General features: G+C 63.4%; 880 protein-coding genes, 8 tRNA genes, 1 other RNA gene, 8 pseudogenes and 4 riboswitches (2 of these 901 only partly in view). Of the genes and pseudogenes, 426 read left to right on the forward strand and 471 right to left on the reverse strand.

Going from position 1 to position 895,690, the window contains the following annotated elements; all coding sequences use genetic code 11:
- The 9 genes from IG197_RS08275 to IG197_RS08315 form a co-directional block, all read left to right on the forward strand.
- Positions 1-526 carry the 3' portion of a FadR/GntR family transcriptional regulator gene (locus tag IG197_RS08275; RefSeq protein ID WP_067964781.1) on the forward strand. It extends 218 nt beyond the left edge of the window, so only the last 526 of its 744 coding nucleotides appear in the window; its start codon lies beyond the left edge, outside the window; its stop codon occupies positions 524-526.
- A gap of 32 nt (positions 527-558) precedes the next feature.
- Positions 559-1,707 (forward strand): galactonate dehydratase, encoded by a 1,149-nt coding sequence (gene dgoD, locus IG197_RS08280; protein WP_192318191.1) that lies wholly within the window; start codon positions 559-561, stop codon positions 1,705-1,707.
- Positions 1,708-2,986: 1,279 nt separating this feature from the next.
- The gene (locus tag IG197_RS08285) at positions 2,987-4,084 is read left to right on the forward strand and encodes an amidohydrolase family protein (protein WP_246765338.1); all 1,098 of its coding nucleotides are present in this window, start codon (positions 2,987-2,989) and stop codon (positions 4,082-4,084) included.
- A 50-nt stretch (positions 4,085-4,134) separates the two neighbouring features.
- On the forward strand, positions 4,135-5,127 hold the full coding sequence (locus IG197_RS08290) for a BMP family protein (protein WP_192318194.1): 993 nt from the start codon (positions 4,135-4,137) through the stop codon (positions 5,125-5,127).
- A 39-nt stretch (positions 5,128-5,166) separates the two neighbouring features.
- Entirely contained in the window at positions 5,167-6,147 is a 981-nt protein-coding gene (locus IG197_RS08295) for a BMP family protein (RefSeq protein WP_192318196.1), read from the forward strand.
- A 73-nt stretch (positions 6,148-6,220) separates the two neighbouring features.
- Complete coding sequence (locus IG197_RS08300; RefSeq protein ID WP_083948661.1) at positions 6,221-7,315, forward strand: ABC transporter permease; 1,095 nt, start codon at positions 6,221-6,223, stop codon at positions 7,313-7,315.
- A gap of 135 nt (positions 7,316-7,450) precedes the next feature.
- Positions 7,451-8,383: an ABC transporter permease gene (locus tag IG197_RS08305; RefSeq protein WP_067964793.1), complete on the forward strand. Its 933-nt coding sequence runs from the start codon at positions 7,451-7,453 to the stop codon at positions 8,381-8,383.
- A gap of 5 nt (positions 8,384-8,388) precedes the next feature.
- Positions 8,389-9,921: an ABC transporter ATP-binding protein gene (locus IG197_RS08310; protein ID WP_192318198.1), complete on the forward strand. Its 1,533-nt coding sequence runs from the start codon at positions 8,389-8,391 to the stop codon at positions 9,919-9,921.
- Between the two features lie 263 nt (positions 9,922-10,184).
- Positions 10,185-11,108 (forward strand): LysR family transcriptional regulator, encoded by a 924-nt coding sequence (locus tag IG197_RS08315; RefSeq protein ID WP_182575468.1) that lies wholly within the window; start codon positions 10,185-10,187, stop codon positions 11,106-11,108.
- Between the two features lie 60 nt (positions 11,109-11,168).
- Here the strand turns inward: IG197_RS08315 and IG197_RS08320 are convergent, their stop codons facing one another.
- The 11 genes from IG197_RS08320 to IG197_RS08370 form a co-directional block, all read right to left on the reverse strand.
- Positions 11,169-11,651, reverse strand: a complete 483-nt coding sequence (locus IG197_RS08320) for an NUDIX domain-containing protein (RefSeq protein ID WP_192318200.1) — start codon at positions 11,649-11,651, stop codon at positions 11,169-11,171.
- 172 nt (positions 11,652-11,823) lie between these two features.
- Complete coding sequence (locus IG197_RS08325) at positions 11,824-12,870, reverse strand: XdhC family protein (protein ID WP_192318202.1); 1,047 nt, start codon at positions 12,868-12,870, stop codon at positions 11,824-11,826.
- Position 12,871: 1 nt separating this feature from the next.
- Positions 12,872-13,456 carry a UbiX family flavin prenyltransferase gene (locus IG197_RS08330; protein ID WP_067964800.1) on the reverse strand — a complete coding sequence of 195 codons (585 nt, stop codon included), beginning with the start codon at positions 13,454-13,456 and terminating at the stop codon, positions 12,872-12,874.
- Positions 13,457-13,459: 3 nt separating this feature from the next.
- On the reverse strand, positions 13,460-14,833 hold the full coding sequence (locus IG197_RS08335; protein ID WP_192318204.1) for a UbiD family decarboxylase: 1,374 nt from the start codon (positions 14,831-14,833) through the stop codon (positions 13,460-13,462).
- A 62-nt stretch (positions 14,834-14,895) separates the two neighbouring features.
- Positions 14,896-15,840: an amidohydrolase family protein gene (locus IG197_RS08340; protein WP_192318206.1), complete on the reverse strand. Its 945-nt coding sequence runs from the start codon at positions 15,838-15,840 to the stop codon at positions 14,896-14,898.
- A gap of 18 nt (positions 15,841-15,858) precedes the next feature.
- Positions 15,859-16,782 (reverse strand): amidohydrolase family protein, encoded by a 924-nt coding sequence (locus tag IG197_RS08345; RefSeq protein WP_067964806.1) that lies wholly within the window; start codon positions 16,780-16,782, stop codon positions 15,859-15,861.
- Positions 16,783-17,184: 402 nt separating this feature from the next.
- Positions 17,185-18,306 (reverse strand): GTP-binding protein, encoded by a 1,122-nt coding sequence (locus tag IG197_RS08350; RefSeq protein WP_192318208.1) that lies wholly within the window; start codon positions 18,304-18,306, stop codon positions 17,185-17,187.
- Positions 18,303-20,609, reverse strand: a complete 2,307-nt coding sequence (locus tag IG197_RS08355; protein WP_192318210.1) for a xanthine dehydrogenase family protein molybdopterin-binding subunit — start codon at positions 20,607-20,609, stop codon at positions 18,303-18,305. Before IG197_RS08355 ends, IG197_RS08350 begins: the two co-directional genes overlap by 4 nt.
- Positions 20,606-21,088, reverse strand: a complete 483-nt coding sequence (locus tag IG197_RS08360; RefSeq protein WP_182575472.1) for a (2Fe-2S)-binding protein — start codon at positions 21,086-21,088, stop codon at positions 20,606-20,608. The genes IG197_RS08355 and IG197_RS08360 overlap by 4 nt, the downstream gene beginning before the upstream one ends.
- A complete protein-coding gene (locus IG197_RS08365) occupies positions 21,085-21,948 on the reverse strand; it encodes a xanthine dehydrogenase family protein subunit M (RefSeq protein ID WP_192318212.1) in 864 nt (287 codons plus the stop codon). The genes IG197_RS08360 and IG197_RS08365 overlap by 4 nt, the downstream gene beginning before the upstream one ends.
- Before the next feature lie 94 nt (positions 21,949-22,042).
- Complete coding sequence (locus tag IG197_RS08370) at positions 22,043-23,437, reverse strand: nucleobase:cation symporter-2 family protein (RefSeq protein WP_192318214.1); 1,395 nt, start codon at positions 23,435-23,437, stop codon at positions 22,043-22,045.
- 163 nt (positions 23,438-23,600) lie between these two features.
- Between IG197_RS08370 and IG197_RS08375 the strand changes: the two genes are divergently transcribed.
- The gene (locus IG197_RS08375; protein WP_067964818.1) at positions 23,601-24,497 is read left to right on the forward strand and encodes a LysR family transcriptional regulator; all 897 of its coding nucleotides are present in this window, start codon (positions 23,601-23,603) and stop codon (positions 24,495-24,497) included.
- 386 nt (positions 24,498-24,883) lie between these two features.
- Here IG197_RS08375 and IG197_RS08380 read toward each other — a convergent pair whose 3' ends face one another.
- Positions 24,884-25,714, reverse strand: a complete 831-nt coding sequence (locus IG197_RS08380; RefSeq protein ID WP_083948663.1) for a LuxR C-terminal-related transcriptional regulator — start codon at positions 25,712-25,714, stop codon at positions 24,884-24,886.
- A gap of 133 nt (positions 25,715-25,847) precedes the next feature.
- Entirely contained in the window at positions 25,848-27,071 is a 1,224-nt protein-coding gene (locus IG197_RS08385) for an acyl-CoA dehydrogenase family protein (RefSeq protein ID WP_246765339.1), read from the reverse strand.
- Between the two features lie 110 nt (positions 27,072-27,181).
- Here IG197_RS08385 and msuE point away from each other — a divergent pair, with 110 nt between their 5' ends.
- The 5 genes from msuE to IG197_RS08410 all read left to right on the forward strand — a co-directional run bounded on the left by msuE (position 27,182) and on the right by IG197_RS08410 (position 31,499).
- Entirely contained in the window at positions 27,182-27,838 is a 657-nt protein-coding gene (gene msuE / locus IG197_RS08390) for an FMN reductase (RefSeq protein ID WP_371746519.1), read from the forward strand.
- Between the two features lie 18 nt (positions 27,839-27,856).
- Positions 27,857-28,657, forward strand: a complete 801-nt coding sequence (locus IG197_RS08395; RefSeq protein ID WP_192318217.1) for an alpha/beta fold hydrolase — start codon at positions 27,857-27,859, stop codon at positions 28,655-28,657.
- Between the two features lie 45 nt (positions 28,658-28,702).
- Complete coding sequence (locus IG197_RS08400; RefSeq protein WP_067964827.1) at positions 28,703-29,146, forward strand: cupin domain-containing protein; 444 nt, start codon at positions 28,703-28,705, stop codon at positions 29,144-29,146.
- Positions 29,147-29,282: 136 nt separating this feature from the next.
- On the forward strand, positions 29,283-30,557 hold the full coding sequence (locus IG197_RS08405; RefSeq protein ID WP_182575489.1) for a nitrate/nitrite transporter: 1,275 nt from the start codon (positions 29,283-29,285) through the stop codon (positions 30,555-30,557).
- Positions 30,558-31,154: 597 nt separating this feature from the next.
- Entirely contained in the window at positions 31,155-31,499 is a 345-nt protein-coding gene (locus IG197_RS08410) for a tyrosine-type recombinase/integrase (RefSeq protein ID WP_371746573.1), read from the forward strand.
- Here IG197_RS08410 and IG197_RS08415 read toward each other — a convergent pair.
- From IG197_RS08415 to IG197_RS08425, 3 genes and pseudogenes are all read right to left on the reverse strand, one after another.
- A pseudogene (locus IG197_RS08415) lies at positions 31,499-31,766 on the reverse strand (tyrosine-type recombinase/integrase); the annotation flags it as partial. The gene IG197_RS08410 and the pseudogene IG197_RS08415 sit on opposite strands and share 1 nt — an antisense overlap.
- A gap of 141 nt (positions 31,767-31,907) precedes the next feature.
- Complete coding sequence (gene guaA, locus IG197_RS08420) at positions 31,908-33,470, reverse strand: glutamine-hydrolyzing GMP synthase (RefSeq protein ID WP_067965113.1); 1,563 nt, start codon at positions 33,468-33,470, stop codon at positions 31,908-31,910.
- A 97-nt stretch (positions 33,471-33,567) separates the two neighbouring features.
- The gene (locus IG197_RS08425; RefSeq protein ID WP_192318219.1) at positions 33,568-34,026 is read right to left on the reverse strand and encodes a MarR family winged helix-turn-helix transcriptional regulator; all 459 of its coding nucleotides are present in this window, start codon (positions 34,024-34,026) and stop codon (positions 33,568-33,570) included.
- A 60-nt stretch (positions 34,027-34,086) separates the two neighbouring features.
- On the opposite strand from IG197_RS08425, the gene IG197_RS08430 reads away from it, so the two are divergent.
- Complete coding sequence (locus IG197_RS08430) at positions 34,087-34,410, forward strand: hypothetical protein (protein WP_067965117.1); 324 nt, start codon at positions 34,087-34,089, stop codon at positions 34,408-34,410.
- Here the strand turns inward: IG197_RS08430 and IG197_RS08435 are convergent.
- From IG197_RS08435 to katG, 5 genes are all read right to left on the reverse strand, one after another.
- Entirely contained in the window at positions 34,407-35,039 is a 633-nt protein-coding gene (locus IG197_RS08435) for a 5'-methylthioadenosine/S-adenosylhomocysteine nucleosidase (RefSeq protein WP_192318221.1), read from the reverse strand. The two genes, IG197_RS08430 and IG197_RS08435, sit on opposite strands and share 4 nt — an antisense overlap.
- A gap of 4 nt (positions 35,040-35,043) precedes the next feature.
- Positions 35,044-35,502, reverse strand: coding sequence for a PaaI family thioesterase (locus IG197_RS08440; RefSeq protein ID WP_067965119.1), 459 nt, complete (start codon positions 35,500-35,502; stop codon positions 35,044-35,046).
- Between the two features lie 78 nt (positions 35,503-35,580).
- A complete protein-coding gene (locus tag IG197_RS08445) occupies positions 35,581-36,033 on the reverse strand; it encodes a TspO/MBR family protein (protein ID WP_192318222.1) in 453 nt (150 codons plus the stop codon).
- A 102-nt stretch (positions 36,034-36,135) separates the two neighbouring features.
- Positions 36,136-37,419 carry an RsmB/NOP family class I SAM-dependent RNA methyltransferase gene (locus IG197_RS08450; protein ID WP_182574761.1) on the reverse strand — a complete coding sequence of 428 codons (1,284 nt, stop codon included), beginning with the start codon at positions 37,417-37,419 and terminating at the stop codon, positions 36,136-36,138.
- Positions 37,420-37,592: 173 nt separating this feature from the next.
- Positions 37,593-39,779, reverse strand: coding sequence for a catalase/peroxidase HPI (gene katG, locus IG197_RS08455; protein ID WP_192318223.1), 2,187 nt, complete (start codon positions 39,777-39,779; stop codon positions 37,593-37,595).
- A gap of 309 nt (positions 39,780-40,088) precedes the next feature.
- Here katG and IG197_RS08460 point away from each other — a divergent pair, with 309 nt between their 5' ends.
- Positions 40,089-40,994 (forward strand): hydrogen peroxide-inducible genes activator, encoded by a 906-nt coding sequence (locus IG197_RS08460; RefSeq protein ID WP_192318225.1) that lies wholly within the window; start codon positions 40,089-40,091, stop codon positions 40,992-40,994.
- On the opposite strand, the gene hisG is transcribed toward IG197_RS08460, so the two are convergent.
- The 3 genes from hisG to hisS are packed head-to-tail and all read right to left on the reverse strand — an operon-like array spanning position 40,963 to position 44,304.
- Positions 40,963-41,664 (reverse strand): ATP phosphoribosyltransferase, encoded by a 702-nt coding sequence (gene hisG, locus IG197_RS08465; protein ID WP_067965133.1) that lies wholly within the window; start codon positions 41,662-41,664, stop codon positions 40,963-40,965. The genes IG197_RS08460 and hisG overlap by 32 nt on opposite strands.
- The gene (locus IG197_RS08470) at positions 41,664-42,782 is read right to left on the reverse strand and encodes an ATP phosphoribosyltransferase regulatory subunit (RefSeq protein WP_067965135.1); all 1,119 of its coding nucleotides are present in this window, start codon (positions 42,780-42,782) and stop codon (positions 41,664-41,666) included. The genes hisG and IG197_RS08470 overlap by 1 nt, the downstream gene beginning before the upstream one ends.
- 4 nt (positions 42,783-42,786) lie before the next feature.
- Complete coding sequence (gene hisS, locus IG197_RS08475) at positions 42,787-44,304, reverse strand: histidine--tRNA ligase (RefSeq protein ID WP_067965137.1); 1,518 nt, start codon at positions 44,302-44,304, stop codon at positions 42,787-42,789.
- Positions 44,305-44,494: 190 nt separating this feature from the next.
- Between hisS and IG197_RS08480 the strand changes: the two genes are divergently transcribed.
- Together IG197_RS08480 and IG197_RS08485 are read left to right on the forward strand one after the other, a co-directional pair.
- Positions 44,495-44,677: a hypothetical protein gene (locus IG197_RS08480; RefSeq protein ID WP_182574770.1), complete on the forward strand. Its 183-nt coding sequence runs from the start codon at positions 44,495-44,497 to the stop codon at positions 44,675-44,677.
- A gap of 29 nt (positions 44,678-44,706) precedes the next feature.
- Complete coding sequence (locus tag IG197_RS08485) at positions 44,707-45,093, forward strand: hypothetical protein (protein WP_154385351.1); 387 nt, start codon at positions 44,707-44,709, stop codon at positions 45,091-45,093.
- Positions 45,094-45,129: 36 nt separating this feature from the next.
- On the opposite strand, the gene IG197_RS08490 is transcribed toward IG197_RS08485, so the two are convergent.
- The gene (locus IG197_RS08490; protein ID WP_067967035.1) at positions 45,130-45,768 is read right to left on the reverse strand and encodes a DNA-3-methyladenine glycosylase I; all 639 of its coding nucleotides are present in this window, start codon (positions 45,766-45,768) and stop codon (positions 45,130-45,132) included.
- Between the two features lie 319 nt (positions 45,769-46,087).
- Here IG197_RS08490 and IG197_RS08495 point away from each other — a divergent pair, with 319 nt between their 5' ends.
- Entirely contained in the window at positions 46,088-46,867 is a 780-nt protein-coding gene (locus tag IG197_RS08495; RefSeq protein WP_154385349.1) for a L,D-transpeptidase, read from the forward strand.
- Between the two features lie 232 nt (positions 46,868-47,099).
- A complete protein-coding gene (locus IG197_RS08500; protein WP_067965145.1) occupies positions 47,100-48,023 on the forward strand; it encodes a bifunctional 5,10-methylenetetrahydrofolate dehydrogenase/5,10-methenyltetrahydrofolate cyclohydrolase in 924 nt (307 codons plus the stop codon).
- Positions 48,024-48,064: 41 nt separating this feature from the next.
- Here IG197_RS08500 and IG197_RS08505 read toward each other — a convergent pair whose 3' ends face one another.
- The 9 genes from IG197_RS08505 to IG197_RS08545 all read right to left on the reverse strand — a co-directional run bounded on the left by IG197_RS08505 (position 48,065) and on the right by IG197_RS08545 (position 56,669).
- A complete protein-coding gene (locus tag IG197_RS08505; RefSeq protein WP_067967038.1) occupies positions 48,065-48,865 on the reverse strand; it encodes a L,D-transpeptidase in 801 nt (266 codons plus the stop codon).
- A 93-nt stretch (positions 48,866-48,958) separates the two neighbouring features.
- A complete protein-coding gene (locus IG197_RS08510) occupies positions 48,959-49,270 on the reverse strand; it encodes a putative quinol monooxygenase (protein ID WP_192318227.1) in 312 nt (103 codons plus the stop codon).
- 145 nt (positions 49,271-49,415) lie between these two features.
- Positions 49,416-50,741: a glycolate oxidase subunit GlcF gene (glcF, locus tag IG197_RS08515; RefSeq protein WP_192318229.1), complete on the reverse strand. Its 1,326-nt coding sequence runs from the start codon at positions 50,739-50,741 to the stop codon at positions 49,416-49,418.
- Positions 50,742-50,767: 26 nt separating this feature from the next.
- Positions 50,768-51,145 (reverse strand): DUF4870 domain-containing protein, encoded by a 378-nt coding sequence (locus IG197_RS08520; RefSeq protein WP_067965150.1) that lies wholly within the window; start codon positions 51,143-51,145, stop codon positions 50,768-50,770.
- Complete coding sequence (gene glcE, locus IG197_RS08525) at positions 51,142-52,395, reverse strand: glycolate oxidase subunit GlcE (protein WP_192318231.1); 1,254 nt, start codon at positions 52,393-52,395, stop codon at positions 51,142-51,144. Before glcE ends, IG197_RS08520 begins: the two co-directional genes overlap by 4 nt.
- A 199-nt stretch (positions 52,396-52,594) precedes the next feature.
- Complete coding sequence (locus tag IG197_RS08530) at positions 52,595-52,951, reverse strand: endonuclease domain-containing protein (RefSeq protein WP_371746520.1); 357 nt, start codon at positions 52,949-52,951, stop codon at positions 52,595-52,597.
- Between the two features lie 151 nt (positions 52,952-53,102).
- Entirely contained in the window at positions 53,103-53,681 is a 579-nt protein-coding gene (locus IG197_RS08535) for a hypothetical protein (RefSeq protein ID WP_067965155.1), read from the reverse strand.
- On the reverse strand, positions 53,681-55,177 hold the full coding sequence (locus tag IG197_RS08540) for an FAD-linked oxidase C-terminal domain-containing protein (protein ID WP_192318235.1): 1,497 nt from the start codon (positions 55,175-55,177) through the stop codon (positions 53,681-53,683). Before IG197_RS08540 ends, IG197_RS08535 begins: the two co-directional genes overlap by 1 nt.
- 169 nt (positions 55,178-55,346) lie before the next feature.
- Positions 55,347-56,669 carry a DUF3422 family protein gene (locus IG197_RS08545; RefSeq protein WP_067965160.1) on the reverse strand — a complete coding sequence of 441 codons (1,323 nt, stop codon included), beginning with the start codon at positions 56,667-56,669 and terminating at the stop codon, positions 55,347-55,349.
- A gap of 195 nt (positions 56,670-56,864) precedes the next feature.
- Between IG197_RS08545 and IG197_RS08550 the strand changes: the two genes are divergently transcribed.
- Positions 56,865-57,659 (forward strand): FadR/GntR family transcriptional regulator, encoded by a 795-nt coding sequence (locus IG197_RS08550; RefSeq protein WP_192318237.1) that lies wholly within the window; start codon positions 56,865-56,867, stop codon positions 57,657-57,659.
- The gene (locus tag IG197_RS08555; RefSeq protein WP_246765340.1) at positions 57,656-58,396 is read left to right on the forward strand and encodes a metallophosphoesterase family protein; all 741 of its coding nucleotides are present in this window, start codon (positions 57,656-57,658) and stop codon (positions 58,394-58,396) included. The genes IG197_RS08550 and IG197_RS08555 overlap by 4 nt, the downstream gene beginning before the upstream one ends.
- A gap of 1 nt (position 58,397) precedes the next feature.
- Here the strand turns inward: IG197_RS08555 and IG197_RS08560 are convergent, their stop codons facing one another.
- Together IG197_RS08560 and IG197_RS08565 are read right to left on the reverse strand one after the other, a co-directional pair.
- Entirely contained in the window at positions 58,398-58,538 is a 141-nt protein-coding gene (locus IG197_RS08560; protein WP_165915765.1) for a hypothetical protein, read from the reverse strand.
- A gap of 285 nt (positions 58,539-58,823) precedes the next feature.
- Positions 58,824-59,522, reverse strand: a complete 699-nt coding sequence (locus IG197_RS08565; protein WP_067965163.1) for a type 1 glutamine amidotransferase — start codon at positions 59,520-59,522, stop codon at positions 58,824-58,826.
- Between the two features lie 76 nt (positions 59,523-59,598).
- On the opposite strand from IG197_RS08565, the gene IG197_RS08570 reads away from it, so the two are divergent.
- Both IG197_RS08570 and IG197_RS08575 read left to right on the forward strand, forming a co-directional pair.
- Complete coding sequence (locus IG197_RS08570) at positions 59,599-60,267, forward strand: hypothetical protein (protein ID WP_154385347.1); 669 nt, start codon at positions 59,599-59,601, stop codon at positions 60,265-60,267.
- A gap of 31 nt (positions 60,268-60,298) precedes the next feature.
- Positions 60,299-61,030, forward strand: a complete 732-nt coding sequence (locus IG197_RS08575) for a 16S rRNA (uracil(1498)-N(3))-methyltransferase (RefSeq protein ID WP_154385346.1) — start codon at positions 60,299-60,301, stop codon at positions 61,028-61,030.
- Positions 61,031-61,033: 3 nt separating this feature from the next.
- On the opposite strand, the gene IG197_RS08580 is transcribed toward IG197_RS08575, so the two are convergent.
- The gene (locus tag IG197_RS08580) at positions 61,034-61,942 is read right to left on the reverse strand and encodes an alpha/beta fold hydrolase (protein ID WP_192318239.1); all 909 of its coding nucleotides are present in this window, start codon (positions 61,940-61,942) and stop codon (positions 61,034-61,036) included.
- Positions 61,943-62,020: 78 nt separating this feature from the next.
- Here IG197_RS08580 and IG197_RS08585 point away from each other — a divergent pair, with 78 nt between their 5' ends.
- The 6 genes from IG197_RS08585 to IG197_RS08610 all read left to right on the forward strand — a co-directional run bounded on the left by IG197_RS08585 (position 62,021) and on the right by IG197_RS08610 (position 66,786).
- Entirely contained in the window at positions 62,021-62,617 is a 597-nt protein-coding gene (locus IG197_RS08585) for a TetR/AcrR family transcriptional regulator (RefSeq protein ID WP_192318241.1), read from the forward strand.
- A 169-nt stretch (positions 62,618-62,786) separates the two neighbouring features.
- On the forward strand, positions 62,787-64,160 hold the full coding sequence (locus tag IG197_RS08590; protein WP_192318243.1) for a glutamate--cysteine ligase: 1,374 nt from the start codon (positions 62,787-62,789) through the stop codon (positions 64,158-64,160).
- A gap of 77 nt (positions 64,161-64,237) precedes the next feature.
- Positions 64,238-65,146 (forward strand): DUF937 domain-containing protein, encoded by a 909-nt coding sequence (locus tag IG197_RS08595; RefSeq protein WP_192318245.1) that lies wholly within the window; start codon positions 64,238-64,240, stop codon positions 65,144-65,146.
- A 54-nt stretch (positions 65,147-65,200) separates the two neighbouring features.
- The gene (locus IG197_RS08600) at positions 65,201-65,986 is read left to right on the forward strand and encodes a helix-turn-helix domain-containing protein (protein ID WP_246765341.1); all 786 of its coding nucleotides are present in this window, start codon (positions 65,201-65,203) and stop codon (positions 65,984-65,986) included.
- Between the two features lie 85 nt (positions 65,987-66,071).
- Entirely contained in the window at positions 66,072-66,425 is a 354-nt protein-coding gene (locus IG197_RS08605; RefSeq protein ID WP_192318249.1) for a VOC family protein, read from the forward strand.
- 10 nt (positions 66,426-66,435) lie between these two features.
- The gene (locus IG197_RS08610) at positions 66,436-66,786 is read left to right on the forward strand and encodes a DoxX family protein (RefSeq protein ID WP_192318251.1); all 351 of its coding nucleotides are present in this window, start codon (positions 66,436-66,438) and stop codon (positions 66,784-66,786) included.
- A gap of 142 nt (positions 66,787-66,928) precedes the next feature.
- On the opposite strand, the gene IG197_RS08615 is transcribed toward IG197_RS08610, so the two are convergent.
- Positions 66,929-67,219, reverse strand: a complete 291-nt coding sequence (locus tag IG197_RS08615; RefSeq protein WP_192318253.1) for a DUF1127 domain-containing protein — start codon at positions 67,217-67,219, stop codon at positions 66,929-66,931.
- A gap of 178 nt (positions 67,220-67,397) precedes the next feature.
- On the opposite strand from IG197_RS08615, the gene IG197_RS08620 reads away from it, so the two are divergent.
- Positions 67,398-68,354, forward strand: a complete 957-nt coding sequence (locus tag IG197_RS08620) for a LysR substrate-binding domain-containing protein (protein ID WP_067967050.1) — start codon at positions 67,398-67,400, stop codon at positions 68,352-68,354.
- Positions 68,355-68,410: 56 nt separating this feature from the next.
- A complete protein-coding gene (xseA, locus tag IG197_RS08625; protein ID WP_154385341.1) occupies positions 68,411-69,997 on the forward strand; it encodes an exodeoxyribonuclease VII large subunit in 1,587 nt (528 codons plus the stop codon).
- 11 nt (positions 69,998-70,008) lie between these two features.
- On the opposite strand, the gene IG197_RS08630 is transcribed toward xseA, so the two are convergent.
- The gene (locus tag IG197_RS08630; protein ID WP_192318254.1) at positions 70,009-71,886 is read right to left on the reverse strand and encodes an AsmA-like C-terminal region-containing protein; all 1,878 of its coding nucleotides are present in this window, start codon (positions 71,884-71,886) and stop codon (positions 70,009-70,011) included.
- A gap of 182 nt (positions 71,887-72,068) precedes the next feature.
- Here IG197_RS08630 and IG197_RS08635 point away from each other — a divergent pair, with 182 nt between their 5' ends.
- Entirely contained in the window at positions 72,069-74,027 is a 1,959-nt protein-coding gene (locus tag IG197_RS08635; protein WP_192318255.1) for an acetoacetate--CoA ligase, read from the forward strand.
- A gap of 255 nt (positions 74,028-74,282) precedes the next feature.
- Here IG197_RS08635 and IG197_RS08640 read toward each other — a convergent pair whose 3' ends face one another.
- The 3 genes from IG197_RS08640 to IG197_RS08650 form a co-directional block, all read right to left on the reverse strand.
- Positions 74,283-75,755, reverse strand: a complete 1,473-nt coding sequence (locus IG197_RS08640; protein ID WP_246765429.1) for an iron ABC transporter permease — start codon at positions 75,753-75,755, stop codon at positions 74,283-74,285.
- A 418-nt stretch (positions 75,756-76,173) separates the two neighbouring features.
- On the reverse strand, positions 76,174-77,220 hold the full coding sequence (locus IG197_RS08645; protein WP_154385337.1) for a Fe(3+) ABC transporter substrate-binding protein: 1,047 nt from the start codon (positions 77,218-77,220) through the stop codon (positions 76,174-76,176).
- A 248-nt stretch (positions 77,221-77,468) separates the two neighbouring features.
- Positions 77,469-81,329: a PAS domain S-box protein gene (locus IG197_RS08650; protein ID WP_192318257.1), complete on the reverse strand. Its 3,861-nt coding sequence runs from the start codon at positions 81,327-81,329 to the stop codon at positions 77,469-77,471.
- A 241-nt stretch (positions 81,330-81,570) separates the two neighbouring features.
- Between IG197_RS08650 and IG197_RS08655 the strand changes: the two genes are divergently transcribed.
- The 4 genes from IG197_RS08655 (at position 81,571) to IG197_RS08670 (ending at position 83,042) form a co-directional block, all read left to right on the forward strand.
- Complete coding sequence (locus IG197_RS08655) at positions 81,571-82,029, forward strand: phasin (protein WP_067965195.1); 459 nt, start codon at positions 81,571-81,573, stop codon at positions 82,027-82,029.
- A 257-nt stretch (positions 82,030-82,286) separates the two neighbouring features.
- Positions 82,287-82,363 (forward strand) — tRNA-His (locus IG197_RS08660).
- Between the two features lie 114 nt (positions 82,364-82,477).
- Positions 82,478-82,771, forward strand: a complete 294-nt coding sequence (locus IG197_RS08665; protein WP_192318258.1) for an I78 family peptidase inhibitor — start codon at positions 82,478-82,480, stop codon at positions 82,769-82,771.
- 28 nt (positions 82,772-82,799) lie between these two features.
- Positions 82,800-83,042: a hypothetical protein gene (locus IG197_RS08670; protein ID WP_192318259.1), complete on the forward strand. Its 243-nt coding sequence runs from the start codon at positions 82,800-82,802 to the stop codon at positions 83,040-83,042.
- A 184-nt stretch (positions 83,043-83,226) separates the two neighbouring features.
- Here the strand turns inward: IG197_RS08670 and IG197_RS08675 are convergent, their stop codons facing one another.
- The 6 genes from IG197_RS08675 to IG197_RS08700 form a co-directional block, all read right to left on the reverse strand.
- The gene (locus IG197_RS08675; protein WP_067965203.1) at positions 83,227-83,538 is read right to left on the reverse strand and encodes a hypothetical protein; all 312 of its coding nucleotides are present in this window, start codon (positions 83,536-83,538) and stop codon (positions 83,227-83,229) included.
- A gap of 165 nt (positions 83,539-83,703) precedes the next feature.
- Positions 83,704-84,522, reverse strand: a complete 819-nt coding sequence (locus IG197_RS08680; RefSeq protein WP_067965207.1) for an ABC transporter permease — start codon at positions 84,520-84,522, stop codon at positions 83,704-83,706.
- Between the two features lies 1 nt (position 84,523).
- Entirely contained in the window at positions 84,524-85,435 is a 912-nt protein-coding gene (locus IG197_RS08685) for an ABC transporter permease subunit (RefSeq protein WP_192318260.1), read from the reverse strand.
- Between the two features lie 8 nt (positions 85,436-85,443).
- A complete protein-coding gene (locus IG197_RS08690; RefSeq protein WP_192318261.1) occupies positions 85,444-86,583 on the reverse strand; it encodes an ABC transporter ATP-binding protein in 1,140 nt (379 codons plus the stop codon).
- A 64-nt stretch (positions 86,584-86,647) separates the two neighbouring features.
- The gene (locus IG197_RS08695; protein WP_192318262.1) at positions 86,648-87,748 is read right to left on the reverse strand and encodes a polyamine ABC transporter substrate-binding protein; all 1,101 of its coding nucleotides are present in this window, start codon (positions 87,746-87,748) and stop codon (positions 86,648-86,650) included.
- A gap of 241 nt (positions 87,749-87,989) precedes the next feature.
- A complete protein-coding gene (locus tag IG197_RS08700; protein WP_067967053.1) occupies positions 87,990-88,946 on the reverse strand; it encodes a DMT family transporter in 957 nt (318 codons plus the stop codon).
- A gap of 262 nt (positions 88,947-89,208) precedes the next feature.
- On the opposite strand from IG197_RS08700, the gene IG197_RS08705 reads away from it, so the two are divergent.
- Positions 89,209-89,757 (forward strand): NADPH-dependent FMN reductase, encoded by a 549-nt coding sequence (locus tag IG197_RS08705; protein WP_154385332.1) that lies wholly within the window; start codon positions 89,209-89,211, stop codon positions 89,755-89,757.
- Entirely contained in the window at positions 89,754-90,995 is a 1,242-nt protein-coding gene (locus IG197_RS08710) for an MFS transporter (RefSeq protein ID WP_192318264.1), read from the forward strand. The genes IG197_RS08705 and IG197_RS08710 overlap by 4 nt, the downstream gene beginning before the upstream one ends.
- Positions 90,996-91,014: 19 nt before the next feature.
- Here the strand turns inward: IG197_RS08710 and IG197_RS08715 are convergent, their stop codons facing one another.
- Positions 91,015-92,451 carry a hypothetical protein gene (locus IG197_RS08715; RefSeq protein WP_192318265.1) on the reverse strand — a complete coding sequence of 479 codons (1,437 nt, stop codon included), beginning with the start codon at positions 92,449-92,451 and terminating at the stop codon, positions 91,015-91,017.
- A gap of 221 nt (positions 92,452-92,672) precedes the next feature.
- Here IG197_RS08715 and IG197_RS08720 point away from each other — a divergent pair, with 221 nt between their 5' ends.
- The gene (locus IG197_RS08720) at positions 92,673-94,724 is read left to right on the forward strand and encodes a bifunctional diguanylate cyclase/phosphodiesterase (RefSeq protein WP_192318267.1); all 2,052 of its coding nucleotides are present in this window, start codon (positions 92,673-92,675) and stop codon (positions 94,722-94,724) included.
- A gap of 8 nt (positions 94,725-94,732) precedes the next feature.
- On the opposite strand, the gene IG197_RS08725 is transcribed toward IG197_RS08720, so the two are convergent.
- Entirely contained in the window at positions 94,733-96,175 is a 1,443-nt protein-coding gene (locus tag IG197_RS08725; protein WP_154385328.1) for a short-chain fatty acyl-CoA regulator family protein, read from the reverse strand.
- A gap of 245 nt (positions 96,176-96,420) precedes the next feature.
- Between IG197_RS08725 and aceA the strand changes: the two genes are divergently transcribed.
- From aceA to IG197_RS08740, 3 genes are all read left to right on the forward strand, one after another.
- Positions 96,421-97,710 (forward strand): isocitrate lyase, encoded by a 1,290-nt coding sequence (gene aceA, locus IG197_RS08730; protein WP_067965225.1) that lies wholly within the window; start codon positions 96,421-96,423, stop codon positions 97,708-97,710.
- A 93-nt stretch (positions 97,711-97,803) separates the two neighbouring features.
- The gene (locus IG197_RS08735) at positions 97,804-98,046 is read left to right on the forward strand and encodes a hypothetical protein (protein WP_067965227.1); all 243 of its coding nucleotides are present in this window, start codon (positions 97,804-97,806) and stop codon (positions 98,044-98,046) included.
- A gap of 231 nt (positions 98,047-98,277) precedes the next feature.
- The gene (locus IG197_RS08740) at positions 98,278-98,724 is read left to right on the forward strand and encodes a response regulator (RefSeq protein WP_154385327.1); all 447 of its coding nucleotides are present in this window, start codon (positions 98,278-98,280) and stop codon (positions 98,722-98,724) included.
- Positions 98,725-98,727: 3 nt separating this feature from the next.
- Here the strand turns inward: IG197_RS08740 and IG197_RS08745 are convergent, their stop codons facing one another.
- On the reverse strand, positions 98,728-99,438 hold the full coding sequence (locus tag IG197_RS08745) for an HAD family hydrolase (RefSeq protein WP_192318269.1): 711 nt from the start codon (positions 99,436-99,438) through the stop codon (positions 98,728-98,730).
- 137 nt (positions 99,439-99,575) lie between these two features.
- Between IG197_RS08745 and IG197_RS08750 the strand changes: the two genes are divergently transcribed.
- The 3 genes from IG197_RS08750 to IG197_RS08760 all read left to right on the forward strand — a co-directional run bounded on the left by IG197_RS08750 (position 99,576) and on the right by IG197_RS08760 (position 102,575).
- Positions 99,576-101,012, forward strand: a complete 1,437-nt coding sequence (locus IG197_RS08750) for a glutamine synthetase family protein (RefSeq protein WP_182574789.1) — start codon at positions 99,576-99,578, stop codon at positions 101,010-101,012.
- 113 nt (positions 101,013-101,125) lie between these two features.
- On the forward strand, positions 101,126-102,412 hold the full coding sequence (locus tag IG197_RS08755) for an FAD-binding oxidoreductase (RefSeq protein ID WP_192318271.1): 1,287 nt from the start codon (positions 101,126-101,128) through the stop codon (positions 102,410-102,412).
- A 4-nt stretch (positions 102,413-102,416) separates the two neighbouring features.
- On the forward strand, positions 102,417-102,575 hold the full coding sequence (locus tag IG197_RS08760; protein WP_192318272.1) for a hypothetical protein: 159 nt from the start codon (positions 102,417-102,419) through the stop codon (positions 102,573-102,575).
- Between the two features lie 318 nt (positions 102,576-102,893).
- Here IG197_RS08760 and IG197_RS08765 read toward each other — a convergent pair whose 3' ends face one another.
- The 3 genes from IG197_RS08765 to IG197_RS08775 form a co-directional block, all read right to left on the reverse strand.
- Entirely contained in the window at positions 102,894-104,369 is a 1,476-nt protein-coding gene (locus IG197_RS08765) for a HAMP domain-containing sensor histidine kinase (protein WP_192318274.1), read from the reverse strand.
- On the reverse strand, positions 104,366-105,040 hold the full coding sequence (locus IG197_RS08770; protein WP_067965239.1) for a response regulator transcription factor: 675 nt from the start codon (positions 105,038-105,040) through the stop codon (positions 104,366-104,368). Before IG197_RS08770 ends, IG197_RS08765 begins: the two co-directional genes overlap by 4 nt.
- A gap of 87 nt (positions 105,041-105,127) precedes the next feature.
- On the reverse strand, positions 105,128-105,511 hold the full coding sequence (locus tag IG197_RS08775) for a hypothetical protein (RefSeq protein WP_067965241.1): 384 nt from the start codon (positions 105,509-105,511) through the stop codon (positions 105,128-105,130).
- Between the two features lie 271 nt (positions 105,512-105,782).
- Between IG197_RS08775 and IG197_RS08780 the strand changes: the two genes are divergently transcribed.
- Genes IG197_RS08780 through IG197_RS08790 form a run of 3 tightly spaced genes read left to right on the forward strand, consistent with a single transcriptional unit; the run spans position 105,783 to position 107,453 of the window.
- On the forward strand, positions 105,783-106,205 hold the full coding sequence (locus IG197_RS08780) for a DUF5602 domain-containing protein (protein ID WP_154385323.1): 423 nt from the start codon (positions 105,783-105,785) through the stop codon (positions 106,203-106,205).
- Positions 106,202-106,729: a plastocyanin/azurin family copper-binding protein gene (locus IG197_RS08785; protein WP_192318276.1), complete on the forward strand. Its 528-nt coding sequence runs from the start codon at positions 106,202-106,204 to the stop codon at positions 106,727-106,729. The genes IG197_RS08780 and IG197_RS08785 overlap by 4 nt, the downstream gene beginning before the upstream one ends.
- Before the next feature lie 28 nt (positions 106,730-106,757).
- Positions 106,758-107,453, forward strand: coding sequence for an RNA polymerase sigma factor (locus tag IG197_RS08790; RefSeq protein ID WP_192318278.1), 696 nt, complete (start codon positions 106,758-106,760; stop codon positions 107,451-107,453).
- Here the strand turns inward: IG197_RS08790 and IG197_RS08795 are convergent.
- Positions 107,450-108,574 (reverse strand): beta-ketoacyl-ACP synthase III, encoded by a 1,125-nt coding sequence (locus tag IG197_RS08795; protein ID WP_192318280.1) that lies wholly within the window; start codon positions 108,572-108,574, stop codon positions 107,450-107,452. The genes IG197_RS08790 and IG197_RS08795 overlap by 4 nt on opposite strands.
- A gap of 109 nt (positions 108,575-108,683) precedes the next feature.
- A complete protein-coding gene (locus IG197_RS08800) occupies positions 108,684-109,436 on the reverse strand; it encodes an SDR family oxidoreductase (RefSeq protein ID WP_192318282.1) in 753 nt (250 codons plus the stop codon).
- Positions 109,437-109,594: 158 nt separating this feature from the next.
- Between IG197_RS08800 and IG197_RS08805 the strand changes: the two genes are divergently transcribed.
- The 4 genes from IG197_RS08805 (at position 109,595) to edd (ending at position 115,321) form a co-directional block, all read left to right on the forward strand.
- Positions 109,595-110,941, forward strand: a complete 1,347-nt coding sequence (locus IG197_RS08805; protein WP_192318284.1) for a hypothetical protein — start codon at positions 109,595-109,597, stop codon at positions 110,939-110,941.
- Positions 110,942-111,166: 225 nt separating this feature from the next.
- On the forward strand, positions 111,167-112,636 hold the full coding sequence (gene zwf, locus IG197_RS08810; RefSeq protein WP_067965256.1) for a glucose-6-phosphate dehydrogenase: 1,470 nt from the start codon (positions 111,167-111,169) through the stop codon (positions 112,634-112,636).
- Between the two features lie 5 nt (positions 112,637-112,641).
- Positions 112,642-113,343, forward strand: coding sequence for a 6-phosphogluconolactonase (gene pgl / locus IG197_RS08815; RefSeq protein WP_192319650.1), 702 nt, complete (start codon positions 112,642-112,644; stop codon positions 113,341-113,343).
- Positions 113,344-113,497: 154 nt separating this feature from the next.
- Positions 113,498-115,321, forward strand: a complete 1,824-nt coding sequence (gene edd, locus IG197_RS08820) for a phosphogluconate dehydratase (protein WP_154385319.1) — start codon at positions 113,498-113,500, stop codon at positions 115,319-115,321.
- A 39-nt stretch (positions 115,322-115,360) separates the two neighbouring features.
- On the opposite strand, the gene IG197_RS08825 is transcribed toward edd, so the two are convergent.
- From IG197_RS08825 to IG197_RS08850, 6 genes are all read right to left on the reverse strand, one after another.
- Positions 115,361-115,711, reverse strand: a complete 351-nt coding sequence (locus IG197_RS08825) for an MliC family protein (protein ID WP_192318286.1) — start codon at positions 115,709-115,711, stop codon at positions 115,361-115,363.
- 93 nt (positions 115,712-115,804) lie between these two features.
- Positions 115,805-117,334 (reverse strand): ABC-F family ATP-binding cassette domain-containing protein, encoded by a 1,530-nt coding sequence (locus tag IG197_RS08830; RefSeq protein WP_067965264.1) that lies wholly within the window; start codon positions 117,332-117,334, stop codon positions 115,805-115,807.
- 424 nt (positions 117,335-117,758) lie between these two features.
- The gene (locus IG197_RS08835) at positions 117,759-119,402 is read right to left on the reverse strand and encodes a VWA domain-containing protein (RefSeq protein ID WP_192318288.1); all 1,644 of its coding nucleotides are present in this window, start codon (positions 119,400-119,402) and stop codon (positions 117,759-117,761) included.
- A gap of 73 nt (positions 119,403-119,475) precedes the next feature.
- Positions 119,476-120,438 (reverse strand): GlxA family transcriptional regulator, encoded by a 963-nt coding sequence (locus IG197_RS08840; RefSeq protein ID WP_192318290.1) that lies wholly within the window; start codon positions 120,436-120,438, stop codon positions 119,476-119,478.
- 71 nt (positions 120,439-120,509) lie between these two features.
- Positions 120,510-121,406: a bifunctional methylenetetrahydrofolate dehydrogenase/methenyltetrahydrofolate cyclohydrolase FolD gene (folD, locus tag IG197_RS08845; protein ID WP_192318292.1), complete on the reverse strand. Its 897-nt coding sequence runs from the start codon at positions 121,404-121,406 to the stop codon at positions 120,510-120,512.
- A 112-nt stretch (positions 121,407-121,518) separates the two neighbouring features.
- Positions 121,519-123,819, reverse strand: a complete 2,301-nt coding sequence (locus tag IG197_RS08850; protein WP_192318294.1) for a GumC family protein — start codon at positions 123,817-123,819, stop codon at positions 121,519-121,521.
- 161 nt (positions 123,820-123,980) lie between these two features.
- On the opposite strand from IG197_RS08850, the gene IG197_RS08855 reads away from it, so the two are divergent.
- On the forward strand, positions 123,981-125,276 hold the full coding sequence (locus IG197_RS08855) for a lipopolysaccharide biosynthesis protein (RefSeq protein WP_192318296.1): 1,296 nt from the start codon (positions 123,981-123,983) through the stop codon (positions 125,274-125,276).
- A 162-nt stretch (positions 125,277-125,438) separates the two neighbouring features.
- Here the strand turns inward: IG197_RS08855 and IG197_RS08860 are convergent, their stop codons facing one another.
- Genes IG197_RS08860 through IG197_RS08870 form a run of 3 tightly spaced genes read right to left on the reverse strand, consistent with a single transcriptional unit; the run spans position 125,439 to position 128,268 of the window.
- Positions 125,439-126,314 (reverse strand): DUF6492 family protein, encoded by an 876-nt coding sequence (locus IG197_RS08860; RefSeq protein ID WP_192319652.1) that lies wholly within the window; start codon positions 126,312-126,314, stop codon positions 125,439-125,441.
- Between the two features lie 11 nt (positions 126,315-126,325).
- Complete coding sequence (locus tag IG197_RS08865) at positions 126,326-127,090, reverse strand: WecB/TagA/CpsF family glycosyltransferase (protein ID WP_192318298.1); 765 nt, start codon at positions 127,088-127,090, stop codon at positions 126,326-126,328.
- Between the two features lie 2 nt (positions 127,091-127,092).
- Entirely contained in the window at positions 127,093-128,268 is a 1,176-nt protein-coding gene (locus IG197_RS08870; protein WP_192318300.1) for a glycosyltransferase family 4 protein, read from the reverse strand.
- A gap of 167 nt (positions 128,269-128,435) precedes the next feature.
- On the opposite strand from IG197_RS08870, the gene IG197_RS08875 reads away from it, so the two are divergent.
- From IG197_RS08875 to proC, 4 genes and pseudogenes are all read left to right on the forward strand, one after another.
- Entirely contained in the window at positions 128,436-129,434 is a 999-nt protein-coding gene (locus IG197_RS08875) for a glycosyltransferase family 2 protein (protein ID WP_192318302.1), read from the forward strand.
- Entirely contained in the window at positions 129,403-130,716 is a 1,314-nt protein-coding gene (locus IG197_RS08880) for an O-antigen ligase (protein ID WP_192318304.1), read from the forward strand. The genes IG197_RS08875 and IG197_RS08880 overlap by 32 nt, the downstream gene beginning before the upstream one ends.
- A 44-nt stretch (positions 130,717-130,760) precedes the next feature.
- Positions 130,761-131,874: pseudogene (locus IG197_RS08885) on the forward strand (metallophosphoesterase).
- Positions 131,875-131,939: 65 nt separating this feature from the next.
- A complete protein-coding gene (gene proC, locus IG197_RS08890) occupies positions 131,940-132,755 on the forward strand; it encodes a pyrroline-5-carboxylate reductase (RefSeq protein ID WP_192318306.1) in 816 nt (271 codons plus the stop codon).
- Here proC and IG197_RS08895 read toward each other — a convergent pair whose 3' ends face one another.
- From IG197_RS08895 to modA, 4 genes are all read right to left on the reverse strand, one after another.
- Positions 132,756-133,097 (reverse strand): winged helix-turn-helix domain-containing protein, encoded by a 342-nt coding sequence (locus IG197_RS08895; RefSeq protein ID WP_067965287.1) that lies wholly within the window; start codon positions 133,095-133,097, stop codon positions 132,756-132,758.
- Between the two features lie 13 nt (positions 133,098-133,110).
- On the reverse strand, positions 133,111-134,223 hold the full coding sequence (modC, locus tag IG197_RS08900) for a molybdenum ABC transporter ATP-binding protein (protein ID WP_371746521.1): 1,113 nt from the start codon (positions 134,221-134,223) through the stop codon (positions 133,111-133,113).
- Positions 134,223-134,918, reverse strand: a complete 696-nt coding sequence (modB, locus tag IG197_RS08905; protein ID WP_192318308.1) for a molybdate ABC transporter permease subunit — start codon at positions 134,916-134,918, stop codon at positions 134,223-134,225. Before modB ends, modC begins: the two co-directional genes overlap by 1 nt.
- A gap of 100 nt (positions 134,919-135,018) precedes the next feature.
- Positions 135,019-135,819, reverse strand: coding sequence for a molybdate ABC transporter substrate-binding protein (modA, locus tag IG197_RS08910; RefSeq protein WP_192318310.1), 801 nt, complete (start codon positions 135,817-135,819; stop codon positions 135,019-135,021).
- A 280-nt stretch (positions 135,820-136,099) separates the two neighbouring features.
- Between modA and IG197_RS08915 the strand changes: the two genes are divergently transcribed.
- The gene (locus IG197_RS08915) at positions 136,100-136,951 is read left to right on the forward strand and encodes a sulfite exporter TauE/SafE family protein (RefSeq protein WP_067965293.1); all 852 of its coding nucleotides are present in this window, start codon (positions 136,100-136,102) and stop codon (positions 136,949-136,951) included.
- Between the two features lie 55 nt (positions 136,952-137,006).
- Here IG197_RS08915 and IG197_RS08920 read toward each other — a convergent pair whose 3' ends face one another.
- From IG197_RS08920 to IG197_RS08930, 3 genes are all read right to left on the reverse strand, one after another.
- Complete coding sequence (locus IG197_RS08920) at positions 137,007-137,819, reverse strand: CoA-transferase subunit beta (RefSeq protein WP_192318312.1); 813 nt, start codon at positions 137,817-137,819, stop codon at positions 137,007-137,009.
- On the reverse strand, positions 137,816-138,673 hold the full coding sequence (locus IG197_RS08925) for a CoA transferase subunit A (RefSeq protein ID WP_192318314.1): 858 nt from the start codon (positions 138,671-138,673) through the stop codon (positions 137,816-137,818). Before IG197_RS08925 ends, IG197_RS08920 begins: the two co-directional genes overlap by 4 nt.
- Positions 138,674-138,880: 207 nt before the next feature.
- Positions 138,881-139,717 carry an endonuclease/exonuclease/phosphatase family protein gene (locus IG197_RS08930; RefSeq protein ID WP_083948692.1) on the reverse strand — a complete coding sequence of 279 codons (837 nt, stop codon included), beginning with the start codon at positions 139,715-139,717 and terminating at the stop codon, positions 138,881-138,883.
- A gap of 172 nt (positions 139,718-139,889) precedes the next feature.
- Here IG197_RS08930 and IG197_RS08935 point away from each other — a divergent pair, with 172 nt between their 5' ends.
- The 10 genes from IG197_RS08935 to IG197_RS08980 all read left to right on the forward strand — a co-directional run bounded on the left by IG197_RS08935 (position 139,890) and on the right by IG197_RS08980 (position 152,624).
- Positions 139,890-141,440, forward strand: coding sequence for a phospholipase D family protein (locus tag IG197_RS08935; RefSeq protein WP_192318315.1), 1,551 nt, complete (start codon positions 139,890-139,892; stop codon positions 141,438-141,440).
- Positions 141,441-141,670: 230 nt separating this feature from the next.
- On the forward strand, positions 141,671-142,645 hold the full coding sequence (locus IG197_RS08940; RefSeq protein WP_192318317.1) for a DUF535 family protein: 975 nt from the start codon (positions 141,671-141,673) through the stop codon (positions 142,643-142,645).
- A 209-nt stretch (positions 142,646-142,854) separates the two neighbouring features.
- Positions 142,855-144,648, forward strand: coding sequence for a tetratricopeptide repeat protein (locus IG197_RS08945; RefSeq protein WP_192318319.1), 1,794 nt, complete (start codon positions 142,855-142,857; stop codon positions 144,646-144,648).
- Positions 144,649-144,977: 329 nt separating this feature from the next.
- A complete protein-coding gene (locus IG197_RS08950) occupies positions 144,978-145,181 on the forward strand; it encodes a hypothetical protein (protein WP_192318321.1) in 204 nt (67 codons plus the stop codon).
- An 80-nt stretch (positions 145,182-145,261) separates the two neighbouring features.
- Positions 145,262-145,639, forward strand: coding sequence for a hypothetical protein (locus IG197_RS08955; RefSeq protein WP_192318323.1), 378 nt, complete (start codon positions 145,262-145,264; stop codon positions 145,637-145,639).
- Between the two features lie 569 nt (positions 145,640-146,208).
- Positions 146,209-149,823 (forward strand): hypothetical protein, encoded by a 3,615-nt coding sequence (locus IG197_RS08960; protein WP_246765342.1) that lies wholly within the window; start codon positions 146,209-146,211, stop codon positions 149,821-149,823.
- A 93-nt stretch (positions 149,824-149,916) separates the two neighbouring features.
- Positions 149,917-150,486 carry a hypothetical protein gene (locus IG197_RS08965; RefSeq protein WP_192318325.1) on the forward strand — a complete coding sequence of 190 codons (570 nt, stop codon included), beginning with the start codon at positions 149,917-149,919 and terminating at the stop codon, positions 150,484-150,486.
- A gap of 1 nt (position 150,487) precedes the next feature.
- Positions 150,488-151,762, forward strand: coding sequence for a hypothetical protein (locus IG197_RS08970; protein WP_192318327.1), 1,275 nt, complete (start codon positions 150,488-150,490; stop codon positions 151,760-151,762).
- 278 nt (positions 151,763-152,040) lie between these two features.
- Complete coding sequence (locus IG197_RS08975; RefSeq protein WP_192318329.1) at positions 152,041-152,397, forward strand: hypothetical protein; 357 nt, start codon at positions 152,041-152,043, stop codon at positions 152,395-152,397.
- Positions 152,394-152,624 carry a hypothetical protein gene (locus tag IG197_RS08980; RefSeq protein ID WP_192318330.1) on the forward strand — a complete coding sequence of 77 codons (231 nt, stop codon included), beginning with the start codon at positions 152,394-152,396 and terminating at the stop codon, positions 152,622-152,624. Before IG197_RS08975 ends, IG197_RS08980 begins: the two co-directional genes overlap by 4 nt.
- A gap of 40 nt (positions 152,625-152,664) precedes the next feature.
- Here IG197_RS08980 and IG197_RS08985 read toward each other — a convergent pair whose 3' ends face one another.
- Positions 152,665-153,291 carry a DUF4145 domain-containing protein gene (locus IG197_RS08985; RefSeq protein WP_192318332.1) on the reverse strand — a complete coding sequence of 209 codons (627 nt, stop codon included), beginning with the start codon at positions 153,289-153,291 and terminating at the stop codon, positions 152,665-152,667.
- A 361-nt stretch (positions 153,292-153,652) separates the two neighbouring features.
- On the opposite strand from IG197_RS08985, the gene IG197_RS08990 reads away from it, so the two are divergent.
- Complete coding sequence (locus IG197_RS08990; RefSeq protein ID WP_192318334.1) at positions 153,653-154,279, forward strand: recombinase family protein; 627 nt, start codon at positions 153,653-153,655, stop codon at positions 154,277-154,279.
- Between the two features lie 188 nt (positions 154,280-154,467).
- On the opposite strand, the gene IG197_RS36805 is transcribed toward IG197_RS08990, so the two are convergent.
- Complete coding sequence (locus tag IG197_RS36805) at positions 154,468-155,199, reverse strand: hypothetical protein (protein ID WP_371746522.1); 732 nt, start codon at positions 155,197-155,199, stop codon at positions 154,468-154,470.
- A 15-nt stretch (positions 155,200-155,214) separates the two neighbouring features.
- On the opposite strand from IG197_RS36805, the gene IG197_RS36745 reads away from it, so the two are divergent.
- The 4 genes from IG197_RS36745 to IG197_RS09015 all read left to right on the forward strand — a co-directional run bounded on the left by IG197_RS36745 (position 155,215) and on the right by IG197_RS09015 (position 158,273).
- Positions 155,215-156,222: an HNH endonuclease gene (locus tag IG197_RS36745; RefSeq protein ID WP_192318338.1), complete on the forward strand. Its 1,008-nt coding sequence runs from the start codon at positions 155,215-155,217 to the stop codon at positions 156,220-156,222.
- A 64-nt stretch (positions 156,223-156,286) separates the two neighbouring features.
- Positions 156,287-157,069 carry a hypothetical protein gene (locus tag IG197_RS09005; RefSeq protein ID WP_192318340.1) on the forward strand — a complete coding sequence of 261 codons (783 nt, stop codon included), beginning with the start codon at positions 156,287-156,289 and terminating at the stop codon, positions 157,067-157,069.
- A gap of 30 nt (positions 157,070-157,099) precedes the next feature.
- Complete coding sequence (locus tag IG197_RS09010) at positions 157,100-157,543, forward strand: KTSC domain-containing protein (RefSeq protein ID WP_192318342.1); 444 nt, start codon at positions 157,100-157,102, stop codon at positions 157,541-157,543.
- 163 nt (positions 157,544-157,706) lie between these two features.
- Positions 157,707-158,273, forward strand: coding sequence for a hypothetical protein (locus tag IG197_RS09015; RefSeq protein WP_192318344.1), 567 nt, complete (start codon positions 157,707-157,709; stop codon positions 158,271-158,273).
- Between the two features lie 587 nt (positions 158,274-158,860).
- Here the strand turns inward: IG197_RS09015 and IG197_RS09020 are convergent.
- The 3 genes from IG197_RS09020 to IG197_RS09030 all read right to left on the reverse strand — a co-directional run bounded on the left by IG197_RS09020 (position 158,861) and on the right by IG197_RS09030 (position 162,470).
- Complete coding sequence (locus tag IG197_RS09020) at positions 158,861-160,522, reverse strand: RNA-directed DNA polymerase (RefSeq protein WP_192318346.1); 1,662 nt, start codon at positions 160,520-160,522, stop codon at positions 158,861-158,863.
- 51 nt (positions 160,523-160,573) lie between these two features.
- The gene (locus IG197_RS09025; protein WP_192318348.1) at positions 160,574-162,106 is read right to left on the reverse strand and encodes a hypothetical protein; all 1,533 of its coding nucleotides are present in this window, start codon (positions 162,104-162,106) and stop codon (positions 160,574-160,576) included.
- A gap of 289 nt (positions 162,107-162,395) precedes the next feature.
- A tRNA-Thr gene (locus IG197_RS09030) sits at positions 162,396-162,470 on the reverse strand.
- A 159-nt stretch (positions 162,471-162,629) separates the two neighbouring features.
- On the opposite strand from IG197_RS09030, the gene IG197_RS09035 reads away from it, so the two are divergent.
- The 11 genes from IG197_RS09035 (at position 162,630) to IG197_RS09085 (ending at position 170,962) form a co-directional block, all read left to right on the forward strand.
- Positions 162,630-162,818, forward strand: a complete 189-nt coding sequence (locus IG197_RS09035) for a hypothetical protein (RefSeq protein WP_115733279.1) — start codon at positions 162,630-162,632, stop codon at positions 162,816-162,818.
- 131 nt (positions 162,819-162,949) lie between these two features.
- Positions 162,950-164,242 carry a UDP-N-acetylglucosamine 1-carboxyvinyltransferase gene (gene murA / locus IG197_RS09040; protein WP_192318350.1) on the forward strand — a complete coding sequence of 431 codons (1,293 nt, stop codon included), beginning with the start codon at positions 162,950-162,952 and terminating at the stop codon, positions 164,240-164,242.
- Between the two features lie 139 nt (positions 164,243-164,381).
- Positions 164,382-164,816 carry a DUF2948 family protein gene (locus IG197_RS09045; RefSeq protein ID WP_192318352.1) on the forward strand — a complete coding sequence of 145 codons (435 nt, stop codon included), beginning with the start codon at positions 164,382-164,384 and terminating at the stop codon, positions 164,814-164,816.
- A gap of 13 nt (positions 164,817-164,829) precedes the next feature.
- The gene (gene hisD, locus IG197_RS09050; RefSeq protein WP_192318354.1) at positions 164,830-166,122 is read left to right on the forward strand and encodes a histidinol dehydrogenase; all 1,293 of its coding nucleotides are present in this window, start codon (positions 164,830-164,832) and stop codon (positions 166,120-166,122) included.
- A 6-nt stretch (positions 166,123-166,128) separates the two neighbouring features.
- Positions 166,129-166,614 carry a UPF0262 family protein gene (locus IG197_RS09055; protein WP_067965312.1) on the forward strand — a complete coding sequence of 162 codons (486 nt, stop codon included), beginning with the start codon at positions 166,129-166,131 and terminating at the stop codon, positions 166,612-166,614.
- A complete protein-coding gene (locus IG197_RS09060; protein ID WP_192318356.1) occupies positions 166,611-167,075 on the forward strand; it encodes a low molecular weight phosphatase family protein in 465 nt (154 codons plus the stop codon). Before IG197_RS09055 ends, IG197_RS09060 begins: the two co-directional genes overlap by 4 nt.
- Positions 167,076-167,162: 87 nt before the next feature.
- Positions 167,163-167,381, forward strand: a complete 219-nt coding sequence (gene infA, locus IG197_RS09065) for a translation initiation factor IF-1 (protein ID WP_006200926.1) — start codon at positions 167,163-167,165, stop codon at positions 167,379-167,381.
- A 49-nt stretch (positions 167,382-167,430) separates the two neighbouring features.
- The gene (locus tag IG197_RS09070) at positions 167,431-168,060 is read left to right on the forward strand and encodes a Maf-like protein (protein ID WP_192318358.1); all 630 of its coding nucleotides are present in this window, start codon (positions 167,431-167,433) and stop codon (positions 168,058-168,060) included.
- Entirely contained in the window at positions 168,057-168,266 is a 210-nt protein-coding gene (gene yacG / locus IG197_RS09075; protein WP_182574837.1) for a DNA gyrase inhibitor YacG, read from the forward strand. Before IG197_RS09070 ends, yacG begins: the two co-directional genes overlap by 4 nt.
- Positions 168,267-168,436: 170 nt before the next feature.
- Positions 168,437-168,512 (forward strand) — tRNA-Phe (locus IG197_RS09080).
- 359 nt (positions 168,513-168,871) lie between these two features.
- Complete coding sequence (locus IG197_RS09085) at positions 168,872-170,962, forward strand: bifunctional diguanylate cyclase/phosphodiesterase (protein WP_192318360.1); 2,091 nt, start codon at positions 168,872-168,874, stop codon at positions 170,960-170,962.
- A gap of 338 nt (positions 170,963-171,300) precedes the next feature.
- On the opposite strand, the gene IG197_RS09090 is transcribed toward IG197_RS09085, so the two are convergent.
- Complete coding sequence (locus IG197_RS09090; RefSeq protein ID WP_246765343.1) at positions 171,301-172,044, reverse strand: hypothetical protein; 744 nt, start codon at positions 172,042-172,044, stop codon at positions 171,301-171,303.
- A 123-nt stretch (positions 172,045-172,167) separates the two neighbouring features.
- Positions 172,168-174,534 carry a DUF1989 domain-containing protein gene (locus IG197_RS09095; RefSeq protein ID WP_192318362.1) on the reverse strand — a complete coding sequence of 789 codons (2,367 nt, stop codon included), beginning with the start codon at positions 174,532-174,534 and terminating at the stop codon, positions 172,168-172,170.
- 302 nt (positions 174,535-174,836) lie between these two features.
- Here IG197_RS09095 and IG197_RS09100 point away from each other — a divergent pair, with 302 nt between their 5' ends.
- Positions 174,837-175,562, forward strand: coding sequence for a FadR/GntR family transcriptional regulator (locus IG197_RS09100; protein ID WP_154387585.1), 726 nt, complete (start codon positions 174,837-174,839; stop codon positions 175,560-175,562).
- Here the strand turns inward: IG197_RS09100 and IG197_RS09105 are convergent.
- Positions 175,545-176,858 (reverse strand): ABC transporter substrate-binding protein, encoded by a 1,314-nt coding sequence (locus IG197_RS09105; RefSeq protein WP_192318364.1) that lies wholly within the window; start codon positions 176,856-176,858, stop codon positions 175,545-175,547. The genes IG197_RS09100 and IG197_RS09105 overlap by 18 nt on opposite strands.
- 161 nt (positions 176,859-177,019) lie before the next feature.
- Here IG197_RS09105 and IG197_RS09110 point away from each other — a divergent pair, with 161 nt between their 5' ends.
- A complete protein-coding gene (locus tag IG197_RS09110) occupies positions 177,020-178,381 on the forward strand; it encodes an NAD(P)-binding domain-containing protein (RefSeq protein WP_182576226.1) in 1,362 nt (453 codons plus the stop codon).
- Positions 178,382-178,816: 435 nt separating this feature from the next.
- Here IG197_RS09110 and IG197_RS09115 read toward each other — a convergent pair whose 3' ends face one another.
- On the reverse strand, positions 178,817-179,518 hold the full coding sequence (locus IG197_RS09115; protein ID WP_182576227.1) for a response regulator transcription factor: 702 nt from the start codon (positions 179,516-179,518) through the stop codon (positions 178,817-178,819).
- Positions 179,519-179,957: 439 nt separating this feature from the next.
- On the opposite strand from IG197_RS09115, the gene IG197_RS09120 reads away from it, so the two are divergent.
- The 7 genes from IG197_RS09120 (at position 179,958) to IG197_RS09150 (ending at position 188,762) form a co-directional block, all read left to right on the forward strand.
- Entirely contained in the window at positions 179,958-181,667 is a 1,710-nt protein-coding gene (locus IG197_RS09120) for an APC family permease (protein WP_182576228.1), read from the forward strand.
- A gap of 380 nt (positions 181,668-182,047) precedes the next feature.
- Positions 182,048-182,941: a bifunctional methylenetetrahydrofolate dehydrogenase/methenyltetrahydrofolate cyclohydrolase gene (locus IG197_RS09125; RefSeq protein WP_067965343.1), complete on the forward strand. Its 894-nt coding sequence runs from the start codon at positions 182,048-182,050 to the stop codon at positions 182,939-182,941.
- Between the two features lie 53 nt (positions 182,942-182,994).
- Complete coding sequence (locus IG197_RS09130; RefSeq protein ID WP_067965347.1) at positions 182,995-184,674, forward strand: formate--tetrahydrofolate ligase; 1,680 nt, start codon at positions 182,995-182,997, stop codon at positions 184,672-184,674.
- Positions 184,675-184,970: 296 nt separating this feature from the next.
- On the forward strand, positions 184,971-186,104 hold the full coding sequence (locus tag IG197_RS09135; RefSeq protein WP_192318366.1) for an aminomethyltransferase family protein: 1,134 nt from the start codon (positions 184,971-184,973) through the stop codon (positions 186,102-186,104).
- Positions 186,105-186,123: 19 nt separating this feature from the next.
- On the forward strand, positions 186,124-186,717 hold the full coding sequence (locus tag IG197_RS09140; protein ID WP_246765344.1) for a dimethylamine monooxygenase subunit DmmA family protein: 594 nt from the start codon (positions 186,124-186,126) through the stop codon (positions 186,715-186,717).
- Positions 186,714-187,679, forward strand: coding sequence for a PDR/VanB family oxidoreductase (locus IG197_RS09145; protein ID WP_192318369.1), 966 nt, complete (start codon positions 186,714-186,716; stop codon positions 187,677-187,679). The genes IG197_RS09140 and IG197_RS09145 overlap by 4 nt, the downstream gene beginning before the upstream one ends.
- Positions 187,680-187,721: 42 nt before the next feature.
- Positions 187,722-188,762 carry a DUF3445 domain-containing protein gene (locus tag IG197_RS09150; RefSeq protein WP_192318370.1) on the forward strand — a complete coding sequence of 347 codons (1,041 nt, stop codon included), beginning with the start codon at positions 187,722-187,724 and terminating at the stop codon, positions 188,760-188,762.
- A 107-nt stretch (positions 188,763-188,869) separates the two neighbouring features.
- On the opposite strand, the gene IG197_RS09155 is transcribed toward IG197_RS09150, so the two are convergent.
- A complete protein-coding gene (locus IG197_RS09155) occupies positions 188,870-189,553 on the reverse strand; it encodes an XRE family transcriptional regulator (protein WP_182575997.1) in 684 nt (227 codons plus the stop codon).
- Between the two features lie 328 nt (positions 189,554-189,881).
- Here IG197_RS09155 and IG197_RS09160 point away from each other — a divergent pair, with 328 nt between their 5' ends.
- On the forward strand, positions 189,882-190,481 hold the full coding sequence (locus IG197_RS09160) for a hypothetical protein (protein ID WP_192318372.1): 600 nt from the start codon (positions 189,882-189,884) through the stop codon (positions 190,479-190,481).
- Between the two features lie 37 nt (positions 190,482-190,518).
- On the opposite strand, the gene IG197_RS09165 is transcribed toward IG197_RS09160, so the two are convergent.
- The 7 genes from IG197_RS09165 to IG197_RS09195 form a co-directional block, all read right to left on the reverse strand.
- On the reverse strand, positions 190,519-191,439 hold the full coding sequence (locus tag IG197_RS09165; protein WP_192318374.1) for a sugar kinase: 921 nt from the start codon (positions 191,437-191,439) through the stop codon (positions 190,519-190,521).
- A 34-nt stretch (positions 191,440-191,473) separates the two neighbouring features.
- A complete protein-coding gene (locus tag IG197_RS09170) occupies positions 191,474-192,295 on the reverse strand; it encodes an IclR family transcriptional regulator (protein ID WP_067965355.1) in 822 nt (273 codons plus the stop codon).
- 42 nt (positions 192,296-192,337) lie between these two features.
- Positions 192,338-192,721, reverse strand: a complete 384-nt coding sequence (locus IG197_RS09175; RefSeq protein WP_067965357.1) for a RidA family protein — start codon at positions 192,719-192,721, stop codon at positions 192,338-192,340.
- 16 nt (positions 192,722-192,737) lie between these two features.
- A complete protein-coding gene (locus IG197_RS09180) occupies positions 192,738-193,508 on the reverse strand; it encodes an amino acid ABC transporter ATP-binding protein (RefSeq protein ID WP_067965359.1) in 771 nt (256 codons plus the stop codon).
- Positions 193,509-193,518: 10 nt separating this feature from the next.
- Positions 193,519-194,181, reverse strand: a complete 663-nt coding sequence (locus tag IG197_RS09185) for an amino acid ABC transporter permease (protein WP_067965361.1) — start codon at positions 194,179-194,181, stop codon at positions 193,519-193,521.
- 5 nt (positions 194,182-194,186) lie between these two features.
- Positions 194,187-194,849 (reverse strand): amino acid ABC transporter permease, encoded by a 663-nt coding sequence (locus IG197_RS09190; protein ID WP_192318376.1) that lies wholly within the window; start codon positions 194,847-194,849, stop codon positions 194,187-194,189.
- 72 nt (positions 194,850-194,921) lie between these two features.
- Positions 194,922-195,761 (reverse strand): transporter substrate-binding domain-containing protein, encoded by an 840-nt coding sequence (locus IG197_RS09195; RefSeq protein WP_067965365.1) that lies wholly within the window; start codon positions 195,759-195,761, stop codon positions 194,922-194,924.
- Between the two features lie 159 nt (positions 195,762-195,920).
- On the opposite strand from IG197_RS09195, the gene IG197_RS09200 reads away from it, so the two are divergent.
- Entirely contained in the window at positions 195,921-196,979 is a 1,059-nt protein-coding gene (locus IG197_RS09200; RefSeq protein WP_192318378.1) for a D-TA family PLP-dependent enzyme, read from the forward strand.
- A gap of 73 nt (positions 196,980-197,052) precedes the next feature.
- On the opposite strand, the gene IG197_RS09205 is transcribed toward IG197_RS09200, so the two are convergent.
- A complete protein-coding gene (locus IG197_RS09205) occupies positions 197,053-197,502 on the reverse strand; it encodes a universal stress protein (RefSeq protein ID WP_192318380.1) in 450 nt (149 codons plus the stop codon).
- A 221-nt stretch (positions 197,503-197,723) separates the two neighbouring features.
- Between IG197_RS09205 and IG197_RS09210 the strand changes: the two genes are divergently transcribed.
- Genes IG197_RS09210 through tsaA form a run of 5 tightly spaced genes read left to right on the forward strand, consistent with a single transcriptional unit; the run spans position 197,724 to position 201,312 of the window.
- Positions 197,724-198,776 (forward strand): iron ABC transporter substrate-binding protein, encoded by a 1,053-nt coding sequence (locus IG197_RS09210; protein ID WP_246765345.1) that lies wholly within the window; start codon positions 197,724-197,726, stop codon positions 198,774-198,776.
- Positions 198,777-198,798: 22 nt separating this feature from the next.
- Positions 198,799-199,830, forward strand: a complete 1,032-nt coding sequence (locus IG197_RS09215; protein WP_192318384.1) for an iron ABC transporter permease — start codon at positions 198,799-198,801, stop codon at positions 199,828-199,830.
- Positions 199,827-200,615 carry an ABC transporter ATP-binding protein gene (locus IG197_RS09220; RefSeq protein WP_192318385.1) on the forward strand — a complete coding sequence of 263 codons (789 nt, stop codon included), beginning with the start codon at positions 199,827-199,829 and terminating at the stop codon, positions 200,613-200,615. Before IG197_RS09215 ends, IG197_RS09220 begins: the two co-directional genes overlap by 4 nt.
- The gene (locus tag IG197_RS09225; RefSeq protein WP_192318387.1) at positions 200,612-200,818 is read left to right on the forward strand and encodes a molybdopterin-binding protein; all 207 of its coding nucleotides are present in this window, start codon (positions 200,612-200,614) and stop codon (positions 200,816-200,818) included. Before IG197_RS09220 ends, IG197_RS09225 begins: the two co-directional genes overlap by 4 nt.
- A gap of 2 nt (positions 200,819-200,820) precedes the next feature.
- Positions 200,821-201,312, forward strand: a complete 492-nt coding sequence (gene tsaA, locus IG197_RS09230) for a tRNA (N6-threonylcarbamoyladenosine(37)-N6)-methyltransferase TrmO (RefSeq protein WP_192318389.1) — start codon at positions 200,821-200,823, stop codon at positions 201,310-201,312.
- Here the strand turns inward: tsaA and IG197_RS09235 are convergent.
- Positions 201,309-202,223, reverse strand: a complete 915-nt coding sequence (locus IG197_RS09235) for an ABC transporter substrate-binding protein (protein WP_192318391.1) — start codon at positions 202,221-202,223, stop codon at positions 201,309-201,311. The genes tsaA and IG197_RS09235 overlap by 4 nt on opposite strands.
- A 154-nt stretch (positions 202,224-202,377) precedes the next feature.
- Between IG197_RS09235 and IG197_RS09240 the strand changes: the two genes are divergently transcribed.
- The 3 genes from IG197_RS09240 to IG197_RS09250 are packed head-to-tail and all read left to right on the forward strand — an operon-like array spanning position 202,378 to position 204,503.
- Positions 202,378-203,181 carry an ABC transporter substrate-binding protein gene (locus IG197_RS09240; protein ID WP_154387149.1) on the forward strand — a complete coding sequence of 268 codons (804 nt, stop codon included), beginning with the start codon at positions 202,378-202,380 and terminating at the stop codon, positions 203,179-203,181.
- Positions 203,182-203,208: 27 nt separating this feature from the next.
- Positions 203,209-203,853: an ABC transporter permease subunit gene (locus IG197_RS09245; RefSeq protein WP_154387150.1), complete on the forward strand. Its 645-nt coding sequence runs from the start codon at positions 203,209-203,211 to the stop codon at positions 203,851-203,853.
- On the forward strand, positions 203,850-204,503 hold the full coding sequence (locus tag IG197_RS09250; protein ID WP_192318392.1) for an amino acid ABC transporter permease: 654 nt from the start codon (positions 203,850-203,852) through the stop codon (positions 204,501-204,503). Before IG197_RS09245 ends, IG197_RS09250 begins: the two co-directional genes overlap by 4 nt.
- On the opposite strand, the gene IG197_RS09255 is transcribed toward IG197_RS09250, so the two are convergent.
- The 3 genes from IG197_RS09255 to galE form a co-directional block, all read right to left on the reverse strand.
- Entirely contained in the window at positions 204,504-206,330 is a 1,827-nt protein-coding gene (locus tag IG197_RS09255) for an alanine racemase (RefSeq protein ID WP_192318393.1), read from the reverse strand. It abuts the gene before it with no gap.
- 3 nt (positions 206,331-206,333) lie between these two features.
- Positions 206,334-207,584, reverse strand: coding sequence for a D-amino acid dehydrogenase (locus IG197_RS09260; protein ID WP_192318395.1), 1,251 nt, complete (start codon positions 207,582-207,584; stop codon positions 206,334-206,336).
- Positions 207,585-207,793: 209 nt separating this feature from the next.
- Entirely contained in the window at positions 207,794-208,789 is a 996-nt protein-coding gene (gene galE / locus IG197_RS09265) for a UDP-glucose 4-epimerase GalE (RefSeq protein WP_192318397.1), read from the reverse strand.
- A 248-nt stretch (positions 208,790-209,037) separates the two neighbouring features.
- On the opposite strand from galE, the gene hemA reads away from it, so the two are divergent.
- Positions 209,038-210,315 carry a 5-aminolevulinate synthase gene (gene hemA, locus IG197_RS09270; RefSeq protein ID WP_067965385.1) on the forward strand — a complete coding sequence of 426 codons (1,278 nt, stop codon included), beginning with the start codon at positions 209,038-209,040 and terminating at the stop codon, positions 210,313-210,315.
- Positions 210,316-210,399: 84 nt separating this feature from the next.
- Here the strand turns inward: hemA and IG197_RS09275 are convergent, their stop codons facing one another.
- Positions 210,400-211,566, reverse strand: a complete 1,167-nt coding sequence (locus IG197_RS09275) for a pyridoxal phosphate-dependent aminotransferase (protein WP_192318399.1) — start codon at positions 211,564-211,566, stop codon at positions 210,400-210,402.
- A gap of 114 nt (positions 211,567-211,680) precedes the next feature.
- Positions 211,681-212,103 carry a large conductance mechanosensitive channel protein MscL gene (gene mscL / locus IG197_RS09280; RefSeq protein ID WP_067965388.1) on the reverse strand — a complete coding sequence of 141 codons (423 nt, stop codon included), beginning with the start codon at positions 212,101-212,103 and terminating at the stop codon, positions 211,681-211,683.
- A gap of 214 nt (positions 212,104-212,317) precedes the next feature.
- On the opposite strand from mscL, the gene IG197_RS09285 reads away from it, so the two are divergent.
- Positions 212,318-215,812, forward strand: a complete 3,495-nt coding sequence (locus IG197_RS09285) for a PAS-domain containing protein (RefSeq protein ID WP_067965390.1) — start codon at positions 212,318-212,320, stop codon at positions 215,810-215,812.
- A 55-nt stretch (positions 215,813-215,867) separates the two neighbouring features.
- Here IG197_RS09285 and IG197_RS09290 read toward each other — a convergent pair whose 3' ends face one another.
- The gene (locus IG197_RS09290) at positions 215,868-216,524 is read right to left on the reverse strand and encodes a response regulator transcription factor (RefSeq protein ID WP_067965392.1); all 657 of its coding nucleotides are present in this window, start codon (positions 216,522-216,524) and stop codon (positions 215,868-215,870) included.
- A gap of 154 nt (positions 216,525-216,678) precedes the next feature.
- The gene (locus IG197_RS09295; RefSeq protein WP_154387156.1) at positions 216,679-217,116 is read right to left on the reverse strand and encodes a hypothetical protein; all 438 of its coding nucleotides are present in this window, start codon (positions 217,114-217,116) and stop codon (positions 216,679-216,681) included.
- Positions 217,117-217,228: 112 nt separating this feature from the next.
- Here IG197_RS09295 and IG197_RS09300 point away from each other — a divergent pair, with 112 nt between their 5' ends.
- Entirely contained in the window at positions 217,229-217,576 is a 348-nt protein-coding gene (locus tag IG197_RS09300) for a DUF952 domain-containing protein (protein WP_192318401.1), read from the forward strand.
- Positions 217,573-218,649 carry a quinone-dependent dihydroorotate dehydrogenase gene (locus IG197_RS09305; protein WP_067965397.1) on the forward strand — a complete coding sequence of 359 codons (1,077 nt, stop codon included), beginning with the start codon at positions 217,573-217,575 and terminating at the stop codon, positions 218,647-218,649. Before IG197_RS09300 ends, IG197_RS09305 begins: the two co-directional genes overlap by 4 nt.
- Here the strand turns inward: IG197_RS09305 and IG197_RS09310 are convergent.
- Positions 218,625-220,022: an MATE family efflux transporter gene (locus IG197_RS09310; RefSeq protein ID WP_182575993.1), complete on the reverse strand. Its 1,398-nt coding sequence runs from the start codon at positions 220,020-220,022 to the stop codon at positions 218,625-218,627. The genes IG197_RS09305 and IG197_RS09310 overlap by 25 nt on opposite strands.
- A 78-nt stretch (positions 220,023-220,100) precedes the next feature.
- On the opposite strand from IG197_RS09310, the gene IG197_RS09315 reads away from it, so the two are divergent.
- Complete coding sequence (locus IG197_RS09315; RefSeq protein WP_192318403.1) at positions 220,101-220,997, forward strand: histone deacetylase; 897 nt, start codon at positions 220,101-220,103, stop codon at positions 220,995-220,997.
- Between the two features lie 60 nt (positions 220,998-221,057).
- On the opposite strand, the gene IG197_RS09320 is transcribed toward IG197_RS09315, so the two are convergent.
- Positions 221,058-221,354: a DUF6460 domain-containing protein gene (locus IG197_RS09320; RefSeq protein ID WP_182575995.1), complete on the reverse strand. Its 297-nt coding sequence runs from the start codon at positions 221,352-221,354 to the stop codon at positions 221,058-221,060.
- Positions 221,355-221,681: 327 nt separating this feature from the next.
- On the opposite strand from IG197_RS09320, the gene IG197_RS09325 reads away from it, so the two are divergent.
- Complete coding sequence (locus tag IG197_RS09325; RefSeq protein ID WP_210346904.1) at positions 221,682-223,520, forward strand: diguanylate cyclase domain-containing protein; 1,839 nt, start codon at positions 221,682-221,684, stop codon at positions 223,518-223,520.
- Between the two features lie 17 nt (positions 223,521-223,537).
- Here IG197_RS09325 and IG197_RS09330 read toward each other — a convergent pair whose 3' ends face one another.
- Entirely contained in the window at positions 223,538-224,524 is a 987-nt protein-coding gene (locus IG197_RS09330; RefSeq protein WP_192318413.1) for a UDP-glucuronic acid decarboxylase family protein, read from the reverse strand.
- Between the two features lie 104 nt (positions 224,525-224,628).
- On the opposite strand from IG197_RS09330, the gene IG197_RS09335 reads away from it, so the two are divergent.
- Together IG197_RS09335 and IG197_RS09340 are read left to right on the forward strand one after the other, a co-directional pair.
- Positions 224,629-226,452, forward strand: coding sequence for a glycosyltransferase (locus IG197_RS09335; protein WP_192318415.1), 1,824 nt, complete (start codon positions 224,629-224,631; stop codon positions 226,450-226,452).
- 93 nt (positions 226,453-226,545) lie between these two features.
- Positions 226,546-226,619 (forward strand) — tRNA-Gly (locus IG197_RS09340).
- Between the two features lie 136 nt (positions 226,620-226,755).
- On the opposite strand, the gene IG197_RS09345 is transcribed toward IG197_RS09340, so the two are convergent.
- Both IG197_RS09345 and IG197_RS09350 read right to left on the reverse strand, forming a co-directional pair.
- Positions 226,756-227,538, reverse strand: a complete 783-nt coding sequence (locus IG197_RS09345; RefSeq protein WP_192318417.1) for an ABC transporter substrate-binding protein — start codon at positions 227,536-227,538, stop codon at positions 226,756-226,758.
- Between the two features lie 109 nt (positions 227,539-227,647).
- Positions 227,648-228,736, reverse strand: coding sequence for a 2'-deoxycytidine 5'-triphosphate deaminase (locus IG197_RS09350; protein WP_192318419.1), 1,089 nt, complete (start codon positions 228,734-228,736; stop codon positions 227,648-227,650).
- Positions 228,737-228,877: 141 nt separating this feature from the next.
- Positions 228,878-228,955, forward strand: a riboswitch (SAM riboswitch).
- Between the two features lie 43 nt (positions 228,956-228,998).
- Between IG197_RS09350 and IG197_RS09355 the strand changes: the two genes are divergently transcribed.
- Both IG197_RS09355 and apaG read left to right on the forward strand, forming a co-directional pair.
- On the forward strand, positions 228,999-230,192 hold the full coding sequence (locus tag IG197_RS09355) for an O-succinylhomoserine sulfhydrylase (protein ID WP_067965413.1): 1,194 nt from the start codon (positions 228,999-229,001) through the stop codon (positions 230,190-230,192).
- Between the two features lie 160 nt (positions 230,193-230,352).
- Complete coding sequence (gene apaG, locus IG197_RS09360; protein WP_115733334.1) at positions 230,353-230,745, forward strand: Co2+/Mg2+ efflux protein ApaG; 393 nt, start codon at positions 230,353-230,355, stop codon at positions 230,743-230,745.
- Positions 230,746-230,764: 19 nt separating this feature from the next.
- Here apaG and IG197_RS09365 read toward each other — a convergent pair whose 3' ends face one another.
- The 3 genes from IG197_RS09365 to IG197_RS09375 form a co-directional block, all read right to left on the reverse strand.
- The gene (locus IG197_RS09365; RefSeq protein ID WP_182576004.1) at positions 230,765-231,757 is read right to left on the reverse strand and encodes an Hsp33 family molecular chaperone; all 993 of its coding nucleotides are present in this window, start codon (positions 231,755-231,757) and stop codon (positions 230,765-230,767) included.
- A 116-nt stretch (positions 231,758-231,873) separates the two neighbouring features.
- Entirely contained in the window at positions 231,874-232,791 is a 918-nt protein-coding gene (gene argF / locus IG197_RS09370; protein WP_182576003.1) for an ornithine carbamoyltransferase, read from the reverse strand.
- Between the two features lie 15 nt (positions 232,792-232,806).
- Entirely contained in the window at positions 232,807-234,000 is a 1,194-nt protein-coding gene (locus IG197_RS09375) for an aspartate aminotransferase family protein (RefSeq protein WP_192318421.1), read from the reverse strand.
- 354 nt (positions 234,001-234,354) lie between these two features.
- Between IG197_RS09375 and IG197_RS09380 the strand changes: the two genes are divergently transcribed.
- A complete protein-coding gene (locus tag IG197_RS09380; protein ID WP_067965418.1) occupies positions 234,355-234,873 on the forward strand; it encodes a GcrA family cell cycle regulator in 519 nt (172 codons plus the stop codon).
- Positions 234,874-234,962: 89 nt separating this feature from the next.
- On the opposite strand, the gene IG197_RS09385 is transcribed toward IG197_RS09380, so the two are convergent.
- The 5 genes from IG197_RS09385 to IG197_RS09405 form a co-directional block, all read right to left on the reverse strand.
- The gene (locus IG197_RS09385; RefSeq protein WP_154387160.1) at positions 234,963-235,976 is read right to left on the reverse strand and encodes a magnesium and cobalt transport protein CorA; all 1,014 of its coding nucleotides are present in this window, start codon (positions 235,974-235,976) and stop codon (positions 234,963-234,965) included.
- An 89-nt stretch (positions 235,977-236,065) separates the two neighbouring features.
- The gene (gene phoU / locus IG197_RS09390) at positions 236,066-236,791 is read right to left on the reverse strand and encodes a phosphate signaling complex protein PhoU (protein ID WP_067965420.1); all 726 of its coding nucleotides are present in this window, start codon (positions 236,789-236,791) and stop codon (positions 236,066-236,068) included.
- 167 nt (positions 236,792-236,958) lie between these two features.
- On the reverse strand, positions 236,959-237,609 hold the full coding sequence (locus IG197_RS09395; RefSeq protein ID WP_192318423.1) for an SdpI family protein: 651 nt from the start codon (positions 237,607-237,609) through the stop codon (positions 236,959-236,961).
- Positions 237,606-237,875, reverse strand: a complete 270-nt coding sequence (locus IG197_RS09400) for an autorepressor SdpR family transcription factor (RefSeq protein ID WP_210346905.1) — start codon at positions 237,873-237,875, stop codon at positions 237,606-237,608. The genes IG197_RS09395 and IG197_RS09400 overlap by 4 nt, the downstream gene beginning before the upstream one ends.
- Before the next feature lie 146 nt (positions 237,876-238,021).
- The gene (locus IG197_RS09405) at positions 238,022-239,299 is read right to left on the reverse strand and encodes an ATP-binding protein (RefSeq protein ID WP_192318425.1); all 1,278 of its coding nucleotides are present in this window, start codon (positions 239,297-239,299) and stop codon (positions 238,022-238,024) included.
- Between the two features lie 98 nt (positions 239,300-239,397).
- Here IG197_RS09405 and ppk2 point away from each other — a divergent pair, with 98 nt between their 5' ends.
- On the forward strand, positions 239,398-240,336 hold the full coding sequence (gene ppk2 / locus IG197_RS09410; protein ID WP_192318427.1) for a polyphosphate kinase 2: 939 nt from the start codon (positions 239,398-239,400) through the stop codon (positions 240,334-240,336).
- 700 nt (positions 240,337-241,036) lie between these two features.
- Positions 241,037-241,879: a transporter substrate-binding domain-containing protein gene (locus IG197_RS09415; RefSeq protein ID WP_154387161.1), complete on the forward strand. Its 843-nt coding sequence runs from the start codon at positions 241,037-241,039 to the stop codon at positions 241,877-241,879.
- A gap of 16 nt (positions 241,880-241,895) precedes the next feature.
- Here the strand turns inward: IG197_RS09415 and IG197_RS09420 are convergent, their stop codons facing one another.
- Positions 241,896-242,309, reverse strand: coding sequence for a tellurite resistance TerB family protein (locus IG197_RS09420; RefSeq protein WP_067965428.1), 414 nt, complete (start codon positions 242,307-242,309; stop codon positions 241,896-241,898).
- Positions 242,310-242,465: 156 nt separating this feature from the next.
- Between IG197_RS09420 and IG197_RS09425 the strand changes: the two genes are divergently transcribed.
- Complete coding sequence (locus IG197_RS09425; RefSeq protein ID WP_192318429.1) at positions 242,466-244,115, forward strand: lysine--tRNA ligase; 1,650 nt, start codon at positions 242,466-242,468, stop codon at positions 244,113-244,115.
- Positions 244,116-244,152: 37 nt separating this feature from the next.
- Positions 244,153-244,584 carry a GNAT family N-acetyltransferase gene (locus IG197_RS09430; RefSeq protein WP_246765346.1) on the forward strand — a complete coding sequence of 144 codons (432 nt, stop codon included), beginning with the start codon at positions 244,153-244,155 and terminating at the stop codon, positions 244,582-244,584.
- A 1-nt stretch (position 244,585) separates the two neighbouring features.
- On the opposite strand, the gene IG197_RS09435 is transcribed toward IG197_RS09430, so the two are convergent.
- From IG197_RS09435 to IG197_RS09485, 11 genes are all read right to left on the reverse strand, one after another.
- Positions 244,586-245,389, reverse strand: a complete 804-nt coding sequence (locus IG197_RS09435; protein ID WP_192318431.1) for a thermonuclease family protein — start codon at positions 245,387-245,389, stop codon at positions 244,586-244,588.
- 1 nt (position 245,390) lies between these two features.
- Entirely contained in the window at positions 245,391-246,041 is a 651-nt protein-coding gene (locus tag IG197_RS09440; protein WP_192318432.1) for a helix-turn-helix transcriptional regulator, read from the reverse strand.
- A gap of 129 nt (positions 246,042-246,170) precedes the next feature.
- Positions 246,171-246,476, reverse strand: a complete 306-nt coding sequence (locus IG197_RS09445; RefSeq protein WP_192318434.1) for a hypothetical protein — start codon at positions 246,474-246,476, stop codon at positions 246,171-246,173.
- 76 nt (positions 246,477-246,552) lie between these two features.
- Positions 246,553-247,098: a thioesterase family protein gene (locus IG197_RS09450; protein WP_067965439.1), complete on the reverse strand. Its 546-nt coding sequence runs from the start codon at positions 247,096-247,098 to the stop codon at positions 246,553-246,555.
- A gap of 6 nt (positions 247,099-247,104) precedes the next feature.
- Positions 247,105-249,324 (reverse strand): FAD-dependent oxidoreductase, encoded by a 2,220-nt coding sequence (locus tag IG197_RS09455; RefSeq protein ID WP_192318435.1) that lies wholly within the window; start codon positions 249,322-249,324, stop codon positions 247,105-247,107.
- A gap of 22 nt (positions 249,325-249,346) precedes the next feature.
- Positions 249,347-250,555 (reverse strand): acetyl-CoA C-acetyltransferase, encoded by a 1,209-nt coding sequence (locus IG197_RS09460; RefSeq protein WP_067965446.1) that lies wholly within the window; start codon positions 250,553-250,555, stop codon positions 249,347-249,349.
- A 31-nt stretch (positions 250,556-250,586) separates the two neighbouring features.
- The gene (locus tag IG197_RS09465; protein WP_192318437.1) at positions 250,587-251,759 is read right to left on the reverse strand and encodes an acyl-CoA dehydrogenase family protein; all 1,173 of its coding nucleotides are present in this window, start codon (positions 251,757-251,759) and stop codon (positions 250,587-250,589) included.
- 63 nt (positions 251,760-251,822) lie between these two features.
- A complete protein-coding gene (locus tag IG197_RS09470; protein WP_192318439.1) occupies positions 251,823-253,619 on the reverse strand; it encodes an acyl-CoA dehydrogenase in 1,797 nt (598 codons plus the stop codon).
- Between the two features lie 392 nt (positions 253,620-254,011).
- On the reverse strand, positions 254,012-254,794 hold the full coding sequence (locus IG197_RS09475) for a TIGR02186 family protein (protein ID WP_067963119.1): 783 nt from the start codon (positions 254,792-254,794) through the stop codon (positions 254,012-254,014).
- Positions 254,794-255,720, reverse strand: a complete 927-nt coding sequence (locus IG197_RS09480; protein WP_192318441.1) for a sulfite exporter TauE/SafE family protein — start codon at positions 255,718-255,720, stop codon at positions 254,794-254,796. The genes IG197_RS09475 and IG197_RS09480 overlap by 1 nt, the downstream gene beginning before the upstream one ends.
- 176 nt (positions 255,721-255,896) lie before the next feature.
- Positions 255,897-259,631, reverse strand: a complete 3,735-nt coding sequence (locus IG197_RS09485; protein ID WP_192318443.1) for an SEL1-like repeat protein — start codon at positions 259,629-259,631, stop codon at positions 255,897-255,899.
- A gap of 441 nt (positions 259,632-260,072) precedes the next feature.
- Between IG197_RS09485 and IG197_RS09490 the strand changes: the two genes are divergently transcribed.
- Positions 260,073-260,525 (forward strand): MerR family DNA-binding transcriptional regulator, encoded by a 453-nt coding sequence (locus tag IG197_RS09490; protein ID WP_067967102.1) that lies wholly within the window; start codon positions 260,073-260,075, stop codon positions 260,523-260,525.
- Between the two features lie 255 nt (positions 260,526-260,780).
- Here the strand turns inward: IG197_RS09490 and pdeM are convergent, their stop codons facing one another.
- Positions 260,781-261,494, reverse strand: coding sequence for a ligase-associated DNA damage response endonuclease PdeM (pdeM, locus tag IG197_RS09495; RefSeq protein ID WP_192318445.1), 714 nt, complete (start codon positions 261,492-261,494; stop codon positions 260,781-260,783).
- Positions 261,491-263,992 (reverse strand): ligase-associated DNA damage response DEXH box helicase, encoded by a 2,502-nt coding sequence (locus tag IG197_RS09500; RefSeq protein WP_192319662.1) that lies wholly within the window; start codon positions 263,990-263,992, stop codon positions 261,491-261,493. Before IG197_RS09500 ends, pdeM begins: the two co-directional genes overlap by 4 nt.
- Positions 263,993-264,414: 422 nt before the next feature.
- Here IG197_RS09500 and IG197_RS09505 point away from each other — a divergent pair, with 422 nt between their 5' ends.
- Entirely contained in the window at positions 264,415-264,588 is a 174-nt protein-coding gene (locus IG197_RS09505; RefSeq protein ID WP_192318447.1) for a hypothetical protein, read from the forward strand.
- Here IG197_RS09505 and IG197_RS09510 read toward each other — a convergent pair.
- The gene (locus IG197_RS09510) at positions 264,585-265,496 is read right to left on the reverse strand and encodes a methyltransferase domain-containing protein (RefSeq protein ID WP_246765347.1); all 912 of its coding nucleotides are present in this window, start codon (positions 265,494-265,496) and stop codon (positions 264,585-264,587) included. The genes IG197_RS09505 and IG197_RS09510 overlap by 4 nt on opposite strands.
- An 84-nt stretch (positions 265,497-265,580) precedes the next feature.
- Here IG197_RS09510 and IG197_RS09515 point away from each other — a divergent pair, with 84 nt between their 5' ends.
- Positions 265,581-266,591, forward strand: a complete 1,011-nt coding sequence (locus IG197_RS09515; protein WP_192318450.1) for a ligase-associated DNA damage response exonuclease — start codon at positions 265,581-265,583, stop codon at positions 266,589-266,591.
- 271 nt (positions 266,592-266,862) lie between these two features.
- Positions 266,863-268,461: a cisplatin damage response ATP-dependent DNA ligase gene (locus tag IG197_RS09520; protein ID WP_192318452.1), complete on the forward strand. Its 1,599-nt coding sequence runs from the start codon at positions 266,863-266,865 to the stop codon at positions 268,459-268,461.
- Between the two features lie 55 nt (positions 268,462-268,516).
- Here IG197_RS09520 and IG197_RS09525 read toward each other — a convergent pair whose 3' ends face one another.
- Positions 268,517-269,611 (reverse strand): hypothetical protein, encoded by a 1,095-nt coding sequence (locus IG197_RS09525; protein WP_192318454.1) that lies wholly within the window; start codon positions 269,609-269,611, stop codon positions 268,517-268,519.
- Positions 269,612-269,918: 307 nt separating this feature from the next.
- Between IG197_RS09525 and IG197_RS09530 the strand changes: the two genes are divergently transcribed.
- From IG197_RS09530 to IG197_RS09540, 3 genes are all read left to right on the forward strand, one after another.
- Positions 269,919-270,875, forward strand: a complete 957-nt coding sequence (locus tag IG197_RS09530; protein ID WP_192318456.1) for a nitronate monooxygenase family protein — start codon at positions 269,919-269,921, stop codon at positions 270,873-270,875.
- Between the two features lie 178 nt (positions 270,876-271,053).
- Positions 271,054-271,129 (forward strand) — tRNA-Thr (locus IG197_RS09535).
- 115 nt (positions 271,130-271,244) lie between these two features.
- Positions 271,245-271,634 (forward strand): hypothetical protein, encoded by a 390-nt coding sequence (locus IG197_RS09540; protein WP_192318458.1) that lies wholly within the window; start codon positions 271,245-271,247, stop codon positions 271,632-271,634.
- Positions 271,635-271,644: 10 nt separating this feature from the next.
- Here IG197_RS09540 and IG197_RS09545 read toward each other — a convergent pair whose 3' ends face one another.
- The gene (locus IG197_RS09545) at positions 271,645-271,860 is read right to left on the reverse strand and encodes a hypothetical protein (RefSeq protein WP_192318459.1); all 216 of its coding nucleotides are present in this window, start codon (positions 271,858-271,860) and stop codon (positions 271,645-271,647) included.
- Complete coding sequence (locus IG197_RS09550; RefSeq protein ID WP_192318461.1) at positions 271,857-272,408, reverse strand: hypothetical protein; 552 nt, start codon at positions 272,406-272,408, stop codon at positions 271,857-271,859. Before IG197_RS09550 ends, IG197_RS09545 begins: the two co-directional genes overlap by 4 nt.
- A gap of 385 nt (positions 272,409-272,793) precedes the next feature.
- On the opposite strand from IG197_RS09550, the gene IG197_RS09555 reads away from it, so the two are divergent.
- Both IG197_RS09555 and IG197_RS09560 read left to right on the forward strand, forming a co-directional pair.
- Positions 272,794-273,486, forward strand: a complete 693-nt coding sequence (locus tag IG197_RS09555; protein WP_192318463.1) for an outer membrane protein — start codon at positions 272,794-272,796, stop codon at positions 273,484-273,486.
- 596 nt (positions 273,487-274,082) lie between these two features.
- Positions 274,083-274,304, forward strand: coding sequence for a hypothetical protein (locus tag IG197_RS09560; protein ID WP_192318465.1), 222 nt, complete (start codon positions 274,083-274,085; stop codon positions 274,302-274,304).
- A gap of 17 nt (positions 274,305-274,321) precedes the next feature.
- Here IG197_RS09560 and IG197_RS09565 read toward each other — a convergent pair whose 3' ends face one another.
- Entirely contained in the window at positions 274,322-274,489 is a 168-nt protein-coding gene (locus IG197_RS09565; protein ID WP_192318467.1) for a hypothetical protein, read from the reverse strand.
- 547 nt (positions 274,490-275,036) lie between these two features.
- Positions 275,037-275,318 carry a hypothetical protein gene (locus tag IG197_RS09570; protein ID WP_192318469.1) on the reverse strand — a complete coding sequence of 94 codons (282 nt, stop codon included), beginning with the start codon at positions 275,316-275,318 and terminating at the stop codon, positions 275,037-275,039.
- Positions 275,319-275,536: 218 nt separating this feature from the next.
- Between IG197_RS09570 and IG197_RS09575 the strand changes: the two genes are divergently transcribed.
- The gene (locus tag IG197_RS09575) at positions 275,537-275,701 is read left to right on the forward strand and encodes a DUF1330 domain-containing protein (RefSeq protein ID WP_246765432.1); all 165 of its coding nucleotides are present in this window, start codon (positions 275,537-275,539) and stop codon (positions 275,699-275,701) included.
- On the opposite strand, the gene IG197_RS09580 is transcribed toward IG197_RS09575, so the two are convergent.
- The 4 genes from IG197_RS09580 to IG197_RS09595 form a co-directional block, all read right to left on the reverse strand.
- Positions 275,665-275,991, reverse strand: coding sequence for an Arm DNA-binding domain-containing protein (locus tag IG197_RS09580; RefSeq protein WP_192318473.1), 327 nt, complete (start codon positions 275,989-275,991; stop codon positions 275,665-275,667). The two genes, IG197_RS09575 and IG197_RS09580, sit on opposite strands and share 37 nt — an antisense overlap.
- A gap of 319 nt (positions 275,992-276,310) precedes the next feature.
- A complete protein-coding gene (locus tag IG197_RS09585) occupies positions 276,311-277,276 on the reverse strand; it encodes a polysaccharide pyruvyl transferase family protein (protein WP_192318475.1) in 966 nt (321 codons plus the stop codon).
- A gap of 20 nt (positions 277,277-277,296) precedes the next feature.
- Positions 277,297-278,052 (reverse strand): glycosyltransferase, encoded by a 756-nt coding sequence (locus IG197_RS09590; RefSeq protein ID WP_192318477.1) that lies wholly within the window; start codon positions 278,050-278,052, stop codon positions 277,297-277,299.
- A 404-nt stretch (positions 278,053-278,456) separates the two neighbouring features.
- Positions 278,457-278,813, reverse strand: coding sequence for a cupin domain-containing protein (locus IG197_RS09595; RefSeq protein ID WP_192318479.1), 357 nt, complete (start codon positions 278,811-278,813; stop codon positions 278,457-278,459).
- 167 nt (positions 278,814-278,980) lie between these two features.
- Here IG197_RS09595 and IG197_RS09600 point away from each other — a divergent pair, with 167 nt between their 5' ends.
- The 6 genes from IG197_RS09600 to IG197_RS09620 all read left to right on the forward strand — a co-directional run bounded on the left by IG197_RS09600 (position 278,981) and on the right by IG197_RS09620 (position 283,593).
- Entirely contained in the window at positions 278,981-279,325 is a 345-nt protein-coding gene (locus tag IG197_RS09600) for a hypothetical protein (RefSeq protein ID WP_192318481.1), read from the forward strand.
- Between the two features lie 895 nt (positions 279,326-280,220).
- A riboswitch (cobalamin riboswitch) is annotated at positions 280,221-280,413 on the forward strand.
- A 114-nt stretch (positions 280,414-280,527) separates the two neighbouring features.
- Positions 280,528-281,307, forward strand: coding sequence for a (2Fe-2S) ferredoxin domain-containing protein (locus IG197_RS09605; protein WP_246765348.1), 780 nt, complete (start codon positions 280,528-280,530; stop codon positions 281,305-281,307).
- A 169-nt stretch (positions 281,308-281,476) separates the two neighbouring features.
- Entirely contained in the window at positions 281,477-281,602 is a 126-nt protein-coding gene (locus IG197_RS36645) for a hypothetical protein (RefSeq protein WP_256441242.1), read from the forward strand.
- 68 nt (positions 281,603-281,670) lie between these two features.
- Positions 281,671-281,997 carry a hypothetical protein gene (locus IG197_RS09610; protein WP_192318483.1) on the forward strand — a complete coding sequence of 109 codons (327 nt, stop codon included), beginning with the start codon at positions 281,671-281,673 and terminating at the stop codon, positions 281,995-281,997.
- A gap of 161 nt (positions 281,998-282,158) precedes the next feature.
- The gene (locus IG197_RS09615) at positions 282,159-282,371 is read left to right on the forward strand and encodes a hypothetical protein (RefSeq protein ID WP_192318485.1); all 213 of its coding nucleotides are present in this window, start codon (positions 282,159-282,161) and stop codon (positions 282,369-282,371) included.
- A gap of 298 nt (positions 282,372-282,669) precedes the next feature.
- Positions 282,670-283,593: a fatty acid desaturase gene (locus tag IG197_RS09620; protein ID WP_246765349.1), complete on the forward strand. Its 924-nt coding sequence runs from the start codon at positions 282,670-282,672 to the stop codon at positions 283,591-283,593.
- A gap of 89 nt (positions 283,594-283,682) precedes the next feature.
- On the opposite strand, the gene IG197_RS09625 is transcribed toward IG197_RS09620, so the two are convergent.
- The 13 genes from IG197_RS09625 to IG197_RS09685 form a co-directional block, all read right to left on the reverse strand.
- Positions 283,683-283,937, reverse strand: a complete 255-nt coding sequence (locus IG197_RS09625) for a GlsB/YeaQ/YmgE family stress response membrane protein (RefSeq protein WP_067967117.1) — start codon at positions 283,935-283,937, stop codon at positions 283,683-283,685.
- A 162-nt stretch (positions 283,938-284,099) separates the two neighbouring features.
- Positions 284,100-284,288 carry a YegP family protein gene (locus IG197_RS09630; protein WP_067965471.1) on the reverse strand — a complete coding sequence of 63 codons (189 nt, stop codon included), beginning with the start codon at positions 284,286-284,288 and terminating at the stop codon, positions 284,100-284,102.
- 162 nt (positions 284,289-284,450) lie between these two features.
- Complete coding sequence (locus IG197_RS09635) at positions 284,451-284,954, reverse strand: L-2-amino-thiazoline-4-carboxylic acid hydrolase (protein ID WP_185910217.1); 504 nt, start codon at positions 284,952-284,954, stop codon at positions 284,451-284,453.
- Complete coding sequence (locus tag IG197_RS09640; protein ID WP_192318488.1) at positions 284,951-285,757, reverse strand: dipeptide/oligopeptide/nickel ABC transporter ATP-binding protein; 807 nt, start codon at positions 285,755-285,757, stop codon at positions 284,951-284,953. The genes IG197_RS09635 and IG197_RS09640 overlap by 4 nt, the downstream gene beginning before the upstream one ends.
- Positions 285,754-286,530 (reverse strand): ABC transporter ATP-binding protein, encoded by a 777-nt coding sequence (locus IG197_RS09645; RefSeq protein ID WP_192318490.1) that lies wholly within the window; start codon positions 286,528-286,530, stop codon positions 285,754-285,756. The genes IG197_RS09640 and IG197_RS09645 overlap by 4 nt, the downstream gene beginning before the upstream one ends.
- On the reverse strand, positions 286,527-287,354 hold the full coding sequence (locus IG197_RS09650) for an ABC transporter permease (protein WP_192318492.1): 828 nt from the start codon (positions 287,352-287,354) through the stop codon (positions 286,527-286,529). Before IG197_RS09650 ends, IG197_RS09645 begins: the two co-directional genes overlap by 4 nt.
- The gene (locus tag IG197_RS09655; protein WP_067965484.1) at positions 287,351-288,337 is read right to left on the reverse strand and encodes an ABC transporter permease; all 987 of its coding nucleotides are present in this window, start codon (positions 288,335-288,337) and stop codon (positions 287,351-287,353) included. The genes IG197_RS09650 and IG197_RS09655 overlap by 4 nt, the downstream gene beginning before the upstream one ends.
- Positions 288,338-288,609: 272 nt before the next feature.
- On the reverse strand, positions 288,610-290,217 hold the full coding sequence (locus IG197_RS09660; protein WP_192318494.1) for an ABC transporter substrate-binding protein: 1,608 nt from the start codon (positions 290,215-290,217) through the stop codon (positions 288,610-288,612).
- 342 nt (positions 290,218-290,559) lie between these two features.
- Positions 290,560-291,387, reverse strand: a complete 828-nt coding sequence (locus tag IG197_RS09665; protein ID WP_067965486.1) for an ABC transporter ATP-binding protein — start codon at positions 291,385-291,387, stop codon at positions 290,560-290,562.
- Positions 291,384-292,235 carry an ABC transporter ATP-binding protein gene (locus tag IG197_RS09670; protein ID WP_192318495.1) on the reverse strand — a complete coding sequence of 284 codons (852 nt, stop codon included), beginning with the start codon at positions 292,233-292,235 and terminating at the stop codon, positions 291,384-291,386. Before IG197_RS09670 ends, IG197_RS09665 begins: the two co-directional genes overlap by 4 nt.
- A 1-nt stretch (position 292,236) precedes the next feature.
- Positions 292,237-293,145, reverse strand: coding sequence for an ABC transporter permease subunit (locus IG197_RS09675; RefSeq protein ID WP_067965488.1), 909 nt, complete (start codon positions 293,143-293,145; stop codon positions 292,237-292,239).
- Positions 293,146-293,154: 9 nt separating this feature from the next.
- The gene (locus tag IG197_RS09680) at positions 293,155-294,159 is read right to left on the reverse strand and encodes an ABC transporter permease subunit (protein WP_192318497.1); all 1,005 of its coding nucleotides are present in this window, start codon (positions 294,157-294,159) and stop codon (positions 293,155-293,157) included.
- A 110-nt stretch (positions 294,160-294,269) separates the two neighbouring features.
- Complete coding sequence (locus IG197_RS09685) at positions 294,270-295,865, reverse strand: ABC transporter substrate-binding protein (protein WP_192318499.1); 1,596 nt, start codon at positions 295,863-295,865, stop codon at positions 294,270-294,272.
- A gap of 454 nt (positions 295,866-296,319) precedes the next feature.
- On the opposite strand from IG197_RS09685, the gene IG197_RS09690 reads away from it, so the two are divergent.
- Entirely contained in the window at positions 296,320-298,629 is a 2,310-nt protein-coding gene (locus tag IG197_RS09690) for a long-chain fatty acid--CoA ligase (protein ID WP_192318501.1), read from the forward strand.
- A gap of 140 nt (positions 298,630-298,769) precedes the next feature.
- Here IG197_RS09690 and IG197_RS09695 read toward each other — a convergent pair whose 3' ends face one another.
- From IG197_RS09695 to IG197_RS09705, 3 genes are all read right to left on the reverse strand, one after another.
- Positions 298,770-299,399 carry an HAD hydrolase-like protein gene (locus tag IG197_RS09695; protein WP_192318503.1) on the reverse strand — a complete coding sequence of 210 codons (630 nt, stop codon included), beginning with the start codon at positions 299,397-299,399 and terminating at the stop codon, positions 298,770-298,772.
- Between the two features lie 161 nt (positions 299,400-299,560).
- On the reverse strand, positions 299,561-300,340 hold the full coding sequence (gene map, locus IG197_RS09700; RefSeq protein WP_192318505.1) for a type I methionyl aminopeptidase: 780 nt from the start codon (positions 300,338-300,340) through the stop codon (positions 299,561-299,563).
- Position 300,341: 1 nt separating this feature from the next.
- On the reverse strand, positions 300,342-300,548 hold the full coding sequence (locus IG197_RS09705) for a ParD-like family protein (RefSeq protein ID WP_067965500.1): 207 nt from the start codon (positions 300,546-300,548) through the stop codon (positions 300,342-300,344).
- Between the two features lie 149 nt (positions 300,549-300,697).
- Here IG197_RS09705 and IG197_RS09710 point away from each other — a divergent pair, with 149 nt between their 5' ends.
- Together IG197_RS09710 and IG197_RS09715 are read left to right on the forward strand one after the other, a co-directional pair.
- Positions 300,698-301,375: an RNA methyltransferase gene (locus IG197_RS09710; RefSeq protein WP_192318506.1), complete on the forward strand. Its 678-nt coding sequence runs from the start codon at positions 300,698-300,700 to the stop codon at positions 301,373-301,375.
- 460 nt (positions 301,376-301,835) lie between these two features.
- A complete protein-coding gene (locus IG197_RS09715; protein WP_192318508.1) occupies positions 301,836-303,029 on the forward strand; it encodes a TCR/Tet family MFS transporter in 1,194 nt (397 codons plus the stop codon).
- Between the two features lie 393 nt (positions 303,030-303,422).
- Here IG197_RS09715 and IG197_RS09720 read toward each other — a convergent pair whose 3' ends face one another.
- Both IG197_RS09720 and IG197_RS09725 read right to left on the reverse strand, forming a co-directional pair.
- Positions 303,423-303,875, reverse strand: coding sequence for a carbon monoxide dehydrogenase subunit G (locus IG197_RS09720; protein WP_154386903.1), 453 nt, complete (start codon positions 303,873-303,875; stop codon positions 303,423-303,425).
- 98 nt (positions 303,876-303,973) lie between these two features.
- A complete protein-coding gene (locus tag IG197_RS09725) occupies positions 303,974-304,711 on the reverse strand; it encodes a trans-aconitate 2-methyltransferase (RefSeq protein ID WP_182575565.1) in 738 nt (245 codons plus the stop codon).
- Between the two features lie 253 nt (positions 304,712-304,964).
- Here IG197_RS09725 and IG197_RS09730 point away from each other — a divergent pair, with 253 nt between their 5' ends.
- Entirely contained in the window at positions 304,965-306,767 is a 1,803-nt protein-coding gene (locus IG197_RS09730) for an IlvD/Edd family dehydratase (RefSeq protein ID WP_154386901.1), read from the forward strand.
- Between the two features lie 65 nt (positions 306,768-306,832).
- On the opposite strand, the gene IG197_RS09735 is transcribed toward IG197_RS09730, so the two are convergent.
- From IG197_RS09735 to IG197_RS09755, 5 genes are all read right to left on the reverse strand, one after another.
- Positions 306,833-307,000: a hypothetical protein gene (locus tag IG197_RS09735; protein WP_192318510.1), complete on the reverse strand. Its 168-nt coding sequence runs from the start codon at positions 306,998-307,000 to the stop codon at positions 306,833-306,835.
- A 124-nt stretch (positions 307,001-307,124) separates the two neighbouring features.
- The gene (locus IG197_RS09740) at positions 307,125-307,895 is read right to left on the reverse strand and encodes a thioredoxin family protein (protein WP_246765350.1); all 771 of its coding nucleotides are present in this window, start codon (positions 307,893-307,895) and stop codon (positions 307,125-307,127) included.
- Between the two features lie 86 nt (positions 307,896-307,981).
- Positions 307,982-308,431, reverse strand: coding sequence for a GFA family protein (locus tag IG197_RS09745; RefSeq protein WP_067965510.1), 450 nt, complete (start codon positions 308,429-308,431; stop codon positions 307,982-307,984).
- A gap of 110 nt (positions 308,432-308,541) precedes the next feature.
- Positions 308,542-309,003 carry an SRPBCC domain-containing protein gene (locus IG197_RS09750; RefSeq protein ID WP_067965512.1) on the reverse strand — a complete coding sequence of 154 codons (462 nt, stop codon included), beginning with the start codon at positions 309,001-309,003 and terminating at the stop codon, positions 308,542-308,544.
- Entirely contained in the window at positions 308,987-309,340 is a 354-nt protein-coding gene (locus tag IG197_RS09755) for a metalloregulator ArsR/SmtB family transcription factor (RefSeq protein WP_067965514.1), read from the reverse strand. The genes IG197_RS09750 and IG197_RS09755 overlap by 17 nt, the downstream gene beginning before the upstream one ends.
- Positions 309,341-309,501: 161 nt before the next feature.
- Here IG197_RS09755 and IG197_RS09760 point away from each other — a divergent pair, with 161 nt between their 5' ends.
- Positions 309,502-310,209 (forward strand): DUF6065 family protein, encoded by a 708-nt coding sequence (locus tag IG197_RS09760; RefSeq protein WP_192318513.1) that lies wholly within the window; start codon positions 309,502-309,504, stop codon positions 310,207-310,209.
- 74 nt (positions 310,210-310,283) lie between these two features.
- Here IG197_RS09760 and IG197_RS09765 read toward each other — a convergent pair whose 3' ends face one another.
- The gene (locus IG197_RS09765; protein WP_192318515.1) at positions 310,284-310,619 is read right to left on the reverse strand and encodes a hypothetical protein; all 336 of its coding nucleotides are present in this window, start codon (positions 310,617-310,619) and stop codon (positions 310,284-310,286) included.
- Positions 310,620-310,781: 162 nt separating this feature from the next.
- On the opposite strand from IG197_RS09765, the gene IG197_RS09770 reads away from it, so the two are divergent.
- Positions 310,782-311,180, forward strand: a complete 399-nt coding sequence (locus IG197_RS09770) for a hypothetical protein (RefSeq protein ID WP_192318517.1) — start codon at positions 310,782-310,784, stop codon at positions 311,178-311,180.
- On the opposite strand, the gene IG197_RS09775 is transcribed toward IG197_RS09770, so the two are convergent.
- On the reverse strand, positions 311,177-312,328 hold the full coding sequence (locus IG197_RS09775; RefSeq protein ID WP_192318519.1) for an ROK family transcriptional regulator: 1,152 nt from the start codon (positions 312,326-312,328) through the stop codon (positions 311,177-311,179). The two genes, IG197_RS09770 and IG197_RS09775, sit on opposite strands and share 4 nt — an antisense overlap.
- A gap of 146 nt (positions 312,329-312,474) precedes the next feature.
- Between IG197_RS09775 and IG197_RS09780 the strand changes: the two genes are divergently transcribed.
- From IG197_RS09780 to IG197_RS09790, 3 genes are read left to right on the forward strand one after another with little or no spacing between them, the layout of a single operon-like run.
- Positions 312,475-313,077: an MSMEG_1061 family FMN-dependent PPOX-type flavoprotein gene (locus tag IG197_RS09780; RefSeq protein ID WP_192318521.1), complete on the forward strand. Its 603-nt coding sequence runs from the start codon at positions 312,475-312,477 to the stop codon at positions 313,075-313,077.
- A 9-nt stretch (positions 313,078-313,086) separates the two neighbouring features.
- Positions 313,087-313,404 (forward strand): 2Fe-2S iron-sulfur cluster-binding protein, encoded by a 318-nt coding sequence (locus tag IG197_RS09785; protein WP_192318523.1) that lies wholly within the window; start codon positions 313,087-313,089, stop codon positions 313,402-313,404.
- Positions 313,404-314,636, forward strand: a complete 1,233-nt coding sequence (locus IG197_RS09790) for an NAD(P)/FAD-dependent oxidoreductase (protein ID WP_192318525.1) — start codon at positions 313,404-313,406, stop codon at positions 314,634-314,636. The genes IG197_RS09785 and IG197_RS09790 overlap by 1 nt, the downstream gene beginning before the upstream one ends.
- Positions 314,637-314,680: 44 nt before the next feature.
- On the opposite strand, the gene IG197_RS09795 is transcribed toward IG197_RS09790, so the two are convergent.
- The gene (locus IG197_RS09795; protein WP_067965530.1) at positions 314,681-316,270 is read right to left on the reverse strand and encodes a trimethylamine methyltransferase family protein; all 1,590 of its coding nucleotides are present in this window, start codon (positions 316,268-316,270) and stop codon (positions 314,681-314,683) included.
- Positions 316,271-316,549: 279 nt separating this feature from the next.
- Positions 316,550-318,043, reverse strand: a complete 1,494-nt coding sequence (locus tag IG197_RS09800) for a PLP-dependent aminotransferase family protein (RefSeq protein WP_067965532.1) — start codon at positions 318,041-318,043, stop codon at positions 316,550-316,552.
- A gap of 273 nt (positions 318,044-318,316) precedes the next feature.
- Here IG197_RS09800 and pgi point away from each other — a divergent pair, with 273 nt between their 5' ends.
- Genes pgi through IG197_RS09815 form a run of 3 tightly spaced genes read left to right on the forward strand, consistent with a single transcriptional unit; the run spans position 318,317 to position 321,265 of the window.
- Positions 318,317-319,966, forward strand: coding sequence for a glucose-6-phosphate isomerase (gene pgi, locus IG197_RS09805; RefSeq protein WP_371746524.1), 1,650 nt, complete (start codon positions 318,317-318,319; stop codon positions 319,964-319,966).
- Between the two features lie 55 nt (positions 319,967-320,021).
- A complete protein-coding gene (locus tag IG197_RS09810; protein WP_182575542.1) occupies positions 320,022-320,750 on the forward strand; it encodes an HAD family hydrolase in 729 nt (242 codons plus the stop codon).
- A gap of 53 nt (positions 320,751-320,803) precedes the next feature.
- On the forward strand, positions 320,804-321,265 hold the full coding sequence (locus tag IG197_RS09815; protein WP_192318527.1) for a GNAT family N-acetyltransferase: 462 nt from the start codon (positions 320,804-320,806) through the stop codon (positions 321,263-321,265).
- A 230-nt stretch (positions 321,266-321,495) separates the two neighbouring features.
- On the opposite strand, the gene IG197_RS09820 is transcribed toward IG197_RS09815, so the two are convergent.
- Positions 321,496-322,662 (reverse strand): Mrp/NBP35 family ATP-binding protein, encoded by a 1,167-nt coding sequence (locus IG197_RS09820; RefSeq protein WP_067965538.1) that lies wholly within the window; start codon positions 322,660-322,662, stop codon positions 321,496-321,498.
- A gap of 211 nt (positions 322,663-322,873) precedes the next feature.
- On the opposite strand from IG197_RS09820, the gene IG197_RS09825 reads away from it, so the two are divergent.
- The 15 genes from IG197_RS09825 to IG197_RS09890 all read left to right on the forward strand — a co-directional run bounded on the left by IG197_RS09825 (position 322,874) and on the right by IG197_RS09890 (position 334,915).
- Positions 322,874-323,287, forward strand: a complete 414-nt coding sequence (locus tag IG197_RS09825) for a VOC family protein (protein WP_067965541.1) — start codon at positions 322,874-322,876, stop codon at positions 323,285-323,287.
- Between the two features lie 34 nt (positions 323,288-323,321).
- A complete protein-coding gene (locus IG197_RS09830) occupies positions 323,322-323,729 on the forward strand; it encodes a DoxX family protein (RefSeq protein WP_067965544.1) in 408 nt (135 codons plus the stop codon).
- Positions 323,730-323,753: 24 nt separating this feature from the next.
- Complete coding sequence (locus IG197_RS36810; RefSeq protein WP_371746526.1) at positions 323,754-323,900, forward strand: hypothetical protein; 147 nt, start codon at positions 323,754-323,756, stop codon at positions 323,898-323,900.
- Complete coding sequence (locus tag IG197_RS09835) at positions 323,860-324,303, forward strand: SRPBCC family protein (RefSeq protein WP_371746527.1); 444 nt, start codon at positions 323,860-323,862, stop codon at positions 324,301-324,303. The genes IG197_RS36810 and IG197_RS09835 overlap by 41 nt, the downstream gene beginning before the upstream one ends.
- Positions 324,304-324,404: 101 nt before the next feature.
- Positions 324,405-324,782 carry a VOC family protein gene (locus IG197_RS09840; protein WP_192318529.1) on the forward strand — a complete coding sequence of 126 codons (378 nt, stop codon included), beginning with the start codon at positions 324,405-324,407 and terminating at the stop codon, positions 324,780-324,782.
- 63 nt (positions 324,783-324,845) lie between these two features.
- Positions 324,846-325,745 carry a LysR family transcriptional regulator gene (locus IG197_RS09845; protein WP_067965550.1) on the forward strand — a complete coding sequence of 300 codons (900 nt, stop codon included), beginning with the start codon at positions 324,846-324,848 and terminating at the stop codon, positions 325,743-325,745.
- 141 nt (positions 325,746-325,886) lie between these two features.
- On the forward strand, positions 325,887-326,366 hold the full coding sequence (locus tag IG197_RS09850) for a formate dehydrogenase subunit gamma (RefSeq protein ID WP_067965552.1): 480 nt from the start codon (positions 325,887-325,889) through the stop codon (positions 326,364-326,366).
- On the forward strand, positions 326,363-327,919 hold the full coding sequence (locus IG197_RS09855) for an NADH-quinone oxidoreductase subunit NuoF (protein ID WP_067965554.1): 1,557 nt from the start codon (positions 326,363-326,365) through the stop codon (positions 327,917-327,919). The genes IG197_RS09850 and IG197_RS09855 overlap by 4 nt, the downstream gene beginning before the upstream one ends.
- A gap of 11 nt (positions 327,920-327,930) precedes the next feature.
- Positions 327,931-330,810, forward strand: coding sequence for a formate dehydrogenase subunit alpha (fdhF, locus tag IG197_RS09860; protein ID WP_154386882.1), 2,880 nt, complete (start codon positions 327,931-327,933; stop codon positions 330,808-330,810).
- A gap of 7 nt (positions 330,811-330,817) precedes the next feature.
- Entirely contained in the window at positions 330,818-331,645 is an 828-nt protein-coding gene (fdhD, locus tag IG197_RS09865; RefSeq protein ID WP_182575538.1) for a formate dehydrogenase accessory sulfurtransferase FdhD, read from the forward strand.
- Positions 331,646-331,655: 10 nt separating this feature from the next.
- Complete coding sequence (locus IG197_RS09870; protein ID WP_067965560.1) at positions 331,656-331,886, forward strand: formate dehydrogenase subunit delta; 231 nt, start codon at positions 331,656-331,658, stop codon at positions 331,884-331,886.
- Positions 331,887-331,974: 88 nt separating this feature from the next.
- A complete protein-coding gene (locus tag IG197_RS09875) occupies positions 331,975-333,540 on the forward strand; it encodes an alpha/beta fold hydrolase (RefSeq protein ID WP_192318531.1) in 1,566 nt (521 codons plus the stop codon).
- A 104-nt stretch (positions 333,541-333,644) separates the two neighbouring features.
- Positions 333,645-334,121: a carboxymuconolactone decarboxylase family protein gene (locus IG197_RS09880; protein ID WP_067967121.1), complete on the forward strand. Its 477-nt coding sequence runs from the start codon at positions 333,645-333,647 to the stop codon at positions 334,119-334,121.
- A gap of 71 nt (positions 334,122-334,192) precedes the next feature.
- Positions 334,193-334,555, forward strand: coding sequence for a nuclear transport factor 2 family protein (locus tag IG197_RS09885; protein ID WP_067965564.1), 363 nt, complete (start codon positions 334,193-334,195; stop codon positions 334,553-334,555).
- Positions 334,556-334,597: 42 nt separating this feature from the next.
- Positions 334,598-334,915, forward strand: coding sequence for a hypothetical protein (locus IG197_RS09890; RefSeq protein WP_067965566.1), 318 nt, complete (start codon positions 334,598-334,600; stop codon positions 334,913-334,915).
- 64 nt (positions 334,916-334,979) lie between these two features.
- Here the strand turns inward: IG197_RS09890 and IG197_RS09895 are convergent, their stop codons facing one another.
- Together IG197_RS09895 and IG197_RS09900 are read right to left on the reverse strand one after the other, a co-directional pair.
- Positions 334,980-335,597 (reverse strand): DedA family protein, encoded by a 618-nt coding sequence (locus IG197_RS09895; RefSeq protein ID WP_067965568.1) that lies wholly within the window; start codon positions 335,595-335,597, stop codon positions 334,980-334,982.
- Entirely contained in the window at positions 335,594-336,193 is a 600-nt protein-coding gene (locus tag IG197_RS09900; protein ID WP_192318533.1) for a class I SAM-dependent methyltransferase, read from the reverse strand. The genes IG197_RS09895 and IG197_RS09900 overlap by 4 nt, the downstream gene beginning before the upstream one ends.
- A 210-nt stretch (positions 336,194-336,403) precedes the next feature.
- Between IG197_RS09900 and IG197_RS09905 the strand changes: the two genes are divergently transcribed.
- Together IG197_RS09905 and IG197_RS09910 are read left to right on the forward strand one after the other, a co-directional pair.
- Positions 336,404-337,078 carry a response regulator transcription factor gene (locus IG197_RS09905; protein ID WP_067965571.1) on the forward strand — a complete coding sequence of 225 codons (675 nt, stop codon included), beginning with the start codon at positions 336,404-336,406 and terminating at the stop codon, positions 337,076-337,078.
- Positions 337,075-338,457, forward strand: coding sequence for a sensor histidine kinase KdpD (locus IG197_RS09910; RefSeq protein ID WP_192318535.1), 1,383 nt, complete (start codon positions 337,075-337,077; stop codon positions 338,455-338,457). The genes IG197_RS09905 and IG197_RS09910 overlap by 4 nt, the downstream gene beginning before the upstream one ends.
- 8 nt (positions 338,458-338,465) lie before the next feature.
- On the opposite strand, the gene IG197_RS09915 is transcribed toward IG197_RS09910, so the two are convergent.
- The gene (locus IG197_RS09915; RefSeq protein ID WP_192318537.1) at positions 338,466-339,230 is read right to left on the reverse strand and encodes a DeoR/GlpR family DNA-binding transcription regulator; all 765 of its coding nucleotides are present in this window, start codon (positions 339,228-339,230) and stop codon (positions 338,466-338,468) included.
- Positions 339,231-339,479: 249 nt separating this feature from the next.
- Between IG197_RS09915 and IG197_RS09920 the strand changes: the two genes are divergently transcribed.
- The 6 genes from IG197_RS09920 (at position 339,480) to IG197_RS09945 (ending at position 347,549) form a co-directional block, all read left to right on the forward strand.
- The gene (locus tag IG197_RS09920) at positions 339,480-340,445 is read left to right on the forward strand and encodes an ABC transporter substrate-binding protein (protein WP_192318538.1); all 966 of its coding nucleotides are present in this window, start codon (positions 339,480-339,482) and stop codon (positions 340,443-340,445) included.
- A 98-nt stretch (positions 340,446-340,543) separates the two neighbouring features.
- Entirely contained in the window at positions 340,544-341,566 is a 1,023-nt protein-coding gene (locus tag IG197_RS09925; protein WP_192318540.1) for a glycine betaine/L-proline ABC transporter ATP-binding protein, read from the forward strand.
- A complete protein-coding gene (locus IG197_RS09930; protein WP_371746528.1) occupies positions 341,563-343,584 on the forward strand; it encodes an ABC transporter permease in 2,022 nt (673 codons plus the stop codon). The genes IG197_RS09925 and IG197_RS09930 overlap by 4 nt, the downstream gene beginning before the upstream one ends.
- A 13-nt stretch (positions 343,585-343,597) precedes the next feature.
- Positions 343,598-344,479: a phosphotransferase family protein gene (locus tag IG197_RS09935; RefSeq protein WP_192319668.1), complete on the forward strand. Its 882-nt coding sequence runs from the start codon at positions 343,598-343,600 to the stop codon at positions 344,477-344,479.
- A 2-nt stretch (positions 344,480-344,481) separates the two neighbouring features.
- Positions 344,482-346,923: an FAD-dependent oxidoreductase gene (locus tag IG197_RS09940; protein WP_192318544.1), complete on the forward strand. Its 2,442-nt coding sequence runs from the start codon at positions 344,482-344,484 to the stop codon at positions 346,921-346,923.
- A gap of 143 nt (positions 346,924-347,066) precedes the next feature.
- On the forward strand, positions 347,067-347,549 hold the full coding sequence (locus IG197_RS09945) for a CAP domain-containing protein (RefSeq protein WP_246765351.1): 483 nt from the start codon (positions 347,067-347,069) through the stop codon (positions 347,547-347,549).
- A 133-nt stretch (positions 347,550-347,682) separates the two neighbouring features.
- On the opposite strand, the gene IG197_RS09950 is transcribed toward IG197_RS09945, so the two are convergent.
- From IG197_RS09950 to IG197_RS09980, 7 genes are all read right to left on the reverse strand, one after another.
- Positions 347,683-348,603 (reverse strand): DMT family transporter, encoded by a 921-nt coding sequence (locus IG197_RS09950; RefSeq protein WP_192318546.1) that lies wholly within the window; start codon positions 348,601-348,603, stop codon positions 347,683-347,685.
- A 113-nt stretch (positions 348,604-348,716) separates the two neighbouring features.
- Positions 348,717-348,974, reverse strand: a complete 258-nt coding sequence (locus tag IG197_RS09955; protein ID WP_192318548.1) for a hypothetical protein — start codon at positions 348,972-348,974, stop codon at positions 348,717-348,719.
- Between the two features lie 81 nt (positions 348,975-349,055).
- Positions 349,056-350,348, reverse strand: a complete 1,293-nt coding sequence (locus IG197_RS09960) for an amidohydrolase family protein (RefSeq protein WP_192318550.1) — start codon at positions 350,346-350,348, stop codon at positions 349,056-349,058.
- The gene (locus tag IG197_RS09965) at positions 350,345-351,286 is read right to left on the reverse strand and encodes an ABC transporter permease (protein ID WP_192318552.1); all 942 of its coding nucleotides are present in this window, start codon (positions 351,284-351,286) and stop codon (positions 350,345-350,347) included. The genes IG197_RS09960 and IG197_RS09965 overlap by 4 nt, the downstream gene beginning before the upstream one ends.
- 256 nt (positions 351,287-351,542) lie before the next feature.
- Positions 351,543-352,592: an ABC transporter permease gene (locus IG197_RS09970; protein WP_192318553.1), complete on the reverse strand. Its 1,050-nt coding sequence runs from the start codon at positions 352,590-352,592 to the stop codon at positions 351,543-351,545.
- Positions 352,593-352,856: 264 nt separating this feature from the next.
- Complete coding sequence (locus tag IG197_RS09975; RefSeq protein ID WP_192318555.1) at positions 352,857-354,383, reverse strand: ABC transporter ATP-binding protein; 1,527 nt, start codon at positions 354,381-354,383, stop codon at positions 352,857-352,859.
- 161 nt (positions 354,384-354,544) lie between these two features.
- The gene (locus IG197_RS09980) at positions 354,545-355,570 is read right to left on the reverse strand and encodes a BMP family protein (protein ID WP_067965596.1); all 1,026 of its coding nucleotides are present in this window, start codon (positions 355,568-355,570) and stop codon (positions 354,545-354,547) included.
- Between the two features lie 227 nt (positions 355,571-355,797).
- Between IG197_RS09980 and IG197_RS09985 the strand changes: the two genes are divergently transcribed.
- Positions 355,798-357,552, forward strand: a complete 1,755-nt coding sequence (locus IG197_RS09985) for an ABC transporter ATP-binding protein (RefSeq protein WP_067965598.1) — start codon at positions 355,798-355,800, stop codon at positions 357,550-357,552.
- Between the two features lie 71 nt (positions 357,553-357,623).
- Here IG197_RS09985 and IG197_RS09990 read toward each other — a convergent pair whose 3' ends face one another.
- Together IG197_RS09990 and IG197_RS09995 are read right to left on the reverse strand one after the other, a co-directional pair.
- Complete coding sequence (locus IG197_RS09990) at positions 357,624-359,105, reverse strand: aldehyde dehydrogenase (protein WP_192318557.1); 1,482 nt, start codon at positions 359,103-359,105, stop codon at positions 357,624-357,626.
- Positions 359,106-359,217: 112 nt separating this feature from the next.
- Positions 359,218-359,862 (reverse strand): carbonic anhydrase, encoded by a 645-nt coding sequence (locus IG197_RS09995; RefSeq protein ID WP_192318559.1) that lies wholly within the window; start codon positions 359,860-359,862, stop codon positions 359,218-359,220.
- 233 nt (positions 359,863-360,095) lie between these two features.
- Between IG197_RS09995 and IG197_RS10000 the strand changes: the two genes are divergently transcribed.
- Positions 360,096-360,272 carry a hypothetical protein gene (locus tag IG197_RS10000; protein ID WP_154386871.1) on the forward strand — a complete coding sequence of 59 codons (177 nt, stop codon included), beginning with the start codon at positions 360,096-360,098 and terminating at the stop codon, positions 360,270-360,272.
- 161 nt (positions 360,273-360,433) lie between these two features.
- Positions 360,434-361,618: pseudogene (locus tag IG197_RS10005) on the forward strand (integrase core domain-containing protein).
- A 44-nt stretch (positions 361,619-361,662) separates the two neighbouring features.
- Here IG197_RS10005 and IG197_RS10010 read toward each other — a convergent pair.
- Positions 361,663-361,739: transfer RNA gene (locus IG197_RS10010), tRNA-Arg, on the reverse strand.
- Between the two features lie 60 nt (positions 361,740-361,799).
- Complete coding sequence (locus IG197_RS10015) at positions 361,800-361,949, reverse strand: hypothetical protein (protein WP_154385906.1); 150 nt, start codon at positions 361,947-361,949, stop codon at positions 361,800-361,802.
- A 305-nt stretch (positions 361,950-362,254) separates the two neighbouring features.
- Here IG197_RS10015 and IG197_RS10020 point away from each other — a divergent pair, with 305 nt between their 5' ends.
- The 3 genes from IG197_RS10020 (at position 362,255) to IG197_RS10030 (ending at position 364,737) form a co-directional block, all read left to right on the forward strand.
- Positions 362,255-362,605, forward strand: coding sequence for a hypothetical protein (locus IG197_RS10020; RefSeq protein ID WP_192318561.1), 351 nt, complete (start codon positions 362,255-362,257; stop codon positions 362,603-362,605).
- Positions 362,606-362,686: 81 nt separating this feature from the next.
- Positions 362,687-362,854: a hypothetical protein gene (locus tag IG197_RS10025; protein WP_192318562.1), complete on the forward strand. Its 168-nt coding sequence runs from the start codon at positions 362,687-362,689 to the stop codon at positions 362,852-362,854.
- Positions 362,855-363,351: 497 nt separating this feature from the next.
- Complete coding sequence (locus tag IG197_RS10030) at positions 363,352-364,737, forward strand: integrase arm-type DNA-binding domain-containing protein (protein ID WP_192318564.1); 1,386 nt, start codon at positions 363,352-363,354, stop codon at positions 364,735-364,737.
- 160 nt (positions 364,738-364,897) lie between these two features.
- Here IG197_RS10030 and IG197_RS10035 read toward each other — a convergent pair whose 3' ends face one another.
- The 6 genes and pseudogenes from IG197_RS10035 to IG197_RS10060 form a co-directional block, all read right to left on the reverse strand.
- Positions 364,898-366,430 (reverse strand): IS66 family transposase, encoded by a 1,533-nt coding sequence (locus IG197_RS10035; RefSeq protein WP_192318566.1) that lies wholly within the window; start codon positions 366,428-366,430, stop codon positions 364,898-364,900.
- A gap of 69 nt (positions 366,431-366,499) precedes the next feature.
- Entirely contained in the window at positions 366,500-366,856 is a 357-nt protein-coding gene (tnpB, locus tag IG197_RS10040; protein ID WP_192318568.1) for an IS66 family insertion sequence element accessory protein TnpB, read from the reverse strand.
- Positions 366,853-367,293, reverse strand: a complete 441-nt coding sequence (locus IG197_RS10045; RefSeq protein WP_192318570.1) for a transposase — start codon at positions 367,291-367,293, stop codon at positions 366,853-366,855. Before IG197_RS10045 ends, tnpB begins: the two co-directional genes overlap by 4 nt.
- A gap of 328 nt (positions 367,294-367,621) precedes the next feature.
- Positions 367,622-368,584, reverse strand: coding sequence for a GAF domain-containing protein (locus IG197_RS10050; protein WP_192318575.1), 963 nt, complete (start codon positions 368,582-368,584; stop codon positions 367,622-367,624).
- 68 nt (positions 368,585-368,652) lie between these two features.
- Positions 368,653-369,066 carry a universal stress protein gene (locus tag IG197_RS10055; RefSeq protein WP_192318576.1) on the reverse strand — a complete coding sequence of 138 codons (414 nt, stop codon included), beginning with the start codon at positions 369,064-369,066 and terminating at the stop codon, positions 368,653-368,655.
- A gap of 68 nt (positions 369,067-369,134) precedes the next feature.
- Positions 369,135-370,183: pseudogene (locus IG197_RS10060) on the reverse strand (amino acid permease).
- A 212-nt stretch (positions 370,184-370,395) separates the two neighbouring features.
- Here IG197_RS10060 and IG197_RS10065 point away from each other — a divergent pair.
- Entirely contained in the window at positions 370,396-371,043 is a 648-nt protein-coding gene (locus tag IG197_RS10065) for a helix-turn-helix domain-containing protein (RefSeq protein ID WP_192318577.1), read from the forward strand.
- A 47-nt stretch (positions 371,044-371,090) separates the two neighbouring features.
- Here the strand turns inward: IG197_RS10065 and IG197_RS10070 are convergent, their stop codons facing one another.
- From IG197_RS10070 to glnT, 4 genes are read right to left on the reverse strand one after another with little or no spacing between them, the layout of a single operon-like run.
- Positions 371,091-372,422, reverse strand: a complete 1,332-nt coding sequence (locus IG197_RS10070; RefSeq protein WP_192318579.1) for an FMN-binding glutamate synthase family protein — start codon at positions 372,420-372,422, stop codon at positions 371,091-371,093.
- A complete protein-coding gene (locus IG197_RS10075; protein ID WP_192318581.1) occupies positions 372,422-373,111 on the reverse strand; it encodes a protein glxC in 690 nt (229 codons plus the stop codon). Before IG197_RS10075 ends, IG197_RS10070 begins: the two co-directional genes overlap by 1 nt.
- A gap of 1 nt (position 373,112) precedes the next feature.
- Entirely contained in the window at positions 373,113-374,000 is an 888-nt protein-coding gene (locus IG197_RS10080) for a glutamine amidotransferase family protein (protein ID WP_192318583.1), read from the reverse strand.
- A 27-nt stretch (positions 374,001-374,027) separates the two neighbouring features.
- Complete coding sequence (gene glnT, locus IG197_RS10085; protein WP_246765352.1) at positions 374,028-375,428, reverse strand: type III glutamate--ammonia ligase; 1,401 nt, start codon at positions 375,426-375,428, stop codon at positions 374,028-374,030.
- 106 nt (positions 375,429-375,534) lie between these two features.
- Between glnT and IG197_RS10090 the strand changes: the two genes are divergently transcribed.
- The 8 genes from IG197_RS10090 to IG197_RS10125 all read left to right on the forward strand — a co-directional run bounded on the left by IG197_RS10090 (position 375,535) and on the right by IG197_RS10125 (position 383,580).
- Entirely contained in the window at positions 375,535-376,887 is a 1,353-nt protein-coding gene (locus IG197_RS10090; RefSeq protein WP_246765353.1) for an FAD-binding oxidoreductase, read from the forward strand.
- 12 nt (positions 376,888-376,899) lie between these two features.
- Positions 376,900-377,295, forward strand: coding sequence for a Rid family hydrolase (locus tag IG197_RS10095; RefSeq protein WP_192318585.1), 396 nt, complete (start codon positions 376,900-376,902; stop codon positions 377,293-377,295).
- A 147-nt stretch (positions 377,296-377,442) separates the two neighbouring features.
- Positions 377,443-377,883, forward strand: coding sequence for an aminoacyl-tRNA deacylase (locus tag IG197_RS10100; RefSeq protein ID WP_192319676.1), 441 nt, complete (start codon positions 377,443-377,445; stop codon positions 377,881-377,883).
- Positions 377,884-378,783: 900 nt separating this feature from the next.
- A complete protein-coding gene (gene adh, locus IG197_RS10105; RefSeq protein ID WP_192318587.1) occupies positions 378,784-380,301 on the forward strand; it encodes an aldehyde dehydrogenase in 1,518 nt (505 codons plus the stop codon).
- A gap of 130 nt (positions 380,302-380,431) precedes the next feature.
- Positions 380,432-380,782 carry a DUF779 domain-containing protein gene (locus tag IG197_RS10110; RefSeq protein ID WP_192318589.1) on the forward strand — a complete coding sequence of 117 codons (351 nt, stop codon included), beginning with the start codon at positions 380,432-380,434 and terminating at the stop codon, positions 380,780-380,782.
- A gap of 137 nt (positions 380,783-380,919) precedes the next feature.
- Positions 380,920-382,251, forward strand: a complete 1,332-nt coding sequence (gene gltA, locus IG197_RS10115) for a citrate synthase (protein WP_192318591.1) — start codon at positions 380,920-380,922, stop codon at positions 382,249-382,251.
- Between the two features lie 50 nt (positions 382,252-382,301).
- Positions 382,302-383,246 carry a LysR family transcriptional regulator gene (locus IG197_RS10120; RefSeq protein ID WP_192318593.1) on the forward strand — a complete coding sequence of 315 codons (945 nt, stop codon included), beginning with the start codon at positions 382,302-382,304 and terminating at the stop codon, positions 383,244-383,246.
- A gap of 55 nt (positions 383,247-383,301) precedes the next feature.
- Complete coding sequence (locus IG197_RS10125; protein ID WP_192318595.1) at positions 383,302-383,580, forward strand: HU family DNA-binding protein; 279 nt, start codon at positions 383,302-383,304, stop codon at positions 383,578-383,580.
- On the opposite strand, the gene IG197_RS10130 is transcribed toward IG197_RS10125, so the two are convergent.
- Genes IG197_RS10130 through trbB form a run of 11 tightly spaced genes read right to left on the reverse strand, consistent with a single transcriptional unit; the run spans position 383,581 to position 393,079 of the window.
- A complete protein-coding gene (locus IG197_RS10130; protein ID WP_192318597.1) occupies positions 383,581-383,805 on the reverse strand; it encodes a DUF2274 domain-containing protein in 225 nt (74 codons plus the stop codon).
- A 2-nt stretch (positions 383,806-383,807) separates the two neighbouring features.
- Positions 383,808-384,962, reverse strand: coding sequence for a TrbI/VirB10 family protein (locus IG197_RS10135; protein WP_192318598.1), 1,155 nt, complete (start codon positions 384,960-384,962; stop codon positions 383,808-383,810).
- A complete protein-coding gene (gene trbG / locus IG197_RS10140; protein WP_192319678.1) occupies positions 384,959-385,912 on the reverse strand; it encodes a P-type conjugative transfer protein TrbG in 954 nt (317 codons plus the stop codon). The genes IG197_RS10135 and trbG overlap by 4 nt, the downstream gene beginning before the upstream one ends.
- Positions 385,913-385,971: 59 nt before the next feature.
- Positions 385,972-386,661: a conjugal transfer protein TrbF gene (trbF, locus tag IG197_RS10145; RefSeq protein ID WP_192318599.1), complete on the reverse strand. Its 690-nt coding sequence runs from the start codon at positions 386,659-386,661 to the stop codon at positions 385,972-385,974.
- On the reverse strand, positions 386,658-387,962 hold the full coding sequence (gene trbL, locus IG197_RS10150) for a P-type conjugative transfer protein TrbL (RefSeq protein ID WP_192318600.1): 1,305 nt from the start codon (positions 387,960-387,962) through the stop codon (positions 386,658-386,660). Before trbL ends, trbF begins: the two co-directional genes overlap by 4 nt.
- A 3-nt stretch (positions 387,963-387,965) precedes the next feature.
- Positions 387,966-388,253 (reverse strand): putative entry exclusion protein TrbK-alt, encoded by a 288-nt coding sequence (gene trbK-alt / locus IG197_RS10155; protein ID WP_192318601.1) that lies wholly within the window; start codon positions 388,251-388,253, stop codon positions 387,966-387,968.
- Between the two features lie 10 nt (positions 388,254-388,263).
- Entirely contained in the window at positions 388,264-389,028 is a 765-nt protein-coding gene (gene trbJ / locus IG197_RS10160; RefSeq protein WP_192318602.1) for a P-type conjugative transfer protein TrbJ, read from the reverse strand.
- Positions 389,025-391,481, reverse strand: a complete 2,457-nt coding sequence (trbE, locus tag IG197_RS10165) for a conjugal transfer protein TrbE (RefSeq protein ID WP_192318603.1) — start codon at positions 391,479-391,481, stop codon at positions 389,025-389,027. The genes trbJ and trbE overlap by 4 nt, the downstream gene beginning before the upstream one ends.
- A gap of 10 nt (positions 391,482-391,491) precedes the next feature.
- Positions 391,492-391,773: a VirB3 family type IV secretion system protein gene (locus IG197_RS10170; protein WP_192318604.1), complete on the reverse strand. Its 282-nt coding sequence runs from the start codon at positions 391,771-391,773 to the stop codon at positions 391,492-391,494.
- Positions 391,773-392,105: a TrbC/VirB2 family protein gene (locus IG197_RS10175; RefSeq protein WP_192318605.1), complete on the reverse strand. Its 333-nt coding sequence runs from the start codon at positions 392,103-392,105 to the stop codon at positions 391,773-391,775. The genes IG197_RS10170 and IG197_RS10175 overlap by 1 nt, the downstream gene beginning before the upstream one ends.
- Positions 392,102-393,079: a P-type conjugative transfer ATPase TrbB gene (gene trbB, locus IG197_RS10180; RefSeq protein WP_192318606.1), complete on the reverse strand. Its 978-nt coding sequence runs from the start codon at positions 393,077-393,079 to the stop codon at positions 392,102-392,104. The genes IG197_RS10175 and trbB overlap by 4 nt, the downstream gene beginning before the upstream one ends.
- Before the next feature lie 249 nt (positions 393,080-393,328).
- On the opposite strand from trbB, the gene IG197_RS10185 reads away from it, so the two are divergent.
- Positions 393,329-394,120: an abortive infection family protein gene (locus IG197_RS10185; protein ID WP_192318607.1), complete on the forward strand. Its 792-nt coding sequence runs from the start codon at positions 393,329-393,331 to the stop codon at positions 394,118-394,120.
- Positions 394,121-394,187: 67 nt separating this feature from the next.
- On the opposite strand, the gene IG197_RS10190 is transcribed toward IG197_RS10185, so the two are convergent.
- The 16 genes from IG197_RS10190 to IG197_RS10260 form a co-directional block, all read right to left on the reverse strand.
- Complete coding sequence (locus tag IG197_RS10190) at positions 394,188-394,622, reverse strand: CopG family transcriptional regulator (RefSeq protein WP_192318608.1); 435 nt, start codon at positions 394,620-394,622, stop codon at positions 394,188-394,190.
- A gap of 5 nt (positions 394,623-394,627) precedes the next feature.
- Positions 394,628-396,613: a conjugal transfer protein TraG gene (locus IG197_RS10195; protein WP_192318609.1), complete on the reverse strand. Its 1,986-nt coding sequence runs from the start codon at positions 396,611-396,613 to the stop codon at positions 394,628-394,630.
- Between the two features lie 23 nt (positions 396,614-396,636).
- Positions 396,637-398,376 (reverse strand): VirD2 family relaxase/mobilization nuclease, encoded by a 1,740-nt coding sequence (locus IG197_RS10200; RefSeq protein WP_192318610.1) that lies wholly within the window; start codon positions 398,374-398,376, stop codon positions 396,637-396,639.
- A gap of 243 nt (positions 398,377-398,619) precedes the next feature.
- Positions 398,620-399,507, reverse strand: coding sequence for a lytic transglycosylase domain-containing protein (locus IG197_RS10205; RefSeq protein ID WP_192318611.1), 888 nt, complete (start codon positions 399,505-399,507; stop codon positions 398,620-398,622).
- 5 nt (positions 399,508-399,512) lie between these two features.
- On the reverse strand, positions 399,513-399,848 hold the full coding sequence (locus IG197_RS10210) for a DUF736 domain-containing protein (RefSeq protein ID WP_192318612.1): 336 nt from the start codon (positions 399,846-399,848) through the stop codon (positions 399,513-399,515).
- Positions 399,849-399,883: 35 nt separating this feature from the next.
- Positions 399,884-400,429, reverse strand: a complete 546-nt coding sequence (locus IG197_RS10215) for a S26 family signal peptidase (RefSeq protein ID WP_192318613.1) — start codon at positions 400,427-400,429, stop codon at positions 399,884-399,886.
- Complete coding sequence (locus IG197_RS10220; RefSeq protein WP_192318614.1) at positions 400,426-400,944, reverse strand: DUF2840 domain-containing protein; 519 nt, start codon at positions 400,942-400,944, stop codon at positions 400,426-400,428. The genes IG197_RS10215 and IG197_RS10220 overlap by 4 nt, the downstream gene beginning before the upstream one ends.
- Positions 400,941-401,195 (reverse strand): hypothetical protein, encoded by a 255-nt coding sequence (locus IG197_RS10225; protein WP_192318615.1) that lies wholly within the window; start codon positions 401,193-401,195, stop codon positions 400,941-400,943. Before IG197_RS10225 ends, IG197_RS10220 begins: the two co-directional genes overlap by 4 nt.
- The gene (locus IG197_RS10230; RefSeq protein ID WP_192318616.1) at positions 401,192-401,935 is read right to left on the reverse strand and encodes a site-specific DNA-methyltransferase; all 744 of its coding nucleotides are present in this window, start codon (positions 401,933-401,935) and stop codon (positions 401,192-401,194) included. Before IG197_RS10230 ends, IG197_RS10225 begins: the two co-directional genes overlap by 4 nt.
- Complete coding sequence (gene parA / locus IG197_RS10235; protein ID WP_192318617.1) at positions 401,932-402,585, reverse strand: ParA family partition ATPase; 654 nt, start codon at positions 402,583-402,585, stop codon at positions 401,932-401,934. Before parA ends, IG197_RS10230 begins: the two co-directional genes overlap by 4 nt.
- The gene (locus IG197_RS10240; RefSeq protein WP_192318618.1) at positions 402,582-403,754 is read right to left on the reverse strand and encodes a replication initiator protein A; all 1,173 of its coding nucleotides are present in this window, start codon (positions 403,752-403,754) and stop codon (positions 402,582-402,584) included. The genes parA and IG197_RS10240 overlap by 4 nt, the downstream gene beginning before the upstream one ends.
- A 12-nt stretch (positions 403,755-403,766) precedes the next feature.
- Positions 403,767-404,054: an AlpA family transcriptional regulator gene (locus tag IG197_RS10245; RefSeq protein WP_192318619.1), complete on the reverse strand. Its 288-nt coding sequence runs from the start codon at positions 404,052-404,054 to the stop codon at positions 403,767-403,769.
- A gap of 136 nt (positions 404,055-404,190) precedes the next feature.
- Positions 404,191-404,598, reverse strand: coding sequence for a DUF2285 domain-containing protein (locus tag IG197_RS10250; protein ID WP_371746542.1), 408 nt, complete (start codon positions 404,596-404,598; stop codon positions 404,191-404,193).
- On the reverse strand, positions 404,537-404,953 hold the full coding sequence (locus IG197_RS36190; RefSeq protein WP_371746530.1) for a transcriptional regulator domain-containing protein: 417 nt from the start codon (positions 404,951-404,953) through the stop codon (positions 404,537-404,539). The genes IG197_RS10250 and IG197_RS36190 overlap by 62 nt, the downstream gene beginning before the upstream one ends.
- 102 nt (positions 404,954-405,055) lie before the next feature.
- The gene (locus IG197_RS10255; protein ID WP_192318620.1) at positions 405,056-405,319 is read right to left on the reverse strand and encodes a DNA -binding domain-containing protein; all 264 of its coding nucleotides are present in this window, start codon (positions 405,317-405,319) and stop codon (positions 405,056-405,058) included.
- 157 nt (positions 405,320-405,476) lie between these two features.
- Positions 405,477-405,737 carry a helix-turn-helix domain-containing protein gene (locus IG197_RS10260; protein WP_192318621.1) on the reverse strand — a complete coding sequence of 87 codons (261 nt, stop codon included), beginning with the start codon at positions 405,735-405,737 and terminating at the stop codon, positions 405,477-405,479.
- Positions 405,738-406,068: 331 nt separating this feature from the next.
- Here IG197_RS10260 and IG197_RS10265 point away from each other — a divergent pair, with 331 nt between their 5' ends.
- Entirely contained in the window at positions 406,069-406,305 is a 237-nt protein-coding gene (locus IG197_RS10265) for a helix-turn-helix domain-containing protein (RefSeq protein WP_192318622.1), read from the forward strand.
- A 244-nt stretch (positions 406,306-406,549) separates the two neighbouring features.
- Here the strand turns inward: IG197_RS10265 and IG197_RS10270 are convergent, their stop codons facing one another.
- Positions 406,550-407,392 (reverse strand): DUF932 domain-containing protein, encoded by an 843-nt coding sequence (locus IG197_RS10270; RefSeq protein WP_192318623.1) that lies wholly within the window; start codon positions 407,390-407,392, stop codon positions 406,550-406,552.
- Positions 407,393-407,788: 396 nt separating this feature from the next.
- On the opposite strand from IG197_RS10270, the gene IG197_RS10275 reads away from it, so the two are divergent.
- Positions 407,789-407,989 (forward strand): type II toxin-antitoxin system VapB family antitoxin, encoded by a 201-nt coding sequence (locus IG197_RS10275; protein WP_192318624.1) that lies wholly within the window; start codon positions 407,789-407,791, stop codon positions 407,987-407,989.
- Positions 407,986-408,369, forward strand: coding sequence for a type II toxin-antitoxin system VapC family toxin (locus IG197_RS10280; protein ID WP_192318625.1), 384 nt, complete (start codon positions 407,986-407,988; stop codon positions 408,367-408,369). The genes IG197_RS10275 and IG197_RS10280 overlap by 4 nt, the downstream gene beginning before the upstream one ends.
- Positions 408,370-408,507: 138 nt before the next feature.
- Here IG197_RS10280 and IG197_RS10285 read toward each other — a convergent pair whose 3' ends face one another.
- The 5 genes from IG197_RS10285 to IG197_RS10305 form a co-directional block, all read right to left on the reverse strand.
- Positions 408,508-408,822, reverse strand: coding sequence for a DUF736 domain-containing protein (locus IG197_RS10285; RefSeq protein ID WP_192318627.1), 315 nt, complete (start codon positions 408,820-408,822; stop codon positions 408,508-408,510).
- A gap of 878 nt (positions 408,823-409,700) precedes the next feature.
- A complete protein-coding gene (locus tag IG197_RS10290; RefSeq protein WP_192318629.1) occupies positions 409,701-410,120 on the reverse strand; it encodes a hypothetical protein in 420 nt (139 codons plus the stop codon).
- A 66-nt stretch (positions 410,121-410,186) separates the two neighbouring features.
- Entirely contained in the window at positions 410,187-410,558 is a 372-nt protein-coding gene (locus IG197_RS10295) for a DUF2958 domain-containing protein (RefSeq protein WP_192318630.1), read from the reverse strand.
- Positions 410,555-410,899, reverse strand: a complete 345-nt coding sequence (locus tag IG197_RS10300) for a hypothetical protein (RefSeq protein ID WP_192318632.1) — start codon at positions 410,897-410,899, stop codon at positions 410,555-410,557. The genes IG197_RS10295 and IG197_RS10300 overlap by 4 nt, the downstream gene beginning before the upstream one ends.
- A gap of 118 nt (positions 410,900-411,017) precedes the next feature.
- Positions 411,018-413,465 (reverse strand): ParB/RepB/Spo0J family partition protein, encoded by a 2,448-nt coding sequence (locus IG197_RS10305; protein ID WP_192318634.1) that lies wholly within the window; start codon positions 413,463-413,465, stop codon positions 411,018-411,020.
- Positions 413,466-413,995: 530 nt separating this feature from the next.
- On the opposite strand from IG197_RS10305, the gene IG197_RS10310 reads away from it, so the two are divergent.
- The 8 genes from IG197_RS10310 (at position 413,996) to IG197_RS10345 (ending at position 427,287) form a co-directional block, all read left to right on the forward strand.
- The gene (locus IG197_RS10310) at positions 413,996-414,238 is read left to right on the forward strand and encodes a hypothetical protein (RefSeq protein ID WP_192318635.1); all 243 of its coding nucleotides are present in this window, start codon (positions 413,996-413,998) and stop codon (positions 414,236-414,238) included.
- A 276-nt stretch (positions 414,239-414,514) separates the two neighbouring features.
- Complete coding sequence (locus IG197_RS10315; RefSeq protein WP_192318636.1) at positions 414,515-415,042, forward strand: group I intron-associated PD-(D/E)XK endonuclease; 528 nt, start codon at positions 414,515-414,517, stop codon at positions 415,040-415,042.
- Between the two features lie 259 nt (positions 415,043-415,301).
- Entirely contained in the window at positions 415,302-417,356 is a 2,055-nt protein-coding gene (locus tag IG197_RS10320) for a Druantia anti-phage system protein DruA (RefSeq protein WP_192318637.1), read from the forward strand.
- A 2-nt stretch (positions 417,357-417,358) separates the two neighbouring features.
- Positions 417,359-418,969: a hypothetical protein gene (locus tag IG197_RS10325; protein WP_210346906.1), complete on the forward strand. Its 1,611-nt coding sequence runs from the start codon at positions 417,359-417,361 to the stop codon at positions 418,967-418,969.
- Between the two features lie 88 nt (positions 418,970-419,057).
- Entirely contained in the window at positions 419,058-420,320 is a 1,263-nt protein-coding gene (locus IG197_RS10330; protein WP_192318639.1) for a hypothetical protein, read from the forward strand.
- Position 420,321: 1 nt separating this feature from the next.
- Positions 420,322-425,043 (forward strand): AAA family ATPase, encoded by a 4,722-nt coding sequence (locus IG197_RS10335; RefSeq protein ID WP_192318640.1) that lies wholly within the window; start codon positions 420,322-420,324, stop codon positions 425,041-425,043.
- A gap of 212 nt (positions 425,044-425,255) precedes the next feature.
- Positions 425,256-426,590, forward strand: coding sequence for a hypothetical protein (locus IG197_RS10340; RefSeq protein WP_192318641.1), 1,335 nt, complete (start codon positions 425,256-425,258; stop codon positions 426,588-426,590).
- A gap of 13 nt (positions 426,591-426,603) precedes the next feature.
- The gene (locus tag IG197_RS10345) at positions 426,604-427,287 is read left to right on the forward strand and encodes a hypothetical protein (RefSeq protein WP_192318642.1); all 684 of its coding nucleotides are present in this window, start codon (positions 426,604-426,606) and stop codon (positions 427,285-427,287) included.
- A 520-nt stretch (positions 427,288-427,807) separates the two neighbouring features.
- Here the strand turns inward: IG197_RS10345 and IG197_RS10350 are convergent.
- Both IG197_RS10350 and IG197_RS10355 read right to left on the reverse strand, forming a co-directional pair.
- Positions 427,808-427,884, reverse strand: a tRNA-Arg gene (locus IG197_RS10350).
- A 111-nt stretch (positions 427,885-427,995) separates the two neighbouring features.
- Positions 427,996-429,483: a HAMP domain-containing sensor histidine kinase gene (locus IG197_RS10355; protein ID WP_067965604.1), complete on the reverse strand. Its 1,488-nt coding sequence runs from the start codon at positions 429,481-429,483 to the stop codon at positions 427,996-427,998.
- A 355-nt stretch (positions 429,484-429,838) separates the two neighbouring features.
- Between IG197_RS10355 and rpmH the strand changes: the two genes are divergently transcribed.
- The 5 genes from rpmH to yihA all read left to right on the forward strand — a co-directional run bounded on the left by rpmH (position 429,839) and on the right by yihA (position 433,838).
- Positions 429,839-429,973 (forward strand): 50S ribosomal protein L34, encoded by a 135-nt coding sequence (rpmH, locus tag IG197_RS10360; protein WP_008833937.1) that lies wholly within the window; start codon positions 429,839-429,841, stop codon positions 429,971-429,973.
- A gap of 16 nt (positions 429,974-429,989) precedes the next feature.
- Positions 429,990-430,358 (forward strand): ribonuclease P protein component, encoded by a 369-nt coding sequence (gene rnpA, locus IG197_RS10365; RefSeq protein WP_067965606.1) that lies wholly within the window; start codon positions 429,990-429,992, stop codon positions 430,356-430,358.
- A gap of 9 nt (positions 430,359-430,367) precedes the next feature.
- On the forward strand, positions 430,368-432,176 hold the full coding sequence (yidC, locus tag IG197_RS10370) for a membrane protein insertase YidC (protein ID WP_192318643.1): 1,809 nt from the start codon (positions 430,368-430,370) through the stop codon (positions 432,174-432,176).
- A gap of 364 nt (positions 432,177-432,540) precedes the next feature.
- A complete protein-coding gene (locus tag IG197_RS10375; protein WP_067965610.1) occupies positions 432,541-433,179 on the forward strand; it encodes a CatB-related O-acetyltransferase in 639 nt (212 codons plus the stop codon).
- A complete protein-coding gene (gene yihA, locus IG197_RS10380; protein WP_067965613.1) occupies positions 433,176-433,838 on the forward strand; it encodes a ribosome biogenesis GTP-binding protein YihA/YsxC in 663 nt (220 codons plus the stop codon). The genes IG197_RS10375 and yihA overlap by 4 nt, the downstream gene beginning before the upstream one ends.
- A gap of 37 nt (positions 433,839-433,875) precedes the next feature.
- Here yihA and IG197_RS10385 read toward each other — a convergent pair whose 3' ends face one another.
- The 5 genes from IG197_RS10385 to IG197_RS10405 all read right to left on the reverse strand — a co-directional run bounded on the left by IG197_RS10385 (position 433,876) and on the right by IG197_RS10405 (position 437,001).
- Positions 433,876-434,208, reverse strand: a complete 333-nt coding sequence (locus IG197_RS10385) for an antibiotic biosynthesis monooxygenase (protein WP_192318644.1) — start codon at positions 434,206-434,208, stop codon at positions 433,876-433,878.
- Between the two features lie 92 nt (positions 434,209-434,300).
- Positions 434,301-434,798 (reverse strand): peptide-methionine (R)-S-oxide reductase MsrB, encoded by a 498-nt coding sequence (gene msrB, locus IG197_RS10390; RefSeq protein ID WP_192318645.1) that lies wholly within the window; start codon positions 434,796-434,798, stop codon positions 434,301-434,303.
- Between the two features lie 195 nt (positions 434,799-434,993).
- On the reverse strand, positions 434,994-435,545 hold the full coding sequence (locus tag IG197_RS10395; RefSeq protein WP_154385911.1) for a fasciclin domain-containing protein: 552 nt from the start codon (positions 435,543-435,545) through the stop codon (positions 434,994-434,996).
- A gap of 188 nt (positions 435,546-435,733) precedes the next feature.
- Entirely contained in the window at positions 435,734-436,465 is a 732-nt protein-coding gene (locus tag IG197_RS10400; protein ID WP_154385912.1) for an anti-sigma factor domain-containing protein, read from the reverse strand.
- Positions 436,462-437,001, reverse strand: coding sequence for a sigma-70 family RNA polymerase sigma factor (locus IG197_RS10405; protein WP_067965623.1), 540 nt, complete (start codon positions 436,999-437,001; stop codon positions 436,462-436,464). The genes IG197_RS10400 and IG197_RS10405 overlap by 4 nt, the downstream gene beginning before the upstream one ends.
- 178 nt (positions 437,002-437,179) lie before the next feature.
- Between IG197_RS10405 and argB the strand changes: the two genes are divergently transcribed.
- Together argB and IG197_RS10415 are read left to right on the forward strand one after the other, a co-directional pair.
- Positions 437,180-438,082, forward strand: coding sequence for an acetylglutamate kinase (argB, locus tag IG197_RS10410; protein WP_172582946.1), 903 nt, complete (start codon positions 437,180-437,182; stop codon positions 438,080-438,082).
- Positions 438,083-438,242: 160 nt separating this feature from the next.
- Positions 438,243-439,025, forward strand: a complete 783-nt coding sequence (locus tag IG197_RS10415; protein WP_192318646.1) for a DUF1194 domain-containing protein — start codon at positions 438,243-438,245, stop codon at positions 439,023-439,025.
- Positions 439,026-439,032: 7 nt separating this feature from the next.
- On the opposite strand, the gene IG197_RS10420 is transcribed toward IG197_RS10415, so the two are convergent.
- The gene (locus tag IG197_RS10420) at positions 439,033-439,509 is read right to left on the reverse strand and encodes an Lrp/AsnC family transcriptional regulator (protein WP_192318647.1); all 477 of its coding nucleotides are present in this window, start codon (positions 439,507-439,509) and stop codon (positions 439,033-439,035) included.
- Positions 439,510-439,641: 132 nt separating this feature from the next.
- Here IG197_RS10420 and phhA point away from each other — a divergent pair, with 132 nt between their 5' ends.
- Positions 439,642-440,475, forward strand: a complete 834-nt coding sequence (gene phhA, locus IG197_RS10425; protein ID WP_192318648.1) for a phenylalanine 4-monooxygenase — start codon at positions 439,642-439,644, stop codon at positions 440,473-440,475.
- Between the two features lie 4 nt (positions 440,476-440,479).
- On the opposite strand, the gene IG197_RS10430 is transcribed toward phhA, so the two are convergent.
- From IG197_RS10430 to IG197_RS10440, 3 genes are all read right to left on the reverse strand, one after another.
- The gene (locus tag IG197_RS10430; RefSeq protein ID WP_192318649.1) at positions 440,480-441,385 is read right to left on the reverse strand and encodes a DMT family transporter; all 906 of its coding nucleotides are present in this window, start codon (positions 441,383-441,385) and stop codon (positions 440,480-440,482) included.
- A gap of 122 nt (positions 441,386-441,507) precedes the next feature.
- On the reverse strand, positions 441,508-443,004 hold the full coding sequence (locus IG197_RS10435; RefSeq protein WP_246765354.1) for an MFS transporter: 1,497 nt from the start codon (positions 443,002-443,004) through the stop codon (positions 441,508-441,510).
- Positions 443,005-443,389: 385 nt separating this feature from the next.
- Positions 443,390-444,151, reverse strand: coding sequence for a GGDEF domain-containing protein (locus IG197_RS10440; protein ID WP_067967133.1), 762 nt, complete (start codon positions 444,149-444,151; stop codon positions 443,390-443,392).
- A 177-nt stretch (positions 444,152-444,328) separates the two neighbouring features.
- Between IG197_RS10440 and IG197_RS10445 the strand changes: the two genes are divergently transcribed.
- Together IG197_RS10445 and IG197_RS10450 are read left to right on the forward strand one after the other, a co-directional pair.
- Entirely contained in the window at positions 444,329-445,039 is a 711-nt protein-coding gene (locus IG197_RS10445; protein ID WP_067965631.1) for a pyrimidine 5'-nucleotidase, read from the forward strand.
- A pseudogene (locus tag IG197_RS10450) lies at positions 445,036-445,884 on the forward strand (DUF817 domain-containing protein); the annotation flags it as partial. The gene IG197_RS10445 and the pseudogene IG197_RS10450, both read left to right, overlap by 4 nt.
- Before the next feature lie 3 nt (positions 445,885-445,887).
- Here IG197_RS10450 and IG197_RS36650 read toward each other — a convergent pair.
- Positions 445,888-446,727 carry an LOG family protein gene (locus IG197_RS36650; RefSeq protein ID WP_192318650.1) on the reverse strand — a complete coding sequence of 280 codons (840 nt, stop codon included), beginning with the start codon at positions 446,725-446,727 and terminating at the stop codon, positions 445,888-445,890.
- 143 nt (positions 446,728-446,870) lie between these two features.
- Between IG197_RS36650 and dapD the strand changes: the two genes are divergently transcribed.
- The 4 genes from dapD to IG197_RS10475 all read left to right on the forward strand — a co-directional run bounded on the left by dapD (position 446,871) and on the right by IG197_RS10475 (position 449,236).
- Entirely contained in the window at positions 446,871-447,725 is an 855-nt protein-coding gene (gene dapD, locus IG197_RS10460) for a 2,3,4,5-tetrahydropyridine-2,6-dicarboxylate N-succinyltransferase (RefSeq protein ID WP_067965635.1), read from the forward strand.
- A gap of 71 nt (positions 447,726-447,796) precedes the next feature.
- Positions 447,797-448,150 (forward strand): DUF805 domain-containing protein, encoded by a 354-nt coding sequence (locus IG197_RS10465; RefSeq protein ID WP_067965636.1) that lies wholly within the window; start codon positions 447,797-447,799, stop codon positions 448,148-448,150.
- Positions 448,143-448,514, forward strand: a complete 372-nt coding sequence (locus IG197_RS10470; RefSeq protein ID WP_067965639.1) for a DUF805 domain-containing protein — start codon at positions 448,143-448,145, stop codon at positions 448,512-448,514. Before IG197_RS10465 ends, IG197_RS10470 begins: the two co-directional genes overlap by 8 nt.
- Positions 448,515-448,537: 23 nt before the next feature.
- Complete coding sequence (locus tag IG197_RS10475) at positions 448,538-449,236, forward strand: hypothetical protein (protein WP_154385915.1); 699 nt, start codon at positions 448,538-448,540, stop codon at positions 449,234-449,236.
- Here the strand turns inward: IG197_RS10475 and IG197_RS10480 are convergent.
- Both IG197_RS10480 and IG197_RS10485 read right to left on the reverse strand, forming a co-directional pair.
- Positions 449,233-450,252, reverse strand: coding sequence for a 2-dehydropantoate 2-reductase (locus IG197_RS10480; RefSeq protein WP_192318651.1), 1,020 nt, complete (start codon positions 450,250-450,252; stop codon positions 449,233-449,235). The genes IG197_RS10475 and IG197_RS10480 overlap by 4 nt on opposite strands.
- 109 nt (positions 450,253-450,361) lie before the next feature.
- On the reverse strand, positions 450,362-452,149 hold the full coding sequence (locus IG197_RS10485) for a diguanylate cyclase (protein WP_192318652.1): 1,788 nt from the start codon (positions 452,147-452,149) through the stop codon (positions 450,362-450,364).
- A 234-nt stretch (positions 452,150-452,383) separates the two neighbouring features.
- Here IG197_RS10485 and dapE point away from each other — a divergent pair, with 234 nt between their 5' ends.
- The gene (dapE, locus tag IG197_RS10490; RefSeq protein ID WP_067967139.1) at positions 452,384-453,571 is read left to right on the forward strand and encodes a succinyl-diaminopimelate desuccinylase; all 1,188 of its coding nucleotides are present in this window, start codon (positions 452,384-452,386) and stop codon (positions 453,569-453,571) included.
- A 12-nt stretch (positions 453,572-453,583) separates the two neighbouring features.
- Positions 453,584-454,180: a transporter gene (locus tag IG197_RS10495; RefSeq protein WP_067967141.1), complete on the forward strand. Its 597-nt coding sequence runs from the start codon at positions 453,584-453,586 to the stop codon at positions 454,178-454,180.
- An 18-nt stretch (positions 454,181-454,198) separates the two neighbouring features.
- Here IG197_RS10495 and IG197_RS10500 read toward each other — a convergent pair whose 3' ends face one another.
- Positions 454,199-455,365, reverse strand: a complete 1,167-nt coding sequence (locus IG197_RS10500; protein ID WP_067965647.1) for an MFS transporter — start codon at positions 455,363-455,365, stop codon at positions 454,199-454,201.
- Positions 455,366-455,413: 48 nt separating this feature from the next.
- Between IG197_RS10500 and IG197_RS10505 the strand changes: the two genes are divergently transcribed.
- Positions 455,414-455,953, forward strand: coding sequence for an Lrp/AsnC family transcriptional regulator (locus IG197_RS10505; RefSeq protein WP_067965650.1), 540 nt, complete (start codon positions 455,414-455,416; stop codon positions 455,951-455,953).
- A gap of 58 nt (positions 455,954-456,011) precedes the next feature.
- Here IG197_RS10505 and truA read toward each other — a convergent pair whose 3' ends face one another.
- The 4 genes from truA to def all read right to left on the reverse strand — a co-directional run bounded on the left by truA (position 456,012) and on the right by def (position 458,869).
- Entirely contained in the window at positions 456,012-456,755 is a 744-nt protein-coding gene (gene truA / locus IG197_RS10510) for a tRNA pseudouridine(38-40) synthase TruA (RefSeq protein WP_067965652.1), read from the reverse strand.
- A 23-nt stretch (positions 456,756-456,778) separates the two neighbouring features.
- Entirely contained in the window at positions 456,779-457,288 is a 510-nt protein-coding gene (locus IG197_RS10515) for a GNAT family N-acetyltransferase (protein WP_192318653.1), read from the reverse strand.
- Positions 457,285-458,220, reverse strand: a complete 936-nt coding sequence (gene fmt, locus IG197_RS10520; protein ID WP_154385917.1) for a methionyl-tRNA formyltransferase — start codon at positions 458,218-458,220, stop codon at positions 457,285-457,287. The genes IG197_RS10515 and fmt overlap by 4 nt, the downstream gene beginning before the upstream one ends.
- A 118-nt stretch (positions 458,221-458,338) precedes the next feature.
- The gene (gene def, locus IG197_RS10525; protein WP_192318654.1) at positions 458,339-458,869 is read right to left on the reverse strand and encodes a peptide deformylase; all 531 of its coding nucleotides are present in this window, start codon (positions 458,867-458,869) and stop codon (positions 458,339-458,341) included.
- 103 nt (positions 458,870-458,972) lie between these two features.
- Here def and IG197_RS10530 point away from each other — a divergent pair, with 103 nt between their 5' ends.
- Positions 458,973-460,238 carry a DNA recombination protein RmuC gene (locus IG197_RS10530; RefSeq protein ID WP_192318655.1) on the forward strand — a complete coding sequence of 422 codons (1,266 nt, stop codon included), beginning with the start codon at positions 458,973-458,975 and terminating at the stop codon, positions 460,236-460,238.
- Positions 460,239-460,256: 18 nt separating this feature from the next.
- Here IG197_RS10530 and IG197_RS10535 read toward each other — a convergent pair whose 3' ends face one another.
- Together IG197_RS10535 and IG197_RS10540 are read right to left on the reverse strand one after the other, a co-directional pair.
- Entirely contained in the window at positions 460,257-460,661 is a 405-nt protein-coding gene (locus IG197_RS10535; RefSeq protein ID WP_067965660.1) for a GFA family protein, read from the reverse strand.
- A 42-nt stretch (positions 460,662-460,703) separates the two neighbouring features.
- Entirely contained in the window at positions 460,704-461,681 is a 978-nt protein-coding gene (locus tag IG197_RS10540; protein WP_192318656.1) for a cation diffusion facilitator family transporter, read from the reverse strand.
- Positions 461,682-461,835: 154 nt separating this feature from the next.
- On the opposite strand from IG197_RS10540, the gene IG197_RS36655 reads away from it, so the two are divergent.
- Positions 461,836-461,961, forward strand: coding sequence for a hypothetical protein (locus IG197_RS36655; protein WP_018426265.1), 126 nt, complete (start codon positions 461,836-461,838; stop codon positions 461,959-461,961).
- A gap of 154 nt (positions 461,962-462,115) precedes the next feature.
- Positions 462,116-462,430 carry a quaternary ammonium compound efflux SMR transporter SugE gene (gene sugE / locus IG197_RS10545; RefSeq protein WP_067965664.1) on the forward strand — a complete coding sequence of 105 codons (315 nt, stop codon included), beginning with the start codon at positions 462,116-462,118 and terminating at the stop codon, positions 462,428-462,430.
- 243 nt (positions 462,431-462,673) lie between these two features.
- Here sugE and IG197_RS10550 read toward each other — a convergent pair whose 3' ends face one another.
- Positions 462,674-463,102 carry a DUF6481 family protein gene (locus tag IG197_RS10550; protein ID WP_067965665.1) on the reverse strand — a complete coding sequence of 143 codons (429 nt, stop codon included), beginning with the start codon at positions 463,100-463,102 and terminating at the stop codon, positions 462,674-462,676.
- A 219-nt stretch (positions 463,103-463,321) separates the two neighbouring features.
- Between IG197_RS10550 and IG197_RS10555 the strand changes: the two genes are divergently transcribed.
- Entirely contained in the window at positions 463,322-464,374 is a 1,053-nt protein-coding gene (locus IG197_RS10555; RefSeq protein WP_192318657.1) for an LLM class flavin-dependent oxidoreductase, read from the forward strand.
- A 127-nt stretch (positions 464,375-464,501) separates the two neighbouring features.
- A complete protein-coding gene (locus IG197_RS10560; protein WP_192318658.1) occupies positions 464,502-465,503 on the forward strand; it encodes an LLM class flavin-dependent oxidoreductase in 1,002 nt (333 codons plus the stop codon).
- Between the two features lie 139 nt (positions 465,504-465,642).
- On the opposite strand, the gene IG197_RS10565 is transcribed toward IG197_RS10560, so the two are convergent.
- The 3 genes from IG197_RS10565 to IG197_RS10575 form a co-directional block, all read right to left on the reverse strand.
- Positions 465,643-466,911, reverse strand: a complete 1,269-nt coding sequence (locus IG197_RS10565) for a lytic murein transglycosylase (RefSeq protein ID WP_192318659.1) — start codon at positions 466,909-466,911, stop codon at positions 465,643-465,645.
- Positions 466,912-467,103: 192 nt separating this feature from the next.
- Positions 467,104-467,709: a recombination mediator RecR gene (recR, locus tag IG197_RS10570; RefSeq protein WP_192318660.1), complete on the reverse strand. Its 606-nt coding sequence runs from the start codon at positions 467,707-467,709 to the stop codon at positions 467,104-467,106.
- A gap of 101 nt (positions 467,710-467,810) precedes the next feature.
- Positions 467,811-468,500, reverse strand: coding sequence for a cell wall hydrolase (locus IG197_RS10575; RefSeq protein WP_246340908.1), 690 nt, complete (start codon positions 468,498-468,500; stop codon positions 467,811-467,813).
- A 213-nt stretch (positions 468,501-468,713) separates the two neighbouring features.
- Here IG197_RS10575 and IG197_RS10580 point away from each other — a divergent pair, with 213 nt between their 5' ends.
- Entirely contained in the window at positions 468,714-469,754 is a 1,041-nt protein-coding gene (locus IG197_RS10580) for a zinc-dependent alcohol dehydrogenase family protein (RefSeq protein WP_192318661.1), read from the forward strand.
- An 82-nt stretch (positions 469,755-469,836) separates the two neighbouring features.
- On the opposite strand, the gene IG197_RS10585 is transcribed toward IG197_RS10580, so the two are convergent.
- The 4 genes from IG197_RS10585 to IG197_RS10600 form a co-directional block, all read right to left on the reverse strand.
- Positions 469,837-470,160 (reverse strand): YbaB/EbfC family nucleoid-associated protein, encoded by a 324-nt coding sequence (locus IG197_RS10585; RefSeq protein ID WP_067965675.1) that lies wholly within the window; start codon positions 470,158-470,160, stop codon positions 469,837-469,839.
- Between the two features lie 18 nt (positions 470,161-470,178).
- The gene (locus tag IG197_RS10590) at positions 470,179-472,005 is read right to left on the reverse strand and encodes a DNA polymerase III subunit gamma/tau (RefSeq protein ID WP_192318662.1); all 1,827 of its coding nucleotides are present in this window, start codon (positions 472,003-472,005) and stop codon (positions 470,179-470,181) included.
- Positions 472,006-472,122: 117 nt separating this feature from the next.
- Positions 472,123-472,219, reverse strand: an RNA gene (gene ffs, locus IG197_RS10595) — signal recognition particle sRNA small type.
- Between the two features lie 65 nt (positions 472,220-472,284).
- Positions 472,285-472,725, reverse strand: coding sequence for a DUF1772 domain-containing protein (locus IG197_RS10600; RefSeq protein WP_067965685.1), 441 nt, complete (start codon positions 472,723-472,725; stop codon positions 472,285-472,287).
- A gap of 149 nt (positions 472,726-472,874) precedes the next feature.
- Here IG197_RS10600 and IG197_RS10605 point away from each other — a divergent pair, with 149 nt between their 5' ends.
- Positions 472,875-473,294 carry an HIT domain-containing protein gene (locus tag IG197_RS10605; protein WP_067965687.1) on the forward strand — a complete coding sequence of 140 codons (420 nt, stop codon included), beginning with the start codon at positions 472,875-472,877 and terminating at the stop codon, positions 473,292-473,294.
- A 29-nt stretch (positions 473,295-473,323) separates the two neighbouring features.
- Positions 473,324-474,265, forward strand: a complete 942-nt coding sequence (nudC, locus tag IG197_RS10610) for an NAD(+) diphosphatase (RefSeq protein WP_192318663.1) — start codon at positions 473,324-473,326, stop codon at positions 474,263-474,265.
- Here nudC and IG197_RS10615 read toward each other — a convergent pair.
- The 3 genes from IG197_RS10615 to IG197_RS10625 form a co-directional block, all read right to left on the reverse strand.
- On the reverse strand, positions 474,262-475,047 hold the full coding sequence (locus IG197_RS10615) for a class I SAM-dependent methyltransferase (protein ID WP_192318664.1): 786 nt from the start codon (positions 475,045-475,047) through the stop codon (positions 474,262-474,264). The genes nudC and IG197_RS10615 overlap by 4 nt on opposite strands.
- A gap of 203 nt (positions 475,048-475,250) precedes the next feature.
- Positions 475,251-476,114: a prephenate dehydratase gene (locus IG197_RS10620; protein ID WP_067965694.1), complete on the reverse strand. Its 864-nt coding sequence runs from the start codon at positions 476,112-476,114 to the stop codon at positions 475,251-475,253.
- Between the two features lie 16 nt (positions 476,115-476,130).
- Complete coding sequence (locus IG197_RS10625; protein WP_067965697.1) at positions 476,131-476,859, reverse strand: 3-deoxy-manno-octulosonate cytidylyltransferase; 729 nt, start codon at positions 476,857-476,859, stop codon at positions 476,131-476,133.
- Between the two features lie 197 nt (positions 476,860-477,056).
- Between IG197_RS10625 and IG197_RS10630 the strand changes: the two genes are divergently transcribed.
- The 7 genes from IG197_RS10630 to IG197_RS10660 all read left to right on the forward strand — a co-directional run bounded on the left by IG197_RS10630 (position 477,057) and on the right by IG197_RS10660 (position 486,494).
- The gene (locus IG197_RS10630) at positions 477,057-477,707 is read left to right on the forward strand and encodes a cytochrome c family protein (protein WP_192318665.1); all 651 of its coding nucleotides are present in this window, start codon (positions 477,057-477,059) and stop codon (positions 477,705-477,707) included.
- A 153-nt stretch (positions 477,708-477,860) separates the two neighbouring features.
- Positions 477,861-479,735, forward strand: coding sequence for an extracellular solute-binding protein (locus IG197_RS10635; RefSeq protein ID WP_192318666.1), 1,875 nt, complete (start codon positions 477,861-477,863; stop codon positions 479,733-479,735).
- Positions 479,732-481,603 (forward strand): extracellular solute-binding protein, encoded by a 1,872-nt coding sequence (locus IG197_RS10640; protein ID WP_192318667.1) that lies wholly within the window; start codon positions 479,732-479,734, stop codon positions 481,601-481,603. The genes IG197_RS10635 and IG197_RS10640 overlap by 4 nt, the downstream gene beginning before the upstream one ends.
- Before the next feature lie 45 nt (positions 481,604-481,648).
- Positions 481,649-482,755 carry a microcin C ABC transporter permease YejB gene (locus IG197_RS10645; protein ID WP_192318668.1) on the forward strand — a complete coding sequence of 369 codons (1,107 nt, stop codon included), beginning with the start codon at positions 481,649-481,651 and terminating at the stop codon, positions 482,753-482,755.
- Complete coding sequence (locus tag IG197_RS10650; RefSeq protein ID WP_192318669.1) at positions 482,755-483,897, forward strand: ABC transporter permease; 1,143 nt, start codon at positions 482,755-482,757, stop codon at positions 483,895-483,897. The genes IG197_RS10645 and IG197_RS10650 overlap by 1 nt, the downstream gene beginning before the upstream one ends.
- The gene (locus tag IG197_RS10655; RefSeq protein WP_192318670.1) at positions 483,894-485,525 is read left to right on the forward strand and encodes an ABC transporter ATP-binding protein; all 1,632 of its coding nucleotides are present in this window, start codon (positions 483,894-483,896) and stop codon (positions 485,523-485,525) included. The genes IG197_RS10650 and IG197_RS10655 overlap by 4 nt, the downstream gene beginning before the upstream one ends.
- An 18-nt stretch (positions 485,526-485,543) precedes the next feature.
- Positions 485,544-486,494 (forward strand): glyoxylate/hydroxypyruvate reductase A, encoded by a 951-nt coding sequence (locus tag IG197_RS10660; RefSeq protein ID WP_067965711.1) that lies wholly within the window; start codon positions 485,544-485,546, stop codon positions 486,492-486,494.
- Between the two features lie 294 nt (positions 486,495-486,788).
- Here IG197_RS10660 and IG197_RS10665 read toward each other — a convergent pair whose 3' ends face one another.
- The 3 genes from IG197_RS10665 to IG197_RS10675 form a co-directional block, all read right to left on the reverse strand.
- Positions 486,789-487,649, reverse strand: a complete 861-nt coding sequence (locus IG197_RS10665) for an NlpC/P60 family protein (RefSeq protein WP_192318671.1) — start codon at positions 487,647-487,649, stop codon at positions 486,789-486,791.
- Positions 487,646-487,996, reverse strand: a complete 351-nt coding sequence (locus IG197_RS10670; protein WP_067967155.1) for a MarR family winged helix-turn-helix transcriptional regulator — start codon at positions 487,994-487,996, stop codon at positions 487,646-487,648. Before IG197_RS10670 ends, IG197_RS10665 begins: the two co-directional genes overlap by 4 nt.
- A gap of 206 nt (positions 487,997-488,202) precedes the next feature.
- Positions 488,203-489,567, reverse strand: coding sequence for a M17 family metallopeptidase (locus tag IG197_RS10675; RefSeq protein ID WP_192318672.1), 1,365 nt, complete (start codon positions 489,565-489,567; stop codon positions 488,203-488,205).
- Between the two features lie 133 nt (positions 489,568-489,700).
- On the opposite strand from IG197_RS10675, the gene IG197_RS10680 reads away from it, so the two are divergent.
- Positions 489,701-490,510: a tetratricopeptide repeat protein gene (locus tag IG197_RS10680; protein WP_192318673.1), complete on the forward strand. Its 810-nt coding sequence runs from the start codon at positions 489,701-489,703 to the stop codon at positions 490,508-490,510.
- Positions 490,511-490,583: 73 nt separating this feature from the next.
- Here the strand turns inward: IG197_RS10680 and IG197_RS10685 are convergent, their stop codons facing one another.
- The 9 genes from IG197_RS10685 to IG197_RS10725 all read right to left on the reverse strand — a co-directional run bounded on the left by IG197_RS10685 (position 490,584) and on the right by IG197_RS10725 (position 499,541).
- On the reverse strand, positions 490,584-491,600 hold the full coding sequence (locus IG197_RS10685; RefSeq protein ID WP_067965719.1) for a type II secretion system F family protein: 1,017 nt from the start codon (positions 491,598-491,600) through the stop codon (positions 490,584-490,586).
- 4 nt (positions 491,601-491,604) lie between these two features.
- Positions 491,605-492,618 carry a type II secretion system F family protein gene (locus IG197_RS10690; RefSeq protein ID WP_192318674.1) on the reverse strand — a complete coding sequence of 338 codons (1,014 nt, stop codon included), beginning with the start codon at positions 492,616-492,618 and terminating at the stop codon, positions 491,605-491,607.
- Positions 492,619-492,644: 26 nt separating this feature from the next.
- A complete protein-coding gene (locus IG197_RS10695; protein WP_067965723.1) occupies positions 492,645-494,150 on the reverse strand; it encodes a CpaF family protein in 1,506 nt (501 codons plus the stop codon).
- 29 nt (positions 494,151-494,179) lie between these two features.
- Positions 494,180-495,463 carry a response regulator/pilus assembly protein gene (locus IG197_RS10700; RefSeq protein WP_192318675.1) on the reverse strand — a complete coding sequence of 428 codons (1,284 nt, stop codon included), beginning with the start codon at positions 495,461-495,463 and terminating at the stop codon, positions 494,180-494,182.
- A gap of 22 nt (positions 495,464-495,485) precedes the next feature.
- Positions 495,486-496,196, reverse strand: coding sequence for a CpaD family pilus assembly lipoprotein (locus tag IG197_RS10705; protein ID WP_246340910.1), 711 nt, complete (start codon positions 496,194-496,196; stop codon positions 495,486-495,488).
- Positions 496,197-496,210: 14 nt separating this feature from the next.
- Positions 496,211-497,731 carry a type II and III secretion system protein family protein gene (locus tag IG197_RS10710; protein WP_192318676.1) on the reverse strand — a complete coding sequence of 507 codons (1,521 nt, stop codon included), beginning with the start codon at positions 497,729-497,731 and terminating at the stop codon, positions 496,211-496,213.
- Positions 497,728-498,543: a Flp pilus assembly protein CpaB gene (gene cpaB / locus IG197_RS10715; RefSeq protein ID WP_067965731.1), complete on the reverse strand. Its 816-nt coding sequence runs from the start codon at positions 498,541-498,543 to the stop codon at positions 497,728-497,730. The genes IG197_RS10710 and cpaB overlap by 4 nt, the downstream gene beginning before the upstream one ends.
- A 127-nt stretch (positions 498,544-498,670) precedes the next feature.
- Positions 498,671-499,192, reverse strand: a complete 522-nt coding sequence (locus IG197_RS10720) for a prepilin peptidase (protein WP_067965732.1) — start codon at positions 499,190-499,192, stop codon at positions 498,671-498,673.
- 175 nt (positions 499,193-499,367) lie between these two features.
- Entirely contained in the window at positions 499,368-499,541 is a 174-nt protein-coding gene (locus IG197_RS10725) for a Flp family type IVb pilin (protein ID WP_083948712.1), read from the reverse strand.
- Positions 499,542-499,905: 364 nt separating this feature from the next.
- Between IG197_RS10725 and IG197_RS10730 the strand changes: the two genes are divergently transcribed.
- From IG197_RS10730 to IG197_RS10795, 14 genes are all read left to right on the forward strand, one after another.
- Entirely contained in the window at positions 499,906-500,331 is a 426-nt protein-coding gene (locus IG197_RS10730; protein WP_067965734.1) for a pilus assembly protein N-terminal domain-containing protein, read from the forward strand.
- A 203-nt stretch (positions 500,332-500,534) separates the two neighbouring features.
- On the forward strand, positions 500,535-501,044 hold the full coding sequence (locus IG197_RS10735) for a TadE/TadG family type IV pilus assembly protein (RefSeq protein WP_246340914.1): 510 nt from the start codon (positions 500,535-500,537) through the stop codon (positions 501,042-501,044).
- A gap of 74 nt (positions 501,045-501,118) precedes the next feature.
- The gene (locus tag IG197_RS10740) at positions 501,119-501,715 is read left to right on the forward strand and encodes a TadE/TadG family type IV pilus assembly protein (protein ID WP_246340911.1); all 597 of its coding nucleotides are present in this window, start codon (positions 501,119-501,121) and stop codon (positions 501,713-501,715) included.
- Positions 501,716-501,826: 111 nt separating this feature from the next.
- Positions 501,827-503,065: a phosphopentomutase gene (locus IG197_RS10745; protein WP_192318677.1), complete on the forward strand. Its 1,239-nt coding sequence runs from the start codon at positions 501,827-501,829 to the stop codon at positions 503,063-503,065.
- Positions 503,058-503,948 carry a bifunctional DNA-formamidopyrimidine glycosylase/DNA-(apurinic or apyrimidinic site) lyase gene (mutM, locus tag IG197_RS10750; protein WP_154385933.1) on the forward strand — a complete coding sequence of 297 codons (891 nt, stop codon included), beginning with the start codon at positions 503,058-503,060 and terminating at the stop codon, positions 503,946-503,948. Before IG197_RS10745 ends, mutM begins: the two co-directional genes overlap by 8 nt.
- A gap of 50 nt (positions 503,949-503,998) precedes the next feature.
- Positions 503,999-504,772, forward strand: coding sequence for an enoyl-CoA hydratase (locus IG197_RS10755; protein ID WP_192318678.1), 774 nt, complete (start codon positions 503,999-504,001; stop codon positions 504,770-504,772).
- Between the two features lie 134 nt (positions 504,773-504,906).
- The gene (gene rpsT / locus IG197_RS10760; protein WP_067965745.1) at positions 504,907-505,173 is read left to right on the forward strand and encodes a 30S ribosomal protein S20; all 267 of its coding nucleotides are present in this window, start codon (positions 504,907-504,909) and stop codon (positions 505,171-505,173) included.
- 835 nt (positions 505,174-506,008) lie between these two features.
- A complete protein-coding gene (gene dnaA, locus IG197_RS10765) occupies positions 506,009-507,544 on the forward strand; it encodes a chromosomal replication initiator protein DnaA (protein ID WP_067954401.1) in 1,536 nt (511 codons plus the stop codon).
- Positions 507,545-507,746: 202 nt separating this feature from the next.
- The gene (dnaN, locus tag IG197_RS10770; protein ID WP_067954407.1) at positions 507,747-508,865 is read left to right on the forward strand and encodes a DNA polymerase III subunit beta; all 1,119 of its coding nucleotides are present in this window, start codon (positions 507,747-507,749) and stop codon (positions 508,863-508,865) included.
- A gap of 49 nt (positions 508,866-508,914) precedes the next feature.
- Entirely contained in the window at positions 508,915-510,066 is a 1,152-nt protein-coding gene (recF, locus tag IG197_RS10775) for a DNA replication/repair protein RecF (RefSeq protein WP_182575145.1), read from the forward strand.
- A 52-nt stretch (positions 510,067-510,118) separates the two neighbouring features.
- Positions 510,119-510,877 (forward strand): molybdopterin-synthase adenylyltransferase MoeB, encoded by a 759-nt coding sequence (locus IG197_RS10780; protein WP_192318679.1) that lies wholly within the window; start codon positions 510,119-510,121, stop codon positions 510,875-510,877.
- Between the two features lie 3 nt (positions 510,878-510,880).
- Positions 510,881-511,363: a GNAT family N-acetyltransferase gene (locus IG197_RS10785; protein WP_192318681.1), complete on the forward strand. Its 483-nt coding sequence runs from the start codon at positions 510,881-510,883 to the stop codon at positions 511,361-511,363.
- Positions 511,360-512,613 (forward strand): aconitase X catalytic domain-containing protein, encoded by a 1,254-nt coding sequence (locus IG197_RS10790; protein ID WP_192318683.1) that lies wholly within the window; start codon positions 511,360-511,362, stop codon positions 512,611-512,613. Before IG197_RS10785 ends, IG197_RS10790 begins: the two co-directional genes overlap by 4 nt.
- Positions 512,610-513,023: an aconitase X swivel domain-containing protein gene (locus IG197_RS10795; RefSeq protein WP_192318685.1), complete on the forward strand. Its 414-nt coding sequence runs from the start codon at positions 512,610-512,612 to the stop codon at positions 513,021-513,023. Before IG197_RS10790 ends, IG197_RS10795 begins: the two co-directional genes overlap by 4 nt.
- Before the next feature lie 219 nt (positions 513,024-513,242).
- Here the strand turns inward: IG197_RS10795 and IG197_RS10800 are convergent, their stop codons facing one another.
- Positions 513,243-514,244, reverse strand: a complete 1,002-nt coding sequence (locus IG197_RS10800; protein WP_192318687.1) for a D-glycerate dehydrogenase — start codon at positions 514,242-514,244, stop codon at positions 513,243-513,245.
- Positions 514,245-514,404: 160 nt separating this feature from the next.
- Between IG197_RS10800 and IG197_RS10805 the strand changes: the two genes are divergently transcribed.
- Entirely contained in the window at positions 514,405-514,962 is a 558-nt protein-coding gene (locus IG197_RS10805) for an SH3 domain-containing protein (RefSeq protein ID WP_182575142.1), read from the forward strand.
- Between the two features lie 80 nt (positions 514,963-515,042).
- Here IG197_RS10805 and irrA read toward each other — a convergent pair whose 3' ends face one another.
- Positions 515,043-515,441, reverse strand: a complete 399-nt coding sequence (irrA, locus tag IG197_RS10810; RefSeq protein ID WP_371746543.1) for an iron response transcriptional regulator IrrA — start codon at positions 515,439-515,441, stop codon at positions 515,043-515,045.
- A 273-nt stretch (positions 515,442-515,714) separates the two neighbouring features.
- Between irrA and fabA the strand changes: the two genes are divergently transcribed.
- The 4 genes from fabA to IG197_RS10830 all read left to right on the forward strand — a co-directional run bounded on the left by fabA (position 515,715) and on the right by IG197_RS10830 (position 520,047).
- On the forward strand, positions 515,715-516,233 hold the full coding sequence (gene fabA / locus IG197_RS10815) for a 3-hydroxyacyl-[acyl-carrier-protein] dehydratase FabA (RefSeq protein WP_067954422.1): 519 nt from the start codon (positions 515,715-515,717) through the stop codon (positions 516,231-516,233).
- A gap of 31 nt (positions 516,234-516,264) precedes the next feature.
- On the forward strand, positions 516,265-517,488 hold the full coding sequence (gene fabB / locus IG197_RS10820) for a beta-ketoacyl-ACP synthase I (RefSeq protein ID WP_067954424.1): 1,224 nt from the start codon (positions 516,265-516,267) through the stop codon (positions 517,486-517,488).
- A 10-nt stretch (positions 517,489-517,498) separates the two neighbouring features.
- Positions 517,499-518,311, forward strand: coding sequence for an enoyl-ACP reductase FabI (fabI, locus tag IG197_RS10825; protein WP_067954426.1), 813 nt, complete (start codon positions 517,499-517,501; stop codon positions 518,309-518,311).
- Positions 518,312-518,508: 197 nt separating this feature from the next.
- Complete coding sequence (locus IG197_RS10830; RefSeq protein ID WP_154385939.1) at positions 518,509-520,047, forward strand: bifunctional diguanylate cyclase/phosphodiesterase; 1,539 nt, start codon at positions 518,509-518,511, stop codon at positions 520,045-520,047.
- A gap of 55 nt (positions 520,048-520,102) precedes the next feature.
- On the opposite strand, the gene IG197_RS10835 is transcribed toward IG197_RS10830, so the two are convergent.
- From IG197_RS10835 to rimP, 10 genes are all read right to left on the reverse strand, one after another.
- Positions 520,103-521,119 (reverse strand): class I SAM-dependent methyltransferase, encoded by a 1,017-nt coding sequence (locus IG197_RS10835; protein ID WP_192318689.1) that lies wholly within the window; start codon positions 521,117-521,119, stop codon positions 520,103-520,105.
- A gap of 283 nt (positions 521,120-521,402) precedes the next feature.
- Complete coding sequence (pnp, locus tag IG197_RS10840) at positions 521,403-523,544, reverse strand: polyribonucleotide nucleotidyltransferase (protein ID WP_192318691.1); 2,142 nt, start codon at positions 523,542-523,544, stop codon at positions 521,403-521,405.
- 367 nt (positions 523,545-523,911) lie between these two features.
- Positions 523,912-524,181 (reverse strand): 30S ribosomal protein S15, encoded by a 270-nt coding sequence (rpsO, locus tag IG197_RS10845; RefSeq protein ID WP_154385943.1) that lies wholly within the window; start codon positions 524,179-524,181, stop codon positions 523,912-523,914.
- A 163-nt stretch (positions 524,182-524,344) separates the two neighbouring features.
- Positions 524,345-525,439: a magnesium/cobalt transporter CorA gene (corA, locus tag IG197_RS10850; protein ID WP_154385944.1), complete on the reverse strand. Its 1,095-nt coding sequence runs from the start codon at positions 525,437-525,439 to the stop codon at positions 524,345-524,347.
- Between the two features lie 61 nt (positions 525,440-525,500).
- Positions 525,501-526,448 carry a tRNA pseudouridine(55) synthase TruB gene (gene truB, locus IG197_RS10855; protein WP_067954437.1) on the reverse strand — a complete coding sequence of 316 codons (948 nt, stop codon included), beginning with the start codon at positions 526,446-526,448 and terminating at the stop codon, positions 525,501-525,503.
- Between the two features lies 1 nt (position 526,449).
- Entirely contained in the window at positions 526,450-526,857 is a 408-nt protein-coding gene (rbfA, locus tag IG197_RS10860; RefSeq protein ID WP_067954438.1) for a 30S ribosome-binding factor RbfA, read from the reverse strand.
- Between the two features lie 114 nt (positions 526,858-526,971).
- Positions 526,972-529,656 carry a translation initiation factor IF-2 gene (gene infB, locus IG197_RS10865; RefSeq protein WP_067954440.1) on the reverse strand — a complete coding sequence of 895 codons (2,685 nt, stop codon included), beginning with the start codon at positions 529,654-529,656 and terminating at the stop codon, positions 526,972-526,974.
- Entirely contained in the window at positions 529,653-530,303 is a 651-nt protein-coding gene (locus tag IG197_RS10870) for an RNA-binding protein (protein WP_067965752.1), read from the reverse strand. Before IG197_RS10870 ends, infB begins: the two co-directional genes overlap by 4 nt.
- 32 nt (positions 530,304-530,335) lie before the next feature.
- A complete protein-coding gene (gene nusA, locus IG197_RS10875; protein WP_067954442.1) occupies positions 530,336-531,928 on the reverse strand; it encodes a transcription termination factor NusA in 1,593 nt (530 codons plus the stop codon).
- Positions 531,929-531,979: 51 nt separating this feature from the next.
- A complete protein-coding gene (gene rimP, locus IG197_RS10880; protein ID WP_192318693.1) occupies positions 531,980-532,612 on the reverse strand; it encodes a ribosome maturation factor RimP in 633 nt (210 codons plus the stop codon).
- A 272-nt stretch (positions 532,613-532,884) separates the two neighbouring features.
- On the opposite strand from rimP, the gene IG197_RS10885 reads away from it, so the two are divergent.
- Positions 532,885-533,049 carry a hypothetical protein gene (locus IG197_RS10885; protein WP_169808283.1) on the forward strand — a complete coding sequence of 55 codons (165 nt, stop codon included), beginning with the start codon at positions 532,885-532,887 and terminating at the stop codon, positions 533,047-533,049.
- Positions 533,050-533,251: 202 nt separating this feature from the next.
- On the opposite strand, the gene IG197_RS10890 is transcribed toward IG197_RS10885, so the two are convergent.
- The 4 genes from IG197_RS10890 to IG197_RS10905 form a co-directional block, all read right to left on the reverse strand.
- Positions 533,252-534,766: a tripartite tricarboxylate transporter permease gene (locus IG197_RS10890; RefSeq protein WP_192318695.1), complete on the reverse strand. Its 1,515-nt coding sequence runs from the start codon at positions 534,764-534,766 to the stop codon at positions 533,252-533,254.
- Between the two features lie 27 nt (positions 534,767-534,793).
- On the reverse strand, positions 534,794-535,282 hold the full coding sequence (locus IG197_RS10895; RefSeq protein ID WP_192318697.1) for a tripartite tricarboxylate transporter TctB family protein: 489 nt from the start codon (positions 535,280-535,282) through the stop codon (positions 534,794-534,796).
- The gene (locus IG197_RS10900; RefSeq protein WP_154385947.1) at positions 535,279-536,223 is read right to left on the reverse strand and encodes a tripartite tricarboxylate transporter substrate binding protein; all 945 of its coding nucleotides are present in this window, start codon (positions 536,221-536,223) and stop codon (positions 535,279-535,281) included. Before IG197_RS10900 ends, IG197_RS10895 begins: the two co-directional genes overlap by 4 nt.
- 311 nt (positions 536,224-536,534) lie before the next feature.
- The gene (locus tag IG197_RS10905; protein ID WP_192318698.1) at positions 536,535-537,599 is read right to left on the reverse strand and encodes an ABC transporter substrate-binding protein; all 1,065 of its coding nucleotides are present in this window, start codon (positions 537,597-537,599) and stop codon (positions 536,535-536,537) included.
- Between the two features lie 119 nt (positions 537,600-537,718).
- Here IG197_RS10905 and IG197_RS10910 point away from each other — a divergent pair, with 119 nt between their 5' ends.
- Together IG197_RS10910 and IG197_RS10915 are read left to right on the forward strand one after the other, a co-directional pair.
- Positions 537,719-538,393, forward strand: a complete 675-nt coding sequence (locus IG197_RS10910; protein ID WP_192318700.1) for a response regulator transcription factor — start codon at positions 537,719-537,721, stop codon at positions 538,391-538,393.
- Positions 538,393-539,784 (forward strand): sensor histidine kinase, encoded by a 1,392-nt coding sequence (locus tag IG197_RS10915; RefSeq protein ID WP_192318702.1) that lies wholly within the window; start codon positions 538,393-538,395, stop codon positions 539,782-539,784. The genes IG197_RS10910 and IG197_RS10915 overlap by 1 nt, the downstream gene beginning before the upstream one ends.
- Before the next feature lie 266 nt (positions 539,785-540,050).
- Here the strand turns inward: IG197_RS10915 and IG197_RS10920 are convergent, their stop codons facing one another.
- From IG197_RS10920 to miaB, 8 genes are all read right to left on the reverse strand, one after another.
- Positions 540,051-540,752 (reverse strand): tRNA (guanosine(46)-N(7))-methyltransferase TrmB, encoded by a 702-nt coding sequence (locus IG197_RS10920; protein ID WP_067954456.1) that lies wholly within the window; start codon positions 540,750-540,752, stop codon positions 540,051-540,053.
- Between the two features lie 19 nt (positions 540,753-540,771).
- A complete protein-coding gene (gene metK, locus IG197_RS10925) occupies positions 540,772-542,055 on the reverse strand; it encodes a methionine adenosyltransferase (protein ID WP_067954457.1) in 1,284 nt (427 codons plus the stop codon).
- Between the two features lie 233 nt (positions 542,056-542,288).
- Positions 542,289-542,708: a helix-turn-helix domain-containing protein gene (locus IG197_RS10930; protein ID WP_067954459.1), complete on the reverse strand. Its 420-nt coding sequence runs from the start codon at positions 542,706-542,708 to the stop codon at positions 542,289-542,291.
- 140 nt (positions 542,709-542,848) lie between these two features.
- The gene (gene lnt / locus IG197_RS10935) at positions 542,849-544,441 is read right to left on the reverse strand and encodes an apolipoprotein N-acyltransferase (RefSeq protein ID WP_192318703.1); all 1,593 of its coding nucleotides are present in this window, start codon (positions 544,439-544,441) and stop codon (positions 542,849-542,851) included.
- An 87-nt stretch (positions 544,442-544,528) separates the two neighbouring features.
- On the reverse strand, positions 544,529-545,599 hold the full coding sequence (locus IG197_RS10940) for a hemolysin family protein (RefSeq protein WP_192318705.1): 1,071 nt from the start codon (positions 545,597-545,599) through the stop codon (positions 544,529-544,531).
- 26 nt (positions 545,600-545,625) lie between these two features.
- The gene (ybeY, locus tag IG197_RS10945) at positions 545,626-546,138 is read right to left on the reverse strand and encodes an rRNA maturation RNase YbeY (protein ID WP_192318707.1); all 513 of its coding nucleotides are present in this window, start codon (positions 546,136-546,138) and stop codon (positions 545,626-545,628) included.
- Positions 546,139-546,156: 18 nt separating this feature from the next.
- A complete protein-coding gene (locus IG197_RS10950) occupies positions 546,157-547,149 on the reverse strand; it encodes a PhoH family protein (RefSeq protein ID WP_371746544.1) in 993 nt (330 codons plus the stop codon).
- Between the two features lie 74 nt (positions 547,150-547,223).
- On the reverse strand, positions 547,224-548,624 hold the full coding sequence (gene miaB / locus IG197_RS10955) for a tRNA (N6-isopentenyl adenosine(37)-C2)-methylthiotransferase MiaB (RefSeq protein WP_192318709.1): 1,401 nt from the start codon (positions 548,622-548,624) through the stop codon (positions 547,224-547,226).
- Between the two features lie 252 nt (positions 548,625-548,876).
- Between miaB and IG197_RS10960 the strand changes: the two genes are divergently transcribed.
- Complete coding sequence (locus tag IG197_RS10960) at positions 548,877-549,587, forward strand: outer membrane protein (protein WP_192318711.1); 711 nt, start codon at positions 548,877-548,879, stop codon at positions 549,585-549,587.
- Positions 549,588-549,696: 109 nt separating this feature from the next.
- Here IG197_RS10960 and IG197_RS10965 read toward each other — a convergent pair whose 3' ends face one another.
- The 7 genes from IG197_RS10965 to IG197_RS10995 all read right to left on the reverse strand — a co-directional run bounded on the left by IG197_RS10965 (position 549,697) and on the right by IG197_RS10995 (position 557,751).
- Positions 549,697-550,497, reverse strand: coding sequence for a 1-acyl-sn-glycerol-3-phosphate acyltransferase (locus IG197_RS10965; protein ID WP_067954470.1), 801 nt, complete (start codon positions 550,495-550,497; stop codon positions 549,697-549,699).
- A gap of 36 nt (positions 550,498-550,533) precedes the next feature.
- Entirely contained in the window at positions 550,534-551,022 is a 489-nt protein-coding gene (gene rimI / locus IG197_RS10970) for a ribosomal protein S18-alanine N-acetyltransferase (RefSeq protein WP_067954472.1), read from the reverse strand.
- Positions 551,019-551,702 (reverse strand): tRNA (adenosine(37)-N6)-threonylcarbamoyltransferase complex dimerization subunit type 1 TsaB, encoded by a 684-nt coding sequence (tsaB, locus tag IG197_RS10975; RefSeq protein WP_192318713.1) that lies wholly within the window; start codon positions 551,700-551,702, stop codon positions 551,019-551,021. The genes rimI and tsaB overlap by 4 nt, the downstream gene beginning before the upstream one ends.
- 281 nt (positions 551,703-551,983) lie before the next feature.
- Entirely contained in the window at positions 551,984-554,155 is a 2,172-nt protein-coding gene (locus IG197_RS10980) for a malate synthase G (protein WP_192318715.1), read from the reverse strand.
- A gap of 147 nt (positions 554,156-554,302) precedes the next feature.
- Complete coding sequence (locus IG197_RS10985; protein ID WP_192318717.1) at positions 554,303-556,321, reverse strand: hydantoinase/oxoprolinase N-terminal domain-containing protein; 2,019 nt, start codon at positions 556,319-556,321, stop codon at positions 554,303-554,305.
- Positions 556,322-556,533: 212 nt separating this feature from the next.
- Positions 556,534-557,172: a CDGSH iron-sulfur domain-containing protein gene (locus IG197_RS10990; protein ID WP_192319684.1), complete on the reverse strand. Its 639-nt coding sequence runs from the start codon at positions 557,170-557,172 to the stop codon at positions 556,534-556,536.
- A 399-nt stretch (positions 557,173-557,571) separates the two neighbouring features.
- Positions 557,572-557,751, reverse strand: a complete 180-nt coding sequence (locus IG197_RS10995) for a hypothetical protein (RefSeq protein ID WP_067954483.1) — start codon at positions 557,749-557,751, stop codon at positions 557,572-557,574.
- A 162-nt stretch (positions 557,752-557,913) separates the two neighbouring features.
- Between IG197_RS10995 and IG197_RS11000 the strand changes: the two genes are divergently transcribed.
- A complete protein-coding gene (locus tag IG197_RS11000) occupies positions 557,914-558,378 on the forward strand; it encodes a hypothetical protein (protein WP_192318718.1) in 465 nt (154 codons plus the stop codon).
- 138 nt (positions 558,379-558,516) lie between these two features.
- Here the strand turns inward: IG197_RS11000 and IG197_RS11005 are convergent, their stop codons facing one another.
- The 4 genes from IG197_RS11005 to IG197_RS11020 form a co-directional block, all read right to left on the reverse strand.
- Complete coding sequence (locus IG197_RS11005) at positions 558,517-560,490, reverse strand: NAD(P)-binding protein (RefSeq protein WP_192318720.1); 1,974 nt, start codon at positions 560,488-560,490, stop codon at positions 558,517-558,519.
- Positions 560,491-560,866: 376 nt separating this feature from the next.
- Positions 560,867-562,675 carry a translation elongation factor 4 gene (gene lepA / locus IG197_RS11010; protein ID WP_182573535.1) on the reverse strand — a complete coding sequence of 603 codons (1,809 nt, stop codon included), beginning with the start codon at positions 562,673-562,675 and terminating at the stop codon, positions 560,867-560,869.
- Positions 562,676-562,732: 57 nt separating this feature from the next.
- A complete protein-coding gene (locus IG197_RS11015; RefSeq protein WP_192318721.1) occupies positions 562,733-563,371 on the reverse strand; it encodes an NrsF family protein in 639 nt (212 codons plus the stop codon).
- 11 nt (positions 563,372-563,382) lie between these two features.
- Positions 563,383-563,919: a sigma-70 family RNA polymerase sigma factor gene (locus IG197_RS11020; protein WP_067954496.1), complete on the reverse strand. Its 537-nt coding sequence runs from the start codon at positions 563,917-563,919 to the stop codon at positions 563,383-563,385.
- Positions 563,920-564,111: 192 nt separating this feature from the next.
- Between IG197_RS11020 and IG197_RS11025 the strand changes: the two genes are divergently transcribed.
- The 8 genes from IG197_RS11025 (at position 564,112) to IG197_RS11060 (ending at position 569,096) form a co-directional block, all read left to right on the forward strand.
- A complete protein-coding gene (locus IG197_RS11025; RefSeq protein WP_067954498.1) occupies positions 564,112-564,399 on the forward strand; it encodes a DUF2282 domain-containing protein in 288 nt (95 codons plus the stop codon).
- Positions 564,400-564,461: 62 nt separating this feature from the next.
- The gene (locus IG197_RS11030; RefSeq protein WP_192318723.1) at positions 564,462-565,349 is read left to right on the forward strand and encodes a DUF692 family multinuclear iron-containing protein; all 888 of its coding nucleotides are present in this window, start codon (positions 564,462-564,464) and stop codon (positions 565,347-565,349) included.
- A gap of 2 nt (positions 565,350-565,351) precedes the next feature.
- A complete protein-coding gene (locus IG197_RS11035; RefSeq protein WP_192318725.1) occupies positions 565,352-566,116 on the forward strand; it encodes a DNA-binding domain-containing protein in 765 nt (254 codons plus the stop codon).
- On the forward strand, positions 566,113-566,616 hold the full coding sequence (locus IG197_RS11040; RefSeq protein WP_192318727.1) for a DoxX family protein: 504 nt from the start codon (positions 566,113-566,115) through the stop codon (positions 566,614-566,616). Before IG197_RS11035 ends, IG197_RS11040 begins: the two co-directional genes overlap by 4 nt.
- A gap of 110 nt (positions 566,617-566,726) precedes the next feature.
- The gene (locus IG197_RS11045) at positions 566,727-567,329 is read left to right on the forward strand and encodes a GNAT family N-acetyltransferase (RefSeq protein ID WP_083948223.1); all 603 of its coding nucleotides are present in this window, start codon (positions 566,727-566,729) and stop codon (positions 567,327-567,329) included.
- Positions 567,330-567,366: 37 nt separating this feature from the next.
- The gene (locus tag IG197_RS11050; protein WP_192318729.1) at positions 567,367-568,116 is read left to right on the forward strand and encodes a hypothetical protein; all 750 of its coding nucleotides are present in this window, start codon (positions 567,367-567,369) and stop codon (positions 568,114-568,116) included.
- Between the two features lie 168 nt (positions 568,117-568,284).
- Positions 568,285-568,590 (forward strand): hypothetical protein, encoded by a 306-nt coding sequence (locus IG197_RS11055; RefSeq protein WP_067954508.1) that lies wholly within the window; start codon positions 568,285-568,287, stop codon positions 568,588-568,590.
- Positions 568,591-568,757: 167 nt separating this feature from the next.
- Entirely contained in the window at positions 568,758-569,096 is a 339-nt protein-coding gene (locus IG197_RS11060) for a hypothetical protein (protein ID WP_192318731.1), read from the forward strand.
- A 47-nt stretch (positions 569,097-569,143) separates the two neighbouring features.
- Here the strand turns inward: IG197_RS11060 and IG197_RS11065 are convergent, their stop codons facing one another.
- Entirely contained in the window at positions 569,144-571,129 is a 1,986-nt protein-coding gene (locus tag IG197_RS11065) for a PhoX family phosphatase (protein ID WP_192318733.1), read from the reverse strand.
- 241 nt (positions 571,130-571,370) lie between these two features.
- Between IG197_RS11065 and IG197_RS11070 the strand changes: the two genes are divergently transcribed.
- The 3 genes from IG197_RS11070 (at position 571,371) to IG197_RS11080 (ending at position 574,221) form a co-directional block, all read left to right on the forward strand.
- Positions 571,371-572,057, forward strand: coding sequence for a phosphatase PAP2 family protein (locus tag IG197_RS11070; protein WP_192318734.1), 687 nt, complete (start codon positions 571,371-571,373; stop codon positions 572,055-572,057).
- 89 nt (positions 572,058-572,146) lie between these two features.
- A complete protein-coding gene (locus tag IG197_RS11075) occupies positions 572,147-572,389 on the forward strand; it encodes a helix-turn-helix domain-containing protein (RefSeq protein WP_067954516.1) in 243 nt (80 codons plus the stop codon).
- An 86-nt stretch (positions 572,390-572,475) separates the two neighbouring features.
- Positions 572,476-574,221, forward strand: coding sequence for a SulP family inorganic anion transporter (locus tag IG197_RS11080; protein WP_192318736.1), 1,746 nt, complete (start codon positions 572,476-572,478; stop codon positions 574,219-574,221).
- Here the strand turns inward: IG197_RS11080 and IG197_RS11085 are convergent.
- Positions 574,218-575,474, reverse strand: coding sequence for an Hsp70 family protein (locus IG197_RS11085; protein WP_067954518.1), 1,257 nt, complete (start codon positions 575,472-575,474; stop codon positions 574,218-574,220). The two genes, IG197_RS11080 and IG197_RS11085, sit on opposite strands and share 4 nt — an antisense overlap.
- 230 nt (positions 575,475-575,704) lie before the next feature.
- On the opposite strand from IG197_RS11085, the gene IG197_RS11090 reads away from it, so the two are divergent.
- Together IG197_RS11090 and cysK are read left to right on the forward strand one after the other, a co-directional pair.
- A complete protein-coding gene (locus IG197_RS11090) occupies positions 575,705-576,322 on the forward strand; it encodes a LysE family translocator (protein WP_192318738.1) in 618 nt (205 codons plus the stop codon).
- Between the two features lie 154 nt (positions 576,323-576,476).
- Positions 576,477-577,457, forward strand: coding sequence for a cysteine synthase A (gene cysK, locus IG197_RS11095; protein ID WP_192318740.1), 981 nt, complete (start codon positions 576,477-576,479; stop codon positions 577,455-577,457).
- A 117-nt stretch (positions 577,458-577,574) separates the two neighbouring features.
- Here the strand turns inward: cysK and IG197_RS11100 are convergent, their stop codons facing one another.
- Both IG197_RS11100 and IG197_RS11105 read right to left on the reverse strand, forming a co-directional pair.
- A complete protein-coding gene (locus tag IG197_RS11100) occupies positions 577,575-578,819 on the reverse strand; it encodes an RNA polymerase sigma factor (RefSeq protein ID WP_192318741.1) in 1,245 nt (414 codons plus the stop codon).
- Positions 578,820-578,852: 33 nt separating this feature from the next.
- Positions 578,853-579,203 carry a YciI family protein gene (locus IG197_RS11105; RefSeq protein ID WP_067965761.1) on the reverse strand — a complete coding sequence of 117 codons (351 nt, stop codon included), beginning with the start codon at positions 579,201-579,203 and terminating at the stop codon, positions 578,853-578,855.
- A 227-nt stretch (positions 579,204-579,430) separates the two neighbouring features.
- Between IG197_RS11105 and IG197_RS11110 the strand changes: the two genes are divergently transcribed.
- Complete coding sequence (locus tag IG197_RS11110) at positions 579,431-580,093, forward strand: glutathione S-transferase family protein (RefSeq protein ID WP_371746531.1); 663 nt, start codon at positions 579,431-579,433, stop codon at positions 580,091-580,093.
- Positions 580,094-580,343: 250 nt separating this feature from the next.
- Here the strand turns inward: IG197_RS11110 and IG197_RS11115 are convergent, their stop codons facing one another.
- Both IG197_RS11115 and IG197_RS11120 read right to left on the reverse strand, forming a co-directional pair.
- A complete protein-coding gene (locus IG197_RS11115; RefSeq protein ID WP_169808285.1) occupies positions 580,344-580,496 on the reverse strand; it encodes a hypothetical protein in 153 nt (50 codons plus the stop codon).
- 287 nt (positions 580,497-580,783) lie between these two features.
- Positions 580,784-581,464, reverse strand: coding sequence for a helix-turn-helix transcriptional regulator (locus IG197_RS11120; RefSeq protein ID WP_192318743.1), 681 nt, complete (start codon positions 581,462-581,464; stop codon positions 580,784-580,786).
- Positions 581,465-581,549: 85 nt separating this feature from the next.
- Between IG197_RS11120 and IG197_RS11125 the strand changes: the two genes are divergently transcribed.
- The 3 genes from IG197_RS11125 (at position 581,550) to IG197_RS11135 (ending at position 582,491) form a co-directional block, all read left to right on the forward strand.
- Entirely contained in the window at positions 581,550-581,753 is a 204-nt protein-coding gene (locus tag IG197_RS11125) for a DUF1127 domain-containing protein (protein WP_192318745.1), read from the forward strand.
- 64 nt (positions 581,754-581,817) lie between these two features.
- Positions 581,818-582,150 (forward strand): NIPSNAP family protein, encoded by a 333-nt coding sequence (locus tag IG197_RS11130; protein ID WP_192318747.1) that lies wholly within the window; start codon positions 581,818-581,820, stop codon positions 582,148-582,150.
- Positions 582,147-582,491, forward strand: coding sequence for an antibiotic biosynthesis monooxygenase (locus IG197_RS11135; protein WP_192318749.1), 345 nt, complete (start codon positions 582,147-582,149; stop codon positions 582,489-582,491). Before IG197_RS11130 ends, IG197_RS11135 begins: the two co-directional genes overlap by 4 nt.
- Positions 582,492-582,646: 155 nt before the next feature.
- Here the strand turns inward: IG197_RS11135 and mbfA are convergent, their stop codons facing one another.
- Entirely contained in the window at positions 582,647-583,630 is a 984-nt protein-coding gene (mbfA, locus tag IG197_RS11140) for an iron exporter MbfA (RefSeq protein WP_067954541.1), read from the reverse strand.
- A gap of 178 nt (positions 583,631-583,808) precedes the next feature.
- Between mbfA and IG197_RS11145 the strand changes: the two genes are divergently transcribed.
- Positions 583,809-584,132 (forward strand): hypothetical protein, encoded by a 324-nt coding sequence (locus IG197_RS11145; RefSeq protein ID WP_067954543.1) that lies wholly within the window; start codon positions 583,809-583,811, stop codon positions 584,130-584,132.
- Between the two features lie 212 nt (positions 584,133-584,344).
- Here IG197_RS11145 and IG197_RS11150 read toward each other — a convergent pair whose 3' ends face one another.
- The 5 genes from IG197_RS11150 to IG197_RS11170 form a co-directional block, all read right to left on the reverse strand.
- Entirely contained in the window at positions 584,345-585,166 is an 822-nt protein-coding gene (locus tag IG197_RS11150; protein ID WP_067954545.1) for a DUF2066 domain-containing protein, read from the reverse strand.
- A gap of 87 nt (positions 585,167-585,253) precedes the next feature.
- Positions 585,254-586,396, reverse strand: coding sequence for an ABC transporter permease (locus tag IG197_RS11155; protein ID WP_192318751.1), 1,143 nt, complete (start codon positions 586,394-586,396; stop codon positions 585,254-585,256).
- Entirely contained in the window at positions 586,393-587,310 is a 918-nt protein-coding gene (locus tag IG197_RS11160) for an ABC transporter ATP-binding protein (RefSeq protein WP_067954549.1), read from the reverse strand. Before IG197_RS11160 ends, IG197_RS11155 begins: the two co-directional genes overlap by 4 nt.
- Before the next feature lie 70 nt (positions 587,311-587,380).
- Positions 587,381-588,337, reverse strand: coding sequence for an HlyD family secretion protein (locus IG197_RS11165; protein ID WP_192318753.1), 957 nt, complete (start codon positions 588,335-588,337; stop codon positions 587,381-587,383).
- Positions 588,334-589,017: a DUF1956 domain-containing protein gene (locus tag IG197_RS11170; protein ID WP_192318755.1), complete on the reverse strand. Its 684-nt coding sequence runs from the start codon at positions 589,015-589,017 to the stop codon at positions 588,334-588,336. The genes IG197_RS11165 and IG197_RS11170 overlap by 4 nt, the downstream gene beginning before the upstream one ends.
- Positions 589,018-589,096: 79 nt before the next feature.
- On the opposite strand from IG197_RS11170, the gene IG197_RS11175 reads away from it, so the two are divergent.
- The 3 genes from IG197_RS11175 to IG197_RS11185 are packed head-to-tail and all read left to right on the forward strand — an operon-like array spanning position 589,097 to position 591,352.
- Positions 589,097-589,573: a CYTH domain-containing protein gene (locus tag IG197_RS11175; RefSeq protein ID WP_067954556.1), complete on the forward strand. Its 477-nt coding sequence runs from the start codon at positions 589,097-589,099 to the stop codon at positions 589,571-589,573.
- Complete coding sequence (locus IG197_RS11180) at positions 589,570-590,502, forward strand: CHAD domain-containing protein (protein WP_192318757.1); 933 nt, start codon at positions 589,570-589,572, stop codon at positions 590,500-590,502. Before IG197_RS11175 ends, IG197_RS11180 begins: the two co-directional genes overlap by 4 nt.
- Before the next feature lie 52 nt (positions 590,503-590,554).
- The gene (locus IG197_RS11185; protein WP_067954559.1) at positions 590,555-591,352 is read left to right on the forward strand and encodes a YiiX/YebB-like N1pC/P60 family cysteine hydrolase; all 798 of its coding nucleotides are present in this window, start codon (positions 590,555-590,557) and stop codon (positions 591,350-591,352) included.
- A 12-nt stretch (positions 591,353-591,364) separates the two neighbouring features.
- Here IG197_RS11185 and IG197_RS11190 read toward each other — a convergent pair whose 3' ends face one another.
- Together IG197_RS11190 and hrcA are read right to left on the reverse strand one after the other, a co-directional pair.
- Positions 591,365-591,562, reverse strand: coding sequence for a hypothetical protein (locus tag IG197_RS11190; protein ID WP_067954561.1), 198 nt, complete (start codon positions 591,560-591,562; stop codon positions 591,365-591,367).
- A 24-nt stretch (positions 591,563-591,586) separates the two neighbouring features.
- Positions 591,587-592,657 carry a heat-inducible transcriptional repressor HrcA gene (gene hrcA / locus IG197_RS11195; protein ID WP_067965763.1) on the reverse strand — a complete coding sequence of 357 codons (1,071 nt, stop codon included), beginning with the start codon at positions 592,655-592,657 and terminating at the stop codon, positions 591,587-591,589.
- A 149-nt stretch (positions 592,658-592,806) separates the two neighbouring features.
- Here hrcA and rph point away from each other — a divergent pair, with 149 nt between their 5' ends.
- From rph to IG197_RS11220, 5 genes are read left to right on the forward strand one after another with little or no spacing between them, the layout of a single operon-like run.
- Positions 592,807-593,523, forward strand: coding sequence for a ribonuclease PH (rph, locus tag IG197_RS11200; RefSeq protein ID WP_067954563.1), 717 nt, complete (start codon positions 592,807-592,809; stop codon positions 593,521-593,523).
- 10 nt (positions 593,524-593,533) lie between these two features.
- A complete protein-coding gene (locus tag IG197_RS11205; protein ID WP_067954565.1) occupies positions 593,534-593,944 on the forward strand; it encodes a VOC family protein in 411 nt (136 codons plus the stop codon).
- Positions 593,944-594,591, forward strand: coding sequence for an RdgB/HAM1 family non-canonical purine NTP pyrophosphatase (gene rdgB, locus IG197_RS11210; RefSeq protein WP_067954566.1), 648 nt, complete (start codon positions 593,944-593,946; stop codon positions 594,589-594,591). Before IG197_RS11205 ends, rdgB begins: the two co-directional genes overlap by 1 nt.
- Positions 594,591-595,757, forward strand: coding sequence for a radical SAM family heme chaperone HemW (hemW, locus tag IG197_RS11215; RefSeq protein ID WP_192318759.1), 1,167 nt, complete (start codon positions 594,591-594,593; stop codon positions 595,755-595,757). The genes rdgB and hemW overlap by 1 nt, the downstream gene beginning before the upstream one ends.
- A 12-nt stretch (positions 595,758-595,769) precedes the next feature.
- Positions 595,770-596,090 (forward strand): low molecular weight protein tyrosine phosphatase family protein, encoded by a 321-nt coding sequence (locus IG197_RS11220; RefSeq protein WP_192318761.1) that lies wholly within the window; start codon positions 595,770-595,772, stop codon positions 596,088-596,090.
- Between the two features lie 6 nt (positions 596,091-596,096).
- Here the strand turns inward: IG197_RS11220 and IG197_RS11225 are convergent, their stop codons facing one another.
- Positions 596,097-596,570 carry a GNAT family N-acetyltransferase gene (locus IG197_RS11225; RefSeq protein ID WP_192318763.1) on the reverse strand — a complete coding sequence of 158 codons (474 nt, stop codon included), beginning with the start codon at positions 596,568-596,570 and terminating at the stop codon, positions 596,097-596,099.
- 92 nt (positions 596,571-596,662) lie between these two features.
- Here IG197_RS11225 and IG197_RS11230 point away from each other — a divergent pair, with 92 nt between their 5' ends.
- The 4 genes from IG197_RS11230 (at position 596,663) to IG197_RS11245 (ending at position 598,932) form a co-directional block, all read left to right on the forward strand.
- Positions 596,663-597,100, forward strand: a complete 438-nt coding sequence (locus IG197_RS11230; protein ID WP_192318765.1) for an EamA family transporter — start codon at positions 596,663-596,665, stop codon at positions 597,098-597,100.
- 216 nt (positions 597,101-597,316) lie between these two features.
- On the forward strand, positions 597,317-598,216 hold the full coding sequence (rsmI, locus tag IG197_RS11235; protein WP_067954576.1) for a 16S rRNA (cytidine(1402)-2'-O)-methyltransferase: 900 nt from the start codon (positions 597,317-597,319) through the stop codon (positions 598,214-598,216).
- Positions 598,209-598,580 carry a YraN family protein gene (locus tag IG197_RS11240; protein ID WP_067954578.1) on the forward strand — a complete coding sequence of 124 codons (372 nt, stop codon included), beginning with the start codon at positions 598,209-598,211 and terminating at the stop codon, positions 598,578-598,580. The genes rsmI and IG197_RS11240 overlap by 8 nt, the downstream gene beginning before the upstream one ends.
- 121 nt (positions 598,581-598,701) lie before the next feature.
- On the forward strand, positions 598,702-598,932 hold the full coding sequence (locus IG197_RS11245) for a DUF3297 family protein (protein WP_067954580.1): 231 nt from the start codon (positions 598,702-598,704) through the stop codon (positions 598,930-598,932).
- A 109-nt stretch (positions 598,933-599,041) separates the two neighbouring features.
- Here IG197_RS11245 and IG197_RS11250 read toward each other — a convergent pair whose 3' ends face one another.
- Positions 599,042-599,320: an acylphosphatase gene (locus IG197_RS11250; RefSeq protein ID WP_192318767.1), complete on the reverse strand. Its 279-nt coding sequence runs from the start codon at positions 599,318-599,320 to the stop codon at positions 599,042-599,044.
- 125 nt (positions 599,321-599,445) lie between these two features.
- Complete coding sequence (locus IG197_RS11255; protein ID WP_192318769.1) at positions 599,446-600,816, reverse strand: cytochrome P450; 1,371 nt, start codon at positions 600,814-600,816, stop codon at positions 599,446-599,448.
- Positions 600,817-600,999: 183 nt separating this feature from the next.
- On the opposite strand from IG197_RS11255, the gene IG197_RS11260 reads away from it, so the two are divergent.
- Together IG197_RS11260 and IG197_RS11265 are read left to right on the forward strand one after the other, a co-directional pair.
- Entirely contained in the window at positions 601,000-601,569 is a 570-nt protein-coding gene (locus tag IG197_RS11260; RefSeq protein ID WP_192318771.1) for an NADPH-dependent FMN reductase, read from the forward strand.
- A 143-nt stretch (positions 601,570-601,712) separates the two neighbouring features.
- Positions 601,713-602,156: a response regulator gene (locus IG197_RS11265; protein WP_192318774.1), complete on the forward strand. Its 444-nt coding sequence runs from the start codon at positions 601,713-601,715 to the stop codon at positions 602,154-602,156.
- A 68-nt stretch (positions 602,157-602,224) separates the two neighbouring features.
- On the opposite strand, the gene IG197_RS11270 is transcribed toward IG197_RS11265, so the two are convergent.
- A complete protein-coding gene (locus tag IG197_RS11270; RefSeq protein WP_083948229.1) occupies positions 602,225-604,123 on the reverse strand; it encodes a PAS domain-containing protein in 1,899 nt (632 codons plus the stop codon).
- A gap of 502 nt (positions 604,124-604,625) precedes the next feature.
- On the opposite strand from IG197_RS11270, the gene gyrB reads away from it, so the two are divergent.
- Together gyrB and IG197_RS11280 are read left to right on the forward strand one after the other, a co-directional pair.
- On the forward strand, positions 604,626-607,073 hold the full coding sequence (gene gyrB / locus IG197_RS11275) for a DNA topoisomerase (ATP-hydrolyzing) subunit B (protein WP_182573546.1): 2,448 nt from the start codon (positions 604,626-604,628) through the stop codon (positions 607,071-607,073).
- Positions 607,074-607,238: 165 nt separating this feature from the next.
- Positions 607,239-607,874, forward strand: coding sequence for a Pr6Pr family membrane protein (locus IG197_RS11280; RefSeq protein ID WP_192318776.1), 636 nt, complete (start codon positions 607,239-607,241; stop codon positions 607,872-607,874).
- Between the two features lie 68 nt (positions 607,875-607,942).
- Here the strand turns inward: IG197_RS11280 and IG197_RS11285 are convergent, their stop codons facing one another.
- From IG197_RS11285 to ubiE, 11 genes are all read right to left on the reverse strand, one after another.
- A complete protein-coding gene (locus IG197_RS11285) occupies positions 607,943-608,635 on the reverse strand; it encodes a response regulator transcription factor (protein ID WP_067954596.1) in 693 nt (230 codons plus the stop codon).
- Complete coding sequence (locus IG197_RS11290) at positions 608,632-611,370, reverse strand: sensor histidine kinase KdpD (protein ID WP_192318778.1); 2,739 nt, start codon at positions 611,368-611,370, stop codon at positions 608,632-608,634. The genes IG197_RS11285 and IG197_RS11290 overlap by 4 nt, the downstream gene beginning before the upstream one ends.
- Before the next feature lie 56 nt (positions 611,371-611,426).
- Positions 611,427-611,996 carry a potassium-transporting ATPase subunit KdpC gene (gene kdpC, locus IG197_RS11295; RefSeq protein ID WP_067954600.1) on the reverse strand — a complete coding sequence of 190 codons (570 nt, stop codon included), beginning with the start codon at positions 611,994-611,996 and terminating at the stop codon, positions 611,427-611,429.
- A gap of 12 nt (positions 611,997-612,008) precedes the next feature.
- Positions 612,009-614,081: a potassium-transporting ATPase subunit KdpB gene (kdpB, locus tag IG197_RS11300; protein WP_192318780.1), complete on the reverse strand. Its 2,073-nt coding sequence runs from the start codon at positions 614,079-614,081 to the stop codon at positions 612,009-612,011.
- Positions 614,082-614,118: 37 nt separating this feature from the next.
- Positions 614,119-615,822, reverse strand: coding sequence for a potassium-transporting ATPase subunit KdpA (gene kdpA / locus IG197_RS11305; RefSeq protein ID WP_154384688.1), 1,704 nt, complete (start codon positions 615,820-615,822; stop codon positions 614,119-614,121).
- Positions 615,823-615,853: 31 nt separating this feature from the next.
- Complete coding sequence (kdpF, locus tag IG197_RS11310) at positions 615,854-615,943, reverse strand: K(+)-transporting ATPase subunit F (RefSeq protein ID WP_067954606.1); 90 nt, start codon at positions 615,941-615,943, stop codon at positions 615,854-615,856.
- A 369-nt stretch (positions 615,944-616,312) separates the two neighbouring features.
- Positions 616,313-616,918 carry a glutathione transferase GstA gene (gene gstA, locus IG197_RS11315; protein WP_182573551.1) on the reverse strand — a complete coding sequence of 202 codons (606 nt, stop codon included), beginning with the start codon at positions 616,916-616,918 and terminating at the stop codon, positions 616,313-616,315.
- Positions 616,919-617,044: 126 nt separating this feature from the next.
- Complete coding sequence (gene coaBC / locus IG197_RS11320; protein ID WP_182573552.1) at positions 617,045-618,262, reverse strand: bifunctional phosphopantothenoylcysteine decarboxylase/phosphopantothenate--cysteine ligase CoaBC; 1,218 nt, start codon at positions 618,260-618,262, stop codon at positions 617,045-617,047.
- 9 nt (positions 618,263-618,271) lie between these two features.
- A complete protein-coding gene (locus IG197_RS11325) occupies positions 618,272-618,496 on the reverse strand; it encodes a type II toxin-antitoxin system VapC family toxin (RefSeq protein WP_192318782.1) in 225 nt (74 codons plus the stop codon).
- A gap of 7 nt (positions 618,497-618,503) precedes the next feature.
- Positions 618,504-620,078 (reverse strand): 2-polyprenylphenol 6-hydroxylase, encoded by a 1,575-nt coding sequence (gene ubiB / locus IG197_RS11330; RefSeq protein ID WP_192318784.1) that lies wholly within the window; start codon positions 620,076-620,078, stop codon positions 618,504-618,506.
- Positions 620,079-620,091: 13 nt separating this feature from the next.
- Positions 620,092-620,868, reverse strand: a complete 777-nt coding sequence (gene ubiE / locus IG197_RS11335; RefSeq protein WP_067965765.1) for a bifunctional demethylmenaquinone methyltransferase/2-methoxy-6-polyprenyl-1,4-benzoquinol methylase UbiE — start codon at positions 620,866-620,868, stop codon at positions 620,092-620,094.
- A gap of 110 nt (positions 620,869-620,978) precedes the next feature.
- On the opposite strand from ubiE, the gene IG197_RS11340 reads away from it, so the two are divergent.
- The 3 genes from IG197_RS11340 to IG197_RS11350 all read left to right on the forward strand — a co-directional run bounded on the left by IG197_RS11340 (position 620,979) and on the right by IG197_RS11350 (position 623,325).
- Entirely contained in the window at positions 620,979-621,953 is a 975-nt protein-coding gene (locus IG197_RS11340) for an adenosine deaminase (RefSeq protein WP_067954616.1), read from the forward strand.
- Positions 621,954-622,055: 102 nt separating this feature from the next.
- Complete coding sequence (gene upp / locus IG197_RS11345; protein WP_067954623.1) at positions 622,056-622,682, forward strand: uracil phosphoribosyltransferase; 627 nt, start codon at positions 622,056-622,058, stop codon at positions 622,680-622,682.
- Positions 622,683-622,782: 100 nt separating this feature from the next.
- Entirely contained in the window at positions 622,783-623,325 is a 543-nt protein-coding gene (locus IG197_RS11350; RefSeq protein WP_192318786.1) for a TIGR02281 family clan AA aspartic protease, read from the forward strand.
- 3 nt (positions 623,326-623,328) lie between these two features.
- Here the strand turns inward: IG197_RS11350 and IG197_RS11355 are convergent, their stop codons facing one another.
- A complete protein-coding gene (locus IG197_RS11355; RefSeq protein ID WP_067954635.1) occupies positions 623,329-624,285 on the reverse strand; it encodes an AraC family transcriptional regulator in 957 nt (318 codons plus the stop codon).
- A 75-nt stretch (positions 624,286-624,360) separates the two neighbouring features.
- On the opposite strand from IG197_RS11355, the gene IG197_RS11360 reads away from it, so the two are divergent.
- Positions 624,361-625,575, forward strand: a complete 1,215-nt coding sequence (locus tag IG197_RS11360) for an MFS transporter (protein WP_067954645.1) — start codon at positions 624,361-624,363, stop codon at positions 625,573-625,575.
- Positions 625,576-625,608: 33 nt separating this feature from the next.
- On the opposite strand, the gene deoA is transcribed toward IG197_RS11360, so the two are convergent.
- The 6 genes from deoA to IG197_RS11390 all read right to left on the reverse strand — a co-directional run bounded on the left by deoA (position 625,609) and on the right by IG197_RS11390 (position 631,834).
- A complete protein-coding gene (gene deoA, locus IG197_RS11365) occupies positions 625,609-626,928 on the reverse strand; it encodes a thymidine phosphorylase (protein WP_192318788.1) in 1,320 nt (439 codons plus the stop codon).
- 63 nt (positions 626,929-626,991) lie between these two features.
- On the reverse strand, positions 626,992-627,798 hold the full coding sequence (locus IG197_RS11370) for a purine-nucleoside phosphorylase (RefSeq protein WP_154384679.1): 807 nt from the start codon (positions 627,796-627,798) through the stop codon (positions 626,992-626,994).
- The gene (gene cdd, locus IG197_RS11375) at positions 627,795-628,187 is read right to left on the reverse strand and encodes a cytidine deaminase (protein WP_067954651.1); all 393 of its coding nucleotides are present in this window, start codon (positions 628,185-628,187) and stop codon (positions 627,795-627,797) included. The genes IG197_RS11370 and cdd overlap by 4 nt, the downstream gene beginning before the upstream one ends.
- A gap of 2 nt (positions 628,188-628,189) precedes the next feature.
- Entirely contained in the window at positions 628,190-629,161 is a 972-nt protein-coding gene (locus tag IG197_RS11380) for an ABC transporter permease (protein ID WP_067954653.1), read from the reverse strand.
- A 1-nt stretch (position 629,162) separates the two neighbouring features.
- Positions 629,163-630,305 carry an ABC transporter permease gene (locus IG197_RS11385; protein WP_067954655.1) on the reverse strand — a complete coding sequence of 381 codons (1,143 nt, stop codon included), beginning with the start codon at positions 630,303-630,305 and terminating at the stop codon, positions 629,163-629,165.
- Entirely contained in the window at positions 630,302-631,834 is a 1,533-nt protein-coding gene (locus tag IG197_RS11390) for an ABC transporter ATP-binding protein (RefSeq protein WP_182573561.1), read from the reverse strand. The genes IG197_RS11385 and IG197_RS11390 overlap by 4 nt, the downstream gene beginning before the upstream one ends.
- Before the next feature lie 181 nt (positions 631,835-632,015).
- Here IG197_RS11390 and IG197_RS11395 point away from each other — a divergent pair, with 181 nt between their 5' ends.
- Complete coding sequence (locus IG197_RS11395; RefSeq protein ID WP_067954658.1) at positions 632,016-632,225, forward strand: SlyX family protein; 210 nt, start codon at positions 632,016-632,018, stop codon at positions 632,223-632,225.
- A 20-nt stretch (positions 632,226-632,245) separates the two neighbouring features.
- Here IG197_RS11395 and IG197_RS11400 read toward each other — a convergent pair whose 3' ends face one another.
- The 5 genes from IG197_RS11400 to IG197_RS11420 form a co-directional block, all read right to left on the reverse strand.
- Complete coding sequence (locus IG197_RS11400) at positions 632,246-632,617, reverse strand: VOC family protein (RefSeq protein WP_192318790.1); 372 nt, start codon at positions 632,615-632,617, stop codon at positions 632,246-632,248.
- A gap of 81 nt (positions 632,618-632,698) precedes the next feature.
- The gene (locus IG197_RS11405) at positions 632,699-633,688 is read right to left on the reverse strand and encodes a BMP family protein (protein ID WP_067954662.1); all 990 of its coding nucleotides are present in this window, start codon (positions 633,686-633,688) and stop codon (positions 632,699-632,701) included.
- 194 nt (positions 633,689-633,882) lie between these two features.
- Positions 633,883-634,548, reverse strand: a complete 666-nt coding sequence (gene msrA / locus IG197_RS11410; protein WP_192318792.1) for a peptide-methionine (S)-S-oxide reductase MsrA — start codon at positions 634,546-634,548, stop codon at positions 633,883-633,885.
- Between the two features lie 45 nt (positions 634,549-634,593).
- Positions 634,594-634,914, reverse strand: a complete 321-nt coding sequence (locus tag IG197_RS11415) for a hypothetical protein (protein ID WP_067954665.1) — start codon at positions 634,912-634,914, stop codon at positions 634,594-634,596.
- Positions 634,915-634,984: 70 nt separating this feature from the next.
- Complete coding sequence (locus IG197_RS11420) at positions 634,985-635,698, reverse strand: hypothetical protein (RefSeq protein WP_192318794.1); 714 nt, start codon at positions 635,696-635,698, stop codon at positions 634,985-634,987.
- A 347-nt stretch (positions 635,699-636,045) separates the two neighbouring features.
- Between IG197_RS11420 and IG197_RS11425 the strand changes: the two genes are divergently transcribed.
- Positions 636,046-636,135: transfer RNA gene (locus tag IG197_RS11425), tRNA-Ser, on the forward strand.
- 303 nt (positions 636,136-636,438) lie between these two features.
- On the opposite strand, the gene IG197_RS11430 is transcribed toward IG197_RS11425, so the two are convergent.
- The 4 genes from IG197_RS11430 to hsdR all read right to left on the reverse strand — a co-directional run bounded on the left by IG197_RS11430 (position 636,439) and on the right by hsdR (position 642,138).
- Positions 636,439-637,014, reverse strand: coding sequence for a hypothetical protein (locus IG197_RS11430; protein WP_192318796.1), 576 nt, complete (start codon positions 637,012-637,014; stop codon positions 636,439-636,441).
- Positions 637,015-637,016: 2 nt separating this feature from the next.
- Positions 637,017-638,180: a restriction endonuclease subunit S gene (locus tag IG197_RS11435; protein WP_192318798.1), complete on the reverse strand. Its 1,164-nt coding sequence runs from the start codon at positions 638,178-638,180 to the stop codon at positions 637,017-637,019.
- On the reverse strand, positions 638,177-639,652 hold the full coding sequence (locus IG197_RS11440) for a class I SAM-dependent DNA methyltransferase (protein ID WP_246765356.1): 1,476 nt from the start codon (positions 639,650-639,652) through the stop codon (positions 638,177-638,179). The genes IG197_RS11435 and IG197_RS11440 overlap by 4 nt, the downstream gene beginning before the upstream one ends.
- A gap of 107 nt (positions 639,653-639,759) precedes the next feature.
- Positions 639,760-642,138, reverse strand: a complete 2,379-nt coding sequence (gene hsdR / locus IG197_RS11445) for an EcoAI/FtnUII family type I restriction enzme subunit R (RefSeq protein WP_192318799.1) — start codon at positions 642,136-642,138, stop codon at positions 639,760-639,762.
- A 1,458-nt stretch (positions 642,139-643,596) separates the two neighbouring features.
- On the opposite strand from hsdR, the gene IG197_RS11450 reads away from it, so the two are divergent.
- A complete protein-coding gene (locus IG197_RS11450; RefSeq protein WP_192318801.1) occupies positions 643,597-643,890 on the forward strand; it encodes a DUF982 domain-containing protein in 294 nt (97 codons plus the stop codon).
- Positions 643,891-644,168: 278 nt separating this feature from the next.
- On the opposite strand, the gene IG197_RS11455 is transcribed toward IG197_RS11450, so the two are convergent.
- From IG197_RS11455 to IG197_RS11465, 3 genes are all read right to left on the reverse strand, one after another.
- A complete protein-coding gene (locus tag IG197_RS11455) occupies positions 644,169-644,609 on the reverse strand; it encodes an aspartyl protease family protein (RefSeq protein WP_192318803.1) in 441 nt (146 codons plus the stop codon).
- 603 nt (positions 644,610-645,212) lie between these two features.
- Positions 645,213-645,869, reverse strand: a complete 657-nt coding sequence (locus IG197_RS11460; protein ID WP_192318805.1) for a DUF2726 domain-containing protein — start codon at positions 645,867-645,869, stop codon at positions 645,213-645,215.
- Positions 645,870-645,903: 34 nt separating this feature from the next.
- The gene (locus IG197_RS11465; protein WP_192318808.1) at positions 645,904-646,170 is read right to left on the reverse strand and encodes a hypothetical protein; all 267 of its coding nucleotides are present in this window, start codon (positions 646,168-646,170) and stop codon (positions 645,904-645,906) included.
- A 190-nt stretch (positions 646,171-646,360) separates the two neighbouring features.
- Between IG197_RS11465 and IG197_RS11470 the strand changes: the two genes are divergently transcribed.
- A complete protein-coding gene (locus IG197_RS11470; RefSeq protein ID WP_192318811.1) occupies positions 646,361-646,945 on the forward strand; it encodes a hypothetical protein in 585 nt (194 codons plus the stop codon).
- Between the two features lie 61 nt (positions 646,946-647,006).
- On the opposite strand, the gene IG197_RS36200 is transcribed toward IG197_RS11470, so the two are convergent.
- The 4 genes from IG197_RS36200 to IG197_RS11490 form a co-directional block, all read right to left on the reverse strand.
- Positions 647,007-647,486, reverse strand: a complete 480-nt coding sequence (locus IG197_RS36200) for a hypothetical protein (protein WP_246765358.1) — start codon at positions 647,484-647,486, stop codon at positions 647,007-647,009.
- 1,175 nt (positions 647,487-648,661) lie between these two features.
- A complete protein-coding gene (locus IG197_RS11480) occupies positions 648,662-649,063 on the reverse strand; it encodes a hypothetical protein (RefSeq protein ID WP_192319691.1) in 402 nt (133 codons plus the stop codon).
- Positions 649,064-649,065: 2 nt separating this feature from the next.
- A complete protein-coding gene (locus IG197_RS11485) occupies positions 649,066-650,397 on the reverse strand; it encodes a recombinase family protein (protein ID WP_192318814.1) in 1,332 nt (443 codons plus the stop codon).
- The gene (locus IG197_RS11490; protein WP_210346907.1) at positions 650,394-650,852 is read right to left on the reverse strand and encodes a DUF2924 domain-containing protein; all 459 of its coding nucleotides are present in this window, start codon (positions 650,850-650,852) and stop codon (positions 650,394-650,396) included. Before IG197_RS11490 ends, IG197_RS11485 begins: the two co-directional genes overlap by 4 nt.
- A gap of 50 nt (positions 650,853-650,902) precedes the next feature.
- Between IG197_RS11490 and IG197_RS11495 the strand changes: the two genes are divergently transcribed.
- The 11 genes from IG197_RS11495 (at position 650,903) to IG197_RS11545 (ending at position 658,755) form a co-directional block, all read left to right on the forward strand.
- Positions 650,903-651,145, forward strand: coding sequence for a hypothetical protein (locus tag IG197_RS11495; RefSeq protein WP_192318816.1), 243 nt, complete (start codon positions 650,903-650,905; stop codon positions 651,143-651,145).
- A gap of 24 nt (positions 651,146-651,169) precedes the next feature.
- Positions 651,170-653,380, forward strand: a complete 2,211-nt coding sequence (locus IG197_RS11500; protein WP_192318818.1) for a hypothetical protein — start codon at positions 651,170-651,172, stop codon at positions 653,378-653,380.
- A 93-nt stretch (positions 653,381-653,473) separates the two neighbouring features.
- Positions 653,474-653,719, forward strand: coding sequence for a hypothetical protein (locus IG197_RS11505; RefSeq protein ID WP_192318821.1), 246 nt, complete (start codon positions 653,474-653,476; stop codon positions 653,717-653,719).
- A 98-nt stretch (positions 653,720-653,817) separates the two neighbouring features.
- On the forward strand, positions 653,818-654,540 hold the full coding sequence (locus IG197_RS11510; protein ID WP_192318823.1) for an RNA polymerase sigma factor: 723 nt from the start codon (positions 653,818-653,820) through the stop codon (positions 654,538-654,540).
- Positions 654,541-654,625: 85 nt separating this feature from the next.
- Entirely contained in the window at positions 654,626-654,850 is a 225-nt protein-coding gene (locus IG197_RS11515; protein ID WP_192318826.1) for a hypothetical protein, read from the forward strand.
- An 8-nt stretch (positions 654,851-654,858) separates the two neighbouring features.
- Positions 654,859-655,245 (forward strand): hypothetical protein, encoded by a 387-nt coding sequence (locus IG197_RS11520; protein WP_210346908.1) that lies wholly within the window; start codon positions 654,859-654,861, stop codon positions 655,243-655,245.
- A 12-nt stretch (positions 655,246-655,257) separates the two neighbouring features.
- Positions 655,258-655,551: a hypothetical protein gene (locus IG197_RS11525; protein WP_192318828.1), complete on the forward strand. Its 294-nt coding sequence runs from the start codon at positions 655,258-655,260 to the stop codon at positions 655,549-655,551.
- A gap of 72 nt (positions 655,552-655,623) precedes the next feature.
- Complete coding sequence (locus IG197_RS11530; protein ID WP_192318829.1) at positions 655,624-656,487, forward strand: bifunctional DNA primase/polymerase; 864 nt, start codon at positions 655,624-655,626, stop codon at positions 656,485-656,487.
- Positions 656,477-657,949 carry a phage/plasmid primase, P4 family gene (locus IG197_RS11535; protein WP_192318831.1) on the forward strand — a complete coding sequence of 491 codons (1,473 nt, stop codon included), beginning with the start codon at positions 656,477-656,479 and terminating at the stop codon, positions 657,947-657,949. Before IG197_RS11530 ends, IG197_RS11535 begins: the two co-directional genes overlap by 11 nt.
- A 216-nt stretch (positions 657,950-658,165) precedes the next feature.
- Positions 658,166-658,309 carry a hypothetical protein gene (locus IG197_RS11540; protein ID WP_192318833.1) on the forward strand — a complete coding sequence of 48 codons (144 nt, stop codon included), beginning with the start codon at positions 658,166-658,168 and terminating at the stop codon, positions 658,307-658,309.
- Positions 658,306-658,755, forward strand: a complete 450-nt coding sequence (locus tag IG197_RS11545) for a DUF6362 family protein (protein ID WP_192318836.1) — start codon at positions 658,306-658,308, stop codon at positions 658,753-658,755. Before IG197_RS11540 ends, IG197_RS11545 begins: the two co-directional genes overlap by 4 nt.
- Before the next feature lie 68 nt (positions 658,756-658,823).
- On the opposite strand, the gene IG197_RS11550 is transcribed toward IG197_RS11545, so the two are convergent.
- Positions 658,824-659,195 (reverse strand): nuclear transport factor 2 family protein, encoded by a 372-nt coding sequence (locus tag IG197_RS11550; protein WP_192318838.1) that lies wholly within the window; start codon positions 659,193-659,195, stop codon positions 658,824-658,826.
- Between the two features lie 657 nt (positions 659,196-659,852).
- Between IG197_RS11550 and IG197_RS11555 the strand changes: the two genes are divergently transcribed.
- Positions 659,853-661,094, forward strand: coding sequence for a site-specific DNA-methyltransferase (locus IG197_RS11555; protein WP_246765383.1), 1,242 nt, complete (start codon positions 659,853-659,855; stop codon positions 661,092-661,094).
- Between the two features lie 342 nt (positions 661,095-661,436).
- On the forward strand, positions 661,437-661,913 hold the full coding sequence (locus tag IG197_RS11560) for a phage terminase small subunit P27 family (RefSeq protein ID WP_192318840.1): 477 nt from the start codon (positions 661,437-661,439) through the stop codon (positions 661,911-661,913).
- 18 nt (positions 661,914-661,931) lie between these two features.
- Here IG197_RS11560 and IG197_RS11565 read toward each other — a convergent pair whose 3' ends face one another.
- Positions 661,932-662,231 carry a DUF982 domain-containing protein gene (locus IG197_RS11565; protein WP_067961983.1) on the reverse strand — a complete coding sequence of 100 codons (300 nt, stop codon included), beginning with the start codon at positions 662,229-662,231 and terminating at the stop codon, positions 661,932-661,934.
- Between the two features lie 344 nt (positions 662,232-662,575).
- Here IG197_RS11565 and IG197_RS11570 point away from each other — a divergent pair, with 344 nt between their 5' ends.
- Complete coding sequence (locus IG197_RS11570) at positions 662,576-663,334, forward strand: DUF1194 domain-containing protein (RefSeq protein ID WP_246765359.1); 759 nt, start codon at positions 662,576-662,578, stop codon at positions 663,332-663,334.
- On the forward strand, positions 663,331-663,516 hold the full coding sequence (locus IG197_RS11575) for a hypothetical protein (RefSeq protein WP_192318843.1): 186 nt from the start codon (positions 663,331-663,333) through the stop codon (positions 663,514-663,516). The genes IG197_RS11570 and IG197_RS11575 overlap by 4 nt, the downstream gene beginning before the upstream one ends.
- Before the next feature lie 538 nt (positions 663,517-664,054).
- Here IG197_RS11575 and IG197_RS11580 read toward each other — a convergent pair.
- Together IG197_RS11580 and IG197_RS11585 are read right to left on the reverse strand one after the other, a co-directional pair.
- Entirely contained in the window at positions 664,055-665,263 is a 1,209-nt protein-coding gene (locus IG197_RS11580; protein WP_371746545.1) for an ABC transporter substrate-binding protein, read from the reverse strand.
- Positions 665,264-665,689: 426 nt separating this feature from the next.
- Positions 665,690-666,292: a 2-hydroxychromene-2-carboxylate isomerase gene (locus tag IG197_RS11585; protein ID WP_192318848.1), complete on the reverse strand. Its 603-nt coding sequence runs from the start codon at positions 666,290-666,292 to the stop codon at positions 665,690-665,692.
- A 341-nt stretch (positions 666,293-666,633) separates the two neighbouring features.
- Between IG197_RS11585 and IG197_RS11590 the strand changes: the two genes are divergently transcribed.
- Positions 666,634-666,882 (forward strand): DUF982 domain-containing protein, encoded by a 249-nt coding sequence (locus IG197_RS11590; RefSeq protein WP_192318850.1) that lies wholly within the window; start codon positions 666,634-666,636, stop codon positions 666,880-666,882.
- Positions 666,883-667,105: 223 nt separating this feature from the next.
- Positions 667,106-667,273, forward strand: a complete 168-nt coding sequence (locus IG197_RS11595) for a hypothetical protein (RefSeq protein ID WP_157097090.1) — start codon at positions 667,106-667,108, stop codon at positions 667,271-667,273.
- Positions 667,274-667,510: 237 nt separating this feature from the next.
- Here IG197_RS11595 and IG197_RS11600 read toward each other — a convergent pair whose 3' ends face one another.
- Positions 667,511-667,816, reverse strand: coding sequence for a hypothetical protein (locus IG197_RS11600; RefSeq protein ID WP_192318853.1), 306 nt, complete (start codon positions 667,814-667,816; stop codon positions 667,511-667,513).
- 68 nt (positions 667,817-667,884) lie between these two features.
- Between IG197_RS11600 and IG197_RS11605 the strand changes: the two are divergent.
- The 3 genes and pseudogenes from IG197_RS11605 to IG197_RS11615 form a co-directional block, all read left to right on the forward strand.
- A pseudogene (locus IG197_RS11605) lies at positions 667,885-668,127 on the forward strand (hypothetical protein); the annotation flags it as partial.
- 326 nt (positions 668,128-668,453) lie between these two features.
- Positions 668,454-668,663, forward strand: coding sequence for a hypothetical protein (locus tag IG197_RS11610; RefSeq protein WP_192318856.1), 210 nt, complete (start codon positions 668,454-668,456; stop codon positions 668,661-668,663).
- Positions 668,664-669,288: 625 nt separating this feature from the next.
- Positions 669,289-669,417, forward strand: a pseudogene (locus IG197_RS11615) (IS256 family transposase); the annotation flags it as partial.
- Positions 669,418-669,678: 261 nt separating this feature from the next.
- Here the strand turns inward: IG197_RS11615 and IG197_RS11620 are convergent.
- The 4 genes from IG197_RS11620 to IG197_RS11635 form a co-directional block, all read right to left on the reverse strand.
- Positions 669,679-670,542, reverse strand: coding sequence for a DUF2182 domain-containing protein (locus IG197_RS11620; protein WP_192318857.1), 864 nt, complete (start codon positions 670,540-670,542; stop codon positions 669,679-669,681).
- A 12-nt stretch (positions 670,543-670,554) separates the two neighbouring features.
- Complete coding sequence (locus IG197_RS11625; protein ID WP_192318859.1) at positions 670,555-671,193, reverse strand: DUF1326 domain-containing protein; 639 nt, start codon at positions 671,191-671,193, stop codon at positions 670,555-670,557.
- 575 nt (positions 671,194-671,768) lie between these two features.
- Positions 671,769-672,617, reverse strand: a complete 849-nt coding sequence (locus tag IG197_RS11630; protein ID WP_192318862.1) for an NYN domain-containing protein — start codon at positions 672,615-672,617, stop codon at positions 671,769-671,771.
- Between the two features lie 244 nt (positions 672,618-672,861).
- Positions 672,862-673,161 (reverse strand): DUF982 domain-containing protein, encoded by a 300-nt coding sequence (locus tag IG197_RS11635; RefSeq protein WP_192318865.1) that lies wholly within the window; start codon positions 673,159-673,161, stop codon positions 672,862-672,864.
- A 562-nt stretch (positions 673,162-673,723) separates the two neighbouring features.
- Between IG197_RS11635 and IG197_RS11640 the strand changes: the two genes are divergently transcribed.
- The 4 genes from IG197_RS11640 to IG197_RS11655 all read left to right on the forward strand — a co-directional run bounded on the left by IG197_RS11640 (position 673,724) and on the right by IG197_RS11655 (position 679,522).
- A complete protein-coding gene (locus IG197_RS11640) occupies positions 673,724-677,023 on the forward strand; it encodes a TM0106 family RecB-like putative nuclease (protein ID WP_192318868.1) in 3,300 nt (1,099 codons plus the stop codon).
- On the forward strand, positions 677,020-677,349 hold the full coding sequence (locus IG197_RS36205; protein WP_246765360.1) for a DUF4357 domain-containing protein: 330 nt from the start codon (positions 677,020-677,022) through the stop codon (positions 677,347-677,349). Before IG197_RS11640 ends, IG197_RS36205 begins: the two co-directional genes overlap by 4 nt.
- Positions 677,346-677,564, forward strand: a complete 219-nt coding sequence (locus IG197_RS11650) for a hypothetical protein (protein ID WP_192318871.1) — start codon at positions 677,346-677,348, stop codon at positions 677,562-677,564. Before IG197_RS36205 ends, IG197_RS11650 begins: the two co-directional genes overlap by 4 nt.
- 176 nt (positions 677,565-677,740) lie before the next feature.
- Entirely contained in the window at positions 677,741-679,522 is a 1,782-nt protein-coding gene (locus tag IG197_RS11655; protein ID WP_192318874.1) for a DUF262 domain-containing protein, read from the forward strand.
- Positions 679,523-679,929: 407 nt separating this feature from the next.
- Here IG197_RS11655 and IG197_RS11660 read toward each other — a convergent pair whose 3' ends face one another.
- Positions 679,930-681,222, reverse strand: a complete 1,293-nt coding sequence (locus IG197_RS11660) for an ATP-binding protein (protein WP_246765361.1) — start codon at positions 681,220-681,222, stop codon at positions 679,930-679,932.
- A gap of 56 nt (positions 681,223-681,278) precedes the next feature.
- Positions 681,279-681,938: a response regulator transcription factor gene (locus IG197_RS11665; protein ID WP_192318877.1), complete on the reverse strand. Its 660-nt coding sequence runs from the start codon at positions 681,936-681,938 to the stop codon at positions 681,279-681,281.
- A gap of 199 nt (positions 681,939-682,137) precedes the next feature.
- Between IG197_RS11665 and IG197_RS11670 the strand changes: the two genes are divergently transcribed.
- The 11 genes and pseudogenes from IG197_RS11670 (at position 682,138) to IG197_RS11725 (ending at position 694,716) form a co-directional block, all read left to right on the forward strand.
- Positions 682,138-682,392, forward strand: a complete 255-nt coding sequence (locus IG197_RS11670) for a PepSY domain-containing protein (protein ID WP_246765385.1) — start codon at positions 682,138-682,140, stop codon at positions 682,390-682,392.
- Between the two features lie 837 nt (positions 682,393-683,229).
- Positions 683,230-683,613, forward strand: coding sequence for a hypothetical protein (locus IG197_RS11680; protein ID WP_192318883.1), 384 nt, complete (start codon positions 683,230-683,232; stop codon positions 683,611-683,613).
- 40 nt (positions 683,614-683,653) lie between these two features.
- Complete coding sequence (locus IG197_RS11685; RefSeq protein WP_154384612.1) at positions 683,654-684,124, forward strand: DUF2271 domain-containing protein; 471 nt, start codon at positions 683,654-683,656, stop codon at positions 684,122-684,124.
- 10 nt (positions 684,125-684,134) lie between these two features.
- Positions 684,135-686,342 (forward strand): PepSY domain-containing protein, encoded by a 2,208-nt coding sequence (locus IG197_RS11690; protein WP_192318886.1) that lies wholly within the window; start codon positions 684,135-684,137, stop codon positions 686,340-686,342.
- Positions 686,323-687,302 (forward strand): annotated as a pseudogene (locus IG197_RS11695) (FAD:protein FMN transferase). Before IG197_RS11690 ends, IG197_RS11695 begins: the two are co-directional and overlap by 20 nt.
- A 4-nt stretch (positions 687,303-687,306) precedes the next feature.
- A complete protein-coding gene (locus tag IG197_RS11700) occupies positions 687,307-689,211 on the forward strand; it encodes a heavy metal translocating P-type ATPase (protein WP_192318889.1) in 1,905 nt (634 codons plus the stop codon).
- A complete protein-coding gene (locus IG197_RS11705; RefSeq protein WP_192318892.1) occupies positions 689,208-689,909 on the forward strand; it encodes a VIT family protein in 702 nt (233 codons plus the stop codon). Before IG197_RS11700 ends, IG197_RS11705 begins: the two co-directional genes overlap by 4 nt.
- A 196-nt stretch (positions 689,910-690,105) precedes the next feature.
- Complete coding sequence (locus tag IG197_RS11710; RefSeq protein WP_192318895.1) at positions 690,106-690,855, forward strand: ABC transporter ATP-binding protein; 750 nt, start codon at positions 690,106-690,108, stop codon at positions 690,853-690,855.
- A complete protein-coding gene (locus tag IG197_RS11715) occupies positions 690,852-693,215 on the forward strand; it encodes an ABC transporter permease (protein WP_192318898.1) in 2,364 nt (787 codons plus the stop codon). Before IG197_RS11710 ends, IG197_RS11715 begins: the two co-directional genes overlap by 4 nt.
- Positions 693,216-693,217: 2 nt before the next feature.
- Entirely contained in the window at positions 693,218-694,405 is a 1,188-nt protein-coding gene (locus IG197_RS11720; protein ID WP_192318901.1) for an efflux RND transporter periplasmic adaptor subunit, read from the forward strand.
- Between the two features lie 104 nt (positions 694,406-694,509).
- Positions 694,510-694,716, forward strand: a complete 207-nt coding sequence (locus tag IG197_RS11725) for a cytochrome b/b6 domain-containing protein (RefSeq protein ID WP_371746532.1) — start codon at positions 694,510-694,512, stop codon at positions 694,714-694,716.
- A 285-nt stretch (positions 694,717-695,001) separates the two neighbouring features.
- On the opposite strand, the gene IG197_RS11730 is transcribed toward IG197_RS11725, so the two are convergent.
- A complete protein-coding gene (locus tag IG197_RS11730) occupies positions 695,002-695,226 on the reverse strand; it encodes a hypothetical protein (protein ID WP_067954693.1) in 225 nt (74 codons plus the stop codon).
- A 140-nt stretch (positions 695,227-695,366) separates the two neighbouring features.
- Complete coding sequence (locus IG197_RS11735; protein ID WP_115729494.1) at positions 695,367-695,576, reverse strand: cold-shock protein; 210 nt, start codon at positions 695,574-695,576, stop codon at positions 695,367-695,369.
- Positions 695,577-695,590: 14 nt separating this feature from the next.
- Here IG197_RS11735 and IG197_RS11740 point away from each other — a divergent pair, with 14 nt between their 5' ends.
- Complete coding sequence (locus IG197_RS11740) at positions 695,591-695,830, forward strand: hypothetical protein (RefSeq protein WP_067954696.1); 240 nt, start codon at positions 695,591-695,593, stop codon at positions 695,828-695,830.
- A gap of 71 nt (positions 695,831-695,901) precedes the next feature.
- Here IG197_RS11740 and IG197_RS11745 read toward each other — a convergent pair whose 3' ends face one another.
- Complete coding sequence (locus tag IG197_RS11745; RefSeq protein ID WP_192318905.1) at positions 695,902-696,390, reverse strand: RidA family protein; 489 nt, start codon at positions 696,388-696,390, stop codon at positions 695,902-695,904.
- 327 nt (positions 696,391-696,717) lie between these two features.
- Here IG197_RS11745 and IG197_RS11750 point away from each other — a divergent pair, with 327 nt between their 5' ends.
- Positions 696,718-697,407 carry a TetR/AcrR family transcriptional regulator gene (locus IG197_RS11750; RefSeq protein ID WP_192318908.1) on the forward strand — a complete coding sequence of 230 codons (690 nt, stop codon included), beginning with the start codon at positions 696,718-696,720 and terminating at the stop codon, positions 697,405-697,407.
- A 658-nt stretch (positions 697,408-698,065) separates the two neighbouring features.
- Here the strand turns inward: IG197_RS11750 and IG197_RS11760 are convergent.
- Positions 698,066-698,446 (reverse strand): hypothetical protein, encoded by a 381-nt coding sequence (locus tag IG197_RS11760; RefSeq protein ID WP_192318913.1) that lies wholly within the window; start codon positions 698,444-698,446, stop codon positions 698,066-698,068.
- Positions 698,447-698,848: 402 nt separating this feature from the next.
- On the opposite strand from IG197_RS11760, the gene IG197_RS11765 reads away from it, so the two are divergent.
- From IG197_RS11765 to IG197_RS11785, 5 genes are all read left to right on the forward strand, one after another.
- Complete coding sequence (locus IG197_RS11765) at positions 698,849-699,910, forward strand: ABC transporter substrate-binding protein (RefSeq protein WP_192318916.1); 1,062 nt, start codon at positions 698,849-698,851, stop codon at positions 699,908-699,910.
- A 30-nt stretch (positions 699,911-699,940) separates the two neighbouring features.
- Complete coding sequence (locus tag IG197_RS11770; RefSeq protein WP_192318919.1) at positions 699,941-700,990, forward strand: ABC transporter ATP-binding protein; 1,050 nt, start codon at positions 699,941-699,943, stop codon at positions 700,988-700,990.
- Positions 700,987-701,907, forward strand: a complete 921-nt coding sequence (locus IG197_RS11775) for an ABC transporter permease (RefSeq protein WP_192318922.1) — start codon at positions 700,987-700,989, stop codon at positions 701,905-701,907. The genes IG197_RS11770 and IG197_RS11775 overlap by 4 nt, the downstream gene beginning before the upstream one ends.
- Complete coding sequence (locus tag IG197_RS11780) at positions 701,900-702,700, forward strand: ABC transporter permease (protein ID WP_192318925.1); 801 nt, start codon at positions 701,900-701,902, stop codon at positions 702,698-702,700. Before IG197_RS11775 ends, IG197_RS11780 begins: the two co-directional genes overlap by 8 nt.
- Before the next feature lie 110 nt (positions 702,701-702,810).
- A complete protein-coding gene (locus IG197_RS11785) occupies positions 702,811-704,520 on the forward strand; it encodes a glycoside hydrolase family 3 N-terminal domain-containing protein (protein ID WP_192318928.1) in 1,710 nt (569 codons plus the stop codon).
- Positions 704,521-704,523: 3 nt separating this feature from the next.
- Here the strand turns inward: IG197_RS11785 and IG197_RS11790 are convergent, their stop codons facing one another.
- The 7 genes from IG197_RS11790 to IG197_RS11820 all read right to left on the reverse strand — a co-directional run bounded on the left by IG197_RS11790 (position 704,524) and on the right by IG197_RS11820 (position 710,581).
- The gene (locus IG197_RS11790) at positions 704,524-705,993 is read right to left on the reverse strand and encodes an amidase (RefSeq protein ID WP_192318930.1); all 1,470 of its coding nucleotides are present in this window, start codon (positions 705,991-705,993) and stop codon (positions 704,524-704,526) included.
- A gap of 12 nt (positions 705,994-706,005) precedes the next feature.
- Positions 706,006-706,833: a sugar phosphate isomerase/epimerase gene (locus IG197_RS11795; RefSeq protein ID WP_192318933.1), complete on the reverse strand. Its 828-nt coding sequence runs from the start codon at positions 706,831-706,833 to the stop codon at positions 706,006-706,008.
- The gene (locus IG197_RS11800; protein ID WP_192318936.1) at positions 706,830-708,005 is read right to left on the reverse strand and encodes a Gfo/Idh/MocA family protein; all 1,176 of its coding nucleotides are present in this window, start codon (positions 708,003-708,005) and stop codon (positions 706,830-706,832) included. Before IG197_RS11800 ends, IG197_RS11795 begins: the two co-directional genes overlap by 4 nt.
- A 105-nt stretch (positions 708,006-708,110) precedes the next feature.
- Positions 708,111-708,461, reverse strand: coding sequence for a RidA family protein (locus tag IG197_RS11805; protein ID WP_192318939.1), 351 nt, complete (start codon positions 708,459-708,461; stop codon positions 708,111-708,113).
- A complete protein-coding gene (locus IG197_RS11810; RefSeq protein WP_192318942.1) occupies positions 708,458-709,150 on the reverse strand; it encodes an HpcH/HpaI aldolase/citrate lyase family protein in 693 nt (230 codons plus the stop codon). Before IG197_RS11810 ends, IG197_RS11805 begins: the two co-directional genes overlap by 4 nt.
- A 10-nt stretch (positions 709,151-709,160) precedes the next feature.
- Entirely contained in the window at positions 709,161-710,156 is a 996-nt protein-coding gene (locus IG197_RS11815; RefSeq protein WP_192318945.1) for a hypothetical protein, read from the reverse strand.
- A 29-nt stretch (positions 710,157-710,185) separates the two neighbouring features.
- Positions 710,186-710,581 (reverse strand): cupin domain-containing protein, encoded by a 396-nt coding sequence (locus IG197_RS11820; RefSeq protein ID WP_192318948.1) that lies wholly within the window; start codon positions 710,579-710,581, stop codon positions 710,186-710,188.
- Positions 710,582-710,927: 346 nt separating this feature from the next.
- Here IG197_RS11820 and exbB point away from each other — a divergent pair, with 346 nt between their 5' ends.
- The 16 genes from exbB (at position 710,928) to IG197_RS11900 (ending at position 728,850) form a co-directional block, all read left to right on the forward strand.
- On the forward strand, positions 710,928-712,136 hold the full coding sequence (gene exbB / locus IG197_RS11825) for a tonB-system energizer ExbB (RefSeq protein WP_371746533.1): 1,209 nt from the start codon (positions 710,928-710,930) through the stop codon (positions 712,134-712,136).
- An 11-nt stretch (positions 712,137-712,147) separates the two neighbouring features.
- Complete coding sequence (gene exbD / locus IG197_RS11830) at positions 712,148-712,609, forward strand: TonB system transport protein ExbD (RefSeq protein WP_192318950.1); 462 nt, start codon at positions 712,148-712,150, stop codon at positions 712,607-712,609.
- Complete coding sequence (locus tag IG197_RS11835; RefSeq protein ID WP_192318953.1) at positions 712,606-713,517, forward strand: energy transducer TonB; 912 nt, start codon at positions 712,606-712,608, stop codon at positions 713,515-713,517. Before exbD ends, IG197_RS11835 begins: the two co-directional genes overlap by 4 nt.
- Before the next feature lie 372 nt (positions 713,518-713,889).
- Complete coding sequence (locus IG197_RS11840; RefSeq protein WP_192318956.1) at positions 713,890-714,393, forward strand: RNA polymerase sigma factor; 504 nt, start codon at positions 713,890-713,892, stop codon at positions 714,391-714,393.
- A 113-nt stretch (positions 714,394-714,506) separates the two neighbouring features.
- Positions 714,507-715,478: a FecR domain-containing protein gene (locus tag IG197_RS11845; RefSeq protein ID WP_192318959.1), complete on the forward strand. Its 972-nt coding sequence runs from the start codon at positions 714,507-714,509 to the stop codon at positions 715,476-715,478.
- Between the two features lie 130 nt (positions 715,479-715,608).
- Positions 715,609-717,885 carry a TonB-dependent receptor gene (locus tag IG197_RS11850; protein WP_192318962.1) on the forward strand — a complete coding sequence of 759 codons (2,277 nt, stop codon included), beginning with the start codon at positions 715,609-715,611 and terminating at the stop codon, positions 717,883-717,885.
- Between the two features lie 59 nt (positions 717,886-717,944).
- The gene (locus IG197_RS11855) at positions 717,945-718,229 is read left to right on the forward strand and encodes a DUF2218 domain-containing protein (RefSeq protein ID WP_192318965.1); all 285 of its coding nucleotides are present in this window, start codon (positions 717,945-717,947) and stop codon (positions 718,227-718,229) included.
- A 92-nt stretch (positions 718,230-718,321) separates the two neighbouring features.
- On the forward strand, positions 718,322-720,103 hold the full coding sequence (locus IG197_RS11860) for an IucA/IucC family siderophore biosynthesis protein (protein ID WP_192318968.1): 1,782 nt from the start codon (positions 718,322-718,324) through the stop codon (positions 720,101-720,103).
- On the forward strand, positions 720,087-721,799 hold the full coding sequence (locus IG197_RS11865) for an IucA/IucC family siderophore biosynthesis protein (RefSeq protein WP_192318971.1): 1,713 nt from the start codon (positions 720,087-720,089) through the stop codon (positions 721,797-721,799). The genes IG197_RS11860 and IG197_RS11865 overlap by 17 nt, the downstream gene beginning before the upstream one ends.
- A gap of 10 nt (positions 721,800-721,809) precedes the next feature.
- Positions 721,810-723,078 (forward strand): AMP-binding protein, encoded by a 1,269-nt coding sequence (locus IG197_RS11870; protein WP_192318974.1) that lies wholly within the window; start codon positions 721,810-721,812, stop codon positions 723,076-723,078.
- Complete coding sequence (locus IG197_RS11875) at positions 723,078-724,379, forward strand: DUF6005 family protein (RefSeq protein WP_192318978.1); 1,302 nt, start codon at positions 723,078-723,080, stop codon at positions 724,377-724,379. Before IG197_RS11870 ends, IG197_RS11875 begins: the two co-directional genes overlap by 1 nt.
- Positions 724,376-725,221 (forward strand): sugar phosphate isomerase/epimerase, encoded by an 846-nt coding sequence (locus tag IG197_RS11880; protein WP_192318980.1) that lies wholly within the window; start codon positions 724,376-724,378, stop codon positions 725,219-725,221. The genes IG197_RS11875 and IG197_RS11880 overlap by 4 nt, the downstream gene beginning before the upstream one ends.
- Positions 725,222-725,293: 72 nt before the next feature.
- Entirely contained in the window at positions 725,294-726,199 is a 906-nt protein-coding gene (locus tag IG197_RS11885; protein ID WP_192318983.1) for a siderophore ABC transporter substrate-binding protein, read from the forward strand.
- Entirely contained in the window at positions 726,199-727,161 is a 963-nt protein-coding gene (locus IG197_RS11890; protein ID WP_192318985.1) for an ABC transporter permease, read from the forward strand. Before IG197_RS11885 ends, IG197_RS11890 begins: the two co-directional genes overlap by 1 nt.
- Positions 727,154-728,095, forward strand: a complete 942-nt coding sequence (locus IG197_RS11895; protein ID WP_246765362.1) for an iron chelate uptake ABC transporter family permease subunit — start codon at positions 727,154-727,156, stop codon at positions 728,093-728,095. Before IG197_RS11890 ends, IG197_RS11895 begins: the two co-directional genes overlap by 8 nt.
- Positions 728,092-728,850 (forward strand): ABC transporter ATP-binding protein, encoded by a 759-nt coding sequence (locus tag IG197_RS11900; protein ID WP_154384602.1) that lies wholly within the window; start codon positions 728,092-728,094, stop codon positions 728,848-728,850. The genes IG197_RS11895 and IG197_RS11900 overlap by 4 nt, the downstream gene beginning before the upstream one ends.
- Before the next feature lie 49 nt (positions 728,851-728,899).
- Here the strand turns inward: IG197_RS11900 and IG197_RS11905 are convergent, their stop codons facing one another.
- The 8 genes from IG197_RS11905 to IG197_RS11940 form a co-directional block, all read right to left on the reverse strand.
- Positions 728,900-729,997 (reverse strand): hybrid-cluster NAD(P)-dependent oxidoreductase, encoded by a 1,098-nt coding sequence (locus IG197_RS11905; RefSeq protein WP_192319703.1) that lies wholly within the window; start codon positions 729,995-729,997, stop codon positions 728,900-728,902.
- 22 nt (positions 729,998-730,019) lie between these two features.
- Complete coding sequence (locus tag IG197_RS11910) at positions 730,020-731,267, reverse strand: aromatic ring-hydroxylating dioxygenase subunit alpha (protein ID WP_192318988.1); 1,248 nt, start codon at positions 731,265-731,267, stop codon at positions 730,020-730,022.
- A gap of 117 nt (positions 731,268-731,384) precedes the next feature.
- Positions 731,385-731,592: riboswitch (cobalamin riboswitch) on the reverse strand.
- Positions 731,593-731,679: 87 nt separating this feature from the next.
- Positions 731,680-735,417, reverse strand: a complete 3,738-nt coding sequence (gene metH, locus IG197_RS11915; protein WP_371746546.1) for a methionine synthase — start codon at positions 735,415-735,417, stop codon at positions 731,680-731,682.
- A 186-nt stretch (positions 735,418-735,603) separates the two neighbouring features.
- Positions 735,604-736,362, reverse strand: coding sequence for a precorrin-6A synthase (deacetylating) (gene cobF, locus IG197_RS11920; RefSeq protein WP_192318993.1), 759 nt, complete (start codon positions 736,360-736,362; stop codon positions 735,604-735,606).
- Entirely contained in the window at positions 736,359-736,592 is a 234-nt protein-coding gene (locus IG197_RS11925; RefSeq protein ID WP_192318995.1) for a hypothetical protein, read from the reverse strand. Before IG197_RS11925 ends, cobF begins: the two co-directional genes overlap by 4 nt.
- Positions 736,583-737,710 (reverse strand): ribonucleotide-diphosphate reductase subunit beta, encoded by a 1,128-nt coding sequence (locus IG197_RS11930; protein WP_192318998.1) that lies wholly within the window; start codon positions 737,708-737,710, stop codon positions 736,583-736,585. Before IG197_RS11930 ends, IG197_RS11925 begins: the two co-directional genes overlap by 10 nt.
- A gap of 27 nt (positions 737,711-737,737) precedes the next feature.
- On the reverse strand, positions 737,738-740,623 hold the full coding sequence (locus IG197_RS11935) for a ribonucleoside-diphosphate reductase subunit alpha (RefSeq protein WP_192319000.1): 2,886 nt from the start codon (positions 740,621-740,623) through the stop codon (positions 737,738-737,740).
- A gap of 109 nt (positions 740,624-740,732) precedes the next feature.
- Positions 740,733-740,946, reverse strand: a riboswitch (cobalamin riboswitch).
- A gap of 74 nt (positions 740,947-741,020) precedes the next feature.
- Positions 741,021-742,781, reverse strand: coding sequence for a peptidase domain-containing ABC transporter (locus IG197_RS11940; protein ID WP_192319003.1), 1,761 nt, complete (start codon positions 742,779-742,781; stop codon positions 741,021-741,023).
- A gap of 358 nt (positions 742,782-743,139) precedes the next feature.
- Between IG197_RS11940 and IG197_RS11945 the strand changes: the two genes are divergently transcribed.
- From IG197_RS11945 to IG197_RS11960, 4 genes are all read left to right on the forward strand, one after another.
- On the forward strand, positions 743,140-745,440 hold the full coding sequence (locus tag IG197_RS11945; protein WP_192319006.1) for a TonB-dependent hemoglobin/transferrin/lactoferrin family receptor: 2,301 nt from the start codon (positions 743,140-743,142) through the stop codon (positions 745,438-745,440).
- Positions 745,441-745,504: 64 nt separating this feature from the next.
- Positions 745,505-747,253 (forward strand): ABC transporter ATP-binding protein/permease, encoded by a 1,749-nt coding sequence (locus IG197_RS11950; RefSeq protein ID WP_192319009.1) that lies wholly within the window; start codon positions 745,505-745,507, stop codon positions 747,251-747,253.
- Positions 747,250-747,975 carry a hypothetical protein gene (locus IG197_RS11955; RefSeq protein ID WP_192319011.1) on the forward strand — a complete coding sequence of 242 codons (726 nt, stop codon included), beginning with the start codon at positions 747,250-747,252 and terminating at the stop codon, positions 747,973-747,975. Before IG197_RS11950 ends, IG197_RS11955 begins: the two co-directional genes overlap by 4 nt.
- Before the next feature lie 4 nt (positions 747,976-747,979).
- A complete protein-coding gene (locus IG197_RS11960; protein ID WP_246765363.1) occupies positions 747,980-748,825 on the forward strand; it encodes a ChaN family lipoprotein in 846 nt (281 codons plus the stop codon).
- Positions 748,826-749,227: 402 nt separating this feature from the next.
- On the opposite strand, the gene IG197_RS11965 is transcribed toward IG197_RS11960, so the two are convergent.
- Positions 749,228-749,455, reverse strand: a complete 228-nt coding sequence (locus IG197_RS11965; RefSeq protein ID WP_067954773.1) for a hypothetical protein — start codon at positions 749,453-749,455, stop codon at positions 749,228-749,230.
- A gap of 259 nt (positions 749,456-749,714) precedes the next feature.
- On the opposite strand from IG197_RS11965, the gene IG197_RS11970 reads away from it, so the two are divergent.
- The 4 genes from IG197_RS11970 (at position 749,715) to IG197_RS11985 (ending at position 752,484) form a co-directional block, all read left to right on the forward strand.
- Complete coding sequence (locus IG197_RS11970; RefSeq protein WP_115729561.1) at positions 749,715-750,029, forward strand: co-chaperone GroES; 315 nt, start codon at positions 749,715-749,717, stop codon at positions 750,027-750,029.
- Positions 750,030-750,069: 40 nt separating this feature from the next.
- A complete protein-coding gene (groL, locus tag IG197_RS11975; RefSeq protein ID WP_115729563.1) occupies positions 750,070-751,695 on the forward strand; it encodes a chaperonin GroEL in 1,626 nt (541 codons plus the stop codon).
- Positions 751,696-751,765: 70 nt separating this feature from the next.
- Positions 751,766-752,158 carry a hypothetical protein gene (locus IG197_RS11980; RefSeq protein WP_192319014.1) on the forward strand — a complete coding sequence of 131 codons (393 nt, stop codon included), beginning with the start codon at positions 751,766-751,768 and terminating at the stop codon, positions 752,156-752,158.
- A gap of 161 nt (positions 752,159-752,319) precedes the next feature.
- On the forward strand, positions 752,320-752,484 hold the full coding sequence (locus tag IG197_RS11985; RefSeq protein WP_165915975.1) for a hypothetical protein: 165 nt from the start codon (positions 752,320-752,322) through the stop codon (positions 752,482-752,484).
- 12 nt (positions 752,485-752,496) lie between these two features.
- Here the strand turns inward: IG197_RS11985 and IG197_RS11990 are convergent, their stop codons facing one another.
- The 10 genes from IG197_RS11990 to IG197_RS12035 form a co-directional block, all read right to left on the reverse strand.
- Positions 752,497-753,066 (reverse strand): cysteine hydrolase family protein, encoded by a 570-nt coding sequence (locus IG197_RS11990; RefSeq protein WP_246765364.1) that lies wholly within the window; start codon positions 753,064-753,066, stop codon positions 752,497-752,499.
- Between the two features lie 68 nt (positions 753,067-753,134).
- Positions 753,135-754,706, reverse strand: coding sequence for an FGGY-family carbohydrate kinase (locus IG197_RS11995; protein ID WP_371746534.1), 1,572 nt, complete (start codon positions 754,704-754,706; stop codon positions 753,135-753,137).
- A 157-nt stretch (positions 754,707-754,863) separates the two neighbouring features.
- Complete coding sequence (locus IG197_RS12000) at positions 754,864-756,342, reverse strand: mannitol dehydrogenase family protein (protein ID WP_192319017.1); 1,479 nt, start codon at positions 756,340-756,342, stop codon at positions 754,864-754,866.
- Between the two features lie 178 nt (positions 756,343-756,520).
- On the reverse strand, positions 756,521-757,297 hold the full coding sequence (locus tag IG197_RS12005; RefSeq protein WP_192319020.1) for an L-iditol 2-dehydrogenase: 777 nt from the start codon (positions 757,295-757,297) through the stop codon (positions 756,521-756,523).
- Positions 757,294-758,292, reverse strand: coding sequence for an ABC transporter ATP-binding protein (locus tag IG197_RS12010; RefSeq protein ID WP_154384587.1), 999 nt, complete (start codon positions 758,290-758,292; stop codon positions 757,294-757,296). Before IG197_RS12010 ends, IG197_RS12005 begins: the two co-directional genes overlap by 4 nt.
- A gap of 21 nt (positions 758,293-758,313) precedes the next feature.
- The gene (locus IG197_RS12015) at positions 758,314-759,138 is read right to left on the reverse strand and encodes a carbohydrate ABC transporter permease (RefSeq protein ID WP_154384586.1); all 825 of its coding nucleotides are present in this window, start codon (positions 759,136-759,138) and stop codon (positions 758,314-758,316) included.
- Between the two features lie 10 nt (positions 759,139-759,148).
- Positions 759,149-760,021, reverse strand: a complete 873-nt coding sequence (locus IG197_RS12020; RefSeq protein ID WP_154384585.1) for a carbohydrate ABC transporter permease — start codon at positions 760,019-760,021, stop codon at positions 759,149-759,151.
- A gap of 93 nt (positions 760,022-760,114) precedes the next feature.
- A complete protein-coding gene (locus IG197_RS12025) occupies positions 760,115-761,425 on the reverse strand; it encodes a sugar ABC transporter substrate-binding protein (RefSeq protein ID WP_192319021.1) in 1,311 nt (436 codons plus the stop codon).
- A 200-nt stretch (positions 761,426-761,625) separates the two neighbouring features.
- Positions 761,626-762,576, reverse strand: a complete 951-nt coding sequence (locus tag IG197_RS12030; protein WP_067954795.1) for a sugar-binding transcriptional regulator — start codon at positions 762,574-762,576, stop codon at positions 761,626-761,628.
- Between the two features lie 135 nt (positions 762,577-762,711).
- A complete protein-coding gene (locus IG197_RS12035) occupies positions 762,712-763,149 on the reverse strand; it encodes an OsmC family protein (protein ID WP_192319024.1) in 438 nt (145 codons plus the stop codon).
- Positions 763,150-763,552: 403 nt separating this feature from the next.
- On the opposite strand from IG197_RS12035, the gene IG197_RS12040 reads away from it, so the two are divergent.
- The 3 genes from IG197_RS12040 to IG197_RS12050 are packed head-to-tail and all read left to right on the forward strand — an operon-like array spanning position 763,553 to position 768,407.
- A complete protein-coding gene (locus IG197_RS12040; RefSeq protein ID WP_067954797.1) occupies positions 763,553-765,502 on the forward strand; it encodes a PrkA family serine protein kinase in 1,950 nt (649 codons plus the stop codon).
- A gap of 22 nt (positions 765,503-765,524) precedes the next feature.
- Positions 765,525-766,841 (forward strand): YeaH/YhbH family protein, encoded by a 1,317-nt coding sequence (locus IG197_RS12045; protein ID WP_192319027.1) that lies wholly within the window; start codon positions 765,525-765,527, stop codon positions 766,839-766,841.
- Between the two features lie 9 nt (positions 766,842-766,850).
- Positions 766,851-768,407: a SpoVR family protein gene (locus IG197_RS12050; protein ID WP_192319029.1), complete on the forward strand. Its 1,557-nt coding sequence runs from the start codon at positions 766,851-766,853 to the stop codon at positions 768,405-768,407.
- A 7-nt stretch (positions 768,408-768,414) separates the two neighbouring features.
- Here the strand turns inward: IG197_RS12050 and IG197_RS12055 are convergent, their stop codons facing one another.
- Both IG197_RS12055 and IG197_RS12060 read right to left on the reverse strand, forming a co-directional pair.
- Positions 768,415-769,140, reverse strand: coding sequence for a copper homeostasis protein CutC (locus tag IG197_RS12055; protein WP_192319032.1), 726 nt, complete (start codon positions 769,138-769,140; stop codon positions 768,415-768,417).
- Positions 769,133-770,047, reverse strand: a complete 915-nt coding sequence (locus tag IG197_RS12060) for an ROK family protein (protein WP_192319035.1) — start codon at positions 770,045-770,047, stop codon at positions 769,133-769,135. Before IG197_RS12060 ends, IG197_RS12055 begins: the two co-directional genes overlap by 8 nt.
- Before the next feature lie 83 nt (positions 770,048-770,130).
- Between IG197_RS12060 and IG197_RS12065 the strand changes: the two genes are divergently transcribed.
- Positions 770,131-771,129: a LacI family DNA-binding transcriptional regulator gene (locus tag IG197_RS12065; RefSeq protein WP_192319038.1), complete on the forward strand. Its 999-nt coding sequence runs from the start codon at positions 770,131-770,133 to the stop codon at positions 771,127-771,129.
- Positions 771,130-771,176: 47 nt separating this feature from the next.
- On the opposite strand, the gene IG197_RS12070 is transcribed toward IG197_RS12065, so the two are convergent.
- The 5 genes from IG197_RS12070 to IG197_RS12090 are packed head-to-tail and all read right to left on the reverse strand — an operon-like array spanning position 771,177 to position 774,994.
- Positions 771,177-771,974 carry a transporter substrate-binding domain-containing protein gene (locus tag IG197_RS12070; protein ID WP_192319041.1) on the reverse strand — a complete coding sequence of 266 codons (798 nt, stop codon included), beginning with the start codon at positions 771,972-771,974 and terminating at the stop codon, positions 771,177-771,179.
- Between the two features lie 20 nt (positions 771,975-771,994).
- Complete coding sequence (locus IG197_RS12075) at positions 771,995-772,918, reverse strand: isoaspartyl peptidase/L-asparaginase (RefSeq protein WP_067954815.1); 924 nt, start codon at positions 772,916-772,918, stop codon at positions 771,995-771,997.
- A 1-nt stretch (position 772,919) separates the two neighbouring features.
- Complete coding sequence (locus IG197_RS12080) at positions 772,920-773,651, reverse strand: amino acid ABC transporter ATP-binding protein (protein WP_192319044.1); 732 nt, start codon at positions 773,649-773,651, stop codon at positions 772,920-772,922.
- Complete coding sequence (locus IG197_RS12085; RefSeq protein ID WP_067954820.1) at positions 773,652-774,323, reverse strand: amino acid ABC transporter permease; 672 nt, start codon at positions 774,321-774,323, stop codon at positions 773,652-773,654.
- The gene (locus IG197_RS12090) at positions 774,323-774,994 is read right to left on the reverse strand and encodes an amino acid ABC transporter permease (protein ID WP_192319046.1); all 672 of its coding nucleotides are present in this window, start codon (positions 774,992-774,994) and stop codon (positions 774,323-774,325) included. Before IG197_RS12090 ends, IG197_RS12085 begins: the two co-directional genes overlap by 1 nt.
- Positions 774,995-775,277: 283 nt before the next feature.
- Here IG197_RS12090 and IG197_RS12095 point away from each other — a divergent pair, with 283 nt between their 5' ends.
- Positions 775,278-775,850: a transglutaminase-like cysteine peptidase gene (locus IG197_RS12095; protein ID WP_067954824.1), complete on the forward strand. Its 573-nt coding sequence runs from the start codon at positions 775,278-775,280 to the stop codon at positions 775,848-775,850.
- Here IG197_RS12095 and IG197_RS12100 read toward each other — a convergent pair.
- On the reverse strand, positions 775,830-776,390 hold the full coding sequence (locus tag IG197_RS12100; RefSeq protein ID WP_192319049.1) for a GNAT family N-acetyltransferase: 561 nt from the start codon (positions 776,388-776,390) through the stop codon (positions 775,830-775,832). The two genes, IG197_RS12095 and IG197_RS12100, sit on opposite strands and share 21 nt — an antisense overlap.
- Before the next feature lie 176 nt (positions 776,391-776,566).
- Positions 776,567-776,794, reverse strand: coding sequence for a YdeI/OmpD-associated family protein (locus IG197_RS12105; protein WP_067954828.1), 228 nt, complete (start codon positions 776,792-776,794; stop codon positions 776,567-776,569).
- Positions 776,795-776,935: 141 nt separating this feature from the next.
- Here IG197_RS12105 and IG197_RS12110 point away from each other — a divergent pair, with 141 nt between their 5' ends.
- Positions 776,936-777,376 carry a DUF2214 family protein gene (locus tag IG197_RS12110; RefSeq protein ID WP_192319052.1) on the forward strand — a complete coding sequence of 147 codons (441 nt, stop codon included), beginning with the start codon at positions 776,936-776,938 and terminating at the stop codon, positions 777,374-777,376.
- Here IG197_RS12110 and nth read toward each other — a convergent pair.
- Positions 777,370-778,176, reverse strand: a complete 807-nt coding sequence (gene nth, locus IG197_RS12115; RefSeq protein WP_192319054.1) for an endonuclease III — start codon at positions 778,174-778,176, stop codon at positions 777,370-777,372. The two genes, IG197_RS12110 and nth, sit on opposite strands and share 7 nt — an antisense overlap.
- A gap of 22 nt (positions 778,177-778,198) precedes the next feature.
- Here nth and IG197_RS12120 point away from each other — a divergent pair, with 22 nt between their 5' ends.
- On the forward strand, positions 778,199-778,693 hold the full coding sequence (locus IG197_RS12120; RefSeq protein ID WP_192319057.1) for a DUF2244 domain-containing protein: 495 nt from the start codon (positions 778,199-778,201) through the stop codon (positions 778,691-778,693).
- Positions 778,694-778,755: 62 nt separating this feature from the next.
- Positions 778,756-779,682, forward strand: a complete 927-nt coding sequence (locus tag IG197_RS12125) for a methylated-DNA--[protein]-cysteine S-methyltransferase (protein WP_192319060.1) — start codon at positions 778,756-778,758, stop codon at positions 779,680-779,682.
- Here IG197_RS12125 and IG197_RS12130 read toward each other — a convergent pair.
- Positions 779,612-780,526, reverse strand: a complete 915-nt coding sequence (locus IG197_RS12130; protein ID WP_192319063.1) for an EamA family transporter — start codon at positions 780,524-780,526, stop codon at positions 779,612-779,614. The two genes, IG197_RS12125 and IG197_RS12130, sit on opposite strands and share 71 nt — an antisense overlap.
- A gap of 218 nt (positions 780,527-780,744) precedes the next feature.
- Between IG197_RS12130 and IG197_RS12135 the strand changes: the two genes are divergently transcribed.
- The 7 genes from IG197_RS12135 (at position 780,745) to IG197_RS12165 (ending at position 785,095) form a co-directional block, all read left to right on the forward strand.
- Entirely contained in the window at positions 780,745-781,011 is a 267-nt protein-coding gene (locus tag IG197_RS12135; protein WP_192319066.1) for a hypothetical protein, read from the forward strand.
- Between the two features lie 610 nt (positions 781,012-781,621).
- A complete protein-coding gene (locus tag IG197_RS12140; RefSeq protein ID WP_067954842.1) occupies positions 781,622-782,095 on the forward strand; it encodes a hypothetical protein in 474 nt (157 codons plus the stop codon).
- A 34-nt stretch (positions 782,096-782,129) separates the two neighbouring features.
- Positions 782,130-782,519: a hypothetical protein gene (locus IG197_RS12145; RefSeq protein WP_067954844.1), complete on the forward strand. Its 390-nt coding sequence runs from the start codon at positions 782,130-782,132 to the stop codon at positions 782,517-782,519.
- The gene (locus tag IG197_RS12150; RefSeq protein ID WP_067954846.1) at positions 782,486-782,983 is read left to right on the forward strand and encodes a hypothetical protein; all 498 of its coding nucleotides are present in this window, start codon (positions 782,486-782,488) and stop codon (positions 782,981-782,983) included. The genes IG197_RS12145 and IG197_RS12150 overlap by 34 nt, the downstream gene beginning before the upstream one ends.
- Positions 782,984-783,015: 32 nt before the next feature.
- The gene (locus IG197_RS12155; RefSeq protein WP_246765365.1) at positions 783,016-783,447 is read left to right on the forward strand and encodes a hypothetical protein; all 432 of its coding nucleotides are present in this window, start codon (positions 783,016-783,018) and stop codon (positions 783,445-783,447) included.
- 66 nt (positions 783,448-783,513) lie between these two features.
- On the forward strand, positions 783,514-784,413 hold the full coding sequence (locus IG197_RS12160) for a ribokinase (protein WP_067954849.1): 900 nt from the start codon (positions 783,514-783,516) through the stop codon (positions 784,411-784,413).
- Positions 784,414-784,480: 67 nt separating this feature from the next.
- Positions 784,481-785,095, forward strand: coding sequence for a LysE family translocator (locus IG197_RS12165; RefSeq protein ID WP_192319068.1), 615 nt, complete (start codon positions 784,481-784,483; stop codon positions 785,093-785,095).
- Positions 785,096-785,167: 72 nt separating this feature from the next.
- On the opposite strand, the gene IG197_RS12170 is transcribed toward IG197_RS12165, so the two are convergent.
- Positions 785,168-786,109, reverse strand: a complete 942-nt coding sequence (locus tag IG197_RS12170; RefSeq protein WP_192319071.1) for a nucleoside hydrolase — start codon at positions 786,107-786,109, stop codon at positions 785,168-785,170.
- A gap of 129 nt (positions 786,110-786,238) precedes the next feature.
- On the opposite strand from IG197_RS12170, the gene IG197_RS12175 reads away from it, so the two are divergent.
- Together IG197_RS12175 and IG197_RS12180 are read left to right on the forward strand one after the other, a co-directional pair.
- Positions 786,239-786,664, forward strand: a complete 426-nt coding sequence (locus IG197_RS12175) for an Hsp20 family protein (protein ID WP_154384569.1) — start codon at positions 786,239-786,241, stop codon at positions 786,662-786,664.
- Between the two features lie 62 nt (positions 786,665-786,726).
- Positions 786,727-786,984, forward strand: a complete 258-nt coding sequence (locus IG197_RS12180) for a DUF1150 family protein (protein ID WP_067954857.1) — start codon at positions 786,727-786,729, stop codon at positions 786,982-786,984.
- 93 nt (positions 786,985-787,077) lie between these two features.
- Here the strand turns inward: IG197_RS12180 and ptsN are convergent, their stop codons facing one another.
- The 6 genes from ptsN to lptC all read right to left on the reverse strand — a co-directional run bounded on the left by ptsN (position 787,078) and on the right by lptC (position 792,286).
- Positions 787,078-787,542: a PTS IIA-like nitrogen regulatory protein PtsN gene (gene ptsN / locus IG197_RS12185; protein ID WP_115729605.1), complete on the reverse strand. Its 465-nt coding sequence runs from the start codon at positions 787,540-787,542 to the stop codon at positions 787,078-787,080.
- A gap of 64 nt (positions 787,543-787,606) precedes the next feature.
- Entirely contained in the window at positions 787,607-788,191 is a 585-nt protein-coding gene (gene hpf / locus IG197_RS12190) for a ribosome hibernation-promoting factor, HPF/YfiA family (RefSeq protein WP_067954861.1), read from the reverse strand.
- A 280-nt stretch (positions 788,192-788,471) separates the two neighbouring features.
- On the reverse strand, positions 788,472-790,004 hold the full coding sequence (gene rpoN / locus IG197_RS12195; protein WP_192319074.1) for an RNA polymerase factor sigma-54: 1,533 nt from the start codon (positions 790,002-790,004) through the stop codon (positions 788,472-788,474).
- 190 nt (positions 790,005-790,194) lie between these two features.
- Positions 790,195-791,016: an LPS export ABC transporter ATP-binding protein gene (gene lptB / locus IG197_RS12200; RefSeq protein WP_192319076.1), complete on the reverse strand. Its 822-nt coding sequence runs from the start codon at positions 791,014-791,016 to the stop codon at positions 790,195-790,197.
- The gene (locus tag IG197_RS12205; RefSeq protein ID WP_172582912.1) at positions 791,017-791,526 is read right to left on the reverse strand and encodes an LptA/OstA family protein; all 510 of its coding nucleotides are present in this window, start codon (positions 791,524-791,526) and stop codon (positions 791,017-791,019) included. It abuts the gene before it with no gap.
- A 40-nt stretch (positions 791,527-791,566) separates the two neighbouring features.
- Positions 791,567-792,286 carry an LPS export ABC transporter periplasmic protein LptC gene (lptC, locus tag IG197_RS12210; RefSeq protein WP_067954867.1) on the reverse strand — a complete coding sequence of 240 codons (720 nt, stop codon included), beginning with the start codon at positions 792,284-792,286 and terminating at the stop codon, positions 791,567-791,569.
- A 267-nt stretch (positions 792,287-792,553) separates the two neighbouring features.
- Between lptC and sppA the strand changes: the two genes are divergently transcribed.
- From sppA to IG197_RS12230, 4 genes are read left to right on the forward strand one after another with little or no spacing between them, the layout of a single operon-like run.
- Positions 792,554-793,528, forward strand: coding sequence for a signal peptide peptidase SppA (gene sppA / locus IG197_RS12215; protein WP_192319079.1), 975 nt, complete (start codon positions 792,554-792,556; stop codon positions 793,526-793,528).
- 42 nt (positions 793,529-793,570) lie between these two features.
- Positions 793,571-793,855 (forward strand): integration host factor subunit beta, encoded by a 285-nt coding sequence (locus tag IG197_RS12220; RefSeq protein WP_055981346.1) that lies wholly within the window; start codon positions 793,571-793,573, stop codon positions 793,853-793,855.
- A 44-nt stretch (positions 793,856-793,899) separates the two neighbouring features.
- The gene (locus IG197_RS12225; RefSeq protein WP_192319082.1) at positions 793,900-794,229 is read left to right on the forward strand and encodes a LapA family protein; all 330 of its coding nucleotides are present in this window, start codon (positions 793,900-793,902) and stop codon (positions 794,227-794,229) included.
- A 36-nt stretch (positions 794,230-794,265) separates the two neighbouring features.
- Positions 794,266-795,237, forward strand: coding sequence for an ornithine cyclodeaminase family protein (locus tag IG197_RS12230; RefSeq protein ID WP_192319084.1), 972 nt, complete (start codon positions 794,266-794,268; stop codon positions 795,235-795,237).
- Here the strand turns inward: IG197_RS12230 and IG197_RS12235 are convergent.
- From IG197_RS12235 to IG197_RS12250, 4 genes are all read right to left on the reverse strand, one after another.
- The gene (locus IG197_RS12235; RefSeq protein ID WP_192319087.1) at positions 795,221-795,664 is read right to left on the reverse strand and encodes an EVE domain-containing protein; all 444 of its coding nucleotides are present in this window, start codon (positions 795,662-795,664) and stop codon (positions 795,221-795,223) included. The two genes, IG197_RS12230 and IG197_RS12235, sit on opposite strands and share 17 nt — an antisense overlap.
- Positions 795,665-795,666: 2 nt before the next feature.
- A complete protein-coding gene (locus IG197_RS12240; RefSeq protein ID WP_067954878.1) occupies positions 795,667-796,044 on the reverse strand; it encodes a VOC family protein in 378 nt (125 codons plus the stop codon).
- Between the two features lie 269 nt (positions 796,045-796,313).
- Positions 796,314-797,381 (reverse strand): IS110 family transposase, encoded by a 1,068-nt coding sequence (locus IG197_RS12245; RefSeq protein WP_031303603.1) that lies wholly within the window; start codon positions 797,379-797,381, stop codon positions 796,314-796,316.
- A 194-nt stretch (positions 797,382-797,575) separates the two neighbouring features.
- Positions 797,576-798,268, reverse strand: a complete 693-nt coding sequence (locus IG197_RS12250; protein WP_067954880.1) for a YafY family protein — start codon at positions 798,266-798,268, stop codon at positions 797,576-797,578.
- A 142-nt stretch (positions 798,269-798,410) separates the two neighbouring features.
- Between IG197_RS12250 and IG197_RS12255 the strand changes: the two genes are divergently transcribed.
- The 8 genes from IG197_RS12255 to IG197_RS12290 all read left to right on the forward strand — a co-directional run bounded on the left by IG197_RS12255 (position 798,411) and on the right by IG197_RS12290 (position 806,238).
- Positions 798,411-799,520, forward strand: a complete 1,110-nt coding sequence (locus tag IG197_RS12255; protein ID WP_192319089.1) for a class I SAM-dependent rRNA methyltransferase — start codon at positions 798,411-798,413, stop codon at positions 799,518-799,520.
- On the forward strand, positions 799,517-800,353 hold the full coding sequence (locus tag IG197_RS12260; RefSeq protein ID WP_192319092.1) for an RNA methyltransferase: 837 nt from the start codon (positions 799,517-799,519) through the stop codon (positions 800,351-800,353). The genes IG197_RS12255 and IG197_RS12260 overlap by 4 nt, the downstream gene beginning before the upstream one ends.
- A gap of 114 nt (positions 800,354-800,467) precedes the next feature.
- Positions 800,468-800,959 (forward strand): signal peptidase II, encoded by a 492-nt coding sequence (gene lspA, locus IG197_RS12265; RefSeq protein WP_067954885.1) that lies wholly within the window; start codon positions 800,468-800,470, stop codon positions 800,957-800,959.
- A 327-nt stretch (positions 800,960-801,286) separates the two neighbouring features.
- Entirely contained in the window at positions 801,287-801,985 is a 699-nt protein-coding gene (locus IG197_RS12270) for an SH3 domain-containing protein (protein WP_192319094.1), read from the forward strand.
- A 101-nt stretch (positions 801,986-802,086) separates the two neighbouring features.
- Positions 802,087-804,378, forward strand: a complete 2,292-nt coding sequence (locus IG197_RS12275) for an ATP-binding protein (RefSeq protein ID WP_192319097.1) — start codon at positions 802,087-802,089, stop codon at positions 804,376-804,378.
- Positions 804,379-804,579: 201 nt separating this feature from the next.
- On the forward strand, positions 804,580-805,410 hold the full coding sequence (locus tag IG197_RS12280) for a GNAT family N-acetyltransferase (RefSeq protein ID WP_246765387.1): 831 nt from the start codon (positions 804,580-804,582) through the stop codon (positions 805,408-805,410).
- A 4-nt stretch (positions 805,411-805,414) separates the two neighbouring features.
- Complete coding sequence (locus IG197_RS12285; protein WP_192319101.1) at positions 805,415-805,768, forward strand: MmcQ/YjbR family DNA-binding protein; 354 nt, start codon at positions 805,415-805,417, stop codon at positions 805,766-805,768.
- Positions 805,769-805,788: 20 nt separating this feature from the next.
- Positions 805,789-806,238: an SRPBCC domain-containing protein gene (locus tag IG197_RS12290; protein WP_246765366.1), complete on the forward strand. Its 450-nt coding sequence runs from the start codon at positions 805,789-805,791 to the stop codon at positions 806,236-806,238.
- Between the two features lie 57 nt (positions 806,239-806,295).
- Here IG197_RS12290 and IG197_RS12295 read toward each other — a convergent pair whose 3' ends face one another.
- From IG197_RS12295 to grpE, 4 genes are all read right to left on the reverse strand, one after another.
- The gene (locus IG197_RS12295) at positions 806,296-806,643 is read right to left on the reverse strand and encodes a hypothetical protein (RefSeq protein WP_192319104.1); all 348 of its coding nucleotides are present in this window, start codon (positions 806,641-806,643) and stop codon (positions 806,296-806,298) included.
- Positions 806,644-806,668: 25 nt separating this feature from the next.
- Positions 806,669-808,021, reverse strand: a complete 1,353-nt coding sequence (locus IG197_RS12300) for an NAD(P)/FAD-dependent oxidoreductase (protein WP_192319106.1) — start codon at positions 808,019-808,021, stop codon at positions 806,669-806,671.
- Positions 808,022-808,090: 69 nt separating this feature from the next.
- Positions 808,091-808,723 (reverse strand): trimeric intracellular cation channel family protein, encoded by a 633-nt coding sequence (locus IG197_RS12305; RefSeq protein ID WP_192319107.1) that lies wholly within the window; start codon positions 808,721-808,723, stop codon positions 808,091-808,093.
- A 120-nt stretch (positions 808,724-808,843) separates the two neighbouring features.
- Positions 808,844-809,476, reverse strand: a complete 633-nt coding sequence (gene grpE / locus IG197_RS12310) for a nucleotide exchange factor GrpE (RefSeq protein ID WP_067965778.1) — start codon at positions 809,474-809,476, stop codon at positions 808,844-808,846.
- A gap of 253 nt (positions 809,477-809,729) precedes the next feature.
- Between grpE and IG197_RS12315 the strand changes: the two genes are divergently transcribed.
- The gene (locus IG197_RS12315) at positions 809,730-809,939 is read left to right on the forward strand and encodes a hypothetical protein (RefSeq protein WP_154384561.1); all 210 of its coding nucleotides are present in this window, start codon (positions 809,730-809,732) and stop codon (positions 809,937-809,939) included.
- A 55-nt stretch (positions 809,940-809,994) separates the two neighbouring features.
- Here the strand turns inward: IG197_RS12315 and IG197_RS12320 are convergent, their stop codons facing one another.
- Genes IG197_RS12320 through cysG form a run of 5 tightly spaced genes read right to left on the reverse strand, consistent with a single transcriptional unit; the run spans position 809,995 to position 814,721 of the window.
- Positions 809,995-810,531: a DUF934 domain-containing protein gene (locus IG197_RS12320; protein ID WP_067954902.1), complete on the reverse strand. Its 537-nt coding sequence runs from the start codon at positions 810,529-810,531 to the stop codon at positions 809,995-809,997.
- Positions 810,532-810,543: 12 nt separating this feature from the next.
- Positions 810,544-811,302 (reverse strand): phosphoadenylyl-sulfate reductase, encoded by a 759-nt coding sequence (locus IG197_RS12325; protein ID WP_192319110.1) that lies wholly within the window; start codon positions 811,300-811,302, stop codon positions 810,544-810,546.
- Positions 811,277-812,947 (reverse strand): nitrite/sulfite reductase, encoded by a 1,671-nt coding sequence (locus IG197_RS12330; RefSeq protein ID WP_192319113.1) that lies wholly within the window; start codon positions 812,945-812,947, stop codon positions 811,277-811,279. Before IG197_RS12330 ends, IG197_RS12325 begins: the two co-directional genes overlap by 26 nt.
- Positions 812,948-812,967: 20 nt before the next feature.
- Positions 812,968-813,273: a DUF2849 domain-containing protein gene (locus IG197_RS12335; protein WP_067954908.1), complete on the reverse strand. Its 306-nt coding sequence runs from the start codon at positions 813,271-813,273 to the stop codon at positions 812,968-812,970.
- A complete protein-coding gene (gene cysG, locus IG197_RS12340) occupies positions 813,270-814,721 on the reverse strand; it encodes a siroheme synthase CysG (RefSeq protein WP_192319713.1) in 1,452 nt (483 codons plus the stop codon). Before cysG ends, IG197_RS12335 begins: the two co-directional genes overlap by 4 nt.
- 421 nt (positions 814,722-815,142) lie before the next feature.
- Between cysG and IG197_RS12345 the strand changes: the two genes are divergently transcribed.
- Both IG197_RS12345 and ybaL read left to right on the forward strand, forming a co-directional pair.
- Positions 815,143-815,592, forward strand: coding sequence for a host attachment protein (locus tag IG197_RS12345; RefSeq protein ID WP_192319116.1), 450 nt, complete (start codon positions 815,143-815,145; stop codon positions 815,590-815,592).
- A gap of 191 nt (positions 815,593-815,783) precedes the next feature.
- Positions 815,784-817,595, forward strand: a complete 1,812-nt coding sequence (ybaL, locus tag IG197_RS12350) for a YbaL family putative K(+) efflux transporter (RefSeq protein ID WP_192319119.1) — start codon at positions 815,784-815,786, stop codon at positions 817,593-817,595.
- A gap of 169 nt (positions 817,596-817,764) precedes the next feature.
- Here ybaL and IG197_RS12355 read toward each other — a convergent pair whose 3' ends face one another.
- From IG197_RS12355 to IG197_RS12365, 3 genes are all read right to left on the reverse strand, one after another.
- Positions 817,765-819,135 carry an IS1182 family transposase gene (locus IG197_RS12355; protein WP_192316544.1) on the reverse strand — a complete coding sequence of 457 codons (1,371 nt, stop codon included), beginning with the start codon at positions 819,133-819,135 and terminating at the stop codon, positions 817,765-817,767.
- A gap of 112 nt (positions 819,136-819,247) precedes the next feature.
- Entirely contained in the window at positions 819,248-820,102 is an 855-nt protein-coding gene (locus IG197_RS12360) for a hypothetical protein (protein ID WP_192319122.1), read from the reverse strand.
- Positions 820,103-820,284: 182 nt separating this feature from the next.
- Entirely contained in the window at positions 820,285-820,845 is a 561-nt protein-coding gene (locus IG197_RS12365; RefSeq protein ID WP_192319125.1) for a DUF2865 domain-containing protein, read from the reverse strand.
- Positions 820,846-820,872: 27 nt separating this feature from the next.
- Between IG197_RS12365 and IG197_RS12370 the strand changes: the two genes are divergently transcribed.
- On the forward strand, positions 820,873-821,208 hold the full coding sequence (locus IG197_RS12370) for a hypothetical protein (protein WP_192319128.1): 336 nt from the start codon (positions 820,873-820,875) through the stop codon (positions 821,206-821,208).
- Between the two features lie 92 nt (positions 821,209-821,300).
- On the opposite strand, the gene IG197_RS12375 is transcribed toward IG197_RS12370, so the two are convergent.
- The 10 genes from IG197_RS12375 to gstA (IG197_RS12420) form a co-directional block, all read right to left on the reverse strand.
- Positions 821,301-823,544, reverse strand: coding sequence for a transglycosylase domain-containing protein (locus IG197_RS12375; RefSeq protein ID WP_192319131.1), 2,244 nt, complete (start codon positions 823,542-823,544; stop codon positions 821,301-821,303).
- A 186-nt stretch (positions 823,545-823,730) separates the two neighbouring features.
- Positions 823,731-823,952, reverse strand: a complete 222-nt coding sequence (locus IG197_RS12380; RefSeq protein WP_067954921.1) for a hypothetical protein — start codon at positions 823,950-823,952, stop codon at positions 823,731-823,733.
- Positions 823,953-824,156: 204 nt separating this feature from the next.
- Positions 824,157-824,357 carry a hypothetical protein gene (locus IG197_RS12385; protein ID WP_154384555.1) on the reverse strand — a complete coding sequence of 67 codons (201 nt, stop codon included), beginning with the start codon at positions 824,355-824,357 and terminating at the stop codon, positions 824,157-824,159.
- A gap of 36 nt (positions 824,358-824,393) precedes the next feature.
- Positions 824,394-824,645: a hypothetical protein gene (locus tag IG197_RS12390; protein ID WP_067954926.1), complete on the reverse strand. Its 252-nt coding sequence runs from the start codon at positions 824,643-824,645 to the stop codon at positions 824,394-824,396.
- An 84-nt stretch (positions 824,646-824,729) separates the two neighbouring features.
- Positions 824,730-825,029 (reverse strand): hypothetical protein, encoded by a 300-nt coding sequence (locus IG197_RS12395; RefSeq protein ID WP_067954928.1) that lies wholly within the window; start codon positions 825,027-825,029, stop codon positions 824,730-824,732.
- Positions 825,030-825,173: 144 nt separating this feature from the next.
- Positions 825,174-825,791 carry a ribonuclease D gene (locus tag IG197_RS12400; protein ID WP_192319133.1) on the reverse strand — a complete coding sequence of 206 codons (618 nt, stop codon included), beginning with the start codon at positions 825,789-825,791 and terminating at the stop codon, positions 825,174-825,176.
- A 76-nt stretch (positions 825,792-825,867) separates the two neighbouring features.
- Positions 825,868-827,256: a dipeptidase gene (locus tag IG197_RS12405; RefSeq protein ID WP_192319135.1), complete on the reverse strand. Its 1,389-nt coding sequence runs from the start codon at positions 827,254-827,256 to the stop codon at positions 825,868-825,870.
- Between the two features lie 346 nt (positions 827,257-827,602).
- On the reverse strand, positions 827,603-827,812 hold the full coding sequence (locus tag IG197_RS12410) for a 4-oxalocrotonate tautomerase family protein (RefSeq protein ID WP_154384551.1): 210 nt from the start codon (positions 827,810-827,812) through the stop codon (positions 827,603-827,605).
- A 27-nt stretch (positions 827,813-827,839) separates the two neighbouring features.
- Entirely contained in the window at positions 827,840-828,229 is a 390-nt protein-coding gene (locus IG197_RS12415) for a nuclear transport factor 2 family protein (RefSeq protein WP_192319137.1), read from the reverse strand.
- Positions 828,226-828,831: a glutathione transferase GstA gene (gstA, locus tag IG197_RS12420; RefSeq protein ID WP_154384550.1), complete on the reverse strand. Its 606-nt coding sequence runs from the start codon at positions 828,829-828,831 to the stop codon at positions 828,226-828,228. Before gstA (IG197_RS12420) ends, IG197_RS12415 begins: the two co-directional genes overlap by 4 nt.
- 171 nt (positions 828,832-829,002) lie before the next feature.
- On the opposite strand from gstA (IG197_RS12420), the gene IG197_RS12425 reads away from it, so the two are divergent.
- The 4 genes from IG197_RS12425 to IG197_RS12440 all read left to right on the forward strand — a co-directional run bounded on the left by IG197_RS12425 (position 829,003) and on the right by IG197_RS12440 (position 833,775).
- Positions 829,003-829,389, forward strand: a complete 387-nt coding sequence (locus IG197_RS12425; RefSeq protein ID WP_192319140.1) for a helix-turn-helix domain-containing protein — start codon at positions 829,003-829,005, stop codon at positions 829,387-829,389.
- Positions 829,390-829,508: 119 nt separating this feature from the next.
- On the forward strand, positions 829,509-829,985 hold the full coding sequence (locus IG197_RS12430) for a GNAT family N-acetyltransferase (RefSeq protein ID WP_192319143.1): 477 nt from the start codon (positions 829,509-829,511) through the stop codon (positions 829,983-829,985).
- Between the two features lie 177 nt (positions 829,986-830,162).
- Complete coding sequence (gene polA, locus IG197_RS12435) at positions 830,163-833,144, forward strand: DNA polymerase I (protein WP_192319146.1); 2,982 nt, start codon at positions 830,163-830,165, stop codon at positions 833,142-833,144.
- A 1-nt stretch (position 833,145) separates the two neighbouring features.
- Positions 833,146-833,775, forward strand: coding sequence for a LysE family translocator (locus IG197_RS12440; protein WP_154384723.1), 630 nt, complete (start codon positions 833,146-833,148; stop codon positions 833,773-833,775).
- Between the two features lie 6 nt (positions 833,776-833,781).
- On the opposite strand, the gene IG197_RS12445 is transcribed toward IG197_RS12440, so the two are convergent.
- The 8 genes from IG197_RS12445 to IG197_RS12480 all read right to left on the reverse strand — a co-directional run bounded on the left by IG197_RS12445 (position 833,782) and on the right by IG197_RS12480 (position 841,708).
- The gene (locus IG197_RS12445) at positions 833,782-834,195 is read right to left on the reverse strand and encodes a Fur family transcriptional regulator (protein WP_115733516.1); all 414 of its coding nucleotides are present in this window, start codon (positions 834,193-834,195) and stop codon (positions 833,782-833,784) included.
- A gap of 176 nt (positions 834,196-834,371) precedes the next feature.
- Positions 834,372-835,424 (reverse strand): L-glyceraldehyde 3-phosphate reductase, encoded by a 1,053-nt coding sequence (gene mgrA / locus IG197_RS12450; RefSeq protein ID WP_192319149.1) that lies wholly within the window; start codon positions 835,422-835,424, stop codon positions 834,372-834,374.
- A 57-nt stretch (positions 835,425-835,481) separates the two neighbouring features.
- Positions 835,482-836,624, reverse strand: coding sequence for a Gfo/Idh/MocA family protein (locus IG197_RS12455; RefSeq protein ID WP_154384545.1), 1,143 nt, complete (start codon positions 836,622-836,624; stop codon positions 835,482-835,484).
- A 12-nt stretch (positions 836,625-836,636) separates the two neighbouring features.
- Complete coding sequence (locus tag IG197_RS12460) at positions 836,637-837,380, reverse strand: sugar phosphate isomerase/epimerase (protein WP_192319152.1); 744 nt, start codon at positions 837,378-837,380, stop codon at positions 836,637-836,639.
- Between the two features lie 29 nt (positions 837,381-837,409).
- Entirely contained in the window at positions 837,410-838,489 is a 1,080-nt protein-coding gene (locus tag IG197_RS12465; RefSeq protein WP_192319155.1) for an ABC transporter ATP-binding protein, read from the reverse strand.
- A gap of 4 nt (positions 838,490-838,493) precedes the next feature.
- Positions 838,494-839,396: a carbohydrate ABC transporter permease gene (locus IG197_RS12470; protein ID WP_192319715.1), complete on the reverse strand. Its 903-nt coding sequence runs from the start codon at positions 839,394-839,396 to the stop codon at positions 838,494-838,496.
- Positions 839,397-839,439: 43 nt separating this feature from the next.
- Positions 839,440-840,342: a carbohydrate ABC transporter permease gene (locus tag IG197_RS12475; protein ID WP_192319157.1), complete on the reverse strand. Its 903-nt coding sequence runs from the start codon at positions 840,340-840,342 to the stop codon at positions 839,440-839,442.
- 127 nt (positions 840,343-840,469) lie between these two features.
- Positions 840,470-841,708, reverse strand: a complete 1,239-nt coding sequence (locus IG197_RS12480; RefSeq protein WP_192319160.1) for an ABC transporter substrate-binding protein — start codon at positions 841,706-841,708, stop codon at positions 840,470-840,472.
- A 357-nt stretch (positions 841,709-842,065) separates the two neighbouring features.
- Here IG197_RS12480 and IG197_RS12485 point away from each other — a divergent pair, with 357 nt between their 5' ends.
- Complete coding sequence (locus IG197_RS12485) at positions 842,066-843,154, forward strand: LacI family transcriptional regulator (protein WP_192319163.1); 1,089 nt, start codon at positions 842,066-842,068, stop codon at positions 843,152-843,154.
- 128 nt (positions 843,155-843,282) lie between these two features.
- On the opposite strand, the gene gndA is transcribed toward IG197_RS12485, so the two are convergent.
- The gene (gndA, locus tag IG197_RS12490) at positions 843,283-844,701 is read right to left on the reverse strand and encodes an NADP-dependent phosphogluconate dehydrogenase (RefSeq protein WP_192319166.1); all 1,419 of its coding nucleotides are present in this window, start codon (positions 844,699-844,701) and stop codon (positions 843,283-843,285) included.
- Positions 844,702-844,835: 134 nt separating this feature from the next.
- On the reverse strand, positions 844,836-845,276 hold the full coding sequence (locus IG197_RS12495) for a Fur family transcriptional regulator (RefSeq protein ID WP_192319169.1): 441 nt from the start codon (positions 845,274-845,276) through the stop codon (positions 844,836-844,838).
- 617 nt (positions 845,277-845,893) lie between these two features.
- Between IG197_RS12495 and IG197_RS12500 the strand changes: the two genes are divergently transcribed.
- From IG197_RS12500 to IG197_RS12515, 4 genes are read left to right on the forward strand one after another with little or no spacing between them, the layout of a single operon-like run.
- Positions 845,894-846,706, forward strand: a complete 813-nt coding sequence (locus IG197_RS12500) for a metal ABC transporter substrate-binding protein (RefSeq protein ID WP_246765388.1) — start codon at positions 845,894-845,896, stop codon at positions 846,704-846,706.
- A complete protein-coding gene (locus IG197_RS12505) occupies positions 846,703-847,614 on the forward strand; it encodes a manganese/iron ABC transporter ATP-binding protein (protein WP_371746535.1) in 912 nt (303 codons plus the stop codon). The genes IG197_RS12500 and IG197_RS12505 overlap by 4 nt, the downstream gene beginning before the upstream one ends.
- Positions 847,611-848,471, forward strand: a complete 861-nt coding sequence (locus tag IG197_RS12510; protein ID WP_192319174.1) for a metal ABC transporter permease — start codon at positions 847,611-847,613, stop codon at positions 848,469-848,471. Before IG197_RS12505 ends, IG197_RS12510 begins: the two co-directional genes overlap by 4 nt.
- Positions 848,468-849,310 (forward strand): metal ABC transporter permease, encoded by an 843-nt coding sequence (locus IG197_RS12515; protein WP_067954978.1) that lies wholly within the window; start codon positions 848,468-848,470, stop codon positions 849,308-849,310. The genes IG197_RS12510 and IG197_RS12515 overlap by 4 nt, the downstream gene beginning before the upstream one ends.
- A gap of 128 nt (positions 849,311-849,438) precedes the next feature.
- On the opposite strand, the gene IG197_RS12520 is transcribed toward IG197_RS12515, so the two are convergent.
- From IG197_RS12520 to IG197_RS12540, 5 genes are all read right to left on the reverse strand, one after another.
- Positions 849,439-850,551, reverse strand: a complete 1,113-nt coding sequence (locus IG197_RS12520; RefSeq protein ID WP_192319177.1) for an ABC transporter ATP-binding protein — start codon at positions 850,549-850,551, stop codon at positions 849,439-849,441.
- 27 nt (positions 850,552-850,578) lie between these two features.
- Entirely contained in the window at positions 850,579-852,231 is a 1,653-nt protein-coding gene (locus tag IG197_RS12525; protein ID WP_371746536.1) for an alpha-glucosidase, read from the reverse strand.
- Between the two features lie 17 nt (positions 852,232-852,248).
- Positions 852,249-853,403, reverse strand: a complete 1,155-nt coding sequence (locus IG197_RS12530) for a carbohydrate ABC transporter permease (RefSeq protein ID WP_192319180.1) — start codon at positions 853,401-853,403, stop codon at positions 852,249-852,251.
- Between the two features lies 1 nt (position 853,404).
- Positions 853,405-854,421: a carbohydrate ABC transporter permease gene (locus IG197_RS12535; protein ID WP_067965784.1), complete on the reverse strand. Its 1,017-nt coding sequence runs from the start codon at positions 854,419-854,421 to the stop codon at positions 853,405-853,407.
- Between the two features lie 214 nt (positions 854,422-854,635).
- On the reverse strand, positions 854,636-855,991 hold the full coding sequence (locus tag IG197_RS12540; RefSeq protein WP_192319182.1) for an ABC transporter substrate-binding protein: 1,356 nt from the start codon (positions 855,989-855,991) through the stop codon (positions 854,636-854,638).
- A 356-nt stretch (positions 855,992-856,347) separates the two neighbouring features.
- Here IG197_RS12540 and IG197_RS12545 point away from each other — a divergent pair, with 356 nt between their 5' ends.
- Positions 856,348-857,367, forward strand: coding sequence for a LacI family DNA-binding transcriptional regulator (locus IG197_RS12545; RefSeq protein WP_192319185.1), 1,020 nt, complete (start codon positions 856,348-856,350; stop codon positions 857,365-857,367).
- Between the two features lie 11 nt (positions 857,368-857,378).
- On the opposite strand, the gene IG197_RS12550 is transcribed toward IG197_RS12545, so the two are convergent.
- The 5 genes from IG197_RS12550 to IG197_RS12570 form a co-directional block, all read right to left on the reverse strand.
- Positions 857,379-858,020 (reverse strand): GntR family transcriptional regulator, encoded by a 642-nt coding sequence (locus IG197_RS12550; RefSeq protein ID WP_067954987.1) that lies wholly within the window; start codon positions 858,018-858,020, stop codon positions 857,379-857,381.
- A gap of 93 nt (positions 858,021-858,113) precedes the next feature.
- Entirely contained in the window at positions 858,114-859,673 is a 1,560-nt protein-coding gene (locus IG197_RS12555) for a carboxylesterase/lipase family protein (RefSeq protein ID WP_192319188.1), read from the reverse strand.
- A gap of 29 nt (positions 859,674-859,702) precedes the next feature.
- Entirely contained in the window at positions 859,703-860,716 is a 1,014-nt protein-coding gene (locus IG197_RS12560) for a 2Fe-2S iron-sulfur cluster-binding protein (RefSeq protein WP_192319190.1), read from the reverse strand.
- Between the two features lie 42 nt (positions 860,717-860,758).
- Complete coding sequence (locus tag IG197_RS12565) at positions 860,759-861,238, reverse strand: heme-binding protein (protein WP_192319193.1); 480 nt, start codon at positions 861,236-861,238, stop codon at positions 860,759-860,761.
- Positions 861,239-861,328: 90 nt separating this feature from the next.
- Positions 861,329-862,057 (reverse strand): TenA family transcriptional regulator, encoded by a 729-nt coding sequence (locus IG197_RS12570; RefSeq protein ID WP_192319196.1) that lies wholly within the window; start codon positions 862,055-862,057, stop codon positions 861,329-861,331.
- A gap of 223 nt (positions 862,058-862,280) precedes the next feature.
- Here IG197_RS12570 and IG197_RS12575 point away from each other — a divergent pair, with 223 nt between their 5' ends.
- From IG197_RS12575 to IG197_RS12610, 8 genes are all read left to right on the forward strand, one after another.
- A complete protein-coding gene (locus IG197_RS12575) occupies positions 862,281-862,853 on the forward strand; it encodes a sigma-70 family RNA polymerase sigma factor (RefSeq protein ID WP_067965790.1) in 573 nt (190 codons plus the stop codon).
- Positions 862,850-863,512, forward strand: coding sequence for an anti-sigma factor (locus IG197_RS12580; protein ID WP_192319199.1), 663 nt, complete (start codon positions 862,850-862,852; stop codon positions 863,510-863,512). Before IG197_RS12575 ends, IG197_RS12580 begins: the two co-directional genes overlap by 4 nt.
- Positions 863,509-865,017 carry a S8 family serine peptidase gene (locus IG197_RS12585; RefSeq protein WP_192319201.1) on the forward strand — a complete coding sequence of 503 codons (1,509 nt, stop codon included), beginning with the start codon at positions 863,509-863,511 and terminating at the stop codon, positions 865,015-865,017. The genes IG197_RS12580 and IG197_RS12585 overlap by 4 nt, the downstream gene beginning before the upstream one ends.
- Before the next feature lie 613 nt (positions 865,018-865,630).
- A complete protein-coding gene (locus IG197_RS12590; protein ID WP_192319204.1) occupies positions 865,631-865,975 on the forward strand; it encodes a hypothetical protein in 345 nt (114 codons plus the stop codon).
- 170 nt (positions 865,976-866,145) lie between these two features.
- Entirely contained in the window at positions 866,146-866,334 is a 189-nt protein-coding gene (locus IG197_RS12595) for a hypothetical protein (protein ID WP_192319207.1), read from the forward strand.
- Between the two features lie 145 nt (positions 866,335-866,479).
- Positions 866,480-866,776, forward strand: a complete 297-nt coding sequence (locus tag IG197_RS12600) for a hypothetical protein (RefSeq protein ID WP_192319210.1) — start codon at positions 866,480-866,482, stop codon at positions 866,774-866,776.
- Positions 866,777-866,985: 209 nt separating this feature from the next.
- Positions 866,986-867,252 (forward strand): YjhX family toxin, encoded by a 267-nt coding sequence (locus tag IG197_RS12605; protein ID WP_182573588.1) that lies wholly within the window; start codon positions 866,986-866,988, stop codon positions 867,250-867,252.
- Positions 867,253-867,302: 50 nt separating this feature from the next.
- Positions 867,303-867,605, forward strand: a complete 303-nt coding sequence (locus IG197_RS12610) for a hypothetical protein (RefSeq protein WP_192319213.1) — start codon at positions 867,303-867,305, stop codon at positions 867,603-867,605.
- Positions 867,606-867,611: 6 nt separating this feature from the next.
- Here IG197_RS12610 and IG197_RS12615 read toward each other — a convergent pair whose 3' ends face one another.
- The 7 genes from IG197_RS12615 to IG197_RS12645 form a co-directional block, all read right to left on the reverse strand.
- Positions 867,612-868,532 (reverse strand): ornithine cyclodeaminase family protein, encoded by a 921-nt coding sequence (locus IG197_RS12615; protein ID WP_210346910.1) that lies wholly within the window; start codon positions 868,530-868,532, stop codon positions 867,612-867,614.
- The gene (locus IG197_RS12620; RefSeq protein ID WP_246765367.1) at positions 868,529-869,284 is read right to left on the reverse strand and encodes a sulfite exporter TauE/SafE family protein; all 756 of its coding nucleotides are present in this window, start codon (positions 869,282-869,284) and stop codon (positions 868,529-868,531) included. Before IG197_RS12620 ends, IG197_RS12615 begins: the two co-directional genes overlap by 4 nt.
- A 1-nt stretch (position 869,285) precedes the next feature.
- The gene (locus IG197_RS12625; protein WP_192319217.1) at positions 869,286-870,740 is read right to left on the reverse strand and encodes an aldehyde dehydrogenase family protein; all 1,455 of its coding nucleotides are present in this window, start codon (positions 870,738-870,740) and stop codon (positions 869,286-869,288) included.
- Between the two features lie 74 nt (positions 870,741-870,814).
- Positions 870,815-871,108, reverse strand: coding sequence for a 2Fe-2S iron-sulfur cluster-binding protein (locus IG197_RS12630; protein ID WP_067955016.1), 294 nt, complete (start codon positions 871,106-871,108; stop codon positions 870,815-870,817).
- A 25-nt stretch (positions 871,109-871,133) separates the two neighbouring features.
- Positions 871,134-871,463 (reverse strand): ferredoxin, encoded by a 330-nt coding sequence (locus IG197_RS12635; RefSeq protein WP_246765368.1) that lies wholly within the window; start codon positions 871,461-871,463, stop codon positions 871,134-871,136.
- A 105-nt stretch (positions 871,464-871,568) separates the two neighbouring features.
- The gene (locus IG197_RS12640; RefSeq protein ID WP_067955019.1) at positions 871,569-871,877 is read right to left on the reverse strand and encodes a 2Fe-2S iron-sulfur cluster-binding protein; all 309 of its coding nucleotides are present in this window, start codon (positions 871,875-871,877) and stop codon (positions 871,569-871,571) included.
- Positions 871,878-871,886: 9 nt separating this feature from the next.
- The gene (locus IG197_RS12645; RefSeq protein WP_192319220.1) at positions 871,887-872,645 is read right to left on the reverse strand and encodes a TenA family transcriptional regulator; all 759 of its coding nucleotides are present in this window, start codon (positions 872,643-872,645) and stop codon (positions 871,887-871,889) included.
- 170 nt (positions 872,646-872,815) lie between these two features.
- On the opposite strand from IG197_RS12645, the gene IG197_RS12650 reads away from it, so the two are divergent.
- Both IG197_RS12650 and IG197_RS12655 read left to right on the forward strand, forming a co-directional pair.
- On the forward strand, positions 872,816-874,288 hold the full coding sequence (locus tag IG197_RS12650) for a gamma-glutamyltransferase family protein (protein WP_192319223.1): 1,473 nt from the start codon (positions 872,816-872,818) through the stop codon (positions 874,286-874,288).
- Positions 874,289-874,335: 47 nt separating this feature from the next.
- Entirely contained in the window at positions 874,336-875,100 is a 765-nt protein-coding gene (locus IG197_RS12655; RefSeq protein WP_192319226.1) for an SDR family NAD(P)-dependent oxidoreductase, read from the forward strand.
- A gap of 116 nt (positions 875,101-875,216) precedes the next feature.
- Here the strand turns inward: IG197_RS12655 and IG197_RS12660 are convergent, their stop codons facing one another.
- Positions 875,217-876,476 carry an FAD-binding oxidoreductase gene (locus IG197_RS12660; RefSeq protein ID WP_192319229.1) on the reverse strand — a complete coding sequence of 420 codons (1,260 nt, stop codon included), beginning with the start codon at positions 876,474-876,476 and terminating at the stop codon, positions 875,217-875,219.
- Positions 876,477-876,577: 101 nt separating this feature from the next.
- On the opposite strand from IG197_RS12660, the gene IG197_RS12665 reads away from it, so the two are divergent.
- From IG197_RS12665 to IG197_RS12695, 7 genes are all read left to right on the forward strand, one after another.
- Positions 876,578-876,745 (forward strand): hypothetical protein, encoded by a 168-nt coding sequence (locus IG197_RS12665; RefSeq protein WP_154384523.1) that lies wholly within the window; start codon positions 876,578-876,580, stop codon positions 876,743-876,745.
- Positions 876,742-878,112, forward strand: a complete 1,371-nt coding sequence (locus tag IG197_RS12670; RefSeq protein WP_192319232.1) for an amidase — start codon at positions 876,742-876,744, stop codon at positions 878,110-878,112. The genes IG197_RS12665 and IG197_RS12670 overlap by 4 nt, the downstream gene beginning before the upstream one ends.
- Positions 878,113-878,777: 665 nt before the next feature.
- Entirely contained in the window at positions 878,778-880,262 is a 1,485-nt protein-coding gene (locus IG197_RS12675; RefSeq protein WP_192319236.1) for an ABC transporter substrate-binding protein, read from the forward strand.
- 99 nt (positions 880,263-880,361) lie between these two features.
- On the forward strand, positions 880,362-881,282 hold the full coding sequence (locus tag IG197_RS12680; protein WP_067955034.1) for an ABC transporter permease: 921 nt from the start codon (positions 880,362-880,364) through the stop codon (positions 881,280-881,282).
- A gap of 1 nt (position 881,283) precedes the next feature.
- The gene (locus IG197_RS12685) at positions 881,284-882,309 is read left to right on the forward strand and encodes an ABC transporter permease (RefSeq protein ID WP_246340571.1); all 1,026 of its coding nucleotides are present in this window, start codon (positions 881,284-881,286) and stop codon (positions 882,307-882,309) included.
- Positions 882,306-883,334: an ABC transporter ATP-binding protein gene (locus tag IG197_RS12690; protein WP_154384522.1), complete on the forward strand. Its 1,029-nt coding sequence runs from the start codon at positions 882,306-882,308 to the stop codon at positions 883,332-883,334. Before IG197_RS12685 ends, IG197_RS12690 begins: the two co-directional genes overlap by 4 nt.
- Positions 883,335-883,347: 13 nt before the next feature.
- Complete coding sequence (locus IG197_RS12695; protein WP_192319239.1) at positions 883,348-884,349, forward strand: ABC transporter ATP-binding protein; 1,002 nt, start codon at positions 883,348-883,350, stop codon at positions 884,347-884,349.
- Positions 884,350-884,377: 28 nt separating this feature from the next.
- Here the strand turns inward: IG197_RS12695 and IG197_RS12700 are convergent, their stop codons facing one another.
- The gene (locus tag IG197_RS12700) at positions 884,378-884,929 is read right to left on the reverse strand and encodes a MarR family winged helix-turn-helix transcriptional regulator (protein ID WP_246765370.1); all 552 of its coding nucleotides are present in this window, start codon (positions 884,927-884,929) and stop codon (positions 884,378-884,380) included.
- Between the two features lie 210 nt (positions 884,930-885,139).
- Here IG197_RS12700 and IG197_RS12705 point away from each other — a divergent pair, with 210 nt between their 5' ends.
- Both IG197_RS12705 and maiA read left to right on the forward strand, forming a co-directional pair.
- Complete coding sequence (locus IG197_RS12705) at positions 885,140-885,508, forward strand: hypothetical protein (protein WP_192319245.1); 369 nt, start codon at positions 885,140-885,142, stop codon at positions 885,506-885,508.
- Between the two features lie 11 nt (positions 885,509-885,519).
- Complete coding sequence (gene maiA, locus IG197_RS12710; protein WP_192319248.1) at positions 885,520-886,161, forward strand: maleylacetoacetate isomerase; 642 nt, start codon at positions 885,520-885,522, stop codon at positions 886,159-886,161.
- Between the two features lie 22 nt (positions 886,162-886,183).
- Here maiA and IG197_RS12715 read toward each other — a convergent pair whose 3' ends face one another.
- The 3 genes from IG197_RS12715 to IG197_RS12725 all read right to left on the reverse strand — a co-directional run bounded on the left by IG197_RS12715 (position 886,184) and on the right by IG197_RS12725 (position 890,131).
- Positions 886,184-886,822 (reverse strand): bifunctional 2-polyprenyl-6-hydroxyphenol methylase/3-demethylubiquinol 3-O-methyltransferase UbiG, encoded by a 639-nt coding sequence (locus IG197_RS12715; RefSeq protein ID WP_192319721.1) that lies wholly within the window; start codon positions 886,820-886,822, stop codon positions 886,184-886,186.
- A gap of 1,092 nt (positions 886,823-887,914) precedes the next feature.
- Entirely contained in the window at positions 887,915-889,159 is a 1,245-nt protein-coding gene (locus tag IG197_RS12720; protein WP_192319251.1) for a flavin-dependent oxidoreductase, read from the reverse strand.
- 75 nt (positions 889,160-889,234) lie between these two features.
- Positions 889,235-890,131: a LysR substrate-binding domain-containing protein gene (locus tag IG197_RS12725; protein ID WP_067955049.1), complete on the reverse strand. Its 897-nt coding sequence runs from the start codon at positions 890,129-890,131 to the stop codon at positions 889,235-889,237.
- A gap of 152 nt (positions 890,132-890,283) precedes the next feature.
- Between IG197_RS12725 and IG197_RS12730 the strand changes: the two genes are divergently transcribed.
- The gene (locus tag IG197_RS12730) at positions 890,284-891,255 is read left to right on the forward strand and encodes a bile acid:sodium symporter family protein (RefSeq protein ID WP_192319723.1); all 972 of its coding nucleotides are present in this window, start codon (positions 890,284-890,286) and stop codon (positions 891,253-891,255) included.
- Positions 891,256-891,270: 15 nt separating this feature from the next.
- On the opposite strand, the gene IG197_RS12735 is transcribed toward IG197_RS12730, so the two are convergent.
- The 3 genes from IG197_RS12735 to IG197_RS12745 form a co-directional block, all read right to left on the reverse strand.
- Complete coding sequence (locus IG197_RS12735; RefSeq protein ID WP_192319254.1) at positions 891,271-892,401, reverse strand: glycoside hydrolase family 3 protein; 1,131 nt, start codon at positions 892,399-892,401, stop codon at positions 891,271-891,273.
- A gap of 152 nt (positions 892,402-892,553) precedes the next feature.
- Positions 892,554-893,615 carry a GNAT family N-acetyltransferase gene (locus IG197_RS12740; protein WP_192319257.1) on the reverse strand — a complete coding sequence of 354 codons (1,062 nt, stop codon included), beginning with the start codon at positions 893,613-893,615 and terminating at the stop codon, positions 892,554-892,556.
- A 225-nt stretch (positions 893,616-893,840) separates the two neighbouring features.
- Positions 893,841-895,690, reverse strand: the 3' portion of a protein-coding gene (locus tag IG197_RS12745) for an efflux RND transporter permease subunit (protein WP_192319260.1). It continues 1,234 nt past the right edge of the window; the window shows 1,850 of its 3,084 coding nt (coding positions 1,235-3,084); its start codon lies off the right edge, out of view; the stop codon is at positions 893,841-893,843.

Here is an 895,690-nt window from a genome sequence, read left to right on the forward strand (position 1 = left end):
CCGCCCGCGCATCGGCACCGTCGTCTGCGAACGCGACAACTGGAACATCATTGATCCCCAGGTGCTGGAGTGGCACGCGCCAAACACACTTGATCCCAAATTGTTCGACTCCATCCTGGAAACCCGCCGTGCCATCGAGCCGCTGGTCGCCGAACTTGCCGCGACCCGAGCCTCGCTACAGGAGATCGCCGATCTCGAACTGGCATGGAAAGGCATGGAAGCAGCGGGAAGCGACGTTGCCCGTTTCGCCCGCTCGGACGCCGCCTTTCACCAGGTCCTTTATGGGGCCTGCCACAACCCGATCTTTCGCCAGATCGGCGGGATGATCGAGACAGCGTTGAATTTTGCGCTCGAGGCGACAGCCAATTCCGTCGACCGGCGCGACGAAGCCGTCAGGGTTCACTACGGCGTCGTCGAAGCGCTGCGCATGCGCGACGCCGCAGCTGCTCGCCACGCAGCCAACGAGATCCTGGACCTCGCCGCGCGCGACCTCGCGCGCGCCAAGAGCCAGCACAAGAAAGACTGAACGCCAGCCCATCCGGAGTTAGTGCCGACACCATGAAGATCACTGCACTCAAGACCTACATCGTTCCGCCGCGCTGGCTGTTTCTCAAGATCGAAACCGACGAGGGCGTGAGCGGTTGGGGCGAGCCCGTGGTCGAGGGCCGCGCCCATACCGTCGAGGCTGCGGTCCATGAACTCGCCGACTATCTGATCGGCAAGGATCCGCGGCTCATCGAGGACCATTGGAATGTCATGTATCGCGGCGGTTTCTACCGCGGCGGTCCGATCCTGATGAGTGCGATTGCCGGCATCGACCAGGCGCTATGGGACATCAAGGGCCGGGCACTCGGCGTGCCGGTGCATGAACTGCTTGGCGGCCGCTGCCGCGATCGCATCAAGGTCTATTCCTGGATCGGCGGCGATCGTCCCGCCGATGTCGCTGCCGGCGCCAGGGACGTGGTGGCACGCGGCTTCTCAGCCCTCAAGATGAACGGCACCGAGGAACTGCAGATCGTCGACAGCCATGACAAGATCGATTCAGCCGTGGAGCGCGTCGCGATGGTGCGCGAGGCCGTCGGTCCTCATGTCGGTATCGCCGTCGATTTCCATGGCCGCGTCCACCGGCCGATGGCTCGCGTGCTGGTCAAGGAGCTTGAACCCTACCGTCTGATGTTCATCGAGGAGCCGGTGCTCAGCGAAAACCGCGAGGCACTGAAGGAGATCGCCGCGCTTTCATCTGCGCCGATCGCACTCGGCGAAAGGCTCTACAGCCGTTGGGACTTCAAGAGCGTCTTCGAGCAAGGCGTGGTCGACATCATCCAGCCCGATCTTTCGCACGCCGGCGGCATCACCGAGTGCCGCAAGATAGCTGCCATGGCCGAGGCTTATGACGTCGCCGTCGCCCCCCACTGCCCGCTCGGACCTATCGCGCTTGCCGCATGCCTGCAGCTAGACGCGGTCAGCTACAATGCCTTCATCCAGGAACAGAGCCTCGGCATCCACTACAACAAGACCAACGACCTGATCGACTATGCCAAGAACAAGGACGTGTTCCGCTATGAGGACGGCTTCGTCGCCATCCCGGACGGTCCCGGGCTCGGAGTCGACGTCGACGAGGACTACGTGAAGGAACGCGCAAAGGAGGGCCATCGCTGGCGTAACCCCGTTTGGCGCCACAAGGACGGTTCGTTCGCAGAATGGTAGGTTTTCCGCTGCGCGCATCGGGTCTGTTTGCCTTCAGTCGCCTGGCGCGCTTGCCAATGACATCAAGCCAGGCCTGGCTTGAGCAACGCCGCCAAGCCTCCAGACAGAAGATGGTCAAGCGGGCGTCATGGCGGATGACATCTGGATCGGCAGGTTGACGCAAGAATTGCGTGATCAACGCCAAGCAAATGACGCCCGCTGTCCATCCCAGCACCTGGTGAACTTATGTGATCCACGTCGCCCACGCAAAATTTAGCGCAAGCTCAACCTTTCCGTGTTTGAGCAATAATGCAAGTATCTATTGAAACAGTATTCTTGTTTCTTGCGAACAAGTTTAGAAACTACCAATAAACTTCTATCTACCTGTTCACGATTTGCCCCGCTATGGGTCCTTCAGTTGCGATGTTGCCTCGGACGGCACTGGCGTTGCCAAGAGTTGTCATCGCCGGACACTCCAATAGACGTTGAACGTCGTATCTGGGGCCGTGGAACGAACCCGCTGCGCGGGAGGGCGCGCGGTGAGGTAAAGGGCACGCGCCGTTCGTTGCGCTTGCATTGAGCGTCGTTCGGCAGCGGCAGAGCATGACGGGCTTCAACAAGGAGCCTGGCCTCGACAGCCGAGTGGCCGGACCAGCGCCGGGCCGCCAATACCGCGCGATGGAGCAACGAAGCGGCCTGTCCGCATCCACCTCGCGCTTCCCATCGGCGGCCGCGCCATCGCCGACATCAGCCACAGATCGAAATATCCATAGCCGTTGACTGTGGCCCGTGGGTTCCTTCCTCGGGGACTTTCGTACGTCCGCCGGCGCCCGAAACTCATCACGGGAGCGGACCGTCCGTTCTGGCACGAAAAAACACGATAGCAGACATTCCGCTTCCACCCGATACCAAGCGTCAACACAGCCCCGACCTCCTGAATGCAGAGCGAGATCTGTTGAACTGGAGCATTTTTCCTTTTGCCAAAGACAGAGAATGCTCACGACGCATTATTGTTTTTTCCTCATCAAAAGATTGAAATAATAAATTTGTCTAAATTAATCGCCCGTGCTCTCTTTCCGTCATAACAAGAATGCGGGAACAAGCTGTGCGCGATTTTCCAACTGCATCCATAGCAGACCTCGTCTCTGGGCAGCCCTTTGCACTCACCGGGGGTGCTGTCATTCAGACAGACGGCTCGCAAGCGGTCAGCGACATCATAGTCGGGGCGGATGGACGCTTTGTCGCAATCGGGCCGTCCCTGGACACCAGGTCCTGCAGCGCCTGCGTCGACATTACAGACATGCTGGTTTCGCCAGGTTTCGTCGATGTGCACCAGCACCTCGACAAGACCGGAGTACTGCACTTTACCCCCAATCCTTCCGGCACGCTCCAAGGCGCCCGCGAGGCATTCGCCAAATATGCCCGAACCGCCGGTCCCGATGACATCCACAAGCGGGCGATGCGCACCATCAGGCGGTGTCTTTCCCGCGGCACGACCGCCATTCGCAGCCACGTCAACGTCGACAAGGATGCTGGCTTCCATGGCATTGAGACGCTGGCAGGCGTGCGCGACGGGGCGCGAGATGACATCACTCTGCAGCTCGTGGCCTTCATGACACCGCATCCCGGCCAGGACTTCGACTGGCTGACCGAGAATATCGATGGCGCCGTGGCGCTCGCCGATGCAGTGGGTGGCACGCCTGCTGTCTCGGAAGACCCACCACGCTACCTCGACATGTTGTTTTCCGCCGCCGTCAAGGCGGGAAAACCGGTCGATCTGCATCTCGATGAACATCTCAATGCCGATGTGCATCTGCTTGATGCAGCTCTCGAGCGGGTCGAGCGCTTCGGCATGCAGGGCCGCACCGTATTCAGTCACGTCTCTGTGCTGAGTGCCCTGCCCCGCAAGGAATTCCAGCGTATCGCAGAGCGTCTTCTTGCGCTTGATGTCGGCGTCGTCACATTGCCAGCGGCGAACCTCTACCTGCAGGGCCGCGACGCCGAGATGTTGCCGCCGCGCGGCCTGACGCGCGTTGCCGAGCTCTACCGCGCCGGCGTCACGATTGCCGCGGCGTCGGATAACATCCAGGACCCTTTCGTGCCAACGGGCTCGGGCGACATGCTGGAAATCGCGCGCTGGACATTGCTCGCCGGCCATCTTCGGGGGGATGAGCTTGCTGCTGCCCACCGCATGATCACGACGTCGCCAGCCCGCCTGATGAGTCTCGGCAAGGAGCACGCCCTCAAGGCCGGCGCCCGCGCCGACTTCGTCATCGCCGACTGCACCGACACCGACACGCTGGTTGCCGGCGGACCAGACCGGGCCTTCGTCTTCTCGAAGGGTCGTCTCGTCTCACAGAGCACAATCGACACCGTTCGCTTGAAGGAGAACGCATAAGCCGAGAGCAACTCCGGGGGGATTGGACCTCAATCTAATGGGAGAATGGGATGAAGAGCACTGCATTTTCACGTCGTTCGCTGCTTGCCTCCACTCTCGGGTCGGCCCTTGCCGGCATGGTCTGGCTAGAGCATGCCCATGCCGAAGATTTCAAGATGGGCCTCCTGGTCCCCGGCAGCGTCGCGGAGGAAGGCTGGAACCGGATCGCCTACGACGCGCTGAAGCGAGTGGAAAAGGAGCTCGGCGCCAAGATCAGTTATGTCGAGCTGGCCGAGAACCCAGCCGCCTTCGAAAAGGCGTTCCGCGACTATGCAAGCCAGGGCTATCAAGTCGTTCTGGGCCATGGCTTCCAGTTCCAGGACGCCGCCCTCACGACGGCTGAGGATTTCCCCGACACCGTTTTCCTCATCTCGTCGAGCAGCGTACATGAAGGGAAAGTCATCGGCCTCAATACCGATGCCAGCCAGCCCTTCTACTTGATGGGCGTGATCGCTGCAAAGATGGGCAAGGGCGCGGGCCTTATCGGTGGCATGGAAATTCCGCCCATCGCGCATGCCTTCGAGGGCTTTCGGAAAGGTGCCGAGAGCGTGAACCCGGATTACCCCGTGTCCACGGTCTTCATCAACAGCTTCACCGATGCGAGCGCCGCCAAGGAAGCCGCCGTCAGCATGATGGCGCAGGGCGCCGATTTCGTCGTTCCCAATGCAAATGCAGCGGGACTGGGCGTCATCCGCGCCGCGCAGGAATCAGGCACGCAGTCGGGCACCTTCAGCGTCTATAGCGACTACACCGACGTCGCCCCCAAGAATATCCTCGGCACGTTCATAGCCGATTACGGTCAAGGCATCGTACGCATCGTCTCGGGCATTCGGGACGGCGCCGTGCCGCAAAGCAATGTCGATTTCGGCCTGAAGGATAAGGACGTCATAAAGTTCACCTTCAACGACGAAGCCGCCAGATCGATACCGCAAGACCTGCGCAATCACCTTGAAGAGGTGAGTGCGAAGATCATTGCGGGTGAGATCCAGACACGCGCGAAATAAGCGCGGTCCCTGGGAACTTATCAAATGGGAGGAAGAGCAATGAGACTTTCACGCAGAACGTTCGTGGAAGGAGTGGCGGCGCTGACCATCGCCGTGTCCATTCCGGCGACGGCACAGGCCGAAGACTTCAAGATGGGCCTTCTCGTGCCCGGTAGCGTTTCGGAAGAGGGCTGGAACCGGATCGGCTTCAATGCGCTGAAGGGCGTCGAAGAACAGCTCGGTGCCAAGATCAGCTATGTCGAGCTGCAACAGAACCCGGCCTCGTTCGAAAAGGCGTTCCGCGACTATGCCAGCCAGGGCTACAAGGTCATCCTCGGCCACGGCTTCGAATTCCAAGATGCCGCACTGGAAGTCGCGCTCGACTATCCCGACACCTATTTCCTGATCTCGTCGAGCAGCATCCACGAAGGCAATGTCATCGGCCTCAACACCGATACGAGCCAGCCCTTCTACCTCATGGGCGTCATCGCAGCTAAGATGGGCAAAAAGGCCGGCCTCGTCGGCGGCATGGAAATCCCGCCGATCCAGCAGGCCTTTGTCGGCTTCAAGAACGGCGCCAAGAGCGTCAATCCGGCCTTCCCGATCAGCGAGGCCTATATCGGCAACTTCACCGATACGACCGCTGCCAAGGAAGCAGCCTTGAGCATGATTTCGCAGGGCGCGGATTTCGTCGTGCCGAATGCTTCGGGTGCGACCGTCGGCGGCTATCAGGCGATCTCGGAATCCGGGCCGGCTGTGCGCTCTTTTTCGATCTTCAGCGACTTTACCCAGGTAGCACCGAACAACATTCTCGGCCTCTACGTTGCCGACTACGCGCAGGGCGTGGTGGAAGTCGTGCACTCGATAAAGGACGGGAGCCCGCCTAAGGAAAACATCATCTTTGGCCTGAAGGATCCGAAAGTCATCTCATTCACCTTCCGCGATGACGGTCCGGTCTCCGTGCCCGAAGACATCCGCGCCGAGGTGAAGGCGATCAGCGCCAAAATCGCTGCCGGTGAGATCAAGACCGACGCCCAGTGACCCGCAAGCGCTGTGGCCGGCCCTTCGGCCACAGCGCCTTGCTGCGCCTCATACCAACATTCGGACCGGACCCATGGAACAGGTAAACCAGGGAGTGCGTGAGAACGTGTATCCTCAAGCAGCCCAAGCTTTCGGCCGAACGCTCAGGCAAGCCGTGATCAACGCGGCGACGCCGGCCGCAGCGGTCCTTGTCGCGCTAGCATGCGGCGCAGCCCTTTTGTGGCTGAACGGTTTCGATGGGAGCGACGTGGTCACAGTGATGATCTTCGGCTCCTTTCAGGACATGCGCTCGGTTGGCGAAATCCTGCTGAAGGCGACGCCGCTGATCTTGATCGGCGCTGGCCTCTGCGTCGCCTTCCGCTGTTCGATCTGGAACATAGGCGCCGAGGGCCAGCTCTATGCTGGAGCGATTGCCGCCACATTGGTCGGCACCAATTTTGACGGGCTTTCCGTCTGGGTGCATGCGCCGCTTGTCATGCTGGCCGGCGCCTTGGCGGGGGCCGCTTGGGCAGGCATTGCCGGCTATCTCAAAGTACGCTTCCAGGCCAGCGAGATCGTCACAACGATCATGCTCAACTACATCGCGCTGATCCTAACGAGCTATCTCGTCACCGGCCCGATGCGCGATGCAAGTGCTGCCTATCCTCAATCTGCCCGACTTATCCGCGAAGCTTGGACGCCACGCATCGTCTCCGACATGCGCCTCCATATCGGTATCATCGTCGCCGTCGTTCTGGCAGTCGCGCTCTACATCTTTCTTCAGCGCAGCAGCCGCGGCTTTTCACTCCGCGTCGTTGGTCTCAATCCATACGCAGCCCGCTATGCCGGTATGCAGGTCGCCCGCAACGTAATGATCGCAATGTGCATTTCCGGTGCAATGGCGGGGCTGGCCGGCGCCTTCGAAGTGGCGGGTGTCACGCACCGCCTCTACCAGAACATTTCGCCGGGCTACGGTTTCGAAGGGATCGCGGTCGCGCTGCTTGCCGGCAACAACCCCCTGGCGGCGATCGTTTCGGGCGGGCTCTTCGCGACCCTTCGCTCCGGCTCGGAGGTGCTGCAAATCACCTCGCAGGTGCCGCAGGTCCTCGTTTTGATCATACAGGGTATCGTCATTCTCTCGGTCGTCGCCTTCACCAGGCTGCGCGACATCCGCAGGATCGTGGCTTGAAAAATGGAAACTCCCGCAAGGCGCCTAAGCCCTGAGGGAAAACAAAACTTTGGAGCATTTGCGCAATTCCCGGGCAGGACCACTTCACGCACCTTGCCGGAATTGCTCTAGGCGACCTTCCTGAGGGGTATCTCCATGGACGACATGATGTTTCTCACCTTTCTCGCGACGCTTGCGGGCGCCGCCTGGAGGCTTGCGACCCCCCTGATCTTCGCCTCCATCGGCGAGATATTTTCCGAGCGAGCGGGCGTGCTCAATATCGGGCTGGAAGGCACCATGCTCGTCGGTGCCTTCTGCGGCTTCGCGGCAGCCTTCGCCACCGGCAGTATCCCGCTTGGCCTGCTGGCCGGCATCGCGGGCGGCATGCTGTTCGGGGCGATCTTTGCCTTCTTTACGATCACCATCAAAGCGGACCAAATCGTTGTGGGTGCGGCGCTAAACCTGCTCGGCATGGGTCTCACCGCCTTCCTGTTCCGTACCTATTACGTCTCGACCGGCAAGGGCATCGAGATCGCGCAGCCCGTGCAGATCCCCTTCCTGAGCGATATTCCCTTTCTTGGCGAAGCCTTCTTCCGGCAGAACCTCATCGTCTATTCGACGGTCCTCGTCGCGATCCTGGCCAGCCTCGTGCTCTTCCGCACGTCCTTCGGCTTGACGCTCCGCGCTGTCGGCGAACACCCGAAAGCCGTCGACGTCGCCGGCCGCGATGTTGCGAGCTACCGCTATGCCGCGGTGCTGGTCGGCACCGGGCTCGCCGGCCTCGGCGGGGCCTTCCTGACGCTCGGGCATTCCAATCAGTTCGTCGAGGGCATCACCTCCGGCCGCGGCTTCATCGCGCTCGCCGTGGTCGTCTTTGCACGCTGGTCGCCGATTGGGGCGTTCTTCGTCTCGCTGCTCTTCGGCCTGTTCTACGCGCTGCAGCTGATGCTCCAGGCGCAGGCATCCATCGTTGTGCCTTACCAGGTGCTGCAGGCGCTTCCCTACATCATGACGATCGTCACGCTCGTCGTGGTCCGAGGCAAGGGCGCTGCCCCCAGCAAACTCGGCCAGCCCTACGAGATGAGGTAACGGACATGTCTCAGAAACCCTTCCTGCGCGTCGAGAACATCCGCAAGCGCTTCGGCCCCATCGTTGCCAGCGACGGCGTGTCACTGGAAATCGAGCAGGGCGAGATCCACTCGCTGCTGGGCGAGAACGGTGCGGGCAAGAGCGTCCTGATGAGCATGATCTGCGGCATGGTTCGGCCCGACGAAGGCGAGATCGTCTTCAAGGGCCAGTCCGTGCGCTTTAACAGCCCGCGCGAGGCGATCCGTCAACGCATCGGCATGGTGCACCAGCATTTCATGCTCGTGCCGAACCTGACGGTGGCGGAAAACTACATTCTCGGCCAGGGATCTCCGTTGCGCGTCATTAACGACATGGACGAGGTCCATGCAAAAATCCGCGAACTTTCGGATCGCTACGCCCTCGACGTGCGTCCGGACGCCATCATCGAAGACCTTTCGGTCGGCGAGCAGCAGAGAGTGGAAATCCTGAAAGTCCTGTTCCACGGCATCGACCTGCTCATCCTCGACGAGCCGACAGCCGTGCTCACCCCACAGGAGACCGACCGCCTGCTCTCGCTGATGGGAGACCTCGCCAAAGACGGCAAGACGGTCGTCTTCATCTCGCACAAGCTCGACGAGGTGATGCGCGTCAGCAATCGCATCAGCGTCATGCGCGACGGGCGCGTCGTGCACACGGTCAATGTCGGCGAGACGAATGCACGCGAGCTTGCCCGCATGATGGTCGGCCGCGACGTGCGCATGGAGCTGCCGCGCAGCCCTGAACCGCCCGGCCACATCGTGCTGTCGGTCGACAACCTCACCTGCCGCGCCGAGACCGGCCTGCCGGCCGTGCGCGGCGTGAGCCTCAACGTGCGCGCCGGCGAGATCGTCGGTATTGCAGGCGTGTCCGGCAACGGTCAGACGGAACTGTCGCTGGCACTTTCCGGTCTGCTGCCGGTCGACAGCGGCCGCGTGATTTTGAATGGCAAGGACATTACCGGCCTCGACCCGGCCCGCATCAATGCCAGCAGCTTCTCACACATCCCGGAGGACCGGCACAAACACGGCATCGTGGCTTCGATGTCGCTGAGCGAAAACACAATCCTCCAGCGCTACGATCAGAAGCCTTTCGCCTGCCGCGGTATGTTGAACCGGGGGGTCATCGGCGAGCACACACGCGATCTCATCAAGCGGTTTCGCATAAAAAGCCGCGACGAGGATCAGCCGATCGGCGCGCTCTCCGGCGGCAACCAGCAGAAGCTGGTGGTCGCGCGCGAACTTGCCCGCAACCCGGATTTCATCCTCGTCAACCAGCTCGCCCGGGGCATCGATATCGGCGCCATGGAGTTCGTGATGGAGGAGATGCTTAAGCAGCGCGATAACGGCCGCGCCATTCTGCTCATCTCCACCGAACTCGAAGAACTCTTCGCGATCTGCGACCGTATCCTGGTGATGTTCCACGGCGAAATCCTAGGTGAACTGCCGCCTGACCGAACTCGCCTCGACGAACTTGGTCTGCTGATGGCCGGCCAGACCAACCAGCCTGCGCTGGCAAGCTAGGCCGCGCTGGAATCCAGCAAAACCAAGACCAAGGTTCGGGTGCTGCCGTGAGCATGCTGCTGGAGGTGTTTTATCTCGCCGACCGCCACGGTTATCTAGATTGAACTCAAACCGGTCGGGCCGGGTGTGGTATCAGACTGTATCCGGTCCGACGAAGCAGTGTTGCCAATGGCAGGCGAGACCGAACAGCCGGTGCTGCAGGCTGGACAGGCATAGGGACGGCAGGATTTGATGACATTGGAGAACAGGAGGGCCGCGCATCCATGAACATCACCCTGCGGCAACTCAGGGCCTTCATTGCGGTGGCCGACCTTGGCCAGTTCAATCTCGCGGCCCGAAACCTTCACCTCACGCAATCGGCCGTCAGCATAGTCATTCGAGATCTGGAATCGGAGATCGGCGTACGCCTGTTTGACCGCCACACCCGCATGGTTTCGCTCACTCTCGTGGGCCAGGAGTTCCTGCCACAAGCCCGTAAGATACTGAAAGACCTGGAACTCGCAGTTGGCGATATGCGCGACAACGCATCGTTGAAACGCGGCCAGGTGACGATCGCCGCTGCAATTGTGCTCGCAGCGACGATCGTGCCGCCTATCATTGCGGCGTTCGTGAGCATGCATCCCGAAATTCTGGTCAGCATCCGCGACATGCCCGAAGAGGCGATCAGTCCGGCGCTCAAGCGCAATGAGGTCGATATCGCCATCGGCACGCTCTCGGAAGACGATCCCGAAATCACCGCTACGCCTCTCATGCGCGACAAGCTCATGCTTGTCTGCCGGGAAGACCATCGCTTCGCCAGGCAAAAATCCGTTCGCTGGGCCGAGTTGAAGGGCGAGACACTTATCACGCTCGCAGCCACGAATCCGCTTCGCAGCATTGTCGAGCATAACCTCATCCGTGTTGTGCCCAACTTCCAGCCAAAATACGAAGTGCGCTTCTCGACCACCGCCATCAGCATGATCTCCGCCGGCATGGGCGTTGCCGTCTTGCCGGAGAACTCCAGCCAACTGGCGTCAGCAGTTCGTGTAACTACCGTGGATCTCGTCGACCCGACCGTAATGCGCAATGTCTCGCTCTTGCAACGGCGCCAGCATAGCTTGTCACCGGCAGCTGAACGTTTGAAAGCGGCCTTCGTGGCGGCGATGCGACCTGAAAACGCTGGCGCAAGCGCCCTCGGTCGCACTTAGGTGGTGCGATCTAGTCGTCGGCACCTGGTTTTCGGTGAGCCTAAGGCTAGCCTGGACCTGTCAGGACGCTCCGAACATTACGATTTCGCGACTTTCCAGTGCACAGACAGTCTCTTTGGTGACACCTTCGGGCGGTTGACCAAACCATCGCGCCTCATCCAATTGGCCAGAGGCTGTCACACGCGGTTCACCCGAGAGTATGGAAACCGCATAAGTGATCGAAAGTGTGTGGAGGCCACCAATGTCATCAAACTGGTCATTTATGAAAACGGCCGAGACTGGCCATGTGAGGATTCCCAGATCGTCGTGAAGGCATCGAACAATCGACATCGCGCAGCTTTCTCCACGCCCGATTTGGCGACCTGGCATCTGCCACAGACAGTTGGCTGAATTCTTGGATCTGACCAACAGGATGCTGCCACGCTCATTTTTGATCAGCGCGCGAGATGTCAGTTCGATGCGATTTGAGAAGGGCGGCTCCGCCCCTTGCGGACAGGTACCTTGAATACTGCCGTTTGCTCGTAGCGTGGAAACGCTCTTCATCGGTTCGCCCTTCAAACGATTGGCTGGCACTGCAGGCAGGGCAGGATAAGGCGCCGGCGACGCGAGGGGGCGTTGTGGGAGCCCCCGAATGCGTCGCCGGCCCACGCCGGACTTTGGGAACACACTGGACAAGCTGGGAGGCCTGCGGCCAGCGAAAAGCCCGGACGTATCGCTAGTGGCCCCCCGTGTTTGTGATGAGTTCACTTGCGTTCATGGGGGCGAAGCACTTGTCGATCGTGTTGAGAGCAAGCGTCCGGGGGACCGAAGGGTCGGTCGGGACCTTGCCCTTCATGTGGAGCAATCTTGCCTGCGCGACGTCGGCGACCACCGAAAGGGCAAGCGAGTTTGCGTCTGTCGCCTTGTCGAATATGCCGATAGGCGCCTTGATCCTGGCAAGCGTGGTCTCGCGGTGACCGCGTTTGCGCAAGACCTCACAGCGTTTCGCGTGAGTACGGCGGCTTCCCAGAGCACCAATATAGAAGGCGGATGAGGCGAGCGCAGCCTCGAGCAGCGGCAACTCACGGTCGATGTCATGGAAGAGGAGCACGACCGCCGTGTCAGCGTCCAGCTGTTTCGGCGATGGAGCTTGGCCCCGCTCGATCTTCACGACTTCATAGCCGGATACTTCCGCCAGACGCGTCACCACGCCAGCCTCCAGGGGCGTGCCGGCAAGAAACATGCGCTGCTTCGGGTGGTAGACGCGCACAAATTCCTCTCCCTCCCAGCCACTCACGCCTTCGCCTGGTTCGAAGAAAAGAGCCTGCCTGCCGGGGTTGTACCGGAGGCGCCCGGGAGCACGGCGGTGCAGCGCGGCAAGTATGTGGCGGAGTGCTGTGGCATTTCGCAGGACGTGGATAGCCAGCGTGATGCCGCCGCCACAGGGCAGCACGATGTCGAAGAACGGCGAACCTTCGCCGAGGCGAAGCTTGCGATCGATGCCATTCTGGAGGGCGACCACGGCGTCAGCGGCCACCGCCGCTTCGGTGCAGCCGCCGGAGACGAAACCGCAATAAAGGCCGTCATCGCGCACCGCCATCTGCGCGCCGATGGCGCGGGCAGCGCCGCCGCGGATTTCAACGAGGGTGACGAGGGCGGCGGCCAGGCCCTGTTTGAGCGCTTCGGCGGCGAATGCCAGGATGGCGATCGCATCGTCCGAGAGGAAGGCAGCGCGGGGTTCTGGCGTGAGCGTTTTCGGCTCGCTGGCAATGCAGGCGCCCATATCATTCCCCTCCCTGCGTTCCCGGCCAGCGGCGTACGATGCCGGGGTCGAGATCGAAGAGGTCGAGCACCCGGCCAACGGTGTGGTCGACCATTTCTTCAAGGCTTTGCGGCTTGGCGTAAAAGGCCGGAACGGGCGGATAGATGATGCCGCCCATTTCGGTGACCTGCGCCATGTTGCGGATATGGCCAAGATGGAGCGGCGTCTCGCGCAGCATCAAAACGAGGCGGCGGCGCTCCTTCAGCACCACGTCTGCGGCGCGGGAAAGCAGATTGTCGGTCGTACCAGTCGCAATTTCCGCCATGGTCTTCACCGAACAGGGCGCGACGATCATGCCGAGCGTCTTGTAGGAGCCTGAAGAGCAGACGGCACCGATATCCTTGTTTGAATGGGTGACTGTCGCCAGTGCCTCAAGATCCTGCTTGGTAAAATCCGCCTCGGCCGCGAGCGTGATGCAGGCTGCGCGTGACATGATCAAATGAGTCTCGATCTCGAGGTCGCGCAGCACTTCGAGGATGCGCTTGCCATAGACCATGCCGGAAGCGCCCGAAATGCCGACGATCATGCGACTTGGCCGCGTCGTCATCGCCTATCCCACGCTTTTGAGGAGTGCGGCAGCGCGAGCCGAGGCCTCGTCGCTTATGCGGGCGCGAACGCCGTGGAAATTCGGGCCGCGCGTCGCATCGAGCCCCATACGCGAGGTCGTGCCGATGCCGCTCGCCGACGGGTCGAGCGCATTGCCAGGCAGGCCCTCGATAATGACGACGTCCTTGTGCGGCTGGAAATGGGTGGCAAGCGCCCAGAGCACCTCGCTGTCGCGGGTGATATCCACGTCCGCATCCACCACCACGACGGTCTTGAGGTACTGGTCCCAGCCGAGCAGGCCGAGCATGACCTGCCGTGCCTCGCCCTCGCGCGTCTGGTTCATCGCGATGTAGGCGTGGAAATGGGTGCCGGAGGACGGATAGTGCACTGATGTAATGGAGGGGAAACGAGCTTTCAGCTTCTCCACCACTTCCGCCTCGCGGGGCACGCGGCCGAGGTTGAGGTGTTCGGCCGAATTGCCGCCGGCGACGGAGACGAGGATCGGATCGCGGCGCCGCATGATGGTTTCGACGGTGAAAAGATTGTTGGTCGAGCGGTCGGAGGAATAGCCGGTGAACTCACCAAACGGCCCCTCCTCCACATGGGCCTCGGGATCCAGCACGCCCTCCAGCACGACCTCGGCATGTGCAGGCACACGGATGCCGTATTTTGGAGTGCGCACCACCTGAAGGGGTTCGCCCATCAGGCCGCCGGCAACATCGCGCTCGTCCTCGCCGAAGGCAAGGCGGGCGGAGGCGGCGATCATGAACAGCGGATGCCCGCCGATCACCATGGCGACCGGCATCGGCTCGCCCTTCTCCTTCGCCATGTTCATCAGGCGCCAGAGATGGCCGCGCGAATGCAGCGAGGTCGCGAGCGAAGTCTTCGAATGGATCATGGCGCGGTGATAGCTGAGATTGCCGGCCCCGGTTTCAGGGTGCTCACCGATGATGATGCCTGACGTGATGTATTTCGCGCGGTCAGTGTCGAAGTGCTTCAGCATCGGCAATGCGTGCAGGTCGACGGCGTCACCAGAAATGATTTCTTCGGTGATCGGGCCGCTTTCAAACACCTCCGGCGTGAAGGGTTTGTTGGAACGGGACTGGTAGGCCTCGTGCAGCTTGTCGGCAGTCGAGCCGAGCAGGCGGGCGATGCGGTCACGCGAGGCAAAGATGTTGCAGACGACCTCACTGCCTATGCCGCTAACATTCTTGAGATGCAGCATCGGATGCTGGCCCTTGTCTGCCAGGTTCCAGATCAACGCGGTTGCGTCCTGGTCGTCCGAGACCGGCCCATCGATCGTGATGACATCCTCGGGATGTTCCGCCTTATAATCGGCCAGGAAACGGCGGACGTCTTGCTTGTGGTACTGGCTCATGTCTCGGCCTCGGGTCGCTGCGGGTGGCTGGCGACGCCCCGAAAGGCGCCGCCCTTGTCAAATCAGGCGAATTCCAGATGCTTGCCGGTGGCGCGGTCGACGCCGGCGTAGGAATCCTTGAGGCGTGCCTGGGCATCCTCTACGTCGCGCGGCGGCGGGGACGGGTCGATGCCGACAAGCTTGGCGATGTTGTTGCCGAGATAGCCTTCCAGATCGTCCTCGGAGAGGTTGATGCCGTGCGGCGGGTCCTTGCAGAGCACTTCCAGCTCGCGCAGCCACATGCCCGGATCGTTCGGTGGGCTGTCCGTGCCGAAGACGATCTTGTTCTTCGGCAGCTGCTGGGCGAACTCCACGATGCGCGACTGGAAGCACCAGCCGGATTCGCAGTAGACGTTCGGCGTATCCATCGCCATCCAGAAGGATTCGAACGAGTAGTTGCCGCCCGTCTGAATGCCGAAATGGCCGATGATGAAGTTGACCATCGGGAATTCGCGGATGATCGGGTAGAACATCGTCGGGATCGTGTACGGGCCGTCGCCGGTGTGGATCAGCACGACCACGCCAAGCTCGGCGCACTTCTTCATCGCCGGACGCAGCCAATCGAGCGCGCGGTCGGGACGATAGCCGTGCATGTTGGCGTGCAATTTCAGCATCTTGAAGCCGTATTCCTTGACGTGGAATTCCAGCTCCGCCGCGCCGTTCTCAGGTCCCCAGCGCGGATTGTAGTTGAAGTTGCCGATGAAGCGGTCCGGGTACGTCTGGCAAAGCTCGGCGCAATAGGCCATGTAGTCGCGAATGCCGTCGCGGCCCTTGCGGTTGCCGTCCCGGTAGCCGGTGTTGCCTGGTGGCGGCTGGATGAAGCCCATGTCGATCCGGCGTGGCTTGCCGTTGATCATGTAGGGGCCGTCCATCAGTTTCAGCATGCGCTCACCCGTGAAGGGCGAACCGGTATGACGCCACGCCTCGTCCACGAGGTTCGTCGGGTGAAGATGGGTATCGATGATCATTGTTCACTCCGTTCAGTTTTACGCGGCAAGCGCGACGCCGTGCTGGCGCAGATACGCTTCGGCTTCCTCGACGGTCGCCGGCGGCCTGGTAGGCTCGAGACCGATCATGCGGGCGGTGTTGTTGCCGAGGTAATCCTCCAGCGTATCCTCATCGAGGTTGAGGCCCTGCGGCGGCTCGTGGCAGAGGACTTCCAGAAGGTTGATCCACATGCCTGGTTCGTTCGGCGGCGTATCGGAGCCGAACAGGATCTTGTGCTTGGGTAGGACCTTGGCGAACTCGACGATGCGCGACTGCAGACACCAGCCGGATTCGACGTAGACGCTCGGCGTGTCGAGCGCCATTTGCATCGGCTCGAACACGTAGACACCGCCGGTCTGCACGCCGAAATGCGCGAGGATGAAATTCACTTCCGGGAACTCGCGAATGATCGGATAGAACTCGGTGGGGATTGAGTACGGACCGTCGCCGGTATGCACCTTCACCATGAGGCCGAGCTCGGCGCATTTCTTCATGGCCGGACGCAGCCAGTCGAGCGCGCGGTCAGGGCGGTAGGCATGCATGTTCGCCTGCAACTGCACCATCTTGAAATCGAACTCCTTGGCATAGCGTTCGATTTCTTCGGCGCCGTTCTGCGTGCCATAGCGCGGGTTGTAGACGAAGCAGCCAAGGAAACGGTCCGGGTGCTCCGTCACCATCTTTTCCGTATAGGCCATGTACTGGCGGATGGCGGCCTTGCCTTCCAGGTCCATGACTTCATGGGTGTAGATGGTGTTGCCTTGCGGCGGCTGGATGAAGGCTTTGTCGATCCGGCGCGGCTTGCCGTTCACATAGTACGGGCCGTCCATCATCTTCAAAAGCTTGTCGCCGGTGAACGGCGGTCCGTCGTGGCGCCAAGCCAGGTCCACCAGATCGGTGGGGTAGCAGCTTAGATCAATGATCATCCTTGTTCTCCTGTCGTAGAGGATCCGGTCGATGCGGGGCCGCGCGATGGACCCCAGGCCGGCCAAAAGCCGGCATGGATGCGCGATCTCAGGAAATGCCGATGATGGGGAAGGGTAGTCGGTGCGGACGCCGCAGGGCGGCTGCAACCGACAGGTGTTCCTTTCGCAGTGAGCATCGACATCGCGGCCTCATCGTCCAACAGACGGTGAGCAATTGTCGGCGCTTCTACTCAACGGTGAAGAAACCATGGGGCCGACTTTCTGTCAACGGGGAAAAATCGACTAACCTATTCTTTTTAAACGCTATTTCATGGCGATCGGCAGCGACCGCCCGCGCGGGAAATTGCGCGGGCGTCTTGGACACAGGAATTGAGCAGGCGTATTAGGACGGGAGAAGCGCCGCTAGGCCGCCAGGCATGCACGCAGGTTCCTGTCGATGCCGTCACGGTCGAGATTGCGGCCAATAAAGACGAACTTCGACTTCCTGACACCCTCGCCCCAGCTGTGATCCGGACGGAAATCGACCAGCTTGTGCACCGCCTGGAGCACGAAGAAGCGCTCGTCATTGGCCACCGAAACAATGCCCTTGGTACGGAAGATGTCGTCGCCGCGCTCGCCGAGATAATCCTTCAGGAAGGTGGCGAGCTTCTCGCCGTTGAAGGAGTTGGGATAAACGAAAGAGTGGGATTTCACCGTCGCATCGTGGCTGTGCGGGCGCAGGACCGATGCTCGGCCGTGGCCGTGGTCATGATGGTGCCCATGGTCATGGTCCGGATGGTCGCAGGCCGTATCGTGGCATTCGTGATGGCCATGCGCATCGTGGTCGTCGTCCATGTCGATGTCGAGGATTTCCGCCCGCTCGCGCACATAGGACGGGCGAAAGCCGTTGACACCGAGAATATCGGTCAGGTCCACCTTGCCATAGGTCGAACGCAGGATCGGCGCCGTCTGGTTGAGCTTGCGCAGCGACGCCTCGAGCGAACCGAGGGCGTCCTCTGAGGCAAGATCAACCTTGTTGATGAGGATGCGGTCGGCCGCGACGACCTGGTTGACCGCCTGGTTGTCGCTGCCGTCAAGAACCGGATCATAGAGATGCTGGTCGATATGCATTGCATCCACCAGCGTGACGACGGCATCCAGCTCGACCTCTTCAGCAACGCTGCGATCGACGAAGAAGGCGGTGGCGACAGGCGTCGGATCGGCAAGACCAGAAGTCTCGACGATGATGTGGTCGAACTTGTCCTTGTGGCTCAACAGCTTCTTCATCACGTCGATGAGGTCGTTGCGCACATCGACGAAGCAGCAGATGCAGCCGTTCTGCATCTGAAAGATCTCTTCGTCAGAGGCCAGCACCAGGTCGCTGTCGACGTCGACTTCGCCGAACTCGTTTTCGATCACCGCGATCCGGTGGCCATGGCGTTCGGTGAGGATGTAGTTGAGCAACGTCGTCTTTCCCGATCCAAGGAACCCGGTGAGGATCGTTATCGGGAGCTTCCGGCTCTCAGGTTCGATGTGCATGTTCATGCGGCCTTCTCCCTCAAGGCTTTCAGTACGTCTTCCGGAGTGATCGGATAGTGGCGGAAGCGAACGCCGATGGCGTCGTGGATGGCGTTGGCAATGGCTGGGCCGATGGCAATGATCGGGTCCTCGCCGACGCCCTTGGCGCCCCAGGGGCCACCTGGATCGGGTGCCGCTTCGAGGATGATCGTCTCGATGTCAGGCATGTCCATCGAGAGCGGCATCTTGTAGTCGACGAGGCCGGCGTTGAGCGACCGGCCGGTCTTCTTGTCGATGACGTAGTCCTCGGTCAGCGTGTGACCGATGCCCTGCTGGATGCCGCCCTCGATCTGCCCCTGCGCGGCAATCGGATGGATGACCCGGCCGACGTCGTGCACAGGTATGACGCGCTTGACCTCCACGATGCCGGTTTCCGTATCGACATGCACCTCAGCGAAATGTGCGGCGAAGGAATAGGATTTCGTCGGCTCGTAGGTGCCGTTCGCAACGATGTTGGCGGCGGGAATGCCACGGGAAGGACCCATCGCCTGAGCGACCGTCATGCAGCGTCCTGGATGGGTGATGACGAAGACCTTGCCTTCGGAAAGATCGATCTCGGCCGGCGAGACCTGCAGCTTCATCGCTGCCCGTTCGAGAACCGCAGTGCGGACCTTACCGGCTGCCATCTTGGCAGCCGTGCCGACGAGATAAGTCGTGTGGCTGGCAAACGCGCCGATGTCCCAAGGTACTACGTCCGTATCGCCATGGATCGTGCCAACATCCTCGAAGCGCACTCCGAGTTCTTCCGCAACGATCTGTGCAAGTGCTGTGTGCGCGCCGGTGCCCAGGCCGGCGGCACCCGTGAGCAAAGTCACCGTACCGTCCTCGTTGACCTTCACCGTGGCGTTGCCCTGTTCCTTGATGCCGGGATAGGCGGAAGAACCGTGCATTTCGCAGCCGATGCCCCAGCCAGTGCGAATGTGGGGTCGCTTGGGATCCGGCGCGCGGTCGCGGTTGCGCAGCTTCTTCCAATCCAGCACGTCGATGCCGTGCTGGAGGCAGATTTCGAGGCCATGACCAAGGATCGGGTGGCCCGACGGTGCGATGTCGCCGGCGCGAACGACGTTCTTCAGCTTCAGCTCCGCCGGATCCATGCCTAGCCGTTCGGCCGCCTCGTCCATCTGGATATCGAGCGCATAATAGCTTTGCACCACGCCATAGCCGCGGAAGGCACCGTTGATCGGCGTATTGGTGTAGACGCAGCGTCCTTCCAGCCGCACGTTCTCGCAGCGATAAAGCGAGGTGGCAGCCGTCGTGCCGACAATGGTGACACCTGGGCCGTGCGAACCGTAGGCGCCGGAATCGTAGGCCAGCTTCATGTCGCGCGCGACGAGCGTGCCGTCGTTCTTGAAACCCTGTTTCAGCCAGATCTTGCAGGGGTGGCGCGAGCGGCCGGCGACGAAAGTCTCGTGGCGGCTGAATTCCATCTTCACTGGCCGGCGCGTCTGTTTGGCAAGAAGCGCGCACAGGAATTCGTGCTGGAACAGGTCCTGCTTAGCTCCAAAACCGCCACCCATGTGGTCGACGAGCACGCGGACCTTGGTAAGCGGCAGACCGAGCACTTCGGCAAGGATGCCGCGCACCATGAAAGAAGTCTGGGTGGAGGTCCAGAAGGTAAGCTTGTTGGAACCGTCCCAGTCGGCGATGCAGACATTCGGCTCCATGTAAGCCGGATGCGGCCGCCCACCGGAAAAAACACCTTCGAGCACGAAATCCGCCTGGGCGAAGCCGGCGTCCACATCGCCGCGATTGATGCGCACCGGATCGAGCACGAGGTTGCCGCCAGGGCCGACATCGTGAATGAGCGGCGCACCCGGCTGGGCCGCATCCTCCGGTTCGAAGACGGCCGGCAAGGGCTCGTACTCGACCTCGATCAGGTCGAGAGCCTCGTCGGCAATCTCCTCGCTGATGGCCGCGACGGCGGCAACGCCCTCGCCCCAGAACCGTACCTTGTCATCGAGTATATACTGGTCCTTGGTGCAGGAAGCCGAGCGCGGGTGCGGTGAGCCGTAATGCAGCACGCGTGGCACGTTCTCATGCGTCAGCACCGCCTTGACGCCCGGATAGGCGAGCGCCTTGCTGACATCGATGCTCTTGATGCGGGCATGCGCGATGGCCGCGCGCTTGATCTTGCCGTGCAGCATGCCCGACAGTTTGACGTCGCCGGTATACTCGGCCTCGCCCGTCACCTTTTCGAGCACGTCGTCGCGGCGAACACTCTTTCCGACGATCTTGAAATCGCGCTGTTCGATAGGGGTCGTCATGTTCATGATCTTGCAGCCTCCATCTCGATCGCGGCTGCTTTGATCGCGTCGAAAATCTTGGTGTAGCCGGTGCAGCGGCAGATATTGCCGCTTAGGCCGAAGCGGATGTCCTCGTCCGTCGGGCGCGGATTGTCGTCGAGCAGCTTCTTGGCCATCATCAGGATACCCGGGGTGCAGAAGCCGCATTGCGAAGCGCCGTAGCGCATGAAGGCATCCTGCAGCGGATGCAGCACATCGACGCCTGGCTGAAGTCCCTCGATCGTCTCGACCGAGCGGCCTTCGGCTTCCACTGCAAGCATCAGACAGGCATTGACCGGCTCGCCATCAACGATGACGGTGCAGGCGCCGCAATCGCCGACGTCGCAGCCCTTCTTGGTGCCGGTGAGGCCGAGATCGTCGCGCAGCGCATCGAGCAGCGAGCGGCAGCTATCCACCACCATGTCGCGCGGCTCGCCATTGATGGTGAGTTCAACGATCCGTTTCATGCGAAAGCCTCCAATGCCTGTTTGATGGCGCGGCCGGTCAGCACACCCACCATATCGCGGCGGTAATCGGCGCTGGCGCGCACGTTGCTGATCGGCGTGCACTCTTCCATCGCCTTGTTGGCGGCGTTTTTGACGGTTGCCGCGTCGAGCGACGTGCCGCGCAGCATGGCCTCGGCTTGGGGTGCGCGCAGCACGGTTGCTCCGACCGCGCCGAGCGTGATGCGGATGTCATCGCAGAGACCACCTTCCATGGTGAGGCTGACGGCGACGCCGACGGTGGAGAGTTCCATTGCCTTACGGCGGCCGTGCTTGAGATAGGCCTTGCCGGAGTTGTCGCCGGCTGGCGGCACGGTGATACCGGTAACAATCTCGCCCTTGGCAAGCACAGTCTTGCCGGGGCCGGTGAAGAATTCGGCAAGTGGCACGACGCGCATGTTGGTGCGGCTGTAGATGTGGATGAACGCGCCATCGGCAATCAGCGGTGGGATCGTATCGGCTGACGGCGAGGCACGACAGACATTGCCTGCCACCGTCGCACGATTGCGCACCTGGATGGAGCCTAGCGAGGCGAAGGCCGCATACAGGTTCGGGTAACGCTGGCGGACCAATGCCAGGCGCTCCAGGCGGCCCACGGTCACCAGCGCGCCGAAAGTCAGGCCGCGCGTTTCGTCATAGATGATGTCGGACAATCCGGGGATCTGCTTGATGTCGACGACGTTGCGAACCCGGCGCAGCCTTTCACGGATTTCGACGAGAAGGTCCGTACCACCGTTGAACACGAAGGTGTCTTCGCCGAGGTCGGTGAGAAGGCGGGAGGCCTGTTCCAGCGTGTCCGCCCGGTGGTATTCAAAGCGCCTCATGGCATTCCTCTTGGATCTGGCCACTTGGCCTCTTGGGCTACGCGGCTCGGGCACCGGCGGCGCGAAGGCCGCCGGACTAAATGGTTGTTGCTGTTCAGGCGAGGTCGGCCGCCGGCGTACGGTTCTGCAGTTCGCTGTCCTCAGGCTCTTTCGCGGGAACGCCGTTGAAGAGGATGTTGAGCAGAGCTGCCGCGAAGGTGCCGACGAGCACGCCGCTGTGCAGGAATTTTTCGACTGCTGACGGCAGTTGGGCGAAGATGTTGTCGGCCACGACCGGCACCATGGCGAGGCCGACGCTGACTGCGACGATGTAGAGGTTGCGGCGGTTGGCGACGAAATCCACTCTCGACAGGATCTTCACACCCGTCGCCGAGACCATGCCGAACATGACGATGGCGGCACCGCCGACGACGTAGCTCGGGATCGAGGCGCTGATAAAGGCTACCTTCGGCAGCGAACCGAGCAGGACCAGGATGACGCCGCCCGTCGCGACCACAAAGCGGCTCAGGACGCCGGTGATCTGGAGCAGACCGACATTCTGCGCATAGGTCGTGTAGGTGAAAGTGTTGAGCAGGCCACCGATGATGTTGCCGACGCCGTCGGTTCTGAGGCCGCGGGTAAGCTCAGCCTGGGTGATCTTGCGCCCGGCCATGTCGCCGACCGCCAGGAATTGCCCGGTCGATTCGATCATCATGACCGTCATGACCGCGCAGAGAGAAAGGATCGACCAGAACTCAAAAACGGGCCAACCGAAGGCGAGCGGGTGGATGATGCGCACCCAGCCGGCGTCGGCGACGCCATGGAAATCAACCTTGCCGGATGCGATCGCGATGGCAAAGCCGATGCCGATGCCTATCAGCACCGCAAGGTTGGAAAGAAAGCCTTTGAGAACCCGTGTGAGCAGCAGGATCGACAGCAGCACGATGGCTGCGACGGCGAGCGCGAAGGGTGCGCCATAGGCGGGGTTCGGGATCATGCCTTCCGGTCCCCGGATCATCGGCTGGCCGCCAGCGGCCCAGTTCACGCCGACGCGCATCAACGAAAGGCCGATGACCAGCATGACAGTGCCGGTGACGACCGGCGGGAAAAACCGCACCCACCGTCCGAAGAAAGGCGCGGCGATGACGGTGAAGACACCGGAGGCGATGACCGCCCCAATGACGCCGGGCATGCCGAGGTCCGGATTGTTGCCCGTCGCGATGATCGAGGGAACGGCAGTAAACGAAATGCCCATCATGATCGGCAGCCGGATGCCGACGTGGCGGCCGAAACCAAGTGCCTGGATGAGGGTGACGATGCCGCAGCAAAACAGATCCGCGCTGACCAGCATGGCGATCTGGTCCTTGGGCAACTGCAGCGCGCTGCCGACGATGAGCGGGACGGCGACTGCACCGGCATACATGACGAGAACGTGTTGCAGGCCGAGAGCGAAAAGGCTTGGAATCGGGTACTTCTTCTCGACGGGATCCGTCGTATCAGTTTTGGACATTCGCTATCCTCCCAGCGAATAGTGCTCCGGCGCGGTTGGGGGGCATCTTGGCCTCATGTTTTTACACCGCACGCCGTACAAGGGGGATCATGCGGCTGGCCAAATCAGCAAACAATCGGCACAATCATATTTATTCATCTGATAACTGAATGAATGGATCGGCATGGACGTCACGCTGAAACAGCTCCGCGCCTTCGTCACCGTGGCCAATCTCGGACAGTTCACGCTGGCCGCCGACAAGCTCGGATCGTCACAATCGGCCGTCAGCACTCTGGTGCGGCAGCTGGAGCAAAATCTCAATCTTCGCCTCTTCGATCGGCACACCCGCCTGCTGCGCCTCACCCAGGCGGGCATCGACATCCTTCCGATCGCAACCCGTGCCGTTGCCGATATCGAGGGCATGGTGGAGAGCTCGCGGGAACTGAATGCGCTGCGTCGCGGCAAGGTCACGATGGCCGCCGGAACGGTTCAGGCCGCCCTGATGCTGCCGCAGCTCGTCAACGCCTTCACCAAGCTCTACAACGAGATCACGGTCGAATTGCACGATGTCGCGGAGAAGACCGTCCTGGAGCAGGTCGCCAGTGGCTTGGTTGACCTTGGACTTGGCACGGTGCCGGAAGACGATCCGGAACTCGTCGGCACACGGCTCTCCACCGATGAGTTTTTGGTTGTGCTCCATGCCGAGGACCCGCTGGTGAAACGTCCCGAACTGCGCTGGACCGACCTTGCCGACTGCAAGCTGATCGGCCCGCAGCGCGGCAACCCGATCCGTGACCGGCTCGAAAACGAACTGGCGCGCAACGGCATCGTTCTGCCACTCGACAAGTCGATGCAAGAGGTGGCGTTGCCGCTGACGATCATCGGCATGGTTGAAGGCGGCTTAGGCGTCGCGATTATGACCTCGGCGGTCACGCGCCTTGCGACCTCCATGGGCCTCGTCGTTCGCACACCGACCGAGCCGCACATCAAGCGCGAGGTCAGCCTGATTCAGAAGCGGACGCGTTCTCTTTCGCCTGCGGCGCGGTGCTTCCGCGATTTTCTGCTGAAGTCAGTTCATTGATCGCGCGACCAGCTGGCATCCGCTTGGATACGCAGGGGAGTGGCCAACGTTGTTCGCAGGTTCCGGCTAAGCTGCGGTGGAACCGGTTGCTGGACCTGGCCGGGCGCTAGCGCCTTACCACTCAGCCATGACCAGTGAGCTGTTGAAGCTCACGCAAAAGGGTTTGCGCCGGTCTGCGGGACATTCCAGGTCGCAAGCTCTTCGTAAATGTGGGCGATGATTTCTGAGCGCTGCTGGCGGTGTCGCCCGCATGTCTGAACACCTCCCACGGAGGCCAGCATCATCTGCATCGGCTACCGGTGCCGACCCCACTTGCAGACACCGCATCCTCAAATAGGTGGCCGACGCTTGCGGTGTTATTGCTGCTTAGCGTCTGGATGGTGGGTTTAGTGCGTCGTCAGCAGTCGCTGGACCAATTCAGTTCTGTTGTGGGCGTGAAGTCGCTGGCAAAGTTTGCCGACATGATCCTTGACCGTATATGCGGAAATCCCCAGCGCCCGCGCGATCTGTTTGTTGGACTGGCCGCGGCAGAGCAAAAGCGCCACTTCGCGCGATCGCGCCGGCAACTGGTTCAAGGCATATGCCCCGCCGATCGTCCGCTCATGGCGTGACGCAACGCTGGACTGCGCTATCCAGCCGATCGGCGCACCGCCGAGCCGGCCAGTCTCCACCATGGTGGCGAGTGCGAGTGAACCGGCCCGGCAAAGAATATCCATGCTGTCGACTGCCTCAGCGCGATAGGGTCCCCTCTCACCGCCATTGGCGGTGTAGACGACGCCAACCACGCGACCCTCTACCAGAAGCGGCCCGGCCATGCAGTGCTTGAAGCCCCAGCGCCTCAACAACTGGAAATTGTTGCAGTGCTGCCAGCCAGACGTACCGACCACCGTCGACCCGTCGACAGGCCGGCCTTTCTCGAAAATATAGGCGAGCAGCGGATCGTATTTGTCGAATTCATCGCTGTACTCCCGGATGAAGCCCTCAGGCGCCTGTTTGCTGTAGACAAGGCTCGGCTTGTGATCATCCAACAGGTAAAGCCCGACCGTGGGCGATCCCATCAGCTTGCCCATTTCGCGGTGGCATGACTCGCCAAGAGCTTCGAGAGAGCGGCTTTCAGCAACGGCCAGCGCGGCATGGCCGACCTCTCCCGTCGAATAGTTCGATCGTCCAGCCGATGTCCCCGACATCATTTTTCCCTCCTCAGCCCTGCTGCTCATTGTTCGAGCTTGTCAGGAACATGTGGCAAAGGCTCGCCAGTGCGTGAGCGCTTCTGCCGAGGCGGGATTTTCAAGCAACCTCGGCAAAAATCAAGCTGACTGCGGCGGCGAAGACAGCCGTTTGCGCGACTATCTAGCCATCCACACCAAAGACTCCCCATTTTGCGTCGGCTTTGACCGCGCCGAGATAGACGCGGCCGCATTCCTGTACGATTTCGTCAGCCATCAGGATGTGCTGGGTACCCGAATGGATATCGCGATAGAAACGCTGCATGGTTCCGTTGTGAAGTGACGCGCCGCGCGCCGCGCGGTGGGCGAAGGTGCCGACATCGGAGATGACGTCATGGACATGACGCATCGCAAGCTTCACATCGGCGATCTGCTCGACAGAAGCGTTGCGGCCGGCATCGAAGGTTTCGGCCATGCTCGCCCAGGCCTGATAGGCAAAGGCACGTGCCGAACGGAAGCGCGCCTCAGCCCGGGCGAACTCATATTTGAAGGTCGCGCTCTCATTCATCTTGCCAAACGCGTCGACGCGAACCTTAGCCAGTTTGGCAAGTTCGTCGAGCATGCGCCGCCCGACGCCAAGCGCCCATGTCGTGTGACCCCAGGCCGTGTAGCCCACCAGCCCGAGACTACCCTGCGGGCCGCCACGCTTGGCACCACCGTCGTTGAAGCCATAACACAGATGCTTGGGCACAAAGAGCTCGTCGGCATCCTTGAGCGTGTAATCAAAACTGCCTGTGGCGCGCAGACCGAGCACATCCCAATTGCCTTTCAACTCTATGGTCTCGCGCGGGTGATGGGTGATGACGATTTCCGGCTGACCATTGGCTTGCTTGACCATGGTCTTGCCGTCCGCCTCGGTAACGAAACAGCCGGAATGGATCCAGGCGGCGTGATGAATGCCGCTGCCATAGGCCCAGTTGCCGCGGATCATGTAGCCGCCGTCGACCGGCCGCGCATAGCCTCGCGGCACACCGTTTCCGGCAACCATGACATCGGGACCCTCGGCGAAAATATCGGCGGCGCCCTTCTCCGAGACAAACAGCGACATCACACCGCCGACAGCGTTGTTCACGATCACGCACCAGCCGGCAGAACCATGCGCCCATGCCACGCGTTCGCCGAGCCGCATCGCGTCGACGTGAGAAAGTTCAGCTCCGCCAACCTCCTTCGGCATCATCATGCTGAAGAGACCGGCATCACGCAAAAGCATGTATGTCGCATCGGATAGCCTGTTCAGCTGTTCGCTCTCTTCCGCAGCCGACTCGATCGCCGGCAGGATGTTTTCGACATGGGCGGCCATCTCGGCCAGCGACGGATTTCCGGTTTTCTTGAACTCGACGACTGACATGTTCACAGGCTCCACCCTTGTTGGTCTGCGCCTTGCCGATCGTGCCAGGCGCTTTCTCCCGGCACTGTTCCAACCGGGCGTTGCGACAGCAACCCCCTCAACTGGGGGGCTTGCCCAAGCAGCTTACCGTTCTGAAACTGAGCGCTTATGGGAGTTGGCGAACCGCCGAACAGGTCGATGAATACCTGGTGGTTCCATACGGGAGTGAGATCTGGATGACCGGTGTCAAAGTCATCGGCTTCTGCGGCAACGCGCAGAGGCCGTCGAAAACACGTGCGCTTGTCGAAGCCGTTTCCGAAAAGATCCGCCAGCGCCATGGCTTTTCCGTCGAGATATTCGACTTGGTGGACGCCGGAGAAGGGTTGGCCGCCTGTTCACCGGCCGGATTGAACGATCAGGCCCGATCGATTGTGGAGGCGATCGAAAACGCCGACGCGCTGATCGTCGGCAGCCCGGTCTACAAGGGTTCTTATGCCGGGATGTTCAAGCACGTGTTTGACCTTGTCCACCCGTCAGCGCTGATCAACCGACCTGTGCTTCTGACTGCGACAGGCGGCGGCATGCGCCACTCCCTCGTCGTTGAACATCAGCTTCGACCGCTTTTCGGGTTTTTTGAAGCCTGCACCATCCCAACTGCGATCTATGCCAGCGAAACCGACTTCACCGATGGCGTTCCAAGCAATCCCATGGTGCTCAAGCGCATTATCGACGCGGTCGACCAGTTTGCCGGCCTCGCCGGGCGGCCGTGCTGTGTCGCCGCCGAATAAACAGGGAGTTTTCAGATCATGACACTGCAACCCGGACCCCTTCCGGCCTTGGAAGGTTTTGAGCGCGCCGAGTACGAGATCCGCGGCATTCGCACAATCGTGCACAGTATCGGCGAGGGCTTTCCTCTGGTCTTCCTGCATGGCGCAGGAACGTTTACCGGCTTCGAATTCGCCCGCACGTTGGCTACGGGCGCGAAAGTCATTATTCCCTATCATCCAGGGTTCGGCGACTCGGCAGACGACGATCGCATCACCTCAATCGACGACTATGTGCTGCATTATGCCGATCTGTTTGACCGGCTCGGGCTTGAAGCGTTCGACCTTGCCGGCTTCTCGCTTGGAGGTTGGATCGCTGCCGAGTACGCGGCTCGGCAAAGCAGCCGTCTGCGTCGGCTGGCACTGATTTCACCGGCGGGTCTGGTCGTGCGCGAACACCCCGCGCCCGACCTGTCCACCGTCAGCCCGCCAGAACTTCCCGGCTATTTGACCCATGACCCGCGCGTCGCGCTGGGATATTTTCCAACGACCCAAGACCCTACATTCGGCGCGTCGCTTGGGCGCGAGATGGCGGCGCTCGGTCGCCTGCTTGCCATCGAACCGCAAGGCAATCCGAAACTGGGCGCCTGGCTTCATCGCATTGCTGCTCCCACCTTGCTGCTTTGGGGCAGCGAGGACCGAATGCGGCCGGCTGCGCAGGCACACGCCTGGCTGAAGTGCATCCCCGTTTCTCGCCTCGAGCTGGTCCCAGGCGCCGGGCATCTCCTGTTCGAGGAAGCGCCCCAGGCGACCACCCTGCTCCGCGATTTTCTCGCCGCCTGACGGCATCCTTAACGACGAACACCAACTCACAAGGACAACCACATCATGATTGTAATGCAGGCCGGCGTGACAAAAAGCGACGAAGCCTATGACGGAACCGTCTGGAGTATTCTTGGCCAGACATACACTCTGAAGCAACAATCGGATGCCTCCATGGCGTGGCACGCGATCTTGCCCCCCGGCACCTTCGTTCCGCCTCACACGCACCCGACCCAGGACGAGTTTGTCTCGGTCTTCGAGGGCCGCCTCGACCTCTGGCTCGACGGCAAAGAAGTGAATGCAACCGCAGGCGACCTGATCCGCATGCCGATGGGAGAGCCGCACGGCATCTTCAACAAGTCTTCCGGCACTGTGCGCTGCCTGTTCTGGGTCTCGCCGACGCGGGTCCTGCGCGGACTGTTCGACCGCATCCACAATGTCGGCGATCCGGCTGAAGTCGTGCGTATCGCAGCCGAACACGAGGTCAATTTCCTGCCGCCGCAGAGCTGACGGCGACACATCCTTCCGCCTGTGTCAGTCGCCGCAGGCGGAATACCCGCGGAAAGTGGGCCGCAGCTCAAACGAAGCTGCAAAAATAGGCGACCACACTCACGCAAAAACCAGGTTTTCCAACGGGGGACGGACGATGAACTGGGACACAATTACCGAAAACGACCGGTCGCGCATCCGGCGATGGCAAATCGGCATGCTTGCACTCGCCTTGGTGTGCGAGGTCTTTCTTGCGGCGGATTGGTATGCCTTTGCAGCAGTCATTCCATTCATCTCCGAAACCCTGCAACTCGACCCGGCTCAGGCCGGCTTCGCGCAGGGTATCTTCGCGCTGACCTACGGCATCGGCATGGTCGTGTGGTCGCATTTCAGCCGGCACATGACGGCGCGCATGATGCTTTTGATCGGACTTGCAGGCACCGGCCTGGGCATGGTCCTGCAGATCTATGTGCAGAGTTATGGTCAGCTGGTCGCGTTGCGTCTCTTGATTGGTTTCTTCGACGCGGCGATCTTTCTCGGCAACATGAAGCTGGTCATCGGCTGGTTTCCGCAGTCTCGGCGCGGCAGCATCATCGGCCTCATCCTGGCGGCATACAGCCTGGCGATCACGCTTGATTTCGCGCTTGGAATTCCGCTGACCATGGCCTTTGGCTGGCGTACATTCTTCGCTGTTCTGGCCGGCGGGACGTTGATCGTCGCTCTCATCAACTGCCTCTTCGCCCGCAATGGGCCGGCCGAGATAGGTATCAACGGCTTTGCCTGGGAGCCGCCGCTGCCGCGTGGTGCATCGATCCCGATCAGCGTCATCTTCCGCTCGAAGTGGATCATCGTTGGGGGTCTGGGCATCGCGGCCTGCACTTTCGCCATTGCCGGAACGGCGACCTGGGTCGTACCGGCCTTCATCGCAGTGCAGAACATGCCGGTCGAAAGCGCGGCTGTTGTCGGCACGCTGATGGGTCTGTCGCAGGTGTTGTTCCTGGTCGTCGGCGGCTACGCGGCCGACCGCGTAGGCAAGGCCTTCATGATCAAGTTAGGCACTGCAATGGCGCTGATGATCGCCTTCGCCTTCACCGCTGCGGCAATCTATCCGATGCCGTTTGGCTGGCTGCTGGTCCTTGCTGGCCTGAGCGGCATCGCGGTACTTGGTGGCGGCGCCATCTTCGCCCTGCTCACCGAGAAATACGCCGACGAACTGGCGACCGTCGCAGTTGGCTATGCGGAAGTCCTCGGCGTGGCGGCGAGTTTCGTTTCTCCGTGGATGATGGGCCTGGTAATCAGGGCTTCGGGCGGCTCGTTTTCTGAAGCCTTCATGGCCTTCGCTGTGGTCGAAGCGGTCTTCCTGGTGATCCTGCTTGTCTTGGCTCGGGAGAATGTTGCTCGCCCAGGCGTGATGGCGGTCACGATCAACTAGCAGGATCGGGAGGTTCGCTATCCTGCCGGACCTCCCCCTGCGCACAGCACCGCATCATCTTGCAAAACTGCTGTCCCTCTGTGTTCAGGCCGCCGAACCCTCGGTCATCCTTGCCAGAGTTTTGTTCCTATGGCGCTGATGCGTTCCAGCTGAGCTTTCGTCTGTTCCACGGGTCCTGCTAAGATGACCCGCCGTGCGAGCCCCACGAGATCTATCTCAGCGCGTTCCGCGCATGGCATCAACTACTCAGGGCTGCTGACCTCGACTTGGTGGTACGCTGTCATCCGGCGGAATTTGAAACGGCCGACGAGGTTTTAGCAGACCGGCTCGACCGAAATCGCGTATCCGTCCGAACAGCCGACTTCTCCGCGTTCAAACACAAAGGTGACCGCACCGGAATTGGGAGTTCAGTTGACGACCGGCCCAAGGTTTACGGGGTTTGCAGGCGCTTCACAGCGCCTATCTGCGGCCTGCCTGCGTCGCGCTGAAGCATCATCTGCGCAACTCAGACCGCGGGACGTTCTTCAGCGGATGCTCTGACGAGGCATATCAACACGCGTGGTCGCCCGCTTCACGGAAACGGTCGCGGCACTTCAGCTGTCCGGCAGGGCTGCTCAACGCCACCGTGACGGCTGGCTGTTCCCAGGCCAACACGCAATGAAGCCGATCAGCACGCGGCAGCTCTACCGCATCGTCGTCGAGGCGGCGCAGGCCGCCGACATTACCAAGCGGGTCGGGCCGCACACGCTGCGTCACAGCTTCGCCACTCACCTGCTGGAAGACGGCGTCGACATCCGGATCATCCAGGTCCTGCTCGGGCATGCCAAGCTGAACAGCACCGCCCTCTACACCAAGGTCGCGACCCGGACGGTGCGCACGGTCACGAGCCCGCTCGACAAGCTCGGCCTGTTCAGGCCAGCAGAGATCTCGCCCGACGGCTGACCTCGTGACGAACGACCGTCCTCATGCGCGAGGCATTTTTCAATCCAGTCGCTGTTGAAACCCAGTTCATTGAGCAGCGTCGAACCAGTCCGCCTCAGATCGTGCACGGTGAAAGGCTCAAGGGGCAGACCGTCCTTCTTCGCCTGCTCGACGACCAGGTACGTAACCCGATTAAAGGTGGCCCGGGACATGGGTGCGTCAGCATCGTAGCGTGACGGCAGCACATAACGGGAGTTGCCGGCGCAGTGTCTTCAGCGCGATGAAGAGGGAAGGTCCGTCAGAACGCACGACAAGTCCGTCTGCTGCCTGCCGATAGTTCTCGGCAGGCAGCAACAGAAAGTATTTTTTATTTCAATTGGTTAGATCGTAGAATGGCGTTTTTTTCGGATACGTCAGGATGGGCCTGAATCACTCCCACTCGATCGTGCCGGGCGGCTTCGAGGTGACGTCGTAAACGACACGGTTGATGCCGCGGACCTCGTTGATGATGCGGGTGGCGGCCTGGCCGAGGAAGTTCATGTCGTAATGGTAGAAGTCGGCGGTCATGCCGTCGACCGAGGTCACCGCGCGGAGCGCGCAGACGAACTCGTAGGTACGACCGTCGCCCATGACGCCGACGGTCTGGACCGGCAAAAGCACGGCAAAGGCCTGCCAGATCGCGTCGTAGAGGCCGGCCTTGCGGATCTCGTCAAGGTAGATCGCATCGGCTTCGCGCAGGATTTCGAGCTTCTCGCGGCTGATGCCGCCCGGGCAGCGGATGGCGAGGCCCGGTCCGGGGAACGGATGGCGCCCGATGAAGCTGTCCGGCAGGCCGAGTTCCTTGCCAAGCACGCGGACCTCGTCCTTGAACAGCTCGCGCAGCGGCTCGACCAGCTTCATGTTCATGCGCTCGGGCAGGCCACCGACATTGTGGTGCGACTTGATGGTCACCGAGGGACCGCCGGTGAAGGAGACGCTCTCGATGACGTCGGGGTAAAGCGTGCCTTGGGCGAGGAAGTCGGCGCCGCCGAGCTTCTTGGCCTCTTCCTCGAACACTTCGATGAACAGGCGGCCGATGGTCTTGCGCTTCTTTTCCGGATCGGACTCGCCTTCGAGCGCCGAGATGAAGCGGTCGGAGGCGTCGACGAGGATCAGCGGCAGGTTGTAGTGCTCGCGGAACATGGCGACGACGTCGGCCGCCTCGTTCTTGCGCATCAGGCCGTGGTCGACGAGGATGCAGGTGAGCTGGTCGCCGACGGCCTCGTGGATCAAGAGTGCCGCGACCGAGGAGTCGACGCCGCCCGAAAGGGCGCAGATGACCTTCTTGTCGCCGACCTGCTGGCGGATCGCCTCGACGGCATGCGCGCGATAGGCGTGCATGGTCCAGTCGCTCTCGATGCCCGCGATGTTGTGAACGAAGTTGCGCAGCAGCTTGGCGCCGTCGGGCGTGTGCACGACCTCGGGGTGGAACTGGACGGCATAGAAGTTGCGGCTCTCATCGGCGATGGCGGCGAATGGCGCGCCATTCGAGGTGCCGATGACGCGGAAGCCCTCGGGGATCTCGGTGACGCGGTCGCCGTGGCTCATCCACACCTGATGGCGGGTGCCCTTGGCCCAGACGCCCTCGAACAGCGGGCTGTCGTCCTGGATCTCAAGAAAGGCGCGGCCGAATTCGCGGTGATGGCCTGCCTCGACCTTGCCGCCGAGCTGGGCGCACATGGTCTGCTCGCCATAGCAGATGCCGAGCACCGGGATGCCGGCCGAAAAGACGGCTTCAGGGGCGCGCGGGCTGCCGATGTCGACGGTGGAATGCGGGCTGCCCGAGAGGATCACCGCCTTGGGGTTGATCCGCTTGAAGGCTTCTGCGGCCGACTGGAAGGGCACGATCTCGGAATAGACCCCGGCCTCTCGCACGCGACGCGCAATGAGCTGCGTCACCTGGCTGCCGAAGTCGATGATGAGGACGGTTTCGGGGTGCTCGGAGTTCTTCATGGCGGGCGTTTAAAGAAAGAATCACGTCTGTGCAATGGGCTCGATTGCATGGGTGACAAGTGCGCTGTGCAATGCCCGGCCCAGCCCGCCGAGCCTATCATCGGGCTTGCGGTTCAGCGAGGGCGCGCAACGCTGCCATCAAGGCATCGAAGCCGCCCTCACCCAGATGCTGCCGGTAACGCTTTTCGATGTCGAGCTTGATGGCGTCGCCGTCGTCGAGCGCGGCAAGGCCTTTTGCGGTGTAGAGAACCAGCTTGCCGCGCTTGTCCTCAAGATCGGGCGCGCGCTCGATGACGCCCTCCGCCTCCAGCCCGTCGAGCAGTTGCTGCACCGCCTGCTTGGAGATGCCAGCGCGTTCGATGAGCGCTGCCTGCCTGGTGCCGCGGCGCGCGATGTGGCCGAGCAGGCCGGCGCGGCTTTCGCTGAACCAGCCATGGCCGGCCGCGCGCATCGCCTCGGCGAACTCGGCCTGCCAGGCGCGGCTCGCCTGCCACAGGCGCCAGCCGACATGATCTGGCAGTGGTCTTTCCGCGTTTTCGTCAAGCTGCTTGACCATTTTTCCAATCGCGCATATCGTCAAGAACCTTGACCAACTGGATAGCAAGAGGAAACGACGATGGCAATTCTCGATCAGGCCGCCCTGAAGGTGCTGATTTCAGGCACGACCCATGTGCTCGACCGCAACGGCAAGGAGGCCTATGTCTATTTCGAAACCGGCGATGTGGCGCACATGCTGCTCGACGACGGCGAGACACGCACGGGAACATGGGCGCTCGCCGAGGGCGGCTATGTCGTCGACTGGGACAATGGGGTGACCGGCCGCTGGGCGCTCGACCACGAGGCCGGTGAAATCACTTACGTGAACAGGGACCGCGACGTCAAAGTGCGGCTTGCGGGTGTCCTGTTCGGCAACGCCAAGGGCCTGCCGCGCGCTGCCTAAGGTCTCAACTCGCCGCTCGAAATGGCGCGGCCGAGCAGGTTGACGGCATGCGCCAGCTTCTCGTCGACGACGTGGAGATATTCGGTCCAGTCGTCGACATGGCTGATGTCGGCGGCACCGTCGGAGATGCCGCGCAGGCCGATGAGCGGCACGCCGAACATCTGGCAGGCGCGCAGCACGGCAAAGGTCTCCATGTCGACCATGTCCTCCGGGATCGCATCATAGGCGCTGCCCGAAATGATGGTGCCACCGGTGGATAGGGTCGCCTCCCGGACACCGGGAATGCGCAGCGGCAAGGCCAGGGTGGCCGGCAGATCGAGGAAAGGTGTGGCGCCCTTTTCGAAGCCGAGCGCCGAGGCATCCATGTCACGATAGGCAACCGACACCGCCTGGTAGACCTCGGTCTGCTCCAGCTTGCGGCTGCCGGCCGAACCAAGGCAGACGACGAGATCGGGCAGGCCGTTGCAGGCAGCGAGCCGAGACAATTCGGCGCCGACAACGATGCCTGATTCAACCGGACCGACGCCGGTCATCAGCGGTTCGAACAGCGTGCGCAAATGCGGGCCATATTCGGCATCGACGGCCATGACGAACAGGACGTTGCGGCCGGAGAATTGGGCAACAGGCACGGTTTCAGCCCTCGATGCCGTCGCGGCCGGCAACGGCCATCATCGTTCCGGTCATGGTGGCGATCAGCTTGGCCTCGCCGTCGGCTGATATGGCATAGGCCTGACCGTCGGCGACGACGATGGTGCGGCCCGGCTTGGTGACGGAGCCGCGGAACAGGAAGCGCTCGCCCTTGCCGGGTGCCAGCAGATTGACCTTGAACTCGATGGTCAGCACGCTCGAATTCTCGGGCATCAGCGAAAAGGCCGCGTATCCGCAGGCGGAATCGAGAGCGGTGGAAATAACGCCGGCATGCAGGAAGCCATGCTGCTGGGTCAGCTCTCCGGAATAAGGCATCTCGATCTCGACGATGCCTGGAGTGACCAGCGTCAGTTCGGCGCCGATGGTGCGCATCGCGCTCTGGCGCGCGAAGGACGACCTGACGCGCTCGTCATAGTCGGCCGCGGGTACGATCTTGGCTGCCATATTGGATGTCCTCTTGGCTTCGCTTATCGCAAAGCCGGCAAAAGCTGGCAATCGGAAATGCTGCAGTGCAAAAGGCAATCAGTTGAGCCACCACAGCGACGCGTTGAGCAAGGTGGCGAAAGCGACCCAGACGGCATAAGGCGCAAACAGCCAGGCAGCGACACGGTCCGATTTCGCCGTAGTCGCCATGAAGCCGAGGATGGCGGCAAGCAAGGCCAGGATGACCAGCAGGGCCAGGCCCATCTGCTGCAGTCCGAAGAAGGTCGGCGACCACAGGAAATTGAGCACCAATTGAGCAACCCACAGGCGCATCGCAGCGCCATGAGGATCGCTGGACCAGACGCGCCAGCCGGCGAGCGCAATCAGGACATACAGCACCGACCAAACCGGGCCGAAAATCCAGTTTGGCGGATTGAAGAACGGCTTGGCGAGCCCGGCATACCATTCGCCCGGCAGCGTCAGATAGCCGATGAGCAAGCCGCCGCCGAAGACGACGACGATGAAACCGAGCAAGGCGACGTATCTGTTCATGCGACCTCCTGCACTGCGCACCCGAGGCGCAGAACGCCAAAGGCCGGATCTGGTTGCACATTTCGCTCCGCCACAGCGCAGAACGACCTGTGCTACCCGAGATCAGGCGCGACGCATCGCGGCGAAATAGAAGCCGTCGGTGCCGCTGCGGGCCGGGGTCAACGACAGGCCCTGTTCCCCGAAGCGTACGGCATCGCTGCGACCAGGAAAATGCTGCGACCAGAGGGCCTGGTGGTCGACGGTTTTGAAGCGTTCGTTGCGTTCGATGAACGCTGCGACCTGGTCGGCATTCTCTTCGTCGAAGACCGAACAGGTGATGTAGACGACGAGCCCGCCCGGCTTCACATAGGCGCTGGCGGTGTCGAGAATAGCCGACTGCTCGGCCTTGCGCACGTCAAGCTGGCGCTGTGTCAGTCGCCACTTGGCGTCGGGCCGGCGGCGCCAGGTGCCGCTCCCGGTGCAAGGCGCGTCGATCAGCACGAGGTCCATGTGGCCGGTCAGGGCCGAGAGTTCGGACGGCTTGGACACCACCTGGACATTGCGGTTGTCGGAGCGACGCAGCCGGTCGAACATCGGCGCGAGCCGCGACTTCTCGGAATCATGGGCGAATATCTGGCCGCGGTTTTCCATCGCCGCCGACAGCGCCAGCGTCTTGCCACCGGCACCGGCGCAATAATCGAGAACTTGCATGCCGGGCAAGGCGCCTGCCAGTTCTGCGGCAAGCTGCGAGCCCTCGTCCTGGATTTCGAACCAACCCTTTTGGAATGCCGGTTCGGCCTGGACATTGGGGTGGCGGCCGCTGCCGTCGATGGGCGGAATGCGAACGCCATGCGGAGCAAGAGCGGTTGGTGCTGCCTGGGTGCCTTCCAGCTCGGCGATGACGCGGTCGCGATCAGCCTTCAGCGTGTTGGCACGGATGTCGAGCGGCGGACGCGCGGCAAGGGCAGCGCCCTCGGCGACCCACTCCGCGCCAAAGGCGCGTTCGAGCAGCGGCGCGCACCAATCGGGGCAATCGGCGCGGACGGCGTCGGGCGCCTCGTTGAGCTTGTGGTTGGCAATCGTCGCGAGTTCGCTGGCACTCAGCGGCTCGGGTGCGAACTTGTCGCCGTCGAGCGTCTGGTTGAGTGCTTCGGCGGACTGGTCCCATTCGAGCAACAGGGCGCCGAAGCCGAGCGCACGTGAGGTCTCGTCGCCGACCAGCCAGCCGGCAGAGCGCTTGCGGCGCAAGGCGTCATAGACGATGTTGCCGATCGCAGCGCGGTCACCGGCGCCGGCGAAGCGATGGGACAGGCCCCAATCCTTCAGTGCATCCGCGGCGGGCCTGTGCCGCCTCTCGATATCGTCGAGCACTTCAATGGCCGCAGCCAGTCGTCCGCCAAGTCGCATGTTCGGTTTTCCGCTTTCGGTTGACCCGTATCAGGCCTAGCTAAACAGCAGCGGCGGAATGCACAAGCACCAGCCAGCCTTGTCGGGGCAAAAACTTCCGGCAAAGACGAGCAACACAAAATGAAACAGGCGCGGATCGCTCCGCGCCTGCCTTGTTCGAGCGGACCGGCTTCTTATGCGAAGCGGTCGGCGTTCATCACCTTGTTCCATGCGGCGACGAAGTCCCGGGCGAACTTCGCGCCGGCGTCAGTCGAGCCATAGACCTCGGCCAGGGCGCGCAGCTGCGAGTGCGAGCCAAACAGCAGATCGACGCGCGTCGCCGTCCACCTGGCTTCACCGCTGTTGCGGTCGCGACCTTCGAACACGTCCTTGGCGTCCGACGTCGCCTTCCACACAGTGCCCATGTCGAGCAGGTTGACGAAGAAGTCGTTGGACAACGTGCCGGGGCGGGCGGTGAAGACGCCATGGGTCGTCTCGCCTGTATTGGCGCCAAGCACGCGCAGGCCACCGACCAGAACGGTCAGTTCAGGCGCCGTCAGCTTCAGCAGCTGCGCACGGTCGACGAGGTTCTCCTCGGCGCTCAGGCGCTGACGGCCGCTGGTGTAGTTGCGGAAGCCGTCGGCGGTGGGTTCGAGCGGGGCGAAGGACTCGACGTCGGTCTGCTCCTGCGAGGCGTCCATACGGCCCGGCGTAAAGGCCACCTTGACGTCATTGCCGGCATCCTTGGCGGCCTTCTCGACGGCAGCGGCACCGCCGAGCACGATCAGGTCGGCGAGCGACACCTTCTTGTTGCCCGCCTGCGACGCGTTGAATTCGTTCTGGATCGCCGTAAGCTTCTCCAGCACCGAGGCCAGTTGCGCCGGCTGGTTGACGGCCCAGTCCTTCTGCGGGGCAAGGCGGATGCGCGCGCCATTGGCGCCGCCGCGCATGTCCGAACCGCGGAAGGTCGAGGCCGAAGCCCAGGCGGTCGAGACCAGTTGCGACACTGAAAGCCCCGAACCGAGGATCTTGGCCTTGAGGGCCGTGACATCGGCATCGTCGATCAGCACGTGATCGACAGCCGGGATCGGGTCCTGCCAGATCAGCTCTTCCTTGGGCACCAGCGGGCCGCGATAGCGGGCAAGCGGGCCCATGTCGCGATGGGTGAGCTTGAACCAGGCGCGGGCGAAGGCATCGGCAAACTGGTCCGGGTTTTCCAGGAAGCGACGCGAGATCTTCTCGTATTCGGGATCGAAGCGCAGCGCGAGGTCGGTGGTCAGCATCGCCGGCGCATGGCGCTTGGACTTGTCATGCGCATCCGGCACGGTGCCGGCACCCATATTGTGCTTGGGCGTCCACTGGTGCGCGCCGGCCGGGCTCTTGGTCAGCTCCCATTCGTAGCCGAACAGGTTCCAGAAGAAGTTGTTCGTCCACTTGGTCGGCGTCGTCGTCCAGGTCACTTCGAGCCCCGAACCGATGGCGTCGCCGCCCTTGCCGGTGCCGAAGCTGTTGTGCCAGCCAAGCCCCTGCAGCTCGAGATCGGCAGCTTCAGGCTCGACGCCGACATTGGCGGCGTCGCCGGCGCCATGGGTCTTGCCGAAGGTGTGACCACCGGCGATCAGGGCGACGGTTTCCTCGTCGTTCATAGCCATGCGGGCGAAGGTGTCGCGGATGTCGCGGGCCGCTGCCAGCGGATCGGGATTGCCGTTCGGGCCTTCCGGATTGACGTAGATCAGACCCATCTGCACGGCGGCCAACGGTCCTTCGAGCTCGCGGTCGCCGCTGTAGCGTTCGTCGGCCAGCCACTTGCCTTCCTTGCCCCAATAGATGTCCTGCTCCGGCTCCCAGACGTCGGCGCGGCCGCCGGCGAAACCGAAGGTCTTGAAACCCATCGTCTCCAGCGCGACGTTGCCGGTCAGGATCATCAGGTCAGCCCAGGAGATCTTGCGGCCATATTTCTGCTTGATCGGCCACAAAAGGCGGCGGGCCTTGTCGAGGTTGACGTTGTCAGGCCAGCTGTTGAGCGGAGCAAAACGCTGCTGGCCCGCACCAGCGCCGCCGCGGCCATCGCCGATGCGGTAGGTGCCGGCGCTGTGCCAGGCCATGCGGATGAAGAGTGGGCCGTAATGGCCGAAGTCGGCCGGCCACCAGTCCTGCGAATCCGTCATCAACGCGGTCAGATCCTTGATCACCGCGTCGAGGTCGAGGCTTTCGAATTCCTTGGCATAGTCGAAGGCTTCGCCCATCGGATCGGACAGGGCGGAGTGCTGGTGCAGGACGCTGAGGTCCAGCATGTTCGGCCACCAGTCACGATTGCCGGTGCCGGTGGGCTTGTGGGCGACAGGGCACTTGCCCGCGCTCGTCTCGGTCTTGGTATCCATGTTGATCTCTTTCCGAACGTCTTTGCGTGGTTGGTTTGCGGCCTTCGGGCAGCCTGCGATCGAGGCAACGCCGGGCCAGAAGCGGTCAGGCCGATGCGGCCATGGCAGGGTCGGGCACGGGCACCCCGGCGCTCCTGAAGATCGTCGATAACGTCATGGCTTGCGCCCTCCCTCTGGATAGAACTTGCTAGACCGTTTTAGGCGGGAAACTGAATACTGTATACCGCCTTGATTGGAATAGTTCCAGTCTAGGATGCGATTCCGATAAAGCCAAATTGCCTTTTCTAAGAAGTTTGATAGTTTTTGATTATGATCCGCCTCACGATCCGACAGATGGAATATTTCGCCGCGCTGGCGCAAACGCTGCATTTCGGCCGCGCCGCCGAATATGCCGGCGTGAGCCAGCCGGCGCTGTCAACGCAGATCGCCGAGATGGAGGAACGGCTTGGCTGCACGCTGTTCGAACGCGGCGGCAAGGCCGTGCGCATGACCGAAGATGCGCTGGAACTGCTGCCGCGCATCGACAGGATTCTCACCGAAATCCGCGAGGTCGAGGCAACGGCGCGGCGCGGCCGGCTGGCGATGGAAGGGCGGATGCGGCTCGGCATCATTCCGACTGTCGCACCCTATCTTCTGCCGCACGTTCTGCCGGCGCTGAAGGACGAATATCCGAATCTCCGGCTGGAACTGCGCGAGGCGATCACCGGGGCGCTGGTCGAGGACGCGCTCAATGGGCGTATCGACGCCTTCGTGGCAGCGCTGCCACTGGATCATGCCGGGCTCACCACCCGGGAGCTTTTCTCAGATCGCTTCTATCTCGCGGTGCCGGCCAACGACCCCGACTTCGTTGCACCGCCGGTGCCGCCGGAAAGCCCGGCGCTGGAACGGCTGATGCTGCTCGAGGAAGGGCACTGCCTGCGCGAACAGGCTCTGGCCGTGTGCGGCAGCGTCAAGCCGGTGGCGATGGCCAATTATGGCGCGACCAGCCTGACGACACTGCTGCAGATGGTGGCGCATGGCCTCGGCGTGACTCTGATACCGGAGATGGCGGCGGGCCCGGCGGGCGACCAGCGCGACCTGAAGATCGTGCCCTTCGCCGAGCCGGTGCCGGAGCGGCGCATCTGTCTTGCCTGGCGCCGCAACAGCCCGCGGCACAATGAGTGCCTGGAGCTGGCGCGGATCGTCAGCGGACTGCAGCCGCTACTGCGGCATTGAACGCGGCAAGCGTCGCCTCGTCGGCAGCATTGCGCGCCTTCAGCGACTGCACGAGGCAGGCCTGCGAACGCAGGATGACGCCGTCCGACAGGATCTTCAGATGGTTGGCGCGCAGCGTCGAGCCGGTCGAGGTAATGTCGACGATGACATCGGCGGAACCCGCGGCCGGTGCACCTTCGGTGGCGCCGAGGCTCTCGACGATGCGGTAGACCTGGATGCCGTGCATCTGGGAGAAGAATTGCTGCGTCAGCCGCCAGTATTTGGTGGCGATGCGCAGGCGGCGGCCATGGCGCTGGCGGAAATCGGCGGCGACATCATCGAGGTCGGCCATGGTGTCGACGTCGAGCCACATGTCGGGCACGGCAACGACGACATCGGCATGGCCGAAGCCGAGGCGCGCCGTGATCGCTGCCTTGCGCTCCCAGTCGGCAAGGTTCTCGCGGATCAGGTCCTCGCCCGTGATGCCGAGGTCGACATTGCCCTGGCCGATCTCGCCCGAGATCTCCGACGCCGACAGGAAGGCGATTTCAATGTCGGCGCGGCCTTCGATGGTGGCGCGATAACGACGATCGTCGTCGGGCAAGTTGACGGTGAAGCCGGCCTTGGCCAGCACCTCGAGCGCCTGCTCCTTGAGCCGGCCCTTGGAAGGAAGTGCGATCGAAATGGCCATCAGCGCGCCTCCCTCAAGGCTTCGATACGGTCGAGCCAGACGGAGAAGCCGACGCCGGGAATGGGCTTGCCGGCGCCGAGCAAGGTCAGCAGGCGGTCGTAACGGCCGCCGCCGGCCAGCGGCCGGTCGGCTTCGGGACCTGATATCTCGAACACCAGGCCGGTGTAATAATCGAGCGGACGGCCGAAGGCGGCGTCGTAACGGACGGAGCCGGTGGCGAGACCGTGACCTGAGATCGCCTTGGCGCGGGCGGCGAAATTGTCGAGCGCAGCCCCCAAAGTCAGGCCGGCACCTGCAGCGAACTCCTTGAGCGCTGCCGGCGCCTCATCAAGCGCCACGTCGATGGCAAGGAAGCGTTCGAGCGCTTCGAAGGCATCGCTCGACAGCCGCACGCTGCGCAGTTCGGCCTTTTCGATCAGGCGGCGGGCAATATCGTTGGGCGTGCGGCCGGCGGAAGGCGAAAGACCGGCCTGCTCCATGCCGGCGGCGATGTGGGCGGCAAGCGCATCGTGATCGGCATCGGCGACGAGCGATGCTGCGGGCTCAGCAAGGGCCGAGATGCGGGTGGGCGCTGCGAGATCGCCGAGGGCGGCAGCCAGAAGCTCGGCCGAGCCGAAGGCGCGGGCAAGACGCATGCGCCAACCACGCGGCAGGCCGAGCGCTGCAAGAACCGCCTCGAAGATCGCCTGATCGCCAAGCGTGACGGTCAAGTCGTGCCCCGGCAGGCATAGCGACAGCAGCGCATGCGCGTCGGCCACCGAGCGCGCATCGGCCGCAGCGATGTCCTTGTCGCCGAGATCCTCGACGCCGGCCTGGAAGAACTCGTTGCCACCCTCGCGGCGCTGGCGAAACACCTCGCCGAGATAGGAATAGCGGCGCGGCGTACCGGATTGGGTGTGAATGTGGTCGAGGCAGACCGGAATTGTGAATTCCGGCCGCAGGCAAAGTGCGGCACCCGTCTCGCTTTCGGTCAGAAAGATACGGCGGCGCAGGTCTTCGCCGGCCATGTCGAGAAACGGGTCGGCTGGCTGCAATACCGGCACATCGACGGCATCGGCCCCGCGCGCGGCGAAGAGCTTCAGGATGTCGGATGCAATCGCCGGATAACGCGCGTTCATGGCCTTACTGCTTTGCCCGCTCTTCCGCCTGGGCGGCGAGTACCTTCTTCACCTCGGCGACCAGTTCGGCCTCGGGCACGGTGACCTGGGCCGGACGCGCGGCGCGCCATTCGGCATTGTCGGTGATCTCGGCCGACAAACGCGCGCCCTCGATCAGGTCCTTGATCTGGACCTCACCCTTGGCGCGCTCGTCGCCGCCCTGAATGATCACGACGCCCGATCCCCTGCGGTCGGCATATTTGATCTGCGCCTTCATGCCGGCGCCGCCGAGATACATTTCGGCGCGCACGCCGGCACGACGCAGCTCGGCGACCATCTTCTGGTAGCGGCCGAGGCTTTCGGTGTCCTTGTCCATGACCAGCACGACCACGGGCGCAACGACATCCGACGTGTCGAGCTTGCCGAGATTCTTGAGCGCCGTCATCAGGCGCGACACGCCGATGGAGAAGCCGGTCGCCGGAACCGGCTCACCGCGGAAGCGCGAGACGAGGCCATCGTAGCGGCCGCCGCCGCCGACGGAACCGAAGCGCACGACCTGGCCATCGTCATTGGGAATCTCGGCCAGCAACTCGGCTTCGAAGACCGGACCGGTGTAATATTCAAGGCCGCGCACGACCGAAGGATCGACCTTGACGCGGCCGTCGTCATAGCCGGCTGCGGCGGCAAGAGCGCCGATCTGTGCAAGTTCCTCGACGCCTTCCGTGCCCCTGGCGTTGCCGGCGACGATGGCGCGCAAATTCTCGGCGGTGGTCGCCGCATCGGCAGATCCAGCCTCGGTGAAGGCGATGACGGTAGCAATCGCCGCTTCATCCAGGCCAGCACCCTTGGTGAAGTCGCCCTCGCCTTCCGCACCACCGTCCCAGCGCCCCTTGCCGAGCAGCAGGCGCACGCCTTCGGGGCCGAACTTGTCGAGCTTGTCGATGGCGCGCAGCACTGTAAGGCGGCGATTGACGTTGTCGTCGCCGCCGAGACCGATGGCCTCGAGCACGCCGTCGAGCACCTTGCGGTTGTTGACGCGGATGACGTAGTCGCCGCGCTTGATGCCGAGCGCTTCCATCACGTCGGCCATCATCATCGTCATCTCGGCATCGGCCGCGACGCCTGGCGTGCCGACGGTGTCGGCGTCGAACTGCATGAACTGGCGGAAGCGGCCGGGGCCGGGCTTCTCGTTGCGGAACACCCAGCCCGAGCGGTAGCTGCGGTACGGCTTGGGCAGCTTCTCGTAATTCTCGGCGACGAAGCGCGCCATCGGCGCGGTCAGGTCATAGCGCAGCGACAGCCACTGTTCGTCGTCGTCCTGAAAGGAGAAGACACCTTCGTTGGGGCGGTCCTGGTCGGGCAGGAATTTTCCAAGCGCGTCGGTGTATTCGATCAGCGGCTGGTCGACCGGCTCGAAGCCGTAGAGCTCGTAGACTTCGCGAATCCTGGCCATCATCTTCTCGACGATCCGGATGTCGTCCGCGCTGCGGTCGACGAAGCCGCGCGGCAGTCGCGCTTTCATCTTTTCCGATTTGTCGGCCATGGCGAGAATTCCGCTGTTTTCCAGAAATTTTGGCCGCGATCACGGCGCGGCGTGTCGTAACCGAAATGGGATGGAGCGGCAAGCGTTTGGCTTGCCACCGGCAAGCCGAAACATTTCCACAATTTGACCGACATCGTGCCGATACAGCTCGAAGCGACAAGGCGCAGCATTGAATGCCAGGACGAACACCATGCCCACGATTGCAGCAGAACTCGACAAGACCGCAACGCAGCCACTGCCGGCGCGGCGCGAACAAGCCGCCCCGAAGCGGGCGTCGTCGTTCGGGGATACGCTGCTTGCAGTGGGGCTCGTGCTCTATCCGGCGCTTACCGCCGTCGGTGCCATCGCAGCCGGCATGATGTTTTCCGCATAGGACCCTTATTGGTCCCGAAAGGCACTGCCATGCCACGGATCGTCTCAACCGCAGCGCTCTGCGCGCTGTCGCTTGCCGCAGGTCTTGCAACGGCTGCGGCCTGTTCACCCGGCGACCCCAGGCTCGCCGGACATTACTATCTCAACGGCGTCATGGAGGTCGGCTCCGAACTGCTGCTCCGGCCGAACGGAAGCTTCGAATTCATGCTCGCCTATGGCGCCAACGACCAATATGGCAAGGGCTGCTGGGTCAAGCGCGGCGCGACCGTCGAGGTCATCCCGGCCGGCCGGAGTGCGGCCTCGCGCCGCCACACACCCGACGACCGCGGCTTCGGCGGTCTGGTGCTGACGGTTTCCGGCCGGTCGCTGGTCTGGAACATCGCCGGCAGCGGCTACAAGGGCCGTTACGAGCGTTAGGTTCCTTCCCCCTTTTGAAGAAGGAACAGTGCCCCCTTACCCCGGCCGCTTGAACGCCTTGCGCTCGGCTTCGATCTTGCCGCGGCACATGCAACCTTCGATATGATCGTTGACCATGCCCATCGCCTGCATGAAGGCATAGACGGTGGTCGGGCCGACGAAGCTCCAGCCGCGCTTCTTCAATTCCTTGGAAATGCGTGTCGAGGTGGGCGTCGTCGGGTTGGCGATCAGCGTGGGATAGTCGACGACCTTGGGCCGCTCGTCCGGGCCGGGCTCGAACTTCCAGAACCACGCCGCGAGCGATCCGGCCTCATCGGCCAGTTCGCGAGCCCGTTTGGCATTGTTGATGGTCGAGACGATCTTGCCGCGATGGCGGACGATACCGGGATTGCCCAGCAACCGCTCGATATCGGTTTCGCCATACTCGGCGACCGTGTCGAAGTCGAAGCCGGAAAATGCCTCGCGAAAGCTCTCGCGCTTGCGCAGGATGGTCAGCCATGACAGGCCGGACTGGAACCCTTCGAGGCAGATCTTTTCGAACAGCCTGACGTCGTTGACGACCGGACGGCCCCATTCATTGTCATGGTAGTGCAGATAATCGGGCAGCGTGCCCGGCCAGAAGCAGCGTGTCACCCCATCCGCGCCGACCATCAGGCCTGTCTTTTTCTCGTCCATGTCTATTCCGTTCGTTAACAGTCCAGTGCATGCCCCCGAAAATCGACAGCCGATTCTCGGAAAACAATCATGCACCAACCCAGAGTGTTACAGCGTCCTTTGCGCGTCCAAGAGGACGCGCGGCGCTCTAATCGCACACTGATTTACCGGTGGTTTACCAGACTCCTGAACCGGCCGGTAACCACACTGAAAGCTTTCCTGACAATCTCGCATTTTAGGCAACCCGATTCATGTTTCGGTGGGAAGGCCCGGACAACATGGCCCCGAAAAGGGAATGGGCCGTGCCCTGCCCCACTGACGATCGAGTTGAGAGCACGTCATGAGAAAACCTCTGATCCTTCTGGCATCGGCCGCCATGCTGGCCGAGCTTGTTTCGCCCGCACTGGCCTATGACCGCTACGCCGAGCGGCCGCCTGTCGTGGTGAGCCCCGACCTGTCGGCGCCCTGGGTACTGCAGCTCGGACGCAATCCCGGCGAGGTGATGCCCAGACAGCAGCGGCGCCAGCAGCGCGCCCAGGTCCAGGTCAGGCCGGCGGCACCGCGCGAGGCACCCCGCGCCGCCCAGCGCCAGAAGGTCCGTCCGGACGGCGTGCAGACGGCCGCCTTGCGCGCGCCGGAGAAGCGCAGCGTCAAGCCGCAGATCAACCCGATCTACCTGCCGCAGACTGTCGCCTATGACGGTGCCGAGAAAGCCGGCACCATCATCATCGATACGACGGAGAACTTCCTCTATCTCGTCGGGACCGACGGGCAGGCGCGGCGCTACGGCGTCGGCACCGGCAAGCCGGGCTTCGAGTGGTCGGGCACGCACAAGGTGACGTCGAAGCGCGAATGGCCGGAATGGCGGCCGCCGGCGGAGATGATCGCGCGCGAACGCGCCAAGGGCCGCGTGCTGCCGGCGATGATGACCGGCGGCCCGGAAAACCCGCTCGGCGCGCGCGCGCTCTATCTCGGCTCGACGCTCTACCGCATCCACGGCACCAACCAGCCATGGACGATCGGCGGGGCTGTGTCGTCGGGCTGCATCCGCATGCGCAACGAAGACGTCATGGATCTCTACGAGCGCGTCGCGGTCGGCACCACTGTTATCGTCAGGTAATCATCCAGTTACGGGGGCGGAGTCGGTCGCAAGGCCAGGCTCCCATGCAAAAGGGCAGCTCGGCGGAAGACCGGGCTGCCCTTTTCGCATTTGCGCGGCAGCGGCGGAATCTCATGCATTTTTCAGGAAAAATTGTTTAACATGGATAAAAATTGATCGGACCGGCCCTTTCCTTCATGAGCGCGCCGAAGTATCCCGTTTCAAGCCGATGATGACCTGCGAAGGAAGACATATGCCGCCGCTCGACGACAACCGCTATCTCAAAGGCGGCCCCGTGGCCGCCCGCATCATCGCCGAAGTCCGCGCCGCCGCGCAGCAGGCGACAGACGAGGGTTTCCGCCCCAAGCTCGTTTCGATCACCGTCGGCGACGTCGCCGCTGTCGACGTCTATGTCCGCAACCAGCGCGCCAAGGCGGAGCTGGCCGGCATCGACTTCGAGGAAAGGCGGTTTCCTGCGGAGCTGACAGCAGGCGAGCTGGAAGCGGCGATCCATGGCATGAACGCCGACCCGCGCATCACCGGCATCATCATCCAGCGGCCGGTTCCGGCGCACATCCCGATCAAGGCGATCCAGGCGGCGGTGCATCCGCTGAAGGACGTCGAGGGCATGCACCCGGCTTCGATCGGTAACATCGTCTACAACCAGCTCGACCTGGCGCCCTGCACGGCCGCTGCCTCTGTAGAACTGCTGAAGGCCACCGGACTCGACCTCAAGGGCCTAGAGGTGGTGGTCGTCGGGCACTCGGAGATCGTCGGCAAGCCGATCGCCTTCCTGTTGATGAGCGAAGGCGCCACTGTGACCGTGTGCCATCACATGACACGCTCGCTGGCGGCCCACGCGCGCCGCGCCGACGCGCTGTTTGTTGCCGTCGGCAAGCCCAGGCTGATCAAGGCCGACATGGTGAAGCCCGGGGCCGCAGTGATCGACATCGGCATCAATGCCGAGACGCTGCCCGATGGTTCGAGCCGCATCGTCGGCGACGTCGACACCGAAAGTGTCAAGGAAGTAGCGTCGTGGATCACGCCGGTGCCGGGCGGCGTCGGGCCGGTGACGGTGGCGATCCTGCTGCGCAACACCATGGTGGCGCTCAACCGCCAGCGCGCCGTCTATCGCGCCACGTTCGGAACCGCCGAGGCAACGCTGGCCGCCGAATAGGGTGTGTGCCGGCTCAGGCCGGCGCCCCCACCCTGCGGGCGCTAGAGCCGCCAGCTGTCCTGCTGGATCGGCTGCTGCGCCACCGGATTGGCGACCATCTGCAGCCCATTGGTGACGACGATCGGCGTACCGTCAGGCACGCGGCCGTAGAGGTCGATGACGTCCTGGTTGATCAGGCGGACGCAGCCCGACGATACCGACTTGCCGATCGATGCCCATTCAGGCGAGCCGTGCAGGCGATAGAGCGTGTCCTTGCCATCCTGGAAGATGTAGAGCGCGCGCGCGCCGAGCGGGTTCTGCACGCCTGGCTGCATGCCGCCTTCCCACTCGTTCTTGCCCGGGATCTGGCGGGCGCGGTACTTTTCCAGCTCGGGCTGGCGGTCGATCATCTCGTTCGGCGGGAACCAGCGCGGCCAGGTCTGCTTCCATTCGATGACGCCGCGGCCGGCCCATTCGAAACCGGCACGGCCAAGGCCGACGCCGTAGCGGATCGCCTCGCCATTGTCGGCGACGACATAGAGGAAATGGCCGGCCGTATCGATGACCACCGTTCCCGGCGCTTCGCCGGTCGGATCGGTGACGACCTGGCGGTAGTAGCGCGGATCGATCTTCTTGAACGGCACGCCCGGAATGTCATAGCCGTTGTCGTTGACCGGCGCGTACATCATCTCGGGGTCGGCGAATGACGGGTCGTTACGCATTGTCGGCGGCGGCGGCGCGGCAGGGAAAGCCGGCACCGATGCCGCCCGCTGGCTGCTCGTGGTCGAACAGGCCGAAAGCACGGCCGAAGCTGCGCCGGTTGCGGCCAAGGCCAGCAATCGGCGGCGGGTGAATGTCGACATAGAAGCTTCCAATGCGATTTCGATCTGCTGCAACGCACGGAGCATTCGCATGTTCCACCCGCTGAGTTCAATCCCGGGCGACGCCTGGTCTGGTCAACTCTGGTTGTAGTCGCTGCGCATTGGCTGCCACATCGAGATGTCGCGCGGCGCCGCCAGTAGTTCGTCCAGTGCCGCGTGCCACTCCTCGCGATAGGGCCGATTGAGCTGCACATCCAGCACATCCTGATGATCGGCCCATGTTTCGTGCAGCAGGAACCGGTTTTCGTCGGCTGGATCGCCATGCAGCGTCGCGCTGACGAACATCGGCTCATGGCGCATGGCGTCGAGCACGCCATTGATCAGCCTGAGATAGCGGCTGCGCTGTTCGGGGCGGACGTTGAAGCCGATGATGTAGGTGACGCTCATTTCCAGTTTCCTCTTAATTGTCCGGCAAGACGCCGTTCGCATGGCGAGGAAATTGCCAGAGCGGCGCGCAGCTTCAATGACCTCAGAGGTAATGGCTTCGATTTCCTGCGTGGCGGGCCGGCCACTGCTCACTCGGGCGCGGTGCTCACTCAGCCGCTGCCAGGCTCGGCTCGGGCAGCCCGGCGGGCTTTTCGCCGCCATAGGCCCAGTCGAGCAGCTTCACCGTGTGGACGACGGGCATGCTCGCGGCGGAAGCGATCTGGGTGATGCAGCCGATATTGCCGGTGGCGACGAGCGCCGCCCCGGTTGCCTCGATGTTCCTGACCTTGCGCTCGCGCAGCTTTGCCGAGATCTCCGGCTGCATGATGTTGTAGGTGCCGGCCGAGCCGCAGCACAGGTGGCCCTCGCGCGGTTCCTTGACGACGAAGCCTGCGCGGGCAAGCAAATCCTTCGGCTGGCGGGTGATCTTCTGGCCGTGCTGCATCGAGCAGGCCGAATGATAGGCGACCGTCAGGCCGGGTTTGCGGGCCGGTTCGGGAAGATCGAGGGTAACAAGATATTCGGTGATGTCCTTGGCCAGTGCCGACACCCGCGCCGCCTTGTCGGCATAGGCCGGATCGAGGCGGAGCATGAAGCCGTAGTCCTTGATCGTGGTGCCGCAGCCGGAGGCGGTGATGACGATGGCGTCGAGCCCGCCATTCTCGATCTCGCGGGTCCAGGCATCGACATTCTGTCTGGCCTGATCGAGCGCTGCCTGCTCGCGGCCCATGTGATGGACGAGCGCGCCGCAGCAGCCCTCGCCCCTGGGCACCACGACCTCGATGCCGAGCCGGTTGAGCAGCGATACTGTCGCCTCGTTGATGCCGGGTTCGAGCACCGGCTGGGCGCAGCCGGTGAGGATGGCGACGCGTCCGCGCCTTGTCGTCTTCGGCGCGTGCACACCCGGTTTTTCCAGCGCCGACGTCGCCGGCACCACGGCAGGCGCGAGGCGGAGCATGGCGGCCACGGGTTTCAGCGCCGCCACTTTGTCGAAGGCACCGGCGAAGGGCCGGCCGAGCTTAGCCAGCCTGAGTGCTGCGCGGAAGCGGCCGCGATGCGGCAGTACGAACGCCAGCAGTGACCGCGTCAGCCGGTTGGCCAGCGGGCGCCTGTAGGTCTTTTCGATATGGGCGCGGGCGTGGTCGACAAGATGCATGTAGTTCACGCCGGAGGGGCATGTGGTCATGCAGGCAAGGCAGGACAGGCAGCGGTCGATATGGGTGACGATCTCCTTGTCGGCCGCGCGCCCATTCTCCAGCATGTCCTTGATCAGGTAGATTCTTCCCCGCGGGCTGTCCAACTCGTTGCCCAGGGTGACGTAGGTCGGGCAGGTCGCCGTGCAGAAGCCGCAATGCACGCATTTGCGCAGGATCTTTTCCGATTCCTGGACATGCGGATCGGCAAGCTGGGCTGCGGTGAAATTGGTCTGCACGGCGTTATCGCACTCTTCTCAATTGGCTAGATCAGCCAGCTTTCGGGGTTCTTGATCGGCTCGCCGCGTCCCAGCGCCTGCAGTCCCATGATGCAGCGGACGATGAACCAGACGGCGACCGCAAACATCAGGATGAAGCCGATGAAGACCATCATCAGCACGAAGGACACGAGCGCATAGAGCAGGCCGATCCAGAAGGTGCGGATCAGCCAGGTGTAGTGGCTCTCGACAAAACCGCCTGCCTTGCCCCGGTTCATGTAGGCCAGGACGATGCCGACGATGCCGCTGATGCCGATGACCAGGCCGGCAAGATAGAGGATGTAGATGACCTGGACATTGGTCGGGCCCGGATCGAGCCAGCGGTCGGTCTGGCGCGGGGTGAAGTTGGGCTGTGGATCGCTCATGGCATGGCTCCCTCTGTGGCAGCCGCCAAGCTAGCAGAGTCTGGGGAATGCACCATGCGGCCCGGATTGAGGATCGCCTTCGGGTCGAACTCGGCCTTGAGGCGGGCTGAGAGTGCCGCCAGCGCAGCCGGCTGTGGCTCGAAGACTGCCACGGAGGCGCGCCAGGCGGGCGTGGCACGGACCAAAGTGGCATGACCGCCGCCGAACTGCCTGATCAGGCCGCGCAGCAGATCCGCCTCCGGCTCGCCTTCCATGCTGAGCCAGACGAGGCCGCCCTGCCAGTCATAGAAGGCATCACACGCCGCCTGCATGCGCAGCGCCAGCACCATGTGGTGGGCGTTGGCGGGCGGCATCGAGACGCGCCAGACAGGTTTGTCGCTGCCGTCGACGAAGGGCCTGACATCGCGGACATCACGCCAGAGTGCGCGCGAGGCATCCTCTGCGACCTCCTCCAGTGGGCCGGCATTGCCGAGCATCTGCCTGAGCTGGCCGAGGCGATAGGCAACCGAAGGGCCGAAACCCTCGACCCGCAACAAGGTTGCCGGGTCGCCGCCGAGCTTGCCGTCAAGCACGCGTGCCGTCATGCGCTCGGGCAAGTGCGCCGCAGACGAAACCTCGGCACTGGAGCCCATGGCGATCGACATGGCGGCAGCGGCGTTGTCGTCGAGCAGGCCACGAACAATCAGCGTGGTCTCGGTCTCGGCCGCAGGCAGCACCTTGAAGGTAACATCGGTCGCGACCGCCAGCGTGCCCCAGGAGCCGGCCATGGCCTTGGACAGATCGTAGCCGGTGACGTTCTTGACCACGCGGCCACCCGACTTAAAGGCGTCGCCGCGTCCTGAGACGGCGTGGATACCGAGAATATGGTCGCGGGCAGCCCCCGCCTTGAGCCGGCGCGGCCCGGCAAGATTGGCTGCCAGCACGCCACCGATGGTGCCCCGTCCCGGCACCTGCCCCAGCAGCGGGCCATAGTCCATGGGCTCGAAATCGAAGCGCTGGCCGTTGTCGGCGAGCAGCTTCTCGATCTCGGCCAGGGGCGTGCCCGCCCTGGCCGACAGCACCAGTTCGGCCGGCTCGTAGAGTGTGACGCCGGTGAGCTTCGAGAGATCCAAAGTGTGCTCGGCCTGCTGCGGCCTGCCGATGGCTCGCTTGGAGCCATGGCCAACGATTTCGAGCGGCGCCGCTTCTGCGGCGGCCCATTGGATGGCGGAAAGGACATCGGTTGGTGTGGTGGGGGTGAAGGTGGTCATGGTGTGCGTGTCGCCCCTCTCCGCCTCGCTGCGCTCGGCACCTCTCCCCAGAGGGGCGAGGAAACTAGATACTGCAATGTCGCGCCACGTATCGGCTCGACAGCTTGAACCGGCGTCGAAACTGGCGACGCTGCAAGTCTTGGCTTCCTCGCCCCTTTGGGGAGAGGTACCGAGCGCAGCGAGGCGTAGAGGGGTCCGATCATAGAACGTCTCCCGCTTCCGGTCGCGCCAGGACGAACCTGAGATCCGCTACCGCAACGCCCTCATTCAGCTGTCCGGCAAGGGCTGCAAGGATCGTTGAGCAGACGCTCGCCCTTGCCTTCGCCGCATCCGCGCTGGAGAAGTGCAGAACCGAATAGCCCTGCCCTCGCATGAACTCATCACGCTGGCGATCGTAATCGCTGTCTGTGTGCTGCGAACCGTCGAGTTCTACGACGAGCTTTGCGGTTCGACAGGCGAAGTCGGCGAAGTACGGCCCCAGCGGCATCTGGCGAACAAATTTGTGGCCGCCCAGGCGCTTGGCCTTGAGCTCGTCCCATAGCAACACCTCGGCCATGTTGTCGCCATGCCTGAGGGCACGAGCAAGGCGATTTGTCTCGTCTGGTCGGCGACGGGTCGCGTGCGTCATCGCGCCGCTCCGCCTCGCTGCGCTCGGCACCTCTCCCTAGAGGGGCGAGGAAGCCATGCTGGAAAAGCCCTCACCGCGATCACAACCGATGCTCCCGCAGCTTTTCGAGGGTTGCCGCGCCACGCGGGGACAGGCGGTAGCCGATGTCGAGGCTCTCGGTCAGGCCGAGTTCCTTGAGCTTGCGCACGTCCTGCTTGAATTTCAGCTTCTCGACGCCGAGGCGTTCGGCAAGAGTGGCGGCTGCCACCTCGGGGCATTGGCCGATGAGGCGGAGGATCGAGGGGAAATAGCCTGGTAAAGTGCTGTCCCATTTGGCGAAGCGGGCAGCGAGTGCGTGCCAGTCGGCATCGCTGAGGTCGGCCGCCTTGCGCAGCGCCAGCCTGTTGTCCGGCTCGATGCCGTCAAAGGCGATGCGATAGAGGGTGCCGTCAGCGCGCAGGTCGTCGATCAGGGCAGCACGATCGGCGTAGCCGGCGGCGCGGGCGTGGCCGTCGGAGATGGTCGCTTCGTCAACATGCTCGACTGCGCCGATGCGGACGACGCCGATCGCCGTGCGCAAGCCGGTGCCAGCCTTGACGGTAGGCTTCTGCCAACGGCGGAAGGCGAGTGTGATGTCGCCGCGCCTGATGCCTTCGAGGGTCGCCTGCTTCAAAAGCATCAGAACCTCGGAATGTCGGGAAAGGCCACCTGCCCGCGGTGGACATGCATGCGGCCAAGCTCGGCGCAGCGGCGCAGCTGCGGGAACACCTTTCCCGGGTTGAGCAGGTGGTTGGGGTCGAAGGCGCATTTGACCCGCATCTGCTGGTCGAGGTCGATGTCGTTGAACATCTCCGGCATCAAGTCGCGCTTTTCGACGCCGACGCCATGCTCGCCGGTCAGCACGCCGCCGACCTTGACGCAGAGGCGAAGGATGTCGGCGCCGAAGGCCTCGGCCTTTTCGAGCTCGCCCGGCTCGTTGGCATCGTAGAGAATCAGCGGGTGCAGATTGCCGTCGCCGGCGTGAAAGACGTTGGCGACGCCGAGGCCATATTGCTCGGACAGCTCGCGCATGCCGGCCAGCACGCGCGGCAGTTCCTTGCGCGGGATGGTGCCGTCCATGCAGTAATAGTCGGGCGAAATGCGGCCGACAGCGGGGAATGCCGCCTTGCGACCGGCCCAGAAGGTCAGCCGCTCCTGCTCCGACTGCGAGATGCGGCAAGTGGTGGCGCCATTGCGGTTGGCGATCGCCTCGACGAGGCCGATCAGGTGGTCGACCTCGACGGCCGGGCCATCCAGCTCGACGATCAACAGCGCCTCGGATTCGAGCGGATAGCCGGCATGAACAAAATCTTCGGCGGCGCGGATTGCCGGGCCATCCATCATTTCCATGCCGCCTGGAATGATGCCGGCGCCGATAATGTCGGCGACGCACTGGCCGCCCTCTTCGCTTGAGGGAAAGCCGATCAGCAGCGCACGTGCCGTCTCGGGCTTCTTGAGGATGCGGACAGTGACCTCGGTGACGACGCCGAGCAGCCCTTCCGAACCGGTCATGACGCCGAGCAGGTCGTAGCCCTCGGCGTCAAGATGCTTGCCGCCGAGGCGCACGACCTCGCCGTTCATCAGCACCATCTCGATGCCGAGCACATTGTTGGCGGTAAGCCCGTATTTCAGGCAGTGCACGCCGCCGGAATTCTCGGCGACATTGCCACCGATGGAGCAGGCGATCTGCGACGATGGATCGGGGGCGTAGTAGAAGCCGTCCAGTTCCACTGCCGTGGTGATGCCGAGATTGGTGACACCGGGTTGGGCTGTGACGGTGCGGTTGGGATAGTCGATCTCGAGGATGCGGTTGAAGCGGCTCATCACCAGCAGAACCGCGTCTTCCAGCGGCAGCGCGCCGCCCGACAGCGAGGTGCCGGAACCGCGCGGCACGACGCGGATGTTGCGCTCGTTGCAGTATTTGAGCAGGCGCGACACCTGGGCGACCGTCTCTGGCAGCACCACGACCAGCGGCAATTGGCGATAGGCGGTCAGCCCGTCGCTTTCGAAGGCGCGCATCTCGTTGATCGTCTCGACCACACCCTCGCCCGGCACGATGATGCGCATGTCGGCGACGATCTCGGCGCGGCGGGCAAGCGTTGCCGCATCGGGCTTGGGCATCAAAATGCCGGACATCGGTCACCTCGGTCGACAACTGGTAAAAAGCTTTTACCAGTTGGTGCCGATGCATGCAAATCGGAAGAAAGTCGTTAGCCGGGAGGCACAGGCGCGCGGCGTTCGCAGCGTCAATCTGCCGCTGGCCTTACCTTCCGCTATGGCTCTGGGCGCTTGCCGCCGGGCGCGGCTACTCGCCCGCGTGCAGCTTGGATTCGCTGTGGGCGCGGCGGACGCGGCGGACACCCCACCAGACGAGCAGCACGGCGAGCGGGACCGCCGCGGCCGTAACGATTTCCGGCGCAAAGGCGTGGTCGATGGCGGAGGCGCCCTTGGCGATGTAGCCGACGAGGCCGACGACATAATAGGAGACGGCGGCGACCGACAGGCCCTCGACCGTCTGCTGCAGGCGCAGTTGCAGGCGGGCGCGATTGTTCATCGAGGCCAGCAGGTCGCGATTCTGCTTCTCGACCTCGACATCGACCCAGGTGCGCAAGAGTGTGGTGGCGCGGGTGAGCTTACGCGACAGGTTGGCCTGGCGCTCCTCGACCGAACGGCAGGTGCGCATGGCGGGTGCGACGCGGCGCTTGAGGAAACCGGCCCAGGTGTCGTAGCCGGTGACGACCTCCTCCTCGAGCGCTTCGAGGCGCTCGCGAACGATGCCGTCATAGGCCTTGCTGGCGCCGAAGCGGTAGAGGCTCGAAGCGGCATCCGCCTCGAGCTCGGCGGCGAGTTCGGTGAGGTCGGCGAGCAGCGCCTGGCTGTCGCGCGTCTCGGTCGCCTTCATTTCGCGGGTTGCCTGGGCAAGCCGGTCCTCGATGCGACGGACGCGGCCGGACAGCGACAGCGCCATCGGCAGGCCGAGCATCGCCAGCGTGCGGTAGGTCTCGATGTCGATCAGGCGCTGCGACAGCGCACCGGTCCGCGCCGGCGTCAGTCCACGGTCGAGGATGAGGATGCGGGTCATGCCGTCGCCGTCCTGGCGGAAATCGGTGACGATGCCGGCGGCGCCTCCTTCGACAAGCGAGTAGCACAGGCTGGTCGGATCGAAGGTGGCGATCAGCTTTCCGTTGGCCGGCGTCCACTTGCGGATCTCCAGCCGGATGCCCGAGATGACCGTGCCGGGCGGGCTGAAACCGTTGCCGAAGGGCGACTCTTCGTGTGAGCGGTCGCCTTCGTCGAGCGGACCTTCCCACAGATAGGTCGAGAACTCGGTGTGGCGCTCCCAGCGCAACGTGCCCTGCCCCCACTTCATGGCGTGGTGGCGCGCCTGACGGTCGGGTGCGGCGATGCCGAGGCGCCGGGACAGCTCAGACAGCACGGCATGGTCGACAGCGGATCCGCCCTCGGTCATGAAGGACAGCTGGACCAGCACGCGCGGGCTTTCGACAAGTGGATGCGGCCGCGAATGGACCTCGCCAAGCGCACCGGGACGCCCCTCATGGGCCGGAAAGCCCAGGACGCTGCCGGTCGAACGCGGCAGGAACTCCAGTGATGACGGCTCGGCTGTCAATTCAGGCTCCCTTGATGCCAGACCTCCTGCCTCTAGGTAAGTTTGCCGCCAGTGGCAAACGCCAACTTCAGGGGTAGCTGATACTGTGCCTCACAGGGCACCAAGCTGGGAACCGCTGGACTGGATAAATAATTTGACCAGTCGGGGGGCGCGCTCCTATCCTTGCGGACAGGACAGAGCTTCCGGACAGCAGCATTGAGCGACATTTTTTCCAGGATCGAGCATTCGCGCACGGCCGACGAGGTGGTGCAGCAGATCGAAAGCCTGATCCTCGAAGGTGTGCTGCGCGCCGGCGACAGGCTGCCGGGCGAGCGCGAGATGGCCAAGCAGTTCGACGTCTCCAGGCCGATCCTGCGCGATGCGCTGAAAACCCTCGAAGCGCGCGGGCTGATGGTGACGCGTCATGGCGGCGGCACCTATGTGGCCGACGTGATCGGCGAAGTGTTTTCCAAGCCTGTCATGGAGCTGATCGTCAACCACCGCAAGGCAGCAGCCGACTATCTCGAATATCGCCGCGAGATCGAGGGGCTGGCCGCCGAATATGCGGCGCAGCGGGCGACGGCGGAGGACCTCGCCTTGCTCGACGGCATCGTGGCGCGGATGGAGGCGGCGCATAAGCGCGCTGACCCGGCGGAAGAAGGCGCGATCGACGTCGAGTTCCATCATGCTGTCGGCGAATGCGCCCACAACATCATCCTGCTGCACACATTGCGCTCGTGCTACAGGCTGCTGTCGGATGGCGTGTTCACCAACCGCCTGGTGGTGTTCACCGTCAGCGGCACGCGCGACGTGCTGCTCGAGCAGCACAAGGCGATCCATCGCGCGGTCGTCGCTGGCGATCCCGCTGCGGCGCGCAAGGCGGCGATGGACCACATCACCTATCTGGAGCGTGCCATGGCCGAGGCCGAGCGCAGCGGCGACTGGCAGCGCATCTCACGGCTCAGGCTCCGTCAGCGAACCGACAGCACCGAAACGAGCAGAAAGTCGTGACTGGAATACATTACCTCGACGCCCGCGGCCCGGACGGTATCCGCATCTACGCCATCGGCGACATTCACGGCCATCTCGACCTGCTGCGCGACATGCATGAGCGCATTGCCGGCGAGATCGCGCGCGACAAGCCGGCGGACTGGCGCATCGTCCATCTCGGTGACCTCGTTGACCGTGGGCCAGACAGCGCTGGCGTGATCGGGTTCCTGATGGCAGCTGTTGAGCGCGACCCGCGCAACATCGTGCTGGCAGGAAATCACGACGTCGGCTTCCTCGATTTCCTCACCGAGCCGGACCCGGCTGGCCTGTTCGCCTGCCATGGTGGTCGCGACACCGCCCGGTCATATGGCGTGGATCTGCATGTCGACTACGCCTCCTCGCTCGCGCGAGGCCATCGCGAACTGGCGGCGGCTGTGCCGGACGGCCACCAACGCTTCCTGCGCGCCCTGCCCCGGTCGGCGTCGTTCGGCGATTTCTTCTTCTGCCACGCCGGCATTCGCCCTGGTGTCGCCTTGGATCGGCAGGATCCGGAGGACCTCATCTGGATCCGCAACGAATTCCTGCGTCATCCCGGGCTGCACCCGAAGGTCGTCGTGCACGGGCACACACCGCAGGCGGAGCCCGAAGTGCTGGCCAACCGTGTCAATGTCGACACCGGCGTGTTCCATTCAGGCGTGTTGACCGCGCTCGTCATCGACGGCTCGGAAAAACGACTGATGTCGGTGCGAATAGCCTGACTTAGCGGGCGGCTGCGGTGACGCCGTAGCCGTCGACCGCATGATGGTCGGCCGCGGCATCCGCGGCATAAATCCCGAAGCCGCCGAGCACGATTGCCGACAGCATGGCGAAGGACAGAAGCGCTGCTTTCAAGGGAGTCATCTCAGGTTGAGCTTCCTGCATCCTGCACGAACGGAGTTACGAATAAGTTTCCGAAAAGTTTATGCTTCACCGCAGTCGCGCAGCATCACGGCCGTGCTTCTAGGGTGGTTCTGTATCGGGCTTGTGTCGCGCTGCACTCGGAGATGGTTCATTCGCGATACCATCGCCAGCTGGCGCCGGGCTGTCTTTAGAAAGGCTTCCGGGCACAATCCAGCAGGCATATGACTATGCACAGCGGTTTTTGTCCGACGTGCCAAAAATGTCACTGGACCGGCGTTGCCGCCGTCAGATGGCGGCGACCCAGGCGCGGGCCAGCGTCAGGCCGACCGCATCGGCTTCGGGGCCGTCGCGGGCGGCTTCGACCTCGTGCCGTTCGGGCCAGTCGGGGTGGCGGCTGGCGATGGTCTCGGCAAAAGCCTCGTTCCATTCACGCACCAGCGACCGGTCGGCCTCGAAATGGAACTGGATGCCATAACCGGCGCGACCGATGCGGAAAGCCTGGTTGCCGGTGACCGAACTGCCGGCGAGCCGCACCGCATCCTCCGGCAAGGTGAAGGTGTCGTCGTGCCACTGGAAGATCGGGAAACGCAGGGGCAGGTCGCTGAAGACGAGATCGTCCTGGGCCTCGTCGGTCAAGGTAATGCCGTGCCAGCCGAATTCGGTCGAGCCGCCGATCCGGTTGTGACCGCCGAAGGCACGCGCCAAGAGTTGGCCGCCGAGGCAGATGCCGAGCACGGCCTTGTCCCGTTCGACGAAGTCGCGCGCCAGTTCGAGCAGTTCGGGAAAATAAGGCGAATGCGCATCGTCACGGGCATTCTGGCCGCCGCCGAGCATGATCATCGCGTCATGGCCGTCGGCGTTCGCGGGCAAGGCATCGCCAAGATGGGCGTTGCACTGGTCGATCGTGGCCTCGACTTCGGCAAGGGCATCGCCAACCTGACCAAGGCCGGTGCCTGCATAATTCTGGACAACGAGGACGCGCATCTCGGCCTTTCCGGCGGTGACAAAGTTGCGGCGAGCCCTATCATGCGGCTTGCCACGCAGCCAAGAAGGATCGGCTATGCCACTGCAGAACCGCGTCGACCCTTTCGGCGAGATCCACGCCACGCCGGAGCGCGGCATGTTCACCGGCAATCGCGGCATCATCCACGACCCCGAAACAAGGAGCTTGCTCAGCCGGCGCTGGGCGACCAAGGCGTGGCTCACCTGCGCGCTCGACTTCAAGAACGTGCGCCGGGTGCCGATGGGGCGCAATCGTCCCGGCGGCAAGACCGGCTGGACCGAGCTGTTCTTTCTCGACGAGGTGACGGCGCTGGCCGCCGGGCACAGGCCCTGCTTCTATTGCCGGCGCCAGCGCGCCAAGGCCTTTGCCGCAGCCTATTCCAGCGCCTTTGGCACCGACGATCCGAAGGTCGGCGAGATGGATGGGCGACTTCACCGGGAGCGGCTGGCTTCGGGTGGCCAGCCGGTCGAGCTGGACCGGCACGGGCTGCACCTGTTGCCCGACGGGGCGATGTTTTCGGACGGCGCTTCAGACTATGCCGTGCGCGGCGGCAAGGCGCTGCGCTGGAGCTTTGGCGGCTACGATGCGGCACTCGGCTTCGACGAGATTGCCGACACCGACATGTGCATCGTCACGCCGGCGACGACGCTGGAGGTGCTGCGCCAGGGTTATTCCCCGGAATGGCACCCGAGCGCCGAGCGGCTTTCGGCAGAAGCTGTCCCTTGACCCTAGCCGCCGCCTGCCGCATTGCTCGGCCATGCGCGCAAACTACAAGATGCAACGGCTGTTCGTGGCTGATGACCTCGCTTCCGGCGCGGCCTTCGACGCCGATCCGCAGCAGAGCCACTATCTTGCCCATGTGCTTCGCCTCGGCGAAGGCGCTGAGGTGTTGCTGTTCAATGGCCGCGACGGCGAGTGGTCGGCACGGATAGCCGGCAAGACCAAGAAGGCGGTGCGGCTCGAGGTTCTCGAGATCCAGCGGCCGCAGCCCGTGCATCCCGACCTGGTCTACTGCTTTGCGCCGCTCAAGGTCGGCCGGCTCGATTATCTCGTGCAGAAGGCCGTCGAGATGGGCGCCGGCACGATGGTGCCCGTCATCACCCAGCACACGCAGATGAAGCCAGGCATCGACCGCCTGCGCGCGAACGCCGTGGAAGCCGCCGAACAATGTGGCATCCTGGCCATACCCGAGGTGCGCGAGGCGGTGAAGCTGGAGCAGCTGCTCTCAGGCTGGGACAAGGAACGGCGGCTGATCTTCTGCGACGAGGACGCCTCGACCAACAATCCGACGGCTGCCTTGCAGGCCATCAAGGAACGCAAGCTCGCCCTGCTGGTCGGGCCGGAGGGCGGCTTCTCCGACGACGAGCGCCGCATGCTGCGCGCCTTGCCCTTTGTCACTGCCATTCCGCTGGGGCCGCGCATCCTGCGCGCCGACACGGCGGCGGTGGCGGCCCTTGCCGTCATCCAGGCAACGATCGGCGACTGGTAGTCGTCAGAGAACCTTGCCCGGCCATGGGTTGATGCCGTCGCGCAGCCACAAAAGCGTGTCGAGCCAGAAATCAGGCGCGTGGCGGCTATGGAACAGGCCGAAATGGCCGATCGCCGGCCGATCGAAATCTCCAGGCGACAGCAGTAGCTGGGTCGGCTTCGCCCCGGTGTAATAGCCGAGCGCACGTCTGATGGCCTGCGGCGTGCCTATCTCGTCGTCGGTAAGGCCAACGGCCAGGATGGGCGCGGAAATCGAAGCAAAGCGACGGAGGACATCGCCTCGTTCCGCCTCGGGGTGACTCAGCTCGATGCGCGCACCACGAAAGCTCCACTCGTTGGCGACCCCTTTGGGCAGATCCTCCAGCCAGCCGAGCCGCTTGCCAGGGAAGTAACCGCAGAGGGCCGTGATGACGGGCATGGCCACATGCCATTTGAGAAACAGCCTCGGGCGGTGGGCGGCGGCATAGTCGCGCCAATAGGCATATTGCGCACCAACGGTGAGCATGCGGGTGATGCCGGTTGCGGACTCGGCCAGACCCGGCAAGGCGCCACCGATGCTGTGCCCAACCACCATCAAGGGCGCGCCTGGATCGAGGCGCCTGGCCAGACGCAGCACCGCTTCGAAATCGCATTCGCCCCAGTCGCGCCAGCGATGGCCGCAACCGCGCAGGCGCGTCATGCGCGAAGCACCGATGCCGCGATAGTCATAGGTGACGACGTCGAAGCCGCGACCGGCGAGAAACATTGCATAGCGATGATAGTAGCTGGCAAGCACGCCGGTCGCCGGATTGACGATGACGGACCCGGCCTTGTCGCCTCGCGCGTGCGGCCAGATGTGGCCGCGCAGCACGACGCCATCGGCGCAGACGACCTCGATCGCTCTGGGCTCACTCACCAAAACCGCAATCGACATGGTGGACCTCGCTTTCCGCCCTTCAGCGCTAGCGAATTCGTCTTTTCAATTACACTCACTAGTCGGTATACTTTGGTGATGAGGACCTCAGGGAAGCCAACGCGCGAGCGCATCGTCGATGCGGCATCGAAGCTGTTTTATGGCGAGGGCATCCGTGCCGTCAGCGTCGATGCCGTGGCCGAGAAGGCGGGCCTCACCAAGCGCACGCTCTATTATCACTTCCAGAGCAAGGACGAGTTGATCGCTGCCTATCTCGACGGCCGCGACCAGCCCAATCTGGCGCTGTTCCAGCGCTGGTTCGGCGAGGCCGAGGGCGGGATCGATCAGAAGATTCGGGCGATCTTCCAAAACCTCGCCGAGGCCGCGCGGCATCCCAGATGGAAGGGCTGCGGCTATCTGCGCACGGCGGCAGAACTGGCCGACATGCCCGGACACCCGGCGATCAAGACCGGGATCGCGCACAAGAAGCGCGTGGAGGCCTGGCTGGCCAGCGCCTTCGCCGCCGAGGGCGTCCGCTCGCCGGAGCTTTTGGCGCGCCAGATCATTCTGTTGCTGGACGGCTGTTTTGCCGTCGTCCTGCTCAACCGCGACGCCTCCTATATGGAAACGGCCGGGGAAGCAGCGGCGACGCTGGTGAAATCAGCGCTAGCCCAAACCGGTCGCAAAAACCGCTGATTTGGGACGTGCAGTCCGCAACCGGATAATTCCAAGCATCAACATTTCACTATCGCCACCCGAAACGATCAATTCCTGTTGACGAAGGCTCAGGATTTTTCGCTTGATCGGCGAGCGCTGGATCGTCCATCAAGCGCCCGCGGTCCTTCCGCCTTCAGGAGAAGCATACATGGCGCGCGACACCACCGATTTCCGGCCTATCGAGGGGATGGACGAACTCGTCGACTATCTCGCAGCCGGCAACAAGCCGCGCGACAAGTGGCGGATCGGCACCGAGCACGAGAAATTCCCCTTCTATGTCGACGGCAACGCACCGGTTCCCTATGGCGGCGATCGCGGCATCCGCGCGCTGCTCGAAGGCATGCAGAAGACGCTTGGCTGGGATCCGATCATCGATGCCGGGCGCATCATCGGCCTCGTCGAGCCGACCGGCCAGGGCGCGATCTCGCTCGAGCCGGGCGGACAGTTCGAGCTTTCCGGCGCGCCGCTGGAGACGATCCACCAGACCTGTCGCGAGGGCAACGCCCATCTGGCGCAATTGCGCGAAATCGCCGAGCCGCTCGGCATCCGCTTCCTCGGCCTCGGCGGCAGCCCGAAATGGACGCTGGCCGAAACGCCGCGCATGCCGAAATCGCGCTACGACATCATGACCGCCTACATGCCGAAGGTCGGCACCAAGGGCCTCGACATGATGTACCGGACCTGCACCATCCAGGTGAATCTCGACTTCGAGAGCGAAGCCGACATGCGTCGAAAGATGCAGGTGTCGCTCAGGCTGCAGCCGCTGTCGACGGCGCTGTTCGCCAACTCGCCCTTCACCGACGGCCGTCCCAACGGCATGCAGAGCTGGCGCGGCGACATCTGGCGCGACACCGACAATCAGCGCTCCGGCCTGCTCGAATTCTGCTTCTCGCCCGAGTTCGGCTTTGCCGACTATGTCGAATGGGCGCTCGACGTGCCGATGTATTTCGTCATTCGTGACGAGCAGTACCGCGACATGACCCACATCACCTTCCGCCAGTTCATGAATGGCGCGGCGCGCAACGAGATCCCCCAGGGGATGCCGACGATGGGCGACTGGGCCAACCACCTGTCGACCTTGTTCCCTGACGTGCGCCTCAAGCGCTTCCTCGAAATGCGCGGCGCCGATGGCGGCCCGTGGCGCCGCATCTGCGCCCTTCCCGCTTTCTGGGTCGGGCTTCTCTACGATCCGGCAACGCTCGATGCCGCCGAAGAACTCACCCGCAACTGGACCTACGCCGAAGTTCTGGCGATGCGCGACGCCGTGCCCGAGCAAGGCATTGCGGCACCGTTCCGCAACGCCACTTTGCGTGAGATCGGCCGTGAAGTGCTGGCGCTGTCGCGCCAGGGGCTGGTCAACCGCGGCCGCAAGAACCGCGAAGGTGTCGACGAATCCGGCTTCATCAACACGCTCGACGAGGTGATCGCGCGTGGCACGACGAGTGCGGAGGAAATGCTCAACGCCTACAACACGCGCTGGGGCGGTTCGATCGAGCCTGCATTCCTGGAATACGCCTACTAGGGGTTCCGATAACCCCTTCAATAGGCGCTGGAAACGCTCTACGTTTCTCCTCGGCTCAAGCTCCTGAGGAGGAAAAAATGCTGCCACTGTTCGAGATGCTGGCCAATGCCCAGAACGGCAACGGCATGGAGGCGCTGTCGCGCCAGTTCGGGCTGAGCCAGCAGCAGACACAATCGGCGATCGAAGCGCTGATGCCGGCATTCAGCCAGGGGCTGAAGCGCAATGCCTCCGACCCCTATGGCTTGGGTTCCTTCCTGCAGGCGATGGCGAGCGGCCAGCATGCCAAATATTTCGAGGACGCATCCCGCGCCTTCTCGCCCCAGGGCGTCGATGAAGGCAACGGCATCCTCGGTCACCTGTTCGGCTCCAAGGAGCTGTCGCGTGCGGTCGCCGGCCAGGCGGCGCAGGCGACCGGAATCGGCCAGGAAGTGCTCAAGCAGATGCTGCCTGTCATCGCCTCGATGATCATGGGCGGACTGTTCAAGCAGTCGACCGGGCAGATGCAGGCGGCGAGCGGCATGGGCGGCAGCAACAACCCGCTCGGCGAGATCATCGAGCAGATGATGAGGCAGGGTGGCGGCATGATGGGCGGCGGGCAGCAGCCTCGCCAGGCGCCGCAGCAGACCCAGGCACCCGATCCCTTCGACAACCCGTTCGGCAAGGTGCTGAAAGACATGTTCGGCGGCGGCCAGGGTCAGCCGCAACCATCGCCGCGCCAGCAGGCGCCGCAGCAGAGCCCCTATGGCGACAACCCGCTCGGCAAGATCTTCGAGGAGATGCTGGGCGGAGGCCGCGCCCAGCCGGACCCGCAACCACAGGCGCGACAGCCGCAGCCGCAGGCCAATCCGAGCGGCCGGCCGCGCAATCCCTATGACGACCTGTTCGGCAAGATGTTCGAAACCGGCAGCCAGCAGCGCGACGACTACCAGAAGGGCGTCGAGTCGATCTTCGAGCAGTTCAGCAAGGGCATGGACAGGTATCGCTGAGCTAAGGCCTGACGGTCGATGCGAACCTCGCCTGAGGCTTCAGCTTGTAGCAGCGTGAACAGGTCGACGGTGCCGGTGCTCGCCAATTGCCTCGGGCATTATGACGAGCAGGCTCCGATGCCGGACCTCGACGCGCATTTCCAATGCGTATGGACCAACGCCATCCCTGACGATCATGTCGGCCCGGTCGCGGTCGTTCCGGACGGCTGCGTCGACCTGTTGTGGAAAGACGGACGGCTGATGGTGGTCGGGCCCGACATCGTTGCCGCCAGTCCCGAGTTGCATGGCGGAACGACGGTGCTCGGCATCCGCTTCCGGCCAGGCGCGGCGCTGCGCTGGCTGCGCACACCGATGAGCGCAATCGTCGGCCAGGCGGTCGATCTCGCCGACGTTTGGAATCCTGGTGTAGCCCGAGAGCTGTGTCTGCGAATCGGCGAGGCGCCAACCATCGAACGGCAGGCTGCCGTGCTGCAGCAACAGCTGCTCAAGCAGTTGCCGGACCTGGAGCGCCCGGCGCAGGACGCAGGCGCGATCTTTGCGGCAATGGCATCGGGATCGGATGAAATCGGCGGCAGGATTTCGTTGCTGGTGGACCGGCTTGACATCAGCGAGCGCACGCTGAGACGGCGCAGCCACGACTATTTCGGCTATGGACCGAAGACGCTCGACCGCATCCTGCGTTTCCAGAACTTCTTGTCCCTGGTGCGCGCGCAAGGCAAGCAGGCCATGGCAGGCCTTGCCTATGAGGCCGGCTATGCCGACCAGGCGCATCTCGGCCGCGAAATCCAGGCGCTGTGCGGCATGACCGCCGGGAGCTTCGTGCGCCAGATCACTGGTTGACTGGGGTCGACTGGCCGTTTCGTTCAAGATTCCCGCCGCCCCGTCAGCTATCGGCGGCGATCCCACGAAACGCAGGAGAATTGCCATGGGCACGAGCGGAAACGATCGCCGGATCGACAACATCGAGTTCAACGTCAGCGACATTGCGCGGTCGCGTGAGTTCTACGGCAAGGCCTTCGGCTGGAGCTTCACCGACTACGGTCCGACCTATTGCGAGTTTACCGACGGCCGCCTGACCGGGGGACTGACGACAGGCGGTCCGGTCAGGTCGGGCGGGCCGCTGGTCATCCTCTATGCCGACGATCTCGCCGCAACCCAAAGCCGACTGGAGGCCGCCGGCGCCAGGATCGTCAAGCTTGTGTTCGAATTCCCCGGCGGGCGGCGCTTCCACTTTGCCGATCCCGACGGCTACGAACTGGCGGTGTGGTCGGCGAACTGAGGTGGCGATAATGGTCGCAAGCCTCGGCTTCATTCTGTTGGGCGGCGTCTTCGTCTGGGCCGGCACTGAGCATTTCTGGAATTTCCGCATGGTCTCCGGCATGCTCGCAGACAAGGGCCTGCCTGCGGCGCAAAGTCTGCTTGCCCTGGGTTCGGTCGTCGAGATCGTTGCCGGCCTGTGCCTGGCAATGGGCGTCATGCGCCCCTACGCGGCCGTGGCGCTGATCCTGTTCACCATCGCCGCGTCACTGATGGCGCTCAATTTCTGGCGCTATTCGGGCATGGAAAGACAAGGCTTGCGCTCGGCCTTCATCATCAACGTCGCCGTCGTCGGCGGCCTCCTGCTTGCCGCGAGAGCTTAGAAGGGCGGCACAGATCTGATCTGGATGCCGGAGGAGCGTCCCAAAATACGAAAAAGCCCGGTCCTTGGGAGGACCGGGCAGCGTGCAGGCGAGGCCGGCGGGGACCGGCTGGGAGTGGGGAGCCTGCAAAAGCAGAATTCGCTCAGGCGACGCGACGCGCCAATACTTCGATGTTCTCGCTGCGCGCCTGCCTGATCGAGCGAAGACGCACGGTCGGATCGGAGGCGAACGGCAGGTCGACGGCCACACACAGGTCGCCGCGGGTCAGGCCGACATCGGCGAGTTCGGTGTCGCTCAATTCGCCGAGGCGATAGAAGGCGCGGCGATTTTTCCAGGCACGGAAGAGATCGGCGGTGTAGTTGACGATACGCATCGCATTCACCGGCTGCGTCGCGGAATGCGTCGTCTCAGTGGAATGGTCGAGCGTGGTCATGACGATCTCCTCTCAGATCAGGGACAAACGGGTCCCGTTCCGGTCGACGCTCCTTCAGCCGCCGCCCCGGTTCCGATTCACATGCCTCATGTGGACAATGCGAGATTGCCATCGCCGTATTGATTAATCCAACGAATGTTTCTAATCTTTACCATCAATGTTCATGATGGAAACGTCGATGGCCGCTCCTCTCGATCTTGACCAGCTCCACACCTTCATCTCCATCGTCGACACCGGCAGCTTCACGCGCGCCGCCGACGAAGTGCATCGCACGCAGTCAGCTGTGTCGATGCAGATGCGCCGTCTCGAGGACCGCATCGGCAAGGCGCTCTTCGAAAAGGAAGGGCGCATGAACAAGCTGACCGAGGAAGGCGAGCGCCTGCTCACCTATGCCAGGCGGCTGCTGCACCTCAACCGCGAGACGCTGGCTGCCTTCGACGACAAGGCGCTGGAGGGCACGGTCCGCATCGGTGTGCCGGACGATTATGCCGACCGTTTCCTGCCCGAGATAATGGCGCGCTTCTCGCGCTCCAACCCGCGCGTCGAGCTGTCGGTGCTGTGCGAGCCCACCGTCAATCTCGCCGACCAGATTCGCCGCGGCAATCTCGACATCGCACTTGTGACCGAGTGCGTGGACACCCGGCCGAGCGAGATCGTTCGCAACGAACCGCTGCTGTGGGTCTCGTCGGCCAGCCATATGGTGCATGAGGAGACGATCCTGCCGATGGCTTTCGGCCGCCCGACCTGCCAGTGGCGGCAGATGGCGACGGACCTGCTCCAGGCCAGCGGCCGCGAGTACCGCGTGCTGTTCACCAGTTGGTCGGCCAATGTCATCACCGCCGCCGTTCTGGCTGGCCTCGCCGTATCAGTGCTGCCCGAATGCGCGCTGCGGCCGGGCATGCGCGTGCTTGGCGAAGCCGACGGCTTCGGCGCCCTGCCCGACTGCAAGATCGGAATCCTGCGCGGCCATTCCAGCCGGCCCGAGATCGTCGATGCGCTTGCGCGGCATATCTCGGAGAGCCTCGACAACATCTCTGTGCCGCTGACCGAGGAGAGCGGCACGTTCGATTTCGCTGCCCTTGCCGCCGCGCGTGGCCGGCGGCTCAAGCCGAGCCACATCATGCCGGGATGGTAGGCTGCGATTGACCGGCAAAGCTTGACGAGGAAGGCCACGCGGCCCTCAATCGCGCGATGAACGAACTTGCTACCGAATCACGCACCAATGCTGCCGAATACACCGTCAGCGAGATTTCCGGCGCGCTGAAGCGCACCGTCGAGGACGCCTTCGGCAATGTGCGCGTGCGCGGCGAAATCTCGGGTTATCGCGGCCCGCATTCGTCGGGCCATGCCTATTTCTCGCTGAAGGACGATCGTTCACGCATCGAGGCGGTGGTGTGGAAAGGCACGATGAGCCGGCTGAAATTCCGTCCCGAGGAAGGGATGGAGGTGATCGCCACCGGCAGGCTGACCACCTATCCCGGCTCGTCGAAATACCAGATCGTCATCGACAATCTCGAGCCCGCCGGCGCCGGCGCGCTGATGGCGCTGCTGGAAGAGCGCAAGCGCAGGCTGGCCGCCGAGGGCCTGTTCGACGACCGTCGCAAGCAGCTGTTGCCGTTCATGCCGCTGGTGATCGGCGTCGTCACCTCGCCGACCGGTGCGGTCATCCGCGACATCATCCACCGCATCAAGGACCGCTTCCCGCTGCATGTTCTGGTCTGGCCGGTGCGGGTTCAGGGCGAGACGTCGGGTGCGGAAGTGGCCGCCGCGGTCAACGGCTTCAACGAACTGTCCGAGCTCGGTGCGATCAGGCGCCCCGACCTTTTGATCGTGGCGCGCGGCGGCGGCAGCCTCGAAGACCTCTGGGGCTTCAACGACGAAGGGCTTGTCCGCGCCGTTGCCGCTTCGCACATCCCGGTCATCTCGGCCGTCGGCCACGAAACCGACTGGACGCTGATCGACCTCGCCGCCGACAGGCGGGCGCCGACGCCGACGGGTGCCGCCGAGCTTGCCGTGCCTGTCAAAGCCGAACTCGAGGCCGTGCTCGCCAATCTCGGCGCACGGCTGCGCGGCGCGGTATCGCGCATGATCGACCGGCGCAGCCAGGCTGTTCGCGCAGCCGCACGCGCCTTGCCCACTCCGGACCAGTTGCTGGCGCTACCCCGCCGCCGCTTCGACGAGGCGACAAGCCGGCTCGGCCGGGCGCTGACCGTCACCACCGAGCGCAAGCGCGCCCGGCTGTCGGCGGTGCGCCTGTCGCCGGCGACGTTGGCGCGCCGCATCAGCGAAACCCGCCGCCATCTCGACCGTGACATGCTGCGCGCCGATGCAGCGTTGCGAGCGATGGTGCGCGAAAAGCGCATCCGGTTCGACCGCACCAAAGGCCGGCTGTCGCCGGAACCACTGGTCCGCCGCCAGGAGGCATTTGGCCAGCAGCTCACGGCGCTGGAACGCCGCGCCGTGCTTGCGGTCGGGCGTAGGCTCGAACGCGCGCGGACGAGCCTGTCACAGGCGGACCGGCTGATGGCGACGCTGTCGCACAAGGCGGTGCTGGCACGCGGCTTCGCGCTTGTTCGCGATGCCGACGGCACGGTGCTCAAGCGCGCCTCCGAAGTGGCCGCGGGTGCGGCGCTGTCGATCGAATTCGCCGACGGCACGACCAATGCGATCGCCACCAGCGGCAGCGCGATTGCGGCAAGCGGCGAGGCCAAGCCAAAGCCGGTGGCCAGACCAGCAGCCAAGGTCAAGGAACCCGGCAATCAGGGCAGCCTGTTCTAAAGCGACAGGGGTCAGTCGCCCGTAGGCGACGAGGTAACGGGCGCCACCAGCGGCGAAATGAACGGTGCGCTCCACGAGCCGCCGACGAAGAATGCCGTTGGCCGCACCGCCGGTGCAACAGGGGTTGTCGTCGTCGAGGTGGAGGCGGTGATCTCCTTGGCCTCGATCGCACCCGAGAGCGCGAGCCCACGACCGACATAAGGCACGATGCCGGTCAGCCAGATGCGGCTCGTCGGCGTGCGTGCCTCCGCCTTGTCGATCTTGGCAACACCGTTGGAGATGGTCGCCTTGAGCTCGACACCATCGACCGGCAGCGTACCGCCCGAGACTTCGTCGAGCGAGAAGAAACCGCGATCGGCGGTACGCTTGAGGAAGGCCGGCATGTCGAGCCCGGCAATCGCGCCGACGCCGAAGGTGGCGGCGACCGAGCCGTTGGCATTCTCCAGCAGCGTGTTCCAGTTCAGGCCCGGGCCCTGGAGGATTACCGACACGGTGCCGCGGCCGATCGGCACGATGTGGCTCATGCCCGCCGCGGTGCCGAAGGCGCCGCCGTCGATGTCGGACGCAAGCAACCGCATCTCCGCCTGTGTGCCGGCCGGCTTACGGTCGAAACGGATGCTGGCCTGGACATTGCCGCCAAAGGCTTCCGCATCGGAAATGTCGAATGCCGCCAGCCCACCCTTGACCTGTGCCGTTGCCGCGACCTCGGCGAGCGCGATGGAACCGGCCGTCGCCTTCGTCGCCGACAGCCTGAGATCGAGATTGATGCGGTCGGAAAAGCTGGTGTCGATCTCGGCCGTCGTGGGCCCGTTTGCCGGGGTCATGGGCGCGAAGGACGAGGCAAACGTCATCAGGTCGAGCGTGTCGAAAGCCAGTGTGCCCGAAAGCGCCGGCACGGGGCCATCGAGCGACAGATCGAGGATGCCCATGCCGGGATTGCCGTCGAGCGTGACTTGCGCGTTCTCGATCTTGAGGCGGGACAGATCGCCCGTAATCTTGGAGGCGAGCGAAATCGATCCGACAGGGCTTCCAGGCAGGATGCCCGGCTTGGACCATTCCAGCATGCGCCGGAAGGACGGCGATACGATCTTGGCTTGGCCATCGACATGCGCATCGGGGCCCATGTCGATGGTGCCGTCGAACGAGGCTTCGACAGGCGCCGATTTCAGCGAAGCGACGATCGGTGCCTCGCCACCGGCAAACAGCATCAGCGGACGCGGCGACGACAATTCGATCGCCACCTGCTCGCCATGCCAGACACCGGTTGCCGTGAGCTTCCCGGCTTTGTTCAGCGCCGGCAGGCTGGCCTTGCCGGTGAGGTCGCTCAGGAGTTCGTCCTCGCCCTCGTCGGAAACGGCCACGACACGGCCATCGATGAACTCGACGGCGCCGAATTCGTCATCAGGCAGCGCACTGAGGTCAGGTTCGGCAGGATTCGACGCGACGGTGGCGCGGGCACGCTCGATGGCGCGGCTGAGGCGCCCGCCAGTCGAATGCGGCATCTCCACGCCGCCGTCGGCAAGCCGCTTCAGGCGCAAAGTCGGCCGGATGAAATGCGCGTCGGAGAAATCGACATTGCCGCTGAGCGCCGAAAGCGCCGACAGCTCGATTTCAACGCGTTCGGCCTCGATGACCGGCGAACCCTTCTCGTCATCCCAGTCGGTCAGGGTGACGTCGGTCAGGGTGGCGCGGAACACCGGCCAGATCTCGATGTCGGGCGTTCCTTCGATCGACACGCGGAAGCCGCTCCACGCGCTCATCTCGAAGGCGATGCGGTCCTTGACGATCTGGGTGGAAGCGATGAACGGCACGGCGGCAACGGTGGCGGCGATCAGGATGATGAGTCCTGTGATCGCCCAGATGCTGCGCCTGAACAGTGGTGATGGCATGTTGCCCTTGTGCCGCCCGTGCTGCGCCGTTGTGGCTAACGGGTGTAACCGAGTAACGCGGCATTTCAAGTCTTTGTGGCCATGCGATGACGTTTGCGCACAGCGCAATGGCGCTAATCGACATTTCCTTGATCTGCTGCAGTGCGACATGCATAACCATGCGCGTTCTGGGAGAGATGCCGATGACTGTCGAAAAGCCGCTTTGGACGCCCTCGTCAACGCAGGTGGCGCAAGCGCCCCTTACGGCGTTCATGGCTGCGGCGGGCGCGCGCGCCGGCCAGTCGTTCACCAACTATGCCGAACTGCATGCCTGGTCGATCAGCGAGCGCGAGGCGTTCTGGGATCTTGTCTGGGACTTCTGCGGCGTTATCGGCGACAAGGGCGGCCGCGTGCTCGTCGACGGCGACAGCATGCCGGGAGCACAGTTCTACCCCGATGCCAGCCTGAACTTCGCTGAGAATCTCTTGCGTGGCTCGGGCAATGACGAGGCGATCATCTTCCGTGGCGAGGACAAGGTCGAGCGCCGGCTCACCTGGGACGAGCTTGCGGCACTGGTATCGAGGCTGCAGCAGTTGTTCGTGTCGCTTGGCGTTGCCAAGGGCGACCGCATCGCCGCGATGATGCCGAACATGCCGGAGACGGTGGCCGCAATGCTGGCAACCGCCTCGCTGGGCGCCGTCTGGTCGTCATGCTCGCCCGACTTCGGCGAACAGGGCGTGCTCGACCGCTTCGGCCAGATCGAGCCAAAGCTGTTCATCGCACCCGACGGCTACTGGTATGCCGGCAAGCATATCGAGGTCGGATCGAAGATCGCAGCCGTCGCCGGCAAGCTCGGAAGTGTGACCAAGGTGCTGGTCGTCGACTATCTCGGCACTGCGACAGACGTTGCCGCGACCATCGGCAAGGCCGAGTCGCTCGACGATGCGCTGGCGCCATTCGCGGCAAAGGCTGTGACGTTCGAGCCCCTGCCCTTTTCGCATCCGCTCTATATCCTGTTCTCGTCGGGCACGACGGGCATCCCGAAATGCATCGTGCACTCGGCCGGCGGCACGCTGATCCAGCACGTCAAGGAACTGCGCCTGCATGCCGGGCTCAAGCCGGGCGACCGCTTCTTCTACTTCACCACATGTGGCTGGATGATGTGGAACTGGCTGGTCTCAGGCCTTGCTGCGGAAGCGACGCTGCTGCTCTATGACGGCTCGCCGTTCCATCCCGACGGCAATGTGCTGTTCGACTTCGCCGATGCCGAGAAGATGACCTATTTCGGCACCTCGGCGAAGTTCATCGACTCGGTGCGCAAGGCCGGTCTCAGGCCCATCGACAGCCACGACCTCGGCAGCGTGCGCACCATCTCGTCGACCGGCTCGCCGCTGTCGCCGGAGGGCTTTGATTTCGTCTATGACGGCATCAAGAAAGACATCCACCTCGCCTCGATCTCGGGCGGCACCGACATCGTCTCGTGCTTCGTGCTCGGCGTGCCGACCGAGCCGGTCTGGACCGGCGAGATCCAGGGCGCCGGACTCGGCCTCGCGGTCGACGTCTGGAACGATGACGGCAAGCCGGTGCGCCAGGAAAAAGGCGAACTGGTCTGTGCCAAGGCGTTTCCGGCGATGCCGATCGGCTTCTGGAACGACCCCGACGGCAAGAAGTACCACGCCGCCTATTTCGAGCGTTTCGACAATGTCTGGTGCCATGGCGACTTCGCCGAATGGACAGCGCATGGCGGCATGATCATCCATGGCCGCTCGGACGCGACGCTGAACCCCGGCGGCGTGCGCATCGGCACCGCCGAGATCTACAACCAGGTCGAGCAGATGCCGGAGATCGCCGAGGCGATCTGCATCGGACAGGACTGGGACGGCGACGTGCGCGTCGTGCTGTTCGTTCGCCTCGCGCCCGGGGTCACCCTCGACGAGGACCTGGAGAAGCGCATTCGGACCAAGATTCGCACCGGCGCCAGCCCGCGCCACGTGCCGGCCAAAATCGTGGCGGTCACCGATATACCGCGCACCAAGTCGGGCAAGATCACCGAACTCGCCGTCCGCGACATCGTCCATGGCCGCCCCGTCAAGAACAAGGAGGCGCTCGCCAACCCCGAGGCGCTGGATCTCTACAGCGACATCGAGCAGCTCAGGAGCTGAGCCGGAACGGCATGCTTAACAAGAGGTAACCGCCAAATTTACCTAGACTTCAGGAGTGGTACACTTTCGTAAATTTTTCATCACTGGGGTAAGGTGCTGTTAAGGTTCGACCCTGATAGTCGTTGTCAACTTGAGGGAGAAATCCCTTTCCTCATCTCTGAGGATAGCCAGTTCAGCTCAAGTCCCCGTTGAAACAGCATCTACCTTAAGGGCGCCCCAGTGGCGCCTTTTTCTTTAGCCTGGTCTAAAAAGAACTTAGAGCGATGCCTCGGCGTCGCGCACCAGCGCGCCGGAAAGCAACACCACCGGTACCATGGCGGTAATGATGATGACGATTGCCGCCACCGCCCCTTCTTCCGGGACGCCGCGTGAGGCGTTTTCATAGACATGCGTCGCCAGCGTGCTGAAGCCGAAGGGCCTGAGCAGGATGGTCGCCGACAGTTCCTTGACGGTGTCGACGAAGACGAGAACCGCAGCTGTCAGGATCGCCGGCTTGAGCAATGGCAGAAGCACGCTGGCAGCACTTTGCGCCGGCGTCTTGCCGAGGCTGCGCGCAGCTTCGTCGAGGCTGCCAGGCAGCTTCTCCATGCCGGAGCGGACCGCGCCCTCGGCCAGGGCAACGAAGCGGATGGTGCAGGCAATGATCACCGCCGCGGCCGAGCCGGTGAGCAGCAGCCCGGTCGAGAATCCGAGCCAGGCGCGCGCAAAGGTATCGAGCGAATTGTCGAAGCGTGCCAGCACGAACAGCAGGCCGAGCCCGAGGATGCCTCCGGGAAGGGCGTAGCCGACCGAGGCGAGACGCACGGTGGCGGCCATGGCCCGGCCTTTCGACAGGCGCTGGGCATTGAGCAGGAACAGCGCAATGACGACGGTGAAGATGGCCGTCAGCGACGCCGTCATCAGGCTGTTGAGGAAGGCGCTGGCCACGTCGGGCGAGACGAACTGCTCGAGCCGGCGCGAGGCATATTGGCCGAAGATGGTGATCGGCACGCCGAAGCCGCTGAGGATCGGCAACGACACGGCGGCAGGCAGGGCAAAGCGCCTCCAGCCCTTGAGGGCTATGCGAGGCGGATGAACCTTGAGATGGGTGCCGCGCCCGGAATGGAAGCGCTGACGCCGGCGCGCCCATTGCTCGGCGACGAGCAGGAGCAGCACAAGCACCAGCATCAGGATGGCGATCTGCGCGCCGCCCTCCAGGCTGCCGCGGTTGAGCCAGGTGGTGTAGACGGCGACCGTCAGCGTGCGGACGCCGAAATATTCGGCGGCGCCGATGTCGTTGATCGTCTCCATCAGCACCAGGGCGACACCGGCAACGATGGCCGGCCGCGCCACGGGCAGAAGCACGCGCCAGAACACGCGTGCCGGCGATGCGCCGAGCGTGCGCGCGACGTCGGCAATGTTGCGGCCCTGCATAAGGAAGACGATGCGGGTGGTGAGATAGACGTAAGGATAGAGCACAGAGGCGAGTACGAAGGCCGTGCCCCAGGTCGAGCGGATATCGGGAAACCAGTAGTCGCGGATCGTCTCAAAACCGAAAATTGCGCGGACCAGGCTCTGCACCGGCCCCTGGTAATGGAAGAACTCGCCAAAGGCATAGGCCGCGAGATAGGGCGGCACGGCCAGCGGCAGCACCAGCGCCCAGGACAGGATGCGGCGGAAGGGAAAATCATAAGCGACGACCGCCCAGGCGCAGGCGACGCCGGCAATCGATGTGAGTGCGGCCACCATCGCCAGCAGCGCCAGCGTCGTGCGCGTGGCGCCGGGCAGCACGTTGGCGATCAGATGCGGCCAGTCCTCGCCCGTACCGGAAAGCGCGACGAAGGCGAGCGACAGAACCGGCAGGATGACGACGATGCCGACGGCGAGCGCCAGCGTGCCGATAAGCGGATGGCGCAGGCGCTTGACGGGCAACGGCCTGACGCCCGCGGCCGACGCCACGCCTGATGCTCCCGCCTCTGCTCCGCCTGTCGTCGGCAAAGATCAATCCTCTCTGCGGCGTCGCGCGTTCCCGTTGGACGCACATGACGCTCCATCGAATCTGCGCTTCGTCTTCAATCGATGCCGTTTTCGGGCCGCTGCGCCAATGCAGAAAAGCCGGACCGATCATCGCCCGGCCCGGCTCTTCCTCAGTTCATGTCGCTGCCTATCAGCTGCTCGGGCCGTCGTCGAGGCCGACGCGATCGACCATCTCGGACGCTGGCTTGCGGCCCTTGGCCACGTCGACCAGTGGCAAGGTGTCGGCGTTGAGCGTGCCGAACGCCTTGACCGTCTCGGATGGCTCGAGGCCCGGCTCGACCGGATATTCGTAGTTCTTCTCGGCGTAGACCTGCTGGGCCTTGTGGCTGGCCAGGAAGCGGATCAGCTTGACGGCGTTGTCACGGTTCGGCGCGTTCTTGGCGAGTGCTGCGCCCGAGATGTTGACGTGGGTCAGGCCGTTCTCGAAGGTCGGGAACAGCACGTTGATGGCGTTGCCCCATTCCTTTTCCTTCGGGTCCTTCTCGTTGTTGCGCATCAGGCCGACATAATAGGTGTTGCCGATGGCGATGTCGCACTCGCCGGCAGCAATCGCGCCGGCCTGCGGACGGTCGCCGCCGTCAGGCTTCTTGGCGAGGTTGGCCTTGAGGCCCTTCATCCACTCTTCGGTCTTTTCCGGACCCCAGTGGGCAATGGCTGCCGAGAACAAAGCGAGGTTGTAGTCGTGCTGGCCCGAACGCATGCAGATCTTGCCCTTCCACTTGGGATCGGCAAGCTCGGCATAGGTGATGGCGGTGTCCTTGACGCGCTCCTTCGAGGCGTAGATGACGCGGGCGCGCTTGGTGACGCCGAACCAGTTGCCATCCGGATCGCGATACTCGGCCGGCAGCAGCTTGTTGACTTCCTCGTCGACCAGCGGCTGGGTGACACCTTTTTCCTTGGCCGAGGTGAGACGGGCGATGTCGACGGTCATGATGACGTCGGCGGGCGAGTTGGCGCCCTCTGCCAGGACGCGTTCCTCAAGACCCTTGTCGAGGAACAGCACTTCGGTCTTGATACCCGTCTCGGCCGTGAAGGCCTCGAGAACCGGCTTGATCAGATCGGGCTGGCGATAGGTGTAGATGTTCACGACGCCATCGGCGAGCGCCGACGTGGTGAAGAGTGCGGCAATGGCAAGCGCACCGCCTGCGACGGCCGACCTGGCGTTTCCAATCTTCATTTTTCTCTCCTGGCCAAAGGGGGCAAATTCCCTCAGGGAACATATGGCAGCCTCGATTTCGAGACTGCTTCCCCTATGGTCATCGTGACTCTTCCGGTCAAGTTTAAAGGTCAGCCATATCAATAGTTTAGAAAATTTCTAAACTGGAGCATTTCATACCGGATTCAAGGACTTGTTCGACAATTTCTAACAATCGCATGGCTTGTTCACGAAAATGTGCGGAAATGTCGCACCTCGCTAACAAGCCACTACTCGGCAAGGACGCGCGTCGAGGGGAAAGTCACCTCGACAAGCGTGCCCTCGCCGGGCGTCGACGCGATGGCAAAACGGGCGCGATTGGCCTCGACCATCGCCTTGGTCAGCGGCAGTCCGAGACCGGTGCCGTCGCCGCGCGAGCGCTTCAGCGAGTTGATCTGCTTGAACGGCTTCAGCGCCTGCTCGATCTCGGTCTGGCTCATGCCGATGCCGGTGTCGCGCACCCGCATGACGATGTCGCCCGAGGTCTCGTAGGAGGTCGAGACGATGACCTGACCGCCGGCCTGGGTATAGCGCACGGCGTTGGACAGCACATTGAGCGCGATCTGGCGGATCGAGCGTCGGTCGGCGACGATCTCGGGCAGGCGCGAGGCAAAGCTGGAGCGGATGATGACGCGCTCGCGATTGGCCTGCGGCTGCATCATCGCCACGGTCTCGGCAAGGGTGTCGTTGAGCGACACCGCCTCGTAATCCATCTCCTGCTGGCCGGCCTCGATCTTGGAAATGTCGAGCAAGTCGTTGACCAGCGACAGCACATGGTTGCCGGAGCGGTTGATGTCGCGGAGATAGTCGCGGTAGCGGTCATTGGCGACCGGGCCGAACTTCTCGTCGACCATCAGTTCGGAAAAACCGATGATGGCGTTGAGCGGAGTGCGGATCTCGTGGCTGATGCGGGCGAGAAAATCGGTCTTCTGGGACGACGACCGCTCGGCCACGGCGCGCGCCTGGGTCAGTTCCTCCTCGGCGCGCTTCCACTGGGTGATGTCGCGGACCACGGCGCAGAAGCCGCTGTCGTTGGGCAGGCGTCCGATGGTCATGAACAACGGGATGAACCGGCCTTGCGCCTCGCGGCCGATGACCTCGCGGCCATCGTTGAGCACGCTTGCCACGCCATGTTCGGACAGCCCGACGAGATAGTCGCGCGCGGCGCGCTGGCTCTCGATGGCGAACAGCGAATAGAACGGCTTGCCGGTAACCTCGTCGCTGTCGAAACCGAACAGGGCCTCGGCCGGACGGCTGATCGAGCGGATGGCACCGTCGCGGTCGATCAGCACAACGCCGTCCGTGGCGGTGTCGATGATCGTGCGCATCTCGGCGAGACGCTCTTCGAGTTCGGCGACCTGTTCGACGGCATCTTCGACCTCGTCGTCGGCGCTGATGCGGCGGACGACCAGCATCAGCGCCTTGCCGTCCTGCCACGGCACCGAGCGCAACACAGCTTCGATTGGGAACTCGTCGCCGTCGCGGGTCTTCAGTTTCAGGTCGTGGTCGGAACCGGGCTGGTCGCCGTAGCTCTCGGCGAACAGGGCATCGAGACCGCCTGCCCGCGCCAGTTCGTCGACCGAGCCGTAGCCGGTCAGGTCGAGGAACTCGGCATTGGCGTAGTGCAGCACGTCACCGGCATGGATCAGCACCGGCACCGGCAGTTGCTCGAGGATAGGTGCATCGACGGGTGTGTCGCGCCCAGCGGCCAGGGACGGGATGATTTCTTCGGCGCGCAGCGGCGGCTTTTCCGGCTCATTGCGCGTGACATCGATGGCTTCGATGACAGGCTCGACCGGCCGCACCGAAGCCAGCGAGACGATTTCCGCACTCTCGACGGCAGGCTGTTCGACGGGTGCGGGCAGAGCCGCGTCTGAAGTCGCCGGCTCCTCGGCATCCGCCGCTCCATTTGGCTCCGGCTTTTCGCCGACAGCATGCTCGGGGGATTCATCTGCCACCAGCACATGCCCGGCCGTTTCAGCGGCCGCGGCTTCAGCATAGGCCGCGATCTCGGCCGAGGCGGCTTCGCCGTTCTTTTCCGAGACTGGCTTTTCCGCGGCGGACGTCGCCTCAGGCTTCGCAGCTGTTGGAATCTCGACCGCCTCAGTGGCTGCCGCCTGCTGCCTTGTCGCGACGATCTCGTGCGCGCGCTTCAGCTTCTCGCCGATCTCGCGGAATGCGCTGCGCTCGGTGCTGGAGAGGCCCTTGCCATTGGCGGGTTCTTCAGCCGCCGTCGGCCGGTGCTCGGCCAGGCGGATCACCTTGTCGGAATAGCGCCGATCATGCTTGCGATCGATCTCGAGAGCCGGAACTTCGCCGGCGAAAGGGTCATCAGCGTTGTTCGGCTCGGCGGCTTGCCGGGGTTCAACGGAAGGTGTTTCAGCAACCTCCGGTGCCAGTTGCCTGGCTTCGGTCGGACTGGCTTCAGGCGCCAGTACAGCAGGCTCGACAGCTAAGGGATTCGCCGGTTCAACGGCGATGGCTTCGGCTGCAGGCTGGACTACGCCGGCGTCCGGCTGTGGCTCGGCCTGTTCCGGATGCTTGCCGTTGGGAACCAGCGCCAGTCCGATGCGCTCGTGGTCGACGACAGCCTCGCCGGGGCGCGCCACGCCGAAACCGCGAAAGCCTTCAAAGCTGCGATCGCGGCCATAGACCGGCAACGCGGCGAGATCGACCGGAATACGCCTGTCGGTGCCGGCGACCGGCCAGAGCACCGAGCGACCGGACCAGGTATCGCGGCGCTGCAGCAGACCCGCGATCTCGCCCGACGGGTCGAGTTCGAAGGTGGTCGAGACATCCTGGAAACGGCGGCCGACGACATCGGCCGCATGGTCGCCGACAACAGCCGCGAATTCCGGCGAGATGGCGCTGAAACGGCCGTCGGCGTCAGTGCGCCAGACGAAGCGGACGGGGGCAGCCGAGCGATCCAGTGCCGGCCTGGCCGGCGCCAGCTGCGATGGCGCGGGCTGAGCGGCCACAGCGGGCTCTGCCGCGACGACAGGCTCTTCCAGAGGCTGCGAAACGTCAGCCGATTCGGCAACAGGCTCCGGCGCGGACGCCGGCTCGGCGGTCCGCTCTGACGGCGTGGCCGACCAGGCGACCGGCTCGGGCGCTGAGACCGGCTCGTTGGTTGGAACGTCACCTGCGGCAGGCCCGCTGACAGCCGCCTCGGTGACTTCGGCAACGACAGGCGCCGCAACCGCCCTGTCGGCCATTGCCGCGCGAACGGTGGCGCCGGCCCGGCTCTCGCGTTCCTCGGGGCTGAAATACCAGTGGTCGTGATCGGCATGGTCCTGCGACTGCACCGTCGCCGGTGCAGAAACTGGCGCGGGCGCCGGATCAGCTGTCGGCCCACCATGCAGTGCCTCGACGCGCGCAGCGCCGGCCGCGGTTGCGTCCTGTTGCCCGCCGGCTTCGGCGTCTTCCATGACCTCCAGGCGCTCGTCGACAACGACCAGCAGGTGGCGCGCCGGCTCGTCGGTCAGACGTGCCAGGCCCGCCGGCAGATAGCCTCCGGTCGCGGGAATGGCCCGCTTGATGATGCGGTCGCGCTCACGGCCAACCGCCGACACCAGCCCGGCCAGCGTCGATGGCGCGATGCCGAGCCTGGCAAAGCCGTCGGTTGCGGCCTCGACCTCCCCTTGGGCGTCGAGGAAAGCCAGGAAATGTCCCTGCTCGGTGAAACCGCTGATGGCGTTGGCGGCGATGGCTTTGGCGCCCCGCGCGCTGGCGGGAACGGCGAGCATGATCGCGGCCGCGCCACCCGGCAGCCGGACGGAACTGGCGACGAAGGCAACGGCGGTGCTCGTCAGGCCCGACGCCACGCGCACCATGATGGAGCGGTCGCGGCCGATGTCGGGAAAGCCCGACGTTGCAGCGATCTGGCGGCGGGCGATCGGCCCCAGGCGCGACGGCGCGCCGATCACCGCATCGATGTCGTCATAGCCGAGCACGGCAGCGCCCGGACCATTGGCCCAGAGCACGTCCTCGAGATCAATCGACAGCACGACGATGGCATCGCCGGCAGCAAAACGCTGCCTGACACGATCAACGACCGCGACGTCGATAAAGGAATAGGCTGCTGACGGCATTCACATGTCCCGCAAGGCGCGCATTCTCACAATTAACGCTTTGTTAATAAAAGCCGTCATCGCCAAGGTCTAGCAAACAGCTGTCATGGAGCGAGATTATTCTCGTCACGTGGTTAACCTGCGCCAAGCCGAATGGTGCACTGCAACATATATATTGCAATGCACAATAGAATGCCCTATATGAGAGTTGCGAATAAACGAGACGGGTGACACCACCCCGTCCAGTCCACAGGGTGAGACAATGTCCAAGACCAAGACCGCAGAATTCGCAGATACCGTTGAACTGCCGAGCTTCGACGTTTCCAAGGCCTCCGACCAGTTCCGCGCCTTCGCAGAAAAGGGCGTCGAGCAGTCCAAGGACGCTTACACCAAGCTCAAGACCGGTGCTGAAGAAGCCCAGAAGACCATTGAGTCGAGCTACGAGACCGCCCGCAGCGTGACCAACGAGCTGTCGCTCAAGGCGATTGCCGCGCTCCGCACCAATGCCGAGGCTGGTTTCTCGCATCTCGAAGCTCTCGCCGGCGCCAAGACGCTGTCGGAGATCGTCGAGCTGCAGACCTCCTATCTGCGCAGCCGCGTCGAGCAGACCGTCGAGCAGGCCAAGGAATTCCAGGCCGTTGCCTCGAAGGCCGCCGAAGACGTCTCGAAGCCGGTCAAGACCGCTTTCGAAAAGGCGCTGAAAGACCTCAAGGCCGCCTGATAGCGACCAACAAGATACCCGGCGGGCGGTTCCTCCTCCCTCTGCCTGCCGGGCGAAGCGGCCAGCACCTCCTCCCGCTGGTCACATAAAGGAAAAGGCCGGCACCTCCTCCCGCCGGCCTTTTTCTTTTTTTGCAGGCGCCGGAAGGCCTGATTTCAACGACTTCCCACAGGCAGCGCAAATCGCCGCAGTGGAATATGCGCAAAGCTCTTGAAATGCGTCCGAAGAGTCCGTATTGACGCCGCACCAACAGGTACGCGGTTGTAGCTCAGTTGGTTAGAGCGCCGGATTGTGGATCCGGAGGTCGGTGGTTCGAGCCCACCCAACCGTACCATTTTCCTCCCCCAAGACAGCTTCAAGCATCGATGACAGGCAGCGCGGCCTTGCATAGCGCAGCCGCATTCCGGCCCGATCATCTGCTGAAACTGCGAATCAAAGGAACATTCCGATGATCGACCTGCGTGTTGCCGCCGGCATTGCCACGACGATGATCATCCTCGCCGGATGCCAGAAAGAGCCTGTGGCAGCACAGCCGACGTCGGGGATCTGCGATCGCGCTGCGGCAGAATCACTCGCCGGCAAGGACCGGATCGCCGACGACGAGGTCAAGCGGCTGACCGGTGCAACCATCGTTCGCCAGCACAAGCCGGGCGATCCGGCGACGATGGATTTCCGCCAGGAGCGCGTCACCGTCGAAACCGATCCCGCGACCGGCAAGATCGTCCGCGCATTCTGCGGCTGATCTCGATCCCGGACGCAGACGGCCGACCATGCCCGATCCGAAGCCCCTGGATCTTTCGAGGCTGCGCGCCATCGGCTGGTCAACCTGGGACCCTATCGGCCTGCGTGAGCCCGGTGCGGACTGGTGCGACCAGCCCTTCACGGATGAATATGACAGCTACCTGATCGAGGCAGCGTCCGGGCTTGGGGATGGCTGGTCGGTGGAAAAGGCCAGGGATTTATCTGCTGTCGATTGCCAGCGACCACATGGGGCTGCCGCAGGTTTCGCGTGACACTGCCGAGGCAACGGCAAAGGCCATTGCGGACTACCTGCACGAATAGAAGAACGATTGCGCGGCGCAAACAGACCTTGGCCAAACGACACTCGGTGGAAAACGAAAACCGGCGCGCTTCGGATGAAGCGCGCCGTTTTCGATGTCCCTGAGGGACGAAAATGTACCGCGATGGCGGAGGTGCTTACTGGCAGGGCGCCAGATAGGTCACCGGCTTGCCGTAGCGGTCGTACATCGGCCGGCCACGGTTGTCGTACTGGTGGTAGCGGCATTCGCCGGGCGCCGTGCCCGCGCCGATCATCGCGCCGGCAAGGCCGCCAATGACGGCGCCCGCGACGGTTGCGCCGGTGTTGCCGCCGATGGCCTGGCCGACCAGGGCACCGCCCACGGCACCGACGGCGCCGCCGCCGACCGCGCGCTCCTGCGGGGTGTTACAGGCCGTAGCGGCCAAGGCGACGAAAGACAAAGCTGCTGCTGTGGCTAGAAAACGCGTCATCGACCCTACTCCTTGAAACAATCGCCAGACGCTATCATGGCGACTTTTGCTTATCCAGTGGCATACCCTTGGAAACTCTCGCCTTTTCGGCTGCTCCAAGCCCTCTTTACTGGTGCCCCATGGATCCCGTTGTGGCAGTTGCCGGCAACGACACGGGACGCCAGCTCACCCTCGCTGTGCTGCCTGTTCGTCGCGCAGGCGCTGGACCTCGCGCCGCTTGTTGACCAGCGAAGCGGCGATGACGCCGCAGGCGACGATGCCGATCAGGATTGTACAGGCGGCATTGATCTCGGGTGTCACGCCGAGGCGCACCTGGCTGTAGATCTTCATCGGCAGCGTCGTCGCACCCGGCCCCGAGGTGAAGCTCGAAATCACCAGGTCGTCGATGGAGAGCGTGAAGGCCAGCATCCAGCCCGAGACGATCGCCGGCAGGATGACCGGCAAGGTGATCTGAAAGAAGGTTTTGACAGGCGGGGCGCCAAGGTCCATCGCCGCTTCCTCGAGCGAGCGGTCGAATGTGACGAGCCGCGACTGCACCACGACGGCCACGAAGCACATCGAGAAGGTGATGTGGGCGAGCGTCAGGGTGAAGAAGCCGCGATCGAGCCCGACGGCGACGAACAGCAGCAGCAGCGACAGGCCGGTGATGACCTCGGGCATGACCAGCGGCGCAAACACCATGCCCGAAAACAGCACCCTGCCTCGGAACCTGGTGTAGCGGGTCAGCGCAAGTGCTGCGAGCGTCCCGAGAACTGTGGCCATCGTCGCCGAGATCAGGCCGACGCGGATGGTCACCCAGGCCGCGTCCATCAGGCCCTGATTGTGGAACAAGGAGACGTACCATTTGGTCGAGAACCCGCCCCAGACAGTGACGAGCTTGGACTCGTTGAAGGAGAAGACGACCAAAAGCACGATGGGCAGATAGAGGAAGGCAAAGCCCAGTACGATGGCCGTGATGTTGAAGCGGCTCCAGCTCGCGTTCATCTCAGCGCCCCTGTTCCTGGGCGCGTGCCTGCGCCTGCTGGAAGAACATGATCGGCACGACAAGCAGCAGAAGCAGGATCACCGCCACTGCTGAGGAAACCGGCCAGTCACGGTTGGCGAAGAATTCGTTCCACAGCGTCTTGCCGATCATCAGCGTCTGCGAGCCGCCGAGCAGGTCGGGGATGACGAACTCGCCGACGGCAGGGATGAACACCAGCAGGCAGCCGGCGATGACGCCGGGCAGCGACAGCGGGAAGGTGATCTTCCAGAACGCCGTCATCGGCGGGCAGCCGAGGTCCTGCGCCGCCTCGATCAGCGAATAGTCCATCTTCTCCAGCGCCGAATAGAGCGGCAGGATCATGAACGGCAGGTAGGAATAGACGATGCCGATGAAGATCGCCGTATGCGTGTTGAGGATCACCAGCGGCTGGTCGATGATGCCGGTGGCGAGCAGCAGCTGGTTGAGCAGGCCCTCGGGCTTGAGGATGCCGATCCAGGCATAGACGCGGATCAGGAAGCTGGTCCAGAACGGCAGGATCACCAGCATCAGCAGCGTCGGCCGGATCGTCGCCGGCGCACGCGCCATGCCATAGGCGATGGGATAGCCGACGATCAGCGCCAGCAATGTCGAGATCCCGGCGATGATCACGCTTGAGACATAGGCGTTGAAGTAGAGCGCGTCCTGCGTCAGCCAGAGGTAATTGTCGAAGCTGAACTCGCTGATCTGCGTTATCAGCCCGGATACGCCCTCCGAAAGCCCGAGCACGGGCGTGTAGGGCGGCATGGCGATCGCCGTCGTCGACAGGGAGATCTTGAAGACGATGAAGAACGGAATGAGGAAGAAGAATAGCAGCCAGCAATAGGGAATGAGGATGACGAGGCGGTCGGTTATGGCCGAGAGCGGATGTTTCATCACCCCACCTATCGCGTCAGAACGACGCCGGCGTCGTTGCGGAAGGAGATCCAGGCCTTGTCGTCCCAGCTCAGCGGGTCCTCGGTGGCGCGTGTCGCGTTGAGCGAGCTCGCCTTTACCACCTGGCCGTTGCCGAGTTGGACGTGGAAGATGGTCATGTCGCCGAGATAGGCGATGTCGTAGATCTCGCCTTCCATGACATTGTCGCCGCCTTCCGGCTTCTTCGACGAAACCTTGATCTTTTCCGGCCGGATGGCGAAGGCGACTTCGCTGCCTGCGGCGGCGTCGCCGGCATTGGCCGTGCGGATGGTGACGCCATTGGCGCTGGTGATTGTCGCGCCGGCGCCGTCGCGGTCGGCGACCTTGCCTTCGAACATGTTGATGTTGCCGACGAAGTCGGCGACGAAACGCGAGCCCGGCGCCTCATAGACCTCGGCGGGCGTCGCCACCTGCATCACCTCGCCCTTGTCGAGGATGGCGATGCGGTCGGCCATGGTCATGGCCTCTTCCTGATCGTGGGTGACGACGACAAATGTCAGGCCAAGCGTCTGCTGCAGGTCCATCAGCTCGAACTGGGTTTCCTCGCGCAGCTTCTTGTCGAGCGCACCGAGGGGCTCGTCCAGCAGCAGAACCTTGGGCCGCTTGGCCACCGCCCGGGCCAGCGCGACGCGCTGGCGCTGGCCGCCCGAAAGCTGGTGCGGCTTGCGCTTGGCAAACTGGCTGAGCTTGACCAGCTTGAGCATTTCGGCGACGCGGGTGTCGATGTCGGCCTTGGGCATGCCGTCCTGCTTGAGGCCGAAGGCAATGTTCTGCTCGACCGACATATGCGGGAACAGTGCATAGGACTGGAACATCATGTTGACCGGCCGACGATAGGGCGGGATGCCCCTGAGGTCCTGACCGTCAAGCAGGATCTGGCCGGAGGTCGGCTCCTCGAAGCCGGCGAGCATGCGCAACAGCGTCGACTTTCCGCAGCCCGAGGCGCCGAGCAGCGCGAAGAACTCACGCTCATAGATCGACAGCGACAGATTGTTGACGGCGGTGAAGTCGCCGAACCGCTTGGTGACGTCCTTGAACTGAATGTAGGGCTTGGCGTCTGGCTTGTTCCAGGGCGCAAAGTCCCTGCGGATATTGCCGAGCGATTTCATTTCCCTCTCCCACCTGCCCCTGATGCGAAGCCCGGCGCCAATGGCGCCGGGCCGCATGCCTTGGTTATTGTCCGGTGACGATCTTGGTCCAGCTGCGGGTCACCACGCGCTGGGTCTTGGGATCGTAGGGCGGCACGGTGAAGAGCTTGGCGAGCGTCGCTTCATCGGGATAGATCGCCGGATCGCTGGTGATCTCCTTGTCGATGAACTGCTGCGACGCCTTGTTGCCGTTGGCGTAGAAGATGTAGTTCGAGGCCTTGGCCGCGACTTCCGGCTTCAGCATGTAGTTGATGAACTCATGCGCCTCGGCGACATGCTGGGCATCGGCCGGGATCGCCATCTGGTCGAACCACATCTCGGCGCCCTCCTTGGGGATGACGTAGTCGATGACGACGCCCTGGTCGGCTTCTGAGGCACGATCGCGCGCCTGGAAGACGTCACCCGACCAGCCGACGGCCAGGCAGATGTCGCCATTGGCAAGCGCGTTGATGTATTCCGAGGAATGGAACTTGCGGATCGACGGACGGACCGCGAGCAAGGTCTCTTCCGCCTTGGACAGGTCGCCCAGTTCGGTCGACTGCGGCTTGAGGCCAAGATAGTTCAGCGTCGTCGGCAGGATGTCGGTCGGCGAATCCAGCACATAGACGCCGCATTCGGCGAGCTTCGCCAGCTGTTCCGGCTTGAAGACCACGTCCCAGCTGTCGATCTTGTCGATGCCGAGCGCTTCCTTGACCTTCTTCTGATTGTAGCCGATGCCGACCGTGCCCCACATATAGTTGACCGAATACTCGTTGCCCGGGTCGTAGGCGGCGGTACGCGAGCTCACCACATCCCAGACATTCGTCAGGTTGGGCAGCTTGGACTTGTCGAGCTTCTGGTAGACGCCGGCCTGGATCTGACGCGCCAGGAAGGGGCTGGCAGTCGGCACGACGACATCGTAGCCGCTGCCGCCGGCAAGCAGCTTGGTCTCGAGGATCTCGTTCGAATCGTAGACGTCATAGACGACCTTGATGCCGGTCTCCTTGGTGAAGTCCTCGATGATCGTCGAATCGATGTAGTCAGACCAGTTGTAGACGTTGACGACGCGCTCCTGGGCGTTGGCGGGCATCGTGAAAACGGCGATAAGGGCTGACGCGGCGGTCAGCCAAAGCGCTCTACGGTTCATGGCAGTCTCCCGTTGCGGACGCACCCGTCCCGGCACATCCTGATCCTGTACAAAAATCGAGTGATGAAGGTAGCGCGCTCCCGCCGGCTCGCGGCCCGGCGCAAACGTTACGGCGATTTACATCTGCGGACACCGAAGCCCCGGCAGTGGAACCTGGCAAGATACGCCTGTGTTGTTGTTACCCTCGACGCTCAGCCTGCCCGCCCGACGGTAGTATTGTCAATGGTAAACGACCAATTGATCAATCGGGCATCGGCATGCCGGTGACACCGGGTCTTTGCGGTTGCGCCTGGCGCCTGAACTCGAGCCCGAGATGCACGAGCAAGGCGACGAAAATGACCGCACCGCCTGATATGGTACGGAGCGACGGCACTTCGGAATGGACGAGCCAGACCCAGATCGGCCCGAGCATCGGCTCGAAGGTGCCGATCAGCGCGGCGACGGCCGCCGGGATCAGCCGCGCCCCGGTGGCGAAGAAGGCGAGGCCCAGACCGAGATTGACGACGCCGAAGGCAAACAGAAAACCCATCTCGCGCGGCGAGACGGCAAAGGCCGAGGCTTGCGAGGCGGCAAAAGCCGCCGCGATCATGGTGCCGAGGCAGGTGGCCGGCGTCATGCGCACATGGGAGAAGCGGCGAGTGATGACGGTAGCGATCGAAAACACCACTGCTATCAGCAAGGCGAGGCCGTCACCAATCGGCGAAACCTTGCCGGTGAGCGACTCCGAAACCATGATCGCCACGCCGACGATCACCGCCAGGATCGCCGCCCATGTCGCCAGCGCCACCCGCTCGCGAAACAGCACCCAGGCAAACAGCGCCGCAAGCAACGGCACGCCAGCCTGCATCAAAAGGACATTGGCGACGGTGGTGTAGGCAAGGGCGATGACGAAAGACGTCGAGGCGGTGGCAAAGCAGATTGCCACCAGCAGACCGGGCAGCCCCATGCCGCGGAACAATTGCAGCGTTCCGCGGAAGCCGTCACGCCAAACCATGAATGCCAGCAGAAAGGCTGCCGCCCAGAACGAGCGCCAGAACACCACGGTCCAGATGTCGTCGATCTCGATGAAGCGGCCGATGGCGCCACCCAGGCTCCACATCAGCGCCGACAGGAACACCAGGGCGATGCCCAAGCGCTCGTCGCGCCGCGAAACCTGCGGCGCAGTGGCGTCGGATAGCGGAACTGCCGGGTCTGTCATGGCCTCAGTATCGATGACGTTGGGGTGGCTGGATATGCTCACAACGACTTGAAACGGTCCAATTCGCTACCTCATCGCTCAAGCTACTGCGTGGTCCAGCCCATGACGATGGTTGTGGCAAACCGCGCTGCATTCGAACAATCCCCCAGCGATGTCGAAGCGAACAATCCGACGGCGCTCAATTTTCTTCTTGACCTCAATATTAGTTGAGGTTTTACAGAAGCGGCTCCAACACCGATACCGAAATGGAGCCACCCCTGAAATGCCCCAGAAAATAAAGCTCGCCATCATCTATGGCAGCGCCCGTGAGGGCCGTTTCTGCGATACCGTGGTCAACTGGGTTGCCGCCGAAATTGCGGGCCACCAGCAGTTTGCCATCGACTTTATCGACCCGCGCGACCTCGGCCGAAACCGTGCCGATGTCGCCCGCCGCCTTGGCGATGCCGACGCCTTCCTGGTGGTGACGCCGGAGTACAATCACGGCTACACCGCCGACCTCAAGGCACTGATCGACGCCCACAGCATCCAGTGGCAGGCAAAGCCGCTGGCCTTCGTCTCCTATGGCGGCATTTCGGGCGGGTTGCGGGCGATCGAACAGTTGCGCCTGGTGTTTGCCGAACTGCATGTCGTGGCAATCCGCGACACGGTGAGTTTTGCCAGCGCCTGGAGCAAGTTCGACCGCAACGGCACGCTGATGGACCCGCGCGATGCGCGCAAGGCGATGTCGGCGCTGCTCGCCCGCCTGCAATGGTGGGCAATCAACCTGCGCGAGGCACGTGCCAACACGCCCTATCTCGAGGTGGCCGCATGAGCGCGCTGCAACCGGTTCGGGTCGCGGAAGCGGCGGATCTGCCCGACCGGCATGCCGGCCGCAACTTGACACTTCTTTTGATCAGCACATTGACGATCATGTCGGGCGCGACCATTTCGCCGTCGCTGCCGGCCATCGAAAGCCATTTCGTCGGCAGTCCCAACGTCGAGATCCTGACGAGGCTGGTGCTGACACTGCCGGCGCTGTCCATCGTCATCTGCGCCCCATTCGCCGGCGGACTGGCCGACCGCTTCGGTCGCCAGCCGCTGCTGATCGCCGCGGCCCTGCTCTATGGTCTCGGTGGCATGTCGGGGCTGGTGGCCGATAGCCTGCCCGCGCTTCTGGTCGGACGCGCGCTGCTCGGCGTCGCCGTTGCCGGCGTGATGACGACGGCAACGGCACTTGTCGGCGACTATTTCAGCGGCCCGGCGCGTGATCGTTTCATGGGCTATCAATCGGCATTTGTCGGCTTTGGCGGGCTGATCTTCCTGACCGGCGGCGGCATGCTCGCCGAAATGCACTGGCGTGCACCCTTCGCTGTCTACGGCCTGTCGCTGCTGCTGATCCCGGCTGTCATTGCGTTCATCGACGAACCGGTCCGCAACCGCATTGCGTCGGCGACCGTTGCCGCCAAAGCCTCTGCCGGCACGGCATGGCTCGCGGTCTTCGCCGTCTACAGCGCGGCGGTGCTCAACAGCGTCGCCTTCTACCTGTTGCCGGTCCAGCTGCCGTTCCATCTCAACGCCATGGGCATCGGCTCACCGACACTGGCCGGCCTCGCCATCGGGCTCAGCAGCCTGATCGGAGCGGTTGCCGCTTTGGCCTATGCGCGCCTGCGCGCCAGACTCGGCGTGGTCGGCGTGTTCAGTCTCGCCTTCGGCCTGATGGGTACAGGCTACGTCCTGCTGGGGTTTGCCAGTGCGCTTGTCATGGTCCTGCTGGCCGCAATAGTTGTCGGCCTGGGCCTTGGCATGATGATGCCCAACATCGCAGCGGCGGCGATGGCGGCGGCGGCACCCGAAATGCGGGGACGCGTTGCCGGCGGCATGACCGCCAGCATCTTCGCGGGACACTTCATCTCGCCCTTCGCCAGCCAACCGATGATCGCGGCCTTCGGCTTCGCCGACACCTACCTCTACACCGGGCTCGTTGTCGGCGGCGTCGCCATGCTTGCCGCGGCAGCGGCCGCCTTCCGCGCAAGCACCGACCGGACAAACAGGGCAGGCCACCGCAGCTAACGGAAGCCTGCTCGGCTTCTTATTTGGCCTGTTTCGCCAGCTTCCGCACTTCCGACAGGACGGCGTCGTCGCCGGAAACGTAGCTGGCGAAGGTCTGGGCGACGGGGACCGTGGGCCGCAGGGAACCCGCGGCGGTGCCGTAGACATAGTTCGGCAGGAAACAGGTGGCCAGCTGCGACAGCCGGCAGCCGTTCTCCCAGTCGTGATAGGCGGTGGTGTAGCGAAACGCGATTTTGGAATTGGGCATGATCGTCGTGCCGCCCTCGCCCCACATCTGGCCGGCGTCACCCATCTCCTCGCCGACCAGCGCAGCACGCTCGCCGGCATAATATTTCAGCCGTGACGCGATGCTGATCGCCGCCGAAAACGTGTTGCCGCTGGTCAGAATGAAGATGCGGCCATTGGGCACGGCCTCCGGCAGCAGGCGCGAGAAGTCGGTGCCGAGCATGTAGTTGCCGCCCGGGCTGAACCTGAGGTCGACGACGGCATGCCTGACGTCGCGCTTGCCAGCCTCCTCCAGCACGCCAGCCAGATAGTCGGCCATCGGCGCCCCGTCCGCATCGCGGAAGCGGTTGATCTGGACGTAGAGGATACCATCTTCTTCGAGATAGCTGTGCCACGCGTTCTGATCGGGACGCGAAAGATAGGGCGGCGTGACGCCGTCCAGAACATGGACCCAACCGGCGCCACCCTTTTCAGGCGCAACCGGACTGAGGTCGCGCTTCGGCCAGACGGTTCTCGTCGAAGGCTCGCCTTTCTCCGGCCCGACGCCAAGCGTGCGCACGATCTCGGAACCGTCGGCCTTGCGGAAACGAAACGCGCTCTCGTCCGCTTTGGCGGCCAGTTGGGCCGCGTGGAGCAGCTCCGGCGAAATCATGAAATTCGGCGACAGCTCGCGCACGTATGTTTCGGTGCCGCCGACATAGGGCCGCAATGCCGCGACCAGCTCGTCCGGGGTCCTTCCGTTCGCCATGAGCACTTGTGTCCCGAGAAGATCGCGATGCCCCACTGTGGCGCGAACAACGAAAAGCCCGTCGGCAAACCAGCCCAGCCGCAGCGGGATGGCGTTGAAGCCCTGCCCGCCGGCAAGACCGAGAACGTTGGTGTGGCCGTTATGGGCAAGGGCGACCGCCTTGGCCGCGCCCATCGCCAGCGCAGGCCGGTCGAGTTCTGATGCGCGGGCCGTCAGTTCATCGACTTCCTTAACAAATGCGGCACTGGTTTCAGCCGTCAAGCTGCGCTCGACCAGCTGCATGTTGCGAAGATGAGCCAAATCCTGCGCGTTCTCGTCAGCCTGCGAACTGCCGGCAGATGAAGCCGCGGCCGGATAGGACTTGAATACCGGATACAAGATGACGCCGAGCGGCAGCACAACGACGATCAGCAATGCCAGAACAGCAAGCGCCACACGCTTCGGCCACCGCCTCGACTTGGGTCGGACATCAGAATTACTCATGCGAACGTCTCCAAATACTGGGTCACCGCCCAGTTTCGGACAGCACATTGGTGCGGCGCACGCGACCTTCAATTACCTGCCAAGTCAACCACGCGCCGTGGCCCAATGGGGTGAAACGGATCGGCAAGATTTGTCTCGGATAAAGCCGGCCAAACTCTGGAACTGCGCGTCGCGCTTTCCGAAAACGTCCCGAGTTTCGGCCGACGCGCAAGGAACCGTTCATGCTGACCGTACTCAACTGCCTCGTCACCGCCCACGACTATCGTTTTGTTGCCGCTGCCCTGGCCATCTGCGCGCTCGGCTGCGTGGTGTCGATGCGCTTGTTCGCCCGTGCCCGCAACGTCCGGCGCGCCAAACACGTGGCCTTCGTCGTCATGGCCGGCCTGGCCGGCGGCATGACGATCTGGACGACGCATTTCCTGGCGATGCTTGGCTTCATTCCCAATGTCGAGCACGGCTTCGAGCCCAATTTCACCGTGCTGTCGTTGGCCTTTGCCATCGCCACCTCGATGGCTGGCTTCATGATCGCCGCCAGCCGCGAACGTGACTGGATGATCGAGGCCGGTGGCGGCGCGATCGGCGCCGGCATCGCGCTGATGCATTTCACCGGAATGCGCGGTTTCGTCGTCGCCGGCACGATCAGCTACGATCCCTCCTTCGTTGCCTTTTCCGTCGCCGCGGGCGCGGCACTCGGCATGCTTGCCACCAACCGTGTGGCGCGCGGCACCACCCGCACCAGCCCCTATGCCGGCATGGCAGCCCTGATCCTGGGCATCGGCATCATGCACTTCACCGCCATGGGCGCGGTGCAGATCACGCCCGACCCACGCCTCGCAGTCCCCAGCCAGCTGATGTCCGACAGCGTGCTGGCGATCCTGGTCGTCCTGGTGACCGTACTTGTGGTGATGCTCGGCGCGGTGACGCACCTGGCCGAAGAGCAGGGTCAGCAGGACGCCGTCGCGCATTTCCGGCACCTGGCCATGCACGACCCGCTGACCGGCCTGCCCAACCGCGCCGCGGTTCGCGACGAGCTGCCGATGCGGCTGAAGCAGGCAGCGGGCACCTCGTTGGCGATCATTGCCGTCGACCTCAACCGCTTCAAGGAAATCAATGACGTCTACGGCCATGCCGCCGGCGACGCAGTGCTGGTCCAGACCACGGCAAGGATGCGTGCAGCGCTGATCGAGGGCGAGTTTTTTGCCCGGATCGGCGGCGACGAGTTCATCGCGGTCAAGCCGTTCACTCGCGAGAACGAGGTGGAGGAGTTCGCCGCCCGCATCAGCGACGCCTTCTCGCGCCCCAACGAACTGGGCAAGGGCCGCTTCTCGATCAGCGCCAGTATCGGCATTTCGGTCTATCCCAAGGACGGCGACAGCGTCGACGAACTGACGACACGCGCCGACCTCGCCATGTACCGGTCCAAGAAGGCGCAGGACGGCAGTTGGTGCTGGTATGATGCCGACGCCGACGAGGACGGCCGCCGCCGCGGCCAGATCGCCATCGGCCTGCGCAGCGCCATCGCCGACAACGCACTGTGTCTCGTATTCCAGCCGCAGATCTCGATGAAGAAACGCCAACTGCTCGGCTTCGAGGCGCTGCTGCGCTGGTCCAGCCCGCAGCTTGGCGAGGTCTCGCCTGCCGACTTCATTCCGGTTGCCGAGCAGACCGGCATCATCGTCGAGATCGGCGACTGGGTGCTGATGCAGGCCTGCCGCGAGGCGACGTTGTGGCCAACACCCATGGGCGTTGCGGTCAACGTGTCGCCGGTGCAGCTGATGCGTCCCAACTTCGCCGAGCGGCTGACCGAGATCCTAACCGAGACTGGCCTGGAGCCGACGCGGCTCGAGATCGAGATCACCGAGACCATGCTGATCGACAATCCGGGCCAGGCTCTGCTTGTGCTGCGCAAGATCAAGGCTCTTGGTGTCCGCGTCGCCATGGACGATTTCGGCACCGGCTATTCGTCGCTGTCGACGCTGTTTTCCTTCCCCTTCGACAAGATCAAGGTCGACCGCAGCTTCCTCAATGCACTCGGCCGCCAGGCCCAGGCGACCAGTGTCATCGAAACGGTCATCGAGCTCGGCCACAAGCTGTCGATCCCGGTCCTCGCCGAGGGCGTCGAGACCGACTTCCAGGCCGCCTTCCTGAAGGACCGGCGCTGCGACGAGGCGCAAGGTTTTCTCTACGGCCGGCCGGTGGATTCCTCCACCGCGCATGCGCTCGCCCAGTCGGGCACATGGCAGGACGAAAACGCCGGCAAGCTGAGCGCCTGATCCGGCGCTTACTGGAAGTCGAAGGCTGAGAGGCCAGTCACCATCTCGTCGAGACCGAGCGGCCGGGTGATCGGCGGCTCGGCGCGCGACAGGCAGCCGGACCGCTCGCAAAGCCGGCAGGCCGGGCCGACTGGGGTCGCTGCCACCAGGCCGGGCTTGGCGCCAACGGCAAGCGCCGGAAGGGCGGCGCCATAGACGATCTCGTCGCGGAAGGCGATGTCGCAGCCGAGCAGGATCGCCGTGCGCCGGGGGCGTTCGCTGAAGGCGCCCTGCGGCCCCTCGAGGGTGCGCGCAACGCAGAGAAATTCGGCGCCATCGGGCATTTCCACCGCCTCGACGAAGATCTGCCCCGGCTGGGTGAAGGCGGCATGGACCGGAAGTTTGGGGCAGCCGCCGCCGAAACGGCTCTGCGGAAAACCTTGCGCGCCTGCCTTGCGGAAGCGGTTGCCGGCGTTGTCGACCTCGAGCATGAAGAACGGAACCGCAGCACTGCCTGAGCGCTGCAGCATGGTCAGACGGTTCGCCGCCTGTTCGAACGACACGCCGAAGCGCGAGCGCAGAACGTCAACGTCGTAGCGCGCCCGCTGGGCGGCCGAATGAAACGCCTGATAAGGCATCATCAGCGCATGGGCGGCGTAGCGGCCGAGCTCGAAGCGGGCGAGACGCTTGGCTTCGTCGGAGGAGAGTTTCAGCGCCTGGATTTCGGCGGCGACGGCGACCTGCATGCGGATCAGGCTCGCCTCCATCGCCACTTCGCGCAGCTGGTCGAAGGGCGACAGGCGCTCGGACAGGAACAGGCGCTGCGAATGGCGGTCGTAGCGACGGCGCCAGTTGGGCATGGTGGCGACCGGCAGCACCTTGACGACGATGCCATGCTCACGCCGCAACCAGCCCTTCAGCGCGCCCAACAGGTCGTCGCCGGGATCGAGCAGCGAGGTGAACGCTTCAGCTTCTTCTTCCAGCGAAGTGAAGTGGTTGGGTCTGCGCTCGAACACCTCGTGCACTTCGTCGATCGGCAACCGGGCACCCGACAGGGCCGTGGTGTGCCCCTCGCGCGCCAGCAGCTCGGTCAGGTCGGACAGGCGCTCGGCCTGCTCGCGATAGGCGCGGAACAGCTTGATCACCGCAGCCGCAGCGTTGGGCGCGGCCTCGGCGATCTCGACCAGTTCCTGGTCGCCGGGCAATTCGCCCGACAGAAGCGGGTCGGCGAAAACCTCTCGAAGTGCTGCGATCGAGCCCCTCGCCTCACCCTGCAGCTCATCCGGATCGACCTTGTAGACCGAGGCCAGCTTGAGGATGAGCTGCACCGTCAGCGGGCGCTGATTGCGCTCGATGAGATTGAGATAGGACGGCGAGATGCCTAGGCCCTCGGCCATCGCCGTCTGGGTCAGGCCCTTCTGGTTACGGATGCGCCGGATGCGCGGTCCGGCGAAGATTTTCTGCTCGGCCATGGCTTTTACACCGAATTTACAACGAAAGCAGGGGGACTAGCCTACCCGACCTTTTACATTCTTTACAAATTTACAGCGGCGTTCTGTCAAACACAACACAGGTTTTCCCTATTATTTGCTGCATTTCGTTGAATTTTCTGGCTGCTTCGGCGCCGCAATGTCAAACAAGTCACATAGAAATCGCCGCAAACAAACCCAAGACGCGGTGGCCGCCCCCAGACCTAAGTGACCAGACGGAGTCGACAATGACCGATTTTTACAACCTCGTCCCTTCAGCCCCGGAAGGCCGTTTCGACGGCATCGAGCGCCCCTACTCGCCGGAGGACGTGAAGCGGCTGCGCGGCTCCGTCCAGATCAAGCAGACCCTGGCCGAAATGGGCGCCAACCGCTTGTGGAAGCTGATCCACGAGGAGAACTTCGTCAACGCGCTCGGCGCCATGTCCGGCAACCAGGCGATGCAGCAGGTCCGCGCCGGCCTGAAGGCGATTTACCTCTCGGGCTGGCAGGTCGCCGCCGACGCCAACACTGCTTCGGCAATGTATCCCGACCAGTCGCTCTACCCGGCCAACGCTGCGCCCGAACTGGTCAAGCGCATCAACCGCACGCTGCAGCGCGCCGACCAGATCGAGACCTCGGAAGGCAAGGGTCTTTCGGTCGACACCTGGTTCGCCCCGATCGTGGCTGACGCGGAAGCCGGCTTCGGCGGCCCGCTCAACGCCTTCGAGATCATGAAGGCCTTCATCGAGGCAGGTGCTGCCGGCGTCCACTTCGAGGACCAACTGGCTTCGGAAAAGAAGTGCGGCCACCTCGGCGGCAAGGTGCTGATCCCGACTGCGGCGCACATCCGCAACCTCAACGCCGCGCGTCTCGCCGCCGACGTGATGGGCACTTCGACGCTGATCGTCGCCCGCACCGACGCCGAAGCCGCAAAGCTGCTGACCTCCGACATCGACGAGCGTGACCAGCCCTTCGTCGACTACGACGCCGGCCGGACCGTGGAAGGCTTCTACCAAGTGCGCAACGGCATCGAGCCCTGCATTGCCCGTGCCATCGCCTACGCTCCGTTCTGCGACCTGATCTGGATGGAAACCGGCAAGCCGGACCTCGAGCAGGCGAGGAAGTTCGCCGAGGCCGTGCACAAGGCGCATCCGGGCAAGAAGCTGGCCTACAACTGCTCGCCGTCGTTCAACTGGAAGAAGAACCTCGACGACGCGACGATCGCCAAGTTCCAGCGCGAGCTGGGCGCGATGGGCTACAAGTTCCAGTTCATCACGCTGGCTGGTTTCCACCAGCTCAACTTCGGCATGTTCGAGCTGGCCCGCGGCTACAAGGATCGCCAGATGGCGGCCTATTCGGAGCTGCAGGAAGCGGAATTCGCAGCCGAAGTGAACGGCTACACCGCGACCAAGCACCAGCGCGAAGTCGGCACCGGCTACTTCGACGCCGTCTCGATGGCGATCACCGGCGGCAAGTCGTCGACGACCGCGATGCACGAATCGACCGAACACGAACAGTTCCGCCCGGCCGCCGAATAGGCCTGGCTCCAGCTCCCCCGGAGGCACAAGGCCTCCGGGCACCGCCCGAGGCAACGCCCGCAAGGGCAAAGGCAACCACCGAGGAGAACCACAATGGCACCGCGTACCCGTGTCAAGGAACGAGCCGAAGAACAGGCGACCACCATGAGCGCCGACCAGCAGGCCGTGATCCGCATCGTCGCCAACGACCTGCACCGCCTGAACCAGTCGGTCATGAAGGCAGTCGAGGCCGGCGTGTCGGTGGAACTGGTCCGCTCGGCCCGTCACCATGGCGGCGACGGAAACTGGGGTGACCTGCTGATACCCGTCATCGTCACCCAGCAGCCACACGGCTGACAAGCGTTCCCTCTGCCCCCACGGATCCCGTCCGCAGCCCCTGCTGCGGACGGGATTTGTCTTTTAGCCACGGCTCATTTGACTACGACCCACCTGTCGAGTTTCTATCGCCTGCTACCAAAGTCGAATGTCGTTTCCAGCGTATTACTTGACACTTCCCGCAGTTGACGCGAACGTAAGGGACCGAACGCAACCCGATTGAACAGACGCCCTCAGCTGTCGGCTAAGCCAATGAAATGGAATGACCCAGATTCGGGCGGCAGTCCGGATGAGAGTGCGCGCACCCTTGAAGGCTGTGTCGCTGACCTGAGCAAGGTGCTCGTCGTCGGACGCTCCCCGATCAACCGCGTCGTCGTTGCCAAGATCGTCGAACGCTCCGGGCTGAAGACGATCTCGGAAGCGCCTGATACGGCAGCTGAGATGCTGCACGCGCTGGCTCCGGGCACGATCATCCTCGACGGCGGCAGCGACAACCGGGATTGCGACGGGCTGATGCAGTCGATCCTGTCGCTGAGGCTGGCGTCCGGCAGCAACCTGCCGTCGGTGATCCTTTTGTCCAACCGCGCCGGCACGCCCGAAAGCCTGTCGCTGTCGAGTGCCGTCGACATCGTCGTCGCCAAACCAATCACCCCGGAGCGGCTGCAGCCCGTCGTCGAAAAGCTGCTCGGCCGCTGCTGAACCTCAGTCGAGGTTTTTCAACAGCTTCGACAGCTCGCCGAGATGCTGCAGCTTGCGGAAACGTGCGGCCGCTGTCGGTTCGTCGACATGCTCGTAGGCCCAGGTCAGGTCGTGGGGGATGTAGACGCCCCAGCTGCCGGCCTCGATCGCCGGCACGACGTCGGACTTGAGCGAATTGCCGATCATCATGCTGCGTGCCGGCCCATCGCCGTGGCTGCTGAAAATGCGCTCGTAGGTCGGCCGCGACTTGTCGCTGACGATCTCGACGGCATTGAAGAAATCGCCGAGGCCCGACTGCGCCAGCTTGCGCTCCTGGTCGAACAGGTCGCCCTTGGTGATCAGCACCAGCCGGTAGCGGCCGGCCAGCGCCTCGAGCGTGTCATGGACATGCGGCAGCGTCTCGATCGGATGGCTCAGCATCTCGCGGCCAGCCGCCAGGATCTTCTCGATCACCGAGGCTGGAACCCGGCCCTCCGTCACCTCGATCGCGGTCTCGATCATCGACAGGGTAAAACCCTTGATGCCGAAGCCATAGGTACCGAGGTTGCGCTTTTCGGCCTCCAGCAGGCGCGACTTCAACTGCTCTGCCTCGCCATGCTCGGCGAGCAATTCGGCAAAATGCCTTTCCGTCATGCGGAAGAACTGTTCGTTCTGCCAGAGCGTGTCGTCGGCATCGAATCCGATGGTGGTGAGGGCGGGCAAAGCAGATGTCATGGCGGATCTCTAGGCCGAAAATCGCATTGAAACCAGCTGATTTCAGCTCGAACCAAAGCAGAATCGCCTGATTGCCCCCCTTTTCTTATTTCATGGCGCCCGGCTATACTCGGCAATCTGCAACGACAATCTGGTGAATGATGCCGCCTGCAAAGAAGGAAGTCCGTCCGACCACTCGGGGGGCTCGCGCCCGCACGCCCGCATTTGTGAAGAACAAGCGTGGTGTGAAGAACTGGAAGGAAGCCTCCGAATGGCTCGAATGGCGCGGTATCGAGGACATAGAGTGCATCACGCCTGACCAGGCCGGTGTTGCTCGCGGCAAGATGATGCCGTCCAGCAAGTTCACCTCCAACACCTCGCTGGCCTTGCCGTCGGCACCGTTCATGATGACGATCTCGGGCGTCTATCCCGAAGATGGCAACGGCTTCGAATACCCGGAGGATGACGGCGACCTGAAGCTGGTGCCAGATCTCTCGACGCTTTCAGTGGTGCCGTGGGAAGACGATCCGACCGCCCAGGTGATCTGCGATCTCGTCCACCAGGACGGCCGCCCCGTCGAATTCACACCGCGCAACGTGCTGAAGCGCGTGGTGGCGGCCTACGAAAAGGTCGGCCTCAGGCCGGTTGTCGCGCCCGAAATCGAATTCTATCTCGTCCGCAAGAACCCCGATCCCGATTACCCGCTGACCCCGCCCGTCGGACGCTCCGGCCGCCCGATCGGCGGCGGTGCCGGCTATTCGATCGCCGGCGTCAACGAGTTCGACGAACTCATCGACGACATCTACCATTTCTCCGAGGCGCAGGGCCTGGAGATCGACACACTGATCCACGAGGAAGGTGCCGGCCAGCTCGAGATCAACCTGCGTCATGGCGACCCGATCGAGCTCGCCGACCAGGTGTTCCTGTTCAAGCGCACGATCCGCGAGGCGGCGCTGAAGCACGACACCTACGCCACCTTCATGGCCAAGCCGATCCAGGGCCAACCGGGCTCGGCGATGCACATCCACCAGTCGATCGTCGACAGGAAGTCCGGCAAGAACATCTTCACCGGCGAGGATGGCACGGAAACCGATGCGTTTTTCCACTTCATCGGCGGCATGCAGCAGCATGTGCCGAATGCGCTGGTGATGCTGGCGCCTTACGTGAACTCGTATCGCCGCCTGACGCAGGCGGCCTCGGCGCCGGTCAACAACAAGTGGGGCTACGACAACCGCACCACGGCCTTCCGCGTGCCGCGCTCGGACCCGGCGGGGCGGCGTGTCGAAAACCGCATCCCGTCCTCGGATGCCAATCCCTATCTGGCGCTCGCGGCATCTCTCGCCTGCGGCCTGATCGGCATGAACAACAAGCTTGTGGCCGAGCCGCCCATCCTGACCACCGCCAACGAGGACGAGATCGACCTGCCGCGCGGCCTGCTTGAGGCCGTCGACCTGTTCGAAAGCGACGACGAACTGGCAACGATGCTCGGCAAGTCCTTCGCCTCGACCTACGCGGCGATCAAGCGCGCCGAGTTCGAAACCTTCATGGAAGTGATCAGTCCGTGGGAGCGGGAGTATTTGTTGCTGAACGTGTGACGAAGCGAATAGCGAGCAGCGGAATAGCGAATAGAAGCGCTCATTTCCCTGTTCGCTACTCACGATTCCCTGTTTGCTCCCATCGCCCGAAATCCCGGAGCCATCTCCGTATCATGCTCTATCAGTCACCTATTTCCCCCGGCTTCTCCTGGTACGAGGACACGGCTGGCCCCCGCCCCGAATATCCGGCGCTTGACGGCGATCGTCAGGCCGATGTCGTCATTATCGGCGGCGGCTTCACCGGGCTTTCGGCAGCGACGCATCTTGCCAAGGCGGGCACCAATGTCGTTCTGATCGAGGCGCATCGCTTCGGCGACGGCGCCTCGGGGCGCAATGGCGGCCAGCTCGGCACCGGCCAGCGCGCCTGGGCCGAGGAGCTCGAAGGCGAGCTTGGCTTCACCCGGGCCAAGGCGCTGTTCGACCTGGCCGAGGAGGCCAAGGCGCACCTGCTCGATTTCACCGCCGCCAACGGCATCGACATCGACTATATGCCCGGCCAGATGTCGGTGGCGCACAAGCCGCGTTATGTCGACGACTACAAGGCCCATGCCGAGATCATGGCCAGCCGCTTCAACTATCCGCATGTCAGCTTCATGGACGCGAGCGAAACCGCCGAGCGGCTTGGCTCGACGCACTACTATGGCGGCACGCGCGACACCGGCACCGGCCACATTCATCCGCTCAAGCTGGTGATCGGCACGGGGCGCGTGGCCGCCGCCGCGGGCGCCCACATCTTCGAGAACACGCCGTCGACTGGCATCGCGTCCCAGGGCGGCAAGGTCAGGGTGACGACGCCGCGCGGCACGATCACGGCACAGAAATGCCTGATCGCGGTCAACGCCTATGGCGGCAAGCTGGAGCCGGTGAGTGCCGCTCATATCATGCCGATCGGCTCGTTCATCGGCGCCACGGTGCCGCTGGGCGCGGATTCGAAGGTCATCCCCGGCGGCGAGTCGGTCGACGACTCCCGCTTCGTCGTGCGCTACTTCCGCAAGTCGCGGGACGGGCGGCTGCTGTTCGGCGGGCGCGAGATCTACGGCGTCAACGACCCCAAGGACATCCACATCCACATCCGCAAGCAGATCACCGAGATTTACCCAGCACTGAAGGATGTCGAGATCACCCATGGCTGGGGCGGCTATGTCGGCATCACCGTGCCGCGCAAGCCGTTCGTGCGCGAGGTGATGCCGAACGTCATCTCGATGGGCGGCTACTCCGGCCACGGCGTGATGCTGTCGAACTTCTTCGGCAAACTTTACGCCGAGGCGGTGGCCGGCAACCGCGACCGCCTCAAGCTGATCGAGGAGCTGAAGATCCCGCCCTTCCCCGGCGGTCGGCGTTTCCGGACGCCGCTCCTTTTCCTCGCCCTCAACTGGTTCGCCCTGAGGGACAGGATATAGCGCCATGGCGGACGAACTGGTCGATCGTATCCACGAAGCGGCCTTCGTTCCGGAAAAGTGGCTTGCGTTGCTCGAAACACACTCGGCCGCCGCCGGATCGGCGTCCGCCGGATTGCTGGTGTTCGACGGCGAGCGGCCGATCGGCGCACTTGCAACCATTTGACCCCGCGATATGTTCGAGGAGTTCGTGACGACCGACCTGTGGCGGAAAAGCGAGCGCATCCGCCATTTCCAGGCCAACCCGATCTCCAGCCTTTGTCCATGCCGACGAGTATTTTCCGCAGTCGATGCAGGCTGCGGATATGGCTACCCGCCGGATGCTGTCGCTGGGGGTCGACTGGCAGGCAGGCACAATCATTGCGCTGCCGACAGGCGAGAGCGGTGTCTTCACCTTCGAACGCCATCTGAAAGATGGGCCCACAGCAAAGAGACGATGTCGCGGCCTCGCCTCCTCCGCCAGCCTCGCCGCCCAGACAGGCCCTCAGCTGACCTGCCTTGCGGCATCCGATTTCCCAGATGACGTCGTCGCCTGCCACAGCGGCAGCTGTAGCCTGATGCGGGCGCCGCGCCACGGGCCAATCAGGATTTCAACGCCGCCGCCATGCAGCCGGGCGATCTCGCGGGCAAGATTGAGCCCGAGGCCGGCGCCGCTATTGCGCGGGCGCAGGCGATAGAACGGCTGGAACACGCGCTCATGTTCGTCGTCGGGAATGCCCGGACCTTCGTCGTGGATCTCAAGCCCGCCTTTCGCGTCCACCACCACCGAAATGATGCCCTCGCCGCCGCCATGGTCGATGGCATTGCGCAAGAGATTGGTGACGGCCTGCTGGATTTGCGACGGCTGGATGTTGACCAGCACGCTCGACGCCGCCGGCTCGAAGGAAAAGTCATAGCCGGCCGAAAGCGCAAGCGGCGCGAAATCGGCGGCGAGATGACGGGCGAACCCGACGAGGTCGACGACCTCGCGGGCGCCCGCGGTCTGGTCGAGCACCTGGCGGTCGAGCAGCTGCTGTGCCAGATGCGACAGGCGTTCGATGTCCTTCAGCAGCCGCGCGCTTTCGGGGTCCTCGCGCAACAGTTCGGCACGGGTGCGCAGGATGGCGATCGGCGTGCGCAGCTCGTGCGCCGCGTCGGTCAGGAAGCGGTTGCGCTGGTCATAACCCTGTCCGAGGCGTGACAGCGCGTTGTTGAAGGCTTCGACCAACGGCGCAATCTCGGTCGGCACCTGCTCGGTCGGCAGTTGCACGGCGCGATTGTCGATGTCGATGCGCTTGGCCTGTCCCGCCGTGGCGACCAGGCCGGCAAGCGAGCGGCGCACGACTGCCGGCGTGGTGACCAGCGTCGTCACGCCCATGACGATGATGACCGGCGAGAGCATGATCAGCACGACGAGCGCCAGGATAGGGATGATCCGGACCCAGATGGGCTGGCCGTCGGGATAGCGGACGACGTCGAAATCGAGGTCGACGTTGATTTCGAGGCCATCGGTCTGGTCGCGCGAGGCCACCGTCGCGGCGATGATCTGCATGCGGCCGGTACGGGTGTCGGCGTTCATCAGCGTCGCCTCGGGAAGGCGCAGTTCCTTATTGAAACCGAGGGTCGCCTTGTTCACGCCCCACAGCAGTTCGCCCGTGCCTTTTGCATAGGCCTCGGGAACATCCCCTTCCCTGAGCACCTCGCCCTTCTCGTCGCGGACGACGAACCAGAGGTGGGGGAACTCTTCCCGGAATTTGCGAAGGTCATCGGTATCCTCGATGACGAGACGACCTTGCGCGTCCCGCGCGATCGCCTCGGCGACAAGTCCGGCTGCCACTTCAGTATCGATGATCAGTCGGGGCTGGGCGATGAAGAACGCCGCGCACAGGAGCGCGATGAAGGTAATCAGCGTCGCCGCCTGGAGGAGAATGAGGCGGCGGACAAGGACCCATTGCAGCGACGTCGGGCGCAGCTTCTTCATGCCACGGCGCGCAAGAGATAGCCGAGATTGCGGATCGCCCTGATCTCGACCCCGGCCGAGACATCGTCGAGCTTGCGGCGCAGCCGCGAGAGGTGGGAATCGAGCGCGTTGGAACCGATCTCGTCGTCCATGGCGTAGACCGATTCTTCGAGCGTCGCGCGCAGCACGGTGCGGCCGGGCCGGCGCAGCAGCGCTTCAAGCGCCAGTTGCTCGCGCCGCAACAGCTCCAGCGGCTTGTCGCCGACGCTCGCCTCGCGATGGTGGAAATCATAGGTGAGCCGGCCGACCACCGTCTGCTCGGAGCGCAGCGCGACAGGGCGGCGATGCAGCGCCCGCAGGCGCGCCATCAGCTCCTCCATGGCAAACGGCTTGACCAGATAGTCGTCGGCGCCTGCGTCGAGCCCGGTGACCCTGTCGTTGAGGCCGCTGAGTGCCGTCAGCATCAACACCGGCGCATCGACACGCAAGGCGCGCAGCTTGGGAATGAGGTCGAGGCCTTCGCCATCCGGCACGCGGCGGTCGAGCACGATGGCATCGTAAGGTCCGAACTCGGCCGCAGCCTCGGCATCGGCAAGCGTGGCAACGTGATCGACGATGACGTTGCGGCGTGCCAGCGCCGATTTGAGCACCGAGGCCATCTCCGGCTCGTCCTCAAGCAGCAAAATGCGCATGCACGTAATCCTTCGATCAATCCCCGGGCCCAGCCAAAGCCGGTAGGGGCATTGGCCCGCCACCGGCACCGGCACAGCCTCAAGCGGTTACTCGCATTCCAGCTTCGGCTTACGGAAGTTGGTGATGTACCAGCGCCCCTCGGACCTTGTGGCGTAGAATGTGTAGAAGCACTCCTGCTGCTCGACATAGCCTGGCGTGGTGTATTCCTCATAACGCGTGCCGCGCCTGGTGTCGCGATACTCGCCGCTGGTCGAGCCGGCGACGGCGTTTGTCGATATCTTGCTCCACTGGTAGGCGCGCTGGCCACGGCCGAGTTCGATCACCGAGGTGGGTGGGCCGTAGTCGATGATGACCGACTCGAGCGGCTGGCCGATATAGCCCTTCATGACGTCCGACTGGCAGCCGGCCAGGAAGATCGCGGCGGCGACGGCAAGTGTGCCGACAGCGCGGCGTGCAGTGCTGAGAGACATGTCTGATCCCAGTTTGTGGATGATGTTCCCGGGCAGCTACGCCGCCAAGATTGCATCTACATTGCAGCGGTCCCGGCGATCGCGGCCGGGATCGGGAATCTCCCTTGTCCTTGGAATTTTACGCGATGCGTTCCCCGAGCATCATCGATGCTGACCTCTGCCTTCACCATGGGCAGGCGGCCGCAAATGCACGGGAACCTTTTTCATCGACCGGCATCCAATGACTGAAGCCACCGCACAATGCGTTGGCGCGCCAGCAGGAGATATCTAGATGAAACTGGTTTCCGCCGCACTTTCCCTCGTGCTCGCGAGTGCCCTGCCCGCGCTTGCTCACGACATTCCCGCCGATGTCGCCAAGTCGCCGCCGGCCGGCGCCTTCAAGGCGGTGAGCAGCCTGGTCAAGCTGCCCGACTTCCTGCCCGGCATGGGCCAACTGTTCGTCGATCCCGCGTCGCTGCCGGCCGGACCGTTCCTCGCCTACGACCATGACGGCAAGCTGGTCAGCACCATCTACATGCTGCCGATCAAGGATCTCAATCCCGACAAGCGCTTCGACGATCTTGCTTCACCGGGCGGCAATGTCGACCACGTCAGCGTCTACTACAATGCCGGCCATCCCGGGGTGGAAGAGCCGCATGCCCATGTCGTGCTGTGGCATGTGGCCAAGGCCGACGAGGCACGGGTGGCGAAATGATCGTCACGCGCAGACGCATGATCGAAGCCGGCGGGGGATTCTTCCTCGCCGCGCTTCTGGCAAGGCCGGCGCTCTCGGCCGGCGCAGTCGACGTCGAGATGCATGGCAAGGATGATGGAGCGCGTGTCTGGTTCGATCCGATCGGCATTCACATCGAGCCCGGCCAGACCATCCGCTGGACCAATCGCGACCCCGGCAATTCGCACACAGTGACGGCGTATCACCCCGACATGTTCGAGCGGCCGCTGCGCATTCCTGTCAACGCCCAGCCTTGGAATTCCGACTATCTGATGCCGGGCGAGACCTTCTCGGTAACGCTGACGGTGCCTGGGGTGTATGACTATTATTGCGTGCCGCACGAGCACGCCGGCATGGTCGGGCGGATCGTGGTCGGCGTGCCGCCTGCACCGGTCAAGACGGCAACAGCGGCAGACCAGACACCGACGCCGCTGCCTGACATCGCGCTGGACGCGTTTCCGCCGGTGGACGAGATCATCGCCAAGGGCATCGTCCGCAAGGCGTGAACGGCGAGCCGGAAACTGGAGCGACAACATGCAACTGGCAATCTTGCGGAAACAGGTCGACCTCGACAGGTACCGCGACGAGGAACTGGTGGCACTCGCGCGTCAAGGTGGCGAGAACGCCATCCGCGCGCTCATCAAACGCAACAACCAGCGGCTTTTCCGCATTGCCCGTGCCGTCACGCGCGACGACGCAGAGGCGGAGGACGTGGTGCAGGAGGCCTATGTCAGGGCCTTTACCCGGCTCGAAAGCTTCAAGGGCGAGTCGCTGTTTTCGACATGGCTCACGAAGATCGCACTCAACGAGGCGATCACGCGTATCCGCAAGCGACGGCCTTCCGGCGAGCTGGACGAACTGGATGCCGCCGCCAATGGAGGCCAGGTGATCATGTTCTCGACATCGCTGACACCACCGGGCGCAGATGCCGAGCTTGGTCGCGGGCAGGTACGCGCCTTGCTCGAACAGGCGATCGACGAATTGCCGGCGGCCTTCCGCATTGTCTTCATCCTGCGCGACGTCGAGGAGATGAGTGTCGACGAAACCGCGGCACAGCTGGCGCTCAAGCCCGAGACGGTCAAGACGCGGCTGTTCCGCGCCCGCAAGCTGATGCGGGCAGCGATCGAAAAACGCCTGTCGAGCGGCTTTGCCGAGTTGTTCCCGTTCAATGGCTGGCGCTGCGAACGCATGGCCGACCGGGTGGTCGAGCGGCTGCGCGGCGAGGCTTAAAGCTTCCTGACGATCACGCTGCCGGCGGAGTAGCCGGCGCCGAAGGAGCAGATCACGCCGAGGCTGCCAGTGGGCAGGTCGTCGGAGAATTTCGAGAACGCGATGATCGAGCCGGCGGACGAGGTATTGGCGTAGTCCTGCAGCACGTTGGGCTGCTCTTCGCGGCTCGGCTCGCGACCCAGCACCTTCGAGCCGATCAGGTCGTTCATGCCCTTGTTGGCCTGGTGCAACCACAGCCGCGACAGGCCTTGCGGCTCGATGCCCTGCTCCGCCAGATGGCCGAGCATCAGTTCGGCCACCATCGGCACCACCTGCTTGAACACCTTGCGGCCTTCCTGGTGGAACTGCATGTCGCGGCGATCGGCCATGTGGCCTTCGCGGGTGCGGCGCAGGAAGCCGTTGTTGTTGCGGATGTTGTTGGAGAACTCGGTGAGACAACGGGTGGCCAGCACCTCATAGGCATAGTCCGTCTTCACCTCGTCGGCGCGCTGCAGGACGACCGCCGTGCAGACATCACCGAAGATGAAGTGGCAATCGCGGTCGCGCCATTCCTGATGCCCGGAGGTGATCTCGGGATTGACCATCAGGATCGCCCGGGCCGAGCCGGTGCGGATCATGTCTGATGCCAGCTGGATGCCGAAGGTCGCCGACGAGCAGGCGACGTTCATGTCGAAGGCAAACCCCTTGATGCCGAGCGCCTGCTGCACCTCGATGGCGACAGCCGGATAGGCACGCTCGTGGTTGGAGGCCGCGCAGATGACCGCGTCGATGTCGGCGGCGGTCAAGCCCGCCTTCTTCATCGCCTCATCGGCTGCCTTGACCGAAATCTCGGCCATCAGCGACAGCTCGTCCTCGGCGCGCTCAGGCAGCACCGGGTGCATGATGCCGGGATCGAGAATGCCGAACTTGGAGACGACATGGCGGCGCTCGATGCCAGAAGCCTTGACGATGAACTCTTCCGACGACATCGCCATCGGCTCGCGGTCGCCCGCCTCGATGGCGTCGGCGTGCAGCTTGTTCTGGCGGTGGGCATATTCGTTGTAGGAGGCCACCAACTCGGCGTTGGTGATGACTTCCTCCGGCGTGAAGATGCCGGTCCCGCTGATCGCAACCCTGTGCATGGCGTTTCCCATTGGTTTTGAGCCATTGGAATAGGGTTCAGGCAGCAGCGGTCAAGCTTTGCGACCACAATTTCAGGTCGAAAGCGCGGTTACCTCGCGGCAGAAATGCTCAAATGCAGCGCCCGCCATCCACTTCCATGGCCACGCCGGTGATCAGAGAGGCCTCGTCGGAGACCAGGAACAGGGCGGCGTTGGCAATGTCGAGCGGGGTCGAGAAACGGCCGAGTGGGATCGACGCCTTGAACTTTTCGCGGATCTCGGGCGTGTCCTTGCCCATGAACTTTTCCAGCATGCCTGTCTCGCCAGCGACCGGGCAGAGGCAGTTGACGCGGATGTTCCTGGGCGCGAGCTCGACCGCCATCGACTTGGTCGCGGTGATCGCCCAGCCCTTGGAGGCATTGTACCAGGTCAGGCCCGGGCGCGGTCTCAGGCCGGCGGTCGAGGCAGTGGTCAGGATCGCACCGCCGCCCTGGCGCTCCATGATCGGCACGACCGCGCGCGCGGCATGGTAGATCGCCTTCATGTTGACTGCGGTGATCAGGTCGAAGACGTCTTCCTCGACATCGACGAGATCACCGTTGCGGTGGGTGTAGCCGGCGTTGTTGACCATGATGTCGATGCGGCCGAAGGCACTTTTGGTGGCGTAGACCAGCTCGTCGAATTCGGAGCGCTGCGACACGTCGGTCGTGATTGCGATCGCGCCATTGCCGATCTCGACCGCGACCCGCTCGGCCTCCCTGGAGTTCAGATCGGCAACGACGACCTTCGCGCCCTCCTCGGCAAAGCGCCTGGCCATGCCTTCGCCAAAACCGGCGGCACCGCCCGTGATGATCGCGACCTTGTCCTTGAGCCTGTCCGCCACGTTACGCCCCTTTCGAATCGAACCCTGTCACCAGCCACTCATCGAAAACGAAAACGCCTCGGTCAGCAACAGACAAGCAGTTGCCGCGGAGTGCTCGGCTTGCGGCACACTTCAAACAATTCTAAAGTAAATGTCTGCCTCTGGGTGGGGACGCAAGCATGAAACTTCGTTTCTTATTTGCATTGTTTTCAGCAAGTGCAGGTCTGTTCATCGGCTTCCAGCAAGCAGCGAATGCAGCCTGCATGGTGCCGAGCTACAACCAAAAGCGCGGCATACCGCCCGGCTTCACCGAGGCGCAGGGCTTCAAGGGCCGCTTCGACTTCCCCGCAAGCACCAGTGAACCACTTCCGGCCTTCCTGTCGATCGACTTCACCCAGGACTGGCGCGCCTATATCCAGGCGGTGCTCGACTATTCGTTCGAGGGCAACATCGCCGTTGACTTCGACGTTGCCGACAACAATGTGCGCAACTGGTATCATGCGCTCTGGATGCATCCGGGCAATTCGGGACGGGAATTCCTGCACGGCTTGACCAAGGAACGCGCCACCGACCCGGAACAGCTCGCCGAGGGCGTGACCAAGTCCTTCGACACATGGGCGGTCGGCTTTTACAATGCGCTCGGCGCCACCACCTTCGCCAAGGTGTGGGACGACCCGTGCAGCCCCAAGATCGACGACATCTATTTTCCCATCGGCACGACGACGTTCAAGCTGCTGTTCACCACCGCCACGGCAACTGACATCCCCTATCTCGCCGGCGCACCGGAATGGGAAGGTGACATCGGCCGGGCGCCCAACCGCATCGGTAAGCTGCATCTCTATCAGATCGACATCGCCGTGCGCGACCCGCGCTCGCTGCAAACCGGATGGGTGTTCGGCACCTTCGTCTGCCAGGGCAGCGTACCCGGCACCGATCCGTGGAAAAAGCTGGTGCCGGTCGGGCTGAGCTGGGGCAACGACCGCTTCGTGCCGCCGCCGGGACAATTGCGCCAGAACGTGCTCAACGAAACGCTCGAGGGAAAGATCTATGGCTGGGCCGGGCGCAAGGAGCTTGGCTGGGGTGGGCGCGTCAACGGCCCGGCCGACAACCAGATCAGCTCCTGCGTTTCGTGCCACGGTTCGGCGCAATATCCGCGCAGCGACGATTTCGGCAACTTGCCGCGGCAGCCGGCGACGCCGGTCGATTACCAGCGCCGGCTCTTGGAGTATTTCCGCGACATCTTCGCCGGCGGCGTGTTCGACGGCGAGTCGCGTTACTTCGGCACGCAGACAGCTGTCTTGGCGCGGCCGCTCGACTATTCGCTGCAGTTGCAGGTCGGCATCGAACGCATGTGCGCGACGGTCACCGCGCGCGAGGCGCCGTTCAATGACGGCACGGTCCCGGTCCCGCCGGTTTGCCCGACACCTCCTGCTGTCGTGGCTGGCGGCCCCGAAAGCCTCTCGGCCGGACCGGCGCTTGCCGATCGCGACGACACGATCGACGCCCTGCTGGAGCCGATCAGATAGTGAGCCGGGCTACATGGCGGCAGGGATGCACGGCAGCATCTCCGGCATCGGGTACATGCCTTGCAGCCCGAAACAACCTATCTTCGGCTGGCGCCACGGCTTCGTCTGGACCACTATCAAATCTTCGCGTGTGACACCGTGGCACTGGCTTTTGGGCTGGCGCTTTTAAATCGATTAGATTATATCAGGCGGCGACGCGACGACCGTCTTGAAATTGGAACGATCATGACCAGCCAGATCATCCCCGTCGATCCTTTCGACTTCATCATTTTCGGGGGCACCGGCGACCTGTCGGAACGCAAGCTGTTGCCGGCGCTCTATCACCGCCAGCGCGACCACCAGTTTTCCGAGCCGACCCGCATCATCGGGGCGTCGCGCACCAAGATGGACGACAAGGAGTTCCGGGCCTTCGCCAAGAAGGCGATCTCGGATCACGTGAAGCCCGAATATATCGAGGAAAAGGAACTCGCGACCTTCCTCGACCGGCTGAGCTACGTCACCGTCGATGCCAAGTCGGGCGACGGTTTTGCCGAACTCAAGAAGTCGCTTGCCGACAGCAAGCGCATCCGCGTCTTCTATCTCGCTGTGGCCCCCAGCCTGTTCGGCGACATCTCCGACCACCTCAAGGCGCACAAACTGGTCACTTCGGATTCCCGCATCGTCGTGGAAAAGCCGATCGGCCGCGACCTCGAGTCGGCCAGGGCGCTGAACGACATCATCGGCGACGATTTCGGCGAGCACCAGATCTTCCGCATCGACCACTATCTCGGCAAGGAGACGGTGCAGAACCTGATGGCGCTGCGCTTCGCCAACGCGCTCTACGAGCCGCTGTGGAACTCGGCCCATATCGACCACGTGCAGATCACGGTGGCCGAAACCGTCGGCCTGGAAGACCGCGTCACCTATTACGACAAGGCTGGCGCCTTGCGCGACATGGTGCAGAACCACATGCTGCAGTTGCTCTGCCTCGTCGCCATGGAGGCACCGGCCTCGATGGAGGCCAATGCTGTCCGCGACGAAAAGCTCAAGGTTCTCAATGCACTGAAGCGGGTCAACGGCAACGAGGCACCAAAGCAGACGGTGCGCGGCCAGTATCGCGCCGGCGCATCGGCCGGTGGCCCGGTCAAGGGTTACATCGAGGAGCTGGGTGCGGAGAGCAACACCGAGACCTTCGTCGCCATCAAGGCCGAGATCGCCAACTGGCGCTGGGCCGGCGTGCCGTTCTATCTGCGCACCGGCAAGCGGCTGGCCTCGCGTGTCTCCGAGATCGTCATCGAGTTCAAACCGATCCCGCACTCGATCTTCGGCGAGAGCGCCGGTCCGATCTTCAACAACCAGTTGGTCATCCGCCTGCAGCCCGACGAGGGCGTCAAGCAGTTCATCATGATCAAGGATCCAGGCCCGGGCGGCATGCGTCTGCGCCAGATCCCGCTCGACATGAGCTTCGCCCAGTCCTTCGACGGGCGCGCGCCGGATGCCTATGAGCGCCTGATCATGGACGTGGTGCGCGGCAACCAGACGCTGTTCATGCGCCGCGACGAGGTCGAGGCAGCATGGAAGTGGATCGACCCGATCCAGCACGCCTGGGAAGGCAGTCGCCAGGAAGCCCAGGGCTATACCGCCGGCACCTGGGGTCCGTCGGCGTCGATCGCGCTGATCGAGCGTGACGGCCGCACCTGGCATGAGAGCAATTGAGCGCCATGGCTGGCATTGCGCCCCACTGGAACGAGTTTGAGACGCGCGACGCGTTGGCAGCTTCGCTGGCCGATGTTGTCGCCGACACTCTGCGCGCGGCGATCTCGCGGCGCGGCGAAGCGTTCCTGGCCGTTTCCGGTGGCTCGACGCCCGGCCGGTTCTTCGCAGCTCTGTCGCGCGAAGAGCTCGACTGGGGCAAGGTAACGGTGACGCTTGTCGACGAGCGTTTCGTTCCAGAGACCTCATCACGTTCCAACGCATCGCTTGCCAAGGCTAACCTGCTGCAGAACGCGGCGTCCGCCGCCCGTTTCGCGCCGCTGTTCCAAGAGGCAACGAGTGTCGAGGGCGGCGCGCGCCTTGCGGAGTCCGCGCTGAAGCCCCTGCCCTGGCCGCTCGATGCGGCGATCCTCGGCATGGGCGGCGACGGCCACACCGCTTCGTTCTTCCCCGATGCTGTCGGGCTCGACGCCCTGCTCGACCCGGCTTCGTCCCGGCTGGTGATGCCGGTTCATTCCGACAGCGCCGGCGAGCCGCGGCTGACATTGACGCTGCCTGCGCTGGTGGGCGCCGGGCTGGTCGTCGTCCATATCGAGGGCGCGGAAAAGCGCAACGTCATCGAGGCGGCACTGGCCACCGACAAGGCCCTGCCGATCCACACCGTGATCGACCGGGCGCCGCGCGCCGCCGAGATCTACTGGGCCCCCTGATCGGGACCCGGCCGCGCCGAGCTCCTCCATGGGGCCGCGGCGCCGCGAATGCCGAAATCGAGCATGGTCCGGCGCAATCGGCTGCGCCATCTGCCGGTCCATGCCAGCCCGAAACTCCTCCCGGTTCGGGCCCCGCGTTGAAAGGACTGAGGCCATGACAGCCAGGAACGACATCCAAGCCATCACCGAGCGCATCCGCGAACGCTCGAAGGTCAGCCGCGAAATCTATCTCGACCGCGTCGACGCGGCAGCCGGCAAGACCGCCAATCGCGGCGTGCTATCCTGCGGCAACCTCGCCCACGGCTTTGCCGTCTGCAGCCCTTCGGAGAAGGTCGCGCTCGGCGGCGACAAGGTCGCCAATCTCGGCATCATCACCTCTTACAACGACATGCTGTCGGCGCATCAGCCGTTCGAGACCTATCCGCAGCTGATCAAGGACGCGGCGCGCGAAGCCGGCGGCATCGCCCAGGTGGCCGGCGGCGTTCCCGCGATGTGCGACGGCGTCACGCAAGGGCAGCCCGGCATGGAGCTGTCGCTGTTTTCGCGCGATGTCATCGCCATGTCGGCCGCAATCGGCCTCAGCCACAACATGTTCGACGCCGCCGTCTATCTCGGCGTCTGCGACAAGATCGTGCCGGGCCTGGTGATCGCGGCGCTGACCTTCGGCCACCTGCCGGCAGTGTTCGTGCCGGCCGGACCGATGACGTCAGGCTTGCCGAACGATGAGAAGGCCAAGGTTCGCCAGCTCTATGCCGAAGGCAAGGTCGGCCGCGCCGAGCTGCTCGAAGCCGAGTCCAAGTCCTATCATGGACCGGGCACCTGCACCTTCTACGGCACCGCCAACTCCAACCAGATGCTGATGGAAATCATGGGCCTGCACACGCCAGGCGCCTCCTTCGTCAATCCTGGAACACCGCTGCGCGATGCGCTGACCCGCGAGGCGACAAGGCGGGCACTCGCCATTACCCATCTCGGCAACGCCTACACACCGGTCGGCCGCATGATCGACGAGCGCTCGGTGGTCAACGGTGTCGTCGGCCTGCACGCCACGGGCGGGTCGACCAACCACACCATCCACCTGATCGCCATGGCCGCCGCTGCCGGCATCCGCCTGACCTGGCAGGACATCTCCGACCTGTCGGATGCAGTGCCGCTGCTTGCCCGCGTCTACCCGAACGGCCTGTCCGACGTGAACCACTTCCAGGCAGCCGGCGGCATGGGCTTCCTGATCCGCGAACTGCTCGACGCCGGCCTGCTGCATGAGGACGTGCAGACTGTGTGGGGCGAAGGCCTGCGTCCCTATGCCGTCGAAGCCAAGCTCGGCGCCGACGGCTCGGTGGTGCGCGAGGCGGCACCCAAGGTCAGCGGCGACGAAAAGGTGCTGGCGCCCGCCGCCAAGGCGTTCCAGCCGACCGGCGGCCTCAAGGTGCTGGGCGGCAATCTCGGCCATGCCATCATCAAGACCTCGGCGGTCAAGCCCGAGCGCCGCATCATCGAGGCGCCGGCGCTGGTGTTCGACAGCCAGCAAGGCCTCAACGACGCCTTCAAGGCCGGTCTTCTCGACCGCGATTTCATCGCCGTCATCCGCTTCCAGGGCCCCAAGGCCAACGGCATGCCGGAACTTCACAAGCTGACCACCGTGCTCGGCATCCTGCAGGACCGCGGCCACAAGGTGGCGCTGGTCACCGACGGCCGCATGTCGGGTGCCTCAGGCAAGGTGCCGGCGGCGATCCATGTCACGCCGGAAGCGCTCGAAGGCGGGCCGATCGGGCGGGTCCATGACGGCGACATCGTCAGGCTCGACGCCGAGGTCGGCACGCTCGAGGTCCTGGTTCCCGCCGGAGATCTGGCGCTGCGTCCTGAACCGGTCTGCGACCTCTCGGGCAACGAGCACGGCATGGGCCGCGAGCTGTTCGCCGGCTTCCGCCAGATGGCCGGCCGCGCCGACCACGGCGCAAGTGCCTTCGGCACGGCCTAGTCCAAAAGCCGAGGCTCTACCCCGAGGTCGAGCCTCTCGCTACTTCACCGCCTCGCACGACATCACCGCCGGTGCATCCTCGCCCTTGGTCAGGTCGTAGAGATCGGCATTGTCGCCCTTGGTCCACCAGACATAGTTCTGGCCGGCATATTTGGCGCCGCTGGCGCTCAGCACGGTGACGGCCACGACCGTCCGGTCACCGACGTTGAGCACGGCGAGCGAATTGTCGCCGGCATTGACGTATTCGGCCTTCACCGTCTGGTCGCCGCATCCATAGTCGACCGCGTTGCGCTCGACCTTTGCATCCCCCGGCAGATCCAGCGTGACGGTCGAAGCCATTGCCGCACTGGTCGCAGCGGCGAGAATGATCGCAGTGATGCTCAAGCGCATGACGGTCTCCTGAAATGCTCGTCATGCGACGATAGCACGCCGAAACGGCCTGCCGAAACCAAGGCTCCGGCAGGTCATTTCGCGCGACGGCGGCTAGGCGCCGTTTTTCGCCACATCTGCAAAGAAGCCTTCCGGGCTCTCCACTTCGACCAGCCGTTTCTTCTCGATCAGCCAGAAGCGGTTGCCGACGGCGCGGACGAAGCTGCGGTCGTGCGAGACGAGCAGGCAGCTCGCCTCGTGCTTCAGCAGTTCATCCTCCAGCGCCTCCTGCCCATCGATGTCGAGATGGTTGGTCGGCTCGTCGAGCAGGTAGAAGTTCGGGTTTGTCAGCCTGAGCACCAGCATGCCGAGCCGCGCCTTCTGGCCGCCGGACAGGCGGCCGATCGGATTGCCCTGCATCTCGACGGTCAGGCCGGCGCCGGCAAGCAAGGTCCGGGCACGCTGCTCGCCGAGCTCGAACCGACGCGTCAGCATCGACAGCGGTGCGTCTTTGTCCCTGAGATCGGACAGGCCCTGGTCGCCATACCCCAGCACCAGCGAGGGCGTCGCCTTGACCACGTCCCTGGCGTTTTCCGGTGCGCCGATGGCCTGCCTGACCATGTTGACCAGCCGGGTCTTGCCGGTGCCGTTGCGGCCCAACAGGACGACGCGGTCGCCCTGGCGAAGCCACAGTTTGCCGGTACGGAACAGCAGCGTTCCATCTGGCGTGGTGACGGGCGCGTCGTCAAAGGTGACCAGCACCTTGGCATGGGTTCCACGATTGGCGAGCCTGATGGCGCCAGCCGAACGCTCCTGATGGGCCGGCCGCGCCGCATCCTCCAGCCGTTCGGCCCGCTCCTTCAACTGCTTGGTCTTCACCACCAGAAGGTCGCTGCCCGAATTGATGCCGATGTTGTTGAGCTTGGCGGCCTGGCGGCGCAATTGCTGCGCCGTCTTCATGTCCTTCTCGAAGCGGCGGGCCTCCGATGCATCGATCTCATCAAGCGCGTCCCGTGCCCTGGAATAGGGCAGCGAAAAGACCTGCGAGTTCTCTGGCCTGAGGAACAGCGTCCGGTTGGTGACGGCGTCGAGGAAGGCGCGGTCGTGACTGCAGATCACCACCGGCACGTCGCGCGGCAGGGCGTTCAGCCAGCCTTCGAGCTGGGCGATGCGCGCGAGGTCGAGATGGTTGGTCGGCTCGTCGAGCAGCAGCATGTCAGGCTCGGTCACCCAGACGCGGGCAAGCAGGGCCAACCGCTGCCAGCCGCCACTGAGCTTCGACAAGGGCCGCTGCCGCATCTCCTCGGGCACGTCGAGATCGTCGAGAACGATGTCGACGCGCCAGCTCTCGCTTTCGGCCTGATCGGCGGGAAGCGCTGCAAGGACCGCGTCATGGAACGCCATGTCGATCAGGCTTGCCGGCACGTCCTGCTCGACATGGCCGACCCGCAGGCCGCGTGAACGGGTGATGTCGCCTGATGTCGGCTCGAAGGCGCCCGTGATCGCGCGCAGCAGCGTGGACTTGCCGCGACCATTGGCGGCGACGATGCCAAGCCGGTCACCCGGTTCGACGGACAGGTTGAGATTGGAGAAGAGCGGTGCACCGAGCGTGACGCCGAGCGACCTCAGATTGATCAAAGCCATATCAGTTCTCTGGTCTGGCCGGACCTTCGCCCGCATCCGATCATGCGAGATGCTTTTGGGAAACCGGGTCCGGTGATTGTCCAGATGCGGACGAGCCCAAGGCTCGAGGCCGCATCACCACTGAGGGCAGACCGGGAGAGAGATACGCAACATCGAATGCCGCATCATACTGTCCAAAAATCGTAACTGATCGTTGGGGTCGATGCTGTTGGCGCGTCGTCCGAGGTCAGCCCTGCAAACGCATCTGCAGGGCGTGGACAGGGCCGCGCTGACGGTGGTGACGAAAAAACGTGTACACGCAGCCCTCCTTTGTTGTTCGAGTTGCGCGCCCTAGATAGCCGCGACCTCGTTCCTTTGCAAGCCTACTGGATCGTCAGCTCGCTGCGCTCCGGCCTATTGGATCGTCAGCTCGCTGCGCTCCGGCCTATTGGATCGTCAGCTCGCTGCGCTCGCCGGCCCTGACGCTCGCCGAAGCCTCCTTCTTGCCGGCGTCGCCGCGATCGACCTCGACAACATAGTCGCCTGCCGGCAAGGTCGTCTGGTGCTTCTGGTCGTAGGCGTAGCCGAAACCCTGGCGATTGCCCTGGATGTCCTTCTTGGCCGCAAAGACGCGGATTTCCTTGGCGCCCGGCGCATCGATCGCCAGCACGCCGGCGCCGAGCACGGCGGTCACCTGGCCCTGCTCGCCGACCCGGACATTGAAGGGCTGTTCGGCCTCGGACTGGTCCATGCGGGCGACCAGGACATAGTCGCCGGCGGGCAGGTCGAACCTGTTGTCCGGACCGTAGCCATAGGTGATCTGGTCGCGGGTGCCGTCGATCTTTTTCCTGGCCTTGTAGACCCTGACGTCGAGACCGCCGGCGTCGACCTTGTCGGCGCCCTCGGCATAGATCGCATTGACCACGACATGGCCGACGCCGACGATGATGTCCTTTTCGACGGTCTGGCCGGCAGCAAGCTGGATAGTCTCATTGGCCTCGCCCTGGCCGATGGTGACCTTCAGCCTGGTTTCGCCGGCAGGCAGCACCACCTTGGTCTGGCCGTAATAGGTCGCCGGGTGGTCGCCACCAGGGAAGTCGAGCACGACGGCCGCCCCATCGACGATGTCGGCGCCTTCGCTGGGGCGTGGCCTGACGACGAGCGTGCCGGCATTGAGCACGAACAGCGGCTTGTAGGCCTGGCCGGCCTCGACCTTCAGCGGCTGTTCGACAGCCGCTTCGCCGAGCGTTGCACGGATGATGTAGTCGCCGGCTTCAAGCGATCCCTTGTAGTTGTTGTATTCGGTGGTCAGGCGCTCGCCCTTGGAGCCGTCGGCATTGGCCTTGTAGATTTCCCAGGCGTTGCCGGCGTCCTTCAGCGGCGCGCCGCCTTCGGCCAGCGTCAGCTCGGGAGCGAAGTTGAACTCCGGCTTGGCCGGTTCCGGCGCAGGCGCAGGTTCCGGGGCCGGCGCGGCAACCGTCTGCACCAACGCATCTTCCAGACCCTTGGCGTCGGTTGCCTGGATGTATTTGCCGCCGGTGTTTTCGGCGAGGCAGGCGACCTGCCTGCCCTCTTCCGCCGTCAGGCCGAAGCCGACGACATGGGCGGTGAAATCGACACCCGACTGCTCCAGTTCCTTGCCCAATGCGCAAGGGTCGGCGTTGCAGGTCTCGAGCCCGTCGGTGATCAGGATCACTGTCGCCTTGTCCTCGGTGTATTTGAGGTCCTCGGCGGCCTGCTTGACGGCAGCGGACAATGGCGTCTTGCCGAGGAATTTCATGCTGTCGGCGGCAACGGTGATGGCGCTTGCCGAGCCTGACGCCGGCGGCACCACCAGTTCGATGTCGGTGCAGCTGCCCTTTTCGCGGTGGCCATAGGCCATCAGCCCGAGTTCGGTGTCGGCGGGAATGGTGGTCAGCACCGAGCGCAGCGCCTCGCGGGCGATTTCCAGCTTCGGCTTGCCGTCGATCTGTCCCCACATCGAGCCGGAGGCATCGAGTACGATGATGGCGCGGTCGGCGGCATTGGCACTTGCCAGACCCGACAGCATGAGGACAGACGCCAGGATGCCTCGTGTAAACGCCTTCATGCTGCCCCTCGCCGATTCAGTTGAATGACGCGAAGCTAAACAACGGCCATTGGGCTGACAACCCTGAGGCTGATCAATAGGTGGTGCGGCGTTCTTCGCTCGGCGGACGGCCGAACTGCAGCCGGTAACTTTGCGCGAAATAGGAATGCGAAGTGAAGCCGGTGGCGATCGCCACGTCGAGGATCGGCATGTTGGTCTGGCGCAGCAATTCACGCGCGCGCTCGAGCCTGAGCCGCATGTAATAACGGCCAGGCGTCACATTGAGATGGCGCAGGAACAGGCGCTCGACCTGGCGAACCGACAGCCCGGCCGTCTTTGCCAGTTGCACCGCCGACAGGGGCTCATCGAGATGGTCGGCCATCAGTTCGACGATGCGCTTGAGCTTGTCCGACTTGCCGGTGAGGTCACGTTCGGGGCCAACGCGCTGGCGGTCGCCGGCTGAACGGATGCGCTCGTGCTGGAACTGGTTGGCAACCTCGTTGGCGAGATTGGCGCCGAAATCGCGTTTGATGATCTCGAGCATCAGGTCGATCGAGGTGGTGACGCCGGCACAGGTGTAGCGCTTGCGGTCGATCTCGAAGACGTTGTTGGTGCACTCGATGTCAGGGAACTTCTCCATGAAACCAGCGCGGTTTTCCCAGTGGATGGTGCAGCGATAGCCATCAAGCTGGCCGGCTTCGGCCAGAAGGTTGGAGCCGACAGAAAGCGCACCCAAGGCAGCCCCACGCCGGCCCCAGGATCGAAGCGCACCGAGCACCTTGCTCTTGCCGGGAAATTCGGTGGCGACGCCGACGCAGACGAACATGATGTCGACCGCCGGCACGTCGGCGACCGAATAGTCGACCTTGAGCGGCAGGCCGTTGGAGGCAATCACCGCCTCGCCGTCGGCCGACACCGTGGTCCAGCCATAGACGTCGCGGCCGAGCAGGCGGTTGGCCGACCGACAGGTGTCGATGGCGGCAACGAGCGAGAACATCGAGAACTTGTCGACCAGCAGGAAAGCGAACTGGCGGCCTTCGGGGTGGGGCTCTGACATCGCGACCAAATCTACAGAACGCGCCGGGTTGAGCAAGGAAGCGGCGCAGGTTTCCACAACGCCGCGATCATTCAGAAGCCCGGTTGTTCGAGGCCGGCGTGGCGATAGGCCGACACCAGCGTGTTGGCCATCAGCATGGCGATGGTCATCGGACCGACGCCCCCGGGAACCGGCGTGATGGCGCCCGCGCTCTTTTCGGCCGAGGCGAACTCGACGTCGCCAACCAGCCTGGACTTGCCTTCGCCCTTGTCGGGTGCGGGAATGCGGTTGATGCCGACATCGATGACGGTGGCGCCCGGCTTGACCCAGTCGCCCTTGACCATTTCGGGCCGGCCGACGGCGGCCACCAGAATGTCGGCAGTGCGGCACAGAGCCGGCAGATCCTTGGTGCGGCTGTGAGCGATCGTCACGGTGGCGTTGGCGGCAAGCAGCAGGTTGGCCATCGGCTTGCCGACGATGTTGGACCGTCCGACGACGACGGCGTTGAGCCCGGACAGATCCTTGCCGTGCTTGCGTTCGATCAGCAGCATCGAGCCGAACGGCGTGCAGGGCACAAGTGCTGTGTCGAGCTCACCGGTGGCGAGCTTGCCGACATTGATGAAGTGGAAGCCGTCGACGTCCTTGTCGGGCGCGATCGTCTGGATGATCTTGCCGGCGTCGATATGGCCGGGCAGCGGCAGCTGGACGAGGATGCCGTGGATCGCAGGGTCGGCGTTGAGCTTCTCGACGAGGGCGACGAGATCGGCTTCGGAGGTCTCGGCGGCAAGCGTGTGCTGGACCGAATGGAAGCCGCATTCCTTTGATGTGCGCGACTTGTTGGCGACATAGACCTGGCTCGCCGGATCCTCGCCGACAATGACCACCGCCAGTCCCGGCTTCACGCCATGCGCGGCAAGCGTGGCCGCTGACTTCTTGACGCCTTCGACGACCTCGGCTGCGACACTCTTTCCGTCAATGATCTCAGCCATGTCTCTACTCCGTCTGCGGCATGCTTCGGGCGGCATTGTCATCAAATTTTCGACCCGCAACCTCGCCATTGCGGCGTCCGGTGCCGTAAACTCGAAACCGCATGGAAGAATTTCAGAAGTAGCGGCGTGAGCGCCGCTCCCTGAGAAGGTTCAATTCCTTGCGAACCTCGCGCAGGCTTTCGCTGATCTCGTCGATCTGGCTCTGCGGCGCGGGCGCATCGGCTCGGGGCGCTGCCGGCGGCGTGGAGTAATGTTCCGGCGGCCGCTGCCGATAGGACGGGCGGTACTGCTGAGCAGCGGCGTAGTCCGGTTGCTGCTGTGGCTGTTCGTAATAACCAGGCCGCGGTTGCGGCACATAGGATGGGTCAAGATCGCCCTGCGGCGCCTGGTACCCGGGCTGCTGCTGCATCGGCTGCGCCTGCCACGACTGCGGCGGCTGCCGGTTGTCGACGATCGGATCGGCGGCGGCGACAGGACCGGTCGCCGCCGGCATCACCGGGGTCGTATCGACCCGTGCGGCGGTCGCCTCGACGCGGTTGTCCGGCTGGTTGTTCGCGGCTGCCGGTTCGCCGTGCATTTCGGGCTTCGCCCGGCTGCGTCGCCTCGCCGTGGTGCGCAGGCTCTGCAGCGCCCCGCGCATGGCACCGAAGCCGACGCCAGAGGCAAAGCCGAGCAGCATGCCGCCCAGCGCAATCATCGCCCGCGACGGACCGGTCGACTGCAGCGGCGGCGATGCCGGCGATATGATTGTCACATTGCCCGAATTGATGTCCCTCTGCTCGCCGGTCTCGCGTGCCCGCAGCAGCGTTGCCTCGTAGACGGCGCGCTTGGCGGCAACGTCGCGATCGAGCTCGCGCAGCGTGACCATTTCGCCACCGACATCGCTCTGGCGCACCTTGAGCTGGGCAAGGCGGGCCGCGAGCTCCTGTTCCGTCTGGACGGCGCGCTTGAGGTCGACCTGGATGGAGCCGGCGACCCGGCGCAGTTCGTTGGCGATACGCTCGCGTGCCCCGCTGAGCTGGGCATCGACAGCCAAACGCTCGGGATGGCGCGGGCCAAGCCTGACGGCGGCCCGGTCCGCTTCCTGGGTCAGCGCCGCATATTGCGCGCGCAATTCGGTAATTGCCGGCGAGCCGATCGCTTCGGGCAACGCGCCTGCCAGCACCGAATCGACACCGAGGTCGCGGGTCGAGGAGGCGCGCGCGTTGAGTTCGAGCGTGCGGGCTCGTGCCGCGGTCAACTGGTCGTTGACGCGCTGGATCTCATCGTCGGTGATCAGGCGCCCTTGCGGATTGATGAGTTCGTTCTCGGCCTTGAACGCCTCGACCTTGCGCTCGGCTGTCTCAACCGACTTGCGCAGGTCGTCGAGGCGGCGGGTCAGCTCGTCGGTCGCGCGTCCGGCCGTTCCGGCCTGCAACTCGCCGAAAGTCTGGATGAAGACATCCGTCATCGTGTTGGCGATCAGCGCCGACTTCTCGGGATCTTGCGTCTTCGCCCCGACCGAGATGACGAAGGTGTTGGTGTCACGCTGGATGGACAACGCTTCATAGAGGTGTTCGGCGGCCAGCGCGTGCCGCCGCCCGGGGTCGTCGCCTGTCTGTTGGTTGGAAGAGATCAACGAACTCACAAAACCGCGAATGCTGAAGCCGCCGCCAGCCTTGCCGTTGAATTCCGGGTCCTCGGCCAGATTGAGCTTGTCGACAACCTTGACCAGAACGGAGCCGGAGGTCAGCCGGCGCACCTGGGTTTCGACCACCGCCAGCGTCGCGTCCGACGGCAAGTCGCCGACGGTCAGCTCCTTGTCGGAAAGCCTGAGGTTGCGCGGATCGACGATCATCTCGGTCCACGCTTGGTATTTCTTGGGCGTCGACAGAGCGAGCGCGACACCCAGCAGCGCGCCGGCGAGCGTCGTCGAGGCGATCAGCAGTTTCGAACGGGTGATGCCGCCGATGACCGCCATCGGGTCGATCAGCGGTTGCCAGCGGACGTCGTCGTGATCGCCATGCTGTGCAGATGGCTCGACCGAGGGCTGAGGCATGGCAGCAAGCGGCTCCGGAACGACTGAGCCGATCGCCCTGTCGCGCCAGGTGCCGATCATCGAAGACGGAGTCGGTGCAGGCTTGTCGCTTGCGAATGCGGACGCAGCTTCCATCGGCTGTGCGACAACCGGCTGTGCCTCCGGTGCGGCCGGCTTTTCGGCCAGTTGCTCGCGGGCAGCACGTTCGGCCTCGCGCCGGAAACGCGCCATGCGATGGCGGGTCGCAGGATCCTGGAAATCTTCGTGGCCAATGTCATCTTCCGCTGACATCGACAGCAGCGACGAGCCTCGCGGCTTCGGATCGGCATCGTCCCGGTCCAGCGCAAGCAACGAGCGCTTGCGCCTCCAGTCCTCGCGGTTTCCAGATTCGGCCATGCGGGCAACTTCCAAAAGTCTATTCCGGATCACCTGTCCGGTCGTTAAGCCACGCTAAACAGACATGGGTAACAAACCGTTAATTCCTGCTTTGCGGCAGTATATAGAGCTTCATCGCAGAACGGCACATTAAGCTTTGGCTTTTATCGTCCAACTGGATCATGACCAAGGCGAACGACATACCGCGCACGACGCTGCGCCAGCGGATCGGCAGTTTCGCCGTGCAGCGGCAGGCGGTCCTGCGCGACTACTTCTCGGCGATCAGCGGCTCGATGGGCCGGCTGGTGTTTTCGCTTATCTATTTCATCGCGCTCGCCAACACACTGTCGATCGCCGATTTCGGCTTGTTTGCTACCGCCTCCGCCGCTGGCGTCATGCTGTCGCGAACGCTGGCCTTCGGTTTCATCTCGGCGCTCTACCGCACGGCAACGATAAGGCCCCGCCTGATCGGCAGCTACACCGCCGGCTTCCTGATGCTCGCCGCGCTGTCGCTGCCGGTGCTCGTCGCCGCTTCGGCGCTGACCTGGTTCCTGTTCTTTTCGACATCCATGCCGGCCGCCATCTTTGCCGCCGTCATCTTTGCCGAGGCGCTGTTGTGGCGACCGGTCGAAGTGGCGATGATCGTCAACAACGGTCTCGGCCGCTTCGGCCGGGCGGCGGTTCTGGCAATCCTGACCGCCGCGATCAAGGCCGCCGCTGCTGCCCTGTTCATCTTCTGGCCAAGCCATACGGTCGGCGCCTGGGCCGGGTTCTACATCGGCTCGAACCTCGTCTCCCTGGCGCTCGCCTTCGGCTTCTTCTATCCGCGCCAGCGGCTCAGGCTGACGCCTGACCTTTACTGGCGTCGGCTGTCGGATTCGATCTATGTCGCCGGTGCCGAAGTGCTGTTCTACCTGCAGATGGAGTTCGACAAGCTGCTGGTGCTGGCTATGGGCGGCCCGCATCTCGCCGGCATCTATGCCATCGTCATGCGGCTGGTCGACCTGACCGCCATCCCGATCCGCACCTTCTCGATGATGCTGGTCCAGCGCATGATGCGCATGCCCGAAATGCTTGCCAGGCTAAAGGTCAAGGTTGGCATCGAGGCGGGCATTTTGATTGTCTCGACCTCGGCCCTGCTGTTCCTCGCCGTGGTACTGTACTTCTATCCCAACTTCCTCGGCCGCAACGTCGCCGAGGCGGCCCCGCTGGTCGGACTGGCGCTGTTCGTGCCGGCCCTGCGCAATCTCGTCGAGTATCACGCCGAGCTTCTGTTCGCGCGCGGCCAGACGCTGGTCCGCGCCGCCAATCTCGCCATGCTGGCGGGCCTCAAGGCAGCGTTGCTGTCGCTGTTGCTGATGCGTGTCGCCGACACCGAAACGCTGGTGTGGATGCTGAACGGCATGTTCGCGCTGCTTTATCTGGCGTCGGCCGCCGTCACCTACACGGCGCTGCGGCGGCGGGCCAAGGCGATCTAGATAGGCACCGCGCAGCTTCGAATCGCGGTGTCTCTCCTTTTCTCCGCGTCTACACAATTCCGGACGGAGTACCGCTGCGCACTTTTCCTGAGATGGCTTTTTGCTTTTGCGCAATTCCGGACGGAAAACCGCTGCGCACTTTTCCTGGAATTGCTTTAGGCCTCAGGCGGCGACAAGCCTGCGAATGCGCCCGAGATCGGTGCCGATGAAGGACTGCATGCCGATCGCCACCTGCTCCGGCGACATGGCGGCGACGAAGGCCTCGAACTGCATATCGGTCAGCGGCGTGCCGGTCCAGTGGACACGGCAGAACTCTTCCGCACCGACATAATGTCCGGCGCCATCGGCGACCTCGTCGACGAAGCGGCCATAGATCATGCATTCGGAGAACTTGCGTCGCGCGCTCACCGCCTCGACCCAATGCCGTCCGCTGACCTGTTCGATGCGGGCCAGCATGTCGCGCACCGACGACCGGCGCCAGGCGATCAGCGTCGAGATGTAGTCATGCCGCGAAATCTCGGGCGCGGCGATGCCGAGCACAGCGGCAGCGTTGGCCGACCAGATGCGATGGTTGTCATGGCCGGGTTTCAGCAGCACGCCATCGCGCCGGAACAGCCTGAGCTTGCCGCCCAGCCAGAACCGGGCGCAATCGAAAGGCCTGAGGAAAGCCACGTCGGAATCGACGTAAACGAGCGTTTCCTGCTCGATGCTTTCAGCGATCGCCATGCGCCTGAGCTGCTGCACATGCCAGCCACGCAGCGGCGGCGCCTTGAGACTCAGCCAGATGCGGCGCTTGAACAGACTCGTCGGATCGGGAATGTCGCGCAGCCAGGACGGCAAGAGCTCCCGCTCGTCGATGACCGTGCGGCGCTTGCCCTCGAGCTGCTGGAACAGCGCGACGTCGCGGTGCTCGACCAGGAGATAGTGATGCGAGGCGCCGGTGACATGGCGATCGACGGTCTCGCACAGCAGGCGGCAGCGTTCAAAATCGGCGGCGTAGCTCGCCGTGATCAGTGCAGCGTCCGGGGCTGGAGACATGGCCTTGGCGTTCAAGACTGCCCTCCCCCACGGATCTTCTGGCGCAGCACGCGAAACAGGAACAGCGGGTTGCCGACGACATAGCGCCGCCACAGCCGGCCCGGTTCGATGAGCAGGCGGAACAGCCATTCGAGGCGAAGCCGGCGCATCCATGCCGGCGCGCGCGGGACCGAGCCGCTGAGGAAGTCGAGCAGCGCGCCGACGGCGATCGGCAATGTGCAATGTTCAGGGCGCATGTGCCGCGCGATCCACATTTCCTGGCGCGGCACCCCCATGGCGACAAGCAGGATATCGGGGCGCAGGCTGCCGATGGCGGCGACGATCCCGGGCTCTTGCTCAGGTGTGAAGAAGCCGTCGTGAACCACGACGATCTTGTGCTGCGGGGCAATCTGGCTGAGGCGGGCAGCCGCCCGCTCGGCATTGGCGCGCTTGGCGCCGAGCAGAGCCACGGTCAGCGGCTTGTCGCTCGCCTTCAAGAGGTCGGGGACGAAATCCGTGCCGTTGAGATTATCAGGGAACGGCGCGCCATAGAGCCAGCGCGCGGCGATGTCGACACCGATGCCGTCCGCCAGCACGAGAAAATCGTTCAGGACGGCGGCGAAATCCTTGTCGGAACAGGCGATGTTGGCGTTGTGAGCATTGAGGAAGCTGACCTTGTTGAAGCTCCTGTCCCTGATCTTCTCAGTCAGCAGCGAGATCGCCTCGTCGCGCCGCAAGCTGGCAACCCGGATACCAAGAATGCTGCGGTAGGATGCGGCCGCTTTCGAAATCGTCATGCTCACGCCGCCACCTCATGTGCGCCCGCGCCAAGCCGAGCGAGGCCACCTGCCACTGCCAGGTCGAGCGCGGCGATCTGCCGGCGATGGAAATCCGAACCGTCGACATCAGCGACGTTCTGATCGACGGTTCGTTCAAGCGCTCTGGCGAAGGCTATGGGATCGTCGGTCATGGTGCAATTGGCTGGCTTGTAGGCGATGCCGCGCAGCGAATGCGCGGTTGCCACCGACGGCAGGCCGAGTTCGAACGTCTCGATCGTCTTGAGCTGGACGCCGCTGCCCGAGGTGCTGATGAGCGGGATGACGGCAGCACTGCGCACAAAGGCCTGGGCATCGGGCACGCGGCCGACAAATGTGACGCCGGGATGTGGCGAGGACACCCCTGCGGGAACACTGCCGGCGATACGGATGCGGAAATCGTGGCGCAGGTGCGGCACGACCTTACCGAGGAACCAGTCCAGGCCGATGCGATTCGGCTCCCAGGTCCAGGTACCGATGAGTGCTGCATCGCAGTCGATGTCGTGCTTGCCCTGATGTGCCGGAAGCTGTGACCGAGTGACCAGCGGCAGCGCCACCGAGCGTGTGTCGGAGGCAACGCCCAATTCGGCGCGATCCTCGTCGGCGAGTGTGAAGACGAAGCGCGCATTGCGACACAGACGCCTTTCAATGACTTCGAGCAATCTTGCCTCGCGGCGAAACAGCAGGCGTTGAAACGCCCCGTTGGCGGCACGCGCGTTCTCGGCGGCCGAGCGGAATTCGACATTGTGCGCGACGAAGATCGAAGGCCGGTCCTGAAACAGGCTTTCGAACGCCGCCGCCATCTGGACCGAATTGAGGATGTAGCCATCGAACGGTCCCGCCGCCGCGATCGCCTGCCGCACCGTCTCATCGGAGACGATGCGCAGCTTGGCCGAAGCGAAAGTCAGCCCGGAGGCAACCGCATTCGCCAGCCAGCCCAGCTTGCGCTGCAAGGGGGCGGCATCGGTGCGCACGTCGAGCGAGCCGAGCAGGATCGTGTTTTCGGGATCTGACGGCGGTTTGCCCGGCCAGCCGAAGCCAAGCACGGTCACGCGCACGCCGGCCCGGCGCAGCGCATCGATGATCGCCTGGTTGGCGATCTCGTAGCCCGACGAGAGTGCTCCGTCAGGCACGATGGATGTGGCAAACAGCAGATGCATCACGACAGTTCCTGCCTATGCCCTAACAAAGCGCGGTGAAGTCTTCATTAAGCAATTTCAGCCGCTTGTGGAACCTGCCCGACAATCCGCAGTTTGCTTCCGGCGTGTTTAACTGACCGTTATGGCGCCCATGATAGCGAAGAGGCATCAATAACCGGCAGCTTGTCATGAATGCTATACCTCCACTCAAGTCCGTGACCATTGCCGGCACTTCGCCTGCACTGGCAGTGGACGACGTCGAGGTGGTGGTCACGCTGCCAACCTTTCGCCGGCCACAGCAAGTGCTGGCAACGCTCGATTCGCTGGCCAGGCAAAAGACCACGCGCCGGTTCGCCGTCATCGTCATGGAGAATGACGACGAAGGCAACGAAGGCATGCACGCTGCCTTGCCGGTGTTTGAAAGCGGGGCGATGACCGGGCTGGTCATCGTCGCGCATGAACGCGGCAATTGCAGCGCCTACAATGCCGGCTGGCACACCGCTTTGCTGCGCTTTCCGAATTTCTCGCGGCTGCTGGTCATCGACGACGACGAGCTGGCCGATCCGATGTGGCTCGAAACCATGTGCCTGGCTGCCGAACGCCTCGGCGTCGACATCGTCGGCGGGCCGCAGGTGCCAGTCTTTTCAGATCCCGGGCATCAGGTCTGGGCGACACATCCGGTGTTTGCCCCGCCCTATTCCGTCACCGGTGAGGTCGGCGCGCTCTACTCCTCGGGAAACCTGCTGGTCAGCCGCAACGTGCTTCTGGCCATGGGCCCGCCCCATCTCGACCTGCGCTTCAACTTCATGGGCGGCGGCGACTCGGATTTCCTGAGCCGCTCGTCACAGAAGGGTTTCAAGCTCGGCTGGTGCGCGGAAGCAAAGCTGTTCGAGACGGTTCCGGCACGGCGCACCGAGGCCGACTGGATTCGGGCACGCGGCCTGCGCAACGGCGTCATCTCGACGCTCGTCGCCAAGAAGAAATATGCCGGCACGCCGTTCGCCAACACACGCGTCTTCCTGAAAAGCCTGGCGCTGCTTGGCGCCTCGCCATTACGTGCAATGAAGCGCCTTATCGAGACCGGATCGCCATCGGTCGCCGTGTACCCGATCCATGTGGCGCTTGGCCGTGTGATGGCCGAATTTGGTTATGCCAATGAGCAGTATCGTCAGCCCGAGAAGAACTGACGCGCCGCCACTGACGGCGGCGTTCACGGCATCGGGCGTCGCCACCGCGATCGCGACGATGGTGCTGACCATCGTCATCGTTTCGTTCAGGCCGTTCCAGCCGGCGGGCGCCGGTGCGATCGAAGGCGGCGACATCGTCAACCAGTTGGGCTTCGGATCGCTCGGCGCCTTCGCCATGTTTGCGTTGGTAACCATGGCCAATCCGGCCCGGTTGCGCGCCATTGTCGGGCTGCCCTGGATCGTCCTGCTGTGCTTCTTCCTGGTATCGGTCGGTGAAGCCGCCGACCCCAATGCGGCGTTCCGGGCGGCAAGTTTCACCCTCATCGGCATCACCGCCATGGCAACCGTGCTTGCCTTGCCGCGCGATGGCGATTCCTTCTCGACCGTGCTGATTGTCGCCGGCTTTCTCATCGTCGGGCTGAGCTACGCCGGCGTCATCCTTTATCCCAGCGTGGCGATCCACGGCGCCGACGGCTTCGAGCCCGAGCATTCCGGCTTGTGGCGCGGCGCCTTCAGCCACAAGAACATCGCAGCGCCCGTCATGGCCTGCTTCAGCTTCGCCGGCATCTACCTGATCCGAAGGCATTGGCGATGGTCGGGTTACATCCTTTTGGCCATGTCGATGTTCTTCATGGTGCACACCGGATCGAAGACGACGGCCGGGCTGGTTCCGCTGTCGATCATGCTCGTGCTTCTGCCCGGAATGATCGGCATGCGGCTCGGCACGCCGCTGCTGTTTACGCTGGCCGTCGTCGGCACGGCATTCGCCACGCTCGGCATCGTCTTCATCGAACCGCTGCAGCAGCTTGCCGCGCACCATTTTCCCGAACTCACCTACACCGGGCGCACGACTGTCTGGGCCTTCGCTGGCGAGATGATCGCCAAGAAGCCGTGGTTTGGATACGGCTATGAGAGCTTCTGGCGCACGCCGCTGGTGACCGGAATCGGCCATGCCTACGACCAGGGCTGGGACATCCGCTTCATCGTGCACGGCCACAACGGCTATATCGACATCGCAGTGACCATGGGCCTGCCCGCGCTTGCCGCCGCCGTCTATGTCTTCCTGATCGCGCCGCTGCGCGACTACATGCGCATCCCGCTCTACAAGGAGAACGTCTTCCTCGGCGACTTCTTCATGATGGTGGTGCTGTTCACCGCGCTCAATGCCTTCCTCGAAAGCTTCTTCTTCCGCCGCATCGACCCGGTCTGGATGTTCTTCGTCTTCGGTGTCCTGGGGCTGCGCATGGTCTCGCGCATGGTCATCCACAAGAACACCGGCTGACGGAACGCGCTTGCTCCGCTCCGGCGGCCACGCCATTCTCGGGCATGGCCACCCTGGTTTCACGACGCCGGATGCTCGCCCAGACGCTGGGTTTCGGCTTGGCTTCGCCACTCGGAACGTCTACGGCGCGCAGCGCCAGTCGGCCGCGAACCGATGCGACATTCCTGTTTGCCGCCGACATCCACGCTTGCCGCATGGCGAGCGGTCTCAGTCCGAATTGCCAGACCGAAGGCAAGACCGACCAGAACCTGCGCCGGCATATCGCGGCGCTGAACGAGATCAGTGCGTTCGTCTGGCCGCGCCAGATCGGCGGCGTGGCGAGCAGTCTGGCAAGTGCGGGCAAAAGATCGGGCGACCGCTCGGCCTGGTCGTCGGCGGCGACATGACCGACGATGGCAGCGGCCAGGTGACCCAGCCGCATGAAGGCACGCAACTGCTCCAGTTCAGCCAGCGCTAACAGGAAGGTACCGGGCCGGACCGCGTGCATGTGCCCGTCTATGTCGGGCTCGGCAACCACGACCTCGACCAGGACGGTCCGCCACCGCATGTCGACTGGTACCGGCGCGAGATGCGCGACTATGTCGAGATCAACCATCGGCCCAGCGTGTTCTTCAAGCCGCCGGTGCCGGCGGCCAACTACGACATGCTGTCCGACTGCTACTCCTGGGATGGGGCGGCCTGCACCTGGTGCAGACGCACCGCTTCGCCGGCGACATCGCCAAGGGCGCCGTCAGTGCGCTCGAGTGGCTGAAGCGGGATCTGGACGACAACGCCGGCGACGGGCGGCCGGTGATCCTGTTCCAGCACTATGGCTGGGATGCGTTCTCGACCGAGCGCTGGGACCCGGACGCCCATACATTCGACGACACCGGCAGCGGCAAGCCGCACTGGTGGAGCGACGACGACCGCCCCGCGCTGCGCTCGGCGATCGCCGGCCACAACGTGATCGGCGTCTTCCACGGCCACCAGCATGAGACGCCGATGATCTACAGCCGCGACGGGCTCGACCTGTTCAAGCCGAAGGCCGCCTATATGGGCGGCTTCGCACTTGTGCGCGTCACCGACGCCTTCATGGACGTGGCGCTTGCCGAGGCCGGCCCGCATGGCGGCGTCACCTTCACCAATGCGTTCGGCAAGGTGCTGGACCACACACGCTGAAGTGGCGGTGCACCCTTCCGCCTGGCTCCAAGACGGTCTATGTCAGTTCTGTTCGGAGGCTTTGCATGACCATCAGACTGATCCTCGCCGGCTGCGGCAACATGGGCTACGCCATGCTCACGGGCTGGCTCAACTCGGGCAAGCTCGCGCCCGAGGAAACATTCGTTGTCGAACCCAATGCGGAGCTGCGCGCCCGTGCCGCCGATCTCGGCAGCCGTGTCGCTTCGGAAGTCGGTGGCATTCCCGCCGATGCGGATCCTGGGATCGTCGTCATCGCCGTCAAGCCGCAGGTCATCCGCGAAGTCACTGCCGGCTATCGCCGCTTCGGCAACGGCAAGGCGACCTTCGTCTCGGTCGCCGCGGGCACGCCGGTCGCCACCTTCGCCGACATCCTCGGCAGCCATACGCCGATCGCGCGCTGCATGCCAAATACGCCAGCAGCCATCGGCAAGGGCATGATGGTTGTCTATTCCAACGAGCACGTCTCGGAAGCGGCCAAGGAAGTTGTCGGCGACCTTCTGTCGGCCAGCGGCGAAGTCGCCACCATCGCCGACGAGGGCCTGATGGATGCGGTCACCGCCGTCTCAGGTTCGGGCCCGGCCTATATCTTCCATTTCATCGAGTGCCTGACGGCAGCGGCTGAAAATGCCGGTCTGCCACCGAAGACGGCAGCGCTTCTGGCCATGCAGACCGTCTATGGCGCGGCGAGCCTGGCCGCCGAAAGCCGCGAGGATCCGGCCGTGCTGCGCCGCCAGGTGACCAGCCCGAACGGCACGACGGCGGCGGCGCTGGGCGTGCTGATGGGTGACGATCGCCTCAAGACCCTGCTCACCGAAGCTGTCGAAGCGGCTCGGCTGCGCTCGATCGAACTCGGCAAATAGCTACTTCGCGTCAGCTTCGGCCTGCAGCGCCTCGACATAGGGCGCTGCCGCCGCGTGGACCGCGCGCTCCATGTCGCGGAACCGGCGCACGACGTCTTCGCCGACAGGCGTAAGCTCTGCGCCGCCGCCATGCTTGCCGCCGGTCTTGGCGGCCACCAGCGGCTTGCCGAACATATCCTTCATCTCTTCGACCAGGTCCCAGGCGCGCTTGTAGGACATTTCCATCGCGCGGGCCGCAGCCGAGATCGAACCGGTGGCGGCGATCTGCTCGAGCAGTTCGACCTTGCCCGGACCGAGACGTCCCGTCGGGTCGAGATAAAGTCGCAAGGTCAGAGATGGCATCGGCTCGCTCCAGTCAGTCGCTGGTTAGCACAAGCGGCGCCCCCGGAGAAAGATTGGCGCGGTCGAAAGCAACGGTCTTGATGACGGCGAACACCTCGCGCCCGATGGCAAGGTGCAGCGTCTGGAAGGACTGGCGGGTGATGCGCGACACCAGGATGTCGCCATGGCAGTCGAGCTTGAGGTCGACCTGGGAACCGTCGACCTGGCTGATTTCGGCAATGCGACCAGGAAGAATGTTGAGCGCGCTGAGACCTTTCGGCCGCTCGGTCGCAATCATCACGTCGCGGGCGCGGATGCGGACACGCACGGCGGCACCAAGCGGCCTGTCGATGCGCGGCACGCGCATTTCGCCTGCACGGGTGCCGAGCACTGTCATGCCGAAGGCTTCGTCGTGGCCGAGCACTTTCATGTCGAGCACGGCGCCGCCCTCGCCCACCTCTTCCGGCGGCAACAGGTCGAGCCTTCGCATGATCTCGCCGGTCGGGCCGCTGGCTGCCAGCTTGCCGTTGGTCATCACGACGATGTCGGTGGCAAGCCGCGCCACCTCTGCAATGGAATGGCTGACATAGACGATCGGAATCTTCGTCTCGTCGCGCAGCCGTTCCAGATAAGGCATGATTTCAGACTTGCGTGCGTCGTCGAGCGAAGCCAGTGGCTCATCCATGAGCAGCAGCTTCGGGCTTGCCAACAGCGCACGGCCAATGGCGACGCGCTGCTTTTCACCGCCCGACAGCAGCGCCGGTCGACGCGCCAGGAGGTGGCCGATGCCGAGCATCTCGACGACCCGGCCGAACTCGGCATAACGCTCTGCCTGTGGCGTGAACCAGCGGCCATAGAGCAGGTTCGAACGCACGCTGAGATGCGGAAACAGCCGCGCATCCTGGAAGACGAAGCCGACCTGGCGCCTGTGGACAGGCACGAAGCTGCGCTGTGCCGTGTCGACCAGCGTCTTTCCGTCGATGACGATGCGCCCGCTGTCCGGGCGGATCAGCCCGGCGATGATGTTGATGATCGAGGTCTTGCCCGACCCTGACGGCCCGAACAGAGCAGTCAGGCGGCCGGCGCTTTGGAAGCTTGCCTCAAGGTCGAACGCGCCGAGGCGATGGTGGATGTCGACGAACAGCATCAGCCGGCATCCACGCGTTGGCCGATGCGGCGGGCGAAAATTTCGGAGACGACCAACGCGATCATCGAAATGGCGATCGAGATCAGCGTCAGCCGCATCGCCCCTGCATCGCCGCCGGGAACCTGGGTGAAGGTGTAGATCGCCGAGGGCAGCGTCTGGGTCTCGCCGGGGATGTTGGAAACGAAGGTGATGGTGGCGCCGAACTCGCCCATCGCCTTGGCAAAGGACAGGATCATGCCTGCAACGACCCCGGGCAGGATCAGCGGCAGCGTCACAGTCGCAAACACCCAGAGCGGGCTGGCGCCCAGCGTGCCGGCGGCCGATTCGAGACGACGGTCGACGGCTTCGATGGACAGGCGGATGGCCCGCACCATCAAGGGGAAGCCCATGATCGCGCAGGCAAGTGCGGCACCGGTCCAGCGGAACGAAAAGACGATGCCGAAATACTGGTCGAGCAAGGAGCCGATTGGCCCCCGGCGCCCGAAGCTCAGCAGCAGCAGATAGCCGGTGACGACGGGGGGCAGAACCAGCGGCAGATGGACGACGCCGTTGAGCAGCGACTTGCCCCAGAAATTGCCGCGCGCCAGCAACAGCGCGATGCCGATGCCGAATGGCAGGCTGGCAGCCATCGCCCACAGCCCGACCTTGATCGACAGGTGGACCGCGTTCCATTCGTCAGGAGTGAGGTCCAGCATTCCCCGCTCGCATCCCCTCAAAAAATCCGTCCCACCCCGCGATGCGGAATGGGACATCAGTCACAAAGATAGAGCCTAACCGACAGGGGTAAACCAGTCGCTATTGGACCGGCGCCAGCACGGTGAAGCCCTGAGCCTCGAACAGCTCCTTGGCCTTGGCGGACTGAAGATATTTCACATACGCCTCGGCGTCTGCGTTCTTCGAGCCCGCCGTCACGCCAACCGGATAGACGATGGGAGGATGCGTCTCTTCCGGGAAAAGGCCGACGATCTTGACGCCCGGCTCGGCGGTAGCGTCGGTCTGGTAGACGATGCCGAGCGGGGCTTCGCCAGTCGACACCAGCTTGAGGGCGCCGCGCACGTTCTCGGCCTGGGCGATCTTGCCTTCGACCGAGCCCCAGACGCCGAGCTTCTCGAGCGCTGCCTTGCCATACTTGCCGGCAGGAACTGCCTTGACGTCGCCCATGGCGAGGCGGCCATCGCCGAGCAGGTCGGCGAGGTCGAAATTCGCCGCGATGTCAGCCTTGGCAGCCGAATCCTTCGGCGCCACCAGCACGATGCGGTTGCCGAGCAGCTTCACCTCGGAGCCGTCCTTGATGAGCTTCTTGTCTGAGAGATACTTCATCCAGTCGAGGTCGGCCGAGATGAACACGTCGGCCGGCGCACCCTCTTCGATCTGCTTGGCCAGTGCCGAGCTCGCGGCATAAGACGCGGTGGCAGTCTTGCCGCCCTCGGCCTTCCAGGCCGTGTCGACGGCGTCGAGCGCGTTCTTGAGGCTGGCGGCCGCAAACACCACGACGTCGCCATCGGCGCGCGCCGCCGGCAGGCCAAGCGCCAGTACGGCGGCGAGACCACCCGCCATGGCGGCAAGCCGCACCCCAAAACTCCTACGCGCGAACATCAGAATTCCCTCCACCATCTAGCCCAGCCCGTCGCGGGCCAGGGATTCGTTATATTCATACGGATACAACACTTGGCAGGCAACTACCCATCCAGGTGGTTTTGCGCGAAACAGTTCCGTCATTTCGCCCGAGATTGGCCTCGCCGCTGGCCCTGTTTTCAGGGGGAGACTGGTCCGGCTCTTCATGTCATATGTCGCAACGTCATTCGCGAGGGGAGCCGGGGCAGTTCATGCCGAGGCCCCTCCTCGCACCTTCCGCACTTGCCAAGAGATCCCCTACATGGCCGGCATATCGACGTTTGAAATCATCTGGCTCGCCGTAGCCTTGCTCGGCGCAGGCGCCATCACCGGCCTGCTCGCGGGCGTCTTCGGTGTCGGCGGAGGCACCGTCATCGTGCCGGTGCTGTACGAATTGTTCCAGGCCGTCGGCGTACCGGAAGAGGTGCGCATGCCGCTCTGCGTCGGCACCTCGCTTGCGATCATCATCCCGACCTCGATCCGCTCGTTCAACGCGCATCGCGCCAAGGGCGCCGTCGACATGGCGATCCTGAAGCAGTGGGCGATCCCCGTCATCATCGGCGTCGCCATGGGGAGCGTGATCGCCCGCTACGCGCCGGCCGACCTGTTCAAGGCGGTGTTCGTGGTGGTCGCCGGCATTTCGGCGATCCGGCTGCTGTTCGGCAAGGATTCGTGGCGCCTCGGCCTCGACATGCCGGGCAAGATCGTCATGAACATCTATGGCTGGATCATCGGCGTGCTGTCGAGCCTGATGGGCATCGGCGGCGGCCAGCTCTCCAACCTGTTCATGACCTTCTACGGCCGGCCGATCCACCAGGCGGTCGCCACCTCTTCAGGCCTCGGCGTGCTGATCTCGATCCCCGGCGCGCTCGGCTACATCTATGCCGGCTGGCCGCGGGCCGCCGAATATCCCGATGTCGCGGCGCTGCAGTTCCCGCTGTCGCTCGGCTATGTCTCGCTCGTCGGGCTGATCCTGTTCGTGCCGACCAGCGTGCTGACCGCGCCTCTGGGTGCGCGGCTCGCGCACGCGCTGTCGAAGCGCAAGCTCGAGGTCGCCTTCGGCATCTTCCTGCTCCTGATCAGCCTGCGCTTTCTTTACAGCCTGATCGGCTGAGCAAAGCAAAACGCCCGGTAATGCTGGGCGTTTTCATGTTCGGCGGACGCAGGCCTCAGCCATCCTTCGATCCTTGCCTCGCACCGACAGCCGCGCCCTTGTGGGCGGCACCGCTGCTGCGTGCCTTGAGGTCACGCAACGTCGTCAATTCCAGTTCGGTCGGTTCGGGCGTTTGCTCAAGCGTGTCGGCAAACTTGACAGTCCAGCCGCAGGTCTCCTGCACCTTGTTGCGGGTCACCTCAGGATGCAGCGAAACGACGGTGAATTCCTTGGTGACGGGGTCCGGTTTCCAGATCGCCAGGTCAGTGATCAGCAATGTCGGCCCCTTGGTGTCGATGCCTAGGCGCTGGCGATGGTCGCCGCCGTCGCCATGGCCGAACGAGGTGTAGAAGTCGATTTTCTCGACCATGGCGCGCCTGGACTGGGCCATGGTGATGAAGATTTCCTTCGACGACGTCGCGATCTCGGGTGCGCCGCCGCCGCCGGGGAGGCGGGTTTTCGGATGAGCGTAATCGCCGATGACCGTCGTGTTGATGTTGCCGAACTTGTCGAGCTGGGCTGCGCCCAGGAAGCCGATCGAGATGCGCCCGCCCTGCAGCCAGTAGCGGAACATTTCCGGCACCGAAACTGTGGTGACGGCGGTGTCGCACAATTCGCCGTCGCCGATCGACAGCGGCAGCACTTGGGGTGCCGTGCCGATGGTGCCGGATTCGTAAATCAGCGTGATGTCGGGTGCATGGGTCAGCCTGGCGACATTGCAGGCCGTCGAGGGCGCGCCGATGCCGACGAAGCAGACATCGTCGCCCTTGAGCGCACGCGAAGCGGCAATTGTCATCATTTCGTTGGGGCTGAAGCCTGTCACGCTCATGCGACGATCCTCAGATGTTCGACGCGGGCCGCGAAATCGTCGCTGGTCTTTTCGATGACGTTCGTCTGCATCCACTCGCGGAAACGGTCGCGGTCGGCTGAGATCTCGTCCCATTCCAGATAAGACGCGTTGTCCCTGACATAATAGCCATGCGCGTAGGACGGGTGCGCCCCACCCGGCACGACCGAGATCGCCGTCACCGACCAGCTGGGCAGTACTGTCAGGTTGGGGTGCAGGTCGTCGAAATTGTCGACCACCTCCTCGACGGTCACTACCGCGCGCCGGGCAGCAAGGGCTGCTTCCTTCTGGATGCCGATGATGCCCTCGACCAGCACGTCGCCGCGCCGGTTGGCCTTCTGGGCATGGATGAAGGTGACGTCGGGCCGAACCGACGGAACTGCCGCCAGCACCTCGCCTGAAAAGGGGCAGGTCACCGACCTGATGTTCGGATTGACCTTGGTGAGCTCGGCACCGCGATAACCGCGGAAGATGGCGCAAGGCAGGCCGGCGGCGCCCGCCTCATAGGCATTGGCCATGGCGGCGTGGCTGTGCTCCTCGATCTCGAGCGCATGCGGAAAATCATTCTCGACAGCGTCACGCAGGCGGCGCAGCAGGCCGACGCCGGGATTGCCGGCGTAGGAAAAGATGGCCTTCTTCGCCATGCCCATGCCGATCATCTGGTCGTAGATCAAGTCGGGCGTCATGCGCACCAGCGTCAGGTCCTTGAAGCCCTGGCGGATCGCCTCATGTGCGGCGGCGGTGGGAATGAGATGCGTGAACCCTTCAAAGGCCACGGTGTCGCCACTGTTGAGATTGTCGGCGACCGCCCGCGACAGGGGTAAGAATTGGGCCATGCGCTTCGTCCCTGACGTCGAAACTTCATTTGCAGGCATCTGTCCGACATCATGTAGCGCACGCGTCCCGGTCGCGCATCATCGGCGTCGACAGCAGGTCTTGCCGGACTGTGCCGTCGCTGCTGTCTGCCGTCAGGCAAAGGACGATCGCCCGAAGCAGGTCGACAACCGGCGGCGCAGATCAGCGATTTCTTCGTCGGGCAGTGATCAGGCGGCCTCGGCGAGGCCGTTGCCCTTGGCGTTTAGCCGAATGACCGCCTTGATCGGCAGGTGATCCGAGGCGATGCGCGCCAGTGCCGTGTCATGCGCTTCGAGCTCGGTGAGCAGGCTGTGCGGCCGCGCCATGACGCGGTCCAGCGCCAGCACCGGGAAACGCGAGGGAAAGCTCGGAACGATGGCATGCATCGGCCCGAAAGCCGGTTCCAGGCTGCGCAGCGACGAGCGCTTGCCCAACCGCCATTCGTTGAGGTCACCGACAAGAACCGTCGGTTTGTCGCTGTGCAGTTCGGCTGCGGTCAGAAGCGTTCCGGCCTGCAGCTTGCGCGAATGGCGCAACAGGCCGAAATGCGCCGCGATGATCCGAAGCGGCCCGGCTTCGAGCTCGAGGTCGACGACCACGGCACCGCGTGGCTCCGCACCGGGCAACACGATCTGCCGCGCCGAACTGACCGAACCTTTGCGAAACATGACGACGTTGCCGTGCCAGCCATGGCTCTTGCGCCGGCCGGCCAGCGGCACCGGAACAAGCCCGGTCTCGCGCTCGACCGCTTCCAGGTCGAGCAGCCCTGCCCGGTCGCCAAAGCGCTGGTCGGCTTCCTGCAAGGCGATGACGTCGGCGCCGATCTCGGAAATGACCTGCATCGTGCGCTGCGGATCGAAACGGCGGTCGAGGCCGACACATTTGTGGACGTTGTAGGAGGCGACGACGATCTCGCTGTGCGCGCCGGCCTCAGGCGGCAACGACGTATCGCCCTGCTCCAGCGTCGAGGACCGGTGCGCGGCACCTGCTTCTGCTGAAATCTCAAAGCCTGGTCTGCTAGCCATCACTCGTCTGGAATCTCTGGGAAATTCGTGTTCAGTTGCGACAGGCGTTTTGCCAACAGTAACCTATATGGTCGAGCTATTCGAGGTTTACCACATGCGTCACGATGGCCTTCCACCGAAATGCTGTCGTCGGCACAAGGTTCCCATCGAAAGGTCTTGGGCCGCCTGACACATGAAACTCGTGGCCGTCGTCATAGCAGTTGTCGGGTTCCTGGTCATTGCCTCGCTGCTGGCGGTCTATGCCTATGGCCGCTTCGCCAAGCGCGCCCAGGGCATTTCTTCCCGCGCATCGCCGACGGCTGACAGCGACACCCCGTTCGACCGGCTGATCACCCCGCTGCTTGCCGACCATCCCGGCCAGAGCGGACTGGCGCTTTTGTCGTCCAACCTGCATGCCTTCGCCATCAGGGCCTACACCGCGCGCCACGCCCAGCGCAGCCTCGACCTGCAATATTACTACTGGAAGGACGACCTGACCGGCAGCCTGCTCGCTCGCGAGGTCCTCGGTGCCGCCGACCGCGGCGTGCGCGTGCGGCTGATCCTCGACGACATCAACGCCAAGGGCTACGACCCGAACTATCTCGCCCTCGACAGCCACGCCAACATCGAGGTTCGCCTGTTCAACCCGAGCTGGGCACGCGCCTTTGGCCTGCAGCGCGGGCTGGAGCTTGTGCTGCGCGTCATGCGCAGCACAAGGCGTATGCACAACAAGGCCTGGGTCGCCGACGGCAGGCTGGCGATCGTCGGCGGGCGCAATGTCGGCGACGCCTATTTCGATGCCTCGGAAGACGCCAATTTCCGCGACATGGACCTTTTGCTCGCTGGTCCTGTTGTCGACCAGACGGAGGCCATCTTCGACCGCTTCTGGAACAGCGAGGCGGTGCTGCCGATCCGTCACGTTACCGGCAGGGCAAGGGGCGACCTTCCCGCCCTGCGCAAGCGGCTGGAACGCACGGCAACGACCGGCCTGGCGGAGCCCTACATCCATCGCGTTGCCGAGGAGAGCCGGGAATGGTCGTCGTCAGGCATGGGCAGGCTGCGCTGGACCAGCGAGGCGACAGTCGCCTCCGATCCGCCGGAAAAGGCATCGGGTGCCGGCCAGGACAGCTGGCTGATGACGGCAATCCGGCCGATCCTGACGTCGGCGCGGCGGGAACTGCGCATCGTCTCGCCCTATTTCATTCCCGGCGAGACCGGCACGCGTGAGCTGACGGCGCTGGCCAGGAACGGCGTCGAGGTGACCGTCTTGACCAACTCGCTCGCCGCCACCGATGTCGCCGCCGTCCACGGCGCCTATGTGCGCTACCGCAAGCCGCTGCTCGAAAACGGCGTCGGCATCTTCGAACTGAAGCCAGACGAAGACCGCACCGACATGTCGCTGTTCGGCTCGAAGGGAGCCAGCCTGCACACCAAGGCCTTCATCGCAGACGGGGCGGCCGGTTTCGTCGGCTCGTTCAATTTCGACCCGCGCTCGGCCGCGCTCAACACCGAGATGGGCGTCCTGTTCAGGCAGCAGGAACTGGCGCGCGAGGTCGAGGCGGTGATCTCGGCGCAGACATCGCCGCGCAGCGCCTTCAGGCTGTCGCTCGATGGCGGCAAGCTGCGCTGGACCGACAGCGGCGACAATGGGCCACGCGAGCTCGGCCACGAACCGCAGGCCAGCCTGCGGCGGCGCTTGGTGGCCAAGGTGATCAGCTACCTGCCGATCGAATCACAGCTTTAAGCTGGACGCCAAGCGGTCCGCGATTTCGACTGCTTGCCGTCAATCCTGCAACAAAACCCTACTGCTCACCTACAATTCCTGACGTTTCCGGCCGTTTCCCGCGAAGATTTCGAATCAGCGCGGCCGGCACACGCCCGTCTTGCAATGCAGGCGCAATGCGTTGCGCCCCTTAGATCGCTCCGCCAGCCCACTGTTCCGGGCCGGCAGACGCAGTCTGAAGGAGCTGTCACGTGCGACACGAATGGAAACCGGAACTGGACCAGCACAAGCTGCTGCCCCAGTCGCCGACAAGGCGCGACAGCCGCCGATCATCGGTTTTCCTGCAGATGCTCAGCCTCGGCGCCCGCATCTCGCTCAAGCGCTCGGCGGTGTTCTGTCTGCGATTCGCCTGTCGGCCGGTCAGCACCTTGGGCTGGGTACGCTTTCTCGGCGATTTTTCCCTGAAACAGGCGCTGGGCCGGCCGCATGACGACCTTTTGCGCAAGTCGCTCGACGTCTTTTTCGTCACCGGTATTTCGAGCCCTGTTCGCCTCGGCCTGATGAAGACGCATTTCCAGGTAGCTGCCGAATTGCTGCGCCATGACGACCTCGCCGCCCTCTGGCGCGGCGAACGCCTCGACATGGGCGCTGTCTTCGGTCGCCATGAGACCTACAATATGCAGATGCTTTTGGCCGACCACTGCGGCTGCCGTCATGAAGGCGTCTTTGCCATCAAGCTGTCGCGGGCGAGCGACGACTACACGTTGTGGACGGCGAGCTTCGTCTTCGTCCGCGGCGAGGACGGCAGGCCAAGCCTGGCGATCGGCGGCATGCAGGGCCCGAAAGGGGCTGACGCCAAGCGCGCCGTCATATCAGCCACCCGCTGCCTCGGCGGCCTGCGTCCCAAGGACGCCATGCTGCTCGCCCTGCACGGCCTGGTGTCCGCCCCTGATATTTTGGCGGTGTCCAATACCACCCATGTCATCAACCAGCGCCGCCGCAAGCGAAGGAAGCTGATGCAGGCCGACCTCGACGGCTACTGGAGCGAACGCGGCGGCGTGGCGGCCGAACCATTCGGCTTCCGGCTGCCCGCGCCGCCGGCGCCTCAGATCGACAGCCCAAATCGCAGAGAACGGAGCAAACGCGGGTTCTGGGATTTGGGCAACGGGTTTTGTCGGTTCGCGAGCGTGAGGGCGCTTGCAAGTTCGCCACTCAAAAAGGCGTAGTTCAACCTTAGACCGGGAATGCTAGTCCGCATCCAAATGCGACCGCCTATAGGGCGTCCATCAGTTCGTAGTACGCTTGAAAATGGCCTTCGTGCGTCTCACGACAAACAACTGGCTGGTGGGCGAGTTCCAATCGTGCGTGCCCCCTCTGTGACAGTTCAGCTTACGATGGCTTCCACACCCAAAAAAAGCCGACTATATTTTCCGTCATGGGCATTTGGAATTTCCTTACCGCAGTTTGGACTTCTTATCTCACCGAGCTGAGTCTAGTAGAGCAATGTCTAATACTTCTTTCAATCATGGCTTACACTTATGCCATTTCGGCGGCAATCAGGCGTCGCTATCTTGGCGCGAACAAGAATCTCGCACTTGAGCTAGAAGAGGAAAAAGAATCATCCAGAAGATGGATTTCCAAATACAACAAGCAAAACGAAGATAATCAGAATCTTCTACGAAAAATACCAGATTGCTGGCACGATATCGTATCGTCTGAGCGGAGAAGCGGCAATGAAGAGCGCGCAGTTGGTTTTCTACGTGACGAAATGCGGGCACCCAGCCGCCCAATAGCCGACGCATGTGATGAATTAGCCAAGTATCATACTTCAGTAGCGTTCGATCTTGGCATTGAGCACCTTATCGCTGCGAAGAAATACTGCCGCCTTGCCATTCTCCACGACGGCCCGACGACCGCCCGCGAAACTATGGTTGATGAAATAGATGCGGCCTTATCGGCAGAAGGACTTGTCGAACCTGACGATTTCCTAGATTGGGGCGATTTACATAGCGCCTTTCCGTCAGGTGTCGACGGCTTAGCGACAATTGACAGCCTGTTAGAGGCCTTCGATCGACAATTACGCGCCGGGCATTACCGCATTGCAAGCTACATAAATGCGCGAGCACTCATGATTGCTCAGCGCAGCAAAATTACAGACCATCCCACAGTACTTGCAGGACGATATCAAAAAGCGGAGGTGCTCAACAGGCTCGGTAACTATCAAGCAGCACTAGATGAAATCGACGCATTCGCCGCGCTTCGGACTAAGGTGCTCACTCCGGATCACACCGTCAGTTTGGCGGTAAATTATCTTAAAGCATCAGTGCTCAGTAATCTTGGACGTCATCAGGAGGCCCTCGAGGAAATCGAGACTTTCTCCCCACGGGAGATCAACCAGCTAGGTCCCGGGCACTCCAACGTTCTGGCGACACGGCATCTGAAAGCAGAGGTGCTCAGTAGGCTCGGGCAGCCTCAAGGTGCACTAGATGAAATCGATACTTTTGCCCCGCTTGAACTCAAGCTGCTAGGTTCGGCCCACTCTCAGGTGTTCGCAACGCGCCATCTTAAAGCAGAGGTGCTGAGCAACCTTGGACGGCACCAGGAGGCGCTGAATGAAATCGAGGCCTTCTTAGCGCTGCGGACCGAGGTGCTCACGGCGGAGCACCCTAACGTATTGGCAACGCGTCACCTTAAGGCACAGGTGCTTAGCGCTCTTGGGCAGCACCAGGAAGCACTCGATGAAATTGAGACATTCACCCCGCTTCAGTTCAAATACCTGACGGTAGAGCATCCAAACGTGTTGGCGACGCGTCATCTTAAGGCTCAGGTACTCAGCGGACTAGGCGAGCACCGGGCGGCACTCGATGAAATCGATGCCTTTGACCCGTTGCGGGTCAAAGTGCTCGCCCCTCAGGATCCAAATATACTTGCAACCCCATTCCTGAAAGCTAATATTCTGACAAGACTAGGTCAATATCAAGCAGCACTCGATGAAATCGAAACCTTTGGTCAGCTTGAAATTAAACTACTCGGTTCGGAACACCACCAAGTCTTTGCGACGCGCCACCTTAAGGCAAAGGTGCTGAGCAGCCTTGGACATCACCAAAACGCACTCGATGAAATCGAAGTATTCGCCCCGCTCCAAGCGAGCGTGCTTTCCCCCGACCATCCGGATGTCCTTGCGACTGAAGAGTTAAGGAAAGCAATCTTAGGCAAGATCCAGAATTAGCGCTTAGCGCGGGCGAGAGCTTTTACGTCGCTATCCCGCAGCCTAATCGCGGCCGTCCTCGGAGAACCTTGCCGAAACATATCTTAACGCCTGCAACTTGAAGAAGGCGGCACCCGCAGCGGCACGAACGGTACGGATACGTAGGGACTGCCCTTCGGCTTCGCCAATTCTTCTAGAGATTTTTGTATGGGGAAGAATGGTGCTGCCAGAGAGGATTGAAGTTCCTCAAAGCGCAGCCAAAGCGTTGAAAACATTGAGCTTTTCAAGGCCGACTATTCGAAAACCATAGCAGTGAACCGCAACAGGTTTCAACCTATGGAGTCGAATCAATGACCGCCGATCTCTCTGCCGACCTTCCGTCCATCCCGACCTGTGAGGAACTGGCCGACAAACTGACCGCCGTGAGGTTCGCGAGGGATGCATTCAGCGTTCCAAGCGTAGCCTTCAGGTTTCTTGAGGCATGGGCGAAAGGGGAGGATGTCTCTTACTGGCTCAAGGAACTGGAGGAAGATCGGGCAGCTATGGACGATTAGCGCACGACCATAGCGGGCGGGGCGAGGCCTTTCCGTCCCTCCCCGTCACTGCCGCAGCCCATAGCCACCAGGTATCCAGCATGAACCATAATCCGCTCATCCAGGCCTATTTCCAGGCCAATCAAATTGTCATTGCCGAAGCCAGAGATATGCCGTTGGGTATGTTGAGAACTCTGCTCGGAGTCGCCCTATGGGGCAGCGAGGATAACGCCTCGTCCCCCTGGACGCTTGAGGACCTAGCGGAGCGCCTGGACGTTCCTCCTTCCACGGTCTCGCAGCACACCAGATACCTCGGATACGGGCTGAGGGGCACCATCGTCGGGCTGGACCTCGTGCGCACCTCTGAGAACCTCGACAACCGGCGCAAAAAGACATTCGTTTTGACGCCGCGCGGTCGCGCCCTGGTGGGGCAGATCGAGGCCGCACTGGCCCGTGGGTGTATTCAGGGCCGCATTTAGGGTCTCGCTTAGCATGGGCGCAGGCAATTGGTCGTGTACTTGAAGATTGATAGCGCGACCCAGCAATTTTCAGAGCAAACCGTGAGGGGCCAGAAGCTCCTTGCGGATGCTCCCGGCAGTCCCTTGGAGACTGTGGAAGATATTCGGACTTAGTCCATGCGGTCCGTCCTCACGAGGCAGCTTGCCGCCATCTTGGCGAGAGGCGCATAGCAGGCTGATTGCAATTGGGGCCGTGCTTAGTAGGACGATAGCAGCCTGCCGGAATTAGGACTGTGCTTGATAGTAGTAGCAGCGCCTCCGGCCAAATAGACTTCTACTTGAAGAGGGATAGCGGCCTTGCCCGCAATTAGTGCCCTACTTGATAGAACGATAGCATCGCCACGGCATTCCCTTCCTCGGGGGAGACATAACGAGGTCCCTTCTCGGGGGAGAGTTATTCGACCCTCTTAGCCTTTGAGGGACACGTCCGAGACATCAGATCAGTGACGGTATCCAGTCCTTCCTCCCCCTGAGGCGATCTCTCGGGGCAACCCTTCCGCACACCCTTTGACATGAAAGGAGCCACGACAGTGGACTCAACGCACTCCCTTACGCCCGTCCCCCAGGCCGACGCCAAGATGGAAGAGGAGAGGCTCCGCAGAGCCATCGCCGCCGCCGACGCAGACTTGGCCGCAGGACAGGCCCAGAAGGACGAGGCGGTGCTTCGGAACCTCAATGGGGCCAGCCTGATGCCCGACTTCATGGATAACATGCAGCAGTCCATCGGCGGCGGCATGGCCAAGGCGGTCTTCGAGGCCAAAGACTTCCTGGTAGGGGAGCCCGCCGAGGCCGACAAGTCCCCCATGCGCCGCTCCATAGAGGCCGCCGACCGGGCACTGGATCGCAAGAGCGCCGGCTACGGGCTCGCTTCCGGGGTCTCCCAGCTTGCTGTGGGGCTCATCGGGGCGGGCAAGCTCATGGCTCCCCTCAAGGCAACCCAGAAGTTCCAGCAGGGCGGCAAGTTCGCAGCTTCAGCCTTTGAGGTGGGGCGCGGTACCGTCGCTGGCGGCATAGTCCTGGACCCTCACGAGGAGCGCCTGTCTAACCTCATCGAGTCCTTTCCAGACCTTCAGAACCCCGTGACGGCATTCCTTGCCGCCGCTCCCGATGACACCCCCGCTGAGGGCCGCTTCAAGAACGCACTGGAGAGCATCGGGGCCGACCTCGCCCTCCTGGGTGCCGTCAAGGTCATTAAGTTCCTTCGCAGTGGCCAAGAGGAACTGGCGATCCGAGAGCTTGCCAAGCTGGAGAAGGCCAGGGGGGCGAATGCTGATGAGTTCGGTATGGACTTTGCCGATAGGTCTCTCCCAGACGCGGCAGCGATCAGACAGCAGGCGGACATCGTCAACGCACGGCAGGCGAACGTCGACGAATTCGGGATGGACTTCACGCCGACAGTGCAGCCCGCTTCGAAGGACGAACCGGCTACGGCCCTGGGCATCCCCGGCCAAGCGGCTCCCGATGCCCCTGCATCGGCCACTGTGACTCGCCCTGGGGCGCCCAGCGAGACCCCAAGAGCCGAAGCGGTGATCGATCCACACCGCCCCGTCGCGCCCGTAGAAGCCTCCACCGTGGACACTGAGACAATCCTGAAGCGCACCGAGTCCGATGTAGCAGCGATCTCTAAGTACGGCAGCCGTGAGGCCGCCGCTGAGGCCGGCGAGGCCATGACCAAGGGCAATCGCCTTCCGTGGCAGAAGCTTCGCACAACCGAGGGCCTACGCGCGTTCCTCACCAACGCAGAGCAAACACTGAGGGGCCAGATGGATGAGGCGAAGGGTGGCGCGATCATGTCTGACGCCAACGTCAATGCCAAGGTCCGCCAGATGGCCGAATACTTCGGGGACGAACCGGACATCCTCATCGGCCAGATCACCGAGGCCGGCGCGGGGGCCGCCCAGATGGTCTCCAAGATGGAGGCCGGGTATCTGACAGCCAACGCCATGACCCAGGACGCTTACACGACCGCCACCAAGCTACGGCATGGGCTCCTGGACGAATGGGGTGGAGACGCTGCGAAGGCGGCTGAAACCCTCCGCTCCCAGGTGCTCACCTCCATGACCCTTCTCGCATCGGCGCGGTCCATATCCTCCAATAGTGGGCGGGCGTTGAGGCGTATGCGGGGCGGCTTCAAGATCACCCCCGAGGACCTCGCCAAGGTGAAGACGATGGACCCCGAGCAACTCGCCAAGGTCTTCTATGCTACGGGGGGAGACCCCAAGAAGCTCGCCCAGGCGGTCAGTCCAGGTTTCCTCAGGAGAGTGACGGATGAGGGGGCCTTCCTCCTGTCCAACAATCTGCTGTGGCTCTGGCCGACGCACCTGATGAACGTCACCAGTTCCGCCATGATGATCGTGGGCAGGCCCACCGAGAAACTCTTAGGGTCCTTCGCCGTAGGTCCCCAGACGGGCAACACCATGCGCCGCCAAGCCCTCAAGGAATACTCCGCGACCGTAGCGGCTCTGGGCGACGGCTGGACGGCCATGGTGGAGGCTTTCAAGCGGGGTGACTCGCTCCTCAGTCCCCATAGTACCGAGGTCTTCCAGAGCGGCTCCCTCGGAGCCGCCTTGCCGCGCATCCAGTGGAAACCCATCAAGACAGTTTCCGACTTTGTGGACAATGCGCTCAACGCAGCCAACTATCGGAACCTGATCGGGCTCCCTACTCGCACCCTCGGGGCCGTGGACGAGTTCTTCAAGACACTCCGCTATCGGGCGGTGGTGCAGGCCGAGGCGGCGGTGGAGGCGGCGGAGCGCGGTCTCACTGGAAAGGACTATCACGCCTTCGTAGCGCGGCGGCTGGAGGACTCCATAGACCCGGCGACAGGGAGGGCGCTGGACGAGCGGGCGCTACGGGAGGCCCAGGTGACCACCTTCCAGCAGGAGCTTCTGCCGCAAACCTTTGGGGCCACCGTTCAACAGGTCCGCTCCCGCCACCCGTTGCTCCACCTAGTGCTGCCGTTCGTGAAGACGCCCATCAACGTGCTCCGCTATGGCGTCAAGATGACCCCCGGTCTGAACCTGATCCAGAAGGAATACCTTGGTGCGATACGGGGCGCGGCAGGACCGGAAGGCCAGGCCCAGGCAGTAGGTCAGATGGCTCTTGGCAGCGTCTTCATGGGGCTCGCCGCAACCCTCGCACTATCCGGCAAGCTCACTGGGGCGGGGCCTACGGACCCGGAGGTCCGACGACATCTCACGGCTTCCGGCTGGCAACCCTTCAGCTATGTGGTGGAGAATGAGGACGGGACCCGCACTTACGTGCCCCTAAGCAAGGCGGACCCGGTGGGCCTCTCCTTGTCCATGGTCGCCACCATTGTGGAGGCAATGCAGGTGGACCCCGAAGCTGACATGGAGGTCTCTATTGCAGCGCTCGGCTATGCCCTGGCGAAGAACTTTGCGGACCGCACCTTCCTGGCAAACGTCAACCAAGCCGTCCAGGCCCTTAGCGAACCCGAGAAGCGCGGCGGAAAGTGGCTTGGGAATACGCTGGGGAACCTGGTGCCGGCATCCAGCCTCATCCGGGGGACCAATCCCGACCCCTACCTCCGGGAGGCTCGCTCTGTCCTAGACACGGCCCTGAAGGACATTCCGGGTTACTCAAAGACCCTCCCGGCCCGTCGCGATGCCTTCGGGGAGCCCCTATTCCGCCGCGTGGGCCTCATCACCCATGATGACGCGGACTTGGTGGAGACGGAACACAACCGTATGATCCTGGAGACGGGAAAGGCCGGAATCGGTTCACCAAGCCCAGAGTTCGAAGGGCTCGACCTTCGGGACATAACCCTCACTGAGGGACCGAACGAGGGACGGAACGCCTATGAGGTGCTCCAAGAGCTTTCCGCGCATATTCCCGGCCAGCCAAGCCTCAAGTACGTCTTGGGTGGGATCATCGAGAGTGAGACCTACCAGGACATGCCGGATGGTGACCCAGACGTGAAGGGTACGCGGTTGTGGGCCTTGGGGGAACAAGCCGAAAGGTACCGTAGGGCTGCGAAGAAGTACCTCGTGATCCAGAATGTCGAACTTCAGAAATTGATCGGCGCTCGCCAACGGGAGGCCAGCGCGGCCCGCCTGGAGAAGCGCCGGCAGCGTGAGGGAGATGTCCCCGCGACGTTCTCAGAGATGCTCCAGCCGCAGCGCTAGGAACCCACAACAGCAATCCAGAGCGAACAACCAGCGCCGGGCCTCCTGCTCGGTGCTGGCCCGCGCTCGTCCATACGAGAAGGACCCTGCAAAATGGCAGGCAATTCCAAATACGGCTTCACCGCCGCGCAGATAGACAACCCCGGAGGCATTACGGCCTTTGTGGAGACCTGGAAGGAGCCCAACCAGAAGGCTGGAGGCTTCTCTGAGCCTAAGGGAACCTACGGCATTACCTGGGCAGGAGGTGGCAACGAGGGCATCCTGTGGGGAGGAGGCTTTGCCCGGAACCCCGAGCCTCTAATCGCCGAAGGGCTCGTGAGATTGCTCGCCGAGTTCTCCAAGCCGGCAGTCATCCACGCCCATGTCCACAAAGAGTTCTGGAAGCACGTTGCGCCAGGAGATGGATATGTCCGCCGAAGCAGCGGCGCGAGTTGGTCCTCCAAGGACTACCACGGCTTCAAGCCACTCTCCGAGGTCGCCCATGCCCTCGACGAAGGCCGGCTGCGCCTGGACCGCCAGGCGAAGCTCGGAAAGCCAACCACCAGCTCCCCGCGCTTAGTGGCCCATGGGCTCGCCTTGACAGTCCCCCGCGCCAAGATCGCAGAGTACCGACAACGCGATCCCCTCGCCCTCCCTTCACTCGGTATCGTCGTGGAGGGCTAGAATGGCGGGGATGGCGGGGCATGAGGAGGGGGAGCCGGAAGGCTCCTCCCCAGCAAAGGACCTCCATTTTGACCCCCGGATGGTCCCTCTCAGCGACACCCTATGCGGCCTTGCCGACGCCATCTTCCTCGAAACCGAACAGGCCGCCCCGAAGCTTTCCCGACAGCGCCGCGATGCCCTGGAGCGCCGCCGAGCGGTTACGTGGTGTCTTATCGCAAACCTTGCTCACGTATGGCTGGAGGTGCCACAGGGAGGCCGGCTCGCTGTTTCCCTGAAGAACACTGCCTTGACTCGCTACGACCGACGAGACTTCCCGCGCGAGGTCATTCGGCTGGCCGTGGAGCGCTTGGAGGCCGCTGGGCTGGTGTCGCGATATGCTGGGAGGCGAGGGCGAGACCGCACGGCACTTGAACCCACTGAGGTCCTCAAGGCCCGCCTGAGGCCTTTGGCGCTGTCTCAGAATGACATAGGGCGGATGCCTGGAGGCGAGACCATTATCCTCAAGGAGGCCAGCGTTGGGCGGGCTAGGCAGAAGGTGCTTGTGGACTATGCGGAGACCGCCGAGACCGAGACGATGCGGACCGAGATGGAGGAGATCAACGCCGCTCTTGAGGGTTCCGACATTCGGCTGGCCGGGACGAGGCGTCTAGATACTCGGCTCGTGCGCATGTTCCAGATTGATCCCGGCGATCATCATCATTTCGGTGCCTATGGCCGGCTCTACCGGGGCTTCTGGCAACCTCTGGAGAAGACAAAGCGCCAATTCATCACCATCGGCGGCCGGCCTGTGGCGGACCTGGACTGGGCCTCGTGCTTCGTCAACCTTGCGTATCACCACCAGGGCCTACCGCTGCCAGAGGGCGACCCGTATTGCATCCCAGGACTGGAGGGCCACCGGGAGGGCGTCAAGAAGGCTGTCTCCATGCTGTTCTCGCGCCATGGCCCGCTCCGCCGTCTCTCCGATGACCTCCGCAATCTCCTGCCGGCAGGGTGGACCGCGAGGCAGCTCATGGCGGCCATTTCGGAGGCACATCCAGGCATCGTGCCGACTTTTGGAATCAACATAGCGCCAAGCTTCACCCGGACCGAGAGCGACCTGATGGTGGCCGTCCTGCTTCGGCTTATCGGCCGAGGGATCGTCGCCCTACCGTGCCATGATGGTTTGCTCGTGGCTGATGTCTTCAAGGCCGACGCGGCGGCGGCCATGCGGGCCATTCCTGCCGAGCGGCTAGGCGTTTGCCTGACGGTAGAAGAGAAGCGGATTTGGAGACCCTGAGTTTATCTCTCCCCCTATGCCTCTCCTCCCTGCCTCCTCCTGGTATAGGGGCCTAGGCTTCGCCATCATCGGCCTCAATCAAGCTCGGGGCACGAGAGGGCTGCCGAGACATTAGTGCTTAATGTGACCGTGAAGTTACCGGACAGAGTTGCATCGGGACAGGGAGGGGATGAAGCGATAGCCTCCCTCTCTCAGTGTCTCCAAGCCTGCTAGGAGGTGCCCCTTGACTCTTGTGTTCTCTTTTTGTTCTATACGAGGAACACGTTGAGGAGGCCAACATGCCGACCAGCCAAGTTCTGCACGAAGCCCAGTCCGCCGCGCCCCTATTCCGCCACGCCGACATCTGGGAGTGGCAGTTCCATATGGACTACCTGGATGTAATCCGCGACTTGGTGGACGAGGGTCTCTTCAATGAGGGCAGACCTGAGGACCTCCTCGCGCAGAGCCTCATGTTTCGCACCCTGGATGACCTCAGCGCCTCGGAGCAGTGTCTTTTTGGGGAAAGCTTGGAGCCCCTCCTGGAGGTCCGCTGCACTGATCCTGACAGGTTCGCCTCTGAGTACCATCGTCAGAGAGCGGCCCGCCCGCGCCATCGTCAACGCAGTGGCTATCAGACAGGGCGGCTGGCTGCGTGACTTCAGCAGTATCCTCAACGAAGACCCAGACCGACCTCCTGGAGGAAGCGACGGAGGAGGCCATCAAGGCGTATGATGGAAATCCAAGGCAGGCCGTTAGGGCGCTTCTTGAGGTCAACGCTGAGCTTGAAGAGAAGCTGGGCAGGGCAGCAAAGGCGGTCAGCTTTGGCTACTCCCGAGGGTACCATATGCGGATGGTTGTCGAGCAGGACGACCCGTCCACTTGAAAAAGGGCCACAAGTCTGCGCCGGCCTAACTTGACTGACCTTAGGAGGCTGTCTCCTGGATACCTTCATCAACCCTGGCCGTGAATACGAAAAGGAAGTCGCCTAGAGCCGACGCGAACTCGACCACACGTTCAGCATCCTTCTCGCTTGGGGGCCTTGCGGTTTCATCGGCATGGCGCACGGCATTTGCTTCGAGGCGCACGCGATGCGCCCATTTTGCCATTCCCTCCGTAAGGAGGTGGTCGGAAACAGCCCTGTCTATCCTGGAGTAGAGACTTCCCTCCTTGTAGCCCTTTTCCTTGAGCATCGCGTCCACTGCGGACGCCGCCATCATGATTGAGGCGTCAGGGGCAAACTTCGTGTCGATTGCTTGCTTGAGGTATCGCTGGGCATCGCTTGGCAAGCTACCGTCCACCAATTTCGGATTGGGGTAGATCACCCTAATGGCTTGGTCTTGTACGTTTCCGTAGTCATCCAGGTTGGAGGCGAAGCCTTCCGCGAGCGTCACTCTCTGGCAACTGGAACACGTATAGGTCGCCCAATACACTCCAATATCATCTTCGAGATGCTGCACGTGCGCCCACTGTTGCACGAGCAAGGGGCTGGCGACGTTGCATTGAGGGCACCTCTCAATTCCCTTAAGTGGATTGCTGAACTCAAGCGCCATCTTGCCCTCCGCTCCGATCCTACAACCCCTAGCTGATTCCCGGAGCGCCACAAGGGTGCCTCACGCGAGCGCTTGAATATACGTGGCAGTTGCGCGGCTTCCCCCTGGTGGGGGCCTGGAAAACTCCCAGGCCATCTCCACGCCCTCCAGGTACTCTCACGGAGGTAGGGGCCACGCTCCGCCCTTCCGCTAGGCCCCGTCTCCATGTCTTCGACAGGCACCCGCAAGCCTCTATCATTTGGGTATGCCTCAAGCGAAGCGCCCCAAGCCCCTCCAAATCGCACTTCGATAAATCGCATTGACAACTCAAAGCGCAGCGATATTATCGAAGTTACCCAAAGCGAAGCATGGAGCTTTCTAGATGTTCATCCGCGCATACCTCCGCGCCTCCACTAAGGAACAAGATGCCGGCCGCGCCAAGGCAGACCTCCAGCGGTTTGTGGATGAGCGTGGGCTGAGGGTTGCTGCGTCCTATGTGGAGAACGAGAGCGGTGCTTCCCTGCAGCGACCCGAACTCTTCCGCCTCCTCTCGGACTGCCAGCCAGGAGACGTTCTCCTGGTGGAACAAGTGGACCGCTTAAGCCGCCTTAACGCTGCCGACTGGGAGAAGCTCAAGGCGGAGATTGCCTCCAAGCGCGTCCGCGTGGTCGCCCTAGACCTTCCCACCTCCCATCAATTGCTCCAGGCTGGGGCGGATGAGTTCTCCACCCGGATGTTGGATGCCATTAACGGCATGATGCTGGACATGCTGGCCGCTATCGCCCGCAAGGACTACGAGGATCGTCGTCGGAGGCAGACCCAGGGTATCGAGAAAGCCAAGGCCTCGGGAGCCTACAAGGGACGGCCCGAGAACGCCGAGCGCAATGCTGCCTTGATGGGCATGCTCAAGAGGGGCCAGACGTGGGCCAGCATCGTGGCGGCAACTGGGGTCTCCACGTCCACCCTGTCGCGGCTATCCAAGCGGCTGTCGGTCGAAGCGGAAGGATGATGCAGCAGCTTGCAAACACTCGTGCCAGTAAGCACATAATTCGCAGTTGCATCGTAGAGGCCACGCCAATGCGCGAACCTGCCACCAAGACTGACCTTAGGAAGGCTGAGAACGGGATTGTCCGCAATGCCCTCCTTATGATTGGCAGCACGGTACTCCTCGCCGCAGCCATCATCTTGGTCTAGCAGTCACCCGTTGTTGACCACGTATTGCCTCCACACACCTTTTTGCCTTCCGCCGTAGCTAAACAAGGTGGGCTCAAGGGCATCTGGGGCAACGGGTATCCTCTCGGCGAGCCCCTCAATCATGCTGCAATAGCGCTCGTAGACTTCGGCGGAGTTCTCATCCGATACCACTGTGGCACCGTGTGTAAGCTTGATGATTTCGCTTGAGAATAGGACATTGACTGAGCGGCCCAACCATTGGTCAAGGATGTACGCTCCTAGCTCAGGCCTCAAGAAGTGGATCAGCTTTGTAAAGTACGCCACGCCCATGCCCGGAAGTTGTCCTAACCGTCGCGCAGCACTGAGCTGCCTGTAAGCCTCTTGTCGCGTAGTTCCGGGAGCTAATGCGCTCTTCAGCACCGGCATCCACGTTGAGCGGGACTGCCAGAACGCCGCTCCGTGGCCAACGCGCATTCCGCCCCAGGCGCATATCGCTAAGATGCTGTCGTCTGACAGGTCCGGCTGGGCCTTTGTTAACGTTCGAAGGTCTGCCCGACTCATTGGTCCGTGATCTTCGGCGATCTCCCCGCTGTATTTGCGGGCAACACGTCTCGCCCAAATGCCAGGCCGCCGTGCAAACCGAAACTCTCGTAGAGGGTCGGTCGCAGCCGCCTTCAAGAGCACCGCTAATGCGTCCTCGTTCAATGTGACATTCGCCATGTTCGAAGTATCGTGTAGCATCGTCGTTGAGTACATGATTTGGGGAGCGAGATGGGCTTATCTAGCCTTACAGCAAAGGCTGTCGAATCGGCTATCGCCGAATATGACAACTTGGGCCAATCAGCATTCCTTGCAAAGTATGGCTTTGGTCGCGCCCAAAAATACCTGCTGGTTCATGCTGGCCAACACTACGATTCCAAGGCTATCGCCGGAGCGGCTCACGGCCATCTTGAGGGGCAATTAGGGCCGCTAAGCAGCGCGGACTTCTCCGGGGGAGAGAACACCGTAGCCGCAAAGCTCCGCGAGCTGGGCTTTGAGGTTTCTTCGGAAGCGACCCCGCGCAATCCTCCATGGCATCGCGATGAGCTGATCCTGGCGCTGGACCTCTACGCCCAGAACCCCATGTCCCCTCCAGGGAAGCAAAGCACCAAGGTCCGGGAACTCTCGGATACCCTGAATACGCTGGCCGTGGCTCTTGGCTTGGACAGAGAGGGGACCTTTCGCAATTCCAATGGCGTCTACATGAAGGTCATGAACTTTCGGCGCTTCGATCCCGAGTTCGCGAAAGTCGGCAAAGTGGGGCTGGCTCATGGCAGCAAGGAGGACCAGCATGTGTGGAATGAATTTGCCGGGGACCCCGACCGACTACGGGACACCGCCGAGGCCATAAGGGCCGCCGTACAGGCAGGTGCAAAAGCTCCCACTATCACGGACGACAGCTTGGACATCCTAGAGGCACCGGAAGGCCGCCTCTTAGCGGCCCTTCATCAGCGTAGGGAACGCAGCCGCAAGCTGGTGGAAGCCCGGAAACGGTTGGCCCTTCGAGAAGTGGGAGAGCTGCGTTGCGAGGTCTGCGACCTTTCTTTCGGCGAGCGCTACGGCCCACACGGGGACGGGTTTATTGAGGTCCATCACATGCAACCTCTCCACACGCTGAGGGAGGGCGATAAGACCAATCTCACCGACCTCGCCCTAGTCTGCTCCAACTGCCACCGAATGATCCACCGGCAAAAGGAATGGCTGACGACCTCTGTGCTTCGCCAGATGATTAAGGGATGATGACCTGTCTTCGCGCCTACAGCCAGCCATTTGGTAGTCTTCAAGTACGAGGTATCGTCCGCGCATGAACGAGGAATACTTGCAGGCAGCAGTGCGTGCGGCACGGAGGCGACTGGAAAGGCTGCCAGACGCGCTCGGCCGCCTTGCAATGGATGCCAGTGGCAATGGAGCCTACGGCGGAAGCCGGTTCTACTCCCTCACTGCCAATGCGATACGGGATCACTACAGCTCAGCTTGCCAAGACGCATGCGGTGTCATTGTGCGGCTCGCAGGCCAATCTTCCTATGACTATGCGGATGCGCTAGACCAAGCATTGGCAGTGATGGCCGGTGAAGCATGCGAGAAGTTTCCCGTTTCGGGTGGGGCCTTCCACAGGCGCGACGCCTCTTGGCTATCGAGGGACGTTGCCGAACTTCGGCTGGCGCTTCAGGCTGACCGCATGGGACTTATCGCAGACCTCAGCCTTGGCCTTTCGGAAGGAGTGACCATGGCAAAGCCAACAGTGAGCATCGACAATCGTGGCGGAGCCGCAGCCGTCATGGTGGGCGATGGCAACTCGCAGAAGATCGAGGGCGGCATCAAAGCTAGCGCCGGGATTGACGTAGCTGAGCTTCAGCACGTTCTCGCTATGGCCCGCGACGAGGTAGCCCGCGCATCCTTGGCAATTGAGCATAGAGAAGAAATCGAAGATGCCATTGTCTCCACCGAGCGTGAGGCTCAGCAGGACCAGCCTAACCCTGGGCGCGTCAAAAGGTTGCTTAATACGGCGGTCAGGACGCTGAAAGAGCGCGGAGTTCCGATGGCTGAAAAGGTCCTGGAGGCGTATCTCAAAACCATAGTCACCTGATCCACAACCGCACCGGCCATGGGGGATAGAATGGGGGCGCTAGCACACAGAGCCCGGGGGCAGAAACAGAAGGCCGCCTTTGACGCGCTGTCACCGCACGAACAACGACAGGCGCGACAACCGGGCCTTATCCTCTTCTCCTTATTCGTGGTGCTGGCCTTGTGCCTAGCCTTGGGGCCTGTCCTCGCTGAGACCGTTGACGTGAAGTATCGCGGACCAGTGGACCTCGCCAAGTTCGATTGCACGGGAGAGCTGGACAGCAGCGTGGTCAAGCGTGTCTGCTACAACCAAGAAAACTCCTACCTGCTCATCCGGCTCAAGGGCACGTGGTATCATTACTGCGCCATCGACCGGACCACCGTTGATGCGCTGCTGGCGGCCTCCTCAAAGGGCAGCTTCTACAACCAGGCAATCAAGGACAGCGCCACGGGCGGCAAGTTCGGCTGTCGGGGCAGGCCGGTACCGCCGCTCTAGGCTAACTCGGAAGTGCTACGCTAGACCCCACGAAGGCAATCGAGCGGCTAGAATGACAAAGCTGAGCACACAGCTCCTGCAAATCCTGAGGTATGTATCCCGCCTACTTCAATGGGTATTTTGGAGACCGCGCCTTATCTGGGCGGCGGTAGGCGCTCCAGCGATGGCCATGGTGCTAGTCTCAAGCTTGCCCTCGAATGAGCCCCTAGTGCGCCTTACTGGCCTATTGCTACAGATCGTCGGCTTCTGCCTGCTGTTGGTCGGCCTGCATGGCACCCTGCGGCAATTCGGGTATCCGAGTCTTCTAGCTACGTTGTGGTCGTGGGCAAAACAGTGGGCCTCTACTAGGCCTCGTTTTAGCGAAGGCGAGACTGTGCTTGGCTCCGGAACCTCTGCGATTGTGTTTTCAGGCCGTGCCCGGGGAAGGGCAACGGCTGGAAGCGGAGCCACGCTTGAGCAACGCATTGGTGTACTTGAGCAAAATATGGATGCCCTCCATAAGGAGGTCGGCGATGTTCAAGACAAGTTTAAGCGTGAAGTAGATGCCCTAAGGAAACTGCTCGCAGATGAAACCGCTGAACGTATGCGGGACACCGACAACCTCACCAGCCGACTGAAGGCTAAGTTTGTAGATGGGATTGGTCTGGACCTTCTAGGAATTTGGTTCTTCATTCTAGGAATAACCCTCGGAACGGCTTCGGTCGAAATTGCGGGCTATTTCGCCAAGTAGCTTAGCGCGTAGATGCTCCTTTCAGCCTCGGAAGCGCCTTAGTGCCCACATGAATGGGCCGCCGCTCCCCATCCTGGAGGGCCTGTAGATCATGATGCGCGGGAGCCGGTCGCGGTCCACCTCAAAGGGAACTACCTTGGCGGGCCTGAAGTCGCACCTTCTGCATCCGAAGCGCACCGCTTGGATACTGCGCCCTGGTCCAGTCACGATCTGCACATCCACCGCCATAAAATACGCTGTCGCGCCACAGCGGCACTCAACGCGCAGCAGCATGCCATGGCGAGTGGCCTGCCCTATAGTCCTCAGGATTTGGGTCATGAGAACAAAATAGGAACAATTACCTTGCAGGGTCAATCCAGGGCGTGCATTCTGGGGCATGGAGGGCTTCGCCATGGCCCGACCAACGACACCCGAGAAGGATGAGCTTGAGGCCACCGTGCGGGCCGCGATTGACGCCTGCGAAGAAGACTGAGGGCAACCATCAGGGCGCTTGTGATGGCCAATGCGCTCCTAGAGGACGAGCTAGCCCCGGCAATTCCCACAGTCAGTTATGGCTACACCCCCCCAGAACGGCGACGCAGTATCTGTCAAAAATCAAGATCGAACGTGTTTTTAGATAGAGCGTCCGGCACCACCTCTACGCCATCGCCATCCTCAGCCACGTCGTCATCCGTCGAAGACCCGTAGTCATCGCCATAGTCTTCAATTGCAGCATCAGGCTGCCAGTCCAGCCACGGAGGTCGAGGTTTATCTTTTTCGCCATCAAAGACCCTTGGCGGGGCGTCCCAATCGATGATCGATACCTTTGCATTATGGAGCGACCGCATCGATACATGCGCTGTATCCCTATTCCAAATCGGGTCAGCAATACCAAGATGCATCATTTCTAAGGTAAGCGGCCAAAACGCGCCGGAAAAAGGCGTCCCATCAACCACACCCCAAAGTTTGCCTTTCAAGTTTCGGTCGGTTGCCAACCTCCTTTTATTGAAGTGGGCAAGTACCGCCAAAACTAAGCCGCCATTGTTCTCTACGATGATGTCCGATGCCTTTGTTGGCAATTTTTCCTTCAGTTCCTTAAGGAGCCATAGCGCCCAAATGACCTCGGAATCGCGGCCCAAAGCTCCATTCTGAGTTAGGGTTAGCAGGGCAATGTCGGCCCACAGCCCCCTATTCACAGGTCGAGAAGTGCGATTTCTCCAAGCGATTACCCTTGCAACGTGGTCGAAACAGTGAGGAAATTGTACAGCACACTGCGCGAGAAAATGCTCAAGCATCTCCCAGTCACTATCCCACAATTTCCCCTCATCGATCTTGCGGATAGCATGCCGGATCATCCCGTCGTCGTTCTGCACCGTCGATCTATCAACAAGTTGCGCTAGAACTGAAATCGGATCCTTGCCATTATTAATATACTGGTTGTCGCTAAATGCGGCTCTGATATCTCTCTCAAAATCAGATGGCCAATCATCACCAAATATGTACTTTGTTGATATTATCTTTGTCTTTGACTCATTGATGTCAAGTTCAAATTCCTTTAAAGCCGCTCTAATATTTTGTAGATGCTTCTCGCATTCTTCATGAGAGCTTCCACCAATCCAATAATCATCCACATGCCGAACAAATACAGGACTAATTCTCCCGCTCTTTTTCAAGAATACAGAATCCACAGCGGACATAATGGTTTCTGCGACTATTTTCGACGTGTCTTGGCCAATGGAAAGACCGACGGTTTGACGCGATTGCGATTGCCTTACGATAAAATCGAGCCTGTTCCCAAACACGTTGCTAGAATCGTGCTTTGGATCGTTCTTCGCTTTCTCTTTCCCGTTTATCGCCCACGGAATGCTATGCGTGTAAACTGAAGGAAAAAATCTCGAAACATCCGTCACCAAGCAGAACTTGAAGCGGGATAGCGCCTGCAAACGTATTCTTGGCAACTCGGAATGGGGCGTCAGCCGAACGTGCCTGGGACCAGTTCTATGGAAGGTCGGTCGTGACGCAGACCCTGGGGAGGCACTGATGAGTGCGGAAATATCTGCCCAGTGCTTCTCGAAGAAAACAGCCTGGTCTCTCACAAACGCGGGGTGAGGAATGCTAAACATTCGACGCTGCCCACCACGCTTGCTTGCATTGAAGGTGGAGGGCACCCCGATACTGGGCTTGACGACCATATAGGTCCCCACCGTGGGGGAGAGCGCCGCCCAAATATGGCGACCAGTAATGATTGGTGGCAGATTCTCAGGAAACATTCCCTTCTCCACCAAAAGCTCCGGTATAGGCCCACTCATGTCCGCCCCCCCTCAACTATCGTTTCTAGCTGCCCTCATACCCAGCAACGACTTAATCTTTCTCATCTCGACCGCAAGCCCCGGCAACATGACTTCCGTTGATCCATACTTGGCGTGAACCTTCGCCGTAGCGTGACCCGCAAGATATTCCGCCGCCTCCGAGTTCACTCCATCACGGCGGCACAGCGCAACAAACAGATGCCTCAAGCCGTGATTGGGCGAGACGCCTTTGCGGGTGATCCCGACCGACTTGGAGCGGACCCAACGGCCCATGTAAGAATACGCGGATGGCCGGAACAGTTGCCCCTTGGGTCGCCCCTCAAGCCACTCCAAGAGGCCCTCCTCGACCAGGGCAGGATGGACGGGGACCACCCGCTCACTGTTTGCCGTCTTGAGGGAACGCTTGCCCGCACTCGTCACGCGGAAGAACCACTCGCCCTCCGCTTGGAAGAAGTCCTCACGCCGCATGCCTTCCGCCTCGCCGATACGTAGGCCGCCATAGAGGCACAGCCAAGGCAACCACCGCTTGCTGGTATCCGCCTCGTGGCGGGCTGCTTGCAGGACGGTGCGGGCCTCCTCAAGAGTATAGGAGGTGTCGCTTGCAGGCTTCTCGACATACGAGGGCAGTTCCATGTGACCTGAGACAACCTCAGCCCCTGCCATGGCCTCCCGGTGCTCCCGTTGGCGCTTCCCCCAGTTGATGATGGTCCCTAGGCTGACAATCCTGTCTGCAATAGACCGATTGCCTATCTCGCCGGCTGAGACCATCGAATCCATCCACTCCTCCACCTCCGAAACCTTCACCGTCGCGGCATCCGTGGAGCCCCGGGACCGCGCGAAATCCTCCCCGAGTCGCTTGTATTTCTGGACGGATTTTTCAGGCATAGGCTTGGAGCCCGCTCCCGCCCGCCTCTTCCGAACCTGAGCGTCAACGATTGCGTCAAAGGTAACCACCCCAGCCGACTTAGCTTTTTGCTTTGGGACGACGAATGCGGGAGCTGCCTCAAGCTCTGGCACCGGGCCATAGTCGCCGCCCTTGCGGCGCTCTAGTCCCCTTCGAGCAGCGCCAACCATGCGGAGCATTTCGAGATTGAGAAGCCTCCTAATCTCAGCGCTGACATGCAGGTCTCGCCCCGCCAGGGCCTTATCGGTATCGCCACCGTGCATGTGCTCCAATGCCGGCTGGAGGTCCAATCTCAAAGCGGCCTGGAACGCTGGGTACCGGGCAAGAAGAGAGAGGCCGAGCGGCCCACGCTGTTCCTCATCCGCCCTGAGAAAGGCCAGCAGGTCCGCCTTGAGTCGCCTCTTATCGTGTGCAGGCACCCCCCTGAGGACTAGCGCTAAGACCTCATTGCCCACTTCAGAAGTGCCCGCCCCCAATTGGAGCTCTGCGGGGGCCTCGAATGGGTCGTCCTCATGTCGGGCCAGGAACGCCTTAGCGTGATCGCCCGCAAGCGCCACTATCTGTCTGTGAGAAAGCGCCGGGGGTCCCGATTCGAGCAGCGACCGCCATGCGCCCATCTTGGCGTCCCATGCGGCCAGCATGGAGCGGTACTCTTCGCCCGCCTTGTCACGGTCATGGTGGCCAGTGCTTCGCGTGAACTCTTGGCTTGCCCCTAGGTCAGCGACTCCAAGGGACCGCAGCTTGTCTCTTTCGCGCCAAAGACGCTCGGGGATTCGGAATCGCCCCTGCCAGACATCCGAGCCTTTTCGTTTGGAGAGGCCCCGCATTCGCCACCGTCTTCCAGCCATACCCAGAGCACATTCCCATAACAGTCCGATTTGACGGAAGCCATGGAAAACTCTATGCTTTTGAAGCTGCTTGGAAAAAGAATGGTGCTGCCAGAGAGGATTGAACTCTCGACCTCTCCCTTACCAAGGGAGTGCTCTACCACTGAGCTACGGCAGCATTCCGTGAACGGGGCGGCTTGTGCCACATGATTCCCGGGAGCGCAAGTTATCAATTGCCCGAAATCGTGTATCATTTTCCACAGGCCCGCTTACGCCACAATACTGGCCATTTCGGTTGCCAAGCCGCTATGAACGATCGGCAAGCGGGGACCACCACATGTCGTCGACCAAGAAAACGCCCTCAAGCGGCGCCGAACAGCGTCAGGCGCGGCTCGCGGCCGAGCTGCGCGCCAACCTGATGAAACGCAAGGCGCAGGCGCGCTCGCGCCGCACCGGCGAGGCCGATACCAGGCCTGAAGGCCTGGCGGCGTCAGAGGGTGAGATGGAGAAACCCGAGAAAGCCTGACCGGCGACGGCAGGCGCTTGGCGCCAAAGACCGCAAAATGCGCCTTTCTTGAACCGGAAAGCGCGATGGTCTAGACGGGCGGCAAGAAAATTTCTCGCCAGAACCGGGATCGCCCGGAGAAACGACGGCCAATGGATCGCATCAGAATTGTCGGCGGCAACGAGCTGACCGGAACCATCCCGATCTCGGGCGCGAAGAACGCAGCCCTTCCCCTGATGATCGCCTCGCTGCTCACCGACGATACGCTGACGCTCGAAAACGTGCCGCACCTGGCCGACGTCGAGCAGTTGATCCGCATCCTCGGCAATCACGGCGTCGACTATTCCGTCTCGGGCCGCCGCGAGCGCCAGGGCGAAGGTTATTCGCGCACCATCTCGTTTACCGCGCGCAACATCGTCGACACGACAGCACCCTACGAGCTCGTTTCCAAGATGCGCGCCAGCTTCTGGGTCATCGGCCCGCTGCTCGCCCGCATGGGTGAAGCCAAGGTGTCGCTGCCGGGCGGCTGCGCCATCGGCACGCGACCTGTCGACCTGTTCATCGACGGCCTGCAGGCGCTGGGCGCCGACATCGAGGTCGAGAACGGCTATGCCGTGGCCAAGGCCAGGAACAAGCGCCTCACCGGCAACCGCTATGTGTTCCCGAAGATTTCCGTCGGCGCGACCCACGTGCTGATGATGGCGGCAACGCTTGCCCGCGGCGAGACGGTGCTCGAAAACGCCGCCCGCGAGCCCGAGGTCGTCAACCTCGCCGAATGCCTCAACGCCATGGGCGCCAGGATCACCGGCCAGGGCACCTCGACGATCACCATCGAAGGCGTCGATTCCCTGTCGGGTGCACGTCACCGCGTCATTCCCGACCGCATCGAGACCGGCACCTATGCCATGGCTGTCGCCATGACCGGCGGCGACGTGCTGCTGGAAGGCGCGCGCGCCGACCTGTTGCAGGGCGCGCTCGACGTGTTGTCGCGCACCGGCGCCGAGATCATCCCGACCAATTCCGGCATCCGCGTCCTGCGCAACGGCTCGGGCATCACCCCGGTCGATGTCGTCACCGAGCCCTTCCCCGGCTTCCCGACCGATCTGCAGGCGCAGTTCATGGGCCTGATGACCATGTCGAAGGGCAAGTCGAAGATCACCGAGACGATCTTCGAAAACCGCTTCATGCATGTGCAGGAACTTGCCCGCCTCGGCGCCCACATCACGCTGTCGGGCCAGACGGCGATCGTCGAGGGCGTCTCCAAGCTCAAGGGCGCGCCCGTCATGGCGACCGACCTGCGCGCTTCGGTGTCGCTGGTCATCGCCGGCCTCGCCGCCGAAGGCGAGACCGTGGTCAACCGCGTCTACCATCTCGACCGCGGCTTTGAGCGCCTGGAAGAAAAACTGTCGCGTTGCGGCGCGGTGATCGAGCGCATCAGCGGATGAGTTAGGGGAATAGGGCAATAGGGGAGTAAGGCAGTGTTGCGTGCCCTGCTGCCCCACTCCCTTACTGCCTTCCCTTTAGCATCAAGACCGCCTAACAAAGCCGGAAGCATTACCGTTCCGTACAGGCAGCCGACCGAACATGAACCTGCTCAAACTAGTCGCTCTCGACGAAGAAGATCTGGAGATCGTTTCGGCGCATGTGCAGGATGCGGTGATCAGGGTCGGCGACATCGCCTTCGATGCGCCGGCGAAGCGCTTTGCGCTGGCAATGAACCGCTTCGCCTGGGAAACCAGGAAAGGTTTCTTCAGGCCTAGATATGAGCGGCGCAGGTCGATCCTGCATTTCGACCGCGTGCTGTCGGCGCAACTGCACGGCATTTCGCGAGCCAAGACCGAAGACGTGCTGGAGCTTCTGGCGATCGGCTTCGCGCAGGAGGAAGGTCCGACCGGCACGATCGAGCTTCTGTTTTCCGGCGACGCCGCCATCCGCCTCGATGTCGAAGTCATCGAGGCCCGGCTGACCGACACCGGCGCTGCATGGCAGGCCTCTTCCCGCCCCATCCACAATATCTGAGCATTTCCAGACAATGGCCATCACGCTTCGCCAATCAGACGCAGACTTCGAGAAGCGCTTCGCCGCCTTCCTGACCACGAAGCGCGAGATTTCGCCCGACGTCGATGCGACGGTGCGCGCCATCATCGACGACGTGCGCAGCCGCGGCGATGCGGCACTGATCGACTACAGCAGGAAGTTCGACCGCGCCGACCTCGGCACGCTCGGCATCGCGGTGAGCCGCGCCGACATCGACCAGGCCTACAAGGATGCCGATCCGGCGACTGTCGAGGCGCTACGCTTTGCCCGCGACCGCATCCATTCGCACCATGCCCGGCAGATGCCCAGGGACGACCGCTATGTCGATCCGATCGGCGTCGAGCTCGGCTCGCGCTGGACCGCCGTCGAGGCGGTCGGGCTCTATGTTCCAGGCGGCACGGCGAGCTATCCCAGCTCGGTGCTGATGAATGCCGTGCCGGCCAAGGTTGCCGGCGTCGAGCGCATCGTCATCGTGGTGCCGGCATCAGGCGGCGTCATCAATCCGCTGGTGCTGGTCGCAGCCGACATCGCCGGCGTGTCGGAAATCTACCGCGTCGGCGGCGCCCAGGCAGTCGCCGCCCTTGCCTATGGCACCGAGACCATCCGTCCCGTCGCCAAGATCGTCGGCCCCGGAAACGCCTATGTCGCGGCCGCCAAGCGCCAGGTGTTCGGCACCGTCGGCATCGATATGATCGCCGGCCCTTCGGAAGTGCTGATCGTCGCCGACAGCGACAACGACCCCGACTGGCTCGCCGCCGACCTGCTGGCCCAGGCGGAGCATGACGTCTCCGCACAGTCGATCCTGATCACCAATGACGCCGCCTTCGGCAAGTCGGTGGAAGCAGCGGTCGAACGCCAGATCAAGCTCCTGCCGCGCGCAGAGACCGCCGCCGCAAGCTGGCGCGACTTTGGCGCGATCATCGTCGTCGAAGACTTCGACGTGGCCGTCCCGCTGATCGACCGCATCGCCGCCGAGCATCTCGAACTCGCCGTCGCCGATGCCGAGACGCTGCTCGGCCGCATCCGCAATGCCGGTGCGATATTCGTCGGCAAGCACACGCCCGAAGTCATCGGCGACTATGTCGGCGGCTCCAACCACGTGCTGCCGACGGCACGCTCGGCACGTTTCTCCTCTGGCCTGACGGTGCTCGACTTCGTCAAGCGCAGCTCGATCCTGAAGCTTGGTCCCGAGCAATTGCGCGAGCTTGCTCCCGCGGCAATCGCGCTGGCCAAGGCCGAGGGTCTCGATGCGCATGCGCGCTCCGTCGCCATCAGATTGAACATGTAGGCGGCGATGTCCGACAAAGGCCACGCACGCTCCCGCCTGGTCGACGTCGAACTCGACGAATCGATCGGCCGTTCGACGCCCGACGTCGAGCACGAACGCGCGGTCGCGATCTTCGACCTGATCGAGGAAAACAGCTTCCACCCGATCAACGACGATGGCCACGGCCCTTACCGGCTCAAGCTGTCACTTGTCGACGCGCGGCTGGTCTTCGCGATCTCGCGTGAACACGGCGAAGCGGTGGTCACCCACATCCTGTCGCTGACGCCGTTCCGCAGGATCGTGAAGGACTACTTCATGATCTGCGAAAGCTACTACGAGGCGATCCGCTCATCGACGCCGAGCCAGATCGAGGCGATCGACATGGGCAGGCGCGGCCTGCACAATGAGGGTTCGCAAACCCTGCTCGACCGGCTCTCCGGCAAGATCGAGATCGATTTCGACACCGCGCGCCGCCTGTTCACGCTGATCTGCGTATTGCACTGGCGCGGATGAGGATGGCGGCAAACCGAAGCTCTCCACGCTCTGTCCTGTTCATGTGCCGGATGAATTCGGTCCGCTCGCCAATGGCCGAGGCGATCGCCCGCCACCATCTGCCGGCATCGGTGTTCGTGACGTCGGCCGGCGTGCGCGCCGGCGATCGCGACCCGTTCGTCGATGCCGTGCTGGCCGAAGAAGGCATGGGACTCGACGAGCATCAGCCACGCACCGTCGATGATCTCGAGGACGACTATTTCGACCTGATCGTCACACTCGCGCCCGAGGCGCATCACGCCGCGCTCGAATTCACCCGCTCGATGGCAGTCGACGTCGAATACTGGCCTACGCCCGATCCGACCGCCGTCACCGGCACCCGCGACCAGATCATGCACGCCTACCGCGACGTGCGCGAACGCCTGAAGCACAGAATGGCCAATCGATTTGCCGCCGAGGCCCAAGGAAACGACGCCGATTAAGCGTGTTCACAAAGCGTGGATTATCATATAGGTTCCGCCCAAATTCCGGCCGGGTCGCCGGAAAGTCATCCAAACCAAAGGTACCGAATGCCGAAGGAAGAAGTCCTCGAGTTCCCGGGCGTTGTTACGGAATTGTTGCCGAATGCGATGTTCCGGGTCAAGCTCGAAAACGAACACGAAATCATCGCCCATACCGCCGGCCGCATGCGCAAGAACCGCATCCGCGTCCTCACCGGCGACAAGGTGCTCGTCGAAATGACGCCTTACGACCTGACCAAGGGCCGTATCACCTACCGCTTCAAGTAAGCCGCCTGCTGCAAGCACGCCGGCCGGTCTCAGCCTACAGGATCAACGATTGAGCGATCTGCAAAAGCTTGTGCTTGCCTCGGGTTCGCCCCGCCGTGTCGAGCTGTTGCAGCAGGCCGGCATCGAGCCTGATCGCCTGTTCCCGGCGGATGTCGACGAACGTCCGATGCGCGCCGAGCATCCGCGCTCGCTGGCCAAGCGCCTGTCGGTGACCAAGGCGCAGAAGGCGCATGACGTCCTTTCCAAGGAAGCGGAACCCGCTTCCGGCTTCATTCTTGCTGCCGACACCGTCGTTGCCGTGGGACGGCGCATCCTGCCCAAGGCCGAGAGCTCTGATGAGGCGCTGCATTGCCTGCAGTTGCTGTCGGGCCGCTCGCACCGGGTCTATACCGGCCTCGCGCTGGTGACGCCCGCCGGCAAGCTGCGCCAGCGGCTGGTCGAGACGCGCGTGCGCTTCAAGCGCCTGTCGAAGCAGGACATGGAAAACTACCTCGCCTCGGGCGAATGGCGCGGCAAGGCAGGCGGCTATGGCATCCAGGGCCTCGCCGGCACCTTCGTCGTCAAGCTCGTCGGCTCCTATACCAATGTGGTGGGCCTGCCGCTCTACGAGACCACGTCGCTGCTGTCGGGCGAAGGTTACCAGGTCCAGCTCAACTGGCAGGCCGGCGCGCGCGTATGACCGACAAGCCAGCCGCCGTCGTCACGCCGCTGCGTGCCAAGATCTCCTGCCCTGAATGCAGCAAGCCCTCGGCGCGCGAGACCTATCCGTTCTGCTCGCCGCGCTGCAAGGCGGTCGATCTCAACCGCTGGCTTTCGGGCAGCTACGCCATTCCGGTCCGTGACGACGAAGACGAGGATTCGGACGGAAACAGCGAAGCCGGCTGATAACGCCGAGCGGCATTTGCAGCTGACGCAACGGCCTGTGATTTCTTCCAGAAAAACATCTCGCAGGCGCTGGACAGCGGCAAATCTCGTGTTATAACCCACCCGCTTTCAGGGTGCAGCGCACCACTCAAGGCATCCGGATCAAGGCTCTCGCCCGATCCTGGAACTAGGCCCAGATAGCTCAGTTGGTAGAGCAGCGGATTGAAAATCCGCGTGTCCGTGGTTCGAATCCGCGTCTGGGCACCACTTCCTCCTTCTCTCAAAATTGCAGACGGTTTTGCCAGCGACGCGCAAGCGCATATGGCTCAATCCTTGCCGCAAGAACGTGACAAGGCCCCCCGGACAAGAACTCGGCAATCAGCTGCAAGCGGCGACCCGCGTTGACCTTCGCGTACCGGGCACCCAACCGGCATCGATCAGCTTTTCCGAAGAACAATCGTTCCACCTTGTACATTCCCACCATTTACTTCGCGCCTCACGCAGAAAAATGCGGGAATATACCAATATTTCGGCGAATTACATCTTCAAACCACTCCGATTTACATCAGATTCACCATTCATCTGCAATTTCACCTCCCGGGGGAACTTCTTGAGGAGGAAGCGGGATGGAGACGTCGCAACGCGACTGGGCCGAGCCCGGGTCGGAGCACCGGAAACTCGCGCATGGGCTGATGCACAAGACCAAGGCGTCTTATGTCGCGGCGCTGATTCTGATCGGCTCGCTGGCAACCGCCAGCTTCTTCCTGCTCAGCTCGGTCATTTCGGCCAACATCCAGAAGACAGCGCTGATCGAGCTCGGGTCGCGGCAGCAATTGCTGTCTCAGCGCATCCTCCTGACCGCGACCGAGGCCTATACCGCCGAAGCGCAGTGGCTACGCACACAGGCGCGCCAGAACCTGACAGCGACCCTGGTCGCCTTCCTCGCCAACGAGAAGCTGCTGCGCGACGGCTCGCCCGACCCGCAGTCGCCGCTGTACCGGCTGGCACTGTCCGAAGAGGCGACCAAGCTGTTCGACGAGGCCCCCGGCCAGATCGACGCGTCGACGCGGATCCTCGCCCACACCGTCAACTCGTTCCTCGACATGCTTCCCACCTCGGTCTCGGCACCGATGCCTGACGACGCCGTGGCCCATTTCAGCGCGCTCAGGCTCTATGTCGCCGAAAAGGTCCGCCGCGAATACGAGACGCTGACCCGGCTGTTTTCATCCGAGGCGGCCGAGAAGGGTGCTGCCGTCGAGAAGATCCACCTGACCGTCTTCGTGCTCACTTTGCTTCTGCTCCTGGCCGAGGCCATCCTGATCTTCCGGCCGCTGGTGCGCCGAGTGGTGTCCTGCACCAGCGAACTGCTCAAGGCGCGCGACCAGATGAACTTCGCCGCCAACCACGATGCGCTGACCGGCCTCTACAATAGGGCCTTCCTCAACGACTACATGGAAACGGCGCTTGCCACCGCCAAGCGCAAGGGCGAGATGATGGCTGTCATCCATCTCGACCTCGACCACTTCAAGACCATCAACGACACGATGGGCCATGCCGCGGGCGATGCCGTGCTGATCGAGACGGCGATGCGTCTTGTCACCACCGTGCGCGATTCGGATGTGTGCGTGCGCCTCGGCGGCGACGAGTTCACCGTCATCCTCAACGACGTCGGCTCCGAAGCGGACGTCGTCGACGTGGCGGAGCGCATCGTCGCCGGGCTCAAGCAGCCGCTGGACTTCGCCGGGACGTCACTGAAGCCGAGCGCCAGCGCCGGCATCGCGCTGTACCAAGGCGGCAATGGCACGGTCGGCGACCTGATCGTCAATGCGGACCTGGCGCTCTATCTCGCCAAGGCCGAGGGGCGTGGCGGCTACCAGCTTTTCGCAACGACCCTGCGCGACAAGTTCGAGGAGAAGGTCAATCTCGAACGCGAGCTGCGCGAGGCCATCGCAAGCCAGGCCTTCGCCGTTCACTACCAGCCCCAGGTTTCGCTGCAGGGCGGCAAGGTCATCGGTGTCGAGGCGCTGGTGCGGTGGGAAATGACGGGCAGGAACGTGTCTCCAGGCGAGTTTCTGCCAGTGGCGGAAAAGGCCGGGCTGATGCCGGCACTCGGCCGCATCGTCTTTGCCAAGGCGATTGCGACCGGTGCCGAATGGCATCGCGCCGGCATCGACTTCGGCCGGCTGTCGCTCAATGTCTCGGCGCAGGAGCTGCGCGAGGCGGATTTCGCCGGCCACCTGCTCGACCTGCTCAAGCAGGAAGGGCTGCCGACACGGCTGGTGGCACTCGAAATCGTCGAGACGGTGATGCTCGACGACGAGAACACCGGCATCGGGCTGACGCTGAAGCGCCTGCGCAAGGCCGGCATTCGGCTGGAGTTGGACGACTTCGGCACTGGCTACGCTTCGCTCGCCCATATCAGCGCCAACGAGGTCGACAGGCTGAAGATCGACCGCCGTTTCGTCCGCGACATCGACAAGAATCCGGCCAACACCAAGATCGTCAAGGCGATCATCGAGCTGGCGCGTGGCCTGGGCATCTCGATCGTCGCCGAGGGTGCGGAGACCGACGTCGAGCTGTCCTGGCTCCACGACCTCGGCTGCCCTGCCGTACAGGGCTATGGCATCGCCTTCCCGATGCCGAGCACTCAGGCGGAGGCGTGGCTGGAGACCCACAGCACAGGAGCGCAGCGGGCGGAGGCGATCCACGTCGCTTAGCGTTCTGACGCGCATCCAGACAAAAGTCCGCCGCACACTTTTCCTGCAATCGCCCCGGCCGCAAGCGGCCGGTTCGGTCCGTTGATCCAGATCAAGGCGGCGTCCCGGCTATCGGTTCAAATCAGGGCATGTCCAGACAGGAGAAATGACATGCCGACCGAAACCATCATCGTCGTTGCCGCCGTGCTTTCCGCCTTCGGCTTCTTCGCCGTGGCCCTTGCCTATGCCAGCCTGACGTCCGAGCCGGTGCGCGGCAAGCGCTGACGCCCGGCCGATCAAGTTGTCGTCTTTGCGCAATCCAGGACGGAAAACCGCCATACGGTTTCCCTGGAATTGCGCTACAGCCGGACCTCGCCCAACGTCACCTGCGCAACGCCGACATAGGGGTTGGCGTGCAGCGCGAGGATCCACAGGCTGACGCCAGCGGTGACGGCAAAGATCAGGATCGCCTTCCTGCCGGCATGCGGCCTGTCGGCGTGAACCGCGCCGACGACGATCGCCGACAACATCGTCAGGAACAGCACCAGATACCATTTGAGCTGGTTGACCGAGCTCGTGCCGATGGCGAGACGTGAATTTCGGGCATCCTGCAACTCGTCGAGATCCTGCACCATCTGGCTGATGATCGGATCGGGATGACCCGCCTTCGCCAGGTCGATCATGGCAAGGCGGATGCCCTGCAGGGCCTGCTCGACAACAGGCTCGGGCGATCGGTTCGCATTCTGCCATTCCATCTGAACGACAGCATCCTTGTAGGCCTTGAGCCCTGCCATGAGCTCGGCCGAGGCAAGCGCTTCGGGCTTTGCCATCCCGGCCAGCCGCATCATCGAGGATCGCTCCGCGCTGGCCACCTGGCTGGCACGGGAATTGACCGACCAGACATCGGCGGCGGTGAAGCCCAGCGACAGCGCCCAGGCCGTGGTGATGGTGCCGACAAAGGCAGCGACCGGCATGGTCAGCGGATTGTCCGCCGCCTGCCGGGCGAAAACCGCCAGGAACGCCGCACCCAGGAAGAAGGCTATGCCCCCGACAAGGATGAAGGGCAGCGTCATGATCAGCGGCGACCAGGCAAATATGTCCACGACGCCCCTCCCCAGAGCCATCCCTGAACCTGAATAGGCCAAATCGGCCGCCGCTACCAACAGAAAGCCCCGCGATTGCGGGGCTTTTGCGTTGTCGAAGGTGATGTGTGGTGCCGGTTGCGCCTACGAGCGTGGGCGTTCCTTCTTGGGGTCGTAGTGGGCGAACGGCACGATCCTGGCCGGCAGGCGCTTTTGCTGGCCGTCGAGCTTGCCGACTTCGACCTCGGTGCCGATCTCGGCATGTGCTGCCTCGATGCGAGCGAGCGCGATGTTCTTGCCGAGGATCGGCGAGCGCATCGACGAGGTGACGATGCCGATCTGGGCGCGGCCGATATGGACGCAGTCGCCATGGCCGACAGCGACATTGGCGTCGATGTCGAGGCCGACAAGCTTGTGGATCGGGTTGTCCTTGCGCCGGATCAGCGCCTCGCGGCCGATGAAGTCGTCGGTCTTGGTCTTCAAGGGCACGGTGAAGCCGATGCCGGCCTCGAACGGGTCGGTCTGGTCGGAGAACTCGTAATTGGCAAAGATCAGGCCGGCCTCGATGCGCACCATGTCGAGTGCTGCAAAGCCCATCGGCTTCAGCCCATGCGGCTGGCCCGCCTCCCAGACCGCGTCGAAGACCTTTTCGGCATCGCGCGGGTGGCACCAGACCTCGTAGCCGAGCTCGCCGGTGTAGCCGGTGCGGGAGACGACGATCGGCACACCGGTGGAATCGCCGATGCGGCCGATGGTGAAGCGGAACCATTCGAGTTCACTGAGCGCCGGCTGGTGCGGCGGCGTCCAGACGATCTCCTTCAGGATGTCGCGGCTGTTCGGGCCCTGGACGGCGATGTTGTGCATCTGGTCGGTCGAGGAGCGGACCAGCACCTTGAGGCCGAGCTTCTCCGCCTGCTCGCGCAGCCAGACGCCGGAATAGTCGTCGCCGCAGATCCAGCGGAAATTGTCCTTGCCCAGACGCAGCAAGGTGCCGTCGTCGACCATGCCGCCATGCTCGTAGCACATGGCGGTGTAGACGACCTGACCGACACCGAGCTTCTTGACGTCGCGGGTCAGCGTGTACTGCATCAAGGCTTCGGCATCGGGGCCCGTCACCTCGAACTTGCGCAGGGCAGAGAGATCCATCACCACCGCCTTCTCACGGCAGGCCCAGTATTCGGCGATGGCGCCCTCCTTGGCGAATTCCTGCGGCAGCCAGAAGCCCTTGTATTCGATGAAGTTGCGGGTGTGCTTGGCAAAGCTTGCGTGGAAGCCGGTCTCGCGGGTCATCTTGGGTTCTGCCTCCGGGGTCGTGCGTCGGGCGATCGCGCGCTGGAATGTGTTGGAGCCGGAATAGGTCCGGACGTGGATGTCGGTGAGGTTCCAGCCATTGGCCGGCGTGGTGTCGTCGGGACAGGCGGAGGAGACGCAGACGATGTCGGTCAGCGCTCTCAGCAGCACATAGTCGCCCGGTCGCGACCAGGGTTCGTCCGAGAACATCACGCCATGGGCGTCGATGCCGGTGTTGAAGAAGAAGTTGACCGCCATCCAGCCGGCACGGGCATTGACGCCATGCGGGACAAGCGCGCCGTTGAAGTTCTCCGAGCAGTTGATGTGGCCGGGATAACCGATGTCGTCGTAATATTTGGCGTAGCAGGCGAGCGCAAAGGCGTCATGCCGGCCGCAGGTGTCCTGCACGACCTCGACAAGCGGCTCGAAATCCTGGTCGAAATATTTGGCATGCAGGCCGGGCATCGGATAGGCGTGGCCCATCAGCGAGCGCGTCGCGGTGACGTCGAGGGCGAGGTCCCTGCCCTTGTCGAGCTTGCGGGCGGAAAAGCACTGGAAGTCGGTGCATTGGCGGCCGTCGACGTCGATGATCTGGATGTAGTCGCCGGCCTTGACGAAATAGCTCTCCGCCGTCTTCGACTTGACCCTGACATCGAGCACCGGATCGGCGAGCGGATCGGGCAGCTCGAAGCCGCCTGACACGGCACGGACCTTGGCCCGCTTGACCATCACCACCAGAGGCGTCGTCGTGTCCTGGCTGTCGACGGACATCGGCGCACCGGGTGCGGCAACCACCAGCGAGCCTGGCCGCGAGACGACAAAACGCTCCTCCACCCCGGCAGCGGTCGCACCATCGAAGAAGCGCACCGCCTCGACCCGGCCAAGCTCGAGCTTGCGGCGGGCGAGGCCAAGCCGAAACTTCTGCAGGCTCTCGTCGCCATCGACGAGCAGCGCCTTCAGCCCCGAGGCATCGCTGTTCGAGCGCGTGCCGAGCATACCCGGATCGGCGCGGCCGGCGGCATCAAACGCCACCAGCTCGCACGCCTGCCCGCCTTCGAGATTGCGCACCGTCACATGATCGCCGGCCTCGATGTCGATCAGCACCGCACCGCCACCAGGCACGTGATAGCGCTCCATGCCGGGCAGCAACAGGCCTGGCTGCACAACCAGGCTCGGACGCGGAGGGCCAGCCACAATTTCGGGGTAGACTGAAATCGTCATCGCCACCTCGTCCAAATCTTGCCTGTGTGTAAAATTATTTGAGCCAGAAGAATACTCAATTTTGCCGCTGCCGCAAGGCTTCGTTTCATCACAGTAATCAAAAATGCGGAGAGGTGACCATGCGGCAGGCAGCCTTACGGTCCATCAGGGAGCGCCGATCAGCCGTCCCCCACGCGATTGTCCCGGCCCATCCGAGCGTGTACTGGACCAGATTCGATAAATATTTCAAAATTGGTCTACGCTGCGCTGGGATTCGTCCCGCGCCGTGGCCACGAGGCAGGACTGACATGCAAGGTCGCGCAATGAAGGTTGAAACCGGCCAACTCACTTCGCAAATCATCGCCTCCTATTCGGTGGGAGCGACGGTGCAGACCGTGCTCGACCGGCTGTTTGCCAAGATCAGGTCTGAGGAATATCCGCTCGACACACGCCTGCCATCGGAGCGGGCGCTGGCCTCGGAGATGGGGGTTGCCCGCAACACCGTGCGCGAGGCGCTCGACGTACTGGAAGACCGCAAGGTCATCAAGCGGCGTCCCGGCAGCGGCAGTTTCGTCACCTACCGCTCGGAAGAAGTGCCTGAAAGGACGGAGAGCTCGGTGGCGCTGGAAACCAGCCCGCTGGACCACCTCGTCGTGCGCGGCATCCTCGAACCTGAAATGGTCCGCCTGGCCGTCATCAACATGACCCCGCGCGAGGTCTGGGACCTCGAACAGCTGACGTCGCAGATCGAAAACGTGCAGACCGACGTCGCCGCCTTCGTCAAATGCGAAGAGGAGATCTACCGCAAGATCGCCGAGGGAACGCACAACCCCTTGCTGGCATCCTGCTACAATCTGGCGATCGAGGCCTGCAGGGTGAGCTTCCGCACCACGCAGTTGCGCCGGCACCTGTCACCGAAGCGGATTCTCGAATACCAGCAGCGCTACAACGCACTGTTCAACGCGATCGCCTCCCGCGACGTCGAGCGCGCCGTCGAGTTCATCAAGCTGCACCTTGTCGAGGAGCAGAAGCTACTTCTGCAGGACTGACTCCGGCGTCCTTGCCTGCAGGACGGTGCCGTTGCCGCTCGCCCGCAGGCGCTGGTCCCAAAGCTGGCCAAGATTCGACATCTCCTGCTTGAGCAGGCCGCCATGGCGCTTCAGCCAGCGCGGGATCGAGCCGAAGGCGGCAATCCTGGCCTTGCCGCTCTTCACCGTCACCACCGGCCAGTCGCCGACAAGCGCGTTGTCGATGCCGAACATGCTCTCGCCCCACCAATGGGCTGGGCCAAAGGCATGAGTGACATGGCCGAGCTGCTTCATCGCCGCCAGCACGGATGCCGGATTGACGCTGTTCGATTTCTCGACCGCCGCATGCCAGATGTCGAGGATGGCGACATACTCCCAGCTCACCGCCGTCCAGGTACCCGGGAAGCGGCTTTTGTACTCGTCAAAAAAGCCCTTCGGCTGATTGAAGAAGAAGGTCTTGTCATTCAGCTTCTCGTCATCGAAGTCGGGAAACTGGAAGACGAAACCTTCCATGAAATCGACCGACGTCCTGCTGACGAGCTGGTCGTAATAGTCCAGTGTGCAGGATATGATCTGGCCCTTGAAGCCTTGCGCATGCGCATATTCGGTCATCGCATGGACCATCGGCGTGTAGCTGGTGCACCAGCACAGGATGTCGGCACCCGATTCCAGCATCGGCTGCACGATCGCGACCGCATCGGTCGTGTCGGGATCGTACTGGATCTCTTTGGCGATCCCCAGCTTGGCCGCCTTGAAGGCGGCGCGATAGGTCGCGAGCGACGGCAGGCCAAGCGCGTCGGTCTGGCTGCAGAGTGCCACCGTCCGCAGTTCCGGCCTCGCCTGCGCTAGCCACTCCACCCCTGTCACGTTGAAGATCGGGTGCAGTTCGCTGGGCGCGATCAGATATGGCGTATCGGGCGACAGGTCGCTCGGCAAAAGGGTCGAGGTCAGGACCTTGCGCTGGCTCAGATAATCCCTGATCTCGGCCATCGTATCGCCGCCCAGCATCATCAAGAGCTTGACGTCATGCCGCTCGATCAGTTGACGCGCGCCCTCCAGAGCCCGGCCGGCATCATAGCCGCAATCGAACTCGACGATCCGGATCGGATAGCGGCGGCCGTTGATCAAGAGCCCGCCGGTCCGGTTGAGCCAGTCCTCCCAGATCCGGCAGCCATGCAATCCAGGCAGGCCCCAAGACTCCACTTGACCGCTGAGCGGTCCGAGGAATCCAATGTTCACCGCGTCCGGCATGCCGACGGAAAGCCGCGGCAGGACGCTGGAAACGGCGAGTCGATGGGCAAAGCTGGAGTTCGTCATGGCTGTGAATACCACCAAAAATCGGGCGTTTCACCCTATCTTAGCGAAATTTTCCTTCCTCACAGGAAACACGCCGTTGACAAATTGGTATAATGGCAGGCAACATAACTGAACCAGAGGAACCAATAACGAAATTTGGTCTATACCAAAAGGAGGAAACCATGACAGCCAAGCGTGTCGCCGTGATCGGTGCCGGACCATCTGGACTGGCGCAGTTGAGGGCATTCCAGTCGGCCGCGGCGAAAGGCGCGGACATCCCGGAAATTGTCTGCTTCGAGAAGCAGGCCAACTGGGGCGGCCTATGGAACTACACCTGGCGCACCGGCCTCGACCAGTATGGCGAGCCGGTACATGGTTCGATGTACCGCTATCTCTGGTCCAACGGCCCCAAGGAGGGCCTGGAATTCGCCGACTATTCCTTCGAGGAGCATTTCGGCAAGCAGATCGCGTCCTACCCGCCGCGCGCCGTGCTGTTCGACTACATCGAGGGCCGCGTTAAGAAAGCCGGCGTCCGCAAGTGGATCCGTTTCGAGACCGCCGTCCGCATGGTCACCTGGGACAAGGAGACCAAGAAGTTCACCGTCACCGTCCAGGACCTGCCCAAGGATCACTGCTACTCCGAGGAGTTCGACCACGTCATCGTCGCCTCGGGCCACTTCTCGACCCCGAACGTTCCTGAATTCCCCGGCTTCGACCGCTTCAACGGCCGCATCCTGCACGCCCACGACTTCCGTGACGCCCGCGAATTCGCAGGCAAGGACATCCTGATCGTCGGCACCAGCTATTCAGCCGAGGACATCGGCTCGCAGTGCTGGAAGTACGGCGCCAAATCGATCACCAACTGCTACCGCACCGCGCCGATGGGCTTCAAATGGCCCGACAACTGGGAAGAGCGCCCGCTGCTGGAAAAGGTCGAGATCAACACCGCGACCTTCAAGGACGGCTCGACCAAGAAGATCGACGCCATCATCCTGTGCACCGGCTACAAGCACCACTTCCCGTTCCTGCCCGACGACCTGCGTCTCAGGACCGCCAACCGGCTTGCGACCGCCGACCTCTACAAGGGCGTGGCTTACGTCCACAATCCGGCGATGTTCTATCTCGGCATGCAGGACCAGTGGTTCACCTTCAACATGTTCGACGCCCAGGCCTGGTGGACGCGCGACGTCATCCTCGGCCGCATCAAGCTGCCCGACAGCAAGCAGGCGCTGCTCGACGATGTTCAGGAACGCGTTGCCGGCGAAGATGCCGGCAAGGACTCGCATGACGCGATCGAATACCAGGGCGAATACGTCAAGGAGCTGATCGCCGAGACCGACTATCCGAGCTTCGACGTGGACGGCGCCAACGAGGCCTTCTTCGAGTGGAAGGAACACAAGAAGAAGGGCATCATGGAGTTCCGCAACCACTCCTACAAATCGGTCATCACCGGCACCATGGCACCCGCCCATCACACGCCGTGGAAGGATGCCCTCGACGACTCGCTGGAATCCTACCTGCGCACCGCCGAAGCGGCGGAGTGAAAGGCGGCCCAACAGGGCTGCCCGACTTTCCTGATGTGAAAGGCCGCCCCAGCCGGGGCGGCATCCCTTTTTGCGCGAACTCATGACGGGCAGCACGACGAACAGCGGCGCACAGGATCTCGTCCGGCTGTCGTTTTCGCGTCTCCAAATGAACACTGCGGCGGGTAGGTCGTCGACATCGATGCCTCGCCGTTCCCTGCGCATCCTCTCCCAGCACTGCCTCGCCTCTGCTCTGTCTCACAGCGGCGCAGAGCGCTGAATCCTGTGATCCGACCCCTCAAAGTACAGGGCATTTCCGCTCCCTCGCACGTGAGGAGGCGGTTGGCTCTGTGTTTGTCGAAGAGGTGTAGCCAGGCGCTGGGGCGGCTGCGTCCGAAGGAGACACGAACGCCGATGAGCTGGCCCACGCAGGGCACAGCTCATCCGAAGCCGGTGCTACTGCGAACTCAGATGTGGTCCGCGGTTCTTCTCACTGGCGTAAAGCGCCACTGCCATCGCCCGGTTGCGGACGTCGAGCTTGTCGTAGAGATTCTTGAGATGGTACTTGACCGTGTTTTCCGAGATGCCGGTGCGCGCGGCGATCTGCAGGTTGGTCCAGCCGTCGGCCAGAACTGACAAAAGCTCGCGCTCGCGCGCGGTCAAGCGCGACAGCGGCGTGTCGTTGATCTTGGATACATCCATATAGGGAATGCAGATGCGGCCATGGGCGACGGCAACCAGCGTGTCGAACAGGATCGCCGGGTCGTCGAACTGATAGCAGAAGCCCTGTACGCCAAGGCGTACGCATTGCTTGAGGATCGAGATGTCGTGGTCGTTGGAGAAGATCACCACGCGGGCATGAAGGCTGCGCCGCTGCATCTCGGCCAGCACCTCGCCGGAGTCCATGTCTTGCAGCCGCCAGCCCAGCACCGCGATATCGAACTGTGGGGCAGCAGTTGAGGCCGCCTCGAGGAAAGCCTTGCCGGTCTGCACGCTCTCTGCCAGCTCGAAGCGGCTGTCACGTGAAAGCATGTCGCCAAGGGCTGCGATGACGAGCGGATTGCGCTCGGCTATCAGAACCCTGAACCTGTTTTCCTTCACCACCGGCACCACCTCTATCCCGATGCCATGGCGCTGACCCTTCCATTCGGCGTTCATGTTCCTCCCGCCTATGTTCGTGCACGCACCTCTTGCCGACGTCTCTTGCGCTGGGTCGCTCTTCTCCGGTCCTGCCCGGATCGACCCTGTGAACGCAATTCATATCATGAATGATTTTTTCATTCCAGTGGATGCGGCATTTTTACTGCCGAACTGGCCTCCACAAGCCGGCAAATGGCGCCAAGCCTGCTTACCCACCCGTTCGGGTAGGCCGCCGCTGTCCAGAGAGGCATCATCGTCTGCCCAATTTTCCAACCGAGGGTACCAGTTGTGAAGATTGGTCCAGTGCTGCGACAAAATAGCTTGACGGCGCCTCGAATTCGGACAAACTTCACTTTGAGGAAAAAAAGAAGCCTAAGCGGAAACTGCCGCCGCACCTTGAAAACCGGGAAAGCCGGGCTTGGGCGACGGGCATCCTAATCAATGGGGAATTTGACCAATGAGCGCTGTTACGGACATCAGTCCGGCGGATTCCGCCGGCCAGCTTCACAGGACAATCGACTGGCGAGGCGCCTTCTGGGTTGCCAGCGGCGTGCCGCCTCTTGTGCTGTTCTCGATCGGCGGCATTGCCGGTACCGCCGGCAACATCGCTTTTGCGATCTGGATCTGCTCCATGCTGATGGGCTTCATCCAGTCCTTCACCTATGCCGAGATCGCCGGCCTGTTCCCAAACAAGTCGGGTGGCGCCTCGGTCTATGGCGCCACCGCATGGCTGCGCTATTCCAAGTTCGTCGCGCCGCTGTCGGTGTGGTGCAACTGGTTCGCCTGGTCACCGGTGCTGTCGCTCGGCTGTTCGATCGCCGCCGCCTACATCCTCAACGCGCTGGCACCGATCCCCGGCTTCACCGAAGCCTCGCCGGAGGTGCTGCAGTACATGGCGGCAAATGTCGGCACCACTGCCGCTGACGCCGTTGCAGCGGTAACCGCCGCAGCGACGCCCGGCATCCGCACCTGGACGCTCTACAGCCACTCGCTCGGTCCGGTCGGCTTCTCGCTCAACGCAACCTTCTGGATCGGCGCCGTGCTGATGCTGGTGACCTTCGCGATCCAGCATCGCGGCATTCTCGGCACTGCTGCCGTGCAGAAGGTCGTCGGCCTGCTGGTCATCGTGCCGCTTTTGATCGTCGGCGTGGTACCGATCCTCACCGGCCAGATCAACTGGGACAACTACTCGCCCTTCGTGCCGCTGGCCGCAGCCTACGCACCTGAACCCGGCGCGTGGAACGTCGCTGGCTGGACGCTGGTGCTCGGCGGCATGTTCATCGCCGCATGGTCGACCTACGGCTTCGAAACCGCCGTCTGCTACACCCGCGAGTTCAAGAACCCGGCCACCGACACCTTCAAGGCCATCTTCTATTCCGGCCTGCTCTGCATGCTGCTGTTCATGATCGTGCCGTTCACCTTCCAGGGCGTGCTCGGGCTCAACGGCATGCTGTCGACGCCGATCGTCGACGGTTCCGGTGTTGCCGATGCACTTGCCGGCATGGTCGGTGGCGGCGGGCTGGTGAAGAACCTGCTCGTCATGCTGATGATCCTCGCATTGTTGCTCGCCATCATGACGGCGATGGCCGGATCGTCGCGCACGCTCTACCAGGGTTCGGTCGACGGCTGGCTGCCGCGTTACCTCAGCCACGTCAACGAGCACGGCGCGCCGACCCGCGCCATGTGGACCGATCTCATCGCCAACCTGTTCGTCCTGGCCATCGCCTCGACGGATGCGACGAGCTTCTTCTTCATCCTCGCCGTCTCGAACTGCGGCTACATCATCTTCAACTTCCTCAACCTGAACTCCGGCTGGATCCATCGCATGGACAACGGCCACATCAAGCGGCCATGGCGCGCGCCGACCTGGCTGATCACGGTCGGTGCCCTTTTTGCTTACGTCAACGCCATCTTCATGGGCGCCGGCGCCAAGGTGTGGAACCCGATGGCACTCTGGGCCGGCTTGTTCACCGCGGCCCTGATCATCCCGGTGTTCTGCTACCGCCACTATATCCAGGACGGCGGCAAGTTCCCCGAGCACATGCTCGAGGATCTGGGCATGCAGCAGAGCGACCTGCGCGTGAAGAAGGCGGGCATCCTGCCCTACCTGACGCTGATCGCCGGTCTGGCCGTGGTGCTTCTCGCCAACTGGTTCTTCGTGCTCTGAAGCTTGACGCACATTCAACCTGCGAAGGCCGGCGCAAGCCGGCCTTTTGCATTTCGCACCGCGGCGTTGCCGTCCTTTTCGGCGATTCGCATCGCCGCTCTATCTTCTTGTTTTTGCGCAATTCATTTCGACAACCGCCGCACGCTTTGCGCCGATTTGCCCCGGCGTCGCCCAGCCCGGCAGCGAGCAAAATCGCGCCGGGCCAATATTTCTTTTCATGAAAGATTTTTGCATTTGGGTTGACTTTCACCCCCGTCAGCTGCTATAGATTCAGACGGGAAATTTCAGCGCAAAAAGCTGTCCGGATGGTGTAATCCGGGGCTGGAACCGATGGCTCATGCCATAGGATCGCACGCGCGCGCCTGGGAGGATTGCACAGCATGACGACGGTAATCGATGGCAAGGCAGTTGCCGCCGATGTGGTGACAAAGGTCCGGATCGCAGCCGAAAAGCTGATCGCCGAGACCGGTGTCGTCCCCGGTATCGCAGTGGTCATCGTTGGCCACGACCCGGCAAGCCAGGTCTATGTCGCCTCCAAGGGCAAGAAGGCCAAGGAATGCGGCTTCCACTCGGTCGAGCACGCGCTGCCGTCCGATACCTCGGAAGCCGATCTGGTCGCACTGGTGCAGAAGCTCAACGCCGATCCCAAGATCCACGGCATCCTCGTGCAGCTGCCCCTGCCCGACCATATCGACGCCGGCAAGATCATCCAGACGATCTCGGCCGACAAGGATGTCGACGGCTTCCATTTCACCAATGTCGGCAAGCTCGGCACCGGTGAGCTCGACACCGCCTTTGTGCCTTGTACGCCGGCCGGCTCGATGCTGCTGATCGAGCGTGCGCTCGGCCGCGATCTTTCGGGGCTCAACGCAGTGGTCGTCGGCCGCTCCAATATCGTCGGCAAGCCGATGGCGAACCTTCTGCTCAATGCCAACGCCACCGTCACCGTAGCCCATAGCCGCACCAAGGACCTGCCGGCGTTGTGCCGCAGCGCCGACATCCTCGTCGCGGCCGTCGGGCGTCCTGAAATGATCAAGGGCGACTGGGTGAAGCCGGGCGCCACCGTCATCGACGTCGGCATCAACCGCCTGGAGGGCGGTCTCAATGGCAAGTCGAAGCTCGTCGGCGACGTCGACTACGGCAGCGCCGCCGAGCAGGCCGGCGCCATCACGCCGGTGCCGGGTGGCGTCGGGCCGATGACCATTGCACTTCTGATGGCCAATACGGTCGTCTCGGCCTTCCGTTCGGCGGGCCAGTCAGCACCACGTTTTTAATCTGGGAGCCCGAGGCTCCGCGGAAATCGAACCAAACTCAAGGGAAGAGAGTCATGGCCGAATTCAAGACCGACATCGAGATCGCGCGTGCGGCGAAGAAGAAGCAGATCCAGGAGGTCGGTGCCAAGATCGGCATTCCGACCGAGCATCTGCTGCCTTATGGCCACGACAAGGCGAAGATCTCGGCCGAGTTCATTGCCAATGCGCGCAAGAACAAGGACGGCAAGCTGATCCTGGTCACCGCGATCAACCCGACGCCGGCCGGCGAAGGCAAGACCACCACCACGGTCGGCCTCGGTGACGGCCTGAACCGCATCGGCAAGAAGGCCATCGTCTGCATCCGTGAAGCCTCGCTCGGGCCGAACTTCGGCGTCAAGGGTGGTGCTGCCGGCGGCGGTTATGCCCAGGTCGTGCCGATGGAGGACATGAACCTCCACTTCACCGGCGACTTCCACGCCATCACCACCGCCCACAACCTTTTGTCGGCGCTGATCGACAACCACATCTACTGGGGCAACGAGCTCGGCATCGACACCCGCCGCGTCGTCTGGCGCCGGGTGATGGACATGAACGACCGGGCGCTGCGCCAGATCAACTGCTCGCTCGGCGGCGTCGCCAACGGCTTTCCGCGTGAAGCCGGCTTCGACATCACCGTCGCTTCCGAAGTCATGGCGATCCTGTGCCTGGCAACCGATCTGAAAGATCTCGAGAAGCGCCTCGGCGACATCATCGTCGCCTATCGCCGCGACAAGACCGCCGTCTATGCCCGCGACCTCAAGGCCGATGGCGCCATGGCCGTGCTGCTGAAGGATGCGGTGCAGCCGAACCTGGTGCAGACGCTGGAGAACAACCCGGCCTTCGTCCATGGCGGCCCCTTCGCCAACATCGCCCATGGCTGCAACTCGGTCGTTGCCACCACCACCGCCCTCAAGCTCGCCGACTATGTCGTCACCGAAGCCGGCTTCGGCGCTGACCTCGGTGCCGAGAAGTTCTTCGACATCAAGTGCCGCAAGGCGGGTCTCAAGCCGGCAGCCGCCGTCATCGTCGCCACCGTGCGCGCGATGAAGATGAATGGCGGCGTCAAGAAGGAAGAGCTCGGCAAGGAGAATGTCGAGGCGGTGAAGAAGGGCTGCGCCAACCTTGGCCGCCACATCGAGAACGTCAAGCAGTTCGGCGTGCCTGTGGTGGTGGCGATGAACCACTTCGTCTCCGACACCGACGCCGAAATCGCAGCGATGAAGGAGTATGTCGCCTCGATGGGTGCGGAAGCGATCCTGTGCAAGCACTGGGCCAAGGGGTCGGCCGGCATCGAGGAGCTCGCCCACAAGGTGGTGCAGCTGGCCGAAAGCGGCGCCTCGCAGTTCTCGCCGCTCTATCCCGACGACATGAAGCTGTTCGACAAGATCGACACCATCGTCAAGCGCATCTACCGCGGCTCCGAAGCCATCGCCGACAAGTCGGTGCGCGACCAGCTGCATGCCTGGGAACAGGCCGGCTACGGCCACCTGCCGGTGTGCATGGCCAAGACGCAGTATTCGTTCTCGACCGACCCGAACCTCAGGGGTGCCCCTGTCGACCACGTCGTACCGGTACGTGAAGTGCGCCTGGCAGCAGGTGCCGGCTTCATCGTCGCCATCTGCGGTGAGATCATGACCATGCCCGGCCTGCCCAAGGCACCGTCATCCGAGAAGATCTTCCTCAACGAACAGGGCCAGATCGAAGGACTGTTCTGAGCGAAACCTCTCTCCCAAGGCGCTCCAATCCACCCCTCCTGTCCCCCAGGCCCGGAGCGCCCTTTCAAGGCCTGGCACCTCATGTGCCAGGCTTTTTTTTGCCCGCCGCCCAACTCACGGCCAAGCTTGTTGACCAGCACAGGCCCGGAAGAAACGACAGGCAAAATGTTGCCTATCAGTAAAAATTCTTGCACTTGGATATTGCCCTAGAGGCAAATTTGGGTTCAAATGCCCTCAACAAATGACCGCCTCAAGGCAAGGCCAAGGGCGGGGAACAATATGGAGGAGTACCTGAAATGACAGCTTCATGGCGTTTTTCGACGTTGGCCGACCGCCACCGCGCACTGGGTTCCAAACTGGAAGACTGGAGCGGCATGGGCACGGCCTGGAGCTATGACAAGGACGCCGACGAGGAGTATGTGGCGATCCGCACCAAGGCCGGCCTGATGGATGTTTCAGGCCTCAAGAAGGTGCACATCACCGGCGCCCACGCAGGGCACGTCATTGATCTGTGCACCACCCGCAATGTCGAGAAGATCTACCCCGGCAAGTCGGTCTATGCCTGCATGCTCAACGATGCCGGCAAGTTCACCGACGACTGCGTCATCTACCGCATGGGTCCGAACTCCTGGATGGTCGTGCACGGTTCGGGATCGGGACATGAGGAATTGACCCGCGCATCGATCGGCCGCGACGTCTCGGTCCGCTTCGACGACAACCTGCACGACCTGTCGCTGCAGGGCCCGCTCGCCGTCGACTATCTCGCCAAGCATGTGCCCGGCATCCGCGACCTCAACTACTTCCACCACATGCAGACCCAGCTGTTCGGCTTCCCGGTGATGATCTCGCGCACCGGCTACACCGGCGAACGCGGCTACGAGATTTTCTGCCGCGGCCAGGACGCAGGCCAGATCTGGGACACCATCGTTGCCGAAGGCAAGCCGATGGGCATCATCCCGACGCGCTTCACCACGCTCGACATGCTGCGCGTCGAGAGCTACCTTCTGTTCTACCCGTACGACAACTCGCAGAAATACCCGTTCGCGAACGAAGGTCCTGGCGACACCTTGTGGGAACTCGGTCTCGACTTCACCGTCAGCCCCGGCAAGACCGGCTTCCGCGGCGCCGAAGAGCACTATCGCCTCAAGGGCAAGGAGCGCTTCAAGATCTTCGGCGTGCTGCTCGACAGCGACAAGCCGGCTGACGAAGGCGCCGAGATCTATCGCGACGGCAAGAAGGTCGGTGTCGTGACCTGCGCGATGTATTCGCCGCTGGTCAAGAAGTCGATGGGCATCGCCCGCCTCGACGTCGACTGCGCCATCGTCGGCACGCCACTGGAAATTCGCAACGCCAGCGGTACGGTCAAGGCAACGGCGCAGTCGTTGCCGTTCGACGACCCGAAGAAGCTGAAGCGGACGGCAAAGGGCTGAGACCTTGGACAGTGCACCGGTGAAGACGATCCTTAGTCGCCCGGTCTACGGAACATTGTCACCGCAGGCCGGCAAGAGCCACCTTCTGATCGCGGACGCCGAAGGGGCGTCCGCGATCCTGGACCTGGCGAAGAAGGCTCCAGAGGACTTCTTCGCCAACGCACACATCATGTTCATACCGGGCCGGACCGGAAACAGCTTTCAGGACTTGCTGAAGGCGTTGAAGCCGGCCCAGTATTATGAAGGCCCGTCTGTCGCGGCAGCGCTGCCGCGGCTGACCTGGACACTGGCCAACGCCCATATGGGCCTGCGCATGTATCTCGCCGGCACCGAAGGGCTGATCGGCCAGATGATGCAGGCCGCCATCGAAGCCGGCATCGACCCGGCTTCGATCCAGACCGAGCATCGCGGCTCGTGGGCGCGCCGGGTGCAGTGCGTGCACTGCAAGGGCGTCACCGAGAACGTCACCACCCAGCCGGTTACCTGCTCGCATTGCGGCCTGCTGCTCCTTGTCCGCGACCACTACTCCAAGCGTCTGGCCGCCTTCCAGGGCGTCTGCATCAATGCCGAGGATCCGACCGAGGTCCCTCAGAAAGAGGAGATTTTCCGGTGAGCGCGGGAACAAACAAGCTGAACGTCACCGTGACCGAAGTGGTCGCGGTCAATGAACTGGTCAAGCGTTTCCACTTCGAGCGCACGGACGGCGGCAACCTGCCGACCTTTTCCGGCGGCGCCCATGTCGTCGTTGAAATGCGCGACGGCGACATCACCAGGCTCAACCCCTATTCGCTGATGAGTTCGCCGCTCGCCACACGCGACTACACCATCTCGGTGCGCCGCGACGATGTCGGCCGCGGCGGCTCGCTGTTCATGCACAACCGCGTCAAGCGCGGTAGCGAAATGGTCATCAGCTACCCTGTGAACCTGTTTTCGCTCGACCTCCGCGCCAAAAAACACCTGATGATCGCCGGCGGCATCGGCATCACGCCGTTCCTTGCCCAGACAGCCCAACTCGCCTCGTCGGGCGGCAATTTCGAGCTGCATTACACCTGCCGTTCCGAGGCGCTCGGCAGCTACACCGAGGTGCTGCGCGAACGCTACGGCAATAGGGTCAACCTCTATTACGACGAGCACAACGAGCGCATTCCGCTCGACCGCCTGCTCGCCACGCAGCCGCTCGGCACGCATATCTATGTCTGCGGCCCCGCCGGCATGATCAAATGGGTGCGCGACACCGCCGCCGCTCATGGCTGGCCGGAAGATTCCGTGCATTACGAGCATTTCGCCGCACCGCAGCCGGGCACGCCCTTCGACGTCAAACTGGCTGTCAGCGGCCTGGAAATCCGGGTCGGCGAACAGCAGAGCCTGCTTGAGGCGATCGAGGCCGCGGGTGTCGATCCGCCCTATCTCTGCCGCGGCGGCGTCTGCGGCCAGTGCGAGACCAACGTCATTTCCTATGACGGCACGTTCAAGCACAACGACCATTGGCTGAGCGATGAGGAGCACTGCTCGGGCAAGAAGATCATGCCATGCGTTTCGCGCTTCGAGGGCCGCTCGCTGGTCCTGGAACGGTAGAATATCCCGGAGCGTCCTACGCTCTGGAAGAGGGAGGAATTGATGGGAATTAACTTCAGGAAAGAAACATTCCGCGACGATTTTACCTTCAGGAACAGTCCTGAGAACATCAGGCGGTTTCCCTTCCCCTATCACGAAGACGCCTACATGTATTCGGTCAACATCGAGCCGCATGTGCCCGGGCCGAAAAACAGCGTGTTCGAGCACCTGATCGACGTCGACGAGCACTATGTCTCGGAGATGCAGGACCGCGCCAAGGTGCTGGCGGAAGATCCGCTGCGCTGCCAGTCGCTGCCGCATATGACGCTGGCCGGCTGGGACCTGCTCGAGCTGCTAATGACCGAGAAGGCCGCGAGCTATCCCGAGCACTTCACGCTGACGCGCGACGGCGACCGCTGGCGCTGGATAAACCGGCCGCTCGGCATCGACGACACCTTCACCTTCGGCGACGTCTCCACCTTGCCCTACGGGCCGATGGAGTACATCACCCGCCAGAGCCAAGGCGATTTTGCCATCCTCGACCAACGGGACAACAACCTGTGGATGGACGCCGGCATGATCACCACGCAGGCGGACTGGTCGCTCGACTTCGACATCGGCATGAACTTTTTCGAATGGCACGCACCGGTGCCGCTGGCGCACGAAATGGGCGTATTCACCCGCGCGCTGAAGTTCCTGACCAACATCCAGCAGGGCAAGCCGGCACGGCGCTTGAACTGGACCATGACGATCAATCCGCGCCTTGATACCAGCCCTGAGAACTTCCACAAATGGGGCAGCGACCGCATGACGGTGACGCCGGACAATGTCGGCCAGAAGGTCCATCTGCGCGTCGAACTGCAGAGCTTCTGGCGCCTGCCGCGTTCCAACGCGCTGGTCTTCCCGATCCGCTGCTACCTGCTCAAGATGGACGAGCTGGTGACGGTGCCGAAATGGGCCCGCCGCTTTCATCGGGTGTTGCGCGACCTGCCGGTCGAGCTCGCCGAATACAAGGGCCTGACCCGTTATCGCCAGACCACAGTCGAGTGGCTGTCGAAATATGACGACGGTGCTGCGACCTCGCCCGGCTTCAGCCCGGACTAGCAGATCGATCACGGCCTGGGCGTCCACGATGCTCAGGCCACCGACCAAGCAAAAGGAGGCGATAACATCGCCTCCTTTTGCGTTTCCGTGACTGCTGCGAGCCGAGGTCAGTCGCCGCTCGACCCTTGCGGATAGGAAATGATCGAGAGATAGCGGATCGGCAATTGGGTCAACTCTTCCGGACCGTGCGGGGCATCGGCGTCGAAGAACAGGCTGTCGCCCGGCGTCATGCGGTAGAGGTTGCTGCCGTGGCGATAAACGACCTCGCCCTCCAGCATGTAGAGGAACTCCATGCCCTCATGCTGGAACATCGGAAACACGTCCGAATCCCCGGCAAGCGTGATCAGATAAGGTTCGACCACGACACCGGCGGTGTTGGAGCCGATATGGCCGAGCAGGTTGTACTGGTGCCCGGCGCGGGTGCCGCGACGCTCGACGTCGACGCCCTCGCCGGACTTGACGAAGACAGCGCTGCGCTCCTCCTCGAAGCGGCGGAAGAAGGCGGTCAGCGGCACGCCCAGCGCCCGCGACAGCGCCTGCAGCGTGGTCAGCGACGGCGAGGTGATGCCGTTTTCGATCTTGGACAGCATGCCGAGCGAGATGTTGGTCATCGCCGCAAGGTCGGCCACGGTGATGCCGAGCTTCTTGCGGAAGGAACGGACCTCGTGGCCGAGCGCCACCTCCAGCACCTTCTCGGGCGTGTCACGGATGGCATGAGGATCCTGGTGAAGCGGCGATGGCTGCGCCTTCGCCGCGATCGCGGCGGCAGCCTTCTTGCCGTCGGCAGTCATCACGGCTGACAAACGGTCTTCTTTCACGCCGCTATCCCTCGTTGCAAAAACTCACAAATTCACCAGTTCACCCATGGTAAAATTTCTTTACACAAGTTTCAAGGGCCGACGATCAAACTGCAGGCAATATGCATAACGAAAAGGCAGGTTTCCTGGAAAAACCGTTCCACGGCGAAGCTTGGTCATCCGCTTGAGACACTCACCGCGACGGCCCGCTGATTTGACTAGCGCCCTCCCCCATTCGATTGATTTACAGCGCTCCCGGAGAGCGCGAGACTCCCGGCTCGTGCAATTGCTTGTTGCAACGCACATCAGCGGAGGAACTGCCATGAGGTCTGCCGGTTTCGCCAGTGGCGCCATCGTCGCCCTGGCTCTCGCCTGGAATGCCATCCCAGCCATCAACGCGGCCAGCGCCGCAGAGCCCAGCAAAGCCGAACTCGACGCCGCCCGCCAGGCGCTCGAAAAATACAAGGATCCTTACGTCGCCGTCCGCGACCTCTATCTGTCGACGGTCGGCTGCGTCCACTACACCGGCGAAAAGATAGAGGGGCGGATGGAGTATCCGAAGGGCGCGATGGGCGTGCATTTCGTCAATCTGACGGTGAAGGGCCCGCCCGACCCCACCAAGCCGAATGTGCTGGTCTACGAACCTGGGGCCGACGGCAAGCTCACCCTTGTCGCGGTCGAGTGGCTGGTTCCCATGGACGCCGTGAAGGAACGACCGACCGTTCTTGGCCAGCCTTTCCAGGGACCGATGGAAGGCCACGAACCCCTGATCCCCAAGGAATTCGCGCATTACGACCTGCACGCCTGGCTGTTCAAGGACAATCCGAACGGGATGTTCAGCCCGACAAATCCGGATGTGAAATGCGACGGCTACCCGTTCACCCTGCTGGAGGAGCCAACCAAGATGGTGCATCCGCACTAGGCGGAAGCGGCTTCAAGGATCGTCACATCCAGGCCGGTTATGCGACCGGTACGTCCAGCTCGGGCCGGCCGACAAGCGCGCCGTGGTGGCCGATGACGGCGGCCGCCACATTGGCCGCGAAGGCTGCCGCCTTCAGGTGGTCGCCGGTCTGGAGATAGTTGGCGAGGAAAGCGCCGTTGAAGCTGTCGCCGGCACCCGTCGTGTCGATGATCTTCTCCGCCTGGGCAGATGGCACGAAGCATCGCTCGCCGTCGAAATCCAGCGTGATGCCGGCGGCCCCGTCCTTGACGACGAGCTTGCTCACGCCAAGCCCAATGTAGCGCGCGATCGTCGCGTCGACCGAGGCGTCGCCGAAATGCGTCGCCTCATCTTCGAAGCTGGGCATCACCATGCTGGAGACCGCGGCTCCATCCGATATGGCCCGCCGCATCCTGTCGGCGTCGTCCCACAGGCGTGGCCGGATGTTGGGATCGAAGGCAACGAGCTTGCCGGCGGCCTTCGCACGACCGACCTCGGCAAGCAGAGTGGCAAGCGCCTCAGGCGCCAGGATCGCCAATGTGATGCCGGAGAAGAAGATCAGCTTCGAGGCGTCGATGGCCGCACGCAACGCCGAAGCGTCGTCGGCAAGCAGCCGCGCTGCGGAGGCCGAGCGCCAGTAGGAGAAGCTGCGCTCGCCATCCTTGAGATGGATCATGTAGAGGCCGGGCGTACGCTCCGGCAGGCGACGGATGAAGCCGGTACCGACGCCGGTGCCCTCGATGAAGGTGAGCATTTCATCGGAGATCGTGTCCGTGCCGACGGCGGAGAAATAGTCGACCGGCCATGCCTCGGGCAGCAAGCTTCTGAGGTAATAGGCGGTGTTGAAGGTGTCGCCGGCAAAGCCCTTGCGCATCAGGCCGTCGCCGGCCTGGCGAAGTTCGACCATGCATTCGCCGATCAGGAGTGCGCGTCCGGCCATCAAGGGTGTCCAGAAATGTTGTGTATGTTGCCGTTCAGCGCCGCCCGCCGGCGCGGGCTGCACCCGGCGCGTGCTCGTCGGCGACGTGGCCGAGGCGGCTCGACAGGTCGGCGGCGGCATCGAGCAGCGTCTTGAGATAGCTGGCGTGGTTCTTGAGCCCATCCTCGCGCGGCGCCACGAGGCAGAGCGTTGCGATACAGATGTTGTCGGCCTGGTAAACCGGAACGGCGAAGCAGTGGGTGAAGTTCTCGACGGCGCTGTTGAAGGTGTAGTAGCCGACCCGCGACGCCTCGCGCACTTCTGCGATGAACTGCGCCGGATCGAGCCACTGGCCGTTGGGCAGCTGGAAATCCTCCTTCGGGATGAAGTCGAGGATTTCCTGGTCGCTCATATGGGCGACCAGCAGCCGGCCCGACGCCGTCCAGGCGATGGAGACGGGATCGCCGACATTGGACGAAATGCGGAACGGGCGCAGGCCTTCCTTCATCTGGGCGACGGTGTATTTGTTGCCTTCGAGCAGGCACATCTGCGCCGTCTCGCGCGTCTCCTCGGCGATGTGCGTCAACAGCTTGTCGCATTCGCGCATCAGGTCGAACTGCTCGGCATAGGCCATGCCGAGGAAGTAGAGCTTGCGGCCGAGGAAGACCCGGCCGTCCTCGCCGCGATATTCGAGCACGCCCTGGCGCATCAGCAGATTGACCAGCTCATAGACGGACGAACGCGGCGCGCCGATGCCAGATGCGATCTCGTTGGGGCGAAGCGGCGTGCGCTTGAGACGCAAGAAGTTCATGATCTCGAAGGCGCGGTCGAGACCGCGCGCCCGCCTGTTGGTCATGTCGTCGGATACGTCGTCCATGTGTCGCCTCTCCCGGCAGATCGCCGGCAAAACTTCATGCCATCACGGCGCCTTGTAGGCGACGCAGTCGATTTCGACTTTGCAATCGACCATCATACTCGACTGTACGCAAGCACGCGCCGGCGGATGGTCACCGAAATACTCGGCATAGACGCCGTTGAACGACCAGAAGTCGCGGGGGTCGTCGAGCCATACGCCGACACGCACGATGTGCTCCAGCCCATAACCGGCTTCTTCCAGGATGGCGATGACGTTTTCCATCGTCTTGCGCGTCTCGGCGATGATGCCGCCGCCGACGATCTCACCATTCTCCATGGCGACCTGGCCGGAAACGTAGAGCCAGCCATTGGCCTCGACGGCCCGCGCGAAGGGCAGTGCCTGCTTGCCCGCCCCGGTCTGGCCGGTGCCATAGCGCTTGATCGTCATGTCTATTCTCCGAATGCTAGTTGAAGGTTGATGTCTTGAGGAACTCGGCCAGCCGCTCGGTCTGCGGCTTCAAGAACATCTCGCGCGGGTTGCCTTCCTCGCCGATGCGGCCCTGGTTCATGAAGATCACGCGCGACGACACCTCATAGGCAAAGCGCATCTCGTGGGTGACGAGCAGCATGCTCATGCCGTCGCGGGCGAGATCCTTGATGACCTGCAGCACCTCGTTGACCAGCTCGGGGTCGAGCGCCGAGGTGACCTCGTCGAACAGCATCAGCTTGGGGTTCATGGCAATGGCGCGTGCGATCGCGACGCGCTGCTGCTGGCCGCCGGAGAGCTGGCCGGGAAAACGGTCGCGGCGCTCGGCGAGGCCGACACGGTCGAGCCACTTTTCGGCGACGCTGCGCGCCTCGTCGCGGGACATCTTCTTGACCTTGACCAGGCCGAGCATGACGTTTTCGGCCGCAGACATATGCGGGAACAGGTTGAACTGCTGGAAGGCCATTCCGGTCATCGCACGCTGGCGGGCGATTTCCTTTTCCTTCTTGCGGCGGCGCGTGCCGCCTGCGGTCTCGTAGCCGATTTCTTCGCCGTCGATGCGGATCGAGCCGCCCTGGAATTCCTCCAGCATGTTGATGCAGCGGAGCATCGTCGTCTTGCCCGAGCCGGACGAGCCGATGATGGAGATGACGTCGCCCTGGGCCATGGTGCAGTCGACGCCCTTGAGGACTTCGACATCGCCGTAGCGCTTGTGCAGGTCGCGGATTTCGAGAAGGTTGCCGGTCATTGTTGCGGCCTCACGAGGGGATCGAGGTTTTGCGTTCAACGTAGCGGCCGAAACGCTCGATGCCGTAGTTGACGACGAAATAGAGGAAGCCCGCGAAGAAATAGAACTCGAGGCTCATGAAGGTGCGCGAGATCAGCTCCTGGGTCCTGAGCAGAAGCTCGGCCACGCCGATGATCGACAGAAGCGTCGAGGCCTTGACCATCTCGGCGGCCGTGTTGACCCAGGCGGGCAACACCTGGCGCAGCGCCTGCGGACCGAGCACATAGGCAAATGTCTGGGGGAAAGTCAGGCCGATCGCCTTGGCAGCCTCTGTCTGGCCCTTGGGGATCGACTGCAGCGCGCCGCGCACGATCTCGCCGACATGCGACGAGCAGAACACGGCAAGCGCCAGCACGCCGGCCTGGAACGGGCCGAGGTCGATGCCGACAGTGCCGAGCACGTAGTAGCTCGCGAGCACCAGCACCAGAACCGGCGTGCCGCGGATGAAGTCGGTGTAGCCGCGCACGAGCCAGCGCAACGGCTTGTTGCCATAGGTCAGCGCCAGGCCGACGCCGATGCCCAATATGGTGCCGACAAGGATCGCCAGAACCGAGATCGAGACGGTGACGCCGATGCCCTTGAGGATCGGGATGCGGGCGAGCCAGAGAGTTTCGAAGAATGTCACTGTTTCCATGGCACTCACCGGGGAATGGACATGCGCCGCTCGAGCCTGCGCAGCAGGGCTGCGAGCACCGAGCAGGTGGCGACATAGAGGCAGCTGGCGACGATCCAGGTCTCGATGATACGGAAGGTTTCGACATTGATCTTGCGCGCCTCGAAGGTCAGCTCCGGCACCGCGATGGCGGCGGCCAGCGAGGTGTCCTTGAACAGCGAGATCAGCGTGCTCGACAGCGACGGCAGCACGTTGCGCAGCATCAGCGGCATGACGATCGAGTTGCGGATCTGCGCCTGGGTCAAGCCGATGGCAAGACCGGCCTCCTTGAGCCCGTTGGGCACGGCGAGCAGGCCACCGCGAAACACTTCGGCGAGATAGGCGCCGGAATAGAGCGCCAACGTCGCGACGAAGCTCTCGATCTTGCCGAGCCGGATGCCGAGCTGCGGCAGCGCGAAGAAGGTGAACAGCACCAGCACCAGAATAGGCGTGTTGCGGATGATGGTGACGTAGATGCGCGCAGGGTGGCGCAACGCGCCTTGCTTCGACAACAGGCCGAAGGCAGTGATCAGCCCGAGCACGCAGCCGATGGCGATCGCCACGAAGGCGAGCGCCAGGCTGAGCCCGAGACCCCAGAGCAGCTGGTCGAAACTGCGCCAGACCGCCGAGAAATTGAGTGTGTAACCCATGGTGCCGTCAGGTTCCGGTCAGAAGAGATGGCGCGGCCGCATGTGCCAGGAGCCGCGCCACTGTTGGCGAGCTTACTTGTACTCGACCGGGAAGCCGATCTGCGGCGGAGCGAGCTCCTTGCCGAACCAGGTCTTGTAGGAGTTGGCGTAGAAGTCGAACTCGACGCCGGTCATCGCCTCATGCAGCGCGGTGTTGACGAAGTTCAGCCAGTCCTGGTCGCCGCGCTTGACGCCGCAGGCATAGGTCTGCGGATTCCAGCCATAGCCGGCATCCTTGTAGCGGTCCGGGTTCTGCTTCATGTACCAGGCCAGCGAAGACTGGTCGGTGGCAACTGCATCGGCGCGGCCCGATTCCAGTGCCTGGTAGATCAGGTCGACCGACTCATACTGGTCGACCTTGGCCTCCGGCAGCGCGGCATGCACCATCGCCTCGGCATAGACGTTCTGCAGCACCGAGATGGTGACGCCCGAGCCGGCGCCCTTGAGCGCGGCATAGTCGGCATATTTGCTGTCGCCCTTCAGCATCAGGCCGACGCCTTCGCGGTAGTAGGGAATGGTGAAGGCGATCTGCTGGGCACGCTCGCCCGTTACCGTCATGAACTGGCAGGTCAGGTCGACCTTGTCGGTGGTGATGTTGGGGATGCGGGCATCCGACGACTGGTTGACGTATTCGATCTTGTCCGGGTCGCCGAACAGCGCCTTGGCGACGATGCGACCCATGTCGACGTCGAAGCCCTGCAGCTTGTCGTCAGCACTCTTGAAGTGCCAGGGCGCATTGGTGCTGCCGGTGCCCAGGACCAGGTGGCCACGCGCCAGAACCTCATCAAGCTTGCTCTGCTTTTCCTGTGCGCCGGCAGGCATTGCCGCCATCAGCGCGAGCGCGGCGACGGCCGCGGAAAGTGCGATCTTCATCTCGCCGTTCCTCCCAAAGAGTTCTCTAATCCAATGTCCGCTATTTCGGACATATGTCCTTAATATCGGATTGACGTATAAAGCGCCGCGCGGCATTGTTTGTCAAGCGCGGCACAGGCAAGGTCCGCGCGCGCCCATTCGATTTGGAAGGCAAAAGCCATGTTCGACAGGATCCAGACCCCCGCCGTGTTGGTGGACATCGATGTGGCGAAGCGGAACATCGAACGCTTCCAGACCTACGCCGACAGCCATGGCCTCAAGGTTCGTCCGCATATCAAGACACACAAGCTGCCTGCCATCGCCGAAATGCAGCTCGACGCGGGCGCCGTCGGCATCACCTGCCAGAAGGTGTCGGAAGCAGAAGCCATGGTCGCCGGCAGCGGCCGGTTGAACGACGTGCTGATCACCTACAACATCCTCGGCGACGACAAGCTGCACGCGCTCGTGGCGCTCGCCGGCAAGGTCAAGCTTGCTGTTGTCGCCGACAATATGACCGTGATCGACGGGCTTTCAGCCGCCTTTGCGGCGGCCGGCGCTACGCTCAATGTCTTCGTCGAGTGCAACACAGGTGCCGACCGCTGCGGCGTCGGCACAACTGAGGAGGCAGCCGCGTTGGCCGTCCGCATCCATGCGGCTCCCGGCCTGCGGTTCGCCGGGCTGATGACCTATCCACCGGTGGGCGGTGCTGCCAAGGTGCAGGCCTTCATGACCGAGGCCAAGGCACTGATCGAAGCCAGGGGCATTGCCGTTCCCGCCATAAGCTCGGGGGGCACGCCCGACATGATGAAGGCGCATCTGGCGCCGATCGCGACGGAATTCCGCCCCGGCACCTATGTCTACAACGACCGTTCGCTCGTCGCCCGCGACGTCGCCAGTTGGGACGACTGCGCACTCACCGTGCTCGCCACCGTCGTCTCGGTGCCCGCCTCCAACCGCGCCATCATCGACGCCGGCTCGAAGACGCTGACCTCGGACCTGCTCGGCCTCGTGGGCCACGGCCATGTGCTCGGGCGCCCCGACATCTCGATCGACCAACTTTCCGAGGAGCACGGCCGCCTGCGTTGCCCGAGCGATATCAATCTCACCGTCGGCCAGCGCATCCGCATCGTGCCCAACCACGCCTGCGTCGTCACCAACATGGTCGACGGCGTCTATGTCTACGGCAAGGACAAGGCACCGGAGCTATGGCCGGTACCGGCACGCGGCAAGATCGTCTGAGCCGCGCCATCCAATAGTGAAAGGCCTCCCCGACACCGGTCAGGGAGGCCTTTGTCGTTTCTTGTCGAGATGTCTAGCGGACGACCAGCACCGGCACCTTGCTGTTGGTCAAAACGTCGACGGTCTGGCTGCCGAGGATAAGCCGCCCCAGGCCGCGGCGGCCATGCGAGGCCATGACGATCAGGTCGCAGCCCTTTTCCTGGGCGAGCTGATTGATCGCCTCCGCCGCCCACATCTCTTCGACATGCACCGTATCGGCATTGACGCCAAGCTTGTCGGCCTGCGCCTTGGCGGCGGTCAGCACCTTGGCGCCATATTCCTCGCCCGATTTCTGGTAGGAGACGATGTCTTCGGCCGTCGCGACCGGACCATACATGCCGGCAGAGGCGAAGATCGGCGCCGGCTCGGTCACGTTCATGACCGTCACCTTGGCACCGATGCCCTTGGCCAGGCTCAAGCCATGGTCGAGCCCCTTCTGCGCCAGCTCCGATCCGTCAGTGGCAATGAGGACGTGGGTGTACATGGATTTCTCTCCTTGGCTCGCCGAACCCGTTGGGTTGCGACGCTAACTTTGACGCCCAGCCTTTCCGACCGTCGCCCATGGGTCAAGGCGAAGGCCTTGAAATCGGCTGGCACAGCCGCACAAATCCCTTGACCGTTATATTCAGTCAAACATAACAATGCGCCGCTCGTTATATTGGCATGTATATATCCAAACCCATTGTTCAACCCGAGATCGACAGCATGAGACGCCGCAACCTCTTGATTTCATTCCTGGCTGCCGCCATCGCCCTGGTCGCTTCAGCCTCGCTCGCTGCCGCCGAGCAGCGCGTCTTCACCGACGCCGCCGGTCGCAAGGTGGCGTTGCCCGAGAAGATCACCCGCGTCATGGCCGCCGGTCCGCCCGCCTCGGTCCTGCTCTACTCGGTCGCGCCCGACCGCATGGTCGGCTGGGTGCGTGAATTCACGGACGACGAAAAGGACTTCATCGCAGCGCCTTATCGTGACCTGCCCGTCCACGGCCGCCTGACCGGCAAGGGCGACACCGCCAACATGGAAGCCGTGCTGGCGATGAAACCCGACATCATCCTCGATGTCGGTACCGTCAACCCGACCTATGCCTCGCTCGCCGACAAGGTACAGGAGCAGACCGGCATCCCTTACGTGCTGATCGACGGCAGCTTCGCCAACACGCCGAAGTCGCTGCGCGAGATCGGCGAACTCCTGGGTGAGAAGGAACAGGCGGAGAAACTCGCGGCCTACACCGAGGCTGCGATGCAGCGGCTCGACAAGGTCGTCGCCGAGGTGCCGGCCGACCAGCGCCCGCGCGTCTATTACGGCCGCGGTCCCGACGGACTGGAGACCGGCCTCGCCGGCTCGATCAACATGGAAGTGCTGTCCGCCGTCGGTGCGACCAATGTCGCCGAAGCCGCAGGTAAGGGCTCGCTCGCAAATGTCTCGCTCGAACAGATCCTGTCGTGGAACCCCGACGTCATCCTGACGCTCGGCCCGATGTTTCGGAAGTCGGTGCTGTCGGACCCGTCATGGGCAGGCATCAAGGCGGTGAAAGACGGCCGCGTGTTCCGTGCGCCGGCCCTGCCCTTCGGCTGGTTCGACGCGCCTCCCGGCGTCAATCGCGCCATCGGCATATCGTGGCTCACCTCCGCACTCTATCCCGGCGAGGCCGAGATCGATCTGAAGGCCGAGACCCGCGACTTCTACAAGCTGTTCTATCATGTCGATCTCACCACCGAGCAACTCGGCAAGCTGCTTGCCGACACCGGCCCGAAGCCCTGAGCTTCGAGCGGAAGCCAAGCACTTGCAGCAGCAGCCAAAAGCCCAGCACGCCGGGCCGATCGCCATCGGCGCGCTGGCGGCTCTGCTCGTCGCCGTCATCCTCGTAGCGATCCTGACCGGCAGATATCCGGTGATGCCAGGCGACATCTTCGCCGTGGTTGTGGCCAAGCTGTCGGGCGGCGAAAGCGGCGTTGCGCCGACGATCGAGACCGTGATCTGGAACGTGCGCCTGCCGCGCGTCTGCGCCGGCATCCTCGTCGGCGCTTCGCTGGCGGCGGCGGGCGCGGTCTATCAGGGCCTGTTCCGCAACCCGCTGGTTTCACCCGACATCCTCGGCGTCTCCACCGGCGCCAGCTTCGGCGCGGCCGTCGGCATCTTCCTGTCGCTGTCAGTGCTCGCCATACAGGGCCTCGCCTTCGCCGGCGGGCTGGCAGCTGTGGCAATCGTCTATGCCATCGGCTCGATCGTGCGCGAGCGCGACCCGATCCTCGTGCTGGTGCTCGCGGGCGTCGCCATCGGCGCGCTGCTGGGCGCCTGCGTGTCGCTGCTCAAGGTGCTCGCCGATCCCTACAACCAGCTGCCCGCCATTACCTTCTGGCTGCTCGGCAGTCTCGCCAGCGTCAACCGCGCCGACCTTGGCTCCATCCTGCCCGCCGTCCTTGTCGCGCTGCTACCGATGGTGCTGCTGCGCTGGCGCATGAACCTGATGACGCTCGACGACGAGGAGGCGCGCGCGCTTGGCGTCGAGACACGCTGGATTCGAATCGTCATCGTCGCCGCCGCCACGCTGATGACCGCCGCCGCCGTCTCGATTTCAGGCATCATCGGCTGGATCGGCCTTTTGGTGCCGCATGTCGCGCGCATGTTCGTCGGGCCCGATTTCTCGCGCCTGCTGCCGACCTCGATGCTGATCGGCGCCGCCTACATGGTCGGCGTCGACACGCTTGCCCGCAGCATCGCCGCCATCGAGGTCCCGCTGGGCATCCTCACCGCCGCCATCGGCGCGCCATTCTTCCTCTATCTGCTTCTGACGACCCGGCGAGGCTGGCAATGATGCTTCAGGCAACCGATCTCGCATTCGGCTATGGCCGCGTCAAAATCGGCCAAGGGGTCACGCTGTCGGTCGACCGCGGGGAAGTGTTGTGCCTGCTCGGTCCCAATGGCTGCGGCAAGACCACTTTGTTCAAGACCCTGCTCGGCCTATTGCCGCGCCAGGGCGGACATCTGGAATTGAACGGCAAGGACATTTCGACCTTCTCGCGCGCACAGTTCGCCCGCCAAATCGCCTATGTGCCGCAGGCCACCGGCGCCTATTTCCCATTCTCGGTGTTCGACGTCGTCTTGATGGGCCGCGCCAGCCGCATCGACACCTTCGCCTCACCGACCATGGCCGACCGGGCGATCACGCAGGAAACGCTGGCAGCCCTCGGCATCGGCCATCTCGCCACCCGCCCCTTCACCGACATCTCGGGCGGCGAAAAGCAGATGACGCTGATTGCCCGCGCACTCGCCCAGGAGCCCGAACTGATCGTGATGGACGAGCCGACGGCCAGCCTCGACTTCGGCAATCAGGCTCGCGTCTTGAGTCGCATTTCGAGCTTCGCCGGCTCAGGCATGGCGGTGGTCATTTCCACCCACGATCCCAGCCATGCCTTTGCGTGCGCCAGCCGCGTCGCGCTGATGCAGTCGGGGGCACTGGTCGCCATCGGCAACCCTGCCGACGTGCTGACACCGCAATCGCTGCAAGCTCTCTATGGCGTCGGCGTTGCAGTGGCCTATCTCGAACAAGCCGGACGCCATGTCTGCACGCCAACCCTCAACGAAAGGAACGCACCATGAAGATCAGCGCCCGCAACCAGATCAAAGGCAAGATCGTCGAAGTGATCAAAGGCGCGACAACATCGCATGTCCGCATCGACATCAGCGGCGCCGTCGTCACCGCCTCGATCACCAACGAAGCGGTCGACGACCTGAAGCTCGCCGTCGGCAAGGACGCCTATGCAGTCATCAAGGCCTCCGACGTCATGGTCGCGGTCGACTGAGCGTGGTCCGCGAAAACGAAATCCGCGACGGGGAAAGCGCCGTCGCACTGCCCTCGGGTTACGATGCCGAGATCTATTTCATCGGCCGCATCCGAACGCCCTGGGACTCGCGCCTTTTGACCCCGCGACAGGGCCGCGCCGATGGCCCTGTCTGCCATATCGAGATTTTCGAGCCATGGGTGGCGGCCCTCGAGGACGTCGCGCAATTCGCACGCCTGGAAGTGCTCTACTGGCTTCACCTCTCCCGGCGCGACCTGGTGCGCCAGAGTCCGGCCAATGACGGCACCGCGCGCGGCACCTTCTCGCTGCGCTCGCCCGTTCGCCCCAATCCGATAGGCACCCAGATCGTCGAACTGGTCGGCGTCGAGGGCAACATGCTTTCGGTGCGCGGCATGGATTGCCTCGACGGCACGCCGCTGATCGACATCAAGCCCGACCGGACGCTGTTCAGCCCCATCGCCCCGCCCCAGCCGGGAGACTTCCAGACCAGCTAATTCAGGCAGATCTCGGCCGCCATTCCGTCTGCACTGCGCTTGGCCTCGGCGCCGACGGAGTAGGTGGCGCATTCCAACGTATTGGCCATCTTGGCGCCGCCGAGATCGAACTTCATCGCCCGCGCGCCATCGGGGAAGACCTGCCGTTCAAGGATCCAGGTCAGCTGTTGCAGGACGATATCGGGATCCATGCCGGGCGAACGCCTGATCACCGCATCGACGCCGAGCTGCGGATTGACGAGGCAATCATGCCAGGCCTGGCGCGTGATCGCCTGCAGCTTGCCGGCGAGACCCGGTTCCCGGTCCAGTACCGAATTCAACGCCACCAGCGCGCCCGAATAGATGTCGAGCCCGTTGTCGGCGAAATAGAGGAAGTCGAGGCCGCTGGCGTCGTGGCCACGCATCTGCATGGCAAATTTCAGTGTCGCATCGAAACAGGTCGCCGCCAGCACCGCGCGAGACGCCACCAGCCGGTCACGCTCTTCCGGCTGGACGCCGAGATAGGTGTAGCTGTCGGGCGCAAAGCCGTTGCGCTTGAGCAGCAGCGGTAGAAGCCGCGCCGAGGTGTCGCCGTTCGGTCCGCACAAGGTGCTGCCGGGAATATCGGCGAGGGTCAGCCGCTTGCCGTCGGAGATGTAGCCGAGACAGCAGGGCGTGTGCTCATAGATCGGCACGAGACAGGAGATCTCGGTTTCGCCTGTGCGCAGCGCCCGCTCGAAAACAGAGGATACATCGCCGTATCCGATATCGGCCTCATCGTTCACCAGCGTGCGCGTCACCAGCGACGAGCTGAAGCCTTCGACGAAGCTGCAGGACAGGCCATGGTCACCGAAATAGCCGGCGTCGGCTGCATGCAGAAACGGCGAATTCTGCCCTTGATACAGATAGTTGAGTTTGAAGCGCAGTTCCATTTCACAAAACCTCGAACTTTCGGAACGGCCGTTCTTGAGAAACAGATTCTCCAGAAACTATTGTATCCAAATTGGCCACCGTCCTTGGTGGCTTTAGCAATTTGCGATATAACGCAAACATTCTGTTTTCAAGCAGCCCATCAAAGGAGTGATCATGAGAATTGCGCGGACAGCCCTGCTGGCCCTCATTGCGATTTTCGGCGTGAGCGCAGCAAGTGCACAGGACTACAAGGCCGCCCTGGTTGCACCTGATACCATCACCGTCGGCACGTCAGGCTCGGCCCCGCCCTTCAGCATGACCAATGCTGCGGGCGAGCTTGAAGGCTTCGACATCGACGTCGTCAATCTCGTCGCCAAGCAGCTCGGCCTGACCGCCAAGTTCGAGAAGCTCGACTTCGCCGGGCTGTTGCCGGGCCTCACCGCAGGCCGCTTCGACCTGATCGCCTCGGGCGTGACCCGCACACCGGAGCGCCTGGCTTCGAAGGACTTCTTCCTGCTGTCGCCCTACATCGTCAACGGTGCTGCCATCACCCGCCGCGAGGCTGACACCGACATCGCCAACTGGAAGGATGTCTGCGGCAAGACAATGGGCGCGGTGCGCGGCGGCGCCTTCCAGAAGGTCGCCAAGGAGAAGCTTCCGGCCGATTGCGTCACCAAGAGCCGTGAGTATCCCGGCGCCACCGAGCTGTTCCTCGACCTCGAGAACCGCCGCATCGATTTTGCCGCCCACGACTTCCTCGGTCCGAAATACCTCGCCAAGTCGGGCAAGCTGACCGGCACTGTTACCCTCGACGACCTGTTGTCGACCATCACCCAGAGCGTTGCCGTCAGCAACAAGAACAAGCCGCTGGCCGACGCCATCGATGCCCAGTTCGAGACCTGGCGCAAGGACGGCACCCTGCAGGGCCTGGCCGACAAGTGGTTCGGCGCCTCCATCGACTGGTCGAAGGCTCAGTAAGCAGGGCTGCCGCGAGGGGCGCGGGACATGGAAATCGCACTTGCCTGGCTGCCGCGGCTGTTGGTTGCGGCGGCCCTCACCATCGGGCTGTCGGCAGTGGTCTTCAGCCTGTCGGCAGTCTTCGGCCTGTTGTTGTCCCTCGTTCACTACGGCCGCGAAAAATCCTGGCTCCGGAACGGTATCGAGGCGTTCAGCGCCTTCTTCCGTTCGGTGCCGGAACTCGTGGTGCTGTTCCTGTTCTTCTTCGGCGGGCCGCAGGTCGGCATCGACTTCGGCCCGATCGGCTCGACGATCATCGCCTTCACGCTCGTCGGCATCGCCTTCGACTATCAGGTGTTCAAGGGCGCGTTGAAGGCCGTGCCATTCGGCCAGTATGAGGCGGGCCTCGCGCTCGGCCTGCCCAAGCGGGTTGTGTTCCTTAGGGTGCTGATCCCGCAGATCCTGCCATTGGCGCGCAAGGGCTGGATCACCTACGCCATCGGCACGGTCAAGCGCATGTCGATCGCCTCGGCGGTGTCGGTCAGCGAGATTCTCTACGTCACCAAGCAGGGCATCGCCGCCACCAACGCACCTTTTACCTTCCTGACGCTCGCCGTCGGCCTCTACATCCTCATCGTCACGCCGCTGCTCGTCTTCAACGAGCGCAAGCCCAAGCAAGCGGTGGCGCGATGAACATCCTGCTCGACCCGACCTACCAGCAGATGCTGTTCGACGGGCTGGCGATGACGCTGTTCATCTCGGTGGTCGTCATCGTTGTCTCCAACATCCTTGCACTGCCGCTGGCCATCTACATGCAGCGGCCCAAGGGCGCGTTTCACCGCGTCATCATCGGCTACAGTTTCTTTGCCCGCGCGGCTCCCGTTCTGGCATTGCTGTTTGCGCTCTATTATGGCCTGCCTCGCCTCGGCATTTATCTCGAGCCGGTGCCGTCGGCGTTGATCGGCCTGATCTTCGCCTCGACCGCCTACAATCTCGAATTCCTGCGCTCCGGCTTCGAGAGCATTCCCCCAGGCCAGCTCGACGCCGCCAAGGCGCTCGGCCTCAGGCCATTTGCGACCTATTGGAAGGTGATGATCCCGCAGGCCTACAGGCTGGCGGCACCGTCGCTGTTTTCCAATGCCATCCAGATGGTCAAGGGCAGCTCGCTCGCCAGCCTCGTCGCCATGGACGAGCTGACGGCGGCCTCGACCGTCATCATCTCCGAGACCTACAAGGCCATCGAGGTGTTGCTGGTGGTGTCGGTCTTTTATCTCGTCATCGCAGCGGCGATCATCGCCTTGCAGTACATCTACGAAACCAGGCAGAGCGCGCGCCGACGCTGATCAGAGGATCCTCTTGCCAAAGGCGGACATGACGAAGTTGACCGCTTCGGTGGCGACGCGCGGCTCCGTCTCCGCGGCCAATCCCGAAACGTCCATCGACAGCATGCCGCCGGACAGCGCTATCGCCTCCATCGCCTGGTGCGTCTCGCGCACGGTCATGCCGCCAGAGCCACTCGCCCAGCCGGGAATTTCGGTGGCCGTGGGGGAATAGCTGACGTGGAAACCGACGGTTCCCGACGAGGCGATGCGGATTGCCTCGCGCATCACCTCGCGCATGCCGGAGCCGTCGACCTCTGCCATGGTGAAGGCGGTGACGCGCGAATCCTTGAGGATGCGCACCTCCGCCGGATCGGCCTCGCGCAGCCCGACGAGCACGACATTTTCGGGCGACAGCTGCGGCTGCAGCGCGCCGGGCTTGTGGTCGAGGCCGAGCAGCCGCGCCAGCACCGAGCGCTCCGGCGCCTCGACGCCCTCCTCGCCCTCCGGCATCAGCGCGGCAATGGAATCGATCCAGATCAGTCCCAGGGAATGTGTCGCCTCGGCGGCAGTTGCCAGCGCCTTCGACGCCACATGCCTGTCAGCACCGGCGTGCAGCCTGATGAGGCCGGCCGGCGGATGCTCGGCATCGGCGATCTCGATGACGTCGAACTGCATCTGTTCGAGCCGCGTACCAACAGACTGTCTTGCCAGCAGTGGCCCGGCAGCACTGTCGGCCACGATCGAGACCATGCGGCGGCCGGTGACCTCGGTGATGTCGTGCATCGGCGCCTTCTCGACATATTCCGAGGTCATCACCGTCAACAGCGCGCCATAGTTCATGTGGAAGCTGACGCGGTCGCCGACGACTAGCGGCGGCTCGGCGTCGGTAATGTCGAGCACGAGATGGTCGCTCGACGCGCCCAGCACCCGCACGCCCCGATGGATCGGCACAAGGCCCTCGATCATCGTGTCCTCGCGGCCGATATTGGCGATGCCGCGCAGCCTGTCGCCCTCGTCGACGAACACCGGCTGGTTGCCGAAGGCGTCGTAGCCGGATTCACCGATCGGCAGCGACGGCTTGAGCTTGACCTCGATCAGGTCGCCGGTGAGCTTGAAGGCGTTGAACTCCAGCTCCCGCCACGGCTCTTCCCGGAAGGTCTCGTAGCCGCCCTGCAGGATCGCCTCGCCGATGCGCAGATTGTTGATGCCGGCCGGCAGCTTGTTGTCCAGAAGCAGCGGCAGCGACGACGAATTGCCGCCCGACACCCAGTCGAGGCTGACGCCGGCAAGGCGCTCGACCTTGTAGGCATAGGCGACAAGCTGGCTGAGGTTCTCCTCCGTCGGCATGATGGCGCCAAAGCAGGTCAGGTTGGTGCCCAGGCCTGCAATGCGCACGCCGGGCAGTTCGAGCACGCGCTCGACGGTCGGCAGAAGGTCGTTTGGCCAGATGCCTTCGCGCAGGTCGCCGAGGTCGACCATCAGCATGATGTCGTGGACACGGCCGATGCGCTGGGCGATGCGCGAGATCTCGCGGATGATCTCCAGCTCCGACTGCAGGCTGATGTCGACAGTGCGCACCACCTCCTCGACGCGCGAAATCGGCGGGCTGCGCAACAGCATTACAGGGCAGCCGATGCCGCTTTCGCGCAACCGGCGGATGTTCTCGAAACGCGACTCGGCGAGCCCCGCCACACCGCCGCGCAGCATGGCGCGCGCCACCTGCGGCATGCCGCAGCTGCCCTTGGTGACACCGAACACCTTGATGCCGGATTGGCTCGCGCGCTCGACGACTGCCCGCGCATTGCGCTCGATGCGACCGAGATCGATGGCGACTTGCGGTCCAGACATGACTCAGCCCCCGTAGACCAGCCCCTGTGGATCGATGTCGGGCTTGCGGCCGGCCACCAGGTCGGCAAGGAACTTGCCGGAGCCGCAGGCCATGGTCCAGCCGACATGGCCGTGGCCGGTGTCGAGATAAAGCCCCTTGTAGCGGGCCGGGCCGATTACTGGCACCGAGCCCGGCATCATTGGCCGGAGACCGGCCCAGACCTCAGCCTTTCGCGGATTGAAGGCGCCCGGGAAAAGCTCCTGGCCGGCCTTGAACAGGCGGGCGAAATCGCTCGGCTTGTAGCTGCGATCGAAGCCGGCGAACTCGGCGGTCGCAGCCAGCCGCAGGCGATCGCCAAGCCTGGAATAGGCGATCAGGTTGTCCTCATCGGCGCCGCCCATCGTCGGTCCCTTTTCGGGAGCATCGAGCGGCACTGTCGCGGTGTAGCCTTTGACCGGATAGACGGGCAGGTCGATGCCATGGCGGCGACCGAGCAATCCACTCTCGGGCCCCATGGCGATGACCACCGCATCCGCTGTGAGCACGCCGGCTTGCGTCTTCACCCCAGCGACGCGATCACCCTCGACGACCAAGCCCTCGACAGTGGTGTCGAACTTGAACGTCACACCCAGCCGCTCCTTGGCATAAGCGGCGAGCTTTTCGACGAACATGCGGGAGTCGCCGGTCTGATCCACAGGCGAATAGACGCCGCCCGCAATACCGTCCTTGGCGGCCGCCAGGCCGGGCTCCAGCTCAACCATGCGATTGCGGTCGACGATCTCGATCGGCAGGCCGTGTTTTGCGAGGAAGCGGTAATTCTCGCTGCCTTCGTCGAGGCTCTTCTGCGAGCGGAAGAAATAGAGGATGCCCTTGCGCCGGTCGTCATAGCCGATGCCGGCTTCGTCGGAGATCTCGTTGATGCACTGGCGCGAATAGAGCGCGAGCCGGAGCTTGACTTCGCTGTTGGCGCGCAGCCGCGCCGTCGTGCACTGGCGCAGGAAGCGCAGGCTCCAGGCATAAAAATAGGGGTCGAGCCTGAGCCTGACCTTGATGCCGAGATCGGAGGTATAGAGCGAGCGGATGAGGGTCTTCAGCGCCGCCGGCGAGGCCCAGGCGGTAGCGTCGCCCGGCGAGACCAGGCCGGCATTGGAGTAGCTCGTGCCGCGTGCCGCCGCCGGATGGCGTTCGACGACGGTGACCTCATGGCCGTCGCGCGCCAGGTAATAGGCTGCTGCCGTTCCGACCACACCTGCGCCGAGAACCAGTATCTTCATGCTGCCACCCCATAGAGCGTCGTGCAGTGCCCCTGGCACGCGGAAAGGACGCTCCAACTCTTTCTTGCGCATCGGCGATGCCGAGGATTGGCCGATGCACCAGGGTCTGGCGGGAACCCTTCACCGTGCGGGGTCACGCCCCTTTGCCACCCATAACGCCTGGCGCTGCAATTATCGAGACGGGGCGGCGGATATCCACCACCTGCAGCTTATATAACGGAAGAGTTCTTGCGGCTGAGCAGCCGTTCCCAGTTCAGCGCGTCGCCGACGATCGCATCGAGATCGTCATGCTTTGGCGCCCAGCCGAGTTCGCCGCGCGCCAGATCCGAATTGGCAACGACAGAGGCCGCATCGCCCGGGCGGCGGACAGTCATCTCGACGGCGAAGTCGGCGCCATGGACGCGGCGCACGCTGTCGATCACTTCGAGCACCGAATAGCCGTGGCCGTAGCCACAGTTGGCGACGAGGTTGCCGCCACCGGCGCGCAAGCGCGCGAGCGCCAGGCGGTGCGCGGCGGCGAGGTCGGAAACATGGATGTAGTCGCGCACGCAGGTGCCGTCAGGGGTCGCATAGTCTTCGCCGAACACCTGCATCGAGCCGCGCTTGCCGAGTGCGGTTTCGCAGGCGACCTTGATCAGATGCGTCGCACCCTTGGTCGACTGGCCGGTACGGCCCTTGGGATCGGCGCCGGCGACGTTGAAATAGCGCAGCGCCGTGTAGGTCAGTGGGTGGGCCGCCGACGCATCGCGCAGCATCCATTCGCTCATCAGCTTGGACAGGCCGTAAGGCGATTCCGGCGCAAGTCGGGCGTCCTCGACCACCGGCTCCATGCCAGCGGCGCCATAAACGGCAGCGGTCGAGGAGAAGATGAAATGCTTAACCCCTTCGCGCACCGCCGCCTCGATCAGGCTGCGCGTCTTGCAGGTGTTGTTCTCGTAATAGCCGAGCGGATCGGACACCGATTCCGGCACGACGATGGAGCCTGCAAAATGGATAATGGCGTCGACGCCATGCTCGCGGATCAATTGACCGACGAGATCCTTGTCGGCGACGTCGCCCCTGACCAGCGTGGCCTCGGGCGCCACCGCCCAGTCAAAACCTGTCGACAGCCGGTCGAGCACGACGACCTTCTCGCCCGCATCGAGCAGCTCCCAGACCATGTGGCTGCCGATGTAGCCGGCACCGCCCGTTACCAATACCGCCATGACAACACTCCGCATCGCATCCGTCGCGCTCTGTGTAGCCCGACAATACCGGCAAATGCGAGATAGGACTTTCGCGGCGAGATCACGTTGACCATTCGGTCGCAGTGGAATTTGATCCACATCAAGGGACTTTTCGGCGTTCCGTGGTCGTTTGGGACGTCGAGGGCGTGGCATTTTGACCAGAAACGGTCGATGGACGCCGAACCGACCGTTGATTATGCTCATGGTTGAAAAATTGGGACGTCCATATGAACTACCAGCGGTTTTTCGAAGAAGCGATCGACCAGGTCCACGCCGAGCGCCGTTATCGCGTGTTTGCCGATCTCGAGCGCATCGTCGGCAAGTTTCCGCGCGCCATCTGGCGTGCCAACGGCAAAGCCGAGGAAATCACCGTCTGGTGCTCGAACGACTATCTCGGCATGGGCCAGCACCCCGACGTGGTCGCTGCCATGCAGCAGGCGGCCGGCAACATGGGCACCGGTGCCGGCGGCACGCGCAACATTTCCGGCAACAACCATCCGCTTGTCGAGCTTGAGCATGAGCTCGCCGACCTGCACGGCAAGGAAGCCGGCCTCGTCTTCACCTCCGGCTTCGTCTCCAATGAAGCTGCCATCTCGACCATCGGCCGGCTTCTGCCGAACTGCCTGATCCTGTCCGACGAGCTCAACCACGCCTCGATGATCGAGGGCGTGCGCCGCTCGGGCGCCGAGAAGAAGGTGTTCCGCCACAACGACGTCGCCCATCTCGAAAGCCTGCTACAGGCCGCCGGCCGTGAGCGCGCCAAGCTGATCGTGTTCGAGAGCGTCTATTCGATGGATGGCGACATCGCCCCCATCGCCGAGATCGCCGACCTCGCCGAGAAATACAACGCCATGACCTATATCGACGAGGTTCATGCGGTTGGCATGTATGGCGGCCGCGGCGGCGGCATCACCGAGCGCGAGGGCCTCGCCCACCGCATCGACATCATCGAAGGCACGCTGGCCAAGGCTTTCGGCACGCTCGGCGGCTACATCACCGGCACGCGCAGCGTCATCGACGCCGTACGCTCCTATGCACCCGGCTTCATCTTCACCACCGCCCTGCCGCCATCGATCGCAGCAGCAGCGACGGCGTCGATCCGCCACCTGAAGACCTCGCAAGCCGAGCGCGACGCCCAGCAGCGCCAGGCGACGCACACCAAACAGGTACTGGCGGACGCCGGCCTGCCTGTCATGGAGTCGGCAACGCACATCGTGCCGATCCTGGTCGGCGATCCTGAGCTGTGCAAGATGGCCAGCGACCGCCTGCTCGGCGTCCACGGCATCTACATCCAGCCGATCAACTACCCGACCGTGCCACGCGGCACCGAGCGGCTGCGCGTGACGCCGACGCCGTTCCACAGCGACGCGCTGATCGCCGAACTCAAGGCAGCACTCGTCGAGACCTGGAACGCGCTGGGCATTCCCTATCGCACCGAGGGCCACACCGAAGTTCCCAAGAGCGAGCGCATCGTCTCGCTGCTGGTGCCGCAGTCGGGCGGCTGATTGCAGCTCATCTCATTCGATAGGCCCGGAACCGATCAGGTTTCGGGCCTTTCTGCATCTTGAGCCTTGGATCCGCCGGTCGGGCTATTGCTCACCGATCCACCTGGCCAGCCGCTGCGATGCCTCCTCGACCTGGTCGAGGCGGCGGTGGAAGCACAGACGCAGGAACCCCTCGCCGCCGGCGCAGAACGCGGTGCCGGGGGCAACGCCGACCGCAACCTTGTCGACGATGTCGAAAGCGGCAGCCTCCGCATCCTTCATGCCGTCGACGGCAAAGAACAGGTAGAAGGCGCCCGGCGGCACGCTGAAACGCACCTTGCCGGTCTCGCCCAGGATCCTGCAGACGATGTCGCGCGCCTTGTGGGCACGTTCGACCTGCTCGGCGATGAAGGCATCGCCCTCGTCGAGAGCGGCAATGCCGCCACGCTGCATGAACTGCGCCACACCGGAGCTCGAATATTGCACCAGATTCTCGAAGGTGCGACTGAGCGACGGATGCGTCTTCAGCCAGCCGACGCGCCAGCCGGTCATTGCCCAGTTCTTGGAAAAGGTGTTGACGAACAGGATCCTGTCCTCCGGATCCATGATGTCCATGAACGACGCCGAACGGCGGCCATCATAGTGGAACAGTGCATAGATCTCATCGGCAATGATCCAGAGGTTCTTCCGGCGCGCCAGGTCGAGGATCGCCTGCAGCGTCTCGCGGTCGGCGGTCCAGCCGGTCGGGTTGGACGGCGAGTTGACGAAGATCGCCCTGGTGCGCGGCGTGATGGCGGCAGCGATCTTCTCGACGTCGCAGCTCCAGCCATTGTCGGTCATGTCGAGCAGCACCGGCACCGGCCTGACGCCGGCAACGCCTGCCGCGCCGGCAAAGTTCGGCCATGCCGGCGCCAGATAAATGGCTTCGTCGCCGGCGCCCGCCGTCACTTGCAGCGCCATGGTGATCGCCTGCATGCCACCGATGGTGACGATGAATTCGTTGGCGCCGAAGCTCTTGCCGAAATGGCGCTGGTAGTAGCGTGCGATGGCCTGGCGCAGTTCCGGTATGCCGGCCTGCCAGGTGTAGAAGGTCTCGCCATCGGCAAGCCCGCGCGCTGCCGCGTCGCTGATGAAGGCCGGCGTCGGCATGTCGCTCTCGCCCGACCACAGCGGGATGAGCCCTGCGCGGTCACGGCCATAATTGGCCACTGCCTCGATGCCGCTCATCGGCGCGCTGCGGGCCTCAATGCGAACGGCGTCGAGAAGGCTCATGGTCACCCCAGGCTTGAATTGCTGCTTGGGCTTAGTCCTATCGTGCCGGCACAAACGAAAAAACCCCCGGTGGTCCAGCCAGCCAGGGGTTTTCGCGATGCCAGCTTTCGCAGGCTATTTCTTGGCGAGCAGGTCGCGGATTTCGGTCAGCAGCGCGACATCGGCGGGCGGAGGACCGGCCGGCTCGGCTGCCTTCTGCTTCTCCAGGCGCTTGCGCATGGTGTTCACGCCCTTGACCATCAGGAAGATGATCCAGGCAAGGATCAGGAAGTTGATGACGACAGTGAAGAAGTTGCCATAGGCAAACACCGCGCCCTGCTTCTTGGCTTCCTCAAGCGACACGGCCGTCACCGACGATGACAGCGGCAGGAAGTAGTTCGAGAAATCAAACCCGCCGAATATCGCACCGACGATCGGCATGATGATGTCCCCGACAAGCGAGGAAACGATAAGGCCGAAGGCGCCGCCGATGATCACGCCGACGGCGAGATCCATCACATTGCCCTTGGCAATAAATTCCTGGAATTCCTTTAGCATTGAACCCTCCGTTCACGATCTGCAAAAAGGCGAATCGTTCCCCGCCAACCGTCGCCGCACAGCGTCACCATAGCAAAAACCGCCGGTTGCAAAACCCCGCCCCGCAAGCGCCGACGCGGCCAGTCTAGGAGACAAGGATAATGGACATGCCGGCGCAGCTGTGATTGCCTCACTGCATCGGAAACAGACATTTCCGAGGGAGTGAGAACCAAGAGTGCAGGGCCTGGCCGTCGTCCTCATCGCCGTCGCCTATGTGACGCTGTTGTTCGCCATTGCGAGCATCGGTGACCGCCGGGCCGCGAACTGGGGCCCGGGCCGGCCGCGACCGTTCATCTACGCGCTCAGCCTCGCCATCTACTGTACGTCCTGGACCTTCTTCGGCTCGGTCGGGCTGGCATCCGAGCGCGGGCTCGAATTCCTCGCCATCTATGTCGGCCCTGTGCTGGTGTTCATGTTCGGCTTCCCGCTGCTCAGCCGCATCATCAAGCTGGCCAAGGCCGAGAAGATCACGTCGATCGCCGACTTCCTCGGCGCCCGCTACGGCAAGAGCTTTTCCGTCGCCTCGATCGCCACCCTGATCGCCACGGTCGGCGCCATCCCCTACATCGCGCTCCAGCTCAAGGCGATATCGGGCTCGGTCAGTCTGATGGTCGAGCACTACACCGGCTCACCGCCATCCTTCGATCCCTTCGTCAGCGACATCTCGCTGATCGTGGCGCTGCTCTTGGCACTGTTTGCCACCCTGTTCGGTACCCGCCATGCCGACGCCACCGAACACCAGAACGGGCTGGTGCTGGCGGTCGCGGTCGAGTCGATCGTCAAGCTCGTCGCCTTCCTCGCCGTCGGCCTGTTCGTCACCTTTGCGCTGTTCGACGGCCCCGGCGACATGCTGAACAGCTTCGGCGCCACCGAACAGGTCGGCGATGCCATGAGCTATGGCACCTCGCTCGGCACCTGGCTGGTGGTCACCTGCATAAGCGGCTTTGCCATCGTGATGTTGCCGAGGCAGTTCTACGTGATGATCGTCGAGAACCGCAGCGAAGACGAGCTGCGCAAGGCGACATGGGTCTTCCCCGCCTATCTCGTGGCGATCAATCTGTTCGTGCTGCCGATAGCCTTTGCCGGTCTGGCCGTGGTCGGCACGGCCACCACAGGTGACCTCTACGTCCTGTCGCTGCCATTGTTCAAAGGCCACGACTTCCTCGCCATGGTCGCCTTCATCGGCGGTCTCTCGGCGGCAACCGCCATGGTCATCGTCGAAAGCGTGGCGCTGTCGATCATGATCTCCAACGATCTCGTCATTCCGATCTTCGTGCGCCGGCTGGTCAAATTGAAGGCCGGCGACACCGAGGACTGGTCGGCGATCATCCTCAACATCCGCCGCGCCTCGATCTTCATCATCCTGTTCGTTGCCTTCCTTTACTATCGCGAGAGCACCACCAACACGCGCCTCGCCTCGATCGGCCTGATGTCGTTCGCGGCGATCGCGCAGTTCGCGCCCTCCTTCATCGGCGGCCTGATCTGGCGCCGCGCCAATGCAAGGGGCGCAGCGCTCGGCATGGCCGCCGGCATCGCTGTGTGGTGTTACACGCTGCTGTTGCCGACGCTCGCTTCGCCGGATACGGCGATCCTCTCCGAGGGCCTGTTCGGCATCGAGGCACTCAGGCCGCAGGCGCTGTTCGGCACCTCGGCCGAACCGCTGAACCACGGCGTGCTGTGGAGCCTGGCGATCAACACGCTGTTCCTCGTCCTCGGCTCGCTGTCGCGCGCCTCGGTGCCGCTCGAGCGTATCCAGGCCTCGATCTTCGTGCCGCGCGACTCGAGCCCGATGCCGTCGCTGCGCCGCTTCCGCACGGCGATCACCGTCAACGACCTCAAGGACACCATCTCCAGATATCTCGGCGTCGAGCGCACCGAACGTTCTTTCCAGAGTTTTGAGCGCGACAGCGGCAGCAAGCTGAATGGCAACGACCCCGCCGGCATGGACGTCATCCGCTTCTCCGAGCAACTGATGGCAAGTGCCGTCGGCTCCTCGTCGGCGCGGCTGATCCTGTCCCTGCTGTTCAAGCGCGGCGACAACTCGGCCAAGGACACGTTCCGCCTGCTCGACGACGCCACCGAGGCGCTGCAGCACAACCGCGACCTATTGCAGATCGCGCTCGACCAGATGGAACAGGGCATCACCGTCTTCGACCAGGATTTCCGCCTGATCTGCTGGAACCGTCAGTACCGCTCGCTATTCGACCTGCCCGACGAGATGGGCCAGGTCGGCGTCTCGATCGACCGCATCCTTGCCTATCTTGTCGCCCGCGGCGACATCCCGCCGACGTCGCGGCTCAGAACGCTCGACAGGCTGACCAGCTTCGGCGGCCCCTGGCAGATCGAACTGACCACCAGCGGCCGGATCATCGAAATGAGCTCCAACCCGATGCCCGACGGCGGCATCGTCGCGACCTATACCGATATCTCCGCGCGCGTCGCCGCCGACCTCGCGCTCAAGCGCGCCAACGAGTCTTTGGAACAGCGCGTCAAGAGCCGCACCGCCGAGCTTACCCGCGTCAACGAGGAACTCGCCCAGGCGCAGATGCTGGCCGAGGAGGCCAATCTCGGCAAGACGCGCTTCCTCGCGGCTGCCGGACACGACATCCTGCAGCCGCTCAACGCCGCCCGCCTCTACTGCTCGTCGCTGATCGAGAAGGCCGGCAAGGGCAATGCCGGCATCGCTGCGCGCAACATCGAATCCTCGCTCGAATCCGTCGAGACCATCCTCGGTGCCGTGCTCGACATATCGCGCCTCGATGCGGGTGCGATGAAGCCTGCGGAAACCGTTTTTCGCCTCGATGGGCTGTTGCGCCAGATCGGCACCGACTTCCTGCCCATGGCCCGCGCCAAGGATCTCGAACTGGTGATCGTGCCGTCGACGCTCACCGTCAACACCGACCGCAACCTGCTGCGCCGGCTGATTCAGAACCTCGTCTCCAACGCCATCAAATACACCCGCACCGGCCGCGTCGTCGTTGGCGTCAGGCGGCGCGGCGAGCTTGCCGAAATCCAGGTCATCGACAGCGGCATCGGCATCGCCTCAGACAAGCTCGGCACCGTGTTCCACGAATTTACCCGCCTCGACGACGGCATGCGCGAAGCCCAGGGCCTCGGGCTCGGCCTGTCGATCGTCGACCGCATCGCGCGCGTGCTGAAGCTCGAGATCCAGATCGAGTCGCACAAGAGCAAGGGCACCCGCTTCTCGGTCATCCTGCCCGTCACCACTGCCGAGGAACTGCCAGCGGCGGCGGCTGCCCGGCCGCGCATCCAGGCCGCGGCCGCGCTGAACGGCCTGACGGTCGTCTGCATCGACAACGACGCCCGCATCCTGGAAGGAATGCGGCTATTGCTTGAAGGCTGGGGCTGCGAGGTGCGCACCTATTCGGGAACGGCTGCATTCATCGCCGGCGAGCCCGACGGACCGGCACCGGAAATCATCCTCGCCGACTATCATCTCGACGGCGAAAACGGTCTCGACGTCATTCGCTCGCTGCGCACGGTCTATGGCGAAGCGACACCTGCCGTGCTGATCACCGCCGACCGTTCCAACGAGGTGCGCGCCGCAGCCGACCAGCTCGATGTCGCCGTGCTCAACAAGCCGCTGAAGCCCGCTGTCCTGCGTTCGATGATGAACCGGATGCGGCGCATGGCCCACGCCGCCGAGTGACCCTGCTTTGCGAGCATGATCTATGCCGAAAACCGGCGTCCGCGTTTCGGGATGCTCACGCCGCCGGGCGCGGCTCGCCGCCGATCTTGGACAACAGGATGACGGCCTGGGTGCGGCTGTCGACGCCGAGCTTCTGCAGGATCGCCGAGACATGCGCCTTGATCGTCGCTTCCGAGACGCCTAGCTCGTAGGCGATCTGTTTGTTGAGCAGGCCCTCCGCCAGCATGCCGAGCACACGCGTCTGCTGCGGCGTCAGCGACTGCAGGCGCTTGATCAGGTCGGAGATTTCGGGATCGCGCTCGACGCCGAGGTCGATGTCACCGGGGGCCGATATTTCGCCCGACAGCACTGCCTCGATGGCGTTGCGGATGTCGTCCATGCTCGCCGACTTGGAGATGAAGCCGGAAGCGCCGAGCTCGAGCGCGCGGCGGATGGTTTCGGGGTCGTCATGGGCCGAGACGATGACGACGGGCACAGTCGCATGGATGCCCCGCAGCGAGATCAGACCGGAGAGCCCCGAAGCGCCGGGCATAGACAGGTCGAGCAGCACGATGTCGATGTCTTCATTCGCCGCAACGATCGCCTTGACGCTTTCGAAGTCGCCGGCCTCGAGCACGCTCGACACGTCGGCCAGCCCGGCAATAGCCTGTTTGAGAGCGCCGCGGAACAGCGGATGGTCGTCCGCGATGACGAACTTGTGGCCTGCTGGCAAATATCCCTCCCGAGGCCCCGACCGTTCTGTGCGTCTTGGACCGTCGGCCGTGATTATGCGGCCCGGTGGCGTCTTTTCAAGCAGCTAAAGTCAAATCGCCCGGTGAGTTGGCCGTTCATGCTCAACTTTCAGGCCGCCAAGGCACAAAATCCGCTCAGGTCTTGTTCGGTGCGGGCGCCATCTGTGGCGCCTGGTCTTCCTTTTCCATGTCCTTGACGATGCCCATGAAGCTGCGGAAGAAGCGCTCCATGTAGCCCATGCTCTTCTGGAACTCTTCCTCGGTCGGCAGTTTCGATTCCAATTGGGCTGTCAGCGAGTTCTCGAGTTTCACGATGCGTTCATCGAGCGCCTTCAGTTCGGACTGCACGCGGCCGAGTTCGTCCTGCAAGGCCGATCGCTCGTCGGCGGCCAGCTTGCAGACCAGCTGATTGTCGCGTTCCTCGCAGATCGACATCTCGCCGGTCTGGGTGTCCATGCGGACATATCCCTTGTCGGTCTTTTCCATCTGGTAGCGCTGCGTTTCGGCGGCCAGCGCCGGTCCGGCACCGAGGCCGGCGATGAAGGGAATGAGCATCAAAAAAGCGCGGCGCATAGCTGTCTCCATTCGCGGACGGTGCGCATTGTCTGAAAGCATTGGGCCCAAATTGCGGTGGGCAATGAAAGCTGCCCTTTCCCGCATCATGCTTTCAGCCTATAGCGCCCGTATGACGAAGACCATCTACAAGATCTGTCCCGAAGCGATGTGGCGCGAGGCCGAACGCAGCGGCATCTTCACCGGCGCGCCGATCGATCTCGCCGACGGCTTCATCCATTTCTCGACTGCTGAACAGGTGGTGGAAACCGCCGCCAAACACTTCACTGGGCAGGCCGACCTGCTGCTCATTGCCATCGACGCCGAGCGCCTCGGCCCGGCGCTGAAATACGAGGTCTCGCGCGGCGGCGCCTTATTCCCGCATCTCTATGCCCAGCTCGAGGTCAGCGCCGCCAAATGGGTTCGCCCCCTGCCGCTCAACGCCGACGGCGCCCACGATTTTCCGGAGCTTGAAGCATGAGCGCATTCGACCGTCTTGGCCGGCATCTGCTGTTCAGCTTCGATGCCGAGACCGCACACGGGATGTCGATCAAGGCGCTGCGCTGCGGCCTGCCGGTCGGCGGCCGCGCCCCGCGTGATGCCCGCCTGCGGCTGAAGATCGCCGGGCTCGACGTTCCCAATCCGCTCGGCATGGCAGCCGGCTACGACAAGAACGGGGAGGTGCCGGACGCCTTGCTCGGGCTCGGCTTCGGCTTCGCCGAGATCGGCACGGTGACGCCGCTGCCGCAGGCTGGAAATCCCAAGCCGCGCATCTTCCGCCTCGTCGAGGACGATGCCGTCATCAACCGGCTCGGCTTCAACAATGAAGGCCATGACGCCTGCGAAAAGCGCCTCATTGCCCGCGCCGGCCGGCCCGGTATCGTCGGCGTCAACATCGGCGCCAACAAGGACAGCACAAACCGCATCGGTGACTATGTGCTTGGCGTGAAGCGCTTCGCCCGCCATGCCTCTTATCTCACGGTCAACATTTCGTCGCCCAACACGCCCGGTCTGCGCAACATGCAGGCACGCGAACAGCTCGCAGAGTTGCTGGCCAGCGTCATGATCGCCCGCGCCGAAGCTGGCCATGCCGTTCCGATCTTCCTCAAGATCGCGCCCGACCTGCACGAGGCAGAGCTCGAAGACATCGCGGCCGAAGTGACCGAAAAGGCGATCGACGGCGTCATCGTCTCCAACACCACCATCACGAGGCCTGCGCTGCGCAGCCCGGCCCACACCGGCGAGACCGGCGGCCTGTCCGGCAAGCCGGTGTTCGCGCGCTCGACGGCGGTTCTTGCGCGCATGCGCAAGCTGCTTGGCCCGCAGCGCGCCATCATCGGCGTCGGCGGTGTCGACTCGACTGACACGGCACTGGAGAAGATCCGTGCCGGCGCCGACCTCGTCCAGCTCTACACCGGCATGGTCTATGCGGGCCCGTCGCTGCCGGCGCGCATCGTGCGCGGCATGTCCGACTTTGCTGCGCGCGAAGGCCTCAAGAGCATCTCCGAGCTGCGTGACAGCAAGCTCGATCAGTGGGCCGCGACACCGCTCTGAAACGTTGCCCGCGCCCTGGGCTTCAGGATCGCCAGCAGGCACAGGCCGCGCACGATCAGCAACAGGTGCAGGGCTGCCCATAGCCCGGCATTGCCGTAGGCTGAGGGCAGCACCGCAAGTGCCGCGATGAACACCAGCAACGAGATCACCATCATGTTGCGCATATCGCGCGACCAGGCGGCGCCAATGAAGATGCCGTCCATCTGGAAGGCAAGCACGCCGCTCAGCGCGGTGAATGCCGCCCAGGGCAGGAAGGCGATGGCTGCGGCGCGCACGTCCTCGGCCGTCGAGATCAACGCGATCAGGTCGGCGCCGAAGATCATGAGTGCCGCCGTCATGCTGCCGGCCAGCGCAAAGCCCCAGATCGAGCAGAGATAGACCGCCTTGCGGAAAGCCGGCTCGTAGCGCGCGCCAACGGCGCGGCCAGCGAGCTGTTCGGCAGCGGCGGCAAAGCCGTCGAGGAAGAAGCCGGCAGCGATGAAGAAATTCATCAACACCGCGTTGGCCGCAAGGGTCACCGTGCCGAACTGGGCGCCCTGGCGGGTGAACAGCGCGAAGGCTATGAGCAGCGACAAAGAGCGGATCATGATGTCGCGGTTGAGCACGAACAGTCGCTTGAACGCGGCGGCATCGAAGATGCGCCGGCGCGCCAGCCTGGGCTCGCGCCCGAAACGCCGCAGCAGCACCGCCAGTCCGATGACCATGCCGGCAAGCTCGCCGGCAACGGCGGCCCAGGCAACACCTTCGACGCCCCAGCCGAAATGCAGCCCAAGCAGGATGGAGACGACGATGTTGACGCCATTGAGCGTCGCTTGCAGAAACAGCGCGAAACTGCCCTCGCCCCGCCCGAGGATGTAGCCGAGGATGGCGTAGTTGATCAGGGCAAAGGGCGCGCCCAGCATGCGGATACGGACATAGTGGTCGAGCGTCTCGTTGACGCGCGGCTCGGCCTGCATGAACCACTGCCCGGCAAGCGAGGTCAGTGGTGCAGTCAGCGCCAGCACGATGCCGGCAATCAGGGCGATCACCACGGCGCGCCAGAACACCGCCTGCTCTTCGGAGGCATCGCCGCGGCCGAAAGCCTGCGCCACCAGCGCCGTCGTGCCGGCACGCAGAAAGTTGAAGCTGGTGAAGACGACATCGAAGGCGACAGCACCGGCTGCCAGGCCGCCGAGCAGGGCGGCATCACCGAACTGCCCGACGACGCCGGTGCCGACAAGGCCGATGAAAGGCGTGGTCAGATAGGCCAGGGTCATTGGCACGGCAATCGCCAACACCGAGCGGTTGGTGACGGAAAAAGGCGTCACGCGGCCCTCTGGCGATGCGTATTCCAACGAAAGTCCTCCCAGTTGCCGAATCTCCCTAGGGCACATGCCCCGGTTTCCCCAACGCCCGCAACCATTTAAGTTACGGCAACAATCGATTTCGCCCTCCTGGTTCAGCACCCCTCCATGCCGCTTCAGATCGTCAGCCATCCCGACTACGATGCCGGCTTTGCCGCCGACCACCGCTTCCCGATGGGCAAATACACGGCGCTGATGGCACGGCTCGAAGCCCTCGGCCTGACCAGCGGGCTCAACCGGGCCGAACCGATCGCGCCGCACTATCTCAGGCTTGCGCATGACGCTACCTATGTCGACCAAGTGCTGACCTGCACAGTGCCGCACCATATCGAGCGCGAGATCGGCTTTCCTGTCGGTGAGCGCGTGTCGCGGCGCGCCCAGCTCGCCGCAGGTGGCACGCTGGCTTCGGCACGGCTGGCACTCAGCCATGGCATCGCCTGCAACGCCGCCGGCGGCAGTCACCATGCCCGCCGCGCCCAGGGCGCCGGCTTCTGCACCTTCAACGACGTCGCCGTCGCCGCACTGGCGCTACTCGAAGATGGGCAGGTCGAGAACATCCTGGTTGTCGATCTCGATGTGCATCAGGGCGACGGCACCGCCGAGATCCTTGCCAGCACTCCTTCGGTGTTCACTTTCTCGATGCATGCCGAAAAGAACTACCCGGTGCGCAAGGTCGCCTCGAGCCTCGACATCGGCTTGCCCGACAAGACTGGCGACGATGCCTATCTGGATGCTCTCACCGAAGCCCTTGCCGGCCTGTCACGACACGGCAGATGGGACATCGTCTTCTACAATGCCGGCGTCGATCCGCATCGCGAGGATCGGCTTGGCCGTCTAGCGCTGAGCGACGAGGGGCTGCGCCGGCGCGAGCGTCTCGTCATTGGGTACTTTCGCGGACGTGGCGTGCCATTGTGCGGGGTGATCGGCGGCGGCTATTCGACCGATGTCGCAGCCCTTGCCGCCCGCCACGCCATCCTGTTCGAAACGGCGGCCGCCTTCGCCTGAGCATGGCCCCGAAACGCATCAATCGCGTTTCGGAAAAGATCATGCCAGACGGGGCGGCAGCTATTTGCGGTAGCTGAACAGCCTCAGAATGATGAATGCCGGCACGACGATCGCGGCACCCAGCAGGAAGTAGCCGAGGAAGCGATCGACGGCGCGGAAGCCCATGCGCCAGATGTCGACGAAGAAATCGCGGATGCCGTAGATCACGTCGAAGGGCGACCAGCCGAAGGCTGACATGACGATGCCGACGAGGAAGGAGATGACCAGCAGCTTGATGAACACCCTGAGCGGGGTGTCGCCGAGAAAGCGCGTCAATCCGGACAAGTTCGATCTCCTGCGATTCGAGCCATCAGGCATATCGTGATTGCGCCACGCGCTTCAAGGTGCTGACGCCGATGCCACCCGCGCTGCACAACCTGCGATTCATGTGATCGGCAGACATTTCACGCAGGACGATACATCCGCGTTGACCTTTTGGAAAACATTCTCGGGCGATTAGCAACTTCTGATGGATCGTCGGGAGTTGAGCGCGCGGTGGGAATGGAGAAGAACTCGCAAGCCAAACGCGGTCTCAACAGCTACCTCATCGCCTTGGCATTGGCCTGCCTGCTTCCCGTGGTCGCAGTATCGGCTGTTGCGGTCTGGTCTGCCGGAAGCGCCTACAGGGATGCGGCAGTCGCGCGCTTGAACGACACCGCTCGCACGCTGGCCAATGCCATCGAAGGAGAGCTGAGCAGCCGCTTCGCCAACATGTCGGTGCTGGCGCAACATCGTGAGATTCCCGATCCCGAACCGCTCCCTGAGCCGGAACTGTGGGTGCTCGGCGCCGACAACAATGTGGCGCTGATCGCCAACGATCGCGTCCCGGCCTTGCGCGCCAGGTCGAACGCGGCGGCGGATGCCGCAGTGCTTGCCATGAGCACGCAGGCGAACGTTGTCTCGAATGTGCTTACCACAGGCAACGAGCCGCGCCTCGTGCTGGCTGTGCCCGCCCCTCCGGGCAAGCGCGGGGGCGCTGCCTACGTCATGTCGACGTCACCTCAAGACCTTATCCAGACCTTGCAGCGCGGCAAGCGCGCGCCGACCGACATATTGGTGGCCGTCACCGACGGCAACGGGCGCATTCTCGCACGTTCGCGTGACGCCAGCCGGTTCATTGGCCAAGTCGCTCCGGACTGGCCCAAACTGGAGGCGCTTGGAACCAATGCCGGACTTTTTGCGGCAAAGACCATTGAAGGCCTGCCGATCATCCTGTCTTTCCAGAAGCTGGCTGGCACACCGGGCTGGGTGATCATCGTCGGTGAATCGACGACCGTATTCGACGCGCGCTGGCGCGACCCGATGTTCAATCTGATGTTGGGTGCAGGCATGAGCCTGCTGCTTGCCGTCTGCGTGGCGATGTGGCTCGGCAAACGCATCCTGCAGCCTGTGCAGGCGCTGGCCCGCTACAGCAATGCCATCGCCGATGGACAGGAGACGGAGGCGGCCTCGGTTGCCCCATCCTCAATCCAGGAATTCGAGATCCTGCGCCAGAGCTTTGCCAGGGCCGAAAATGCCCTGCGCAGCGAAAAGCGCCGCTATCGCACCATCGCCGAAACGGGTGCCATTGTGCTGTGGCGTCGCGACGGGGATGGCAGCGCTGGCCTCGCGACCGGCTGGGAGCAACTCACCGGCCGGCCGGAAAGCGAGGTCGAGGGCCAGGAGTGGACCAACGCCATCCATCCCGACGATCGCCCGATTACCTCCGCCGCCTGGGCCGAGGCGCTCAAGCAAAACACGCCGCTCGATGTCGAGTTCCGTCTCAAGGTCAGCGACGGACGCTGGCTCTGGGTTCGCTCGCAAGGTGCCCCGGTGTTCGACACAGACGGGCGCATCATCGAATGGGTCGGGCTGCTAGAGGACATCGACGAACGCAAGCGCGCGCAGGCCGACATCGCCTATCTGGCGCATCACGACACGCTGACCGGGCTCGGCAATCGCATCCTGTTTCGCCAGCAGCTCGAACTGGCGGTCGGCAATGTCCGGGATGGCCGCGCCCGCGCCCTGCTCTGCCTCGACCTCGACCTGTTCAAGCAGGTCAACGACACGCTCGGCCACCCTGTCGGCGACGCGCTGCTGTGCGTGGTCGCCGACAGGCTGCGCGGCTGTGTCGACGCGGCGGATTGCCTCGTGCGCCTCGGCGGCGACGAATTCGCCGTCATCCAGAATGACAGCCGACAGCCGGACGCTTCGGTTTCGCTCGGCTGCCGCATCGTCGAGGCGCTCTGCGCACCCTACGACATCGGCGGTCACCAGATTTCCATCGGCGCCAGCGTCGGGGTCACCTTGATCGGCAACGACAGCAGCGACATCGGTACCTACTTCAAGCGCGCCGACGCCGCCCTCTACCGCGCCAAGCAGGACGGCCGCGGCCGCGTCTGCTTTTTCGATCAGGTCGAGTTGCTCGCCGATATGGTCGAACTGGCCAAGGGCGGTTCGGTGCAGGCGAAGGACGTCGCCGAGCGCAGCAACGGGCGCGCCTAGGCCGTCGCCAGTCGCGCTCAGGAAGCAGCAGCCACCACGCCACCGTCCTTGATGTGCGGTTGAGCGTCTATCAGTTCCTGGAAATAGGCAACCGTGCGCTGAAGGCCCTGCTCCAGCGGCGTGGCGGGTCGCCAGCCGAGAGTACCGGCCAAGGTGATGTCGGGCCGCCGCTGCTTCGGATCATCCTCGGGCAACGGCAAGAACTCGAGCCGCGACCTGCTGCCCGTCTCGGCCAGAACCGCGCGGGCGAGTTCGATCATCGAAAACTCCTCCGGGTTGCCCAGATTGACCGGTCCGGTGAAATCGCGTGGAGAGGCCATCAGCCTGATCAGGCCGTCGACGAGGTCGTCGACATAACAGAACGACCGCGTCTGCGTGCCGCCGCCGAAGATCGAGATGCTGTCGCCGCGCAACGCCTGCATGATGAAGTTGGAGACGACGCGCCCGTCATCGGGCTGCATCCTCGGGCCATAGGTGTTGAAGATGCGGGCGACCTTGATCTCCAGATCGTGCTGTCGCCGGTAGTCGAAGAACAGCGTTTCGGCGCAGCGCTTGCCCTCGTCGTAGCACGAGCGCGGGCCGATCGGATTGACGTTGCCCCAGTAGCTCTCGTCCTGCGGGTGGACGGCCGGGTCACCATAGACTTCCGATGTCGAGGCCTGGAGGATCCTGGCGCCTAGACGCTTGGCGAGGCCAAGCATGTTGATGGCGCCGAGCACGCTGGTCTTGGTGGTCTGCACCGGATCGCGCTGGTAATGGATGGGCGACGCCGGACAGGCCAGGTTGTAGATCTCGTCGACTTCGACAAAAAGCGGCTGGCAGACGTCGTGCTCGATCAATTCGAAACGGGAATGTTCGGCAAGGTGTGCGACATTGGCGCGCGCACCGGTGTAGAAATTGTCGACGCACAAGACATGCGTCCCTGCCGCGAGAAGCCGTTCGCAAAGATGCGAGCCAAGAAAACCCGCTCCACCTGTAACCAGTACCCGCTTTTCTGGACGCATGTCGGCCTCTGCTTTCGCTACAGGCATTGCTTGGCGGGCAAGCTCATGCAATGTCGCTCATGTTTCTACAAGTTCGGCATTTCCAGGCCAATAGGCGCGTTTGAATGAACTATTTCGACGGCAGCGCTTTCAGCAGGGACTGGACATCCCACCACATCCCGATCTGGGAAAAGTTGCTGCGCGAGCGCGCGCAGGAGCCGCTGCGGGTTCTGGAAATTGGCTCCTTCGAGGGCCGCTCGGCGCTGTTTTTCCTGAAGTTCCTGCCTAATTGCCATTTGACCTGCATCGACACATTCGAGGGCAGCGTCGAGCACAGGACACCCGGCTCGCGCCATCACACCGACATGAGCGAAGTCGAGGCACGCTTCGATGCCAACACGAAGCTCTTTTCCGACCGGCTCGAAAAGCTGAAGGCCTTCTCGATCGAGGCGCTGTCGGAACTGCAGCGCGAGGCGCGCCGCTTCGACGTCGTCTATGTCGACGGCGACCACCATGCCGCCTCGGCTTTCACCGACGCCCAGCAGAGCTGGGACCTGCTTGCCTCGGGCGGCATCATGATCCTGGACGACTATCTGTGGCAGCCGGCCAAGCCGGCCGCCGAGCGCCCAAAGCCCGGCATCGACGCCTTTCTCCAGGCAAGAGCAGGAGAGTACGAGGTCCTGCACAACGACTACCAGGTGATCGTCCGCAAGACCTGGAGCCCGTCCCGCGATGCCGCTTCAGGTTTCACCATCGGCGCGCGGAGCATCGACGAGGCCTCCGGCGGGTCGATCAAGCCACCCTTGGTCAGCTTCGTCGTCATCGCCTGGAACTATGGCCGCTACGTCGGTGCGACGATCGACTCGATCAAGGCGCAGGACTACCCGAACTTTGAGTGCCTGGTCATCGACAATGGCTCGACCGACGACAGCGTCGAGGTCATCGCCAGACATGTCGGCAATGACAGTCGCTTCCGTATCGAAACGCTGCCGGAAAATCTCGGCCAGCTTGGCGCGGCATTCTGGTCGCTCGACAAGATCAAGGGCGGCTTCGTCAGCTTCGTCGATGCCGACGATGTGCTGCTGTCGACCTACGCGTCGATGCATGTCCAGGCTCACCTGGCGCTGCGGCAAAGCGTTGCCTTCACCTCGTCCAGCGTCGCGGAAACGGACGCGGTGGGAAACATCCTGGCTGTCGCTGGCGGCGGCGCCGTCGACAGCCAGAGCCAGACGCGAAACTTGCATGCCGAAGCGTCCGTCTTCCGGCTGCCGACCGTCTCACAGCAGCACTTCCAGCAACTGTCGGCGCGGACCGTTCTCGTGCCGAGGTGGGCAAGCGGCTGGCAATGGAGTCCCGGTACGGCAAACATGTACCGGGCGTCGCACTTGCGGCTGGTCCGGCGCGGCGGCGAAGCCAGACACATGCGGGCGGCGGACGGCTACTTCAACTTCATGTGCCATGGCTTTGGCGGCAGCGCACTTATCGATGTCGTTCTGTCAGGCTACAGGCTGCATGGGGAAAACGCCTTCTCGAACCATGAAAGCTCGCCCTGGCTTCGGTCCGGGACGCCGGAATACTACCGGCTCGCCGAGGAAGCGACGCTGACCGATATCGATTTTCTCCTGGCCAATGCAGGCAGATATGCCTGGATGCTCGACGGCGGCTACTGGTCGGTGCTGGATCTCATCACCCGCGAAACACCCAAGCGACTGCGCAGGTTCTACGCCGACCGCAAGGTGTTCGCGGTCTTCCTGGCAAATGCACCAACACTGGCGGCCGAGTTTCGCTCGCGTGTCTTTTGCCGTGAAATCCTTGCCCGCTTTTCCGGCAGCCAGGCACGAAAGATCCTCCGCGCCGGATATGGCGGGAAGCTCAAGCAGCGCGCCTATGGCGAGATTGCACTGTCCGAGCTGCGCAAAGCGCTGTCGATCCTGCGGAAGCACAAATAACGTCGCCCGACGCAGCAGCCGAATTGCGTCGGTACTGGTACAACACGTTTCCCGATTGCCTGCCCGCAAGGCGAATGCTAACCAAGTGCCCGCGCGGGTATGATGTAATGGTAGCCTGTCAGCTTCCCAAGCTGAACGCGCGGGTTCGATTCCCGCTACCCGCTCCAATTTTTGCAGCAAGATCTTTCGCCCTGCCCGCAGCCAATCCGAGGCGGGTGCTAGCACATGCGTCTTGCGACGCCTGCTCCGGATACGAAAAGGCCGGACGCAAGCGCCCGGCCTTCGGTGTTCAGGTATCAGCGATCAATCCGCGCCATAAATATCGAAGTCAAAATACTTCGCGTTGATCTTGGCGTAGGTGCCGTCCTTGTAGATGGCGTCAATGGCGGCGTTAAGCTTGTCGCGCAAGGCGGTGTCATCGAGGCGGACGGCAATGCCGGTCTCGGATTCGGTGCCCTTGAGATCGCCGATCATCTTGCAGCAATCCTGACCGGTGGTCTTCATCCAGTCGACGAGCACGAACTTGTCGGCGACGACGGCGTCGAGGCGGCCATTGGTCAGGTCGGCCACGGCCTCGTCCTGCGTCGGATAGAGCTTCACGTCGGCGCCGGCCTTGGCATAGTGGTCCTCTGCATAGATGCTCTGCGTCGTCGAGGCCTGTGCGCCCACCGACTTGCCCTTCAGCGCATCGGGCTCCGGCGAGGTCAACTCGGAGGTCTTGAGCGCAATCAGCGCCAGCGGCGTGGTGTAATATTTGTTGGTGAAGGCAACCTGCTTCTTGCGTTCCTCGGTGATGGTCATCGAGGCGACGATGGCGTCGAACTTCTTGCCCTGCAGCGCCGGAATGATGCCGTCCCAATCCTGGGCGACGATCTCGCATTCGACCTTCATCTGAGCGCACAGCGCATTGGCGATGTCGACGTCGAAGCCGACGAGCTTGCCGTCGGCGCTCAGATTGTTGAAGGGCGGATAGGCCCCCTCTGTGGCGATCTTGAGCTTTGTTGAGTCCTGCGCCGAGGCACCGCCCGCCGCAGACAACAGCGCTGCCAGCGAAGCAGCGCAAGCGAACTTCCACGAAATCTGCATGATCCTCTCCATTTGCCGGGCACCCTTATGTCGGGCGTCCCTGCCCGCAGCCAAGCACAGCGGCTTGAAATGGACAAGCAGACTAAGGTCGGCAGGCCCTGACCTAAGGTCAGTCCGTACGGAAATGCTTTGAGAGCTTCAGTCCCTGAGCCTGATAGTTGGAGCCGAGGTCGGTGCCATAAAGCGCTTTCGGGCGTGCCAGCATGTGCTCGTAGACGAGGCGGCCGACGACCTGGCCGTGTTCCAGGATGAACGGCACTTCGTGGCTGCGTACCTCGAGCACGGCGCGGCTGCCGGTGCCGCCGGCGCCGGAATGGCCGAAGCCTGGATCGAAGAAGCCGGCATAGTGGACGCGGAACTCGCCGACCAGCGGGTCGAACGGCGTCATTTCGGCGGCGTAGAGCGGCGGCACATGCACAGCCTCGCGCGACACCAGGATGTAGAACTCGTCCGGGTCGAGCACCAATTCCTCGGCGCCATGATTGTAGATCGGCTCCCAGAAGTCGACGACCTTCTGGGCGGCGCGCTTGTCGACGTCGACGAGGCCGGTATGGTGCTTGCCACGATAACCGACGATGCTGCCGGGCGCACCGGCGAGGTCGATCGACAGCGCGATGCCGCCACCTGAAATGTTTGGCGGATCGATCGCCACCAGCCGGTCGGACACGTGCAGCGCGTTGAGCTCGGTTTCGGACAACAGCGCATTTCCCTTGCGGAAGCGGATCTGCGACAGTCGCGAGCCCTTGCGCGCGACGATCGGGAAGGTGCGCGGGCTGACCTCGAGATAGAGCGGGCCGGTGTAGCCGGCGGGAATCTTGTCGAACTCCTGGCCACGGTCGGTCATGACACGGGTGAAGATGTCGAGGCGGCCGGTCGAGCTCTTCGGGTTGGCCGAGGCCGATATCTCGGCAGGCAAAGCAAGACTCTCCAGCAGCGGCACGATGTAGACGCAGCCCGTCTCCAGCACCGCGCCATTGCTCAGGTCGATCTCGTGCAGCTTGAGCCGGTCGAGCTTGGCCTGAACCAGCGAATTGGGGCCAGGCAGGAAGGACGCGCGCACGCGATATGCGATGGCGCCAAGGCGCAGGTCGAGGCTCGCCGGCTGGATCTGGTCGGCATCGAGCGGCGACGCCTTGAGCGCGCCCGACGCAAACAGCGCCGCGATGTCCTGGTCTGGAAGAATGCCCGACTGCCGCAATTGCCTCACTCCTCTACAGCGCCACCAGCCCAAAAAGCGAGCCGGGGCCGCTGGATCCCGACCGTTTCCGGGCTCATGTGCGTGGCCCAAAACGTTTAGTCGTCCTCGCAATTGACGCAAGCAGGCTGCGGGTCTAAAGGACATTTATCCCGTGGTGATTTGGCCGGTCGGCTTGCAGCCACGTTAAACAAGTCGCTAAAGGGCCGCGTTGTGGACCGGTTGCGACTTATCGCGGCCGGTTTTTTTGTATTTGGATTTGGCTATGAGCTCCGAAAAGCAGCGTAACTGGAAACCCCAGACCACCCTCGTCCATGGCGGCAGCCTTCGCTCCGGCTTCGGCGAGACCTCGGAATCGATCTTCCTGACCCAGGGCTATGTCTATGAAAGCGCCGAAAGCGCCGAGGCCCGCTTCAAGGGCGAGACCCCCGGCTTCATCTATTCGCGCTACGCCAATCCCACCGTCGACATGTTCGAAAAGCGCATGTGTGCGCTCGAAGGCGCGGAGGACGCACGTGCCACCGCCTCCGGCATGGCGGCCGTCACCGCCGCCATCCTGTGCGGCTTGAAGGCCGGCGACCACATCGTTGCTGCCCGTGCCCTGTTCGGCTCGTGCCGTTGGGTCGTCGAGACGCTGGCGCCCAAGTATGGCATCGAGGCGACGCTGGTCGACGGCACGCTGATCGAGAACTGGGAAAAGGCGGTCCAGCCCAACACCAAGCTGTTCTTCCTGGAAAGCCCGACCAACCCGACGCTCGAAGTCGTCGACATCGCGGCGGTCGCGACCCTTGCCAATTCGATCGGCGCACGCCTCGTCGTCGACAATGTCTTCGCCACGCCGATGCAGCAGAAGCCGCTCGAGCTCGGCGCCCATGTCGTCGTCTATTCTGCCACCAAGCACATCGACGGCCAGGGCCGCTGCCTCGGCGGCGTCATCCTGTCGGACAAGAAGTGGATCGATGAGAACCTGCACGACTACTTCCGCCACACTGGCCCGAGCCTGTCGCCGTTCAACGCCTGGACGCTGCTCAAGGGCTTGGAGACACTGCCGCTGCGCGTGCGCCAGCAGACCGAGACCGCCGGAAAGATCGCCGACTTCCTCGCCGAGCAGCCTGAAGTGTCGCGCCTGATCTATCCGGGCCGCGCCGACCACCCGCAGGCCGACATCGTCAAGCGCCAGATGTCGGGCGGCTCGACGCTGATCTGCTTCGACGTCAAGGGCGGCAAGAAAGCCGCTTTCGCCTTCGAGAACGCGCTGCGGATCGTGCTGATCTCGAACAATCTCGGCGACGCCAAGAGCCTGATCACCCATCCGGCGACGACGACGCACAAGAACCTCACCGACGAGGCCCGCGCCGAGCTCGGCATCGACGACGGCACGCTGCGTCTGTCGGTCGGCCTCGAAGACGCCGACGACCTGCTCAACGACATCGGCGACGCGCTGAAGGCGGCGCGCTAAACGCCCAGGACAACGGCGCTCCGCAACCGGGAGCGCCGTTCGAGCCGGCGGTAAGATCCGTCACAGCCTCATCACAATCGGCGTGATTTTGTCGAACAGCAGTTGACCCGCAGCCTCGCGCGGCGGACTCTGTCATCGTGCAGGCCAAGGAGCGCAGCATATGTATCGCGCAATCACCCGCAACATCGCGGTCGAGGTCGAGCCCTTCTATCTGGTGGACCAGTCGGAGCCATCGGAAAACCGCTACGTCTGGGGTTACCGCGTCACCATCGAGAACAATTCCGACGAATTCGTCCAGTTGCTGTCGCGCTACTGGCACATCACCGATGCGAGCGGCAAGGTCGAAGAAGTGCGCGGCCCGGGCGTGGTCGGCGACCAGCCCGAGCTCAATCCCGGCGACAGCTATCAATATGCGTCCGGCTGCCCGCTCTCGACGCCGTCAGGCATCATGGTCGGGCGCTACACCATGCGCAACGAGGCGGGCGAGATGTTCGACATCGCCATCCCGGCCTTCTCGCTGGACTTGCCCGATGCTCGCCACAGGCTGAACTGACGCATCATTGCGCCCGACTTCACTGTACCGGTGCGAATTCTGCCGGGTCGAATTCGTAGGACTTGGAGCAGAACTCACAGGCGACGCGGATGACGCCGTCTTCGACGCTGTCAGTGATTTCCTCGGCCGTGAAGCCCTGCAGGATGCCCTTGATCTTCTGGCCCGAACACGAGCATTCGTCGACAACGCGAACGCCGTCATAGACGACCACGCCATGCTCGTGGAACAGGCGGTAGAGCAGCCTTTCGGTGCCGACCGTCGGGTCGATCAGTTCGGTCGGCTCGATGGTTCCGACCAGCGCCAGAAGCTCCTGCCAGGAGTTGTCGTCCGGGTGGACTGCGATGTCGCGCTCGTCGCCGTCGCCGCCATGGATGTCGGCCACGCGCCGGCGCTCGGGCGAGTCGGGCAGGAACTGCGCCAACAGGCCGCCGGCACGCCAATGCTCGCGCGGGCCGCCTTCGGCCGGCAGCACGAGCTTTGCCACCGACAGCTTGACCTCGGTGGGGATCTGTTCCGACTGGCGGAAATAGGCGCGCGCCGCCTCTTCCAGCGTGATGCCGTTGAGTTCGACGATGCCCTGGTAGCGTTGGGTATGCTCGCCCTGATCGATGGTCAGCGCCAGCACGCCGCTCCCGAGCAGATCCTCGGGCGCGGTCATGCCGGCCTCTATCGCCGCATCGACGCGGTCGGCGTCGAAGCGTGCATAGGCGCGCAGCGAATGCGGCGTGGTGAAGTCGGCGACCAGCATGTCGACCGGCCCGTCAGTGCGGGTCTGGAAGATGAACTTGCCTTCGAATTTCAGCGACGTGCCGAGCAGCACCGTGACCACACAGGCCTCAGCCAGGAGCCTGGCCACCGGCTCGGGATAGTCGTGCCGTCCGAGGATCTGGTCGAGCAGCGGGCCGAGTTGGACGGTGCGGCCACGCACGTCGAGCGGCTCGACCTGGAATGGAACGACATGGTCGTCGCCGGCGAACCCGAATTCGCCGAGCTTGCGTTCGGTGTCAGTCACTGGAACTTATCCCATCTATAGAGTTCCGCGCCCGGTCGGTCCGCCGACGGTCGCAGAACATGGCTTTGATGATAATTGAATGATCCCGCCCCAGATAGGGTCGCGGGATCACGCATTCAAGCGCCCAGGCACCAGGCGAGCACGGCCTTCTGCGCGTGCAGCCGGTTTTCCGCCTCGTCGAAGACCACCGAGTTCGGGCCGTCGATGACCTCGTCGGTCACTTCCTCACCGCGATGCGCCGGCAGGCAGTGCATGAACAGGGCGTCGGGCTTGGCATGCTTCATCAGGTCGGAATTGACCTGATAAGGCAGGAACACGTTATGGCCGCGGGCGCGATGCTCCTGGCCCATCGACACCCAGCAGTCGGTGACGATGGTGTCGACACCGCGAACCGCGTCTTCGGGCGAGCGCGTGATCATGACCTTGCCGCCATTGGCGCGGGCCCAGTCGATGTACTTCTGCTCCGGCTCGCTGCCTTCGGGCACGGCGATGTTGACGTTGAAGCTGAAGCGGGCCGAAGCCTCGAGCAGCGAGTGCAGCACGTTGTTGCCGTCACCGGTCCAGGCAAAGGTCTTGCCGCGCACCGGGCCGCGATGCTCCTCGAAGGTGAGGATATCGGCCATCAGCTGGCACGGATGGGTGTCGTCGGTCAGGCCGTTGATGACGGGAACGGTCGCATTCTCGGTCAGCTCGAGCAGTCGGTCATGCGCGGTGGTGCGGATCATGATCGCGTCGACATAGCGCGACAGCACCTTGGCGGTGTCGGCGATCGATTCCGAGCGGCCGAGCTGCATCTCGGTGCCGGTCAGCATGATGGTTTCGCCGCCAAGCTGACGCATGCCGACATCGAACGAGATGCGCGTGCGGGTCGACGGCTTGTCGAAGATCATCGCCAGCACCTTGCCCTCCAGCGGCTTCGATCGCTCGCCGGCTTTCAGGCGCGCCTTGCGCTTGGCTGCGTCGTCGAGAATCCCGCGAAGGTCGCTCCCGGAAAGTGCCGAGAGGTCGGTGAAATGGCGAATCCCGCTGGTCATGTAACTTCCTTGGGTTCAGCCGCCGCTGGCGGCGGCCTTGGAAAGGCTGGCAGCTCCGGCGCGAACCCGCGCGAGCGCCTCTTGGATGTCCGCGTCGCTGGTCGTCAGCGGCGGTAGCAGGCGGATCACATTATCACCTGCGGGCACCGCAAGCAGCTTGTGGTCACGCAGCGCCATGTTCACCTTGGTGTTGGGCATGGTGCATTTGAGACCGAGCATCAGGCCGGAACCGCGGATACCCTCGATCACGTCGGGGAACTCGTCGGCGACGGCGGCGAGACCCTGCTTGATCAGCAGTGCCTTGCGGCTGACCTCATCGAGGAAGCCTTCATCGAGCACGACGTCGAGCACGGCATTGCCGACGGCCATGGCAAGCGGATTGCCGCCAAAGGTGGTGCCATGCACGCCGGCAGTCATCGCGCTTGCTGCCTCTTCGGTGGCCAGGCAGGCACCCATCGGGAAACCGCCGCCGATGCCCTTGGCGATCGCCATCAGGTCCGGATTGACGCCGGCCCATTCATGGGCAAACAGCTTGCCGGTCCGGCCGATGCCGCACTGGACTTCGTCGAAAATCAAGAGCAGGCCGTGCTTGTCGCAAAGCTGGCGCAGGCGCTTCAGGGATGCGGTCGGGAACGGACGGATGCCGCCCTCGCCCTGCACCGGCTCGAGCATGATCGCCGCCGTCTCCGGTCCGATCAGCTTCTCCGCCGCATCGATGTCGTCAAAAGCGACCTGGTCGAAGCCTTCGACCTTCGGACCGAAGCCCTCAAGATATTTGGCCTGGCCGCCGGCGGCAATTGTCGCCAGGGTGCGGCCATGGAAGGCGCCCTCGAAGGTGATGACGCGGTAACGCTCGGGGTGCCCCTTCACATACTGGTAGCGGCGCGCCGTCTTGATCGCGCACTCCAGCGCTTCCGCACCCGAATTGGTGAAGAAGACGCGGTCGGCGAAGGAGTTTTCGGCCAGGCGTTCGCCAAGCCGGCTCTGGCCGGGGATCTGGTACAGGTTGGAGACGTGCCAGAGCTTGGCAGCCTGCTCGGTCAGTGCCTGGACGAGATGCGGATGGCTGTGGCCCAACGAATTCACCGCGATGCCACCAGCAAAATCGAGGTATCGCTCGCCGGTTTCGGTGATCAGCCAGGAACCCTCACCTCGCTCGAAAGCCAGAGGTGCACGAGCAAACGTCTCGAAAAGCGCCGAACCGCTCATTATATGTCTCTCCGAAGCCCGGAAAATCAAAAAGCCGCCTCAGAGCGGCGGCCTGCGGCTATATCAGGTTTTTCTGCCATGAAGTCAACGAAAACGTCGCTTATGCCAGCGCATTCCAAGCCACCCGTTGCCGCGTAGCCACGTTATCTCGGCAAGTTGGGGAAAACCGTAAAAACCGAATCGTGCTGCCCTCTCGGACTCTTGTCACGGAGTCAGCGCATCGGTAATTGTAATTGAGAAATAACTAGATTTCGTGCGGCGGACATAATCACCGAATAGATGTGGTGTCCAACCGGCTTTGCCCGGACGGAAAAGGATTCCGAGTACTGCGCGTTAAATCAGGAGCACGGTCTCATGAATTGGACTGACGAGCGGGTCGAACTACTCAGGAAATTGTGGTCGGAAGGTCTGAGCGCGAGCCAGATCGCGGCGCAATTGGGCGGCGTCAGCCGCAATGCCGTCATCGGCAAGGTTCACCGCCTGAAATTGTCGAGCCGCGGCCGCGCGACGGCTGCCCCGGCGCGTCAGAAGAAGACGACGCAGGCAACGACCGCGACCAAGACTGTGCAGCGCACAGTCACGGCGACGCGCACCGTGACCGCCAGCATCGGCGCAACCGCGCTGCAGGCGCAGTTCGAGGTCGAGCCGGTTGCCCGCCAGTACATCCGCCCGGTTGAGAACGTCGTCGTGCCGATCTCGCGCCGCCTGCAGCTGGTTCAGCTCAGCGAGCGCACGTGCAAGTGGCCGAACGGCGATCCGCTGAGCGAAGACTTCAGTTTCTGCGGCAACGAAGCCGGTGAGAGTGGGCCCTATTGCGGCTACCACTCGAAGATCGCCTTCCAGCCGGCCTCGGAGCGCCGCCGCTCGCGCTGAGCGAATAGCAAACAGTACAATTGAAAAAGGCCTCGGATCGCCAAGCGTTCCGGGGCCTTTTCTTATCCGCTACTCACCATTTGCTGCTCTCACAGCCACCCGTTCTTCCTGAAGCGCCAGTACAGGATCGAGCAGATCGTCGCGATCGCGACCAGCACGGTGGGATAGCCGTACTCGAAATGCAGCTCGGGCATCTCGGCAAAATTCATGCCGTAGATGCCGGCAAGCGCCGTCGGCACGGCCAGGATGGCCGCCCAGGAGGCGAGCTTCTTGGCGATCGCCGTTTCCTGGCTTTGGCCGACAAGCAGGCTCGCCTCGAAGGCGAAGGCCAGCACCTCGCGCAGATTGTCGACCTTTTCCAGCACGGTGCGGATATGGTCGGTGACGTCGCGAAACAGCGGATGCATCGCCGGTCGCAACTGCGGCAGGTCGGCGCTGGTCAGGCGGCGACAGACCTCGACCAGTGGGCCGGCGGCATTGCGCAGGCGCAACAGGTCACGCCGCAGCATGTAGAGCCGCTCGATGTCCTTCGACGTCATCGGCCGCGCCAGAACGCCATCCTCGATGAGGTCGACCTCTTCCTCGATCTGCTCAAGCACCGGCATGTAGTTGTCGACGATGAAATCGAGGATCGCGTAGAGAATGAAGTCCTCGCCTTTTGCCAGCGCGCTCGGACAGCTTTCCCAATGCTGGCGGACAGCGGCATAGGAGGTCGAGACGCCGTGGCGGACGCTGACGATGTAGCCCTTGCCGACGAACATGTGTGTCTCGCCGAAATTCACCCGACCCTGCACCAACTGCGCTGTGCGTGCGACGATGAACAAGGCATCGCCATATTGCTCGATCTTGGGACGTTGGTGCGGATGCTCGGCGTCCTCAATGGCAAGGTCGTGCAGATTGAACTGGCGCTGCACCCTGAGCAGCAGCTCGCGGGCCGGCTCGAGCAGGCCAATCCAGACGACGTGGCCTTCCTTGGCCGCCCAGAGGCCGGCTTCTTCGATCGGGATGTCGGCAATACGACGGCCGCCGAAATAGACGCTGGAGGCGACGACACCGCCTTCCAGCTCGGGGTCCTTGTCGAACTTCCTGGCCAGTTCGGTCATGCTGCACCCCTGCGGGGATCAGCCCCGCCAATCGGAGACTATTCTAGACCTTCACCACCCGGCGCAGAAGAGCCCGCGTCCATCGTGGCTCAGCCCGACTTTCCCTCGCCTTCCAGCGTCACGCGATGGCTCTTGTCTTCCTTGGGGCGCTCGGGCGGCATCTGCTCTCCGGTGACGATGTAATAGATCGTCTCGGCAATGTTGGTGGCGTGGTCACCGATGCGCTCGATGTTCTTGGCGACGAACAGCAGGTGCGTGCACGGGGTGATGTTGCGCGGATCTTCCATCATGTAGGTCAAAAGCTCGCGGAACAGCGAGGTGTACATGGCGTCGATCTGCTCGTCGCGGTCGCGCACGAAGCCGATACGCTCGACCGAACGCGAGGCGTAGACGTCGAGCACTTCCTTGAGCTGGGTCAGCGCGAGTTCCGCCAACGCCTCCAGGCCGCGGAACAGGCTGTTGGGTTGCCGGCCCTCGGCCACCGCCAGCACGCGCTTGGCGATGTTCTTGCCAAGGTCGCCAACGCGTTCGAGATCGGCCGAGATACGGATCGCGCCGACGATCTCGCGCAGGTCGGTCGCCATCGGCTGGCGCCTGGCGATGATCAGGATCGCCTTGTCGTCGATCTCGCGCTGGGCCTCGTCGAGCACGATGTCGTCCTGGATCACCCTCTGGCCAAGTGCCGGGTCGGCATTGACCAGAGCGGCGATCGCCTGATCGACCATACGCTCAGCCTGGCCGCCCATCGCGGCGATCTTCCGCGCCAGGAATTTCAGCTCGTCGTCGTAGGCACTGACAATATGTTGTGACTGCATGGCCGAATTTTCTTTCGTCGGTTCCCGTTGGGGAATCGTGATCCTGAATCTAGCGCTTTACGCTAGCCGCATGACGGAAAAAAGAAACCGGGGAAGGATTTAGCGCCGGCGCGACGAAATCTGCCAGGTCTGCACATCGGAAAGATCGCTTTGCCGGCTTCGGGCAATCATCGCGTGTGATTGGCCAACCGGTAACTGTAGATGCCACCCACGAGCAGCGGCACCAGGAACGCCGCCAGCAGTGCGGCGATCAGCCAGGTCGGATGCTGCACCAGCAGCGCGCAAACCACCAGCACGATGCCGCCGGCAATGAACAGCATGCCGGTCAGCCGCTGCGTCGCGCGCCAGAGCGCGGGATCATTCATGATCCACGGCAAGCGCACGCCGGCGATGGCATTGGGCTGGGTTTTGGGCATGACGTTGCCCACAAGGATCAGCATGACGCCAAGCGACAGCGTGATGACGCGCACCATCTGGTCGGGGTAGCCGAGGCCGATCAGCACGATCGAGCCCTGGATCGTCAGCATCAGCCCGGTCATGAGGGGTATGACGGTCGCAAAGGCATGTTTGCTCGACGCCATCTGCTCCGGTCCCGCCCGGTTTCCGATGAAGGCCAGCAGCACCGACAGCGTAACAACCGCCACGGGCGTCAGCAGCAATGCCGTGTCGCGCGGCCAGAATGCATCTGCCTCGCCGCTCGGCCCCCAATGGATCGGCAACATCGAGCCCGCCGGCACCAGCAGGTAACCGGCAAGCGTGACGGCAGCGAGGGCTGCCGCAAGCGCCAGATTGATGCGCGAAAACAGGGCCTGCTTCATGGTTCCGGGTCCTTCAGGCTGAGGAGCCCTGTTAGGGCCTCCTCGAGGATCGACGTGTTGAGGTGATAGATCAGGCTCGTGCCGCGCCGTTCGACAGCGACCAGCTCGGCCTGCTTGAGCTTGTTGAAATGCACCGACAGCGTCGGTTTGGTCAGATCGAAATGCCCTGCCAATTCGCCGGCACTGAGCGGCCCCTTCTTGAGCAACGCCAGGATCCGCCGCCGGACCGGGTGTGAAAGCGCCTCAAAAACCGCATTGATGCCCATCTGGCCGCCGTTGAATGTGTCCGCGATATTATTTAGAAATTCTTCTAATTAGAGTCAATGCGAATTATTGAAATGCAGAAGCGTCGGCCGGCTGTCCATGCCAGGCGGTCGACGCTGCATGCGACAAGGCAAGTTTTGCTTGCGGCTCAGGCGATGGGGAAATGCACTGTGAAGGCCGAGCCGTCGCCCAGCTTCGAGCGGATCGACAGCCTTGCGCCATGCCGCGTCAGGATGTGCTTGACGATCGACAGGCCGAGGCCGGTGCCCTTCTGCGCACGGCTGGTCTCGACATCGACGCGGTAGAAGCGCTCGGTGACGCGTGGAATATGCTCTTCCGGAATGCCCGGACCGAAGTCGCGGACGGTGACTTCAAGCTCGGCTTCGCTGCCCTGCCCGACGCGCCGCATCGACACCTGCACGCGCCCGCCCGACTGGCCGTATTTGCAGGCATTTTCGAGCAGGTTCTGGAACACCTGGAACAGCTCGTCGCGGTCACCGTGAACCTCGAACGAACCATCGCCGAAATCGCGCTCGACGACCACGCCGGTCTCTCCGGCCAGAGGGCCGAGCGAGGCGATCACCGCGTCGACCGTCTGGCGCAGGTCGACGCGGACGCCGGGCTTGAGATAGGGCTTCATCTCCAGCCGCGACAGCGACAAGAGATCGTCGATCAGGCGAGCCATGCGGCCGGTCTGGTTCTGCATGATCTGCAGGAACTGGTCGCGCGCATTGGGATCGTTGCGGGCCGGACCGCGCAGCGTCTCGACGAAGCCGGCGATGGAGGCGAGCGGCGTGCGCAGCTCATGGCTGGCGTTGGCGATGAAGTCGGCGCGCATACGGTCGATACGGCGCGCCTCGCTCTGGTCCTTGAATGCCAGCACGAACAGCCCGGTGCCGCGCCCGACCGCCGACGCGGTGACGCGATAAACACGCTCGAACGGCACCCGCTCGACATAGTCCGTAGCCTGCCCGTTGCCCGCGCCCGCCAGCACCGTCTCGATCAGCACCTGCATTTCGGGCGCACGGAACTTCAAAAGCAGCGGAAGGTCGGGCCTGATCGCGCCGAAGGCCGTCTCGGCAGCCGCATTGGCATGCACCACCGTGCCTTCGCGGTCGAAGATGATGAGCGGATCGGCAACTGCTGCCGCCAGCTTCTCGCCCGACAGCCTGTCGAGCAGCGAGCGCTCGATGCCGGCGCTGGCCTCGGCCAGCCGGCGGGCTGCCGGCGTGCGCGGCGCGACGAGCGCGAACAAGATTAGCGCTGCAATCGTCCCAAAAGTGAAGGGCACGGAGACGCCGCCGAAGAAATGGACCGCGAGGACGGCAAGGATCGCCGCGGCCAACATCCAGCGGTTCTGGTACAGTCGGCCGACCCCGATCCGCGCCGTGCGCCTTGCCTTCGTCTGCGTGGTGGTCTCTGCCATACGAACGTTTCCGGTGCCGCAGCACCTGCAAGAAGCCTCTGGACCACTCCCAAGCCACCCAATAGCATGACTTGCCGAGCTGGAAAGGTGCCGAGGTCATGAAAAAAGACAAGGAAAGCAAGAAGGACAACGCCGCCAGCGCGGCGGTTAAGGTCGATCCGGTGCCGGTCGCCGGCCCCGTCGAGATCAGGATCGGCAAGGAAGAGCGCAGCTTCGACATCAACGACCCCGTCCTGCCCGACTGGATCGACAAGAAGGCGCTGACGTCGGGCCACTATCCCTATGACGACAAGCTGCCGCAGAAGGAATACGAAAGGACGATCGAACAGCTGCAGATCGAACTGGTCAAGCTGCAGGCCTGGTTGCAGGCTGTCGGCAAGCGCGTGCTCGTCCTGTTCGAGGGCCGTGACGCCGCCGGCAAGGGTGGCACCATCGCTGCGGTGCGCCAATACCTCAACCCGCGCACGGCGCGCGACGTTGCTCTGACCAAGCCGACCGAGACCGAACGCGGCCAATGGTATTTCCAGCGCTACGTCGAGCATTTCCCGACCTCGGGCGAGTTCGTCACCTTCGACCGCTCCTGGTACAACCGCGCCGGAGTCGAGCCGGTCATGGGCTTCTGCACGCCCGAACAGCACCGTCAGTTCCTCGACGAAACGCCGAGCTTCGAGAAGATGATCGTCAACGAGGGCATCCACTTCTTCAAGTTCTGGCTCGACATCAGCCAGGAAATGCAGCTCAAGCGCTTCCACGACCGGCGCCACAGCCTGCTCAAGAGCTGGAAGTTCTCGCCGATGGACATTGCCGGCATCAGCAAATGGGACGACTACACCAGGGCGCTGAACCTGATGGTCGAAAAGACCCACACCCAGCACGCGCCATGGATCGTCGTCCAGGCCAACGACAAGCGGCGCGGCCGCATCGCGGTCATCCGCCATATCCTGCGGGCATTGCCTTATGAAGGCCGCGATCTCGACGTTGTCGGCAGGCCCGACGGCAAGATCATCGCCGAAGGCATGAAGTTCCTGAAGGACTAGCGGTTTGAAGGCAAATGAGTGAGCTCGCGCGGCGGCGCCGATGCGGTGTATTCGCCCAATGGGGCGACCACCGGCAAAGCTCAAACAGCAAGCACCACCTGCCCATGGCAGCATCGCCCAACACGCCGTCGCAAACGCGCACAGCCTTCAGAAGCTGCGGCGGTCTTTTGGTTTCAGCGCAAGCCGGCAGCGCCATACCAGCCTCATAGGCGTGGTGCCGTCTGCTTCGTCGAACGCCTGAGCTTCGGTGGCGCGCAATACAGCGCGGACGCAGAAAAAGCGGGGCGGATGGTCGCGTGACTGGAGTCAACCGCAACCATCACGCACCCACGGCCTGCGAGCCGTAAATTTGGATACTACGACAGTAATCGAACCAAGCCACGCCAGCTGTTTCAGACAGCCCGCACGCGCAGGTGCGTCCCCCCCAAGGCGACTGGTCCAGTTGCATTGCAACACCCCCATGCTGCAACTCCCCGCCGGCGATTATGCATATTGGCCCATTTGAGGCCATGCCCCGAACGGGTGAGACGCCGACTAATTAACTTAGATTGTCTTTTTCGCCTCGGGGCTTGTGACCCTTGTGGTGCATTGTTCCACAATCGCTTTGCCTGTGCGCGACGACGACGCTAAAGCTTCTGCCAGTGATCATCGCGACGCGTGTCCAGACCGGACACGCGGCAACCGAAGGCCCGGAGCAGACATGAACCCCGCACCGCTGATGCTTGCGATCGTCATGTCGCTTGCAACACTGCCCGGCCCGGCCCGGTCGGCCGAACCGCAGGTGCCGGTGCTGTGGGACAGCAAGGAGCGGCTGCCGAAGCCTGATCTGTCGACGCTGCCGCGCCTGCGTTTCCTGACCACCACAGATTTCCCGCCCTTCAACTTCATCGACAAGGCGGGCCGCCTGTCGGGCTTCCATGTCGACCTCGCCCGCGCCATCTGCGCGGAACTCGGCATTGCCGAGAAATGCCAGATCCAGGCCCTGCCCTGGAACGAGCTCGGCAGCGCGCTGAACGCAGGCGAAGGCGAAGCCCTCATCGCCGGCGTGCCGGCAACGGCCGAGACGCGCGAAAAATACGCCTTCTCGCGGCCCTATCTGCAGTTCCCAGCGCGCTTCATCATGAAGAAGGCGCAGGCCGTCACCGAGCCGCTGGTCGACAAGCTGCGCGACAAGCGTGTCGGCGTGATCGCCGGCTCGGCGCATGAGCGTGTGCTCAGGGACTATTTCGGCAATCTGAAGGTCGTCACCTATGCCAAGCCGGACTGGCTCAACGCAGACCTCAAAGACGGCAAGCTCGACGCCGTCTTCGGCGACGGCATGCGCCTGTCGTTCTGGCTGAGCGGCACCGACGCCGTCGGCTGCTGCCGCTTTGCCGGCGGGCCCTACCTGGCGCCCGAGTATCTCGGCACCGGGCTTGCGATCGCGACAACGCCAGGCAATGCCGCACTTGCCGCAGCCTTCGACTACGCGCTGCACGAAATCTCGGCCAAGGGCACCTTCGCCGAGCTCTATCTCCGCTACTTCCCGGTCAGCTTCTTCTGACCAAGGCTCGACCGACTCAGGTCAGGGAGCGGTGGCGGGCCTTGGTGGCGCGCTCGATTGCAGCGACAGTCAGCGCGTCGACGCTCAGGTGATGGCGCAGGCGCTGCAGGATGCGCACCTCCTCCATCCGCATTTCGAGATCGACTGAAGCCACCTCGAAGGCCGCCGCATAGGCCGTGTCATGTAGCCGCTCCGGAATTGCCCGGCGGGCGAGTTCGAGCACGCCTTCCAGCCCCGGCTCCTCGTGCAGCAGTTCCTGGCAGTCCTGTGCCACGCCGATCAGCCGCTTCTGGTCGAAGTCCATGAAGACGGGCCAGGACTTGACCACCTCGCCGATCCGCGCCAGCTCGACATCGGTCATGTCGCGGTCGGAAGCTGAGGTGATGACCATCAGATAGATCAGCGCCTCGTGGGCAGTCGGCAAGGGCATGGAGGTCTCCAAAGTGTTGAATCTCGCCCGAACTTAGGAACGCAACCCCGTCACTGCAACGAAAAATGGCCGGAATCGTTGACGCCCGCGGCATGCGCGCATAGAGCATGGCCGTCTTCGGCGGAAACTCCGCCCAACAATCAAAGGGCTCTCGACATGACGAGATCAAACACCATCGATCTCAACCCCGAACTTCTCGCGGCAGCGGCTGAAAGCAAAGCCTGGCCGTTCGAAGAGGCCAAAAAGATCGTCGAGCGCTACAAAGGCAAAGAATTTCCCGAGATCGTCCTGTTCGAGACCGGCTACGGCCCATCCGGCCTGCCGCATATCGGCACCTTCGGTGAAGTGGCGCGCACCACCATGGTACGCCACGCCTTCCATGTACTGACCGAAGGCAAGGTCAAGACGAAGCTGCTGTGCTTCTCCGACGACATGGACGGCATGCGCAAGATCCCCGACAACGTGCCGGACCGCGCCTTCCTCGAACCGCACCTGCACAAGCCGCTCACGGCGGTGCCCAATCCTTTCGGCGGCGACTACGCCAGCTTCGGCGACCACAACAACGCCATGCTCTGCCGCTTCCTCGACACCTTCGGCTTCGAGTACGAGTTCGCCAGTGCGACCGAGTATTACAAGGCCGGCAAGTTCGACGCGATGCTGCTGCGCGCCGCCGAGCGCTACGACCAGATCATGGCGGTGATGCTGCCGACGCTGGGCGAAGAGCGCCAGGCGACATACAGCCCGTTCCTGCCGATTTCGCCCAAGAGCGGCCGCGTGCTCTACGTGCCGATGAAGCATGTCGACGCCAAGGCCGGCACCATCACCTTCGACGACGAAGGCACCGAAACCACGCTTGAGGTCACCGGCGGCAAGGTCAAGCTGCAGTGGAAGCCGGACTTCGGCATGCGCTGGGCAGCGCTCGGCGTCGACTTCGAAATGTTCGGCAAGGATCACCAGACCAATGCCGTCATCTACGACCGCATCTGCAACCTTTTGGGCGGGCACGCGCCGGAGCACTTCGTCTACGAACTGTTCCTCGACGAGAACGGCCAGAAGATCTCGAAGTCGAAGGGCAACGGCCTCACCATCGACGAGTGGCTGACCTACGCGCCGACCGAGAGCCTTGGGCTCTACATGTACCAGCGCCCGCGCCAGGCCAAGAAGCTCTATTTCGACGTCATCCCGCGCGCCGTCGACGAGTACTACACTTTCCTCTCCGCGTATCCGCGACAGGAATGGAAGGAACGGCTGGGCAATCCTGTCTGGCACATGCATGACGGCAACCCGCCTATTATCGACATGCCCGTGCCGTTCTCGATGCTGCTCAACCTGGTCAGCGCCTCCAACGCGCATGACAAGGCAGTTCTGTGGGGCTTCATCTCGCGCCATGCGCCCGGCGTGACGCCCGAGACGCATCCCGAGCTCGACAAGCTGACCGGCTATGCCGTCCGCTACTTCGACGATTTCGTGAAGCCGACCAAGACCTTCCGGCCGGCCGACGAGGTCGAGCGGGCGGCACTGGAAGCGCTGGAAAAGGCGCTTGCCGACCTGCCCGCGGGTGCTGACGGCGAAGCCATCCAGAATGCCTCGCTTAACGTCGCGCGCCAGATCGAGCGCTACCAGGACCACAGCAAGAAGAGTCCGGAGGGTGGCCCCGGCGTGTCCGGCGCCTTCTTCCAGATGATCTACCAGGTGCTGATCGGCCAGGAACGCGGTCCCCGCTTCGGCTCGTTCGCAGCCCTTTACGGCATCGCCGAAACCCGGGCGCTGATCACCAAGGCGCTGGAAGGCAAGTTGGCGGCCTGACGTGCCACCTGCCGGCGCGGCCGCTGCGTTCAGCCTGGTGCCGGCCCGCGAGGCTGATTTCGAACGCTTGTTCGAGATTAGATTGCTTGCAATGCGGCCGAGCCTGGAGCGCATCGGCCGCTTCGATCCAGAGCGGGCGCGTGCCCGCTTTCGCGCGTCGTTCCGCCCCGAGCATACGCGCCTGATCCTGGACCCGGCCGGACAGCTGATAGGCTGCGTCGCCTTTGGCCCACAAGATGGCGCGTTGTTGCTCGAGCACTTCTATCTCGTGCCGCAAGCGCAGGGGCGTGGTGTCGGCGGCGCCATATTGCGACAGCTGTTGGGCGAGGCCAATGAGAGTGCCAAGCCAATCCGCCTCGACGTGTTGCGCGGCAGCGACGCCCGGCGCTTTTACGAGCGCCACGGCTTCATCGAAACCCATCGCGACGAATTCGACCTCTATCTGGAGCGGTTGCCCGAAAGCGCCTGAATTATTGCGCCGGCTCTTCGACGGCCGGCTCGGATGGCGGCGGCTCGACCGCGGGCAGGCTCGTCCCCACAGGCGTGAGCGTCATCTCGATGCGCGTCGGTACCGGCCCGTAGATGCCCTTCTTCTCGGCCTCGGCCTTCTTGCCCGCCTCGACATAGGGACCACCGGCCTCGGCTTTGGCCCAGCCATTGGCGACCAGCCATTCGCCGACGTCCTGCTTGCCAATGCGGCAGCGGGCAACGATCACGCCGCGCTCGGACTGAGGCGGCACATCGCAGACCACGGCGCGGGAGCGCAGAAAGCTGCGAAACGCCGTGCGCGCCCGCGTTCCGCAGTTCCACTCCTTACCCTCATAGCTGCAGTTTTCGCCGACATCGACGGGGGTCACCCCCGCAATCGCCACACTGAAACCTTTGGCCCCGATCAGGCCTGAAGCCGACGCTACCGGCTGGAACAGTGTTGTGCCGTCCCAATCGTCGGGCATCTTGGGCTTGGGCGGCAACGCCAGGCTGAGTTCGCTCAATGGCGGGCGCGGTGCTTCGCGCACAAGATCGCCCTGCTCGAGCGGCGGCGGGGCGATGTCTTCAGGCGCCACCGGTCTCGACGCAGCCTCGGCATCGAGCGCCTCCGGCTCGACCGCCGACGTGCTACCCTCTTCCGGCGGCGGCATGTCAGGCAGGTCGCTTTCGTCAATCACGTCGATCTCGGGCGCCTCGATCGCCGCGAGCCTGTGCCCGCCCATGGTGACGAGCAAAGCCGCGATGCCGAACCCCGCGGCGGCGACTGCTATGGCTGCCGGACGCACCTTACTGGCTCGCCCACACGATGCGCGCCACCCATTCGACCTCATGGGTCTGAAAACGCCTGATCGGATGCTCGGGATTGAGCGAGACCAGTTCGATGATGCCTTGCGTCTGGCGCTCCAGCACCTTGGCCATGACCTCGCCCGAGATCGTCTTGACCACCACGCGGTCGCCTTTGCGCACCACGGCCCCAGGCTCGACGATCAGGACGTCGCCATTGCGGTAGAGCGGCAACATCGAGTCGCCCTGCACCTCGAGCGCGTAGGAGCTTTCGGTGGCGCGCGCCGGAATCTCGATGAGGTCCCAGCCCTGCCCTGCCGGAAAACCGGCATCGTCGAAAAAGCCGCCGGCGCCGGCCTGCGCGAAGCCGAGCAGCGGCACGCCGGCCGCCCGTTCCCGTCCCTTGGCCCTGCTGACCGTTCGCACCGGTTCGACAAAACCCAGGAACTCCTCGAGCGAGGAATTGGTGGCCTCGATGATCTTGGCCAGCGACTCCGTCGACGGCCAGCGCGGCCGCCCATCGACGGACTGGCGCTTGGATTTGTTGAACGCCGTCGAGTCGAGCCCGGCCTTCTTGGCGAGGCCCGACGCCGAAAGCGAATAACGCTCGGCGAGAGCGTCGATCGCGGCCCAGACACGTTCATGCGAGAGCATGGCGCTCTCCTTCGGACAGGAAAAAATACCTTTCGGCATTTAACCACGCCTGTCGCCGTTGTCCACCGCCAATGCGGACAGCCAGAGTGACCGCGTCGCAGGTCTGCACGCTGCCGCTGATGAAAGGGATCAGCCTGCCAGCGCGGCCATCACCGCGGGCAGGCCCTTCCTCAAGTCGTCGGCATTCATCACGGGGATCATGTCGACGTTGGCGTTGAAGCCGAAGAAGAAGCGTTCCGCGACCAGCGGCATGTCGGACGAATGGGCCACATCGAGGAAGATGAACGCCGTGCGGCGCCCGGCCTCGGCAGTGAAATAGGCTGCCTCCGGCGTGAGGTCGGCCATGACGCGTTCAATGGCCTGGGGCAGCGAGCCGTCCTTGATCGCCCTGTTGCCGTCTTCGGTGGGGATTGAGACCTTCAGCATCATGCGCATGGCGAACACTCCTCCCAATGCACAATCGTTCAGGTCTCGCTATTTTAGCACTCTCCACCCGCCGCCAGAAGCGGCATCAGTCCTTCGACTTCGCCAGCGTGCGCAGGCCCTTGTGCGAGGCGATGAAGATGCTCTCCTCCTCGCTGGCGTCACGCGGGGTGATGTCGGCGCCGAGCTCGCGCACCAGATCGTCGATCAGCACGAAGCGGCGGTTGGCCCGGTCGTAGACACCGGCGCTGGTCATGATCAGCGCCGCTGTCTCGCCGTTTTCGAGCACGAAGCGGTGCTTGCCGATCACCTCGGAGCCGCTCCAGGTCTCGATTGAAGAGACGACGTCGAAGCGCTTCCACAACCTGATTTCGCGCACGAACACCGTCTGCAGGCCACCCAGCATCGGTGCCCAGCCACGCTTGCGGGCGAGCTCGATCAGGCCCGAGCGCATGAAGATGTCGATGCGACCGACATCGGCCAGCATCATGTAGCGCGCATTGTTGAGATGCATGTTGAAGTCGATGTCGGTCGGCAGGCAGCGGAACGACAGCCGGCCCTCATCGCCAAAACGGTAAGGGCCGCGACGAGATTTCGTCGCGGCCATGCGTGCCAGTCTTGCCCAGACGTACATGCTGCGTCAGGCCGCCTTTTTTTCCTCTGCCTTCGCGTAAGGATCGAAGCGCTGGTAGAAGGTCTCGCCCTTCTCGGCCATGTCGACCAGCAGCTTGGGCGCCTTGAACTCGGCGCCGTACTTCTTCTGCAGGTCCTTGGCGATCTTGACGAACTTCTTGGCGCCGATGCCGTCGATGTAGGACAGCGCACCGCCGGTGTAGGGCGCGAAGCCGAAGGCGAGGATCGAGCCGACATCCGCCTCGCGCGGGTCGGTGACGATGCCCTCCTCCATCACGCGCACGGCTTCGAGCGCGATGACCGACAGCAGGCGCTGCTTGATCTCCTCGACATCGACCTTCTCCGGAGCAAGCTGCGGATAGAGGTCCTTGAGGCCGGGCCACAGCTTCTTCTTCGCCGGTTTTGCCGGGTAATCGTAGAAGCCCTTGGTGTTCTTGCGGCCGAGGCGACCATGGCTGTCGACCATGGTGTTGATCAGCGCCATCTGGCGTGGATCGACAGCCTTCTCGCCGAGGTCCCGGATGGTCTGTTTCATGATCTTCTGGGCGAGGTCGACGGCGGTCTCGTCGGTCAGCGCCAGCGGGCCGACGGGCATGCCGGCAGCCTTGGCGGCGTTCTCGATCATCGCTGCCGGCACGCCTTCGATCAGCATCTTGAAGGCTTCCGACATGTAGCGCAGCACGCAGCGGTTGACGTAGAAGCCACGCGTGTCGTTGACGACGATCGGCGTCTTCTTGATGGCGCGGACGAAGTCCATCGCCACCGCAAGCGCCTTGTCGCCGGTCTTCTTGCCCATGATGATCTCGACCAGCATCATCTTGTCGACAGGCGAGAAGAAGTGGATGCCGATGAAGTTCTTCGGCCTAACCGAGTTCTTGCCAAGCGAGGTGATCGGTATGGTCGAGGTGTTGGAGGCAAACACCGCCGACGACTTGAGCACGGCTTCCGCCTTCTCGGTCGTCGCCTTCTTGACTTCCGAATCCTCGAACACCGCCTCGACCACGAGGTCGCAGCCGGCGAGGTCGGCATAGTCGGCGCTCGGCGTGATCAGCGACAACAGCCTCTCACGCTCCTCGGGCTTGGCACGGCCCTTCTTGACCTGGTCGGAGATCAGGCTGTCGGAATGCGCCTTGCCCTTGTCGGCGGCTTCCTGATCCCGGTCGACCAGAACCACGGGAATGCCGGCCTTGGCCGTGACATAGGCAATGCCCGCCCCCATGAAGCCGGCGCCGATGATGCCGATCTTTTTGAACTTGGTATCGGCGATGCCTTCGGGGCGGCGAGCGCCCTTGTTCAGCTCCTGCAGCGACACGAACAGCGAGCGGATCATCGCTGCCGCTTCCCTGGTCTGCATGATCTCGGTGAAGTAGCGCTGCTCTATCCGCAGGCCGGTGTCGAACGGCACCAAAAGGCCTTCATAGACGCATTTCAGGATCGCTGTCGCAGCCGGATAGTTGCCATAGGTCTCGCGGCGCAGGATGGCGATTGCCGGCGGCCAGAGATTGGCGCCTGCGGCAGAATAGACGGGACCGCCGGGCAGCTTGAAGCCCTTCTCGTCCCAGGGTTGGACCGGCTTCAGGCCATTCCTGATCATCGCCTTGGCGGTCTCGATCAGCTTCTTCGGCTCGGCGATCTCGTGGATCAGATTCATGCCCTTCGCCTTCTGCGGCGACAGCGTCTGGCCCGAGGTCAGCATCTGCAGCGCCGACTGCGGGTCGGCAAGCCTCGGCGCGCGCTGGGTGCCGCCGGCGCCCGGGAAGATGCCGACCTTCACTTCCGGCAGGGCCATCTTGACCTTGTCCGAGTCAGCCGCAACACGTCCGTGGCAAGCCAGCGACAGCTCGAAGGCACCGCCCATGCAGGTGCCGTTGATCGCCGACACCCACGGCTTGCCGCAGGTTTCGAGCTTTCGCCACAACGCGCCCATGCGGCCGGCATTGTCGAACAGGAGCTTGGCTGCCTTTTCCGGATCCTTGGACTTCTCCTTGGCATAGATGCCGAGCATCTTCTGCAGCATGGTGAGGTCGGCACCGCCGGAGAAGGTCTCCTTGCCCGAGGTGATGACGGCGCCCTTGATGCCGGCGTCGGCGACGACCTGGTCGATGATCTTGTCGAGCTCGCCCATCACCTCTTCGGTGAAGACGTTCATCGAGCGGTCGGGCATGTTCCAGGTGACGAGCGCGATGCCATCGGCATCGGTTTCGACCGTGAAGTTGGTATAGGTCATGTCTGTCTCCTTCCGGCCGAAATCAAACGCGTTCGATGATCGTTGCGGTGCCCATGCCGGCGCCGATGCACAACGTCACCAGCGCGGTGTTGAGGTCCCGGCGCTCCAGTTCGTCGAGTACAGTGCCGAAGATCATCGCCCCGGTGGCCCCCAACGGGTGTCCCATGGCGATCGCGCCGCCATTGACGTTGATCCTGTCGTGCGGGATCTCGAAGGCCTGCATGTAGCGCAGCACCACCGAGGCGAAGGCCTCGTTGAGCTCGAACAGGTCGATGTCGGAGATCTTCATCTTGGCGCGCTTGAGCAGCTTCTCGGTGACGTCGACCGGACCGGTCAGCATCATCGCCGGTTCGGAGCCGATGTTGGAGAAGGCGCGAATGCGGGCGCGCGGCTTGAGGCCCATCGTCTTGCCGGCCTTCTTAGAGCCGAGCAGGACGGCCGCCGCACCGTCGACGATGCCGGACGAGTTGCCGGCATGGTGGACGTGGTTGACCTCTTCGAGCTCGGGATAACGCTGCACGGCGACCGCGTCGAAGCCGCCCATCTCGCCGGGGATGACGAAGGAAGGCTGCAGCTGGCCGAGCGACTGCATGTCGGTGGTCGGGCGCATGTGCTCGTCATGGGCGAGGATGGTGAGGCCGTTCTGGTCCTTCACCGGAACCACCGACTTCTTGAAGTAGCCCTTCTCCCAGGCCTTGGCGGCGCGCTTCTGGCTCTCGACGGCATAGGCGTCGACGTCGTCGCGCGAGAAACCATATTTGGTGGCGATCAGGTCGGCCGACACGCCCTGTGGCATGAACCAGGCCGGCATGCCGACCGAGGGATCCATGAACCAGGCGCCGCCCGACATGCCCATGCCGACGCGCGACATCGATTCCACGCCGCCGGCGATCACGATCTCGTCGGCGCCCTGCGCGATCTTCGCAGCGCCGAAGTTGATGGCGTCGAGGCCGGAGGCGCAGAAGCGCGAGATCTGCATGCCCGGCGCCTTGTTGTCGTAGCCGGCCTCGAAGGCGGCCGAGCGCGGGATCACCGAACCGGCTTCGCCGACGGGATCCACGCAGCCGAAGATGATGTCGTCGACTTCTGCCGTGTCGAAGCCGTTGCGGTCACGCAGCGCTTCCAGCACCTTGGCGCCGAGGCGCACCGCCGGAACCTCATGCAGCGATCCATCCTTCTTGCCCTTGCCGCGCGGCGTGCGCACGGCGTCATAGACAAAAGCGTCAGCCATTTTCTTGCTCCTTGGTTTCCGGATCGGCTGCTCAGAGCGAGCGCGCGATCAGCAACTTCATGATCTCGTTCGTACCGCCATAGATGCGCTGCACGCGAGCGTCGCGATACATGCGGGCGATCGGATATTCATTCATATAACCATAGCCGCCGAACAATTGCAGGCACTCATCGACGATCTTGCACTGCAGATCCGACAACCAATACTTGGCCATCGAAGCAGTTACCGGATCGAGCCCGCCGGAAATGTGACGGGTGACGCAGTCGTTGTAGAAAACCCTGCCGATGGTCGCCTCGGTCTTGAGTTCGGCCAGCTTGAACTGGGTGTTCTGGAAGTCGAGGATCGCCTTGCCGAAGGCCTTGCGGTCCTTGACGTAGTCGATGGTCACGGCCAGCGCGCGCTCGATCATGGCAATCGCGCCGGTGCCGATTTCCAGCCGCTCCTGCGGCAGCTGTTGCATCAGTTGAACGAAACCCTGCCCCTCTTCCTGCCCGAGCAGGTTGGATGTCGGCACGCGCACGTCATTGAAGAACAGCTCCGAAGTGTCGTTGGCCTTGAGCCCGATCTTGTCGAGGTTGCGGCCGCGCTCGAAACCCTCGACCTCGTCGGTCTCGACGACGATCAGCGAGGTGCCCTTGGCGCCCTTGGACGGGTCGGTCTTGGTCACCACGATGACCAGGTTCGCCAGCTGGCCGTTGGTGATGAAGGTCTTGGAGCCGTTGATCCGGTACTGGTTGCCGTCCCTCTCGGCGCGCGTCTTCACACCCTGCAGGTCGGAGCCGGCGCCCGGCTCGGTCATGGCGATGGCACCGATCAACTCGCCGGTCGCCATCTTGGGCAGCCACTTCTTCTTCTGCTCTTCGGAGCCATAGTGAAGGATATAGGGGGCGACGATGGCATTGTGCAGGGCGATGCCGAAACCGTCGACGCCGACATGGCCGATCGCCTCGATGATGGCGCTCTCATGGGCGAAGGTGCCGCCCGAACCGCCATATTCCTCGGGCATCGAGGCGCAGAGCAGGCCGGCAGCACCGGCCTTTTCCCAGGCGGCGCGGTCGACGATCTCGTTCTTCTCGTAGCCGTCATAATGCGGCAGGATCTCTTCCGACATGAAGCGATGTGCCATGTCGTAAAGCATCGCCACGTCGTCCGCGGCCCAAGCGGGCTTCGGGAGCCCCAGAACATCTGCAGGAATTGTCGCCACGATCTCCTCCGCGTTTCGACGCCGCAATTGCGAGGCGGCCGCGAACGGCCGCCAGGTCTTCGATCAGAACGCCTCCGCGGCGAGCGCCATCATCGTCGCCGAACCGGTCGACAGGCGCGCGAGATGCGCCGAGGTCTCGGGCATGACGCGCTCCATGAAGTAGCGCCCCGTCACCAGCTTGGTTTCGTAGAAATCAGCCGAACCATTGGCGCCTGTTGCCAGCTTGTCCTGCGCCGACTTGACCATCCGACCCCACATGTAGCCGAGCGCGACGAGGCCGAAGAGATGCATATAGTCGGTCGAGGCGGCACCGGCATTGTCAGGATTGGCCATGCCGTTCTGCACCAGCCACATGGTCGCCGCCTGCAGGTCGTTGAGGCCCTTCTTCAGCGCCTTGGTGTAGGACGCCATCTGCTCGTCGCCGCGATTGGCCTCGCAGAACTCGCCGACCTCCTTGAAGAAGGCCTGCACGGCGCGGCCGCCATTGAGGCCGAGCTTGCGGCCGACGAGGTCGAGCGCCTGCACGCCGTTGGCGCCCTCATAGATCATGGCGATGCGGGCATCGCGCACGAACTGGCTCATGCCATGCTCTTCGATGTAGCCGTGGCCGCCGAAAACCTGCTGCGCCATCACGGCATGCTCGAAGCCCTTGTCGGTCAGCACACCCTTCACGATCGGGGTCATCAAACCCATGTGGTCGTCGGCAGCCTGGCGCTCGGCGCCGTCCTCGGAACGGTGGGCGACGTCGGAATTGATGGCAGTCCACAGCACCAGTGCCCGGCCGGCCTCGTTGAAGGCCTTCATGGTCATCAGCTTGCGGCGGATGTCGGGGTGGACGATGATCGGATCGGCCTTCTTGTCAGGCGCCTTCGGCCCGGTCAGCGAGCGGCCCTGGATGCGGTCCTTGGCATAGGCGACGGCGTTCTGGTAGGCAATTTCGGAGACAGCAAGGCCCTGCAGGCCGACGCCGAGGCGCGCCTCGTTCATCATCGTGAACATCGCCTTCAGGCCGCCATTGGCCTCGCCGATCAGGAAACCTTCGGCCTCGTCATAATTCATGACGCAGGTCGAGTTGCCATGGATGCCCATCTTCTCCTCGATCGAGCCGCAAGAAACGGTGTTGCGCGCGCCGGGGTTGCCCGAAGCGTCGAGCTTGAACTTCGGCACGATGAACAGCGAGATGCCCTTCACGCCTTCCGGCGCGCCCTCGATGCGGGCCAGCACCAGATGGATGATGTTCTCGGACATGTCGTGCTCGCCGGCCGAGATGAAGATCTTCTGGCCGGAGATCCGATATGAGCCGTCGCCATTCGGCACGGCCTTGGAGCGGAGCAGGCCGAGATCGGTGCCGCAATGCGGCTCGGTCAGGTTCATGGTGCCGGTCCAGGTGCCCTCGACCATCTTCGGCAGCCAGGTCGCCTTCTGCTCGTCCGAACCATGGACGAGGATCGCGGCCATCGCGCCTTGCGTCAGGCCGGGATACATCATCAGCGCCATGTTGGCGGCCGACATGTATTCGCCGACAGCCGAATGAACGGTGTAGGGAAGGCCCTGCCCGCCGTGCTCGACTGGTACGGCCAGACCCATCCAGCCGCCCTCGCGATACTGGTCAAAGGCTTCCTTGAAGCCCTTGGGCGTCGTCACCGAGCCATCCTCGTTGCGGACGCAGCCCTCCATGTCGCCAACGCGGTTGAGCGGGTGCATGACGTTTTCGGCGAGCTTGGCGCCCTCTGCGAGGATCGCCTCCAGCACGTCCGGGCTGGCGTCGGAGAAGCCGGCAAGGTTGCTGTAGCGCTCGTAGCCGAGCACGTCATTGAGCACGAAAAGTGTGTCTTGGACCGGCGCGCGAAATGTCGGCATTGCTCTTCCTCCAGCAAATGTGAGCCGGTTCCGGCCAGACGGTATGCGACGGGGAACCGCTTGTCGAACCGCGATTAGCAAAAATTGACGTTTGCGTAAACGTCAATTTTTGTGAATCCGCAATTCGGAGGAAATTTCGGTGTGTTTTGATGTTGTTGGGAGGCCGCCGGCGCTCCTGCAGGCGGAGCCGGACGTGACTTCTTCGATGTGACGGCACGGATCCCCCGGGTGTCTACGGCCCTTCGCTGTCGCTTCGGGCGTTCGTCACTCGAAAAGCCAAGCAGTTGGCTTTTCGTCCGCTTCGCGGACCGCTCCTCACCGCTGCGCTTCTGCTCCGCCAGAGGATGACGAAGGGGGTGGCAATCATCTCCACCAAGCCTGCGACGCCCCCTTCAGTCCTTCCTGAAGATGATCCGTCCGAGCCAACCGGTGAGCATGGCCAGCCCGATGGCGAAGAGGCCGTAGCCGAAGCCGTGGTCGGTGGCGAAGCGAAAGATGGTCTGCTCGAAGCCTGACTTGACGATGGCCAGCTGGGCCGAGGTTTCCTTGATGAAGATGCCGTTGCGAAACAGGAAGGCACGAGCCTTGTGGGTGCCGACCGGCACGTTGGGAGCAAGATGCAGCGTGGCGCGGAACAGGCTCTGCGACAGGAACTGCACGCCGCCGATATTGTCGGAGTAGAGCCCGGTCGCCAGCTTGCGCTCGCGCAGCGCCTCGGTGAACTCCTGGATGGTCAGCGGGCTGTCGCGCTTGTCCTCGGGCTCCATGTAGATGTTGTTGGCGCCCAGCGAGAGCTGGCGGTAGTTGTTGGGATCGGTGATGTCCTGCGGCTGGCGGGTGGTCGCCACCGAATAGGACATCGGCACGTTGACGAAGGTCTCGGACTGGGTGTTGATCCACATGCCGAGCACGCGGCTCTTGCGCCGCACCACCACCGGCCGCGCCGGACCCTCGAGCACGACATAGACGTCGTAGCGGCCCTGGCGGTTGATCAGCGGGTCGGCGTTTTCGAGCGCCCCGAAGATGGTGAGGTCGGCACCGGCGAAGTCGGCGGTGATGGCGACACGGTCGGTCGAGAGCCCGATCTGGATGCTTTCTGGATGCGCCGGCTCCTGGGCGCGCACTGGCCCCGCTGCCGCGAGCATCAGGGCTGCGAGACATGCCGCGACCCGCATCACAGCAGCCCGCTCACGCCGGTCAGCGAATAGAGGTTCTGCGGCTTGACGAACAGGTCGAAGCCGAGGCGCAAGGCGACCGCCAGCACCAGCAGCGCAAGCAGGGCGCGCAGCTGTTCGCCGCGCAGCTTCTGGCCGGCCTTGGCGCCGTATTGGGCGCCGGCAACGCCGCCGACCATCAGGACCAGCGCCAGGATGATGTCGACGGTCTGGTTGGTCGAGGAGTGCACCAAGGTGGTGAAGGCCGAGACGACGACGATCTGGAACAGCGACGTGCCGACGACGACGTTGGTCGGCACCTTGAGCAGGTAGATCAGCGCCGGCACCATGATGAAGCCGCCGCCGACGCCCATGATGGCGGAGAGGAAGCCGATGCCGGCGCCGATACCGAGCACCGGGATGACCGAGACGAACAGCTTCGAGGTGCGGAAGCGCATCTTGAAGGGCAGGCGGTGGATCCAGTTGTGCTGGCCCGACTTCTTCAGGGCCGGCGGCACGCCGCCCTTGGTGAGCCGCAGCGCATTGACGCTTTCGATCAGCATCAGCCCGCCGACGGTGCCGAGGAAAACGACGTAGAGCAAAGAGATGAACAGGTCGAGCTGGCCGATGGCGCGCAGCAGCGCAAAGACGAAGCCGCCGGCCGCCGAGCCGGCGATGCCACCGACAAGCAGCACCGTGCCGAGCTTGAAGTCGAGCGTGCCGCGCTTGAGATGGGCGAGCGCACCTGAAAAGGACGAGGCGATGACCTGGTTGGCGCCGGTGGCGACAGCGATGGCAGGCGGGATATTGTAGAAGATCAGAAGCGGCGTGATCAGGAAACCGCCGCCGACCCCGAACATACCAGACAGGAAGCCGACCGCCGCACCCATCGCCAGGAGCACGAACACATTGACCGACATCTCAGCAATCGGGAGATAAATGCCCACCCGTCAGACTCTGCAAATCGAATTGTTGCCGACGCCCATCCCTGGGAGCTTGTTGGCTACCGGGTACTTGCGCCGACATTGCGGCGAAGTCAAACTTCACCGGACACAAAACGAAAAATAACTCAATCAGTTAACCCGCCGGTAAAGGCGGGTCACCTGATATCAGCTATTGCTAACTATTTGCGCGCCAGGAGCGCCTCGACCAGCGGCTCGTCGACAGTGCCGGTGGGCGCCAGCGCATTGTCCTTCTGGAAGGCCATGATCGCGTCCTTGGTCTTCTGACCCATCATGCCGTCGGGCTTGCCGGCTTCGTAGCCGTTTTTGTTGAGGATCGCCTGGATGTTCTGCACCGCCCGCTTCATGTCGATGTTGGCGGCCGGTGCATCCTGCCAGGCAGCCGGCACGACGACCGAATTGGCGGCCGCGTCGAGCTGCTTGGGCTGCCACAGTGCCGTCGTCTCCTCGGCGCGCTTGAGCTGCTCGGGGCTGAGCGCCTTGGCGATCTCGTCGCGCTTGGCGGCGGCATCCTTGTCACCCTCTTTGGCGACAATGGCGAACCACTTATAGGATTCTTCGAGGTTCTGCTTCATGCCGACGCCCTTGGCAGCAAGGATGCCGAGATTGAACTGGCTGTCCTTGATGCCAAGTTCGGCGGCGCTGGTGAACCAGCGATTGGCCGAGTCGTTGTCGACAGTGCCGTCGGCACCCATGGCAAACAGCACCGCCAGATTGTGCATGGCGCTGGCATTGCCCTGGGCAGCCGCGAGCTGGTACCAGGTCTTGGCCTTGATGGCATCGCGTTCGACGCCGGTGCCCTTCTCGTACATGTTGCCGATGCGGTATTGTGCCGGCGCGAAGCCGAGCTCGGCGGCCTTTTCATACCACTGCGATGCTGCCTTCATGTCGGCATTGGCGCCACGCGCCTCGGCATAACGCGAGCCCATCTCGTACAGCGCCTTGGCGTCACCGGCGTTCGCTGCCTGGCGCAACGCCTCCGGTCCAACGGCCTCGGGCATGAAGGCTGCCGGGGTGACGGAGGGCTTGATGGTCTCGGTGGTTACAGGCTGTGCCGGTATCGACTGGGTGCTGGTCTTGTCGAGCGCGGCAGCGGCGGGCAACTGGTCGACCGACACGTCGGCGATCTGCTCGGGCTCGGCGACGGTCGCGCTCGCCGTCTCCGGCTTGTCGACATTGCGGACAGGCGCAGCGGCTGTCACAACCGGCTTTGCCGGCACCACGGCTGCCGTCTGGACCGGTTGCGATGCCGCCGGAGCGACGGTGACGCCTGCCGTCTCGATCGGGTCGCTGATGAAGGCCTTGCCGAGCTGCATGCCGGCGAGCGCCAGCATGACGGCGCCGACGGCCATCAGCACCGACTTGCGCCGCGACTTGATCAGGTCGCCGATCCGCAGCGCGCGCACCGGGCCCTTGAGGTCGGAACTGCGCTTGGCCGCATCCGCCTCAGCGGCCGCGGCCTGGGCGGCACGGCGAGCGGCGGCAATGAAGTCGGACTTCGAAGCGTCGGGCTCGTTGGGGCGCACCGTGTCGCCACGTTCGTCGCGGACGCGGCGCATGATGGCGTTGAGGTCGGGCGCGCCCGAACCGGGTTCCAGCGGACGGTTGGCAATCTTGGGATCGAGCGGCGCGTCGAGCGCCATGCCGGGCGCCGGTGCCTCGACGACGGGTTCGGCAGCTTCGACGACCGGCGGCTGCGGCTTGGCCTTCTTGCTGGTGAAAGCGCGGGCGAGACCACTCAGCATCGAAGTTCTGGCCGGCTTCTGCTCCTTCTTTTCGGTGCGGACACCGTCAAGGGCTGCAACTGCCGCAGCGGCTTCGGCGGCGGCTTGGGCCGGGCTGCGCGCCGGGCGATCGTCCTCGCTTGGCCGGTCGCTGGCGCGACGGCCGAAGGCGTGGGGTGCCTCGGGCAGCGGCGCTGGTGCTTCCGGCTCCAGCGACGGCGTTTCGCTGAGCGACAGTTTCGGCGCCGGCGACAGCATGGTCGTCGACAGCAGCTCGGCAACGGAAGCGGGCGGCGCCTCGACAGGCGCCGGTTCGTTGGGTTCGAGCGAGCCTAGCCGGTCGACGATCTTGAGCAGCGTGTCGTGGATTGCCTCGAAGGTCTTGCCGTTGCGCTCGTCGGAACGACGGGTCAGCGCTTCGAGCGCCTTCAGGTCCTGGGCAAGCCCGGTCACCGCAGCCGTCTCGGCGGTCGAGCCGGAGAAGGAGCGCACCGCATCCTCTGCGGCCTGGCGGGCCGCCTCGACGAGCGCGTGATGATTGCCCGAAATCGAGCGCTCGATCTCCTCGAGGCGCGGACGGATGTCCTCGAACTCAGGCAGCGGCGAACCAGGCCGCGCCAGATGGTTCGACAATTCGCTGACCTGGGCTTCGAGGCCACGGATGAGCTCGGGATCGATGCTCGACACCTGCGCCGCCGAGATTTCGAGACGGTTGGAGATGTCGTCGAGCCTGGCTTCGAGGCCGCGCATGGCGAGTTCATTCGCCGGGTCGGGGCGATTGGTCTCGAGGCGCTGGGCGAAGGCGGTGAAGCGCGCATCGATCGCTTCCATGATGCCGGAATGATCGGCGGCGGGCTGTGCCGACTGGCGATCGAGGCGCTCGCCCAGGTCTTCGAGGCGACGCTCGAGGTCACGGAACAATGTGTTGCCATGTTCGAAGGCATCGCCTTGGCGGCGCTCGAACACGTCGGCCAGGGCGTCGAAGCGCTGTTCGATGCCCTGGAAGATCAGGCCGGCGTCAGGTGCGGCGGGCGTGCGCTCGATCTTGTCGGCGATCAGCGAGATCTGCCGCGTCAGACGCTCGACAGCCTGCTCGGGGATGTCGCTGCGCTGCGCGATGTCGTCGACACGCTCGGACAGTGTGTTGAGGCGGTCGATGATCTCGGCGGTCGGCTGCTCCGCGGTGATCTCTTCGATCTGATGGGCAAGGGCCGCAATGCGCACCTCGATCCGCTCGAACGGCTCGGGGTTGAAGTGCGGCGTCTGGGCGGCGACCGTCGAGGCGACGATGGCGCGCGAGATTTCGTCGAGGCGCTCGTCGATCAGGCTGAACATCTCGTCGCCATGGCTGTCGCGCTGGCGCACGAACTGCTCGACCGCACCCGCAAGCGTGCGGACCTTGTCCTCGATCGACAGCAGCGACAGCGATTCGGGCAGGTTGTTGACGGCGTCGTTGATCTGTTCGAGGCGGCCGGCAAGGGCAGCAAGCGCCGGATCTTCGGGACGCTGGCGAGCATCTTCCGACATGCGGTCGGCGAATGCGTCCCAGCGCCGGTCGAACTCGTCCCAGCGGCGGTCGACCGAAAGCACGGTCTCCTCGCGCGCCAGCTCGCCGAGCAAGCGGCGGACCTGCTCGAGTTCGAGGCGCAGCGTGTTGACGCTTTTGTCGTCGCTGCGTTCGGCGAGCGTGTGGATAGCGCCCGACAGGCGCTGCAGCTCGAGGCCCAGCTCGACGGCCTGCGAACCGACGGCGCCGGACTGGCTGGCGCGATCGATGTCCTTGCGCAAGAGGTCGAATTCGCGCTGCAGCCCGGTGCTCATCTGGTGGCGCATCTCTTCGCGCAGGGCACGGAGCTCGCCAGCGATCTTGCCGACGGCGGCAACGCTATCTTCCTGGCCGCGGGCGCGGTCGATGTCGCGGGCGATCGCCTGGTAAGGGCGCTCATAGGGTGCTGTGCGGCCATATTCGCCGCGCGACGTGTAGCCGGCAGGCGGCGCCTGGCGCTGTGGCGCGCGATACGGTTCGGCAGGCGCATCGCGCTGCTCGTTGCGCTGGCGCTCAAGCCGAGCCTCGAGATTTTCGAGCGAGCGATTGAGCTCGTCGAGCGAGGCAAGCGGGCGGCGCTGCCTGCCGTCATTGAGGGAATCGAGGTAGGACCGCTTGCTGTTCATCGAATCGCCCGTTGGTCAGAGTGCTGGTGCCGGAACCAGAAGTCTCAAGCCTTGCCGGGACGGAGGCTGCGATTTGCCGCGGGTTTTGGCTCCTCGGGCATTTCGCCGCCTTCCGAAACCGTGAACAATTCGGTACATGATGACCACGGGGGAAACCGACACGGCTACATTTCCCTCAACGTGGTAAACAAGCTCTTAACCAAGCTTAAGAAAGTGCGACGTTGTGTTCCCGCCTTGGCGGTCGGTTCGGCCAGATTTCCCTTGCGTAGGGTAGGCCAGATCGTTATAGCATTTACGTAAACGTAAGACGTGTGCAGATCGCCGTCTTTTGGTAGCATTTACGTAGAAACCACGATCGGAAGCCTTGCCCCCTCCGGCTTCCATCAGAGCACCGGCCGGCCCTGCCGCCATTGCTCGCAATTGGGGATAGCAGAGTAGATGATGAAACTTGTATCGGTCGCCGATGTTGCGGCCAATGAAAACAATCTCTCCGGCGAGGACTATGTCCGCATCGGCGAAATGGCAAAGAAGTACGGCGTAACGCTCCGTACTTTGCGCTTTTACGAAGACAAGGGGTTGCTCAACCCCAAGCGCGAAGGTGCGACGCGCCTCTACACCCGCCGCGACCGCGCCCGGCTGAAGCTTATCCTGCTCGGCAGGAAGGTCGGCTTCTCGCTGCGCGACGTCAAGCAGATGATCGACCTCTACGATCCGACCGGCACCAACGCCAAGCAGTTGCGCCTGACGCTCGACAAGTCGGACAAGCAGCTAGGTCGCCTGCAGAAGCAGCGCCAGCTGCTCGATGAGGCGATCGGCGAACTGAACAACCACATGGCCGTCGTCCGCCAGCTCCTGGCTGAGCGCACCGCCGTGCAGGCAAGTGCTGCCAGCTAACAAGGCGACTGCGTGTTGACGAAACGACCCGGCGCGGGAGACCGTGCCGGGTCGTTTTGCGTCTGAGGGCCGCGTGCCGTCTCTTCCGATGCTTCCGTGCATGATATGGCGGCAGTCCTCGACGCCGGCGTCGGACGCCCTGTTGCTCCCCTCCGCGGTGGCTGTCTTGCAGCGCAGAATTCGCGGTGAGCCTACACCGCCACTGGCAAGACCTGGAGAACGGCAAGGAGCGACTGCCGAGCAGTCAAAACGACATCAACCCGGCCTGAGCAGCGACCCTGCAATCGGATAGACCCGGCTCGTCCCGATCATGTAAGCCGTCGGCGCCCCTTCCCGGAACATGCCGCGATAGGCCCGGTCGAGCACGTTGAGCGAGCCGGTGAAGGCGCCGAAGGCGGGCATGATGAGGCGCATGCCGTCGCTGGCGAAGCAGCGGCGACGAACCGAGCGGCCGCGCTGGACGATGCGGGCGCAGGGGTGCAGGTGGCCGGCGACCTCGCCCTCTGCATGGCCCTTCGACGGCTCGTGGCGGAACACTAGGCCTGCGACCGCCAATTCCTCGACCGTTTCGCCCGGCAGATCGTCGGGCGCATCCGGGTCGTGGTTGCCAGCGATCCAGAACCAGCTCCGCCCGGCCATCCTCGCCATCAGGCTGTCACGGAATGGTTCGGGCAGGCGCGCCGCGCCCTCGCCGTCATGGAAACTGTCGCCGAGGCTGACGATTGTGCGCGGCTGGTAGTCATCCACAACCACGGCCAGGCGTTGAAGCGTCGCTGCCGTATCATAGGGTGGGATCAGCCGGCCGCGGCGGGCATGCGAAGAGCCCTTCTCCAGATGCAGGTCGGAGACGACGAGCAGGTCGAGCTCAGGGAAATGCACCACGCCGCGCCAGTCGCAGGCGGCGCGCACGCCAGCGACCGCGATCGTCTCGCAGCCTGCCCTGGTCAGTTCGCGCGCGGCTATATTCATGCGCTTCCCATCGCCTCATCGATCAGATCCGCCGCCTCCAAAAGCAGGGAGTCGTGCGCCTCGCCATTGACCGGCTCCTTGCCGATCTCAAGCATCACCGGCACCGCCAGCGGCGAAATCTGGTCGAGCATCTTGTGCACGATTCGGCCGCGGATGCGCGAGAGCATCTCGGCAAGCCTCCTGACATCGAGCAGCCCGCTGGCCGCATCCGCCCGCGTCGCCTTGAGCAGAATGTGGTCGGGCTCATGGCTGCGCAAGACGTCGTAAATGAGGTCGGCCGAAACAGTCACCTGTCGGCCGCTCTTTTCCTGGCCGGGAAACCGCTTCTCGATCAACCCGGCGATGACGGCACAGTTGCGGAAGGTGCGCTTGAGCAGCCAGCTGTCGGCCAACCAGGCCTCGAGGTCGTCGCCCAGCATATCCTCGTCGAACAGTTCGCCCAGCGACGGTTCTTTCGCCCTGAACATCGCCCCCAGATCGCCCAGCGCCCAGACGGCCAGCGAATAGTCGGTGGCGACAAAGCCCAGCGGCCGCGCGCCCATGCGCTCCAGCCGGCGGGTCAGAAGCATACCGAGCGTCTGGTGCGCCAGCCGCCCCTCGAAGGGATAGGCCACCATGTAGAAGCGCTCGCCGCGTGGAAAAGTCTCGATCAGAAGGTCCTCCTTGCGCGGCAGCACCGACTTCTCCTGCTGGATGCGCAGCCAGTCTGCGACCTGCTCAGGCAGCGCCTTCCAGCGCGCGGGGTCGGCCAGCATGCCGCGCACCTGGTCGGCGAGATAGGTCGACAGCGGAAACTTGCCGCCGGCATAAGACGGCACCAGAACGTTGCCGGCGCCGCCCGTCGAGACATAACACTCATTTTCGCGGATGCCCTCGAAGCGCAGCACCTTGCCGGCGAACATGAACATGTCGCCCACCGAAAGTGTCTCGACGAAATACTCCTCGATCTTGCCGAGCACTGGCCCGCCGCGCAGGGTCAGTGCTGCTGCCGTGCCCGCGCCGACCTTGCCCTTGGCCCTGGTGTAACGGACGTTCAGCATCGGCGCTTCGATGATGGTGCCGACATTCAGCCTGTATTGCTGGGCAATGCGCGGATTGGACACCCGCCACTTACCATCCTTGGTCTTGCGGATGCGGGCGTAGCGCTCGTAGCTGCGCAGTGCGTAGCCGCCGGTGGCGACGAAATCGACGACGCGGTCGAAACTGTCGCGGTCTAGCCCGGCATAGGGAGCAGCACCTGTTACCTCGGCGTAAAGCTCGTCTGCGACGAAGGGCGCGCCACAGGCGCAGCCCAGCACATGCTGGGCCAGCACGTCGAGCGCGCCGTCGATCAGCGGCGGGGTGTCCTGCGCGCCGAGATAATTGGCCTCGAGTGCGGCCCGGCACTCCAGCACCTCGAAGCGGTTGGCCGGCACCAGGATCGCCCGGCTCGGCTCGTCCATCCGGTGGTTGGCGCGGCCGATTCGCTGGGCGAGCCGGCTCGCGCCCTTGGGGGCGCCAACATGGACGACGAGATCGACGTCGCCCCAGTCGATGCCGAGATCGAGCGTCGAGGTTGCGACGACGGCACGCAACACATTGTCGGCCATCGCCTTCTCGACCTTGCGGCGCTGGCCGACGTCGAGCGAGCCGTGATGGAGGGCGATCGGCAGATTGTCGTCGTTGACGCGCCACAGCTCCTGGAACAACAGCTCGGCCTGGCTCCGGGTGTTGACGAACAAAAGCGTCGTCTGGTGCCGGCGGATCGCGTCATAGACTTCGGGAATGGCATATCGCGCCGAATGCCCCGACCACGGCACACGCTCCTCGGAATCGAGGATCGTGATCTCTGGCCTGGCACCGCCCGACACGGTGATGAGGTCGGCCATCTCGCCTGCCGGATTCTGCCTGACCAGCCAGCGCCGGAGCTCGTCCGGCTTGGCCACCGTCGCCGACAGCCCGATCGCCTGCAGGTCGGGCACATAGGCCCTGAGCCGCGCCAGCCCGAGCGACAAGAGGTGCCCGCGCTTGGAGGTGACCAGCGAATGCAGTTCGTCGAGCACGATGTAGCGCAGCCCGTTGAAGAAGCGGTCTGCGTCGGGCGATGCGATCAGCAACGCCAGTTGCTCGGGTGTCGTCAGCAATATGTCCGGCGGTGACAGCTTCTGGCGCGTGCGCTTGTGCTGCGGCGTGTCGCCGGTGCGCGTCTCCATCGTGATCGGCAGGTTCATCTCGTCAACAGGCCTGCCGAGATTGCGTTCGATGTCGACGGCAAGCGCCTTGAGCGGTGAAATGTACAGTGTATGCACGCCGCGTTGCGGCTCGCCGGGACGCCTCTTCGGCCGGATCGCCAGATCGGTCAGCGCAGGCAGGAAACCGGCCAGCGTCTTGCCGGCACCGGTGGGGGCGATCAGCAGCACCGAATTGCCCTGCTGGGCACTGGTGAGCAGGTCGAGCTGGTGGGCACGCGGCGACCAGCCGCGCTCGGCGAACCATCGCAGGAATGGCTCCGGCAGCATCGCGGCAGTCGAATTCGGCTCCAGTCGCGCTTGGCTCGTCACGCCTCATGCCTAGCGCGGCGATCAGGCTGCGCCAAGCGAAATCTGGAACAAACAGGGATCAAGGACAGCTGTATGCCAACCGGCCAAGGTCTCGTTCCCTCCCACCCCCCTCTGCCCTGCCGGGCATCTCCCCCCACAAGGGGGGAGATCAGGCCTTCACCAGCGCTTCGTCCAGTCTTTAACAGCAGAGCGGAAATACTTCATCAGACTGGACGCGCTTCGACGCGGCAGGAATGGCACGGCGCCGAAGCGACTAATCTCCCTCCTTGTGGGGGAGATGGCCGGCAGGCCAGAGGGGGGTGGGAAGGAACGTGACGCAGCAGGCTTGCGTTCCAGGCACCGCCGTATCAGATGGCCTCAAAAACTGAGAGCCTTCGCCCATGACAGACACCGCCTCCCACGAAGCCCGCATCACCGAGCTGGAAAAGCTCGTCCGCGACCTTCAGGCCCAATTGGCGGCCTTGCAGCATCAGGTGGCCCCCACTGCCAAACCGGCTGAAAAGCCGCTGCGCTCGCGCGGCATGCTCGGCAGCCCGAGCAGCAGTCGGCGCTAGACCGCCAGGTCCGTCACCACGATCAGGCCCTCGACCGGCGTGCGGCGGTCCTGGCGTATGACCGCGTGCTCCAGCGACAGCAGGCGTAATCCAGCAGCGGCGATCAGCCCGTGCACATAGGCCTCGGAATGGGCATAGCGCCTGGACTCCTGCAGATCGAACACCCCTTCGCCCGCAAGACGCTCGACCGAAAACGCAAACACACCACCCGGTGCCAGCATCTTCATCACGCTCGCAAACACCCGGTCGAGCGCGCCGAGATACATGAACACGTCGGCCGCGGTGACGAGATCGGCCGTCTGCCCCACCGGCTCCAACGCCTGCAGGTCGGCCTTGATCAGATAGTCGTAGACGCCCTTGTCGCGCGCCTTGCGGAGCATCTCGGCCGAGATGTCGTAGCCGTCGAGGCGCTTCGTCACTGGCCGGAGTTTCACGCCCATCAGCCCGGTGCCGCAGCCGAGATCGACGGCGTGCGCGAATGTGTTGCGCCCGGTCGCGCCGATCGCCGCCGTCAGCAGTTCCGGCACGCGGTAATGCAGCGTCTCGACCAGCGCGTGGTCGAACTTTTCCGCATACTGGTCGAACAGCATTTCGACGAAGGCGCTGGGCGGGCTGTCCTCGGCAGGTGCCGCCCCGATCAGCTGCAGCTTGAGCGCGGCACCGGGTCGATCGGCCGGCTCGAGCTTCAGCGACATGCGCCAGGCCTCGGCGGCGGCCCGCATCTCGCCGGCAGCTTCCTGCATCTCGCCGAGCCGGAACCAGCCCATGGCCCAGCCGGGCGCGCGTTCCAGCGCGCCGAGCATCAGTTCGGCGGCGGCGGCATGGTCGCCTGAGGCGAACAGCATTTCGGCATAGTCCGCCCGCCGGTCGGCAAGCAGGTCGTTGGAGGAGAGCTGCAACGGCGTCAAGCGCGACATCCATGACAAGGAGGGTGGCGCGCATTACTGCCAAACCGGGCTTCCACGCAAGCGGCAAATGCCTATCTTGAGGAGATGCGGCCGAGCGACCTCCTCCATTCCCGTCCCGAAGGGCTCTACTGCCCGCCAGGCGATTTCTACATCGACCCCGTGCGGCCGGTCGACCGCGCGCTCATCACCCACGGCCATTCCGACCATGCCCGCCCTGGCCACGCCAAGGTGCTGGCGACGCGCCAAACGCTCGACATCATGGCGATCCGCTGCGGGCCTGACTTCGCCGGGACCACCCAAGCGATGCCATTGGGCGAGAAGATCCGGCTCGGCGACGTCACCGTGTCATACCACCCCGCAGGCCACGTGCTCGGCTCGGCGCAGATTTCGGTCGAGCGCAACGGCATGCGCATCGTCGCCTCCGGCGACTACAAGCGCGCCAGGGATCCGACCTGCACTGCCTTCGAGGTCGTACCCTGCGACGTGTTCATATCAGAGGCCACCTTCGCCCTGCCCGTCTTCCGCCATCCCGACGCCTCCCAGGAGATCGGCAAGCTGCTGAAATCGACCCGGCAGTTTCCCGAGCGCGCCCATCTCGTCGGCGCCTACGCACTCGGCAAAGCCCAGCGGGTGATGCGATTGCTGCGCGACCAGGGCTACGACAAGCCGATCTACATCCACGGGGCACTGACCAGGCTCAGCGAATACTACCAGAGCCAGGGTGTCGACCTCGGCGACCTCCGACCGGCAACCGTCGAGGATGGTGACAAGGCCGACTTCGCCGGCGCCATCATCGTCGCCCCCTCCGCCACCTTCGCCGACCGCTGGGCGCGGCGCTTCCCCGACCCGCTCGCCGCCTTCGCATCCGGCTGGATGCGCATCCGCCAGCGCGCCAAGCAAGGCGGCGTCGAACTGCCGCTCGTTATCTCCGACCACTCCGACTGGGACGAGCTGACCGCCACCATCACCGAAACCGGCGCCGGCGAGGTCTGGGTTACCCATGGCCGAGAGGAAGCGCTGGTACGCTGGTGCGAGCTCAACGGGATTGCTGCGAGGCCGCTGCACCTGGTGGGTTATGAGGATGAGGGGGATTGAGGATGACCAGCCTCGCGCCCCCTCACACGCCGCCCTCCTCGGTTGTGATAGCCAAGATGGTTCGGTTTGCGGGACAGCACCCCCCTCTGCCCTGCCGGGCATCTCCCCCTCAAGGGGGGAGATTGGCAGCGTCACCGCCTCCGCTCACTCTGCAACCTTGCAGGGCTGGAACCGCCAGCGACGAGACCAATCTCCCCCCTTGTGGGGGAAATGGCCGGAAGGCCAGAGGGGGGTGCGAAGAAACTCGGCCTTCGCGGGGAGCCTTCGCCCCATGAACCGCTTCGCCGAACTCCTCGACCGTCTGGTGCTGACGCCGTCTCGCAACGGCAAGCTGAAGCTCATCACTGACCACTTCCGCGCGGTCGAGGATCCCGATCGCGGGCTGGCCCTTGCCGCCATCACCGGCGAACTCGACATCGCCTCGGTCAAGCCGGCGATGCTGCGCCAGCTCGTTTCCGAGCGCATGGACCCTATCCTGTTCGGCTATTCCTACGACTATGTCGGCGACCTTGCCGAGACGGTGTCACTGGTCTGGCCGGAGGCGCCTGAAAGCCGGCCCAACCACGACATCACACTCGCCGAAGTCGTGCAGAAACTGCAATCCGCCAGCCGTTCCGACGGGCCAGCCGTGCTCGCCCGGCTGCTCGATCAGGCCGAAACCTCCGCCCGCTTCGCGATCATCAAGCTCGTCACCGGTGGCTTGCGCATCGGTGTCTCGGCCCGCCTCGCCAAACAGGCGCTGGCCGATCTCGGTTCCGTCGACGTCGCCGAGATCGAGGAGCTGTGGCACGGACTGACACCACCCTACACCAGCCTGTTCGCTTGGCTGGAAGGCAAGGCGACGAAGCCTGAAAAGGCTGCCCGCGCATTGTTCCGGCCGGTAATGCTGTCCAATCCTGTCGGCGACGGCGACCTCGAAAAACTCGCCCCCACCGACTACGCCGCCGAGTGGAAATGGGACGGCATCCGTGTCCAGGCGGTGTCGGAGGGCGGCATCCGCAGGCTCTATTCGCGCACCGGCGACGATGTCTCCGGCGCCTTCCCCGACCTGGTGGCGGCAATGGAGTTCGACGCGGCACTCGACGGCGAGCTCCTCGTCGGCTCACCCCGCGAGGCGACCGGCACCTTCTCCGACCTGCAGCAGCGGCTGAACCGCAAGACCGTGTCAGCCAAGATGCAGGACCGCTATCCCGCCTTCGTGCGCTGCTACGACCTGCTCCAGCTCGACGGCGAGGATCTGCGCGAGCTGCCCTTCACGACGCGCCGCGCCCGTGTTGAAGCCTTCATCGCCACGCTCGACCCCGACCGCTTCGACCTGTCGCCGCTGGTCGCCTTCGACAGCTGGGATCAATTGGAGGCGATGCGACGAGAACCGCCGCATCCGATCATCGAAGGCGTCATGCTGAAACGGCTGGATTCACCATATCTCGCCGGTCGGCCCAAGGGTCCGTGGTTCAAGTGGAAGCGCGATCCGCACATTGTCGATGCCGTGCTGATGTACGCCCAGCGCGGCCACGGCAAGCGTTCGAGCTTCTATTCCGACTACACATTCGGCGTCTGGTCTGGCGCGGAGGGGGCTGAGGAGCTGGTGCCGGTGGGAAAAGCCTATTTCGGATTTACCGACGAGGAGCTCAAGCAGATCGACAAGTTCGTGCGCGACAACACTGTCGAGCGTTTCGGTCCGGTGCGCTCGGTGCGCGCCGACAGGGCCAACGGCCTGGTGCTGGAGGTCGCCTTCGAGGGCCTCAACCGCTCGACCCGCCACAAATCGGGCGTCGCCATGCGCTTTCCCAGAATCTCCCGGCTGCGCTGGGACAAGCCACCAGCCGAAGCTGACCGCATCGAGACGCTGCAGGCCCTGCTCGACTGAGGCCCGGTTCCGAAAACCTGACGTCGAACGAAATCGTTGCCGCCGCGAGGCCGCACTACTCCGTCACCGACACCCTGATCTCGTAGATGTCGACGGCCTTGCCTTCCTTGGTCAGGTCGGAGTTGATGGCGATGGTGCCGGCAGCACCCGGTTCCTTGTCGGGCACGTCCATCTCGAACAGGTACTCGCCGCGCTGGTAGCCGACGAGGTAGCGCTTGCGGCCGCAGTCGCCGAGCTCGCCAAAATTGCAGTCGACGGCCATCTGCGTTTCCTTGCCGTCCTCGGCGCGCGCAATGATGTCGAACACCGCATGCTTTCCGGCGATCTGTTCGAGCACGCCGCGGCCGACGTCGAAGACGATCGCCGAGCCGGTGTTGCCCGAGCGGATGCGCAGGAAGCTGCCGGTGTCGTCCTTGGCAACCTCGGCCGAGGTACCACCCGGCGCGCTGACATCGGTCGGGTCGGTCGGCGTGAACACGGTGATCCAGTTGCGCGACTGGTCGACCTCGCCGGGCCGCGCCGGCCCGGCATCGGTCGGCGAAAAGTCCTCGCTTTCAAGCTGCTTGGGCGGATTGTGCACCGAGGTGTCGATCTCGGCCGCCGACTTGAACTGGCCGGTCTGGACCGCCCACCAGGCGCCGATGCCGCCCATGGCAAGCAAGGTGACGGCAAGAAACATCGCGGCATAAGGCCGGCGCCGTTCGGCCCGCGCGCTGGCACGGTCGGCGGCGCGCCGTTCCGCGCGGCTGCGCTTCTCCGTGATTGCGATCGGCGGTCCGCCGGGCAACACTGCGTCGGGCATGATGTCGGGCACGACGGGGGTGATACCCGCCGCCGGGGTGCCGATCGAAACCGACGGTGCGCTCGCGGCGCCATTGCCGTCGAGCGAGATATCAGGCGCCGGGGCCGCGCCGGCCTGGCCGAGCGAAACCGCTGGGGCCGCGGGCATGAATTCCGATTCGATCTCGGTGATCTTTGCCTGCAGTGACTTGCGGCGGCCGATCGCCGCCTCCACGGTCATCGCCGGATTGGCCTTGAGCGCGCGGTCGAGCGCACCGAAGGCGGCACGATAGACCTTTTCGCGAAACTCGCGATTCTCGGGATCGCCTTTTTCGAAAGCGTTCCGGATCGCTTTTTCGATCGAATCCAACCGATGTTCCTCGCAACGCGCCAGTGTTGCCAGATGGTTAGCGGCAGAAAAGACATCAATCAACGGCACCGCGAGCGAAATGTCGGCCAAAATGGGTGCAATGGGCGGCAAGGCCGGCAAAACAAGTCGCGCCTCGCAGCGGACGCCGCAAACCGGCGACGGCAAGCCCCGGCGGACTGGTGTCCAGGACTCGTGCCCATACTCGTGCCCATACTCGTGCCCAGACTCGTGCATTGTCGATCGTGCCCGATCTGCTATATGGAGTGACGTTTACGGAAACGTCAATTTCTAGACCCGGGAGAGACGCGTGGCATTGCCTGACATCCTCAAGAAAAACCTGCGTGTTCCCGTCGTCGGCGCGCCTTTGTTCATCATCTCGCATCCGCCACTGGTGCTGGCCCAATGCAAGGCCGGCATCGTCGGCTCGTTTCCGGCGCTCAACGCCCGCCCAGAGGCCCAGCTCGACGAATGGCTGGCGATGGTGACCGAAGATCTCGCCGCCCATGACGCCGCCAGTCCCGACCGTCCGGCAGCCCCCTTCGCCGTCAACCAGATCGTCCACAAGTCCAACAAGCGGCTCGAGCACGATCTGCGCCTGTGCGTGAAGTACAAGGTGCCGGTCGTCATCTCGTCGCTGGGTGCTGTCGAGGAGGTCAACCAGGCGGTACACTCCTATGGCGGCATCGTGCTGCACGACATCATCCATGACCGCCATGCCCGCAAGGCGATCAAGATGGGCGCCGACGGCCTGATTGCGGTCGCGGCCGGTGCCGGCGGCCATGCCGGCACGCTGTCGCCCTTCGCCCTGATCCAGGAAATCCGCCAGTGGTTCGACGGCCCGCTGCTTTTGTCCGGAGCCATCGCCAATGGCGGTGCGGTGCTCGCGGCACAGGCCATGGGCGCTGATCTCGCCTATATCGGCTCGCCCTTCATCGCCACCGAGGAGGCGCGCGCCGGCGACGACTACAAGCAGATGATCGTCGAATCCAAGGCCGCCGACATCGTCTACTCCAATCTGTTCACCGGCATCCACGGCAACTACCTCAAGGGCTCGGTCCGCGCCGCCGGCATGGACCCCGACAACCTCGCTGTCTCAGATCCCTCCAAGATGGATTTCGAGGAAGCCGGCAAGTACAAGGCCTGGAAGGACATCTGGGGCTGCGGCCAGGGTATCGGCGCCGTCGACAAGGTCGTGCCCGTCGCCGAGTTGGTCGAGCGCCTCGCCACCGAATACGCTGCGGCCAAGGCCCGCATCACGGGCTGACAACATCCGTTAACCGTCGGCGCCCGACCTGTTCCGGTGCCGTCCGGCGCGCTGAATATCCGGCAGGCAGCACGTTTGTCCCGCCTGTCGAAAGCCTCAGAAGGCGTCTTGCAATCGCAGCGCTTTGAAGTTATCAGGCACACACCGTCGCGCGGCCGCCAGGCTGCGTTGCCTGGAAGCCGCTTTAGCTCAGTTGGTAGAGCACATCATTCGTAATGATGGGGTCGCGTGTTCGAGTCACGCAAGCGGCACCAAAATCCCAAGCGATATCAGATACTTGCTGGCCGGCAGAAGCCGCGAACAACGCCGTTGTTCCGGTCGCGGAACCATGGCGGAACCAGCCCGCCCGCGAACACACCGCGCCAGCGAATGACGAACAAGCGCCGCCAGCACATCTTTTCGGAGAATTGCACCGGCCACAACGTGGCGCCATGTTGCCTCTGCGGCAGGCAAATCCATCGCTACAACGACCGTTGGGTCGTCGAGCACAAGCGAGCGCTCGCCTTGCTCGGCAAGGACGTCAACACCAACTGCGGCCCGGCACACTACGACTGCGCCCAGGTGAAGACCCACACCGAAGACCTTCCCAGGATCAGGAAGGCGAAGCGCCAGCAGGCCATGCACGAGGGCACCAAAGAGATATCACGACGCTTCAGGCGTCCGGCAGGACTGGTCTACGATTGGCAGAAGTGTCGGTACGTGCATTTCCCGACAACAGAAAATGCCCCGGTGGCTCACCCCCGGGGCATTGGTGCGTGATCGATCAAGGCTACCTTTTTCGTCGTCCGATCCTCTTTGCATTTTCGGCCAGAACGAACGCCATAGAGGCCCTGTCAGCGATTCCGTCTTCAGCCGGATCGGCCTCGCGGTCATGAGGCTCTTCATTCGCTTCTGGCTCAAGATCAGTGTCGCCGTCCAATTCGTCCAGGACCTCGATTAGATGTTCTATAGTCGCCTCAACACGGCGCCGGAAGAACTCGCTCACAGGACGCTCCATTCGACGATGAAGTGCCCATCCAGCTCTTTCACGGCGCGCCATAGGTGACGATTGTGAATACCTCGTGCTGGACTCCAGCCCGCGAAGGCGCCGCCTGACTTGCACATTTCGTCCAGGTCTCTCCGTGACATGTTTAAGGCTGCAGCGCGCTGGAAGATGGCGTCCATTACCAAATGCCCTGTGCTCGCCGGCGGTCGGCGACCATAACGAATATTGGCGTACTGCATACGGTTGCTGACCTGGTTGAGCGTCAGCCCGAGTTCCTTGGCGATCTGTTCGCGAGGAACATTCTCCCGGACGCGTTTTCGAAGCAGCGCATCTTCCGTCGTCGTCCAGAAGTGTATTTGCTTTCTGAGATTATATTTGCTGGCGAAGCTCGCAATCGCATGCTGCGACCGGTGTGGGAGCCGCTTTTTAATTTCATCCATGTTTGGCCAGTGAGAGACGACGACCTCGTGCTCTTTCAAAGTCCAGTCTGAATGTCGACGCACCACCCGGTGATGTCGAACAGGTGAGTGTTCCAGTGCTCCTTGCATCGTGCCGCTCCTCCTCGGGATGCCCGCCGCCGACAGGAGCGTCTGTCATTTACCTTCGCTTGTACTAGCCATATCTCCGGCAATCCGCAGTTTCCACAGAAGTTAAAAGGATTGATGGGGAAGTACATTTATTGATTTTGACGCGGGCAAACGCTCTGGGGGCATCATGACGCCCGAGGCAGCCTCCAAACGCCAGTAGCGATTACCTCTACAGATATACCCGGTGTAGGAAATTGCCCCCTCCTGAGGGGGAGAGGGGGGGCTGAACAAGTTGCAGAATCGCAACTAGAGAGCGCCAACGGTCAGTCGCGGAAGTAGATTGCGTTTGCTAAATTAGTTCCGCTACGTAATGCTTGCGGCAACTCTTAACTGAAGGGGTACCTGGATGAAAAACTTCCTTGTCGCGACTACCTTTCTTTTGGCAATCGCCGGATCTGCTAACGCGGCAGATGTCGTGATCGAAGAGCCTGCTCCTATCGTCCCAGCGGGCTTTGTCTGGACGGGTGGATATGTCGGTATTCAAGCCGGTTGGCAGTGGGGTAGAGACCACACCGAAGAGTTCTTCGGTGGCGTCGCCACTGGTTTCGATGAAGACCTCGACAGCGATGGCTTTATTGGGGGTGTCCACGCCGGTTACAACTGGCAGTCAGGACAGATGGTCTACGGTATCGAGGGCGATTTCGAGTTCGCCGCTGTCGATGGTGGATACCGCCTCGACAACGGCAATGGCACTGATTTCGATATGAACTGGCAGGCGTCCATTCGTGGCCGACTTGGTTTCGTTCCGATGGAGCGTCTGCTGGTCTACGGCACTGTAGGCGCCGCCTTTGCCAACCTCGAATATACCTATGTCAGCGCGGGCACGACGTTTGAATCTTTTGACGAGACGAAAGTCGGTTGGACTGCGGGCGCGGGCATTGAGTATGCCGTCACGGACAACATCACCACACGTCTGGAATATCGGTATACCGACCTCGGGAGCGTTTCCAATTTGTCGACCGTCGCTTTCCCAGGCTTTACCTATGACCACGACCCGCAGTTCCATGCTGTCCGTGTCGGTCTCTCATACAAGTTTTGAAGCGCGACTGATCCGTGCTCTTTGCCCCGGCTTCGGCCGGGGTTTTTTTGTGCTGAGCGCAGCAGGACCATGGCGGGAGCGGTGTAATCCATTGGCGTTTTCGGCAGGCCGTCGGTCCAGAGCTGGACGATCAGCGTGCCAGTGCCCTATCACCGAGGGCAACGGAGCCTTGTGCAACTCGTGACTGGTCTTCCCAAGTTTGGCGCCATTGCACATCGGGAAGACTTGAATGGCGAGCCCACGATCCTCTACAGGGCCGGCGAAGTCCCCGACATGGAGTGATGGCAAACGTTGCCGGCAAGCCCGATCCTCGATGTGCGGGTGGCAGCGCTTACGAATTGGCTAGGTTGCCCTCATCCTTTGGGCTATTGCCCGCAACCCCCGCGCGAGCAACAGTAGGCTTTGCACGGTGAGGTGCGACGTCGATGCAAGGCCTAAATCCAAGAGTTGAGTATTGCGTCGGCTGCCATGCCCACCCCACCACGCAATGCGGGCGGCCCGACTTGGCAACAACCAAGCGGGCCGCTTCCGCAATCCTCACCCCTTGAAATCCGTCCTCGCCTGAATACGATTAGGCATAGCCGGAGGATCTGATCATGGGCGACGCTCAGTACCTCAATCATAAGCTCGAATGCCCTCATTGCGGCACTATTCGCCTACGTATCCCTGAGAATGTAGAGCCGGATACGCCAATCTCGTGTGAGGACTGCGGCCAGCATCTTGGCATTTGGGATGAGCTGCAAACCGACTTCGAGCGCCAGGGTGGCGCGAGCGGAATATTTCGGATCGACAAGGGGCGCATCAGGAAGGTCGGATAGGACCAAGCGTACCGGCGTTAGCGTTTTTTCGCCAGGAACCGGGCTTCCCTTACAAGGGATGACCACTGATATCCGAGATCCGCAACAAGCTTACGAGCTTGTTGTTCAGTGATGCCGGTCTCTTCCATCAAGCGACGAACCAAGAAGTCTCCCATGCTAAGCGGTTCCCTTGGTTCGTCGGTCATTTCGCCTACCTTTTTCACGCAAAGGCCTACCGCTTCCGATTGGTAAGAAGCGGCAGGCCTGCTGCTCAGGAGCGAGCGACGGCGGGGGGTTGTCGGGTCGCTCCGGCATCATAAATTCGGCAATACGGGAATGGTTCCGAGATATGTGAAAGCCTGCCGTGGGTAAAACTCCGGCAGGCTTTCACCTTGAACGTGGCCGAAAGGGACAGGACCACGTCGCCTTGTGCAGGCTTTCTGATAATCCACGATTTGGGCTGAGGTTCCCCAAAAAACCAAAAAGGCCCGCCACCTTTCGGCAGCGGGGTGATTGGGTGGTTAGTCGGCGGTACTGCAAACATGGCCGCTTCAGCCATGGTGCCGCGGCAGCGTTAACGGCCGGTAAACTCAGCCGCGAGTGGCTGCAAAAGGGGTGACTACCTGCCGGTGCGCATCCTCGAGGAAGACGGAGAGACAGACGGGAGCGCGTGACCTAAGTCAAACGTGAACGCTCGGCAACCGAAGTGGCGCCCGGCAATTAAAGGGGCAGGTTACCCTGCCCCCTGAGCGCCTACCTGTTCTTACCGGGCAGATCAGTCGTCGTTGTCGTCGTGCAATTATTGCACGAGGTCTCGCCCTGCTTCAGTTGCCCGTGCGGTCCAGACGTCTCGGTCGTGGTGCTTGTCTGGCCACTGTTGTCGGGATTGGCGCTGTCGTTTGTGTTGCCGCCATTCCCCTGTCCCGATGTGGTGGTGGTCTCGCTGTCAAAACCATTCTTCACCGCAAAAGCAGGGGCGGAAAATGCCGAGACAGCAAGCGCAAGAGCAATCGTGAGCGTGGTAAGCTTTTTCATCTAAGCCTCCGTTGGACGTATGAAACGCCGCATCTTGGGAGGCACGGCCCCTATGCCATATCCAGCTTATGCCCGTCTGGCGGGCATATCAACGAAAACTAATGAATCGAGGCATCGCCCCTTGCTCCTAAGGCGTACAATCAGTTGGCACTCAGCGCTGAAGGAGATACGTCATGGCCGCGTACTTCATCGCCGACGTCGATGTCACGGATTCCGCGATGTTCGAAGAATACAAACGAGAGGTTCCCGCGACGGAACAGCGATACGGTGGCAAATATCTAGGACGGGGAGGCACAGCCACCGTCCTTGAGGGCGACTGGAAACCTCATCGCCTTGGGCTTTCGCGTCATTCAGATATTCGTCGCAGACCTCGGAGAGGATAGCGGTCTTGCGCAGCTGCTTTCTTTTCTGCAGAAGGGTCGCCGCCCATGCTGACCTCTGTCAGGTTCTCGCGGGCAAGCTGCCGGGCCTCGTCAGGGGTGAGCGTCCCAACCCGCCCTAGCGTCATCTTGCGGTGGCGGTTTTCGACGGTACGGTACTTGATGATGGACGACGCCACCCCGGTGGGCATCATGCGGACACCGAAGCCCTTAAGCTCCGTGTCCCAAAGACTTTGCTCGCCAGACTGGTCAGGTTCGAGTGCGTCGACAATGCGCTTGGTGAGCTTCGGCAAAGCGTGACCCCATCAATCCCGGAAGATGTGGTCCAACGGCGGAACCAACTGAAATCAAATTTCCGCCGCTCCCGTCAAGCGCCGGTAAATGAGATAAAGCAGCAATCCATTGATTTATCTCGCTGAATCAAGAATGGGTAAACTTGAGGCGCATCGGGGGAAACACGTCGTGATAAAATTCGTAATGATGGGTCGCGTGTTCGAGTCACGCAAGCGGCACCAGTTTCCCAGGAAAATCAGCTCCTTCAAGATGCCCACGCGGCATCGGAAATCTATGCCCATTTCGGGACTGTCCTTCGCCCCACGAGGTGCAGACGGATCAGTCCGCGATGGCGTCGACGCTTGCCGCGAGAGCATCTTCGACAAGCGTACGGATCCTGGCCTGGGCTCCGACCAGCTGGGCCCGCCAATTGCCGGTGCGCAATTCGTCAAGAGCCGCCCGCACCGTTTCGGCAGACACCTTATCCGCGTGGAACACAAATGGCCAACCGGTCCTGCCGACCACGGCTGAAACCTTAGCTCCACCGGGAACCTGATCGATCGCAATCACCGGCTTTCCTGCGGCGAGCGCCAACAGCGCCCCATGCATGCGGGTCGTCAGCACGATGTCGGATCGTGCGAACCCGGCATGGATCTTCCCAGGACCATTCTCAGGTGATAGCACCGTGTCGATTTCGATCGGGTGTAGCGTCGACCCGCGCACCACATCTTGGAACATCGCCAATGCCTGAGGTGCCATCGCAACTCGCCTGGCGCCATACTCGCCTTGAGGGCCACGCAGGCAAACACCTGCGGTCTCGAGCCGCTCCTTTCCAGTGGGTTCAACGGCCTCCGAAACGGCGAGATCGAAATACGGTGGATCGACGCCATCACGGCCAACAATGTGATGGAAGCGGCGATTCATCCTGGCGTGATTGGGAAGGACGCTGACGCCTGCCGCGATCTTGGTCGCATGCCTGTGGACAGACAAAAGGTCGTTCAGGTCGCGACTGTAGGTGATCGGACCACAGACGAACACGAGCTTTTTCGCAGGCTTGATCGCATAGAGATCATCAACCGGCAGATGGCCCGGAATCTGCAGTTCCGGATGCGAAATGACGGCGTGCTCGACGCCGCCCAGACGCAGCCTCGATGACAGGTTGTCGACCGCCATCAGGTCGCCGATCGTCGGACCGCCCCTGTAGCCGTAGCTTCCCCACCAGAACAGAAGCGTCGGCGGCGTGTCGACGGTGCGCGCAGTCAGATATACACGACGAAAGGAGCTTAGCCGGCTCTTCAGCGACATCAGTGCAGTCTCGAAACGAGCTATTGAGTGACAACGGCGTCCAGAAGGCTGCCGCGTATGATTTCGCGTCCTGATATGACCGACGCGCTCAAATGAACGCCAAGCGTCCGATTGGTTGCTATATCGGGCCAGGACAGCCCGCGATCGAAGAGCAGGTTGGTGTTCTGGTAGCTGACCGGATAGAACACATCGATCGGCTTGGCCGAAGCTGCAATTTCGTGGCGCCGGGTGACGTTGGTCAACAGTTGCGGTCCAATGACACCCCAACGATGGCGGGATACCGGGACAGGCAGGCGCATGGCCTTGCGCAGGCGCAGCAACCGTCTCTTTGTGCTTCGATACCACCATGGAATGAAATGAGGATCGCTGGATGCCGCGATCAGCTCATTGAGCGCCGGATGCTGCGAAGGCAGCCCCAGCACGGCGCCATTGATCGCCTTGTCGGATTCCCAGCCGAAGAGGAATTCCTCCTGCTGGATCGGCCTCAGGCAATAGACATCGCAATCCACGTATATGCCGAGGCCCGCCCGCAGGATGCGGTACCGATAGATATCCGACGCCAAAGCCAGGCTACCGGTCGTCTCATGCGCAACGATTTCCGATCGAGCCATCAACCGTTGGGCGTCGAAAAGTTCGACGCCTTCAGGCACGTCCTCCGGCCGGTCAAACACATGCAGAACGACACGATGCCCATTTCGAAGAAACGACCTCAGACACCCCGCGTGGACCGGCCCCAATCTGTTGCCGATCCACAGCGAATTCACCACTGCCAACATGAATTACCACCCCATACCTGCCCGGGGCCTAAATAAACCAGCTCGGGCAAAGGTCAACCTTCTGCAAGCACAGGTGGTGGCTCGCAGTAGCTGCGGACAAGGTCGACGGTGATGTTGTGGTGGTCGCGCAGCGAGCGATCAGTCCTGGCCGCAAAGCCTGGAAAGGTGCTCATTCTCGGCCGGGGAACGCAACATGCGCGATGCATCTCGCGTTGTTTGATCATTCAAAGCTGCACCAGCCTTTTCCCAAGGAAATTAAGCCAGCAAGGCATCACCGGTGCGCCTGGTTCCGCTCACTGTCGGAACCAGGTCGAATCAATCAGGCGTTCGCCCGCGTGCACGAGCCGGCCGGCAGCCTTCTTCGACAGCCGATGGAGATATCCCCGCCGGTTGCGCGGTGTTTCCTACGATCCCAGCGTAACGACGAAGTGCTTCGTCACCGGCTCGATGATCTTCCAGGTGCCCCTGAAATCCGCTTCCACGACGAACGCGTCGCCCGGCCCAACCTCGACGGGCGTGCCGCCATCCGGCGTGATGATGATGCGACCCGAGATCATGTGGACGAACTCGTAGTCGGTGTAGCTGGCGTGGTAGGTGCCTGGCGTGGCCTGCCACGTTCCCGACAGCACCTTGCCATCCCCGGTCGTATGCTGGACGGCCGTCTTCATCGTCGGCTTTCCGTCGACCACCACCCATCCCGGTAGGTCGTTGGAATCGGCACCTTCCGGCTGGCCAAATTTGAGGATTGTTTTGTTCGCCATGGTATTCTCCTCCCTTAAGACACCCCTGCATAGCCGACGCCCTCAATTCAGGCAACTTTGTTTCCTTATGATAAAGAGGCGTATTCCTAGGTTGGTGTTCTGCCACCGCCCCTTGCGGAATCAGCCCTGTCGGTGTTGATGGACGGATGTTTAGCAAGGACTCATAGATGAAGGCCAAACTGCTCGCTGCGGTGACGATGCTCGCAGTTGCCGGCTGTGCATCCCAGCCTGCCGACTATGCCACCACACTCTCCGCCAAGGATCCCAAATGGCGGTCAGCGGACTGCACGAAAGCTCGAGTTGAGGCGGCGAACTACGCAGCGCAAGAGAAAGAAACGCTGAGCGTATCGGCAGGGCTGCTGCTTGGCCCATACGGGCTCGGCATCGCCATGGCCGGTAAGGAACATCGCGCCAAGATGCGCAAGCAATTCGCCCGGAACATGCATCTGAAATGCTCGAGCAAGCCCCTTCCGGCCAGCCTGGCGAGCAGCGCGGACACCGCGAAGCGGTAACTTCAGTCCTCACTGCCAACGGCGCGCATGTGCGGCAAGCTCGTCGCGCGCCTGCTCCAATGCCTCCGGCGAAGCGTTCGCCCACGCGGTGAGCCGCCGCCGCGCACATCATCGACACCTCCGATCCTCACCTGTGGCTGTCGCGATTGCATGCCGGGCCACATTGGTGGGGTGCCCACGAAAACAGGCCAAAGCTGCTCTGCAATCATTCTGGCGACCCGCCTGGTGGCCGTTTCCAGCGTCTCACGTTGGCGGTAACTCACGACACTCGCCGGTGTCCTGGCAACGCACCGGTGGACGGCCGCTCAGATTGCCCTGAACGGGCTCGACGCCGCTTGCGATCCAGCCGCTCTACACGAGAAGTTGAACGACCGCGCCGTCCGCTCGCTGGCGTTGGTTGACCTTACGTTAGGAACCTCTAAACGACCTACAGGCTCACCTCGTCCTTACCCCACCTTGGACCACCCGAGCTTAGCGCCCGCCCTGCCCCCCCAATCAATGGGCGGGCGCGTCCCCTCGCACATCCGATGTCGCGCAGACAAGCTTATCAGCCGCGGACGCCTTCACATCGCAGCTGCGAGCTTCCCGCTTCATATCGACGCCGGTTGCCGATTTTCATGTCGATATGCCTCGGGCAGGCGCCGTTCGCCTTGTGCGGTTTGCACAGAAGGCAGCCGGCCCTGGCATTCCTGGGCTTATTCCGCTTGTGGTGCATGTCCATCTCCGGTCTCTACCGGTGCGCCCCGATGGCGCACGGTCATGATCGGAAGGGCTGCTTGGCAATCGTCGTCCATCGCCGGACCATGTGCAGCAACACCAAGCGATCGCAAGGCAGCGCATTGCTGGCCTAGGTACTTGTCCATCGACAACCCTTGACTTGCGTCTGCCCGCATATAGCTTGCCGCGCGGTTATGGTTCTTCTGCTTTCGGGCGGAAGCTAAGAGGGAATTCGGTGCGAAACCGAAGCTGCCCCGCAACTGTAAGCGGTGAGCCGCATTGCCGATTGTGTCACTGGCCGACGGCCGGGAAGGCAGGCAATGAGCCGAGACCCGCGAGCCAGGAGACCTGCCTGACCGAGTGATGTTTCGTGGGCGGGGTGTACCACCGGAGCGCAGGTTCGTGCAGGCGGCGCTATCGGCCATCGCCTTTCACCAACATGCGTTGCGACAATCCCGACCGCAGTCAGGCCAGGGATCGATCGTTTGCACAATACCGAAGTTGAGACCGCGCAGTCCCAGGCCAGACGTGCCATCGTGCTCGTCGCCAGGTCGGCCTTTGCTGCCGCGCCCTACAGGCAGATGCAGCAGCTCTGTGATCTCGCCGCGGCGTTGCCCGGCGTCGATCACACCAGCTTCGGCTTCACCGAACAAGGCACGCCGTCGCTGCGCGAGGCGCTTGCGGCACTTCGCCAGCAGGATTTCTCCGATATCCTCATCCTGCCGCTGATGCTGCCGATCGAGCCCAGCTTCAATGCCTGGCTCACCAAGTCGCTGCGCCGGTGGCAGGCCGAGGACGCGGCACCTTGGCCGACGGTGCGCATCGCGCGGGGCCTCGCCGAAAGCCCGCTGCTGGCTGCAATGATGGCCGACCTCGTCACCGGCGCCGACGCGACGCCGCCCATCCCGCCGCTCGACAGGCTGGCGCCGGAGGGCTCGCTCGTGCCGGCGCAGAAACGCCGCGTGCTGGTCTGCCAGGGCGGCCCGTGCAATGCCGCCGGCGCGGACCTGATCTGGGGCCACCTGCGCAACCAGCAGGACCGCCAGAAGCTGCGCGTGACCGGCGACGGCACGATGAGCGCCAAATCGACCTGCCTTGGCCCCTGTAACCTGGCACCGGTGCTGCAGGTCTTTCCCGAAGGCACCTATTACGGCGGGGTCACCGAGGCCGCCGTCGACCGCATAGTCACCGAACATCTGCTCGGCGGCGCGGTGGTCGACGACTTTGCCTACCACCCCACCGGCCGCAAGCAGGTGCTGCGGTGAAGGCCCATTGAAAACAAGGGGGATCGTGTCGTTCCGCCACCATCTGCTTTTCGCCCCTGCCTTTTGTCGGCCTGGACAGCGACATGCTGTTCTGCCGTGAACCTGATCTGGCACTGGAAGTTGCTGCGGCCGCCCTTCGGCTCCGTCGACGTCAAGGGCATGTGCACATATGGCCGCGACGACCGATCCTCGGGACGGTTATTGGCAGGCGCCGTCCCGGACTTTGGGCGTCGACTACGACCTGGTGCCGATGATCGAGACCACCGTCGACAAGGCTGGGGTCAAAGCGAGCTAATATGGCGGCCTCGTCGTGGTTCGGCGAGAAGACCGTATCCTCGGCTACTCGGCTGTTTCGAGCGTTCGGTGGCAGCAAAGCTCGCGCCCAATGTCAGCCATCGTGTCGAGGCGGGCCACGGGGTCGTTTCCGCCCGGGGAAGCGAGCTGTGGGACAGTTCGCAGGCCTGCCTGTCGCTGGCCATGCCGGGCAGCGGCCTGACGATGCGCACCTTGTCGGCACCGCACAACTTTCCGCACCACCTGTTCGACCCGATTCCGGCCGAACAGCAACGCTTGCCGTTGTCGATCGTCCACTATCACGACGTCTTTACCAGGCACGGCGCGCAATCCGCTGCTCAACGGATCGACGGATGTTCCCGCCGATATCCGCCACTGGCTGGAAGCCAAGGCTGAAACGCTCAGCAGCGGCAGCGGCGCCTGGGGTCGTCGGGCACAGGTCCGATGGGATGACACAGCCTGTTGCGATCCACGTCAATCCATCGATCTAATTGACCCAAGGGAAACATCAGCGACTATTGCGCAGGGCTAGATCAGTTCAGTGGGCGGTGGCAGTCATGGCAATTCAAGTATCCTATTCGCGGCGTGATGTCCGCGAAGAGTTGGTGCGTCGGCGCGAGACTTACATCGCGGCGCAAAGATCTCTGTCACCGCCTTCGCCGCGGGGATATGGCAACATGGAATGCGTCCATTGTCATAATCGCTTCATCGGCGTCACCGCTGCCGCCTGGAAGTTCGGCCTCTGCGACGACTGCCTGCATCACGACTGATTGTCCAGCCAGCGCAGCTCCCTTTGCGGGAGTTCCAGCGCCTGGATCGACGGCTGTGGAACTTCCGTGTCCGCGGCGTCCCAGGCACATTCTTGGGCGATCTACCTTCCCCGATGATCCGGCCAACCCCGCATCCGCAAAAGCAGTAGGTCGCCGCCACGGCCCACCGTCCACATTCATATTTCGGGGTAATTCCAAACGTACCTTGACCCTGAATTAGAAACTGCGCAACCTCGCCCGAAACGGAGGAGGCGGCTCGATCGTGGGGAAGCGATCCGGGCCGCAAATGGGAGCATCTATGTCCGACCAGATCGCGGCGTCGTCCGCCACGCCCGCAATTGCGCGCCGACCGCTTCTGGCCCGCATCGACTGGCTCAATTTGAGCGGCCTCGCCTTCTATCATGTCGTCGCGCTCTACGCCTTGCTGCCCTGGTTCTTCAGCTGGACCGGCGTCATCCTCTGCATCGCCGGCATCTATGTCTTCGGCACGCTCGGCATCAACCTCTGCTACCACAGGCTTCTCACCCATCGCGGCTTCACCTGCCCGAAATGGCTCGAGCACGGGCTTGCGATCATCGCCGTCTGCGCCTTCCAGGACACGCCGGCGCGCTGGGTTGCGGTGCACCGCCGCCACCATGAGCACGCCGACGAGGAGCCGGATCCGCACAGCCCGATCGTCACCTTCCTCTGGGCCCATATCGGCTGGCTGCTGGTCAAGTCGCCCGACATGGAGCGCATGCAGATCTACGGCCGCTACGCCAAAGACATCGTTCGCGACCCGTTCTACCGCAAGCTCGACAAGCCGCATGTCTATCTCGGCATCATCATCGCGTCCTGGGCAGCTTTCTTCGGCGGCGGCGTCGCCGCGAGCCTGATCACCGGCGGCACGACTGACGAGGCGATCCAGCTCGGCCTCAGCCTGCTCGTCTGGGGCGTGTTCGCGCGCACCGTGATTACCTGGCACATCACCTGGTCGGTCAATTCGGTCACCCATGTCTGGGGCTACCGCAACTACGACACGACAGACGACAGCACCAACAACGTCATCGTCGGCCTGCTCAGCAATGGCGAGGGCTGGCACAACAACCACCACGCCGACCCGCGCTCGGCCCGCCACGGCCACCACTGGTGGGAATTCGACGTCACCTACCTGACCATCAGGTTGCTCGGCGTGCTCGGACTGGCGAGCAAGATCGCAGAGCCGCGGAAGCGCGCCGACTAGCGCCGCCAGACCTTTTCAAGAGGGGACAAAAAAGATCGCCGGCGAAGCTGTGCTTGCCGGCGATCGCAACTACGTCTCGGGTGGTTTCGCTAGGCTTGTTTCACCAGTCTGAGCAGTACGAGCAGGATCACCGCGCCGATGGTGGCATGGATGATGGCAGCTATGATGCCCGAGCCCAGGCTGATGCCGATCGTCGGAAGCAGCCAGCCGGCGATCAGCGCGCCGACGATACCGACCACGATGTTGCCGATCAGGCCGAAGCCGTAGCCCTTGACCAACTGGCCGGCGAGCCAGCCGGCAACGGCGCCGACGATCAGGAAGACGAGCAAGCTTTCGATACCCATTTGTCTCTCCAGGTTCTGGCGCATCGGCCGGAGCACGTCACGAGCCACGATGCGCAGTTGCAACGACCAGCGCATGATCGACAAGCAGGCAGCCAGAGATCATGCTGGAACAACAGGCTGGAGACGGGCCGACCTATCGGCCCGCCGTGGAAATGCCGCCCGTCAGGCGACCGCCGTGGTCTGATCCTCCACCGTGGCGCCGGGCGTGTTCTTCTTGATCGACTCGATCGCCTTCAGCGCCGATGCCTTGGCCGAATAGCCTTCCGAGCTGAACATCACCTCGCCATTGGAAGCCCTGAAGCGGAACCGAAACTCGCCGCCCTTGTCCTTGTAGACCTCGAATTTGTACATCGCATTTCCCCGTATGTGCCGATCCGCGACTCACGCCGCTGACGAATCGTCGCACGACGGCAACCCGAGGAAAAGCGCGAAGCGATTTTCGCGACGCAAACGCACCAATACAACCGCCAAGGCCCATCGCCGCTGCACCCGTCAGCCGCGCCAAGTGCGATCTCAGATATCGCGGTCGGTCAGGCAGATGTGGCAGCAGCCGGAGCCATGGCCCGGCTTCCAGGTGACGTTTTCGAAGCGCACACCGGTCGCCTCGAACAGGCCGCGGTCGAAAGCGCCGGCGATCCGGCACAAGGTCGCCAGCCTGTCGTCGCCGACACCGGCCCCCACCCAGGCGTCCTTGAGCGGACAGCGCTTGACCTTGAAGGCGATGTGATGGTCGCTGCGCTCGACATCGGTGGGGTACATGCGCCCGCCATCCGGACTGACGGCCAGGAAGGCCTCGCCGATGGCGCGCGCATCGTTCGGCCCGAAGCTGGCGAACGCCACCTGTGCGACCTCGCGGCCGCGCTTCTCAATCGCCCTCACCAGGACTTCTTCCGCCTTGGCGTCGCCAAGCTCGGCGGCAAGTTCATCCAGCATCAGCCGGTAGAGATCGGCGCGGTTGCGAAAGGCGGAGTCAAGTTCGGCAGCGAGCTTTTCGGCGCGCATGGCATGTTCGGTCACGAAACGGTCTCCTTGAAAACAGGCAACCTTGGGAACACAGGCAGTTCCGGCGTGGCCGCCACCAGCGCCCGGCCCGTGGCCGAGGCGGGCGCGGCTATCACGGCGGCGGCGTCGCCCTCTTCGACGATACGACCGCTGTCCATGATCGCGATGCGGTGGGCTACGGCGCGCACCGCACCAAGGTCGTGGGAGATGAAGAGATAGGCGACGCCCTCGTCCCGTTGCAGCTCGGCAAGCAGGTTGAGGATGTCGCCGCGCACCAGCACGTCCAGCGCCGACAACGCTTCGTCGAGCACGATCAGCGCCGGCCGGGCAGCAAGCGCGCGCGCGATCGCCACGCGCTGGCGCTGGCCGCCCGATATTTCGTGCACGCGACGGCTGGCGAGCTCGGCGGCGAGACCGACACGCTCCAGCAGCGCTGCGATTGCCTTGGGTCGATCGGCGCGCCCGACGATGCCGTGAATGCGCAGCGGATCGTCGATCAGGCGGGCCACCGTGGCGCGCGGGTTGAATGCCGCCAGCGGATCCTGGAACACCATCTGCAGCTTCGTCCGGGTGGCCCTCAAGGCTGCCCCCCGCAATCCCAACAGTTCCTCGCCGTTGAAGCGGATGCTGCCGGCATCGGGCTCGACCAGCCGCAGCAGGATACGCGCCACCGTCGACTTGCCCGAGCCGGAGGGTCCGACCAGCGCCAGCGTCTCCCCCGGCGCAATAGAAAAGGAAATGCCATCGAGGGCGGAGAAATCCCTGTCGCCGCGCCAGTAGCGCTTCGACAGCCCCTCGACCTGCAGCAGCGCGCTCATCGGCTGGCACCAGAATGGGCTTTCAGCCCCAGATGTGCCGCCAGCAGCGCGCGGCTGTAGTCGCTCCTTGGCCGCGCCAGCAACTCGGCCGTCGCCGCCATTTCGACCATGCGGCCGTGACGGAACACGGCGATGCGGTCGGCCAGGTTGGCGGCAAGTGCTATGTCATGGCTGACGAACAGCAGCGCCATGCCATCCTCGGCCACGAGCCGGCGGATCAGCGCCACGATCTCGGCCTGGACGATGGTGTCGAGCGCGCTCGTCGCTTCGTCGGCGATCAGCAGTTTCGGACACGCCACGATGGCCGCTGCGATCACCACGCGCTGTTTCTGTCCGCCCGACAACTGATGCGGATATGCCCGCGCCAGCGCCTCGGGCTCCGGCAATTTCACCCTGTCCAGCAGTTCGACCGCCAGCCGCCGTGCAGCACCCCAGTCGATGTCGAGATTGGCGTGCGCCACCTCGGCGACCTGGTCGCCGACCGACATGACCGGATCGAGGCTCGAAGCCGGATCCTGGAAGACGAAGCCGATGTCGCGGCCGTTGCGCGCCGGATGATCGAGCCCCGGCCATGCGACGGTGCCCTGAAGTCTCGCCGTCTGCGGCAGCAGCCCTGATATGGCCCGGGCCAGCGTACTTTTGCCCGAGCCACTCTCGCCGATGATCGCCAGCCTTTCGCCGGCGGCCAGATCGAGGTCGACGCCTTCGAGCGCCGGCGCCACTGCGCCGTTGTAGCACACGCCGAGACCACGCAGTTCGAGCAGCGGCTTCATGCCTGCCCCTCCCGTGCCGCCGTGCCTTCAACCACGCCTTCGCCGGCGAGGTAGACGCCGAGGACTGAAAGCACCAGCGCGACACCGGGGATGACGGAGAGGTAAGGCGCCGACCGCAGCACCGCCCTGCCCTCCGCGATCATGCCGCCCCAGGTGACGCGGTTGGGGTCGCCGAGACCGAGGAAGGACAGCGCCGCCTCGGTCAGGATGGCGGCGGCAACGATTACCGACGACAGCGCCAAGACCGGTGGCAACGCATTGGGCAGCACCTCGCGGAAGGCGATCTCGACCGGATGCATGCCGATCACCCGCGCCGAAGCGACATAGTCGCGCTCGCGGATCGACAGCACTTCGGCACGCGCGATGCGCGTCGGGCCGGTCCAGGCGCTGAGCGCGATCGCTGCCACCACGACCGAAAGCGACGGCCCGACGACACTGACCAGCGCCAGCGACAGCAAGAAGCCCGGCACTGTCTGGAAGGCGTCGGTGATACGCATCAGCACTTCGTCGACAAGCCCGCCGGTAAAGCCGGCCACCGTGCCGACGATGCTGCCGACGAGGATCGAGGCGGCAGCGGCAGCAAGCCCGACGGCCAGCGAGGTGCGGGCGCCATGGAACAGCCCAGCGACCACATCGCGGCCAAGGCGGTCAGTGCCGAGCGGCAGGGCCCAGTCCTGGAACGGGGGCAAGAGCGGCTGGCCGGCAATCGCCAGCGGGTCGCGTGGGAACAGCCACGGCGCGGCGACTGCCATGGCGACAAGCAGGCCAAGGATGACCAGGCCGGCGGCGGCCTCCGGCGTGCGAAACAGACGAGAGAGGCTCATGCTTTGACCTCGCTCGCGCCAACGCGCGGGTCGAGCACGGCATAGGCGATGTCGACAAGCAGGTTGATGACGATCACCAGGAAGGCGCTGACCAGAATGATGCCGATCAGCAGCGGCGTGTCACGCGAGCCCACGGCCTCTTGCGCCAGCCGGCCGAGACCCGGCACCGAAAACACGCTTTCGATCACCACGCTGCCGCCCAGCATCTGCGCCGACTGCAGGCCGAGCATGGTGACCAGCGGCAGCAGCGCGTTGCGCGCGACATGGGCGAGCACGATGCGCCGCCTGGGGATGCCGCGCGCACGGGCGGCCAGGGTAAAGTCCATGCGCCAGACCTCGGCCATGCCGGCCCGCATCATTCTGAGATAGAGCGCGAGATAGATCAGGCCGAGGCTCGTCACCGGCAGCACCATGTGCCTGGCGATGTCGAGCATGCGGGCGATGCCGGTCTTGCCGGAGGCGATGGTCTCCATGCCCGAGAGCGGCAGCCAGCGCAGCTCGACCGAAAAGACGATGGTCAGCACCAGCGCCAGCCAGAAGCCGGGCACGGCATAGAGCGCCAGCGAACCGATCGACAGAAGCCGGTCGCGGGCGCTGCCTGGCCGCGCGCCAGCCAGGATGCCGAGCGTGGTGCCAAGCGCGAAGGACAGCGCCGTTGCCGCCCCCATCAAAAGCAGCGTGTTCGGCAGCCGCTCCAGCACAACGTCGAGCACCGGGCGGGAGAAGGCGACCGAGTGGCCGAGATCAAGATGGAGCAGCGCCCAGAGATAGGCGGCGAGCCGCGTCATCGGCGAGGCATCGAGGCCCCAGCTGGTCCGCAGCGCCTCGATCATGCCGGCGTCGCCGCCGACCGAGGCGACGTAAGCATCGACAGCGTCGCCGGGCGCCGCCTCGAGCAGCAGGAACGAGCCGACAACCACGATCAGCAGCACCGGAATGCTGCCGATCAGCCGGCGCTTCAACAGGCCCCAGGCGCGATTCATTACCCTGCCCCTTGTGGGGAAAGTGCCCCGAGCAGCCCGTTGGGGGTTGCCGGAGTGAAGAAATTGCCCCCACCCCTAGCCCCCCACAAGGGGAAGGGGAATTCTGGGGTCGCCTGCCCCGTCAAGATGAACCGCGCGCCAAATGAAGGGCACGCGGCATCATGTCCCCTTACGCTCTGTGGGGAGGCGTAAGGGGTGGCGGTAGGTTCAGGCACTGCGACTTCCAGGGGCATGCTCAGTAACGGATCATCATCCCAGCTCAGGCGATGATGTCACGTTTCGACATAGGTGTCCGCCCAGTTCGAGACCGCCCAGCGCGGGTTGTTCGACACGTTCTTCACCGTGTCGCGCGCGACGGTGATGAAGCCCCATTCGGCCACATTGATCAGCGGCAGGTCGGCCGCCACCTTCTTCTGGAACTGCTTGTAGAGCTCGATGCGCGCCGCCGGATCCAGCGTCTCCGCCGCCTTGGCGATCAGCGCGTCGAGTTCGTCGTTCTTGTAGCCGCCCTGGTTGGAGAAGGGCACACCGTCAGGAATACCCGACTGCACCAGGATCGTCGTCGAGATCGCCGGGTCGCCGCGGAACACCGGCGGGGCGATGGCGATGTCGAAGGCGTGCTCGGTGTAGACGGCCTTCTGGTGGGCGGCAGAATCGTTGTTGACGATCTCGGCATCGATGCCGACGGCGGCCAGCGCCTGGCGCAGATAGTCGCCGAACTGCCTGGTCTCGTTGAAATAGGGCGCCGGCAGAAGCTTGAGCGCAAAACGCTTGCCGTCATCCTTCTTCGGATAGCCGGCTTCATCCAGCAGTGCGTTCGCCTTGGCGACGTCGAAGCCATAGGTCGCAACATCAGGCGTGTAGAACTGCTTGTCGTTCTGCGGCACGATGCCGGTCGCCGGCTTGGCATAGCCCAGGAAGATCGTCTTGACGACGAAATCCTTGTCAATGGCATGGGCGATCGCCTGGCGCACCTTGAGGTCGGCCAGCTCCTTGCGGCGATGATTGATCTCGACCACCAGTTGGTAGGTCAACGCTTCGTAGCCTTCAGTGATGACCTTGATACCGGGAACCTTGGAGATGCGCTCGAGATCGGCCAACGGCACGGCAGAGAAAGCCGCAAGCTGGATCTCTTCCGCCTCCAGCGCGCCGGCGGCCGCGGCGCGGTCGGGCAGCACGCGATAGATGATCTCGTCGAGCTGAGGCTCGCCTTCGCCCCAGTATTTGTCGTAACGCTCCAGCCGGTAATATTCGCCCGCCTTGTGCTCGGCGAACTTGAAGGGTCCGGTGCCGATCGGCGCGTTATTGGCCGGGTTCTCGGCAATATCCTTGCCGTCATAGACATGCTTCGGCACCACCGACGTAAGCGCCGGCAGCGCGTTCTTGATCAGCTGCAGCGGCGTCGGCTTGGAGAACTTGAACACGGCGGTGTTTGCGTCCGGCGTCTCCACCGCCTCCAGGTTCTTGAACACGACGCGGCCGAGATTTTGCAGCGGCTTCCAGACATCGAGTGCCGAAAACGCCACGTCGGCCGAGCTGAATGGCTGACCGTCGTGCCAGGTCACGCCCTCGCGCAGCTTGAAGGTGACGGACAGGCCGTCGGCCGAACCTTCCCAGCTTGTCGCCAGCCGCGGCTCGAGCCCGTCCTCGCCGTCGAACGAGGCCTCCGCCAGCGGCTCGACTACCTTGCTCGCGACGAAAAACACGCCATTGGAGGCAACGATCGCCGGGTTCAGGTTGCGCGGCTCGGAATCTGCCGCAACGACCAGCCGGCGGCCCTTCTTTGCCTGCGCCCAGCCGATCGAGGGCAGTGCCGTCGAGGCCAGCAGGAACGCCGATCCCGCCAGAACCTTGCGTCTCGAAATCTCAAAACCCGCCATGTCGGCCTCCAAGCCCTCGGCACGGCGGCGTCGCCGGGCCCTGGTGCATGACGCCGAAAATCGGAATCGATTTTCGGAAAGGATCATGCACCGATCCAGAATTCACAACGTCCTTTGCGCGTCCAAGTGAGCGCGCGGCGCTGTAGTGATGATGGCCGGGATTATGATCCGGGAAAGCCTTTTTGCGAGAGACGAAATTGGCGTTTTGGGCCGCTGGCCCAAAACATTGTGCTACGTGCGCGGCCTATCAGTGCGAGAACAGGTCCGGAAAAGCTTCGGCCCGGAAACCGTTGTCGATTTCCGGGCCGAAGCAATGGTCGGTCAGTCATAGTCGCCAGCCGGTCAGGCGGCTTTCTTCCTGGCTAGGCGCGCGCGGATGCTCTCGACATCGGCACGCGGCGTCGCTGCAAACAGCGTCTTGGTATAGCTGTGCTTGGGGTCGGCGAAGACCTCGTCGCGGCTGCCATATTCGACCGCCTCGCCAAAATACATCACCATCACCTCATCGGCGATGTAGCGCACCACCGAAAGGTCGTGGCTGATGAAGACGTAGGTCAGCTGGAACTCGTCCTGCAGGTCTGCGAGCAGGTTCAGCACCTGGGCCTGCACCGACAGATCGAGCGCCGACACAGGCTCGTCCAGCACCAGCAGCTTCGGGTTCAGCATCAGCGCACGCGCGATGGCGATGCGCTGGCGCTGGCCGCCCGAGAACATATGCGGATAGCGGTTGTAATGCTTCTCTTCGAGGCCGACCTTCTTCAACAACGTCATCGCCCGGTCGCGGCGTTCGTCGGCCGGCGTCTTGGTGTTGATGACCAGCGGCTCGGTCAGGATGTCGCCGATCTTCTGGCGCGGATTGAGCGAGCCATAAGGGTTCTGGAACACGATCTGCACCTTGCGGCGCATCTCGGGCGTCAGGTCGCCCTTGGCGATGTCGACGGTCTTGCCTTCGATCAACAGCTCGCCCGACGTCGCCGGGTCGATCAGCGTCAGGATGCGGCCGAGCGTGGATTTGCCGCAGCCGCTTTCGCCGACGATCGCCAGCGTCTTGCCCTTCTCGACCTGGAAGCTCACGCCCTTGACGGCGTGAACGGTCTTGGCCTTCTTCAGAAAGCTGCCGGGCACGTGGTAGTCGCGCACGATGTTGCGCGCTTCGAGAATGACGCTCATCGTGCAGCTCCTTCCGCCTGGTCGTCGACGAACAGTTCCGAGATCGTCGGCAGGCGGTCGCCGGTCGCATTGTCAGGCAGTGCCGCCAAGAGCGCGCGCGTGTAGTTGCTCTTCGGGTTTTCGAACAGCGTCAGCACGTCGGCTTCTTCCATCTTGCGGCCCTTGTACTGCACGACCACACGGTCGGCAGTCTCGGCCACGACGCCCATGTTGTGGGTGATCATGATCAAGCCCATGCCATGGTCGGCCTGCAGCTTCATCAAGAGGTCGAGGATCTGCTTCTGGATCGTCACGTCGAGTGCTGTGGTCGGCTCGTCGGCGATGAGCAGCTTCGGATTGCAGGCAATCGCGATGGCGATCATCACGCGCTGGCACTGACCGCCGGACATCTGGTGCGGGTAGGAATTGAGACGCTCAGCCGGGTCTGGGATGCCAACCGCCTGGAACAGCTCGATCGCGCGCTTGCGGCGCGCAGCCTTGTCGAGGCCCATATGCACGCGCAGCACTTCCTCGATCTGGAAGCCGACGGTGAAGCACGGGTTGAGGCTCGCCACCGGCTCCTGGAAGATCATGGCAATGTCCTTGCCGATAATCTTGCGCCGTTCGTTTGCCGGCATTCCGAGCAGGTCGCGGCCGTTGAAGGTCAGCTTGTCGGCGGTGACCTTGGCCGTCCAGGGCAGCAAGCCCATCGCCGCCAGCATCGACACCGACTTGCCCGAGCCGGACTCGCCGACGATGGCGAGAACCTCGCCCTCGTGGACCTTCATCGAGACGCCGTTGACGGCACGGAAGGGACCGGAGGCCGTCTCGAACTCGACGACCAGGTTTTCGATTTCAAGAAGTGCCATCTCAGGACCTCTTCAGCTTGGGGTCGAGTGCGTCGCGCAGGCCATCGCCCATCAGGTTGATCGCCAGCACGGTGATCAGGATCGCCACGCCCGGAAGCGTCACCACCCACCACTTGCTCTGGATAAACTCGCGAGCCTCGGCCAGCATCGTGCCCCATTCCGGGGTCGGCGGCTGCGCGCCCATGCCGAGAAAGCCGAGTGCGGCGGCATCGAGAATGGCTGAAGAAAACGACAGCGTCGCCTGGACGATCAGCGGTGCCATGCAGTTCGGCAGGATGGTCTTGAACATCAGGCGGGTATGGCCGGCACCGGCCACCTTGGCGGCGACGACGTAGTCGCGGGTCTTTTCGCTCATCACCGCGGCGCGTGCCAGGCGCACGAAATGCGGCTGGTAGACGAGCGAGATGGCGATCATCGCGTTGACCAGGCCCGGCCCGAGGATCGCCACCAGCACCAGGGCCAGCAGCAGCGACGGGAAGGCCAGGATGATGTCCATCACGCGCATGATGGCGGTATCGACCCAGCCACGGAAATAGCCGGCGATGACGCCGAAGACGACGCCGACGACCAGCGACAGCGCCGTCACGATGACGCCGACGAAGAGCGAGAACTGGGTGCCGTAGACCAGGCGCGAAAGCATGTCGCGGCCGACGGCGTCGGTGCCGAGCAGAAAGTCGGCGCGGCCGCCCTCCTGCCAGACCGGCGGAACCAGAACCGCGTCGCGATATTGCTGGGTCGGATCATGCGGCGCGATCAGCGGTGCGAAGATCGCCAAGAGCACGAGGAAGATGAAGAACACGAGGCCGATGACGGCACCGCGGTTTTCGGAGAAGTAGTACCAGAACTCGGCCAGTCGCGCCCGGCGGGACGGATCGGTCGAGACAGCACTGGTTGCAGCAGCTTGAGACATCGTGCCCTCCTAGTGCCGGATACGCGGGTTGATGAGGCCGTACATCAGGTCGACCGCAAGGTTCACCAGCATGATCACGGCAGCGATCATGAGCAGGCCACCCTGGATGACGGCGTAGTCGCGCCGCGACACGGAATCGACCATCCACTTGCCGATGCCCGGCCAGGAGAAGATCGTCTCGGTCAGGATCGCCCCGGCCAGCATCACGCCGACCTGCAGGCCGACTGTCGTGACAACAGGGATCATGGCGTTGCGGAGCGCATGGACGCCGACGACACGGAAGGTCGACAGGCCCTTGGCGCGCGCGGTCCGTACATAGTCCTCGGACAGCACCTCCAGCATCGCGGAGCGCGTCTGGCGCGCGATGACGGCGAGCGGGATGGTGCCCAGAACGATGGTCGGAAGGATCAGGTGGCTGACGGCCGACTTGAAGGCGCCTGCCTGGCCTGAAAGCAGCGAGTCGATCAGCATGAAGCCGGTGACGGGCGGGAAATAGAACATCAGCGAGATGCGACCGGAGACGGGCGTCCAGCCGAGCATGCCCGAAACAAGCATGATCAGCAGCAGGCCCCACCAGAAGATCGGCATCGAGAAGCCGACAAGGGCGGTGCCCATCATCGCCTGGTCGGCGAAGGAACCGCGCTTGATCGCAGCGATGATGCCTGCCGGGACGCCGAGCACGACGGCGAAGATGATAGCGCAGAGTGACAGTTCGACCGTCGCCGGGAACAGTTCGAAGAACTGGTCGACGACAGGCCTCTTGGTGACGATCGAGGTGCCGAAATCGCCACGCACCACGCCCCAGAGATAGTCGAGGTACTGGATGACGATGGGCCGGTCGAAACCGAGCTGGGCGGAGATTTCCGCGTGGCGCTCCGGCGACATGACGCGCTCGCCGGAAAGCAGGGCGACTGGATCGCCGGGCAGCAGACGGATGAAGGAGAATGCGATGATGGAGACCCCGATGAATGTCGGGATCAGGACGGCGAGCCGTCCCAACAGGAACCGGAGCATGTCGAACCTTTAAGTGAATGTTCCGAGAAAAGGTAAGGGTAGCACAAAATGTGCATTGGGGCGCTTGTGATCCAAGCGCCCCAACCCAAGGTTGGCCTGTTTAGGCAACCTTACTCCGTGATGTCAACACCGTCGAAAGCGAAGTCGCCGAGCGGGCTCTGGACGAAGCCTTCGACGCCCTTGCGCATCGGAACGATCGACAGCGAGTGGTCGATCGTTGCCCAGGGAGCATCCTTCTTGAACAAGACCTGCGCCTGCTCGTAGAGCTTGGTGCGCTCGGCAATGTCGGAGGTCTCCTTGGCCTTCGTCACCAGATCGTCGAACTCCTTGTTGCACCACTGGGCGCGGTTGTTGCCGCCGACAGCGTCGCAACCGAGCAGGGTGTCGAGGAAGTTGTCCGGATCGCCATTGTCGCCGGTCCAGCCGAGCATGACGGCGCCGTCACGATCCTTGGCCTTCGACTTGTCGAGATATTCGGCCCACTCGTAGGAGACGATCTCGACCGTCACGCCAACCTTGGCGAAATCGGACTGGATCAGCTCCGCCGCGCGGCGGGCGTTGAGCATGTAGGGACGCGAAACCGGCATCGCCCAGACCTTCATCTTGAGGTCCTTGACGCCAGCGGCTTCAAGCCCCTTCTTCGATGCTTCCGGATCGTACTTGTCGTCTTCGACGGCCTTGTTGTACGACCACATGGTCGGCGGGATCGGGTTGGTCGCCGGCGTTGCAGCACCCTGGAACACGGCGTCGACGATGGCCTGCTTGTTGATGGCCTGGTTGAGCGCCTTGCGGACTTCCGGCTTGTCGAACGGAGCCTGGGTGGTGTTGTAGGCGAGGTAGGCGACGTTGAGGCCAGCCTGTTCCACGACCTTCAGGTTCGTATCGGCCTTCATCGCAGCCACGTCGGCAGCGTTCGGGAACGGCATCAGGTGGCATTCGCCGGCCTTCAGCTTCTGATAGCGAACCGAAGCGTCAGGGGTGATCGCAAAGACCAGGTCGTCGATCTTCTGCTTGCCGCCCCAGTAATCCGGGTTGGCCTTGTAGCGGATGATGGCGTCCTGCTGGTAAGCGACGAACGCGAACGGACCGGTGCCGAGCGGCATCTGGTTCATCTGGTTCATCTTGCCGTCAGCCTGCAGCTTGTCGGCATATTCCTTCGACACGATCGAAGCGAACGGCATCGCGATGTTGGCGAGGAACGGCGCTTCCTTGCGGGTCAGGGTGATCTTGACCGTCAGGTCGTCGACCTTCTCGACCGACTTGATCACTTCCGGGAAGCCCATGCCGGCAGCGTATTCCCACGAAGCGCCGGTCACGTACTTGTTCCAGGGATTGTCGGCCTTCAGCTGGCGCTCGAACGAGAAAACGACGTCGTCGGCGTTGAAGTCGCGGGTCGGCGTGAAGAACTCGGTGGTCTGGTACTTGACGCCTGGACGCAGCTTGAAGGTGTACTCGAGGCCGTCGTCGGAAACAGTGTAGCTCTCGGCCAGGCCCGGCTCGGTTTCGGTGGTGCCCTTCTTGAACTCGAGCAGGCGGTTGTAGACGGTGTGCGCGGCGGCGTCGAAGGTCGTACCGGCGGTATAGAGGCCCGGATCAAAGCCTTCCGGCGAACCTTCCGAGCAGTAGACGAACGTCTTTGCGCTCGCCGCACCGCTGAGGACGGTTGCAGCCAGCAACGCGGCCGCAAAGGTCGTTTTTTTCAACATTGAACACTCCCTATGATTTTTCCCAAGCCCTACCCGTCAGGCTCGCAGGCGCGCATATAAGCACCGTTTATCCAGCTTTGGAACTCCCCGCCTACCTGCCCTTTGGTAAGCAGAATAATTTACCCACAGATGCCTGCGAAATAGTCGAAAATTCGTGTTTTCCATTGGCCGGCCAGATATTTGCACTTCGCGTTAGATTCGCCGGCGACAGGTTTTATCATCGCGACCGATGGCAATTGCGGCGCTGTTGCTGGGCCGGGCCGATATAACTGCGAATCCTAAAATTCGTTCTGCGAGGTGACGTTGGGTGATACTTGCCGTTAACGTCAGGTGGCAATACAAACAACTACAACATGCCCCGACGCGGCACTGTTCTTGCGGCGCTGCGACGTGGACGAGGGCAAAAGCCGGCGGATCGTTGCCGCCGGAAACAAGAACAACAAGGGAGGATGCATTGGCCAAATCTACCGGCAAGGCGAGCACGGCGAAGTCCGCAACCACCAAGGCGGCCGCCAAGCCAGCCGATACGACCAAGCCCGAAACCAAACCCGCGGCCAAGGCGACCGCCGCCAAGCCGGCACCTGCCAAGGCAGCGGCTCCAAAGCCGGCAAAGGCGGCCGCAGCGCCGAAGTCCGCGGCCCCAGCGAGCAAGCCGGCCGCCAAGCCGGCTCAGAAATCCGAAGCGAAGCCAGCCGCATCCAAGCCTGTTGCCGCGAAGACCGAAGCCGTAGCAGTCAAGCCAAAGGCGGCAGCGCCAAAGCCGGCTGCGGCAAAGCCGGCGGCATCCAAGCCTGTTGCCGCGAAGCCCGCAACCAAGACCGAAGCCAAGCCAAAAGCCACAGCGCCGAAAGCGGCTGCAAAGGCCGCTCCGGCCAAGGCGAAAAGCGCCGCCAAACCTGCCGCATCGAAGATCGCGGCATCGGCGCCTGCGGTCGCGGCACCGGCAAACGTTGCTGAAACGCCCGGGCCTGTTGCCAAGGCGAAGCCTGCTGCAAAGTCAGCAGCGGCAAAACCCGCCGCCAAGGCAGCAGCAGCCCCCACCGCGAAGCCGGCGCCAGCAGCCAAGCCTGCGGCACCTGCCAAGGCAGCAGCGAGGTCCGGCGACAAGCCGTGGCTGAAGAGCTACCCGGCCAACGTTCCGGCCGAGATGCCGCCGCTCGCTTACAGCTCGATCGGGGATCTGTTGACCGAAGCCTGCCGCCAATATGCCGGCCGCCCGGCGTTTTCGTGCATGGGCAAATCGCTGAGCTATGGCGAGCTCGAGCGCATGTCGACGGCCTTCGGCGCATGGCTTCAGTCGAAGGGCCTCGCCAAGGGCGCCCGCGTCGCCATCATGATGCCGAACGTGCTGCAGTACCCGGTCGCAATGATGGCTGTCCTGCGCGCCGGCTACACTGTGGTGAACGTCAACCCGCTGTACACACCGCGCGAACTCGAGCACCAGCTCAAGGATTCCGGCGCCCAGGCCATCATCATCCTCGAAAACTTCGCCACCACGCTGCAGGCCGTCATCGCCAAGACCGAGGTCAAGCATGTCGTCGTGGCCTCGATGGGCGAGATGCTCGGCCTCAAGGGCCTGCTGGTCAATCTCGTCGTGCGCAAGGTCAAGAAGCTGGTGCCGGCCTGGTCGCTGCCCGGCCATGTCAAGTTCATGGCGGCGCTCAAGGAAGGTGCAGGCCTCAGCTTCAAGCCGGCCACTGTCGCTGCCTCCGACATCGCCTTCCTGCAATATACCGGCGGCACCACGGGCGTCTCAAAGGGCGCGATGCTGATCCACTCCAACGTGCTCGCCAACGTCGCCCAGTTGGCGCTGTGGGTGGAGGACGCCTACACGGTGCGTCCGAAGCCGCCGCACCTGACCTTCGTCTGTGCGCTGCCGCTCTATCATATCTTCGCGCTCACCGTGAACGCGCTGATGGGCATGCAGCAGGGCGCGCTCAACGTGCTGATCCCCAACCCGCGCGACATTCCCGGCTTCGTCAAGGAACTGGGCAAGTTCCAGTTCAACATCTTCCCCGGCCTCAACACGCTGTTCAACGCGCTGACCAACAACGAGGACTTCCGCAAGCTCGACTTCTCGGGCCTGATCCTGTCGCTCGGCGGCGGCATGGCGGTTCAGCGGCCGGTGGCAGAGCGCTGGAAGAAGGCGACCGGCAACCACATCACCGAAGGTTATGGCCTGTCGGAAACCTCGCCGGTGGCGACCGCCAACAAGTGCTCGTCGCCCGACTTCACCGGCACCATCGGCCTGCCCCTGCCCTCGACCGACATCGCCATCCGCGACGAGAACGACAACGACATGCCGCTCGGCGAGGTCGGCGAGATCTGCATCCGGGGCCCGCAAGTCATGGCAGGCTACTGGAACCGCCCCGACGAGACCGCCAAGGTGATGACCTCGGACGGCTTCTTCAAGTCGGGTGACATGGGCTTCATGGACGAGCGCGGCTTCACCAAGATCGTCGACCGCAAGAAGGACATGATTCTCGTCTCGGGCTTCAACGTCTACCCCAATGAGCTCGAGGACGTCGTCGCCCAGCATCCCGGCGTGCTCGAGGTCGCCGCCGTCGGCGTGCCGGACGAGCATTCGGGCGAAGTGCCGAAGCTGTTCGTCGTGCGCAAGGATCCCGACCTCACCGTCGAGACGCTGATCGCCTACTGCCGCGAAAACCTGACCGGCTACAAGCGGCCCAAATACATCGAGTTCCGCACCGAACTGCCGAAGACCAATGTCGGCAAGATCCTACGGAGAGAACTCAGGGGCTGAGGCTCCGCTCGATCCGAACGACAACGGCCATCGTGGGAACACGGTGGCCGTTTTTTTGTGCCCCCGGCGGCTCGACGTGCCGATCGCATGCAAATCAGGGCGTATCGGTGCATCAGGCGACCAGCAGTGCCGCAACCCGGTCAGCCGGTCAGCTTCGCGACCAGTTCGGCATAGTCGTCAAACACCAGATCGGGCCCGTGGGCGCGCAAGGTGGCGCCTGCATTGTAGCCGAAGGTCACGGCGCCGGCCGCGATGCCTGCGCCTCGAGCCGCCTCGATGTCTCGAACCTCGTCGCCGATGGCGATGGCGCGCCGCCTGTCGGCGCCAACGCGCTTGATAACGGCCTTGAACATCGCGCTTTTGCCCCACAGCGACGCGCCGCACTGGAAGTGGCTGACATGAGCCGCAGCCGGCCCAAGCGTCCGGCGGATGGTGTCTTCGTTGTTGGAACTGACGATGGCAACACTGATGTTGCTTGCGGCAAGGCTCGCAAGCATCGGCTCAACTCCGGGGAACAGTGCAACCGCATCGCGGCTTTCGGCGCTCAGCTTGCGCATGTGCATGGCAATCGCCGGCAACTTCCATTTGGCGACACCCAGGCGGGCAACGACCTCGCGGGATCCAAGCGCGCGCAATTCGTCGATCTCGTCCTCCGCCACCTCGCGAAAGCCGAACTGCCGGGCCGTCTGGTTGAGCACCGAGCAGAACCACGGAAAGCTGTCGGCCAGCGTTCCGTCATAGTCGAAGATCGCAAGGGAGAAGGAAGACATCGCACCGCCGCCGTAAACGCAGCGTCACTGCCCCAGTGTCGTTGCGGCGTCAATGCGGGCCGGTCCGGCATCGACCCCGGACACGCCGGCATAAATGCTGGTTCCCTATCGATTCAGGCCCAGCCACCCGCCTACGTCCCCCGGCAGATGTCGACCAGCTATCACGCCCGGCCTGCCATCATCCGCGCCTCGTCGCGACGCAGCGTCAGCACTTCGACGCCGGTCGCGGTTACAGCGACCGTATGCTCGAACTGGGCCGAAAGCTTGCGGTCACCCGTCACCACTGTCCAGCCGTCGCTCTCGGTTGCAACCCTGCGAGTGCCCTGGTTGACCATCGGCTCTATGGTGAAGACCATGCCCTCGCGCAGTTCCAGGCCGGTTCCCGGGCGTCCGAAATTCAGCACCTGCGGCTCCTCGTGCATCTCGCGGCCGATGCCGTGGCCGCAATATTCCCGAACCACCGAATAGCCGTTCCGCTTGGCATGTCGCTCGATGGCGAAACCGATGTCGCCGAGATGCGCTCCGGGCCGGACCTGCCTGATGCCTTTCCACATCGCCTCCTGCGCCACCCGCACCAGCCGCGTCGCCGCCGGCGCGGCATTGCCGACGAGATAGGTCTTGCTCGAATCGGCGATGTATCCGCCCTTTTCCAGCGTGATGTCGAAATTGACGATGTCACCGTCCCGGATGATCTCGTGGCCGTCGGGCACACCGTGGCAGACGACATGGTTGATCGAACAGTTCAGCACATGCTTGAAGCCATACTGCCCCTTGCTCGCCGGACGCGCGGCGAGGTCGACGGTGATGAAGCGCTCGACAAGATCATTGACCTGCAAGGTCGACATGCCGGCCAGTTCCTGCCCGTCCAGCATCTCGAAGACCGAGGCCAGCATCCTGCCCGCGACCCGCATCAGCGCCAGCTCGTCCGGTGTCTTGACCATGTCAGGCGACCGCCAGGTCCCTGATATGCACTTGTGCTGCCGCAAACTGCATCCTGACGATCTCGTTGAACGACAGCGTCGGATTGGCCTCCGCCAACATGCCGACCTTCATCCAGAACTCGGCCTGGGCATTGATCGACCGGCACATCACCGTGCTCGCCCGCCTGACTTCCTCATGCAGCTCCTCGTCGATCTTTACGATGCCCATGAACTTCTCCTGAACTGAATATACAATGCATATATGCTTCGTATATTCCCCGGTCAATCCAACTACACGCCAACGCACAGGCCAATCGCTCGCATGCGCTCGGTCTTCGGCCCTATTGAACCGTGGTTCGCGCGTGTTAAGACGACCCGATGGAAACAGTCGAAGCCGAGAAGTCCAAAGCATCTGTTCGCAAGCGTGCCGAAGCGATCAAGTCGTTTCGCTGCAAGAACCTTATCGCAGTCATCGAAGAACCGTCCGATATCAAGAATATCGGCACGGTCATCCGAAACGCCAATGCACTCGGCGTGGAGAAGGTCTACATCGTCGATCCCGGCAAGGCGTTTCCCGACGACTGGCAGGACATGCGCGAGCGGAAGTCGCTTTCGAAGATATCGGTATCAGCCGTCAAATGGACATTCGTGAAGCGCTTCGACAGCACCGAGGCATGCCTCGATCATCTCGAAAAGAACGGCTTCGTTTCAGTGGTCACCTCGCCGCACGTAAAGGGCAAGACCAACGCCTACCTGCATGTAGGCGACTACACGCGGCACACGAAACTCGCGGTGTGGTTCGGCAATGAAGGGCGTGGCATCAGTCCGCTCGCGGTCGAGCGCAGCGACATGTGCGTGGCCGTTCCGATGTTCGGCATGATCGAGAGCCTCAATCTCGGCACATGCTCAGGTATCGTTCTCTACGAAGTCACCAAGCAGCGGCGCGGATATCAGAGCCTGTACCGCCGCAGCAGACGGAAGGGAAAACGCGCCGAGCCCATGCCCACCATCATGCCGCGTGACGACGCCGATGCCGGCGCAGGCATGGACGGATAGACGAACCATCCGCCAGCTGGCGCGAACGCAGGCGCTGCACAAAGGCGGCGGCATAGGCGTGCGGCCAGAATAGCCCGCGAGCCGTCCCCTTCTCCATGAAGCCTGCGCGCCGGGGCGTCTGGACAGTGCCTTGGCCGGCGCTGCTCAGCGCGTCCTCGACTGCAGCCCTTCGGTCAGCCCGTTGCCCCTGAGGAGCACCAACGCCTCCCCTTGCCGCGCACCACCAGATGACGTAAAGGGAACCCGTCGCGAAAAGCGACCGCTTCCCTTGATCCGCTCAGTGGCGGAGTAAACAGGTGGACGAATAGTCGTCCAGGCGGTCAAGTACGAGCACCCATGCCGTTTCGGGCGTGGGTCGCCAGCGTCTCCCAAAATCATGTCGCCTGACATCGATCAGGCCCCATTGCGAGCCCCATCGGCGCCATGCGCCGCTGCGCGCTTGCATCAATTGGAGTCCGCCATGAGCAAGCCGCTCATCGTCATCTTTGTCGCCGTCGTCCTCGATGCCATCGGCATCGGGCTCGTCTTTCCGATCCTGCCTGCGCTTTTGCGCGACGTCACCCATGCCGACAATGTCGCCGCCTATATCGGCGTCATGACGGCACTCTACGCCGCCATGCAGTTCGTCTTCGCTCCAGTCCTCGGTTCGCTGAGCGACCGGCTCGGCCGGCGCCCGGTGCTCTTGATCTCGCTCGCCGGGGCAGCGGTCAACTACCTGTTCCTGGCCATTGCCCCCAGCCTCTGGATGCTGCTGCTCGGCCTCGCCATTGCCGGGCTGACCAGCGCCAACTTGTCGGTGGCGACTGCCTATATCACCGACATCTCCGGCGAGCATGAACGTGCCCGCCGCTTTGGCCTGTTCAACGCCATGTTCGGCATTGGCTTCATCATCGGGCCGGTGCTGGGGGGCGTGCTCGGCGACCACTGGCTGCGCCTGCCCTTCATCGCGGCAGCGGTGCTCAACGCCTGCAACCTCCTGCTGGCCTTTTTCGTCCTGCCGGAATCGCGAGAACCCAGCCGGGCGAAGATCGACCTCGCCGCGCTCAATCCGCTTAGGCCGCTGCGCTGGCTGTTTTCGATGAAGCACCTTTTGCCCGTCATTTCCGTTTTCCTCATCTTCAGCGCCACCGGCGAGGCCTACGGCACCTCCTGGGCGCTGTGGGGCAGCGATGCCTTTCAGTGGAACGGGCTGTGGATCGGCCTGTCGCTGGGCAGCTTCGGCGTCTGCCAGGCGCTTGCCCAGGCTTTTCTACCCGGTCCCGCAGTCAGGCTGCTCGGCGAGCGCATCGCCATCCTCGTCGGCATCGCCTGCGCCTGCACTGCACTGGTCGTCATGGCATTCGCCACCGCGAGCTGGATGATCTTCGCCATCATGCCGCTCTTCGCCCTCGGCGGCATCGGCGTGCCCGCCCTTCAGTCGCTCGCCACCCGGCAGGTCGACGAGAGCCAGCAAGGCCAGTTCCAGGGCGTGCTCGCCTCGGCGCTCAGCCTCGCCTCGATCGCAGCCCCGCTTGCCTTCTCCAGCTTCTACTTTGTCGTCCGCGCCCAATGGCCCGGCGCCATCTGGCTCTCCGTCATCGCCCTCTACGCCCTCAGCGTGCCGCTGGTGCTTGGCCTGAGGTTTCGCGAGGCGGTGCCGGCAGCGGCGACGTGAAGCTGGTGGGTGGGTAGGGTGCGAGACGTGGAGAGCTTTTCCACGCTTTTCCGATTTTTTCTGAACCGGAGCCGCCAAGCGGAACTCCCGCAGACCGCCTCGGTCTCATTCCTTCCCACCCCCCTCTGCCCTGCCGGGCATCTCCCCCACAAGGGGGAGATCAGGCCTGCATCTACCCCGCGCCCAATCGCCAACGTCGCAAGCATGACAGTGCGGGATAGGCGCCGCCGGCGACGCGACCAATCTCCCTCCTTGTGGGGAGATGCCCGGCAGGCCAGAGGGGGGGTGCGAAGGATCGCTACGCCAAAGGTTGTCCTGGTAAAGAACGACCGCCAGCGCCACTGTCACCACTCCCCCGTGGACAGTCGCCAAGGGGAGAAGGAAAATTGCGCCTTACGCTCCGCCCACCTTCTCGCCAAAGGTCGAGAAGAACTGGCCGGCCAGCTTCTTCGAAGTCGAGGTGATCAGGCGGCTGCCGAGCTGGGCGATCTTGCCGCCGACATCGGCCTTGGCCTCATATTTGAGGATCGTCGAACCGGGCCCGTCCTCGGTCAGCGTCACGTCTGCGCCGCCCTTGGCGAAGCCGGCGATGCCGCCCTTGCCTTCGCCTTCGATGGTGTAGGAGTGCGGCGGCTTGAGGTTCTTCAGCGTCACCTCGCCGGAAAAGGTCGCCTTGATCGGACCGATCTTGAGCACCACCTTGGCGGCCATCTCGGTCGGCGAGGTCATCTCCAGGCTCTCGCAGCCGGGAATGCTCTCCTTGAGCACATTCGGATCGTTGAGCGCCTTCCACACCACCTCGATGGGGGCGGCGATCTTTTCCTCGCCTTCGATCACCAGGGCCATGCGTTATCCTCCCGAATGCCGATCCGATCGAGGCGTAACGCAGCGCCCGGCGATTGTCCATCGCCGCAGTTTTTGTCAGCCCCCGTGGCCGATCGGGATCAGGCCTTGCGGCCGATCGGGATGATCTCGCCCGTGTCGGGCGCGTAGGGCGCGCCCTGCCAGCTGCCGAGCCAGCGGTCGACGACAAGCCCTGCCGCGGCTATCATCTCGGCGAGCGCCTGCTGCGCCGGAAAGGCGATGCGCGACTGGGCATGGAACTGCCGCCCGCCGGCCGGCACTCGATAGAAGGTGTCGTAGGTGACAATGCCCGTTACCGCGTCCTGGACGGCGTCGTTCCAGGCCTCGACGGCGCCGAAAGTGGGATGCGCAACGGTGCGCCTCGAGTCGTCGGGTCCCCACTCCTGCCACTCCCGGGCCAGCGGATTGCGGCTGTCGAAGATGAAGCGGCCGTCTGATGCCAGGTGGGCAGCGATGGTGTCGAGCACGGCGCGCTGGTCATCGGCGGTCAGGAACACCTGGAAGGCGTGGCCGGTCAGGATAACCAGGTCGAAGCTTTTGCCGAGGCGCAGCGACCGGGCATCGCCCTCGACCCATTCGACGCGATCGCCGCCGCAGCGCTTGCGGGCGACATCCAGCATGGCCGGCGCCGGATCGGCACCGGTGACCGCCCTGCCGTCGGCCAGCATTGCCGTCAGCGCGCCGGTGCCGCAGCCGAGGTCGAGCACGCTCTTGGCGTCGCCGACGAAGCCCATGATGAAGTCGACATCGTCGCCGCCTTCGTTCTCGAGGTCGTAGAACTGGACAAGCTCGGGGTCGATGTAAAGACGGTCGTCGATCAAGGCATTGCTCGCTTTGCTTGTTGAAGTCGCGCATCTTTGCGAAGCCGGTTTCGGCTTTCCGACCGACGCGCCGGCGGCGCATTCTTATCACTTGAGCGTCACGAGAAAAGCCTCGCCGGCCGGATCAGAGGCCGGTGAAAGTTGCACCAGGGCATCGCCCAACGGCATCCCGCACGTTGCGCCCTTCGTCGCTCTTGCAGCGCTTTGGTCCTTGCCATAACGATGCAAGTCCGGATTTCGGGAGGAATTGATGGCCGGCACAAAGACGACGAAGAAGCTCCGTTCGCAGGAGTGGTTCGACAATCCCGACAATCCCGGCATGACCGCGCTCTATCTCGAGCGCTACCTGAATTTCGGCCTGACGCGCGAGGAGCTGCAGTCGGGCAAGCCGCTGATCGGCATCGCCCAGACCGGCTCTGACCTGTCGCCGTGCAACCGCCACCACATCGAGTTGGCCAAGCGCGTGCGCGACGGCATCGTTGCCGCCGGCGGCGTGCCGTTCGAGTTTCCCTGCCACCCGATCCAGGAAACCGGCAAGCGCCCAACCGCCTCGCTCGACCGCAACCTCGCCTATCTCAGCCTCGTCGAAGTGCTCTATGGCTATCCGCTCGACGGCGTGGTGTTGACCATCGGCTGCGACAAGACTGCCCCCGCGCTTTTGATGGCAGCGGCCACCGTCAACATCCCGGCGATCGCGTTGTCGGTCGGCCCCATGCTCAATGGCTGGCACAAGGGCGAACGCACCGGCTCGGGCACCATCGTGTGGAAGTCGCGCGAGCGCCTGTCGTCGGGCGAGATCGACTACAACCAGTTCATGGACATCGTCGCCTCGTCGGCGCCGTCGGTCGGCTATTGCAACACCATGGGCACGGCGACGACGATGAACAGCCTGGCCGAGGCGCTCGGCATGCAGTTGCCCGGAGCGGCTGCGATCCCCGCGCCCTATCGCGAGCGCGGCCAGATCTCCTACGAGACCGGCAAGCGCATCGTCGACATGGTACGCGAGGATCTGAAGCCGTCCGACATCATGACCCGCGAAGCCTTCGAAAACGCCATCGTCATCAATTCGGCGATCGGCGGCTCGACCAATGCGCCGATCCACCTCAATGCCATTGCCCGTCATCTCGACGTGCCGCTCGACAATGACGACTGGCAGAGGGTCGGCCACCATGTGCCGCTGCTGGTCAATTTGCAGCCGGCCGGAGAATATCTCGGCGAGGACTATCACCACGCCGGCGGCGTGCCGGCGGTCGTCGCCGAACTGATGAAGGCCGGCCTGCTGCCGCACCCCGACGCGATCACCGCCAACGGCAAGTCGATGGGCGAGAACTGCGGCGCCACCGAGAACATGGACCCCAAGGTCATCAGGTCGGTTGCCGACCCGTTGAAGAAGGACGCCGGCTTCATCAACCTCAGGGGCAATCTGTTCGACAGCGCGATCATGAAGACCAGCGTGATCTCGCCAGAGTTCCGTGACCGCTATCTGTCAAACCCCAAAGACCCGGAAGCCTTCGAAGGCACGGCAAAGGTGTTCGACGGACCGGAGGATTATCACGCCCGCATCGACGACCCCGCCGAGAACATCGACGAGCATACGGTGCTGTTCATGCGAGGTGCTGGGCCTGTCGGCTATCCCGGCGGCGCCGAGGTGGTGAACATGCAGCCGCCAGCCTATCTGCTCAAGCGTGGCATCCACTCGCTGCCCTGCATCGGCGATGGCCGTCAGTCGGGCACATCGGGATCGCCCTCGATCCTCAACGCCTCTCCGGAAGCCGCCGTCGGCGGCGGGCTGGCGCTGCTGAAATCGGGCGACCGGGTGCGCATCGACCTGAGGAAGGGCACCGCCGACATCCTGGTGAGCGACGACGAGATCGCCCGCCGCCGCGCCGAGCTGCAGAACGATGGCGGCTATCACTTCCCGGCGCACCAGACGCCATGGCAGGAAATCCAGCGCGGCATGGTCGACCAGCTGGCGCAAGGCATGGTGCTGAAGCCGGCCGTCAAATACCAGCGTGTCGCCCAGACCAAAGGCCTACCGCGCGACAACCACTAGGTACCCCCGGGAGCATCATTGCCTAGGCACAATCACGCCTCGGGCACGGTCAGCCCGAGACGCAGTCAGTCGAGGCGGATCGCCGTTTGCTCGCCCGCCACATTTGCGGCTTCGCCGGAGCAGATCGGCTGCGCCAGCATCTCGGCGAGAATGCTGTGCTGGTTGATCTCGGCGCGGGCGACGTAATGACCGAGATGCTGCGCGGCGGCAGCTGTCCCGATACCTACGGCCAAGGCCGTGCCAACAACTGCACCCCAGCGCACGCCGTGATGCCAACCGGACGCCGCTCTCCACAAGCGGCGCCATGCTGCCATCACGGCGAAGAGCAATGCTGTCAGGGCGCAGCACATCACCCGCTCAACCGTGCTTGCCGCAGCCGCAATCGGCCGGGTGGTAGCGGCCCGTCATCTCGACCATGCCGCCCTTGCCATACATGTCGTGCGGCCTGACCCAGTCGGCGAGCAGGTGGAACGGACCGTTCTCGGCACGGCCCTTGGGCATCACGTCGAAAAAACCATAGATGCCGAGAAACTGCTCCGCGCCGCGGCCGAAGGTCGAATAGGTCAGATAGATCTGGCCGTCGTCGTCCTTGTAGAAGACGCTGTCGCCGGAGAGATCCTCAATAGGGAAATCGAGTGGCGCGAAGTTGTAGACGGCCTGCTTCGCCGCCAATTGCTCCGGCGTGTAGGAGACGTTGAAGTCGTAGTTGAAGTCGCTGCGGAAGGACGAGACGAAGCGCGCCTTCCAGCCCATGCGCGCCTTCAGCGCCTCGGCTTCGGCCAGCGGCGCACGGGTGACCGCAACGTAGCTGACGTCGTGGTTTTCGAGGTGGACGAGCACGCTGTCGACATTGTCCATCTCGAACGAGCAGCCGACGCAATGGTGCTGCTGGCCCGGCGCCATCATGAAGTGCTTGATGAACAGCTGGCTGCGCCCATCGAACAGGTCGGACAGCGACAGCTGTCCTCCGGGGCCGTCGAAATAATATTGCTTGTCGATCCTGACCCAAGGCAGTTCGCGCCGCTCGGCGCTAAGCGCGTCGCGCGCCCTGGTCATTGCCTTTTCCTTGGCAAGCAGCGTCCGGCGCGCCGCAACCCACTCGTCTCGTGATACGGTTTCATGCTGCATGTCACTCTCCATCTTTTGGACACAGGTTTCCAATCGGCCGCCCCGTGGCGGCCGTCATGCACGGCTCGAAGGTCCGATGCTCGCTGCTAGAGGTAGGCGGTCACCACAGGTGGCCGGTCCCAGGCGTCGTTCTTGCCGTCCTCATAGGTGATTGGCACGGCAGCCAGTTCGTCGGCCGAGATGTCGTCGAGACAGGCGACGTTCACCGCAAAGAAGTCGCCGCCCATGATGTCGAAGCTGGCCGACGCAAAGGGATGGACGCCGCAGCGGCTGCAGAAGGTGTGGCGGATGGCTGACGAGTTGAAGCGGTACTCGGTCAGCATGTCGGCACCCGCGGTGACGCGGAAGCCGGCAGGCCGGGCAAAATTCTTCCAGAAACGGGTCTTGGCGCACCAGGAGCAGTTGCAGCGGAAGCTCGACGTCCACCAGACGCCGTCGAGCTCAGGCGTCGAGCGTTGGCCTTTGGGTGCCAGATCGAGCTGGCATTCGAAATGCACGGCCCCGCAATGGCAACTGCCGCGATAGGATTTCAGCATCTTCGTTTCTCCTCGCATGGCGTGTCGTTCCGATGATCGACAACGATCATCGGGGACAGCGGTTTCAATCGGGCAGTCGGCGCGCCGGCGGCTTCAGCCGGCGCGAAGCTTCACAGCACGGGTCGGCCGGCAAGCGCGTCGGCCAGGCGATCGAGGCATTCGCCCCAGCCGCCCAGATGCGAGTCGCGCGTTTCGACGTCGAGGAACGGCTCCTGGCGGAAGGTCAGCCGCGTGCGGTCTCCTTCAGGCTTCAACGTCACCGTCACCAGCGTTTGCCAGTCGGGGTCGTGGTCCCAGGCAAAGGTGAAGACGATCCTCTCGTTCTCGACGACCTCGCGGAAGGTGCCGGTCATGCCATCCTCGACGTGGCCATGAATGAGCAGATGGTAGCTGCCGCCGTTACGGAACTCGTGCGTCTCGCAGCTCGACGTAAAGCCCTTCGGCCCCCACCAGCGGCAGAGATGCTCGGGGCTCGACCACATGCGGAAGACGAGCGCCGGCGGCGCATCGAAGACACGTGAAAATTCGAGGACGAGCGACTGGGCGGCGACGGTGTCAGTTCTTGCGGTCATCCTGGTCTCCCCTGGGCGTCTGCAGTTCCTTGAGATAGTCGGCCATGCGGTCGAAGCTCTGATCCCAGAAGCGGCGGTAGCGCTCGACCCAGTTGGCGATGTCCTTGAGCGGCCCGGCCTCCAGCCGGCACGGGCGCCACTGCGCCTCGCGGCCGCGGCTGATCAGACCGGCGCGCTCCAGCACCTTCAGGTGGCGCGAGATCGCCGGCAGGCTCATCTCGAACGGCTCGGCCAGCTCGTTGACGGTCGCCTCGCCCTGCGCAAGCCGGGCAAGGATGGCCCGCCGGGTCGGGTCGGCGAGGCTGGCGAATGTGGCGTCGAGGTGATCTTCGGTCATCTATTTAGCAGACTTGTTAATTAACTTATCTGTTAAGTACAACCGGAAAGCCACGCTGTCAAGCGAGGCCGAAAATAGCGGCCGGAAGGGTTGCATGACCACGCCATGGAATAGACGCCCTGCCCGCCCGTTCTCCCTGCCATCATCAAGGAGATGCAAGAATGTTCCTGACTCCCAAGACGCGCGCGATACGCTTTCTCTGCCGCCCCGAAGACGACGGCGTGATCCCGCCGCCGGTGTCGGCCAAGACCTTCATGCCCGACTGGTTTCGCAAGCTGCCGGCGGTCGATCCCGAGAAGCTGTCGACCGGCGACAGCGGGCTGACGGTCAAACGATGCATGCCGTTTCTCGACGCCATGACGGCCGGCTGGATCATCCGGCTGGCGGCAACCGTGCGCATGGAAATTTCGGACGGCGGCAAGAAGGTCGATACCGCCTGGGACTTCGACCGCACTCTGGTCAGCAATCATGGTGCCCATCAGGTGGCCGGCAATCCGCGCGCGCCGCTGCCGCCGTGCAAGTTCCATAACTACTGGAGCATCCGTACCCCACCGGGCTGGAGCTGCCTGTTCGTGCAGCCGCTGAACCGCCCCAATGGCATCTTCGAGATCATCTCGGGCGTCGTCGACACCGACAGCTATGCGGCCGAGATCCACTTCCCGTTCTTCGCCACCGGCGCGGACGGGCTGCACATCATCGAGAAGGGCGCGCCGATCGCGCAGGTCATCCCTTTCGAGCGCAAGGCGCTGGAGCTTTCAGCAGACATTCGGGCCGAGAGGGAAGACGAAAAGAAGGACCGCAGCCGCGTCTTCCGCAACACCATCTCCACCGACGGCTGGTATCGCCGCTTCGCCCGCAGCCAGCGCTGAGGCGCATGTTTTCAATGCACACAAAAAGGGGCCGGTGGCGAACCACCGGCCCTTTTTCTGCGTTTCCGTCAGGGTCAATCGTCGTCGGACGACGAGTTCGACGAGCTGTTGGAGCTCGAGTTCGACGACGAATTGGAGCTGGAATTGGACGAGGAGTTCGAACTCGAATTGCTGGAGGAATTGGACGAGCTGTTGGAGCTCGAGTTGTTGGACGAGTTCGACGAACGGTTGGAACTCGAATTGCTCGATGCGTTCGACGAGCTGTTCGACCAGCTCTTGCCGTCGGATTTCTTGCCGCCGGCAATGACCGTCTTGAAGAAGCGGCTGATGTCGTCGTCGGCATGTGCAGGCGTCTGCGCCAGCGGTGCGGCGAAGATCAGGGCACCAAGAATGGCGAGGGTCTTTTCCATCTGTCATCTCCTGTTCGACAATCTTGCTGATTGCCGGGGAGGAACGGGAGACATCGGTGACTATTCCACCGCCGCCGGGAAATTCTGCCGATGAATGTCCGAGGATGTTTGAATTCACCCCTCGCCTCGCCTAACTGGAAACCGACGCAACGGACGCAGGCCATGGCCAGACGACGATCATCCCTCGGTTTCCTCGGCCTGTTCGGCCGCTCCAGCGACCTGCGCGAACTTGATGCTGCGTTGCGCGCGGTCGACCTGCATCCGGCGCTGGTGCCGGAGGGGGTGAAGCTCACCATCGTCAACCTGATGAAGGACCATTGGCCCGAAGAGCCGCCTTCTTCAGCCTATCCGCCCATCGCCCAGTTGTTCGGCTACTGCATTGCTGGCGCCGACGCCTTTGCCGGCGCCAATGGCGGCGACATGGCCGTGCGGGCGGAACAGCGCATCGAGATCGCGCTCGATGCCGAGGACAGTTTCGACGCCCAGATCATCCTGCTGGCGCTGCATGCCAAGCTGATCAATCCCGACGTCGTCGAACGCTTCGGGTTGTCGTCCGACTAATCGGCAGCCTGCTCGACCAAAGGTTCCTTCATCAAGGTCGCCGGGTCCGGGCTGGTCAGCGCGAGCAGCGGCAGGGCCGCGGCGCCGATCAGGGCGCAGCTCTGGCCGAGACCGCTGACCTCGACTCGTGCCTCTGCCATATCCGAACGAACCGACGGGCCGGGATCACCCATTTTTTCTACCAGCCTATGCAACAGCCAGGCAGGTGCAGTGCCGCCGAGCACGATCGCCTGGGGATCGAAGATGTTCTCGAGGCTGACGAGCGCTCGAGACAGTGCCGAAGCTGCGCCATCCAGCCAAGATTGCGGAACGGTCTCCGGCGCGAGCGCAGCACCTGCCGGCAACAGCCGCCTGAGGCCATCGAGCGCCAGAGAGCCATGCAGGCAACCGCGATTGCCGCAGTGGCACTTCGGTCCCTTGGGGTCGATGAGCATGTGGCCGAACTCGCCGGCATTTCCGCGTCCGCCATGCACCGGCACCCCGCCCTGCACGATCGCGCCACCCACGCCCTCACCGAGGAAAAGATAGAGGAAGTCGCCGCGCCCCTTGGCCCGGCCATGCGTGTACTCGGCCATGGCGGCGGCATTGGCGTCATTCTCGAACACCAGCGGGGTCGACGCAAACAGGGCCTCGAAGGGCTTGGCGAAGTCCGCCTGTGCGGCGGCGAGCCCGCCCGTCGCCGACCAGCGGCTGGCAAGCGGACGCGAGACCACGACACCTGTGCCGAGCCGAGACAGCCCGTCGGCCGCGGAAGCCACCTCGCGCGCGATCGCCCCCAATGCGTCCAGTTGCTGGCCGTGATCGCCGCCGAAGGCGCGCGCCTCCGGCCGCGCCAGGACGTTGCCGGCGAGGTCGGTGGCGATGGCGTGGCAGGCGCCCGCCGCGACATGCAGGCCGAGGCAATAGCCGGCGCCTGGGCTGATCTCGATGTCGATCTGCGGCTGGCCGCGCTGGCCGCGCCGGCGGCCGGTCTCGCGTACCAGCCCGGTGTCGATCAAATCCTCGATGATGTTGCGGATGCCTTGCGGCGTGAGGCCTGAAAGCCGCGCCAGCTCGATGCGCGACAGGCTGCCGTGGCGGCGTAGCGCGTCGAGCACGACTGTGCGGTTGTAGCGCCGGGTCAGCGTCGCCGAATTGCCGTTGGCCATGTTTCCACCCTCGATTCCAGTCTCGCTAGCATATAAAAGTAAAACAACGAAATTTCTTTATTGACTCCAAACCAGCTTCCGCTAGCCTCGCGGCGGATCGAACAGGCCCGCCATGGAGATGGGCCGCAAGCAAGGGAGATCAGTCGATGCAGTCGATCGACCGCGTGAAGCTGAGGGAGATGTTTCCGCCGCCCGGAGACCTGGTGGTGCAGAAGGTGCTCGATCGGCTCGACCAGCATTGCCTGCATTTCCTGTCACTGTCTCCGTTCCTGTTGATCGCGACCCAAGGTCACAACGGCGCCGACGTGTCGCCGCGCGGCGACCCCGCCGGCTTCGTCAAGGCGATCGACAGGCAAACGATCCTGATCCCAGACCGGCCCGGCAACAACCGGCTCGATACGATGGAGAACATCCTCGACAACCCGCGCGTCGGCTGCCTGTTCCTGGTGCCGGGGCTGGGCGAGATCCTGCGCATCAATGGCGAGGCCGACCTCGTCGTCGGGCCGGAGCTGGAGCAGCTTGCCTTCCAGGGCAAGACGCCACCGGTCGCCATCCGCATCCGGATCGGCGAGGCGCTGTTCCACTGCGCCAAGGCGGTCATCCGCTCCAAGGTCTGGAACCCGGCGACCTTTGCCAGGCGCGAGGATTTTCCGCCGCTGGGCGCCGTTCTGGCCGACCAGATCGCCGGGCTCGACAAGGACGAGATGATCGAATGGATCCGCGTGGGCGACCAGCGGACGCTCTACTGAGGGTGTGACATGATCGAAATCAACTTCACCGAAGCCGACGGCAACAGGCGCCTGCTGAGCGCCGATCCCGGCAGCACGCTGCTGAACGCCATCCTCGGCGCCGGCATCAAGGGCATCGTCGCCGAATGCGGCGGCGGCTGCTCATGCGGCACCTGCCACGTCCATGTCGCTCTGGACTGGACAGGCAGGCTGCCGGCGCCGGCCGACGACGAGACCGACATGCTTTCGCTGGCCGAGGACGTGACCGAACAGAGCCGCCTTGCGTGCCAAATCAGGCTCGCGCCCGAACTGAATGGCCTGAGCGTGGCGATCCCGGGAGCCGCCTGATGGAGCGCATCGTCATTGTCGGTGCCGGTCACGCCGGCGTGCAGGCGGCTGCCTCGCTGCGCGACGAGGGTTTTGACGGGGACATCGAGCTGGTCAGTGCAGAAAGCACCCTGCCCTATCATCGCCCGCCGCTGTCGAAGCGCTTTGCCGAGGGGCTGACCGACGAGGCGATCGCGCTCAGGCCGGCGGCGTTCTACGCGACGCAGGACATCAGGCTGCGGCGCGGTACGGCGGTTGAAGAAATTGACGCTAGGAGACAGCGTTTGACGCTGGGGAGCGGCAAACAGCTTGCCTATGACCAGTTGATCCTCGCTACCGGCGCGCGCAACCGCCGGCTTGCGGTTCCCGGCGAGGAGCTGAACGGCATCGTCTCGATCCGCGATCTCGGCGACGCCTACCGGCTGGCCTCGTCTGTCGTCATCGGCACGAGGGCCTTCGTCGTTGGTGCGGGTTATCTCGGCCTCGAGGTGGCCGCTGTACTGGCCAGGCGCGGCGTGAAGGTGACCATCGCCGCATCGCGTCCGCTGCCTCTGAGCCGCTCGGTGTCCGAGGGGACGGCCAAGGTGTTAGCGACGGCGCTGCGGGAGATGGGCATCGAGACCATCGTCGGCGCCGATGTTGCCGGTTTCGAAGGCAGCAGGCATCGCGTGACCGGCGTTCGGCTGGGCGACGGAAGGTTGTGCGCGACGGAGCTTGTTGTCATCGGCATCGGCGCCGTGCCCAGTATCGAGCTCGCCGACCATGCCGGGCTCGACGTCGATGACGGCATTCTGGTCGACGAAGCGTTGGCGACATCGGCTGCCAACATCTCGGCCATTGGCGACTGTGCGCGGCTGCGTGGCGGCGCCCGGCTGGAGAGCGTGGCCAATGCCACCTTCCAGGCACGCCGCATCGCGGCCCAGTTCTGCGGCAAGCCCGATCTGACACCGGAGACGCCCTGGTTCTGGAGCGATATCGGCGAGCTCAAGCTGAAAATGGTGGGAGTGAGGCAGCCTGACGATGTGGTGCAAACACTGGCAGTCAATGACGGTCATGCCACGCTATGCTTCCGCGACCAGCAGTTGACTGCCGTCGAGACGATCAACGCCAACCGCGTCCATGTCGCGGCGCGGCGTATTCTCGACGCGGGTGTCCCGCTCGGAATGGATGTGGCCAACGCGCCCGGCTTCGACATTGTGGCTCATGCGAAGGCACTTGCCGCGCGAGTGGCCGAGTCTTCACGCGCAGCCTAGGCCGCACAGCAGGTCTGTTGAAACACCGCCAGGAGTTTCTGGCGTTACCCGCCCATGCCCGAGCGCGGCAACTTGATCAGTTCGCCGAATTGGGCGCGCAGCCTGTCGTCGAGGGTGCGCGGGATATGTCGCGGAAAACGCTCGGCAAGGATGCGTCTCTTCTCCGCGATCGCCTTGCCCAGCAGATCCGGCTTGCCCTTTTCGTTCCATTCCTTGGGCGAGAAGCGGTCGGCCACGGCGGGATAGAAATATTCGGTCTGCATTAGCCGGAGCGTCTGCTCGTTGCCGAGATAATGGCCGGGGCCGTTGAGGCAGACTTCGGAGATGGTGGCGATGGAGAGTGCCTCATCGGAGACCTCGATGCCGCGCACGCAGCGCAAGCATTGGCCCAGCATGTCGTTGTCGATGATCAGGCTTTCCAGGCAAAAGCCGAGCAACGAGGCATGCATGCCGGCGGATTCATAGACCAGATTGAGCCCGGACAGCCCGGCCATGACATTGGTGATGCCCTTTTCGTAGCCGGACTGGATGTCGGGCAGCTTGGAGTCGGCCATGCCGGCGGCCGAGCCACCGGGCAGGTCATAGAACTGGGCCATCTGGGCGCAGGCTGAAGTCAGCAGCGCCTGCTCGGCCGAGCCGCCGGACATGGCGCCGGTGCGCAGGTCGGAGACGAAGGGCCAGGTGCCGAAGATGGCGGGGTGGCCGGGTTTCAGCGCGTTGACATAGACGAGGCCGGCCAGCACTTCGGCGACCGCCTGGACGACGGCGCCGGCGATGGCTGCAGGTGCGGTGGCGCCGGCCTGGCCGGCGGAGAGCAGCAGGATCGGAATGCCGCCCTCGACGCAGGCTTCGAGCACGCCGCAGGCATCCTCGGCGAATTTCATCGGCGGCACGACGAAGCAATTGGAGTTGGAGACAAAGGGGCGGGCGCGGAAATTTTCCTCGCCGCCTGATATCTCGTAGAGCATCTGCAAGGCAGGCGCCACGTTCTCGCGCACGGTGAAGCTGGTGCCGACATGTTTGGAGGTGCCCGAGACACAGGCATAAAGCGTGTTGAAGTCCATCTCCAGCGGGTCTGGGATGTCGCGCGGCACCATCGGACGCTGGAAGAAGTGAATGTTGTCGAGCCCGTCGACGATGCGGGCGGCGTCGTAGATGTCCTGCAGCAGGCTTTCGCGGTATTCGCGCTTCTCGACGTCGACGAGGTGAACAGCGGCACCTGCGGTGCCGTAGTGGACCCGCCTGCCCTGAATCACCATGTCGTGCCTCGGGTCCTGGCCGCAGAGCGTGAAGTTGCGGGCGGCGTTCCTGATGGTCGACAGCACCAATTCCCTGGGGAAGCGGATGCGGCCGTCGTCGCCGTAGCTGGCGCCGACCCGCTTCAGCGCCTCGATGCAGCTCGGGATGGCGTTGGCGAAGCCGACGGTTTCGAGCAGGGTCAGTACCGCCTCGTGGATGCGTTCGAGATCGTTCTGGCCCAATGCCTTGAAGGTGCCGCCCTCCAGGCCGGCCCGCACGGGGCGGATGTCGTCGGCCAACGGAGCGGCGCGCATCGCCCGTCGCGCCTCCCTGCCACCGGACCTTCGTGAGCGTTGTTCCGCAGACAGGTCATGGCTTTCGACGGCAACTGACATGCAGGTCCTCCGAATTCGTGTGAGGCTGGCCCGCAGTGATTATGCCACCGTCGTGTCGCCTCGTTCCCTTTGCGCGACTATGCAACGTCCATTGGCCCAGACTATGGGCCAGCGAATTCCGCCGGATATGCCAGATCGCTCATATACGCGCGCTGGGCAGCAAACGGCTGCCGGCACGGACGACAGGCCTGAAATCGGAGCTGGAATCAGGCGGGGAATGGAAGCTGGTTCAAGGGCCGCAACGCTGCGCGCCAAACGGCGGGCAGCGTTGCTGAGGGATCACGCAGCCGCGGGCCGACGGCCGGCAGCGGTTGCCAGTTCGCGGATTCCAGGTTCGATGTGCTGTAGCGCGATCGAGGAGATGCCCAGCCGCATGAAGCGTGTCGGCTTGTCGGAATGCTCGAAGAAACGCTCACCCGGCTCGATGATGACCGAGCGCGCCGCTGCCGCTGCCGCAAGACCGCGCGAGTCGGTGCCGCGGGGGCCTTCCAGCCACAAAGACGTGCCGCCGGCCGAGTCGGTCGACTGCCATTCTGGCAGAAAAGCCGAGATCGCCTGGACCAATCGCTTGCGCCTCTCGCCAAAGGCGGTGGAGAGACGGCGCACCAGCGCCTCGTGGTGGCCGAGCGACAGGAACAGCGCGACGGCGCGCTGGTTGTTGGCCGGCGGGTGCCGCAGCATGAAACGGCGCAATGCGCGCAGTTCGGCGATCAGATCGGCCGAGGCGACGATGTAGCCAAGGCGCAGGCCTGGCGCGAGCGTCTTCGACATCGAGCCGACATAAACGACGCGGCCCGAGCGATCGAGGCTCTTCAAGGCCTGCTGCGGCGCTTCATCGAGCAGTTGGCTGTCATAGCCATCCTCGATGATGATCTGGTTGTTGCGCGCCGCGCGCGCCAGCAGGTCCTGCCGGCGCTCGGCACTCAGCGGCACCATTGTCGGGCACTGGTGGCTCGGCGTGACGAAGACAAAGCCGGCATCCGACGGGACCGCCGAGGTGACGATGCCCGAATGGTCGACCGGCACGGGCTCGATGTCGGCCCCGGCGAGGCGGAAGATCGAGCGCGCGTCGGGGTAACCCGGGTCTTCCATCGCCACCTTGGAGCCCTTGCTCATCAAGAGCGTGGCCAACATGTAGAGCGCGTTCTGGGCGCCCAGCGTGACGATGATCTCGTCTGGATTGGCGAAGATGCCGCGACGCGGCAGCAGACGCGCCTGGATCTGCTCGATCAGCAGCGGATCGTCGCGGTCAACCATGTCGGCCGCCCAGTTGCGGATTTCGAGCACGGCCAGCGCCATGCGGTTGCACTCACGCCATTCGGCGGTCGGAAACAAAGTCGGGTCGAACTGGCCGTAGACGAAGGGATAGGACGACTTGATCCAGTTGTCGAGCTTGGCCGGCGGCTGCATGTCGGAGGCGGCGATCTGGCGGCGCGCCTTCCAATCGATTTCATTGGCCTGATCGGGGCTCTTCTGCTGCGGCTTGGCCGGTGTCGCCAGCACTTCGGGATTGACGAAGTGGCCACGGCGCTCGCGCGCGACGAGGAACCCCTGGTCGACAAGCTGCTGGAACGCCAATACGACGGTGCCACGCGCGACGCCCAGTTTTTCGGCAAGGATTCGGCACGACGGCAGCGGCATCGACGCCGCGATCTGGCGGTCGAGAATGGCGGCGACGATCGCCTGTCGAATCTGGGCCTGGAGCGTCTGACCTGATTCCGCCGAAATTCTGAACAAGCCTGACCAGATGGCCGTATCGTTTCGCTGTGGCATGGGGACGTTTCCTGCATGTCCAGTCTTTTGACTTCGCTGGACCATAGAAAGCTATCCTTGGCACAAGCAGTTGCACCAATCAATTTTTCTAATCTTATAGATTTATGCCAGTGAACCTTTCCAGCGGCGGTTGCAAATGACACCGATTAAATCGATTGAAAGACATCTATTGAATCGATTGAAATTTGCGGCGATAGTCCACCGCGACGCCTCTCAATCAGCCCCAAGGTCTGCTAGGATGATGCCAGCAGCTGACATTTCCGGAGTTCCCAGGTGATCGACCAACCTTTCAAGGCGGCGCTGGCCGCGCTTCGCAGCCACCATCAGGACGCACCCAGAAATCTCCGGGCGGCATTCGCTTCCGACCCGAAGCGGTTCCAGCATTTTTCCGCCTCCGACGACGACCTTTTGCTCGACTGGTCGAAATGTGCTGTCGACGCCGAGACCATGACGCTGCTGGAAAAGCTGGCACACTCGGTCGATCTCGAAGGCCGGCGCGCCGCGATGTTCGCCGGTGAGCGCATCAACGTCACCGAAGACCGCGCCGTGCTGCACACGGCTCTGCGCAATCCACGCGGCGAGCCGGTCATGCTCGACGGCCACGATGTGACGGCTGACGTGCACGCCGTGCTCGATGCCATGGCGGCCTTCGCCGACGACGTCCGCTCGGGCAAGGCGTCAGGTGCCACCGGCAAGAAGATCACCGACATCGTCAATATCGGCATCGGCGGTTCCGACCTTGGTCCGGCCATGGCGACGCTGGCGCTGGCGCCCTATCATGACGGGCCGCGCGCGCATTTCGTCTCCAACATCGACGGCGCCCATATCCACGACACGCTGAAGGGGCTCGACGCCGGCACGACGCTGTTCATCATCGCGTCGAAGACCTTCACCACGGTCGAGACCATGACCAATGCCGCCACTGCGCGGCGCTGGGTGGAGGAGAAGCTGGGGGCCAAGGCGGTGGGCCACCATTTCGCCGCCGTATCGACGGCTCTCGACAAGGTTGCCGCCTTCGGCATCGAGCCGTCACGCGTGTTCGGCTTCTGGGACTGGGTCGGCGGGCGTTATTCGCTATGGTCGGCGATCGGCCTGCCGATCATGATCGCCATCGGACCGAAGAACTTCCGCGAATTCCTGGCCGGCGCGCATGCCATGGACAAGCATTTCGCCACGGCGCCGCTGCTCAAGAACATTCCGGTGCTGATGGGGCTGATCGGCTTCTGGCACCGGGTGGTGTGCAGCTATCCGGCCCGCGCCGTCATCCCCTACGACCAGCGCCTGTCGCGCCTGCCAGCCTATCTGCAGCAGCTCGACATGGAATCGAACGGCAAGAGCGTGACGATATCGGGCGGCGGCGTGGTGACGCCGACGGGTCCGCTGGTGTGGGGCGAGCCGGGCACCAACGGCCAGCACGCCTTCTTCCAGTTGCTGCACCAGGGCACCGACTTCATCCCCGTCGAGTTTCTCGCGGCGGCGGAAGGCCATGAACCTGAGTTGCAGGAACACCATGACCTGCTGCTCGCCAACTGCCTGGCGCAGTCGGAAGCGCTGATGAAGGGCCGTACGCTCGAAGAAGCGCGGCGGCAGATGCTGACCAAGGGCATCAAGCCGGAGGAGGTCGACAAGATCGCGCCGCACCGCGTTTTCTCGGGCAATCGCCCGTCGGTGACGATCCTCTACCGTAAGCTCGACCCCTACATGCTCGGCCGGCTGATCGCGCTATATGAGCACCGCGTCTTCGTCGAGGCGCAACTGTTCGGCATCAACGCCTTCGACCAATGGGGCGTCGAACTCGGCAAGGAACTGGCCACCGGCTTGTTGCCTGTCGTGGATGGGCGAGAAAATGCCGCGCGTCATGACTCCTCGACAGCCGGCCTCGTGGAGCATATCCACCGCCTCAGAGCGCCGCGCGGGCAATAGAAGCGGACGGCGCCCCTGGCATTGCACCTGCGCATTCGGCCTTCCGCCGGGGCGCATGGTCGGAGGAGTGAGTGATTTGAGGGGCATCAAGGGCATACTTTTCGACAAGGACGGGACCCTTGTCGATTTCCAGGCGACGTGGTTCGCCATCGGCGAAATGATGGCGCTGAAGGCGGCGGATGGCGACCAGGCGCAGGCAACCGCACTGATGGAAGCAGCCGGCTACGATTTCAGCGCCCATTGCTTCAAGGCCGATTCGGTTTTTGCCGCCGGCACCAACGCCGATATCGTCGCGCTCTGGTATCCCGGCGCGACCGACAGCGAGCGCTCTGATCTGATCAGGATGTTCGACCAGGTATCGGCCGAGCAGGGCTCGGCCAAGGCCGTGCCGCTGCCGGGCAGCAAGGATGCGCTGGCGAGCCTGCACAGCGCCGGCTTCCGCCTCGGCGTCGCCACCAACGATTCGACCGGCGGCGCGGAGAAGACGCTGCTGTCGCTCGGCATCGCCCAGCTGTTCGACGCGGCCTATGGCTACGACGCCGTCGCCAACCCCAAGCCGGCGCCCGATGCGATCCATGCCTTTTCCGACCTCACCGGCCTCAAGCCGAAGGAGATCGCCATGGTCGGCGACAATCGTCACGACCTCGAGATGGCCAAGGCTGGCGGCGCCCTGGCCATCGCCGTGCTGTCGGGCACCGGCACGCGGGAATCGCTGACGCCGATGGCCGACGTGGTGCTCGATTCGATCGCCGACCTGCCCGCCTATCTGGCACGCGAGGCCTGAGCGGGGCCCATCGGCAACACCCGCAGGCATCCAGCCACTCCGAAGGAAAACCCATGGCCGACGAGCTGACCATCCGCCGGGCGACCCGCGAGGACCTGCCCGAACTGGTGCAGCTCTATCGTCATCTCGTGCCTGACGAGCCAGTCAGCACCGGACATGCGGAAGAGATCTGGGAGCGGTTCTCGCATTACGGGCCGAGCGGCATCTTGCTCGGCCTGGTCGACGGAAGGCAGGTGGCGACCTGCACGCTTGTGGTGGTGCCCAACTTCGTCCGCGGCGGCGCCAACTATGCGCTGATCGAGAATGTGGTGACCCATGCCGACTTCCGCAGCCGGGGCCATGGCAAGGCAGTGCTGCTCACGGCCGTCGAGGAGGCGTGGTCGCTCGGCTGCTACAAGGTGATGTTGCTCACGAGCTCCAAGGAACAAGCGACGCTGGGTTTTTACCGCAACGCCGGGTTCCAGACGACCAAGACGGGGTTTGAGATGAGGCGTATACCGTCGCGGGTGGGGTGAGGCGGAACTCGGTCGGGTAGCGATCTTTCGCACCCCTCGCTGTCCTGCCGGACATCTCCCCCGCAAGGGGGAAGATCAGCCGTCAAATCGACTTTCGCCAATCACCAGCGTTACAGGATGTGCTGCGGCGTCCGAGCTGCCAATCTCCCCCCTTGCGGGGGAGATGTCCGGCAGGACAGAGAGGGGTGCGAAGGATGAGACAGTAGTCTCACGAGCCTCCTAACCCTCGCCTATTCGAACACGATCGTCGGCGTCGCCGCTTCGGCGGCACCCTTTTCCTCCCGCAGACGCTCCCAGACCTTGGCGGCGATGTCGCGGTAGGTCTGCGCCTGAGCGCTGTCGGGTTTGGCGACGGTGACCGGCGTGCCGGCGTCGGAGCTCTCGCGGATGCCCATTTCCAGCGGCACTTCGCCGAGGAAAGTGACGCCGAGGCGCTCGGCCTCACGCTTGGCTCCGCCATGGCCGAAGATGTCGTAGCGCTTGCCGGTGTCGGGAGCGATGAAATAGCTCATGTTCTCGACGATGCCGAGCAGCGGCACGTCGACCTTCTTGAACATGTTCAGACCCTTGCGCGCGTCGATCAGTGCCAGATCCTGCGGCGTCGAGACGATGACGGCACCCGCCAGCGGCACCTGCTGGGCCATGGTCAGCTGGGCATCGCCGGTGCCGGGCGGCATGTCGACGACGAGCACGTCAAGTGGACCCCATTCGACCTCGCGCAGCATCTGGGTCAGCGCCGACATGACCATCGGGCCGCGCCAGATCATCGGCGTTTCCTCGTCGACGAGGAAGCCCATCGACATGACCTTGAGGCCATAATTTTGCATCGGCTTGAGGATCTTGCCGTCGACAGTTTCCGGGCGGCCATGGATGCCAAGCAGCTTGGGCATTGACGGGCCGTAGATGTCGGCATCAAGCACGCCGACCTTGAGGCCGTTGGCAGCGAGGCCAAGCGCAATGTTGACGGCAGTCGTCGACTTGCCGACGCCGCCCTTGCCGGAAGCAACGGCGATGATCGAGGCGATGCCAGGAACTCCGCGCTTGCCCTGCGTCTGCGAAGCCGGTGCGTGCGGAGCAGGCCGTGCCGCCGGTGCGGGCGTCGGACGAGGTGCTGGCTTCTGCGGCACCGGCGCTTCCATGCCGCCGCCCTTTTTCTCTGCGGTCAGGGCGACGACGGCGCCGTTGACGCCCGGGATCGCCTTGACGACGCGTTCGGCCGCGGCACGCAGCGGCTCCATCTCCTGGGCGCGGGCGGCCGGCACGGTGATCGAGAAGAACACCTTGCCGTCGGCGATGAAGATGTCGGAAACCAATCCGAGATCGACGATGTTGCCTGAGAAATCCGGGCCATTGACCGTCTTGAGACGCTCGACAACGATTTCCTTGGTGACTGTCATGTGACGAACCTGCTGCTCTGTGTCGAGCCTGAGATAATGCAGTTTGGCGGAAGAACCAAGCTACCCGAAATGGCAGCCGGATCCTGACCGCTGGCAAGTGCCTGATCCGGCGCCATGTTACACCGGCAAAGAAACTTCAGCAGGGATGTAGGATCAGCGCTGCCTGCTGCGTCCTTGGGGCATACGGAGAGCAATCACCCGGAGAACCGTGATGAAATTCGTCAATTACCTCTTCTTCAACGGCAATTGCCGTGAGGCTTTCGAGTTCTACGCCGACGTGTTCGACGGACAGGTCGTCGGCCTGGTGACCTATCGTGACGAACCCGGCGAGAGCAGCATGCCTGCGGACTGGCAGGACAAGGTGATGAACGTGCAACTGTCGATCGGTGACCAGTCGCTGATGGCCTCGGACTCGCCGCCACAATATGCGAGCGAAATGGGCGGATTCTCGATCTCGGTCGACCTCGGCGACCTTGCCCGCGCCGAGCGCATCTTCGCAGCCCTTGCCGACGGCGGAACTGTCACCATGCCGTTTGCCCCGACCTTCTGGGCCAAGGGGTTCGGCATGCTGAAGGACAAGTTCGGAACACCCTGGATGATCAGCAGCGGCAACGCTGGCGAATAATTTCAAACTAGCGGCATTACGAGGAAACTTGACAATGAATACTGCGGTTGCAACGCCCGCAATTTCCAATGGCGTCCTGTGGACCGGACGCGTTCTCAGCGGCCTGGTCATCGCCTTCCTTTTGTTTGACGGCGCAATCAAGCTGGTGCCGCTGCAGGTCGTGCACGACACCATGGCGACGCTCGGCCTGCCTTCGGAGCTCGCACGCACACTCGGCGTGCTGACCCTGGCATGCACGATCCTCTACGCCTGGCCACGCACTGCGATCCTCGGCGCGATCCTTCTGACCGGCTATCTCGGCGGCGCCATCGCCATCCACCTGCGCATCGGCAATCCGATGCTTTCGCACACCTTGTTCGGCGTCTATCTCGGGCTGATGGCCTGGGGCGGGCTGTATCTGCGCGATCCGCGTCTGCAGGCGCTGATCCCATTCCGCCGCTGAACCAGCCATACCCAGGAGACGACAATGCAGGTTCTTGCCATCATCCTCGGGCTGCTCGTGCTCGCGATCCTCATCATCCTGGCGATCGCCGCGACCAAACCCGCTATCTTCTCGATCCAGCGTACGACCGATGTCGACGCAGACCCTGATACCCTTTTCGCTAATCAATGACTTCCACAATTGGCGCGACTGGTCGCCATGGGAGGCGCTCGACCCCGACCTCAAGCGCAAGATGAGCGGTGCGAGCACCGGCCGCGGCGCGGTCTACGAATGGGACGGTAACAAGAAGGTCGGCAGCGGCCGGATGGAGATCACCGAAGCTGTGGCACCGAACAAGGTTGTCATCAAGCTCGACTTCCTGAAGCCGCTCGAAGCGCACAATGAGGCCCGCTTCACCATGGAACCGAGGGCCGGAAAGACGCGCCTGAACTGGGAAATGACCGGTCCGTCACCGTTCATGTCCAAGGTGATGCAGGTGTTCATGAACTTCGACAAAATGGTCGGCAAAGACTTCGAAAAGGGCCTCGCGAGCATCAAGGCGATCGCCGAACGGAAACGCCTTGCCGGCTCGTGAGTTTACCAGTCTCAGCACAGCAAGACCTGCCGCCCAACCGGGTGGCACTATATTCAACCGGGGCTTTGCCCCAATGCGGGGGCAACAGAGAGGAGACTGACATGCTTGGTCAAATCAATGCCGTTGCCAATGTGGCCGTCAGGGATCTCGGACGCGCCAAGGCCTTCTACGAAAAGACGCTCGGTCTCAGCGAGGTCGAGCACATGGGCGACGAGGTGTCGGTGCTGAAGAGCGGCGACACTGTGATCAACGTCTACCGCTCGGACTATGCCGGAACCAACAAGGCGACCTCGGTCACCTGGGCCGTCGGCGACCGGATCGACGGCCTCGTCGATGAGCTGAGGTCGAAGGGCGTGGCGTTCGAGCACTACGACATGCCCGATGTCAGGCTCGAAGGCGACGTCCATGTCTTCGGCGACTTGCGGGTTGCCTGGTTCAAGGATCCCGACGGCAACATCCTCAACCTGATCAACCAGTGATTTTGATGCGGTAGTCCCTTGTGAAGACTGGCTAATTCGACCAACGCCGGATAGTTTTCCGGCATGATCGACAAGCTTGAGTTCTTCATCGCGCTCGCAAGGGAGCAACATTTCGGGCGCGCCGCCGAGGAATGCGGCGTCACCCAGCCGACGCTGTCGGCCGGCATCAAGCAGCTCGAGGACATCCTTGGCGTGATGCTGGTGCAGCGCGGCTCGCGCTTTCAGGGCCTGACGCCCGAGGGACGGCAGGTGCTGGACTGGGCGCGGCGCATCGTCGGCGACACTCGCGCCATGCGCGAGGAGATGCGTGCGGCTCGGCACGGCCTGTCCGGCCGAATCCGCATTGCCGCCATCCCGACAGCCCTCGCCATGGTGCCGAGGCTGACGACGCCGTTCCGCGACAAGCACCCCGGCGTCACCTTCTCGATCCTCTCGCGCACCTCGATCGAGGTTCTGTCGCTGCTCGGCAATTTCGAGATCGACGCGGGAATCACCTATCTCGACAACGAGCCGCTCGGCCGGGTGACCAGCGTGCCGCTCTATGCAGAGCGCTACCAGCTGATCACGGCGGCGGGGAACGAATATTCCGATCGTGACAAGGTGACATGGGAAGAGGTCAGCACGCTGCCGCTGTGCCTGCTCACCCCCGACATGCAGAACCGCCGCATCATCGACCAGCACCTGGCAGATGCCGGCGTTCAGGTGCGGCCGACGCTGGAATCGAACTCGATGATCGTGCTTTTCTCGCACATCAGGACCGGCAAATGGTCGTCGATCATGCCGCTCAACCTCGCGGAAACATTCGGTTTTGCCGAACCGATCCGTGCAATACCGATCGTCGAGCCCGATGCCAGCCACACGGTCGGACTGGTGGTCGCCAAGCGCGATCCGAACACCACGCTGGTGCAGGCGCTGCTTGACGAAGCCATGGCGCTGGCAGGCGATTTCCGCCGCAGGTCCTGACCTACACTACCCCCTGCTTTCGTCCACTCGATAGAAAATTTTTATCATACGACGAAACAGCTTTATTGATTCCGGCCCCTTGGATCGGTTCAATAGACATACTGCGCCAAGGGAACGGCGCGAAGTCAGGGAGGGCGCTGCGTGGTCATGCAGCCAGCAAGTACCGAACTCGCCGAGCGAACCGCTGCGGTGATAAGCGAATTGAAGAACCTCGAGGGTCCGCTGATCCCGATCCTTCATGGTGTCCAGGAAGAGTTTGGCTATGTTCCGCAGGAAACCCTGCCGATCATCGCCGAGGCACTGAACCTGTCGCGTGCCGAAGTGCACGGCGTCTTCACCTTCTATCACGATTTCCGCCACCACCCGGCCGGCCGGCACGTGCTCAAGGTCTGCCAGGCCGAAGCCTGCCAGTCGATGGGCAGCGACGCGATCGCCGCCCAGATCAAGCAGAAGCTCGGCATCGGTTTCCACGAGACGAGCAAGGATGGCGCAGTGACGCTGGAGCCGATCTATTGCCTCGGCCTGTGCGCCTGTGCTCCTGCCGCGATGCTCGACGGCGAAGTGATCGGCCGTCTCGACGCCGACAAGATCGATGAAATCGCCGAGGAGATCCGCTCATGAGCGTGACGATCTACATTCCCGGCGATTCGGGTTCACTGTCGCTCGGCGCCGAAAAGGTCGCCAAGGCGGTCGAGAAAGAAATTGCTGCACGCGGCATCGACGCCAGGATCGTGCGTAACGGTTCGCGCGGCCTGTACTGGCTCGAGCCGATGGTTGAAGTAAGGACCGAAGCCGGTCGCGTTGCCTACGGCCCGGTCTCTGCCAAGGACGTCGCTTCGCTGTTCGACGCCGGCCTGGCCAATGGCGGCCAGCACAAGCTGTCGCTCGGCGATCCGGAAAAACTGCCATTTGTCGCCAAGCAGACGCGCCTGACCTTCGCCCGCTGCGGCATCACCGACCCGATTTCGCTGGAAGATTACGAAGCTCATGGCGGCCTTGCCGGCCTGCGCAAGGCCGTGTCAATGGCGCCGGCCGACATCGTCAAGCAAGTGACCGAGTCCGGCCTGCGCGGCCGCGGTGGCGCCGGCTTCCCGACCGGCATCAAGTGGAAGACCGTTCTCGATACCGCGGCCGATCAGAAGTACATCGTCTGCAATGCCGACGAAGGCGACTCGGCGACCTTCGCCGACCGCATGATCATGGAAGGCGACCCGTTCGTGCTGATCGAGGGCATGGCGATCGCCGGCCTCGCCACCCACGCCACCAAGGGTTACGTCTACATCCGCTCCGAATATCCTCACGCCATCGCCGTGATGGACAAGGCGGTGAAAGTTGCCCGTCGCGCCGGCGTGCTCGGCAAGAGCGTGCTTGGATCCTCCCAGGGCTTCGACATCGAAATCCGCTCGGGCGCCGGCGCCTATGTCTGCGGCGAGGAAACCTCGCTGCTCAACAGCCTCGAAGGCAAGCGCGGCGTGGTCCGTGCCAAGCCGCCGCTGCCGGCGATCCAGGGCCTGTTCGGCAAGCCGACAGTCATCAACAACGTGATTTCGCTCGCCTCGGTGCCGATCGTGATGGACAAGGGCGCGCAGTATTACAAGGACTTCGGTATGGGCCGCTCGCGCGGCACCATCCCGATCCAGATCGCCGGCAACGTCAAGCATGGCGGCCTGTTCGAAGTTGCCTTCGGCCTGACGCTGGGCGAGATCGTCGACGAGATCGGCGGCGGCACGGCGACCGGTCGTCCGGTCAAGGCGGTGCAGGTCGGCGGCCCGCTCGGCGCCTACTTCCCGCGCGCTCTGTTCGACACGCCATTCGACTATGAGGAGTTCGCCAAACGTGACGGCCTGATCGGCCATGCCGGCATCACCGTGTTCGACGACAGCGCCGACATGCTGAAGCAGGCACGCTTCGCCATGGAATTCTGCGCCATCGAAAGCTGCGGTAAGTGCACGCCCTGCCGCATCGGCTCGACGCGCGGCGTCGAAACGCTCGACAAGCTCAAGCAGAACATCGAGCCGGAAAAGCAGCTCGCGCTGGTGACCGACCTCTGCAACACGATGAAGTTTGGATCCCTTTGCGCTCTCGGCGGTTTTACTCCGTACCCTGTCATGAGCGCCATCCACCATTTCCCCGAAGACTTCCGGCCGGCAGCGGTCGCCCAGGCAGCGGAATAGGAGACGACATCATGGGTCTCATTCACGAAATCGACTTCGGCACCCCTGCCTCCAAGTCCGAAAAGCAAGTCACGCTGACCGTCGACGGCTTCGAGGTCACCGTGCCCGAAGGCACCTCGATCATGCGCGCTTCGATGGAAGCGGGCATCGCCATCCCGAAGCTCTGCGCCACCGACATGGTCGACGCCTTCGGCTCCTGCCGCCTCTGCCTGGTCGAGATCGAAGGCCGCAACGGCACGCCGTCGTCCTGCACGACGCCTGTCATGCCCGGCATGGTCGTGCATACCCAGACCGGCCGCCTCAAGGACATCCGCAAGGGCGTGATGGAGCTCTACATCTCCGATCACCCGCTCGACTGCCTGACCTGTGCCGCCAATGGCGACTGCGAATTGCAGGACATGGCGGGTGCCGTCGGCCTGCGCGACGTGCGCTACGGCTATGAAGGCGACAACCATGTTCGCGCCAAGAATGACGGCGTCGCAAACTTCAAGTGGATGGCCAAGGACGAGTCCAACCCGTATTTCACCTACGACCCGTCCAAATGCATCGTCTGCTCGCGCTGCGTGCGGGCCTGCGAAGAGGTGCAGGGCACGTTTGCGCTGACCATCGAAGGCCGCGGCTTCGGCAGCCGTGTCTCGCCCGGCGCGCATGAACTGTTCCTCGACAGCGAGTGCGTTTCCTGCGGCGCCTGCGTGCAGGCCTGCCCGACGGCGACGCTCACGGAAAAGTCTGTGATCGAGATCGGCCAGCCCGAGCACTCGGTCGTCACCACCTGCGCCTATTGCGGTGTCGGCTGCTCGTTCAAGGCAGAGATGCGCGGCGACGAGCTCGTGCGCATGGTGCCGTGGAAGGACGGCAAGGCCAACCGTGGCCACTCCTGCGTCAAGGGCCGCTTCGCTTATGGTTATGCCACGCACAAGGAGCGCATCCTCAACCCGATGATCCGCGACAAGATCACCGATCCGTGGCGTGAAGTGTCGTGGGAAGAGGCGCTGACACACACGGCCAAGGAATTCCGCCGCATCCAGTATCAGTACGGCCGCGGCGCCATCGGCGGCATCACCTCGTCGCGCTGCACCAATGAGGAAACCTTCCTCGTGCAGAAGCTGATCCGCCAGGGCTTTGGCAACAACAACGTCGACACCTGCGCCCGCGTCTGCCACTCGCCGACCGGCTACGGCCTCGGCCAGACCTATGGCACGTCGGCCGGTACCCAGGACTTCGACTCGGTCGAGGACACCGATGTCGCGCTGATCATCGGCGCCAACCCTGCCTCGGCCCACCCGGTGTTTGCTTCGCGCCTGAAGAAGCGCCTGCGCGCTGGCGCCAAGCTTATCGTCATCGATCCGCGCCGCACCGAAATGGTGAAGTCGGCCCATATCGAGGCCGAGCATCATCTGGCGTTGAAGCCGGGCACCAACGTCGCCGTGGTTACCGCGATCGCGCATGTCATCGTCACCGAAGGCCTGTTCGACGAGAAGTTCATCCGCGAGCGCTGCGACTGGTCGGAATTCCAGGATTATGCCGAGTTCGTCTCGGATCCGCGCCACAGCCCCGAGGAAGTCGAGAAGCTGTCGGGCGTTCCGGCCGAGACCATCCGCGGTGCGGCCCGCCTCTACGCCACCGGCGGCAACGGCGCGATCTATTACGGCCTCGGCGTCACCGAGCATAGCCAGGGTTCGACGACCGTCATCGGCATCGCCAACCTCGCCATGCTGACCGGCAATATCGGCCGCAGAGGCGTCGGCGTGAACCCACTGCGCGGCCAGAACAACGTTCAGGGCGCCTGCGACATGGGCTCGTTCCCGCACGAACTGCCGGGCTACCGCCACATCTCGGGCGACGCGGTGCGTGACATCTATGACAGCCTGTGGGGCGTCAAGCTCGACAACGAGCCCGGTCTGCGCATCCCCAACATGCTGGATGCCGCCGTCGACGGCACCTTCAAGGGCATCTACATCCAGGGCGAAGACATCCTGCAGTCGGACCCCGACACCAAGCACGTGTCGGCCGGCCTGGAAGCCATGGAATGCGTCGTTGTGCAGGATCTGTTCCTCAACGAGACCGCCAACTACGCCCACGTGTTCCTGCCCGGTTCGACCTTCCTCGAGAAGGACGGCACCTTCACCAACGCCGAGCGCCGCATCAACCGCGTGCGCAAGGTGATGGCACCGAAGAACGGCCTCGCCGACTGGGAAGTGACGCAGCGCCTCGCTCAGGCGATGGGCCTGAACTGGAACTACCAGCACCCGTCCGAGATCATGGACGAGGTGGCCAAGACGACGCCGAGCTTCGCCAACGTCTCCTACGAGTTCCTGGAGAAGATGGGCTCGGTGCAGTGGCCGTGCAACGACAAGGCGCCGGAAGGCACGCCGATCATGCACATCGACGGCTTCGTCCGCGGCAAGGGCAAGTTTATCCGCACCGAGTATGTCGCGACCGACGAAAAGACCGGCCCGCGTTTCCCGCTGCTTTTGACCACCGGCAGAATCCTCAGCCAGTACAATGTCGGCGCGCAGACACGGCGCACCGAAAACGTTGCCTGGCACGCCGAGGACCTGCTGGAAATCCATCCGCACGACGCCGAACAGCGCGGCCTGCGCGACGGCGACTGGGTCAGGCTGCAGAGCCGTGCCGGAGAAACGACGCTGCGTGCGACGATCACCGACAAGGTGTCGCCTGGCGTGGTCTACACCACCTTCCACCACCCCGACACGCAGGCCAACGTCATCACTACCGACTTCTCGGACTGGGCAACCAATTGTCCGGAATACAAGGTAACGGCGGTTCAGGTCGGCGCCTCCAACGGTCCGTCGGATTGGCAGAAGGACTACAACGAGCAGGCCCAGCAGAGCCGCCGCATCGCCGGCCATCTGGAAGCGGCGGAGTAGCCTTGCGGTGACCGACCGCCCCGCCATCACCCAGACCAGCCGTCTCGCCCGCCGGGCGAGCGGCATCACGGTGGCCAACCGCATGGTGCCGGAGGAGACGCCGGTGGCGCTGTCCTATGGCGGCACCACCCATGCGGTGATGATGGCGAGCCCAGCCGACTTCGAGGATTTCGCGCTCGGTTTCTCGCTGACCGAAGGCATCATCGGCTCGGTCAAGGAGATCGAAACGATCGAAGTGCTCGATGTCGAGGCCGGCATCGACATCCAGATCAGGCTCAAGGACAAGGCCAACAAGCGCTTCGAGCAACGCCGACGCCGGCTTGCCGGCCCGGTCGGATGCGGCCTTTGCGGCATCGAATCGATCGAGGAGGCGATGCGTTCGGTCGACGACGTCCACACGTCGTCATCAGGGCTTTCCGCCGACGACATCGTGCAGGCGGTGAAGCTGCTGTCCAAGGTACAGCCGCTGCATGCCGAGACAGGCGCGGTGCACGCCGCCGGTTTCTACGTGCCCGGCAAGGGCATCGTAGCAGCACGCGAGGACGTCGGCCGCCACAATGCGCTCGACAAGCTTGCGGGTGCGCTGAACAAAGCCGGCATCAGTGGCGGTACGGGCGCCGTGGTGGTGACCAGCCGCGTGTCGGTGGAAATGGTGCAGAAGACGGCAGCCATCGGGGCGCCCTTCATCATCGCCGTTTCGGCACCGACGGCACTCGCCATCCGCACCGCCGAACAGGCCGGCATGACGCTGATCGCACTGGTGCGCGGCGACGATTTCGACATCTTCACCCATCCAGACCGCGTAACCACCGGAGCCGCCAAAAATGTCGCATGAAGAGCACAGGATGGGGACGAAGGAAAAGCTCGTCTACATGGCGAACCAGATCGCGACATTCTTCGAGTCCAAGCCCCATGACGAGGGTGTTGCAGGCGTCGCCAAGCACATCAATGACTTCTGGGATCCGCGGATGCGGCGCCAGTTCTTCGAGATGTTCGACGAAGGCGGCAAGGGCATGAAGCCGCTGGTCATCGACGCCGCCGCCAAGATCCGGCGCCCCAGGCAGGACGCAGCCTAAAAGCAGGCCCCGGGGCCGGCGAAGGCCCCTCACCTTCCCGCCGGAAACCTGCTAATCTTAGCCAGACCTAATGCAATTTGCAGGCGGAATGGCTGTGGCAAGGCCGATCGCTACTCGATATGCGCGCAGCGGTGACGTCCAGATCGCCTATCAGGTGGTTGGCCAGGGTTCGCTCGACCTCGTCTTCGTTCCCGGTTTCATCTCCAATCTCGACCTGCACTGGGAAGACGAAGGCTACAGCCGGCTACTGTCGCGCCTCTCGGCCTTCTCGCGCCTGATCCTGTTCGACAAGCGCGGCACCGGGCTTTCCGACCGCGTCGACGCGAATGCGCTGCCCAGCCTCGAAACGCGGATGGATGACGTGCGCGCGGTGATGGATGCCGCGGGATCGAGCCGTGCGGCGATCCTCGGCGCCTCCGAGGGCGCGCCGATGGCGATCCTGTTTGCCGCGACCTATCCCGAACGGACCCGCTCGCTGGTGCTCTATGCCGGTTATGCCCATTTCCACAAATGGGTAATGGACCCGGAGCGGCTGCAGACATTCATCGACGCGGCCGAGACCAACTGGGGCACCGGCGCCACGCTGCAGAACTTCGCCCCGGGCCGTCTCGACGACGCCCGCTTTGCCGCCTGGTGGGCGCGCTTCGAACGCTTGTCGGCGAGCCCGACGGCGGCCGCGGCACTGGCCCGGATGAACGCCGAGATCGACGTGCGCGGTGCGCTGGCCAGCATTCGGGCGCAGACGCTTCTGATCCACCGCCGCAACGATGCCCGTGTCGCCCCCGAGGCCAGCCGCTACCTCGCCCGCAACATTCCCGACGCGCAGCTCTGCGAGATTTCAGGGCGCGACCATCCGATCTGGACGGGCGACGTCAACCGTGTTGCCGACCTGATCGAGGAATTCCTGACCGGCACCCATGCCCCGCCGGATACCGACCGGGTGCTGGCGGCACTGCTGGTGACGCGCGTCTCTGATACAGCGCGGCTCGGCGACCGGATGTGGAGCGAACGCAGCCTGCGCTTCCAGGAAACGCTGCGCCTGCTTGTCGGCCGCCATGGCGGCCGCATCGCCGATCAATATGGCGACGTGGTGGTGTCCCGCTTTGACGGGCCGGCGCGCGCCATCAGATGTGCGGGTGCATTGCGCGACGCGGCTCAGGGCATCGGCATCGCCAGCGCCCAAGGCGTGCATGTCGGCGAGATCGACACACGCGGGCCACCGTCAGGGCTGACAGTGCGTGTTGCCGTCAAGATTGCCGAACATGCCGGGCGCGGCGGCATCCTGGCATCGCGGCTCGTCTCCGAAATCGCGACTGGCTCGGGCCTGCATTTCGTCGACGCCGGTCGCCTGGCGCTCGACGACCTGGAGGGACCGCTGGCGCTGGTCGAGGCGACGTCGGAGCAGCATCTCGAACCGGCGTGCCGCAGCCGCACGCCCGTGGCAGCCGAGCCGTCGGCCTTGACGGCGCGCGAGAACGAGGTCGTGGCGCTCATCGCCGACGGCAAGAGCAATGCCGCCATCGCCATCGAACTCAGCCTCAGCGAACACACGGTGAAACGCCATGTCGCCAACATCCTGACCAAGCTCGACCTGCCCTCGCGCGCGGCCGCGGCAGCATTCGCGGTGCGGCAGACTGGCCCGGACGGGCCATAGGACCAGTGGCCTTTTCGGGCGAAGCGGTGAAGCGGCGCCTGGGACTAAAGTTTTCCGATGCAGGCAGGCGGAGACAGCGCCTCGAAACTGCGAAGGAGGAAGACATGACCAAGGCAAGTGGAATGCTCACCACGTTGGCGATGGCGGCTGGCCTCGCCGTTCTAGCAGCTTCGAGCGCCGGCGCCGAAGACGCCTCTGCCGAGGCGACCTACAAGGACATCGAAGCCACGCTCGGTTCGGTGCCCAGCTTCTTCAAGGCATTCCCGGAAACGGGCATTGCCGGCGCCTGGGCCGAGTTCAAGGGCATCCAGCTCAATCCCAAGACTGAGCTGAACGGCAAGACCAAGGAGCTGCTCGGCCTCGCCGTCGCCGCCCAGATACCGTGCCAGTACTGCGTCTATTTCCACACTGCCGCGGCCAAGGCCAACGGCGCCACCGACGAAGAAATCCGCGAGGCGGTGGCGATGGCGGCCGTCGTCCGCCACTGGTCGACGGTGCTGAACGGCATGCAGGTCGACTACCCACAGTTCAAGCAGGAGGTCGACACGGCAATGGCCGCCGCCAAGGCGAAGTCGCAGTAGTTTTCGAGGTCCTCACAGGGACCGTCGCAACACAGGGCCGCCTCGGGAGGCCGGCCGACAGGAGGAAAAAAATGCTTGCCACCAAGGAAGCCGTCACCGGTGCCTCGATCAAGAAGGCGATCGAAAGCCGCGACGGGCCGATGCTGTCCAGCTTCTACGCCGACGACGCGCTGGTGCGGGTCATCGACCGTAACAACCCGCCCAGCAAGCCGCGCGAAATCCGCGGCCGCGCGGCGATCACCACCTTCTGGGACGACATCTGCAGCCGCGCGATGAGCCATCGCGTCGACCTGACAATTGCGCAAGGCGACAACCTCGCCTTTTCGCAGGACTGCGCCTACCCGGACGGCACCAAAGTCTTCTGCGCTGCGATGCTGGAACTCAAGGACGGCAAGATCGCGCGGCAGACCGTGGTGCAGGCCTGGGACGAGTGATCGGATGCGGGCGAATGGTCGCCCGCCAGATGGGAGGAAGCCATGTTCGTCGCACGCTGGAAGATCGATGCCCGCTTCGGGCACAAGCAGAGCGCCATCGATCTGTTGCGCCAATGGGAACGGGAAATCGGTCCGCAGGCCGGAACCGACAAGATGGCCATGCAGATCCTGACCGGATCGATCGGCGCCAAGGAAGCCACAATCGAGGTCAACCACAACGTCGAAAGCCTGGCGCAGATCGAAGAGATGTTCGCCAAGCTGTCCAAGATCGACGCCCATGCACAATGGGGCAAGAAGCTCGAGCCCTTCGTCGTCTCAGGCTCGTCCTACTGGAACTTCTATCGCGTGATCCAGGGCTGAGGCAGCCACAACCCGATCAAAGGCAGTGCCCGGCAGCAGGTTGCCTGTTGCCGGGCACCGGCCGTCATGGGTGCGTCTCGCCCGAGGGACGGTCCTTGTCCTCCCCTCGCGCGCTGTGGCGCAGAGCTACGAGAAAGACGATCTCGGCGACGACGACGATGGCGATGATGCGAAAGCCGATGGTCACCGGGTCGTGGTCGCTGTCGCGCATCATATAGCCGCCAATCAAGAAGGCAGCGTTCCAGATGAAGGCGCCGGTCATGGTGGCGATCGCGAAGGGCACGAACGGTAGCCTGAGCACGCCTGCCTCGAGCGCGAGATAGGTCCGCGCCACCGGCACCAGCTGGGCGATAAGCGATGCGCGGAAGTTGTTGCGGCGATAAGCCACCGTCAGCCGCTGATAGGTGGCGTGCTTGAGGAAGATGTATTTGCCGAACCGTCGGACCGCTGCATCGGCGCGATCGGGCCCCAGCCAGTTGCCGCCGGTGTACCAGATCATCGATCCCAAGGTCGAACCGAAAGTCGTCGCAAACATCAACGGGACAAGTGTCGTAACGTCCGGTGCAGCCGTCATGCCGAGGAAGAGCAGCAGCACATGCGATGGCGGAACAGGCGAGACCTTCTCGGTGAAGGCAAGACATGCCGCGCCGAGCAGGCCGAAGCCCAAAAAAGATGGGATCATGAAAAGCGCCAGTCGTAACTCTTTGCCGGCTTCATCCTTGTGATCCGATAGACAGCCGCTGGCGGCAGATTGCGAAAGGTATGGCCAATGCGCGTCACTTCGAGATCGAGCCTGTCGAGAAGCGGCTGATCAATAGGGCACCGGAAGCCGTATGTGAATAGGTACATCGCTCCCTCGGGCCTGAGATTGGCGAAAATGCCTTCGAGAATGGCGAGCGTCTGGCGCGGGGGGATCGCCAGGAACGGCAGGCCGCTGACGGCCGCGCCGGCGATCGGGCCGTCATAGATCGGCCGGTAGCGCAGCTCGGCCGCGTCCATTTCCAGCACCCGCGACTTGGGGAAGCGGCACCTGAGCAGATGGGCGAAATCGCTGTTGAACTCGATCAGCGTCATGTCGCTTTCGTGGACGCCGCGCGCCAGCATGGCGCGGGTGAACGGGCCGGTGCCGGCGCCGAGTTCGAGGACCGGTCCGGTCTCGGGGCCAAGCTCCTGGGTCATCAGCGTCGCCAGGATGGAGCTGGACGGCGTTATCGAGGCGACCTTGAGTGGCGCGGTGGCCCATGCCATGAGAAAGGATAAAGTGTCATTTGCGGCCATTGCGAACCTCTTTCGAAATCGTCTGCCGGCGAATCGGTCGCCTGCCTTTAGCGAAAGCTGTTTGAGGCCGCTGGATTACACATGCATTGCGACAAAGCCTGAGAACCGGGCATTTCGGCGGCTGCATTCGGTCGTGGCCTTTATTGCGCAATGCTTCTGCAATGTTGAGGGAATAGCCGGGCGGCACCGAGGGGCCCTTCGAGGACTGAAATGCGCATACTGCTTGTGGAAGACGAGCCAGAACTGGCTTCGGCTTTGAAGACGGCGTTGCGGCGATACGACATGGTGGTGGATCACGCCGCATCGCTGCTGGAGGCCGGCGACTTTGCCGCCAGCGAGAACTACGACGCGATCCTGCTTGACCGGCAGTTGCCCGACGGCGACGGCCTGACGCTGGTGCCGAAGATCCGCGCGCGCGGCAACGCAACACCGGTGCTGGTGCTGACGGCACGCAGCGACACCTCCGACAAGGTCGACGGGCTCGACATGGGCGCTGACGACTATCTGGCCAAGCCCTTCGCCTTCGAGGAGCTGCTGGCGCGGTTGCGCGCGCTGTTGCGCCGGCCGGCCAATGTGCAGACGCAGGTCATCCGTGCCGGCGACCTGTCCTTCGATCTGGGCCATCGCGAGGTCATGGTCCGCGGCGAGCCGCTGACGCTGCCGCGCCGTGAGCTGCTGGTGCTGGAAGCGCTGTTGCGTCGGACGGGCCGCATGGTGCAGCGTTCGTCGCTGATGGAAGCGGTGTTCGGCCTCGACGACGAGATCCAATCCAATGCGCTCGACACCCATGTGTCGCGGCTCCGGCGCAAGCTGGCCGAAGCCGACGGCAAGGTCGAGATCAATGGCGTCCGTGGCGTCGGCTATCTCCTGCGCGAGATTTCATGAGACTGGCGCGCCTGCTTTTCTATATCCAGCGCTTCTTCCGGCCGCGCTCGCTGAAGTGGCAGTTGGTGTGGCGCCTAGTGGTGTTGCAGGTCGTTCTGCTGACGCTGATGATCGTTATCCTGCTCGCCGGGCTGACCATCGCCGGCGTGATCCCGGACAATTATGAGGGTCGCGCGATCGACGTGTTACGCAAGACCGTGCGCAAGGACGACGCCGGCAAGCTGACGCTCAAGGAAGGACCACTGCTCGCCGGATTGCGCGCTGATGTGCCAAACCTCTGGTTCATCGTGCGAGACACGGAAGGCAACAAGATCTCCGAAGGCGAGGTGCCCCGCCTGCTGATCGACATTCCTTCTTCGCTAGACTACATCAACGACGCGACTTTCGTGAAGCAGTTTGGCGGCACGCAGACGTCGGCGACCGTCCAATGGGCGGATACCGCGGCTGGCCGCGTGCAGATCTTCACTGGCGCGCAGGGTGAGTTTCACTACATGGCTCTGGTGTCGATAACCCCGGAGCTGTTCACCGACATCATTCTGCCCGTCGGCGGCGTCATGGGCCTGGCGACCTTGATCGTCATTCCCCTCGTCGTGCGCAATGCCTTCAAGGGTATGCGGCGCGCTGCCACTCTCGCCGAGAAGATCGACGTCGAAGAACGCGGCGTCCGCCTGCCAATCGAGGCAATCCCAACCGAAATCGCGCCGCTGGTGAAGGCTGTCAACGGGGCGCTCGACCGTCTCGACAAGGGCTACGAGCGGCACAAACGCTTCCTGATCGATGCCGCACATGAGCTGCGCACGCCGGTCGCCATCCTCAACACCCGCATCACGTCGCTGCCGGCGACGCCCGAACGGGCGCGGCTGCTGCAGGACACGGCGCGGCTGTCGACGCTGACGGACCAGCTTCTCGACATCCAGCGGCTCGGCCGGCAGACGCAGCAATTCACCCGCTTCGACCTGGTGGCGGTGGCCCGTGGGGTCGTCGTCGACCTGGCGCCGATGGCCTTTGCCGCCGGCTACGAGATGTCGTTCGAACCGGCACGCGGCGAGCTGTTTGCCAATGGCGACCGCACCGCCGTCGAGCGCGCCATCACCAATCTCGTCCAGAATGCCATCGAGCACGGCGGCAATGCCGGCAGGATCACCATCGGCGTCAACAGCCCGGCCACGATCGAGGTTTCGGACGAGGGCGACGGCGTGCCGGCGGCGGAACGGGAGAAGATCTTCGAGCCGTTCTATCGCCTGCGCCCGCGCGGCCATGGCGCCGGTCTCGGACTTAACCTCGTACACGAGATCATGCAGATCCATGGCGGCCGCATCGAGCTCGCCGGCAGCGACAGGAAAGGCGCCTGCTTCAGGCTGGTCTTCGCGCAGGCCTGAGGTCTGGTTCAACGCCCCGCGATGGTGAGCTGAGCCCCGGCGTCGGCCAGGGCTTGGGCAAGGTCGTCGGATGGCTGCTTGTCGGTGACGAGCTCGGTAAAGCCGTGGAAGCCGCATACCTGGACCAGGCCCTTGCGGCCGAACTTGCTGTGGTCGGTGACGACAACCGAACGCTGGCCGCGCGCCAGCACGACGCGGGCGAACTCAGCCTCCTCGAGATTGTAGTCCATGACGCCGTTTTCGGCATCGACAGCACCGGCCGAGATCACCGCATGGGTGACGGCGAAGCGGCTGACGAACTCGATCGCCGAGATGCCGAAGGCCGCACCACTGTCGCTGCGCAACTCGCCGCCGGCCATGTAGACCTTGTTGCCGTTCACCGTCGCCAGCGTACGGGCGATGTCGGAGGAGTTGGTCACCACCGTCAGGCGGCGATGGCCGAGAAGCTCGCGCGCCAGGTAGCTTGTCGTCGTGCCAGTATCGAGCATGACCGACTCGCCGTCATGGATGGTGGTGGCGACAGTCCTGGCGATGGCACGCTTGGCGTCGGCATTGTCGCGCATGCGCCGCTCGAAAGGCGCTTCGCCGACGACCGAAGGAAGGCCGATGGCCCCGTGCATCTTGAGGATCGAGCCACCGTCGGCGAGCGGCTTGACGTCGCGGCGCACGGTTTCCAGCGAGACGCCAAGCTTGTCGGCGAGGTCTGCGATGGTGATCGTACCCTCATCCTCGAGCAGGCGCAGGATTTCGCTGTGGCGCTTGGAGTGATTCATCTTGCAGACCTGTTAGGAGACGTACAATGGCTTGACTTGTTTCGTGGTATGATGGCCGTTCCTTGACCAAAATTCCACATTCATCGGTCAAAAAAACACATAAAACCTCAAACACTCGTTGACAACGTGCATTACGCTGCGTGACACTCATGCAGTGACCTGGCAGGAGCCGCCGTCGCCAATGCCGTGCGGGCCTTCGGGTATGCCAAGAAGAAACAACATCTTCAGAGGGTGATCAGGAGGCACGACATGTTCGCGCGCAACAAGGTTTTGCAGTCCGCAGCGATAGCACTGACGCTGTCTGCTGCGTTTTCCATGGCACCGGCCACGGCACAGGAATCCGCTGACCCGATCAAGCTGACACTACACGACTGGACCGGTCAGTTGATCACCACCGAGATCATGGGCGAAGTGCTGAAGAAGGCCGGATACAACATTGAATATGTCCAGGCCGACTATCTCGCTCAGTTTGCCGGGCTTGAAGCCGGCGACCTGCATGTGGCGATGGAGATGTGGGAAACCACCGGACGCGACGCCATGGACGCGGCGACGGCAACCGGCAAGGTCGAGAACATCGGCCCGACCGGCATGAAGGCCAAGGAAGAATGGTGGTTCCCCGAATACATGAAGGAGAAGTGCCCGGGCCTTCCCAATTGGGAGGCACTGAAGGAAGCGTCGTGCGCCGAGGCATTCTCCACCGCTGAAACCGCCCCAAAGGGGCGCTACCTCGGCGGCCCCGTCACCTGGGGCGGCTTCGACGATGAGCGTGTGCAGGCGCTCGACCTGCCCTTCGAAGTGATCCATGCCGGCACCGACGCCGCACTGTTTGCCGAACTCGAAAGCGCCTATCAGCGGCAGGCGCCGATCATGCTGTGGATCTACGCACCGCACTGGGCGCCGGCCAAGTACAAGGGCGAATGGGTCGAATTCCCAGCCTATACCAAGGAATGCTACGAGGACCCGAAATGGGGCTCGAATGCCGCAGCCCAATATGATTGCGGCAAGCCTTTCGGCGAAATCTGGAAAGTCGGCTGGTCAGGCGTCAAGGACAAATGGCCTGGCGCCTATGCCGCGATCAAGGCGTTCACGATCGACAATGACGAGATGGGCGCGATGATCACAAAGGTCGACCTCGACGGAAAGAGCGTCAGCGACGTGGTAGCGGAGTGGATGGGCGCTAACGAAGCCCGCTGGTCCGGCTGGATCAAGAAATAGACCGCATTCCCGCCACGGGGCGGAACGAATGACGCGCGTCATCCCTTCGGCCCCATGGCCGAAAGGCAGATTTCCTGCAAGCATTGTCAGCCGGGTCGATGAACGATAGCCAACCTAAACTCGTCTGCCGCAATGTCTGGAAGCTGTTCGGCTCCGGCGCGCGCGATTTCCTGCGAGCGAGAGAGCCGGCATCGGTCACCGGCGACGATCTTGTGAAAGCAGGCCTCGTCGGCGCGGTACGCAACGTTAATCTCGAGGTCCGTGACGGCGAGATCTTCGTCATCATGGGGCTGTCGGGCTCTGGCAAGTCGACCCTGGTGCGCTGTCTGTCGCGCCTGGTCGAGCCGACCTCAGGCGAAATCCTGTTCAACGGCGAAAACCTGCTCGCCGCCGACGAAGCCCGGATGATCGAAATCCGCCGCCACCAGATGGGCATGGTGTTCCAGCAATTCGCTTTGCTGCCGCATTTGACGGTGCTTGCGAATGTGGCCTTTCCGCTAGAGGTTCAGGGCGTCAAGCGGCAGAAACGGGAGCAACTGGCGCGCCGCATGGTCGAACTTGTCGGCCTGTCTGGCAAGGAAGGTGTCTTCCCGCGCGAACTCTCCGGCGGCCAGCAGCAGCGAGTCGGCATTGCCAGGTCGCTGGCAGTGGAACCGGAACTTTGGTTCCTCGATGAGCCCTTCTCGGCGCTCGACCCGCTCATTCGGCGCGAAATGCAGGACGAATTCATTCGCCTGCAATCGGTACTGAACAAGACAATCGTTTTCATCACCCACGATTTCGACGAGGCGATCAGGCTGGCCGACCGCATCGCCATCATGAAGGATGGAGCCGTCGTGCAGATCGGCACGCCCGAGGACATCGTGCTTGCCCCGGCCACCGATTATGTCGCCGAGTTCACCCGCAACGTCCCGAAAGCCAAGGTGATCAAGGCGCAATCGATCATGAAACCGGTACAGGACGCGCAGCCGAAAGCATCTGTGCCGGCGCGGGCCACCGTGTCGGAAGCCGTCGCACTTTTCGACGGTTCCACCGAGTGCGTCGGTGTCATCGACGAAGCAGGCAACATGTTGGGCCAGCTGCTTCGAACCGACGTCGTCGACGTGCTGATGCGGGGATGACGATGACCGCCCCGGCCAACTCCAGCGTCGAAGCTGCTGCCGGTCCAATTGGCTTACCGCGCGGGCTCATTCCCTGGATCGTCGCTGCCGGCGCCTTCATCGTGCTTTGGCGGTTTGGCGGGGCCTATGACTGGGCCTTCGAATATCCCAGTGCAGCGATCATCCCCGCTGGACGATGGATCGGCGATTTCATGAAATGGCTAGTCAATGAGGCGCATTTCGGACTGTTCAGCTTCAAGGACCTGACCCGGTTCATTGCTGCCCTGATCGACCTGCCTTACCGCTGCGCGCTCAGCCTGCTGGCGACCGGCTTTCTCAAAGGCCAGGGTTCGGGCGCGGTCCAGATTTTGCCACCGCTGTCATGGGTCGCAGTGACCGCGACCATTGGCCTGATCGGTTTTCATGCCGGAGGCCGCAGGCTCGCGACACTGGTGGTCCTGTGCTTTGGCTTCTTGGCAGCCTTCGGCCAATGGCAGAGCGCAATGGCAACGCTCGCCTCGATCCTGGTGGCGGTGCCGATCGGCGTGATTGGCGGGCTGCTGCTTGGCATTGCGGCCTATCGCTGGCACTGGTTCGAACGGGCACTCACCCCAGTGCTCGACCTGATGCAAACCATTCCGGTCTTTGCCTACCTGGTGCCGATCCTGTTCCTGTTCGGTTTCGGGCCGACAGCGGCAGTGGTGGCGACAGTGATCTACGCGATGCCGCCGATGACCCGCATTGCCACGCTCGCGCTGCGCGCGGTGCCTTCCGACACGCTCGACCTTGGCAGGATGATCGGCTGCACGCGCCGGCAGATGACATGGCGTGTGCTTGTGCCATCGGCCAAGGACAGCCTGATGGTCGGCGTCAACCAGGTGATCATGCTGTCGCTAAATATGGTGATCATCGCCTCGATGATCGGCGCCGGAGGCCTCGGCTTCGATGTTCTGGCGGCATTGCGGCGCCTCGACATCGGCGCTGGCCTGGAGGCTGGACTTGCCATCGTCGCACTGGCGATCGCGCTCGACCGTTTGAGCCAGGCGTTTGCCGCGCGCGCCGGCACAATGACGCCGCCCGCCGTGTCGACCAGCCTCCCGGCTCGTCATCCCTACATCGTGGCGGCATTGGTAATGATCGTTCTGGCCGGTGTTGCCGGTCTCGCCATGCCGGCACTGCAAACCTATCCGCCGGCGCTCCAGCTCTCGACCGGCTCGTTTTGGTCGAATGTCGTCGGCTGGATCAACGTGAACTACTTCGATACGCTGGAAGCGGCCAAGAACGCAGTTCTGCTGAACATACTGGTGCCGCTCAAGCGACTGCTGCTCGGACTGCCCTGGGCGGGAGTGACAGCACTCCTGGCCTTCGCCGGCTATCGCCTCGGTGGCCTTCGCCTGGCAATGCTGACCGGCGCGCTTGCCTTCCTGATCGCCGCCACGGGCCAGTGGGAAAAGGCGATGATCACGGTCTATCTGTGCGGAATATCGGTCGTTCTGGCTTGCCTGATCGGCGTTCCCATCGGCATCGCCGCTGCCCAGCGCGACAGGCTGTGGAACTGGGTGCAGGTGATCATCGACACCCTGCAGACGCTGCCATCCTTCGTCTACCTGATGCCGGCGGTGATGCTGTTCCGTGTCGGCGACTTCACCGCCATGATTGCGGTGGTGGCATATGCGATCTCTCCAGCAATTCGCTACACCGCGCATGGCCTGCGCAAGGTCGATCCGCGCCTGATCGAAGCCGGCACCGCAATGGGCTGCACGCAATGGCAATTGCTGACCAGGATCAAGATCAAGCTGGCGCTGCCCGAAATCATGTTGGGGCTAAACCAGACCATCATGTTCGCCCTGTCGATGCTTGTCATCACGGCGCTCGTCGGCACCCGGGATCTCGGCCAGGAGGTCTACATCGCCCTGACCAAGGCCGATACTGGACGCGGGCTTGTTGCTGGTCTGGCGGTGGCCTTCATCGCCATCATAGCCGACCGGCTGATCTCGGCCGGGGCCGCTCGGACAAAGGCACGGCTGGGATTGGAGTAAGGGGATGGCTGCGTTGACAACAATGGACCGCATTCGCGCCCTGCCCTTGTGGAACGGGACGCTGACAATTGCGCCACTCAAGGGCGGCATCAGCAACGAGAGCTGGCTGGTCGAAGACGGCAACGGCCGCCATGTCGTCCGCTTCGGCAAGGACTATCCGTTCCATCACGTCTTCCGCGACCGCGAGGCGATGGTGGCGCGTGCGGCCCATGAGGCCGGTTTTGCACCGGAGCTGCGCTATGCCGCGCCTGGCGTCATGGTCAGCGCTTTCCTCGGCGCCAAGACCTATGGCGCCGACGATGTGCGGGCCAATGCCGGACGCATCGCCCACTTGGTCAAGCGCTTCCATGACGAGATGCCGCGGCATGTCTCCGGCGCGGGCTTCATGTTCTGGGCCTTCCACGTCATCCGTGACTATGCCCGCACTCTGGCCGCCGGCAACAGCCGGATGTGTCAGGAACTGCCGCGCTATCTCGACCTGGCCGACAAGCTGGAAAAGGCGCAAGCGCCGCTGCCGATCATTTTTAGCCACAACGACCTGCTGCCAGCCAACTTCCTCGACGACGGCTCGAGGCTTTGGCTCATCGACTTCGAATATGCCGGTTTCTCGACGGCGATGTTCGACCTTGCCGGTACCGCCTCCAATGCCGGCATGACGGCGGAGGAGTCGGACGAGCTTCTGACCGTCTATTTCGGCGGCAGACCCGACCAGGCGATCCGGCGCTCGCACCAGGCCATGCAATGCGCCTCGCTGCTGCGCGAGGCGATGTGGAGCATGGTCTCGGAACTGTACCTCACCGCCCCGGGCAGCGATTACGTCGCCTACACCGCCGAGAATCTCGAAGAATTCAAGGCGGCGCTCGAAACCTACCAGAACCAGTACGGGAAACTGTAGCTATGGCCCTCCCCTCGCACGCGCAGATCGTCGTCATCGGCGGCGGCATCATCGGCTGCTCAACGGCTTATCACCTGGCACGCGACCACAAGGCCGACGTGATCCTGCTCGAACAGGGCAAGTTGACCTCGGGTTCGACCTGGCACGCGGCGGGCCTGGTAGGACAGTTGCGCTCGTCGGCGTCGATCACGCGGGTGCTGAAATATTCGGTCGAGCTCTACAAGGGGCTGGAGACCGAGACCGGGCTTGCCACCGGCTGGAAGATGACCGGTTGCCTCAGGCTTGCCACCAACCAGGACCGCTGGACGGAATACAAGCGGCTGGCGACGACCGCCAAGAGCTTCGGCATGGACATGCAGCTGGTGTCGCCGGAAGAGGTCAAGCGCATGTGGCCGTTGATGGACACCTCGGACCTGGTAGGTGCGTCATGGCTGCCGACCGACGGCCAGGCGAGCCCCTCCGACATCACCCAGTCGCTGGCCAAGGGCGCGCGCATGCACGGCGCCAAGCTGTTCGAAAACGTGCGCGTCACCGGCTTCGAGATGAAGGACGGTCGCATCCTCAAGGTGAAGACCGACCAAGGCGACGTTGCCTGCGACAAGGTGGTGAACTGCGCTGGCCAATGGGCGCGGCAGGTCGGTGCGATGGCCGGAATCAACGTGCCTCTGCAGCCCGTCAAGCACCAATACATCATCACCGAGAAGCTGCCCGGCCTCGCCACCGACGCGCCGACGCTGCGCGACCCCGACCGTCGCACCTATTTCAAGGAAGAGGTCGGCGGGCTTGTCATGGGCGGCTACGAGCCAAACCCGCAGGGCTGGACCACCGATGACGTGCCCAACGACTGGGAATTCCGCCTGTTCGACGACGATTTCGATCATTTCGAGCAGCATATGGTGCAGGCGATCGAACGTGTGCCCGGACTGGCCGATGTCGGCGTCAAGCAGATGATCAACGGCCCCGAAAGCTTCACGCCCGACGGCAATTTCATCCTCGGCGTGGCGCCTGAATGCTCGAACATGTTCGTCGGCGCCGGCTTCAACGCCTTCGGCATCGCCTCGGGCGGCGGTGCGGGCTGGGTGCTGGCGCAATGGGTGGTCGACGGCGAGGCGCCGCTCGACCTCTGGGTCGTAGACATCAGGCGCTTCTCGGGCCTGCATCGCGACCGGCAATGGGTGTCTGACCGTACACTCGAAGCCTATGGCAAGCACTACACCATCGGCTATCCGCACGAGGAGTATGCCAGCGGCCGTCCCTACATCGTCTCGCCGCTCTATGAGCGACTGAAAAAGCACCGCGCGGTCTTCGGCTCCAAGCTCGGCTGGGAACGACCCAACTGGTTCGCGCCCGAGGACATGGAGGCGAAGGACGTCTACGCCATGGGGCGCCAAAACTGGTTCGAGCCTGTAGGCGACGAACACAGGCACGTGCGCCAGGCAGTGGGCGTGTTCGACCAGTCGTCCTTCGCCAAATACGAGATGACAGGCAAGGACGCACAAAAGGCACTCGACTTCATCTGTGCCAACGACGTGTCGAAGCCCTTGGGACGGCTGACCTACACGCAGTTGCTCAACACGCGGGGCGGCATCGAGGCCGACCTCACCGTGGCGCGGCTGGCCGACGACAAGTTATACATCGTCACCGGCACCGGTTTCCGTACCCACGACTTCGCCTGGATCAGCGACCACATCCCTTCAGGGCTGGACGCGAAGCTCGTTGATGTGACCGAGCAGTTCGGCACGCTGTCGCTGATGGGACCGGATGCGCGCAAGGTGCTCGAAGCGGTCACCGATGCCGACGTCTCCAACGTCGCCATCCCCTTCGGCCATGTCAGGGAGATCACGCTCGCCGGCGCCACCGTCCGGGCCTTGCGCGTCACCTATGTCGGCGAGCTTGGCTGGGAGCTGCATGTGCCGATCGGTGCCACCGGCGAGGTGTTCGACGCGCTGATGGCGGCGGGCAAGCCACACGGCATCCGCCCCATCGGCTACCGCGCGCTGGAGTCACTCAGGCTGGAGAAGGGCTATCGCGCCTGGGGCTCGGACATCACGCCTAACGACACACCATTCGAGGCCGGCCTCGGCTGGGCGGTGAAGCTCAGGAAGGACACCGAGTTCCTCGGCCGCACGGCGCTGGAAAAGCTCGGTAATGCGCCTCTGACCAAGCGCCTCGCCTGCTTTACCGTCGACGACAAGGATGTCGTCCTTGTTGGTCGAGAGACGATCCTGCGCGACGGCCAGCCGGTCGGCTACCTGACCAGCGGCGGCTATGGCTACACCGTCGGCAAGAACATCGGCTTCGGCTATGTCAGAAACGCCGGCGGCGTCGACGACGCCTTCCTTACAGGTGGCAGCTACGAGCTTGTGGTAGCCATGGAGCGCGTGGCGGCGAAGATCCATCTCGATCCGTTGTTCGATCCTGATGCTGCAAGGGTGAAGGCATAGCGCGCAGCGGCAAAACCGGGTTCGAGTGTCCGAACGGACGGCGCGCGGTCGCAAACCACGCCGTACAACCGACGTCTAGCTCGCCAAAAAGCCATGATCTGCCTTATCAACGGTCGTCGACGACGACAGACAAGGACCAGATCATGGCGCGACTGACAGGCACATTTATGCGGGCGACCGCCTTCGGGTCGCTGCTGTTTTTGGCCGCCTGCCAGACCGGCTCCAACATCGCCGGTGACGGCGCCGGCGCTTCAGCCACCGGTATCGCCTATCTGCAGACCATACGCTCGGAGCATGGCTTGCCGCCGCTCAGCCCTGATTCCACGCTTGAGCGCGCCGCACTCCAGCAGGCCGCCTACATGGCGCGCAGCGGCAAGATGGAGCACACCACCGGCTGGGGCAAGGATTTCGCGGCGCGCATGAAGGATGGCGGCGTCGAGGGCGCTGCGGCCGAAAACATCGCCCATGGCGGCATGGAGCCAGCCAAGCTGTTTTCGATGTGGATGAACTCCGCCGGCCACCGCCGCAACATGCTCGACCCGCGCTTCGGCAAGTTCGGCCTCGCCTATGTGCGCGAGAGCAAGGGCAGCGACAGGCGCTATTGGGCGCTTGTGCTGGGGCGGTAGGTCGATAGCCTCCTACCTGCAGGGGGAGGTAATCCGAGCATCCGCCGGTCACACCTCATTGCCGAGAGCAGGCCTAGTCCCCTCGCGCTTCTGGGGAGGGGCTAAAGCTTGGGACATTGGGGAAGGATACCCCTCAGTGCACGCTGGTCGGCACCGTCTCGGGTTCGGCCTTGTCCACCACCTTCTGGCGATGGAAGATGAACAGGCCGGCGATGACGATGATCGCCGAGCCGATCAGGATTTGCGCATCCGGATAGTCGCCGAAGAAGGCGATGCCCATGACCACGGCCCAGATCAGCAGTGTGTATTGCAGCGGCGCAAGCAGCGAGGCGGGCGCGAGCTTGAGGGCGCGGGTGATCAAAAGATGTGCCGCGCAGGCGACGACACCGAGCAACAGCATGGCCGACCAGTCGATGGCGCTTGCCGGCTGCCAGTCGGAGGCGGCGAGGATGCCGCCCATGATCAAGGCGCCGACCGTCTGCCAGGTCACCAGCGTCGTATCGTTGGTGGCGCGCAGCTTGCGGCTGAGGATCAGGCTGATGGCAAAGGACATGCTGCCGACGACGGCAAACAGCGACGGCCAGGACAGCGACGCCGTCGACGGGCGGAGCGCGATGACCACGCCGCAGAAGCCAAGCACGATGGCCAGCCAGCGGCGCCAGCCGACCTTTTCGCCGAGGAAGAAGTGCGACAGCGCGGCGATGTAGATCGGGCCGGCCATGTAGAAGGTCATCACGTCGGCCAGCGGCAGATAGGCGACGGCGGCGTAGAAAAAGGCGGTGTCGGCGGTGGCGAGCACGACACGCAACACCTGCAGGCCGGGGCGCTCGACATTGGTCAGCGGACCGAGCCCCTGCCTGTAGATCATTGGGCCAAGAATGATGAAGGCGCCGATCGAGCGGATGAACAGCACCTGTCCGACCGAAAAGCTCTCGACCAGCCATTTGCCCATCGCGTCGTTGAGCGCGAACATGAAGTCGCCCAGCAACATGAGGAGGATGCCCGAAAGAACCATGTTGTTCTTCGGGAGGGCCAGGGCTTGTCGAAACGTCATGGTGCCAATCCGCCGGGCGACGGGCCCGGATTGAGGCTATCTATGCGCTTGAAAGAGTAATGGCGAGGGCAATCTGGCCTGGACCATGCGTTGCCCTGTCGCAGTACCAGCCGTTACGGCTTCGGTGCGACGACGATCGGGCGATAGACCACGACAGGCCGGTCCCAGTCGTCGAACGACGACTTGCTCTGGCGGAACTCGGCGCGGCGATCGAGCTCGATGCGCTGCAGGCACTCGGCGAAGGCGTCGTTGCGCTTGGTGAAGCCGTAGGAGCGGCAATTGTCTTCGTCGCGGGCGCGCTGTTCTTCCGCCGACACGCAGCCGGCAAGCAAAGCCGTCACGAACACCAGGAAAACCGACCTCGACAACATGACCTTCTCCTTCCGCAACCGCGAGAATCTTGAGTTTTATTGTAGACTTTTTTGTGACTTCTGGCCACGCGCTACGCTAGGTCAATTCGCCTGCGGCGGCACCACATGGCGGCGGTTGATGCTAGTCGGACGGCCCTTGATCGACAGCGCGGTGTCGCGCTTCGGACGTTCCGCCACGACCTTGCCCTTGGCAATCACGCAGAGGCGTTCGGCGCGCAAGCGCACAGCCTCGATCGGGTTGCCGGCGTCGAGCACGACGAGGCTTGCGGTCTTGCCGACTTCGAGCCCGAAATGGTCGAGCCCCATGATCTCGGCATTGACCTTGGTCACCATGTCGAAGCAGCGGCGCATGTCGGCAGGCGAAGACATCTGGGCGACGTGCAGGCCCATGAAGGCGACGTCGAGCATGTCGGCGGTGCCGAGCGAATACCAGGGGTCGAGCACGCAGTCCTGGCCCCAGCCGACGCGGATGCCTGCCTTCAGCATTTCCGGCACGCGGGTCATGCCGCGGCGCTTGGGATAGGTGTCGTGGCGCCCCTGCAGCATGATGTTGATGAGCGGGTTGGGGATCGCCGACACGCCAGCTTCCGCAATCAGCGGCAAAAGCTTCGAGACGTAATAATTGTCCATGGAGTGCATCGACGTCAGGTGCGAACCGGCCACCCTGCCCTGCAGGCCGAGACGCTGGGTCTCATAGGCCAGTTGCTCGATGTGGCGCGACAGCGGGTCGTCTGTTTCATCGCAATGCAGGTCGACCATCAGTCCGCGCGCTGCCGCGATCTCGCAGAGCTCGGTCACCGAGCGCGTGCCGTCGGCCATTGTGCGCTCGAAATGCGGAATGCCGCCGACCACATCGACGCCCATGTCGAGGGCGCGGATGGTGTTGGCGCGCGCATTGGAAGAGCGATAGAGCCCGTCCTGCGGGAAGGCGACGAGTTGCAGGTCGATATAGGGCGCGATCTGCTTCTTGACCTCAAGCAGCGCTTCGACGGCAAGCAGGCGGTCGTCGCAGGTGTCGACATGGGTGCGAATGGCGAGCAGGCCCATCGACACGGCCCAATCGCAATAGGCGAGTGCGCGTTCCTTGACAGCCTCATGGGTGAGCAGCGGCTTGAGTTCGCCCCACAACGAGATGCCTTCGAGCAGCGTGCCCGAAGCGTTGATGCGCGGCAGGCCGTAGGACAGGGTCGCGTCCATGTGGAAATGCGGATCGACGAAGGGCTGTGTGACGAGGTTGCCGGAGGCGTCGACGACGTTCTTGGCGGCTGCGTCGATTTTCGGCTCGATGGCAGCGATCCTGTCGCCCTTGATGCCAATATCGGCGACGGTTCCATCGAGCAGCGTACCGCCCTTGACGATCAGGTCGAAGCTCATCTCTCGCCTTTCTGGTAGGGGATCATCAGCGCTTTCGGATAGGTAGCGCGGCGCGCCACCAGGATCAGGGCCAGGATCGACAGCGCATAGGGCATCATCAGGAACAGTTGGTAAGGCACGACGCCGCCCGACATCTGCTGCAGGCGCACCTGATAGGCGTCGAAGGCGGCAAACAGGATGGCGCCGATCAGCGCCTTGCCCGGCCGCCACGAGCCGAACACCACGAGCGCGATGCAGATCCAGCCACGGCCGTTGATCATCTCGAAGAAGAACGAGTTGAACGCCGACATTGTGAGGAAGGCGCCGCCGACGGCCATCAGCGCGCTGCCGACCACCACCGCGCCCATGCGGATGCCGGTGACCGAGATGCCCTGCGCTTCCACGGCCGCCGGGTTTTCGCCGGCGGCGCGGACGGCAAGGCCGACGGGTGTTCGGTAGAGCACCCAGGCAACGACGGCGACGGTGAGGAAGGCGAGATAGGTCAGCGGCGTCTGCGAAAACAGCGCTTCGCCGACGATGGGGATCTTGGACAGACCAGGGATCGGCAATGGCTGGAATGGCTCGATCTTGGGCGGCGAGGTTACCTCAGGCAGCGCCAGGCGATAGGTGAAATAGGTCAGGCTGGTGGCGAGCAGCGTGACACCGATGCCGACGACATGCTGCGACAGGCCGAGCGGCACGGTCAGCGTCGCATGCAACAAGCCGAACATGGCCCCTGCCAGGGCCGCTATAAGCACGCCGGTCCACAGGTCGCCGCCGGCATAGACGGTGAACCAACCGGCGAAGGCGCCGGCGGTCATGATGCCTTCGATGCCGAGATTGAGCACGCCGGCGCGCTCGCAGATCAGCTCGCCCATGGTGGCGAAGATCAGCGGCGAAGCAATGCGGATGGCGGCGACCCAGAAGGAAGCGGTAAAGAGGATTTCAAATGCGTCCATCAGAGGGCACTCCGCCTCGATACCAAACAACGCTGGCGCTCGACGTTGCCCCCGTCTGGCCTGCCGGCCATCTCCCTCACAAGGGTGGAGATCAGGACTTCGCCAGCGCCTCGCACAATCGTTCGCCTCGGAACGGAAACTCCGTGTCGGCCAAAGCACCCCGGGAAACAAAAGGAACTGGTGTGGCGTCGATGCGACTGATCTCCCCCCTTGTGAGGGAGATGGCCGGCAGGCCAGGCGCGAAGGATCTCAGCCATCACCTCCACCTCACCCTGAACCGCGTCAGCAGGATCGCTACCACCATCGTCAAGAGCGACGTGGCGACCATGACGTCGGCGATGTAGCTCGGCACCTTGGCAACACGGCTCATGGCATCGGCGCCGACGAAGATGCCGGCGACAAAGATGGCCGAGGCAATCACGCCGAGCGGGTTCAGCATTGCCAGCATGGCAACGACGATGCCCGAGTAGCCGTAGCCCGGCGACAGGTCGAGCGTCAGGTTGCCCTTGAGGCCCGAGACCTCGGAGAAGCCGGCGAGCGCTGCGAGGCCGCCCGACAGGAGTGCCGTCTTCATCAGCACGAGATTGACGGGAATGCCGACGAAGCGCGCGCCTTCGGGGTTGTGGCCGACGGCGCGCATCTCGTAGCCGAGCACGGTCTTCTTCATGATGACCCAGACGACAATGGCCGAGACGATGGCGATGACGAAGCCATAATGCAGGCGCTTGCCCTGGATGATGCGCGGCAGTTGCGCCTCGGCGATGACCTTCTGCGACTGCGGCCAGCCCAGCCCCATCGGGTCCTTGAGCACGCCTTCGAGCAGCATCGACACGAACAGCAGCACGATGAAGTTGAGCAGCAGCGTAGTCACAACCTCGTCGACGCCGAAGCGGGTCTTCAGCACGGCGGGTCCGAGCAGCAGCAACGCGCCCGCGGCCATGACGGCGACCATGATGATAGGGATGAGAATGGGCGCGGGCAGCGGCAGCGCGCCGGTGCCGAGCACCACGGTGACGATGCCGCCGACATAGAGCTGCGCCTCGGCCCCGATGTTCCAGAGCTTGGCCCGGAAGGCGACGGCAACGGCAAGCCCGGTAAAGATCAGCGGCGTCGCGCGCGTCAGGGTTTCGAGGAGCGCGAACTGCGAACCAGCCGCACCCTTGGCAACGAGGTAGAACACCGACAGCGGCGACGCACCGGCGACGAGCACCAGCAACGACGTGATGAGCAGCGTGGCGGCGATCGCCGCCAGCGGGAACAATAGCGTGACCGCCAGTGATGGCGCGGGTCTGGGCTCAAGCCGCATGGGTCTGCTCCGTGGCCTGAAATGTTTGCGGGACAGCACCCCCCTCTGTCCTGCCGGACATCTCCCCCGCAAGGGGGGAGATTGGCGGTGTCCGCGTCCACCCTCGTCCTGAGACCCTGGAAGTCTGCTTGGGCGTCAGCGGACGTCCTGCAACGTCAGTGATTGGCCTCAGAGGCCATGACGGCTGATCTCCCCCCTTGTGGGGGAGATGTCCGGCAGGACAGAGGGGGGTGGCGTGGAGCACTGACATCTGACCTCGCGCGTTCACGCCGGCTGCTCCCCACCATGGCCCGCCATCAGTTCACCCAGTTCGCGAATCGTCCGTTCCCCGCGCGCCGATGGCGCGGACAACCTCCCCTTGGACATCACGACGATGCGGTCGGAAAGCGCCAGGATTTCCTCCAGGTCCTCCGAGATCAGCAACACCGCCGCGCCGCGCTCACGCGCGGCGAGCAGCATGCGGTGGACATAAGCGACGGCGCCGACGTCGAGGCCGCGCGTCGGCTGGCTGGCGAGGATGACCGCCGGTTCGGGGTCGAGCGCGCGGCCGAGGATCAGCTTCTGCATGTTGCCGCCCGAAAGCAGGCGGATGCGCGCCTCGGGCGATGGGCATTTGACGTCGTAGTCGGCGATGATCTCCTCGGCGAAGCGGCGCGCCGCCGTCCAGTCAAGGAAGCCCATGCGGCTGAAACGTGAGCTGCCATAACGCTCGGCGATGACATTTTCGGTAACGCTCATGTCGCCGATCGTGCCGACGGCATGGCGGTCCTCGGGGATGCGGGCGATGCCATGGCCGAGGGCGGCGCGCGGGGACCAGTCGCCAACCGCGTGGCCGGCGATGGAAATCGCGCCGCCGGTCGGGCGCTGGGTGCCTGACATGAGTGCGGCGAGCGCTGCCTGCCCGTTGCCGGAAACACCGGCAAGGCCGGTGATCTCGCCGGCGTTGAGTGTCAGCGACACCTCGTCGAGGCCGGCGCCGTTATGGCGCGCCGTCGAGACGCGGTCGAGTACCAGCAGGGCCGCACCTGCATGGACCGGACTGACCTCTGCCGGCTTGACCTCTTGGCCGACCATGAGGGCGGCAAGTTCCTTGCGGTCGGTCGATTTCGTCTCCCGTTGGCCGGCGAGCCGGCCGGCGCGTAGCACCAGCACGCGGTCACTGACGGCCATCACCTCATGAAGTTTGTGGGAGATGAAGATGATCGAAAGGCCCTTGGCGACGAGCAGCTTCAGCGTGCGGAACAGCGCGTCGGTCTCGGCCGGCGTCAGCACTGCCGTCGGCTCGTCGAGGATCAGCACATGGGCGTCGCGGTAGAGCGCTTTGAGGATCTCGACGCGCTGGCGCTCCCCCACCGACAGTGTGGCCACGGTGGCCGCAGGATCGACGGTCAAGCCGAAATCAGCGGACAACTGTTCGATGCGACGGCGCGCGGCTGCCCTGTCGAGCCTGGCTCGCCACAGGCCCTGGGTGCCCAGCGCGATATTCTCCAGCACGGTCATGTTGTCGGCGAGGGTGAAATGCTGGTGCACCATCCCGATGCCGGCATCGAGGGCCGCGCGTGGATCGCCCGGCGGCAGCAGCTTGCCGAACGCCTCGACAGTGCCTTCGTCGGCAACATAGTGGCCGAACAGGATGTTCATCAACGTCGTCTTGCCGGCGCCGTTCTCGCCGAGCAGCGCGATCACCTCGCTGCGCTTCAGCTCAAAGGAAATGGCGTCGTTGGCCGTCAGCGGGCCGAAACGCTTGGTGATGCCGGAGAGGCGAAGGACGATGCTGGGCTCAGTTGTCATGAAGCGGCGACGGCAGCTGGAGGTCCCTTCCCCCCGCCTGCGGGGAGAAGGTGGCCCGAAGGGCCGGATGATGGGCAGTGCCGAAATCGGAGAGGATACGCTGCCCCTCATCGTCCTGTCGGCATCTTCTCCCTCGTAAACGGGGGAGAAGAACGCTGTCATCAGCTCGACTTCGGCTCGGCGTCGTTGATCTCGACAGTGAACGAGCCGTCCTTGATCGCCTTTTCTTTCTCGGCGACCTTGGCCTTGATCTCGTCAGGCACCTTGCCCTCGAAGGTGCCAAGTGGCGCAAGCGACGAGCCGCCGTTCTTCATGAAGGAATAGACGCCATAGTCGTCGGCCTTGAAGGTGCCGGCTTTCACTTCCGCGATCGCCTTGTCGAGCGTCGGCTCGAAGTGCCAGAGTGCGGAGGCGACCACCGTTTCGGGATAGTCGGCCTGGGTGTCGATGACGTTTCCGATGGCCAGTACTTTCTTTTCCTTGGCGGCGTCAGACACGCCGAAACGCTCGGCGTAGAGCAGGTCGGCGCCGCCATCGATCTGGGCGAAGGCGGTTTCCTTGGCCTTGGGCGGATCGAACCACGAGCCGATGAAGGCGACCTGGAATTTGGTGTCTGGCGCCACTTCCTTCACGCCCGCCATGAAGGCGTTCATCAGGCGGTTGACCTCTGGGATCGGATAGCCGCCGACCATGCCGATGTTTTTCGACTTGGTCATCGCGCCCGCAACGAGGCCGGAGAGATAGGACGCATCCTGGATGTAGTTGTCGAACACCGAGAAATTCGGCACGGCGGCATCGGGCTTGAAGCTCGAGCCCATCAGGAAGGCGACGTCGGGGTAGTCCTTGGCGACTGCGCGGGCAGCATCCTCGACGCCGAAGACCTCGCCGATGATCAGCTTGTGGCCGGCCTCGCAATATTCGCGCATGACGCGCTCATAGTCGTTGTTGGCGGTGTTTTCCGAATAGACATATTCGATGTCGCCACGATCCTTGGCGGCGTTGGCCGCCTTGTGGATGCGGCTGACCCATTGCTGCTCGACCGGGACGGTGTAGATGGCCGCGACTTTGATCGGGTCGGCGGCGAAAAGCCGGCCGGGCAAGCCCACGGCCGCGACCGCGGCGGAAGCGCCCGCGGCTTTGATCAACGTGCGTCTGGAAATGCCTGAATTTTTGGAGCTGCTGTGCATACGATCCACCTCTGGTTTTGGTCTTTTTTGGCGAAGGCGACTTTTTATCGTTTGGTCAACGGTATGCGAAATCGCCGGAAGCGGCAATCTGCGGTAGCCGGCTGTCCACTGGGCCATGGATGCTGCGACAGTAAGCCCGGAGCCTAAGATCAACGACAGTTCCCCTTCGCGGAGAGCTGCTTTATACAGGCCGGCGCGGGGGATTAGCGCCCAAAGGACTTATTGATTTGCCTCGATTTTTTCGTCCGTCGCAGAATCATCTCCTGATCTGGAGACTGGTCAGGGAGTCGTTCCGCCAGCATGCGCTTGGCTACGGCATCGCCATCGTTGCGATGCTTGTGGTGGCCGCCATGACGGCGGCCAGCGCCTGGATCATGCAGGACATCACCAACGAATTCGTCATCGGCAAGGATATCAACCGCGTCTACATGATCGCGGCGATGGTTGCGGGGATCTTCATCCTCAAGGGTGTCGCGACCTTCGTGCAGGCATTTTTCCTGAGCCGCGTCGGCAACTCGATCATCGCCGACCGCCAGCGCAAGATCTATGACCGCATCCTGGCGCAGGGCATTTCCTTCTACCATTCGATCCCTTCGGCCGACCTGATCACCCGCGTCACGCACAATGCGCAGGCGGCGCGCGTTGTGCTCGACGTCATCGTCACCTCGTTCGTGCGCGACCTGTTTTCGCTGATCGGCCTCATAGCCGTGATGGTCTACCAGCAGCCGGTGCTGTCGCTGGTCGCCTTCATCGTCGGGCCGATCGCCATCTTCGGCGTCAACCTGATCCTGCGCCGCGTGCGCAAGATCATGGAGGCCGAATTCATGTCGCTGGCCCAGATCGTGCAGGTGATGCAGGAAACGACCATCGGCGTCAGGATCGTCAAGTCGTTCAACCTGGAAGCGACGATGCGAGTCCGCATGCATCGCGCCGTCTCCGACGTCGAAAGGCGCGCCAACTCCATCGCGGCCCTCGAAGCCGGTACCAGCCCGATCATGGAGACGCTTGCCGGCCTTGCCATCGCCGGCGTCGTGCTGGTCAGCGGCTATCTAGTCGTCCAGGGCGGCCAAACCCCGGGCAGCATCATGTCCTTCATCACCGCGCTTCTGCTGGCCTACGAGCCGGCCAAGCGGTTGGCCCGCTTCCGTGTCTCGCTGGAAGCGGGTCTGGTTGGCGTGCGCATGATGTTCGAACTCACCGACCGTCCGCTGACGCTTGCGGAAAAGCCGGGCGCAGAGGCTCTCGTGCCCGGTTCGGGCAAGATCGAGCTCAAGGACGTCAGCTTCTCCTATGCCGACGGCGAACCGGTGCTGCGCGATCTCGACCTCACCTTCCCGCCCGGCAAGATGACGGCGCTGGTCGGCCCGTCAGGCAGCGGCAAGTCAACGATCATGAACCTGATCATGCGCATGTACGACCCCAGCAGCGGCCAGGTGCTGTTCGACGGCCAGGACATCGCCCATGCCACACTGCATTCGGTCCGCGACCGCATCGCCTATGTCAGCCAGGACACGTTCCTGTTCTCCGGCACGATCATGCACAACATCCGCCTTGGCCGCGACGGCGCCAGCGATGAAGAGGTGATCGCAGCCGCCAAGGCCGCCAACGCGCATGACTTCATCATGGCGCTCAAGGGCGGCTATGACACGCAGGTCGGCGAAAACGGCGCCCTGCTCTCTGGTGGCCAGAAGCAGCGCCTGTCGATTGCCCGCGCAATTCTTCGCGATGCCAATGTTCTGCTGCTCGACGAAGCCACCAGCGCACTCGATGCCGAGTCCGAAGCGCTGTTCCGCGAGGCGCTGGAGAAGCTCTCATCCGGCCGCACGACGATTGCCATCGCGCACCGCCTGTCGACTGTTCACCAGGCCGACAACATCGTGGTGATGCAGGACGGCAAGGCCGTCGAGCAGGGTCGCCATGCCGACCTGATCGAGGCCGAAGGCCTCTATCGCAGGCTCTACGAATTCCAGCTGATGGACTGAATAGACTGCACACAGCCGAAAAAAGAGGCCGCGCCCGGCAGCCGGGCGCAGCTCTTTCGTTGCGGCCGCCCTCAATCGATACGGATGAACACGCCCTTGGTGTTGAGGTATTCGTCGAGATGATCAGTGCCGCCCTCGCGGCCGTAGCCGCTCATCTTGTAGCCGCCGAACGGCACCGCCGGGTCGATCGCGTGATAGGTGTTGACCCATACCGAGCCGGCCTGCAGCCGTCGTGACAGCTGGTGCGCAGTGGCGAGGTCGCGGGTGAAAACGCCGGCGGCGAGGCCGTATGGAGTGTCGTTGGCGCGCCGCACCACCTCGTCGAGTGTGTCGAACGGCAGGGCCGAGATAACCGGTCCGAAAATCTCCTCGCGCGCAATGCGCATGGTGTCGGAGACGCCGGCGAAGACGGTGGGGGCGACGAAGTTTCCTGCAGCCAGCGCGCCTTGCGACAGCCTGGTGCCACCGACGACGAGCCGCGCGCCCTCCTCCGAACCGGCGCGCAGATAGCCCTCGACGCGCTGCAGCTGGCGGGGCGAAATCAGCGGGCCGATCTCGGTCTCGGGGTCGATGCCGTTGCCAATGCGCAAGCCGGCTGCATAGGCGGCCAGCCGCGCGACGAACTCGTCGTGGATCTGTCGCGCGACAAAAAGCCTGGAGCCGGCGATGCAGATCTGGCCGGAATTGGCGAAGACAGACATGGCGGCAACCGGCACCGCGCGCTCGAGATCGGCATCAGTGCAGACGATTACCGGCGACTTGCCGCCGAGCTCAAGCGACACGCGCTTGAGGTTGCCGGCCGAGGCGCGGACAATGCTCTGGCCGGTGGCCGTCGACCCGGTAAAGACGATCTTGTCGACGCCCATGTGCTCGGCGAGCGGCGCGCCGGCCTCGGTGCCGGTGCCGGTAACGATGTTGACGACGCCGTCGGGGACGCCAGCCTCGGCCATCAGTTCGGCGATAAGAAGCGGGGTCAGCGGCGCCTCCTCCGACGGCTTCAGCACAACGGTGCAACCGGTGGCCAAGGCCGGGCCGATCTTCCAGACCGACGCTGCGGTCGGAGCGTTCCACGGGATGATGGCGCCAACGACCCCGATCGGCTCCTTGCGGGTGTAGGAGACGATGTCACCCGGCAGCGAGTTGTCGATGGTCTGGCCGTGCAGCGCCGTGGCCATGCCGGCATAATAGCGCAGCATGCCAAGGACGCGGTTGGCATTGCCCCGGGCACGCGCGATGGGCAGGCCCATGTCAGTGGTGTCGGAAACGCAGATCTCTTCCCAGTGGCGCTCGAACAGCTCGGCGATCCTGAGCAGAAGTTTCTGCCGTTCATGCGGTTTGAAACGGCTCCACGGCCCATCAAACGCATTGCGGGCGGCGGCGACGGCGCGCTCGATATCCTTCTTGCCGGCGCGCGGCACCGTGGCGATGACGACGCCGTTGGCAGGATTGCGCGTTTCCATCGTCTGCCCGGACGCCGCCTCGACCCAGGCGCCACCGATGAACATGCGGCGATGGCTGCCGTCGAGCAAATGACGCGGCTGGGCAATTGTCATGTCTAGGCTCCTGGCCGCGCAGCCATGGGCACAGGCGCCCAAGGCTCATGCGCAAAGCTAGGCCGGAGACGTCAGGCCATTCAAGTCTTTGAAATGAGGCCAGCGGCCAAGGTCAGGCGATGGAGGTGCGCTCGAAATCGCCGGTTTCGCGATCCATGACCCACAACTCGCCGGCCGAGATGTCGAACCAGGCGCCGAACAGCTCCAGCTTACCCTTCTGCTCCAGAATCTTCACACACGGGAAGGTGCGCAGATTGGCGATCGAGTAGCGGATCGAGATGCGCTCGAGGGCCGTCTGGCGTTCGCCCTGGGTCATCATCGTGCTGCCGGTCACGGTCTCGGCGGCCGGTGCCACAAGGCTCATCCACTTGCCGATGAAGTCGCCGGGCGACAGCGGCGCCATGTTGGGGTCGAGAGCTGCACGGATACCGCCGCAACGGCCGTGGCCCATGACGACGATGTTCTTGACTTTCAGCGCCTGCACGGCGAATTCGAGCGCCGCCGAGGTCGAATGGAACTCACCATCCGGCGAATAAGGCGGTACGAGATTGGCGACGTTGCGGACGACGAACAGCTCACCCGGACCAGAATCGAAGATGGTTTCGGGTGCGGCACGAGAATCGCAGCAGGCGATGACCAGGGTCTCGGGCGACTGGCCTTCGCGCGCCAGCGACTTGTAACGGTCCGTCTCGGCCGCGTAGCGACCGTTCATGAAGTTGCGATAACCGGCGAGCAGAGTCTCGGGCAAGTGCGACATGAGCTTGGCCTTAAACAAAATTTGCCGTGGCGGCAAATGCAAATGCAAGCGCGAGGCAACGCCGCCCTGCGGCATTGTTTCCCTATCGTCAGGCAGCCGGATCGGGCTTTACCGCAATGCCACGTGCGCTATGCTGCCGTTACGGCAGCCTGATTGCCGCGTGACCTCGGTCATGCCGCGCCGACCGGCTACCAAGCCGGCATTTTGCCGCCCCAGCCACAAGGAGAGATGTCATGCGCCTGCTCCTCTTCGCCTTCTCGACCGCTATTCTTCTGGCCGCCAGCGCCGGTGGGCCGAAAACAATCATTCGTGCCCAGGCCCAGGAATGCAGCGGCGAAAACTGTCCGCAGCCGAGCGGCCAGGGCAGCGGCAGGGACTGCGAGCACAAGAAGGAAAATACGGTCAGCTGACCGGCGGGCCGGCGAAATGCCTCAGGGCGAGCAGGCAATAGACAAGGCCCAGCCTGCCGAGTGAAGTGACCTGACTGCATTGGTGTGAGCGACCCGAGACATAGGTGACGTTTCGTACCGGACACATGGGTAACACTTTTGGCTTTTGGCCGGAGGTGTTGATGCCGTGGAAGGAGAGTTCGGTGATGGAGGAACGTCTTCGTTTTGTTGCGCGGCTTCTGGATGGCGAGGGCATGAGTGATGTGTGCCGAGAGTTCGGGATTTCCCGCAAGACCGGCTACAAGATCCTCAACCGCTACAAGGACGACGGCCTGGAGGCGCTGACCGACCGGTCACGGCGGCCGGTCCGCTATGCCAACCAACTGCCCTGTCAGATCGAGCAGGCGATTGTGAAGGCCAAGAAGGACAAGCCGCACTGGGGCGCCAGGAAGATCCGTGAGCTTCTGGTGCGCAAGCTGGCCGGCGACGTTCGGCTGCCGTCGACGAGCACGGTCCATGCCGTGCTCGACCGCCACGGCCTTATCACGCGCGCCCGTCAGAGGCGGCGCTGCAAGGCCGAGGGCACGCCGCTGTCGGCGGCATGCTGCTAACGATCTGTGGTGTGTCGATTTCAAGGGCGAGTTCAGGCTCGGCAATCGCCAGTACTGTTACCCTTTGACGGTGACTGACCAGGCCTCGCGCATGATCCTTCTGTGCGAAGCCCTCGAATCAACGCGGGAGGTGCCCGTCGTCGAAGCCTTCGTGAGGTTGTTCAAACAGCGCGGCTGCCGGCGGCGATCAGAAGCGACAACGGGCTGCCCTTCGCCTCTCCCAATGGGCTCTACAATCTGTCCAGGCTCTCGGTCTTCTGGCTGCGGCTGGGCATCGACATCGAGCGCATCAAACCCGGCAACCCGCAGCAGAACGGCAGGCATGAGCGTATGCACCGGACCCTCAAGCAGGAGACGACCCGGCCGCCGGGCATGAACATTCTACAGCAGCAGGCCAGGTTCGATGCATTCGTCAGCGAATTCAATGCCGAACGACCGCACCAAGCGATCGGCATGAAGGTGCCGGACGAACTCTATAAGCCCTCTTCAAGAGCCTATGAGGGGCTGCCAGACCTGCATTACCCCTTCCATGACCGCGACATCCTCGTCACCGCCTGTGGCCGCATCTGCATGCACCGCAAGAAGATCAATATCTCGACCGTGCTCGCCGGCCAGAGGCTCGGAATCACTGAAGTCGACGACGCCATTTGGCTCGTCTCCTTCATGCACTATGATCTTGGCTATATCGACCTCGAACAGAGGACCCTGCAGACCATCGACAACCCGTTCGGCACGAGGTTGTCACCCATGTCTTAGGTACAAACTGTTACCTATGTCTTCGGGCTGTACAGTGAGGAGAGTGGCGCGCCCGAAAGGATTCGAACCTCTGACCCCCAGATTCGTAGTCTGGTGCTCTATCCAGCTGAGCTACGGGCGCGCAACAGGCCATCAAGGAAACGGCCGGGACGCTCCGATCAATCGACCGCAGCGACCGGCGCTAACTAGCCGCTGACTTGGCGAATTGCAAGCCGCCCTGTTCAAACTTTCTGGGAAAAGCTGTCGGCGCCGGATGACGCCAGGGGAGATCCGGTGGCAGGCCGAAACGTTGCCGATCGGCGGCGGCGATGCCGCCGGTGAGCAGCCGCATGAACAATCCTGTTCCGTTGTCGCGGCCAGAGCCGGTACCTTGCATGTCCTCGCCGCGATGGCGGCGCAGCCTCTGACATCCAGTTCGTCAGGATGAAACTGGTACCCAACACGACCTCCTCCATCGTCGAATCCTCCTTCAGCAAAGGACAAGGTCAACAAATTCCGACACCGGCAGAAGGAGGGGATAACTGAAATTTACCTCATGATATCAAAATATTAGATGATTATCGAGTTGCCCCTTGCATGCAGTCTGCTACGATCTCGAGGTTGCCGCCTCGACACTTCTCTGCCGTGAGGAGAGCCATGACATCACAGATGCCCGAGCGGATACTTATCGATGGCAAGCCGCATTTATTACATGCCCTGCCGCTCTATCGCCTGCTTGCTTCCCGCCGGGTCAGAATAAGCGCGCCCGACGAATGGACGACGAATTGTCATCGTCAATACGTCGGCACTTGGGATGTTATCGATGGCAAGTTGTGCCTCGTCGCCTTGAGTACCTATGGTGACCGGGAGCGGCCACTCTCGGATGCCATGCGCAGTTGGTTTTTGCGGCTCGTGCCAGCGACCAGATTTCCAGTAAGCGCCGAGTGGTTCAGTGGTCACCTTCGCATCCCGACAGGACCGATGCTCCTGTGGGGCTTCCACGGTTGATCATCGTGGTTCACCCGCGAGCGAGTCATCACTTGCCGGCGAGGCAGGGTCGTTCGCGACCGCGAGGTCGATACACTGGCCATGCTGGAATGGGCATTGCGCCGATGCGAAGGCTTGAAACAACGTATTGACCCAGAGGACACGCGCGGGGAGCCGCTGACCTGGATTACCGACGACGACTACGAGCACCTGCGCGGAGACTGGTGGCCGCCTGATTGGGAGGGGCAGCGCATTCCAACCAGCCTCTAGTTCTTAGTCGGCCGCGGCGTCGTGCCCTGCGTCACCTCGATGGCCTGCCCCAGTGGCAGCGCCTTGGTGAACATCCATCCCTGAAGGTAGGGCACGCCGCAACTGGCAACGAATTCGAGTTGGTCGGTCCGCTCGCCCCTCCGCAAGCACCCGGCGCAACAGCGTTTGCTCGAATGCAGCGCCACTCAGTCCAGGTCCGGCGTCGTGGACCTCGATGCTGTGGCCTGAGCCATGACGGCGTGCGCTGTCACAAGGAGAAAATGGCGCGCCCGAAAGGATTCGAACCTCTGACCCCCAGATTCGTAGTTCAAAAATGTCAGCGCGAGGCGATATCCTATAGCCCTTCTAACTTCGATGTATACCAAGAATTCAGTTGAAGTTCAATGCTTTATGGTGTACATTTGTACGATGTCGCGCTGAGCCCTCCAGACAGTTCGATTTGCCAAAACCGTTTCAAAAACCGTTTCAAAAACCGCAGGAGTACGCGAGAGGCCGACATGCGTATCTCATTGAACGACAGGACAATCCAGCGTTTGCCATCGCCCGAAAAGGGACGCTACATTGTCCGGGACACCGAGCAAAAGGGTTTCTTCCTAATGGTCGGCGTTCGGAAGAAGACTTTTATGATCCAGGGCGACCTTCGGGAACACGGTAAGCGGGCCTCCACTATCCGAGTCGCGATTGGCGACACTGGGCAGTTTTCAACGCGTGCAGCGCGTGCGGTCGCCAAGGGATATTTGATCCAAATCAGCCGAGGCATACATCCCACGAGCGAAGAGAAAGCCACTAAGGCGTCAATCGTTGCCGATCTAACAAACGAACAAAAGGACGCGCTGGTTGGGGTCACCGTGAAAGAAGCTTGGGCACGGTACAGGATCGCAATGGAGCGGAGGAACCGGAGCGCACGGACAATCGAGAGCTATCGCGACCATGTGGAGCGCATTTTCAAGGACTGGCTGGATACGCCCTTGAAGCAGCTTGGTGACGATCCGGGTCAGGTCTCTGCCAAGCACGACGCCATTAGTGAAAAACACGGACCCTACATCGCGAATGGCAGCATGCGCACTTTCCGCGCGATCTACAATCATGCCCGTAAGACCAATCGCGAACTGCCGGCCGACAACCCCGTCGATAGCGTCGATTGGAACCACGAGAAGCGTCGGGATACTGGAATGGGCATGGCTGACCTGAAGGCCTGGTTCGTCGAGGCCGCGAAACTCGACAATCCCATACGGCGCGAGTTTCATCTGTTCACCCTGCTTTCTGCATCGCGCCCTACGGCCTTGAAAGAGGCTCGGCTCGAGCATCTTGATCTGCGTCGCAGGGTCCTTCACATCCCTCGCCCGAAGGGTGGCGCCGATCGCGCCTTCGACATCCCGTTATCCCGTCAGATGATTAATTGTCTTATGCGCTCCATACGGTGCGGCAGGCAGATGCACCCCTATGAAGCGAATTACTGGCTGTTTCCAGCCGATGGCGCCGATGGTCATCTGGTCGAACATAAAGAGGACCGAGCGGCTCTGTCGAAGTGGGGCAACGAGTTACGCCAAACGTATCGGACAGTCGCGACTCCTGCCGGCGTCTCGGAGCTCGACGCCCGTATGCTAATGAACCATTCGGTCCCTGGTGTGAATTCTGGCTACATCACGCGCCACAAGCTGCTGGAAGATCATCTTCGCGGGCAGCAACAGGCGATCAGCAACACCATCTTCTCAACACTCGGAAATGCGTTGACAGCACAACCAGAACTTCGCGACTGGCTAGGGCTCGGCGCGGCGCGGCGGCAGATTGCGCGGGCTCGAGAAGCATTCGAGCAACGCGAGGTGAAGACGCCGCGAATTGGGAAGACAGCACTGGCGCGACCGACTATTAGCTCAGCGTAATGGCAACCTTGGTACGCGGCGCGATGTACTCGAAGACATATCACAGTCGATCAGGATACCGTATCTCGGCGTCGGGTGAACCTTAAAGGTTATGAATTCAAGCTCCTGCGCGCGTCGACCCAAAGGTCGCACCGGTATCGGTTATATGTAAGCGGTGTTCTCAGGCCACGGCCTTGAGCGCCGGAGCCCGGATGTAGGCCCACGGGAGGAGATCCTCGATCTGGCTGTTGGGATGGCCGTTGACGATCCTGGTGAGCACATCGGCGAGATAGCCAAGCGGCTCGACGTCGTTGAACTTGCACGTCTCTATCAGCGAGGCGATGACGGCCCAGTGCTCGGCGCCGCCGTCGGAGCCTGCAAATAGGGCGTTCTTCCGGTTGAGTGCAATGGGGCGGATCGACCGCTCGACGGTATTGCTGTCGATCTCGATGCGTCCGTCATCGAGGAAGCGGGTGAGCCCCTCCCAGCGTGACAGCGTATAGCGGATCGCCTTGGCGAGCTTGGTCTTCTGGCTGATCAGGCCGAGTTTCTCGCGCAGCCACGGCTCGAGCTCGGTTAGGATCGGCCGGCTCCTTTCCTGGCGCGCGGCACGACGTGCGTCTGCCGGCTGGCAGCGGATGTCATCCTCGACGCGATAGAGTTCTGCGATGCGCCGGAGCACCTCGCTCGCGATGGGCGCGGGGCCGGCCGCGGCGAGTTCGTAGAAGCGCCGGCGCACGTGTGCCCAGCAGAAGGCGAGCGTCGCGCCGCTCTTGTCGGCGAGCACCCGATAGCCACCGTATCCGTCGACCTGCAGGATTCCGGCAAAGCCCGCCAGATGAGCGATCGGTCGCTCCGCCTTTCTGTCCGGCGCATAGACATAGGCGACGCCCGGAGGGTCGCTCCCGTCCCATGGTCGGTTATCACGGGCGTAAGCCCAGAGCTGCCCAGTCTTGGTTTTGCCGCGTCCGGGATCCAGCACCGGCACCGTGGTCTCGTCGGCAAAGAGCTTGGGCGAGGCTTTCAGCTTCTCCAGCAGCCGCTCGTGGACCGGACGCAGATGCCAGGCGGCGCGGCCGACCCAGTCGGCGAGCGTGGAGCGATCCAGATTGATGCCCTGCCGGGCGTAGATCTGCGCCTGGCGATAGAGCGGCAGGTGATCGGCATATTTGGACACCAGCACCTGGGCGACGGTCGCCTCGGTCGGCAGACCGCCTTCGATCAGCCGGGCGGGTGCCGGAGCCTGCACGACCACGTCCTCGCAGGCACGACAAGCGTATTTGGGCCGCCGCACGACGATCACGCGCAGCTGCGCCGGCACGATATCGAGCCGTTCGCTGACGTCTTCGCCGATCCGATGAAGCCCATCGCGGCAGGACGGGCAGCTATGGTCCTCGATGTCGACGACCGTCTCCACGCGCGGCAAGTGTGCCGGCAGCGCGCCACGGTTCGTGCGCCGCGTCGCGGTGCGCTCCCTGCGTTTGACCAGATCGGCACGTTCGGCTTCTTCCTCGCCCGCCGCCTCGATCTGCTCTGCCTCCTCAAGGCCAAGGAGGAGTTGATCCTCAGGCAGGCTCTCGGCCCTGCGGCCGAAGCGGTGGCGCTGCAATTCCTTGATGATCTGGGTCAGGCGAGCATTCTCGACGTCGCGCGCCAGGACCATCGCCTTCAGCACATCCGGATCGTCGGGAAGCTGGTCCGCCGTCATCGCCATGACCGAATGAGACCATATTCACCGGCTCCGGGCGACGGCGGAATCGAGCCTGATTCACTTGGTCGCGGATTAACCCGCCTGAACTGGAACGCGCGTCCGACCCGCTTCGTGGACCCGCCGCCAGTCCAGCCCCTCGAGCAGCGCCGACAGCTGAGCTGCCGTCAGCCGCATCACGCCGTCCTGCACCTTCGGCCAGCGGAACTCGCCATCCTCCAGCCGTTTCGCATAGAGGCAGACGCCGGTGCCGTCCCAGAAGATCAGCTTGATCCGATCCGTGCGCTTGGCACGGAAGACATAGACCGCACCGCTGAACGGATCGGCACCCATCGTCTCGCGCACCAGCGCGGCCAGCCCCTCCGCTCCCTTGCGGAAGTCCACCGGCTTCGTCGCCACCATGACCTTGACGGCACCTGTCGGCCCGATCACGACGTTGCCTTCAGCGCACGGATCACCGCCGCAACCGTCTTGGCGTCGGCTCCCCGGCCAACCCGCATGGCGATGCCGTCGATCTCAAGCTCGATCACACCAGCGTCTCGAGCCGCCTTCCGCTTTCGTGGCCGTGCTGGACGCTTCGGCGCAGGTTCCGGATGCACCGCCGTCACCACCGCCGGCACGAAGGCCGCGGCTTCCTGCTGCGCCGAAGCAGCCTGTTTGCGCGCTTCGCGGCGCCAGGCGAAGACCTGCTGCGGCCTGAGACCATAACGCCGGGCGACTTCGGAAATGATTGCGTTCGGCTCCAGCGTCTCGGCGATGATCCGCGCCTTGTCATCCACCGACCAGTGACGCCGGCCGCCAACACCGTTGATCACCTCAAAACGGCGAGGCTGCCGCTCCGGGTCAAGCGTAAGGTCAAATCCAGACACAAGCCTATCTCCGATCCCAATACAGGATCGGCAACCTCACAGATCGCGACCACTCCCGAAAGGTGGTCCGGAAACACCGCTTACGGTTATATAGAGGCGGCCCTTAATTTTCGCTGCGGTGGTTCGCCCGCCGAAGGACGACATGGCATCTGCGAAGGCCTTCGGCGATGACTCAAGTTCTCGCGCTCGCTTGCCTCGAGTCTAGGCCAACGGAGCGGAAGACAGTTGCGATCCTATTTGCTAGTCCATGGTGTCAGTGCGACTTCACAGTGACGATGTTCGTTGCGCGGTTTACGATTTGCATCTGCCAACACCGTTGCGTGGGAGTTCAGTTTGACCGGATAAGGTCGTACCTATTTAGCTTTCTGTACAATGTTGTGCGAGAAATACCTAGACTCGTTGAAGCCATGGTGATGTTGCCGTGGCAACGGGCCAGGACACGTTGCAGCGCTCCGCGCTCGGCATCATTCAACTCCTTGGCGCTGTCGCACCCACCGAGCAAATCCCGTACCGGTACGGGCTCTGCGAGACTTCTAGACATCAGCCCAAACTCTGAACGGGCCACTCTGTTCGCGCCGACAACCAAATCATCCTCATTGACCGCAAGCATTCCATAGGCGCCCTTCTCAGACGGCACGAGGAGTATCCGCGCCTTGGGGAAACAATGCCTAAAGTTTTCTGCTTCGATGAACCGAGCAGCATCGCTCACGAGCATCGAAATCGGCGCTACGAAATCTTCCGTGAAGTCGGCCCGACAGGACGATACATCGAGCACCGCCGCCAAGTTTCCCTGATGATCGTAAATTGGTGCTGTTGTGCAAGAAAGAAGTGTGTTGCGAGCAAAGAAGTGCTGGTCCCGATGGATCGTCAGTGTTCTGCCTTCGACTAGACAGGTACCAATTCCATTTGTGCCTTCACTTTCTTCGTTCCAAACAGCCCCGAGCCAGAGACCCCACGCTTCAAATAGGTCGTCATCACTAGGGGCTCCGCGCCGCTCCACCGGTATTCCATCCCTATCAGCCAGCAACACACAATAGCCGATATTTCCTAATGCCAGATAGAGGCGGTCGAGAGAAGGTTTGGCAGCACATACGAGCGGTTCGATGCGTTGACGAGCAACCTTGAGTTCGGCATCCGTAAGCCTACGTGGGCCTCTCCGATTATCCGGGTCGAGATGATGTAGTTTGCGGGAGCGGCGCCACGAGGCGACCAAGGCTGATCGGGCGGCATCGTCCGACTCCACAGCCTTATCGACTTTCCGCGCGTGCCTATCAACAAGCGACGAGCGCATCAGTGCCTCCTATGACATTGGCCTTTCTTAGATGAACGACATCAAGGACGCCGACGAAAAGGAACTAGCTATCGCGCGACAGTGACGCTGCAATGTGCACGCACCACGAGATCATGCGAGACCGAGCCGATCACAAAGCGAGTAGCGGCGCTCTTTTCGCCAGTGCCGACAACGATGTGATCCACGCGTTGCTCGTCGGCATAATTCAGGATTGCCGTGGCAACATCTTGGCTTGCGACAGAGACGAGATGCGGGTCAGCATACCCGGTTGCAGCGGCAATCGCTTTTGCTCCGGCCAGCACTTGTTGCACTTTTTCTTCGCCAAACTTGTGAATAGGCGCGCTCCGGCCTTCCAGAGTGACCTGATCAACTACGATCAGGATCAGTTTGGAACCGGTCGCCGCCGCGAGTTGGGCAGCAACGCTTGCAGCCTTACTAGCGTGCGAAGAATCGTCTACACCACATAGGATGGTAGTAGGCATGAAGATCTCCCCTGTTTACTGAATGACCGAAAAGAAGCCCGCGCGAACTGACGCCGCGCGGGTCGATGTTATGCAGGAAGCTGGAAATAGTAGTGGCCGAACAATGTTACTGCCACGCCAAGAGCTAGCGCTAGATAAGGCAGTACGCCTGCTCGTTTTTCTCCCAGATCCTGGCTCTTCAGGCCGAGGTCCACAAGCATGTGATCGGGGAACTTGCCTTTGTCCTGCACATAATGGCGATAGGCAAAGACGGGCAGGATTAGGAGGCCAAAGCCGATTCCATACCAAAGCGCGTTTGGATTGCCCCAGACCTTCGCACCAGCGCCCATAAGCAGGAGATTGAAGTATCCAAGAGCAACGTTCACGGCCACCAGCCAATTCGGCGTGCGATAGGGCCGAGGAATAGTGGGACTGTCGATCCGATGAATCCAGATAGATTGTAGGTTAAGGAAAATGAACATCATATATCCGACGTTCGAGATCGACAGAATGAAATAGTATGCGTTTGTGTCGGATGTGGCGAATGAGAGCAAACCGAGGTTGAAGAATAGGTCCGTCCACATCGCCTTTGTTGGAGCACCATGCTCGTTTGTGTGCGAAAGGTACTTTGGCAGCCAACCGTCGATTCCGCCTTGGTAGAGCGTACGCGAAGATCCTGCCATCGCCATCATGATTGCGAGTATGAGGGCGAGCACCATCATCATCTCGAGAAGGTGAGTAACCAGCACTGAGCCGGTTCCAACCATGCGTCCCATTGCAGCTGCCACGCCCGTACCATCGAGGATACCGACAGCGGGGCGATGAATTTGCTGTAACGAAGCCAAGCGGCCGCGCCATAGACCGCGGCGCCGCCTGACTTATTGGCGAAGAGACCGGCGATCTCTGCATAGCTATATGCTTGGCAGAGGCCAATCAGAACTGAAATCGCCCAGACTAAGAAGGCGAGTTTGCCGGCGGTGGCCCCCATTCCTCCTATCGAAATCATCACCAGCGCGGGCACGCCGCTGGCGATCCAAAACGCACCTTTCCAGTCGATGGCCCGATGCAGTCCCCCGATTTCCCCCCCAGGCTCATCGAGGCTCACCGAGCCTTGCTCAGCTTCCGAAACAGACGACATGAATTCTCCTCCTTACGTCAACAACCTCCCAATTGCCGCCAGCAAATCTGAGGGGCAATTTGTACCACATGTATTTTTATTGCATGTGATACAACATACTTTTAGCCGCATTTCAATGGAAAATGCACGTCAGGCTGAGCTATGCCGCGTTTCGGTTTTGCTTGGTCACAACATCCCGGCTATGATTTTGCTCGAAGCAAACAGGTGGTGGGATGACAACCAAAAAGACCAACGAACAGTCAGGGGCCAAGCGCAAGACACGGGTGCGCCCATCCAGACAATCAGCTGCGCGAGCGCCGTTGGAAGTCCGAATTGGGCAGGTTCTTCGCAATCAGCGAACGGCCGCTAACCTCACGTTGGCCGACGTCAGTGCCGGCGCGGGGATATCGAGCGCCATGCTAAGCCGCATCGAGAACGGCGCTGCTACCGCAAGTCTCGATTCCTTGGAAAAGCTATGTGAGGCCCTCGGTATCGGCATGGCCGATCTTTTCCACCAAACCGACGAGCAGAAAGGTTCAGCGCAACTCATCAAACAGCAAGATCAGGTGGAAGTCGTCCGTATCGGCACCAAACACGGGCACACATATAAACTGCTAGCCTACGGGCGTGGGCCGCGAAAGACTTTCGAGCCATTCTTCATTGAAATGGACAAGAAGAGCAGGTCCTATCCGCGTTTTTCACACCCCGGAACGGAGTTTATCTACATGCTACAAGGGCGCGTTGAATACCGTTTCGGAGAGCACACTTACGTACTGGAACCCGGAGATGCCTTCACCTTCTCCGGACACGTCGTCCACGGTCCCGAACGCATGCTGGATGAATACGCCAAGTTCCTTTCCATCATCATCTACAATGAGTGAGCAAGGCCCGCCGCTTATCCGCTTCGCGTTGGCGGGCCTTGGTACGTTCACGCCTGGTGCAGCCCAGGTACCCAGCTTGTTCCGGCCAGAGGCACCCGGGCCATTGCCGCTGCCTCGATCGTGAGGGCAACAAGGTCTTCGGGCTCAAGGTTGTGAACATGGCTCTTGCCACACGCACGAGCGAGCGTCTGCGCCTCCAGCGTCATGACCTTGAGGAAGTTGGCGAGGCGGCGTCCTGCGGCCACCGGATCCAGTCTTTCGCTCAGTTGCGGCGTCTGTGTCGTGATACCGGCCGGATCCTTTCCTTCGTGCCAATCGTCATAGGCACCGGTGGTTGAACCGAGCGACCGGTATTCCTTCTCCCATTTCGGATCGTTGTCACCGAGTGCCACTAGGGCCGCGGTACCGATCGAAACAGCATCCGCGCCGAGAGCCAACGCCTTGGCGACATCGGCACCGTTGCGGATCCCCCCGGAAACAATGAGCTGAACCTTCCGGTGCATACCGAGGTCTCGCAGTGCCTGTACGGCAGGTTGGATTGCCGACAGCAAGGGGATGCCGACATGCTCGATAAACACTTCCTGCGTTGCAGCCGTGCCGCCCTGCATGCCGTCCAGCACCACCACGTCAGCCCCTGCCTTCACCGCCAGCGCTGTGTCGTAGTACGGCCGACTTGCGCCAACCTTCAGATAAATTGGCTTTTCCCAGTTGGTAATCTCGCGCAGTTCGTGAATTTTGATCTCCAGATCGTCGGCGCCGGTCCAGTCCGGATGTCGGCAGGCCGAACGCTGGTCGATGCCCTTGGGCAATTGGCGCATGGCAGCGACACGATCCGAGATCTTCTGTCCGAGCAGCATGCCGCCGCCGCCTGGCTTGGCGCCTTGGCCAATCACGATCTCGATCGCGTCAGCACGACGCAGGTCGTCCGGATTCATCCCGTAGCGAGATGGCAGATACTGGTAGACGAGCAACTTGGACTGGCCGCGCTCCTCGGGCGTCATGCCTCCGTCGCCCGTCGTCGTCGAAGTTCCGGCGATACTGGCGCCACGGCCAAGAGCTTCCTTGGCGTTGGCTGACAGGGATCCGAAGCTCATGCCAGCGATGGTTATCGGAATAGCAAGCTTCAGCGGCTTCTTGGCGAATCGTGTGCCAAGCGTCACCTCTGTGCCGCACTTCTCCCGATAGCCTTCCAGCGGATATCGGCTCATCGATGCGCCGAGCAACAGAAGATCGTCGAAGTTTGGCAGCTTGCGCTTCGAACCGCCACCACGGATGTCGTAGATGCCAGTCGCAGCCGCACGTCGAATTTCAGAGAGCGCATAATCGTCGAAAGTATAGGATTTGCGTGGGGTAGTCGGGAGCCAATCTCTCTCAGTCATCAGTAAGCATCCATATTGTCGATATTGAAGTTGTAGAGTTTACGGGCCGAGCCGTAGCGACGAAACTCGCCAACATCGACCTTGTTCGCCTCGTCAGATGCTTTGAGAAGCTCGAACAGTTCCAGGCGATGCTCGTCCCGCATTTTCTTCTCGACGCAATCGGCGCCAAGGCTCGCGACCGGGCCGCGCACGTACAGGTGCGCCTCGTAAAGAGAGTCGCCGAGCGCCTCGCCCGCTTCACCAAATACGACGAGGCTTCCCGTTTGACCCATGAAGGCCGACAAGTGACCGATGCCTCCCTTCACCACGATATCTACCCCCTTCATCGAGATTCCACAGCGCGAGGAGGCATTGCCGTCTATGATAAGAAGTCCACCGCGACCCGTGGCGCCAGCATTCTGGCTGGCGTCACCTTTGACGTGGATCAGGCCGCTCATGATGTTTTCGCCGACACCCTGGCCGGCGTTTCCTTCAATAACGATGGTGGCCTGCTTGTTCATGCCTCCGCAGAAATATCCGACAGGGCCATCAATATTGATCGTCACCGGAGCATCGACACCAACAGCGATTGAATGCTCGCCGTTCGGATTCAGGACTGTCCAGTCCGTCTCGTTGGTGTTCGGCCGAAGCTCATGTAAAGCGGCGTTCAATTCCCGGAGAGATGATTTTCCAAGATCGACAATGGGCATGTCACTGATGCTCCCAGAAGTAAGGGGTAGCCGGCTTGGGCTCCCAGACGCGCGCCTCGCGGATGCCCGGAAGGCAGGTGAGGCTCTTGTACTCAGTGGCGAATGCGACGTACTGATCCGTTTCAGCCATCACAGCGGGTTTGCAGGCGATTGGGTCACGAAGCACGCCGAAGCCCTTTTCCGTGCCGACGACGAAAGTGAAGAAACCATCGAGGTCGCTCAGGCTCGACTCCAATGCCTCGCCAAAAGTCTCCCCATCCCGAACCTTCTTCGATATGTATCCGGCGGCAACCTCGGTATCGTTCTCGGTGCGTATAGGGATACCGTCCTGACGCAACTGGCGGCGTAGCGAGGCGTGGTTCGAGAGGGAGCCATTGTGCACCAGGCACTGGTCGGACCCCGTCGAAAACGGATGGGCGCCATCAGTCGTGACCGCCGATTCTGTCGCCATGCGCGTGTGGGAGATACCGTGGGTACCGCCCATGCTTGCGATATCGAATGCCGCTGCAACGTTGTCCGGATAGCCGACCTCTTTGAATATCTCCAAGCGAGTGCCTTCGCTCGATATGGCGATATCAGGGGCATTCTCGGCCAGCCATTTTTCGGCGGCCTCGAGATCCGCATTTTGCACCGAAACAACAGCATGGGTGTGGCGAACTTTCGAGGACGATCCCGTGGGGAGCGCCGCAACAAGTTGCCTGGCAACCGCGCCGACATTTGCCCCAGCCAGTGTAATCTTCGTCGTCCCTGGTTTACCATCGCCATAGATGGCGAAGCCGGCCGAGTCCGGCCCACGGCTGCACAGGGTTGAGGTCATCTTGGCCAGTAAGGCACCAAGTTGCGGCTCAAGTTTTGGGTCCTTGATAAATAGACCAGCAATTCCGCACATAGTTCGTCGATCCTTATCCTTGGGGTTTTAGAAGAAAGCGAGGTACCGATTGGTTTCCCAATCGGATACGTGCCGGTGATATTCTTCCCACTCGGTGCGCTTGAGCGTCACAAACTCATCAATGAACTCGGCGCCGAGTGTCTCTCTGAAAAGATCACTTGCCTCCAACTCATTGATTGCTTCGCAAAGCGACTGGGGTAGAAACTCGATGCCTCGCTCCACAACTTCGCGGCGCGAAAGGGCATAGAAATTGACGTTGTGCGGCTCGCCCGGATCCAGCTTTCTATCGATGCCGTCGAGCCCTGCAGCAATCACTGCGGCCTGTGCAAGGTAGGGGTTCATTCCGGAGTCCCCCATCCTGACCTCTACTCGGCCGGTCGCCGTGCGCAATGCTGCCGTCCGATTGTTGTCACCATATGCAATGAACACGGGACACCAGGTGGTGCCTGACGCATTTTGGCCGACCACGAGGCGCTTGTAGGAATTGACCGAGGGCGCCAGGAGGGCTGTCAACGGCTTGGCGTGCTCGAGAAGGCCAGCCGTGAAATGATAAGCGAGGTCGGACAGGCCCAACCCTCGGCGATCGTTCGGATCATGGAAGAGGTTACGGCTGTTCTTGTCGGCAATCGAGCAGTGAATATGCATGCCATTGCCAGTCATCGATGTCTTGGGCTTCGGCATGAAGGAACAAATGGCGCCCAGTTCGTGAGCGATTTCAGAGGCAGCCATCTTGAACAGTAGAATGGTATCGGCCGATGTCATGGCATCGGAGTATTTGAAGTTGATCTCGTATTGCCCGTTCGCATCCTCGTGGTCGATCTGGTAGACGTCGATCCCGATCGCCTTGAGGCTCTCGGTCACTCTCTCAAGAAAAATGCGTGCCCGGGATAGCCCGCGGTAGTCATATGCCGGCTTGCGCAACGTGTCGGTCGAGTCCAACGGAACCACCGACCCATCAGCCGTGCGCTCCAAAAGACTGAACTCGGGCTCGATGCCTGTATTGAGCACCCAGCCGCGACCCTCAAGTCTGTCGATCTGCGCCTGAAGAATGTTGCGCGTGTCGATCGGGTGCGGTTGGCCCCCAACCGTACCCGTTCCCATAATGCGCGCATATCCTGGTGACCACGGCAACAACGTCAGCGTCTTGAGATCGCCAACGACTATATATTCGGGTCCATGCGGAGGAATACGCAGCCCAAAAACGCCGCCACCGGCAAAACCCGCACCATCGGTGACAATATCCTCCAGATGGTCGACTGGTACCGCTTTACCTTTCGCCGTTCCATATATGTCGACGAATTGCGCAAACACGTAGCGGATCTTGTGTTGAGCGAGAAAGTTTTTGGCTTGTTCGAGATCGAGGCCTGTCGGCGTAACGAATCCGTCGCAGCTAGAACCCCATTCCTCCGATATAGCGAGATTGTTCACTGTGATGCTCCTCCCTAAGCGACCATTATGTTACACCACATACAATTATCTTGCATGTGATGCAATACCTTTATATGGTAAGCAACTAAGGAAGTGGGAGGAAGAAGTGAGCAGCAAACCGATAGCGCATCCGACGCTTGACCAGTTGGCGACTGGCCGCTTGGCGGCCAGCGCGTCTCTCACCTATCGGCCATATTGGTGGGAAGCTGCAGCGCCTCGCGAAACGCCTCCAAGCGCTCTCCCCCAACAGACCGATGTCGTGGTCGTCGGTTCAGGATTCACAGGGCTTTCTGCTGCGTTAACTCTCTTGAGAGCTGGCCGCAGCGTCGTGGTACTCGATCGTGACGCGCCGGGATTTGGCGCCAGTACCCGCAACGGTGGCCAGATAGGGAGCGGCAACCAGAAGTTCCGTGTAAAGCGCCTCATCGAATTGCGCGGTCGCGCGAAGGCTGAGGAGATGCTCCGCGAGGGCGTCGCCATGCTCGACTATATCGAAGGGCTGATCAGCACGGAGAAAATAGATTGTTATTTCCGTCGTTGCGGCCGCTTCCGAGGCGCTATCCGACCGGAGCACTACGATGCGATCGCGCGTGACATGGAAGACCTGCGCAACGTGGCTGGGGTAGAAAGCTTTATGGTGCCTCGGTCCGAGCAGCATCACGAGATCAACACCGACCTTTTCCATGGCGGTTCCGTTTTGCCGGCAGATGCCAGCCTGCACCCCGGTCTCTATCATCAGGGCCTACTTCATCGCGTGGAGGATGCGAGCGGGGTCGTCCAGGGTCATAGTGCTGCGATCGCCGTTGACGCAACGAAGGATGGATTCACGGTCAACACACTGTCTGGCCAAATAAATTGCCGCAACGTCATCATTGCAACCAACGGCTATACCGACGGGTTACTTCCCCATCTGACCCGCCGCATTGTTCCGGTGGGTTCAGGCCAAATCGCCACCGAAGAGATTCCTGAACAGTTGTTCTCCCAACTTATGCCAGGGGGGCGGGTCTACGGTAACACCAATCGCGTGTTCTACTATTTTCGGGCAGCACCTGCCGAGCGTCGCATACTATGGGGCGGGCGGGTCAGCCATTTGGCACCGAGCGATTCAGTCGCGGCCTACCGCCATCTCGCGCGCGATGTCTTGTCGGTTTTCCCGGTTCTAAAGGACATCCGCGTGTCACACGGCTGGGATGGCCTTATCGGCTATACCTACGATGAGGTGCCACACCTAGGGCGAACGCGAAACGGGGTCCACTATGCCCTGGGATACTGCGGTACCGGGGTCTCCCGCGCGACCTACTTTGGTCACAAGATCGCTCTCCAGCTCCTTGGTGACACCGAAGGTCGCACCGCTTTCGATGATCTCGTGTTTCCATCGTTCCCCGCACATCCCATCGCCAAGCGCGCCGTTCCGGTCGTGGAGACTTGGTACAGGGTGCGCGACTGTCTCAGCAAGTAATGGAGTTCGCCCATGTCGAGTAAACAAACCTCAAAGCGTCAGAACATATCTTCTGGCGGCGCCTACGAGAATATTTTCGGATACTCACGCGCCGTTCGTGTCGGCAAGGACATTCATGTCTCAGGAACTTGCGCCCCTGCAGGCCATGAAGATAGCGATGCGTATATCCAGACTCGTGCCGCTCTCTCCATTATCGAGAAGGCATTGGCCGATGCGGGTGCTGGTCTGGAACATGTCGTCCGGACGGTCGTCTATATTCGCGACATCGCTGATGCCGAAGCCGTCGCCAGAGGACATCTCATCAGCTTCGATTCGATCCGCCCCGCCAGCACGCTTATCCAGGTCTCCTCGATGCTGAGATCTTGGCAGAAGGTCGAGATTGAGGCCTATGCCAAATTGAGCACTTGAAGCAGGTGTCGTAGGAGCCAGGAGCGTAAGTATCCTATGAGCCGGCACGGGAAGCGCCCGACCTCACCTCGGTCGCCGTGCCTTGCACACGCCATTCTTTGAGCAGGAACCGGAACGTTGCAATCAACGCCAGCGACCCAATCTCTAATGCGCGCTGGCGTGTCTTTCTCGCTGGTCACATATGAATACGCCCACACCGTCCGGAACAAAGGATTGTATGCGGCAAAGGCTCTTGGCGTCTCATATTCCCGAGTACTTAAAACGCTCATCGTGAGCGTCGACGCAAAACCAAGATGTCTTGTAGTCCCGAGCAACCAAAGAGTCAGCATCGACAGGGTGATGTCAGCGCTTGGCGGAACTACCGCCGAGATAATGAGTCCAACCGAGGCTGAACGAGTCACAGGTTACAGGATCGGCGGAATCAGCCCCATCGGCTTGAACGAGCAAATTCAGACACTGATTGAAGCGAATATCATGCCAGGGAAGAAGGTCTTCGTGAATGCCGGAACTCGCGGACTGTTAATCTGCATTCGAGCGGAAGATCTCATTCGGTTCCTTGGGGCTCGGACGTTACATATAGTTACATAGTCTATTACCGCAGCTACGTTCTCGGACCTCAACAATAAGAGGGATACCACAGTATCGTGCTCCTGGTCGGCAAGGCAACTAAAGTTTCCAGTGTATAGACAATGCGGCTGGCCAAATTTCACTCTTCCTTCACGCGAGGGGATAACTGAAGTGGAGGCACGAACGGCGACAGTCGGCGATCTTGTGGCGGTTTTTACTGACCTCCTCCTTCGAACGTCTAGGATCGGCGATGCAGATATACTTTCGTGCGACAGCCTGATAATGGGTTTAAGAGAAGGGCGGTCCCTCGCGTTTGTGGATGGTGCCGATCCAATGGCAATTATAGTGTGGCTGGAAGGTTCGGATGAGGCTCGTGCGCTGTTCGCCGCAAGGGACGGGTTTTTCCGCGCCTCAACTCTACGCTTTTGCAAACGGCGGATTCGGACGATTCAGTTCCTTGTCGGGGGCCTTCCTCTGCGTTTGCAGATTTGGCCCGAGTTTCCCGAAAGAGATAGATGGTTTGGACTGATTGGCTGCACCGCGGAGAATTCCGAATACGGCACCAAACTGTTTACGCTGCCCGCAAATCAAGTCGAGTTCGACCGTCTTGATCGACTAGGCGACTCGACGAATTGAGAAACTGGCGATCGTCGTAACGCAGTCCGAATATGTTCCGGGAAGTACGGCGACCTGTTCGCCACCCGCCGATCCTTCGGATACGGAATGGCTTGCACCCAGCGGCGAGCAGGGTCGTTTATTCGCCATCGTAGTAATGACTGCGGCTAAGAGGGCCAAACTGTTTCAGATTTGTTACAATTGAGCGGTGTAGGGCTGTTACCGGGGGTGACATAAACGCGGTACCCAACGACCATCTCCAAAGAGGCGCCGCATGGTGCGGCGCGCCTTCTGGGAGGAATTCGCATGAATAAGATCGAATTTTCGCGCACAACGAAAGTCCCGTTCGCCAAGCGCTACGAGAATTTCATCGGCGGCAAGTGGGTTGCCCCAAAATCGGGGAAATATTTCGAGAACATCTCGCCGGTGACCGGCCGTTCGATTGGCGAGATTGCACGCTCGGAGGCTGCGGACATCGACGCAGCTTTGGATGCAGCGCACAAAGCAAAGGATAGTTGGGGTAAGACCTCGGCGGCGCAGCGTGCCCTGATTCTTAATCGGATCGCTGATCGCATGGAAGAGAACCTCGATCTTCTGGCTCTTGCGGAAACCTGGGACAACGGCAAGCCAATCCGCGAGACGACCGCCGCCGACCTGCCGCTGGCGATCGATCACTTCCGCTACTTCGCTGGCGCCGTTCGCGCCCAGGAGGGCGGAATCTCCGAAATCGACCACGACACGATTGCGTACCACTTCCACGAACCGCTGGGAGTCGTCGGCCAGATCATCCCGTGGAATTTCCCGCTGCTTATGGCATGCTGGAAACTGGCGCCTGCGCTCGCCGCAGGCAACTGCGTGGTCATCAAGCCGGCCGAGCAAACGCCAGCCAGCATTATGTTGTGGGCAGACCTGGTTGGCGACCTCCTGCCGGAAGGTGTGCTAAATGTTGTAAACGGCTTCGGCCTCGAGGCCGGCAAACCGCTAGCGTCGTCCAACCGTATCGCGAAGATCGCCTTTACCGGTGAAACCACGACCGGCCGACTGATCATGCAATATGCGTCGCAGAACCTGATCCCTGTGACACTGGAACTGGGTGGCAAGAGCCCCAACATCTTCTTCCAGGACGTCATCGCCGAGGACGATGACTTCTTCGACAAGGCGATCGAGGGATTCGTCATGTTCGCGCTTAACCAGGGCGAGGTCTGTACCTGCCCGAGCCGCGCCCTGGTGCACGAGAAAATCTACGACAAATTTATGGAGCGTGCCATCAAACGTACCGAGGCGATCATCCAAGGCGATCCTCTCGATCCCGCGACCATGATCGGCGCGCAGGCCTCCTCCGAACAGCTCGAGAAGATTCTCTCTTATCTCGACATCGGCAAAAAGGAAGGCGCGAAGGTGCTTACTGGCGGCGAGCAGAATCATCTGCCCGGCGACCTGGCTGGCGGCTACTACATCAAGCCGACGATTTTCAAGGGTCACAACAAGATGCGCATCTTCCAGGAGGAGATTTTCGGTCCGGTTGTGTCCGTGACCACCTTCAAGGACGATGACGAGGCCCTGTCGATTGCCAACGATACGCTCTACGGTCTAGGTGCAGGCATATGGAGCCGCGACGCAAACCGGCTCTACCGCTTTGGTCGTGCCATCCAGGCGGGACGCGTCTGGACCAACTGCTACCATGCTTATCCGGCCCACGCGGCCTTCGGCGGCTACAAGCAGTCGGGCATCGGCCGTGAGAACCACAAGATGATGCTGGATCACTATCAGCAAACGAAGAACATGCTAGTGAGCTACAGCCCGAAGAAGCTTGGTTTCTTTTGAATCTAGGGGACTTTCTCCAACATTGGAGAGAGACAGCGAGAGCGATCGATCGGCCATTGCCGCCTCCAACTTCTCGCCTTGAGCCGCCTTCTCCCGCTAGTAGGGAGAAGGCCCATATGGAGCCTCTACAATGACCGAACGCCTCATTCTCAACAGGGTTTCCGCGACGCCTGAGGCGATTGCGTTTCTTAACGAGATCATCGCTGAACACGGCCCAGTGCTCTTTCACCAGTCGGGTGGTTGCTGCGACGGTTCATCCCCGATGTGCTATCGTCGCAATGACTACATCATTGGAGATCGGGACGTACAGCTAGGAAGTATTGGTGATACACCGGTATACATCAGTGAATCTCAGTACGAGGCTTGGAAGAACACGGAATTAACTATCGACGTCGTGCCGGGTAGAGGTGGGATGTTTTCGCTCGATAACGGGCGGGAGAAACGATTTCTGACTCGGTCCAATATTTGTTCGGTCAAATAAACCATCTTGGCCGGTTACGAATGCAAGGAATTACAGGCCTGACTTCTGCAAAGTGAACGGGTTAGTTTTGATCGTTTCGTAGTTCAGGCGGCCGGCAAATACTGGACGCAATGGCATTAGAAATTTCGGAGCGCGCGATGTCCGAAGCAGCCAAGAAACTCGACGTGGCGCCGAGGGCCGGCGCGCCTGCGAAGGTGGAGGTCGACGGCAAGGCCCATGACTTCAAGGTCATGCAGGGCACGCTCGGCCCCGACGTCATCGACATCAGCTCGCTCTATACCACCACCGGCGCCTTCACCTACGATCCGGGCTTCACCTCGACCGCGAGCTGCGAGTCCGCCATCACCTTTATCGACGGCGAAGAGGGCATCCTGCTGCATCGCGGCTATCCGATCGACCAGCTCGCCGAACATGGCGACTTCCTCGAGGTCTGCTATCTGCTGCTCTACGGCGAACTGCCGACCAAGGCGCAGAAGGACGATTTCGACTACCGCATCACGCGCCACACCATGGTGCATGAGCAGATGTCGAAGTTCTTCACCGGCTTCCGCCGCGACGCACACCCGATGGCGGTGATGTGCGGCGTGGTCGGCGCGCTGTCGGCCTTCTATCACGACTCGACCGACATTTCCGACCCCTACCAGCGCATGGTCGCTTCCATGCGGCTCATCGCCAAGATGCCGACGATCGCGGCGATGACCTACAAGTACCATATCGGCCAGCCCTTCGTTTACCCGAAGAACGACCTCAACTTCGCGGCCAACTTCCTGCACATGTGCTTTGCGGTGCCGTGCGAGGAATACAAGGTGAACCCGGTACTGGCGCGCGCCATGGAGCGCATCTTCATCCTGCACGCCGACCATGAGCAGAACGCCTCGACCTCGACGGTGCGGCTCGCCGGCTCGTCGGGCGCGAACCCCTTCGCCTGCATCGCGGCCGGCATCGCCTGCCTGTGGGGGCCTGCCCATGGCGGCGCCAACGAAGCGGCCTTGAACATGCTGGGCGAGATCGGCCATGTGGATCACATCCCCGAATATATCGCCCGCGCCAAGGACAAGAACGATCCGTTCCGGCTGATGGGCTTCGGGCACCGCGTCTACAAGAACTACGATCCGCGCGCCAAGATCATGCAGCGGACGGCGCACGAAGTGCTCGGCGAGCTCGGCATCAAGGACGATCCGCTGCTCGATATCGCCATCGAACTCGAGAAGATCGCGCTGACGGACGAATATTTCATCGAAAAGAAGCTCTATCCGAACGTCGATTTCTATTCCGGCATCACGCTCAAGGCGCTGGGCTTCCCCACCGCCATGTTCACCGTGCTGTTCGCGGTCGCCCGCACCGTCGGCTGGATCGCGCAGTGGAAGGAAATGATCGAGGATCCGCACCAGCGGATCGGCCGGCCGCGCCAGCTCTATACCGGCGCGACCGAGCGCGACTACGTGCCGATTGCGGAGCGCAGAGGATAGAGATCAACGGTCCTGTATTTCGATGTTGAGCTGCGCCTGAACAGGCAAGGATGGCCGTCCGTATGCGAATAAGCCAAGGAATCCGTTCGGTACCGTATCACGTTTTTGATCTTCGATTGATTCGATACGCCCTGGAATCCGCCGAACACGGTAGCTTCCGGCGGGCAGCGGCAGCATTGAATGTCCAGCAGTCCACGGTGAGCCGAGGAGTTCGAAGCCTTGAAGATCGTGTCAAAGCAAAGCTCTTTGAACGTGATCACTCGGGAATACGGCCAACGCCTGCGGGTGATCGGTTCCTAGAGGAAGCCAGCCTAGGGTTCGATCATTTGAGACGTGCCCTCCAGCGCGCCGAGGCTTCGCAGCGTGGCGAGCACGGTGAATTAACGGTTGGCGTCAGCGTGCCCTTCTCTGTGCTCGGCGACCTGTTTCAACGTTTTCGCGCTAGCCATGAAGGCGTGTCGGTCGAGATCGTCGAGACTACATCCGGCGCAAGTACGGCTCTGGTCCAGCAGCGCTCCGTCGACGTGGCTTTCGTGAGCAGACAGCTCAACAATGGGCCGGTTCACTCGCTGTATTTGTGTGAGGAGCACATGGCAGCGGTGCTTCCGAAGTCGCATCGTCTGGCCGGAGCGCGCAAGGTGAGCTTCGAAGAACTACGCCGTGAGCGGTTTATCCTCGGCGCAAGCGGGATTGGCCCCGATCTTCAGGAACACCTCTCGAAACGAATGGCAAAGTGGGCTGTCGCGCCGCGAGTGCAGCTTCATCGCGCCGGCCAATGCAATCTCATCAACATGGTGGCATTGGGATTCGGGGTGACGATCGTGATCGGACCGCCTCCGCGTGCCGCCACTGATGGCGTTGTCGTTGTCCCTCTTGCCGGCAGGAGCGTCATATCGGTCTCAGCCGTCTGGATGGAATCCAACCCCAATCCCGCACTCAAAGCGCTGCTCAACATCGTGCGGGCGTCTGGCTCGGCCGGAACTGCGCCGCAATGACAAATCATCGATAGCGTGGCATAGGGCGTGCTACTGCCGAAGGAGAGACCAACTCATGACAACTGCAATCGAAATTGCCGACAAGCTGGCGACCGAACACAACCTGACCAAGGCCCAGGGCAAAGCGCTGGTCGACGGAGTGTTCAAGGCGATCGCTGAAGCGGCGGCAGCGGGTGAAGAGATTTCATTGCCCGGATTCGGCAAATTCAAGGTGAGGGCGACGCCGGAACGCGACGGCCGGAATCCTTCAACTGGCGCCGCGATGAAGATTGCCGCTGCAAAGAAGCTGACCTTCGCGCCTGCCAAGGCCCTTAAAGACAGCCTCAATCGCTGACTACCCTCGCTGCGTCTTACGCGCTCGGGTGAACGCCCTATCCGTCGCGACGAAGCGCTGCAGCATTGGCACGATCAGCCTGACGGGGTCGCCAATCTCCTGTCCGGATTCGCGCGAAAGCGCTTCGGCATAGGCGACGAGATCCTTGTGCAGCGCGGCCGGCAGCTCCACCGTCACCTTCACTGGCTTTTCATCGGGGATCGCGCCAAGTTTCAGTTTTGCCATGGTCATCCCCGGTACGCCTCGAATACCAGGTCCCGCGTGACAATGATCCTGACCGGGAAGCCCGGGCGGATCGTCAGTGTCGGAGCGACCTGCAACTGGCGCTGGATGATCTGCTGGCCGGCATCGTTGATCGTGTCCTGACCGCCGTTGCGGATCGCCTGGATGAGGCGGTCGTCATCGTTGGTCGCGAGTTCAGCTCCCACGCTGAGCAACGTCGACAAGCCGGCGGCCTTGGCCAGGTCCCACCAGTGGTAGTCGACGCCGTCCTCGAGCCCGGCATAACCTTGGGTGTCGGCGCCCGGCTGACGCTCCAACACGATCGACCGGCCATTAGGCAGGATCAGGCGGTTCCAGACGAGCAGAACGCGACGCTGTCCGAACTGCACATTGTTGTCGTACTGGCCGATGACGCGCGTGCCTTGCGGCACGAGCAGGATGCGGCCAGTGCGGCTGTCATAGATATTCTCTGTTACCTGCGCCGTGATCTGGCCCGGCAGATCGGAGCGGATGCCGGTGATGAGCGCCGCAGGGATGACGGCGCCTGCCTGGAGCACGAACGGCGAGGCCGGCGCCATGACGCGATCCGACGACGTGGTACGGCGATCGGCGGTCGCGTTAAGGAAGGCGAGTTGCTTGTCCTGCGCGGTTTGCTGGCCAGGTTGTCCGCTCAGATCGAGACCTGCGAGATTCGGGATCGTCGTGCTTCCCGGCATTCCTGCCGTCGTAGCGGCGCCCGGTTGCGTCTGGAAGAACACCTTGCTCGTCCGCGCGGCCTCTTCCTCGGCTCGCCGGCGTTGCTCGGCCTCGTCGACCGCTGGCGTCGTGATGGTCGGGGGCACGACAGGCTGCCCCTTATTCTGTGCGTCGAGGATGGGGCGGCCAAGATCGCCTGGCAGCGGCGGGCCGAGGACCGGACCGGTGTAGTCACGCGGCAGGCCGGCGAGACCATCGGCCGGCTGGCGATTGCTGGTGGAGTACAGCTCCTTGCCGTCATCGCCGGACGTGCGGGTCTGAAGGGCATAGATCAGAGCACCACCGATACCGAGGCCTGCGACCACGCCGAGGCCTGTCAGCACCTTGCGCGACAGACGCGTGACGCGCGGCGGCTCGGCGCGAAGCCGCATCGGCGCGGCAGCGTGGGTTTCATTCTCACTCATGACGGTCTCCCATCGGTGCGCACGATCCTGACGGTCTGCTGCTGCTTGCCGCTGCCAAGGCGCAGCTCGGCGGCGCCGAAGAGACGATCGACGATCAGGATGTTGCGATAGATGCGGGTGTTGGCGATCTGCGCCTCACCTTCCGGGCCGATCACGACGATCGGCGGCATTTCGCCCTGGACGATTCCGCGCGGGAACTCGACATAGACGCGGCGGCCGTCGTCATATACGGAGATCGGCTTCCAGGGCGGGTTGCCGCCAGTCAGGCCGTAACGGTAGTTGCGCGCGGCGACGGCCGGGATGACCGGCGTGGCCGGAACGATTTGCCCTTGCGCAGTCGTCGAGCGCGGATAGGCCCAGGCTACGGCGGGCATGTAGGGCTTTGGCCCGGAGCGCAGCTCGAGCATGTAGGTGCGCCGATCGGTGGTGATGACCAGGTTGGTGGTAATGTCCGGCCGTGAGGGTTTTACCAGCACATGAACGCGCCGGGCCGTGCCCGAACCGGATTCCGTGTCGCCGATGATCCAGCGGGCGGTATCGCCAGCCGCGATCGGCCCGGCCCCAGTCAGGCTTTCGCCAGGCTCCAGTGCGATGTCCGTGATCTGCCCGGGCGCGGCATAGACCTGATAGAGCGCGCCTTCAGACCATGGATAGATCTGGATCGCGTTGTAGTAACCCTCGCGGCGCGGCTGGACGCGCGCGGCCGCGTTGGCGCTCTCGACACGGCCGGTCGGCGTGCCGGCCGCCGCGCCGCCTTTGGCCGGAGTCCAGGCCGGCGGAATGTGGAGCGGCTTCGGCCGATCGTCGGTGACGGATGCCGGCACGGTCGGCAGCGGCGGCACGTCGGAATCGTAAGTGATCTGCGGCGGCTTCTGCGGCGTGGCGCAGCCGGCAAGCGCAATGCCGGAAAGCAGCAGAAGCGGAATGGCGGATTTACGGAAAACCGGCATGACGGCGATACGGAGAGACGTAGTCTCACACTCGGCTTTCCGCCGGGGGAAGCGCATCATCATTGGCTCATCTCCCGCGACCAGTTGATGGCGTTGACGTAGATGCCGAGCGGATTCGCCTTGAGCCGGTCGGCGTCGCGCGGCGGCTGGATGACGATGGTCAGGATCGCGGTCCAGCGCTCGGTCGTAGAAAGCTGACCGTTTTCGTAGTGGCGTTCGGTCCAGGCGACGCGGAAGCTATCCGCCGATGCGCGGATGACGCTGGAGACCTCGACGGCGACCTGTTGCTTGCCGACCTTGGCGAAGGGGTCGTTCGAGCGGGCGTAGTCGTTGAGCGCCGCAGCACCACGATCCGTTGTCCACTCGTAGCCGCGCAACCAGTTTTGCCGCACGATGACCGGATCGGCCGGAATGCTCCTGACCTGCTCGATGAAGCGTGCCAGATGCCATGCCACCTGGGGATCGGTCGGCCGATAGTTGGCGGCGGCTGGTTCGACCGTCTGCGCCTGACCAATCTTGTCCACCTGGACGATCCACGGAACGACGGTTCCTTGCACCGACTGCCAGGCAAGAGCCGCCGCGAAACCGGCCGACAGGACCAGCGATCCGAATGCCATGTATCGCCAGTTCTTCGCCTGAACACGCGCCGAGCCGATGCGCTCGTCCCAGACCTGCGCAGCTTTCTGATATGGAGTTTCGGGTTCGGGGGTCTTGCCGTAATGCGCGGCGGGACGGTTGAAGAGGTTCATGAGCGGTCACTTTCGGAGAGATTGACGGAGGAGCCGGAGCCGTGGCTGTCGCCGGAGCGGACGGCGTGCGCGGTGGCCTGGACGGCATGGCCCATATGTCCGCCGCGCCGCATGCGCTCCGCCCAGGCGGGTGGCGAACCAGCGGCGGCGCTTGCCTGTCCAACTGTTCCCAGGGTGGAGGCACCGCCGGTTGCGGCGAAGCCGGATGTCACGCCGCTGTCGAAGCTAGATTTAACGCTCGCGGCCGCGCGGCGCAGTGGTGATATCGCCGCTGATCCTGCGGCATACGCAACGCCTCCGATCCCCGACGCGACACCAGCCGCACCGGACTGCCCCATGGACCCCAGGGAGTAGGCCGAAGATGTCGCGCCGGCGACGGTCGCGCCACCACGCACGGCAGTGGCCCCACCTTTCGCGGCCAGCACGGCGCCACCGCCGGCCGCAAGGGCCGCTCCCCCGACAGCGAGGCCGGTGCCAGCCGCCGCGCCCGCGCCGAGCTGGGGACCGCCGGAGACAAGGCCGTTGGCGATGCCGGGGCCGAAGATGCCGAGGCCGAGCAGCGAGAGCGCGGCCAGCACGACGGCCATGGCGTCGTCTATGCTCGGCGCCTGCCCGCCAAAACCTTGCGTGAACTGGCTGAATAGAGTCGAGCCGATGCCGATGATGACGGCGAGCACCAGCACCTTGATGCCGGAAGAAATCACATTGCCGAGCACGCGCTCGGCCATGAAGGCGGTCTTGCCGAACAGGCCGAACGGAATCAGCACGAAACCGGCGAGCGTTGACAGCTTGAACTCGATCAGCGTCACGAAGAGCTGGATCGCCAGAAGGAAGAAGGCGAGGATGACGAGTGCCCAGGCGAAGAGCAGGCAGGCGATCTGGATGAAATTCTCGAAGAACGCGACCCAGCCCATCAAGTCGGAGATGGATTCGAGCAGCGGCCGTGCCGCATCCAGCCCGGTCTGCGCCACCTTGCCGGGGCGCATGAGGTCCTGCGCGGAAAACCCCGTGCCGGAAGCTTGCAGGCCAAGGCCAGCGAAGCTGTCGAACACGATCTTCGCGAGATTGTTCCAGTTGGAGATGAGATAGGCGAAGACGCCGACGAACAGGGTCTTCTTGACCAGCCGCGCCATGATGTCTTCATCGGCGCCCCAGCTCCAGAACAGGGCGGCCAGCGTCACGTCGATGACGATCAGCGTGGAGGCGATGAAGCCGACCTCGCCGCCGAGCAGGCCGAACCCGCTATCGATGTAGCGGGTGAAGACCCCAAGGAAATTGTCGATGACCCCGCTACCGCCCATGCGTCACCGCCCGTCGTTGGCCGCAGGCGCTGCGGGTGCAGGTGTGCGACGGAGGAAGCGATCGCGGGTTTCTGCCCACACGCGCAGGCAGTCGGCATCCTCGGCTGCCTTCTGCCCAAGCTGCTGGCACCGGCGCTGACCCTCGCGCAGCGGATCGTGATCAGGTTGGACGATGTCCGCCGGCGGCGACGCCGGCGCATCGTCCTTGCGGGTCAGTTCAATCACCGTCGCCGTGATGGCGATGGCGACGAACATGACAGCGCCCAGCCGGGCCAGCATCTTGCCGTCCATCCGACCGTCCTCAGTTGCCGTTGAACATTTGGGCGTTGCCCGGCTGGTAGCCGCCGCCGGGCGTGAGGAAGCGGCGGCGCTGCTCGCGACCTTGCGCCACGGCCGCCGCGCGCTCTGCTTCGGTCAGCGCGCCGGCGCGGCCGTTCGCGGAGATCAGCGCGACCAGATCGGAAAGCTGTTGCGACTGGAGGGCGAGGATCTGGTTGCCGGCCTGCGTTGCCTGAAGCGCGCCGGTCGCGCCCTGGCTCTGGCTCACCAACTCGGACATCTGTGTGCGGTTGGTGTCGATATTGCCGACGACGCCGGCCTGCACGCGCATCGCGTCCTGCAAGCCGCCGACCGTGTTCTGCCAGCGGGTGCGGGCGTCGGCGACAAGCTGCTGGTCGGTCGCGGACATCGACACATCGCCGTATTGCTGCTGGAAGGCCTGGTCGATTTGCTGGACGTCGAAGGCGATGTTCTGGGCCTGCTGCAAGAGCTGCTGGGTGCGCTGCACCGATTGCTGGATCTCCTGAAGCGCCGAGAACGGCAGGCTCGCAAGGTTGCGGGCCTGATTGATCAACATCTGCGCTTCGTTCTGGAGCGAGGTGATCTGATGCGTGATCTGTTCCAGCGAACGCACGGCAGTTAGCACGTTCTGCGCGTAATTGCTGGGATCGAACACGATCCGCCACGCATAAGCTGGAGCGGTCAAGACGGGCGTGAGCGCGAGCGGCATGGCGAGCATGGTCGCGGCCAGAAGAACGGCGCGCGAGCGGGATTGACGGGTGGTCATGACTGGACCTCCTTTTCAGGTTGGGGGATGAGCGTCGGAAAGTTGGGGAGAAGATCGACCGCCCAGCTCACGCCGCGGGCGTGGAACCATGCGGCGAGAAAACCGTCTCGGCCGTGCTCGGTGACGAGGTTCGCGATCAGCGTCTGGTCGGATTTGGAGGATGCGGCGCAGAGCGCCAGGCCGACTTCGGACAGGCCCAGCTCGAACAGCCGGTTGCCGCGCCGCGACTGGCAGTAATAATCCCGTTTCGGGGTCGCCCGAGCCAGGATGTCGATCTGGCGGTCATTGAGGCCGAAGCGGCGGTAGATCGCCGTGATCTGCGGTTCGATGGCGCGCTCGTTTGGCAGGAGCAGCCGCGTCGGGCAGCTTTCGATGATCGCCGGCGCGATCGCTGAATTGTCGATGTCGCTGAGCGACTGGGTGGCGAAGATGACACTGGCGTTCTTCTTGCGCAGCGTCTTCAGCCACTCGCGGAGCTGACTGGCGAACCCTTCATTGTCCAGCGCAAGCCAACCTTCATCGATGATGAGCAGCGTCGGCCGGCCGTCGAGGCGGTCACCGATGCGGTGGAAGAGATAGGACAGCACGGCCGGCGCCGCGCCCGTCCCGACAAGGCCCTCGATCTCGAACGCCTGCACATCCGAACTGCCAAGGTGCTCGGTCTCGGCGTCGAGCAGCCGGCCGTATGGACCCCCGACGCAGAACGGACGCAAGGCCTGCTTCAGGTCGTTCGACTGGAGCAGCACGCTCAAGCCGGTGATGGTGCGTTCCCCGACCGGCGCGGAGGCCAGCGAGGTCAGCGCCGTCCAGATATGCTCCTTGGCTTCGGGCGTGATCTTGACGCCTTCGCGGGTCAGGATCGCCACGGTCCAGTCGGCCGCCCAGGCGCGTTCATAGGTGTCGTGGATGCGCGCGAGCGGCTGTAGCGAGACGGAGAAGTCCGAACCTTCCGTCAAGCCGCCGCCAAGGTCATGCCAGTCACCCGACATGGCGAGCGCGGCGGCACGGATCGAGCCGCCGAAGTCGAAGGCAAAGACTTGGGCTTGGCTGTAGCGCCTGAACTGCAAGGCAATGAGCGCCAGCAGCACGGACTTGCCGGCGCCAGTCGGGCCGACGACCAGCGTGTGGCCGACATCGCCGACATGGAGAGACAACCGGAACGGGGTCGAGCCTTCGGTTCTGCCGTAAAGCAGCGGGGGCGCGTCGAAGTGCTCGTCCCGTTCCGGCCCCGCCCACACGGCACTCAGGGGGATCATGTGGGCGAGATTCAAAGTGCTGATAGGCGGCTGACGGACATTGGCGTAGGCATGTCCCGGCAGCGAGCCGAGCCAGGCATCGACGGCGTTGACCGTCTCGACCATGCCCGAGAAGTCGCGACCCTGGATGACTTTCTCGACCAGCCGCAGCTTCTCGTCGGCGAGGCGCGGATCGGCGTCCCAGACGGTGATGGTGGCGGTGACGTAGGCCATGCCGGCGATGTCCGCGCCGAGTTCCTGCAACGCCAAGTCCGCGTCCGCGGCCTTATTCGCCGCGTCCGTGTCCACGAGCACGGATTGCTCGTTGGTCATCACCTCTTTCAGGATCGCGGCGATCGACTTGCGCTTGGCGAACCACTGCCGCCTGATCCTGGTCAGCAGCCGTGTCGCGTCGGTCTTGTCGAGCAGGATCGCGCGCGTCGACCAGCGGTACGGGAAAGCCAGTCGATTGAGATCGTCGAGCAGGCCGGGCGTCGTCGCGGTCGGAAAGCCGACAATGGTGAGAATCCGCAAATGCTGATCGCCAAGGCGCGGCTCCAGCCCACCGGTCAGCGGCTGGTCGGCCAGCAGCGCATCCAGATAGACCGGCGTCTCGGGAACGCGGACACGATGGCGCTTCGTCGAGATTGTGGAATGCAGGTAGGTCAGCGTTTCCGCGTCGCCGAGCCAGGCACATTCCGGCATGAAGCCGTCGAGCAGCGCCAGGACACGATCGGTGCGATCGGTGAAGGCGCGCAGGATCTCATGCGGATCGACGCCGAAGCGCTCGCGGCCCTCATAGAGCCAGGCTTCGGTGCGGGCGGCTTCCTCGGCCGGCGGCAGATAGAGGAAGGTCAGAAAATAGCTCGATTCGAAATGCGCTCCTTCTTCCTCGAAATCGGCTTTACGCTCGGCGTCGACCATCGCGGAAGCCGGATCGGGAAAGGTGCTGTCGGGATAGGTCGAGGCCTCGTGCCGCTGCGCCTCGACAAAAATGCCCCATCCGGAGCCAAGGCGGCGGAAAGCGTTGTTGATGCGGCCGGCGATGGCGACCAGCTCGGCCGCGACGGCGGAATCAAGATCGGGACCGCGAAACCGCGCGCTGCGCTGGAAGCTACCGTCCTTATTCAGCACGACGCCTTCGCCGACCAGCGCCACCCAGGGCAGATAATCGGCGAGACGAGAAGCGGTGCGGCGGTATTCGGCAAGGTTCATCATGGCCGCACCCTCAGACCGCCAGATGACCGGGGATGCGCAGATGCCTGCGTCCGACTTCCACGAACAGCGGATCGCGCCTCGCCGCCCACACCGCCGCGAAATGGCCGATCGCCCAGATAACGAGCCCCAGCAGCCAAAGCCGAAGGCCGAGGCCGACGGCGCCGGCCAGCGTGCCGTTCATGATGGCGATGGAGCGCGGAGCGCCGCCGAGCAGAATGTGCTCGGTCAGTGCGCGGTGCACCGGGACGGAGAATCCCGGCACGGCATCAAGCTGTTCGAAGGCGGCCGCCATCAGATCAGCGCCCCGCCGCCGAAGCTGAAGAAGCTGAGGAAGAAAGAGCTGGCCGCGAAGGCGATGCTCAGTCCGAACACGATCTGGATCAGCCGGCGGAATCCGCCGCTGGTGTCGCCGAAGGCCAGTGTCAGGCCGGTGACGATGATGATGATGACCGCGATGATTTTGGAGACCGGTCCCTCGACCGACTGGAGGATCTTTTCGAGGGGCTGTTCCCACGGCATGGAGGAGCCGGACGCATATGCGGCCGGCGCCGTCATCACGGTGACAGTCAGGAATGCGGCGACTCCCGCGAGATGGCGACGGATGCGCAAGGCGCGCTGGATCATTTAGGTTCTCCTTCGGGATTGGTTGTGGCGATGCGGTAGTCGCCGTCCGGGCCGAGCCCGTCGACGCGGGCGAGTTCGGCAAGCCGGCGCGCGGAGCCGCGACCGGTGAGCACGGCAACGAGATCGATGGTCTCGGCGATCAGCGCGCGTGGAACCGTCACGACGGCTTCCTGAATGAGCTGTTCGAGCCGGCGCAGCACGCCGATCGCCGTGCCGGCATGGATCGTGCCGATGCCGCCGGGATGGCCCGTACCCCACGCCTTCAGGAGGTCGAGCGCTTCGCTGCCGCGCACCTCGCCGATGGGAATCCGGTCCGGGCGCAGGCGCAGCGAGGAGCGGACCAGATCGGAGAGCGTCGCGACGCCATCCTTCGTCCGCATCGCCACGAGGTTGGGCGCGGCGCATTGCAGCTCGCGCGTGTCCTCGATGATGACGACGCGATCCGCGCTTTTGGCGACTTCGGCCAGCAGGGCGTTGGTGAGCGTCGTCTTGCCGGTCGACGTGCCGCCCGCGACAAGGATGTTGGCGCGCGACTGGACCGCAGTACGAAGAGTGACCGCCTGATCGGCGGTCATGATGCCGGCGGCCACATAGTCGTCGAGCGTGAACACCGCGACGGCGGGCTTGCGGATGGCGAAGGCCGGCGCTGCGACGACTGGGGGCAACAGACCCTCGAACCGTTCTCCGGTCTCCGGCAACTCGGCCGAGACGCGGGGACGGCGTGCATGCACCTCCGCGCCGACGTGATGCGCGACCAAGCGCACGATGCGCTCGCCGTCGGCTGCCGCCATTGTCTCGCCGGTGTCGGCAAGGCCCTCGGACAGCCGATCGACCCAGATGCGGCCGTCCGGGTTCAGCATCACCTCAACCACGGCAGGCTCTTCCAGCAGGCGGGCAATGGCCGGGCCGAGCGCCGTGCGCAACATGCGCGCGCCGCGCTGGATCGCTTCCTGCCTGTGGTGAGTGGCCGACATGCCGTCCCCGTTTCCGCGGGGACGCAACGATCAGTTCCCCGAATGGGGATGACTAAAAGGACCTCGGATCAGGTTGATTCAACAAGTTTCGGTCGTAGTAGGGACGTGGCGTGCAAATACAGGAGAACGGCGGAGATGAATTCAAATGAATTCATCAAGGGTGGCGTCTTCTGACAGCTCCTGATTCGATATTGACCAGATGGGCGGAACTGACAACGATGCCCTTTGGGCAAAGGCGGGTATCGAGTTATGCAGGACATTCCGAATTCAGTAATCGGCGCCGTATCATCGGTGCTCGGTGCTTACTATTACAGCCATAGCAGGCTCAATAGCCTTTTCATGGAGAGCGGCGCGCCTGGGGATGTGCCGGAAGGGAACTGTGAGGACAAGTGCGCCAGATGGTTGAAGCGCTGTAATGATGAATCGGACATCGACGCGTTGGCGGTGCTCGGTCACGTTATCCAGTCATTTATGGACGACGATAATCCGAATGACGAACGTCAGCGCGGACAAGAGCGCATTAGGACCGCGCTTGCCCGAAACCAGCTTGCCTACCACATGAATGGCGTCATTACGCTCGCGGGTGCCACTCCGGCGTCGAAGACTTTGGCAGATTTCTTCAAGATGGGCGATTTCGCCTCCATCGAAATGGAATTTGACAGAGCAATTTCCAACGTAGTGAGCGATCCACATGCCGCGATCACTGCCGCATCGGCGATCGTTGAAGCTTTTTGTAAGACCTATATCGAGGCGCATGGACTGGGAATGCCTGCGATGCAGACGATCGCTCCACTGTGGAAAGTCGTCCAAAGGGCGCTTGGCCTCAACCCCGATAGGCTTCTTGGTGATGACGAGAATCGAATTCTAAGCGGGCTGACATCGATCGTAGATGGAATCGGCACTCTGCGGACGCACATAGGATCAGCACACGGTCGAGGCATCGCACCACCGCCAATCGCCTCTTCAGATGCTCAACTTGCTGTCAACGCGGCACATACATTGGTAACGTTCGCGATGGAGAGATGGCATTCCAAACGATAGCGGCGGGGGCATGGGCGCTCGCTTTCACCCCGATCGTCCGCCGCGCAATGCCGCCAAGCGAACGCTATTATTCGAGGCCATCCTTAGCCGGAAAATCCTCCGAAATCTCCTGCCTGAGCTTCGGCCCCTTGGCGAGGCGCCGGCCGAGCGCGGTGATGAAGGCTTCGTACCGTTCGGCCGTTTTTGCGCGCGCAGCCTCGGCCGCGGGTTCGGGCAGCGCCGGTGTGGTCATGAGCCAGAACCGGACGAACACGGCCAATGTCTCGACCGCTATGCCCATATCCCGCTCAAGCCGGTTGATGCGCCGGTCAAGCTGGTCGAGACGTTTGGCGACCACGGCCTCGCGGCGCTCCGCGTCGTCCGGCGACAGGAACGACGCGATGGCCGCCTCGGCGATCATGGACTGCGACTGGTCGCGGCGCGCGGCATAGTCCGCCAGCATCGCCATGACCTCCGGATCGAGATAGGCCGAGATTTTCGTTTTCTTCCTTCGCGCGGGCATGGCGTTTACAACTCGATGCCGTCATTGGGGTCGAGCGCGACCTGCCGCGCGGCGCCCTGCATCTGCCGGGCCAGGCGGCGGTTGCGCACGGCATCCTCGTCGTCCTCGTCGGGCCGCTCGATCTCGAACTCGTTGTCGATCGGCTCCTTCTTCTCGACGGGCTTCGCCCGGCTGAGTTCGGGTTGCAGCCGCCGTTCGGATTCCGTCGGGTCCTCGTCGTCGGACGGATTTTCCCCATCCGGATCGGCGGCCTGCGGTCGCGCGGGGATCGGCAGCCTGCTCCAGTCGTCCGGGCGGATCGCATCCGAGTGTTCGAGGTCTGGCGGCGACAGCACACGCTCCCTGAAGCGAGGGTCCTCGTAATAGCGCGCCTTCTTCGCCCGGATCGGCGGGATGCCTGCGACCATGACGATCTCGTCGGCCGGCGGAAGCTGCATCACCTCGCCGGGGGTCAGGAGCGCGCGGGCGGTTTCCTGCCGGGAGACCATCAGGTGCCCGAGCCAGGGCGAGAGGCGATGCCCGGCATAGTTCTTCATCGCCCGCATCTCGGTCGCCGTGCCGAGCGCATCCGACACGCGCTTGGCGGTGCGCTCGTCATTGGTGGCGAAGCTGACGCGCACATGGCAGTTGTCGAGGATCGAGTTGTTGGCGCCGTACGCCTTCTCGATCTGGTTTAGCGATTGCGCGATCAAAAAGCTCTTCAGCCCGTAGCCTGCCATGAAGGCCAAGGCGGTTTCGAAAAAGTCGAGGCGGCCGAGCGCCGGAAACTCGTCGAGCATGAGCAGCAGGCGGTGCCTGCCGCGCCTGGCCTGGAGATCCTCGGTCAGGCGACGGCCGATCTGGTTGAGCAGCAACCGGATCAGGGGCTTGGTCCGGTTGATGTCGGAGGGCGGCACGACGAGGTAGAGCGTCGCCGGCCGCTCTGCACCCACGATGTCGGAGATGCGCCAGTCGCAGCGCCGCGTCACTTCGGCCACGACAGGATCGCGGTACAATCCCAAGAAGGACATGGCCGTACTCAAGACGCCCGAGCGCTCGTTGTCGGATTTGTTGAGCAGTTCGCGTGCCGCGCTTGCGACCACGGGATGCGGCCCCGCGTCGCCCAGATGCGCAGTCCTCATCATCGCGCGCAGCGTGGATTTGACCGGGCGCTTCGGATCGGACAGGAACCCGGCGACCCCTGCCAGGGTCTTGTCCGGCTCGGCGTAAAGGACGTGCAGGATCGCGCCGACAAGAAGCGCGTGGCTTGTCTTTTCCCAATGATTGCGCTTGTCCAAGGACCCTTCGGGATCGACCAGGATGTCGGCGATGTTCTGGACGTCCCGCACCTCCCATTCGCCGCGGCGCACCTCGAGCAGCGGATTGTAGGCCGATGACTTCGGATTCGTCGGGTCGAACAGCAGCACCCGGCCGTGGCGCGACCGGAACCCGGATGTGAGCTGCCAGTTTTCGCCCTTGATGTCGTGCACGATTGCCGATCCAGGCCAGGTGAGCAGCGAGGGAATGACCAGGCCGACGCCCTTGCCGGATCGTGTCGGCGCGAAGCACAGGACATGCTCCGGTCCGTCATGCCGCAGGTATTCCCGATCGAAGCGTCCGAGCACGACGCCATCGGCGCCGAGCAGGTCGGCCGCCCTGATCTCAGCCTTGTCGGCCCAGCGCGCCGAGCCGTAGGTCGCGGCATGTTTTGCTTCCCGCGCCCGCCAGACCGACATGCCGATAGCGACCGCAATGGCGATGAAGCCGCCGGACGCGGCGATCAGACCACCTTCCACGAAGATGTCCGGCGCATAGGCCTCGTAGAAATACCACCACCAGAAGATGGCCGGCGGATAGTAGACAGGCCAGCCCGCGAGATCGAACCAGTGCGGACCGAGCTGCGGCTGGAAGCCGAGCCGCCACGCCGTCCATTGGGTCGCGCCCCACGTCGTTATCAACACGATGGCGAAGACTGTGAGGATCTGGCCCCAGAGGATTTTGGTCGCGGACATCGCACATTCCTTTCCAATGGCTGTCAGAGGCCGAGGCCTCGCTTGCGGCCGAACTCCCAATCGATCCCGCCGTCATCGCGGGCGATGCCGGAGACATGGCGGCCGAGCTGCTTTTCGAGGGAGGGCGACCAGGGCACGAGCTGGAAGCCGAGGCCGTCGTCGATCATGGCGAAGCGGCCGGAGGCGAGCACGAAGCGCCGCCGATAGTCGCCGGCGACATATTCGCCGCCGCCCGCGCGGTTGAACGGCAGGCTGGTTTCCGCAGCCAGCTTTTCGCCGAGCGCATCGACTTCGCGGTCACGCAGGGTATTGAGCAGCCGGCGCGCGAAGATGACGCGGCTGCCCTGCCGCTCGGCGAGGCCTTCGCCGATCAGGTGGTCGGCCCGTTGCTCCAGTGCCTGTCGCACCTCGGCGCCGAAGCCGCCTTCGGAAAGCGCTATCGGATCGCGGGAGACCGATTGCCGGTCCAGCCATGTCGCACCTGTCGCGCTGACCTGCGCGTGGATGTCGAGGTCGGAGCGGACGGCAAGCGCGACACGGCGCTCCCCGCGCGCGTCGTCATAGGCACGCAGCTCGACGATGGAGCCCGGCGGGCTGTCGCCGGCGGCGTCGAGATGCGGCAGCTTTATATGATGGGTGCGGCCATCGAGGCCATCGATCACGGCATAGGCTGTCCCCTTCAGCTCATCGTCCAGACCGCGCTCGACCAGGCGGCCGATGACGGGCACGTCGAGGCTTTCGCCGGCCAGCACATAATTGGCCGAGCCGCGCTCGATGCCGCGTTCGGTCAACGCGCGATGCATGCGTTTGATGATATCGCCGCGCTCGCCTAGCTCACGCAGGACTTTCTCGGCCTCTTCCTTGATGAACCACTGTGCAGGGCCGACCTGTCCGGCGAGGCCGAGAATTTCGAGGGTGCGGAGTCGACCGACCTTCAGCGCATGGAACGCGTCGGGCTGACGGTCAGGGAGCGGGGCGAGGTCGATGATGCCGGTCTTGCCGCCGTCCCGCACAAGCTGCCGATCGAGCTGGGTCCAGCGTTCCGCCTCGACCTGGCGCTGCAGATTGCGATGGATATCGAGATCGGTGCGCGGCCCAAGCTCCAGTGTTACGAGATCCTGTGCGCGGGCGCGCATGCCTTCCTTGATGTAGTCGCGGGAGATGACGAGGTCCTGGCCGTCGTCGGTGCGGCCGCGCAGGATGATATGGATATGGGGGTTATCGGTGTTCCAATGGTCGACGCCGATCCAGTCGAGCCTGGTGCCGAGGTCCTTTTCCATCTGACCCATCAACTCGCGCGCGTACCCCTTGAGATCGGCCATGTCGGCAGCGTCCTCGGGCGACACGATGAACCGGAAATGATGCCGGTCATCCTCGCAGCGCTCCGCGAAGGCGCGGGCGTCCATCTCGTCGCTCTCCGGCCCGAACATCCGCGCCTTCTCCCCGTCACGGGTCACGCCGTCGCGGCGCAGGTAGTTGAGGTGCGCGCCGAGCGGTGCGGAGCGCGCGCTGTGGCGGACGACACGGGTCTTGATGACGACTATGCGCGAGCGTCCGGTCAGGAGCCGATTGGCCTGGATGCTGGCGCGCTGGCCGCGGCCGAAGCGCGAGCGGTTGCCGGACGTGATCTTGCCGGAACGCGACACGCGGCCGCCGGCCTTCTGCGCGGCGGCGAGCGCCTGCGCGATGAAGGGCCGTGCCTGCTGCGCTCGGGTCGAGCGGATGCGCCCCGGACGGACACGGAACTCGCGCTCATCGGCCATGGCCGAATCCCGCAACGTTCAAAAAATGTCTCCAAATCAGCGAGTTGGAAAGTCTGTGCACGGTGCGCAAAATCGCTGCACCGTGCGGAGCACCCCGGAAAACCCCGCGAACACAACCGACCGACCGGCGCGCAACGTGCGCTGTTTTATCTCGCCATCGTCCGGTCGTGGCGCCTGCCCCCACCGCCGACGCACTCCAGACCACGCCAGCGCACGATGCAACGCGATTTGCCGTCCAGTCCGTCATGGCCGATCTCCACCGGAATGACGGACGACGAAAAGGCTCTCCGGCTGTGCGATGGTGAGCGCGTGGGACGTGCGCTCGCTCGACGCGGAATTGACGGCCGAAGCGCCGTCATCGCGCATGATGAAGATCGCCGCCTCGCGCCAGTCGAGAGGCTTTGCGACCGCGAATGCGATCTTCGACGGGCGCCCGCCGCGCAGCACTGGCGCGAGCGAAGCGACATAGGCGCGTGTTTCGGCCGGCAGCGGACGGCCCTTCGCGCGGTGCTCGTCATAGCGCGCCGGACCGGCATTGTAGGCCGCGAGCATGGCGGCGACGTCGCCGTAGCGGTCCCACATCTCGCGCAGGTATGCGGTGCCTGCGAGGATGTTGTCATGCGGGTCGTAAGGGTTGCGGCCGAGACGATGACGGACGCGAAGCTCCGCCCAGGTCGCGGGCATGACCTGCATCTGGCCCATCGCGCCGGCCGAGGAGATCGCGCGCACGTCGCCCGCGCTCTCGGCGCGCAGTACCGCGCGAATCCAGCGTTCGGGAATGCCGAAGCGTCGCGATGCCTCGGCGATATGCGCTGCATAGGGATCGCCAGCGGCCGCGCGCACGATCGGCGCGGATTGTGCGATCGCCACGCCCGATGCACTGCCGAGCGAGAGCGCAGCGACCGCCATCATGACGGCGTATCGGAATAGCGCCCTGTCTCCGCTGCGCCGCCAGCCTGCCAGCGTGCTCGCTGCGGTCAAGGGTGCGCGCGGAGCGCCGGCCGATGGCCGCCCTTGACCTTCGCTGTGCGCGCCGGCCGTCCTGCGGCCGAGCGGGACGGCGGGATGAGCCGGTCTTTCGGCGAACAGCGGGATGAGAATCTTGAACGCGAGGAAGGCGCGGGACCGCATGGCCGTCAGTCCCGTGCATTGCGCGGCTTCGGACGGTTCCAGTGGAGCGACCACACGCTGTCATCGTCATCGGAGCGGAAGAGGTTGGCGCGGATCGGCTGCGTCAGCGTCGGGTCATCGAGCTGCAGGGACAGGTAGTCGCCGGCCTTGTCGCCGGTTTCCTTCCACGCCGCTCCGACTTCGGGACCGTCCGCGTCGCCGCGATGGATGCGGAAGTCCGGCGCGTTCTCGGCGTCGGATTTCTTCGCCGGGATGAGCACCACTTCGGCGTCAATGACGAGCGTGCGGATGTGGCCGGAATAGCCGGTCTTGGTCTTCTGGAATGCGCCGATATTGGCCATGAAACTCTCCTTCGGTTGCAGGGTGATGGGACGGTTCAGCCGGCCGGCGCGCGCCAGACGAAGCGGCCGTCGCCTTCCTCGTCGGTCCACAGAGGGATCGCCCGGCCGATCACAACGGCGGCCGACAACGGGCCGAAATAGCGTCCGTCGAAGCTGTCGCGGACGCCGCTGTTCATGAGGAAAAGTTCGCCGTGGGCGACGGTGCGGCACCCCTGCCAGACGGGCATCGAGCGGCCCATCCGGTCGCGCTCCAGCGCCTCGCCCATCTCCACGCCATCGACGGTGATGGCGCGGCCGGTGCAGCAAACGCGCTGTCCCGGCAGACCGAGAACGCGCTTCAGCAGCGGCACGCCGCTGCCGATATAGCCACGCGCCACCATGAAATGGGCGAGCGGCGCGGGCGGCATGACTGCGACCAGATCGGGCACTTCGAGGTGGTCGCTCGGTGCGATTGTGTAGAACCCGATCGGCGCGCTGGCCGATGCGTTCCAGATCAGCCTGGTCGGCATCGGCGCGAGGCCGGGATAGCCGACGCCGAGCACGGCGAGCGCGGTCAAGGTGATGAGGCCGAGCCGCGTCATGGTCCGGACCTCCGGCGCTTCAACCATGCTTCATGGCGTGGCGACGTGTAGGCGGACGGCGTCTCGCCGGCCCGCATGCGGTGATGCACGTGGCGCCAGTGGGCTGGATCGACATCGGCAGGGTCGATGCCGAGCGTTTCGATCGTATCGATATGCTGAAGCACGCGCTCGACCGTCGGCCAGCTCTCGGCCTTCGCCAGAATCTCGCCGCCCGGCCGCACGAAGGGCAGCGTCTGGAATGGCTCGCCGCGTCCGATGGCGCGCACGATATCGATGCGCGAGATGATCGTGCCATAGTCGTTGGCGGCCCAGCGGACGAAGGCGAAGACGCTGTTCGGCGCGAAGCCGACGATGCTGCGGTGGCGGTCGAGAATCTGTTCGTAGCTCTTGCGTCCGAACCTGATCCAGTGCTCGATCTTCCGCTGCCGCCAGGTCAGCTCGACAAGCGTGGTGAAGGGCGCTGGCCCGTCCGGCCGCGGACGGCCGCGCATACGGCGGGCGTCGTCGCCGGTCATGGCGCGTCTCCATCGGTCGGCGGAAATTCGCGGGCGAGCAGGTCGCGCAGCATGTCGGCGACGGTCGTGCCGCGCCGGAAGGCCACGACCTTGATACGGCCGCGCAACTCAGGCGTGATGTCGATGGTCAGGCGGGCGGTGAAGGCGTTGGCGACTGCCTTGCCGTTCGACTGCGCCTCGGCCGCCCTGATCCAGCTATCGGCATCGCCCGGCCGCGATGCGAATCCGCGCTTGGCCGTGCGCTCCGTCATGCTGCGCCTCCATCGTGGAACGGCAGCACGGCGGCGATGCGGGCGCGGGCGCGTCCGGCCATGGCCGCATCGATCTCGCAGCCGAGATAGCGCCGGCCGGAAAGCCGGCAGGCTTCGCCGGCCGCGCCCGATCCGGCGAACCAGTCGCCGACCAGACCGCCTTCGGGGCAGCTCGTGCGGATCAGGATTTCGAGGAGCGGGACCGGCTTCTCGGTCGGGTGGATTGCCCGGCCACGGCAATTCTTCTGGAGGATGACGGATCGCATGATCCGTGGGCCGCCCGCTTCCTTATGATAGAAGTGCGCGCCGATGTCGCCTGAATGCGCGGGCTTCTTGCGTCGCACGAAGGAGCGGGCGACGGCATCAGGCGTGGTCTGGACGTCATTGTAGACGCCGCGCCACGGCGCACCGGCGATATAGAACTGAACGGCGAGTTCGTGGACACGCTTGAACCGGTCGGCCTGAAATCCTGTGCCGCCAGTTTTCTCCCAGACGATCTCCTGTGCATATTTCCAGCCAGCGGCACGGAACTGCCCGGCCGTGGTCATGAAGCTGCGCAGCGAACCGAAGACCCACATCGAACCCGTAGGCCGCAGCGCCGCGCGGGCGAGCGGCAGCCAGCCCTCGACGCGTCGGTCCCAGGCGAGCGACGTGTCGCCGTAAGGCGGATCGGCGAGGATCATGTCGAAAGGACCGTGGCGCGGCATAAGTCTGCGGCAATCACCGGTGAGGACCGTCATGGCGCGGTCCTCCCGGTGCCAAGCCGCGCGATCTCGGCCGCGAGCGCCGAGATCTCGCGCGCGGCCGGGCTGTCGGCGTCGATCTCAGAAGCTAGCCGTCCGGTCTGCGCCGCATCGGCGAAGACGACGCGTTGGCCGATCGTCGTGGCGAGCACCGGCGGATCGTGCTCGGCCAGCGTCTCGGCCGTCTCGCGGGCGATGATCGTGCGGGCGGCGCAGCGGTTGAGGACGAAGCGGGCGGCAAGCTGCGGCCGGTAGATGCGCGTTTCGCTCAGAAGTGCCAGCATCTCGGCCGAGGCCCAGCCGTCGAACGGCGAGGGCTGGACCGGGATCAGCACCAGGTCGGCGGCGAGTAGGGCTGAGCGCATCAGCCCGGCAACACGCGGCGGCCCGTCTATGACGACATGATCGGCATCGCGGGCGAGTTCCGGCGCCTCGCGATGCAGCGTGTCACGGGCCAGGCCGACAACACCGAAGGCGCGCGGCAAGCCCTCGCGACCGCGCTGCTGGGACCAGTCGAGAGCCGATCCCTGCGGGTCGGCGTCGATCAGGGTGACGCGGTGTCCCTTCGCGGCCCACTGTCCGGCGAGATGCAGGGCGAGCGTCGTCTTGCCGACGCCGCCTTTCTGATTGAGGAGCGCGACGATCATGACGCCCCTCCCGGCTTGCGGGATCGAGGCTCTGATGAGCCTTGCGAAGTATCGCTAGACGTAAAGGCGGATTTACGGAAAGACGTATGTGGTATAGTGTGATCGGCGGCTTTATCGGCCGCGCTTGACGGCCCGCGTTGAATGTTTTCCACATCGCGCGCGCGCCTCAAAATGTTAGATTCACTATTAGACTCTAAGTTAAGAGCCGGAATCGTTGTTTCGGGCCATAGACTTAGCTGCGGTCGCTGCGTGCGAAGTCCCGATACCTCTTGCGTGCGAAATCCCGATAGGCCTGCGTGCGAAGTCCCGATCGTTTCCACAGCCTTGTCCACAGGGCTCGGGGACGAACCGGCGGGAAGTATCTTGAGCAGCTCGCGGCGGCCCTCGCGCTCGATGCGGAGCCGGTAGCCGGGGAGCGGCTGGCGCAGGACGATGCGACGAAGCTGGAGCGCGAAATCCGAGACGCGGACCAGGCTGCCGGATTTCTCGTGGAGATGCGGAACGTCGAACAGCCAGCCGCCGGACTGGCGGCCCGCATGCTTGCGGGCGACGCGATACAGCCAGCGCTCGATGCCGCCGGTCAGGCGGAAGTAGGCCGGATCGATGGTGAGGACCAGCGAGCGGTCGATGACGCCACGGTAGAACCAGTCCGGCAGGACGAATTCCATCCCCTCGACGCGACCATCCGCCCGGGTGAGTTCCTCCCATTCGTTTATCCACGAGAACTGGTGCCGCCGCCAGTTTTCGCCGTGGCGGATGTTGGTGCGGATGACGGTGGACTGGAGCCGGGTGAGCGCCCCCTTGAGCAGCTTGTATTCGCGAGCGCCGGTCTCACGGCCGATCGCGGTGAGGAGCTGGTAGGGCGTGAAGCGCAGGAAGCGCGAGGTTCGAAGGCCGAGATTCTCGGCTTCGACGATCTGGCTTGCGGCCCAGATCAGGATGTCGGCATCCCAGATGGTCGCCATGCCGTGCTCATGCACGGCCAGCACCTCGATGCGAACGTCCCCCGCTTCGTACAGAATGGGAACGATGCGCCTGGCCTTGGCCAGCGAGAAGAACGGACGTTCCATCAGATCGCGCTGATCGCGCGGCCGAGCATCGCCGGTCGCCACGACGAACGGGTCGAGCGTGTTGCGCTCGCTGGGAGCGATAAGGCGGCGGCGAGGCATCCTGCGAACGCCTCAGCGATAGCGCCGCGCGACGCCGGTGGCGGGCGCAACGATGCTGGCGTGGCGCTTGGCCGGCAGAACGGAGCCGCGAGGATCGGAGGTCGAGGTGACCGCGCCGCGATCGGCCCAGGCCTCAAGATCGTCGATGGCGTAGACGACGCGACCGCCGAGCTTGCGGAAGGAAGGTCCGGTTCCGTAGGTGCGATGCTTTTCGAGCGTGCGGGCCGATAGGCTGAGGAACTCGGCGGCTTCTTTGGTGCGCAGGAAGCGCGGTGGAATGGCGGGGATTTGCGGTTGCATGATCGGGCCTCCGTGGCGTTCCGTGTGGCCGCTGATGGGGAGCGGCGGACGGCGACCACGGTGGCGAAGATTGCTCGCCGGGAGGGAGGGGGAATTTAGGGGTGCTAAATTCTCACCCCCCCTCGCACGGCCGGAATCAGGGGTGGCGGCGATGGCGCAGAAGCGCGCGGTAGCCGCCCGCGATCATCGCCAGCCCGTCCTTGACCAGGGCGGTGGTGGCGTCGCGCAGGGCGGAGGTTTTCCAGTGTTCGGAGGCGACGCGATCGACGCCGAAGATGACACCGGCGATGTCGCGATAGGTGGCGCCAGCCATGCGCCCGTCGGTCGCCTGCAGCATGTGCCGCTGGCGGCGCTTCTGCTGCGGCGTCAGTCGGCGATCGCCGGGAACAGCGCGTCCGAGCAGGGCGCGAAGAAGACGGTCGATCCCCTCAATCCTGTCGAAGCCATCGGCGTCGAGCGGCACGGACGCCGCGAGAGGGACGTCAGGCGGCACTCCGGCGAGCCGAACGATTCTGATCGTTTGGCCACTGGCCTCGAACAGCAAATGCGCGCCGTCCTCGTCCCCGCGCGCGGCTGGCTCGCGCAGCGCGGAATAGAGATTGTCGGCCGCCAGCAGAATGATGGGCATCTGCGTAAGCAGCACGGCACTGGTGTCCGCCTTCGCGGACCAGAACACGGAACCCTCTCCAGCATTCAGCGACGGCGGAACGAAAAAACTGCAATCCCCACTTGCGACGCAGTTCACGTTTCAAGGAAGGGCTATCGGCGCGAGCGTAGTCCTTCTGGTATTCGGTATTGCGCCTGAGCCATTCCCAGGCCAGGTCGGGAGAGTCGAGCGTGTCCAGGTATTCGTAAATCTCCGAGGACCGCCAGCGCGATATGTCGGGCGTCATCGTCATTCCTCGTTGCCGCAACGTGGAAGCGATACCGTGCCAAACCTATAAGCAGGAGAGAAGACCTTGCAGGGACGCCGGGCGATGCCGGCGGTGCATTGCCGCGCTTTATCGGTGGCCTTCGCGCAGGAGCTGGCGGTAGCCGTGCTCGGTCATCCAACGGGCGCGGGCAAGATGGCTATCATGGACGCGCTTGGCGCGCTCAGGCTCGGCGGCGGGGTCTATCCCGAAGATCACCTTGACTGCTTCACGCCAGTCGGCGCCATCGGCCGCCGCGTCGTGAACACGCGCATATTCCTTCATATGCGCGCGATCGTAGTCGGTCAGCTCCGTGCTGTCCGGCGGTAAGTCAAGGAAATCCGGTTCTTTCATTCGTCGCCCCAAACGGAAAATCTATATCTGCGATTGGGCAAGAAGTGAACGAGCATCATAGTCGTTCGATTGGGTGCCAGCATGATGACGCCGCCATGAAACAGAGAGCGTGTTGGCGACGCCGAGTGGTTCAATGGCGTCGGCGTAGTCTGGATCGTCATGAGAATTGAGTGTCGTCCAATGCATTTGAACCGCGCATGATCATCACGCCTTCGCCTTTCTCCGTGGACATGAAGACGATGCCATTGCCCTCCAGGGCGCGACGCACCTGGTCGCGGGTCGATTCGTAGACGCGCAGCCCGCTCTCGGATTCGAGACGTCTGAGTGCGGTCAACGATACCTGGGCCTTGTCGGCAAGCGTCTCCTGTTTCCAGCCAAGTAACGCTCGTGCGGCCCGCGATTGACGGGCGGTGATCATGAACCGGATCACCGCCACAAGTCGCGAGGCAGAAGCCAGAACTACGATGATAATAATCGTAGTTTGACCAATTACCACCCTTAATCATCGTGCCGCCGATCTTGAACGGCCACGCTGAGACTGAAACTGATTCGGAGGCCATGGGCCGGTCGAAGCATGGAAAAGCCCGACGCGGTGCATAGGTTTTTGACGGGGACGTCGCTGTCATCTTCGACCGCACACGCGAAGCATTGACGTGCTTGTCTTTGGCGCAACGTCCGAGGGAGGTAGCCATAATCCTGTCGAGAATACTCCGTGGAAGAATTCTCGACAAGGCCGTGTCCTCTCCTTCATGGAGATTCGGGACGTACTGGCACACAATCTGAAGACGCACCGGGTGGCACAGGGGTTGTCGCAGGAGGAGCTGGCGCATCGTGCCGCGGTGGACCGGACTTACATCTCATCACTCGAGCGCAGCGTCTACGCGGCTGGCATCGATGTCGTGGACCGACTGGCGAATGTGCTCGGCCTTGAGGCGGCCGATCTGCTCAAACGGCCGGACGCGGCAGAGATCAAGCGGAAAGACTAAATCATTTGCAGACGGATGATTTTTGAGAAGCGCTAGGATTGTCTCTCGTTCCCAGGCCCGATTGCCTGAACTGCTCGAAATATTTGGAATGTCAGTGCGTGGATCGCGAGCCGGGCGGAGCCCGGCGAGCGGCGGCCGTGCCGGTGAGGCGCGGCCGCGCCGCCGATCCGGAGAGCACGGGTCGGCAGAAAGGTAGCGAGGCCGGAAAGCCGTAGAGCCGGGTTTCCGGCTCTACGGCTGACGGTCATCCCGTCTTGAGGCGCTGCATGCCTTCGGCCAGCGTCCAGAGCGCGCGATTGAGGCTGACATTCTGGTCGATGCCGTTGATGGCGCGGGTCTGGCTGCGCCGGATGCGGCCTTCGGCGTTGCGGCGCTGCCCATGCAAACCGCCCCGCATCATGTTTTCCTGAATCGCGTTGAAAGTCAGCCAGAGGCTGCGGCCCTCATCCTCGCGGCGGCGCGGCTGGATGATCTGGTCCGGGCGGATCGGGCTTTCGTCCTCACCATAGCGGGCGACAAGGCTCGCCTCCGCCAGCACGGTGCGCTCGCCCACCGACAGGGTGATTTCCTTCATCGTCTCCGTGGCGTCGATCAGGCGCGGAAAGTCTTCCGCCACAGAATAGACGCCCTCGATGATGTCATGCTGGATATTGCCCTTGTGCGGCACGCGGACTTCCTCGAAGCGCTCGCCTGCAACAAGGCTGTTGGTGCAGACGAAACGCAACATGCCGGCGAACATCTGGTAGCTGGATGTGCCGTCATGACTGTTCACGATGATGACTTCCGCCGCCTCCGGCTTGCCGATGCCGTCTTCGCGGCGCATGCGCAGCATGTGCTTTGCGTGGCCGTGACGGCTGCCGTCGCGCGGAACCGACTGGACGGCAAAGAACGGGAACCAGCCTTCGCGGCGCAACCCCTCCACAATGTCGATGGTGGGGACATAGACATAGCGCTCCGACCGGCTGTCATGCGCCTCCCGCGCGAAGATCGACGGCACATGACGATAGAGCGCTTCATTGTCGAGCGCTTCGCGCCCGCTGATCTGGTGGCTGTTGCGGCCGAACCGCGTTGCAAGATGATGGTGCATGGTCCTTTCCTTTCCCTTGGTAGCCGGAGGCATGTCCCCCGACATGCCTCCCGGGGGGGCGCGAGCCCTGGGGATGGGAGGGGACAAATGCCGGCGAGCATGGCCGGGCTGCGCGGCGAGCGGGGCGGATGGGAATCGTGGAAGAGAAAGTGGCTGTTGCCCGCTTTGCGAGGCTGCGGGCCTGCCAGTGCGCAGGCGGCATTTGTGGGGAGAAAGGGGCAAGGCCCCTTGGCTTCCCCCTGATCGGCAAGGCGTCAGCCGCAGCCGATCACGACAATGCGCGCGCAGCGCTCAGTCCTTATTGATGGTGGTGCTGCCCTGCGCACATGGGGAATGGAAGCGTTGAATTCGACACCAAATGATGCCATCTATGGTGCTACTCAAGGAGACAGGTCCATGCGTTCCACCATCAACATCGACGACAGGCTCATGGAGAAAGCCCGCTCGCTGACCGGCACCAAGGAGACTGCCGCGATCGTTCGCCAGGCGCTGGAGACCCTCGTGCGTGTCGAGACGGGCAAGCGCCTGATCGCCCTCGGCGGCACGATGCCCGACGCCAAGGCTGCGCCGCGCCGCCGTAGCGAGGCAGCGGAGTGATTCTCGCGGACACGTCGATCTGGATCGATCATTTTCGCCATTCGGATGCGGAGCTGCGCCGCGTCATCGAAGAGGACATGCTGCTTTGCCATCCCTTCGTGATCGGCGAACTGGCGCTGGGAAGCTTGCGCGACCGAGCGACGGTGCTTGCGTTTCTGGCGGCGCAGCGGCCAGCCGCCGTCGCCACGCATGATGAGATCATGACGATGATCGACCGGCACGGGCTGTTCAGCATGGGCATCGGCTATACCGACGCGCACCTGCTGGCGTCGGTGCTGCTGGATCGCGGGTCGGCGCTGTGGACGCGCGACAAACGGCTGAAAGCAGCGGCCGACAAAGCCGGCGCGGCCCTGTTCACGCCGACCGCCACCGCGAACTGAACATTTTTGAGACTTCGGTAAGGCGTCAGCCGCAGCCGATCACGACAAAGCGCGCGCAGCGCTCCGTATCTTTGATGGCGGCGGCGGGCATGAGCATGGCAAAGCCCCGATTTCTCGGGGCTCGGCCGGTGGCCTGTCCTAGTTGACGGCGCGGCGGCGCGACCAGATGAGCGCCAGATCTTCGGTCTCCGTCTCGACCAGGCTCGCATAGATCGGAGCGGCGAAGCTCGGATCGTCCAGCTTGACGGAGAGGTAGGCGTTGCCCTTGTCGGACTGCTTCTTCCACGCCGCTCCGAATTCGGTGGCGCCGGCGAAGATGCGGAAGTCGGGACCGCCGTTCTGGTTGTCGCCCTCGGTCGGGACGAACTTCACCGCCTTGACGTTGAGGTTGAGGGTCTTGACCGAGCCAGCGAAGCCGATGTCGGTGCGGGAGAAAGTGCCGATGGTAGCCATGACGTGGTTTCCTTCTGCTGATCGGATCGCGCCCATCGCGATCTCGATAAGGTCGACAGACCGGGGACGATCGGCCCGCACCCCTTCGGGGCCGGAACGCAGTGGAGGGCGGCCGTCGACAGCTTTTTTGCTTCGCGCTGCAAAGCCGGCCTTTGGCCGGCGGCGGAAAAAAGCTGGCGGCGGTCGTTGCGGGTTCAAGAGCGAGGCGGCGTTTGCGTCGCCGGTCTTCGGTCAGACCTGATCAATCGAGATCGCGATGGGCGTGGTCTGGTCAGCGAAAAAGAAGGAAACCACGTCATGGCTGTTGTCGATTAGCGCTTTCCGTTTCCCGCGCCGACATCGGTTTCGCTGGCTTCCTCGCCGGCAAGTTCCTCAACCTCAACCTCAACGTCAAGGCGGTGGAGTTCCCTCGCGACCGTCGGGAGGCGACAACCAGAACGGCGGTCCCGACTTGCGCATGTCTGCCCCTGATGCGCCACCGTGTTTGGCGCGGCGTGGACGACGCCGGCCCTGATGACAAGGCAATGCCTGCCTCTCTTCTTCGGCAAGCCGGACGATCCGAGTTTCGCCGGTTCGATCGGCTCGATGAGGGCGTGGTCGAGACGGGAACCGGGGATATGGCGTTGCCATCTGCTCCCTGCCGCTGCACCGTCAATTAGGACAGGCCATCGGTCGGGCTTCGTGGAAGCGTTGGCTTTTCCGGGCGAAATGTCCGCCGTCGCCATCCCTTGCGTCAGCGATCGTCACCGAAGACGAAGACCTCAAGGGGCTTCGTGAGTCGCCGCAGGCGGCGAATAGAGCGCGGCCCGCAAGGAGACGCCCAAAGCCACCCTTGCAAGAGTCAAACCATTCAGAAGCCATCGAAAGGCGATGACACGTCAACGGTCCTGATCGAAGATGGAGGGATCGGCCAGCCTCGCGAGCGCGGAGCAGCCGACAAATATGCCGCCAGCGATACAGAAGATTTGCCGCCAGATTTCGGATGGAACGGCCTCGCTCGTGACGCCATGCACCAGCGCATAGCCTGCCACGGCAGCGGGTGCGGCAAAGACTATCGCGACAGCAATGCGCAGGACGGGCGCGCGCAGCGTGGCAAACAGGTAGGCGAGAATGCCAAATGTTGCGACGCCGGCAAACAACCCGACGATGCCCGCGCCGATCCATCCCGCGCCCGTGGCGTAGGCAAAGCGTGCCGCTTTGAGCGCCAGCATGAAGGGCAAGGCGAATGTGGCAAGCCGGTAAGCGAGCAATACCATCGCGCCCAGGAGCACGATGGCGACAATCAACAGCATGATCATGACCGGCCTCGCTCTCCTTGCGTTGCTGATCCGGCGCGTCGGGCCGACGACGCGCCGGACCGCGTTTCAGGTGACAATCATCCCGGCGTGGTGGGCGATCTTGGCGTAGGTGCTGAGGCGATGTTCGGCCTTGAACCAGAGGTCGCGTTCGACCGGCAGGCCAAGCTTGCCGCGCACGTCCTCGATCTCACTGAGCAGGGCATAGCCAAGTGCCGGGTCGCCAAGGCCGGGGTCCATCAAACCGAACAGCCGGACTTCCGATTCCTCGGGATAGGCTTCGGACAGCAACCACGTCGCGGAGGCATCGGGCGTGAACAGCTTCACGACCGGGAACGGATCGAAGCGGTCCTGCACCTCGCTGGCGCGGCCATTGTCGATTAGCCGGGCCAGCACGTCGTCGGGGATCAGGGCTTCGGTTCGGGAAAAGCGCCGCGTCATGACACCGCCTCCCGTTCCGGCTCGTTGATGCGGTGGCGGACGCGGAAGGCGGCGATGGCCCCGGCCTGACGCGCCAGCTTGCGGGCCAGCGCGTCGAGTTCGCCGCGCCGCTCAAAATGGATGGCCGCAAGGTTCTCCTGATAAATCCGCTCGTCCGTGCGCGTCCATATGCTGTTGGAACGCCTGTGTCGGCATTGCCGGGACTTGGCCTGACTGGTCACGGTCAGGCGCTCGGCGCGGGCCTCGATCTGCCGCTCTACGATGGCAAGGTGGTGTGCGGTCTCGGCACGCGCCGCCTCCATGCGGGCAAGTCTCGCCCGCTGCTCGCTATAACTTCTCATGGGTTTGGTTCCTGTTCTACGGTCGAGGCTCCGGCCGCGCCGTTGCTGGCGCAGCCGGAAAATCCTCGAACTGATCGAAAGAGGCCGGAACCGCCGAAGCGGCTCCGGCCTGCGCGGTTCACTCGGCGGCTTCGTGGAACGCTTCGCCGTCCACGTCCTCGCCGTTCTCGGCGTCGGGGTCCGGACTGACCGGGGCTTCCTCCGGGTCCGCGATTTCCTGCGCGTCGGGGTCCGGCGTGTCCGGGGCCGTCTCGTCGGGGTCCGACGCATCCGGGTCGTCGGGGTCCGGCGTCTCGGGCGGTATCGCCTCCGGGTCGACGAAATCCTCCGCTTGCAGTTCGGCCATGTTCGGCGCTTCCGGCACTTCCGCAACCGCGTCGGCGTCCGCCTCCGCGCCGTCTGCCTCTACGGGCGGCGCGGTGCGCAGCAGCGGCGGCAGCCAGCCGGTCCCGGCAAGAAGCTGCTCGGCGGCTTCCGCCATTTCCTGCTTCTTCTTGCCCGCAAGACGGTCCGCCGCTTCGTCGCCAGCGCCTTCGCGCACGGCGGCGAGGATATGGGCCTTGGTGACGCGGCCAAGATAGGCGCTGACGGTCGGCGTCCAATGCTGGCTCATGTCCAGCGCAAGCGCCGTCGCCAGCCTGTCGGCGGTGGCATAGGCGCGGTGCTTATGCTCCCACGGCAGCTTGAGGGCGTTGACCGTGAGCGAGGCGCAATGCGCGAACAGCGCCATGACGCTCGCCTGATCCAGACCGGCGATGAAGTCCCACAGGTCCGCCACGTCCTGCGGCATGTCCTGCGCCCATCCGGCATGACGATCCGAAAGCCGCTTTGCCGCCTCGGTGTCCTCGATGCCGATTGCATGTCCGTCGAGGTCCGCGCTGACGGGGCGGATTTCGAGGGCGTGGGCGCTCATGCCGAGATAGAACGTCTGCGCGGCGAGCGCATGGGTGACGGCGATCAAGGCCATGTCCGGCTGCTCGCCAAGCGCGAGGCGCAGGCCAAGCGTCCGGTGCGCGGTCAGGTCGCGGGTGAGAAGGTCCGAAATCGGCTGCGCCGCATCGCCTTCCGGCTCCGCGTCCTCGCTATCAGGGTCCGGACTGGACCCATCTTCGATGATTTCGCCATCCCCGTTCACGCGAACGCCGTCGATGACGGTTTCGCCGTCCGCGATTTCCTCCTGTTCCGGCTCCGGGGCCACGTCCTCGGGGCGGATGAAGCCGCGTTCGATGCGGGCCTGCCCGTCATGGTTCAGCACCACGAACAGACCGCCGCGCCCGATGTCGTCGGGATCATAGGCATGGCGGGCCGCATCGATGCGGGCGATTTCTTCCTCGAGCCTGTCCAGCCGCTTTGCCACCTTCGGCGGCAACTCGTCCGCGCCGTCCCACTTCTCCGACAGGGCGACAAGCTTGTCCTGCGCGGCGTCGTAGGAAGCTTCTTCCTCGTCGGAAAGCTCGACCGGATGCGCATAGACGCGCCGGAAGCCGTGGGCGTGAGGGAAGTCGATATGTGCCTCGCACCACTTCCAGCCTTCCGCCTTCCGCAAGCGTTGCGCGATCTTCTCCAGTTCCTTGCGGACAAGCTCGTCCAGCAGCGCGGCGTCCTCGAAGTAGCCACCGCGATCCTCCGTGAACAGGTCGCGGATGATCGTGCCGCCTGCCTTCTGGTAGGCCTCCGCGCCGATGAACACCGCGCGCCGATCCGTCGCCGGAACATTGTTCGCAGTCAGGTCGCGCCGGATGATGCTGGCATCCCTGTTATAGTGCAGGTTCGCATAGACCTGCTCCTGCCGCGCATGGTCGTCCGTGATGGCGAACGCCTGGTCGAGGGTCAAGCGGCCCTCGCGATAGACCTGCATCAGCTTGGGGCTGACAGCGCCGAGCTTGAGGCGCTGCTTCACCACATGCGCGCTAACGCCGAAACGGGCCGCGATGTCCGCCGCGCTCAAGCCGCGATTCTCCGCAAGCTCGCGGAACGCCTCGAACTGGTCGGCGGGGTGCATGGCGGCGCGCGTCACGTTCTCGTCAAGGCTGATCTCGAACGGGTCGTTCGCCGTGTCCACGACGCAGCGGATCGGCTCCGTTCGCTTGATCTCCTTGCGCCTCACGCGCAGCAACTGCGCCAGCCTGCGGCCTTCCCCGATGCTGACGAGATAGAAGCCGGTCGGCTTCCCGTCGCCGTCAAGCTCCGGTTCCACCACAAGGTTCTGGAACATGCCCTTGGCGGCGATGCTGGCCGCATAGGCTTCGATTTCGACCTCGGTGTGCGCGGTCTTCCGCGCATTGCGCGGGGACTTCTTGAGCTTGTTCAGCGGAATGAAAAGCTCTGTGCCGTGCGGGGGAAGCTCTGCCGCGTCCGGCTCCGCTGCAGTTCCCGCTTCCGGGGCGCTCACGGCTTCCGCCGCAACGTCTGCCGCATCCGCGACGGTTTCCGCATCCGGCTCCGGTACTGGCAGCACCGCCACGATGTCCACCGCTTCGACGCGGTTGCGTATTTCCGCATCCGCAACCGCTTCCGCCGTCGCAACCGTGACGGCCTTTGCATTCCTCTTCGATGTCCTTGCCATTGTTCCAATCCTTTCTCTCGTAAATGCCGGAGGCATGTCCCCGACATGCCTCCCGGGGGCGCGTGAGCGCTCGGCAGAGAGGGGGGCGGCTGCCGGCGAGCATGGCCGGGCTGCGCCGCGAGCGAGGCGGATCGGAAGGATTGGAACGGTGACGCCTACGAACCGCTTTGCGAGCGGGCGGCCCTGCCATCGCGCAGGCGGCGGTCGCGGGGGAGAGATGGCCGAGACCATCTCTCCCCTATTTCGAGGTCTTGACCACGCGACTTCAGGCGGTCGATCCGAATGTGAGCGTGATGGCTTGGACCGGTTGGCTCGATCCGGCAGTGCCGGCGCAATCGTTGATCCGGTCGTCGCCGGCAGGTACGCTGCGGTTGAACAGGGCGGGCGACCCACAGCGCCTTTGCGGCGCTTGCTAGCCTACGAGACGTCGATCTTAGCAGTATGGGTCGGTGCGCTTCTGATTCTGCGGACAACCCCGGAGGATGGGTAGCTCCGGCCAAACGCGCGTTCCGAGTTGAGACTGAGATCGCATGACGTCGACGCTGATGAGCCCTGCTTACATCGCAAGTGATCGCCGCTTGACGCTAGGGAACGGCGGCAAGGAATACTATCCGGTCGCCAACAAAGCTGTCGTCTATCGTGCACGCAATGCAGTCGCCACTCGAGGATACTCGGGCATCGCGTACATTGAGGGCATGCCGACTGACGACTGGATTGTTCGAGCTCTTCGCAGGCAGAGATCGGCCTTCGATCTTCTCGATCTGCGCGCGTAGCGATTCTATGACGGACTTGGACCGCAATCTTGTCCTTGACCTTCCAAGGGAGGTTCATCGTGTTCGCTATTTGTTCACTGTTCGCTCTGGAGGATCAAGAAGAATTCCCGTTGTAGCCAGGCGCCGACTACGGTCGGTCGGTCCACTGGGTAGTTAGGCAGACTGGGGTGGCGTTGCAGACAGCCATTCGAGCTTACATTTATATTGGGAGCTGAACTCGACTGTTCCCGCCTGGCGATGATGTAATGGCTGCATTTAATGGCGATAGGAGCAGATATGAACACCGAGACAAACCATCGGACGGAAGGTGATGCTCCAGCCAAGCGCCAAAACACAAAGCTGGAGGCGGAAGGTGCCGAGTTTCTCGTACTTGGAATGTTGCTCATTGAAGGTATTCAGTGTTTCAAAGCGTACACGAACTTCGCGGGCTATGACCTCGTGGCTGTAAATTCCTCTGGCGAGCGCTCCGCGCGGATTCAGGTTAAGAGTCGATGGGCTACTGATTATGACCGGTCTTTTCCGATCAAAAACTTCAACTGCGATTTCGTTGTATTGGCGGCACTCAACCGAGGTTATCGGTTTCGCGCAAAGGCAAATCTGGCTGTTCATGACGGTCGCAGTGGCCCGCGCTTTTATTGTTTCCCCGTTGGACTGGTTCGAAAAGCGCAGAATCCGATTGATAAGTGGGGAAAGGTTTCGCTCTCGCGGATCCCCGATCACACTCGGTATGAAGACGCGTGGCATTTGATCCGTGCGTATATAACAGGATCAGTGGGGCAGCGGCACGACAGCATCCCAGAATGACCTCCATATGAGTGCGAGACCGAGGCAACACCGCGACCGCCCAAAGCGGTTCCGCACAGAAAACGACCCCATAGCCCGCTAGCGATACCGCTTGCGCTACAAGTTTTAGAGAGAAAATCCGATGCGAGGGCAAGCGCGGGGTGGCCGAGCCGCAATAAGTCCGCTATAGTTGGAATATGAGCATAAACGGAAACACGAAGTACCAACGAACACGGGGCGCGTTCTTGTCCATTCCGTCCTTGAGCGACAGCGCTTAGCAATGATCGTGCCATTGTTTCCTCCGCTCGACGGCGAAGCCGCCGAGCGATTTCATGCTTTTGCGACCGATTTGTTAGATTTACAGCGCGCCGGCGGCAAACTTGAAATGGCGGATGTGCTGGCCCGCGAAGTCAGTTGGTGCCGCTCCGCCCATCATCTCGGCAAGAAGGTGCTAGCCTACGAAGCCTGTGTACGCATTCTGACCGATCTCGCTCGCCTGCGGTGGCGGATTAGCGAGCAAGGATATGGTTTTGCTCTTGAGAATCCTAAGGAATTGACCGGCGGGCGACCGACCGAGGAGATCGTCGCCAGCAAGGAGACGCTGCGAAGCGAGCTTCGGCCAGTTGTGGACGAGCAGCGTCGGAACCCAGCCGTCGTGGAGTTTATCACCAAGATGGAGGGGGAGGATCGGCTTGGTCGACGTAGCGTCAAGCTGCTGATGGCCCGCGGTGATGAGCTTGCAAAGCGCCTTGCTCCAGCCCTCTCAATGGCAGACTCTGATCGCTTGGCGGCACTGCGTTCAGCAGTACGTCCCTATCTTCAAGAGGCGGACGATAGGGTAGATTCGACGACGGGGCGCCGCCTGCGAGAGATTTGGCGATACTTTCGTTACAGTTGGTCTATTCCACAAGTTCCAACGCCTGGCCGCCAACTTCTTTACTTGATTCGTGATGCTGGTCATGAGGCTCATCCCGTGATCGGGATTGCTTCGCTCAACAACACTCCCTTGGAAATGGGAGAGAAGCGAGAGTCGTTCATTGGCTGGCATCTTACGTCTTTGATCGACCGACTCCGAGCAGCCTCAGTCCATGGTTCTGATGCCCTTGAAGCTGAGGTCGCATGGCTCGAAACTCAAATCGAAAGGTCTCTGGCGGAAGTTGATTGGACCAATCTCGTTACGCCTGAGCAGGTCGCTTCGCCTGACGAAGGCTTGGTGAAACGGCTAGCGAAAAAGGGCCAGGACTTTGCCAGGAAACGGGAGGCGCTACTGCGTGAAGTCGCCGCTTCCGAGCCCGGTCAGTTTGAAATCGAGGGCTGGTTCGAGGCTGATGCACCCCCTGTGGACGACGCTGTACTCGAGCTCGAGCCGAAGGCATCAGTCGATGCGCGCATGCATAATGCCCGCAAGCAACTCGTGGCTAAGAAGCGCGCCAATGCCCTGTCTCGCCTGTTATCGGCCCGCATCGCGATTGCCCGTCATCGCACCGCGCTCGTTGATCCCGGTGCAATTGAAGAAGCGCTCGGCAAAGATCAGGTTCGAAGCGCAATCAATATCATTCTCGAAGCTCTCAAAGGGCGACGTGCTGGCGCAAACCTGCTGGAGATAACTACCTGCGGCGCAATAGCTCCCTACAATCGTGTGCTTGGCGGCAAGTTGGTTGCGCTCCTCATGCTCAGCCCCCGTATCGCAGCAGATTACCGACGTCGGTACGGCAATCCTTCGATCATCTCCTCGCAGATGCGAAACCAACCGGTAACCCGAGACAACGCGCTCGTATATCTGGGAACAACGAGCCTCTACGTGCATGGCTCCAGTCAGTATAACCGGCTGCGCCTTCCGGCAGGTACAATCGCCGAGGATCAAAAAGAGATTGCATTCCACGCCATAGGCCAAACGTCCGGGTTTGGTACGGTGCAATTTTCTCCTGGCACCAGTCGAGCGGTCGATGCCTTCCTCTCCGCCGAGAATGACTTCAGGGAAGTCAACAGCGTGTTCGGCGAGGGAACCAGTCCCAAATTGCGTAAGCTCAAAATGGGATTGCGGAAACTTGGATTCGACCCCGATAAGTTGATTCAGCATCGTCAGCATCGCCTTATCTATGCTGCTCCACTTTTTCCGAAAGCGCGAGACTGGCTGGTCGAGCGCACCTCAGATTTGCCGTCGTTTCTTTCCGCTCCGGACCAATTCGAAGACGCGACCGAGCGGATTGCGGAGTTCTGGCGCGTCCGTTGGCTCGCGTCGAGATTGGATCATGCCAAATCAATGGCGGCATTGCGGCTAGACGAATTCACACCCTTGGGTAATTTGGGAACGCTAAGTACTGAGGAGGACTAGGAATGGGCGCTACTGGGGGCGGAGCGCGACATGCCGCAGCTTCAGCTGACGACATCTCGCTCTGGCGTACACTTGCGGCGGCGGGCCCAAAGGCGACCGCCGAGGCACTGAGTAATCAGGACTTTGACAGGTTGCACATAACGAGCGGCGTCGAGACCTTCTTGGCGTCGAAGGTAAGGGCTGGGCACAGCATAGTACTTACCGGCAACGCCGGGGATGGCAAGACACACCTTCTGAGACAGATGAAGCCGGAACTGGAAGTTGCCGGTGCCATTGTGGTCGAAGATGCCACTGCGCTCATGCGCGCTGGCAGCGTCCAGCCTATTCTAGACAAATGGCGGCAAGCAATCGAAGCGCAGCGCCCCTTTTGCATGGCCGCGAACGAATATCCGCTTTACCAGCTCCGTATCGCAGACAAAGAAAGCAAACATTTGGCGGAAGTCTCGCGACAGTGCCACCATCGGCTCGCCTACGGTCGCTCAACGGAAGACGAGAACGCTGATGGTCTCATTGTCCTGGACCTCAGTCTGCGAAACCCGTTAAGCGCAAATCTTATCGACGCTATGATCGACAGGCTTCTGAGCGATGCAGCGCTAAAGCAGGCGGTCATGGGATCTAGCGAGCCGATTGCCCGCCGCAATGTTGAATTGCTGTCATTGCCCCGTGTGCGTGAGCGCCTGCGCGCGCTCGCTGATAGACTGATCGCGCTTGGCTATCGTGCTACGGTACGTGAGCTTTGGATTCTCATTGCGCGCATGGTCTTTGGGCGGCTCGGTCGCGGTGACTTCGAAAGACCGGATTGGTACTCGGAGGCATTGTTTACACATGATGACCGTTTCGACGCCACAATTGCCTTGCGGGCGATTGATCCTGCTGGCAGCAGCCATCCTTTGTGGGATGGAGCGCTCGAACAACGGTCAGAGTCAGTTCGTCGTGGATGGGCTCTCAGGCAGCCTTTGCCGTCACCACACCCGACGCTTGCGTGGGCGGACTTTGCCGCTCTAAAACGCCGTTTCTATTTCGAGCATGAACGGGGCGACGAGGTGTTTGCTTTGGCGGATCCCGACGCAAATGAATTTCAGGCTCTACTCCAAGGGCAGCGCGGCTCGGGACCGGGGCTCGTTAGCAAGCTCGTTGAGGCGATAAACGCGGCGTACTGCCCGGTCCGGTTCGATTCACGCGACCAACATCTTTACCTCTGGAATGGCCATCGATTTCACGAACAACCTTCGCGTTCGTTCGTTGCAGGCGACCGCATCGCAGCTGACCAATTTGCTTTGGAGGTTCCTCGGCTACCGGCACGGATCGAGGGAGCTTTTGACTATCATCCTGATCATGTCGTCCTCACCGCGTCGGCGTTACCAGGCAAGCCACGCCTCAGAATTGACTTCCCTCTTTGGCAGACATTACGCCGGCTCGAACGCGGCTTGCCACGCAAGTTGGTTCCCGAACGTGACATCCACCGCCTGGACGCGTTTCTGGAAAAACTGGGAGCTGAGCTGAGCGGTGAGAGGCGTACGATCTGGTCCGTCCACCTAGAGAATCTGGATCTTATCCAGGTGAATCTGAGCGCAGATGGTCGTCGTTTCGAAAGCGTGCGGATCTATGCCTAAGCCCACTAGATCTCAGGCAGAGCGTCGTGCTGACACGGCAGCTGAACGGCGCGTCCACGGCGCGATACTTGGCTATCAGCCGTTGAGAATGAAGCCTGTCCACTTCGCGACTAGCTTCTTGCTTGCTCTTACGGGCCGCTACTATCGGCTCGAATACTTGAATAAGGCGTCTGTTCTGAAAGTCGCGCCCCGAGACACTCAGCGCGTGCGCGATGAGTATCCTTCGGAGCGTCTACATCCTCTACTCATCGAACAAGGTCGGCTCGACGCCACAGTCGACCTCGATACCTTTCGCACGCTTCGTGCTCATCTTGGTGCCGCCTACAACAACGATGGCGCTGCCCTCGCCGCGGCGTTCGAGCCCTATTCGACCTTCGGGGCTGACTATAGCGCGCCATCTCCCCGCTATATCTCCAATAAATCGAAGAATCACGGCCACTCCGGTAGCTTCGTATTGACCATTCTCGAGGCCAGCCCCGAAGGGGTCGAGACCCTTCGGGAAATTCGAGAGCTATTGGAGTTACCGCCGCCACCGCTGGCTACCCTTGGGGCGCCTCTGCTGGACGAGGACGATGAGACATGGGTCGACGAACACGACGAGCTTTTCGGCCCGATTGATGCGATCAGAGCGAGTGCCGTCGCTGCGCGCATGAGCGATGTGACCGCCGCGGTCTGCAGACTGGTCAGAAATCTCCGCAGGCAGCGATCGAATTACGCGCTCCGCTATCTGGTCCTGGGCCTGTGCTGCTGGTTATTCACCTACCTTTTACGCCAAGCGAGTGAGAACCCCATTCTGCTCATTGATGCGTTGCAAGGTGGCAATCTCCGTATCCGAGCTCAAAGTCGTTCTACTTACGCCAGGCTTCTTGACCTGTTTTCGTCGAGCTACGATCGAACGTTTGCGGATCGTTCAGCCGACGGTCTGAGCGAGGCGGACTGGAATGTGTTCGCCTCTTCAGCGGACGCACGTCAGGTGCTCGACGAGCATTTTCGTGACCTCGGCGTCCGGATTGGCATTGTCCAACCGCGATCGGCGATAGCAAAGCACAAGCATGTCGAACTCCAAGCTGACACATTGCGCATGCTCGCACTTAGTCTCCTCGATGAGGGACAGGTTTTAACCATGCCGGACTTTGCAGTCCAGTTGCACGCCACATGGTCGCTTGTCGTCGGAGCCGGTGTCCATGACGGAGAATTGCTCCGAAACAATCGCTTCGGGCCCTTGGATCGGGATGACGATCTTAGACCAAATGCAGCGGCATTCGAGGCGCTGATGATCCGACTAGGTCTGGCAATCGAACCTTCCGACGGGCTGACGCTCGTCGCAATAAATGCGGAAGAACTAATCTGAGATGGCAAAATCCGCTGCATCTTTCGTGGGCGAAGCACTTGCCGCCTGGATTCTGGATCGCCTGGACAACGATAACGATTTTGCCCGGGAAGGTTTGCCGCATGCTGACGCCGACGTGCTCATCGGTGCGCTTGCAGCAGGCGGACTGTCAGCAAGCGAATTCTCTTTGGCCTTAGTTGGTTTCGACGTGGACGAAGGAGAGATTCTCGCCAGCGCTTCTAAGCATGGCCTTATTGGTCTAGGCGGCATCACTACCGACCTTCATGTTGCCACCCATTGGCGCAACGAGCGTGACAAGCATCCGAGAATCATTGCGCTTGCCCGCGGCTATAACCCCAGCGTCCATGGCTTAAAATTCTTCTCGCGCGCCTCGTCGAGCGAGTTGGCAGGTTATCTCCTGGCTTGGGCCGCAACCCGGCAACAGTTCACTGCCACGCCACAGCATCGTGCTCTTCTGGGGACACTCCAATCACACCCAGCACTCGCACCACTTCGATCTCTAGAAGGCGTTTCGAACTACCTCGCAAGCTGGAGTTCCGCAAAAGCCGGTTCGATCGAGGCGCCACGCGATGCACTTCCGGCCTTGGGCCTACTGAGCGACCCTCAACTATTCGAGGCGGACGACATTGCGAAGCGGCTGGAAAAGAATCTTGCTCTGGGCGAGCGAATTACCATCCTCACGCCGAGTGAAATTAGGCAACGACGCCAGCGTGCAACCCGCTACCGGAACCAAGAAACGCGTTATGCGATCAATGAGGCACTGGATCGACTCGAGGCGCATCGGCTGAGCAATCCCCCGGATTGCCTGACATTAGACGATGCACAGCGTCTGGTGACACTGCCACCTGACACGACCTCCGTTGACGTTGAGCCTTCCGACGACACGTCAGGCAATAACACGACAGATGATGTCGCAGATGACGGCGTGCGGGAGGATCCCGATTTTCGCGAGATGGCAGTCGACGCGTTGCTCGAAGGGCGGGAGGAGGATCTTGCCGCGATCGGTAAGGCTCTAGAAGAGGCCTGGGCGGAATATGATCAAAACGGGGATCATCTCGCGTCGACGGAAGAAACGACCAAAGGGGCCGTCAATCTGGATGAAACGGTTGACCCGAAGATCATTGAGTGGGTCACCGGTTTCTGCGGTGCGGAGCTTTTTGGAGGTTTGATCGAGACGGATGTGCCCGACCTGCAGCAGGCCTTGTCACGTTTTGCCGAATTCAACCCCGTCTTGGTGAATCCGGAGGCCATCTGGCGCCACAACGGCATAGCGTATTCTATCGAGGCACTTCTGGTTGCTTGGGATAACGTCGAGGCTGTAGCAGAGGCAGTGTCGCGTCCGATGGCCGAAATGTGGCGTGATTTCGTGGCGAAACGAGCATCACTTGCGGACGACGTTAGGCAACTGCTTATCCATCCACGCGAATGGCTAGATACTCATCCGGACTCCAAGGAGCGTTGTAAGCAATACCTCGCGGTTGCCGGCGAGCTCTATAAGGCCGTGCAGCAGAATTATCGACCCGTGTGGGATCAATCCCGAGAATGGGCGCAGGCGACCCTCGATGCGATCCTATCGCTCGATCTCGTCCAGGTGCGCATTTTGAGAGGCGAAGGTGGAGTGAGTGCAAAAGCGGTAATGCTGCCACTCCATCCGCTGCATCTGTGGCGCTATCTGCGCCTTGGGGAGATCTTGCGCGATTTATCGCTTGCCGGTTCTCTCTCGGAGAGCGATCGCAAGGTGGTCCTTGAGGAATTGCGGCGACCAGAGCATTTCCTCGGCGTCATTCGCACCGGCGCCACACCGGATGCACGCGGGCTCAATCAACTCCTACCCGTTGCAAATACAATTTCCGGACTCGCAACATTTGAAAATCTGCATAACGCGGTCAGCAGTGCGGACGGTATCGAGACATTGGTACTTGCACTCAATCACTACGTCCTGCTGTACCCAAACCATCCGCGACCGCTTCGGCTGACGCTCGTCAACCCACCGGAGCCGGGAAAGCTGCTCGAACGCCTGACCAAATTCCTCAACGAGTCGCGTGACAGCGTTCAGCGCATCCCGAAACTTGACGTGTCGATAACGGCAACCCTGCAGCACAATGACCGGCTGATTGCAGCATCGACACTGGAGGGGAAAGCGCAGGATTTGGTGTATGAGAAAGTGGCCGCCGGTCGGTTGGAACTTAGGGTTGCGCGTCAACCTTACGAAAACCTTGACCGACTGGTACGTGGTGCTTTGCTCGATCGACCGCAACATGTTGTCGCCATCTTCGATGAATCGTCGATTTCAGTGAGGCGCCGAAGGGTAGAACGGCTACTGCCCATGAGTCCCTTCTGCGTTCGCCACGAGATTATCGTTGACCGAATGCTCGGCGATATCACTTTGAGCGCTCATCCCGGCGAACCGCCATTTTCGGACTTCGTGCTTATGATCCATGAGTTCGAACAAGAACAGCGCGACAGTACCATGATAGCTTCGGCGGATGCCGACCGCCTTCGGTCGACCATCGATGGTCTTGTCTTCGGGGATCTTCCGCCGGCACAGTGGGTGCTCTTGGCCGACAGGGCGCTGCCACCTGAAAGTGGGATGAGGGCAATTCGCCTCCTCCAACGCAAGGAAGGCCAGCGCCAGGTATTACTGAGTGCAGCGAACTATGGTCGGCTCTCGACCCTGATGTATGCGGCCTTCGCGAGTTGCAATCTTACCATCACCGATGTCGGCATCGGGCACGTTCTACGACAGGGAGTGAACCTGGTCGGTGCCGGACTGCTGGACATGATAAAGAAGCAGTCTGGGCAGCCCGACGATGCTAAAGTCCTTGGCTTCGTTGGCATGCTTCTCGCCGCTCGGGATATTCGCCGACAATTTCAGGACGCACTGGTGGCCTCGGTGGACGGAAAAATTGCGCGGCTGTGGCTCAAGCTTGGACCGGCAGCTGGGGGCGAACGGTGCGACCTGATCGCCGTACGTCGTGGATCGGATGGCTCCTTCAGATTGACGTGCATAGAGGTCAAGACGACCCGGGAAGCCACCTTGCAGGATGAGCAGGCGCTCGTTGCCCGGGCGTCCGAACAAATCGAAAGGACAGCGACGGTTTTGCTTAATGCGGTAAGCGGCGCCGGTCCATTCGCGGCACCGCGATCGGAAATGTTAAAAGAGGTTCTCGTTCGCGCCGCTTCGAATCGGTGGGGAGATGATGCCGACGATGCTTCCCAACGCAAGGTCTGGGGCCCGTGGCTAAAAGAGCTCTTCGCTGGAAGCGATCAACCTCCCACCGTGAAAGTCGACGGAGAGGTGGTCATAGTAAAGCTGCGTTCCACCGAAACTCCACGGTCCTATATGCTTGGAGATCGTTCGATCCCCGTCACAGTGCGTTCTATCACCGAACCGCTCGCTGAGGAGTTGTTCGGCAAAGACTTTGTATCAAAGGTGCCTCCCGGTGGCCAAGCACCCGATATGGGAGGTGACGGAGGCGGATCGAGTGGAATCAATCCGTCTCTTCCTACTACTCCCCCGTCGCCATCGGCGTCCTCGGGCGAAAATCGGCAGGTTCTAGAACGCCGCGAGGAAGTAGCATTCGCGTCGTCGCAGGACGAAGCTCCCGCGGGTTCCTATCGAGTGAAAGAACGCGAGGTGGAAGAGACGTTTGAAGTTACTGTCACGGAACCGGCCGAACTCTCGCCATCCAGTTGGCCGCCGGCGGTGAATGCGTTGGGTATGATCGGCCAGGATGAGATTGCGCGGGAACTCGACAATCAGGCGCGCAAGGCAAGAGGTTGGGGCGAGCGTTTCCTCGACAAGCTCTTCGTTGGTCCGGCAGGCGTCGGGAAAACGACGCTGGCGCGACGGATCGCCGAACAACTGCTTCAGCTGAGACCGATCCTGTTCAACGGGGCTGACCTCCGACGTCCCGAAATGATCGTCGAACGCTTGGTCGAGATGGAGAAGGTTCCGGCGGACGCCACCGGCACGGTTCGCGTCGAGCCTTGCCTGATCTTCATTGATGAAGTGCACGCCGTTTCGAATGCGGTCGCTACGGTATTGCTCAGCGCCTTGGACGAACGGCGCAACACCACCGTTGGCAACGTGCTCTACGATTTCACGGATGTGGTCTTCCTGTTGGCAACGACTGATCCGGGCAAGTTATCGGAAGCTTTCCAAAGCCGGCCTGACAAGACAATCTTGAGATCGTACACGCTTGAGGAGATGGCAGGCATTGTCTGGCTGCATTCCACCGGTAAACTCGGTCGGCCGGGGTTGTCACGGGAAACCTGCATCGAAATCGCGGCCCGCATGCAATGCAGCCCTCGACCGAGTGTTAATATTCTGGAACCGCTGATCGCCAGCTTTTATGGTTCGGCTGAGCGCGAGCTGCGAGACACTCCGAGCAAGGCCGACGTTTCACAACGAATGACCGCGGAAGCCGTTGCCAGTTGGTTTGAAGACACTCTGGGAGTCGACCGAAACGGGCTTGGGCCGGATCATCTCGGCTATTTGAAACTGCTTCGCACGCGCGGCGCTGCAGCAGAGGAAGAGATTCGGCGTGCGCTGGGAATATCCAATCGGGCGGACTTCGTCATCGTTACGGAGTACCTGGCGCGGCTCGACCTAGTTAAGGTCGGTCCCGGCGGTCGAAGCCTTACGTCTGATGGCCGTCGCTATCTTTCCGCGCCGAATACTCCCGATTTGCGTGATCGCATTTCACGACGAAGCCTGTAGCGAGTCTTCCTCCGACGATGTCTTCTAATCGATTGGGGCGCTGAGCTGTATATCGCTGCCGTGGCCTTCTGTGAGGTCATCGACTCCCTCCAGTTACGGGCCAAGGACATTCCTGAATGACAGGAGGATGTATTGGCGCGATCCAAGCCGATAGATGCCGCTGTGAATTGATTGTAACGTCTTTCCAATCACCCTCTGGAACTGAGGCATAAGTGACCACTGATATTGAAACGCGAGCATCTGAAATCGAAGCCGCCTACCGGCTAGCTGATGGATGTTATCTTCTGGGAAGTCTTGAGAGGGGCGTCACCGTCTACAATCAACAGGTTCGCGCTCACAATCTCGCATGGGCGTTGTGGGAGCGCCGCAAAAGGTACCCGATCAAGAATGTTGCTATAGTCGGTGGTGGCATCGGCGGTCTTACGATGTCTGCCTGTCTGCTTTCCTTATTTGAGCCGACTACAAAAGTCACCATCTTTGAGCGGCTGTGGGATCTCTGCCCAATTCAGCAAGGCGCCGACGGACGTTGGCTGCACCCTAGAATTTACGACTGGCCAGATTTCGGGAGCCGGGCGCCGGGCGCGTCATTACCAGTGCTAGACTGGTCTGAGGGAAGGGCATCAGACGTTGCCCGGACTGTCTTGCGCGAGTTTGGACAGTTTTGCGACAGGTTCGCGGCGGACGGTGAACGCGTCTCTGTGTACCTAGGACTCCGCAATTTCAAGATGAACGTCGGCGGAAAGACTGTCGACTATGTCGGCACGCGGTCGAAAAGAAGCGGCTCCTTTTTTGACGTGGACCAGCCTGAGGGTGGCACCACAACATTTGATTGTATTGTTCTCGCCAGTGGCTTTGGTCTGGAAAGTGGCGCCGACGGGTTTCCTGTGACCTCCTATTGGCGGAATGATCAGTTAGCGCAGCCGCCGCTCGATAGGACGCATCACCGCTACCTAGTTTCAGGATTCGGCGATGGCGCCCTGGTCGATCTTTGCAGGCTGAGGGTGGAACGCTATCGCCAAGATACCATCCTGTATGAGCTCTTTGGGAAAGATCTGGAAACGGTGGAGGAGGTTTTCAGGGATGACCTATCTGCGATTGGCGACGACGCGAACATATATGAGCTCCTGAGCCGATACGATCAGAACCTGCTCGTGAAGGCCAAGCGGGAGATATCCAACAGGGTCAGGAAAGACACGTCCGTTGACCTGCATATCGCAGGCAAAGACGGACAGATTACGAGGTTTTCAGAGATTTTTGGCAGGCGAAGTTCGGTTCTGAATCGGGTGATGGCGTTTCTTTTGTATAGATGTGGAGCGTTTTCGCTGAGTTTCGAACAGCCACGCGAGTTTGCCCGAAAGAACGGCGTTGCGCGCGACCGTGTGCTCTGTCGCTATGGAGCGGATACTCTGCGACATCTCCGTGATATGATTGCCGACTATACTGATTTGGAGACACGCCTGGCGGAAATGAAGGATAGCCGGAAACAGGTGGCCAGGCGCCTCTGGCGACCAGGCGTGTTTCCCAACCCGGGTTCTAGGATCGACTAGAAAGGATCTCATTATGGCAGAAAATCTGTATAAACATCCCGAACCGGTGCCACCGGCTTCGCAGTTGGCGGTCCTGCCTTTCCTAGCGGCTGTTGACGGCTATCTTAGAGAAGACGGCAATGTTTCCGGTCTTCGAATCACGATGCATCGCGCGGTAAGCCGTGAGGGAGACGGGTATCTCCAGCAGGTTTGCGCATATCTTCAGGAATCCGGGGTCAACGCCCGAGGCACCGTTGGCAGGTTCTTTCCGGTGAATGACAGGATCATGGGGGCCGCTTATGGTTCCGGACAGATTTGGCGCACGCACCGCTACGACAGTGTAGAAGCACTCCATGCAGATCTCCGCAAAACCGAAGACGGCGATCTCAGCAAGATCCCGCTATCATATTTGGCCATTCCCTTCCTAGGCCCCCAGGATCAAGTGGTGTTGATCCTCTATGCAGACTGTAACCAGTTGAACTTTTTCGCGAACGACGAACGCGTAGCGCGGCTTGTTGCTATGAGCAAAGGGCTGTGCAGGCTGTTTGATTGGCTTCAAAAGGAGCCGTTTCCCGCACTACGGAACTTTCCACTTCAGAAAGGCGAACCGATAACCGGGGACTCCGGCCTCTACGGCATACATGAACCGCTGTCGAAGCCTGAGGCGCCAAAGTTCGCGGAGGTTTTTTCGTTCAACTATGAGGCTGCAGTGGCATAAGAAATAGCCGACAGTGTGCGAGCGGTCGGGGTCGCGGGGAGTGAAATCGTTGGCCGGAATCGACATGAGAACAAGAACACGTGCTGGCGAAATGCCGCTGATTTTGCGCTGCAGCACGCCGGAATTTGCTTCCCCGTGCTTCCCCCCTGCTTCCCCGAAGTCGCCAGGAGGTCCGGGGAAGCAGAAAACGCCCCGAAGGGCGTTCTCTAAGTGCTTGATTTTCCTAAGGAAAACTGGAGCGGGTGAGGCGATTCGAACGCCCGACCCCAACCTTGGCAAAGTTGGACATATGGGTGAGATCCGACGCTGGCGCTCCTCCGCACGAATTTCACACTGGCCAACGCCCTCGCTTTTGCTGAGCGAGTACGGAAATTCCGTACACTGCGGCTACGGGGCACTCGTTGGCGCGCCGAAATCCCGAAGGTCTGCGCCTGAGTATCCGATTGTCCAAAACCGTTTCAAAAACCGTTTCAAATTGGATTTTTGAAACGGTGCAATTCACGTAAGCCCTTGAAATTATTGGCGCGCCCGAAGAGATTCGAACTCCTGACCCCCAGATTCGTAGTCTGGTGCTCTATCCAGCTGAGCTACGGGCGCGCATCAGGCCGAGTGAACGGCCAACACGCTGCGGTCAATCGACTGCAGCGACCGGCGCTACCTAACGGCTCGAATCGGGAAATGCAAGCCGCCGCCGGCAAAGTTTTTTGATCAGGCCGGACGGCGCATGCCCTGGCGCGCCTCATCGAGGCGAACCGGCTGATCGGGGATGGTGACAGCGAACACGGTGCGGCCGCCGGCGCTCTCGACAAGCTCCAGTTGGCCGCCATGGGCGCGCACCAGCTCGTAGGCGATGGCGAGGCCAAGCCCGGTGCCGCCGCTGCGGGCCGAACCGCGGAAGGCGGCAAACAGGTTCTCGCGCGCCTTTTGCGGCAGGCCGGGACCCGTATCGGCAACCAGGATGCGGCTGACGCTGCCCTCGCGTTCGGCATAAACGGTCAGGCGATTGACGATGGCGCTGTCGGCAGCACCGGCCATGGCCTGCACGGCGTTGCGGCACAGGTTGGTCAACACCCTGAACAACTGGTCGGGATCGGCCTCGATCTCGAATTCGGTGTCGACCGCGTTGAAGAACTCGATGCCCTGCTCGGCCTCTAGGCCGAGCAGGCCGTGCACGTCATCGACCAGCTGGCTCAGCCGCAGGCGGCGGCGCGCCGGCGCCGGCTCCTGGGCGCGGCCGTATGACAGAACGTTCTCGGAATAGGCAACCGCTCGGTCGAGCGTCCTGAGCAGCTTCGGCGCAAAAGCCTGCACGGCAGGATCCTTGACCATGCGCAAGCGGTCGGACATCAGCTGTGCCGAGGCCAGGATGTTGCGCATGTCGTGGTTGATCTTCGATACGGCAAGACCAAGGTCGGCGAGATGCTTCCGTTCGTGCAGCATCCGCTGCAGATGCGTCTGCATCGCCGCCAGTTCGCGCTCGGCCAGCCCGATCTCGTCGGAGCGGGCTTCGGGAACGATGACACCGGCGGGATTGTCCGGGGCATCGGAGAAGGTCAGCATCGAACGTGTCATGGTGCGGATGGGCCTGATCATGATGCGGTCGATGGCGGCATAGACGAGTGCCGCGGTGAACAGCGAGATCAGCAGCGAGACGAAGACGATGTAGCGCGCATTGGCGAGCATGGCGCGGTGCAGCCGGTAGTCCGGGATGACCAGCTCGAACTCCTTGGCGCTCTCGCCGACCCGGCCATAGACGCGCAGCATGCGGTTGCCGCCGAACAGCAGCGTGTCGATGGCGTCGGGCATCGAGTCCAGCACGCCTTCCTTGGCGATGTCGATATGCTCGTCGACTTCGGGCGGCATGTCGGCGACGACAAGCAGGCGGGACACGCCGCCATCGCGAACGGCGATCGCCTTGGCGCCGATCGCCGCCAGCACGTCGTTCTGGGCGGCGCGGGAAAGTGTGGTCGGGTCGCCCTGTACCAGGATCGTGGCGACGGCGGCGGCAGTGGCCAGACGCTCCTCGAGCCAGCGGATGCGGAAGCTTGCGACAGAGGGCAGGAAGAACAGCACTTCAGCGAAGAGTACGAAAGCGATGGTCAGCAGCAGCAGCTTGGCCGACAGGCCGCGCGAAAGCGGAACCGCACGGTCCGCCTGTTTTCCGGGAAATACACCGGTATCGGCTGCTTCAGTCATGCTGTTCTTTGCTGCGAGGCCAGTGCGAGAATGATGCGCTTCGGACTAAAATGAGCACGAGCTGCCTTGCATCCCCTTTATGGCAAAGATAGGTGATCACAACGCAGTTGCAAATTCCGCACTGCAAAATGTCAGAGCCGGGACGCTATCCCCTGTCTGCTGCTGACAGCAGGAAACAACCTTCGGTGGCGCCGGCACGGGCGGATTGACTTCGCGGCACCTTCTTTCTATAAGCCCGCACACGCTCGGGACCCGCTTCCGTCGCGGTTTTTGATCGCGTCGAAGCAAGCTGAGCCAAGCTCCTGTTACAAAGTGACAGAATCAAGAAGGGCCGCACGCCGCGGTGTAAAAACAAATGAAGCGTACCTATCAGCCGTCCAAACTCGTCCGTAAGCGCCGTCATGGTTTCCGTGCTCGCATGGCAACCAAGGGTGGTCGCGGCGTCGTCGCAGCTCGCCGCAACCGCGGCCGCAAGCGGCTTTCCGCCTAAGCCATAGGCGGGAACCTTGCCCGCTGACGGCAAGCCAGAGGGGTCTGCTCCGCATGGACGCGGCCCCGAACGGCTTCTGAAAAGAAAACAGTTTCTGGCCGTCCGCCGCGGTGACAAGCGGCGCGGGCGGTTTTTTCTCGTCGAGGTTCTGGATCGCGACGACAGTGCGGGGCCGCGGGTCGGCTACACCGTCACCAAGAAAGTCGGCAACGCGGTTGTCCGCAATCGCGTCAAGCGGCGCCTCCGGGAAGCCGTTCGTACACATGCCGCAGGTGACATGGCCGCCGGCAAAGACTATGTGATCGTCGGGCGCGAAGACGTGCTCACCGCCCCCTTCGGCCAGATAACGGCCGAACTTTCTCGGCGCATTCGCGGAACGCGATAAGGGCTTTCGATGGAAAACAACCGTAACTTCTTCATCACCATCGCCTTGTCGGTGCTGATCCTGACGCTCTGGCAGGTGTTCTACATGAACCCGCGCGTCGAATCGCAGCGCGAAGCCGCACGCATCGAAGCCGAGCGTGTGGCGCAGCAGCAGCCGGCAGGCACGGCACCCGGCACCAGCGCCGGCTTGCCAGCGACGCCGCAGGCCGGTGTCCCCGGCGCACCGACGACCCAGGTCGCCGTTGTCGACCGTGCCCAGGCGCTTGCAGCATCCGGCCGCATCCCGGTCGACACGCCGAGCCTCAAGGGCTCGATCAACCTGACCGGCGCGCGCATCGACGACATCAGCCTCAAGCACTACCGCGTCGCCGTCGAACCGAATTCACCCGTCATCGAGCTTTTGAACCCGCAGGCGCTGCCAGCCGGCTTCTACAGCGAAATCGGCTTCGTCGGCAGCGAAGCGACCGGCGCGGTTCCGGGTCCCGACACTGTCTGGACTGCCGAGCCCAATACGACGCTGACACCGGCAACGCCTGTCACGCTGACCTACACCAACGACAAGGGCCTGACCTTCAAGCGTACCATCGCCGTCGACCAGAACTACATGTTCACGGTGACCGATACGGTGGCGAATGCCGGCAGCACCGACGTCGCGCTGTCCAATTACGGCCGCCTCACCCGCTTCGACAAGCCGTTGCATGCCTCGACCTACGTGCTGCACGAAGGTCTGATCGGCGTGACCGGCACCGAGGGCCTGCAGGAAATCAACTACGCCACCATCGAGGACGACAAGCAGGTTCTGCCTGGCAAGTCGACCGACGGCTGGCTCGGCATCACCGACAAATACTGGGCTGCCGCACTGGTGCCTTCTGGAAAGCAGCCGTTCCAGCCGCGCTTCTCCTATTTCGAGGACGGCCGCCCGCGCTACCAGGCCGACTTCATGACCGATCCGATCACGGTCGCCGCGGGTCAGTCGGCGACCGTCGAGACGCTGGTCTTCGCTGGCGCCAAGGAAGTGGCCAAGATCAACGCTTACGAAGCGGACCGCCAGATCCGCCAGTTCGAGCTTCTGATCGACTGGGGCTGGTTCTACTTCATCACCAAGCCGATGTTCTGGCTTATCGACACGCTCTACAAGTTGCTCGGCAATTTCGGTCTGGCGATCCTCGCCACCACCGTCATCGTCAAGGCCATCTTCTTCCCGCTCGCCAACAAGTCGTACAAGTCGATGGCGAACATGAAGATGGTGCAGCCCAAGATGCTGGAAATCCGCGAGAAATACGCGGATGACAAGATGAAGCAGCAGCAGGCGATGATGGAGCTGTACAAGACCGAGAAGATCAACCCGCTGGCCGGTTGCTGGCCGGTGCTGATCCAGATCCCGGTGTTCTTCGCGCTCTACAAGGTGCTCTACGTCACCATCGAAATGCGCCATGCACCGTTCTTCGGCTGGATCCACGACCTGGCCGCTCCGGATCCGACCTCGCTGTTCAACCTGTTCGGCCTGCTGCCCTGGGGCGTTCCCGCCTTCCTGATGATCGGCGTCTGGCCGCTGATCATGGGTGTCACCATGTTCCTGCAGATGCGCATGAACCCGACGCCTCCGGATCCAACCCAGGCGATGATCTTCACCTGGATGCCGATCCTGTTCACCTTCATGCTGGCATCGTTCCCGGCGGGCCTCGTCATCTACTGGGCGTGGAACAACTCGCTGTCGATCCTGCAGCAGGGCGTGATCATGAAGCGCCAGGGCGCCAAGATCGAGCTCTGGGACAATCTGATGGCATTGTTCAAGAAGAAACCGACACCGGCCGAATAGCCGAACAGCCCAGACGAAACGAAAAAGCCCCGCACTCCGGGGCTTTTCTGCATTGTGAGGAACCTGACTTTTCTTCAACCGGGAGCTGAAACTTTTTTCCAGGTGGCAGCGTAGCTGAGCGATGCCTCTCAAGCATCAGCCTGCGGGGTGGCGGTCTCTGACCATCCCCCCCGGTCAGAATTGAACCGTCTCGGCAAAGGCCGGGGTTCTGCAAGCCCTTGCAGAACCCCGGTTTGCAGCTCGGTCGAACAAGTCGGCCCTTTATCTGCGCAAGAACCATTTCCCTTGAGATCATCGCCCCCGATGTCTTCGTCGCGGATCGCGCTATACTGGTAGAGAGGCGTATCAATGGGGACGAAATGCCATGCATGGACCTAACCCTTCGCTCAAGCATCCGATCCCGATGCACAGGCGCGTCGGCTTCCTCAAGTCGCTCGTCGACGCCGAAAACATCGAGATAGGCGATTTCACCTACTACGACGATCCCGACGGACCCGATCTGTTCCAGCAGAAATGCGTGCTTCACCACTACCCTTTCATCGGCGACAAGCTGATCATCGGCAAGTTCTGCGCGATCGCCGAAGGCGCGCGCTTCATCATGAACGGCGCCAATCACGCCATGTCCGGCTTTTCGACCTATCCGTTCAACATTTTCGGCCATGGCTGGGAGGAAGGCTTCGACCTTGCCTCCTGGCAGCAGGAGGTCCGCGGCGACACGGTGCTCGGCAATGATGTCTGGATCGGCATGGAAGCGGTGATCCTGCCTGGGGTTCATATCGGCCACGGCGCCATCATTGCTGCGAAATCGGTTGTCAGCAGACACGTACCGCCTTATGCGATCGTAGCTGGCAATCCTTCTGTCGTGGTCAAGAAGCGTTTCGACGACAAGACCATCGAACGGCTTCTGACGATTGCCTGGTGGGATTGGCCGGTGGACAAGATCGGCCGCAACCTCAAGGCCATTCGCGGCTCGGATATTTCTCTGCTGGAGGCAGCGGCTTGAACGAACATACGACCAATCGCACGGTGGATGCCGAGCTCTTCAAGCGCCCGTGGGTTTTCATCCGCGGCGTGCCGTCCATGAAGTTCCTGCCGCCGGAAGGGCCGCCGGAGATCGCCTTCGCCGGCCGTTCGAATGTCGGCAAGTCGTCGCTGATCAACGCACTGGTTCGCCACAGCGGCTTGGCCCGCACCTCGAACACGCCGGGGCGCACGCAGGAGCTCAATTACTTCGTCCCGGATGGCTTTTCCGGCGAGGCAGGCGACCTGCCGCCGATGGCGCTGGTCGACATGCCCGGCTACGGCTACGCCCAGGCGCCGAAGGAACAGGTCGACGCCTGGACAAAGCTGGTGTTCGACTATCTGCGCGGCCGGGTGACGCTCAAGCGCGTCTACCTGCTGATCGATTCCCGCCACGGCATCAAGAAGAACGACGAGGAGGTTTTGACCCTGCTCGACAAGGCCGCGATCTCCTACCAGATCGTCCTGACCAAGACTGACAAGATCAAGGCCGCAGGCGTGCAGCCGCTGATCGAAGACACATTGCTCAAGATCAAGAAACGCGCCGCCGCCTTTCCGACCGTTCTTGCGACCTCGTCCGAGAAGAACGAAGGCCTGGACGAACTGCGCGCGGCGATCGCGCTGGTGGTCAACGGCGGCTGATCACGGCCGCCGTCGCATGTTGCCTAGGCAACCGGCCTCAGGCCTGCGTCACTTCGTGGACGACCTGGTAGTAGGCCGGCGTCACGCTCTCGATCAGCGGTCCGACCTTGGCGATATGCTCGGCAAAGCCTTGCGTCTGGTGCACCCGTTGGTGATCGGCAACCGTGTCGAAGGTACTGATCATGATTGCCGTATTGCCGTCGATCGCCCGGTGCAGCCGGCTGCCGCGCCAACCCGGCACATTGCCGATCGAACGGTCCAGGTTGATCTTCTGGAGCGCGATGAACTCGTCCAGCATGCCCGGCTTCAGGGTGAAGATGTTGACGAACACCACCGGGCCGTTCCGATCGTTCTCTGTATTCTCGATCATTTCCGCTCTCCTTTTTCCATTCGGGATTTCGTGAGAGCGCATTGATGCAACCTCAATATATCTTGAGGTCAAGAGGATTTTTCGAGAAAAGGTCAGGCCGCAGCAGGGCGGAACGTCAGTGCCAGCCCATTGATGCAATGGCGCTTGCCGGTCGGAGGCGGGCCGTCGTCGAAGATGTGGCCGAAATGACCGCCGCAGCGGCGGCAATGCACTTCGGTGCGGGTCATCATCAGCGAGGTATCGACATTGGTGCCGATCGAATTGGGGAGCGCATCCCAGAAGCTGGGCCAGCCGGTGCCGGAATCGAACTTGGTAGCAGACGAATAGGCGGCCAGGTCACAGCCGGCGCAGTTGAAGGTGCCTTTGCGGTGCTCGTTGAGCAGCGGGCTCGACCCCGGCGGCTCGGTATCCTCGCGGCGCAGCACGGCAAAGGCCGCGGGAGAAAGGATCGCGCGCCACTGGGCGTCGGTCTTGGTGACTTCGAAGTTTTCAGCCAATGCCTGGTCGGCGATGGTCAATCGCCTCGAGACGACAAAGCCGGCAAGCACAGCGATAGCTGCACTGCCCAGCAGGAATGAACGACGATCCATGGCATTTCTCCTTGCCGACCATAGGCCGGCGTCACATCACGGCGAAATCAACAGGGCTTGAGGGTTTGGCGCGAAAACCGACCAGCCTGCGCACAACAGGCCGCGCCCCGCAACGGTGACCCGTTGCGGGGCGCTTTGCCGATTGCGCGCGCCTCAGGGAGCGACAGCGTCGCACAACCACGCTGCCCCCCGGGCTTACATCTTGGGCAGCAGGACCTTGTCGATGACATGGATGACACCGTTCGACTGCTCGACATTGGCGATCGTCACATTGGCGACATTGCCGTTCTCGTCGGTTACAGTCACCTTGTCGCCTTCATATTTCGCGGTCCAGGTGCAGCCGCCAACGGTCTTGACCGGGTGTGCGCCCTTGTCGTCATCGACCATCTTCTTGATGTCTGCGGCCATCGCCTTGGCGCCAACGACATGGCAGGTCAGGATCTTGGTCAACTGATCCTTGTTTTCAGGCTTGAGCAGGTTTTCGACCGTGCCGGCCGGGAGTGCGGCGAAAGCTTCATTGGTCGGCGCAAAGACGGTGAACGGGCCCTTGCCCTGCAGCGTCTCGACCAGGCCGGCTGCCTTGACGGCAGCGACGAGCGTGGTGTGATCCTTCGAATTGGCCGCGTTTTCGACGATGTTCTTATCGGCGAACATCGCGGCGCCGCCAACCATCGGGTTTTCAGCATAGGCGAAGGTGGCGAGAGCGGAAAAGGCACCGGCGAGCAAAGCGAGAGAGATCTTACGCATAATGTAACTCCTTGGGTTGTTTCCCTAAATGGAAAGGCACAAGGAATTACGGATTTGAGATCAGGTAGTTTCACCTTCTGGAGAGAAATATTTCCTTTCTTTCACTCTAAGCTTTGGCAAACCTTATAGTTACGATCAACGCAGGGAAAAGTTTCAGCCCGCGGCGAATTCGGGCAAATTTTCGTGGATCAGATGTCGCGAAGGTCGCCAGCGGCTACGACCGGTCCGGTCGGCTGGCCGGTCGGCGAACCGCCCGTCGGCTCGAGGCTGACGGCAAGCACGGCGCCTGCGGCTAGCTTGTCACGCATCGCCTGATCGACGTCGATATGGATCGTCGATCCGACCGGGATGACGCCCATCGAGACCGGAGCGTTGCTGCCCTCGATCATCCAGAGTTCGAAATCCCTGCCGGTGGCGCGCTCGCCGGAGACGTGCGAAAGGCCGATCTGGCCACTGCCAGCGTCGTACATCGCCATGTACTTGACGTCGCTGCCATCGGCAGCCAGCGAGGCGACCATGCGCTCCTGCGGCAATTGGGCCGGCGGATTGATGTAAGGAACAGCAATGTAGATGGCCAGGGCTGCGACCGCCGCCGTTGCCAGGCCGCGCCAGAAGGCGAGGCTGGCCCACAAGCCCGCGGAGCCTTGCGCGCTGGGTGCCGACGACGTTGCGGTCCCCGAGAACAGCCTGCGGTCGATCGCCGGCTTCACCGAGGCCGGGGCCTCGATCTCCGGATAGGCCGCGGCGAGCGGGGCGAAATGTACTTCCCATTGATCGACCATGCGCGCAAAACCAGGCTCGCCGTCGATGCGGGCGCTGGCCTGACGCCGCTCGTCGGCAGGCAGGACGCCGAGAACGTATTCGGCGGCGACCAGATCGTCGCCTCCACGTTCCGGTCCATTGTCTTGCGCGAGCGTCATCTTTCCAGACATTCCCTGAGTTTGAGCAGGCTGCGGCGCAGCCAGGTACGCATGGTGTTCAGCGGCACGCCATGGCGGTCCGCGAGTTCGTTATAACTCTCCCCCTTGAGATAGGCACCGCGGACAGCGGCAGCCTTGTCCTTTTCAAGTTCCTCCAGGCAGCCATGGATGCGCTCGGCTTCACCGCCCGCCACTGCTGCAGCCTCTGGCCCCGGCCCCGGGTCCGCGACCTCGAGCGCCTCGTCGATCGCGAGAGGCGCCTGACGCCGCGCCCGTATGCGATCGATCGCATGATTGCGCGCGATTGCTACGAGCCACGAAATGGGGCTGAGATCAGAAACTGCGAAGCGGTCCGCTTTCGTCCAGATCTTGACGAAGACCTCCTGCAGCGCTTCCTCGGCATCTGCCCTGTCGTTCAATACACGCAGGCAGACGCCAAAAAGTTTCGCGCTCGTCTGCCGGTAGAGCAAATCGAAGGCCGCACGGTCCTTCATCGAGGTCCGAACAATCAGCTTGGTGATGTCCTGCGGCGTCATGCCCGCCAAGTTACGTGGCGCAAAACTATTTGCAACTGCTGTTTAGATCGTCGGGCGCCATGCAACCACATTCCGTAGCGCATCGGCAAAACAGCACGCGTGCCAGCCCATCGAACCATTTGCCCCCTGCCCGGTTTCCGGCTAAGACCGCGCCGACCTTTTCCACCTATCCGGGACCATGCCGATGACGACGAACGTCGCCGCCACCGCCGAAATGCAGGCTGCCCTGCTCTCCGCGGCCTTGCCCTACATGCAGCGCTACGAAAACAAGACCGTCGTGGTGAAGTATGGCGGCCACGCCATGGGCAATGTCGAGCTCGGCCGTGCCTTCGCCCGCGACATCGCCTTACTGAAGCAGTCCGGCGTCAACCCGATCGTCGTGCACGGCGGCGGCCCGCAGATCGGCGCCATGCTGACCAAGATGGGCATCGAATCGAAATTCGAGGGCGGCCTGCGCGTCACCGACCAGAAAACCGTCGAGATCGTCGAGATGGTTCTGGCCGGCTCGATCAACAAGGAGATCGTCGCCCTGATCAACGCCGAAGGCGAGTGGGCGATCGGCCTGTGCGGCAAGGACGGCAACATGGTCTTCGCCGAAAAGGCCAAGAAGACCATGGTCGACCCCGATTCGAACATCGAGAAGGTGATCGATCTCGGCTTCGTCGGCGAGCCGGTCGAAGTCGACCGCACGCTGCTCGACCTTCTGGCCCGTTCGGAAATGATCCCGGTGCTGGCGCCTGTCGCGCCCGGCCGCGACGGCCACACCTACAACATCAACGCCGATACCTTTGCGGGTGCCATCGCCGGTGCCGTCAAGGCGTCGCGCCTCTTGTTCCTGACCGACGTGCCCGGTGTGCTCGACAAGGACAAGAAACTCATCGACGAACTGACGGTTGCCGACGCCAAGGCACTGATCAAGGACGGCACGATTTCGGGCGGCATGATCCCCAAGGTCGAGACCTGCATCGAGGCAATCGAGCGCGGCGTCGAAGGTGTCGTCATCCTCAACGGCAAGACGCCGCATTCGGTGCTGCTTGAGCTGTTTACCGAGCACGGCGCAGGGACGCTGATCGTTCCGTAAGCAGCAGGACTGACCTGCCGAGTGCACAAAGACAGGCCGGCTTTTGCCGGCCTTGTCGTTTCAAGAGCAGGCCTCGTATTCACGAAGCCTTGAAGCGTTGCGACTTTCATTTTCCCTGCGTTGACGCACACTGACCTCCGGGTCCCTCGGACGATGAACAATGCTGGCTGCGCTGGCGCTGATCCTGTGCACGGGTTGCGAACTGCCTGCCACGCCGACCATCGACGTGGACGACCGGACGGTGGATGTCGAACTGGTGCTGGCCCTCGACGTTTCGAGTTCGATGGACGAAGGCGAGTTTGCGCTTCAGCGCGCCGGCTACGTCAAGGCGCTGCGCCATCCCGACTTCATCAATGCCGTGCTGGCGGGCTCGAGAGGCCGTATCGCGGTCACCTATTTCGAGTGGGCAGGGACCGTGCGGCCAGAATCGGTCATCCCCTGGCAGATCATCGACGATGCTTCGAGCGCCGACGCCTTCGCCGCCCAGCTCGCCGTCAAGCCCATCGGCGGATCCGGCGGCACGTCGATCTCGAATGCGGTGGCGTTCGGTGCCAACCTGCTGGAGCAAAATGTCTTCCGCAGTGAAAAGAAGGTCATCGACATTTCGGGCGACGGACCGAACAACCTCGGAGCGCCGGTAGAGGTCGCCCGCAACAATGCGGTTGCAAAGGGCATCGTCATCAACGGCCTGCCGATCCTCGTCCGGCCGACGGGCAGCCTGGAAGACATCGACCGCTATTACGCCGAATGCGTCACCGGCGGGCCGGGCTCGTTCGTGCTGCCGATCCACCTCGCATCCGAGTTCGTCACGGCCATCCGCCGCAAGCTCGTGCTCGAAGTCGGCGGCATCGCGGATGCAGCCGGCGTGCTGAAAATCCAGGCCTCGAAACCCATCAATTGTCTCGTTGGCGAGCGCTACCCGCTCACCTATCCCGATCCCTAGTCGCCCCCTAGCCCCGCAAATGCGCGAGCGGAACGTGGCCGGGGCCCTTGATGTTCTGCAGCACCAGCTGGGTGTGGACGTCGCGGACGCCTTGCAGGCGCATCAGCCGGTGCATGACGAAGGCGTTGAGGTCGTCGACATTGGGCACCATGACATGCAGCAGGAAGTCGTAGTCGCCGGTCATCGTCCAGCAGGCCGAGACCTCGTCCATGCGTTGCACGGCGGCGATGAACTTTTCCGGGGAATCGTCGCTGTGGCTGACCAGCCTGACCTGGACGAAGACCTCGACCATGAGGCCGACGGCGCGGCGTCCGATGCGGGCGGAAAAGCCCTTGATGACGCCGGCTTCCTGCAGCGCCTCGAAACGTCGGGCACATGGCGTGTTGGACAGGCCGATCTCCTGCGCGATCTCGGAAACCGGCTTGCGCCCATCGCGCTGGAGAATCTCGAGCATCCTGATCTCGAACTCATCAAACTGAGGCATTTTCACCATCCATTCTGGAGATTTGGGTAAATATACCTCAAAACAACATCGAACGCTCGCAAAGAGGTGAATTCCGCTCGCTTCCAGCGCCTATGATTCCTCCATCGAAGCTGTTTCCGGGGAGGATCGGACATGAGCGTGAGCGTTCAAGACTATGCACGGGAGTGCGCGGACCAGGGGCTACGCGGCGACTACAGCGTCTGCCGTCCGGATTTCACCGTCGAGCAGAAATACGATTACAGCGCTGCCGAGCAGGATGTGTGGCGCACGCTGTGCGACCGCCAGACCAGGCTGACCCAGCGGCTGGCGCACAAATCCTATCTTGACGGCATGTCGGCGCTCGGCCTGGTCGACCGCATTCCGGACTTCCATGACGTCAGTGACAAGCTGCGCAAGCTCTCCGGCTGGGAGATCGTGGCGGTGCCCGGGCTGATCCCGGCGCAACCCTTCTTCGACCACCTGGCCAACCGTCGCTTCCCCGTCACCAACTGGCTGAGGACGCGCGACGAGCTCGACTACATCGTCGAGCCCGACATGTTCCACGACTTCTTCGGCCATGTGCCAGTGCTGAGCCAGCCGGTGTTCGGCGACTTCATGCAGATGTACGGCGAGAAAGCGACCGATCTGATCGCGCTCGGCGGCGACGAAATGATCACCCGGCTCTACTGGTACACGGCCGAATACGGCCTGATGCAGGAACCCGGCCAGCCGCTGAAGGCCTTCGGCGCCGGCCTGATGTCGTCCTTCACCGAGCTGCAATTCGCTGTTGAAAGCCCCGATGCGCACCAGGTGCCGTTCGACATCGAAACGGTGATGCGCACGACCTACGAGATCGACAAATTCCAGCGCGCCTATTTCGTGCTGCCGTCCTTCGACACGCTGAAGGATACCTTCCAGAACAGCGACCTCGCCGGCATCATCAAGCGCTGGAAAGGCGAGCCGCCGCGCGATCCAGCGACGGTCTAGGCTCTCAGCCCAGAGCTAGCAGCACCAGGATGCCGCCGACGATCAGCACACAACCGGCTATTTCGAGCCGGTTGATGCGCTCGCGAAAGAAGAAGACACTCGACGCGAAGGTGAACAGCATCTCGATCTGGGCGAGTGACTTGACGATCGCCGCCTGCTGCAACGTCATCGCCATGAACCAGCCGAACGAAGCCGAGGCGCCGACCAGACCGGTGAACAGCGCCGGCCGCCAGGCTCTGGCGATGCGGGGCAGCTCGTCGCGCTCCCTCCACAGAATCCAGCCCAGCATGATCAGCGTCTGGAAGACGATGACGACGGCGAGCGTGACCGCCGCCTGCATCATGAAGTTCGGCCCGCCGAGCGCCAGCGACGCCGCACGGTAGGCGACCGCCGAAATGCCGAAGAACGTACCGGAGGCCAGACCGATAAGCGCGTTGCGGCTGAGCACCGAGGTCACCAGCGTTCGCGCGGTGAATGCGGTGTGGGCGACAGAGATCAGCATCACGCCGAAGACGCTGATGGAAATGGCCGCGACAGCACCCGCCGTCGCGCGTTCGCCGAGGAACAACAGCCCGAACAACGCCGCTTGCGCCGGTTCGGTGCGCGAATAGGCGGTGCCGACGGCAAAGTTCCGGAACGAGAACAGGTGGATCAACAGGAAGGTCGCGGCGATCTGGCCCAGGCCGCCGACCACCGCCCAGGCAAAGAACGTCCTGTTCAGAGCCGGCAGTTCGTAGCCGACGACGAAATGCAGCACCCCGACAAAGGCAAGCGCGAAGGGAAAGCCGAAACCGAAGCGCACGAATGTGGCACCGGTCGTGCCCATCACCCCTTTCAGGTGCTTCTGCACCACCGACCGCAGGTTCTGCAGGAAGGCGGCGGCAATAGTGATGGGAATCCACAATGGCATGTCGGTTCAGTGTCGGCTTGAAGACGGCCGGAGCGGCCGCATGTCCGCGTCTACAGCATCACCCCGCAATTCGGAATCGATTTTCGGGGTGATGCATTGATCCAGCGGACCGCGCGTCCCCGTCACATCTCCACGGGCAGCGGCTGCCTGTCTTCGACGCTTTGGCCGCGGTTGCCTTGCGGGGTGGCCGGTTTCAGAAAGAACACCATCGCCGCCACCAGGGCGAATGCCACCATCTCGTAGACAAGCGCGTGCTCCATGGCAGAGACGAAGGCGATGTGCGGAAGCTCGCTCGCCTTGACGGCCAGGGTCGAGAAGAAGATCTGTCCGGTAACGGCAATGCCAAGGGCTGCGCCGATCTGCTGGAAGGCCTGCACGGCGCCCGAGCCCGAACCTGCATCGCGCGGCGGCACGGTAGACAGCACCGTCTGGAACAGCGACGAGATGGCGATGCCCATGCCGAAGCCGCACATCAAAAGCGGCAGGACGAAGTTCCAATGGTCGACAGCGTCGCCGACATTGGCGACGACGAAACGCAGCCAGCCCATGCCGATGCCCATGACCAGCGCGCCGGCAACGATGCGCCTCTGCGGCCAGCGGCTGCCCAGCCGCCCCGAGATCAGCGACGCGATCAGCACGCCGATCGGAAACGGCACCGTCGTCAGCCCTGACTGCAGCGGCGTCAGGCCGAAACCGGTCTGCAGGAAGACGGCAAGGACCAGGAAGAAGCCCGCCACGCCGGAGAAGAAGGTCATGGTCATCACCGAGCCGAGCATGAAGTTGCCGTTGGTCATCAGGGCTACCGGAAGCAACTGGCTTTTCTCCCCCTTCGCCCGCGACTTCTGGTGCAGGAAGAAGCTGACCATTGCGCCGATCGACAGCGCGATCATCACGAAGGTCCACTGCGGCCAGCCATAGGCATGACCCTCGATGAGCGGAAACACCAGCAGGAAGACCGCGGCACTGGCGATCAGAATGCCGAGCGGATCCTGCGTCAGCTCCGGCCGTCCAGGCATGTCCGGGATGAGCGCACGGCCGGCAATCACCGCCATGATGCCTATCGGGATGTTGACCAGGAAGATCGGCCGCCAGTCGAGGCCAAAAATGTTGGCACTGATCAGCATGCCTCCGGCGAGAGGACCGGCGACGGAAGCAAGGCCCGCCGACAGGCCGAAGAGCGAGAAGGCGAAGCCACGTTCCTGCGGCGGAAAGATCACCTGGGTAATCGCCAGCACCTGCGGCATCATCATGGCGCCGGCCAGGCCCTGCAGCACGCGCGCAAGGATCAAGGTCGTCATCGTCGGCGCCAGGCCGCACAGCGCCGAAAACACGGTGAAGCTCGCGACGCCGATCAGGAACAGACGCTTGCGGCCGACAACGTCGCCAAGCCGGCCAAACGGCAGCAGGCCGAGCGCGAAGGCCAGCACATAGGCCGCCACCACCCATTCGATCTGGCTGCTTGTCGCGCCAAGCCCGGATTGCAGGCGTGGCAAGGCAACATTGACGATTGTCACGTCGATCAGATTCATGAAGCCGGCCAGGAGCAGGATCGCCATCGCAATCCATCGCCTTGGATAGGCGTCCTCGGGCGTTGCCGGCGAGCTATGGGAAAATGTCATTTCCGGTTCCTTTGACTTCGAAAGCCGACCGTTGGACTGCCACTGCCCGTGAGGCCACCGAACGATTCCATGCAGGCATCTGCTTCGAGGTCGCATCATGCATGCGGACGTATGTCGTTCTGAACCGCCTGGTTTCGACAGATTCAGAGAAAACGTTGCGCCAGCGATGCCGGTTGCGTCAGAGACCTACGCGATCGATGTAGGGCGAATCGACGGGCTGTCTAAGACCATGTTCATTTCTTGGCCTTCGGTCGGCTGGAATGTACCGCGATTTTCGTGAAGGATCTTCGCCGCAGCGAGTGGTAACGGGCGAGCTCAAAAGCAAAATGGGCGACGGCAAACGCCACCGCCCCTGTCGCAAACCGTGTGACCGTTTTGCACGCCGTTACGCCGCTTCCGGAACGCCCATGTCGAAGATGGCCCGGTTGCGGCCACGGCGCTTGGCCTCATAGAGGCGCTTGTCGGCGTTGCGCATGAGTTCGGAAACATTTGCTTCCGCTTCGCAGTCGGTGCCGCCAATGCTTACCGTCAGCGGCACGGCACGCTCGTCGCTTGGCTGGAAGCGTAGTGCCTCGACCTCGCTGCGAATGCGTTCAGCCACCAGCTTGGCTTCGTCAACCGTCGCGCCGACGAGGAAGGCGCCGAACTCCTCGCCGCCGATGCGGCCAAGGATGTCGCCGCCGCGCACGCCACGGGTGATGGCGGCAGCGATCTGCAGCAACGCCTGGTCGCCAGTCAGGTGGCCGAAACTGTCATTGATCTGCTTGAAGTGGTCGGCGTCGATGATCAGCAGCGCGCCGCGATCGCTCTTGCGCCTGCTGCCGTCGAGCGCGGCAAAGAAGTTCTCGCGGTTGAGCATGCCTGTCATCTCGTCGCGGCTCGCCTTTTCCGACAGGCGGCGATGGGCGGCGGCGAGTTGAGCGTGGGCCCGTGTCAGGTCTTCATGGGCAAGCTTGAGCTTCCTCTCCTGCATGAAGGTGAAGAAACCCAGCGGAGGCGCAATGAACAGTGGGCACAGCAAGCACATCAGCCAGGCGATGGCGCCAACTGTTCCTCCCAGCGCCGGCACGATCGTCAAGACCAGTGCAAGCGAACCCAAGATTGAAATCAAGGTCACAGCGGCTGTTTTAAGAACGACGATTTTCATTTCGACTCCCTGCCGGCTTTGGAATGCCAGCATCAACTGAAGGTCATCTTTCATCGGTAGTTAAAATTTGACCCACCATGTTGAATCTGGTGTCCAACGAATTTTGGCCATTGTCGAGAGCCAGACTGGCCTTATGCAGGTGCTTCCAAAATTCTCGAACCGTGGCATAAGGGCGGCATGACCGACACACCCGATCCCGCTCGTTTCGACCACGTCACCGACTGGGTCTTCGACCTCGACAACACGCTGTATCCGCACCACTCGAATCTGTTTTCGCAGATCGACGTGAAGATGACCGGCTATGTCGCAGAGCTTCTGACCTTGTCGCGCGAGGATGCGCGCAAGCTCCAGAAGGAGCTCTATCTGGAGTACGGCACGACGCTGAACGGGCTGATGCAGCGTCACGGCATCGACCCCGACGCGTTCCTCGAACACGTCCACGACATCGACTATTCCTGGCTTGTGCCGGACCCGGTGCTGGGTGCCGCCATCCGCCAATTGCCGGGCCGCAAGTTCATCTTCACCAACGGCAACCGCAGCCATGCCGAGCGCACCGCGCGCCAGCTCGGCATCCTCGACCATTTCGACGACATCTTCGACATCGTCGCCGCAGGGCTTACGCCCAAGCCGGCGCGCCAGCCCTACGAGACCTTCGCCGCCTTGCACAAGGTGACAGGCGCCAACGCTGTCATGTTCGAGGACCTGGCGCGTAACCTGTCGGTGCCGAAGTCGCTCGGCATGACCACGGTCTTGATCGTGCCGCGCAATTTCGAGCCGACCTTCTCCGAGATCTGGGAAAGCGATCCGACCCATGAGGACGACGTCGACTACGTCACCGACGATCTCGCAAGCTTCCTGACCACTATCGTCGAGGCCAACGCCGCTTGAGCCGTTTTACCTCCGTCGAGGCGCGGATCGATGCAGCGGCCCATGCCGTTCTCGACCGCCTGCCCGCCGGAGGCCTCTCTGGCGCGGTCGTCGAATTCCTCGTCTTCGGGCTGAAGCAGGCCTGGGCCTGTCTGTTCGGCGGTGCCATGCTGGCGCTGATCATGGCGACCAAGCTGTGGTGGCCGGACGGGGTCGCCCTTGCCCGCTACGACTTCCTGTTCCTCTCGGCCGTCGCCATCCAGCTGGCGATGCTGGCGCTCAAGCTGGAAAAGCCGTCGGAAGCCAAGGTTATCCTGATCTTCCACATCGTCGGCACGGCCATGGAGGTATTCAAGACACAGGCAGGTTCCTGGGCCTACCCGGAAGACAGCCTGTTCCGCATCGGCGCGGTCCCGTTGTTTTCGGGCTTCATGTATGCGGCCGTCGGCTCCTACCTCGCCCGCGTCAGCCGCATCTTCGACATGCGCTATACGCATTATCCGCCGTTATGGGCAACGATGCTTCTGTGCGCGGCGATCTACGTCAACTTCTTCGCCCACCACTTCGTCATCGATATCCGCTACGGACTGTTTGCCGTCACAGCAGTGCTCTATTTCCGCACCGTCGTGCACTACCGCGTCTTCCGCTTCCGCCACCGCATGCCGCTTTTGCTCGGCTTCCTGCTGGTTTCGCTGTTCATCTGGTTTGCCGAGAACATCGGCACTTGGTCGCGCGCCTGGATCTATCCCGGCCAGCACGATGGCTGGACGCCGGTCTCGATCCAGAAGCTCGGCGCCTGGTATCTGCTGATGATCATCTCCTTCGTGCTGGCGACGCTCGTCCACCGGCCGCTGCCGGTGGACGCCGGCTCAAAGGCTGTAGAATCTGGCGATGATGTCCCAGGCCTCGTCGGCGGTGTCGACAAAGTCGATGATGTCCTGGTCGCCGGGCGTGATCGTGCCCTGATCGGCGAGGAAATTGAGGTCGATCGCCCGCTCCCAGAATGACTTGCCGAACAGGATGACTGGTACCCGCTCCATACGCCCCGTCTGGATCAGCGTCAGCGTTTCGAAGAACTCGTCCATCGTGCCGAAGCCGCCGGGGAACACGGCGACCGCCTTGGCGCGCATGACGAAGTGCATCTTGCGGATGGCGAAATAGTGGAAATTGAAGCACAGCTCCGGCGTCACATAGGGGTTGGGCGCCTGCTCGTGCGGCAAGACGATGTTGAGGCCGATCGAGGGGGCTCCGACATCGTCGGCACCGCGGTTGCCGGCTTCCATAACGCCCGGCCCGCCGCCGGTGACGACGACGAACTCGCGATAGTAGGACGCGGCCGAATGCTGCGAGCACAGGCGGGCAAACTTGCGCGCCTCGTCATAATATCTGCTGTTGGCCTCGAGGTTCTTGCGCTGCGTCTCGTTCTTGGCAGCCCAGGCCTCGCCGCCCGGCTCCGGAATGCGCGCACCACCAAACAGGATGACCGTCGAACGTATGCCGCGCTCGGCGAGGATCATCTCGGTCTTGAGCAGTTCGAGCTGCAGCCGCACCGGGCGCAGGTCGCGCTGGGTCATGAAGTCTTCATCGTTCCAGGCAAGCCTGTATGTCGAGGCGCGCGTCTGCGGCGTGTCGGGCACACTCTTGGAACGCTCGAGATCCTCGTCGGAGTGCGGCAGCGGCGTCCAGCCAGCCTTGTCCATTGGATTCATTATATGCTCGACCTCAAATTTCGTTGCCCGCGACATTCCGCGGCGTCACCGCGATTGACCCCCAGATAAGCCTGAAATAGGGTCCGCGCGATTTTATGCCAGCTTAGAAGCCTTAACCTTAACGGCCCGTAACGGAGATGTTTATGTCGAAGCCCGATCTCGCCAGCCTGGAAAAGACAATTGATCGGGCGTTCGAGGAACGCGACGGCATTTCGACGTCGACCCGCGGCGAAATCCGCGACGCCATCGAGACCGCACTCGACCTTTTGGACAAGGGTACAGCCCGTGTCGCCCAGCGCCAGGACGACGGCAAGTGGCAGGTCAACCAGTGGCTCAAGAAGGCGGTGCTGCTGTCCTTCCGCCTCAACCCGATGGAGCTGATCTCGGGCGCGCCCGGCGGCGGCTCGTGGTGGGACAAGGTGCCGTCCAAGTTTGACGGCTGGGGTGCTGTCGACTTCGAAAAGGCCGGCTTCCGCGCCGTGCCTTCAGCCGTCGTGCGCAAGTCGGCCTTCGTCGCTCCGGGAGCCGTTTTGATGCCGTCCTTCGTCAATGTCGGCGCCTATGTCGACACCGGCACCATGGTCGATACCTGGGCCTCGGTCGGCTCCTGCGCCCAGATCGGCAAGAACGTGCACCTGTCCGGCGGCGTCGGCATCGGTGGCGTGCTCGAGCCGATGCAGGCCGGCCCGACCATCATCGAGGACAACTGCTTCATCGGCGCGCGCTCGGAGGTCGTCGAGGGCTGCATCGTGCGCGAAGGTTCGGTGCTCGGCATGGGCGTGTTCATCGGCCAGTCGACCAAGATCGTCGACCGCGCCACCGGCGAAGTGTTCTACGGCGAAGTGCCGGCCAATTCGGTCGTCGTCGCCGGCTCGCTGCCGGGCAAGCCGTTGCCGAACGGCGATGCCGGCCCAAGCCTCTACTGCGCCGTCATCGTCAAGCGCGTCGACGCCAAGACCCGGTCCAAGACCTCGATCAACGAACTGCTGCGCGATTGATCTTTCACTGAAACCGAAGCAACTTCGACCGGCGCACGAGAAATGTGCGCCGGTTAGCTTCGGAGGGTGAAATGGACTGGAAGTATCTTCTGACCAGCTTCGATGGTCGTATCAACCGGGCCAAGTTCTGGGCCGGCATCGGCGTGATGATCGTCGTCAGCATCGTCGCCAACCTGCTCGACATGATGCTCGGCCTCGACATCGGCAATTCAGGCGCCGGCGTCATCTCCATCATCGTCACCATCGGCATGATCTATTTCGCACTGGCAATCTATGCCAAACGCTGGCATGACCGCGACAAGTCGGGCTGGTGGAGCCTGATCGCACTCGTGCCCGTCATCGGCGCCATCTGGATCCTGGTCGAACTCGGCATCCTCGAAGGCACCAGGGGCGCCAACCAATTCGGACCGGATCCGCTTGCCTAACAACGTCGATTTCTTCTGGTTGTTCTTTCGCTTTTCGGGCCGCGTCAACCGCGCGGCCTACCTGCTCGGCTTCCTGTTCATGCTGGTGGTGATGTCGTTCCCGCTCTACCAGTTCATGCGTGTGCACCCCGAAAGCGGTGCGGCGCAGGTCTGGTCGATGCTGTTCGGCGCAACCTTCCTGACCTTCCTGTGGGCGCATATCGCCTTCAGCGTCAAACGCCTGCATGACTTCGACAAACCCGGCCTGTTTGCGGTCGCGCTGTTCATCCCGGTGGTGTCGATCTTTGCCTTCATCGCGCTGTGCTTCTTCCCCGGCACGCCGGGCCCGAACCAGTTCGGTAACACCACCAACGCGCCGAAGTAACCGCGCAAAAAGGCCCGGGTTCGATGTCTTACAGAACGCTCGACCCGGCCAAGATCATCGCAACAGCCGAGACGTTGAGCCAGCGCGTGAGCGAACGGTTCCCCGATGCCGGCCTGTCCCGCGTCAGCCAGGAGCTTGTCCGCCTGGCACGCGACCTCGCCGCTTCGGCCAAGGCGCTGGAGCAGCCGATCTGGTGGCTGCGCATCCTGATCGGGCTTGCCATCGCGTCGGGCGCCGGCATCTTCCTGTTCATCGGCACGATCCTGTCCTTCGACCGCATCTCGACCGGCGCGTTCGATTTCGTGCAAGGCATCGAGGCCTCGCTCAACACGCTGATCCTCGCTGGGCTCGGTTTCCTCGCGCTGATCCGCGTCGAGGAACACATCAAGCGCAAGCGCACGTTCAGGCAGCTGCACGGGCTGCGCTCGCTGATCCACGTCATCGACATGCACCAGCTGACCAAGGATCCGGCAACGCTGTCTGAAAGCTTCAGCCCGACCCCGCATTCGCCGGCACGCATCACCAAGTCGGCGGACCTTGCGCGTTATCTCGACTATTGCTCCGAAATGCTGTCGCTGACCGGCAAGCTGGCCGCCCTTTTCGCGCAATCGGTCAATGACGACGTCGTGCTGAAGGCGGTCAACGACATCGAGGAGCTCGGCTCGAACCTGTCGCGCAAGATCTGGCAGAAGATCACGATGATCGAAACAGCCCGGCGCTAGCTGCCGGCAACCTGCTCCGGCTTCAGCCTGGGCGACCCCTTGCCCCTGGCTTCCGCGTCGCGCACCAGGGCGACGATGCGCTCGGTCAGCGTGGCCGGGGTGCCGGCTTTTCGCGCGAGCCCGAGGATGGTGCCCTGAAGCGCATCGATCTCGGTCCCGCGCCGCCGTTGCAGGTCCTCCCACATCGACGAGCGCGCCGTCGGGTCGATGGCCAGCATGCGCCTGGCCAGGCGCAGGAACAGCCAGTCGGGCAGGCGCAGTACCGTCGGCAACAATGCGGGCGGCACTGCCGCTGCCTTTGCGGGAACGATGCCATTCGCCTTCATCGCCGCCAGCGCCTCGGCGATCTGCCCGGCGAGGATGCGGCGCCACCTGGCGTCCGCCAGTTGTGCCGCCAGCGGCAATCCGGACAGCGCCACAAGGGCATTGTTGAGGTTCATCAAAAGCTTACCCCACTGGACGGCCGGCATGTCGGTGTGGGTGGCGACCGCAAAGCCCTCGACGTCGAGCAGCTCGCGCAGACGCTCGTCTCCGGCCTCGATAAGCACCGTCCCGGCACTGGCGCGGTGGACACGGAGCGGCAGCTCGCCTTCGGCCGACTGGACGACGTTGAACGGTACCATTCCGGCCACCACCCGGCGCCGGCCGAGCGCTGCGCGCAGCTTGGCTGCGTTGTCGATGCCGTTCTGCAAACTGACGACGACGGCACTTTCCGGCGCATGCCGGGCGACAAGCTCGGCCATGGCGGCTGTGTCGCCGCTCTTGACGGCAACCAGCACGACATCGGCGTGGGACAGCACCGAGGGGTCGATCGTGACTGCGATGGCGCCGGCGGCAAGCAGGCGGTCGAAGCCGTCGATGTCGCTGACCCGCAGGCCGCCGGCCTTGATCGCGGCAGTGACGCGAGGCCGCGCCAACAGGCTCACGTCGCGCCCGGCCAGCGCCAGGCACGCCCCGGCGTGGCAGCCGATGCTGCCGGCACCAGCGACGACGATCATCCGATGATCCTTGGCCATGCGCCCTCCCGAAGTCCACTATAAGCGACAGCAGACCCGGCGTGGCAATGCCTGCCAGACCGGGGAGCATGGCATCATGGCGGTCGCCGGCAGGGAGCCGACCTGCGCCTCAGGCCGATTTTCTGATGTTGCTTGCAGCAATCGTCCGGTTGCGGCCGCCGGCTTTCGCCTCCAGCAGGGCCGCGTCGGCACGCGTCACAAGTGTCTCGACCGAACCGCCCGCCGGGGACACCGCCACGCCGACGGAGACGGAGACGGCGCCGAGACGCTGGCCGGCATAAGAGAGTGCGACGCCGCCGATCTTGTCGCGCAGCATGTCGGCAAGCACCATCGCGTCCGCCTCGCCGAAGGACGGCAGAAGGGCGGTGAATTCCTCGCCGCCGAAGCGGAAAGCATCGCCGGACGACGCACAGGCTTCGCGCAGCGACTGCCCGACGAATTGCATGACGAGGTCGCCGGCGTCATGGCCGAACTGATCGTTGAAGCGCTTGAAATGGTCGATGTCGATCATCAGGCAGGCGAGCGGCTCGTCCCGGTGGTCCCGGGCGTGCCGCCGCAGCGTCTCGTCGAGGAACCGACGGTTGAACAGGCCGGTGAGCGGATCGCTCACCGCAAGTGCCGTCAGCTTTGCCTGCAATTGCAGATTGGCAATGGCAAGGCCGACATTCTCGGCAATGAGTTCGAGGTAAAGCCGCGGCCCTGCCGGCTCGAGCGCGCCATCGACGCGCTCTTCGAGATAGAGCAGCCCGATCATGTCGCCCTGGGCCGTCAGGGGCACGCAGAGCGTCGCGACGCCAGGCGGATCCACGTGCTGGCAGGGAACGTCGGCGCCGCTGCCGCCGCTGTGATGAGTACGGCCGCGCCGCAGACCCCAGCAGGCCGTGGCCGGGAACTCCGCCGCGGAGTGATCCGGATCGAGCCAGAGGCCGACACGTGCCAGCGCTGTCTTGCCTTCGTTGAGGACATAGAGGCCGCCGGCAAGGTCGGGGAAAATCTGTGGCGCGAAGCGCACGACCACGTCCGTCAGCTCCAACTGGTCACGGCATGCCTGCACGCGGTGCATCATCTGGAGGATGAGGTCTTTCATATGCTGGTCGGCACGCCGTTCGGCGTCGAGTTTTTCACGCTCGATCAGGTTCGTGCGGAAGCCCTCGATGGCTTCGCTCATCTCGCCGATTTCGTCGGCCCGACGATTGACCGGAACCTCGACGCTGTAGTCCTGCTTGGCCAGCCGGCTAACGATCCCGGTCATGTGGCGCAACGGCGTCGCTACCCGGCGGCTGAGAACGAAATAGAGCACGGCCACGAACAGCGCCCCCGTGGTCGCCAGCATGACCTTGGCGACAAGGCTCCACCAGTTGCTGCGGTCGCGAGCCGCATCGAGTGCCGCAGTCGTGCGCGCTGCGGTCAGGTCGCGGAAATGGGTGACCGTCTGAAGCAGCGCATTCTGGACCCGTTCGTGTTCGGCGCCGAAAAGAGCTTCCTGCGCGGTCGTCTTGTCGCCGTTCTGATAGGCCGTTATGGCGGCTGCCTCGAGCTTGTCCAGCTCGTCCGCGTGAGCATTGATCGCACGCAACGCCGCAGCTTCTGCCGGCGCGGGATCGCGGGCCGCCAGGTCCGACGCAACGGTCTCCAGCCGCCGTTCCGCAGCCTCTTGCACGCGAAACGCCTGGAGATGGCGCACCTCACCGCGCATCACGTAAAGCCTCGCTTCGTCGCTGCGCATTTCCGCACCAAGGGCAAGATCTTCGGCCAGCGTGTCGAGCGTGAGATGCTCCTCGGCCGCAGCGCGCTCCTGGAGGGCGCTGTTGGACGACAGGATGAACGAAACGCCGGAAAGCGCCGTCAGGACGACAGTGATGCCGTAGGCCCAGTGGGTGATCGTGGCAATTCTCATGCCGCGACAATGCCAGCAGCTGATTGCAGGAGACTTAAGGACCGACTTAAAAATCGTAGGTGACGTCGTCTCACCCGTTGCCGCGTTCAATCTCGACATCGACGCTTGCCCGTTGCGGCGCTCGTGACCAGGGCCACGCCTGATCGCCGCACGCTTTTGCGAAGCTGGAGGCCGATGTCGCTGGTACAATCGACCGTCGTGACAGGAACCGGCGATTCGATTATCGCTGTCGCCATGAAACTGCCGACAGATCCCGCCGAAAACCTCGCCGCCCTCATCCGCTGCCCGTCGGTTACGCCGACCGAAGGCGGTGCGCTGTCGGCACTTGAGACCATGCTGAAGCCGCTCGGCTTCGCCGTCGACCGCCCGACCTTTTCCGAGGACGGCACGCCTGACGTCGAGAACCTCTATGCCCGCCGCTCGGGCAACGGGCCGCATCTGATGTTTGCCGGCCATACCGACGTGGTGCCGATCGGCGACGAGGCGGCGTGGAAGCATCCGCCGTTTTCGGCGGCGATCGACAATGGCGAAATGTATGGGCGCGGCGCCGTCGACATGAAGGGCGGCATCGCTTGCTTCATCGCCGCCGTCGCCCGCCACGTCGAAGCCCATGGCGGCCCGAAAGGTTCGATTTCGCTGCTGATCACCGGCGACGAGGAAGGCCCGTCGATCAACGGCACGGTCAAGCTGCTCGAATGGGCGGCCTCGCGCGGCGAAAAGTGGGACGCATCGCTGGTCGGCGAGCCGACCAACCCCGATGCGCTCGGCGACATGATCAAGATCGGCCGCCGGGGTTCGATCTCGGCCACCATCACCGTCAACGGCAGGCAAGGCCACGCCGCCTATCCGCATCTCGCCGACAACCCGGTGCGCGGGCTGATGACCCTGGTCGATGCGCTGCTCAACCCGGTCTTCGACAAGGGCACCAAGGATTTCCAGCCATCGAACCTGGAGGTCACCACCTTCGACGTCGGCAATCCGGCGACGAACGTCATTCCGGCCAAGGCTACCGCCAGCTTCAACATCCGCTTCAACGACAGCTGGACGGCCGAGACGCTGCAGGCCGAGATCCATAACCGGCTGGACAAGGCGAGCGGGCGCAAGAAGTACCGCAAGGGCCGCAAGGAGCCGGTCGAGTTCGAGCTCGTCTGGCGCGACCGGCCGAGCCACGTCTTCCTGACCCGCAACGACAAGCTGATCGATGCGCTTGCCGGCTCCATCAAGCGCGTCACCGGACGCAAGCCCAAACTATCGACGACGGGCGGCACCTCCGATGCACGCTTCATCAAGGACTACTGCCCGGTCGTCGAGTTCGGGCTCGTCGGCAAGACCATGCACATGGTCGACGAGCGCGTGCCGCTTGCCGAGCTCGAACAGCTGACACAGGTCTACCAGCAGTTCCTCGCAGACTGGTTCGGATGACGAATGGCCCTGATGCTGGCAAGCGATGAAATCGAGCAGAATCTGGCGGGCGCCTGGCGGCTGATGCTGGGCAAGGCCGACGGCCTGCGCCAGCTCGATCTCAGCGCCGACGGCTTCTGGAATTCGTTCTTCGCAATCCTGGTTGCCGTTCCCGCCCTCGTTGTCGGCTGGGCCGGGGTGTCCAATGACGTCGCGCTGGAGACGGCGACATTCGCCAGCCGCTTCGGGATCGTCGTCCGACTGGCGATGGTCGACATCGGCGCCTGGGTCCTGCCGCTCATCGTGCTGGCACTGGTGGCGCCACGCGTCGGCATCGGCGACCGCTTCGTCCATTACGTCGTCGCCAGCAACTGGACGTCCGCGATCATCGCCTGGCTGATGCTGCCGGCAGCGCTCGCCCGCATGCTGTTTCCGGCGGCTGACAACGTTGTTTCGCTGCTGTCGTTGGCGGTGTTCGCGCTCGCGATGGTGTTCACCTGGCGCATGACCAACGCCACCATCGGCAAGGGCGCGGCGATCGGGTCGGCCGTCTTCGCCGGCATGTTCTTCGTGTCGCTGCTGGTGCTGTTTGCGCTGCAGGCCCTGTTCGGCATCCAGTTGCCGGCCTGAACGCCCCGCGCCCGGAGCTCAACGCCAGGCAGCAGCGGCAGCACCTAGCATCAGTACGGCCGCAACGACTGCCGAAGCGGCAAAGCCGTAATTGGCGTAGAGCGGACCGAAGGCGGTGGTGCCGACCGACACGGCAAGATAGGTCACCGCGCTGTTCAGCCCCATGATGGTTCCACGTCTGCTAGGGTCGAGCGCGGACAGGCGCATGACCAGCACGTTCAATCCGAAATGGTTGCCCAAGCCCCACAAGGCCATGGTAGCGATCAGGATGGTGAAAGTGCCGGCGACTGCCGCGATGAGCACATAGATTGCTGCCACGCCGAGATAGGCTATCGGCATGACGCGCCGGGCGCCGAGGCGATCGACAATGCCGTCCAGCAGTGCGGCGGCACCGAAACCGATGCCGTAGGAAATGGCAGCGAGGCCATTGGCGCTGACCGGCCGGCCGAGCGCCTGATGCAGATGATCGCCGAGATAGCCATAGACGCCATAAAACGCCGTCATGAAGGCGCCACAGGCGATCAACAACGGGACGATGCCGGGCGTCGCCAGCGCTCCCAGCGGCGCTGGAGCGACACCACCGGCCGGCTTGTCGTCGGCCGACATCGCCGAAATCGCTGCCAGCGCAATGGCAGAAAGCAGCGCCACCGCGCCGAATACCGCGCGCCAGTGAACGAGGTCGGCGAGCACGGCAGACATCGACACGCCGGCGACCATCGACAGCGTCCAGCCGGTCAGCACGACGCCGATGGTTCCGCTTTCGCGGCCGGGTGGTGCAACGGCCGCGGCGCTGGCATAGATCGCCGGTAAGGCTATTCCGGCCGCGATGCCGGCCAGCAATTGCGCTGCAACCAGCACAATGACCTGGGGTGCCGCGGCACTGGCCAAAAGGGCTACGGCCAGCAACGCCAGCGCCCGCTGCAACATGCGCTTGGCGCCGAAGCGGTCGATGTAGCGGGCAAGGAAGAGAGCACTTGCCGCGGTGCCCAACCCGAAGGCTGAGGCCGCCGTCATGACCACCGGCACGGAACTGCCGAAGCCTGCCGCAACCTCGGGCGCGATCGGGCCGAGGACCAGCGAATTGGAACCGATGACGGCAATGCAGCCGGTCAATAGATAGGCAGCCCGGGGAATGCGGGCCACGGGTTCGGCAGCAGCAGGAAGTGTTTGATCAACGTTCGACATTGGCACATATTCTCCGAATGATGTTCGGCTTCAACGGAGAATTTCCGGATGGATGAAGAAACAGACGGCATTCGGCAGAACCGCCTGCCGGAGCGCTCGATCGATACCGCCGACCGAAGGCTGTTAGGCGTACTGGTCGAGGACGCGACGGTCTCCTACGCCGAACTGGGCGAAAAGGCAGGTCTGTCGGCGCCGGCGGCGCATGAGCGGGTCAAGCGCATGCGCCGGTCCGGTGCCATCCGTCAGACCGTGGCCATGGCCGATCCGAGGTCTGTCGGCAAGCCGCTGCTGGCCTTCGTCCATGTCGACACCAGGGGTTGGGGCAAGACGCCGGAACTGATGGCGGTCTCGTCGTTTCCGGAGGTCGAGGAAATCCACACGGTTGCCGGCGACGCCTGCATCCTGCTCAAGGTGCGGACCGAGGACACGCGCGCGCTGGAGGGGCTGCTCGCCCGCATCTACGACACGCCGGGCGTGACCTCGACGCGCAGCTATGTCGTGCTGTCGACCTATCTCGAACGGCCTGTACAGCCCGGCATCACCCAGGACTGGCCGGCGCCGAAGCTCGGAACCAATCCGATCTACTGAAGCAACTCAAGGACAAGTGCGCCGCGGCTTTCCGCCCCGAGCAGCGCAACTCTAGAGATCAGTAATCGACGCCGCTGAGATAGAGCCCGTCGGGCGGCGCGACCTGGCCGCAGGCGGCGCGGTTGCGTGCGTCGAGGGCTGCCTTGAGGTCGTCGGCAGTCCAGCCGCCCTCGCCGACGCGTTTCAGGCTACCGACCATCGAGCGGACCTGATTGTGAAGGAACGAGCGCGCCGACGTCCTGACTTCGATCATGTCGCCGCTGCGCGTCACGTCGAGTTGGGCAAGCGTCCTGAGCGGGCTGTTCGCCTGGCACTGCGTCGAGCGGAAGGTGGTGAAATCATGCCGGCCGAGCAGGAGCTTGGCGGCGTCCGCCATCGCCTCGTGGTCGAGGCGCTTGGGCACCCACCAGACCTTGCCACGCTCGAGCGCTGCCGGCGCGCGTCGGTTGAGAATACGGTAGATATAGTGCCGCCCGGTGGCGGAGAAGCGGGCATCGAACTCGTCAGGCACTTGCCGGGCGGCGATGATGGCGACGGTTTCGCCGGCCATCTGCAGATGCGCGTTGACGGCGTCGCGCACCTTGTCGTCGGCCCAGGCCTTGGTCAGGTCGGCATGAGCGACCTGAGCCGTGGCATGCACGCCGGCGTCGGTGCGGCCGGCGCCGCGCAGCGAGATTTCGTCGCCCGAGAACTTCAGGATCGCCTGCTCGATCGCCGCCTGCACCGTGTGCAGGCCAGCCTGCCGCTGCCACCCGGCATAGGCGCGACCGTCATATTCCAGATCAAGGCGATAGCGCGGCATGTGCAGTCAAACCTCCGGCCGCCTTACGCGGCTAGAGCAGTACCGAAGGCCGAGGCATAGACCAGCTTGCCCGTCTCGGGCGCATCGCCCCAGGCCAGGGCCTGCAGCGCGTCGCACTGGTAGTCGCTCTCGAACCCTGCTGCGCGCTCGTGGCTGTAGCCGAAGCGGCCATAATAGGCCGGATCGCCAAGCACCACGGCGATCGTCTCGCCGGCATCCTTGAGCCGGATGTGGGCTTCGCGGACCAGCGCGCCACCGATGCCGGTGCCGTGGAAATCGGGCTCGACCGCCAGCGGGGCGAGCGCCACCGCCGGAACCGTCTTGCCGCCGTTCTGGATGTAAAGCCTGGAAAACAGGATGTGGCCAACCACATCGCCATCCTCTTCAGCCACCAGTTCGACGACCGCATCGCCTTCGGCAACCAGCGCATCGACGAGACCAGCCTCGGCCTGCTGCCCGAAGGCGTGTTCTTCTACGAGGCGGATCGCCTCGCGGTCGCGGGGCGTAGCTGCCCTAATCGACATCATGCTCATGACAACTTCATTCCTTTTTCGATCTTGGCACCGCGCAGGAATTCATCCGCGGTGACGGGTTTTCCTCCCGCCCTTTGTACCTCGACCAACCTCACGGCAGCGTCGCCGCAGGCAATCTCCAACCGGTCGTCGAGAACCGTTCCCGGCTCTCCTTGTCCAGCGGCGCGTTGCGAGCGCAGTATTTTCAAGCGCTCGGTTCGTCCGCCGATTTCGATTTCGCACCATGCGCCGGGGAATGGCGACAGGCCGCGGATATTGTTGTCGACCGCCGTCGCCGGCAAGGTCCAATCGATCCGCGTCTCCGCTTTATCGATTTTTTTGGCGTAGGTCACGCCTTCCGATGGCTGCGGCACCGTTTCCAGCTTGCCCGCTTCGAGCTCTGCGAGAGCGTCCACCATCAGCAAAGCGCCTGCCGCCATCAGGCGGTCGTGCAGCTCACCGGCCGTCATGTCGGGTCCAATCGCGACTTTTTCAAGTCGAGCCACCGGTCCGGTGTCCAATCCCTCTTCCATCCGCATGACCATCATGCCGGTTTCCGCATCGCCTGCCATGATGGCGCGCTGGATCGGAGCCGCCCCGCGCCAGCGCGGCAGCAGCGAGGCATGGCCGTTGTAGCAGCCCAGCCGCGTGCCCTGAAGAATGGCCTTGGGTAGCAGCAAACCGTATGCAACGACCACTGCGACGTCGGCCTTAAGCTGGGCAAAGGCCGCCTGTTCGGCCTCACCCTTCAGCGACAGCGGCGTGCGCACCTCAATGCCCAGCCGCTCGGCCTCGCGCTGCACCGGCGACGGCGTCAGCTCCAGCCCGCGGCGCCCTGCGGCGCGCGGCGGCTGCGAATAGACGGCAACGACCTCGTGGCCGGCTTCTGATATCGCACGCAGCGTCGGCACGGAAAAATCCGGCGTGCCCATGAAGATGACGCGAAGGCTCATTCTGTTCCGGCTATCCCGCACAGCCCCGGACGGCGTCGGCCGACCGTTCAGGCCATCGCTTCAAACGGGTTTACGAGCTTCAGGTCAAGCCCGTCGAAGTCTCCGGTCGGCCAGGCTCTCACCCCACCATGCGGCTCGGCGGACGGTCCTTGGCAAGCTTCTTGAACTTCTTCATCACCATGTCGCGCTTGAGCTTGGAGATGTAGTCGATGAACAGCACGCCATCGAGATGGTCGATCTCGTGCTGCAGGCAGGTGGCCAATAGACCGTCGGCCTCGACTTCCTGCTCCTTGGCGTTCTCGTCGAGATATTTGACCCGCACCATGGCCGGGCGCTCGACCTCGGCGTAATAGTCCGGGATCGAGAGGCAGCCTTCCTCATAGATCGAGCGATCGTCGCTGCGCGAGACGATCTCGGGATTGATGACCGTCATCGGCGCCGGCTCTTCGCCTTCCTTGGCAAGGTCGATCACCAGCATGCGCAGCGGCTCGCCGACCTGGATGGCGGCAAGGCCGATGCCCGGCGCGTCATACATGGTGTCGAGCATGTCGCGCGCGAACTTGCGGGTGGCGTCGTCGATGCGCTCGACCGGCTTGGAAACCAGGCGCAGGAGCGGATCGGGCAGGATGATGAGCGGCTTGATGGTCATGCGCATCAACTAGGATGTCAGGCGAAAACCGTCAACAGGGCTCGATCCAGGATGTTCCCGTTTTGATCTGACCCTTTTGTGCGAATCGGCTATGGTGCGCGCCATGAACGAGCTTTCCAGCATCCTGTCCGCCCCCATCGCCCAGCTTGGCGCCTCCGTGCTCACGCTCGGGCAGGCGCTGCTGTTTGCAGCCGTGCTGTTCGTCGCACTTGTCGTCGTGCTGATGGTGGCGCTGTGGCGCTCGGCCAAGGCGCGCGCGGTTGCAGCCGCCGAGGCCGCCGACCACGCCCGCGATGCCGAGGCCCGCATGGCGGGTATCCTGCAGGCGCAGGCGGAGATGCAGGGCCGGCTCGGCACGGTGGCCGAAATCTTCGGCTCGCGCCAGGCGGAGCTGACCCAATCGCTGAGCCAACGTCTCGACGCCATGACCGGCCGCCTTGGCCAGACAATGACCGAGCAGACCAAATCGACGCATGAGAGCCTGGCCAAGCTGCAGGAGCGGCTGGCGGTCATCGATACCGCACAAGGCAACATCCAGTCGCTTGCCGGCCAGGTGGTGCAACTGCAGGCGATCCTCTCCAACAAGCAGACGCGCGGCGCCTTCGGCCAGTCGCGCATGGAGACGATCGTCGCCGACGGCCTGCCGCTCGGCGCCTACGAATTCCAGGCGACGCTGTCGAACAACAACCGGCCGGACTGTCTTGTCAGGATGCCGAACGGCGCGCCGTCACTTGTCATCGACGCCAAGTTTCCGCTCGAGGCGTGGAACGCCATTCGCGCGGCAGCCGATACCGAAGGTGCGGCTGAAGCGCAGAAATATGCCGCCCAGGCCTTCCGGCGCGATCTCGAAGTCCACATCAAGGCGATCGCCGACAAGTACCTGATCTCGGGCGAGACCCAGGACACCGCCTTCATGTTCGTGCCCTCGGAATCGATCTTCGCCGAAATCCACGAGAACTTCGAATCGCTGGTGCAGCGTGCCCACCGCGCCCGCGTCGTCATCGTGTCGCCGTCACTGCTGATGCTGTCGATCCAGGTCATCCAGGCGATCCTCAAGGACGCCCGCATGCGCGAACAAGCGCACCTGATCCAGGGCGAGGTCATCCGCCTGATGGAAGATGTCGGCCGCCTCGACGAACGCGTGCGTAAACTCAAGACGCATTTCGATCAGTCGAGCAAGGACATCGACGACATCCTCGTATCGTCGTCCAAGGTCACCAAACGCGGCGAAAAGATCGAGGCGCTGGAATTCGGCACGGGCCATGCCGGCGAGGCGGAAGCTACGGCCAAGCCCCAGCCTCCGGGCGCCCGGGCTGCCGATTCCAAGACTGGGCAGCTCAGGCTGCGCGTCGTCGAGGAAAGCGACTAGCGCAGCAAAGCCCTGCCCTCAGGACTGTTTCTCCACCGTCTCCATGCCGTCGAACTCCGGCAGCCAGTGCAACGCCGATCGGTGCCAGACCTGTTTGCGGGGCACCAGTTGCTCGCGCTGGTCCGAAGTTCCGGTCCTCAACCCATAGACCTTGGGTCCGTCACCGACCGAAGTGGCGAACAGGTGCGAGCCACATTCGGGGCAGAAGCCCTGCGCGCGTTTGTTACCACTGTCGCCTGTCTTGACGTAAATCTTCGGCGCTCCCGAAAACGCGATCTTGTCCTCCGGCACCGGAACGGTGACGCGAAAGGCCGTTCCGGTCAGTTTCTGGCAATCGGTGCAATGGCAGATAGCCGTCTTCTCCGGATCGACTTCGGCCTTGTAGGTAATGGCGCCGCAATGGCACCCGCCTTCGATCTTCACTTCGAACTCCTCCTGTCCTGCAGTGCGTGATTCCCGGGCACCCTAGCCGCCTTCGGGCATCGGCGTCCCTTCCTTCGGGTTCACGATCCGGTCATGACGCAGCTTCCATCGCTGCGACGTCTGCGGCTTGACGAACACCGACGTCACCTCGGGAACTTCGGCCTTGAGCTTCGTCTCCAGTCTTTCGACGCAGGCTTCTATCTCCGCCGCCGAGATGTGGTCGACGAAGTCGAGGCTGAGCCCGGCAACCACCTGCTCCGGCCCCAGATGCACCGTCAGCACGCCATTGGCTTGCTCGACGGCGGGATCGGCCTGGGCGATCGCCAGTATCGCCGCCTGCACGTCCGCCGAAGCCGGCTCGCCCATCAGCAAACCCTTGCTCTCACGCGCCAGGAACACCGCCGTGGCGCCAAGGATCAGGCTGATGCCGATCGAGGCGGCACCGTCGAGCCAGGGCTGCTCGAAATAATGCGCGGCAAAGATGCCGGCAAAGGCAATGACCAGGCCCAGCAAGGCGGCACTGTCTTCAAACAGCACCGTGTAGACGCTCGGGTCCTTGCTCCGTCGCACCGCCTGGATGTAGCCGAGACTGCCCTTGCTGCGGCGGAATTCTCTGAGCGCAACCAACCACGAGCCGCCCTCGAACACCATGCAGGCGCCAAGCACCACATAGTTGACGAGCGGATTCTCGATCGGCGCGGGGTGGAGCATGTGGACGATGCCTTCATAGAAGGCCACGCCGGCACCAAGCGCGAAGACCAGCAGGGCAACGATGAAGCTCCAGAAATAGAGCTCGCGGCCATGGCCGAGCGGGTGGGTGAGATCAGGCGGCCGGGCGGCGCGATGCAGCCCGTAGAGCAGCAAAAGTCCGTTGCCGGTGTCGACGAGCGAATGCACGCCTTCCGACAGCATCGCCGAACTGCCGGTGAAGGCAGCGGCGACGAACTTGGTGACGGCAATCAGCAGATTGCCGGCAATCGCCGCAAAGATCACTAGCCTGGAGCCGGAGTGTCCTGCCATCGGTCCCTCACCGCAGCGACTTTAGCGAGCGTGAGGTCCCGCTCAAGTCATTTTCGCGGCCTTGGCGTCCGGCGCTCCCGGCGCTCAAGACCCCTCTTGCAAGCCGGACAACTTCGCGTTTCACTCCGCTTCTCAGCAGCGGGAGAAACGAATCATGGCCAAGGGTGCGATGAAAGCCGGGAAAGAAGCCCGGAAACCCAAGAAAGACGCCAAGAAGCCAGCACCTGCGCCGGCTTTCAAGGCGCCTCCGGTGCAAGCGACCAAGCTTAAGGACAAGTAGTCCTCACGGGCACGACGCAGACCCCGCCCGGCTGTCGCGGCCGGGCGCGGGTTGAACTTCTCTCGCGAAAGTCCTATCTGAGCGGGCGCAGGGACGGCCCTGCGCTTCCCCTAAAAACCGGCCGGGACGACCCGCCATCCCATTGGAGCGTTCCATGGCTTGGACTTATCTGTTTTTCGCGGGAATTTTCGAAATCGGCTGGGCCATCGGCCTGAAATACACCGAAGGCTTTACCAAACCGATGCCGACGGTGCTCACTATCGCCTCGATGATCGTCAGTCTCGGCCTGCTCGGCCTGGCACTGAAGACGCTGCCGGTCGGCACGGCATACGCGATCTGGACCGGTATCGGCACAGTCGGCACCGCGATGCTTGGCATCTGGCTGCTCGGCGAGCCCGCCACAGCACTTCGCCTCGCCTGCATCGGCCTGATCGTCTCGGGCATCGTCGGCCTCAAGCTGGTCGCCTGATCCGCAGACTTGCGGCGGCCCGCCCGAAACGGGCGGGCTTCACCTTTCCCAATTTCTCATCTGGCACGCCCTGACATCCACAGGGGTCGACGCATTGTGCGTCGGACGCACAAAAGCGATCCGCGCCCGGGGCTTGGCAAGTCCCCGGTCGCGAATTGCTGACGATGTGAGTTTTGCGCTATCGAGCCCGACTAACGGGCCGATGCGTCATTCCGGCGAGTGCAGGCGAAGGTCGACCTGCGTTCAGCCGTAGTTGGCCGAAGGCGGCATGCGCTTGCCACGCGCCTTGCGCGCGGCGTAACGCGCGTCGCGCTTGGCCTTGCGCTCGGCTTCGTCGGCGAGCAGGCGGGCGATGCGATCGCCTTCCTCTGCCTCGCGCGCCTTTGCTTCAGCCTGTGCGGCCTCTTCGGCGGCGAGACGTTCTGCTTCAGCCTTGGCTTCGCGTTCGGCCTTTTCAACGGCTTCGCGGGCCAGGCGCTCTTGCCTCAGCTTTTCCTTCTCGGCTTCACGGATGGCGCGAGCCTCGAGGATTGCCTTGCGCTCGGCCTGACGGGCCAGAACGGCCGGATCGTCAGCTGCGGGGCGTGCCTTGTACTTTTCGAGGAGGGCTTTCTTTGCGTCATTGGCGGCGTTCCGCCGCTCAAAGGCGTCTTTTTCTCGGTAGATTGCCAATTTGATTTCCCTAGAGTCACTTCGCGCCGCTTACATACGCGCGCGAAGGCATAGTTCAAGCGCCAAAAAGGCATGTCTCCCATGAATTCGCGTGATGTTGCGGATAGGAAACGCTCTTTGACGCCAATCTCGATATGGATTGTTCACTAGATCGCGTCTGGCGACCTCGTGGAGCGATGGCTACCTCTAGCACAAACAATAGCGACAGGACCAGAGATCATGGAACTTGGCCTCTACACTTTTGCAGACGTTAGCCCAGAGCCGGGGCCTGGTGCCATCGGAGCCCACCAGCGGTTGCGCAATCTGATCGAGGAAATCGAGCTGGCCGACCAGGTCGGGCTCGACGTTTTCGGCCTGGGTGAACACCACCGCCCCGACTATGCCGCCTCGGCACCCGTCATCGCACTTGCCGCCGCTGCCGAGCGCACCAAGCGCATCCGCTTGACCAGCGCCGTTACCGTGCTGTCTTCGGACGATCCGGTGCGTGTGTTCCAGCAGTTCGCCACCCTCGACCAGTTGTCGGGTGGCCGCGCCGAGATCATGGCCGGTCGCGGCTCGTTCATCGAATCGTTTCCGCTGTTCGGCTACAACCTCGAGGACTATGACGAGCTCTTCGCCGAGAAGCTCGATCTGCTCCTGGCATTGCGCGACAGCGAACGCGTGACCTGGCAAGGAACACACCGGGCGCCGATCAACGATCGCGGCGTCTATCCCCGCCCCTATCAGGAGCTTTTGCCGATCTGGATCGCCATTGGCGGCACGCCGCAGTCGGCGGCACGTGCCGGCGTGCTCGGCCTGCCGCTGGCGCTCGCCATCATCGGCGGCGAGCCGGCCCGTTTCGCGCCGCTCTTCGATCTCTACCGCGAGGCGGCGCGCCGCGCCGGCCAGGATCCGGCCAAGCTCGCCACCAGCATCAACGTGCATGGTTTCATCGGCGAGACCACCGAACATGCGGCCGACGACTTCTACCTGCCGCAGGCCGAGGTGATGAACCGCATCGGCCGCGAGCGTGGCTGGGGCCCAACGTCGCGGGCGCATTTCGACCAGTCGCGCGGCGCCAACGGCGCGCTGTTCGTCGGCAATCCGGAGCAGGTGGCAGAGAAGATCGTGGCCCAGCACAAGATCTTCAAGAATGACCGCTTCCTGCTGCAGATGGCGATCGGCATCATGCCGCACGACAAGATCATGAAGGCGATCGAGCTCTACGGCACCAAGGTGGCGCCGCTGGTGCGCAAGGAACTGGGCGTTTCCGCTATCGGCACGGCGGCGTGACGGAGCAGCCGAAGAGCACTCCAGAGCGCTTCAACCACTGGACCAAAACATACCTTCGGCGGGAAGGTTTGTTTGCGCAGATGACGCTTCCTATATCCGGCGGGTCCCCACCCGCCGGAGCTGCCTCATGACAACCTTGTCCGTCCTCGACCTTTCCCCGGTCACCGAAGGCAGCACCGCCGCCCAATCGCTGAAGAACACGCTCGACCTCGCCCGCCACGCCGAAAAGCTCGGTTTCCATCGCTACTGGCTGGCCGAGCACCACAACATGGCCGGCATCGCCAGTGCTGCAACCTCTGTCGTCATCGCCCATGTCGCGGCCGGCACCAGCACCATTCGCGTCGGCGCCGGCGGCATCATGCTGCCCAACCACGCGCCGCTGGTCATCGCTGAACAGTTCGGCACACTTGCCGCCCTGCACCCCGGCCGCATCGACCTCGGCATCGGCCGCGCGCCCGGCACCGACATGCTGACCGCGCGCGCCCTGCGCCGCAATCTCGAGGCCGGCGTCGACAATTTCCCGCAGGATGTCGTCGAGCTGATGGGCTATTTCGATCCGGCAACGCCCGAACAGCGCATCCGCGCCGTGCCCGGCGAGGGCGAGCAGGTCGAAGTCTGGGTGCTGGGATCAAGTCTCTATGGCGCGCAGCTCGCCGCCATGCTTGGCCTGCCCTACGCCTTCGCCTCGCACTTCGCCCCTTCTGAGCTCGACCATGCGATCGAGATCTACCGCTCGCGCTTCCAGCCGTCGGAGCGATTGGCCAAACCCTATGTCATGGCCGGCATCAACATCGTCGCCGCCGATACGGACGCCGAGGCGAAGCTTCTGTTCAGCTCGGTACAGCAGGCCTTCGTCAACCTGCGCAGCGGCCGCCCCGGCCGCCTGCCCGCGCCGCTCGAGGGCTACGAGCGCGAGCTCGACCCCGTCGCGCGCCAGATGTTGTCCCAGACGCTTGCCTGCGCCGTCGTCGGCTCACGCGACACGGTCCGGCGCGGCGTCGAGGCATTCATCGCGCGTACCGGTGCCGACGAACTGATGGTCACCGCCCAGGTGTTCGACCATCAATCACGCAAGCGTTCGTATGAGATTCTTGCGGAAGTCGGTGCCGGATTGGCGAAGGCGGCGTAGCCGTTCCTTCGCCCCGTTTACGAGGAGAGGGAAGCCAAGCGAGCGTGCGAGCACAGCAGAGTGAGGGGCAGGGCTGAACTCGGAAGTTGGCACCGTCCCTCATCCGGCCCTTCGGGCCCCGTAAACGGGGCGAAAGAAATTACCGCATCGCCTCGAGGAGGCCCTTGTCGGGAAAACATGTCGCCGCGCGGCCATTCTTCGCCTGCCAGTCGCCGATCGACCGGCGCGTCTTGAAGCCCGGCAGACCGTCGGCGCCGCCGACGTCGTAGCCGAGCTTTTCCAGGCCGCGCTGCATCGTGGCGACGTCGGAGCGGTAGAGCCCGTCGACCTTGCCCCAGTTGCCCACGAAACGTCGGTCGCCGGACGCGATCCGGTCGGCGCCGTGGCCGATGAACAGCGCGTAGACGTCGCTCTCGTTGTAGTGCTTGAGCACATAAAAATTGGGCGTGACAATGAAGGCCGGGCCGTTGCGCCCCGCCGGCATCATCAGGAAACCCTCGGCCCGTGCCTCGTTCCGAGGGAACGGCTTGCCGCCAACGCGGGTGATACCCATCGCGGCCCAGTCCGAGATCTTCTTGCCTTGGTCGGGGCCTTCCAGAGCACAGGCGACGCTCTCCGGCAGCGACACCTCGAAACCCCAGTCGCGGCCCTTTGCCCAGCCATAATGGACGAGATAGTTGGCTATGGAGGCCAGCGTGTCAGGCGTCGAGTTCCAGATGTCGGCGCGGCCGTCGCCGTCGAAATCGACGGCATGCTTCAGGAACGAGGTCGGCAGGAACTGCGGCTGGCCGAGTGCACCGGCCCAGGACGAGCGCATTGCCTTGCGACTGACCAGCCCGCGTTCGACCATCTCCAAACCGGCCAGCAACTCCTTGCGGAACATCTCCTTGCGGGTCGCCAGGAAGGCCTTGGTGCCGAGAACCTCGAAGGCATCGTACGGCATCTTGGCGGCACCGAAGCCCGACTCGCGCCCCCAGATCGCCAGCACCACGCCGCCTGGCACGCCGAAACGCTTTTCGATCGCAGCGAGTGTCTTCGCATTTGCGCCCGCCCGCGCGCGCCCGCCTGAGGTGACGGCACCGAGCGTCTTTTCGGAGAAGTAGTTGCCGGGCGAGCCGAACTCGGCCTGGTGCTGTTTCTTCGGTGTCTTCGGCTTTTCGCCGGGGAGCACGAGATCGGGCAGTTTGAGATTGGGTTTTACGCCTTCGAATGCCGCATCGAAGGTCGCCCGGGAGATACCCTTGGCGCTGGCTTCCGGCCACAGGTCCTTGGTCAGCCAGGCCTGGAACTGGTCATCGATCCTGGCGGCGGAGGCAGGGGCGGCACCGAACGTGACGAGCGCTGCTGCGAAGGCGGCCAGCACAGAGAGCTTGCGTCTCTTCGCACCCCCCTCTGGCCTGCTGGCCATCTCCCCCGCAAGGGGGGAGATCAGCTGTCGCCACCGTTTCCGCCAATCGCCAGCGTAGCCAGATGGGCAGCGCGCCAGAAGCTGCCAATCTCCCCCCTTGCGGGGGAGATGCCCGGCAGGGCAGAGGGGGGTAGGACGGAGCTGCGAAGATTCAGAAAGTTTGCTCATGCAGCTTCCTTCACCGCAATTGCGTCAAAAGGCGGTCCGCGACTTCAATGCGGCCGACAGCGTGCCCTCGTCGAGATAATCGAGCTCGCCGCCGACCGGCACACCATGCGCCAGCCTCGTCACCTTGACGTCGAAACCGGAGAGCTGGTCGGTCAGATAATGCGCGGTCGTCTGGCCCTCGACGGTGGCGTTGACGGCCAGGATCACCTCGCTGACCCCGCCCTCGGCGATGCGGGTGACCAGTTGCCTGATGGTCAGCTGATCGGGGCCGACGCCGTCGAGCGGCGACAACGTGCCGCCAAGCACATGGAATTTCGCATTCATCGCGCCGGCCCGCTCCAGCGCCCAGAGGTCGGACACGTCCTCGACGACGATGATGGTGGTGGGGTCGCGGCGTGGATCGGTGCAGATCATGCACGGATCGGAGGTGTCGACATTGCCGCAGGTCGAGCACACCCTGACCTTGTCGACCGCCTCGCCCATGGCGGCGGCCAACGGCGCCAGCAGCTGTTCTTTCTTCTTGATCAGGTGAAGGGCGGCGCGGCGGGCCGAACGCGGGCCGAGCCCCGGCACCTTGGCCAGAAGCTGGATCAGGCGTTCGATCTCGGGGCCGGCGATTCGCTTGGACATGGAAGCGATATAAAACGACTAGGCAATGGTGAGTAGTGAATAGTGGGCCGAGGAGCGGCTGCGGCCTCGTTCCTCCACTCGCTACTGACTTTTCGCCATCCTCATTCCATCGGCCGTTCCTGGCTCGCAATGAGCGCGCCGATCGCGTCGGCGTTTTCCGGTGTCGCCTGAAACGACATCGCGCTGGCCAACGCCGCGTCGGAGCCGGCAGAAGCGACCGTGGTCGGCTGCTGCTCGACGACGCCCGGCAGCGTCGGCTGTGCGGCGGAAGCGACCATCGTGTCCGGCTCGGCCACGGGCAGCTTGCGCCGGCTACGCTTCTCGTAAAACGCATTGCCGCCGGCGACTGTGGTGTAGTGCATGTTCTTGTAGGGGAACTTCAGCCCGGCGGTATGGAAGAACATCACCTCTGGCTTCACCTTGGGGTGGCGCTCGCCCTTGAGCACGGATTCTGCTGCCGCCTGCACGTCGGGCAGGGCCTGCGAATTCATCGGCCGCGACAGCACGCCGGGCGCGAACTGGCCCTTCTGGCCGACGACGCCGCAGACAGTGTCACCATATTCGCCCGACTTGAGCCGGTTCATGACGACACTGCCGACGGCAACGAGGCCATCGCGGCTCGAGCGGTTGGATTCGAAGAACATCGCGCGCGCCAGGCATTCCTTGTCCTTCGCCGAATAGGCGTAGGAACCCGAACGGACCGAGCTCGTGGTGATCCCGTCAGCGAGCTTGCTGGTGGTGCACCCGGAAACGATGAACGGCGAGGCGACGACGCCGACCAAAATCGGCATCTTCCAATTTTTGGCGATCAAAAGCGCCCCTCTCGTAAGCCCGCCACGTCCCCAGATTGCAGCAAGAATGCGCCCGTTTCGGGCAAAATGATGGCCGAGCGGCAGACAGCGCCTCCTGGCCGGGCTCGCCTCTGCAACGGCCGGTCGTTATGGTCAGGTCAATGACAGGCAAAGGCACGCATTCTGGCGGCCGAAAATCAGTTGGAGGCGACCATGAAAGCCGTGCTGTTCGAACAATTTGGGCAACCGCCGAAGGTCCAGACTGTCGCCGAACCAGCGCCTGCACCCGGCGGCGTAGTGATCAAGGTCGAGGCCACCGGGCTCTGCCGCAGCGACTGGCATGGCTGGATGGGACACGACGCCGACATCACCCTGCCGCATGTGCCGGGCCACGAACTCGCCGGCATCATCGTCGCCGCCGGCCGGCAGGTCACGCGCTGGAAGGCCGGCGACCGCGTCACCGTGCCCTTCGTCGGCGGCTGCGGACGCTGCTTTGAATGCACCTCGGGCAATCACCAGGTCTGCGAACACCAGTTCCAGCCGGGCTTCACCGCCTGGGGTTCGTTCGCCGAATATGTCGCTGTCGATTTCGCCGACACCAACCTGGTGCGGCTGCCCGACAGCATGGATTTCGTCACCGCAGCCAGCCTCGGCTGCCGCTTCATAACCTCGTTCCGCGCCGTCGTCGACCAGGGCCGTGTCAAGCCAGGCGAATGGGTGGCAGTGCACGGCTGCGGCGGTGTCGGCCTGTCGGCGATCATGATCGCGGCAGCGTCGGGCGCCAATGCAATCGCCATCGACCTCTCGGACGAGAAGCTCGCCTTTGCCAGGAAAATGGGTGCGGTTGCGACGATCAATGCCTCACGCGAGACGGATGTCGTCGGCGCGGTGCGCGAGCTCACGGCGGGCGGTGCGCATCTCTCGCTCGACGCACTCGGCCATCCCGCCACCTGCTACAACTCGATCGCCAACCTTCGCCGGCGTGGCCGCCACGTCCAGGTCGGGCTGATGCTCGGCGACCATGCCGATCCCAGGATCCCGATGGGCAAGGTGATCGCCCATGAACTCGAAATCCTCGGCAGCCACGGCATGCAGGCGTTCCGCTACGAGGCGATGATGCAGATGATCGAGGCAGGCAAGCTTGCCCCGCAATTGCTGGTCGGCAAGCACATCAGCCTCGACGACGCCCCGGCAGCGCTGATGGCCATGGACCGGTTCGAAGGACTGGGGATCAGCGTCGTGACCAGATTCTAGGAGAACAGTGAACAGATAGATCAGGAACGGCGCCTGAACCTCAAGCGCCGCGCCGCCATTGGCTACTCGCTATTGCCTATTCTCAGAACGGCAGCTTCATGCCGGGCGGGATCGGCAGGCCGGCGGTCAGCGCCTTGGTCTTTTCCTGCATCGTCGCCTCGACCTTGGCCTTGGCATCGTTATGCGCGGCGACGATCAGGTCCTCGAGAATCTCGCCCTCGCCTTCCCTAAGCAGCGACGGGTCGATCTTCAGCGCCTTCATTTCCGACTTGCCGGACAGGGTTACCGTCACGAGGCCGCCGCCGGACTGGCCGGTGGCTTCGAGCAGGGCAACTTCTTCCTGCATGGCCTGCAGCTTGGCCTGCATTTCCTTCGCCTTGCCCATCAGGCCGAGGAGATCCTTCATCGTCTTTGTCCTTTCGTCTCAGAACGGGTCGTCATCGTCATTGTCGAGACCGATGCCCGGATCGGGCTGCAACTCGGTGTCGGTATCGATATCGGGCGCATCCGGTGTTGTCGGCAGCCGCACGTCGATGATCTTGGCGCCGGGAAAGCGCGCCAGGATCGCCGCCACCGTCGGGTCCGCCTTGGCGTCTGTCAGCGCGACTTCGCGCTTGGTCGCCTCGATCTCGGCAAGCGTCGGCCCGCCTTCTTCCTTGGACAGCGACACCATCCAGTGACGTCCGGTCCAGGCCTTCAGCTTCACCGTCAGATCGTTGAGGAAGGTACGCGGGGCGTCCGAAGTCAGGCTGCATTCGATATGGCCGGGCTCGATGCGCACCGGGCGCACGGCACGGCGGATCAGCACCTTGAAGGCCATTTCGCGATTGGCTTCGGCAAGGTTCGCGAGTTCGGCGATGGTGCGCACAGGCACGACATCGACAACCGGTTCCGGCGCCGGCGTCGGCGCGACAAAGGCCGTAGGCGCTGGCGCGCTTTCAACCAGGCGCATCGCCTGGCCGCCGCCATTGCTGACCGGCATGCGCGCCTGCGACACGGCCGAAGCGCCTCCGCCATTGCCGCCGCCAGCGGGCATGCCGCCATTGCGGGGTGCGCCGGAAGGCTGCGGCGGCGCGTCGCCGAGGGATTTCAATGCCTCGTCGAGAGTGGGCAGATCGGCGGCATGCGCCAGCCGGATCAACACCATCTCGGCGGCACTGACCGGACGATTGGACGACTGCACCTCGGGAATGCCCTTGAGCAGCATCTGCCAGGCACGCGACAGCACACGCACCGACAAGGCCTGGGCGAATTCCACGCCGCGCTTGCGCTCGTCCTCGGACAGCGAGGCGTCGTCGGCCGCCGACGGCACGAAGCGCAGGCGGGTGACCAGATGGGTGAATTCGGCAAGGTCGTTGAGCACAGCCACCGGGTCGGCGCCGGTATCGTACTGGGCGCGCAGCTCGCCAAGGGCAGCGGCGATGTCGCCCTTCATGATGTTTTCGAACAGGTCGACCACCCGCGCCCGGTCGGCAAGGCCGAGCATGGCGCGTACAGCTTCCGTGGTCACCGTACCGCCGCCATGGGCAATGGCTTGGTCGAGGATGGACAAAGAATCGCGCGCCGAGCCCTCTGCCGCGCGCGCGACCATGGCAAGCGCGTCGTCCTCGACCGAAATGCCTTCCTGCCGGGCAATGTTGCGGAGATGCCCGACAAGCTTGCCGGCGTCGATACGGCGCAGGTCGAAGCGCTGGCAGCGCGACAGCACCGTGATCGGAACCTTGCGGATTTCAGTGGTGGCGAAGATGAACTTGACGTGGGGCGGCGGCTCTTCCAGCGTCTTCAGCAGGCCGTTGAAAGCCTGCGTCGAGAGCATGTGCACCTCGTCGATGATGTAGACCTTGTAGCGCGCCGACACGGGCGCATAGCGGACACGGTCGATGATATCCCTGATGTCGTCGATGCCGGTGTGGGACGCGGCGTCCATCTCGATGACGTCGACGTGGCGTCCTTCCATGATCGACTGGCAGTGCTCGCCGAGCACCGACAGGTCGACCGAGGGGCGGTCAATGTCAGCGGTCTTGTAATTGAGCGCGCGCGCCAAGATGCGGGCGGTGGTGGTCTTGCCGACACCGCGGACGCCGGTCAGCATCCAGGCTTGGGCGATACGACCCGAGGAAAAGGCGTTGGTGAGCGTCTGGACCATCGGCTCCTGGCCGACGAGTGCGGTGAAATCCGCAGGACGGTACTTGCGCGCGAGAACGCGATAGGCGCCGTCCTTGGTCTTATCGGTCTGTCCGGCTTCGCTCATCCGCCCCGTTCGCCCGTTGGTATTGGCGCCCCTGCCACGGCCACGAGGGCCGATTCCGCGAAACGAGTTTCGCCCGCACGGCGCAACGCCGTCAATGACGCGGAGAAGGGCGAAGAGGCGGGAGGCTGGAACAATGACCCGTTCCGGGCTCGTTAGGGCTGCTTCCTTCCGGACCTGACCCGGTTGGCGAGTGGATCGTCCACCACCAACCTCCCAATCTCCATATCGGCAATTGCCGCACCAATTGCAAGAGCCTTGGGCGACATGTCGATGCGGCGATCAGGCACCGCCGGAATTCAGCGCCCAGAGATAGGAAAGCGTTGCCGCGATGCCGAGGCCGGTGCGCAGCGCATGCAGCGTGCCCCAATGCACGATCAGCCTGCGGGATGCGACACCGCCCTCTTCGTTCGGTATCGCCTCGATGCGCTTGTTGGTCGGCATGATGCCAAGCAGCGTATAGGGCCAATTGGCAAGCATCAGCGCGGCGCCCACCACCCAGCGCCAATCCGCGGTCAGCCAGGCGGTGAGAAGGCCGAGCATGCCGGAGGCGAATGCCAGGCTCGCCTGCATGGTGAAGCCGGCGGCATAGCTCGGCTTCCACTGGGCAAGCAGATTTTTGTCGTCGAGGCCAAGCCGTGCGGGCTGTTCGGCGAAATTGATGTAGAATGCCGCACCGGCAAAGGCGGCCGCGAGAACCAGAGCAAGCTGACCGGCAAACATTGCGCATCTCCGCTGACGTTCGACGCATAGCATATCGGTGCAACGCGCGGTGCGTCACTGCGCCAACGTTTCAGGGCCAACCTTTTCAATGATTCGCTTGCAGCCGTGACAGCCACACTCTAGCCTTCGATCAAACAAGGGAAACGCCAATGATTTCGGGGCTCAAGGCCGGGTTTACGCTGGATTCGCGTCTCGACGCCGACAGCGAACCGCTGATGTGGCTCGGCCTTTGCGAATTGCGCGTCATGAACGACCAGCGCTGGCCCTGGCTGGTGCTGGTGCCGCAGCGCCCCGGCGTCGAGGAAATCCATGACCTGACCCCGCTCGACCAGGCGATGCTGACCTTCGAGAGCAACATGGTGGCGCATGCGCTGAAGCGTGCAACCGGCTGCGCCAAGATCAACAGCGGCGCGCTCGGCAACATCGTGCGGCAACTGCATTTTCACGTCGTCGCGCGCACCGAGGGCGATCCCGGCTGGCCCGGCCCGGTCTGGGGCCATGGCGTGCGCCAGCCCTATCGCCGCGACGATCTCCACCGGTTTGCCGAGAGCATCAAGTCGGCTCTATAACGCTGCCCTGACGCACACCAGAGTTCCAGATGCCTTTCAGCCTGTTCGACGCCCCCCAGCGTGAAGCCAGCCATTTCCTCGGCTTCTCCGGCAACATCATCGACCGCCAGTCGGAAAAGCGCAGCGACGATTCGGCTGTGAAGGCCCTCGCCGAACCCGGCGCGAGACTGATTCTGGTCGCGCAAGGGCGGTTGCTGCTCGATTTCAGCGGCGGGTCGGCCACCCCCTATTTCTCGCGCGCGGCAGCCGAGGCGCTGGGGGCTGGGACCGGCGAGGCGATCCTGCTCGGCCGCGCTGACGACATCGCCATGCTGGCCCTGCCCGTCGCTGCGGAGCAGGAGGGCCTACCGGAGCACATCAAATCCATCGACTTCCGATCGATTCTGGCGCAACGCCTGACCGACGAAGCCGGTCTCGGCGCCCTGGCGCAGGGCGCGGCACTGCTTGCCTGGCATGCCAGCCACCGCTTCTGTGGCCGCTGTGGTGCTGCAACCGAAATGCGCGCCGGCGGCTACAAGCGCCACTGCACGGGATGCGGTACCGAGCATTTCCCGCGCACCGACCCCGTCGCCATCATGCTGACGGTGTCGGGCGACAAGTGCCTGATGGGGCGCGGCCGGCATTTCGCGCCGGGTGTCTATTCGGCGCTCGCCGGCTTCATCGAGCCGGGCGAAACCATCGAGGCGGCGGTGCGGCGCGAAACGCTCGAGGAAGCCGGCATCCGGCTCGGTCGCGTCGTCTACCATTCGAGCCAGCCCTGGCCGTTCCCCTACTCGCTGATGATCGGCTGCTATGGCGAGGCGCTGAACGAGGACATTTCAAGGGACACCGACGAACTTGAGGACTGCCGCTGGTTCCCCCGGGCGGAGGTCCTGCAGATGCTCGCCGGCACCCATCCCGGCGAGCTCAGGGTGCCGCCGGGACATGCCATCGCGCACCAGCTCATCCGCACCTGGGCGGAGAGCAACTAGGGCGCAGGCCTCGCCTTCACCCAGCGAAACTGATTGGCAAGCGCGACCTGACCATCCGCGCGAACATAGGGCGCAATGGCATCGACCAGCGCGTCCCGAACTCTGTCGGCCCCCGAATGGCGTTCGGCGCGCGTGACAATCCCGGCCGAAGCGAAGGCTCGCAAGGCTATGTCCTTACCGGGAAAGACGATGGTGGCGTCAAGTTGCCCGTCATCGATCGGCTCAAGCCCGGCCTTGCTCATGAACGCCTCGATCACCCCGGGGTTCGAAAGCGGTGGCACAGCAGATGCGGGCGAAGGTGGCAGCAACGGCCCGAGCGCGCTCATCGCTGCCAGCTGCAACTGGCTCTTGTCGCGCTGGCCCCAAACCAGCATGAAAACAATGCCGCGGCCGTCGCAAACCCGAGCCGCCTCGCTGAGGGCGCGGACCATGTCGCCTGCGAACTGGAAAGCGTTGATGCCAGTCACGATGTCGAAGGCGCCGTCTACGAAGGGCAATTCCTCCATCTCGCCGACTTCGATGCTGGCGTCAGGCAAGCGCTGTCGTGCGATGGCCGCCAGCGCCCCCGACGCGTCGAGGCCTGCGACGGCCGCGCCACGCTCTCGCGCAAGACTTAGCAATCCACCGGCGCCGCAGCCGACATCGAGCAGCCTCTTACCTCGCCCGACGCCGACCAGCGTCATGACATTTTCGAACACCGGCCGCCATGCGGGTTCCTGGACTTCGGCCCAGTCGCGCGCCTTGGCGCCCCACAATTCCCCCTGGATGGCAGCCGTACCCATGGGCTTGTCCTAGCGCAGCCGATGCTGCGCCAGGTGCAGCGAACGCACAATTCAATCTGTGGTGAGACGAGACGATAGTGGCCTGGCGGAGGTCCTGCAGTTGCGCGCAGGCACCCATCCCGGCGAGCTCCGGGGTGCCGCCGGGAAATACCATCGCCTACCAGCTCATCCACGCCTGGGCGGACGAGGGCTGACTGAAATGCTCAGTCGGCGACCTGCCACGCCTCGCGGGAATCGCTCGCCGGGTAGACGCCGAGGATGCGCACCTCGCGTGAGAAAAAGCGCAGCTCCTCCAGCGCGTGGGTGACACCCGGGTCCTCCGGATGGCCCTCGATGTCGGCGTAGAACAGCGTCGCAGTGAAGGCGCCGAGCTGGTAGCTCTCCAGCTTGGTCATGTTGACGCCGTTGGTGGCGAAGCCGCCCATCGCCTTGTACAGCGCCGCCGGTACGTTGCGGACGCGGAACATGAAGGTCGTCATCATCTTGGCATCCTGGCTCGGACGCTCGACCCACTGCTTGTTCTTGGTCAGGACGACGAAGCGCGTGACGTTGCTGTCGGTGTCCTCGACATTCTCTTCCAGTATGTCCAGGCCATAGAGCGAGGCGGCGAGACGCGGCGCGAGCGCCGCCATCGTCCGGTCCTTGACCTCGGACACCAGCTTGGCGGCACCCGCGGTGTCACCGGCGATCACCGGCTTCCAGCTGTTCTTGCGGATGTATTTGCGGCACTGGCCGAGCGCGTGGATGTGGCTGTGCACGGTCTTGATCTCGGAACGCTGAACGCCCGGCAGGACCATCAGCTGGAAATGGATCGGCAGGAAATACTCGCCGACGATGTGCAGCTTCGATTCAGGCAACAGGTGATGGATGTCGGCGACACGGCCGGCGATCGTGTTCTCGATCGGGATCATGGCGAGATCGGCCTTGCCGGTCTCCACCGCGTTGAAGGCATCTTCGAAGGTCGCGCAGGGCAGCGGCTCCATGTCGGGGAACATGTTGCGGCAGGCGGTGTCGGAATTGGCGCCCGGCTCGCCCTGGAAGGAAATCTTGTTGGTCGTCGTCGGCATGGTCGGCCTGTCTGTTCTAGTTCGAGAGAAGTTCGCGCGCGCGTTCGAGATGCTCCGGCGTGTCGACGCCCAGCGGCACCGTGTCGACGATTTCGACGTCGATGCGCATGCCGGCTTCCAGCGCGCGCAGCTGCTCGAGACGCTCGCGCTTTTCCAGCGGCGACGGGCCGAGCCCGACGAAGCGTTCGAGCGCTGCGCGGCGGTAAACATAGAGCCCGACATGATGATAGAGCGGGCCGTCGCCCCAGGGCGCCGTCGCGCGGGTGAAGTAGAGTGCCCTCATCCGCCCGGCCGACAGTGGCGAACCGATGATCTTGGGAACGTTGGGATCGACCTTTTCCTCGTGGCGGGTGATTTCGACACCGAGCGTCGAGATGTCGACCGACTCGTCCTCCAGCGGCCGAAGTGCTGCCTGGATGATCGCGGGATCGATCGTCGGCAGGTCACCCTGGACATTGACGACGGTGTCGACCGTACCCTTCGGATCGAGCGTCGTCAGTGCCTCGAAGATGCGGTCCGAACCCGACTCATGGTCGGCGCGTGTCATGACCGCCTCGAAGCCGTGCGTCCGCACCGTTTCCGCGACCATGTCGCTGTCGGTCGCCACGACCACGCGGCCGAGCCCGCATTCGGACGCGCGGGCCGCTACGTGGACGATCATCGGCCGGCCGGCGATGTCGGCCAATGGCTTGCCCGGCAAGCGTGTCGAGGCCATGCGGGCGGGGATCAGGACAAGGGTGGACATGGCTTGGCGACTGTTTCTAATGGTGTTGGAAAGTGTCAAAAGGTCTCACTGGAAGGGCCCTTATAGGTGTTGCAACCGGCAAGCAAAAGACCTAGTTTCCGCGCGATTTGACCCGGCCAGCCGGGCGACAGACGACACCGACGAACGGCAGCGATCGCAGAGGATGGTGATCGGCCGGATAAGGGAGCCAGGGGCGTATGGACTCATTTGAAATGAACAAGGTGCTTGGCGGTCTGCTGGGTACTGCCTTTGTGGTGTTCTCCATCTCGCTGGTGTCGGACGCGATCTTCGCAGCCCCGGTTCCAGAGAAGCCCGGCTTTGCCATCGAAGCCGCTGAAGAAGGCGGCGCAGGTGCCGGCGGCGGCGAGGCTGCTCCGGCTGCCGTACCGATCGCCCAGCTCCTGGCCAGCGCCAACGCCGAGGCGGGTGCTGCCGTGTTCAAGAAGTGCACTGCCTGCCACTCGATCGAGAAGGGCGGCCCGAACAAGGTCGGTCCGGACCTGTGGGGCGTGGTCAACCGTCCGATCGCCTCGCATGAGGGCTTCGGCTATTCGGGCCCGATGAAGGAATTCTCGGAAGGCGGCAAGGTCGTCTGGGACTTCGAGCACCTCAACCACTTCCTGACTTCGCCCAAGGGCTACATCAAGGGCACCGCGATGGGCTTCGCCGGCATCAAGAAGGATGACGAGCGCGCAAACCTGATCGCCTACCTGAATTCGCAGTCGGACAGCCCGGCACCGCTGCCCGCGGCTGACGCTGCTCCGGCCGCCACGCCTGCCGCAACTCCGGCTGAAGGCGCAGCCCCTGCGGCTCCTGCAGAGGGCGCCGCTCCGGCCACCGCTCACTAAGCGATTTGTAATCTTCGCATCTTGAAAAAGCCGGGTTTAGCCCGGCTTTTTTGTTGCCTGGCGCAAACATAAGGCGACATTTGTCGAACGGCCGGTTTCCATGCGCCGGGAATGAATTAGAGTGTCGCGAAGCACCGGGCGAAGGGGATTTTGATGAAGGCTTGCCTGACCAGGTTTCTTGCGATTGCAGGTCTCGCCTTTGCGGCCCTGTCGACGGCACCTGCCAACGCCCAGGAATGGCAGACCTCGTCAACCCTGAACGGCGTTTCCAAATACGGTCAGGATTTCAAGCAGTACGATTTCGTCAATCCGAACGCGCCCAAGGGCGGCACGCTCAACTCGACGACGCCGGGCACCTTCGACAGCTTCAATCCCTACATCATCAAGGGCTTGCCGGCAGCCGGTTTCGTCGGCTTTGGCGGCGGACTGATCTATGAAACGCTGATGGAGCAGTCGATAGACGAGCCCAGCACCAGCCACCCGATGATCGCCGATGCCTACAAGTTTCCGGCCGACTACTCCTACGCGACCTATCGGCTCGACCCGCGCGCCAAATGGCATGACGGCCAGCCGATCACGACCGATGATGTCATCTGGTCTTTCAATGTCCTGAAGGCCAACAGCCCGCAATATGGCCAGTACTACGTCAACGTGACCGAGGCGGTGGCGACGGGCGAACGCGAGGTGACCTTCCGCTTCAACCAGAAAGGCAACCGGGAACTGCCCAAGATCATGGGCGACCTGGTGGTCTTGCCCAAGCACTGGTGGGAAGGAACCGACGCTGCGGGCAAGAAGCGCGACATCACCCGGCCGACGCTCGAGATTCCGTTGGGCTCGGGCGCCTACAAGGTCGAGAGCTTCAAACCGGGCACCGAGATCGTCTGGACACGCGTGCCCGACTATTGGGGCGCAAATGTCGGGGTCAATGTCGGGCGCAACAACTTCGACAAGCGCCGCTACGCTTACTTCCTCGACGACAACGCCGAATGGGAAGCCTTCAAGAAGGGCGGCCTGGAGGACATCAAGCCGGAGAACAGCTCGCGGCGCTGGTCGACGCAGTATAATTTCCCCGCCCTCCAGGCAGGTGACGTCATCAAGAAGGAATTCAAGACGACCTCGGGCGAGCCATTCCAAGGCTATGCGCTCAATTTACGCCGCCCGCAGTTCCAGGATCGCCGCGTCAGGCAGGCGCTGACGCTGGCTTACAATTTCGAATACATGAACCGCACCCTGTTCTTCGGGCTCAACACCCGCACGAACAGCTATTTCCAGGGCCAGGACCTGGCCTCGAGCGGCTTGCCCGCCGGCAAGGAACTGGAGCTGTTGACGCAGTACAAGGACAAGCTGCCGCCGGAGCTGTTCACCGAGGAGTTCAAGCTGCCGGTCTACGACACGCCGCAGGCCGAGCGGCAGTATCTCCGCCAGGCGATCGGCCTGTTCGCCGAGGCCGGCTGGCGCGCCAAGGGCGGCAAGCTGATGAACGACAAGGGCGAGCAGTTCAAGATCGAATTCCTCGGCAAGGACGCCACCGACGAGGTCATAGCGAGCCCCTTCATCGATAGCCTGCGCCGGCTCGGCATCGATGCGACGCTGCGCATGGTCGACACCAGCCAGTTCGTCAACCGGATCGACAATTACGATTTCGACGTGACGACGACGATCCTCAACCAGTCGTCGTCGCCGGGCAATGAGCAGCGCGATTTCTGGGGGTCGAAGGCCGCAGCCAAGCCCGGTTCGCGCAATGTCATGGGCATCAACGACCCTATCGTCGATGCGCTGGTCGAGCGCGTCATCTTCGCCACCGACCGCGATGACCTCTTGGCCGCCACCCATGCGCTCGATCGCGTGCTGTTGTGGAACTATTACGTCGTGCCGCAATACCACCGCTCGGTGCTGTGGCTGGCCTACTGGAACAAGTTCGGCATCCCCGACAAGCAGCCGGGCTTCATCGGCGCCGACATCAATTCCTGGTGGATCGACAAGGACAAGGAAGCGGCGCTGGCCGCCAAGTACAAGGGCGTCAATTGAGCTCGCGCCTCCCCCGCAGAGATTTCCTGGCGCTCGGCGCGGCGGCTGCGGCCGCGCCATTCATCCCGGGGCGCGCCTTCGCGGCGAGCCCGACCGGCACCGGCCTGCATGGACTGTCCGCCTTTGGCGACCTGAAATATGGCCCTGACTTCACCCATTTCGACTTCGTCAACGTCGACGCGCCAAAAGGCGGCACCTTCAATTTCTCGCCGAACTACTGGTACTTCAACCAGAGCCCGTTGACCTTCAACACGCTCAACACCTTCGTCGCCCGCGGCGATGCGCCGCCGCGCATGGAGCTGTGCTACGATTCCTTGATGGTGCGGGCGATCGACGAGCCCGATGCGATCTACGGCCTTTTGGCCAAGTCGGTGACGATCTCCGATGACCGCAACAGCTTCGATTTCGCACTGCGCCCAGAGGCGCGCTTCAACGACGGCACGCCGTTTACCGCGGACGACGCCGTCTTCGCCTTCGACCTGTTCAAGAAAGACGGACATCCCAACCTGCTTCTGCCGCTCAGCCACCTCAAGGAGGCGAAAGCCCTCGACCCGCATACGCTGCGGCTGACCTTCAACGGCAAGCAGTCCGACCGGACCTTCCTCGACATCGCGACCTACGCCATTCCGGCCAAGGCCTTCTTCGAGGCCCATCCCTTCGATGCTTCGGAGCTCAAGGCGCCGCTTGGCTCAGGCCCCTACAAGGTCGGACGCGTCTTCCCCGGCCAGGCCATCGAATATGAGCGCGTCGCCGAGTATTGGGGCCGCGACCTGCCGGTCAACCGCGGGCTCTACAATTTCGACCGCATCCGCATCGAGTTCTACCAGGACAGGCAGGCGGCGTTCGAAGCCTTCAAGAAGGGCGACATCCACTTCCGCCAGGAGGCCACGGCGCGCATCTGGGCCACGGGCTACGATTTCCCAACCTTCACCGCGGGCAAAGTGATCAAGCGCGAATTTCCCAGCGAGAAGCGACCGTCGATGCAGGCGCTGGCGCTTAACCAGCGGCGGGCGCGCTTCCGCGACCCGCGCGTGCGTCAGGCCGTTGCCCTTTGCTTCGATTTCGAGTGGACCAAACGCAACCTGTTCTACGGCTCATACGAGCGTTCGCAGTCGACGTTCGAGAAGTCGGCCTACAAGGCGGAGGGCTTGCCCTCGCCCGCCGAACTGGTGCTGCTTGAGCCGTTCCGCGGACGCATCCCCGACGAGACATTCGGCGCAGCCGTGCTGCAGCCGCCTTCGGACGGATCGGGCCGCGACCGCAAGCTGCTCGGACGGGCCTCGAAACTGCTCGCTGACGCCGGCTGGGCTCGCAAGGACGGCAGGCTGCGCAACGAAAAGGGAGAAGCCCTGACCCTCGAAATGTTGGTCGACGACGACAGTTTTGTCCGCGTCTACTCGCCCTGGGTCGAGAACATGAGGGCGATCGGCATCGACGCCTCGGTGCGCATGGTCGATTCGACCCAGTACCAGGCTCGGCAGACGAGCTTCGACTACGATGCCATTTCGGCGGCGGCCGGATTTTCGGCAACGCCCAGCCGTGACGAGATCGACGGGCTGTTCCATTCGCGCTCAGCCACCATGCAGGGCTCGACCAACCTGCCCGGCACCGCCGATCCTGCCGTCGACGCGCTAATCGACGCCGTGGGTGCGGCCAAGGATCGCGAATCGCTGACGGTTGCGATGCGCGCGCTCGACCGGCTCTTGCGCGCCCGGCAAGACTGGATTCCAAATTGGTTTTCGGCGAATCACCGCGCCGCCTTCTGGGACATGTTCGGCTACAAGGAGCCGAAGCCGGACTTCGGCTTTCCCGTCGAGGCGATGTGGTGGTTCGACAAGGACAAGGCTGCACGTATTGGCAAGACCTGAGATTTCTAGGACTGAACCCGCCCTCACTTCGAGGGGCCTCGCCTGATGGGCGCCTATATCCTCCGCCGCGTCTTGCTGATGATCCCGACCCTGTTCGGCATCATGGCGATCTCGTTCGCCGTCATCCAGTTCGCGCCCGGTGGCCCGGTGGAGCAGGTTATCGCCAAGCTGACCGGCCAGGGCGGTGACGCTGCAGACAGGCTGTCGGGAAGCAGCGGCGATCTCGGCGGCAACAACAATTTCGACCCGGCGGGCGGCGAAGGCTCTTCCAAATACCGCGGCGCGCAAGGCCTCGACCCGGAGTTCATTGCCAAGCTCGAAAAGCAGTTCGGCTTCGACAAGCCGCCGCTCGAGCGCTTTTTCCTGATGCTGTGGAACTACATCCGCTTCGACTTCGGCGAGAGCTACTTTCGCGATGTCTCGGTGCTAGACCTGATTCTTGAAAAGATGCCCGTGTCGATCTCGCTCGGCATCTGGATCACACTGCTGTCCTACATGATCTCGATCCCGCTCGGCATCCGCAAGGCCGTGAAGGACGGCTCCAGCTTCGACATCTGGACCAGCGGCATCATCATCATCGGCTACGCAATTCCGGCCTTCCTGTTCGCCATCCTTTTGATGGTGGTGTTCGCCGGCGGTTCGTTCTTCGACTGGTTCCCGCTGCGCGGCCTGACCTCGGAAAATTTCGACCAGCTCTCGCTCGGCGGCAAGGTGCTCGACTATCTCTGGCACCTGGCGCTGCCGCTGACTGCACTGGTGCTGTCGGCCTTCGCCACCACCACGCTTCTCACCAAGAACTCGTTCCTGGACGAGATCCGCAAGCAGTATGTCGTCACTGCCCGCGCCAAGGGCCTGTCCGAGCACCGCGTGCTCTACGGCCATGTCTTCCGCAATGCCATGCTGATCGTCGTCGCCGGCTTCCCCGGCGCGTTCATCTCGGCTTTCTTCACCGGTTCGCTGCTGATCGAGAACATCTTCTCGCTCGACGGGCTCGGCCTGCTGGGCTTCCGCTCGGTGCTCGACCGCGACTACCCTGTGGTGTTTGCCAATCTCTACATCTTTTCGCTGTTGGGCCTGTTCGTCAGCCTGATCTCCGATCTGATCTACACCTGGATCGACCCTCGCATCGATTTCGAACGGAGGGATGTCTGATGTCGGCGGTCGACACCGTATCCGTGCCGGTCAAGCGACCCTGGCTCTCGCCGATCAACAAGCGGCGCTGGCTGAGCTTCAAGGCAAACCGCCGCGGCTACTGGTCGCTGTGGATCTTCCTCGTGCTGTTCGTGCTGTCGCTGTTTTCCGAACTGATCGCCAACGACAGGCCGCTTCTGATCCGCTTCAAGGGCGAGTTCTACTCGCCTGTTATCAGCGACTATGGCGAGGAGACATTCCTCGGCGACGAGGGTTTCCTGCCGGTTACGGACTACCGCATCTCGGTGGTGCAGGAGGCGATCGCGGCCAATGGCTGGGCGATCTGGCCGCCGGTCCGCTATTCCTACCGCACCACCAATAATGAGATTCCCGAAGCGGCACCCGCCAAGCCATCCTGGATGTATGCCAAGGACGTGCGCTGCCAGCGCTATCCGCTTGGCGTCGACGATCCCAACTGCACTGTTGGCAACTGGAACTGGCTCGGCACCGACGATCAGGCCCGCGACGTGCTGGCCCGGGTCATCTACGGCTTCCGCATCTCGGTGCTGTTCGGCTTGATCCTGACGGCCGGCTCGGCGCTGATCGGCGTGACTGCCGGCGCGATGCAAGGCTATTTCGGCGGCTGGACCGACCTTCTGTTCCAGCGCTTCATCGAAATCTGGTCAGCGATCCCGGTGCTCTATCTGCTGCTGATCGTCGCCGCCATCCTGCCGCCGGGCTTCTTCATCCTGCTCGGGTTGATGCTGCTGTTTTCCTGGGTCGCTCTCGTCGGCGTGGTGCGGGCCGAGTTCCTGCGCGCCCGCAACTTCGAATACGTCAATGCCGCCCGCGCGCTCGGTGTGCCCAACCGCACCATCATCTACCGCCACCTCTTGCCCAACGCCATGGTGGCGACGCTGACCTTCCTGCCGTTCATCCTCAACAGTTCGATCTCGACGCTGACGTCGCTCGACTTCCTCGGCTTCGGCCTGCCGCCCGGTTCGGCCTCGCTCGGCGAACTGCTCAAGCAGGGCCAGCGCAACCTCAACGCGCCGTGGCTCGGGCTCTCCGGCTTCGTCGTCATCTCGGTGATGCTGTCGCTGCTGATCTTCATCGGTGAGGCGACCCGCGACGCCTTCGACCCAAGGAAGACGTTCAAGTGAGCGAGACCCCTCTCCTTTCGGTCCAGGACCTGTCGGTCGCCTTTAGCCAGGGCGGCACAACGACGAAGGCCGTCGACCACATCTCCTTCGACATCGCCAAGGGCGAGACGGTAGCGCTGGTCGGCGAATCGGGTTCCGGCAAGTCGGTGTCGGCCCTGTCGGTGCTCAAGCTCCTGCCCTATCCGCCGGCAAGCCACCCCTCGGGCAAGATGATGTTCGGCGGCCAGGACCTGCTCTCCCTGAACGAGAACGCATTGCGCAAGGTGCGCGGCAACAAGATCACCATGATCTTCCAGGAGCCGATGACCTCGCTCAACCCGCTGCACACGATCGAGCAGCAGGTCGTCGAAGTGCTGTCGCTGCACCAGGGCATGGGCGAGCGGCAGGCCAAGGCGCGCACGCTCGAACTGCTCGAGGAGGTTGGCATCCGCGACCCCCAGAAGCGCCTCGACGCCTATCCGCACCAGCTTTCCGGCGGCCAGCGCCAGCGCGTGATGATCGCCATGGCGCTGGCCAACGAGCCGGAGCTTCTGATTGCCGACGAGCCGACGACCGCGCTCGACGTGACGGTCCAGGCGCAGATCCTGGAGTTGCTTGCCAAGCTCAAGGCCCGCAAGGGCATGTCGATGCTGTTCATCACCCACGACCTCGGCATCGTCCGGCGCATCGCCGACCGGGTTTGCGTGATGACAAAGGGCCAGATCGTCGAGACCGGGCCGACCAAGGAAATCTTCGACAATCCGCAGCACAGCTACACGCGCCACCTCCTGGCCGCCGAGCCGAAGGGCAAGCCGCCGGCAGCCGACGCCACGGCCAAGACGGTGATGTCGGGCTCGGACGTCAAGGTGTGGTTCCCGATCAAGCAGGGCTTCTTCCGTAAGACGGTCGACCATGTGAAAGCCGTAGACGGCATTGACGTTGCCGTCCGTGCCGGCCAGACGGTCGGCGTCGTCGGCGAATCGGGCTCCGGCAAGACGACGCTGGGGCTGGCGCTGACCCGCATGATCTCGTCGCAAGGCCGGATCGACTTCGACGGCCGCGAGATCGACAAGTTCAGCTTCAGCGCCATGCGCCCGCTGCGCCGCGAGATGCAGATCGTGTTCCAGGACCCGTTCGGCTCGCTCAGCCCGCGCATGTCGGTCGCCGACATCATCGAAGAAGGGCTCAAGATCCACGAGCCCCGGTTGAAGGTGGCCGAACGCGACCAGAAGGTCGTCGACGTGCTGCGCGAGGTCGGCCTCGACCCCGAAACGCGCTTCCGCTATCCGCACGAGTTTTCCGGAGGCCAGCGCCAGCGCATCGCCATTGCGCGCGCCATGGTGCTCAAGCCGCGCTTCGTCATGCTCGACGAGCCGACCTCGGCGCTCGACATGAGCGTGCAGGCACAGGTCGTCGACCTGCTGCGCAACCTGCAGGCCAGGCACGACCTTGCCTATCTGTTCATCAGCCACGACCTCAAGGTGGTGCGGGCGCTGGCCAACGAGGTTATCGTCATGCGCAATGGCAAGGTGGTTGAGGCGGGACCCTCTGAACAGATTTTCGAGCGCCCGCAAACCGACTACACTCGGGCGCTGATCTCGGCGGCATTCCGGATCGAGACGGCGCCGACAGGTGTGGTCAGCGAATAGCAGGCGCAAGGGAAGAGCATGTCGACCAAGGCCAAGGGCAAGATCCTTCTTTCGATCACCGGGTTCAACCCGCAGCGCTGGTATGAGCTGCTGTCGGCGGAGCGCGAGGTGGTGCTCGAACCCGATGGCGCTGCCGACCCTTCGATCGACTATGCGGTTGTGTGGAAGCAGAAGCCGGGCACGCTCGCCAAGCTGCCGAACCTCAAGGCGATCTTTTCGATCGGCGCCGGCGTCGACCACGTCTTTGCCGACCCCGGCCTGCCCGATGTGCCGATCGTGCGCGTGGTTGCCGACAATCTCAGCCAGCACATGAGCGAGTATGTGCTGTGGCGGGTGCTCGACCATCATCGCCAGGGCCAGCTCTACCGCGCCCAGCAGACCAAGAAAGCCTGGCACGAGCCGCCGCAGCGGCCAGCCGAGGACATCTCCGTCGGCATCATGGGCATGGGCAATCTCGGTCGCGCCGCAGCCGACGTGCTCAAGGCAGTCGGCTTCCGCATCAATGGCTGGAGTCGTCGGCCGCAGGAACTAGCCGGCATCAACACTTTTGCCGGCGATGCCGGGCTGGTGCCGTTCCTCAACGCGACCGACATCCTCGTCGTGCTGTTGCCGCTGACCGACACGACCAAGGGCATCATCAATTATGGCTTGCTCAAGGAACTGCGCCGGCGCAACGGCCTCGGCGGAGCCGTGCTGATCAATGCGGGGCGCGGCAAGCTGCAGCGCGACGCCGACATCCTGCGCGCGCTCGACGACGGCACGCTGAAGGAAGCCAGCCTCGACGTGTTCGAGGTCGAGCCCTTGCCCAAGACCAGCCCGCTGTGGAACCACCCCAAGGTGTTCGTCACCCCGCACGCGGCGGCGACCTCCGACCCCGCGCATCTGGTGGCGCCGATGCTTAGCCAGATGGAAGCCTTTGAACGCGGGGCTGCGCTGGAGAACGTGGTCGACCGCAACGCCGGCTATTGAGGGCGCCGTCACTTCTCCCCTAGTGGGCAAGCTAGTCGCGCCCGTCGTCCCAGGCGAGCGCAGCGAGACCCGGGAGCCATTGATCGGCGCGGCCGGGGGTCTGGGTTCGCGGATGCATTCATGACGGTCGCTGGGACGAAGACCCGGCCGTGCTTGACGATGGTCCGGTTGCGCTCCGGTTTCCGGGATGACTGCGGCCCCGAAGCCCCATCAATTGCCAAAGCAAGAAAACGCAGGGCGCGGAGCGCTTCTCCACGATCACAAAGCCCGAAACCGCCCGAAGCTGATTGCCCCTCACGGTCGCCGGAAGCTGGTCGGACCGCCATAGAGGTAGCCGATGCGGTCGATGGCCTGGCGCAGGCCTTCACGGGCAACGGTCATGGTGTGGCCGTTGGCGTGGATCATGTTTTCGCCATCGGTCATGATTGCGACATGGCCCCTCCAGAAGACCAGGTCGCCGCGCCGCAGCTGGGAAAATTCGGCACCTGCATCAACCGGGGTGCCAAGCGACGCCTCCTGCATGTCGGAATCGCGCAGCACCTTGCGGCCTGTCATGCGCATCGACAGCTGGACGAGGCCCGAGCAATCGATGCCGAAGGCGCTGAAACCGCCCCAAAGATAAGGCGTGTCGATCAGCCTTTCGGCAACAGCGACGAAATCGTCTGATGTGGTGCCGAGCGGCGCCAGGTGCTGCAGCACCACGGCTTCGCCCGACGGCAGCAGCCCGTAGCGCGTGCCGCGCGTTTCGGCGAAGCCGGTAACGGTGACCTGCGAGCCGATGGAGAGCTGGCCATTGCGCGGAGACTTCATGTCTGGACCTGGATAGACGAAGCTGCGCAAGGCGGTGACAACATGGGTCGGTTCCGCGCCGCGTGGTGCAAGATCGCCTGACGAGACATAACCGACATAACCGTCGCGCTCAGCCTGGAGCCAGGCAAAGCCTTCGGTTTCCTCGAAGACAACGACCTCGTCGCCAAAAAGCAGCTGGGTGTTGAGACCGGAATCGGGGCGCGGTGCCTTGCGGACGTCGGCGACCGATGCGGAAATGCGCGCCGGACGGCCGGCGACGAAGCGCTCGGCGGTGACCTCGCCTTGCAGGCGGGCGTCGGCGAGATCGGGTCGGAAGGCGTGAAGGCGGCTGTCGCGGGCGGTCAAATCGGAAGCTCCATGGCTTTGGCAATGATAGCATCGCCCAATCGCTCGACATAGAGCGCGCCTTCAACAGTGCGCCGGATGAGCACGTTGCGCTTGTCGCTCTCGTCGCGGTGGCGCGACACCAGCTTGAGCGCGCCCATGGTGTCGAGGGCGCGGGTGATAACGGGCTTGCTGACGCCAAGGCGAGCCGCCAACCCGCGCACCGTGTGCGGCGGCGGGTCGAGATAAATGGTGAGCAGGATCGCCATCTGGCGCAAAGTCAGGTCGGGTGCGTCGTCGCGCACCTCGGACAGGGAAAACTGCTGCAGCAGTCTCAGCGACTGGCTCGGACGCAACGCGATCGGCATGACGCCAGCATCCATTAGATTTGTTTCGGTTCCGTTTCATTTAATGAGGAATTTGCGGCGCGGGCAAGGCGGATATCTCGCACCGCCCTTCATCCGCCTGCCAGCGCCTTCTCCCCGCAATACGGCGAGAAGGATAAGCGGCTACGCCGATGCCCCCTCCACCGTCACGGGTCAGGGTGAGGGTGAGGATGAGGATGAGGGCAATTTCACCCAAACCGTGCCGAAATGACCTTTTCCAGCGTGCGGATGGCCTGGGCTTCGCCGCCGGTCGGACCGTGCGGACGATCGCTCGGGTTCCAGGCGAAGATGTCGAAATGCGCCCAGCCTGGCGTCTTCTCGACGAAGCGCTTGAGGAACAGGGCGGCGGTGATCGAGCCGGCGAAACCGTCCGTGGTGACGTTGTTCATGTCGGCGATCTTCGACGACAGCTTCGAATCATAAGGCTTCCACAGAGGCATGCGCCAGATCGGGTCCTCGACGGTGACCGATGCGGCGGCAAGATCGGCAGCGAGAGCTTCGTCGTCGGTGTAGAAAGGCGGCAGGTCGGGGCCGAGCGCCACCCGCGCGGCACCCGTCAGCGTTGCCATGTCGATCAGCATTTGCGGCTGCTCGTCATCGGCAAGGGCGAGCGCATCGGCCAGCACCAGCCGGCCCTCGGCGTCGGTGTTGCCGATCTCGACTGATATGCCCTTGCGGCTCTGCAGCACGTCGCCCGGCCGGAAGGCGTTGGCCGAGATCGCGTTCTCGACCGCCGGGATGAGCACGCGCAGCCGGACGTTGAGCCGGGCCGCCATGATCATCGAGGCGAGGCCGAGGACGTTGGCGGCGCCCCCCATGTCCTTCTTCATCAGAAGCATGCTGGATGCCGGCTTGATGTCGAGGCCGCCGGTGTCGAAGCAGACACCCTTGCCAACCAGCGTGACCTTGGGTGCATCCTGGTGACCCCAGCTCAGGTCGATCAGGCGCGGCGCATCGTCGGAGGCGCGGCCGACAGCATGGATCATCGGGAAGTTGTGCGTGAGAAGGTCGTCGCCGAGCGTCACCTTGACGTCGGCGCCATGGACGCCGGCGAGTTTGCGCACCGCGGCTTCGAGCGCCGACGGGCCCATGTCGTTGGTCGGCGTGTTGACCAGGTCGCGGACGAGGAACACCGCATCAACGATGCGGTGCAGCCGTGCCATGTCGACACCGGCGGGCAGTTCGAGGCCAAGCGCCCTGCCCGGCTTCTTGCCGTAGCGGGTAAAGACATAGCCCCCGAGGGAAGCACCCAATGTTGCCAGTTCAGGCTGCGCCGGCGCTCCCTGGAAGTGCCAGTTGCCTTCGGGCAGGTTGCGCGCAAGCGCGCCGAAGGCAAGCCCGCTGTCGCCATTGCCGATGCCGAACAGCGCTCCGGCAAGCCTGCCATCCGCACCGGGGATTGCCAGCACCTTTCCGGCCTCGCCGGCGAAGCCGTTGGCATTGGCCCAGGCCAAGACGTCAGCAGCGAGCCCGGCATTTTCGAGACCGCCCTTGGCGACAAGGTGGATCGGCAGTGCGTCGGAGGGCTTTTGCTCGAACAGTTCGACCGGCATTTCGGCTTCCTTCAGTCTCGGATGGCTGTGCCGTCAGGCGTTCTTAACCATCCGTTAGGGTTAACAGAATATTTCTCCAAAGCGGGGAAATGGCCTGTGAACGGCCACGCGAACGAATGGAGACCCGTCGCCGATGTTGACCAATCGCTCGATGAACGCAACGGGAAAACGCCTCGCCCGAATGGCTTTGCTGACGCTGCTGATGGCAAGCGTCGCCGGCTGCGGCGCCTCCAGGATGACGACCGGCTCGATCGGACGCGGCAAAGCGGTCGACACAATGTCGACGGGTGCGATCGGCGGCTCCGTCGACCAGATCGGACGGACCTATGCCAGCGACCCCAACAACAAGCCGGTGGCACTGCAATATGCCTCGGCGTTGCAGATCAAGGGTCAGACCGACCAGTCGCTGGCGGTGATGCGCAAGCTCGCCATCGGCTATCCCAAGGATCGCGACGTGCTCGCAGCCTATGGCAAGGCGCTCGCCGCCTCGGGACAATTCCAGCCGGCGCTCGATGCCGTGCGGCGCGCCCAGACGCCTGAATATCCCGACTGGAAGCTGGTGTCGGCGGAAGCCGCGATCCTCGACCAGCTTGGCCAGACCCAGGATGCGCGCGGTCTCTATCGCAAGGCGCTCGACCTCAAGCCGAACGAACCGTCGGTGCTGTCCAATCTCGGCATGTCCTATGTGCTCGAAGGCGACCTGAAATCGGCCGAGACCTATCTCCGCTCGGCCGCTTCGCAGCCTGACGCCGACAGCCGCGTGCGCCAGAACCTGGCGCTTGCCGTCGGGCTCCAGGGCCGCTTCGACGAGGCCGAACAGATTGCCAGCCAGGAGCTTTCGCCCGAGCAGGCGCAGGCCAATGTCAGCTACCTCAGGGGCATGCTGGCCCAGCAGAATGCATGGAACCAGATCAAGGCGGACGACAAGTCGAAGAAGAACTGACGGAACCGTCTGACCCAACGCAAGAAGCCGCGTCATGACGCGGCTTTTTTGTGCCTCGATGAAGGGTGCTGCCCTATTCGCTGCTTGACTGCTGCTTGTCGCCCATCAGGCCGCGCTCACTGATCTGCATGCCGGCTGGGCCGAGGATGACGGCAAACAACACCGGCAGGAAGAACAGGATCATCGGCACGGTGAGCTTGGGCGGCAGTGCGGCCGCCTTCTTCTCCGCAGCGTTCATGCGCATGTCGCGGCTTTCGGCCGCCAGGACGCGCAGCGCGTGCGCGACGGGCGTACCATAACGCTCGGCCTGGATCAGCGCCTGAGTGATGGACTTGACCGAATCAAGCCCTGTACGGCCGGCCAGGTTTTCATAGGCCTGGCGGCGTTCGGTGAGGTAGGACAGCTCGGCATTGGTGAGCACGAACTCCTCGGCGAGATCGACAGACTGCGCGCCGATCTCGTCGGCAACCTTGCGGAGCGCCGATTCCACCGACATGCCCGATTCGACGCAGATCAACAGCAAATCCAGCGCATCCGGCCAAGCCGCCTGGATCGACTGCTTGCGTTTGGTGGCACGGTTGTTGACGTAAAGCACCGGTGCGTAGAAGCCGGCATATGCCAGAACGATGCAGATGAAAACCTTCATCAGGAACGGCTTGTCGGGGAATGCGCCAAGCACAAAGATGTACAGTATGCCCAGCATCAGGCCGACGAACGGCAGGACCAGACGAAAGAACAGGAAGCGCGTCAGCGGGTTCTGACCGCGGAAACCGGCGATCTTCAGCTTGTTGAGCGTCGCTTCGTCGACGAGTGCCCGGCGCAGGTCGAGCCGCTCGACGATGTTGCGCATACCGATCGACTGCTGCTCGCGCAGGCCCTTGTGGCGGCGGTCGGCTTCGGCGGCAAGGCGCATGCGTTGCTTGGCGCGCAGCTCGTCGCGCTCAAGGGCAACCGCCTTCATGCGCCCCTTGAGCGGATTTCCGCTCAACGACGGCAGGACGGTGAACACAGTCGCGAACACCGCGATCGCGACGAGCAGCGCGATGAGGAAGGACGGATCGGTAAGTGATTTGACAACCTGGTCCGTCATCGGCCTAGACCTCGAAGTTCATCATCTTGCGCATCACAAAGATGCCGATCGCCATCCATACGCCTGAAATGCCGAGGATGAGGTGGCCGGTGCTCGTGACAAACAACGGCATGATGTAGTTCGGGCTCGAGAAGAAGACGAGCACGGCGACAACGACCGGCAGCGAGCCGATGATCGCGGCCGAGGCCTTGGCTTCCATCGACAGCGCCTGGATCTTGGCTTTCATCTTCTTGCGGTCGCGCAGCACGCGCGACAGATTGCCCAGCGCTTCGGAAAGATTGCCGCCCGCCTGGCTCTGAATCTGGATGACGATGCCAAAGAAGCCGGCTTCGGGACATGGCATTGTCTCGGTCATGCGCAAGGCAGCGTCCGGGATGGAGATGCCCACCTGCTGCGCCTCGACCATGCGACGGAATTCGCCGCGAACGGGTTCGGGCGATTCCGAAGCGATGAGGCGGATGCCATCATTGAGCGGGAGACCTGACTTCACGGCGCGCACGATGATGTCGAGCGCATTGGGAAATTCCTCGAGGAACTGCTTGACGCGGCGGCCGCGGCGGAAGGACACGAACCACCTGGGCAAGCCAATGCTGCCGGCAAGCAGCGCGCCAGGTAGCAGGATCAGCGGCGCGCCCGCCAGATAGACCAGCAACGTAACGACGAGACCGCAGATCGCCGAATAAACGTAGAAGCGCTCGATCGTGACCAACATGCCGGCCTGTCTGATCTGCACGCGCAGCGGCGGCTTCTTGATGTTGCGGTCCTTGGCCTTCTGCTTTTCCTCGAGCTCCTTGAGAGTATCCTGGACCGACTTGCGCCTTTTGGCGACTTCGGCGACCCGGTCGCGCGAGGCCTTGACCACCGACTTGTCCGACTCCGTCTGCCTGACCAAGGCCATGCGACGGTCGGTGTTGGCCTGGGTCTCGATCCTGTTGAACAGGAAGGCGTAGGCGACCGCGCCGGCACTCAAGCCGGCCAGTACAACGAAGATCAGCATCATGGCGTCGAGGCCGAACATGGCGTCAGATCCTCATCCTATGCATGTCAATCCGAAGCCTTTTCCATGGCTTCGAGTGCGGTCGCCAGACGTGCTTCCTCACCGTAGTAGCGAGCACGATCCCAGAAGTGCGGCCGACCGATGCCCGTCGAGACGTGGCTGCCGATCAGCCTGCCGTTCTGGTCCTCGCCTTTGATGTTGTAGAGCACCAGGTCCTGGGTGATGATGACGTCGCCTTCCATACCGATCACCTCCGTGATGTGGGTAATGCGGCGCGAACCGTCGCGCAGGCGGGCGGCCTGGATGATGATATCGACGGAGCCGACGACGATCTCGCGCACGGTCTTCTGCGGCAACGAATATCCGCCCATGGCGATCATCGCCTCGATGCGGTTGAGGCATTCGCGTGGGCTGTTGGAGTGAATGGTGCCCATCGAGCCGTCATGGCCGGTGTTCATCGCCTGCAAAAGGTCGAACACCTCCGGTCCGCGCACTTCGCCGACGATGATGCGCTCGGGCCGCATGCGCAGGCAGTTCTTGACCAGGTCGCGCATCGTCACCTCGCCCTCGCCTTCCAGGTTGGGCGGGCGCGTTTCGAGGCGCACGACATGCGGCTGCTGCAGTTGCAGTTCCGCCGAGTCCTCGCAGGTGATGACGCGTTCGTCGCGGTCGATGTAGTTGGTCAGACAGTTGAGCAACGTCGTCTTGCCGGAGCCCGTACCGCCCGAGATGATGATGTTGCAGCGGACGCGGCCGATGATCTTCAGCACTTCGGCGCCGTGTGGCGAGATCGCGCCGAACTTGACCAGCTGATCGAGCGTCAGCTTGTCTTTCTTGAACTTGCGGATGGTGAGGGCGGCGCCGTCGATCGACAATGGCGGCGCAATGACGTTGACGCGCGAGCCGTCGGGCAGGCGCGCATCGCAGATGGGGGAGGATTCGTCGACGCGGCGGCCGACCTGGCTGACGATACGCTGGCAGATGTTGAGCAACTGCTGATTGTCGCGGAAGCGGATCGAGGTCTGCTCGACCTTGCCGTTGACTTCGATGTAGACGTTCTTGGCCCCGTTGACCATGATGTCGGCGATTTCGTCGCGCGCCAGCAGCGGTTCGAGGGGGCCGTAGCCGAGCACGTCGTTGCAGATGTCCTCAAGCAGCTCTTCCTGCTCGGAGATCGACATCGCGAAGTTCTTGATTGCGATGATGTCGTTGACGATGTCGCGGATTTCTTCACGCGCGCTTTCAGGATCGAGCTTGGCAAGCTGCGACAGATCGATGGTGTCGATCAGCGCCGAGAACACCTGGCTCTTGGTGTCGTAATAGCTTTCGCTGCGCTCGCGCTGCGCCTTGCGCGGCTCTGGCGCAAAGGAGGGCGTCGGCTCGAAATTACGCCGCGGCGCGGCTGCCGGTGCAGCCGGCGCAGGCGCCGCGGGGCGTGGAGCAACCAGCGTGTCGGCGGCCTGTGGCGATGCCGCGGGGGGCGGCGTCGTTGCGAGCGGACGGAACCCCGGCGTGGGGCGATTACCGTCGTCGTTGCCTCTCCTGCCAAACATGATCGACTAACACCTCCGCCGCACTGGCATCACTTCTTGCGGGCTTTCAGCCGACTGAGAATTCCACCGAGTGCGGACGCCTTCTTGGCCTTGGCCTCGGACCTGCCGGTGAGAACATGGGCGATCTCGTTGATCGTCTGGACGACCGCGTTCTTGGCATCCATCTCGCCCAGCATGCGTCCATTGTTGGCGGCATTGCCGAACAGCAGCGGGTCGAACGGGATGACCGCCAACGGCGAGATGCCAAGCGGCTCGGCGAAATCCTTGGCGGTGATCTCAGGGCGTTTCGGCACCCCGGCCTGGTTGAGAATCAACCTGGGCGGCGGATCGTTGGGCCGCAGCCGCTTCAGCATATCGACCATGTTCTTGGTGTTGCGCAGATTGGCCAGCTCGGGCGTCGCCGTGATGACCACCTCATCGGCGCGAAGCAGTGTGTTCTTGCTCCAGCCGCTCCAGATATGGGGTACGTCGAGCACAAGCATCGGCGAGCTGCGCTGGGCCGTGTCGATGATCGATGTGAAGGCCTCGGCGTCGAAATCATAGACGCGCTCAAGCGTCGAGGGTGCTGCAAGCAGCGACAGATGCTCGGCGCACTGGGCCAGCAGGCGGTCGAGATAGACCTCGTCGACACGTTCCGGCGCAAACACCGCCTCGGCGATGCCCTGGGCCGGGTCCTGGTCGAAGTTGATGTTGGCGGTGCCAAAGGCCAGGTCGAGATCGGCGACGACCACCTCGGACTTGAACAGGCTCGACATCGCCCAGGCGATGTTGTGGGCAATGGTAGAGGAACCCACGCCGCCCTTGGCACCGACGAACGCAATCGAGCGTCCGATCGGCTCTGCGTCGGGGTCGACGAAGATCGAGGAGATGACGCTGACGACATCCGCGGTGGAGACAGGCGCCACGACATATTCCGAGATGCCCGAGCGGATCAGCTCGCGATAGAGCGCGACGTCGTTGTAATGGCCGATGACCACCACCTTGGAACTCGGGTCGCAATGTTCCGACAGCCGATGCAACGCCTCAAGCAAGCTCTTGGGTTCGCTGCGCGACTCCAGGATGATCAGATTCGGGGTCGGTGCGCCGCTGTAGACCTCGATGGCGGTTTCGATACCGCCCATATGGACCTGGAGATGGGCCTTTGCCATGCGGCGATCTTCGCCGGCACGGCCGATCGGGCCAGCGACGCTGTCGGTCTCGCAGAAGGCCTGGATCGAAATGCGCGGCACGGGCCTCAAGGTCTGCATGACGTCAAGATCATGCTGCGACAGCTCGGCCCCATCTGGCGGGGAATCGTAGGCGAGATTGCTCATGTCTGACTGCCCCCAAATCCCGTCAATAGAATGTTTCCGGATCCCAGGGAGCCGGCGGCTTTCGATACTGGTCGATCACCACGTTGCGGTTTTCGGCATCGATCTCGGATTGCTTGCGTGGCCCGAGCAGGTCTGCCGGGTTGGCGATCTGCGCCGCGAGATTGTTCTGATAGGAACAGCCGAAATTGGCGTGGAGTTTGTTCTCGGTCGTGTCGGCGATATCCGCCGGCCAGGTGCCGCAACGGCCCGTCTGCGCCCTCATCGCCGCGTAAACAACGCGGATGGGTGACGATGCTTCGGGGTACTCGCTCTGGTAGCGGGTGATGGCGATCCGGTTTCTGGGAACGCCGGCCTTCATCGCGACGTTCATCAAGCCACGGGCAGTCCTCGAAGCTGCAGCGTCGTTGGCCCCGCCCGCAGGGGTCATGATCGTCAGCGTCGGGGCCGCATTGCGATCATAATGCTGCAGGTATCCTTCGAAAGTAATCCTCTGCCCTCTGGTAATGCCGGTATCACCAGCACCCACCGGAATGTCGAGGGTCTGGTTCTTCTCGGCAATGACGATGGGATGATTGGTGCGGTAGTCGTCGGGGATCGAGCCGACGACGACGCTGTCACGATTGGCGCAGCCTGCCAGCAATGCCACCGCGGCAGCTGCAAGCAGTGAACCAAGGAAGCGCGCATTGACCGGTCTGTCGCGGTCGGCGGTACGTGTGAAGATTGCCTGAGACATGCCCCTATCCCCGCTCATTTGTAAATGAAGCCGACGACGCCGTGATAGCGGCCCATGGGCTTGTCGGTTTTCATGGTGCCGTAGACCCGGTTGACGCGGCCGAGGAAAATACCGGCGCCATCGCTGGCAACGCTGAAATTGTCGTCAGGCTTGGCGAGTTCATTGCGTGCAACCGGGCGCGCCAGATATGGGGTCACGATGATGACCAATTCGGATTCATTGCGGATAAAGTCGCGACTGCGAAACAACGTGCCAAGGATCGGCACTTTCGAAAGACCGGGCACCCCGCCCATGATCTGCTTGACGTCGTCGCGAACGAGACCGGCAATCATCATCGAGCCGCCAGACGGAAGTTCAACTGTCGTATCGGCAAGACGCTTGCGCAACGACGGCAGCATCGGATTGGAACCACTGGCGCCCGGTGATTCATTTGTCGGTTCGGAGACCGCCGTCCGAACCTTCAGGCTGATGCGCCCAGGCGAGAGCACGACAGGCTTGAACTCAAGGCTGATGCCATATTCCATCGTCTCGTAGCGGAGGCCGCCGGGGTCGGTGACGACGCCCTGGTCGTTCATCTTTGGCGCCGAAACCTCTCGCAACATGTTGTACTCGCCGCCAACGCGGAAAGTCGCCTGCTCGCCCGACACTGCCGTCAAGGTCGGCTCGGCAAGGGTTTTCAGGACACCTGCCTGATCCATGGCGCTGATCGAGGCTTCAAGGCCATTCTTGCCAATCAATGAGAAGTTTTTGCCCGATAACGGCGCGCCCAGACCGCCTGTCGCGGCGTTTGCTATGCCCCAACTAATGCCGTCTGCGCCGCCATTCGCCAGCATGTTGACGCCGAGCTGCTTCATGATGTTGCGGCTGACTTCGGCGACGGTGACCTTCAGCATCACCTGATCGTCGCCGACGATCTGGAGCAGGTTGACGATCTTGCTCTTCTGGCGCGTCTGGTCGGGGTTATCGATATCGACGCCGCCGTTCTGGGATCCGCCAGAGGCAGTCTGCGAATACTGACCAGTCGTCGCCTCACCGCCTGTCACGAAGATCGTCGCCAGGTCGACGGCGCGCTTGGCATCGAGCGGGGTGTCGACGGTGCCGGTCAGCACGACGTTGTCGTTCAGCAGTTCGACCTTGATGTCGGCGCTGGGGATGAAGCGCTTGATGTAATCCTCGAGGCCGGCAACGTCGCGCTCGACAGAGAGATCGAGGCTGACGATCTGCTCGCCATTGGGGCCAAAAACGAAGATGTTGGTTTCACCGACCGCCTTGCCGAACAGGTAGATGCGCCGCGCCGTACGGGTGACGGCGTCCGCAACGGCCGGGTTGGCGACGAGGATGTCATAGGCGTCGCTCGGCAGGTCGATGACAACCGATTTGTTGAGACCTAGCTTGACGCGCTGGCTATTGGTCGTGTTCGAGCCGATCTTGGCCTGGGCTGCGGAAGCCGGGGCGAGATTGGCAACAAGGGAGCCGCCGGCCAGGATGCCAAGGGCTGTGGCAGCGGTCGCCAGAAGTCTGATGCAGGACCTCATTTCCGTGCTCCCGATTCAGAAATCTCGCCAGATTTGATGAGCCGCACCGTTCCGCGCTTGCCTGAGCCGGAAACCAGATAATCGGCCTCGGCGAGGTTCTTCTGCTGGGTGTCGGCAACCGAACGCAGCGCCAGTGTCAGTCGGTCAGCCATCTGCTGCGCCACGGTGATGATTTCGGCCTGCTGCGGCGTAAGCTCGAGCGTGGCGGTTTCGCCAACCTTGACCTTCTTGCCTTCCTCATCCTCCTGGATGGCCTGATCGATGGCCAGGACGCGGATGTTGCTGAGAATGGTTTCGGTGGTGAAGCCGCCGCCGGATTTCGATGCGTCGGTGCGGCGCGTCATGATGACGTCGACATAGTCGTTGGGCAGGATGAAACCACCGGCCGAAGTGTCGGCGGAGATCGTGGTGGCGACAGCGCGCATGCCGGACGGCAGGACCGCCGACATGAAGCTCTGGCCTTCGCCGATCAGCTTGGACTTGCGCAGCGGCTCGCCACTGTACATGGCAAGTCGCGCCACTGAGGCCTTGAACTTGTCGAGCGCTTCGGGCTCAGCATCCCGGGTAATGAAATTGGGATTGACGCCGTCACTGGGCCAGGGCTGCCAGCCGATGTTGTTTTCGACGGTGCCACCCATGGGCACGTCGGCGGTCAGCACCAGAACATCCGTAAGGGCAATCTGTGGCTGTTGTGGGCCGGACTCGACAATGACCTCGGCTGGCGGCGGTGCCGACATGTTCTTGGCGACAAAACCGGCGCCGCCTGCGGCAGCGACCGCCACGCCCAGTATCATCAGTCGCGATGCAGCCATTTGTCCGAAACCTCGCCCTGGCACCCCATCAAGCCAAGCCGGACTTTGCATAGGCAATCGTCAACTTATGGTTAATGCAGTCCTTACAAGCGTGATTAATTGTTTCTTACGCGTGGTGTCTGCAGGGCTATTGTGACGCCAGACGCTCCACTGCCCAGACCGCCAGCGGCGAGGCCGGGTAGGTGACGAGCCCGCCGAGCCCAAGGGCAATGCCATAGGGCACGCCGCCTGCGTCTTCGGAGAAGTTCTTGAGGAACATGTTCTGGCTGACGACGCGAGACAGCAACGAACTCCGGAAAGCCAGGATCGAGAGCGTCAGGACACCACCAAGGATCGTCGAGGTGAGCAGATACTCCATCAGGGGCATACCTAGCCCCATCCAGACGCCGGTGGCAGCGATCAGCTTTGCGTCGCCGCCGCCCATGCCGCCGAAGGCAAACAAGGCAAATGTAACCGTCAGCAGCAAGGCACCGGCGGCGAGATGCAAACCGATATCCGCCCACGCCATTCCAGTCAGCGGTGCAACAACGAGGAACACACCGAGCAGCAGCAGCGGCACACGATTGGCGATCGTCATCGACAAGGTGTCGGAGACGGCTGAAAAGACCATGCAGAAGGGAAATACGACAAAAATCAACGCTTCAAGCATGGCTACATCTCCGCCATTCACACCACATGGGTCGAAGCTAACGAAGCGGCATTAAGCTTCGATGAACCGGCGGCGGGATCCATCGATTGCCGCCCGAAAGCAAAAAGGCTGCTCAACGCGAGCAGCCTTCCGTGAACCTTACCGACTGAAGCGCCGGAGAGGCTTTGCGCCCATATTACGGGGCGGGCGTCAGCGCCGTTGCGATGGCGTCGAAGCGTGCATCCAGCTGCGTGCCGACGCTGCCGGCGGCAACGATGATGGCAAGCGCGATAAGCGTGGCGATCAGACCGTATTCGATGGCGGTCGCGCCGGATTCGTCCTTCACAAAACGTGCGATGAGGTTCGACATGATAAGCTCCTTGCTCCGTGTTACAGCACTTCCGCCAACATTTCTTTGTCGTCGATCGGATGACTGCAACCTAGCGGGGAGCTCTTTCGATCGACTTAAGAAACAGCCTTACCGAATCCTTTCGTGGCGGCTTGGCTCCATTTGGTTAACTGCGAACTAAGCGCAGCCCAACAATTGTCAGGGATGGCCCCTGCCTCGGGAAGGCGTTCTTCGGCGCCGGCAACGTGACATGAAGACTGTTCGAAAGGGATGCCGCCTCGCCCTATGGTTGTCACCATGCAACGCTTAACCGTTGGTTCACCAAAGTCGTTCATCTTCCATTGAACAGTGGACCGACACCGACAGCCGCCGAGGGGGCGACGACATGGCCAAGCCAAACCTTTATGTCCTGGGAACCTGCGCCTGGCTGGCATCTCTCGCGGCCGCAACATACGCATATGCCGGCGCGGGCATTGAAGTGACGATGAACCAGGCCAAGATCGTGCGGCTCACGCGCCCGGCCGATACCATTGTGGTCGGCAATTCGGCGATCGCCGATGCTGCCATACAGGACGCCTCGACCATCGTGCTCACCGGCAAGGGTTTCGGAGTCACCAACCTCGTGGTGCTCGATGCCGACGGCAGCCCGATCGTCGACGAGCAGGTGACGGTTATCCGCCATGACGCCTCATCCGTCCGCATCTACCGGCGTTCGGAGATCCAGACGCTGTCCTGCACGCCCTATTGCGAGAGCTCCTACAAGAGCGATGCCGAGCGGATGTCCGAGAGCGAGATGAACGCCAGCCAGTAGGTGTCGATGCGTGACACTGCCCCGCGTGGTTAGCCGCGGGTAAACCGGATTCGCACAATTTTCCCGGTCATTCAAACCGGACCTCAACAGCTTTCCCTTATACGTCGACGCGAACCACGGAACGCGGTCGGGACATGAGCGCAGCAGCGGTTGCAGAAGGCATTGATGTGAACGGATCCAAGCCAAGCCACCTCATCAGGTTCATGCGGAACCGGAGCGGCAGTACAGCGATCGAATTCGCCGTGCTGGCGATCCCGTTCTCGCTGCTGGTCTTTGCCATCCTGGAAAGCTGCATTGCGTTTGCCGGGCAACAGGTGCTCGCCAATGCCGCCGACGAAGTTGCACGGCAGTTGCGCACGGGCCAGGAAAAGGCGGCAGGTTTCACCGAGGACAAACTGAAGAACAAGATTTGCGAGAAGCTTGCAGTCCTGGTCTCGAAGGACTGCAAGGCCCAGCTTATCGTCGATCTGCGCAGCTATCCGACCTTTGCCGAAGCGGCAAAGGTCAAGCTCAAACTGACCAGCGACAGGGATGTCGACACGACAGGCTTTGCCGTCACACCAGGCCCTTCGATGTCCAAGAACATGCTGCAGGTCATCTACAAGTGGCCTGTCATCACAGATTTCATGCGGGCATCGATGTCGAACCTCAAGGACGGCAAGACCCTGCAATACGCGACCGTCACCTGGCAGAACGAACCGTTTAACGACTGAGTGAACCGATCGGCCACGAGAGCCGCGGACCTGGGAAAAGGGGCAACATGTCTTTCTGCGCGGGAGCACGATCCTTGCTGGAGCAATGGCGGTGTCGCGCTCGCGCGCTGGTCGGTGACAGGCGCGGTATTGCCGCCGTCGAATTCGCCATCATCGCGCCGCTGCTGTTGTCGCTCTACTTCGTGACCATGGAGGTGTCGCAAGGGATCGAGACCAACAAGAAAGTCAGCCGCGTCGGCTCGATGGTCGCCGACCTCGTCACCCAGCAGCAGACCACCACCACGGCCGAGATCGATGCGATCATGAAGATCGGTGAATCGATCCTGCAGCCCTACAATCGCAGTGTCGGCAAGATCGTGATCACCGCGATCGAGATAACCGATGAACCGACACCTGTCGTAAAGGTGGCCTGGTCACGCAAACTCGTGAACGGCACTGCCTCGATGGACGCCCCCAAAGACGCCCCGGCAACGGTGCCGACGGCACTCAAGATCAGAGGAACCTTCCTCATCCGGGTCGAAAGCAACCTCGACTACCTGCCCGTCATCGTCTGGACACCCACAAGCAAACAGACGCTTGGCCTGGGCGCGGCTTTCGCCAGTATCCCGATGTCGGAAACCTACTATCTGCGCCCCCGCATGAGCGCATCGGTTCCCTGCACGAACTGCTGAACCGGCACAGCCCTGTGCCGCGAAGCTGTCAGCTGCCTTTCCGCCGGATAATTGCCAACGTCCGCGACTGATCCTATGTCTGGCGGACCGGCAATTGAGAGCCCCTTGTAGATGGCGCGTGCATTCCTGTTTGTTCTGGATTCCTTCGGCATTGGCGGGGCGGCCGACGCCGCGCACTTCGGCGACGTCGGTTCCGACACGTTCGGGCACATTGCGAGCGCCTGCGCCGAGGGCCGCGGCGACCGCGTCGGTTTGCGCAGCGGCCCGCTAGAGGTGCCGAATATGGCATCGCTCGGGCTTGGCCTCGCCGCCAGGCGGGCGACAGGGTTCGAATTCGCCGCCGGCACGCCGCTACGTGCCGGCGCCTTTTTCGGTGCGGCACAGGAAGTTTCGAGCGGCAAGGACACACCTTCCGGCCACTGGGAAATCGCCGCCCTGCCCGTCACCTTCGACTGGGGTTATTTTCCGCAGACTGTTCCGGCCTTCCCCGCCTCGCTGACCGAAGCGATATCCAGGGAAGGCAAGGTTCCGGGCATTCTGGGCGACTGCCACGCCGGCGGCGTCGAGATCATCGAACGGTTCGGCGAAGAGCATGTCAGAACAGGCAAGCCGATCTGCTACACCTCGGTGGATTCGGTGCTGCAGATCGCAGCACATGAAACGCATTTCGGGTTGGAGCGGCTCTACGAGCTATGCCAGGTCGTCCGCCGCCTCGTCGACCCGCTGAAGATCGGCAGGGTCATCGCCCGACCCTTCCTGGGCGAGAGCAAGGCAACGTTCCAGCGCACGCCCAACCGCCGCGACTATGCCACCCCGCCCCCTGAGGACACGTTGCTCGACCGCCTCACCGCACGCGGCAGCAAGGTGATCGGCATCGGCAAGATCGGCGACATCTTCGCGCATCGTGGTATCAGCGAAATCCGCAAGGGCGTCGGCAACATGGCGATGTTCGACAAAGCGCTCGGTGCCATGGACGACGCCCGGGGCGGCGACCTGGTGTTCGCCAACTTCGTCGACTTCGACACCGAATTCGGCCATCGCCGCGACGTGCCGGGTTATGCCGCAGCCCTCGAGGCCTTCGACAGGCGCCTGCCCGAGGCTTTTGCGCGGATGAAGCCGGGCGACCTGCTCATCCTCACCGCCGACCATGGCAACGACCCGACCTGGCCAGGCACCGACCACACGCGCGAGCGCATCCCGGTGATCGGTATCGCTGCGGGCGGTTCCGGCGGGGATATCGGGCTGAGGCTTACCTTCGCCGACATCGGCGAAACGGTGGCGGCCCATCTCGGCCTGGCGCCCGGCCGCCATGGCAACTCCTTCCTGGAGACGATCGCCAGCCATGCCTGAATTGCCCGAAGTCGAAACCGTGCGGCGCGGACTGCAGCCGGTGCTGGAAGGCGCGCGCATCGAGCGCGTCGAGACCCGCCGCCCCAATCTGCGCTACCCCTTCCCCGACAGGTTCGGAGAACGCCTGGAAGGCCGCAAAATCACCTCGCTCGGACGGCGCGCCAAATATCTGATCGCCGATGTCGAGGATGCGCCGCTGCTGATCTGCCATCTCGGCATGTCCGGCTCGTTCCGCGTCGAAACCGACGAGGGCTCTGCCGCCCCAGGCAATTTCCACCACGAGCGCTCGAAGTCCGAGGCTCACGACCATGTCGTCTTCCACGTCGCGGATCCAAAGGGGGTTTCGGCGCGAGTCGTCTTCAACGACCCCAGGCGGTTCGGCTTCATGCTGTTTGCCGAGCGCAACGGCACCGAGCATCCGATGCTGCAGGGACTTGGCGTCGAGCCGACGGGCAATACGCTTGACGGTGAACTGCTCGCCCATCTGTTCGAAGGCAAGAAGACTCCACTGAAGGCGGCCCTGCTCGACCAGCGGCTGATTGCCGGACTGGGCAACATCTATGTCTCCGAAGCACTTTGGCGCGCCGGGCTGTCGCCGACGCGGGCCGCAGGCACCATCGCCGACAATGGCAAGGTGGCGAAGGAGCGGGCTACGCTTCTGGCGACATCGGTGCGGGAAGTCATTGCCGATGCGATCGCCGCCGGCGGGTCCTCGCTGCGCGACTATGTCCATACCGACGGCTCGCTCGGCTACTTCCAGCACTCCTTCTCCGTCTATGACCGCGAGGGCGAACCTTGTGCGCACAGCGGCTGTGCGGGCCATATCGAGCGCATCGTGCAGAGCGGGCGCTCAACCTTCTATTGCCGCCAGTGCCAGCGCTGAGTTAGAGCAAAGCCTCATTGGTGACGCTGCGAGAGAGGGAGAGCCGCAAGATGGCCTATGAAACGATCATCGTCGAAACACGCGGCAAGGTCGGGCTGATCACCCTCAACCGCCCGAAGGCGCTCAACGCGCTCAATTCTCTTGTCCTGGCCGAGCTCCTCGCCGCCACCGGCACTTTTGAGGCCGACCAGGGCATCGGTGCCATCGTCATCACCGGCTCGGAAAAGGCCTTCGCGGCCGGCGCCGACATCAAGGAGATGCAGGGCAAGACCTATGTCGACGCCTATATGGAAGACTTCTTCTCCGGCTGGGAGGCCTTTGCAGCCAACCGCAAGCCGATGATTGCAGCTGTCGCCGGCTACGCTCTGGGCGGCGGCTGCGAACTCGCCATGATGTGCGACTTCATCATCGCCGCCGACTCGGCCAAGTTCGGCCAGCCCGAGATCACGCTCGGCGTCATGCCCGGCATGGGCGGCTCGCAGCGCCTGACCCGTTTCGTCGGCAAGTCGAAGGCGATGGACATGTGCCTGACCGGCCGGATGATGGATGCGGCCGAAGCCGAGCGCTCCGGACTCGTTTCGCGAGTCGTGCCCGCGGCCGATCTGATGGAAGAGGCGATGAAGGCGGCGGCAAAGATCGCCGACTTCTCGCTTCCGGCTGTCATGATGTGCAAGGAAGCGGTCAATCGTTCTTATGAAGTAACGCTGTCCGAAGGCCTGCGCTTCGAGCGCCGCGTGTTCCATTCAATGTTTTCACTCGACGACCAGAAGGAAGGCATGGCTGCCTTTGCCGAGAAAAGGACTGCGAATTTCCGCAACCGCTGACCTGAATCGCGTTGACGTTGGCGGCAAGCTGAACTATAAGCCGCACCAACTGAGGCGCCCCCAGGGACGCCCGATTTATTTTTGCGCTCTACGGATACCCGCGGGCGCCCACCTAGAGATCAAAGAGAGGCACCATGGCCAATACCTCCTCGGCCAAGAAGGCAACGCGTAAGATCGCCCGCCGCGCAGCGGTCAACAAGAACCGCCGCTCGCGCGTCCGGACTTATGTCCGCCAGGTCGAAGAGGCACTGGCCTCGGGCGACAAGGCAAAGGCGGAAGCCGCCTTCAACGCCGCCCAGCCGGAACTGATGCGCGCCGCCACCAAGGGCGTGCTGCACAAGAACACCGCCTCGCGCAAGGTTTCGCGCCTGGCACAGCGGCTCAAGGCGCTTTCCGCCTAAGCCCTGCAAGCAATTGGATTTCTGAGCAACCCGGCCTAACCAGCCGGGTTTTTCTTTTGCCGGATGGGGGCCGAAAAACCCGTCCGAAGGGCCGTCCAAGCAGGGTCTGCAGGGGGTCGAAATTTTGCCGGCATATGCGGCTATTCTGATAACTACAACTGTTAGAAGCAGCCCCACAACCAGACTCGGGCTGGCAGAAATTACCTATTAATTTCAAAGACTTGCGAATGGTCATCCACAGCTTGTTCAAGCTGCCCGCAGGGCTCGGGGGACAAGTTGGTGTCAAGCGGATTCTTTTAAAAATATTTCGGCCGGCGTGCGGTTTTTTTCGATCCCCGGAAAAGGGTTTGAATCACAACGGCTTTGTCCCTTTGAGGGGTACCGGCAAGCTTTGAATCCGGAGCCGAGGTAAGCAGATTCATTAAAAACGGGTTAGACTCGGCCTTGCCTCGTCCACAGCGATTTTTGTAAGGTCTTTTTATCGAAGGGACGGGCAGCAAGCCCTCTGCAAAGCCACAAAATCGGCGGCGTTCTCGGCGTGGATGGAATCCGCGTCCGGGGGAGGTATGCCCACTTCGAAGTATACTTGGGGCGTGTGGGGATACACGGCATGGTGACTTTGCATCGCACCGGCGATTTCGCCGGGTGGCTACGCATTTGCCTGGTGCTGCCGCCCCCGCGGCACTGGCCTTCCGAAAGCGCTGCATGGCGCTAGGCGAAGGTGACTGGGGCTCCGCCGGAAACGGCAAGCATCCCGAATGAACATACACCGATGGAGACGCGAGCGGCGCGTCCCCATTCGGCAACGAGGACCGAAGGTTAGGGATTGCAAACAATGCAAAGCGGCATCGAAAGGGAAGCAAATGCGGGCTTTCTTTTTACCGGCGAACTGATCGAGGGCAATGAAGTGGCAGCAACCAGCGCCGCAGAGAAGAATTTTGACCGGGTCAAGACGCAGCTCCAGGTACGCCTGGGCAGCGAGGTCTTCTCAAGCTGGTTCGGCCGCATGAAGCTTGCGGAGACCTCGAAGGGCATCGTGCGCCTCTCGGTGCCGACGGCTTTCCTGCGCTCATGGATCAACAGCCATTATCTCGATCTCATTTCCGAACTCTGGCGCCAGGAAGAGCCTGGGCTGCTGAAGCTCGAGATCATCATCCGCACGGCAACCCGCACGGCGCGCCCCGGCGTGGAAGCCGACACGGCTGCACTGCGCAAGCCGGTGCGCCAGGCGCAGACCGCCCTTGCCACCAGCACCGTGGCTGCAGGGCGCGCTGCCGAGCGCCCTGCCCCGGTGCGCAACGGCACCGCCGACCAGGAATTCAAGCAGAGCGTGCTCGGCTCGCCGCTCGACCCGCGCTACACCTTCCAGTCCTTCGTCGAAGGCCCGTCCAACCGGGTGGCCCTTGCAGCGGCGCGTGCTGTGGCGGAATCGAACTCGCGCTTCAACCCGCTGTTCCTCCACGCCACCGTCGGTCTCGGCAAGACGCACCTGTTGCAGGCAATCGCCGCAGAATCGCTGCGCCAGAACCCGAAGTCGCGTGTCGTCTACCTGACGGCCGAATACTTCATGTGGCGCTTTGCGACCGCGATCCGCGACAACAACGCGCTGACGCTCAAGGAACAGTTGCGCGACATCGACCTGCTCATCATCGACGACATGCAGTTCCTGCAGGGCAAGTCGATCCAGCACGAGTTCTGCCATCTCATCAACATGCTGCTCGATTCGGCCAAGCAGGTGGTGGTTGCGGCCGACCGGCCGCCGGCGGAACTGGAATCGCTCGAGCCGCGCGTGCGTTCGCGCCTCAATGGCGGCGTGGCGCTCGAAATGTCGGCACCGGACTTCGGCATGCGCCTTGGCATGCTCAAGCTGCGCTTCGCCGGCGCCAAGCACGAAGACCCCAACCTTGCCATGGACGAGGAGATCCTCACCCATGTCGCCCGCACCGTGACCGGCTCGGGCCGTGAGCTGGAAGGCGCCTTCAACCAGCTGATCTTCCGCCAGTCGTTCGAGCCGCAGCTGTCGATCGAGCGCATCGACGAGATTCTCGGCCACATCTACCGCTCCGGCGAGCCGAAGCGCGTGCGCATCGAAGACATCCAGCGCATCGTGGCGCGGCACTACAACGTGTCGAAGACCGAGCTTCTGTCGAACCGCCGCACCCGCACCATCGTCAAGCCGCGCCAGATCGCGATGTATCTGTCGAAGGTGATGACGCCGCGTTCGCTGCCCGAGATCGGCCGGCGTTTCGGTGGTCGCGACCACACCACGGTGCTGCATGCCGTGCGCAAGATCGAGGATCTGTCGGGCGGCGACAACACGCTCGCCCAGGAGCTCGAACTGTTGAGGCGGCTGATCAACGACCAGGCCTGACGGGCTGCAAACGCAGGCGACGGATTGACGCCTGCGACTTATCCCCAGAACGCCCGCGCCACGGCCGCCAAGTCGTCGCGCGGGCTTGCCTTTCCGCCGTTTTTCCTGTCAGACTCAGGTGAATTCCGATCGTGTTGCGGGCCTTCCCGGGCGCATTCGAGCCCGCGAGCCCGCACCTTCAAACAAGCGAGCCTGTTTCGTCATGCGTGTTATCCTGGAACGCTCCAACCTGTTGAAGTCCCTGAACCACGTGCACCGCGTGGTCGAGCGCCGGAACACCATTCCGATCCTGTCCAACGTGCTGCTGCAGGCCAATGGCGCGAGCCTCGAACTGAAGGCGACCGACCTCGATCTCGAGATCTCGGAAGCTACACCGGCCTCCGTCGAACAGGGCGGCGCGACCACGGTTCCCGCGCACCTGCTCTACGACATCGTGCGCAAGCTGCCTGACGGCGCCGAAGTGATGCTGAAGACCGACGAGGACGGCAACGCCATGTCGGTGGTGTCTGGCCGCTCCAGCTTCCGGCTGCAGTGCCTGCCGCAGTCGGATTTCCCCGAGCTTTCCGCCGGCACTTTCTCCCACATCTTCCGGCTCGACGCCAACGCACTCAAGGGCCTGATCGACAAGACCCAGTTCGCCATCTCGACCGAAGAGACGCGTTATTATCTCAACGGCATCTACCTGCACACGCATGAGAGCGGCGGCAAGCTGATGCTGCGCGCGGTCGCCACCGACGGCCACCGCCTGGCGCGCGCCGAGGTCGAGGCGCCGGCCGGCTCCGAGGGCATGCCGGGCATCATCATTCCGCGCAAGACCGTTTCCGAGCTGCAGAAGCTGATCGACGATCCGGACGTCGCCGTCACCACCGAGATTTCCGACACCAAGATGCGCCTGACCATCGGCGGCGTGATCCTGACCTCGAAGCTGATCGACGGAACCTTCCCCGACTATCAGCGCGTCATTCCGAGCGGCAACGACAAGAAGCTGATCATCGACCGCCAGAGCTTTGCTGCTGCCGTCGACCGTGTCTCGACGATCTCGTCCGAGCGTGGCCGCGCGGTGAAGCTGTCGATCGCCGACGGGTTGGTGACGCTGGCCGTCAACAATCCCGATTCGGGCAGCGCCGTCGAAGAGCTGGCCGCCGACTATTCCTCGGACCCGATCGAGATCGGCTTCAACGCCAAGTACCTGCTCGACGTCGCCGCCCAGCTCAAGGGCAGCGAAGCCCGCTTCATGCTGGCCGATGCCGGGTCGCCCACGCTCATCCACGACACAGCCGACGAGAACGCTCTCTACGTGCTGATGCCGATGCGCGTGTAGCGCCCACACGCCCGTGTTGGAGCCAGATACGGGGGAGACGCGGAAGCGCATCCCCTCGACGCATATCGGTAAGCTTCAGCTTACCGACTTCCGCAATTACAGCTCACTCTCGCTCGACCTCAGGCCGGGCGCGGTGGTGTTCACCGGCGAGAATGGTGCCGGCAAGACCAACCTTCTCGAAGCCATCTCCTTCCTGACGCCGGGACGCGGCCTGCGCCGTGCGCCCTATCCCGACGTCGCCCGCGAAGGCAGTGCGGGTGCCTTTGCCGTGCATGCGGCGATCGAGGGGCCGTTCGGCGATGCCGAGCTGGGCACGGGCACGACGCCGGACGCTGTAGGCGAGGCCGGGCGCCGCGTGCGCATCAATGGTGCCGCCGCCAAGGCCGACGACATGCTGGAATGGCTACGCGTGGTGTGGTTGACGCCGTCGATGGACGCGCTGTTCACCGGGCCGGCCGGCGACCGTCGCCGTTTTCTCGACCGGCTGGTGCTGGCGATCGACCCGGCGCATGGCCAGCGCGCGCTCGACTATGAAAAGGCGATGCGCGGCCGCAATCGCCTGCTGTCCGAAGACCGGCGCGACAACGCCTGGTTCGATGCGATCGAGATCCAGATGGCCGAGACGGGTGCCGCGATCGCCGCCGCCCGCGTCGAGATGGTGCGACTTCTGACGGCGATGATCGGGCGAATGCCGGAAACCGGCCCTTTCCCGCAAGCCGAGCTGAGTTTGGCCGGTACGCTCGAACAGAGCATCGGCGACATGCCGGCGGTGGAGCTGGAGGAGCGTTTCCGCCAGGCCCTGGCCGGCGGGCGCGAGCGCGACCGCGCGGCGGGACGCACGCTCGAAGGCCCGCACCGCTCCGATCTCGTCGTGCGCCACAAGCCGAAATCCATGCCGGCGGAGCTGTGCTCGACCGGCGAACAGAAGGCCTTGCTGGTCGGCATCGTCATTTCGCATGCCCGCCTCACCGGCGAGATGGCGGGTGCTGCTCCCATCCTGCTGCTCGACGAGATCGCCGCCCATCTCGATGCCGGACGGCGCGCGGCACTGTTCGAAATCCTCGAAGAGCTCAATTGCCAGGCCTTCATGACCGGCACCGAGCCCAGCCTGTTTTCAAGCCTCGCCGGCCGGGCGCAGTTCCTGACCGTCGACCATGGCAGCGTCAGCGAAACGCCGTTGCCCGATAGTCTGGACCGATAGTTCGCGCGGCTATCCGACTGACAAGCACAAGCCGTGGCGATATGGTAGCGCCATGAACCAGCCAGCCCCGCTCTCCCCTGAAGAACTCGAACGCTACGCCAGGCATATCGTGCTGCCGGAGATCGGCGGGCCGGGCCAGCAGAAGTTGAAGCGCGCGCGCGTGCTGGTGATTGGTGCCGGCGGGCTCGGCGCCCCGGTGCTCGAATATCTCGCAGCGGCCGGCGTCGGCACGCTTGGAATCGTCGACGACGACCATGTCTCGTTGTCCAACCTGCAGCGCCAGGTCATCCACGCCACTGATTCAGTCGGCATCTCCAAGGCTGACAGTGCCGCCGCAACTATTGCCCGCATCAACCCGCATGTGACGGTCCAATTGCACAAGCTCAGGCTGACCTCGGCGAACGCTGCCGAGCTGATCGCCGGTTACGACATGGTCATCGACGGCTCCGACAACTTCGAGACGCGTTATGCCGTGGCCGATGCCGCAGCCGAGGTGAGGCGGCCGCTGGTACATGCCGCTGTGGGACGCTTCGACGGTTCGATCACCGTTTTGAAGCCGTTCGAGACGAACGCCGAAGGCCGCAAGAACCCGACCTATCGCGACCTCTTTCCCGAGCCGCCGCCGGCGGGGCTGGTGCCGTCCTGTGCCGAGGCCGGCGTGCTCGGCGCGCTGACCGGCGTGATCGGTACGCTGCAGGCAATGGAGGCGATCAAGCTGATTACCGGCATCGGCGAGCCGCTTGTCGGCCGGCTTTTGCTCTACGATGCGCTCGGTGCACGTTTCGACACCATGCGCTACAAAGCCTCCTGAACCATGGCAGGCAAAGCTGACATCGCGCGGCTGACGCAGGATTTCGACCGCTGGGACGAGTTGCTCGGCCTGATCATGCGCGCCTTCGCCTATATGGACGGCGTCATCGACCCGCCGTCCTCGGCGCATCGGCTGACTGCAGCCAGTCTGCGCGACAAGGCCGGGGATGAGGTCGGCTTCATCGCCACCCTGGACGGACGGCTTGTCGGCTGCATCTTCGCCGCCGAGCGGGACGATGCCATCTATGTCGGCAAGCTTGCCGTCGACGACAGCGCTCGCGGCCTTGGCATCGGCCGGGCGCTGATGCTGGCGGCCGAGCGCCATGCCGCAGAGCGGGGCAAGCCGGTGCTCGAGCTGCAAACGCGAATCGAGCTCGCTGCCAACCACGCTACCTTTGCCAAAATGGGCTTCGTCGAGTTCGAGCGTACCGCGCATGACGGCTTCGACCGCCCGACCTCGATCACCTTTCGAAAGACGCTTCGGTGAGTCTCGCTCTCACCGCCGACGAACGGAGAATCGCCGGCGGAGCCGATGGCGCTGCCATGGCGATGCGCATCGTCGCCGAAAGTGCGTCCCTGCTCGGCGCGCCCAGGCTGATCCCAATCGCCTCGGCGCATATAGACGGTGCGCTCTATCACGGCGATTCGGGCACGCTGTTCGCCGAACGGCTGGTCGAAGGCGGCGCCCAAGTGGCTGTGCGCTCGACGCTCAATGTCGGCGCGCTCGATCTCATGGGCTGCTCGCGCGTGCGCCTCGAAGAGCCGCAACGGTCGATGGCGCGTCGGATGATGGAGGCCTACCGCAAGCTCGGCTGCGAGCAGAGCTGGACCTGCGCGCCCTACCAGGCCGGCCACCGCCCTGCCTTCGGCAGCGACGTCGCCTGGGGCGAATCGAACGCTGTCGTCTTCTGCAACTCGGTGCTCGGCGCCCGCACCAACCGCTATGGCGACTTCCTCGACATCGCCTGCGCGATCTCGGGCCGCGCGCCCGACTATGGCCTGCACCTCAAGGAGAACCGCCGCGCGACGCTGGTTTTCGATGTTTCCGCCCTGCCCCCCGAATTCCTCGCCTCTGAAATCGCCTGGCCGGTGCTCGGCAGCCTTTATGGCCGCGAGGTCGGCAATGCCGTCGGCGTGGTGACGGGGATACCACGAAACCCCGGCGAGGACGCGCTCAAGGCCTTTGGTGCTGCGGCCGCATCGTCTGGTGCGGTCGGCCTGTTCCATATTGACGGCGTCACCCCGGAAGCGCCCGATGCCGAAACGACGCTGGGCGGCATCACAGCCGAGATCACGATCCTGGTAACGGCCGCCATGGTCACCTCCGCCCAGGCCAGGCTTTCGACAGCCGGCAACACCGAGCGCATCGACGCCGTCGCCATCGGCAGCCCCCATCTGTCGCTTGACGAGTTCGGCGCGCTGCAACGGCTGATGGCTGGGCGGCGGCTTGCCGTACCGATCCATGCCTGCACCGGCCGACATGTGCTGGCCGAGCTCGACCGCAACGGCCAGCGCAAGGCGCTGGAAGCGCTCGGCGTGGTCATCGTCACTGATACCTGCGTGGTGGTGACGCCGATCCTGCCTGACAGTGCCGGCGGCGTGCTGATGACCAATTCGGGAAAGTTCGCCCATTATGCACCCGGAAACACCGGCTACGCCGTGCTCTATGGCTCGCTCGCCGACTGCGTCGAAAGTGCCGTCACCGGGCGGCCGGTGTTTGCGAGGCTCGGCTCGTGAGCGCACGCGGCAACATCCTCGTCGCAGGCAAGCCGGGTCAAGGCCCGGCACTGGTGCTGTCGGCGCCGATCAGCTTCTGGGGCGGCGTCGATCCAAAATCCGGGCGCATCGCCGACGTACGCCATCCCGAATGCGGTCAGAGCATGTCGGGCAAGGTGTTGTTTTTGCCTGGCACTATCGGCTCTTCGTCGGCATCAGCCGTACTGATGGAACTTGTCCATGCCGGTCATGCGCCGGCGGCACTGGTGCTGCACGAGCCCGACGCCATCCTCCTGCTCGGGCTGATCGTGGCGCGAGAGATGGGTTGGGAGACACCGGTGGCGGTGAGGCTGCCGCGGGAGATGTTCGCCGCGTTCGAGGGAAGGCAGCTGCAGGTTGGTGCTGAAGGGGCGATCAGCGTTTCCAACTGAAGCGGGCGGCTGGGCCGTGCGTCCTTCGAGGCTCGCCGCCAGCCCATAGCCCCAACCATGCAAGGTGGATGAGGGCTCGCACCTCCGGATGGGGCAGTCGGAGCACTCCGCACCAGTTCTGGACCATCGAGGCGGCAAGCTGAAAAGCGACGACCTTCCTCATCCAGAGGTGCGAGCCCAAGAGGCGAGCCTCGAGGGACGCAGCGAAATCGCGTCCGCTCAGGTCCTCAGCGGCAGCACCCGGTCCGGCGGGCGGTGGCCGTCGACGTGAGCGCGGATGTTGATGATGACCTTTTCGCCCATGTCGATGCGGCCCTCGATGGTGGCCGAGCCCATATGCGGCATCAGCACCACCTTGCCGCGGGCGGCAAGCTTGAGCAGCTTGTGGTTGACCGCCGGCTCATGCTCGAAGACGTCGAGGGCGGCCCCCGCAAGCTTGCCGTCCTGCAGCATCTTGACCAGTGCGTCCTCGTCGATGATGTCGCCACGGGCGATGTTGACGAGATAGGCGTGCGGCTGCATCAGCGCCAACCTGCGGCCCGACAGCAGATGGAAGGTCGCCGGCGTCGACGGGCAGTTGATCGAGATGATGTCCATGCGGGCGAGCATCTGGTCGAGGCTCTCCCAATAGGTCGCCTCCAACTCGTCTTCGACCGACTGCAGCACACGGTGGCGGTTGTGGTAATGGATCGACAGACCGAAGGCTTTGGCGCGGCGGGCAACCGCGGTGCCGATGCGCCCCATGCCGACGATGCCGAGGCGCTTGCCGCCGATGCGGCGGCCGAGCATCCAGGTCGGCGACCAGCCGGCCCATTTCTTGTCGCCGGTGAGAACACTGGCGCCCTCGGTCAGGCGGCGTGGAACGGCGAGCATCAGCGCCATCGCCATGTCGGCGGTGTCTTCGGTCAGGACGTTCGGCGTGTTGGTGACGGTGATGCCGCGCTTGGCGGCGGCGGTGACGTCGATCTTGTCGACACCATTGCCGAAATTGGCGATCAGCTTGAGGTTGGGGCCGGCCTGCTCGATCAGGGCGGCGTCGATGGTGTCGGTCACAGTCGGTACCAGCACGTCGGCTTCCTTGACCGCCGCCACCAGCTCCGGTTGGCTCATCGGCCGGTCGTCGACATTCAGCCGCGCGTCGAAGAGTTCGCGCATCCGCGTCTCGACCTGGTCGGGCAGCTTGCGCGTAATGACGACGAGAGGCTTTTTTCGACCGGCCATTCTATCCTCGACGAAGATCTCGTTGAGACCTCTTTAACCAAGACCGGCGAAACTGCAATCCGATCCATGAGTGGTAATCTGTGTAACAAGCAGTGCCGCCGAAGACAAAGAAAAAGGGTGTCCGCCTAAAGGGCACCAAGTTCAAACAGAGGTTACGGAAGTGTCTGGTTTCGCGTCGCTCCGTCTGGCCGTCAGCGCTGCCCTGATCGGCCTTGCTTTCGTTTCGCCCGATAGCGGTTTCGTCGGCCCGGCCACGGCCGCCCCGAATGGGACGATCGGCCCCAGCGGCCTGCCGTTGCCGCGATTCGTCAGTCTCAAGTCGGGCAAGGTCAATTCGCGCATCGGTCCCGGCGTCAACTATCCGGTCGACTGGCTCTATATGAAGCCGGGCCTGCCGATGGAAATCATCCAAGAATATGACAACTGGCGCCGCGTGCGCGATTCCGAAGGTGCAGAGGGCTGGATCAACCAGTCGCTGCTGTCTGGTCACCGCACAGCGATGACGGCCCCCTGGCAGCGTGGCAAGCCGGCGCAGCTCAACCTGCTCGCCAAGCCCGAGAACGGCGCGCGCACTGTCGCCATCATCGACCCCGGCGTCGTCGGCTCGATCAAGCAGTGCAACGGCACATGGTGCGAGATGTCGTTTGCCGGCACCAGCGGCTGGCTCAACCAGTCGCAGGTCTGGGGCGCCTACCCGGGCGAAAGCATCGAGAACTGATCGTCGACGCCCGGCTGTCTCCGGGCGCGCGGCGAACGCGGCTGAGCGATCAATCGAAAAGAGCGGCTGCAGGGTCCCGGTCAGGCCGGGCGCTTGGGCCTCAGCCTGACCACGATATCGACATTGGCGATTTCCATGCCTTCCGGAGGTTCCGGCAGGTTGGACACACAAACCGAATTCGACTCGATGTCGAAGATGCGGTTCTCGCCCTCGATGTAGAAGTGGTGATGGTCAGAGGTGTTGGTGTCGAAATAGGTCTTCGACCCCTCGACGGCCAGGATGCGCAGAAGGCCTGATTCCGTGAACTGGTGCAGCGCGTTGTAGACGGTCGCAAGCGACACCGGCACACCGGCCGACAAGGCTTCTTCATGCAGTTCCTCGGCGGAAAGGTGCCGGTCGCCCTTGGCAAACAGCAGTTCAGCCAAAGCGATACGCTGACGCGTAGGCCTCAGCCCCGCGTCGCGGACACGCATTTCCACAGCAATGCTTGCCTTGTGGGAATCCACTCGTCGCCTCGTCGAAGTTTTGCCTTCGCCCCATATTAAGCCCGCAAGCGCGCAAAATCTGATCGGCAGCCGGCAAGCTATGGTTGACATATATTCTGTAGCTCAAATGCGATCAATAGCGCGCATTGACCCAGGCGGATGGGCGCGTTAATCGCAAACGCCGGTTTCCGGCTTGAGACAGTCTGTGCTAGTGAGAGCACATAAGAAGGGCGTGGCACCGCCCAAAACGATGACGGGAAGGTGTTCATGGCCGAACAGAAATCCAGCTACGGCTACGAGGAGCTGCTGGCTTGCGCCCGCGGTGAGCTGTTTGGACCCGGCAATGCCCAATTGCCTGCTCCGCCGATGCTGATGTTCGATCGCATCACCGAGATCAGCGAGACCGGCGGCGAGTTCGACAAGGGCTTTGCCCGCGCCGAGTTCGACATCAAGCCGGACCTTTGGTTCTTCCCTTGCCACTTCATCGGCAACCCGATCATGCCGGGCTGCCTCGGCCTCGACGCCATGTGGCAGCTGACCGGCTTCTACCTCGGCTGGCTCGGCGAGCAGGGCAAGGGCATGGCCCTTTCCACCGGTGAGGTGAAGTTCAAGGGCATGGTGACGCCTTCGGTCAAGAAGGTCGAATACGGCATCGATTTCAAGCGCGTGATGCGCGGCCGCCTGGTCCTGGGCATCGCTGACGGCTGGTTGAAAGCCGATGGCGAGACCATATACAAGGCCACCGACCTCAAGGTCGGGCTCTCGAAGCAGGAAGCCGCGGCCTGAGGCCGCCGGACATTCTGAAAGGAAAATCTGAATGAGACGCGTCGTCGTAACGGGCCTTGGTATCGTATCGTCCATCGGCAACAATGCCGACGAGGTCACGGCATCGCTGCGGGACGCCAAGTCCGGCATCAGCTTCTCCAACGATTTCGCCGAACACGGCTTCAAGTGCCAGGTCTGGGGCGCGCCCAATCTCGACACGACCGAGCTGGTCGACCGTCGCGCCGCCCGCTTCCTGTCGCAGGGCGGCATGTGGAACCATGTCGCCATGAAGCAGGCGATCGCCGACAGCGGCCTCGAAGAGAGCGTCGTCTCCGGCAACCCGCGCACCGGTATCATCATGGGCTCGGGCGGTCCGTCGACGCGCACCATCGTCGAAGCGTCGGAAATCACGCTCAAGAACAATTCCCCCAAGCGCATCGGACCGTTCGCGGTGCCGAAGGCGATGTCGTCGACCGCTTCGGCGACGCTCGCCACCTGGTTCAAGATCCACGGCGTCAACTATTCGATCTCGTCGGCCTGCTCGACCTCGGCGCATTGCATCGGCAATGCTGCGGAGATGATCCAGTGGGGCAAGCAGGACGTCATGTTCGCCGGCGGCCACGAGGACCTCGACTGGACCATGTCGAACCTGTTCGACGCCATGGGCGCGATGTCGTCCAAATACAATGACCGTGCCTCGGTCGCTTCACGCGCTTATGACCTCAACCGAGACGGCTTCGTCATCGCCGGTGGTGCCGGCGTGCTGGTGCTCGAAGAGCTCGAACATGCCAAGGCGCGCGGCGCCAAGATCTATTGTGAACTGGTCGGCTACGGTGCGACCTCTGACGGCTACGACATGGTCGCGCCGTCGGGCGAAGGCGCGATGCGCTGCATGCGCCAGGCGCTGTCGACGGTGAAGGGTGAGGTCGACTATATCAACACCCACGGCACCTCGACGCCAGTGGGCGATTCGAAGGAAATGGGCGCCATCCGCGAAGTCTTCGCCGGCAAGCTGCCGAACATCACCTCGACCAAGTCGCTGACCGGTCACTCGCTGGGTGCAGCCGGCGTGCAGGAATCGATCTATTCGATCCTGATGATGCAGGGCGGCTTCATCGGGGAAAGCGCGCATATCGAAGAGCTGGACCCGGAATTCGAAGGCATGCCGATCGTGCGCAAGCGCATCGACGACGCCAAGATCGACACCGTGCTGTCCAACTCCTTCGGTTTCGGCGGCACCAACGCCACGCTCGTTTTCCAGCGCCTCTCGGCATAGGGACACCGACATGGACGGATTGATGAAGGGCAAGCGCGGGCTCATCATGGGCGTCGCGAACGACCATTCGATTGCCTGGGGCATCGCACAGAAGCTTGCCGAGCATGGCGCCGAACTCGCCTTTACCTATCAGGGCGAAGCTTTCGGCCGCCGGGTCAAGCCGCTGGCAGAAAAGGTCGGCGCCGAGATTCTGGTGCCGTGTGACGTCGAGGACAGCGCTTCGGTGGCTGCCGCCTTCGAGACGCTCAGGGAAAAGTGGGGCGGCATCGACTTCCTGGTGCACGCCATCGGCTTCTCCGACAAGAACGAGCTCAAGGGCCTTTACGCCGACACCACGCGCGAGAACTTCGTGCGCACCATGGTGATCTCGTGCTTCTCCTTCACCGAGGTCGCCAAGCACGCGGCGGCGCTGATGAACGACGGCGGCTCGATGATCACCCTGACCTATGCCGGCTCTGTCCGCGTCATGCCGAACTACAACGTCATGGGCGTCGCCAAGGCTGGCCTCGAGGCCAGCGTCCGTTACCTCGCCAACGACTACGGCCCGCGCGGCATCCGGGTCAACGGCATCTCGGCCGGACCGGTGCGCACGCTTGCGGGTGCCGGCATCGCCGATGCGCGCCACATGTTCACCTATCAGCAGCGCAACTCGCCGCTGCGCCGCACGGTCAGCCTCGAAGAGGTCGGCGGCTCGGCGCTGTACCTGTTGTCCGACCTGTCGTCGGGCGTGACAGGCGAGATCCACTACGTCGATTCGGGCTACCACATCGTCTCGATGCCGACGCTGGACGAGCTCAAGCAGATGGATGGCGGGCGCGACTAGCGCCCTCCCCTCGAAAATCGGCGTCGATTTTCGAGCATGGTCGAGCTCGACTTCAAGATATGCGGCGCCATTCTCGCATCCGGATGGGGCGCGTGGCGCGGCAACAAAAACGCCTGCTGGTAAAATTGTAGACAATCGTCAAAATCGATCTTAACGAGCGAATCGGTAGAAATGCCGCGCAAGTTAGGAAAATCAGCATGCCTGCCGCCAGGAATCCCCGTCGAAGCTCCACGTTTCGGCTCATTACCATCGCCGCTTCCGGCATGGGCAGCTTTGTGCTGGGCCTGTGGGTCCTGAGGCTTGGCCTTGGTAACAATGTCGGCGACATGTCCGGCGACGCGATCAGCGCTGTTATCGCAGCCCTTTGCGCGCTTGCCGCCTCGATCGCCGCAATGTCGTTCTTCGCCGGCGTCGACGAATCGGCTGATTTCGTCTTCAACGAAACGCATTTCGACAAGCTGACCGGGCTTCTGGCGCGGCCCGCGATGGTCGGCAAGATCGCCGAGGCAGCGTCGTCCACGGCCCGTACCGGCAAGCCGATGTTCCTTATCGACATCGATATCGACCGCTTCAAGCAGATCAACGACGCCATCGGCTACAGCAATGGCGACGCGCTGATCCGCGCTTTTACCGCGAGGCTCAAGGCGGCTTTGCCGCGCGACATGGTCATCGGTCGTATCGGCGCCGGCGAGTTTGCCATCCTCTATCCCGACCAGATGCTGCGCTGTTCGCTCGACACGCTGATCGGGCGCCTGATCCACGACCTGATGCGGCCGTACCAGCTGCCGTCGCACCAGCAGTCGGTCAACGTCTCCGTCGGCGTCGTGGCCATGCCCAAGGACGGCTACGACCCGGTCGTACTCCTGCGCCGCTCGAACCTTGCGCTGCAGAATGCGCGCGCCAGCGGCATCGGCGACTGGGCCGTGTTCCAGCCCGAAATGGGCCGGGTAGCCGACCACCGCCGCTGGATCGAATCGGAGCTGCACGGCGCCTTCGAACGGGGCGATTTCGACCTGCACTACCAGCCGCAGCTCGACCTGACGTCGGGCCGCGTCGTCGGCTATGAGGCGCTGATCCGCTGGCGCCACCCCGAGCGTGGCATGATCCCGCCGGTCGAGTTCATCTCGGTCGCCGAGGAGACCGGCATGATCGCGCCGATCGGCGAATGGGTGCTGCGCAAGGCCTGCACCGACGCCCGCCTGCTGCCGGAGGATTGCTTCGTTGCCGTCAACATTTCGCCGGTGCAGTTCATGACCCGCGATTTCGTCGGCATCGTCGAGCGCATCATCAAGGACACCGGCATCGAGCCGAAGCGGCTTGAACTCGAACTGACCGAATCGGCGATGATGCAGGACCGCGATCGCGCGGCGTCCATCCTGAAGCAGCTGACCGCCATGGGCATCTCGGTGGCAGTCGACGATTTCGGCACCGGCTACTCGAACCTCGCCTATCTGATCGACTTCTCGTTCCACAAGCTGAAGATCGACCGTTCTTTCGTCAGCCGCATGGAGACCGACAGCAATTCGGGCGCCGTGGTGTCGACGATCGTCGGCCTGTCCAGGGCACTCGGCGTGCGCACCATTGCCGAGGGCGTGGAGACGGAGACACAGGCGACCCTGCTCAGGGCTGCCGGCTGCCAGGAGGTCCAGGGCTATTTCTACGGGCGGCCCGCGCCGCTCAGCCTCGGCGACCCGGCACTGACCCAGGGCACCGAAGGCATCGCCCATCTGCACTGACCCCGTCAGCGCCGCGGCCTGATGGCGGTTCCGCGCCTGGCGCCGATGCCCAACCTCAACGCTTGGCGGAATAGACCCTGAAGGCGTTGTCGACGGCGATTTCCTCGACCGAGAAGAAAGCCTGCGCCAAAACGGGCATGTAGGGCAGGTGGCGGTTCGCCACCATGAACAGCCGCCCGCCCGGCTTGAGCGCCGCGGCCGCCGCCTTGATCATGCGATGGCCGATCTCGGGATCGGCGTCGCGATCCTGGTGGAAGGGCGGGTTCATCACCACCACGTCGTAGCGCCGCTCGACAGGCTCCTTGGCGAGGTCCTGCCAGTGGAAGCCAGGCTGGACGGATGTGGCCGCCACGTTGGACCTGGCTGCCTCCAGTGCCTCGAAATCGGCTTCGAACAGGTCGAGCGCCTTGAGCTCCTTCGCACGCGAAACCACCTCCGCCGCGACATAACCCCAGCCGGCGCAGAAGTCGGCGACCTTGCCCTTGATGTCGACGGGCAGGTTGTCGACCAGAAGGCGCGAGCCTGCGTCGATACGCTCGAAGGAGAACATGCCGGGCGCGGTGCGGAAGCGGCCCTCGACCAGCATTTCGGGATTGTCGGCGCGCAAGGTTGCTGCGGCCGCCTCGGCCTGGGCGGTTCGGTGGAACCACAGCGCCGTGCCGTGATATTTGGGCAAATGGTCGTCGATCTCGAGCAAACCGCCAAGGCGCTTGCGCAAGCTCGAAATGCCGTCCTCCTTGCCGCCCGCAACGACGATCAGCCCGCCCGGTGCAACGCGTTCGATCGCCTCGGCGACACGCAGCTCGTTGAGCCCGCGATGACGCCCGGCCAGCACCAGGGTAATGTCGAAGCCGTCGTCCTCGGCGCGCGCCGCAACATCGTGTCCGGCCGCCGCCAGGGCCAGCACATGCGGGCGGAAGCCCTGGACAAGGGAAAGCCTGGCGTCGAAGCCCTGCGGCTTCCTGAAGCCCGGCTCAGCGCCAATGAACAGGGCACGCATGCCCTGCCCCGGCATCGCCAACAGCTCGGCCTCGAAGGGATAGAACAGGGTTTTCAGTGCGTCGCGTGGCATGGCCGATCCTCAAACATCGTGTTTCTTCCCCTCCTCTGGCCTGCCGGACATCTCCCCGCATGGGCAGATTGGCCAAGCACGCCCGCCGGCGCCAACCGGCAACATCGCAAGCATCGGCACAGTGACAGCAGTTGCCGATCTCCCACCTTGCGGGGGGATGACCGCAGGCCAGAGGGGGCGAAGGAACGCCTGTTTCCGCAAACTGTGCCTCTGTCCGGCCAACTCAAAACGAAAACGGGCGCGACCTTGCGGCGCGCCCGTTTCCTATCAGATTACAAGCCTGTCAGGCGGCGGTTTCTTCGCCTTCAGCCTTCTTGACGATTTCCTTGCCGGTGGCCTGGTCGACGACCTTCATCGACAGGCGGACCTTGCCGCGCTCGTCGAAGCCCATCAGCTTGACCCAGACCTTGTCGCCTTCCTTGACCACATCCGAGGTCTTGGCAACGCGGTCGTTGGCAAGCTGCGAGATGTGGACGAGGCCGTCGCGCGGGCCGAAGAAGTTGACGAAAGCGCCGAAGTCGGCGGTCTTGACGACCGTGCCTTCGTAGATCTCACCGACTTCCGGCTCGGCCACGATGGTGTGGATCCACTTCTTGGCCGCCTCGATCTCCTTGGCGTTCGACGAAGCGATCTTGACCGTGCCGTCGTCCTCGATGTTGATCTTGGCGCCGGTCTTCTCGACGATCTCGCGGATGACCTTGCCGCCCGAACCGATGACTTCACGGATTTTGTCGGTCGGGATGTGCATGACCTCGATGCGCGGAGCGAATTCGCCGAGTTCCTTGCGGCCTTCCGACAGAGCCTTCGACATTTCGCCGAGGATGTGCAGGCGGCCGTCCTTGGCCTGGCCGAGCGCGATGTTCATGATCTCTTCGGTGATACCGTCGATCTTGATGTCCATCTGCAGCGCGGTGATGCCGTTGGTCGTGCCGGCAACCTTGAAGTCCATGTCGCCGAGGTGATCCTCGTCGCCCAGGATGTCGGAGAGGACGGCGAAACGCTCGCCTTCCTTGATCAGGCCCATGGCGATGCCGGCAACCGGCTTCTGCAGCGGAACGCCGGCATCCATCAGCGCCAGCGAGGTGCCGCAGACGGTGGCCATCGACGACGAGCCGTTCGACTCGGTGATCTCGGAGACGACGCGCAGCGTGTAGGGGAACTGCTCGGCAGCCGGCAGCATCGGGCGGACAGCGCGCCAGGCGAGCTTGCCGTGGCCGATTTCGCGGCGGCCGGGCGAACCCATGCGGCCGGTCTCACCGACCGAGTAGGGGGGGAAGTTGTAGTGAAGGAGGAACTTCTCCTTGTACATGCCGGTCAGCGAGTCGACATACTGCTCGTCTTCGCCGGTGCCGAGCGTGGCAACGACCAGCGCCTGGGTCTCACCGCGGGTGAACAGCGACGAGCCGTGGGTGCGCGGCAGGACGCCGACTTCGGACACGATCGCGCGGACCGTCTTGAGGTCGCGGCCGTCGATGCGCGAACCGGTGTCGAGGATGTTCCAGCGCACGATCTTGGCCTGGAGTTCCTTGAACACGGTGGCGACCTTCTCGGACGACCACTTCGGAGATTCCTCGCCTTCAGCGGCGAACGCTGCCTTGACCTTGGCCTTGACCGCGTCGACGGCGGCGTAGCGGGCCTGCTTGTCGGTGATCTTGTAGGCGTCGCGCAGTTCGCCTTCGACGATCTTCAGCATCTCGGCTTCGAGATCGGAATTGTCGGGCGAGGTGAAGTCGCGCGGGTCCTTGGCGGCCACTTCAGCCAGCTTGATGATGGCGTCGATGACCGGCTGGAAACCACGGTGACCGAACATGACGGCGCCGAGCATCACGTCTTCAGCCAGTTCCTTGGCTTCCGACTCGACCATGAGCACGGCGGCATCGGTGCCGGCGACGACGAGGTCGAGCTTCGATTCCTGCATCTCGTCGATGTGCGGGTTGAGCACATATTCGCCGTTGATGTAGCCGACGCGCGCGCCGCCGATCGGGCCCATGAAGGGCACGCCCGAAAGCGTCAGCGCAGCCGAGGTGGCGACGATCGACAGGATGTCAGGGTCGTTCTCGAGGTCGTGCTGAACGACGGTGACGACGACCTGGGTGTCGTTCTTGTAGCCTTCGGCGAAGAGCGGGCGGATCGGACGGTCGATCAGGCGCGAAACCAGCGTTTCCTTCTCGCTCGGACGGCCTTCACGCTTGAAGTAGCCGCCAGGAATCTTGCCGGCTGCGTAGGTCTTTTCCTGGTAGTTGACGGTCAGCGGGAAGAAGTCGAAGCCCGGCTTCGGCTCCTTGGCCGAAACGACGGTGGCGAGGACGACGGTTTCGCCGTAGGTGGCGAGCACGGCGGCATCGGCCTGGCGCGCGATCTTGCCGGTTTCGAGGATGAGCGGACGGCCGCCCCATTCGATTTCAACTTTGTGGTGATTGAACATATTCTGTCCTTCGTGGCGGGAACGGTCGACGCCGCATCTCGGCGCGCCAATTCCCTGGCTTGTTCGGCGCGCCATAGGAAAACCTCCTGGTCTTCCGCTCGCGCCTTGGCTTCGGTTTGGCCAGCCACGGGCAAGACAACAAGAAGCTCGGCGGGAGAAATGGCCGCAAATGCGGCCGGCCGAACGTCCTGCAATCCTGCCCCATGACCGTCCATGGGCGGTTCGGGCGCGTCGCTGCGGCGCTCCGGAACCTTTTTCAGCGCGACCCCGCCGCTGTGGCGAGATCGGACCGATGGACCACCGATGAGGATGGCCCGAATGCGCGACCGGCGGGTCCTCCCCTGGGGAGAACCCGCCGGTCAATTCATCAGCGGCGCAGACCGAGCTTTTCGATCAGCGTCTGATAGCGTGCGTCATCCTTGCGCTTGAGGTAGTCAAGCAGCGAACGACGCAGGGAGACGAGCGCCAGAAGACCACGACGGGAGTGGTTGTCCTTCTTGTGGTCCTTGAAGTGCTCGGTCAGGTTCTTGATGCGCTCGGAGAGGATGGCAACCTGGACTTCCGGCGAACCGGTGTCGCCTTTGGCGGTTGCGAACTGAGCCATAAGCTCGGCCTTGCGCTCTGCAGTGATCGACATCGTGTTTTCCTTTCAATCTGGAGGAAACGGGACGCCCTCGGCCGGGATGTCGTCCAGCTGGGGCCAATGGAACAAGGCGCTCAAAAGCGCGATGTTGCGGCGCATATAGTGGAATTTGGCAACAAAAGCCAGTCCCATTCGCAAGCCGGCTCCGGGCCGCGCTTCAGAGCCATTTGCGCCAGCGGAAAAACAGCACCAGCGAGATCGCGACAAAGGCCATGAAGCCAAGCGCCGCCGGATAGCCGTAGGGCCATAGCAGCTCGGGCATGTTCCAGGGCGAGCTGGCGGGGTCGAAATTCATGCCCCAGATGCCGGCGAGGAAGGTCAGCGGGATGAAGATCGCCGAGACGATGGTCAGCACACCGATGATCTCGTTGGTCCGTGACTGCGATAGCGACAGCTGCATCTCGATCAGGCCGATCATCGTTTCGCGCTGGGATTCGACCGTTTCGGCGAGACGGATGGCATGGTCGAGCGTGTCGTTGAAATAGACCTTCGTCTCGGCCGTGATGAAGGGGGCATCGGAGCGGATGAGTGTCGTCAGGGCGTCGCGCAACGGCATGATCGTGCGCTTGAGCAGGCTGGTTGCCCGGCGCAAGCCGTGCAGCTGGCTGATGTGCTGCTTCCTGGGCGCGGCCAGCAGCTCGTCCTCGATGGCGTCGACCTTGTCGCCGGTGGCATCGACAATCGGGAAGTAGCTGTCCACCACCGCATCGATCAACGCATAGGCAAGATAATCGGCCTTGCGATGGCGCAGGCGGCTCGGATTGGAGGTGCGGATGCGCTGGCGCACCGGCTCGAACGGGTCGCCCTCGCGCTCCTGGAAGGTGACGACGAACTTGTCGCCGAAGAAGAACGAAATCTGCTCGTAGCGGCTGGTCCTGGCGTCGTCGATCATCGACAGTACGAAGAAGGCATGCTCGTCGAAGAAGTCGGCCTTGGAGCGCTGGCCTGTGTTGACCACATCCTCGAGTGCCAGCGTGTGCAGGTGGAAGATCCTGCCGATCTCCTCGATCAGGCCGATATTGGCGAGCCCGACGCAGTCGAGCCAGATCAACGGCCAGTTGTTGCAAGCCGCCTCGACGTCATCGAGGCTGGCGTCGTCGACGAACTCGCAGGTATCAGGTGAGATCAGCGTCAGGTTCAGCGCCGACTGGCGCGCCGACGGATCGGCGATCAGCGTGCCGGGTGACGCGCCGACCGGCGGCCGCGCGTGCTGGCGATGGCGACGATTGCCGTTGGGTTCAGCCAGTGCCATTTCGCCTCGCTCGCGGAATCATGTCAGCGATCCAAGCGGAAACGGCACCGGCAGACAAGTGTCAGGCAGTGAACACCCGCTTGGGCTTGAACATGCCCTGCTCGATGGCGCCGATGGCGACGAGTTTGCCGCGCGCGGTGGCGCAGGCTTCCTCGGCCTCGACAGGGGCATCGCGGCCGCGAACGATGACCGGGTTGCCGAGCCTGATCTTGGAGGCGGCTTCGTCGGTCACGGCGACCTGCGGCAGGCAGTCGAGTGCCGCCGAAGTGTCGACGACGAATTCATCGATCGCTGTGAAGTCCCATTTGCCCTCTTCGCCTTCCGGCTGGCCGGCGGTGCGAGCCGCCTCGAGCTCGGCAATGGTGACGAAGTCCTCTGCCGTGAAGGGGTCGACCTCGGTGCGGCGAAGCTCGGAGATGTGGCCGAAGCAGCCGAGATCCCGTCCCATGTCGCGGGCAAGCGAGCGGACATAGGTGCCCTTGCCGCAATCGATCTCGAATACGGTGCGATCAGCACTGTTTTCGATGATCTCGAGACGGCCGATCTCGACCTCGCGGGCGGGAATGTCGACGGTCTCGCCCTCACGGGCGAGGTCATAGGCGCGTTCGCCTGCGATCTTGATCGCCGAGAACTGCGGCGGCGTCTGCATGATGACGCCGGTATATTTCGGCATGACGGCGCGGATCTCTTCCTCGGACGGACGCTTGTCCGAGGTCTTGGTCACCGGTCCTTCCAGGTCATCGGTCGAGCGCTCTTCGCCCCACGAGACGGTGAAGCGGTAAACCTTGGCGCCATCCATGACGTAAGGCACGGTCTTGGTGGCTTCGCCGAGCGCGATCGGCAGCATGCCGGAGGCGAGCGGGTCGAGGGTTCCGGCGTGTCCGGCCTTCTCGGCGTTGAACAGCCACTTGATCTTGGAGACGGCCTCGGTCGAGCCCATGCCCACCGGTTTGTCCAGCACCAGCCAGCCGGAGACGGGCCGGCCTTTCTTCTTGCCGCGACGCGACATGTCAGTCTTCCTTGTCTTCTTCGCCGTCGAGGTCGCGCGCCACTTCGGGCGAGCGCAGCAGATCGTTGATCTTGGCGAAATTGTCGTAACTGGTGTCCAGCCGGAAACGGAATTCCGGCATGTATTTCATCTGCTTGAGGGCAAATGAAACGCGGCCACGGATGAATTTGGCGTATTTGTTGAGTGCCGAGATGACCGCGTCCGGGTCCTTGGCGCCGATCGGCGACACGAAGGCTGTGGCGATCTTGAGATCGGGCGACATCCGCACCTCGGTGATCGAGATGACTGTCGTTTCGATCACCGGATCGATGATTTCTCCGCGCGGGAGCATTTCGGACAGCGCATGACGCACCTGCTCGCCGACGCGAAGCTGGCGCTGGGATGGGCCTGAACTCTGAAAACGCGACATGGTCCTGAAAATCCATATGTCGCAGGAGGCGGAATGGGACCGCACATCCTGCTGCACGAAAACGGACGGCGGCCGAACGGCCACCGTCCAAATGACTAGACTAATGCCAGAGGCTTAGAGCCTCCGGGTAATCATCTCGACGCGGAAGCACTCGATGATGTCACCCTGACGCATGTCCTCGTAGTTCTGGAAGGCCATACCACATTCCTGGCCGACCGGCACTTCGGAGACTTCGTCCTTGAAGCGCTTGAGCGTCTTGAGCGTGCCTTCGTGGATGACAACGTTGTCGCGGATGAGGCGAACGCCGGCACCACGTTCGACCTTGCCTTCGGTGACACGGCAGCCCGCAACCTTGCCCGTCTTCGTGATGTTGAAGACTTCGAGGATTTCGGCGTTGCCGATGAAGGTCTCGCGACGCTCCGGCGACAGCAGGCCCGACATCGCATCCTTGATGTCATCCACAAGGCTGTAGATGATGTTGTAGTAGCGGATCTCGATGCCCTGCTGCTCAGCGGCGTGACGTGCCTGCGCATTGGCGCGGACGTTGAAGCCGATGATTGCAGCACCCGACGTTTCGGCGAGCGTGACATCGCTTTCGGTGATCGCGCCGGCGCCTGAATGGACGATGCGCGCACGCACCTCGTCGGTGCCGAGCTTGTCGAGCGCTGCGATGATCGCTTCGACCGAGCCCTGCACGTCACCCTTGATGATGAGCGGGAACTCCTTGAGGCCGGACGACTGCAGCTGCGACATCATCTGCTCGAGCGAGCCGCGCTGGGTGGCGTGCTTGGCGACAGCCTTGTCGCGCGCCAGACGCTGGCGGTACTCGGTGATCTCGCGGGCGCGGGCCTCGTTGTTGACGACCGCGAAGCGGTCGCCAGCCTGAGGCGTTCCCTGGAGGCCGAGAATTTCGACCGGCATCGACGGCGGAGCTTCTTCGAGGCGGTTGCCACGATCGTCGACCAGGGCACGGACACGGCCCCACTGGTCGCCGGCGACGAGGATGTCGCCCGGCAGCAGCGTACCGGTCTGGACGAGCACGGTCGCAACCGGACCACGGCCCTTGTCGAGCTTGGCTTCGATGACCACGCCCTCGGCCGTACGGTCGGGGTTGGCCTTCAGGTCGAGAACTTCGGCCTGCAGCAGGATCGCTTCGAGCAGCTTGTCGAGATTGGTGCCGTTCTTCGCCGAAACCTCGACGTCGAGAACTTCACCGCCCATCGATTCCACAAAGACTTCGTGGCGCAGCAGCTCGGTGCGGACCTTCTGGGCGTTCGCCGACGGCTTGTCGATCTTGTTGATCGCAACGATGATCGGCACGCCGGCAGCCTTGGCATGGCTGATCGACTCGATGGTCTGCGGCATGACGCTGTCGTCGGCCGCAACCACCAGGATCGCAATGTCGGTCGCCTGGGCGCCACGGGCACGCATCGCCGTGAAGGCGGCGTGGCCGGGGGTGTCGATGAAGGTGATCTTCTGACCGTTCTTTTCGACCTGGTAGGCGCCGATGTGCTGGGTGATGCCACCGGCTTCGCCCGACACGACATTGGCATTGCGGATGGCATCGAGCAGCGACGTCTTGCCGTGATCGACGTGGCCCATGATGGTGACCACAGGCGGACGCGACACAAGCGTCGTGCTGTGATCGGCGATGTCGAACAGGCCTTCTTCGATGTCGGACTCAGCAACGCGGCGGACCGTGTGGCCGAACTCGCCAGCCACCAGCTCGGCCGTATCGGCGTCGATGACGTCGCCCGGCTTCAGCATCTGGCCCTGCTTCATGAAGAACTTGACGACCTCGACGGCGCGCTCGGACATGCGCTGGGCCAGTTCCTGGATCGTGATGGTCTCAGGAAGGATGACCTCGCGCACGATCTTTTCGCGCGTCTCCTGGTGCATCGCACGCTTGAACTTCTCCTGGCGGCGACGCATCGCCGACAGCGAACGCGAACGTGCGTCGCCATCCGCGGAAGACAGCGCCGTGTTGAGCGTCAGCTTGCCACGACGACGGTCGTCCTCGGTCTTGGTCTTGGCCGGACGGGCGATCTCCGGGGTCGCAACGCGGCGGATCGGCGATGCGGTTGCAGCACCGGGTCCAACGCGGCCCTTCGGCTTGGCTTCCACTTCGTCAGGCACATTGGCTTCGAGGGCAGCGGCCGGCGCACGGCGGCGGGCTTCGTCCTCGGCGCGGCGGCGGGATTCAGCCTCGGTCTTGAGGCGGGCTTCCTCCTCCGCCTGGCGGCGAGCCGAATCCTCGCGCTCCTTGCGGCGGCGCTCGTCTTCTTCGGCACGGCGGCGTGCGTCTTCGGCAGCACGGGCGCGATCTTCCTGTTCTCGCGCGACCGAGCCTTCGAGCGCACGACGACGGGCGTCCATCTCGCTGCGCGACAATGAGTTCAGCACCATGCCCGAGCGCTCGGGCTGGCGCGGCGCAGGCCGCGGTGCCTCTTTCGCGACGGGCGCGGGCGCGGGCGTCGGGGCAGGCCTGGGCGCAGGAGCTGCCGCGACCGGCGTCGGAGCAACAGGCGCTGCTGCCACGGGCGCAACCGGAGCTGCCGGCGCGGGCGCTGCCGGCTGGGGCTTGGGCGCGAAAACAGTCTGTGCCGTCGGCGTCGGCTCGTGCTTGTCGCCGGGCATGGAGAACTTACGCTTCTTCGTCTCCACGACGACCTGCTTGGTGCGGCCGTGCGAGAAGTTCTGGCGTACCGTTCCCTGCTCCGATCCCGGGCGCTTCAGCGTCAAGGTCTTCTTCGGAGTGACGCTCAACGTGTTGTCATCGCCCGATTTGCTATCGCTCATTCCATATCCTCTGCGGCATCATCGTCGTAGGCAATCGCCGCAATCATTGCCAGATCATCCGGGGATCCGCCCCGATATCGGTCAAGCGCAACCATGCGCTTCGCGACCGCCTTGCCCGCTTCTCCCGCGAGGACGGCAGCATGTATCACATTTGTTGCCCCCAATGCCAAACCCAATTCCGCTTCCGAAAAAAGTTTGTAGGCGGGCGTGGCAGGCCCGCCGATATGCACTGTGGCCTTGCGGGCCTGGGTGATCTTGCGGACGCCATCCTCGGCGCCCTCGTAAGCATGGAGTACCAGAAGCGCCTTGCCGGCACGGACCGTGGAGTCGACCTTGGCGGCACCTAGTGCCACCAGACCGGCCTTGCGGGCAAGCCCAAGCGAGCCAAGTGCTGACCGGGCGAGCAGATTATCCACCATTGCGCCCAGATCGGGCGGCACGACGACCTGCGCCTTGAAGGCACGGGCGAACATGCCCTTGGCCGCCGCCTTGTCGATATGTAGGCGGTCGGCCGTCACCCAGCAACCGCGGCCGGGCAGATTTCTTTTGAGATCGGGATAGACGGCCGAATCCGGGCCGACGACGAAACGGATCAGATCATCCGGTTCGGCGCTTTTGCGCGTGACGATGCAGGTGCGATCGTTCATCTCGTCCAACAGATTCCCCGGCCGGCCTCACGTCACTCACCGGCGACGTCGGCAGGCTCTTCCTCGGACGCAATCTCGTCCTCAGCGATCCAGCCAACCATGCGTCGGGCAGCAACAACCATCTGTTCCGCGTCGGTGCGCGAGACGCCGAAGTCGGCGAGCACGCCCGGGAAGAACTTGGTCTCTCCGTCCTTGCGTTCCTTCCAGCCGACGAGATCGTCGGCGGCGTAGCCGGCGAAGTCCTCGACAGTCGTGACACCGTCATTGCCGAGCGCCACCAGCATCGCGGTGGTAATGCCGGGAATCTCGCGCAGCTCGTCTTGCACGCCGAGCGACTTGCGCTTCTCGTCGTGCTCGGCCTCGATCTTGCCAAGATATTCGCGGGCGCGGGTCTGGATCTCGGACGCAGTGTCCTCGTCGAAGCCGTCGATCGATGCGATTTCGTCGGCATCGACGTAAGCCACTTCCTCAACCGAGGTGAACCCTTCGGAGGCCAGAACCTGGCCGACCATCTCGTCGACGTCGAGCGATTCCATGAACAGGGTCGAACGCTCGACGAATTCCTTCTGGCGGCGCTCCGACTCTTCCTGCTCGGTCAGGATGTCTATGTCCCAGCCGGTCAGCTGCGAAGCCAGGCGCACGTTCTGGCCGCGGCGGCCGATGGCCAGCGACAGCTGATCATCAGGAACCACGACTTCGATGCGCTCGGCGTCCTCGTCGAGAACGACCTTGGCGACTTCAGCCGGCTGCAGCGCGTTGACAATGAAGGAGGCAGCCGAAGGCGACCACGGAATGATGTCGATCTTTTCGCCCTGGAGCTCGCCGACGACAGCCTGGACGCGCGAACCACGCATACCGACGCAGGCGCCGACCGGGTCGATCGAACTGTCACGCGAGATGACGGCGATCTTGGCGCGCGAACCGGGGTCGCGGGCAACCGACTTGATCTCGATGATGCCATCGTAGATTTCCGGCACTTCCATGGTGAACAGCTTCGCCATGAACTGCGGATGGGTACGCGACAGGAAGATCTGCGGGCCGCGCTGCTCGCGGCGCACGTCGTAGACGTAAGCGCGGACGCGGTCGCCATACTTGTAGTTTTCGCGAGGGATCAGCTCGTCGCGGCGGATGATCGCCTCGCCACGGCCGAGGTCGACGATGACGTTGCCGTATTCGACGCGCTTGACCGTGCCGTTGACGATCTCGCCGATGCGATCCTTGTATTCGTCGTACTGGCGATCGCGCTCGGCTTCACGCACCTTCTGGACGATGACCTGCTTGGCCGACTGGGCGGCAATGCGGCCAAAATCCATCGGCGGCAGCTGTTCGGCGATGAAGTCGCCGAGCTGGGCGTCGGGGTTGCGCTCGCGTGCCGAGGTCAGGGCGATCTGGGTGGCATAGTCCTCGACCTTGTCGACGACTTCCATCAGGCGCTGCAGCTTCATCTCACCCGTGTTGGGGTTGATGTCGGCGCGGATGTTGGTCTCCTGACCATAGCGCGAGCGCGCTGCCTTCTGGATCGCGTCGGCCATGGCGGCGATGACGATCGACTTGTCGATCGACTTCTCGCGGGCGACCGCATCGGCGATCTGCAGCAGTTCGAGCCTGTTGGCGCTTACAACCATTGTCTTTCTCCCGGAGCGACCGGCCGGACCTTGCCCAGCCGTTCGGCTCTATCAATCTTCCGTTTCGGTTTCTTCGTCTTCCGGCGCATCCTCGGCTTCGCCGCGACGCTTCCGTGCTTCCTTGCGCGCCTGATTGTCCTTGCTCAGGGCATCGCGAATAAGATCGTCGGTGAGGATCAGCCGGGCATCCGAGATCGCCTCGAAAGGCACGCGCACGGTCGGCTCCTCGCCGTAAGCAGCCTGGTCGCGCTGGATCAGGACGCTCTCTTCGTCGACTTCGGCGATCTTGCCGCGGAAGCGCTTGCGATCGGCAACCATGACCGAGGTCTCCATCTTGACGATGTGACCGATCCAGTTGCCGAAATCCGACTTGCGGACCAGCGGCCGGTCGATGCCCGGCGACGAGACTTCGAGATGATACGCCTTTTCGATCGGATCATCGACATCGAGAGCAGGCGAAACCGCGCGGCTCACCGCTTCGCAATCCTGGACGGTCATGGTGCCGTCTTCGCGCTCGGTCATGATCTGCAGCGTCAGCCCGTTCTGGCCCGAGAGACGGATGCGAACGAGGCGGAAGCCGATCGCGCGAAGGACGGGCTGAACGATCAGGGCGATACGGGCGTCGATGCCGGTTTCGCGGATGATGCGGTCGTCGCCTGTCTGTTCGACTGCGTTTTCGGTCATTGGTTCTCCAGACGGTCGGCAGGTAACAAAAAAGAGCGGGACCGGGTGGACCCACTCTTCGTCATACCGACCAAGAATTTGAGGCTGATATAGCCGAAGGCGGCGCGCCTTTCAAGTCCTGTGGCCGGTTGCGTCCACTGGCACTTGTTTAGCCGACCATTGCAGCAGATGCATGGCAAACATGCGCGGACACCCCTACCGCTTCTCTCTGCGCCACCTATATTTGGTGCGTTGCACAAAAATGATGATGCAGCGCAAAAGAGGACACCGAGATGAGCACCCGCAAGCAATTTGGCCGCATTGGCGTACTGGTTCGCACCTTTGGTAGCGCCGTCGCTGCAGCAGCAGCCGTCGAGCGCGGTCATCGCCCAACCAACCAGGACCTGGTGATGCTCGGCATCGACCCGATGCACTTCGACCGCATCCGCAAATACTGATCAAGGCATTCAGGGTAGAGAGCGCACCGCTGGCCGGTCATTGGCGATAGCCGAGACGGGCCAGCCGGGCAGTGCTCCGGAGCGGCCGGTTATTCTGACCGTCGCTCTGTCCCTGGGTACTCAGCCTCCCCCATGAGGCAAAGAAAAGCCGAGGCCGGGATACCGGGCCTCGGCTTTTTTCGTTTCAGAGGACGAGACGAACTCAGTCCTCGTTGGCGCCCAGCTGGGCCAGCACCTTGCCCCGGCCACGGGCACGCAGATACAGCGGCAGCAGGACGGCGGTCGCCGCAAGCAGCAGCAACACGATCGCGATCGGCGAATGCACCAGGATCGTCGGGTCGCCCTGGCTGATGGCCAGCGCGCGGCGAAGCTGCTGCTCCGCCATCGGCCCAAGGATCAGACCGACAACGACGGGCGCGATAGGATAGCCGAAGCGGCGCAGACCATAGCCGAGCAGACCGAAGGCCAGGAGCATGCCAAGTTCGAAGGTCGAGGGGTTGGCGCCAATGGTGCCGAGCGTCGCAAACAGCAGGATGCCCGAATAAAGCCAAGGCAGTGGGATGGTCAGCAGCCTGACCCAGACGCCGACCAGCGGCAAGTTGAGCACCAGGAGCATCAGGTTGGCGACCAGCAGCGAGGCGATCAGGCCCCAGACGAGCTGCGGGTTGGTCGCAAACAGTAACGGTCCCGGTTGCAGGCCGAATTGCTGGAAACCGGCGAGCATGATGGCAGCGGTCGCCGTCGTCGGCAGGCCGAGCGTCAACAGCGGCACCAGCGTGCCGGCCGCGGAAGCATTGTTGGCCGCCTCGGGGCCCGCGACGCCTTCGATGGCGCCATGGCCGAACTCTTCCGGCTTCTTGGCCAGGTTCTTTTCCACCGAATAGGACAGGAAGGTGCCGATTTCGGCGCCGCCGGCCGGCATGGCGCCGATCGGGAAGCCGATTGCGGTGCCGCGCAGCCATGGCTTCCATGACCGGCTCCAGTCCTCGCGCGTCATCCACACCGAACCCTTGATCGCCTGGATGGTCGAATCGCCGCCCTTGCTGGCAGCGACGCTGAGCGCTTCACCGACGGCGAACAGCGCGACCGCAAGCGTCGTCACCTCGATGCCGTCGAGCAGGTCGGGAATGCCGAAAGCCAGGCGCGCCTGGCCGGTCTGCAGGTCGATACCGATGAGACCAAGGCCGAGGCCGATGAACAGCGCCGTCAGTCCGCGCAACGTCGAATCGCCGAAGGCGGCGGAGACGGTCATGAAGGCCAGGATCATCAGCGCAAAATATTCGGCCGGGCCAAAGGACAGCGCCATCTTGACGACCGTCGGCGCGACAAAGGCGAGACCGACCGTAGCGATCAGTCCGGCAACGAACGAGCCGATGGCGGCCGTTGCCAGTGCCGGGCCGCCTCGCCCGGCACGCGCCATCTTGTTGCCTTCGAGCGCGGTGACGATCGAGGCACTTTCGCCAGGCGTGTTGAGCAGGATCGACGTCGTCGAGCCGCCATACATGCCGCCGTAGTAGATGCCGGCGAACATGATCAGCGAGCCCGCGGGATCAAGCTTGTAGGTGACCGGCAAAAGCAGGGCGACGGTCAGTGCCGGGCCGATGCCGGGAAGAACGCCGACAGCTGTGCCGAGCGTCACGCCGATCAGCGCATAAAGCATGTTCATCGGCTCGAGTGCCGTGAGCAGTCCCTGCGCGAGCAGACCGAAGGTATCCATTTAGAGCCGAGCTCCCTTGATAATCGCTCAGAACAACAGATGTTCGAGCGGGCCGGCGGGCAGCGAGAGCTGCAGTCCCTTGGCGAAAATGATCCAGACGACGAATGAAAGCACGATGCCGATCGGGATCGTCTTCCACAGCGGTCCGCGGCCAAAAGCGCTTGCCGTTGCGGCAAAGAGCAATCCGGTGGCGATCGAGAAGCCAGCTGTCTTGAGCAGCAGCATCTGGGCGGCAAGACCGCCGACGATCCAAAGGATCGGGCTGATCTCCTGCTTTTCGCGCTCGGGGAAGTCGCCACGCCAGGCTTCGAAGAACGTCCAGATTGACAGGCCGAAAAAGGCCACAGCAATTACATAGGGAAACGTTGTCGGGCCGACGCGGGCATAGTTGGCGCCGGCGCCATGGCTGGCTGTGCTCCAGGCAATGACCAGAGACACCACCATCAGCAGGGCGGCGATGACAAGCGCCGCCCGATCGGGGCGGCGCCTTTCTTGTTGCTGGTTGTCCAGGCTCATTTCACCAGGCCGATGTCTTTCAGGATGGCGGACGTCGCCTCGGTGTCCTTCTTCAGCTGGGCTGCGAAGTCGTCGCCGGCGAGATAGGTATTGGCCCAACCCTTGTCGGCGAGGATCTTGGTCCACGAGGCCGAGGTCACCATCTTTTCGACGTCGGCGAGGACGGCCGCCTTCTGCTCGGCCGAGATGCCGGGAGCAGCAGCGACCATGCGCCAATTCTGGATCGAGACGTCAACGCCGCCTTCCTTGAAGGTCGGGGCATCGATGCCTTCGACCTTGGCATCCGACGAGATGCCGATGATGCGCAGCGTGCCGGCCTTGATCTGCTCGGCAAATTCGCCGTAGCCGGATATGCCGACCGTCACCTGGCCGCCGAGGATGGCAGCGAGAGCCTCGCCACCGCCGGAATAGGCGATGTAGTTGACCTTGGTCGGGTCGACGCCGGCAGCCTTGGCGATCAGGCCGGCCGTGATGTGGTCGGTGCCGCCGGCCGAGCCGCCGCCCCAGGAAACCGAACCCGGATCAGCCTTCAGCTTGGCGACGAGGCCAGCCATGTCCTTGATGTCGGAAGCGGCCGGAACCACGAGCGCTTCATATTCGCCGGTCAGGCGTGCGATCGGGGTGACCTGGTCGAGCGTGACGGGCGAGGCGTTGGTCAGGATGGCGCCGACCATGACGTAGCCGCCGACGATCAGCTGTGCCGGGTCGCCATTGGCCTGGTTGACGAACTGGGCGAGACCGATGGTGCCGCCGGCGCCCGGAACGTTGTTGACCTGGACCGAGCTGGAGATCTTCTCGTCCTGGAGCGCCGTCTGCATCGAGCGCGCGGTCTGGTCCCAGCCGCCGCCAGGCGCTGCCGGAGCCATGATCTTGTAGTCGGCCGCGGCGGCCGGCAGGGCAAGCGCGCCCGCGATGATGGATGCCAATACGAACTGCTTCATTGCTGTTCCTCCCTTGCCCGCATGCGCGGGACAGAATGCTTTTTCAGTTTCGGAGCCCGCGCCTGAGGCAACGTCCCGGAACCTGGGGAGAAAGGAACTGGCCGGCTTAGGGGCCTGCCATCACAGCAGCGTTTCCCGGCCCCTCTGCGCGGCGGTGAGAACCGCCGTCGGGTAGCCTTAGCGGAAACGTGTTCGAAGTCCTCCCGAACTTTCCGAGCCTCGCCGCCTCCAACGGATGGGCCAAAACTTCCCTATCGCAGCAACCTGACATCAGACTGACACCGATGCAACAGCTTGGGTACATCCTGTCGTCAGGGACTGCGCAGCGCCTCGTTCCAGCGCTCGATGACGCGGGAACGCTTGACCTGATCGAGATAGACCATCAGGCCTGGACTGACCGGCACCGGGCGCAATTGCCCGCCCAGAACCTCCTGCATCCGGTTGGCGGTGTTCTCGCCGGACACCTCGGGATTGACGGCCGCGATATGCAGCTGCCGCGCCATGACCGTCTGGCCTTCGGCCGACATGAAATATTCGAGATAGCGGCGGCCGAGGTCGGGCGACTTGGCGGCCGCCGGCACCAGGCCGATGCGCGACATCACCACCGTGTAGTCCTTGGGCAGGACGATGCCGACATCCTGGTTGCGCGCCGCCCAGTCGGCGGCATAGGAGCCGAGGATGTTGTAGCCGAGCACGAAGCGGCCGTCGGCGATCCGCTCAAGGATGGCACTGCTCGTCGAATAGAGCTTGACGCCCACCGCCCCCATGGCCCGGATCACCGACCAGATGTCGGGATACTGTTCCTGATCACGAGCCATGAACATGAAGCCGACGCCGGAGCGCTCGATGTCGTAGGTGGCGATGCGGCCATAGACCCTGTCGCCCTGAGACTTGAGATAGTCGACGAACTGGCCACGCGTCGCCGGCGGGTCGACGTCCTTGAAGCTCGGTTTGTGGTAGACGAACACCGCCGGCTCGTAGGTCAAGGCATAGGCGGTGTCGCGCCAATTGGCCCAGCGCGGCCAACGATCGGACAAAGGCAGCCGGCTTTCCTGGGCGTAACCGTCATTGGCGAGCTTGACCTGCAGGTCCATCGCCGAGGAAAAGGCGATGTCGGCAGTGCCCTTGCCGGTGTCGGTCTCGGCCAGGACACGGTCGTAAATGTCGACCGTTTGCAGTTCCTCGTAACGAACGGCGACGCCGGGATTGGCCTTCTGGAAGCCGGCAATCATCGGATTGTTCAGCGGCGCATCAAGCGAGGAATAGACGACGAGCGTGCGGGCGTCCGACGCACCGTTGAGAGCTGGAAAAACGGTGACTTCCGCTTGCACGGGCGCAGAAAGGCAGACAAGGGCGGTGAGAATGGCTAGGCGCATGATCGCCGGACCATGCCTCAGCGCGCCGGACGACACAACGGGCGGATGCGTCGAACGGCCTCTGGACCTTTGCCCGGCGAATGGGCATCGTTCGGATGGGGCGGGCAAGGAGAACAGGGTTGCGCATTCTGGTGGTCGAGGACAACGCGACGCTGGCCGGGGGGCTGGCGGCGGTGCTCAAGGGCAGCGGCTATGCCGTCGACGTGGTCGGCGACGGCGCGTCCGCTGTCGCGGTGCTCGCCACCGAACGTTTCGATCTCGTCATCCTCGACCTCAATTTGCCAGAGATGGACGGGATCGACGTGCTGCGCACCATGCGCGGGCGCCAGCACGACGCCGCCGTGCTGATCCTGTCGGCCAGGCATTCGCTCGACGAGCGGGTCAAGGGCCTCGACCTCGGCGCCGACGATTACATGGTCAAGCCCTTCGACGTCGGCGAGCTGGAGGCGCGTGTCCGCACGCTGCTGCGCCGCCACGCCGGGTTGAAGGCCGCCACAGTCAGCTTCGGCGAGGTCCAGCTCGACCTCAACACACGCAGCTTCTCCTCGAACGGGGCGGCCATCGACATCCCGGCGCGGGAACTGGCACTGCTCGAAACTTTGTTCATGCGCGCCGGCAAGGTCGTCGCCAAGCAGGCGATCATCGAATCGCTGGCCGGTTTCGACGAGGACCTCAGCGCCAACGCCATCGAGCAATATGTCAGCCGCCTGCGCAAGCGGCTGGCGCCCTATGGCCTGACAGTCAGGACCGCGCGCGGCATCGGCTATTATCTCGAAAAGATCCAAAACCCCTGATGGCGCAGACGCGGCCCTATTCGCTCCGCCGACGGCTGTTGCTGTGGCTCCTTGTGCCGCTGGTCACCCTCGGCCTGATTGCGCTGGCCGACACCTACAACGAAGCTGTGGAAACGGCCAACGCCGTCTCCGACCGCGTGCTCGCCGGCTCGGCACTTGCCATCGCCGAGCGCGTCGTGGTGGCCGAGGACGGGGCGCTGGAGGTCGACATCCCCTATGTCGCGCTCGAAATGCTGACCTCGGCGGCTCAGGACCGCGTCTTCTACCGCGTCGACGGCCCCGACGGCTTCATCACCGGCTACCAGACGCTGCCCGTCATCAACGGGCTGGAGCTCGAAGAGAGCGGGTATGAAGATGCCAGCTTCCGCGGTGAGCCGATCCGGCTCACTTCACTGTCCCGCGCCGCCTCGACGGGTGCGACTTCGATCCCGTTCGTCGTCACCATTGCCGAAACGACGATCGCCCGCACCCAGCTGGCGCAGACAATCCTGCTGCGCTCGGCGCTGAGACTCGCCATCCTGATCGGCAGTGCGGCGGCGATCGTCTGGTTCGCCGTCACCTTCTCGCTCAGGCCGCTCTACCGGCTGCGCGACGCCATTGCCGAGCGCAATCCCGACGACCTGCACCCGATCGAGCAGTCGGTGCCGAGGGAGGTGCGCGGGCTCGTCGACACGGTCAATTCCTTCATGGGCCGGCTCGGCTCGGCGCTCGGTGCGATGCGGCATTTCACCGGAAATGCCAGCCACCAGCTGCGCACGCCGCTGACCATTATCCGGACCCAGCTGGCGCTCGCCTCGCGCGCTCATTCGCTGGAAGAGGCGCGGCTGGCGGCCCGGATGGGCGACGAGGCGGTAGCCCATGCCGAGCGCGTCATCGCCCAGCTGCTGTTGCTCGCCAAGGTCGACGAAGCGGCATCCGACCGGCTGAAGAACCTTGGCACGGTCAACCTGACCGAGCTTGCCCAGCAGCTCACCGCCGACCGCGTCACCCAGGCGCATGCCGCCGGCATCGACCTTGGTTTCGAGGGCGAAGAGCTGCTGTTCGTGCACGGCGAGCCGATGCTGCTCGGCGAAATGATCCGCAACCTGATCGAGAACGTGCTTGCCTATGCCGGCAACGACGCCGAGGCGACGGTCAAGGTGCTCGACGGCGGCACCGAGGTGGTGCTGGAGGTCGAGGACACCGGTCCGGGGATCGCGCCCGCCGATCTTGAAGGCGTGCGCCAGCGCTTCGTCCGCGGGCGAGCCGGCGACAAGCCCGGCGCCGGTCTCGGCCTGCCGATCGTCGAGGAAATCGCCTCGCTGTTCGGCGGCCGGCTGGAGTTGTTGGCCGGGGCCGATGGCCGTGGGCTCAGGGTCAGGGTGGCGTTCGGGAAGGCCCCCGACGCCTAGCAGCCCGAACAGGAGCGCTCGTCATCCCGGAAAACTTAGCGAAGCGCAGGTTGTCCGGGACCATTGATGAGCACGGCCGGGATCTGGCTTGCGGTTGCATCCATGGAGGCCAACGAAGCAAGGACCTGGCCGCCCATCACGATGATCCAGTCAATGGGTCCCGGCTCTCGCTCCGCTCGGCCGGGATGACGTCGCCGCGCTTCATCCAACACCCCTCATCCGTCCATTGGGGGCATCTTCTCCCACAAGGGGAGAACGGATCGCGCCTACGTCCTGACGAAGGTCAGATAGGCCGGAGTGCGGTTCTCGCGGATGGCCTTGGCTTCGTAGCGGGTGCGGGTCCAGCCTTCGTAGGGGGTGTGCCAGTCCTTGGCATCAGCGGCCTGCCAGTCGAAGGCAGGGTGGGCGCGGCAGTGCTGCAGGGTCCAGTTGACATAGGTGTCGATGTCCGAGGCGAAGCGGAACTTCGCGCCGCTTTTCAGCACGCGGGCGAAGCGGTCGAGATTGACCGGGCTGACGAAACGGCGCTTCCAGTGCTTTCTCTTGCGCCACGGGTCGGGATACAGCAGGTCGATGCCGTCGACCGAGGCCTCCGGCAGCCAGTCGAGCAATTGGGTAGCGTCCTCGTCGTAGAGCCGGATGTTGGCGAGCGGCTTTTCATGCAGCGCCGCAGCCATCTTGGCCATGCCGTTGACGAAGGGCTCAATGCCGATGAAGCCGTCATCGGCATTGTTCGCAGCGATATGGCGAAGATGTTCGCCGCCGCCGAAACCGATCTCGAGCCTGACCTTCGAAACCTCGGCTTCGAACATGGTGCGAAGATCGGCGGGAGCGGCCACGCCCAGGTCGATGCCGAGGCGTGCCAATCCTTGCTCAAGCGCCTCCGCCTGATAGGGGCGGATGGGCTTGCCGCGCCGACGCCCGAAGAAGGCTTCCGTCGAGCGGCTGCGGCGCGGTTCCTGTTCCATTGGTGGTCCTACGGTCGCCTCAGGCGGCGACCGCTTCCTTGCCGGCAACGGCGTCCTTGAGTGCCTTCACCAGATCGGTCTTCTCCCAGGAGAAGGAACCGTCGCGACCGGCCTTGCGGCCGAAATGGCCGTAGGACGAAGTCTTGGCATAGATCGGCTTGTTGAGGTCGAGGTGACGGCGGATGCCCGACGGCGACAGGTCCATGACCTGGCGCAGCGCATCTTCCAGCACCGCCTCGTCGACCTTGCCGGTGCCGTGCAGGTCGACATAGACCGACAGCGGCTGGGCGACGCCGATGGCGTAGGACAGCTGGATGGTGCAACGGTCGGCAAGCTTGGCCGCAACGACGTTCTTGGCGAGGTAGCGCGCGGCATAGGCTGCGGAGCGGTCGACCTTGGTGGTGTCCTTGCCGGAGAACGCACCGCCGCCATGCGGGGCAGCGCCGCCGTAAGTGTCGACGATGATCTTGCGGCCGGTGAGGCCGGCGTCGCCGTCAGGACCGCCGATGACGAACTTGCCGGTCGGGTTGATGTACCAGTTGCAGTCGTTGGCGATCTCGAGGTCGCCAAGGGCTTCGCGGATGTAGGGCTCGACGACCTTGCGGACCTTGCCCGAATCCCAGCTGCCGTCGAGGTGCTGGGTCGAAAGCACGATCTGAGTGACTTCATGGGCCTTGCCGTCCTGGTAGCGCACGGTGACCTGGCTCTTGGCATCCGGACCGAGCTTGCCGACATCGCCCTGGCCCTCGTGGCGGGCCGAAGCCAGCAGTTCGAGAATCTTGTGGCTGTAATAGATCGGCGCCGGCATCAGGTCGGGCGTTTCGCGGCAGGCATAACCGAACATGATGCCCTGGTCGCCGGCACCCTCTTCGCCCTGGCGGTCGGCGGCGCTGTCGACGCCCTGGCCGATGTCGGGCGACTGGCCGTGCAGCAGCACGTCGATGCGGGCGGTCTTCCAGTGGAAGCCGGCCTGCTCGTAGCCGATGGCGCGGATGGCCTTGCGGGCCACCGACTTGAACTTGGACGGATTGACGACCGGATGACCGGCGGCGTCCTTCACGACCTGGCCGTTCTTGTCTTTCTTCAGCAGCGTGTCCGGCACGCGAACTTCGCCGGCGATCACGACGCGGTTGGTGGTTGCCAGGGTTTCACAGGCAACGCGGACCTTCCACGGATCCATGCCGGTCTTTTTGGCTTCACGATAGACGAGATCGACGATCTCATCGGAAATGCGGTCGCACACCTTGTCGGGGTGACCTTCGGATACGGACTCGGAGGTGAAAAGATAATTCTGCCGCTGCACGGGATGTCCCCTCTAGAAAGCGATCGGCGCGATGCCGATCATTTGGCGCGACACGTGTTAGCGAAGCCTGCCAGACCTCGTCAAGCAGGCTTCATCGCGGAAGCGCTGTTAATGCAAGGGAGTTGCGACGGCGCATCGCCGTCGCACTCGCGCATCGGCCCGAAGATCAGAAGCGATTTTCGGGCAGTCGGGGCGCGGCTCGCGCATCCGGCGGGACGCGCAACGCTGCGCTGCTACTGGTCTTCGTCGTCGGCCAGGACCTTAGCCAACTCGATAACCTTGCGCCGAACCTTGGGGTTGGAAATCCGGGCAAAAGCGCGGTTGAGCTGGAGGCCTTCGGCGCTCGAGAGAAAATCGACCACAAAAGACGTGGACGAATCTTCCGACAGCCCCTTGTGCTCGCCGCCCTCGGCGCCGGGGGCATCCTCGAAGAAGAAAGCAACCGGAACGCTCAGGATGGAAGCGATGGCCTGAAGGCGACTCGCTCCGACACGATTTGTTCCTTTTTCATATTTCTGGATTTGCTGAAAAGTTATGCCGAGGCTCTCTCCAAGTTTCTCCTGGCTCATTCCAAGCATATTGCGTCGCAGGCGAATGCGTCCGCCGACGTAGACGTCGGTCGGATTTGGCTTTTTCTTGTTCTCTTTTTCCACTGTCTTTCCTCGCCGGATTTTTCCAGCTTATTATTTGGGCAGGCACCCCATTCAGGGCAGTTTATTGCGTCCGGGTGCAGACGTTGATTGGCACAGCTTCTGGCTGCGCGGCGACATATGAGTTTCTAACAAGCGCAGTGTCAATTCGCCCTGAGCCTCTGTCTGAGCTTCAAGCCACTTGCCGCTACGGCAATCAACAACATGATCAGGAAAGCGTTAACGCGCGAAAACGGCGGCGAGGCAGCGCCAATGGCGGCCACCGGAAGCGAGACATCGATGGTGCCGCGAACATTCATCGCAAGTGCATCCACAACTCGCCCGCTCGGGTCGACAATGCCGGAAATTCCTGTGTTGGCCGCGCGCAGGACCGGCAACCCGTTTTCGACCGCGCGGACCTGCGACTGCCGGAAATGCTGGTAGGGGCCCGGAGCGTCGCCAAACCACGCGTCGTTGGTCACGTTTACAATAATCCCAGTTGACGCTGCGTCAACTGCAACCATGCGGGGAAAGATAATTTCATAACAAATGAAGGCTGATGCCTTGATGCCGCTGGGCAGCTCGAGCGGTCGCCGGTCGGTGCCGGCGGAGAAGTTCATCGGCCCGGCGACGAGCTGCGTCAGCCCGATCCGCTCCATCAGTCCGGCGAAAGGGATGTACTCGCCGAAGGGTACGAGATGGACCTTGTCGATGGCATCGACGATCTCGCCCTTGTCGTTGATGGAGACGACGGAATTGTAATAGCGGGTGTCGGCGCCGGCTACCGATTCGCCTTCGGCGCGCACGGTGCCGGCCATCAAGGTTTGGCCGTCGCCCAGCATGTCGCCGATCGCCACCAGCGCATCCGGCCGTTCGGTGAACAGGAACGGCACCGAGGTTTCGGGCCAGATGATCAGGTCCGGCTTTTTCGCACCCGGCTTGGGCGCCTCGGCCGAGAGCTGCAGCATGCTGGCAAAGATGCGGTCGCGGACGCGGCCATCCCATTTTTCGCTGAGGTCGATGTTGGGCTGAACGACGCGGACATTGAGCGTCCGCCCGGCAGGCTGTCCCGGCCTGGACAGCTTGAAATAGCCATATCCGGCATGGGCCGCGACCAGCACTGCGGCAAGGGCTGTGCCGAGCTTGAGGTTACGCCGGTCGGCGAGCAGCGCCGGCATGGCAAAGACGAAGACCGCCAGCACGTTCATGCCGGTGACGCCTGCAATCGTCACGCTCTGCATGAACAGAGGCACGGGCATGGCCGCGAAGCCGAGCGGATTCCACGGAAAACCGGTAAACAGGAAGGTTCGCAGCCACTCGATCAGGCCGAAGGCGAAGGCAAGCGCTGCAATGCGGCCAATGCCGTCGCTCCACAACAGCCGCGCCAGCGCGGCAGCGAAGCCGTAGAAAAAAGCCAGGATCAGAGGGATGCCGACGACGGCGAAAGGCAGCGCCCAGGCAAAACTCTCGGCTTCGACCAGCAATGCGCCGCCGACCCACCACAGGCCGGCGAGGAAATAGCCGAAGCCGAACCACCAGCCGGTGGAAAAGGCCGGCATGAGGCGGCGGATGAAACCCGCCGGCCTGTCGGCGACGGCGCCGTCGAGCAGCCAGACCAGGATCGGGAACGAGACGAAGCAGGCGGCGAAGAAATCGTAAGGCGCTTGACCGAGGACGGCAAAGGCGCCGGCCACAAAGGCGACAAGCGCCCTTTTCCATCCCCACAGCAGAATTATCCGCCCAGCATGACGCTCCATCCGTGCCCTCGTCGCAGAATCACGGATCGAAGGTGTAGCAGCACCGCAGGGCGGCACCAAATGGCGGACCGCCCGGCGGGAACAGGCTCACGCCTGTTCAGCCTTGGCGCGACGGCGGCGCTCGCTCTTGACGCTGTGGACGATGCGGACGCGCTTGACGCGGCGTGGATCGGCGTCGAGCACATGGAACTCGAAGCCTGGGATCGCCTGCACCACTTCACCGCGCGCCGGCACGCGGCCGAGGGCGTTGAAGATCATGCCGCCAATGGTGTCGACATATTCGCTGTGTTCGCCGGGCGAGAACTCCTCGCCGAGAACCTTGGCGACTTCCTCGATCTCGGCCTTGCCGTCGACGACATAAACGCCATCGCCGGCTTGGGTGATCATTGGCTCGTCGTCGTCATGCTCGTCCTCGATGTCGCCGACGACCATCTCGACGATGTCCTCGAGCGAGACGAGACCATCGGTGCCGCCATACTCGTCGATGACCAGCGCCATCTGGGTGCGCGTCGCCTGCATGCGGCTCATCAGGTCGGAGGCCAGCATCGACGGCGGCACGAACAGCACCGTGCGGATCAGGTCGAGGTCGCCGATCGTGCGCTTGAGGTCGACCTGGGCGAGATCCAGTTGCATGTCGGCGGCTTGCGTCTTGCGCGCCCTGCCCTTCTTGACACGCGCGCCACGGGTGATGTGAGCCAGCACGTCGCGGATGTGGACCATGCCGCGCGGATCGTCGAGCGTCTCGACATAGACAGGCATGCGCGAATGGCCCGACTGCTCGAACACCGAAAGCAATTCGCCGAGGGTCGTCGACAGCTCGATCGCCTCGACGTCGGCTCGCGGCACCATGACATCCTCGACCCTGACCTCGCGGAGCCGGAGGATGTTGTTGAGCATGGCACGTTCGCCGGGCGAAAACGAATCGACGTCGCTGCCGGTTTCGGCCAGCGCATCGACAATTTCCTCACGGATATTGGTGCCGTTGCTGCGGTGGCGGAAAAACCGGCTCAACCGCTCGATGAATGTTGGCCGCTCGGCCTGGGGGTCGTGCGTCGCTTGTAACGGCGCACTGCTACTAGGTCCGTCCTCGGTCTGGTCGGAGGCCCTTGCCGCGGTTCCCGTGTCGGGCGTGGCGGCAGTCTCTTGCTTGTCGTTCATCGTCGTCCGGTCGTTGTTCGTCCCTGTTACGCGTAGGGATCGGGAATGGCAAGCCTCGCCAGCGCCTGGCGTTCAAGCGCCTCCATTTCCTCGGCCTCCTCGTCGGTCTCGTGATCATACCCCAAAAGGTGCAGGAGTCCGTGGATTATGAGGTGGGTTATGTGGTTTTCGAGTGGCTTGCCTTCAAGCTCGGCCTCGCGCTGCACCGTCTCGTAGGCAAGTACGATGTCGCCGAGCATCGGCGGCAAAGCGTCGCCCGGCGCCATCGGGAAGGCCGGAAAGGACAGCACGTTGGTCGGCTTGTCCTTCTGGCGCCATTCGGCGTTGAGGCTCTGGATGCTGTCGTCGTCGGTGAAAACCAGGCTGAGCTCGACGCCGTCGACGATTTTGACCTCTGCCTCGGCCAAGGCAGCAGGCACCGCGCGGTCGACGATTGCGCGCAGCGTATCTTCGTTCGGCCAACCGCCTTCCTCGATCATCAAGTCAATGTCGAGAGCGCCCGCCGCAACGGCGGACGCCGGTGTTTTCTCGTCAGGCATGACCAAAACTCTTCCCGATCAACCCTCGGTGCCAAGGCCGCGCGCGACCTTGCCGTCGCGGTCATAGGCTCTGACGATCTCGGCGACCAGCGGATGGCGAACGACGTCGGCGTCGTTGAAGCGCACGGTCACAGCACCCGGCACGCCGTCGAGGATGCGCAGCGCCTCGACCAAACCCGACTTGGTGTTGGGCGGCAAGTCGATCTGCGTCGGGTCGCCCGTGATGATCATGCGCGAGCCCTCGCCGAGACGGGTCAGGAACATCTTCATCTGCATCGAGGTGGTGTTCTGCGCCTCGTCGAGGATGACGGCCGAATGGGCCAGCGTGCGGCCACGCATGAAGGCCAGCGGCGCGATCTCGATCACTTCCGCGGCAATGGCGCGCTCGACCTTGTCGGCCGGCATCATGTCGTAGAGCGCGTCATAGAGTGGGCGCAGATAGGGATCGACCTTTTCCTTCATGTCGCCGGGCAGGAAGCCAAGGCGTTCGCCCGCTTCGACCGCCGGACGCGACAGGATGATGCGCTCGACCATGCCGCGCTCGAGCAGCATGGCGGCATGCGCCACCGCCAGATAGGTCTTGCCGGTACCGGCAGGGCCAATGCCAAAGACGAGCTCGGCGCGCTCCAGCGCCCGCATATAGGCGTCCTGGTTGAGCGAGCGGGCATAGATGGTGCGCTTGCGGGTCGAAATCTGGGCGGCGGCCATCTTGCCCTTGCGCTCCAGCGTCGGCAGCGTCAGCTGGTCGTCGGGAGCAACCGCCATGCGCACGGCGCCGTCTACGTCGGATTGCGCCACTTCGCCGCCTTTCTGCAGGATGGCATAGAGATGATCGAGCGCCCGTCGCGCCTGCTCGGCAGCAGTCGCGCTGCCCTTGATGGTCAGCTGGTTGCCGCGCGAGCGGATGTCGACGCCGAGTTTCTGTTCGAGACGGGCCAGGTTCTCGTCGAACTGGCCATAAAGCGCACTGGCTAGCTTGTTGTTGTCGAAGGTCAGTACGATGTGCGCCATGTCAGACGCCCCGGAGGGCAGGTTCTTGAGTTCAGCAGCGCTCAACCGTCTCTCCTCATCTGCCGTACGGCCGATCAGACCGCCTCGGCGAACAGGCTGTTGGTGCCTGTCTTCGTGATTCGCACATCAACAATGTCACCGATTTCGCCGGCCTTTTCATCAACAATAACCGGCTGCAGCCATGGCGACCGTCCGACGATCTGCCCAGGCTGGCGACCCGGCTTTTCGATCAGCGTCGAAATCGTCTGTCCGACCAGCCCGTCGGCGAAGGCGTGTTGCTGCTCGGTGATCAGCTTTTGCAGCCGCTGCAGGCGCTCGTCCTTGACCTTTTCCTCGACATGGCCGTCCATGTCGGCGCCCGGCGTGCCGGGACGCGGCGAATATTTGAACGTGTAGGCCGAGGCGTAATTGGTCTGGCGCACGATCTCCATTGTAGCCTCGAAATCGGCATCCGTCTCGCCGGGAAAACCGACGATGAAATCGCCCGACATGGCGATGTCGGGACGGGCAGCGCGGATTCGATCGATCAGCTTGAGATAATCAACCGCAGTATGCCTGCGGTTCATCGCCTTGAGTATGCGGTCCGAGCCAGACTGAACCGGCAGATGCAGATAGGGCATCAGGGCGCGCAGGTCGCGATGGGCTGAAATCAGCTCGTCGTCCATGTCGCGCGGGTGGCTGGTGGTGTAGCGCAGCCGGGCGATGCCGGGGATTTCCGCGAGCCGGTAAAGCAGGCGGCCAAGCCCCCACTCCTTGCCGTCGGCGCCCTCGCCATGCCAGGCGTTGACGTTTTGCCCAAGCAAGGTGACCTCGCGCACGCCGGCCTCGGCCAGCCTTTCGGCCTCGGTGACGATCTGGGCGACCGAGCGCGACACCTCAGAGCCCCTGGTATAGGGCACCACGCAGAAGGTGCAGAACTTGTCACAGCCTTCCTGGACGGTCAGGAAGGCGGTGACGCCACGGCGGGCGACCTCGGCCTTGCGCGGCTGCGGCAGGTGCTCGAATTTGTCCTCGAGCGCATATTCGGTCTCGACCACCTTCTGGCCGCCACGTGCCTTCTTCACCACCTCGGGCAGGCGGTGATAGGTCTGCGGCCCGACGACGAGATCGACCGCCGAAGCACGGCGGATGATCTCGCGACCCTCGGCCTGGGCGACGCAGCCGGTGACGCCAACGATCATCTCGCGCCCGGCCTCGGCCCGCTCGGCTTTGAGCTGGCGCAGGCGGCCAAGCTCCGAATAGACCTTCTCGGCGGCCTTTTCCCTGATGTGGCAAGTGTTGAGCAACACCAGGTCGGCGTCGTCGATGGTCTCGGTCGCGGCGTAGCCATCGGCAGCGAGCGCATCGCTCATGCGCTGCGAGTCGTAGACATTCATCTGGCAGCCATAGGTCTTGATGAAGACCTTCCTGGCAGCGCCCGTTGCTGCGGCGGCTTTGCCGGCCGGAATGATTTCAGCGATATCGTCGATTTCCATGCGGCGCCTCTTAGCGCCTTTCCGCGGCAAAAAACAGACGGTTTAGGCCGCCAGCCCTGGATGGGGGACGTGGCAGCGCGACCTCCCGCGAGGCAAGACCGCTGAGGCTCACATGCAGCAACTGCCGACGGAACTTGATGTGGCAGGAAAGCAACTATCATCGCCCCTTTGCAACCTGTGAGAAAGCAAACGCTTTCTCTCAACCACGCAGGTATGTACATCTAGATCAGCTTGAGTTCTGGGGGCTTTTCGATGAGACAGATTCTTGCGGCAACTGTGGCGATGCTGGCGATCGTAACCGCAGCTGGTGCTGCCGACAGCGTAGCAACCGAAGCAGGCTCCGCTACGTACAACTGGTCAGGGTTCTATGCCGGTGTGTTGCTCGGTTATGGAACTGGAGACTCTTCCGCGATCAGCGATAACGGCTTCGATGGGTCCGCGCCCGAAGATAGAGCCGACCTCGGCCCCAAGGGTTTTGCCGGGGGAGCCGTAGCCGGCTACAACTGGCAAAGAGATCAGTTGGTCTTTGGTGTGGAAAGCGAGGTTGGCTATCTCGGTGCCAAGGATGACTTCTGGTTTCCAGATGGCGATGACTACTTTGCCCGCAGCGAGTATGGACTGTACGGCAGTCTGGCAGGCCGTCTTGGTTTCGCCATTGACCGGACCCTTATCACTGCCCGGGCCGGTGTAATCGTTGCCGACATCGACTATGGCTATGGCGACATAGACGGCGGCGTGAACGGCGAGCCGGATCCTGACTCCTCGATCTTCGGAGACGGTGCCCGTGCAGGATTCACGATCGGCGCGAGCATCGAGCATGCATTCGCGGGAGATTGGGTCGGGCGCCTGGACTATGCTTACTCGGACTTTGGCTCCCACATCGAAACCGATGGTTTCGATGAAACTTATGACGTGTCCGACAACCTTCACATGATCCGTATAGGCCTCATCAAGAAGTTCTGATCGACAGCAAACAATCAGACCCCCGGCTCCGGTCGGGGTTTTTTGTCTGTTTGCGTTGGCCCGGCCTGCACCTCTCGAAGGGCCACGCCGCCCGTTGACCGGCGGATGCTCAGCGCACCGGCAGCGGCTGACCGAGCGACTGTTGCATCATGTCGCGGACGCGCTCTTCCATCAGCCGCGTCGCTTCCTTGCGGCTCGACCTGGCGGAAAAGTCGATCGGCTCGCCGAAGCGGATCTCGACGTCCAGCCCGCCTTCGGCGAGCAACTGACCGACATGCGGCACCAGGTCCATGTCGCCGATCCAGCTGGCAAGCGGGCGATGCTGGCGGCCAAGCGGAATGCCATGGATGCGGGTATAGGCGATCGACACCGGCTGGATGACGACATGTTCGGCGGCACCTTCGGCGATCGCCATCGAGGCGGCGCCAAACAGCGTGCTCTTGAACGGCAACAGCATGTTGCCATCACCGGTGCTGCCTTCGGCAAACAGCACCATGGCGTTGCCGGCGGCGAGACGCCTGGCGATCTCGCTGGCCTGGTCGCCGGACTTGCGCTTGCGTTCGCGCTCGATGAAGACGGTGCGTTGCAGCCGCGACAGGAAGCCGAAGATCGGCCAGCCGTTCAGTTCCGACTTGGCGATGAAGGTGACGTCGAACCGCGATCCCATAGCCATGATGTCGGTCCAGGAGATGTGGTTGGAGGCGATCATCAGCGGTCGGGTCTTCACCATCTCACCGACGACATGCACGCGCATGCCGAGCGCCCAAAGCATGGCGCGGTGCCAGATCTTCAGGATCACGGTTTCCGGCCACAAGCCGGTCTTCATCGAGATGACCTGCAGCGGCACCAGCACCAGCGAGGCCGCAACCATCCAGAAGAGCGCGAGCCCCGTACGGATCTTTCCGATCATGTAGTGCTCGATGCCCTATTAATTTCGGGCTTCTGGCTAGCGAAGATCGAGCCGCATGACAAGCGCGCCCGTCGCCCCTTGGGCCGACTGGTAATAATTGGGGCGCTTGCCGACCTCGTGGAAACCGAACTTGCGGTAGAGCGCGATCGCCGGCGCATTGGTCTCGTCGACCTCGAGGAACAGCGCCTCGGCGCGCTGGGCATGCAGTTCGCGCAGCACGGCGTCCATCAAGCGCCAGCCCAGCCCGTGGCGGCGGTGCGCGCGCGACACCGCGATGGTCAGGATTTCCGCCTCACCGGCGGCGAGCCTGGCCAGCACGAAGCCGGCAGGGGCTTCCGTGCCGTGGCCGACCTCGCGGACGGCAAAGCCGAACACCGTGTCCTGTTCCAGAAGCTGCGAGAACTCCTCGCCCGACCAGGGCCTGACAAAATCCTCGCGATGCAAGGGAGCGATGGCGGCGCTGTCGCCAATGGTCAGGAGTTCGAGGGCGTAGTCGCGCTTCAGCGGCCAGAACGGCAGTTTCATTTCTGTTCCCTAGGCAGCACGAAGCCAGCCTGCGGCTTGGCATCCGGTGCTCTCAGATAAATCGGCTTCGGCCGCTCGCCATCGCCAGCCTTGCCGGCGGCGATACGGGCATAGGTACCGATGTCGGCGGTGGCCGACACGGGCCCTAATGTGATGTCCATGCCGGTGGCAGCGCCGGCGATCAGCTGCGCCGCGGTGCCGGCCAGCGCCATCGTTTCCGCTGCGGCGATGGTTGCGGCCTCATCGAGCGTGAGGACCGCCGGTTCATGAACCGCTTGTCCGTTTTCATCATAGACGGCGGCATGCAGTTCCGCACGCCCGGCATCAAGGGCAGCAAGCACCTTGCATGGCCCCAGCGCCGCGCGCGTTTCGGCCGCCAATGCCTCCAGCGTCGTCACGCCGACTGCCGGGATTTTCAACGCCAGCGAGAAGCCACGCGCCGCCGATACAGCAACCCGCACGCCGGTAAACGAGCCGGGGCCGATGGAAACGCCAATGCGCCCGAGGTCGGCATATGTCTTGCCGGCCTGCGCCAACGCCTCGTCGATGACGGCCATCAGATGCTCGGCATGGCCCTTGCCGAGGTCGCGCACGGAGCGACCAAGCTCGCGGCCGGCGCCGACATCGTAGACGCTGGCGGCACAGAGGCTGGCGGCACAGTCGATGGCGAGCAGGATCATGATGCCCAGTACCTTGCGGGTATGGTGAGCTCTTTCGCGCCCCCCTCTGGCCTGCCGGCCATCTCCCCCACGAGGGGGGAGATCAGCAAGTGCTGCCTACCGCGCGCTCTGCAAGGTCTTAAGAAGTTTCCTTTGCGTCGCAGTTGATTAGCTGAGGCGGGCATGAAGGCCTGATCTCCCCCCTTGTGGGGGAGATGCCCGGCAGGGCAGAGGGGGGCGTGAAGAAACGCTGTCATACGAGATAGGCTACCACGGACTGCTTAGCATTCCGTTGGCAATGATCAGCCCCGTTCCTTCGCCTTGAGTTCGAGCCTGCGCTTGTGGAGGACCGGTTCGGTATAGCCGTTGGGCTGGGCGCGGCCTTCGAAGACGAGGTCGCAGGCAGCGCGGAAGGCGGTCGACTGGTCGAACTCCGGCGCCATCGGCTTGTAGAGCGGATCGCCGACATTCTGCCGGTCGACGATCGCTGCCATGCGCTGCAGCGAATCCATCACCTGGATGTGCGAGCAGACGTCGTGGCGCAGCCAGTTGGCGATGTGCTGGGACGAGATGCGCAAGGTGGCGCGGTCTTCCATCAGCCCGACATCGTTGATGTCGGGAACCTTGGAACAGCCGACGCCCTGGTCGATCCAGCGCACGACATAACCCAGGATGCCCTGCGCATTGTTGTCGAGCTCGCGCTGGATCTCGTCGGGCGTCCAGTTGGGACGGACGACCACAGGTACCGACAGGATGTCGTCGAGCCGCGCCTTGGGCCGGCTCTTCAGCTCGGCCTGGACGGCATGCACGTCGACCTTGTGGTAGTGGGTGGCATGCAGCGTCGCCGCCGTCGGCGACGGCACCCAGGCGGTGTTGGCGCCGGCGCGTGGGTGAGCGATCTTCTGCTCCAGCATCGCTGCCATCAGGTCGGGCATCGCCCACATGCCCTTTCCGATCTGGGCATGGCCCGACAGGCCGCATTCGAGACCGGTGTCGACGTTCCAGGCCTCGTAGGCATTGATCCATGGCGCCTGCTTCATGTCGCCCTTGCGCACCATGGGGCCGGCTTCCATCGAGCTGTGGATTTCGTCGCCGGTGCGGTCGAGGAACCCGGTGTTGATGAACACCACACGTTCCTTGGCGGCACGGATGCATTCCCTGAGGTTGATCGTGGTGCGCCGCTCCTCGTCCATGATGCCCATCTTGATGGTCTTTCTGGGCATGCCGACGAGGCGCTCGACGCGGTCGAAGATCTCGACGGCAAAGGCCACTTCCTCGGGGCCATGCATCTTCGGCTTGACCACATACATCGAGCCGGCGCGGGAGTTCATGCGACGGCCCTTGGCTCCGACGTCGTGCAGGGCGATCAAAGCGGTGATTGCCGCATCCATGATGCCTTCGGGCACCTCATGGCCGTCACGGTCGTGGATCGCGGGATTGGTCATCAGGTGGCCGACATTGCGCACCAGCATCAGCGAGCGGCCGGGCAGCGAGACGGTCTTGCCATCGGCACCGGTGTAGGCACGGTCGGCATTGAGCTTGCGGGTGACAAGCTTGCCGCCCTTGTCGAAACTCTCGGACAAGTCGCCCTTCATCAGGCCGAGCCAGTTGCGGTAGACGGCGACCTTGTCTTCGGCGTCGACTGCTGCGACCGAATCCTCGCAGTCCTGGATGGTGGTGAGTGCGGACTCCAGGATCATGTCCGAAATACCGGCCGGATCTGTCTTGCCGATCGCACTGTCACGGTTGACCACCACCTCGACATGCAGGCCGTTCTTGACCAGCAGCACCGCGTCGGGGTTGTTTGCCTCGCCGCGATAGCCGGCGAATTGTTTGCCGTCGCCCAGTGCAACCGAACCAGACGCATTGGCCAGCACGAGCTTGCCGTCGACAATCGACAGCCCGGTCACGTCGCTCCAGCTGCCCTGAGCCAGCGGTGCTGACTGATCCAAAAAGGCCTTGGCCCAGGCGATGACCTTTTGGCCACGCTTGGGATTGTAGCCCTTGGTCTTCTCGGCGCCGTCAGCATCCGGGATCGCATCGGTGCCGTAGAGCGCGTCATAGAGCGAACCCCAGCGCGCATTGGCGGCGTTCAGCGCATAACGCGCATTCATGACCGGCACGACAAGCTGCGGCCCGGCGACGGTGGCGATCTCGGGATCGACATTCTCGGTGGTGACAGCAAAGGCTGGACCCTCGGGGACCAAGTAGCCGATCTCGCTCAGGAACGCCTTGTAGGCCGCCATGTCGTGAGGGGCGCCATGCTTGCGGTACCAGGCGTCGAGCTTGAGCTGGAAGTCGTCGCGCTTTTCCAAAAGCGCCCGGTTCTTCGGCGCCAGATCATGCACGATCGACGCAAAGCCCTCCCAGAACGCCTCCGCATCGACACCCGTCCCAGGCAGAGCCTCCGAGACCACGAACTCGTGGAGCGCGCGCGCAACAGAAAGGCCATGAAGGGAGACAGTATCGGTCATGAGATGCGCTCCAGAATTCCGGCGCCGCAGGGGCGTTCTAAATAAAGTTTTCGGGCGTTTGGCATGCAAAACGCGCACGGTCAATTCGTCGAATGTTGCAAGGCAGCAATGATTTACGGCCATTGCCGCTGCAAATCGATTTAGCCGTCAAACCGCGATCCGGGGCCGGCCGCTGGCGGTCGCAAGCACATGCGCCTCGATGAACATGCGCTGGCTTTCGACCGTCGAGACTTTGAGATCGACAGTCACTTCGACCTCTGCCGCATCGGTGCCGGCATCGCGAGCCCTCGCGCCAACTATGGCGCGCGCTTCGGCTTCCGCCAGCGCCATCGCCGCCTCCTCGTCGGTGAAATCGCGCAACAATTCGCCGACGGCGACGCGGAACAGACCTTCCTTGGGCTGGCTGACGCGGGCCTCGGCCGTCACGCGGACCTGGCCGACAACCGCCCCCAGCGCGTTGGCGACGTCGGTATCGCTAGGCACCACGCATTCGTTGCCGACCAGCGGCGGCAGGCCGGCATAATGCAGCGGGGCCGAGGCGCCGAGACCGATGACCGGACGGTCGAGCGCGACCGTGAAGCGAGCGATGCCAGGATGGGCGTCGACGGCGCGCTGTACCAGGGCGTGTGCCACGGTTGCAGCACCGTCGAGCCCATCCTCGGCGAAGGCGGTTTCGAGGATCACCTCCGCCGACAGGCGGGTCAACGTCGCCAGCACGCGTTCGGCAATCGCCTCCGGGCTCGCCGCGACCGGCTGGCCGCGACCGTCGCGCTTGCGGGCGAACAACTCGGCGCCGAGCCTGGCCGCCGCCTCGTCCCAATTGGCCTGACGGCCAAGCACATGAGCGGCGTCCGAAGGCGTGAAGCCACAGACATGGACAAGCCCGCGCGACACCAGCCGATTGAGCGTGGCATTCTGGGCGTTGGAGGTGAGCAAACGGTCGATCGGCTGCGGCACGCCGGTAATCTGGTCGTAGAGCTTTGCCTCCGGCGCGGTCAACCCTGCCGCCAGTTGCTCGGGCACGCCGGTGCGCACAGCAAAACGGCCATCCATGCGGCCGGGATTGGGGGCGCGCAGCTGGCGTTCCAGCTCCACCGAGACCGCCTCGCCATGGACCATGCCGGCAAGCGCCAGCGGCACCAGGCGGCGCGGGCCGAGCGACATCTTCGGCTTCAGCCCGCCTTCCTCCAGCGATACCTCGGAATCGCCACCGAGGCCGAAGGTGCGCATGGCGACAGCCTCGACCATGGTGCGGAAGCCGCCGACGGTGGCGCCCTCGGGGTCGAGGCGCGGGCGGCCATGGTCGAGCACGGCGACATCGGTGGTGGTACCGCCGATGTCGGAGACGACAGCATTGTCGAGCCCGGTCATGTGACGGGCGCCGACGAGGCTGGCAGCGGGACCGGACAGGATTGTCTCGATCGGCCGCTGGCGGGCGAATTGGGCAGACACCAGCGCGCCATCACCGCGCACCACCATCAAGGGCGCATTGATCTTGCGCTTGTCGAGGAACCCTTCGGTCGCGGCGACGAGGCGGTCGATCATCGAGATCAGGCGGGCATTGAGCAGCGTGGTCAGGGCCCGGCGCGGGCCGCCGAGCTTGGCCGACAACTCGTGGCTGGTGGTGACTGGCATGCCCGTCGCCTCGCGGATGAGGTCGCGGGCGGCGATCTCATGAGCCGGGTTGCGGGTGGCGAAATAGGCGCAGACGGCGAAGCCCGAGACGGATTTCGCCAATTTTGGCAAGGCCGCTTCGAGGGCTCCGAGATCAAGCGTGCGGGCGTTGCCGTGGACGTCATGGCCGCCCTCGCACAAAACCAGCGGATCGGTGCCGAGCGCGGTCTTCAGCCCGTCGCGGGCGAGGTCAGCCTCGGAAAAGCCGATCATGACCAGCGCCACGCGCCCGCCCTGGCCCTCGACAAGCGCGTTGGTGGCAAGCGTCGTCGACATCGACACCAGCTTGATGGCGGCAGGGTTGACGCCGGCCTTGTCGAGCACCGCATCGACCGCGCCCGAAATGCCGACGGCGAGGTCGTGGCGGGTGGTCAGCGACTTGGCTTTGGCCAGCACCTTGCCCTGCGGGCCATGCGCCTCGGACCATAACACGGCGTCAGTGTAGGTGCCGCCGGTGTCGATGCCGAGATAGAGGGGATGGCTGGCGTGCATGCGCTGATGTTCCGGACTTGGTGGGCTCCGTCCCGCTTAGCCGATATCGCCCGCAAAGCAAAATTGGCCAGTTTCGGCCAAGCAGGGGGGCAGCCCAATGCGCGTCCCATTTTGTGCTTGCCTCGTGCCGCGCACGCCTGTCTCGCGACAAAGCCTGCCCTCCGCTGTGGCTCCGGGCGCTTAGTCGTTTGACAAGCCAAATCGTTGGCTTGTCATCGACCTTCGGTCGACCACGACATGCTCTTGTGGGTGTTGTCGCACCAGGGCTTGTTGGCCGACTGGCCGCAGCGGCAAAGCCAGACTTTTGTCGCGCGGTCGATCGTGTGGCCGGTGCCGGTGACGATCTCGACATTGCCCTCGAGCTTGAGGTTGCCGTTGGGCTGCGGCGTGACGACCAGCGGCCCATCCCGGGCAGCGAGCGGCTGGGACTGCTTCAACGCCGGCTCACCGGTGGCGACAAAGCCGGTCTTGGTGTGGCTGCCGTCGCAGAACGGCTTGTTCTCAGAAGCACCGCAGCGGCACAAGGTGGCGCGATGGAAGGTCTCGCCGTTGAAGACGATTTCGGCATGCACGGCCAGCGGCCCGTTCTCGCGGATGCGAACCGTGTTGACCACCGGCGGCGCCTCAGCCGGCCCGCCATCCCGGCGGCGATAGGTGATGGCGCCCGAAGGACAGCTTTCGGCGATCGCCACGATCTGCTCGACAGACGCCGCGTCCGGGTGAATCCATTCGCCCGGCGCATTGGGCTCGAAGACATGAGGATTGGCGAGAACGCAATTGCGCGAGTGGATGCAGCGACGACCGGAAAAGCCGACATCGATCTTCTCGCCCTCGACCATGCCCTTGGCCATGTTTTTCGAGGCCTCCATGGATATGGGCCGAGCTTATCGCTCCCGCGTTCGCTGGCAAGGGCTGCTTGCGCTAGACGCAGATTCTGAGAGCTTGCGTTCCTTCGCACCCCCCTCTGGCCTGCCGGCCATCTCCCCCGCAAGGAGGGAGATCACGCTGTCATCGTCGCCGCGCCCAATCGCCGAGACAGTAAGCTGAATCCCCGCAATCTTGCAGGACTTGCGCCGCCGGCGACGCGACTAATCTCCCTCCTTGTGGGGGGGGGCGATGAGTTCCGCGCAGCGGACGAAAAGCCAATTGCTTGGCTTTTCGAGCATCGAACGCCGGCAGGCCAGAGGGGGGTGCGAAGGAACGATACCAAGCAGAAAAAAGCGAAGAAGCCTGCGGGGCAAGATTATCCCTCACCCCTGCGAAATCTGCTCGTCCTGCTCGACCGTCAGCGGTTTTACCCCAGCCGGCAGCGGTTCGACGGCGGGCTGCACGGCGGCCGGCGGAGCAGCCACTGTTGCCGGCGGCACCGGCGCGCGCGTACCGCAAGCGGGCAGGATGGCCAAAGCAAGGAGAGCGGCGAGCAGTTTCATAGGGGCGGGCGTTACGCGGAAGCTGTGGCGGGATCGCGGCGGCAGATGAGCCCGAGGTGCCGGCAAGGTCAAGCCATCGCTTGCCGGCCTTCGCGGGCGGTTGCTGACAGAAGCCTGTCAGCAGGGGTCTGCTATTCCTGGGCAAACCAATGGGAGGATGGCATGAGCGGCTTTGACGATTTCGATTTCCTGATCGGCGACTGGACGGTGACCAACGAACGCCTGCGCGCGCGGCTGGTGGGTTCCACCGAATGGGAGACGTTCACCGCGTTCTCGCACATCGAAAAGGTGATGCAGGCACCCGACGGCACGTTCGGCGGCAATCTCGACCAGATGACGGCGCCAGAGCGCGGCTTCACCGGCATGACGCTCAGGCTCTACAACCCGGAGACGGGGCTGTGGTCGATCTACTGGAGCGACACAAAGAGTTATCGGCTGTTCCCGCCGACGATCGGGAGGTTCGAGGACGGGCGTGGCATCTTCTATGGCGATGATGTCGAGGGCGGTGTGCCCGTGCGCGTGCGGTTCCTCTGGACTGGCGGGGAGGAACCGCGCTGGGAACAGGCGATGTCCAGGGATAGTGGCGAAACGTGGGAGGTGAACTGGGTGATGCGGTTTGGGAGGTAGCGATAGAGCCCATTCATCTTGCGTATCCGTGATGGCTGACACGACATTTAAGAGCTGGTTTGCGCTGCCCCTCATCCGGCCCTGCGGGCCACCTTCTCCCCGTGAACGGGGAGAAGGACAAAGCGTCGATCGCCCGCTTTAGAGCCCGATCTTCTCCGCCTGAGGCCCCGGGAAGCGGGCATAGTCGGGCGCTCCTTCAGGCGTCCCCAGCAGATCCCGTACCGCACGCACGCCCTGGTCGATCGCCGAATGGGCGTAGGCGTAAGCGCCGCTGTCGGCATTGGCGATCGAGATGCGGCCCCATGGCTTGCGCGCGGCTTCGATGGGCAGCGGGCCGTCGGGCCAGAAGCGGTCGCCCGGACGCATATATTCGTAGGCGTAGCCGTGCGACCAGCGATTGCAGGTGATGGCCTCTATGTCGCGAGCGGGGTCGAAGCCGCCGCCTGACAGGGCGCGGCCGAGCAGGTCGCGGATCGAGCGCTCCATCTCCTCGAAGCTCAGCGTCATCAGCGCCCGGCGCCCGGCCAGCGCCTGTTCGCGCGGGGCAAGGCCCGGGCTGGTCATCACCTTGGAGAGGTGCAGGATGACGGGATCCTCAGGCTTGTCGGCGAATTTGTAGGCGCCCATCGAGACAGGGAAATCGATGTCGGCGCCGCTCCAGAAATCGCCGCGCGCCCTGAAACCGTCGATCTTGAGCTTGTCGAAGGCCTCCCAGTTGCGCAGCTGGACGTTGGTGTAGATCAGCGGCACCTTCTGCTGGTCGTTGAGGGCAGCTGTCTGCTCAGTGCCGAGTTCGTCGGTGAGATAGGGAATGACCCGGTGCCAGCAGGCGAGCACGACGTGCCCGGCCTTGATGCTGACCGGCTTGCCTGCGGCGTCGGCATAGGTGACGGTAACCGAGCTGGCGCTGCCTGGGGCGCCATCATGCGCGACCTTGACGACTGTCGAATTCAGCCTGATGCGGACAGCGTTTTCCGGCTTGTCGAGGGCTGAATAGTCGACGGTTTCGGTAACCAGCTCCTCCATTGTCGTGCCGGCAAGCGCGCCTGGCACCAGCGCGCGTACAAGAGCACGGGCGATGCCGGCATTGCCGTCGGGGAAATGGTAGATGTAGTCGTCGGGGTCGGTGAATGCGAGACGGCCGGACGGGCTGTTGTATTTCGACACAGCCTCGCCGAGATCCATACCGTCGAAACCCGGATTTCCGTTGGCGCGCGCGTCGAGTGCGCTCGCAGTGTCGATGCCGACGCCGAAATAGCCATTGGTCGAGGTGGCAAAATAGTCAGCGACTTGCGGGTCGACCTTGGCATGGTCGAGCAGGAACGCCCTGTAGGTGATCTCCGACAGTTTCTGCAGGCGCTGCTCGCTGTTTAGGCCGGGCAGATAGTCGCCGGGCGCTTCCATAAGCTGGATCAGGTCGGCCTTGGCCTTGTCGTTGAGCGGTGTGTTGGCCACCCATTCGGCCGGCTTGCCCTTGCGGATCACCAGCCTGTCCTCGCCCCACTGCTCCTTGGAGAAGAAGATGGCGCCCGACAGGCCGCGATCATCGGACCATTTCTGATCGTAGAAGGTTTCGAAGCGTTTGGGCTCGATGCCGATATCGGCGAGCAGCGCGTTGACGGCGGGGCTGAAGTAACTCGGCGTCTGCATCGACTGGCTGCCGCCATAACCGATCAGCTTCGAACCATTCGAAGCGGTGAATTCGTTGCGCTTGGCGTGGCCGCCGAAATCGGCGAGCGGATCGACGATCAGCACACGCTTGTCGGGGCCGGCCTGTTTGCGGAAGGCATGTGCGGCGGCAAGGCCCGAAATACCGGCACCGACGACGACGAGGTCGTAGCTCTCGGCGCTCGACGTGACCGGGCCGGCGTCGGACCAGTAGGTGCCGTCGCGGACGGCATGCATGACATTCTGGGCAGTGTCGGTCTGCCCCTGCAGCTCCGCAGCGGCAGGTGGGTAGGCCGTGGCGGCAGCTTGCGCCTGCGCCCGGCCGGGGCCCATGGCACGCAACGCCACCGCGCCACCAATCGCCATCGCCACGCCATCCATGAAATCGCGCCTTGTTATGGCGCGGTCCATACCCAGTTTCTTGTCTTTTTCAGTCCAGTTCATGATGTTCCCTCTGGCAGAATGCGAGGGGAAGGCTAGCCATCTTCACGATGTCAGTAAATCGACAGAACAGTCGAAGACGCGTGGCCGCGAATAATTCGACGCTGCGGTGCAATACGCGTTTGCACTGCGGGATGACTATAGATGGAGTGGAGACGATTGTTGAGGGCGAGATAAGCCGGGTCGCGATCAGCATGCGGCGTTGATACTTTTAGGAGATCGCGCAGAGTTGCGCCGCCCCTCATCCGGCCCTGCGGGCCACCGCCCTCCGTTATGGCTCCGGGCGTTCGTCGCTTCAGTCGACACATCATTGTCGACTGATCGAACGTTGGCCGGGCACTCCTCACCCCCGTGAACGGGGAGAAGGAAAAAGAGAACGCTAGTTGTCGCCCATCTTGAGCGCCTGGATAAAGGCTTCCTGCGGGATGTCGACCTTGCCGAACTGGCGCATGCGCTTCTTGCCCTCTTTCTGCTTCTCGAGCAGCTTGCGCTTGCGGGTGACGTCGCCGCCGTAGCACTTGGCGGTGACGTCCTTGCGCAGCGCCGAGATGGTCTCGCGGGCAATGACCTTGCCGCCGATGGCGGCCTGGACGGGGATCTTGAACATGTGCTGCGGGATCAGCTCCTTCAGCTTCTCGACCATGACGCGGCCGCGCTTTTCCGCGGCGGTGCGATGGACGAGCATCGACAGCGCGTCGACGGGCTCCTCATTGACCAGGATCGACATCTTGACGAGGTCGCCCTCGCGGTAGTCGGTCAGGTGGTAGTCGAAGGAGGCGTAGCCCTTGGAGATCGACTTCAGGCGGTCATAGAAATCGAACACGACCTCGTTGAGCGGCAGATCGTAGACCAGCATGGCGCGCTTGCCGACATAAGAGAGGTCGGCCTGGATGCCGCGGCGCTCCTGGCAGAGTTTCAGGATCGAGCCGAGATAATCGTCCGGGGTGAGGATGGTGGCGCGGATCCACGGCTCCTCGATCGCGGCGATCTTGACCACGTCGGGCATGTCGGCGGGATTGTGCAGTTCCTTGGTCGACCCGTCATTGAGGTTCATGCGGTAGACGACGCTGGGGGCGGTGGCGATGAGGTCGAGGTTGAACTCGCGCTCGAGCCGCTCCTGGATGATCTCGAGATGCAGCAGGCCGAGGAAGCCGCAGCGGAAACCGAAGCCGAGTGCGGCCGAGGTTTCCATTTCGAAGGAGAAGCTGGCGTCGTTGAGGCGCAGCTTGCCCATGGCGGCGCGGAGGTCCTCGAAATCGGCGGCGTCGACCGGGAACAGGCCGCAGAACACCACCGGCTGGGCCGGCTTGAAGCCCGGCAGGGCCTTTGCGGTGGGGCGCTTGTCCTCGGTGATGGTGTCGCCGACGCGGGTGTCGGCCACTTCCTTGATCGAGCCGGTGAAGAAGCCGAATTCACCCGGGCCGAGCTCGTCGACCTGGACCATCTTCGGCGTGAAGACGCCGGTACGCTCGACCAGATATTTGGCGTTGGTCTCCATCATCCGGATGGTCTGGCCCTTCTTGAGCTTGCCATCGATGATGCGCACCAGGACGATGACGCCGAGATAGGTGTCGTACCAGCTGTCGACCAGCATCGCCTTAAGCGGCGCGTCGATGTCGCCCTCGCGCGGCGGCGGCAACTGGGTGACGATCGCCTCGAGCACGTCCTCGATGCCGAGGCCGGTCTTGGCCGAGATGTGGACGGCTTGCGAGGCGTCGATGCCGATGACTTCCTCGACCTGCTCCTTGATGCGCTCGGGCTCGGCGGCGGGCAGGTCGATCTTGTTGAGGACGACGACGATCTCGTGGTTGTTGTCGATGGCCTGGTAGACGTTCGCCAGTGTCTGCGCCTCGACGCCCTGGGAAGCGTCGACGACGAGCAGCGAGCCCTCGCAGGCCGACAGCGAGCGCGAGACTTCATAGGCGAAGTCGACGTGTCCGGGCGTGTCGATCAGGTTGAGGATGTAATCCTCGCCATTGTTGGCACGGTAGTTGAGCCGAACGGTCTGAGCCTTGATGGTGATGCCGCGCTCGCGCTCGATGTCCATGTTGTCGAGGACCTGCTCGGTCATCTCGCGCAGTTCCAGCCCGCCGGTGGACTGGATCAGCCGGTCGGCAAGCGTCGACTTGCCATGATCGATATGGGCAACGATGGAGAAATTGCGGATGTGGTCGAGCGGTGTGGTCATGCGCCGCGCTTTAGCAGGGGCCGCAAGGGTTAACAAGCGCGGCTTTGCGGCGCTTTGCTACCAGCGCAGGACGTACCGGCCGGCGATCGCGCCGACGACGGTCAGGATGGCGATGGCCAGCGTGTACCAGGTGGCGACGAAAAACGGCGAGTCGTCGAAGCAGTGGGCGGCGTAGAGCGTCGCGGCAAGGCCGCCGGCGAGCAGGCCGCAGGCGGCACCGGCGAGGCTGGGCTGCGTCGGCGCGCCCTGGCGCATGGCGGCGAGGAAGATGGCGAGCGGGCCGAGACCGATGAGTGGGATCAGTGTCAGGCAAACCATGTTGTTGGTGCCGACAAGCCGGGTCGCCCATTCAGAAGGGGCAATGGTGGTGAGTTCGATCAGGACCGCGCCGAGCAGGATGGCGGGTGCGGCAGCGAGCAACGCGACACGCATGCCAAGCCGCGCACCGGGACGGGCGAGTGCAATAGCCACCGCACCCGATGTGGCAACCAGCGCCAGGGTGACAACGAATTTGAGGAGGAAACGCCAGGTTTCGGCGGCGGCGGCAAAATCGGCGCGCGGGCCGGCGACGACGGAAAAGACGACAGCGGCAATGACGCTTGCCGCAACGAAGGCGGCGCGCAGCAGCGTGCCGAACGAACGCCGGCCTGCTGCCGCGTCGCTGGAAATCGCCTTGATGAGATTCTTCGTTTCCATTTCCGTTCCGTTCAGTCCTGTCTGAAGCGATGCGCGATCGCCTTGAGGCCGCGATGCAGCGCCACCCGCACCGCCGTCTCGGTCATGCCAAGCGCATTGGCCGTCTCGCCGATCGAGGCACCCTCGACCGAAACCGAGGCAACGACACTGCGCTGCACCGGGGCCAGGCCGTCGAGCGCACGGCCGATGTCGCGCTCGCCCACTTCGTCCTTCTCGGGCTCGGCGAGCGTTTCGGCGAAGTCTGCGATGTCGACCTCGATGCGCTTGCCGCGGCGGCGGAAGGCATCGATCAGCTTGTAGCGGGCGATGGCGTAGACCCAAGGCGTCACTGCTTCATCCTGGCGCCAGGTATGACGCTTCAGATGAATCGCAAGCAGAACCTCCTGGACGACATCCTCCGGCTCGACGCCGCCATGCACGATACGTCTGCGGCAATATCCGCGCACCAATTGCGCCACGCCATCGAGAAAGGCAGCGTATGCGCCTTCATCACCTGAAATTGCCGCCCTGAAAAGCCGAGCGAGTTCGGCGTCATCCGTCCTCGTCAAGCCTGTCTTCCTTCTCTTCGGCTTAAGAAGCCGTTTGTTACTTCAGTCGACGCAGAAATGTTACAACGCCAACTGCCGTCTCACTCACGAAACCGTGTTCACGGCCCGGCGTAACGAATGGCGAGGTGCCGGCGAAGTCGACGGCATGGGACGCAGAACGCTTCCCTGTCAATCCTTCATCAGGAGAACGTCATGAATCGCCAGACCCTAGCCCTTGCTCTCGCCGGTTCGCTCGCATCGGCACTTGCCTCGTCCGCCTTTGCCGCCCCGCTGCCGGCTGAAAAGATGGTCGGCATGGAAAAGTGCTACGGCATTTCGCTGAAGGGCCAGAACGATTGCGCCGCGGGAGCAGGCACGACCTGCGCCGGCACCTCGACCATGGACTATCAGGGCAACGCCTGGAAGGCCGTGCCAGCCGGCACCTGCACGACGATGGACGTCGACGGTCACAAGGGCATGCTCGAGCCAACTGCCATGTGATGCACATGGGGCCCGGCGCGCCGGGCCCCATCTCGCCTGCCCGACCCATCCGAGCACCCAGCATGAATACCGGTACACAAAGCGGCCAGTCCCTACCCGCCCGCGCGGGCCTTGGCCTCAATCCCGAGCACATAGGCGAAATCATCGCGACCGAGCCCGAAATCGGCTTCTTCGAGGTCCATGCCGAGAATTATATGGGCGACGGCGGTGCGCCGCACCGCACACTGTCCGAGATCGTTGCGCGCTATCCGCTGTCGCTGCACGGCGTCGGATTGTCGATCGGGGCCGAACGACCACTCGACAAGGCGCATCTGGCGCGGCTGCGGCGGCTGATCGACCGCTACCAGCCGCAGTCCTTTTCCGAACATCTGGCCTGGTCGACGCATGACGCCGGCTTCCTGAACGACCTGCTGCCGCTGCCCTATACGAACCGGACGCTGGCGCGTGTCAGCGCCCATGTCGACGAGGTGCAGCAGGCGGTGGGGCGACGCATGCTGCTCGAAAATCCCTCGACCTACATCCTGTTCGAAGACAGCACGATCGACGAGATCGACTTCCTCGACGCCATTGCCGAAAGGACCGGCTGCGGGCTGCTGCTCGACGTCAACAACGTGATGGTGTCGGCCATCAACCACAGGCTCGACCCGTTCGCTTACATCGACCGCTTCCCGGTCGAGCGCGTCGGCGAGATCCACCTCGCCGGCTATGACGAGACCGTCGACGGCGCCGGTGACCGGCTGCTGATCGACGCCCACAATTCGACAGTCGCCGACGACGTCTTTTCGCTCTATCGCCACACGATCGGCCGCACCGGCCCGGTACCGACGCTGATCGAATGGGACAATGACGTGCCGGCCTTTGCCGTGCTGCTGGCGGAGGCCACGCGCGCCGAGGCCGTGCTCGACGAGGCAGCGCTGCGGCGCGATGCGCGGTTTTCCAGGCGCGCGTGACGATGGACCAGAACACGTTTGCCTCAGCCTTGCTCGATGCCACACGACCGCTGCCGGACGGCGTGACCAGCGCGCGCGGCGAGGCCGATGTGGCGCGCTTCGCCGTCTACCGCAACAATGTCGCGGTTTCGCTCTCCAAGGCGCTGAGCCAGCGTTTCCCGGTCCTGCGGCGGCTTGTCGGCGACGACTTCTTCAACGGCATGGCACGTGCTTTCATCGCAACGACGCTGCCCGACAGCCCGGTGATGTTTGCCTATGGCGACAGCTTTCCCGATTTCGTCGCCGGCTTCGCCCCGGCCGCCGCCCTGCCCTATCTCGCCGACACGGCGCGGCTGGAGGCCCACTGGACCCGCGCCTACCACGCCGCCGACATCGTTCCGCTCGACGTCGCGGCGCTGGCAAGGCTGGCGCCCGAGTGGCTCGGCAGCGCCACCCTCATTGCGCATCCGGCGGCGGCGCTGGTTCGTTCGAAGTTTTCCATCGGGACGATCTGGCAGGCCCACCAGGGCGACGAGGTCCGCGTGCAGACGGTGCTCGAGCCGGAGAGCATCGTGATCACCCGGCCGGACATCGAGGTGGCCGTGCATGTCATCGCCGAGGCGGACGCGGTGTTCGCGGCAGTGCTGTTGCGCGGCGACAGCATCGGCGACGCCGCGGCTGAAGCCTTCGACACGGACCCGGCATTCGACTTCGGCCGCGCCATCGTCGGCCTGGTCGCGCTCGGCATGTTCGCCGGCGTGGCTGACCAACAAGGAGACATGAGATGAGCGACATCAACCACGCGCCAATGGCGCACGAGGCCGGCTTGGGCTCCGCGATCCGGCGCATTGAGTCAGCGATTGCGGCGATCCCCGAGGCGCTGCCACTCCTGGCGCTGCGCTTTGCCATAGCCGTGCCGTTCTTCAAGTCGGGACTGACCAAATGGGACGGCTTCCTGACGCTGTCCAACGGCGCGCGCTATCTGTTTACCCAGGAGTTTTCGCTGCACATCCTCGGCAGCCAGTACCCCTATCCGGCGCCGATCCTGATGGCGACGCTGGCAGGCATCGGCGAGATCGTGCTGCCGATCCTGCTGGTGCTGGGGCTCGGCACGCGCTTTGCCGCCCTCGGCATCCTGGCGATGACGGCAGTGATCCAACTGACGGTGCCGGAGGGCTGGGCCAATTTCCATCTGCCCTGGGCGGCGATGGCATTGGCGCTGGCTGCCTATGGGGGCGGACAGCTTTCTCTGGACAGGCTGGTTGGCCTTGGCGCACGTAAAAACTGAGGTGGTGGCGGGCCTGCCCGAGACACACGCGGTCGGCGGTTGACGCCGCCCGGAACGCGCGCTCCTATACTGCCGCAGCGAGGGGACGCTGTGGACTGGAGGAGCATGTCATGCCCGAAAAGGCGCACCGCGACGAGGGTTTGACTGCCGAGGCGCGGCCCGCCACCAAGGAGGACGCCGCGATCCTGGCCAAGCTGGTCAACATGGCTGGCGACGGGCTGCCGCTTTATCTCTGGACCAAGATGGCCGAAGGTGGCGACCCCTGGGAGGTCGGCCGCCAGCGGGCGCAACGCGAGCAAGGCAGCTTTTCCTATCGCAACGCGGTGGTACTGGAACATGGCAAGGTGATTGCCTGCCTGATCGGCTATCCGATCGAGCCGTCGTTGCCCGACCCCGACACGCCGGCGATGTTCGTGCCATTCAACATGCTCGAGGCGATGGCGGTGGGCAGCTGGTATGTCAACGTCATGGCGACGCTGCCGGAGGCACGGGCGCGCGGCTACGGCTCGCGGCTGCTGGCCATGGCCGACGCGATCGCCGAGGCCACCGGCTGCACCGGCACCAGCCTGATCGTTTCGGACGCCAACACCAAGGCCCGCCATCTCTATGAAAGCGTCGGCTATCGCGAGGTCGCCTCCGAGCCGATGGTCAAGGATGGCTGGACCGGTGCAGGCGAGAACTGGGTGCTGATGGTCAAGCCACGAACGGGATGAGCGCGCAGGGGGAAACCCGCCGCATGGACGTTTCAGGATGAAATTCTGCAACGACACCGTCATGGCCTTTGACGCGTCGCGCCGGGTCTTCGGTCCCGGCGAGACGCTGACCTTCGACGATGCCTATAGGCTTGCCCATCTGCCGCTGGTTGCTCCAGGCCATGCCGAGATCATTGCCGGCAAGGACGGCACGGATTATCGCAATGGCCGCTATGACACGCCGCGCCATTCGCTTGTCGTCCCCATCGACGCCCAGGCGCTCGGCCGCAGCGAGACGTTCCAAGCATTCGAGGCGGAGCTGCGTTCGTTTTCGTTCAGCGACAAGATCGCCTGGCAGCTCGGCCGCGAGCGCGCCGGCATGCTGCATGCCACCATCGTCGGTGGCCTGTCCGAGCCCGACATCGCGCGGTGCGTGCAGGCTGTGACCGTAGCGCTCGCGCCGCTGGGAGCACTTGCCCTGCGCCTCGGCGGGCCGTTCCTCGGCCGGATCAACACCGGCCGGATCTACCTGCCGGTCTATCCCTGCTGCCACCACGACGAAGATGTCTTCGGCCTGGTGCAGCAAGCCTGCGGCGCGCGGCAGACCCGCTTCCATGTGGTCGGCCTCTACCATTTCGCGGCGGCTCTGACCGCTGCGGAGACGACTGATCTGGCAGGATTGGCGGAGCGGTGGCGGCGGCGCGTGTTGGCCGAACTGCCGGTGACGTCGCTGGCGGTGATGGCGACGAACGACGACCTGGCGCTTTCCGGGCGGATTGTTGCGACGATCCCCGTGAGTGGCGAATAGGCTGTCGGGTTGCAGCCCGACAGCCTGTTTTCGCGGGATGGCAAGCGGCCTCAAAGATCGTCCGAACTTTTTTCCAGCTCCGCCGTGAACCTTCTTCTCCAACCCCGACACACACGATCGTGGCGGCCGGTGAGCCGCAAGATCAAAGTGTCCCAGAGGAGAACCGAAATGAACATGACCAACACCATCATCCGCTCGTCGCTGATCGCGACGCTCGCACTTTCGATGTCGGCCTTTGCCGGTGCTGCATCGGCTGCCCAGCTCAAGGCCCGCGTGCCGGCACCGCCGCCGCACCAGCTCGGCCTCAAGGCGCCGGGCGGCGGACAGACCCACGGCCATGTCGAGACCTGCAACAACAAGGCGTCGTGCAACCTGATGATCTCCTATTGCATCAGCCATGGCGGCGACTGGGAGGAGACCGGCACGCCGGGCCCGCAGGGCGAACCGCAGAAGGGCAAGTGTACCTATCCCTGATGGAATCAGGGGTTCCCAAGACCTGAAGCCAAGCGCCCTCCCGTTTCCGGACGGGAGGGTTTTTGCGTCGCATGGCGCCATAACGTTGGAGCGTGTCGCCGCTCTGCTTGACGTTGGCGCGGCATTCGGAGCAAATCGCCGGACATTTGTGGGAGCTTGCCTGAAAAATGTCCGTCGTCGGCCTTTCGCTGCTCGGTTTTTCGACCGTCATCTTCCTCATCGCCGCGATGGTCGCCAAGACCTGGGGCGTCGAGCCGACCATCGGCAAGCTGGTGGTGACGCTGATCCTCTATTCGCTGGGCAACCTGATCATGTTGCGCCTGGTGCGGGACTTCGGCATGTCGGTGTCGTTCTCGCTATCGGCGGTGATCCAGTTGATCGCCGTCAACGCGGTGGCCATCATTTATTTTGGCGAGAAGCTGAGCGGCATACAGGGCATCGGCGTCGGGCTCGCGGTGGTGGCGGTGGCGCTGATCACGCTCGGGCCGACGCTGGCCGGAAAATGAAAACGGCCGCTGAACGCGGCCGCTTCCCTCAGGCACAAAGACTTCTATCAGACGGCGATCTTGCCGCCGCCCTGCCTGGTGATGGCGACGACGGCCGGTCGGACCGGCATATCGGGCTTGAAGTCGGGCCAGCGCGTCGACAGGTCCTCATAATAGGACGGACGGCCAAAGCCTTCCCAATCCTCGCCACCGTCGGCCGGATGCTGGACGGCAACGAATGCGGTCTGGTCGTCGGGCGTGAACAGCGGGCCGCACATCTCGGCGCCGACAGGCACGCGGAAGAACAGCTTCGAGGTGGCGCGCGCCGCGCCCTCGGTGTCGACGGCCCACAGGCCGTCGGTGCGGCCGGTGGCCTTGGGCGAATTTCCGTCAGTCGACACCCACAGGCGGCCGGCGGAGTCGACGGCGCAGTTGTCGGGCATGCCGAACCAGCCATTCTGGGTCGTGGACGTCGAGAACGAGGCGCCGACCTCGGCGACTGACGGGTCACCGCACTTGAGCAGGACTTCCCATTTGCCCTTGGTGGCGGTGAAATCGCTGCCGTCCTCGATGAGCTCGATGATGTGACCGAAGGCGTTTTCGGCGCGTGGGTTGGCGGCGTCGACCTGGTCGGCCTTGCGCTTGGTGTTGTTGGTCAGCATGACATAGACCTTGCCGTTGACGCCGTTGGGCTGGATGTCTTCGGGGCGGTCCATTTTGGTAGCGCCGAGCAGGTCGCCGGCGCGGCGCGCCTCGATGACCACGTCGGCCTGGCTGACAAAGCCGTTGTCGGCAGTAAGCGGGCCTTCGCCCTGGACCAGCGGCAGCCAGGCGAAGGTGCCGTCCTCGGCAAACTTTGCGACATAGAGCGTGCCTTCGTCGAGCAGGTCGAGATTGGCGGCGCGGTCGTCTGGGTTGAACTTGCCCTTGGTCACGAACTTGTAGACGTAGTCGAAGCGCTCGTCGTCGCCGAGATAGAAGACGACACGGCCGTCGGCAGCGACGATGGATTCAGCCCCCTCGTGCTTGAAGCGGCCGAGCGCCGTGCGCTTTTTCGGCAGCGAGTTCGGGTCGTTGACGTCGACCTCCACGATCCAGCCGAAGCGGTTGGGCTCGTTCGGCTCCTTGGAGACGTCGAAGCGGTCGTAGAACTTGAACCACTCATAGGTGCCTTCCGGCACGCCGAGGCGCTTGTAGTTGGCGGCCTCCGGATGATCGGCCGGCAGCTCGCCACCGAAATAGCCGTGGAAGTTTTCCTCAGCCATGATGTAGGTGCCCCAGGGCGTGACGCCGCCGGCGCAGTTGTTGAGCGTGCCGAACACCTTGGTTCCGGATGCATCGGCATTGGTCTTCAGGCGGTCGTGGCCGGCGGCCGGGCCGGTCAGCTGCATTTCGGTTGTCGAGGTGATGCGGCGGTTGAGCTTGCCGTCGCGGACCGGATGCCACTTGCCCGCTTCCTTGCGGATCTCGACGATGGTGCCGCCATGGGCCGCCATCTCGATGTCGACGCGCTTCTGGTCAGCGGGCGCGACCTCGATCTTGCCCTCGACGATCTTGACGATGCCGGGGAACATCAGGTGCTCGTTGGTGTATTCGTGGTTGACGACGAGCAGGCCGTGCTCTGCCGAACCTGCGAGCGCGATGTAGCCGACATAGTCGTTGTTGTAGCCGAACTGCCTGGCCTGCGCCTCGGCCGACTGGTTGGTCGGATCGAATTCGGGTGCATCGGCGAAGATCGGATCACCCCAGCGCAACAGCACGTCGGCGTCGTAGCCAGCGGCAACATGATGCTTGTCGTCGATGCCGGCCTCGATCTCGTCGAAGCTGAAGGCCGAACCGCCGGCGGCGCGGGCGTCGTCGGCGAGGATGATGGCGATGGGGCTTACGGTTGCGGCAATGGCCGAGACGGCGAGCGAGCCCTGGAGGAAGCTGCGGCGGGAGAAGCGCTTGGCGATGATGTCGCCCATGGTGCGGTTGTCGGTCGGGTTGTGGCCGGGACCGTCATTCTCCTCGAGCATCGAGGTGCGAAACTTCTGATCGGTGGGCTGGTTCATGGGGTAACCTCTGGCAGGTGTTCGGCTTGGGGTTCGCCGAGACCGCTAGTTGCCGCGCATAACAACAGCATGACAGTTTCGCCGAAAATCGGCCGCGCAACAAAGCGTGACGGACAAGGCCCACACGCTCGACGCGCTGCGACCTTTTGCATGCGCGTCTTTTCTTTGGGAAAGACGTTCCCACTTGTTGCGAACCGGGCCGGAAGCGGCCATCCAAAGGCGGAACGAGAACGGCAGGACGATGCACCAGACACTGTGGAACAGGATCGAATTCTCGCTTTTGGCGGCTGGCATCGTCATTGCCGGCGGCCTGTGGGGCTTCGTCGAACTGTCCGAAATCGCCCGCGACGCCGCACCACACAGCTTCGACACCGACATCCTGCTGTTCTTCCGCGAGGCCGGCAACACCGCCGATCCGATCGGCCCCTCCTGGGTGGAAGAGGCGATGCGCGATATCACAGCGCTGGGCAGCGCCTCGGTGCTGATCTACATCACCGCGATAACCATCATGTTTCTTGGCGTCACCAGCCGCTGGGGACCGGCACTTTTCGTGTTCGCCTCGGTGGCCGGCGGCCAGGTGCTGTCGAGCCTGCTCAAGCTCGGCATCGACCGGCCGCGACCCGATCTCGTGCCGCATCTGGCGCAGGTGCACACGATGAGCTTTCCGAGCGGCCATGCCATGCTGTCGGCGGTCACCTACCTGACGCTCGGCGCGCTGCTGGCACGCTTCCTGCCCGGACGGGCTGCAACGGTCTTCGTGTTTGCCATCGCCATCCTGACCACGCTCATGGTCGGCATCAGCCGCGTCTATCTCGGCGTGCACTGGCCTTCGGACGTGCTAGCGGGCTGGTGCGCGGGCTTTGCCTGGGCGACTTTGTGCTGGCTGATCAGCCGCCGCTTCATGCGGCCGGCCGAGGCCGATGAATGATATGGGGCTCAGGCATCAATAATGATGCTTGAAACATCATCATGAATGTATGATACATTCGTGATGCGGATCGAGACGGGACCACCTCAGTGATCACAGCCGCACAGATGCGCGCCGCAAGAGCGCTGGCAGGCATCGACCAGAAGACGCTCGCCGAAATGGCCGGTGTCTCGGTGCCGACGATCCAGCGCATGGAAGCAAGCGAGGGCGTGGTGCGTGGCGTGGTCGATACGCTGACCAAGGTCATCCAGGCGATCGAAGATGCCGGGGTGGAACTGATCGGCGAGAGCGAGACCGGCGGTCGGGGCGTGCGCCTGAAGAAGAAGGCGTGAAGCTTCCGGCAATCCGCATGATGTAGTCGCGACGGCGACCGCCGACAGTCATGCCGACGATCCCGCCGCGTTTGCCACGTGGTGGGATGATGAATGCAGGCGGCAATCCAAGGCGATACGGATCAGGGAAGCACGGGCAACCGACTTTCGCGGAACTGTTCACGCCCAAGCTGGTGACTGTTTTCCGCGAGGGCTATGGCGCGCTGCAGTTCAAGGCCGACGCGATTTCGGGGCTGACGGTGGCAATCGTGGCTCTGCCATTATCGATGGCAATCGCCATCGCATCGGGTGTGTCGCCTGACAAAGGGCTGTTCACGGCAATCGTCGGCGGCTTCATAGTCTCGGCTCTCGGCGGCAGCCGCTTCCAGATCGGTGGTCCGGCAGGCGCCTTCATCGTTCTGGTGGCGGCAACGGTGGCGCGCGAAGGCGTGGACGGGCTGATCCTTGCCACTGTCATGGCTGGGGTGTTCCTAGCGGCGATCGGCTATCTCAGGCTCGGAACCTACATCAAGTTCATTCCCTATCCGGTGACGGTGGGTTTCACCGCAGGCATCGCCGTGATCATCTTCGCCAGCCAGATCAGCGAGATGTTCGGACTGACGCTCAGCGGCAAGGAACCGGGTCCGCTTGTGCCGAAGTTGATGGCACTGGTTGATGCGATGGGCACGGTCAACATCGCGGCCCTGGCGATTACGGTGCTGACCATTGGCACCATCCTGATGCTCAAACGCTGGCGCCCCGGCTGGCCGGGCATGCTGATCGCGGTCGGCGTCGCTTCCGTGGCCGTTGCCCTGCTGGACCTGCCGGTAGAAACCATCGGCACGCGTTTCGGTGGCATTCCGCGCGGCCTGCCCTGGCCTGCCCTGCCCAGCTTCGGTGTGGACAAGGCGATTGCGGTACTGCCGGACGCGCTTGCCTTCGCGCTGCTCGGCGCGATCGAGTCACTGCTGTCCGCCGTCGTTGCCGACGGCATGACCGGCAGGCGGCATCGCTCGAACTGCGAACTGGTGGCACAAGGCTTTGCCAATATCGGTGCCGCGCTGTTTGGAGGCATCTGCGTGACCGGTACGATTGCCCGAACGGCAACCAATGTGCGGGCGGGCGCGCACGGCCCGGTATCAGGCATTCTGCATTCGGTGTTCTTGCTCGCCTTCATGCTGGTAGCCGCACCGCTTGCCGCCTACATCCCGCTCGCAGCTCTCGCCGGTGTGCTGGCGGTCGTGGCCTGGAACATGATCGAAAAGCAGGCCTTCGCGACACTGATCCGCTCGTCATGGGGGGACGCGCTGGTGCTGATGGTCACATTCCTGCTGGTCGTGTTCCGCGACCTGACCGAAGGCATCGTCGTCGGCTTCGCGCTCGGTTCGATCCTGTTCATCGACCGCATGGCAAAAAGCATCGCGGTGGAGAGCGATCAGCCACTGGTGCAGGAGGATGTCGCCGACGCCACCAATGGCAGCCGCCACGCCTATGAGGCGAGCGATGCGGGCGATGCCGACACCGTCATCTACCGTATCTCGGGCGCGTTCTTCTTTGGCGCAGCCTCGACGGTGGGGGCTGTGCTCGACCGCATCGCCGACCAGCGCAAGAATTTCATTCTCGACTGCTCGGGCGTGCCGTTTCTCGATTCCACCGCAGCGAACGTGCTCGAAGGCGCCGCACGCAAGGCACGGCAGGCAGGTGTCCGCTTCTTCATCACAGGAGCATCGCCGCAGACGCGACGGATGCTGATCAACCACGGCGTCAAGCATCCCGCCGTCAGTTACGCCGCCTCAGTGCGGGACGCACTCGACCTGCTCAAGCCCGGGAAGACCAGCACCCTGGAGCGTTAAGCAAATTTGCGCTGGGCGTCGAGGGCGAGGCCGAGACCGACGGAGCCGAAGGCGTCACCCTGTACGATCTGGGCGCCCGGCACCAGCGCCAGGATGCTTTCGCGCGCCAGCGGGATGGCGGTCGAGCCGCCGGTCAGGAACACGGCGGTGATGTCCTTGGCGCCGACCTGCGCTTCGGCAAGGGTGTCGGCGACGGTCGCGGTAACGCGCTCGACGGCACCGCGGATAGTGTCTTCCAAGCCTTGCCTGGTCAGCGACGCCGTGAACTTGGCGCCCGGCAGGGCGACGTCGATGGCGGTTTCGGTCGCATCGGTCAGCTCGATCTTGGCCTTTTCGACCTTGGTCGCCAGCGCGTGACCGAAACGCTGATCGACGACCTCGATCATCCTGTCGATAAGATCGGGACGCTCGGCCTCGAAGCGGATTGCGCGCAAGTCGAGCATCGCCTTGGGCGTGTAGAGCAGGTTGATGCGCTGCCAGGTGGCGAGGTCGATGAAATAGCCCGCCGGCAGGTTGCGTTTGCCGTCCTTGGTCGGCGTGAGGTAGCCGAGTTCGGGCATGACGTGGGCAATCGACAGCAGGCGGTCGAAATCAGTACCGCCGATATGGACACCGCGATTGGCCAGGATGTCGGCCTTGCGGTCGCCGGAAGTGGCGCGCTCGGGCGAGACGCGGACGATGGAGAAGTCGGAGGTGCCGCCGCCCATGTCGACGATCAGCGCCAGCTCCTCGCGCGTCACCGTGCGCTCATAGTCGAGTGCGGCGGCGATCGGCTCGAACTGGAAATCGATGTGCTTGAAGCCCTGGGCGCGGGCGGCTTTTTCGAGCTCGCTCTGGGCAGCCGCGTCGGCCTCGGGATTGTCGTCGACGAACTGCACCGGACGGCCGAGCACGACGTTTTCGACCGGTTCGCCGACGTGGTTCTCCAGGCGGTCCTTGAGATGGCCGACGAACATGCCGACGATGTCGGTGAAGGCGATATAACGCGCCTTGATGCGGGTCTTCTCATGCACCAGCGAGGAGCCGAGCACGCTCTTCAGCGCGCGCATCAGGCGGCCTTCGGCGCCGTCGGTGTATTCGCCGATGGCGCGGCGACCAAGGGCCGTCTGGTTGTCCTCGAAGTTGAAGAAGATGGCCGACGGCAGCGTGACGTTTTCACCCTCGAGCGCAACGAGGCGCGGACGGCCGTTCTCGATAACGCCGACGGTCGAATTGGAGGTGCCGAAGTCTATGCCGCCGAAAGCCGGTCGCATCACCTAGTCCTGAATTTTGTGCATGAACGGGCGACCCCATGCGTCTGCCGGGCCGCAATCGGACCGTGCGCCTACACGACGGGGGGACGAATGTCGATCTCTCCAAGGCATTTTCTGAGCGTACAGGGCAAATTCCTGGAAAATGTGAACGCTGGCCCAATCCCCGCGGCATTCCATGGATACCGCTTTCGTGCGATAGCGCGACCATTCAATCCTGCCTGGAATCCGCCATGACCCTTACAGGTTTTCTTGCCTATAGCGGTGCGCTCGCCATCGCTGCCGCCATTCCTGGTCCGGGCGTGACGGCGCTGGTGGCGCGCGCGCTCGGCTCAGGTTTCCGCTCGTCGTTGGCCATGTCGCTCGGGATCGTGCTCGGCGATCTCACCTATCTCACCGCCGTCGCGCTTGGCCTTGCCTTTGTCGCCCAGTCCTTCGGCATGGTGTTCCTGGCGATCAAGTGGCTCGGCGTCGCCTATCTCGCCTGGCTCGCCTGGAATTTCTGGACCAGCGGCATCACGCCGGAGACGGTCGAGGCAAGGAAGGGCAAGGGCGGACTGTTCTCGAGCTTCCTCGCCGGGCTGACGGTGACCTTGGGCAATCCCAAGTCGATGATCTTCTACATGGCGATCATGCCGACGGTCGTCGACCTGCATGCGCTGACTCTGGGCGACTACGGCATTCTCGTCGCTGTCACGATCGTCGTGCTGCTGATCGTGCTGGTGCCCTACCTGGCGCTGGCTTCGCAGGCGCGCTGGTTCCTCAAGACGCCGCGCGCGCTCAAGCTGCTCAACCGCACTGCAGCCGGTTTCATGGTTGGTGCCGCCGCTGCCATCGCGGTCCGCCAGTAGACAGGCGGGCTGGAATTTCATTCCTACAAATCAAGGCCCACGGAAACATGTTTCCGTGGGCCTTGCCTAATCAGCACGGCACCCACTCGGAATTTGCCCTGCGACCCCCTATCTTCGCAGTTCACATCTCAGGCAATCCTAGGGAGCGAAATCGATGAACAAGCCCGTTACCTCCACGCGCGTACCAGGTCGCGGACGCGTCTATGGCTCCATCACCGAAACCATCGGCGACACGCCGCTGGTACGGCTCGACAAGTTCGCCAGGGAGAAGGGCGTCGGGGCGAACCTGATCGCCAAGCTGGAGTTCTTCAACCCGATCGCGTCGGTCAAGGACCGCATCGGCGTCGCCATGGTCGAGGCGCTGGAAGCCGCCGGCCGCATCGAGCCGGGCAAAAGCACGCTGATCGAACCGACGTCGGGCAATACCGGCATCGCGCTTGCCTTTGCCGCCGCCGCCAAAGGCTACAAGCTGATCCTGACCATGCCGGAGACGATGTCGATCGAGCGCCGCAAGATGCTGGCGCTGCTCGGTGCCGAACTGGTGCTGACCGAAGGCGCCAAGGGCATGAAGGGCGCAATTGCCAAGGCCGAGGAGCTGGTGCAGACAATTCCCAACGCGATCATTCCGCAGCAGTTCGAAAACCCGGCCAATCCCGAGATCCATCGCCAGACGACGGCCGAGGAGATCTGGAACGACACGCAGGGGTCGATCGACATCTTCGTTGCCGGCATCGGCACCGGCGGCACGATCACCGGCGTCGGCCAGGTGATCAAGGCCCGCAAGCCTTCGCTGCATGTCGTGGCAGTCGAGCCCGAGGGTTCGCCGGTGCTGTCGGGCGGCCAGCCCGGCCCGCACAAGATTCAGGGCATCGGCGCCGGCTTCGCGCCCAAAGTGCTCGACACGAGCGTCTATGACGAGATCATCAAGGTTTCGAACGAGGATGCGGTGGCAAACGCCCGCCTCGTCGCGCGTCTCGAAGGCGTGCCGGTCGGCATCTCCTCGGGTGCAGCGCTGCAGGCGGCAGTGATTGTCGGCTCGCGGCCGGAGAATGCCGGCAAGAACATCGTTGTGGTAATCCCGTCCTTTGCGGAGCGGTATCTGTCGACGGTGCTGTTCGAAGGGCTGGGCGGCTGAGCGACCGCGCCGTTCTGTCGAACCCTTAACAAGAACAAGCGCCCCTCACCCTTACCCTCGCCCGTAAAGGACGGGGTGAGGCGGCGGCGCCAAACGTCGACCGAACCTCTCATCCAATCAGCGGCTAATGACACCCGCCCGTTTGCGCTTGAGGAACTGCCGCACGGCCTGGTCGGGTTCGAAGCCGATGGCAAGCTGGTAGGCCTTGTCGGCCTCGACCGTATTTCCCACCAGCGAGAGCAATTCGGCACGCGCCGCCCAATAGGGCTGGTATTCGTTGAGCCTGGCGTCGTCGATGGCGTCGAGCAGGGCCAGGCCTTGTTCGGGCGCGCCGGCATAGGCGACAGCCACCGCGTGGTTGACGGCAACGACCGGCGAGGCCGAGAGCGTCATCAGCCCGGCATAAAGGGTGGCGATCGCCGCCCAGTCGGTGCGGCCGGCAAAACGGCGCGCGGCATGGGCCGACTGGATGGCCGCCTCGATCTGGTAGCGGCCGATGCCTCCGAAGGCGCCGGCGCGCTGCAGCAATGCATCGGCCTCGCCGATCAGGCCGGCATCCCACAACAAGGTGTTCTGCTCGCTGAGCGGCACAAACTCGCCCAGCGGGTTGCGGCGGGCCGGCCGGCGCGCCTCGGCATGCAGCATCAGGGACAGCAGACAGAGCGCCTCGGGCTCGTCGGGTAGCAGGTCGACCACCAGCCGGCCGAGCCAGATGGCTTCGGAAGCGAGGTTGCGGCGGCGGGATTCGGCACCGCTGGCGTCGGTCCAGCCTTCGGCGAATGCTGCGTAGATCGCTTCCAGAACGGCCAGCAGCCTTTCGCCGAGCTCGGCCTTTTCGGGAATGCGGAACGGGATGCCGGCCTGCTTGATACGTGACTTCGCCCGCACCAGCCGCTGGCTCATCGTCGAGGGCGAGACGAGGAAGGCCGAGGCGATGGTGGCGGCATCGAAGCCGAGGATCGTCTGCAGGATCAACGGGGCACGCACGCCGGCGTCGATCGCCGGATGGGCGCAGGCGAAGATCAGGCCAAGCCGGTCGTCGGGACATTTCTCGCGCGCCATCTCCTGTTCCAGTTCTTCGCCAATGAGCCTGAGATGGGCCTGGCCCGCTTCGCCGGTCATGCGCCGACGCCGCTGGTCGATGGACCGTCGCCGCGCCACTGTCAGCAGCCAGGCCTCGGGATGGTCCGGCACGCCGGTCTCTGGCCATCTGGACAAGGCCGCGGCGAAAGCGTCGGCAAGCGCGTCCTCGGCACCGGCGACATCGCGGGTGCGCGCCGCCAGCCAGGCAACGAGCCTGCCGTAGCTCTGGCGGGCAGCGGCTTCCGCCGCCGCCCGCGCCTGTTCGGCGCCCTGAGCCATGCTAATGGGGAGCCATGCTAGCGGGGAGCCATGCTAGCGGGTCGGCCAGATCGGGCGGACCTCGACGATGCCGTAATTGGCGCTTGGGCAACGCGCCGCCCAGCCGAGCGCGGCGTCAAGGTCCGGCGCCTCGATGATGTAGAAACCGCCGAGCTGCTCCTTGGTCGTGGCGAAAGGGCCGTCGAGCACTTCGGTCTTGCCGTCGCGAACGCGAACTGTGGTGGCCGACGACGCGCCGCGCAGGCGCTCGCCCGACACCATGGCTCCGGCTTTGATCAGCGCTTCATTGTAGGCCATGTAGGGCGCGCTCATCTTCTCCTGGTCTTCCGGGCTCGCCGCCGCAAAGGGCGTGTCGTCGTGATGAAGCAGAAGCATGTACTGCATTGTGGTCTCCTGTTGTTCCAGGCCGCGTCGTCGCGGGCCGAACGGAAGTCGCGCCACCTCGACGGATTTCGACAGGCTAGCAGAGTTTTTTTCGGCCGCGCGCCGGTCGAATGCGAAAATCGATCCCGATTAAGGGGATCATGCAGCGCAGCAGGGCCGTAGCGGCTGGACCGGCGAAAAATCGATCCTGGCAAGCGCCTGCCCGCCTTGAGCAGGATGTCGGCGGCATGTCATATCCGAGCGCCGGGGAAGAACGGCTGGGGGCAGAAATGTACAGGCTTTACACACGCGCCGGCAGCGGCGGCTTTGTCGTCGAGGCGGCTTTCGCCCTGGCGGGTGTGCCATTCGAGCGCATCGAGGTGGTCAAGGGCGTCGAGCCCACATCAGAGTTCCGCAAGATCAGCCCGCTTGGCCAGGTGCCGGCGCTGGTGCTGCCCGACGGACAGGCGATGACGGAGTCCGCTGCGATGTGCCAGCTGATCGCCGAACGCCATCCCTACGCCCGGCTGGCACCGTCAGTGGATGCGTCTGGGCGCGCCGACTTCCTGCGCTGGATGGCCTTCCTGACATCGGTGACCTATCCGGCGCTGCTGCGCGAATATTACGCTCATCGCTATACCACGGACGCTCATGGCATCGAGGCGGTGAAGGCAGCCGCAATCGCAGAGGCGGAGCGCAGCTTCGGCGTTGTCGAGGCGGCACTGCAAGACCGGGTCTGGCTCGCCGGCACGCATATGTCGATCGCCGACGTCTATCTGCTGATGCTGGCGTACTGGCACCCGGAGCCGGCCAAGCTCGCTCTGGCCTGGCCGAACATCGCGCGCTTGTGCACGGTGCTCAAGGAGGATGCCGTGCTGAAGGGGCTGAACGCCAGCCACGCCATCTGGTGAAGGCAAAACGGCCCGCATGAACGGGCCGTTCGGCAAGGCGTCCGCATCCGCAAAGAAGCAGCGCGCCGGTTCGTCATCGTGTCTTGAAGAGCACGTCTTGAAGCAGGCCGGGATTGCGCCGCCGGCGTAGCGAGCAAGCCTTACAGGCGCGTGGCGATGATTGCCCGGCGTTCGCCGCGCAAGGTGGTCGAGCGATGATCGCTGGTCGGCCGCGCGATGCGGCTTTCGTGACGTCCGGTAACGGTCATGATCAGTGGAACGTCACGCGCGACTGAAGCGAGCCGGAGCGGCGCGCGCAGGCAGGTCCCGGGCCGCGCATGTAGTGACGCTCGGGACGGTAGGTCGGGGCGATGAATTCGCGAAACGCCACAGCGGCGTAAGTGAGGTGGTTCCAGATAGCCATTGTTCTTATCCCTGTCCGCCCGGGGCTCGTCCCGAACGTGAAAGCGATCATAGCCGGCGGGTGTGAATCTTCGGTGAACGCGATGTTAATCTTCGTGTGAAAATGCGCCCGATCAGGGCTGAATAGTGTTTTTTTCTAGGCATTTAGACCGGATCGGGCAGCATTGGTTAAGATGTGTCTTTTGCGCCACCGATGTAACGACCAATTGCCGCGAAACTATCCACAGGTTTCGCGGCGCGGTTACATCGGCAGGGGCTGTCAGCGGCGTGGCTGCGACGGATCGGGCGTCAGGCGAGGAACAGCTTCTCGAAAGCCTTGCGTCCCGGCGGGGTGAATTCGACCACGCGGCTGCCTGTTGGGCGGCGCGCCCATTTCTCGGCGAGGATCTTGTCGAGGATGGCGGTGCCGAGCGATCCCGCCAGATGCGAACGCCTGACGCTCCAGTCGAGGCAGGCGCGGCACATCGGCCGGCGCGAGGCGCCGAGCGTCGAGGTATCGATGCCGATGGCGGCGAAGAAAACCTGGCCCGCCGGGCCGAGCCTGATCCCCTCCTCGTCGCGGACGATGATCTCTTGGGCAATGAGGCGGTCGAACATCGCCACCGCATGGTCGCCGGCGAGATGGTCGTAGCAGACGCGGGCTTCGCGCATCGACTTGTCGCGTGGGCCCGGACGCGCGCGCTTGGGCCCGGAATGGGCGGCGACGCCGCTGATCGCCTCGATCATGTTGGCGACCTCAGCACCTGACAACGCGTAGTAGCGATGCCTGCCCTGGCTCGCCACCGTCAGCAGCTTGCCGTCCATCAACTTGGCGAGATGCGAACTGGCCGTCGGCAGCGACACGCCGGCTTCGAGCGCCAGCTCGCTGGCTGTCAGCGCGCCGCCATCCATCAGCGCGGTCAACATGTTGGCGCGCGCCGGGTCGCCGACAAGGCTGGCGATGCGGGCGATATCAGGTCCTTCCTTCATGGCGTCACTACCTCCATAGTTCGATGATAGTCGAAGCATTCTCGCCAGGCAAGACGTAGTCTCCGACCAGACTGAGGAGTGAGCCATGACGACGAAAACCCAATACGCCACCACGCCGCGACGCCTGCCGCTGGGTGTGTTCGGCCGGGTGCTGGCATTCCTGTGCCGCGGTTACGACAGACATCTGCAACGTCTCGACCTTTCCGAACTGACCGACGAGCAGCTCGATGACATTGGCGTATCCCGCCGCGACGCCGAGCGCGAAGTCGCAAGACTTTTCTGGCGCTAGCACGCGACCTCGGCCCGATGCTTCGACGCAGGCCGAACCATTGCCAACATTTCCGGAGACCAAGATGACCATCACCTGCTTCATCCGCTACGAGATCGACCCGTTCGGCAAGGCGGCCTTCGAGGCATATGCCCGCAACTGGGGCCAGGCGATCCCGCGCTGCGGCGCCGATCTCGTCGGCTACTTCGCCCCGCATGAGGGTTCGGCGACGACCGCCTACGGCGTCTACAACATCGACAACCTGGCCGCCTACGAAGCCTATAGGACACGGCTTGCCGCCGACCCGCTGGGACGTGAGAACTATGAATTCGCCAAGCGGAAGAAGTTCATCCTCAAAGAGGATCGCATCTTCCTGAAGCTGGCATCGGGGCCGCATGCGCCACCGGTGAAGCCATGATCGCCGTGATCTTCGAGGTGGAGCCGGCGGAGGGACAGCGCGACGCCTATCTCGGCATCGCCGCCGACCTGCGTCCGCTGCTCCAGCGCATCGACGGCTTCCTGTCGATCGAGCGGTTCCAGAGCCTGGCCGATCCGAAGCAGCTTTTGTCGCTGTCGTTCTGGCGCGACGAGGAAGCGGTGGAGGCCTGGCGCAACACCGAGGAACACAGGCAGGCGCAGATGGCAGGGCGCGGCGGTGTGTTTTCAGGCTACAGGCTGCGCATTGCCCATGTCGTGCGCGATTACGGGCTGAACGAGCGGGCGGAAGCGCCGGGGGATAGTCGGGACGTGCATGGGTAGGTCAGGCTCCTTCGCGCCCCCTCTATCCATGACCGAATACGCTACCCCTAATCGCCTGCAGGACCTTCTCCCCGTAAGGACGGGATACGGCCGCAACGCCGACGGCCCCTCCCCCCTTCCTTCACGGGGAAAGGGTGATGGGCAACGCCCAGGCATCACGCATTGCCAATCAGCACACCCGCCGCGAAGACCAGCGCGCCGCCGAGCACGACCTGGAAGGCCGCGCGCAGGAACGGCGTCTCCATGAAGCGGTTCTGGATGAAGGCTATGGCCCAGAGCTCGAAGAAGACAATGATGGCGGCGACCGTTGTGGCGGTCCAGAAATGCGGGATGAGATAGGGCAGAGCGTGGCCGAGGCCACCCACTGATGTCATGATGCCCGAGGCGAGGCCACGCTTGAGCGGCGAGCCGCGACCGGACAGTTTGCCATCGTCATGGGCGGCTTCGGTGAACCCCATCGAGATGCCGGCGCCGACCGAGGCGGACAGGCCGATGAGGAAGGTCTGCCAGGTGTCCTGGGTGGCGAAGGCGGCGGCGAAGATCGGCGCCAGCGTCGACACCGATCCGTCCATCAGCCCGGCTAGGCCCGGCTGGACATAGGTCAGGATGAACTGGCGACGTTCGCCAGCCAGCTCCTCGTCCTTGACGTCCTTGGGCACCAGCTTGTCGCCGAGACGCTGGGCGAGCGTTTCGTGCCCCTGCTCCGCCGCGGCAAGATCGCCGAGCAGCTTGCGGGTCGAGGCGTCGCTCGTCCGCTTCATCGCCTCGATGTAGAAGCGGTAGGCTTGGCGTTCCATGTCCTCTGCCTGGTCGCGGACCTTATCGATGCCGAGAGGACGCACCAGCCAGTCCGGCTTGCGCTCGTAATAGCCTCGGACATGCTCGCGGCGGATCAACGGAATGCGCTCGCCGAAACGGGCCCGATGCAGTTCGATGAGTGCGGCGCGGTGGCCGTCCTCCTCCTCGGCCATGGCGTCGAACACCTTGGCCGATTGCGGAAACGCGTCGCGCAAGCCGTCGGCATAGGCGCGGTAAATGCGGCCGTCATCCTCCTCCGACGAAATGGCGAGAGCCAGGATCTCCTGCTCGGACAAGGAATCGAAGGCGCGGCGGCCGAAGCCGAAGACACGGGACAACATCTGCGAATCTTCCAGTTTAGAATGATTCTAAACTAGGTGCTCGACGCCTCTCGGTCAATGCGCGCTTACCCCAGGTATGATCTATTTGCCGCATGCCAAATCAGGTGCGACAGCGCGCCTTGTTATAGGGGAATGTGTGGCTATATAGCCTAATCTCACCTGATAGAAGGAATGCACAATGGCGGCCAAGCAGCAGGCGCATCACATCGACCCCAAGCCCGTGCTCGAGCTGATCGCCAGCATCGAAGCAGACCTCGCCCGCCTCAAGGGCATGCTCGAACCGCAGCCGGAACAGTTCGACCCGGCCAACCCGCACAACAAGACCTGCGACGGCAAGCTGACGCCCGACGGCGTCGAATGCTGCTACCGCATGTTCGACGAGGGCAAGTCGCGCTACTCGGTGTCCCAGGCGATGAAGATCTCGTTCGCGGCGGCGACGCACAGGTTCAATGCGTGGCGCAAGGCTGGTGGCGAGAAGCGGGTCCGGTCGCTGATGGGGTGAGGAGTGTTGGCCGCAGGCCAAGAAAAGCCAACGATTTGGCTTTTCCAACGACGAACGCCCGGAGCCATAGCGGAGGGCCAAGTCTCTTCGCCAAGCACCCCTCTCCGGGCGCTACACGGCCACCTCTCCCATTTCGTGAGGGAGAGGAATCGCCAACCTCATAGGCGCGGCCTCGCAGACCCGGAGCGCCCCGCCTCTACAAGGCGGCGCCACTACGGCGCCTCATGCCCCGACAGCACCTGCGCGGCGCCTGAGACGGCGTTGCGGAAGGCGTCATCGAAGCCGACGCCTGAAATGCCCCAGCGCGTGGCGGGCGACGCGTCGGCGATGCGCCATTCGGCGACCCAGCCGGCAGGCTTGCTGTTCCAGACGATGGTGCCGACAAGCGCCCGCTCGCCGCCGGCCATGCGGGCCAGGGTGCCGAGGCGCGCCGGATCGGCTTTCGCGAGGGTCGAAGCCGAAAGCCCCGCGTGCATCAACTGTTGCTGCGACGGCAGCAGAAGCGGCAAGGCTGCCTTGTCGGCGGCGCTGACGAGTGCTGCGCGCATGTCTTCATCGCGCGGGGCAATGCTGTCGCTGGCCAGCATGCTGGCCCTCCCCTTCATGTCGAGGGCGCCGATGACGGCGACAAGTTTTGGACGCTTGAGCCAAGGTTTGTGGTCGAACGACTTCAGGAAGGCGTCGAGCTTTGCGCGGTCGAAGACGCAGGTCAGGTCGTGCGGGCGGTCGTAGCTGCCCTGCTCGTCATGAATAGGTGTGCCACTCATGCGGTCGCGGAAGCTGTGGCTGGCGATCAGCTCGCCGGCATGCGCGGCTTGTTTGGCAAGGCGCGGCTCATTGAGCAGCCTGCTGTCGCCGGTGACCCGGACCACGACATTGCGCAGGCAATTGGCAAAACCGATGTCGCGCCGCTCGGGCGCGGTGCCGCTGGTGATCGTGCCAACGGAATAGAGGTCGTCGGCCCTCGCCTGGCCGACGCCAGCGAAAAGCAGCAGGAGCGCTGTCAGCGCGTTGCGTAGTCCGCCGCGAAGCATGTGCCGCACCTTCAGCCGGGAGCAGGCAGCCTAGCAGAGCCATGGGCGGCGCAAAAGCTCATGCCACAAGGCAGCTGCCAGACCTACTCAGTCCAGAGTGCGGCGGAAGCGGAACAGGGCCAGCCCGGCGAATACGGCAACGAACAGGCCGAGTATGCCGACTTCGACGGCGATGGCCGGCAGCTCTGCGCCCTTCAGCATGACGGCGCGGATGATGCGCAGGAAATGCGTCAGCGGCAGGATCTCGCCCAGCGCCTGGGCCCAGCCGGGCATGCCGCGATAGGGGAACATGAAACCCGACAGCAGGATCGACGGCAGGAAGAAGAAGAAGGTCAGCTGCATCGCCTGCATCTGGGTGCGGGCAATCGTCGAGATGGTGTAGCCGAGCAGCACCAGCGCCAGCACGAAGACCAGGATCGCCGACAGAAGCAACGACAGCGAGCCGATGAACGGGATGGCAAACAGCAGCTTGGAGGCGACCAGCACCACCGTCACCTGCACCGCGCCGACGACAAGATAGGGCAAGACCTTGCCGAGCATGATCTCGGCCGGGCTCGCCGGCATGGCGAGCAGATTTTCCATCGTGCCGCGCTCGGTTTCGCGGGTCAGTGCCATCGATGTCATCATCACCATGGTCATCTGCAGGATGACGCCGAGCAGGCCGGGCACGATGTTGTATTGCGAGATGCCCTCGGGATTGTAGCGGCGATGGACGACGACCTCGAGCTGCCCCTTGGCGGTCTCGGCGGAAGACGCTTCCATGCCCTGGGCCCTGAGCAGCGCCTGGTTGGCCACCGTGCCCAGCGTAGACACAGCACCGCTGGAGGCCGAGGGATCGGTGGCGTCGGCCTCGATCAGAATCTGCGGCGCGTCGCCGGCCGCCACCCGGCGGCCGAAATCGGCTGGGATGGTGACGACGAAGGCAACCTCGCCGCTGGCCATAAGCTCCTCGGCCTCGGCGGCGGTATGGGCGATGTGGTCGAAGCGGTAGTAGTTGGTGTTCTGCAGCGCCGAGACCATGGCCCGCGTGTACTGGTCGTTGCTGGTGGCGAGCAGTGCTGCGGGCAGGCTTTTGGGGTCGCTGTTGATGGCGAAGCCGAACAACACTAGCTGCATCAGCGGCACGCCGAGCATCATGGCAAAGGTGATGCGGTCACGCCGCATCTGGATGAATTCCTTGGTCAGCAGCGCACCGAGCCGCGCAAGGGAAAAGAAGCCGTTGGCGGTCATGACATGTTGTCCCTGGAAGCGGCCATGAACTGGATGAAGACGTCTTCGAGGCTGGTTTCGCCCGGCGCGACGGTCACGCCTTCACGGCTGCCGATGTCGGCAAGGGCTGCCTCAAGCTTCTGCCTGTCTGAGCCGACGACATGAAGCGTCGCGCCGAAGGGGGCGACCTGCTCGACGCCGGGCCGGCCTTCAAGCGCGGAGGCGATCTGGTCGAGCCGCGGGCCCGAGACGACGAAAGTTGTCAGCCCGGCATTGCGCACGACTTCCTCGACGGTGCCCGACGCCAGCATCTTGCCATAGGAGATGTAGCTGATGCGGTGGCAGCGCTCGGCCTCGTCCATGTAGTGGGTGGAGACGAGCACGGTGAGCCCGCCGCGCGCCAGGCGGTGGATCTCGTCCCAGAATTCGCGCCGCGCCTTGGGGTCGACGCCGGCGGTGGGTTCGTCGAGCAGAAGCAGCTTCGGCTTGTGCATGATACAGGCGGCGAGTGCCAGGCGCTGCTTCCAGCCGCCCGACAGCGTGCCGGCAAGCTGGTTACGGCGCGTGGTCAGACCGAGCTCTTCGAGGGTTCGGGCGACATGCTCCTCGACAGGTCTGAGCTTGTAGAGCCGGGCAACGAATTCGAGGTTCTCGCCGATCGTCAGGTCCTCGTAGAACGAGAACTTCTGCGTCATGTAGCCGACTTCGCGCTTGATCTTGAGGCTGTCGCTGCGCAAGTCGTAGCCCAGCACCTGGCCCTCGCCCTCGTCGGGCGTCAGCAGGCCGCACATGATGCGAATGGTGGTTGTCTTGCCCGAGCCGTTGGGCCCGAGGAAGCCGACGATCTCGCCTTCGGCGACGGTCATGGTGACATGGTCGACGACGGTCTTGTCGCCGAAGCGCTTGACGAGGTTGGTGACTTCGATGGCGTTCATGGGTGCCGTAGCCAAGGCAGTAAGTGAATAGGGCAACAGGGCTGCAACGCGCCTGGCCTGCCCTACTGCCTTACTCCCCTGCTCCCTTCTCCAGTGCCACATCGACGATCTGGCCCGGCTGCAGCGCCGAATTGGCGTCTTCAGGGCGCGCCTCGACGAGGTAGACGAGCTTCTGCCGGTTCTCGAGCGAGTAGATGACCGGCGGGGTGAATTCGGGATCGGGCGAGACGTAGCTGACCTTGGCGGTGAGCCCGTCGGCGCAGCCGTCGCAGCGTACGGCAAGGCGGGTGCCGACATGAACGGAGGAAAACACGCTCTCCGGGATGAACAAGGTCAGCTTGACCGCGCCGTCGGGCAGCACCGACAGCACCGGCGAGGACGGGCCGGCGGTGTCGCCGGCATTGCGGATGACGTCGTCGATGCGGCCGGCGGCGGGTGCGGTCAGCGTGCGCTTGGACAGCCGCCACTCTGCCTGGCCTAGCGCTGAGCGGGCCTGCTCGACCTGCTTTTCGGCGGCCTTGATCACCTCGCTGCGGGCCGGCAGGCGGCCGACGGCGAGATTGGCTGTGGCCTGTCCAAAGGCCGCCTGGGCGACCTCGAGCTTGGTCGTCGCGTCGTCGAGCTGGGCCTGGGTGGCAATCGAACGTCGGGCGAGATCCTGGGTACGGGTCAGGCTGCGCTGGGCATCATCGGCCTGGGCCTGGCTGGAGCGCACGGCTGCCTCGAGGGCGGCGATCTCGTCGGGACGCTTGCCGATCTTGAGGTCGGCGAGCTGCGCCTCTGCCTGGGCAAGGGCTGCCTCGGCCTGGGTCACCGCGATCCTGGCGTCGCCGCTTTCCAGCGTGACGACGGGCTTGCCTGCCTCGACGCGGTCGCCGCGGCGAACGGAGACGGTTTCAACCTGCGCCACCTCGATGGGAGCGAGCTGGACATAGTCGCCCTCGACATAACCGACGGCCAGAGGTGCCGGGCCGGCACAGGCCGAAAACAGCTGTGCGGCGAAGGGTATAGAACACAGAACACTCATGGCTTTCCTGCCTTTCGCACAGCGATGATGGCTGCGACGTTTTCCCTGGCGATGCCGATGACCTTGCCGACTTCGGCGGGGCCGATGTCGACCCAGCCCATCCGGCGCAGGACCGCGGCGCGGGCGATGCGGAAGTAGACGACCTGGCCGATCATCATGAAGACACTGATCCTGACGCGCTCACTCTCGGCCTCCTCGCCGGTGGCGGCGGCCCAGAGGTGACACAGCCTGCGGTGCACCGGCTCAAACACGCCGGTGTAGATACGGTCGAGCGCATCGGTCGGCGTCGACAGCTCGCGCAGCACGAACTGGACGATCTCGCCAGCCTCGGGGCGGGCGACCATGAAACCGACCATGCGCTCCACCGCCGCCTCGATCTGGGACTCGGCCTCTTCGGCGGAGACTACTTGCGGCTGGGCCAGCCCGGTATTGCCGAGCGCCTGGCTGGCGATCGCCTGGATGGTCGCCACGACATGGTCGGCTGCGGCCAGCCTCAGCCCTTCCTTGCCGCCGAAATGATAGGCGATCGAGCCAATATTGGCATTGGCTGCGGTGGCTATCTCGCGCGTCGAGGTGCCGTCGAAGCCCTGGCGGCCAAACAGTTTCAGGGCAGCCATCACCAGGGCCAGGCGGGTGGCGTCGGCTGCGGAGGGATATTGCGGGGTTTGTGTCTTGCTCATTTCGGCGATTTAATCAATCGATTGATTAAAGTCAAATGAAATGTTGCGCCGGCTGCCGGGCCGCGCTTTATTGGCGCCCATGGCCAAGGAAGTCGAACGCAAGTTCCTCGTGAACGGACAGGAGTGGCGAAGCCTTGTCGAAGGCAGGATCCGCATCCGCCAGTTCTATCTCGCCTCGAATACGGGCCGCTCCGTGCGGCTGCGCATCTCCGATGGCGAAGTGGCGACGCTGACGCTGAAATTCGGCTCCAGGGGTCGCGTGCGCGACGAATTCGAGTATCAGGTGCCCCTCGCCGAGGCCGAGGAGATGATGGATTTTGCCATCGGCCGTGTCATCGAGAAGACACGTCACCATGTTAGCCATCGTGGCCGCCTCTATGAGATCGACGTTTTCGGAGGCGAACTGAGGGGGCTGATCATCGCGGAACTCGAGACGCCGGAGGATGTTCCGGCATCCGAACTACCGGCTTGGCTCGGCCGCGAGGTGACCGGCGATCCGCGCTACTACAATGCGTCGCTCGCCCACAGCGACGACGTCCCGGAGGCCGTTGCATGAGCTTTCGCATCGATCCGCGCCTGGCGCTTACCGGCGAGGTCCGCCGTATCGCCGGCGAAGAGATCGAGAAGATCGCCGCCCATCTGGTCACCGCCCGCGACAATCCCGACAAGGCGCTGCACAAGGCGCGCAGGCGGCTCAAGGCGCTGCGCGCGCTGCTGCACCTGGTGTGGCCGGGCGACGAGGCCTTCTGCCGCGCGGAGAACGACCGCTACCGCGCCATCTCGGCCTCGATCGCGGCACCACGGCAGGCGACCGCGCTGATCGAAACCATCGACCGGCTGGCTGAGGATTTCGCCGAGTACGCTGCAGACGCCGGGCTGATTGCAATCCGCGCCATGCTGGTGCGCCATCGCGCGCAGGGAGCCCATGGCGATGCAGGCCTGGACGCCGTACTCGACACGGCAATCGGCGAATGCCAGACAGGTTTCGAAGCGCTGCAGTCCCTCGCTCTGCCCGACCTGCCGGAGAATGCCGCCGACGTCCTGGCCGACGGCGCCTTGGCGACGCTGAGGCGGGCGCGCAAGGCGCTGCAGCAATCCCGCGAGCGCGGCAAAGCGGATGATTTTCATGAGCTGCGCAAGGCGGTGAAGCGGCATGCCGCACACCTGTCCCTGCTGCGCAAGCTGTGGCCCTCGCCGGTCAAGCCGCGCCGCGAGCGCGTCGAAGCGCTCGGCGAAAGCCTGGGCGAGTTGCACGACGTGTTCGTTATGCGCCAGCTGATCGAGGCCGGCGAAAAGCCATTCGACGGCCTGGAACCGAAACAGCTGGTCAGGCTGCTCAAGCGCTCGGAGAAAGCGCTGCGCAAGCTGTGCCTCGCTGACGCCGCCGAACTGTTCGAGGACAAGCCACGGCGTGCGGTGCGCAGGCTGGCCAAGAAGGTCCGCGACGACCTCGGCGGAACCGTGGCGGAAACTGAAGCCGACTAGCTGTTTGCCCCGCTGGCATCGCCGGCCCGGCTCATGTTACGTCCTGTGCGTCATGACGCAAAAGACCGACACCCTGCTCGACCGTCTCGGCCGCTGGCTCGCCTCCCGGCTGCAGGTCGAATCCTCCGGCTACGAGCCTTACACACCTTCCGACCCGGACACGCTGCGGCGAACGCTGGAGCCCGGCGACATCCTTCTGATCGAAGGCAACCAGCGCATTTCGGCCGTCATCAAGTATCTGACGCAGTCGACCTGGTCGCATTCTGCACTCTATATCGGCGACGCGCTGCCAGAGCCGACGGACGGATCGGAGCGGCCGCGGCTGATCGAGGTCAATCTCGGAGAAGGCTGCGTTGCCGTGCCGCTGTCGAAATACCGCACCTACAACACCCGCATCTGCCGGGCCAACGGCCTGTCACCGGAGGATCGCGACCATGTCGTCAGGTTCATGGTGCAAAGGCTCGGGCTGAAATACGACCTCAAGAACATCACCGACATGCTGCGCTACTTCATTCCGCGGCCGCCGGTGCCCGTGCGCTGGCGCCGCCGCATGCTGGCCTTCGGTTCCGGCGACCCGACACGCGCCATCTGCTCGACGATGATCGCGCAGGCCTATGGTGAGATCCGCTATCCAATCCTGCCCGAGATCACCCGCGCCCCCGGCCGCGCTTCGGCGCAGTCGACCTACATGCGCCAGGAGATCATGCACATCCGCCACCACTCGCTCTACACGCCGCGCGACTTCGACCTGTCGCCCTATTTCCGCATCGTCAAACCAACGCTGGAATATGGCTTCGACTACCGGCAGGTGACATGGGGCGAGCAGGACAAGGCCAGCAAAGGGGCGTGATCGCCCGACTGCTCATTCTTCCTGTTCGGAAAAATCGTCATCGAGGCGCTTTTCAAGGTCGACGAGGTCCTTGGGCAGCGGCAGGCCCTGGGCGCGCAACTCGGAGAGCTTCTCGCGCAGCTGTTCCTGCAACTCGTGTGAATCCTCGGGCTGGTTGACCATTTCCTGGAGCAGCACGGCTATCTGGGCCTTGATCTGTTCGAGTGCCATGGTCCGGTTCTCCGCAGTTTCAGCTCACCTCAGCATGCGCGAAATCAGCTGCGCCGTATAGTCGACCATCGGCACGATGCGGGCATAATTGAGCCGGGTCGGTCCGATGACGCCGAGCGCGCCGACCACGCGAGCGTCCTTGTCACGATAGGGCGCGACGACCAGCGACGAGCCGGACAGCGAAAACAGCCGGTTTTCCGAGCCGATGAAGATGCGCACGCCCGAGCCTTCCTCGGCGAGGTCGAGCAACTGGATCAGCCCGTCCTGGGTTTCCATGTCCTCGAACAGGTGCTTGAGCAGTTCGATGTCGGCCTGGGCGGTGACGTTTTCGAGCAGATTGGCGCGGCCGCGCACGATCAGGCGCGCCGGCAGGCCGCTCTCGGCGCCGGCCCAGACGGCGAGACCCTTTTCGACGAGGTCCTGCGACAGCGTGTCGAGGGCTGCCTTGGTCTCGTCCTTGATACGGGCGATCTCCAGCCGGGCCTCGGCAAGGGTACGGCCTCGAATATGGGCATTCAGGAAGTTCGACGCTTCGTGCAGTTGCGAGACGGTGACGCCGAGCGGCAGCTCGACGACACGGTTCTCGACATCGCCATTCTGCGACACCAGCACGGCGAGCGCCTTGGTCGGTTCGAGCTGGATGAACTCGATGTGCTTGAGCGCGACCTCGTTCTTGGCGGCGAGGACGAGGCCTGCGCCGCGCGACATGCCCGACAGCATCTGGCTCGCCTCGGTCAGCATATGCTCCAGCGTGGCGCCCTCGCCCGAAGCCTTGACCTGCGCCTCGATCGTCCGGCGTTCGTCGTCAGGCAGATCGCCAAGCTCCATGAAGGCGTCGACGAAGAACCTGAGCCCCTTTTGCGTCGGCAGGCGGCCGGCGGAGATGTGCGGCGCGTAGACGAGGCCGAGCTGCTCGAGATCGCTCATCACGTTGCGGACGGTCGCCGGCGACAGCGACGACGGCAGCATGCGCGACAGGTTACGCGAGCCCACGGGCTCGCCATCCCTGAGATAGGAATCGACGATGCGCCGGAAGATGTCACGCGACCGCATATCGAGCGATTGCAGCGTGGGATCGGGTACCGCTTTGGTCATCTGCTTCATGGTCTCCGTCCAAAATGATATAGACCGCATGGCCGCGAACACAACAGCTCCAGCCACGGAACCGGTTTTCCTTTGCGCTGGTCCGGCCATGGGGCTACAAGCCGGCAACAATTTCCGATTTCGCCATAGAAAGTAGCCGTATGCGCCCCTCCAAACGCCAGTTCGACGAAATGCGCGCCATCTCCTTCGAGCGCAACATCTCCAAGCACGCCGAAGGCTCGTGCCTGGTCAAGTTCGGCGACACCCATGTGCTGTGCACGGCGAGCCTTGAAGAGAAGGTGCCGGGCTGGATGCGCAACACCGGCAAGGGCTGGGTGACGGCCGAGTACGGCATGCTGCCGCGCTCGACCGGCGAACGCATGCGCCGCGAAGCCTCTTCCGGCAAGCAGGGCGGCCGCACGCTGGAAATCCAGCGCCTGATCGGCCGCTCGCTGCGGGCCGTGGTAGACATGCAGGCGCTCGGCGAGCGCCAGATCACCGTCGACTGCGACGTCATCCAGGCCGATGGCGGCACCCGCACGGCCTCGATCACCGGCGCGTGGATCGCGCTGTACGATTGCCTGCGCTGGATGGAAGCGCGCCAGATGGTCAGCATCGACAAGGTGCTGAAGGACCATGTCGCGGCGATCTCCTGCGGTATCCATGATGGGCAGCCGGTCATCGACCTCGACTATCTCGAGGATTCCTCGGCCGGCACCGACGCCAATTTCGTCATGACCGGCAAGGGCGGCATCGTCGAGATCCAGGGCACCGCCGAAGGTACGCCGTTCTCGGAGGAAGAGTTCCTGCAGCTGATGGGCCTCGCCCGCAAGGGCATTGCGCGTCTGGTCGACCTGCAGAAGATGGCGGTGGGCTGAGGCTCTCGCCATGCAGCCCTCGGCGATCCTCGAATCCGCGCTCTATGTCACCGACCTCGATGCCGCAGAAAACTTCTACGGCGAGGTGATGGGGCTGGAGCGGATCGCCAAGGTGCCGGGGCGGCATGTGTTCTTCCGCTGCGGCCAGGGCGTGCTTCTGCTCTTTTACGCCGAGGCGACGCGGCAGCCACCGAAGCCCGATGCCAGGCTGCCGGTGCCGCCGCATGGTACGTCAGGCCCGGGGCATCTGTGCTTTGCCGGCACGGCCGAAGAAGTCGAGGACTGGAAGACGCGGCTCGAAGGCGAGGGTATAGCCATCGAAGCCGATTTCGAATGGCCCAATGGCGGCCGTTCCATCTATTTCCGCGATCCCAGTGGCAATTCGCTCGAGATCGCCGAGCCGAAACTATGGGGCCTTTGATGCGCAAGCTTGCCGACAATGAGATCGTGATCGCCAGCCACAATGCCGGCAAATTGCGCGAATTCGCCGACCTGATGGCGCCGTTCGGCATCGGGGCCAAGTCGGCCAAGGAATACGGCCTGCCCGAACCCGACGAGACTGGCACGACCTTCGAGGAAAACGCCTACATCAAGGCGCTGGCCGCAGCGACCGCGACCGGCCTGCCGGCCATGTCTGACGATTCAGGGCTGGTGGTCGACGCGCTCGACGGCGCACCCGGTGTCTATACCGCCAACTGGGCCGAAAAGCCGGATGGCACGCGCGACTTTGCCATGGCAATGCAGCGCACCGAGGACGCCCTGCAGGAGCGCGGTGCCAAGGCCGTCGCGCAGCGCACCGGCCGCTTCGTTGCCGTCATCTGCCTGGCATGGCCGGACGGACACGCCGAGTATTTCCGTGGCGAAGCCGAGGGCAATCTCGTCTGGCCGCCGCGCGGCGAAAAAGGCTTTGGCTACGACCCGGTATTCCTGCCCAAGGGCTTCGACAAGACCTTCGGCGAGATGAGCGCCGACGAAAAGCACGGCTGGAAGCCGGGCCAGGCCGACGCACTGTCGCACCGGGCCCGCGCCTTCCAGAAGTTCGCCCGTGCCATGCTCGGTTCGGCCTGATGGCATTTGCGTCGCTCAGCCGCGACCCCGGCTTCGGCGTCTATGTGCACTGGCCGTTCTGCGCGGCCAAATGCCCTTATTGCGACTTCAACAGCCATGTCCGCCACCAGCCGGTGGACCAGGAGCGCTTTGCCCGCGCCTTTTCGACGGAATTGGCAAACATGCGCGCCCGCACCGGGCCGCGCGAGGTGACGAGCGTGTTTCTCGGCGGCGGTACGCCGTCGCTGATGCGGCCCGAGACGGTCGGCGCCGTGCTGGAGGCGATCGCTGCCAACTGGACGATCGCAGATAGTGCCGAAATCACGATCGAGGCGAACCCGTCGTCGGTGGAAGCCGAGCGCTTCCGCGGCTATCGCGCGGCCGGGGTCAACCGGGTCTCGCTTGGCGTTCAGGCGCTGAACGACCAGGATTTGCGCTTCCTCGGGCGGCTGCACAATGTCGAGGAGGCGCTGCATGCGATCGGACTGGCACGCGAGATTTTTCCGCGCCTGTCCTTCGACCTGATCTACGCCCGACCCGGCCAGAAGCCGGATGCCTGGGCGGCGGAGCTGAAGCAGGCGATCGGTTATGCCGTCGACCATCTGTCGCTGTACCAGCTGACAATCGAAGAAGGCACGCGCTTCTTCCAGCTCTACAATGCCGGCAAGTTCGAGATCCCCGACGGCGAGCACGCGGCGGAGCTCTACGCCATCACCCAGGACGTAACGGCGGCGCATGGCCTGCCGGCCTATGAAATCTCCAACCACGCCAAACCGGGCGCCGAGAGCCGGCACAATCTGACCTACTGGCGCTACGGCGAATATGTCGGCGTCGGCCCCGGTGCCCATGGCCGCTTCCTGGAGGACGGCACGCGCATCGTCACCATCGCCGAGAAGCTGCCGGAACGCTGGGTCGAACTGGTCGAGCAACGTGGCCATGGCGTGGTCGGCGGCGAGACGCTGACACGCTCGGAAGAGGCCGACGAGTTCCTGCTGATGGGCCTCAGGCTGGTCGAGGGCATCGACCTCGCCCGCTACGAGCAGTTATCCGGCAAGTCGCTGTCTTCGGCACGGTTGTCGATCCTGCAGGGCGAAGGGCTGGTGGCGCCGATCGGCAATTCGCGCTTGCGCGCGACGCCTGAGGGCATGATCGTGCTGGACGCCGTCGTGGCCGACCTGGCGCGGTAGGCGGGGACTGCGATGAAGAACGTGCTCTTCGTCTGCAGCCAGAACAGGTTGCGCAGCCCGACGGCCGAGCAGGTGTTTGCCGCCCGGCGCGACATAGAAGTCGACTCGGCTGGCACAAACCACGATGCCGAGAACCCGCTGACAGCGGAACTGGTGGTGTGGGCCGACATCATCTTCGTGATGGAAAAGGCCCACCGCACCAAGCTGCAGAAGAAATTCCGCAGGTCGCTGAAGGCGCGCGTCGTCTGCCTCGATATTCCCGACGACTACGCTTTCATGGACCCGGCACTGGTGACGCTGCTGGAAGAGCGGGTGCCGGGGCACCTGCGCTAAGGCCGATCAGGCACCACGCTTCATCGAAAAAACGTTGAGCCCCTCGACATCTTCCTCGATGCGCTGCCAGCCGAGGCGCTCGTAGAAGGCGGAGACGGCAGGTCTGGCGCAGAGATAGGCGGTGTCGAAACCCTGCCCGAACGCCGCGTCCGCCCCGGCCTGGACAAGAGCCGCGCCGATGCCGGACCTCCTGGCGGTTTCGTCGACCCAGACGGCGGCCACCCAGGGCGAATATTGCGGCCGCGATTCGAGATCGTTGTCGATCAGGTGAGCGGTGCCGAGAAAGGTGTCGCCGTCATGGGCGACGAACGCCTGCGGCAGGCCGGTCGAGGCAAAATTCTCGTCGACGAGGCCCCTGATAAAGGCGCGTTCGTGGCCGTCCTGACGCCACCAGGCATTCCAGATGCGGTCGGCGACGTCATCAGCGAAATCCGGCCTGTCGCGAAGATCGGAGATGGAATAGGTCTTGTGCGTCGCCATGGTATCAGCCCGATTTCGAAATTTTCAGGCGTCCGGTACAGCATCGGCAAGCAACGATCCAGCAGCCAAGAGATCAGAACAACGGAGCCAACATGAATTCAGCCCTAGATTCCTGGCAGTTCTGGGCCATTCTCTCAGCCACTTTCGCGGCGCTGACGGCGATATTTGCCAAGGTCGGCATCGAGAACATCAATTCCGACTTCGCGACGCTGATCAGGACTGTGGTGATCCTTCTGGTGCTCGGCGCGATCATTGCCGCCACCGGGCAGTTCCAGCCGCTCGGCGAGATTTCGAGCAAGACCTATCTGTTCTTCGTGCTTTCCGGGCTGGCCACGGGGGCGTCGTGGCTGTGCTACTTCCGCGCGCTGAAGCTCGGAAACGCGGCGCAGGTGGCGCCGATCGACAAGCTAAGCGTCGTTCTTGTCGCGGTGTTTGGCGTCATTTTCCTTGGCGAGCGACTTGGCACGGCGAACTGGCTCGGCGTCGCGCTGATCGCGGCGGGTGCGGTGCTGGTCGCCTACAAGGCGTGAGGGTGGAGCCGCCTTGGTGGCGGCGTCGAGGCGGGAGATGAAGGCGTCGAAACGATGGGGCATGGCCGGTACGATTGCCTCTGTTCACGAATCGCTCTGTTCCGATCCGCGGCGGCGATTTGCTTCCCGCACTGTGGCAAAGCCATGGCAGAATCGATCACATCCTTTTGCAAGCCGGACCGGACCATGCCAAGGAGAAGGTGAAAGCGAGGCGGCGTGCAGAACAACGAAAACAAGCGGGTCTATGTCATCGGACAGACCGAGATCGCGGCGCGGCCGCTGACGCCTGCGCTCTATCTGGTGGCGACGCCGATCGGCAATCTCGGCGACATCACCCTGCGCGCGCTGGAGACCCTGGCCGGCGCCGACCATGTCGCCTGCGAGGACACGCGTGTTACCCGCGTATTGCTCGACCGCTACGGCATCCGCCAGCGGCCGACCGCCTATCACGAGCACAATGCCGGCGAAGCCGGGCCGCGGCTGATCGAGGCACTGGAAAACGGTCGCAGCGTAGCACTTGTATCGGACGCGGGAACGCCGCTGGTTTCCGATCCGGGTTTTCGCCTTGTCGGGCAAGCACAGGAGCGCGGCATTCGCGTCGTGCCGATCCCCGGCGCCTCGGCTGTGCTGGCGGCACTGACCGCCTCGGGACTACCTTCGGATGCGTTCTTCTTTGCCGGCTTCCTTCCGGTCAAGGACGGCCAGAAGCGGACGCGGCTCGAAGAGGTAAGGACCGTGCCCGGCACGCTGATCTTTTTTGAATCGCCACGACGGGTGGCCGACACCCTTGAAGCCATGGCCGATGTGTTGGGCGCGCGCCAGGCAGCGATCGGGCGCGAACTGACCAAGGCCTTCGAGGAAATCCGCACCGGCACGCTGGCCGAACTCGCCGCGCACTATGCTGCGGCCGACACGCCGAAGGGCGAGATCGTCATCTGTGTTGCGCCGCCCGCGGAACGGACCGAGACGGCCGACGACGTCGACAAGCTCCTGCTGTCGCTGGCCAAGGAGATGCCGGCGTCGAAGGCGGCAGCGGAAGCCGCGCGCATGACCGGCCAGCAGAAACCGGCGCTTTATCGCCGATTGCTGGAGCTCCGGGAAGGATCCGGTGACTGACCGGCGCACCCGGCAGAAGGCACTGGGCCGCGGCCATCGCGGCGAATGGCTGGCCGCGCTTGCGCTGATGCTCAAGGGCTATCGGATCGTCGCTCGCCGCTACAAGACCAAGCTCGGCGAGATCGACTTGATCGCGCGGCGCGGCGACCTGGTGCTGATCGTCGAGGTGAAGGCGCGTAGAACGCTGGTCGAGGCGATGGAGGCCGTCGCCTATGGGTCAGAACGGCGCATCGAGGGCGCTGCCGATTTGTGGCTCGCGCGACAGCCCGACTATGGCAAGCTTTCGGTGCGTTTCGACATGGTGGCGGTGCTGCCGCGTCGTTGGCCGGTGCATGTCGAGAACGCCTTCCAGGGGCGGAACTGAGCTTCGAGCAGCCGTTGGCTCTTTACGCCTGCCGCCATTGCCCTTAACAGGCCTCGCAAAGCTCGCGATGCGGGCAATCGAGGTTCGCGCCCAGGGGGCGCCCTAGTTACTGGAGATGGCAATGTCCCTGCCCGACCGCCTGAGCAACGACCCGCGCAGTCCTTTTTTCAACGCAGAGGCGCTGGAGGCTGGCGTCGGCATCATGTTCAACGGCAAAGAGCGCCAGGACGTCAGCGAGTATTGCGTCAGCGAAGGCTGGATCCGTGTGCCGGCCGGCAAGTCCAAGGACCGCTTCGGCGAGCCGATCACCATCAAGCTCAAGGGCACTGTCGAGCCTTTCGTGAAGGCGTGATGTTGGCGAGCAGTACGCTGAACAGCCGCCCCTAAGCACCACCCGCTATGCGTACCACTTTCCCCCTCGACAGGGGGAGAGGAAGCGCCAGTCGGCAAGGTTGCGTTGGTCAAGCGGTGATGTTGAAGCCGGCGGAAGCGTCGGCAGGACTGGCCGTTTCCTGAACCACGCTGCGGACTTCACAGCCGGGCGGCCCTTGCCAAAACGCATCCAGCATCGAGGTTACTGCCTCTTCAGGACCTGAGATCAAGGCGCTGACGGAGCCGTCTCGCTCATTGCGGACCCAGCCGTTCAGGCCGAGGCGACGGGCCTCGCGCTGCGTCCAGATGCGGAAACTGACGCCCTGGACGCGGCCTGATATGCGGACGAGGACGGCGCGGTCGCTCATGTCAGCCTCCCTGTGATGCTGCCCGATTCCCCGTCCTCTCTTGGTGGGAAGGCGGCGTCGAGCGACACTGACATGGCTCTGCCGATCGTCGCTTCGCCCCTCCTCAAACGGGGAGAAAGATGCTGTCACCGCCGCGTCACCCGCATCGGCAGGCCGCCTTGCGGCTGGGTGGTCAGCTTCTGCACCGGCCATGGCTTTGTTTCGGCGACGGTGTCGAAGCGGAAGCGGGAGAGCAGGATGGCGAGCGCGATGATGGCTTCTTGCATGGCGAAACTCATACCGATGCAGACACGCGGACCGGCGCCGAAGGGCAAATACTGGTAGCGGTCGATCCTGTCGCGGTTTTCGGGATGGAAACGCTCAGGCAGAAACGCGTCCGGCTTGTCCCAGAGCTTGCGGTGGCGGTGGACCGTCCAGGGCATGACCAGCACCTGCGCCTTGCGCGGGATCTTGAAGCCCTTGTATTCGTCCTCGGCGATCGGCTCGCGGTTGATCGACGGCGCCGGCGGGTAGAGGCGCAAGGCCTCTTCGAAAGCGGCGCGGGTGAGCGGCATGGCGTCGAGCCATCTGACAGGATCGGGCTCGCGCGCCAGCACTGCGTCGATTTCCTGCTCGATGCGGTCGCGCTCCCAAGTCGCCTCGGCGAGGCAGTAGATGGTCCAACCGAGCGCGCGGGCCGTGGTCTCGTGGCCGGCGCCGATGAAGGTGATGATGTTGTCTTCGATCTCCTGGCGCGACAGGCCATCGGGGCCTTCGGCACGCAAGAGCAGGGTCAGGAAATCCTCGGGCGCGCCGGCTGTGTCACGCACCAGCTTGTGGCTGCGCATTGCCACCGTGTCGGTGACGATCTTGCGGAAATAGGCCATAGTCTTGCGCCCGCGGATGCGGGTGAGGCGCGGCAGCCATTCGGGCGCGCGCAACAGGTCGAGCGGGTCGACGCGACCCATGGTCTCGAACAGCCGGTCGATCTCGTGGGCGAAGCTGCCGGCCTCGCCCGCGATCTCGCCCGAAAACAGCGTCTCGGCCAGAATCTCGTAGGTCAGCATGGTCATGTCGTGGGCAACATCGACGGTGCCTGAGGCGTCCTCGTAACGTTTGACGAAGTCGAGGGTGCGGGCGAGCATCGGCTGGGCGAAACCGAAAATGTGGCGCGGGGTAAAGACCGGGGCCATAGCCTTGCGGGAACGCTTCCAGACGTCGCCCTCGGCGGTCAGCAGACCATCGCGCAGGATCGGTCGCAGGATCATCTGGCGCACGGTCGCCATCTTGTAGTTTCTGGCGTTGTCGACCAGCACGTGACGGATGAGCCCGGGATCGTTGGCGATGACCAGCGGACCGCCGACGCCGTTCACCGAGATCCAGGGCTCGTTGTAGGACGGCTCGCCCCACAGCTCGAGCGGATTGCGATAGACGATGCGCATCATCTCCAGCGTCGACGGCGGCGTGGTGCGCGGCGTCGGCGCGGGCGGGACGAAGGGTTCGGGTCTTGTGTCCATCAAATGTGCCTCATCCGTGGAATGTAGGCATGGAGAGTGGGCACGTCCATGCGGCGGAACGGGACGATGACCGAGATGTGACCGGGTCACCTCGAGGTGCCTTCTTGCCATGGCGGGGTCCAAGCGACTATTTCCCGCCAGTCACCTTTTGATACCGCCCCTTACCTGCCAAGGACTGAAATCTTGAAACACCAGCTCAATATCGTCGTGGCCAGCACCCGCCCCGGCCGCGTCGGACCCGTTTTCGCCCGCTGGCTCGATGCCTATGCGCGCGAGCATGGCAAATTCGAACCCGTCATCACCGACATCGAGGCCTTCGGCCTGCCGATCTTCGACGAGCCCAGACACCCAAGGCTCGGTCAGTACGAGAACGAGCATACGAAGAAGTGGTCCGAGGCGATCGAGGCCGGCGACGCCTTCGTGTTCGTGACGCCGGAGTACAATTTCTTCGCCGCGCCTGCGCTGGTGAACGCCGTCAACTATCTGGCGCGCGAGTGGAACTACAAGCCGGCCGGTTTCCTGAGCTATGGCGGCGTCTCTGCCGGCCTGCGCGCCGTGCAGTCGGAAAAGATGCTTTTGACGACGCTGAAGATCATGCCGATCCCCGAGGCGATCGCCATCCCCGCTTTCACCCAGCACCTCGCCGAGGATGGCGAGTTCAAGTCGAACGCGCTGATCGACGACAGCGCCAAGACGATGCTCAACGAACTGTTCCGCTGGAGCGAAGCGCTGAAGCCGCTCCGGGTCGGTTGACCACGTCGTTGCCTCAGGACCACAATTGAGGCGACGAACATTGTCTTTGCGGAAATTCACCCCCCTGGCATGCAACCTATCGCTGACGGTGACGTTTGGCCCATGCAACCAATCAACAGGGAATACGCGTGTAGAGTGACATGATGAACTGCAAGGTGATGGTGGTTGAAGACGAGATCTTCGTTGCCACCGAAATTGAGAGCATGCTCGAAGAGCTAGGACACCACCCGATCGGCATCGCCATGGACTCGGCGAGTGCCCTCGACTTGGCGCGGCATGCCGAAATAGCGCTTGTTGACCTCAATTTGCGGGATGGTCCTACCGGCCCTTCACTGGGCAAGATTCTTGCCGAACAGTTCGGCGTGACGGTGCTGTTCATCACCGCCAACCCTTCGCAACTGGGCGACGGCGTTCCCGGCACGATCGGCGTACTTCCCAAGCCGGTGATGGACGAAGAATTGTCTGAAGCGGTACGATATGCAGTGGCGCGCCGACACCGCCTTGCCGCCGAACCGCCAACGCGGCTGAAGCTGTTTGGAGCGGATAATTGCAATGACCGCGAGGACGGACTTGGCGTAACCGCCTGACGAAAACGCGACGTCTCAACATCATCAGGGGCGCTCCGGCCGAAGCCGTTGCGCCCTTTGTCGTTGCTCTAGCGCCGCAACGTTGCCGAACGGCTGAGCTGTGCTGCCGGCATCGTCAGTTCCACTTCGAGCCCATCCGCCTTCCAGCGCCGCTGCAGCGTGCCGCCAAGCTGGCCCTGGACGCTGAGTGTGATCAGGCGGCTGCCGAAACCTTCATCGGCGGGCGGACCCGAAACTGGCGCGCCACCCGTTTCCTTCCAGACCATGCGATACTTGTCGCCGCTCAGAACAGCGTCGATGACCACGCGGCCATCGGCCTCCGCCAAGGCGCCATATTTCGCCGCATTGGTGGCAAGCTCATGAAACAGCAACGCAAGCGGAGTGGCCGCGCCGTCGTCGATGGTGGCGTCGTCACCGTGGAAGGTAAAGCGGCCGGAATCGTCGCCGACATGCGGAGCGAGCAGAAGCTCGACCAGGGCGCGCAGCGAAGACTGGTTGTTCTGCGGCCGCGATGCCCGGCTGTGCGGCCGGACAAAATCATGCGCCTTGCCCATCGCGCTGATGCGCTGCCTGAGTTGGTCGGCCAAGGGCTTGATGTCAGGATGGGACCGCGCCGACAGGCTGATGATGCCGTTGAGAACCGAAAAGATGTTCTTGATGCGGTGGCTGAGTTCGTGCGCGACGATCTCGCGCTCCTCGGCAACCTGCTTGGTTTCATGGATGTCGGTACAGGTGCCAAACCAGCGGATGATCTCGCCGGCCTCGTTGCGGATGGCCAGCGCCCGACCCAGTGTCCAGCGGTATTCGCCATTGGCATGACGCAGCCGGTACTCGATCTGGTAGGGCTCGCCGGTGGCGAGCGAATGGCGCCACAACTCCCAGGCGCGGTCCTGGTCGTCGGGATGGAACATACCTGCCCATGCCTCGCCATCCGTCGAACCGAGCGGCATGCCGGTGAATTCGTACCAGCGCGCATTGTAATAGTCATGGAAACCGTCGGGCCTGGTCGACCAAACCATCTGCGGCATGGTGTCGGCAAGCGTGCGGAAGCCGGCTTCGCTTGCCGCCAGCGCCGCCTCGACCGCCTTGCGCTCGGTGATGTCGATGACGACGCCCGGCAGACGCGGATTGCCGCCGACGGTTTCGAAAAACTTGCCGGTGGCAAGCACCCAACGGATACCGCCATCGTCGTCGACGAGGCGATACTCGGCCCGAAATCCGCCGCGATTGGCGATTGCCTCATCGGTCTTGCGCGCGACGAAGTCCCGGTCGGCGGGATGGATGCGCCTGAAGAAGCCTTCAGCCGAAATGCCCTGTTCGGCTTCGGCGAGGCCGACGCCGAACATCTCGGCGAAACGCGCGTCGGCTGTGACGATCCGGCTGGTCAGATCGAGTTCCCAGGCACCGACGATGCCCGACGCCTCGAGCGCCAGCGACAGGCGCTCCTCGCTGCGGGCGAGTGCCTTTTCGGCACGTACGCGCTTGGTGGTTTCAGCCAGGATCGCAAATGCACCTACCGCCTCGCCGTCGTCGTCGAGCAAAGGACTGTAGTCGAGCTCGAGCCAGACGCGTTCGGCGGCACCATTGCGCCACAGCACCAGTTCCTGATCCTCGTAGGTCAGCGTTTCACCCTCGAAGATGCGGTCGATGACGGTACGGTTGAACTGCGCGACCTCGGGCCAGCTGTCAAAGACTGAAGTGCCGAGGCAGGCCGGATGCCTCGCGCCCGCGATGTCGCGATAGGCGTCGTTGTAGATCATCACGCCCTTGCGGCCGATGAGCAGGCACATCGGCATTGCCGATGCCAGCATGATGCGGATCGTCATGCGCACGACTGCTGGCCAGGAACCGATCGGGCCGATCGGCGTAGACGTCCAGTCCAAGGCCTCGATGAGCCCGGCCAGCTCACCTGAAACGATCGGATTGGAAACCTTGTCGTCGGCCTTCAATGGTCTTGTGGTCGGCATGGATGAGAATTTTCTCGGCTGAAATCTGTTGTGAAAAGTGTAGGCCGGCAAAAAGTAGGCCCCACCGTGCCAGACTGAAGTGGGACAACATTATTGATGAGCCTGAATGCACCAGCGCGGCGTTTGTTCCAAACTCCGCCTACATGAACGGACGAGAAATCACATAGTTTCGCCAGTTTGCCAACAATCGGCGGCTTCCACGGCTGCATCGCCAACATGCCGCCGTCGATCGGCTTCCGGTAGCAGTGTGTCGGCATTTGGCTCACGTAAACTACGGCCTGTACTCGTTTTCGGGACGCGCTGCAGGCAGCGCAGATGGGCCGAACCATCAAGCCGGAGGACGAGGCGCCGCAAGGCCACGCGGCATGGCGTTATCCCCTCGCAAAAGCCCGGTAAAACTTGGAAAAACCACACTTAACGCCTATATCTGGGGCACCAACGGGCGTGCGATTCGGGGCCGATTTTGCCGCGTCCTCCTGCGGCAGTCAGACGAAAGTTTTTCATGAGCGACCAGTCCGAGAACCTTCCCGGCGCAGAAGCCGAGTACGGCGCAGATTCCATCAAGGTTTTGAAGGGGTTGGATGCCGTCCGCAAGCGCCCAGGCATGTATATCGGCGACACTGACGACGGCTCGGGCCTCCACCACATGGTCTATGAGGTCGTCGACAACGCGATCGACGAGGCGCTGGCCGGCCATGCCACGCTGGTGACGGTTTCACTCAATCCCGATGGATCGGTGACCGTGACCGACAACGGCCGCGGCATTCCGACCGATATCCACCCTTCGGAAGGCGTTTCCGCCGCCGAGGTGATCATGACGCAGCTGCATGCTGGCGGTAAGTTCGACCAGAACTCCTACAAGGTGTCGGGCGGCCTGCACGGCGTCGGCGTGTCCGTCGTCAATGCATTGTCGGTGTGGCTGAAGCTCAGAATCCGCCGCAAGGGCGAAATCCACGAGATGACCTTCAGCCACGGCAATGCCGTGGCGCCGCTGAAGGTGGTGGGACAGGCCGGCGACGAGACCGGCACGGAAGTGACCTTCCTGCCCTCGTCCGACACCTTCACCATGGTGGATTTCGACTACAGCACGCTGGAGCATCGCCTGCGCGAGCTGGCCTTCCTGAATTCGGGCGTGCGCATCGTCTTGTCCGACAAGCGCCATGCCGACGTGAAGGTGCAGGAGCTGCTCTATGACGGCGGCCTGATCGAATTCGTGAAGTATCTCGACCGCGCCAAGAAGCCGCTGATCGCGGCACCGATCGCCATACGTGCCGAGCGCGACGGCATCACGGTCGAAGTGGCGATGTGGTGGAACGACAGCTACCACGAGAACGTGCTGGCCTTCACCAACAACATCCCGCAGCGCGACGGCGGCACACACCTTGCCGGCTTCCGCGGTGCCCTGACGCGCCAGGTGACCGGCTATGCCGAAACCTCCGGTATTTCGAAGAAGGAAAAGGTCTCGATCACCGCAGACGACACCCGCGAGGGCCTGACGGCGGTGCTTTCGGTCAAGGTTCCCGATCCGAAGTTTTCGTCGCAGACCAAGGACAAGCTGGTGTCCTCCGAGGTTCGTCCGGTGGTGGAGAGCCTGGTCAACGAAGCACTCGGCACCTGGCTCGAGGAGCACCCGACCGAAGCCAAGACGCTGATCGCCAAGGTGGTTGAGGCCGCTGCGGCGCGCGAAGCAGCGCGCAAGGCGCGGGAGCTGACCCGCCGCAAGGGCGTGCTCGACATCACCTCGCTGCCCGGCAAGCTGGCCGACTGCCAGGAGCGCGATCCAGCCAAGTCCGAAATCTTCATCGTCGAGGGTGACTCGGCAGGCGGCTCCGCCAAGAGCGGCCGCTCGCGCCAGAACCAGGCGATCCTGCCGCTGCGCGGCAAGATCTTGAACGTCGAGCGTGCGCGCTTCGACCGTATGCTGTCGTCTGACATGATCGGCACGCTGATCACCGCGCTCGGCACCTCGATCGGCAAGGACGAGTTCAACGCCGACAAGCTGCGCTACCACAAGATCATCATCATGACCGACGCCGACGTCGACGGCGCCCATATCCGTACGCTTTTGCTGACGTTCTTCTTCCGCCAGATGCCGGAGCTGATCGAGCGCGGCCACCTCTATATCGCCCAGCCGCCGCTCTACAAGGTGACGCGCGGCAAGAGCTCGCAGTATCTGAAGGACGAAAGCGCCTTTGAGGATTACCTTGTCGATGTCGGTCTCGACGAGGCGTCGCTGACGCTTGCATCGGGCGAGGTGCGGACCGGTCAGGATCTGCGTACGGCCGTGGCCGACGCGCTTGGCGTGCGCACGCTGATCGACGGCCTGCATACGCGTTATTCCAGGCCGGTGGTCGAGCAGGCGGCGATCGCCGGCGCGCTCAACCCCGACATCTTCAACGATCTCGGCCGCGCCAAGGCAATGGCCGAAACAATCGCCCAGCGCCTCGACCTGATCTCGGAAGACATCGAGCGCGGCTGGACGGGCGAAATCGCGACCAGCAATGACGGTTCGGGCGGCTATGTCTTCGAACGCACGCTGCGCAGCGTCAAGGAAAGCATCCACCTCGACATGGCGCTGATCAACTCGGCCGACGCGCGCGCGCTTGACCGTTATGCTGCACGCCTTACCGAGCTTTATTCGCAGCCGCCGGTGCTGCGCCGCAAGGACAATTCGGAGACCCTGGCAGGGCCGCTGGCGCTGCTGACCGCCGTCTTCGCCTCGGGCCGCAAGGGCCTGACCATGCAGCGCTACAAGGGCCTGGGCGAAATGAACGCCGAGCAGCTGTGGGAGACGACGCTCGACCCGAACGTGCGCTCGCTGCTGCAGGTCAAGGTCAATGACGCCACCGATGCCGACGCGCTGTTTGCCCGCCTGATGGGCGACGAAGTCGAGCCGCGCCGCGACTTCATTCAGGAGAACGCCCTCAGCGTGGCCAATCTGGACGTCTGATCGCGGCGTTTTCTGAGTTTGATGTTTCGCCCCCTTCATTCAGCGGAGGGGGCGATTTTCGTTGGCAGGGAGATGCTGCGATGGCCGGAACCGTTGCCGGTACATTGCGCTGATGGCGCGTTGATGTAGCTTGGCGGAAGAAATCAGCCTTGCAGGAAAGCTCCATTGCCCCTCCGCCGCGGCCTCGCCTTCGTCACGGCTATCGCTGCCTGGGCCGCCCTCGCCCTGCAGCTCACGCTGCTGATTACCCAGGCCGTCAATGACGGCGGGTCGATCCTTGCTGCGGTTTGGCGGTTCTTCGGCTTCTTCACGATCATCATGAACTTGATGGCGGCGGTGGTGGCGACGGCGCTGGTGCTTGATCCGGGCGGGCGGTTCGCCGGGGCGCGCTCACGGCTGGTGACGGCGGCGGCGATCGTGTTCGGCGGGCTTGTCTATTCGGTGTTGCTCAGGGCGATCTGGCAGCCGACCGGCTGGCAGGCCGTTGCCGACCATGCGCTGCATGACGTAACACCGGTACTGTTTTTCCTGACCTGGCTCGTCTGGGATCATGGCGGGCTCAAATGGCGGGATGCGCTATGGGCGGTGGTGCCGCCGCTGGCCTATTGCGGCTATGCCTTTGCCAGGGGTGCCGCCGATGGCTGGTACGCCTATTGGTTCCTCAACCCGGAAGCGCTGAACCTCACGCAGCTTACGGCCAGCATCGTATTGCTGACCGCGGCCTTCCTGATCATCACCGTCACGCTCGTCAGCATCGACCGCCTGCTGGGCGGCCGCAGAGGCGTGGCAAGGGCGGCTTAGGTCCTGCTCTTGCTTCAAGACGCGGGCGCGTTCAAGCAACCCTCGAGGCGAAGCCCCGACGTCTGCGGTCAATCAGGTTCGCGCAGTCTGTAGCCGACGCCGGTTTCTGTGGTGATGTATTGCGGCTCGTCGGGGGTCTTTTCGATCTTCTGGCGGAGTTGGCGGACATAGACGCGGAGATATTGCACGTCGGCCGAGCCGCCCCAGATATGCTCGAGCAAGAAACGGTGGGTGAGCACCTTTCCGGCGTGCTGCACCAGAACGCGCAGGATGTCGTATTCCTTGGGCGACAGCTTCACCTCCTGGCTGCCAAGCCTGACGATGCGCTTGACCAGGTCGACCGACAGCTCGCCGGTCTGGAACACCGGCTTTTCACCCTGCTGCTGCAGCCTATGGCGAAGGGCGTTGCGGATGCGGGCGGCAAGTTCGTTCATGCCGAATGGCTTGGTCACGTAGTCGTCGGCACCCAGTTCGAGCGCCTTGACGATACCGGCCTCGTCGGTGCGGCTGGACAGGATGATCACAGGCACGTGAAGGCCCTCGCGCCGCCAGGCAGCGAGCAGATCGTGCCCGCCCATGTCGGGCAGGCCGAGATCGAGCAGGATGAGATCCGGCTTCTCGGCCCTGACCATGAGCATCGCCGGCTTGGCGGCCGGTGCTTCGGAAATGGCATAGCCCTGCGTCGAAAGCCCGACCCGCAGCAGCTTGCGGATCGGCGGCTCGTCATCGACGATCAGGATCTTCACCGACGCGTTGGTCATGCAATTCCGTCCAGATTTGATCCGCCCAGGGCAGGCCCGGTGATATTTGGTCGCTCGGCCGGCACCGGCATGGTGATGGTGAAGACCGCGCCGGGCCGGTCGGCGCGGTTGGAGGCTATGATTGTGCCGCCCATCGCCTCGACGAAACCACGACAGATCGACAGGCCAAGGCCGGTGCCGGCGCGGACATGGTCGCCCTTGCGGACGCGATAGAACGTATCGAAAACGCGCTCCAGATCAGCCTGCGGAATTCCGGGCCCCTCGTCCATGAGCTGAATCGCAACCGTCGCACCGTCGGCCCAGCCGCGGATGCGGATCGTCGAGCCTTCGGGCGCATATTTCGCGGCATTGTCGAGCAGGTTGAACAGCACCTGCTCGAACAGCACCGGATCGAGCTTCAGCATCGGCAGATCGGCCGGCATGTCGAGTTCGGTCTTGTGCTGCACGGTGATCTTGGCCGCGCGGCGAAGTGCGGAGCCGACGATATCACCGACATAATGCAGCGCCGAATTGGGCTCCATCGCGCCCGACTCGATCTTGGTCATGTCGAGCAGATTGGCGATGAAGCGGTTGAGGCGTTCGGATTCGTCGAGCACCGTCGAGACGAGCTCCGCCCTGCCCTCCTCGGGCAAAGACACACCAAACTCGCGCAGCGCACCGGCCGCGCCCATGATACTGGCGAGCGGGGTTTTGAGGTCGTGCGAGATCGAGGTGAGCAGCGCCGAACGCAGCCTGTCAGCCTCGACGGCAAGCCTGGCGCGGTCAACATCGGCGACGAGCTGGATGCGCTCGATGGCAACCGCCGCCTGGTCGGCCAGCGCATCGAACAGGCGCTGCTGTTCGGGCGTCAAAAGCGGGCCCTGGCGATCGTTGTCGAGACCGACGACGCCGACAGCCATGCGACCGGTGCGCAGCGGCAGATAGAGGCGCTTGGCGCCGGGCAAGGTGTCGGCGCCGCGGCCGGCGGCACGGTTGTGTTCCCAGGCCCATCTGGCAGCGGCGATGTCGGCGTCGACGAGCGTGTCGTCGGGCGGATAGCCGGCCTTGACGGCGATGGTGCCCTCCTCGGGCAGCAGCAGCACGACGCGGACCTTGAGCATCGACGCAATCTGGAAGGCGGTGGCCCAGAGCACGTCGTCGAGCGTGCCGGTGCCGGCGAGCTTCTTGGAGAAGAGATAGAGGTCCTCGGTCATCCGGGCGCGCTCGCGGGCGGCGGCGGCCTGACGCTGGACACGGCCGGTCAGGTTGGAGGCTATGACCGCGACGATGAGGAAGAACACCAGCGCGACCACGCTTTCAGGATCGGCGATGGTCAGCGTGTAGAGCGGCGGCAAAAAGAAGAAGTTATAGGCGAATGCGCTGAGCACCGAGGCAAACAATGCCGGCCAAAGGCCGAGCGTGACCGCCGAGCTCAGCACGGCCATCAGGAAGACCAGTGCGATGTTGCGAACGTCGAGGAATTGCCGCAGCGCAATGCCGACGACAAGCGCGCCGACAACGTGCAGTCCCGCCGTGAGATAAGGCCATGGGTCGAAGCGCCGCCGTGGAGTGGCCGTCTTCACGCTCTGCGAAGCAAGTGCCGCGTCCGGCTCGACGCCAGACGTAACGTGAACGCTTATGTTGCCAGCATAGCGGATCAGGTCGTGGGTAACCGAGCCCTCGAAATACTCGCGCCAGCGCGACTTAGCCGGCTTGCCGACGACGATGTGGGTGAAGTTGTGGGTGGCGGCATGGCGGACGATGTCTGCAGCCACCGACTGGCCGGGAATGGTGATCGCCTCGCCGCCAAGCTGCTCGGCAAGGCGCATGGTCGCGGCGAGCCGGTCCTTGTCGGCGTCGGGCAGATTGGCCGAGCGCGACGTCTCGACATGGAGTGCCGCCCATGGGCAACGCAGGCGGTCGGCCTGGCGGCGCGCATAACGAACCAGCGAGGCGCCGCGCGGATGCTCGTCAACGGCAACCAGCACGCGATCGCCGGCTGCCCACGGCCCCTCAATGGCGTTGGCCTGCATGTGGGTCAGCAACTGCTCGTCGACGCGCTGGGCGGTGCGGCGCAGTGCCAGTTCGCGCAGAGCGGTCAGATTGCCGGGCGAAAAATAGTTCTCGATGGCGCGGCGTGCCGTGGACGGTACATAGACCTTGCCCTCGTGCAGGCGCTTGATCAGGTCGTCGGGCGTGAGATCGATGATCTCGACATCGTCAGCGCGATCGATGATGGAGTCAGGTACCGTCTCGCGCACGGTGACGCGGGTGATCTGGGCGACGATGTCGTTGAGGCTCTCGACATGCTGGATGTTGAGCGTGGTGTAGACATCGATGCCCTGGCTCAACAGCTCCTGGACGTCGAGATAACGCTTGGGATGGCGGCTGCCGGGCGCATTGGTGTGGGCGAGTTCATCGACAAGTGCGAGCGCCGGCCGGCGCGCGATGATGGCATCGAGGTCCATCTCTTCGAGGGTACGCCCCTTGTAGTCGACTGCCTTGCGCGGGACGACCTCGAAGCCTTCGACCAGTGCCTGGGTTTCGCGGCGGCCGTGGGTCTCGACGACGCCGATGACAACGTCAATGCCGTCGGCAAGGCGGGCGCGGCCCGACATCAGCATCTCGTAAGTCTTGCCAACGCCGGGGGCGGCACCGAGGAAGATCTTCAGACGGCCGCGTCCTTCACGCTCGGCCGTCTCAAGCAGCGCGTCCGGCGAAGGCCTGGATTCCTTGTCCCTGATATCGTCTGGCATCTGTCTTTTTGCAGTCTGGCGTGCCGGAGTTCTGCTGGAACTCCGGCACAACCTTGTCAGGGCGCAACCGCTGCGTCGAGCGCCAAATTGAGCTTGAGGACGTTCACAACCGGTTCGCCCATGAAGCCGAGCGCTCGGGCTTCGACATGGCCGTCGACGAGCTTGCGGATGACCGCCTCATCGGCACCTCGGGCCTTGGCCACACGTGCCACCTGGAAATAGGCGGCTTCAGGCGACAGGTGCGGATCAAGACCGCTGCCAGAGGCGGTGACCAGTTCCACCGGCACTGGTGCGCCAGGATCGCTCTGCTTCAGCGCCTCCGCCTCGGCCTTGATGCGGTCGATGAGCTTGGCGCTTGTCGGGCCGAGGTTGGAGCCCGAGGAAGCGGCGGCATTGTAGCCGTCGCCGGCGGCAGAGGGGCGACCATGGAAGTACTGCTCGCCGGCGAAAGCCTGGCCGATCAGCTCGGAGCCGATGATCTTGCCGTCCTTCTCGATCAGGCTGCCATTGGCCTGTCTGGGGAACAGCACCTGGGCGATGCCGGTCATGCCAAGCGGATAGGCAAGGCCGGTGATGACGGTGAGCGCGACGATCATGACGAGCGCAGGTCTGAGTTGCTTCAACATGATGGATGTCCTTTACACGAGGCCGATGGCGTTGATTGCCATGTCGATGGCCTTGATGCCGATGAAGGGCACGATGATGCCGCCGAGGCCGTAGACGAGCAGGTTGCGGCGGAGCAGTGCGCCGGCGCCGATCGGCCGGTATTTGACGCCCTTCAGCGACAGCGGAATCAGCGCGACGATGATCAGGGCGTTGAAGATGATCGCCGACAGGATGGCGCTCTGCGGTGTCGACAAGCCCATGATGTTGAGCGCGCCGAGCTGGGGATAGAAGGCCAGGAACATCGCCGGGATGATGGCGAAGTATTTGGCGATGTCGTTGGCGATGGAAAAGGTCGTCAGCGCGCCGCGGGTCATCAGCAGCTGCTTGCCGATCTCGACGATCTCGATGAGTTTGGTCGGATCGCTGTCGAGGTCGACCATGTTGCCGGCCTCGCGGGCGGCGACCGTGCCGGTGTTCATCGCCACGCCGACGTCGGCCTGGGCGAGGGCCGGGGCGTCGTTGGTGCCGTCGCCGCACATGGCCACCAGCTTGCCCTTGGCCTGTTCCTCGCGGATCAGGCTGAGCTTGTTCTCAGGTGTCGCCTGGGCGAGGAAGTCGTCGACGCCGGCTTCGGCAGCGATGGCGGCGGCCGTCATCGGGTTGTCGCCTGTTATCATGACGGTGCGGATGCCCATCCGGCGCAGCTCGGTGAAGCGTTCCTTGATGCCGCCCTTGACGATATCCTTGAGGTAGATGACGCCGAGCAGGCGGGCATCGCGGACAACCGCGAGCGGGGTGCCACCGAGCTTGCCGATTTCGTCGGAGATGGCCTGGATGCCACGCACCGCTTCGGCATCGACCCGTGCGCCCGAGGCCGAGGCGGCGCCCGACTTGACATGGTTGAGCACCGAGTCGACGGCGCCTTTGCGGATGGAAGAGCCGTCGAAATCGACGCCGCTCATCCGGCTCTGAGCAGTGAAGGGCACGAAATGGGCATGCAGCGATCCCATGTCGCGGGCACGGATGCCATAGCGTTCCTTGGCGAGCACGACGATCGAGCGGCCTTCCGGCGTTTCGTCGGCGAGCGAGGCAAGCTGGGCCGCGTCGGCGAGCTCCTGCTCGGTTACACCCTTGACCGGACGGAACTCTGTGGCCTGGCGGTTGCCGAGGGTGATGGTGCCGGTCTTGTCGAGCAAAAGCGTGTCAACGTCGCCGGCGGCCTCGACGGCGCGGCCCGACATGGCGAGCACGTTGAAGCGCACTAGACGGTCCATGCCGGCAATGCCGATGGCCGACAGCAACGCGCCGATGGTGGTCGGGATCAGCGTCACGAACAGCGCGACAAGCACGATGACCGGAATGTAGCCGCCGGCATAGGTAGCGAAGCTCGGGATGGTGGCGACGGCGAGCACGAAGATCAGCGTCATGCCGGCAAGCAGGATGTTAAGCGCAATTTCGTTCGGCGTCTTCTGGCGCTCGGCGCCCTCGACCAGCGAGATCATGCGGTCGAGGAAGGTCGAGCCGGCGGCCGCCGTGATACGCACGCGGATCCAGTCCGACAGCACCTGGGTGCCGCCTGTCACGGCCGAGCGGTCGCCGCCGGATTCGCGGATGACGGGCGCAGATTCGCCTGTGATGGCGGCCTCGTTGACCGAAGCGACGCCCTCGATGACCTCGCCGTCGGAGGGAATGATGTCGCCGGCCTCGACCAGGACGACCTGGCCGACCTTGAGGCTGGTGCCGGGCACCATCTTCCAGACGGTGCGGCTTTCGCCGTCGAGCAGCTTTGCCTGGGTTTCGGTGCGCGCCTTGCGCAGCGAGTCTGCCTGGGCCTTGCCGCGGCCTTCGGCGACAGCCTCGGCGAAGTTGGCGAACAGCACGGTGAACCAGAGCCACAGGATGATCTGGAACGAGAAGCCGAGCCCGCCCGCACCCGTGACCAGGTCCTTGATGAACAGCACTGATGTCAGCGCCGTGACGACGGCGACGACGAACATGACAGGGTTCTTGGCCAGGCTGCGTGGGTCGAGCTTCCTGAACGCGTCGCCTATGGCGGGAAGGATGATGCGAGCGTCGAGCAGGCTCGCAGATTTGTGGGCACTCATGTGAGAGACTCCAGTCGTTTGGTTTTGCGGCGCTGCATCAGAACGTCTGGCCGACGATCATGGCGAGGTGCTCGACGATCGGGCCGACGGCGAGCGCCGGGAAGAAGGTCAGGCCGCCGACAATCAGAATGACGCCGGCAAGCAGGCCGACGAACAGCGGGCTGTCGGTGGGGAAGGTGCCAGCGGAAGCGGGTACGGTCTTCTTGGTGACCAGCGAACCGGCGATGGCGAGTGCCGGTATGATGACCAGGAAGCGGCCCATCAGCATGGCGAGACCAATTGTTATGTTGTACCAGGGCGTGTTGCCGGTGAGACCGCCGAAGGCCGAGCCGTTGTTGGCCGCGCCCGAGGTGTAGGCGTAGAGGATCTCTGAGAAGCCGTGCGGACCCGGCGTGCCGACTGAAGCCACGGCACTCGGCAACAGCACGGCGATGGCCGTGAAGCCGAGCATGGCGAGCGGCAGGCACAGGATGGCAAGCACGGCCATCTTGATTTCCTTGGCCTCGATCTTCTTGCCGAGATATTCCGGCGTGCGGCCGACCATCAGGCCGGCGACGAAGATGGCAATGACGACGAACATCAGGATACCGTAGAAGCCGGCGCCGACGCCGCCGACGATGACCTCGCCGAGTTCCATGTTGATCAGCGGGATCATGCCGCCGAGGGCTGTGAACGAGCCGTGCATGGCGTTGACCGCACCGCAGGAGGCAGCCGTAGTGATGACGGCGAAGAGCGACGACAGGACGATGCCGAAGCGGGCTTCCTTGCCTTCCATGTTGCCGCCGTCGATGCCCAGCGCGTGCACCAGCGGGTTGCCGGCAGCCTCGGCCCAGTAGGTGATGGCGACGCCGGCGACAAACAGGATGCCCATGGTGGCGAAGATCGCCCAGCCCTGGCGCTGGTTGCCGACCATGCGTCCGAAAACGTTGGTGAGTGCAGCACCCAGCGCGAAGATCGAGACCATCTGGATAAAGTTGGAGATGGCGTTAGGGTTTTCGAACGGATGTGCGGAGTTGGCGTTGAAGAAGCCGCCGCCATTGGTGCCGAGCATCTTGATGGCGAGCTGCGAGGCGACTGGTCCCACAGCGATGGTCTGCTGAGCTCCCTCGACGGTGGTGGCAGCGATGTAGGAACCGACCGTCTGCGGCACGCCGAGCCAGACATAAGCGAGCGTGAGCACGATGCAGAGCGGCAAAAGCACGTAGAGCGTGGTGCGCGTCAGATCGACCCAGAAGTTGCCGATCGACTTGCCCGAGGCGCGGGCGAAACCGCGGATCAGCGCCATACCGATGGCGATGCCGGTGGCGGCCGAGACGAAGTTCTGCACCGTCAGGCCGGCCATTTGCACGAGATAGGACATCGTGCTTTCGCCGCCGTAGTTCTGCCAGTTGGTGTTGGTCATGAAGCTGACGGCAGTGTTGAAGGCGAGCTCGGGCGGCACAGCACCCATGGCTGCCGGGTTGAAGGGCAGCGCGCCCTGGAACCTCTGCATCGCATAAAGCAGCAGGAAGCCGGCGATGTTGAAAGACAGCATGGCGGCGGCATAGCCAGTCCAGTGCTGGTCCTCGCGCTCGCTGGTGCCGGCAAGCCGGTAGAGCACGCGCTCAACCGGGCCGAGCAGCGGCGACAAAAACGTGCGCTCGCCAGTAAAGACGCGGGTCATGTAGCCGCCGAGCGGCTTGACGAGCAGAATGATGACCGCGCAGAATGCGGCGATCTGTATCCAGCCATTGATGGTCATTTGAGAAGCTTTCCGTGCGAGCGCTGAGCGGTCAGAACCGTTCGGGGCGGATGAGCGCGTAGGTCAGATAGGCAAGCAGGAACACGGTCACTGCGCCGCCGAGGATGTATTCGAGCAACATTTGGCGTTCCTTCAGAGGATGTCGCAGGCTTTGACGTAGGCGAAGCACAAGGCGAAGAAGACCACGCCTATGGCGAGAACGAAGATGTCCATCTTCGAAAACTCCTGTTCCGTTGAAACCTTAAGCCGAGGGCGTAAGGACCATCCCCACGCGCCAAACGACGGCGTCAGGCATGCTGACGACGTTGGCCGGGTCTGGATTTCGCAAAGGAATATGGCTCCGAACCACATTAAGGTTCGAGAGAGCGGGGCGGACAAAGAAATAGGAATGCCATAAAGAAAACGACCCCAAGGCGTGAGCCTCGAGGCCGTCAATAATCAAGTCTGCAATTGCCGGTTCAACAGCGGCGGCAGTTGCTGGAGCCGGAGATCAGGCCAGGCCTTCGGCGCGCAGGGCCTTCTGCACGGCCGGGCGGGCAGCCACGGTGCCGAGATAGCGCTGGATGTTGGCAAAGGAAGACAGATCGATGCCGACATGCTTGGCCCAGCCGAGGATCGTCCAGAGATAGGCGTCAGCCGCAGTGAAGGCATCGCCCATCAGATAGGCGCGGCCGTCGAGCTTGCCGTCGACATAGGCCAGGCGCCTGGCGAGCAGCTCGCGGTTGATCTCCTTGGTGGCCTCGGGCGTGTTGGGCTTGAAGAAGGCGCCGAAGACCTTGTGCAGTTCGGTGGCGACGAAGGCCAGCCACTGCTGAACACGGTAGCGCGCCATGTCGCCGGCCTTGGGCATCAGGCCGCTCTCGGGCTTCTGGTCAGCGAGGTACTGCACCAGGACGGAGGATTCGGTCATCAGCTCGCCATCGCCGAGCACCAGCGCCGGCACATAGCCGTTGGGATTGGTGGCAAGGAAGTCCTGCTGGGTTTCAGTGGTCTTGGTCTTGCCGTCAACCTTGACGAGTTCGAGGTCGATGCCGACTTCGTTGGCGACGATGTGCGGGGCCAGCGAACAGGCGCCGGGCATGTAGAAAAGCTTCATGTCTTGGAGAACTCCGGATGGTGGTCGGCCCTCACCTCGCATGCGCGTGCGGGGTGGCCAAGCATCCATCCGGTGAACACTCTGTTGCCGCCGGCGCAGACCCGGCAGCGAAAAGATCGCCGGGGCTCAGACCGTGACTGTCCCGAGCCTTTCGGCGATCAGTTGGGCGAGCCGCTCGGCGACCTCTTCCTTTGGCAAATCAGGCCATTCGTCGACGCCCGCCTTGCTCACGATCTTCACCCGGTTGCGGTCGCCACCCATGACGCCACCTTCGTGGCTGACATCGTTGGCGACGATGAAGTCGGCGCCCTTCCTGGCCAGCTTGGCCTGAGCATTTTTGAGAACGTCCTGGGTCTCGGCAGCGAAACCTATGACCAGATAGGGACGCTTGGCGTGGTGGCCGACGCCGGCGAGAATGTCGGGGTTCTCGACCATCTGCAGCGCCGGCGGCCCCTCGCCCGCCACCTTCTTGATCTTCTCATCGGCAGAGGCGGCTGTGCGCCAGTCGGCGACGGCGGCGACAAAGATGGCGGCATCGGCCGGTAGCAGTTGTTCGACCGCATCGCGCATCTCGCGCGCGCTTTCGACATGCACCGTCTTCACACCGGCAGGATCTGGAATGGTCACCGGGCCGGAGACGAGGCGCACATCGGCGCCGAGCCGGGCGAGCGAGGCGGCGAGCGCATGACCCTGCTTGCCCGACGAGCGGTTGGCGATGTAGCGCACGGGATCGATGGGCTCGTGCGTCGGGCCTGAGGTGATGATGATCTTGCGGCCCGACAGCGGCTTCGGCCTGATGTCGAGCAGTTCCTCGACCGCTCCGACGATCTGCAAAGGCTCGGCCATGCGGCCCTCGCCTGCCTCGTTGCTTTCGGCCATCTCGCCTTTCATCGGGCCGATGAAATGGATGCCGTCCTTTTCCAGCGTGGCGCGGTTGCGGCGCGTCGCCGGATTCGACCACATGCGCGGGTTCATGGCCGGCGCAAACAGCACCTTCTTGTCGGCGGCGAGCAGCACGGCAGAGGCGAGGTCGGAGGCATGGCCGTTGGCGAGCTTGGCCATCAGGTCGGCGGTGGCCGGGGCAACGACGATCAGGTCGGCCTCGCGCGCCAGCCTGATGTGGCCGACATCCTGCTCGTCCTGGCGGTCGAAGAGATCGGTGAAGACGTGGTCGGCGGTGAGTGCGCCAACCGACAGAGGCGTGATGAACTCCTGGGCGGCAGAGGTCATGACCGCCCGGACGGATGCGCCGCGCTCGCGCAACCGACGGATCAGGTCGAGCGACTTGTAGGCCGCGATGCCGCCGCCGATGATAAGCAGGATGCGCTTGCCGGAAAGGAACATGCTTGGCCCTCAAGCCGGCTTCAGCGCCGGCACGATGTCGGTATGGATGAAATCATCGCCCTTGAAAAGCGGCGGCACGTTCCGGGTTTTGGCGAGCAGCTGAGTACAGCAGTCGCCGAAGTTGAGATTGACCGCATGGCTCGAACCCTTCCCGAAGCGGCGATGCGCGTCTGACGCAAAAGTAGCGCCGACGGGGGGCGCATTCAATGACGGCACTGCCAGCAATGCCGGCATTGTCCGATCAGAGCAGTTGCCAGGCGATGTAGACGAGCGTGAGCGCAATGACCCACAGCGCAATGCGACCGGAGCGGGTGTGGCGCGCTTCGGCCTTGCCGATGGCGCGCGCCGTCGCGGCATCGAAGCGCAGGCCGTTTTCGGCCATGGCGTCGATCTCGCGCGACAGCCTTTCGGCGCGGGCGGAGAGGTCGGGGGCTTGGCGGGCCAGCGACAGAAGCGCGCCAAGACCGTCACGGGCATCGATCATCAGGCCGCGCGGGCCGAGATTTCCAGCGATCCAGTTGCCGACCACGGGTTCGGCCGTCTTCCACATGTTGAAGGCCGGGTCCAACGTGCGGGCAACACCCTCGACGACGACCATGGTCTTCTGCAGCAGCACCAGTTCGGGCCGCGTCTCCATATCGAACAGCTCGGTGACCTCGAACAAAAGGGTCAAGAGCTTGGCCATCGAGATGGTTTCGGCCGGCTGGCCGTGGATCGGCTCGCCGATGGCGCGGATCGCCTGGGCGAAGGCCGCGACATTGTGGTGGCGCGGCACATAGCCGGCCTCGAAATGCACTTCGGCGACACGCATGTAGTTGCGGGTAATGAAGCCGTAGAGGATCTCGGCAAGGAAGCGCTGCTCCTTCTTGCCGAGACGGCCGGAGATGCCGAGATCGACGGCAACGATGTCGCCATTGGCGTCGACGAACATGTTGCCGGGGTGCATGTCGGCATGGAAGAAGCCGTCGCGCAGCGTATGCCGCAGGAACGACTGTACCAGCGTCGCGGCGATCGCCTTGAGGTCGAAGCCTGCGGCGCGCAGCCCTTCGATGTCGTTGAGCTTGACGCCGTCGATCCACTCCATGGTGAGCACGTCGCGGCCGGTGCGCTCCCAGTCGACAGACGGCACGCGGAAGCCGGGATCATCCCTGGTGTTTTCGCCAAGTTCGGAATAGGCCGCCGCCTCAAGGCGGAAGTCCATCTCGATCTTGGTTGTCTGGGCCATCGTCTCGGTGATCTCGACCGGACGCAGGCGGCGGCTCGACGGAACGAAACGCTCCTGCAGCCGGGCTGCCAGGAAGTAGCTTTCGAGATCCTGGAAGAAGCGGCGGCGCACGCCGGGGCGGATGACCTTGACGGCGACCTTGCGCGGGCCTTCCGGCGTCGCAACTTCGGCCGGGTGGACCTGGGCGATGGACGCGGCGGCAATCGGCGCGCCGATGCTGAGATAGAGATCGGAGACCTTGCGGCCGAGCGAACCTTCGATCGCCTCGACGGCTTCCGACATCGGGAAGGTCGCCATGCTGTCCTGGAGCAACGCCAGGTCGAGCGCGATGTCGTCGCCGACGACGTCAGGACGGGTCGCCAGGAACTGGCCGAGCTTGACGTAGGACGGACCAAGGCGGGCGACCGCCTTGGCAAGGCGATCGCTGCGCACGCTCTTGCGGGCGCGTCGCCGGGTCAGCAGGCGCGCCACCTGCCAGCCGATCTTCGGCAGGCCCTCGAGCTGGTCGCCGGGCAGCGCCGCGACCACGCCTTCACGCACAAGCACCCAGCCCGCACGCGCGAGCCGGAACGACGCTCCGAGACTGCTCATCGCGCGCCGTCCGTCAAAGCTTCCAGCCCGAGTGCAGCGCTGCGATGCCGCCGGTGTAGTTGCGGAAGGTGACGCGGTCGAAGCCGGCGCGGGTGATCATTGCGGCAAAGTTCTGCTGGTTGGGGAATTTGCGGATCGATTCGACGAGATAGGCGTAGGGTTCGCCGTCGCCTGTCACGGCCTGGCCGATGCGCGGAATGGCATTGAACGACCAGGCTTCGTAGATCTTGTCGAGCAAGGGCATCTCGACCTCGGAGAATTCGAGGACCAAAAGGCGCCCGCCCGGCTTCAGCACGCGCCAGGCTTCCGACAGCGCCACATCGATGCGCGGCACGTTGCGGATGCCGAAAGCGATGGTGTAGGCGTCGAAGGTCTCGTCGGCGAAGGGCAGTTCCTCGGCGTTTGCCTCGACGAAATCCGTCTTGTCGGCGAGGCCGCGCTTTTCGGCGCGCTCGCGGCCGACGCCAAGCATCGAGCCGTTGATGTCGAGCACGGTGGCATGCGCGTTGCCATGCGAGGCGTCGACGATGCGGAAGGCGATGTCACCGGTGCCGCCGGCAACGTCGAGCACCTTCCAACCCGGACGCCTGGGCGGGTTGAGCCAGGCAACCATGGCGTCTTTCCAGATACGGTGCAGGCCGCCCGACATCAGGTCGTTCATCACGTCATAGCGGTCGGCGACCTTGTGGAAGACCTCGTTGACCAGGCCCTGCTTGTCGCCAGCTCCGACATTGCGGAAACCGTAGGAGGTTTCCATGCCGCCGACAGCCGTCGTCCGTTGTTCTGACATTTTGTTGTCCAATCAAATCCGGCGGGACCATAGCCGATCACACCAGCGGGCGCTATTGTTTGAGGCGCGGTTTTAGGCCGCGCCCGCGCCGACAACACAAGGAACAAGGAATGCCTTTGAAAGCCGAGCTGCACTGCCACATAGAAGGTGCGGCGGCACCCGAACTCGTCGTCCGCCAGGCGCAGAAATACGGCAAGGACGTCTCACCCTTCATCCAGAACGGCTCCTTCGTCTGGAACGACTTCACCTCGTTCCTTGCGGCCTACGACTTCGCCGCCGACCTTTTCCGCACCGAAGAGGACTACGCCCGGCTTTCAGAACACTACCTGACCAGCCTCGCCCGTGACGGCGCGATCTATTCGGAAGTGTTCACGTCGCCCGACCATGCCATCAAAGCCGGGCTGTCGCCCAAGGCCTATACCGACGCGCTCGGCGAAGGCATGCTGCGGGCCAAGGCCAAGACAGGCATCGAGGGCCGGATGATCGTCACCGGCGTGCGCCATGTCGGTGTCGAATCGATCGAGGCGGCGGCACGCTTTGCCGCCAGGTGCAACCATCCACTGGTGACCGGCTTCGGCGTCGCCGGCGACGAGCGTATGGGCGAGTTCGAGGATTATGTGCGCGCCTTCGAGATCGCCCGCGAGGCCGGCCTCGGCATCACCATCCATGCCGGCGAACTGCTGGGCTGGGAGAGCGTGGCGCAGGCGCTCGACCACATCAAGCCATCGCGCATCGGCCATGGCGTACGTGCAATCGAAAACCCCGATCTGGTCAAACGCATCGCCGACGAAGGCATCGTGCTGGAAGTCTGCCCGGGGTCGAACATCGCGCTCAAGGTGTTCGACAGCTTTGCCGACCACCCCTTCCCCAAGTTCCGGGCGGCTGGTTGCAAGGTGACGCTGAGCTCCGACGATCCGCCCTATTTCTGGACCAGCCTGAAGCGCGAATATGACATTGCCACTGAGCATTTCGGCATGGACGACAAGGCGCTGATGGCGACGACCCGCACGGCGATCGAGGCCGCTTTCGTCGACAGGAAGACCAAAGCAGCACTTCTTGCCCGTCTCGACGGCCATAAACGCTGAATTTGGCCGACAAAACTGTGGTTCAAGGCTGGCGCGACATTGGTCGGCGGCGCGCCAGCCGATAGAATGGCCTGAATTATCCGAGTTTCAGGAGCGTAAGCCATGACCGTGACCGTCGTCGACCATCCGCTTGTGCAGCACAAGCTGACCATCATGCGCGACAAGGAAACCTCGACGGCCGGCTTCCGGCGGCTGCTGCGCGAGATCTCCCTGCTGCTCGGCTACGAGGTGACGCGCGACCTCGAACTGACCACCAAGATGATCGAAACGCCGATCGAGACGATGGAGGCGCCGACGCTCGAAGGCAAGAAGCTGGTGTTCGCCTCGGTGCTGCGCGCCGGCAATGGCCTGCTCGAAGGCCTGCTCGACCTGGTGCCGGCAGCCCGCGTCGCCCATGTCGGGCTTTATCGCGACCACGAGACGCTGGAGGCGGTGGAGTATTTCTTTAAGGCGCCAAGCGACCTCGGCGACCGCCTGGTGATCGTCGTCGACCCGATGCTGGCCACCGCCAATTCAGCGATCGCGGCGATCGACAAGCTGAAGGGCCGCGGCGCCACCAACCTGCGCTTCCTGTGCCTCCTGGCCTCGCCCGAAGGCATCGAGCGCTTCACCAAGGCGCACCCGGATGTTCCGGTGTTCACCGCCTCGATCGACCGCGAGCTCAACGAGCGGGGCTACATCATCCCCGGCCTCGGCGACGCCGGCGACCGTATGTACGGCACCAAATAGGCCTTAACCCACGGTTTACCGCCTTTGACATCGGGATGGCTGCGTTAAAGCCACGATCACCTTGTCCGGACTATCGTGACGCCTCAAATCAGGGCGTCACATGCTGCGCAAGCTCATCATATTCGGTGTCTGTGCCGGCGCATCCGCGTCGGTGCCCATGCTGTGGGACAAGGACGGTGAGAAGTTCAAGGCTTTGACCGAGATGGCGACGGGCACCATTACGCCGGCGCCCAAGCCCGTCGAAGCCAGTGCTGCGACTGCCTCCACCGCCGGACGCAGCGTCAAGATCGACGCCGACATGCGCGGCCATTTCACGGCAAGCTTCAAGATCAACGGTCGCTCGGTCGACGCAATGGTCGACACCGGGGCGACGCTGGTGGCGATCAACGTTTCGACCGCGCGCAAGGCCGGGGTGAAAGTCGCGCCGGGGGATTTCACCCAGCAGGTCAACACGGCAAATGGTGCTGCGCGCGCAGCGCTTTCGCGCATCGACAGGCTGCAGATCGGCCGGATCAGCGTCGACGACGTGCCGGTGGTGGTGCTCGAGGACAAGGCCCTCGGCGGCACGCTGATCGGAATGAGCTTCCTGTCGCGACTCAAGAAGTACCAGGTCGAAAATGGCGCGCTGCTTCTGGTGCAGTGAGCCTCAGGCCGCGGTTTGCTGATCCGCAGTCCTGAAGTGGCCGGGCGGATGGCCGATAACGCGCTTGAAGGCGCGGCTGAAGGCAGCTTCCGAATCGTAGCCCAGCCGTGACGCCACGACTGAGATGCGCAGGCGGTCGCGGACCAGCCACTGCCGCGCCTGGTGCATCCTGACCTGAGTGACGTAGCGCGCCGGCGTTTCGCCGACGATCGCCGCGAAGCGGTCGGCGAAGCCGGAGCGCGATGCGCCCATCATCCGAGCCAGCGCCTCGACCGTCCAGTTGTGGCTCGGTTCGAGATGGATCGCGGCCAGCACCTTGCCGATCTTGGGATCCCTGACCGCGGCGATCCAGCCGCTGGAATCGCCGCAGCCGCGCTCGACCCATGAACGAATGATGATGGCGGCGAGCACGTCGGCGAGCCGGGCGACGATGCCGGCGGAACCGACGCGCTCGAGCTTGACCTCGCGGGCCATGGTTTCGAGCATGTGAGTGATACCGGGGTCATGCGCCTCGAGTTCGGTCGTGCGCATGACGTCAGGCATCATGCCGAGCAGCGGGTGCAGGCCGTCGAGGTTGAAATACATGCTGCCGCAGAACAGCAGCGTGCCCGGCCGGCAGCCCTCGGTCGAAAGACAGAAGACCTTCTCGCAGATCTGCTTGATCTCGTAGCCATTGATCGGCGACGATTTTGCGCCTGGCTCGCTGGCGATCACATGGGCCACGCCGCGCGGCAGGAGCACGGCGTCGCCGCAGCGAAGCTCGACCCATTCGCCCGAGGGCTGGCGCAGCCAGCACGCCTTCTGTCCGACGAAGTAGAAGCGTGCCGTTGCCTGGGCCGGGAATTCGATGTTCCACGGCTCCTTCAGCTCCCAGCGGCCATACTCGACGCCTTCGAGGCGCAAACCCCTGAGGATATCGGTCAGCGGGTCGGCGGCAAGTTTGGACGAACGATCATTCATACTGGCGTTTCTAGCATGGAAACGCCAAATCGTCACCCCCATGTTGCACCGCACTGCAATCGGAGAGCCTCCCAAATGAACGATATCGCAACCGCAACGCTGGACGGCATTCCGATCCAGAAAGCGAAGGCCGAGGAGCGCGCGGAACCCCTGTGGGGCGCCGTTCTGTCGTTGTCGCTCGGCGTGTTCGGCCTTGTGACGGCGGAATTCCTGCCGGCCAGCCTGCTGACGCCGCTGGCGCAGGATCTCGGCATCACCGAAGGCACCGCCGGACAAGCGGTGACGGCGACTGCCGTCGTCGCCGCGATCGCCGCGCCGACAATGGCGATCGCGACAAGGAAGATCGACCGACGGCATGTGATGATCGGATTGTCGCTGTTGCTGGTCGTGTCGAGCCTGCTCGCGGCAACCGCCTGGTCACTGCCGTCGCTTTTGTTCGCGCGTGTGCTCCTGGGCGTGGCACTCGGCGGCTTCTGGTCGATGTCGGCGGCCATCGCGATGCGGCTGGTGCCCAGCGAGGTGCTGCCGCGCGCCATGTCGATCATCCTGACCGGCGTTTCGGTGGCGACCGTCTGCGCCGCCCCCGTGGGCGCCTATGTCGGCGACGTCTGGGGTTGGCGCAGCGCCTTCATCATCGCTGCCGGCGTCGGTCTGGTCACGCTGATCGTGCAGTTCGCCACGCTGCCCAAGCTTCCGCCCATCAGCATCGCCAGCTTCGGTGCCCTGCGTGACGTCTCCCGCAACCCGATGATCCGCGTCGGGCTGCTGCTGGTCATCCTGACCGCGTCCGGCCATTTCGCCGGCTTCACCTATTTCCGAGCCTTTCTCGAGCAGGTGCCGGCACTCGGCATCGAGACCATATCGCTGGTGCTGCTGGCCTTCGGCATTGGCGGCTTCTTCGGCAATCTCGCCGGCGGTTTCATGGCCGAACGCAGCCTGCGGTCGGCGGTGACGTTGGCTCCGTTGCTCATCGCCATCTCGGCGCTGGCGCTGCTGTTGGCGGGTTCGTCGGCCGGGATCGCGGGCGTCGCCATCGCCGCGTGGGGCTTTGCCTTCGGCGCGGTGCCGGTGGGCGTACAGACCTGGATGGTACGCGCAGCGCCCGACCAGGCTGAAAGTGCCGGCGGCCTGATGGTCGCGACCTTCCAGGTGGCGATCGCGCTGGGTGCGGTGTTCGGCGGCGTGCTGGTCGATACTGCAGGCGTCAACAGTGCCTTCATCTACAGCGGTGCCGCGACCCTGCTGGCTGCAATCGCCGTTGCCTGCTTCGGCAGGAAGCATGCAAGCTGACCTCAAGGGAGGTGACTTGCGCCGCGTGGCTTCCTAGCTGCGCGGCGCAATGCGTCTGGCGACCACCTTCGCCGCCACTGGCCTGGCTTCATCCAGCGTGTAGCAGGCAAGCACCGATGCGGCAGCCGTCTCCGCTGCAAGCGGGCTGCGGGCATGGATGCGGGCGAGCGCCTCACCGGCCCTCACTTCGGCACCGACAGGAAGCAGCCCGGTAATGCCGACGGCATGGTCGACCTTGTCCTCGGGCCGGGTGCGGCCGCCGCCCAGGGCGACGACCGCAAGGCCGATGTCACGGGTTGCGATTGCCGAGACGAAGCCGCCGCGCGGGGCTTTCGCCACCAGTTCCACATCTGCCTTGGGCAGATATTTGGCCGCGTTCGTCACGAAATCCACGGGGCCGCCGAGCACAAAAACCATGCGGCCGAAGATGTCGGCGGCGGTACCGTCGTCGAGCGCCATGCGTGCCCGCTGAAGCCCCTCGCGCTGCGAGCTTGCCCGGCCGGCGGACAGCAGCATGTCGGCGGCGAGCGCCAGCGTGACCTCTTCGAGGCGCGGGTCGCGGAAGCGGCCGGTGAGGAAATCGACGGCGTTCCGGACCTCGACCGCGTTGCCGGCGGCGGAGGCCAGCGGCTCGTTCATGCCGGTGATTAGGGCTGTGGTCCTGAGGCCCGCGCCATTGGCGACCTCGACGAGGCTGGTGGCCAGTGCCGAGGCGTCGCGCGCGCTTTCCATGAAGGCGCCGTTACCGATCTTGACGTCGAGCACCAGCGAGCCGAGGCCCGCAGCAAGCTTCTTGGACAGGATCGAAGCGGTGATGAGCGGCACCGATTCGACCGTCGCGGTGACGTCGCGAATGCTGTAGAAACGCTTGTCGGCAGGCGCGAGGTCTGATGTCTGGCCGATGATGGCGCAGCCGGCTTCGCGCACCGTGCGCCGGAACAGCGCAAGGTCGGGCTGGCTGGCGTAGCCCGGGATCGAATCCATCTTGTCGAGCGTGCCGCCGGTGTGGCCGAGGCCGCGGCCCGAAATCATCGGCACATAGGCGCCGCAGGCGGCAACGATGGGCGCCAGCATGAGCGAGACATTGTCGCCGACACCGCCGGTGGAGTGCTTATCGGTGGCGGGACCCGGCAGGTCGGACCAGTCGAGCACATCGCCGGAATCACGCATGGCCGTGGTCAGCGCCACCGCCTCGTCGCGACTCATGCCGTTGAAGAAGACGGCCATGCCGAAAGCCGCGATCTGGCCTTCCGAGACGGCGCCAGAGGTGATGCCGCCAACGAAGGCGGCGATTTCGGCCGGGGCGAGAGCCTTGCCGTCGCGCTTGCGGCGGATGATTTCCTGCGGGAGCATCAGATGGCGCTCGCGGCCGGCGAAGCTTGGCGCTCGGCGTTCTCCGCGGTCGCCGCCCCGCCCTCAGCCATCGATCGGGCCCTTCTCGAACATCTTGCGCAGGACGGTGGCGAGGCGGCCGCCGCCGATGGGGGCCATGTCCTTGGTTTCGCGATGCGACAGCTCGGCCCCGGTCATGCCGGCGGCGAGGTTGGTGATGACCGAGCAGGCGAGCACCTTAAGGCCGAGAAAGCGGGCGATGATCGCTTCCGGCACCGTCGACATGCCGACCGCATTGGCGCCGAACATGCGGGCCATGCGGATCTCGGCCGGCGTCTCGAAGGACGGGCCGGAGAACCACATGTAGACGCCCTTGTGCAGGTCGATGCTTGCTGCCGCAGCGGCGGTCTCGAACGCCTTGCGCAGACCGGCATCATAGGCCTCGGTCATGCCGACGAAGCGGCGGTCGGTCGGCTCGCCGAACAGCGGGTTGGCGCCGGCGAAATTGATGTGGTCCTCGATCAGCATGATCGAGCCGGGCAGCATGCCGGGGTCGACGGAGCCGGCGGCATTGGTCAGCACGAGCTGGGTGACACCGATGCCGGCGAGCGTCTCGAGCGCCGGACGCATGACCGAGGCATCGCCATGCTCGTAATAATGCGCGCGGCCGGCCATCATGATGACCGGCTGGCCACCGAACAGGCCGGCAACGAGCTCTCCGGCATGGCCGGTCACGCCGCTGCGGGGGAAACCGGGCAAGGCGGCGTAAGGGATGCGGACGGCGTCTTCGACCTCGTCGACGAGGCCGCCAAGGCCGGAACCCAGCACCATGGCGGTCGCCGGCGCAAGACCGTCGAGCTGCTCGACGAGACGATCGACGGCTTCCTTCATTTCAGGATCTCCCCCTGGAACCCGTAGGGCAGCATCTGGCCCATGGTGACAGTTTCGACGATGCCGGCATCGTCGCAGAGATAGAGTTTGGTGTCCGGACTGGTGAATTCGGCCAGGCGCTGGCGGCAGCCGCCGCAGGGTGTGATGCGGGCCATGCGCTCGGCAACGACGGCGATCTCGGTGATCTTGCCGCCGCCGCCCATGATGTAGTGGCCAAGTGCGGTGGTCTCGGCGCACCAGCCCTCGGGATAGGACGCGACCTCGATGTTGGCGCCGGCAAAGATGCGTCCATCTTCGGTGCGCAGTGCCGCGCCAACCGGAAACTTCGAATAGGGCGCATAAGCCTTGGCCATGGCGGCGGTCGCCGCCTGGAACAGATCGTGGGACAAGATCAGCGCTCCTTCACATAGGGCACGCCGCCGGCGCGAGGCGGGATGGCCTTGCCGATGAAGCCGGCAAGCAGGATGACGGTAAGGATGTAGGGCAGTGCCTGCATCAGCTGAACCGGCACCTTGCCGATGATCGGCAGGGGAGACCCCTGCAGGCGGATCGACAGCGCGTCGAGGAAACCGAACAACAGGCAAGCGAACATGGCCGGCACCGGTTTCCATTTGGCGAAGATCAGCGCAGCGAGCGCGATGTAGCCGCGGCCGGCCGTCATGTCCTTGACGAAGCCGGCGTTCTGGGCGAGCGCCATGTAGGAGCCGGCAAGGCCTGTCAGGATGCCGGTGCAGATGACGGCACGATAGCGCAGCCAGGCAACCGAGATGCCGGCGGTGTCGACGGCCGCGGGGTTCTCGCCGACGGCGCGCAGGCGCAGGCCGAAGCGAGTGCGGAACAGCACCCACCAGGTGAACGGCACGGCGAGGAAAGCGACATAGGTCAGCAGCGAATGGCCCGACAGCAGGCCGGAATAGAGCTGGCCGACGACAGGCACGTCGCGCAACGCATCGGCGAAAGGCAGGTTGACTGCGCCGAAGCGGCCTTCCGGCGGCAGCGAGGGCGTGCGCCCGCCCTGCTGGAACCAGGCCTGGCCAAGGATGATCGTCGAGCCGGCAGCGATGAAGTTGATCGCGACGCCAGAGACGATCTGGTTGCCGCGATGGGTGATCGAGGCAAAGCCATGGACCAAGGCCATGCCGACCGACACCAGGACGGCGATCAGCAGGCCGATCCACGCCGAGGCGAAGACGGCAGCCGCCGCCGCGCCGGCGAAGGCGCCGGCCAGCATCTTGCCTTCGAGGCCGATGTCGAAAACGCCGGCGCGTTCCGAATAGAGGCCGGCCAGGCAGGCGAGCAGCAGCGGCACCGAAACACGGATTGTCGAGTTCAGGATGTTGATGAGCGCGTCGATGAATTCCATGTCAGGCGCGCTCCCCTTTGGTCGCCGTGATGCCGACGGATCGCGGGCTGAAGCTCGCGAAGATGCCCTGGATGGCCGGGCGGAACATGTGCTCGAGCGCGCCGGCAAACAGGATCACCAGGCCCTGGATGATGACGATCATGTCGCGGGAGATGTTCGGCATCTCGAAGGCCAGTTCGGCACCGCCCTGGTAGAGCATGCCGAACAGGACCGCCGCCGGCACGATGCCGGCCGGATGCGATCGGCCCATCAGCGCCACCGCGATGCCGACGAAGCCGGCGCCGGAGACGAAATCGAGCGGCACATTGTGCTGGTCGCCCATGATCGGGTTGAGCGCCATCATGCCGGCGAGCGCGCCCGAAATCAGCATGGTGACGATGATGATGCGGGTTTCCGAGATGCCGGCGTAGCGCGCCGCCTTCGAGCTGAAGCCGAAGGTGCGGATCTCGTAGCCGAGCTTGGTGCGCCAGATCAGCACCCAGACCAGGAAGGCCATGACCAGCGCCAACAGGAACGAGACGTTGAGCGGCGCCGAGGGCCGGACGGTGAGGCCGAATTCGGCGAGCAGCCAGCCGAGCTTGGGCAATTGCCCGCCTTCGACGAACTGGCGCGTCTGCGGCGCCATCGAGCCGGCCGGCTTCAGCACGTTGACCAGCATGTAGACCATCACCGAGGCGGCGATGAAGTTGAACATGATGGTGGTGATGACGATGTGCGAGCCGCGCTTGGCCTGGAGATAGGCCGGAATCAGCGCCCACAACGCGCCGAACAATGCCGAGGCGATGATCGCCATCGGAAAGACGACCCACCAGGGCAGCGTGCTGTCGAAGGCAAGGACGACGATGGCGATGCCGAGGCCGGCGATATAGGCCTGGCCCTCGCCGCCGATGTTGAACAGGCCGCAATGGAAGGCGACCGCGACGGCCAGGCCGGTGAAGATGAAGTTGGTGGCGTAGAACAGCGTGTAGGCGAGGCCCTGGCCGCTGCCGAAGGCGCCCTCGACGAGGATGACGGCGGCGCGCAGCGGATTCTCACCGACGAGCAGCACGACGAGGCCGGCGACGACGAAGGCGACGAGCAGGTTGATGAGGGGAATGAGCCCATAATCGGCCCAGGCCGGGAGTTTTGCGTAAGGCGTGCTCATTCGGCGGCCTCCTTGTGTTCGACGCCTGCCATCAGAAGCCCAAGCTCGCCTTCACCGGTTTCGGGTCCGCGCTCGCCGACGACGCGGCCGGCGAACATCACCAGGATGCGGTCGGATAGCGATCGGATCTCGTCGAGCTCGACCGAGACCAGCAGAACCGCCTTGCCCTGGTCGCGCATGGCGATCAGGCGCTTGTGGATGAATTCGATGGCGCCGACATCGACGCCGCGGGTCGGTTGGCCGACGATCAGCACCCCGGGGTCCTGTTCGATCTCGCGCGCGAGCACAATCTTCTGCTGGTTGCCGCCGGAAAAATTGGCGGTCTTGAGCCGCGGATTGGCCGGGCGGATGTCGTATTTCTCGATCTTTTCCTGCGCGTCCTTCTGGATCGCGTCGAGATTGAGGAACGGTCCTTTGAGATATTGCGGCTTGTCGTGATAGCCGAGGATCGAGTTCTCGCTTTCGTCGAAAGCAAGCACCAGGCCGACATGATGCCGATCCTCCGGCACATGGGCGAGGCCGCGGTCGCGCAATTCGCCGGGGTCGGCCTGGCCGGTCAGATCAATCGGCTTGCCGTCGAGCATGACCGTCCCCGAGACCGCCTTGCGGATGCCGGAAACGGCTTCCATCAGTTCCGACTGGCCGTTGCCGGCGACACCGGCGATGCCGACGATCTCGCCGGCGCGGATGTCGAAGGATACGTCGTCGACCATGGTGACGCCGCGCGAATCCTTGACCGTCAGGTTCTTGACCGAAAGCTTGACGGCACCAGGCTTGGCCTCGCCCTTTTCGACGCGCAGCAGCACGCGGCGGCCAACCATCAGCTCGGCCAGCTCCTCGACGGTGGTTTCCCTGGTCTTGCGTGTGGCGACCATCGTGCCCTGGCGCATCACCGAGACGTTGTCGGTGATGGCCATGATCTCGCGCAGCTTATGGGTGATCAGCACCACCGTCTTGCCCTGTTCCTTGAGCTGCTGGAGGATGCGGAACAGGTGGTCGGCTTCAGCCGGGGTGAGCACGCCGGTGGGCTCGTCGAGGATCAGGATTTCAGCACCCCGATACAGTGCCTTGAGGATTTCGACGCGCTGCTGCAGGCCGACCGGCAGTTCCTCGATGATCGCATCGGGATCGACCTCGAGGCCGTATTCCTGCTCCAGCCGGCGCAGCTCGGAGCGCGCTTTGGCGATGGACTTGTTGAGCAGCGCCTCGCCTTCTGCACCGAGAATGACGTTTTCCAACACCGAGAAATTCTCGACCAGCATGAAGTGCTGATGCACCATGCCAATGCCGGCGGCGATGGCATCGTTGGGTGTCTTGATGCTGGCCGGCTTGCCGTTGACGCGGATTTCGCCGCTGTCGGCCTGATAGAAGCCGTAGAGGATCGACATCAGCGTCGACTTGCCGGCGCCGTTTTCTCCAATGATGCCGTGGATAGTGCCGCGCGGTATCTCGAGCGCGATGTCGCGGTTGGCGCGGACAGCACCAAAACTCTTGTTGATGCCGATCAGTTCGATAGCTGCTTCCGCCATACGACCGTCCCACCTCAGGTTCTTATGTTCTTGTTATGGCTTGCCGAAAGAGCTAGCACGCCGATACTGCCCTGCCAATCGGCTCGCCTGGTGACCCCAAGGAATTGACCGCTCCGCGGCCGATTTCGAGGCAACGACCGATATGACGGCCCAATGAGGATCGCCCCAATGAGGATCGACCATGACCACGCCCGATGACCGGCTGACGACGCTCGAAATACGCGCCGCTGAGCAGGAGCATACGATCGAGGAGCTTTCCGGCCAGATCGCCGAACAGTGGAAGACCATCGAGCGGATGCAGAAGAAGCTCGACGCCCTCACCGAGCGCTTCCTGGTGCTCGAGGAGCAGACGGCACCCGACACGCCGGTGACCAAGCCGCCCCACTGGTGACGCCGCGCCAGAGCCAAGCCTCAGGCCATACCAGCCGCTTCGGATGGTTGCCACAGCTCGATCGGATTGCCCTCAGGATCGTGAATCCGGCAGAACCGGCCGACCTCGGAGTCCCACTCCGCCCGCGTTTCCACCGCGATGCCGGCTGCCTTCAGCTCGGCCATCGCGGCATCGAGGTCATCGACGCGCAGATTGATCAGCCATTGCTGCTCTGGACGGCCGAAATACTCGGTGTCGCGACTGAAAGGCGAAAGGATCGTCGGCCCCGCCTGCTGCTGCCAGACAGCGCGCGAGATGTCTGAAATGCCGAGGTGCTGTTCGTACCAGGCAGCGAGTGCCTGAGGATCCTTGGCGCGAAAGAAGAAGCCACCAATTCCGGTAACCGTGAACATCGATTGCCGTCCCGAGGACTGGCCCACAATGATCGACGCCGCCGGACCAGGGTCCGGCGGCGCGTTTCATTCAGGCAGGGATCAATAGGGGCACTTGTCGTCCGAGGTGTAGTCATGCACCTGGATGGTGCCGGCGATGATGTCGGCCTTGGCCTTTTCGACGGCTGCCTTCATCTCGTCGGTGACGAGCGCCTTGTTGTTATCGTCCATGGCGTAGTCGACGCCACCTTCCTTGAGGCCGAGATTGTTGATGCCGCCTTCGAACTTGTCGTTCTTGGCATCCATGAAGGCGTTGTAGACGGCGACGTCGACGCGCTTGAGCATCGAGGTCAGTACCTTGCCCGGCTGCAGGCCGTTCTGGTTGGAATCGACGCCGATGCCGAGCTTGCCGCCGTCAGCAGCAGCCTGGAGCACGCCGACGCCGGTGCCGCCAGCCGCGGCGTAGATCACGTCAGCGCCCTGCGAAATCTGGGTCTTGGTGATTTCGCCACCCTTGGTCGGGTCGTTCCAGGCGGCAGGCGTGTCGCCGGTCATGTTCTGGATGACTTCGGTCGCACCGGCAGCCTTGGCGCCGCCGACATAACCGCAGCCGAACTTGCGGATCAGCGGAACGTCCATGCCGCCGACGAAGCCGACCTTCTTGGACTGCGAGGCAAGGGCTGCCATGACGCCGACGAGGTAGGAGCCTTCATGCTCCTTGAAAACGATCGACTTCACATTGGGCTTCTCGACGACCATGTCGATGATGGCGAACTTGAGGTCCGGATAGTCGGCAGCGACCTTGGCGAGCGCCTCGGACCAGGCAAAGCCTGCCATGACGATCGGGTTGCGGCCATCCTCGGCGAAGCGGCGCAGGGCCTGGTCGCGCTGCGAGGCGTTGGAGACTTCGAACTCGACATAAGGAATGCCGGTTTCGGCCTTGAACTTCTCGGCGCCGTTGTAGGACGCTTCGTTGAACGACTTGTCGAACTTGCCACCGAGATCGTAGAGCAGCGCCGGCTGAACATCAGCGGCGAGCGCCGGAAGGCACATGGCGGTGGCCGCCAGAAGGCCGAGGACGATACGTTTCATGTGATCCACACCCTGTCGGTTGTCTTTTTTGCAATCGCCGCGCGAGCCGTTCCTCCGGCTGCCGCACGGCCCATGGCGAGGATCTCTCCCCCCGCGCATGGCCATATCTTGCACGGGCCAAGACAAAATTCACGCGGAATCTTGACCTTTTGGAAAAATGCACAGGCATCGCAAATGGCGTCTGAAACGAATGTCTAAACGGCCGCCTTGTCGGGGATCGCGCAAGCAACGCCGGTGCCCTTGAGGCCACAATAGCCATAGGGATTCTTGGCAAGGTATTGCTGGTGATCGTCTTCGGCGAAGTAGAACTGAGGCACTGCGGCGATCTCGGTGGTGATCTTTTCGCGACCGGCAGCCTTGAGCGCTGCCTCATAGGCATCGCGCGAGGCAACCGCCTCGGCCTGCTGGCTGTCGGAGAAGGTGTAGATCGCCGAACGGTAGGTGGTGCCGACGTCGTTGCCCTGGCGCATACCCTGGGTCGGATCGTGCGCCTCCCAGAAGATCTTCAGCAACTCGCCGTAGCTGACCTGTGCGGGGTCGTAGACCACCAGCACGACTTCGGCATGACCGGTAAGGCCGGTGCAGGTCTCCTGATATGTCGGATTGGGCGTCAGCCCGCCGGCATAGCCGACTGCCGTCACCCACACGCCGGGGATCTGCCAGAACAGGCGCTCCGCACCCCAGAAGCAGCCCAGGCCGAACAGCGCCTGCTCGAAGCCTTCGGGATATGGCCCCTTGAGCGGGCGCCTGGAGACGTAGTGCTTCGATGCTGTCGGAATCGCCCGCGCGCGGCCGGGCAGCGCTTCGCCAGACGTCGGCAGCTTGAGCTTCTTGTTCAGCATGTCGCTCAGGAAAAACATCTGCCTTCCCTCCTCGTCGTTGCGCCGAAGCTTGCTGGCGTCGCGTCAGACCTCGCCGGTGAAGCGGCCGGCGCGGCGCCGGTGGCCGATTGCGTAGAGCAGGAAGGCGAGCACGGCAAAGACGGCGAAGCCCGGCTGGTTGAGCACCGGCACGACGACGCTGTCCCAGACAGCCGGGCCGGTCTTGTCACGGACGAATGTCTCGGTCGCGGCGAGGGTATCGGGCGAGGCCGTCGACCAACTGGTATCGAGCGGCGTCATCACCAGCCGTGACACGGCGACGGTGCGGGTGGCGTCGAGCACGGCCATGATGACGGCGACCGAAAGCGCTATTGCGGCGGCAAGACGGAACACGAAGCGGATCATCGGCGGTCCTGGATATCGGTTATGAACGAGAAATAGGCCGCGCCGCCGGTGGGTGCAATCGAAGACACGGCTAATTGACAGACCTTTGCGGCGGGACTGGCGGCTTCGGCTTGCGGCGATTGGCCCGCCAGACGGCGAAGATGCCGCCGGCAACCGCGCCGACCAGCAGGCCGCCGAGGCCGATCAGCACGACGAAATAGCCGCAGGCGCCCTCGAAGCAGCTCATATCGGTGGCTTCGGAAATGCCCGTGCCCAGCGCGAGCCCGACACCCGCGCCAACTGCTGCACCGACGATGACGCCGAGGATGGCGGCGACGATCGAAACCAGCAGACGCGGCCGCTCGTGCGGGCCGCTGCTCAACAAGGCTTGTGGCTGGTCCTGTCGGCCGACCAGCCAGATCATGGCAAGGCCGATGGCGACCTCGCCGCCGTCCCAGGCAAGACCGACGAGGCCAAAGGCGAAATTCGGCATGACAAGAATATAGACCTGCTTGAGGACGAGGAAGGCGATGATCGCCCATTGCCAGATGGTGAAGGCGCGCCGGAACCTGCGATCGCGATTGTAGGCGAGCACGAGCAGGTAGATGCCCCAGCCGATCGTCACCGCGCTGAAGGCGACCGAGACATAGATCAGCCCCAGCACTGCCGACGGCATCGAGAAATCCAGCATGATGGCGAAGCTGGCGTCGATGCCGCGCGCGCTGAGCGCCATGACGAGGCACAGCCAGGCCACCGGCAGCCAGCGCCAGATGTCCCAGCCGGACGGTTCGCTCTCTGACGACATCGAATCTCCCCCTGCCCTTCAAAGCAGTTTGTGACAGAGCGCCAGGCACTTGCAAGAAGGGCGGCGACGGTGCCAGCAAGGCGCCTCGCCGCTGCGGATCGTGGCTTTGCCGGCGCTGCGCAGCACGACGATCGTTTTGCCTGATAACATTTGCCACGTCAGCGCTTGGCAAGCGGCGCAGGATCGACTAGATGAGCCCCGCAGCCGGACGCTAATGTGTTCGGTGGCAGGCGATGGGTGCCCGGCAGGTTGGCTGCACCCGAATGACGGCTCGACGAGCCGACGCCAAGGAGATGCGCGCACTCCCAACCGGCCCGGCATAACCAGCCGGCGCACAGCGCGCATGCGGAGAGGTGGCCGAGTGGTTGAAGGCGCACGCCTGGAAAGTGTGTTTACGGGAGACCGTAACGCGGGTTCGAATCCCGCTCTCTCCGCCAGTTGCCCTATTGGGATCATTCTCCATTACCAGTTTCGGCGTCCTGAACGGCGCAGAACTGCGGGTTTTCGGGCCAAAGCTGTTGACTGCGCTACCAGGCCGAAACGCGGATTTCGTTCTCTCTCCGCCGATATTCTCCAGACCTCCTGACTGCACGGATCTGGTACGGAGTTGCAAGTCGCTCTAAATGCAGAGTTTTCTTCTTCGTCCGATCCATACTTTTGTGATGTACAGCGGCGGGAGAAAGAATCTCGGGTCGAACTATTCCGTCGACATCTGCCGGCGGGGCATCCGTTCCGCACACTCAGCCAAGTCGAAATGCAGGTTTGGCCAACATCCTGACGGCAAGACCGATGGAAAAGATCACGTCGCGGCGCAGAAGTTCCTCTACCGTAGTGCTCTTGTCGATGCTGCGACGATCAAGGTTGCTGCCGTCATGAGCATGACGGAAATGCGAAAGCGGGTGCCGCAGCGCCATCATGCGGCGCAGGTCTGTGACGTCTTCATCAGAGATCACCTCGCGCTCCCGGCAGCGGCGGAGCGTGTCGGCGAACTGGATGCGATCCGGAAGGTCATCGATCAAAAGCCCGGCGTGAAGATATGCGGCGAGGAGATGCTCCACGAGCCCCTGGCACAGCAGGATCGTGGCCACGAAGTTGCCGTGCACGAACGACGAGCGCGCCTCGACCCACGCGTGATAGGCCGCATGGCCGCCGAAGATCATCGTGCCGGATCGCCCCATCTGGGCGCCCAGATCGGTCAGCATGCGGAAACGGCCGACCTTGTCGGGCAGGTCATCATGCAGGTCCGCCAGCAGATGGCGGACGAAGTCCAGATCCGAATGGTCTGAAAGCAGATCGGGCTGATCGTCCCGGCTCACAGTCATGCGGCATTCGCCCGGCCATTGAAGGTCTCGTGCAGCATGGCGGGGATCAGGGCCTCGACATCCTGTGCGGTTCTGGCGCGAATGGCGCGGGCCTCGCTGACTTTGGCCTGGAGGCGGTCGAACCAGTACTGACAGTCGATTGGTGGGAGGGGAACTTGCATACTCTCGAGTTTCCTCAATCCCAGCGTTCGATTTCGCCCCGCCCCGCCGGGCGACGCTTCACCCAGCTTTTGCAGGCCTTCGGGCGTCGAGAAATAGAACCGCAGGAACTCTACAGTTGCTGTGTCGGGCGCGGGCACGCATGACAGGAAGCGGTGCGATCCGACGCGACTATCGTCTTCGGGCTGGGCGACTGCCACAGCGCCTTCCCAAGCGAAGACGATGTTGAACAGGAGGTCGCCAGCACAGATGCGGAACAGCTTCTTGTTACCGACTTCTGCGCCGGGCAGATCAGGTTTGTGGAACGTGCCTTTACCGAACGAACGGACGCCGAGTTCAGGATAGGTGCCATCAAGATCGATCTCGACTGGCCTGCGCACGAGGGGGGCGACTTCGGCCATGGGGCGCATGGGGGCGCCGTCGATGGCGCGCTGGAAGGCTTTCAGCAGCAGGGCCCGGGTTTCGCGCTCGGCAGCCTCGATGGCGCGACGACGTTCCTCCACCAGTGCCGCGACCGTGTCGAGACGCCGGACGATGCGGCGTTGTTCGTCGAGGGACGGGAGGGGAACTTCGATTGTCGCGAGCTTATCAACGCCAAGTGTACGATTTCGCCCAGCACCACCAGGAGATGCTCGCAACAGCTGATGTCGCCCTTTGTCGTGTGTGAACCACCAAAACAGATACCGAGCGTCAGCATATCTAGGATCGACAACACAGGTAAGAAAGCGATGGGAGCCGACCTTCCCATCTTCCGCCTGTGAAGCAACGGCTACAGCCCCTTCCCATGCGAAGACGATATTGAAAAGGAGATCGCCTTCCTTCCATTCGAATAGGCGTTTCTCCCCGAGTTCAAATCCTGATTTGGGCTCCTTGTGAAAGACGCCACGCCCAAAAGACCGGATTCCGATTTCGGGGTAAAATTGGTCGGGTGCAGTCTCTATTGGACGCCTGACCAGCGGTGCTATTTCTCTCATCGGTCGTTGGATGAGCTGTCCTTTCACAGCTTCTCTCCCAACGCTGCCTTGATCTCGTACATGATGCCGAGAATCCGCTGTTCCTGTGCGATGATCGCGTCCACGATTTCTGTCGGGGCGCGGTGATCCGCGACCTCGCCAGAATGCGGGTTCTTGATATCGAGATTGCAGGCGATGACGCGATCATGCGCGTCGCGCTGGATCAGGTCCGCGGCGGAGACCTTCCAGGCGCGCTCGTTTTCCTCGCGAGTGTTCCACCAGGCGAGACAGCCCGCGAACTCCTCATAGGCCATCGGCGCGGTTTTCGAGTACTTCTTGCGGCCCTCCGGCAGCGGCATCTCGTAGTACCAGATGTCCTTCGTCGGCGCGCTGGTGTCGAAGAAGATCAGGTTCGCCGGAATGTCCGTGTAGGGCGCGAATACGCCTTCACGCAGGCGGACCACCGTGTGCAGGTTAAACTTCTCCAGCAGGTCGGCCTTGATCCGCGCCGAGATGCCGTCGCCGAACAACGTGCCGTGCGGGACGACGACCGCCGCCCGCCCGCGCCCGGCGCGCTTCAGCCGCCGCATGATCAGTTGCAAGAACAGCAGCGCCGTCTCGGCCGTGCGCCGGTGCTCGGGGAAATTGTTGAGGATGCCTGCCTCCTCCTCGCCGCCGAAGGGCGGGTTGGTCAGGATGACGTTGACGCGCTGGTCCTCGCCAATTTCTGCCAGACGGAAGCGCAGGGCGTTGCCGGGGTCGATGCGCGGCGCATGCAGGCCGTGCAGCAGGAGGTTGAGCTGGGACAGCAGGAACGGCAGCGATTTCGCCTCGCCGCCTCGTATGGTTTCCTCCTGCAGGGTGCGGCGCTTCTCGACCGTATCGGCCTGGCGCTCGAGGTGCAGGTAGGACTCGGTCAGGAAGCCGCCGGTGCCACAGGCCGGATCGAGGATGGTCTCGCCCAGCTTGGGATCTGTCACTTCGACCATGAAGCGCACGACCGGCCGCGGCGTGTAGAACTCGCCCGAATCCGCGGCGGCGTCGCGCATCTCACGCAGCAGCGTCTCGTAGAGACGGCCGAGGGTGTGGATCTCTTCGGACGAGTCGAAATGGATGCCGTCGATCAGGTTCACCACGTCGCGCAGCAAGTAACCGCTTTCCATCCGGTTGGCGAAGCCCTGAAAGACGGTGGCGATCACGTCGCGCCGTTCGCGCCGGCCATTGTCGCCGCGCAAGGAGCGAAGATAGGCGAACAGGCCGGGTCCACGGGTGCCATCGGGGCGTTCCGCCTGCTCGGCGGTGAGAAATGATAACAGGTCCGGACCGGTGATGCCGTCTGCGTCCGCCGCCCAGTCGCGCCAGCGATATGGGGGCTCGATGATCTGGCGGTAGTCCTTGCCGGCCAGTTCCGCGCGGCCCGCCTCGATCCGTTCCATGTCGTCGAGGAACTTCAGGAACATGATCCAGGTGAGCATCGGCAGACGGTCGAGATCGCCGTTCAGCCCCTTGTCCTTGCGCATGATCTTGCGCGCCGACTTGATGATGCTGTCGAGGCGCTGGGCGGTGGTCAGTTGCTTGGGCGCAGCCTTCTTGCGGGCGGTTGTAGCCAATATGGGGCTCCTTCAATTCAGGCGGTGTAGAGCAGGCGCTGCAGTTCGGTGACGGCGCTGCGCAGCTCCTTGCCCCCGCCGAAGCGGGCGGCAATCTCGATCACGTTGCCCCATTCGTTGAATGGGGGGACTTCGAGGATGTCGGGCAGCTTGAACTGAGCGCTGCCGTGTTCGGCATATTTCTCAAGCACGGCATCCAGAACTTCACGGGCATCCGGCCCGAAGCGGGCCAGAAATTCATCCTGCTCCCGCAGAACGCGGTCCGCGCGCTCGCGCCGGGTCCGCAGCGGCGCGTTGTAGGCGAGATGGCAAAGGAGGTCGAACGGATCGGCCTCCGGTTTTCCGACGGCGTCTGCCAGGGTGTCGAGGTCAATGCCCTTCTCCTCAAGCCGCTCGACGATTTCGGCCCGACGCTCGGGGTCGAGCCAGTCCGTGCGCAGTTCGGACGCATTGGGATAGAGCGTGCGCACCTTGTCGCCGGTGTAGTCGGTGAGCTGGCGGCAGGCGAGCTGTCGGCCATCGGCGTCGAGCTCGTAGACGAGGTGTCGGACAATTGCGACCTCGCCACCGTCGACATAGAACTTGCGCGGGCCGGTCTCGGTCTCATCGTCGAGATCGACAGGTCCGGCCAGAACATCGGGCCCATCGGGGAAATCGTCGGGATCCGGCGTCGCTTCCTCGATCTCGTGCTCCTCGACGACATCGCCGTCCGCATCGATCACCGCCTCGTCCTCGCGGACAGGATCGCCGTCAAAGGCAGGATCGGCGAACATGCGCGTTGCCGTGCCGGTGTAGTCGACGATGTTGAAGGCGAGCTTGCCGTAGTCGGGCCTGAGGCGCGTGCCGCGGCCGATGATCTGCTTGAATTCCGGCATGGAGCCTACGACCCGCGCGAGCACGACGTTCTTGCAAGTCGGGGCGTCGACACCGGTGGTGAGAAGCTGCGACGTGGTGAGGATGACCGGTGTCTGGGTCTCGACATCCTGGAATTTCGCCCGGTGCGCGCTGCCTACATCTCCCTCATCGGACGTCACACGGCATACGTAGTCGGGATGATCCTTGACCAGGTCGGAGTTCAGGGCGGCGAGCGCCTGCCGCATTTCGAGCGCGTGTTCCTGGTCGACGCAGAAGACGATGGTTTTTGCGAAGCGATCGGTCTCGGCCATGAAGCTGGCAAGGTGTTTCGCGATGGCCTGCGTCCGTGCACGCAGCGCCACGACTCGCTCAAAGTCCCGCGTGGAATACTCGGCGTCGGGGACCTCGCGCCCGTAACGGTCAAGCTCGCCGCGCGTCGGACGCCAGCCAGCAGCGTCGTAGTCCGAGATGACACGGTGAACGCGGTATGGGGCAAGGAAGCCGTCGGCGATACCCTGCGCCAGGCTGTACTCGTAGAGAGGATCGCCGAAGTAGTTGTAGGTGTCGACGTTATCCTCGCGCCGCGGTGTAGCCGTCATGCCGATCTGGGTCGCGGGCTCGAACCATTCGAGGATCTCGCGCCAGTTGCTGTCGTCCCGCGCGCTGCCCCGGTGGCATTCGTCAATGACGATGAGGTCGAAGAAGTCGCGTGCATATTCGCGATAGAGACCAGGGCGGTTCTCGTCACGTGCGATGGACTGGTAGATCGCGAAATACATGTCGCGGCTCTTCACCGCCATGCCGCCAGCGATCTTGTGGCGGGCATCGCCGAACGGGCTGAAATCCTTGGCCATCGGATCGTCGACCAGGACGTTGCGGTCGGCAAGAAACAGGATCTTCGGGTTTCGGTTCACCCCTTTCGAGCTCCAGCGCGCCGACCAGAGCTTCCAGCAGATCTGAAAGGCGACGGCGGTCTTGCCCGCGCCAGTGCACAGGGTGAGCAGTGCCCGCTTCCTGCCCTGAAGCGCCGCCTGAACGGCGCGGTTCACGGCAATCTCCTGATAGTAGCGAAGGGGCTTCGCCCGGTCCGGAAACGTGGGCGTCAGCAGCCGTTCGGCCACCTGGTCATCGTCAATGCCCTCGGCGCGGCGGAGCCGGGCCCAGAGGTCATCAGGCGCCGGGAAATCTCCGATCGTCCGCTCGACACCGGTCGTGTAGTCGAACTCGACGATTTCGATGCCATTGGTCGAATACGCGAACCGAAGGCCGAGGATTTCGGCATATTCCTTGGCTTGCTGAAGCCCATCCGCAGCATGCCTGTAGCGGGACTTGGCTTCTACGACGGCTATCGGGAAGTCGGGATTGTATCGAAGCAGGTAGTCGGAGCGCTTCTGCTTTCCTCGGCGCGCCTTGCCGCCGATGAATACCACTCGCCCGTCAGTGAAGGTTCTCTGTTCGTTTATCGCATGCGGACGATCATCCCAGCCTGCTGCCTGCAGCTTGGGAACGACTAACTTCCTGCAGGTATCGGCCTCGTTCATACGGCAACCGCAAAATGCACTTCCGGTCGCGGCGAGAGTGTGAAGGCGAGATCGCCATTGCCTTTGCTATTGTTCGCTGATGTCAAATCCTGCCCCCTCGCGCGTTCGCTCGTCTGGACGCGCCCATGAAGGGTTTAATGCCAGCCGGGCGATATTGGAAGGCCGTGCAGACGATGGGAACCACAACCGCGTTGTCAGCGGCTAAACCGCTGCCTCTCTCACTCACCGGAAACGGCTTCATCAGCGCCGCCAGCGTGATATCCGATGGTTGTCTTTCATCCAGATCGCCTCGCCGCTGTCCAGCGGCGACATTGCCCGCGAGATTTTCACCATGCGGGGCGATGACGCGCGGGACAGGAAGTATCTAGCCGAACTGACGAGGCGCTGCGGGGGCATGAAGGCGGAGGTAACGTGCGCAGCGTGACCGACGCGAAGGGCGACTTGAGGATGAAGAGACTCATGCCGTTGTCATGGTGAAAATGGATCCCGCGCGATACCGTCGTACAGCGCCAGCGCGAGCCGCCAAAGATCGTCGAGTGGACAATGCGCGCAATAGGCAAGCGCCATTGGACTGCTCGGGCCAAGCTTGGCCGCGACGTAGGACGTCAATTCACTACGAACTCTGGCTTCATCTTCAGTGTTAGACCTTCCAATGATCATGGTACCCGCCATCAATCTGGGGCTCGTCGGTTGAGCGGCTTCAGCGCGGCCATGGTTCGCAGGCCATGCCGTCGTTGTCGGCATCATGGGAGGGCCAATCCCGGCCAGCCGCTCCGAGCTGGTGCCAAGCCAACCGCTCGTGCCGCACTGCAGTTCGGAGCGGCTGCAATGTGGCGGACGCCGTCCCAGCCTGAACTGATCCGCACCGATTGGAGCGGTCGCCAAATGATCAGAACGACCAAGGCAAATAGTCAGCAATGATCGCGCTGGCCACCACAGCGGCTGCCGAATACGCGCCCAACGCTCGCGGGCAGACCGACTCTGTCGAACCGCCTTCCTGCGCCGATACTCTTCTTCGAGATTATATTGCCGCGCACCCCGCCAGGTGCCTTTGTTGTCCACCATTGCCCATATCCCAAACCGACCATGAGCTTAGGCCGTCGGCACAAACAAGCAATTTCAATGTTCCATGCAATTTGAGCAGAATTCGTGGAGTGCACCTTGCCTTGACTGCATGTAGGGCCGCTGCAGCCCGCCTCATCGCAATGGTGACGGTGATTGCCGAGCCATCGCGGTTGATATCGATTGTCTCCATTGTCCTGCACTCATCCTTGAATTCCATAGCTTGTGACGCGATATCAGAGGTGGGTTCAGCGGGCATTTGGGTTTTCACGACACCACCATCTGCACCTCCGACGCGCGGCGTGCACCGAGCCCGCTGGCGAATGTGCATTGCTTGGGGGTCATGATACCTCCGACCGCCAATCGCGATCCGAGGATTTTGAATGGAGTGTAGCCATGGGCGCTCGATCTTTTCCGCCACTATGGATCACCCTCCCTGGTGCCGGGCCGCGTCGTGTCGACAATGCGTTCGAGGCGCTGGAATACCTGAACGACTGGCCAAAACGTGACAGGGCCTGGCGTCAGGCAATTCAGGCATGCCGGGACGCTCTTGACGGCTTCATTCCGGCCATGGCCGCTCGTCGCGCTCTTGTGGGGGCGGTACAGGCGGTGGAAGTCGCGACAACCAATGACCCGGGGCAGCAGGTTCCGGTCGCCGCGGAGTCCCGGACTTCGGCAACGACAGAGTGAACGCTGGCAAAGGCCTCGGCATTAGGTCGCATCCTTGATTAGTTCTCGCACCCGCACCTCCGCAACCAGGCTTGCCAGCCCCTTGCGTGCGCAGCCGGATACCAAGATCGCCGGTGGAAAGATGGACCCGCTCGACCAGAAGATGCACGATGCGGGCCTGCTCGGCTCACGCGCAACGCGAACAGATTGAGCCGAGATATTTGCGACCCCGGTTTGGCGGCGTTCGAAGATGTAGCCTTGGAAGCCCCACTTGGAACACCACACCTTCTAGTGAACGATCACTTGACCTTGAAATGAAGTTGGGTTGCTCCGCTGGTGAAATCGACGACAAGCTTGAAGCTGGACATGACATCCCGCCCGATCAGCACGTCGTGGGGGTCAGCCAAGGATGGAAGCCCCGCCACATCAAGGTCTATCCAGCGATCGATCCCTGGAAGCCACAAGCGAAGGGCGAAAAAACTAGCGGTAAGGGCTTCACGCCCAGCTTCTTGGATGACGCCAAGCCCAATTGGCTTAAGGCCAAGCCGCTCGACGAGCCTGGGGCTGATCCCAGTCCCGGCTGCACCCGTATCGAATTGGGCGAGTGCTGCGATAGCACTGCCAGACGAGTAAGGGACAGCTGCAACCCCGACATGGGCCGTGGGGCCATACTGCATCAGATTGTCGACCCTTTGATTAAAGCCAACGCTGCTCCAGACGGCTCTGTCCTCACCTGTCATGCGACATCCCCCAGCACTGCCCGACATATCAATGTTCCGCACATCAACATACGATTCCTAGGTTGTCGAATGGTCTCGGCGCCGCGTCAGCTGGAGCGGGGCGCAGCAGAACACCGATCCACGCCATCACGAAATGCGAGTATATTTCTACCGCCAACGACATTAACGGCACATCTTGGATCAAACATTCTGATCGACGGCCAGACTAACGCTGGATGGCTTATTGAACAGGTCCAAGAGTCTGCGGGTTAGACGAGACACATGCAATGGAAGGTATCATCCTGATTGCTCTGATCGCGTCCTCAATGGGGGCATTCTTGCAAGTCGCAGTTAGGCGGCCGTCAAGCCGAAGGTTTGCAAGCGCAGCAACAACGACGTGATGATCTGATCGCAAAGTATCGGGTACCAAGAAATCGTCGACAAAATATTGGCTGACCAACCTTGGCAGGGTGCAACTGCGGCACCTACCAAACATAGCCGCAGGCTGCGTTGATTTGCACCGATTGGAGCGAACGCCAAATGCCCATGGGGACTCGCCTGCTGTATCTCTGCTGAGTGGAGGCGGTGGCGTGCTCTTCATCTGGCGCGATTACGCGCAGATGTCTACTGAGCCGCTTTCGGCTTGTCCACGAGTTTCTCAACCAGCTGCCTGAGCTCGGAAGGTGTTGTATGACCGGCGACAACCTCATGATAGCTGATGCCTGCACGTCGTAGCGCTTCCTTCTTAATCGCATCGCGTGCGGCAGCGGTGCCCTGATGATGCGCACCGCCCTGATATTCGACTGCATGCCGAGGCTGGCAGCTCTCGTCCACGAGCAATAGGTCGACCCGTTTCGAGTTGATGCAACTGTAGGCGTCCGCGTCCTTGCAACGTAGAATTTCGCCTAACGACACCTGCGCCATCACCTGCCACCCCGGATTACAGCTGATCACGAAGCGGTCGAGTTCCTTAAAGACGCGCGCTTCGCTCCTGTTGAGGAGTGGTTGAATCGTGAAGTTAGCAGCCATAACAATCCGCAATTGATCAGCAGCATCAGGTTGTTTAGGCGCAACCGGATCAAGCTTCGGCGCCCACGGTCCATTATCAATGTTGCCTCCGCTGCGCTTCTGCTCCCAGCGCCACCGGTTCTTTTCCCGCCATGCTTGCCGTCGCATTCTTGATAGGAAACGCTCGAGGGACATACCAGAAAAGGCGCCGACCAGAAGAACGGCGATCAGCAGATGAGGTTCCTCGACTAGTGCGATAATCTCGGGTGGCATGCAGGTAATCTACCTTTGCCGTGTAGAGGAATTATTAACAGCAGGGTTCCCCTTTGCAACTGACAGTCAAAAAGGGGTCAAAAGGGGAATGCGTCTGCACGAAACGCAGACGATCCTTTGTTGAATGCCGCGACTGGGCGAGCTTCCAGTGCTCGACCAGAGCCCCTTCAGGTCGAAGGAAATTTCCGCCTGGGTCGGAATAGGTTTTCACCAACAGGCGCTCGGCGCGCAAACAAGCAATTTCAAAGATCGATGCAATTCGAAGAAATTCTTTAAATGAGTCTGTCTTGATTGCAGGCACGCGGTCCGCCGATTTGGACCCGATCCGCGAAATCGCCAAGAGTGCCCACGGTGTCCGGGTTGGCGGCTGGCCTCCTCCTTGCTAGCCCGCCAGCGAACTCAGCCGGTGGCGGGACAGATGGCCAAGGACACGAGATTGCGTTCCCGGGGAATTTGGCAGAAGCTGGCCCAAGGATATCTGGGAGGAACCAATGGATATCGCCAGCTTTGCTCGTATCTCTGCCATGCTTGCAATTGGACTGAGCTGCACCGGCGCATCGAAAGCCGATGAGGCTCTCGATGCCGAGGTCAAGCGCGTGCGGCAGGCTCTTGCCAAATACGAAGATCCCTATGTTGCCGTCCGGGACCTCTATCTGTCGACCGTCGGTTGCGTCCATTACGACGGCACGAAGATGGAAGGCCACATGGATTACCCGAAGGGTGCAATGGGGATTCACTTCGTGAACATCACCCTGCAAGGACCGCCGGACCCCTTGAAGCCGAACGTGCTCATCTACGAGCCGCAGGGCGACAAGCTCAAACTCGTCGCGGCAGAGTGGCTGGTGCCGCTTGCGGCAACGAAGGAGCGCCCAAGTATCTTCGGCCAAGCCTTCCAGGGTCCCATGGAAGGCCACGAACCGCTGATACCGCAAGGCTTTCATCACTACGATCTACATGTCTGGCTGTTCAAGGACAATCCGCTCGGGATGTTCAGCCCCACGAACCCGGACGTGTCATGCGACGATGCCCAGTTCTCCCTGATGGAGATGCCAACGAAGCTCGTCCCGGGACCCTGAGCTTCCAAAAGCAAAACGCCCCAGGCGGCTTACCGTCTGGGGCGTTGGCATCGCCATCTTGTTACGCGGCGCGATCTGAATTCATGACCTTCACGTCATGAGCCCGAAGCTGCTTTTCCCACTCCACCGGAAACGGCTTCATCAGCGCCGCCAGCGTGATGTTCGCCGACTGCCTGCCATCCAGGATCGCCTCGACGAGATCAGGCGCGAGCAAGGTCAGGCGCAACACCCTGCTGACATAGGAGGGGTTGATCTTTTCGGCGACAGCGATTTCTTCCACGGTGCCGTAGACGCCGCTTTCCAGGAATTTGCGCCAGCGGAAGCCGCGGGCGATGGCCTTGACCATGGTGTTGTCGATACGGGCACGTGCCGGCACCCATGATGATACACCGTTGGGCACGATCACCTGCTCGCGGCCGCCAGCTTCGAGAAATCCATCAGCGATCGCGACAGATCGGTCGATCTTGTAGACCACCACGACGTCGATGAGCCCATCGCCGATAACGGCGGCGGTGCTGGAGTAGGTTGAAGGCAGCCGCACTGGCGATCTTGGGCTACTATTTGGGCGCTTGCTTTGTTCTATCTTCGCCTCTGGGGACTTTCGACCTTGGGTATCGCCTCGATGGTTTGGTGGCTTCCCGGCGAAATGAGGCGACAACTCAGACCGGCAGCCTCCTTTTTGATCCACGTCAAGAACCATTCACACCGACCGGATAAGGCTCTCATCGTGCCGCGCACTTTATCTTTTTTGGCGCTGCATGTTTCCAGCCCTTGCCCGCGCTGATCTCCATTCAGTGCGGGCTTTTTTTACGAGCGGTTAATAAACCTCACTCATTATCCAGTGGCGACGACACTAACCACTGTGGCCACAACTCAAAGCCCGCCTCGGGCCGCACCGGGGCGGGTACCTGGGAGGCACGATGGATCGTGAACAGGGCGCTCGCCCATGGGCATGGTTTCTCTATGCGTGGGTGATCGTCATTTGCGGGTCGATCGCCGTAATCTGGTGGCCCGGCACGGGCTGAGCGTCGACTGGGATTGTGACCGCCGTCTCACCCAAATTGTCGCGCCATACAAGTCTCTCCCCTTGTCCGCCCCTGAGGATCCCCTCGGGCACCTGCTCTCTTTCCTTGATCCGGTTGGCAAGATGCGCACCATCTGACAGGCGTGGTGCGAATTCCGTAACGGCAGTTCGTTCCCAGATGCTCTGCCAAAGGCCGGCGTTTGAAGTATCCGCCAGAGAGCTTTGCGCCGGCCCCCTCTTTCAGTGCGATCAGAAAAAAGACCGCGCCCCGAGGGAAGCGGTCTTAATACTCGATGCGGCGGGGGTTGAGTGAGGGGATCGCCGGGCTCCGAGTGGGCTCCCGCAGCCGGCAAACGTCAATTCACCCATTCGAGCTACAGGCTAAGCCGCCCGCGCCAGCCGCATCGCCTGATACGTCGCCAAGCAGTGCCGCATCCAGGAGAGGCCAGTGTAAAAGCCGGCCTCTTTTACTTCTATGCGCCAATCCACGCCATCGCATCAGTAATTGCAGACGCTCTTTCACCAGATGGCACCGTCGAGAACGTCGCGCCCCCAAAAGAGTCATGTTTGTGAACTGGCCTATGCGTTCTGCTCCGTCTCGCGGATCCAGAACGCGGTGGATGTGGAGCAGCTGCTGGGGCGCGTGCTGCGGATGCCTACCGCCACGGACAAGTTCTATCCGATTTCGTGGCTCAGATGGCGGCAGAACACTGCTGCTTCTCCCACTCCACCGGAAACGGCTTCATCAGCCCCGCCAGTGTGATATCCGATGGTTGTCTTCCATCCAGGATCGCCTCGACGAGGGCGGGGGCAAGGAGCGTGAGCCGCAACACCCTGCTGACATAGGAGGGGTTGATCTTTTCGGCGGTGGCGATGTCCTCGACGGTGGTGTGGATGCCGGTTTCCAGGAATTTGCGCCAGCGGAAGCCGCGGGCGATGGCTTTGACGATTGTGTTGTCGACACGGGCACGTGGTGGCGCCCACGATGATGCACCGTCGGGCACGATCACCTGCTTGCGCCCGCCACGCTTGGCGAAGATCAGCGGCACATGCACGGTGATGGTGTCGTGTTCGCTGGTGACGGAAGCTGTCATGGTCACGCTGCCTTTCTGCTGTCGTTGTTTTTCCGATCCGGGCCGATCGCACCCAAGTCCGCAACGAGGCTCACCAGCCCTTGCGTGCGCAGCCGGATGGCAAGGCCATTGGTGGCAAGATCCACGCGTTCGACCAGAAGCTGGATGATGCGGGCCTGCTCGGCCGGGAACAACTCGTCCCAGATTGGGTCGAGCCGCTCCAGCGCCTCGCGGACATCCGCTTCGGGCAGACCGTCGATTTCGGGCCGAGCCGCACGCCATGTGCCGACGATGATCTCCGGTGCGCGCAGAAACCCACGCAACTGGTCGATCACGGCCGTCTCGACCTCGGCGGCTGGCACGCGGGCAACCGGACAGGCATCGGCACCGCGTTTCAGGACCGACTGGCTGACATAATAGCGATAAAGCCTGTCGCCCTTTTTCGTGTGCGTCGGCGAAAACGCGGCTCCGTCCGGCCCGAAGATGAGCCCCTTCAACAAGGCTGGTGTCTGCGCCCGTGTATTGCTGGCCCGCTTGCGTGGGCTCTCCTGCAGGATGGCGTGCACCTTGTCCCACAGGACGCGGCTGATGATTGCCTCATGCTCGCCGGGATAGCTTTCGCCCTTGTGCACGGCTTCGCCGACATAGACCCGGTTGTTGAGCAGCTTGTAGAGAAAACCCTTGTCGATCAGCCGACCACGACGTGTGCAAATGCCCTCGGAAGCGAGGCTCCTTGCCAGCACAGTGGCCGAGCCGGTGGTGACAAAACGCTCGAAGATCATCCTGACCGTTGCAGCTTCGGCTTCTTCGATCACGAGCTTGCGGTTGTCGACGCGATAACCGAGCGGCACGAAGCCGCCCATCCACATGCCCCTCATCCGGCTGGCACGGATCTTGTCGCGAATGCGCTCGGCGGTGACCTCGCGCTCGAACTGGGCAAACGACAACAGGATGTTGAGGGTCAGTCGCCCCATCGAGGTGGTGGTGTTGAAAGACTGGGTAACGGACACGAAGGTGACGCCATTGCGGTCAAACACCTCGACCAGCTTGGCAAAGTCCATCAGGGAACGGGACAGCCGGTCGATCTTGTAGACCACGACCACGTCCACGAGACCGTCTTCGATATCGGCCAAAAGCCGCCGCAGCGCCGGACGCTCCAGTGTGCCGCCGGAGATGCCGCCGTCGTCATATTGATCGCGAACCAACACCCAACCCTCGGATCGCTGGCTGGCAATGTAGGCTTCGCAGGCCTCGCGCTGGGCATGCAGCGAGTTGAACTCCTGCTCCAGCCCCTCTTCCGAGGATTTGCGAGTATAAACGGCACACCGCAGCTTGCGGACGACAGGTTGGTTCATGTCCGGCTCCAGTGATTTTTGAGGCCAAAGAAGATCCAGCCGTTCCAGCGCGTGCCAGTGATGGCGCGAGCAACCGAGGACAGGCTCTTGTAGGGCCGCCCTTGCCATTCATAACCATCGCGTATCACTGTGACGGTATGCTCAATGCCCTGCCACTCGCGGATCAATCGCGTGCCGACAATCGGCCTGTCATCTGCGCGGTTGCGGCGCACCACCATGTTGCCGCCATCAAGCTGCTCACCCATGGCTTCGAGCCGCCCGATGGTTGCAGGCTTCAACCCACCATATGCCAGTTCCTGGATGCGATAGGCCAGCCGGCTTTCGAGATAGCGTCGGTTGAACGGGGGCGGCTCGGTATCGAACAGCTCGCGCCACTGCTTCTTCAGTTCCGGCGTCGAGGCCGTCCTCAGCGCGACCAGGCGCGCGGGGATTGGATCGGGATTGATGATCGTCATGCGGGTCTCCGGTGAGTTGGAGTTGCATGACGGCATTGGTCGGGTGACAAGTGAAGGCAACTTTCTCCACTATCTTCAACATGATGGCGATGTTCGCGCTGATGCAGCCGAATGAACCCGAGCGCCAGCAGGCCGCACAGTTCGGCGTGGCGCTCCGGGGCAGACATCCGGTCGGGTGGGAGGGGGTTGGGGCTTCGCATGCATCTCTCCTTTCCGAAGAAATGCCGCTTCCAAACCCCAGACTGGACATTTGTGCGCGAAATTCCGAGCATGTCGCGCTGTTTCAAATGTAATCAATAGACTCTGGGGGGAGTTAAATGGTGCGCGCTCCGAACAAATCCTGTCCTAATCTTTTTCGGCTGTTCGAAGATGCGGAGCCAGAACTGCTTGCAGCGTTTCTCAGCGCCAAGGCTTTTGAGAGGCTGACCTGGCTCGAACCCTATAGGTTCAACCCCGATGATCCAGACGGCCCGTCGACTGCCAGGAACATGCTGCTCAAGGAAAAGAAGGACCGGCTGGGCCCGCTAGAAGCCGAAGCAGCCCGGGTCGTCACAATCGCGAGCGATCGCGGCGAGTATGTCCTCGAAGGTCTCGCCAATACCAAGCTCGAACCCGACCGCGCCAAGGAACTTCTTAACCAGCGGGACAAGCTCGAGCGAAGCCTATGGGCTTTTATTAACGAACACGCCATGTTCGAAGCGGCAGAAAACAGTCTGCATCTGCGTCTATACCGGCGTTATGACAAACATTATCAGACATTCATGGCGGAGCCGTCAGTTGGGGGCGGTCCGGATGCTGGTGGCACATTACTTGATGAGCTACTTGCCGATCTGGGAAAACAGCTTGACCGTGGCGAGGGTTACAGCATCGACAGGTTCGACATTCCCGAGGACGGTGACGAACCTGCAGCCGAAATGTACCTGCTGTTTCATCCCGACCCACCGACAAGTGTTCGGGAGATTGACGATCAGGGCAATCGGTCAAGAATCTATTTTCGTCCGCCCGGGGAAGCGATGATCGTCTTCACTCCGTCAACGGGACGGGTCCATGTTCGTGCAGGCAACAGAAGATTGCGCCACACCATTGCCGAGCGCTTTATCGAAACGGCCCTGCAGCAGACCTACTCCAGCCAGCCGGTCGATTTTCAGGCCTACGACATTTCACAGTTCTTGAAGGGATTCGACCTTCCGCTACCAGATTTCGATGAAGACGCGGTAATCCTGCGCGCGCAGGTTATCCGCGCAGACATTAGTATCGGCGACCTTTCCAATCGGCTTTCGCTCTCCACTACCATCAGCCAGAGCATCTCCGAGCTGATAGAGAGCCAGCCCGGCTTACCCAAGATTTTTGAACGTGCACTGGCTATTCGATTCATTGAAATTGCGGTGCGCTATTGGCGAACCAACCGGGAAAATGAGGAAACCCTCAACTTCACCCTCACTGACCGTAATACCAGCAGCCTGCTCAGCCTCGATGATCCGTTCGAACGCGTCCTCGGGCATCGCTTGCTCAGACACTGGAAGATCCTTCGTGATGGTCGCGCACCGGGCGATGAGGAGAGCATGGCGGTCATGCCCGCCCTGTTGGCCATCTGGGACATCGGAGCTGACAGGGTCACCGGCGCATGGCTCCAGGCTCGTGGTGTCGATCCGGGGTTCCTGATCGAGCTGGGCTTTCTCGTGCCCGCCGGCTGGGAAGGCGACGACCTGATCGACGATGAGGACGAGATCGGCCCGGTCGCAGCAAAAGCGGTCGTCCGGGTCGAAAAGGGAGATGCGGAGGAAGGAGACCATAGGGTGGCCGACCTCAAGGTCACCGAGGGACAGGTGGCGTCTGCCGGCAATCCGGATCGCTACATGGTCTATCGGGTGCGCGACGGCTGGGTCGCGCAACACTTGAAGACACGTCTCGAACAAGCGCTCGATGCGCCGGCGATCGAGCAACTGACCGATCATCTCCTCTACCTCGGAACGCTCGATGTCGATGGCGGGAATGTCCCGATCTACCTCGCGCGCGGTCTCGACCGGGAGAAGGTCCGGTCGGCCGTCGATACAGAGCTTCGGGCGCGCCACAACCTCGGTATCGGGCTTGTCCTACAGGCCGGCAACGCTCCCGGACCGTGTCTGGCGGCCAACGTTCTGACGCCGCTTGCCGAGCAGATCGACACCAAGCAAGCCGAAATCGCGTTGGTCGCGGACAAGCTCCGGTCAGTGTTCCGACGGCACCGGATATTGGCCCGCGGTGGCCAGGCGGTCGAACTGACGCGGTCCGGTGAAAACTTCGCCACCCTCTCCGTTCCGGGGAAAGGCAGCATCGACATCAAGGGGGAGAATCGCATCGCGATCATCCAGCGACTGGTCGATGCCCACAACAATGGCCCGATGCCAATGGCGACCAGAGATCTTGTCAAGGACATCGCCGAAGACCAATCCCTGTCGAACATCTTCAAGCAGCCGCTCTGGGACAAGCTGAAGGCCAACTTCCTAAGAAGTCTCGGCCCGAAAGGGCCCTGGGAGATCGCCGTCTGACAGCCGGCTCCGATCCGGCTCCGATTGGGGGGTCTGACTAGCTCCGATTCCTCGGGCCAATGGAAGTGCTCCATCTATTAGAGGAGCACTTCCATGCCGACTCCCTTCCCCTCACGCCAGGCTGCCATGATGAGTTGGTCCGGCGCCGCGAAGACCAAGCCCACCACCCACAATTCGGAATGGCGCTGCACGCGCTGTGACAAGCTGCTCGGGGTCTGCCGAGACGGCCGCATGCATCTGCGCTTTGCACGCGGGCACGAGTACTTCGTCGGCTTTCCCGTCGTGGCGACCTGCCGCGGCTGCGGCACGCTGAACCAGGCAATCTCCCCCGCACGCTAAAGCCCGCATCCACCACTCCTCTGAAATCGCAGAGACGCGCGACGTCCTGACCTGGCCACGAGAAGGCGCCGGACGCCTGGCCGCAAGGCAGGCGTCCGATGTCTTTCGCGTGGCACGAGATCCACGACCACCTCATGCAATCCTCTTGCACCCTCGGCTTCCAGCGCGACTTCGATGCGATCCGGCGCGGCAGCAACCCGGTCGCACGGTACTGCGACACGACGGCATTGCTGGATGCGCTGCATCGCGGCAGCGATGCGCCCGATCAGAAAAACCAGTTGCTGATCGGGCTTGTCGAGATTGCGAAGTCCGACAACTCGGCTCGCGACTGCGCGCTGACCGTGATGCTGCTGGCGCTCTGGCCAGGTCTCGACGCCATCCGGCGCCGGTCGATCTGGCGCAAACTCGGGGCTCGCGACGAAATCGTGTCTGACATCTTGGCGCGGACCACCGAGACCATCCGCGGTCTCGACCTGGACCGCGTCAACAGGATCGCCGCCACCGTTCTGCGGAATGTCGAACGCGACATGATCCGTGCCCGCCAACGTGAGACTGCCCGTCAGAGCATGGTCAGCGACACCGACCCGGACCAAATCGCCGGCGATCACGATCCACACGACCCGGCGCTCACCTATGAGCGGCTGCACGTCGACATGAGCCGACTGATCGGTGCCGATGCGGCGCTCGTGATCCGCGTGGCGGTCGAGGGTTTCTCGCAAGCTCAGGTTGGCGTCGAACTCGGCCTGTCCGAAGCCGCGACCCGCAAGCGCTACCAGCGCGCCACGCGAAAGCTGCGCGACGCCCTTCCCGGATTTCTCTGAGCACAAAGTGTCCCGATCAAGAACGCGTGGTGGCTTTTCCCTTCAGAAAACACCGCGCGATCTGTGCCAACGGAGATTCTCCCACATGACCCACCCCCCCGAAATCCTCTCCGAAGACCTCAAGCGCATCCCCGGCCTGTTTCGGCGCTGGGAGCTGCCGGAGGTCCTTGCAGCATGCCGCTGCTACCGCATCGAAAATGCTGGCCTCCATTCCGACGGAACGCCGTTGCTCGCGCTCTACACCATCGCCGGCGCCGCTGACGACACGGCTTTGAGCCAGCGTGAGACGGTTTTGAAAACTGCGGAGTAACAATCAAGATGAGCAAGACCCTTTACCACTCCACCGCCGCGATGCTGCTGACCGAGGCGCCATTCTGCGCCTGGATCGGCCAGTCAGCGCCCGGCAACCTCGTCGAATATCACCGTGGCTTTCTGGCGATCGACACTATGCCGGCCTGCAGCCTTCTGGCCGAGGCCGATCGCAAGGAACTCGTGCGCCTCGCTCGCCGCGCATATTGGGCCGCCGAGAAGGGCCTCGTGCATCTGGTCCAGCGGCGGCTCGGTCAGGACCGCTTTGCCTATCTGGCGATCGCCCAGGCACGCCCGAAGCAGTTGCAGGCAACGCTGCTCACCCTGCTGGCCCAAGCCCCTGAACCAGGCGCGCTCGCCAACCCCAATCTATCGCTTCGCCGTTTCCATCGCTGAAAGGAACCTCATATGTTTTCTACCAACAAGCTGACCGCCCTGCGCAAATCTCACTATCCCCTGCAGTATCTGCCCGGTACCATTTTCGTGCTGGCCGCCGACCGGCTGGCAAGCTCGGTGCGTCCGATCGACAAGGCGACGCTCGACGAGGTGGCCTTCGCCATCATCAAGGCCGAGCAGGCCTACAACGCTGCCGGCGACCGCGTGTTTGCCCTGCGCAAGCTTTACAACCTTGCCCGCGAGGCGGGCGGCGTCGGCGCCGCCTGTGCGGTCGATGCCGCCGCAAAAGCCAAGGGTATTCGCTGATCATGGCCTTGCCGATCGACATCGTTCTGGCCAAGCACCTGTGCTGCGGACGCCGCGCCTCTGGGGTAGCACATGCGTGGTGATGTCCTTCTGAGCGCGCACTTCCATCTGTCACTGGGCCTTGCCGTCCTGCCGCTGCATTTGCCGGTCCGGCGAGGCGATCGCCTTGTCTGCTCCTGCGGCAAGATCGATTGTCGTCAGCCCGCCAAGCATCCGATCGGCAAGCTGGTGTCCCGCGGCCTGCTGGATGCGAGCAAGGACAGGGCGACGATCGAGCGCTGGTTTTCCAACACCACGTACAATATCGGTATCGCCACCGGCGCCGTCAGCGGAATCGTCGCGCTCGATATCGATCCACGCCACGATGGCCATGAGACGCTCGCAGCACTCGAGGATCGCCATGGCACCCTTCCCCTCACCTGGCGCTTCCTGACAGGCGGCGGTGGCGAACACATCCTGTTTCGGCATCCAGGTGACAAGATCGCCAACAGCGCTGGTGCGCTCGGGCGCGGCATCGATGTGCGCGGCGACGGTGGCTACATCGTCGCACCGCCCTCGACGCATATTTGCGGGCGGCCCTACGCCATCTCCGTCGACCATCATCCTGACGAAGTGCCATTGGCTGACTTGCCGGAATGGCTGCTCGACCAGTTGATCGGGCGCAAGCATGGTGATGCGGTGGGCAAGCCGGTTCGCCGCAATTGGTGCCGGCATGTTGCAGAGACCCATGCCGAAGGTCAGCGCAATGATGCCGTCGCGCGTCTCGCCGGTCATCTGCTGCGCGCCCGCGTCGATCCGCGTGTCTGCCTGATGCTCATCATCGCCTGGAACCGCCTGCACTGTCTGCCCCCGCTTGACGACGATGAGGTCGTGGTGACCGTTCGCAGCATCGCAGCACGCGAGATCGCCCGCCGGGAGCAGCGTCATGCTGGCTGATCCGCTGGACAGGCTTGCCGCATTGAACCGGCCGGGTGCTGCGGCGAAGGACAAGCCGCATCTGGCGATCGGTTCCGACGTCGAGATCGCGGGCAGGATCCGCGAAGATCTCGAGCGGCAGTCTGGCGAGATCGTCCATGCCGAAGGCGCCTTCTGGCGCTATGACCAAACCAGCTGGCGCCCGATCGCCGATCACGAGCTGCGGCTCGCCGCACACGACTATGACGGTGCCGCGTTCCAAACGCCGTCCGGCGAGCCCTCCTGCGTCAAGCTTTCCAAATCGCGGATCGATTCGATCCTCCACGAAATGACCCCGCTACTGGCCGAACCGGCGTTCTTCGCCGCGGCTCCAGTCGGCATCAACTGCGCCAGCGGCTTCATCCGCTTTGGCGCGGACGGGGTTCCGTCCATGGAGCCGCATCACCGCGATCACCGCTGCCGCCACACTCTGGCCGGACGCTGGGCCCCCGGACCGACCACCGCACCTCCGGCAGGCTCGTTGCTTTCCCGGTTGCTCAGCGGTGTCTTTGCCGGCGATGCCGACGCCGATGACAAGGTGCGGCTGCTCGCTGAAGTCGCGGGCTCGGCCGCTCTTGGCTACGCGACAAAACTGCGCCAGCCGCGGGCCATCATCCTCAAGGGCGAAACCGCCGAGAACGGCAAGAGCCAGATCCTCGACCTCATTCGTAGCATGCTGCCCGCCTCGGCAATCGCATCCGTCACCGCCGGGCGCATGGGTGACGAGCGCCACATCATCGGGCTGCTCGGCAAGCTGCTCAACGCCAGCGATGAGTTGTCATCGTCTTCTGCCATCGCTTCCGACACCTTCAAGGCGATCGTCACCGGCGAGCCGGTGCAGGGCCGCGATGTCTACAAGTCCCGCATCGAGTTCCGGCCGCAGACCCAGCATCTGTTTGCCACCAACACATTGCCGCTGTTCCAGGGTGGCATGGATCGTGGTGTCCAGCGCCGCCTTCTTGTCATCGGCTTCAACCGGGTAATCCCCGCCGACCAGCGCATCAAGGCGATCGGCCAGCGCATCGGCCAGGAAGAGCCGGACCTGTTGCTCGGCTGGGCGGTGGATGGTGCCGCGCGCCTGATCCGCCAGAATGGCTTTACAACACCCCCATCGAGCAAATCCGCCATGAACGACTGGCTGTTCGGCGCCGACCCGGTGCTGGCATGGCTGTGCGAGCGCGTATGCAGCCGCCAGATCGTTGGCCAGAGCCCGCGTGTCGCCACCCGCCATGCTTATGAGCGGTTCCGCGAATGGGCGCTCGCCGAAGGGTTTTCCGATCGCACGCTGCCCTCCATCAACGCCTTCGTCCCGCGCATCACCGCCAATGCCACTGGCATCGAATACCGCCGCTGTCGCGACGGGCGCTTCTTCATCGGCATGGTCTTGACCGGCGGTGGTGATGCCGACCCTTGCGACCGTGACGCAGGGGTGACGCATGAATGACGCCAAGAACCGACCTAACCCCTTGATTGTGTTCGCGTGTCGCACCTACCGGGTAAGACCTTCCCATACACGTGTGCACGTATGGGAAATGGTTGGGGGTCAACTGCGTCACGCAAGCACAATCAAGGACTTAGCCGTCATCCATGCGTCGTCGGTGCGTCACCCCTGCGTCACGCGCTGGTACCACCCGGTTTTTGAATGATCAGGAGACTGCGCATGAGATGGAACCCGAGAGACCATGGCGGTGAGAGCCGCGCGGGCGAGATGGTCAAACGCCAAGACTGGCGCGAGCGCGAAATGATCCGCCAGCTCAGCGAGAAGCTCTACGGCCGGCTTCGTTCCGGCAAGACGACGCCATGAGCGAACTAATCTGGACGCCGAAGCTGGTCGAGACACGCCTTGCCGAGGCAGCATCAGTTCTGCAGCGCCTGCCAGAGGTGCAGGTCAGCGGCTATTTCAACACCTGGCCCGACTATCTCCCCGAGGTCTCCGACCTCGTCGGCCGGGCACCGCGGCAAACATCGCTCCCCCAGCCCTCTCCCACAGCGGTCAGCCGCATGGAGGAAACGCTGACCTGGACCATCTGGCTCGACGCTATCGGCGGCAGGATTGTCTGGATGCGTGCTCACAACGCTCCATGGAAAGCAATCTGCTGGCGTGTCGGCCTGCAGCGTTCGGCCGCCAACGAACGCTGGCTCTATGCGCTCTGCGTCGTGGCCATGAAGCTCAACCGCCAACCGGTGCCGAAGAACCGGTCGCGCCGCTACGTCATCGATCGGATGCGGGACAGCCGCCAGGTTGATTGATTTCTGCCTTTCGATGCTGCTTTGCTCTGACAGAGCTGAAAAGCGGATCAGCTGCTCGTCGCGCGACTTCACTCCACGATCTTCCAATATGAATCCTTGCGGATCACCTTGCCGTCGCGAAACGTATAAAAATCGCAACCGCGAACCTCTGTCTTCTTCCCGTCGCGGCTGGTGCCTGTGAGGGTCCATCTTGAGATGCCAGTATTGGCAGCTGTATCCACGAAATGCTCGTCGTTGCCGTAGTGGACGTCGGGCAAGCCTTCAAAACGTGTTGCCAGCGCCGCTCGAACGCTCGGTTTGCCTTCAAGACGAAAACCCCACGGCTGGGTGCCTCGCGGCATCTCCAAAGTGCAATCGTCAGCAAAGAACGTCATGATGCGATCGAGGTCATGCGCGTTGAAGGCTTCACACAGATCCGTCAGCGTCGTTCGAATGTCCATGCGCCCGTCTCCGTCACGGCGAACAACCGAAATGTTGTTCGGGCGTTGCGACGTCCAGATTGGAGCGCAGGTGCCCGAGGGGACTCGGGGGACGGAACTACCGGGAGACCCATCCAGGCGTCCGCGTCGAGCCGCCCCACCTGCACGGCAATTTTGGCACCAAACAGCAGCGATCACAATCGGGCAGCGAAATGGTCAGACTTTCGAAGGCCAACTGCGGAGAACTGACGCGACAATGAGGCCGGCAAGCCAAGGCCGCAACCTGGCGAAGGATGTCCGCCGGACATTCCGTGACCGGACAAAACCAGCTTGTTTGAGGTAGATTCTGGCCATGCTCGGGAGAGCAGCGCCTGCGACGGACGTGTCCTCGTGGGCGTTGTTGTTTCCCGCACTGTATCGCCGTCACGGGACGCTACGTGCAGAGGCTACAGCCGGACAAGCCTATCCAAGCCGCGCGCACTCCAGCGCAGGTTTGGTAAAAACTGACGTGATTACAGTTACTTACCTGCCATGCTGCAATCCACGAACCCAGACCCTGGTCCATTTTCGAGAGCTTCTTTCATGCAACGGAACGCTGAAGATCATGTCGATGAACCTGTATCGCCCGGCGACCCTCACAGCGGCTCGACGCTTGTGGCGTCGCGTGCTGCTCTCCGACTGGGCTCTCTTCGCCTTGCAGTGGAGTGCCGTCCTGCCGCGGCTCTGATCCCCTACGCCCGCAATGCCCGTACGCACTCCGAAACCCAGGTGGCGCAGATTGCCGCATCGATCCGCGAGTTCGGTTGGACCAACCCGATCCTGGTAGACGGTGACAACGGCATCATCGCCGGTCACGGCCGGCTGCTTGCTGCGCGCAAACTCGGGTTCAGCGAGGTGCCGGTGATTGAGCTCGCCGGCCTGAGCGAGGCGCAGAAGCGGGCCTACATCATTGCCGACAACAAGATGGCACTGAATGCCGGCTGGGACGTCGAACTGCTCGGCCTGGAAATCGGCGAACTGGAGGCCCTTGGCTTCGATGTCGCCCTCACCGGCTTCGACGAGACCGAGCTCGCCGCGCTGAAGAGCCTCGGCACAAGTGGCCTCACCGATCCCGACGCCATCCCGGAAGTGCCGGCACAGTCGACGAGTGTTTTGGGCGATATCTGGCTATTGGGCAAGCATCGGCTCATCTGCGGCGACAGCACCTGCGCCGAGGATGTCGATCGGGTGCTGAATGGCGTCAAACCCCATCTGCTGGTGTCGGATCCCCCCTATGGCGTCAGCTATGACCCGACCTGGCGCGGGCGCTTCGGCGACGGCAACAACCTGGCCAAGGGCAAGGTGCTTAATGATGACCGCGCCGACTGGCGCGAGACCTGGGCGCTGTTTCCGGGCGATGTCGCCTATGTCTGGCATGGCGCGTTGCACGCCGCGGTCGTGGCCGCAAGCCTCGAGGCCAGCGGTTTTATCGTGCGCTCCCAGATCATCTGGGACAAGACCCGGCTGGTGATCGGGCGTGGCGATTATCACTGGCAACACGAGCCCGCCTGGTACGCGGTCAGGAAGGGCTGCAAGGGCCATTGGAGTGGCGATCGCAAGCAGACCACGGTGTGGCAGATCCCGCACCGCAAGTCGGCAACAGGCCACGGCACCCAAAAGCCTGTCGAATGCATGCGCCGACCGATCGAGAACAACTCCTCGCCGGGTCAGGCGGTGTATGAACCGTTCTGCGGCTCCGGAACAACCATCATCGCCGCCGAAATGACCGGGCGTTGTTGCCATGCCATCGAGCTCGATCCTGTCTACGTCGACGTTGCCATCACCCGTTGGCAGGACTTTACCGGCGAGCAAGCGCGGCTGGACAGCGACGGCCGCAGCTTCGCCGAGGTGATGGCCGAACGCAGTGCTGGGGCTCAATGACGTGGCGCCTCCAGGCATGTTCCCGAGCCGGCTGCCGATACCCCCCGGGGGGGGGCGGTCATAATCTCTACAGGGATTGGGCCTGCAGACCGGTCCGCTACTCCGTTCGCACTATCCAGAAATTGGCAAGGGGGTATCTCAGCGTGGATAAATCCAGAACTTCCAAACAAAATGGCGGCTTAGCACCCATGCCGACCGCGGCATCTGCCCCATTCCAGTCGACAAACTCGGGGGTAACTCCGGGGAGGATGCGCCCATGTTCAAGCATCTGGAGGAGCAGCGGAGATTGGACCAGGGGATGCGCGTCAGGCGCCTGCAGCAACGACTGACCAGGAGGCATTGATGCGCGGACGCAAACCGAAACCCACAAAGCTGAGGGTCATCGAGGGTGGCAATGCCGATGGCGCCAGCGATGCCGGCCCAAAGGCGCCCACCTGCCCGGCTCACCTCAACCCAAGTGCCAAGGCCGAATGGAAGCGCCTCGCCCAGCATCTGTTTGCGCGCGGCATTATAGGCGAGGGCGATCGGGCCGCACTAGCCGCCTACTGTCAGGCCTATGGCCGCTGGGTCGAGGCGGAGAGAAAGCTCGCCGAGACCCCGCTGCTGATCAAACTGCCTTCCGGCTACATCCAGCAGAGCCCCTGGCTGGCGATTGCCAACAAGCAACTCGAGATCATGCACAAGTATATGGCCGAGCTCGGCCTGTCGCCGGTGTCGCGCAGCCGCGTCAGCATCAAGCGTACACCTGGTCCAAAGCCATGGGAGTTCGGGCTTCCCGTCTCCCGGCCTGCAGATGCCTATCTGAAGCCGCGGCGATAGGCGCAAAGGGTAGAATGATCAGATCGGCATGCGGCCAGACCTGGGTGCGACCATCCACGGTTCGATCGACACTGGGGCAACCTCCAGGATGCCGACGGAGCGGGCGAAGCACTGCATGGCGTTGCGTGCGCCGTCGAGGTGCAACTGGCCGGCCTGCGCCGCCCGACAGGCGCGAACGGCGGAGTGGTAAATAGGGCCGCGCCGGGTTTCCGGCCAATCGCGCAGAAAAGCGAGCGCGTCTGAAAGGCATTCGATTTCGCGGATGATGCGGAGGCCGTCTCTGACATACAGCGGGCGACCGAGCGCGTCGGACTCCATGGTTTCCTCCGATTTCTTGGGGCTTTTTTGGGCAAGCGCGTGACTTCGTATTCCGTAGCGTCATTGCGGCAAAAGCGTGGCAACGGCGGACCGCTTGGGCAAGGAACGCGGCTGGAGCAGGCTCAATTCTCGGTGCCTTGCTCGACACCAGACAAGCGAACCAGAGCCTTCAGGTTTTGCGCACTATGGATCCGTCAAGTGACAAGGCCGAAAGTGTTAGCTCGTTTGGTCGTCTGTTGGGAGGCCGAGGCGGGGTGTAGCATTGCCACCCATCCAAGGATTGCACCCACGGTCACTCCAGCCAGGGAATGCTGACTGTCCCTCGGAGAGGCGCAGCTATAGTCATGAATTCCCCTGCCGGACAAATGGCGATCTGCGCAGCCTTGATCTGTTGCGCCTCACAAGCTCATGCCACCGAAGTCGACACCGCAATCGTCTTTGCGGTCGATGTCTATGGATCGGTCGATCCCGCCACTGCCTACCTGCAGCGCGAGGGTCATGCCGCAGCAATTTCTTCGCAAGCAGTCCTTGCAGCGATCAATCGCAGCCGCACCGGCTGCATTGCGATCACCTACGTCGAGTGGTCGAGTTACGGCCAGATGCGCTCTGTGATCCCTTGGACCCATATCTGCGGGGCAGACGATGCACATACAGCGGCATCTGCGATCCGCAACGGCGGCAACAAGGGGCTCGGCTGCGAATCCATTTGCCAAACCTCTCTTTCCTTTGCCATCGACGGGAGCGTCACGCTCTTCAGGAGTTACACCGGAAATCCGGCCAACAAGATCATCGACATCTCGGCCAATGGCATCAACAATGATGGATTGCCAGTCGAGCAAAGCCGACTAAGGGCGATAGCAGCGGGGTGCACGATCAACGTGATTGCACTTCCATATGCCATGCCTGGTATTCGGATCGATCTCTCTCAATATTTCGCCGACAACGTCATTGGCGGTCCAAATGCGTTTGTCATGCCCCTTGCCAGTCCGGGCGTCTATGCATCGGCTTTGCGCCAGAAACTGGTAAGGGAGATAAGCGCGGCCGACCCAATCGATGAAGTTCTGTCAAATCCTTCCGACCCATCCTACAGTCCACGCTTATGACCCATCGCTATGAAGTCCAGCAGGAAACTGACGGTCTTTGGCGGATCGTCGACATATTCTCCGGCCTGCCTGTCGAGCGTGACGGGGGGCTGATCGGTCTATTGCTCGACGAGGCCGATGGCCTACTCGACATCCTGGAGAACCTCGACCGCCAGCACAGGCGGGCTTGGGGACTGCCCTGAGGTTCCAACGCCGTTCGGCGTCGTCATCCTCCCGTTGGAACCTGACTTCCTCGACGTTTGCCCACGTTGTGTTGCCACCCTTCAGGCCGCGGGAGTTCGTCAAGAAGGCGGTGATCTCGAAATAGCCGCCAGGCGTGACCTCGAGGATCGCGGATATGCGTTGACGCTGTCCACACCGTTTCATTGTCGAACTTCCCGACGCCGGGGAATCTGGCTCCGTTCTTCGTCATCGACACAACGAGCTGGTTCGTCGACGATGCGCGTCGTCGTGGTGTTGGCCGACAGGGCGAAGTTGCTCGCCCGCGCCCATTTGGCGGGGATTTGTTGGGTGGCCGTGGAGGAAGACCCCTGAGAGACAGGCGCTCGGGTCAATTCCGAGGGCCAACAACGGGGCGGTTGCCGGCTCCGCGGTGGTTCGACGCGACCGCCGCGAGAAGTAGGACCTGATGCTCGGGCTCCTTTGCTTTCAAAGCCAATTCAACCGTCTACAACCCGGACTGGCAAAGGGGCACATGACAACGTATTTGGACGGCTGACGTCAAATTGCTCGCTGAGGAACCAGCGCTTCGTCAGCCATGTTGTTGAAGGACATCGGACCGAGGTAATCCTCAGGAGGCAGGCACTGTATCTTTACGCCAACGATGTCATCCCAACCATTGGTAATGATGTCTTTCGCCTTCTCCTGATCCTTGAGTGATGGGAACAACGGGTCGACATCGTACCCATCGTGGTCGAGATGTCCGAGCCTTTCGCGCCAATCGATTGGGACCGTTCCATTGCGCACGAGGTCTGCAATCCGGATCGGAAAGCAGTGGCCTTTCAGCCAGGCTAGCTGCGCCTCGTCTGAATAGAGATACTCCATCCACAGCTTCGCGGCATTCGGGTGTGGAGCATCGGCGCTGATTGCCTGGACATAGACTGCCGCAACAACACCGGTCTTCGGCCTGATGACTTCGATCTTCGTTGACCCTTTCAGGCGGTCACGGTCACCCAGCGCGAGGTAATCCCAGCGAATGAGGATTGGCGTGCGTCCGTCAGCAAGCGAGTTGGCATCGCCGACGATGGGAACGAAATTGCCCTTCTCACGGAGATCGCCGAAGAACTTCAAACCTTGATCAGCGGCTTCTTCGACGTTGCCTTTCGCCGCCGACAGGCCTGCGGCGAACACGCTCTGGACCGCTTGGTTTGAAGAAATATTGCCGGCGAGGGCAACCGAGTTTCTATATTCCGGCGCAGCCAAATCCGCCCAGTCCCGTGGCATTTTGGTGACTAGATCAGCGTTGACCTCGAACGCAAGGACCCCGTGATAGCCGCCACACCAATACCCTTGCGAATCCTTGGCCGTTTCCGGGATCGTGTCCCACGTTGATGCTTTGTACGGCTGCAATAAGCCCTCCCCCTTTGCCGACGAAGCAAAGGACATGCCAAGATCGACTACATCAGGGGTTCCCGGGACCGTCTTGCCTCGCCGAGTCTTTATCGCCTCAATCTGACGCGCTGAGCTGGCATGGGGCTGGAATTCGTTGATTGTCAGACCGTATTTCGCCTTGAACCTGTCTATCACGACGCCGTATCCGCCCCAGTCGCGCGGCAATGCCATGACGGTAAGCTGCCCTTCTGCCCTGGCGGCCGCAACCATGTCTTCCATCGCGTCGGCGGATGCTAGGGCATCGCAAACCGACACGGCACCCGTTGACAGAACGGCTCCAGCCAGACCGGCTGCCTTGAGCGCGTCGCGACGACTTATCGGTCGCTGACCAGCGGCAGGTTCAACCCTCGTTGTGTGTTCGTCTCTTGATCCATGTTTCATGGTTCGTTTCCTTCATCGACTTGCGTTCGATGCAAGATTCTCCGCGTCGAACCTTCTTGGCATCGATCGCGGTTTTGAAGGTGGGAGCGAGCAGCGGGTTCGCATTGTCCTCTGACCCATTATGGCACGTTGGCGGGCTGCGCGATATGCGCGCGTCCGCTCCTCGGAACTGACGGCCGGAGCGAATTCGCAGCCAGAGAGAGCCGCAATCCAGGCGTTGCGTTTTCGAAGGCCCATTGGCACGATCGCCGGCCGTCTCCATGCCCAGCTTGCGTGCGGCAAGCACCGGCCATGGCCAGCATCACGGCGCGTGGCTCTGATAACTAAGCGGCAGGCCCGCCGCGAACCTGCGACTGGTCGATGTCAGTCCGGTGGGCCACTTTCGAGGTGTTGTAACCAGCGAACCGCGTCATCGAGCCGATCGTCGCCCCAGAACAATTCGCCGTCGACGACGAAACTTGGCGAGCCGAAGATGCCGAAGGCCTTGGCCTGCTCCGTGGCTTCGGCAAGATCGGACTTCCCCCTGTCGGAATCAGCGAGCCGCAGCACACGCTCCGCATCTTGCCCAGCAGCATTAATACTGGCGGAAAGATTGGGCTCACTGCCGGCAGGCTCCCCAGCTTCGAACCACCGTCGGTAGGTCTCCTGCGCATAGGCCGGGCACCAGCCTTCGGCGGCGGCGATGATAGCGACGCGATTTGCGCGTTCCAGTTCGGAGAGGGGGTACGGTGCTGGCAGCTTCGGCCTCAGACCATAGAGGGCTGCGCGTCGTTCAACATCCCGCCACATATAGGCGGCTTTCACAGGCTTCCTTGCGAAAGGAACATTGTCCATCTCGATCATGATGGCGCGGACGTTGAAGGGTCGCCAGCGGAAGCGTATTCCGGTTTCTGCCGCGACATGTGTCAGTCGCATGACCGACAAATAGCTGTACGTACTGCCTATAGAGAACCAGAACTCGATCATGGGACGCTTCTCCCTGTCGAACAACGTTTGATATCTTTTCATCAGTCGCCAAGAAGACAATGGCAGGTGCAGCAGGCATGCCTAGCTTGGAAAACCACGCTACAGGAGCAAGGCGACTTGGCCAACAGGATGGCCGCCAACGTGGCAAAGGTGCTGGCCATATCCGAACCTAGCTTCGAACAGGCATCATGGGGCTATAGGATGCGGGGCCTGGCGCCTACCAAGTTCCCTGACCCCTCGACGATGATGAGGACAGCCAGGCTTCCTGGTGAAAAATGCACCTGGGCAGCAAGCCGAAATGAACGTTTGACGTTTGTATGTCCCCATAGCAAAACGCCTCAATGGCGAAGGGGCAGTTTAAGGAGCCGGTTCGAATCCAGTTGGGTCGGATCGATCGAGACAGGCTGGTGTTGGGTGTGAAGGATGCGGCCGCAATTCTCCTCCGAGAGTGGCCGGCAGAAGAAACCCCGCGCCGCACCAAGGCAATGGCAGCCTGCCTTGGGGTCATCCGGGGAACCAAGCCCCCGAGCTACGCCCGCAGGTATTTCGTCGCTGCGTGCAAAGAGGCGAAGGTCCTTCTGGAACTGTAATCCGGCGATAATAGATGGGTCGGGAATCTGCTCTGCGTATCATCCGCGAATGGCTGGAGCCAGGCAGGTATCTACCGGTGCACGCACACGATGATGGCGTGGATGATGAGCGCATGCGCGAAGCGCGAGATCGATACAATTATGCCGAGCATGTTTACCCGGTTGGCATATGGCTCTGATAGCCTGCACGCATGATCATTGCTCAACCAGATGCGAGCCAGACATGATGCAGAGCCACGCAATCTCCGTTGAAGACATCATTTCACTGCTGACGGCAGCTCAGTCCATGGCGGAAGATGCCGGCCACTTTGATCTCGCCGGCCAAATCGCCCTTGCCATCGCCGAAGCGCTCCAGATTGCGGTGACCCTGTCGCAGTGGCACATGCAGTGATGGCTGCTCGTCCAGCGCGAAAAGACCCGCCCCGGGACATGATCGGATTGCAATGAAGGTTGCCGCTTCGCAAGCCGTGCGAACGAACAAGACCCGGTCATAGACCGACCTTGGATTTCACTCATCGCTGGCAGGTGGGACAAGATCTGCTACGCGGTGCGCGGGGTCGTCGAGAAAGGGTTTGCCGGGCTGGTTGTCGCTGCGTCGCGTTGCGCTCCGCTGGAGGAACGCTGTCGGTCACCTGAGTTTTGCCTCCCATTGATCGGCCTTTGTCAGATGGGTGAGGACGCGTTTGATCTGCCTTGCTCGGATATCGTCGCCAGGGCGAACCTGCGCGGCGAGCCGGAATGCAAGGTCGGCGATTTCTCGATTCTCAAGCTTGGCCTTACCGCAATCGCGGATGTTGACAGCGACGATGGCTGCTGCTGCATGGGCTGCATTTTCAGCGGCGATCTCAATCGTCATCAGGGCACATTCGTGTAACACCAGAAGCAGCGCGTTGTTCGCGTCCTTATGGCGCAATTCCAGATCCGCCTGTGCCATCAAGGTTGCCTCCCCGCCCGTTCTCTACCGGAAAGTTATCACGGAAGTGAATTTCTTGAAGACCCCTCAACGCCAACATCAACATGACCGGTATCCCGCTGGAGGCCTATGCGTTCGAATGGGTGATGGAGCGCCAATGCGTAAAGGCCGACAAGGCCAGTGTCATCGTCAACGACGCCAATCGCTATGCAATCGAGACGGCCGGTAGTAACCCAGCCTATCCGCTGGAACTGTTCCAGCGTGTCATCACGGTCAGCCTCGAGACCGTGAAGATCGTTAGGTCGCTTCCGGCGCTGGACATCGCACCCTAACTCCTGGCGAATGACGTCCGCGTTGCCCCCTTCGTAGGGCACAATGGTCAGCTGTCGCCAGAAGAAGAGATGTCTCATGAGCCGCGGATGCGCGCCCAGATTTGTCCCGGGCTGGCCCGCCGCAGAGGACGTCCAACAAGTAGTTTCTTGCGGCGGCGCTTGTGGATTGAGCTGCGCGCTGCTGTTCGATGCTAACTCATCCCGCCATGAGCTGATGCACAGATGCCCAAGCCCTCGTTGGGTTCTATCCAATGATCTACTTGACCACCACTCTCACATAATGAGTAAGTGAAAAGGGGGAAGCAAAGGAGGTCGGGGATATTGCAATGGGAAAGCAAGTATTTCTAACTGAGCGCGAAGCCCGGAATGCCCTGCAGCGCCGGCGCGACACGTATTTCGCGATTGAAAAATTGCTATCACCGGCCAAGCGGGAACAAGAAGGCAATCTGGAGTGCATCCATTGCCGCGGCCGGTTCAATGGCATCACAGCCGCGGCGTGGAAATTCGGGCTCTGCGACGATTGCCTACAGCGCTGAGTCTGCGCCGATCCTTCGGTAATTCCGCTAAAAAAAGCCCCGCCGGCCGAAGCCAAAGCGGGGATGCATCTGCCCAATTGTTCAGTTAGCGTATGCTAATCTATCAGGATACTTAATCCTGGCAACCCCAGGAGCGGTTACAAACTAAAGGACCTACCGGAGGGTACACGGCAGACCCGCTCGGAGTAACTCCGCGGCCGTCGGACCTTTGTTGGGTGCATCCAGCAAAGTCCTTGGCTGGCGATCGCCAACAAGCAGCTTGGAGGTGATGCACAAATACCTGGTGTCGCGCGGCCGCGTCAGCATCAAACGGACACCCGGTCCAAAGCCGTGGGAGTTCGGGCTTCCCGTCTCCCGGCCTGCCGATGCCTATCTCAAGCCGCGGCGATAGGCTTGCCTTGGCTATAGGCTTGCCTTGGCTTATGCTCAAGGCGCGATCCAGCCCACCTCGACCTGACCGCGACAGGCACGACCGCTGAAACAGATACCGGGCGCCCCAAGGCGGGCCTGGTAGCGCGCCACCCTCCGATGTATGGGTTCTTCGATGTCGATGACCTGCTTCGGCGGTTGGTGTAGCACGGCAATGATGAAGTCGCTCGCGCGCGCGGTTGACAGCGCTGTAGCGTGGCGAGCCGTCGCCGACCGGATCCGGCCCAAGGTGCCGAAGCTCGCCGCCATCCTCGACGACGCCGAGCCGGATGTGCTCGCCTACATGACATTCCCGAAGGAGCACCGCGCCAAGCATTCGACGGATGTGTCGACACGCTCCCTGTGCGCGGGCGACCTCGTGGCAAAGCGCGGTGCATCGGCCAGATGAGCGATGAGCGATCCGCTTATCAGCCTGCCAGCCGTGGCGCGCTGATCAGCCCGGCCCAGGCCGGAAAGCTCGGCGACCAATGCCGTCAGCTACACCATTCCGTGGGCCACGATCTTTATATCTAATCATTCGCTTTTCGGCATGGGCGTCACCACCTTATCGATTGAGAAGCGAGCGCCCTTGGCGCGGGGGATGCCCCTAGTCACTCACCCAAGGCATCTCAATCGCCCCGAGCGATACAACGATCCCGAGACCCACCAGCGCAATGCCCAAAGCACCTTCGAAGCGGCGGCCACGCGGCAGCAGCTTCTCGATGAAGACGACCAGCGTCAGAAGCAGCATCCAGGCGACGCTCATGATGCCGGCCGCAACCAGCACGGCAAACAGCGCCCAGCAACACCCAAAGCAATAGACGCCATGGCGTAGTCCCATCTCTAGCGCGCCAACCCGGCCGTCGCGCCAGTACTGCGCGACGAACGCGAGCGGCGAACGGCAATGGCTCAGGCAAATGTGCTTGAGGGACGTGAACTGGTAGAGCCCGGCGATGCCAAGCGTGGCACCGAGCGCGAGCGGCGCCCATCTAGACCGCTGAGGCGGATCGAGGCTCGTCGCCAACTCGCTGCCGAACTGGACTGAAACATACACGAGAAGGCCTGCCGCCGCCCAGACGAGCATGTAGCCCGCGACGAAGATCCATGTCGGGATGGCCACATGCCGTTCGCGTTTCGCCTGTGCCGTCGCGAACATAAAGATCATGGGCGCGGTGGCCGGCAGCATCATAGCTGCCATCATCAGAGTCCACACCGCGAGAAAGGTGGCAGCGCCGGCAACTGACCAGCCGTTGGCAGCCATTCCGGACATAGCCATGCCGGCCATCCCTTCCATACCCTCCGTCCCGCCGCGCATGGCGATGCCCATGGGCATGTCCATGCTGAAGGTCTGATAGAGGATGAGCGCCCATGCCGTCGCTGTCAGCAAAGCGAGCGATGCAAGGAGACCCAGCGGCAAGCCACGGAGATGCCGATTGAGATGCCACCATTTCCTGGGGAACGCGTCAGCCAATGGCGCGCCGCCCTAGTTGGGGCCGGTCCAGTCGAACGGAATGTGCTTGCTCGAGCGGGCCGTGCCCGTCCAGTCGAGCCCGAAGCCTTTCGTGCTCACTTCTACGGACCGCCCCCAGGTGGCAACCTGGCCCGGGCCAACCTCCGAGCCAGGCGGGTTGATCGTCTGTACCCGCTTGCCGGGCGGTGTGGTTGGACCGGAAAGCGCTTCTGCGCGTCCGACGACGCGGCCGGGAATTTCGACCCGCCACGTGGCGAGGTCGCCTGCTACCTCAAAACTGATCGGCACGAACTCCATGCCACGCATCTCACCTATATTGGCCGCAAAGCCCGCCGGCCAGCCGCCGGCCTGGCCGCCGAAGATCGCCTGCAGGGCTTCGCGCTGCTGCTCGTTCGCCTTCTCGTCAATGTACATGCCCATCACGGCCTTGGCCTCGCCAGCCCAAAGATTGCCTTCGAACTCGCCGAGTGCGACGAGCGTCAGGCCGTCGAGCATCACGCCGCCGTATTGACCTTCACGCACATGCCAAGCCAGCACGCCTTGGCAGTGATTGCCCGTCGGCCGCTGTGCAAACTCGCAAGGGCAAGGGATGTCGCAACTGCAGATGTCGAACCAGTCGCCTGCGAGCCGCCATTGAGGCACTGCATTCATTGCCGTCCCTCCTGGAAATCCAAGGCCACACTATACGCCGATGCCGGGTCACAATCCAGCAGTCCGGTCGTTCGCTGATAGGCTGACCAGCCGGCCATAGGTCACCGGTTGTGCCCGGCAACTGGCCTCAACAGAACCCGGCCGCCACATGCCAGCATTGCTTTTCTGACAGAGCGGCTACGGGAAACAACAAGCCCAAGAACTGCCGAGCGAGCAGGCCTTGTCGAGGGGCGGGCGGACGCGCTCCCCACGCAGTGCTCGGCCGCCGCCGATGGCTCAGAAGTTCGTGTTCCCGAAGTCCGCTTTGCGCCCTCACGCCCCAAGGAAAAGCCGCGTTCCTTCTGGAGGGCGACACGCCCGCAACTCCTCTAGTTCCGAGGTCGAGCCGCAATCGCCAGCTTGCTCGTCAATACCATGCTGGCCTGCTGCCGGTTTTTTCGGACACTCTGAAGCCGCGGCGATAGCGTGTGGCAGCCTCTGACCTAACCATCCAGGTGGCGGGACTACGTTGGTTCCCATGGCAGTGCATCTGGATAATGGAGGGCCAGTTCCAGGGGCCAGACCACTTGACGGTTTCAGTGTTGCATCGGGCGCGAGGAACGATCCCGATTACGTCTGTCAGCAATATAGCTTTGACCACCGTCTACCTTGATTATTTCAAACAGGCCGGTCGCTTCAAACAAAGCAGGAAAGTTCTTCACTCCGTAATTCCTCGGATCGATTGGGGCTTGGCGCTTTGCCGCACTGCCTGCCGCCGACATTAGAGCCCAGCCGTCTTCACGCGCTGCCGCCTCCACACCGCCACGTAAGACTGTGACCAGCTTTGTGTCCTGCGAGAGGAGCTTTGTGGAAATTGGTGTCGCGGCGGAATCGTTGCTTTTCGCCTTAGCGGTGGCTTTGGCGTCTGCCTTCAGCTTTGGCTTGGATATTAGCGCCGCATCCGTGCTATTTGCAGGAGCGGATGCGTCATCAAGGCCGTCGAGGTATAGAAAAGTGGTGCACGCATTCACGAAGGGGTCGGGCGTCTTACGCTCGCCAAAGCCATAGACGTCGTGCCCATTTGCCTTAAGCTGCATAACCAGCGGCGTGAAATCAGCGTCACTCGAGGCAATGCAAAAGGCATCGAGCTTCTGTGTATATAACAGCTCCATCGCATCGATGACCAAGGCGATATCGGTGGCATTCTTACCTGCGGAATAGCTGAACTGCTGGATCGGCCGGATGGCAAATTCGTGAAGTTTGCCTTTCCAACCCTTCAACTCGGCGCTTGCCCAGTCGCCATATGCACGCCGGATGTTGGCAGTGCCATATTTTGACAGCTCCGCTACGATCGACCCAATCTTGCCATGTGAGACGTTGTCAGCGTCAATCAGCAGGGCGATACGCCGGTCAGGGACCGGGGTTGCGGGCTGGTAGGTATCCATCTTCTTCTTTACCTTGGGTGCGCATTTCGCAAGAAACAGGATAGTCGTTCCGCTAAATCGCGGACAGCAGTTTCACTAAGTTGCGGGCGGTAGGATAGCCGAACTCGGCCTGTCGCCGGTAGCGCGCAGTCGCGTCAGCATCAAACGTGCACCTGCTCCAATGCCGTGGGAGTTCGGGCTTCCCGTCTCCCGGCCAGCCGACGCCTATCTGAAGCCGCGGCGATAGGCGCAAAGGGTAGAATGATCAGATCGGCATGCGGCCAGACCTGGGTGCGACCATCCACGGTTCGATCGACACCGGGGCAACCTCCAGGATGCCGACGGAGCGGGCGAAACACTGCATGGCGTTGCGTGCGCCGTCGAGGTGCAACTGGCCGGCCTGCGCCGCCCGACAGGCGCGAAGGGCGGAGTGGTAAATAGGGCCGCGCCGGGTTTCCGGCCAATCGCGCAGAAAAGCGAGTGCGTCTGAGAGGCATTCGATTTCGCGGATGATGCGGAGGCCGTCCCTGACATACAGCGGGCGGCCGAGGGCGTCGGACTCCATGGTTTCCTCCGATTTCTTGGGGCTTTTTTTGGGTAAGCGCGTGATTTCATATTCCGTTGCGTCATTGCGGCAAAAGCGTGGCAACGGCGGACCGCTTGGGCAAGGAACGCGGCTGGAGCAGGCTCAATTCTCGGTGCCTTGCTCGACACCAGACAAGCGAACCAGAGCCTTCAGGTCGGGCTGTACGCGCGGCGATCTCCAACGCCTCTATAGTGGTTTCCTGCCGCGGTTGCAGTTGCTCGGACGGAAACGCTTCCAGTCGCCAGTAACGTCGACGGTCCTCCGCGTCCGTAGTTGTGACATTGGCGAACGTGGCGTCCAGCGCCTCGGTCATTCGCTGTGCAGTGCGGTGGGAAACGCCGAACTCGGTACAGATTTCCTCGAGGCAGATACCTCCGCGTCGCGAAGCAGCAATTTGGGCAAGTCGGAGTAAATCCCGAGCTTTTGCAAAAGACATCCGACCCCCATGTCAGCAATTGACACCGTTATAAACTATTGATGAAGTCGCGGTCTGTCGAGGAGGACTCCTTAGGGATCTGCGGGCGATAGAATTGGGGCTTGAATGAGGAATCTCGACGACCGCACTTTGCTGTCGGCATCAGATCTCATGCGTTTTATGGGTTGCGCGCATGCGACGACGCTGGATCTCGCACACATGCGGGGCGCTGGCCCGAGGCCACGGGAGGACAGCGAGGATTCCGCGCTCCTTCAAAAACAGGGCGACGCGCACGAGGCGGCGCATCTAGCTCGTCTCAAGGCGGACGGGCGACATATAATAGAGGTCGATCGGAGCGATTTGGCGCGTGACGCGGCAACAACGCGTGAGGCGCTGGTGAAGGGGCCCGACGTAATCTTTCAGGGCGCCTTTTTGTCGGGCAACTGGGGAGGATGGTCCGATTTTCTGGAGCGAGTGGAAAAGCCGTCAACGCTGGGCGCTTTCAGCTACGAGGTCACAGACACGAAGCTCAAACGACGTCCCCATCCCAAGCATGTACTGCAACTCGTGCTCTATTCTGATCTGCTGACTAAAATTCAGGGCGTGGCACCCGAATTTGCCCATGTCGAACTGGGCGACCGTAGTCGCGCCACGCTGCGGCTGGCCGACTACGCGGCCTATGCGCGGATGGCGCGAAACCGGCTTGAAAGCTTCGTGACCGACCCACAGCCGACTCGCCCTATACCCTGCACGGATTGTGCGCTTTGCCGATGGGGTGATCATTGCGCGGAGGTCTGGCAGGCTGAAGATAGCCTGTTTAACGTGGCCAATATCACCCGTGGGCAGGTGAAGAAGCTGGAAGCGGCTGGGATCACCACGATGGAGACGCTGGCGGGTCTCGATCAGCCCATCCGTGGCATGGCCGAAAACACCCGCCTGCGCCTCGTCACGCAGGCGCGTCTGCAGCACGCCCGCAAGACGGGAGAGCCCGCCTATGAATTGCGCGCGCCCGAATTGGGCAAGGGCTTTGACCTGCTGCCAGAGCCACTGCCAGGCGATCTCTTCTACGACATCGAGGGCGACCCGCATTACGAGGGCGGTCTTGAATACCTGCACGGCGTCTGGTGCGACGGCCAGTTCCGCACCTTCTGGGCGCATGATCATGCGGCCGAGGCGCGGGCGCTGGCCGACCTGCTGGCCTTCTTCCGGACGAGGCTCGACGCCCATCCCGATGCGCGGATCTATCACTACGCCGCCTATGAGATCACCGCGCTGCGGCGGCTGACCACGAAATACGGCATCGGCGAGGCCTTCCTTGATCGTCTTCTGCGTGAGCGACGTTTCGTCGATCTGTTCGCCGTGGTGCGCGGAGCATTGATCGGATCCGAGGCCAACTATTCCATCAAGTCGATGGAGGCCTTCTATGGCCGTAAGCGTGATGGCGAGGTGAAGACGGCTGGGGGCTCGGTTGTCGCCTATGAACGCTGGCGCGAGACGGGCGATCAGCAGATCCTCGACGAGATCGAAGACTACAATCGCGTCGACTGCATTTCAACCGAAGAGCTCAGGAACTGGCTGGTCGGTATTCGACCCGCAGCGCCATGGCCGTCGCTCGGTCAGGACGCAGGCACCAAGGAGGTTGAGGAGGATGCCGACACACAGGCGCTGCGTTCGGCCCTCGCGGCATCCGGCTTGCCGCAAGACCGGCAGGATATGCTGGGCAACCTTGGCCTTTTCCACAAGCGCGAAGCGAAGCCCGCGCAATGGGCGGTTTTCGACAGCGTGGGCAAGGATGAGGATGATCTGATCGACGACCTTGATGCGCTGGCGGGGCTGGAGGCGATCGGCCCTGTCGAGCCGGTCAAGCGCTCCTTTGCGCGCAGCTACCGTTTTCCGCCTCAGGAGACCAAGCTGCGTGGGGGAAAGAAGGCAACGGTGCCAGTGTTTGACGGGCCACCGATCTCGGTCAGCATCGAGGCGCTGGACCGGACTGCGCGCGAAATCACGGTTAAGGCGGGTCCGGCGAAGGCTCATCTTCTGACGGATCGCCTGACGCTGCACCCGGACTGGCCTCTAAATACCGACATCATTGCTGCCGCCTTGCGCGATGTGATCGCTGATCAATGCGGGCCGCGCCGATTCACGGCGGTCGACGATCTGTTGTCCCGCGCGGCGCCGCGCCTGACCACCGGCGGAAAGCCTGACCTCTTGGACGGTGCCGATCCGGTTGTCGGAACAATCGCAGCAGTGGCCGCCATGAATGGAACCGCCTTGCCGATTCAGGGGCCACCAGGAACGGGCAAGACCTATGTGACCGCCCGCGCGATCCTGGCGCTGGTGCGCGACGGCGCACGGGTGGGCATTGCCTCGAACAGCCACGAGGCGATCCGCAACGTGCTGATGGGCTGCCTGAATGCGCTCGAGGATGTGGACCTGCCGATCACGCTCGACCTTGTGCACAAGGTTTCGGGCGATGACGACGGCTATCCGGATGACTGCCCTGTGCGCCGCACCGCGGACAATGCCGAGGCAGCGGGTAGCGGTCATGTGGTGGGCGGCACGGCCTTCTTCTTCGCGCGCGAGGAAAACATCCAGGCCTTCGACTGGCTGTTCGTGGATGAGGCCGGACAGGTGGGCCTGGCCAACATGGCCGCCATGGGCCGGGCCGGGCGCAACATCGTGCTGGTGGGCGACCCTCGCCAGTTGCCGCAGGTCATCCAGGGCGCGCATCCCGCTCCTGCGAACCTTTCCTGCCTCGACTGGATGCTGGGTGAGCACGCGACTCTGCCGCCAGACCGGGGCATCTTCCTGCCCACTTCGCGGCGGATGCACCCAGCCGTCTGCCGCTTCATCTCGGATCAGGTTTACGAGGGGCGGCTGACCAGCCACACCGACACCGCACGCCAGGCCGTGGCCGGCACTCCGTTCCCCGAGGCTGGGGCCTTCTGGGCGCTCGTGCCGCACGAAGGCAACGCGCAGGTCGCGCCCGAGGAAGTCGCCGCCATCGCGGCCGCCGCATCCGACCTGCTGAAAGGCATCTGGACCGAAAAGGATGGCACCAGTCGCCCCATGCGGCCCAACGACATCATCGTCGTCGCGCCCTACAACGCGCAGGTCAACGCTCTCCGCGATGCACTGCCCGAGGGCATCCGCGTCGGCACCGTGGACAAGTTCCAGGGGCAGGAAGCGCCTGTCTGCCTGGTTTCGATGACAGCGTCATCGGCCGAGGAAACGCCGCGCGGCATGGACTTCCTGTTCTCGCTGAACCGCATCAACGTGGCGGTCTCCCGCGCCAAGGGGCTGGCGCTGGTCGTTGGCGCACCGCGTCTACGCGAAGCGAAATGTGAAACGGTTGAGCAGGTGCGGTTGGTGAACACGCTCTGTGCCCTGCCAGTATTCACACAGAACGAAAGAGAAAATGCATGAGTGAGAACGACTGGTTTGTGATGCGTCCGCAGAAGGCTCAAGCTTATGGTCGCCCCGAGGCTGAAGGCTTTCTGGTCCGGGAAGGGTCGACGGCGATGCGGGAAGGTTCCCCTCGCGTGAAGCGGGATCGCGAGGAGCGTGACCGTTTGGTTCGGAAGGGGGTTCTCGTTCCGGACAGCGACCCGGACTTGTATCGCTTTTCGCGCGATCACCTCTTCGGCAGCTCCAGTGTGGCCGGGGGCACCGTCAAGGATGGCAATTGCAGCGGCCCCCAAAGCTGGCGCAGGCTCAGTGATCGCAAGACGATCAAGGACGTCCTAGGGTGAGTAGCGTCGAAACCAATACCAGCGACTCGGGCGCTAAATCAGATGTAGTTGTAGGCAGCGGGCTCGAGATCGAATACGTCAAGGCGCTTGCGGCGCGGAAGATCCGCGGTTTCAGAGGGACAATTGATGAACGGGGCGAATATCTTGATGAGGTATACCAAAGCAACGCGAGGCTCACCGCCACTATTTCTTCCGACTACCGTGACCGAATATGAGCAGACGCTTGTACCAGGCTTCAGGGAAAGCCGTTGGACGGACGCATTCGTATCGAAAGATCAGGTCTGACAGTAATCAATTGAGTAATTTCGTTGTTACACCCTAGTGGAAGAAATATAAATTCCAGTCGATACGGCGTCTACGCTAATAACGTTGGCTAAGTTTAGAATAAATAATGGAAAACGGTCAAAAGACACTTTCAGAGCTGTTTGCGAGCAATACTTTCACTGTGCCGGTCTACCAGCGTGCCTACGCGTGGGACGAGCAGCAATGCGAGGATTTCATACGAGACCTGATGGAGCATCCGCAAGGAGATCAGTCCAAGCGCCACTTCCTCGGCACTGTTCTGCTGGCGGCAAGATTGCCGGGAGACTTTAGAAACCGCTTTGACGTGGTGGACGGCCAGCAACGACTGACCACCACCACGATCTTTGCCATCGCTGCCATTGCCAAGATGGTGGAGGACGAAAACCTCCGCTCGCGAGCGGAGACTTTCCGACGAGCTCTATTGATTAGCAGTGAAGGTGAGCGCCTGTTCCACACGGTTCAGGAAGACGAAGGATTCTTGGAGCGGTTTGTCCTCGGCAACGAAAAGCCGGGCAACGGCGATTTTTCGACGCCGTCCAAACGCCGTCTCTGGTGTGCAAAGGCGTTCTTCACAGAAAGGCTCAGCACCATGGAACTGAAGGACGTCGATCGGTTGCTGACTGTTCTCTACCACAGCCGGGTGCTCGTTTACTCGGTCGACACGCCAGCTGAGGCAACTCAGATTTTCGAGTTCCAAAATGACCGCGGCAAGCCACTCACCGAACTCGAGCGGCTCAAGAGTTTCCTGATGCATCGGATCTATCTGCACTCTGGCCCGAACGCAGGCACGGATCTCGATATCGTCCAGCATGCATTCGGCCGAATCTATCTCGCTGCTGAGCGTTTTGAGGCCGAGCCTCTGGCACCCGCTGCTGACAGCGTACTGAGTTACCATTGTGCCGCCTTCATGTCATGGAGTGATCTCGGTGCAGATAAGGAGCTATGGCGCGAGCCCAAAGAACTGGTGCGGCAGAGACTCAACGGCGGTGCACTCGTGGGCAATATCCCAGATTGGATCAAGGCTATAGCTTACGGCTTGGCTGACAGTTTCGAAGCCGTGGTCGACCTACTCAAGGAACGCGATAGCTTCGAGCGGCTCGGTGGCCTTTTTGCTGTCGGCCGAACTGCGGTTTTCTGGCCTCTACTTCTCAAGGCATGGAGGTTGCGCGAGCAGGATCTGGACGGATTTGGGCACGCGGTGGAGGAAATGGAGAGGCTAGCCTGGCGAATGGATGTTGCCAACCTCAGGGCCGATACCTTTGAATCCACTCTACGCCGGGAAGCGGAGAGCTTTTCTGGCAACTTCGCGAACCTGCGTGCGAGGCTGATCGAAATTGGATCGTGGCATCGTATCCCCGAGCGATATATCGCCAACCTCGATCAAGAGAATTTCTATGGCGAAGGCCGAACCTGCCGGTACCTTCTATGGCGCTACGAAAACTATCTTCTGTCTAGGACTGGCAACAAGGAGAAGGGGCTTTCGTGGCGAGAAGCGGCAAACCTGGAGCGCGACCCCGCTATTCAACTTACCCTCGACCACATTCAACCTCAGGACTCGGCCCCTGCTATTCTGGCGCGGCTCGTCGTCTGGAACCCCGCCGACCCAGAGGAAAAGCCACAAACCTTCGAAAAGTGCTTTCTGAACCGCTTGGGCAACATTGTGCTCGACACTCGCTCGACGGGAGCTGCCAAGGGCAAGAAAGATTTCAACGAGAGAGTGGCGCACTATCGGAATTCGAGGTTGCAACAAGAGCATGAACTGGTCGACGTCTTTGCCGAAAAGAGCGGAGACGGAACCTACCAGTGGACGGAAGAATCAATCAGGCGGCGCCACAAGCACCTTAAGCATTTTGCTCAAACATACATTTAGACACGTCAGCGCCTCATCGGGAGAAGGTTAGACGCCAGCCCCCTTCCCTCCGCCAGCCTTTCACGAAGTCATTTGTTTTTGTTGTATTTTTCTGAACATCCTGATAACCATCCCACACATTATCCCACATTATTTCAGGATTGCACTGGATCGCTCCGGACGTCCCAATTCAACTTGGAGCGGATCGCACGCGAAAATCGAAAGACAGCTTTGCGCCTAATCTCGGCCGCAGAGATAAGCTTTGCCGTTGCCCAAAAGCGGACACTACCGGCGCCCTCGCTGAAGTCGCGGACCATCGGCCCGGATCGCGCCGTGGGTTTATTGCCTCGAAGCTCTCGGTTCCACCGGCGGATACGATGCAGGATTTTCGGTTTCTTTCGACGTGTTGCGGCCAGATGAACTTCAGTTCAGGTCCTTGTCTCGGCAGTACCTGCGCTCGCGAGCGGGACGCTTGCCTCGAATCCGGTCTGGCAGCCTGGGCGCGGCGACCTGAGCGTCAGCGCGCCACCCATGCGGTCTGCGATGGTCGAGACGATGGACAGGCCGATACCGTTCCCGCGGCCCGCCGCGCCGCTGCGCTCGAAGCGGTCCGCTAGCCTCGCCAGTGTCTCAGCGGGCACGACGGGGCCGTCGTTGGACACCGTCATAAGGCCGTTGGAGGAAAGGGCCACCTCGACGGGGGAAGACCGGCTTCCGTGGCGCAGCGCGTTCTCGACCAGGTTGCGGCAGAGGATTCCGACCGCGTCGGGATCGGCGGCTGACATGACGGGCGTGTCGGGCAGCCTGAGCAAGATGCGCCCAGTCGACTCGTTCCGGCGCATGTCTCCGATCACGACGTCCAGTGTATCGCGCAGGTCGGACTCCCGGTCCAGGTTCAGCCGTCCCCCCTCCGCCCGCGCCAGTTGCATGAGCCGCTCGGCGCGCGCCGTCAGCCGCTTCAACGTCGCCTCGATGTCGGCTCCGCGCTGGGCCGTCTGAGGCTCAGCAGTCTCCTTTCGGATGCGCTGGGCCTGGGCGATCGCTCCGGCGAGCGGTGTCCTGAGTTCGTGGGCAGTGTTGGCGGTAAGGCTGCGCTCCGCCTCGAACGCTGCTCGAAGCCTCTCGATCAGTGCGTTCATGCTAGCCGCCATCGGGGCGACCTCGCTCGGCAGGTCGCCGGAGGCAACCGGGGCGAGGTCTTTCTCGCTGCGGGTCTCCAGCTGGTCCCGGAAGGCCCGCAGCGAACGGGTGCTCTGTCTCACCGCGAAGGCGACAGCCGCAAACGCGGTGGGAATCACTAGCAGGACGGGCAAGCCGAGGCCCATCTGCATTTCGCGAATAACAGCGTCCTGATGTGCCAGCGACTTCGCAACCGTGATGCGGATCGTGCCCTGCAGAGCTTCTTCGCTGTAGAGGCGGTGCGTTGCGGTCCGGCCGAAGCCCGCTCCTGTATATGGCGGGAAGGTGGAGAGGTCGGCCGCGTGTGACCGGAGCAGGACCTTGCCCTTGTCGTCGCGGACCACGTAGGTGAAAAGCTCGTCATGGCTTCGGATCGCTCCGAGTCTCTGGCTGGCAGTGTCACCATCCTCGCGCCCGACGATGTCAAGGACGGCAAGCGGAAGCAGGCGCTGCGCGGTTTCCTGCAGGGAGGAATCGAAGACTTCTTCGATCTCGTGCCTCAGCAGGACGGCGGTTGCCCAAGCTGCGGCGATCCAGACCACGAGCAGGACTGCTCCGAGCGACAGAAGGAGCCTACCCTGGAGGCTTCGCGCCCCCCTCATGCCCGCGCAAGCCTATAGCCGAGGCCGCGCTCGGTCTCGATGAGGTTGGTGCCCAGCTTCTTCCGAAGGCGGCTCACATGGACCTCGATCGTGTTGCTCTCGATCTCGACGTCGAAGTCGTAGAGCTTCTCCTCCAGCTGCGGCTTAGACAGGAGCTGGCCGGGACGCGCCAGGAAGGCCTCCAGCAGTGCCCATTCGCGCGAGGTAAGCTGAACGGGCTTGCCCTCCCGGAGCACGCTCCGCCGCGCGAGGTCGATATTGAGCGCACCATGCCGGATGATAGGGTTCGGGTTGCCCGAATAGCGGCGGGCGACGGAGCCGATGCGGGCGGAAAGTTCATCGAGGTCGAAAGGCTTCACGAGATAGTCGTCCGCTCCGGCCTTTAGGCCCTCGATCCTGTCGGAGACCTGGTCGAGCGCGGTGAGGATGATGATGGGCGTGACGTCCCCCGAATTCCTCAGCGCCTTGAGGAAGACGATGCCCCTTCCGTCGGGCAGCATGAGGTCGAGCAGGATGAGGTCATAGCCCGCGCTCGCCATCACGTCGCGTGCCCCGTCTAACCTGGTGACCCAGTCGACCGAATGGCCGTCCCCAGCGATTTGGTCGCGCACGGCGGCGCCCAGCACGGCGTCGTCCTCTACAAGCAGGATTCGCATGTTCACACCTGTTCCGCTGCCGTTGCCTCTACTATCAGATTTTCCTGACGGGTTGCTGAAGCGAATAGAGGGCTAACTTCAGGGTGCCGTAAGGTTGGCCCTGCAGGTTCAGCGCAAATCCAGGTGAACGGAGTAATTCGCCATGCGGCTCGTCCTGACAATTGTCGCATTCGTCGCGGCCTTCCCGGTCGGCAGCGCGATGGCCGATGACGAGTGCTTCGTGCCGATGGCCGACTGGAAGCCGAGGGAGGCCGTTGCCGCCCTGGCGGCGCAGCAAGGCTGGACGGTGCGACGGATCAAGATCGATGACGGCTGTTACGAGATCGACGGTACCGATCTCAGGGGGCAACAGATCGAAGCGACAGTTCATCCGGCAACCCTCGAGATACTGGAAATCGAACACAGGGACGGCGATCGGCGTCGCGAGGGAAGAACCCACAATAACGATCAATGACCTGCCATCGCCCGCGACGGAGTCGCACAGAACCCCGCCCACCGGGTCGGGGTATGGGACCGCTTGTCCGCATCTTCCACTGGGGGCTGGTCGGTGCCTTCGCCACGGCTTGGCTCACCGCCGAGGAGATACAGCCGGTTCACGAGTTCGCGGGCTAAGTGGTAGCGGCGCTGGTCGGCTTCCGCATCGCTTTCGCAATCGTGTGGGGTTTTGTCGGGAGCCGCTACGCCCGTTTCGGTCAGTTCGTCCGGAGTCCCGCCGCCATGCTCACCTACGTCGCCCATGTCGCCAGGGGCGAGAGGTGCGCTACCTGGGCCACAACCCGGCAGGCGCCGGCCATGATCATCACACTGCTCGTGACGTTGTCCGGAACGGCCTTCACAGGATGGCTCATGGAAGAGCCGGCCCGCGCCGCAGCCGCAACCCACCTGCTGCAGTTCGTGGCCCCGGTGCTTGCGGACGATGACGACGGCGAGGGCTTGGCCAGGGAGCCGTCGACGCGGAAGGCGAGGCCAAAGGGCCACTCAAGGAGGTCCCCAAGACGCTGGCGAACGCCATGTTGCCCCTTGTCACCTTGCACCTCGGGGGCATGGCGCTCGCGACGTTCCGCCACCGGGAGAACCTTGCCTGCGCCCTGGTTACGGGCCGGAAGAGACCTGCTGGTCCTGGCGATATCGTCTGATCCCTCGTCCGGACAAGCAGGTGCTTTCCGAGGCCTCGCCATTGCGGCGGGGCCTTTAGATTCCTGACGGCAAGCTGAAGCAGAAACTCCGTTTCCGTCAGGAAGGGATCAGGCGAGGCCTTCAGAACGAAACCATCAGAAAAGGAGACCCTGCCATGAAGAAGACATTCACCATCCTGTTCGCATCGACTGCGCTGGCCGTGGGCGCTGGCATTCCGGCGTGGAGCGCCATGCATGACGCAGCGCGGCCTCACGCATCTCGCGAGACCGTCGAGGACGCTTCCGATGAGGGCGCCAACCTGCTGTTCGCCAGCGATGACGACCGCCTTGACCGGGATCATGGACCCCGCCTCGGCCGTGGCGACGATGACGACGGTCATCACGAAGGCGATGACGACGACGACAGCGACGATGATGACGATGATGACGACGGATACCGGGGCGGTGCCGCGGTCGGACCCGCTCGGGCGGGCACGGTTGCCCCGCCGAACAACGGCCTGTTCGGCAGCGGCGCAGCGCCGAAGGTCAAGGTGAACTGAGCCACCCGCCACCTTTCCCGCGAATCCTGGAGACTTCGTCATGAGAACGATATTCGCCGCCCTGGCGCTCACCACCGCACTCACCCTTCCCGGCATAGCGATGGCGCGGCCGGTGACGCTGACGACCACCCTGAACAACTACGGCGGCGATGGAGCCTATCTCGCCATCTATGTCACCGATCCAAAGGGCGCCTATGCGGGTACCCTCTGGATGGCGGGGGGCAAGTCCAAATACTACGAGCATCTCAGCGACTGGTACCGAGCGACGCGCGGCAACATCGCCGAGATCAACGGCATAACGGGGGCCAGTGTGGGGGCCGGTCGCAAGCTCGAGATCACACTCGACCTGGCTGACGCGCTTTTCGACGCCGGCTACACGCTGCACATCGATGCCGCGGTCGAGGACATGCGCGACAGCCCCAACGAAGTCGCGGTGCCGCTCACGTCCAAGGGCGCCGGCCAGTCCGTCAAGGGCCGACGCTACGTCGCCAGCTTTGGCTACGGCATGTGAGGGCGGACGCATGATCCGAGCTCTTCACCGCTGGCCTGGGCTTGTGGCTCTGGCTTTGGTCTGCCTGCTCGCGCTCAGCGGGGCCGCCCTTTCGGTCTTCCCGGCGGCGGAGCGGCTGGGCGCGCCGCAGGCTGAAGCTACGATGAGCGTTGCCGATCTCGCGACCCGCATCCATGTCGTCTATCCGGGGGTGGAGCAGATCAAACGCTCCCCCTCGGGACGCATCACGGCCTACTGGTTCGACAACGGAACGCCGGGTTCGGCGGTGGTCGATCCTGCCACGGGGGCGGGTGTCGCCTCTGCCGACGCGAACCCGGTCGAACGCTGGCTGACGAACCTGCACCGCTCGCTGTTCATGGACGACGCCGGCCGCTTCGTCTCGGCTGCCGGGGCGGTAGCCATGCTCGTCCTTGCCGTCTCGGGAACGATGCTCGTCGCCCGCCGCGCCGGAGGCTGGAGGCGGTGGTTTGCCCCGCTGCGGGGGCCGATGACGGGACGCATTCATGTCGAGCTCGCGCGCGGAGCCGTGCTCGGCCTCCTGCTGTCCTCGGCGACCGCGATCTGGATGACGGCGTCGACCTTCGGGTTCCTTCCGGACCAGGCTGTCGTCCCGGATTTGCCGTCCACGGTGAGCGGGGATACAGGCATGCCCCTGGCCGGGATGCCCATGCTCGTCTCAACCCCCGTCTCCAGCCTGCGCGAACTCAGCTCCCCCTATCCAGGCGATGCGAGCGACGTCTTCACGCTCAAGACCGACCTCGGCACGGGGTACCTTGACCAAGGGACGGGAGCGACGCTGGGCTGGTCCAACCTGAGTGGCTGGGAGCGTGCCTCCGAAACAATCTACATGCTGCATACCGGACAGGGTGCCGCGGTGCTCGGCCTGCTGCTCGGACTGATGGCGCTCGCGGTTCCTGTGGTGGGCGCTACGGGCGCCGTCATATGGCTGGCAGGACGCCGCGGGCGACCGCGCATCCGCGGCAACGTCCCGCCGTCGCGCGGCGAGACGGTCATACTGGTTGGGAGCGAGGGCGGCAGCACCTGGGGCTTTGCAGCGACGCTGCACGATGCGCTCACTCGGGCCGGGCATCCGGTTCACGTCGCGCCAATGTCGGCCTTCGATCCGGCGCGGACCCCCGCTGCTCGCCGCTACGTGGTCCTCGCTGCGACCTATGGCGACGGCGATGCCCCGGCGTCAGCGAAGGGGTTCCTCGACCGCCTGGCCAGGCTGTCCGTCGCCCCCTCAGCGCCGCTGGCGGTGCTAGGCTTCGGTGACCGCGGCTTCCCGGCCTTCTGTCGCTACGCCCAAGCAGTCGAGGCGGCGGCGAAGGCGAAGGGATGGCCGACGCTGCTTCCGCTGGACACGGTGGACCGCCAGTCGCCCCAGGAGTTCGCACGATGGGGGCGTGCGCTCGGCGAGGCGCTGGCAATTGAACTGGAACTCGACCATCGGCCCGTCCGCCCCGAGACAACTTCCCTCAGGCTCACCTCGCGGCGCAACTACGGCCAGGACGTCCAGGCGCCCACGGCGATCCTGCGTTTCGCGGTACCACGCCTGTCCCTCTGGCAGCGCCTCACGCGGAAAGGATTCGCCAGGTTCGAGGCGGGAGACCTCCTCGGCGTCGTGCCGGAGGGCTCGACCATTCCGCGCTTCTATTCGCTGGCATCGGGTAGCGGCGACGGCTTCGTCGAGATCGTGGTGCGCAAGCATGTCGGGGGCCTGTGTTCAGGCGCGCTGATGGCACTCGAACCGGGCGACACGCTTGCTGCCTTCCTCCACCGCAACCCGGCCTTCCATGCGGGCACGGACCGTGCTCCGCTGATCCTCGTCGGAGCGGGCACGGGGCTTGGACCGCTGGCGGGCTTCATCAGGGCAAACAGCGGGCGCAGGCCGATTCACCTGTTCTTCGGCATGCGTCATCCGGAAAGCGACTTCCTGTACCGTGAGGAACTGGAAGCCTGGGCGGTCGAAGGCAGGCTCTCGCGCCTATCCACCGCGGTTTCGCGCGGCATCCGGCCCCACTACGTGCAGGATGCTCTCGCTTCCGAACACCGGCAGGTCCTCGGCGCGATCCGCAACGGCGCGCGTGTGATGGTCTGCGGCGGCCGGGACATGGCGGCAGGGGTCGCCGAGGCGATGGCACGGATGCTGGAGCCCCTCGGCATGTCGCCAGCGATGCTCAAGGCGGAGGGACGCTATGTCGAAGACGTCTACTGAGTTCGTGCGCCACGCGCTCAACGGGCCGACCATGGGCACGCGCGCTGGTCGGCTCTCTTCTTCGCGCCACCAGGGTTCGATGCCGAAGCCGCCCGCAAAGCCCTCCAGACGGCGGTCGACGAGGTCGACGCGCAGATGTCGACATGGAAGCCCGACAGCGACCTGATGCGGCTCAACCGTGCGCCCATGGGAGAACGGATGCCTGTTCCAGCCATGATGATGGAAGTTCTGAGGCTGGCGCTGGCGGTCGGCAAGGCATCCGACGGCGCTTTTGACATTGGAGTTGGCGATGCCGTCTCTGCCTGGGGCTTCGGCCCGGCCGCCGCTGCCCCCGGCCTCATCAGTACGGCCATGACGGCGCGCCGTGTTCCCGCGCATGAGGCGATCGAGCTGGGCGACGGGAGCGTGCGGAAGCACGCCCAGCTCGCGCTCGACCTCGACGGTATCGCCAAAGGCTTCGGAGTAGACCGGTTGGCCGAGACGCTCGGCAGACTTGGCATCCGCGATGCGCTGGTGGGCATCGACGGCGAGATGCGGGCCATGGGACTGAGGCCGGACGGCGAGACCTGGACGGTCGCCGTGGAACTGCCCGACCCGGACCGGCGGGCACCGCATTCGGTCCTGTCCCTGCAGGACTGCGCCGTGGCGACCTCGGGCGACTATCGGCATTGGGTCGAGGTGCAGGGACGGCGGCTCTCGCATACCGTGGATCCACGCCGGGGCGCACCGCTTCTGGAAGCGCCTGCCTCGGTCACGGTGCTTGCCCCGTCCTGTGCCGCCGCCGACGCCTGGGCGACGGCCCTGATGGTGCTCGGCCCCGGCAAGGGCGGGGAACTGGCGCGGAAGGTCGGGATCGATGCGCTGTTCCTGCTTCGGGGCGAAGGAGATAGCATCGACGCGTGTCGCGTCGGGCAGGTATTCGGGGACGAACAACCGGCGACCGGAAACGCAGAAGGTTGAGGGCATGGAGCATTCGAATGCGGACCGGGGAAAGACCGCGCTGTTGCTGGCTGCCGTGGGCGGGCTCCTGGGTGGGCTTGCCCTCTACTTCGGCGGACGGCCGGACCTGGCCTCGACGGTCTGGCTTGTGGGCGTGCTCCCCGTGCTCGCCGCCCTGCTCCTGGAGATCCTGCGCAGCCTGTGGCGTGGCGAAATGGGGCTGGACATCGTCGCCGCACTTTCGATGTCGGCCGCGCTCCTCTTCGGAGAAACTCTGGCGGCGGCTGTCGTCGCGCTGATGTATTCCGGTGGCACCTTTCTCGAAAGCTTTGCGGAAGGGCGGGCGCGCCGCGAGATGCGCGACCTGCTTGCGCGTGTGCCACGCACTGCGACCCGGCATCAGAACGGCAGCCTGGAAGAAGTTCCGCTCGACGACATCATGCCCGGCGACCGCCTGCTTATCCGTCAGGGCGATGTTGTTCCGGTCGACGGCACGGTGGCGTCCGCCTCTGCCTTCCTCGACACGTCCGCCCTGACGGGCGAATCCCTCCCGATCCGTGCGCAGAACGGAGGCGATGCGATGAGCGGTTCCACAAACGCAGGCGAAGCGTTCGACCTCGTCGCGACGCGTCCTGCAAAGGACAGCACATATGCGGGCATCGTACGGCTCGTGGAAGAAGCCCAGCGGTCGAAGGCGCCCATGTCGCGGCTGGCCGATCGCTGGTCGCTCGGCTTCCTGCTGGTCACGGTCGCCATAGCCTTCGCCGCATGGTGGGTCACTGGAGACCCTATCCGGGCAGTCGCGGTCCTCGTGGTGGCCACGCCATGCCCGCTGATCCTGGCGGTTCCGGTGGCGCTTGTGGCGGGCCTTTCGCGGGCGGCGCACTTCGGCGTGCTGATCAAGGGCGCGGGTCCTCTGGAGGCAATGGCCAGGACACAGACGCTCATCGTCGACAAGACCGGCACGCTCACCGATGGCAGGCCGCAGATCGTAACGATCGACAGCTATAGCGGCATGGACCCCGACGAGGTTCTTCGATTGGCCGCGGCGCTCGACCAGGCCACGAAACACCCGGTGGCGCAGGCGATCGTCGCCGCGGCACGGGAGCGCGGCCTGTCGCTCCCGGTTCCGACGAATGTGGCCGAAGCTCCCGGCGAAGGGCTGACAGGCAAAGTCGACGCCAGGTCCGTTGTGGTCGGCGGGCACGGGTTTGTCACCGGCCGTGTTGGCGAGGCTGCAGTGGCGCATCCGGCACTCGCCGCCGGGTCGGTCCTCGTGGCTGTTGGGGTCGACGGGCGGCTGGCGGGCCATCTGGTTATGGCAGACCCACTTCGCGAGGGGACGCATGACATGCTGGCCAGGTTGCGTCGTCAGGGGATAGGTCGGATCCTGCTGGCGACAGGCGACCGCCAGGAGGTGGCCGAGCGCGTGACCGAGGGCCTCGGGCTCGACGGCATCCGTGCCGGTCTCACGCCCGACCAGAAGGTTCTGCTGGTGCTCACCGAACGCAAGCGCGGCCCGGTCATGATGGTGGGTGACGGCGTAAACGACGCTCCGGCTCTCGCCGCGGCCGATGTGGGCGTCGCCATGGGCGCGCGTGGTGCGGCCGCCTCTGCCGAGGCAGCCGACGTGGTCCTGTTGGTTGACCGCGTCGACAGGCTCGGACCCGGGATCGAGATCGCCCACGGCGCGCGCCGCATCGCGCTGGAAAGCGTGGTCGCAGGCATAGGCTTGTCGGTGATGGGCATGGTCGCGGCGGCGCTGGGCTACCTCACGCCCGTCCAAGGGGCGCTCATTCAGGAGGCGATCGACGTGGCCGTGATCCTCAACGCGCTCCGTGCGCTTCGCATCTCTCCGGCAGAGACATGGTCACCCAGGTCTACCGCCACCGGACACCAGCCGACCCTATTGCAAGGAAACCAGACATGAGCCGCCTTTCGCACTCCGAAGTCCACATGGTCCACCGCATCGGCTGGCTGCGTGCGGCCGTGCTCGGCGCTAACGATGGCATTGTGTCCACGTCGAGCCTCGTGGTGGGTGTTGCGGCTGCCGGATCTGGCTCGATCGAAATCCTCATCGCCGGCCTTGCTGGCCTTGTGGCCGGAGCGATGTCCATGGCGGCGGGTGAGTATGTCTCGGTGAGTTCCCAGACCGACGCCGAGAACGCCGATCTCACCCGGGAACGGCGGGAGCTTGCAGAAACGCCAAAGGCCGAGCTGGAAGAGCTGACGCGGATCTATGTCGACCGCGGGCTCGACAGGGAACTGGCCGAGCGGGTCGCAGTCCAGCTGACCGAGCGAGATGCGTTGGGGGCGCACGCCCGCGACGAACTCGGCATTTCCGAAACGGTCACCGCCCATCCCGTGCAGGCAGCTGTCGTATCGGCCCTGACCTTCGCGGCGGGCGCGGTCATTCCGGTGCTGGTCGCGCTCGCCTCCCCCGTTGAGACAACCAGTGTTCTCGTAGCCGGAACCACCGTGGTTGCGCTTGCCATCCTCGGTGGCCTCGGCGCTACGGCCGGAGGAGCGGGCGTGATGCGGGGGGCGGTCCGCGTTACTTTCTGGGGTGCGCTTGCCATGGGCGTCACCGCCGTGGTCGGTGCGGTCTTCGGAGTGAGTGTCGGCTAGACCCACACAAGAATACATTGTGGGCGCGACCGTGTAGTTTCCGCCATTCTGTCAGGACTTTGAAGCACGAACGGGATGTCGGCCACTACTCAGTGGGACTGAATTTCCTTACCACGTTCCAAATTTGATAAGAATCAAGGGACGGGACGAGGCAATCTGTAGGACTTCTGCAATCTCGGCGGAGACCGGAGCGTGCATGCAAGTCCGTGAACGAGAGGCAACGAATCCAGCGACACAACCTCAGGCCCCCGTGTTCGTGGCCAGGGGGTTGACCAAAGTCTATGGATCAGGCGATGCGCAAGTCGTAGCGCTGAAGGATGTCAATCTCGATATCCGGCAAGGCGAATTCATCGTTCTTCTTGGGCCCTCCGGCTCAGGCAAATCGACCTTACTCAATATTCTCGGCGGGCTGGATGCTCCAACGTCAGGAACGGCAACCTGGCGGGACCACGAACTGACCGGCGCCGGCGACGAGGAACTCACGACCTACCGGCGCGAGCATGTCGGGTTCGTGTTTCAATTCTACAACCTGATACCGAGCCTCACCGTTGAAGAGAACGTGCGGCTGGTCGCGCAAATCGCCAGCAACCCTATGAGGCCAGCCGAGGCGCTTGAACTCGTTGGGCTGACGCATCGCGCCGGTCACTTTCCCTCGCAACTTTCGGGCGGCGAGCAGCAGCGCGTTGCGGTGGCCCGCGCTATCGTGAAACGGCCGGACATCCTGCTTTGTGATGAACCGACCGGCGCGCTCGACGTAGATACCGGCCGACTGGTTCTTGCAGCAATCGCAAAGGTCAACGCGGAACTAAGCACGACGACCGCGGTCATCACCCACAACTCCGCAATTGCGGGGATGGCCGATCGCGTGTTGCGATTAAGTGGTGGGCGCATCGTCGAGGAGGAACCGAATCCGAAACGAATACGGGCCGAGGACGTGACGTGGTGAACGTGCTCGATATCAAGGTCCTGCGCGATCTTTGGTCGATGCGGCTTCAGGTCCTCAGCATCGCGCTGCTCGTTGCCGCCGGCGTCGCCGTCTTTGTAATGTCCCTGTCGAACTACCTGGCGCTGGTAGGCGCCATGGAGGCGCACTACCGCAACGAACGGTTCGCCGACGTTTTTGCGAGCATTACGCGCGCGCCGCTCGTCATCGTCGACCGGCTGCGCGAAATTGACGGCGTCGGCATTGTGGAACCGCGCGTCGCAAAGGCAGTGCGCGTAATCCGTGAGGACACAAACCTCCCGATCTCGGGGCGCGTTATCTCGCTTCCAGCCTCGGGGCAGCCGTTGCTCAATCGCCTCCATCTCGTGCGGGGACGTTGGCCCGATCCCCTGCATCCGGAGGAGATAATCGTCAACGCGGCTTACGCCGAGGCACGCGCCGTGCGGACGGGTGACACCATCGATGTGGTTCTGAACGGGCGATTGCAGGACTTCCGAGTGGTTGGCTCCGCCCTGTCGCCCGAGTTCGTCTTTGCAACACGCGCCGCCGTGCCACTGCCGGACGATCGGAACTTTGTCGTACTGTGGGCCAGTGAGGATGCGGTAGCCAGCGCATTCGACATGCAAGGCGCATTCAATGACGTGTTGATGACACTGGCACCTAACGCAAGCATACCGCATGTCCTGGAAGAGGTCGATCTTTTGCTCGCACCATACGGCGGAACGGGAGCCTACGATCGGAGCGATCAGCCTTCGCACCGCTTCCTGAAAGACGAACTGGCGGAGCAGGAAACCTTGAGCATGGTGATGCCGTCGGTCTTCTTCGGCATCGCGGCATTCCTGCTCAACGTCGTCATCGGCAGGATGGTCGAGGCGCAGCGGGGACAGATCGCTTCGCTAAAGGCACTGGGGTTCAGAAACCTCACCATTGCGCTTCACTACTTTAAACTGGTTTCCGCCATTGCGTTGCTGGGAACGGCGATAGGTCTTGCCCTGGGGCGCTGGTTTGCGGTTGGAGTCGTCGGAGCCTATCGCGCCTTCTTCCGTTTTCCGTTGCTGGAGGCGCAGCTTGAGCCGTGGCTGCTCGTTGTTGCGATGCTTGTCAGCGTCGCCGCGGCTAATCTCGCGGCGGCGACGGCGGTATATCGGATAGCCATGCTTGCTCCCGCCGAAGCCATGCGACCCGGAACGCCGCCCGCGCTACGCACATTTGGTTGGCTGCAGACTATTGGAAGCAAGCAAATCCCGCTCCAGTATGTCATGGCGGCGCGCACCATCCTCGGACGGCCGTTGAGAACGCTCTTGACAACCGTCGGCATCGCTCTGGCCATTCCGCTGGTTCTGTTCGGGCTCTATTGGTTCGATGCAATCGACCACATGATCGATGTGAGCTTCGGGCGCATCGAGCGTGGCGATGCATTCATTACCTTTACGGAACCTGTCTCGGCGGATGCGCTCTACGAACTGCAAGCGATCCCCGGCGTGCTGAAAGCTGAGCTCCAGCGAGTCGTGCCGATCAGATTGCGGGCCGGCCACCGAACCTATCGCACATCGGTCACGGGGCTGGAATCTGGCTCTGAACTCAAGATTCCGAGAGACAGCGCGCTGCAGCCAATTGCCGTTCCCTCCGACGGCATCATGCTCAGCCGGACAATCGCGCGGCAGCTTGATCTCGACCTGGGCGACAGTGTCACGATTGAAGTGCTTGAAGGAAACCGGACCGTGAGGGACGCCGCCGTTCGCAAGATATCGGACGATATCCTTGGGGCATCGGTGACGATGGAGCGCACGGCACTCAATCGCTTGATGCGGGAGGGTGATGTCGGCAATGTCGCGACCCTCAGGATTGATCCGCGCCAATCCGAACTGCTCTGGTCCAGTATAAGATTGATGCCGAAGGTCGAGGGAAGCTCCGTGAAGGCCCTGTGGCTTGCGTTGTTCAACGAGACGATCGGTGGAATGGTGCTGGTCGGGGCGCTAATTCTTGCGGGGTTCGGAATGCTGATTGCGATAGGGGTAGTCTATAACAGCGCCCGCATCGCCCTGCAGGAGCGCGCCTGGGAACTGGCTAGCCTCCGAATAGTGGGGCTGACAAGGCGTGAGGTATCCGCTGTCATTTTCGGTGAGCTCGCCGTGGAACTCATTGTGGCCGTTCCTGCTGGGCTCCTTATTGGATGGTACTTGATCGAGTTGATCGCGTCGGCGCGTGCGAGCGAGTCATTTCAGATCCCCGCTGTGATCGATCCAAGCAGCTACGCCATAGCGGCGCTTTTGGTGATCGGTGCAGCTATCACCAGTTTCATTGCGATTCGCCGACGGATCGACACGCTCGATCTGGTGGCAGTCCTGAAAGCGCGGGACTGAACATGAAGCTTCGAACAACTTCGATCGTCGGCGGACTGGTATTGGCGCTTGCAGCGCTTGGCCTCTACTGGATCCTGATGCCGCAGCCGATCCTTGTCGAAACCGGCGAGGTAAAGACCTCACACTTCCAGGACGCGATCGAAGAGGACGGCCGCACGCGCGTGCGGGACCGCTATCTGGTGTCGGCCCCTCTGTCCGGACGCCTACAGCGGCTGGCGCTCGAGGCGGGTGATGCCGTGCAGGCGGGGCAGATGCTCGCGACCATCACGCCGCCTGTTTCTCCGCTTCTTGATCCTCGCGTGCGGCTGGAACTCGAGGCCCAGGTCGGCGCCGCCGAAGCGGCAGTCGAGGAGGCGGAATCGCTTCACGAGCAGGCCAAAGTGCTTCTAGCCCAAGCCAGTGCAGACCTCGAACGCACCAGATCGCTCGCCAAGCGGAATGTGGCGGCTACGGCGCAATTGGAGCGTGAGGAGTTCCTGTTTCGCTCCGCGGAGAGACAGGCGTATGCAGCCGAGCGCCGCTGGCACGCGGCGACACATGTTCTGGAGCAGGCTCGCGCGGCATTGACGTCCGCAGGCAACTCGGAGGCTAGCGAGGCTTTCCCGGTATCTTCCCCCATAAACGGTCGGATTCTCAGGATACTCCAGGAGAGTGAGACCACTGTCGTGCAGGCCGCCCTATTGGTCGAGCTGGCCGATCCTGGAGATCTCGAAATCGCGGTTGACGTTCTGACGACCGATGCCACCCGCATCAGGAAGGGCGACAAGGTGATCATTGAGCGATGGGGCGGTCCCACCGATTTGCAGGGGGCCGTGCGACGCGTCGAGCCCTCCGGCTTCACCAAAGTCTCCGCGCTCGGCGTCGAAGAGCAGCGCGTCTGGGTCGTCGTCGACATAACCTCGACGCCGGAGATGTGGACCAGCCTGGGGGACGGCTACCGTGTCGAGGTCAGGATCGTGGTCGACGAAATCGACCAGGCAATCGTCGTGCCGATCGGAGCACTGTTCCGGCGCGGCGATGCCTGGAGCGTCTTCGTTGTGGAGGGGGGCCGCGCGCAGCTCCGAGAGGTAGAGATTGCGCGCCTCTCGACTCGCATTGCCGCCGTGGCGCAGGGCGTTCGTCCGGGCGAAATCGTCGTCGTCTATCCGCCCTCCAGCCTTACCGACGGGAGTAGGATCAAGCTCCGGTAAGAGGAATCGGCCGCGCGCCACCCACGCCGCATCCTTTTGATCCAGGTCAATGCATGGGAAGTCGAGTTGGCTTGTTGTGAGGACAACGACAAGGGGCAGACAGCATGCACACTCGATCTTCCTCCGAGATACAGGTCTGGGATCCATTCGTCCGAATGGCCCATTGGACCCTTGCCCTTGGGTTCTTCGTTGCCTACCTGACGGAAGACGTGATGACCGTGCACGTCTGGGCGGGCTACGTCGTCGGCGTGCTGGTTCTTGCACGTATCGTGTGGGGATTTCTCGGCCCGCGCCATGCGCCATCGGCATAACGGCCTGCTGCCTTCGTCTGTCTCACTTGCACGGCTGTTAGTGCCTTTCCAGGATGTCGCCCCTGGCTTTTCACGCTCCGCCCAACTCGTTACCCCACATTATAACCCACAAACTATCAGCGATGGCGGCGGATCGCAATGGACGCCGCAGGACAGACGCAATAGAAATCTACAGAGTATCAAATAGTTGTTGGACTGTATTGGATTGAGCTGCACGCTAGTTGGGCGGGCGCTCTCTCCGCCAGCAACTTTTATCACCTAGGCCGTTGATCTTATATCTGTTTCTTACTTCTTGCCGGCTGCGCGCTCGCGAACGGTAGACGGACCGGCGGCAAGCTCGGTGGCTTCCCTTTCCAGCCGCAGAGCGCGCAAGCGCAGCGTCTTTTCCTCGCGCTGCTGAACGACCGCGTCGATCTCCGAGTTGATCCGGTTGCGGGCAAGAGATTGCGATTGCGTCTTGCCGAAGGCTGACTCGGCTTGCTCTCGTGCCTTGCTCTGGGAATCAGTCATGTTTGTTATCCCTACATTCTCGAAAAGAGGACTGAACGCTGCCAACAAAAAAGCCAGGCAAACTGCCTGGCTTTTGTAAGTCGATCGCGCCCTGTGACGGTGCCAGTACATCCGTGGTCACCGAAGGGCACCAAGACCGATCAGGCGGCCTGCAACTGGCCGGCAGACATCTTGCCCGACTTGTTGTCACGCTCCATCTCGTAGGCGATCTTCTGGCCTTCGACGATTTCACGCATGCCGGCCCGCTCAACCGCGGAAATGTGGACGAACACGTCCGGACCGCCGTTGTCAGGCTGGATGAAGCCGAAGCCCTTGGTAGCATTGAACCATTTCACTGTGCCAGTGGTCATAACAAACCCCTTTCATGGCAATATTCATCGACAACCAAGCGATTGCGTGGCTGTTTTACATCGCGATTTTATTTGAAGGGATGTTCGTTGGCGCACAGCGATTTTGCGCAATAACAAAAATCGAACAAGCAAATATCGACAGCCGGGTTTTATATTTATTGGCTGTCGATGTCAATTTTATTATTCTGCTCTCCAGGACAGACGTTTCTCCGGTTGGAAATTCCAGTTTCAACGGGATGCGCGACCCCCGGTGAGGCCGGCCTCCCGTTTGACGGTCAAACATCGTGCGCCGACGCATCAGTCACCCCCGGGCGAGCCACCACCACTATTTCTGCAAGACGACAGCCTCGACCTCGAACAGCATTGGGTCGACGGCGAGTTTGGGGACGGGGATCAGCGTCTGGGCCGGTAGCGTGTTGCCGAACATCGCCTTGACGCTCTCCGTCAGCACGCCGAGCTTCGACATGTCGTGGTCGACGACGTAGACGGTGAGCTTGGCGACCTGGTCGGGCTTTGCGCCGAGAGCGTCGAGAGCGCTACGCAGATTGGCATAGGCCTGCTTCACCTGAACGGAGAAGTCGGGCGACAGGCTGCCGGTGGCGTCCTGGCCGCCCTGCCCCGAGATGTAGGCGACACGCGCACCGGCGGGAACGATGACCGCCGTGCTGTAGCCGTTCGGCGTCGGGTCGTAGAGGTTCTCGGGGTTGACGATTGTCAGCCTGAGATCGCTCTCGTTGGCCGTCGTCGCGGTGGGAAGTGACATGGTCATGGTGATTAGGCCTCCGACAAGCAGATGCTTGATTTTGCGTGACATGATTTTTCTCTTTGGTTCCGCGGCCCGCCCTGGCGGCCGCATGATCGGACTCGGCCCATCGTCGTCAGGATGACTCGTACGATGTGCGATTAGTCCTATGGTACAGTGTACTAGTCAACTGCCGGGCATCGACTTTCCTGACGTCGACTGCCAAAGTCGAGGCTCACGAACGGTGTTTTCGCTCGAATTGGAAATCAGGCGACGGGCAGAACTCCGCGCCGTGATGACGGCAACTTATTGATTTCAGGGCCTTTCGATTGCGACGTCCGCCTGCAAAACGAATGTCGGCAGCGAATTCAGAAATCGTGGCGCAAGGGGGGACGACGGATGGCAGGCAAACGCAGCGGCAAAAAACGGCCTCAGCCCGGCAAGTCGCCAAGACCGACGCGCGAGCCGCGCGGCGAGCCGCCCCTGTCTCTGGAACGCATCGTGGCGACCGCGGTGGAGCTGCTGGACACCCAAGGCATCGACGGACTGACGATGCGCCGGTTGGCCAATCGTCTCGGCTCAGGGGTGATGAGCCTCTACTGGCACGTCGACAACAAGGAGGACGTTTTCGACCTTGCGCTCGACAAGGTGCTCGAATACCGCGCGCCGTCCGACAGGGCCGAACCCCAGGGGTGGCGGCAAGAGGCCGTACATGTGCTCGAGGGCTGGCGCGCCAGCATGCTGCGCCATCCCTGGTCGGCATCGCTGTTGCCGCGCCGGGCACTCGGCCCGAACATCCTCGGTCGCCTGGAATTGCTTGCCAACGCCTTGTCCAAAGCAGGTGTAGCGGATGCAGATCTGAACGTCGCGATCTGGTCACTGTGGAACCACGTGATGGGCTCAACCATCACCCGGGCGAGCTTCGAACTCACCGACGACGACCAGGCCGCAGCACAGCAACGCCTCGCCGGACTCAGCGAACGCTATCCCACGATCGAACGCTCCCGCCTGTTGCTGGACAGCGATTGGGACGGCGCCTTCCGCAAGGGCCTCGACTATCTGCTCGATGGTCTTGCCCCAATACGATGAACGCTGGTTCCCGCTAGCGCAGCATGCACCAGTTCTTGGGCAGATGTTTTGGTCTGGCCATGGACAGGCCGGCGCGGAGGGCCTCGTCGAGGTCCGATGTGACGTATGCCGTCTCCGGGCCACCACCGAAATGATTGACCCGATGGCTTCCGCCCCTCTTGCTCATGAGAATTCCAACCAGCCGTAGCTGCTCCTGTACTTCCCGATACCTCATTGTCCGCAATCCCGCCGGAGAACCCCTCAGCAATATGAGTGAGCACTAAAATTACTTGATGAGCAAGACTTGGGTTAACGAATGGTGAATCCCTGGCTGCATCCGAGGACAAGGCATCGTCCATTTCGCCGAGACGATGCTCGGCCTTTGCTCCGTCTTACATACGATCGCCAGCCTGGAGAGCAGCTTGCGTGTATCGGGGAAGGGCAGCTACCAGCCAATTCGACGCCACGCTGCATTGTTGCGCGAACGGAAGCGACACCCAGCTTCCATCACTCCCGTTGGCTTCGATGGAAAGCGCCATTTGCTAATGCGGCGAGGAACTCTGCGCGGCCCAGCGGGTTGAGGTGCTGGAGCGAAGATCCAGAACCACCTTTTCGCTCCATCAGGTGGGCCTGCCGCGCCCCCCTCCCGGCAGGCCTTCGCTGTTCCAGCACGCGCGTTTCATGGGTTCACAGCAGACGCCGCGCTGCGGGAATGGTCGAGATACTCGATCAGTGCCTCGCGGAGCCTGGCAGCCATGCGCGTGACGGCGTTGTAGTCCCGAAAAATGCTGCCGTCGTCGAACATGGCCTCCTCCATGAGGTCTTCGCCCTTGCGACAGGAGGCGATCGCCCTGTCGGCGATGGCAGGCGAGTTCAGGGCAGGAGCCGTGGCCAGCAGCTCTTCGGCGGTGTTCAGCGCGCAATTCATCCAGGCTCTTTGAGACGCTGCAAGGCTCGGCCTCACGACGGCATCGAGCTCGACGATGGCATGCGCCATGGGCGGGGCCGCGAGACTCAAGCCCAAACCCAGCATTATCGAAGCAAAACGTGCCGCTGCCATGGATTCCCCCACCGATGCAGGCATGGTGCAACCATACCTCGGCTCAACTATGGCGGGAACATCGCTTGCAGGCCTCGCAAGCCTGGCGATGGCTTCGCCTCCTAACCTTGGCTTGTCGCGACAAGATGGACCGGCGCAGCCTTCCCCGGTGACGCCTCATCGGCGTGACGGGCCCGCGGCGCTTGCGAAGGCCGCCGGCGAGACTTGGGAAATAGCGAGAACAAAATTATCGATAAGCGGATCGATAAATCGCGGATACCTGCCCAACATGCCCTACGGTAATTCTGGACTTGGCCCTGGCGACATAGCCAAGGGCGCTGAACACCGGGCAAACCAAGCCTTCCAGTGCTGTTCAGGGAAAAGAAAACTGCTGGACGAAAACCAGCCCCGTGGGGAATTGCCATGATCCGGAAAAATGTGAGGAACTCTCTTTCTGCCTGTGCGCTGCTTGCCGCGTGGGGCATTGCAGGCCAGGCCGCCCAGGCGGCTGAGGTGACTGTCGCCGTCGGCGGCGGCGTGATCCAGGAGGTCGGTCGCGAGACCCTGTGGGGACCGGCGGCCAAGACGCTCGGCAACACCGTGCGCGAGGAAACCATCAACGACGCCTATGCCTCGGTGAAGCTGCAGGCGGCGGCCAATGCGGTGACCTTCGACCTCGTACAGACCAACGCCTTCCAGGCTGAAAAGGGCGGCCGCGAGGGTCTGTTCATGCCGCTCGACTACAGCGTCATCGACTCCAAGGACTTCATCGAAGGCACGGCGCAGAAATACTGCATCTCGGCGCTGATCTTCTCCTGGGTCATGGCCTGGAACACCGACGCCTACAAGGACAAGGCGCCGCAGAGCTGGGCCGACTTCTGGGACGTCGAGAAGTTCCCGGGTCGCCGCGCCATGCGCAACGACGCCGAGGCGCAACTCGAGATCGCGCTGCTTGCCGACGGCGTGCCGATGGACAAGGTCTACGAGGTGCTGGGATCTGAGGGCGGCATGCAGCGCGCGCTCGACAAGATCGAGCAGTTGCGTCCGCACATTGCGGTGTGGTGGAATTCGGGTGCCCAGCATGCGCAGCTGATGAAAGACAAGGAAGTGGACATGTCGGTGGGCTGGAACGCCCGTTTCGAAGCGGCCAAGAAGGACGGGGCCAAGATCGACTACACTTTCAACCAGGGCGTCATGAGCATGGATTGCTGGGCGGTGCCGGTCGGAGCCCCGCATGCCGCCGAAGCGATGAAGATGATCAACGAGATGTCCAAGCCGGAAGCCCAGGCCAAGTTTTCGGTCGGGGTGAAGTATGGTGCGGCCAACAAGCGTGCCTACGAGACCGGCCTCATCCCCGACGACGTCTCGAAGAAGCTGCCGACCAATCCCGACAACGCCGCGCACCAGCTTGCCCAGCGCAATGAATGGTGGGTCGAACATGTCGGCGAAGCCCAGCTCGGCTTCCAGGAAATGATGTCGCGCTGAGCGCGGCAGGAAGAGGTCGGCTCAAGCGACATGACAAGTGCTGCGTTCATCGAAATCCGCAATCTTTCGAAAGCCTACGGATCCTTCCGCGCCCTCAACGACGTCGGCCTCGACGTCGGGCGCGGCGAATTCCTGAGCATTCTCGGCCCCTCGGGCTCCGGCAAGACCACGCTTCTGATGGCGCTTGCCGGGTTCGTCAGGCCTGATCGCGGACAGATTTCCGTCGATGGACGCGACCTTGTCCGCCTGCCCGCCAACAAGCGCGGCATCGGCGTGGTGTTCCAGAACTACGCCCTGTTTCCGCACATGAATGTTGCTGCCAACGTCATGTTTCCCCTGCGCGTCCGCGGCATCGGCCGCGCAGAGGCTGCCGAGCGTGCCAGAAAGGCGCTCGACATCGTCGATCTCGCCAACATGGCCGAACGTGACATCGCCACGCTGTCCGGCGGGCAGAAGCAGCGTGTGGCGCTCGCCCGCGCCGTGGTGTTCGAACCCCGACTGATGCTGATGGACGAGCCGTTGTCGGCACTCGACAAGAACCTGCGCGAGCAGATGCAGTATGAGATTCGGAAGTTGCACGACCGGCTCGGCCTGACCACCGTCTATGTCACGCACGACCAGCGCGAGGCGCTGACGATGTCGGATCGCATTGCCGTGATGCGCGACGGTGTCATCCGCCAGCTCGGAACACCGGCTTCGTTGTATCATCGGCCGACGTCGCGCTTCGTCGCCGAGTTCCTCGGCGAGGCCAACATTCTCGAACTCGATGCGGTGGAAAGCTTCGTTGCCGCGGAGCGGGATGCCACTGGTGCTGGACGCAAGCTGATGATCCGCGCCGAAAGACTGTCGCTTTCCGATGCCAGCGGCCACGACCATGTATCTCTCAGCGGCACGCTGACGCGCTCGGTGTTCCAGGGCGACAGCTGGCTCATCTCCGTCGATCTGGCGGACGGCGGAGCCGTCTCGGCGCGTATCGCCGCTGCCGAGGCGGCGAATTTCAACCTGGAGGCGCTGGCCGAAGGTGCGCCGCTCAAGCTGCATGTGCGGCGCGATGCGCTGATCCCGGTGATCGACGCATGAGCGCGCCGGCTATGACCTTGCCGGCGGCAGACGGCGCCTTCGACAACTCAGCCCTCCTGCGGCGGGACCGCAAATTGGCGCAGATCGGCTTCTTCGGTCTGGCGCTGCCGGCGGTGCTGCTGGTCACCATCGCCATCGTCGTGCCGCTGGCGGCGATGTTCTGGATATCGATCGCCCGGCCCGACGGCTCTGTGTCGCTCGACACCTATCTCAGGATCCTGAGCACCCCGGTCTATACGCGCTCGGTACTGACCACCTTCCAGGTCAGCGGCATGACAGTGCTGACCTGCATGCTCCTGGGCACGCCATTCGCGCTGGTCATGGCCAGCGCCGGCCAGCGGCTCGCTTCGATCCTGCTGCTCGTGGTGATGTTGCCGTTCTGGACTGCGCTTCTGGTCCGCACCTACGCGCTCTCGGTGCTGTTGCAGCGCAACGGCCTGGTCAACAGCTTCCTGATCGACACCGGGCTGGTCTCGGAGCCGCTGCCGCTGATCAACAATTTCTTCGGCACCATCGTCGGCATGACCCATGTGATGCTGCCGCTGTTCATCCTGCCGGTCTATGCCGCGATCAAGCAGATCGACCACAACATCATCCGCGCCGCAGCCAGCCTCGGCGCCAGCAAGCTCCTGACCCTGCGGGCGGTGATCCTGCCGCTGGCCGCAAACGGCATCTTCGCCGGCGCCGTGCTGGTGTTCGTCCTCAGCCTCGGTTTCTACGTCACCCCCGCCATCCTCGGCGGCGGCCGCGTGCCGATGATTTCGACCCGCATCGAACAGAACGTCTCGGTGCTGTCCGACTGGCCGGCGGCGAGCGCGCTCGGCGTGCTCTTGCTGTTGTCCGTCGGGCTGGTGTTCCTGGTCACGTTCCTGCTTCGCCGCAGCATCAAGGCCCTCGGAGGAGCTGCCAATGTTTGACGGTTTCGATGTCTCCTGGCCGCTGCGCCTGGCGATCGGCCTGTTCACAACGCTGGTGGCGACCTTCCTGTTGGCACCTTCGCTGATCGTCGTGCCGATGTCGTTCTCGGCATCAGAACTGCTGCAGTTCCCGCCGACCGAATTCTCGCTGCGCTGGTGGCAGCAGTACTGGCGGTCTGACCTGTGGATGCCGGCGACCAAGACCAGCCTGCTGCTGGCCACCGTCACCGCCGCGGTTGCCGTGCCGATCGCCTTTGCTGCGGCTTACGCCACCACGCGTTCGCTCGGCTGGGCGAGGCTGCCGCTCTATGGCGTTCTCCTGATGCCGGCCACCGTGCCGCCGATCCTCGTCGCCATCGGCCTGTTCTTCGTGCTGGCCCGCCTGCATCTCGTCGGCTCGTTCCCGGGCCTTTGGCTCGGGCATACGGTGATCGCCATTCCGACGGCCTATGTCATCCTGTCCGCCGGTTTTGCCCGCTTCGATTTCACCCAGGAGAAGGCCTCGCGCAGCCTTGGCGCCGGCTGGTGGCGGACGATGATTTCTGTCGTCATCCCGCAGATGCGTTTCCCCTTGCTGTCGGCGGCGTTGCTGTCCTTCCTGACGTCGCTCGACGAAGTGATCGTGTCGATGTTCGTCGGTGGCGGCGCCAACACGACGCTGACCAAGGTGATGTTCCTCGGCCTGCGCGACCGCGTCGACCCTCAGGCCGCAGTGATCTCGACGATCTGGATCGTGCTTGTCGCCATGGTCGTCACGGTGGTCTTCGGGCGCCAGCGGCAGGAGCCGTCGTGACCGGCAGGCGGTGGGCACGGGCGCTGACGGCTTCCGCGCCGACAGCTTTTCTGCCAAGCTGATGGCCGTGGTGGCGACAAGTCGGTCTTGTGCAGTCCGCCGAGAGTGTGATGACCATGCCGCTGACAATTGACCGAACCCAACCGAAGGCCGTGGTGTTCGGCTGCGCGGGCACCAGCCTGAACGCTGCCGAACGCAGCTTCTTCCGCGCCGCCCAGCCCTGGGGCTTCATCCTGCACAAGCGCAATTGCGCCGACCCTGCACAACTGCGCACTTTGGTGGCGGAACTGCGCGAAAGCGTTGGCCGCAGCGACGTGCGCGTGCTGATCGACCAGGAGGGCGGCCGCGTCGCCAGGCTGGCGCCACCGCACTGGCGCGCGCCCCCGCCGGCCTCGCTGTTCGCCCAGATCGCCCGCACCGACGTCAAGCGGGCACTCGATGCCGTGCGCCTCAACGCACGCCTCGTCGCGGCCGAACTGTTCGACCTCGGTATCGACATCAACATCGCGCCTGTGCTCGACCTGCCGATCGGCAAGGGCGACCTGGTGATCGGCGACCGGGCGCTGGGAGACACGCCTGAAATGGCGAGCATTCTCGGCCGCGCCACCTGCGAGGGGCTGCTGGCCGGCGGTGTGCTGCCCGTCATCAAGCATATTCTCGGCCATGGCCGCGCCCGGCAGGACAAGTCGGAGGCGCTGCTGGTGGTCAACGCCTCGCTCGACGAGATGCAGTCGGCCGACTTCGTGCCGTTCCGCTCGCTGCAGGACATGCCCTGCGCCATGGCGGCACACGTCATCTACCGGGCCATCGACCGCGACGCGCCGGCTACCGCCTCGCGCACCGTCATCGATGAGATCATCCGCGGCATGATCCGCTTCGACGGCGTGCTGATGAGCGACGATGTCTCGGACATCAGCCGCACCCATCCGATCGATGCCCAGGTCAGCGCGACGCAGGAGGCCGGCTGCGACGTCATCCTGCACGGCAGCGGCGACATGGACGAGATGCAGCGTGTCGCCGATGCCGCGATGCCGTTGTCGGAGAATGCGGTCGAGCGTCTGCACCGCGCCGAGCGCATGCGTCGCCGGCCTTCGGCGATCGACCTGGCCGAAACCGCCCGCAAGCTGGAGGAACTGCTCAAGCCGCTTGGCGCGCGGGCCCGCCAGTCGGGTACGACGCGCTCGTCCGAAATCGTCGGCAATGTCGCCAAGAAGATCGAACGCGACATCGTTCTGGGCCGCATCCTGCCCAAGGAGCGGATCATGGAGGACGAGCTGGTCTACGGGCTCGGCGTCAAGCGCCACGTCGCACGTGCCGTGCTGCAGGAACTGGCACGCACCGGGCTGGTCAAGCTCGAACCCTACCGGGGTGCTGTGGTGCGCCACCTGTCACCGGACGACCTGGTCAAGCTGCACGACGTGCGCCAGCTTCTGATCGCCGCCGCCGTGCAGCGCATTCGCCTGCCGGTGTCGCCGGTGCTGATGAACAAACTCGAACATGCAAGGCAGATCCATCGCTCGGCCATTTCGGTCGGCGATCTCGAGCTGGCTTATGTCCAGGACCGCGCATTCCACGACCTGTTGCTCGAAGCGACGGGCAACGAGTTCATTGCCCGCTCGATCCATGATTGCGATGCCGGCATGCGCAGCATAGATGCCGCGAGCCTAATGGCCGACAGCCTCGTCGAGCCGGCGCTCGTCGAACATGACGAGATGGTGAAGGCGCTGGAGGACCAGGACCTCCAACGTCTTGGCAAATTGTGCGCGGCGCATTTCGACCGACCGTTCGCCCATCACATGGCGAACGGCGTCCGGCACTGACTGTCAGAACCTGCCGCTTGCTCCATTGGCGGCATGGAACGGCGCGCGCCGATCATACCAGGGGCGGGCCCGTTCAAGTGATGCCGCGAGCTCGATCAACGTAGCTTCACCGGCCGGTGGGGCGACAAGCTGGACGCCGAGTGGCAGGCCCGAACGGTCCATGCCGAGCGGCAGCGACAGTGCCGGCTGTCCCGAGACATTGAACGGCATCATGTAGACCGTGTCCTCGCCCATCGCCGAGGCGTCATAAGCGTCGATGTCCTTGGACATGTCGTAATAGCCGAGCGGGCGCGTACCCTGCGGCAGGACCGGCAGCAGCACGACGTCGTAGCGCGAGGTCTGCGTGGCGATGTGGCGGGAATGCCGGCGCATCGCCTCGATGTCGCGGCTGTGCTGGATGGCGCTGGTCGCCCGGCCGCGTTCGATCGTCGTCCAGATCGTCGCCGACATGTCGGACGGCTTGTTGGCAACACCCCGCGCCCGGGCATGATCGTCAAACTGAGCCGCGGTCTGGACCCGGATCATCCCGGTATAGGCACGCCACAGGCCCTCGAAATCATAGTCGAAATCGAACGGTTCGACCTCGTGCCCGAGCGCGCCGCAGAGCCGCGCTGCATCGCAGACGGCCTCGTCTACGACGGTGCTGTTGGCATCGCCGCGTGGGTTGTTGAGGCTGAAGCCGATGCGCAGACGCCGGTTGACCGGAGCTGTGCTGTCGAGGAACGAGGGGCGCTCCCTGATGTAATAGGGCTCACCCGGATAGCCGCCCTGCAAGGCGTCGAGCATGGCCGCTGTGTCGCGCACCGTTTTCGACACGCATGAGGACTGTCCGCCGCCGAACCAGAAGTCGGCCGCCTCGGGACCCGGTGAAATCCGGCCGCGCGACGGCTTGAGGCCGACCAGCCCGTTGATCGCCGCCGGTACACGGGTGGAACCCGCGCCGTCGCCGGCGTCGGCCAGTGGAAGATATCCCGCCGCGACCGCCACTGCCGCCCCGCCGCTCGAACCGCCCGGCGTCCTGTCGAAGGCCCAGGGGTTTCGCGCCGGGCCATGCATCGGCGACTCTGTGGTCAGCGACCAGCCCCATTCCGGCGTGTTGGTCTTGCCGAGCAGGATGAAGCCGGCGTTCTTGGTCCGCTGGGTGATCAGCGAATCCGACTGGGAAACGCTGCCGGCGAAGGACGAGATGCTGTTTGTCGAGGGAATGCCGGCCCATGAGGTATGCAGGTCCTTGGCCAGATAGGGCACGCCGGCAAAGGGTCCGGCGGGCGGCGCGGTCTCGGCAAGGGCAAGGGCCTGCTCGAAACAGCGGATGACGACGGCATTCAGCACCCGGTCGAGCGCTTCGATGCGGGCGATCGACGTCTCGACGAGTTCGCGGGAGCTGACCTCGTGGCGGCGCACCAGATCGGCAAGGCCAAGCGCGTCGTAGTCGTCGAACTCCTTGAACGGCCCGATAGGCGAGCGCGACATGGGCGTCTCCGTTCAGATGCCGAGCCCGCGCAGGAAGGCGCGGCTGTCGCGGATGACGTCGTCAGCCGGGATCTCCCAGCCGAACAGGTGCGATTCATATTCGACCGAGGCCGAACCGGCGTAGCCAAGGCGCCGCAAGGTGTCGGTGACGGCCTTCAGGTCGACCTCGCCGGTGCCGAGCGGCACGCATTTGAATTCGGGATAGAGACCGACCGAATCCTTGACGTGGAGATTGCTGATGCGGTCGAACAGCAGCTCCGCCGCCCTGACCGGATCCTCGCCGCGCAGCTGGAAATGGGTCGGGTCGAAAGCGACGCGGACATCGGAACCGGGTATCGCCTTGAACAGGTCGAGATATTCGTCGGCCTTGGCGACGATGTGCATCGAGCAGCCTTCGATGCCGAACTTGACGCCGCGGTCCCTGGCGTGGTCGCAGACCTCCTCCAAGGCGGCGGCCAGGTACTTTCGCGCCGTCGCGATGTCGATGCCGCCAAAGGCGCGGCCGGTAAAGACCCAGACCATCGGCGCGCCGATGTCGCGCGCCAGGTCTACCGATGCCTTGAGATAGTCGATGCCTGCGCGGCGTTCTTCCTGTGTCTCCTTGGCGAGATGCAGGCAGGCGCTCAGTGCCGAGATGTTCATGCCGGCAGCCGAAATGGCGCGGGCGACCTCGGCCCGGCCTGCCGCATCGAGTGCCGGCGTCACATGCGGCACGAAGCCGTTGCTCCACAGGTCGCCATTGAGCTCGACCGAGCTGTAGCCGGCCTGCGACAGCTTGCCCGCCAACTCAGTGACGGGCAGCTGGTGCAGGAAGGTGCTGTAGAAGCCGGCGCTGATCATGACCGGCCCGTCTTGGCATCGGAGCCGTGGCCCTCGAAATCGGGAAATGCGAAGGGCGCGTTGTCGGCCAAAGGCAGCGACACCCAGGCGCGGGCAATCTGCGAGCTGTAGGCGGCATGGACCAGCTCGGTGGCGCGGGCGCCGTCGAAGCCTGTGGCGCCGATACCGTCGCGGGTGCCGGAGAGGATTTCCTCGGCCATGCCGGCGAGCTGCTCGGCATAGGTGTCCCATTCGTTGCGCGGCGGCCAGATCGACAGCCAGCCATCCCAGGCATGGCGGTTCTGCTTGGAGCGCGCGGTCGGATAGACGGCCTTGCGGATCTCTTCCGGCAGCTCGTTCATCGGCACGGTGGTGTTGATGGCGAGCGGGACGTCGAAGAAGGGCGAACCGGCATTGGTCCAGAACGACAGCGAGCCCTTGGTGCCGTAGAGTTCGGTGGCGTCGCCGAGCACCGGAGAATAGCGGTCGGCAATGAAGGAACCGCGCGCGCCCTTGTTGGTACGCACCATCAGATGGACGTTGTCGTCGACGACGGGCGGGATGACGCAATGGCTGACATCGGCCACGACCTCGGCATAGTCGTCGTCGAGCAGGTAACGCAGCATGTCGAAGCGGTGGATCAGGTTGTCGTTGGTGGTGGCGCCGCCCGACCGTTCGAGATCCCAGCGGAAGTTGCTGCCGTCGACCCAGTTGTCCCATTTCGCCGAGAACACCGTGCGGAAGGAAAACACCTCGCCGATCAGGCCGGCCTCGATGGCGAGCTTGGCCATGCGGATCTGGTTGAGGTAGCGCTGGTTGAAACCGGTCTTGAGCACGATCTTGTGCTCTTCGGCGATCCTGGCCATGGCGATCGCGTCGGGATAGGTGACGGCCAGCGGCTTCTCGCACAACACATGCTTGCCGGCACGGGCGCAGGCCTCGAAATCACGGCGATGCAGGTTGTTGGGCGTCGCCATGATGACGATGTCGACGGACGGGTCGGCGAGCATCTTGTCCAGGCTTGTATAGATGGTCGCGCCGCCATAGGCGTCGGCCAGCGTCCTGGCGCGCGCCTCATCGATGTCGCACACCGCTGCGAGCCTGGTCGAGGCACCAGCCGCCACGGCCGGCGCATGGCCGTCGTGGACAATATTTCCGGCCCCGTAGAGGCCCACTCCCAATTGACGTGACATGACAGTCCTTCCACTTCTATCTGGCCACAGGCCGGCATTCCCGCCCGAGGGGTCGAGCAAGCGCACCGGATTGGACCGGGCTTTCAGTTAGGTTTGGCGTGGCGCTCAGCGCGCCGCGATGACGGCGATTTCGACCAGGTTCTTCGGTCGTGCCAGCGGCGAGCCGACGGTGGCGCGCGCCGGCGTGTTGCCTTTGGCGACCCAGGCGTCCCAGACCGCGTTCATCTCCTCGAAGGTGGCGACGTCGGTAAGCCAGATATTGGCCGACAGGATCTTCGACTTGTCGGTGCCGGCCTCAGTGAGATAGGTGTCGATCTTGTCGAGGATCTGCCGGGTCTGCTCGGCGACAGACGGCACCGGATCGGTGGCCGTCTGGCCGGCGAGATAGACCGTGTCGCCGTGAATGACGATCTGCGACATCCGCTCGCCCTGGCGCAGCCGTTCAATCTTGCTCATGTGTTGCTCTCTTTCATTATGTACCGGAAGTCGTTGGCTCCGGTGATCAGGAAATTGTTGGCGTGCTCGTAGAGGAAGCGGCAGCCGCCGCGGACGAAGGCGGCGACCGTGTCGCGCGTCACCAGCGTGCCCGGCACCTTGCCTGCGGCGCGAATCCTTGCGGCGCAATCGAGGACGAGGCGCTTGACGTCGGGATGATGGGTCTGGCCGTTCAGGCCCATCGAATGCGACAGGTCGTTGGGGCCCATGAAGAACACGTCGACGCCTTCGACGGCGACGATGGCATCGAGGTTGGCGACCGCCTCAAGCGACTCGATCATCGCCACCACGACGGTATCCTCATGGTTCTGCGGTCGGGCCCGGCGGACCGCCGCGACGATGCTGCGGGCGCCGTCGGCATCGTCGACATGCGGCACGATCAGGCCGCCGGCGCCGGCATCGAGGTAACGCGTGAGCAGATGGTCGAGATTGGCTTCCGGCCGGACGATGGACTGCAGGCCGGCGGCACGCGCCGCGCGGCACATGTCCTGTACGGTCTGGATCGAGGCCGTGCCATGCTCGCAATCGATGAACACGCCGTCGATCCCAAGCCGGCCGAGGAACTCGGTCAATGCCGGGGAGGGATGGTCGGGGTTGAGGACGACGACGGGTTCGTCCCGCTGCAGGCGTTGCTTGAACGGATTGGCCATGATGCGCCCCTCAGCCGATGGCGATGGAAAAGACATGGCCGATGCCACGGGGAAGCGGATGCGCACGCCAGCTGTCGCCGGCATCGTCGCTCAGGAAAACGTGGCCGAACTTGTCCGAGCAGACGAGCCGCTTCGGGTCGGTCGGGTCGACAGCCATGGCAAAGACGGTGCTCTTCAGGGGCGCGCCGAGATCAAGGCGCTGGAAGCTCGCGCCGCCATCTGTAGAACGGAAGAAGTCGCCCAGGTCGCCATCGAAATCGTTGCCGGCGCCGAGATAGATCGTGTCAGCCGGGCCCTGGCCGAGGACGCGGCAATAGGAGCCCTTTTCGCGCAGTGCCGGCACTGGCAGCTTGCGCCAGCGGCGGCCGTGATCGCGGCTCTGGAAAGCGCCGACACGTGTCGTCACCGACACCTTGCCCTCGGCATCAACAAGCACCGAATGCAGGTCGACGGCATCCTCGACGACATAGAGCCCGTCGAGCGCCTGGCGCCAGCTGCGGCCGCCGTCCTCCGACATGATCAGGCCGCCGATCTCGATGCTGGCGTAGATCCTGTCCGCATTGGTGGGGTCGACGGCAATGCGGGTGATGCGCCTTGGCATGCCGGCCGTGATGTCGGGGTAGCCGACCGAGACGTCGAGGCTACGCCAGCTGCGGCCATTGTCGGTCGACTTGAAGATCGCCGGCGGCTCGTAGCCGGCAAACAGCGTGTCCGGCTCATGCGGATGACGGGTCAGCGACCACACCGCGAAATCCGGCTTCGGCGCGTCGAGCCGGGACCAGCTGTCGCCATGGTCGGCGCTGCGGAAAATGCCGTCCTGCGCGGCGGCGAACACTTCGCCCGGACGTCTGGGATCGGCGAGCAGGGCGAATGTCTGCGGTACGGCGGGGAAGCCTTTCTCGATCCGCTCCCAGGCGCCGCCATCGCGGCTGCGCAGCAGGCCTGAGCTCATGAAGCGGCCGGGATCGGTGTCGCCGGCGAGCCCGGCATATAGGGTGATGGTCATTGTCGTGGTCGCAGCCTGGATGAAAGGGGTCAGTAGCTTTCCGGGTCGGTCGAATAGTCGACGACGGGCGCATCCTTGACGCCGAAGGCCATGGCGAGCGCCCGGATGCCGTTGTGCTCATGCGCCGGCTTGATCGAGTGCCGCGCATTGGGCGGAATCGTGACTAGGTCGCCGGGGCCGATCTCGCGGGTCTCGTCCTCGATGGTCATCAGCGCCCGGCCGGAGAGCATGAAATAGAACTCGTAGGTGGGGTGGTGGTGGGTGTTGACCTCACCGCCTGCGCGGATCTCGAACTCGCTGATCAGTTCGAGATGGCCGCCCAGCGTCGCGTCCCGCATCTCGCGCGGCGGCACCAGCCACCACACCGGCGTGGTGCCCTGGTGCTCGAGTGTCGGTCGCGTGAAATCGCTCGAGCGGATGTCCATCGGAGCGCTCCTTTAGCCGGCCAATGCTGATCTTGTTGTCTGGGCCTCGAGGCCCTGCGATGGACCGGACCTTACGAACGGCCCTCGGCGCTGGCCAGAAATGGGTTATCGCCAACTTTATTGATAAGCCGCAGCGCGCACGTGCGAACGTCGAAGGCGGTCAGCCGAGCCTCCGATTTCCCTGCGCCTGGGCCCTTTCGATCGCGCTTCGTCCTCGACGCATGAATTCTGGTGTGTCATTCTCATGTTTCTTTGGCGCTTTTCTTGATTAAAGAAGTCAACAATGTTAGAGGCCCGGCACGACACCTGCCTTTGAGTCATTTGCGTGCGATCGGAGACTGCGGACATGAGAAGCATCTGGGGCATCACAAGCACCGGGACGGCTTTCGGGTCGCAAGCTCAGTATCGGTCCGGTCGCATCATGGCAGCGGCGCTGTGCATCACTCTGAGCGCGGGCGCGGCTTTCGCCCAGCAGACCGCGCCGACTGAGGTGGAGCCCACGGCACCCGCAACGAGCGCTCCAACGGCTCCGGCAGCCGTCGCCACGCCGACCGCCCAGCCAGCAGCGCAGGCAGCGCCCGCCGACGCTCCCAATGCGGCCGCCCCCGCAGCCGAAGCAACGCAGCCACGTATCAACGCCCTGCCGCAGCCAGGCGCCAACGTCGCACCACAACCGGACCAGGCTGCCGGTGAGCCGACAGTCGCACCGGCGGCCACAGCGCCTGCAACCGGGCAGCCTGCTGTGTCCGCGCCGATCGACACGACCGTCGGTGCACCTGCCGGCACGGACGTTCCCAAGAGCCTGTTGCCGCACGACCTCTCGCCCTGGGGCATGTTCATGGCCGCCGACTGGGTGGTCAAAGGCGTGATGATCGGCCTTGCCTTCGCCTCGCTGATCACCTGGACCGTGTGGCTGGCCAAATCACTCGAGATCGCCGCCAGCAAGGCGCGGCTGAAGAAGGCGCTGCGCGGTATCCTGCACGCCCGCAGGCTCGCCGACGCCTCGCAGGCGCTCGGCGAACGCGCCGGCATCGGCGGCGTGCTTGTTCGCGCCGCCGTCGACGAGTTCGAGATGTCGGGCCACGAATTCGGCCATGCCGACGCCTCCGGTATCAAGGAGCGCGTCGAGTCCAGGCTGATGCGCATTCAGGCGCAGGCCGGCCGCCGCCTCAGCCGCGGCACCGGCGTGCTCGCCACGATCGGCTCGACGGCACCCTTCGTCGGCCTGTTCGGCACCGTCTGGGGCATCATGAACTCTTTCATCGGCATCTCGGAATCGCAGACGACCAACCTCGCTGTCGTCGCTCCGGGCATCGCCGAAGCGCTTCTCGCGACCGCCGTCGGCCTGATCGCCGCCATTCCGGCGGTGGTGATCTACAACGTCTTCGCGCGTTCGATCACCGGTTACCGCCAGGGCCTGGCCGACGCCGCAGCCGGCGTGCAGCGCCTGGTCAGCCGCGACCTCGACCGCCAGCAGCAGCGCGCCGAGCGTGTCCATCCGGCGAATGAAGCGGTGCGCGGCAACGGGCGCGTTGCGCCCGCCGTCGCCGTCTAGGAGATCGGATCATGGCCGGCGGCATCAGACAGCAGGTTGATGAGGACGATCTCCAGGAAAACCACGAGATCAACGTGACGCCGTTCATCGACGTCATGCTGGTGCTCTTGATCATCTTCATGGTGGCAGCACCACTGGCCACCGTCGACGTCAATGTCGACCTGCCGGCATCGACGGCGACCGCGACGCCCCGGCCCGAAGAGCCGCTCTATGTCACGCTGAAGGAAGATCTCAGCATCTCGATCGGCCAGGACACAGTTGCCCGGACCGCCTTCCAGCAGCAGCTCGACACAGCCGCCAAGGCCGACAAGGAGACCCGCATCTTCCTGCGCGCCGACCGTGGCGTCGACTATGGCGAGCTGATGGAGGTGATGAACCTGATGCGCGGCGCGGGCTACCTCAAGATCGCGCTCGTCGGGCTGGAGCAGGTGCAGGCCACTCCGCCTGCGGTCAGCGAGGGGCAGGCGCAATGAGTGCGGCAACGCATGACCATTTCAGCTTCGGCGGCATCAGCCGCAGCGAGGCATTGCTGTGGTCGACGGCGGCGGCCGTCATCTTTTCCGTCCACATGGCCGGCGCCTGGTATCTCAACCAGCAACCGCCAATGATGATGGAAGACATGCAGGCGCAGTCCGCCGTGATGATCGACCTCGCGCCGATGGCAATGGCCCCGGAAGCCGTTGAGCAGGACGCGACCGACATGGTCGACAGTGCGGCGGCCGAAAACGTCGAGGAAATGACCGAGACCATTTCGCCCGATCCCATCGAGCCGGTGACGGAGCCGGTGGAATCGGTCGAGCAGGTCGCCGAGCTGACGCCGGAACCGCTGGAAGAAGTGACAGAGGCCGAGCCGATCGAGGAAGTGATCCCCGACCTCGTCGAGGCACCGCTGCCTGAAGTGGCGATGGCGATCCCCGAACCGCGTCCCGAGATCAAGAAGCCGAAGCCGGTGGAAAAGCCGGTGCGCGAAAAGAAGCCGGTGCAGAAGAAGCCCGAGCCGGTCAAGGAAGCCAAGATCGAGAAGAAACCGTCGCAGCAGAGCGCCGCGGCGAAGAAGTCGGCGCAGAACTCCGACAGCGTGCGCGCGCCCGCACCCGGCCAGGGCGGCGGCAAGGCAATGTCGCCGGCGCGCTGGCAGTCACGCGTCTTCGCCCATCTGAACAGGCACAAGCCGCGCAACGTGCGCAACCGGGGCGTTGCCGCAGTTCAGTTCTCGTTCAATTCCGGCGGCGACGTGCTGTCGGTCAAACTTATCAATTCGTCTGGCGACCCGGCGCTCGACGAAGCTGCGGTCAGCCTAGTGCGCCGGTCCTCGCCGATCCCGGCGCCGCCGCCTGCGGTGCCGTCAGTGATCGTTGTTCCGATCGACTTCAAGCGCTGACGGGCGCCTCCCTGTCAGGTGCAGCCAGGCGCAGTCCCTCATCGAAACGCCTCGTGGTTCACGGCCGGCTTCCATGGTCGGCTGGCGATCACTTTGCGCCTGCAAGCATCGTGTGTTGTTTCTGCTACACCCGTAAGACTTTCTCGCTGCGACAATTCATGCGGGCCGCGATGCGACTGCCGCCGTTAGTTCAGCAGAATCAAACACTAAACATGATAAAAATAGGAAGGTTTTAACCCGCAACTCCGGCAGTGCCGTGTTTTTCCCTAAGGTGTTGGGGTTGCAGGCACTTTTTTGATGGCCTATCGAACATCCGTCGCGGCCGCCCCCCAGGCATGCGCGATCGGAACTGGTGCAAACAAGAGTGAAAAAATGACACTCACCAGGCTGATGACCAGCTTTGCGACGTTGCGTCCGCGCATCGAGGCGCTGACGCGCGGCCGCGTCGGCTGCAGCGCGACCGCCGAGGACATCGTTCAGGACACGTGGATCAGGCTGTCCAATGTCCGTCATGACGACGCCATCGACAACCACGCCGCCTTCACCATGCAGGCGGCGAAGAATGCTGCCATCGGGCACTTCCGCAAACAGCAGCGGCGCAACGAGATCGACGCCGAGGTCAATGAGCTTCTGTCGACGTCGGTCGACGAGATCTCGCCCGAACGCATCGTCATGGGTCGCGACATGCTGCGCGCCGTCGACAAGGCATTGCAGACGATGCCGGAGAGAAGCCGGCGCATCTTCCTGATGAACCGCGTCAACGGCATTTCGCACCGCGAGATCGCCCGCCAGCTCGGCATCAGCGATGAGGCCGTCTACTACCATATCCGCCGGGTGGTCGAGCGCCTGGCCGAACTGCGCGACAGCAACGCCTGACGCCGTTCCAAGATTTATTTTGCCGTGACGCTTAGGCGTGGTGCCATCTCGCGTGTCTATGATAGCAAGATGGTTAGTGTGCCCGAACGGATGGGCACGTACTGCGTGTGGCGATGGGCAAAGGGCAACAACGATCCGAGATCGACCGTAGCGTCGCACTCGATGCGCGCGACTGGATCGTTCGACTAAACGCCGGCAATGTCAGCCGGCAGGATCTCGACCGATTCAACGCTTGGCGGGCCCAGTCGCCGGAGCATGCGCGGGCCTTCGCCCGCGAAAAGGAATTCTGGCAGCTGCTGCAGAACGTGGATGGCAGCGACCTGGATGCCACCCCTGTTGCTCCGCCGAGACCGCGGCAGACCGTCAGTCGGCGCACGTTTCTCGTTGGCGGCGCGCTGGCCGCCTCTGTGGCGGCTGTCGTTGCCCCGCGCGTCCTCACCTGGATGCGGTCGGACTTCACCACCGGTGCTGGCGAACAGGCAACCGCCACCCTGCCCGACGGGTCGACGATGCTGCTCAACACCAACAGCGCCGTCGACGTCGATTTCCAGCCGGGTCTGCGGCTGGTGAACCTGCTCTCGGGCGAGGTGGAATTCTCGGTCAGGCCCGATACCCGCGCACCGTTCCGTGTCGCGGCCCTCGGCGGCAACAGCGATGCCGTCGAAGGCACCTATGCTGTTCGTTCCATCGCAGACGAAGTGACGGTCACGGCATCGGCAGGACGCATTTCCGTCTCGGGCGGCGCCGAGGCCGATGCGGCCAACACCGTGTCGCTCGCCCCCGGCCAACAGACGCGCTACCTCACTGGCAAGGCGCCGCTCGCAGTTGCCGACGTCAATCTCGAGAGCGAACTCGCCTGGCGTGGCGGCCGCGTGGTATTCGAGGGCAAGCCCTTCGGCAGCGCCATCGGCGAGCTTGGCCGCTACGTGCCCGAACGCCTCGTGATCGCTACGCACACCCATGATGCGAGCCCTGTCAGCGCCGTGTTCCTGACGCGCGACGCCCATGACGCGATCGAGGCCCTGGCCCAGACGCAAGGGATGTCGGTGCATCGGGTTCCGGGCGTCGTCATCGTCATCTCCTGAGCCCGACGAAATCGATCCAACTTATTTCAGAAAAATCGCAACTGGCTCTTTAGGCAGTTGGCCCGTTCGCGCGTCACACCATCGAGGGCGCGCGGTGGATGCGTGCGCCAGACCTTTGGGGACCAGCACGATGGGCAACAGCAACATGGATCTTGGCAGCAGGGCGTCGGGGCGCCTGCTGGCACGGCTTCTTGTGGGCACGGCGCTTGGCGCCGGTATGCTGACGGCTGGCACGGCGATGAGTGTTGCCCATGCACAATCGGCGACGCGCGCGCAGAGCATCAGCCTGCCGGCACAGTCGCTCGGCCAGTCGTTGAGGCAGCTGGCGGCGCAGACCGGCCTGCAGATCGCTTTCGGAACCGCTGACATCGGCGGGGCAGCCGCCCCTGCCGTCTCGGGTAACTTGTCGCCGGAACAGGCGCTGCAGCGCCTGCTCGCCGGCAGCGGACTGAACTACCGCTTCACCGGCCCCAACACGGTTTCGGTCCAGTCCGCCGCTGCAAGTGCCGCGACGGGCGGGCTCAGCGTCTCGGCCAATGGCGCAGTGGTTCTCGACACCATCGACGTGACCACGCTGGGCTCCGGCGGCAGCGTCAACAATGTGCAGATCACGGCCGAGGACCTGGCGCAGAAAGCTCCTGCCGACCTGCAGGAAGTGTTCGCCAACGAGCCCAAGGTCGCCGTCGGCGGCTCGACCACCACATCGCAGAAGGTCTATGTCCAGGGCATCGAGGAAAACAACCTTGCCGTGACGGTCGACGGCGCACGGCAGAACAACAAGGTCTTCCACCACAACGCGACAAACCTGATCGACCCTTCGCTGCTGAAGGCCGTCAGCGTCGATGCGGGCGTGGCGCCGGCGGATGCCGGCCCCGGCGCGCTCGGCGGCTCGATCGCTTACGAGACCAAGGACGCGCGCGACCTGCTCGAGCCGGGCAAAAGCCTCGGCGGCCTGGTCACCGGCACCTACGACTTCAACAGCAAGACCTCGACTGTCGGTCTCGCCGCATATGGCATGAAGGACGGTTTCGAGTTCTTCGGCTATCTGAACTTTGCCAAGGGCGACAACTACACCGCCGGCGACGGCAGCATCGTCGACGGCACCAGCGCCAACCTTTTGAGCGGCCTCGGCAAGGTCGCCTACCAGGCCGAAAGCGGCCACCGCTTCGAGCTCAGCCACGAACAGTCGCGCGACGATGCCCCGCGGCCATTCCGCGCCAATATGAGAGAACTGGTTCCCAATCCGAAGCCTTGGGAGCCGCTGATCCGCGACTACAAGCTCGACCGCCGCAGCACCGTCTTCACCTACACCGACGAGTCCCCCGAGGGATGGTGGGACCCTAAGGTGGTGATCGCCTATACAAGCAGCAAGGTGGAGACAACCGTCTATCCGAAGCCCGTAGTTTCCGCGCCATACACCGCAATCGGCCTGACCGAGAGCTTCAACGGCAAGGCGGAAAACCGCTTCGCGCTCGACATCGGCAGCATCACCGCCGGCTTCGACTTCTACAAGGACACCGCCGATCTCGAAGACAAGTTCGAACCGGCAACCGAGCACGCCAGCAATGTCGGCATCTATGCTCAGGCTCGTCTCGAGCCATGGGAGCGGACGCGGCTGTCATTCGGCGCACGCGGCGACAACCAGTGGTTCGAGGGAACGACGGGACAGGAATGGACCAATGCCGGTCTGAGTGGCAACATCTCGGGCGAATATGACCTCGTTCCCGAATTCCTCACTGCCAAGGCCGGATATTCGCATGTCTGGGCCGGCGTGCCGCTGGCCGAGAACTTCATCTTCAATCCGAACTGGAACTATGGCGCCGGCCCGAAGCCGGTGACATCGGACAATCTGACGGCCGGCCTTCTCGCGACCTATGAAGGTTTCACTCTGGAAGGCAGCATCTTCCGCACCGACATCTACGATGCCCGCACCGCCCGCTACCAGGTACCGCGGGGCATCGAGACCCATGACGTGCGTTCCCAGGGCTTCACCATCGCCGGCGGCTACGACTGGGGTGCGGGCAATGTCAGCGTCAAATACGCCAATATCGACGTCACCATTGACGGCAAGCCTGCCGATTCCGACCTTGGCACCTACCTGGTAACGCCGGTCGGCCAGATCATCACGCTCTCGGCGGTGCACCGTTTCGACGACTGGGGCGTCAAGCTCGGCGGCGACGTCGAGATCGCGCTCAAGGACGATGTTTTCAAGGGGCATGAGGTCGTCAACATCTTTGCCGAGTACCAGCCGGAGTCGAACCCGAACCTGACCTTCCGCGGTGAGGTGAAGAACCTGTTCGACGAGAACTATGCCGGCCGGGCCACATATGGACAGGAGTTCGTCACCGTGAAGCCGTTGCTGGATCCGGGCCGATCATTCCGGCTGAGCGCGACGGCCAAGTTCTGACCCTGATGGCCACGGGCGTTGTCCGTGGCCATTTCAACCGAAGTACGGACGGAGAGAGCATGTTTCAATCGACGGGACGGTTCGAGACCGAGCACGGCGTGAAGTATTTGACCCAGCTGTGCAAGCATTTTGCCCACAAGGTCGAGGTGAGCCATGGCGACGGACATGGCGAATGCCACTTCCCGTTCGGCCATGCCGTCATGAATGCCGATACCACTGCCCTGACCATCGAGGTGGATGCGTTCGACGCCGAACAGCTGGCGCGGACCAAGGCCGTCATCGACGACCACCTCGTCCGCTTCGCCTTCCGCGAGCCGGAACGCAGCATCGCGTGGAGTGCCTGAGGCGCCAGGCAGCGCCTACGTTCCCGAGAAAATCCGTCAGATACCTAGCTGCTGCAAGGGACTCTATCGGTCAAACCATGTGGTGACGACAGATGAAGCTCACGCAGCGGCAGGTTGCCGAACACGCAACGTTCCAGAATTTCGCCAACTGCTATGTCCGCGAAATCTCGCCCGGCAGGGTGACCCAACACAGGGTCGGACCGGAAGACCCCATCGCCTGCATCGAACTGGTTCTGGCAGCACAGCAGCTGGTGCTGCGCGCCGAGCTTCGGTCGCACTCGCTCTGCGGCCCGCACCGCTTCGGACAGGTCTGGCAGCGCCGGGCGACGGAAGGCGGCTGGCGCAATGTCGAGCCCTTCGCCGCACTCCAGCTTTTGTTGCAGGAGGCCTACAGGCAGCTGCATGACGAGCGCGGCGATGCGATGCGCGGCTGCGAACTCGAACTGCTCGGCCGGGCGCTGCAGAGCTACCAGCAGACGCTGCGCTACATCGAGGCGCATCGCGTCGACGAAGACGACGACAGCTTCATCGCAGCCGAACAGTCGCTGGTGTTCGGCCATTCGCTGCACCCGACGCCGAAGAGCCGGCAAGGCATGAGCTCCTGGCAGGAGCCGAGCTACGCGCCTGAGCTGCGCGGCAATTTCCAGCTTGTCTATTTCGCCGTCGATGCGTCCCTCGTCAGCCACAAGTCGGCGGCCAGGCAATCGGCACCCGAGATCGTCGCGTCGCTTGCAGGCCAGGACGAGATCGAGACCCGGCGTGGTGAGATGCTGCTGCCGATGCATCCGCTGCAGGCCGAAGCGCTCTTGCTCGACGACGGCATCCGCGACCTGCAGGCATCGGGCAAGCTGCGCCTCGTCGGTCCGGCCGGCCCGGCATTCACCGCTACGTCCTCCGTGCGCACGGTTTACAACAAGGATTTGCCATGGATGCTGAAGTTCTCGCTGCCGGTGCGGATCACCAATTCGCTCAGGGTCAACAGCCGCAAGGAGCTGGAAGCAGGCGTCGCCATGGCGAAGCTCGTGCAACGGACCGGCATCGGCAGCGACGACGGCCGCTTCAGGATCATATCCGACCCGGCCTACATCACGCTCGATCTGCCCGGCCGCGGCGAAAGCGGGTTCGAGGTGATCCTGCGCGAAAACCCGTTTGTCGCCTGCAAGGGCAATGGCAAGATCACCATCGCAGCACTGACCGCCGAGCCGCTGCCGGGTGAATGGTCGCGGCTCGAACGCATCATCCACAACATCTGCCTGAGGGACGGCACCCATCCCGAGCTGGTCTGCCGCTACTGGTTCCAGCGCTATCTCGACTGTGCGCTCGACCCGCTGGTCTGCCTCTATGACGATTTTGGCCTGGCACTCGAAGCGCACCAGCAGAACAGCCTGATCGACATCAGCCAGGGCTATCCGAGCACGGGTTATTATCGCGACAATCAGGGCTTCTACCTGTCGAAACGCCATCGCGCCCGCCTCAGCCAGCATGTACCGGAGGCGGCGGAGATCGCCTCGCTCTATTACGACGACCGCGATATCCAGGACCGCTTCGCCTACTACCTGATCGTCAACCAGATCTTCTCGGTCATCGCCCGCATGGGACATGACGGCCTGGTCGACGAGGAGGTCCTGCTGCACTTGCTGCGGGATCGCCTGGAGGTGCTGTCGCGAACGACATCGGGCGTCGGCCGCGAATTCGTCCGCGGCGTACTCGACCGCCCGACGGTGGCGTTCAAGGCCAATCTGATGACGCGGCTGTTCGATGTCGACGAGCTGCAGACAAGCAACGAGCGCTCGCTTTACGCCCGCCAGCCCAACCCGCTCTTTGCGGCGATGACCGGCCTCTACCACGGAGACGGCAGTGCCCTTGCCTCTTGATCTGACCGGCCGCCCCGATGAGCGCGTGGTCAGGCAGCTTGTCGAGGCCGTGCTGTATGAAGGGCTCGTCGAGACAACGGTAGCCGGTGACGCTGCCCAGCAGATCTTCGCGTGGTCGCATGGTGCAAAACGGTTTCGTTGCACCGGCGTGAAAGGCGCGTTCGGTCGCATCCGCCTTTCAGCTGGCTCGATCGAGAGCGAGAGCCGCGACGGCGCGTGGCACGCTGCGACACTCGACGAGGTGGTGGCAAGCCTGCCGGCATCGGCGGAAGACAAGCGCCGGCTGTTGGGCGAGTTGTACAGCACGGTCGCGCATTGCAGCTGGAACGAACGCAACCTGCCCTGTGGCACGCGCAGCGACCTTGGCTTCGCTGCGCTCGAAGGCGCGCTGCACGAGGGCCATGCCTACCACCCGTGCTTCAAGGCACGGTCAGGGTTCAGCGAAAGCGATCACCGCGATTTCGGCCCCGAAGCCGGCAACAGCTTCCAGCTCGCCTGGCTGCTGGTGCGGCGAAACGAAATAGGCCAGCGCCTGCCCGGCGACGAGACGACATTCTGGCGCGACGAACTCGGCGCTGAGACCTTTGCCGCGATCAACCGGCGCCGCGCCGAGCTCGGCGCGAGCTGGGACGACTTCGCGCTGCTGCCGCTGCACCCCTGGCAGTGGCAGTCGCTGCGGGAGACGCTGCTTTCGCCATGGCTGGCGGACGGCACGGCGCACTTCGCCGGCTTCGCCGGCGACCGCTACATCGCGAGCCAGTCGATCCGGACCTTGCTCAACGCAGATCGTCCGGACGCTGCCAATGTCAAACTGTCGATGAACATGCGCAACTCGTCGTCGCTCAGGACGATCGAGCCGCATTCCGTGTGCACGGCACCAGTGATCTCGCGCTGGCTCAGTGACATCGTCGCCGGCGATCCGCTGTTCAAGACGACCTATCCGCTTGTCGTGCTCGGCGAATATGCCGGCATCATTGCCGGCCGCGACGGGCCGCTGGCCGGCCATCTGGCGGCGATCTGGCGCCGCAGCGTGACCTCGACGCTGGCCGACGGCGAACAGGCCGTGCCGTTCAACGCACTGATGGCTGTCGAGCATGACGGGAGCCCCTTCATCGACGTGTGGGTGCACCGCCACGGCTTCCGCAACTGGCTGGGGCAATTGTTGCAAGTCGCTGTGCTGCCGGTCTGGCACCTGCTCGTCGGACACGGCATCGCCACCGAAGCGCATGGTCAGAACATGGTGCTCGTCCATCGCGACGGCTGGCCGGTGCGGCTGGTGCTGCGCGACTTCCACGACAGCGTCGAATATGTGCCCGGATTCCTGCGCCAGCCGGACAAGGTGCCCGATTTCCTGGCCCTCGATCCGGCCTATCGGGACGCGCTGCCCGACCAGTACTACTGGATGGAGGATGTCGAGACGCTAGGCGAACTGGTGACGGACGCGCTGTTCGTCTTCAACCTCGCCGAGGTCTCGCACCTTTTGCAGACATTCTACGGCCTGCGCGAAGCCGACTTCTGGACAGCCATCAGGCGAATGCTGACCGACTATGCTGCCACCCACGGGCTTGGCGCGCGCCAGGACCAGCTCGGGCTCAGGCGACCGACATTGACGGCTGAAGCCCTGCTCGCCCGCAAGCTGAACACCGGCCGTTCGAGCCACGCCGTTCCCAACCCCCTCTCCACCCCCGACACCTGAAGGAAAATCGATGTTCCAGATCGACGACAGGTACTATGACCGACAGAAGTTCGAGCAGATGTTGGCGCAGAGCGCCGACCGGGCCGGACTTGACCCGAACGGGCGCTATGCCGTCTGTTTCAGCGACATGGCGGCCTGGCTGGCGCTGTTCTTCGCCATCCGCAACATCGGCGCCAGCGTCTTGCCGATCCATCCGGCAACGCCGCATGCCGCGGCACGCCGCCTGGCTGTCGCGGCGGGCTGCCACGCGCTCTATTTCAACAGCCTCGACGCCGAGACGCTGTCCAGCGAAACCGCGCCAGGCGCCACCGGTCAGCTCCTGCAGATGAGCTCGGGCACGACGGGCGCGCCGAAATGCATCGCCCGCGGCTGGGCTGAGATCGACGCCGAGGTGGCAAGCTATGTCGCGACCTTCCGCAAGCCGGAAGACATGACGCCCGTCATCGCTTGCCCGACGACGCATTCCTACGGGCTGATCTGCGGTATTCTCGTCGCCCTGAGGCGCGGCCGCACACCCGTCATCGTCGATGCCGGCAATCCGAAATATCTGCTCAGGACCCTGCGCGGTATCGAGCGGCCATTGCTCTATTCGTCGCCGGCGGTGCTGCACACGCTGGCCCGGCTGATGCCCGAAGGCGAGAAGCTCTATGCGGCGATGACCTCGGGCACGGTGCTGCCTGAGCCATGGTTCGCCCGCATCCGGGCACGGACGATGTATCTGTTCCAGCAATATGGCTGCTCGGAAACCGGCTGCATCGCCGTCAATCCTGATGTCACCGACGCCGCCGACATGGGCTTCGTGCTGCCCCATCACGCGGTCAGCTGCAGCAATAGTGCTGTTGCACCGTCGGAGATGATTGTCAGCGGTCCGAATGGCAAGGTCGCTACCCGCGACCTCGGCTACTACAGGCCTGATGGCATGCTGGTGTTCGTCTCCCGGCTCGACGACACGATCAATGTCTCCGGCCTCAACGTCTATCCGCGCGAGGTCGAGGACGTGGTGATGTCTATGCCCGCCATCACCGACGCCGTCGCTTTCCGCAAGGCAGATACGCTGGCCGGCGAGCGGGTCGGCCTGCTGTTCAGCGCCACCGAGCGGCTGGAGGGGCCCGTCGTGCGGCAATGGTGCGCCCAGAACCTCGCCAGCCACCAGCTGCCGATGGAGATCGTCCAGGTCGACGCGATACCACGCCAGGCCAACGGCAAGATCAGCCGGCGCGAAGTGGCGGCACAGCATGCCGCCGGCCAGTTCACGGCAGTGGCAAGGGAGGTCGCGTGATGAACACCGAACAGGTGATCGAAGCGATCGGCACAGTGCTGCACGATCACATGAAGCACGCCCATGTCGAGCGTTTCGGACCCGAGGCACGGCTCAACGAGGACCTCTATCTCGACTCGGTGCTGATTCTCGAGATCTTCCTCAGCCTGGAGCTCGAGTTCGGCCTGGCCGCGCCGGAGGAAGCAATCAACCGCCAGGACATCGAGACGGTACGCGAGTTGGCGCAGCTGTTCACCGGCGAGGCGAGTGTCGCTGCAGAGCGACCCGCACCTGCCGGTGAAGGCGTGCATGGCGAGGACTATATCGACATCAAGGTGCATTGCTTCGTCAGCAGCGTTTGCGACGCGCTGAAGCGCTCCGGCATCGACCAGCGGCCATTCTATTTCAGCGTCTGGGACGCCGGCTTCGCCATCAACGAGCGCTGGCAGCTCGCCTATCACGACAAGTCGATCAACCACGATTTCTTCCGTGCCTGGTACCAGCGGCTCTACGGCGTCGGCATGCATTGCTGGTACGACCCGGCACGGTCGAAGGACCAGAACATCGTCGTCATGCTCGACCTGCTCGAGCGCAAGCGCGACAGCGAATATCTGATGGTGATGCTGGACCTGTTCCACCTGCCGGAGCGGGAGAACAAGTTCAACCAGAACCCCTTCCCGCATTATCTGATGATCGAGAAGACCGACGATCCGAAGATCTGGCAGGTCAACGATCCCGACTTCCGCTGGGAAGGTCAGATCGCCCGCGACAAGGTCATCCACGCCATCCGCCAGCCAACCGTCGGCGGCGGCTACATCTTCGACCGGCTGGAAGCGCGCGTGCCCGCCGCCACCGATCTGCGCGACTTCTTCCTTGCCTGCTACCAGCCCGACCACAATCCGCTGGTCGACGGCGTGCGTCGCATCGTTTCAGCCCATCTCGACGGCAGGGACGGCGTCAAGCTCGCCGATCTTGGCGCGGCACTGCGCGAGGTGCCTGTCATCTCGATCCGCAAATATGCCTATGAGCACGGCTTCGCCTTCTTCTGGCGCGAGATGAAGCTGGCCAATGCCGATTTCGACCATTGGTGCGACGAGATCGAGCGGGTGATCCAGGACTTCAAGGCGCTGCACTACGCCGTCATGAAGCTGGCCCAGACCGGGGACAGCAGCCTCGCCGACGACGTCTGGCTACGGCTCGACACACTGGACGGGCTCGAAAGGCGGATCAAAGCCAGGCTCGGCGAGGTCTTCCAGGCCTGGTGCGCCACAAAGGGCATTCCCTACACACTTCCCGCCGAACTGCTCGGAGCAGCCGAATGAAAATCTCGCTCTGCACCATCACCTTCCGCCATCATCTCGTCTCGCTCGAGGACATCGCCAGATGGGCTGGGGCCAACGACTTCCAGGGCATCGAGCTGTGGGGCGCGCATGCGCGTAACTTGGCCTACCAGCCGCAATGCGACGCCGACTGGCTGGCCGGGCAAGGGCTTTATGTCCCGATGGTCAGCGACTACCTGCCGCTCGACGGCGACGCCGAGACGCTGCGCAAGAAGACCGTCGACCTGTGCCGCCTCGCCCGGCATTGGCGGGCGGGCAAGATCCGCACCTTTGCCGGCAGCCGCGGCAGCCGGGATACCCCGGCCGAGGTCAGGCGTATCCTCACCGCGCGGCTGCACGAGGTTGCCGGGATCGCCGCGGATTTCGACCTCAAACTTCTGGCCGAAACGCATCCCGGCACGCTGGCCGATTGCGGCGCCTCGACGCTCAGGCTGGTCGCCGAGGTCGACCATCCGGCGTTCAAGATCAATTTTGACACGCTGCATGTCTGGGAAGGCGGCGATGACCCCGTAGCCGCGCATTCAGCGATGCGTCCCCATATCCGCCATTACCATCTCAAGAATGTGCGCTCGCGCGCCGATCTCAGGGTCTTCGAGCCGGCGAATGTCTATGCTGCAGCCGGCAGCCGCGAAGGCATGACGCCGCTGTTCGACGGCAAGGTCGACTACCGGCGCTTCCTTGCAGAGCTGCGCGACGACCCCACTGTCGAGGCCTCGCTCGAATGGTTCGGCAATGATTGTTTCAATGTCCTGCGCAGTGACCGACAAGCAATCAAGCGTCTGAAAAGCCCCAACGAAGTCTTGCTGCGCACCCGCAGCTTCTGATATGCGCAAAAGAAGAGTGTTGGGCGAAGGTTTTATTCAACCAACGCCCACCGACAAGGACGGAGATAACAGATGAAGTTTGTTCGCCTGCTGGCCACTCTTTCGGCGGCACTGGCTATTGCCACCGCACCCGCCCTTGCGGTCGAGATCACCACCGCAACCGGCCCCAAGATTATCGAGAAGGTGCCGGCCAAGGTCGCCGTCTATGACATCGCCGCGATCGATACGCTGAACCGCCTCGGCATCCAGCCGGCCGGCATCCCCGACAAGCTGTTCGTGCCCGAGCTAGCCGACGTCGCCAAGGGCGCAACCGTCGTCGGCACGCTGTTCGAGCCAGACCTCGAGGCGCTGAACGCACTCGCTCCCGACCTGGTGATCGTCGGCGGCCGTTCGTCGACGCAGGTCGAGGCGACGTCCAAGGTCGCACCGACGATCGACATGACCATGGACGGCGACGACCTGGTGACCCAGGCCAAAGCGCGCCTCGCCGCCTATGGTGAGCTGTTTGCCAAGCCGGACGAAGCCGCCGCTGCCGCCAAGGAGCTGGACGCCGCGGTCGAAGCCGCAAGGCAGGCCGTCAAGGGCAAGGGCAAGGCGCTGATCCTGATGACCAACGGCCCGAAGATCACCGCCTACGGCCCCGGCTCGCGCTTCGGCTGGGTGCACAAGACGCTCGACCTGGAGCCGGCTGTCGCCGACGTCGAGGCGGCAACGCATGGCGAGGCGATCTCGTTCGAATTCATCAGCAAGACCAACCCGGACTGGCTGCTGGTGCTCGACCGCGCCGCGGCGATCGGCTCGAACGACCAGGGCGCCAAGGCAACGCTCGACAACGAGCTGGTGGCCCAGACGACCGCATGGAAGAAGGGCCAGGTGATCTTCCTGCCGTCGCCCGACTTCTACATCGCCGCCGGTGGCGTGCAGTCGACGCATCGCGTGCTGTCCACCATCGAGCAAGCCTTCGCCAAGGCCAAGTGATGGTAGCGTTGCCCAACGCCCGGCTGCTCGTCGCCGCCGGGCTCGTCGGGCTTTTTGCCGTCAGCCTGAGCATCGGCGTCGATGATCTGCCGATGGGCAGCGTGTTCAGCGACGCTGGCGCACTGCAGCTTCTTTTGGTCAGCCGCCTTCCGCGAACCGTGGCCGTGGTGCTGACCGGCGCCGGCCTGGCGATTGCGGGGCTGGTGCTGCAGATCCTGGTGCGCAACCGCTTTGTCGAGCCGATCACCACCGGCACCGGCCAGAGCGCCGCGCTCGGCGTGCTTGCCGTGACCTTGCTGTTTCCGACCGCCTCGATCGCGATGAAGACGCTGGGCGCCAGCGTGACCGCACTTGCCGGCACGTCGATCTTCCTTGGCATCGCGCATCGGCTGCCGCCGACGCAGCCCTTTCTCATCCCGCTGTTTGGCCTCGTCTATGGCGGCGTCATCGGGGCTGCGGTGACGTTCATCGCCTGGCAGACCGACCTTTTGCAGTATGTCGACGTCTGGACCAATGGCGAGTTCTCCGGCGTGCTGCGCGGACGCTACGAGCTGCTGTGGATCACGGCTGCCATGGTGGCGCTGGCCTGGTGGGTCGCCGACCGGCTGACCATCGCCGCGATGGGGCGCGAGGTCAGCCTCGGGCTCGGCCTCAACTACCAACGCATCGTCCAGCTCGGCCTGGTCATGGTGGCGGTGATCTCGTCGCTGGCCGTCGTCGTCGTCGGCATGATCCCTTTCGTCGGACTGGTGGTACCCAATCTCGTTTCGCGCCTGATGGGCGACAATCTGAAGAGCGCCCTGCCTTGGGTCGCGGTCACCGGCGCTACACTCCTGCTGGCCTGTGACGTCGTCAGCCGCGTCATCCGCTACCCCTACGAAATTCCTGTCGGTACCGTGCTCGGCGTCGTCGGTTCGGGGCTGTTCCTGTGGATCCTGTTCGGGCGGGCGCAGCGTGCCTGACAAACGTCTCCTGATAATGGCTGTCGCAGCCCTGATCGCGGTGATTGCCTTCATGACCATCGGCCTGCGCGGCAACATCGCCTTCGCGCTCGAACTGCGCGCCGTGCGGCTGGTGACGCTGATTCAGGTCGGCGTCGCAATCGCAATCTCGACGGTGGTGTTCCAGACGGTGACCGCCAACCGGGTGCTGACGCCGCAGATCATGGGGCTCGACGCGCTTTACCTGTTCGGCCAGATGGCGCTGGTGCTGGCGCTCGGCAGCGTCGGTTACGTCGCGCTCGACCCGCGCCTGAAATTCGCCGGCGAGGCCGGCCTGATGATGGTCATGGCGCTGGTACTGTTCCTGCCGATGCTGCGGCGGCGGTTCGACATCGGCCTGCTGCTGCTGACCGGCGTCGTGCTCGGCGTGCTGTTCCGCTGCCTCGCCTCGCTTATCGCGCGGCTGATCGACCCGAACGAATTCGCCGTCGTCCAAGGTTCGAGTTACGCCGACTTCAACACGGTGCGGCCGGACCTGGTCGTCATCGGCCTGGTGGTGACGACGATTGCCGCCATCATCCTCTGGCGCCAGCGCCACCTGCTCGACATCGTCGCCCTGGGCGCCGACAGAGCCACCGGGCTTGGCGTGTCATGGACCAAGGCGCTGACCGGGCTGCTGCTTTTGGTGGCTGCCCTGGTTGCGGTGTCGACGGCGCTGGTCGGGCCGGTAACCTTCTTCGGGCTTCTGGTGGTGGCGCTGGCCGAGCGCATCGTCGATAGCCGCCGCCATCACCTGTTGCTGCCGGCGGCGATGCTGACCGCCGTCATCGTGCTGCTTGGCGGCCAGATGGTGCTGCAGCATCTTCTGGGCGGTGCCGCGACGCTCGGCGTCGTCATCGAATTCGTGGGGGGCCTCGTCTTCCTGGCCATGCTGATCACAACGAGCAAGCGATGATCGAGATCAAGAATGTTTCGTTGCGCCTCGGCGACACGCAAATCCTGGAGGATGTGTCGCTGACCATGCCCAAGGGTGGGGTGACCGCGCTGGTCGGGCCCAACGGCGCCGGCAAGTCGAGCCTGTTGTCGCTGATCGCCCGGCTGCAGCCGCTGCAGAGCGGATCGATCTCGGTCGACGGCCTGCCGGTCGACACGACGCCAAGCCGCCAGCTGGCCAGGACGCTCGCCATATTGCGCCAGGACCCGGCGGTGGCAAGCCGGCTCAAGGTGCGCGAACTCGTCGGCTTCGGCCGCTTTCCGCACCAGCGCGGGCGAATCGACGCAAACGACATGAAGCTGATCGAGGCGGCCTTGCAGCAGTTCGGCCTGATGGATCTCGCCGACCGCTTCCTCGACAATCTGTCGGGCGGCCAGCGCCAGCGCGCCATGGTCGCCATGGCCTTCTGCCAGGGCACCGACTACATGCTGCTGGACGAACCGCTGAACAATCTCGACATGCTGTTTGCCCGCCAGTTGATGCGTGACCTGCGCGCGGCCGCCGACAACGACAAACGCACCGTCATCGTCGTGCTGCACGACATCAATCACGCCGCCGTCTATGCCGACCGGATCGTTGCAATGAAATCGGGGTGCGTCGTCGCCGACGGATCGCCGGCCGAGGTACTTCAGCCCGACATGCTGGCCCGCGTCTTTGGCTACGGCATGGACGTCATCGACGTCGGCGGCGCGCCGCTGGTGCTGCACCACCGCTGACTTTTCCCAACTCCGGACGGAAAACGCTGCACGGTTTTCCTGACTTGCGCTACGCCTCGACCTCGATCGCCGACAGCGGCTTCGAGCAGCAGGCAAGGATGAAGCCATCGTCGATCTCGTGGTCGAGGATGCCGCCATTGTGGCTCATCTCGACCTCGCCGGAGAGCTTCCTGACCTTGCAGGTGCCGCATAGGCCGAACTCGCAGGCCGCCGGAATACGCACGCCCGAAGCACGCGCCGTCTGCAGCACGGTCTGGCCCGAGAGGCAGTCGGCGTCGACATCAGACAACGCGAAACGAACCGGCAGGACGGCATCCGGCACAGTCTCGCTGTCCTCGCCCGGCGTCGAGAACGGCGCGGGGACCTCCTCGACGGCAGGTGCGGCAAAGCTTTCCTGATGGTAGCGGGACATGTCGAAGCCGGAAGACTCGAGCATGCCGCGCACCGCACGCATGAAGGGGTCTGGGCCGCAGCAGAACACCTCACGCTCGCGAAAGTCGGGCGACAGCAACGGCAGTCGCACCGCATCGATGCGGCCCATATGGCCGAACCAGCCTTCGCGGCTCGACCGCTCCTCGATCATGAAACCGAGCGACAGTCCGGGCATGTGTGTGCCCAGCAGTTCGAGCTCCTTCCGGAAGATGATTTCTTCCGGACGGCGCGCGCAGTTGACGAAGGATACGTCCGTCCACGGCGCGCAGTCGTTGAGCCAGCGCAGCATCGACATCATCGGCGTGATGCCGGACCCGGCCGAGACGAACAGATATTTGGCGGCCGGATGCTGGTGCAGCGAGAAGTCGCCTGAAGGGCCATAGGCCTTGATGCGGACGCCCGGCTTCAGATGGTCGAACATCCAGCGTGTGCCGACGCTGCCCGCCTGCGCCTTGACGGTGACGGCGATGGAGAACGGCCGCGACGGGCTGGACGACAGCGTGTAGGTGCGCATGACGGGTGCCGGTTCGGCCGGCAGTTCGAGCGTCACGAACTGGCCCGGCTTGTAGCGGAACCAGGTCTGGTTGTCGGAGCGGAAGGTGAAAGTCCTGACGTCGGGCGCCTCGTCGGTGACGCCGATGACCTCCAGCACCTGGAGCCGGTCGTTCCAGGGCGCCATTTCGTCGAGGTTGCGGTAAAGGCCAAGCTCGGTCATCGCGTTCATGCCCCTCTCCCGGTCAGGCGACGTTGCGCAGGACCGGCTTGCCGCCGTCGGCCAGCCGCGGTTCGATGAAGCCGACGTACCATTCGATGAACTGCATGACGCCGCCCTCGTGTTCCTCCGAATAAGGCCCGGGCTCGTAGGCCGGCGATTTGATGCCGAAGGCATTTTCCTCGACGATGCGGCGGTCCTGGTCGTTGGTCTCGGTCCAGACATGGGTCAGTTCGGCCAGGTCGTAGTCGACGCCTTCGACGGCATCCTTGTGAACCAGCCATTTGGTGGTGACGGCCGTTTCCGTGGCGCTGATCGGCAGCACGCGGAAGGTGACGGCATGGTCGCCGAGCACATGGTTCCAGGTTGTCGGATAGTGATAGAGCAGCAGCGTGCCGATCCTGTCGGCCGAGACGCTGTCGGAGAGGTTTTTCCGCACTGCACGCTTGCCCGACATGGTGTAGCTCACCGCGTCACGCAGCAGTGGCGCGCGTGTCGCCCTGTACTGGCCGCCGGCATCGATGCGGAACTTGCTCGGCAACCCCACCGCCTCGCACTTTGCCCAGTGCGCCAGCATTTCGGGATCGCTTTCGGCGCCATTGACGCCGGTAACGTTCGGCGCCTCGGGAAAGGTCTTGCACAGCTCAGGGTGATTGCCGGCGCAGTGGTAACACTCGCGGTTGTTTTCCCAGACCAGCTTCCAGTTTCCCTTCTCGACGATTGTGCTTTCGAAGGCGACCTTGGCTTCGCGCAGCCGGTGCGGCAGCAGGTACGGCTCGACCATGCCCCGCATCGGCGCGAAGTCGGCGGGCTCGTCGGCGAGGCAGATGAAGATGTAGCCGCCGACGGATTCGCAGGCGACCGGCTTCAGGCCGAACTGGCTCTTGTCGAAACCTTCCGCCATCTGGCGCGCGAACAGCAGGCGGCCGTCGAGTTCGTAGGTCCACTGGTGATAGGGGCAGACGAGCTTGGCCGCCGTACCCTTGTCCGTGGTGCAGACGCGGCTGCCGCGATGCCGGCAGGAATTGTGGAAGGCGCGCAACTCACCCTTCTGGTCGCGGACGAGCACGACGGGATAGTCGCCGACCTGGACGGTGAAGAAGCTGCCCGGCTTGGCCAGTTCGCAGTCATGGCCGACAAACAGCCAGTCGCGGTACCAGATCAGCTCGAGGTCGAGCCGGTAGAAATCCGGGTCGGTGTAAAAGGGCTGTGCCAGGCTGAACCCGTCGCGGCGTCCGCGCAGCAGCTTCAGCATTTCGTTCTTCGCATCCATGTCCTGTCCTCGCACCAAGGACTGAACGGGTGGCTTGATTTGGGAAGAACGCCAGCCGGCGGACGCAGAGGTCCGTGCAGCAACGATCCGCCTCTTGACCGCCCACCGCGATCAGTCGAGTTCTGTCAGGTTCAAGGCTGGTTTCCGGGCTTCGGAGCTGTCCTTTCGGACTGTCTCGACACCTTCCCAGGCCGGCTGGCCCAGTGGTCTCCCGTCGAAACAATAACTCCGCCACCGTTGCGGGGGCAGCGCCGGCTTCTCACCGGCTTCCCAATTCTCCGCTTCGTCTCACACTCGAAGCAGCACCTTGAACATGACCGGATCAGACCACGGATTGGTGGCCGGGCACGAGCATGAAAACGACACGGGCTCAGCGCAAAGGCGACAGAGCCCATGTGATGTCACCGTGTTGCTATTCGGCCGCTTCGGCGAACGATGCCGGCACATAGTTGAGGATCGGCCCGAGCCAGCGCTCGACCTCGGCGATGGTCATGCCCTTGCGCCGCGCATAATCCTCGACCTGGTCGCGCTCGACCTTGGCGACGCCGAAATAATAACTCTCGGGGTGGGCGAGATAGATGCCGGAGACCGACGAGCCCGGCCACATCGCCATGCTTTCGGTGAGGCTGACGCCGGCGGTTTTCTCGGCATCGAGCAGGCGGAACAAGGTCACCTTTTCGGTGTGGTCGGGCTGGGCGGGATAGCCCGGCGCCGGACGGATGCCGCGATAGGGCTCACCGATCAGGTCGTCGGGCGCGAGGTTTTCATCAGGCGCGTAGCCCCAGAACTCCTTGCGCACCTTCTCGTGCATGCGTTCAGCGAAGGCCTCTGCGAAACGGTCGGCCAGCGCCTTGACCATGATCGAGGAGTAGTCGTCATTGGCGCGTTCGAAGCGCTCGGCGATCGCCACTTCCTCGATGCCTGCAGTGACCACGAAGCCGCCGAGATAATCCGGCTTGCCGCTGTCGGCGGGAGCGATGAAGTCGGCCAGTGCGACATTGGCCTTGCCGTCGCGCTTGGTCAGCTGCTGGCGCAGGGTGAAGAAGGTGGCAAGCTCCTCGCTGCGTGCCTCGTCGGTGAACAGCCTGACGTCGTCGCCGACCGAATTGGCCGGCCAGAAGCCGATGACGGCCTTGGGCGCGAACCATGTCTCGTCGATGATCTTGCGGAGCATCGCCTGCGCGTCGTCGAACAGCTGGCGCGCCGCGGCGCCCTGCTTCTCGTCCTCGAGGATCTTGGGGTAACGGCCCTTGAGTTCCCAGGTCTGGAAGAACGGCGTCCAGTCGATGTAGCGGGCCAGTTCGGCCAGGTCCCAGGCTTCGAACACCCTGGTGCCGAGGAAGGTTGGCTTCGGCGGCGCATAAGATGACCAGTCGACCTTGTGCGCATTGGCACGCGCCTTGGCCAACGGCAATCGCTGCTTGTCAGCTTCGGCGCGGTGATGGGCGTCGGCGACCTTCTGGTATTCGGCTTGCACCTGTTCAACGTAGCTGCCCTTGGCCTCAGGGGACAGCAGGTTGGAGACAACGCCAACAGCGCGGCTGGCATCGGTGACGTAGACTGTCTGGCCGGCGCTGTAGCGGGGATGGATCTTCACCGCGGTGTGGACGCGACTCGTGGTGGCGCCGCCGATCAGCAGCGGAATGTCGAACCCCTCGCGCTCCATTTCGGCGGCGACATGCGCCATTTCGTCGAGCGAGGGCGTGATCAGGCCGGACAGGCCAATGATGTCGACCTTCTCGTCCTTGGCAACCTGGAGGATCTTGGTTGCCGGCACCATGACGCCGAGATCGATGATCTCGTAGTTGTTGCAGGCCAGCACGACGCCGACGATGTTCTTGCCGATGTCATGGACGTCGCCCTTCACCGTTGCCATCAAAATCTTGCCGGCAGTCTGGCGTTCGCCATTGTCGATGCCGTTAGCGGCGTTGGCCGCCTTTTCCGCCTCCATATGTGGCAGCAAGCCGGCCACCGCCTGCTTCATGACACGGGCCGACTTGACGACCTGCGGCAGGAACATCTTGCCGGCACCGAACAGATCGCCGACGACATTCATGCCGGCCATCAGTGGGCCTTCGATGACGTGCAGCGGACGCTCGGCCCTCAGCCGCGCCTCGTCGGTATCGGCGTCGATGAACTCGGTGATGCCGTTGACCAGAGCGTGACTGATGCGTTGCTCGACAGGCCAGTCACGCCAGGCAAGGTCGCGCTCCTTGGCTTCCTTGCCGGCCGCGCCCTTGAAGCGCTCGGCAATGTCCAGCAGCCTTTCGGTGGCGGTGCCGCCGGCCTTGGGCAGGCGGTTGAGCACGACGTCCTCACAGGCCTCGCGCAACTCCGGGTCGATCGATTCATAGACGGCGAGCTGGCCGGCATTGACGATGCCCATGTCCATGCCGGCCTGGATGCAGTGATACAGGAACACGGCGTGCATCGCCTCTCGCACCGGCTCGTTGCCGCGGAACGAGAACGACAGGTTCGACACGCCGCCCGAGACATGGACATGCGGCAAGGTCTGGGTGATTTCCCGCGTCGCCTCGATGAAGTCGACACCGTAATTGTCGTGCTCCTCGATGCCGGTGGCGACAGCGAAGATGTTGGGATCGAAGATAATGTCCTCGGGCGCGAAGCCGGCTTGCTCGGTCAAGAGCTTGTAGGCGCGAGTGCAGATCTCGACTTTGCGCGCCTTAGTGTCGGCCTGACCCTGCTCGTCGAATGCCATGACGACGACGGCAGCGCCATAGGCCCGGCACAGCCGGGCATGATGCAGGAAGGCTTCCTCGCCTTCCTTCATCGAGATCGAATTGACGATCGGTTTGCCCTGGACGCATTTCAGCCCGGCCTCGATCACCTCCCATTTGGAGCTGTCGATCATGACGGGCACGCGTGCGATGTCGGGTTCGGCGGCGATAAGATTGAGGTACTCGACCATCGCCTTCTTCGAGTCGATCAGGCCCTCGTCCATGTTGATGTCGATGATCTGCGCGCCATTGACGACCTGGTCGCGGGCGACGTCGAGGGCGGCGGCATAGTCGCCTGATGTGATCAGCTTGCGGAACTTGGCCGAGCCGGTGACGTTGGTGCGCTCGCCGACATTGACGAAGGGGATCTCGTCGGTGAGCGTGAACGGCTCGAGGCCCGACAGGCGCATCTGCGGCTTGAGCTCCGGCACCTGGCGCGGTGGATATTTGGCGACAGCCTGCGCGATGGCGCGGATGTGCTCAGGCGTCGAGCCGCAGCAGCCGCCGACAATGTTGATGAAACCCTCGCGCGCGAAGTCCTCGACTTGGGAGGCCATGAATTCGGGGCTCTCGTCATACTGGCCGAAGGCGTTGGGCAGGCCGGCATTGGGATAGGCGCAGATGAAGGTCTCGGCGACATCGGACAGTTCGGCCAGATGCGGGCGCATGGCGGCCGCACCAAGCGCGCAGTTGAGGCCGACCGTGAACGGATCTGCATGGCGGACCGAATTCCAGAAGGCCGACGGCGTCTGGCCGGACAATGTGCGGCCGGACAGGTCGGTGATGGTGCCCGAAATCATCACCGGCAGGCGCACGCCCTTTTCGATGAAGATCTCGTCGCAGGCAAAGATTGCCGCCTTGGCGTTGAGCGTGTCGAAGATGGTCTCGATCAGGATGATGTCGGCGCCGCCGTCGATCAGGCCACGCAGCTGTTCGCCGTAAGCGATGCGCAAATCGTCGAAGGTGACGGCGCGGTAGCCGGGATTGTTGACGTCAGGCGAGATCGAGGCGGTGCGGTTGGTCGGCCCGAGCGCGCCGGCGACAAAGCGGCGCTTGCCGTCTTCCTGCTGCGCTCGGACGACGGCGCGGCGGACCAGCCGCGCGCCGTCGCGATTGAGCTCATAGACCATGTCCTCCATGCCGTAGTCGGCCTGGGCGATGGAGGTCGACGAAAAGGTGTTGGTCTCGATGATGTCGGCGCCGGCGATAGCGTATTTGTAGTGGATCTCCTCGATCGCCTTGGGCTGCGACAGGATCAAGAGGTCGTTGTTGCCCTGCTGATGGCAGGCGCAACCGGTGAATTTGTCGCCGCGGAAATGGTCCTCGTCGAAGCCGAGCCCCTGGATCTGGGTACCCATCGCGCCATCGAGGATCAGGATGCGCTCGCGCGCCGCCGCTTTCAGCGCTGCCATCACCTCCGAACCGTCTGGCTTGGCGGCAACCGACCCAAACAGGGCGTCGAGCGAGGTGGCGTTTTGCGACACTTTTCATCCTTTCGGCGACAAAGCCGTCAGGTCACATAAAGACATCTTTATGTCAATATGTCGAGTGTGTCGTTGTCGCATTTACGACCATGCGCAACACGACCAGCCTGCCGGCTAGTCCGGCTGCTTCAGCAGATAGGTGTCCATGATCCAGCCATTTTGCTCGCGCGCCTGTTTGCGAATGCGCTCGATGTCGCCGACGACCTCGCGCAACTTGCCCGACACCAGGATTTCATCCGGCGTGCCGACATAGGCGCCCCACCAGATGTCGAGATTACCATCGAGACCGGCGAAGGCACCTTCGCCGTCGAGCATGACGACGACGCTGTCGGCATTGTTGGGAAAACCCTCCGCAAGCTTGCGACCGGTGGTGATGGCGATCGACTGGCCGATCCTGTTCAGCGTGACCTTGTGCCGGGCGGCAAGCGCCTGGACGCTGGTGATACCCGGAATGACATCATATTCGAGTTCGAAGCCGCCCTTGGCCTGCAGCCGGTCGAGGATGCGCAGGGTGCTGTCGTAAAGCGTCGGATCGCCCCAGACGAGGAACGCGCCGCACTCGTCTTCCTCGAGTTCCTCAATGAGCAGCTGTTGGTAGACGCCTTCGACAGCGTCATGCCAATCTGCGACGGCGGTGCCGTAGTCCTCCCCCGCCGGCCTGCGGCGCGGCACTTCGAACGCGACGGTGCGATAGCTCTGGTCGCGGATGAAGCGTTCGCAGATCTCGCGCCTGACCCGCGCCAGCCCGTCCTTCTCGATACCCTTGTCGGGGATGAAGAAGACGTTGACCCGGTTGAGCGCATCGACAGCCTGGATCGTGACATAGTCGGGATTGCCCGCACCGATGCCGATGACAAGGATCTTTCGCTTCATGACGGCATGGCCCTGCCGCCGCCGAGTTCGGCGGCAAGGTCCAGAAACAATTGCCTGAGCCGGCGCGGCCCCGGATGCCTGCCACCATATTCGGCGAGCCGAGTGGCCTGCCGCGAGGCGGCCTCGTGGAGGTTGCCGCCTTCAGGCTGCGCGACCAGCCAAGCCAGGAACACCTGTTCGGGTTCGGGCATGGCCGATGCAATGGTGGGACGGTTCCAGGTCAGTCCCATGCCAGCGCTCCACCATTCTGGTATTCGATGACACGGGTCTCGAAGAAGTTCTTCTCCTTCTTCAAATCCATCGCCTCGGACATCCACGGGAATGGGTTCTCGACTTCGGCGAAAACCGGCTGCAGCCCGAGCTGGGCGCAGCGCCGGTTGGCGATGAAGTGCATATAGGTTTCGCAAAGCGCTGCATTGAGGCCAAGGAAGCCGCGCGGCATCGTATCGCGGCCATAGGAGGCCTCGAGCTCAGCAGCCGTGCGGATCATGCCACGGATCTCGTCCTGGAACGCCGGCGTCCACAGATGCGGGTTCTCGTGCTTGATCTGGTTGATGACGTCGATGCCGAAGTTCAGATGGATCGACTCGTCGCGCAGGATGTACTGGTACTGCTCGGCAATGCCGACCATCTTGTTGCGCCGGCCCAGGGACAATATCTGGGCGAAACCGGTGTAGAACCACATGCCCTCGAAGATGACGTAGAAAGCGACGAGGTCGCGCAGGAAAGCCTGATCGGCTTCAGGCGTGCCGGTCCTGAAATCCGGATCGTCGAGATGCTGGGTGTGCTTCAGCGCCCATGCCGCCTTGTCGGTGATCGATGGCACCTCGCGGTACATGTTGAACAGCTCGCCTTCGTCCAGGCTGAGGCTCTCCACGATGTACTGGAAGGTGTGGGTGTGCACCGCCTCCTCGAGTGCCTGGCGCAGCAGATATTGCCGGCATTCCGGATTGGTCAGATGGCGGTAGATGGCCAACACGATGTTGTTGGCAACCAGGCTCTCCGACGCGGCGAAGAAGCCGAGATTGCGCTTGATCATGCGCCGTTCGTCGTCGGTCAGCCCATCCTTCGACTTCCACAGGCCGATGTCGGCCTGCATAGACACTTCGGTCGGCATCCAGTGATTGTTGCAGCCGGCGAGATATTTCTCCCAGGCCCAGCGGTATTTGAGCGGCAGAAGCTGGTTCACGTCGGCACGGGCGTTGATCATGCGCTTGTCGTCGACGCGGACGCGGCCACCGCCGCGTTCGATGACACCCAGCCCCGTGGCATCGGCAAGCGGGACGTCGCCTGTGAAGGCGGGGTGGATGGTGGCGGCGGCAGCCTTTGGTTCGGACCAGTCGAGCATCTTGTTGTTCCTTTTCCTGATCGCCGCTTACTGGCAGGCTTCACATTCGGGGTCGTCGATGGCGCAGGCCTTGCCCCATGCGACATCGGCGTTGACGATGATTGGGGCTGACGCTGCAACAGCGACAGCGGAGACGGAATTGAGCTTGCCGTCGGTGCCCTTCAGCGTCGACTTCTCGACATGCGAGGCCGAGCGCGAGCGCAAATAGTAGGTCGTCTTCAGGCCCTTGTTCCATGCCATGCGGTAGAGCGCGTCGAGCTTCTTGCCGCTCGGATTGGCGATGTAGAGGTTGAGCGACTGGGCCTGGTCGATCCATTTCTGCCGACGCGATGCCGCCTCGATCAGCCAGGCACTGTCGATCTCGAAGGCGGTAGCGAAGAGCGCCTTGAGATCGTCGGGGATGCGGTCGATCCGGCCGATCGAGCCGTCGAAATATTTGAGGTCGGAGACCATGACCTCGTCCCACAGGCCGCGCGCCTTCAGCTCATGCACCAGTGCTGCGTTGACCACGGTGAAGTCGCCGGACATGTTCGATTTGACGAACAGGTTCTGGTAGGCCGGCTCGATCGACTGCGCGACACCGCAAATGTTGGAGATGGTCGCCGTCGGCGCGATCGCCATGGTGTTGGAGTTGCGCATACCTGTCTTCCTGACGCGCTTGCGCAAGGCTTCCCAGTCGAGCGTCCAGGCGCCGTCCATGTCGACACCGGGGCGCGCCTTGACCAAAAGGTCGATGGAATCGATCGGCAGGATGCCCTTCGACCACAGCGAACCGTCAAAGCTCGGATAACGCCCGCGTTCGGCGGCAAGGTCGCAGGACGCCGAAATCGCGTTGTAGGAGATCGCCTCCATGCTGGCGTCGGCGAAAGCCACCGCCTGGTCGGAGGCATAGGGGATCTTCAGCGCCTGAAGTGCATCCTGGAAACCCATCAGGCCGAGGCCGACAGGACGATGCTGCAGGTTGGAGCGCCTGGCTTCGGGGATGGTGTAGAAATTGATGTCGATGACATTGTCGAGCATGCGCATCGCCGTCTTCACGGTGCGGGCCAGACGGTCGATGTCGAGCCCCTCGGCTGCGATATGATTGGCAAGATTGACCGAACCGAGATTGCAGACGGCGACCTCGTCCTTCGAAGTGTTGAGGGTGATCTCGGTACAGAGGTTCGACGAATGCACGACGCCGATGTGGCCCTGCGGCGAGCGGATGTTGCACGGGTCCTTGAAGGTGATCCACGGATGCCCGGTTTCGAACAGCATGGTCAGCATCTTGCGCCACAGGTCGAGCGCCCTGACCGTGCGGAACACCTTGATGCCACCAGCCAGAGCCTTGGCCTCGTAGCTTTCGTAGGCCGCCTTGAACGCCGTGCCATAGAGATCGTGCAGGTCGGACGCCTCGTCGGGCGAAAACAGCGTCCACACGCCATCGGCCTCGACGCGCTCCATGAACAGGTCCGGCACCCAGTTGGCGGTGTTCATGTCGTGGGTGCGGCGGCGGTCGTCGCCGGTGTTCTTCCTGAGGTCGAGGAACTCCTCGATATCGACGTGCCAGGTCTCGAGATAGGCGCAGACAGCACCCTTGCGCTTGCCGCCCTGATTGACGGCGATAGCCGTGTCGTTGGCAACCTTGAGGAACGGCACCACACCCTGGCTCTCGCCATTGGTGCCCTTGATGTGGGCGCCGAGGCCGCGCACCGGGGTCCAGTCATTGCCGAGCCCGCCGGAATATTTGGCCAACAGCGCATTGTCCTTCACCGCCTTGAAGATGCCGTCGAGATCGTCGGCGACGGTGGTGAGGAAACAGGACGACAATTGCGGGCGCAGCGTGCCGGAGTTGAACAGCGTTGGCGTCGAGGCCATGAAATCGAAGGACGACAAAAGATCATAGAACTCGATGGCGCGGCTCTCGCGATCGATCTCGCGGCCTGCCAGGCCCATCGCCACGCGCATGAAAAAGGCCTGCGGCAGTTCGAAACGCTTGCCTTTGCTGTGCAGGAAATAGCGGTCATAGAGCGTCTGCAGACCCAGATACTGGAACTGCAGGTCGCGCTCGGGCTTCAGCGCGGCACTGAGCCTGGCAAGGTCGAAACGGCCAAGTTCGGGGTCGATCAATTCGGCCTTGATGCCGGTGGCGATGAAGGCGGGGAAATAGGTGGCATAGCGCTGGGTCATTTCGGCCTGGGTGGCCTGCTCAGACCTGGCCGAGACGAAGCTCAGTGCCTCGCGCCGCAACCGGTCCAGCAACAACCGGGCGCTGACGAAGGCGTAGTTCGGTTCGGTTTCGACAAGCGTACGGGCGGCCAGGATCGGCGCCAGCGAAAGCTCGTCGACGGTGATGCCGTCATAGAGATTGCGCCTTGTCTCGGCCAGGATCGCATCCGCCGAGACGGCCTCGAGCCCGCTGCAGGCCTCGTCGACAATGCGGGCCAGTCGCGTCTCGTTCAGCGGTGCCAGGCTGCCGTCATCGGCCTTGACCTGGAGCGGCGGTGCGGCGACCTCGACCGACGTGACCTTGGCGGCAGCGCGTTCGCGGGCACGTTCCTCGCGGTAGAGCACATAGGCGCGGGCGACCTTGTGATGCTCGGAGCGCATCAGCGCCAGTTCGACCTGGTCCTGGATTTCCTCGATGTGGAAGGTGCGGCCGCTATCCGCCCGCCTGGTCAGCGCGGCGAACACCTGGCCGGCCAGTTCCTCGACGACGTCGTGGACGCGGCGCGAACCGGCGGCCACCGAACCCTCGGTGGCGAGAAACGCCTTGGTCAGCGCCACAGTGATCTTGGTCGCGTCGAACGGCGTCACCGCGCCGTTGCGCCGGATGACACGGTAGCCAGGTTCGGACGCGGTCTCGGAACCCTGGCTGAGAGCGGACGGAACGCTGTTGGTTCCGCTGGATTGAAGTGTGGAGGTCGCCGGCATCATCTTCCCCGATGGTTTGGGGGCGAAGGGCCTTGGGCGGACGCATGACGGATTTCAGCCAGCGCAAGCCGGCAGAACGCAAGCGCACCACCGGACACCCCGCCCGTGGACGTTCAGACTCGATCGCGGCAGGTCTCCTGGCTCGCAGGTCATTGCCGCTGTCTGGCCTTCCCAGCGCCCATTGGCGCCAGTGGCACTACGCGACAGCAACTCACTGCTTACAGTTGCGGGGGCAGCGCCGGCATTGCGAAATCGCGCACCGGCTTCCCTCTTAGCTCCCGAGCTGGAATCAACTCGGAAGAACCACGATGTCTACATGTAGTATGACTGACGGGTGTCGTGTCAACAGGTGGAAGAATCATTTCCACCTCATCGACCGATCAACGCCGGCGGCCGATCAATCCCTGACGTAGTCGCGCCACAGCGCCTGATAGACCGGGCATTCGGCATTCAGAGCCTCATGGCTGCCCGTGCCGACGATCCTGCTATCGTCGAGCACGACGATCATGTCGGCCGAACGCGCCGAGAACAGATGGTGCGTGACGATGATGACGAGGCGGTCGCGGCCGAAGGCCAGCAGCTCACGCTCGAGCGCCATCGCCGATTCGGCGTCGAGCGCCGAAGTAGGTTCGTCGAAAACGGCGATGTGCGGATCGCGCAGCACGGCGCGCGAAATCGCCAGGCGCTGGCGCTGGCCGCCGGAGAAGTTCTGCCCTGCCTGGACCAGTTCGGTGTCGATGCCTTTGGGCAAACCGGCGGTGAACTTGTCGGCGGAGGAAAACGCCAGCGCCTTGTCGATCTCGTCGTCGCGAAGCGGGCGCGGCAGCGACGCCTGAAGGTTCTCGCGGATGGTACCCGAAAACAGTGACGTCTCCTGGTCGACAACACCGATGCGGCCGCGCAGCCAACGCGGATTGTAGGCGCGGACGTCGATGCCGCCGATTGCCACCTTGCCGGCATGATCGCGCTCCAGTCCCAAAAGGACGCGCAGCAGGCTGGACTTGCCGGAGCCATTGCGGCCGACGATCGCCACGACGCCCGTCGCCGGCAGCACCAGGCTGACACCGTTGAGTGCCGCAGCCGTCGCCTCGGGATAGCGGAAGGTCAGATCCTCGACCGTGATCGGGCCGAAATCAGCAGCACGCAGCGCCGGGGCAACGATGGCGCGCTCCGGCTGGCGCTTGAGGAAAGCCGCGAGGGCCGAGACGGTGGCGCTCACCGAATGGAACTGGATCAGGATGCCGGCACTGGTCAGCATCGGCATGGTCGCCCGGGTGACGAGCAGCTGCAGCGCAAGCAGGCCACCGATCGTGAGATCGCCGCGCAGGATGCGCCAGCAGCCGACGAGGACGACGAGCAGCGTCAGGATCTCGCTCAGCAGGCCAAGCGTGAACGAATAGGAGTGCGAGAGGTCGAGTATGTGCCAGCGCGCCTTGATGGCTTCGGCCGACTTCGCGGACCAGCGCCCGATGAAGAAGCGCTCAACCGCATTCGACTTGATGCCGCGGATGTTGCCTACCGTTTCAGCGGTCGCCCCCTGCAGGGCGCCGTTGAGGCGGAACGAGCTGCGGCTCGCCTCGCCCAGCTGGGCATTGGTCTTGCGGGCAAAGGCGGCGAAGATCAGGGCAACGACAAAGGCCAGCAGGCAGATGAGATAGTCGTAGTACAGCGCCACGGCGAACGAGACGGCAGCACCCAACATGGTGAGGAAGAAATTCGGCGCAGCGCTCAGCATGAAGGTGGCGACACGCTGGGATTCGTTGAGGAGGTTGATCGTGCTTCCGCCTGCGGATGCCGAACTCTCATAGGGGATGCGCATGAGGCGGAAGTAGATGCGTCTCGACAGCCGGGCGGTGAACCTTGCGTCCACGTCGTTGATCAGCGAGTTGTGCCAGCGTGAGGTCATGTGCCTGATAACCGCCGCCACGATGGCGATGGCGGCGAACTGGGTCGCTGCCCAACCGTCCTTGCCGACCATGACGCTGTCGACGATCTTCTGCGAAAGGATCGGAACCGTCACCGAGAGCACGATTCCGGCCAGCGAAAGCGCAATGGCAAGAAAAAACTTACGGCGGTAGATGCCCATGATCCGCATCAGTATCCGCCAATCGCCGAGCGGTATCTTGCGCAAGGCGTTCAGTTTCTCTCGAAATTTCATTGCCTAACCGACGCCGCTCGAACAACAGGGACGGGTTCGCTAGGTCATTCGCGCTTTCCTGTCAAATAATATGACAATGATAGTCATATTATTGTGAAACGCTTCGGCGAAAATCGCCCGCCTCGCGGAACGACGAACAAAACAAGTCTTCCAGATCCTCGCCAGCCGTAGCTGGGCGGCGCCGGCATGTGTCTGTTCCAGGTGAGGCCAGGTGTCGCGCCGCGCATCACCCGGCTTGCACACACCGCAGGACCCATTATACAGCCATCACCAATCTTGAGTCACATACTCATATTAACTTACGCCAGCCCTTCGTTCGCGGACAGCCAGCTTTTCCAGATTTTTCGAGGGGGCTGTCATGTCTAACGTTCACACCGGCCGCGGTTCGCGGTCGCAAATGCTTCTGGCCGGCGTTTCGCTTCTGTTGCTGCAATCGGCCGGCATCGCCAGTGCCCAGACGGCAACGACACCGGCCAAGAAGGTCGAGGAAACGAAGCCGCTGCTGAGCAATGAAGAGCGCATCGTGCTCGACAGGCTCGTCGTCACATCGGCGCGCACCACCGGCAAGGTGCTCGACATTCCGATGTCGGTGTCGGTCATCGACCGCGAGACGCTGCAGCGCCATGTCGTCCGCGACATCCAGGACATGGTTCGCTACGAGCCGGGCGTCACCGTCTCGCGCACGACATCGCTTACCAATCCGTTCGGCCAGCTGACCGGCTTCAACATCCGCGCCATGGGCGGCAACCGCGTCCAGATGAGTGTCGACGGCAGCCGCATCCAGGAGCAGATCATCGACGGCAGCCGCGACTTCGTCGACCCCTTCAACATGCGCAGCGCCGAGATCGTACGCGGTCCGAACTCGGTGCTCCAGGGCGCCGATGCGCTGGGTGGCGCAGTCGCATTCCGCACGCTCGACCCCGACGATCTTCTCAACGGCTCGAAGCCATGGGCAGTCGAGATGAAGACCGCCTATGACAGCTACGACGATTCGTTCCGCAAGCAGGTGAGTGCGGCCGCTGAATCCGGCGACTTCAAGTTCCTCGGCAGCTTCGGTCATCTCGGGGCGTCGGAAGGCGATTTCAGCAACAGCCGCGCCGATGGCGGCCAGTGGGGCTGTCCACGCCAGGCGATCTGGCCGTGCAACAAGGCGTTTCCCGCCGACACCGACGCCTTCAACGGTCTGATGAAGCTGCAGTGGAACCCGACCCAGGATCACGAGGTCAAGCTGACCGGCGAGTGGTTCAACCGCAACACGACGATCCAGCAGATGTACGACTCGTCTGCGGGATCGACGTACGTCAACACCAGCTGGCAGCGCGAACTGGAGATGGAGCGTTACAGGCTGGCCCTGTCGCACGACTGGAAGGTCGACGCGCCGTGGCTCGATGAGATCAAGTGGCAGATCTCCTATTCGCCGCAGAAGCGCGACACCTACAGCAATCAGCTGCGCACCTACCCAACGCGCCGCCAACAGAACATCCAGGTCCGCAATTATGGCGAGGATTTCCTCGAGGCCGACGTGCAGGCCAACTCGTCCTTCGAACTGGGCGGCCTGTCGCACAAGCTGACCTATGGTTTCGACGGCGATCTGACCAAGAGCAACTATGACGGCTACAACATCACCAACAACCTGACAGCTGGCACCACGACCATCGCCAACAACCAGGGCTTCAACTTCCCGAAGGTCGACACCGTCCGCGCCGACATCTACCTTCAGGATGAGATCAAGCTGTTCGACGACCGGCTGACCATCACCCCAGGCGCGCGCCTGGCGCACTATTCCATCGATCCCACCGGCGACGCCGACTACAAGCCGAAGCCCGGCTTCGAGCCCAAGAAGATCGACGAGACCAAGCTGATCAAGCGGATCAGCGCGATGTATGAGCTGAACGACACCTATACGCTCTATGCCGGCTATGGCGAAGGCTTCAAGATGCCGACGTCGCAGCAGTTGTTCGTGTCGTCGCTGTCGATCGGTTCCACCGGGCTGGTCGAGGTGATCCCCAATCCGAATTTGAAGCCAGAATTCGTCCGCAGCTACGAGGTGGGCGTGCGCGGGGAGCTCGACAAGGGCTACTTCAGCCTCACCGGCTTCTATGCCGACTACAAGGATTTCATCCGCTCGCTGCAGCCCGTGCCTGGCCCAACCGAGCGATACACCTCGGACAATGTCGAGGACGTGAAGGTCTGGGGCATCGAGTTCGGCGGCGAATACGAGGTCTACGACAACCTCTTCCTCAATGCCTCGATCTCCTACCAAAAGGGCACGCAGCGGATTTCAGCGGGTGCAGCGGAAACGGCCTTCGACGGTGCGGTACCGCTGACCGCGGTGCTGGGCGGGCGTTACCTCATCCCCGACTGGAACCTCGAAACCGAGCTCGTCGCGACCTTCGCCCATGGCGTCACCGAACGCGCCGACCCCAACGCCTTCAAGCCGGGCGGCTATGCGGTGTTCGACGCCTATGCCCGCTGGAAGCCGACCGAAAATGTCGATGTCGACTTCGGCATCCAGAACATCTTCGACCGCCGCTATTTCCCCAATACTCTCACTGGCGTCACCAACGTGATCTCGGGGCCGGTGGCCAACGCCAACAATCCGGAAATGCAGGTGGCTCCAGGTCGCACCTTCAAGCTCGGCGCGACGGTGCGCTTCTGAGCCAGATCGACAGCGATCCGACGCAGGGCATCAAGCCCTGCGTCCTGCATGAAAGGTGCTCGCGGTGACCAACGTCCTCAGGCAGTTCGTTCGCCTGCTCAAGCTCTGCATTGCCGGCAAGGGCGGCAAGACGAGCCTCGTCTACCTCACCGCAGTCATCGCGCTGCAGCTGGCTGGCATCTACTTTACCATCCGGCTGGTGAGCTGGACCTCGGAATTCTACGGCGCGCTGGAGAAGGTCGACGCCAAGGCCGCGGTCTGGCAGATCTGGATTTTTGCAGGCATCGTCGCGGCCAATTCGGTGCGCTCACTGACGGCAGATTACCTGCAGAAAATGTTGCATATCAGGTGGCGCAAGTCGCTGACCGAGGCAGCACTCGGCTCGTGGTTCGCCGACCGCGCCTATTGGCGGCTGACCCAGGGCGACTGCCCGCGCGAGGTCGACAATCCCGACCAGCGCATCGCCGACGATTGCGGCCTGTTCGTCAAGGGCATCCTCGACGAAGGCATCGAGCTGATCACCAGGATCGTCGGTATCTTCTCCTTTCTCGCGCTGCTGTGGGGGCTGTCGACCTTCGCGCTCAACTTCTCGCTGTTCGGTTTCGACGTCTCGATCCCGCGCTACATGGTCTGGGCGGCGTTCATCTATGTCGCGCTGTCGAGCGGGCTGACGCATCTGCTCGGTCGGCCGCTGAAGTCGCTGTTCTACACGCAGCAGAAGCGCGAGGGCGACTTCCGCTTCGCCATGGCGCGCATCCGCCAGTCGGCCGACGAGATCGCGCTGATCGGCGGCGAGAATGTCGAGCGGGCCGGGCTCGACCGCCGCTTCGACGGCATCACGCAGAACTGGCGCAAGCTCGCCGGTCGCGAGTTCCTGCTCGGTTGCTTCACCTTCCCCTACCAGCACACCGTGCTGCGCATTCCGCTGTTCGTTGCCCTGCCCGGCTTCCTCGCCGGCAGCATCGCGCTTGGCGGCCTGATGCAGATCGCCATGGCGTTTTCCAATGTGGTCACCACGCTGTCGTGGTTCATCTTCTCATACAAGCCGCTGTCGAATCTCGTCGCCGCCTCGTCCCGTCTCGACGGCTTCCTTGCCGCAACCGAGGCTGTACGCGGCCGGCCTTCCAGAATCGTCGTCGAGGCGTCGTCAGGCGGCCTGCATCTCCGTGATCTGAAGCTCAGGACACCCCAGGGCCGCGCGCTGCTGTCGATAGCGCGCCTCGATATTCGCGCTGGCGAGACAGTGTGGCTGCGCGGTCAGTCGGGGCTCGGCAAGACCACGCTGCTGAAGGCGATGGCCGGCGGCTGGGATCACGGCGATGGATGCATCAAGATGCCTTCGGCAAGCAAGTTGTTCCTGTCGCAGAATGCCTATTTCCCTCAGGGCGACGTCTTCGGTGCGGTCGCTTATCCCGCGCCGGCAGAGGCCTTTTCCCCGCAGGATCTGCGCCGCGCCATCGAGGCCGTCGGCTTCGGCGACAGCGTCATCCTGCGGCTCGAAGATGCAGCGCAAGGCCATCCGCTGGTGCTGTCGGGCCTCTCCGGTGGCGAACTGCAACGCTTGGCGCTGGCCCGCGCACTGGTGCTCAAGCCGGATTGGCTGTTCCTCGACGAAGCGACAAGCGCGCTCGACGAGGCTGCCGAGGCTGAGCTCTTCGCGGTGCTCAAGACGCATCTGCCGGCAACGACATTCGTCATCGTTTCGCACGGCACCCCCAAGGCACTGGGGACCCTGCGTGTCATCGATCTCGAGCCGAAAGACGAAGCGGCAAACGAAAATCCAGTCCTGCAATCGCATAGGAAATACCCATGACCGCCCGCACGCCCCACAAACGCGAACGCCTCGACGTCGCACCCGCCGCCCTGCTTGCGCGGCTGCCGGCCATCGGCCGGGTTATAATCAATTCGGAACGCCGGGGCGCCACCCACGAACGTATCGGATCGGTCGAAAAGGTTCGCATCGAGGATGGCTGGCTGGTTTGCGAAGGCGCCGAGCACGACTCCCGCATCGAGCTGGCGGCAATCGCCACCGTCATCGTCGACCGCACGTCGGTGATGCGTGAGAAATCCTATCCGCGTATCGAACTGCGTGGCGCCGACGGTGAGAGCATCGCCAACGTCACCGGCTTCGAGGGGCTCGACCCGCTCGACGCCGTGCTTGCGGCTTTCCCGCAGGGCACCGAGCTTCCTGTCGAAGAGCGCAAAGGCAACGGCCTGGACGAGCGCAAGGAGCTCGACGCCAACGATGTCGGGCTCGCGCCGTTCGCGGCTGCCGAGCGCTGCGGCGGCCGCGTCAGGATCGAGTTCAGCCGTCCGTCCTTCTGGCAGGCCTGGGAAGGCGACATGCCGGCGGTCAAGCCCGTCATGGGCTACGTCAACGTCATGCGGCCGGACTTCCATCTTCATCTCAAGGGCGGTTCGGTCGGCGGCTGGCGCCGCGAAGACGGCACCGATCAGCTGCGCTTTGTTGCCCTGGCCGCTGACGGCGCCGAGACGGGGCTCACCGTCAGCGGCGCGCCGGCGAGCTTCGGGTGACGCCGTGACCAACACTTGGAACCACCCTGTCGCCAGCTGGCTCGACCCCGACAGCGGAGCGCTGCTCGATCATCCCACGCTGATGCGGGAGGTTGCGCAGAGCAACGTGCTGCTGCTCGGCGAAACGCACGACCGCTACGACATCCATCGGTGGCAGTTGCATGTCTGCACGGCGATGCGGACGTTGCGCAACGACATCGCCATCGGCTTCGAGATGTTTCCGCGCCGGTTGCAGCCGGTGCTGGACCAATGGGTCGCCGGCAGTCTCGAGCGGGACGAATTTCTGAAGGCTGCCGAATGGGGCAAGGTCTGGGGGTTCCCGGCCGAGCTCTACCTGCCGATCTTCCATTTCTGCCGCGAGTTTGGCGCGCCGATGCTGGCGCTCAATTGCTACCGCGAACTGGTGACGCGGGTCGGCAAGGAAGGCTGGGACGCCGTTCCTGTCGACGAGCGTGACGGGCTCACGCCTTCGGCGAGTGCCACGCCGGCCTACCGGCAATATCTGTTTGGCATCACCGGCGGCGGCTCGCCTAGGCGCAAGGTGACTTCGCCCCAAGCGCCGGATTTCGACCGGTTCGTCAGGGCGCAGCAGACATGGGATCGGGCGTTTGCCTGCAACATCGCCAGGATGCAGGCGACCGACAGTCCGCCTCTGGTGATCGGCATCATCGGACGCGGACATCTCGAATTCGGCCACGGCACGCCGTTCCAGCTCAAGGATCTCGGCATCGACAAGGTGACGACGCTGATGCCCAACGACGCGTCGCAAGTCGACCGGGACAAGGTCAGGGGAATTGCCCGGGCGCTGTTTCGGCTGCAGCCGAAAGCCGACGCCAGACCAGGCACTTGAGGCGGGCACAACAGTCGGGAAAAGCGCTCCAGAAAAGGAAAAAGCGGGCATAGGCCCGCTTCCCTCTGGCTCCTGAGACTTGCATGCCGCCGGTACATTCGTGGTCGGCCAGCTGTCAATCAGGGCAAATGCAGCATTCCGCGGCAAAACCCACCATCGTATCTCGATGAGCGTTTCGCTCCCGGCGGAGTGCCGATGTGCCTCATATGGGGAGGGATGTTCTACAAAACAATAGGCTAGCTGACAGCAAGGCCGGCATTCTCGATCGTACATCGACCGACTGGCATCCTGCCTCGCTCATCAGCCCGAAAATCGGAGTCGTTTTTCGGAAAGCACGACGCCCAGGTGCGTACACATGGGCTGACGCTCCAGGCAGGATTGGCAGTCAGGAGATGCCGGTTGCTACTTTGCAGCGCGCGCCACGCGCTTCTTCTTCGCTTCCACGGGTTTCAGCGCCTCGGCAGCGCGGTCAGCCTCGTCCTTGGCCAAGCGCAATTCCCGTAACTTTGCTGTCTTGATGGCCCGGGCTTTTGCTTCTGACTGATAATCGGCCATGGCGCTGTTGCGCTCCGCTGCCTTCTTCTGTGCCTCGATCGAACGGGACTGCGCTTTTTCCAGAAAATTTTCCATGACTACATCCAATATCTGAAATCCTCTTCGTGCGCGGAAAATAAAAATTCCACTGCACCTTAAATAAGGTTTCTCCGCTCAGAATTCAAATTTCTTGCCTATTTTGTCACTGAGTCAAACTTTGAGCCGCCGCTGGCGCCTGTTATTTTTGAATACTCTCGTGCATAGCGAATAATTTTTGGCACTCCTGTCATTCGAGTGCCAAAGGGCGTACATAGGTGATGCGGTCCCCTATGCGCCGGCTGCAGAAAGAACATTCATGAAATTCCGACCACTTCACGACCGCGTCGTCATTCGGCGCGCCGAAGGCGATATCAAATCCAAGGGCGGCATCATCATTCCCGACAATGCCAAGGAAAAGCCCCAGCAGGGCGAAGTCGTCGCTGTCGGCCCCGGCTCGCGCGACGAAGGTGGCAAGCTGATCCCGCTCGACGTAAGGGCCGGCGACATCGTGCTGTTCGGCAAATGGTCGGGCACGGAGGTCAAGATCGACGGCGCGGATCTCCTGATCATGAAGGAGGCCGACATCATGGGCATCGTCGACACGAGCGAAGCGGCGAACAAGGCCGCCTGATCCGGCTCTGCGACCTCAAGAACGAATTGGACGAAAAGTCATGTCTGCCAAGGAAATCAAATTTTCGACCGATGCCCGCGACCGGATGTTGCGCGGCGTCGAGCTGCTCAACAACGCCGTCAAGGTGACGCTCGGCCCTAAAGGCCGCAACGTCATCATCGACCGCGCCTATGGCGCGCCGCGCATCACCAAGGACGGCGTCACCGTCGCCAAGGAGATCGAGCTTTCCGACAAGTTCGAGAACATGGGCGCGCAGATGGTGCGGGAAGTGGCCTCGAAGACCAACGACCTCGCCGGCGATGGCACAACGACGGCAACGGTGCTGGCTGCATCCATCCTCCGCGAAGGCGCCAAGCTGGTAGCCGCCGGCATGAACCCGATGGACCTCAAGCGCGGCATCGATCTTGCCGTGGCTGCCGTGGTCAAGGACATCCAGGCGCGCGCCAAGAAGGTCAAGTCTTCGGACGAGATCGCCCAGGTCGGCACCATCGCCGCCAATGGCGATGCCTCTGTCGGCGCCATGATCGCCAAGGCCATGGACAAGGTCGGCAATGAGGGCGTCATCACCGTAGAGGAAGCAAAGACCGCCGAGACCGAACTCGACGTCGTCGAAGGCATGCAGTTCGACCGCGGTTACCTCAGCCCATACTTTGTCACCAATGCCGACAAGATGCGTGCCGAACTGGAAGACCCCTACATCCTCATCCACGAGAAGAAACTCGGCAATCTGCAGGCCCTGCTGCCAATCCTCGAAGCGGTGGTCCAGAGCGGCAGGCCGCTGCTCATCATCTCCGAAGATGTCGAAGGCGAGGCCTTGGCCACGCTCGTCGTCAACAAGCTGCGTGGCGGCCTGAAGGTCGCCGCCGTCAAGGCACCCGGCTTCGGCGATCGCCGCAAGTCGATGCTGGAAGACATTGCGGTCCTGACCGCCGGCCAGATGATCTCGGAGGATCTCGGCATCAAGCTCGAGAACGTCACCATCGAGATGCTCGGCCGGGCCAAGCGCGTGCTCATCGACAAGGACACGACAACCATCATCGATGGCTCCGGCGGCAAGGACGGTATTGCAGCCCGGATCGCACAGCTGAAGATGCAGATCGAGGAAACCACCTCCGACTACGACAAGGAGAAGCTGCAGGAACGCCTGGCGAAGCTCGCTGGTGGGGTCGCCGTCATCCGCGTCGGCGGGGCAACCGAGACCGAGGTGAAGGAAAAGAAGGATCGCATCGACGATGCGCTGAACGCCACGCGTGCTGCCGTCGAAGAAGGCATCGTCGCCGGTGGCGGCGTGGCCCTGCTGCGCGCCAAGGCAGCGCTTGATACGCTCACCGGAGCGAACGCCGACGTTACCGCCGGCATTTCGATCGTGCTGAAGGCGCTCGAGGCGCCGATCCGGCAGATCGCCGACAACGCCGGCGTCGAAGGCTCCGTCGTCGTCGGGAAGCTGATGGAAAGCAAGGATGCCAATCTGGGCTTCAATGCGCAGACAGAAGCCTATGTCGACATGATCAAGGCCGGCATCGTCGATCCCGCCAAGGTCGTTCGCACGGCCCTGCAGGATGCAGGCTCGGTCGCCGCCCTGCTGATCACCGCCGAGGCCATGATCGCCGACAGTCCGGCGAAGGAAGCCTCCAACGGCGGCAGCCCAGCCGGCATGGGTTACTAAGCGACACCTGAACCATCTGGCCGCGATGCGGCTGGATGATGACTTCCCACTATCAACAAGGAACGTTTCCATGGCTATGCAGAGCAACCAGAAGCAGTCCCTCGCCGCACGTTGGGAAAGCTACCAGCCGTCCAAATCAACGCTTGTCTGGACATGCGTCGGCACCGCCGTCGCCACGATGATCGTCGGCTTCAGCTGGGGCGGCTGGGTCACCGGCGGCAGTTCGCAGACACTTGCGCAGACGGCCGGCGACGTGGCCCGCGGTCAGCTCGCCTCGACCATCTGCGTCGAGCGGTTCAATGCGGCCCCCGACGCAGCGGCAAAGCTGGTCGAACTGAAGGCCAAGTCGGTCGGTTATGACAGGCAGAAGTTCGTCGAGACCGGCGGCTGGGCCACCATGCCGGGCGAAACCTCCCCCGACCGCCGCGCCTCCATCGGCTGCGCTACCGCGCTCGCAGCCTGATATCTGGCGTATCTTCCTACGTCCGTGCCGGAGACACCGGCGCGGACAGTTCGCAATCTGTTGTCAAACTCAGCCTGATTTTCTTCCCGAAAGACTAGTGCTGCCGCCGCCAGGACATTTCCCGGCGGGCTCCTCGGCTTCAGCAGAATAGGATTTCGCCCATGATCAAGTTTACAAGCAAGACTGGCACGCCGCCGAAGCCGGCAGATGCCGAAGAGAACCGGTTTGATTTCATCCGCAGGACAGCAGCCGCGCAGCACAAGAAGTCGGACGATGATACCAGGCGGCGCGAGCAGCAAGCTGCAGAAGACGACCAAACGGATTGAATGGCCGGGCAGTTAGCCCGCTTGGTGGCGGGCAAATTTGACGTCGCCCGCCGAAGCCACGATCGTCACCTCGTCGCCCAACGACCATTCGGCCGCCCGCGCGGCGAGGTGCGCCGGAACGCCTTCAGAGCCGCCCGGACCAGGCGGCACGTCGTAAGTGGCATGGCCGTCATGCGGCAGGATCACGCCATAGCCGATCGCCATCGCGGTTCGGGCCGTCGCCGCTAGGCACATCTCCGACAGCATGCCGCAGATGGCGACGGTTTCCACGCCGGCTGCCACCAGCAAGTCGTTCAGGTCGGTGCCGCCGAAGCCATCATCGACCTGCTTGCGCACGACATGCTCGCCAGGGAGCGGCGAGAAATGCAGCTGCCAGCCTGACGTATCCGGCTCGTCGACGGCGCCTACCGGGCCGTCGTTCTGGATGAAGATGACGGGCACGCCCGACGCTCGCGCATTCTTGAGCAACGTCGCCACTGCTGCCAGAAGCCGCGCATGGCCCGGTACCGCCTCGACGCCAGACACGAACGCGTTCTGGACGTCGACAACGACCAGGGCCGCGGCGGTCGGAGCCTCGTCCACGTCAGTTCTTGGAGTTGCCTGCACCACTATTCCCCTCGGCTGGATCAACAGGGGATATGGTGAGCGGCTCAGCCGATGTCATCGAGCGCCTTGCGCTGGCGGTGCATTTCGAGGAACACCCGGTAATCACGGTCGAAACGTTGCTTCGCCGAGGGGGTGGGCCGGCGCGCGCGGCCTTCCTGGCGCATCGCCGTACAAGCCCCGGTGAGACTTGGATAGAGCCCGGCCGCGGCAGCTGCCGCCATCGCCGTTCCCAGCAGCACTGCATCCCCGCCCAGCGGCTCGACGACGGTGCAGCCGGTGGCGTCGGCATAGAGTTCCATCAGCAGCGGATTGCGGGTGTGGCCGCCGGTGACATGCAGCGTGTCGATGCCGTAGCCATTGGCATTGAGCGCGTCGAGCACATGGCGCAGGCCGAGCGCGATGGCGACCGCGGTACGCCAGTAGAGCCGACACAAGCTGTCGAAGGATGAATCGAGCGTCAGCCCGCTGATCACGCCGAGCGCATGCGGGTCGGCGAGCGGCGAGCGGTTGCCGTGGAAGTCGGGCAGTACATGAAGGCGACCGGCGAGGTCGAGGCCCTCGACGGCGCGCAGGTCCATGATGCGCTCGGTAATGCGCAGGTGCAGCGCAGCGTCGGGTTCGCCGCCGGCGCCGTGCCAGCGAATGACGTGGTCGAGCAGCGCACCCGTCGCCGACTGGCCGCCTTCGCTCAGCCACAGGCCGGGCAATGCAGCGCCGAAATACGGCCCCCAGACACCGGCAAAGGCGCGCGGCTCGGGCGACATCGCCATGACACAACTCGAGGTGCCGGCAATCAGCGCGAGATGGCGCTCGATACCGGACAGGCCGCCGATGACGCCTATGGCGCCGGCAAAGGCGTCGATCATGCCCGCACCGACGCGGCAGGCCGTGGTCAGGCCGAGCGCCGCGGCGGCGATAGGCGTGAGCGGACCGAGGTCGGCGCCGACCGGGCTGGCGCGCTCGGGCAGAGCGGCATGCTCGAAGATGTCGGCGAGGCCGACCGCCGCAAAGAAATCGTGACGCCAGGCCTCACGTTCGTGGGCCAGATAGGTCCATTTGGCGGTCAGCGTGCATTGCGAGCGGGCGAACGAGCCTGAGGCCTTGTGGCTGAGAAAATCGGCAAGGTCGAAAAGCTGCCCGGTTCGCGCCCAGCTCTGCGGCAAGTGACGCTTGACCCACATCAGCTTGGGCGTCGCCATCTCCGGCGACATCACCCCACCGGCATAACCGAGCACGTCATGGCGGGTCTCGGTGCATTCGTCGGCCTCGGCCAGTGCGCGATGATCGAGCCAGACGATGGTGTCCCAACGCTGCTCGCCATTGCTCGAAATACCAACCTGCTCGCCCGCCCTGCCCCGGAACACCGTCGAGCATGTCGCATCGAAGCTGATACCCACAATTTCAGCCGGGTCGACGCTGGCAGCCTTGCGGGCTCCGTGCACAGCGTCGCAGACAGCCGACCAGATCTGCTCGGAGTCATGCTCGCAATGGCCCGATGGCGAGCGGTTCATGACGATGGGATGTTCAGCGCGCCCGAGCAGCTTGCCTGCGGCATCGAAGATGCCGGCGCGCGCGCTGCCGGTACCGACATCGACCGCACATAGATAGGCCGCCATCAGAACGACGACGCCCCGAACGGCGCGACCGCGCGACAGCCAGAGCCTTCCGGCGGCGAGTTCAGATGAGGCAAGGACGTGGAGATCAACACCATGACGCGCAGTCTATATGCGCGCCATGGCCAATTCCAGCGGTCAGCGACGCCCCGGATTTGGTTCAGAGGCGATCGCCGAGATAGCGCGTCAATGTCTCCTGCGTGCCCAACTGCCAGAGCATGTCGAGGCTGTCGCCAAAGGCAGCCGCGAAGGCTGCGGATTTGCCGACATCGCCATAGATGTCCTCCATCGCAAGCCAGGTCGCAGGCGCATTCTTCGCCGCCTGCGCTGTTCGTTGCAGGCGGTCCCAACTCGGGTCATTGGGTTCGATGATGGCACCGGAATCGGTCACCCCGAAGCAATAGCGGCACCAGAGTGCCGATTCGAGCGCCAGCCCCGATATGCCAGCGCCCGCTTTCAGGCGATCCGATATGGTCGGGATGATGAATTTCGGCTGCCGGTTGGAACCGTCGAGACAGAGGCGGCGGACGGTGTCGCCGATCTTGGGATTGGAAAACCGGCGCTCGATGAGCTGGCAATACTCCTCCAGCACCACGCCGGGTACCGGCGGCACCGTGGGCATGATCTCCTCGCGCTCCAGCTTGGCCAGGAAGGCGCGCACCAGCGGATTTTCCATCGCCTCGTGGACGAAATGAATGTCCATCAACCCGGCGGGATAGGCGATCGTGGCGTGGCCGCCATTGAGGATGCGGATCTTCATCAGCTCGAACGGAGCGACGTCATGGACGAACTGGACGCCGACCTTTTCCAGCGCCGGACGGCCGTCAGTGAAATGGTCTTCCATCACCCATTGCTTGAACGGCTCGCAGAACACCGGCCAGCTGTCCTCGACGCCGAAGTCGCTGGCGAGAATGCCGCGCTCGCGATCGGTGGTGGCGGGCGTGATGCGGTCGACCATCGAGTTCGGAAAAGCGACGTTATCGCGGATCCAGTCGGCGAAGGTTTCGTCCGCGAGCCGCGCCAGGCCGATCACCGCATCGGCCGTGACCCGGCCATTGTGGGGAATGTTGTCGCAGGACATCACGGTGAATGGCACGCCCCCGTCCTGGCGACGACGCCGGAGGCCGGCGAGGATGATGCCGAAGACGGTCCGGGGCGCCGCGACGTTCTGCGCGTCGGCGACGATATCGGGATGGGTCGGGTTGAAGATGCCCGACGCCGGATCGATGAAATAGCCGCCCTCGGTGATGGTCAGCGAGACGATGCGGATCGCCGGGTCGGCGAGACGTTCGATGACGGCCGCAGCATCGCCGGGGGTCAGGAAATCGACCATGACCGAGGTGACGCGGGCGCTCATATGGCCGCTGTCCTGCTCGACGACTGATGTCAGCCAGTCCTGCCCGGCGAGCTTCGCTTGTCCGGCCTTCTCGCCCTCGAACACGCCCGCGCCGACGATCGCCCAGTCATGTCCGAGGCCGGTGTTGAACAGCTCGTCGAGATAGATCGCCTGGTGCGAGCGATGGAAGTTGCCGACGCCGAAATGGACGATACCGGCCTTCAGCGAGGCGCGGTCGTAAGTCGGCCGCGCGACCTTGGCAGGCAAATCCGGCAGTGTGGCGAGGGAGAGCTTCACGGTCATGGTTCGACGCTTTCCTGTTTAGGCGCCGACTTTCGCGACACCTTCTCCCCTTGCGGGAAAAGGTGGATCGGCGCGCAGTGCCGAGACGGATGAGGGTTGCTGGACGGAGCGTCACACTGGAACACCCCATCCGACCTCGCCCCACTCGGCCACCCTCTCCCCAGGGGAGAAGGACATTTCAACTCATCCAGTTGCCGCCATCGACGTTGTAGGTCTGGGCGACGACATATTGGCTCTCGGCTCCGGCGAGGAAGATCGCCATGCCGACGAGGTCTTCGGCGGTGCCCATGCGGCCAAAGGGAACGGCCTCGCCGACGAGGCGCTTCTTCTCGCCGCGGGGCCGGTTCTCGTAACGGGCGAACAGCTCGTCGACATGCTCCCAATGCTCGCCCTCGACCACGCCGGGGGCGATGGCATTGACGTTGATGCCATGCTTGATCAGGTCGAGCCCGGCCGACTGGGTCAGGCTGATGACAGCCGCCTTGGTGGCGCAATAGACGGCGACGAGCGCTTCGCCACGACGCCCGGCCTGGCTCGCCATGTTGATGATCTTGCCGCCCTTACCCCGTGCGATCATCGAGCGGGCGGCGGCCTGCAAGGTGAACAAGGTGCCGGCGACGTTGACCGAAAACAGCCGGTCGTAACTCGCCCTGGAAATCTCGACGATCGGGCCGAGATCGAACAGCGCGGCGTTGTTGACCAGTATGTCGAGCCCGCCGGTCTTCTGCTCGACGACCTTGATCGCCGCCTCGATCGAGCTCTGGTTGGTGACGTCAAGGCTGACGGCATAGGCCGACGGGCCGACTTCGGCTGCCGTCTTCATCGCCGCGTCGAGATTGATGTCGCCAATGGCGACCCTAGCCCCCTCGCGGATGTACGCCTCGGCAAACACCCTGCCTATACCGCGCGCTGCCCCTGTGATGAGCACCGACTTGCCCTCGAGACGACCGCTCACATGGCCCTCCCGTCGGCGCCGAAACGGTGGATCTTGTTCGGGCTCGGTGTCAGGTAGACAGTTTCGCCATGGCGCACGCCAAGCTCGCCATCGGCCCGTACCGTGAGCGTGCCGACGTCGCCTGCCTGGACATGCAGGAACGTGTCGGAGCCGAGATGTTCGGCGACGCCGACTGTCGCCTTCCACTCGCCTGATGTGGTCGAGATGCCCAGATGCTCGGGTCGCACGCCGATCGTCGTCGCGCCATGCTTGGCGGCGGCGGTGCCGTTGATCAGGTTCATCTTGGGCGAACCGATGAAGCCGGCGACGAACAGGTTCTTCGGCGTCTTATAGAGTTCCATCGGCGAGCCGACCTGCTCGATGTTGCCGGCGTTCAGCACCACGATCTTGTCGGCCATGGTCATGGCCTCGACCTGGTCGTGGGTGACGTAGATCATCGTCGTCTTGAGCTGGTGGTGCAGCTCGCTGATCTCCAGCCGCATCGTGCCGCGCAACGCGGCGTCGAGATTGGACAGAGGCTCGTCGAACAGGAAGGCCGAGGGTTGGCGCACGATGGCGCGGCCGATGGCGACGCGCTGGCGCTGGCCGCCCGAGAGCTGGCCGGGACGGCGCTCGAGATAGTTGGTCAGGTTCAGCACACGCGCCGCGTCCTTGACCTTCTTGTCGATGACGGCTGCGTCCTCGCCCGCCATTTTCAGCGGGAAGGCGATGTTCTTGTAGACGGTCATATGCGGATAGAGCGCGTAGGACTGGAACACCATCGCCAGCCGGCGCTTGGCCGGCGCCTCGCCGGTAACATCGCGCCCATCGATGCTGATGCTGCCGCCTGACGTGTCCTCCAATCCTGCGATCAGCCGGAGCAAGGTCGACTTGCCGCAGCCCGATGGCCCGACGAAGACGACGAATTCGCCGTCTTCGATCTGGAGATCGATCTCCGGGATGATTGTCGTTGCGCCGAATGACTTCGACACTTTCTTGAGGGTGATGTTTCCCATGGTTTCCTCCCGCGGGGTCGACTACTTCACGGCGCCGAATGTCAGGCCGCGGACGAGCTGGCGCTGGGAGAACCAGCCCATGATCAGGATCGGTGCGATGGCGAGCGTCGATGCCGCCGACAGTTTCGCCCAGAAAAGCCCCTGTGGACTGGAGAACGAAGCGATGAAGGCGGTCAGCGGTGCTGCGTTGGTGGTTGTCAGGCGGATCGTCCAGAAGGCCTCGTTCCACGCCAGGATGATGTTGAGCAGCATGGTCGAGGCGATGCCGGGTACCGCCATCGGCGTCAGCACATGGACGATTTCGCCCCATAGGGTGGCGCCGTCCATGCGTGCGGCTTCAAGAATCTCGCCGGGGATTTCGCGGAAGTAGGTGTAGAGCATCCACACCACGATCGGCAGGTTGATCAGCATCAGCATGACCGTCAGCCCGATGCGGGTGTCGAGCAGGTTGGCGTCGCGGAAGATCAGGTAGATCGGCACCAGCACGGCGACAGCCGGCATCATCTTGGTGGAGAGCATCCACATCAGGATGTCCTTGGTCCGCTTGGTCGGCGAAAACGCCATCGACCAGGCGGCCGGAATGGCGATCAGCAACGCCAGGATCGTCGAGCCGACAGCGATGACCACCGAGTTCAGGAAGAACTTGAAATAGTTGCTCTGCGCCTGAACCTCGGCGTAGCTCTCCAGCGTGCCCGAAGGCACCAGGCTGAAGCCGGCGATCGCCTCGGTCTCCGACTTGAAGCTGGTGATGATGGTGTAGAGGATCGGGAAGAAGATCAGCAGGGCAACCACCCAGGCTGCAACGGTGAAGCCGATCTTGCGACGTGTCGAAACTGCGCGTGCCATCGTCTCCTCCTCACTTGTCCAGGTTCTTGCCGACGGCGCGCATCAGGAAGAAGGCGACGATGTTGGCAAGGATGACTGCGATGATGCCGCCGGCCGAAGCGCCGCCGACGTCGTAGCCGAGCAGTGCCGTGCGGTAGATCAGGAATGGCAGGTTGGTTGAGGCGTAGCCCGGGCCGCCATTGGTGGTGACAAGAATCTCGGCGTAGACGCCGAGCAGGAAGATCGTCTGGATCAGGATGACGACCGTTATGGCGCGCGAGATGTGCGGGATCGTCAGATAGATGAAGCGGCTGACGAAGCCGGCGCCGTCCATCTCGGCGGCTTCCTTCTGCTCGCCGTCAAGCGATTGCAGCGCCGTCAACAGGATCAGCGTCGCGAATGGCAGCCATTGCCAGGCGACGATGATGATGATCGAAAACAGTGGGTACTGCGCAAACCAGTCGACAGGCTGGGCGCCGAAGAACTTGGCGATGTCGGCGAACACGCCATAGCCCGGATGCATGATCATGTTCTTCCACACCAGTGCGGCCACCGGCGGCATGACGAAGAAAGGCGAGATCACGAGGATGCGGACGATGCCCTGGCCGAACATCGGCTGGTCGAGCAAAAGCGCCAGCGCGATGCCGCCAACGACGGTGATCAACAACACCCCGACCACCAGCACCAGCGTGTTCCAGATCGATTGGAAGAAGGCCGGATCGGTGTAGAAGAACTTGTAGTTGAACAGGCCGGCAAAGCTGACATTGGCCGGATTGAGCAGATTATAGTTCTGGAACGAGAACCACAGGGTCATCGCCAGCGGCACGATCATCCAGATGAAAAGGAGGATCACCGAAGGCGCCATCATCAGGCGCGCCAGCGAACTGGTCTGTCGAGTAGCCATGGCGATCACCCCGGTTCGGACAGATGATGTTTCAGGTCACCGAAAGGGGCCGTCCGGACTGGGAGACCGGACGGCCAGGCAGGGAGGATCTGCCTATTTGATGTAACCGGCGCGGGTCATCTCACGGACCGCTGCGGTCTGTGCACCGGCAAGCGCGTCATCGACGCTCGACTGGCCGGCGAGTGCCGCCGAGAACAACTGGCCGACCGTCGTGCCCAGCCCCTGGAACTCGGGAATGGCGACGAACTGGACGCCGACATAAGGCACCGGCTTGACGGTGGGCTTGGTCGGATCGGCCGAGTGGATCGAGTCGAGCGTCATCTTGGCGAAGGGCGCGGCCTTCTGGTACTCGGGGTTGTTGTAGAGCGAGGTGCGCGTGCCGGGCGGAACGTTGGCCCAACCTTCCTTCGAGGCGACAAGGTCGAGATAGCCCTTGCCGGTCGCCCATGAGACGAACTTCTGCGCCGCCTCGGCCTTTTGCGTGCCGGCCGGAATGCCGAGCGACCATGCCCACAGCCAGTTGCCGCGCTTGCCGAGACCGGTGTCGGGAGCAAGCGCATAGCCGACCTTGTCGGCGACCGTCGAATCCTTCGGATTGGAGACGAAGGAGGCAGCGACGGTGGCATCGATCCACATGCCGCACTTGCCCTGCTGGAACAGCGCCAGGTTCTCGTTGAAGCCGTTGGAGGAGGCACCGGACGGGCCGGCGTCCTTCATCAGGTCGACATAGAACTGCAGTGTTTTCTTCCATTCGGGCTGGTCGAACTGCGGCTGCCATTTCTCATCGAACCAGCGCGCGCCGAACGAGTTGGACATGGCGGTCAGGAAGGCCATGTTCTCGCCCCAGCCAGCCTTGCCGCGCAGGCAGATGCCGTTGATGTCGGCGGCGCGGTCGGTCATCTTGCGCGCCGCGTCGGCGATGAAATCCCAGGTCGGCGCGTCGGGCATGGTCAGCCCTGCCTTCTCCATCAGATCCTTGCGGTACATGACGAACGAGCTCTCGCCATAGAAGGGCGCGGCGTAGAGCTTGCCATCAGCCGAAAGGCCACCGGCGATGGCCGGGATGATGTCTGCGGCGTCGTAGTCGGCACCAAGGTTGTCGAGCGGCAAGAGCCACTGCTGCTTGGCCCAGATTGGAACCTCGTAGGTGCCGATGGTCATCACATCATACTGGCCGCCCTTGGTGGCGATGTCGGTGGTGACGCGCTCGCGCAGCACGTTCTCTTCGAGCGTGACCCATTCGAGCTGGATGTCGGGATTTTTGGCGGTGAAGTCGTCCGTCAGCTTCTGCATGCGGACCATGTCGCCATTGTTGACAGTGGCGATGGTGATGGTCTCGGCATGAGCGGCAAACGCAAGCGCGCTCGCTCCGCACAGGCCCAGGAAGAGCGTGTTCAGTTTCATCGAATTCCTCCCAAAAGCCAAAGTGAGCATTTGCCTTGGCTGTGGGCAATTATTCATCTGATGTGATTTATGTCAAGCGGGAATCTGGACATGACAGTGCAACCGCCAGTCCGGCGGGCGACGCGCAGGAAAGAATGCCGGGAAATGGCGTAAGACGGCGCACTGAAGCGCGGCACCGGGCAATTCGGAAAAGGACGGTGCTAGCCGGCGAGCAGTGCCGCCGCGGTGCGCTCGTCGGTGATCAGTCCGTTGACGAGGCGGCGGGTGACAGCGGCGAGGATGCCTGGCAGCTTGCGCTCGCCCATGGCCAGCGCCACCACCAGCGAGCGCTCGCGCGACGGCAGCGGTGCCGAGGCGACGCGGTCATTGGTGATACCTTCGATCAGCTTGCCGTCGCGGTCGAAGGCCCAACCGACGATCTCGCCGACGGCGCCGGCCTTCTGCAGCGCCTTGAGCTCGGCCTCGGTGATGAAGCCGTCTTCATAGAGCGGCGCCTGTGGGCCCATGTCGCCTACGCCGACGAAGGTGACGTCGGCCTGGGCGGCAAGCGCCAGCGTCGGCTGGATAAGTGGCTGGCCATGCAGCATGCGACGCTCGTCGGAAGACGAGGCGATCGCCGGCAAAGGCATGGGAAAGCTGCGCGCCTTGATGGTGTCGGCCATGGTGAAGATGACGTTGTAGAAGGCGGCCGAACCGTCCGGCGAGATATTGCCAGTCAAAGACACCACCTTGTGCTGCGGACACTCCATCGGCGGCAGTTGCTCGATCGCAGCCTTCAGCGTGCGGCCGGTGCCGATCGCCATCACGATCGGCTCGGGCGAACGCAGCCACTTCTCGATCTCGGCGGCCGCGGCCTGCGCGATGCCGATGGTCGTCGACGACGAATCCGGATCGCTTGGCGTGACCTCGACGAGGTCGAGCGCGAATCGCGAGCGAAGCTTGGCGGCAAGATCGAGGCAGTTGGCGATCGGATGGTCGACCCGAACCTTGATCAGGCCTTCCGACATGGCGAGCGACACCAGCCGTTGCGCGGTCTGGCGCGAGACGCCGAGCTTGGTTGCGATCTGGTCCTGGGTGTTGCCGGCGACATAATAGAGCCAGCCGGCGCGGGCTGCCTCGTCGAGCCTTGGGTTTTCGCTCCGGGAACTCATGCGTCACGCCTCTTCATCTGACGAGGCAGTTTCGCAGGGTTTTCGGGAATGCGCAATTGCCCTGAAATCGCGCATTTGCTCGGCATCAATTCTGGACAGAACGCGGCAGCCACGGCCACGCCCAGTCGGCGCGGGTCAGTCGGCGCTGGCCGGCGCGGAGGTGTCGACGACCTCGAAGTCATGGGTGATGACGGCGGACTTGGCGAGCATCGCCGAAGCCGAGCAGTATTTCTCGATCGACAGGTTGACCGCGCGCTCGACCTTGGCCGGCGCAAGGCCACGACCCTTGACGACGAAATGCATGTGGATGCGGGTGAACACTTTGGGGTCGGTGTCGGCGCGGTCGGCATCGAGCTCGACGGAGCAGTCCTCGATCGCCTCGCGGCCCTTTTCCAGGATGTGGACGACGTCATAGGCCGAGCAGCCGCCGGCGCCGATCAGCATCAGCTCCATCGGGCTCGGACCAGGCGTCTCGCCACCCGGTTCCTTGGAGGTCCCGAGCACGATCTTGTGCCCGCTGCCCGACTGACCGACGAAGGTGCTATCCTCAACCCATTTGATGCGTGCCTTCATGACGGCGATCCTTCCCTGCAAAAACGTTCCGCGACTGCGGTCAACGTTCATAGCCGGATGCCGGCCGGAGCGTCGAGTACTTGGCCATGAGTGGGAGGCCTTTTGAGCCGGAAAAATCGTCGCGGACGACGATCCGAAACTTGTCCTGCCGAGCGACCGTGTGTTCGAGAGGCTGCGTCGCGTGCAGCCGAAAGTTGAGACGAAAGCCCTGTCGAGTGCCCGTGGAATCCGGCGTTGACCGAGGCAGATCGAAGCCCGCGCCGCGCCACAATTCGACGCATGCAAACTAAATCTTCGATCACGACATTCTGTGCGGAACTTTGCCTGTTCAGGGAAGTTGAGAGGAAGGCAAAAGGTCGAAGTGGTGTTACACTCCCACCGTCTTCGGCATTGTGAGGGTGCCATGCAAACACGTGAAAACGACGTCTTCAATCTCTTCTCGGAAATCTACAGCAGTCAGACGACCGAGGAGATGAGCCTCCAGCAATATCTTCTCGCCTGCCGCGACCAGCCTTCCATGTACGCCACGGCAGCCGAAAGAATGGTCGACGCGATCGGCGCGCCGACGTTGATCGACACCAGTGCCGACCCGCGCATGGGCCGCATCTTCGCGAACCGAACAATCAAGGTTTATCCGGCGTTTGCCGAGTTCTACGGCATGGAAGACACGATCGAGCGCATCGTCGGCTACTTCCGCTATGCCGCCCAAGGGCTCGAGGAGCGCAAGCAGATCCTCTATCTGCTCGGCCCGGTCGGCGGCGGCAAGTCGTCGCTCGCGGAGCGGCTGAAGAAGCTGATGGAGGAGCGGCCGATCTACACGCTCAAGGTCAACGGCCAGCTCAGCCCGATATTCGAATCACCTCTCGGCCTGTTCCATCCCGAACGCATGGCCGGCCTTCTCGAGGACAAATACGGCATCGCCCGACGCCGGCTGACCGGCCTGATTTCGCCATGGGCCGCCAAGCGGCTCGAAGAAATCGGCGGCGACGTCTCCAAGTTCTCCGTCGTCAAGCTGATGCCGTCCAGGCTGCGGCAGATCTGCATCGCCAAGACCGAGCCCGGCGACGAGAACAACCAGGACGTGTCGGCGCTTGTCGGCAAGGTCGACATCCGCAAGCTCGAGAATTTCAGCCAGGCCGATCCCGACGCCTACTCCTACAGCGGCGGCCTCAACCGGACGACGCAAGGGCTTCTCGAATTCGTCGAGATGTTCAAGGCGCCGATCAAGGTTCTGCATCCGCTCCTGACCGCGACCCAGGAAGGCAACTACAACGGCACCGAAAGCTTCGGCGCCTTCCCCTACCAGGGCATCGTGCTGGCGCACTCCAACGAGTCCGAATGGCTGCAATTCAAGAGCAACAGGAACAACGAGGCCTTCCTCGACCGCATCCTGGTGGTCAAGGTGCCCTATTGCCTGCGCGTCACCGAAGAGCGCCAGATCTACGAAAAGCTGCTGCGCGAGAGCGAACTGGTGAGCAATCCATGCGCACCCGAAGTGCTCGACATATTGAGCCGCTTCACCGTTTCGACACGGCTCGCCGAACATGAGAACTCGCCGCTCTATACCAAGATGCGTGTCTATGACGGCGAGAACCTGAAGGACGTCGATCCCAAGGCGAAGTCGATGCAGGAGTATCGCGACGCCGCCGGCGTCGACGAAGGCATGAACGGCGTCAGCACGCGCTTTGCCTTCAAGGTGCTGTCGGAGACGTTCAACTACGACACCAAGGAGATCGCCGCCGACCCGGTGCATCTGATGTATGTGCTCGAACAGGCGATCAAGCGCGAGCAGTTCCCGGGCGAGATTGAGTCCTCTTACCTGGATTTCATCAAGTCGGAGATCGCGACACGTTATGCCGAGTTCATCGGCCACGAGATCCAGAAGGCTTATCTCGAATCCTATAGCGAATACGGCCAGAACCTGTTCGACCGCTATATCGCCTATGCCGATGCCTGGATCGAGGACCAGGACTACAAGGACCCCGACACCGGCCAGATCCTCAACCGCGGCATCCTCGATTCCGAGCTGTCGCAGATCGAGAAGCCGGCCGGCATCGCCAACCCCAAGGACTTCCGCAACGAGGTGGTGAAGTTCACGCTGAGGGCACGGGCCAAGAACAATGGTCGCAACCCGTCCTGGACGAGCTACGAGAAGCTGCGCGAGGTGATCGAAAAGCGGATGTTCGGCCAGGTCGAGGACCTTCTGCCGGTGATCAGCTTCGGCGCCAAGCGCGACAGCACCACCGAGAAGCAGCATGCTGAATTCGTCGAACGCATGACCGAACGCGGCTACACGCAGCGCCAGGTGCGGCGCCTCGTCGATTGGTACATGCGGGTCAACAAGGCAGGCTGACCGGGAGCGAGCGGGGACCGAAATGCCGAACTTTATCGATCGGCGCCTCAATCCCAAGGACAAGAGCCTTGGCAACAGGCAGCGTTTTCTGAGGCGCGCCCGGGACGAGTTGAAACGGGCGATCAACGAGCGGGTCAGGTCCGGAAAGATCGACGCGGTGGGGGAAGACCAGGTCATCCCGATCCCGCGCAAGGGGATCGGGGAGCCGACCTTTCAACGCGCACCACATTCGGGCCGCCGAGAGGAGGTCCTTCCCGGCAACAAGACGTTTGGCACCGGCGACCGCATCCCGCGCCCAGCCGCCGGCGGCGGCAAGGGGTCGGACCCATCGTCCTCGGGCGACGGCGAGGACGATTTCAATTTCGTGCTGTCGCGTGAGGAAGTGCTCGACCTGTTCTTCGAGGACCTCGAACTGCCCGATTTGGTCAAGCTCAACCTCAAGGAAGTGGTGACATTCCGGCCGCGCCGGGCAGGTTTCACGATGAGCGGCAACCCGACGAGCATCAGTGTCGGGCGCACCATGTTCAACAGCTTCGGCCGGCGCATCGCGCTGCGGCGGCCGCGGCAGGCCGAGATCGACGCGGTCGCGGCGGAGCTCGCCAAGCTGGAGGGTGAGAGGCGGCCAAGCGCCGCCATTCTGCAACGCATCGCGGCCTTGCGCGAGGAGCTTGCAACACTCGCGCGGCGGCGAAAGCTGATCCCCTACATCGACCCCATCGACATCCGCTTCAACCGGTTCGAGCCGCAGCCGGTGCCCAATGCCAATGCCGTCATGTTCTGCCTGATGGACGTCTCGGGCTCGATGGGCGAGCGCGAGAAGGACCTTGCCAAGCGCTTCTTCGTCTTGTTGCACCTGTTTCTCAAGCGGCGTTACGCCAAGACCGACATCGTCTTCATCCGTCACACCCATGAGGCATCGGAGGTCGACGAGGATACCTTTTTCTACAGCACCCAGAGCGGCGGCACCGTCGTTTCCACCGCCCTCGACGAGATGCTGCGCGTCATCCGTGAGCGCTATCCGGCCAAGGAGTGGAACATCTACGCCGCCCAGGCATCCGACGGCGACAACATCCCCAACGATTCAGAAAAGTGCGTGTCGATCCTCGACAGCACGCTGATGCGGCTCTGCCAGTACTACGCCTATGTCGAGATCATCGACGAGCGCGAAAGCGAGATGTTCCGCCACGCCGACAACGGCACGTCATTGTGGAATGCCTACCGCGAAGTCAGCGCCGAATGGCCGAACTTCGAGATGACACGCATTGCCAAGCCGTCCGACATCTATCCCGTCTTTCACGAGTTGTTCGCCAAGGCGCCAGCCCCGGCCAAACGCGGATGAGGATGCAAGTTGGAAAAACGTTCGAAACAATTGCCGCTGCTGTTCACCAGTTCCGACTGGAACTTTGACGACCTGTCGCGCGCCTATGACGCGATCCGCGAGATCGCGGTCAACGAGCTTCGCCTCGACTTCTACCCCAACCAGATCGAGGTGATCTCGTCCGAGCAGATGCTCGACGCCTATTCTTCGATCGGCATGCCGCTGATGTACCAGCACTGGTCCTTCGGCAAACATTTCGTCCACGAGTCCAACCTTTATCGCAAGGGGCGGATGGGACTCGCCTATGAGCTGGTGATCAACTCCAATCCCTGCATCACCTATCTCATGGAAGAAAACACCATGGCGCTGCAGACGCTGGTCATCGCGCATGCGTCGTTCGGGCATAATCACTTCTTCAAGAACAATTACCTGTTCCAGCAATGGACCGACGCTGGCGCAATCCTCCCTTATATGGAGTTTGCCAAGAGCTTCATCGCGCGTTGCGAGGAACGCTACAGCCCGGCTGCCGTCGAGGCCGTGCTGGATGCAGCGCACGCGCTGATGCCGCAGGCCGTGTTCCGCTACCGCCGCCGTCCGCGCCTGTCGGTCGAGCGCGAGCGGGCACGCATTCGAGAGCGGCTGGAGCACGAAGAGCGCACCTTCAGCGACCTGTGGCGCACCCTGCCGCAAGCGGCCGAGGCAGAAGCCCCGCGCGAGGTCCAGACCGACATGTCGGAACGGCAGTCGGCAATCGAGTATCCCGAGGAGAACCTGCTCTACTTCCTGGAGAAAAACAGCCCGGTGCTCAAGCCCTGGCAACGCGAGATTCTGCGCATCGTCCGGGTCATCGCGCAGTATTTCTACCCGCAGCGGCAAACCAAGGTGATGAACGAGGGCTGCGCCACCTTTGTCCACTACACAATCATGAACAGCCTCTATGACAAGGGCCAGATCAGCGAAGGCACCATGCTGGAGGTGCTGCAGAACCATTCCAACGTCGTGTTCCAGCCGCATTTCGACGACCCGCGCTATGGTGGGCTCAATCCCTATACGCTGGGCTTCAACATGATGCGCGACATCCAGCGCATCTGCACCGAACCGACGGCGGAAGACCGCGACTGGTTCCCCGACTTCGCCGGTAATGGCGACTGGTGCGGCACACTGCTCGACGCCTGGGCGACGCACCGCGACGAATCTTTCATCCGGCAGTTCCTGAGCCCGGCGCTGATCCGCGACATGCGGCTGTTTTCGCTGCAGGAAGAATCGTCGGACCCCTATTACGAGGTGACGGCGATCCACGACGAGCGCGGTTACGAACGCGTGCGTTCGAGCCTCGCCAACAGCTACGATGTCGGCATGACCCAGCCCGACATCCAGGCAGTGGATGCCGACCTCAAGGGCGACCGCAAGCTGCGCATCAAGCACACAGTGCACAATGGCGCGACGCTGGTCGAGGAGACGCGCAACGAGACGATACGCTACATCCAGCGGCTCTGGGGCCATGAGGTCAGCCTTGTCGGTGTCGATGCCCAGACCGACAAGGTACTCTACGAGGTCTCGTCCAAGGAATTGGGCGAGAAGGCCTGAGCCTACCCTACGCCAGTGCCGCCTTCATCCTGCGCACGACGCCTGTGTCGGTGTGCTTTGGCCGGAGCGCGACAAAGCCGAGTTCCAGCGCCTTGTCGGCGGGTGCGTCTGATGCCACCGAGCAGGACGAGTGGATTTCGCGCAGCGGCAGCCGCGCCTTGATCGCGCCGACAGTGTCGAGATTGACGCCGGATCCCGGCATGATGACGATGCGGCCTTGCGCATGGTCGAAGCACCTAGCCAGCGCGTCGAGCCCCTTCAATGCCGTGGCTTCGCCGCCCGAGGTCAGGATGCGCTCGAAACCGAGAGCGACGGCGAGCTCGACCGCCTCGCTGAAGTCAGGCCCGGCAAGGTCGAAGGCGCGATGCAGCGTCATGCCGAGCCCCTTGGCCTGGCCGGCCAGGCGCGTAAGTAACTCGTGGTCCAGCGAACCGTCCGGCCTGTTGGCGCCGAGCACGACACCCGCCAGCCCGGCGGCACGCACCGCGTCGATGTCGGCCAGCAGGGTAACAACATCCGCATCGTCAAAGACGAAGGCACCGGGGCGGGTGCGGATCATTGCATAGACCGGGATCGGCGCCTGGGCGGCAAGCGCCATCAGGCCGGGCGACGGCGTGAGGCCGCCGGTTTCGAGCGCCGCGCACAATTCGATGCGGTCGGCACCGCCTTCAATCGCCGCAGCCAGGCTTTGCGGGCTGTCGACGCAGACTTCGAGACGGATTTTCTCAGACATTGGCGAGCTCCTGGAAACCGACGGCTGCGGCGCCGATGAGGCCCGGTTCGGTGGTCAAGGCGGCCTTGACCACCAGTGGTCCCTGCGCACGCCGCAGCGTGCGGCTGCGCACCTGGTTGTCGAGCGCCTCGATCAGCTCGGGCACGTTGGACAGGCCGCCACCAACGGGAACGATTGACGATCCGATGATGTTCATGGTCAGCGCCAGCGGAACGCCGACGAGCTCGAGATAGATGCCCATGGTGCGGCGCGCCTTCGGCTCCCCTTCGCGCCAGCGGTCGATGACCTCGGTGCTCGACAGCGCGTCACCGCACAGGAAATGATGCAGCTTCTCGACCCCGCGCGCCCCGCCAATGGTGTCGACGCAGCCGACCTGGCCGCAGCCGCAGGCGAAATGCGGGATGTCGACCGGCGGCGTGCCGACCCTTGTGGCAAGCGCCTGGCCGTGGCCCCATTCGCCGGCGTAACCGCCAGCACCGGTGACCAAGCGCCCGTCGATGACCAGGCCGCCGCCGACGCCGGTTCCAAGGATGATGCCGAAGACATTGCGATGGCCGCGCCCTGCCCCTTCAGTCGCTTCCGCCATGGCAAAACAGTCAGCATCGTTGGCGATCCACACCGGCAGGCCGATCTCAGCCTCGAGATCGGCGGCGATGATGCGGCCGTCGACGCAAGGGATGTTGGCGCATTTCAGGCTGCCGGAGGCCGGGTCGACGACGCCGGCGATCGAAATGGCAACGCCCCGTGTTGCGCCGCGATCCAGCGCGACCCGATCGGCGATGATTGCGGCGAAGGCGGCGAAGTCGTCGAGCGGTGTCTTCACTCGGTCGATGATCTCGATTTCACCGGCCGAGCGCGCACGCGCGCTTTTTATCGTTGAACCGCCAATGTCGAAGCAGGTAAGCATGAAATCAGTTCCCGGATGGATGAATGCTGCGGGACGTCTGGCCAAGGCGCCCGAATTCAAGACGACAACTCGCAAAGGCACTTATGGACAGTTCGCGCAAACGACGCACCTCGCCGACCATCGCCGATGTCGCCGAGCTGGCCGGCGTGTCGCGCGCGATCGCCTCGCGGGCGCTGTCGAGCGAAAGCCGACCCGTCTCCGCCGACAAGCGCGCGCGTGTGCTTGAAGCAGCAGACAAGCTCGGCTTCAAGCCCAATCTTCTGGCGCGCAGCCTGACCACCAAGACGGTCAACCTGATCGCCGTCATCGTCAACCACATCCACGACTTCTCCGACCTCGACCTGTTCGATCTCCTGATCAGCGACATCCAGTCGATCGGCAAGCAGGTGATCTTCCTGCGCGTCGGCTCGGTCGAGCGCATCGAGGAATTCCTGCGCAACGGCGTTGCCTACCATGTCGATGCCGCACTGGTGTTTTCCGACTTCGCCGACGCCGCAAGCGTGCGCAAGATGTTCCGCAGCGACGACGTTCTGATGCTCAACGGCATGCATGACGGCTCGTCCCCTTCAGTCGTGCCCGACGAGGCAACCGGCATAGCCGGTGCCGTCGCCGATGCCGCGGGCAAGGGTGTTGCGACCGCAGCGCTTGTCACCGGCCGCGTGTCCTCGCCGGTCGAGCAGCAGCGCATCGCCAACTACAAGGCCGAGATGGCCAAGCGCGGCATAAGGCTGGTTGCCGAACTGCGCGGTGACTACTCCTACCAGAGCGGCCGCCACGTCGCGCTGTCGCCTGAATGGCCAACGACCGACGCGGTGTTCTGCACCTCGGATGCGATGGCCATGGGCATCATGGACGTCCACCGCGATGCCTTTCCCGGCAACAGGCCAGAGCGCTTCCGCCTCTATGGCTTCGACAATCTGTCGCTGACCGATTTCGAGGCCTACCCGATCTCGTCGATCGGTTATGACAAGAAGACCTATGTCGGCGAAATCCTGCGCTTCCTGGCGACGCCGGAGCAGTTTGGCAACGGCCATGCCGAGGTGACGGTGCCGACCTTCTTCGTGGCAAGGGCAACGTCCTGAATGCAAAACGGGCAGGCTTCCCGCCTGCCCGCTGCCTCAGCCCTGTCTTACCAGAGCGGGGTCAGTGCCGGCGGGTTAGCTGTTTCGCCCCACCACTTCTTGTAGTTGGTCTCATAAGCGCCGCTCTGGATGTAGTCGGAGACGAACATGTCGATCCAGCGGACGAAGCCCTCGTCGCCCTTGGCGACAGCGATGCCGATCGGGTCGTTGGAGTGCAGGCCGGGCAGCGTCACCAGGTTCTCGTTCTTGGTGGCGAGATAGTCGAGCAGCGAGGAGTCCTCGATGGCCGCGTCGACCCGCTTCTGCTGCAGCAGCAGCACGCCTTCCGGCGAGAAGTTGTCGGTATAAACGAGCTCTGCCTGGGGTGCCGCATTCTTGATAAAGGTCTCGCCGGTCGAGCCGCGGCCGACGACGATCTTCTTACCGGCGAGGCCTTCCAGCGAGGTGATGCCGGCGTCCTTCTGGACGATGATGCGCAGGCCGGCGCGGTTGTAAGGGATCGAGAAATCCACCGATTTGGCGCGCTCGAGCGTCGCCGAGGTGTTGGCAACCGCGATGTCGATCTGGCCCGACACCAGCATCGAGATGCGGGCGTCGCCCGACACGTCGACGAATTCGACCGGCACGCCGAGCTTCTCGGCGAGCTGGGTGGCAACGTCGACGTCATAGCCGACCGGGTTGTTCTGGGCGTCGCGGAAGCCGATCGGCTCGCCGCCAAGCGACACGCCGATGCGCACGGTGCCGCGCTCGCGGATCTCATCGATCTTGCCGGCCTGGGCAGCACCGGTGGCCGCAAGGCCCACGGCCAGGGCCATGCCGGCGAGTTTCGTGATCAGGTTCTTCATATTCCCTCTCCCTCGGGTTGTTAGGATGTGAACGGTTCGGCGAAGCGATGTTCCGGTTCGGGCAAATCGGTGTCCCAGAACCAGTATTTGATCTGCTCTTCGCAATTCAGGCTGACGACCTTGTGGTTGCCCTTGGCGTCGAGCGCGTGGATGACGACGCCGGCCAAGAAGCCGTCCTTCAGCTCGCGCAGCTCGTCGATGGCAAGGGCTATGGCCTGCTCCAGCGAATGACCGAGGCGCATGGCGAGCACGATGGTGCGCGCGGTGCCGCAGCGCATGGTCATCTCGCCGGTATGGGTGCAAGCGGCGGCGCCGAAACGGCTGTCGGCGTAGAAGCCGGCGCCTGGGATCGGCGAGTCGCCGAGACGGCCGGGATATTTCCACGCCCAGCCCGACGTCGAGGTCACGACATTGAGCCCGCCAAGGCTGTCCTTGGACAGGAATACTGTGGTGTCGCGTACCCGTTCGGGGTCGGTGATGGTGCGGCTGAGCGGCGCGAGCGCGATGTCGGGGAACTTCGCCAGCTCCTCCGGCGACAGTTCCTTTTCGAGCCGCTGCCACCAGACACGCTTGCTGTCTTCGTAGAGCGTTTCGTCGACGCCGAAGCCGATCTCGGTGGCGAAGCGGCGGGCGCCGTCGCCGGTCAGCATGACGTGCGGCAGCCTCTTCATCACCTCATGGGCGAGCGCTGCCACCGGGATGGTGTCGGGCACCGCACCGACCGAGCCCACTTCGCGCGTCGTGCCGTCCATGACGCCGGCGTCGAACTCCATGCGGCCGAGCATGTTCGGCCAGCCGCCGAAGCCGACCGAACGGACCTTGACCTCGCGCTCGACCTCGCTGATGCCGGCAACCATGGCATCGATGCCGTGGCGGCCAGCCTTCAGAAGTTCGACGCTCTTGGAGAAGCCGGGCCAGGCCTCGGAATTGGCAAGCAGGATCATTTCAGTCTTTACGCATCTTGGAGAGGAACTGGGCCACGCGCGGCAGGGCCATGCCCGTGGCGGAGAAGAAATCTTCGGTCGGCAGGTCGGCGATGAGCTGGCCCTTGTCGAGGAAAGCAATGCGCGACGAAATGGAGCGCGCAAACGCGATCTCGTGGGTGACGAAGACCATCGTCGTGCCGCCCTTGGCGAGATTGGCCAGGATCGACAGCACCTCCGACGTCATCTCGGGGTCGAGCGCGCTGGTGACCTCGTCGAGCAGAAGATAGCTCGGCTTCATCGCCAGCGCCCGGCAGATGCCGACGCGCTGACGCTGGCCGCCTGACAGTTGGGAAGGATAGGCGTCGGCACGCTCGGAAAGCCCGACTGAATTCAACAGCTCGCGCGCCTCTGCCTCGGCCTGCTTGCGCGGCACCTTCAGCACCTCGACCGGGGCAAGTGCCACGTTCTGCACCGCAGTCATGTGCGGATAAAGATTGAACAGCTGGAACACGGTACCCGAACGCTTGCGCGCCTCGGCAAGCTCGCGCGGCTTGGAGACGTCAAAATTGTCGACAGTGATCTTGCCGGCGTCGATCTTCTCCAGGCCGTTGATGCAGCGGATCAGCGTCGACTTGCCCGAGCCGGACGAGCCGAGCACCGAGACGACCTCGCCCTGGCGGATCTCGAGGTCGATGCCGTTGAGGACGGTGGCGGCGCCGAAGGATTTGCGCAGGCCGGTGATGCTGATCATTTACAGACCCTTCCAGGCGGTATGGGCGCGAAGCCGCTTCTCGAAGCGCGCGCCGGCATAGGTCACCAGCTTGGCGGTGAGGTAATAGAGCAGGCCTACGGCGGTCCAGACGATGAACGGCTTCAGCGTGCGCAGGTTGAGAATGTTGCCGACCTTGGTCAGATCCATCACGCCGATGACCGAGATCAGCGAGGTGACTTGCAACTGGTTGACCAGAAGGCCGGTCAGCGGCCCGATGGCAAAGGCTGTCGCCTGCGGCGCGATCACCCGGCGCAGGATCTGCCAGCGCGTCAGGCCGAAGACCCGCGCGGCCTCGATCTGGTCGCGACCGACCGACTCGATGGCCGAAACGGCGATGACGTAGATGAAGGCGGCACTGTTGCCCGAGAGCGTGATGACGGCGGCTTCGGTCGGCGTGACGTTGATCTTGAGGAACGCCGGCAGGCCAAAGAACACCAGGAACAGCTGCACCAGGACAGGCGAATTCTTGAGCAGCTCGGCAACGAAGGTGACGAGCTGCATCAGCACCGGCACGCGGTAGAAGCGGACCACCGCCCATGCGGTGCCGATGACGAGGCCGATCAGCGTGGTCGAGACGAACAAGGCCAGCGAAACGCCAAGACCCTGCAGCAGCAGAATGATGTCGAACGGCGTGAAATCCCCGTAGCGCATCAGACGGCTCCCTCTTCCTGGTGACGGTTGAGGTAGCGGTGCAGCATGCCGATCAGGATCGAGACGGCATAGGTCAGCGCGGCGTAGGCGACGAGCAGGACAAAATAGACCTCGAACGGACGGAAGGTGTTCGATGCGACGATCTTGGCCGAGCCGGTCAGTTCGTTGAGCGTGATCGTCGACAGGATCGACGAAGTCAGGATCAGGTTGATGAAGACCGAGCCCAAAGGTCTCACCGAGGCGCGCAGGGCAATCGGCAGAATGATCTTGCGGAAGATTGTGATCTTCCTCAGGCCGCTGACCTGCGCTGCCTCGATGACGCCCGGGTCGATTGCCAGGATGCCCGAGCGGATGACGTCAGAGGTGAAGGCGCCGCCGGCGATCGACAGCGCGACGACGCCGGTGGTGAAGGCGTCGATGTAGATGCCGATCTCGGGCAGGCCGAAATAGAAGAAGAACAGCTGCACGATGAACGGGATGTTGCGGAAAATGTCGATATAGACGGCAGCCACCCGATTGAGCAGCGGCGAGGCCGAGGTGCGCATTGCGCCGACGACGAGACCCAGCACCAGCGAGCCGAGGACGGCAAGCGTGCACGCCTGCAACGTCAGCCACGCCCCTTCCAGCAGGAAGGGGATATGCTTGGCGAGGATCGACAGGTCGAACTTCAAGCGGCATGTTCCCCAAAAGTGAAACCGGTTTCACTCTGCAAAACGGCTGAAGCGATGTCAACGCCTCGACAGGCTGAGTTGCAGTTTTTTCATCGGGGAACGTCCCGCCGAGAGCCTCGGTTCGCCGCCCCTGCGACCGGCCGGTGGGACAATGTCTCAACTCTTATGTGTTCGGTTTACAATTTGTTAGGGGCGCTGCCTCGTTTGCGACCAATCGTCATTTTAGCAACCGCTCATTAACCGACACACGTCATCCTTTTTCTACGCATCGGGGACTACCACTGTGAAAAGTATCGTCGCGCTGATCGCGCTATCGGCGTCGTTTGCCTGTACGCTTGCTGCCCAGGCCGGAACGACCATGGAGACCAAGGGTAAGGCTTTTGCGCCGCCCGCATTCGCCTCGTTCTGCGGCCGTGAGCCGGGCCTGTGCAGCACATCCGGCGGCAGCAAGGTTGTTGCCTTGCACGCCGACCTCAAGTCCGAGCTCAAGCAGATCAACCGCGCCGTCAATTCGCGCATCAAGGAACGCAACGATATCGGCGATGACTGGCGCGTGCCGGTTTCATCAGGCGATTGCGAGGATTTCGCGATCCTGAAGAAGCGCGAATTGCTGAAGCGCGGCTGGCCCGGTTCGGCGTTGCTTTTGACGGTGGCGCGCTACCGCGGCCAGGGCCACACGGTGCTGACGGTGCGCACCAACGAGGGCGACCTGATCCTGGACAACCTGACCAGTTCGGTCCGCGACTGGTCCAGCACGCCCTACAATTATTTCGCGCGCCAGGCTCAGGGCAACGGCCGAAGCTGGGAACGCATAGGCGGCGCCAAGCCGGTCACCTCAACCGCCGTGGGCGGCTGACCCAACCGAGCCTCTCCGCTCTAGCAGGATGGTCGGCTCACCGTGATAGGTGGTCCGGCCGGTCTCGCGGTAGCCGTTCTTCTCGGCGACCCGCAACGACGCACCGTTTGCCGGATCGATGATGCAGACGGTAGGGCCGGCAAAGCGGCTGTCGGCCCAGCGCACGAAGGCCGCGACCGTCTCGCTGGCGATGCCCTTGCCGTGAATGTCAGCGACAAAACCCCAGCCGGCCTCAGGGATACCTTCTATCGAAGGCGTGATGTCACGCTTGAGATCGTGGAAACCCGCTTCGCCGATGAAGCGGCCCGTCGCCTTTTCCTCGATCGCCCAGAAACCGTAGCCGATCAGCGACCATGAACCGGCATGACGCAGGAAACGCTGCCAGCTTTCCTCGCGTGTGCGCGGCTTGGCGATGAAGCGCGTGACGACCGGATCGGCCCACATCCCGGCATAGGCATCGAAGTCTTCAAGCCGATGCGGCCGCAGCACCGTTCGCTCGGTCTCGATGACGGGAATGTCGGCAAGGGAAAAGGCGGCCATCGTCGATCTCCATGGACAATGGCAGCGGGTCTAGCACAGATGGCCGGCAGAACAGCAGGCCAGAACCCAGTGACGCTGTCCGCCAGTGGCCAACCTGTCCTAGTCCGAGAAATGGAACGGCCCGGGCTTCCTCGTGGGGTCTTATCCGAAACCGTCCCTGCTTTCGGAACCATGCTCTAACCGTGCCAGGCCATCCGCATATAGACGTCGCCACGATCGAGCTCATCCAGCATCTGGTCGAGCCGCTTGCGGCGGGTCGTCGCCAGCTTGGCGCGATCGATCCAGCCAAGATAATCATTGCGCTGGTAGTCTGGCCGCCCCTCATAGGCGCCGACCAAGCCACGCGAGACGAGCTCGTTGCGGATCCAGTCGGGCATCGGATTGATCTGTCGTGTCAGCGCCATGGTTGAAACGTGTATTTCCTCAGTCTCTTCGTCAATTCGACAAGTGACAGACAGCTGACATTTGCTGACATCTGCCTCGTCATATGCTTGCCCTACGTCCGTTGCTAAGGTGCCGCGGTCGAGTCGCATCACGAGGCACTGATGACTGACCTTATGCTGACCATCATTCACCACCTCCTGGCATTCTCCCTTGCGGGCGTGCTCGCTGCCGAGGTGATATTGGTTCGCCCCGGGCTCGGCCGGCGCAATCTCGCACTGCTCGGACGCATCGACGCGGTCTATGGTGGACTTGCAGCACTGCTGGTGCTCATCGGCGCGTCGCGTGTCTATTTCGGGCTGAAGGGCTGGGAGTTCTATATCTACAACCCGACCTTCTGGGCCAAGATGGTGGCGTTCGCGGCCGTAGGCCTGCTGTCGATCGCACCGACGATCCGTATCGCGCGCTGGCGTGGCGCCGGCGGTGGCGAGGCTTATGTCGTCCCGCATGCCGAGATTGCCAGGGTGCGCAACTTCCTCAAGGCCGAGATCGCCGTGTTCACGCTGATCCCGATATTTGCGGCGGCGATGGCGCGCGGCTACTGAGCCGCCACTTCGGCTTCGGCGACCTCGATCGGGTCGATGTCGTCGAGAGGCACCAGCGGCGCCGGTTCGCTGGTCGACTTTTCAGGCGACTTGCAGATATCGGCGATGACGCAACGCCAGCAGTCGGGCTTGCGTGCCTTGCAGACATAACGGCCATGCAGGATCAGCCAGTGATGGGCATGGCGCATGAACTCGTCAGGGATGATCCTGACCAGCGTATCTTCGACCTGCTCGGGCGTCTTGCCAGGTGCCAGACCGATGCGGTTGCCGATGCGCAATATGTGGGTGTCTACGGCCATGGTGTGTTGGCCGAAGGCCATGTTGAGCACGACATTGGCGGTCTTGCGGCCAACGCCGGGCAGCTCGACGAGCTGGTCGCGGTCGTCGGGCACCGCACCACCATGATCACGGATCAGCACCTCGGACAGGGCGATCACGTTCTTGGCCTTGTTGCGCCACAGACCGATGGTGCGGATGTGCTGGCCCACGATTTCCTCCCCCAGTGCCAGCATCTTCTCGGGCGTGTCGGCGATGGCAAACAGCGCGCGCGTCGCCTTGTTGACGCCGGCGTCGGTCGCCTGCGCCGACAGCACCACCGCAACCAAAAGCGTGAACGCGTTGACGTGTTCGAGCTCGCCCTTCGGCTCCGGCCGCTGGACCGAAAAGCGGCGGAAGATCTCGCGCACTTCGGCCGCCGAATAGAGTGAACGGCGGCGCGTGGCGCGTGGATTGGCTGCGGCACCGGACGTGCGGCCTTTCGGCAGGGCCTTGGCCTTATCTTTGGGCTTGGGGTTTTTCATCGCCCCTCTATAATTGTCAGGCATGAGCGAGACAAACGCCACTTTTGCCGCCGACGAGCCATTCTTCAAAGCGTTGCTTCTGCCGCACCGCTCGCTCGGGCACACCGGATTCATGATCTTGATGGGTACGCTGACCTTTGGCTGCATGGTCACCGGCGCCATATTTCTCAGCCACGGTGCCTGGCCGATCTTCGGCTTCCTCGGCCTCGACGTCGTAGCTCTTTATGTCGCCTTCCGCCTCAATTATCGCGCCGCGCGCGCCCGAGAGGAGGTCAGCGTCTCCCGCACCAGCCTCGACATCCTCAAGACCGCCCCGTCGGGCAAGTCGGAGCAATACCATTTCAATCCGTTCTGGGCGCGATTCGCAGTTTCCCGTCATGACGAGATCGGCATCACCGGCATGGCGGTTGAGACGCGTGACAACAGCGTGGCGATCGGAAGTTTCCTCAACCCCGATGACCGCGAGAGCTTTGCCACGGCTTTTTCGCGGGCTCTTGCAACCGCAAGGAGCAGATGAGCAGGAATCGGGTGGGAAATACCCACAGCCAACGCGACATTGGCGTCCAAGGAGATCAAGCCATGAACGCCCAGACGCAAATGAAACCTGTCGCCACGCTGCAGCACGACATCACGCCGACCGGTTCGGAGTATGAGACTGTGCGCCGGGTGATCGAAAAGATCAGCCTCGACTACCGCGACCAGCCGTCGCTCGATACACTGGCCGCCGAGGTCGGCGAGACACCGACAAGCTTGCAGAAGCTGTTCAGCCGTTGGGCCGGCCTGTCGCCGAAAGCCTTCCTGCAGGCGGTGACGCTCGACCACGCCCGCAAGCTGCTCGACGACGGCCTGCCGCTGCTCGAAACCTCATTCGAGGTCGGCATGTCGGGGCCGGGCCGCCTGCACGACCTGTTCGTCACCCATGAGGCGATGTCGCCGGGTGACTACAAGACACGCGGCGCCGGGCTCACCATCCGCTACGGCTTTCACATCTCGCCCTTCGGCGTGGCGCTTGTCATGGTCACCGACCGCGGCCTCGCCGGCCTGTCCTTCAACGACGCCGGCGAAGAGCGCTCCGCCTTCGCCGACATGTCCGGCCGCTGGCCGAACGCCACCTATGTCGAGGACATGAGTGCAACGGCCCCTTATGCCGCACACATCTTCGACCCGACGCGCTGGCGCCAGGATCAGCCCTTGCGCGTGGTCATGATCGGCTCCGACTTCCAGGTGCGGGTGTGGGAGGCGCTGCTCAAGATCCCGATGGGTCGGGCCTGCAGCTATTCTGCGATCGCCTCGGAAGTTGGCTCGCCCAAGGCAAGCCGGGCGGTGGGTGCGGCGGTCGGCGCCAACCCGCTGTCGTTCGTCGTGCCCTGCCACCGGGCGCTCGGAAAGTCCGGCGCGCTGACTGGCTATCACTGGGGCCTGACACGCAAGCGGGCTATTCTGGGCTGGGAGGCGGGGCAACTGACCGCTGCGGACGCGAAAACAGCCGTGGCCCGAACAGGTTGATGCACAGTCCGGCAATGACAAGACTGGAAGCCACCAGCTTCCAGTCCTGCAGCGGCTCGCCCAGCAGCACCGCCGAACCGAGGAAACCGAACACCGGCACCAGCAAGGTGAAGGGAGCAACGGTCGAAACCGGATAGCGCGCCAGAAGCCCGCTCCAGGCCGCAAAGCCGAACAGCGTGGAGAGATAGACGATATAGGCGATCGAGCCGACCGACGCCCAGTCGAGCCCGGTGAAGCTGCTGACGAAATGCTCGGGGTCGAGGACCAATGCCACGACCAGCAGCGGCGGCAAGGCGAAGAGGCTGCCCCAGACGACGAGGCCGAGCACGTTGGGTGCCGTGGCGGCACGCTGCGAAATCTGCTTGGAAACGACGTTGCCGCCGCCCCAGGCTGCAGCCGCTGCGATCAGCAGCAACAATCCGACCATGGTCACGTCACCACCGACGTGCAGCCCAACCAGCCCGACGCCGCTAAACGCCAGCGCAGCGCCGGCCAACTGCCAGGGTGTCGGCCGCTCGCCGAGCAGGATCATCGACAGGCCGACGGTGAAGAACACCTGCAACTGCAGGATCAGCGACGACAGCCCCGCACTCATGCCGATCTTCATCCCCGTGAACAGCAAGCCGAACTGCAACGCAAAGATCAGCAGGCCATAGGTAGCGATCATCGACAGCGGCACGTTCGGGCGCTTGATGAAGAAGACCCATGGGAAGGCAGCCAGGAAGAAGCGGGCGACGCCGAGGGCCAGCGGCGACACCTGCTTGAGGCCGATTTTGATGATGGCGAAGTTGACGCCCCAGATCAGAACAATGCTCAGGGCGAGCAGCAGATGGCGCGGTCGCATGCTTCAATTTTCCTGACGCTATCGATCAAATATTTGAATTTATTGACTTTTTATTCTATACGATGATGATCCGGAGGGAAAGACCTGCCCATTGCGCCGGCTTCGGGTTTCATCTCTGACCACGGTCGATCGCACTCATTGGCGAGAAGTGCGTTGAGGCGGCTGATGGACTATTGGTTGGTGGAGCGGCATGATCCGCAGATTCGGAAGGAACGCCCATGCCTGCAAAATTTGAAAACACGACCAACACACCGAACCTGATCAACGTGCATATCAACGCGCTGGAGCCGGGGAACCTTATTGTTCGTCTTGAGTATGTGACCTCCCAGGAGCATATTGAGCGGGTTCGTCGTGGAGAGGCCACGGCTGAGAGTGTGGAACTTCTGATAAAGCCGCACCAGGCACGGAAAATCGCAGAAGGCCTCGTCCGCCAGGCGGACCTGATCGAAGCGTCAAAGCTACCCAGTGGCGGCTCCAAGCAGTAGCACCGATCTGCAAATGATAACGGCCCGCCTCCGGCGGTGACGAAATCGTGTTCTCGTCTTGGCTCCTTGAAGGTATCGAGTTCCAGGCGACGCTTTTCAAGCTCAATCTAATCAGCTGGTCCGCCAATCTTCATTGGTTGGGTGAGCCTGGCTAACTCGCGCCCGCTGCTGTTGGGTCAACCGCGGGCCTGACGCCGCATAAGCTCGTATGCTTGTGCTGCGCGCCATGGCGAGATTATATCAGCCATCGATCATATTGTTTGAAAGAGACTGCGGCAAAATCTCGCCAAGCTTAGTCGATGAGCATATTCTTGCTGCTGTGGACCATAGTCACCTCACGGCTGGTTCAACCGTAACGCACAGATACTTGTCGGCATGGCCGCTCAATTCGAGCAAATAATTTGCTGCGATAAAACAATTTATAAAATATACTTTAATTCAACACAGCAAACGGGATTGACGCCGCGTCGAAAATCTCGAATTCATGTAGAATAAATTATATGCATACAAACGAACTTTTGGTCAGAGTTTGGCGTTAATATCAAATTAACCATACTGGATCACCGTCGCCTCCAGGACAGATGCATTTTTCGCGGTCCCGGAGAGCAGAATGAAATACTGCATTCTCACTGCAGGTCTTGCCGTGGCGGCTTGCTCTATTGCCCAGCCGGCGCTCGCGGCCACCGGCAACGTCACCTTCAACGGCACTGTCGCGGCAATCTGCACGCTGGTCGTCACCAACGGCAGCGGCACGATGACGGTGAGCCCAGACCTGCAATCGTTGAGCTCGCACAATGCCGGCGGCGTGGCCGGCACTATCACGGCCACCACAACGGGCAATGTCGCGATCAGCATTGGCGCGCCAACTGCAATCACCGTGCCGCCGGCCGATGTCACCCCGATCACCTGGGCGCCGACCTATTCGGTGGCAGGTGCCCATACGGTTGCGGAAACAGGGGCCTCCTCCAACCTGTCGACGCCCGGCGTCGACACCGTCACCGTCCACCTCACCGGCACCAAGACCGGCTCCGACATCTTCGCCGCCGGCAACTATTCGGCCACCGTCACGGTCACATGTCAGTAACGCCTGCGCAGACAGGAAAGACAGGGAGAGCTTGATGTTACGCAGTCTGGCAATTCCATTTCTCGGAATGGGTCTGGCGGCCAGCCCCGCGTCCGCACAGTCTATGTCGCCGATGCGCGGCGAAGTGACGAGTTTCACCGATGCCTTCGCTGTGCGGGTGTTTCCATCCAACCCCTACAACAAGAAGATCCGGATAGATGTCCGGGTCTACGACCAGAACTTCCAGCCGGTCGACGCCAAGATAGCGCCCGACAGTTTCATGCTGGGGGCAGAGGCGTCACGACCGGTCCTCGTGGTCGTGCCGTTCGACGGCAACAATGAGCGTAAAGTGCGTATATGTACGGAAAGTGTGCCATTTCCAAATGAACAGACGCAGATCAAGGCTCAAATATGCGGAAAATTCCTCGGACAGCGGCGTTTCTGACGCTCACGAGCCTCGCCGCATTGACGCCTTGCGCGTCCTGGGCAGAGGACGTCTACAATCTCAACCAGAACCAGAGCGGCTTCTCCTTGCCGGGCGTGACATTGCCGCAAGGCCAGGACGAGGTGCGCGCCGCGGATGGCACGACCTGCCGTTCGGCCGTATCGGGCAGCGGCGCCTATCTCGATGTCGGCGTGATCCAGGGCAACAACCGCGAGAACAACGACATCGCCACTTATGGCCGCGTCGTCATCCCGATCGGGCGCACGCCGAAACGGCTCGACTGCTCCAAACTTTATGAGCTCGAAGTGGCGCGGCTGCAGATGGAGCTGAAGCTGCTCAAGATGGGGCTGGGTGCACCCGGCGGAGGCGATGTCACCGGCTCGGTGCAGCATTCCAAGGCGGGCTGGGCAGACAGCGGCTGGACCGATGGCAAGACGCCGCCACCAAAACAGACGGGGCAGTGACCATGCGCGCCGGCGCTTCTGTCCTGGGGATCTTGAGCCTCTGGCTCACCGCTGCGCCTGCGCAGGCGGCGATCATCGGCACCTGCACCATCAACGTCCAGACAACGGGCACGCTGTCGCCCAATCCGACGATCGATGTCTTCGGCTCCAGCCAGGCCGGGGGCTCGGCCGCCTCGGTGACAGTGACAACCAGCTCCCTCTTGTGCTCGCTGCTGAACCTGCTCGACTGCTACGGCCTGTCGGCGCCCGCCCCGGTCAACTTCCTCTCGGCGCCAAGCGGCGGCGATGCCAACGTGACCTTCGCCTCCACCTACACGGTGGATAGTGTGACTTATGGCGGCAGCACGATCACGCGGGTGTCAAACGGAACCAGGATCATCCCGGTGAACCTGACAGCCACCAAGTCGACCGGCATATTCCCGGCCGGCACCTACCAGGCCCAGGTCGTCTTCCGCTGCGAATGACCAGGCACCATCTGGCAAGCGACCGCGACACAATGTAGTTTCCGGCTGACTTTTCAGGAGACTGCCGTGATCACCGTTGTCGGATCCATCAACCTCGATCTCATCGCAACCGTCGGCCGCCTGCCCGGCCCGGGCGAGACCGTACCCGGCGGCGACTTCAAGTCGGCGCCCGGTGGCAAGGGCGCCAACCAGGCGCTTGCCGCCGCACGCGCGGGCGCTGAGGTGCGCATGGTCGGCGCGGTCGGCAAGGATGCCTTCGCCGGCGAGGCCGTCGCCTTCCTCAAAAGCGGCGGCGTCGACCTTTCCGGCGTGGCCGAGATCCAGGCTGCCACAGGCATCGCGTTGATCCTTGTCGGCGGTGACGGTGAGAACATGATCGCGGTGGTGCCGGGGGCCAACGGTTCGGTGGTGCCGGGCGATCTCGCCAAGGCACAGTTCAAGAAGGGCGACATCGTGCTCCTGCAGCACGAGATCCCGCTTGCGACCGTCGACGCGGCGCTTGAGGCGGCACGCAGTGCCGGCGCCGTGACCATACTGAACACCGCCCCCTTCCGCGCCGAGGCGGCAAGCTTCGTCGGCAAGGCCGACTATGTCATAGCCAATGAAACCGAATTCGACCTCTACGCCGAGGCGCTTTCGCTGCCCGCGGGCGAACGGCCGGAGCGGATGGGCGAATTCGCCCGCAGCACCGGCGCCACTGTCATCGTCACGCTCGGCGGGGATGGTGTCCTGGCGGCAAGGGGCGACGAGCTCATCCATGTCGAGGCGCTAAAGATTACCCCTGTCGACACCGTCGGTGCCGGCGATACCTTCTGCGGTTATCTCGCTGCCGGCCTGTCCGCGGGACTCGACCTCAAGGACGCGCTCCGTCGCGCCGCCGCCGCCGGATCGCTCGCTTGCCTGAAGCCAGGCGCCCAGCCGGCGATCCCGCTGGCCGCCGAGGTGGACACAGCACTCATGGGTTGAGTTCCGCCCACTAGACACGCAAAAACTTCGCGTGCTTAGTGTCGGGCGACCGCCGGAGGAACGGAACATGTCGCTTGAACTCTACGCCGCCTATGTCGTCGCCTGCATCGTCATCGTGCTGATACCGGGGCCGACGGTCACGCTGATCATCGCGTCCAGCATCAGGCATGGCACGCGCGCCGGCCTCGCCAACGCCGCCGGCACGCAGATTGGCGTCGCCATGATGATCGCCATCGTCGGCATCGGCCTCAACCAGATGATCGAGGCGATGGGGCACTGGTTCGAGTGGGTCCGGCTTTTGGGCGCCGCCTATCTGATCTGGCTCGGCATTCAGATGTTCCGCTCGGGAGGCGAGGTCGCCGCCGACGGCACGCCCAGGCGGCCGCGCGGCGGCTTTTTCCTGCAGGGCTTCCTGGTTGCGATCAGCAACCCCAAGACGTTGATCTTCTTCGGCGCCTTCATCCCGCAGTTCATCGACCCGAGCGCCAACTACGCCCAGCAGATCGTCATCATGGGCGTCACAGCGATGGTCTTCGCGGCGATGTCGGATTCGGCCTACGCGATTGCCGCAGGCCGCGCCGGCAAGTTCCTGTCGGCCAAACGCCTCAAGCTGATGACCCGCATCTCGGGCACGTTCCTTGTCGGCGGCGGCGTCTGGCTGGCGTTTTCGCGGACGCGGTAGATCTTTCGCCAGATCGGCAATGAAAAAGGGGCGGCCATGTGCCGCCCCTTCTTCATCCAAACATTGGCGGCTTCAAAGCCGGCCGAGGCGCTCGACGAGCAGCGCGAAGAAGCCGTCATGGTCGATGTCGCGCATCACCATGGCGTTCTTCGGACGCTTGGTGACTCCCCACCAGTCGATGACGGTCATGCCCATGGTCAGCTCCGAGGAGGTTTCCACTGTCACATTGCAGTGGCGGCCCTGGAACAGCTCCGGCTTTATAAGGTAAGCAATGACGCACGGGTCATGCAGCGGGCCGCCGTCGGTGCCGTATTTGCCTTCGTCATAGCGTTCGAAGAATTCAAGCATCTGCGCCGTGGCAAGGCCGACCTTGGTGCCAAGCTTGCGGAAGGCGTCGATGCGCTTGGTCGTGGTCAGCGCCTTGTGGGTGACGTCGAGCGGCATCATGACGATCGGCACGCCCGAGCGGAACACCACGTCGGCCGCATGCGGATCGACATAGATGTTGAACTCGGCGGCAGGGGTGACGTTGCCGCCTTCGAAGAAGCCGCCGCCCATCAAGACGATCTCCTTGATACGTGGGGCGATCCTGGGTTCGCGGATGAGGGCGAGCGCGACGTTGGTGAGCGGGCCGAGCGGACACAAAGTGATGGTGCCGGCTTCCTCGCGCATCAGCGTCTCGACGAGGTAGTCGACGGCATGCTGTTCCTGCAGCTTCATTGTGGGTTCGGGCAGATCGGGGCCGTTCAGGCCGGTCTTGCCGTGCACTTCCTCGGCGGTGACCAGTTCGCGGATCAGCGGCCTGATGGCGCCGGAATAGACCTTGATGTCGGGACGGCCTGCCAGCTCGCAGATCTTGCGGGCATTGTTTTCGGTCAGCTTGAGCGGCACGTTGCCGGCAACAGCGGTAATTCCCAGAATGTCGAGCTCGGAGCTCCCCAGCGCCAGCAGAATGGCGACGGCATCGTCCTGACCGGGGTCAGTGTCGATGATTATCTTGCGCGGTACGGGCATTTTCTTTCCTTGTTGGGCAGTTTTTTGCAGTCTTGAAGTTGCCGACGGCGCGGACCATATCAACAACAGACGGGAAAATGCCATCCGGGTTTTTCCGCATTATGTCGCTCTCGGAGGACAAGCTGTAACATGAGCCGTATGACGCCCTTCTCAAGCCCGCTTCTCCTGGGCTTCGACACGATGGAAAAGACGCTGGAGCGCCTTGCCAAGTCGGGCGACAGCTACCCGCCCTACAACATCGAACGCATCAGGGATGCCGATGAACGGAGCGAGAGGCTGCGGATCACGCTTGCGGTCGCCGGTTTCGCCGAAAACGATCTCGAAGTCACCGTCGAGGAGAATCAGCTCATCGTGCGTGGCCGACAGAGCGACGACAAGGAGCGCGAGTTCCTGCATCGCGGCATCGCCTCACGACAGTTCCAACGCTGCTTCGTGCTGGCCGACGGGATGCGGGTGATTGCGGCCGATCTGAAGAACGGTCTGCTCTCGGTCGATCTCGACCGGCCGGAAGCCGAGCGACTGGTACGGAAAATAAACATATCGGTAGCAGACTAAGCACTGCCGATGGCTCTCATGCGGGATGGCCAATACGGCATCCTGGCTAGAAGGAGGCTACAATGCCCAATACTGCCCAGAGACACACGATGACCACGGGCGAGCTCGCCCATCTCGGCGAAGGCTCCGTCGCCTATCTCAGGAAGGTATCCAGCGACGATCTGCGCGGCCGTTTCCCAGGCCTGACCGAGATCGATCCCGGCCTCGAGTTGTGGGCGCTGTTTGCCGCGACCGGCGAACCGATCCTGTTGTCCGATGCCCGTGACCGCGCGCTTGCGGGTGCGATGGAAAACGACCTGACGACCGTAGCCATCCACTAACCTGTAGCCCGCGCTTTCGGCCGGCGACAGGATGGCGAAACGGCAAAGGGCCGCAAGATGCGGCCCTTCCCAAGCTTTTCCGAAACATCGAAATCAGGCGGCGTGCGAAGCCGGCGTTTCCGACAGCAGCGCGTGGATCGCCGACGCATCACGCGTGCCGCGTATCTTGGCGACCGTATCGGCGTCGCGCAGCACGCGTGCAATGCGCGACAGCGCCTTAAGATGGTCGGCTCCCGCCCCTTCGGGGGCCAGCAGCAGGAAGACCAGATCGACCGGCTGGTCGTCCAGCGCCTCGAAATCGACGGGCGTTTCCAGACGCGCAAAAACGCCGGTGATGCGCTTTACGCCTGCGAGCTTTCCATGCGGGATGGCGATGCCATTGCCGACACCCGTCGAGCCAAGACGCTCGCGCTGAAGGATGGTGTCGAACACCTCCCGCTCGGGGATACCGGAAATCGATGCGGCCCTTTCGGCGAGAAGTTGCAGAAGCTGCTTCTTCGAATTCGCCTTCAAGGCCGGCATGATTGCCGGAGCCTCGATCAGATCACTCAGATCCATGCTGAAATTCCCTTGCTGTGCTCACCGCCGCATTGCCCCAAAACCCCACATGCGGTGGCGGCTACTATCCCTGGGCGACCTTTGCGGTCGAGGGATCTATCCAGCCGATGTTTCCATCAGACCGGCGGTAGACGATGTTGAGGTGCTCATTGCCGGCATTGCGGAAGACCACAACAGGGCTATCCTTGGTGTCGAGTTCGATGACGGCCGATGCAACCGACATCGTCTTCAGAACCATCGTCGACTCGGCAACGATGGCGGGCGCGAAATCTTCGGGCACATCCTCGTCGTCATCGACGAGCGCTGCGACCACCGAATAGGCGACATCGGTCAATTCACCGTTGCCGGCGCCCAGATTGTGCGACTTCAGCCGGCGCTTGTAACGCCTCAGGCGAGTCTCGAGCTTGTCGGCCGCCGCGTCGAACGCGGCAGTCGGTTCCTGTGCGTCACCGGTCGCTTGCAACGACATGCCCGAATCGAGCCGTACCACACAATCGGCGGTGTAGCGCGAGCCGGCCTTCACGACGTTGACGTGCCCGGAGAAGCCGCGATCGAAATACTTGCCGATCGCTTCGCCGATACGTCCCTCAATGCGCGTACGAAACGCATCGCCGACGTCCATGTGTTTTCCTGATATGCGCAGGCTCATCTGAAAACTGACCTTTTCTGTTCAGACTTCAAACCGGTCCGAGTTTATACCCGTGGCAGATGCAAACAAGCGTTGGCTCGCCTGTCACACCAATTTTAAGTCCGAACTTGTCGGCTGATCTTGGGCCACCCGCCGGCAGCCGCAGGCTCGTGTCACAAGCCATCCTGTGCCGCATCTTTCCTTGGTGGGCTGAGCCCTCTTCATGCGGGCGGGCTTCTAGACACTTCATTAAGGATTGTCAATCAAGCGCGGGAGAGGCCTGAATTCCGCGCCTTTCGGCCTAGCCGGCGGCACCTGCCATCGCGCGTTTTTCACGCCTGCGCTGCACCGACGAGGCGATGTTCATGCCTTCCCGGTACTTGGCGACCGTACGGCGGGCGATGTCGACGCCACTTTTCCTGAGGATATCCACAATGGCATCGTCGGACAGCACGTCGGAGGCCTGCTCTTCCTCGATCATCTGGCGAATACGGTCGCGTACCGCCTCCGACGAATGCGCGTCGCCACCTTCCGCCGAGGCGATCGAGGCGGTGAAGAAGTAGCGCAGCTCGAACACGCCACGCGTCGTCAGCATGTACTTGTTGGCTGTGACTCGGCTGACGGTCGATTCGTGCATGCCGATGGCATCGGCCACGGTGCGCAGGTTGAGCGGCCTGAGATGGCGCACGCCGTGGACCAGGAAGGCATCCTGCTGGCGCACGATCTCCGAGGCGACCTTGAGAATGGTCTTGGCGCGCTGGTCGAGGCTACGGGTCAGCCAGTTGGCGTTCTGCAGGCACTCGCTGAGGAAGTTGCGTTCAGCCGCGTCCTTGGTGCGACCGGTGACCTGGGCGAAATACACCTGGTCGACCAGCACGCGTGGCAGGGTGTCAGGATTGAGCTCCACCGCCCAGCTGCCGTCGGCGGCCTGGCGCACCTCGACATCGGGCACGATGGTATCGGCTGAGCCGCCGACAAAGGCTCCGCCGGGCCTGGGATCGAGCGCGCGGATCTCAGCCAGCATGGCGAGCAGATCCTCCTCGTCGACGCCGCAGATGCGCTTCAGGCTCTGGAAGTCGCGTTTTGCGAGAAGGTCGAGATTGTCGATCAATGCTGCCATCGCCGGATCGAGCCGGTCGCGGCGGATGAGCTGGATGCGCAGGCATTCTGCCAGGTCGCAGGCAAACAAGCCGGCAGGATCGAAAGCCTGGCAATCGGCAAGGACCCTCAGCACGAAGGCCTCGTCGACACCGAAGCGCGCCGCGATCTCGTCGGCTTCGCCGCGGAAATAGCCCGCTTCGTCGAGCCAGTCGCTCAATTCGGAGGCAACGAGCCGCTCTACCGGGTCGGTGAAGGCGAAGGATATCTGCTCACCGACGTGGTCGCGCAAGGTGACGGCGGCCGCCGCCATGTCCTCCATGTCGAAACCTTCGGAGCCGCCGCCCGAACCGGAGCCGGAAGACGCCGACTTCCATTGCATGGCAAGGTCGGGTCCCATGCGCTCGACGGCACCGGGGTCATCGGGGAACAGGTTTTCAAGCGAGGTGTCGAGTTTTTCGGAGATGGCCTCGGAACTCCAGCCGGCCTCGCCTTCGAACCAGTCCTCGCCGGCCGCGCTGGCCTCGCCCTGGGTCTCGATCTTGGGGAACTGGTCAGCCGGCGCGTCGTCAGGCACTTCTGCCCGTTCGAGCAGCGGATTGCGCTCGATCTCGTCGTCGATGAAACGTTCAAGCTCGGTATGGGTGAACTGCAGCAGCCTGATCGACTGCATCAGCTGTGGCGTCATCACCAGCGATTGGGACTGCCGTAGCTGTAGTTTCGCCGACAGCGCCATTGCTCGAAGTGGTCCGATCCCGATCCTGCGCAGCCGAAAACCGGCGCGCTCGCCAGCCGCGATAAAACTGGCCCGGCTTTTGCATGTCAAGCAGATTGGGGATTCGCTATCGCGATTGCCGGCACATTGCCCGGCAATGGTGAATGAAGGCTGCGCATTTCGCCGGCACGTTGCGCGCCGGCAGCCAGCCCTAGAGGGTGAAGCCCTCGCCGAGATAGAGACGGCGGACGTCGGGATTGGCGACGACCTCGTCGGCGCGGCCATGGGTCAGCACCTCGCCGGCATGGATGATGTAGGCACGGTCGATCAGGCCCAGCGTCTCGCGGACGTTGTGGTCGGTGATCAGAACGCCGATGCCGCGCTTGGTCAGGTGTCGGACGAGCTGCTGGATGTCGGCGACGGCGATCGGGTCGATACCGGCGAAAGGCTCGTCGAGCAGCATGTAGTTGGGCCGGCTCGCCAAGGCGCGCGCGATCTCGAGGCGGCGGCGCTCGCCGCCCGACAAGGCGATCGCCGGCGACTTCCGGAGATGGCTGATGTGGAACTCCTCGAGCAGTGCATCGAGTGACTTCTCGCGTTCCTTGCGGCTCTTCTCCACCACTTCGAGAATGGCGCGGATGTTGTTTTCGACCGACAGGCCACGGAAGATCGAGGCTTCCTGCGGCAGGTAGCCGATGCCGAGACGGGCACGGCGGTACATCGGCATGGCCGTGACGTCGAAGCCGTCGATCTCGATCGTGCCCTGGTCGACGGGAACGAGCCCCGTAACCATGTAGAAGCAGGTCGTCTTGCCGGCACCGTTGGGGCCGAGCAGGCCGACGGCCTCGCCGGCGCGGACGCCGAGCGTCACGCCCGAGACCACCTGCCGGCCCTTGTAGGCCTTGGTCAGCCCCTTGGCGATCAGCGTGCCCTTGAACTTGCCGTTCTTGGCACTGCCTGTTGTCGCGGGCGCGGCAAGTTTTTGCGCCGAGCCAGGCTTCAGACGCGACAACAGCGAGGATGCCTCAGTCATTTATTTCTTCTGCGACCCCGGTGTGATCGACATCATGACGCGACCATTGCCCTTGGTGCCCTTGTTGCAGCCGTCGACCTGGGCAAGCCCGGTCTTCATCTGCACGGTGAGCTTGCAGCCGACCAGCACGTTATCGCCTTCGGACAGCACGACTTCCTTGCCGGACATCACCAGCACCTCGGTCTTCATGTCGAAGGTGCCGCGGTCGCCGGTGGCCACCTGCTTGTCGGACTTCACATAGACCTTGTCGTCGACTTCAAGCCTGTCGATGTTGGCCGAGCCGGTGGCGGCCGAGCCGCCATCCTTGGCGTAATAGACGGTCATCTTGCCCGACTTCATGACAGTCGGGCCCTGGGTGACGCTGACATTGCCGGTGAAGATCGCGAGATTCTCCGATTCGCGGACCTCGAGCTTGTCGCTCTCGATCTGGATCGGCTGGTCGCCCGAGAGCTTGAGACCGGAAAGCCTGCTCTGGCTATCCTGCGCAAAAGCGCCGGCGGTGCACAGCATCACGCCCGCGCATGTTAACGCGGCCAATGACCGCCAAGACCTAATTTGCCGCACTCCCGCCTCCGCTGCCATTCTGCGCCGCCTTCATTCGCGCGGGATCGATGTCCACGCGTACCTTTTTCTCGAACACGACAACCTTGCCGTTTTCGAGCATGGACATCGAATCGGACGTGATCTTTGAACCGTCAAGGCTTATTTCAACCGGTTCGTCAGACTTCATCGCGCCACTGCCCATGTCGAGATACGCCGATTTGAGCTTGGCGACCATACCGTCGCTGGTCTTTACGATTACTTGCTCGGTCAGATTGAGCGTATTGCCCTCGCGGTCGTAGACGCCGCGCGCCGCATCGACCTGGGCGACGTTCTCGGCCGAGATCGGCAGCTTGGCATCGATGCCGAGCAATTCGACGACGCCCTGGTTGGCCGGATCCTGCACGGCACGGTCGGCGGTCATCGAATAAGGCAGGTTGTCGCGGGTGAATCCGCTGAGTTGGGGCTTGGCCATCACCAGCTTGCCTTCGGAGAAGGCGGCACCTTCCGCCTTGACCTTCAGCGACGGCGGCGCGGCAAGGTAGGTGTAGCCGCCGAACAGTGCCGCCAGCGCAAGCGCCGCCAACGGCAAAGCGCGCTTGAGGAAACGGACGCGGCGCGAATGACGCGCTGCGAGGTCGAAAGCATCGGCGCGCGAAGTCGCAAGCGCAATTGCGGTGTCAGCCGCGACGCCGCCTCCGCCGCCACTCGTCTCGATTGGTCGCGCCAACTGCAATGTCCTTCTTCAAACTGTCCAAGCCGCCCTTCAGGCCGGCACGGTGAAGCGGATGAAAGCCACGAAAATATGACCATAAGGTCAAAGAGTTGCGACCGAACGCACTGCTGCCCCGCGTCCGGCTGCCTGGATGCAAACCCCAATATGGCTATTTAGCTTACAAATCCCAACTCCCGCAACGTCAGCTGCGGCAGGAAAGCTGTGGCTCTCGCCAAAGCGTTGCTTTAAAAGCGCTAGCCTGCACAGCATGCGAGGCACGCCATGTCCATGAAAGCCGACGATCTGATCGACCGACGCCGCTTGCGACGCAAGCTGACCTTTTGGCGGGTCGTAGCGTTTCTCATCGCAGCCTTCGCCGTCGTCGGCATGTCGACATGGCTGGCCGGCGAGCGCATTCCGGGCGTGAGCGCCAGCCATATCGCCAAGATCCGCATCGAAGGCACGATCACCGAGGACGAGGACCTGCTGCGCCGCCTCGACGAGGTCCGCAAGTCGGCCTCCGTCAAGGGCGTGATCCTGTCGATCGATTCGCCCGGCGGCACCACCGCCGGCGGCGAGGCGATCTACGACGCCGTGCGCAAGATCGCGGCAGAAAAGCCTGTCGTCGCCCAGGTCGGCACGCTTGCCGCATCCGCCGGCTACATGATCGCCTCGGCATCGGACCATATCGTGGCGCGCAAATCGTCCATCGTCGGCTCGATCGGCGTCCTTGTGCAGTTTCCCGACCTGACCGGGCTGATGGACAAGCTTGGCGTCAAGCTCGAGGAGATCAAGTCGTCGCCGCTGAAGGCGGAGCCCAATCCATTCAACCCGACGACCGACGAAGAGCGCGCCATGATGCGCAACATGATCCTCGACAGCTACGACTGGTTCGTCGGTATCGTCGCTGAACGCCGCTCGATGTCGAAGGCCGAGGCCACCGCCCTTGCCGACGGCTCGGTATGGACCGGACGCCAGGCACTCGCCAACAAGCTTATCGACGAGGTCGGCGGCGAAGACCAGGCGATCGCCTGGCTCGGCACCAAGGGCGTCGACGCCAAGCTCGAGGTCATCGAATGGAAGCCGGCCCGCACCGGCAGCTTCCTCCTGCCAAACTCGATTGCCCAGGCCCTTGGCCACGCACTCGGCATGGGCGACGTCTCGTCGGAATTGCTCAAGGAAATCGGCGCCGACCGCTTGTTCCTTGACGGTATGCTGTCGCTCTGGCAGGCTGAAAAAGCTGTCTCAGGCGGCTGAAAAACAAATAAAATCATCACCATCTCGACGGGGACCGAGCACATGATCAAGTCTGAACTGGTGCAAATCATTGCCACACGCAATCCGCATCTGTTCTTGCGGGATGTCGAGAACATCGTCAGCGCCATTTTCGACGAAATCACCGATGCCCTTGCCGACGGAAACCGCGTCGAGCTGCGCGGTTTCGGCGCTTTTTCGGTCAAGAACCGCCCTGCCCGCACCGGCCGCAACCCGCGCACCGGCGAATCCGTCGAGGTCGAGGAAAAGTGGGTGCCTTTCTTCAAGACCGGCAAGGAGCTGCGCGAGCGGCTGAACTCGGCCAAATAGACCGCCAGGCGGCTGCGGCGGCGGGGCTTTAAACGGGAAAATACATGTTCAACCGCTTCATGCTCATCGTTGTCTTCGTGCCGGTGGCGATCGTGCTGATCGCGCTTGCCGTGGCCAATCGCGCACCGACTGCGTTCACGCTCGACCCATTCAATCCGGGCAATCCGGCTTTGACCATCCAGGCACCGTTGTTCGTGCTGCTGTTCGTTGCACTGGCGCTCGGGGTGATTCTCGGCGGTGCCGTGACCTGGTTCAAGCAGGGCCGCTATCGCAAGATTGCCCGCCAGCGCGGCCTCGAGGCCGAAAGCCTTCGCCAGGCAGCCGCCCAGCGGCCGCCGGTTGCCCAGGGCCCGGCCCTGCCGCGCCCCAACTGATCCGCTTGGGCGCGACCACCTTTCAGGGAGAACTTCATGCTGCACTTTTCGGCCGATGACATCGACCGCGCCTTGACCTTTCCGGGATTGGTCGAGACTTTGCGCACGGCCTTTCGCGAGGGTGCGGTGCAGCCCGTGCGTCATCACCACACAGTGGAGCGCGCCAAGGGCACCGATTCGACCCTGCTGCTGATGCCGGCCTGGACTGACTTCAAGGCCGCGGGTGCAGGGGCCGACGGGCATATCGGCGTCAAGATCGTCACTGTCTCGCCCGACAACAACGACATCGCCAAGCCGGCGGTCGTCGGGCTCTATTTGCTGCTCGATGGGATCACCGGCGAGCCGCAGGCGCTGATGGACGGCCCGCGCCTGACCCAATGGCGCACCGCCTGCGCTTCGGCACTCGCCGCGTCCTACTTGGCGCGCGAGGGCGCCTCGAAGCTGCTGGTCATCGGTGCCGGCGCCCAGTGCAGGTTCCTGGCACGGGCACATGCAGCTGTGCGGCCGATCAAAGAGATCCGCGTCTGGAACCGGACGCCGGCCAACGCCGAAACGCTTGCTGTCTCATTGCGCGACGAGGGGTTTGAGGCGACTGCCGTCTCCGACCTCGATGCCGAACTCGGCTGGGCCGACATTATCACCGCCGGCACGATCTCGACCACGCCCCTGGTCAAGGGTGCCAGGCTCAAGCCCGGCGCCCATGTCGATCTCGTCGGCGGTTTCACGCCCGGCATGCGTGAGGCCGATGACGACGCGATCGCCAAGGCGCGAGTCTATGTCGACACCCGCGCCGGCGCCACCAAGGAAGCCGGCGACATCGTCCAGCCGATCGCAGCAGGCGTGCTAACGGCCGACGCCATCGTCGCCGACCTTCATGAACTCGCCCGCGACCAGAAGCCCGCCCGCCAGTCGGCGGACGAGATCACCCTGTTCAAGTCGGTCGGTGCCGCTCTGGAAGATCTTGCCGCCGGCATCGCCGTTTACGAGTCGCTCAAGCCGAAGGCCTGAGCTCCACTTCGTCCACCTCCATGGCTTCCGCAATCAGGCGGAAGTCGTGCGCGGACAGCGGACAGAGACCGAAACGCAGCTGGTAACCCCAATTGGGCATGGCGGTGAAGTCGAGTTGGCCGGCAAGCGCCGCTACGGGTACCTCCCGTGCCGCCGCCCAATCAACATCCTTGCGGGAAGGCGCGAAGCCGCCGCCCATGTCGAACCGATAGGCGTCGCCCGCCCGCACCCAACCTATTGCGGTGAAGGATTTCAGCCCGTCCTTACCGCCCATGACGTTCGCCGGCGAATAATAGACCACCCCGTCTCCGGCACCGATCCGCCGCAGTGGGCCTGCCTTGCCATGGCAGACTTGCATGAAGCCGCTGGCCCTGCCGATACGCACATGCTCGGCCGAGGCGACGGCCAGCCAATTGCCCGTGCCCATAGCTACACCGCCGCTTCGTCGAGGCAGTAGACACGCAAGCGATGATTGTCAGGGTCGAGCGCGACGAAGGTGCGGCCGAAATCCATGTCGGTTGGCGCCTGCAGGATGTTGAGTCCACGGCCCGCCCAGTCTGAATGGGTCGCATCAACCGCCCCGGGCGATTCCACGGCAAGCACCAGTTCCGCTCCGCCACCCGCTGCGGACGCCGCCGGCTGAGCGGTGCGGCGCGACCACAAGCCGAGCTTGAAACCGTTGTCGAGCACGAACATGACAAAGGTCGGTGACGTCTCCACCGGCTGGCGGCCGAGCAGCTTGGCATAGAAGGCACCGCTGGCTTCCGGCTTGTCGACGTAAAGAATAATGAAGTTGGGGCTGCGCATCGCTGTTCTCCAATGAAAGAACGCAAGGGACAACACGCCTTCAACTGGCGGCTTTTCTTGGGTTCGGTTTCGTTTTGATCGGCGATTTTGCCGATCGGCTAAATCTCTTCCTTCCGCTGGATGGGTGATTTCCCGCCCCTCGGTTCTCGAACCAATCTCCAATACGTGACCTGATGCGTTAGCTTCGGTCACAGAGTGACGTTCGGCTCCCGGTTTCCCATTCTCCTTTATGAGCGCAGCCCAGACCTGCCGGGCTCGCTAGCCAGCGATCAGGACAACCGGGATATTGTCGACGTGCTCTCCATGTTGCTTTCGCCGCGCTGCTCGTAGGCGCGCTGGTCCCGCAGGATCTGGAAGGCGATCGTCAAAAGCTTGCGCGCGATGGCCACACGCGCCTTGTTTGTTCCTCTGATCTTCAGATGTTCGTATTGGGCGCGAAGCTGCGGATCGCTGGCGATGGCAGGAGAAACGGCTTCGACGAAAGCCCAGCGCAGCCACTTGTTGCCTTGCCGGATGATCTTACCGTGGAAGGTCTTGCCGCCGGAGGAATAGGTCGACGGCACCAGTCCGGCATAGGCGGCGAGCTTCTTCGGGTTGCGAAACCGCGATATGTCGTCGATCTCCGCGTCGATCAGTCTTGCAAAGAACTCGCCGATGCCGGGGATCGTCTTCAACAGCTTCACATTGGCATTGGCTTTGGTCATCGCCCGGATCGTCGCTTCCGATTGCTTGATCCTGACATCGATGTCGCCGATGAAGGCAAGACCTCGGTCGATCTGAATGCGGTCGATCTCCGAGACCTTGACCTGCGCAAGTTGAATGCGGCCGGCCTTGCCAAACAGGTCGCCCAGCTTCTTCAGCTGCGCCGTCTGCTCCGGATACCGATCAAACACCGTGACGATACGGTTCTTCGTCATCGTGCGCAGCCGCACATAAAACATTCGCTCGCGTAGCGCGACACGCAGCTCTCGGGCCTTTTCGCCGGGTGCCCAAGCCTCCGGCACCAGGTCGGCTCGCAGCAGATGCGCCAGCACCGTCGCATCGATCTTGTCCGTCTTGATCTTGGCGTCAGCGATCGCCTTGACCTTCAATGGATGGGCGAGAACGACATCATCACAAATGTCGTCGAGCCAGTCGTAGATCACCATCCAGTTGCGGGTCGCCTCGACAACCGCATGGCTATTCTCACGATATCGCTCCAGAAACCCGCCTAGCGACTGGCGGTCGTTCTTCACCCGGCCGGATCTCAGCGTCTTGCCACTGCTGTCCTGTACAACCAGGTGGCTGTAGGATTTGTGGTAGTCGACCCCGATGTGGTATTCATAAGAGGCAGTCATGCTTCCAACTCCCTTATTGAGATCTTCAAAACCCCAATAGGATAAGCCGAAAGGCTGGAAGTGTGACTGTCCCTCTATCATCACCTGCATCTCAGTGATCCGTTCTCTCAGCGGCGGCGACCTCTTTCATGTCACCTCCTTGTTGGATGCGGAGAACCCTAGCCGGCGCCACTGTCAGATTCTGGCAGTGGCGTTCAAAGCTTCCTTGTGGTGTCGAGCGTCGCCCGCCATTCCTTCAGCATGGCGGCGCGGCGGCGCGGATAGCGAGTGTCGATCGCGGCGAGTTCCGAAATGCGGTCGGCGCGAAAGTGGCGAAAATCCTGGCGCATCTCGCACCACGCCACCATGACGCGGACCTTGTCGAAGAAGCCGAGCGCAAAGGGCCAGACGATGCGCCGCGAGCCGGTGCCCGAAGCGTCCTGATAGGTCATCTCCAGCTTGCGCTCGGCGCGGATCGCCTTGCGGATGATGCCGAGATCAGCGCCCTCGCGTGTCGCCTCGGCACTCGGGCCAACCAGAAGGGCCGTGGCGTCAAGCTCCTCGCGCAAATCGTCGGGCAGCACGGCAGCGATCTTGGCGAGCGCATCGGCGGCGGCCGCAGACAGCCTTGTGTCCGGCTGCTTCGCCACCCAGCGCGAGCCGAGCACGATCGCCTCGATCTCCTCGTCGGTGAACATCAGCGGCGGCAGCATGAAGCCGGGCTTCAGCACATACCCCAGCCCCGGTTCGCCCTCGATGGGCGCCCCCTGGCCCTGCAGGGTAGCGATGTCGCGGTAGAGCGTGCGGATCGACACGTCCAGCTCGCCGGCAAGCGTCAAGCCGCTCACCGGCCGGCGGTGGCGGCGCAGGATCTGGATGAGGTCGAGCAGGCGTTCGGAGCGCGACATGATTCTCGGGCGGGTTTGGCAGCACGATAGAGCGGAGACGGCGGCGCCGGAAGGCGGCTGCGAGACGCCCGCGACCGCCCGTCCGGTTGCGGTGTACCGTGGCCTGTGTCAAAAGCGGCCAACCATCCGGAGACGCCGTTCCTTGAAGCATCCGCGCGACAAACGCCGCGACAGCCGCCCGCAGCCGCCCCGCAAGGGCGGTGCCGCTCCCGCACAGACGCGCGACCGCACCGAGCGGCAGCCAGAGCGCAAGCCGGAGCAACGCGCAACCCTGCGCCAGGATCATCAGGCAGAACCAAAGCATCAGGCCGAGCCGAAATCGGAACCGCGCAAGCTTGCCCGCCGCGAAGGCGCACTGCCGGCCGAACGCCTGCCGCTGATCCTCGAGGTTGCGCCGAACGATGACTATGCGCTGCTCGACAGCGGCGACGGCCAGAAGCTCGAACAATACGGCCCCTACCGCATCGTCCGCCCAGAGGGACAGGCGATCTGGCAGCGCGCGCTGCCGGCGAAGGACTGGGACCGCGCCGACGCCGTCTTCACCGGCGACACTGACGAAGAAGGCATGGGCCGCTGGCGCTTTCCGAAGGCGCCGCTCGGCGAAACATGGCCGATGCGTCATGACGGCTTGTCCTACCAGGGCCGTTTCACCTCGTTCCGCCATGTCGGCGTCTTTCCCGAACAGGCGACGCACTGGGACCACATGGCCCGGTTGATCGACGACGCCAAACGCCCGGTCAAGGTGCTCAATTTGTTCGGCTACACCGGCCTTGCCTCGCTGGTCGCGGCGCGTGCCGGCGCCGAAGTGACCCATGTCGACGCCTCGAAGAAGGCCATCGGCTGGGCCCGCGAGAACCAGGAAATGGCAGGCCTTTCCAGCAAGCCGATCCGCTGGATCTGCGAGGATGCGATGAAGTTCGTCGAGCGCGAGGAGCGCCGCGGCAGCCGCTACGACATCATCCTGTTCGATCCGCCGGCCTATGGCCGCGGTCCCAAGGGTGAGGTGTGGCAGCTGTTCGAGAGCCTGCCGGCGATGACCGACATCTGCCGCTCGATCCTGACGCCGAAGCCGCTGGCGGTGGTGCTTACCGCCTATTCGATCCGCGCCTCGTTCTTCGCCATCCATGCCCTGATGCGCGATACCTTCGCCGGCATGGGCGGCACCATCGAATCGGGCGAGCTCGTCATCCGCGAGAAGTCGGCAGGACGGGCGCTTTCGACATCGCTGTTCTCACGCTGGGTGGCCAAATGAGCGAACACCGCACCGGAGCCCCTGGCCGCGTCAAGGAAGTGACCAGCCTGGCCAACCCGCTGGTCAAGGACATCAAGGCGCTCTCGCTGAAGAAATTCCGCGACCAGCAGAACGCCTTTTTGGCCGAAGGCCTGAAGCTGGTGATCGACGCGCTCGACCTCGGATGGACGATCAAGACTTTGATCTTCGCCAAGTCGGCGCTCGGCAATCAGGCAGTCGAAAAGATCGCCGCGCGCACCGTGGCTCTGGGCGGCGACGTGCTCGAAGTCTCGGAAAAAGTGCTGACGGCGATCACCCGCCGCGACAATCCGCAAGCGGTTGTCGGCGTGTTCAGCCAGCGCTTCGTGCCGCTCAAGGACATCAGGCCGAAAGGCAGCGACGTCTGGGTGGCGCTCGACCGGGTGCGCGATCCCGGCAATCTCGGCACCGTCATCCGCACCGTCGATGCGGTTGGCGCCAAGGGCGTCATCCTGGTCGGCGACACCACCGACCCTTTCTCGCTCGAAACCGTGCGGGCGACGATGGGCTCGATCTTCGCCGTGCCTGTTGCCAAGACGCATCCGGATGCCTTCCTCGAATGGCGCAAGAACTTCCCCGGCACCGTCGCCGGCACGCATCTCAAGGGCGCCGTAGACTACCGGTCCGTCGATTTTGGCAACCGCCCGGTCCTGTTGATGATGGGCAACGAGCAGCAGGGCCTGCCCGACAATCTCGCCGATGCCTGCGACAAGCTTCTGCGCATCCCGCAGGCGGGCCGCGCCGATTCGCTCAATCTGGCTGTCGCTACCGGCGTCATGCTGTTCGAAATCCGGCGCGGCGCGCTGAAGCTTTAGTGCATGACCCCAAAAAATCAGTTTCGATTTTTGGAAAGGATCAGGCACGAAATAAAACTGTTACGGCGTCACATGCGTGCCCAGGAGGGTACGCGGCGCTGAAGGAGGCCGCTGTTGAAGCCAGTCGCAGTCTACGGGATCGTCGCAGCTCTTGCCGTGGCACTCGACCAATGGATCAAGGTGCTCGTCGAGGCCAATCTCGTCATGCACGACAAGGTCGACCTGCTGCCGTTCCTGGCGCTCTATCGCACCTACAACACCGGCATCGCGTTCTCGATGTTCTCCAATGTCGGCGACACCGGCCTGATCGTGCTGACGACTGTCGTCGTCGCCTTCGTCACCTTCCTCGCCATCAAGACCACGCCGGCGCAGGTGATCTCGCGCTTCGGCTTTGCGCTGATCGTCGGCGGCGCGCTGGGAAACCTCATCGACCGCACCGTCTACGGCCACGTCATCGACTACATATTGTTCCACACGCCGGTGTGGTCTTTTGCCATCTTCAACCTGGCGGATGTGTTCATTTCGGTGGGCGCAGCGCTGGTGGTGCTGGATGAATTCATCGCCTGGCGGCGCAGCCGCAGCGAACCCAAGGCGGCCGACAAATAGGTCGATCAAGTCACAATACAATATGTGACAGAGCCGTGAGGTCATCCGCAGCTTACCCACAGACTTGACTAAGCGGTTAAGATTTTTTTCACTAAGGTCGCAATCGGGTCCAAGGTCTGCCACAATCGCTCATCATGGTGCGTTTGGTGGACGGGCCGAAAGGTACCGACTGAACTGTCTGGCGGCTACGCGGCGTAGATTTGCGGGTCAAAACGACAGGTGGGGGAGCTCGCTATTCCGAGCACTTGGGGCCTGAGTGGAGAGTTGCTAGTGAAAATGCCCTTCGGGTTGGGCGCAGCCAATCAGCCGCGCTCCGCGATGATGTTTATGAAAGCCGAGCCGGCTTCCTGGCGCGAGAACGCGCCGAACCGCGGCCTGGTTTGCGGTGTATTGGCAATGACCGCCCTGATGAGTGTAACCGCCGTCTCCGCCCTCTTCATCGTGCCTCATATGGGCCAGAACTCGGCCGACACCGTGCAGGAAGCCAGGCAGGTCGAGACCGAGCCATCCAAGGAAAAGATCACCACCATCATCGCCGAGCCAACCGGCCGCAAGAGCCGCGTCGCTTCCGCTGCCAGCTCGATCATCGTTTCGGATGCTGCCGCCGAGGAAGCCTCCGACATGCCATTGGCCGCCGACCCGCGATGGGCGCAGGTGGTCAAGGCGGGCGCAACCCAACCGCTCGAAGCCATGCCGGCCATTCCCGGCGCCGAAAAGGTTATCGCCAAGGACCCGACCGAGACGGCGGCACTCGCGCTGACCGACACCAACGCCAAGACCGATCCGGCCGAAACCGCAGCAGTCAAGGCGATCGACGCCGAGGCGAAGCCTGCCGAGGCCCGCGAGGGCGGCAAGGCTGCCGTCATCAAGCGCTCGGTCAACATGCGCGCCAAACCGCAAAAAGGCGGCGCGGTGCTCGGCGTCATTCCGGCCAAGACCTCAGTCGAACTGGTTTCCTGCACCCAATGGTGCGAAATCGTTTTCAACGGCAAGCGCGGCTACGTTTACAAGAGCTACGTCCAGTAATCGCAGTATTTCCCGGCCGTCCTATTGCTAAAAAGCACGACCGCTAAAATTCGATCTATCTGCCAAAATCTTCCCTAAGCTCTCGGTGCTAGGCTTCCGCCATGATGACGGAATCTGGCACGACGGGAGAAAAGACGACGCAAGGTGCGGCCATCGCCGACACCGATGCCCAGTCGCACCGCCGTATCATCACGCCGCCACCGCTTGCCCCCGCTTTGCCGAAGGAGCCGCCGCGCGGCCTCTATTTCGCGATCATCGTCGCGGTGCTGGTGCTGTCGGGCCTCGCGCATCTGACCGGCGCGCCTGTTTTCATCAGCGCCAGCCTGTTTGCCATCGGCCTCGCCGGCATGGTGCTGTTGTCGCGCAGCCTGGGCGAGCGCGCGCGGGCCGCGGAAGAGATCACCGAGAACGCTTCGCGCAACCGGGCCGAGATCGAGACCCTTGCCGACCGGATGTGGGAGCTGCAGGAAAGCGAAGAGCGCTTCCGCGGCCTCATCGACGCGCTTGGCGATCTTGTCGTCCATCGCGACCGCGACGGTCGCATCGTCTATGCCAACAAGGTGTTCGCCGGACTCATCGGCCAGGACCCGCGCGATCTCGCCGGCCGCACGCTTGCCGAACTCGGCGTCGATGTCGGCGTGGTGCCGGACGCCGCCTTCTCAGACGGCGAATGCCTGAGCTCTACCGATGTCGGCATCCGCTCCAACGGCGTCGTGCGCTGGTTCTCGTGGATCGAGCTTTCGGTGCGCGACAAGGCCAGCAACGCAGTGTCGCACCGGGCCATCGCCCGCGACATCACCGCCCGCAAGCGCGCCGAAGCCGCCCTTATCGGCGCCCGCGAGCGCGCCGAATATGCCAGCCAGGCGAAGTCGCGCTTCCTGGCAACCGTAAGCCACGAGATCCGCACGCCGATGAACGGTATCATGGGCATGGCCAAGCTTCTGCACGACACCGAACTGTCGCCCGAGCAGCGCACCTATGTCGGCGCCGTCTCGACCTCGGCCAGCGCGCTTCTGGCGCTGATCGAGGACCTGCTCGACTACTCCAAGATCGAGGCGGGCCGCTTCGATCCCGAGCCCCAGCCGATGTCGCCGCGCGAGATCGCCGACAGTGTCGTTGAGCTTTTGGCGTCGCGCGCATTCGCCAAGGGCATCGGGCTCGGCTGCCATGTCGCGTCCAACGTGCCGCAGATGATCTCGGCCGATCCTGGCCGCGTCCGCCAGGTGCTGCTCAACCTGATCGGTAACGCCATCAAGTTCACCGACGCTGGGGGCGTCCGGCTCAGCGTCAAGCGGACCGGCGACAACCATCCCGGCAAGATCCGCTTCACAGTGAGCGATACCGGCCCCGGCCTGCGTCCCGAGGACGTCGAGCGCATCTTCGAGGAGTTCGAGCAGGCCGACGGCACCTCGACACGCTCGCATGGGGGCGCCGGGCTCGGGCTCGCCATCTCCAGACGGCTGGTCACCGCCATGGGCGGCACGATCACCGTCACCAGCCAACCCGGCGAAGGCTCGCAATTCGCCTTCGAACTGCCGGCTTTTGGCGCAACCGATACGCCCCAGACCAATGCCGATGCGCTGGCCGGCCGATGTGCCGTCATCCTGTCAAGAAACACCACCGAGGCAGAAGCACTGGCCGAAACCATTCGCGCGCATGGCGGCCGCGCCGACATTGCGGTGACGCCCGAACAGGCCGCCGCATTCGCCGAAGGCTGCAACGCGCTGCTGGTCGACGCCGCGCTCGAGGACAATGACGGCCGTCTGCTCAAGCAATTGCGCGAAACCGGCTTCTCCGCCAGCGAGGCGATCACGTTGATCGCGCCAACCGACCGCGGACTGCTCGGCGAACTGCGCGCCAGCGGTTATGCCACCTTCCTGGCCCGGCCGGTTCGCGGCGAGACGCTGCTGCGGATACTTCTGGCGAATCAGGGCGTGGTACCGGGCAAGCCGCAGCTTGCCAGCCGTCGCGCTGCGGCCAAGCCCGCGAATCATTCGCAGCTTCGCGGCCTGTCGGTGCTGATCGCCGAGGACAACGACATCAATGCCATGCTCGCCCGCGCCGTGCTGGTGAAAGCAGGCCATCGCGTTGACGTCGTCAACAACGGCAAGGCCGCCGTCGAAGCGGTGACGGGCGCCAGCCGCAAGCGGCGCTACGACGTCGTGCTGATGGACATGCATATGCCCGTGATGGACGGATTGGACGCCATTTCGGCCATTCGCAGGCATGAGGAGCAGCATGGCCTGGCTGCCGTGCCGATCATGGTGCTGTCCGCCGACAGCCAGGAAAAAACCCGCCACGCGGTGCTCGCCCATGGCGCCAGCGGCTTCGTCACCAAGCCGCTCGACCCCGATGTCCTGATCAATCTCGTCGAGCAGCGGGCCGCTGCGTGAACTAAATCACGGTGATTTTCCTAGCCGGCTACTCGACGTTGCTTGCCCGCCCAGACTTGCCGCGACAGGTTGATCACGATACTGTCACAATCCTGTAGCACCGACACCGTATCCCCGCGCCAGGAGGGATGGCTCGAAGGAGAATCACCCGTGCATACAGCCTTGCCGGACAGTGACACTCAGAAAGCCAACGGCGCCAAGGTGACAGTGCCTTCCAAACCTTTACTGCCAGGGACACCGCTCGGACGGATCGGGACGCTCGAGGTTCGCCTCGCCCGGGACGAGGCGGAAATCGCCGCCGCCCAGGAAGTGCGCTATCGCGTGTTCTTCGACGAACTCGGCGCCAGGAAGCAGGCGCTGCACTCGATCGAGCGGCGCGACGCCGACCGGTTCGACGACATTTGCGATCACCTGCTGGTCTTCGATACCTCGATCAATGGCCCCGAGCATCGCCGAATCGTCGGCACCTACCGCCTGCTGCGCCAGGAGCGCGCAACGGAGGCGGGCGGCTTCTACTCCGACGACGAATTCGAGCTGAACAAGCTCATCGCCCGCCATCCCGGCCAGCGCTTCCTGGAGCTCGGCCGCTCCTGCGTGCTGCCCGAGTACCGCTCCAAGCGCACCATCGAGGCACTGTGGCAAGGCATCTGGGCCTATCTGAACCGCTATGACATCGACGTCATGACCGGTTGCGCGTCGTTCCACGGCACCGTGCCGGCAGCGCATGCCGAGGCGCTGACCTATCTCGCCCATCACTGCCGCACCAGCGCAGACTGGGACGTGCGGGCAGTTGCCGGACGCTATTGCGCCATGGACCTGATGCCGATCGAAGCAGTCAACGCCAAGTCGGCGATCGCTGCGATGCCGCCGCTGATCAAGGGTTATCTGCGCGTTGGCGCCAAGATCGGCGACGGCTGCGTCATCGACCACGACTTCGGCACGACCGACGTCTTCATCGTCATGCCGGTCAAGGAAATCGGCGCCCGCTACATCAATTATTACGGCGGCGAAACCCAGCGCTTCGCCGCCTAGTGCCATGACCGACGACCTCCGGCCTGCCTTCGACAAGCTGCTGGCTGCGGCCGAAGGACTGGCTGAGGTGGTCGAAGGCACCTCCTACGGCACGCCGTCGCTTCACGTCCGCAAGAAATTCCTCTGCCGCGTCAAGGATGCCGACACGGTGGCGGTGGTGTGCGCGCTCGAGGAAAAGGAGATGTTGATGGAGGCCGATCCGCATCTCTATTTCGAGACCGCACACTACAAGGGCTGGCCTGTAATCCTGGTGCGCATCCACGACATTCCAGCCGATCAGCTGAGGACAAGGCTCGAACACGCCTGGTTGAGGCAGGCACCGAAGAGCCTGCTCAAGGCGCGGCAAGCAGCCGGCTGACGAACAGGGACAAGGCGCAGATGGCAGGCGCTGGTGAACACGGACGGACGGACACGGGATCGCGCCTCATCAAGGCTGCGCCCGACATCATCTACCGGGCGCTGATCGAGCCGCAAGCCGTGGCGAGCTGGCGTCCGCCACAGGGCATGCGCGGCGAAGTCCTGGCCTTCGACGCGCGCGAGGGCGGCACCTTTCGTATGGCCTTCATCTATGAAGACGAGCATGGGCACGGCAAGACCACCGACAATGCCGATGTCTTCGAGGGCCGGTTTGCCGAACTGATGCCTGGCCGCCGCGTCATCGAGCTCGTCGAATTCGAATCGGACGACCCGTCCTTTGCCGGGACCATGCGGATCGTGACGACACTGGAACCGGTCGAAGGCGGCACACGGGTCACCGTCAGCTGCGAAAACGTGCCCCCGGGGCATCAGCGAGGACGACCATCGCGAGGGCATCGCCTCGTCGCTTGAAAACCTCGCGGCCTTCGTCGAAGCCCGCTAAGGGCGCCGGTCGCGCGAGGCATCTGATCAGCCGCAGGTATCGGAAGCGAGATCGTTGACCCGCTGCTCCCTGACAGCGTCGGCGATGTTGGCCATCAGCGCCAGGCAGACCAGCATGCAGGTCCCGGCGACCAGCAGCCGCAACGGTTTTCTGAAATGCCTGCCGTTGAGCACCGCGCCCGCGCCATAGATCGCCAATCCGAGAATGCCGAAGAGCAGCACCGGGCCAGGGCCGTCGCAGTCGATGCCGGCCCCGCCCCAAGCCGTATACTCGTTCGCTGGCATCAGCCCGAACAAGGCGATGGGCAGTGCGACGACAAGGCCCACATAGCCAAGGATAGCTATGAGGCGGCGCGGCTGGTTCTGCCCGGTCATGCCAGCGGCGCCCCGGCGAAGGCGGTCATTGAGGCGTGGGCGGCGCATGCATGGCGCCCGCCGCAGGGGGCCGGCGCAACGCGTCGGCGGTTGCCAGCTCGTCGTCGGCGGCAACGCCGCTCGCGTCGATCTGCGCCTCGCCTTGGGTGATCAGCCGGGCGCCGCGCTGGTTGCGGGCGTGAATCCACAACCAGTTGATGGCGACGCTCAGCCGCGCCCGCGAGCCGATGAGGAAGTAGATATGGGCGATGCCCCACAACCACCACGCCAGCGCCCCTTTCAGCTTGATCCATCCGAAATCGATGACCGCGCGTCGCTTGCCGATCTGCGCCAGGCTACCCTGGTGGCGGTAGCGGAACGGCCGCGGCCCGGCGTCGCCGCGCAGCCGCGCCTTGATGCTGGAGGCGACGTGCTGGCCCTGCTGCTTGGCGGCGGGAGCGATGCCGGGCGCAGGCCTCCCATCCGGCCCGTTCACCGTCACCGTGTCGCCGATGGCAAAGATCTCGGCGTGTCCGGGCACCGTCAGGTCAGGCATGACCTGGAGCCGGCCTGCCCGGTCCGCCGGAGCGCCGAGCCACTCGGCGGCCGGCGACGCGCGCACGCCGGCGGCCCAGATGATCGTCTTCGTCGCCAGCCTGGTGTCGCCATAGGTGACGCTGTCGGCGTTGCAGTCGGAGACGGCGCGACCGAGTTCGACCTCGATGCCGAGCTTGCGCAGCGAGCGCAACGCATATTCGGAAAGGTCGTCGGGGAACCCGCCAAGGACGCGCGGACCGGCCTCGATCAGCACCACCCGCGCCTTGCCGGTGTCGATGTTGCGGAAATCGCGCGGCAGCGTGTCCCGCGCCAGTTCGGCGATCGTTCCGGCCATTTCCACCCCGGTGGGGCCGGCACCGACAATGACGAAGGTCAGCAGTGCCGCCTGCTTTTCCGGATCTGACTCCCGTTCGGCGCGTTCGAACGCCACCAGGATGCGGCGGCGGATGGTCGTTGCGTCCTCGAGCGTCTTCAGGCCGAGCGCAAAGGGCTCCCACTCGTCGTGACCGAAATATGCGTGCCGCGCCCCTGTCGCCAGCACCAGGCTGTCATAGGGTACCGTCTCGCCACCTTCGAGCAGAACGTGGCGCCGTTCGGCATCAACGCCGGTGACGCTGGCCAGGATTGTTGTCACCTCCGGCCTGTTCCAGACCAGCGAACGGATCGGCCAGGCGATCTCGGAGGTGGCCAGCGAAGCCGTCGCTACCTGGTAGAGCAGAGGCTGGAACAGGTGATGGTTGCGCCGGTCGATGAAGGTGATGCTGACTGCTGCGCCTGCCAGCCCCTTGACGACCTCAAGCCCGCCGAAGCCGGCGCCCACGACCACCACGCGATGCTGCATCTGACCTGTCCTCTGCTTCGTCGGCACATAGTAGAACCGGCGCCGCGGACAGGTATAGAGCCAGCTTTCTCAGGGAATATCTTCGGGGCGGCGGCCGGGACGGCTGCGATAGGCAGGAAAGGTCCAGCCGAACCTCAGCGCACCGCCACGCACCATGAAGGCCGCGACGAAGGCAACGACGGTCGACAACTCAGTCGGCAATTCCGCCAGTTCGGCAAGCGTGTAGATGGCGGCGCCCGTCATCGCCGCGGAAACATAGATCTCGGGCTTCAGCAGCACCGACGGCTCGCCTGCAAGCAGATCACGCAGGATGCCGCCGAAAGTGGCTGTCAGCATGCCCATGATGATGGCGACGGTCGGCGACCCCGTGGCCTCCAGCCCCTTGGCCGCGCCGATGGCGGCATAGGCGGCCATGCCGAGCGCATCGAGCCAGAGCAGCAGCTTGTAACGGGATTCGACAAGATGGGCGGTGAAGAAGACCAGCACCGCGACCGAAGCACAGACCAGCACATAGGCCGGATTGATCACCCAGAAAACCGGCAGGCCGAGGATGACGTCGCGAACGGTGCCGCCGCCGATGCCGGTAAAGCTCGCCAGGAACAGGAAACCGATGACGTCGAGCTCCTTGCGCGAGGCGGCAAGCGCACCTGTGGCGGCAAACACCGCCACGCCGGCATAGTCGAGGTAGAGCAGAGGGTTCATGGAAGGAGCGAATAGGGAGTGGTGAATGGCGCGTAGGGAAAGAACATTGCAGCCCCCCTGTCTTTGGGTCACTGTAGCGATGAATTCCCTGTTCGCTACTCCCTATTCGCTATTCGCTTTTCAGGCGTCTTTCTCGGCCTGCTCGTTGACCGGGCCAGGTTCGGCCGGGGCATCGGCGACATGCTTGGGGCCGCCCTTGGCAACGCCGACCATGGCCGGGCGCAGCACGCGGTCGCCGATGGTGTAGCCGGACTGGGCGACATGCACGACCGTGTTGGCGGCGACGTCGGGGTTCGGCACTTCGAACATCGCCTGGTGAAAGTTCGGATCGAACTTCTCACCCAGAGGGTCGAGCTTGCGCACGCCGTGACGCTCCAGCGCCGACAGCATCGACCGCTCGGTCACCTCGACGCCCTCGATCAGGCTGGCCAGCCCAGCACCGCCAGCTGTCTTGGCATCGTCCGTGACGGCCTCGATCGCCCGGCGCAGGTTGTCCGAGACCGACAGCATGTCGCGGGCGAAATTCGCGACCGAATAGGCGCGGGCATCCTGCACGTCGCGCGCGGTACGGCGGCGCAGGTTTTCCATCTCGGCCGCGGCGCGCAGGGCGCGGTCCTTCAGCTCCTCGTTTTCCTTCAGCAGCCTTACGAGGGCTTCATAATCACCTTCGACGCTGCCTTCGATCTTGTCGGCCTGGGCCTCGGCAGTCGCGGCTTCGTCGAGCACGCGTTCGTCTTTTGCCTGATCGCTCATCGCCATTTCCCGTTGTTTGGACACGTTCTAAGTTGCGCCCGATATCGAGGTTTGGGTGCCAAAAATCAAGGGGCAAGGGCCGCCGGGACCGGATGCCGCGCCTTTCGGCGCCTCATCGCCGGTGCGGCCGGCACCAGCCATTCAATGTTAATTCAAGTTTTACCATCCGGGCCGACCATGTCTGCGGCGGGCAAGCAATGTGGGAACCATTTGCATCTGGCGGGAGTTTTGCCAGCGAAAACAGGTCTCGATCATGTCCAGCGCACGCATCAGCAAGACAGCAGCCAAGGTGGCGACGAACATCAGGCGAGAGCTAGCCTCCGAAAGCAATCTGCGCGTGCTGGAAGCGCTGCCGGCGTTCCAGGCCGACGAACATCTGCCCAAGAAACTGCGCCGCCTGCTCGACAGGCTGGATGCCGCCGAGCACGACAAGCCGCTTCGCAAGATGCTCCGCAGAAGCTAGCGCGCTGCGCGCTTCAGTCCAGGGTTCCAGCCATTTTCCCGTCGCTCTGCGGCGCTCAGGTCGCGCTGCGGCGCCAGGAATACTTCGCGCCTTCCCCAGGCGTTGCCGCCGGCTTGGCGGTCGGCTGGTAGTAGAGCGGCAAGCCGCCGACCTGGCCGGCCTCGAGCCGTTTCAACAGCACTGGGTGCGACACCTCGAATTCGTTGAAGCCGACACGCAACATGTGCGGCAACTGATCGATCAGCACCTGGCCGGTGGCGCGCACCACACCTTCGAAGTCGTGGCGGCTGCGCAGCAATTCGGCCTTGGAGAAGGACCGGCCGTCGTTGAAGGCCGGAAAGGCAAGCGCCACCAGCGACAAGTGGGCGAGATGGTCGATGATCTCCTCGAGCTGGTCGCCGGGCTGCAGCAACACGCCGAGACGTTCCTTCGCGGCTTCGCGCTGTTCGGCCGAAAGCTCGAGAAAGGCCTGAAGCGGCAGGATCACCCGGCTGTTGCCGGAAAGCGCGCTCGCATCCTCGGCATGGGTCCAGCCATCGTCCCTGAAGCCTTCTGGTGTCCAGAGGCGCGGCGCCGGTGTCGCTTCGGTCATGAAAAAGAATTCCTAAAGTGATGCGTCGGTCAGCGACTGTTCGAGACCCGAAAGATGGATGCCGCACTCGGTCTTGGCCTGTCCGGCCCAGCGTCCGCTGCGCGCGTCCTCGCCCGGTTTGACGATCTGCGTGCAGGGAAAGCAGCCGATCGAAAGGTAACCATAGGCGACCAGCGGGTTCTCGCGCAACGCATGCTTGCGCATGTAGTCGGCGAGGTCGGAAGTGGTCCAGCGCGCCAGCGGGTTGATGCGGAAGCGCGGGCCAACCTGCTCGAACACCGGCAGGGCCGCGCGCGTGGCGGCCTGGAAGCGCTTGCGGCCGGTGAACCAGGCCCGGAAAGGCTCGACGCCGCGCGCCATCGGCTCGACCTTGCGCACGTCGCAGCAGGCGTCGGTGCTCGTCTGGTGCAGATTGCCGGTCGGATCGATGCGGGCAAGTGCTGCCTCGTCGGGCGTGATGATGCGAATGTCGGTCAGGCCAAAATCGGCGGCCAGTGCATCGCGATAGTCGAGCGTCTCGCCGAAGTGCTTGCCGGTGTCGAGAAAGATCACCGGCAGCTTGCGGTCGACTTCGGCGATCATGTGCAGCAGCACAGCAGAATCCGCCCCGAAGGACGACACGGCCGCAATCTCGCCGGCAAAGCGCTCGGTGGCGGCGCGCGCGATGACCTCGACGGGTGACAGATGCCCGTAGAGCGCGTCGAGCGCCACAGCCTCGGCCAGAACCTGAGCTTCGGTCCCGGCGTCAGGCTGCCTTGGCTTCGCTAGCATAAAGCGCCTCCTTGAACGGCGCTGGGCCGACACGGCGATAGGCGTCGAGGAACTTTTCCGAACGGTCGAGGCGGATGCCGAGATAGGTCTCGACGATCGTCTCGATGGCGTCGGTGATCTCTTCCGGGCCGAAGCCGCGGCCGATGATCTCGCCGACCGAGGTGTGCTCGTCGGCCGAGCCGCCGAGCGTCACCTGGTAGAGTTCCGCGCCCTTCTTCTCGACGCCGAGGATACCGATATGGCCGACATGGTGGTGGCCGCAGGCATTGATGCAGCCGGAGATCTTGAGCTTCAGCTCGCCGATGTCGCGCTGGCGTTCCAGCGAGGCAAAACGCCTGGAGATTTCCTGAGCCACCGGGATCGATCGGGCGTTGGCCAGGGCGCAATAGTCGAGGCCCGGGCAAGCGATGATGTCGCTGATCAGGTTGGAGTTCGACGTCGCGAGCTCGATCGCCACCAGCGCGTCAAAGACCGCCTTGAGGTCGGCGCGAGCGACGTGCGGCAGGATCAGGTTCTGCTCGTGGCTGACGCGGATTTCGTCGAAGCCATACTTTTCGGCGATGTCGGCCACCGCTTCCATCTGGCTGTCGGTGGCGTCGCCCGGCACTTCGCCGATGCCCTTGAGCGAGATCGTCACCGCGGCGTAGTCGGGATTGCGGTGGGTGAAGACGTTCTGGTCGACCCAGTCGCCAAAACTCCTGGAATCGAGCCGAGCCAGCTTGACGGCCTCGTCGCCTCCCGGCCGAGCCGTCAGCGCCGGCGGCGCAAAATAGGACTGGATCGCGGCGACATCGGCTTCCGGCAGCCTGAGTTCGCCGTCCTTCAGCGCCTGCCACTCGTGCTCGACCTGGCGGATGATCTCATCGACGCCGGTCTCATGGACCAGGATCTTGATACGCGCCTTGTACTTGTTGTCGCGGCGGCCGTGCAAATTGTACACGCGCAGGATCGCGGTGGTGTAAGATAACAGGTGCTCTTCCGGCAGGAAGTCGCGGATCTTCTTGGCGACCATCGGCGTGCGGCCCTGGCCACCGCCGATATAGACGGCAAAACCAAGCTCGCCCTTGTCGTTCTTCTTCAGATGCAGGCCGATGTCGTGGGTCTGGATGGCGGCGCGGTCGCGCTCGGCACCCGTCACCGCGATTTTGAACTTGCGCGGCAGATACGAGAACTCCGGATGCACCGACGACCACTGCCGCAGGATCTCGGCATAGGGACGCGGGTCGGCAGCCTCGTCGGCGGCAGCACCAGCGAAGTGATCGGCCGTGACATTGCGGATGCAATTGCCCGAGGTCTGGATGGCGTGCATCTCGACCGAAGCGAGGTCGGCGAGGATCGCAGGAATATCCGACAGTGCGGGCCAGTTGAACTGGATGTTCTGGCGCGTGGTGAAGTGGCCGTAGCCCTTGTCGTATTTGCGGGCGATGTGGCCGAGCATGCGCATCTGCTTTGAGCTCAGCGTGCCGTAAGGTACGGCGATGCGCAGCATGTAGGCGTGCAGCTGGAGATAGACGCCGTTCATCAGGCGCAGCGGCCGGAACTGATCCTCGGTGATCTCGCCGGCAAGGCGACGCTCGACCTGGTCGCTGAAATCGGCGACGCGGGCCTTCACGAAATCATGGTCGAACTCGTCGTAACGGTACATGGTCGTCTTCCGGTCTGTGTTCAGGCGGCGCCGGCGGCGGGCCGGGCTTGCTTGCCAAGGTCGAGGCGATTGCTGGGACCAGCGGCGCGGATGACCTCGCGCAGCCTGAGCGGCTGGATCGCACCGTTGACGACGCTGACGTCGATGAGGTTGACGTCAACGACTTCGTTGTTGTCGTAGGCGGCCTTGCCGATCGCCTCCAGGCGAGCTTCGCCGGCCTTGTCGCCGACGGTCTCGGCGACATCGATTGTCTCTGCCCAGGTACCGTCGGCCGCGAACCACACAGCCTCGCCGTCGGTCAGCCTGTTGGCGGTAAGGATTTTCATGCCCTGCTTCCTTCGAGCGCCGCGCGGGCGGCCTGTTCGTGCCTATGTGCCGCGAGCGGCTCGGAAAGTTCAAAGTTGGCGCCGGCGACCGCATCGCCGATGATCGTCATGACCGGGCCGTCGAGGTCGCTGCGCGTTTCGAGCGACGGCAGGTCGGCGAGCGTGCCGTGAAAGCGGCGGCGGTTCTTCAGGCTGGCGTTCTCGACGACGGCCACCGCCGTATCGGGCGACAGCCCGGCGTCGATCAGGCGGCCGGCGACGTCGGCGGCGACCGAGCGGCCCATATAGACGGCGACCGTCGCGCCTGAGATGGCGAGTTTGGCCCAGTCGGGCAGCGAACCGCCCTTGAGGTCGTGGCCTGTCGTGAACACCATCGAGGAGGTGACGCCGCGCAGCGTCAGCGGCAACTCGAAGTCGGCGGCGGCGGCGAAGGCCGAGGTAACGCCCGGCACGACCTCGTAAGACACGCCGGCATCGCGCATCGCCTGCATTTCCTCGCCGGCGCGGCCGAACACCAGCGGGTCGCCCGACTTGAGGCGGACGACGCGCTTGCCGGCCTGCGCCAGATCGACCAGCAGGTCATTGATCTCGGATTGGGTCTTGGAGTGGCAGCCCTTGCGCTTGCCGACCGGCAGGCGCTCGGCATCGCGACGGCCCATCGAGATCACCGCCTCGGGAACCAGCGCGTCATGGACAATGACGTCGGCTTCCATCAAAAGGCGATGGGCGCGCAGCGTCAGAAGATCCTCGGCGCCAGGACCGGCGCCGACGAGCGCAACGTGACCCTTGATCGCGCCTTTCTGCAGCAAAAGCTCGGTCGCCGCGTCATGCGCCTCGGCAAGCTGGCCGTTGTCGAGCGCACGCGCCGGCGCGCCTTCGAAGAATTCGCGCCAGAAGCCGCGGCGGACATTGCCCCTGGGCAGCAGGCGCTCGACGGCGTCGCGGAAGCCGGCGCCGAGCGTCGCCAGTGCGCCGAGCTGCGGCGACAGCATGCGGTCGACGCGGGCGCGGATCATCTGGGCCAGGACAGGCCCTGCCCCTTCGGTGCCGATAGCAACGGCGACCGGCGCACGATTGACCAGAGCGGGGGTAAAGAAATCGCAGAGCTCGGGACGGTCGACGGCGTTGACCGGAATGCCCAGTTCACGCGCATCGACAGAGATGCGGCGGTCGAGCGCCTCGTCGCCGGTCGCAGCGAACACCATCACGGCGCGCTCGATCAGCGAGGCGTCATAGGGCGCATGGATGCGGGTCGCGCCGTTGGCGGCGATCCAGTCGCGCAGATGCGGCTCGACATGGTCGGCGATGATGCGGATTTCGGCGCTCGACTGGGTAAGCAAACGGGCCTTAGCCAGCGCCTCGTCGCCACCGCCGACGATGACCACGGCTTCGCCTTCGACCTTGAGGAAGATCGGGAATGCGTTGAGCTTGGCGGCAGCTGGGGTCATGACGCAGGGTTCCAGAATGTCTGCCATTTTTAGCCGCCCTTGCTGCGCTGCAGAAGAAATGCACTCGCGCGCGTCGAGAAGGGAGGCAATCGCTTTTGCCCGCCCTGATGCCTCAAGAGAAAATTATTCCAACTGCTGGTCGACGCACATGTTTCCGAGCTACGCCTGCGACAATGCCCGCAAATGTCAGGCTGACCGCCCGCAGCCCTTGAAATCGCCGGAGTTACAAGGGTTGGCGATGCCCCACTTGTGCCGAGACGCGGTACCGAACCGAAAAGCCGCCCGGATGCGTTTTTCCTAATTTCTACTAAGTTAGTAGAATTAAGCGTGACGGAGCTCATTCCTCGATTTGCCACTTGTCCGGAACATCCATCAACCGTCGACGTTCCGCAAAAGGGGCTGACAGCAGAAGGAGCACGACATGACCCAGCTCAAACTGAAGCACGGTATCTGGGTGCTGGTAGCGGATGGCGAAAAGGCGCTGTTCCTGAAGAACCGGGGCGACACCAAATACCCCAACCTCGAGGTCGTGCGCGAGATGGAGCAGGACAACCCGCCGACGCGCGAACAGGGCAGCGATCGTCCCGGCCGCTCCAGCGACGGGCCCTCGATCCACCGCAGCGCAGTCGACGACACCGACTGGCACCGTATCGCCAAGGAGCGCTTCGCCGACGAGATCGCTGCCCGGCTGTACACATTTGCCCATGCCGGCGATTTCCGCGAGATCATCTTGGTGGCACCGCCGCTGGTGCTCGGCGAGTTGCGCAAGAAGCTGCACAAGGAGGTCGACGTGCGCGTTGCGGCGGAGATCGCCAAGACGCTGACCAATCACAGCGTCAGCGACATCGAGACCATCCTGATGGCGGCCTGATCCCCGCTGTCGTTCAGAACTCCAGTCCTTGCGTGCCGGCAGCGATTGCCGGCACTTTTCTTGATATCGGCCAAGTTTCTTGGCCGCTTAGGGTTGCGCATGCGCGCCTGCGTCCACCATATTGGAAATGCAGCGGATTTCGCCGCTGCATCCCAAAACAATGCTCATTTTCGAAAGGTGCCGCCGGGACAATGCCGCATGACACGCCCCTCATCGCAACCATCGTCGCCGGTCTGGGGCTGGCATTCATCTTCGGCGCGCTCGCCAATCGCTTCAAGGTTCCGCCGCTCGTCGGCTATCTGATCGCCGGCGTGCTGGTCGGGCCGAACACGCCCGGCTTCGTCGCCGACCAGGAGCTGGCGCTTGAGCTCGCCGAGATCGGCGTCATCCTGCTGATGTTCGGCGTTGGCCTGCATTTCTCGCTCAAGGACCTGCTCTCCGTCCGCGCCATTGCGGTGCCCGGCGCAATCGTCCAGATTGCCTTTGCCACGGCGCTTGGCGCAGGCCTTGCCTGGATGCTCGGCTGGTCGCTTGGCGCCGGCCTCGTCTTCGGCCTGGCGCTTTCGGTCGCCTCTACCGTCGTGCTTTTGCGCGCGCTGCAGGAGCGGCGGATGATCGAGACCGAACGCGGCCGCATCGCCGTCGGCTGGCTGATCGTCGAAGATCTGGCGATGGTGCTGGCGCTGGTGCTGCTGCCCGCGCTTGCCGGCGTACTCGGCGGCGAAGCTCAGACGACCGAGACTCCCAACATCCTTGCCCTGCGCTTCGATTTCGGCGTCTGGGGCGTCATCGGCCTGACGTTGGCCAAGGTCGCGGCCTTCGTCGTGGTCATGATGGTCGTCGGCCGCCGGGTCATCCCGTGGGTTCTGCACTACGTCGCCCACACCGGCTCGCGCGAACTGTTCCGCCTGTCGGTGCTGGCGATCGCGCTCGGCGTCGCCTTCGGTGCCGCCAAGCTGTTCGGCGTCTCGCTGGCGCTGGGCGCCTTCTTCGCCGGCATGATCATGAGCGAATCCGAGCTCAGCCATCAGGCGGCGGAGGAAACGCTGCCGCTGCGCGACGCGTTTTCGGTACTGTTCTTCGTTTCGGTCGGCATGCTGTTCGACCCGACCAGCCTGCTCAGCAACACCTGGCCGATCCTTGCCACGCTGTTCATCATCATCATCGGCAAGTCGGTCGCCGCCTTCCTGATCGTGATTGCCTTCGGCTATCCGGTGGCGACAGCGCTGATCATCTCGGCCAGCCTCGCGCAGATCGGCGAGTTCTCGTTCATTTTGGCCGAGCTCGGCGTGGGGTTAGGCCTATTGCCCGAAAAAGGCCGTGACCTGATCCTTGCGGGCGCCATCCTGTCGATCGTACTCAACCCGGTGGTATTTGCCGGCGTCGCGCGGTTGAAGCCGTGGCTGGAAAAGCGCTCGGGCAAGGTGCCGGAAACAGTCGAAGCCGTGCCGATCGGCCCGGCCACCGAGCCCGGCGAAGTCGCCACCACCACGCCAGTGGCATCGGCCAAGGTCGACGACGACACGCCGCCGCCGACAAAACTCACCGACCACACCATCCTGATCGGCTACGGCCGCGTCGGCTCGCTGGTCGGCCAGTCGCTCAAGGACGCCGGCCTGCCCTTCCTGGTCATCGAGGACTCGGACAAGACCATCGCCAGGCTGATGGCAGACGGCGTCGAGACTGTCGCCGGCAACGCGGTCAAGGGCGAGGTGTTCGGCGCGGCCAATGCCGCCGGCGCCACGCGTCTGATCCTGGCCATCCCCAATGCCTTCGAGGCCGGCCAGATCGTGCTCAAGGCCAAGGCCGCCAACCCCGGCATGCTGATCATCGCTCGTGCCCATTCCGACGCCGAGGTCGAGCACCTGACCGGGCTCGGCGCCGACAAGGTGATCATGGGCGAGCGCGAGATCGCCCGCGGCATCGTCGAACAGGTACTGGAAGGTTCGGGCAAACCGCCGGCCAACGATCCAGAACCCGACGCCCCGCCGGCGGCGGCCTGAGCCGGCCGAAGCAAAGCCCACCAAAGCAAAAAGGCCGCGCATCAGCGCGGCCTTCAGACTGCTGACGAACCCCGTCGAATTTCGGCGGGGTTTTGTTTTGTGGGTTGATTGAGCTTTTGGATTGATTTCGGGGAGCAGATGCCAAGGCCGTTGCGAGCCGGCTTTGGCCTCATGCGAGGCTTGGTTTTGGCTTTGGCCAGAGGCTGATTGCGATCTTTTTCATGTTCTGGGCGGCGGCTGCGATCAGGCACTGGCAGGCGACGCGTGTTCGCCCTCGGAAGCGGGCATAGCGATGGCCGAAGAGCTGCTTGGCATCGGCGAAGGATCGCTCGACCGTCTCCTTGCGGCGTCGATAGATCGCCTTGCCCCATGCGGTTAAGCGGTTGGCATCGACCCGCTCGCGGACATCCTGCCAGACATGGCGCGTGATGGTGCGCTCGGCCTTGGCGTTTGATGTGCAAGACGCCAGCAGCGGACAGTTGCGGCAGATCGTCGGGTCGCTCCTGTAGTGGCGATAACCGCCGCGATCGGTGGTGGCGTAAGTGAGCAACTGGCCCTGCGGGCAACGATAGCCGTCAAGGTCCGGCTCATGGACGAAAGCGCCCTTCCTCATCTTGCCAGGCTTTGGCCGGGTCGGGTTGCGATAGCCGACGACACCGTGGATGTTCCTGTCCTCCAGGCCCTTGGCGATGCCTGGCGTGGCATAGCCGGCATCCAGCCCCGCCGCCGTGACGTCGAAGCCGAAACGCTCCACCTGGCGGTCGAGCCGGTCGAGATAGACGATCGAGTCATGCACGTTGGCCGGCGTGGCAAACGTGTCGGTGATGATGCCGAAGCCGCCATCCACCGTGCGGTGATCGAGATAAAAGAAGCCCTTCGGCTTGCCCTCGCGCACCATATAGCCAGCCTCAGGATCGGTGCGCGAGACCTTCGTCTCTTTCACCGCAGGCTGCCGCTCCTGCTCCTTCAGCGCCTTCTGGCCGTGCAACGCCCGTTCGGCATCGATCGCCCGGTCGAGCTCGCCCCAGTAGTCGGCACGCGACTTGGCGACCATGGCAAGGTCGTACTTGCCCTTGTTGGCATTGGCCTTCAGGTGCGTGCTGTCGGTGTAGAGCACCGTGCCGTCGACCAAGCCTGCCCCGATCGCCTGCTCGACAATGCGGTCGAAGATCGCCTGCGCGATCGTCTCGTCCTGGTAGCGCCGGCGTCGGTTCTGCGACAATGTCGAGGCGTCGAACACCTTGTCCGTCAGCTTCAGCCGCAGGAACCACCGGTAGGCGACATTGACCTCGATCTCTCGCACCAATTGCCGCTCCGAGCGCACCCCGAACAGGTAGCCGATGAACAGCGCCTTGAACATCAAGGTCGGATCAAGTGGCGGGCGACCATTGTCGGCGCAGTAAAGCGGCGCTGTCAGATCGTGGATGAACGAGAAATCGATAACACCATCGATCTTGCGCAGAAGGTGATCAACTGGAACCAGTTGATCGAGCGTGACGATCTCAAGTGCGGTTTGTTCAGGGCCGGCTCGCTTCAACATCACCCACTGAATCACAAACCCCCAACTCTCGCCAGGGGTTTGTCAGCAGTCTGAAGGCCGCGCATCAGCGCGGCCTTTTTCATTGGCGCGCGGGCAAAGCCCGCAGCCTTCCTCAGAGGAAGGGGAACGGCATGACGAAGTTGGGCTGATAGGTGTCCATCGTCGCGCCATTGCGATCTTCGTCGATCAGCGTGCTGCTGCCGAAGCTGGCGCGCAGGCCGACCATCACCTTGTGCGAGTCGAAGCTTGCCTCGCCGAAACCTTGCGAGATCGAGATGTTCTCGTACTGGTAGCGGCCGAACACCGACCAGGGCGTGCCGTCAAAGCGGTAGGTCGCCTGCAATGCTGCGGCGATGGTGTCGAAATCGGCCTCCAGGCCACCCTGGCTCAGGTTGGCGCGATGGAAGCCGAGCTCGCCGTCGAAACGCAGATTGTCCTGGGCGAAATAGCGCACGACGCCGCGAATGCCCATGAGATCGACGTCAAAAGGCAGGAAGTCGGATTCGAGGGCACCGTAATAGGCCTGCGCATAAAGCGTCACGTTGCCGAAATAGGCCTGGGCCTCGGGGCCCACCTTCCAGCTCCAGAGGTCCTCATCCGAGCCGCCTGAAAATCCGTAGGTGCTGGCCTGGACGAAGCCGCCGAAAGCGTAGGAAGCCGGGTCGCGCCAGAAGATGTGCGCCGCACCACCAACGCCGTGCAGGCTGTTGCCGTCCTGGCCGACGGCATCGACGGTGAAGTCGCCCTGGGCGTTCCAGCGCTCGGCAAACGGCACGTTGATGCGCGCCGCGCCACCGGCTGCCCACAGGGTCTCGTCGGAGAATTCGCTGATCCACAGCCCGCCGCCATAGATCTGGCCGTAGCCGGAGACCTGGCGGACGGTTTCCTCGACCGGTTGCGTCGGATCGGCGGCAAAGGCCGGCGTCGCGAGCACGGCAAGCCCGGCGGCAGCGAGCAGTTTCTTCATGGATAGCCCCTCAACAGAAATGCGATGGGACATCTCATATCGCTAAATTACCTAACGGAAAGGTGCAGGTGCCTGCAATCGCACACAACTCTGGCGGGTTTTGGCGAGACTGACACATTCGCGCAACACCGGCAGCGCTGCGTCCCTGCCGCGGAGCAGCGCCGGGCGGAAGACAAACCGGCCTAGTTCGGCAGGAACGGTGTCCCGACGACGCGGACCTTGCGGAGCGCCGCCGGCCTGGTTTCGGTCGTTTCCGGCACATAGGCGGTAACTGTGCCATCGAGCAGTTCGGGCTTGGCCTGGGGCAGTGGGATCACCGCTGCCTCCATGTTCTTCGGCGTCACCGTCCGTGCCCGCATTTCGTCGGCGCGGCGATAGTAGCGCGGCAGGTCGCAGCCCTGGAAATCTGCCGTGTCGCGATAGGCGAAGGCCGACGGCAAGTCCTTGTAGGACTGACGTGTCTTGACCGAAGCCATCTCCTCTGTTTCGCGCCCGATGTCGTCGAGTTCATAGACGTCCATCGCCTTGTCGTTGCAGATGTAGCGGCAGCGATCGAGCGTGTTGTCGTAATGGCCGGCATTGACGAACTGAGCATTCGGCGCCGGGAAATAGTACCCGTCCTTGAGCCGCACGCAGTAGAGCATCGCCTGTCCGGTGAAAGACAAGGGCCTGTCCGACTTGCGGCGGTCCTGTCGCGCCGCCATCTGGGTGCAGCCCAATGCCGACAGGCGGGCCCTGATCATTGCGCTGTTGCCTCGGCCAGACGCACTTTGAATTTCACGCTCGACGCCCGCACGGCGGCCGGCAAGGTCGCGGCAGGGATCGAAGAATCCGCCGCTGCTGCGGCCGCTGCACTGCCGCTGCCGCTCGAGTGCCTTGATCGCCTGGAGTTGCCGGGTCAGATGCGCGGGGGCCGCATTGCCGCCGCCAAGCTGGGCGCGAAGGACACTGCAGGCATCGGCATTGGCCTGGGACAGGCCGGCAAGCAAAGCGCCAATGCACAAGCCGAGCCCGACCGGAATATTCCGCACCGCCCATGCAACGAAAGTCATTTGCCCAAGCTCCGCCAGACTTCAGCAAGACCAAGGCAATATCACGCGAGTTGACTGCTACAAATCAACATCCGGTGTTTGCGTTAACGACAGCCGACGTCAGGCGGCTGGCAGACGCTGATCGGCAGTGTCAGACGCTGTCGAGGCTAATTGCCCAACAGCACGTCGAGGATGGAGGTTTCGCGGCGCTGGGTCGGACCGCCGACTTCGCCGGGAGGAACCGGGCGGCGGCCGCCGACATCTGCGGGCGGCACGGGTCGGCCGATCGAGGCGGTGGGTTGGTCCTGCCGGACGTTGACGGCGCCGACCTGCTGCTTTGCCGGCTTCGGCGCTGGCGGGAAGGTGTTTTCATCCATTTGCTGGGCCGGCTGGTCGTCAACGGCGACGTCAGGTGCCCCGCTGCCCGGTGTCCACGAGCCCGGAAGCGCCGCCACCGGCACGCCTTCGTGGGCTGCAACCATGAATTCGTGCCAGGCCAGCGCCGGCAGTGCGCCGCCGGTGACCTTCTTCATCGGTTTGCCGTCGTCATTGCCGAACCACACACCGGTGGTCAGGTTGGCAGTGAAGCCGACGAACCAGGCATCGCGCGAGTTCTGGCTTGTGCCTGTCTTGCCGGCTGCCGGCCAGGCAAAGGCAGCCTTCTTGGCCGTACCCTCCTCGACCGCGCCGGTCATCATCGCGTTCATCATGCCGACGACCTCGGGACTGATCACCCGCGGCCCGCCTCCAGCCGTGTTCTCGTAGAGCACCTTGCCGTCGGTGGTGGTGACACGGCGGATGATGTGGACTTCGGGCCGGTAGCCGCCATTGGCGAAAGGCACGTAGGCAGCGGTCAGCTCGAGCGGGGTTACCTCGGATGTGCCGAGCGAGATCGATACGTTGGGCTGCAACTCGGATTCGATGCCCATGCGATGGGCTGCCTCGACGACAGCGTTGGGCCCGACTTCCATGGCGAGCTGTGCCGCCACCGAATTCAGCGACTTCGCCAGGGCCGTCTTCAGCGTCACCCGGCCATAATATTTGCCGTTGTAGTTTTCCGGCGTCCACTTGCCGATCTTGATCGGCGCGTCGTTGCGCATGCTGTCGGGGGTGCGGCCCTGCTCGAGTGCTGCCATATAGACGAAGGGCTTGAACGCCGAGCCCGGCTGGCGCCGCGCTTCGGAAGCGCGGTCGAACTGGCTGGTGGCATAGTCGTAGCCGCCGACCATGGCGCGCACGGCGCCGGTATTGTCGATCGACACCAGCGCGCCCTGGCTGACATTCAGCTTCTGGCCGTTCTCGTCGACGAGCCGCCGGATCGATTTCTCGGCAATCTCCTGCAGCGTCATGTCGACTGTCGTGTCGACGACGATGTCCGACTGCACTTCGCCGATGAGCTCGGGCAACTCCTGCATGACGCGGTCGGCGACGTAGTTTTCCGAACCGGTCCAGAACGAGGCGACACGGGTCGCCGGCGCATTCATTGCGTTGGCCAGTTCCTTGTCGCCGATCATGCCCTGGTCGCGCATGGCGGCAAGGACCAGTTGGGCGCGGTCGCCCGCGGCCTTGGGATCGCGTGCCGGCGACAGCCGCGACGGCGCCTTGAGCAGGCCGGCCAGAAGTGCCGCCTCGGCCAATGTCACGTCGCGCGAGGACTTGCCGAAATAGCGCCGCGAGGCGGCCTCCACGCCATAAGAACCGGAGCCGAAAAACACCCGGTTGAGATACATCTCAAGGATCTGGTCCTTGGTGTGCTTCTGCTCCAACCACATTGCCAGGAGCACTTCCTGGACCTTGCGCTCCAACGTGCGGTCGGGCTTCAGGAACAGGTTCTTGGCCAGCTGCTGGGTCAGCGTCGAGCCGCCCTGGGTAAAGCGGCCATTGAGGAACCGCGTCGACACGGCCCGCGCCAGGCCAATCGGGTCGAAGCCGAAATGCGAATAGAAGCGCTTGTCCTCGATCGCGATCACGGCTTGCGGAATGTAGGGCGACATCTGATGCAGGCCGACAGCCTCGCCGCCGGTCATGCCGCGATTGGCGACGAGCTGGCCGTCGACGCCGACGATCTTGATGTTGGGCGAACGGTCGGGAATGGCCCAGGTGGTGGCGCTGGGCATCTTGGCGCCGTAGTAGACGACGATGCCGGCAGCGGCGATGCCGCCCCAGATGGCAAGAACGAAGCACCAGTAGACCAAGCGACCGAAGATGCCGAACAGGCCGCGCTTGGGCTTGCGCGAGCGGCTGCGGCCGCGTTCAGGCGCGCGGCCCTTGGACGACTTGCGCTTGGCGGGCTGCTTGCGGCGGCTGGGCACGACGCGGTCCTCCTCGCGCACCGAAAAGACGTCGTCCTCCGCATCATTGCGCGGTCCATCGAAGCTGGGCTCGATGCGTCTGTCGTTCCGGTTCGCCATACCTGTTTGTCCGGCCCCCATGCCAATGGCGTTCCGGTTGGACAGTAAATGCGGCGATTTAAGGAGGCCTTAAACAACCGGAGCTGCCGCCCTGTGGGCAAGGCGCAACGGCCGCGCTGTGGATAGGGGTGACCGAAACAGCGAAACCGCCGTCCTTGCGGGCGGCGGTTTGGCGGTCGGTCCATGTCACTGCGGGATCGGGTCAGGACGCGGATCGTTCGGCTTGTCGGGGCGGTCGCTGCCCTTGTAGCAGGGGCTCGAGGGATCGTTCTTGTCGCAGCAATTGCTGCTCTGCAGATAACGCGGATCCTTCGGCTTCCATTCGCAGCGGCGGATCTCTGTCGACTGGCACGCGGTCACCGCCGAAGCGGCGACGACGGCCAGAATGATGTTGCGGAATACACTCATGGTTCTCTCCTTTGAAATGAATTTTCCCACCTCACGAGACTGGGTCGCAGCCAAGGGCGAAATGGTTCAAAAGAGATTTGAGATTTTTTACGCTGCCTCTAATCGGTAGCAGGACAGGGCGTCGGCGCCAAGATGATGACCCCCAACGTGGCGTTGGACCTGCATCGGAAGCAGCTTGGAGGTCGGCGGCAGTGGCTGCCGCTTCTATGGTCCGGTCGTCTTGTTGAGGGCAGCTGAGACCCGCTCGCGCAGCATCTCGGCGATGTCTGTGGCCATGTGCAGGCGGACACGGCCGCCGCGGGCATCGACGAGCGTCACGGCGACGCCGTCCAGCGTGTCGTCCTTGGCAGCCTCCACGGCCGCCACCATGAACTCATGTTCCTTGCGATCGGTTTTTTCGGCCATGGCTATGCTCCCTGGCTGGCAGAACCGATCATACGCCTATTCGTCGTCTTCGTCGCTGCCGCCTGATTTGGCCCAGGAGTGCGGGCTGATGCGTTTCTGGGTGTCGCTGTCGACATAGGCCCACCAGCCGGTGTCGCTGTCGTCCCATTGCCCGCCTGATGCCTTCAGGCGGTCCAGCGACCGGTACTGCGCAACCGATTCATTTTCCTGGCCGTCGCGGTCGGTCCAGTAGACCGTAACCTTGGAGCCATCGGTAGGTGCGGAAGCGATCGGCAGTTTGGCGCTCATCTGGGTCTCTCGGATTGCTGCTGGCGGATTGCTGGCCAACGATAGACGACCGCGCGGCCCGGTAAAGCCACGCGGCGGCAAAAGTCAGCGACGGCTGAGCAGGGCAGCGACAAGGCCGAAGACCGCGACACCGACTAGCGCCGTCGTCATCGGATTGTCCTGGGCGGTTTTCTGCGCCACGCGCGCCTGCTTGCGCATCGCCGGCAAGGCATCGGTGAAGCGGTCGTACAAACCTTCGTAAAGCTCGGAAGCGCTTTCACGGCTGTCAGCAAGGGCTGCGGAGCCGCGCTTGGACATCGCCTTGGTCAGCGACGCGACCTGCTTGGTCAGCTGGGAAACCTGTTCTTCGAGGTCGGCCTGGATTTCTTCGCGGGTGGAAGCCATTCGGATGCGTCCTTTCATCTGGTACGCACTCCAAACGGCTCAGGCAGGCTGTTGTTCCCTCGAGGAGCATCACAGGCAATTCGCCAGCCCGGCCGCCTGCAACGACCACCAGGCTGGAGCTTCACCATATCAGGACCTTAGAACTCAGCTATGGGCGAAGATGTCTTCTTCGTCCCAGCCCATCAGGTCGAGTTTGGCGCGGGTGGGCAGGAAGCGGAAGCAGGCCTCGGCTTCCCTGCTGCGGCCATCGCGTTCCAGCCTGGCGGCGAGCACGTCGCGCAGCCGGTGCAGGTAGAGCACATCGGAGGCGGCGTATTCGAGCTGCTCCGGCGACAGCGTCTCTGCCGCCCAGTCTGACGACTGCTGCTGCTTGGACAGCGACACGCCCAAAAGCTCGTTGCAGATGTCCTTCAGGCCGTGGCGGTCGGTGTAGGTGCGGACCAAGCGCGAGGCGATCTTGGTGCAGAACACCGGCTCCGCCATCACGCCGAAGGCGTTGTAGAGCACGGCGATGTCGAAGCGGCCGAAATGGAACAGCTTGGTCACCTTGCGGTTCTTCAGAAGCGCGGTGAGGTTCGGCGCCTTCTTCTGGCCCGGCGCGATCTGGATGACGTCGGCGGTGCCATCGCCCGGCGAAATCTGGACGACGCAGAGGCGGTCGCGATGCGGGTTCAGACCCAGCGTCTCGGTGTCGATGGCAACGGCATCGACGTCGTAATGCTGGAGGTCGGGAAGGTCGTGCTTGTGAAAGCGGATGGTCATGCGTGTCTCCGATCGCGGCTTGGCAACTCAGTTGCCGCGATCGGAGGAAAAATCAATAGAAACCTCGGTTTCTAGCTCACTTGCGCGTCAATGCCTCGAGAATGCGCGCCCAGGAGCGCTGGCCCTTGTGGAACGAGGCCAAGTCGTATTTCTCGTTCGGCGAGTGGATACGGTCGTCTGGCAAAGCGAAGCCGACCAGCAGAGATTCCATGCCGAGGAAGGTCTGGAAGTCGCCGACGATCGGGATCGAGCCGCCCATGGCGATCATGACCGCCGGCTTCGGCCATTCGTCCGACAGCGCGTCCTTGGCCTTGGCCAGGAATGGCGAGTCATAGGACAGCTGGATGGCCGGTCCGGCGCCATGCTCGTGGAACTCGACGCTGCAGTCGGCAGGGATGCGCGCCTTGACGAAGTCGCGGAATGCAGCACGGATCTTGTCCGGGTTCTGCTTGTGCACGAGGCGGAACGACACCTTGGCCGAAGCCTCGGCGGCGATGACCGTCTTGAAGCCCTTGCCGGTGTAGCCGCCTGATATGCCGTTGAACTCGGCGGTCGGGCGGGCCCAGACCAGCTCGAGGATCGACCGGCCCTTTTCGCCCGAGGGGATCGACAGGCCGATCTCGCCGAGGAAGTTCTCCGCCGTTTCACCAAGCGTTTCCCACGACTTCAGCACCTGCGAGGGCGTCTCCTCGACGCCGTCATAGAAACCGGGGATGGTGACGCTGCCATTGTCGTCATGGATGGCCGCCAGCACCTTGGCGAGGATGCGCACCGGGTTGGCGGCCGCACCGCCATATTCGCCCGAATGCAGGTCGCGGTCGGCAGCCTTGACGATGACCTCCTCGCCGACGAGGCCGCGCAGGCCGACGCAGATCGCAGGCGTCTCGCGATCCCACATGCCGGTGTCGCAGACCATGGCGAAATCGGCCTTCAGCTCCTCGGCGTTGGCTTCGAGGAACGGCTTGAGCGACGGCGAACCTGACTCCTCCTCGCCTTCGAACAAAAGCGTGATCCGGCACGGCATGCCGCCATGCACTTCCTTCCAGGCGCGGCAGGCCTCGACGAACAGCATGAGCTGACCTTTGTCGTCGGACGAGCCGCGTCCGGTGATGACCTTGATGCCGCCGGCGATCTCCTTGATCTTGGGATCGAAGGGATCGTCTTCCCAGAGATTCAGCGGGTCGACCGGCTGGACGTCGTAATGGCCGTAGAACAGCACGTGCGGCGAGCCTTCGGGGCCAACATGATGGGCGACGACCATCGGGTGGCCCGGAGTGTCGCGCACGCTGGCGTCGAAGCCGATGGTCTTGAGGTCGGCGACCAGCCATTCGGCGGCCTTGCGGCAGTCACCTGCAAAGGCCGGATCGGTGGAGATCGACTTGAGGCGGAGCAACTCGAACAGGCGCTCCAGGCTCTGGTCAAGATTTTTGTCGAGGCGATCGAGAACGGGTGCGACAGCGGACATTGGGGGAGCCTTTCGATTCTTCTGGCGCGCAACCTAGTGGGCCGATGTGAAAACGAAAAGGCGGCAGGATTGGGCCAGCGGCGGACGCTGACGAAGCTCTCGGGCAAGCGGACAAAAAAGTGCCGCCGTGGTGGAGGGGGGAGCCACGGCGGCACATTCTTAAACGGTGCGGCAGCCCGGAGAGGGGGATGAGGCTGCCGCAGGGTCCGGATAGGCGGGGGACGGGCCTGAGACCGGACTTCGGCAAAAACTGCCGATGCCCTACATTTGTTCCTTTGAACGTGGCGATTCAAGGGCACGAAGATTACACTTTTGTAACATGCGCGTGATCGGACCGCAGCCCTGCTCAGCCCTTGCCGCGCGCGCGACGGTACTGTTCGACAGGCATTCCGCCGACGCCCCAATCCTCCAAATCGACTTCATTTATTACCACGAACGTCGTCGTCGGATCCTTGTCGAGAACGTCGACGAGAAGATCGGTTGTGCCCTTGATCAGGGCGGCTTTCTGCTCCGGCGTCACGCCTTCACGGGTAATCTTGATATTGACGTAGGGCATTCTTCTGCTCCCGTTCCCGGCGGCTCACTACGACTGCAGGTCGAAGTGAAAAACCTTTGACATGATCTGCCAGCGGCCATCGAGCTTCACCAACGTCAGGAAGTCGGTGAAATGCTTGCGCCCGATGGCGCAGTTGAGCTTGGCGAAGGCCGTCACCGGACCGGCGAACTCGATCGACACGATGCGATCGGTGCGCACCTCCGACCGGGTCGCCGGCGACGGCCGCTTGTCGACGATGGGGAAATACTCGTCCATGGTCAGCCGCAGCAGCTCGCCTTCCGTCGCGCAGGCGTAGATCGCCTGTGGGTGGAAAATCCTCGTCAGCCGCTTGGTGTCGCTGAAATAGAGCCCGTCAAAATAATCCGTGAGCGCATCGGCGACTTCGGCATAGGCCGTGGCGTGGTCGGCGGCGGTCATGCCAGGCCCTCGGCGGCCATCGCGGCAACGACGGACGGGCGCTGATGCACGCGCTCGACGAAGGCCGACAGGCGTGGCCAGCGTGCAAGGCCGATCCCTGTTGGGCCGGTCCATCTGGCGACCACAAACAGATAGGCATCGGCAACCGAGAAATGGTCGCCGAGCAGGTAGGCACGGCCATCGGCGAACTGCCTTTCCATATGGTCGAGGCGATTGCCGACATTCGCTTCCGCCGCGTCCTTGGCTTCGCCGGTGGCTCCGTGAAACAGCGGCCCGAATGCCTTGTGCAGTTCGGATGCGATGAAGTTCAGCTGCTCCTGCAGCCTCGCACGGGCAAGCGTGCCCGGTTCCGGCGCCAGGCGCCGCGCGCCGTTGCTGTCGGCGAGATACTGGACAATCGCTGCGCCCTCAGTCAGCACCTCGCCATCGCCGAGCCGAAGCGCCGGCACATAGCCCTTGGGGTTGATGGCGCGGAAATCCGCCCCAGTTTCGGTCGTCTTGGTCTCGACGTCGACACGCTCGACGTCGAACTGCCCGCCCAGTTCGTGCAGCACGATGTGCGGTGAAAGCGAGCAGAATCCGGGTGTGTAATAGAGCTTCAAGTGAGGTTTCCTTGCGCCTGAAACGTTAAGGTCATGTTTGCAGGCGAAGGGCTAACAGATAAAAGTTACCTCTGGAAACCAGGTAACTTGAGGTGATCTCTATTTTCGGGTATCCAGGCGGTAACGGCAGTTTCGCCGCAGTAACCCGACGATTCCTGAGGTGCTCGAGCCATGGCGCTGAAACTTCCCAGAAACCGCGCTCCCGAGCCGCCCGAGGCCTGTCCGCTCAGCGAATGCATGTCGCTGCTCGGCGGCGCCTGGACACCCAACATCATCTGGTACCTCAGCGCCGGCCCGCGCCGCTTCGGCGAGCTGCGCCACGACATCCCAGCTATTTCGGCAAAGGTGCTGACCGGACGGCTGCGCGATCTCGAGGCGAAAGGCGTTTTGTGGCGCCGCGTGATGCCGACGTCGCCGCCCTCGGTGGAATACGGGCTGACCGACCTCGGCACCGAGTTCCAGCCGGCGATCGCGGCTATCGTCGCGATCGGGCACAAGATCAAGCAGCGCCAGGCCGCCCATGGCCAGTCCGACGACATGGCGATGCCAGCCTCCTGACATGGACACGGTCTGGGCTGGCGGTGAATGTCAGTTGCCGAGGCCGCGCCCCTTTGCACAAGGATGCTGGCCGCCTAACTTGGGCAAATCAGCCAATCCAACTCCGGAATGAACAGCCCATGCCCGTGCATGTCCGAGCCGCCCTGCCTCAAGACGCCAGCGCCATGGCCCGAATCCTGAACGAAATCATCGACATCGGCGGAACCACGGCGCATCGCGAGAAGTTCGATGACCAGCGCATCATCGACTACTTCATCTCGCCGAAACTCGGAATCAGCTGCTTCGTGGCGCTGGAGGGCGAGCAGGTGCTGGGGTTCCAGTCGCTCGACTGGTCCGACCCCGACTGGCCGGGCGATCGGCTGCCCCCCGACTGGGGCGTCATCGCAACCTTCGTCGATCCGCACGCGCACAAGCGGGGCGCCGGAAGGGCGTTGTTCGCCAACACGGTGGAAGCTGCGAAAAATGCGGGTGTCAGCTTCATCGACGCAACCATCCGCAAAGAAAACACCGGCGGCCAGGCTTATTACGGAGGCATTGGCTTTACCGACTATAGCGAGAGCGCCGAGACCATCTCAAAGCGTTTTGCGCCGCAATAAGAGGCGCCAAGATCGCCCTCCGGCGCTTGAATGTTGCCGGTCGCAGCGCGTCAGCCGCCACCTTGTCGGTGTCGACGTGACGACCCGCAACAGATGGTGTCAACGACTTGTCAGTAGACGGCGGCAAAGCCCGCTTGACCATGGACAGCCGCGCTGTGCCAAGCTACCCGTATCGCCATGAAAAAAGGCGATCATCTCTTCCTAGTCGACGGCTCCGGCTACATCTTCCGCGCCTATCACGCGCTGCCGCCGCTGACCCGCAAGTCAGACGGCCTGCCGGTCGGCGCGGTGTCTGGTTTCTGCAACATGTTGTGGAAGCTGATGCTCGACGCGCGCAACACCGAAGCTGGCGTGGTGCCGACCCATTTCGCCGTCATCTTCGACTATTCGTCCAAGACCTTCCGCAACGAGCTCTATCCTGAATACAAGGCCAACCGCTCGGCGCCGCCGGAAGACCTGATCCCGCAATTCGGCCTGATCCGCCAGGCGACAAAAGCTTTCGAGCTGCCCTGCATCGAGATGGAGGGCTTCGAGGCCGACGACCTGATCGCAACCTACGCCAGGCTCGCCTGCGAGGCAGGCGGCGACACCACCATCGTCTCCTCCGACAAGGACCTGATGCAGCTCGTCGGTCCCAGCGTGTCGATGTACGACCCGATGAAGGATCGGCAGATCAACATTCCCGAGGTCATCGAGAAGTGGGGCGTGCCACCGGAGAAGATGATCGACCTGCAGGCGCTGACCGGCGACTCGGTCGACAACGTGCCGGGCGTTCCCGGCATCGGCCCAAAGACGGCAGCACAATTGCTCGAACAGTTCGGCGACCTCGACACGCTTCTCGCCCGCGCCTCCGAGATCAAGCAAGACAAGCGCCGCCAGTCGATCATCGACAACACCGAAAAGGCGCGCATTTCGCGCGAGCTGGTGCGGCTCAAGATCGATGTGCCGGTGACCGACGGGCTCGAAGATTTCGTGCTGCAGCCGCCCAACGGGCCGAAGCTGATCGGCTTCCTCAAGACGATGGAATTCACGTCGCTGACGCGCCGCGTCGCTGAGGCCACGGGCACCGAGGCGGGCGAGATCGAGGCCGTGCCGGTATCAGTGCAATGGGGCGCCGACGCGCATGGACCGGACGTCGGAGCGGGCGCAACACCTGCAGCGGCACCCGCCGCAGGTCCCGCCGCGCGTGCGAACGGCGGCAGCATCTCTGTCGCAGTGCCCCCGTCCGCCCCTGCCGACGGCGGCACCGCGCTCGACACGCCTACCGACCTCGCCAACAAGATCGCTGCAACCGCAGTCTCGGAAAAATTCGACCACGCCGCCTATGTCACGATCCGTGACCTCGCGACACTGAAGGCCTGGGTGGCTGAAGCGACCGAGGCCGGCGTCATGGCATTCGACACCGAGACCAGCTCGCTCGATCCGATGCAGGCCGAGCTCGTCGGCATTTCTTTCGCCACCGCACCGGGACGCGCCGCCTATGTGCCGCTTGCCCATAAGAGCGGACGCGGCGACCTGCTCGGCGGTGGCCTGGTCGAGAACCAGATTCCGGTGCGCGACGCCCTAGCCACCCTCAAGCCGCTACTCGAAGACGGTTCGGTGCTGAAGATCGCGCAGAACCTGAAATACGACCTGGTGGTGATGAACCGCCACGGCGTCGACATCAGTCCGTTCGACGACACGATGCTGTTGTCCTACGTGCTCGACGGCGGCACCAATGGCGGCCACGGCATGGACCCGCTGTCGGAAAAATGGCTCGGCCACACGCCGATCGCCTTCAAGGACATCGCCGGCTCGGGAAAGAACTTCGTCGGCTTCGACCAGGTCGACATCGACAAGGCGACCGCCTATGCCGCCGAGGATGCCGACGTGACACTGCGCTTGTGGCGCGTGCTGAAGCCACGCCTCGCCGCCAAGGGGCTGACCTCGGTCTACGAGCGGCTGGAGCGCCCGCTGGTGCCGGTGTTGGCCGAGATGGAGCAGCGCGGCATCTCGGTCGACAGGCAGATCCTGTCGCGGCTGTCGGGCGAGCTCGCCCAGGGTGCCGCGCGGCTTGAAGACGAGATCAACACGCTTGCCGGCGAGCGCTTCAACATCGGATCGCCCAAGCAGCTCGGCGACATCCTGTTCGGCCGCATGGGCCTGCCCGGCGGCACCAAGACCAAGACCGGCCAGTGGTCGACCTCGGCGCAGGTGCTCGAGGATCTCGCCGCCGAAGGCCACGAGCTGCCGCGCAAGATCGTTGACTGGCGCCAGCTGACCAAGCTGAAATCGACCTATACCGACGCCCTGCCCGGTTTCATCAACCCCCAGACCAAACGCGTCCACACCTCCTACGCGCTCGCCGCCACCACCACCGGCCGGCTATCGTCGTCGGATCCCAACCTGCAGAACATTCCGATCCGCACCGCCGAAGGCCGCAAGATCCGCACCGCCTTCATCGCCGACAAGGGCAACAAGCTGATCTCGGCCGACTACAGCCAGATCGAGCTGCGCGTGCTTGCCCATGTCGCCGACATTGCCCAGCTCAAGCAGGCTTTCGCCGACGGCGTCGACATCCATGCCATGACGGCATCGGAAATGTTCTCGGTGCCGGTCGAGGGCATGCCGTCGGAAGTGCGCCGCCGCGCCAAGGCAATCAACTTCGGCATCATCTACGGCATCTCGGCCTTCGGCCTCGCCAATCAGCTGTCGATCCCGCGCGAGGAAGCGTCCGACTACATCAAGAAGTATTTCGAGCGCTTCCCCGGCATCCGCGCCTATATGGACGAGACCAAGGCGTTCTGCCGTGACAACGGCTATGTCGAGACCATCTTCGGCCGCCGCATCCACTATCCCGAAATCCGCTCGTCGAACCCGTCGGTACGCGCCTTCAATGAACGCGCCTCGATCAACGCCCGGCTGCAAGGCACCGCAGCCGACATCATCCGCCGGGCGATGATCCGCATGGACGACGCACTGATCGCGGCCAAGCTGTCGGCGCGCATGCTGCTGCAGGTACACGATGAACTGATCTTCGAAACTGTCGAGAATGAGGTCGCAGCGACGATCCCTGTAGTTCGGCACGTGATGGAGAACGCGGCCATGCCGGCCGCGTCGATGTCGGTGCCGCTGCATGTCGACGCCAACGCCGCCGACAGCTGGGACGAAGCGCACTGAGATGGAGTTCGCGGCGGCATCTGACCTGCCGACGCTGCTTTCCTTTTCCCTGACCTCTGTCATCATCGAGCTGACACCCGGGCCAAACATGACCTATCTGGCACTGGTGTCGGCTGGCGAAGGCCGCCGCGCCGGCTTCGCCACGGTGGCCGGCATCGCGCTCGGTCTCGCCACCATCGGCGTGGTCGCGGCACTTGGCGTCACCGAATTGATCCAGTCATCGCACCTACTCTACGAGGGCCTGCGCTGGGCCGGCGTATTGTTCCTGCTCTTTCTCGCCTATGAAGGCTGGCGCGGTCCGGGCGACGTGGTATCCGAAGGCAACGATGCCGACCGGCGCTATTTCACCCGCGGGCTGGTAACCAACCTTCTGAACCCGAAAGCGGCGGTGTTCTATGTCGCTGTGCTGCCGACCTTCATCATCGCCGACAAGCCGGTGCTGTCGCAGACGCTCACGCTGACCGCCATCTATGTCGCGGTCGCGACCATCATCCATGCATTGATCGTGGCACTGGCAGGGACGCTCGAGCCCTTGCTCAACAACCCACGGATTGAGAAGGTCGCGCGAAAGTTCCTGTCGGCGTTGCTGGCGGCCGTGGCCGTCTGGTTCGCGTTTGCGACGGCACGCTAAGCTGGTTCAGGCGGCGATCGCAGCACATTTGGCGCAAGTGCCGCGGAACTCGATGACTGCCTTCTTGGCGACGAAGCCGGTCGATCCAACCCAGTGATCGAGCTGCTTGCCGATCGTCTCGTCCGAGATCTCGGTCACCTGGCCACAGGTGTCGCAGATGGCAAAGGCCGTCATGCGGTGGTTGTGATGGCTATGGTCGTGCGGCTCGGAGCAGGCGACGAAGGCATTCAGGCTTTCGAGGCGATGGACGAACCCGTCCTTCATCAGCGCTTCAAGGGCGCGATAGACCTGCAGCGGGGCGCGAAAACCCTCGTCGCGCAACTGGTCGAGCAGCGTGTAGGCGCTGAGCGGTCCGGTCGCCACTTCGAGTTTCTCCAGAACCTTCTGCTGGTTCTTCGTCAGCGTAACCCGCGCCGCCATCTTTCCGCTTTCACCTTCCTCGGCCGGGCCGATGCCCGGACGGAACAATCCACCGCCTAAGATGGCGACTGGACACGGGTTTTGCTAGCGCGTCCGGCCGGCAAAGACAATCTGCCCCAAAAGCAAACGGCGGGAACGCCCGCCGCCTGCATGTTTCGAACCTTCAGAGCACCAGCTTATTTCTTCTGCCGCGCCGGCCCTTCGCGCTCGGACGAGCGGGCCCACAGGTTGATGTCGGCCTCGCGGGCATAGGTGTCGATCTCGGCCAGTTCCGCATCGGTGAAGATTGCGTTCTTCAGCGCGCCGACACAGTCCTCGACCTGCTCAGGACGGCTGGCGCCGATCAGTGCCGAAGTAACGCGGCCGCCACGCAGCACCCAGGCCAGCGCCATCTGCGCCAGCGTCTGGCCGCGGCGTTCGGCAATACCGTTCAGCGCACGGATGTTGGCGAGGTTCTTGTCGTTGAGGAAGGCCGGGCGCAGCGACTTGCCCTGCGATGCGCGGCTGCCTTCCGGCACGCCGCCGAGATATTTGCCGGTCAGCATGCCCTGTGCCAGCGGCGAGAACACGATCGAACCGATGCCCAACCCGTCGAGCGCGTCGAGCAGGCCGTCATCCTCGACCCAGCGGTTGATCAGCGAATAGCTCGGCTGGTGGATCAGGCAGGGCGTACCGAGCTGGCGCAGGATGTCGGCCGCCTCACGGGTGCGCTGGGCATTGTATGAGGAGATGCCGGCATAAAGCGCCTTGCCGGAGCGCACGGCATGGTCGAGCGCACCCATCGTCTCTTCGAGCGGGGTGTCCGGGTCGAAGCGGTGCGAATAGAAGATGTCGACATAGTCGAGGCCCATGCGCTTCAGGCTCTGGTCGAGACTCGCCAGCACATATTTGCGGCTGCCCCACTCGCCGTAGGGACCGGGCCACATGTCGTAACCGGCCTTGGTCGAAATGATCATCTCGTCGCGGAGACCGACAAAGTCGGTGCGCAGGATGTCGCCGAAGGCGGTCTCGGCCGAGCCGGGCGGCGGGCCATAATTGTTGGCAAGGTCGAAGTGGGTGATGCCGAGGTCGAAAGCCTTCTGGCAGATGGCGCGCTTGGTCTTGTGCGGCGTGTCCTCGCCGAAATTGTGCCACAGGCCGAGCGAGATCGCCGGCAGTTTGAGCCCCGATTTGCCACAGCGATTGTAGACCATGTTTTCGTAACGGTTCGCAGCCGGCTGCCAGGTCATGATGCTGTCCTCGAATGGAAAGGGGAATCGGCCAATAGGCCGTTCCCCTGTCTTAGCCTATTTCGACGGAGCCAGCAGCCCCCTTGCAGCAGCCGGGCCGAGCGGCTCCGGGCGCTCGCAGGTCGTCTGCATCTCGACGAACTTCTTCGTCTCGCCTGACTTGAGGATACCGGTCATGATGTCGATGACGTGGTTGGCGAGTTCCAGCGAACAGCGATGCGGCCTGCCCTGCATGATTGCCAGCGCCATGTCGGCGAGACCCGCCGTGCGGTAATTGGCCATCATGCCGTGCGGATGCTTCTCGTTGGCAACCGAGAAGGGGTGGTCCCATTTCGGCAGCGTCTTCACAGGCTTTTCGCCCCTGGTGTAGCTGAGATCACCGCCGAAGAAATTGGGGTCCGGCATGTGGATGGTGCCCTGCTCGCCATAAAGCTCCATCGGCGCGTGGCCGCTGTTCCAGACATCCCAGCTGGCATTGAAGGTAAAGACAGCGCCGTTCTCGAACTCCATCAGCGCAAGGATCGTCGTCGGTGTCGTCACCGGAATCTTCTCGCCAGCGCGTGGCTTCGACAAGATGGTTCGCTCCTTCGCCGGGATCGACGACAGTGCAGCCACGCGGGCAACCGGCCCGATCAATTGGACCAGATTGGCGATGTAATACGGTCCGAGATCGAGGATCGGCCCGCCGCCCGGCTGGAAGAAGAAGTCGGGGTTGGGATGCCAGTGCTCCATGCCATGGCTCATCACGTGGCAGGTGCCCGAGGTGATCCTGCCGAGCTTGCCGGTGTCGATCAAGTGCCGCGCCAGTTGATGTGAGCCGCCGAGGAAGGTGTCGGGCGCCGAGCCGATGCGCACGCCCTTCTTGTCGGCGCGCTTCTTGAGGTCGAGCCCGTCCTTGATGGCCAGCACGAATGGCTTTTCCGAATAGACGTGCTTGCCGGCTTCGATTGCCTGCCTCGACACCTCGTAGTGCACCGCCGGAATGGTCAGATTGACGACGATGTCGATGTCGTCAGATGCCAAAAGCCCTTCGACCGTCTCGGCGCGCAGCTTGAATTCCTTCGCCCGTGCCTTGGCCGCATCCATGTTGATGTCGGCGCAGGCACGCATCTCGATGCCTTTGAATTCAGGCGCATGCTTGAAGTAGGTCTTCGAGATGTTACCGCAGCCGATCACCCCGACGCCGAGTTTCCTTGCCATATTCTGCTCCCCCTAGAAGGTCTTGGCGGCTGCGATCGAGCGGCTTGCGAAGCGCTCGAAATCTGCCGGATTGTCGTGTTCCATGACAAAATACTTTGCCGGCGTGTTCTTGCGTAAAGCCGTCACCAACCCAGCCCAGTCGACCGTGCCGTGTCCGACGTCGGACCAGCCGTCCTCATCCGTCGCCAAGCCTTGAGGCGCGATGTCCTTGACGTGGACAGCCAGGATGCGCGGGCCGCACTCCTCGATCCAGTGCAGCGGGTCGGATCCGCCGCGGATCACCCAGGCGACGTCCATCTCCCAGCCGACCTCAGGGGCAGCTTCCAGGATCAGGCGCTGTGGCACCACGCCGCCAACCGGCGCGAACTCGAAGTCATGGTTATGCCAGGCAAAGTCGAAACCTGCGTCATTGGCCTTTGCGCCAATGGCGGCAAGACGCCTGCCGAATGCCCGCCAGCCATCGGCGTCGGTCGGCCGGTCCGCCGGCTCGAGCCACGGGCAGGCAATCAGCTTCATGCCGAGCGTCCTGGCGATGCCTGCCGCCGTGGCGAACTCCTGCTCCAGAAGGTCGATGCCGAAATGGCCGCTCGGCATGGCCAGACCGTTCTTGTCGAGCTCGGCGCGGAAAGCTTCGGGCTCTTCGTAGACGGCGCCAAAGCCCTCGACTTGGGCGTAACCGAGGGCGCCGAGCGTCTTGAGCACATTCTGCCAGGGTTGAAAGTTGCGGGCGCTGTAGAGTTGGAATGACCAGTCCATGGTTCTGTCCGTTTGTTTGGGAGGGGATTTCACATGCGGCTGCCGCTCTGGCCGTCGAACAGCGAGGCGCGCGCTGGATCGAAGCCGATGCGCAGCTGATCGCCCGACGCCAGATGGCGTTCGGCCTCGACGCGGAAGGCGAAACTCTGGCCGCCAAGCTTCGTCCAGACCAGCGTGTCCGAACCCATCGGTTCGACCAACTCGACCCTGGCGTCCGCTTGAAAGGGCATGGCAGCAGCGGCATCGCCCGTGGCAATGTGCTCCGGCCGCACGCCGAACACCGCCTTGCCGGGCTTAGCCGCGTCGCCAAAACCGTAGCGGTCGAGCGGTATCTTTGTGTCTGTCGCGACGAATGTCGGCGCATCGCCCTCAACCTCGCCGTCGAGAAAGTTCATGCCGGGCGAGCCGAGGAAGCCGGCGACGAAGCGATTGACCGGTTTGTTGTAGATCACCTGCGGCGCGTCGAGCTGCTGGATCACGCCGCCCTTCATGACGGCGATGCGGTCGGCCAGCGTCATCGCCTCGATCTGGTCGTGGGTGACGTAGATCATGGTGTTGGCGAGTTTCTGATGCAGCCGCTTGATTTCGACGCGCAGCTCCGAGCGCAGTTTGGCGTCGAGATTGGACAGTGGCTCATCAAACAGGAACACGTCGACATCACGCACCAGCGCCCGGCCGATCGCCACGCGCTGGCGCTGCCCGCCCGACAGCGCCGCCGGCTTGCGCTGGAGCAGCGGCTCGATCTGCAGGATCTCGGCTGCGCGGGCGATACGCCTTGCGATCTCGTCCTTCGCCATGCCTGCCGTCTTCAGGCCGAAGGACAGGTTTCCTTCCACCGTCATCTGCGGATAGAGCGCATAGGACTGGAACACCATGCCGATGCCGCGATCCTTGGGCTCCTCCCAGGTGACGTTCTTGCCCTTGATGAAGATCTGCCCTTCGGACACGTCGAGCAGACCGGCAATGCAGTTGAGCAGCGTGGACTTGCCGCAGCCGGAGGGACCGAGCAACACCAGGAACTCGCCTTCCGGCACGTCGAGGTTGAGCTCCTTGAGCACATCATAGGCGCCGAAGCTGAGCGAAACGTCACTGACCTGGACACTTGTCATCGCCTCACCCCTTCACTGCGCCGGCGGCGATGCCGCGGACGAAAAGCTTGCCTGAAATGAAGTAGATGACGAGCGGGACCAGTCCGGTCAGAAGGGTGGCTGCCATGTTGACGTTGTACTCCTTCACGCCCTGTACGGCGTTGACGATGTTGTTGAGCTGGACCGTCATCGGATAGGTGTCGGGCTTGGTGTAGACGACGCCGAACAGGAAGTCGTTCCAGATGCCGGTGACCTGCAGGATGATTGCCACCACGAAGATCGGCAGCGACATCGGCAGCATGATCCTGAGATAGATCGTCCAGAAGCCGGCACCGTCGACACGAGCCGCCTTGAACAGCTCCTCCGGCAGCGAGGCGAAATAGTTGCGGAACAACAGCGTCAGGATCGGCATGCCGAAGATGGTGTGCACCAGCACCAGGCCCCACAGCGAGCCATAGAGGCCGATCTCGCGCAGCACGATGACTACAGGATAGAGCATCACCTGGTAGGGAATGAAGGCGCCGACGACGAGCACGGTGAAAAACACCTCGGCGCCCTTGAAGCGCCAGTTGGCCAGCGCGTAGCCATTGATCGAGGCGATTGATATCGACAGGAGCACCGACGGCACGGTGATCATCACCGAGTTCCAGAAGCCGCGCGACAGCCCGTCGCAATTGAGGCCGGTACAGGCCGTCGACCATGCCTTGATCCATGGCTCGAAGGTGATCTCGACCGGCGGCGAGAAGATGTTGCCGAGCCGGATTTCGGGCATGCCCTTCAGCGACGTCACCACCATCACATAGAGCGGCAGCAGGTAGTAGACGGCGACAAGCGCCAGCGTGCCGTAGATGAAGACGTTGCGGCGGGAGAAGCGGCGGCGCGGCCTGGGGCCATGCGGCCCCGACAGCGCCCTTGCGCGTGCGGGCATGGCGCTTGCCACGGCAAGTTCGGGGGCGGCGCGCAGAAGCTGCTCAGCCATGGCCGCGCCTCCTGCCGAATTCGAGATAGGCCCAAGGGACGATGACGATGACCACCGACAGCAGCATCATTGTCGAGGCGGCGAAGCCCTGCCCCAGATTCTGCGCCAGGAACATGTAGTTGTAGACGTATTTGGCCGGCACTTCGGAAGCGATGCCGGGGCCGCCGCTGGTCTGGGCGACAACGAGGTCGTAGACCTTGACGATGCCGCTGGCGATGATCACCAACGTGGTCACAAGCACCGGCCGCATCATCGGGATGACGATGAAGACATAGGTCTTCCAGGTCGGGATGCCGTCGACGCGCGCCGCCTTCCAGATGTCGCCGTCGATGCCGCGCAGGCCTGCCAGCATCAGACACATGATCAGCCCCGTGCCCTGCCACAGCCCGGCGATCAGGATGCCGTAGATGACGATGTCGGCATTGTAGAGCGGGTCGAAGGTGAAGCTTTCCCAGCCGAGATTGCGAACCACCTGCTGGATGCCGAAATTTGGATTGAGGATCCACTGCCACGCCAGGCCGGTGACGATGAAGGACAGCGCGAAAGGGTAGAGAAAGATGGTGCGGAAGGTATTCTCGAAACGGATCTTCTGGTCCATCAGGGCCGCCAGCACAAAGCCGATGACCAGTGAAAAGACCAGCGTGCAAACGCCGTAGATAGCGAGGTTCTCGACCGCCACCAGCCAGCGCGGCGTCGCCCACAGTCGCTCGTACTGGTCGAAGCCGACGAAGCTGGCGCGGGGCAGAAGCTTGGAGTTGGTAAAGGAATAAAACACCGTCCACGCCGTGCCGCCGACGAAAATGACCAGCGCGGTCAGGATCATCGGGATCGAGGCGATCTTGGCATTCAGGTTGCGAAACAAGCTGAATGGTCGGCCCTGATGCGTCGGGGTCATCGGTCGGCACCCATCCGGATCGTCAGCCAATCTGCCGGTCCCGATATGTCGGGGCCGGCAGAACGCCGCTGACAGGACTGCAGCATCTCAGGCAAGGACCGGGTCGGGAAGCCCGGATGTCCTTGCCCTAGTCCGCAGCGGCGATGATTTCGGCAAAGCGTTTCTGCGCGTCTTGTGCCGAAAGCTCCTTGTTGGCGAAGAACTCGACGAACAGATCATTGATCTGGGTCACGCCATCGGCCGACATCAACTGGTCGGGCGCCGGGATGATGTTGCCCTTGGCGAGGATCTCGAGCCCCTTCTTCATGCAGTCATTGGCGGCGTTCAGGTCGACGTCGCCACGCACCGGCAGCGAGCCCTTCTTGAGATTGAAGGCAACCTGGGTCGTAGGCGACAGCATCACCGAGGCAAGCGCCTCCTGTGCCTTGGCCTTTTCAGGATCGGTCTGCTTGGGGAAGTAGAAGGCATCGCCGCCGGTCGAGATGATCTCGTTGACGCCGAGGCCGGGCAGGCAGGTGTAATCCTTGCCGGCAACCTGGCCGGCGACCTGGAACTCGCCCTGAGCCCAGTCGCCCATGATCTGTCCGCCGGCCTTGCCGTTGATGACCATGCTTGTCGCCTGGTTCCACTCCTGGACGTTTGACCTGGCCGACATCTGGCGCGCCTGGTCGGCGGCGGCGAAGACCTTGGCCATTTCGGCGCCGGCAGCCAAAGTCGCGTCCTTGTCGCCAAACACTTTCTGGAACGTTTCCGGACCGGCAAGTGCGACGAGGATGACCTGGAAGGCGAGCGTGGTCTGCCAGGGCTGCTGGCCGATGGCGAGCGGCACGATGCCCGCCTTTTCCAGCGCCGGCGCCGCTGCGACGAACTCGTCCCAGTTCTTGGGCACGGCCACGCCAGCGTCGGCAAACGCCTTGTTGGACAGCCACAGCCACTGCTGCGAATGGATGTTGACCGGCACGCAGTAGATCTTGCCGTCCAGCGTGCAGCCGTCGAGCAGGCTCTTGGGGTGGATGAACTTTGTCCAGCCCTCCTTGTCTGCCAGTTCGGTGAAATCGCGCATCAATCCAGCCTGGACGAGCTCTTCCGCCTGGCGGCCATGATTGAACTGGGTTGCGCCCATCGGATCGCCGCCGGTGATGCGCCCGATCATGATCGGGCGAGCGATGTCACCGGAACCGGCGATGGCGCCGTCGACCCATTTGTTGCCGGTGGAATCGAAGGCCTTGGCGAGTTCGGCAACTGCCGCCGCCTCGCCGCCGGAGGTCCACCAGTGCGTCACTTCGAGATCGGTCGCGGAGGCTGAACCTGCAGCCCCAAACACGACGCTTGCTGCGAATGCAGCTGTCGTCAGCCTATAACGCATCGTACTCCTCCCTGAATCTGAAACGTTACAGGTAAGGACGTTAGGCGAAGTTTTTGGTCGCTGCAATGGGTGTGCGATATTTTCTTCGCGAGCCGAACTAAAGCCAGGAGAAGCAGCAGCCATGTTTGCGCTGGCAAATCGCACCGCAACGCAGCATTTCCAAGCAAAACATTCAGATGAATCAATAGTCGACAGCCATTTTGCAGCGCACAGTCACGCCTCAGCCGGCGACCGTGGAGACTCTCCAAAAACACCGTGAATTAGCACATTCTGAAACGTTACAGTTCTTGCAGGAAAGCGCTTGTCAGGTCCATCATGCAAATGCGATATGCGCCAAGCAGGGATCACGGTGGGGCAATGGCCATGAACGACAAGACACCGCCGGATGAAAATGCCGACCAGGCCGCTGGCGGCGAGGCCAATCCGCCGACGCTGAAGACCATCGCCTTCATGACCGGCCTCGGCGTCACCACCGTGTCGCGCGCGCTCAAGGACGCCCCCGAAATCGGCGCGGCGACCAGGCAGCGCGTGCAGCTCGTCGCCCGCCAGATCGGTTACCGGCCAAACCGCGCCGGCGTGCGCCTGCGCACCGGCAAGACCAATGTCATCAGCCTGGTGCTCGACACCGAGGAGCAGGTCGGCGGCTTCGTCTCGGACCTCATCTACGGCATCTCCGAGGCGCTGGCGCAGACTCCCTATCACCTGGTGGTGACACCCTATTCGCGCAACAACGATCCGCTGGAGCCGGTGCGTTATGTCGTCGAGACGGCGTCGGCCGACGGCGTCATCATCTCGCGCACCGAACCCGACGACAAACGTGTGCGTTACATGACCGAGCGCGGCATGCCTTTTGCCACCCATGGCCGCACCCATATGGGCATCGACCATGCGTTCCACGATTTCGACAACCATGCCTATTCGGTCGAGGCGGTGAAGAAGCTCGCAGCGCTCGGGCGCAAGCGCCTGGCGCTGCTCGCCCCGCCCTCGAACCTCAGCTACTACCACCACATGCGCGACGGCTTCGCTGACGCCCTGATGGAACACGGATTGAGCGAAGTGCCGTTCCCGATGGCCACCGTCGACCATTCCATCGAGGACATTCGAAAGCAGACCGTCGAGCTGATGCGCCGACCCAACCGTCCAGATGCCTTCGTCAGCGGCGCGGGGGCCGGCACCTTCGCGCTGGTCGCCGGCATCGAGGAGGCCGGCTTCCGGATCGGCCAGGACGTCGACATCGTTTCCAAGCAATCGTCAAAACTGCTGCACCTGCTCAGACCGCAGCTCTATGTCGTCAATGAAGACGTGCGCCTGGCGGGCGCCGAACTCGCCCGCGCCGTGCTCGGCCGCATCGCCGGGCGCGACATCGGTGCCCTGCAGAGCCTCAGCAAGCCCAAGGCGGTCGAGGCTTACGAGACACCCGGATCAGGAAAAGACGACACCACCTGAGCAGCCCTCTCCCCGTATACGTGGCGAGGGGGGGCCGCGTCGCGGCAGCTTCCCGTCTCCCCATTCACCGGGAGACGCTGTCAGCAGGCGGATGAGGGGCAGCGCTGCCCGACACTTCCCTGAGGACGCTAACTGCCGCTGCCCCACGGCCCGTGGTGCGCGCCCGGCTCGTCGATGCGCTCGAAGCCGTGAGCGCCGAAGAAATCGCGTTGCGCCTGGGTGAGATCGGTCGAGCCGCGACCCTGGCGATAGCCGTCGAAATAGGCCAGTGCCGACGACAGCGCCGGCACCGGCAGCCCGGCCTCGGCGGCGCGGGCGACGATGCGGCGCAGCGACGGATGCGCCTTGCCCATGATCTCGACAAAGGCCGGCACCATCAAGAGATTGGTCGACGGATCGGCCTTGCCGAAAGCTTCGGCGATGGTGTCGAGGAACTGCGAACGGATGATGCAACCGGCGCGCCAGATCTTGGCGATGGTCGGCATCGGCAGGTTCCAGCCGAATTCCTTCGACGCGCCGGCCATCACGGCGAAGCCTTGCGCATAGGCGGCAATCTTGCCGGCAAACAGTGCAAGCTCGAGATCGCCGAGTACCTCGTCCTTGTTGCCGGCGAATTTCAGCGTGTTGGCGCCGTAGGCCTTTTCCGCCGCCAGCCGTTCATCCTTCATCGACGACAGCACGCGTGCCGCGACCGCCGCTTCGATGGCTGTCGCCGGGATGCCAAGCTGCTGTGCCTCGATGACCGACCACTTGCCGGTGCCCTTCTGACCGGCGCGGTCGAGGATGATATCGACCACCGGCTTTCCGGTCTTGGGATCGTCGGCTTCGAGCACCGATGCGGTGATTTCGATCAGGTAGGATTCGAGGCGGCCCTTGTTCCAGCCGGCAAATACCGGCGCGATCTGCTTCGGCGTCATCGACAGCCCGTCGCGCAGGATGCCGTAGATCTCAGCGATCATCTGCATGTCGGCATATTCGATGCCGTTGTGGATGGTCTTGACGAAATGCCCTGCGCCGTTCGGCCCGAGCCAGGCGGCGCAGGGCTCGCCCTTGTACTTGGCCGAAATCGCGGTCAGCACGCCCTCGACGCGGGCATAGGATTCGGGCGTGCCGCCGACCATGATCGAGGGGCCGTGGCGCGCGCCCTCTTCACCGCCCGAGACACCCGTGCCGATGAAGGTCAGGCCCGAGCCGTCGAGCTCCTTGAAGCGGCGCATCGTGTCGCGGAAATTGGCGTTGCCGGCATCGATGATGATGTCGTTGGCGGCGAGAACCGGGCGCAGGGCTGCGATCTGCTGGTCGACCGGATCGCCGGCCAGCACCATGATGATGATGGGTCGCGGCGGGCGGATGGCGGCGGCCAGTTCCTCGATCGAGCCGCAGGGCACGACCATGTCGCGCAAGGCGCCTGCGGATTCGACAAACGCCTGCGTCCGGGCCGGTGTGCGATTGAAGACGGCGATACGATGGCCTTTTTCGGCGATGTTCAGCGCCAGGTTCGAGCCCATCGTGCCCAATCCGATCAGTCCGATTTCGGCTTTTTCCATGGTCGCTGGTCCTGTCTGCTGATTGCTGTCGTCGAAGACGCGGCATGATTGACCGCGCTTTTGCCGAGGTCAACTCGCCGCCCGACGCGCCTTGTCGCCGGTCGATCAACTCATCGTGGCCTGACCTTGCGTCATCAGTCCTTGCGGCGGCGGCCGTAGAGCTCGAGCCGGTGATGGACGATGTCGTAGCCGAGCTGGCGGGCGATTTCCTGCTGCAGCTGCTCGATGCGATCGGAGCGGAATTCGATGACGTCGCCGGTGTCCATGTCGATGAGATGATCGTGGTGATCGCCGCCAGCCTGCTCGAAGCGCGATGGCCCGCCCTCGAAGGCATGGCGGTGAATGGCCCCCATCTCCTCGAGCAACTTCATGGTGCGGTAGACTGTCGAAAGCGAGATGCTCTTGTCGACCTGTTCGGCGCGGCGGAAGATCTCCAGCGCGTCGGGATGGTCCTCAGTTTCACCCAGAATGCCAAGGATGATCTTGCGCGGCCGCGTGATGCGGATGCCCGCCTTGCGCAGCGCTTTCTCGTAGTCCGGCCTCTTGGGGGCATGTTTCACAGGCGTCTTCGTCATGGCGCGACTATGTGCCAGATGACACTCAGTTGCAAAAGATTATGTCGCCGTTCATCCCCAGGTGAAGTGGGGCGATGCGTGTCCCCGCGTGGGAGCAAGTGGAAGACGGCCCGTGCTATACGAAGCCAACCCTCCCCGCCGTGATCCTTCGCACCCCCCTCTGGCCTGCCGGCCATCTCCCCCACAAGGAGGGAGATTAGTCTCGTCGCCAGGGGCGCTCATTCTGCCACGTTGCATCAAAAGGCCCCGAGATGTTGGCGACGCTGGCGATCGGACGGATCGCGGCATAGCCGATCTGTGGGAGCTAAAAAGAAGCTAAAGGCGTCAACAAGCTATCCACGCATCGACCATTCTGATTGCCGTCGCCCGCGCAACAAGGCCACTTCGGAAGGGACAGCAAGCGATAGCCACATCTCTACTTGCAAACGATTTGCAATTGCATTGACAGGCGCACCAACTGCCATTAGGTAAGGCACCGTAGCTGCCGCCCCTTCGGTGCGGCATTCTGAAACGGGATTACCATGACAGCACTTCGCACCACCTTCGCCGCCATCGCTCTGCTTGCGGCGGCGCTCGGGCTTTCGGCCTGCTCTCAGGACAGCGCGGCGGGCGGCAAGATGAAGGTGGTGACCACCTTTACCGTGATCGCCGACATCGCCCGCAACGTCGCCGGCGACGCAGCCGAGGTGGAATCGATCACCAAGCCCAATGCCGAGATTCACAACTACCAGCCGACGCCGGGCGACATCCTGCGCGCCCAGAAGGCCGACCTCGTTTTGTGGAACGGCCTGAACCTCGAACTGTGGTTCCAGAAGTTCTTCGAAAACCTCGACGGCGTCAGCCAGGCCGTCGTCTCCGATGGCGTTGTGCCGATGGGCATCGCCGAGGGTCCCTATACGGGCAAGCCCAACCCGCATGCCTGGATGTCTCCAGAGGCGGCGCTGATCTATGTCGAGAACATTCGCAAGGCCTTCGCCGAGAAAGACCCTGAAAACGCCGAGGTCTACGCCAGGAACGCCGCCGCCTATGCCGAGAAGATCAAGGCGACGGTGGCGCCGATTCACAAGGCCATCGAGACCATCCCTGCCGCGCGCCGCTGGCTCGCCACCAGTGAAGGCGCCTTCTCCTACCTGGCGCGCGACTTCGGGCTGAAGGAGGTCTATCTTTGGCCGATCAATGCCGACCAGCAAGGCACTCCCCAGCAGGTGCGCAAGGTGATCGACCTCGTCAAGGCCAACGGCATTCCGGCCGTGTTCAGCGAAAGCACCGTGTCGTCGAAGCCTGCCGAGCAGGTCGCACGGGAGACCGGGGCAAAATATGGCGGCGTGCTCTATGTCGACTCGCTGAGCGATGAGAGCGGCCCGGTGCCGACCTATCTCGACCTGTTGAGCGTCACCACTCAGACCATCGTCAAGGGACTGACCCAATGACTGCACCCATGAAAGGGCGGCCCCAGGCGGAGGCCGCCCCGGGCGACGGGCTCAACGTCTCCAATATCTCGGTGACCTACCGCAACGGCCACACCGCCTTGCGCAACGCCTCATTCGCCATTCCGCGCGGCACCATCACCGCGCTCGTCGGCGTCAACGGCTCGGGCAAGTCGACCCTGTTCAAATCGATCATGGGCTTCGTGCCGCTGGCGTCAGGCAGCGTCGAGATTTTAGGCCAGCCGGCACGCGAAGCGCTGAGGAAAAACCTCGTCGCCTATGTGCCGCAGAGCGAGGACGTCGACTGGAATTTTCCAGTCCTTGTCGAGGATGTCGTCATGATGGGCCGCTATGGCCACATGAATTTCCTCCGCATGACGCGCGGCATCGACCGCGAGGCGGTGGACGCAGCGCTCGAACGCGTTGGCATGGCCGACTTCCGCAAGCGCCAGATCGGCGAACTGTCGGGCGGGCAGAAGAAGCGTGTATTCCTGGCCCGCGCGCTGGCGCAGGAGGGCGAACTCATCCTGCTCGACGAACCCTTCACCGGCGTCGACGTGCGCACCGAAGAGGCGATCATCGCGCTTTTGCAGGGCCTGCGCGACGAAGGTCGGGTGATGCTGGTGTCGACCCACAATCTGGGTTCTGTGCCACGCTTCTGCGACCGCGCCGTCCTGATCAACCGGACCGTTCTGGCGGCCGGGCCGACTTCTGAAACCTTCACCAAGGCCAACCTCGAAAAGGCCTTCGGCGGCGTGCTGCGCCAGTTCATCCTCGGCGGCTCCGAACTGCATGACGATGCCGATACGCGACAGGTGACGGTGCTGACCGACGACGAGCGACCCTTCGTCATCTATGGCGACGGAAACGGCAATGACGGCGCCGACAAATCGGGTGGGCGCCGGAAATGATCTCCACGCTGATCGAGCCGTTCGGCTACGGCTACATGCTCAACGCCATGTGGGTGTCTGCACTCGTCGGCGGCGTCTGCGCTTTCCTCTCGGCCTATCTGATGCTCAAGGGCTGGTCGCTGATCGGCGACGCGCTTTCGCATTCGATTGTCCCAGGCGTCGCCGGCGCCTACATGCTCGGCCTGCCCTTCGCGCTCGGCGCGTTCCTGTCGGGCGGGCTGGCGGCGGGGGCCATGCTGTTTCTCAACCAGCGCACCAAGCTGAAGGAGGACGCCATCATCGGGCTGATCTTCACCTCCTTCTTCGGGCTTGGCCTGTTCATGATCTCGCTGTCGCCGGCCTCGGTGAACATCCAGACCATCGTGCTCGGCAACATCCTGGCGGTGACGCCTTCCGACACGTTGCAGCTTGTCCTGATCGGCGGCATTTCGCTGGCGATCCTGCTCGCCAAATGGAAAGACCTGATGGTCGCCTTCTTCGATGAGAACCACGCGCGCTCGATCGGGCTGAACCCTGATTTGCTCAAGGTGCTGTTTTTCATGCTGCTGTCGGCCTCGACGGTGGCGGCTTTGCAGACGGTGGGCGCCTTCCTGGTCATCGCCATGGTGGTGACGCCGGGGGCGACGGCCTATCTGCTCACCGACCGCTTCCCCCGGTTGATCGTCATCAGCGTGGCGATCGGCAGCGTGACCAGCCTTGTCGGCGCCTATGCCAGCTACTTTCTGGACGGCGCGACCGGCGGCATCATCGTGGTGGCGCAGACGCTGATCTTCCTGGTCGCCTTCGTCTTCGCACCCAAGCACGGATTGCTTGCGGCGCGGCGACGGGCGCGGCTGGAACTGGAGGCTGAGGCATGATCGAAACCCTCGCCCTGCCCTTCGCCTTCCCGTTCATGCAGCAGGCTTTCGCCATCTCGCTTTTGGTTGCGGTGCCAATGGCACTGTTGTCTTGCTTCCTGGTGCTCAAGGGCTGGTCGCTGATGGGTGACGCCATCAGCCATGCGGTGTTGCCCGGCGTCGTGCTGGCCTACATCGCCGGCCTGCCGCTGGCGGTCGGCGCCTTTGCCGCCGGCATGACCTGCGCGCTGGCGACCGGCTATCTCAAGCAGAACAGCCGGATCAAGGAAGACACCGTCATGGGCATCGTCTTCTCCGGCATGTTTGGCCTCGGCATCGTGCTCTACACGAAGATCCAGACCGACGTGCATCTCGACCATATCCTGTTCGGCGACATGCTCGGCGTGAGCTGGAGCGATGTCGGCCAGACGGCAGCCATCGCGCTGGTGGCAACAGGTGCCATCGGCTTCTTCCGCCGCGACCTGTTGCTGCATGCCTTCGACCCACAGCACGCGCAGGCCATCGGCCTGCCGGTCAGGCTGCTGCATTATGGGCTGCTGACGATACTGTCTTTGACCATCGTCGGCGCGCTGAAGGCCGTCGGCATCATCATCGCCATTGCCATGCTGATCGCCCCCGGCGCAATCGCCTACCTGCTCACCGACCGCTTCGAGCGCATGCTTATGGTGTCAGTGCTGGTGGCGGTGTCTTGCTCGTTGTCGGGCGTCTATCTCAGCTTCTTCATCGACAGCGCGCCGGCGCCAACCATCGTTCTGCTGATGAGCCTGACATTCGTCGCGGCGTTCTTTGTCTCCAAGCGGCGGACGGCGATCAGGCAGAAACAGGTGGCGGTAGAGTGAACAGCATACCTTCCCCTTGTGGGGAGGGCCGAGCAACAGAGCCGAGCGGGTTGGGCGTATGAGTTCCCACGCTCACCCACACCCGGCCTTTTTGGGTCACCCTCCCTGCAAAGGGGACGGCAAGGCGTTTACGCAGCTGCAGCCGTCAGCCGGCGGCGGGCAAAGGAATGACCCTCACTGTCGAAGATATGCAGTTCGTCGGGACTGGCGGCGAGCCGAATCTTGGCACCGCGCTTGACCTCGACATTGCCGGGCAGCTTGGCCACCAGCGGCTGGTCCGCGCGACCGATGTCGACATAGACCAGTTGGACCTCGCCGAGCTGCTCGACATAGTCGACGAGCCCCTCGAACAGGTAGTCGTCACCGGTCGCAACATAGAGATCCTCGGGTCGCACGCCGAAGCTGACTGGCTTGCCCTGGGCCTCAGAGGGCGTCGCCACCGGAACAGAGCTCTTGTGGCCACCGACATGGCTGACGACGCTCGTCTCGCCTGTCCTTTCGATGGTACCGGCAACGATGTTCATCGCCGGCGAGCCGATGAACTGGGCGACGAACAGATTGCCGGGATGCTTGTAGAGCTCCATCGGCGAACCGACCTGCTCGATGCGGCCATCCTTGAGCACGACGATCCGGTCGGCCAGCGTCATCGCCTCGACCTGGTCGTGGGTGACGTAGATCATCGTTGTGTTGGGCATCGATTCCTTGAGCTTGGCAATCTCGATGCGGGTGGCGACGCGCAAGGCGGCATCCAGGTTGGAAAGCGGCTCGTCGAAGAGGAAGACCTTAGGGTTGCGCACGATGGCGCGGCCGATGGCGACACGCTGACGCTGGCCGCCGGACATCGCCTTGGGCAGGCGGTCGAGATATTTGGTCAGCTGCAGGATTTCGGCCGCGGCGCGCACCCGCTTGTCGATCTCGGCCTTGCTCTCGCCAGCGATCTTCATGCCGAACGCCATGTTGTCGTAGACGGTCATGTGCGGATAGAGCGCGTAGGACTGGAACACCATGGCGATACCGCGCTTGGACGGCGGCACGTCGTTGACCTTCTCGCCGGCGATGTGCAGTTCACCGCCGGTGATCTCCTCCAGGCCTGCGATCGAACGCAACAGCGTCGACTTCCCGCAGCCCGAAGGGCCGACGAAAACGATGAACTCGCCCGACTTGATGTCGAGGTCGATGCCATGAAGAATGTTGAGATTGCCGTATGACTTCTTGACGTCCCTGAGCGTTAGATCGGCCATGGTTTCCTCCCAGTACCTAATTTGCGGTCAGACGAAGCGCCCGAACCAGGCGCCGTAACCACCGAGCCGGACTGCGCCGGCGTTGGCATTTCCATCGAGCCCATGCCCCGGCAAGGGCTGCAGACCACGACCTCCGAGGTCGATGTTAGCCGGCGCGCTGCCAAGATTGAAGACGCAGACGACCTCCTCGTTGCCTTCGCGACGGGTGAAGGCGACGACGTCGTCTTCTGCCTTGAGGAAGGCGATCTCGCCCTTGGCGAGCGCCGGATGTGAACGGCGGAAGGCCAGGAAGCGCCGGTAGTGCTCAAGCAGCGAGGCCGCATCACCCTCCTGGGTGTCGACAGCCTTCGCCAGATGATCCGCGGGCACCGGCAGCCAGGGCTTCGCCCGGGAGAAGCCGCCATTGACGGCGTCCTTATTCCACACCATTGGCGTGCGGCAGCCGTCGCGGCCCTTGAACTCGGGCCAGAAGCGGATGCCGTAAGGGTCCTGCAGATCCTCGAAGGTGAGGCTCGCCTCAGTCAGGCCAAGCTCCTCGCCCTGATAGATGCAGACCGAACCACGCAGCGACATCAGAAGCGCCGAGATCACCTTGAGATAGGCGGTGCGGTCGGCCTCGCCCATGCCCCAGCGCGAGGCGTGGCGGACGACGTCGTGGTTGGAGAAGGCCCAGCACGACCAACCGTCGCTGGCCGCCTTGCCGAAATCTTCGAGCACCGTGCGCACCTTGGCGGCCGAGATCTTTTCCGGCGCCAGGAAGTCGAAGGCGTAGCACATCTGCACCTTGTCGCCGCCGGCGGTGTAGGACGCCACGACCTCGAGACCGCGCTGGGAATCGCCGACTTCGCCAACGGCTGCGGCCGCCGGATACTCGTCGAGCACGGCGCGGAAGCGGGCGAGGAATTCAAGATTCTCCGGCCGGCTCTTGTCGTAGATGTGGTCCTGGAAATTGTAGGGGTTTACCGCGGGTGCCGTCTGGTCGTTGCGCTGTTCCGGCGGCAGCGCCGGATTGTCCTCGAGGCCTGCCGAGTGGAAGTAGAAATTGATGGTGTCGAGACGAAAACCGTCGACGCCACGGTCGAGCCAGAAGCGGGTAACGTCGAGCAGCGCGTCCTGGACGTCGCGGTTGTGGAAGTTGAGGTCGGGCTGCTCGGCGAGGAAGTTGTGCAGGTAATACTGCATGCGCCTGGTGTCCCACTGCCATGCAGAGCCGCCGAAGATCGACAGCCAGTTGTTGGGCGGGCTGCCATCGGGCTTGGCGTCGGCCCACACGTACCAGTCGGCCTTGGCATTGTCGCGGCTGGCGCGACTTTCCTTGAACCAGGCGTGCAGATCGGAGGTGTGCGAGATGACCCCGTCGATCATCACCTTGAGGCCGAGGCGGTGGGCTTCTGCGATCATAGCGTCGAAGTCGGCGAGCGTGCCGAACATCGGGTCGATGTCGAGATAGTCCGAAATGTCGTAGCCGAAATCCTTCATCGGCGACTTGAAGAAGGGCGAGATCCAGACGGCATCCGCACCCAGGGAGGCGATGTGCGGCAGCCGGTCGATGATGCCCCTGAGGTCGCCGATGCCGTCGCCGTTCGAATCCTGATAGCTGCGGGGGTAGATCTGGTAGATCACCGCCCCGCGCCACCAGTCGCGATCGACAGCGGTTTCAGGGTTTTCGAACTTGCGCATTGCGGCTTGCATCTGAGCTAGCCTCCCTTGACTGAGCCCGCGAGCAGGCCGCGGACGAAATAACGTTGAAGCGAGAAGAACACGATCAACGGCACGATGATGGTGACGAAGGCCGAGGTGGTGAGGATTTCCCAGTCGCCGCCGCGCGAACCGAGCAGGGCATTGAGCTTGCCGGTCAGCACCAGCTGGTCGGAGCCCGAGCCAAGGAAGACCATCGCCACCAGCAGATCGTTCCAGACCCACAGGAACTGGAAGATGGCGAAGGAGGCGAGCACCGGAAAGGACAGCGGCAGCACGATCTTGACGAAGATCTCGAAGTCGCTGGCGCCGTCGATGCGCGCCGATTCCATGATCTCGCGCGGCAGGCCGGCAATGTAGCTGCGCAGGAGATAGATCGCGAAGGGCAAGCCGAAGCCTGTATGCGCCAGCCATATGCCGAGATAGGTCTTGGCAGGCACGCCGAAGAACAGGCCGACGCCATTGTAGAGCTTGAGCAGCGGAATGAGGGACATCTGCAGCGGCACGACGAGCAGGCCGATGATGACGGCGATCAGCAGCGCGCGGCCGGGAAAACGCATCCAGGCAAGCGCATAGGCAGCATAGGCGGCGATCAGGATCGGAATGATTGTCGCCGGAATGGTGACCGTCAGCGAATTGATGAAGGAGCGTCCGATGCCTTCCGAAAACAGCACTGTGCGGTAGTTGTCGGTGGTGAAGCGCGGCGGCGCCGAGGCCGAGAAATAGACACGCTGGCCACGGGTGATCTCGAAGGCCTTGGGCGACGACATCACGTAGGAGCCGTCGTCATTGACCTGAAGCGTCACGCCCTCGCCGAGGTCGGCGGCAGTGCCGGCTTCGAATTGCGTCGGCTGCTGCGCCTTGGTGCCGAAGGCGGTCACGGTGCGTACGTCGCCGGCGCCGAACAGATTGCCCATGATCAGGAACTTGCCGTCCTTCTCGACCTGCTTGTCGGCGGCGTCGGTGCGCCCGGCCTCGGTCTGAGACGAAGTCGACAACGCCGTCCACCAGCCCGAGACGATGAGCTGATCCTTGTCGCGCAGCGAGCTGACCAGGATGCCGAGCGTCGGGATGGTCCAGATGGCAACGAAGACCAGCACCGCGATGTGGACGCCGAAGCGGCCGATGAAGGATTTTCCCCTTGAACTGGCCATGTCAGTGTCCTCCCCCACCTTCACGATTGGCCTGGCGGATGTTCCAGATCATGATCGGCACGACGGCGAGCATGATGATGACGGCTATCGCCGCACCGCGGCCGAAGTCGCCGCCACCGCGGAACATCCAGTCGAACATCAGATTGGCCAGCACCTGGCTGTTCCACTGGCCGTTGGTCATGGTCAGCACGATGTCGAAGACCTTGAGCACCAGGATGGTGATGGTGGTCCAGACGACCGCGATCGTGCCCCAGATCTGCGGCACCATGATCTTCCAGAAAATCTGGAACGGGTTGGCGCCGTCGATGACGGCGGCCTCGATGGTCTCCTCCGGAATGCCGCGCAGCGCGGACGACAGGATGACCATGGCAAAGCCGGTCTGGATCCAGATCAGGATCACCATCAGAAAGAAGTTGTTCCAGAACGGCGTCGAGATCCACACCTGCGGGTTGCCGCCGAGATACTGCACGGCAGCGTTGAGGATGCCGATCTGGGTCTGGCCCTCGGCCCGGTACTCGTAGACGAACTTCCAGATGACGCTGGCGCCGACAAACGAGATGGCGAGCGGCAGAAAGACCAGGCTTTTGGCGATGTTGCCCCACCAGATCTTGTCGGTGAGCACGGCGATGATCAGGCCGAAGAAGGTGCAGGCAGCCGGTACGACGGCGAGCCACAACAGGTTGTTGAAGATCGAATTGCGGAACTCGCGGTCGCCGAAGGCCCAGCTGTAGTTGGCGAGGCCGACGAAGTTCTCGCCGCCACGGTCCATGAAGGACAGCCTGAGCGTCTCGATCACCGGATAGACAAGGTAGACGGTGACGATCAGCATTGCCGGGCCGACGAACAGCCATGGCCGGATCAGGCCCTGGCGACGCAGATTGTCGACGGCGGCAGCGCCTGAAACGCCGCGCGAGGGAAAGACCGCGTCGAGGATCTTGTTGGCGCCCCAGTAATAGACGACGCAACCGCCGACGCCGACGATGATGGTGAAAATGGCCGAAAGTATCTGTGCCGTCATGGGAAGCATTCCCTTTCAACCGACCCTTTTCAACGGGCCCTTTTTCAACGGACTTGTTCGCGCAGACTTGAAAGGAAGTCCCCTCACCCGCACTCCGCGACACGCCGGGGCACCTCTCCCGGCGGGAGGGGGGACCGGACGAGGCCGCCGGTGCCTCCCCCGACGAGGGGAAGGCGTCCGCGAAGCGGCAAGGCGAGGGGACTAGCTTGAACGCTTACTTGATCGCGTCCCAGCTCTTCTGGATGTCAGCTGCGACATCGGCTGCGGGCTTGCCGCCGACGAGGTCGATCATGCCGGTCCAGAAGGCGCCTGCGCCGATCTTGCCCGGCATCAGGTCGGAACCGTCGAAGCGGAAGGTCGAGGCGTTGACCAGGATGTCGCCCTGCTTCTTCAGCGCTTCGTTGCCATAGGCTTCCTTGTTCGCCGTCTTGAGCGGGGTCAGGAAGCCCGACTGCGCCATCCAGATCTCGTGGGCGAGCGGCATCTTCAGGAAGTCGATGAAGGCACGCGCGGCCTTGGAGTCCTTGGCGATGGTGAACAGCGTGCCGCCGCCGAGTACGGGATTGCCGACCTCGGGCTTGGCGGCGACGGGCGGCAGGTAGAAGAAGTCGGCATCCTCGCCGAGCTTGGTGCCTTCCGGGAAGAAAGACGAGATGAACGACGCCTGGCGGTGCAAGTAGCACTTCGGCGGCACGGCAAAGAGGCCCTTCGGGCTGTCGCGGAAGTCGGTCGCGGCGACCGCCGCCTTGCCGCCATCGACATATTTGTCGTTGGTGGCGATCTTGGCGAAGATGTCGAGCGCGTTGACGACGGCCGGATCGTTGAACGGAATCTCGTTCCTGGTCCACTTGTCATAGACGTCGGGCGCCTGGGTGCGCAGCATGATGTCTTCGACCCAGTCGGTGGCCGGCCAGCCGGTGGCGCCACCCGAACCCAGACCGATGCACCACGGCACGCCGCCATCGGCGACGATCTTGTCGGTCAGCGCCTGCATCTCTTCCCAGGTCTTGGGAACCTCGTAGCCGGCTTCCTCAAAGTTCTCCGGCACATACCAGACCAGCGACTTCAGGTCGGCCTTGAACGGGAAGCCGTAAAAGCCGGGCTTGCCGTCCTTGTCCTTGTAGGTGCCAAGATCGACCCAGGACTGGCCGGCGCCGTAGTTCTCCTTGACGAAATTGGCAGTGCCCTCGTCGAGCGGCGTCAGCAGGCCCTTGGAGGCCAGATCCTGGATCAGGCCCGGCTGCGGCAGGATGGCGATGTTGGGCGGGCTGCCGGCCTGGGTGTCGATGACGATCTGCTGTTCGTAGTTCTCGGACGACGAGTAGTTGATCGTCGCGCCGGTGGCCTCGCTGAAATAGTCGAGCACCGAACGGGCCAGCGCCTCGTCTTCACCGCGCCATGGCCCGAAGATCGAGAGCGTCTCGCCCTTCAGGTCGACCTTCTTGAGTTCGTCGAAATTTGCCCAGGTGAAGCGGGCGTCCTCGCCCGGTTTGAACTTCAGCTCCGCCGACGCGGGCGCGCTCAGGGCGACGGCGGCAAAAGCCACGCCCAGCAACAGGGTCTTCCTCATGGTCTTCCTCCCAGTGGATCGAAAACTCCGGACGGAACCTCCATTCCGCCCGCCTGCACCGCCCCGAACTGTGCCCCAGACTTGCATGAGCTGCAACTGCTTCACGCAACGGCATTTCAAAGCGCTTTGGATTGCCGCATCACGCCACCGGAATTGTCTGGAGTCAAGAGGCTCGCTCAACTAATCGATTTAAATTTGATAGCAGTGTGCGCTGCAGCATGCTTTTTGGGTGCCGCACGAGTAGATTTCGCTTCAAAGCAAGCAATTCGGCAGCTATTCTTGCCGGCAACACGCAGCTGCTTCGCCCGACATCAGGCAGAAGCCCGATTGAAAGCGCTTTGAGAATCGGAGCCGAGGTGAACCTCAAGCAATTGTCGCTGATGCTCGAACTCTCGCAGACGACGGTGAGTCGTGCGCTGAACGGCTATCCCGAGGTCAGCGAGGAGACGCGTCGGCGGGTTACCGATGCCGCCAAGCGCCACGGCTACCGGCCGAACCCGAGTGCGCGCCGGCTGGCGACCGGCAAGGCCGGGATGATCGGCTATGTCATGCCCACGGGAGCCTCGGTCGACATCGATCCGCATTTCGTCGAATTTCTCTCCGGCCTCGGCGACTATGCCCGCGGCCACGAACTCGATCTTGTGCTGAGCCCGGCGGATGCCCAGGACGAAGAAACCACTTACCGGCGCATCGTCGCCAACAAGCAGGTCGACGCGCTCTATATCTCGGCGCCCTACAATGCCGACAAGCGCGTGGCGCTTGCCCACCAGCTCGGCATCCCCTTCATCGTGCATGGCCGCAGCGAAGGCCTCGATTTCGACTATCCGTTCATCGACATCGACAATGAAGGCGCCTTTCATGACGCGACGCGGCTGCTCGTCCAGCTCGGTCACAAGCGGGTGGCGCTGATCAATGGCGACGACACCCAGACCTTCGCCATCTTCCGCGAGCGCGGCGTGAGGCGAGCGCTGGCCGAAAGCGGGCTGGTGCTGGAGCCGAAGAACATCCGTTCGGAGATCATGACCGAGGAGAACGGCTACCGCGCCGCGCGTCGGTTGCTCGAGGGGCCGGAGGCGCCGACGGCGATCGTCTGCTCCAGCCTGCTGATGGCGCTTGGCATCGTACGCGCGGCGCGCGACCTCAATCTCTCGATGCCACGGGATCTCTCGCTGGTCAGCCACGACGACGTGTTCCACTGGCTGAAGCCGGAGCATTTTTCGGTGCCGCTGACGACGACACGCTCGTCGATCCGCGCCGCGGGCGCCCGCGTCGCCGAAAGGCTGGCGGCGCGCATTTCGGGGTTGGAAGACGGCGCACGCGGCGAGATCTGGCCGGTCGACCTGGTGGTGCGCGGATCCATTTCCGGCGCGAGATAGAAACCGCCAGGCTATTCCTGCGGCATCTCGGCGGCGTTGTAGACGTGGCGGGCGGCCAGCAGGGCGGCGAGTTCGCTGTCTCCGGCGATCACCGCCCGCAGGATGCCGGCATGTTCTTCCCAGTTCTGGCGGCCGCGGCGCTTGCTGATCGGCGCAAACAGCATGACCGTGCGGTCGCGCAGCGAGCGCACCATGTCCTGCAGCACGGAATTGGCGGCGACGGTTGCCAGCGCCTCGTGGAACTCGGTGTTCTGGCGCGACAGCAGCACCGGATCGTCGGTGTCGGCGAGCTTGGCGCCGTCGTCGAGGATGCGCTGCAGGGCGGCGATCTGTTCGGGATCGTGGCGCTTGGCCGCGAGCTTGGCGTTGAGCGCCTCGAGCGTGGCGCGAACCTCGACCAGCTCGCGCTTCTGCTCCTCGCTGAAGACGGTGACGGAAGCGCCGCGTCGCGGCTCGATGGTGACGATGCCTTCGGCGGCGAGCTCGCGCAGCGCCTCGCGTACCGGCATGCGCGACACGCCCATCTCCTCGGAAAGGCGGCCCTCGACCAATCTTTCGCCGACGCCGATTTCGCCGCTGACGATGCGCTCGCGCAAGGCGGCGGTGATCAGCTTGGTGAGCGGAGCGTGGATTTCCCCGAGTACGACGGTCATGGTCTTACACTTCCTGTGGCAAGGGTCGAATCAACCTGCGGAAGCAACGCCTTGTGCCGGATGATATAGCGTCCGGGCTTTGGAGTACAATATTCAATCTGCATCGCCCATCTGCTGCATTGCAGGCCACGACGCGAGCCGGTTTGCGCCATGGAGTGGCCCAAACAGCATACCGTCGCGGCCGATGCTCATCGCCTCCGCGGCGTCCAATGGCAACCCGGGGTTGAGACCCGGCCAATCGTGAGTTGGCGTTGCCGGCGTGCCGTGGCGAATGAAGGTCGCCCAGGCAGCCATCGCGGCGGCGACGGTGGCATCGACATCGACGCCGATCTTGGGCGCAAGATGCGGATGGCGGTGGGTGCCGAAGACGAACGGCACGCAGGCGGCGTGCGGCGTGCCGCCGGTCACGGCGAGCGGCCAGGCGAAATCGTAGAGGAAAGCGGGCGAGCCGCGCCGCGCATGGCGCGTTGCATACAGCAAGATCGGCGCGCGGAAGACGAGGTCGGAGTAGATGGCAAGCCACAACGCCGCGGAGCCGGCGCCCGGCATGGCCGCGCGGTAACCGGCGGAGGTCGCCGCGGGCGAAGGCGTGGGCTCGAACGGGTAATGCAGCGCAATCAGCCGCGCCAGCGCCGCTTCGAATGGTGCACCCGGTTCGGGCGGCGTCAGTGCCGAAAGCCTGGTGCCGTCGGGCAGAGCGAGGTCATACCAGAACCTGGCCTCGTCGCGGGTGAAACCGATCAGCAGCGGCACGTCGGCGAGCACCCCGTCATGCGGCCAGGCATGCACCAGCCTGCCATCGAGCGTGGGCGCGGTGCGCGGCCGGGGGAACCGTCTGGCGAAGTCGACATCGCGCAGCAGCGCAGCTTCGCGGCGGACGAGGTCGGAACCGTCGAGATCGCGCAGGCCGGCGACCGAGGTGCCCAGTGCCGCAGCCACCGCCTCGGTGTATTCGGCGGCATCGTCGAGCCCGACGAACATTGGCGGTTGGAACAGCGGAGGGCTTTGGGCGATGACACCGCAAAACAGCCCCTCACAGTCCGGGTTCTGCGCGATCAGCACGACATTGGCGGCGCCAGAGGATTGGCCAGCTATCGTCATCTTGCGCGGATCGCCGCCGAAGCCGGCGATGCTGTCGCGCAGCCAGCGCAGGCTCGCGATCTTGTCCTGCATGCCCCAGTTGGCGCATGTGCCGGTTTCGGGGTCGGTGAGTTCGGGATGGGCAAGACCACCCAGCGGGCCGAGACGGTAGTTGACGGTGACGACGACGATGCCGTGTTCGCGGGCGAGGCGAAAACCGTCACAGGCGGCAGCGCCGCCATGGCCATTACGCGTCGCCCCGCCATGGAACCAGACCAGCACCGGCGCATCGTAGGCATCGGCAGGCGCCCAGACATTCAGCGTCAAGCAGTCCTCGTCCATGCAGGCGATCGGCTCGTTGAGCCAGGTCTGGCTGCCGGCGAGATGCTGCGGTGCCGCCGGACCGATGTGGTCGACACGCCGTATGCCGGCCCAACCAGGCACTGGCCTTGGCGACCGCAACCGCAGAGCACCGACGGGCGCCGCCGCATAGGGAATGCCGAGGAACCGGTCGACGCCGTCATGCCGTTGCCCGGCGAGGCTGCCGGCGGGCGTTTCGACTGCGATCTCCATGCTGCCCTCGCCCTACCAGCCGTTCGCCGCTACTCGGCCGGCACGAGCGTGTGCTGGAAATTGAAGGCGTCGGCGTAGATGAAGCCGGGATTGGCGCCGTTCTCGACGAACAGTTTCCTGGCGCTCGAAATCATCCTGGGCGAGCCGCACATGTAGATCGCGTGCTCGGAAAAATCGCCGATGTCCTCGGCGGCGACCTCCTGGACATAGCCTTGCCGCCCTTGCCAGCCCGGACCGGGCCGCGACAGCACCGGCACATACTGGAAGTCACACAGACGCTCGGCCCAGGACTGGATCTCGTCATGCAGATAGAGGTCCTCCTCGGTACGCATGCCCCAATAGAGCGACACAGGCGGGCAGTCGGGATCGTCCATCAGCGATTCCAGTATGCTCTTGATCGGCGCCAGCCCCGTGCCCGTCGCCACCATCAGCAACGGGCGAAAATCCTCCTTGCGGCAGCAGAACAGGCCATGCGGCAGCTCGACGTCAAGCCGGTCGCCGGGGCCGAGCCGCGGCAACTGGCCCGCGGTGAAGTGACCGTCACGTACGCGTCGGATGTGCAGATCGACGGTCTTGCCGTTGGGCACCGAAGCCATCGAAAAGCTGCGCTTGTTGCCGTCGCCGAGCAGCACATTGAGATATTGCCCTGGCCGGTAGACAAGCTGTTCCGCGCCGGGAAGTGCCAGCGTCAGGTGCACGACGTCGCGGCCGACATTGCGGACAGACTGGATGGTCGCGGTATACCGTTCTGGAGCGGAGCACGGCTCCATCGGCCGTTCGGTCGAGATCAGCAGGTCGCTCTCCGGCCGCGCCTGGCAGGCAAGGGCGAAGCCCTCTTCCTCGTCCTCCGGGGACAGCGCCAGCGGGTATTCCTCATAGCGGACGCAGCCTTCCATCAGCCTGATACGGCAGGTGCCGCAGCCACCCTCGGTGCAGTCGTGCAGCAGCTGTACGCCCTGGCGGATCGCCGCCATCAGCACGGATTCCTCGGAGGCAACGGTAAACTGGTCCTCGGTTTCGAGGACGCGCACAACATGGTCCATCCATGTCTCCACTACGGTTGGGATGCGGCGCTGCCGCTTCGGTCACTTCTTGATGTCGGCCTGCACCATGACCTTGTGCCCCTTGGGCTCGAGCAACGCCGCAAGTGCTGCGAGTGCAGCTATGCCGCAGGCGATGTCCTGCTCGCCATTGCCGCCGCTCAAGCCGACGCCGCCGATGACCTCGCCATCGACGACGACTGGAAAGCCACCAACAAAGACGGCGAAGCGGCCCTCGAAGCTGAGCTGGATGCCGAAGGCCTCGTTGCCGGGCAGTGCCGGGCCGTTGGGCGGGGTGGTAAACAGGTGCGTCGAGCGCTTGTGGCCGGCAGCGGTGAAGGCCTTGTTCCAGGCGATCTGCGGGCCGGTGACGCGCGCGCCGTTCATGCGCTCCAGCGCGATCGGGTAGCCGCCGTCATCAGCGATGCAGACAGTTTCGGGAACGTTGAGTTCCAGCGCCTTGGCGACCGCCGCGGCCACCATCACGCGGGCTTCTTCGAGTTCGAGTTTCAGGACCTGTTTCACGTCGGTATCGTCCGGCAATTGTTGATATTTTGGGCCACCGAGGGAACGCACGCGGCGTTGCCGCCCCGCGCGCTCCCCACTGTGGCGGGATCAGGCGGCGAGCAGCTCGTCGAGCGGCAGTTCGGCCGCGACATAGTCGTCGTAGAGGGCGGTGGTGTAGAGCAGCCGCATCTGCGCGCCGACCTCGCAGATCTTGAGGCATCGCTGCTGCATCTCGACCGTGCGGGCATGCTCGAGCACGATCTGGTAGCCGCGCTCGCCATGGATCTCGTCGGAGACGATGTGCAGGTCGAAGAACTCGACCTCCTCGTCGGTAAAGCCATATTTGTCGCGCAGTGTCGGCGTCTGCTTGCGGTAGATCGACGGCACCTGGGATTCGAGGCCGACCACCAGTCCGGCAACGGCGACGATCGGATCCTCACGCATCGCCACCGCATAACACCAACTCTGCAGGGCGCGGGTGGTCGGCGACATGTTGTCGGGATCGCGCATCCTGTCGCCCGACGTGCCGCAGGCTTCGCCGAAACGGACAAGCAGATCGGTGTGGCGGTCGCCGCCGATCTCTTCCTCATACATGTTGGCGAGCAGGAAATCCTTGGCCTCGACATAGCCCTCCGGCATGCGGGCGTAGATGTAGCCGAGGTAGTCCGCGAACGGCCCGACATAGTGGTAGTGGTTCTCCGCCCAACGGGCGAGATGGTCGCGGCTGAGCTTGCCGCTGGCCCAGCCGACGCTGAACGGAGACTTGTTGGCGCTCTTGCCCTTGATGGCGTTTTCGAGCGCGGTGCGGAACTCGTCCGGGTTCATTGCAACGGTCATTCACTGTTCCCCTTGAGATGTCGTCTGCAGGTCATTTTGGAATACTGTATACCAAAATGACCTGAGCGCAAGGGGCGGTAAAGGATACTCTGGGGTAGTGTGTCGCGCCGGACTGGCCATGCCGCGGAAGTTCCGCTAGCTTTCCTGCATCCGAAACATTCCGGTGAACCTTTTTGCGGCCAACAACGACCAAGCAGACAGGAGCCCGGCGGTAGCACCGGCCATGAACATCGCATCTGACCCCATGTCCGATCGTGATCTCGTGAGCCGCGTCGCAAACGGCGACCGCGCCGCTTTGCGGCTCCTGTTCACGCGGCACCACGCACGGGTCTACCGTTTCGTGGCGCGCCAGACGGGGTCGGAAGCGATGGCGGATGACGTAGCCAATGAAGTGTTTCTCGAATTGTGGCGCCAGGCGCCGAAATTCGAAGGCCGTTCTGAAGTCTCGACCTGGCTGCTCGGCATAGCGCGCTTCAAGGCGCTGTCATCGATGCGCAAGCGCAAGGAAGAGTGGCTTGACGACGACGATGCGGCTGCAGTGCCCGACGACAACGACACACCCGAAGTGGCGACGATGAAGCAGGACAAGGGTGCGGCCCTGCGCCGCCTCGTCGACACGCTCGCCGACGAGCATCGCACGGTCATTGACCTTGCCTATTACCATGGCAAGTCGGTCACCGAGATTGGCGAGGTGCTCGACATTCCTGTCGCCACCGTAAAGACGCGGATGTTCTATGCCCGCAAGAAGCTCGGCGAAGCCTTGAAGGCCGCCGGATATGACAGGGGGTGGCCATGAGCGCTGCCGAGAAGATGTCGCGCCGCGACGAGATCGAAACGCTGCTGCCCTTCTACCTGAACGGCACGCTCGAAGGGTCCGAACTGGCAACCGTGGAAGACTGGCTTGCCAGCGATCCCGAGGCACCCGCGGCCCTTGAAGCCGCCGAAGCGGAGTTCTCCGGCACGATGGCCGCCAACGAGGCGATCCGCCCGCCCGCCGATGCGCTGAGCCGCTTCTCCAAGCTGCTCGACGCCGAAGCCGGGCCGATGCGCGAGCCCCAGGCACAGTCGCTGCTGTCGCGGGTCTGGGAGCGTTTCATGGGCCTGCCGGTCGGCGTCGCCTGGGGTGCTGCAGCCGCACTGCTGGCACTGGTCATGGTGCAGTCGGTGCTCGAACCGGGCAACCGCGGCAACGACGTCCAGGTCGCCGGCACCGGCGAGGACCAGACGAAGCTGCCCTTCGCGCTGGTGACCTTCAAGCCGGACGCCAGGATGGCCGACATCGCCACCCTGCTCGGCGACAATGGTGCCTCGATCATCGACGGCCCGACAGCGAGTGGCGTGTTCCGCATCGCCATCCCGTCCGAGACGGTCGCCGACTATGACCGCATCGTCGGCGTCATTGCGGCGGCACCCTTCGCGGACACGGTGACGGCAGGAAGGAAACCGGCTGGATGACCACGTCAGGGCGAATTGCACGGCTCGTGCTGGCGGCGGCGGTGTTCGCCGCCACGCCTGTTTTCGCCCAGACCAACGACCCCAGCCTGACGCCGCAACAGCTCGACTGCCTTAATCAGACAACGGCAGCCGGCAACGCCAATTGCCTGCAGCCGGGTGGCCCGGCGCCTGGCGGTTCCACCCCAGGAGGCCCCTCGGGCGGCAGCGGCCTGCCCGGCGCCGTCGGGCTGCCCGAGCTGATCGTCGACCTGTTCCCCAATCCCGGCGATTTTCCCGGCGTCGCCTCGGGCGGCCAGCCGGCGACGCCGGTGCCGACACCCAACCCGCTGCGCGATCCCGCAGGCGGCGCTGCTGCTTCCGGCGGCGGGCAGGCCGGATCTCCGCCGCCGACGCCTCCTGCAGCCGATGCGACGCCGCCCGGCCCCGCCATCACCGCAGCACCGCGCGCCATCTCGGGCAACTTCGTGCCTGACGAGGTGTTGGTGACGGTTGCCGGCGATGCCGCCGACGCCCAGGCGCTGGCGGCCGCCTACGGCCTCGAAATCCGCTCGCAGCGCCAGTCGACGCTGCTCGGCACTAGCCTCGTACGATTCGGCATTCCCGACGGCCGTCCGGTCGGCGTGGTGCTGGCGCAGCTCGCCGGCGACGGCCGTACCAGCGAGCGCGAGCCCAACCACATCTACGAGCTGCAGCAGGCGGCAGCCGCTCCCAGCTTCGCCTTCCAGCGCATCTCGCTCGACGAGGCGGCGGCGAATGGCGAGAACGTCAATGTCGCAGTCATCGATACGGCCATCGACGAAACCCACCCGGCGCTCAAGGGCGCCATCGCACAGAGCTTCGACGCCATGCCGGGCGTTGCCGTCACCGCGCGTGACCACGCGACGTCGGTGGCCGGGCTGATATCAGGCACCGGCGACTTCAAGGGCATGGCGCCAGGTTCGAAGATCTTCCACGCCCGCGCCTTCGAAGGCGGCAAGTCAACGATGGAAATCATCCTCAACGCCCTCGACTGGGCCGCCGAGCAGGACGTCCAGATTGTCAATATGAGCTTCGTCGGGCCCAAGAACGCGCTGCTGGAGCAGGCGAGCCGCGGTGCGCGTGCGCGCGGCATGATCCTGGTCGCCGCCGCCGGCAACAACGGTCCGGGCGCGCCTTATGGCTACCCCGCCGCCTACAAGGGCGTGATCGCGGTGACGGCCACCGACGCCAAGGACGCGATCATGAAGCAGGCCAATCGCGGGCCCTATGTCTATATCTCTGCACCCGGCGTCGACCTGATGGCGCCCGTCGGCGGCGGCACCGACCTGGTCACCGGCACGTCATTTGCCGCGGCCGTCGTCAGCGGCGCAATTGCCAACCTTTTGCACGCCGAGCCGAAACGCAGCGTCGACTCGATCGAAAAGGCTCTGGCCAGCACCGCCACCGACCTCGGCGACAAGGGCCGCGACACCGACTTCGGCTTCGGGCTGATCAACACCAGGGCGGCAGAGGCGGCAAAGCAATAGGTGCGGCGTCACCCGGCGCAGAATTGCGCGATGCCATCGAAGCGACATGTCAGGAGCCACTGCTCCACCGAATTGCGGCACGGTGGCGTGGAATTTCCGTCGCTTCGCTGACAATTTACTTCGTTCATCATAATATCCTTGGCCTGTTGCAGGCAAAAAACGACAGATGTACATGGTCACCCCATGCGCAACACTTCGCTTTTCGCAGCCGCAAGCCTGGGATGCTTCATTGTCGCAGCCATGTCCCTGGCGTCACCGCAAGCCTTGGCCGTCAGTTCCTGGCCACCATTCGAGAGGGCCACTTGTGCTCGCTTGCTCGACAGCTATCACGACAGCGGCGTGAAGCCGGCATACAGGCGCTACGCCGAATGCTACTACATCTGCCGATCGCAGTTGGGCTGGTGATCGCATTGGCCGGAGACCGTGACGGCGCCACATTAAACAGAAGATACAGCGAATATAGATTTCACTAAATCAATCTTCACCTTTCATAACGCCACGTCAGTACGCGTCTTTATTTTCAACTGGCAATTGACGAAAATTCCTAGCTGTTGCAGTAGGCGATTTGTTCCGATCATTTGCTTCAATCAATTTTCACGCCCGGACGCACATCATGACCCGTAAGGTAACCTTGCTTGGCCTTTCCGCAATTGTCGCGGGCTGCACGACAATGTCGCAAGGCGAATACAAGACTGCTCAGACGGCACTTAGCGGCAGCCCCGCACTCAAACGCGAGATCATGGCGAACTGCATCAAGCGTGAGAATGCACGCCCGGCCAAGGACAAGGCCGATATGGCAACGGTGTTCAACATCAACCCGAGCAACTATGCGCAAACCTTCTGCAAGCGCATGATCAACGGCATGGCCAGCAACCGCATCACCTACCAGGACTACCGCAATCTTGATTCCACCACCGCTGACAACAGCAGATTGATCCGCGTCCTGCAGGGGCGCTGATCTCAGCCGGACCTGGCTATATCAGCCCATCGCCAACAGGAGGCTTGCTCAGCAATGCGCAGAACAGTTCTCACCATGCTGCTGTTGGCGCCGCTTCCCGCGCAGGCGACCTCCAACAACCACAGCCCCGACCAGATTTGCCATCTCCGCGGGTCGTGGGCCGCGTCGTCATGTCGGCCCGGCAGGCCGGCCTTCCGTTGAGCGGCCAGTTGCACCTGGAGAAGGCGCCCGGTGCCGGCACGCGCGACGAAATCCTCGCCGCCTACGAGCATCCACGTTTCTCGACCGCGACAATGCAGCAGCGCGCGATCGAGGACTATCGCAACGAGCTCGAATTGCGCTGTTTCAAGAACCAGTAGCAGGCGGGCTGCCTGCCGCACCGCCAATGATCTACTGACATCGCCATGCCGACGTCCGCGCAAACCTTCTGCATGTCCTGGGCGTCATGCCTGGCGATAACGAGGCGGGTTTCGTCGTCTACACCCTGACGCCAAGGAGTGCCGAATGGGCACCGCCCAGGACCTAGCCAGGCATCTTTCCGGCGGAACCTCAAAATGGCATCGCACGCCCGTGAACAAGGAAGATGCGGAGATGCGTTACTCACATTCGAGCGTACCGCCTGAGGGGGCTTTGACAATCCATCAGTTCGTGCGCGGCGACATTTTTGTCGAAGAAGGTCGCGACACTGAAGCAAACCACGCCATGGCGAACACTGGATCGTTCTACTCGTACGGTCTAAGCGGCAGCCTGACGGTGGTCGACCTTGGCAGGGGCAAGATCTACTTTGCGTACCAAGGATAACCGCCGTTCGACAAAGCCACTGCCTTAAGCATGCCGCAATCTGACCTATAGCTCCGCGCCATCATGACCTGTTCTTTTGAGTCCCGCTAAAGCCCCGCTTCACGCATCGCGTGGACCGGGGCCGTGTTCAGTCAAACCGGTGAGCTCTTCGCTCGCCATGGTGGATGACGCCCGGTGCATTGGCGCCGGGACTGCGGACTCACAACCTCATGAATATCTCGAAGAAGGAGCGCAAAGCGCTCGAAGTGCTGTCGTTTGGCGGCACCATCATCCTGGAAAAAGACACCAGAAACCGACCACTGGAAGCGTCGTTCGTCACCCGGGAAGGTTGGTCGCTCGAGGGCGCCGGCCTCGCCGAATTCAAGGTGCTGAAGGCGAAGCGTCTGGTGGTCTCCCGCAACGGCGGCAACTACACCATCTCACGGGAAGGCGTGGTCAGCCTGCAGCAGGCACGTCAGGCGGCGAAGAAGGGATAGAGGGTATGCCAGGTATCGGATAAGCTAACGATGAGAGCGGGATTGCAGCTATGGCAACTGTCTATGCGATGGGCCTGATGATCGTTGCGCCACTGGCTGCGAGGCTGGCGACGATCCTGCTCACGTCTGGCGGAAGCTACCGCGTCATCAGTGCGGCACTCACATCGGGCACGCTGCTGGTGTGTGGGTATTTCCTGCTTACCGGCGTGACCAACTCCTGCGCTATCAACGAGAGTGAGTGCGTCGGATCGACCGCCACCGCCTATCTTGTCGTCGTATTCTGGCTGATGTCTGCCGCTGCATGCCTGTATCGCGTATTCTCGGTCAGGCACCCCTCGTCAACTCAGCCTTAGAGGCAATTACCCGCCGACGATCCGTCGGTAAACCAGTCCCGCAAGGGCTATGTCCTGTAGGCCGACGCCGACTGACTTGTAGATAGTGATTTCGTCCTCGCTGGTGCGGCCGCGTGCCTTGCCGGCGAGGATTTCGCCGAGCTCGACGATCTTGTCCGAAACGAGCGCCGTGGGATCCGCGAGCACGAGATCGCCTGCCTCGCGTTGGCTCTGTTCGCGCCATTCGACGGCGACGAGCGAAGCACGGGCCATCGCCCGGTCGTCGAGCTCGCGGGTGTTGGGCAGGCTCGAGCCGACGGCGGCGATGAAACAGCCTGATTTGAGCAGGTCGCCCGAAAACAGCGCGGATGGCGAACGCGAAGCGGCGACTAGGATGTCGGCTTCCGCGGCCGCCTGTTCGGCCGTGGCCAGTCGTGTGGGGATGCCGCAGGCGGCTTCAAGTTCTACCGCCGATGCAGGATCGGACGAGCGGCTGACAAGCAGCACTCGCCGGAGCGGGAAGGCCTCGGCCATCTGCACCGCATGGGCTCGTCCGAGCGGACCGGAGCCGAAGACGGAGAGCGTCGAGGCCTCCGGCCTGGCGAGGTGCTGGGCCGATATGACCGAGCAGCCGGCGGTCCGGAGCCTGGTGATGGCGCCGGCATCGAAGGTGGCGAGCGCGCGGCCGTCGACCGAGGAGAACAGCAGGATGATGAAGGAAAACTGGCCTTTGATGGTGGTGTAGACCTTGGCGCCGACCACCTCCTGGCCGGGGATGACCGCGCCCAGGGTCGACAGCTTGACGCCGCCGGCCTCGCTGCGGATGCGCGCCTGCATCGCCGCCTCCTCGCGGCCGAAACGCAGAAAGGCATCGGCCAGCACCTCGCGCGCCTCGGCGGCGGAGACGGCAGCCTCGACCAGCTCGTCTGATATGTGGGGCAGGCTCATGGGACGACCGTCCTCGCGAGGATGCCGAGCGCGCCGAGGCCGGACATGGTGAGCAGCAGTAAACGCACGCCACGCGGCGAAAAATAGCGGTGGAACCGGCCGGAGACGAAGAAGCCACCGAGCATCAGCGGGAACAGCAGGATGCCAAGCCAGAGCTGCGGCAGGGTGAAACGGTCGACATATGCCAACATCAATAGCGACAGGATGGCGCCGGCGAAGAAGACGCAGCTGATGGTCGCCCGCATCTGGCGCGGCGGCACATATTGCATGACTATGGCAAAGGGCGGCGCACCGGACGAGGTAATCGTGCCCATCAGGCCGGAGGCGAGGCCGGCGATCGCCATGTTCGGGTGAGACGCCCTGACCTTCCAGCCGGCGAAGCTGAGGCCAACACCGGCGAGGATCAACAGTGCAAAGACGATCGAGAATGCACTGGTCGGCAGGGCGGCGAGCGTGGCGCCGGCAAGCAGCGTGCCGCCGGCACGTCCGGCCATCAACGTCGTCACGCTCGGCCAGTCGACGGCATCGAAATCGCGGAGCAGGCCGAGCAGTGCCAGGCCGGCGCCCAACACCAGCAGCGGCCCGGGCGCCATCTCGGGAAAGAACAGCACCGCGAGCGGCGCCGAGACCATGGCAAAGCCGAGCCCGCCGATGCCCTGGAGCAAAGCCGCGATGAAGACCATGGCGCCCATGCCGACGAGATGGCCCGGCACGAAGTCGCCGGGCATCAGCTCAGTCAGGGACTGGAGCATGTCAGGCCCCAAGATAGATGCTCTTGATGCGGCTGTAGAAGTCCATGACGTTGGCCCCGCCCTGCTCCTTGGCCGCCTGATTGCTCGAATGCTTGAGGCCGCCGAAAGGCGCGTTGAGTGACACACCGGTTGTCGGGCTGTTGACCTTGACGATGCCGTGCTGGGTCTCGCGGGCGAAGCGCAGCACCGACGGCAGATCACCCGTCACCAGCGACACGGCGAGGCCGTATTCAGTGTCGTCGGCCAGCTTGATCGCCTCGTCGAGGCTGTCGATCGGGCGCACCGCGACGACCGGCCCAAAAATCTCCTCACGCCACAAACGGCTGGTCTCCGGCAGGTCGGAGACGACGGCGGGCCGGACGAAATAGCCATGCGCCAGGTTCGAGTCGGCCTCACGCAGCGCATCGCCGCCAACGACTCGGCCGCCCTCTTCGCGGGCGATGCCGACATAGGCCAGTACCTTGTCGTATTGCACGCGGGTGGCAAGCGGCCCCATCTGCACGCCTTCTGCCATGCCCGGGCCGACCTTGATGGCGGAGGCCGATTTTTCGAGCCGCGCCACCAGTTCGGCATAAAGCGGGCGGGCGACGAGCACGCGGCTGGTGCCGGTGCAGGCCTGGCCGGTGAGCCCGAAGGCGCCGCGCTCGATGGTGGCGACGGCCTTGTCGATTGCGGCGTCGACCAGCACGACGGTCGCGTTCTTGCCGCCCATTTCAAGCTGGACGCGGGTGTCGGTGGAGAGCGACGCAGCGATCTGCCTGCCGACCGCATAGGAGCCGGTGAAGGTCAGCGCGTCGACACCGGCGCTTGCGGTGATCGCCTGACCGACCTTCGCGCCCTTGCCCTGGACGAGCGCCACGAGCTTTGGTGGCAGGCCGGCCTCAAGCAGCACCTCGACGAGGCGCTGGCCCATCAGCGGCGTGATTTCGGACGGCTTGAACACGACGCCATTGCCGGCGGCGAGTGCCGGGCCGAGCTTGCGGGCGGCCATCGACAGCGGGAAGTTCCACGGCGTGATGACTGCGACCACGCCGACCGGCTGGCGCAGCGACAGCACCAGTTGTGCGCTGTCGCTCGGGTAAGTCTCGCCATTGAGCCGCAGCGCCTCGCCGGCATAGAGGCGGAAGTTGGCGGCGATGCGCCGGGCCTCGTTGCGTGCCTCGGTCAGCGTCTTGCCTTCCTCGCGGGTCAGCTCGGTGGCGATCTCGTCGGCGCGTCGAGCCATGATGTCGGCGGCGCGGAACAAAACGTCGGCGCGAACCTCTGGCGACTGCGCCGCCCAGGCCGGCCAGGCGGCCGAGACGCCTGAGATGGCGGCAGTGACATCGGCAGCGTCAGAATCCGGGAACAGGCCGATGAGGTCGCGCTCGTCGGCGGGATTGCGGTCCTCGAAGGTGGTGCCGCCAAAAGCTGGCTGCCACTCGCCGGCGATGTAGTTCAGGTGTCGCTCTGTCATTGGTCGTTTGCTTTCGGGGAGTCGTTTGCTTCGGCGGTCGTTCTGCTTCGAGAATGCGCCTCGGCGCACCCTGCTCAGCGTCCTTTTGGCACCCAGGAGACGGCGACATCGCCGAGCACGAAGGTCTGGCAGGCCATGCGGAAACCGGCGGCAAGATCGTCTGAAGTCAGGTGGTTGCGTTCCTTGGGCTTGACGGCATCGGTGTTCTCGATGCCGGTCTCGATCCGGCACTTGCAGGTGCCGCACAGCCCGCCGCCGCATTTGAAGGGGATGCCCCCCTTCTCGCGCAGCGACACGCGCAGCAGATTGCTGTTTTCGGGCGCGGACACCTGCTTGTTGTCGTTGGTGATGAAGGTGATGTTGATCATCGGCGCGTTCGATGCTGTTGGCCGGTCAGACCAGCTTGAGCTGGATGTCCATGCTGCCGTAGGTGGTGAGCGTCTTGAGCTCGTGGCGGGCGTCCTCGACGGACGAAAATTTCTCGAACAGCTTGCACGGCACGTTGTTCTCGATCTGCGGCGGCTCGTCCTCGACGATGCGGATGCGCGTCTGGTCCTGGTCGGTCAGCTTGGCGATGGTGAAGCTGGCGCGCTTGCGGCCGTAGAAGATGTAGTCGTAGGTTTCGACCGGCTGCACGCCGGGGCTCATTTCGGTCCGGAACTCGCCCGGCTTGGTCGTCAGAACCACATACATATCGTCCACCTCATGCTGATTGCTGGTCACGCCGACACCACCGAAGCGTTGCCGGCAAACTGTTCGGGAAGTGCCGCGCCCCTCCGGCGTGGCGAACTCACTTTGTCTTGCGCAATTCCGGACGGAAAACCGCAGCTAGGCTTGCTCCGTCACCTTCTCCTGGCGGAGTTCGATGTCGTTCTTGATCCACAGCTGGCAGACGAGCCGAAAACCCTCGTCGATCTTGTCGCCGAGCTGCTTCTTCTCCTTCCAGTTGGGCGGAGGCAGGTGCTCGGCGCCGGCAAGGATGCGGCTGGCGCAGGTGCCGCATTTTCCCATGCCGCATTTGTAAGCGAGGTGCGGATAGGGAAACTGCTTGATGCCGGCGCGGACGACGAGGTTGGTGTCCTCCTTGACCTCGCCTGAGAAGGCCTCACCCTTGCTATGGATCACGACTGTCGGCATGTGCGTGCCTCAAACCCCGCCGATGCCGGCGAGTTCAGGTTCCATCGGCGCAATGCGGCCGAGCTTCACATCCTCGGCGACATAGTCGTTGTAGAGGGCCGTGGTGTAGAGCAGGCGCATCTGGGCGCCGACCTCGCAGATCTTGAGGCAGCGTTCCTGCATCTCGACCGTACGCGCATGCTCAAGCACGATCTGGTAGCCGCGTTCGCCATGGATTTCGTCGGACACGATGTGCAGGTCGAAGAACTCGACCTCCTCGTCGCTGAAGCCGTAACTGTCGCGCAGCGTCGGCGTCTGCTTGCGATAGATCGACGGCACCTGGGATTCGAGGCCGACCACCAGTCCGGCAACGGCAACGATCGGATCCTCACGCATCGCCACCGCATAACACCAGCTCTGCAGGCCGCGTGTCGTCGGCGACATGTTCTCCGGGTCGGTCATGCGCTCTCTGGATGTGCCGCATGCTTCGCCGAAACGGATCAGCAGGTCGGTGTGGCGGTCGCCGCCGATCTCTTCCTCATACATGTTGGCGAGCAGGAAATCCTTGGCCTCGACATACTGCTCAGGCATGCGGGAATAGATGTAGCCGAGGTAATCCGCGAACGGCCCGACATAATGATAATGGTTCTCGGCCCAGCGCGAGAGATGGTCGCGGCTCAGCTTGCCGCTGGCCCAGGCGAGGCTGAATGGCGACTTGTTGGCGCTCTTGCCCTTGATGGCGTTTTCCAGCGCGGTGCGAAATTCGTCCGGGTTCATCGGCTTGGTCATGCGGTTCCCCTGTCTTCGATATGTCAAACTCGATTTAGAATACTGTATACCAAATTGACATCGGCGCAAGTCGCATTCTACTGTCGTGCAGGTGATCACGGCGACATGACGCATACAGTATGTTGCAAGGGCGATTATCGAAGGCCTGAACCAGGATTGGAACGACAGTGATGGACAGCTCCGAGGCACACGGCAACGCAGGCGTTCGCAGCGAAACCGCGATGGTGGCGACCGGGCACCCGCTCGCCGCCCGCGCCGCCCAGGACATGCTGGCCGCAGGCGGCACCGCGGTCGACGCGGCCATCGCCGCGGATGCAATCCTCGGCGTCGTCGAGCCAATGGCGACAGGCATCGGTGGCGACCTTCTGGCGATGCTGGTTGAACCAGACGGCCATGCCATCAGCTACAATGGCACCGGCCGCTCGCCGGCCGCATTGTCGGTCGAGGCGTTGGAAAAACTGCCGAACCGGCTCATCCCCGAACGACACGGACTGTCGGTCACCGTGCCTGGCGCGGTGCGCGGATGGTTCGACCTGCATGCCCGCTTTGGCCGCCTGCCCTTTGCCCAATTGATCGCTCCAGCCATCGCGCTCGCCGCCGACGGTTTTGCCGTCCTGCCGATCACCGCGCGCGAATGGGCCGTGTTCGAGCCGGTGATCAAGCTCGACCCGGTTGCGGCAAAACTCTACAGCGCGGGCAGCACGCCGCGCGAAGGCGAACGCTTCGCCAATCCCGAGCTGGCGGCAATGTTGCGGGCAATCGCCGCCGATGGGCCGGATGCCTTCTATCTCGGTACCCCGGCCCGCCAAGCAGCGGCAGCGAACCAGACCAGGGGCGGGCTGCTGACGGCTGAGGATTTCGCCAACCATCGCGGCGATTTCGTGCTGCCGCTCGAACGAAAGTTCCGTGGCCTGACCGTGCTCGAATGCCCGCCCAACACCCACGGCATGGCCGTGCTCGACGCGCTGGAGGAACTCGATGCCTTGCCGCTCGACCGGGATGATCCGACGACCACGCGTGCCATGGTCGAAGCAGTCGGCCGCGCCATGGCCAAGGCCAAGAAAATCGTCGCCGATCCATCGGGCAACACGGTCTGCACAGTTGTCGTCGACAAGGATGGCCTGGCGGTGACGCTGATGAGCAGCATCTTCAAGCGTTTCGGCTCCGGCATCGCCGTGCCCGGCTGCGGCTTCGTGCTGCAGAATCGGGGCTTAGGCTTTTCCGAACCGGGCCACATCAACGGGCCGGGGCCGTCGAAGCGGCCCTACCACACGGTAATCCCGGCGGCGACGTTGAAGGACGGCCGCTTCCATGCCGGCTTCGGTGTCGTCGGTGGCGCCATGCAGCCGCAAGGCCACGTCCAGATGATGGTCCGTCTGGCCGCCTGGGGTGAGAAGCTGCAGCCAGCCATCGATGCCCCGCGCTGGCGGTTGGAGGGCGATATGGCACTGGCGATCGAACCGGGCACGCCGGATGCGATCGTCAGGACGCTGCGCGACGCAGGCTACAGCGATCCGGAAGGTGCCGGCGAACTGGCCGGCCGCAGCGATTTCGGCGGTGCGCAATTCGTTGTGCGCGACGAAGACGGCGGCCTGCTCGGCGGCTCGGACAAGCGCAAGGACGGCGTGGCACTAGGCGCCTGAGCCGAGCACCTGCAAACATCACTCTCAACAGCTTTGGGGACAAGGATTTGACCACATCATTCGATCGCATCGTGCTCATCACCGGTGCCGGCAGCGGCATTGGCGCCGAAACCGCCCGCCGGCTTGCAACCCCTGGCATTGGCCTGGTGCTGCACACACGCAAGAATGCCGAGGGGCTGGAGAGCGTCGCCGAGACCTGCCGGGCATCGGGTGCTGCGACCGAGATCGTGCTCGGCGATCTCGCCGATCCCGTTGTGCCGGCGGCAATGATTGCTGCCGCCCGCGCCCGCTTCGGCCGCGTCGACCAGATCGTTTCCAACGCCGCCCAGGCGACGCGCTCGACGCTCGGCGAGGTCGGGCCAGACGATCTGGCCCAGGCGTTCGAGACGATGCCGACTGCATTGCTCCGTCTCGTCAGCGCAGCGATGGCCGACCTCGTCGCCTCGGCCTGCGGGCGCGTGGTGGTGGTCAGCTCGTTTGTCGCTCACATCTTCGGCACCGCCGAGATCCATTTTCCGGCGACGTCTGCCGCCAAGGGCGCGCTCGAGGCGCTGGCTAAATCGATGGCCGTGCAACTTGCGCCGAAGGGCGTGACGGTCAATTGCGTCGTGCCGGGCTTCACCCGCAAGGATCCGACCGGCCATTTCGCGGCGACGACCTCGGCACTGGAAAAGGCGATCGCCGTGACGCCTACCGGCCGGCTGACCGAACCGGCCGACGTGGCGGCGGCGATCCTGTTCCTGCTGTCGCGCGACGCCAGGCAGATTACCGGCCAGTCGCTGCATGTCGACGGCGGGTTGACGCTGCCGTGACCGCGCCCCGCCGCCTAGCGCAATTCCAGAAAAAGTGTGCCGCGGTTTTCCGTCCGGAATTGCGCAAGAACAAGAAGGTGGAGCGCCTCCGCATTTCGAGGAAGAGCGGAAACGCTTTAGCCGCCGAAACGCGAAGGCGAGAAGGCGGCAACCGGCACCGGTGGCTGCTCGTCGTGGAGCAGGCTGGCGACGACGGCACCTGTCATCGGGCCGTTGGCGAAGCCGATATGGCCGTGGCCAAAGGCGAAGATCAGCCTGGGATGGCGGGCGGCGCGGCCGATGACCGGCAGCCCGTCCGGCGTCGACGGCCGGCTGCCGAGCCAGGTTTTGCCGTCGACCGGCGTGGTGAAGGAAAGCGTCTTTCGCGCATCGGGTTCGACACCGTCGATCTGGGCATGCTCTGGCGGATCATCCTGCCGCGCCAACTCGACACCGGTGAGCAGGCGCACGTTGCCGTTCATCGGCGACAGCACGTAGCCACCGGCAGCATCACAGACCGGGCGGCGCAGCTCAACGCCCTCGGCAAGGGCAAAATGGCGATGGTAGCCGCGCTCGGCCGCAAGCGGAAAACGATAGCCAAGGGTGCGAGCAAGCTCGGCCGAACGGGCACCGGCGGCGAGCACGACATGGCGACCTTCGATCCTCCGGCCAGCGACCATGACCGCCATGGTCTCGCCGGTTTCGAGGATGGCTTCCGCCTTGCCGGCGACAAGGACCGCGCCCCGACCTTCTGCCGCGTGCCGGTAGAGCTCGACAAGTTCGCCGGGGCTTTCGACGGAACCGGTGTCGGGAAAGAAGATGCCATTGCTGAAACGGCGGGCGAGATGCGGCTCGAGCTGGCGGATCTCATCTTCGCCGAGGCAGTCGATACGGACGCCGTTCTCTTTCAGGACCGCCTGCTCCAGGACGCTGCCGGCGAATGCCTCGGCGCTACGATAGAGGCGGAGCCAACCATTGCGCTTGATCAGATGGCGGCCGCCGACGAGATCGGCCAGCGCGACATGGCGGTCGAACGCCTCGGCGACCATCGGGTTGAGTGCCGCCGCAGTGCGGCGCCATGCGCCCTCCTCGGCGGCAAGCAGGAAGCGCACCAGCCAGGGTGCGAGATGCGGCAGCGAGCGCAGGCGGGCACGCACGGCGATGTCGCGGCCAAGCGCATAACGCGGCAAGCGCGCGCGGATGCCGGGTGCGGCCATCGGGAAGATCGAGCCACGGCTGAGCACGCCGGCATTGCCGAAGGATGCCCGGGCCTCGGCAATGTCAGGATCGATGACGGCGACGCTGAGACCGCGCGACTGCGCTTCGAGCGCCACCGACAGCCCGACGATGCCGCCGCCGACAATCACCACGTCGAACGGCTTTTCATTCTGCTTCACGCTGCCCACCCGATGCCCCGGTTGGTTCGATACCGGCCGATTCCAACAATGCATAACAGACGTATACTGATCAATTCCTATCTCTCAGCACCGGACGAAACATGCGCGACGTGACCCCACCTGCTCCCGCCTCCCAAGAGATCGCGCTGCCGCCCGAGGCAAGTGCTGCGGAAGCCGCCGATTTCGCGCGCGGCATAGCAGTGCTCGACAGGCTGGCCAGGCGCGTCACAGAGCTGGCCCGCACGCAGGAGCGAGAGGACAAACAATGAGCAGGCTGGAACAGCTTTCCATTGCGGAACTTGCCACCACAGTGACCCGCCGCGAGATCGCCGCCGTCGAGGTGACGGGCTATTTCCTCGACCGCATCGCGCGTTTTGATGGCGAGCTTTCGGGTTACGTCCATGTCGCCGACGAGGCAGCACTTTCGCAGGCACGGCGTCTCGACGCGCGCCTCGCGGCCGGCGAGACTGTCGGCCCGCTTGCGGGCGTGCCGATCTCGGTCAAGGACATAGTCGCGGTTGCCGGCATGCCCAACACCGGCGCCTCGCATTCGCGGCTCGGCCGCAGGCCGACGCAGGATGCGCCTGTCGTGCGCCGGCTCAGCGATGCCGGGGCGATCATCATCGGCAAGGCCAATTGCCATGAACTGGCCTTCGGCGGACCGTCCTTCGACCTGCCGTTTCCGCCGGCGCGCAATCCCTGGAACCCTGAGATGTTTCCGGGCGGCTCGTCGAGCGGGTCGGGCGTCACTGTCGCCGGTGGGCTGTGCCTGGGATCGGTGGCGACCGATACCGCCGGTTCGATCCGCCTGCCGGCGACGATGTGCGGCATGGTCGGCTTCAAGCCGGGCTTCGGCGTCGTTCCCGTGGACGGCATCGATGCGCTGGCCCATTCTATGGACCATTGCGGGCCGATCGCCGCGCGTGTCGACGACTGCTGCAGGCTCTATGCCGCGATGTCGGCGCACGAAATCGGGCCGATGCCTGCCGGCGACGCGCCGTCATTTACCGGCATGCGCCTCGGTGTATCACCTGACGCCTGGGGGCTGGGCGCCAGCCTGCGGCCCGAAGTGGTAACGGCAATGCGCAACGCGCTCGAGCTTTTCGCTGCCAACGGCGGCGAGATCGTCGAACTCGACCTGCCGCCGCTCGAAACCTTCCATGCGCCGGGCGCTGTGGTGATGATGGCCGAGATCGCGGCACATTACGGCGCCGAGGTGCGCGGCAATTTCTCCGCCTTCGGCGAAATGTTTCGCGGTCGCGCGCTGGTTGGTGAAAGTCTTGCCGCCGCCGACGTCGTCGCGGCACGGAAGCTGCGCGACGTGCTGCGCAGACGGGTCGACGCCAGCCTCGCCACTGTCGACGCCATGCTTTTGCCTGGCGCACTCGCACCGGCGGGACCGCTCAAGACAGTCGACAAGTTCTACTTCCTCGAGGAGCCTATCCCCAACATCCTGGCCAACCTGACCGGCCACCCGGCGCTGGCCTTCCCTTTCGGCAAGGCCGGCAGTGGCATGCCTCTGGGGTTGCAGATCGTCGGGTCAAGCGGGACCGAAAACCGCATCTTCGACATCGCCGCCATGTTCGAGCGCCTCGACGGCGATCTGGTCAGGCTGCCACCGCGCTATTTCAGCTGACGCCAGCCCCGCCGATCTGGCGGCCCACTCCTTGAACCACCGCAACAGTGGCGCCCGCCTGCTGCCCGCGTAACACTGCAGGCGCGGGCAACAGTTCAACATCGCTGCCAGCGAGAAACGCGATAACAGAACGTACAAGCAGTTCCTTGTTCGAAACGAGTATTGCCCAGCAATCTCATGCCGCGGTGGAGATCAGCCAAACAGGATAACGTCTCCCGCTGCACCAACAGGCTGGCGCAATTTGCACTCTTGTCGCCCAACACCAGCGCAGCCGTGGCTGTCGTCGCGATGTATTTTCCGCAGTCGTGACCGCCGGGAAAGGCAGAGGAACGCCGTCGTCCTTTTTGCCATCGTCATTTTTGGTATACTATATGCAAGAAATTGCCAAAAAGAACCGCTGGACCGATTTCTTGCGTGATATTCGTGAGCGAAATTTCAGCAATCACGTTCTAAATTTTGTGCATTTTCAATAATTTATGGCGTCGTTTGGCGAATTTCAGAAACTCGACCCGGCATCGTCAGCAAAGTTGATCAACAATCGCTTGACAGTCGATTGCATACAATCCACTCTTCTGGCCGAGGGATGTGGCGGCCCACACTATCAGCGCAGCACAAGACTGCGCGCATCAGGTCGATTTTGTTGTCTTTGGCGAATGGGTGGACCAATGAACGTACTGACGAGACTGACAAGCAGCGCCGCCGTGGCGGCAATCATGGCACTTTCCCCGCTGTCGGCGCTGGCCGCCGACATCACCATCGCGATCGGTTCGGAGCCTTCGACGCTCGACCCGCAGGTGCGCGACGACGGCGGCGAGCGCGCGATCAACGACAATGTCTATGAGACGCTGATGGCGCGCACGCCGGACGGCGAGCTCATCGCCGGCCTTGCCGCCGCAGCGCCGACGCCGGTCGACGCCAAGACCTGGGAGTTCAAGCTCAGGCCCAACATCAAGTTCCACAATGGCGAGGCGTTCAACGCGGATGCCGTCGTCAACAGCGTCAAACGCGTCATCGATCCGGCGCTGAAGTCGGAGCAAGCCGCCTATTTCGGCACCATCACCGGCGCCGAGAAGGTGGACGACCTGACAGTGCGCATCATCACCTCCGGTCCGGATCCGATCCTGCCCTCGCGCATGTACTGGATGAAGATGATCCCGGCGACCTATGCGGCGGACGCCAAGTTCGCCGAGGCGCCTGTCGGCACCGGCCCATATAAGTTCACCAGTTGGAACCGCGGCCAGGACATCGTGCTCGAGAAGAACGCCGACTATTGGGGCGATGCCGCGTCGATCGACAAGGTGACATATCGCTTCGTAGGCGAATCCGGCACGCGCCTTTCCGGGCTGATGGCGGGCGAGCTCGATGTCATCACCAACCTTCTGCCGGAGTTCGCCCAGCAGGCGCCGAAATTCGCGGCCGTCAGCGGCCTCGAAACCAGCCTGATGATCGTCTCGACCGACAACGAGGTGACCAAGGATCCGCGTGTCCGCGAAGCGATGAACATTTCGGTCGACCGCAAGGCGCTGGCCGAGAGCCTGTTCGGCGGCTACGCCACACCGGCCAAGGGCCAGGTCGTCAACCCCAAGGCCTTCGGCTACAACAAGTCGCTGCCCGACTATGTCTTCGACGTGGACAAGGCCAGGGCGCTGATCAAGGAAGCAGGCGCCGAAGGCAAGACCATCAAGCTCGTCGGCGAGGCCGGGCGCTGGCTCAAGGACCGCGAATTGATCGAGGCCGTCGGCGCATACTGGAAGGACGCGGGCCTCAACGTCGACATCAAGATCGAGGACTTCGGCGAGTACCTGAACCAGTTGTTCGACAAGAACACACGGCCGGATGCGATCTTCCTGTCGAACTCCAACGAGCTGCTCGACGTCGACCGTGAAATGACCGCCGTGCTACAAAGCAAGGCGAGTTCCGCGTCCAACAGCGACCAGGAAATGTCGGACCAGATCAGCGCCGCCAGGACCGAGACCGACATCGAGAAGCGCCAGGCCATGTATGACGCCATCACCAAGAAGTCGTACGATCTGTCCTATCTCGTCCCGCTGCTCAACCAGCAGGACATCTATGGCTTCTCCAAGCGCCTGGAATGGCAGCCTCGCGTCGACTCCAAGCTCCTGGTCAAGGAGATGAAGGTCACGGAATAACGAGCACAATTGCGGGTTCGAACAAAAGCATAAGCGAACCGCAACAATTCTGGAGCCGGCTCAGAAAGGGAGGGCCGGCTCCAACCAATGGAGAGGACTATGGGTGGTTTTCTGCTCCGCCGCATCGGACAAGGTCTGCTTGTCGTCATCGGCGTGACCGTGATCGTTTTCATCGCCACGCGCATGGTCGGCGATCCGGTCAAGGTGATGCTGCCGCTGTCGGCGACCGACGCCCAGCGCGCGGCCTTTGCCCAGCAGATCGGCCTCGACCGGCCCATTGCCACGCAATTCGTCGATTTCGTCAGCGACATGGCCCGCCTCGATTTCGGCGACAGCCTTTGGCAGCGCCGGCCGGCCCTCGACGTGGTGCTCGAACGCCTGCCCAACACGCTGAAGCTGATCGGCGCCGGCCTCGGCCTGGCGATCCTGTTGTCGCTGCCGCTCGGCGCCATCGCCGCGCTCCGGCCCGGTGGCTGGGTCGACCGGACGACCGTCTTCGTCGGCCTGTTCGGCCTGTCCCTACCGCAATTCTGGTTCGGCCTGCTGATGATCGTGTTCTTCGCCGTCACCCTCGGCTGGCTGCCGACATCGGGCATGGGCGGTGCGCGCTACTACATTCTGCCGGCAATCACGCTGGCCCTGCCCTCGCTGGCCCGGCTGGTGATGCTGGTGCGCTCGTCGATGATCGACGAGCTGAACCAGCAATATGTCCGCACCGCCCGCGCCAAGGGCCTGCATTTCAAGCGCGTGGTGATGGTGCATGCGATGCGCAACACGCTGGTTCCATTCGTGACGCTGGCCGGCTGGGAGCTGATCAGCGCACTGGCCGGCTACACTGTCGTTGTCGAGACGGTGTTTGCCTGGCCCGGCCTCGGGCTGACGGCAATGCAGGCGATCCAGAAGAGCGACCTGTTCCTGCTCCAGGCCATCGTCTTCACCGTCGCCGTTCTGATCGTGGTCATCAATGTCGGCCTCGATGTCATCTACAAACTCATCGACCCACGGATAAGGTTGGCTTGAGATGGCTATCCCCATGCCTGTGACGACGCCGGTGGCAACCGCCCGCAACGCCGCGCAACGTCCGACTCTGCTGAGCAGGCTCGACGAGTTCGGCCGTGAGCTCTGGCAGGACAAGCTCGGCACGCTCGGCTTTGCCGTCATCGTCGCCCTTTTGCTGATGGCGATCCTCGCGCCACTGCTGGCGCCCTACGATCCGGCCGCCCAATCGGTGATCTCGCGTCTCAAGCCGCCGGCCTGGCTGCCAAAGGGCAGTTGGGAACACATCCTCGGCACCGACCATCTCGGCCGCGACGTGCTTTCGCGCGTCATCTACGGCGCCCGCGCCTCGCTGCTGGTCGGGGTGCTTGTGGTGCTGTTCGCCGGCAGCTTCGGCGTCGTGCTCGGCCTGTGGGCCGGCTTCAGGGGCGGCCGCACCGACTCGATCATCATGCGCATCGTCGACGTGCAGGTGGCATTCCCCGGCCTGCTGCTGATCCTGCTGGTCATCTCGGTCATCGGCCCGAGCATGGCGACCATGATCATCGTGCTCGTCGTCACCAACTGGATGGTCTATGCCCGCGTCGTCCGCGGCATCGTGCTGTCGGTCCGGCAGACACCCTATGTCGAGGCAGCCGAAATGATCGGCTGCAAGACCTCGCGCGTCATCTTCCGCCACATCCTGCCCAACCTGACCTCGCCGCTTCTGACGCTCGGCATCCTCGAATTCACCAACATCGTGCTGGCGGAAGCGGCTCTGTCCTTCCTCGGCCTCGGCGTGCAGCCGCCGGCGACGAGCTGGGGCCTCGATGTCGCCAATGGCCGCGACTACATCTTCGTCGCCTGGTGGCTGATCACCTTCCCCGGCCTGTCGATCGCCACCACGGTGCTTGCGGTCAATCTGTTCGCCAGTTGGGTGCGCGTCACCACCGACCCGCAGGAGCGCGAGAAGCGCTTCGCCTACCAGCGCGCCAAGCTGGCCGCCCGGCGGGCCCGCCGCAGCCCGCAAGCCCAAAGCTCGGAAGCCAAAAGCCAAGGAGGCCGCTCATGAGTGTCAGCGCCAACAGCACAGGCACGCCGCTGCTCGAGGTCGAAAAGCTGAAGGTCGAGTTCGACACCAGGCGCGGGCTGGTCCAGGGCCTGCGCGGCGTGACCCTGTCGATCGGCCGCGGCGAGACACTCGGCGTTGTCGGTGAATCCGGCTCGGGCAAGAGTGTCACCGCGCAAGCTGTGATGGGGTTGATCGACCTGCCCGGCCGCATCGCTTCGGGCGACATCAGATGGAAAGGCCGTTCGCTGCTCGGCTCCGATGGCGAGCGTTACGCCCGCGACATCAGGGGCAAGGAAGTGGCGATGGTCTTCCAGGACCCGATGACCTCGCTCAACCCGGTGCTCAAGATCGGTACCCAGATCGGTGAGGTGCTGGAGCGGCATCTCGGCATGACGCGCGCCCAGGCCCGCAACCGCGCCGAAGAGCTGCTTGCCGCGGTCGGCATCAGCGCTCCCGGGCGTAGGCTCGATCAGTATCCGCACGAGTTTTCAGGCGGCATGCGCCAGCGCGTCATGATCGCCATGGCGATTGCCTGCGAGCCTGAACTGTTGATCGCCGACGAGCCGACGACGGCGCTCGACGTCACGATCCAGGCGCAGATCCTCGAACTGCTCGCCGAGTTGCAGCAATCGCTCGGCCTGTCGGTGGTGCTGATCACCCACGACCTCGGTGTCGTCGCCGGCCTCTGCCATCGCGTGGCGGTGATGTATGCCGGGCAGATCATCGAGACCGGACTGGCCGAGGACGTGTTCGAGCGTCCGGCGCATCCCTACACGCAAGGGCTGTTGCGCTCGACTCCGCGGCTCGACGAGGTGTCCGACCGCCTGGTTTCGATCGAGGGCACGCCCCCGAACCTGGTGACGCCGCCGGAGGGTTGCTCGTTCCAGCAGCGCTGTCCGCTGTCGGGCGAGGCCTGCCGCAAGGCGCCCAAGCTCGAACATATCCGCCCGGACGCCGAGGCCGCCTGCTGGCGGCCGTCGGTACCGGCCTGGGCAACGCCGCTGATGTCGCCCACCTTCCCCTGACAGGAATTTTTCGATGCTCAACCCCGTGCCAGCCCAGCCGCCAGCACCGCCACTGCTCAGCGTGCAGGGCCTCGACGTCACCTATGAAACAGGTGCTCAGGGCTTCTGGGGGCGGCCCAAGGCGTTCAAGGCGCTGGAAGATATCTCCTTCGACCTCCACCCTGGCGAGACACTCGGACTTGTCGGCGAATCCGGCTCCGGCAAGACCACGACGGGCCGCGCCGTGCTGCGGCGCATCACGGCCTCGTCGGGCAAGATCGTCTTCCAGGGCAAGGACATCACCCACACCAAGGGCGAGGCGCTGCGCAAGCTCCGCCGCAACATGCAGCTGGTGTTCCAGGATCCTTATGCCAGCCTCAACCCGCGCATGCGGGTGATCGACCTCGTCGCCGAGCCGCTCCTGGTGCACGGACTGATCCGCCATGTCGACGAAGCCCGCGACCGCATCACCGAATTGCTGCGCATCGTCGGTCTGCCGGCGGACGCGCATGACCGTTTTCCGCACGCCTTTTCCGGGGGGCAGCGTCAGCGCATCGGCATTGCCCGGGCGCTGGCGTTGCAGCCCGAGTTCATCGTCGCCGACGAGCCGGTGTCGGCGCTCGACGTCTCGGTGCGGGCGCAGGTGGTGAACCTGATGCAGGACCTGCAGCGTGAGTTGGGGCTGAGCTACCTGTTCATCGCCCACGACCTCTCGGTGGTGCGCCACATCTCGCATCGCGTGGCGATCCTCTATGCCGGGCGCATGGTCGAGATCGCCGATCGCGACGATCTCTACGACCATCCGATCCACCCCTATACCGAGGCGCTGCTGTCGGCGGTGCCGGTGCCCGACCCGCGTACGCAGCGCCAGCGCAAGCGTATCGTCTATGGCGGCGAGATCCCCGACCTGGTCAACCCGCCGGCCGGCTGCCGCTTCTCGACACGCTGCCCGCTGGCGACTGAGCAGTGCCACAAGGAAGCGCCGAAATTGTCGGAGCGTTCCGCCGGCCATCTCGTCGCCTGCTGGAACAGATAGCCCCCGCTATCGGCCTGACGGCCTTCGGTCATTCGCCGAACTTTCCGGTGGCGAGCGCCGCCCGGCCGTATTTGTTGTTGGCCTCGAGCAGCCTGATCAACGTTGCCAGGAACGCATCGCGTTCCTTGTCGCCGAGCGTGTCGAGCAGCCTGTCCTGGGCGCGGCTCATCGCCGGATGCATGGCCGCGACCAGCTTCTCGCCCTCGCCGGTAAGGCGCGCCAGTACCATGCGCTTGTCCTCGGTGCTGCGGGTGCGCTCGACCAGCCCGCGCTGGGCCAGCCGCGACAGCACGTCGGCGACGTTGGTGCGGTCGATGCCGAGCGCCTGGGCAAGTGAGATCTGGTCGGAATCGGGATTGCCCGAAAGGATGGTCAGCAGCCCGTATTGCACCGGCGTAATGCCGAAACCCTCGCACTCCTCGAAGAACAGGGCGTAGTGGACCTGGTGCAGCCGGCGGATGAGATAGCCCGGCCGCTTCCACAGCGGCAGCCGCTCAATGAGCTGCTGCAGTTCGGGATTGGGCGCGGCGGCCGTTGCTTTTTTCTTCTGCGTCCCGTCCGTCCTAACCGACTTGGCCACGCTCATTCCCCTTGCCTGTCACTGCCCATCTCTATCCCTTGCCGGACCGGCGGGAAAGAGCGGTACCACCGCATACTTCCGGCCCTCGAAACGGCAATCGCGGGACGCCCGCCGCTCTGGAACCTTTGCCTGGCAAGGCGTTGCGCCTTGCGCACGCAATAAAAGGCAGTATACTGATGATTATTGGGAGCACCGGAAAAGGAGAGCAGCATGGCGCAGGAACCGCTGGCGACGAAAGGCAACTTCCTTCACATCTACGACTTCCGCGTGGAAGACGGACGCGAAGACGAATTCGTCCAACTGTTCGAGGAGTTCGACTATTCGGACGGCAATCCGATGCACAAGTCCTGGGCCCAGGTGAAGGACGGCGTGTTGTGCCGCGACACCGAGGATCCGCAGCGCTTCTTCCTCATCGCCGAGTGGTCCGACATCGTCGAGCACGCCAAGATCCGCAAGGTGCTGGCGGAAGAGCTCAAGCCGGCCTTTGTCGGCCTGATCGAGGGACGCAAATTCGTGCCGAAATATGTCGAGGTCGTCTCGTCGACGCCCGACGAGATCCTCAACGCTGCGTCGCACTGACTGCCGGGGCGATGCGCACGCTCTACACCTTCTTCAGATCGTCGACCTCGTATCGGCTGCGCATCGCGCTCGCGCTCAAGGGGCTCGACTGGGAGCCCCGCTTCATCAGCCTGCCCAGGATGGATCACCGCACCGCCGACTATATGGCTCTCAACCCGCAGGGCCTGGTGCCGGCGCTTGTGGACGACGGCCAGGTCTTCGCGCAAAGCCTCGCCGTGCTCGAATATCTCGACGAAACCCACCCCGAGCCGCCGCTGCTGCCCACTGACCCCGCCGGGCGCGCTTATGTCAGGGGCCTCGCCCAGATCATCGGCTGCGACATCCACCCGCTCAACAATGTGCGCGTGCTGAAGTACCTGAAGGCGCGCTGGCAGTTGTCCGACGACGACACCAGCGAATGGTACCGGCACTGGATCGAGGAAGGCTTCAGGTCGTTCGAGGCGACACTTCGCGCCGGCTGCCGGCATGGCCGCTATTGCCTTGGCGACACGATCACCATCGCCGACATCTGCCTGGTGCCGCAGGTGGCCAATGCCCGCCGCTTCGACTGCGACCTTTCCGCATTCCCGCTGTCGGTCGAGATCGCGGGCGCCGCTGCCGCCCTGCCCGCTTTCGCCGAGGCACATCCAAGCCTTCAGCCGGACGCGTTTTGAACTGTCGGCGCGGCCGTCCCGGTCAGCGCTTGCGCGCGACGATATAGGGCCTGTTGTCGTTGCCCTTTGTCGCGTGGTTTTCGGTCGCGACGACCTCAAAGCCCGCGGCAGAAATCATCCGGACCAGTTCTTCTGTACTGAAGGCACCGGCATGCGGCGCAAGTCCTGTCGCACGCATGACTGGCAACAGCGCCAGCCGGATCAGCGGGTTCATGTCGCCAAGACACGGCGTCTTGGAGACGAACAGACCGTCGCTGGCCAGCAGCGTGTGGATGCGCCGCAAGGTGCCGGGCAGGTCGCGCACCAGATGCAGGTAGTTGAAACCGAGAACTACCTCGAACTGCCCGGACCCGAGCTGGTGCGCCTCGGCTGTAGCGGTCAGGAAGTGGAGACCCCTGATCGGGCAAACCAACCGCTTTTCCTCGGCAATCTCGATCATCGCCGGCGAGAAATCCGTCCCGAGATAGGATTTCACGTCACCGGCCAGCAGCATCGCCGTCGACCCGGTGCCGCATCCCAGTTCCAGCACCTGGTCGCCGGCCCGCAGCAGCCCACGCGTCCGGTCCAGCGTGCGGGCGTAGCCGCTTTGGTCGGCCACCGCCGCCTTGGCATATCTGCGTGAAGACCGGTCCCAGAAGCGGGCGTCGCTCGCAATGCTCATCAAGGATGCTCCTTCACGGTCGAAACCACGATCCAATCGAAATGGCATGTCGCAGTGATGAATAATCGGAGAGTCTTGCAGCAACATTGCGAGAAGCAGATGCGCAACGCGCGCGCACCTTTATCTATCTCCACTTCTTACGCAGCGGCACGTATCTATCTTGTAGAGAACACAGACATATTCTTCCGTGCCCCGCGCCACCCTCAGGAAAGCACCATGGCGGCCCAATATGGCTTCAAGCTCCCCCCCCCGGGAACCTTGCCTTCTCCCGCCATCGATACGATCTGATCATCCAGAGGAAGCCCGTCCACCGTGGCACGACGACAAAAATCCGCTTCATCGTCAGCCGGCCTGCGGCAACGGGCTGGTATCCTTGTCGCAGCAAATCGTTGCTTGAGGGGCGTTCAGCCGCCGCCGAGTGGCCGGGAAATGCGCACAGCAGTAGTGCAAGCGTCAAAGCTGCCGAGATGCCACGGTTCATGAAGAACACCCTACGTCACCAGATGATAAGGCGGCAAAGCAATTTACCAATATCGGCGCCAATAGGCCCACGCCCTGGCGCGGAGGAGCTTCGGCAAAACTGTCTTGTTCTCGATCAGCCATGAAAGATGCATGACAAGGTCTGCATCGCTCCCGGTTCAACCGCTCCACTCAACAACAACAAGTCTCGGCCTGTTGCAACGGGTCAAATCTTGGGGTCATGCAGCGGGCCATGAAAAGACCGGAAATCCTCGACCCGGGTGCCGGCGGCCGTTTGGCAAGAGCCACCTTCTCGCGCGCCTTCATGTCAGACACCAAGTGGCGGAAACTGATTGCCGCAGTGCGCGCCACGCGCAAGGATGTGAGATGCATGACGGTTCAATTCATCGATGCCGCCAATATCCGACAGATGCGCTTTCCACTTGGACTAAGCCTGCCCTTGGCCTTACATCGACACCATCGAATTCGGGCCGGTCGAACTTCGGTCCATTGTATGGATGGAATTCGATGCCGACCTCACGGACCTGCTCGGCCCGATCGGCAGATGTTCGATCGAGCTGCGTGACGGCAGGACCAGAATAGTCGGCTATCTGGCCTGAGCGCGCCCACCCCTCACCTTCGCCGCTCGGCTACCGTTGCCTTGTCGTAGCCGGCGACCTTCTTGTAGCTGTTCGACAGCGCTGCCAGTTCGTCCTGGGTGATGACGTCATCGAGCCGCGCGAAAGGGCGGTCCCCGGTGCGCTCATGGACCTCCTTGAGGATGACGTCGGGCGGAGTGGAGCGGTTGGTGCGCACGACAGCCGCGGTCGCCTGCAGCCGCTTGTCCTCATAGGCCTTGAGCACAGCCGCGACATCGCCCCCCGACGCAAAGCAGTCGGCAAGCGCACGCGCATCAAGGATCGCCTGGCCGGCACCGTTGGAGCCGCGCGGATACATCGGGTGGGCGGCATCGCCGAGCAGCGTCAGCCGGCCAAAGCTCCATCGGGCGAGCGGATCCTTGTCGACCATCGGATATTCGAGGATCGCCTCGGCACCTCGGATCAGGCCGGGCACATCGAGGAAATCGAAGCTCCAGTCGGCGAAGGCATGAATGAAGTCGTCGAGCCGGCCGCGGCGGTTCCAGTCCTGCTGGTGATAATCAGGCGTCTCGATCTCGGCGACCCAGTTGATCAGCTGGCGACCGTCAGCGTCGAGCTTGTTGCGGATCGGGTAGATGACCATCTTGCCATGCGTCAGCCAGCCGGCGCGGACGTAGCTCGCGCCGCCGAGATAGGGCCTCCACCAGGTCGTGCCGCGCCACATGTTGACGCCGGAATAGATCGGGCCGCCATCGTCGGGCACAAGCTTGCGGCGCACGACGGAGTGGATGCCGTCGCAGCCGACGATTGCGGCACCGGTCTGGACGGGCCGGTCTTCGCCGGTGCGGCCGTCGACGAAACGGGCGATCGCCGCATCCGCCGTCTGTTCGACATCGATGCATTTCCAGCCGGTAACGACGCAATCCGGGCCGGCCCTCTCGACGAGTGCTGCGTAGAGGATCTGCTGCAGGTCGCCGCGATGAATCTGGAACTGCGGGTAATCATAGCCGGCAAATGTACCGACCGGTTCCTTGTAGATCAGCTGGCCGAAGCGGTTGAAGAAGCAGGATTCTCGCGCCGTGACCGCCACCTCGGCGAGTGCTGGCTGCAGGCCGAGCTCGGTCAACTCGCGGCTGGCATGCGGCAGGATAGAGATGCCGACGCCGATCGGCCTGATCTCCTGCGCGCTTTCGTAGACGCGGAAGGCAATGCCCGCCTTGTGCAGCATCAGGGCCAATGTCAGCCCGCCGATGCCTGCGCCGATGATCATCACGTCCATATGGCTCTCCGATCAATTTAAGCAGTATACTGACTATTTTTTTGCTCGAAAGGTGCGACCCGCCGGGTGCCGGGCCTAGACCGCCTCGCGGAACGGCAGCTCGAATTCCTGGCGGGCGTTGCGGTCGAGGATTTCCTTCGCAAGTGCTGCGGCGACGCCCGTCGGCTCGTTGGCGGCGCTGGTCAGGATGAACTCGACTTCCTCGAGCTGCGGCAGTTGCGGGCTGGTCGGCAGCACCATCAGCCCCGACGACACCATGCTGCGCGGCTGAACCATGATGCCGAGCCCGGCGCGCGCCGCTGCCTGCAAGCCGCTCAGGCTGCCGCTGGTGCAGACGATGCGCCAGGGGATGCCCTTGCGGTCGAGCGCCTCGATCGCCGCGACGCGGGTGATGCCGGGACGCGAGAACAGGATCAGCGGCAAGGGCTTGCCGGCTTCGACGACCGACGGATCGCGCGCCGCCCAGACCAGCCGCTCGGTGCGCACGGCAACGCCGCTGCGTGCCTCGCGCTGCTGGTTGAGCCCGACGCGGCGTTTGGCGATGACGAGGTCGAGCGCACCTTCGTCGAGCAAGTCGAACAGCGTGCTCGACAGCGCCACCGTCAGCTCGAGCTCGACCGACGGGTGGCGCTCGGTGAACTTGTGCAGCACGTCGGCCAGGCGGGTGGTGACGAAATCCTCGGAGGCACCAAAGCGGATGCGGCCGCTGAGCCTGGCCCCCTGCAGATAGCTGCGGGCACGTTCGTTGGCGTCGAGGATCGAGCGGGCGAAACCGAGCATCGCCTCGCCGTCCGGCGTCAGCATCACCGAATGGGTGTCGCGGACGAGAAGCCGCCGGCCGACGCTGACTTCGAGCCGCCGGATGTGCTGGCTAACCGTCGACTGGCCGAGGCGCAGATGCACCGCCGCCCCGGTGAAGCTGCGCGAGCCGGCAACCGCTACGAAGGTCTGGAGGAGTATCGGATCGAACATGATCCCTCCCTGTGTTCACGAAACGAAATGAGCATCATTCCTGTATGCGCCATTCACAATACCACCGGCATTTGGCATACTGTATACAAAATTAGCTCATTGCCAAGGGATCACACGCCTTGTTCGCACGTTTTCGCCCCGACACCTTCATCATGCTGATGATCGCCTGCATCGTGCTGGCATCGCTTCTGCCGGCACAAGGCAGCTTCGCCGGCCATTTCGGCACCGCGACCAACATCGCCATCGCACTGCTGTTCTTCCTGCACGGCGCGCGGCTGTCGCGGGCGACGGTGATTGCCGGCATGACACATTGGCGACTGCACCTTCTGGTGTTCTCGACCACCTTCGTGCTGTTCCCGATCATCGGGCTGGCGCTCGGCCTGCTGGTGCCGACGGTGCTGCCGGCAGCGCTCTATGCGGGCGTACTGTTTTTGTGCGTGCTGCCGTCGACCGTGCAGTCGTCCATCGCCTTCACCGCCCTTGCCGGCGGCAACGTGCCGGCCGCCGTGTGCTCGGCCTCGGCCTCAAACATCATCGGCATGTTCCTGACGCCGCTTCTGGTCGGGCTGCTGTTCGCCAAGACCGGTGGTGGCGGCGTGTCGCTGTCGGCGATCGAAGGCATCATGCTGCAGCTTCTGGCGCCCTTCATCGCCGGCCAGCTCGTCCAGCCCTGGCTTGCCGGCTGGCTCGGCCGGCACAAATGGCTGGTGACTGTCGTCGACCGCGGCTCGATCCTGATGGTGATCTATCTCGCCTTCTCCAAGGCGATGGTCGCAGGCCTGTGGCAGCAGTTGCCGCTGCAGTCGCTGGTGGTGCTGCTGCTGATCGCCGCCTTCCTGCTGTCGACGGTGCTGGCAGTCACCATCTTCGCCAGCCGCTTCCTCGGCTTTTCCAGGCAGGACGAAATCACCGTCGCCTTCTGCGGCTCGCACAAGAGCCTGGCGTCGGGCGTACCGATGGCCAACGTCATCTTCGCCGGCCAGGAGATCGGCGCGATCGTCTTGCCCTTGATGCTCTATCACCAGCTGCAGCTGATGGTCTGCGCCTGGATGGCCAGGCGTTATGCCGAGCGCACCGCCGCCGAACACGCGACGGCAGCGGAAGCCCAGGGCGCGGCGCAATAGCCGCGCCGGAAAGACCTAGATCTTGGTGGCGCCGCCGTGGTTGGCCGGCAGCGAGCGGGCGCGCAGCGGGGCGACCGAGGCGTGCTGCTCGAAAGTCTCCTCACCGAGGCGCTCGACCTTGTGGCTGGGCAGGTCCTTTAGCAGGCCGGCGACGCGGCTGAACGACTGTTCGAGCGCGCGCTCCTTGATCTGGCCGGCCTTCAGGCCGGCCGCCATGTAGTCGATCATGCGCGTGATGATCTCGGTGTCGGCCCAGTAGGCGCACATGCACAAGAGGTCGCAACCGGCATTGATGATGCGGATGGTCGTCTCGGGCTTGTCGAGCCGGTCGGAGATCGCCTTCATGCCAAGATCGTCGCTGACGACGACGCCCTCATAGCCCAGTTCCTTGCGCAGGATATCCTGCAGGATCACCTTCGACATCGTCGCCGGAACGCCTGGGTCGATCTGCGAGATGACGATGTGTGCGGTCATGATCATGCGCGTCCGCGCATCGTTGAAATGACGGAACGCCTCGAGCTCGCGGCTGCGGAACGTCCTGGGGTCGACGTCGATGACCGGCAGCGAATAGTGCGAATCCACCGCCGTATCGCCATGGCCGGGGAAATGCTTGGGGCAACCGAGCACGCCTTCGGCCTGCATCGCATCTAGAAACGCCCTGGCAGCCGGCACCACATCGTCAGGCGTCGTGCCGAACGAGCGCTGGCCGATGACGGGATTGGCCGGGTTGGAATTGACGTCGACGACGGGCGCGAAATTGACGTTGAAGCCGAGCGAGCGCAATTCGACGCCCATCGCCTTGCCGACGTCGGCGGCCTGCTTCGGCCACTCACGCGCATAGGCAAAGGCGGTGATCGGCGCCGGCGGACGCAGCACGCCGCCGCCCTCATGGTCGATCGAGACGATCACCTCGTCACGTTCGATGTATTCGCGCACGTCCGACAGCAGCCTGCTGTGATTGTCGAGCCAGTCCTCATAAGGCGCGTCGGGCAGGAAGTTGGCGCGGAACAGAACGACGCCGGCAGGCCTGAGCAACGACAGCAGCCGCTTGTCCTTGTCGCCGAGCACATGGCCGGGCTGCAGGCCGATCAGAAACCGGTGTCCATAGGACGCAGGACCGCGCCCGAGATCGAATGAGAGATCCATTGCCGTGCCAAACTCCGCCGCTGTCCGCTGCCATCATGTGGCAGACCGATGCAAACAAAGTCCTTAGAACATGAGCGAAGGATTCGGAATCGCTTTCGGATCCGCCGCCCCGCAAAAGATGCGAGGCGGCGTGCCGGCAACGTCAGTTTACGTTAGTCCCCGAACTTCCGTGACTGCCTGGCGACGATGTCAGGCAATTCGGGGTGGCCGCGCAGCGCGGTGAAGGTCCAGTAGTTCTCCAGCCATTCCGGCTGCCCCTTCCAGTCGCCGTCGACCAGCCGCCCGAGATGGACAAGCGCGCGATCGAGGTCGCCGGCAAGCGCGAACGAACCCGCGGCATGGAAGGCATACCAGGAGATGTCGTCGCTGGCCGCGGCATAGTGACGAGCCCAGTCCAGGCACTCCTCGGCTGATAGGTCGCCGACATTCTCGGCCGGAAAGGTCGAGCTGAACGCCACATAGGTTGTCGCCTCGACAAGGCCGTTTGTTTCGGCGATCCGCATCGAGGCAGCGTTCGAGGCATGACAATGCCAGCCAATCCGCCGGATGCCGCGGTCGAGGCAACGGGCGACGGTCTGGCGGGTCACCAGCGCGCCGAACCCGCGTCCGCGATAGGCCTCCTCGGTGCCGACGCCGAGTTCGCAGCGGTCGCCCACCACGCTGTCGGCCATGCAATGGCTGACAACAGTGCCGTCATGGACGACGCAATGGCCGATGGCGTGCTGCAGGAAGAGGTCGGGCGAGGTCCAGCTTTCGAGGTGGTCGGTGATCGTCTCGATATCGATTGATACACCGCGGTCGAGCAGTGTCTGGTCGACGAGCGCGAGCTCGAAGCCGTCGGGCAACTGCCGTGCAACGTTCCCCATCCCGCCGATATGCCGAAAGGCCTTGCGGCGATGCAGCCGGGCATATGGATTGTCCCAGATGTCGGCCAGCACCTCACCCCATTCCACGCGGTCGGGGATCAGATAGGCGGTATGCGGGATCGTCCGTTTCAAGGCCGCATAGGACGGCTGGTGGTCGACGTCGCCGGCGAGATAGTAGCCGTCGCCACCTTCGCAAAGCAGCGCCACCCTGGGCCGGGTTGGATCATCCACCCAGATATCGCCGTCAAGCACGCCGGAGGCCACCGCCTCGATGCTGGCGTGTGTGGCAGTAAGACGATCAAGCAGAGGTTCGGCGACGGCAAACCGTGCCGGGTCGAGTTTGTACATAGGCATATGTCCTTGGTCGGCCACGCGCCTCAGCGCGGGCACAAAGATCGATGGTTTCAAAGGCGGCGGCCGGCTTGTCCCGGCCACCTGCCCGTTCTGTCGCGTAAAAGGTCGCTGTCATCTGTCTCTCCGTCGTTTTGAAATGAAACGTGGCGGCTCGCCGCCGTCACGCTGGAAACTCTTGGGGCAAGAGACCGGCAGCCAGCCTCCCGCATCTCAGGCCTGTCAGCCCCTCGCCCGTTCGGCGATCAGCTCGCCTTCTGCGCGGTCGGCCTCGGTCACCGATGTCAGCCGTTTGAGGCGGCGGGCGAACCAGGCGTTGAGGTCGTCCATCGAGGTGAACATGACCGGCACCACGACTAGGCTGAGCAGCGTCGAGGTGATCAGGCCGCCGATCACCGCTACCGCCATCGGCGCCCGGAAGCTTGCGTCTGCACCAATGCCGGCCGCCGCCGGCACCATGCCGGCGACCATGGCGATCGTCGTCATGATGATCGGCCGGGCACGGGTCATGCCCGCCTGCATCAGCGCCTCGCGACGCGCCATGCCCTGGGCACGGCAGTCGATGGCGTAGTCGACGAGCAGGATCGAGTTCTTGCAGACGATGCCCATCAGCATCAGGATGCCGATGGTCGACGACAGGTCGAGCGCCGCGCCATAGAGCAGCAGGGCCAGTGCGGCACCCCCGAGCGACAAAGGCAAGGCGATCAAGATGGTGATCGGCTGCAGGAAGTTCCTGAACAGCAGCACCAGCACCGCCATCACCATCAGGATGCCCGCCACCAACGCCAGCGCGAAGCCGCGGAACATCTCGCCCATTTCTTCCGAGGCGCCGTACTTCACATGCTGGACACTGGCGGGAAGGTTCTTCAGCAGCGGCAGCGCTTCGACGGCCGCCATCGCGTCGCCGATCGTCACCACGTTCAGATTGGCTTCGACGGCCACCATGCGCTTGCGGTCGAGCCGCTCAACCTTGCCTTCCTCGGCGCCGAAGTCGATGTCGGCCACCGAGGCCAGCGGCACCACGGCGCCACTATCGGTGCCGACCCTGAGGTTGCGCAATGTCTCGAGGTCGCCGCGCGCCGACTTGTCGAGCAGCACGCGGATCGGCACCAGCCGGTCGCCCAGGTTGAACTGCGCCGAATTGGCATCGGTTTCGCCAAGCGTGGCGATACGCGCCACGGTGCCGAGCGAGACCACCGACACACCAAGGCGTGCCGCCTCGTCCATGCGCGGCCTGACCAGCAGCTCGGGTGCTCCGGGAGGTTGATTGGACAGCACATTGACCAGTTGCGGCAGCTTGCGCATCTCGTCCTCGAGCTGGCGCGCGGCCAGGTTCAGCTCCTCCGGATTGTTGCCGGCGAGGAAGATGGACAGCTCCTTGCCGCCGGAGTCGCTGGCAAAGCTGAACTGAATGTCCGGCACGCCGGCCAGGATGGGCAACACGGAAAGCTCGAACTCCTTGCGCGAGAGCTGCCTTTCGCCGCGCGGCTTCAGCCTGATGATCAGCGATACCCTGTTGACGTCGCCGGTGATGGCCAGGACGCTCGCCACCTCCTTGCGCTGCAGCAATTGCTTGACGATGTGGTCGGAAACGCGCGTCGTCTCGTCGAGCCTGGTGCCCGGGGGCAGGGTGATGCTGGCGTCGGAGATGTTGCTGTCGGTGCCGGGCACGAAGCCGGTCGAAAGCTGCGACAAAAGGAACACCGAGCCGGCAAAGAATACGAAGACCAGCGCAAACGTCGTCTTGCGATGATCGAGCGTCCAGCCGAGAAGCGCGAGATAGCGGCGCGACAGCCGCGACGGTTCGGCGGCGTGATGACCGGCCCCTTTCGGCTGCAGCAGATAGGCCGCCATCAACGGCGTCAGCAGGCGCGCGACGACCAGCGAGATCATCACGGCAACGGCAACCGTGATGCCGAACTGCCTGAAATACTGGCCGACGGCACCGCCGATGAAACTGACCGGCGCAAATACCGCAACGATGGTCAGGGTCGTGGCGACAACCGCAAGGCCGATCGCGTCGGCCGCCTCGATCGAGGCGAGGTAGGGCCGCTTGCCCATGTCGACATGGC

Origin of the sequence: Aminobacter sp. SR38 (assembly GCF_014843375.1) — a bacterium.
Lineage (GTDB): Bacteria > Pseudomonadota > Alphaproteobacteria > Rhizobiales > Rhizobiaceae > Aminobacter > Aminobacter ciceronei.

What these genes read in the sequence shown, in the direction of transcription:
- IG197_RS12055 (WP_192319032.1), bottom strand. Translation starts at nt 769,140, where the DNA reads ATGTCTGAGAAAATCCGTCTCGAAGTCTGCGTCGACAGCCCGCAAAGC.
- argB (WP_172582946.1), top strand. Translation starts at nt 437,180, where the DNA reads ATGCCGATGACGACGAACGTCGCCGCCACCGCCGAAATGCAGGCTGCC.
- yidC (WP_192318643.1), top strand. Translation starts at nt 430,368, where the DNA reads ATGGAAAACAACCGTAACTTCTTCATCACCATCGCCTTGTCGGTGCTG.
- cobF (WP_192318993.1), bottom strand. Translation starts at nt 736,362, where the DNA reads ATGAAGCGAAAGATCCTTGTCATCGGCATCGGTGCGGGCAATCCCGAC.
- IG197_RS11125 (WP_192318745.1), top strand. Translation starts at nt 581,550, where the DNA reads ATGACGACGAAAACCCAATACGCCACCACGCCGCGACGCCTGCCGCTG.
- IG197_RS11060 (WP_192318731.1), top strand. Translation starts at nt 568,758, where the DNA reads ATGTCCGTCGTCGGCCTTTCGCTGCTCGGTTTTTCGACCGTCATCTTC.
- metH (WP_371746546.1), bottom strand. Translation starts at nt 735,417, where the DNA reads ATGGCAGCGCTGAAAGCGGCGGCGCGCGAGCGCATCCTGATCCTCGAT.
- IG197_RS12040 (WP_067954797.1), top strand. Translation starts at nt 763,553, where the DNA reads ATGCAAACACGTGAAAACGACGTCTTCAATCTCTTCTCGGAAATCTAC.
- IG197_RS08935 (WP_192318315.1), top strand. Translation starts at nt 139,890, where the DNA reads ATGAAACTCGTGGCCGTCGTCATAGCAGTTGTCGGGTTCCTGGTCATT.
- IG197_RS08640 (WP_246765429.1), bottom strand. Translation starts at nt 75,755, where the DNA reads ATGGTGGCCGCACTCACATCGATTGCCGGCGTCGCCTGCGCCTGGGCG.
- IG197_RS09915 (WP_192318537.1), bottom strand. Translation starts at nt 339,230, where the DNA reads ATGAATCACTCCAAGCGCCACAGCGAAATCCTGCGCCTGCTCGAGGAT.
- IG197_RS11690 (WP_192318886.1), top strand. Translation starts at nt 684,135, where the DNA reads ATGATCCGAGCTCTTCACCGCTGGCCTGGGCTTGTGGCTCTGGCTTTG.
- IG197_RS10245 (WP_192318619.1), bottom strand. Translation starts at nt 404,054, where the DNA reads ATGCAACCGCAAATCCCCGCCATTCCACCGCGCTTCCTGCGCACCAAA.
- IG197_RS08760 (WP_192318272.1), top strand. Translation starts at nt 102,417, where the DNA reads ATGGCGGACGAACTGGTCGATCGTATCCACGAAGCGGCCTTCGTTCCG.
- IG197_RS12105 (WP_067954828.1), bottom strand. Translation starts at nt 776,794, where the DNA reads ATGGCGCTGACACGACAGATCAATCCGATGCCCGACTGGATCCGCAAC.
- IG197_RS11150 (WP_067954545.1), bottom strand. Translation starts at nt 585,166, where the DNA reads ATGCTTCGCGGCGGACTACGCAACGCGCTGACAGCGCTCCTGCTGCTT.
- IG197_RS10800 (WP_192318687.1), bottom strand. Translation starts at nt 514,244, where the DNA reads ATGGCCGGTCGAAAAAAGCCTCTCGTCGTCATTACGCGCAAGCTGCCC.
- IG197_RS11590 (WP_192318850.1), top strand. Translation starts at nt 666,634, where the DNA reads ATGGCGAAGGGGCAGTTTAAGGAGCCGGTTCGAATCCAGTTGGGTCGG.
- IG197_RS08445 (WP_192318222.1), bottom strand. Translation starts at nt 36,033, where the DNA reads ATGAACAGATACGTCGCCTTGCTCGGTTTCATCGTCGTCGTCTTCGGC.
- IG197_RS08330 (WP_067964800.1), bottom strand. Translation starts at nt 13,456, where the DNA reads ATGACGACGCGGCCAAGTCGCATGATCGTCGGCATTTCGGGCGCTTCC.
- IG197_RS10440 (WP_067967133.1), bottom strand. Translation starts at nt 444,151, where the DNA reads ATGAAAATCGTCGTTCTTAAAACAGCCGCTGTGACCTTGATTTCAATC.
- IG197_RS08305 (WP_067964793.1), top strand. Translation starts at nt 7,451, where the DNA reads ATGGACGACATGATGTTTCTCACCTTTCTCGCGACGCTTGCGGGCGCC.
- parA (WP_192318617.1), bottom strand. Translation starts at nt 402,585, where the DNA reads ATGATCGTCGCGCTCCTCAATCAGAAAGGCGGCGTCGGCAAGACGACG.
- trbJ (WP_192318602.1), bottom strand. Translation starts at nt 389,028, where the DNA reads ATGACCACCCGTCAATCCCGCTCGCGCGCCGTTCTTCTGGCCGCGACC.
- rimP (WP_192318693.1), bottom strand. Translation starts at nt 532,612, where the DNA reads ATGACCGAAAACGCAGTCGAACAGACAGGCGACGACCGCATCATCCGC.
- IG197_RS11585 (WP_192318848.1), bottom strand. Translation starts at nt 666,292, where the DNA reads ATGATCGAGTTCTGGTTCTCTATAGGCAGTACGTACAGCTATTTGTCG.
- IG197_RS10995 (WP_067954483.1), bottom strand. Translation starts at nt 557,751, where the DNA reads ATGAAACTGCTCGCCGCTCTCCTTGCTTTGGCCATCCTGCCCGCTTGC.
- pgl (WP_192319650.1), top strand. Translation starts at nt 112,642, where the DNA reads ATGGCTGGCATTGCGCCCCACTGGAACGAGTTTGAGACGCGCGACGCG.
- IG197_RS10335 (WP_192318640.1), top strand. Translation starts at nt 420,322, where the DNA reads ATGGCAAAATCCGCTGCATCTTTCGTGGGCGAAGCACTTGCCGCCTGG.
- IG197_RS09460 (WP_067965446.1), bottom strand. Translation starts at nt 250,555, where the DNA reads ATGGCTGACGCTTTTGTCTATGACGCCGTGCGCACGCCGCGCGGCAAG.
- IG197_RS10725 (WP_083948712.1), bottom strand. Translation starts at nt 499,541, where the DNA reads ATGTCGAACCTCATCGCACGTTTTGTGAAGGACGAATCCGGCGCGACC.
- IG197_RS10990 (WP_192319684.1), bottom strand. Translation starts at nt 557,172, where the DNA reads ATGGCCAAGGGCATGGTCGAGGGCGAGAAGATCGATGTCGGCTTTTCC.
- IG197_RS11510 (WP_192318823.1), top strand. Translation starts at nt 653,818, where the DNA reads ATGTCTTTCGCGTGGCACGAGATCCACGACCACCTCATGCAATCCTCT.
- IG197_RS09375 (WP_192318421.1), bottom strand. Translation starts at nt 234,000, where the DNA reads ATGAGCGGTTCGGCGCTTTTCGAGACGTTTGCTCGTGCACCTCTGGCT.
- rpoN (WP_192319074.1), bottom strand. Translation starts at nt 790,004, where the DNA reads ATGGCGCTGTCGGCGAAACTACAGCTACGGCAGTCCCAATCGCTGGTG.
- IG197_RS09550 (WP_192318461.1), bottom strand. Translation starts at nt 272,408, where the DNA reads ATGCAAGGAGCACTGGAACACTCACCTGTTCGACATCACCGGGTGGTG.
- IG197_RS12730 (WP_192319723.1), top strand. Translation starts at nt 890,284, where the DNA reads ATGCTGATGATCGCCTGCATCGTGCTGGCATCGCTTCTGCCGGCACAA.
- modB (WP_192318308.1), bottom strand. Translation starts at nt 134,918, where the DNA reads ATGCTGGACCTCACTCCTGACGAATGGAACGCGGTCCACCTGTCGATC.
- IG197_RS09930 (WP_371746528.1), top strand. Translation starts at nt 341,563, where the DNA reads ATGACGATGACCGCCCCGGCCAACTCCAGCGTCGAAGCTGCTGCCGGT.
- IG197_RS11480 (WP_192319691.1), bottom strand. Translation starts at nt 649,063, where the DNA reads ATGACAGCTTCCGTCACCAGCGAACACGACACCATCACCGTGCATGTG.
- gndA (WP_192319166.1), bottom strand. Translation starts at nt 844,701, where the DNA reads ATGGAAAAAGCCGAAATCGGACTGATCGGATTGGGCACGATGGGCTCG.
- IG197_RS11120 (WP_192318743.1), bottom strand. Translation starts at nt 581,464, where the DNA reads ATGAAGGAAGGACCTGATATCGCCCGCATCGCCAGCCTTGTCGGCGAC.
- IG197_RS09560 (WP_192318465.1), top strand. Translation starts at nt 274,083, where the DNA reads ATGGGCGACGCTCAGTACCTCAATCATAAGCTCGAATGCCCTCATTGC.
- IG197_RS08895 (WP_067965287.1), bottom strand. Translation starts at nt 133,097, where the DNA reads ATGCCATCTCTGACCTTGCGACTTTATCTCGACCCGACGGGACGTCTC.
- IG197_RS09575 (WP_246765432.1), top strand. Translation starts at nt 275,537, where the DNA reads ATGTTCGAAGAATACAAACGAGAGGTTCCCGCGACGGAACAGCGATAC.
- IG197_RS08765 (WP_192318274.1), bottom strand. Translation starts at nt 104,369, where the DNA reads ATGAAGAAGCTGCGCCCGACGTCGCTGCAATGGGTCCTTGTCCGCCGC.
- IG197_RS11515 (WP_192318826.1), top strand. Translation starts at nt 654,626, where the DNA reads ATGACCCACCCCCCCGAAATCCTCTCCGAAGACCTCAAGCGCATCCCC.
- IG197_RS09615 (WP_192318485.1), top strand. Translation starts at nt 282,159, where the DNA reads ATGGCAATTCAAGTATCCTATTCGCGGCGTGATGTCCGCGAAGAGTTG.
- IG197_RS09675 (WP_067965488.1), bottom strand. Translation starts at nt 293,145, where the DNA reads ATGTCTCAAGCTGCTGCAACCAGTGCTGTCTCGACCGATCCGTCCCGC.
- IG197_RS12140 (WP_067954842.1), top strand. Translation starts at nt 781,622, where the DNA reads ATGAAATACTGCATTCTCACTGCAGGTCTTGCCGTGGCGGCTTGCTCT.
- IG197_RS11730 (WP_067954693.1), bottom strand. Translation starts at nt 695,226, where the DNA reads ATGACTGATTCCCAGAGCAAGGCACGAGAGCAAGCCGAGTCAGCCTTC.
- IG197_RS12400 (WP_192319133.1), bottom strand. Translation starts at nt 825,791, where the DNA reads ATGACCATCCGCTTTCACAAGCACGACCTTCCCGACCTCCAGCATTAC.
- IG197_RS12365 (WP_192319125.1), bottom strand. Translation starts at nt 820,845, where the DNA reads ATGATCAGGGCCCGCCTGTCGGCATTGGGCTGCACCCAGATGGCGGCG.
- IG197_RS11340 (WP_067954616.1), top strand. Translation starts at nt 620,979, where the DNA reads ATGCCTTTGAAAGCCGAGCTGCACTGCCACATAGAAGGTGCGGCGGCA.
- IG197_RS12060 (WP_192319035.1), bottom strand. Translation starts at nt 770,047, where the DNA reads ATGCTTACCTGCTTCGACATTGGCGGTTCAACGATAAAAAGCGCGCGT.
- IG197_RS11255 (WP_192318769.1), bottom strand. Translation starts at nt 600,816, where the DNA reads ATGGACACAAGACCCGAACCCTTCGTCCCGCCCGCGCCGACGCCGCGC.
- IG197_RS10635 (WP_192318666.1), top strand. Translation starts at nt 477,861, where the DNA reads ATGAAGGCTTGCCTGACCAGGTTTCTTGCGATTGCAGGTCTCGCCTTT.
- IG197_RS10700 (WP_192318675.1), bottom strand. Translation starts at nt 495,463, where the DNA reads ATGAGCAATCTCGCCTACGATTCCCCGCCAGATGGGGCCGAGCTGTCG.
- IG197_RS08925 (WP_192318314.1), bottom strand. Translation starts at nt 138,673, where the DNA reads ATGGCCCAATTCTTACCCCTGTCGCGGGCGGTCGCCGACAATCTCAAC.
- IG197_RS08645 (WP_154385337.1), bottom strand. Translation starts at nt 77,220, where the DNA reads ATGAAGATTGGAAACGCCAGGTCGGCCGTCGCAGGCGGTGCGCTTGCC.
- IG197_RS09195 (WP_067965365.1), bottom strand. Translation starts at nt 195,761, where the DNA reads ATGAAGATCGCACTTTCCGCGGCCGTCGCCGCGCTCGCGCTGATGGCG.
- IG197_RS11765 (WP_192318916.1), top strand. Translation starts at nt 698,849, where the DNA reads ATGATCCGGAAAAATGTGAGGAACTCTCTTTCTGCCTGTGCGCTGCTT.
- modA (WP_192318310.1), bottom strand. Translation starts at nt 135,819, where the DNA reads ATGTTCGCGCGTAGGAGTTTTGGGGTGCGGCTTGCCGCCATGGCGGGT.
- IG197_RS09830 (WP_067965544.1), top strand. Translation starts at nt 323,322, where the DNA reads ATGAATACTGCGGTTGCAACGCCCGCAATTTCCAATGGCGTCCTGTGG.
- IG197_RS11880 (WP_192318980.1), top strand. Translation starts at nt 724,376, where the DNA reads ATGAAAATCTCGCTCTGCACCATCACCTTCCGCCATCATCTCGTCTCG.
- IG197_RS11665 (WP_192318877.1), bottom strand. Translation starts at nt 681,938, where the DNA reads ATGCGAATCCTGCTTGTAGAGGACGACGCCGTGCTGGGCGCCGCCGTG.
- IG197_RS09170 (WP_067965355.1), bottom strand. Translation starts at nt 192,295, where the DNA reads ATGGACGACGTATCCGACGACATGACCAACAGGCGGGCGCGCGGTCTC.
- IG197_RS11890 (WP_192318985.1), top strand. Translation starts at nt 726,199, where the DNA reads ATGGTAGCGTTGCCCAACGCCCGGCTGCTCGTCGCCGCCGGGCTCGTC.
- IG197_RS10615 (WP_192318664.1), bottom strand. Translation starts at nt 475,047, where the DNA reads ATGGGTACGGCTGCCATCCAGGGGGAATTGTGGGGCGCCAAGGCGCGC.
- IG197_RS09705 (WP_067965500.1), bottom strand. Translation starts at nt 300,548, where the DNA reads ATGGGCATCGTAAAGATCGACGAGGAGCTGCATGAGGAAGTCAGGCGG.
- IG197_RS08850 (WP_192318294.1), bottom strand. Translation starts at nt 123,819, where the DNA reads ATGGCCGAATCTGGAAACCGCGAGGACTGGAGGCGCAAGCGCTCGTTG.
- rpsT (WP_067965745.1), top strand. Translation starts at nt 504,907, where the DNA reads ATGGCCAATACCTCCTCGGCCAAGAAGGCAACGCGTAAGATCGCCCGC.
- IG197_RS09135 (WP_192318366.1), top strand. Translation starts at nt 184,971, where the DNA reads ATGACAGCTTCATGGCGTTTTTCGACGTTGGCCGACCGCCACCGCGCA.
- IG197_RS10505 (WP_067965650.1), top strand. Translation starts at nt 455,414, where the DNA reads ATGGATGAAGAAACAGACGGCATTCGGCAGAACCGCCTGCCGGAGCGC.
- IG197_RS11860 (WP_192318968.1), top strand. Translation starts at nt 718,322, where the DNA reads ATGAAGCTCACGCAGCGGCAGGTTGCCGAACACGCAACGTTCCAGAAT.
- IG197_RS09590 (WP_192318477.1), bottom strand. Translation starts at nt 278,052, where the DNA reads ATGTTGGCAGTGGTGAATTCGCTGTGGATCGGCAACAGATTGGGGCCG.
- IG197_RS12320 (WP_067954902.1), bottom strand. Translation starts at nt 810,531, where the DNA reads ATGACCGAAGCGACACCGGCGCCGCGCCTCTGGACACCAGAAGGCTTC.
- IG197_RS10400 (WP_154385912.1), bottom strand. Translation starts at nt 436,465, where the DNA reads ATGACGCTCGCGCAAGACAATGGACCGGAACGTGGAGGCGACGATCTG.
- IG197_RS10965 (WP_067954470.1), bottom strand. Translation starts at nt 550,497, where the DNA reads ATGATCGGAAAGATCCGTACGGGGCTCGCGCTCTTCTGGATGGTTGCG.
- IG197_RS09600 (WP_192318481.1), top strand. Translation starts at nt 278,981, where the DNA reads ATGAAGGCCAAACTGCTCGCTGCGGTGACGATGCTCGCAGTTGCCGGC.
- IG197_RS11270 (WP_083948229.1), bottom strand. Translation starts at nt 604,123, where the DNA reads ATGCCGACCACAAGACCATTGAAGGCCGACGACAAGGTTTCCAATCCG.
- IG197_RS08870 (WP_192318300.1), bottom strand. Translation starts at nt 128,268, where the DNA reads ATGCATCTGCTGTTTGCCACATCCATCGTGCCTGACGGAGCACTCTCG.
- IG197_RS10475 (WP_154385915.1), top strand. Translation starts at nt 448,538, where the DNA reads ATGTCTTACAGAACGCTCGACCCGGCCAAGATCATCGCAACAGCCGAG.
- IG197_RS10135 (WP_192318598.1), bottom strand. Translation starts at nt 384,962, where the DNA reads ATGAGTGAGAATGAAACCCACGCTGCCGCGCCGATGCGGCTTCGCGCC.
- IG197_RS11230 (WP_192318765.1), top strand. Translation starts at nt 596,663, where the DNA reads ATGAATTCAGCCCTAGATTCCTGGCAGTTCTGGGCCATTCTCTCAGCC.
- IG197_RS08530 (WP_371746520.1), bottom strand. Translation starts at nt 52,951, where the DNA reads ATGGCCGAGGTGTTGCTATGGGACGAGCTCAAGGCCAAGCGCCTGGGC.
- IG197_RS08375 (WP_067964818.1), top strand. Translation starts at nt 23,601, where the DNA reads ATGGACGTCACGCTGAAACAGCTCCGCGCCTTCGTCACCGTGGCCAAT.
- IG197_RS12480 (WP_192319160.1), bottom strand. Translation starts at nt 841,708, where the DNA reads ATGCGTTATAGGCTGACGACAGCTGCATTCGCAGCAAGCGTCGTGTTT.
- IG197_RS11050 (WP_192318729.1), top strand. Translation starts at nt 567,367, where the DNA reads ATGAAATTCTGCAACGACACCGTCATGGCCTTTGACGCGTCGCGCCGG.
- IG197_RS09015 (WP_192318344.1), top strand. Translation starts at nt 157,707, where the DNA reads ATGGCCATGGTGCTAGTCTCAAGCTTGCCCTCGAATGAGCCCCTAGTG.
- IG197_RS10065 (WP_192318577.1), top strand. Translation starts at nt 370,396, where the DNA reads ATGACAACCAAAAAGACCAACGAACAGTCAGGGGCCAAGCGCAAGACA.
- IG197_RS08340 (WP_192318206.1), bottom strand. Translation starts at nt 15,840, where the DNA reads ATGATCATCGATACCCATCTTCACCCGACGAACCTCGTGGACGAGGCG.
- IG197_RS11130 (WP_192318747.1), top strand. Translation starts at nt 581,818, where the DNA reads ATGACCATCACCTGCTTCATCCGCTACGAGATCGACCCGTTCGGCAAG.
- IG197_RS11225 (WP_192318763.1), bottom strand. Translation starts at nt 596,570, where the DNA reads ATGGCGACGCACAAGACCTATTCCATCTCCGATCTTCGCGACAGGCCG.
- IG197_RS36645 (WP_256441242.1), top strand. Translation starts at nt 281,477, where the DNA reads ATGGCCGCGACGACCGATCCTCGGGACGGTTATTGGCAGGCGCCGTCC.
- IG197_RS10835 (WP_192318689.1), bottom strand. Translation starts at nt 521,119, where the DNA reads ATGCCACGCGACGCACTGAAAACCCTGTTCTATCCCTTCGAGGCCGAG.
- IG197_RS10625 (WP_067965697.1), bottom strand. Translation starts at nt 476,859, where the DNA reads ATGTCCACCCTTGTCCTGATCCCCGCCCGCATGGCCTCGACACGCTTG.
- IG197_RS08780 (WP_154385323.1), top strand. Translation starts at nt 105,783, where the DNA reads ATGAAACTGGTTTCCGCCGCACTTTCCCTCGTGCTCGCGAGTGCCCTG.
- IG197_RS11155 (WP_192318751.1), bottom strand. Translation starts at nt 586,396, where the DNA reads ATGACCGCCAACGGCTTCTTTTCCCTTGCGCGGCTCGGTGCGCTGCTG.
- IG197_RS11610 (WP_192318856.1), top strand. Translation starts at nt 668,454, where the DNA reads ATGGGAAAGCAAGTATTTCTAACTGAGCGCGAAGCCCGGAATGCCCTG.
- IG197_RS11685 (WP_154384612.1), top strand. Translation starts at nt 683,654, where the DNA reads ATGAGAACGATATTCGCCGCCCTGGCGCTCACCACCGCACTCACCCTT.
- exbD (WP_192318950.1), top strand. Translation starts at nt 712,148, where the DNA reads ATGGCCGGCGGCATCAGACAGCAGGTTGATGAGGACGATCTCCAGGAA.
- IG197_RS09405 (WP_192318425.1), bottom strand. Translation starts at nt 239,299, where the DNA reads ATGGCAGAGACCACCACGCAGACGAAGGCAAGGCGCACGGCGCGGATC.
- IG197_RS09950 (WP_192318546.1), bottom strand. Translation starts at nt 348,603, where the DNA reads ATGACGTTTCGACAAGCCCTGGCCCTCCCGAAGAACAACATGGTTCTT.
- IG197_RS36805 (WP_371746522.1), bottom strand. Translation starts at nt 155,199, where the DNA reads ATGTACTCAACGACGATGCTACACGATACTTCGAACATGGCGAATGTC.
- IG197_RS09655 (WP_067965484.1), bottom strand. Translation starts at nt 288,337, where the DNA reads ATGAATCGCGCCTGGGGCCTGTTGAAGCGCCGGCTGATCGGCAGCATT.
- IG197_RS11955 (WP_192319011.1), top strand. Translation starts at nt 747,250, where the DNA reads ATGACCGCCCGCACGCCCCACAAACGCGAACGCCTCGACGTCGCACCC.
- IG197_RS11550 (WP_192318838.1), bottom strand. Translation starts at nt 659,195, where the DNA reads ATGGACATTCGAACGACGCTGACGGATCTGTGTGAAGCCTTCAACGCG.
- IG197_RS10405 (WP_067965623.1), bottom strand. Translation starts at nt 437,001, where the DNA reads ATGACGCCGCAGGACATCACCAAGCTGATTGTTCGGACCTCGATGAAG.
- IG197_RS08775 (WP_067965241.1), bottom strand. Translation starts at nt 105,511, where the DNA reads ATGTCTCTCAGCACTGCACGCCGCGCTGTCGGCACACTTGCCGTCGCC.
- kdpC (WP_067954600.1), bottom strand. Translation starts at nt 611,996, where the DNA reads ATGTTGAAGCAACTCAGACCTGCGCTCGTCATGATCGTCGCGCTCACC.
- IG197_RS09150 (WP_192318370.1), top strand. Translation starts at nt 187,722, where the DNA reads ATGGGAATTAACTTCAGGAAAGAAACATTCCGCGACGATTTTACCTTC.
- IG197_RS11655 (WP_192318874.1), top strand. Translation starts at nt 677,741, where the DNA reads ATGGAAAACGGTCAAAAGACACTTTCAGAGCTGTTTGCGAGCAATACT.
- IG197_RS11760 (WP_192318913.1), bottom strand. Translation starts at nt 698,446, where the DNA reads ATGGCAGCGGCACGTTTTGCTTCGATAATGCTGGGTTTGGGCTTGAGT.
- IG197_RS08350 (WP_192318208.1), bottom strand. Translation starts at nt 18,306, where the DNA reads ATGAACATGCACATCGAACCTGAGAGCCGGAAGCTCCCGATAACGATC.
- IG197_RS12010 (WP_154384587.1), bottom strand. Translation starts at nt 758,292, where the DNA reads ATGGGAAACATCACCCTCAAGAAAGTGTCGAAGTCATTCGGCGCAACG.
- IG197_RS11835 (WP_192318953.1), top strand. Translation starts at nt 712,606, where the DNA reads ATGAGTGCGGCAACGCATGACCATTTCAGCTTCGGCGGCATCAGCCGC.
- cysG (WP_192319713.1), bottom strand. Translation starts at nt 814,721, where the DNA reads ATGACCCCAGCTGCCGCCAAGCTCAACGCATTCCCGATCTTCCTCAAG.
- IG197_RS08520 (WP_067965150.1), bottom strand. Translation starts at nt 51,145, where the DNA reads ATGAGCGATCCACAGCCCAACTTCACCCCGCGCCAGACCGACCGCTGG.
- IG197_RS09200 (WP_192318378.1), top strand. Translation starts at nt 195,921, where the DNA reads ATGTTCGACAGGATCCAGACCCCCGCCGTGTTGGTGGACATCGATGTG.
- map (WP_192318505.1), bottom strand. Translation starts at nt 300,340, where the DNA reads ATGGTCAAGACACCGGACGAGCTGGCGCTGATGCGGGTCGCGGGCAGG.
- IG197_RS11175 (WP_067954556.1), top strand. Translation starts at nt 589,097, where the DNA reads ATGGCCAAGGAAGTCGAACGCAAGTTCCTCGTGAACGGACAGGAGTGG.
- IG197_RS10560 (WP_192318658.1), top strand. Translation starts at nt 464,502, where the DNA reads ATGACAACCTTGTCCGTCCTCGACCTTTCCCCGGTCACCGAAGGCAGC.
- IG197_RS11395 (WP_067954658.1), top strand. Translation starts at nt 632,016, where the DNA reads ATGACCACGCCCGATGACCGGCTGACGACGCTCGAAATACGCGCCGCT.
- IG197_RS10920 (WP_067954456.1), bottom strand. Translation starts at nt 540,752, where the DNA reads ATGGAACAGGAACCGCGCCGCAGCCGCTCGACGGAAGCCTTCTTCGGG.
- IG197_RS08985 (WP_192318332.1), bottom strand. Translation starts at nt 153,291, where the DNA reads ATGGCGCTTGAGTTCAGCAATCCACTTAAGGGAATTGAGAGGTGCCCT.
- IG197_RS12385 (WP_154384555.1), bottom strand. Translation starts at nt 824,357, where the DNA reads ATGGCCGAAAAAACCGATCGCAAGGAACATGAGTTCATGGTGGCGGCC.
- IG197_RS11490 (WP_210346907.1), bottom strand. Translation starts at nt 650,852, where the DNA reads ATGACGATCATCAATCCCGATCCAATCCCCGCGCGCCTGGTCGCGCTG.
- IG197_RS10940 (WP_192318705.1), bottom strand. Translation starts at nt 545,599, where the DNA reads ATGAACGACAAGCAAGAGACTGCCGCCACGCCCGACACGGGAACCGCG.
- truB (WP_067954437.1), bottom strand. Translation starts at nt 526,448, where the DNA reads ATGTCGCGTCGCGGCAAGAAGAAAGGCCGGCCCGTCTCCGGCTGGCTG.
- IG197_RS11505 (WP_192318821.1), top strand. Translation starts at nt 653,474, where the DNA reads ATGCCGACTCCCTTCCCCTCACGCCAGGCTGCCATGATGAGTTGGTCC.
- IG197_RS12585 (WP_192319201.1), top strand. Translation starts at nt 863,509, where the DNA reads ATGACCACGTCAGGGCGAATTGCACGGCTCGTGCTGGCGGCGGCGGTG.
- IG197_RS09180 (WP_067965359.1), bottom strand. Translation starts at nt 193,508, where the DNA reads ATGACCGGCAACCTTCTCGAAATCCGCGACCTGCACAAGCGCTACGGC.
- IG197_RS10485 (WP_192318652.1), bottom strand. Translation starts at nt 452,149, where the DNA reads ATGAGAATTGCCACGATCACCCACTGGGCCTACGGCATCACTGTCGTC.
- IG197_RS12315 (WP_154384561.1), top strand. Translation starts at nt 809,730, where the DNA reads ATGTCCAGCGCACGCATCAGCAAGACAGCAGCCAAGGTGGCGACGAAC.
- IG197_RS08580 (WP_192318239.1), bottom strand. Translation starts at nt 61,942, where the DNA reads ATGTCGATTGCGGTTTTGGTGAGTGAGCCCAGAGCGATCGAGGTCGTC.
- IG197_RS11290 (WP_192318778.1), bottom strand. Translation starts at nt 611,370, where the DNA reads ATGCCAGACGATATCAGGGACAAGGAATCCAGGCCTTCGCCGGACGCG.
- IG197_RS08930 (WP_083948692.1), bottom strand. Translation starts at nt 139,717, where the DNA reads ATGGCTAGCAGACCAGGCTTTGAGATTTCAGCAGAAGCAGGTGCCGCG.
- IG197_RS08540 (WP_192318235.1), bottom strand. Translation starts at nt 55,177, where the DNA reads ATGTCCGGCATTTTGATGCCCAAGCCCGATGCGGCAACGCTTGCCCGC.
- IG197_RS10885 (WP_169808283.1), top strand. Translation starts at nt 532,885, where the DNA reads ATGAGCACCCGCAAGCAATTTGGCCGCATTGGCGTACTGGTTCGCACC.
- IG197_RS11190 (WP_067954561.1), bottom strand. Translation starts at nt 591,562, where the DNA reads ATGGCACTCGAACAGATCAAGGCCCAGATAGCCGTGCTGCTCCAGGAA.
- infA (WP_006200926.1), top strand. Translation starts at nt 167,163, where the DNA reads ATGCCGAAGGAAGAAGTCCTCGAGTTCCCGGGCGTTGTTACGGAATTG.
- IG197_RS09240 (WP_154387149.1), top strand. Translation starts at nt 202,378, where the DNA reads ATGAGAATTGCGCGGACAGCCCTGCTGGCCCTCATTGCGATTTTCGGC.
- IG197_RS09715 (WP_192318508.1), top strand. Translation starts at nt 301,836, where the DNA reads ATGAGCAAGCCGCTCATCGTCATCTTTGTCGCCGTCGTCCTCGATGCC.
- dnaN (WP_067954407.1), top strand. Translation starts at nt 507,747, where the DNA reads ATGCGTGTTATCCTGGAACGCTCCAACCTGTTGAAGTCCCTGAACCAC.
- IG197_RS09020 (WP_192318346.1), bottom strand. Translation starts at nt 160,522, where the DNA reads ATGTTTCCTGAGAATCTGCCACCAATCATTACTGGTCGCCATATTTGG.
- zwf (WP_067965256.1), top strand. Translation starts at nt 111,167, where the DNA reads ATGACCAGCCAGATCATCCCCGTCGATCCTTTCGACTTCATCATTTTC.
- IG197_RS08345 (WP_067964806.1), bottom strand. Translation starts at nt 16,782, where the DNA reads ATGATCATTGATCTAAGCTGCTACCCCACCGATCTGGTGGACCTGGCT.
- IG197_RS11775 (WP_192318922.1), top strand. Translation starts at nt 700,987, where the DNA reads ATGAGCGCGCCGGCTATGACCTTGCCGGCGGCAGACGGCGCCTTCGAC.
- kdpF (WP_067954606.1), bottom strand. Translation starts at nt 615,943, where the DNA reads ATGTTGCTCGAATACATCCTCGGCGGCGCAGTGACCGTGTTCCTGCTT.
- IG197_RS09760 (WP_192318513.1), top strand. Translation starts at nt 309,502, where the DNA reads ATGTTCCTGACTCCCAAGACGCGCGCGATACGCTTTCTCTGCCGCCCC.
- IG197_RS11185 (WP_067954559.1), top strand. Translation starts at nt 590,555, where the DNA reads ATGACGCAAAAGACCGACACCCTGCTCGACCGTCTCGGCCGCTGGCTC.
- IG197_RS08570 (WP_154385347.1), top strand. Translation starts at nt 59,599, where the DNA reads ATGCCACTGCAGAACCGCGTCGACCCTTTCGGCGAGATCCACGCCACG.
- IG197_RS10780 (WP_192318679.1), top strand. Translation starts at nt 510,119, where the DNA reads ATGAACCAGCCAGCCCCGCTCTCCCCTGAAGAACTCGAACGCTACGCC.
- IG197_RS11265 (WP_192318774.1), top strand. Translation starts at nt 601,713, where the DNA reads ATGAACTGCAAGGTGATGGTGGTTGAAGACGAGATCTTCGTTGCCACC.
- IG197_RS08385 (WP_246765339.1), bottom strand. Translation starts at nt 27,071, where the DNA reads ATGTCAGTCGTCGAGTTCAAGAAAACCGGAAATCCGTCGCTGGCCGAG.
- trbB (WP_192318606.1), bottom strand. Translation starts at nt 393,079, where the DNA reads ATGTCGGCCACTCACCACAGGCAGGAAGCGATCCAGCGCGGCGCGCGC.
- IG197_RS11710 (WP_192318895.1), top strand. Translation starts at nt 690,106, where the DNA reads ATGCAAGTCCGTGAACGAGAGGCAACGAATCCAGCGACACAACCTCAG.
- IG197_RS12285 (WP_192319101.1), top strand. Translation starts at nt 805,415, where the DNA reads ATGACCGACGACCTCCGGCCTGCCTTCGACAAGCTGCTGGCTGCGGCC.
- IG197_RS09770 (WP_192318517.1), top strand. Translation starts at nt 310,782, where the DNA reads ATGGCCAGACGACGATCATCCCTCGGTTTCCTCGGCCTGTTCGGCCGC.
- proC (WP_192318306.1), top strand. Translation starts at nt 131,940, where the DNA reads ATGACCATCAGACTGATCCTCGCCGGCTGCGGCAACATGGGCTACGCC.
- IG197_RS10015 (WP_154385906.1), bottom strand. Translation starts at nt 361,949, where the DNA reads ATGCGGCTGCTCACCGGCGGCATCGCCGCCGCCGATCGGCAACGTTTC.
- IG197_RS09885 (WP_067965564.1), top strand. Translation starts at nt 334,193, where the DNA reads ATGCTTGCCACCAAGGAAGCCGTCACCGGTGCCTCGATCAAGAAGGCG.
- IG197_RS09765 (WP_192318515.1), bottom strand. Translation starts at nt 310,619, where the DNA reads ATGGAAAAGACCCTCGCCATTCTTGGTGCCCTGATCTTCGCCGCACCG.
- IG197_RS09440 (WP_192318432.1), bottom strand. Translation starts at nt 246,041, where the DNA reads ATGCTCTCGCATGAACGTGTCTGGGCCGCGATCGACGCTCTCGCCGAG.
- IG197_RS09345 (WP_192318417.1), bottom strand. Translation starts at nt 227,538, where the DNA reads ATGCAGATTTCGTGGAAGTTCGCTTGCGCTGCTTCGCTGGCAGCGCTG.
- IG197_RS09940 (WP_192318544.1), top strand. Translation starts at nt 344,482, where the DNA reads ATGGCCCTCCCCTCGCACGCGCAGATCGTCGTCATCGGCGGCGGCATC.
- IG197_RS11455 (WP_192318803.1), bottom strand. Translation starts at nt 644,609, where the DNA reads ATGACAGGTGAGGACAGAGCCGTCTGGAGCAGCGTTGGCTTTAATCAA.
- IG197_RS10030 (WP_192318564.1), top strand. Translation starts at nt 363,352, where the DNA reads ATGCGTATCTCATTGAACGACAGGACAATCCAGCGTTTGCCATCGCCC.
- IG197_RS12080 (WP_192319044.1), bottom strand. Translation starts at nt 773,651, where the DNA reads ATGATCAGCATCACCGGCCTGCGCAAATCCTTCGGCGCCGCCACCGTC.
- IG197_RS10435 (WP_246765354.1), bottom strand. Translation starts at nt 443,004, where the DNA reads ATGACATTTTCCCATAGCTCGCCGGCAACGCCCGAGGACGCCTATCCA.
- IG197_RS08565 (WP_067965163.1), bottom strand. Translation starts at nt 59,522, where the DNA reads ATGCGCGTCCTCGTTGTCCAGAATTATGCAGGCACCGGCCTTGGTCAG.
- IG197_RS09190 (WP_192318376.1), bottom strand. Translation starts at nt 194,849, where the DNA reads ATGGGTTACACACTCAATTTCTCGGCGGTCTGGCGCAGTTTCGACCAG.
- nusA (WP_067954442.1), bottom strand. Translation starts at nt 531,928, where the DNA reads ATGGTTGTAAGCGCCAACAGGCTCGAACTGCTGCAGATCGCCGATGCG.
- IG197_RS12485 (WP_192319163.1), top strand. Translation starts at nt 842,066, where the DNA reads ATGGCCATGAACGACAAGACACCGCCGGATGAAAATGCCGACCAGGCC.
- IG197_RS08460 (WP_192318225.1), top strand. Translation starts at nt 40,089, where the DNA reads ATGATCCGCCTCACGATCCGACAGATGGAATATTTCGCCGCGCTGGCG.
- IG197_RS09895 (WP_067965568.1), bottom strand. Translation starts at nt 335,597, where the DNA reads ATGATCCCATCTTTTTTGGGCTTCGGCCTGCTCGGCGCGGCATGTCTT.
- adh (WP_192318587.1), top strand. Translation starts at nt 378,784, where the DNA reads ATGAATAAGATCGAATTTTCGCGCACAACGAAAGTCCCGTTCGCCAAG.
- IG197_RS10530 (WP_192318655.1), top strand. Translation starts at nt 458,973, where the DNA reads ATGAACGAGCTTTCCAGCATCCTGTCCGCCCCCATCGCCCAGCTTGGC.
- IG197_RS09210 (WP_246765345.1), top strand. Translation starts at nt 197,724, where the DNA reads ATGAGACGCCGCAACCTCTTGATTTCATTCCTGGCTGCCGCCATCGCC.
- pdeM (WP_192318445.1), bottom strand. Translation starts at nt 261,494, where the DNA reads ATGAATATAGCCGCGCGCGAACTGACCAGGGCAGGCTGCGAGACGATC.
- mutM (WP_154385933.1), top strand. Translation starts at nt 503,058, where the DNA reads ATGCCTGAATTGCCCGAAGTCGAAACCGTGCGGCGCGGACTGCAGCCG.
- IG197_RS12395 (WP_067954928.1), bottom strand. Translation starts at nt 825,029, where the DNA reads ATGGCTTCCACCCGCGAAGAAATCCAGGCCGACCTCGAAGAACAGGTT.
- gyrB (WP_182573546.1), top strand. Translation starts at nt 604,626, where the DNA reads ATGAGCGACCAGTCCGAGAACCTTCCCGGCGCAGAAGCCGAGTACGGC.
- IG197_RS09905 (WP_067965571.1), top strand. Translation starts at nt 336,404, where the DNA reads ATGCGCATACTGCTTGTGGAAGACGAGCCAGAACTGGCTTCGGCTTTG.
- IG197_RS08310 (WP_192318198.1), top strand. Translation starts at nt 8,389, where the DNA reads ATGTCTCAGAAACCCTTCCTGCGCGTCGAGAACATCCGCAAGCGCTTC.
- IG197_RS12515 (WP_067954978.1), top strand. Translation starts at nt 848,468, where the DNA reads ATGATCGAAACCCTCGCCCTGCCCTTCGCCTTCCCGTTCATGCAGCAG.
- IG197_RS12150 (WP_067954846.1), top strand. Translation starts at nt 782,486, where the DNA reads ATGCGGAAAATTCCTCGGACAGCGGCGTTTCTGACGCTCACGAGCCTC.
- IG197_RS09320 (WP_182575995.1), bottom strand. Translation starts at nt 221,354, where the DNA reads ATGCCTGATGGCTCGAATCGCAGGAGATCGAACTTGTCCGGATTGACG.
- IG197_RS09115 (WP_182576227.1), bottom strand. Translation starts at nt 179,518, where the DNA reads ATGAACGCCGAATGGAAGGGTCAGCGCCATGGCATCGGGATAGAGGTG.
- IG197_RS08790 (WP_192318278.1), top strand. Translation starts at nt 106,758, where the DNA reads ATGCAACTGGCAATCTTGCGGAAACAGGTCGACCTCGACAGGTACCGC.
- IG197_RS11885 (WP_192318983.1), top strand. Translation starts at nt 725,294, where the DNA reads ATGAAGTTTGTTCGCCTGCTGGCCACTCTTTCGGCGGCACTGGCTATT.
- IG197_RS12650 (WP_192319223.1), top strand. Translation starts at nt 872,816, where the DNA reads ATGGACAGCTCCGAGGCACACGGCAACGCAGGCGTTCGCAGCGAAACC.
- IG197_RS11805 (WP_192318939.1), bottom strand. Translation starts at nt 708,461, where the DNA reads ATGAGCAAGATTGAACGGCTGCGCCAGGGCGAGCGGATGTCGCAGATC.
- IG197_RS10170 (WP_192318604.1), bottom strand. Translation starts at nt 391,773, where the DNA reads ATGGCGGCCGCCTTCGAACAGCTTGATGCCGTGCCGGGATTCTCCGTC.
- IG197_RS09415 (WP_154387161.1), top strand. Translation starts at nt 241,037, where the DNA reads ATGAACCCCGCACCGCTGATGCTTGCGATCGTCATGTCGCTTGCAACA.
- IG197_RS12580 (WP_192319199.1), top strand. Translation starts at nt 862,850, where the DNA reads ATGAGCGCTGCCGAGAAGATGTCGCGCCGCGACGAGATCGAAACGCTG.
- IG197_RS08405 (WP_182575489.1), top strand. Translation starts at nt 29,283, where the DNA reads ATGAACTGGGACACAATTACCGAAAACGACCGGTCGCGCATCCGGCGA.
- IG197_RS12610 (WP_192319213.1), top strand. Translation starts at nt 867,303, where the DNA reads ATGGCAACTGTCTATGCGATGGGCCTGATGATCGTTGCGCCACTGGCT.
- IG197_RS08735 (WP_067965227.1), top strand. Translation starts at nt 97,804, where the DNA reads ATGGCACCGCGTACCCGTGTCAAGGAACGAGCCGAAGAACAGGCGACC.
- IG197_RS11350 (WP_192318786.1), top strand. Translation starts at nt 622,783, where the DNA reads ATGCTGCGCAAGCTCATCATATTCGGTGTCTGTGCCGGCGCATCCGCG.
- IG197_RS11925 (WP_192318995.1), bottom strand. Translation starts at nt 736,592, where the DNA reads ATGGGACTGACCTGGAACCGTCCCACCATTGCATCGGCCATGCCCGAA.
- IG197_RS11025 (WP_067954498.1), top strand. Translation starts at nt 564,112, where the DNA reads ATGAATCGCCAGACCCTAGCCCTTGCTCTCGCCGGTTCGCTCGCATCG.
- IG197_RS08975 (WP_192318329.1), top strand. Translation starts at nt 152,041, where the DNA reads ATGCCGACCAGCCAAGTTCTGCACGAAGCCCAGTCCGCCGCGCCCCTA.
- phhA (WP_192318648.1), top strand. Translation starts at nt 439,642, where the DNA reads ATGAGCGTGAGCGTTCAAGACTATGCACGGGAGTGCGCGGACCAGGGG.
- IG197_RS09105 (WP_192318364.1), bottom strand. Translation starts at nt 176,858, where the DNA reads ATGACGAACTCCAGCTTTGCCCATCGACTCGCCGTTTCCAGCGTCCTG.
- IG197_RS11980 (WP_192319014.1), top strand. Translation starts at nt 751,766, where the DNA reads ATGGCTATGCAGAGCAACCAGAAGCAGTCCCTCGCCGCACGTTGGGAA.
- IG197_RS11485 (WP_192318814.1), bottom strand. Translation starts at nt 650,397, where the DNA reads ATGAACCAACCTGTCGTCCGCAAGCTGCGGTGTGCCGTTTATACTCGC.
- IG197_RS11065 (WP_192318733.1), bottom strand. Translation starts at nt 571,129, where the DNA reads ATGAACCAGCCCACCGATCAGAAGTTTCGCACCTCGATGCTCGAGGAG.
- IG197_RS09840 (WP_192318529.1), top strand. Translation starts at nt 324,405, where the DNA reads ATGCTTGGTCAAATCAATGCCGTTGCCAATGTGGCCGTCAGGGATCTC.
- IG197_RS08470 (WP_067965135.1), bottom strand. Translation starts at nt 42,782, where the DNA reads ATGAACGCGCGTTATCCGGCGATTGCATCCGACATCCTGAAGCTCTTC.
- IG197_RS11545 (WP_192318836.1), top strand. Translation starts at nt 658,306, where the DNA reads ATGAGCGAACTAATCTGGACGCCGAAGCTGGTCGAGACACGCCTTGCC.
- IG197_RS09800 (WP_067965532.1), bottom strand. Translation starts at nt 318,043, where the DNA reads ATGCCACAGCGAAACGATACGGCCATCTGGTCAGGCTTGTTCAGAATT.
- ybaL (WP_192319119.1), top strand. Translation starts at nt 815,784, where the DNA reads ATGCCGCATGACACGCCCCTCATCGCAACCATCGTCGCCGGTCTGGGG.
- gltA (WP_192318591.1), top strand. Translation starts at nt 380,920, where the DNA reads ATGTCCGAAGCAGCCAAGAAACTCGACGTGGCGCCGAGGGCCGGCGCG.
- IG197_RS08715 (WP_192318265.1), bottom strand. Translation starts at nt 92,451, where the DNA reads ATGAGTAATTCTGATGTCCGACCCAAGTCGAGGCGGTGGCCGAAGCGT.
- IG197_RS09515 (WP_192318450.1), top strand. Translation starts at nt 265,581, where the DNA reads ATGCGGCCGAGCGACCTCCTCCATTCCCGTCCCGAAGGGCTCTACTGC.
- IG197_RS08685 (WP_192318260.1), bottom strand. Translation starts at nt 85,435, where the DNA reads ATGAAACATCCGCTCTCGGCCATAACCGACCGCCTCGTCATCCTCATT.
- IG197_RS11945 (WP_192319006.1), top strand. Translation starts at nt 743,140, where the DNA reads ATGTCTAACGTTCACACCGGCCGCGGTTCGCGGTCGCAAATGCTTCTG.
- IG197_RS09640 (WP_192318488.1), bottom strand. Translation starts at nt 285,757, where the DNA reads ATGAGCGCGCTGCTGCAGGTCGAGGGGCTGTCGAAGCGCTACTGGCGC.
- IG197_RS08400 (WP_067964827.1), top strand. Translation starts at nt 28,703, where the DNA reads ATGATTGTAATGCAGGCCGGCGTGACAAAAAGCGACGAAGCCTATGAC.
- IG197_RS12520 (WP_192319177.1), bottom strand. Translation starts at nt 850,551, where the DNA reads ATGGCCGATCTAACGCTCAGGGACGTCAAGAAGTCATACGGCAATCTC.
- IG197_RS09835 (WP_371746527.1), top strand. Translation starts at nt 323,860, where the DNA reads ATGTCGACGCAGACCCTGATACCCTTTTCGCTAATCAATGACTTCCAC.
- IG197_RS10685 (WP_067965719.1), bottom strand. Translation starts at nt 491,600, where the DNA reads ATGACGGACCAGGTTGTCAAATCACTTACCGATCCGTCCTTCCTCATC.
- IG197_RS09975 (WP_192318555.1), bottom strand. Translation starts at nt 354,383, where the DNA reads ATGACAACTGAGCCCAGCATCGTCCTTCGCCTCTCCGGCATCACCAAG.
- gstA (WP_182573551.1), bottom strand. Translation starts at nt 616,918, where the DNA reads ATGAAGCTTTTCTACATGCCCGGCGCCTGTTCGCTGGCCCCGCACATC.
- IG197_RS08335 (WP_192318204.1), bottom strand. Translation starts at nt 14,833, where the DNA reads ATGAGCCAGTACCACAAGCAAGACGTCCGCCGTTTCCTGGCCGATTAT.
- IG197_RS09155 (WP_182575997.1), bottom strand. Translation starts at nt 189,553, where the DNA reads ATGACTGCCGACGGCAAGAAGGCTGCCGCCGCGATCGCGGCGAAGGCG.
- IG197_RS10080 (WP_192318583.1), bottom strand. Translation starts at nt 374,000, where the DNA reads ATGTGCGGAATTGCTGGTCTATTTATCAAGGACCCAAAACTTGAGCCG.
- IG197_RS08615 (WP_192318253.1), bottom strand. Translation starts at nt 67,219, where the DNA reads ATGACCACGCTCGACCATTCCACTGAGACGACGCATTCCGCGACGCAG.
- tsaB (WP_192318713.1), bottom strand. Translation starts at nt 551,702, where the DNA reads ATGATCCTGCTCGCCATCGACTGTGCCGCCAGCCTCTGTGCCGCCAGC.
- IG197_RS08945 (WP_192318319.1), top strand. Translation starts at nt 142,855, where the DNA reads ATGGGCATTTGGAATTTCCTTACCGCAGTTTGGACTTCTTATCTCACC.
- IG197_RS08965 (WP_192318325.1), top strand. Translation starts at nt 149,917, where the DNA reads ATGGCAGGCAATTCCAAATACGGCTTCACCGCCGCGCAGATAGACAAC.
- IG197_RS09815 (WP_192318527.1), top strand. Translation starts at nt 320,804, where the DNA reads ATGGCCGACGAGCTGACCATCCGCCGGGCGACCCGCGAGGACCTGCCC.
- IG197_RS11705 (WP_192318892.1), top strand. Translation starts at nt 689,208, where the DNA reads ATGAGCCGCCTTTCGCACTCCGAAGTCCACATGGTCCACCGCATCGGC.
- IG197_RS12330 (WP_192319113.1), bottom strand. Translation starts at nt 812,947, where the DNA reads ATGTACCGTTACGACGAGTTCGACCATGATTTCGTGAAGGCCCGCGTC.
- IG197_RS10255 (WP_192318620.1), bottom strand. Translation starts at nt 405,319, where the DNA reads ATGAAAGAACCGGATTTCCTTGACTTACCGCCGGACAGCACGGAGCTG.
- msrA (WP_192318792.1), bottom strand. Translation starts at nt 634,548, where the DNA reads ATGTTTTTCCTGAGCGACATGCTGAACAAGAAGCTCAAGCTGCCGACG.
- IG197_RS10675 (WP_192318672.1), bottom strand. Translation starts at nt 489,567, where the DNA reads ATGCCGGTCGAACTGTTCGAGCAAAAGCCCTCCGACGCACTGCCGATC.
- IG197_RS08700 (WP_067967053.1), bottom strand. Translation starts at nt 88,946, where the DNA reads ATGACAGACCCGGCAGTTCCGCTATCCGACGCCACTGCGCCGCAGGTT.
- IG197_RS08920 (WP_192318312.1), bottom strand. Translation starts at nt 137,819, where the DNA reads ATGAGCGTGACAGGCTTCAGCCCCAACGAAATGATGACAATTGCCGCT.
- IG197_RS12250 (WP_067954880.1), bottom strand. Translation starts at nt 798,268, where the DNA reads ATGTCGCGCTCCGAACGCCTGCTCGACCTCATCCAGATCCTGCGCCGC.
- IG197_RS08855 (WP_192318296.1), top strand. Translation starts at nt 123,981, where the DNA reads ATGACCAAGGCGAACGACATACCGCGCACGACGCTGCGCCAGCGGATC.
- IG197_RS10620 (WP_067965694.1), bottom strand. Translation starts at nt 476,114, where the DNA reads ATGCCGACGACGACCAACAAGATTTCCTTCCAGGGCGAGCCGGGCGCC.
- IG197_RS09125 (WP_067965343.1), top strand. Translation starts at nt 182,048, where the DNA reads ATGACGACGGTAATCGATGGCAAGGCAGTTGCCGCCGATGTGGTGACA.
- guaA (WP_067965113.1), bottom strand. Translation starts at nt 33,470, where the DNA reads ATGAAGAACTCCGAGCACCCCGAAACCGTCCTCATCATCGACTTCGGC.
- IG197_RS10555 (WP_192318657.1), top strand. Translation starts at nt 463,322, where the DNA reads ATGGAACTTGGCCTCTACACTTTTGCAGACGTTAGCCCAGAGCCGGGG.
- IG197_RS11745 (WP_192318905.1), bottom strand. Translation starts at nt 696,390, where the DNA reads ATGTCACGCAAAATCAAGCATCTGCTTGTCGGAGGCCTAATCACCATG.
- IG197_RS08430 (WP_067965117.1), top strand. Translation starts at nt 34,087, where the DNA reads ATGGCAATTCTCGATCAGGCCGCCCTGAAGGTGCTGATTTCAGGCACG.
- grpE (WP_067965778.1), bottom strand. Translation starts at nt 809,476, where the DNA reads ATGAGCGATCAGGCAAAAGACGAACGCGTGCTCGACGAAGCCGCGACT.
- IG197_RS10420 (WP_192318647.1), bottom strand. Translation starts at nt 439,509, where the DNA reads ATGCCTCAGTTTGATGAGTTCGAGATCAGGATGCTCGAGATTCTCCAG.
- IG197_RS09400 (WP_210346905.1), bottom strand. Translation starts at nt 237,875, where the DNA reads ATGGGCATCAATGCGGTTTTTGAGGCGCTTTCACACCCGGTCCGGCGG.
- IG197_RS10000 (WP_154386871.1), top strand. Translation starts at nt 360,096, where the DNA reads ATGCGCCTGCTCCTCTTCGCCTTCTCGACCGCTATTCTTCTGGCCGCC.
- IG197_RS09295 (WP_154387156.1), bottom strand. Translation starts at nt 217,116, where the DNA reads ATGCGCCGCGCTTTTTTGATGCTCATTCCCTTCATCGCCGGCCTCGGT.
- IG197_RS08680 (WP_067965207.1), bottom strand. Translation starts at nt 84,522, where the DNA reads ATGAACGCGAGCTGGAGCCGCTTCAACATCACGGCCATCGTACTGGGC.
- IG197_RS12675 (WP_192319236.1), top strand. Translation starts at nt 878,778, where the DNA reads ATGAACGTACTGACGAGACTGACAAGCAGCGCCGCCGTGGCGGCAATC.
- IG197_RS10695 (WP_067965723.1), bottom strand. Translation starts at nt 494,150, where the DNA reads ATGTTTGGCAGGAGAGGCAACGACGACGGTAATCGCCCCACGCCGGGG.
- IG197_RS11160 (WP_067954549.1), bottom strand. Translation starts at nt 587,310, where the DNA reads ATGAACGCCATCGAAGTCACCAACCTCGTCAAGCGCTTCGGCGACAAG.
- IG197_RS10325 (WP_210346906.1), top strand. Translation starts at nt 417,359, where the DNA reads ATGGGCGCTACTGGGGGCGGAGCGCGACATGCCGCAGCTTCAGCTGAC.
- IG197_RS10830 (WP_154385939.1), top strand. Translation starts at nt 518,509, where the DNA reads ATGCCTGCCGCCAGGAATCCCCGTCGAAGCTCCACGTTTCGGCTCATT.
- IG197_RS10120 (WP_192318593.1), top strand. Translation starts at nt 382,302, where the DNA reads ATGGCCGTCCGTATGCGAATAAGCCAAGGAATCCGTTCGGTACCGTAT.
- IG197_RS10585 (WP_067965675.1), bottom strand. Translation starts at nt 470,160, where the DNA reads ATGAAGGATCTCCTCGGCCTGATGGGCAAGGCGAAGGAAATGCAGGCC.
- IG197_RS11030 (WP_192318723.1), top strand. Translation starts at nt 564,462, where the DNA reads ATGAATACCGGTACACAAAGCGGCCAGTCCCTACCCGCCCGCGCGGGC.
- IG197_RS10050 (WP_192318575.1), bottom strand. Translation starts at nt 368,584, where the DNA reads ATGCGCTCGTCGCTTGTTGATAGGCACGCGCGGAAAGTCGATAAGGCT.
- IG197_RS08560 (WP_165915765.1), bottom strand. Translation starts at nt 58,538, where the DNA reads ATGACTCCCTTGAAAGCAGCGCTTCTGTCCTTCGCCATGCTGTCGGCA.
- IG197_RS10515 (WP_192318653.1), bottom strand. Translation starts at nt 457,288, where the DNA reads ATGAGCATGATGTCGATTAGGGCAGCTACGCCCCGCGACCGCGAGGCG.
- IG197_RS12525 (WP_371746536.1), bottom strand. Translation starts at nt 852,231, where the DNA reads ATGCGCAAGTTCGAAAACCCTGAAACCGCTGTCGATCGCGACTGGTGG.
- IG197_RS12260 (WP_192319092.1), top strand. Translation starts at nt 799,517, where the DNA reads ATGAGCGAACACCGCACCGGAGCCCCTGGCCGCGTCAAGGAAGTGACC.
- IG197_RS10660 (WP_067965711.1), top strand. Translation starts at nt 485,544, where the DNA reads ATGTCGACCAAGGCCAAGGGCAAGATCCTTCTTTCGATCACCGGGTTC.
- IG197_RS08610 (WP_192318251.1), top strand. Translation starts at nt 66,436, where the DNA reads ATGGTCGCAAGCCTCGGCTTCATTCTGTTGGGCGGCGTCTTCGTCTGG.
- IG197_RS10290 (WP_192318629.1), bottom strand. Translation starts at nt 410,120, where the DNA reads ATGATCATGCTGTTGATTGTCGCCATCGTGCTCCTGGGCGCGATGGTA.
- cpaB (WP_067965731.1), bottom strand. Translation starts at nt 498,543, where the DNA reads ATGGCTGCATCGCGACTGATGATACTGGGCGTGGCGGTCGCTGCCGCA.
- kdpB (WP_192318780.1), bottom strand. Translation starts at nt 614,081, where the DNA reads ATGAGTGCCCACAAATCTGCGAGCCTGCTCGACGCTCGCATCATCCTT.
- IG197_RS10605 (WP_067965687.1), top strand. Translation starts at nt 472,875, where the DNA reads ATGATTTCGGGGCTCAAGGCCGGGTTTACGCTGGATTCGCGTCTCGAC.
- IG197_RS11845 (WP_192318959.1), top strand. Translation starts at nt 714,507, where the DNA reads ATGGGCAAAGGGCAACAACGATCCGAGATCGACCGTAGCGTCGCACTC.
- IG197_RS12180 (WP_067954857.1), top strand. Translation starts at nt 786,727, where the DNA reads ATGCCCAATACTGCCCAGAGACACACGATGACCACGGGCGAGCTCGCC.
- IG197_RS12205 (WP_172582912.1), bottom strand. Translation starts at nt 791,526, where the DNA reads ATGCTGTGCACCGCCGGCGCTTTTGCGCAGGATAGCCAGAGCAGGCTT.
- IG197_RS09260 (WP_192318395.1), bottom strand. Translation starts at nt 207,584, where the DNA reads ATGAAGATACTGGTTCTCGGCGCAGGTGTGGTCGGAACGGCAGCAGCC.
- IG197_RS10110 (WP_192318589.1), top strand. Translation starts at nt 380,432, where the DNA reads ATGACCGAACGCCTCATTCTCAACAGGGTTTCCGCGACGCCTGAGGCG.
- IG197_RS09955 (WP_192318548.1), bottom strand. Translation starts at nt 348,974, where the DNA reads ATGTTGTCGAGGTCGGTTTTCCTGGTGTTCGTGACGGCTTTGCTTGCC.
- IG197_RS09305 (WP_067965397.1), top strand. Translation starts at nt 217,573, where the DNA reads ATGAGCGCATTCGACCGTCTTGGCCGGCATCTGCTGTTCAGCTTCGAT.
- IG197_RS12470 (WP_192319715.1), bottom strand. Translation starts at nt 839,396, where the DNA reads ATGCCCGCACGCGCAAGGGCGCTGTCGGGGCCGCATGGCCCCAGGCCG.
- IG197_RS12390 (WP_067954926.1), bottom strand. Translation starts at nt 824,645, where the DNA reads ATGAGCGCCAAACTGCCGATCGCTTCCGCACCTACCGATGGCTCCAAG.
- IG197_RS11700 (WP_192318889.1), top strand. Translation starts at nt 687,307, where the DNA reads ATGGAGCATTCGAATGCGGACCGGGGAAAGACCGCGCTGTTGCTGGCT.
- IG197_RS09540 (WP_192318458.1), top strand. Translation starts at nt 271,245, where the DNA reads ATGACGAACAAGCGCCGCCAGCACATCTTTTCGGAGAATTGCACCGGC.
- IG197_RS11940 (WP_192319003.1), bottom strand. Translation starts at nt 742,781, where the DNA reads ATGAAATTTCGAGAGAAACTGAACGCCTTGCGCAAGATACCGCTCGGC.
- IG197_RS12300 (WP_192319106.1), bottom strand. Translation starts at nt 808,021, where the DNA reads ATGCAGCATCGCGTGGTGGTCGTGGGCGCCGGCTTCGGCGGGCTTGAG.
- IG197_RS12130 (WP_192319063.1), bottom strand. Translation starts at nt 780,526, where the DNA reads ATGCGACCGCGCCATCTGCTGCTCGCCCTGAGCATTGTTCTGATCTGG.
- IG197_RS09565 (WP_192318467.1), bottom strand. Translation starts at nt 274,489, where the DNA reads ATGACCGACGAACCAAGGGAACCGCTTAGCATGGGAGACTTCTTGGTT.
- IG197_RS11035 (WP_192318725.1), top strand. Translation starts at nt 565,352, where the DNA reads ATGGACCAGAACACGTTTGCCTCAGCCTTGCTCGATGCCACACGACCG.
- IG197_RS12135 (WP_192319066.1), top strand. Translation starts at nt 780,745, where the DNA reads ATGCCTGCAAAATTTGAAAACACGACCAACACACCGAACCTGATCAAC.
- ubiB (WP_192318784.1), bottom strand. Translation starts at nt 620,078, where the DNA reads ATGAGCAGTCTCGGAGCGTCGTTCCGGCTCGCGCGTGCGGGCTGGGTG.
- IG197_RS11135 (WP_192318749.1), top strand. Translation starts at nt 582,147, where the DNA reads ATGATCGCCGTGATCTTCGAGGTGGAGCCGGCGGAGGGACAGCGCGAC.
- IG197_RS10330 (WP_192318639.1), top strand. Translation starts at nt 419,058, where the DNA reads ATGAAGCCTGTCCACTTCGCGACTAGCTTCTTGCTTGCTCTTACGGGC.
- IG197_RS36205 (WP_246765360.1), top strand. Translation starts at nt 677,020, where the DNA reads ATGAGTGAGAACGACTGGTTTGTGATGCGTCCGCAGAAGGCTCAAGCT.
- IG197_RS09625 (WP_067967117.1), bottom strand. Translation starts at nt 283,937, where the DNA reads ATGGGTATCGAAAGCTTGCTCGTCTTCCTGATCGTCGGCGCCGTTGCC.
- upp (WP_067954623.1), top strand. Translation starts at nt 622,056, where the DNA reads ATGACCGTGACCGTCGTCGACCATCCGCTTGTGCAGCACAAGCTGACC.
- IG197_RS09055 (WP_067965312.1), top strand. Translation starts at nt 166,129, where the DNA reads ATGTCCGACAAAGGCCACGCACGCTCCCGCCTGGTCGACGTCGAACTC.
- IG197_RS12030 (WP_067954795.1), bottom strand. Translation starts at nt 762,576, where the DNA reads ATGAGTTCCCGGAGCGAAAACCCAAGGCTCGACGAGGCAGCCCGCGCC.
- IG197_RS08365 (WP_192318212.1), bottom strand. Translation starts at nt 21,948, where the DNA reads ATGAGGCGCTTTGAATACCACCGGGCGGACACGCTGGAACAGGCCTCC.
- IG197_RS10590 (WP_192318662.1), bottom strand. Translation starts at nt 472,005, where the DNA reads ATGAGCGAAGCCGGACAGACCGATAAGACCAAGGACGGCGCCTATCGC.
- IG197_RS10950 (WP_371746544.1), bottom strand. Translation starts at nt 547,149, where the DNA reads ATGGCGCACATCGTACTGACCTTCGACAACAACAAGCTAGCCAGTGCG.
- edd (WP_154385319.1), top strand. Translation starts at nt 113,498, where the DNA reads ATGACAGCCAGGAACGACATCCAAGCCATCACCGAGCGCATCCGCGAA.
- IG197_RS11450 (WP_192318801.1), top strand. Translation starts at nt 643,597, where the DNA reads ATGGGCGCTCGATCTTTTCCGCCACTATGGATCACCCTCCCTGGTGCC.
- IG197_RS11090 (WP_192318738.1), top strand. Translation starts at nt 575,705, where the DNA reads ATGACCCTTACAGGTTTTCTTGCCTATAGCGGTGCGCTCGCCATCGCT.
- IG197_RS09845 (WP_067965550.1), top strand. Translation starts at nt 324,846, where the DNA reads ATGATCGACAAGCTTGAGTTCTTCATCGCGCTCGCAAGGGAGCAACAT.
- coaBC (WP_182573552.1), bottom strand. Translation starts at nt 618,262, where the DNA reads ATGTTCCTTTCCGGCAAGCGCATCCTGCTTATCATCGGCGGCGGCATC.
- IG197_RS09970 (WP_192318553.1), bottom strand. Translation starts at nt 352,592, where the DNA reads ATGCGGCTTGAGCCCAGACCCGCGCCATCACTGGCGGTCACGCTATTG.
- IG197_RS11795 (WP_192318933.1), bottom strand. Translation starts at nt 706,833, where the DNA reads ATGATCAGCGCCGGCTTCTACAGCACCTTCCTGCACCAGCTGCCCGTC.
- IG197_RS11100 (WP_192318741.1), bottom strand. Translation starts at nt 578,819, where the DNA reads ATGGCTCAGGGCGCCGAACAGGCGCGGGCGGCGGCGGAAGCCGCTGCC.
- IG197_RS09740 (WP_246765350.1), bottom strand. Translation starts at nt 307,895, where the DNA reads ATGCAGCATGAAACCGTATCACGAGACGAGTGGGTTGCGGCGCGCCGG.
- IG197_RS11725 (WP_371746532.1), top strand. Translation starts at nt 694,510, where the DNA reads ATGCACACTCGATCTTCCTCCGAGATACAGGTCTGGGATCCATTCGTC.
- IG197_RS11380 (WP_067954653.1), bottom strand. Translation starts at nt 629,161, where the DNA reads ATGGAATTCATCGACGCGCTCATCAACATCCTGAACTCGACAATCCGT.
- rdgB (WP_067954566.1), top strand. Translation starts at nt 593,944, where the DNA reads ATGCGCAAGCTTGCCGACAATGAGATCGTGATCGCCAGCCACAATGCC.
- IG197_RS09680 (WP_192318497.1), bottom strand. Translation starts at nt 294,159, where the DNA reads ATGCTCCGGTTCCTGTTGGGACGGCTCGCCGTCCTGATCCCGACATTC.
- IG197_RS10220 (WP_192318614.1), bottom strand. Translation starts at nt 400,944, where the DNA reads ATGACCGGCGACGACGCCCGCCGTATGCGCGGCCGTCCGCGGCCGGAC.
- IG197_RS08325 (WP_192318202.1), bottom strand. Translation starts at nt 12,870, where the DNA reads ATGGGCGCCTGCATTGCCAGCGAGCCGAAAACGCTCACGCCAGAACCC.
- IG197_RS12120 (WP_192319057.1), top strand. Translation starts at nt 778,199, where the DNA reads ATGAGCGAGACAAACGCCACTTTTGCCGCCGACGAGCCATTCTTCAAA.
- IG197_RS08595 (WP_192318245.1), top strand. Translation starts at nt 64,238, where the DNA reads ATGCTGCCACTGTTCGAGATGCTGGCCAATGCCCAGAACGGCAACGGC.
- IG197_RS11935 (WP_192319000.1), bottom strand. Translation starts at nt 740,623, where the DNA reads ATGCCGGCGACCTCCACACTTCAATCCAGCGGAACCAACAGCGTTCCG.
- IG197_RS11180 (WP_192318757.1), top strand. Translation starts at nt 589,570, where the DNA reads ATGAGCTTTCGCATCGATCCGCGCCTGGCGCTTACCGGCGAGGTCCGC.
- ubiE (WP_067965765.1), bottom strand. Translation starts at nt 620,868, where the DNA reads ATGTCAGAACAACGGACGACGGCTGTCGGCGGCATGGAAACCTCCTAC.
- IG197_RS12290 (WP_246765366.1), top strand. Translation starts at nt 805,789, where the DNA reads ATGGCAGGCGCTGGTGAACACGGACGGACGGACACGGGATCGCGCCTC.
- IG197_RS12100 (WP_192319049.1), bottom strand. Translation starts at nt 776,390, where the DNA reads ATGGCCGCCTTTTCCCTTGCCGACATTCCCGTCATCGAGACCGAGCGA.
- IG197_RS11640 (WP_192318868.1), top strand. Translation starts at nt 673,724, where the DNA reads ATGAGGAATCTCGACGACCGCACTTTGCTGTCGGCATCAGATCTCATG.
- IG197_RS09130 (WP_067965347.1), top strand. Translation starts at nt 182,995, where the DNA reads ATGGCCGAATTCAAGACCGACATCGAGATCGCGCGTGCGGCGAAGAAG.
- IG197_RS12270 (WP_192319094.1), top strand. Translation starts at nt 801,287, where the DNA reads ATGAAAGCCGAGCCGGCTTCCTGGCGCGAGAACGCGCCGAACCGCGGC.
- yacG (WP_182574837.1), top strand. Translation starts at nt 168,057, where the DNA reads ATGACCGACAAGCCAGCCGCCGTCGTCACGCCGCTGCGTGCCAAGATC.
- IG197_RS12500 (WP_246765388.1), top strand. Translation starts at nt 845,894, where the DNA reads ATGAAGGTGGTGACCACCTTTACCGTGATCGCCGACATCGCCCGCAAC.
- IG197_RS10295 (WP_192318630.1), bottom strand. Translation starts at nt 410,558, where the DNA reads ATGACGCGGCGCTTTTCCCGAACCGAAGCCCTGATCCCCGACGACGTG.
- IG197_RS08495 (WP_154385349.1), top strand. Translation starts at nt 46,088, where the DNA reads ATGAGAAAACCTCTGATCCTTCTGGCATCGGCCGCCATGCTGGCCGAG.
- IG197_RS11245 (WP_067954580.1), top strand. Translation starts at nt 598,702, where the DNA reads ATGTCCCTGCCCGACCGCCTGAGCAACGACCCGCGCAGTCCTTTTTTC.
- IG197_RS12425 (WP_192319140.1), top strand. Translation starts at nt 829,003, where the DNA reads ATGGCGCTGAAACTTCCCAGAAACCGCGCTCCCGAGCCGCCCGAGGCC.
- IG197_RS09980 (WP_067965596.1), bottom strand. Translation starts at nt 355,570, where the DNA reads ATGCACAGCAGCTCCAAAAATTCAGGCATTTCCAGACGCACGTTGATC.
- maiA (WP_192319248.1), top strand. Translation starts at nt 885,520, where the DNA reads ATGCGCACGCTCTACACCTTCTTCAGATCGTCGACCTCGTATCGGCTG.
- IG197_RS08725 (WP_154385328.1), bottom strand. Translation starts at nt 96,175, where the DNA reads ATGGCCGAGCAGAAAATCTTCGCCGGACCGCGCATCCGGCGCATCCGT.
- IG197_RS12535 (WP_067965784.1), bottom strand. Translation starts at nt 854,421, where the DNA reads ATGACGGCACAGATACTTTCGGCCATTTTCACCATCATCGTCGGCGTC.
- IG197_RS10690 (WP_192318674.1), bottom strand. Translation starts at nt 492,618, where the DNA reads ATGTTCGGCCTCGACGCCATGATGCTGATCTTCGTTGTACTGGCCGGC.
- IG197_RS10905 (WP_192318698.1), bottom strand. Translation starts at nt 537,599, where the DNA reads ATGCGCCTAGCCATTCTCACCGCCCTTGTCTGCCTTTCTGCGCCCGTG.
- IG197_RS11565 (WP_067961983.1), bottom strand. Translation starts at nt 662,231, where the DNA reads ATGGAGTCCGACGCGCTCGGTCGCCCGCTGTATGTCAGAGACGGCCTC.
- IG197_RS08740 (WP_154385327.1), top strand. Translation starts at nt 98,278, where the DNA reads ATGAAATGGAATGACCCAGATTCGGGCGGCAGTCCGGATGAGAGTGCG.
- IG197_RS09695 (WP_192318503.1), bottom strand. Translation starts at nt 299,399, where the DNA reads ATGTCTTCCTTCTCCCTTGCGATCTTCGACTATGACGGAACGCTGGCC.
- mbfA (WP_067954541.1), bottom strand. Translation starts at nt 583,630, where the DNA reads ATGTTGTCCCGTGTCTTCGGCTTCGGCCGCCGCGCCTTCGATTCCTTG.
- IG197_RS11680 (WP_192318883.1), top strand. Translation starts at nt 683,230, where the DNA reads ATGAAGAAGACATTCACCATCCTGTTCGCATCGACTGCGCTGGCCGTG.
- IG197_RS10195 (WP_192318609.1), bottom strand. Translation starts at nt 396,613, where the DNA reads ATGTCCGCGACCAAAATCCTCTGGGGCCAGATCCTCACAGTCTTCGCC.
- IG197_RS08370 (WP_192318214.1), bottom strand. Translation starts at nt 23,437, where the DNA reads ATGTCCAAAACTGATACGACGGATCCCGTCGAGAAGAAGTACCCGATT.
- IG197_RS10680 (WP_192318673.1), top strand. Translation starts at nt 489,701, where the DNA reads ATGTTGACCAATCGCTCGATGAACGCAACGGGAAAACGCCTCGCCCGA.
- IG197_RS12020 (WP_154384585.1), bottom strand. Translation starts at nt 760,021, where the DNA reads ATGGCTACTCGACAGACCAGTTCGCTGGCGCGCCTGATGATGGCGCCT.
- modC (WP_371746521.1), bottom strand. Translation starts at nt 134,223, where the DNA reads ATGCTGTTCGTCGACATCCACCATCGCCTCGGCGCGTTCGACCTTGAG.
- IG197_RS09205 (WP_192318380.1), bottom strand. Translation starts at nt 197,502, where the DNA reads ATGTACACCCACGTCCTCATTGCCACTGACGGATCGGAGCTGGCGCAG.
- IG197_RS09685 (WP_192318499.1), bottom strand. Translation starts at nt 295,865, where the DNA reads ATGTTGAAAAAAACGACCTTTGCGGCCGCGTTGCTGGCTGCAACCGTC.
- IG197_RS12295 (WP_192319104.1), bottom strand. Translation starts at nt 806,643, where the DNA reads ATGACCGGGCAGAACCAGCCGCGCCGCCTCATAGCTATCCTTGGCTAT.
- IG197_RS09595 (WP_192318479.1), bottom strand. Translation starts at nt 278,813, where the DNA reads ATGGCGAACAAAACAATCCTCAAATTTGGCCAGCCGGAAGGTGCCGAT.
- hrcA (WP_067965763.1), bottom strand. Translation starts at nt 592,657, where the DNA reads ATGACCAAAGCGGTACCCGATCCCACGCTGCAATCGCTCGATATGCGG.
- fmt (WP_154385917.1), bottom strand. Translation starts at nt 458,220, where the DNA reads ATGAGCCTTCGCGTCATCTTCATGGGCACGCCGGATTTTTCCGTGCCG.
- IG197_RS08755 (WP_192318271.1), top strand. Translation starts at nt 101,126, where the DNA reads ATGCTCTATCAGTCACCTATTTCCCCCGGCTTCTCCTGGTACGAGGAC.
- IG197_RS08590 (WP_192318243.1), top strand. Translation starts at nt 62,787, where the DNA reads ATGGCGCGCGACACCACCGATTTCCGGCCTATCGAGGGGATGGACGAA.
- IG197_RS10215 (WP_192318613.1), bottom strand. Translation starts at nt 400,429, where the DNA reads ATGACGCGGCTCGGCCTCATCACCTTGACCGCGCTCGCCGTGCTCGGC.
- IG197_RS12165 (WP_192319068.1), top strand. Translation starts at nt 784,481, where the DNA reads ATGTCGCTTGAACTCTACGCCGCCTATGTCGTCGCCTGCATCGTCATC.
- IG197_RS11085 (WP_067954518.1), bottom strand. Translation starts at nt 575,474, where the DNA reads ATGCGACCGGCTTTCGGCGGCATAGACTTCGGCACCTCCAATTCGACC.
- IG197_RS12405 (WP_192319135.1), bottom strand. Translation starts at nt 827,256, where the DNA reads ATGTCCGCTGTCGCACCCGTTCTCGATCGCCTCGACAAAAATCTTGAC.
- IG197_RS12335 (WP_067954908.1), bottom strand. Translation starts at nt 813,273, where the DNA reads ATGAAAATCCTTACCGCCAACAGGCTGACCGACGGCGAGGCTGTGTGG.
- IG197_RS09720 (WP_154386903.1), bottom strand. Translation starts at nt 303,875, where the DNA reads ATGGCCCTGGTGATCGAAGGCGAGGAAAAGATCGCCGCCCCCATCGAG.
- IG197_RS12070 (WP_192319041.1), bottom strand. Translation starts at nt 771,974, where the DNA reads ATGAAGAACCTGATCACGAAACTCGCCGGCATGGCCCTGGCCGTGGGC.
- IG197_RS09235 (WP_192318391.1), bottom strand. Translation starts at nt 202,223, where the DNA reads ATGGAACTGCGCTTCAAACTCAACTATCTGTATCAAGGGCAGAATTCG.
- IG197_RS12240 (WP_067954878.1), bottom strand. Translation starts at nt 796,044, where the DNA reads ATGCGCAGCCCCAACTTCATTATTCTTTACGTCGACAAGCCGGAAGCC.
- IG197_RS12355 (WP_192316544.1), bottom strand. Translation starts at nt 819,135, where the DNA reads ATGTTGAAGCGAGCCGGCCCTGAACAAACCGCACTTGAGATCGTCACG.
- IG197_RS08710 (WP_192318264.1), top strand. Translation starts at nt 89,754, where the DNA reads ATGAGCGCGCTGCAACCGGTTCGGGTCGCGGAAGCGGCGGATCTGCCC.
- IG197_RS10300 (WP_192318632.1), bottom strand. Translation starts at nt 410,899, where the DNA reads ATGAGAAGTTATAGCGAGCAGCGGGCGAGACTTGCCCGCATGGAGGCG.
- IG197_RS09745 (WP_067965510.1), bottom strand. Translation starts at nt 308,431, where the DNA reads ATGCTGAAATCCTATCGCGGCAGTTGCCATTGCGGGGCCGTGCATTTC.
- IG197_RS12680 (WP_067955034.1), top strand. Translation starts at nt 880,362, where the DNA reads ATGGGTGGTTTTCTGCTCCGCCGCATCGGACAAGGTCTGCTTGTCGTC.
- IG197_RS11390 (WP_182573561.1), bottom strand. Translation starts at nt 631,834, where the DNA reads ATGGCGGAAGCAGCTATCGAACTGATCGGCATCAACAAGAGTTTTGGT.
- IG197_RS10580 (WP_192318661.1), top strand. Translation starts at nt 468,714, where the DNA reads ATGAAAGCCGTGCTGTTCGAACAATTTGGGCAACCGCCGAAGGTCCAG.
- IG197_RS09255 (WP_192318393.1), bottom strand. Translation starts at nt 206,330, where the DNA reads ATGTCTGGACCGCAAGTCGCCATCGATCTCGGTCGCATCGAGCGCAAT.
- IG197_RS12555 (WP_192319188.1), bottom strand. Translation starts at nt 859,673, where the DNA reads ATGGAGATCGCAGTCGAAACGCCCGCCGGCAGCCTCGCCGGGCAACGG.
- IG197_RS08500 (WP_067965145.1), top strand. Translation starts at nt 47,100, where the DNA reads ATGCCGCCGCTCGACGACAACCGCTATCTCAAAGGCGGCCCCGTGGCC.
- IG197_RS10035 (WP_192318566.1), bottom strand. Translation starts at nt 366,430, where the DNA reads ATGGCGATGACGGCGGACCAGCTTCCCGACGATCCGGATGTGCTGAAG.
- IG197_RS08865 (WP_192318298.1), bottom strand. Translation starts at nt 127,090, where the DNA reads ATGACGATTTCGAAAGCGGCCGCATCCTACCGCAGCATTCTTGGTATC.
- IG197_RS08510 (WP_192318227.1), bottom strand. Translation starts at nt 49,270, where the DNA reads ATGAGCGTCACCTACATCATCGGCTTCAACGTCCGCCCCGAACAGCGC.
- IG197_RS09880 (WP_067967121.1), top strand. Translation starts at nt 333,645, where the DNA reads ATGACCAAGGCAAGTGGAATGCTCACCACGTTGGCGATGGCGGCTGGC.
- IG197_RS08745 (WP_192318269.1), bottom strand. Translation starts at nt 99,438, where the DNA reads ATGACATCTGCTTTGCCCGCCCTCACCACCATCGGATTCGATGCCGAC.
- IG197_RS11985 (WP_165915975.1), top strand. Translation starts at nt 752,320, where the DNA reads ATGATCAAGTTTACAAGCAAGACTGGCACGCCGCCGAAGCCGGCAGAT.
- IG197_RS09095 (WP_192318362.1), bottom strand. Translation starts at nt 174,534, where the DNA reads ATGACGATTTCAGTCTACCCCGAAATTGTGGCTGGCCCTCCGCGTCCG.
- IG197_RS08490 (WP_067967035.1), bottom strand. Translation starts at nt 45,768, where the DNA reads ATGGACGAGAAAAAGACAGGCCTGATGGTCGGCGCGGATGGGGTGACA.
- IG197_RS11205 (WP_067954565.1), top strand. Translation starts at nt 593,534, where the DNA reads ATGCAGCCCTCGGCGATCCTCGAATCCGCGCTCTATGTCACCGACCTC.
- IG197_RS08665 (WP_192318258.1), top strand. Translation starts at nt 82,478, where the DNA reads ATGATCGACCTGCGTGTTGCCGCCGGCATTGCCACGACGATGATCATC.
- galE (WP_192318397.1), bottom strand. Translation starts at nt 208,789, where the DNA reads ATGGCGGTATTGGTAACGGGCGGTGCCGGCTACATCGGCAGCCACATG.
- IG197_RS09960 (WP_192318550.1), bottom strand. Translation starts at nt 350,348, where the DNA reads ATGAGCTTCGACCTGATCGTCAAGGGCGGTACGCTGCTCGATGGAACC.
- IG197_RS11635 (WP_192318865.1), bottom strand. Translation starts at nt 673,161, where the DNA reads ATGGAGTCCGACGCCCTCGGCCGCCCGCTGTATGTCAGGGACGGCCTC.
- cysK (WP_192318740.1), top strand. Translation starts at nt 576,477, where the DNA reads ATGAACAAGCCCGTTACCTCCACGCGCGTACCAGGTCGCGGACGCGTC.
- IG197_RS09730 (WP_154386901.1), top strand. Translation starts at nt 304,965, where the DNA reads ATGGCCGGCACAAAGACGACGAAGAAGCTCCGTTCGCAGGAGTGGTTC.
- IG197_RS08395 (WP_192318217.1), top strand. Translation starts at nt 27,857, where the DNA reads ATGACACTGCAACCCGGACCCCTTCCGGCCTTGGAAGGTTTTGAGCGC.
- IG197_RS12110 (WP_192319052.1), top strand. Translation starts at nt 776,936, where the DNA reads ATGACTGACCTTATGCTGACCATCATTCACCACCTCCTGGCATTCTCC.
- IG197_RS10020 (WP_192318561.1), top strand. Translation starts at nt 362,255, where the DNA reads ATGACATCACAGATGCCCGAGCGGATACTTATCGATGGCAAGCCGCAT.
- msrB (WP_192318645.1), bottom strand. Translation starts at nt 434,798, where the DNA reads ATGGATCGTCGTTCATTCCTGCTGGGCAGTGCAGCTATCGCTGTGCTT.
- IG197_RS12415 (WP_192319137.1), bottom strand. Translation starts at nt 828,229, where the DNA reads ATGACCGCCGCCGACCACGCCACGGCCTATGCCGAAGTCGCCGATGCG.
- hisG (WP_067965133.1), bottom strand. Translation starts at nt 41,664, where the DNA reads ATGGCCATTTCGATCGCACTTCCTTCCAAGGGCCGGCTCAAGGAGCAG.
- IG197_RS11670 (WP_246765385.1), top strand. Translation starts at nt 682,138, where the DNA reads ATGGCCGATGACGAGTGCTTCGTGCCGATGGCCGACTGGAAGCCGAGG.
- IG197_RS08840 (WP_192318290.1), bottom strand. Translation starts at nt 120,438, where the DNA reads ATGTCAGAGCCCCACCCCGAAGGCCGCCAGTTCGCTTTCCTGCTGGTC.
- IG197_RS09645 (WP_192318490.1), bottom strand. Translation starts at nt 286,530, where the DNA reads ATGAAGCCGCTGCTCGAACTGCGTGGTCTCGGCGTGTGCTACAACGGC.
- IG197_RS09100 (WP_154387585.1), top strand. Translation starts at nt 174,837, where the DNA reads ATGAAGGTTGAAACCGGCCAACTCACTTCGCAAATCATCGCCTCCTAT.
- IG197_RS11530 (WP_192318829.1), top strand. Translation starts at nt 655,624, where the DNA reads ATGCGTGGTGATGTCCTTCTGAGCGCGCACTTCCATCTGTCACTGGGC.
- IG197_RS10900 (WP_154385947.1), bottom strand. Translation starts at nt 536,223, where the DNA reads ATGAAGCAGTTCGTATTGGCATCCATCATCGCGGGCGCGCTTGCCCTG.
- IG197_RS10735 (WP_246340914.1), top strand. Translation starts at nt 500,535, where the DNA reads ATGCGGAACCGGAGCGGCAGTACAGCGATCGAATTCGCCGTGCTGGCG.
- IG197_RS10310 (WP_192318635.1), top strand. Translation starts at nt 413,996, where the DNA reads ATGACGTCGACGCTGATGAGCCCTGCTTACATCGCAAGTGATCGCCGC.
- IG197_RS12505 (WP_371746535.1), top strand. Translation starts at nt 846,703, where the DNA reads ATGACTGCACCCATGAAAGGGCGGCCCCAGGCGGAGGCCGCCCCGGGC.
- IG197_RS12045 (WP_192319027.1), top strand. Translation starts at nt 765,525, where the DNA reads ATGCCGAACTTTATCGATCGGCGCCTCAATCCCAAGGACAAGAGCCTT.
- IG197_RS10055 (WP_192318576.1), bottom strand. Translation starts at nt 369,066, where the DNA reads ATGCCTACTACCATCCTATGTGGTGTAGACGATTCTTCGCACGCTAGT.
- IG197_RS10230 (WP_192318616.1), bottom strand. Translation starts at nt 401,935, where the DNA reads ATGACGGTCCTCACCGGTGATTGCCGCAGACTTATGCCGCGCCACGGT.
- IG197_RS12540 (WP_192319182.1), bottom strand. Translation starts at nt 855,991, where the DNA reads ATGAGGAAGACCCTGTTGCTGGGCGTGGCTTTTGCCGCCGTCGCCCTG.
- IG197_RS10240 (WP_192318618.1), bottom strand. Translation starts at nt 403,754, where the DNA reads ATGCCTCGCCGCCGCCTTATCGCTCCCAGCGAGCGCAACACGCTCGAC.
- IG197_RS11930 (WP_192318998.1), bottom strand. Translation starts at nt 737,710, where the DNA reads ATGCTCGACTGGTCCGAACCAAAGGCTGCCGCCGCCACCATCCACCCC.
- IG197_RS12615 (WP_210346910.1), bottom strand. Translation starts at nt 868,532, where the DNA reads ATGAGCCTGCCCCACATATCAGACGAGCTGGTCGAGGCTGCCGTCTCC.
- IG197_RS09060 (WP_192318356.1), top strand. Translation starts at nt 166,611, where the DNA reads ATGAGGATGGCGGCAAACCGAAGCTCTCCACGCTCTGTCCTGTTCATG.
- IG197_RS10445 (WP_067965631.1), top strand. Translation starts at nt 444,329, where the DNA reads ATGACCGACACACCCGATCCCGCTCGTTTCGACCACGTCACCGACTGG.
- IG197_RS09890 (WP_067965566.1), top strand. Translation starts at nt 334,598, where the DNA reads ATGTTCGTCGCACGCTGGAAGATCGATGCCCGCTTCGGGCACAAGCAG.
- IG197_RS11595 (WP_157097090.1), top strand. Translation starts at nt 667,106, where the DNA reads ATGATGCAGAGCCACGCAATCTCCGTTGAAGACATCATTTCACTGCTG.
- IG197_RS36650 (WP_192318650.1), bottom strand. Translation starts at nt 446,727, where the DNA reads ATGAATCCAATGGACAAGGCTGGCTGGACGCCGCTGCCGCACTCCGAC.
- IG197_RS09225 (WP_192318387.1), top strand. Translation starts at nt 200,612, where the DNA reads ATGAAGATCAGCGCCCGCAACCAGATCAAAGGCAAGATCGTCGAAGTG.
- IG197_RS08630 (WP_192318254.1), bottom strand. Translation starts at nt 71,886, where the DNA reads ATGCCATCACCACTGTTCAGGCGCAGCATCTGGGCGATCACAGGACTC.
- IG197_RS12225 (WP_192319082.1), top strand. Translation starts at nt 793,900, where the DNA reads ATGTTCAACCGCTTCATGCTCATCGTTGTCTTCGTGCCGGTGGCGATC.
- IG197_RS09790 (WP_192318525.1), top strand. Translation starts at nt 313,404, where the DNA reads ATGGAGCGCATCGTCATTGTCGGTGCCGGTCACGCCGGCGTGCAGGCG.
- IG197_RS09670 (WP_192318495.1), bottom strand. Translation starts at nt 292,235, where the DNA reads ATGGCACTTCTTGAAATCGAAAACCTGGTCGTCGAGTTCGAGACGGCC.
- IG197_RS12125 (WP_192319060.1), top strand. Translation starts at nt 778,756, where the DNA reads ATGAACGCCCAGACGCAAATGAAACCTGTCGCCACGCTGCAGCACGAC.
- IG197_RS10600 (WP_067965685.1), bottom strand. Translation starts at nt 472,725, where the DNA reads ATGTTTGCCGGTCAGCTTGCTCTGGTTCTCGCGGCCGCCTTTGCCGGT.
- IG197_RS12345 (WP_192319116.1), top strand. Translation starts at nt 815,143, where the DNA reads ATGACCCAGCTCAAACTGAAGCACGGTATCTGGGTGCTGGTAGCGGAT.
- IG197_RS09775 (WP_192318519.1), bottom strand. Translation starts at nt 312,328, where the DNA reads ATGGCCAACGGCAATTCGGCGACGCTGACCCGGCGCTACAACCGCACA.
- IG197_RS08825 (WP_192318286.1), bottom strand. Translation starts at nt 115,711, where the DNA reads ATGCGCTTGAGCATCACTGCGATCATTCTCGCCGCTGCGACCAGTGCG.
- IG197_RS12685 (WP_246340571.1), top strand. Translation starts at nt 881,284, where the DNA reads ATGGCTATCCCCATGCCTGTGACGACGCCGGTGGCAACCGCCCGCAAC.
- IG197_RS09335 (WP_192318415.1), top strand. Translation starts at nt 224,629, where the DNA reads ATGAACTATTTCGACGGCAGCGCTTTCAGCAGGGACTGGACATCCCAC.
- IG197_RS12595 (WP_192319207.1), top strand. Translation starts at nt 866,146, where the DNA reads ATGTCGGCCCGGCAGGCCGGCCTTCCGTTGAGCGGCCAGTTGCACCTG.
- IG197_RS10070 (WP_192318579.1), bottom strand. Translation starts at nt 372,422, where the DNA reads ATGACTGAGAGAGATTGGCTCCCGACTACCCCACGCAAATCCTATACT.
- IG197_RS11145 (WP_067954543.1), top strand. Translation starts at nt 583,809, where the DNA reads ATGGCGGCCAAGCAGCAGGCGCATCACATCGACCCCAAGCCCGTGCTC.
- IG197_RS08860 (WP_192319652.1), bottom strand. Translation starts at nt 126,314, where the DNA reads ATGTCTCCAGCCCCGGACGCTGCACTGATCACGGCGAGCTACGCCGCC.
- lnt (WP_192318703.1), bottom strand. Translation starts at nt 544,441, where the DNA reads ATGGAGCGTCATGCTGGGCGGATAATTCTGCTGTGGGGATGGAAAAGG.
- IG197_RS08805 (WP_192318284.1), top strand. Translation starts at nt 109,595, where the DNA reads ATGAAACTTCGTTTCTTATTTGCATTGTTTTCAGCAAGTGCAGGTCTG.
- IG197_RS10915 (WP_192318702.1), top strand. Translation starts at nt 538,393, where the DNA reads ATGGCGCAGACGCGGCCCTATTCGCTCCGCCGACGGCTGTTGCTGTGG.
- IG197_RS08670 (WP_192318259.1), top strand. Translation starts at nt 82,800, where the DNA reads ATGCCCGATCCGAAGCCCCTGGATCTTTCGAGGCTGCGCGCCATCGGC.
- IG197_RS11570 (WP_246765359.1), top strand. Translation starts at nt 662,576, where the DNA reads ATGAATTCCCCTGCCGGACAAATGGCGATCTGCGCAGCCTTGATCTGT.
- IG197_RS08315 (WP_182575468.1), top strand. Translation starts at nt 10,185, where the DNA reads ATGAACATCACCCTGCGGCAACTCAGGGCCTTCATTGCGGTGGCCGAC.
- IG197_RS10355 (WP_067965604.1), bottom strand. Translation starts at nt 429,483, where the DNA reads ATGACTGAAGCAGCCGATACCGGTGTATTTCCCGGAAAACAGGCGGAC.
- trbF (WP_192318599.1), bottom strand. Translation starts at nt 386,661, where the DNA reads ATGAACCTCTTCAACCGTCCCGCCGCGCATTACGGCAAGACCCCCGAA.
- hisD (WP_192318354.1), top strand. Translation starts at nt 164,830, where the DNA reads ATGGCCATCACGCTTCGCCAATCAGACGCAGACTTCGAGAAGCGCTTC.
- IG197_RS12705 (WP_192319245.1), top strand. Translation starts at nt 885,140, where the DNA reads ATGGCGCAGGAACCGCTGGCGACGAAAGGCAACTTCCTTCACATCTAC.
- dgoD (WP_192318191.1), top strand. Translation starts at nt 559, where the DNA reads ATGAAGATCACTGCACTCAAGACCTACATCGTTCCGCCGCGCTGGCTG.
- IG197_RS12590 (WP_192319204.1), top strand. Translation starts at nt 865,631, where the DNA reads ATGACCCGTAAGGTAACCTTGCTTGGCCTTTCCGCAATTGTCGCGGGC.
- IG197_RS12475 (WP_192319157.1), bottom strand. Translation starts at nt 840,342, where the DNA reads ATGACCCCGACGCATCAGGGCCGACCATTCAGCTTGTTTCGCAACCTG.
- IG197_RS11910 (WP_192318988.1), bottom strand. Translation starts at nt 731,267, where the DNA reads ATGGATGCGAAGAACGAAATGCTGAAGCTGCTGCGCGGACGCCGCGAC.
- IG197_RS09485 (WP_192318443.1), bottom strand. Translation starts at nt 259,631, where the DNA reads ATGAACAGCAAGCGGTCCTACCTCGATTCCCTCAATGACGGCAGGCAG.
- IG197_RS08620 (WP_067967050.1), top strand. Translation starts at nt 67,398, where the DNA reads ATGGCCGCTCCTCTCGATCTTGACCAGCTCCACACCTTCATCTCCATC.
- IG197_RS12075 (WP_067954815.1), bottom strand. Translation starts at nt 772,918, where the DNA reads ATGATCCTGCTTGCCAATTCCGAGGCCTGGCCCGGCTTCTCCAAGAGC.
- ybeY (WP_192318707.1), bottom strand. Translation starts at nt 546,138, where the DNA reads ATGCCTGACGAGAAAACACCGGCGTCCGCCGTTGCGGCGGGCGCTCTC.
- IG197_RS08875 (WP_192318302.1), top strand. Translation starts at nt 128,436, where the DNA reads ATGAATGCTATACCTCCACTCAAGTCCGTGACCATTGCCGGCACTTCG.
- IG197_RS11535 (WP_192318831.1), top strand. Translation starts at nt 656,477, where the DNA reads ATGCTGGCTGATCCGCTGGACAGGCTTGCCGCATTGAACCGGCCGGGT.
- IG197_RS11285 (WP_067954596.1), bottom strand. Translation starts at nt 608,635, where the DNA reads ATGACCAACGCGTCGGTGAAGATCCTGATCGTCGATGACGAGCCGCCG.
- IG197_RS10395 (WP_154385911.1), bottom strand. Translation starts at nt 435,545, where the DNA reads ATGCGTAAGATCTCTCTCGCTTTGCTCGCCGGTGCCTTTTCCGCTCTC.
- IG197_RS12325 (WP_192319110.1), bottom strand. Translation starts at nt 811,302, where the DNA reads ATGCTAGCGAAGCCAAGGCAGCCTGACGCCGGGACCGAAGCTCAGGTT.
- IG197_RS11625 (WP_192318859.1), bottom strand. Translation starts at nt 671,193, where the DNA reads ATGAATGCAGTGCCTCAATGGCGGCTCGCAGGCGACTGGTTCGACATC.
- katG (WP_192318223.1), bottom strand. Translation starts at nt 39,779, where the DNA reads ATGGATACCAAGACCGAGACGAGCGCGGGCAAGTGCCCTGTCGCCCAC.
- IG197_RS09965 (WP_192318552.1), bottom strand. Translation starts at nt 351,286, where the DNA reads ATGGACGCATTTGAAATCCTCTTTACCGCTTCCTTCTGGGTCGCCGCC.
- IG197_RS09570 (WP_192318469.1), bottom strand. Translation starts at nt 275,318, where the DNA reads ATGAAAAAGCTTACCACGCTCACGATTGCTCTTGCGCTTGCTGTCTCG.
- deoA (WP_192318788.1), bottom strand. Translation starts at nt 626,928, where the DNA reads ATGCTCCCGCAGGAAATCATCCGCCGCAAGCGCGACGGCAAGGCTCTC.
- IG197_RS12640 (WP_067955019.1), bottom strand. Translation starts at nt 871,877, where the DNA reads ATGCCGACAGTCGTGATCCATAGCAAGGGTGAGGCCTTCTCAGGCGAG.
- IG197_RS09750 (WP_067965512.1), bottom strand. Translation starts at nt 309,003, where the DNA reads ATGACCGCAAGAACTGACACCGTCGCCGCCCAGTCGCTCGTCCTCGAA.
- IG197_RS11220 (WP_192318761.1), top strand. Translation starts at nt 595,770, where the DNA reads ATGAAGAACGTGCTCTTCGTCTGCAGCCAGAACAGGTTGCGCAGCCCG.
- IG197_RS11005 (WP_192318720.1), bottom strand. Translation starts at nt 560,490, where the DNA reads ATGAACTGGACTGAAAAAGACAAGAAACTGGGTATGGACCGCGCCATA.
- IG197_RS11840 (WP_192318956.1), top strand. Translation starts at nt 713,890, where the DNA reads ATGACACTCACCAGGCTGATGACCAGCTTTGCGACGTTGCGTCCGCGC.
- IG197_RS08880 (WP_192318304.1), top strand. Translation starts at nt 129,403, where the DNA reads ATGAGCAGTATCGTCAGCCCGAGAAGAACTGACGCGCCGCCACTGACG.
- IG197_RS11780 (WP_192318925.1), top strand. Translation starts at nt 701,900, where the DNA reads ATGTTTGACGGTTTCGATGTCTCCTGGCCGCTGCGCCTGGCGATCGGC.
- IG197_RS09310 (WP_182575993.1), bottom strand. Translation starts at nt 220,022, where the DNA reads ATGTGCCCTAGGGAGATTCGGCAACTGGGAGGACTTTCGTTGGAATAC.
- IG197_RS08750 (WP_182574789.1), top strand. Translation starts at nt 99,576, where the DNA reads ATGATGCCGCCTGCAAAGAAGGAAGTCCGTCCGACCACTCGGGGGGCT.
- glcE (WP_192318231.1), bottom strand. Translation starts at nt 52,395, where the DNA reads ATGACCACCTTCACCCCCACCACACCAACCGATGTCCTTTCCGCCATC.
- IG197_RS08360 (WP_182575472.1), bottom strand. Translation starts at nt 21,088, where the DNA reads ATGAAACGGATCGTTGAACTCACCATCAATGGCGAGCCGCGCGACATG.
- IG197_RS12665 (WP_154384523.1), top strand. Translation starts at nt 876,578, where the DNA reads ATGCGCGACGTGACCCCACCTGCTCCCGCCTCCCAAGAGATCGCGCTG.
- IG197_RS09005 (WP_192318340.1), top strand. Translation starts at nt 156,287, where the DNA reads ATGAACGAGGAATACTTGCAGGCAGCAGTGCGTGCGGCACGGAGGCGA.
- IG197_RS11810 (WP_192318942.1), bottom strand. Translation starts at nt 709,150, where the DNA reads ATGGCCAATCCGTTCAAGCAACGCCTGCAGCGGGACGAACCCGTCGTC.
- IG197_RS12430 (WP_192319143.1), top strand. Translation starts at nt 829,509, where the DNA reads ATGCCCGTGCATGTCCGAGCCGCCCTGCCTCAAGACGCCAGCGCCATG.
- IG197_RS12230 (WP_192319084.1), top strand. Translation starts at nt 794,266, where the DNA reads ATGCTGCACTTTTCGGCCGATGACATCGACCGCGCCTTGACCTTTCCG.
- IG197_RS11800 (WP_192318936.1), bottom strand. Translation starts at nt 708,005, where the DNA reads ATGTCACGTCAATTGGGAGTGGGCCTCTACGGGGCCGGAAATATTGTC.
- IG197_RS11015 (WP_192318721.1), bottom strand. Translation starts at nt 563,371, where the DNA reads ATGGAAACGAAGAATCTCATCAAGGCGATTTCCAGCGACGCGGCAGCA.
- IG197_RS11850 (WP_192318962.1), top strand. Translation starts at nt 715,609, where the DNA reads ATGGGCAACAGCAACATGGATCTTGGCAGCAGGGCGTCGGGGCGCCTG.
- IG197_RS12550 (WP_067954987.1), bottom strand. Translation starts at nt 858,020, where the DNA reads ATGACCGTCGTACTCGGGGAAATCCACGCTCCGCTCACCAAGCTGATC.
- exbB (WP_371746533.1), top strand. Translation starts at nt 710,928, where the DNA reads ATGAGAAGCATCTGGGGCATCACAAGCACCGGGACGGCTTTCGGGTCG.
- IG197_RS10670 (WP_067967155.1), bottom strand. Translation starts at nt 487,996, where the DNA reads ATGCCGATCGCGTTGCGTCCGAGCCAGTCGCTGAGACTGCTGCAGCAG.
- IG197_RS12235 (WP_192319087.1), bottom strand. Translation starts at nt 795,664, where the DNA reads ATGGGCACGGGCAATTGGCTGGCCGTCGCCTCGGCCGAGCATGTGCGT.
- IG197_RS12410 (WP_154384551.1), bottom strand. Translation starts at nt 827,812, where the DNA reads ATGCCCTACGTCAATATCAAGATTACCCGTGAAGGCGTGACGCCGGAG.
- IG197_RS12375 (WP_192319131.1), bottom strand. Translation starts at nt 823,544, where the DNA reads ATGGCGAACCGGAACGACAGACGCATCGAGCCCAGCTTCGATGGACCG.
- IG197_RS10960 (WP_192318711.1), top strand. Translation starts at nt 548,877, where the DNA reads ATGAGACAGATTCTTGCGGCAACTGTGGCGATGCTGGCGATCGTAACC.
- truA (WP_067965652.1), bottom strand. Translation starts at nt 456,755, where the DNA reads ATGCCGCGCTATCGCCTTGATCTGGAATATGACGGTCGCGCCTATGCC.
- pnp (WP_192318691.1), bottom strand. Translation starts at nt 523,544, where the DNA reads ATGTTCAATCACCACAAAGTTGAAATCGAATGGGGCGGCCGTCCGCTC.
- IG197_RS09025 (WP_192318348.1), bottom strand. Translation starts at nt 162,106, where the DNA reads ATGCTGGCCGCATGGGACGCCAAGATGGGCGCATGGCGGTCGCTGCTC.
- IG197_RS09110 (WP_182576226.1), top strand. Translation starts at nt 177,020, where the DNA reads ATGACAGCCAAGCGTGTCGCCGTGATCGGTGCCGGACCATCTGGACTG.
- IG197_RS11525 (WP_192318828.1), top strand. Translation starts at nt 655,258, where the DNA reads ATGTTTTCTACCAACAAGCTGACCGCCCTGCGCAAATCTCACTATCCC.
- IG197_RS08355 (WP_192318210.1), bottom strand. Translation starts at nt 20,609, where the DNA reads ATGAACATGACGACCCCTATCGAACAGCGCGATTTCAAGATCGTCGGA.
- murA (WP_192318350.1), top strand. Translation starts at nt 162,950, where the DNA reads ATGGATCGCATCAGAATTGTCGGCGGCAACGAGCTGACCGGAACCATC.
- IG197_RS11385 (WP_067954655.1), bottom strand. Translation starts at nt 630,305, where the DNA reads ATGAGCACGCCTTACGCAAAACTCCCGGCCTGGGCCGATTATGGGCTC.
- IG197_RS11440 (WP_246765356.1), bottom strand. Translation starts at nt 639,652, where the DNA reads ATGCGCAAGGACAAGGGGCTGAACGGCGATCTCGACCGTCTGCCGATG.
- sugE (WP_067965664.1), top strand. Translation starts at nt 462,116, where the DNA reads ATGGCTTGGACTTATCTGTTTTTCGCGGGAATTTTCGAAATCGGCTGG.
- IG197_RS09220 (WP_192318385.1), top strand. Translation starts at nt 199,827, where the DNA reads ATGATGCTTCAGGCAACCGATCTCGCATTCGGCTATGGCCGCGTCAAA.
- IG197_RS10375 (WP_067965610.1), top strand. Translation starts at nt 432,541, where the DNA reads ATGCATGGACCTAACCCTTCGCTCAAGCATCCGATCCCGATGCACAGG.
- def (WP_192318654.1), bottom strand. Translation starts at nt 458,869, where the DNA reads ATGACCATCAAGCCGCTCATCATCCTGCCCGATCCGCTCCTGCGCCTG.
- IG197_RS10075 (WP_192318581.1), bottom strand. Translation starts at nt 373,111, where the DNA reads ATGCCCATTGTCGATCTTGGAAAATCATCTCTCCGGGAATTGAACGCC.
- IG197_RS08990 (WP_192318334.1), top strand. Translation starts at nt 153,653, where the DNA reads ATGTTCATCCGCGCATACCTCCGCGCCTCCACTAAGGAACAAGATGCC.
- IG197_RS12725 (WP_067955049.1), bottom strand. Translation starts at nt 890,131, where the DNA reads ATGTTCGATCCGATACTCCTCCAGACCTTCGTAGCGGTTGCCGGCTCG.
- IG197_RS12015 (WP_154384586.1), bottom strand. Translation starts at nt 759,138, where the DNA reads ATGGCACGCGCAGTTTCGACACGTCGCAAGATCGGCTTCACCGTTGCA.
- argF (WP_182576003.1), bottom strand. Translation starts at nt 232,791, where the DNA reads ATGACCAGCGGGATTCGCCATTTCACCGACCTCTCGGCACTTTCCGGG.
- IG197_RS11420 (WP_192318794.1), bottom strand. Translation starts at nt 635,698, where the DNA reads ATGTCGTCAGAGAGCGAACCGTCCGGCTGGGACATCTGGCGCTGGCTG.
- IG197_RS11165 (WP_192318753.1), bottom strand. Translation starts at nt 588,337, where the DNA reads ATGAGTGTTCTGTGTTCTATACCCTTCGCCGCACAGCTGTTTTCGGCC.
- IG197_RS11870 (WP_192318974.1), top strand. Translation starts at nt 721,810, where the DNA reads ATGTTCCAGATCGACGACAGGTACTATGACCGACAGAAGTTCGAGCAG.
- IG197_RS09585 (WP_192318475.1), bottom strand. Translation starts at nt 277,276, where the DNA reads ATGTCGCTGAAGAGCCGGCTAAGCTCCTTTCGTCGTGTATATCTGACT.
- IG197_RS08650 (WP_192318257.1), bottom strand. Translation starts at nt 81,329, where the DNA reads ATGCCGTCAGCAGCCTATTCCTTTATCGACGTCGCGGTCGTTGATCGT.
- IG197_RS10175 (WP_192318605.1), bottom strand. Translation starts at nt 392,105, where the DNA reads ATGATCCAGCGCGCCTTGCGCATCCGTCGCCATCTCGCGGGAGTCGCC.
- IG197_RS11785 (WP_192318928.1), top strand. Translation starts at nt 702,811, where the DNA reads ATGACCATGCCGCTGACAATTGACCGAACCCAACCGAAGGCCGTGGTG.
- IG197_RS09785 (WP_192318523.1), top strand. Translation starts at nt 313,087, where the DNA reads ATGATCGAAATCAACTTCACCGAAGCCGACGGCAACAGGCGCCTGCTG.
- IG197_RS12510 (WP_192319174.1), top strand. Translation starts at nt 847,611, where the DNA reads ATGATCTCCACGCTGATCGAGCCGTTCGGCTACGGCTACATGCTCAAC.
- IG197_RS11790 (WP_192318930.1), bottom strand. Translation starts at nt 705,993, where the DNA reads ATGTCGCGCTCGCCTATCGGGCCGTTCAAGGAGTTCGACGACTACGAC.
- IG197_RS12245 (WP_031303603.1), bottom strand. Translation starts at nt 797,381, where the DNA reads ATGACTGCCTCTTATGAATACCACATCGGGGTCGACTACCACAAATCC.
- IG197_RS11400 (WP_192318790.1), bottom strand. Translation starts at nt 632,617, where the DNA reads ATGTTCACGGTTACCGGAATTGGTGGCTTCTTCTTTCGCGCCAAGGAT.
- IG197_RS12440 (WP_154384723.1), top strand. Translation starts at nt 833,146, where the DNA reads ATGGAGTTCGCGGCGGCATCTGACCTGCCGACGCTGCTTTCCTTTTCC.
- mgrA (WP_192319149.1), bottom strand. Translation starts at nt 835,424, where the DNA reads ATGACCTGGCAGCCGGCTGCGAACCGTTACGAAAACATGGTCTACAAT.
- IG197_RS10540 (WP_192318656.1), bottom strand. Translation starts at nt 461,681, where the DNA reads ATGGCAGGACACTCCGGCTCCAGGCTAGTGATCTTTGCGGCGATTGCC.
- IG197_RS10265 (WP_192318622.1), top strand. Translation starts at nt 406,069, where the DNA reads ATGGAGATTCGGGACGTACTGGCACACAATCTGAAGACGCACCGGGTG.
- IG197_RS11070 (WP_192318734.1), top strand. Translation starts at nt 571,371, where the DNA reads ATGCACCAGACACTGTGGAACAGGATCGAATTCTCGCTTTTGGCGGCT.
- IG197_RS08575 (WP_154385346.1), top strand. Translation starts at nt 60,299, where the DNA reads ATGCGCGCAAACTACAAGATGCAACGGCTGTTCGTGGCTGATGACCTC.
- IG197_RS09425 (WP_192318429.1), top strand. Translation starts at nt 242,466, where the DNA reads ATGACGAGATCAAACACCATCGATCTCAACCCCGAACTTCTCGCGGCA.
- IG197_RS08720 (WP_192318267.1), top strand. Translation starts at nt 92,673, where the DNA reads ATGCTGACCGTACTCAACTGCCTCGTCACCGCCCACGACTATCGTTTT.
- IG197_RS10465 (WP_067965636.1), top strand. Translation starts at nt 447,797, where the DNA reads ATGGACTGGAAGTATCTTCTGACCAGCTTCGATGGTCGTATCAACCGG.
- IG197_RS09925 (WP_192318540.1), top strand. Translation starts at nt 340,544, where the DNA reads ATGAACGATAGCCAACCTAAACTCGTCTGCCGCAATGTCTGGAAGCTG.
- IG197_RS08300 (WP_083948661.1), top strand. Translation starts at nt 6,221, where the DNA reads ATGGAACAGGTAAACCAGGGAGTGCGTGAGAACGTGTATCCTCAAGCA.
- IG197_RS09855 (WP_067965554.1), top strand. Translation starts at nt 326,363, where the DNA reads ATGAGCGTGACGATCTACATTCCCGGCGATTCGGGTTCACTGTCGCTC.
- IG197_RS12620 (WP_246765367.1), bottom strand. Translation starts at nt 869,284, where the DNA reads ATGCTCCAGTCCCTGACTGAGCTGATGCCCGGCGACTTCGTGCCGGGC.
- IG197_RS09820 (WP_067965538.1), bottom strand. Translation starts at nt 322,662, where the DNA reads ATGACAGTCACCAAGGAAATCGTTGTCGAGCGTCTCAAGACGGTCAAT.
- IG197_RS12495 (WP_192319169.1), bottom strand. Translation starts at nt 845,276, where the DNA reads ATGACGAAGACGCCTGTGAAACATGCCCCCAAGAGGCCGGACTACGAG.
- IG197_RS12560 (WP_192319190.1), bottom strand. Translation starts at nt 860,716, where the DNA reads ATGGACCATGTTGTGCGCGTCCTCGAAACCGAGGACCAGTTTACCGTT.
- IG197_RS11770 (WP_192318919.1), top strand. Translation starts at nt 699,941, where the DNA reads ATGACAAGTGCTGCGTTCATCGAAATCCGCAATCTTTCGAAAGCCTAC.
- corA (WP_154385944.1), bottom strand. Translation starts at nt 525,439, where the DNA reads ATGGCACTGGCTGAACCCAACGGCAATCGTCGCCATCGCCAGCACGCG.
- IG197_RS12025 (WP_192319021.1), bottom strand. Translation starts at nt 761,425, where the DNA reads ATGAAACTGAACACGCTCTTCCTGGGCCTGTGCGGAGCGAGCGCGCTT.
- IG197_RS10870 (WP_067965752.1), bottom strand. Translation starts at nt 530,303, where the DNA reads ATGAACGATCGCACCTGCATCGTCACGCGCAAAAGCGCCGAACCGGAT.
- IG197_RS09330 (WP_192318413.1), bottom strand. Translation starts at nt 224,524, where the DNA reads ATGCGTCCAGAAAAGCGGGTACTGGTTACAGGTGGAGCGGGTTTTCTT.
- IG197_RS10645 (WP_192318668.1), top strand. Translation starts at nt 481,649, where the DNA reads ATGGGCGCCTATATCCTCCGCCGCGTCTTGCTGATGATCCCGACCCTG.
- IG197_RS12445 (WP_115733516.1), bottom strand. Translation starts at nt 834,195, where the DNA reads ATGGCGGCGCGGGTTACGCTGACGAAGAACCAGCAGAAGGTTCTGGAG.
- IG197_RS12530 (WP_192319180.1), bottom strand. Translation starts at nt 853,403, where the DNA reads ATGGCCAGTTCAAGGGGAAAATCCTTCATCGGCCGCTTCGGCGTCCAC.
- IG197_RS12645 (WP_192319220.1), bottom strand. Translation starts at nt 872,645, where the DNA reads ATGACCAAGCCGATGAACCCGGACGAATTTCGCACCGCGCTGGAAAAC.
- IG197_RS11875 (WP_192318978.1), top strand. Translation starts at nt 723,078, where the DNA reads ATGAACACCGAACAGGTGATCGAAGCGATCGGCACAGTGCTGCACGAT.
- IG197_RS09755 (WP_067965514.1), bottom strand. Translation starts at nt 309,340, where the DNA reads ATGACCGAAGATCACCTCGACGCCACATTCGCCAGCCTCGCCGACCCG.
- IG197_RS12670 (WP_192319232.1), top strand. Translation starts at nt 876,742, where the DNA reads ATGAGCAGGCTGGAACAGCTTTCCATTGCGGAACTTGCCACCACAGTG.
- apaG (WP_115733334.1), top strand. Translation starts at nt 230,353, where the DNA reads ATGTATCGCGCAATCACCCGCAACATCGCGGTCGAGGTCGAGCCCTTC.
- lptB (WP_192319076.1), bottom strand. Translation starts at nt 791,016, where the DNA reads ATGACTGAGGCATCCTCGCTGTTGTCGCGTCTGAAGCCTGGCTCGGCG.
- IG197_RS11045 (WP_083948223.1), top strand. Translation starts at nt 566,727, where the DNA reads ATGCCCGAAAAGGCGCACCGCGACGAGGGTTTGACTGCCGAGGCGCGG.
- IG197_RS10210 (WP_192318612.1), bottom strand. Translation starts at nt 399,848, where the DNA reads ATGGCCAATATCGGCGCATTCCAGAAGACCAAGACCGGCTATTCCGGC.
- IG197_RS09380 (WP_067965418.1), top strand. Translation starts at nt 234,355, where the DNA reads ATGAATTGGACTGACGAGCGGGTCGAACTACTCAGGAAATTGTGGTCG.
- IG197_RS12220 (WP_055981346.1), top strand. Translation starts at nt 793,571, where the DNA reads ATGATCAAGTCTGAACTGGTGCAAATCATTGCCACACGCAATCCGCAT.
- IG197_RS12455 (WP_154384545.1), bottom strand. Translation starts at nt 836,624, where the DNA reads ATGGCAAGGAAACTCGGCGTCGGGGTGATCGGCTGCGGTAACATCTCG.
- IG197_RS10200 (WP_192318610.1), bottom strand. Translation starts at nt 398,376, where the DNA reads ATGGCCGATGAGCGCGAGTTCCGTGTCCGTCCGGGGCGCATCCGCTCG.
- IG197_RS10185 (WP_192318607.1), top strand. Translation starts at nt 393,329, where the DNA reads ATGCAGGACATTCCGAATTCAGTAATCGGCGCCGTATCATCGGTGCTC.
- IG197_RS08295 (WP_192318196.1), top strand. Translation starts at nt 5,167, where the DNA reads ATGAGACTTTCACGCAGAACGTTCGTGGAAGGAGTGGCGGCGCTGACC.
- IG197_RS08655 (WP_067965195.1), top strand. Translation starts at nt 81,571, where the DNA reads ATGTCCAAGACCAAGACCGCAGAATTCGCAGATACCGTTGAACTGCCG.
- IG197_RS08450 (WP_182574761.1), bottom strand. Translation starts at nt 37,419, where the DNA reads ATGCGACTTGGCGGACGACTGGCTGCGGCCATTGAAGTGCTCGACGAT.
- IG197_RS09630 (WP_067965471.1), bottom strand. Translation starts at nt 284,288, where the DNA reads ATGTACAAATTCGAGGTCTACAAGGACAAGGGCGGCGAGTTTCGGTTC.
- IG197_RS11735 (WP_115729494.1), bottom strand. Translation starts at nt 695,576, where the DNA reads ATGACCACTGGCACAGTGAAATGGTTCAATGCTACCAAGGGCTTCGGC.
- IG197_RS12000 (WP_192319017.1), bottom strand. Translation starts at nt 756,342, where the DNA reads ATGACCGTGAAGCTCTCCCTCGCCACACTGCCGGATTTGCCTGCCAAG.
- IG197_RS09945 (WP_246765351.1), top strand. Translation starts at nt 347,067, where the DNA reads ATGGCGCGACTGACAGGCACATTTATGCGGGCGACCGCCTTCGGGTCG.
- IG197_RS10890 (WP_192318695.1), bottom strand. Translation starts at nt 534,766, where the DNA reads ATGGATACCTTCGGTCTGCTCGCGCAGGGACTGCTCACGGCACTCGAG.
- IG197_RS11560 (WP_192318840.1), top strand. Translation starts at nt 661,437, where the DNA reads ATGCGCGGACGCAAACCGAAACCCACAAAGCTGAGGGTCATCGAGGGT.
- IG197_RS36745 (WP_192318338.1), top strand. Translation starts at nt 155,215, where the DNA reads ATGGGCTTATCTAGCCTTACAGCAAAGGCTGTCGAATCGGCTATCGCC.
- IG197_RS36190 (WP_371746530.1), bottom strand. Translation starts at nt 404,953, where the DNA reads ATGACGATGACGCCCGACATATCGCGCTGGCGGTCCTCGGAGATTTAC.
- IG197_RS10630 (WP_192318665.1), top strand. Translation starts at nt 477,057, where the DNA reads ATGGACTCATTTGAAATGAACAAGGTGCTTGGCGGTCTGCTGGGTACT.
- IG197_RS10720 (WP_067965732.1), bottom strand. Translation starts at nt 499,192, where the DNA reads ATGCTTGAAGCGTTGATTTTTGTCGTATTTCCCTTCTGCATGGTCTTT.
- IG197_RS10260 (WP_192318621.1), bottom strand. Translation starts at nt 405,737, where the DNA reads ATGATCACCGCCCGTCAATCGCGGGCCGCACGAGCGTTACTTGGCTGG.
- IG197_RS11970 (WP_115729561.1), top strand. Translation starts at nt 749,715, where the DNA reads ATGAAATTCCGACCACTTCACGACCGCGTCGTCATTCGGCGCGCCGAA.
- IG197_RS08320 (WP_192318200.1), bottom strand. Translation starts at nt 11,651, where the DNA reads ATGAAGAGCGTTTCCACGCTACGAGCAAACGGCAGTATTCAAGGTACC.
- IG197_RS09455 (WP_192318435.1), bottom strand. Translation starts at nt 249,324, where the DNA reads ATGACCTATACCAACTTCACGGTCGAAACCGATGCCGATGGCATCGCG.
- dapD (WP_067965635.1), top strand. Translation starts at nt 446,871, where the DNA reads ATGTCGAAGCCCGATCTCGCCAGCCTGGAAAAGACAATTGATCGGGCG.
- rpmH (WP_008833937.1), top strand. Translation starts at nt 429,839, where the DNA reads ATGAAGCGTACCTATCAGCCGTCCAAACTCGTCCGTAAGCGCCGTCAT.
- IG197_RS08695 (WP_192318262.1), bottom strand. Translation starts at nt 87,748, where the DNA reads ATGAACCGTAGAGCGCTTTGGCTGACCGCCGCGTCAGCCCTTATCGCC.
- IG197_RS08480 (WP_182574770.1), top strand. Translation starts at nt 44,495, where the DNA reads ATGCCCACGATTGCAGCAGAACTCGACAAGACCGCAACGCAGCCACTG.
- IG197_RS10415 (WP_192318646.1), top strand. Translation starts at nt 438,243, where the DNA reads ATGCTGGCTGCGCTGGCGCTGATCCTGTGCACGGGTTGCGAACTGCCT.
- IG197_RS09795 (WP_067965530.1), bottom strand. Translation starts at nt 316,270, where the DNA reads ATGTCAGTTGCCGTCGAAAGCCATGACCTGTCTGCGGAACAACGCTCA.
- IG197_RS10575 (WP_246340908.1), bottom strand. Translation starts at nt 468,500, where the DNA reads ATGCCGATTTTGGTCGGCGTCGTCGCCTCGCCGTTCATCGTTTCCGGG.
- IG197_RS10095 (WP_192318585.1), top strand. Translation starts at nt 376,900, where the DNA reads ATGTCGAGTAAACAAACCTCAAAGCGTCAGAACATATCTTCTGGCGGC.
- miaB (WP_192318709.1), bottom strand. Translation starts at nt 548,624, where the DNA reads ATGGAAATCGACGATATCGCTGAAATCATTCCGGCCGGCAAAGCCGCC.
- IG197_RS12690 (WP_154384522.1), top strand. Translation starts at nt 882,306, where the DNA reads ATGAGTGTCAGCGCCAACAGCACAGGCACGCCGCTGCTCGAGGTCGAA.
- IG197_RS09490 (WP_067967102.1), top strand. Translation starts at nt 260,073, where the DNA reads ATGAAACTTGTATCGGTCGCCGATGTTGCGGCCAATGAAAACAATCTC.
- IG197_RS11000 (WP_192318718.1), top strand. Translation starts at nt 557,914, where the DNA reads ATGAGCGGCTTTGACGATTTCGATTTCCTGATCGGCGACTGGACGGTG.
- IG197_RS08635 (WP_192318255.1), top strand. Translation starts at nt 72,069, where the DNA reads ATGACTGTCGAAAAGCCGCTTTGGACGCCCTCGTCAACGCAGGTGGCG.
- IG197_RS11415 (WP_067954665.1), bottom strand. Translation starts at nt 634,914, where the DNA reads ATGATCCGCTTCGTGTTCCGTCTTGCCGCCGCAATAGCGCTTTCGGTC.
- IG197_RS09780 (WP_192318521.1), top strand. Translation starts at nt 312,475, where the DNA reads ATGCAGTCGATCGACCGCGTGAAGCTGAGGGAGATGTTTCCGCCGCCC.
- IG197_RS10565 (WP_192318659.1), bottom strand. Translation starts at nt 466,911, where the DNA reads ATGGCCAGCAGGCCAGAGGGGGGTGCGAAGAGACGCAAGCTCTCTGTG.
- hpf (WP_067954861.1), bottom strand. Translation starts at nt 788,191, where the DNA reads ATGAGCCTGCGCATATCAGGAAAACACATGGACGTCGGCGATGCGTTT.
- IG197_RS09620 (WP_246765349.1), top strand. Translation starts at nt 282,670, where the DNA reads ATGTCCGACCAGATCGCGGCGTCGTCCGCCACGCCCGCAATTGCGCGC.
- IG197_RS11540 (WP_192318833.1), top strand. Translation starts at nt 658,166, where the DNA reads ATGAGATGGAACCCGAGAGACCATGGCGGTGAGAGCCGCGCGGGCGAG.
- IG197_RS11740 (WP_067954696.1), top strand. Translation starts at nt 695,591, where the DNA reads ATGGCAATATTCATCGACAACCAAGCGATTGCGTGGCTGTTTTACATC.
- fdhF (WP_154386882.1), top strand. Translation starts at nt 327,931, where the DNA reads ATGGGTCTCATTCACGAAATCGACTTCGGCACCCCTGCCTCCAAGTCC.
- polA (WP_192319146.1), top strand. Translation starts at nt 830,163, where the DNA reads ATGAAAAAAGGCGATCATCTCTTCCTAGTCGACGGCTCCGGCTACATC.
- IG197_RS11370 (WP_154384679.1), bottom strand. Translation starts at nt 627,798, where the DNA reads ATGAAGGAAGCCGTCGATCGTCTCGTCGAGCAGCTCGACGGTCTTGCG.
- IG197_RS10385 (WP_192318644.1), bottom strand. Translation starts at nt 434,208, where the DNA reads ATGATCGAGAATACAGAGAACGATCGGAACGGCCCGGTGGTGTTCGTC.
- IG197_RS12630 (WP_067955016.1), bottom strand. Translation starts at nt 871,108, where the DNA reads ATGATCAACATCACCTTCATCACCAACGACAACAAGCAGGTGTCCGCG.
- IG197_RS12570 (WP_192319196.1), bottom strand. Translation starts at nt 862,057, where the DNA reads ATGACCGTTGCAATGAACCCGGACGAGTTCCGCACCGCGCTCGAAAAC.
- fabI (WP_067954426.1), top strand. Translation starts at nt 517,499, where the DNA reads ATGGACGGATTGATGAAGGGCAAGCGCGGGCTCATCATGGGCGTCGCG.
- aceA (WP_067965225.1), top strand. Translation starts at nt 96,421, where the DNA reads ATGACCGATTTTTACAACCTCGTCCCTTCAGCCCCGGAAGGCCGTTTC.
- IG197_RS08690 (WP_192318261.1), bottom strand. Translation starts at nt 86,583, where the DNA reads ATGAAATCGCTCGGCAATATCCGCAGGGACTTTGCGCCCTGGAACAAG.
- IG197_RS08970 (WP_192318327.1), top strand. Translation starts at nt 150,488, where the DNA reads ATGGCGGGGATGGCGGGGCATGAGGAGGGGGAGCCGGAAGGCTCCTCC.
- IG197_RS11055 (WP_067954508.1), top strand. Translation starts at nt 568,285, where the DNA reads ATGAACATGACCAACACCATCATCCGCTCGTCGCTGATCGCGACGCTC.
- IG197_RS09995 (WP_192318559.1), bottom strand. Translation starts at nt 359,862, where the DNA reads ATGTCGCACTTGCCCGAGACTCTGCTCGCCGGTTATCGCAACTTCATG.
- IG197_RS11720 (WP_192318901.1), top strand. Translation starts at nt 693,218, where the DNA reads ATGAAGCTTCGAACAACTTCGATCGTCGGCGGACTGGTATTGGCGCTT.
- IG197_RS09990 (WP_192318557.1), bottom strand. Translation starts at nt 359,105, where the DNA reads ATGACAATTGCCCAGCCGCGTCATTTGCTCGACGGCAGCCATCGCCGC.
- IG197_RS10100 (WP_192319676.1), top strand. Translation starts at nt 377,443, where the DNA reads ATGCGCGCTGGCGTGTCTTTCTCGCTGGTCACATATGAATACGCCCAC.
- ppk2 (WP_192318427.1), top strand. Translation starts at nt 239,398, where the DNA reads ATGAAAAAAGACAAGGAAAGCAAGAAGGACAACGCCGCCAGCGCGGCG.
- trbL (WP_192318600.1), bottom strand. Translation starts at nt 387,962, where the DNA reads ATGGGCGGTAGCGGGGTCATCGACAATTTCCTTGGGGTCTTCACCCGC.
- IG197_RS12145 (WP_067954844.1), top strand. Translation starts at nt 782,130, where the DNA reads ATGTTACGCAGTCTGGCAATTCCATTTCTCGGAATGGGTCTGGCGGCC.
- IG197_RS08830 (WP_067965264.1), bottom strand. Translation starts at nt 117,334, where the DNA reads ATGGCTTTGATCAATCTGAGGTCGCTCGGCGTCACGCTCGGTGCACCG.
- IG197_RS12305 (WP_192319107.1), bottom strand. Translation starts at nt 808,723, where the DNA reads ATGAACCCTCTGCTCTACCTCGACTATGCCGGCGTGGCGGTGTTTGCC.
- nudC (WP_192318663.1), top strand. Translation starts at nt 473,324, where the DNA reads ATGCCTTTCAGCCTGTTCGACGCCCCCCAGCGTGAAGCCAGCCATTTC.
- IG197_RS12720 (WP_192319251.1), bottom strand. Translation starts at nt 889,159, where the DNA reads ATGGACGTGATGATCATCGGCGCAGGCATCGGCGGGCTGACATTGGCC.
- IG197_RS09395 (WP_192318423.1), bottom strand. Translation starts at nt 237,609, where the DNA reads ATGAAGCAGGCCCTGTTTTCGCGCATCAATCTGGCGCTTGCGGCAGCC.
- IG197_RS10315 (WP_192318636.1), top strand. Translation starts at nt 414,515, where the DNA reads ATGAACACCGAGACAAACCATCGGACGGAAGGTGATGCTCCAGCCAAG.
- IG197_RS12035 (WP_192319024.1), bottom strand. Translation starts at nt 763,149, where the DNA reads ATGAAGGCACGCATCAAATGGGTTGAGGATAGCACCTTCGTCGGTCAG.
- IG197_RS11575 (WP_192318843.1), top strand. Translation starts at nt 663,331, where the DNA reads ATGACCCATCGCTATGAAGTCCAGCAGGAAACTGACGGTCTTTGGCGG.
- rph (WP_067954563.1), top strand. Translation starts at nt 592,807, where the DNA reads ATGCGCCCCTCCAAACGCCAGTTCGACGAAATGCGCGCCATCTCCTTC.
- groL (WP_115729563.1), top strand. Translation starts at nt 750,070, where the DNA reads ATGTCTGCCAAGGAAATCAAATTTTCGACCGATGCCCGCGACCGGATG.
- ptsN (WP_115729605.1), bottom strand. Translation starts at nt 787,542, where the DNA reads ATGGATCTGAGTGATCTGATCGAGGCTCCGGCAATCATGCCGGCCTTG.
- IG197_RS11750 (WP_192318908.1), top strand. Translation starts at nt 696,718, where the DNA reads ATGGCAGGCAAACGCAGCGGCAAAAAACGGCCTCAGCCCGGCAAGTCG.
- IG197_RS10495 (WP_067967141.1), top strand. Translation starts at nt 453,584, where the DNA reads ATGCTGGCAAGCGATGAAATCGAGCAGAATCTGGCGGGCGCCTGGCGG.
- IG197_RS11325 (WP_192318782.1), bottom strand. Translation starts at nt 618,496, where the DNA reads ATGCCGGCATTGCTGGCAGTGCCGTCATTGAATGCGCCCCCCGTCGGC.
- trbE (WP_192318603.1), bottom strand. Translation starts at nt 391,481, where the DNA reads ATGATGAACCTTGCCGAATACCGCCGCACCGCTTCTCGTCTCGCCGAT.
- IG197_RS09500 (WP_192319662.1), bottom strand. Translation starts at nt 263,992, where the DNA reads ATGCTGCCGGAGCCATTCCTGCGATGGTTCGCCGAGCGCGGCTGGTCG.
- IG197_RS10190 (WP_192318608.1), bottom strand. Translation starts at nt 394,622, where the DNA reads ATGCCCGCGCGAAGGAAGAAAACGAAAATCTCGGCCTATCTCGATCCG.
- IG197_RS09475 (WP_067963119.1), bottom strand. Translation starts at nt 254,794, where the DNA reads ATGCGGGTCGCGGCATGTCTCGCAGCCCTGATGCTCGCGGCAGCGGGG.
- IG197_RS08285 (WP_246765338.1), top strand. Translation starts at nt 2,987, where the DNA reads ATGCTGGTTTCGCCAGGTTTCGTCGATGTGCACCAGCACCTCGACAAG.
- IG197_RS10755 (WP_192318678.1), top strand. Translation starts at nt 503,999, where the DNA reads ATGGCCTATGAAACGATCATCGTCGAAACACGCGGCAAGGTCGGGCTG.
- IG197_RS09555 (WP_192318463.1), top strand. Translation starts at nt 272,794, where the DNA reads ATGAAAAACTTCCTTGTCGCGACTACCTTTCTTTTGGCAATCGCCGGA.
- IG197_RS10205 (WP_192318611.1), bottom strand. Translation starts at nt 399,507, where the DNA reads ATGCGGTCCCGCGCCTTCCTCGCGTTCAAGATTCTCATCCCGCTGTTC.
- IG197_RS09275 (WP_192318399.1), bottom strand. Translation starts at nt 211,566, where the DNA reads ATGAGCCTTCTCGACGCCGTTCGCATTGAGGCCCGCAGCGCGCCGATG.
- IG197_RS11815 (WP_192318945.1), bottom strand. Translation starts at nt 710,156, where the DNA reads ATGACCATCACCCTATATGCCGGGCTCGCCGGCGACACCGATCCCGGC.
- IG197_RS12380 (WP_067954921.1), bottom strand. Translation starts at nt 823,952, where the DNA reads ATGAGTGTATTCCGCAACATCATTCTGGCCGTCGTCGCCGCTTCGGCG.
- IG197_RS11520 (WP_210346908.1), top strand. Translation starts at nt 654,859, where the DNA reads ATGAGCAAGACCCTTTACCACTCCACCGCCGCGATGCTGCTGACCGAG.
- IG197_RS12065 (WP_192319038.1), top strand. Translation starts at nt 770,131, where the DNA reads ATGGACAGTTCGCGCAAACGACGCACCTCGCCGACCATCGCCGATGTC.
- hsdR (WP_192318799.1), bottom strand. Translation starts at nt 642,138, where the DNA reads ATGAACGAGGCCGATACCTGCAGGAAGTTAGTCGTTCCCAAGCTGCAG.
- IG197_RS11040 (WP_192318727.1), top strand. Translation starts at nt 566,113, where the DNA reads ATGAGCGACATCAACCACGCGCCAATGGCGCACGAGGCCGGCTTGGGC.
- IG197_RS09920 (WP_192318538.1), top strand. Translation starts at nt 339,480, where the DNA reads ATGTTCGCGCGCAACAAGGTTTTGCAGTCCGCAGCGATAGCACTGACG.
- IG197_RS08290 (WP_192318194.1), top strand. Translation starts at nt 4,135, where the DNA reads ATGAAGAGCACTGCATTTTCACGTCGTTCGCTGCTTGCCTCCACTCTC.
- folD (WP_192318292.1), bottom strand. Translation starts at nt 121,406, where the DNA reads ATGGCTGAGATCATTGACGGAAAGAGTGTCGCAGCCGAGGTCGTCGAA.
- IG197_RS11360 (WP_067954645.1), top strand. Translation starts at nt 624,361, where the DNA reads ATGAACGATATCGCAACCGCAACGCTGGACGGCATTCCGATCCAGAAA.
- IG197_RS10430 (WP_192318649.1), bottom strand. Translation starts at nt 441,385, where the DNA reads ATGCCATTGTGGATTCCCATCACTATTGCCGCCGCCTTCCTGCAGAAC.
- IG197_RS09650 (WP_192318492.1), bottom strand. Translation starts at nt 287,354, where the DNA reads ATGAGCCTCTCTCGTCTGTTTCGCACGCCGGAGGCCGCCGCCGGCCTG.
- trbK-alt (WP_192318601.1), bottom strand. Translation starts at nt 388,253, where the DNA reads ATGGACGGCAAGATGCTGGCCCGGCTGGGCGCTGTCATGTTCGTCGCC.
- IG197_RS10980 (WP_192318715.1), bottom strand. Translation starts at nt 554,155, where the DNA reads ATGACCGATACTGTCTCCCTTCATGGCCTTTCTGTTGCGCGCGCGCTC.
- rimI (WP_067954472.1), bottom strand. Translation starts at nt 551,022, where the DNA reads ATGAAACTGCCGTTCTGGCCGCTGAAGCGCGACTACGCCCTCGAACTC.
- recR (WP_192318660.1), bottom strand. Translation starts at nt 467,709, where the DNA reads ATGTCCAAGCGAATCGCCGGCCCCGAGATCGAACGCCTGATCCAGCTT.
- IG197_RS11405 (WP_067954662.1), bottom strand. Translation starts at nt 633,688, where the DNA reads ATGAAACGTATCGTCCTCGGCCTTCTGGCGGCCACCGCCATGTGCCTT.
- IG197_RS11250 (WP_192318767.1), bottom strand. Translation starts at nt 599,320, where the DNA reads ATGAGCGACCGCGCCGTCCTCGTCCGCATATCAGGCCGCGTCCAGGGC.
- IG197_RS09385 (WP_154387160.1), bottom strand. Translation starts at nt 235,976, where the DNA reads ATGACCGAACTGGCCAGGAAGTTCGACAAGGACCCCGAGCTGGAAGGC.
- IG197_RS09875 (WP_192318531.1), top strand. Translation starts at nt 331,975, where the DNA reads ATGGCTGTGGCAAGGCCGATCGCTACTCGATATGCGCGCAGCGGTGAC.
- IG197_RS10025 (WP_192318562.1), top strand. Translation starts at nt 362,687, where the DNA reads ATGCTGGAATGGGCATTGCGCCGATGCGAAGGCTTGAAACAACGTATT.
- IG197_RS11965 (WP_067954773.1), bottom strand. Translation starts at nt 749,455, where the DNA reads ATGGAAAATTTTCTGGAAAAAGCGCAGTCCCGTTCGATCGAGGCACAG.
- IG197_RS12605 (WP_182573588.1), top strand. Translation starts at nt 866,986, where the DNA reads ATGAATATCTCGAAGAAGGAGCGCAAAGCGCTCGAAGTGCTGTCGTTT.
- IG197_RS09300 (WP_192318401.1), top strand. Translation starts at nt 217,229, where the DNA reads ATGACGAAGACCATCTACAAGATCTGTCCCGAAGCGATGTGGCGCGAG.
- mscL (WP_067965388.1), bottom strand. Translation starts at nt 212,103, where the DNA reads ATGCTAAAGGAATTCCAGGAATTTATTGCCAAGGGCAATGTGATGGAT.
- IG197_RS08955 (WP_192318323.1), top strand. Translation starts at nt 145,262, where the DNA reads ATGAACCATAATCCGCTCATCCAGGCCTATTTCCAGGCCAATCAAATT.
- dapE (WP_067967139.1), top strand. Translation starts at nt 452,384, where the DNA reads ATGAAACTGCCGACAGATCCCGCCGAAAACCTCGCCGCCCTCATCCGC.
- IG197_RS08785 (WP_192318276.1), top strand. Translation starts at nt 106,202, where the DNA reads ATGATCGTCACGCGCAGACGCATGATCGAAGCCGGCGGGGGATTCTTC.
- IG197_RS08425 (WP_192318219.1), bottom strand. Translation starts at nt 34,026, where the DNA reads ATGGTCAAGCAGCTTGACGAAAACGCGGAAAGACCACTGCCAGATCAT.
- IG197_RS09450 (WP_067965439.1), bottom strand. Translation starts at nt 247,098, where the DNA reads ATGTACGTCTGGGCAAGACTGGCACGCATGGCCGCGACGAAATCTCGT.
- dnaA (WP_067954401.1), top strand. Translation starts at nt 506,009, where the DNA reads ATGCAAAGCGGCATCGAAAGGGAAGCAAATGCGGGCTTTCTTTTTACC.
- IG197_RS08795 (WP_192318280.1), bottom strand. Translation starts at nt 108,574, where the DNA reads ATGCACAGGGTTGCGATCAGCGGGACCGGCATCTTCACGCCGGAGGAA.
- IG197_RS12175 (WP_154384569.1), top strand. Translation starts at nt 786,239, where the DNA reads ATGAGCCGTATGACGCCCTTCTCAAGCCCGCTTCTCCTGGGCTTCGAC.
- IG197_RS11460 (WP_192318805.1), bottom strand. Translation starts at nt 645,869, where the DNA reads ATGCCACCCGAGATTATCGCACTAGTCGAGGAACCTCATCTGCTGATC.
- sppA (WP_192319079.1), top strand. Translation starts at nt 792,554, where the DNA reads ATGTCCATGAAAGCCGACGATCTGATCGACCGACGCCGCTTGCGACGC.
- IG197_RS36810 (WP_371746526.1), top strand. Translation starts at nt 323,754, where the DNA reads ATGCAGGTTCTTGCCATCATCCTCGGGCTGCTCGTGCTCGCGATCCTC.
- IG197_RS08585 (WP_192318241.1), top strand. Translation starts at nt 62,021, where the DNA reads ATGAGGACCTCAGGGAAGCCAACGCGCGAGCGCATCGTCGATGCGGCA.
- IG197_RS09035 (WP_115733279.1), top strand. Translation starts at nt 162,630, where the DNA reads ATGTCGTCGACCAAGAAAACGCCCTCAAGCGGCGCCGAACAGCGTCAG.
- IG197_RS12740 (WP_192319257.1), bottom strand. Translation starts at nt 893,615, where the DNA reads ATGTACAAACTCGACCCGGCACGGTTTGCCGTCGCCGAACCTCTGCTT.
- IG197_RS09420 (WP_067965428.1), bottom strand. Translation starts at nt 242,309, where the DNA reads ATGCCCTTGCCGACTGCCCACGAGGCGCTGATCTATCTGATGGTCATC.
- fabB (WP_067954424.1), top strand. Translation starts at nt 516,265, where the DNA reads ATGAGACGCGTCGTCGTAACGGGCCTTGGTATCGTATCGTCCATCGGC.
- IG197_RS08950 (WP_192318321.1), top strand. Translation starts at nt 144,978, where the DNA reads ATGACCGCCGATCTCTCTGCCGACCTTCCGTCCATCCCGACCTGTGAG.
- IG197_RS09160 (WP_192318372.1), top strand. Translation starts at nt 189,882, where the DNA reads ATGAGGTCTGCCGGTTTCGCCAGTGGCGCCATCGTCGCCCTGGCTCTC.
- IG197_RS12275 (WP_192319097.1), top strand. Translation starts at nt 802,087, where the DNA reads ATGATGACGGAATCTGGCACGACGGGAGAAAAGACGACGCAAGGTGCG.
- IG197_RS09825 (WP_067965541.1), top strand. Translation starts at nt 322,874, where the DNA reads ATGAAATTCGTCAATTACCTCTTCTTCAACGGCAATTGCCGTGAGGCT.
- IG197_RS09520 (WP_192318452.1), top strand. Translation starts at nt 266,863, where the DNA reads ATGAACCGCTTCGCCGAACTCCTCGACCGTCTGGTGCTGACGCCGTCT.
- rbfA (WP_067954438.1), bottom strand. Translation starts at nt 526,857, where the DNA reads ATGTCGCGTTTTCAGAGTTCAGGCCCATCCCAGCGCCAGCTTCGCGTC.
- IG197_RS08440 (WP_067965119.1), bottom strand. Translation starts at nt 35,502, where the DNA reads ATGGCAGCCAAGATCGTACCCGCGGCCGACTATGACGAGCGCGTCAGG.
- IG197_RS10730 (WP_067965734.1), top strand. Translation starts at nt 499,906, where the DNA reads ATGGCCAAGCCAAACCTTTATGTCCTGGGAACCTGCGCCTGGCTGGCA.
- hemW (WP_192318759.1), top strand. Translation starts at nt 594,591, where the DNA reads ATGGCATTTGCGTCGCTCAGCCGCGACCCCGGCTTCGGCGTCTATGTG.
- IG197_RS11105 (WP_067965761.1), bottom strand. Translation starts at nt 579,203, where the DNA reads ATGCAGTACATGCTTCTGCTTCATCACGACGACACGCCCTTTGCGGCG.
- IG197_RS09010 (WP_192318342.1), top strand. Translation starts at nt 157,100, where the DNA reads ATGGGGGCGCTAGCACACAGAGCCCGGGGGCAGAAACAGAAGGCCGCC.
- IG197_RS10705 (WP_246340910.1), bottom strand. Translation starts at nt 496,196, where the DNA reads ATGTCTCAGGCAATCTTCACACGTACCGCCGACCGCGACAGACCGGTC.
- IG197_RS08705 (WP_154385332.1), top strand. Translation starts at nt 89,209, where the DNA reads ATGCCCCAGAAAATAAAGCTCGCCATCATCTATGGCAGCGCCCGTGAG.
- IG197_RS11995 (WP_371746534.1), bottom strand. Translation starts at nt 754,706, where the DNA reads ATGGCGGCCTATCTATGTGCGGTCGATGTCGGTACCGGCAGCGCGCGC.
- hemA (WP_067965385.1), top strand. Translation starts at nt 209,038, where the DNA reads ATGAACTACCAGCGGTTTTTCGAAGAAGCGATCGACCAGGTCCACGCC.
- IG197_RS11110 (WP_371746531.1), top strand. Translation starts at nt 579,431, where the DNA reads ATGTCATATCCGAGCGCCGGGGAAGAACGGCTGGGGGCAGAAATGTAC.
- IG197_RS10650 (WP_192318669.1), top strand. Translation starts at nt 482,755, where the DNA reads ATGTCGGCGGTCGACACCGTATCCGTGCCGGTCAAGCGACCCTGGCTC.
- IG197_RS10345 (WP_192318642.1), top strand. Translation starts at nt 426,604, where the DNA reads ATGGCAGAAAATCTGTATAAACATCCCGAACCGGTGCCACCGGCTTCG.
- IG197_RS12460 (WP_192319152.1), bottom strand. Translation starts at nt 837,380, where the DNA reads ATGGACTGGTCATTCCAACTCTACAGCGCCCGCAACTTTCAACCCTGG.
- IG197_RS09185 (WP_067965361.1), bottom strand. Translation starts at nt 194,181, where the DNA reads ATGGAAACAGTGACATTCTTCGAAACTCTCTGGCTCGCCCGCATCCCG.
- IG197_RS09710 (WP_192318506.1), top strand. Translation starts at nt 300,698, where the DNA reads ATGGAAACAGTCGAAGCCGAGAAGTCCAAAGCATCTGTTCGCAAGCGT.
- IG197_RS10270 (WP_192318623.1), bottom strand. Translation starts at nt 407,392, where the DNA reads ATGCACCATCATCTTGCAACGCGGTTCGGCCGCAACAGCCACCAGATC.
- IG197_RS11500 (WP_192318818.1), top strand. Translation starts at nt 651,170, where the DNA reads ATGGTGCGCGCTCCGAACAAATCCTGTCCTAATCTTTTTCGGCTGTTC.
- IG197_RS09870 (WP_067965560.1), top strand. Translation starts at nt 331,656, where the DNA reads ATGGGGACGAAGGAAAAGCTCGTCTACATGGCGAACCAGATCGCGACA.
- IG197_RS12575 (WP_067965790.1), top strand. Translation starts at nt 862,281, where the DNA reads ATGAACATCGCATCTGACCCCATGTCCGATCGTGATCTCGTGAGCCGC.
- IG197_RS09120 (WP_182576228.1), top strand. Translation starts at nt 179,958, where the DNA reads ATGAGCGCTGTTACGGACATCAGTCCGGCGGATTCCGCCGGCCAGCTT.
- IG197_RS10225 (WP_192318615.1), bottom strand. Translation starts at nt 401,195, where the DNA reads ATGACGGAGCGCACGGCCAAGCGCGGATTCGCATCGCGGCCGGGCGAT.
- IG197_RS11900 (WP_154384602.1), top strand. Translation starts at nt 728,092, where the DNA reads ATGATCGAGATCAAGAATGTTTCGTTGCGCCTCGGCGACACGCAAATC.
- IG197_RS09900 (WP_192318533.1), bottom strand. Translation starts at nt 336,193, where the DNA reads ATGGCCGCAAATGACACTTTATCCTTTCTCATGGCATGGGCCACCGCG.
- IG197_RS08770 (WP_067965239.1), bottom strand. Translation starts at nt 105,040, where the DNA reads ATGCGCATTTTGCTGCTTGAGGACGAGCCGGAGATGGCCTCGGTGCTC.
- IG197_RS10985 (WP_192318717.1), bottom strand. Translation starts at nt 556,321, where the DNA reads ATGCACGCCAGCCATCCCCTCTATCTCGGCATCGACACCGGCGGCACC.
- IG197_RS09085 (WP_192318360.1), top strand. Translation starts at nt 168,872, where the DNA reads ATGGAGACGTCGCAACGCGACTGGGCCGAGCCCGGGTCGGAGCACCGG.
- IG197_RS12170 (WP_192319071.1), bottom strand. Translation starts at nt 786,109, where the DNA reads ATGCCCGTACCGCGCAAGATAATCATCGACACTGACCCCGGTCAGGAC.
- IG197_RS11115 (WP_169808285.1), bottom strand. Translation starts at nt 580,496, where the DNA reads ATGGCTATCTGGAACCACCTCACTTACGCCGCTGTGGCGTTTCGCGAA.
- infB (WP_067954440.1), bottom strand. Translation starts at nt 529,656, where the DNA reads ATGAGCGATAGCAAATCGGGCGATGACAACACGTTGAGCGTCACTCCG.
- IG197_RS10745 (WP_192318677.1), top strand. Translation starts at nt 501,827, where the DNA reads ATGGCGCGTGCATTCCTGTTTGTTCTGGATTCCTTCGGCATTGGCGGG.
- IG197_RS12625 (WP_192319217.1), bottom strand. Translation starts at nt 870,740, where the DNA reads ATGACAGAGCGACACCTGAACTACATCGCCGGCGAGTGGCAGCCAGCT.
- IG197_RS10305 (WP_192318634.1), bottom strand. Translation starts at nt 413,465, where the DNA reads ATGGCAAGGACATCGAAGAGGAATGCAAAGGCCGTCACGGTTGCGACG.
- IG197_RS12735 (WP_192319254.1), bottom strand. Translation starts at nt 892,401, where the DNA reads ATGGATCTCTCATTCGATCTCGGGCGCGGTCCTGCGTCCTATGGACAC.
- IG197_RS10480 (WP_192318651.1), bottom strand. Translation starts at nt 450,252, where the DNA reads ATGGCCAAGGATCATCGGATGATCGTCGTCGCTGGTGCCGGCAGCATC.
- IG197_RS10130 (WP_192318597.1), bottom strand. Translation starts at nt 383,805, where the DNA reads ATGGCAAAACTGAAACTTGGCGCGATCCCCGATGAAAAGCCAGTGAAG.
- IG197_RS09045 (WP_192318352.1), top strand. Translation starts at nt 164,382, where the DNA reads ATGAACCTGCTCAAACTAGTCGCTCTCGACGAAGAAGATCTGGAGATC.
- IG197_RS12085 (WP_067954820.1), bottom strand. Translation starts at nt 774,323, where the DNA reads ATGCGCTACGGGGATTTCACGCCGTTCGACATCATTCTGCTGCTGCAG.
- IG197_RS08380 (WP_083948663.1), bottom strand. Translation starts at nt 25,714, where the DNA reads ATGAGCAGCAGGGCTGAGGAGGGAAAAATGATGTCGGGGACATCGGCT.
- IG197_RS12465 (WP_192319155.1), bottom strand. Translation starts at nt 838,489, where the DNA reads ATGACAAGTGTCCAGGTCAGTGACGTTTCGCTCAGCTTCGGCGCCTAT.
- IG197_RS08915 (WP_067965293.1), top strand. Translation starts at nt 136,100, where the DNA reads ATGGCCGGCATATCGACGTTTGAAATCATCTGGCTCGCCGTAGCCTTG.
- IG197_RS09810 (WP_182575542.1), top strand. Translation starts at nt 320,022, where the DNA reads ATGGTCGGAGGAGTGAGTGATTTGAGGGGCATCAAGGGCATACTTTTC.
- IG197_RS10125 (WP_192318595.1), top strand. Translation starts at nt 383,302, where the DNA reads ATGACAACTGCAATCGAAATTGCCGACAAGCTGGCGACCGAACACAAC.
- IG197_RS10285 (WP_192318627.1), bottom strand. Translation starts at nt 408,822, where the DNA reads ATGGCTACCATCGGCACTTTCTCCCGCACCGACATCGGCTTCGCTGGC.
- hisS (WP_067965137.1), bottom strand. Translation starts at nt 44,304, where the DNA reads ATGGCCGACAAATCGGAAAAGATGAAAGCGCGACTGCCGCGCGGCTTC.
- IG197_RS09250 (WP_192318392.1), top strand. Translation starts at nt 203,850, where the DNA reads ATGAACATCCTGCTCGACCCGACCTACCAGCAGATGCTGTTCGACGGG.
- IG197_RS11855 (WP_192318965.1), top strand. Translation starts at nt 717,945, where the DNA reads ATGTTTCAATCGACGGGACGGTTCGAGACCGAGCACGGCGTGAAGTAT.
- IG197_RS09660 (WP_192318494.1), bottom strand. Translation starts at nt 290,217, where the DNA reads ATGGCGGGTTTTGAGATTTCGAGACGCAAGGTTCTGGCGGGATCGGCG.
- IG197_RS09470 (WP_192318439.1), bottom strand. Translation starts at nt 253,619, where the DNA reads ATGCCGACATTTCGCGCGCCGGTCCAAGACACACTTTTCGTGCTCAAT.
- IG197_RS11470 (WP_192318811.1), top strand. Translation starts at nt 646,361, where the DNA reads ATGGATATCGCCAGCTTTGCTCGTATCTCTGCCATGCTTGCAATTGGA.
- IG197_RS10785 (WP_192318681.1), top strand. Translation starts at nt 510,881, where the DNA reads ATGGCAGGCAAAGCTGACATCGCGCGGCTGACGCAGGATTTCGACCGC.
- IG197_RS08535 (WP_067965155.1), bottom strand. Translation starts at nt 53,681, where the DNA reads ATGCTTTTGAAGCAGGCGACCCTCGAAGGCATCAGGCGCGGCGACATC.
- IG197_RS36655 (WP_018426265.1), top strand. Translation starts at nt 461,836, where the DNA reads ATGGCCAAGGGTGCGATGAAAGCCGGGAAAGAAGCCCGGAAACCCAAG.
- IG197_RS09910 (WP_192318535.1), top strand. Translation starts at nt 337,075, where the DNA reads ATGAGACTGGCGCGCCTGCTTTTCTATATCCAGCGCTTCTTCCGGCCG.
- IG197_RS11600 (WP_192318853.1), bottom strand. Translation starts at nt 667,816, where the DNA reads ATGGCACAGGCGGATCTGGAATTGCGCCATAAGGACGCGAACAACGCG.
- IG197_RS09315 (WP_192318403.1), top strand. Translation starts at nt 220,101, where the DNA reads ATGCCGCTTCAGATCGTCAGCCATCCCGACTACGATGCCGGCTTTGCC.
- nth (WP_192319054.1), bottom strand. Translation starts at nt 778,176, where the DNA reads ATGAAAAACCCCAAGCCCAAAGATAAGGCCAAGGCCCTGCCGAAAGGC.
- IG197_RS08485 (WP_154385351.1), top strand. Translation starts at nt 44,707, where the DNA reads ATGCCACGGATCGTCTCAACCGCAGCGCTCTGCGCGCTGTCGCTTGCC.
- rpsO (WP_154385943.1), bottom strand. Translation starts at nt 524,181, where the DNA reads ATGTCGATCACTGCAGAGCGCAAGGCCGAGCTTATGGCTCAGTTCGCA.
- IG197_RS09175 (WP_067965357.1), bottom strand. Translation starts at nt 192,721, where the DNA reads ATGACGATCAAGCGCTATGGCACCGGCCAGACCGGGGCGGGCAAGCAG.
- phoU (WP_067965420.1), bottom strand. Translation starts at nt 236,791, where the DNA reads ATGCAGTCACAACATATTGTCAGTGCCTACGACGACGAGCTGAAATTC.
- IG197_RS12600 (WP_192319210.1), top strand. Translation starts at nt 866,480, where the DNA reads ATGGGCACCGCCCAGGACCTAGCCAGGCATCTTTCCGGCGGAACCTCA.
- IG197_RS11355 (WP_067954635.1), bottom strand. Translation starts at nt 624,285, where the DNA reads ATGAATGATCGTTCGTCCAAACTTGCCGCCGACCCGCTGACCGATATC.
- IG197_RS09165 (WP_192318374.1), bottom strand. Translation starts at nt 191,439, where the DNA reads ATGGCCGGACGCGCACTCCTGATCGGCGAATGCATGGTCGAACTTCGC.
- IG197_RS08835 (WP_192318288.1), bottom strand. Translation starts at nt 119,402, where the DNA reads ATGAAGGCGTTTACACGAGGCATCCTGGCGTCTGTCCTCATGCTGTCG.
- IG197_RS12360 (WP_192319122.1), bottom strand. Translation starts at nt 820,102, where the DNA reads ATGAAGAAACTGCTCGCTGCCGCCGGGCTTGCCGTGCTCGCGACGCCG.
- kdpA (WP_154384688.1), bottom strand. Translation starts at nt 615,822, where the DNA reads ATGACCATCAATGGCTGGATACAGATCGCCGCATTCTGCGCGGTCATC.
- lepA (WP_182573535.1), bottom strand. Translation starts at nt 562,675, where the DNA reads ATGACCACACCGCTCGACCACATCCGCAATTTCTCCATCGTTGCCCAT.
- IG197_RS11080 (WP_192318736.1), top strand. Translation starts at nt 572,476, where the DNA reads ATGATGAATGCAGGCGGCAATCCAAGGCGATACGGATCAGGGAAGCAC.
- IG197_RS10320 (WP_192318637.1), top strand. Translation starts at nt 415,302, where the DNA reads ATGATCGTGCCATTGTTTCCTCCGCTCGACGGCGAAGCCGCCGAGCGA.
- IG197_RS12695 (WP_192319239.1), top strand. Translation starts at nt 883,348, where the DNA reads ATGCTCAACCCCGTGCCAGCCCAGCCGCCAGCACCGCCACTGCTCAGC.
- IG197_RS11630 (WP_192318862.1), bottom strand. Translation starts at nt 672,617, where the DNA reads ATGGATACCTACCAGCCCGCAACCCCGGTCCCTGACCGGCGTATCGCC.
- xseA (WP_154385341.1), top strand. Translation starts at nt 68,411, where the DNA reads ATGAACGAACTTGCTACCGAATCACGCACCAATGCTGCCGAATACACC.
- IG197_RS11905 (WP_192319703.1), bottom strand. Translation starts at nt 729,997, where the DNA reads ATGACCGAGCTTGGCCTTTACCGCAACCTCGACGAAATGGCGCCCTGG.
- IG197_RS10710 (WP_192318676.1), bottom strand. Translation starts at nt 497,731, where the DNA reads ATGAGGTCCTGCATCAGACTTCTGGCGACCGCTGCCACAGCCCTTGGC.
- IG197_RS09445 (WP_192318434.1), bottom strand. Translation starts at nt 246,476, where the DNA reads ATGCGCATGATGCTGAAGGTCTCAATCCCCACCGAAGACGGCAACAGG.
- IG197_RS10895 (WP_192318697.1), bottom strand. Translation starts at nt 535,282, where the DNA reads ATGAGCCTGGACAACCAGCAACAAGAAAGGCGCCGCCCCGATCGGGCG.
- IG197_RS08605 (WP_192318249.1), top strand. Translation starts at nt 66,072, where the DNA reads ATGGGCACGAGCGGAAACGATCGCCGGATCGACAACATCGAGTTCAAC.
- IG197_RS11170 (WP_192318755.1), bottom strand. Translation starts at nt 589,017, where the DNA reads ATGAGCAAGACACAAACCCCGCAATATCCCTCCGCAGCCGACGCCACC.
- IG197_RS12715 (WP_192319721.1), bottom strand. Translation starts at nt 886,822, where the DNA reads ATGAGCATTGCGAGCGACGCCCGCTTCTGGGACCGGTCTTCACGCAGA.
- IG197_RS10275 (WP_192318624.1), top strand. Translation starts at nt 407,789, where the DNA reads ATGCGTTCCACCATCAACATCGACGACAGGCTCATGGAGAAAGCCCGC.
- IG197_RS09355 (WP_067965413.1), top strand. Translation starts at nt 228,999, where the DNA reads ATGAGCTCCGAAAAGCAGCGTAACTGGAAACCCCAGACCACCCTCGTC.
- trbG (WP_192319678.1), bottom strand. Translation starts at nt 385,912, where the DNA reads ATGCCGGTTTTCCGTAAATCCGCCATTCCGCTTCTGCTGCTTTCCGGC.
- IG197_RS08505 (WP_067967038.1), bottom strand. Translation starts at nt 48,865, where the DNA reads ATGTCGACATTCACCCGCCGCCGATTGCTGGCCTTGGCCGCAACCGGC.
- fabA (WP_067954422.1), top strand. Translation starts at nt 515,715, where the DNA reads ATGGCCGAACAGAAATCCAGCTACGGCTACGAGGAGCTGCTGGCTTGC.
- IG197_RS09245 (WP_154387150.1), top strand. Translation starts at nt 203,209, where the DNA reads ATGGAAATCGCACTTGCCTGGCTGCCGCGGCTGTTGGTTGCGGCGGCC.
- IG197_RS09665 (WP_067965486.1), bottom strand. Translation starts at nt 291,387, where the DNA reads ATGAGCGTCATTCTCGAAGCGCGCAACATCGTGCGCGACTACCACGTG.
- IG197_RS09505 (WP_192318447.1), top strand. Translation starts at nt 264,415, where the DNA reads ATGACAGACACCGCCTCCCACGAAGCCCGCATCACCGAGCTGGAAAAG.
- IG197_RS10500 (WP_067965647.1), bottom strand. Translation starts at nt 455,365, where the DNA reads ATGTCGAACGTTGATCAAACACTTCCTGCTGCTGCCGAACCCGTGGCC.
- IG197_RS08675 (WP_067965203.1), bottom strand. Translation starts at nt 83,538, where the DNA reads ATGACGCGTTTTCTAGCCACAGCAGCAGCTTTGTCTTTCGTCGCCTTG.
- IG197_RS11820 (WP_192318948.1), bottom strand. Translation starts at nt 710,581, where the DNA reads ATGGACATCCGCTCGAGCGATTTCACGCGACCGACACTCGAGCACCAG.